Annotated in this window: 723 protein-coding genes, 16 tRNA genes, 2 other RNA genes, 17 pseudogenes and 5 riboswitches (2 of these 763 running past the window's edge); of the genes and pseudogenes, 390 read left to right on the forward strand and 368 right to left on the reverse strand. The window is 60.6% G+C overall.

Annotation, left to right across the window (positions count from 1 at the left end):
• Positions 1 to 185, reverse strand: partial view of a type III pantothenate kinase gene (locus tag ACUIAF_RS00245; RefSeq protein WP_198203385.1) — the beginning only. 613 nt of this gene lie to the left of the window's left edge; only the first 185 of its 798 coding nucleotides appear in the window; the start codon lies at positions 183 to 185; its stop codon lies off the left edge, out of view.
• A 145-nt stretch (positions 186 to 330) separates the two neighbouring features.
• Here ACUIAF_RS00245 and ACUIAF_RS00250 point away from each other — a divergent pair, with 145 nt between their 5' ends.
• The 16 genes from ACUIAF_RS00250 to ACUIAF_RS00325 all read left to right on the forward strand — a co-directional run bounded on the left by ACUIAF_RS00250 (position 331) and on the right by ACUIAF_RS00325 (position 18,692).
• Positions 331 to 1,977, forward strand: a complete 1,647-nt coding sequence (locus ACUIAF_RS00250) for an ABC transporter substrate-binding protein (RefSeq protein ID WP_445338651.1) — start codon at positions 331 to 333, stop codon at positions 1,975 to 1,977.
• A 2-nt stretch (positions 1,978 to 1,979) separates the two neighbouring features.
• Complete coding sequence (locus ACUIAF_RS00255) at positions 1,980 to 2,957, forward strand: ABC transporter permease (protein WP_445338653.1); 978 nt, start codon at positions 1,980 to 1,982, stop codon at positions 2,955 to 2,957.
• A 98-nt stretch (positions 2,958 to 3,055) separates the two neighbouring features.
• Entirely contained in the window at positions 3,056 to 4,009 is a 954-nt protein-coding gene (locus ACUIAF_RS00260; protein WP_445339197.1) for an ABC transporter permease, read from the forward strand.
• Positions 3,993 to 4,787 (forward strand): ABC transporter ATP-binding protein, encoded by a 795-nt coding sequence (locus ACUIAF_RS00265; RefSeq protein WP_445339198.1) that lies wholly within the window; start codon positions 3,993 to 3,995, stop codon positions 4,785 to 4,787. The genes ACUIAF_RS00260 and ACUIAF_RS00265 overlap by 17 nt, the downstream gene beginning before the upstream one ends.
• On the forward strand, positions 4,774 to 5,622 hold the full coding sequence (locus ACUIAF_RS00270; protein ID WP_445338655.1) for an ABC transporter ATP-binding protein: 849 nt from the start codon (positions 4,774 to 4,776) through the stop codon (positions 5,620 to 5,622). The genes ACUIAF_RS00265 and ACUIAF_RS00270 overlap by 14 nt, the downstream gene beginning before the upstream one ends.
• 245 nt (positions 5,623 to 5,867) lie before the next feature.
• The gene (locus ACUIAF_RS00275; protein WP_015022206.1) at positions 5,868 to 6,233 is read left to right on the forward strand and encodes a GntR family transcriptional regulator; all 366 of its coding nucleotides are present in this window, start codon (positions 5,868 to 5,870) and stop codon (positions 6,231 to 6,233) included.
• Positions 6,230 to 7,090 (forward strand): ATP-binding cassette domain-containing protein, encoded by an 861-nt coding sequence (locus tag ACUIAF_RS00280; protein ID WP_445338657.1) that lies wholly within the window; start codon positions 6,230 to 6,232, stop codon positions 7,088 to 7,090. Before ACUIAF_RS00275 ends, ACUIAF_RS00280 begins: the two co-directional genes overlap by 4 nt.
• Before the next feature lie 152 nt (positions 7,091 to 7,242).
• Entirely contained in the window at positions 7,243 to 8,049 is an 807-nt protein-coding gene (locus tag ACUIAF_RS00285; RefSeq protein ID WP_445338658.1) for a hypothetical protein, read from the forward strand.
• A 90-nt stretch (positions 8,050 to 8,139) separates the two neighbouring features.
• On the forward strand, positions 8,140 to 10,137 hold the full coding sequence (locus tag ACUIAF_RS00290) for a RecQ family ATP-dependent DNA helicase (RefSeq protein WP_445338659.1): 1,998 nt from the start codon (positions 8,140 to 8,142) through the stop codon (positions 10,135 to 10,137).
• An 85-nt stretch (positions 10,138 to 10,222) separates the two neighbouring features.
• Positions 10,223 to 10,705 carry an S-ribosylhomocysteine lyase gene (locus ACUIAF_RS00295; protein WP_015022202.1) on the forward strand — a complete coding sequence of 161 codons (483 nt, stop codon included), beginning with the start codon at positions 10,223 to 10,225 and terminating at the stop codon, positions 10,703 to 10,705.
• Positions 10,706 to 11,096: 391 nt separating this feature from the next.
• Complete coding sequence (locus tag ACUIAF_RS00300; protein WP_445338660.1) at positions 11,097 to 11,732, forward strand: N-acetyltransferase; 636 nt, start codon at positions 11,097 to 11,099, stop codon at positions 11,730 to 11,732.
• Positions 11,733 to 11,773: 41 nt separating this feature from the next.
• Complete coding sequence (gene alr / locus ACUIAF_RS00305; RefSeq protein WP_445338661.1) at positions 11,774 to 13,132, forward strand: alanine racemase; 1,359 nt, start codon at positions 11,774 to 11,776, stop codon at positions 13,130 to 13,132.
• 70 nt (positions 13,133 to 13,202) lie between these two features.
• On the forward strand, positions 13,203 to 13,661 hold the full coding sequence (locus tag ACUIAF_RS00310; RefSeq protein WP_015022199.1) for an Ohr family peroxiredoxin: 459 nt from the start codon (positions 13,203 to 13,205) through the stop codon (positions 13,659 to 13,661).
• 16 nt (positions 13,662 to 13,677) lie between these two features.
• Positions 13,678 to 14,961, forward strand: a complete 1,284-nt coding sequence (locus tag ACUIAF_RS00315) for a deoxyguanosinetriphosphate triphosphohydrolase (RefSeq protein ID WP_110417448.1) — start codon at positions 13,678 to 13,680, stop codon at positions 14,959 to 14,961.
• Positions 14,962 to 15,018: 57 nt separating this feature from the next.
• Positions 15,019 to 17,109: a DNA primase gene (gene dnaG, locus ACUIAF_RS00320; protein WP_445338663.1), complete on the forward strand. Its 2,091-nt coding sequence runs from the start codon at positions 15,019 to 15,021 to the stop codon at positions 17,107 to 17,109.
• A gap of 809 nt (positions 17,110 to 17,918) precedes the next feature.
• The gene (locus tag ACUIAF_RS00325; RefSeq protein ID WP_445338664.1) at positions 17,919 to 18,692 is read left to right on the forward strand and encodes an HAD family hydrolase; all 774 of its coding nucleotides are present in this window, start codon (positions 17,919 to 17,921) and stop codon (positions 18,690 to 18,692) included.
• A 10-nt stretch (positions 18,693 to 18,702) separates the two neighbouring features.
• Here the strand turns inward: ACUIAF_RS00325 and ACUIAF_RS00330 are convergent, their stop codons facing one another.
• On the reverse strand, positions 18,703 to 19,035 hold the full coding sequence (locus ACUIAF_RS00330; protein WP_015022195.1) for a nucleotide pyrophosphohydrolase: 333 nt from the start codon (positions 19,033 to 19,035) through the stop codon (positions 18,703 to 18,705).
• Between the two features lie 67 nt (positions 19,036 to 19,102).
• Here ACUIAF_RS00330 and ACUIAF_RS00335 point away from each other — a divergent pair, with 67 nt between their 5' ends.
• The 5 genes from ACUIAF_RS00335 (at position 19,103) to ACUIAF_RS00355 (ending at position 26,491) form a co-directional block, all read left to right on the forward strand.
• Positions 19,103 to 21,256, forward strand: coding sequence for a DUF2075 domain-containing protein (locus ACUIAF_RS00335; RefSeq protein ID WP_445338666.1), 2,154 nt, complete (start codon positions 19,103 to 19,105; stop codon positions 21,254 to 21,256).
• Positions 21,257 to 21,361: 105 nt separating this feature from the next.
• Complete coding sequence (uriH, locus tag ACUIAF_RS00340) at positions 21,362 to 22,306, forward strand: uridine-preferring nucleoside hydrolase UriH (RefSeq protein ID WP_015022193.1); 945 nt, start codon at positions 21,362 to 21,364, stop codon at positions 22,304 to 22,306.
• Between the two features lie 92 nt (positions 22,307 to 22,398).
• Positions 22,399 to 23,760: a uridine transporter UriT gene (gene uriT, locus ACUIAF_RS00345; RefSeq protein ID WP_445339199.1), complete on the forward strand. Its 1,362-nt coding sequence runs from the start codon at positions 22,399 to 22,401 to the stop codon at positions 23,758 to 23,760.
• Positions 23,761 to 24,005: 245 nt separating this feature from the next.
• On the forward strand, positions 24,006 to 25,187 hold the full coding sequence (locus ACUIAF_RS00350; RefSeq protein ID WP_198203540.1) for an SLC13 family permease: 1,182 nt from the start codon (positions 24,006 to 24,008) through the stop codon (positions 25,185 to 25,187).
• Positions 25,188 to 25,288: 101 nt separating this feature from the next.
• The gene (locus ACUIAF_RS00355; protein WP_445338668.1) at positions 25,289 to 26,491 is read left to right on the forward strand and encodes an MFS transporter; all 1,203 of its coding nucleotides are present in this window, start codon (positions 25,289 to 25,291) and stop codon (positions 26,489 to 26,491) included.
• A 47-nt stretch (positions 26,492 to 26,538) separates the two neighbouring features.
• Here the strand turns inward: ACUIAF_RS00355 and ACUIAF_RS00360 are convergent, their stop codons facing one another.
• From ACUIAF_RS00360 to ACUIAF_RS00370, 3 genes are read right to left on the reverse strand one after another with little or no spacing between them, the layout of a single operon-like run.
• The gene (locus tag ACUIAF_RS00360) at positions 26,539 to 27,144 is read right to left on the reverse strand and encodes a DNA-3-methyladenine glycosylase (protein ID WP_198203400.1); all 606 of its coding nucleotides are present in this window, start codon (positions 27,142 to 27,144) and stop codon (positions 26,539 to 26,541) included.
• A complete protein-coding gene (gene fdxA / locus ACUIAF_RS00365) occupies positions 27,141 to 27,527 on the reverse strand; it encodes a ferredoxin (RefSeq protein ID WP_029678651.1) in 387 nt (128 codons plus the stop codon). The genes ACUIAF_RS00360 and fdxA overlap by 4 nt, the downstream gene beginning before the upstream one ends.
• On the reverse strand, positions 27,524 to 28,276 hold the full coding sequence (locus tag ACUIAF_RS00370) for a helix-turn-helix transcriptional regulator (RefSeq protein ID WP_445338670.1): 753 nt from the start codon (positions 28,274 to 28,276) through the stop codon (positions 27,524 to 27,526). Before ACUIAF_RS00370 ends, fdxA begins: the two co-directional genes overlap by 4 nt.
• 58 nt (positions 28,277 to 28,334) lie before the next feature.
• Here ACUIAF_RS00370 and ACUIAF_RS00375 point away from each other — a divergent pair, with 58 nt between their 5' ends.
• Complete coding sequence (locus ACUIAF_RS00375; RefSeq protein ID WP_445338672.1) at positions 28,335 to 30,989, forward strand: multicopper oxidase domain-containing protein; 2,655 nt, start codon at positions 28,335 to 28,337, stop codon at positions 30,987 to 30,989.
• 102 nt (positions 30,990 to 31,091) lie between these two features.
• On the opposite strand, the gene ACUIAF_RS00380 is transcribed toward ACUIAF_RS00375, so the two are convergent.
• Positions 31,092 to 32,060 carry an AraC family transcriptional regulator gene (locus tag ACUIAF_RS00380; RefSeq protein ID WP_015022185.1) on the reverse strand — a complete coding sequence of 323 codons (969 nt, stop codon included), beginning with the start codon at positions 32,058 to 32,060 and terminating at the stop codon, positions 31,092 to 31,094.
• 129 nt (positions 32,061 to 32,189) lie between these two features.
• Here ACUIAF_RS00380 and ACUIAF_RS00385 point away from each other — a divergent pair, with 129 nt between their 5' ends.
• Both ACUIAF_RS00385 and ACUIAF_RS00390 read left to right on the forward strand, forming a co-directional pair.
• The gene (locus tag ACUIAF_RS00385; RefSeq protein WP_445338674.1) at positions 32,190 to 33,503 is read left to right on the forward strand and encodes a glycoside hydrolase family 28 protein; all 1,314 of its coding nucleotides are present in this window, start codon (positions 32,190 to 32,192) and stop codon (positions 33,501 to 33,503) included.
• A gap of 3 nt (positions 33,504 to 33,506) precedes the next feature.
• Positions 33,507 to 35,051 carry an MFS transporter gene (locus tag ACUIAF_RS00390; RefSeq protein ID WP_015022183.1) on the forward strand — a complete coding sequence of 515 codons (1,545 nt, stop codon included), beginning with the start codon at positions 33,507 to 33,509 and terminating at the stop codon, positions 35,049 to 35,051.
• Between the two features lie 1,049 nt (positions 35,052 to 36,100).
• Here ACUIAF_RS00390 and ACUIAF_RS00395 read toward each other — a convergent pair.
• On the reverse strand, positions 36,101 to 36,346 hold the full coding sequence (locus ACUIAF_RS00395) for a TM2 domain-containing protein (RefSeq protein ID WP_052108376.1): 246 nt from the start codon (positions 36,344 to 36,346) through the stop codon (positions 36,101 to 36,103).
• Between the two features lie 628 nt (positions 36,347 to 36,974).
• Here ACUIAF_RS00395 and ACUIAF_RS00400 point away from each other — a divergent pair.
• Both ACUIAF_RS00400 and ACUIAF_RS00405 read left to right on the forward strand, forming a co-directional pair.
• On the forward strand, positions 36,975 to 38,498 hold the full coding sequence (locus tag ACUIAF_RS00400; RefSeq protein ID WP_445338676.1) for a hypothetical protein: 1,524 nt from the start codon (positions 36,975 to 36,977) through the stop codon (positions 38,496 to 38,498).
• Positions 38,499 to 38,519: 21 nt separating this feature from the next.
• Entirely contained in the window at positions 38,520 to 39,140 is a 621-nt protein-coding gene (locus tag ACUIAF_RS00405; RefSeq protein WP_015022180.1) for an NUDIX hydrolase, read from the forward strand.
• Between the two features lie 213 nt (positions 39,141 to 39,353).
• Here the strand turns inward: ACUIAF_RS00405 and ACUIAF_RS00410 are convergent.
• Positions 39,354 to 39,430: transfer RNA gene (locus ACUIAF_RS00410), tRNA-Arg, on the reverse strand.
• A 39-nt stretch (positions 39,431 to 39,469) separates the two neighbouring features.
• Positions 39,470 to 41,371 (reverse strand): 1-deoxy-D-xylulose-5-phosphate synthase, encoded by a 1,902-nt coding sequence (locus ACUIAF_RS00415; RefSeq protein ID WP_445338677.1) that lies wholly within the window; start codon positions 41,369 to 41,371, stop codon positions 39,470 to 39,472.
• 179 nt (positions 41,372 to 41,550) lie between these two features.
• Between ACUIAF_RS00415 and purE the strand changes: the two genes are divergently transcribed.
• From purE to ACUIAF_RS00430, 3 genes are all read left to right on the forward strand, one after another.
• Positions 41,551 to 42,057 carry a 5-(carboxyamino)imidazole ribonucleotide mutase gene (purE, locus tag ACUIAF_RS00420; protein WP_445338678.1) on the forward strand — a complete coding sequence of 169 codons (507 nt, stop codon included), beginning with the start codon at positions 41,551 to 41,553 and terminating at the stop codon, positions 42,055 to 42,057.
• Positions 42,041 to 43,207 (forward strand): 5-(carboxyamino)imidazole ribonucleotide synthase, encoded by a 1,167-nt coding sequence (gene purK / locus ACUIAF_RS00425; protein ID WP_445338680.1) that lies wholly within the window; start codon positions 42,041 to 42,043, stop codon positions 43,205 to 43,207. The genes purE and purK overlap by 17 nt, the downstream gene beginning before the upstream one ends.
• Before the next feature lie 69 nt (positions 43,208 to 43,276).
• Positions 43,277 to 43,720 carry a Fur family transcriptional regulator gene (locus ACUIAF_RS00430; protein WP_015022176.1) on the forward strand — a complete coding sequence of 148 codons (444 nt, stop codon included), beginning with the start codon at positions 43,277 to 43,279 and terminating at the stop codon, positions 43,718 to 43,720.
• On the opposite strand, the gene ACUIAF_RS00435 is transcribed toward ACUIAF_RS00430, so the two are convergent.
• Positions 43,692 to 46,301 (reverse strand): bifunctional lysylphosphatidylglycerol flippase/synthetase MprF, encoded by a 2,610-nt coding sequence (locus tag ACUIAF_RS00435; protein ID WP_445338682.1) that lies wholly within the window; start codon positions 46,299 to 46,301, stop codon positions 43,692 to 43,694. The two genes, ACUIAF_RS00430 and ACUIAF_RS00435, sit on opposite strands and share 29 nt — an antisense overlap.
• Before the next feature lie 53 nt (positions 46,302 to 46,354).
• Positions 46,355 to 47,719 (reverse strand): alpha/beta hydrolase, encoded by a 1,365-nt coding sequence (locus ACUIAF_RS00440; protein ID WP_198217000.1) that lies wholly within the window; start codon positions 47,717 to 47,719, stop codon positions 46,355 to 46,357.
• Between the two features lie 219 nt (positions 47,720 to 47,938).
• Between ACUIAF_RS00440 and ACUIAF_RS00445 the strand changes: the two genes are divergently transcribed.
• Positions 47,939 to 48,859 carry a metal ABC transporter solute-binding protein, Zn/Mn family gene (locus ACUIAF_RS00445; RefSeq protein ID WP_015022173.1) on the forward strand — a complete coding sequence of 307 codons (921 nt, stop codon included), beginning with the start codon at positions 47,939 to 47,941 and terminating at the stop codon, positions 48,857 to 48,859.
• A 129-nt stretch (positions 48,860 to 48,988) separates the two neighbouring features.
• Complete coding sequence (locus ACUIAF_RS00450; protein WP_015022172.1) at positions 48,989 to 51,166, forward strand: LTA synthase family protein; 2,178 nt, start codon at positions 48,989 to 48,991, stop codon at positions 51,164 to 51,166.
• On the opposite strand, the gene purD is transcribed toward ACUIAF_RS00450, so the two are convergent.
• The 6 genes from purD to purT form a co-directional block, all read right to left on the reverse strand.
• The gene (gene purD / locus ACUIAF_RS00455; RefSeq protein WP_445338685.1) at positions 51,163 to 52,434 is read right to left on the reverse strand and encodes a phosphoribosylamine--glycine ligase; all 1,272 of its coding nucleotides are present in this window, start codon (positions 52,432 to 52,434) and stop codon (positions 51,163 to 51,165) included. The genes ACUIAF_RS00450 and purD overlap by 4 nt on opposite strands.
• An 18-nt stretch (positions 52,435 to 52,452) precedes the next feature.
• Positions 52,453 to 53,502: a phosphoribosylformylglycinamidine cyclo-ligase gene (purM, locus tag ACUIAF_RS00460; RefSeq protein ID WP_110417425.1), complete on the reverse strand. Its 1,050-nt coding sequence runs from the start codon at positions 53,500 to 53,502 to the stop codon at positions 52,453 to 52,455.
• 45 nt (positions 53,503 to 53,547) lie between these two features.
• A complete protein-coding gene (gene purF / locus ACUIAF_RS00465; RefSeq protein WP_445338687.1) occupies positions 53,548 to 55,053 on the reverse strand; it encodes an amidophosphoribosyltransferase in 1,506 nt (501 codons plus the stop codon).
• A 17-nt stretch (positions 55,054 to 55,070) separates the two neighbouring features.
• On the reverse strand, positions 55,071 to 58,850 hold the full coding sequence (locus ACUIAF_RS00470) for a phosphoribosylformylglycinamidine synthase (protein WP_445339200.1): 3,780 nt from the start codon (positions 58,848 to 58,850) through the stop codon (positions 55,071 to 55,073).
• A gap of 79 nt (positions 58,851 to 58,929) precedes the next feature.
• Complete coding sequence (gene purC, locus ACUIAF_RS00475) at positions 58,930 to 59,682, reverse strand: phosphoribosylaminoimidazolesuccinocarboxamide synthase (RefSeq protein WP_445338688.1); 753 nt, start codon at positions 59,680 to 59,682, stop codon at positions 58,930 to 58,932.
• 77 nt (positions 59,683 to 59,759) lie between these two features.
• On the reverse strand, positions 59,760 to 61,067 hold the full coding sequence (purT, locus tag ACUIAF_RS00480; protein WP_445338690.1) for a formate-dependent phosphoribosylglycinamide formyltransferase: 1,308 nt from the start codon (positions 61,065 to 61,067) through the stop codon (positions 59,760 to 59,762).
• A gap of 135 nt (positions 61,068 to 61,202) precedes the next feature.
• Here purT and ACUIAF_RS00485 point away from each other — a divergent pair, with 135 nt between their 5' ends.
• The 5 genes from ACUIAF_RS00485 (at position 61,203) to ACUIAF_RS00505 (ending at position 65,999) form a co-directional block, all read left to right on the forward strand.
• Positions 61,203 to 62,255, forward strand: a complete 1,053-nt coding sequence (locus ACUIAF_RS00485) for a methionine ABC transporter ATP-binding protein (protein ID WP_445338692.1) — start codon at positions 61,203 to 61,205, stop codon at positions 62,253 to 62,255.
• Positions 62,252 to 62,932 carry a methionine ABC transporter permease gene (locus ACUIAF_RS00490; protein ID WP_015022164.1) on the forward strand — a complete coding sequence of 227 codons (681 nt, stop codon included), beginning with the start codon at positions 62,252 to 62,254 and terminating at the stop codon, positions 62,930 to 62,932. Before ACUIAF_RS00485 ends, ACUIAF_RS00490 begins: the two co-directional genes overlap by 4 nt.
• 25 nt (positions 62,933 to 62,957) lie before the next feature.
• Positions 62,958 to 63,839: a MetQ/NlpA family ABC transporter substrate-binding protein gene (locus ACUIAF_RS00495; protein ID WP_445338694.1), complete on the forward strand. Its 882-nt coding sequence runs from the start codon at positions 62,958 to 62,960 to the stop codon at positions 63,837 to 63,839.
• Between the two features lie 33 nt (positions 63,840 to 63,872).
• The gene (locus tag ACUIAF_RS00500; protein WP_445338695.1) at positions 63,873 to 64,736 is read left to right on the forward strand and encodes a MetQ/NlpA family ABC transporter substrate-binding protein; all 864 of its coding nucleotides are present in this window, start codon (positions 63,873 to 63,875) and stop codon (positions 64,734 to 64,736) included.
• A gap of 90 nt (positions 64,737 to 64,826) precedes the next feature.
• Positions 64,827 to 65,999, forward strand: a complete 1,173-nt coding sequence (locus tag ACUIAF_RS00505; RefSeq protein WP_445338696.1) for a glycosyltransferase — start codon at positions 64,827 to 64,829, stop codon at positions 65,997 to 65,999.
• Between the two features lie 12 nt (positions 66,000 to 66,011).
• On the opposite strand, the gene ACUIAF_RS00510 is transcribed toward ACUIAF_RS00505, so the two are convergent.
• The 4 genes from ACUIAF_RS00510 to ACUIAF_RS00525 form a co-directional block, all read right to left on the reverse strand.
• On the reverse strand, positions 66,012 to 66,788 hold the full coding sequence (locus ACUIAF_RS00510) for an ABC transporter permease (protein WP_445338697.1): 777 nt from the start codon (positions 66,786 to 66,788) through the stop codon (positions 66,012 to 66,014).
• Positions 66,789 to 66,819: 31 nt separating this feature from the next.
• Complete coding sequence (locus tag ACUIAF_RS00515) at positions 66,820 to 67,362, reverse strand: hypothetical protein (protein ID WP_445338698.1); 543 nt, start codon at positions 67,360 to 67,362, stop codon at positions 66,820 to 66,822.
• Positions 67,363 to 67,480: 118 nt separating this feature from the next.
• Positions 67,481 to 68,245, reverse strand: coding sequence for an ABC transporter permease (locus tag ACUIAF_RS00520; RefSeq protein WP_144086058.1), 765 nt, complete (start codon positions 68,243 to 68,245; stop codon positions 67,481 to 67,483).
• Positions 68,242 to 69,174: an ABC transporter ATP-binding protein gene (locus ACUIAF_RS00525; protein ID WP_313841076.1), complete on the reverse strand. Its 933-nt coding sequence runs from the start codon at positions 69,172 to 69,174 to the stop codon at positions 68,242 to 68,244. Before ACUIAF_RS00525 ends, ACUIAF_RS00520 begins: the two co-directional genes overlap by 4 nt.
• A gap of 157 nt (positions 69,175 to 69,331) precedes the next feature.
• On the opposite strand from ACUIAF_RS00525, the gene ACUIAF_RS00530 reads away from it, so the two are divergent.
• Positions 69,332 to 70,024, forward strand: coding sequence for a response regulator transcription factor (locus tag ACUIAF_RS00530; RefSeq protein ID WP_015022157.1), 693 nt, complete (start codon positions 69,332 to 69,334; stop codon positions 70,022 to 70,024).
• Positions 70,025 to 70,073: 49 nt separating this feature from the next.
• On the forward strand, positions 70,074 to 70,979 hold the full coding sequence (locus ACUIAF_RS00535; protein ID WP_445338699.1) for a sensor histidine kinase: 906 nt from the start codon (positions 70,074 to 70,076) through the stop codon (positions 70,977 to 70,979).
• Between the two features lie 190 nt (positions 70,980 to 71,169).
• Here ACUIAF_RS00535 and ACUIAF_RS00540 read toward each other — a convergent pair whose 3' ends face one another.
• Together ACUIAF_RS00540 and ACUIAF_RS00545 are read right to left on the reverse strand one after the other, a co-directional pair.
• Positions 71,170 to 72,219: an NAD(P)-dependent alcohol dehydrogenase gene (locus tag ACUIAF_RS00540; RefSeq protein ID WP_445338700.1), complete on the reverse strand. Its 1,050-nt coding sequence runs from the start codon at positions 72,217 to 72,219 to the stop codon at positions 71,170 to 71,172.
• A 269-nt stretch (positions 72,220 to 72,488) separates the two neighbouring features.
• Complete coding sequence (locus ACUIAF_RS00545; RefSeq protein ID WP_445338701.1) at positions 72,489 to 73,514, reverse strand: threonine aldolase family protein; 1,026 nt, start codon at positions 73,512 to 73,514, stop codon at positions 72,489 to 72,491.
• 605 nt (positions 73,515 to 74,119) lie between these two features.
• On the opposite strand from ACUIAF_RS00545, the gene ACUIAF_RS00550 reads away from it, so the two are divergent.
• The gene (locus ACUIAF_RS00550) at positions 74,120 to 75,502 is read left to right on the forward strand and encodes a Sau3AI family type II restriction endonuclease (protein WP_445338702.1); all 1,383 of its coding nucleotides are present in this window, start codon (positions 74,120 to 74,122) and stop codon (positions 75,500 to 75,502) included.
• Here the strand turns inward: ACUIAF_RS00550 and dcm are convergent.
• The 4 genes from dcm to ACUIAF_RS00570 all read right to left on the reverse strand — a co-directional run bounded on the left by dcm (position 75,471) and on the right by ACUIAF_RS00570 (position 80,668).
• Positions 75,471 to 76,739 carry a DNA (cytosine-5-)-methyltransferase gene (gene dcm, locus ACUIAF_RS00555; RefSeq protein ID WP_445338703.1) on the reverse strand — a complete coding sequence of 423 codons (1,269 nt, stop codon included), beginning with the start codon at positions 76,737 to 76,739 and terminating at the stop codon, positions 75,471 to 75,473. The genes ACUIAF_RS00550 and dcm overlap by 32 nt on opposite strands.
• A gap of 967 nt (positions 76,740 to 77,706) precedes the next feature.
• Positions 77,707 to 79,065, reverse strand: coding sequence for an NAD(P)(+) transhydrogenase (Re/Si-specific) subunit beta (locus ACUIAF_RS00560; RefSeq protein ID WP_445339201.1), 1,359 nt, complete (start codon positions 79,063 to 79,065; stop codon positions 77,707 to 77,709).
• A 47-nt stretch (positions 79,066 to 79,112) separates the two neighbouring features.
• A complete protein-coding gene (locus ACUIAF_RS00565) occupies positions 79,113 to 79,481 on the reverse strand; it encodes an NAD(P) transhydrogenase subunit alpha (protein ID WP_015022152.1) in 369 nt (122 codons plus the stop codon).
• Positions 79,478 to 80,668: an NAD(P) transhydrogenase subunit alpha gene (locus tag ACUIAF_RS00570; protein WP_445338704.1), complete on the reverse strand. Its 1,191-nt coding sequence runs from the start codon at positions 80,666 to 80,668 to the stop codon at positions 79,478 to 79,480. Before ACUIAF_RS00570 ends, ACUIAF_RS00565 begins: the two co-directional genes overlap by 4 nt.
• Before the next feature lie 176 nt (positions 80,669 to 80,844).
• Here ACUIAF_RS00570 and ACUIAF_RS00575 point away from each other — a divergent pair, with 176 nt between their 5' ends.
• On the forward strand, positions 80,845 to 81,003 hold the full coding sequence (locus ACUIAF_RS00575) for a hypothetical protein (protein ID WP_445338705.1): 159 nt from the start codon (positions 80,845 to 80,847) through the stop codon (positions 81,001 to 81,003).
• 157 nt (positions 81,004 to 81,160) lie between these two features.
• On the opposite strand, the gene ACUIAF_RS00580 is transcribed toward ACUIAF_RS00575, so the two are convergent.
• Both ACUIAF_RS00580 and ACUIAF_RS00585 read right to left on the reverse strand, forming a co-directional pair.
• On the reverse strand, positions 81,161 to 82,063 hold the full coding sequence (locus tag ACUIAF_RS00580; protein WP_445338706.1) for a hypothetical protein: 903 nt from the start codon (positions 82,061 to 82,063) through the stop codon (positions 81,161 to 81,163).
• A 351-nt stretch (positions 82,064 to 82,414) separates the two neighbouring features.
• Positions 82,415 to 82,882 (reverse strand): ACT domain-containing protein, encoded by a 468-nt coding sequence (locus ACUIAF_RS00585; protein ID WP_445338707.1) that lies wholly within the window; start codon positions 82,880 to 82,882, stop codon positions 82,415 to 82,417.
• A 211-nt stretch (positions 82,883 to 83,093) separates the two neighbouring features.
• Positions 83,094 to 83,154: riboswitch (guanidine-III (ykkC-III) riboswitch) on the reverse strand.
• A gap of 146 nt (positions 83,155 to 83,300) precedes the next feature.
• Between ACUIAF_RS00585 and ACUIAF_RS00590 the strand changes: the two genes are divergently transcribed.
• Positions 83,301 to 83,798, forward strand: coding sequence for an aldo/keto reductase (locus ACUIAF_RS00590; protein WP_445338708.1), 498 nt, complete (start codon positions 83,301 to 83,303; stop codon positions 83,796 to 83,798).
• A gap of 94 nt (positions 83,799 to 83,892) precedes the next feature.
• Here the strand turns inward: ACUIAF_RS00590 and ACUIAF_RS00595 are convergent, their stop codons facing one another.
• The 7 genes and pseudogenes from ACUIAF_RS00595 to ACUIAF_RS00625 form a co-directional block, all read right to left on the reverse strand.
• The gene (locus ACUIAF_RS00595; protein WP_445338709.1) at positions 83,893 to 84,312 is read right to left on the reverse strand and encodes an NAD(P)H-dependent oxidoreductase; all 420 of its coding nucleotides are present in this window, start codon (positions 84,310 to 84,312) and stop codon (positions 83,893 to 83,895) included.
• Positions 84,313 to 84,459: 147 nt separating this feature from the next.
• A pseudogene (locus tag ACUIAF_RS00600) lies at positions 84,460 to 84,785 on the reverse strand (carboxymuconolactone decarboxylase family protein).
• 695 nt (positions 84,786 to 85,480) lie between these two features.
• Positions 85,481 to 85,993: a hypothetical protein gene (locus tag ACUIAF_RS00605; protein ID WP_445338710.1), complete on the reverse strand. Its 513-nt coding sequence runs from the start codon at positions 85,991 to 85,993 to the stop codon at positions 85,481 to 85,483.
• A 1,106-nt stretch (positions 85,994 to 87,099) separates the two neighbouring features.
• Positions 87,100 to 87,175 (reverse strand) — tRNA-His (locus ACUIAF_RS00610).
• A 120-nt stretch (positions 87,176 to 87,295) separates the two neighbouring features.
• Positions 87,296 to 87,754: an ASCH domain-containing protein gene (locus ACUIAF_RS00615; RefSeq protein WP_445338711.1), complete on the reverse strand. Its 459-nt coding sequence runs from the start codon at positions 87,752 to 87,754 to the stop codon at positions 87,296 to 87,298.
• On the reverse strand, positions 87,744 to 88,313 hold the full coding sequence (locus ACUIAF_RS00620; protein ID WP_445338712.1) for a DNA-deoxyinosine glycosylase: 570 nt from the start codon (positions 88,311 to 88,313) through the stop codon (positions 87,744 to 87,746). The genes ACUIAF_RS00615 and ACUIAF_RS00620 overlap by 11 nt, the downstream gene beginning before the upstream one ends.
• On the reverse strand, positions 88,310 to 89,308 hold the full coding sequence (locus tag ACUIAF_RS00625; protein ID WP_445338713.1) for a YwiC-like family protein: 999 nt from the start codon (positions 89,306 to 89,308) through the stop codon (positions 88,310 to 88,312). Before ACUIAF_RS00625 ends, ACUIAF_RS00620 begins: the two co-directional genes overlap by 4 nt.
• A 112-nt stretch (positions 89,309 to 89,420) precedes the next feature.
• Between ACUIAF_RS00625 and ACUIAF_RS00630 the strand changes: the two genes are divergently transcribed.
• The 10 genes from ACUIAF_RS00630 (at position 89,421) to gmk (ending at position 101,807) form a co-directional block, all read left to right on the forward strand.
• On the forward strand, positions 89,421 to 89,789 hold the full coding sequence (locus ACUIAF_RS00630) for a DUF488 domain-containing protein (RefSeq protein WP_445338714.1): 369 nt from the start codon (positions 89,421 to 89,423) through the stop codon (positions 89,787 to 89,789).
• Between the two features lie 565 nt (positions 89,790 to 90,354).
• A complete protein-coding gene (rpsL, locus tag ACUIAF_RS00635; protein WP_015022141.1) occupies positions 90,355 to 90,726 on the forward strand; it encodes a 30S ribosomal protein S12 in 372 nt (123 codons plus the stop codon).
• Positions 90,727 to 90,729: 3 nt separating this feature from the next.
• Positions 90,730 to 91,200: a 30S ribosomal protein S7 gene (gene rpsG, locus ACUIAF_RS00640; protein ID WP_015022140.1), complete on the forward strand. Its 471-nt coding sequence runs from the start codon at positions 90,730 to 90,732 to the stop codon at positions 91,198 to 91,200.
• Positions 91,201 to 91,226: 26 nt separating this feature from the next.
• Positions 91,227 to 93,353, forward strand: coding sequence for an elongation factor G (fusA, locus tag ACUIAF_RS00645; protein ID WP_015022139.1), 2,127 nt, complete (start codon positions 91,227 to 91,229; stop codon positions 93,351 to 93,353).
• Positions 93,354 to 93,548: 195 nt separating this feature from the next.
• Positions 93,549 to 94,748, forward strand: a complete 1,200-nt coding sequence (gene tuf, locus ACUIAF_RS00650) for an elongation factor Tu (RefSeq protein WP_015022138.1) — start codon at positions 93,549 to 93,551, stop codon at positions 94,746 to 94,748.
• A gap of 236 nt (positions 94,749 to 94,984) precedes the next feature.
• The gene (efp, locus tag ACUIAF_RS00655; RefSeq protein WP_015022137.1) at positions 94,985 to 95,548 is read left to right on the forward strand and encodes an elongation factor P; all 564 of its coding nucleotides are present in this window, start codon (positions 94,985 to 94,987) and stop codon (positions 95,546 to 95,548) included.
• Positions 95,549 to 95,570: 22 nt separating this feature from the next.
• Positions 95,571 to 96,281: a transcription antitermination factor NusB gene (gene nusB / locus ACUIAF_RS00660; protein ID WP_445338715.1), complete on the forward strand. Its 711-nt coding sequence runs from the start codon at positions 95,571 to 95,573 to the stop codon at positions 96,279 to 96,281.
• A 196-nt stretch (positions 96,282 to 96,477) separates the two neighbouring features.
• The gene (carA, locus tag ACUIAF_RS00665) at positions 96,478 to 97,707 is read left to right on the forward strand and encodes a glutamine-hydrolyzing carbamoyl-phosphate synthase small subunit (RefSeq protein ID WP_445338716.1); all 1,230 of its coding nucleotides are present in this window, start codon (positions 96,478 to 96,480) and stop codon (positions 97,705 to 97,707) included.
• Positions 97,700 to 101,074 (forward strand): carbamoyl-phosphate synthase large subunit, encoded by a 3,375-nt coding sequence (gene carB / locus ACUIAF_RS00670; RefSeq protein WP_445338717.1) that lies wholly within the window; start codon positions 97,700 to 97,702, stop codon positions 101,072 to 101,074. Before carA ends, carB begins: the two co-directional genes overlap by 8 nt.
• 97 nt (positions 101,075 to 101,171) lie before the next feature.
• Positions 101,172 to 101,807 carry a guanylate kinase gene (gene gmk, locus ACUIAF_RS00675; protein ID WP_445339202.1) on the forward strand — a complete coding sequence of 212 codons (636 nt, stop codon included), beginning with the start codon at positions 101,172 to 101,174 and terminating at the stop codon, positions 101,805 to 101,807.
• A 74-nt stretch (positions 101,808 to 101,881) separates the two neighbouring features.
• Here gmk and ilvD read toward each other — a convergent pair whose 3' ends face one another.
• Entirely contained in the window at positions 101,882 to 103,741 is a 1,860-nt protein-coding gene (ilvD, locus tag ACUIAF_RS00680) for a dihydroxy-acid dehydratase (RefSeq protein WP_445338718.1), read from the reverse strand.
• Positions 103,742 to 103,919: 178 nt separating this feature from the next.
• Here ilvD and rpoZ point away from each other — a divergent pair, with 178 nt between their 5' ends.
• The 10 genes from rpoZ to ACUIAF_RS00730 all read left to right on the forward strand — a co-directional run bounded on the left by rpoZ (position 103,920) and on the right by ACUIAF_RS00730 (position 115,420).
• Positions 103,920 to 104,204, forward strand: coding sequence for a DNA-directed RNA polymerase subunit omega (gene rpoZ / locus ACUIAF_RS00685; protein ID WP_015022131.1), 285 nt, complete (start codon positions 103,920 to 103,922; stop codon positions 104,202 to 104,204).
• Positions 104,205 to 104,266: 62 nt separating this feature from the next.
• Positions 104,267 to 105,487, forward strand: a complete 1,221-nt coding sequence (gene metK / locus ACUIAF_RS00690) for a methionine adenosyltransferase (protein ID WP_110417403.1) — start codon at positions 104,267 to 104,269, stop codon at positions 105,485 to 105,487.
• A 92-nt stretch (positions 105,488 to 105,579) separates the two neighbouring features.
• Positions 105,580 to 107,889 (forward strand): primosomal protein N', encoded by a 2,310-nt coding sequence (locus ACUIAF_RS00695; protein ID WP_445338719.1) that lies wholly within the window; start codon positions 105,580 to 105,582, stop codon positions 107,887 to 107,889.
• 100 nt (positions 107,890 to 107,989) lie between these two features.
• Positions 107,990 to 108,694 (forward strand): HAD family hydrolase, encoded by a 705-nt coding sequence (locus ACUIAF_RS00700; protein WP_015022128.1) that lies wholly within the window; start codon positions 107,990 to 107,992, stop codon positions 108,692 to 108,694.
• A 44-nt stretch (positions 108,695 to 108,738) separates the two neighbouring features.
• Positions 108,739 to 109,713: a methionyl-tRNA formyltransferase gene (gene fmt / locus ACUIAF_RS00705; protein WP_445338720.1), complete on the forward strand. Its 975-nt coding sequence runs from the start codon at positions 108,739 to 108,741 to the stop codon at positions 109,711 to 109,713.
• Between the two features lie 66 nt (positions 109,714 to 109,779).
• Positions 109,780 to 111,342 (forward strand): proteasome ATPase, encoded by a 1,563-nt coding sequence (gene arc / locus ACUIAF_RS00710; RefSeq protein ID WP_445338721.1) that lies wholly within the window; start codon positions 109,780 to 109,782, stop codon positions 111,340 to 111,342.
• Positions 111,339 to 112,847, forward strand: a complete 1,509-nt coding sequence (gene dop / locus ACUIAF_RS00715; RefSeq protein WP_445338722.1) for a depupylase/deamidase Dop — start codon at positions 111,339 to 111,341, stop codon at positions 112,845 to 112,847. The genes arc and dop overlap by 4 nt, the downstream gene beginning before the upstream one ends.
• An 89-nt stretch (positions 112,848 to 112,936) precedes the next feature.
• Positions 112,937 to 113,773: an inositol monophosphatase family protein gene (locus tag ACUIAF_RS00720; RefSeq protein ID WP_015022124.1), complete on the forward strand. Its 837-nt coding sequence runs from the start codon at positions 112,937 to 112,939 to the stop codon at positions 113,771 to 113,773.
• 24 nt (positions 113,774 to 113,797) lie between these two features.
• Positions 113,798 to 114,001, forward strand: coding sequence for a ubiquitin-like protein Pup (locus ACUIAF_RS00725; RefSeq protein WP_015022123.1), 204 nt, complete (start codon positions 113,798 to 113,800; stop codon positions 113,999 to 114,001).
• 3 nt (positions 114,002 to 114,004) lie between these two features.
• Complete coding sequence (locus ACUIAF_RS00730) at positions 114,005 to 115,420, forward strand: proteasome accessory factor PafA2 family protein (protein WP_445338723.1); 1,416 nt, start codon at positions 114,005 to 114,007, stop codon at positions 115,418 to 115,420.
• A 99-nt stretch (positions 115,421 to 115,519) separates the two neighbouring features.
• Here ACUIAF_RS00730 and ACUIAF_RS00735 read toward each other — a convergent pair whose 3' ends face one another.
• The 12 genes from ACUIAF_RS00735 to ACUIAF_RS00790 all read right to left on the reverse strand — a co-directional run bounded on the left by ACUIAF_RS00735 (position 115,520) and on the right by ACUIAF_RS00790 (position 127,916).
• Positions 115,520 to 115,807, reverse strand: a complete 288-nt coding sequence (locus ACUIAF_RS00735; RefSeq protein ID WP_015022121.1) for an HU family DNA-binding protein — start codon at positions 115,805 to 115,807, stop codon at positions 115,520 to 115,522.
• 169 nt (positions 115,808 to 115,976) lie between these two features.
• Positions 115,977 to 118,448, reverse strand: coding sequence for a lysylphosphatidylglycerol synthase transmembrane domain-containing protein (locus ACUIAF_RS00740; RefSeq protein ID WP_110417399.1), 2,472 nt, complete (start codon positions 118,446 to 118,448; stop codon positions 115,977 to 115,979).
• A gap of 2 nt (positions 118,449 to 118,450) precedes the next feature.
• The gene (gene purB / locus ACUIAF_RS00745; RefSeq protein ID WP_445338724.1) at positions 118,451 to 119,896 is read right to left on the reverse strand and encodes an adenylosuccinate lyase; all 1,446 of its coding nucleotides are present in this window, start codon (positions 119,894 to 119,896) and stop codon (positions 118,451 to 118,453) included.
• 73 nt (positions 119,897 to 119,969) lie between these two features.
• On the reverse strand, positions 119,970 to 121,397 hold the full coding sequence (locus ACUIAF_RS00750) for an esterase/lipase family protein (protein ID WP_445338725.1): 1,428 nt from the start codon (positions 121,395 to 121,397) through the stop codon (positions 119,970 to 119,972).
• A complete protein-coding gene (locus ACUIAF_RS00755; protein ID WP_181415624.1) occupies positions 121,394 to 121,585 on the reverse strand; it encodes a hypothetical protein in 192 nt (63 codons plus the stop codon). The genes ACUIAF_RS00750 and ACUIAF_RS00755 overlap by 4 nt, the downstream gene beginning before the upstream one ends.
• Positions 121,586 to 121,922: 337 nt before the next feature.
• The gene (locus tag ACUIAF_RS00760; protein WP_445338726.1) at positions 121,923 to 122,474 is read right to left on the reverse strand and encodes a DUF6466 family protein; all 552 of its coding nucleotides are present in this window, start codon (positions 122,472 to 122,474) and stop codon (positions 121,923 to 121,925) included.
• Positions 122,471 to 123,499 (reverse strand): vWA domain-containing protein, encoded by a 1,029-nt coding sequence (locus ACUIAF_RS00765; RefSeq protein WP_445338727.1) that lies wholly within the window; start codon positions 123,497 to 123,499, stop codon positions 122,471 to 122,473. Before ACUIAF_RS00765 ends, ACUIAF_RS00760 begins: the two co-directional genes overlap by 4 nt.
• Positions 123,496 to 124,569, reverse strand: coding sequence for a vWA domain-containing protein (locus ACUIAF_RS00770; RefSeq protein ID WP_445338728.1), 1,074 nt, complete (start codon positions 124,567 to 124,569; stop codon positions 123,496 to 123,498). The genes ACUIAF_RS00765 and ACUIAF_RS00770 overlap by 4 nt, the downstream gene beginning before the upstream one ends.
• Positions 124,566 to 125,099, reverse strand: coding sequence for a hypothetical protein (locus ACUIAF_RS00775; protein ID WP_445338729.1), 534 nt, complete (start codon positions 125,097 to 125,099; stop codon positions 124,566 to 124,568). The genes ACUIAF_RS00770 and ACUIAF_RS00775 overlap by 4 nt, the downstream gene beginning before the upstream one ends.
• Positions 125,096 to 126,028: a DUF58 domain-containing protein gene (locus tag ACUIAF_RS00780; protein ID WP_445338730.1), complete on the reverse strand. Its 933-nt coding sequence runs from the start codon at positions 126,026 to 126,028 to the stop codon at positions 125,096 to 125,098. The genes ACUIAF_RS00775 and ACUIAF_RS00780 overlap by 4 nt, the downstream gene beginning before the upstream one ends.
• Complete coding sequence (locus ACUIAF_RS00785; protein WP_033511398.1) at positions 126,025 to 127,080, reverse strand: AAA family ATPase; 1,056 nt, start codon at positions 127,078 to 127,080, stop codon at positions 126,025 to 126,027. The genes ACUIAF_RS00780 and ACUIAF_RS00785 overlap by 4 nt, the downstream gene beginning before the upstream one ends.
• A 47-nt stretch (positions 127,081 to 127,127) precedes the next feature.
• Complete coding sequence (locus tag ACUIAF_RS00790; RefSeq protein WP_445338731.1) at positions 127,128 to 127,916, reverse strand: uracil-DNA glycosylase; 789 nt, start codon at positions 127,914 to 127,916, stop codon at positions 127,128 to 127,130.
• Positions 127,917 to 128,066: 150 nt separating this feature from the next.
• Here ACUIAF_RS00790 and ACUIAF_RS00795 point away from each other — a divergent pair, with 150 nt between their 5' ends.
• The 3 genes from ACUIAF_RS00795 (at position 128,067) to groL (ending at position 131,020) form a co-directional block, all read left to right on the forward strand.
• Entirely contained in the window at positions 128,067 to 128,711 is a 645-nt protein-coding gene (locus tag ACUIAF_RS00795) for a LytR C-terminal domain-containing protein (RefSeq protein WP_445338732.1), read from the forward strand.
• Between the two features lie 168 nt (positions 128,712 to 128,879).
• Positions 128,880 to 129,083 carry a cold-shock protein gene (locus ACUIAF_RS00800; RefSeq protein ID WP_015022108.1) on the forward strand — a complete coding sequence of 68 codons (204 nt, stop codon included), beginning with the start codon at positions 128,880 to 128,882 and terminating at the stop codon, positions 129,081 to 129,083.
• A 317-nt stretch (positions 129,084 to 129,400) separates the two neighbouring features.
• Positions 129,401 to 131,020 carry a chaperonin GroEL gene (gene groL / locus ACUIAF_RS00805; protein WP_015022107.1) on the forward strand — a complete coding sequence of 540 codons (1,620 nt, stop codon included), beginning with the start codon at positions 129,401 to 129,403 and terminating at the stop codon, positions 131,018 to 131,020.
• Between the two features lie 246 nt (positions 131,021 to 131,266).
• Here the strand turns inward: groL and ACUIAF_RS00810 are convergent, their stop codons facing one another.
• On the reverse strand, positions 131,267 to 131,560 hold the full coding sequence (locus tag ACUIAF_RS00810) for a WXG100 family type VII secretion target (RefSeq protein WP_015022106.1): 294 nt from the start codon (positions 131,558 to 131,560) through the stop codon (positions 131,267 to 131,269).
• Between the two features lie 159 nt (positions 131,561 to 131,719).
• On the opposite strand from ACUIAF_RS00810, the gene ACUIAF_RS00815 reads away from it, so the two are divergent.
• From ACUIAF_RS00815 to ACUIAF_RS00840, 6 genes are all read left to right on the forward strand, one after another.
• A complete protein-coding gene (locus tag ACUIAF_RS00815; protein WP_445338733.1) occupies positions 131,720 to 132,436 on the forward strand; it encodes a TPM domain-containing protein in 717 nt (238 codons plus the stop codon).
• A gap of 4 nt (positions 132,437 to 132,440) precedes the next feature.
• Positions 132,441 to 133,199: a response regulator transcription factor gene (locus ACUIAF_RS00820; RefSeq protein ID WP_110417386.1), complete on the forward strand. Its 759-nt coding sequence runs from the start codon at positions 132,441 to 132,443 to the stop codon at positions 133,197 to 133,199.
• On the forward strand, positions 133,189 to 135,102 hold the full coding sequence (locus ACUIAF_RS00825; protein WP_445339203.1) for a sensor histidine kinase: 1,914 nt from the start codon (positions 133,189 to 133,191) through the stop codon (positions 135,100 to 135,102). The genes ACUIAF_RS00820 and ACUIAF_RS00825 overlap by 11 nt, the downstream gene beginning before the upstream one ends.
• A 129-nt stretch (positions 135,103 to 135,231) precedes the next feature.
• Positions 135,232 to 135,621 carry a cold-shock protein gene (locus ACUIAF_RS00830; protein WP_015022102.1) on the forward strand — a complete coding sequence of 130 codons (390 nt, stop codon included), beginning with the start codon at positions 135,232 to 135,234 and terminating at the stop codon, positions 135,619 to 135,621.
• Positions 135,622 to 135,689: 68 nt separating this feature from the next.
• Positions 135,690 to 136,694, forward strand: a complete 1,005-nt coding sequence (locus tag ACUIAF_RS00835; RefSeq protein WP_445338734.1) for a DUF3027 domain-containing protein — start codon at positions 135,690 to 135,692, stop codon at positions 136,692 to 136,694.
• A 102-nt stretch (positions 136,695 to 136,796) separates the two neighbouring features.
• Positions 136,797 to 139,445 (forward strand): ATP-dependent Clp protease ATP-binding subunit, encoded by a 2,649-nt coding sequence (locus ACUIAF_RS00840; protein WP_445338735.1) that lies wholly within the window; start codon positions 136,797 to 136,799, stop codon positions 139,443 to 139,445.
• Between the two features lie 417 nt (positions 139,446 to 139,862).
• Here the strand turns inward: ACUIAF_RS00840 and ACUIAF_RS00845 are convergent, their stop codons facing one another.
• The 4 genes from ACUIAF_RS00845 to ACUIAF_RS00860 form a co-directional block, all read right to left on the reverse strand.
• Positions 139,863 to 142,295 carry an energy-coupling factor transporter ATPase gene (locus ACUIAF_RS00845; protein WP_445338736.1) on the reverse strand — a complete coding sequence of 811 codons (2,433 nt, stop codon included), beginning with the start codon at positions 142,293 to 142,295 and terminating at the stop codon, positions 139,863 to 139,865.
• A 33-nt stretch (positions 142,296 to 142,328) separates the two neighbouring features.
• Positions 142,329 to 142,940, reverse strand: a complete 612-nt coding sequence (locus tag ACUIAF_RS00850) for an ECF transporter S component (protein ID WP_110417382.1) — start codon at positions 142,938 to 142,940, stop codon at positions 142,329 to 142,331.
• A gap of 5 nt (positions 142,941 to 142,945) precedes the next feature.
• Positions 142,946 to 143,080, reverse strand: a riboswitch (FMN riboswitch).
• Between the two features lie 137 nt (positions 143,081 to 143,217).
• Positions 143,218 to 143,991, reverse strand: a complete 774-nt coding sequence (locus ACUIAF_RS00855; protein WP_198216920.1) for a histidine phosphatase family protein — start codon at positions 143,989 to 143,991, stop codon at positions 143,218 to 143,220.
• 52 nt (positions 143,992 to 144,043) lie between these two features.
• Positions 144,044 to 144,823: a nitroreductase family protein gene (locus tag ACUIAF_RS00860; protein ID WP_445338737.1), complete on the reverse strand. Its 780-nt coding sequence runs from the start codon at positions 144,821 to 144,823 to the stop codon at positions 144,044 to 144,046.
• A 172-nt stretch (positions 144,824 to 144,995) separates the two neighbouring features.
• Between ACUIAF_RS00860 and ppgK the strand changes: the two genes are divergently transcribed.
• The 4 genes from ppgK (at position 144,996) to ACUIAF_RS00880 (ending at position 150,846) form a co-directional block, all read left to right on the forward strand.
• Positions 144,996 to 145,766 carry a polyphosphate--glucose phosphotransferase gene (gene ppgK, locus ACUIAF_RS00865; protein WP_110413135.1) on the forward strand — a complete coding sequence of 257 codons (771 nt, stop codon included), beginning with the start codon at positions 144,996 to 144,998 and terminating at the stop codon, positions 145,764 to 145,766.
• A gap of 75 nt (positions 145,767 to 145,841) precedes the next feature.
• Positions 145,842 to 147,029 (forward strand): pyridoxal phosphate-dependent aminotransferase, encoded by a 1,188-nt coding sequence (locus ACUIAF_RS00870; protein WP_445338738.1) that lies wholly within the window; start codon positions 145,842 to 145,844, stop codon positions 147,027 to 147,029.
• Positions 147,030 to 147,156: 127 nt separating this feature from the next.
• The gene (locus tag ACUIAF_RS00875; RefSeq protein ID WP_015022087.1) at positions 147,157 to 148,530 is read left to right on the forward strand and encodes an MFS transporter; all 1,374 of its coding nucleotides are present in this window, start codon (positions 147,157 to 147,159) and stop codon (positions 148,528 to 148,530) included.
• Positions 148,531 to 148,608: 78 nt separating this feature from the next.
• Positions 148,609 to 150,846: an exo-alpha-(1->6)-L-arabinopyranosidase gene (locus ACUIAF_RS00880; protein ID WP_445338739.1), complete on the forward strand. Its 2,238-nt coding sequence runs from the start codon at positions 148,609 to 148,611 to the stop codon at positions 150,844 to 150,846.
• An 18-nt stretch (positions 150,847 to 150,864) separates the two neighbouring features.
• On the opposite strand, the gene ACUIAF_RS00885 is transcribed toward ACUIAF_RS00880, so the two are convergent.
• The gene (locus ACUIAF_RS00885; protein WP_445338740.1) at positions 150,865 to 153,126 is read right to left on the reverse strand and encodes a hypothetical protein; all 2,262 of its coding nucleotides are present in this window, start codon (positions 153,124 to 153,126) and stop codon (positions 150,865 to 150,867) included.
• A 50-nt stretch (positions 153,127 to 153,176) separates the two neighbouring features.
• On the opposite strand from ACUIAF_RS00885, the gene ACUIAF_RS00890 reads away from it, so the two are divergent.
• From ACUIAF_RS00890 to ACUIAF_RS00900, 3 genes are all read left to right on the forward strand, one after another.
• Positions 153,177 to 156,608 carry a tetratricopeptide repeat protein gene (locus ACUIAF_RS00890; protein WP_445338741.1) on the forward strand — a complete coding sequence of 1,144 codons (3,432 nt, stop codon included), beginning with the start codon at positions 153,177 to 153,179 and terminating at the stop codon, positions 156,606 to 156,608.
• Positions 156,601 to 159,189: an NAD-dependent DNA ligase LigA gene (ligA, locus tag ACUIAF_RS00895; protein ID WP_445338742.1), complete on the forward strand. Its 2,589-nt coding sequence runs from the start codon at positions 156,601 to 156,603 to the stop codon at positions 159,187 to 159,189. Before ACUIAF_RS00890 ends, ligA begins: the two co-directional genes overlap by 8 nt.
• A 69-nt stretch (positions 159,190 to 159,258) precedes the next feature.
• The gene (locus ACUIAF_RS00900) at positions 159,259 to 160,455 is read left to right on the forward strand and encodes an Mrp/NBP35 family ATP-binding protein (RefSeq protein ID WP_110425465.1); all 1,197 of its coding nucleotides are present in this window, start codon (positions 159,259 to 159,261) and stop codon (positions 160,453 to 160,455) included.
• 131 nt (positions 160,456 to 160,586) lie between these two features.
• On the opposite strand, the gene ACUIAF_RS00905 is transcribed toward ACUIAF_RS00900, so the two are convergent.
• The 5 genes from ACUIAF_RS00905 to ACUIAF_RS00925 all read right to left on the reverse strand — a co-directional run bounded on the left by ACUIAF_RS00905 (position 160,587) and on the right by ACUIAF_RS00925 (position 166,725).
• A complete protein-coding gene (locus ACUIAF_RS00905) occupies positions 160,587 to 161,933 on the reverse strand; it encodes an MFS transporter (protein WP_445338743.1) in 1,347 nt (448 codons plus the stop codon).
• A gap of 200 nt (positions 161,934 to 162,133) precedes the next feature.
• Positions 162,134 to 163,570, reverse strand: a complete 1,437-nt coding sequence (glnA, locus tag ACUIAF_RS00910; RefSeq protein ID WP_445338744.1) for a type I glutamate--ammonia ligase — start codon at positions 163,568 to 163,570, stop codon at positions 162,134 to 162,136.
• Positions 163,571 to 163,716: 146 nt separating this feature from the next.
• Positions 163,717 to 164,451, reverse strand: coding sequence for a DUF4191 domain-containing protein (locus tag ACUIAF_RS00915; RefSeq protein WP_015022079.1), 735 nt, complete (start codon positions 164,449 to 164,451; stop codon positions 163,717 to 163,719).
• Positions 164,452 to 164,499: 48 nt separating this feature from the next.
• On the reverse strand, positions 164,500 to 165,987 hold the full coding sequence (locus ACUIAF_RS00920) for a dihydrolipoyl dehydrogenase family protein (RefSeq protein WP_015022078.1): 1,488 nt from the start codon (positions 165,985 to 165,987) through the stop codon (positions 164,500 to 164,502).
• A 111-nt stretch (positions 165,988 to 166,098) separates the two neighbouring features.
• Positions 166,099 to 166,725, reverse strand: coding sequence for a DUF3043 domain-containing protein (locus tag ACUIAF_RS00925; protein WP_110417371.1), 627 nt, complete (start codon positions 166,723 to 166,725; stop codon positions 166,099 to 166,101).
• A 67-nt stretch (positions 166,726 to 166,792) separates the two neighbouring features.
• Between ACUIAF_RS00925 and ACUIAF_RS00930 the strand changes: the two genes are divergently transcribed.
• From ACUIAF_RS00930 to ACUIAF_RS00950, 5 genes and pseudogenes are all read left to right on the forward strand, one after another.
• Positions 166,793 to 168,169 carry a dipeptidase gene (locus ACUIAF_RS00930; protein WP_445338745.1) on the forward strand — a complete coding sequence of 459 codons (1,377 nt, stop codon included), beginning with the start codon at positions 166,793 to 166,795 and terminating at the stop codon, positions 168,167 to 168,169.
• A 191-nt stretch (positions 168,170 to 168,360) separates the two neighbouring features.
• Positions 168,361 to 169,035 (forward strand): ECF transporter S component, encoded by a 675-nt coding sequence (locus tag ACUIAF_RS00935; protein ID WP_232354034.1) that lies wholly within the window; start codon positions 168,361 to 168,363, stop codon positions 169,033 to 169,035.
• 142 nt (positions 169,036 to 169,177) lie between these two features.
• Positions 169,178 to 169,558 (forward strand): annotated as a pseudogene (locus tag ACUIAF_RS00940) (ATP-binding cassette domain-containing protein); the annotation flags it as partial.
• 504 nt (positions 169,559 to 170,062) lie between these two features.
• Positions 170,063 to 170,455, forward strand: a pseudogene (locus tag ACUIAF_RS00945) (ATP-binding cassette domain-containing protein); the annotation flags it as partial.
• 405 nt (positions 170,456 to 170,860) lie between these two features.
• Positions 170,861 to 171,541, forward strand: a pseudogene (locus ACUIAF_RS00950) (energy-coupling factor transporter transmembrane component T family protein); the annotation flags it as partial.
• A 111-nt stretch (positions 171,542 to 171,652) separates the two neighbouring features.
• Here the strand turns inward: ACUIAF_RS00950 and ACUIAF_RS00955 are convergent.
• Positions 171,653 to 172,273, reverse strand: coding sequence for a superoxide dismutase (locus tag ACUIAF_RS00955; protein WP_015022073.1), 621 nt, complete (start codon positions 172,271 to 172,273; stop codon positions 171,653 to 171,655).
• A gap of 220 nt (positions 172,274 to 172,493) precedes the next feature.
• Here ACUIAF_RS00955 and ACUIAF_RS00960 point away from each other — a divergent pair, with 220 nt between their 5' ends.
• The 4 genes from ACUIAF_RS00960 (at position 172,494) to ACUIAF_RS00975 (ending at position 177,799) form a co-directional block, all read left to right on the forward strand.
• Positions 172,494 to 173,414 carry a TrmH family RNA methyltransferase gene (locus tag ACUIAF_RS00960; RefSeq protein WP_181415621.1) on the forward strand — a complete coding sequence of 307 codons (921 nt, stop codon included), beginning with the start codon at positions 172,494 to 172,496 and terminating at the stop codon, positions 173,412 to 173,414.
• A 69-nt stretch (positions 173,415 to 173,483) separates the two neighbouring features.
• Positions 173,484 to 174,551 (forward strand): phenylalanine--tRNA ligase subunit alpha, encoded by a 1,068-nt coding sequence (gene pheS, locus ACUIAF_RS00965; RefSeq protein WP_445338746.1) that lies wholly within the window; start codon positions 173,484 to 173,486, stop codon positions 174,549 to 174,551.
• A 7-nt stretch (positions 174,552 to 174,558) separates the two neighbouring features.
• On the forward strand, positions 174,559 to 177,165 hold the full coding sequence (gene pheT / locus ACUIAF_RS00970; RefSeq protein ID WP_445338747.1) for a phenylalanine--tRNA ligase subunit beta: 2,607 nt from the start codon (positions 174,559 to 174,561) through the stop codon (positions 177,163 to 177,165).
• A 25-nt stretch (positions 177,166 to 177,190) separates the two neighbouring features.
• Complete coding sequence (locus ACUIAF_RS00975; protein ID WP_445338748.1) at positions 177,191 to 177,799, forward strand: DUF4190 domain-containing protein; 609 nt, start codon at positions 177,191 to 177,193, stop codon at positions 177,797 to 177,799.
• 19 nt (positions 177,800 to 177,818) lie between these two features.
• Here the strand turns inward: ACUIAF_RS00975 and ACUIAF_RS00980 are convergent, their stop codons facing one another.
• Positions 177,819 to 178,007: a hypothetical protein gene (locus ACUIAF_RS00980; RefSeq protein WP_445338749.1), complete on the reverse strand. Its 189-nt coding sequence runs from the start codon at positions 178,005 to 178,007 to the stop codon at positions 177,819 to 177,821.
• Positions 178,008 to 178,011: 4 nt separating this feature from the next.
• On the opposite strand from ACUIAF_RS00980, the gene ACUIAF_RS00985 reads away from it, so the two are divergent.
• The 16 genes from ACUIAF_RS00985 (at position 178,012) to ACUIAF_RS01060 (ending at position 194,568) form a co-directional block, all read left to right on the forward strand.
• Complete coding sequence (locus ACUIAF_RS00985; RefSeq protein ID WP_445338750.1) at positions 178,012 to 178,656, forward strand: DJ-1/PfpI family protein; 645 nt, start codon at positions 178,012 to 178,014, stop codon at positions 178,654 to 178,656.
• 54 nt (positions 178,657 to 178,710) lie between these two features.
• A complete protein-coding gene (argC, locus tag ACUIAF_RS00990; RefSeq protein WP_445338751.1) occupies positions 178,711 to 179,802 on the forward strand; it encodes an N-acetyl-gamma-glutamyl-phosphate reductase in 1,092 nt (363 codons plus the stop codon).
• Positions 179,799 to 180,968, forward strand: a complete 1,170-nt coding sequence (argJ, locus tag ACUIAF_RS00995; protein WP_445338752.1) for a bifunctional glutamate N-acetyltransferase/amino-acid acetyltransferase ArgJ — start codon at positions 179,799 to 179,801, stop codon at positions 180,966 to 180,968. Before argC ends, argJ begins: the two co-directional genes overlap by 4 nt.
• 72 nt (positions 180,969 to 181,040) lie before the next feature.
• Complete coding sequence (gene argB, locus ACUIAF_RS01000) at positions 181,041 to 181,988, forward strand: acetylglutamate kinase (RefSeq protein ID WP_445338753.1); 948 nt, start codon at positions 181,041 to 181,043, stop codon at positions 181,986 to 181,988.
• A gap of 28 nt (positions 181,989 to 182,016) precedes the next feature.
• The gene (locus ACUIAF_RS01005) at positions 182,017 to 183,291 is read left to right on the forward strand and encodes an acetylornithine transaminase (RefSeq protein ID WP_445339133.1); all 1,275 of its coding nucleotides are present in this window, start codon (positions 182,017 to 182,019) and stop codon (positions 183,289 to 183,291) included.
• 47 nt (positions 183,292 to 183,338) lie between these two features.
• On the forward strand, positions 183,339 to 184,313 hold the full coding sequence (argF, locus tag ACUIAF_RS01010) for an ornithine carbamoyltransferase (protein WP_198216899.1): 975 nt from the start codon (positions 183,339 to 183,341) through the stop codon (positions 184,311 to 184,313).
• Complete coding sequence (locus ACUIAF_RS01015; protein ID WP_015022062.1) at positions 184,313 to 184,849, forward strand: arginine repressor; 537 nt, start codon at positions 184,313 to 184,315, stop codon at positions 184,847 to 184,849. The genes argF and ACUIAF_RS01015 overlap by 1 nt, the downstream gene beginning before the upstream one ends.
• A gap of 59 nt (positions 184,850 to 184,908) precedes the next feature.
• Positions 184,909 to 186,144, forward strand: coding sequence for an argininosuccinate synthase (locus tag ACUIAF_RS01020; RefSeq protein ID WP_198203494.1), 1,236 nt, complete (start codon positions 184,909 to 184,911; stop codon positions 186,142 to 186,144).
• 17 nt (positions 186,145 to 186,161) lie between these two features.
• On the forward strand, positions 186,162 to 187,607 hold the full coding sequence (argH, locus tag ACUIAF_RS01025) for an argininosuccinate lyase (RefSeq protein ID WP_445339134.1): 1,446 nt from the start codon (positions 186,162 to 186,164) through the stop codon (positions 187,605 to 187,607).
• Between the two features lie 93 nt (positions 187,608 to 187,700).
• The gene (locus ACUIAF_RS01030) at positions 187,701 to 188,432 is read left to right on the forward strand and encodes an SGNH/GDSL hydrolase family protein (protein WP_445338754.1); all 732 of its coding nucleotides are present in this window, start codon (positions 187,701 to 187,703) and stop codon (positions 188,430 to 188,432) included.
• A gap of 248 nt (positions 188,433 to 188,680) precedes the next feature.
• On the forward strand, positions 188,681 to 190,012 hold the full coding sequence (gene tyrS / locus ACUIAF_RS01035) for a tyrosine--tRNA ligase (RefSeq protein WP_445338755.1): 1,332 nt from the start codon (positions 188,681 to 188,683) through the stop codon (positions 190,010 to 190,012).
• A gap of 23 nt (positions 190,013 to 190,035) precedes the next feature.
• Positions 190,036 to 192,192 carry a helicase gene (locus ACUIAF_RS01040; RefSeq protein WP_445338756.1) on the forward strand — a complete coding sequence of 719 codons (2,157 nt, stop codon included), beginning with the start codon at positions 190,036 to 190,038 and terminating at the stop codon, positions 192,190 to 192,192.
• Positions 192,189 to 193,253, forward strand: coding sequence for an HAD-IIA family hydrolase (locus ACUIAF_RS01045; protein WP_445338757.1), 1,065 nt, complete (start codon positions 192,189 to 192,191; stop codon positions 193,251 to 193,253). Before ACUIAF_RS01040 ends, ACUIAF_RS01045 begins: the two co-directional genes overlap by 4 nt.
• A gap of 182 nt (positions 193,254 to 193,435) precedes the next feature.
• Positions 193,436 to 193,579 (forward strand): hypothetical protein, encoded by a 144-nt coding sequence (locus ACUIAF_RS01050; protein WP_157930020.1) that lies wholly within the window; start codon positions 193,436 to 193,438, stop codon positions 193,577 to 193,579.
• A gap of 11 nt (positions 193,580 to 193,590) precedes the next feature.
• On the forward strand, positions 193,591 to 194,385 hold the full coding sequence (locus ACUIAF_RS01055) for a TlyA family RNA methyltransferase (protein WP_445339135.1): 795 nt from the start codon (positions 193,591 to 193,593) through the stop codon (positions 194,383 to 194,385).
• 106 nt (positions 194,386 to 194,491) lie between these two features.
• Positions 194,492 to 194,568: transfer RNA gene (locus ACUIAF_RS01060), tRNA-Arg, on the forward strand.
• Positions 194,569 to 194,721: 153 nt separating this feature from the next.
• Here the strand turns inward: ACUIAF_RS01060 and ACUIAF_RS01065 are convergent.
• Positions 194,722 to 194,922, reverse strand: a complete 201-nt coding sequence (locus tag ACUIAF_RS01065) for a hypothetical protein (RefSeq protein WP_015022053.1) — start codon at positions 194,920 to 194,922, stop codon at positions 194,722 to 194,724.
• 473 nt (positions 194,923 to 195,395) lie between these two features.
• On the opposite strand from ACUIAF_RS01065, the gene ACUIAF_RS01070 reads away from it, so the two are divergent.
• Together ACUIAF_RS01070 and ACUIAF_RS01075 are read left to right on the forward strand one after the other, a co-directional pair.
• Positions 195,396 to 195,689: a hypothetical protein gene (locus ACUIAF_RS01070; protein ID WP_445338758.1), complete on the forward strand. Its 294-nt coding sequence runs from the start codon at positions 195,396 to 195,398 to the stop codon at positions 195,687 to 195,689.
• Between the two features lie 392 nt (positions 195,690 to 196,081).
• Entirely contained in the window at positions 196,082 to 197,014 is a 933-nt protein-coding gene (locus ACUIAF_RS01075) for a hypothetical protein (RefSeq protein WP_445338759.1), read from the forward strand.
• A gap of 1,849 nt (positions 197,015 to 198,863) precedes the next feature.
• Here ACUIAF_RS01075 and ACUIAF_RS01080 read toward each other — a convergent pair.
• The 3 genes from ACUIAF_RS01080 to ACUIAF_RS01090 all read right to left on the reverse strand — a co-directional run bounded on the left by ACUIAF_RS01080 (position 198,864) and on the right by ACUIAF_RS01090 (position 202,679).
• Positions 198,864 to 199,922, reverse strand: a complete 1,059-nt coding sequence (locus tag ACUIAF_RS01080; protein WP_015022050.1) for a LacI family DNA-binding transcriptional regulator — start codon at positions 199,920 to 199,922, stop codon at positions 198,864 to 198,866.
• 308 nt (positions 199,923 to 200,230) lie between these two features.
• Positions 200,231 to 201,673, reverse strand: coding sequence for an MFS transporter (locus ACUIAF_RS01085; RefSeq protein ID WP_445338760.1), 1,443 nt, complete (start codon positions 201,671 to 201,673; stop codon positions 200,231 to 200,233).
• Positions 201,674 to 201,734: 61 nt separating this feature from the next.
• Positions 201,735 to 202,679, reverse strand: coding sequence for a nucleoside hydrolase (locus tag ACUIAF_RS01090; protein ID WP_110417350.1), 945 nt, complete (start codon positions 202,677 to 202,679; stop codon positions 201,735 to 201,737).
• 1,474 nt (positions 202,680 to 204,153) lie between these two features.
• Between ACUIAF_RS01090 and ACUIAF_RS01095 the strand changes: the two genes are divergently transcribed.
• Together ACUIAF_RS01095 and ACUIAF_RS01100 are read left to right on the forward strand one after the other, a co-directional pair.
• Positions 204,154 to 204,699: a helix-turn-helix transcriptional regulator gene (locus ACUIAF_RS01095; RefSeq protein WP_445338761.1), complete on the forward strand. Its 546-nt coding sequence runs from the start codon at positions 204,154 to 204,156 to the stop codon at positions 204,697 to 204,699.
• A gap of 1,602 nt (positions 204,700 to 206,301) precedes the next feature.
• Positions 206,302 to 207,456: an MFS transporter gene (locus tag ACUIAF_RS01100; RefSeq protein ID WP_445339136.1), complete on the forward strand. Its 1,155-nt coding sequence runs from the start codon at positions 206,302 to 206,304 to the stop codon at positions 207,454 to 207,456.
• Positions 207,457 to 208,452: 996 nt separating this feature from the next.
• Here ACUIAF_RS01100 and ACUIAF_RS01105 read toward each other — a convergent pair.
• Complete coding sequence (locus ACUIAF_RS01105) at positions 208,453 to 209,427, reverse strand: helix-turn-helix domain-containing protein (protein ID WP_445338762.1); 975 nt, start codon at positions 209,425 to 209,427, stop codon at positions 208,453 to 208,455.
• 176 nt (positions 209,428 to 209,603) lie between these two features.
• On the opposite strand from ACUIAF_RS01105, the gene ACUIAF_RS01110 reads away from it, so the two are divergent.
• From ACUIAF_RS01110 to ACUIAF_RS01135, 6 genes are all read left to right on the forward strand, one after another.
• Positions 209,604 to 211,622, forward strand: coding sequence for an ABC transporter ATP-binding protein (locus tag ACUIAF_RS01110; protein ID WP_445338763.1), 2,019 nt, complete (start codon positions 209,604 to 209,606; stop codon positions 211,620 to 211,622).
• Positions 211,623 to 213,380 carry an ABC transporter ATP-binding protein gene (locus ACUIAF_RS01115; RefSeq protein WP_445338764.1) on the forward strand — a complete coding sequence of 586 codons (1,758 nt, stop codon included), beginning with the start codon at positions 211,623 to 211,625 and terminating at the stop codon, positions 213,378 to 213,380.
• Between the two features lie 442 nt (positions 213,381 to 213,822).
• Entirely contained in the window at positions 213,823 to 213,972 is a 150-nt protein-coding gene (locus tag ACUIAF_RS01120) for a hypothetical protein (RefSeq protein ID WP_015022038.1), read from the forward strand.
• Positions 213,973 to 214,701: 729 nt separating this feature from the next.
• Entirely contained in the window at positions 214,702 to 215,616 is a 915-nt protein-coding gene (locus ACUIAF_RS01125) for an ABC transporter ATP-binding protein (protein WP_445338765.1), read from the forward strand.
• A 31-nt stretch (positions 215,617 to 215,647) separates the two neighbouring features.
• Positions 215,648 to 216,403: an ABC transporter permease gene (locus ACUIAF_RS01130; RefSeq protein ID WP_445338766.1), complete on the forward strand. Its 756-nt coding sequence runs from the start codon at positions 215,648 to 215,650 to the stop codon at positions 216,401 to 216,403.
• A 323-nt stretch (positions 216,404 to 216,726) separates the two neighbouring features.
• Complete coding sequence (locus ACUIAF_RS01135) at positions 216,727 to 217,494, forward strand: LOG family protein (protein WP_198205471.1); 768 nt, start codon at positions 216,727 to 216,729, stop codon at positions 217,492 to 217,494.
• Between the two features lie 18 nt (positions 217,495 to 217,512).
• On the opposite strand, the gene ACUIAF_RS01140 is transcribed toward ACUIAF_RS01135, so the two are convergent.
• The 4 genes and pseudogenes from ACUIAF_RS01140 to ACUIAF_RS01155 all read right to left on the reverse strand — a co-directional run bounded on the left by ACUIAF_RS01140 (position 217,513) and on the right by ACUIAF_RS01155 (position 221,505).
• A complete protein-coding gene (locus tag ACUIAF_RS01140) occupies positions 217,513 to 218,190 on the reverse strand; it encodes an O-methyltransferase (protein ID WP_445338767.1) in 678 nt (225 codons plus the stop codon).
• Between the two features lie 73 nt (positions 218,191 to 218,263).
• Positions 218,264 to 218,803 (reverse strand): annotated as a pseudogene (locus ACUIAF_RS01145) (4Fe-4S dicluster domain-containing protein); the annotation flags it as partial.
• Between the two features lie 345 nt (positions 218,804 to 219,148).
• A pseudogene (locus ACUIAF_RS01150) lies at positions 219,149 to 219,475 on the reverse strand (2Fe-2S iron-sulfur cluster-binding protein); the annotation flags it as partial.
• A 128-nt stretch (positions 219,476 to 219,603) separates the two neighbouring features.
• A complete protein-coding gene (locus ACUIAF_RS01155; protein ID WP_445338768.1) occupies positions 219,604 to 221,505 on the reverse strand; it encodes an FAD-dependent oxidoreductase in 1,902 nt (633 codons plus the stop codon).
• A 78-nt stretch (positions 221,506 to 221,583) separates the two neighbouring features.
• On the opposite strand from ACUIAF_RS01155, the gene ACUIAF_RS01160 reads away from it, so the two are divergent.
• The gene (locus ACUIAF_RS01160) at positions 221,584 to 221,928 is read left to right on the forward strand and encodes an MGMT family protein (RefSeq protein ID WP_445338769.1); all 345 of its coding nucleotides are present in this window, start codon (positions 221,584 to 221,586) and stop codon (positions 221,926 to 221,928) included.
• On the opposite strand, the gene ACUIAF_RS01165 is transcribed toward ACUIAF_RS01160, so the two are convergent.
• From ACUIAF_RS01165 to ACUIAF_RS01190, 6 genes are all read right to left on the reverse strand, one after another.
• Positions 221,844 to 223,505 (reverse strand): DNA-processing protein DprA, encoded by a 1,662-nt coding sequence (locus ACUIAF_RS01165; RefSeq protein WP_445338770.1) that lies wholly within the window; start codon positions 223,503 to 223,505, stop codon positions 221,844 to 221,846. The genes ACUIAF_RS01160 and ACUIAF_RS01165 overlap by 85 nt on opposite strands.
• 1 nt (position 223,506) lies before the next feature.
• The gene (locus tag ACUIAF_RS01170) at positions 223,507 to 225,093 is read right to left on the reverse strand and encodes a YifB family Mg chelatase-like AAA ATPase (RefSeq protein WP_445338771.1); all 1,587 of its coding nucleotides are present in this window, start codon (positions 225,091 to 225,093) and stop codon (positions 223,507 to 223,509) included.
• Positions 225,093 to 225,611, reverse strand: coding sequence for a YraN family protein (locus ACUIAF_RS01175; protein WP_052108373.1), 519 nt, complete (start codon positions 225,609 to 225,611; stop codon positions 225,093 to 225,095). Before ACUIAF_RS01175 ends, ACUIAF_RS01170 begins: the two co-directional genes overlap by 1 nt.
• Positions 225,612 to 226,397: 786 nt before the next feature.
• The gene (locus ACUIAF_RS01180) at positions 226,398 to 227,393 is read right to left on the reverse strand and encodes a DUF5692 family protein (RefSeq protein ID WP_198215997.1); all 996 of its coding nucleotides are present in this window, start codon (positions 227,391 to 227,393) and stop codon (positions 226,398 to 226,400) included.
• Positions 227,394 to 227,475: 82 nt separating this feature from the next.
• Positions 227,476 to 228,099: a TetR/AcrR family transcriptional regulator gene (locus ACUIAF_RS01185; protein WP_445338772.1), complete on the reverse strand. Its 624-nt coding sequence runs from the start codon at positions 228,097 to 228,099 to the stop codon at positions 227,476 to 227,478.
• Positions 228,100 to 228,369: 270 nt separating this feature from the next.
• Positions 228,370 to 229,260 (reverse strand): pyridoxamine kinase, encoded by an 891-nt coding sequence (locus ACUIAF_RS01190; protein ID WP_110417332.1) that lies wholly within the window; start codon positions 229,258 to 229,260, stop codon positions 228,370 to 228,372.
• Between the two features lie 287 nt (positions 229,261 to 229,547).
• Between ACUIAF_RS01190 and ACUIAF_RS01195 the strand changes: the two genes are divergently transcribed.
• The 5 genes from ACUIAF_RS01195 (at position 229,548) to ACUIAF_RS01215 (ending at position 238,666) form a co-directional block, all read left to right on the forward strand.
• A complete protein-coding gene (locus ACUIAF_RS01195) occupies positions 229,548 to 230,867 on the forward strand; it encodes an O-acetylhomoserine aminocarboxypropyltransferase/cysteine synthase family protein (protein WP_445338773.1) in 1,320 nt (439 codons plus the stop codon).
• A 192-nt stretch (positions 230,868 to 231,059) separates the two neighbouring features.
• Positions 231,060 to 231,947 carry an ABC transporter ATP-binding protein gene (locus tag ACUIAF_RS01200; RefSeq protein ID WP_445338774.1) on the forward strand — a complete coding sequence of 296 codons (888 nt, stop codon included), beginning with the start codon at positions 231,060 to 231,062 and terminating at the stop codon, positions 231,945 to 231,947.
• A gap of 11 nt (positions 231,948 to 231,958) precedes the next feature.
• The gene (locus ACUIAF_RS01205; RefSeq protein ID WP_445338775.1) at positions 231,959 to 234,652 is read left to right on the forward strand and encodes an ABC transporter permease; all 2,694 of its coding nucleotides are present in this window, start codon (positions 231,959 to 231,961) and stop codon (positions 234,650 to 234,652) included.
• 443 nt (positions 234,653 to 235,095) lie between these two features.
• Positions 235,096 to 235,980 (forward strand): ABC transporter ATP-binding protein, encoded by an 885-nt coding sequence (locus ACUIAF_RS01210; RefSeq protein WP_445338776.1) that lies wholly within the window; start codon positions 235,096 to 235,098, stop codon positions 235,978 to 235,980.
• Positions 235,981 to 236,011: 31 nt separating this feature from the next.
• Complete coding sequence (locus ACUIAF_RS01215) at positions 236,012 to 238,666, forward strand: ABC transporter permease (protein ID WP_445338777.1); 2,655 nt, start codon at positions 236,012 to 236,014, stop codon at positions 238,664 to 238,666.
• A gap of 19 nt (positions 238,667 to 238,685) precedes the next feature.
• Here ACUIAF_RS01215 and ACUIAF_RS01220 read toward each other — a convergent pair whose 3' ends face one another.
• The 11 genes from ACUIAF_RS01220 to ACUIAF_RS01270 form a co-directional block, all read right to left on the reverse strand.
• Positions 238,686 to 239,375, reverse strand: a complete 690-nt coding sequence (locus tag ACUIAF_RS01220) for a response regulator (protein ID WP_445338778.1) — start codon at positions 239,373 to 239,375, stop codon at positions 238,686 to 238,688.
• Between the two features lie 315 nt (positions 239,376 to 239,690).
• Positions 239,691 to 242,450, reverse strand: coding sequence for a DUF7134 domain-containing protein (locus tag ACUIAF_RS01225; RefSeq protein ID WP_445338779.1), 2,760 nt, complete (start codon positions 242,448 to 242,450; stop codon positions 239,691 to 239,693).
• 664 nt (positions 242,451 to 243,114) lie between these two features.
• Positions 243,115 to 244,098 carry a ribokinase gene (locus ACUIAF_RS01230; protein ID WP_445338780.1) on the reverse strand — a complete coding sequence of 328 codons (984 nt, stop codon included), beginning with the start codon at positions 244,096 to 244,098 and terminating at the stop codon, positions 243,115 to 243,117.
• Positions 244,099 to 244,152: 54 nt separating this feature from the next.
• Positions 244,153 to 245,190 (reverse strand): LacI family DNA-binding transcriptional regulator, encoded by a 1,038-nt coding sequence (locus tag ACUIAF_RS01235; protein ID WP_445338781.1) that lies wholly within the window; start codon positions 245,188 to 245,190, stop codon positions 244,153 to 244,155.
• Between the two features lie 479 nt (positions 245,191 to 245,669).
• Positions 245,670 to 248,918 (reverse strand): RCC1 domain-containing protein, encoded by a 3,249-nt coding sequence (locus ACUIAF_RS01240; protein ID WP_445338782.1) that lies wholly within the window; start codon positions 248,916 to 248,918, stop codon positions 245,670 to 245,672.
• A 184-nt stretch (positions 248,919 to 249,102) separates the two neighbouring features.
• Complete coding sequence (locus ACUIAF_RS01245; RefSeq protein ID WP_313839937.1) at positions 249,103 to 249,252, reverse strand: hypothetical protein; 150 nt, start codon at positions 249,250 to 249,252, stop codon at positions 249,103 to 249,105.
• A gap of 529 nt (positions 249,253 to 249,781) precedes the next feature.
• Positions 249,782 to 252,469 (reverse strand): RCC1 domain-containing protein, encoded by a 2,688-nt coding sequence (locus ACUIAF_RS01250; RefSeq protein ID WP_445338783.1) that lies wholly within the window; start codon positions 252,467 to 252,469, stop codon positions 249,782 to 249,784.
• Between the two features lie 55 nt (positions 252,470 to 252,524).
• Complete coding sequence (locus ACUIAF_RS01255) at positions 252,525 to 252,800, reverse strand: hypothetical protein (protein ID WP_445338784.1); 276 nt, start codon at positions 252,798 to 252,800, stop codon at positions 252,525 to 252,527.
• A gap of 505 nt (positions 252,801 to 253,305) precedes the next feature.
• Complete coding sequence (locus tag ACUIAF_RS01260; RefSeq protein WP_445338785.1) at positions 253,306 to 256,827, reverse strand: RCC1 domain-containing protein; 3,522 nt, start codon at positions 256,825 to 256,827, stop codon at positions 253,306 to 253,308.
• 558 nt (positions 256,828 to 257,385) lie between these two features.
• Positions 257,386 to 260,646, reverse strand: a complete 3,261-nt coding sequence (locus ACUIAF_RS01265) for an RCC1 domain-containing protein (RefSeq protein ID WP_445338786.1) — start codon at positions 260,644 to 260,646, stop codon at positions 257,386 to 257,388.
• Between the two features lie 197 nt (positions 260,647 to 260,843).
• Positions 260,844 to 260,987, reverse strand: coding sequence for a hypothetical protein (locus ACUIAF_RS01270; protein WP_445338787.1), 144 nt, complete (start codon positions 260,985 to 260,987; stop codon positions 260,844 to 260,846).
• A 253-nt stretch (positions 260,988 to 261,240) separates the two neighbouring features.
• On the opposite strand from ACUIAF_RS01270, the gene ACUIAF_RS01275 reads away from it, so the two are divergent.
• From ACUIAF_RS01275 to ACUIAF_RS01300, 6 genes are all read left to right on the forward strand, one after another.
• Entirely contained in the window at positions 261,241 to 262,620 is a 1,380-nt protein-coding gene (locus ACUIAF_RS01275) for an alpha/beta fold hydrolase (RefSeq protein ID WP_306220986.1), read from the forward strand.
• Positions 262,621 to 262,630: 10 nt separating this feature from the next.
• On the forward strand, positions 262,631 to 263,434 hold the full coding sequence (gene proC, locus ACUIAF_RS01280; RefSeq protein ID WP_445338788.1) for a pyrroline-5-carboxylate reductase: 804 nt from the start codon (positions 262,631 to 262,633) through the stop codon (positions 263,432 to 263,434).
• 56 nt (positions 263,435 to 263,490) lie between these two features.
• Positions 263,491 to 264,597 (forward strand): redox-regulated ATPase YchF, encoded by a 1,107-nt coding sequence (gene ychF / locus ACUIAF_RS01285; protein WP_029678472.1) that lies wholly within the window; start codon positions 263,491 to 263,493, stop codon positions 264,595 to 264,597.
• A complete protein-coding gene (locus tag ACUIAF_RS01290) occupies positions 264,594 to 265,394 on the forward strand; it encodes an alpha/beta fold hydrolase (RefSeq protein ID WP_445338789.1) in 801 nt (266 codons plus the stop codon). The genes ychF and ACUIAF_RS01290 overlap by 4 nt, the downstream gene beginning before the upstream one ends.
• Before the next feature lie 54 nt (positions 265,395 to 265,448).
• Positions 265,449 to 266,240, forward strand: coding sequence for a L,D-transpeptidase (locus tag ACUIAF_RS01295; RefSeq protein ID WP_445338790.1), 792 nt, complete (start codon positions 265,449 to 265,451; stop codon positions 266,238 to 266,240).
• A gap of 121 nt (positions 266,241 to 266,361) precedes the next feature.
• The gene (locus ACUIAF_RS01300) at positions 266,362 to 267,369 is read left to right on the forward strand and encodes a bile acid:sodium symporter family protein (RefSeq protein WP_445338791.1); all 1,008 of its coding nucleotides are present in this window, start codon (positions 266,362 to 266,364) and stop codon (positions 267,367 to 267,369) included.
• Positions 267,370 to 267,401: 32 nt separating this feature from the next.
• Here ACUIAF_RS01300 and ACUIAF_RS01305 read toward each other — a convergent pair whose 3' ends face one another.
• The 4 genes from ACUIAF_RS01305 to ACUIAF_RS01320 form a co-directional block, all read right to left on the reverse strand.
• On the reverse strand, positions 267,402 to 267,782 hold the full coding sequence (locus tag ACUIAF_RS01305) for a fluoride efflux transporter FluC (protein WP_445338792.1): 381 nt from the start codon (positions 267,780 to 267,782) through the stop codon (positions 267,402 to 267,404).
• Positions 267,779 to 268,216 carry a FluC/FEX family fluoride channel gene (locus ACUIAF_RS01310; protein ID WP_181415612.1) on the reverse strand — a complete coding sequence of 146 codons (438 nt, stop codon included), beginning with the start codon at positions 268,214 to 268,216 and terminating at the stop codon, positions 267,779 to 267,781. The genes ACUIAF_RS01305 and ACUIAF_RS01310 overlap by 4 nt, the downstream gene beginning before the upstream one ends.
• 91 nt (positions 268,217 to 268,307) lie before the next feature.
• Positions 268,308 to 268,380: riboswitch (Fluoride riboswitch) on the reverse strand.
• 46 nt (positions 268,381 to 268,426) lie between these two features.
• Positions 268,427 to 269,779, reverse strand: a complete 1,353-nt coding sequence (locus ACUIAF_RS01315; protein WP_390132468.1) for an ABC transporter ATP-binding protein — start codon at positions 269,777 to 269,779, stop codon at positions 268,427 to 268,429.
• 20 nt (positions 269,780 to 269,799) lie between these two features.
• On the reverse strand, positions 269,800 to 271,539 hold the full coding sequence (locus ACUIAF_RS01320; protein ID WP_445339137.1) for an ABC transporter permease: 1,740 nt from the start codon (positions 271,537 to 271,539) through the stop codon (positions 269,800 to 269,802).
• Positions 271,540 to 271,637: 98 nt separating this feature from the next.
• Positions 271,638 to 271,796: riboswitch (M-box (ykoK) riboswitch) on the reverse strand.
• A 134-nt stretch (positions 271,797 to 271,930) separates the two neighbouring features.
• Here ACUIAF_RS01320 and ACUIAF_RS01325 point away from each other — a divergent pair.
• The 13 genes from ACUIAF_RS01325 to ACUIAF_RS01385 all read left to right on the forward strand — a co-directional run bounded on the left by ACUIAF_RS01325 (position 271,931) and on the right by ACUIAF_RS01385 (position 286,712).
• Positions 271,931 to 272,563, forward strand: a complete 633-nt coding sequence (locus tag ACUIAF_RS01325; RefSeq protein WP_110417315.1) for an NAD(P)H-dependent oxidoreductase — start codon at positions 271,931 to 271,933, stop codon at positions 272,561 to 272,563.
• On the forward strand, positions 272,560 to 273,723 hold the full coding sequence (locus ACUIAF_RS01330) for a glycosyltransferase family 4 protein (protein ID WP_445338793.1): 1,164 nt from the start codon (positions 272,560 to 272,562) through the stop codon (positions 273,721 to 273,723). Before ACUIAF_RS01325 ends, ACUIAF_RS01330 begins: the two co-directional genes overlap by 4 nt.
• A 9-nt stretch (positions 273,724 to 273,732) precedes the next feature.
• On the forward strand, positions 273,733 to 276,939 hold the full coding sequence (locus ACUIAF_RS01335; RefSeq protein ID WP_445338794.1) for a UPF0182 family membrane protein: 3,207 nt from the start codon (positions 273,733 to 273,735) through the stop codon (positions 276,937 to 276,939).
• On the forward strand, positions 276,936 to 277,466 hold the full coding sequence (locus ACUIAF_RS01340; protein ID WP_015021989.1) for a GNAT family N-acetyltransferase: 531 nt from the start codon (positions 276,936 to 276,938) through the stop codon (positions 277,464 to 277,466). The genes ACUIAF_RS01335 and ACUIAF_RS01340 overlap by 4 nt, the downstream gene beginning before the upstream one ends.
• Positions 277,467 to 277,506: 40 nt before the next feature.
• Complete coding sequence (gene pth / locus ACUIAF_RS01345) at positions 277,507 to 278,106, forward strand: aminoacyl-tRNA hydrolase (RefSeq protein WP_445338795.1); 600 nt, start codon at positions 277,507 to 277,509, stop codon at positions 278,104 to 278,106.
• Positions 278,096 to 281,716: a transcription-repair coupling factor gene (gene mfd, locus ACUIAF_RS01350; RefSeq protein ID WP_445338796.1), complete on the forward strand. Its 3,621-nt coding sequence runs from the start codon at positions 278,096 to 278,098 to the stop codon at positions 281,714 to 281,716. The genes pth and mfd overlap by 11 nt, the downstream gene beginning before the upstream one ends.
• 43 nt (positions 281,717 to 281,759) lie before the next feature.
• The gene (gene eno, locus ACUIAF_RS01355; RefSeq protein ID WP_445338797.1) at positions 281,760 to 283,055 is read left to right on the forward strand and encodes a phosphopyruvate hydratase; all 1,296 of its coding nucleotides are present in this window, start codon (positions 281,760 to 281,762) and stop codon (positions 283,053 to 283,055) included.
• Between the two features lie 103 nt (positions 283,056 to 283,158).
• Positions 283,159 to 283,713, forward strand: coding sequence for an FtsB family cell division protein (locus tag ACUIAF_RS01360; protein WP_445338798.1), 555 nt, complete (start codon positions 283,159 to 283,161; stop codon positions 283,711 to 283,713).
• Positions 283,714 to 283,897: 184 nt separating this feature from the next.
• On the forward strand, positions 283,898 to 284,506 hold the full coding sequence (locus ACUIAF_RS01365) for a DUF501 domain-containing protein (protein ID WP_445339138.1): 609 nt from the start codon (positions 283,898 to 283,900) through the stop codon (positions 284,504 to 284,506).
• 11 nt (positions 284,507 to 284,517) lie between these two features.
• The gene (locus ACUIAF_RS01370) at positions 284,518 to 285,519 is read left to right on the forward strand and encodes a Ppx/GppA phosphatase family protein (RefSeq protein ID WP_445338799.1); all 1,002 of its coding nucleotides are present in this window, start codon (positions 284,518 to 284,520) and stop codon (positions 285,517 to 285,519) included.
• 24 nt (positions 285,520 to 285,543) lie between these two features.
• Positions 285,544 to 285,629: transfer RNA gene (locus tag ACUIAF_RS01375), tRNA-Leu, on the forward strand.
• A 90-nt stretch (positions 285,630 to 285,719) separates the two neighbouring features.
• Positions 285,720 to 286,127 carry an FKBP-type peptidyl-prolyl cis-trans isomerase gene (locus tag ACUIAF_RS01380; RefSeq protein WP_024627330.1) on the forward strand — a complete coding sequence of 136 codons (408 nt, stop codon included), beginning with the start codon at positions 285,720 to 285,722 and terminating at the stop codon, positions 286,125 to 286,127.
• Between the two features lie 105 nt (positions 286,128 to 286,232).
• Complete coding sequence (locus ACUIAF_RS01385) at positions 286,233 to 286,712, forward strand: GreA/GreB family elongation factor (RefSeq protein ID WP_015021981.1); 480 nt, start codon at positions 286,233 to 286,235, stop codon at positions 286,710 to 286,712.
• Positions 286,713 to 286,863: 151 nt separating this feature from the next.
• Here the strand turns inward: ACUIAF_RS01385 and trhA are convergent, their stop codons facing one another.
• Positions 286,864 to 287,784 carry a PAQR family membrane homeostasis protein TrhA gene (gene trhA / locus ACUIAF_RS01390; RefSeq protein WP_198204189.1) on the reverse strand — a complete coding sequence of 307 codons (921 nt, stop codon included), beginning with the start codon at positions 287,782 to 287,784 and terminating at the stop codon, positions 286,864 to 286,866.
• A 168-nt stretch (positions 287,785 to 287,952) separates the two neighbouring features.
• Here trhA and ACUIAF_RS01395 point away from each other — a divergent pair, with 168 nt between their 5' ends.
• Positions 287,953 to 289,440, forward strand: coding sequence for a sensor histidine kinase (locus ACUIAF_RS01395; RefSeq protein WP_015021979.1), 1,488 nt, complete (start codon positions 287,953 to 287,955; stop codon positions 289,438 to 289,440).
• A gap of 129 nt (positions 289,441 to 289,569) precedes the next feature.
• On the opposite strand, the gene ACUIAF_RS01400 is transcribed toward ACUIAF_RS01395, so the two are convergent.
• The 4 genes from ACUIAF_RS01400 to ACUIAF_RS01415 all read right to left on the reverse strand — a co-directional run bounded on the left by ACUIAF_RS01400 (position 289,570) and on the right by ACUIAF_RS01415 (position 294,777).
• Positions 289,570 to 289,848, reverse strand: a complete 279-nt coding sequence (locus ACUIAF_RS01400; protein ID WP_015021978.1) for a WhiB family transcriptional regulator — start codon at positions 289,846 to 289,848, stop codon at positions 289,570 to 289,572.
• A gap of 77 nt (positions 289,849 to 289,925) precedes the next feature.
• Entirely contained in the window at positions 289,926 to 291,752 is a 1,827-nt protein-coding gene (locus ACUIAF_RS01405; protein WP_445338800.1) for an FtsK/SpoIIIE domain-containing protein, read from the reverse strand.
• 237 nt (positions 291,753 to 291,989) lie between these two features.
• Entirely contained in the window at positions 291,990 to 293,201 is a 1,212-nt protein-coding gene (locus ACUIAF_RS01410) for an LCP family protein (RefSeq protein WP_445338801.1), read from the reverse strand.
• 121 nt (positions 293,202 to 293,322) lie between these two features.
• Positions 293,323 to 294,777 carry an LCP family protein gene (locus ACUIAF_RS01415; RefSeq protein WP_445338802.1) on the reverse strand — a complete coding sequence of 485 codons (1,455 nt, stop codon included), beginning with the start codon at positions 294,775 to 294,777 and terminating at the stop codon, positions 293,323 to 293,325.
• A 305-nt stretch (positions 294,778 to 295,082) separates the two neighbouring features.
• On the opposite strand from ACUIAF_RS01415, the gene ACUIAF_RS01420 reads away from it, so the two are divergent.
• Genes ACUIAF_RS01420 through ACUIAF_RS01430 form a run of 3 tightly spaced genes read left to right on the forward strand, consistent with a single transcriptional unit; the run spans position 295,083 to position 300,059 of the window.
• Positions 295,083 to 295,340, forward strand: coding sequence for a WhiB family transcriptional regulator (locus ACUIAF_RS01420; RefSeq protein ID WP_015021974.1), 258 nt, complete (start codon positions 295,083 to 295,085; stop codon positions 295,338 to 295,340).
• 58 nt (positions 295,341 to 295,398) lie between these two features.
• A complete protein-coding gene (locus tag ACUIAF_RS01425) occupies positions 295,399 to 298,539 on the forward strand; it encodes a glycosyltransferase family 2 protein (RefSeq protein ID WP_445338803.1) in 3,141 nt (1,046 codons plus the stop codon).
• Entirely contained in the window at positions 298,536 to 300,059 is a 1,524-nt protein-coding gene (locus ACUIAF_RS01430) for a DUF5719 family protein (protein WP_445338804.1), read from the forward strand. Before ACUIAF_RS01425 ends, ACUIAF_RS01430 begins: the two co-directional genes overlap by 4 nt.
• Positions 300,060 to 300,069: 10 nt before the next feature.
• On the opposite strand, the gene ACUIAF_RS01435 is transcribed toward ACUIAF_RS01430, so the two are convergent.
• Positions 300,070 to 300,504 (reverse strand): metallopeptidase family protein, encoded by a 435-nt coding sequence (locus tag ACUIAF_RS01435; RefSeq protein WP_033511504.1) that lies wholly within the window; start codon positions 300,502 to 300,504, stop codon positions 300,070 to 300,072.
• A gap of 91 nt (positions 300,505 to 300,595) precedes the next feature.
• Between ACUIAF_RS01435 and ACUIAF_RS01440 the strand changes: the two genes are divergently transcribed.
• Both ACUIAF_RS01440 and ACUIAF_RS01445 read left to right on the forward strand, forming a co-directional pair.
• Complete coding sequence (locus ACUIAF_RS01440; protein WP_445339139.1) at positions 300,596 to 301,408, forward strand: HAD-IIB family hydrolase; 813 nt, start codon at positions 300,596 to 300,598, stop codon at positions 301,406 to 301,408.
• Between the two features lie 57 nt (positions 301,409 to 301,465).
• A complete protein-coding gene (locus ACUIAF_RS01445; RefSeq protein WP_445338805.1) occupies positions 301,466 to 302,245 on the forward strand; it encodes a ComF family protein in 780 nt (259 codons plus the stop codon).
• Here the strand turns inward: ACUIAF_RS01445 and ACUIAF_RS01450 are convergent.
• From ACUIAF_RS01450 to ACUIAF_RS01465, 4 genes are all read right to left on the reverse strand, one after another.
• Positions 302,242 to 303,594 carry a Y-family DNA polymerase gene (locus ACUIAF_RS01450; RefSeq protein WP_198216028.1) on the reverse strand — a complete coding sequence of 451 codons (1,353 nt, stop codon included), beginning with the start codon at positions 303,592 to 303,594 and terminating at the stop codon, positions 302,242 to 302,244. The two genes, ACUIAF_RS01445 and ACUIAF_RS01450, sit on opposite strands and share 4 nt — an antisense overlap.
• Positions 303,591 to 304,211, reverse strand: coding sequence for a LexA family protein (locus ACUIAF_RS01455; protein WP_445338806.1), 621 nt, complete (start codon positions 304,209 to 304,211; stop codon positions 303,591 to 303,593). The genes ACUIAF_RS01450 and ACUIAF_RS01455 overlap by 4 nt, the downstream gene beginning before the upstream one ends.
• Positions 304,212 to 304,281: 70 nt before the next feature.
• Positions 304,282 to 305,412 carry a sensor histidine kinase gene (locus ACUIAF_RS01460; RefSeq protein ID WP_445339140.1) on the reverse strand — a complete coding sequence of 377 codons (1,131 nt, stop codon included), beginning with the start codon at positions 305,410 to 305,412 and terminating at the stop codon, positions 304,282 to 304,284.
• 18 nt (positions 305,413 to 305,430) lie between these two features.
• On the reverse strand, positions 305,431 to 306,174 hold the full coding sequence (locus ACUIAF_RS01465; protein WP_015021965.1) for a response regulator transcription factor: 744 nt from the start codon (positions 306,172 to 306,174) through the stop codon (positions 305,431 to 305,433).
• Between the two features lie 223 nt (positions 306,175 to 306,397).
• Between ACUIAF_RS01465 and ACUIAF_RS01470 the strand changes: the two genes are divergently transcribed.
• Together ACUIAF_RS01470 and ACUIAF_RS01475 are read left to right on the forward strand one after the other, a co-directional pair.
• Entirely contained in the window at positions 306,398 to 307,018 is a 621-nt protein-coding gene (locus ACUIAF_RS01470) for a CarD family transcriptional regulator (protein ID WP_110417301.1), read from the forward strand.
• A gap of 14 nt (positions 307,019 to 307,032) precedes the next feature.
• Positions 307,033 to 307,512 carry a 2-C-methyl-D-erythritol 2,4-cyclodiphosphate synthase gene (locus ACUIAF_RS01475; protein ID WP_015021963.1) on the forward strand — a complete coding sequence of 160 codons (480 nt, stop codon included), beginning with the start codon at positions 307,033 to 307,035 and terminating at the stop codon, positions 307,510 to 307,512.
• Positions 307,513 to 307,518: 6 nt separating this feature from the next.
• Here the strand turns inward: ACUIAF_RS01475 and ACUIAF_RS01480 are convergent, their stop codons facing one another.
• Positions 307,519 to 308,346 carry a metal ABC transporter permease gene (locus tag ACUIAF_RS01480; RefSeq protein ID WP_015021962.1) on the reverse strand — a complete coding sequence of 276 codons (828 nt, stop codon included), beginning with the start codon at positions 308,344 to 308,346 and terminating at the stop codon, positions 307,519 to 307,521.
• The gene (locus ACUIAF_RS01485) at positions 308,343 to 309,218 is read right to left on the reverse strand and encodes an ABC transporter ATP-binding protein (RefSeq protein ID WP_445338807.1); all 876 of its coding nucleotides are present in this window, start codon (positions 309,216 to 309,218) and stop codon (positions 308,343 to 308,345) included. The genes ACUIAF_RS01480 and ACUIAF_RS01485 overlap by 4 nt, the downstream gene beginning before the upstream one ends.
• A gap of 212 nt (positions 309,219 to 309,430) precedes the next feature.
• Here ACUIAF_RS01485 and ACUIAF_RS01490 point away from each other — a divergent pair, with 212 nt between their 5' ends.
• The 6 genes from ACUIAF_RS01490 (at position 309,431) to pyk (ending at position 317,559) form a co-directional block, all read left to right on the forward strand.
• A complete protein-coding gene (locus ACUIAF_RS01490; protein WP_445338808.1) occupies positions 309,431 to 310,351 on the forward strand; it encodes a bifunctional methylenetetrahydrofolate dehydrogenase/methenyltetrahydrofolate cyclohydrolase in 921 nt (306 codons plus the stop codon).
• A 103-nt stretch (positions 310,352 to 310,454) separates the two neighbouring features.
• A complete protein-coding gene (gene rpsA, locus ACUIAF_RS01495) occupies positions 310,455 to 311,960 on the forward strand; it encodes a 30S ribosomal protein S1 (protein ID WP_015021959.1) in 1,506 nt (501 codons plus the stop codon).
• An 86-nt stretch (positions 311,961 to 312,046) separates the two neighbouring features.
• Positions 312,047 to 312,679 carry a dephospho-CoA kinase gene (gene coaE / locus ACUIAF_RS01500; RefSeq protein ID WP_445339141.1) on the forward strand — a complete coding sequence of 211 codons (633 nt, stop codon included), beginning with the start codon at positions 312,047 to 312,049 and terminating at the stop codon, positions 312,677 to 312,679.
• A gap of 38 nt (positions 312,680 to 312,717) precedes the next feature.
• Positions 312,718 to 314,829 carry an excinuclease ABC subunit UvrB gene (gene uvrB / locus ACUIAF_RS01505; protein WP_015021957.1) on the forward strand — a complete coding sequence of 704 codons (2,112 nt, stop codon included), beginning with the start codon at positions 312,718 to 312,720 and terminating at the stop codon, positions 314,827 to 314,829.
• 174 nt (positions 314,830 to 315,003) lie between these two features.
• Positions 315,004 to 316,002 carry a TerC family protein gene (locus tag ACUIAF_RS01510; RefSeq protein WP_110417297.1) on the forward strand — a complete coding sequence of 333 codons (999 nt, stop codon included), beginning with the start codon at positions 315,004 to 315,006 and terminating at the stop codon, positions 316,000 to 316,002.
• A gap of 114 nt (positions 316,003 to 316,116) precedes the next feature.
• Positions 316,117 to 317,559 carry a pyruvate kinase gene (pyk, locus tag ACUIAF_RS01515; protein ID WP_198204200.1) on the forward strand — a complete coding sequence of 481 codons (1,443 nt, stop codon included), beginning with the start codon at positions 316,117 to 316,119 and terminating at the stop codon, positions 317,557 to 317,559.
• 209 nt (positions 317,560 to 317,768) lie between these two features.
• Here the strand turns inward: pyk and ACUIAF_RS01520 are convergent, their stop codons facing one another.
• Positions 317,769 to 318,362 (reverse strand): NUDIX domain-containing protein, encoded by a 594-nt coding sequence (locus ACUIAF_RS01520; RefSeq protein WP_015021954.1) that lies wholly within the window; start codon positions 318,360 to 318,362, stop codon positions 317,769 to 317,771.
• 121 nt (positions 318,363 to 318,483) lie between these two features.
• On the opposite strand from ACUIAF_RS01520, the gene ACUIAF_RS01525 reads away from it, so the two are divergent.
• The 9 genes from ACUIAF_RS01525 to ACUIAF_RS01565 all read left to right on the forward strand — a co-directional run bounded on the left by ACUIAF_RS01525 (position 318,484) and on the right by ACUIAF_RS01565 (position 327,526).
• Positions 318,484 to 318,557 (forward strand) — tRNA-Leu (locus ACUIAF_RS01525).
• Between the two features lie 49 nt (positions 318,558 to 318,606).
• Entirely contained in the window at positions 318,607 to 319,254 is a 648-nt protein-coding gene (locus ACUIAF_RS01530) for an ANTAR domain-containing response regulator (protein WP_110413020.1), read from the forward strand.
• A gap of 7 nt (positions 319,255 to 319,261) precedes the next feature.
• Complete coding sequence (gene polA / locus ACUIAF_RS01535; protein ID WP_445338809.1) at positions 319,262 to 322,156, forward strand: DNA polymerase I; 2,895 nt, start codon at positions 319,262 to 319,264, stop codon at positions 322,154 to 322,156.
• Between the two features lie 49 nt (positions 322,157 to 322,205).
• Positions 322,206 to 323,123: a Nif3-like dinuclear metal center hexameric protein gene (locus ACUIAF_RS01540; RefSeq protein WP_445338810.1), complete on the forward strand. Its 918-nt coding sequence runs from the start codon at positions 322,206 to 322,208 to the stop codon at positions 323,121 to 323,123.
• A gap of 35 nt (positions 323,124 to 323,158) precedes the next feature.
• On the forward strand, positions 323,159 to 323,842 hold the full coding sequence (locus ACUIAF_RS01545; RefSeq protein ID WP_198218266.1) for an NUDIX hydrolase: 684 nt from the start codon (positions 323,159 to 323,161) through the stop codon (positions 323,840 to 323,842).
• Between the two features lie 126 nt (positions 323,843 to 323,968).
• Complete coding sequence (locus ACUIAF_RS01550) at positions 323,969 to 324,682, forward strand: TetR/AcrR family transcriptional regulator (protein WP_445338811.1); 714 nt, start codon at positions 323,969 to 323,971, stop codon at positions 324,680 to 324,682.
• A 116-nt stretch (positions 324,683 to 324,798) separates the two neighbouring features.
• Positions 324,799 to 325,530, forward strand: a complete 732-nt coding sequence (locus ACUIAF_RS01555) for an ABC transporter ATP-binding protein (protein WP_445338812.1) — start codon at positions 324,799 to 324,801, stop codon at positions 325,528 to 325,530.
• Position 325,531: 1 nt separating this feature from the next.
• Positions 325,532 to 326,227, forward strand: a complete 696-nt coding sequence (locus ACUIAF_RS01560) for an ABC transporter permease (protein WP_445338813.1) — start codon at positions 325,532 to 325,534, stop codon at positions 326,225 to 326,227.
• Positions 326,228 to 326,239: 12 nt separating this feature from the next.
• Positions 326,240 to 327,526, forward strand: coding sequence for an MFS transporter (locus ACUIAF_RS01565; protein ID WP_445338814.1), 1,287 nt, complete (start codon positions 326,240 to 326,242; stop codon positions 327,524 to 327,526).
• Here ACUIAF_RS01565 and ACUIAF_RS01570 read toward each other — a convergent pair.
• Positions 327,518 to 327,591: transfer RNA gene (locus tag ACUIAF_RS01570), tRNA-Pro, on the reverse strand. The two genes, ACUIAF_RS01565 and ACUIAF_RS01570, sit on opposite strands and share 9 nt — an antisense overlap.
• A 116-nt stretch (positions 327,592 to 327,707) precedes the next feature.
• On the opposite strand from ACUIAF_RS01570, the gene aroA reads away from it, so the two are divergent.
• Positions 327,708 to 329,066, forward strand: coding sequence for a 3-phosphoshikimate 1-carboxyvinyltransferase (gene aroA, locus ACUIAF_RS01575; RefSeq protein WP_445338815.1), 1,359 nt, complete (start codon positions 327,708 to 327,710; stop codon positions 329,064 to 329,066).
• Positions 329,067 to 329,098: 32 nt separating this feature from the next.
• A complete protein-coding gene (hisN, locus tag ACUIAF_RS01580; protein WP_445338816.1) occupies positions 329,099 to 329,899 on the forward strand; it encodes a histidinol-phosphatase in 801 nt (266 codons plus the stop codon).
• A 147-nt stretch (positions 329,900 to 330,046) separates the two neighbouring features.
• Here hisN and ACUIAF_RS01585 read toward each other — a convergent pair whose 3' ends face one another.
• Both ACUIAF_RS01585 and pta read right to left on the reverse strand, forming a co-directional pair.
• Entirely contained in the window at positions 330,047 to 331,273 is a 1,227-nt protein-coding gene (locus tag ACUIAF_RS01585) for an acetate/propionate family kinase (RefSeq protein ID WP_110417286.1), read from the reverse strand.
• 190 nt (positions 331,274 to 331,463) lie between these two features.
• On the reverse strand, positions 331,464 to 333,152 hold the full coding sequence (pta, locus tag ACUIAF_RS01590) for a phosphate acetyltransferase (RefSeq protein WP_445338817.1): 1,689 nt from the start codon (positions 333,150 to 333,152) through the stop codon (positions 331,464 to 331,466).
• 214 nt (positions 333,153 to 333,366) lie between these two features.
• Here pta and ACUIAF_RS01595 point away from each other — a divergent pair, with 214 nt between their 5' ends.
• Positions 333,367 to 334,377, forward strand: coding sequence for a LacI family DNA-binding transcriptional regulator (locus ACUIAF_RS01595; RefSeq protein ID WP_445338818.1), 1,011 nt, complete (start codon positions 333,367 to 333,369; stop codon positions 334,375 to 334,377).
• Positions 334,378 to 334,405: 28 nt separating this feature from the next.
• Here the strand turns inward: ACUIAF_RS01595 and ACUIAF_RS01600 are convergent, their stop codons facing one another.
• The 3 genes from ACUIAF_RS01600 to ACUIAF_RS01610 form a co-directional block, all read right to left on the reverse strand.
• Complete coding sequence (locus ACUIAF_RS01600; protein ID WP_445338819.1) at positions 334,406 to 335,677, reverse strand: MFS transporter; 1,272 nt, start codon at positions 335,675 to 335,677, stop codon at positions 334,406 to 334,408.
• A 28-nt stretch (positions 335,678 to 335,705) separates the two neighbouring features.
• Complete coding sequence (locus ACUIAF_RS01605; RefSeq protein ID WP_445338820.1) at positions 335,706 to 338,204, reverse strand: TIM-barrel domain-containing protein; 2,499 nt, start codon at positions 338,202 to 338,204, stop codon at positions 335,706 to 335,708.
• A gap of 285 nt (positions 338,205 to 338,489) precedes the next feature.
• The gene (locus tag ACUIAF_RS01610) at positions 338,490 to 340,964 is read right to left on the reverse strand and encodes a phosphoketolase (RefSeq protein ID WP_015021938.1); all 2,475 of its coding nucleotides are present in this window, start codon (positions 340,962 to 340,964) and stop codon (positions 338,490 to 338,492) included.
• A gap of 341 nt (positions 340,965 to 341,305) precedes the next feature.
• Between ACUIAF_RS01610 and guaA the strand changes: the two genes are divergently transcribed.
• Positions 341,306 to 342,868, forward strand: coding sequence for a glutamine-hydrolyzing GMP synthase (gene guaA / locus ACUIAF_RS01615; RefSeq protein ID WP_445338821.1), 1,563 nt, complete (start codon positions 341,306 to 341,308; stop codon positions 342,866 to 342,868).
• Positions 342,869 to 343,003: 135 nt separating this feature from the next.
• Here the strand turns inward: guaA and ACUIAF_RS01620 are convergent, their stop codons facing one another.
• From ACUIAF_RS01620 to ACUIAF_RS01650, 7 genes are all read right to left on the reverse strand, one after another.
• Positions 343,004 to 343,360, reverse strand: a complete 357-nt coding sequence (locus tag ACUIAF_RS01620) for a hypothetical protein (protein WP_015021936.1) — start codon at positions 343,358 to 343,360, stop codon at positions 343,004 to 343,006.
• Positions 343,361 to 343,363: 3 nt separating this feature from the next.
• Positions 343,364 to 343,783 (reverse strand): helix-turn-helix domain-containing protein, encoded by a 420-nt coding sequence (locus ACUIAF_RS01625; RefSeq protein WP_445338822.1) that lies wholly within the window; start codon positions 343,781 to 343,783, stop codon positions 343,364 to 343,366.
• 861 nt (positions 343,784 to 344,644) lie between these two features.
• The gene (locus ACUIAF_RS01630) at positions 344,645 to 344,827 is read right to left on the reverse strand and encodes a hypothetical protein (RefSeq protein WP_445338823.1); all 183 of its coding nucleotides are present in this window, start codon (positions 344,825 to 344,827) and stop codon (positions 344,645 to 344,647) included.
• A gap of 598 nt (positions 344,828 to 345,425) precedes the next feature.
• Positions 345,426 to 345,722 (reverse strand): hypothetical protein, encoded by a 297-nt coding sequence (locus ACUIAF_RS01635; protein ID WP_110417278.1) that lies wholly within the window; start codon positions 345,720 to 345,722, stop codon positions 345,426 to 345,428.
• Positions 345,723 to 346,150: 428 nt separating this feature from the next.
• Complete coding sequence (locus tag ACUIAF_RS01640; RefSeq protein ID WP_110417277.1) at positions 346,151 to 346,477, reverse strand: hypothetical protein; 327 nt, start codon at positions 346,475 to 346,477, stop codon at positions 346,151 to 346,153.
• On the reverse strand, positions 346,464 to 347,471 hold the full coding sequence (locus ACUIAF_RS01645) for a hypothetical protein (protein ID WP_445338824.1): 1,008 nt from the start codon (positions 347,469 to 347,471) through the stop codon (positions 346,464 to 346,466). Before ACUIAF_RS01645 ends, ACUIAF_RS01640 begins: the two co-directional genes overlap by 14 nt.
• A gap of 350 nt (positions 347,472 to 347,821) precedes the next feature.
• A complete protein-coding gene (locus tag ACUIAF_RS01650) occupies positions 347,822 to 348,646 on the reverse strand; it encodes an oxidoreductase (protein WP_445338825.1) in 825 nt (274 codons plus the stop codon).
• Positions 348,647 to 349,391: 745 nt separating this feature from the next.
• Between ACUIAF_RS01650 and ACUIAF_RS01655 the strand changes: the two genes are divergently transcribed.
• Entirely contained in the window at positions 349,392 to 350,564 is a 1,173-nt protein-coding gene (locus ACUIAF_RS01655; protein WP_445338826.1) for an aminotransferase class I/II-fold pyridoxal phosphate-dependent enzyme, read from the forward strand.
• Positions 350,565 to 350,646: 82 nt separating this feature from the next.
• Positions 350,647 to 351,639: a D-2-hydroxyacid dehydrogenase gene (locus ACUIAF_RS01660; RefSeq protein WP_445338827.1), complete on the forward strand. Its 993-nt coding sequence runs from the start codon at positions 350,647 to 350,649 to the stop codon at positions 351,637 to 351,639.
• Between the two features lie 39 nt (positions 351,640 to 351,678).
• Here ACUIAF_RS01660 and ACUIAF_RS01665 read toward each other — a convergent pair whose 3' ends face one another.
• Positions 351,679 to 352,269: a xanthine phosphoribosyltransferase gene (locus ACUIAF_RS01665; protein ID WP_015021927.1), complete on the reverse strand. Its 591-nt coding sequence runs from the start codon at positions 352,267 to 352,269 to the stop codon at positions 351,679 to 351,681.
• Between the two features lie 246 nt (positions 352,270 to 352,515).
• Between ACUIAF_RS01665 and ACUIAF_RS01670 the strand changes: the two genes are divergently transcribed.
• Positions 352,516 to 352,809, forward strand: a complete 294-nt coding sequence (locus tag ACUIAF_RS01670) for a hypothetical protein (RefSeq protein WP_110417272.1) — start codon at positions 352,516 to 352,518, stop codon at positions 352,807 to 352,809.
• A 203-nt stretch (positions 352,810 to 353,012) separates the two neighbouring features.
• The gene (locus ACUIAF_RS01675; protein WP_445338828.1) at positions 353,013 to 355,529 is read left to right on the forward strand and encodes a UvrD-helicase domain-containing protein; all 2,517 of its coding nucleotides are present in this window, start codon (positions 353,013 to 353,015) and stop codon (positions 355,527 to 355,529) included.
• 27 nt (positions 355,530 to 355,556) lie between these two features.
• On the opposite strand, the gene ACUIAF_RS01680 is transcribed toward ACUIAF_RS01675, so the two are convergent.
• The gene (locus tag ACUIAF_RS01680; RefSeq protein WP_445338829.1) at positions 355,557 to 356,210 is read right to left on the reverse strand and encodes a response regulator transcription factor; all 654 of its coding nucleotides are present in this window, start codon (positions 356,208 to 356,210) and stop codon (positions 355,557 to 355,559) included.
• Positions 356,207 to 357,469, reverse strand: a complete 1,263-nt coding sequence (locus ACUIAF_RS01685; RefSeq protein ID WP_445338830.1) for a sensor histidine kinase — start codon at positions 357,467 to 357,469, stop codon at positions 356,207 to 356,209. The genes ACUIAF_RS01680 and ACUIAF_RS01685 overlap by 4 nt, the downstream gene beginning before the upstream one ends.
• A gap of 177 nt (positions 357,470 to 357,646) precedes the next feature.
• On the opposite strand from ACUIAF_RS01685, the gene ACUIAF_RS01690 reads away from it, so the two are divergent.
• From ACUIAF_RS01690 to ACUIAF_RS01705, 4 genes are all read left to right on the forward strand, one after another.
• Positions 357,647 to 358,603 (forward strand): ATP-binding cassette domain-containing protein, encoded by a 957-nt coding sequence (locus ACUIAF_RS01690; RefSeq protein WP_445338831.1) that lies wholly within the window; start codon positions 357,647 to 357,649, stop codon positions 358,601 to 358,603.
• A 41-nt stretch (positions 358,604 to 358,644) separates the two neighbouring features.
• Entirely contained in the window at positions 358,645 to 359,838 is a 1,194-nt protein-coding gene (locus ACUIAF_RS01695; RefSeq protein WP_445338832.1) for an ABC transporter permease, read from the forward strand.
• On the forward strand, positions 359,825 to 361,159 hold the full coding sequence (locus ACUIAF_RS01700) for an ABC transporter permease (protein WP_445338833.1): 1,335 nt from the start codon (positions 359,825 to 359,827) through the stop codon (positions 361,157 to 361,159). Before ACUIAF_RS01695 ends, ACUIAF_RS01700 begins: the two co-directional genes overlap by 14 nt.
• Positions 361,160 to 361,229: 70 nt before the next feature.
• Positions 361,230 to 361,853, forward strand: a complete 624-nt coding sequence (locus ACUIAF_RS01705) for an NAD(P)H-dependent oxidoreductase (RefSeq protein WP_445338834.1) — start codon at positions 361,230 to 361,232, stop codon at positions 361,851 to 361,853.
• A gap of 114 nt (positions 361,854 to 361,967) precedes the next feature.
• Here ACUIAF_RS01705 and ACUIAF_RS01710 read toward each other — a convergent pair whose 3' ends face one another.
• Both ACUIAF_RS01710 and ACUIAF_RS01715 read right to left on the reverse strand, forming a co-directional pair.
• Complete coding sequence (locus ACUIAF_RS01710; RefSeq protein WP_445338835.1) at positions 361,968 to 363,245, reverse strand: MFS transporter; 1,278 nt, start codon at positions 363,243 to 363,245, stop codon at positions 361,968 to 361,970.
• Positions 363,242 to 363,928: a TetR/AcrR family transcriptional regulator gene (locus tag ACUIAF_RS01715; protein WP_181415603.1), complete on the reverse strand. Its 687-nt coding sequence runs from the start codon at positions 363,926 to 363,928 to the stop codon at positions 363,242 to 363,244. Before ACUIAF_RS01715 ends, ACUIAF_RS01710 begins: the two co-directional genes overlap by 4 nt.
• A gap of 318 nt (positions 363,929 to 364,246) precedes the next feature.
• Here ACUIAF_RS01715 and rpsD point away from each other — a divergent pair, with 318 nt between their 5' ends.
• The 7 genes from rpsD to mltG all read left to right on the forward strand — a co-directional run bounded on the left by rpsD (position 364,247) and on the right by mltG (position 370,932).
• Positions 364,247 to 364,873, forward strand: a complete 627-nt coding sequence (rpsD, locus tag ACUIAF_RS01720; protein WP_015021916.1) for a 30S ribosomal protein S4 — start codon at positions 364,247 to 364,249, stop codon at positions 364,871 to 364,873.
• A gap of 92 nt (positions 364,874 to 364,965) precedes the next feature.
• Entirely contained in the window at positions 364,966 to 365,634 is a 669-nt protein-coding gene (locus ACUIAF_RS01725; RefSeq protein ID WP_445338836.1) for a histidine phosphatase family protein, read from the forward strand.
• 92 nt (positions 365,635 to 365,726) lie between these two features.
• On the forward strand, positions 365,727 to 366,158 hold the full coding sequence (locus tag ACUIAF_RS01730) for a DUF948 domain-containing protein (protein WP_110417262.1): 432 nt from the start codon (positions 365,727 to 365,729) through the stop codon (positions 366,156 to 366,158).
• Positions 366,158 to 366,397, forward strand: a complete 240-nt coding sequence (locus ACUIAF_RS01735; RefSeq protein ID WP_445338837.1) for a hypothetical protein — start codon at positions 366,158 to 366,160, stop codon at positions 366,395 to 366,397. Before ACUIAF_RS01730 ends, ACUIAF_RS01735 begins: the two co-directional genes overlap by 1 nt.
• 166 nt (positions 366,398 to 366,563) lie before the next feature.
• Positions 366,564 to 369,245 carry an alanine--tRNA ligase gene (gene alaS, locus ACUIAF_RS01740; protein ID WP_445338838.1) on the forward strand — a complete coding sequence of 894 codons (2,682 nt, stop codon included), beginning with the start codon at positions 366,564 to 366,566 and terminating at the stop codon, positions 369,243 to 369,245.
• Between the two features lie 7 nt (positions 369,246 to 369,252).
• Complete coding sequence (gene ruvX / locus ACUIAF_RS01745; RefSeq protein WP_015021911.1) at positions 369,253 to 369,735, forward strand: Holliday junction resolvase RuvX; 483 nt, start codon at positions 369,253 to 369,255, stop codon at positions 369,733 to 369,735.
• A complete protein-coding gene (gene mltG / locus ACUIAF_RS01750; RefSeq protein ID WP_445338839.1) occupies positions 369,736 to 370,932 on the forward strand; it encodes an endolytic transglycosylase MltG in 1,197 nt (398 codons plus the stop codon).
• 49 nt (positions 370,933 to 370,981) lie between these two features.
• Here the strand turns inward: mltG and ACUIAF_RS01755 are convergent, their stop codons facing one another.
• On the reverse strand, positions 370,982 to 371,458 hold the full coding sequence (locus ACUIAF_RS01755) for a prepilin peptidase (RefSeq protein ID WP_015021909.1): 477 nt from the start codon (positions 371,456 to 371,458) through the stop codon (positions 370,982 to 370,984).
• 62 nt (positions 371,459 to 371,520) lie between these two features.
• Here ACUIAF_RS01755 and aroC point away from each other — a divergent pair, with 62 nt between their 5' ends.
• From aroC to ACUIAF_RS01815, 12 genes are all read left to right on the forward strand, one after another.
• The gene (gene aroC, locus ACUIAF_RS01760) at positions 371,521 to 372,714 is read left to right on the forward strand and encodes a chorismate synthase (RefSeq protein WP_445338840.1); all 1,194 of its coding nucleotides are present in this window, start codon (positions 371,521 to 371,523) and stop codon (positions 372,712 to 372,714) included.
• 13 nt (positions 372,715 to 372,727) lie between these two features.
• Entirely contained in the window at positions 372,728 to 374,359 is a 1,632-nt protein-coding gene (locus ACUIAF_RS01765; RefSeq protein ID WP_198204232.1) for a bifunctional shikimate kinase/3-dehydroquinate synthase, read from the forward strand.
• A 3-nt stretch (positions 374,360 to 374,362) separates the two neighbouring features.
• Positions 374,363 to 374,833 (forward strand): type II 3-dehydroquinate dehydratase, encoded by a 471-nt coding sequence (gene aroQ, locus ACUIAF_RS01770; protein ID WP_015021906.1) that lies wholly within the window; start codon positions 374,363 to 374,365, stop codon positions 374,831 to 374,833.
• Positions 374,830 to 377,373 carry an excinuclease ABC subunit UvrA gene (locus tag ACUIAF_RS01775; RefSeq protein WP_445338841.1) on the forward strand — a complete coding sequence of 848 codons (2,544 nt, stop codon included), beginning with the start codon at positions 374,830 to 374,832 and terminating at the stop codon, positions 377,371 to 377,373. The genes aroQ and ACUIAF_RS01775 overlap by 4 nt, the downstream gene beginning before the upstream one ends.
• A gap of 65 nt (positions 377,374 to 377,438) precedes the next feature.
• Entirely contained in the window at positions 377,439 to 379,103 is a 1,665-nt protein-coding gene (locus tag ACUIAF_RS01780; protein WP_015021904.1) for a CTP synthase, read from the forward strand.
• A gap of 260 nt (positions 379,104 to 379,363) precedes the next feature.
• Complete coding sequence (gene sufB / locus ACUIAF_RS01785) at positions 379,364 to 380,818, forward strand: Fe-S cluster assembly protein SufB (RefSeq protein WP_081581024.1); 1,455 nt, start codon at positions 379,364 to 379,366, stop codon at positions 380,816 to 380,818.
• Positions 380,818 to 382,044 (forward strand): Fe-S cluster assembly protein SufD, encoded by a 1,227-nt coding sequence (sufD, locus tag ACUIAF_RS01790; RefSeq protein ID WP_198204234.1) that lies wholly within the window; start codon positions 380,818 to 380,820, stop codon positions 382,042 to 382,044. The genes sufB and sufD overlap by 1 nt, the downstream gene beginning before the upstream one ends.
• Before the next feature lies 1 nt (position 382,045).
• Positions 382,046 to 382,825 (forward strand): Fe-S cluster assembly ATPase SufC, encoded by a 780-nt coding sequence (gene sufC, locus ACUIAF_RS01795; RefSeq protein ID WP_015021901.1) that lies wholly within the window; start codon positions 382,046 to 382,048, stop codon positions 382,823 to 382,825.
• Between the two features lie 21 nt (positions 382,826 to 382,846).
• On the forward strand, positions 382,847 to 384,121 hold the full coding sequence (locus ACUIAF_RS01800) for a SufS family cysteine desulfurase (RefSeq protein ID WP_445338842.1): 1,275 nt from the start codon (positions 382,847 to 382,849) through the stop codon (positions 384,119 to 384,121).
• A 60-nt stretch (positions 384,122 to 384,181) separates the two neighbouring features.
• The gene (sufU, locus tag ACUIAF_RS01805) at positions 384,182 to 384,769 is read left to right on the forward strand and encodes a Fe-S cluster assembly sulfur transfer protein SufU (RefSeq protein ID WP_445338843.1); all 588 of its coding nucleotides are present in this window, start codon (positions 384,182 to 384,184) and stop codon (positions 384,767 to 384,769) included.
• Positions 384,766 to 385,488 carry a metal-sulfur cluster assembly factor gene (locus ACUIAF_RS01810; protein ID WP_445338844.1) on the forward strand — a complete coding sequence of 241 codons (723 nt, stop codon included), beginning with the start codon at positions 384,766 to 384,768 and terminating at the stop codon, positions 385,486 to 385,488. Before sufU ends, ACUIAF_RS01810 begins: the two co-directional genes overlap by 4 nt.
• 101 nt (positions 385,489 to 385,589) lie before the next feature.
• Positions 385,590 to 386,906 (forward strand): uracil-xanthine permease family protein, encoded by a 1,317-nt coding sequence (locus ACUIAF_RS01815; RefSeq protein WP_445338845.1) that lies wholly within the window; start codon positions 385,590 to 385,592, stop codon positions 386,904 to 386,906.
• A 272-nt stretch (positions 386,907 to 387,178) separates the two neighbouring features.
• On the opposite strand, the gene ACUIAF_RS01820 is transcribed toward ACUIAF_RS01815, so the two are convergent.
• Together ACUIAF_RS01820 and ACUIAF_RS01825 are read right to left on the reverse strand one after the other, a co-directional pair.
• On the reverse strand, positions 387,179 to 388,045 hold the full coding sequence (locus tag ACUIAF_RS01820) for a TrmH family RNA methyltransferase (RefSeq protein WP_445338846.1): 867 nt from the start codon (positions 388,043 to 388,045) through the stop codon (positions 387,179 to 387,181).
• A 248-nt stretch (positions 388,046 to 388,293) separates the two neighbouring features.
• A tRNA-Leu gene (locus ACUIAF_RS01825) sits at positions 388,294 to 388,382 on the reverse strand.
• Positions 388,383 to 388,499: 117 nt separating this feature from the next.
• On the opposite strand from ACUIAF_RS01825, the gene ACUIAF_RS01830 reads away from it, so the two are divergent.
• The 6 genes from ACUIAF_RS01830 (at position 388,500) to era (ending at position 393,877) form a co-directional block, all read left to right on the forward strand.
• Entirely contained in the window at positions 388,500 to 389,300 is an 801-nt protein-coding gene (locus ACUIAF_RS01830) for a 16S rRNA (uracil(1498)-N(3))-methyltransferase (protein ID WP_445338847.1), read from the forward strand.
• A gap of 89 nt (positions 389,301 to 389,389) precedes the next feature.
• On the forward strand, positions 389,390 to 389,737 hold the full coding sequence (locus ACUIAF_RS01835) for a histidine triad nucleotide-binding protein (protein WP_015021881.1): 348 nt from the start codon (positions 389,390 to 389,392) through the stop codon (positions 389,735 to 389,737).
• A 40-nt stretch (positions 389,738 to 389,777) separates the two neighbouring features.
• On the forward strand, positions 389,778 to 390,971 hold the full coding sequence (locus ACUIAF_RS01840) for a PhoH family protein (RefSeq protein ID WP_445338848.1): 1,194 nt from the start codon (positions 389,778 to 389,780) through the stop codon (positions 390,969 to 390,971).
• Entirely contained in the window at positions 390,968 to 391,522 is a 555-nt protein-coding gene (gene ybeY, locus ACUIAF_RS01845) for an rRNA maturation RNase YbeY (protein WP_445338849.1), read from the forward strand. The genes ACUIAF_RS01840 and ybeY overlap by 4 nt, the downstream gene beginning before the upstream one ends.
• A complete protein-coding gene (locus ACUIAF_RS01850) occupies positions 391,515 to 392,927 on the forward strand; it encodes a hemolysin family protein (RefSeq protein ID WP_198216077.1) in 1,413 nt (470 codons plus the stop codon). The genes ybeY and ACUIAF_RS01850 overlap by 8 nt, the downstream gene beginning before the upstream one ends.
• Positions 392,924 to 393,877 carry a GTPase Era gene (era, locus tag ACUIAF_RS01855; RefSeq protein ID WP_198216078.1) on the forward strand — a complete coding sequence of 318 codons (954 nt, stop codon included), beginning with the start codon at positions 392,924 to 392,926 and terminating at the stop codon, positions 393,875 to 393,877. The genes ACUIAF_RS01850 and era overlap by 4 nt, the downstream gene beginning before the upstream one ends.
• A 6-nt stretch (positions 393,878 to 393,883) precedes the next feature.
• On the opposite strand, the gene ACUIAF_RS01860 is transcribed toward era, so the two are convergent.
• Positions 393,884 to 395,905: an AMP-dependent synthetase/ligase gene (locus tag ACUIAF_RS01860; RefSeq protein ID WP_445338850.1), complete on the reverse strand. Its 2,022-nt coding sequence runs from the start codon at positions 395,903 to 395,905 to the stop codon at positions 393,884 to 393,886.
• 235 nt (positions 395,906 to 396,140) lie between these two features.
• Here ACUIAF_RS01860 and ACUIAF_RS01865 point away from each other — a divergent pair, with 235 nt between their 5' ends.
• The 3 genes from ACUIAF_RS01865 to ACUIAF_RS01875 all read left to right on the forward strand — a co-directional run bounded on the left by ACUIAF_RS01865 (position 396,141) and on the right by ACUIAF_RS01875 (position 399,045).
• Entirely contained in the window at positions 396,141 to 396,764 is a 624-nt protein-coding gene (locus ACUIAF_RS01865) for a 50S ribosomal protein L25/general stress protein Ctc (RefSeq protein ID WP_445338851.1), read from the forward strand.
• A gap of 187 nt (positions 396,765 to 396,951) precedes the next feature.
• The gene (locus ACUIAF_RS01870) at positions 396,952 to 398,079 is read left to right on the forward strand and encodes a branched-chain amino acid aminotransferase (RefSeq protein ID WP_198203948.1); all 1,128 of its coding nucleotides are present in this window, start codon (positions 396,952 to 396,954) and stop codon (positions 398,077 to 398,079) included.
• A 183-nt stretch (positions 398,080 to 398,262) separates the two neighbouring features.
• Positions 398,263 to 399,045 carry a trimeric intracellular cation channel family protein gene (locus ACUIAF_RS01875; protein ID WP_015021873.1) on the forward strand — a complete coding sequence of 261 codons (783 nt, stop codon included), beginning with the start codon at positions 398,263 to 398,265 and terminating at the stop codon, positions 399,043 to 399,045.
• Between the two features lie 40 nt (positions 399,046 to 399,085).
• Here the strand turns inward: ACUIAF_RS01875 and rpsT are convergent, their stop codons facing one another.
• On the reverse strand, positions 399,086 to 399,346 hold the full coding sequence (gene rpsT, locus ACUIAF_RS01880) for a 30S ribosomal protein S20 (protein WP_015021872.1): 261 nt from the start codon (positions 399,344 to 399,346) through the stop codon (positions 399,086 to 399,088).
• A gap of 145 nt (positions 399,347 to 399,491) precedes the next feature.
• On the opposite strand from rpsT, the gene lepA reads away from it, so the two are divergent.
• The 12 genes from lepA to metF all read left to right on the forward strand — a co-directional run bounded on the left by lepA (position 399,492) and on the right by metF (position 419,324).
• The gene (lepA, locus tag ACUIAF_RS01885; RefSeq protein ID WP_445338852.1) at positions 399,492 to 401,369 is read left to right on the forward strand and encodes a translation elongation factor 4; all 1,878 of its coding nucleotides are present in this window, start codon (positions 399,492 to 399,494) and stop codon (positions 401,367 to 401,369) included.
• A gap of 43 nt (positions 401,370 to 401,412) precedes the next feature.
• Positions 401,413 to 402,717, forward strand: coding sequence for a radical SAM family heme chaperone HemW (gene hemW, locus ACUIAF_RS01890; RefSeq protein ID WP_445339142.1), 1,305 nt, complete (start codon positions 401,413 to 401,415; stop codon positions 402,715 to 402,717).
• Positions 402,718 to 402,840: 123 nt separating this feature from the next.
• Entirely contained in the window at positions 402,841 to 407,415 is a 4,575-nt protein-coding gene (gene gltB / locus ACUIAF_RS01895; RefSeq protein ID WP_445338853.1) for a glutamate synthase large subunit, read from the forward strand.
• Between the two features lies 1 nt (position 407,416).
• Positions 407,417 to 408,964, forward strand: coding sequence for a glutamate synthase subunit beta (locus ACUIAF_RS01900; RefSeq protein ID WP_445338854.1), 1,548 nt, complete (start codon positions 407,417 to 407,419; stop codon positions 408,962 to 408,964).
• Positions 408,965 to 409,009: 45 nt separating this feature from the next.
• A complete protein-coding gene (locus tag ACUIAF_RS01905; protein WP_029678776.1) occupies positions 409,010 to 409,462 on the forward strand; it encodes a hypothetical protein in 453 nt (150 codons plus the stop codon).
• A gap of 2 nt (positions 409,463 to 409,464) precedes the next feature.
• Positions 409,465 to 410,304: an ABC transporter ATP-binding protein gene (locus tag ACUIAF_RS01910; protein WP_198216189.1), complete on the forward strand. Its 840-nt coding sequence runs from the start codon at positions 409,465 to 409,467 to the stop codon at positions 410,302 to 410,304.
• Positions 410,305 to 410,429: 125 nt separating this feature from the next.
• On the forward strand, positions 410,430 to 412,208 hold the full coding sequence (locus ACUIAF_RS01915) for an ABC transporter ATP-binding protein (RefSeq protein WP_445338855.1): 1,779 nt from the start codon (positions 410,430 to 410,432) through the stop codon (positions 412,206 to 412,208).
• On the forward strand, positions 412,209 to 414,155 hold the full coding sequence (locus tag ACUIAF_RS01920; protein ID WP_445338856.1) for an ABC transporter ATP-binding protein: 1,947 nt from the start codon (positions 412,209 to 412,211) through the stop codon (positions 414,153 to 414,155). It begins immediately after the preceding gene.
• 6 nt (positions 414,156 to 414,161) lie between these two features.
• Positions 414,162 to 415,295, forward strand: coding sequence for a tRNA (adenine-N1)-methyltransferase (locus ACUIAF_RS01925; protein ID WP_445338857.1), 1,134 nt, complete (start codon positions 414,162 to 414,164; stop codon positions 415,293 to 415,295).
• Positions 415,296 to 415,375: 80 nt separating this feature from the next.
• Positions 415,376 to 415,936, forward strand: a complete 561-nt coding sequence (locus tag ACUIAF_RS01930) for a SixA phosphatase family protein (RefSeq protein WP_110417234.1) — start codon at positions 415,376 to 415,378, stop codon at positions 415,934 to 415,936.
• A gap of 177 nt (positions 415,937 to 416,113) precedes the next feature.
• Positions 416,114 to 418,450: a 5-methyltetrahydropteroyltriglutamate--homocysteine S-methyltransferase gene (gene metE, locus ACUIAF_RS01935; protein WP_445338858.1), complete on the forward strand. Its 2,337-nt coding sequence runs from the start codon at positions 416,114 to 416,116 to the stop codon at positions 418,448 to 418,450.
• The gene (gene metF, locus ACUIAF_RS01940) at positions 418,443 to 419,324 is read left to right on the forward strand and encodes a methylenetetrahydrofolate reductase [NAD(P)H] (RefSeq protein ID WP_110417232.1); all 882 of its coding nucleotides are present in this window, start codon (positions 418,443 to 418,445) and stop codon (positions 419,322 to 419,324) included. The genes metE and metF overlap by 8 nt, the downstream gene beginning before the upstream one ends.
• Before the next feature lie 78 nt (positions 419,325 to 419,402).
• On the opposite strand, the gene ACUIAF_RS01945 is transcribed toward metF, so the two are convergent.
• Positions 419,403 to 419,705 carry a hypothetical protein gene (locus tag ACUIAF_RS01945; protein WP_445338859.1) on the reverse strand — a complete coding sequence of 101 codons (303 nt, stop codon included), beginning with the start codon at positions 419,703 to 419,705 and terminating at the stop codon, positions 419,403 to 419,405.
• A gap of 685 nt (positions 419,706 to 420,390) precedes the next feature.
• Between ACUIAF_RS01945 and ACUIAF_RS01950 the strand changes: the two genes are divergently transcribed.
• The 9 genes from ACUIAF_RS01950 to ACUIAF_RS01990 all read left to right on the forward strand — a co-directional run bounded on the left by ACUIAF_RS01950 (position 420,391) and on the right by ACUIAF_RS01990 (position 431,232).
• Positions 420,391 to 423,495, forward strand: a complete 3,105-nt coding sequence (locus ACUIAF_RS01950) for a bifunctional [glutamine synthetase] adenylyltransferase/[glutamine synthetase]-adenylyl-L-tyrosine phosphorylase (protein WP_445338860.1) — start codon at positions 420,391 to 420,393, stop codon at positions 423,493 to 423,495.
• A 187-nt stretch (positions 423,496 to 423,682) separates the two neighbouring features.
• The gene (gene pyrB, locus ACUIAF_RS01955) at positions 423,683 to 424,600 is read left to right on the forward strand and encodes an aspartate carbamoyltransferase (protein ID WP_044091054.1); all 918 of its coding nucleotides are present in this window, start codon (positions 423,683 to 423,685) and stop codon (positions 424,598 to 424,600) included.
• Positions 424,597 to 425,010 (forward strand): aspartate carbamoyltransferase regulatory subunit, encoded by a 414-nt coding sequence (locus tag ACUIAF_RS01960; RefSeq protein WP_445338861.1) that lies wholly within the window; start codon positions 424,597 to 424,599, stop codon positions 425,008 to 425,010. The genes pyrB and ACUIAF_RS01960 overlap by 4 nt, the downstream gene beginning before the upstream one ends.
• A 1-nt stretch (position 425,011) precedes the next feature.
• Positions 425,012 to 426,430 carry a dihydroorotase gene (locus tag ACUIAF_RS01965; protein ID WP_445338862.1) on the forward strand — a complete coding sequence of 473 codons (1,419 nt, stop codon included), beginning with the start codon at positions 425,012 to 425,014 and terminating at the stop codon, positions 426,428 to 426,430.
• A 2-nt stretch (positions 426,431 to 426,432) separates the two neighbouring features.
• The gene (pyrF, locus tag ACUIAF_RS01970) at positions 426,433 to 427,494 is read left to right on the forward strand and encodes an orotidine-5'-phosphate decarboxylase (RefSeq protein ID WP_445338863.1); all 1,062 of its coding nucleotides are present in this window, start codon (positions 426,433 to 426,435) and stop codon (positions 427,492 to 427,494) included.
• Complete coding sequence (locus ACUIAF_RS01975; RefSeq protein ID WP_445338864.1) at positions 427,491 to 428,336, forward strand: iron-sulfur cluster-binding protein; 846 nt, start codon at positions 427,491 to 427,493, stop codon at positions 428,334 to 428,336. The genes pyrF and ACUIAF_RS01975 overlap by 4 nt, the downstream gene beginning before the upstream one ends.
• Complete coding sequence (locus ACUIAF_RS01980; protein WP_313841954.1) at positions 428,333 to 429,280, forward strand: dihydroorotate dehydrogenase; 948 nt, start codon at positions 428,333 to 428,335, stop codon at positions 429,278 to 429,280. Before ACUIAF_RS01975 ends, ACUIAF_RS01980 begins: the two co-directional genes overlap by 4 nt.
• Complete coding sequence (gene pyrE / locus ACUIAF_RS01985; RefSeq protein WP_445338865.1) at positions 429,277 to 430,026, forward strand: orotate phosphoribosyltransferase; 750 nt, start codon at positions 429,277 to 429,279, stop codon at positions 430,024 to 430,026. Before ACUIAF_RS01980 ends, pyrE begins: the two co-directional genes overlap by 4 nt.
• 126 nt (positions 430,027 to 430,152) lie before the next feature.
• Entirely contained in the window at positions 430,153 to 431,232 is a 1,080-nt protein-coding gene (locus tag ACUIAF_RS01990) for a DsbA family protein (protein ID WP_445338866.1), read from the forward strand.
• Between the two features lie 58 nt (positions 431,233 to 431,290).
• Here the strand turns inward: ACUIAF_RS01990 and ACUIAF_RS01995 are convergent, their stop codons facing one another.
• The 3 genes from ACUIAF_RS01995 to ACUIAF_RS02005 are packed head-to-tail and all read right to left on the reverse strand — an operon-like array spanning position 431,291 to position 435,019.
• Positions 431,291 to 432,274 carry a LysR family transcriptional regulator gene (locus tag ACUIAF_RS01995; RefSeq protein ID WP_445338867.1) on the reverse strand — a complete coding sequence of 328 codons (984 nt, stop codon included), beginning with the start codon at positions 432,272 to 432,274 and terminating at the stop codon, positions 431,291 to 431,293.
• 24 nt (positions 432,275 to 432,298) lie between these two features.
• Complete coding sequence (locus tag ACUIAF_RS02000) at positions 432,299 to 433,081, reverse strand: 2,3-bisphosphoglycerate-dependent phosphoglycerate mutase (RefSeq protein ID WP_445338868.1); 783 nt, start codon at positions 433,079 to 433,081, stop codon at positions 432,299 to 432,301.
• Between the two features lie 30 nt (positions 433,082 to 433,111).
• Positions 433,112 to 435,019 carry a bifunctional ADP-dependent NAD(P)H-hydrate dehydratase/NAD(P)H-hydrate epimerase gene (locus ACUIAF_RS02005; RefSeq protein WP_445338869.1) on the reverse strand — a complete coding sequence of 636 codons (1,908 nt, stop codon included), beginning with the start codon at positions 435,017 to 435,019 and terminating at the stop codon, positions 433,112 to 433,114.
• Between the two features lie 133 nt (positions 435,020 to 435,152).
• Between ACUIAF_RS02005 and ACUIAF_RS02010 the strand changes: the two genes are divergently transcribed.
• Positions 435,153 to 435,842 (forward strand): MgtC/SapB family protein, encoded by a 690-nt coding sequence (locus ACUIAF_RS02010; RefSeq protein ID WP_015021846.1) that lies wholly within the window; start codon positions 435,153 to 435,155, stop codon positions 435,840 to 435,842.
• A 47-nt stretch (positions 435,843 to 435,889) separates the two neighbouring features.
• On the opposite strand, the gene ACUIAF_RS02015 is transcribed toward ACUIAF_RS02010, so the two are convergent.
• Together ACUIAF_RS02015 and ACUIAF_RS02020 are read right to left on the reverse strand one after the other, a co-directional pair.
• Positions 435,890 to 437,491, reverse strand: a complete 1,602-nt coding sequence (locus ACUIAF_RS02015) for an ABC-F family ATP-binding cassette domain-containing protein (RefSeq protein WP_445338870.1) — start codon at positions 437,489 to 437,491, stop codon at positions 435,890 to 435,892.
• A gap of 117 nt (positions 437,492 to 437,608) precedes the next feature.
• Positions 437,609 to 438,814: a TspO/MBR family protein gene (locus tag ACUIAF_RS02020; protein WP_445338871.1), complete on the reverse strand. Its 1,206-nt coding sequence runs from the start codon at positions 438,812 to 438,814 to the stop codon at positions 437,609 to 437,611.
• A 185-nt stretch (positions 438,815 to 438,999) separates the two neighbouring features.
• On the opposite strand from ACUIAF_RS02020, the gene ACUIAF_RS02025 reads away from it, so the two are divergent.
• The 12 genes from ACUIAF_RS02025 (at position 439,000) to hemH (ending at position 453,763) form a co-directional block, all read left to right on the forward strand.
• The gene (locus ACUIAF_RS02025) at positions 439,000 to 439,602 is read left to right on the forward strand and encodes a DNA-3-methyladenine glycosylase I (RefSeq protein WP_198218163.1); all 603 of its coding nucleotides are present in this window, start codon (positions 439,000 to 439,002) and stop codon (positions 439,600 to 439,602) included.
• Positions 439,603 to 439,737: 135 nt separating this feature from the next.
• Complete coding sequence (uvrA, locus tag ACUIAF_RS02030) at positions 439,738 to 442,686, forward strand: excinuclease ABC subunit UvrA (protein ID WP_445339143.1); 2,949 nt, start codon at positions 439,738 to 439,740, stop codon at positions 442,684 to 442,686.
• Positions 442,683 to 444,983, forward strand: coding sequence for an excinuclease ABC subunit UvrC (gene uvrC / locus ACUIAF_RS02035; RefSeq protein ID WP_445338872.1), 2,301 nt, complete (start codon positions 442,683 to 442,685; stop codon positions 444,981 to 444,983). The genes uvrA and uvrC overlap by 4 nt, the downstream gene beginning before the upstream one ends.
• 61 nt (positions 444,984 to 445,044) lie before the next feature.
• Positions 445,045 to 446,019, forward strand: a complete 975-nt coding sequence (locus ACUIAF_RS02040) for a shikimate dehydrogenase family protein (RefSeq protein WP_445338873.1) — start codon at positions 445,045 to 445,047, stop codon at positions 446,017 to 446,019.
• A 2-nt stretch (positions 446,020 to 446,021) separates the two neighbouring features.
• Positions 446,022 to 446,915: an RNase adapter RapZ gene (rapZ, locus tag ACUIAF_RS02045; protein ID WP_015021839.1), complete on the forward strand. Its 894-nt coding sequence runs from the start codon at positions 446,022 to 446,024 to the stop codon at positions 446,913 to 446,915.
• A 120-nt stretch (positions 446,916 to 447,035) separates the two neighbouring features.
• Entirely contained in the window at positions 447,036 to 447,995 is a 960-nt protein-coding gene (whiA, locus tag ACUIAF_RS02050; RefSeq protein ID WP_015021838.1) for a DNA-binding protein WhiA, read from the forward strand.
• 79 nt (positions 447,996 to 448,074) lie between these two features.
• A complete protein-coding gene (locus ACUIAF_RS02055) occupies positions 448,075 to 449,271 on the forward strand; it encodes a phosphoglycerate kinase (protein WP_110417218.1) in 1,197 nt (398 codons plus the stop codon).
• Positions 449,272 to 449,361: 90 nt separating this feature from the next.
• Entirely contained in the window at positions 449,362 to 450,144 is a 783-nt protein-coding gene (gene tpiA, locus ACUIAF_RS02060) for a triose-phosphate isomerase (RefSeq protein ID WP_110417217.1), read from the forward strand.
• Between the two features lie 60 nt (positions 450,145 to 450,204).
• Entirely contained in the window at positions 450,205 to 450,453 is a 249-nt protein-coding gene (gene secG, locus ACUIAF_RS02065) for a preprotein translocase subunit SecG (RefSeq protein ID WP_045924434.1), read from the forward strand.
• A 233-nt stretch (positions 450,454 to 450,686) separates the two neighbouring features.
• A complete protein-coding gene (hemQ, locus tag ACUIAF_RS02070) occupies positions 450,687 to 451,445 on the forward strand; it encodes a hydrogen peroxide-dependent heme synthase (protein ID WP_445338874.1) in 759 nt (252 codons plus the stop codon).
• Positions 451,446 to 451,449: 4 nt separating this feature from the next.
• Positions 451,450 to 452,847, forward strand: a complete 1,398-nt coding sequence (locus ACUIAF_RS02075; RefSeq protein WP_445338875.1) for an MFS transporter — start codon at positions 451,450 to 451,452, stop codon at positions 452,845 to 452,847.
• On the forward strand, positions 452,840 to 453,763 hold the full coding sequence (gene hemH, locus ACUIAF_RS02080; protein WP_445338876.1) for a ferrochelatase: 924 nt from the start codon (positions 452,840 to 452,842) through the stop codon (positions 453,761 to 453,763). Before ACUIAF_RS02075 ends, hemH begins: the two co-directional genes overlap by 8 nt.
• Before the next feature lie 112 nt (positions 453,764 to 453,875).
• Here the strand turns inward: hemH and tal are convergent, their stop codons facing one another.
• Positions 453,876 to 454,985 (reverse strand): transaldolase, encoded by a 1,110-nt coding sequence (gene tal / locus ACUIAF_RS02085; protein WP_445338877.1) that lies wholly within the window; start codon positions 454,983 to 454,985, stop codon positions 453,876 to 453,878.
• A gap of 157 nt (positions 454,986 to 455,142) precedes the next feature.
• Positions 455,143 to 457,245: a transketolase gene (gene tkt / locus ACUIAF_RS02090; RefSeq protein WP_445338878.1), complete on the reverse strand. Its 2,103-nt coding sequence runs from the start codon at positions 457,243 to 457,245 to the stop codon at positions 455,143 to 455,145.
• A 184-nt stretch (positions 457,246 to 457,429) separates the two neighbouring features.
• On the opposite strand from tkt, the gene hrcA reads away from it, so the two are divergent.
• On the forward strand, positions 457,430 to 458,503 hold the full coding sequence (gene hrcA, locus ACUIAF_RS02095; protein WP_445338879.1) for a heat-inducible transcriptional repressor HrcA: 1,074 nt from the start codon (positions 457,430 to 457,432) through the stop codon (positions 458,501 to 458,503).
• Between the two features lie 84 nt (positions 458,504 to 458,587).
• A complete protein-coding gene (gene dnaJ, locus ACUIAF_RS02100; protein WP_445338880.1) occupies positions 458,588 to 459,724 on the forward strand; it encodes a molecular chaperone DnaJ in 1,137 nt (378 codons plus the stop codon).
• A gap of 10 nt (positions 459,725 to 459,734) precedes the next feature.
• On the opposite strand, the gene ACUIAF_RS02105 is transcribed toward dnaJ, so the two are convergent.
• The gene (locus ACUIAF_RS02105) at positions 459,735 to 460,529 is read right to left on the reverse strand and encodes a fructosamine kinase family protein (protein ID WP_445338881.1); all 795 of its coding nucleotides are present in this window, start codon (positions 460,527 to 460,529) and stop codon (positions 459,735 to 459,737) included.
• 145 nt (positions 460,530 to 460,674) lie between these two features.
• Between ACUIAF_RS02105 and ACUIAF_RS02110 the strand changes: the two genes are divergently transcribed.
• The 3 genes from ACUIAF_RS02110 (at position 460,675) to ACUIAF_RS02120 (ending at position 466,646) form a co-directional block, all read left to right on the forward strand.
• Complete coding sequence (locus ACUIAF_RS02110; protein ID WP_445338882.1) at positions 460,675 to 461,550, forward strand: undecaprenyl-diphosphate phosphatase; 876 nt, start codon at positions 460,675 to 460,677, stop codon at positions 461,548 to 461,550.
• A gap of 515 nt (positions 461,551 to 462,065) precedes the next feature.
• Entirely contained in the window at positions 462,066 to 465,248 is a 3,183-nt protein-coding gene (locus ACUIAF_RS02115) for an RCC1 domain-containing protein (protein ID WP_445338883.1), read from the forward strand.
• A 744-nt stretch (positions 465,249 to 465,992) separates the two neighbouring features.
• The gene (locus ACUIAF_RS02120; protein ID WP_445338884.1) at positions 465,993 to 466,646 is read left to right on the forward strand and encodes a helix-turn-helix transcriptional regulator; all 654 of its coding nucleotides are present in this window, start codon (positions 465,993 to 465,995) and stop codon (positions 466,644 to 466,646) included.
• 588 nt (positions 466,647 to 467,234) lie between these two features.
• Here the strand turns inward: ACUIAF_RS02120 and ACUIAF_RS02125 are convergent.
• The 4 genes from ACUIAF_RS02125 to ACUIAF_RS02140 form a co-directional block, all read right to left on the reverse strand.
• Positions 467,235 to 467,307: transfer RNA gene (locus ACUIAF_RS02125), tRNA-Val, on the reverse strand.
• A 31-nt stretch (positions 467,308 to 467,338) separates the two neighbouring features.
• Positions 467,339 to 467,410: transfer RNA gene (locus ACUIAF_RS02130), tRNA-Val, on the reverse strand.
• A gap of 23 nt (positions 467,411 to 467,433) precedes the next feature.
• Positions 467,434 to 467,504, reverse strand: a tRNA-Cys gene (locus ACUIAF_RS02135).
• A 28-nt stretch (positions 467,505 to 467,532) separates the two neighbouring features.
• Positions 467,533 to 467,605 (reverse strand) — tRNA-Gly (locus ACUIAF_RS02140).
• A 162-nt stretch (positions 467,606 to 467,767) separates the two neighbouring features.
• Between ACUIAF_RS02140 and ACUIAF_RS02145 the strand changes: the two genes are divergently transcribed.
• From ACUIAF_RS02145 to ACUIAF_RS02225, 17 genes are all read left to right on the forward strand, one after another.
• Complete coding sequence (locus ACUIAF_RS02145) at positions 467,768 to 468,598, forward strand: PAC2 family protein (RefSeq protein WP_445338885.1); 831 nt, start codon at positions 467,768 to 467,770, stop codon at positions 468,596 to 468,598.
• Between the two features lie 76 nt (positions 468,599 to 468,674).
• The gene (gene thrS, locus ACUIAF_RS02150; RefSeq protein WP_110417211.1) at positions 468,675 to 470,720 is read left to right on the forward strand and encodes a threonine--tRNA ligase; all 2,046 of its coding nucleotides are present in this window, start codon (positions 468,675 to 468,677) and stop codon (positions 470,718 to 470,720) included.
• Between the two features lie 3 nt (positions 470,721 to 470,723).
• Entirely contained in the window at positions 470,724 to 471,398 is a 675-nt protein-coding gene (gene pgsA / locus ACUIAF_RS02155; protein WP_445338886.1) for a phosphatidylinositol phosphate synthase, read from the forward strand.
• A 4-nt stretch (positions 471,399 to 471,402) separates the two neighbouring features.
• Positions 471,403 to 472,413, forward strand: a complete 1,011-nt coding sequence (locus ACUIAF_RS02160) for a phosphatidylinositol mannoside acyltransferase (RefSeq protein WP_445338887.1) — start codon at positions 471,403 to 471,405, stop codon at positions 472,411 to 472,413.
• On the forward strand, positions 472,388 to 473,674 hold the full coding sequence (locus tag ACUIAF_RS02165) for a glycosyltransferase family 4 protein (RefSeq protein ID WP_445338888.1): 1,287 nt from the start codon (positions 472,388 to 472,390) through the stop codon (positions 473,672 to 473,674). Before ACUIAF_RS02160 ends, ACUIAF_RS02165 begins: the two co-directional genes overlap by 26 nt.
• 61 nt (positions 473,675 to 473,735) lie before the next feature.
• The gene (locus ACUIAF_RS02170; protein WP_015021818.1) at positions 473,736 to 474,491 is read left to right on the forward strand and encodes a YebC/PmpR family DNA-binding transcriptional regulator; all 756 of its coding nucleotides are present in this window, start codon (positions 473,736 to 473,738) and stop codon (positions 474,489 to 474,491) included.
• A 4-nt stretch (positions 474,492 to 474,495) separates the two neighbouring features.
• Positions 474,496 to 475,077, forward strand: coding sequence for a crossover junction endodeoxyribonuclease RuvC (gene ruvC, locus ACUIAF_RS02175; RefSeq protein WP_015021817.1), 582 nt, complete (start codon positions 474,496 to 474,498; stop codon positions 475,075 to 475,077).
• A gap of 42 nt (positions 475,078 to 475,119) precedes the next feature.
• Positions 475,120 to 475,731, forward strand: coding sequence for a Holliday junction branch migration protein RuvA (gene ruvA / locus ACUIAF_RS02180; protein ID WP_445338889.1), 612 nt, complete (start codon positions 475,120 to 475,122; stop codon positions 475,729 to 475,731).
• Positions 475,732 to 475,734: 3 nt separating this feature from the next.
• Positions 475,735 to 476,811, forward strand: a complete 1,077-nt coding sequence (ruvB, locus tag ACUIAF_RS02185; protein WP_232347218.1) for a Holliday junction branch migration DNA helicase RuvB — start codon at positions 475,735 to 475,737, stop codon at positions 476,809 to 476,811.
• 66 nt (positions 476,812 to 476,877) lie between these two features.
• Complete coding sequence (locus tag ACUIAF_RS02190; protein WP_445338890.1) at positions 476,878 to 477,492, forward strand: preprotein translocase subunit YajC; 615 nt, start codon at positions 476,878 to 476,880, stop codon at positions 477,490 to 477,492.
• 108 nt (positions 477,493 to 477,600) lie between these two features.
• Positions 477,601 to 478,185 (forward strand): adenine phosphoribosyltransferase, encoded by a 585-nt coding sequence (locus ACUIAF_RS02195; protein WP_015021813.1) that lies wholly within the window; start codon positions 477,601 to 477,603, stop codon positions 478,183 to 478,185.
• Between the two features lie 22 nt (positions 478,186 to 478,207).
• The gene (sucC, locus tag ACUIAF_RS02200) at positions 478,208 to 479,422 is read left to right on the forward strand and encodes an ADP-forming succinate--CoA ligase subunit beta (RefSeq protein WP_445338891.1); all 1,215 of its coding nucleotides are present in this window, start codon (positions 478,208 to 478,210) and stop codon (positions 479,420 to 479,422) included.
• Positions 479,419 to 480,342 carry a succinate--CoA ligase subunit alpha gene (gene sucD / locus ACUIAF_RS02205; RefSeq protein WP_445338892.1) on the forward strand — a complete coding sequence of 308 codons (924 nt, stop codon included), beginning with the start codon at positions 479,419 to 479,421 and terminating at the stop codon, positions 480,340 to 480,342. Before sucC ends, sucD begins: the two co-directional genes overlap by 4 nt.
• The gene (locus tag ACUIAF_RS02210) at positions 480,339 to 481,715 is read left to right on the forward strand and encodes a cell division protein PerM (RefSeq protein WP_445338893.1); all 1,377 of its coding nucleotides are present in this window, start codon (positions 480,339 to 480,341) and stop codon (positions 481,713 to 481,715) included. Before sucD ends, ACUIAF_RS02210 begins: the two co-directional genes overlap by 4 nt.
• A 52-nt stretch (positions 481,716 to 481,767) precedes the next feature.
• Positions 481,768 to 483,369 (forward strand): bifunctional phosphoribosylaminoimidazolecarboxamide formyltransferase/IMP cyclohydrolase, encoded by a 1,602-nt coding sequence (purH, locus tag ACUIAF_RS02215; RefSeq protein WP_445338894.1) that lies wholly within the window; start codon positions 481,768 to 481,770, stop codon positions 483,367 to 483,369.
• A gap of 131 nt (positions 483,370 to 483,500) precedes the next feature.
• Positions 483,501 to 484,874 carry an NAD-dependent succinate-semialdehyde dehydrogenase gene (locus tag ACUIAF_RS02220; protein ID WP_445338895.1) on the forward strand — a complete coding sequence of 458 codons (1,374 nt, stop codon included), beginning with the start codon at positions 483,501 to 483,503 and terminating at the stop codon, positions 484,872 to 484,874.
• 160 nt (positions 484,875 to 485,034) lie between these two features.
• Positions 485,035 to 485,379, forward strand: a complete 345-nt coding sequence (locus tag ACUIAF_RS02225) for a DUF3017 domain-containing protein (RefSeq protein ID WP_033511149.1) — start codon at positions 485,035 to 485,037, stop codon at positions 485,377 to 485,379.
• 30 nt (positions 485,380 to 485,409) lie between these two features.
• Here the strand turns inward: ACUIAF_RS02225 and ACUIAF_RS02230 are convergent, their stop codons facing one another.
• Complete coding sequence (locus ACUIAF_RS02230) at positions 485,410 to 486,621, reverse strand: aquaporin (RefSeq protein ID WP_445338896.1); 1,212 nt, start codon at positions 486,619 to 486,621, stop codon at positions 485,410 to 485,412.
• Between the two features lie 170 nt (positions 486,622 to 486,791).
• Between ACUIAF_RS02230 and ACUIAF_RS02235 the strand changes: the two genes are divergently transcribed.
• From ACUIAF_RS02235 to ACUIAF_RS02245, 3 genes are all read left to right on the forward strand, one after another.
• Complete coding sequence (locus tag ACUIAF_RS02235; protein ID WP_015021805.1) at positions 486,792 to 487,565, forward strand: pseudouridine synthase; 774 nt, start codon at positions 486,792 to 486,794, stop codon at positions 487,563 to 487,565.
• Positions 487,562 to 489,670, forward strand: coding sequence for a bifunctional cytidylate kinase/GTPase Der (gene der / locus ACUIAF_RS02240; RefSeq protein ID WP_445338897.1), 2,109 nt, complete (start codon positions 487,562 to 487,564; stop codon positions 489,668 to 489,670). The genes ACUIAF_RS02235 and der overlap by 4 nt, the downstream gene beginning before the upstream one ends.
• A gap of 245 nt (positions 489,671 to 489,915) precedes the next feature.
• Complete coding sequence (locus ACUIAF_RS02245; RefSeq protein WP_445338898.1) at positions 489,916 to 490,392, forward strand: GNAT family N-acetyltransferase; 477 nt, start codon at positions 489,916 to 489,918, stop codon at positions 490,390 to 490,392.
• A 446-nt stretch (positions 490,393 to 490,838) separates the two neighbouring features.
• On the opposite strand, the gene ACUIAF_RS02250 is transcribed toward ACUIAF_RS02245, so the two are convergent.
• Positions 490,839 to 491,567, reverse strand: a complete 729-nt coding sequence (locus ACUIAF_RS02250; protein WP_445338899.1) for an SdpI family protein — start codon at positions 491,565 to 491,567, stop codon at positions 490,839 to 490,841.
• Between the two features lie 10 nt (positions 491,568 to 491,577).
• The gene (locus tag ACUIAF_RS02255) at positions 491,578 to 491,916 is read right to left on the reverse strand and encodes a metalloregulator ArsR/SmtB family transcription factor (RefSeq protein WP_110417199.1); all 339 of its coding nucleotides are present in this window, start codon (positions 491,914 to 491,916) and stop codon (positions 491,578 to 491,580) included.
• A 284-nt stretch (positions 491,917 to 492,200) separates the two neighbouring features.
• On the opposite strand from ACUIAF_RS02255, the gene ACUIAF_RS02260 reads away from it, so the two are divergent.
• The 12 genes from ACUIAF_RS02260 (at position 492,201) to ACUIAF_RS02315 (ending at position 502,787) form a co-directional block, all read left to right on the forward strand.
• On the forward strand, positions 492,201 to 492,875 hold the full coding sequence (locus ACUIAF_RS02260; protein ID WP_445338900.1) for an HAD family hydrolase: 675 nt from the start codon (positions 492,201 to 492,203) through the stop codon (positions 492,873 to 492,875).
• 174 nt (positions 492,876 to 493,049) lie between these two features.
• Positions 493,050 to 493,619, forward strand: coding sequence for an endonuclease III domain-containing protein (locus ACUIAF_RS02265; protein WP_445338901.1), 570 nt, complete (start codon positions 493,050 to 493,052; stop codon positions 493,617 to 493,619).
• A gap of 306 nt (positions 493,620 to 493,925) precedes the next feature.
• The gene (locus ACUIAF_RS02270) at positions 493,926 to 494,966 is read left to right on the forward strand and encodes a zinc-dependent alcohol dehydrogenase family protein (RefSeq protein WP_445338902.1); all 1,041 of its coding nucleotides are present in this window, start codon (positions 493,926 to 493,928) and stop codon (positions 494,964 to 494,966) included.
• Between the two features lie 315 nt (positions 494,967 to 495,281).
• Positions 495,282 to 496,013: an ABC transporter ATP-binding protein gene (locus tag ACUIAF_RS02275; protein WP_445338903.1), complete on the forward strand. Its 732-nt coding sequence runs from the start codon at positions 495,282 to 495,284 to the stop codon at positions 496,011 to 496,013.
• 32 nt (positions 496,014 to 496,045) lie between these two features.
• Positions 496,046 to 497,431 carry a hypothetical protein gene (locus tag ACUIAF_RS02280; RefSeq protein ID WP_046322885.1) on the forward strand — a complete coding sequence of 462 codons (1,386 nt, stop codon included), beginning with the start codon at positions 496,046 to 496,048 and terminating at the stop codon, positions 497,429 to 497,431.
• A 312-nt stretch (positions 497,432 to 497,743) separates the two neighbouring features.
• Positions 497,744 to 498,277, forward strand: a complete 534-nt coding sequence (locus tag ACUIAF_RS02285; protein WP_445338904.1) for a ClbS/DfsB family four-helix bundle protein — start codon at positions 497,744 to 497,746, stop codon at positions 498,275 to 498,277.
• A gap of 218 nt (positions 498,278 to 498,495) precedes the next feature.
• Entirely contained in the window at positions 498,496 to 499,092 is a 597-nt protein-coding gene (locus ACUIAF_RS02290) for an RNA polymerase sigma factor (RefSeq protein WP_445338905.1), read from the forward strand.
• 14 nt (positions 499,093 to 499,106) lie between these two features.
• The gene (locus ACUIAF_RS02295) at positions 499,107 to 499,952 is read left to right on the forward strand and encodes a hypothetical protein (RefSeq protein ID WP_445338906.1); all 846 of its coding nucleotides are present in this window, start codon (positions 499,107 to 499,109) and stop codon (positions 499,950 to 499,952) included.
• A 107-nt stretch (positions 499,953 to 500,059) separates the two neighbouring features.
• Complete coding sequence (locus ACUIAF_RS02300; protein ID WP_445338907.1) at positions 500,060 to 500,677, forward strand: hypothetical protein; 618 nt, start codon at positions 500,060 to 500,062, stop codon at positions 500,675 to 500,677.
• Positions 500,674 to 501,432, forward strand: coding sequence for a murein hydrolase transporter LrgB (locus ACUIAF_RS02305; protein WP_445338908.1), 759 nt, complete (start codon positions 500,674 to 500,676; stop codon positions 501,430 to 501,432). The genes ACUIAF_RS02300 and ACUIAF_RS02305 overlap by 4 nt, the downstream gene beginning before the upstream one ends.
• 31 nt (positions 501,433 to 501,463) lie before the next feature.
• Positions 501,464 to 502,324 (forward strand): ATP-binding cassette domain-containing protein, encoded by an 861-nt coding sequence (locus ACUIAF_RS02310; protein ID WP_445338909.1) that lies wholly within the window; start codon positions 501,464 to 501,466, stop codon positions 502,322 to 502,324.
• A 52-nt stretch (positions 502,325 to 502,376) separates the two neighbouring features.
• Positions 502,377 to 502,787, forward strand: coding sequence for a DUF2511 domain-containing protein (locus tag ACUIAF_RS02315; protein WP_445338910.1), 411 nt, complete (start codon positions 502,377 to 502,379; stop codon positions 502,785 to 502,787).
• Between the two features lie 296 nt (positions 502,788 to 503,083).
• Here the strand turns inward: ACUIAF_RS02315 and ACUIAF_RS02320 are convergent, their stop codons facing one another.
• Positions 503,084 to 503,611 carry a hypothetical protein gene (locus ACUIAF_RS02320; protein ID WP_445338911.1) on the reverse strand — a complete coding sequence of 176 codons (528 nt, stop codon included), beginning with the start codon at positions 503,609 to 503,611 and terminating at the stop codon, positions 503,084 to 503,086.
• 84 nt (positions 503,612 to 503,695) lie between these two features.
• Positions 503,696 to 504,499: a MerR family transcriptional regulator gene (locus ACUIAF_RS02325; protein WP_445338912.1), complete on the reverse strand. Its 804-nt coding sequence runs from the start codon at positions 504,497 to 504,499 to the stop codon at positions 503,696 to 503,698.
• A 336-nt stretch (positions 504,500 to 504,835) separates the two neighbouring features.
• Between ACUIAF_RS02325 and ACUIAF_RS02330 the strand changes: the two genes are divergently transcribed.
• From ACUIAF_RS02330 to ACUIAF_RS02350, 5 genes are all read left to right on the forward strand, one after another.
• Positions 504,836 to 505,855, forward strand: a complete 1,020-nt coding sequence (locus ACUIAF_RS02330) for an ATP-binding cassette domain-containing protein (protein ID WP_445338913.1) — start codon at positions 504,836 to 504,838, stop codon at positions 505,853 to 505,855.
• Between the two features lie 95 nt (positions 505,856 to 505,950).
• Complete coding sequence (locus ACUIAF_RS02335; protein WP_445338914.1) at positions 505,951 to 506,703, forward strand: ABC transporter permease; 753 nt, start codon at positions 505,951 to 505,953, stop codon at positions 506,701 to 506,703.
• On the forward strand, positions 506,700 to 507,500 hold the full coding sequence (locus tag ACUIAF_RS02340; RefSeq protein ID WP_445338915.1) for an ABC transporter permease: 801 nt from the start codon (positions 506,700 to 506,702) through the stop codon (positions 507,498 to 507,500). Before ACUIAF_RS02335 ends, ACUIAF_RS02340 begins: the two co-directional genes overlap by 4 nt.
• A gap of 107 nt (positions 507,501 to 507,607) precedes the next feature.
• A complete protein-coding gene (locus tag ACUIAF_RS02345; protein ID WP_445338916.1) occupies positions 507,608 to 508,888 on the forward strand; it encodes a sensor histidine kinase in 1,281 nt (426 codons plus the stop codon).
• Positions 508,885 to 509,559 carry a response regulator transcription factor gene (locus ACUIAF_RS02350; RefSeq protein ID WP_445338917.1) on the forward strand — a complete coding sequence of 225 codons (675 nt, stop codon included), beginning with the start codon at positions 508,885 to 508,887 and terminating at the stop codon, positions 509,557 to 509,559. The genes ACUIAF_RS02345 and ACUIAF_RS02350 overlap by 4 nt, the downstream gene beginning before the upstream one ends.
• A gap of 415 nt (positions 509,560 to 509,974) precedes the next feature.
• Here the strand turns inward: ACUIAF_RS02350 and ACUIAF_RS02355 are convergent, their stop codons facing one another.
• The 3 genes from ACUIAF_RS02355 to ACUIAF_RS02365 all read right to left on the reverse strand — a co-directional run bounded on the left by ACUIAF_RS02355 (position 509,975) and on the right by ACUIAF_RS02365 (position 513,240).
• Entirely contained in the window at positions 509,975 to 512,176 is a 2,202-nt protein-coding gene (locus tag ACUIAF_RS02355) for a glycosyltransferase family 39 protein (protein ID WP_445338918.1), read from the reverse strand.
• 207 nt (positions 512,177 to 512,383) lie between these two features.
• Positions 512,384 to 512,716, reverse strand: a complete 333-nt coding sequence (locus ACUIAF_RS02360; protein ID WP_445338919.1) for a hypothetical protein — start codon at positions 512,714 to 512,716, stop codon at positions 512,384 to 512,386.
• Entirely contained in the window at positions 512,713 to 513,240 is a 528-nt protein-coding gene (locus ACUIAF_RS02365) for a glycosyltransferase (RefSeq protein ID WP_445339144.1), read from the reverse strand. The genes ACUIAF_RS02360 and ACUIAF_RS02365 overlap by 4 nt, the downstream gene beginning before the upstream one ends.
• A gap of 2,043 nt (positions 513,241 to 515,283) precedes the next feature.
• On the opposite strand from ACUIAF_RS02365, the gene ACUIAF_RS02370 reads away from it, so the two are divergent.
• From ACUIAF_RS02370 to ACUIAF_RS02390, 5 genes are all read left to right on the forward strand, one after another.
• Positions 515,284 to 516,222, forward strand: coding sequence for a carbohydrate ABC transporter permease (locus ACUIAF_RS02370; protein ID WP_110417175.1), 939 nt, complete (start codon positions 515,284 to 515,286; stop codon positions 516,220 to 516,222).
• A 16-nt stretch (positions 516,223 to 516,238) separates the two neighbouring features.
• Positions 516,239 to 517,141, forward strand: a complete 903-nt coding sequence (locus ACUIAF_RS02375) for a carbohydrate ABC transporter permease (RefSeq protein ID WP_445338920.1) — start codon at positions 516,239 to 516,241, stop codon at positions 517,139 to 517,141.
• 72 nt (positions 517,142 to 517,213) lie between these two features.
• A complete protein-coding gene (locus ACUIAF_RS02380; RefSeq protein WP_445338921.1) occupies positions 517,214 to 518,548 on the forward strand; it encodes an ABC transporter substrate-binding protein in 1,335 nt (444 codons plus the stop codon).
• Between the two features lie 101 nt (positions 518,549 to 518,649).
• Positions 518,650 to 519,345: a hypothetical protein gene (locus ACUIAF_RS02385; RefSeq protein ID WP_445338922.1), complete on the forward strand. Its 696-nt coding sequence runs from the start codon at positions 518,650 to 518,652 to the stop codon at positions 519,343 to 519,345.
• A 9-nt stretch (positions 519,346 to 519,354) separates the two neighbouring features.
• Positions 519,355 to 521,379 (forward strand): glycosyl hydrolase 115 family protein, encoded by a 2,025-nt coding sequence (locus ACUIAF_RS02390; RefSeq protein WP_445338923.1) that lies wholly within the window; start codon positions 519,355 to 519,357, stop codon positions 521,377 to 521,379.
• Between the two features lie 19 nt (positions 521,380 to 521,398).
• On the opposite strand, the gene ACUIAF_RS02395 is transcribed toward ACUIAF_RS02390, so the two are convergent.
• Complete coding sequence (locus ACUIAF_RS02395; RefSeq protein WP_445338924.1) at positions 521,399 to 522,517, reverse strand: LacI family DNA-binding transcriptional regulator; 1,119 nt, start codon at positions 522,515 to 522,517, stop codon at positions 521,399 to 521,401.
• Between the two features lie 1,074 nt (positions 522,518 to 523,591).
• Here ACUIAF_RS02395 and ACUIAF_RS02400 point away from each other — a divergent pair.
• Positions 523,592 to 523,720, forward strand: coding sequence for a helix-turn-helix transcriptional regulator (locus ACUIAF_RS02400; protein WP_445338925.1), 129 nt, complete (start codon positions 523,592 to 523,594; stop codon positions 523,718 to 523,720).
• 1,227 nt (positions 523,721 to 524,947) lie between these two features.
• On the opposite strand, the gene ACUIAF_RS02405 is transcribed toward ACUIAF_RS02400, so the two are convergent.
• Positions 524,948 to 525,967: a hypothetical protein gene (locus ACUIAF_RS02405; RefSeq protein ID WP_445338926.1), complete on the reverse strand. Its 1,020-nt coding sequence runs from the start codon at positions 525,965 to 525,967 to the stop codon at positions 524,948 to 524,950.
• A gap of 2,043 nt (positions 525,968 to 528,010) precedes the next feature.
• Between ACUIAF_RS02405 and ACUIAF_RS02410 the strand changes: the two genes are divergently transcribed.
• Positions 528,011 to 529,591, forward strand: a complete 1,581-nt coding sequence (locus tag ACUIAF_RS02410) for an ATP-binding cassette domain-containing protein (protein WP_445338927.1) — start codon at positions 528,011 to 528,013, stop codon at positions 529,589 to 529,591.
• A 234-nt stretch (positions 529,592 to 529,825) separates the two neighbouring features.
• Here ACUIAF_RS02410 and ACUIAF_RS02415 read toward each other — a convergent pair.
• Positions 529,826 to 529,902, reverse strand: a tRNA-Pro gene (locus ACUIAF_RS02415).
• Between the two features lie 179 nt (positions 529,903 to 530,081).
• Here ACUIAF_RS02415 and ACUIAF_RS02420 point away from each other — a divergent pair.
• The 7 genes and pseudogenes from ACUIAF_RS02420 to ACUIAF_RS02450 all read left to right on the forward strand — a co-directional run bounded on the left by ACUIAF_RS02420 (position 530,082) and on the right by ACUIAF_RS02450 (position 537,691).
• A complete protein-coding gene (locus ACUIAF_RS02420; RefSeq protein ID WP_445338928.1) occupies positions 530,082 to 531,512 on the forward strand; it encodes a UTP--glucose-1-phosphate uridylyltransferase in 1,431 nt (476 codons plus the stop codon).
• 144 nt (positions 531,513 to 531,656) lie between these two features.
• Positions 531,657 to 532,440, forward strand: a pseudogene (locus tag ACUIAF_RS02425) (helix-turn-helix transcriptional regulator); the annotation flags it as partial.
• Between the two features lie 74 nt (positions 532,441 to 532,514).
• Positions 532,515 to 533,612: pseudogene (locus tag ACUIAF_RS02430) on the forward strand (helix-turn-helix transcriptional regulator); the annotation flags it as partial.
• Between the two features lie 21 nt (positions 533,613 to 533,633).
• Positions 533,634 to 533,957, forward strand: coding sequence for a hypothetical protein (locus ACUIAF_RS02435; protein ID WP_445338929.1), 324 nt, complete (start codon positions 533,634 to 533,636; stop codon positions 533,955 to 533,957).
• A gap of 13 nt (positions 533,958 to 533,970) precedes the next feature.
• Positions 533,971 to 536,535 (forward strand): DEAD/DEAH box helicase, encoded by a 2,565-nt coding sequence (locus ACUIAF_RS02440; RefSeq protein WP_445338930.1) that lies wholly within the window; start codon positions 533,971 to 533,973, stop codon positions 536,533 to 536,535.
• A gap of 84 nt (positions 536,536 to 536,619) precedes the next feature.
• Positions 536,620 to 536,967, forward strand: coding sequence for an RNA polymerase-binding protein RbpA (locus tag ACUIAF_RS02445; RefSeq protein WP_015021769.1), 348 nt, complete (start codon positions 536,620 to 536,622; stop codon positions 536,965 to 536,967).
• Complete coding sequence (locus tag ACUIAF_RS02450) at positions 536,960 to 537,691, forward strand: HAD hydrolase-like protein (protein WP_445338931.1); 732 nt, start codon at positions 536,960 to 536,962, stop codon at positions 537,689 to 537,691. The genes ACUIAF_RS02445 and ACUIAF_RS02450 overlap by 8 nt, the downstream gene beginning before the upstream one ends.
• Positions 537,692 to 537,951: 260 nt before the next feature.
• Here ACUIAF_RS02450 and ACUIAF_RS02455 read toward each other — a convergent pair whose 3' ends face one another.
• The 24 genes from ACUIAF_RS02455 to ACUIAF_RS02570 form a co-directional block, all read right to left on the reverse strand.
• The gene (locus tag ACUIAF_RS02455) at positions 537,952 to 538,548 is read right to left on the reverse strand and encodes a MerR family transcriptional regulator (RefSeq protein WP_015021767.1); all 597 of its coding nucleotides are present in this window, start codon (positions 538,546 to 538,548) and stop codon (positions 537,952 to 537,954) included.
• Positions 538,549 to 538,561: 13 nt separating this feature from the next.
• Positions 538,562 to 539,005 carry an FHA domain-containing protein gene (locus tag ACUIAF_RS02460; RefSeq protein ID WP_110417160.1) on the reverse strand — a complete coding sequence of 148 codons (444 nt, stop codon included), beginning with the start codon at positions 539,003 to 539,005 and terminating at the stop codon, positions 538,562 to 538,564.
• 6 nt (positions 539,006 to 539,011) lie between these two features.
• Positions 539,012 to 539,845: a DUF881 domain-containing protein gene (locus tag ACUIAF_RS02465; RefSeq protein ID WP_110417159.1), complete on the reverse strand. Its 834-nt coding sequence runs from the start codon at positions 539,843 to 539,845 to the stop codon at positions 539,012 to 539,014.
• A gap of 4 nt (positions 539,846 to 539,849) precedes the next feature.
• Entirely contained in the window at positions 539,850 to 540,182 is a 333-nt protein-coding gene (locus ACUIAF_RS02470) for a small basic family protein (RefSeq protein WP_015021764.1), read from the reverse strand.
• A gap of 1 nt (position 540,183) precedes the next feature.
• Positions 540,184 to 541,140 (reverse strand): DUF881 domain-containing protein, encoded by a 957-nt coding sequence (locus ACUIAF_RS02475; protein ID WP_445338932.1) that lies wholly within the window; start codon positions 541,138 to 541,140, stop codon positions 540,184 to 540,186.
• On the reverse strand, positions 541,133 to 541,756 hold the full coding sequence (locus ACUIAF_RS02480) for a CDP-alcohol phosphatidyltransferase family protein (protein ID WP_110417157.1): 624 nt from the start codon (positions 541,754 to 541,756) through the stop codon (positions 541,133 to 541,135). The genes ACUIAF_RS02475 and ACUIAF_RS02480 overlap by 8 nt, the downstream gene beginning before the upstream one ends.
• A 4-nt stretch (positions 541,757 to 541,760) precedes the next feature.
• A complete protein-coding gene (hisG, locus tag ACUIAF_RS02485; protein ID WP_110417156.1) occupies positions 541,761 to 542,612 on the reverse strand; it encodes an ATP phosphoribosyltransferase in 852 nt (283 codons plus the stop codon).
• 50 nt (positions 542,613 to 542,662) lie between these two features.
• The gene (locus ACUIAF_RS02490) at positions 542,663 to 542,926 is read right to left on the reverse strand and encodes a phosphoribosyl-ATP diphosphatase (protein WP_046322855.1); all 264 of its coding nucleotides are present in this window, start codon (positions 542,924 to 542,926) and stop codon (positions 542,663 to 542,665) included.
• A 31-nt stretch (positions 542,927 to 542,957) separates the two neighbouring features.
• The gene (gene rpe / locus ACUIAF_RS02495; RefSeq protein WP_445338933.1) at positions 542,958 to 543,623 is read right to left on the reverse strand and encodes a ribulose-phosphate 3-epimerase; all 666 of its coding nucleotides are present in this window, start codon (positions 543,621 to 543,623) and stop codon (positions 542,958 to 542,960) included.
• 90 nt (positions 543,624 to 543,713) lie between these two features.
• Positions 543,714 to 544,625: a prolipoprotein diacylglyceryl transferase gene (gene lgt / locus ACUIAF_RS02500; protein WP_445338934.1), complete on the reverse strand. Its 912-nt coding sequence runs from the start codon at positions 544,623 to 544,625 to the stop codon at positions 543,714 to 543,716.
• Positions 544,626 to 544,662: 37 nt separating this feature from the next.
• Complete coding sequence (gene trpA, locus ACUIAF_RS02505; protein ID WP_445338935.1) at positions 544,663 to 545,553, reverse strand: tryptophan synthase subunit alpha; 891 nt, start codon at positions 545,551 to 545,553, stop codon at positions 544,663 to 544,665.
• The gene (trpB, locus tag ACUIAF_RS02510) at positions 545,553 to 547,658 is read right to left on the reverse strand and encodes a tryptophan synthase subunit beta (RefSeq protein ID WP_445338936.1); all 2,106 of its coding nucleotides are present in this window, start codon (positions 547,656 to 547,658) and stop codon (positions 545,553 to 545,555) included. The genes trpA and trpB overlap by 1 nt, the downstream gene beginning before the upstream one ends.
• Before the next feature lie 43 nt (positions 547,659 to 547,701).
• Positions 547,702 to 548,136, reverse strand: coding sequence for a phosphoribosyl-AMP cyclohydrolase (hisI, locus tag ACUIAF_RS02515; RefSeq protein WP_015021755.1), 435 nt, complete (start codon positions 548,134 to 548,136; stop codon positions 547,702 to 547,704).
• 165 nt (positions 548,137 to 548,301) lie between these two features.
• Positions 548,302 to 549,078 carry an imidazole glycerol phosphate synthase subunit HisF gene (hisF, locus tag ACUIAF_RS02520; RefSeq protein ID WP_445338937.1) on the reverse strand — a complete coding sequence of 259 codons (777 nt, stop codon included), beginning with the start codon at positions 549,076 to 549,078 and terminating at the stop codon, positions 548,302 to 548,304.
• Between the two features lie 114 nt (positions 549,079 to 549,192).
• On the reverse strand, positions 549,193 to 550,380 hold the full coding sequence (rlmN, locus tag ACUIAF_RS02525; RefSeq protein ID WP_445338938.1) for a 23S rRNA (adenine(2503)-C(2))-methyltransferase RlmN: 1,188 nt from the start codon (positions 550,378 to 550,380) through the stop codon (positions 549,193 to 549,195).
• A gap of 64 nt (positions 550,381 to 550,444) precedes the next feature.
• On the reverse strand, positions 550,445 to 551,434 hold the full coding sequence (locus ACUIAF_RS02530) for a phosphatidate cytidylyltransferase (protein WP_445338939.1): 990 nt from the start codon (positions 551,432 to 551,434) through the stop codon (positions 550,445 to 550,447).
• 25 nt (positions 551,435 to 551,459) lie between these two features.
• On the reverse strand, positions 551,460 to 552,014 hold the full coding sequence (gene frr / locus ACUIAF_RS02535; protein ID WP_029678900.1) for a ribosome recycling factor: 555 nt from the start codon (positions 552,012 to 552,014) through the stop codon (positions 551,460 to 551,462).
• A 113-nt stretch (positions 552,015 to 552,127) separates the two neighbouring features.
• Positions 552,128 to 552,883: a UMP kinase gene (gene pyrH / locus ACUIAF_RS02540; protein WP_015021750.1), complete on the reverse strand. Its 756-nt coding sequence runs from the start codon at positions 552,881 to 552,883 to the stop codon at positions 552,128 to 552,130.
• Positions 552,884 to 553,114: 231 nt separating this feature from the next.
• The gene (tsf, locus tag ACUIAF_RS02545) at positions 553,115 to 553,966 is read right to left on the reverse strand and encodes a translation elongation factor Ts (RefSeq protein ID WP_015021749.1); all 852 of its coding nucleotides are present in this window, start codon (positions 553,964 to 553,966) and stop codon (positions 553,115 to 553,117) included.
• 27 nt (positions 553,967 to 553,993) lie between these two features.
• The gene (gene rpsB, locus ACUIAF_RS02550) at positions 553,994 to 554,863 is read right to left on the reverse strand and encodes a 30S ribosomal protein S2 (protein ID WP_046323753.1); all 870 of its coding nucleotides are present in this window, start codon (positions 554,861 to 554,863) and stop codon (positions 553,994 to 553,996) included.
• A gap of 225 nt (positions 554,864 to 555,088) precedes the next feature.
• The gene (locus ACUIAF_RS02555; protein ID WP_015021747.1) at positions 555,089 to 555,571 is read right to left on the reverse strand and encodes a peptide deformylase; all 483 of its coding nucleotides are present in this window, start codon (positions 555,569 to 555,571) and stop codon (positions 555,089 to 555,091) included.
• A gap of 3 nt (positions 555,572 to 555,574) precedes the next feature.
• Positions 555,575 to 557,557, reverse strand: coding sequence for an AMP-dependent synthetase/ligase (locus ACUIAF_RS02560; RefSeq protein WP_445338940.1), 1,983 nt, complete (start codon positions 557,555 to 557,557; stop codon positions 555,575 to 555,577).
• A 38-nt stretch (positions 557,558 to 557,595) separates the two neighbouring features.
• Positions 557,596 to 558,150 carry a hypothetical protein gene (locus ACUIAF_RS02565; RefSeq protein ID WP_015021745.1) on the reverse strand — a complete coding sequence of 185 codons (555 nt, stop codon included), beginning with the start codon at positions 558,148 to 558,150 and terminating at the stop codon, positions 557,596 to 557,598.
• 199 nt (positions 558,151 to 558,349) lie between these two features.
• Complete coding sequence (locus tag ACUIAF_RS02570; RefSeq protein ID WP_445338941.1) at positions 558,350 to 559,474, reverse strand: GuaB3 family IMP dehydrogenase-related protein; 1,125 nt, start codon at positions 559,472 to 559,474, stop codon at positions 558,350 to 558,352.
• A 161-nt stretch (positions 559,475 to 559,635) separates the two neighbouring features.
• Here ACUIAF_RS02570 and ACUIAF_RS02575 point away from each other — a divergent pair, with 161 nt between their 5' ends.
• Both ACUIAF_RS02575 and ACUIAF_RS02580 read left to right on the forward strand, forming a co-directional pair.
• Positions 559,636 to 560,871, forward strand: a complete 1,236-nt coding sequence (locus ACUIAF_RS02575) for an NADP-dependent isocitrate dehydrogenase (RefSeq protein WP_445338942.1) — start codon at positions 559,636 to 559,638, stop codon at positions 560,869 to 560,871.
• A 256-nt stretch (positions 560,872 to 561,127) separates the two neighbouring features.
• Entirely contained in the window at positions 561,128 to 562,684 is a 1,557-nt protein-coding gene (locus ACUIAF_RS02580) for a hypothetical protein (RefSeq protein WP_445339145.1), read from the forward strand.
• Here ACUIAF_RS02580 and ACUIAF_RS02585 read toward each other — a convergent pair.
• The 3 genes from ACUIAF_RS02585 to arfA form a co-directional block, all read right to left on the reverse strand.
• A complete protein-coding gene (locus tag ACUIAF_RS02585) occupies positions 562,654 to 564,480 on the reverse strand; it encodes an AMP-dependent synthetase/ligase (RefSeq protein WP_445339146.1) in 1,827 nt (608 codons plus the stop codon). The two genes, ACUIAF_RS02580 and ACUIAF_RS02585, sit on opposite strands and share 31 nt — an antisense overlap.
• 119 nt (positions 564,481 to 564,599) lie before the next feature.
• Positions 564,600 to 565,265, reverse strand: coding sequence for a peptidoglycan DD-metalloendopeptidase family protein (locus ACUIAF_RS02590; RefSeq protein ID WP_445338943.1), 666 nt, complete (start codon positions 565,263 to 565,265; stop codon positions 564,600 to 564,602).
• A gap of 196 nt (positions 565,266 to 565,461) precedes the next feature.
• Positions 565,462 to 566,997: an arabinosylfuranosidase ArfA gene (gene arfA, locus ACUIAF_RS02595; RefSeq protein WP_445338944.1), complete on the reverse strand. Its 1,536-nt coding sequence runs from the start codon at positions 566,995 to 566,997 to the stop codon at positions 565,462 to 565,464.
• A 498-nt stretch (positions 566,998 to 567,495) separates the two neighbouring features.
• Between arfA and ACUIAF_RS02600 the strand changes: the two are divergent.
• Positions 567,496 to 568,660, forward strand: a pseudogene (locus ACUIAF_RS02600) (IS1249 family transposase).
• Positions 568,661 to 568,942: 282 nt separating this feature from the next.
• On the opposite strand, the gene ACUIAF_RS02605 reads toward ACUIAF_RS02600, so the two are convergent.
• The 10 genes from ACUIAF_RS02605 to ACUIAF_RS02650 all read right to left on the reverse strand — a co-directional run bounded on the left by ACUIAF_RS02605 (position 568,943) and on the right by ACUIAF_RS02650 (position 580,542).
• Positions 568,943 to 573,292, reverse strand: coding sequence for an LPXTG cell wall anchor domain-containing protein (locus ACUIAF_RS02605; protein ID WP_445338945.1), 4,350 nt, complete (start codon positions 573,290 to 573,292; stop codon positions 568,943 to 568,945).
• 380 nt (positions 573,293 to 573,672) lie between these two features.
• On the reverse strand, positions 573,673 to 574,173 hold the full coding sequence (locus ACUIAF_RS02610; protein ID WP_015021892.1) for a hypothetical protein: 501 nt from the start codon (positions 574,171 to 574,173) through the stop codon (positions 573,673 to 573,675).
• A 42-nt stretch (positions 574,174 to 574,215) separates the two neighbouring features.
• Complete coding sequence (locus ACUIAF_RS02615) at positions 574,216 to 575,373, reverse strand: ABC transporter permease (protein WP_029679089.1); 1,158 nt, start codon at positions 575,371 to 575,373, stop codon at positions 574,216 to 574,218.
• A complete protein-coding gene (locus ACUIAF_RS02620) occupies positions 575,354 to 576,082 on the reverse strand; it encodes an ABC transporter ATP-binding protein (RefSeq protein ID WP_015021890.1) in 729 nt (242 codons plus the stop codon). The genes ACUIAF_RS02615 and ACUIAF_RS02620 overlap by 20 nt, the downstream gene beginning before the upstream one ends.
• Positions 576,083 to 576,093: 11 nt before the next feature.
• Positions 576,094 to 576,948, reverse strand: a complete 855-nt coding sequence (locus ACUIAF_RS02625; RefSeq protein ID WP_141650097.1) for a hypothetical protein — start codon at positions 576,946 to 576,948, stop codon at positions 576,094 to 576,096.
• Positions 576,949 to 577,562: 614 nt separating this feature from the next.
• Positions 577,563 to 577,814 carry a hypothetical protein gene (locus ACUIAF_RS02630; protein ID WP_015021887.1) on the reverse strand — a complete coding sequence of 84 codons (252 nt, stop codon included), beginning with the start codon at positions 577,812 to 577,814 and terminating at the stop codon, positions 577,563 to 577,565.
• Entirely contained in the window at positions 577,811 to 578,410 is a 600-nt protein-coding gene (locus ACUIAF_RS02635) for a ParA family protein (protein ID WP_015021886.1), read from the reverse strand. The genes ACUIAF_RS02630 and ACUIAF_RS02635 overlap by 4 nt, the downstream gene beginning before the upstream one ends.
• On the reverse strand, positions 578,401 to 578,988 hold the full coding sequence (locus ACUIAF_RS02640) for a WhiB family transcriptional regulator (protein WP_015021885.1): 588 nt from the start codon (positions 578,986 to 578,988) through the stop codon (positions 578,401 to 578,403). The genes ACUIAF_RS02635 and ACUIAF_RS02640 overlap by 10 nt, the downstream gene beginning before the upstream one ends.
• On the reverse strand, positions 578,985 to 580,247 hold the full coding sequence (locus ACUIAF_RS02645; protein WP_033501853.1) for a helix-turn-helix domain-containing protein: 1,263 nt from the start codon (positions 580,245 to 580,247) through the stop codon (positions 578,985 to 578,987). The genes ACUIAF_RS02640 and ACUIAF_RS02645 overlap by 4 nt, the downstream gene beginning before the upstream one ends.
• A 145-nt stretch (positions 580,248 to 580,392) precedes the next feature.
• Complete coding sequence (locus ACUIAF_RS02650; RefSeq protein ID WP_014484172.1) at positions 580,393 to 580,542, reverse strand: hypothetical protein; 150 nt, start codon at positions 580,540 to 580,542, stop codon at positions 580,393 to 580,395.
• Between the two features lie 254 nt (positions 580,543 to 580,796).
• Here ACUIAF_RS02650 and ACUIAF_RS02655 point away from each other — a divergent pair, with 254 nt between their 5' ends.
• Together ACUIAF_RS02655 and ACUIAF_RS02660 are read left to right on the forward strand one after the other, a co-directional pair.
• The gene (locus ACUIAF_RS02655) at positions 580,797 to 581,072 is read left to right on the forward strand and encodes a hypothetical protein (RefSeq protein ID WP_198216878.1); all 276 of its coding nucleotides are present in this window, start codon (positions 580,797 to 580,799) and stop codon (positions 581,070 to 581,072) included.
• Between the two features lie 117 nt (positions 581,073 to 581,189).
• A pseudogene (locus ACUIAF_RS02660) lies at positions 581,190 to 582,354 on the forward strand (IS1249 family transposase).
• Here the strand turns inward: ACUIAF_RS02660 and ACUIAF_RS02665 are convergent.
• The 4 genes and pseudogenes from ACUIAF_RS02665 to ACUIAF_RS02680 all read right to left on the reverse strand — a co-directional run bounded on the left by ACUIAF_RS02665 (position 582,329) and on the right by ACUIAF_RS02680 (position 586,633).
• Positions 582,329 to 583,678 (reverse strand): ABC transporter ATP-binding protein, encoded by a 1,350-nt coding sequence (locus ACUIAF_RS02665; protein ID WP_181415147.1) that lies wholly within the window; start codon positions 583,676 to 583,678, stop codon positions 582,329 to 582,331. The pseudogene ACUIAF_RS02660 and the gene ACUIAF_RS02665 sit on opposite strands and share 26 nt — an antisense overlap.
• 17 nt (positions 583,679 to 583,695) lie before the next feature.
• On the reverse strand, positions 583,696 to 585,141 hold the full coding sequence (locus ACUIAF_RS02670; RefSeq protein WP_045924218.1) for an FtsX-like permease family protein: 1,446 nt from the start codon (positions 585,139 to 585,141) through the stop codon (positions 583,696 to 583,698).
• 47 nt (positions 585,142 to 585,188) lie between these two features.
• Positions 585,189 to 585,902, reverse strand: coding sequence for an ABC transporter ATP-binding protein (locus ACUIAF_RS02675; protein ID WP_101433110.1), 714 nt, complete (start codon positions 585,900 to 585,902; stop codon positions 585,189 to 585,191).
• A 96-nt stretch (positions 585,903 to 585,998) separates the two neighbouring features.
• A pseudogene (locus ACUIAF_RS02680) lies at positions 585,999 to 586,633 on the reverse strand (class III lanthionine synthetase LanKC N-terminal domain-containing protein).
• A 465-nt stretch (positions 586,634 to 587,098) separates the two neighbouring features.
• Between ACUIAF_RS02680 and ACUIAF_RS02685 the strand changes: the two are divergent.
• From ACUIAF_RS02685 to ACUIAF_RS02705, 5 genes and pseudogenes are all read left to right on the forward strand, one after another.
• Positions 587,099 to 588,264 (forward strand): annotated as a pseudogene (locus ACUIAF_RS02685) (IS1249 family transposase).
• 699 nt (positions 588,265 to 588,963) lie between these two features.
• Entirely contained in the window at positions 588,964 to 590,394 is a 1,431-nt protein-coding gene (locus ACUIAF_RS02690; protein WP_015022037.1) for a ParB/RepB/Spo0J family partition protein, read from the forward strand.
• Positions 590,395 to 590,577: 183 nt separating this feature from the next.
• Positions 590,578 to 590,841: a hypothetical protein gene (locus ACUIAF_RS02695; protein WP_141650026.1), complete on the forward strand. Its 264-nt coding sequence runs from the start codon at positions 590,578 to 590,580 to the stop codon at positions 590,839 to 590,841.
• A 24-nt stretch (positions 590,842 to 590,865) separates the two neighbouring features.
• Complete coding sequence (locus tag ACUIAF_RS02700; RefSeq protein WP_015022035.1) at positions 590,866 to 591,213, forward strand: hypothetical protein; 348 nt, start codon at positions 590,866 to 590,868, stop codon at positions 591,211 to 591,213.
• Between the two features lie 373 nt (positions 591,214 to 591,586).
• Entirely contained in the window at positions 591,587 to 592,147 is a 561-nt protein-coding gene (locus ACUIAF_RS02705) for a hypothetical protein (protein WP_015022034.1), read from the forward strand.
• A 135-nt stretch (positions 592,148 to 592,282) separates the two neighbouring features.
• Here the strand turns inward: ACUIAF_RS02705 and ACUIAF_RS02710 are convergent, their stop codons facing one another.
• Positions 592,283 to 592,729 (reverse strand): hypothetical protein, encoded by a 447-nt coding sequence (locus ACUIAF_RS02710; protein WP_015022033.1) that lies wholly within the window; start codon positions 592,727 to 592,729, stop codon positions 592,283 to 592,285.
• Between the two features lie 22 nt (positions 592,730 to 592,751).
• Positions 592,752 to 593,264: a hypothetical protein gene (locus ACUIAF_RS02715; protein ID WP_045925197.1), complete on the reverse strand. Its 513-nt coding sequence runs from the start codon at positions 593,262 to 593,264 to the stop codon at positions 592,752 to 592,754.
• A 316-nt stretch (positions 593,265 to 593,580) separates the two neighbouring features.
• On the opposite strand from ACUIAF_RS02715, the pseudogene ACUIAF_RS02720 reads away from it, so the two are divergent.
• The 4 genes and pseudogenes from ACUIAF_RS02720 (at position 593,581) to ACUIAF_RS02735 (ending at position 599,162) form a co-directional block, all read left to right on the forward strand.
• Positions 593,581 to 594,745, forward strand: a pseudogene (locus ACUIAF_RS02720) (IS1249 family transposase).
• Between the two features lie 207 nt (positions 594,746 to 594,952).
• Positions 594,953 to 595,738: an ABC transporter ATP-binding protein gene (locus ACUIAF_RS02725; RefSeq protein WP_232347241.1), complete on the forward strand. Its 786-nt coding sequence runs from the start codon at positions 594,953 to 594,955 to the stop codon at positions 595,736 to 595,738.
• Positions 595,735 to 597,771 carry an ABC transporter permease gene (locus ACUIAF_RS02730; RefSeq protein ID WP_198220267.1) on the forward strand — a complete coding sequence of 679 codons (2,037 nt, stop codon included), beginning with the start codon at positions 595,735 to 595,737 and terminating at the stop codon, positions 597,769 to 597,771. Before ACUIAF_RS02725 ends, ACUIAF_RS02730 begins: the two co-directional genes overlap by 4 nt.
• Before the next feature lie 226 nt (positions 597,772 to 597,997).
• Positions 597,998 to 599,162, forward strand: a pseudogene (locus ACUIAF_RS02735) (IS1249 family transposase).
• A gap of 116 nt (positions 599,163 to 599,278) precedes the next feature.
• On the opposite strand, the gene ACUIAF_RS02740 reads toward ACUIAF_RS02735, so the two are convergent.
• The 13 genes from ACUIAF_RS02740 to ACUIAF_RS02800 form a co-directional block, all read right to left on the reverse strand.
• Positions 599,279 to 599,351 (reverse strand) — tRNA-Asn (locus ACUIAF_RS02740).
• Between the two features lie 78 nt (positions 599,352 to 599,429).
• Positions 599,430 to 600,473 (reverse strand): tRNA (adenosine(37)-N6)-threonylcarbamoyltransferase complex transferase subunit TsaD, encoded by a 1,044-nt coding sequence (gene tsaD, locus ACUIAF_RS02745; RefSeq protein ID WP_110417086.1) that lies wholly within the window; start codon positions 600,471 to 600,473, stop codon positions 599,430 to 599,432.
• Positions 600,466 to 600,978, reverse strand: coding sequence for a ribosomal protein S18-alanine N-acetyltransferase (gene rimI, locus ACUIAF_RS02750; RefSeq protein ID WP_445338946.1), 513 nt, complete (start codon positions 600,976 to 600,978; stop codon positions 600,466 to 600,468). Before rimI ends, tsaD begins: the two co-directional genes overlap by 8 nt.
• Entirely contained in the window at positions 600,975 to 601,763 is a 789-nt protein-coding gene (tsaB, locus tag ACUIAF_RS02755) for a tRNA (adenosine(37)-N6)-threonylcarbamoyltransferase complex dimerization subunit type 1 TsaB (protein ID WP_445338947.1), read from the reverse strand. The genes rimI and tsaB overlap by 4 nt, the downstream gene beginning before the upstream one ends.
• Complete coding sequence (gene tsaE, locus ACUIAF_RS02760; protein ID WP_015021735.1) at positions 601,760 to 602,362, reverse strand: tRNA (adenosine(37)-N6)-threonylcarbamoyltransferase complex ATPase subunit type 1 TsaE; 603 nt, start codon at positions 602,360 to 602,362, stop codon at positions 601,760 to 601,762. The genes tsaB and tsaE overlap by 4 nt, the downstream gene beginning before the upstream one ends.
• On the reverse strand, positions 602,359 to 603,336 hold the full coding sequence (holA, locus tag ACUIAF_RS02765) for a DNA polymerase III subunit delta (protein ID WP_445338948.1): 978 nt from the start codon (positions 603,334 to 603,336) through the stop codon (positions 602,359 to 602,361). The genes tsaE and holA overlap by 4 nt, the downstream gene beginning before the upstream one ends.
• Entirely contained in the window at positions 603,333 to 604,853 is a 1,521-nt protein-coding gene (locus ACUIAF_RS02770) for a ComEC/Rec2 family competence protein (RefSeq protein WP_445338949.1), read from the reverse strand. Before ACUIAF_RS02770 ends, holA begins: the two co-directional genes overlap by 4 nt.
• A 674-nt stretch (positions 604,854 to 605,527) precedes the next feature.
• Positions 605,528 to 606,190 carry a ComEA family DNA-binding protein gene (locus ACUIAF_RS02775; protein ID WP_445338950.1) on the reverse strand — a complete coding sequence of 221 codons (663 nt, stop codon included), beginning with the start codon at positions 606,188 to 606,190 and terminating at the stop codon, positions 605,528 to 605,530.
• A 105-nt stretch (positions 606,191 to 606,295) separates the two neighbouring features.
• Positions 606,296 to 609,265, reverse strand: a complete 2,970-nt coding sequence (leuS, locus tag ACUIAF_RS02780) for a leucine--tRNA ligase (protein ID WP_445338951.1) — start codon at positions 609,263 to 609,265, stop codon at positions 606,296 to 606,298.
• Between the two features lie 75 nt (positions 609,266 to 609,340).
• Entirely contained in the window at positions 609,341 to 610,171 is an 831-nt protein-coding gene (locus ACUIAF_RS02785) for a glutamate ABC transporter substrate-binding protein (RefSeq protein ID WP_110417081.1), read from the reverse strand.
• Positions 610,172 to 610,180: 9 nt separating this feature from the next.
• Positions 610,181 to 611,131 carry a magnesium transporter CorA family protein gene (locus ACUIAF_RS02790; RefSeq protein ID WP_110417080.1) on the reverse strand — a complete coding sequence of 317 codons (951 nt, stop codon included), beginning with the start codon at positions 611,129 to 611,131 and terminating at the stop codon, positions 610,181 to 610,183.
• 106 nt (positions 611,132 to 611,237) lie between these two features.
• On the reverse strand, positions 611,238 to 612,050 hold the full coding sequence (locus ACUIAF_RS02795; RefSeq protein ID WP_445338952.1) for a DUF1287 domain-containing protein: 813 nt from the start codon (positions 612,048 to 612,050) through the stop codon (positions 611,238 to 611,240).
• 5 nt (positions 612,051 to 612,055) lie between these two features.
• Entirely contained in the window at positions 612,056 to 613,081 is a 1,026-nt protein-coding gene (locus ACUIAF_RS02800; RefSeq protein WP_445338953.1) for a D-2-hydroxyacid dehydrogenase, read from the reverse strand.
• Between the two features lie 213 nt (positions 613,082 to 613,294).
• On the opposite strand from ACUIAF_RS02800, the gene ACUIAF_RS02805 reads away from it, so the two are divergent.
• From ACUIAF_RS02805 to ACUIAF_RS02815, 3 genes are all read left to right on the forward strand, one after another.
• Positions 613,295 to 613,367, forward strand: a tRNA-Ala gene (locus ACUIAF_RS02805).
• Positions 613,368 to 613,718: 351 nt separating this feature from the next.
• Complete coding sequence (locus tag ACUIAF_RS02810) at positions 613,719 to 615,503, forward strand: ADP-ribosylglycohydrolase family protein (protein WP_445338954.1); 1,785 nt, start codon at positions 613,719 to 613,721, stop codon at positions 615,501 to 615,503.
• The gene (locus tag ACUIAF_RS02815) at positions 615,496 to 616,464 is read left to right on the forward strand and encodes a PfkB family carbohydrate kinase (RefSeq protein WP_445338955.1); all 969 of its coding nucleotides are present in this window, start codon (positions 615,496 to 615,498) and stop codon (positions 616,462 to 616,464) included. The genes ACUIAF_RS02810 and ACUIAF_RS02815 overlap by 8 nt, the downstream gene beginning before the upstream one ends.
• An 89-nt stretch (positions 616,465 to 616,553) precedes the next feature.
• Here ACUIAF_RS02815 and ACUIAF_RS02820 read toward each other — a convergent pair whose 3' ends face one another.
• The 12 genes from ACUIAF_RS02820 to glyA form a co-directional block, all read right to left on the reverse strand.
• Positions 616,554 to 617,639 carry a glycerol dehydrogenase gene (locus ACUIAF_RS02820; RefSeq protein ID WP_110417075.1) on the reverse strand — a complete coding sequence of 362 codons (1,086 nt, stop codon included), beginning with the start codon at positions 617,637 to 617,639 and terminating at the stop codon, positions 616,554 to 616,556.
• Positions 617,640 to 617,767: 128 nt separating this feature from the next.
• Positions 617,768 to 618,697 (reverse strand): hypothetical protein, encoded by a 930-nt coding sequence (locus ACUIAF_RS02825; protein WP_445338956.1) that lies wholly within the window; start codon positions 618,695 to 618,697, stop codon positions 617,768 to 617,770.
• A gap of 94 nt (positions 618,698 to 618,791) precedes the next feature.
• The gene (locus ACUIAF_RS02830) at positions 618,792 to 619,532 is read right to left on the reverse strand and encodes a histidine phosphatase family protein (protein ID WP_445338957.1); all 741 of its coding nucleotides are present in this window, start codon (positions 619,530 to 619,532) and stop codon (positions 618,792 to 618,794) included.
• Positions 619,525 to 620,001: a ribosome silencing factor gene (rsfS, locus tag ACUIAF_RS02835; protein ID WP_110417073.1), complete on the reverse strand. Its 477-nt coding sequence runs from the start codon at positions 619,999 to 620,001 to the stop codon at positions 619,525 to 619,527. The genes ACUIAF_RS02830 and rsfS overlap by 8 nt, the downstream gene beginning before the upstream one ends.
• Positions 620,002 to 620,042: 41 nt before the next feature.
• Positions 620,043 to 621,377 (reverse strand): bifunctional UDP-N-acetylglucosamine diphosphorylase/glucosamine-1-phosphate N-acetyltransferase GlmU, encoded by a 1,335-nt coding sequence (gene glmU, locus ACUIAF_RS02840; protein ID WP_232347212.1) that lies wholly within the window; start codon positions 621,375 to 621,377, stop codon positions 620,043 to 620,045.
• Positions 621,378 to 621,433: 56 nt separating this feature from the next.
• The gene (locus tag ACUIAF_RS02845; RefSeq protein WP_015021717.1) at positions 621,434 to 622,231 is read right to left on the reverse strand and encodes an HAD-IIA family hydrolase; all 798 of its coding nucleotides are present in this window, start codon (positions 622,229 to 622,231) and stop codon (positions 621,434 to 621,436) included.
• Between the two features lie 67 nt (positions 622,232 to 622,298).
• A tRNA-Gln gene (locus ACUIAF_RS02850) sits at positions 622,299 to 622,369 on the reverse strand.
• Between the two features lie 81 nt (positions 622,370 to 622,450).
• Positions 622,451 to 623,467, reverse strand: coding sequence for a ribose-phosphate diphosphokinase (locus tag ACUIAF_RS02855; protein WP_029676331.1), 1,017 nt, complete (start codon positions 623,465 to 623,467; stop codon positions 622,451 to 622,453).
• A 103-nt stretch (positions 623,468 to 623,570) separates the two neighbouring features.
• Positions 623,571 to 624,251 (reverse strand): nicotinate-nucleotide adenylyltransferase, encoded by a 681-nt coding sequence (gene nadD, locus ACUIAF_RS02860; protein ID WP_015021715.1) that lies wholly within the window; start codon positions 624,249 to 624,251, stop codon positions 623,571 to 623,573.
• A gap of 5 nt (positions 624,252 to 624,256) precedes the next feature.
• Positions 624,257 to 624,814, reverse strand: coding sequence for a hypothetical protein (locus tag ACUIAF_RS02865; RefSeq protein WP_015021714.1), 558 nt, complete (start codon positions 624,812 to 624,814; stop codon positions 624,257 to 624,259).
• Positions 624,811 to 626,124, reverse strand: coding sequence for a glutamate-5-semialdehyde dehydrogenase (locus ACUIAF_RS02870; protein WP_445339147.1), 1,314 nt, complete (start codon positions 626,122 to 626,124; stop codon positions 624,811 to 624,813). Before ACUIAF_RS02870 ends, ACUIAF_RS02865 begins: the two co-directional genes overlap by 4 nt.
• Positions 626,125 to 626,243: 119 nt before the next feature.
• Positions 626,244 to 627,551 carry a serine hydroxymethyltransferase gene (gene glyA / locus ACUIAF_RS02875; RefSeq protein ID WP_445338958.1) on the reverse strand — a complete coding sequence of 436 codons (1,308 nt, stop codon included), beginning with the start codon at positions 627,549 to 627,551 and terminating at the stop codon, positions 626,244 to 626,246.
• Positions 627,552 to 627,754: 203 nt separating this feature from the next.
• On the opposite strand from glyA, the gene thrC reads away from it, so the two are divergent.
• The gene (gene thrC / locus ACUIAF_RS02880) at positions 627,755 to 629,236 is read left to right on the forward strand and encodes a threonine synthase (RefSeq protein ID WP_046323737.1); all 1,482 of its coding nucleotides are present in this window, start codon (positions 627,755 to 627,757) and stop codon (positions 629,234 to 629,236) included.
• A 17-nt stretch (positions 629,237 to 629,253) separates the two neighbouring features.
• On the opposite strand, the gene ACUIAF_RS02885 is transcribed toward thrC, so the two are convergent.
• From ACUIAF_RS02885 to ACUIAF_RS02895, 3 genes are read right to left on the reverse strand one after another with little or no spacing between them, the layout of a single operon-like run.
• Entirely contained in the window at positions 629,254 to 629,970 is a 717-nt protein-coding gene (locus tag ACUIAF_RS02885) for an ABC-2 transporter permease (RefSeq protein WP_045935290.1), read from the reverse strand.
• Positions 629,967 to 630,923, reverse strand: a complete 957-nt coding sequence (locus tag ACUIAF_RS02890) for an ABC transporter ATP-binding protein (protein WP_445339148.1) — start codon at positions 630,921 to 630,923, stop codon at positions 629,967 to 629,969. The genes ACUIAF_RS02885 and ACUIAF_RS02890 overlap by 4 nt, the downstream gene beginning before the upstream one ends.
• A 22-nt stretch (positions 630,924 to 630,945) precedes the next feature.
• Positions 630,946 to 631,353 (reverse strand): GntR family transcriptional regulator, encoded by a 408-nt coding sequence (locus ACUIAF_RS02895; RefSeq protein ID WP_045924206.1) that lies wholly within the window; start codon positions 631,351 to 631,353, stop codon positions 630,946 to 630,948.
• Positions 631,354 to 631,621: 268 nt separating this feature from the next.
• Between ACUIAF_RS02895 and ACUIAF_RS02900 the strand changes: the two genes are divergently transcribed.
• Positions 631,622 to 631,759 (forward strand): hypothetical protein, encoded by a 138-nt coding sequence (locus ACUIAF_RS02900; protein ID WP_181415576.1) that lies wholly within the window; start codon positions 631,622 to 631,624, stop codon positions 631,757 to 631,759.
• Between the two features lie 38 nt (positions 631,760 to 631,797).
• On the opposite strand, the gene ACUIAF_RS02905 is transcribed toward ACUIAF_RS02900, so the two are convergent.
• The 12 genes from ACUIAF_RS02905 to ACUIAF_RS02960 form a co-directional block, all read right to left on the reverse strand.
• Positions 631,798 to 633,570, reverse strand: a complete 1,773-nt coding sequence (locus ACUIAF_RS02905) for a DNA repair protein RecN (RefSeq protein WP_445338959.1) — start codon at positions 633,568 to 633,570, stop codon at positions 631,798 to 631,800.
• Positions 633,570 to 634,508, reverse strand: a complete 939-nt coding sequence (locus ACUIAF_RS02910; protein ID WP_110417065.1) for an NAD kinase — start codon at positions 634,506 to 634,508, stop codon at positions 633,570 to 633,572. Before ACUIAF_RS02910 ends, ACUIAF_RS02905 begins: the two co-directional genes overlap by 1 nt.
• Positions 634,509 to 634,578: 70 nt before the next feature.
• Complete coding sequence (clpX, locus tag ACUIAF_RS02915; protein WP_445338960.1) at positions 634,579 to 635,892, reverse strand: ATP-dependent Clp protease ATP-binding subunit ClpX; 1,314 nt, start codon at positions 635,890 to 635,892, stop codon at positions 634,579 to 634,581.
• Positions 635,893 to 636,037: 145 nt separating this feature from the next.
• Positions 636,038 to 636,706 (reverse strand): ATP-dependent Clp protease proteolytic subunit, encoded by a 669-nt coding sequence (locus ACUIAF_RS02920; protein WP_445338961.1) that lies wholly within the window; start codon positions 636,704 to 636,706, stop codon positions 636,038 to 636,040.
• Between the two features lie 9 nt (positions 636,707 to 636,715).
• Positions 636,716 to 637,303 (reverse strand): ATP-dependent Clp protease proteolytic subunit, encoded by a 588-nt coding sequence (locus ACUIAF_RS02925; protein WP_029678947.1) that lies wholly within the window; start codon positions 637,301 to 637,303, stop codon positions 636,716 to 636,718.
• 179 nt (positions 637,304 to 637,482) lie between these two features.
• Positions 637,483 to 638,859 carry a trigger factor gene (gene tig / locus ACUIAF_RS02930; RefSeq protein WP_110417063.1) on the reverse strand — a complete coding sequence of 459 codons (1,377 nt, stop codon included), beginning with the start codon at positions 638,857 to 638,859 and terminating at the stop codon, positions 637,483 to 637,485.
• 49 nt (positions 638,860 to 638,908) lie between these two features.
• Entirely contained in the window at positions 638,909 to 640,195 is a 1,287-nt protein-coding gene (locus ACUIAF_RS02935) for an HRDC domain-containing protein (protein ID WP_445338962.1), read from the reverse strand.
• A 333-nt stretch (positions 640,196 to 640,528) separates the two neighbouring features.
• Complete coding sequence (gene pflA, locus ACUIAF_RS02940; protein ID WP_015021700.1) at positions 640,529 to 641,410, reverse strand: pyruvate formate-lyase-activating protein; 882 nt, start codon at positions 641,408 to 641,410, stop codon at positions 640,529 to 640,531.
• Between the two features lie 98 nt (positions 641,411 to 641,508).
• Entirely contained in the window at positions 641,509 to 643,884 is a 2,376-nt protein-coding gene (pflB, locus tag ACUIAF_RS02945; RefSeq protein ID WP_198203883.1) for a formate C-acetyltransferase, read from the reverse strand.
• A gap of 243 nt (positions 643,885 to 644,127) precedes the next feature.
• On the reverse strand, positions 644,128 to 644,370 hold the full coding sequence (locus ACUIAF_RS02950) for a hypothetical protein (protein WP_227028609.1): 243 nt from the start codon (positions 644,368 to 644,370) through the stop codon (positions 644,128 to 644,130).
• Positions 644,370 to 646,049 carry an NAD+ synthase gene (locus ACUIAF_RS02955; RefSeq protein WP_445338963.1) on the reverse strand — a complete coding sequence of 560 codons (1,680 nt, stop codon included), beginning with the start codon at positions 646,047 to 646,049 and terminating at the stop codon, positions 644,370 to 644,372. Before ACUIAF_RS02955 ends, ACUIAF_RS02950 begins: the two co-directional genes overlap by 1 nt.
• Positions 646,050 to 646,132: 83 nt before the next feature.
• The gene (locus ACUIAF_RS02960; protein WP_445338964.1) at positions 646,133 to 647,815 is read right to left on the reverse strand and encodes an MFS transporter; all 1,683 of its coding nucleotides are present in this window, start codon (positions 647,813 to 647,815) and stop codon (positions 646,133 to 646,135) included.
• Positions 647,816 to 648,021: 206 nt separating this feature from the next.
• Between ACUIAF_RS02960 and ACUIAF_RS02965 the strand changes: the two genes are divergently transcribed.
• The 5 genes from ACUIAF_RS02965 to ACUIAF_RS02985 are packed head-to-tail and all read left to right on the forward strand — an operon-like array spanning position 648,022 to position 651,159.
• Positions 648,022 to 648,729 (forward strand): TetR/AcrR family transcriptional regulator, encoded by a 708-nt coding sequence (locus ACUIAF_RS02965; RefSeq protein WP_445338965.1) that lies wholly within the window; start codon positions 648,022 to 648,024, stop codon positions 648,727 to 648,729.
• The gene (locus ACUIAF_RS02970; protein ID WP_015021694.1) at positions 648,720 to 649,091 is read left to right on the forward strand and encodes a YccF domain-containing protein; all 372 of its coding nucleotides are present in this window, start codon (positions 648,720 to 648,722) and stop codon (positions 649,089 to 649,091) included. Before ACUIAF_RS02965 ends, ACUIAF_RS02970 begins: the two co-directional genes overlap by 10 nt.
• Before the next feature lie 12 nt (positions 649,092 to 649,103).
• Positions 649,104 to 649,643 (forward strand): peptidylprolyl isomerase, encoded by a 540-nt coding sequence (locus tag ACUIAF_RS02975; protein ID WP_015021693.1) that lies wholly within the window; start codon positions 649,104 to 649,106, stop codon positions 649,641 to 649,643.
• Between the two features lie 12 nt (positions 649,644 to 649,655).
• Positions 649,656 to 650,147, forward strand: a complete 492-nt coding sequence (locus ACUIAF_RS02980; protein WP_445338966.1) for a very short patch repair endonuclease — start codon at positions 649,656 to 649,658, stop codon at positions 650,145 to 650,147.
• A complete protein-coding gene (locus ACUIAF_RS02985) occupies positions 650,113 to 651,159 on the forward strand; it encodes a Gfo/Idh/MocA family protein (RefSeq protein WP_445338967.1) in 1,047 nt (348 codons plus the stop codon). The genes ACUIAF_RS02980 and ACUIAF_RS02985 overlap by 35 nt, the downstream gene beginning before the upstream one ends.
• 29 nt (positions 651,160 to 651,188) lie before the next feature.
• On the opposite strand, the gene ACUIAF_RS02990 is transcribed toward ACUIAF_RS02985, so the two are convergent.
• On the reverse strand, positions 651,189 to 651,767 hold the full coding sequence (locus tag ACUIAF_RS02990; RefSeq protein WP_198203877.1) for a haloacid dehalogenase-like hydrolase: 579 nt from the start codon (positions 651,765 to 651,767) through the stop codon (positions 651,189 to 651,191).
• Positions 651,768 to 652,206: 439 nt separating this feature from the next.
• Here ACUIAF_RS02990 and ACUIAF_RS02995 point away from each other — a divergent pair, with 439 nt between their 5' ends.
• Positions 652,207 to 652,647 (forward strand): MarR family winged helix-turn-helix transcriptional regulator, encoded by a 441-nt coding sequence (locus ACUIAF_RS02995; RefSeq protein WP_015021689.1) that lies wholly within the window; start codon positions 652,207 to 652,209, stop codon positions 652,645 to 652,647.
• 131 nt (positions 652,648 to 652,778) lie between these two features.
• Here the strand turns inward: ACUIAF_RS02995 and ACUIAF_RS03000 are convergent, their stop codons facing one another.
• Both ACUIAF_RS03000 and ACUIAF_RS03005 read right to left on the reverse strand, forming a co-directional pair.
• A complete protein-coding gene (locus ACUIAF_RS03000) occupies positions 652,779 to 654,176 on the reverse strand; it encodes an MFS transporter (protein ID WP_110417055.1) in 1,398 nt (465 codons plus the stop codon).
• Between the two features lie 181 nt (positions 654,177 to 654,357).
• A complete protein-coding gene (locus ACUIAF_RS03005) occupies positions 654,358 to 655,752 on the reverse strand; it encodes a replication-associated recombination protein A (protein WP_445338968.1) in 1,395 nt (464 codons plus the stop codon).
• Positions 655,753 to 656,021: 269 nt separating this feature from the next.
• On the opposite strand from ACUIAF_RS03005, the gene ACUIAF_RS03010 reads away from it, so the two are divergent.
• A complete protein-coding gene (locus ACUIAF_RS03010) occupies positions 656,022 to 657,536 on the forward strand; it encodes an amino acid ABC transporter substrate-binding protein/permease (RefSeq protein ID WP_198216557.1) in 1,515 nt (504 codons plus the stop codon).
• A complete protein-coding gene (locus tag ACUIAF_RS03015; protein WP_232348505.1) occupies positions 657,533 to 658,348 on the forward strand; it encodes an amino acid ABC transporter ATP-binding protein in 816 nt (271 codons plus the stop codon). The genes ACUIAF_RS03010 and ACUIAF_RS03015 overlap by 4 nt, the downstream gene beginning before the upstream one ends.
• A gap of 10 nt (positions 658,349 to 658,358) precedes the next feature.
• Here ACUIAF_RS03015 and ACUIAF_RS03020 read toward each other — a convergent pair whose 3' ends face one another.
• The 7 genes from ACUIAF_RS03020 to hisS form a co-directional block, all read right to left on the reverse strand.
• Positions 658,359 to 660,962 (reverse strand): DEAD/DEAH box helicase, encoded by a 2,604-nt coding sequence (locus tag ACUIAF_RS03020; protein ID WP_445338969.1) that lies wholly within the window; start codon positions 660,960 to 660,962, stop codon positions 658,359 to 658,361.
• Positions 660,963 to 661,071: 109 nt separating this feature from the next.
• Positions 661,072 to 662,262 (reverse strand): amino acid ABC transporter permease, encoded by a 1,191-nt coding sequence (locus ACUIAF_RS03025; RefSeq protein WP_445338970.1) that lies wholly within the window; start codon positions 662,260 to 662,262, stop codon positions 661,072 to 661,074.
• Between the two features lie 6 nt (positions 662,263 to 662,268).
• Complete coding sequence (locus tag ACUIAF_RS03030) at positions 662,269 to 662,946, reverse strand: amino acid ABC transporter permease (protein ID WP_015021680.1); 678 nt, start codon at positions 662,944 to 662,946, stop codon at positions 662,269 to 662,271.
• 1 nt (position 662,947) lies between these two features.
• Complete coding sequence (locus tag ACUIAF_RS03035) at positions 662,948 to 663,778, reverse strand: glutamate ABC transporter substrate-binding protein (protein ID WP_110417140.1); 831 nt, start codon at positions 663,776 to 663,778, stop codon at positions 662,948 to 662,950.
• A 43-nt stretch (positions 663,779 to 663,821) separates the two neighbouring features.
• Complete coding sequence (locus tag ACUIAF_RS03040; protein WP_269749211.1) at positions 663,822 to 664,637, reverse strand: amino acid ABC transporter ATP-binding protein; 816 nt, start codon at positions 664,635 to 664,637, stop codon at positions 663,822 to 663,824.
• 184 nt (positions 664,638 to 664,821) lie between these two features.
• Complete coding sequence (gene aspS, locus ACUIAF_RS03045; RefSeq protein WP_445339149.1) at positions 664,822 to 666,624, reverse strand: aspartate--tRNA ligase; 1,803 nt, start codon at positions 666,622 to 666,624, stop codon at positions 664,822 to 664,824.
• A 39-nt stretch (positions 666,625 to 666,663) separates the two neighbouring features.
• The gene (gene hisS, locus ACUIAF_RS03050; RefSeq protein ID WP_015021676.1) at positions 666,664 to 668,049 is read right to left on the reverse strand and encodes a histidine--tRNA ligase; all 1,386 of its coding nucleotides are present in this window, start codon (positions 668,047 to 668,049) and stop codon (positions 666,664 to 666,666) included.
• A gap of 84 nt (positions 668,050 to 668,133) precedes the next feature.
• Here hisS and ACUIAF_RS03055 point away from each other — a divergent pair, with 84 nt between their 5' ends.
• The gene (locus ACUIAF_RS03055) at positions 668,134 to 669,705 is read left to right on the forward strand and encodes a DUF349 domain-containing protein (protein ID WP_445338971.1); all 1,572 of its coding nucleotides are present in this window, start codon (positions 668,134 to 668,136) and stop codon (positions 669,703 to 669,705) included.
• Positions 669,706 to 669,882: 177 nt separating this feature from the next.
• Here ACUIAF_RS03055 and ACUIAF_RS03060 read toward each other — a convergent pair whose 3' ends face one another.
• The 3 genes from ACUIAF_RS03060 to ACUIAF_RS03070 all read right to left on the reverse strand — a co-directional run bounded on the left by ACUIAF_RS03060 (position 669,883) and on the right by ACUIAF_RS03070 (position 673,084).
• On the reverse strand, positions 669,883 to 672,243 hold the full coding sequence (locus ACUIAF_RS03060; RefSeq protein ID WP_015021674.1) for a RelA/SpoT family protein: 2,361 nt from the start codon (positions 672,241 to 672,243) through the stop codon (positions 669,883 to 669,885).
• A gap of 83 nt (positions 672,244 to 672,326) precedes the next feature.
• Complete coding sequence (dut, locus tag ACUIAF_RS03065) at positions 672,327 to 672,791, reverse strand: dUTP diphosphatase (RefSeq protein WP_015021673.1); 465 nt, start codon at positions 672,789 to 672,791, stop codon at positions 672,327 to 672,329.
• Positions 672,791 to 673,084, reverse strand: coding sequence for a DUF4193 domain-containing protein (locus ACUIAF_RS03070; RefSeq protein ID WP_015021672.1), 294 nt, complete (start codon positions 673,082 to 673,084; stop codon positions 672,791 to 672,793). Before ACUIAF_RS03070 ends, dut begins: the two co-directional genes overlap by 1 nt.
• A gap of 167 nt (positions 673,085 to 673,251) precedes the next feature.
• Here ACUIAF_RS03070 and sepH point away from each other — a divergent pair, with 167 nt between their 5' ends.
• Entirely contained in the window at positions 673,252 to 674,331 is a 1,080-nt protein-coding gene (sepH, locus tag ACUIAF_RS03075) for a septation protein SepH (protein ID WP_445338972.1), read from the forward strand.
• Here sepH and ACUIAF_RS03080 read toward each other — a convergent pair whose 3' ends face one another.
• Positions 674,332 to 675,555, reverse strand: a complete 1,224-nt coding sequence (locus tag ACUIAF_RS03080; RefSeq protein ID WP_015021670.1) for an alkaline phosphatase family protein — start codon at positions 675,553 to 675,555, stop codon at positions 674,332 to 674,334.
• A 113-nt stretch (positions 675,556 to 675,668) separates the two neighbouring features.
• Between ACUIAF_RS03080 and ACUIAF_RS03085 the strand changes: the two genes are divergently transcribed.
• A complete protein-coding gene (locus ACUIAF_RS03085; RefSeq protein WP_445339150.1) occupies positions 675,669 to 678,305 on the forward strand; it encodes a DNA gyrase/topoisomerase IV subunit A in 2,637 nt (878 codons plus the stop codon).
• A gap of 17 nt (positions 678,306 to 678,322) precedes the next feature.
• On the opposite strand, the gene ACUIAF_RS03090 is transcribed toward ACUIAF_RS03085, so the two are convergent.
• From ACUIAF_RS03090 to ACUIAF_RS03105, 4 genes are all read right to left on the reverse strand, one after another.
• Positions 678,323 to 683,269 (reverse strand): ATP-dependent helicase, encoded by a 4,947-nt coding sequence (locus ACUIAF_RS03090; protein WP_445338973.1) that lies wholly within the window; start codon positions 683,267 to 683,269, stop codon positions 678,323 to 678,325.
• A gap of 48 nt (positions 683,270 to 683,317) precedes the next feature.
• Positions 683,318 to 685,666 (reverse strand): DNA gyrase/topoisomerase IV subunit B, encoded by a 2,349-nt coding sequence (locus ACUIAF_RS03095; RefSeq protein WP_445338974.1) that lies wholly within the window; start codon positions 685,664 to 685,666, stop codon positions 683,318 to 683,320.
• A gap of 129 nt (positions 685,667 to 685,795) precedes the next feature.
• Positions 685,796 to 687,220: an RNA polymerase sigma factor gene (locus tag ACUIAF_RS03100; RefSeq protein ID WP_445338975.1), complete on the reverse strand. Its 1,425-nt coding sequence runs from the start codon at positions 687,218 to 687,220 to the stop codon at positions 685,796 to 685,798.
• A 113-nt stretch (positions 687,221 to 687,333) separates the two neighbouring features.
• Positions 687,334 to 687,939 (reverse strand): DUF4192 family protein, encoded by a 606-nt coding sequence (locus ACUIAF_RS03105; protein WP_181415573.1) that lies wholly within the window; start codon positions 687,937 to 687,939, stop codon positions 687,334 to 687,336.
• Positions 687,940 to 688,115: 176 nt separating this feature from the next.
• On the opposite strand from ACUIAF_RS03105, the gene ACUIAF_RS03110 reads away from it, so the two are divergent.
• Complete coding sequence (locus tag ACUIAF_RS03110) at positions 688,116 to 689,351, forward strand: polyprenyl synthetase family protein (protein ID WP_445338976.1); 1,236 nt, start codon at positions 688,116 to 688,118, stop codon at positions 689,349 to 689,351.
• Entirely contained in the window at positions 689,344 to 691,587 is a 2,244-nt protein-coding gene (locus tag ACUIAF_RS03115) for a protein kinase domain-containing protein (protein ID WP_445338977.1), read from the forward strand. The genes ACUIAF_RS03110 and ACUIAF_RS03115 overlap by 8 nt, the downstream gene beginning before the upstream one ends.
• Positions 691,588 to 691,611: 24 nt before the next feature.
• Here the strand turns inward: ACUIAF_RS03115 and ACUIAF_RS03120 are convergent, their stop codons facing one another.
• On the reverse strand, positions 691,612 to 692,301 hold the full coding sequence (locus ACUIAF_RS03120) for a lysophospholipid acyltransferase family protein (RefSeq protein ID WP_445338978.1): 690 nt from the start codon (positions 692,299 to 692,301) through the stop codon (positions 691,612 to 691,614).
• A gap of 48 nt (positions 692,302 to 692,349) precedes the next feature.
• Here ACUIAF_RS03120 and ACUIAF_RS03125 point away from each other — a divergent pair, with 48 nt between their 5' ends.
• Positions 692,350 to 692,895, forward strand: a complete 546-nt coding sequence (locus ACUIAF_RS03125; RefSeq protein ID WP_015021661.1) for a hypothetical protein — start codon at positions 692,350 to 692,352, stop codon at positions 692,893 to 692,895.
• Positions 692,896 to 692,991: 96 nt separating this feature from the next.
• Here the strand turns inward: ACUIAF_RS03125 and trpD are convergent, their stop codons facing one another.
• The 4 genes and pseudogenes from trpD to hpf form a co-directional block, all read right to left on the reverse strand.
• A complete protein-coding gene (gene trpD / locus ACUIAF_RS03130) occupies positions 692,992 to 694,092 on the reverse strand; it encodes an anthranilate phosphoribosyltransferase (protein WP_445338979.1) in 1,101 nt (366 codons plus the stop codon).
• Between the two features lie 229 nt (positions 694,093 to 694,321).
• Positions 694,322 to 694,507: pseudogene (locus ACUIAF_RS03135) on the reverse strand (SEC-C metal-binding domain-containing protein); the annotation flags it as partial.
• A 233-nt stretch (positions 694,508 to 694,740) separates the two neighbouring features.
• Positions 694,741 to 697,249, reverse strand: a pseudogene (gene secA / locus ACUIAF_RS03140) (preprotein translocase subunit SecA); the annotation flags it as partial.
• Positions 697,250 to 697,475: 226 nt separating this feature from the next.
• The gene (hpf, locus tag ACUIAF_RS03145; protein WP_445338980.1) at positions 697,476 to 698,150 is read right to left on the reverse strand and encodes a ribosome hibernation-promoting factor, HPF/YfiA family; all 675 of its coding nucleotides are present in this window, start codon (positions 698,148 to 698,150) and stop codon (positions 697,476 to 697,478) included.
• Positions 698,151 to 698,488: 338 nt separating this feature from the next.
• On the opposite strand from hpf, the gene ACUIAF_RS03150 reads away from it, so the two are divergent.
• The 6 genes from ACUIAF_RS03150 (at position 698,489) to rnpB (ending at position 704,840) form a co-directional block, all read left to right on the forward strand.
• On the forward strand, positions 698,489 to 700,000 hold the full coding sequence (locus tag ACUIAF_RS03150) for a hypothetical protein (RefSeq protein ID WP_445338981.1): 1,512 nt from the start codon (positions 698,489 to 698,491) through the stop codon (positions 699,998 to 700,000).
• A gap of 83 nt (positions 700,001 to 700,083) precedes the next feature.
• A complete protein-coding gene (locus ACUIAF_RS03155) occupies positions 700,084 to 701,427 on the forward strand; it encodes an ABC transporter substrate-binding protein (RefSeq protein ID WP_445338982.1) in 1,344 nt (447 codons plus the stop codon).
• 66 nt (positions 701,428 to 701,493) lie between these two features.
• Positions 701,494 to 702,366 (forward strand): carbohydrate ABC transporter permease, encoded by an 873-nt coding sequence (locus tag ACUIAF_RS03160; RefSeq protein WP_445338983.1) that lies wholly within the window; start codon positions 701,494 to 701,496, stop codon positions 702,364 to 702,366.
• Complete coding sequence (locus ACUIAF_RS03165; RefSeq protein WP_445338984.1) at positions 702,363 to 703,250, forward strand: carbohydrate ABC transporter permease; 888 nt, start codon at positions 702,363 to 702,365, stop codon at positions 703,248 to 703,250. The genes ACUIAF_RS03160 and ACUIAF_RS03165 overlap by 4 nt, the downstream gene beginning before the upstream one ends.
• A 134-nt stretch (positions 703,251 to 703,384) precedes the next feature.
• The gene (locus ACUIAF_RS03170; RefSeq protein WP_445338985.1) at positions 703,385 to 704,323 is read left to right on the forward strand and encodes a LacI family DNA-binding transcriptional regulator; all 939 of its coding nucleotides are present in this window, start codon (positions 703,385 to 703,387) and stop codon (positions 704,321 to 704,323) included.
• 140 nt (positions 704,324 to 704,463) lie between these two features.
• Positions 704,464 to 704,840: RNase P RNA component class A (gene rnpB, locus ACUIAF_RS03175), an RNA gene on the forward strand.
• A gap of 36 nt (positions 704,841 to 704,876) precedes the next feature.
• Here rnpB and ACUIAF_RS03180 read toward each other — a convergent pair.
• From ACUIAF_RS03180 to ACUIAF_RS03210, 7 genes are all read right to left on the reverse strand, one after another.
• On the reverse strand, positions 704,877 to 705,620 hold the full coding sequence (locus ACUIAF_RS03180; RefSeq protein WP_445338986.1) for a regulatory protein RecX: 744 nt from the start codon (positions 705,618 to 705,620) through the stop codon (positions 704,877 to 704,879).
• 265 nt (positions 705,621 to 705,885) lie between these two features.
• Positions 705,886 to 707,049, reverse strand: coding sequence for a recombinase RecA (recA, locus tag ACUIAF_RS03185; RefSeq protein WP_110417036.1), 1,164 nt, complete (start codon positions 707,047 to 707,049; stop codon positions 705,886 to 705,888).
• A gap of 228 nt (positions 707,050 to 707,277) precedes the next feature.
• On the reverse strand, positions 707,278 to 707,511 hold the full coding sequence (locus ACUIAF_RS03190; RefSeq protein WP_015021655.1) for a DUF3046 domain-containing protein: 234 nt from the start codon (positions 707,509 to 707,511) through the stop codon (positions 707,278 to 707,280).
• Positions 707,512 to 707,655: 144 nt separating this feature from the next.
• Positions 707,656 to 708,174 (reverse strand): helix-turn-helix domain-containing protein, encoded by a 519-nt coding sequence (locus ACUIAF_RS03195; protein WP_015021654.1) that lies wholly within the window; start codon positions 708,172 to 708,174, stop codon positions 707,656 to 707,658.
• 154 nt (positions 708,175 to 708,328) lie between these two features.
• The gene (locus ACUIAF_RS03200) at positions 708,329 to 708,898 is read right to left on the reverse strand and encodes a CinA family protein (protein ID WP_445338987.1); all 570 of its coding nucleotides are present in this window, start codon (positions 708,896 to 708,898) and stop codon (positions 708,329 to 708,331) included.
• The gene (pgsA, locus tag ACUIAF_RS03205; RefSeq protein WP_445338988.1) at positions 708,895 to 709,500 is read right to left on the reverse strand and encodes a CDP-diacylglycerol--glycerol-3-phosphate 3-phosphatidyltransferase; all 606 of its coding nucleotides are present in this window, start codon (positions 709,498 to 709,500) and stop codon (positions 708,895 to 708,897) included. Before pgsA (ACUIAF_RS03205) ends, ACUIAF_RS03200 begins: the two co-directional genes overlap by 4 nt.
• A gap of 107 nt (positions 709,501 to 709,607) precedes the next feature.
• The gene (locus ACUIAF_RS03210) at positions 709,608 to 712,331 is read right to left on the reverse strand and encodes a DNA translocase FtsK (protein WP_445338989.1); all 2,724 of its coding nucleotides are present in this window, start codon (positions 712,329 to 712,331) and stop codon (positions 709,608 to 709,610) included.
• A 100-nt stretch (positions 712,332 to 712,431) separates the two neighbouring features.
• Here ACUIAF_RS03210 and ACUIAF_RS03215 point away from each other — a divergent pair, with 100 nt between their 5' ends.
• Positions 712,432 to 713,151 carry a Fic family protein gene (locus tag ACUIAF_RS03215; RefSeq protein WP_445338990.1) on the forward strand — a complete coding sequence of 240 codons (720 nt, stop codon included), beginning with the start codon at positions 712,432 to 712,434 and terminating at the stop codon, positions 713,149 to 713,151.
• Between the two features lie 24 nt (positions 713,152 to 713,175).
• On the opposite strand, the gene ACUIAF_RS03220 is transcribed toward ACUIAF_RS03215, so the two are convergent.
• Genes ACUIAF_RS03220 through miaB form a run of 3 tightly spaced genes read right to left on the reverse strand, consistent with a single transcriptional unit; the run spans position 713,176 to position 716,123 of the window.
• The gene (locus tag ACUIAF_RS03220) at positions 713,176 to 713,697 is read right to left on the reverse strand and encodes a MerR family transcriptional regulator (RefSeq protein WP_445338991.1); all 522 of its coding nucleotides are present in this window, start codon (positions 713,695 to 713,697) and stop codon (positions 713,176 to 713,178) included.
• Between the two features lie 34 nt (positions 713,698 to 713,731).
• The gene (gene miaA, locus ACUIAF_RS03225; RefSeq protein ID WP_445338992.1) at positions 713,732 to 714,736 is read right to left on the reverse strand and encodes a tRNA (adenosine(37)-N6)-dimethylallyltransferase MiaA; all 1,005 of its coding nucleotides are present in this window, start codon (positions 714,734 to 714,736) and stop codon (positions 713,732 to 713,734) included.
• Entirely contained in the window at positions 714,723 to 716,123 is a 1,401-nt protein-coding gene (gene miaB, locus ACUIAF_RS03230; RefSeq protein WP_445338993.1) for a tRNA (N6-isopentenyl adenosine(37)-C2)-methylthiotransferase MiaB, read from the reverse strand. Before miaB ends, miaA begins: the two co-directional genes overlap by 14 nt.
• Positions 716,124 to 716,274: 151 nt before the next feature.
• Here miaB and ACUIAF_RS03235 point away from each other — a divergent pair, with 151 nt between their 5' ends.
• Entirely contained in the window at positions 716,275 to 716,985 is a 711-nt protein-coding gene (locus ACUIAF_RS03235) for a GTP pyrophosphokinase (RefSeq protein WP_232347151.1), read from the forward strand.
• A gap of 120 nt (positions 716,986 to 717,105) precedes the next feature.
• Here ACUIAF_RS03235 and ACUIAF_RS03240 read toward each other — a convergent pair whose 3' ends face one another.
• The gene (locus ACUIAF_RS03240) at positions 717,106 to 717,945 is read right to left on the reverse strand and encodes an aldo/keto reductase (protein ID WP_445338994.1); all 840 of its coding nucleotides are present in this window, start codon (positions 717,943 to 717,945) and stop codon (positions 717,106 to 717,108) included.
• A gap of 706 nt (positions 717,946 to 718,651) precedes the next feature.
• Here ACUIAF_RS03240 and ACUIAF_RS03245 point away from each other — a divergent pair.
• The 10 genes from ACUIAF_RS03245 to ACUIAF_RS03290 all read left to right on the forward strand — a co-directional run bounded on the left by ACUIAF_RS03245 (position 718,652) and on the right by ACUIAF_RS03290 (position 742,490).
• A complete protein-coding gene (locus tag ACUIAF_RS03245; protein ID WP_445338995.1) occupies positions 718,652 to 721,825 on the forward strand; it encodes an RCC1 domain-containing protein in 3,174 nt (1,057 codons plus the stop codon).
• 540 nt (positions 721,826 to 722,365) lie between these two features.
• Complete coding sequence (locus ACUIAF_RS03250; RefSeq protein WP_445338996.1) at positions 722,366 to 722,512, forward strand: hypothetical protein; 147 nt, start codon at positions 722,366 to 722,368, stop codon at positions 722,510 to 722,512.
• A 245-nt stretch (positions 722,513 to 722,757) separates the two neighbouring features.
• On the forward strand, positions 722,758 to 725,964 hold the full coding sequence (locus ACUIAF_RS03255) for an RCC1 domain-containing protein (protein WP_445338997.1): 3,207 nt from the start codon (positions 722,758 to 722,760) through the stop codon (positions 725,962 to 725,964).
• A 595-nt stretch (positions 725,965 to 726,559) separates the two neighbouring features.
• The gene (locus ACUIAF_RS03260; protein WP_445338998.1) at positions 726,560 to 727,378 is read left to right on the forward strand and encodes an InlB B-repeat-containing protein; all 819 of its coding nucleotides are present in this window, start codon (positions 726,560 to 726,562) and stop codon (positions 727,376 to 727,378) included.
• A 230-nt stretch (positions 727,379 to 727,608) separates the two neighbouring features.
• Positions 727,609 to 727,965: a hypothetical protein gene (locus ACUIAF_RS03265; protein WP_445338999.1), complete on the forward strand. Its 357-nt coding sequence runs from the start codon at positions 727,609 to 727,611 to the stop codon at positions 727,963 to 727,965.
• Complete coding sequence (locus ACUIAF_RS03270; RefSeq protein ID WP_445339000.1) at positions 727,869 to 729,107, forward strand: InlB B-repeat-containing protein; 1,239 nt, start codon at positions 727,869 to 727,871, stop codon at positions 729,105 to 729,107. The genes ACUIAF_RS03265 and ACUIAF_RS03270 overlap by 97 nt, the downstream gene beginning before the upstream one ends.
• 523 nt (positions 729,108 to 729,630) lie before the next feature.
• Positions 729,631 to 733,182: an RCC1 domain-containing protein gene (locus tag ACUIAF_RS03275; RefSeq protein ID WP_445339001.1), complete on the forward strand. Its 3,552-nt coding sequence runs from the start codon at positions 729,631 to 729,633 to the stop codon at positions 733,180 to 733,182.
• A gap of 509 nt (positions 733,183 to 733,691) precedes the next feature.
• The gene (locus tag ACUIAF_RS03280; RefSeq protein ID WP_445339002.1) at positions 733,692 to 737,282 is read left to right on the forward strand and encodes an RCC1 domain-containing protein; all 3,591 of its coding nucleotides are present in this window, start codon (positions 733,692 to 733,694) and stop codon (positions 737,280 to 737,282) included.
• A 506-nt stretch (positions 737,283 to 737,788) separates the two neighbouring features.
• A complete protein-coding gene (locus ACUIAF_RS03285; RefSeq protein ID WP_445339003.1) occupies positions 737,789 to 741,367 on the forward strand; it encodes an RCC1 domain-containing protein in 3,579 nt (1,192 codons plus the stop codon).
• A 319-nt stretch (positions 741,368 to 741,686) separates the two neighbouring features.
• Positions 741,687 to 742,490, forward strand: a complete 804-nt coding sequence (locus ACUIAF_RS03290) for a Bax inhibitor-1/YccA family protein (protein ID WP_445339004.1) — start codon at positions 741,687 to 741,689, stop codon at positions 742,488 to 742,490.
• Between the two features lie 51 nt (positions 742,491 to 742,541).
• Here ACUIAF_RS03290 and acnA read toward each other — a convergent pair whose 3' ends face one another.
• The 12 genes from acnA to ACUIAF_RS03350 form a co-directional block, all read right to left on the reverse strand.
• Positions 742,542 to 745,274, reverse strand: coding sequence for an aconitate hydratase AcnA (gene acnA, locus ACUIAF_RS03295; protein ID WP_445339005.1), 2,733 nt, complete (start codon positions 745,272 to 745,274; stop codon positions 742,542 to 742,544).
• 109 nt (positions 745,275 to 745,383) lie between these two features.
• Positions 745,384 to 747,882, reverse strand: a complete 2,499-nt coding sequence (locus ACUIAF_RS03300) for an HAD-IC family P-type ATPase (protein WP_445339006.1) — start codon at positions 747,880 to 747,882, stop codon at positions 745,384 to 745,386.
• On the reverse strand, positions 747,866 to 748,510 hold the full coding sequence (locus ACUIAF_RS03305) for a substrate-binding domain-containing protein (protein ID WP_015021638.1): 645 nt from the start codon (positions 748,508 to 748,510) through the stop codon (positions 747,866 to 747,868). The genes ACUIAF_RS03300 and ACUIAF_RS03305 overlap by 17 nt, the downstream gene beginning before the upstream one ends.
• Position 748,511: 1 nt before the next feature.
• Positions 748,512 to 749,798: a class I SAM-dependent RNA methyltransferase gene (locus ACUIAF_RS03310; protein WP_445339007.1), complete on the reverse strand. Its 1,287-nt coding sequence runs from the start codon at positions 749,796 to 749,798 to the stop codon at positions 748,512 to 748,514.
• The gene (locus ACUIAF_RS03315; RefSeq protein ID WP_445339008.1) at positions 749,791 to 750,477 is read right to left on the reverse strand and encodes a DUF3159 domain-containing protein; all 687 of its coding nucleotides are present in this window, start codon (positions 750,475 to 750,477) and stop codon (positions 749,791 to 749,793) included. Before ACUIAF_RS03315 ends, ACUIAF_RS03310 begins: the two co-directional genes overlap by 8 nt.
• 4 nt (positions 750,478 to 750,481) lie before the next feature.
• Positions 750,482 to 751,339 (reverse strand): DUF3710 domain-containing protein, encoded by an 858-nt coding sequence (locus ACUIAF_RS03320; RefSeq protein WP_445339009.1) that lies wholly within the window; start codon positions 751,337 to 751,339, stop codon positions 750,482 to 750,484.
• Between the two features lie 37 nt (positions 751,340 to 751,376).
• On the reverse strand, positions 751,377 to 753,374 hold the full coding sequence (locus ACUIAF_RS03325; RefSeq protein ID WP_445339010.1) for a dipeptide ABC transporter ATP-binding protein: 1,998 nt from the start codon (positions 753,372 to 753,374) through the stop codon (positions 751,377 to 751,379).
• An 11-nt stretch (positions 753,375 to 753,385) separates the two neighbouring features.
• Complete coding sequence (locus ACUIAF_RS03330; RefSeq protein WP_181415592.1) at positions 753,386 to 754,375, reverse strand: ABC transporter permease; 990 nt, start codon at positions 754,373 to 754,375, stop codon at positions 753,386 to 753,388.
• 31 nt (positions 754,376 to 754,406) lie between these two features.
• Positions 754,407 to 755,333 (reverse strand): ABC transporter permease, encoded by a 927-nt coding sequence (locus tag ACUIAF_RS03335; protein WP_015021632.1) that lies wholly within the window; start codon positions 755,331 to 755,333, stop codon positions 754,407 to 754,409.
• A 190-nt stretch (positions 755,334 to 755,523) separates the two neighbouring features.
• Positions 755,524 to 757,185, reverse strand: coding sequence for a peptide ABC transporter substrate-binding protein (locus ACUIAF_RS03340; RefSeq protein ID WP_198203831.1), 1,662 nt, complete (start codon positions 757,183 to 757,185; stop codon positions 755,524 to 755,526).
• Between the two features lie 129 nt (positions 757,186 to 757,314).
• Complete coding sequence (locus tag ACUIAF_RS03345) at positions 757,315 to 758,985, reverse strand: peptide ABC transporter substrate-binding protein (protein WP_445339011.1); 1,671 nt, start codon at positions 758,983 to 758,985, stop codon at positions 757,315 to 757,317.
• A 169-nt stretch (positions 758,986 to 759,154) separates the two neighbouring features.
• Entirely contained in the window at positions 759,155 to 760,126 is a 972-nt protein-coding gene (locus ACUIAF_RS03350) for a tyrosine recombinase XerC (RefSeq protein ID WP_445339012.1), read from the reverse strand.
• 79 nt (positions 760,127 to 760,205) lie between these two features.
• Here ACUIAF_RS03350 and ACUIAF_RS03355 point away from each other — a divergent pair, with 79 nt between their 5' ends.
• Entirely contained in the window at positions 760,206 to 760,478 is a 273-nt protein-coding gene (locus ACUIAF_RS03355) for a DUF6725 family protein (RefSeq protein ID WP_445339013.1), read from the forward strand.
• Here the strand turns inward: ACUIAF_RS03355 and ACUIAF_RS03360 are convergent.
• The 13 genes from ACUIAF_RS03360 to msrB all read right to left on the reverse strand — a co-directional run bounded on the left by ACUIAF_RS03360 (position 760,468) and on the right by msrB (position 772,912).
• On the reverse strand, positions 760,468 to 761,505 hold the full coding sequence (locus ACUIAF_RS03360) for a prephenate dehydrogenase (RefSeq protein WP_445339151.1): 1,038 nt from the start codon (positions 761,503 to 761,505) through the stop codon (positions 760,468 to 760,470). The genes ACUIAF_RS03355 and ACUIAF_RS03360 overlap by 11 nt on opposite strands.
• Positions 761,506 to 761,570: 65 nt before the next feature.
• Positions 761,571 to 762,557 (reverse strand): prephenate dehydratase domain-containing protein, encoded by a 987-nt coding sequence (locus ACUIAF_RS03365; RefSeq protein ID WP_445339014.1) that lies wholly within the window; start codon positions 762,555 to 762,557, stop codon positions 761,571 to 761,573.
• A complete protein-coding gene (locus ACUIAF_RS03370) occupies positions 762,554 to 763,027 on the reverse strand; it encodes an alcohol dehydrogenase (protein WP_445339015.1) in 474 nt (157 codons plus the stop codon). Before ACUIAF_RS03370 ends, ACUIAF_RS03365 begins: the two co-directional genes overlap by 4 nt.
• A gap of 72 nt (positions 763,028 to 763,099) precedes the next feature.
• Positions 763,100 to 765,019, reverse strand: a complete 1,920-nt coding sequence (gene typA, locus ACUIAF_RS03375) for a translational GTPase TypA (protein ID WP_445339016.1) — start codon at positions 765,017 to 765,019, stop codon at positions 763,100 to 763,102.
• A gap of 114 nt (positions 765,020 to 765,133) precedes the next feature.
• Positions 765,134 to 765,796, reverse strand: a complete 663-nt coding sequence (gene scpB / locus ACUIAF_RS03380; protein WP_445339017.1) for an SMC-Scp complex subunit ScpB — start codon at positions 765,794 to 765,796, stop codon at positions 765,134 to 765,136.
• Positions 765,793 to 766,596, reverse strand: a complete 804-nt coding sequence (locus ACUIAF_RS03385) for a segregation and condensation protein A (protein ID WP_445339018.1) — start codon at positions 766,594 to 766,596, stop codon at positions 765,793 to 765,795. The genes scpB and ACUIAF_RS03385 overlap by 4 nt, the downstream gene beginning before the upstream one ends.
• Positions 766,593 to 767,432, reverse strand: a complete 840-nt coding sequence (locus ACUIAF_RS03390) for a ParA family protein (RefSeq protein ID WP_445339019.1) — start codon at positions 767,430 to 767,432, stop codon at positions 766,593 to 766,595. Before ACUIAF_RS03390 ends, ACUIAF_RS03385 begins: the two co-directional genes overlap by 4 nt.
• A 45-nt stretch (positions 767,433 to 767,477) precedes the next feature.
• Complete coding sequence (gene xerD / locus ACUIAF_RS03395) at positions 767,478 to 768,407, reverse strand: site-specific tyrosine recombinase XerD (RefSeq protein WP_198203823.1); 930 nt, start codon at positions 768,405 to 768,407, stop codon at positions 767,478 to 767,480.
• 108 nt (positions 768,408 to 768,515) lie between these two features.
• Entirely contained in the window at positions 768,516 to 770,276 is a 1,761-nt protein-coding gene (locus ACUIAF_RS03400; protein ID WP_445339020.1) for a spermidine synthase, read from the reverse strand.
• A 119-nt stretch (positions 770,277 to 770,395) separates the two neighbouring features.
• Positions 770,396 to 770,779 carry a 50S ribosomal protein L20 gene (gene rplT / locus ACUIAF_RS03405; protein WP_445339021.1) on the reverse strand — a complete coding sequence of 128 codons (384 nt, stop codon included), beginning with the start codon at positions 770,777 to 770,779 and terminating at the stop codon, positions 770,396 to 770,398.
• A gap of 48 nt (positions 770,780 to 770,827) precedes the next feature.
• A complete protein-coding gene (gene rpmI, locus ACUIAF_RS03410; protein ID WP_015021617.1) occupies positions 770,828 to 771,022 on the reverse strand; it encodes a 50S ribosomal protein L35 in 195 nt (64 codons plus the stop codon).
• On the reverse strand, positions 771,003 to 771,695 hold the full coding sequence (infC, locus tag ACUIAF_RS03415) for a translation initiation factor IF-3 (RefSeq protein WP_110417009.1): 693 nt from the start codon (positions 771,693 to 771,695) through the stop codon (positions 771,003 to 771,005). The genes rpmI and infC overlap by 20 nt, the downstream gene beginning before the upstream one ends.
• 239 nt (positions 771,696 to 771,934) lie before the next feature.
• Positions 771,935 to 772,912, reverse strand: coding sequence for a peptide-methionine (R)-S-oxide reductase MsrB (msrB, locus tag ACUIAF_RS03420; RefSeq protein ID WP_445339022.1), 978 nt, complete (start codon positions 772,910 to 772,912; stop codon positions 771,935 to 771,937).
• A 172-nt stretch (positions 772,913 to 773,084) separates the two neighbouring features.
• Between msrB and ACUIAF_RS03425 the strand changes: the two genes are divergently transcribed.
• The 5 genes from ACUIAF_RS03425 to gap all read left to right on the forward strand — a co-directional run bounded on the left by ACUIAF_RS03425 (position 773,085) and on the right by gap (position 776,695).
• A complete protein-coding gene (locus tag ACUIAF_RS03425) occupies positions 773,085 to 773,822 on the forward strand; it encodes an AzlC family ABC transporter permease (protein WP_181415568.1) in 738 nt (245 codons plus the stop codon).
• On the forward strand, positions 773,819 to 774,175 hold the full coding sequence (locus ACUIAF_RS03430) for a branched-chain amino acid transporter permease (protein WP_445339023.1): 357 nt from the start codon (positions 773,819 to 773,821) through the stop codon (positions 774,173 to 774,175). Before ACUIAF_RS03425 ends, ACUIAF_RS03430 begins: the two co-directional genes overlap by 4 nt.
• Positions 774,176 to 774,189: 14 nt before the next feature.
• Entirely contained in the window at positions 774,190 to 774,984 is a 795-nt protein-coding gene (locus ACUIAF_RS03435) for a thiamine diphosphokinase (protein ID WP_181415567.1), read from the forward strand.
• 40 nt (positions 774,985 to 775,024) lie between these two features.
• Entirely contained in the window at positions 775,025 to 775,450 is a 426-nt protein-coding gene (locus ACUIAF_RS03440; RefSeq protein ID WP_445339024.1) for an arsenate reductase family protein, read from the forward strand.
• Positions 775,451 to 775,639: 189 nt separating this feature from the next.
• Positions 775,640 to 776,695, forward strand: coding sequence for a type I glyceraldehyde-3-phosphate dehydrogenase (gene gap, locus ACUIAF_RS03445; RefSeq protein WP_015021610.1), 1,056 nt, complete (start codon positions 775,640 to 775,642; stop codon positions 776,693 to 776,695).
• Positions 776,696 to 776,770: 75 nt separating this feature from the next.
• On the opposite strand, the gene ACUIAF_RS03450 is transcribed toward gap, so the two are convergent.
• Entirely contained in the window at positions 776,771 to 777,367 is a 597-nt protein-coding gene (locus ACUIAF_RS03450) for a DedA family protein (RefSeq protein ID WP_110417005.1), read from the reverse strand.
• A gap of 77 nt (positions 777,368 to 777,444) precedes the next feature.
• Here ACUIAF_RS03450 and ybaK point away from each other — a divergent pair, with 77 nt between their 5' ends.
• Positions 777,445 to 777,951, forward strand: coding sequence for a Cys-tRNA(Pro) deacylase (gene ybaK / locus ACUIAF_RS03455; protein WP_445339025.1), 507 nt, complete (start codon positions 777,445 to 777,447; stop codon positions 777,949 to 777,951).
• Between the two features lie 19 nt (positions 777,952 to 777,970).
• Here ybaK and ACUIAF_RS03460 read toward each other — a convergent pair whose 3' ends face one another.
• Entirely contained in the window at positions 777,971 to 779,038 is a 1,068-nt protein-coding gene (locus ACUIAF_RS03460) for a 4-hydroxy-3-methylbut-2-enyl diphosphate reductase (protein ID WP_445339026.1), read from the reverse strand.
• A 172-nt stretch (positions 779,039 to 779,210) separates the two neighbouring features.
• Between ACUIAF_RS03460 and ACUIAF_RS03465 the strand changes: the two genes are divergently transcribed.
• Together ACUIAF_RS03465 and ACUIAF_RS03470 are read left to right on the forward strand one after the other, a co-directional pair.
• The gene (locus ACUIAF_RS03465) at positions 779,211 to 780,179 is read left to right on the forward strand and encodes an aldose 1-epimerase family protein (RefSeq protein WP_198203818.1); all 969 of its coding nucleotides are present in this window, start codon (positions 779,211 to 779,213) and stop codon (positions 780,177 to 780,179) included.
• 85 nt (positions 780,180 to 780,264) lie between these two features.
• A complete protein-coding gene (locus tag ACUIAF_RS03470; RefSeq protein ID WP_099327425.1) occupies positions 780,265 to 780,339 on the forward strand; it encodes a 50S ribosomal protein bL37 in 75 nt (24 codons plus the stop codon).
• Between the two features lie 156 nt (positions 780,340 to 780,495).
• Here the strand turns inward: ACUIAF_RS03470 and ACUIAF_RS03475 are convergent, their stop codons facing one another.
• Both ACUIAF_RS03475 and ACUIAF_RS03480 read right to left on the reverse strand, forming a co-directional pair.
• On the reverse strand, positions 780,496 to 780,783 hold the full coding sequence (locus ACUIAF_RS03475; protein WP_015021605.1) for a hypothetical protein: 288 nt from the start codon (positions 780,781 to 780,783) through the stop codon (positions 780,496 to 780,498).
• Positions 780,784 to 780,822: 39 nt separating this feature from the next.
• Complete coding sequence (locus ACUIAF_RS03480) at positions 780,823 to 781,443, reverse strand: sigma-70 family RNA polymerase sigma factor (RefSeq protein WP_445339152.1); 621 nt, start codon at positions 781,441 to 781,443, stop codon at positions 780,823 to 780,825.
• Between the two features lie 153 nt (positions 781,444 to 781,596).
• Between ACUIAF_RS03480 and ACUIAF_RS03485 the strand changes: the two genes are divergently transcribed.
• Both ACUIAF_RS03485 and ACUIAF_RS03490 read left to right on the forward strand, forming a co-directional pair.
• Positions 781,597 to 782,355 carry an exonuclease domain-containing protein gene (locus ACUIAF_RS03485; protein ID WP_445339027.1) on the forward strand — a complete coding sequence of 253 codons (759 nt, stop codon included), beginning with the start codon at positions 781,597 to 781,599 and terminating at the stop codon, positions 782,353 to 782,355.
• Between the two features lie 206 nt (positions 782,356 to 782,561).
• A complete protein-coding gene (locus ACUIAF_RS03490; protein WP_445339028.1) occupies positions 782,562 to 784,130 on the forward strand; it encodes a UDP-N-acetylmuramoyl-L-alanyl-D-glutamate--2,6-diaminopimelate ligase in 1,569 nt (522 codons plus the stop codon).
• 195 nt (positions 784,131 to 784,325) lie between these two features.
• Here the strand turns inward: ACUIAF_RS03490 and smc are convergent, their stop codons facing one another.
• Complete coding sequence (gene smc / locus ACUIAF_RS03495) at positions 784,326 to 787,964, reverse strand: chromosome segregation protein SMC (protein WP_445339029.1); 3,639 nt, start codon at positions 787,962 to 787,964, stop codon at positions 784,326 to 784,328.
• On the reverse strand, positions 787,964 to 789,385 hold the full coding sequence (locus ACUIAF_RS03500; RefSeq protein ID WP_445339030.1) for a bifunctional folylpolyglutamate synthase/dihydrofolate synthase: 1,422 nt from the start codon (positions 789,383 to 789,385) through the stop codon (positions 787,964 to 787,966). Before ACUIAF_RS03500 ends, smc begins: the two co-directional genes overlap by 1 nt.
• A 155-nt stretch (positions 789,386 to 789,540) precedes the next feature.
• Here ACUIAF_RS03500 and ACUIAF_RS03505 point away from each other — a divergent pair, with 155 nt between their 5' ends.
• Together ACUIAF_RS03505 and ACUIAF_RS03510 are read left to right on the forward strand one after the other, a co-directional pair.
• Positions 789,541 to 791,142, forward strand: coding sequence for an aminopeptidase P family protein (locus tag ACUIAF_RS03505; protein ID WP_445339031.1), 1,602 nt, complete (start codon positions 789,541 to 789,543; stop codon positions 791,140 to 791,142).
• 1 nt (position 791,143) lies between these two features.
• Positions 791,144 to 791,698: an NUDIX hydrolase gene (locus ACUIAF_RS03510; RefSeq protein WP_110416996.1), complete on the forward strand. Its 555-nt coding sequence runs from the start codon at positions 791,144 to 791,146 to the stop codon at positions 791,696 to 791,698.
• Between the two features lie 28 nt (positions 791,699 to 791,726).
• Here ACUIAF_RS03510 and ACUIAF_RS03515 read toward each other — a convergent pair whose 3' ends face one another.
• Entirely contained in the window at positions 791,727 to 792,962 is a 1,236-nt protein-coding gene (locus ACUIAF_RS03515) for an ROK family protein (RefSeq protein ID WP_110416995.1), read from the reverse strand.
• Between the two features lie 193 nt (positions 792,963 to 793,155).
• Here ACUIAF_RS03515 and ACUIAF_RS03520 point away from each other — a divergent pair, with 193 nt between their 5' ends.
• Positions 793,156 to 794,697 (forward strand): xylulokinase, encoded by a 1,542-nt coding sequence (locus ACUIAF_RS03520; protein ID WP_110416994.1) that lies wholly within the window; start codon positions 793,156 to 793,158, stop codon positions 794,695 to 794,697.
• 19 nt (positions 794,698 to 794,716) lie between these two features.
• Here ACUIAF_RS03520 and ACUIAF_RS03525 read toward each other — a convergent pair whose 3' ends face one another.
• The 14 genes and pseudogenes from ACUIAF_RS03525 to ACUIAF_RS03590 form a co-directional block, all read right to left on the reverse strand.
• Positions 794,717 to 798,040 carry a glycoside hydrolase family 2 TIM barrel-domain containing protein gene (locus ACUIAF_RS03525; protein ID WP_445339032.1) on the reverse strand — a complete coding sequence of 1,108 codons (3,324 nt, stop codon included), beginning with the start codon at positions 798,038 to 798,040 and terminating at the stop codon, positions 794,717 to 794,719.
• A 55-nt stretch (positions 798,041 to 798,095) separates the two neighbouring features.
• Positions 798,096 to 799,247 (reverse strand): LacI family DNA-binding transcriptional regulator, encoded by a 1,152-nt coding sequence (locus ACUIAF_RS03530; protein WP_445339033.1) that lies wholly within the window; start codon positions 799,245 to 799,247, stop codon positions 798,096 to 798,098.
• 230 nt (positions 799,248 to 799,477) lie between these two features.
• A complete protein-coding gene (locus ACUIAF_RS03535; RefSeq protein WP_445339034.1) occupies positions 799,478 to 800,770 on the reverse strand; it encodes a glycoside hydrolase 5 family protein in 1,293 nt (430 codons plus the stop codon).
• Positions 800,771 to 800,777: 7 nt separating this feature from the next.
• Positions 800,778 to 801,617 (reverse strand): carbohydrate ABC transporter permease, encoded by an 840-nt coding sequence (locus tag ACUIAF_RS03540; RefSeq protein WP_015021592.1) that lies wholly within the window; start codon positions 801,615 to 801,617, stop codon positions 800,778 to 800,780.
• On the reverse strand, positions 801,614 to 802,585 hold the full coding sequence (locus ACUIAF_RS03545) for a carbohydrate ABC transporter permease (RefSeq protein ID WP_445339035.1): 972 nt from the start codon (positions 802,583 to 802,585) through the stop codon (positions 801,614 to 801,616). The genes ACUIAF_RS03540 and ACUIAF_RS03545 overlap by 4 nt, the downstream gene beginning before the upstream one ends.
• Before the next feature lie 2 nt (positions 802,586 to 802,587).
• Positions 802,588 to 803,889, reverse strand: coding sequence for an ABC transporter substrate-binding protein (locus tag ACUIAF_RS03550; RefSeq protein WP_445339036.1), 1,302 nt, complete (start codon positions 803,887 to 803,889; stop codon positions 802,588 to 802,590).
• A gap of 102 nt (positions 803,890 to 803,991) precedes the next feature.
• Positions 803,992 to 807,141, reverse strand: coding sequence for an alpha-mannosidase (locus ACUIAF_RS03555; protein WP_445339037.1), 3,150 nt, complete (start codon positions 807,139 to 807,141; stop codon positions 803,992 to 803,994).
• A gap of 397 nt (positions 807,142 to 807,538) precedes the next feature.
• Positions 807,539 to 808,879, reverse strand: a complete 1,341-nt coding sequence (locus tag ACUIAF_RS03560) for an ABC transporter substrate-binding protein (RefSeq protein WP_445339038.1) — start codon at positions 808,877 to 808,879, stop codon at positions 807,539 to 807,541.
• 117 nt (positions 808,880 to 808,996) lie between these two features.
• Positions 808,997 to 809,893: a carbohydrate ABC transporter permease gene (locus tag ACUIAF_RS03565; protein WP_445339039.1), complete on the reverse strand. Its 897-nt coding sequence runs from the start codon at positions 809,891 to 809,893 to the stop codon at positions 808,997 to 808,999.
• Positions 809,890 to 810,888 carry a carbohydrate ABC transporter permease gene (locus tag ACUIAF_RS03570; protein ID WP_110417132.1) on the reverse strand — a complete coding sequence of 333 codons (999 nt, stop codon included), beginning with the start codon at positions 810,886 to 810,888 and terminating at the stop codon, positions 809,890 to 809,892. The genes ACUIAF_RS03565 and ACUIAF_RS03570 overlap by 4 nt, the downstream gene beginning before the upstream one ends.
• An 82-nt stretch (positions 810,889 to 810,970) precedes the next feature.
• Positions 810,971 to 814,111: an alpha-mannosidase gene (locus ACUIAF_RS03575; RefSeq protein ID WP_445339040.1), complete on the reverse strand. Its 3,141-nt coding sequence runs from the start codon at positions 814,109 to 814,111 to the stop codon at positions 810,971 to 810,973.
• A 150-nt stretch (positions 814,112 to 814,261) separates the two neighbouring features.
• Positions 814,262 to 815,629: a 6-phospho-beta-glucosidase gene (locus tag ACUIAF_RS03580; protein WP_445339041.1), complete on the reverse strand. Its 1,368-nt coding sequence runs from the start codon at positions 815,627 to 815,629 to the stop codon at positions 814,262 to 814,264.
• On the reverse strand, positions 815,626 to 816,234 hold the full coding sequence (locus tag ACUIAF_RS03585) for a DeoR/GlpR family DNA-binding transcription regulator (protein ID WP_445339153.1): 609 nt from the start codon (positions 816,232 to 816,234) through the stop codon (positions 815,626 to 815,628). Before ACUIAF_RS03585 ends, ACUIAF_RS03580 begins: the two co-directional genes overlap by 4 nt.
• Positions 816,235 to 816,288: 54 nt before the next feature.
• A pseudogene (locus ACUIAF_RS03590) lies at positions 816,289 to 816,414 on the reverse strand (DeoR family transcriptional regulator); the annotation flags it as partial.
• A 61-nt stretch (positions 816,415 to 816,475) separates the two neighbouring features.
• Between ACUIAF_RS03590 and ACUIAF_RS03595 the strand changes: the two are divergent.
• Complete coding sequence (locus tag ACUIAF_RS03595; protein WP_445339042.1) at positions 816,476 to 817,465, forward strand: carbohydrate kinase family protein; 990 nt, start codon at positions 816,476 to 816,478, stop codon at positions 817,463 to 817,465.
• A 59-nt stretch (positions 817,466 to 817,524) separates the two neighbouring features.
• On the opposite strand, the gene xylA is transcribed toward ACUIAF_RS03595, so the two are convergent.
• Positions 817,525 to 818,868, reverse strand: coding sequence for a xylose isomerase (gene xylA / locus ACUIAF_RS03600; RefSeq protein WP_015021581.1), 1,344 nt, complete (start codon positions 818,866 to 818,868; stop codon positions 817,525 to 817,527).
• A gap of 608 nt (positions 818,869 to 819,476) precedes the next feature.
• Here xylA and ACUIAF_RS03605 point away from each other — a divergent pair.
• Together ACUIAF_RS03605 and ACUIAF_RS03610 are read left to right on the forward strand one after the other, a co-directional pair.
• A complete protein-coding gene (locus ACUIAF_RS03605; protein WP_445339154.1) occupies positions 819,477 to 820,754 on the forward strand; it encodes an ROK family transcriptional regulator in 1,278 nt (425 codons plus the stop codon).
• The gene (locus ACUIAF_RS03610; RefSeq protein WP_445339043.1) at positions 820,744 to 821,643 is read left to right on the forward strand and encodes a carbohydrate kinase family protein; all 900 of its coding nucleotides are present in this window, start codon (positions 820,744 to 820,746) and stop codon (positions 821,641 to 821,643) included. The genes ACUIAF_RS03605 and ACUIAF_RS03610 overlap by 11 nt, the downstream gene beginning before the upstream one ends.
• Positions 821,644 to 821,745: 102 nt before the next feature.
• On the opposite strand, the gene ACUIAF_RS03615 is transcribed toward ACUIAF_RS03610, so the two are convergent.
• Positions 821,746 to 823,221 carry a DASS family sodium-coupled anion symporter gene (locus ACUIAF_RS03615; RefSeq protein WP_445339044.1) on the reverse strand — a complete coding sequence of 492 codons (1,476 nt, stop codon included), beginning with the start codon at positions 823,219 to 823,221 and terminating at the stop codon, positions 821,746 to 821,748.
• 302 nt (positions 823,222 to 823,523) lie between these two features.
• Here ACUIAF_RS03615 and ACUIAF_RS03620 point away from each other — a divergent pair, with 302 nt between their 5' ends.
• The 5 genes from ACUIAF_RS03620 (at position 823,524) to ACUIAF_RS03640 (ending at position 828,006) form a co-directional block, all read left to right on the forward strand.
• Positions 823,524 to 825,146, forward strand: a complete 1,623-nt coding sequence (locus ACUIAF_RS03620; RefSeq protein ID WP_445339045.1) for an NAD-dependent malic enzyme — start codon at positions 823,524 to 823,526, stop codon at positions 825,144 to 825,146.
• A gap of 242 nt (positions 825,147 to 825,388) precedes the next feature.
• Positions 825,389 to 826,333: a LysR family transcriptional regulator gene (locus ACUIAF_RS03625; protein WP_445339046.1), complete on the forward strand. Its 945-nt coding sequence runs from the start codon at positions 825,389 to 825,391 to the stop codon at positions 826,331 to 826,333.
• A gap of 113 nt (positions 826,334 to 826,446) precedes the next feature.
• Positions 826,447 to 826,845, forward strand: a transfer-messenger RNA (tmRNA) gene (gene ssrA / locus ACUIAF_RS03630).
• Positions 826,846 to 827,488: 643 nt separating this feature from the next.
• Positions 827,489 to 827,728: a hypothetical protein gene (locus ACUIAF_RS03635; protein ID WP_445339047.1), complete on the forward strand. Its 240-nt coding sequence runs from the start codon at positions 827,489 to 827,491 to the stop codon at positions 827,726 to 827,728.
• Positions 827,729 to 827,790: 62 nt separating this feature from the next.
• A complete protein-coding gene (locus ACUIAF_RS03640) occupies positions 827,791 to 828,006 on the forward strand; it encodes a hypothetical protein (protein ID WP_220000432.1) in 216 nt (71 codons plus the stop codon).
• Positions 828,007 to 828,605: 599 nt separating this feature from the next.
• Here the strand turns inward: ACUIAF_RS03640 and ACUIAF_RS03645 are convergent.
• The gene (locus tag ACUIAF_RS03645) at positions 828,606 to 829,571 is read right to left on the reverse strand and encodes a sugar-binding transcriptional regulator (protein ID WP_445339048.1); all 966 of its coding nucleotides are present in this window, start codon (positions 829,569 to 829,571) and stop codon (positions 828,606 to 828,608) included.
• A 126-nt stretch (positions 829,572 to 829,697) separates the two neighbouring features.
• On the opposite strand from ACUIAF_RS03645, the gene ACUIAF_RS03650 reads away from it, so the two are divergent.
• The 7 genes from ACUIAF_RS03650 to ACUIAF_RS03680 all read left to right on the forward strand — a co-directional run bounded on the left by ACUIAF_RS03650 (position 829,698) and on the right by ACUIAF_RS03680 (position 839,038).
• Positions 829,698 to 831,065 (forward strand): MFS transporter, encoded by a 1,368-nt coding sequence (locus tag ACUIAF_RS03650; protein ID WP_445339049.1) that lies wholly within the window; start codon positions 829,698 to 829,700, stop codon positions 831,063 to 831,065.
• Positions 831,066 to 831,114: 49 nt separating this feature from the next.
• The gene (locus ACUIAF_RS03655) at positions 831,115 to 832,512 is read left to right on the forward strand and encodes a four-carbon acid sugar kinase family protein (protein ID WP_445339050.1); all 1,398 of its coding nucleotides are present in this window, start codon (positions 831,115 to 831,117) and stop codon (positions 832,510 to 832,512) included.
• Between the two features lies 1 nt (position 832,513).
• Positions 832,514 to 833,566 carry a 4-hydroxythreonine-4-phosphate dehydrogenase PdxA gene (gene pdxA / locus ACUIAF_RS03660; RefSeq protein ID WP_445339051.1) on the forward strand — a complete coding sequence of 351 codons (1,053 nt, stop codon included), beginning with the start codon at positions 832,514 to 832,516 and terminating at the stop codon, positions 833,564 to 833,566.
• A gap of 2 nt (positions 833,567 to 833,568) precedes the next feature.
• A complete protein-coding gene (locus ACUIAF_RS03665; RefSeq protein WP_110416976.1) occupies positions 833,569 to 834,018 on the forward strand; it encodes an RpiB/LacA/LacB family sugar-phosphate isomerase in 450 nt (149 codons plus the stop codon).
• 177 nt (positions 834,019 to 834,195) lie between these two features.
• A complete protein-coding gene (locus ACUIAF_RS03670; protein ID WP_445339052.1) occupies positions 834,196 to 834,936 on the forward strand; it encodes a triose-phosphate isomerase family protein in 741 nt (246 codons plus the stop codon).
• A gap of 725 nt (positions 834,937 to 835,661) precedes the next feature.
• Entirely contained in the window at positions 835,662 to 836,363 is a 702-nt protein-coding gene (locus ACUIAF_RS03675; protein WP_445339053.1) for an ABC transporter ATP-binding protein, read from the forward strand.
• On the forward strand, positions 836,357 to 839,038 hold the full coding sequence (locus tag ACUIAF_RS03680; protein ID WP_445339054.1) for an FtsX-like permease family protein: 2,682 nt from the start codon (positions 836,357 to 836,359) through the stop codon (positions 839,036 to 839,038). The genes ACUIAF_RS03675 and ACUIAF_RS03680 overlap by 7 nt, the downstream gene beginning before the upstream one ends.
• A gap of 20 nt (positions 839,039 to 839,058) precedes the next feature.
• Here ACUIAF_RS03680 and ACUIAF_RS03685 read toward each other — a convergent pair whose 3' ends face one another.
• Positions 839,059 to 840,498 carry an FtsX-like permease family protein gene (locus tag ACUIAF_RS03685; RefSeq protein WP_445339055.1) on the reverse strand — a complete coding sequence of 480 codons (1,440 nt, stop codon included), beginning with the start codon at positions 840,496 to 840,498 and terminating at the stop codon, positions 839,059 to 839,061.
• Between the two features lie 201 nt (positions 840,499 to 840,699).
• A riboswitch (guanidine-III (ykkC-III) riboswitch) is annotated at positions 840,700 to 840,763 on the forward strand.
• Positions 840,764 to 840,771: 8 nt separating this feature from the next.
• On the opposite strand from ACUIAF_RS03685, the gene ACUIAF_RS03690 reads away from it, so the two are divergent.
• The 3 genes from ACUIAF_RS03690 (at position 840,772) to dtd (ending at position 842,571) form a co-directional block, all read left to right on the forward strand.
• Complete coding sequence (locus ACUIAF_RS03690; protein ID WP_015021572.1) at positions 840,772 to 841,089, forward strand: DMT family transporter; 318 nt, start codon at positions 840,772 to 840,774, stop codon at positions 841,087 to 841,089.
• Between the two features lie 68 nt (positions 841,090 to 841,157).
• Positions 841,158 to 841,676, forward strand: coding sequence for a GNAT family N-acetyltransferase (locus tag ACUIAF_RS03695; RefSeq protein ID WP_445339056.1), 519 nt, complete (start codon positions 841,158 to 841,160; stop codon positions 841,674 to 841,676).
• Positions 841,677 to 842,070: 394 nt separating this feature from the next.
• Positions 842,071 to 842,571 (forward strand): D-aminoacyl-tRNA deacylase, encoded by a 501-nt coding sequence (gene dtd, locus ACUIAF_RS03700; protein ID WP_198203788.1) that lies wholly within the window; start codon positions 842,071 to 842,073, stop codon positions 842,569 to 842,571.
• Here dtd and ACUIAF_RS03705 read toward each other — a convergent pair.
• The 12 genes from ACUIAF_RS03705 to mraZ all read right to left on the reverse strand — a co-directional run bounded on the left by ACUIAF_RS03705 (position 842,564) and on the right by mraZ (position 857,068).
• Complete coding sequence (locus ACUIAF_RS03705; protein WP_445339057.1) at positions 842,564 to 843,841, reverse strand: cell division protein FtsQ/DivIB; 1,278 nt, start codon at positions 843,839 to 843,841, stop codon at positions 842,564 to 842,566. The two genes, dtd and ACUIAF_RS03705, sit on opposite strands and share 8 nt — an antisense overlap.
• Entirely contained in the window at positions 843,838 to 845,472 is a 1,635-nt protein-coding gene (gene murC, locus ACUIAF_RS03710; RefSeq protein ID WP_445339058.1) for a UDP-N-acetylmuramate--L-alanine ligase, read from the reverse strand. The genes ACUIAF_RS03705 and murC overlap by 4 nt, the downstream gene beginning before the upstream one ends.
• 73 nt (positions 845,473 to 845,545) lie before the next feature.
• Complete coding sequence (locus ACUIAF_RS03715; RefSeq protein ID WP_445339155.1) at positions 845,546 to 846,778, reverse strand: UDP-N-acetylglucosamine--N-acetylmuramyl-(pentapeptide) pyrophosphoryl-undecaprenol N-acetylglucosamine transferase; 1,233 nt, start codon at positions 846,776 to 846,778, stop codon at positions 845,546 to 845,548.
• A gap of 70 nt (positions 846,779 to 846,848) precedes the next feature.
• A complete protein-coding gene (locus ACUIAF_RS03720; protein ID WP_445339059.1) occupies positions 846,849 to 848,072 on the reverse strand; it encodes a peptidoglycan glycosyltransferase FtsW in 1,224 nt (407 codons plus the stop codon).
• Positions 848,056 to 849,495: a UDP-N-acetylmuramoyl-L-alanine--D-glutamate ligase gene (gene murD / locus ACUIAF_RS03725; protein WP_445339060.1), complete on the reverse strand. Its 1,440-nt coding sequence runs from the start codon at positions 849,493 to 849,495 to the stop codon at positions 848,056 to 848,058. The genes ACUIAF_RS03720 and murD overlap by 17 nt, the downstream gene beginning before the upstream one ends.
• A 79-nt stretch (positions 849,496 to 849,574) precedes the next feature.
• Positions 849,575 to 850,678 carry a phospho-N-acetylmuramoyl-pentapeptide-transferase gene (gene mraY / locus ACUIAF_RS03730; protein ID WP_015021564.1) on the reverse strand — a complete coding sequence of 368 codons (1,104 nt, stop codon included), beginning with the start codon at positions 850,676 to 850,678 and terminating at the stop codon, positions 849,575 to 849,577.
• Positions 850,679 to 850,752: 74 nt separating this feature from the next.
• Positions 850,753 to 852,279, reverse strand: a complete 1,527-nt coding sequence (locus ACUIAF_RS03735; RefSeq protein ID WP_445339061.1) for a UDP-N-acetylmuramoyl-tripeptide--D-alanyl-D-alanine ligase — start codon at positions 852,277 to 852,279, stop codon at positions 850,753 to 850,755.
• A 9-nt stretch (positions 852,280 to 852,288) separates the two neighbouring features.
• A complete protein-coding gene (locus tag ACUIAF_RS03740) occupies positions 852,289 to 853,170 on the reverse strand; it encodes a hypothetical protein (RefSeq protein WP_046322684.1) in 882 nt (293 codons plus the stop codon).
• A 46-nt stretch (positions 853,171 to 853,216) separates the two neighbouring features.
• Positions 853,217 to 854,998, reverse strand: coding sequence for a peptidoglycan D,D-transpeptidase FtsI family protein (locus ACUIAF_RS03745; RefSeq protein WP_445339062.1), 1,782 nt, complete (start codon positions 854,996 to 854,998; stop codon positions 853,217 to 853,219).
• Complete coding sequence (locus tag ACUIAF_RS03750) at positions 854,995 to 855,486, reverse strand: hypothetical protein (RefSeq protein WP_445339063.1); 492 nt, start codon at positions 855,484 to 855,486, stop codon at positions 854,995 to 854,997. The genes ACUIAF_RS03745 and ACUIAF_RS03750 overlap by 4 nt, the downstream gene beginning before the upstream one ends.
• Positions 855,483 to 856,574 carry a 16S rRNA (cytosine(1402)-N(4))-methyltransferase RsmH gene (gene rsmH, locus ACUIAF_RS03755; protein WP_445339064.1) on the reverse strand — a complete coding sequence of 364 codons (1,092 nt, stop codon included), beginning with the start codon at positions 856,572 to 856,574 and terminating at the stop codon, positions 855,483 to 855,485. The genes ACUIAF_RS03750 and rsmH overlap by 4 nt, the downstream gene beginning before the upstream one ends.
• An 11-nt stretch (positions 856,575 to 856,585) precedes the next feature.
• Entirely contained in the window at positions 856,586 to 857,068 is a 483-nt protein-coding gene (gene mraZ, locus ACUIAF_RS03760) for a division/cell wall cluster transcriptional repressor MraZ (protein WP_110416964.1), read from the reverse strand.
• Between the two features lie 277 nt (positions 857,069 to 857,345).
• Here mraZ and ACUIAF_RS03765 point away from each other — a divergent pair, with 277 nt between their 5' ends.
• Positions 857,346 to 859,580 (forward strand): HelD family protein, encoded by a 2,235-nt coding sequence (locus ACUIAF_RS03765; RefSeq protein ID WP_445339065.1) that lies wholly within the window; start codon positions 857,346 to 857,348, stop codon positions 859,578 to 859,580.
• Positions 859,581 to 859,737: 157 nt separating this feature from the next.
• Here ACUIAF_RS03765 and nrdR read toward each other — a convergent pair whose 3' ends face one another.
• Together nrdR and ACUIAF_RS03775 are read right to left on the reverse strand one after the other, a co-directional pair.
• On the reverse strand, positions 859,738 to 860,220 hold the full coding sequence (nrdR, locus tag ACUIAF_RS03770) for a transcriptional regulator NrdR (RefSeq protein ID WP_044090887.1): 483 nt from the start codon (positions 860,218 to 860,220) through the stop codon (positions 859,738 to 859,740).
• Positions 860,221 to 860,382: 162 nt separating this feature from the next.
• The gene (locus ACUIAF_RS03775; protein ID WP_160246207.1) at positions 860,383 to 860,739 is read right to left on the reverse strand and encodes a LysM peptidoglycan-binding domain-containing protein; all 357 of its coding nucleotides are present in this window, start codon (positions 860,737 to 860,739) and stop codon (positions 860,383 to 860,385) included.
• Positions 860,740 to 860,962: 223 nt separating this feature from the next.
• Between ACUIAF_RS03775 and lexA the strand changes: the two genes are divergently transcribed.
• Positions 860,963 to 861,778 carry a transcriptional repressor LexA gene (lexA, locus tag ACUIAF_RS03780; RefSeq protein WP_415873471.1) on the forward strand — a complete coding sequence of 272 codons (816 nt, stop codon included), beginning with the start codon at positions 860,963 to 860,965 and terminating at the stop codon, positions 861,776 to 861,778.
• A 3-nt stretch (positions 861,779 to 861,781) separates the two neighbouring features.
• On the opposite strand, the gene ACUIAF_RS03785 is transcribed toward lexA, so the two are convergent.
• The 3 genes from ACUIAF_RS03785 to hflX all read right to left on the reverse strand — a co-directional run bounded on the left by ACUIAF_RS03785 (position 861,782) and on the right by hflX (position 865,300).
• Positions 861,782 to 862,711 (reverse strand): cation diffusion facilitator family transporter, encoded by a 930-nt coding sequence (locus ACUIAF_RS03785; protein WP_445339066.1) that lies wholly within the window; start codon positions 862,709 to 862,711, stop codon positions 861,782 to 861,784.
• 71 nt (positions 862,712 to 862,782) lie between these two features.
• Positions 862,783 to 863,745 (reverse strand): L-lactate dehydrogenase, encoded by a 963-nt coding sequence (locus ACUIAF_RS03790; RefSeq protein ID WP_046322674.1) that lies wholly within the window; start codon positions 863,743 to 863,745, stop codon positions 862,783 to 862,785.
• A gap of 97 nt (positions 863,746 to 863,842) precedes the next feature.
• Entirely contained in the window at positions 863,843 to 865,300 is a 1,458-nt protein-coding gene (hflX, locus tag ACUIAF_RS03795; RefSeq protein WP_445339156.1) for a GTPase HflX, read from the reverse strand.
• Positions 865,301 to 865,576: 276 nt separating this feature from the next.
• Here hflX and ACUIAF_RS03800 point away from each other — a divergent pair, with 276 nt between their 5' ends.
• Genes ACUIAF_RS03800 through ACUIAF_RS03810 form a run of 3 tightly spaced genes read left to right on the forward strand, consistent with a single transcriptional unit; the run spans position 865,577 to position 871,160 of the window.
• Positions 865,577 to 866,188: a class I SAM-dependent methyltransferase gene (locus ACUIAF_RS03800; protein WP_445339157.1), complete on the forward strand. Its 612-nt coding sequence runs from the start codon at positions 865,577 to 865,579 to the stop codon at positions 866,186 to 866,188.
• Complete coding sequence (hrpA, locus tag ACUIAF_RS03805; RefSeq protein WP_445339067.1) at positions 866,185 to 870,276, forward strand: ATP-dependent RNA helicase HrpA; 4,092 nt, start codon at positions 866,185 to 866,187, stop codon at positions 870,274 to 870,276. Before ACUIAF_RS03800 ends, hrpA begins: the two co-directional genes overlap by 4 nt.
• The gene (locus ACUIAF_RS03810) at positions 870,273 to 871,160 is read left to right on the forward strand and encodes a hemagglutinin (protein ID WP_110416958.1); all 888 of its coding nucleotides are present in this window, start codon (positions 870,273 to 870,275) and stop codon (positions 871,158 to 871,160) included. Before hrpA ends, ACUIAF_RS03810 begins: the two co-directional genes overlap by 4 nt.
• A 9-nt stretch (positions 871,161 to 871,169) precedes the next feature.
• On the opposite strand, the gene glnA (ACUIAF_RS03815) is transcribed toward ACUIAF_RS03810, so the two are convergent.
• The 16 genes from glnA (ACUIAF_RS03815) to ACUIAF_RS03890 form a co-directional block, all read right to left on the reverse strand.
• Entirely contained in the window at positions 871,170 to 872,507 is a 1,338-nt protein-coding gene (gene glnA / locus ACUIAF_RS03815) for a type I glutamate--ammonia ligase (protein WP_015021547.1), read from the reverse strand.
• Positions 872,508 to 872,553: 46 nt separating this feature from the next.
• Positions 872,554 to 873,285, reverse strand: a complete 732-nt coding sequence (priA, locus tag ACUIAF_RS03820) for a bifunctional 1-(5-phosphoribosyl)-5-((5-phosphoribosylamino)methylideneamino)imidazole-4-carboxamide isomerase/phosphoribosylanthranilate isomerase PriA (protein ID WP_445339068.1) — start codon at positions 873,283 to 873,285, stop codon at positions 872,554 to 872,556.
• A 1-nt stretch (position 873,286) separates the two neighbouring features.
• Positions 873,287 to 874,060, reverse strand: a complete 774-nt coding sequence (hisH, locus tag ACUIAF_RS03825) for an imidazole glycerol phosphate synthase subunit HisH (RefSeq protein WP_015021545.1) — start codon at positions 874,058 to 874,060, stop codon at positions 873,287 to 873,289.
• A gap of 32 nt (positions 874,061 to 874,092) precedes the next feature.
• A complete protein-coding gene (locus ACUIAF_RS03830; RefSeq protein ID WP_445339069.1) occupies positions 874,093 to 874,845 on the reverse strand; it encodes a hypothetical protein in 753 nt (250 codons plus the stop codon).
• The gene (gene hisB / locus ACUIAF_RS03835) at positions 874,842 to 875,444 is read right to left on the reverse strand and encodes an imidazoleglycerol-phosphate dehydratase HisB (RefSeq protein WP_110416954.1); all 603 of its coding nucleotides are present in this window, start codon (positions 875,442 to 875,444) and stop codon (positions 874,842 to 874,844) included. Before hisB ends, ACUIAF_RS03830 begins: the two co-directional genes overlap by 4 nt.
• Positions 875,445 to 875,543: 99 nt before the next feature.
• A complete protein-coding gene (locus ACUIAF_RS03840) occupies positions 875,544 to 876,692 on the reverse strand; it encodes a histidinol-phosphate transaminase (protein ID WP_445339070.1) in 1,149 nt (382 codons plus the stop codon).
• Positions 876,689 to 878,086, reverse strand: a complete 1,398-nt coding sequence (gene hisD, locus ACUIAF_RS03845) for a histidinol dehydrogenase (protein WP_110416952.1) — start codon at positions 878,084 to 878,086, stop codon at positions 876,689 to 876,691. Before hisD ends, ACUIAF_RS03840 begins: the two co-directional genes overlap by 4 nt.
• Positions 878,087 to 878,168: 82 nt before the next feature.
• Positions 878,169 to 881,726 carry a DNA polymerase III subunit alpha gene (gene dnaE / locus ACUIAF_RS03850; protein ID WP_445339071.1) on the reverse strand — a complete coding sequence of 1,186 codons (3,558 nt, stop codon included), beginning with the start codon at positions 881,724 to 881,726 and terminating at the stop codon, positions 878,169 to 878,171.
• 43 nt (positions 881,727 to 881,769) lie between these two features.
• Positions 881,770 to 882,699: an RluA family pseudouridine synthase gene (locus tag ACUIAF_RS03855; RefSeq protein WP_445339072.1), complete on the reverse strand. Its 930-nt coding sequence runs from the start codon at positions 882,697 to 882,699 to the stop codon at positions 881,770 to 881,772.
• The gene (locus tag ACUIAF_RS03860; RefSeq protein WP_033510974.1) at positions 882,696 to 883,226 is read right to left on the reverse strand and encodes a signal peptidase II; all 531 of its coding nucleotides are present in this window, start codon (positions 883,224 to 883,226) and stop codon (positions 882,696 to 882,698) included. Before ACUIAF_RS03860 ends, ACUIAF_RS03855 begins: the two co-directional genes overlap by 4 nt.
• 12 nt (positions 883,227 to 883,238) lie before the next feature.
• Entirely contained in the window at positions 883,239 to 884,546 is a 1,308-nt protein-coding gene (locus ACUIAF_RS03865) for a DivIVA domain-containing protein (RefSeq protein WP_110416950.1), read from the reverse strand.
• Positions 884,547 to 884,637: 91 nt separating this feature from the next.
• Positions 884,638 to 884,922 (reverse strand): YggT family protein, encoded by a 285-nt coding sequence (locus ACUIAF_RS03870; RefSeq protein ID WP_110416949.1) that lies wholly within the window; start codon positions 884,920 to 884,922, stop codon positions 884,638 to 884,640.
• A 41-nt stretch (positions 884,923 to 884,963) separates the two neighbouring features.
• Positions 884,964 to 885,431, reverse strand: coding sequence for a cell division protein SepF (locus tag ACUIAF_RS03875; protein WP_110416948.1), 468 nt, complete (start codon positions 885,429 to 885,431; stop codon positions 884,964 to 884,966).
• Between the two features lie 18 nt (positions 885,432 to 885,449).
• The gene (gene ftsZ / locus ACUIAF_RS03880) at positions 885,450 to 886,628 is read right to left on the reverse strand and encodes a cell division protein FtsZ (protein ID WP_445339073.1); all 1,179 of its coding nucleotides are present in this window, start codon (positions 886,626 to 886,628) and stop codon (positions 885,450 to 885,452) included.
• A gap of 228 nt (positions 886,629 to 886,856) precedes the next feature.
• A complete protein-coding gene (dusB, locus tag ACUIAF_RS03885; protein WP_445339074.1) occupies positions 886,857 to 888,011 on the reverse strand; it encodes a tRNA dihydrouridine synthase DusB in 1,155 nt (384 codons plus the stop codon).
• A gap of 10 nt (positions 888,012 to 888,021) precedes the next feature.
• The gene (locus ACUIAF_RS03890; RefSeq protein ID WP_015021532.1) at positions 888,022 to 889,539 is read right to left on the reverse strand and encodes a glycine--tRNA ligase; all 1,518 of its coding nucleotides are present in this window, start codon (positions 889,537 to 889,539) and stop codon (positions 888,022 to 888,024) included.
• Positions 889,540 to 889,735: 196 nt separating this feature from the next.
• On the opposite strand from ACUIAF_RS03890, the gene ACUIAF_RS03895 reads away from it, so the two are divergent.
• The 4 genes from ACUIAF_RS03895 (at position 889,736) to ACUIAF_RS03910 (ending at position 894,340) form a co-directional block, all read left to right on the forward strand.
• Positions 889,736 to 890,071: an MTH1187 family thiamine-binding protein gene (locus ACUIAF_RS03895; RefSeq protein WP_015021531.1), complete on the forward strand. Its 336-nt coding sequence runs from the start codon at positions 889,736 to 889,738 to the stop codon at positions 890,069 to 890,071.
• A gap of 61 nt (positions 890,072 to 890,132) precedes the next feature.
• Complete coding sequence (locus ACUIAF_RS03900; protein ID WP_445339075.1) at positions 890,133 to 891,206, forward strand: LacI family DNA-binding transcriptional regulator; 1,074 nt, start codon at positions 890,133 to 890,135, stop codon at positions 891,204 to 891,206.
• A gap of 267 nt (positions 891,207 to 891,473) precedes the next feature.
• Positions 891,474 to 892,766 carry an MFS transporter gene (locus ACUIAF_RS03905; protein WP_445339076.1) on the forward strand — a complete coding sequence of 431 codons (1,293 nt, stop codon included), beginning with the start codon at positions 891,474 to 891,476 and terminating at the stop codon, positions 892,764 to 892,766.
• A gap of 50 nt (positions 892,767 to 892,816) precedes the next feature.
• Positions 892,817 to 894,340 (forward strand): glycoside hydrolase family 32 protein, encoded by a 1,524-nt coding sequence (locus ACUIAF_RS03910; protein WP_445339077.1) that lies wholly within the window; start codon positions 892,817 to 892,819, stop codon positions 894,338 to 894,340.
• A 152-nt stretch (positions 894,341 to 894,492) separates the two neighbouring features.
• Here the strand turns inward: ACUIAF_RS03910 and ACUIAF_RS03915 are convergent, their stop codons facing one another.
• The 9 genes from ACUIAF_RS03915 to ACUIAF_RS03955 form a co-directional block, all read right to left on the reverse strand.
• On the reverse strand, positions 894,493 to 895,689 hold the full coding sequence (locus tag ACUIAF_RS03915) for an MFS transporter (RefSeq protein WP_015021528.1): 1,197 nt from the start codon (positions 895,687 to 895,689) through the stop codon (positions 894,493 to 894,495).
• Positions 895,690 to 895,777: 88 nt separating this feature from the next.
• On the reverse strand, positions 895,778 to 897,208 hold the full coding sequence (locus ACUIAF_RS03920; RefSeq protein WP_015021527.1) for an amidohydrolase: 1,431 nt from the start codon (positions 897,206 to 897,208) through the stop codon (positions 895,778 to 895,780).
• 165 nt (positions 897,209 to 897,373) lie between these two features.
• Positions 897,374 to 898,168: an isoprenyl transferase gene (locus tag ACUIAF_RS03925; protein ID WP_198216643.1), complete on the reverse strand. Its 795-nt coding sequence runs from the start codon at positions 898,166 to 898,168 to the stop codon at positions 897,374 to 897,376.
• A gap of 3 nt (positions 898,169 to 898,171) precedes the next feature.
• The gene (gene recO, locus ACUIAF_RS03930) at positions 898,172 to 898,894 is read right to left on the reverse strand and encodes a DNA repair protein RecO (RefSeq protein WP_110416941.1); all 723 of its coding nucleotides are present in this window, start codon (positions 898,892 to 898,894) and stop codon (positions 898,172 to 898,174) included.
• 15 nt (positions 898,895 to 898,909) lie between these two features.
• On the reverse strand, positions 898,910 to 900,562 hold the full coding sequence (locus ACUIAF_RS03935; protein WP_110416940.1) for an alpha/beta hydrolase family protein: 1,653 nt from the start codon (positions 900,560 to 900,562) through the stop codon (positions 898,910 to 898,912).
• Between the two features lie 101 nt (positions 900,563 to 900,663).
• The gene (gene ispG, locus ACUIAF_RS03940; RefSeq protein ID WP_015021523.1) at positions 900,664 to 901,893 is read right to left on the reverse strand and encodes a flavodoxin-dependent (E)-4-hydroxy-3-methylbut-2-enyl-diphosphate synthase; all 1,230 of its coding nucleotides are present in this window, start codon (positions 901,891 to 901,893) and stop codon (positions 900,664 to 900,666) included.
• On the reverse strand, positions 901,890 to 903,164 hold the full coding sequence (gene dxr, locus ACUIAF_RS03945) for a 1-deoxy-D-xylulose-5-phosphate reductoisomerase (RefSeq protein WP_258326519.1): 1,275 nt from the start codon (positions 903,162 to 903,164) through the stop codon (positions 901,890 to 901,892). The genes ispG and dxr overlap by 4 nt, the downstream gene beginning before the upstream one ends.
• Complete coding sequence (locus ACUIAF_RS03950; protein WP_445339078.1) at positions 903,161 to 904,912, reverse strand: DivIVA domain-containing protein; 1,752 nt, start codon at positions 904,910 to 904,912, stop codon at positions 903,161 to 903,163. The genes dxr and ACUIAF_RS03950 overlap by 4 nt, the downstream gene beginning before the upstream one ends.
• Before the next feature lie 100 nt (positions 904,913 to 905,012).
• Positions 905,013 to 905,086: transfer RNA gene (locus tag ACUIAF_RS03955), tRNA-Val, on the reverse strand.
• Positions 905,087 to 905,207: 121 nt separating this feature from the next.
• On the opposite strand from ACUIAF_RS03955, the gene ACUIAF_RS03960 reads away from it, so the two are divergent.
• On the forward strand, positions 905,208 to 906,752 hold the full coding sequence (locus tag ACUIAF_RS03960; RefSeq protein ID WP_445339079.1) for an MDR family MFS transporter: 1,545 nt from the start codon (positions 905,208 to 905,210) through the stop codon (positions 906,750 to 906,752).
• Between the two features lie 147 nt (positions 906,753 to 906,899).
• Here ACUIAF_RS03960 and ACUIAF_RS03965 read toward each other — a convergent pair whose 3' ends face one another.
• Together ACUIAF_RS03965 and ACUIAF_RS03970 are read right to left on the reverse strand one after the other, a co-directional pair.
• Positions 906,900 to 907,247, reverse strand: coding sequence for a DUF3052 domain-containing protein (locus ACUIAF_RS03965; RefSeq protein WP_015021519.1), 348 nt, complete (start codon positions 907,245 to 907,247; stop codon positions 906,900 to 906,902).
• A 120-nt stretch (positions 907,248 to 907,367) separates the two neighbouring features.
• Positions 907,368 to 908,234 (reverse strand): S16 family serine protease, encoded by an 867-nt coding sequence (locus ACUIAF_RS03970; RefSeq protein ID WP_110416937.1) that lies wholly within the window; start codon positions 908,232 to 908,234, stop codon positions 907,368 to 907,370.
• A gap of 94 nt (positions 908,235 to 908,328) precedes the next feature.
• On the opposite strand from ACUIAF_RS03970, the gene ACUIAF_RS03975 reads away from it, so the two are divergent.
• On the forward strand, positions 908,329 to 909,951 hold the full coding sequence (locus ACUIAF_RS03975) for a zinc-dependent metalloprotease (RefSeq protein ID WP_445339080.1): 1,623 nt from the start codon (positions 908,329 to 908,331) through the stop codon (positions 909,949 to 909,951).
• Between the two features lie 46 nt (positions 909,952 to 909,997).
• On the opposite strand, the gene ACUIAF_RS03980 is transcribed toward ACUIAF_RS03975, so the two are convergent.
• On the reverse strand, positions 909,998 to 911,488 hold the full coding sequence (locus ACUIAF_RS03980; RefSeq protein WP_445339081.1) for an ATP-dependent helicase: 1,491 nt from the start codon (positions 911,486 to 911,488) through the stop codon (positions 909,998 to 910,000).
• A gap of 103 nt (positions 911,489 to 911,591) precedes the next feature.
• Here ACUIAF_RS03980 and ACUIAF_RS03985 point away from each other — a divergent pair, with 103 nt between their 5' ends.
• Together ACUIAF_RS03985 and ACUIAF_RS03990 are read left to right on the forward strand one after the other, a co-directional pair.
• On the forward strand, positions 911,592 to 913,211 hold the full coding sequence (locus tag ACUIAF_RS03985; RefSeq protein ID WP_445339082.1) for a phosphotransferase: 1,620 nt from the start codon (positions 911,592 to 911,594) through the stop codon (positions 913,209 to 913,211).
• An 88-nt stretch (positions 913,212 to 913,299) separates the two neighbouring features.
• A complete protein-coding gene (locus tag ACUIAF_RS03990) occupies positions 913,300 to 913,539 on the forward strand; it encodes a DUF3107 domain-containing protein (protein ID WP_015021514.1) in 240 nt (79 codons plus the stop codon).
• Positions 913,540 to 913,602: 63 nt separating this feature from the next.
• Here the strand turns inward: ACUIAF_RS03990 and ACUIAF_RS03995 are convergent, their stop codons facing one another.
• A complete protein-coding gene (locus ACUIAF_RS03995; RefSeq protein WP_445339083.1) occupies positions 913,603 to 914,490 on the reverse strand; it encodes a PHP domain-containing protein in 888 nt (295 codons plus the stop codon).
• 71 nt (positions 914,491 to 914,561) lie between these two features.
• Here ACUIAF_RS03995 and ACUIAF_RS04000 point away from each other — a divergent pair, with 71 nt between their 5' ends.
• Positions 914,562 to 915,194, forward strand: coding sequence for a vitamin K epoxide reductase family protein (locus ACUIAF_RS04000; RefSeq protein WP_445339084.1), 633 nt, complete (start codon positions 914,562 to 914,564; stop codon positions 915,192 to 915,194).
• Here ACUIAF_RS04000 and dapF read toward each other — a convergent pair whose 3' ends face one another.
• Complete coding sequence (dapF, locus tag ACUIAF_RS04005) at positions 915,195 to 916,160, reverse strand: diaminopimelate epimerase (protein ID WP_015021511.1); 966 nt, start codon at positions 916,158 to 916,160, stop codon at positions 915,195 to 915,197.
• 67 nt (positions 916,161 to 916,227) lie between these two features.
• Between dapF and murI the strand changes: the two genes are divergently transcribed.
• Complete coding sequence (murI, locus tag ACUIAF_RS04010; RefSeq protein WP_198217866.1) at positions 916,228 to 917,013, forward strand: glutamate racemase; 786 nt, start codon at positions 916,228 to 916,230, stop codon at positions 917,011 to 917,013.
• Positions 917,014 to 917,080: 67 nt separating this feature from the next.
• On the forward strand, positions 917,081 to 917,932 hold the full coding sequence (locus tag ACUIAF_RS04015) for a patatin-like phospholipase family protein (RefSeq protein WP_015021509.1): 852 nt from the start codon (positions 917,081 to 917,083) through the stop codon (positions 917,930 to 917,932).
• Positions 917,933 to 917,984: 52 nt separating this feature from the next.
• Here ACUIAF_RS04015 and ACUIAF_RS04020 read toward each other — a convergent pair whose 3' ends face one another.
• Positions 917,985 to 918,953 (reverse strand): SPFH domain-containing protein, encoded by a 969-nt coding sequence (locus ACUIAF_RS04020; protein WP_445339085.1) that lies wholly within the window; start codon positions 918,951 to 918,953, stop codon positions 917,985 to 917,987.
• A gap of 166 nt (positions 918,954 to 919,119) precedes the next feature.
• Between ACUIAF_RS04020 and ACUIAF_RS04025 the strand changes: the two genes are divergently transcribed.
• Positions 919,120 to 920,067, forward strand: coding sequence for an aldo/keto reductase (locus ACUIAF_RS04025; RefSeq protein WP_445339086.1), 948 nt, complete (start codon positions 919,120 to 919,122; stop codon positions 920,065 to 920,067).
• 134 nt (positions 920,068 to 920,201) lie between these two features.
• Here ACUIAF_RS04025 and ileS read toward each other — a convergent pair whose 3' ends face one another.
• Positions 920,202 to 922,746, reverse strand: partial view of a mupirocin-resistant isoleucine--tRNA ligase gene (gene ileS, locus ACUIAF_RS04030; protein WP_445339087.1) — the 3' portion only. 800 nt of this gene lie beyond the right edge of the window; 2,545 of the gene's 3,345 nt are visible here — the last part of the coding sequence; its start codon lies beyond the right edge, outside the window; its stop codon occupies positions 920,202 to 920,204.

The following is a 922,746-nucleotide window of genomic DNA, read 5'->3' on the forward strand; positions in this document are numbered from 1 at the left end:
ATGATGGCGTCCTGCACGTCCACAGTCTTGTAGCCGGCCAGGGCCATGAGCTGCCCCAGCAGAATTCCGAACTCGTCGGCCGTGTGGTCGATTCTTGTGGTCAGTCTGTAGGAGGCGGCAAGCTGGTCGCCCTCCATGAATCCGACCTCGATGTTGGTGTTGCCGATGTCGATGGCCAGCAGCATGTCTCTTCCTCCCTGCCGTCGTCCGGGTGCGTGGCGCTTTCCGAATCCATCCTAAGCGCATAAGCCTTGGTGATGGCTTCGGGGAGTATGCTGGTGGGCGGTGATCGACCAGAATGGCGGTCAACCGCAGCATAAGGATTCGTCAATGAATGCAGATCGACACGGCACGCATGCCCATGGCAGCGTGACCGCAACAGATACAGACGCGGCCCAGGAGTCAGGACCCAGCACTGACCCCGAACTCAACGCCAGGATCAGGCCCATGAGGTCGGGTGGCAACACCTTGCCCTGGAAACTGCTCAGTCTCCTGCTGGCCCTGGCCTTGGCCCTCTCCTTGTGGACCGGCCATCGTGGAGTCGCTGGTCAGGCCGAGAGCGGAACCGTGGCGGATACGGTCACGGTGGGGCTCAAGCTGGCTCCCACCAATCTGGACATCCGCAACCAGTCAGGCACGGCGCTGGATCAGCTTCTGATAGGCAACGTCTATCAGGGCGTGGTATCGAGGGATTCCCGGAACCGGGTGCGCCCGGGCCTGGCAAAAACCTGGAATGTCTCAGAGGACGGCCTGGTCTACACCTTCCACCTGCATGAGGGCATCCGCTTCTCCAACGGTCATGCTCTTCGGGCCCAGGACGTGGTCGACTCCATTCGCGGGCTTATGGCTGGCCACTATCAGGGCAGCGAGATGCTGGAGGGCTTCCAGGACGTTCAGGCCTCGGATCCACTGACGGTGCGCCTGACGCTGTCCAGACCCTACCAGGATCTGCTCTGGCAGCTGAGCGGCCGGGCTGGCCTGGTTTTTGACCGGCGGGCTCATTACGACATGAAGACCCAGGCAGTGGGATCCGGCCCATACCTGCTGGAAAGCTTTCGTCCAAACGACTCGGTCACACTCAAGGCCGATCCGCACTACTGGGGCAGCGACAAGCCTAAGACGCCAACCATCGTCATCCGCTACCTCAATGACGACAACGCCGCCGTCAACGCCCTGCGCAGCGGGGATGTGCAGGTGCTGGCACCTGTCACCGAGAACCTGGCCAGCCCCTTCCGCAACAGTCCCGACTTCCAGATCAAGGCGGGCGACGACACCGACAAGTACGTCCTGGCCATGAACGGCAAGGGAGCCGTCACATCCGACCCCCGAGTGCGGCAGGCCATCCGCCATGCCATCGATCATCGGCAGCTGATCGCTTCCCGAGGCGGATCGGACAGGGCCCTGGGCGGACCCATACCCTCTCTGGATCCCGGCTATCAGGATTTGACCGGGCTCTACCCACACGATCCGGAGCAGGCGCGGAGGCTCCTGGCCCAGGCCGGGTATGGTCCCGACCACCGGCTGAAGCTGCGGTTGACCTACGCCAACACCTACGGCAGCGAGTTGGGCGATCAGCTGCGCTCGCAGCTGCGTCAGGTGGGCATCGACCTGGACGTGAGGGTGGTGGAGTTCTCGGTCTGGCTGCAGGACGTGCATGCCAACAAGGACTACGACCTGTCGCTGGTGGATCATGGCGAGAGCCACGACTTCCATCAGTGGGCCAACCCGGGCTACTACTACAACTATGACAATCGTCAGGTCCAGGAGCTCTATCAGAAGGCCATGGCCACGACCTCCGCCGATGACTCCGACAGGCTCCTGGCCCGGGCCGCCCAAATTGTCAGCAGCGATGCGGCGGCGGATTGGCTCTTCAACTATCGGGTGACCACGGCCTGGCGGACGGGGTTGGCGGGCTTCCCGGTCGATTTGAACCAATCCCTCATGCCACTGTCCGACGTGATTTATAGGCGGGGATGACCATGGCCAGATTCCTGATGCGGCGCTTGGTGCTCTTCCTTTTGGCGTTGATAGGCATCTCCCTGCTGATCTTCCTGGCACTGCGCATCCTGCCCGGTGACGTGGCCGCCGTCATGGCCGGACTGGATGCCCCGCCCGAACGCGTCGACCGGCTGCGTCTGCAGATGGGTCTGGACCGCTCCTACCCAAGACAGTATCTGGATTGGATCAGCGAACTTATGAAAGGAGACCTGGGCAGGTCCATTCTGACCAACCGTTCCATCGCCTCCCAGGTGGGCAGCCGGGCCCAGATCACCTTCCCGCTCATTCTTTTGGGACTGGGCGTGGCTCTGCTGCTTGGTGTTCCCCTGGGCTGTGCGGCAGCTCTGGCGCGCTCGCCACGAATGCAGTCCTTCAGCCATATGGTAGCCATCGTAGGTGGATCCGTGCCGGCCCTCTGGTCAGGACTGCTTCTGATCATGCTCTTCGCCAAGGGGAGTGGTCTGGTTGGCCTGCTGCCATCCCAGGGCTTTCCTGCTCTCGGCTGGGCTCGGCCTGGGCAGGCCCTGGCGTCCTTGATCCTGCCTGCTCTGTCCACCGGTATCATTGTAGGCGCCGGAATCATGCGATACACCCGCTCTTTGTTGGGCGACATGCTTTCATCGGGGTATGTGGACATGGGTATGGCCTGCGGGATGACCCGAACCCAGGCCGCCCTGTGCATCGGTCTGCGGCTGTCCTCCCCCCAGTTGGTCTCGGTGGTCGGGCTGACCATGGCCGAGATGATCACCGGGGTCATGGTCAGCGAGAACCTGTTCGCCCTACCGGGACTGGGCTCCATGCTGATCACCGATGTGGGCAACCGGGATCTTCCGGCTGTTCAGTCCGAGCTGCTTCTTCTGGCGGCCTTCTTCCTCTTTCTGGGACTGCTGGTGGACGTTATCCATAGACTGATCGATCCGCGTTTCCGAGGTGCAGTCAGGCAGGAGGTGGCTGACTGATGAGTTGGGAGCATACAGGCAGACCGCGCTTGGGATCGAGGGTTGCATTCCCCGGGCAACTAGGATTCTTCGTGCGGGTGCGGGTGGTGCTGGCCAGCATGTGGCGCAAGGCCTCGGGGCGATACTCCCTGATCGTTCTGGCCATTTGGATTCTGGTCTCCCTGGTCTCCAGGTTCTGGACCCCGGTCCCTATCTGGAATACCGACGGTTATCGGATCTGGCAGGCCCCCAGCCGCGCCCACCTTCTGGGAACGGACGGTACCGGAGCGGACATCCTTTCCTGGCTGATGGCGGGGTCGGCCACCAACCTGGCCATCAGCCTTCTGGCTGTCATCCTGTCAGGCGTATTGGGACTCCTCCTGGTCATGGCCATGGTCTCGCGCCGTTCAGGAGTATCGCAGACGGTCGTGGTCCTGGTCGACGCCCTGATTTCCCTGCCCACAGTTCTGTTGGCCCTGATCCTGGCTGTCCCTCTGGGGCCCAGTATCGCCGTGGTCGTCGTGGCTTGCGGATTCGGCTACGGACTCAACCTGGCCCGGATTGTACGGCCCCAGGCGCTCCTGGCGGCGGAGTCGGACTATGTGCGATTCGCCCGGCACAGTGGGGTCGGGTCCTTCAGAATCTTCTGCACCCACCTGGTGCCCAATGTCATTCCGGTTCTGTGCGTGCAGCTCTCCATGTCGGCGGGGACTTCCGTCCTGGCTGAAGCCGGGTTGACCTACTTGGGGGTGGGTGTTCCCTCCGGTCTGCCCTCCTGGGGGCATTCGCTGACCACCTCGGTCAAGTTCATCAACGTCTTCCCGCTGAACGTGCTCTGGCCCGGCCTGGTGGTCACCATGGTGGTGTTGGCTCTGAACCTGTTCGGTGATGCCCTGCGTGATGCCATCGATCCGGTTACCAATCCAAGGCTCAGGGCCGCCGTGGCTGTCGCCGGGCGGTCCGCTCTTCACTTCGTGCACCGGGAGACTTCTGCACAATTGGATGACTCCGGTCGTCATGTTGAAAATACGATCCATGCAGGCGAGGGAGACAATGATGTCGCTGAGTATTGACGGCCTGAACCTGTCCATCAATGGCCGCACCATTCTTGACCAGGTGGACCTCAGAGTTGCAGACGGCCAACGGGTCGGCCTGATCGGCTCCTCCGGCTCCGGAAAGTCGATGATCGCCCGCAGCGTTCTGGGCACCGCACCGCTGACGGCCTCCCTGTCGGGATCCATTTTGGTGGACGGGTTTCAGATTCTCGGTTCCGATGACCGGTCCCTGGCGGATTTGCGCGGCTCACGGATGGGCATGATCTTTCAGAATCCCTCCACTGCCCTGAACCCGGTAAAGAAGATATACAACCAGGTCGAGCTTCCTCTTCGTCGCCACTATCGGCTGAGCGTCCAGGAACGGCACAGACGGGTCATGGAAATATTGGACCAGGTCGGGTTGGATGCGGAACTGGCTGGCTCCTATCCACATGAGCTGTCCGGGGGTCAGCAGCAGCGGGCGGCCATAGCTACAGCCCTGGTCACCAAGCCCAGACTGATCCTGGCGGACGAGCCGACCACGGCCCTGGATGCCATCACCCAGCGGCAGATTGTGGATCTGCTGGTTTCCCTGGTCGATCAGAGCGGGGCCTCCCTCCTGTTCATCACCCACGACTTCTCCGTACTGGCTCGGGTTGCTGATTACTGCTACATTCTTGACGCTGGGCGAGTGGTGGAAAGCGGGCAGACTCAGAGCATTCTGCACAGTCCCTACAGTCCACAGGGCAGGACCTTGGTGAGGGCGGCAAGAGAGTTGACGCTGAGCGCAGATGGAGGCAAGCATGAGGACGACTGACGATGCGCATGCCGATCCGATCCTGACCGGGAAGGGCCTGATCAAGGTCTATGCCTCCACAGGAAGTGGAACGGCTCGAAAGGCTGCGGTTGACGGCATCGATGTCTCCCTTCTGCCAGGGGAGTGCCTGGCGATCATAGGGGAGTCTGGTTCAGGAAAAACCACGCTTTCACGTCTGCTCCTGGGCCAGTTGAGGCCTGATGCCGGGCAGGTGGCATATGAGGGCGGACCCGTTCTACATGGTTCCCAGGCCGCCAAGGCACTTGTGCGGGACTCTGCTCTGGTCTTTCAGAACCCCTTTGCCTCGCTTGATCCCCGGTGGACAATCGGCCGATCGGTCGCCGAACCTCTTCTGGCTGCCAGGCTCAAGGCGAGCAGATACGGCTGGCATCGGTATCAGAGGGAGCAAGACCTCGCTGATCGGGTGGCCAAGGTCTTGTCAGAGGTTCAGCTTGACCCAGGCAGAATCATGACGGCTTATCCTTCAGATTTGTCTGGCGGCCAGGCCCAGCGGGCGGCCATAGCCCGGGCCCTGATCTTCAAGCCCCGGATACTCTTGGCCGATGAGCCAATGAGCGCCATCGACGTCTCGGCACGCGTCGGAATTCTCCATACCCTTCAATCCATCATGGCCCGGTCCAGGCAGCAGAGCGATCCGTCCAAGGGCATGTCCTTGATCATCATTTCCCATGATTTGGGGGTGGTCCAGCACATCGCGGACAGGGTCATGGTGCTTAGCCAGGGGAAGGTGGTGGAGGAGGGGCCTGTGAGGACCATCCTCAATCACCCCAGTCAGTCATATACTCGTCAGCTACTGGCAGCTGCAACCCTATAGGTACCGGGACTTGTCCGGCATCCGGGCAAGCAGAATTACATGAGGGCATGCCCGTCCCTGCCGGATAAGAGAGGGCGGCAAGAGCATACGTGCTGAGCAAGCGGGCAGATTAAAGCTGCACCTGAATTGACGGTTGGGAAAGCAAATTGTAGACTGTTGGTTAGTTACTCAAGTAACTAAGTAATAAACAGTAGTAAGGGTCCTGACTCGACGCCCTGAATTAAGGCAGACAAGGCGGTCAAACGATGGCGATCGAAATACCGGATGGTCGGCCAGTTTTCGTGAAGGTGGCGGACAGGTTGGCCGAAGCCATAGCCGAGGGTTTGGTCGCCGATGGTGAAAGGATTCCCAGCACCACGGAAATCTCGACCGCTTACCAGATCAACCCGGCAACCGTCCTCAAGGGGATGAACCTGCTGGTCGACCGGGGTCTTCTGGAGAAACGGCGGGGGCTGGGCATGTTTGTCACTGCCGGTGCGGGCCGAAGCGTTCGTGAGCGTCGCAGGAGTGAACTCCTGAACGGAAGGTTCCAGGATCTGGTCGAAGAAGCCAAGTCTCTGGACGTATCCCGTGAGGACCTGGACGCCATCATAGAAAGGGTCTACCAATGAGTCTGACAGTTTCCAAGGTGGACAAATCGTACGGAAAGCTGAAGGCCCTGGATGAGATCTCGCTCTGCTTTGAGCCCGGTAATATATACGGACTCTTCGGGCGGAACGGGGCCGGCAAGTCCACCCTGTGCAACCTGATGACGGGCAGGATACTTCCTGACCATGGGCTGGTCCACTTGGACGGAAGCGGGCTGGTCAACGATTCGAGAATCATTCGCCGCGTAGCCCTGGTCAATGAAACCTGGCCCTATCCATCCCGACGGCACATTAGACAGGCATTTGTCATGGCCGAGGGGTTTTACGGTGGTTTCGACTGGCACTTGGCCGAGAGCATTCTTAAGAGCTTCGCATTGAGGCTGACTGACACTTTTGCCTCCCTTTCCATGGGGCAGCGTCAGGTGGTCAAGGACACCATCGGACTCTGTCTGCCTGTGGAATACCTCATTCTGGATGAACCGACGACAGGATTGGATGCAGCGGCCAGGGAGAGAATCTACGCCTTCGTTCTGGAGTCCTATCAGCGACGCGGGCCGACCATGATCATCGCTACCCATATCATCAACGAGGTCAGCCGGCTCATCTCCCGCGCTACGATCATCGACCAGGGTCGGGTCCTGCGATCTTTCAGCGTGGATGATCTGTCAGCCCTGGGGGCCACTGTCACCGGCCGTCCGCGTGACGTGGAGGGCTACCTTGCCCAGGGTGACCCGCAGCAGCTGAGCAGGCAGCGCATCGGTGACCTGCTGCGCGTCAGCTTCGAGGGGCCGGTGCCTGACGAGCAGCCAAAGGGGCTTATTGTCGCCCCCATGGATCTGCAGACCTACTTCGTCCAGATTACGGAAGGTGCGACACAATGAATAACATGCAAGTTGCAGAGGCAGTGCGGACGAAGACCAAGCCGGGTCCTGACAGGCCAGACGTCGGTGCTGGACCGGCTGAAGGATGGGACCGAATCAAGCGCTTCCTGTTGCCTGCTGTGCAGACCCGGACGGCCCTGCGTGTACAGGTGATGCCGAGGCTGATCGTCTTTTTGATTTGGGCTCTCGTCCTCGCTCTGGGAGTTGTGGGGTTTATTCCCCTAAGCTCTGGCTTCACTGGTCTGTTCACCGAGATGGTGTTCATGGCCACCGCCCTTGCCTGCTCACTGGCGACTTTCCGGCCCCTGATCTCCAACGCCGTGACCCGGTCCACGATCGCTTGGACTCAGATCATCTCCAATGTGGTCATGGCCCTCGCGACAGCTACTTTCATGATCGCGGTCGCCATTATCAGCAGCCTGGGCCAAATCGGATGGATGCCCTTTACGGAAAGTTACCAAAGGTTTCTCGTGCAGGGCTGCTCACCTTGGAGGCTCACTCTTGATCCCTGGAGTGTTTCATGCTTTAACCGGTCGTATGACCAGCAGCCGTCCCGTTGGCTGGCTCTGGCGCTGCATGTCTTCATGGTGCAGGTAGCCTTTATTCTGCTTGGCCAGGTGCTGGGTGACCTCGCCGCCCGCCTTGATCGAAAAGGCGGATGCCTGCTGCTGGCAGGACTGTTGATTTGTGTTGGTTTCTGGCATTCGATTTCCCGCTGGAATTTCTGGGGTTGGCCGCAAACGGCGGTTCAGATACTCAATCTGACGCGCGGCCATTGGGTGTACAAGACCTTGAATCCCTTCATGAATACTGACCTATGGGGATACTTCACTGTGTATTTGCTCTGGCCCCAGGTGGTCTTCACCCTTGTCTTCTCGGCCATATGCATCCTGTTCAGTTACTGGCTCACCAGCCGTCGGCAGCTACCAGCCATCCAAGGGTTCAGCATTCTGAATTAGCGGCAGGATAGCTATGCATACCGGCGACGATTGACCACATGGTCGTTCGCCCACTGCTTGACTCCTGCCGGGGCAATAGACTGGGGAATCATGGTGGACATCCAGGATGCAGGGCAGGCGCTGAAGCGGTATTTCGGATATGAGTCCTTTCGCCCGGGTCAGGAGGATCTGGTCAAGACCATCCTGAATGGGCGCGACTGCCTGGGTGTTATGCCGACCGGAGCTGGCAAGTCAATCTGCTATCAGATTCCTGCCACCCTTCTGGACGGTCTGACCATCGTCATCTCTCCCTTGGTTTCCCTGATGAAGGACCAGGTGGACGGGCTGGAGGATGCGGGCATCCCGGCTTCGTTCGTCAATTCCACCCAGGATATGGATGAGCAGTCCCTGGCCCTGGCTCAGGCTGCACAAGGGCACAGCAAGATCCTCTACGTGGCTCCCGAGCGGCTGGATGCCCCCAGATTCAGGGAATTCGCCCAGCATACGAGGATCTCCCTGCTGGCTGTGGACGAAGCCCATTGCGTATCGCAGTGGGGTCAGGACTTCCGCCCTGCCTACCTGGGCATCGGCGATTTCATCAGATCCCTGCCCAATCGGCCCACGGTGGCAGCCTTCACCGCTACGGCGACCGAGAAGGTTCGGCGCGACATCGTATACATGTTGGGCTTGGACGACCCCTATGTGGCGGTTACTGGATTCGACAGACCCAACCTCTTCTTTGACGTAATCAAACTGGAGAGCAAATACAAGAATCGCTGGGTGGTCCAGTACGCCCTGAAGCATGGAAATGACTCAGGCATTGTCTACTGCGCCACCCGTAAGGAGACCGAAGCCCAGGCAGATGATCTGAGCAAGGCAGGTGTCAGCGCTGTCAGCTACCACGCCGGCATGGATGCCCAGGACAGGGAACAGGCGCAGCGGGACTTCGTCAACGACAAGGTGCAGGTGGTCGTGGCCACCAATGCTTTCGGCATGGGCATCGATAAGTCCAACGTGCGATATGTCATCCATCACAACATGCCTGAGAGCATCGAGGCCTACTACCAGGAGGCCGGCAGGGCGGGACGTGACGGTGAGCCAGCCCGATGCTCGCTGCTGTGGAACGAGAGCGACATCGTCACCCGCAGACGTTTGTTGGACATGGACAACGGCAACGACAGACTGAGCGGTGAGCAGGCTGAAGCGGTCAGGGCCGAACACCGGCGTCTGCTCAACGTCATGATTGGCTACTGTCGGACCACCGGTTGCCTTCACCAGTACATGCTGCGGTACTTCGGCGAAGAGGTGGACCAGGCTGCCGCGGGTCTTTCGCCTGCGGAGGCCGACAAAGGCAAACCCGTCCCAGTCGGGCATCCCGACACCGGCAGCACCGGCTGCCAGAACTGTTCCAACTGTCTGAGCACCTTCAAAACCATCGATGTCAGCGATGTGGCCCGTGCCATAAGCAGGTGCGTGCATGACGTGAATCAGGGGTTCGGCTCCGGCAAGATCGCCCAGATCCTCCGGGGGTCGCGCTCGCAGGACCTTCTTCGGCGAGAGCTGGATCGGTGCCCCAGCTATGGCGTTCTGGCCCAGATTCCGGAGGCGCGCATTCGCGACGTGCTCAACCAGATGGCCTCGGACGGGTATCTGTATATCACCGAAGGACGGTTGCCCATGGTCCATTTCGGGCCCAAGGCCGCGCAGACGGTCAGTCCGGACTTTCACTACGAAATCAAGCGGACGGAACGCCCGAGTGCTTCAGGCAAGGTCTTCGGCGGTGGATCTTCTTCGACGCTCGACGATGGCGGTCTCGACTCGGCCGGTGCAAGTGATGTCAGTCCAGAGGATGAGAAGCTTTTCCAGAAGCTGCGCGATCTGCGGACCAGCATAGCCCACAAAATCGGCAAGCCTCCCTATATCGTCTTCTCCGACAAGGCGTTGCGCGATATGTGCCGCCTTCGGCCCATCGATGATGCAACCTTCCTGGCCGTCAATGGGGTGGGACAGCACAAGCTGGAGCAATATGGACCCCAGTTCATGGGGGTCATCTCCGAGTTCTCGTCCGGTAGAGAAGCGAAGGTAGCCGGCGGGCCCGGCAGAGCCTGATAGGCGGGTCGGCCTACCATGGGATATACATGACTTCATCGCGGCTGCCTTTCATACTGGGCACCCGACAGGAAAGGAAAAAGCAATGGCTGACAAACCAATCGTGGAGAGCTTCCAGCTGGATCACACCAAGGTCAAGGCGCCCTACGTTCGTCTGATCGACGAGGAGAAGGGCCCTCAGGGAGACATCATCTCCAACTATGATCTGCGCCTGGTCCAGCCCAATCAGAATGCCATTCCAACTGCCGGGCTGCACACCATCGAGCACACCATCGCCGTGCTCCTGCGCGAGCGCATCCCCGGCTATATCGACTGCTCGCCCTTCGGTTGCCGGACGGGCTTCCACCTGCTTGCCTGGGGCCGTCATTCGACCGAGGACGTGGCCAAGGCCCTGAAGGAGTCCCTGGAGTTCATCGCCGACAAGGCCACCTGGGACGACGTGCCGGGCACCGAGATCACCTCCTGCGGCAACTACCGAGACCACTCGCTCTTCTCTGCCAAGCAGTGGAGCCGTGACATCGTGGCCGCCGGCATCAGCTCCGATCCTTACGAGCGCAAGCTGGTCTGAGTTTCACAAACGTGGAAACTGGGCAAGGGCAGAACCCTGCCCAGTTTTTCTTTTTGAAGTGTCCCCGCCTAAAACATTCGGTACGAATTGGCCACTCGTGCCTGATCCTTGGTATTCCTTTGGGCCAGGAGTTCCTGCGGCATGTGGTCATGCCAAACCGTCTGGTCAGCTGACCAAGCGTGGTCAACCTGACCTGTGCTCGTCATTTGCACTCGGAAGACCTGGTTCAGGAGGCTGCAGAATAGCCCACACTATTCCCTGATTCGCTCAATGCGTACTCACCTCGTGACTGCCTGCTGATGGATACACTCGTACTTCGGCAATCGCAGGGGCGGGTTTCGTCCCTGCCGCACCGGTCGAGAAAGAGGTAGCCACAGTGAGCAGGTACGCGATGGAAACAGCACGTTGGATCCGTCATGCCACCATGGACGACTTTGAGGCGATCGTGCCTGTCTACGCCTACGCCAGAAAGCGGATGGCGCAGACCGGCAACCCACGTCAGTGGGGGGACAAGTACCCACTGCCCGAACGCATCCGCGAGGACATCGCCGGTGGCCACACCATGCTATTGGTTGACGATGCGGCCGGTATGGATCAAATTCCTGAGGATCCCGTCTACCCTGAACCGGAGTTGGACGAGCACAAGGGCAGCCATGAGCGCATCATCGGCGTTTTCGCCCTCTTCCATGACCCTGAACCGGATTATAAGGTCATTGATGGCAGCTGGCTGGACGACCGGCCCTATACCACCATCCATCGGGTGGCCGCCTCGGGACTGGGGCGTCACGCGGCCGGGGACCTGCTTGATTGGAGCATGCGCCGGTACGAGAACATCCGCGCCGATACGGGACTGAAGAACTACGCCATGCAGCACATCCTGGAGACCCATGGCTTCACCCGCTGCGGCAACATCATCATGCCTGAAAACAAGGAGATCGAGAACGTGCGGGTGGCTTATCAGCTGCACAATCGTCCCCTTGACCTGGCTGAGCGCGAAAGGGAGGCCAAGCGCTTGGTCGCCGTCTGAGAGCGGGACCGACCGTCGCAGCGCCGTCGCACAATGGAGCCATGACATTGAGCGCAGCACCGGCATGGCGGTTCTCCGGGCCCGAGGGCCAGCGGCATTACGAGCAGGCTCTTCGGGCCTATCCTGGGCAGATTATCGTGGACTTGCGGACCTTGAAGGCCAATATGGCCACCCTGGTGAATCTGGTTCATTCCACGAATCCTGGTGCTGCGGTCATGGGTGTGGTCAAGGCCGATGCTTACGGACATGGGCTCATTCCTGCCTCTCTGGCGGCGCTGGCGGGCGGAGCAACATGGCTGGGCACGGCCCAGTCCAGCGAAGCCCTGCGTCTGCGCCGGGCAGGCATCGGCCCCGACCGTTGCCGGATCCTGTCCTGGATGTTCAATGGGGACCGCGCCCCCTTTGACCAGCTGATTCAGGCTGACATCGACCTGGGCATCGGTTCTCTGAAGGCCATGAACATGGCGGCCCAGGCGGCAGATCAGGTCGGCAGACCTGCCCGTGTCCACATCAAGGTGGACACGGGCTTTGGACGCAACGGCTTCACCCCTGAAACCTTCGGGGATGCCCTGCGAGAGCTCTCCAGCCTGGCCGCCCGGGGCCTGTTGGAGCCTGTGGGGCTCTTCAGCCATCTGGCGGTAGCCGACATGCCCGGTGTAGACGAGTTTGTGTCGTCCACTGACGAGCAAATCGCTCTCTTCGAGGAGTTCTCTGACAGGATGACCGCCGCCGGCATGAAGCCCGCAATCCGGCATCTGGCGAACACCGCCGCCACGCTCAGCCGTCCTGGGATACGTTATGATCTGACCCGTCCTGGCATCGGCCTGTACGGATACGAGCCCGATCCCTCAATGGGGGTTTCGGCCGATTATGGTCTGCGCCCGGCCATGACCCTTCAGGCCCAGCTGGGCACGGTCAAGGATATGCCGGCCGGTCACGGCATCTCCTACGGCCGAACCTATCTGACGGAGAAGCCGACGAGCACAGCCATCATGCCCCTGGGTTACGCCGATGGGATCCATCGGTCGGCCTCGGGCTTCGACCGCCAGGGCGCTATGGGTCGGGAGCACCTGGGAGGTCCCGTCCGCCTGATGACTCGCCAAGGGCCCAAGTTGGTTCGCGTCGCTGGAAGGGTCTGCATGGACCAGTGCGTACTGGATCTAGAGGGCATGGCATCTGACTTAGGGGTGAGCGAGGGCGATACCGTTGTGCTCTTCGGGCCGGGCAGGGGGGAGGCTCAGGCTGAGCCAACCGCTGATGACTGGGCCCGGGCCGCCGACACCATCAGCTATGAGATCTTCACCTGCCTGCGTGGCAGGATTCCACGGCTCTACCTGGGCGTGCATGAGGTGGTCGACCCTTCCGACCTGCACCTGATTGCCCCTGAATCCATTCTTTGAGACCACTATCACAGGTAGAACCTGGGCTTGGGGCCTTGTCAAGGGGCAATATAAGTGATGAGATGAGGTTATGACTACATATACAGGAAATGAACCCAGCAATATCTCATACACAGCCGTGGCTGACATCACCGGAGGCCGCGAGGGCCATGCTGACAGCCATGAGCCCGATCTCTCCCTGGACCTGGATACACCCAAGGCCATGGGGGGCAAGGGTCAGGGAACCAACCCCGAGCAACTCTTCGCCATCGGCTGGGGCGCCTGCTTCCAGGGAGCCATGGGACTGGCCGGCAAGGAGCTGCGCGTGCCGGCCACCAAGCTGGCCCAGAGCAAGGTGCGCACTCATATCTCCCTTGGTGACCAGGGCGAGTCCTTCGGCATCAAGGCTCTGATTGAAGTCTGTCTGCCCGGTGTCGATCGTGATTTGGCCACCCGCCTGGTGGAGCGCACCCAGGAGCTTTGCCCCTATTCCAAGGCTACGGCGGGCAACGTCCCCACTGAAGTGGTGGTCGTAGACAGTCTGGACTGAACGGAGCGCGCGCCTGATGGGCACTGACGAGGAAGGCGGATCTCGCCTGCTGGCTGAGGGCTACTCCGCCCAGGATCAGGAACGGTGGGCACCGGAGCCCCCGAAGACCAGCAGCAGGACCGCCTTTGAGCGTGATCGGGCGCGCCTGGTCCATTCTTCGGCGCTGCGTCGGTTGGGGGCCAAGACGCAGATTCTGGTCGCCGGCACCGACGACTTCGCGCGTACGCGGCTGACCCACACTCTGGAAGTGGCCCAGATCGGACGGCAGATCGGCACCATGCTGGGTTGCGACCCAGACGTGGTGGACTGTGCCTGTCTGGCCCACGACCTGGGCCATCCGCCCTTTGGCCACAACGGCGAACGTGCCTTGTCCTCGCTAGCCTCCGACATAGGGGGATTCGAGGGCAATGCACAAACCCTTCGACTGCTGACCAGGCTTGAGCCCAAGGTCTTCCATCCGGACGGACGCTCAGCAGGGGTCAACCTGACCAGGGCCGCCTTGGACGCTGCGGTCAAATATCCCTGGACCCTGGCCGAGGCCTCGGCTCATCCCAAGGGGGAGAGGACCGCCAAGTTCTGCGTCTATCCCGATGACCAGGAGGTCTTCCACTGGCTTAAGCAGGGAGCGCCGCAGGCCAGCACGCCTATGGAGTGCCAGGTCATGGACCTGGCTGATGACATCGCCTACAGCGTCCACGACGTTGAGGATGCCATCGTGGTCGGCTCTTTCGTACCTGAGCGACTGGCCGAGCCCCGGATCGTCGATGGCGTGGTCCGGGCCGCCCGATCCTGGTATGGGGACCGCTGGGATGCTGACCAGCTGGTCCGAGCCTTGGAGACCGTCCGTGGCATGTTGCCGACGGGCTTCGATGGATCACGCCGGGCCTTGGCTACTTTGAAGAACACCACCAGTTACCTGATCGGCCGCTTTGCCGACTCCGTGGAGGCGGCCACCCGAAGCCGCCATGGCCAAGGTCCGCTGACCAGGTACTCGGCTGGGCTGGTCATTCCTCCTCGGACCTCCTATGAGATTGTGGCCTTGAAGGGGATTGCTGTCTACTTCGTCATGGCTCCCCGTGAGAAGGAGCCCTTCCATGCAGAGCAGCTGAAAATCGTGACCGACCTGGTTGAGGTCATGATGGCCGACTCGCCAGCCCCCTCTGATGCCTTGGAGGACGTCTTCCTGGAGGATTGGCACCAGGCGGGTTCGGATGGGGAGCGCCTACGGGTGGCTATCGACCAGGTGGCCTCCCTGACCGACGGTTCGGCGCTGGCCCTGCATTCCTTGGTCTGCCCATAGGCCTGCCGTATTTATGCCGGGCGCAACACATCCCCCTGGGCCGGTAGGCTGGGTGTCATGTCCGGAATGATCAAGAAGGAAGACATCGAGAAGGTCAGAGCCAAGGCCGATCTGTATGAGATCGTATCTGAAAGCGTGACTCTGAAGCCTTCAGGTTCCGGCACTTACATGGGTCTGTGCCCCTTCCACGACGAGAAGTCTCCTTCTTTTTCAGTGCGTCCCTCCATGGGGGTCTGGCACTGCTTCGGCTGCGGGCTGGGTGGCGACGTCTTCACCTACGTGGAGCAGGAGGAGAACGTCGAGTTCGGCGATGCCGTCGAGATTCTGGCAGACAAGTATCAGATCGAGCTGCATTACGAGAACTCCCGCCAGGACAAGCGTCGCGGGTCCAAACGTTCCCGACTGCTGGAGGCCAACGAGGAGGCCCAGCGTTTCTTCGTTTCGCAGATCATGAGCAAGGAGGCGCTGGCGGCGCGCAAGCTCTTGGCAGGCAGGACCTTCTCCCAGGCTGACAGCGCGCATTTCGGCTGCGGATACGCCCCACGAGGATGGGACAACCTGGTTCGCCACCTGTCCACCAAGGGTTTCACCCAGCAGGAGATGCTGGATGCCGGACTGGCCAGGCAGGGGCAGAGGGGAGTCTACGACTACTTCCGGGGCAGGGTCACCTGGCCTATCAGGGATTCCACGGGCCGCACCCTGGGCTTCGGCGCTCGCAAGCTTTACGAGGACGACGGCATCAACGCCAAGTACATCAACACGCCCGACACCCAGCTCTACCGCAAGAACCAGGTGCTCTACGGCATCGACCTGGCCAAGGATGCCATCGTCAAAAAGCGGCAGGTGGTCATCGTGGAGGGCTATACCGACGTCATGGCCTGCCACCTTGCCGGCGTCGATACCGCTGTAGCCACCTGTGGCACTGCATTCGGTGAGGACCATGCCAAGATCGTTCGCCGGCTCATCTCCGACGACGCATTAGGGGCCATCCAGCTGGTGGGGCCGGTCCATGGCTCCCGGGTGGTCTTCACCTTCGACGGTGATGCTGCCGGCCAAAAGGCCGCCCTGCATGCCTTCGGCCTTGACGGGAGTTTCTTGACGCAGACCTTCGTGGCGGTGGCCCGGGAGAACCTGGATCCATGCGACCTGCGCATCCGCTATGGCGATGAGGCTGTGCGTTCTCTGGTGGAGCATGCCCGGCCGCTGTACGACTTCGTCATCGACACCGCCGTGGCCATGTTCGACACCCAGTACACCACTGGGCAGATGGGGGCGGTCAAGGCTGTGGCGCCCATCCTGGCCCAGATCAGGGATCGCTCCCTGGTCGGGGCCTATACCCGCAAGACCGCCAGAAAAATCGGTGTGGATCTGGATCTGCTGCGCCAGGAGGTCAACAGGGCCCGCCGCAAACTACATGTAAAGGATCAGGATGCCTATGCGGTCCGCACTCCTCACCGCGGTGCGGGTGAATCGGAGGGTCGCGCGGGCCATGGCAGTGACGATGCCATGCAACGCCGCAGGATACAGCGTGAGGATGCCCTCCGACAGGGCTATCATCACATCGATGATTCCGTCTTCATCTGCGAGCAGCAGTTCATGGGTGTACTTATCCAGATTCCCAGAGCGGTCGGTTCAGATGCCTTCGGCCAGCTGAGTCCGGACAGTTTCGAAGTTCCCATTTTCCGCTCGCTCTATCGGGCTGTGCAGGCTGCCGGAGGGCTGCCTGACAGGAAGACACCCCAGGGACTGTGGATGCATAATTTGACCAAGGCGGGCGGGCCCATGCTGGAGTCGGCCATCAACGAGCTGGCTGTCATGCCTTTGCCGCTGAATTTGGATAAGCAGGTGGGTAAGCAGAGGGACTCAGGGCCCGGCTCCAAGAAAGGCAATGAGGAGGGCGATCAGGGCGCAGGCTCCGATGACGCGGATGTTCAGCTGAAGCAGCCTAGCCCGGAGGAGCGTCAGTACGCCTCCGAACTGCTGGCAAGGCTGCTGGATGCCACTTACATGCGACTGATCGCCTCGGCCAAACACCGGATGAACCAGTTGCCAGACGGGCAGGAGAAGTTCGATCTTCTTGGCCGGATCACCCAATACGAGACCCAGCGCAATGAGTTGCGCAACCAGGTCTTCGGCAACGCCGAATGAACTGGTAGACAGGTAAGTTGGCCATTCCTGTCCTTGTCGACGTTTGCTTCAAGATAAGGAGGGGGTGGACTTAGGCTTGGGCTGGGTCTGGTTTCCCGCTAGGCGGGGAAGGAGATCCGGGAGTTGATGCAGTTCATCACAGTGACAATGACCGCGGTAATGATGCCACCCAGATAGGGATTTCTGGTGTGAGTGTAGATTGTACGAATCACGAGAGGCCTGATGGCCAGCGGGTTAAGGGTGTCAGCTTCCAGTCGGGTATCTGCGTGTTGCTCTCAAAAAGACCGTTGACTCCAGTGACGAAGGAATATCCATATCCAACCAGTGCTGTAGTCGGTGCTGTAGCTTGAACTGCGACAAATCCATTGTTGATGCAAGGCAGAGCTAGGGAATCGTTCCTCGCTTGTGAACTTGTAATGCCTTACGGATATAGTATTACTGGTAAGGCATGACAACTTGTTTCTTGTATTTACCTTGGCACTGTGGCACATTCTCAAGTACCGAACGGATGGGCGGAGTACGCCCTGGTATTAGGCATGAACATACAACGCCGAAGGACGGCTTTGCATTACAGCCAAGAGTTCGTCGCCTATAATGCGAATCTTTCCCGATTCGCATATCAACAGTTGGAGCATGGGCAGTCACGACCCGGAAGTCCGGCCAATCCCAGTTTGATCAACGTAATGGCAGTTGCTCAAGTGCTCGATGTGGGCCTGGATGAGTTGCTGCCTGCGCCCTGGCCGGACCTTCACGCAAAGTAGTGTGGGTGACGCCATTTTCAAGACAAGTCCTGCCGATAGGGTGAATGCATGAACATGGAGCATCAAAAGAAAGAAAGTCGTGCCGGGTCGACTGACAAAGTCCGGTCTGCTGTGGGTCGCCAACCGCTTGCAGTCTTCTGGGACATGGACGGAACCCTGATCGACTCAGAGCCCTACTGGCATCAGGCGGAGGTCGATTTAGCGCGCGAGCATGGAGGAGACTGGAATGCCGACATGGGTTGGCAGGTCTCCGGCAAACCTTTGACCAGAGTGGCAAAGGTGATGCGTGAGCGGGGTCTTAACGTTCCTGAGAATCAGATTCCTGACCTGTTGATCGATGGAGTGATTGCCATGGAGGAGCATCACATGCCCTGGATTGAAGGGGTCCGTGACATCCTGGCGGACCTTGTTGAGGCTGGCATTCCCTCGATTCTGGTCACTACTTCGCCACGCCGCATGGCTCAGGCGGTGGTCGCCAAGGCACCCGAGGGGGCTTTTGCCGACTATGTTTGCGGGGACGATGGGCTGGCGCAGAAACCCGATCCCGCCCCATATCTGCATGCGGCCAGTCTGGTGGGCATCAACAGCCCTGATTTGATGGCATCCTGTTTGGCTTTCGAGGATACTTTGACCGGCATCACTTCGGCTGTAGCCTCGGGAGCCACCACAGTTGCCTATACCGGCACCAACCCGGTCGACACCTCATCAGGCCCTCAGTTCGCTTCCATAAATAGCTATGTTGGAGTCAACTTGGATGATTTTTCTGCACTGGTTGCCAGGCGACTTGGACGATTGGGGTCGCCGGCTGCGCAGACTTGCTGAATCGTTAGGACTACTGTAGCGGCCGGTATTTTCGGCTGGAGCCGCGCGAAGTAGCCACCGGGTACCTGTCGGCCGTCCTTTGCAGTTTGTCCATGATGATTCGATCCATGTCCAGATCCAGCCGATCCGCCAGCTGGATGCAATAAGTGAGCACGTCAGCCAGTTCGTCGGTTACATGGCCTTCGTCTCCGTCCCTGGGATCGTCTCCCCACTGATAGCATTCCAGGAGTTCGGCCGCTTCGATGCAGATTGATTTGGCCAGGTTGGCGGGCGTGTGGAATTGATCCCAGTCGCGCTCGTGGACAAAATCCATCACCGCTGTTACCGTTTCCTTGCTGATCATGATTTCGAGCCTATCAGCCGGCCCTCCTTGCATCAGATTGGTATGGGTTTGTGGCATAGTGAAAATCATGGATTCATCAAGCGCGCCGCAGCCTGTGGTGATGACGCTGCCCTATGGCAACTTCAGAGATGAGGATTTTTCCAAGGCCATTGCAGAGTACAAGCAGGCGAAAGTTGTTGGCAGTCAGGGCAGTCATTTGGAGCAGAGGCTGCTTGAGGAGCTGTTCCTACGCTATCCCACTGTATATATTGTCTCTGCTGACGAAAGGGACAGCAGCAAAAAGCATGGCGGTGGGTCCCCTTACGTGGTTTACGTCGGGGAAACCAATGACATCCGTTCTCGGACCAGGCAGCACATCGAGCTGGATCCACGAACCCGCACGGATTGGGAACGCCTGGTGCGATTCATGCGCAATCACCGAGACAGGGTCTGCCAGTACATCATCGGTGATCGCCACTTCAACAAGTCCCTGACCCTGGATATGGAAAATCGGTTGATGGGGTATATGCAGAGCGTCGATGCAGTCAAGCTGGTCATGAACCGTCGAACCAATGCTCAGGACATGTATTACACCAGTGATGAATTCGACAGCATCTTTTCCAAGGCTTGGCAGACCCTGCACGAAATGGAGCCCGATCTGTTCCCGGAAGAGAAGGCGATTCTGGACTCCGCCCTGTTCAAGGCCTCGCCCTTCCGCAAGCTCACCGACGAACAACGGCGAGCCGAAGAAGCTGTTCTGCATGTGCTGGAGTCGGTCATTATTCAAAACCCAGGCGAGGGTTTCCACTCGATGACGGAATCGATAGGCCCGGTTCGGATCAAGGATAAAGCGCATACCCAGGTCATTGTCGTTCAGGGCATGTCAGGAACTGGCAAGACCGTTTTGCTCAGCCATCTCTTCTATCAGATATGTGCCAGGTACGGCATCTATGGAAACTTGAACGGCAATGACGATAACCGTTCGGCGAAGGCCAGGCAGCGTTCCTACATCATTGTCAACCAGACCGAGCAGGCTAATGTCTACAACCAGATGGCTCTGAAGCTGGGATTGCAAAAGAAACGCGGACAGTGCGTGGTTGGCGCTGTCCAGTTCATCAATCGTTTCAGCAAGCAGACCAATCGAAATGGCCGGTCCACAGGCAGGGCAGCGGACCCTATGAATAGCGTCGACGCTCAGGCGGATGTTGTGCTGATTGACGAGGCGCATCTGCTTCTGACACAAGGGTCGCAGAGCTACTCCGGAAGCAATCAGCTCTATGACATATTGCGGCGGGCAAAAGTGGCGATTGTGGTTTTCGACCCGGAACAGGTCCTGCGTGGATCCCAGTTCGTGGATGCCCAGGAAAGTCGGCTCCTGGGATTGACGGGTTCTGAACATGACAAGACTTTCTCGCAATCCATGCTCATCCGCGAAAAGTCGCGGGACGGTCAGCATGTACGCGAGGATACTTTCCAGGTCAGTCATGTTCGTTTGGATCAACAGATGCGCATTCAGGCTGATCCTGCGACATGCGCCTGGCTGGATCGGATAACAGCCAAGGATGGCGTCATCGGCCCACTGCATCCGGATCCCTGGGAGCACCCATATGAGATAAGAGTTTTTGACTCACCTAAGTATTTAAGGAAGTTCATTCGGCAAAAGGACCAGGGGCAAAAAAGCAAGGGGTCCTTGGGCCTTTGCCGACTCCTGGCCACCTATGACTGGCCTTACAGCAGCAAGAATCATCCGGATTCACATGATCCCTCCCGACATTGGCAGGTTGTACTGCACCAAGAGGATTCAGGCCAGTGGGTGTGGGCCGAAGAGGGTCAGGACGGCGAAGGTGAATTTGCCATGCCCTGGAATTACGAACTATATGAATCCCAGGGAAACTCTGCTGCAAATCACCGGATCGCCTGGGCCGAGCTGCCTTTCACCATTGATGAAGTGGGCTCCATCTTCACCATCCAAGGTTTTGACCTCAACTACGCGGGAGTCATCATCGGGCCCTCGGTCACCTACAGGAATGGGAAGATCGAATTCGAACCGAAGCTCAGTTGCAACACATTGGCGACCAACCAGCGGTCTGAGCCGGAGATGGATCCCGTAGACAATCTTCGGCACGAGTTTAATGTGCTGCTCAAACGAGGGGTACACGGATTGGGGCTATTTGCGGTGGACCCTGAGCTTCGGAGTCGACTGGCCTGGGCTGTGGGTGGGTTCGCCCAAGTTCGGGACTGACCGGCCTAACGCGCCTACATCGATTGAATGCCAATCGGCGGTATCATGTCCTGGGCCATGGTCCATGGCCCAGGACATGTTCATGAGAAAGGTGTAGGCGAGTATATGACGACGCGCAAGATCATCCTGGACTGCGATCCAGGTCATGACGATGCGGTGGCTATCCTTCTGGCAGTAGGCGATCCGCGAATCGACCTGATCGGGGTGACTACGGTTGGCGGCAACCAGAGTCTGGACAAGGTTACCTACAATGCGAGGGCTGTGCTTGAAAAGGCTCATGCGCGCCAGGTGCCGGTCCATGCCGGATGCGATAGGCCGTTGGTGCGTCCTCAGGAGGTAGCTGCTTCAATTCATGGCCAGACCGGCCTGGACGGTGTCGAGCTGCCTGAACCTACCCGGCCCCTGGATCCCGGCCACGCCGTCGATTGGATCATCGAGACCATTATGCGCGAGGAGCCGGGCACAGTGACCCTGGTCCCCACTGGACCCCTGACCAACATCGCCATGGCCGTTCGTAAGGAACCCCGCATTGTCGACCGCGTCCGTGAGGTTGTGCTCATGGGTGGTGGCTACCATGTAGGCAATTGGAGTGCTGTCGCTGAATTCAACATCAAGGTGGATCCCGAGGCTGCTCATATCGTCTTCAATGAGTCTTGGCCGGTCACCATGGTGGGGCTGGACCTGACTCATCAGGCCCTGTGCACACCAGAGGTTCAGCAGCGCATCGAGGGCATCGGCACCGATCTGGCCCACTTCGTCAGCGGGCTGATGGACTTCTTCCGCAAGTCCTACCAGGACAACCAGGACTTCGTGGACCCGCCCGTGCATGATCCCTGCACTGTGGCCTATCTGATTGACCCCTCTATTGTGAGCACCCGTCGTTGCCCGGTGGATGTGGAACTGCGCGGGGATCTGACCTGCGGGATGACCGTGGCCGATCTGCGCGGCCCTGAGCCCTCTGCCGAGGACTGCCACACCCAGGTGGCCGTCAAACTGGACTTCCAGGGATTCTGGGACCTGGTGGTCAAGGCCATCACCGCGATTGGATGAGATCAATGAAGACTTCGAACACAGCCGCACCCAAGACTGACAAGTCTACCAACACAACCGCTGGCGGCTCAGGCTCTTCAATCGTGGCTCTGATGACAGCCCTTATGGCCGCCGTCTTCGCCTTCCAGCTCAACGCATCCATGCTCTCGCCGGCTCTGACGACCATGGGGACCGAGCTCAATGCCAGCAGCTCCAGCATCGGTCTGACACAAACGGTGTTCTTCACCTCCTGTGCGGTCTTCTCCCTATTCCTGCCTCGGCTGGGCGATCTGGCCGGCCGCAAGAAGGTGCTGTTGGGCATGTTGAGCCTGACGGCCCTGGGATGTGTGGTTTCCGCCCTGGCTCCCAATGTGACGGTGCTCATGATTGGTCGCGTCATTCAGGGGGTGGCTGGTCCGGTCGTGCCCATGACCCTGATCATGCTGCATGCCGAGGTGACCGATGAGGCCCGATACGCCAGGCTCATGGCCGTTTTGACGGCGGTCAACGGCGGCATCGGCGGCGTGGATGCCATCTTAGGCGGGTGGCTGGCCGGCACTTTCGGTTTCCGCTCGGTCTTCTGGTTCATGGTGGCCATTGCTGTGATCGCCGTACTCCTGGTGGCCCTCTTCGCACGTGAGAGCTATGCAGACGATCGCCCCCGCATGGACTGGGCCGGTGTGGTCTTCCTCTGCATCGCCTTCCTGGCGGCCTACCTGGCTATCAATGAGGTCGAGAAACTGGCCCAGGCGCGCTGGATCCTGGTGATTGTCGAGATCCTGGTGGCTGCGGTCTTCTTCATGATTTTCTGGAAAGTCGAGAGCACCACGTCGGCACCCATGGTCACCACCACCTATCTCAGACAGCGGCGCACCTGGGGACTTCTGCTGACGACTCTCACCACCATGGTCGGTGTCTTCGCCATCATGAACGGGATCGTTCCGGCCCTTGCCCAGGATGGCGAGGTAGGTGTCGGCTTGAAGGCCAGCATCGTCTCCTTTGCGACGCTGACCCCCTATGCCCTGGTCGGTCTGGTCTTTGGCCCGGTTGCCGGGATGCTGGCCTCGCGCTTCGGCTACCTCAAGGTTCTGAGGGTGGGTCAGTTGGTCAGCGTGCTGGGACTGGTCTTTGGTATTTACGTCTGCCTGGTTCCCAGCATCTGGAGTCTGGTGCTCCTCTCCCTGATCCTGGGTGTCTCCTATGCGGGGACGGCCAACATCATGCTCAACGGGCTGGGTGTGGTTCTGTCTCCTGCGGACAACACCGGTTATCTGCCGGGACTCAACGCCGGCGCCTTCAACCTGGGCTCAGGCCTGAGCTATGCGGTCCTCTACGCGTTCATGAGCGGTCTGGCGGTGTCCGGGGGAGCTCGTGCCGGCTATGTGGCGGCCATGATCGGAGGCGGAGTGCTGGTGCTGGTTGCCCTGGCACTGTCCTACCTGATTCCCGATCCGGAACGAATGAACGACAAGTAATATTGCCATCTGACAGGGGTCCTGCGAGTGCAACCTATCCGCAGGACCCCTGTTCATGTTTAATGGGCATCCGACTCTGTGCCTATTCGACAAGGGTCAAAAGTCGGGGCCAGACAAGCTAGCGGCCAGTAAGTCCGGTGTACCCCGACCATAGGCTCAGAAGCGGAAAATAACGCCTGGCAAGGCCCTGTTAGCTGGGGGCGGGCGCGTAAACTAAGTGAGGAATTCGTTCGCCGGAGGTGACCATGCAACATCGGGTGATCGGACTGCTGAAAAACGAGACCGTCCTGGTCGTCGCGGCAGTCATCGCTCTCGTATCCTGCATTCTCATTCCTCCCGACCGACAGTATCTGGGCTACATCCACGTCAATACCCTTACCCAGCTGGGTTCCCTGATGATGGTGGTCTGCGGATTTCAGCGGATTGGGGTCTTCCATGCCATTGGTGCCGGCCTACTGAGTCGCGTCCGCTCGGTGCGGGGCCTGGCCTTGGTCCTGGTTTCCCTGCCTTTCTTCTCCAGTATGTTCATCACGAACGATGTAGCCCTGGTTACTTTCGTGCCCTTCGCCGTTGCTGTGCTCATCATGGCCGGTCTGGAAAGCCATGCCCTGCTGATCGTCACCCTGATGACCCTGGGCGCCAATGTGGGCAGCATGCTGACCCCGATTGGCAATGCTCACAACTTATACCTCAAGGCCCGCTCCGAGATGCCTACTGGGGAGTTTCTCCTCCTTATGGCGCCCTACGCTCTGGTGGCGGCCCTGATGCTCTTCGTGTGCTGCTGGTTCGCTTTCAGGAATCAGCATTTGGACAAGTTCGAGGGCATGGATGCACAAGAGATTCGTCACAGCATACTAGCGCCCAGGGAGGAGGGGATACAGCCTCAGGTCAAGGAGATGCAACGGTCCAGCGGATGGCGCATCGCCATCTACCTTCTTCTTTTTCTTGTCTGCCTGCTTGGTGTGGCCAAGCTGATTCCCCAGTGGACCATGGTCCTGGTGGTGGTTGTGACCTTTCTGATCTGCGACAGGCGGGTCTTTCTGCATGTTGACTGGGGTCTGCTGCTGACCTTCGTGGCCTTCTTCATTTTCATAGGCAATGCCAGGAGGATTCCCCAGTTTTATAACCTGGTCAGCGGCCTGGTCAATATCCACCCTTTGATTACCTCGGTCCTGTGCAGCCAGGTCATCAGCAATGTGCCCACAGCACTCCTGGTCTCAGGTTTTTCGACAGCCTGGCGCCCGATCATTCTGGGCACCAACCTGGGCGGGCTCGGAACCTTGGTCGCTTCAATGGCCTCGCTGATCTCCTACAAGGCTGTGGTCAAGCAGTATCCGAGCAAGAAAGGTGAGTACCTGAAAATCTATACTGCTTTTAATCTGCTCTTCCTCGTCGTGTTGGTTGGCATGGCCCTGCTGCTGGAGTAGACTACCCACCATCAACCAGGAATGGTGCCGCTGACATTGAGAGGGAGGCAGCAACGGTGGAACCGGACCCGTGCGAGTCTAAGTCCAAGGACACAGGGATATTGACCAGACGGAACCTTGGGGTTCTGGTCGGAATCATGGCTTTGGCTATCATGTCGCGGTTTGACTCCATCATCTCTCCTTCCGTGGCGGCCATTCAGGCATCCTTTCCTCGCGCTGATCCTTCCACCGTTGAGTCGGTGGTTTCCATCGGTTCTTCGGCGGCCATAGTTTCCGCCCTTTTATTCGGTCAGCTCTTGACCAGAATGAGTTTCAGAACCGCTGCCTGCATCAGTTGTCTGTGTGTCGCCCTGGGCGGCTTGATGCCCCTTTTGGTGCATAGCAGTGTAAGCCAGCTGCTCTTGTTTGCCTTGGTTGTCGGATTCGGCGTGGGCATCGCCACTACAGTTCTCCCCAGCCTGTCGGCCAGGTTCTTCCGCGGGAAGCAGTTGGCGGCGCTGATGGGGCTGGTCCTGGCTGTTCAGGATGGCTCTTCCATGCTGGTCCTTGCCCTGGGCGGTGTCCTGGCCAAGGGAGGGTGGCTGCACAACTATTGGCTCTATTTCCTGGCCTTGCCTGCCCTGGTCTTGGTCATCGTCATGGTCCCCGGAGTCGGTGCCGTCGAGGAGGAGTCGGAAAAGGCCACAGAGTCTCAAGTCTCCCCCTCGCAGAAGGGCAGACAATGCTGGTGGGCTACCATTTCTTGCATTCTCATCGGTTTTCTGAGCATTTTCCTGGTCGCGGTCCTGTACAACAAGCTCGCAGTCTACATAGCCAAGTACGGTTTGGGCGGCACCAGTGCAGCCGGGGTGGCCTTGATGTTCAACACGGGTTCCTCGGTCGTGATCGGGCTTAGTATTAACGGCATCAAGCGGGTCTGCCGGCAATGGACGATTCCGGCCGCCTTCCTTTTGATGGCCTTGGGCGCCCTGCTCTTCCTGACCACCCGCTCCTTCCTGCTGGTCTGCTTATCGGCCTTCTTGGTTGGTTCGGGCAGTGCCATCAATATGGCCACCTGCCCCTTCCTCCTGTCCAACCTGACTCCACACAGACGCTATCCCTTGGTCATGGGGGTTTTCTCGGCCACCACCAGCCTTGGTTTTACGGCATCCACCTGGGCTTTCAAGGCTTTCTCAACAGCGTTTGGACTGAATCCGGTAACCGGCAGTTTCATAGGCATGCTGATCATTGCTCTGCTGGCCGCTGTCATTCTCTCGCTTGTTCGCTTCCAGAGCTGTGTCGAATCCCGCTTCATTGAGCAATAAGTCACCCCTTAAGCTGTACAAGCCAGAAGTGCAGATTCTTCGTCTAATCATCGCGACAGGTAGGGGTTGCCGGTGATGATGAACCTCCGTAGGGTCTCCTTGGCGTGGGATATGCCAATTCGGGGGGTTGCCGTGATGGTCTCTTCCTGGTCCAGACTGGCGGCTGCCAGGCGGATGGGCGGTTTCCTGAGGTCATGGCCGTAGTTGCGCTTGTCGATGTCTAAGGCCTGACAGAGCTTGGCGGGACCGTTGGTCAGTTCACGGTCCGGGTGGCGGCCGTGCCTGTGACTGCGCAGAAGATCCACACCCTGCACCGGCTGGCAGGCTCGAATCAGCACACCTGCCCCGAATCCGTCCTCCTGGCAGGAGATATTCATGCAGTAGTGCATTCCATAAGTGAAGTAGACATACATGTGTCCGCTGGGGCCGAAGAGGGCAGCGTTGCGCGCCGATCGTCCATGGTAGGCATGGCTGGCCGGATCATTCTGATCGTAGGCCTCGGTTTCCACGATCCGAACCCAGGCCTGTTCCCCCTCCGACTGGTAGTCCCGGATAATCAGGCAGCCCAGAAGCATCCGAGCTGCCTGATCCACAGGGCGATCCAGAAAGTCAGGGAAGACCAGGTGATTGTCCTGGCTTGAAACGGTCTTCATTCCGTCTGGTCCTTGCGGACCCAGACCGCGCGCTGGCCGCGTGATTCCGGCTGAATGCAGACGAAATTATCCTGGTGGGGCAGGGCGGCGACCTGTGGATGGTCGTGATCGTAGGGTCCCTGGGCCTGGGCGCCACCGGCATCACCGACCTGGGCGAAGAAGTCCTCGGAGGCATCCTTGAACCAGGTCCATTCCTCTGGCAGGTCCTCCTCGTAGAAGATTGCCTCTACAGGGCAGACAGGCTCGCAGGCACCGCAGTCGATGCATTCGTTGGGGTTGATGTACAGATTTCTGGGGCCCTCATAGATGCAATCCACCGGGCATTCATCCACGCAGGCCTTGTCTTTGACGTCCACGCAGGGCTGGGCAATCACGTAGGTCATTGCTTTACTCTCCCTTTTGATCGACTATCCGCTTTCACTACTTTCAGAAAGCAGCCTTTTGGTGAGGACAAGGGTTTCAAGGATACGCTGGCTTGTTTGTCGCCGGCCTTCTTGTTTCTGCCATCCACGAGCCCTTGGATCATGCCCAGATGGATTGTGCAGATAATGGGATGGCTGCCGACGTTGTCCAAGAAGGGGCATGAGGTCAGATACAGGCTTGCTGTATTCGGCTGCGATCTCACCGGTGCAAAACCCAGGGTGGTCAGAGCATTCAACAATGTCTGAGTGACGCTCGATGGAAGGTCCTTCTCTGTATTTTCCCTGCTCTGCCTGGCCAGGGTTCGGCCCCAGGCCATACCCGCTTTCAGCGCGGCTCTGTTTCTGCTTCGGGTATCGGGGCAGGCGGTTTCCAGAGCCATGCAGAGCGAGGAGATCATATCCTCCCTGGCTCGGTTCATGTATGTGGGGGAGTAGATGACAGCCGGTCTGCCTCGACCGGCTGATTGACCATCACTGTCCTTTCTCTGGCGGACTGCCTCACCTTGTTCGACCAGACGTTCAAGATGGAAACGGGCGGTCGTCGGATGGATGCCGAAGGTTGCCCCGATTTGCTGTGTGGTAAGACCTGTGCCGGTCTGTTCGACTGCCGTATGCAGGTAATCCAAGATTGCGGAGCGGATCTCTTCCCCGCTTCTGCGCCTGTAGGGGGCTTGGACCCATTGCTCGCGGGCTTGAATTTCCTGACTCATCGATTAAATTGTATAACTATCAAATCAATTATCAACCCAGGACAAGGCGGACAGACCCATGCAGAACGACCAGAAGATGCGCAAGTCCGGCGGCAGAACCGCTTTGCCCAGATCCAGGATGGCCCTTCTCATAGGCGCAGGTCTGGCTGCACTGCTTGGCCTTGTAGCGGCGCTGATTCGTTCGGACCTGATCCATCCTTCAGACAGGGTTCCCCTGGCTGATCTGCACGGCGGGCTCATGGTCTATGGGTTTTTGGGCGCCGCCATTGGTCTGGAGAGGGCGGTGGCTTATCGCAGCGGCGGATCCAAGAAGCCCTCCTGGGGGTTTCTCGCTCCTGCCTTGGGCTTGCTAGGGTCCCTGCTTTGCCTGATCTCGCTCATAGTTTCGAGCCGCGCTGCCGCCCCATCATGGGTCAGGGTGGAGCTTTTTGGTGGCATTCCGTGGACTTTGTCCATGTTAGTCCTGACGGCCATGTATCTGGCCATCTGGCATCGTCAGCCTTCTGCAGAGGTGCTCATACAGGTTCTCGGATCCCTGGTGGGTCTGGTCGGAGCTTTTGGATGGGTTGCAGGATTGGACGCCTCGGTTCTGGCTCCAACCTGGCTCTTCTTTCTGATTCTGACCATCGTAGGGGAGCGGGTGGAGCTGGCCAGGGCGGTCTTCTCGGATATCCGTCTTGAATCCGGAATTCTCGGTCTGAGCCTCCTGACCGTCCTGATGCTGCCTGTTCAAGCCATGGCACCTTCGGTCGGTTATCCGCTTCTGGGATTGGCTTTGGGCCTGCTTCTCCTGGTCATGGCCAGTCACGATGTGGCCAAGGGTACCTTCCGGCATGGCGGTCTGCCAGGATTCATGGGCACCTGCATGCTGTCGGCCTACGCCTGGGGGCTTCTGGCTGCCCTCATCTGGATGGCGACACCTCTGGATTCCAGCACCTACTGGGGCGATATGGCGTTGCATGCCTTGGCCGTGGGATTCATCATGACCATGGTCATCGCCCATGTCTGCATGATCGTCCCCTCGGTCATTCGCAGGCCCCTGCCTTTTCATCCCCTCCTCTGGGGCGCCTGGGCGCTTATGCAGGTTGGCTTGCTGATCAGGCTTCTTGGAGCCATCCGGCTCTACACGCCCTTATGGAAGGCGGGAAACCTGCTGAACGTCCTGGGAATCCTCTCCATGATGATGACCGTGGTTTACCTGGCTGCTCGCGGCAAGCAGGTTCTGGCATCCAAACGCTACCGTCGGCGCCAGCCCGAGGACTCGCAAGCCGAACATGTCGGGACCCTGGCCCTGAGGACGGATCTGGTTGCCACATCGGTTACCGTGCTGGTCCTGGTGGCCGCCGTGGTCTTGATGGCCTTCCGGCCGACTCTGGCTGTCTCGGTCGGGGCTGCGCCCAATACTGGAGGCGTCCAGGAGGCATCGTCAAAGAGCGTCCAGCCGACTGGTCACACCAGCAGAGCATCAATCAGGGTAAAGGGGATGGCCTTTGTGCCGGATACCATCACCATCAATGCAGGCGACCGGTTGGTTGTAGAATTTGAGAACACCGGAGATCAGCGGCACGACTTGGTTTTCGCCAATGGCAAGAGCACGGGGTCCGTTCCTGTAGGCCAGAGCGTCTCGGTCGACGTGGGCGTCCTGAGCGGCGACACATTGGGATGGTGCTCGCTGGCAGGACACCGTCAGATGGGCATGGAGCTCAAGGTCAAGGCCAGGGGTGGAACAACTACCGAGCAAGTACAGTCCTCCGCTCGGAAGATGACCATGAGCCAGGTTCCTTCGGCATCCAAGCTCAAGTCGCAGGCCGAGAAGAGCGACCCTGCCAAGGCCACTCTTTCGCCCCTGGATGACCAGGGGAGGGCTGGTACCAGAAAGTACACCCTGGATGTCAAGGAACGTAAGGAGCAGGTGGCAGCAGGGCTTACGCGCACGGTATGGAGCTTTGATGATGAGGGCGATCCGCGGGATGAGGGGTCGAGGCCCTTGGCCCAGGGTCCGGTGCTCAGAGGCCGGGTGGGAGACACCTTTGAAGTCACCATCAGAAACAGGGGAAGCATGAGCCATTCCATTGACTTTCATGCTGGTCCGGCCGTCCCCCAGACCATGATGCGCAACATCGAGCCAGGCAAGGAGCTCCTGTACACCTTCACCGCTGATCGGGCTGGCATTTGGATGTACCACTGCAGCAGCGACCCCATGTCAAACCATATAGCCAACGGCATGTATGGGGCTGTGGTCGTGGATGACGGCGCCCTTCCGCCAGTGGCTGCTGAATATGTTCTGGTCCAGTCCGAGATCTATCTGGGGTCCAATGGAGGGGCTGCCGATGCGGAAAGGGTGGCGGCCATGAGCCCGGATATCATGACCTTCAACGGACGGGCCTTTCAATATGACGCCCATCCCCTCAAGCTGGGGAAGGGGCAAAGGGTCCGCATCTGGGTTCTGGATGCCGGACCCAACCAGCCGCTGTCCTTCCATATCGTGGGAACCCAGTTCGATACGGTCTGGACCGAGGGCCGTTATCTGATAGGTGGAGGTTCAGGAGGTAATTCCTCTGTCTCATCGGCCGGAGCGCAGGTACTGCCCTTGTTGCCGGCCCAAGGCGGCTTTGTCGAGCTCAGGGTCGATCAGCCGGGTGACTATTCCATAGTCAACCACGTCATGAGCCTGGCCGAGAAGGGCGCCCACGGCATCCTGCAGGTTTCATGAACGTGTGCAGGCCGGTAGCCGTCCATGTAGAAAAATGTTCTCTTCGCCTTTATGGATATGTGTGTGGTTGTGAGGATATTTCTGGGAGCCCGGATGCAAGTCCTATTTGCTTCCGTCGTTGCCGCGTGGCAAACAACCGTATCTGGTTCGGTATTTTTTGTAAAAATAGGTTTTATTGCTCCAGCCGACCATGGCAATGATCTTGTCCATCGGCAGCTGTGTATTCTCAGCCAGGAAATGCGCTCGGTTGAGACGTTCGTCAGTCTGAATTTCCTTAAACGTTCTTCCTGTGCGCTTCTTGATCAGGCTTCCCAGGTAATTGCGGTTATAACCTAGCTCCCGTGCGGTTTCTTCCAGTGTCAGATCGGCGGCATTCTCCCGAAGCATCTGCAGGACTTTCAGTACCGGATCATGAATGACCTGCTGCTGATCCTCTCGATACGTCTCTACGGGTACGTTTTCGATCAGTTCCATGAATAGGATTGTGACCTCCAGTCGGATAATCTCGCCGGTCAGATAGCTGTCCGAATAGTATTTTTCCATGATTTGCCTCAGCAGCTGTTGTATCGTCGGGTATTTTGAGCTCCTGAATATCATGTATGTGCTCTCGTCCTGGCTGGTCATATTGTGCATGAGGAAGTCAAAAACATATGCGTTGTAGTGCATGATGCTTCCCAGGCTGCTGGCATCAAAATTCTCGACCGGAAACATGAGGTTGATTATGATGTCCTCCCGGCTGGGCGCAGCAATTGCGTGAACGGTGTTTTTTGACATGAGGAGCAGATCGCCCATATTGAGGTGTTGCTGCTGACCGTTCACTGTCTGACTGGAGCTTCCGGAGTAGACGTAGTTCATCTCCAGAAAGCTGTGGCCGTGTTCCGGATAGTCGGCGAATCTTGAGCACTTGCTGATATAGACCTTTCTGTCATTCAGAAAATATGAGTCTCTGATAATGACCCGGCCGTTCTTCAGGGTGAATGAACTGTTTTTGATTTCAGTCATCTTCCTGTGCTCTCGGACGTTTTTCAGCTCGTCCTGACTCATTGAGAATAGTATCTTGTCGATATCCATCTTCTTTGACCGCCATCCTCTATGGAACGCTAACAGACCTGTGGTTTTGTTACACAAGTTCTGGAACGGGGACATCGTCGCCCTACATATCATTTTGTTAAACGAGGAAACAAAGGAGTCCTTGACTATATGAATAAAGATACCACGACGGTGAATGCCGGTGATTTCTCCAGCATTCAAGAGGCTATAGATCACTTGGCGAAATGCGATGGGGCGAGGGTGCTGACCATACCCAAGGGGACCACGGAAACAGGGCCGCTCGAGCTCATTTCCGATCTCACCATCATTCTCGAAAAAGGTGCGGTTCTGAAATTCAAGAATGATCCACACCTGTATAAGCCCATTTGGACACGATGGGAGGGGATTGAATGCCATGCCATGCATCCTCTGCTCTATGCGGCGGACTGCCACAATATAACCATTGACGGAGAGGGGATTATCGATGGCAATGGAGCATGGTGGTGGCGTACCTTTGCGCAGATCGAACGCACCGACAGAACGCAGCCGCAGGAAGACTACGAGCTGGAACTTGCCAGGCTCAACCCTGATTACAAGGAACGCGCAGGTGGCGGGGCGCGTCCTTCGACGCAATTCCTGAGACCTCCGCTTATACAGTTCTGGAAGTGCGCGGCGGTCAAACTAAAGGGGATCACTGTTCAAAATTCGCCATTCTGGACTATTCATTTTGTCTATTGCACGCAGGTGACCATTGATGGCGTGACTGTCAGGAACCCGGCGAACGCCATTAATACGGATGCTTTGGATATTGATTCTTCAACGAACGTTGCTGTGTCGAACTCTTTGTTCGATGTGGGTGATGATGCCATCACCCTCAAATCGGGCAGTGGCCCCGACGGACTGCGCGTCAACAAGCCGACGGCACATGTCAATGTAAAAGACTGCACCATCCTGGCCAGTCACGGCGGTATAGCCATTGGCAGCGAAACCGCTGGAGGCATCAATGACGTGAATGTGGAAAAATGTACCTTCTCAGGCACTCAACGTGGCATACGCCTGAAAAGCAGGCGGGGGCGCGGCGGCACCATAGAGGGGATCACCTTGCGTCATCTTGAAATGGATCACTGCTGGTGCCCGATCGTCCTGGGCATGTATTTTGCACCTGGGGTTCTACCCCAGGAGGAGGATTACGTCCTCAGCAAGTCGGCGCAACCGGTGGAAGCGACCACCCCTCATATTCGCAATATCAGGATTGAAGACGTACGGGCCGACAACGTCCGTTCAACCGCCGCCTTCATCGTTGGGCTCCCCGAGAGTCCCATCGAAAACGTCAGCATCGATCAGTTCGAATGGCATCTGGCCCCTGAGGAGGAGCTGATGGAGACCTGGCATACAGAACCGACCAAAGGCCTGTTCCATGATGCAGATCGAGGGCTGAAAACCATAAATGTTCGCAACCTTTACATCAATGGAGAGCAAAGGTAACAGATGACAAACAAGACAAAATCAGCTTCGAAGTCTCCGAAGCGCTGGGTATACACTCCGAAGAAGATCACCTTCCTGCGCAGCCTGGGCTATGGCTTAAATGATCTCAATGGCTCTGCCTGGGGGACGCTTGTCGGATCCTATCTGATGGTGTTTCTGACCACCTATGCGAACCTGAATGCCGGGTTGGTGGGCACCATGTTGCTCATCCTCAAGCTCTTGGATATGGCTATTTGCGGCATCCTGGGCGGCATCAGTGACCACCTGTTCTCTACATGGGTGGGCAGGAAGCTTGGAAGGCGACACACGCTGTTCCTGTTCGGCGCAATCCTGACGGCCATATGCTTCCCCCTGCTTTTCACGATTCATCCGGGTTCCTACATCTGGTATTTCGTCGTTCTTCTCCTTCTTGAAACAGCGCAGGATTTCGATAACATCGCCTATGAAACCCTGGCTACGGAAATGACCGACAATGCTGATGAGCGAGTCAAGCTTTCCTCCGTCCGTATGTTCATCTCGGCCTTCGGCACCTTTGCCGTGACCGGTCTGCCTGCCGTCCTGCTCAAGGCGCTGGGTGAGAACAGCGGCAGCGCCTATACGATTTCCGGTATTATCTTTGGCATAGCCTTGGCAGCCGGGACCTTGGTCACCTATTTCTCCACCTGGGAGTTCTCCCCTGAACATGTGCAGGAGTTTGAAGCAAACCATAAGCAGGACAAGCACAAGGGCCTGGGCGAAGTCGCCAATGATTACCTGCAGGTACTCAAAACCAAGGCTTGTCGCAGGACTGTGGTTATTTACTTTGTCTCCTACTTCGGCAAGGATTGCTTCAATACCGCCTTCTTCTACTATGCCATCTTCCTGATCGGCATGAGTCAGGCCAATGCACAGGCAGCATCCAGTCTGTCCATTCTTGGCATGCTGGTCGTCCCCGTGGCCACCTTCTTCATGCAGAGGAAGGGCCCCAAGCCACTGTGGACGACGGCCTTTGGCCTGCAGCTATTCGTCCTGGCGACGTACGCGATCGTCTACTTCTCGGGAATAACGCTCAACCCAACATTCATGTTCGTCCTTGTCTTCCTGCTTTCCGCAATCTGGCAGATAGGCAGGCAGACGGCTGAGTACACCGTTTGGAACGTGATTCCTTTGGTGCCGGACGTGGACACCATGGTGTCCGGGAAGCTGCGGGCTGGAGCCTTCGCTGCTGTTCAGACCTTTACCCGCAAGGTCACAGGCGCTTTGGGCTCCGCCTTGATCGGTTGGATTCTCACTTTGAGCGGATTCAACCAGCATGCCTCGGTGCAGAGCGGTTCGGCCAAAATGGGCATCATGGTGGCTTTCGCCCTGGTACCAATCGTTTGCTTCATCTATTCTCTCTACCTGGCCCGTACCTTCAACCTTGATCAGCATTCGCACAAGATAATCAAAGACGAGATCAACCGTCTGCAGGCTGGTGGCTCCAAGGCCGATGTCGACCCAGACACCAAGCGTGTCGTTGAGGACCTGACAGGTTACCGGTATGAGGATGTTTGGAAGACCGGACAGTAGAAGTACTCAATGATGACGTGGTCATGGCAAGGCATTGCTTTAGGCAGGCCTTGCCATGACCACGTATTGGGTTTGATAAAGAATAAACAGGCAGGGGAATGCCGATGCCTGCGGGGGAGACGATGGACAAGCAGCAGTCGGCAAATTTCACTTATCTGCGTTTCTTGATTTCGGCCCTGCGGCACTGCTGTTGACCTGAGTCTGCTCTTACTGGGTCATACGGCCCCCTCGAATAAGCAGATGGCTCAATGCTTCGTCCATGGATATGACGACTGGTTTCGTGCCCGGTGCGGCCGAGTCCTGTTTTTTGTCTCGTACCGCATCGCATGCCGTGTACATAAATAAAAGCGGTTCCAGTGAATCATTGTGCTCCTGGATTGCTCAGAGCATGGCGGCAGCGGCGCGAATCACAGCCGTCGCATAGATACCTTATGCGCTACTTCTATCGCCGGTCAATTTCCTTCGTCAGCACCTGGTGAACCCAGGCTCATATCTCACTCGTGCAGGGCTATGCAAGCTTCGTGAGGGATGACTCTGCAATGTCGGAATAAATGCTCCCGGGCCGCTGCAGCTGAGCCATGAAGAGCGGAACTGCCGTTGATGCTGTCCAGAGGCGCCGCCGTCAGGGGAGTTAAGCGCACAAATCTTCCGGGGTCCAATGGAGGGGCCGCCGATGCTGAAAAGGTGGCGGCCATGAGCCCGGATATCGTGACCTTCAATGGACGGGCCTTTCAATATGACGCCCATCCCCTCAAGCTGGGGAAGGGGCAAAGGGTGCGCATCTGGGTTCTTGACGCTGGCCCGAAAAGGTGCCCACGGCATCCTGCGGTGTCTTGAGATGGTCAATCGGCATTCGTTGCTCGAACCAGATGCTCGCCAAGTTTCGGGCAGATCCGATCCCTGAACTCGTGGATGGGTGTGCCTGCGTGGTCTTTTGTGACGTGCCTTTTGATTGTCTCTCGTCTTTGGCTGGAGGAGGTTAAACGATGTAAAAGCATCCAAGGGAACCTCGGGCAGGCGAGGCCACTGTGGGTAGGATCCGTGGGATTTTAATCCTGCAGCTGGAGTCCCTTGCCGTCCATGTGGTAAGGCGACCCCGGATGTGAGCCAAGAATCTGCGCGCCTTCTACGATGGCCCAGATTGAAGAGATGAGAGGGCCTATGAAAAGAACGAAGATGGTGATCAGCAGCTGGGCGACCCCGCGCCCGGTCTTGCCCAGATAAAAGTTGTGTATGCCGAAGCCGCCCAGGAAGAAAGCCAGGATGGCCGCCGTGACCTTCGACTTGTTCGACATACCCGGTCCGCTGACATATTGGGCCTGAAGTTGCCACGGTTGAATTTGGGCCGGTCCGGGGTTGCTGTTGAACTGAGAACCATATGCGGTTTGGCCGTACGGATTCTGTGGTCCTCCCGGTGCGTTTGAAGCCTGCCAGGACTGATCCGCAGTGGGGTATCCAGTGGCGGCTGACGAGGGATTCCCCTGTTGGGAAGCAATCCCGTAGCTGTGGTTGGAAGGCTCTTGGTCGTATCCCTCGTCGCCGGAGTAATTCCGATTTGCCGGGGCCGGGTCTTGGTCCTCGCTTGTTTGCTTATCTATAGGTTGATACCAATCGTTCATGGTTGCCCCTCCTGTGGATACCTGCGTGGGAATGTATCATTATATCCCTGAAAGGGCTTGATTACAGGGCTGATTTGGCCTGAAAACTGTTCAGACAATAGTTTGGCCATGAATATTCGAGTTCCTGTCAATATGCAGGTAATCCCAAGGGAAAGAAGCAACCACGGCGTGAGGCACTCCGGTTGTCAGTGATTAGCGATTGTTCCTTCCGGCATTTTCTTTTTTTCATGCCTGGGTTACTTGAATCAGTTTTAAAGGAGGTCGTACTTAGCGGGCTGGCAAGCACGAGGTCTAGCATATAGACATGAGTCAGAGCCTACGCCAGGATGCCATCATGCTGACCAATTTCGATTCAGAGGAACAGCTGAACGATTGGAATCGGGTCAGGCAGCAATGCGAGTGCGATCAAGAGGTGAATTGGCAGTTCTGGTCAGATGGTCCTGACGGCGTGAGCATCTGCGAAAGAACCATTCAGCAACACCCGGAGTTTCTTGAACGATTTGCCGGCATTCTCAGAACGGCATTCCTTTATAGTCCCCAGGTTCTTGTCACTGATGCCGAGATCTTTGATGGCATCTATTTTCTGGCATTCGGTCCTGATGTCGTTCTTGACATTCTGGGGCAGAACGGTTATGAAAAGCCTTTCCTCACCGTATCCGGCAGACAACGGACCCTGGAGCAGTGCCTGCTGCGGTTCACCACAGTGCCGCCTGACAATCAGCAACTTTCGGCTGAAAAGGGGGCGGTCACCCTGCCGGATATAGGTACGCTGCGTCCGCTTGAATATCAGGTTTTACAGGAGACCATCACCTCTGAAGAAAGTCAACGGTTCGTTCCCCAGACCAGAGCCGTCTTGAATGAGCATGCAGAGGATCATTGGTCGATAGCTCAGAGGATCGCCTGCTTGTACTCCGCATATTGCCAGCAAGGTCCCTCTGATGCTACCTGCCAATTGCTGGCCCAGCGCTGGCAGGAATGGATAGATGCAGAGCGAAAGGGCCTCATCAGGTATAAGCCACAGGATTCCCAAACCGAGTCGAATGCCGGTATCTCCCGCAGCTTCAACGATGCTTTTCTTCCTGTTGTCACTGAAAACGCCGATTGTCTGCGTTCCTGGTGTTCTGCATCCCAGACGAACGAGGCAGAAAAAACCGTATTTCGGGATGTTTTGGACAGGATAAGTCATGAACCGAGACGGTCCAAGGCGTTTGCGCTTATCAGGCAGTCGGCATTGCCTGTAGGTAGGGCCGATTGCAATAGGACCATGGAATGCGACCAGCAGACGCTGATTGATTGGTACCAGTTCGTCTACCGCTTATCAATGGCGGATTATCTGGACTGCTGTCTCATGGCCGTACAAAGTGAGCCGAATTCGTATGAGCGCTATGCAGGCCGAACAGGTGGGCGTTCCTTGATGCTATCGGGCCAGGTCACGGAATTATTGGGGCAGATGCCATCCGCCTGCTTTGTGCAGTTCTGTTATCAGTCAAGAGATGCGATACAGCAGTGGCGTAAGTGTCGACCGGACGCTCCTGACTCTGCCCAGCAGCGGCATATTCGCAACATCGCCTACTGTGTGCAAAAGTCAGCATCGCAGCTTGACCGAAAGCAGGACAACTCAAAAATCATCAAGCAGTTCATTGCGACCCTGATCATCGCATCCATATCCGTTTTTTGTGACAAGATTATTTTCTCCGGATCAATGTCCATTATCCTGATATTGATTGCGGCCTGGTTCATTGAAGTATTTCCCGAGTTACTGACAATGATGGAGTGGATGCACGACCAGCATTCGGCAACACAAACCATGGTATTCGCTCAACGGTAATCATCGACCAAGAAGGTGGCTGTGAACAACGCTGATGAGCTCGGTTCTACGAGTCCTTTGCAGGAGATAAGGCGTAGAAAAGTCTTCGAGGAAGCAGGGGGAGCCGACTTTACCGTGACTGCTGTGGACGTCAAGGTAAGGGACACGGGTGCTGACATGACCTTGCACGTTGCGTCTGTCAAACAGGGTCAACCAGGCGTGATTTGTGTGGCGGTCGTAGAACAGGGGGGAGAGGACTTCTATCTTATAGCGCGCCACTGGCGGGTTGCTGTAGAAGACTGGTTGTGGGAATTTCCGCGAGGCATGGGAGAGCAAGGTGAAAATCCCCAGACCACAGCCATTCGTGAATTGCATGAAGAGACCGGATTGTGGGCTCAGCCGGACGCCGTCCACCAGTTGCATAGGCTTCATGCCGATGCCGGGGTGCTCCAAGACGACGTGCGGGTGATGGAAATACGGCTTGATGACGTTTCATCTATTCCTGTAGTCGACAGCGTCAACCAGGGCGGTGATTGGGAATTAGAGGATCTGCATTGGCTGCGATCGGCTGATATAACCAATATGATTCGTGATGGGCGACTGATTGATGGGCCTACCATAGCTGCATTCTCAATACGGGAGATTGATAGGCGAAGGCGGTGAGGTCCTTGTGCGACTTGCGTATCTGCGCTCTGCTGCACAAAGTTCGGACTGTCGCGTGCCTGATATTGCCAACGATGAACAGACCAGTGCCCATAGAAAGTAGTCGTTAACTAACGCAAACCGTCTACTCTTTATTGCTTCTTACTTTTTGCCTTAGGAGAGGTGAGCACGAGCTGACACCCTGCTTTAAGTATTGAGAGCAAGGAGCGCAATTGGTGACCCCGGAGAGATTCGAACTCTCGACCTACAGATTAGAAGTCAGTTGCTCTATCCAGCTGAGCTACGGGGCCAAACCCTTTCATTGTACCCGCCTGGAGTCCATCGGCGGGTCAGATCCATGAAGCCTGGTCGGCAAGGGCATCCGATATGGCTCGAGTCATTGCCGGAACGGTCATGCCATACCTTTCCAGCAGGGTGATCTTGGGGACCCGGTCGTTGAACTCCTTGTCCGCTCCGAAGGCCAGGGTGTGAACCTGACTAGGCCCGTAGTATGCAGCCACGGCTTGGCCCCAGCCGCCGTCCAGCTGACCGTCCTCGATGGTGACCACCAGGGAGTGAGAAACGGTCAGGGTGTCCAGGGTCTGCTCATCCAGGCGGTCATAGCGATGCGGGTCCACCAGTGTGGGCTTCAGCCCCGTGGACCTCTCCAAGGAATCAGCAAGATCGCGGCCAAGTGGAAGGGCATCGCCGAGAGCCAGCAGGGCTACGGTCTTACCTTCTTGCAGGATTCGATAGTGATTCCAGGGAGCAGCGTCCGATCCGCATTCAGCATTGGTCTTCGAGGAATTTGCAGCCAGCTCCATCGGCTTGCCTGCGCGTTCTGTCGCCAGAGTGCGCTCGCCGGGTACCCTGATGACCACCGGCTGCCGGGCCGGACCCGTTGCCCAGGCCAGCATGTCCAGGAACTCGAACCCGCTGGTCGGAGCCAGGCAGGTCAATCCAGGGATGCCTCGCATCATGACCATGTCGGCCGTACCTGAATGTGTGGCATCGGTTTTGGCAACGCCAGTTGAAAAAACGAGCAGAGTCACCGCACTGCCGTTCAAAGCCATCTCCTGCTCGATCTGGTCGTAGGCCCTCTGGAAGAAGGTGGCCGAAGTGGCGACCACGGGAGTGCCTCCAGCCTTGGCGATTCCCGCGGCATAGGCTATCGCGTGGGATTCGGCGATGCCCACGTCCCGGTAGTGGTTACCGGCCCGCTGGCGGAAGTCGGGATCGATGCCGTTTGACAGCGGCGTGGCTGGGGAGATGACTATCAGGCCCGGCTCTTGTGGGAACCTGGCTTCCAGGGCCTGCATGGCCATTCTTCCGTAGGTTTTTCGTGAATTTGGCAGGCGATTCAGAGAGTCCAAGCCGTCCTGCCAGTGGTTGGCCTCCACCGGACCTTCGGCGGGCAAATCCGGCAGGGAAGTCATATGTGCTGTTTCCCCATTGTTCTGGTCCATGGAAGCCGGCCCAATCTGCCCCCGACTGCCCTGGCCAAGCCCCAGGCCCTTGCGGGTGTGGATATGGACCACCACCGGATGGTCGGTGTCCTTGACCTGACGGAAGGCCTCGATCAGGTCCTCGATCCGGTTGCCCTCTTCCACGTAACGGTAGTCCAGTCCAAGGGCGCGGAAGGGATTGTCCGGGCTGCGTCCCCCGCTGGCACGCAGGGCCGCCAGACTCCTGTAGAGTCCCCCATGGTTCTCTGCAATGGACATTTCGTTGTCATTAACCACGATGATCAGGTTGCCGCCCTGTTCGGCAGCCCAGTCCAGCCCCTCGAAGGCCGGCCCGCTGCTCAGGGAGCCGTCGCCAATGAAGGCGATGATGTTGGCCTTGCCGCCGGTCGCATCCCGCTGGGCGGCCATCCCGCAGGCCAGGCCGATGGAGGTGCCGGTATGCCCCAGCATGAAGTCGTCGTAGCGGCTCTCCTTAGGCGAGGTGAATCCGGACAAATCCTCCTGATGCTCGGGGTCTGTGTAAGCCCGGCGCCGACCGGTCAGGATCTTGTGGGTGTAGGCCTGATGGGAGACGTCGAAGATTACATGATCGTCAGGCATGTCAAAGACGTAGTGCAGGGCGATGATAGGCTCGATGGTGGCCAGGTTGGAGCCCAGGTGGCCGCCGTGACGTCGACAGAAGCGTATCAAGAGCTGACGGATCTCGTCGGCCAGTCGATTCAGCTCTTCCAAGGAGAGAACCTTCAGATCCTTTGGGGAGTCGATGCTGTCCAGAAGCTTGCCCATAACCCTCCTGTCTGTTTCCGTAATTCAATCCAACGATTCTAGGTCTGGAACGGCTGTTCGGACCCGCTGAAAGCCCGATGTTCACCAGGCCCGGCCCTTACATCCATAGGACCATCACGATTGGCCGGCTTCTCCCCGGTCTTGCGTAGTATCGGATGTGCATGAACATTGGAGGGCCGATGGCTGACAATACACATGAAGGGGCACGCGTCGCAGTGATCATGGGATCATCAAGCGACTGGGAGACGATGAAGGAAGCCTGTCGGATGCTGGACCGGTTTGCTATCGTCTACACCAAGGAGGTCATCTCCGCTCATCGCACACCCGGGCGCATGGCGGAGTTTGCGCATCAGGCCCGGAGCCAGGGCATAGGGGTCATCATCGCCGGGGCCGGCGGAGCAGCCCATCTGCCTGGAATGGTAGCAGCACAGACCACGCTGCCGGTCATCGGGGTGCCAGTGAAATCCCACGCCCTGAACGGGGTCGATTCTCTCCTGTCCATCGTGCAGATGCCCGCCGGTATTCCTGTGGCGACCACGGCCATAGGGGCATCCGGGGCCACCAACGCCGGCCTGCTGGCGGCTTCGATTCTCTCCATCAACGATTCCGAACTGGCGCAGGCCCTGGATGACTACCGTGCCGAGCTGGCCCGATCCGTGGAGGCATCCAATGCCCAGCTTGTCTGAGGAGACCAAGGGGAGAATTGATCACCTGGAGCCTGGATCCGTCATCGGGATCGTGGGCGGCGGTCAGTTGGGACGGATGATGGCCCTGAGCGCCCGCTACCATGGATTCCGCATCGGGGTGCTGGATCCCACGCCTGACGCTCCTGCGGCCCAGGTGGCCGACTTCCAGGAGACAGCTGACTATGGTGACCTCGATGCCCTCAAACGGCTTGCTGAACGCAGCGATGTGCTCACCTACGAGTTCGAGAACGTGGATGCCGACGCTCTGGATCAGGTGAGGGACCGTGCGGCCATCCCCCAGGGGACCGACCTGCTCAGGGTCACCCAGGACCGGGTCCACGAGAAGACCTTCATCAACCGCCATGGCATCGATACCGCCCCTTGGAAACAGGTTGACAGTCTTGATCAGCTTGATGCAGCCCTGAAAGAGCTGGGAATGCCTGCTGTGCTCAAGACACGAACCGGCGGCTATGACGGCCACGGCCAGGCTGTCCTGCGCACGAAGAAGGATCTGCAGGCCCTGCAGGCGCGGATGAAGGGCCGGGACTTCCCGCCCTCCGTGTTGGAGGGGTTCGTGGATTTTGCTTTCGAGGCCTCCATATTGGTCTCAGGCAACGGGAAGGATTATGTCACTTTTCCCATGGTGCGCAACGAGCATCGTCACAACATCCTGCACATGACCCTGGCGCCGGCAAAGGTCGAGCCTGGGATGGCAGACCGGGCGCGTGACATGGCGCTGACGCTGGCCGACGGCTTCAAGCTGGCGGGGACTTTGGCCCTTGAGCTTTTTGTCATGCCCGATGGCGGTCTGGTAGTCAACGAGTTGGCCCCGCGCCCCCATAACTCCGGTCATTACACCATTGAGGCCTGCTCGATGGACCAGTTCGATGCACACGTTCGGGGCATCGCCGGGTGGCCCCTGCCCAATCCCTGCCTGCTCAGCCCGGCGGTCATGGTCAATGTCCTTGGCCAGCATGTGGCTCCGGTCAGAGGATTGCTTGGTGAGCACCCCGAATGGTTCCTGCATGATTATGGTAAGGCCGAAGTGCGCACCGACCGCAAGATGGGGCATCTGACGGTGCTGACCGACGATCCGGAGCGAACAGCCGAGGATCTGGAGGCCACAGGCTGCTGGTCCGACCTGGACTGAACTGAATCCTCACATCTGTCCCGGCAATCCGGATGTAGGCTTGGTGAAGCCCAAGGAGTGTATCCAATCATGAACGCTGGCTCATCCGTCGGCCGCCGGACGCGGCAGAAAAACGCCATCTGGAGGGTTCTTCAGACCCAGAACGACTTCGTCTCAGCCAAGGAGCTGCACAGACTTCTTCGCGACTCGGGCCAGCGAATCGGCTTGGCCACGGTTTATCGACAGCTGGGCTCCCTGCATATGTCCGGCAGCTTGGACTGCATCGAACATGGTGGCATTCGCCTTTACCGGGTCTGCCTGGCCCAGCGAAAACATCATCACCATCTGGTTTGTGAACGCTGCGGCAGGACCGTGGAGATCAGTCCTCCGGACGATGGCTGGCTGAAGGCCGTGGCGGCTGAGCATGGCTTTACGGTCTCCTCGCACACCTTGGAGGTATACGGCCTCTGCAACAGCTGTCGCAACCACTCTGGCCAGGCGGATCTCAGTGCTCCTCCCGGCCCTTGGGCATGATGGTCTTGATGGCATCCCAGGCCTGCGAAGCCTTGAGATTGGGCAGGTAGGCCTGGACTACAGCCAGTCCGATCTGGGCTAGCTGAGCCGGGTCGGGGTAGCAGATATAGACCGGGTGCTCGCTGGGCTGGAACTTCTTCTTGAAGAAGAAGAGCGAACGGAAGCCATAGGCCGGCTCCATCAGGTCGGCCACCAGACGTAGGGCATGTTGCAGGAAGGCGGTCCGATCTTCGCTTTGATCCTCTTCGTCATCTTCGCTGCTGTCCATGCCGGCCAGGGGAGCGGCCGACAGGCTCATGAATTCCGCCGTGCCCTGGTCGCGCAGCCGTTCGGCCATCCGGGCGATCAGGAACTCCATGATTCCATTGGGGCTGTCGGTCCTGTGCCTCATGAAGTCCAGGGTCCATCCGATCACCTGGCCCTGGCGGTAGGTGGGCATCCAGCTGGTCACGGCCAGCACCTTGCCCTGGTCGTCCACGGCGTAGAGGATGGCCATGCGCGGGTCCCTCAGCTCATCCAGGCCACCCAGGGTGAACTTCATCTCAGGAAGCGCCTTGAGCTCGGCCCACTGCTCGGAGATGTCCACAATCTGCGACTGGACGTCCCAGGAGGCGTCGTTGAATGTGGTCAGCACGTCGGTGATCCTGTCTCGCTTGGCCTTGTTGATGGCTGTGCGAATGTCCTGCCATTTCTTGCCCTTGGTCTGCCAAAGGCTGGGAGTGACCACCATCTCCGAGCCGACCGTCAGGGTGGACCAGCCCTTGGCTGCCAGCAGGTCACGTTGGGGCTTGTGGACGCTGTAGAAGACCGGTGACCAGGAATGGGCGTTGCAGAAACGGGTGAATTCGTCCAGATCATCCGGATATTCGTCAGGGTCGCCGAAGGGGCCAGTGGTGGTCAGGGCTATGCTGTGCAGGAGCCGGTAGGCGATGGCTGAACGGCCGCTCTGGGAGAACCAGTAGCTGTTACCCTCCCAAGTGGTCATGAAGGACATACTCTCGCCTCCATACTCGACCAGTCGATCGGCCTCCTGGCGCTCGCTGCCGTTCTGGATGACCGAGCTGCGCATCCAGGAGAGCAGGACTACCAGTACCACCAGCCAGAAGATCAGCCCCACTCCGTGGTTGACGATTATCCCCGTCGGGGTGCGTGGTGCCAGGGCCGGACGGAAGCGCGAGGCCACCCCATTGGGCAGGTAAAGCTCGGGCAGTTGGGAGAGGGCTCTGCCGGTTGTGGGCCAGGGGTGGAAGGAGCCGGGGCTGACCGCGGTGAAGACCAGATAGCCCATGGCTGTGGCCAGGAAGGCCAGACCGATGGCTGCCCAGCCTACCTGCAGGCGTGAGGCCTTGGTCCGTACCAGGAAGATGCGCAGGTTACGCGCCAGGAAATAGTTGAGAATCAGCGGCGGCAGAGTGATGATCAGCAAGGAGGGGATGGCGCCGTGACGGATGGCCCGGGGCAGGCCGTCGCCAATTGTCAACGGGAAAACCAGGTAGTAGAGCACGGCCAGGACGATGGTAAGGCTGTTCAGGACCAGACCGGTGACAGCGGCAATCCGGCGGCCATGGTAGATGCCCCAGGCCACCACCAGCAGGACCAGGGTGGGCATGATCAAGGACGAGACATCGGTGGGCGCTCGACCGGCGACCAGACCATACTGGGCATAGCAGCTGGCCTGGTTGTCCTTGGCCAGGCAACGGGACAGGGCGGCGCTGCCGCCAGGGTCCGAACCCAGGAACATGCCTAGCGGGGTGAAGAATCCTGCACGGATTCTGGAGGAAACGGTGACCAGGGGACCAAGGGCCAGAACCGTGGAGACGGCCCCCAGCAAGTGGCGGGTCTCGTATGAGCCGCTATGGCCGTGCGGATTGGCGTCCTGGACCGGTCCGTGCCAGAGGTGGCCGGTCAGGTGGCCGATCAGTGCTGCCGCCAGGGCGCAATAGTAGCCGGGGTTGCCGGTATACAAAACTATCAAGATCAAGGCCGTGTAGCCTATGGTGGCGATTCTGCGCCGCCAGAGAAAGTCGCTGAAGGGGATTGATGCCATCAGGGATCCGACCACCAGGATGATGGGACTGAGTGTCATGGGCACTCGGATGAACCAGGCCCAATGGTCCTGGATGGCATTGATCAGGGTGCAGATGACCAGCCCGATAGCCGCGCCGCCTACCGCGCTGATGACTGCGGCGAGCACGGTGCGTCTGCGACCCAGTCGGGTCTCGGCGATGCACAGCATGACCAGGACCAGGGCCACATCTATGGCCAGTTGCAGGGGGCCGGGGGTGATGACCAGGGATACCATCAGCCGTGCGAACTGGACCAGGAGCGAGGGGCGCCCATGTCCATGAACGGAATGTGGCGCCTGGTGAATGATCAGGTCGGACAAGGGCATTCCCAACCGTGTCCTGCCGGGGATGCGCAGCAGCCAGATCAGCAGCCAGCTGATCAGGTTGAGCAGAATCAGTCCGAGGCTGAAAGCCAGTGCAAAGGCGTGACGTCTGATCCAGCGGGTCAGGTCCCGCAAAAGCACGGTTTTGGCCGAAGGCTCCATCAGTCCGGATCCCTTATTCGTTGTTTCCATGATTGCGAGGCTCTTTCTGCTTATCAGCTTGGACGCTCTGACCTGTAGGCGTTTCAGCCGATTGTTGTTTCGACAATGTTCGGAAAATCTTCAATAGGTCGGGACATGGGCCCTAGTCCCATGGCTTCGCCCAGCCACTCCAGCCCGGGTTCCCAGGCGGTCTTGACTGTGTGCCAGTCATGGCCCGAGCCCTGGGTGATGACCGCCCGCACCTCCATGCCAGCCTGGTCGGCGGCCTTGGCGATGACCATCATGTTGTGCTGGGACTCCTTGTCATTGGATCCGGCTGCGGTAAACAGGCGCTGGCGGGAGGGCGTCCGTTCCAGCATGGCCCTGGCCGGGACCTGGGCCAGGAAGCGCCTTTTATCGCCTCCGAAGTAGTCACGGATCATTTGCTCTTGCCGACCCTGGGTCGGTTCCAGCTCTCCGTCTGCGGGGAGCATGTTCCCGTAGACGTCGGGATGCCTTGCTCCAAGCTGGGTAGAGCAGGTCCCGCCCTGGGAGAAACCGCCTATAGCCCATTGTTGGGGCTGGTCGGCGACGGGTAGCTCGGTGCGGATCCAGGCGGGCACGTCCTCGCTTAGGTAGGTTTCGGCCTTCCCGTAGACCGGGGAGTCCACGCACAGACTGTTGTGGGAGGAGGACCCGTTCTGGTCGGGGGAAACCACCACTGGCGCCAGGCCTTCGTGCCGGGCGGCGTAGGCATCCATCATGGCCGGAATGGCTCCGGCGGTGAAGAGCCGGTCGGGGCTTCCGGGCTGGCCGGCCAGAAGAACGAATACGGGCAGGGCAGGCGGCCTGTCACTCAAGGCGGCGGGCGGCAGGTAGACATCAGCTGGCCGAGCCGTGAATCGGGAGCGGCCGTTGGGGATGTGCATGCTGTAGGAGCGGCCGGCACTCGGATGCGAGGGCAGCTCGCCCCTTGATGCCAGGGATCGCCACTGGGCCACGCTCATGGCCGGTCTGGCCGCCTTGTGGTCTCTGTAATCAGGGTAGAGGGAGATGCTGAACAGGGACCCCAAGGTGGTGAATTCGCCGTAGATGATATCCACGCGAAGCCCGGTGGAAAGCAGACAGAGCAGGGCGGTCAGGGCGGCCAGAATCCGGCGCCGCCCCCGGGCAGCGATCAGGATGCAGACGGCGAACCCCACGGTAAGAAAGCCCAAGGCCACGCTGATGATAACCATCCAGCCCAGGGAGACGCCAAAGAGCATGAAGACATCGGAGACCAGCCAGGTGGCCAAGAGTCCCAAGGCTCCTATGCCCAGGGCAATGGCCGCCTGCCGCAGCAGGGTCCGCCAGCGTCCGTGTGTCAGTCCGGTCAGCGTCAGCACGATCAGGGCCAGGGCTGTCAATGAAAACAGTGACGCGGGCAACCACCCCTGGGTCAGATGGACCTTTGCCAGCCATGCACCCATGCCATTCCTTCCGAGCAAAATACATCCGCAGTTCAGTATAAGGAGTGTTCGGGTTTTCGGAGGCAATTCGGGCAGGCATTCATTCCTGACTGGCCCGAATCCCCGGATTCCGGTCACAGGTTCGTCTATGGTAGATTTATTGATAATCAATCTCAGTAACGTTCGGCAGGTCTGGCAACAAGCCCATATCTCGCCGTCGCCAGGAAGGAATCCGCATCCATGCACTCCAGCAGTCCACGCTTCCGTCGGACCCGAACCTTGGCCGCAGCCCTGCTGGTCGGACTGACCCTGCTGACCTGTCTGACTGGTTGCGGGAAGAGCGAATCATCCCCGTCCACCGCAAAGTCCAGCACTCTGCAAGTGGTTACCAGCATCAATCAGTGGCAGTCCCTTGCCGTGGACCTGGGCGGCGACCAGGCCCGGGTGGATACCATTTTGAGTAACACCTCGACTGACGCCCATGACTATGAGCCGACAACGGCCGACATCGCCCGGATCAGCCGTGCCGATTTGGTCATTGTCAACGGGGCCGGTATCGACGACTGGGCGGCCAAGGCTGCTGAAACCGGGCAGGCCAGCCTGGTGGACATATCCAAGGCATCGGGGCGCAAGGCCGGCGACAACCCCCATCTCTGGTTCTCCTCCCAGAGCAGGAGGGCAGCGGCCAAGGCCGTGCATGAGGCCTACCGGCAGCTGCGCCCAGGTCGCGAGGCCGACTTTGATAAGGCCTACCAGGACTGGCAGGGTCGACAGGCCCGGCTCGACGATCTGATTGCTGATGCACGCAAGCAGACTCAGGGCCGGCACTATGCTGCCACGGAATCAGCTGCCTACTATCTCTGTCATGATCTGGGCATGGAGGATCTGACCCCCGAGGGTTACCTGAGGGCGGCAGCCAACGAGAGCGAGCCCTCGCCCGAGGACCTGGTGGCCTTCCGCCATCTGCTGACCTCCGGGCGGTTGGACATGCTGGTGCTCAACGTTCAGGAAGTCAATCGAACCTCCAAGGATCTGGCCATTGAGGCGCGCAAGGCCCATCTGCCGGTCTTCGAGGTCAGCGAGCAGCGCCCCGAAAGGTACCGGAACCTGGAGGATTGGATCAGCGCCCTGGTCCATCAGGTGCCGGGTGCCAAGGCCTGATGGGCCAGCTCGCTCTCCGTGTTCGCTGAGGGGTGTTTTCACGGGGGGCTTGTCGTCCTTGATGGGAACAATGGCACAGGTATCGGTAAAAGGCCCATTGGGCCCAGTCGCCAAAGTCAGGAGTAAGCGGTGAAGGATCGTAAGCGTCAGCCCGGCCGGTGGACATCCTGGATGCAGAACATGACCGGACGTCTTCGGGTGCGTGGGTGGGTCTACCTGCTCGCCTTCATCCTGATCGACTTCCTGTCGGTGGGTATTCTGCAGTGGGGTGTCTCCCTGAACAGCTCCCGCGTAGAGCTGTCCAATCCCTTGATCGGCTTCTGGGGCTTCATCTCGGCTATGTGGACCCAGCGTCGGTTCGTCCTGGTGCTCAACATGCTGGCCGTGGGCCTGGTCTACCTGGCTCTGGCCTACCTGACCAATCGCTTCTGGGTGGCGTCAGGGCTGATTCTGGCCATCTGCGCGGTGATTGCGATCATTGAACGCTTCAAGGTGCGCGCCCGCTACGAAGCCGTTCTGCCCTCCGATCTGGATTTTCTCCATGCCGATGCGGCCAACCTGGTCTCTTTCCTGCCGGCCCGGTCCCTGCTCATGATCGGGCTGGGGGTCGTGGCCCTGGTCGTTCTCGGAGTGCTCTGCTGGATGGTGACACGGATGGATGCCCGTCGCGGACGTCCGGTGGACACTGGCAACAAGCCCCTGGGCGCCGGGCTGCGTACGGTAGGGGTCCTTGTCCCCGTCCTGGTGGTGGCGCTCTTCATGTCCACTGTGGGCACCTACGGCAGCCCCGCCTACCGCTTCTCACAGTTCATGGGCGACATACCCTCCATGTGGGATTCGGTCTATGATGCCCAGCGCAACGGGGTCTTCGTGTCCTTCTCCCGGCAGCTGCGCCCCAAGGTCATGGATCAGCCCGCAGGATACAGCCGTGCCACCATGCGGTCTCTGGCCCGCCGCTACCAGCTTTCGGCGGACCGCATAAACAAAGACCGCAAGTCCTATATGAATGAGTCGAGCCTGGTCTACATTCTTTCCGAGTCTTTCTCGGATCCCACTCGGGTACCGGGCGTCACACTGAACCAGGACCCCATGCCTCATATCAGATCCATCAAGGAGGGCACCACCAGCGGGCTCATGCTTTCCTCCGGCTACGGCGGGGGCACGGCCAATCTGGAGTTCCAGGCCATGACCGGCCTGTCCATGGCCAACTTCGATCCCTCGCTGACCTCCCCCTATCAGCAGGTCATCCCTCACCTGAACTGGATACCCACGGTCAACCAGGCCTGGGGGTCGCCATCCAGGTCCCTGGCCTTCCATCCTTACGAGTCCTCCATGTATTCCAGGGCCGAGAACTACAAGAAGTTCGGTTTCTCCCACTTCTACTCGCTGACTGGCCCTGACCAGATAGCCCACCAGGACCGCATCGACCGCAGCCAGTATGTGGGGGATCGTTCCGCTTACGATTCCGCCCTGGAGCAGATGGGTGACGACAAGGGCAACCAGTTCGTTGAGGTCATCACCATGCAGAACCACATGCCCTACAACGACTGGTATGACGACAACAACTTCTCGGTCGACTCCTCCGACCCCGACAGGCCTCTAGGCGACGATGAGATGCAATCCATCCGCACCTACGCCAAGGGGGTCAGTCTGACTGATCAGGCCACTGGCGATTTCCTGAACAGTCTGGACTCCCAGAGCAAGCCGGTCACAGTGGTCTTCTACGGGGATCATCTGCCAGGCATCTATGGCACGGCCAGCTGGGACGAGCGCAACTCCCTGGCCCTGCATCTGACCGACTACTTCATCTGGTCCAACAAGGCCTCGGATTCCTCGGGAGCACAGGTCAGCAACAGCGCCTACTCCTCGCCCAACTTCTTCCAGGCCCAGGCGGCCGAGCACATGGGTGCCAAGGTTTCGCCTTTCACAGCCTTCCTGACCGAGCTGCACGAAAAGATCAGCGCCATCGAGCCTCCGGTGGCCAACCAGATCCAGGACTGGAACAGGATTCCTGCAGGGCAGACCAACTATCTGGATGCCCAGGGCCAGCCCATGAACGCCCGTGACTTCGACCGGGCCACCCGACAGCTCCTGAATGACTACAAACTGATCCAGTACGACATCATGGCAGGCAAGCACTACCTGCAGGGAACCGGCTTCACCGCCACGCCCACCCGCCGTTCGGATGCCGCCCGGCAGAAAGCCGAAATGGAGCGTCAGGCCAAGGAGCAGGCAAAAGAGCAAGCTCGCCAGGAGGAGCAGAACCAGGATAAGGACAGCGAGGGCTCAACCAGCTCGGCCAACTAGGCTTCCAGGCCGCGGTGGCCGATGTCGTGCCGATAGAAGAGGCCGGGCATCGACAATCCATCCAGCCGGTCATAGACTCGGCGGGCTGCCTGGGCCAGGTCGTCACCTTGGGCCACAACCAGGGCGGTCCTTCCCGAGGAGGACATCAGGCCAGTTGAAGCCGAGCCGGACACTCCGGCGTAGTAGGCTCTCAGGTCCTTCTCCGGAGCGATCAAGGGCACGGGCACCCCGGTCTTGGGATTGCCGGGGTATCCCTGGGCTGCCAGGACCACACCCAGGCGGCTGTGGGAGTCGTCCCAGGTGAATTGCGGCTCTCCGCCCTCCATAAGCGTGCGGATGGCCGTGCCCAGGTCGCTGGTCAGGGCGGGCAGGACCACCTCGGTTTCCGGGTCGCCCAATCGCGCGTTGAATTCGATGACTTCAGGGCCCTTGTCGGTGACCATCAATCCCGTGTAAAGAACCCCGGTGAAGGGACTGCCTTCCTGGGCCAGGGCACGGACGGTGGGGGCGACGATGGTATCCAGGGCCTTTTGGGTCAGTTCCGGTCCGAACTGCGGCAGAGGGGAGTAGGCCCCCATGCCGCCGGTGTTGGGACCCCGATCCCCGTCATAGGCGGGCTTGTGGTCCTGGGACAGGGGCATGGGCCAGAACCGCTCACCCCGCACGAAGCACATGAGCGAGCACTCCTGACCCACCAGTTGATCCTCGATGACCACCTGGGCTCCGGCCTGCCCGAACTTATGATCGATGAAGATGGCATCCAGGGCCTGCATGGCCTGGTCAAGGTCGGCGGCCACCGTCACCCCCTTGCCTGCTGCCAGCCCGTCAGCCTTGATGACCACCGGCGCGCCGTGCGAGCGCACATAGGCCTTGGCTGTCTCCAGATCATGGAAGACCGCATAGTCGGCGGTTGGGATCCCATGCCTGCGCATCAGATCCTTGGCAAAGCCCTTGGATCCCTCGATGCGGGCCGCAGCCTTGGTGGGTCCAAAAGCCGGGATGCCGACAGCATGCAGTTCGTCGACCAATCCAGCCGTCAAAGGAGCCTCGGGTCCGACGAAGACCCAGTCGATTCCCAGTTCACGTATTGCAGCGATCAGTCTTTCAGGCTGTGAGGAATCCTCTTGCAGCAGGCCGATGCCGTCAGGCTCCATGCCTGGGTTGCCCGGGGCGCACCAGACCCGATCCACTCCTGGCCCTGCCAGCAGGGTGGTGGCGATAACGTGCTCCCTGGCTCCCGACCCGATGACCAGTACCTTGTCCGCCATGATGGGCTCCTCTCGCTATTACTGACGACCGTTTTCATTAAGGATGACCTGCTGGCCGTTTTGAGCACGCGCCACCTGTCCGATCAGGGCGTAGGGCTCCTGCTCCTCGTCCAGGACCGCGCGTGCCTGGTCCAGCTGATCAGGGCAAACGACCAGAACCATCCCAATGCCCATGTTGAAGATGTTGTACATCTCCAGATGGTCGACCCTGCCCATCTCCTCGATCATCGTGAAGATGGGCGGCACCTTCCAGGCATCCAGGTTGAAGCTGGCGGCCAGCCCTTCGGGCAGAATCCGGGGTACCTTCTCCACGAAGCCGCCTCCGGTGATGTGTGCCGCGCCCCTGAGCAGGCCGGAGGCGAAGAGCGGGCGGAGGGCCTTGACGTAGATTCGGGTGGGTGTCAGCAGTTCCTCACCCAGGGTCCGTCCTCCAAGCTGGTAGGGCCGATCCTCCAGCTTCATGCCCCCCTGGTCCAGCAGAGCTTGGCGAATCAGGGAGAATCCGTTGGAGTGGACTCCCGAGGATGGCAGGCCGATCAACTGGTCGCCCTCTCTGATGGCCGAACCATCCACCAGGGACTCCCGTTCGACCACACCCACGGTGAATCCGGCCAGGTCGTACTCGTCGGGCTGGTACATGTCGGGCATCTCTGCGGTCTCCCCGCCTACCAGGGCGGCCCCGGCCTGGACACAGCCGTCCGCCACGCCCTTGACCACCTGCTCCAGCAGAGCCGGGTCGTTGTGCCCGCAGGCTATGTAGTCCAGGAAGATCAGCGGCTCGGCCCCCTGGGCGATGATGTCATTGACGCACATGGCCACGCAGTCCTGACCGATGGTGTCATGGCGACCGGCTTCCCGGGCCACCATCAGCTTGGTGCCCACGCCGTCAGTGCCCGAGACCAGGACCGGATGGCGGTAATTGAGCGCAGACAGGTCGAAGTCGCCGCCGAAGCCGCCGATGTCTCCGGCGCCCGGCCTATGGGTTCTGGCCGTATGGGAACGGATCCTGTCGATCAGTTCGTATCCGGCCTCCACCGATACCCCGGCCTGCTCATATGCCTTCGGCATGGGTGCCCCTTTCTCTGCCCTGTCTGTTCTGCTTTTCGCTAATGCTCATTGGTCTGTTTTCTGCCCCGACCCTGCAGGCATGTCAAGCCCGTAGGATCCCTTGGAGGCTTCCAGCCGGGCCCGGTCCTCTGGGGTCAGCGAAGCCAGGAAGCCCTGCTCGTAGTCGTCAAGCCGCGTTGGGTAGTCTCCATTGAAGTAGGCCACGCAGAGTCCCTGGTAGGGTGCATCACGGCCCAGGCCGATTGAATCCACCAGACCGTCCAGACTCAGGTAGGCCAGGGAATCGGCCTCGATGGCTTCTCTGATTTGCTCCACGGACTTCTTGGCGGCGATCAGTTCGGAGGTCCGTTGGATGTCGATGCCGTAGTAGCAGGGATACCGCAGGGGTGGTGAGGCGATGCGCATGTGCACCTCGCTGGCCCCGGCTTCCCGGAGCAGACGGACGATTCTGCGTGAGGTGGTGCCTCGGACAATGGAATCGTCGATGACCACCACTCGTTTGCCGGCTACGACTCCGCGTACAGCGGCCAGTTTCATCCTGACGCCCTGTTCGCGCATGGCCTGGCTGGGTTGGATGAAGGTGCGTGCCACGTACTGGTTCTTGATCAGCCCCATCTCGTTGGGTAGCCCGGCCGCTTCGGCATAGCCGGAGGCTGCGGACAAGGAGGAGTTGGGCACCCCGATGACCATGTCGGCGTCCACCGGGGCTTCGCAGGCCAGCCTGGCCCCCATCCGCTTGCGGGCCGAGTGGACGTTGACCCCATAAATGTTGGAGTCGGGCCTGGCGAAGTAGATGAACTCCATGGAGCAGATGGACAGGCAGGTCTGATCGGTATAGCGCTCGATGCTGTAGCCCGAGTCGTCCACCCGGACGATTTCGCCGGGGCCGATGTCCCGCACCAGCGTGGCGCCGACCAGGTCCAATGCGCAGGTTTCCGAGGCCAGGACGTAGGCCCCTCCTGGCAGCTGTCCCAGGGAGAGGGGACGGAAGCCGTTGGGATCCATGGCTCCGATCATGGCATCCTCTGTCATGAGCAGATAAGCAAAACCACCATGGACCTGTCGCAGGGCCTGTTTGAGCGCCGCCATGAAGTCCTCTTCAGGGCTGCGTCGAATTAGGTGCATGAGCACCTCGGTGTCGGAGTTGGAGTGGAAGATGGCTCCCTGATCCTCCAGCTGCGCCTTGAGGCTGTTGCAGTTGGTCAGGTTGCCGTTGTGTGCCAGGGCTATGTCCCCGTCATGGAAGCGGAAGACAAAGGGCTGGATGTTCTCGATGGACCCCGATCCGGTCGTGGCGTAGCGCACATGGCCAATGGCCCGGTTCCCGGTCAGCGGTGTCAGGCTGGACTCGTCCGGGAAGACCTGGGTCAATAGACCCAAGCCCCGCCTTCCAATCAGGTGTCCCTGATCGTTGGAAACGATGCCGGCGCCTTCCTGGCCGCGATGCTGCAGGGCGTGCAGGCCGAAATAGGTCAGCCGTGCGGCGTCGGGGTGGCCCCAGACCCCGAAGATCCCGCACTCCTCGTGGATGCCTTCAAGTTCCAACGACATGGTCTATGTCCTTTCCCCTAGGCGGCAAAGTAGTCCACCCCCGACTGGAAGAGCGGCTGCGTATGCTTTCCGGGCACGTTGAGATACAGGTCAGGGCCGCTGCGTTCCGTGTGGCCCATCTTGCCCAGCACCCGGCCGTCCGGGCTGGTGATGGCCTCGACGGCCATGTCGGATCCATTGGGGTTGATCAGCGGATTCATGGAGGGACGGCCCTGCTCATCTACATACTGGGCAGCGACCTGTCCTCGGTCGATCAGGGTACGCAGGAGGCCGGGCTCGGCCACGAACCGCCCTTCTCCGTGGCTGATGGGCATGGTGTGGATATCTCCCACCCGGCAGGCGCTCAGCCAGGGGGAGCGTGTGGAGCTGATCCGAGTATGGACCAGACGGCTCTGATGCCGACCGATGGTGTTGACGGCCAGGGTGGGATCCTCGGGCGAGCCAGTGACGATTTTGCCATAAGGGACCAGACCCAGCTTGATCAGCGCCTGGAAGCCGTTGCAGACGCCCAGAACCAGCCCGTCCCTGTCATGCAAAAGCTCCTGCAGGGCATCGGCAACCTGGTGCGAACGCAGGAAAGATGCAACCAGCTTGGCCGAACCGTCGGGTTCATCGCCGCCGGAGAAACCTCCTGGCAGCATCAGTATCTGGCTGCTGCGGATGGCCTGGGCCAGGCGGCGGGAGCTCTCGGCCACGTCCTGGGCATTCAGATTGCGGATCACCACGGTATCCACCTGGGCTCCAGCGTCCCGGAAGGCCCGAGCTGAGTCGAACTCGCAATTGGTGCCGGGGAAGACTGGCATGACCACCCTGGGTCGGGCTGTCTTGGCAGGTCCCTTGGTTTTGCGTGCTGCTGGCCTGCCGGGCTCGCGATCGGTGCGGCCGATGGTCGGCACAGGGTCGCCCTGGCCCCGATATGGAAAGATCGATTCCAGACCCTCGGCGCGGATTTCCTCGAGTTCGGCCAGGTCCAGACTCTCGCTGCCGCAGCGTAGGCGGTAATCCTCGCGGGTGTGCCCCAGGAGGCGCAGATGCAGGCCGGAATTATGAATGTAGAGGGGCTCTGGGCCTGAGGTCTCCAGAATGAAGCTCCCATAGGCGGGGCGGAATAGCGCAGGTATGGCAGTGTCTGATGCCAGGTCCAGTCCGATTCTGTTGCCCAGGCACATCTCCAGCAGGTTCTGGGCGATGCATCCGTAGCCCGGAGTGGCTGCAGCATCCACCAGGCCCTGGCTGATCAGCGCCTCAGCCTGGTCCATGACGGTCCGCAGGCTCTCCGGATCGGGCAGCAATCCTTCCTCCTGGTATTCGGGTGTCAAAAGGTAGACCTGGCGGTTCGCTGCCTTGAATTCGGGGGAGACTGCATTTTTAGCTCGTCCCAGGGCCACAGCAAAGCTGATCAGGGTGGGCGGCACATCCAGGTCTTCGAAGCTGCCGGACATGGAGTCCTTGCCGCCTATGGCACCCACGGACAGATCCAGCTGAGCCTGGAGAGCTCCCAGGACACCTGCCACCGGCAGGCCCCAGCGTCGGGGGTCGTCACCGGGCTTGGGGTAGTACTCCTGCAGGCTCAGGTGGGCCTGGGACCGGCTGAAGCCGCTGGCCACCAGCTTGGCCAGGCTTTCGACCACAGCCAGGTAGGCGCCGGTGTATGGGTCCTGGCTGCTGATCCAGGGGTTGAATCCCCAGGCCATGGCCGAGGCGGTGGTGGTGTGCCCATCCACCGGCAGCTTGGCCACCATGGCCTGGGCCGGTGTCAGCTGCCGTGCTCCGCCGAAAGGCATGAGGACGGTGCCTGCGCCGATGGTGGAGTCGAACTGCTCAGCCAGACCCTGCTGGGAGCAGACATTGATGTCTGTAAGCAGGGCTTTCATGCGTGCGTCCAGGTTGCCTTGGACCTCAAAGGGGGCATGGTAGGGAGCAGGGACCGCCACCTGGGCATCGGCCTTATGAGGGGCGCCGTTGGATGCCAGGAAGGATCGGGGGATGTCCACGATGGTCTCAGATCGCCAGGTCATTCGCAGCTGGGGTTCATCGGTCACTTCGGCGATGACGGTGGCTTCGAGGTCCTCCTGTCGGGCATAGTCGATGAAGGCTGGTGCGTCTTCGGCAGCCAAGGCCACAGCCATGCGTTCCTGGCTCTCGGAAATGGCGATTTCGGTCCCGTCCAGCCCCTGGTACTTGAGCGGCACCCGGTCCAGATCCACGTTCAGCCCGTCCGCCAGCTCGCCCACGGCTACGGCAACGCCGCCGGCTCCGAAGTCGTTGCAGCGTTCAATCAGCCTGGCTGCCTCCGGGCGGCGGAAGAGGCGCTGGAGCTTGCGCTCCTCAGGGGCATCGCCCTTCTGCACCTCGGCCCCGCAACGTTCCAGACTCTGCTCGTCCTGGGACTTGGAGGCCCCGGTGGCGCCGCCGATTCCATCGCGGCCGGTCCTTCCGCCCACCAGGATGATCAGATCGCCGGGGGCGGGTCGACGACGGATCACATGGTCGGCCGGGGTGGCGGCCACCACTGCGCCAACCTCCATCCGCTTGGCCGCATAGCCGGGGTGGTAGATCTCCCGAACCTGACCGGTGGCCAGTCCGATCTGGTTGCCATAGGAGGAGTAGCCATCGGCCGCCTGACGGACGATCCGGCTCTGGGGCAGTTTGCCCGGCAGGGTCTGATCCAGGGGCTGACGAGGGTCCGCTGCTCCACTGACCCTCATGGCCTGGTAGACATAGCCCCTTCCGGACAGGGGATCGCGGATGGCTCCGCCGATGCAGGTGGCGGCGCCTCCGAATGGCTCGATCTCGGTGGGATGGTTGTGTGTTTCGTTTTTGAAGAGGAAGAGCCAGTCCTGATCCTGGCCGTCTACATCGACCTTGGTCCGGATTGTACAGGCATTGACCTCCTCGGACTGGTCTACGTCGTTCAGGATGCCCTGCTTCTGCAGGTACCTGGCTCCGATGGTGGCCATGTCCATCAGGCATTCCGGCCGGTCCTGGCGGCCCAGCTCTTCGCGGATTGCCCGATACTGTTCCAGCGTGCCACGGGCTCGGGGGTTGTCCGCCTCGATCCGCTCCAGCCTGGTGTTGAAGGTGGTGTGTCGGCAGTGGTCGGACCAGTAGGTGTCTATCACCTTGAGCTCGGTCAGCGTGGGGTCTCGCTTTTCCTGACGGTAGTGGTCCTGGCAGAAGCGGATATCCGGCAGATCCATGGCCAGGTCCAGCTTGTCAATCAGCGCTTTAAGCTCAGGATCACTCAGATCGCGGAACCCTTCCAACACGGGCACTGGATCAGGATCCTCGTCAGGCATGGCCAGGGTCTTGGGCTGCTCCAGCCCCACCACCCGTGAGTCGACCGGATTGACCAGATAATTGCGGATGGCTTTAATCTGCCCGGCATCCAGCTCGCCCTGGAGCAGGTAGACAGTGGCCGTGGCCACCAGGGGGCGGGCGCCCTGGCCGACTAGCTGGACACACTGGGCTGCGGAGTCGGCTCGTTGGTCGAACTGACCGGGCAGGGGGGCCACGGCAAAGAGCATGGGGGAGTCCAGCGGCGGCAGGTTTTCGGAGCCCTTCATGCGCAGGGCTTCCTCCAATCGGGTGGCCACCAGGTCGGTCTGGGGTTGGGCGAAGACCGTGGGCAGGCAACGTTTGAAGAGGTCTTCGTCGATTCCCTCCAGATCGTAACGGTTGATCATGCGCAGGCCGGTCAGCCCTTGCACGCCCGGCAGGGTGCGCAGCTGTTCGGCAAGCCTGTCGGCGGCCTGGTCAAAGCCCCGCTTTTTCTCGGTATAGACACGGAAGAGCACAATGGATCCTTTCGCGATGGACTGGTTGGGGACCAATGAAAAACCCGGAGGCGATATGCTCGCTTCCGGGTCGACCGATTCAGCTGTTCGATTGGCTTTCGCGCTCCTCCAATTCGGTAAGCCCGTCCAGAATGGTTTGATAGGCCGGAATGATGCTGCCCAGATCCCTGCGGAAGATATCCTTGTCCAGGTGGGTGACATGGCCGTCATTATTGTTGCCAATCGCCCAGAGCCGGCAGGTGTCGGGGGTGATCTCGTCACCAAGCAGGATGATGCCCGATCCGGTCTTGCCCATTTCGATCTTGAAATCCACCAGCTCCACGTTGATGGCGCGGAAGATGCCGGTCAGCGCCCCGTTGATCTCCCGGGTCTTAGCGGCGATGATGTCCAGATCCTGCTCAGTGGCCAGTCCCAGGGCCAGAATGTCGTCCCGGTTGATAAACGGATCATCCAGAGGATCGGACTTGTAGAAGAACTCCAGCACCGGCTGCCTCAGGGTGGTGCCTTCCGCAACCCCGTATCGCGTGGCGAAAGAGCCTGCGGCCCGGTTGCGCATGACAATCTCCAGGGGGAACATGTCCAGCCGGCGGTTGAGCTGTTCGGTGTCCGAGATGCTGCGTACGAAGTGGCTGGGTATGCCCCGGCGGGCCAACAGGGAGAATATCACCGTGGTGATCCTGTTGTTCAGTCTGGCCTTGCCTTCGATATTGGCCTTCTTGGCCCCGTTCCCCGCGGTGGCCTGGTCAGTGTACTCAACCCAGAGTATGTCCGGGTCATCCGTCTCGTACAGTTTCTTGGCTTTGCCTTGATAGCGCATTCCCAACTTTTCCACTGTTCGCCTTCCTCGAGTTTGTTGCGAATTGGAAACTTCTGCACTGCTTGGGACACGACCACCATAGCAAGCCGGGGTTACATCCCCGCGCCCACCCGGGGTTTCAGATCGCTGGCCACGGCTTCGGCACGCCCGGTGGCGGTCTGCAGGTCAGGACCCAGGGCCAGGACTACGCCCATGCGACGCTGACCATGCACTTCGGGCTTGGAGAAGATACGCAGATCAGTACCTGGGTGGTCCAGGGCCTGCGGCAAACCCTGGAAACTGACCGGTCCTTGGCCTTGGACCAGGATGGGACGGCTGACCGCGCATGTGCCCTCCGGCAGGCTCAGGGCCAGATCCTCTTGATGGACGGGAATGCCCAGGATGGCTCGGGCGTGAAGGTCGAACTCAGTCAGCCGTTGGGAGATCATGGTCACCATGCCGGTGTCATGGGGGCGCGGGGCCACTTCGTTGAAGAGCAGTGAGCCGTCGCGCAGGACGAAGATCTCCACTCCGTAAATACCCCAACCGGTCTCGCCACTCTGGTGGGCCAGGGAGGTCATGGCCTGGACCAGCCGGGTGGCCATGTTCCGGGCCTGCTGCAGGATGTCGGGATTGAGCTCCGCCGGTTGCCAGGAGAGCCGGTAGTCCCCGTCCTCCTGCCGCTGGCCGATGGGCGTGCAGGTGGCCACGCCCGCAGAGGAAGCCACGGTCAGTACGGTCAGCTCATGGGACAGGGGGGCCAGGGCCTCCACAATGACCTCGGCCTTACCTTGGTGCTTGGTGGCTGCACGGCCCTGGGTCAGTGCCGAATTCCAGGCTTGTAACAAGCCCTCTTTACTGCGTACCAAGGTCTGTCCGTGGCCGGAGGAGCTCATCAGTGGTTTGACCATGCATGGGTAGCCCACCTGATTCGCCGCGCTGGCCAGCTCTTCGGGGGAGTCGGCGAATCGGTAGGGGGTGGTGGGCAGGCCCACCTGCTCGTGGGCGAAGACTCGTAGGGCCCTGCGGTCCATGCACATGGCCGCCAGGGGGGCGGCAGGCACCACCTGGATGCCCCGGGTCGCGGCACCGACCAGGCGGTCGGTGGCAATGGCCTCCACTTCAGGCACGATCAAATCGGGCTGGACCTTGTCGATCAGCTCCTCAAGAGCCTGTGGGTCACTCATCTTCACCTGGTAGCCGGCATGGGCCACCTGGGTGGCCGGCGCGCCGGAATATGAGTCCGCCGCACCCACCCAGGCACCCAGCCGCATCAGGCTGATGGTGATCTCGCGTCCAAGTTCGCCGGCGCCTAGGAGAAGGACTCGTGTGGGTCTTGGCCCCAGAGGAGAGCCGAACGGTCGCTCCCCTGGATTGATGATGTTGATAATCCGTTGCTGACCGGATGCGCTCATACCCATATTCTGCCACCGACCCGTCGACCAAGAAGATGGGTCATCGATACATGCCTATAACCGACACCTATAGAGGCTTGCTTGTCCGCTGGCCGCCGGGACGATTACCATGTCAGGCAGTCGACCAGGGAAGGCGGGAACGTGAGCGAGCGGACACCGGCGGTGCGGATGGAGCACCTGACCAAGACCTATCACAGCGACGATGACGAAGACAAGACGGCCCTGGCCGACATTGATCTGACCGTCGAGACTGGGGATATTTTTGGCATTATTGGCCTGAGCGGAGCGGGCAAGTCCACCCTGGTCCGCTGCATCAACGGGCTGGAGGATTATGACTCGGGCAGCGTCAAGGTCCGCGGCCTCGAGGTCAAGGATCTGGCTCCGGCCGAGTTGAGGGACTTGAGGCGTCGTACGGGCATGATCTTCCAGCACTTCAACCTGATGCCCTCCAGGACGGTGGCCGATAATGTGGGCCTTCCTCTGCGGGGGAGCGGCCGCGACCGTGCATCTCGACGGGCCCGGGTGTCCGAGCTTCTGGAATTGGTGGGACTGACCGAGCTGGCCGACCATTATCCCGCTGAGCTCTCCGGCGGCCAACAGCAGCGGGTGGCCATCGCCCGAGCCCTGGCCAACGAGCCGGATATCCTGCTCAGCGACGAGGCCACCAGCGCACTGGATCCGACCACCACGCGCTCCATTCTTCAGCTGCTGCGTGATCTGCATGACCAGCTGGGTATCACCGTGGTCATGATCACCCACGAGATGTCGGTCATCAGGCAGATCTGCAACCGCGTGGCGGTCATCGATAAGGGCGTCATCGTGGAGCAGGGCAGGGTCTTCGACGTCTTTGCGGACCCCAAGGCCCGGCTGACCAAATCCTTCGTGGCCACCACCTCCAACCTGGACAAGGTCAGGGATCTGATGGCCGCCGATTCGCCTCTGGTGGCCCTCGAACCCGGGCAGATTCTCATGCGCATGTCCTATGTATCCAAGGAGGTCTCCGAGGCCTTGGTCTCCACCATCAGCCGTCGCTACAACCTGGATGTCAACATCATCTTCGGTGACATCGATGTTGTGGAGGGGGCACCCCTGGGCGGACTGGTGGTCAGGATGGGCGGCGACCCCGAAAACATCCGTCAGGCCATGGAATACCTGCGCTCGCGCAACATCGGAATCGAGGTTCTCAAGTCATGACGTCCCTGCTTACCACCTGGTTCCCCAACGTCATGAGCCGACTGCCTGAGTTCTTCAGCAGCATGGTTCAGACCCTGGTCATGGTCGGTGTCTCCGGGGTGATCTCCTTCCTGTTCGCTCTGATCATCGGGGTGGGGCTGATCATCAGCCGACGTGACGGCATCCGTCACAACGGCCTGGTCTTCACCATCCTGGACAAACTGATCGACCTCTTCCGCTCCATCCCCTTCATCATTCTGGCGGCGGCCCTGGTGCCGGTGACCAGGATGCTCATGGGTACGGCCATCGGGCCCAAGGGGGCGATTTTCCCGCTGGTTGTAGGCATCACCCCCTTCTTCTCCCGACAGATCGAGTCGGCCCTTGCCGGTCTGGACCCCGGGTATGTCGAGGCGGCGGAATCCATGGGCATGACCACCTGGCAGATCATCTGGCACGTCTACCTGCGTGAGGGCATCCCCTCAATCATCCGGGTGACCACCATCACCATCGTCAGCCTGGTGGGCGAGACCGCCACAGTGGGCATCGTTGGCGGCGGTGGCCTGGGTGATTTCGCCATCCGTCTGGGCTACCAGCGGTCCATGAACGACGTGACCATCGCCACCATCATTGTGCTGGTTATCTTCATCGCCCTGATCGAACTGTTCGGCCGGCTTCTGGCCGAGGTCGTCGAACACTGAGCAATCCGGGAAAGGTCAGATTATCGTGGTCGGTCGTAGTCGCGTTGGCAAAAAGAACAGAGCCAAGGTCCAGCTGGCGGCGCTCAGCCTGGTCATCGTCCTCCTGCTGGCGCTGGTGGTAGGTACCGATGTCCGTCTGAACCAGGTAGGTGCCGATGTCAAGGTCGTCAGGGTCGGCGTCATCGGCAGTTCGGACGATCAGATCTGGAAGGCTGTCCAGGCGGAGCTGGATCGGCGTGGCGAACACATCAGAATCGAACTCAAGCCTTTCCAGGACGCCATCTATGTCAACCAGGCCACAGCCAACCGCGAGGTGGACTTCAACGCCGCCCAGCATTACGCCTACCTGCAGGACGATGTGAAAACCAACCACTATCAGCTGGCAGTGCTTGGCAATACCTATATCTCGCCCATGAACCTCTACTCGCAGCGCTATGCCAAGCCCTCGCAGTTCCAGGACGGCGACCGGGTGGCCATCCCCAACAATGCCACCAACATGGGCCGGGCACTGAAGGTCCTGGCCGATGCCAAGCTGATTGGTCTGCGCGACCCCAAGGCCACCAATCCGCTGCCCGAGGATGTGGTGGATAACCCCAGGCATCTGCACATCGAGCAGGTGGATCCGGCCGGCATCCTCAACCTGCTGCCCGACTATGCGGGAGGGGTCACCAATGCCAACTTCGTGGTTGACGCAGGTCGCAGCGTGCACGATGCCATCCATGAGGTTCCCTACGATCTGCAGAACCCGGCCAACAAGCCTTACATCAACATCATCGTCACCACCAAGGATCAGCGGGATAACCCCACCTATGCCGCGGTGGTGCGCGCCTATCATTCCAAGCCCGTGGCCGACACCATCGTCCGTGTCTACAAGGGCGCCTGTCTGCCGGCCTTCAAGGTTTCCTGATGCGATAGGTTCAACAAATGAAGGAGGACGGATATGAGCACCAGAAGAACCAGGGCCAAGCGAGAGCTGGCGGCTGTCTCGGTCGTCATCCTGGTGGTCGCCGTCCTGATGGGCGTGGCCTATGTCAAGGTCAACCAGCCCGAACGTGGCCAGCGGGAGATCAGCATCGGCCTGGTGGGTGATGCCGATGAGGAAATCTGGAAGGCCGTTCAGCACGAACTGGACCAGCGCCGGGCAGGCATAAAAATCAAGCTTCGGTCCTTCCAATACGGGCGTTACGCCAATCAGGCGCTGGCCAATGGGGAGATCGACCTGAATGCCTTTCAGCACTACGCCTTTCTGGAGCAGGAGTCCAAGCAGCACGGGTATCGGTTTGCCGCCATCGGCGACACCTACATTTCACCGCTCAACCTTTACTCAAAGAAGTACCGGAGCGTCGACCAGATAGGGCATGGCGAGCGGCTGGCCATTCCCAGTGATCCCATCGACCTGGGCCGGTCCCTGAAAGTGCTTGCCAGCGCCGGACTGATCGGGCTGCGAGACCCCAAGGCCACCACGCCGGTTCCTGAAGACATTGTCGACAACCCGCGTGGGCTGGTCCTGGACCAGGTCGACCCACCGGGAATCGTCAAGGTCCTGCCCGACTATGCGGCCGGCATCACCAACACCAATTTCATCCTGGATGCCGGCATGAAGATCCAGGATGCGATTTACCAGGTGCCCGGCGATCTCAAATCGCCAGCCAATCACCCCTATGTCAACATCATCGTGGCCAGGCAGGCCGACAAAAACGTCCCTGCATACAAGGCTCTGGTCTCCGCCTACCACAGCCGATATGTGGCTGACGCCATCAACCGCTACTACCGTGGGGCAGCCGTCCCGGCCTTCTCCTACTAATAGTGACTGCGATTAGTGGGTGCAATCGGGTCGTCGCCCTGTCTTGGTCCGGCCCAAGGCTGCTAATGATGAACAGCGGAGGGAACGCTGATGAAGGATCATGATCGCCTGACGCTGGCCCTGGTCCTGGACTCTTTTGGCAACAGGGGCAACGGGACATCCAATTCCGCCATCCAATACGCCCAAGGTCTGGAGGCGTTGGGGCACCGGGTCCGTCTGGTGGGTGTGGGGTCGACCGACTATCCGGCACGGGTGCATCGAATTCCATTGGTCTCCGCAGTGGCGGCCAGGCAGCAGATGAGCTTCGCTCGTGCTGATCCGAATCTCTTCCGAAGAGCCTTTGCCGGTGTGGATCTGGTTCATATTTACGAACCTTTCGCCTTCGGCCGCGCCGCCCTGTCCCAAGCTAGATCCATGGGCATACCGGTGACCGCCGGCTTTCACATTCAGCCTGAGAACATCACCTATTCCTCTGGCCCATTGCGCTACCTGCCCGGGGTGGACGCGGCCATTTACAGGCTGTTTCGGTTCTGGCTCTACGACCATGTCAGGCACATCCACGTTCCCACCCAGCTGACGGCCGACCTGCTGCGCTCGCATGGGTACAAGGCCTGCCTGCACGTCATATCCAACGGGTACCAGTCCAGGTTCAACCCTGGTGACCGATATGAGCGGGACCGATACGAACGGCAGCGATCCGGTCGGCTGATCCAGGTTGTGGCCTCTGGCAGGCTGGCCCGGGAAAAGGACCATCTGACTTTGATCCGTGCCTTGGCCCTGTGCAGGAACAGACGCAGGATCCGTCTGACCATAGCTGGCACAGGACCCATGGAGCGCCGACTGAAGGCAGAAGCCGCCCGGCAACTGGACGGCATGCAGGTCTCTATTGGATTCCATCAGAACGCGACCATGCCCGATCTGCTCAGGCAGGCCGACCTGCTGGTTCACCCATCAATAGCGGATCTGGAATCGGTCAGCGTCCTGGAGGGGATGGCCTGCGGCGCAGTCCCGGTTATCGCCCGATCCAGCCTGAGCGCCGCCGGTCATTTCGCCTTGACGCAGCATTCGCTCTTCCCGGTCGGTAAGGCTCAGGCGCTAGCTTCGCAAATCGACTGGTGGGTAGACCATCCTCATGCCCTTTCAGTCTGGTCCAGTCGCTATGCCGAACATACCAAGGAACATTACTCACTGGACGCCTCCGTCAGCGCCTTTGCCCATATGGCCGTGCAGGCCGTCAGCGATCAGGAGCCGGGCCGGGTATAGGCCTGACCTGGCTTAGATCTCCTGCTTGGATATGATCAGAGCCGATCCGAAGATGGCCACCAGGACCACGCCTGCGGATACTCCGGCGTAGATCCAGGCCTGATCAGCCTTCAGAGTGTTAAGGATGATCTGTTCGCCGAACCCGACGAAGTCGAGGTATTTCAGCCATTGCCATTTCGCAGTCAACTCCACGAGGCCGATCAGCATGGGCCATATCACGATCACCACCGCTGGGATGACCAGGGATTTGGTAAGGATCAAGAGGATAATGCCCAGGCTGATGATGACGGAGATGCAGAAGCTGACCAATAGGGTCATGACGGCCACATCCTTGCATAGGATGCCCCAACCGGCTCCAGGCTTCCTTCCTAGGGCCAGTCCGGTCAGCAGAATAGCTACGAAGTAGCACAGGGTCAAAAGGATGATGTCAGTCAGGATGGTCACATACTTGCCCAGGATGAACTGTATGCGCGAGATGCCCGATGTCAGCGTGTTCTTCAGAGTGTGCTGGCTGTATTCCGCACCAATGACAATGACGAAGACCGCGATGTAAAAGTAGATTAGAGACGAGGCGGAGGCGACACCTGCTTGCAGGCCTGTCCTAATGGTCCAGCTTTGCCCTTCGATTTCCGACAGTTTATGAGCGTATTCTTCGCCTCCGGTGGTGATTCCCATAGTGCTCTTGCGCCATGTGGTCACTATGCCGAGTGCCATAGTGGCAATGAGCAGAATCAGCATGCCGATGGAACGTCGCTGCCTGTAAAAGTCGGCCCTGATCTGGTTAATCATTGTTTCCTCCTATGCTCTTGAGGGTTTTTGTTCAGCAGATTCGGGAATATTCCTCCAACGATCCCTTCTGCTGGCTGATTTGATTGACCAGGATGCCTTCCTGAACCAGAAGTCTGTTGATGGGGCCCGGCTCCAGGTTCTCCTGCCTGATCAGAATCTGATGGTCGTCAAGGACTTGGAAGGGGCCGTTTCCCCGGCGATCCAGGATCATAGCGGCCCTGGAGCTCTGGTCCACGTCTATCAACAGTTCATCCTTGTTTACTTCCTTGATCAGGCGACCGTGGCTGATGAACCCGGACCGGGAGGAGACCAGGTAGAGTTCGCTCAGAATGTGACTGGAGATGAGGATGGTCGTCCGGCGCTCTTTGCTGAGCCTGTCCAGCCGATTCCAGTCGTGGCTTCTGGCAGGCTGGCCCGGGAAAAGGACCATCTGACCCTGATCCGCGCCCTGGCCTTGTGCAGGAACAGACGCAGGATCCGTCTGACCATAGCAGGCACAGGGCCCATGGAACGCCGACTGAAGGTGGAGGCCGCCCGGCAGCTGGACAGCATGCCGGTCTCGATTGGATTCCATCAGAACGCGACTACGCCAAGGAAGATTACCCCTGGATGCCTCTGTCAGGGCCTTTGCCCATATGGCCGTGCAGGCCGTCAGCGGTCAGGAGCCGGGCCGGGTATAGGCCTGACCTGGCTTAGATCTCCTGCTTGGATATGATCAGAGCCGATCCGAAGATGGCCACCAGGACCACGCCTGCGGATACTCCGGCGTAGATCCAGGCCTGATCGGCCTTCAGAGTGTTCAGGGCGATCTGTTCGCCGAACCCGTCGAAGTCGAAGTATTTCAGCCAGTTCAATTTAAAGGCATACTCCACAAGGGAGATCAGCATGGGCCATATCACGATCACCACCGCTGGGATGACCAGGGATTTGGTAAGGATCAAGAGGATAATGCCCAGGCTGATGATGACGGAGATGCAGAAGCTGACCGATAGGGTCATGACGGCCACATCCTTGCATAGGATGCCCCAGCCTACACCCGGTTTCCTTCCTAGGGCCAGTCCGGTGATCAGGATGGTGATGAAGTAGCACAGGGTTAGGAGGATGATGTCGATCAGGATAGTCGCGTACTTGCCGAGGATGAACTGTATGCGCGAGATGCCCGATGTCAGCGTGTTCTTCAGAGTGTGCTGGCTGTATTCCGCACCAATGACGATGACGAAGACCGCGATGTAAAAGTACATTAGAGACGAGGCGGAGGCGACACCCGATTGCAGGCCTGTTCTGACTGTCCAACCTGGGCGTCCGATTGCCAACAGTTCTTCGCCCCCGATGGTGGGTCCCATAGGGGTTTTGCGCCATGTGGTCACTATGCCGAGTGCCATAGTGGCAATGAGCAGAATCAGCATGCCGATGGATCTCCGCTGCCTGTAAAAGTCGGCCCTGATCTGGTTAATCATTGTTGCTTCCTCGACTCTTGAGAATCCTTGTTGAGCAGATCTGTGAAATATTCCTCCAACGATCCCTTCTGCTGGCTGATTTGATTGACCAGGATGCCTTCCTGAACCAGAAGTCTGTTGATGGGGCCCGGCTCCAGGTTCTCCTGCCTGATCAGAATCTGATGGTCGTCAAGGACTTGGAAGGGGCCGATTCCCCGGCGATCCAGGATCATGGCGGCCCTGGAGCTCTGGTCCACGTCTATCAACAGTCCATTTTGATTGATCCGGTCCAGTTCATCCTTGTTTACTTCCTTGATCAGGCGACCGTGGCTGATGAACCCGAACCGGGAGGAGACCAGGTAGAGTTCGCTCAGAATGTGACTGGAGATGAGGATGGTCGTCCGGCGTTCCTTGTTGAGCCTGTCCAGGAGTGTTCTGAATTCCATGATTCCTCCCGGGTCCAGGCCGTTGATGGGTTCGTCCAGAATCAGGAAATCGGGTCGGGTGAGGATGGCCATGGCCAACCCCAGGCGCTGACGCTGGCCCAGAGAGAGGTGACCGGCACGAGTCTTGGCCTTTTCGTTCAGGCCGACGAAGTCGATGGTCTGAGCGATGGCCTTGTCGTCGGTCAGCCCGTGCTGGATGGCTGTCAGTTCCATGTTCTGGCTGACGGTGAGTTTTTTAAAGGCGGCCGGAGCCTCAATGATCGAGCCTATTCTGCTTAGTATCCGGCTGTCCTTGCCAATTGTGTGCCCCATCAGCCTTATGGTTCCCTCCTGGATGGGGGAGAGCCCGGTGATCAGACGCATAAGAGTGGTTTTGCCGGCGCCGTTCTCACCAATCAGCCCGTAGACCTCGCCCTTGTTTATGGAAAGGCTGACATCGTCCAGTGCCTGAAAGCGTCCGAACCGTTTGCTGGCATGGCTAATATCCAGAATGGTATCGTCCATGGGGTTCCTTTCTCTATGTCGCTATCAGAGAATCTAAAGTGCCTTTCTTAATTGCATGGCTAAGAAATCATTAAGAATTGCATAAATCCGCTTGGGCGAGACCGGCCTCGTTAGGTGGCTTCAGTAACATGAGAGTGACCTGCGAAAGGAAGACAGTATGCCGACGATTCTGGTCGTGGAGGATCAGGAGGACATCCAGTCCCTGCTCAAGGATGTGCTGGGCGAGACCTACAGGATTATCCAGGCGACGACGGGCGCCCAGGCCTTGGCCCGCTTTCAGCAGGAGGAACCCGACCTGATCCTTCTGGATCTGATGCTCCCTGTAGTCACCGGGGACAGCGTCCTCAAGGCCATTCGGCATATGTCGTCGGTACCGGTCATCATTCTCACGGCCATTCAGGATAAGACCAGAACCGTCAGCCTCCTGGAGCAGGGCGCCAATGATTATGTGACCAAGCCTTTCGACATTGACGAGCTCCGCGCTCGTGTCCAGGTCCAGCTGCGCCAATCCGGGGCACTGAAAGCCGATGCGGATGCAGCAGGTGAATCCGACGCCAAGATTTGTTTTCAGGGGATCGAGCTGGACCGGATGGAGCACACGGTCAGCGTTGATGGGCACAGGGTCGAACTGGCACGCAAGGAATTCGCCATCCTTGAGCTTCTGATGGACCATCCACATCGGGTCTTCGAGAAGGAGGACCTCTACAGGCAGGTTTGGAACCAGCCATACATCAATGCCGAGAATACTCTCAATGTGCACCTGAGCACCTTGCGGACCAGTCTGAACAGATACGCCGGCAGTCAGCGCTACATCGTGTCGGTCTGGGGCATCGGCGTTCGCCTGGTCTGAATTCGGATGGAAGAAAGAACGATGAATAAGGGTCGTCGGAGGTGAATCCGTGAAGGTGGCCGCACTTGTTTTGGGTCTTGTCGCCCTCGCCCTGGCGATTGGCCTGATAATGCTGATTGTCGACCTCAAACGGATCAGTGACGATCTGGACTTCATCAACCATGCCGACACTAACGCCTTGGTAACCACTGGGTCCAATATCGGGCTCATCCGCACTCTGGCGGATAGGATCAATGCCGTTCTGAACAAGACCAGGCGGCTGCAGATCACCCAGGCTGAGCAGAACAAGCAAGTCCGGCAGATGCTGACCAACCTAACCCATGACATCAAGACCCCGCTGACCGTGGCCAGGGGATACGCCCAGCTGCTCAAGGAGGGATCGGCTGATCAGGAGCAATTGGGTAAGATCCTCAACAACCTGCAATCGGTGGATCACTATCTGCATTACCTGATGGATTTCAATCTGATACAGGAGAAGAGCGTGAGCCTGGATCTGACCAGGGTGAACCTATCGGCATTGGTTCAGCAGGAGCTCTTCAATGCCTTCGATTCTCTGACCGCGCGGTCCGTCACGGTGGAGCCCAGAATTCAAACTGGTGTGGAAATTACGACGGATCAGATCATGATGAGTCGAATAATTCAGAACCTGATTGGCAACTGGCTCAAGTATGCGGAGGAATCAGCCTGGGTGGACCTGCACAAGAGTGAAGATGGACGAATTCATTTGGACTTCGGCAACAAAACTACGGGCGAAGCAGTCGATGTGGACAGGCTCATGAAACGGTTCCAGACCGATGACCAATCACGGACCAAGATCAGAAGCACAGGCCTGGGTCTCAGTATTGTTGACTCCTTGGTGGATTCACTGGGCGGCTCCATGCGGCTGGAATCCACCAACGGTATTTTCTTGGTCCACTTGCTGCTGAGTGATGCTCCGCAATCGAAGGAGCTGTAAATAACGTAGGCTTGAGGGAGCTTGGTAAGATGCTGTGGCCGGTCACGGTCTTCACGACAAGACCGTGACCGGCCATCAGCGCATGTAGGCGGAGAATGGGGTCAGCACATGAATCTAACAGCACCTAAATCTGATTGTGCTTAAATCCGGCCGACAGATGAGCTGCTTCTCCGTCTACAATCAGGGGAAATCAGGCCTTGGTGTGGGGCACTATAACAGCCCTGGCCGAGAGCTTGTTGTCGACCAGCTTGTGGTAGGCATCCAGGGCATTATCCAGCGAGTAGGTTTCGATCTCGGTCTCGATCTGGCCGTTGCGATACATGTTGGCCACATCGTAGAGCTCAGGGATGGAACCCCAGTAAACACCAAGCAGCTCCTGCTCCCAGGGCTTGGAGTACCAGTCGTATTCCGCCTTGCCGCCGGCGATGCCGACCACGGTCACCCGGGATCCCGGGCCGCCCGAAGCCTGTGCGGCAGCAATGGTCGGGGCCACACCCACAAAATCGAAGGCGGCGTCCACGCCCTCGCCATGGGTGATCTTCCTGATGTTCTCCACCTGGTGCTCGTCGCTGGCCACAGGGATGGCACCCTTGGCCTCAGCCTTGGCCAGAGCCTCCGGCTTGGTGTCGGTGGCGATTACGGTGGCACCGGTCAGGGCGTGAAGAATCTGAATGGCGATCTGGCCCAGTCCGCCCAGGCCGATGACCAGAGCGTACTTGCCGCCGCCGTTCAGGTGGGGCATGGCAGCCCGGATGGCGTGGTAGGGAGTCAGGGCCGCATCAGCCAGGGGTGCTGCGCCGATAGGATCCGCATCGCCCAGGGGCACCAGGTTGCGGGCTGGGACGGTCATGTATTCTGCCATGCCGCCGTCACGACCCAGACCCAGGGCCAGTGATTTATTGGTTGCGGCGCTGGAGCAGTAGTTCTCCTGGCCGGCCACGCAGTGAGGGCAGTGGCCGCATCCGGTGGGTCCATAGACGATGTAGGCATCGCCCTTCTTGAAGCCCGTGACATCGGGTCCTACCTCTTCGACCCAACCAGTGGTCTCATGCCCCAGAATGAAGGGCGGCTTGGTGTGGCTGCCGGTTTCGGGGGTGTAGTCCTGGAAGACGGAGACGTCGGAATGGCAGCAACCTGCACCAGCCACCTTGAGGAGAACCTCGCCGCTCCCGGGAGTCGGCTCCGGCACTTCCTTGAGGGTGGGGAAGGTGTTGAATTCTTCGAAAACAACGGCTTTCATAAGTTTCCTTTCATCGTTGAAGCATTTCTGCCCTTATGCTCAGGGCGGGGGTATCTGCATCAGCATCGGTGCAATAAAAATCTTAACCAAAGATAATCATGTACTCACCCGAACGAGTGTGATATGTCCAACACTGTGGGACTGGTCGTGTTCAGAGGGCGGATGAAAAGTATATGTATATACATACGAATACCCCTCCCCAAAGGATGATCAGCAGGGGAGAGTTGGCAGGATGACCTTGGTTTGCCGGGGTTTAGCTTGAGTGGCTTTTACAGCAGATTGATCAGAGCCTGGGTGTCCTCGACGGTTGTCGCCCAGGAGGTTGCCAGTCGGATTACCGTGTGGGCGGCATCGCTGCGTTCCCAGAAGTCGAAGGCGACCTGCCTGGACAGTTCCTCCATACGCTCATTGTCCAGGCGGACGAAGGTCTGATTGGTGGGGGAGTCCATGACAATCTGATACCCTTTCTCCCGCAGGGCCTTTTTGATCATCGCTGCTGTCTGGATGGCGTTGCGGCTGATTCGTGAGTAGAGGTCGTCGGTAAAGAGGGCATCGAACTGTACCCCCAGGAGCCTTCCCTTGGCCAGGAGGGCTCCCCTTCTTTTGATCATGGTGCTGAAATGCTCGGGGGCATTCCCCTTGGGGAAGACCACCGCTTCGCCACAGAGTGCGCCCACCTTGGTACCGCCGATGTAGAAGACGTCGCAGAGACGGGCTATGTCCGTCAGGTCGACGTCGGTTCCAGGCGCGACCAGTCCGTATCCCAACCTGGCCCCGTCCAGGTAGAGCGGAATCTTGTATTCCCGACAGATTTGTGAGAGGTCTTCCAGCTCCTGACGGGTGTAGAGGGTTCCATACTCGGTGGGGTGGGAAATGTAGACCATACCTGGGAAGACCATCTGTTCATGGTTTCCGTCGGCGTAGAAGCAATCCAGGAAGGTATTGAGATCATCTGCACGAATCTTGCCCTGTTCTCCTGGGATGGTCAGGACCTTATGACCTATGGCTTCTATGGCGCCGGCCTCGTGGACGTTGACGTGGCCCGTGTCCGCAGCGACCACTCCCTGGTAGGACTTCAGCAGGCAGGAGGTGACGACCTGGTTGGTCTGGGTCCCACCAGCCAGGAAATAGACCTGCGCTTGCGGGCAGCCACAGGCGTAGGCGATCTTCTGAGCGGCGGAGAGGCAGTACCGATCCTTGCCATAGCCGGGAAGGTGCTCCATGTTGGTATCAATCAGCCGTTGCAAGACTTCGGGGTGGGCACCCTCGGAATAGTCGTTGACGAATGACAGCATAAATACCCTTTCTGAGGACCGTACCCGTGTATGCCTTATGGTACACGTAAATTGAATTCCAACTCCCTGTATGAGCTCTTCTTTCATGCTGGTTCGGAGCATTGGCGCGTAATCAGAGAGGTTGGTGCGTAAGGTTGCGAAGATGAGGTCAAATGCAGCGAAGATTTGATCCAAACTGGGGCAAATCCAAGTATTGATGATTGAATTTTGCTCGTTGTCTCCACTTCTCGTTCAGTTGAAGAAAAGTCGCCAATGATGAAGACCTAAACAGTAATTATGACGGTAGCAACTGTGAGCACCCGGCTCTTACTGTTAGTCGGGCTTCTCCCGTCCTTTTCGTGCTAGAGGGAGTAAATCCAATAAGTTAGGAAATACGTACAAATATCAGAGAGGGTTGTATTCATAACAGGGAGAAAAATAGGCAAGGTACATGCTGACCATCTAGAGCAGTCATGAAGAAGACATTGCTACCGGAGACAGAAGTTACACGTCTACTCTTTACCAAGTGGTATCTGATAGAAACGGGCATAATATTACATAAACCCGTCTGCCAGTTCCTTTACCACCAGGATAGTGCGTTACTGAAGTAAGTATACTTTTGACACATGGCAGAGAAGCAGGGACAAGTACCATATGATGACAGTAATGTCAGCAGCATTGAAGAGTATGCCAAGCGTATTGTAAATAAAACATTGAGAGAAGCTTTGGATTTGCCCCCGGATGCCACACCCAAGGGTAGCGGAGGCAAGGGGGCCATGGGCGAGACTGTCGAAGAGTACTACTTTCGCATTAAAAACAACAATGTTCAAGGTCCCGATTTTCCAAAAGTCGGTGTTGAGCTCAAGACTACAGGTTTGAGATACGATGCCCACAACAAGCCTTGTGCCAAGGAACGACTTGCTATAACTAACATTAACTGGATGACGATTCTCAACGAGGATTTCAAGAAGAGCCATCTTATGGATAAGATGGCGAAGATTCTCCTTCTGGCCTACGACTATGACCCAGGTAGCGACAGCGTTTTGGATATGAGATTCAGACTGGCCACCATGTGGGGTGTGCCGGAACGAGATAAGCCTCAGATGCTGGCGGACTGGAATACGGTTCTCGCAAAAGTGAGGAATGGGGACGCAGATAAGGTAAGCGGCCGTGACACCGTTTACCTTGAAGCTGCAACTACCGGTTCCGGTCACGGGAAAAAATATCCGCAACCCAAATCGGACCGGTGCGCCAAGCCAAGAAGGTGGGCGCTGAAATCATCCTATATGACCACGGTCATCAATCAGCTCCTCCAAAAGAATAAGTACGCTCCAATCAAGAGGGAAAAGGACGAGGAGAATCTGACCCTTCACCAGTTGGTGAAGGCGAGATTCCACCCTTACATGGGAAAAACGAAGAAAGAGCTGAAATCCATCCTGCAAATCTCCGCAAGTGAGCGTGCTAAGAGCTATTACGCGATAATAACAAAGAAAATCCTCGGTATAGGTACTGATAAGAGCATAGAGGAATTCGACAAGGCCGGTATCATGGTGCGCACAATCAGGCGGAGCCACACAGGACGTGTCAAAGAGTCACTTTCATTTCCTGCAATGGACTATAAGAAAGTAGCCTGCACTGATTGGGAGGACAGCAAACTATACGGATACATGACCGCTCCCTACCTGTTTGTCGTCTTCAGGCAGTGTGAGGAGCACGGACCCCTGGTTTTGTCGCAGTTGGTGTGGTGGACGCCAACGGACGAGGACTTAGCTGAAGCTCAGCGAGTCTACATGACAACGAAACAGCACATCCTATCCAATGATTATGATCACTTTCCTGGCATCAAGGGTTTGGATGGTAAGGGTTCGCATATACACGTGCGCCCTCACGCCACGAAAGGTGAGACCTGTCTTACCCCACAGGGAACTAGGGAGACAAAGAAATCGTTCTGGATTACGAACAAATATGTTCAGCAAATCATCGACCAGGCATTAGACGACCTGCAATGACTTTGCCAATCCTGTGGGGGATTCCAGTGACAAGAGCATTGCCCATACAGAAGGCCCTGTGCCCGTCGCTCATGCCGTCATCTGTCCAGCCCCGTGGGAACATTTGCAGCTGGTCGAGTTCATCTGGTACCAGCCTTCTGAGCCTGCCGTCCTGCTCGACAACATGCTTCATGCGACTGGCCCCCTTACCGCCTTCACCTGTCAGAATGGTCCGGCTGGGTTTGTCCAAAGAATCTGGAAAGGTGACGGGCCCTTCGGCGTAAGTGTATTCAAAACCTGACTTCGCCTCCCGCTTTTCCTTTTTTGCGCCCTTCAAATATGACCATTTCGATAGGGAGCCTTCGTCAATCCAGAACTGCGGTGGAACATCTTGCGCAGGTACAAGGATGTCTCCTAAGACAGTTTTTTGGCCAGCATACACGGCTTCTACCCGTTCGCTGAATACGACACCGCCTTGCATTACGCCTGCAGTCCGGAAGAGCGAAGTCTTCGAATTGATGCCGAATCGTTTGGTTACGTCATAGGGGTCATCGTTGATACGAAATGTACCTGAATCTTTTTTCCCGGAAGGCTCTGCCGGAAAGGCTTCCGCCATGATTCCGCTGCTGTGCAGACGAGTCGAGAGGTCCCATGTACTCCGGGTGAGTTCTGCGAAGATGTAGACCCTCCTCCTCCGTTGAGGCATCCCATAATCTGCAGCATTTATCACTCTCCATTCGACCGAGTAACCAAGTCGGGACAAGCAGGAAAGAATGATGGCAAAATCTCGTCCACGCTGGGTAGATGGTGATTTCAACAGCCTATCTACGTTCTCGAGCAACACAAGACGTGGTCTACGTTTCTCTAAAAGTGTATTTATGCTCCACCAGAGGACGCCTTTTTTGCCCTCGATACCCGAAGATTGAGAGAGTGGCTTAGCCACGCTGTAATCCTGGCATGGGAAGCCGCCGACAAGCATGTCGAACTGTGGAATATTGGCTTCTCCCTTGTCGAATTTCCTGAGTACTTCAGCTATATCTTCGTTAACGCAGGATCCAGTTCCAAAACGATCCTCGTAGCAGCGCCATGCAAATTGTTTGGCTTCGCTTCCGTTGGGCTCCCACTGGTTGGCCCATACGGTCTGGAAGGGACCGGCGGCTTCCATGTTGAATTCGGGATGTTCAGGATTGTTGTAACCATCCAGGCCTAGACGAAATCCGCCCACACCTGCGAACAGTTCGACCACCCTGATGGACATAGACGCACCAACTTACTTTCGAGGAAACTCTGACACACCAATGATACGGGGATTTGTCGATTTGATCAACCTGTAGCGGTTCTCGGGAGCGTCGAACGTCTGTTCGATAAAGACTAAGTTGAGACGAAAATGGGTATGAGGTTTTCCCGATAAAGGTTGACAAAATGTTCATATTTTGCTGCTAGTCAACAGCTATCGTCAACATTGCGGCCTGACCATATATGTTGCCGATTGTTCTGAATAGCTGCGTGGGCTGCACTGAGCCCAACGGTCTTCTCATGTCGCCTACTAAAAATCCGGTTTCCTTGCCTTCTTTGGATGTATCTGTGCAGATACATCTTACTGCTCACCATCGCGAACGGTCCCAGCCTATCGTTACATTTCAAAGTAACTGTTTTATGCAAGTATCGCAAAGTCTGGGAGCAATACTCTTTAAATTTAAATCAGACCGTATGAGGATAATCAACATGCTTAAATGTCAAATAGTGCAGTTCGGTGACTTTAAATATCATCCTACGTTAGATATGAAAACCACGGGCTTAACCGCTTTCAATAATCGAGTGCGAGGTCCAATACATATGGAGTGTGAACATACGTCGATTTGCGATACTTGAGTTTTCTTAATTGGAAAACTCTTTGAGAATTTACCAGATATGTATCGCAAGTTAGCCCAAGCTAGCATAGATTTGCGCTGGGCAAGCTACGTATTACCTGGGATTTGTATGCGACTTGTGATTGTAGCGCTTTCGCTGAAATCAAGATCTATCCAGTTACAAGCTGAGCTGTCGTTTCAGAAATTTTATGTACTATTCTCTAATTTGGCGGCAAAGCATCTATAGGCAATTTGGAATGTAAAAATTAGCATGTAGGTCCATCTTGCTCGATGACAATAGGCTCCGGACCAGCCAAGCCGATCAGGAGCCATGGTTCTCACTACAGCATATGCGACGGGTCGCCCATCAGATGCTCAGGCGATGAGCTCCTTGACGGATGCGATGATCGCCTGAAGGCTGGCTTTGGCGTCGTTGAAGAGCATCTGCGTATTAGGGTTGGAATAGAGCTCATTTTCGATGCCTGCATAGCCCTTGCCGCGACCTCGCTTAAGGACGACTACATGCTGCGCCTTGTCAACATCCAGGATGGGCATGCCGGAGACTGCGGTCCCCGGCCGGCGTGCAGCCGGGTTGGTCACGTCATTGGCGCCCACTACCAAAGCGACGTTGGCTGAGGGGAACTGGGGATTGATATCATCAAGGTCGATCAATTCCTCATAGGGAACGTTGGCCTCGGCCAGGAGGACGTTCATATGTCCGGGCATACGGCCGGCCACAGGGTGAATAGCATAGGATACATCCACGCCACGGCCCTTGAGCAGCTCGCCCAGGTCGGCCAGTTCGCGCTGGGCCTGGGCCTGAGCCAGACCAAAGCCGGGGACGAAGATGACTTTGTCGGCATAGACCAGCTGGACGGCCACGTCGTCGGGCGTGGTCTCCTTCATGGTCCCCTGGGCACCCTGATCCTGGCTGGCGCTGACAGAGGAACCGCCGAACCCTCCAGCCAGAACGCTCAGGAGCGGCCTGTTCATGGCCTGGGCCATCAGGACGGATAGGGTGGCACCTGCTGCGCCGACCAAAGCGCCTGCCACGATCAGAGCCACATTGTCAATGGCCAGGCCGTTCATGGCTACAGCTGTGCCGGTGCAGGCGTTCAAAACAGAGATGACCACTGGCATGTCGGCACCGCCGATGGGGATGACGAAGACCAGTCCGTAGCCTAGGGCGAAGATGGCTGTGAGGATGGCCCATAGGGTCCGATTGACAGGATTCAGGCAGAGCATGACCAGGCAAAGGACCGTCAATAAAGCGAAAAGCACATTCCATACAGCCTTGGCCGGCAGCTTCAGGTTTTTGATCAGGCTGATGCCCTGGAGCTTGCCGGCAGCTATCAGGGAGCCGGTGAAGGTGATGGAACCGATGACCACGCCCAGGCCGGCGGTGATCAGCACCACCAGAGTCGGGGCGCCCTCAGAAGTCAGTATGTCGTTCAGAGCGACCAGGGCTGCAGCGCCGCCGCCGACCGTGTTGAAGACGGAAACCAGCTGAGGCATGTCCGTCATTTTCACCTTCTTGGCCGAGTAGACTCCTGCTGCGGATCCGATCAGAATGCCGAGCACGAGCAGAACGATGGCCAGGGAAGAGGTGAAACCGGTGGCGAACAGGTGGATGAAGGCCATGGCCACGGCGATGACCATGCCTGCGGCTGAAATCCGATTGCCTGTACGGGCCGTCTTGGGGGAATTCATGTAATGCAGGCCCATGACGAACATGACCGAGGAAAGGAGGTAGACGAACCAGGTGATGATGTCGAGGGTATTCACTTGTCGGCTCCCTCGTTCTTAGCGGTCTGAGTCGTGACGGACGAAGCCTGTTCGTCCTGGCTGGCCTTATCCTTCCCCTTGTCGGGTTTTGAGGACTTGAACATTTCCAGCATCCTATCGGTCACCACGTAGCCGCCCACCACGTTCATGGCGCCAAGGACGGCAGCCAGGAATATAAGTACGTAGGAAAGCGGGGAGTGAGCTTCCGCCGCGATGATGACCACCCCGACGATCACAATGCCATGAATGGAGTTGGCACCCGACATGAGCGGTGTGTGAAGCGTGGCCGGAACCTTGCCAATCACCTCTACGCCAATCAGCAGGGCCAGAATGAAAAGCGTAATTGCTATGACCAAAGAATTCATTGCTCTTGACCTTTCTCCCCGGTCTCTTCGGCATCTGGAACATCCGCGCTTCCATGTGTGCCGGATTCGGCTGCTCCAGTTACAATCAGTGCTTGGTCAATCTCGTCATCCGCCTTGATACTGAGCGCGCCATCGCGAAGGAAGTGCACCAGCACGTCCGCCACATTTCTGGACAGCAGGTTGGAGGCCGTCGTGGCTACGCCGCTGGCCAGGTATGGTGCCCCGATCATGATGACACCCTTGTCGGTGGTCCTGGTCCCTACCTGTGAACCCTCGACATTGCCGCCCAGGTCGCTGGCAGCGCAGTCTACGATCACGGCTCCGGGATGCAGATTGGCCACACCCTTGGCGCTCAGGAGGCGGGGAGGTTTTCCGCCTGGAACCTTGGCCGTGGTGATGACCACATCGAAGCCTGCCGCTTTGGCATCCACCGCAGCCTGCTGCTGGGCCTGTTCCTGGTCGGTCAGCTGCCGTGCATAGCCGCCTTGGCCCTGTCCCTTGGAGAAGTCCAGCCCCAAGTCGAGGAACTTGGCTCCCAAGGATTCCACCTCCTGCCTGGAAGCGGGCCTGACGTCATAGGCAGTGACCACGGCTCCCAGGCGTTTTGCGGTCCCGATGGCCTGCAGGCCTGCAATCCCCGCGCCCAGGACCAGAACCTTGGCTGGTCGGATGGTCCCTGCCGCAGTGGTCATCATGGGGAAGAAGGATCCATAGGCATCGGCAGCCACCAGAGCCGCCTTGTATCCCATGACCGAGTTCTGCGAGGTCATCTCATCCATGGACTGGGCCGAGCTGAGCTGTCGGGGGAGCCGCTCCATGGCGATTCCCGTAAGCCCGGCCGCCTCCAAGGACTTGATGTAGTCGCTGTCGCTCAAAGACCCCAGCATGCCGATGATCCATGTTCCGGCTGGAATCCGCTTCAGCAAGGAGCTATCAGGTCTGTTGACAAAACCCAGGACCTGTGATTTGGATAGGACGGTGTTCCTGTCGGTGATTATGGCTCCCGTCTGCTGGTAGTCCTCATCCCGGAAGCCGGCTTGGGCCCCGGCCCCGGACTCCAGTAGGCAGGTAATATCTTGCCTGGTCAGCCGGGTCACGATGTCAGGCGTCAGAGCCACGCGCGACTCCTCCTTGTCTGTCTCCTTGAGGACCCCGAAGGTTACGTGAGGTTGTTCTGGTCCACTCATGTCTTTCCTTTTCCAAGCACAACTGTGTGTGAGTAATTTCATCAATGATTCTAGTGGCTGATTGTTGCTACTAGGAGGTCAACATAACTGTTATGTAAATGTGTTTTATAGGTATCAGCCGGGGAGAAACCAAGTTCAAGGCACCTTGCAAGGTACCTGGCTAAAGAGGATGAAAAGTGGAAAAAGTAAAAAGCCATACTCGCCTAGTTGTGACCATGCAGCTCACGGATTGTCTGAAGAGTGGTTTTGCGGTTTTCATGCCGGATTTTTGTGAGCCGGTTGGCATGGTTCATGGCATTGCGGTCCGTGTCAATCTGCAGCAGGAGGGGAAATGATCAAGCAAAGGGTGCCACGCATCTTCAAGAAGGACGAGCGCACCCTGAGGCTGAAGACCATGTCGAACAGAACGTTGTGGCAATTTCACATCCACGGCCGGCCATTTGGCCTTTCTGGCCTTCGGTGCCATTTCAGATCCATGCTCGCCGCAGTGCCTTATTCCTTTCCTTCGTGTTGATCGTTCGCCGCAGGGTCCTTTGGCTTGGACTGCAGTGGATTGTGATGGTAGATAAGGGCGAAGGCTGCTAGGGTCTCGATCATGCTGGCGATGATCCAGGCTATGACGATGGCGTTCTGATGTTTGCCGACTGTTCCCATGCGGGTGAAGATAAAGACATCCATAATGAAGGTCTGCAGAACCAGAAGGACCGTCGCCACAACTACCGTCCTGGTGTGTCTGTCCGCATCTGTTCCTTCTCCCTCTGGTTTGCCGGGAGACTTGAAGCTGGCGTAGGAGAGGAGCCAGATGCCGATTCCGAAGAGGACAGCGGCAAGAGGCAGGGAGAAGAAGATCGGCATGGTGCTTAGGCTGAGGCCCAGAGCCGCGACCAGGACTGCCGAGGCCAGGCCAAGATAGAAGGAATCATGGTTCTTCGCCTTGTGCGGTTTAGGTAAGCTGGCAACGCTCGTCGGCTGAGATGGCTTGTCGACAGGCTTACTGGGTTGATTCGGCTTGTCGTCAGGGGAGGGGCTATGCCCTTTGTCTGGATGGCCGGCTTGCACAGGGCTGGCGGTTAGAGCCTGTTCCTGCTTATTTTCCGTTTCAGGTTTGCCATGTTCGGCGTTCTTGCTGGATGAATCCCTGCCTTCCTTCTCGCCTGTTTGTCCTGATGCAGGCTTGGGGGCATTTTCTGTCGGGCTTTCCTTTCTGACGTTCGTATTCTCCACTGGTTTTGACATGCGGTTCTTGTCATTCATTGTTGATTGTTGGGAACTTTCCCGGGTGCCGTTGCTCCGCGAGGAGTTGCCCTCGTACCTCTTTTGCTGGTTATCGGGCATCCGCGATTCCTCATGCCTGCCTTGGTTCTTATTCGCATGCTCGTTTCGATTGTTGCTCATCTGACCCTCCAGGCTTGTTCTTCCCCTTTACTTGTGGCAGGTCATCTGGCGGCCTGCCCATTTTCAGGAAGCAACCTCCGTTGAGGCCAGTGTATGTGTCCTTTTCTCGTAAAAGTGGCATTGACCAGCACTAAGTCAGCATCATTTTGATATCGACTTTTGCGGGTGAAGTGCTGGATTCGTTGCAGTGTATTCAAAGACGAAAGACGTTTGTTTATGGACGTGCAGTATCAGCGGTCATATTCTAAACTTCGACTCTTGGCTATGCTGCTTTTTCACTCTCACGTCTTTTTATTCCTCAGCACGTTCTTTCTGCAGAAGGAGTATTTTGTGCCGCTATGCTGCTGTGTGTCAATCAGAAGATTGTATATCCTGACTTGTCGAGGGCATCCAGGGCGGCAGGGAAGTCATCGGCCTTGGTAAGGACATAGTCTGTGTTGTAGTGGAGACGGCGAAAATACCTATGCCCTTGTCTGCCAGAATTGTTGCAATCGGCGCCATGATGCCAATGAGCGAAAAATCGAGAATACCTTGGATGCGGAAGGCCCGCCAGCCGTCGCTGCATTCCAGGGTCTGGCTGGGAACAATGTCGGCTGGGCAGACCGATGAAGTCTCTTGGTCGGTTCGCCCCGTAAAAACATAAGGTGAGTTCAGATCAATCTCTGTGTACTTAGCAACTTTGCAGACAGTCAGCTTCGCTTCTATAAGCTGGATGCAGATGCCTTGCCCTTGCCTTGTCGCTGAGCTGCAATTCTTGGTCGTAAGTAACTTGCTTTTTGAGTAGGAACGGGTGAAGGCGTATAGCGCAACCAAACCCATCCGCATTCGAGGGCAGAAAGGACCGCTGCCGGTTAGACAGGGCATCGACTGCCAGCAAGCTTGCGCCGGCAAGGTTCAAAACAAGGTTGACTTTACTGCTGCCGGGCAGGCCTAGCAGTTGCCGCGAAGCAAAGGCCATGAGCAGCAGTAAAAATCCAATAAGTTGAATCGGCATGAACAAACCAACCACATCCTTCCACAAGTTACCCAATGAGCGTCGTCGTCAATCCGGGTACGGCGCCTCTCGTTCGGGGAAGGGATGCTTCCGGAAGACACCGGAGCACCACTGTCAGGGGGCCGAAGGTCTGATGCGCCGCATATGCAGAAGATGAATGGGCAGCCATATACTGCAGGCATTGTACTGTTTTCCCACACTTTGTTAGATTGCAGGAGGGCATCACCAAGGAGACGACAGCGCATGGAAGATCTGTACGAGCAAGGCCGAGTTCGTGGCATTGGAGTCTGCAATTTCCTACCTGACCGGCTGATCGATTTGATTCTTTGCAGCAGAAGCGCTCCCATAGTCCATCAGATAGAGCTGCATCCTTTCACCCAGCAGATCCCACTTCGAAAGGTCATGGCCGAGCAGGGGGGGGGCGTACCCACGGCCTGGGCACTTCTGACTGATGGTCGTCGGGGTATTTTCGATAATCCTGTCCTTAGACGTATTGGTCAGCCCCATAGCAAGACCCCGGCCCAGATGGTATTGCGTTGGCTGACCCGGCAGAGGATATGCGCCATCCCGAAATCCGTGCATGAGGAACGGTTTCACGAGAACCACAATATTGCAGATTTCAGTCTTGATGATGACGATATGCATGACATCAGTGTTATGGATACGGGAGGGCCACTCATTCTTAATGTGGATACGCCCGAAGAGGCTACACGTCTGCATGGGATATCCTATACACAGTGACTGAGGTCCGCTGAGTCGATAAGACGAGGGCGCCCGCACTTGAAGATTCCAGTGTGGAAGCCCTCGTCTTGATGTTAGGGATCGTCGCTGAGGCTTATTGTGCTGGCCAGTCGTCTTGCAGACGGCTCAAATAATCCTTGGCTGCCTTTTCGAGGTTCTGATCGCTCATGCCTGAGCTGACTCCTGTGAGAATAAAGGGCTTCCGATAAACGGTTCCGATGAGATTGCTGGTAGCTTTGAACGGAGCCAGGAGCTCGTCCACCGTATAGCTGAATTCGCCCTCATGGTGATAGTTCTCTCCGGCAGAGCCGACCGAGACGGCGAGCATGAGTTCCTTGCCTTTCATGGCGTCGCCATGGGTACCATAGGCCCATCCGTAGGTGAGCACCAGGTCTTCCCACTCCTTGAGCAGCGGAGGGCAGCTGTACCAATACATGGGAAACTGCCATACCAGACGGTCACAGCCTTTGACGAATGCTTGCTCGCCAGGAATGTCGATTTGGCCTGAGCGCAAGGCAGCATATTCGTCCCGGACCAGGATACCCTCATCATCATGCCCTTGGCTTCCCGCATCAGGCGGGCGTTGATCCGTGAGGCTTCCATATGGGGGTGGAAGACGAGGACTGCCGTCTTGGCGTTTTGCTTCGTGCCTTAATCACCTTCAGCCGTCATTTTGCCAGATTTGCTTGGCGCGGTTGAAAGCCGACCAGGCCTTCGGCCAGCCTGCGTAGAAGGCCAGATGGGTGATTTCCGCTGCTATCTCGTCCTTGGTGATACCGTTCTTTTCCCGATGTTCAGGTGAGCGTCGAGCTGTTCTGTGCTACCTATGGCAATCAATTCGGCTATGGTGATCATGCTTCTGTCGTGCGCGGACAGTGCTTGTTCATCATCCCAGACTTCGCCGAATAGAACATCGTCATTCAGAGCTGCGAACTGAGGAGCGAATTCGCCCAACTGCTCTCTTCCTGCTGTTTGCTTTGTGGCCATGCTGTTGCCTTCCTTGCTGACTGTATGATCTCCCAAGACCCCTGGCGCCAGTCGGCATGCGCAGATTCACTTCCATCTTGGATGTGAACGGCAACAGTCTAGGGCTCTCGAAGTGATATGTATAATACCGATTACTTATATGTTGGTATTCGTTTTTTGCATGGGTCTATCGTCGAGCTTTCACCCGATTGGTTTCTTCTTGGCTCTGGTATGGGTCTTATCTGTTGTGACAACGGATATATTTAGATGCATCACTCCGCCATCATCGTCTAAAATTCACTTTTCTAACAATTGCATAATGGCAGTGTTGTATTGTCAGTTTCAATCTGCCAGAGCACTGTGAACAGTGTTGCCTGATTTCAGTTGCTAGTGCAGTTTGTGTTGTGGTTGGTCTGGTCCGGTGATAGGCGGAGTCTGGATATTTCTCCCCGCCATGCCTCGTTGGCGTGTGGTAGTACAGGAGTTTTATGAAAGGTCATCGATCTTCTGGACTATGGATTACCGGCATTCATCGATGAGGCAAGAGTTCAGAGTGAGCAATGATGAGTATGTCAGTGGTTTATCTGAATCAGGGAATATGAGTTTCTGCTATAAGCATCGCCAGGTTTCAACTTTGCAGAAATGAGGCCACCATCGCAGTGTTCCGTTGTCTCCAAGGGGCTTGCGATGGGTGGCTTTAACGAAACTAGTGCTTGCTACTCTATTCCTGCAAGAGCTAATTTGTAATCATCGAGCGCATTCTGATAACTTCCGATTGATTTTCCAATTTTTTGAGGGTCATATCCCCAAGGTGTGAAAATAGTTACGTACCGCTTGATGATACTTGTCAAATGCTGATCGAGCCAAGGTACAGGATCCTGACTCCAGACAACGTGAGGGGAATCGTTTGGCTTTTGAGGCTGTTCAATCGTCATCAAAGCGCGCAATCCGTATACCAAAGGCGTGATGAAGCCATCCGGACTCAGATACTCCACTTGTTCATGTCCGTATGGGGCCATATGGCTGTTGTGGCGTCGATTCAGCGATTTGACAGCGTTGATTTTCCCATAGCTTCCGCCGTTTTTGTTATACAACTTAGGGAATGCTGCATAAATATAGTCATATAGACGCGGAAGTTGCACAGCGATCTGAAAAGCGCTATAAACACTTCGATTGCTGAGCTCGCGTTGATAACCCTTGCCTTGTGATGAAACGCCATCCAGACTCATGAACTGTTCGAATTTATTCAGACAGACAGCCTTGCTCGAATAAAGCTGGACTGGACTTGGTGCCTCAATAGAAAAACAAGCTACCTAAACCTATCCAGGCTTATAACCAGACCTTTTCCAAGATCTTTAATACCTAAATATAGAGATGCTCCAAAGATTTGTCAAATATCTCATAATAAAATGATAGGGTGATTTATAGAATCCTTTATGTGGTAGTGGTGCAGTGTACTTCTGTGGATGATGGGATTTGTTAGCAAGGGGCTTGTCCCTTCAAAAGCTAGGCAATTAACTTGGACTGATCTATAGAAAATCTGGAAGTCTAGTCACAAAAACTGGGGTGGCTAACGCGACTTGAACGCGTGATCTCCTGAACAACAAGTAGCAGCCGAACAAGGGGCTGCAGATGATTTCGACTTTGTGCCGATGCTTGTCTTCAGCTGTGGAAGCGTCTCCCTAGCTGAGTTCCATGACTCGGTACACAACTATCGGACTTGTGAAGAAATCCCTGCTTCTCAGAAAACTCATCATATTGTGCGGAAGGCTATGAACAGCCCCCGGTGATGCAAGGTAGGAATAAGAAAATTGGAGCTTGCCTGTCGTCCACATAATGGATGGCGCAATCAGCATCCTGCTATGTGAATTAGTCGGATTCGCTCGTCAATCGGCCGTGGGCGGATGACAGGTTAATGACTGTCGTAGTCTGCCAAACCCGCATACCTGTTTCATGACAATGGCCCTGCGGATATGTCCATGAGATACCTAGGCACCGAAGACCACGGCGAATCCTGTGCGCCACCCTTAGGAGTAAGAGTCTCTCGACCGGCGCAAAGACAGGATCTTCGACCAGCTGCAAGATTCCGGCCACGCACTGAGCCAGAGCCGGCAGTTGGAAATGTAAAAGCTCAAGGCCAAGGCTAATACGGTAGTTATCCGCATGGGTGGCAGCGAATGCGAGTATGAAAATAAACAGCATAAGCATCGTGGCTTTGCGCGAAAAGTCTGGTGATTTTGTTTCGGACAAGTATGGGATGACACATTTTAGTTTTTTGTGTTCGAATTAAAAAAATGAAGAACAACTAAACTGTTGGAGCAGTAGAGGTGGGAGGTGGGGTGGCTAACGCGGCTCGAACGCGCGACCTCCTGAACCACAATCAGGTGCTCTACCGACTGAGCTATAGCCACCATAGTGAATCGACCCGCATAGCGGATCAATGCAACAGATGAAACTATACACGATGGTATGACATGGCACGCCGGTGAAGTGTCACCAGTGCGGTAAAGACCGTGCTTGTCATTGGGCCTTCAGTTCACGACCATGGCCTCTACATAAAAAGCCTCCAGCACCACCAGGGTCCGATCTTCGACGATGAAGTTCGGATCATCCAGCGCTTGTCGCATGTTTTCTGAGGTCCAGAAGGACTCATGAGCCTCACGCCACTCAGTAAGGCTTCTATAGCCTTCTCCTTCGTTCAGAACATGCTGCAGCGTGACCAGGCCAAGTCGGGTCACGCTTACCGAGGCATATCTTAGGACTGCAAGTGGCTGGTCATCAGAGTTCACCAGAACCGTTCGTCGGCCGGAGGAGGGGAGCGGTTCATGATCGTGGATGAACTCTGCCATAAGGCTGGTCGTAGCAGCTTTGCGCCCGTCCAGAATTGCTTCCACCAAGCGATCACGTTCTGGACCGGGGAAGGCGAATTCATCCTTGGGAAGATTCGCAATATCCCGGGCTTTGACCGTTGGTATTTGTCTATTCGCCATAATCGTTGTGATTGTCTTGCCTACCAGGCTCCTTACCGTAGAGCACTTTGCTTACGGGCTGGTAGGCCTTGATCAAATCAGCCAGACTCATGGCGGCGTTGGCAGGGCTGGTGGATGGCAGATTGATCATCGTAGGTCGATACCCCTTCTTCTCCAGATCCGGCAGGCAGTAGCGACGATAAAGCTGACCGGCCTTGCGTCCTGTAGTGAATATGGTGTCGATAGGCGCACGGTCCAGCAAGCCGGCGATGTCGGTAGGTACGACATTGGTAATTGAAGCATCAGAGGCACCGTGGATGTCGCATTCCTGGACGACATCCCATAGTGCTATGCGGTGATTGAGAGCGAACCGTGCGCGGACAGCCGGATCAGGCTCTGGAACAGGTTGGTCGAAAAGTGCAGCCAGCACGGGCCAGAAGCGGTTGCGCGGAAACATGTAGTAGAAGCCAGCATCGCGCGAACTCGGGCTGGGAATGGATCCCAAGATCAGCACACGGGAACGGTGGTCCCAGACAGGGCCGAACTCGTGGATGACGTGAGTGACTGAACCCGCAGTCATGCGCCAAGCAGGCCTGTCAGAGACGCGGTCATCACGTCAGCCTGTGCAATCACCAGAATGAAGACGAGAAGGCTGGTTGCGCATTCGACCAAGCCCACATACAGCACAGGAATACGCCGACGACGGGAGATGGCAGGTAGTAGGGCCGCGCGCACCAAGAGAACCAGGGCCGTCAACAGAGTCCACCATCCCGCGGTGTGCACTATGGCGACCCCAATCAGGCAGAGGGCCAGGTTCCAAGCCAGCGAAAGCAGGTAGCACCAGGTCTTGCCGCGCTCGCGAATCATGGTCTTGACGAAGATGACCGAACCGAACTGGGTTACAGCGAAGACAGCTGCACTGACCACTCCAACCGACGGCAGGGCGGCGCTTGGCAGAAATCCACTGGCGAAGCAGTCCACAGCAGGATTCGGCTGACATCCGAAATAGCCGGTGTTGGCACTTTCCAGTCCTGGTCCCGGCTTCTGGAATCGTGACCCTAGGGAGACGGCGATCAAACAGAGCGTGCAGGCCGCAATCACGGCCACGGTATCGTTCCACCAGGAGCGTTCCCTGCGCATCCAGGCGGCGGCAAAATTCAACACGCCTAGGATCAGGTAGAGCGGCGCCCATCGCAGGAGCCCAGGGGTGCCGACCAATAGGATCAGCCCGGTCACGGCCGTGAGCAGAGCGTATCCCAAAGCGGGTGGCGCGAATCTGGCGGCTCGGTGCGAGACCATCCATCGTGAACCGGTGAATTCAAAGCAGTAGCAGAAGGCCCAGGCGACCATGAGCAGCAGGCTCCTCCAGGTTGGGCCTCCGACCAGCAGACCGGCCAGGCCCGGCATCAAGGCCATGGCCCAACCGCCAATCTGGTCGGGTATCCATAGCCGCCGCCACTGTCGTCCCTTGGATCCTGATCCGGTCGATTCTGCCGATTTGCGGGCTTGAGGGTTTGGTCTGCTGCCGTTCGACCCGGCGGCCTTGCCCTTGTCTGCGTCTGTAAGCATACTCATCAGCCTACGCCCCGGTATGGCTGTCACTGCCTCTTCCGTAATGCCGATTCGGTCAATATCATGGTCCAAGGAGTCATGAATCACACGGGTTCCTGGTTTCAGGAGGCAGATGATGGGTCAGGTGGATATCAAGCGCGTATACGAGCAGGCCGCCGACGAGGACGGGGTTCGTATCCTGGTCGACAGGCTTTGGCCACGTGGCGTCAGCAAGGAGCGGGCAGCCCTGTCCGGCTGGCTCAAGGATGTTGCACCCCGTCCGGATCTGCGGCGCTGGTGGCACCATGATCCTGACCGATTCGAGGACTTCGCCCGCCGCTACCGCACTGAGCTGGACGATAACCCCGCCTTGGAGGATCTGCTGAGCATCGTGCGCGAACACGATCGGACGACACTTGTCTATGCGGCCAAGGATCCCGCCGTCAACCATGCCCTGATCCTGCGTGACTACATCCGCCAGGCTCTTGAGAAGGAAGACAAGTAAACGCCTGGCCATTTACAAATTCCAGAGCATCTAGGACGTTGACGTTTATGTCAACGGATGCCGACGCCTTACGTCACCATACGCGTGCATTCATGTCTCTGGCATCTCTATCTACTGATGCAGAGATGCTATGTATTTTCCGATACCTATAGATTAGGAAGCTGTTATAGGCGGGCTCCCGTTCGTTTATTGGGGTTAATGAATATAGGTACACGCAAAAGTCAGTTACAGGTCTGTTGCAAGGGCCTTTCTCTTAACGGTTCCGGTGCGACACCACAGTGAGCAAAGCCTAGAGCATACTTCCAAGTGCAAGACATGGCCATGTCTGCCCCAGTGATATACTTTTCAGCGTGTGTGCCGACAGCACGCCTTATGTCACAGGTGGGCTTGTCGGGATATCCCCGGATTCGAAGAGTGCAGGCAGCAATGCCCGGCAGGAGGGTCAGGGGCCATCGGGCCGGTGGACAGTGGCTGATCTCTCCTCCTGGGAGCGACTGCGGCTGCGGTGCGGCGGTCTCGCAGTGCAAACGAAGACAAGTTCATCGAAGGAATCGGAGAGAGTCAGTTGCCAACAATTGAACAGCTCGTCCGCAAAGGGCGCAAGGCCAAGCCTCGCAAGTCGAAGACTTTGGCACTCAAGGGCAGCCCGCTGCGTCGCGGCGTGTGCACCCGTGTCTACACCACCACACCCAAGAAGCCGAATTCGGCTCTGCGTAAGGTTGCCCGTGTCCGTCTGAGCTCCGGCATTGAGGTTTCCGCCTACATCCCCGGCGAGGGCCACAACCTGCAGGAGCACTCCATCGTGCTGGTGCGCGGCGGACGTGTCAAGGATCTGCCCGGCGTGCGCTACCACATCGTGCGCGGTGCGCTGGATACCCAGGGAGTCAAGGATCGCAAGCAGGGCCGTTCCCTGTACGGAGCAAAGAAGGCCAAGTAACACATGTCACGCAAAGGACCAGCTAAAAAGCACCAGCTCCTGCCCGATCCCATCTACGGTTCCACCGTGGTGGCCCAGCTGATCAACAAGATCCTGCTGGACGGCAAGAAGTCCATCGCCGAGAACATCGTCTACACCGCCCTGGAGCAGGTCAAGGAGAAGACCGACCAGGAGCCCGTGGCCGTGCTCAAGCGAGCCCTGGACAACATTCGTCCCAGCCTGGAGGTCCGCAGCCGTCGTGTCGGCGGCGCCACCTATCAGGTCCCCGTCGAGGTCAAGCCGAACCGCGCCAATACGCTCTCGTTGCGGTGGCTGACCGATTACAGCCGCGCCCGTCGTGAGAAGACCATGTCGGAGCGGCTGGCCAACGAGATCCTTGACGCCTCCAACGGCCTGGGTGCCGCGGTCAAGCGCCGCGAGGACACCCACAAGATGGCCGAGGCCAACAAGGCGTTCGCCCACTATCGCTGGTAATCCCAAGAGAGCGAGAACAAGGAATTATGGCACAAGACGTGCTCACGGACCTGACCAAGGTTCGCAACATCGGCATCATGGCCCACATCGATGCCGGCAAGACAACGACGACCGAGCGTATCCTCTACTACACCGGCGTCAACTACAAGATCGGCGAGACCCACGACGGCGCCTCCACCATGGACTGGATGGACCAGGAGAAGGAACGTGGCATTACGATTACCTCCGCCGCCATCACGGCCTTCTGGAACCGCCAGTCCCATGATCCTGAGGACCGCTACCAGATCAACATCATCGACACCCCCGGCCACGTGGATTTCACCGCCGAGGTGGAGCGCTCCCTGCGCGTGCTCGATGGCGCTGTGGCGGTGTTCGACGGCAAGGAGGGCGTGGAGCCCCAGTCCGAGACCGTCTGGCGTCAGGCCGACAAGTATGGCGTACCCCGCATCTGCTTCATCAACAAGATGGACAAGCTGGGCGCCGACTTCTACTACTCGGTGGACACCATCAAGGACAAGCTGGGCGTCAAGCCGCTGGTCATGCAGCTGCCCATCGGCGCTGAAAGCGACTTCCATGGCGTGGTCGACCTGGTGCGCATGGTCGCCTACTACTGGAAGGACGAGGCCGACCTGGGCGCCAAGTACGACACCATCGACATCCCTGACGACCTCAAGGACAAGGCCGAGCAGTACCACACCGAGCTGCTTGAGGCCGTGGCCGAGTCGGACGAGGATCTGCTGGAGAAGTACCTGGGCGGCGAGGAGATCTCCCAGCAGGAGATCCGCAAGGCTGTGCGCAAGATGACCATCGAGCAGACGGCCTTCCCGGTCTTCTGCGGGTCCGCGTTCAAGGACAAGGGCGTGCAGCCCATGCTGGATGCGGTCGTGGACTACCTGCCCAGCCCCGAGGACGTGCCGGCCATCAAGGGTTACAAGATCGGCGACGAGTCCGTTGAGATCGACCGTAAGCCCACCGTGGACGAGCCTTTCTCGGCCCTGGCTTTCAAGGTTGCCACCCACCCCTTCTATGGCAAGCTGATCTATGTGCGCGTCTACTCCGGCAAGGTGGCCCAGGGCGATACCGTCCTGGACTCGACCAAGGGCAAGAAGGAGCGCGTCGGCAAGCTCTTCCAGATGCATTCCAACAAGGAGAATCCGGTCGACGAGGCCATCGCCGGCAACATCTACGCCTTTGTCGGGCTCAAGAGCGTCACCACCGGTGACACCCTGTGCGACGAAAAGGAACCGGTGGTGCTGGAATCCATGACCTTCCCCGATCCCGTGATCGAGGTGGCCGTGGAGCCCAAGACCAAGGCCGACCAGGAGAAGATGGGCATCGCCCTGCAGAAACTCTCCGAGGAGGATCCCACCTTCCAGGTCAAGACGGACGAGGAGTCCGGCCAGACCCTGATCTCCGGCATGGGCGAGCTCCAGCTGGACATCCTGGTGGACCGCATGCGCCGTGAGTTCCATGTGGAGTGCAACGTGGGCAAGCCCCAGGTGGCTTACCGCGAGACCATCCGCAAGGCCGTCATGAACCAGGAATATACCCACAAGAAGCAGACCGGCGGCTCCGGCCAGTTCGCCAAGGTGCTCATGAACTTCGAGCCCCTGGATACCACCGAGGGCGAGACCTACGTCTTCGAGAACAAGGTCACCGGCGGCCATATCACCAAGGAGTTCATCCCCTCGGTCGATGCGGGCGTACAGGAGGCCATGGAATCCGGTGTGCTGGCAGGCTTCCCGGTCGTGGGCGTCAAGGCGACCCTGACCGATGGCCAGATCCACGAGGTCGACTCTTCGGAAATGGCCTTCAAGATTGCCGGCTCCATGTGCTTCAAGGAGGCTGCTCCCAAGGCAAAGCCCGTCATCCTCGAGCCCATCATGGCTGTCGAGGTCCGTACCCCCGAGGAGTACATGGGCGACGTCATGGGCGACATCAACTCCCGTCGCGGCTCCATCCAGTCCATGACCGACGCCACCGGCGTCAAGGTCATCGACGCCAAGGTGCCCCTGTCGGAGATGTTCGGCTACATCGGCGACCTCAGGTCCAAGACCCAGGGACGCGCCATGTTCACCATGCAGATGGACTCCTATGCTGAGGTCCCCAAGGCCGTCAGCGACGAGATCATCAAGGCCCAGCGGGGCGAGTAATGCCGGTCCGGTCCGCAGCCACGGCGGGCCGCCGCAAAAAGGCTCTTCTGTCACAAGTCGGCGTTACACTCTTGTAGCGCTGACTGGGCGGAGGGCAAAAGTGGCAAAGAACCTGATAACCCAGTAATATGTAGCGAGTGCTCTGTGCGTGGTTCGCGCAGGCAACCTACGAGACGTCCAGGAGGACAAAACACAATGGCAAAGGAAAAGTACGAGCGGACCAAGCCGCACGTTAACATTGGCACCATCGGCCACGTCGATCACGGCAAGACCACCCTGACCGCGGCCATCTCCAAGGTGCTGCATGAGGAGTACCCGGACGTCAACCCCGAGTACGATTTCGCTCAGATCGATGCCGCTCCCGAGGAGAAGGAGCGCGGCATCACCATCAACATCGCGCACATCGAGTACCAGACTGCAAAGCGCCATTACGCCCACGTGGACTGCCCCGGACACGCCGACTTCGTCAAGAACATGATCACCGGCGCCGCTCAGATGGATGGCGCCATCCTGGTGGTCGCCGCCACTGACGGCCCCATGGCCCAGACTCGCGAGCACGTGCTGCTGGCCCGCCAGGTCGGCGTGCCGAAGATCCTGGTCGCTCTGAACAAGTGCGACATGGTCGACGACGAAGAGCTGATCGAGCTGGTCGAGGAGGAAGTCCGCGATCTGCTGGATGAGAACGGCTTCGACCGTGACTGCCCCGTCATCCGCACCTCCGCCTACGGCGCCCTGCATGACGATGCCCCCGACCACGACAAGTGGGTCCAGACCATCAAGGACCTCATGGATGCCGTCGACGACTACATCCCCACCCCTGTCCACGACCTGGACAAGCCCTTCCTGATGCCCATCGAGGATGTCTTCACCATCTCCGGCCGTGGCACCGTGGTGACCGGCCGTGTCGAGCGCGGCAAGCTGCCTGTGAACACCAACGTGGAGATCGTCGGTCTGCGGGACACCCAGTCCACCACCGTCACCTCCATCGAGACCTTCCACAAGCAGATGGACGAGGCCGAGGCTGGCGACAACACCGGTCTGCTGCTGCGCGGCATCGGCCGTGAGGATGTCGAGCGCGGCCAGGTCGTGGCTGCTCCCGGCACCGTGACCCCTCACCACAAGTTCGAGGGTGAGGTCTACGTGCTGACCAAGGACGAGGGCGGACGCCACTCGCCGTTCTTCTCCAACTACCGTCCGCAGTTCTACTTCCGGACCACCGACGTCACCGGCGTCATCACCCTGCCCGAGGGCGTGGAGATGGTTCAGCCCGGCGATCACGCCACCTTCTCCGTCGAGCTGATCCAGCCCGTCGCCATGGAGGAGGGCCTGACCTTCGCTGTTCGTGAAGGCGGCCACACGGTCGGCTCAGGTCGAGTCACCAAGATCATCGAGTAGGATTGCCTGTCGCTTGTCGACACGATCCAATGACGGGGCCCGGAATCCTATCTGTGATTCCGGGCCCCGCCCATATCCGGCGGGCTTCGCAGCCGGACCATCCACGGTGTTCATGCGCCGTGGCATAATAGGCGAGGATTTATCGCGAGCGGGCCGGATCCTGTGTGGCCCGGTGCTTTCGGCAGATGGCTTAGAGCCCTCCGAAGGAACGTTCATCAGAATGAGGTGGTATCAAGGTGGCACAGACTTCCAACGACATCAAGAACGGATCGGTCATCAATCTGGATGGCAAGCTTTGGACTGTCATCAAGTTCCAGCACGTCAAGCCGGGCAAAGGGCCTGCCTTTGTTCGTACGACCATCAAGGACGTCCTTTCGGGCAAGATTGTGGACCGCACCTTCAATGCGGGCATGAAGATGGACTTCGAGACCGTGGACAACCGGACCATGCAGTACTCCTACCGGGACGGCGATTCCTTCGTCTTCATGGACATGAACACCTACGAGCAGGTCAACATCCCCGAGGCCTTGGTCGGTGATCAGGAGCGCTTCCTGCTTGAGGGCACCGACTGCATTATCAGCTTCCATGATGGCAACCCTCTGTCTGTGGAGTTGCCTGCGTCCGTGGTGCTGACCGTGACTGCAACCGAGCCAGGCGTCCAGGGCAACCGCTCCAACGCCGGCACCAAGCCCGCAACTGTGGAGACCGGGGCCGAGATCCAGGTGCCCCTCTTCGTAGGCGAGGGCGAGAAGGTCAAGGTGGATACCCGCGACGGCTCCTACCTGGGCCGCGAGAACTGAGCAAGGCGGAAACCACACATCCATGGCACGTTCCACAGCCCGCAAGCGGGCCTTGAACACCCTGTATGAGGCCGATGAGAAGAGCCAGGATTTCCTCTCCCTGCTGGAGGAGCGCAAGGCTCGGCCGGGGGCGCAGACACCTCTGCCCGCCTATGCCGTGACCATCGTTGAGGGCGTCGCAGAGCACCGTCGAGATATCGATGGGTCCCTACAGACCCATTCCACCCGGTGGCCGCTGAGACGCATGCACGCCATCGACCGCAACATTCTGCGTATCGCCGCCTGGGAGATGCTCTACAACCCTGACGTCCCCGACAAGGTGGCCATCGATGAGGCTCTGTCCTTGGCCAAGACACTGTCGGATGCCGATGCTCCCTCCTTCATCCATGGCGTTCTGAGCGCCCTGGAGCAGGAGAAGGATGAGCATCAGGCTCGTCGTGAACAAGCCGATCGGATTGCCGCCTTGGCTGATGCCGAAGCCGATGCGGTCGTTTCTGATGATGAATCCGACGGTGCAAAAGCAGGGGTTGCAGCCTCCGAACCCGCCTCATCAAAGCCCGCCCATGTTGACAGCGAATTGAACTCGGTAGCGAGGGGATCCGCAGGAGAGGACTCCGATTCCGACCAGGTTCTTGACCATGCGGTCGACCAGTCGGCCCCAAGCTTGGACCAGCTGAAACTGACCTTACCGGATGAACTGACCCCCGGCGTGGATCGTGCTTCAGCCGACTGAGCAATGATCCGAATAAAGGCCGACCGATGTCCTCTGGCTGTTAGGGCATCAGGTCGGCCTTTTGCCATATCCGGACTGGTTGACATGCAGTCTATCCTGCGAAATTTACCCAACGGTCTTTTGGATGATTCGACCGGCATAATCCATGGGGGTCATTAATATGGGTGCGAATATCCGCGGTAATCAAGGGGGTTCGGTGAACCTGAAAGACACCAACACCATCACCTCCGATAGCCGTTTCTCCAATCGGGCCTTGCTCATCCTTGAGGATGGGGAAGTGTACGTGGGGAGAGCCTTCGGAGCGGTGGGCACTACCATAGGTGAAATTGTTTTCTCGACCGGAATGACGGGATATCAGGAAACCCTGACGGATCCCAGCTATGCACGGCAGATCGTTGTGCAGACCTTCCCCCACATCGGTAATACCGGTGTCAACGACCAGGACGGGGAGTCGGACAGGATTTGGGTGGCAGGGTATGTGGTCCGGGAACCCAGCCCCGACTTCAGCAACTGGCGGGCCCGGGGCAGTCTCCACGACCAGCTGGTCGATCAGGGCATCGTCGGCATCAGTCATATAGACACCCGCCGGCTCGTGCGGCACTTGCGTTCTGCAGGTGTCATGCGGGCCGGTATTTTTTCAGGCCCGGAGCCAATGCTCAACGACGGCGGCAGGCCTGGAACCATGCAGGAACTCCTTGACCAGGTCCGTTCGGCCCCTCAGATGAGTGGATCCCACCTGACCGGCGAGGTCAGCACGGACAGGCCCTATATCGTCGAACCAACCGGAGATCGTCAGGGGAGCGAGCCCGTCTGCACGGTGGCGGCGGTGGATTTGGGGATCAAGTCCATGACCCCGCACAGGCTGGCTGAGCGCGGGTGCAGGGTCCACGTACTTCCCGTGGACACCACCATCGAGCAGATACAGGCCCTGGGGCCTGACGGGGTTTTCTTCTCCAACGGTCCAGGCGATCCATCGACCGCAAACGGGGAGGTGTCGCTCCTCAGACAGGTTCTGGATGCCGGACTGCCATTCTTCGGCATCTGCCTGGGCAACCAGCTTCTGGGCCGTGCCCTGGGCTTCGAGACCTATAAGCTGAAATTCGGTCATCGCGGCATCAATCAGCCGGTCATGGATTTGAGCACCGGCAAGGTTGAGATCACCGCCCATAATCACGGATTCGCAGTCAAGGCGCCCAAGGGGGACCCGGTGCCCTCGCCCTATGGTGAAGGCCGGTATGGTCGAGTCCGGGTCTCTCATGTCGATCTCAACGACGGAGTGGTCGAGGGTCTGGAGTGCCTGGATATTCCGGCCTTCTCCGTCCAGTACCATCCGGAGGCGGCGGCTGGTCCGCACGATGCCTCCTATCTGTTTGACAGGTTCGTCACTTTGATGCAGGACGCCAGGGAAGGGAAGGCACATGCCTAAGCGGCAGGACATCCATTCGGTCATGGTCATCGGCTCGGGACCCATCGTCATCGGGCAGGCGGCCGAGTTCGACTATTCGGGGACCCAGGCCTGCCGGGTGCTGCGCGAAGAGGGGATTCGCGTCATCCTGGTCAATTCCAATCCCGCCACCATCATGACGGACCCCGAGATGGCCGATGCCACCTACATCGAGCCCATCGCCCTGCCCTTCCTGGAGCGGATCATCGCCAAAGAGCGGCCCGATGCCCTCCTTCCTACCCTGGGTGGCCAGACCGCGCTGAATGCGGCCGTGGAGCTGGGCAAGGCTGGCGTGCTGGAGCGCTATGGGGTTGAGCTGATCGGCGCTTCGCTGGAGGCCATCGACAGGGGAGAGGACCGTGAGCTCTTCAAGCAGGTGGTGGACCAGGCCGGTGCCGAATCAGCCAGGTCCCGCATCGCCCACAGCCTGGATGAGGCCGAGGCGGTAGCCGGTGAACTGGGCTACCCCCTGGTCGTTCGCCCATCCTTCACCATGGGCGGCCTGGGCTCGGGCATCGCGCATGATCGCGAGGAGCTGAGGCGGATCGCCGGTGCGGGCATCCACTATTCGCCCACCGATGAGATCCTTCTGGAGGAGGGCATCGAAGGGTGGAAGGAGTATGAGCTGGAGCTCATGCGCGACCGCCTGGACAATGTGGTTGTGGTCTGCCCCATCGAGAATGTGGACCCGGTTGGCGTGCACACCGGCGATTCCATCACCGTGGCCCCGGTCTTCACGCTGACTGACCGGGAGTATCAGCGTATGCGCGACATCGGCATTGCCATCATCCGCGGCGTTGGGGTGGACACGGGCGGATGCAATATCCAGTTCGCCGTCAATCCGGAGAACGGCCGGATCATCGTCATCGAAATGAATCCCCGGGTTTCGCGCTCCTCGGCCCTGGCTTCCAAGGCCACCGGCTTCCCCATCGCCAAGATTGCGGTCAAACTGGCCCTGGGATACACCCTGGATGAGATCGAGAACGACATCACCCGATCAACGCCCGCCTCCTTCGAACCGACCATCGACTATGTGGTCACCAAGATTCCACGCTTCACCTTCGAGAAATTCCCCGGGGCGGATACGACCCTGACCACTTCGATGAAGTCTGTGGGCGAGGCCATGGCGCTGGCCGGAAACTTCCGTGAATCCCTGGGCAAGGCCATGCGCTCCATCGACAAGCGGCACATGACCTTCTCCTGGGATGGCCCCCGGCCCGACCAGGCCGAAACGGATCGGTTGCTGGAGGCCATGCACACCCCTACCGAGCATCGCTACCTGCAGATCCAGCGGGCCTTCTGGGGCGGAGCCACTGTGGAACAGGTTCACCAGGCCACCAGGATCGACCCTTGGTTCCTGGAGCAGATCAGCATGATCAATGACCTGGCCCTTCAGGTGCGCCAGTCCGAGGTCCTGGATGAGGATCTGCTGCGCCGGGCCAAGCAATCGGGACTGAGCGATCTGCAGATCGCCCACCTGCGCGGTATGGGCGACCAGGGCGAGGCAGTCGTCAGGGAGCTGCGCTGGGCCTTCGGTCTTCATCCTGTCTACAAAACTGTGGACACCTGCGCAGCCGAGTTCGATGCCGTCACGCCCTACTACTACTCCTGCTATGCCGACGAGTCCGAGCTGCGACCCCGGCAGCGCGAGGCGGTCATCATCCTGGGCTCGGGTCCCAACCGGATCGGCCAGGGGGTCGAGTTCGACTACACCTGCGTGCACGCCGTCCAGGAGCTGGGTAAGGACTATGACACCATCATGGTCAATTGCAATCCCGAGACGGTCTCCACCGACTATGACATGTCGGACAGGCTCTATTTCGAGCCGTTGACCTTCGAGGACGTTCTGGAGATCTACCGGGCCGAGAAGGCCATGGGACCTGTCAAAGGGGTCATCGTTCAGCTGGGCGGACAGACGCCCCTCTCCCTGGCGGCCAGGCTCAAGGCCGCCGGGGTACCCATCCTGGGGACCAGCCCCGAGTCCATCGACCTGGCTGAGAACCGCGAGCTCTTCGGTCAGGTGCTCAGCAAGGAGCATCTGAACGCTCCTCGGTACGGCACCGCCCTTTCCCTGGATGAAGCCAGAGATGCTGCCCATGCCATCGGTTACCCGGTTCTGGTCAGGCCCTCCTATGTGCTGGGCGGACGAGGCATGGAGATTGTCTATGACGATCAGCAACTGGCCACCTACGTGGATCGCGCCCTGGAGGAGGCCAAGGCCGATACGGTGGTCTCTGGCCGCCTGCCCTCGCCCCTGCTGATTGACAAGTTCCTTCAGGATGCCATCGAGATTGATGTGGATGCCCTCTATGATGGGCAAGAACTCTACATCGGCGGGATCATGGAGCATGTGGAGGAGGCTGGGGTCCACTCCGGGGATGCTGCATGCACCCTGCCACCATCGACTCTCTCTGACGACCAGATCAACCGGTTGCGGCAGGCTACATTGGCAATAGCCCAGGGTTGTGGGGTCCAGGGACTGATCAATGTTCAGTATGCCTTCATGGCCAATACCCTCTATGTGATCGAGGCCAATCCCCGCGCCTCCCGGACCGTTCCTTTCGCTTCCAAAGCCACAGGCACGGCACTGGCCAAGGCTGCGGCGCGAATCATGGTGGGGGAGACTATCGAGCAGCAACGAGCCAATGGTCTGCTCTTGCCTGTTGGCGACGGCGGCATGGTCCGTGTCGGCCAGCCTGTGGCTGTCAAGGAGTCGGTCCTGCCCTTCAAGCGCTTCCGCACTCCGGTTGGCCGGACCGTGGATATCCTGCTTGGTCCGGAGATGCGTTCCACCGGAGAGGTCATGGGTTTCGATCGGGACTTCCCGCATGCTTTCGCCAAGAGCCAGCTGGCCGCATACCAGGGCGGATTGCCCGCCGGTGGGGTCGCCTTCCTGTCGGTCAATGACGCGGACAAGCGCCAGCTGCCCATGCTGGCCGCCCGTCTACTTGATCAGGGCTTCAGCATCTGCGCCACCAGTGGCACGGCTTCCGTCCTGCGTCGGTACGGCTTCGACGTGGCTGTTGTCGACAAGATCAGCGATGGGGAGGAGCAGGGGCAGGCCTTCACTGATGCCGACGGGGTAAGACATATGGGCCGAAATCCTGTCCAGCTTATCGAGGACGGGGCCATCGACATGATCCTCAACACGCCCAGCTCCAGGGGTTCGCGCTCCGATGGCTATCTGATTCGCGTGGCTGCCATAGCAGCTGATCTGCCGCAGTTCACAACCATTACCGAGTTCTCAGCTGCCCTGATGGCCATTGACGTGGTCAAAAAAGACGACTATGAGGTCATGAGCATCCAGGAACACGCGGCACGGCTGCTGGAGCTGGAGAAGGCCAGGTAGGTGCTGGCTATATGATTGACCCATGTTCCGGTCCAGTTACGCCGGAGGGTGACCTTTAGGAAAGGAAGTGGCCGTGTCAGCGATCAGCGGTGCCGACATGTCGAGTCAGGACTCTTCTCAGGACTCTTCGGGGGAACAGACCGGGAGGCAGGGGAAGACAGGCGGCCGGTTGATTGTGCTGACGGGGCCCACAGCCGTCGGCAAAGGTACTGTGGAAGCAGCCCTGCGCCATGCTCACCCGGAGGTCTGGGTCTCCGTCTCGGCTACCACCCGGGCACCTCGTCCAGGCGAAAAGGACGGCGTCACCTACTGGTTCATGGATGAGCAGGAGTTTGCCCGCAGGGAGGCTGCCGGAGATTTTCTGGAGACCGCCCTGGTCCATGGCATGTCCTACTACGGCACTCCCTTGCAGCCGGTCCTGGATCATCTGGCAGCAGGTGTGCCCACAATTCTGGAGATCGACCTGCAAGGGGCGCATCGTGTACGCCAACGGGCGGGGGAGCTGGGCCTGGAAGTCTTCTATATCTTCCTGGCGCCGCCCTCATTCCAGGATCTGGTCACCAGGCTGAACATGCGGGGAACTGAAAATGAGGAGCAGCGGGCCCGCAGGCTGGAGACCGCCAAGGTGGAGCTGGCCTCCGAGGATCAGTTCGACCAGGTCATAGTCAACGACAGCGTGGATAAAGCAGCCCGGACGCTTTGGGAAGCAATCGCCAAGGAGTATGCTCTCTGAGCACTGGCTTTTACTTAAGAAGAGTTAAAAAATCCCTCAATCGGTTTCGTGCCCGATTGAGGGATTTTGGTATATTAATTCAGACCCGACAGCCGGTTGATCAGGTCGGGGTCGCGTGTGGCGCCCTTGTCAGCCGAACGGGCGAAGGCGGCGTAGGCCTTAAGCGCCAGGGAGACCTTACGGTCCCTGTGGGCCACATAGCCTTCGCCGGCCTCCAGTTCTGCGCGGCGTTGGGCGAGTTCCTCATCGCTCAGCTCGACGTCCACACGTCGGTTGGGGATGTCGATGCGAATCATGTCGCCGTTGCGGATCAAGGCGATGGGGCCCTTGCTGGCAGCCTCGGGAGCGATATGGCCGATGGCCAGGCCTGATGAGCCGCCGGAGTAGCGGCCGTCGGTCAGCAGGGCCACATCCTTGCCGATTCCCTTGCCCTTGACGAATGAGGTGGGGTAGAGCATCTCCTGCATGCCTGGACCGCCCTTGGGTCCCTCATAACGGATGACCAGGGCCTGGCCCTTGTGCAGGGTGCCGTTGAGTATGACCTCCACGGCCTGCTCCTGTGATTCGACAACCAAGGCCGGTCCGCGGAAGTTCCAGATCTCCTTGGGCACGCCTGCGGTCTTGACCACACAGCCGTCGGGGGCCAGATTGCCGCGCAGTATAGCAAGACCGCCTTCGGAGACGGCCGGGTGATCCAGGTCGTGAATGGCACCATTGACGCGGTCGGTGTCCAGATCCTTCCATTCCTTGGACTGGTTGAAGGGCTCGGGGGAGGTGATGTGTCCGGGCGCTGCGTGGTAGAGCTCCTTGGCCTGGTCCAGACAGGTGGGTCGCATGATGTCCCAGTCGTTGAGCTTGGACTCCAGGTCCGGGTAATCAATGGAATGCGTGTCCTTATGCAGTACCCCGCCTCGATCCAGCTCACCCAGGATGCCGCAGATGCCGCCAGCCCGGTGGACGTCGGATATCTCCCAGTCTCCGGAGGGGGAGGCCTTGCAGATGCAGGGGACCGTGTGGGAGATGCGCTCGATGTCGTCCAGGGTGAAGTCCACATCCGCCGACTGAGCGGCGGCCAGGATGTGCAGGACGGTGTTGGTGGATCCTCCCATGGCCACGTCCATGGTCATGGCGTTTTCGAAGGCTTTCTTGGTGGCGATGGAACGCGGTAGGACCGAGTCGTCGTCATCCTGGTAGTACCGGTTGGCGATTTCGACGACCAGCTTGCCAGCCCGCTCGAAGAGCATCTTTCGGGCCGTGTGCGAAGCCAGAGTGGTGCCGTTGCCGGGCAGGGCCAGACCCATGGCCTCGGTCAGGCAGTTCATTGAGTTGGCGGTGAACATGCCGGCGCAGGAGCCGCAGGTGGGGCAGACGGTCTTCTCCAAGGCCAGCAGGCCAGCATCGTCGATGCTGTCGTCAGCCGAGGCGTACATGACGTCAATCAGATCGGTGCTCTCTTTGACTGTTCCGTCAGGCATGACCGTGCGTCCTGCCTCCATGGGGCCGCCGGAGACGAAGACCGTGGGAATGTTCAGACGCAGAGCGGCCATCAGCATGCCCGGCGTGATCTTGTCGCAGTTGGAAATGCAGATCAGGGCATCGGCACAGTGGGCGTTGACCGAGTACTCCACGGCATCCGCGATCAGGTCACGGCTGGGCAGGGAGTAGAGCATGCCCGTATGGCCCATGGCGATGCCGTCGTCCACGGCGATGGTGTTGAACTCGCGGGGGATGCCGCCCGCCTCCTTGACGGCCTTGGAGACCATGCGCCCTACCTTGTTCAGGTGGACGTGGCCGGGCACGAACTCAGAGAAGGAGTTGGCGATGGCCACGATGGGCTTGCCGAAGTCCTCACCCTTGACGCCAGCGGCACGGTAGAGAGCACGGGCGCCCGCGAACTCTCGTTCCTTCATCAATTTGGCTGATCGCATCTGCATAGTTTCATTCAAGTGAACAGGGACAGCGACGGCCCGAACATGACCACATGTTGGAATTTTCGGCGTGTTTGCAATGCTTTTCCCGGCAGCAAAGCATCTGAGGCTAAAATCGAGCCCGGGCGGTAAAATCATACAGATTGAATGAATGGTTCATCCAGTTGAATTGGAGAAACATCTTATGGCATTCGGTACCGAGCCCCATCCGCAGGGATTTGCGAATCCTCCCATCGACGATCTTATGAAGCACGCCGATTCGAAGTATGCGCTGTCCATTTTCGCGGCCAAGCGGGCCCGTCAGATCAATTCCTATTTCACACAGCTCAATGAGGGCCTGTTGCAGAACGTCGGCCCCCTTGTCGAGTACCAGAACCAGGAGAAGCCCCTGTCCATCGCTTTCCGCGAGATCAATGAGGGCCTGCTTGAGGAGACCCTGGGCGAGGACGATCTGAGCGAAGGCAACTGAACCTTTCGACTCTCAGTGCAGGGTCCTCGGGCGGTGACGGTTTCAAGGTAAAGGTGGATGAAATGACAGAACGACGGCTGATTTCGGCCGAGTCGGTGACCGAGGGCCATCCTGACAAGGTCTGCGACCAGGTTTCCGATGCCATCCTGGACGATCTGATCGCCCAGGATCCGCACTCGCATGTGGCTGTGGAGACATCGGCGGCGACTGGCCTCTTCTTCGTCTTCGGAGAAGTCTCATCCCAGGGCTACACGGACATTCAGTCCCAGGTCCGGTCGGTGCTGCGCAGGATCGGCTACACCTCATCCGATATTGGATTGGATGCGGATTCCTGCGGCGTGACCGTGGCCCTGAGCGAGCAGAGCAAGGAAATCAACCAGGGTGTGGAACGGCTGTCGGCCAGCCAGGAGAGCGCTGCCACCCGTGAGGAGCGTTACCAGTCCCAGGGGGCCGGCGACCAGGGGGTCATGTTCGGTTACGCCTGCGATGAGACAGACACGCTCATGCCCCTGCCCATCCATCTGGCGCATCAGCTGGCCTTCCGACTGGCGCAGGTGCGCAAGGATGGGATCATCCCTCATTTGCGGCCTGACGGCAAGACCCAGGTCACCATCGAATACGATCAGAATGACCGCCCCCGCCGGGTGGACACGGTCCTCATCTCCACCCAGCACGATCCCGAGGTTGGGCATGACTGGCTGCAGGAGCAGTTGACGGAGCATGTCATCACGCCCGTTCTGGATCGCGTTTGCGGCAAGGCCGTCGAGCACCAGGGCTACCGGGTGTTGGTCAATCCGACCGGCTCCTTTATTCTGGGCGGCCCTGCGGCTGACGCAGGACTGACCGGACGCAAGATCATTGTGGACACTTATGGCGGTGCGGCCCATCATGGAGGCGGTGCCTTCTCCGGCAAGGATCCCAGCAAGGTCGACCGGTCCGCTGCCTACGCCGCGCGTTGGGTGGCCAAGAACATAGTGGCCGCTGGACTGGCGCACAAGGTCGAGGTCCAGGTGGCCTATGCCATTGGCGTGGCCGATCCGGTCAGCGTCAACGTTGAGACCTATGGCACCGAGCAGGGGGTCAGCCGAGATCAGATCCAGCAGGCCGTGCGCGAGGTCTTCGACCTGCGGCCCGCTGCCATCATCGATGAGCTGGATCTGTTGAGGCCCATTTATGCCAAGACTGCAGCCTATGGGCACTTCGGCCGGGAGGATCCCGACTTCACCTGGGAGCAGGTGGACAAGGTGGGCGAGCTCAAGGCCGCCATCGGCATGACCAGGTAGTAGCTGTTCATCAAGGGCCACGGCGGGTTCCCAGGTCATCGACTGGGGAATCCGCCGTGGCTCTCTTAATTGTCAAAGCGAGGGGAGGAGCCATGGATTCGCAGGAAGTCAGTCAGCCCGCCCTGGACGGTCTTGCTCCGCGCCGTCGTTCGAGCAGCAGTCGAAAAAAACCTCCGCGCCGACCGGCCGATGAACTCCCTGTGGCACGGGTGGTGCTGGACGTGCAGGCCACTCATCTGGGTGGGACCTTTGATTATCTGGTGGATGCCGACCAGGACGGTCATGCACAGCCGGGATGCCTGGTTCGCGTCCGGTTCGGGGCGCGCAGGGTCAACGGCATCATCTGGGCACGTGTGGCAGACAGCCAGGTTTCCCGCGCCTCCCTGCGCTTCCTGGAGCGGGTGGTGTTGGATCGCAGCCTGATTTCACCTTCTCTGCGCGCGGACATCACTGCCATCGCCAGGGCCTATGGAGGTACTGAGGCCAACATTCTGCGGCTGGCTCTGCCCCCTCGTGTGGCCCGCATCGACAAGGAGCAGCAGCTGGTTCCCGGTCAGCCTCGATTGGCGTCCGACCCTGCCTGGGTGGCAGGCCTGGCCCAGCGGCAGAAGAATCTGAAACAGGAGCTTGATTCGGGCTATCAGGGACTGAAGAAACTGGATCAGTCGCTGGAAGAGGATACCTTCGCCGCCTATCTGACTGACATTCTGCCCGGTATGGACCAGGCCGCTCTACTTGCTGCCAGGGTACTGATAGAGGCCCTGCTGGCCGGTCGATCGGCGGTTATGGTATTGCCGGGCACCCGTCAGGTGGCTCATCTGTCCGCAGTCCTCCAACAGCTGGGGTTGCATCCCTTCGGTCCTCCCGTCACCGCAGGCCCTGGACACCAGGAGGCCCACGGCTGGTCCGGTGATTTCGCCATTCTGGACAGCGGCATGGCTCCTGCCGAACGCTACAGGGCATACCTCGCGCTGGCCTCAGGCCAGGTCCGCTGCGCCATCGGGTTGCGGGCTGCCATGTACGCCCCGGTGGAAGGTCCCGCCCTCTTCGCTCTGATGGACGATGCCAGCTACCAGTACGCCGACGGGATGATGCCCTACGCCAATGCCCGGGGAGTGCTGAGGCTGCGGGCGCGTGCCCACGGCGGTGTCTTCCTGGCCATGTGCCGTGCCAGAAGCGTGCGTTCCCACTGGGAGAGTCTGCCCGAAGCCATTGAAGCAGAATCCGGAGTGACCGGTCCAGGCACAGCCTTGACGCTTGACCGGTCTGCAGTGACGACCCTGCTGCCTTGGATTCGCTGGCTCAACCGAGAGGAACTAAGCCATCTGGCTGATCCGACCATAGGCGCCCGGGTTCCTCACACCGCCGTCGCCGTTATAAACAAAGCCTTGGAGCGTGGTCCGGTTCTACTGTCCATCCCTCAGGACGGCATCTTCGAAAGCCTGAGTTGTGCTCGCTGCCATCATCAGGCTCGTTGCTCGCGTTGCACCGGGCCCCTGCGGGCGCGGCGGCCTGGCGCGCCCCGATGCGCTTGGTGCGGGGCTGCGGCCACGGACTGGTCTTGTCCGGATTGCGGGGGTTCACGGCTCCGAGTGGTCAGGGTAGGCGCCGCCGGGACGGCACAGGAGCTGCGCATGCTTTTCAGAAATGTACCAATCGTCATATCTTCGGCCAGTCAGCCCCGTGGGGTGGTCGAGCGTGTACAGGATCGTCCCAGTCTGGTCATCGCCACCCCGGGCGCTGAGCCCAGGGTGGTTGGCTCGAGCGTCGATGGCAACAATAACAATAAGGACACCGGCGATTCGGGTTTGCCACGGCTGTCGCGAGGATACCGGGCCGTGGCCATTCTGGATGCCTGGACCAGCCTGTATGCCCCTGGCGTCGATGCACGTATGGACACTCTGGGAGCCTGGATGCGCGTGGCATCATTCTGTCGCCCCCGGGCCAAGGGGGGGCAGGTGCTTCTTCTGGGAGAGTGTGATCCACAGCTGGCACAGGCGTTGATGACCTGGCAGGGGCCGGTGTTGGCGGCTGCCGACCTGAAGGACCGTCGGCTGACTGCCATGCCCCCTGCGGTCGGCATGGCTGCAATCTGGGGCGAAAGGGAGGCCGTCATCTGGATGCTGGACGCCGTCGGGATCGCGCCGGGTCAGGAGGCTGTGACAGAAGTTGGCCCTGAGCCGGTCCCTGCCCTACTTGGGCCTGTGCCCATACCAGCGCCGTCCACACTGAAAGTGGGTTATCTGGAAGGAACCCAGGATAGGGTCAGAGCCTTGGTTCGGGTGCCCACCAGCCGCCGGGACAAGCTGGCTGACGATCTCAAGCAGGCTCAGGCCAGGTACGTGGCCGGTCGCGGGCGAGGAGAGCTGCGCTTCCGGATGGATCCCAAGGATCTGACCTGATTGGCGCTCCAGGCGGATATGCACGGGGTCTATGCGGCGTGGTTTCATGAGGGGGCGCAGGAGAGGCGCATATGAACGGATTCAGGAAAGGCGGAGAGTCATGAAGGGATGGCCGGGCGAGATCCGGGTTGAGGCAGATGTGATCCAGGCTGAGCAGGAAGCGGCTCAAGCCCAGGGTCGGCCCATTGAACAGGTCATCTTTGACTTCGGCAATGTCCTGATTCGTTGGCAGCCCGAGATGGCCATGGTGGCCCGATACGGGCGCAGGAGCATCGAGGCCATGCTGGACGATAGCCGTTCCGGCTTCTACCGGGCCAACAACATGATGGACGGCGGAGCCACCTGTGCCCAGGCCCGTGATTGGGTGGGCGCCAACTGCGGGGCTCCCTGGGATGCCATGTTCGCCTACTACTGTGACCACTTTGTCGATTCACTGACCGGTCCTGTTCCCGGTGCCCGCATGCTGGTGGAGGACCTGAAGGCGGCTGGTATAGGCGTCTGGGGGTTGACCAACTGGGGTGCCGAGCTCTTCCATTACGCCTGGGACGGCGACTCCTTCCTGCATAGGCTGGATGGGGTGGTGGTCTCCGGGCCCATCCACATGCGCAAGCCTGACCCGGCCATCTACCACTATGCCCTTGATCAGTTCGGAATCCAAGCTGACAGAACCCTCTTTGTGGATGACAAGGGTATGAATGTAGTGGGTGCCAACAAGGCCGGCATCCGCAGCCTGCGATTCAGTGACCCCTACGGATTGCGCACCGCCCTGATCGAGGCAGGGGTGAATATTCCTCAGGTGCAGTGAAATGCAGAGGTCGAAAGCCGCCAGATGAAAAGGAGATTGCCGATATGGTCATGACATTGCTGTTTGCGGGCACACCTCAGGTCGCTCTGCCATCTCTGAGATTGCTGGCGGCCGACCAGGAGCATTTCCGGGTTGCTGCCGTGCTCACCAGGCCCGACGCTCCCCAGGGTCGTGGAAGGCATCTGCATCCCAGCCCGGTCAAGGCTGAGGCCCTGAAGCTGGGGATTCCCGTTCTTGAGGACAATCCTTCCGATCCGGATTTTCCGGCGCGGCTGCAGGATACGGGTGCCAGTTATGCGGCTGTGGTCGCCTACGGGCGGATTCTGCGCCAGCCGGTCCTGGATGCCTTTGAGGGTGGCTGGTACAACCTGCACTTTTCCCTGCTGCCGCAGTGGCGGGGTGCAGCGCCGGTCCAGCGTGCCATCTGGGCCGGGGATACCATCACTGGAGCCACGGTCTTTCGGCTCACGGCCGGTATGGATGAAGGGCCCATCCTGGCCCAGTCCACGGTGGAGATCGGACCGCACGAGACCTCGGGCGAGCTGCTGGGTCGGCTGGCTGAGGACGGATCCCACCTGCTGGCTGCCAGCCTGGAGGCCCTTGCGGAAGGTCGGATTCAACCCAAGGAGCAGCCGCAGGGTGCCTACCAGGTGGCTGCCAAAATCACCCACCAGGATGCCCGCATGCGTTTTGACGTGCCCGTCTTTGCCCTGGATCGGCAGATCCGGGCCTGCAGCCCGGAACCGGGAGCCTGGTGCATGTACCGGCAGGGCGATGATCCGCAGGACGGGCAGACGGGACTGACCGTACTCAAGGCTGCACCAGCCCGAGGGGATGAGCCCGGTCTTCCCTCGCATTTGGAACCGGGTCGCCTGGCCATGGACCGTCGCCACCTCTGGGTGGGCACCAAGACCCTGCCACTGGAGCTGCAGATGGTCAAGGCTGCCGGCAAGCGTGCCATGAAGGCCATGGACTGGGCCCGCGGCGCTCGCTTGGAGGAAGGGGCATGCTGCAGCTGAGCCCTTCCGCTCGGCTGGCTGTCCAGGCCGAGCGGGGATTCCAGGGACGGACGAAGGAGAGAAGCCATGCAGTCCGATGATGTTGACCAGGCCGACGATGCAAATGACCAGGACCAGGCCGGGGATCGGCGCAACCGGGCCCTGGCTGCGGCGCTGACCAGGGCCGCCAAGGAACTGGCCAAGGCCAAGAGTCAGTTGGCCCAGCTGGGCCAGCCGCCCTTGTCGGTCGCCCTGGCCTTGGGAGTGGATTCTGTCGCCTATGACAGCCAGGGGGTGCAGCAGGCCCGCCTGCTGATCCTGAACGGTTCCAGGCGGATGGTGGTGCCCCTGGCACCCAATATCCGCGCCGAACGGATCAGGGCCGGCCAGGAGGTTCTGCTCAACGCCGATATGGTTGTGGTGCGTGTGGGCGATCAGCCGGTGACAGGGCAGGTCCGCACGCTGCGGGAGACCTTGGAATCCGGTGCCTTGTTGGTGGAAGATTCCTCCGGACAGACCCGCGTCGCTGCACGGGCAGGGTCTCTGCAGGACCTGCCCATCGAGGCGGGCAGCGCTTTGCTCATGGACGAAAGCTGCTCAGTGGCCCTGGCTGTTCTGCCTGAGTCGGACCAATCCGACATGCTGCTGGAGGAGACTCCTGACGTGGACTTCTCTGATATTGGCGGCTTGGACAGGCAGATCGAGCGTATCCGTGATGCTGTCCAGCTGCCCTTCCAGCACGCTGATCTGATGCGTCGTTACGGGCTTCGGGCCCCCAAGGGTGTTCTGCTCTACGGGCCGCCTGGCAATGGCAAGACCATGATCGCCAAGGCGCTGGCCCGCGCCCTGGCCCAGGAGAGCGACGGCCACGGGGTCTTTCTTTCGGTCAAGGGCCCCGAGATGCTCAACAAGTTCGTGGGCGAGTCCGAACGCCTGATTCGCCGTCTCTTCGCTCGGGCCCGCAGCCTGGCAGGCCAGGGTGGTCCAGTGGTGGTCTTCATCGACGAGATGGACGCCTTGCTCCGCACTCGGGGGTCAGGCATCTCATCGGATGTGGAGACCACCATCGTCCCCCAGTTTCTGACAGAGTTGGACGGTGTCGAGTCCCTGGACCAGGTCATGGTCATCGGCGCTTCCAACCGCATCGACATGATTGACCCGGCGGTTCTGCGCCCGGGGAGATTGGACGTCAAAATTCGCATCGACCGGCCCGACAGGACCAGGTCAGCCGCGATTCTGAGCAAGTACCTGGGCTCCGATATGCCCATGGACGATGGTGCCGGGCCTGAAGGGCTGATCAGGGTACTGGTCGACGGACTCTTCGCCCGGGATGATGACCACCTGCTGGGCAGAATCATGGATGCCACGGGCCGCTGGCAGCCCCTCTACCTGGAGTCTGTGGTCTCCGGCGCCATGCTGCACAACCTGGTTGATCGGGTCAAGACCATGGCGGTCAAGGCCTCCATCCAACAAGGCCGACAGGTTGGTCTTGACCGTCGGTTCTGCTTGAGGGCGGTCCACGGGCAGTATGAGGACACTCTGGAGGAACTTCGCGGACAGGACCCGGACCGCTGGGCCGATCTGGCCGGACTGCGCCCAGGGCAGGTCCAGGAGGTTCGCCCGGTCGGCGAGCCAGAGGAGCGGTCATGAATGCCGGGCGGGTTATGGGCACCGAGACTGAGTACGCCATTGCCGACCCCCGGGATCCTGACGCTGATCCACGTGCACTGGCCCTGCGTCTGGTAAGAGCTGCAGCCGAGCCGGACCTGGCTCACATCCGCTGGGACTACGGGAGTGAGGATCCGGTCAATGATGCCAGGGGAGGTCGGCTGCCGCGTTCCGCTGCCGCTCCGAGCATGCTCACTGATGCGCCCGGTGCCCGCCTGATCGATGTGGCAGCTCCCAATGGCGCTCGGATTTACGTGGATCATGCTCATCCCGAGTATGCCTCGGCGGAAACAGTGAATGCCTTCGACGCGCTGGTCCAGGACCGCGCGGGGGACCGGATGATGGCCCGGGCCGCAGAAAGGGCCGGGGGCCTGGCTCTTTACAAGAACAACGTGGACGGCAAGGGTGCCGCATGGGGATCCCATGAGAATTATCTGATGGATAGGGCGGTGCCCTTCGCCAGGGTGGCGGCTCTGATGACCATTCATTTCGTCACCAGGCAGATTTACACCGGTTCTGGCAGAGTGGGCCTGGGGCCCAGGAGCGAGGGGGCCGGCTTCCAGCTCAGCCAGCGTGCCGACTACCTGACCAGCCGCATTGGACTGCAGACCACCTTCGGACGGCCGATCATCAATACCAGGGACGAGTCGCATGCAGGGCCGGACAGTCGCCGTCTTCATGTGATCGTGGGTGATGCCAACCGGTTGGATGCGCCCCTGGTTCTCAAGCTGGGAACAACCGATCTGCTGCTGGGTCTCTTGGAGTCCGAGGGCGATTCGACCAGCCAGGTCGATGAGCTGCTGGATCGCTGGACGCTGGATGATCCGGTGTCGGCCCTGCACACGGTTTCACGAGATTTCACCCTGACCAAGTCACTGGCCTTGGCGAACGGAGGATTCGCCGATGCACTGACCATCCAAGGTGCGTTGCTGGATGCGGCCAGGCAGGTAAGACGCGATTCTGACCGGCCGGATTGTGCCGATGACCGGGTTCTGGACCTATGGAACCAGGTGCTCGAGGATCTGGTTGTGGTGCGTTCGGGTGATGACGAGGCCCGTTTGGTCATGCACGACCAGGCAGGCAGGTTGGAATGGCTGCTCAAGTGGCAGCTCTTGGAGCGTCTGCGTCGTCGCCGGGCCATGCCGGACTGGTCGGATGCCCGTCTGGCGGCCCTGGATCTGGCCTGGGCGCGGGTGGATCCCGGCCGTGACCTGCCCTGGCGACTCAGGGGATCCGTCCTGCAACTGGCCGATTCCGACCTGGTCGTCAGGGCCATGGACCAGGGTCCGGAGCAGACTCGGGCCTGGTGCCGTTCCCAGTTGCTTCACCGCTGTCCTGATGCGGTCAGAGCCGTCTCTTGGAGTCGTGTCGTTCTTGAGGAGCAGGGACCGGAGGGAGGGCCTGCAACCAGGGTTGTGGACCTGTCCGATCCGCTGGGTCACACACGGTCTTCCTGCCGGGATGGCTGCGGCATATACTGCTCATAGCGCAGAAAATAGTTCGATATCCGACCGGACGACCACCGGTTGACCACGGTCGGCAATGCCTGACCACCCGTTTGAAAGAGAAGAGAAGTATGGAATTGCGCGATTTGGCCATGCAGGCCGCCACTATTGCTGTGGAGGCCGGCCGTCATGCCCTTCAGGACCAGATCAACCCCCACGATCCCCGCTCCACCTCTGCCATCGGCCAGGGCACCCAGTTCTCGCCGGGCATCGACACGCGTCTGATCCGATACTGCAGGACCAAGATCGCCGCCCTGGACCCTATGGACGGCTTCTGGGAGGAGGAGGCCGGCAATCGTCGTCCGGGTGGCCGCTACTGGTGCCTGGGCCACATCGACGGACCGGTCAATTATGTACGCAACATGGCCGAATGGACGCTGACCATCTCCCTCTTTGCCGTGGATGAGAAGGGCCACGCATCACCGGTCCTGGGCATCGTGCACGCGCCGGTCCTGGGCCTGACCTATCTGGCCGCCAAGGGCCAGGGCGCGATCAGAATCCGACGGACTATCGTGGGTGACAAGCGGGAGAAGATCATCCCCTCCACTATGACCACCCTGAATGGATCTGTGATCAGCTTCGGCATGTCATACTTCCCCAACGAGTCCGAAAAGGTACTGCAGATCGTCTCACGCATGGCTGGCAAGCCTGCTGATATCAAGCGCGTTGGTCCGGTCTCGCTGGACCTGTGCAGGGTGGCGGACGGTAGTTACGACGCCTACTTCGAACCGGCCCTGCACTCCTGGGACATCCCCGCTGTCTCCGCGGCGGCTGTCGTGGTCCGGGAGGCCAAGGGTACCCTCTGGCGCTGGGACGGAGGACACGTGCGCTGGGAGGGCAGCAACGACGTGGTGGCCACCAACGGACTTATCGCGGAGGATCTGGACACCTATCTGAGCGGGCGCTGATCCGCGCCGGGAAGGAGAGTGACCATGGCTGAGGCATCACAGCAGGGACGGCGCATAGTAGCCGGGCAGCAGCAGGAACAGGAAGAGGACCTGCCGCAGACCGGGGCACGTGAGCAGGACCAGGCGGCGGAGTCCGATCTGGATGCAGTCCTGGATGACATCGAGACCACCCTGGAGACCAACGCCAAGGAATATGTTCAGGGCTTCGTCCAGAAGGGCGGCCAGTGATTCATGGCGGACGGGCAGGGTACTGACTCGGACTTTCGCAGGATATTCGGCATCGAGACCGAGTATGGACTGAGCCTGACCGGCGCCAGTGGCCCATATACCGCCGGCAGGGTGGCTATGGCCATGTTCCGGCCTCTGATTGAGAAGCACGGGTCAACCAACATCTATCTGCCCAATGGCGCCCGGCTCTACTTGGACGTGGGCTCCCATCCGGAGTATGCCACTGCCGAGGCCCGTGATCCGCTGACAGCCCTGAAACAGGTGCTGGCAGGGGAGCGGATCATGACCGATCTTGCGGAGGGCGCCCGGAAACATTTGGCGGAGAACCTGGGCAGGCCAGTGAAGGTTCACGTCTTTGCCAACAATGTGGATGCCCAAGGCCATGCCTTCGGCTGCCATGAGAATTACCTGCTGGACCGGCGAGTCCCCTTGGACATGGTAGGGGCCTGCCTGGTCCCCTTCTTGGTCACCCGGCAGCTGATCACCGGGGCGGGTCGTCTGAGTCCTGATGGATTCCAACTCAGCCAGCGGGCCGACTTTCTGGACGAAGCGGTCTCCTCGTCCACCACCCGTGCCCGTCCCATGGTCAATACCCGTGACGAGCCATTGGCTGATCCTGAACGATGGCGGCGTCTGCATGTGATCGTAGGGGATACCAACCGGTCTCCGCTGGCTACCTGGTTCAAGATGGCCAGCACCCACCTGGTCCTGAACCTGATCGAGCAGGCCTGTCGCCGGGGCCGCCGGCCCGACCTGGCCGACTGGGCCCTGGATGATCCAGGTGCAGCCATCCGAGCCGTCAGCAGGGATCGGACCGGCAGGGTAACCCTTGCCACAAAGACCGGTGGCATCAGCGCTCTGGGTCTGCAAGAGACCTATTGGTCGGCCTGCAATGCCTTGGTGGATCAGCAGGAGGATATAGGCATCGACCGATCCCAGGCTCTGCGCGCCCTGCATCTTTGGAGGTCGGCCCTGGATGCGCTGGACGCAGGGCGTTGGCAGGATCTGGCTGACTGGGTGGATTGGGCTGCCAAGCTGCGGCTGCTCACGGGCTTGAGCCGACGAGGCGCCGGACAGGATCTGGCCGATGCGATGGATCTGGACTATCACGATCTGAGTGCGGGAAGATCCTTCCCCGGCCTGGTCAGGCATGGGCTCATGCGCTCGCCTGTCGACGACTCCGAGGTGGAGCATGCCATGAATCGACCTCCAGAGGATACCCGGGCCCGTCTGCGTGGTGAATTCGTCCGTGCAGCAGACACGGGAACACGCACATGGTCATGTGATTGGAGCCACCTGGTCCTAGGGGGTTCTCGCCGAGTCGAGGTGGACCTGCCCGACCCCTTCGACCATCTGGGCCCGCCTCGATATCACTGCCTGATGGACTTTCTAAAGAGTGCCGCGGAACCTTGCGTCTAGAAGCCCAGTTCGCACTGCGGGACTTCCCTTAGGTCTTCTCCAACAAGAAGGGCCCCGGCATCCATCCAGGGATGCCGGGGCCCTGCAGCAAGGCTGGTTTCACTTCTTGTTGGTGACGGCCTTCTTCAGCAGCGAGCCGGCAGAGATACGCACGCCATAGCTGGCCGGAATCTTGATGGTCTCACCGGTGCGGGGGTTGCGGCCGGTGCGGGCGGCGCGCTTGACACGCTCGGCCGAGAACAGACCGGTCAGCTTCAGACCCTCACCGGACTTCATGGCCTCGACGAAGACATCCTGGAAGGCGTTGACAGCAGCTTCCGCCTGAGCCTTGGTCAGGTTGGACTTCTGCGCAATCTTCGAAACGAGATCAGACTTGTTGTATGCCATAGAACATCCTTCTTTCGGGGGCCTCCCATTGCTTGATTTGGGGAAAGCCCAACGGTCAATGACCGATATTACCGCAGATTAGGCCCAAACACCGCATTTTCCGGGGGTTTCCGACATTTCATCAAGCGTTTTTTGAGGTCCTCGAGATTGGGAATGCCCCAAGGGCTCTTCAGATGCGATTGTGGCTGCTCAGCCAGCGCATGGCCAGGGCTCCCAGGGGGATGCGCAGCCAGTAGGTGGCCACCCGGAAGACCAGCGTGGCCGAGATGGCCACACCTGAGGGAACGCCAGCCAGGCGGAAGGCGGAGAAGAGCACCGCCTCTATGGCCCCCAGACCGCCGGGCGTGGGGACGGCCGATCCCAGCGTGTTGGCCAGCAGGAAGACGAAGGTGGTTTCGAAAACGTTGGTTCGGCAGCCGAAGGCCATCAGGGCGGCCCAGAAACTCATGCCCAGGGCGGCTGACTGCAGTACGGCTCCAAGGACGGCCACCACCAGTTGCCTGGGCTGAGTCAGAATCTCAACAAGGTGATGAGCATAGGAGGCCACGATGGGCATCAGCCGTTCCATGACCAGCCGCCGTGTGTAAGGCACGGCCATGATCAGGGCCGCGATGATGGCCACCGTCCCGATGACGATGACCAGGGTGTTGGTGGGGATCATCCCGGATAGGGTGTTGCGTCCGGTGAACAGCCCGATGACGATCAGCAGGCAGAAGGTGGTTGCGAACTGGACGGCCACCACGGCGCTCATGATGGCTGTGGCCATGGTGTTGTCATAACCGTCCCGCCGCAGGAACTGCAAATTGACGAAGGCCGGCCCCACCCCGGCGGGCATGGAGACCGAGGTGAACGAGGACGCGACCTGGGACAGGAAGATGCCCTTGAAGTCGCGCTTGGCCGGGTCGATGAAGACTCCCAGGGTGATGGCGCAGCCCACCCAGGACAGTGACCCCAGAAGGAAGGAGAGTCCGGCCATCCAAGGGTTGGCGTTGCGGACGGCGCTGATGACCTGGGGCAGGTTGAACTGGGTGACGATGACCGCCAGCGCCACTACCAGGAGGGCCAGGGCCACGAAACTGCGCAGACTGAAGCGGGAAAGGGTCACCTGGCCGGTCTCAGCCACCGACTCAGGGGGAGCCAAGGACTGCAACTGTTTGCGCAGGTCAGTAAGAATCTGTCGGTCCCAGCCGGGCAGGTCCTGGGTCTGTGAGGGAATGGCTACCATCTGGCAGAAAGGCGACAGCCCCGCCAGGGTCTTGATCCCCCAGGAGGCACGGGCGGCCTCAATGGCCTGATTCACCCCGATCAGCGTGGCAATCAGAGCCAGAAGCTGGATTCGATCCAGGGCGATGTTGGCCTGGGAGCTGGCGCTGTCGCCGTTCTCCCAGCCGGCGATGACCATGGAATCTGACTGGTCTACGGCCAGGGTCTCCGGGCGGATGCGGCGGTGTGTAAATCCGCGCTCGTTGGCCCGGCGAAGGTAATCCATCAGTTGCTTGGCCTTGTCCGTATCCAGGCTTCCGGGTTCCAGGGGCCGAAGGTGGACGTCATCCTCCAGGACCAGGATTGAGGATTCCGCGCTCTCAGCCAGGCCATAGGGGTGCATGGCGGTCAGCCCCAGGTCTCGCAATTCAGCCAGGATAGCCATGTGGTGTTGCATGGAGTTTCTGACCGACCGGTCCCGGCGCATGGAGACTCCGGACAACTTGATCCACTGCCAGAGCTGCATCAGATAGCCCATGGTGTGCAGCTGGCCGTCCATGACCGACACCGTGTAGGTTCGGCCATCCTTGTCATGAACCCTGTAGATGCGGGAGGCCTCGATCAGGTCGTCGGCAAGTGCGGGCAGGGGCTGACCATCGGCGTCCAGACTGGAGTCCTGACGTTCCAGGCTGACGGCATGGATGCCGATGGAGGCTATGGCTTGTACCACTCCTTGTCCCCAGGCACCCTTGTTCTGAGTGCCCGCCAGGTATCGGACCACCATGCCGATGATTCGTCCCAGAATCAGCGAGACCAGAACCCCGCTGGCTGAATTGGAGGATATGGCGACCATGATGATGGCCACAATATATAGAGCGTTCCATCCCCATTTGACCGAGCTTCTCAAGCGACGGGGTCCTGCTGCGCTCAGGAAGGCAGCCAGACCGGCATAGAAGTCAGGCAACAGGACGGGCGACCCTATGGCGTTCTGTGAGCTGAATGAGGCGATCAGGGTCGGGTTGCCGGCCTTCAGTATCAGGTTGGAGGTCAGCATCACCAGTCCAAACCCCAGGAACATGGCCAGGGGGGCAGTGATCGCCTGAATCCATTCCCTGTTGACCAGCAGGTGGACAATCACGGTCAGGACCACGGTCACGGTCACTGCCTGCTGGAGGAAGGCGGTAGGTACGTCCATGAGCCAGTCCATGGCATTGCCGGCCTGGCGCATGTCCGACTCGACCCCGGCCGCTATGCCTTTCAGGTAGACGGCTGCCAGGGTGACCAGGATTCCCAGGATCAGAGCCGCCAGGGCTCGCAGCAGGTCCTCGGCGTCATGGACTCGTTCTGGCGGGGTATCCCGGATGACGACCTTATCTGCCTTAACAGGGTCGGTGGAATCGGTGTCCTCGGGGGTTATGGTCGACTGGGACGGGGACATGGTCAATCGCGATCGAAGTCCACCAAGGTTCCAGCTGCGCCGGTGTATGTTGCCGGCGTCAAGGCTTTGAGCCGACTGGCCGTGTCCTGGTCCAGGTCCAGACCATCGATGAACTGCTCGACATCCTCCCGGCCGATCCTCTTGCCGCGCATCAGCTTCTTGACCTGCTCATAGGGATGATCCATGCCTGAACGTCCAGCCAGTCCAGCTGCCCGCATGGCCGTCTGTATGGGCTCGCCCAGGACCTCCCAGTTGCTGTCCAGCTCGCGGGCCATCAGGGCCTCGTCAGGGTGAATGGTCTGCAGGCCACCGTCCAAGTTGTCCAAAGCCAGCAGGCTATAGCCCAGGGCCGAACCGATGTTGCGCTGGGTGGTGGAGTCGGTCAGGTCCCGCTGCCAGCGGGTTTCGGTGAGGGTGGTGGCCAAGGTGTCCAGCAGGGCTCCTGAGATTTCCAGATTGGCCTCGGCGTTCTCGAAGCGTATGGGGTTGACCTTATGGGGCATGGTGCTGGACCCTGTCGCGCCTTTGACGGGTTCCTGGGCAAAGACACCGCGGGAGATGTACATCCAGACATCCACGGCCAGGTTGTGCATAATCCTGCCCAGGTGGGCGATATTGCCGAAGAGCTCGGCCTGCCAGTCGTGGGACTCGATCTGGGTGGTCAGTGGGTTCCAGACCAGGCCCATTCGCTCCACGATGAAGGTCCGGGTCAGATCGATCCAATCCACCTGCGGCAGGGCGGCCAGATGGGCGCCAAAGGTTCCAGTGGCGCCATTCATCTTGCCCATGTAGTTCTGATTGCGGATCCGATTCAACTGCCGGTGCAGCCGGTGGACGTAGACCGCCATTTCTTTGCCCAGGGTGGTGGGTGTGGCAGGCTGGCCGTGGGTCAGGGCGAGCATGGGCAGATTCCGGTATTGCTCCGCCATGGTTGCCAGATGGTTCTCGATCCTGGAGGCCTTGGGGAGCCAGACCTGCTCGACCCCGCCTCGGATGCAGCGGGCATAGGCCAGGTTGTTGATGTCCTCGCTGGTGCAGGCGAAGTGGACCAGGGGCGCCAGCCTGGGAAGTTGGGACCCGGGGCCAAGGGCTGTGGCTGCAGCCTCCAGACGGCGGTCGATGTAGTATTCCACAGCTTTGACATCGTGGCGGGTCTGGGCTTCGATGCCAGCCAGTTCGGTGATGCCTTCGGCATCGAAATCCTCGGGAATGGCTCGCAGGTAGGCCTGTTCGGCCTCGGTCAGGGGCTCCACGCCCGGCAGGACCGGGTGCTGGCCATTGCCCTGGTAACCATTGGACAGCACGATCATCCATTCGACCTCGACCCGCATGCGCTCGCGGTTCAAGGCGGGTTCGCTCAAATAGTCCACCAGATCGGCAGTCTGTCTGCGGTAACGTCCGTCCAAGGGATTGAGGGGGATGACTGGTGTGATTCGGCTCAGGTTCATGCCTCCAGCCTAGACGACCGGGTCAACCAGCAGGAACCGGCATGGGTGCTCTCGGGGGGGGGGCGTGTCCCGCTCATCGTCGTAGCCTGCCACGGTAGTAGCGGGTCTCCTGCAAATCGCCATCGATGGCCTGGGCGAAGTGATCGTCCTGACGTCGTATCGCTGGTGAGTTCTGATCCCGGGCATCAGCCCAGGCCGCCTGCTGGTAGGCCATGCCATGGGTTGATTCCTTTCCGGGTTCGGCAGTGGTCACTGTCCGGCCAGTCTGGTTGCCGCCTGGAGGGGGAGGTCCGCCCGCTCTTCCCCTTACTGTCAGCTGATTGGGTCGGGAGGGATTGTCGGCTCCATCAAGGCTGGAGACCAGCTCTTCACGCATCTCCACGCTGGTGACCCAGGTGTCTGACTTTATTCTGCGATGGGCGATGGGCGAGCCGACAGTCACGACATGATTGAAGCTGTAGCGGTCCGAAAGATCCGAGGCCATGGTGGCGGCCACGATGCCACCCTGGGAATGGCCCACCAGGCTGACCGGATCGTCCGGGTGCACCCCCGCATCCCGCATGGCCTGGTCCACTAGACGCAGGGAGGCCGCCCTGCCGCGCACTGAAGCCTTGTCGCTCATGAGCTGGATGTTCTGGGCCCAGCCGATTGGGGAGTCCAAATGGGAGCTGGTGCCGGGTATGTAGACCAGCCAGTGGTTCTTGCCGTCGGCCTTCCGATAACGCTGTACGGCGATGGTTGCGTAGGGAATGCCGTCCCGGCAGGATCCCAGGGTCTCCAGGTTATGCAGAGCACCGGCGATGTCATGGGCCTCGCCCAATCCCTTGCCCTGCGGATGAACAGGATCCATCACGATTCGATCACCCTGGAAATGCGCGAGTATCAAGGGCATCAGCAGGCCTGGGCCGGTGACCAATCCGCCAATGGGATCATGATGGTCCGAGGACAGGCCGGATGCGACTGCGGTCAGCAGGGGCTGTTGGATGCTGGCCGTGGTTTCCAGAAATTCCTGTAATTGCGATGCATCCAAGTGGTCGGTCAATTTGGCTACTCCCAGGCCTAGACCGATGGAACCCAGCATGAACGGGGCAATGGGTCGAAAGACAGTCAAGGCCTTGGAGGTCAGGGAGCCCATCAGCCTGTCCATGAATGATTCAGCCTGCGAGTACAGCCCGTAGGCCTTGGTCAGCCGGTCGGCCACAGACTGGAGCCGGGTGCGCAGGTCTTCACAGGCCTGGGCCTGGTCACTGCAGAAAGACACCATCAGATCCAGGGGCAGACGGGCGTGACCCGGCGGCGGTAAGGCAGTCTGGGCGCAGGTAAGGGTCGGCAGTCCGGGTATGGTTCTGCGGATGGCCTGGTTGGTCAGAATCCATTGGGACTGCAAGGTGGACAGGGCTCCACCTGCCTGGTTGAGCCGGTCCGCCATGCCGGTCAGATGTTCCAGCTCGGTGCGTGTATAGCCGTTGGCATCGGGTGCAGCGGTGATCGTCCGCTTCATGGCCGGCTCTCTTGATCAATCAGACTCAGGGTGCGCCCCGCCTGGATGCGCTGATCCTGGCAGAGGGCATCCATCGCCCGCACCTGGGCCCGATATGCTTCAGCGGCCCGCCCTTGCCAGTCGACCCTCAGAGCCTGGTCAGCTAATTCACTCAGATGGACCAGAGTGATTCGCGACTGTCGAGCCATGTCGGACAGTATGGCCCGGCAACGTGCCGCCCTCGCATGACAGGGGCAGCTTCCAACGGAGTCCGGATCAGTCAGGTATGAGGTTTGCTCCAGGAAGGGACCCCGGGTGGGTAGTGAAGAGGATGGCCTGTACATGCCTCTACTACAACATGGCAGTGATCCTGAAATGGGCCTCATAGGGCCATGTGGTCAAATGAGGTCCGATTCGTCTGGATGGGGACGGATTTTCTACTAATTCAGTCAGTCTGTTAGCCGGGAGATGATCGTCTGCATGGGGATCGATTTGTTGGAAAAGGGGGCGGTGAAATGACTCACGCGAAAGACTGTGTGCGGCCGGTCACCAGGGTTTGACGTTCTTCGCCTGACCCTTGTTGTCACTTGCCTTGCCTGTTGGTGTCGGGGATGCTGACGGTTCGCTCTGCTGCTGGTTGCGCTTGAGCAGATCCTCCACCTCGGCCTCCTGCTGCTTGGTCAGCCCTGAAGAGGAGCCCTTGCCGGAGCCGTTTTTCCCGTCTTGGGCCTTATCGGCCTTCTGCTCCTTGAGCAGACGCTCGGTGCGGCTGGTCAGCGCGGCGTTGGCCGCCCGGTTGGCTTGGGCAGCTTGCCTGGTCTGTGGCAGAATCAGGGGTCCGGGCCTTTCGACCTGGTCGAAGAGCTGTTCGGCCTGGTCTTGCAGGGCCTTGATGGAGGAAGGATCGGCCTGCGGGTTTTGGGCCTGTCGAACGTTGGTGCTCAACGTTCGCGTGCCCTCGTTATAGGTGGCGATGGCTTTGACGTTGATCAGGCACCAGGCTCCGGCCAGTGCTGCAACCAAGGCCAAGCCAGCCAAAATCAGGCGCACCCGCAGGCGGCGTCCGCTTCTTGCGCCTTTCCGGGACTTCCTACTCATAGCAGTCTCCTCGAAGTGCGGATCCAGAGCCCCGCCTCAATCAGGATCAGAGCCAGCTCCACCAGTGCCAGCGGCCAGACCAGCGGGGTGACATGCCGGCTGACCTGGTCGACCTTGGTCACCCGGTAGCGCTTGGAGGCCGCAGCCGTGGCCCCCTCACGCACCGTGGTCCCCTTGGCCAGGGCCTGGTAGTGGCCGCTCATCTCGTCGGCCATGGCCTTGAGGGTTTTCGGGTCCATGGCGGAGATGCCCGGCTGGCCGGTCGTGGGGTCAGTCACCCAGCTGTGGGCATCGTTTCCACCGACATCGGAGCTCAAAGGCACCATGCAGCCCTTGGCCGAGCCGGTTCCCAGAACGAAGGCATCGTCCAGTCCCTCCCTGAGAACGCTGAAGGATCGCCGCTCATCAGGCCCGGTCTGTTCGCCGTCGCTGATCAGGTAGAGCAGGATTCGGTCTTCGGGATGCCGGTCCTTGGTCTGTTTCAAGACGAGGCTTAGACGATCCAGCGGAGCATCCAGGCTTGAGCCGGAGGACCTGGATGTGGGCTCTGTAGCCAACCCTCCGGCCCAGTTGCCCACAGCCCGCACGTCAGGGGTCAGGGGCAGATCGACGCTGGTCGAGACGCCGAAGCTCAAGGCCGAGAAGGAGGCATCGGGGTAGATGATCGTCAGGTCGTGGATGGCTGCCCGGGCCGCATCCAGTCGGCTCATTCCTTCCTGGTCGCCATACCCGGCATCCTTGACCGCCATGGATCCGGTCACGTCAACCGCAATGAAGATATCAGTGGCGTTGACTGCTTTATTGGTGGTCTTGCTGACTGTGCTGGGCGTCAGGACCATGAGAGCCAGAACCAGGACCATGGCGGTGCGTCGGGTCAGAGCCCAGCGATCGGCGTCCGTATCCCGCCCCTTGCGCAGGCCATGGAGGATCAGTGCAATGGCCAGGAGCAATAACAGGCCAGCCAGAAGGCCGCCGGCTACCCAGCCCAGGGCGGGCTCAAATGTCAGGGACTTGAATATGTTCATCGCTTCAGCCTCCAGGCCAGGAGCAAATATCCTGACAGCGTCAGGGCCAGGGCCAGAGTCCACCATCCGGGTGCATCCACCAGGCTGGACTGCTCCTGCCGGCGGGGATCGGCTCCGTGGCGGTGCTCGATATGGCGGACCAGCGCGTTGATGGAGTTCCCATCCTGCCGTCGCAGGAAGATGCCGCCGCGTGCCTCGATCAGCCGCTGCATCTGCCGGGTGCTCTCATCCTCAATGCCTTGTTCCGGTCCCGAATAGAGCCCGTCCACGGCGATTCCTGCAGTCGAGGTCAGCTTGAGCGCCTCCTCCAGGGTGTAAGTGGGTTTGCCTGAAACCACGTTATCGGTGGCCAGAACCAGGGAGCTTGACCGTTGGTCGGCCTTTATCGATCCGTTCTGGTCCTTGGGAGCGAATTGGGGCAGGAGCGCAGCGCAGCCCACAAGCCCGTCTCCGATCAGGGATGTGGTGTCCCGGCGGTTCTGCGTGCCCTCCAGCCAGTCGCTGATGTCCTGGTATTGTCGTCCGCTCATGGCATCAATGCGGTCCTGGGACTGCACCCCGTCCAGGATCCGCCGCGCCTTGCTCAATTCGGCGGTGATCATGTCATAGTCGTCGGTCAGGGGGAAGACTGTGCGCGAGGTGGAGTTGAAGATGCTCAGGGCCATGCGTTCGCCACGGAAGTTGCGGACCAGGTCAAGATAGGAGGCAATCACCTGACGGTCGTAGGGCAGCGTGGATCCGGAGACATCCAGGCATAGGACAATGTCACGGTTATGTCCCTGCTCCAAGGTCCGATCGACCCGGGCGGGCCTTGCGGCAAGGCTCAGAGCCATCAGCAGGGCCAGAGAAAGCACGATTGCGGCGCAACGGTTCAATCGCCGCCAGCGCCGCAGGGTCTCATGGCCCTCCTCGGTGTCCAGGTCGCTCTTCAAGGTCCAGACCCGGGCTATTGGTTCCTTGTCCTTGCCACGGCGGGCCTTACGGTAGGCCAGCAGGCCGAATGCCAGAGCCAGGACCAAGGCCAGAACCGGCAGCCAGGGCCACCTCCAGGACAGATTGCCTATGCTCATCGCGGCCACCGTTCAATCAAATCCCGTATCCAGTCGGCTGCCTGATTCACCGTGGCGTCCGTTCCCGCGCTGTCCCGGGGAGGGGCGAATTCAGGCGGGTAGAGGGCATCAATGGTCTGTCGAAGCAGGTCCAGGCCCTTCCGTGTGCTCGGCGTACGGGGCTGGGCCTGGATCTCGGCCAGAGTCTTGGCCCTCATGTCGTTGTTCCAGGAGCGGGAGGCAAATCCACGAGCGATGGCGGCCAGGGCCGTCATCGCCTGGTCGCGGTCCAGATGGCCCTTGTCGTACTGGGCCACCACCTGATCAATCTGCTGGCGCCATGCATCGCGGGATTGGGAGCTCACCTGTGCCGGATGCACCTCCTGCTGATGTCGAAACCTGGGCAGGAGAATAGCCGCAGCAGCCAGGGCCAGGGCCAGTATGATGGCGGTCGTCGCCAGAACCAGCAGCCAGGTGGGCTGGGTCATGGTGGGCATGACCTTGATACGGCCATGACCGGAGGCAAGACGAATCAGGATGACAGCACTCATGCCGCCATCACCGTCCGTCGCATGGGGATGCCTGGTCGGCCGGCTGAAAGAAAGTGGATAAACCTGTTGAACATGGCTGTGCTGGAGTCGGCCCGGATCAGCGAGGCTCCGACTCTGGACAGTTCCCGGCCAAAGGCCTCGATCTGATAACGCCTGTGCAGGTCCACAGCCCTTGTCCCGTTCGCAGTGCGCAGGAAGGCCGGGATCTTCCGTCCGCTGGGCGCATCCGTTACCGAGCCCATAGTGGGCTGCTGGCGCAGTGGATTCATGGTCTCCACTCCGATGAGATTCACGGGGTGGGTGGTGGCCAACCGTCTGATGGTCGGCATCAGGTCAACGTTCAATGCCGACTGGTCAGTGGCGATGACCAACATGGCCTGCCGGTCCTGGATGCCGGCGGCGTAGCCCAGCAGGGCTTCAAGATTGCGTGGCTGATTCAGCGGTGACTCCAGAGCCCGGTCCAGGGTCTGCTCAAATCGGGCGAAGCCACCCTGGCAGGGTATGCGGCGGATGGCGGATGAATCGACCAGAACCAGATCCACCTCATCGCTGCGGCGCAGGCAGAGGGTTGCGAACATGCACAGGGCGTTGGCCGCCACCTGGATGGCCTGCTCTCCGTCAGGGCATGTTCCGGACATCTCCTGACCAACGTCCAGCAGCAGCCAGATCCTGCTGGTGACCAGGCGCTCGCGCTCAACCACCATTGGGCGGCCCATCCGAGCACTGGCGTGCCAGTCGATCATGCGGATTTCGTCTCCGAACTCATAGGCGCGCAGGTCGGCCCGATCGTCTCCACCGCCCCGACGGCTGGAGGAGTGCTCGCCCTCCAGCAGACCCAAGGCCCTGCGCACCGTGGGAAGTCGCAGGCTGGTGTCCAAGGACTCGATTCGTCTGCGGACCGGGTCGTGATCCGAGCGTCGACGGCTCATGGCACCGGCACCGTGTCGACGATCTGGTCAATGATGTCGTCGCTGCTGACGCCGTCCGCCTGGGCCTCGAATGTCAACAGGATACGGTGGCGGAGCACAGAATGGGCCCACTCCTTCAGGTCTTCGGGAATGACGTAATCCCTGCCTGTCAGCAGGGCCCTGGCCTGGCCGATGCGCACCAGGGCGATGGAAGCGCGCGGGCTGGCTCCCAGCCTGACCTGTTCGGCCAGCCCTTGGATGGGCCGCGATCCAGCCCCCCTGCTGGTGGCTGCAAGATCGACTGCATATCGCATGATGGGCTGTGCCACGTGGACCTGCCGGGCCTTCTGCCTAAGGAATTCCACGTCGGCGATGGTCAGGGCGTCCAGATCGTCCTTGCCGGGCATATCAGTGCCGCGACTGGTCAGCATCTGCAGCATTCGGGTCTCCTGGTCGGCATCAGGATAGGTCATGACGGCCTTGAGCATAAATCGGTCCATCTGGGCCTCGGGCAGGTTGTACGTACCCTCCTCCTCGATGGGGTTCTGTGTGGCGATCACCATGAAGGGCCGGGGCAGGGCTATGCGCTCGCCGCCGATGGTGGTGGCGCCCTCGGCCATGGCCTCCAGCATGGCCGACTGGGTCTTGGCGTTGGAGCGATTGATCTCGTCCAGGAGGACGAAGTTGGCATGAATAGGGCCCAGCTGTGTGGAGAAGCGCTGTGTGGAGAAGTCGTAGACCTGGGTGCCTACCAGATCCGAGGGCATCAGGTCGGGCGTGCACTGGATCCGCTTGAAGCTGCCGGAGACCGAGGTGGCCAGGGTCTGGGCGGCAGTGGTCTTGGCCAGGCCGGGCACGGATTCAATCAGGATGTGTCCTGAGGCGACCAGAGTCAAAATCAGGGCCTCACGCAGGTTCTCCTGACCAACCAGGGTCCTTGAAAAGCGGGTCCGGATCCGGTCGGCCAACTGACGGCAGCGTTGCAGGTCGTCCTGGCTGATTGGTGGAACCTGCCGATCCTGACTGGGCTGAACAGATGGGGACTGACTGGGTCGGGGTGGGAATAATGCCATAGCAGACATGGTAACGGCATTTCCTGACGACTCAGCCAGAGAGGGACTCAGGTCAGGGACCAGTCCACCGGCTGGGCGCCCATGGCCTCCAGTGCTTGGTTGGCCTTGGAAAAGGGACGGGAGCCGAAGAAGCCATACCGGGCCGACAAGGGGCTGGGATGCGGGGATTTGATGATGGCGGCGTTGGTCAGCAGAGGCTCCAGGCTCTGGGCCTGCCGTCCCCAAAGGATGGCGACCAGGGGCCGGACCTTACCCTCCTGGTCGCGTCTGTCGTTCAAGGCGCGGATGGCGGCATCGGTGATTTCCTCCCAGCCCTTGTTGCGGTGACTGGCCGGTTTGCCCACCCGCACGGTCAGGCAGCGGTTGAGCAGCATGACCCCTCGCCTGGTCCAAGGCGTCAGATCGCCGTTGGAAGGCGTGGGCAGGCCCAGGTCGGAGCTCAGCTCGGTGTAGATATTGCGCAGGGAGCCGGGGATGGGGCTGACCGCAGGATCCACGCAGAAGCTCAGACCTACTGGGTGGCCGGGCGTCGGGTAGGGATCCTGGCCCACAATCAGGACCTTGATGGAGTCGAAAGGTATGGTGAAGGCGCGCAGGATGTTCTTGCTGGCAGGCAGATAGCGGTGGCCCTGGGCAAGCTCGGCTCTGAGGAAGTCGCCCATCCGGTGAATGTTGGGCTCGACCGGTGCCAGAGCACGAGCCCAGCCGGGGTCCACCAGGGCGCTTAGGGGTTTGCGCTGGGTTCGGCCCTGGCCTCCTGCTATGGTCGGAGGGTTAGTACCGGTTCCGTTCGTCGGCTCAGAGGAGGTTGCGGCAATAGGCTGGCTGCTGTTCATAAGGTCACTATATCGCTTGGCCATATGGGCTGGTCAGAGTCGCCTTGGCCACTCCAGGGTTGGCGGAGTACGTCGAATGGTCAGTGGAATGTTGACCCGGCGACGCATTACTTATAATGGTTCAGGATTCGGTGGAGCAGAGGAGAGTTCATGGCTAGCACGCGCGACAATGGGACGCAGGCGCGCCCTCAGGTTCATGATGCGTTCGACAACCCTCCCAAGGGGCCTGTAGGCGTGCATCGTGGGCCTCGTTCCCTGTCGGTCAGGGCTCTGCCCTACCTGCTGGTGCTTGTCTTGGCGATGCTGTGCGGTCTGGGCGTATGGGCCGCGGTCAGCGGTTCTCTGCCTTGGCAGCAGACGCACACTGATGCTTCGCGGGTCATCAGCAGCCATCTGCCGAATCGCTCAGCCTCCTCTTCTGCTTCAAGCAGTGCGACCGCCACCGATCAAGCCTCCCAGGAGCAGACTTCCAAGCCGTCTTCCCAATCGCCTTCGGCAAGCGCTTCCAGCAGTAGCCCGGCTCCTGTAGTCAACCGCGGCACGCAGGTCACTGTCATCAACGGAACCAGGGTCACCGGGTATGCCGGCAATAAGCGCCAGGTTCTGGTCAATGCCGGTTACACTGCGGTCACGGCATCCAACCCGCAAGGTGCCCTGCCTGGCGTAAGCACGGTCCGTTACCGTAACGAGGCCGACAAGGCCACTGCCCAAGAGGTGGCCAACCTGCTGGGTATCACCCAGGTGGAGCAGTCCTCAGTGGCCTCCACTCCGGTGGAAGCCATCCTCATGCAGTGAGTTCGGTCAACCGGACAGCGGAGGAAATGCGACGGCGCAACATTCAGAATTTCGGCTCGGCGTTTTGCAATTGCCTCATAAATAGGCCTAAACTGACCTTGCCGACCAGGCAGATGCGGTCAGTCTCGTATCTGTTGTGACGCGGCACCTATGTTAAGGAAGTTAGTTATGGCACAAGGCACTGTGAAATTCTTCAGCGCTGGCAAGGGTTACGGATTCATCAATCCCGACGATGGCGGCGAGGACGTGTTCGTGCACTACTCGGCCATTCAGTCCGATGGCTTCAAGACCCTTGATGAGGGAGATAAGGTCGAATATCAGGTGGAGCAGGGCCCCAAGGGTCTGCAGGCAACCAAGGTCACCAAGCTCTGATTGTCGTCTTCTGTATTCGTCATGGGGACCCCGGTCGTTCCGGGGTCCTTTTTTATGGCACGTTGTCTATACCCAGATGCCGAGCCAGGACTGAGCAGGGTGCGGATTATCTGCCTACGCGACCGATGTGCAGGGGCCGATATGGCATACAGCCTGCAGCGTATTTTCGCCTCGGGTTGGCACTCGGTCCCAACGAGTGCTAATCTGCTGAATTAGCACTCGAGGTGCGGGAGTGATAACACGACAGCTGACGGTCGGGTTCCGTTCCACGCCGACGGTGGGTCATGAAACCTCAAGCCATGACGGAGGAAGCAACAATGGCAAAAATCATCGAGTATGACGAGGAAGCTCGTCAGGGCATGCTTGCCGGCCTGGACAAGCTTGCCGACACGGTCAAGGTCACTTTGGGCCCCAAGGGTCGCAATGTGGTGCTGGACAAGTCCTATGGCGCGCCGACCATCACTAACGACGGCGTCTCCATCGCCAAGGAGATCGACCTGGAGGATCCTTACGAGCGCATCGGCGCCGAGCTGGTCAAGGAAGTCGCCAAGAAGACTGACGACGTCGCAGGAGACGGCACCACCACCGCCACCGTGCTGGCTCAGGCCCTGGTGCATGAGGGTCTGAAGAACGTGGCTGCCGGGTCCAACCCCATCGCCCTGCGCCGCGGCATCGAGAAGGCCGCTGACGCCATCGTCAAGGAGCTCGTGGCCCAGTCCAAGGAAGTCGAGACCAAGGACCAGATTGCTGCCACCGCAACCATCTCTGCAGGCGACCCCGAGATTGGCAATGAGATCGCCGAGGCTCTGGACAAGGTCGGCCAGGACGGCGTGGTCACCGTCGAGGACAACAACCGCTTCGGACTGGACCTGGAGTTCACCGAGGGCATGCGCTTCGACAAGGGCTACATCGCTCCCTACTTCGTCACCAACAACGACGACCAGACCGCCGTTCTGGATGATCCCTACATTCTGCTGACTTCGGGCAAGGTCTCCAGCCAGCAGGACGTGGTCCACATCGCTGAGCTGGTCATGAAGACCGGCAAGCCCTTGCTGATCGTGGCCGAGGATGTGGACGGCGAGGCGCTGCCCACCCTGATTCTCAACAAGATTCGCGGCACCTTCAACTCCTGCGCCGTCAAAGCTCCTGGCTTCGGCGACCGCCGCAAGGCCATGCTGCAGGATATGGCCATTCTGACCGGTGCACAGGTCGTGTCCGATGAGCTCGGTCTCAAGCTGGACTCCATCGACATGAGCGTGCTGGGCACAGCCAAGAAGGTCATCGTCTCCAAGGACGAGACCACCATCGTCTCCGGTGGCGGTTCCAAGGACGAGGTCTCCGCCCGCGTGGGCCAGATCCGCACCGAGATCGAGAACACCGATTCCGACTACGACCGTGAGAAGCTGCAGGAGCGGCTGGCCAAGCTGGCCGGCGGCGTGGCCGTCATCAAGGTCGGCGCAGCCACCGAGGTCGAGGCCAAGGAGCGTAAGCACCGCATCGAGGATGCTGTCCGTAACGCCAAGGCCGCCATCGAAGAGGGTCTGCTGCCCGGAGGTGGCGTGGCTCTGGTTCAGGCCGCCGCCAAGGCCGAGAAGGATGTCAAGCTGGATGGCGACGAGTCCACCGGCGCATCCATCGTCTTCCGCGCCATCGAGGCCCCCATCAAGCAGATCGCCGAGAACAGCGGCGTCTCCGGTGACGTGGTCATCAACAAGGTCCGTTCGCTGCCTGCTGGCCAGGGCTTCAACGCCGCCAACAATGAGTACCAGGATCTGCTGGAGGCCGGCGTGGCCGACCCCGTCAAGGTGACCCGTTCCGCCCTGCAGAACGCGGCCTCCATCGCCGGGCTCTTCCTGACCACCGAGGCTGTCGTAGCCAACAAGCCTGAGCCTCCGGCACCTGCTGCCGCTCAGCCTCAGGGCGACATGGGCTACTGATCCTTATAGGTTCAACCAGATGCCTATCGGCTGAACCTGGTGATCGCCAAGGACAGGGGCCTGCACGCCGGACAATGGTGTGCAGGCCCCTGTTCGCCTTTTCTGTTACTGCATTATCGGTTTTCCGAATCCAGGTTTCCAAATCCAGGTTTCCGGATCTATGTTTTCCGGATCTGGTTTCTCTGGGTTTTGCATCGGTCTGCTATCGGAAGATCGGGTGAAGCTGCGTGTTCATCCGCCCGGCGTTCAGGCTCCGGCGAAGAGGCGGGTGGCCTGGGCTTCTGTGTCTGCATAGAGGGCCGAAGCCTGGGTCAGGGCCGCCTGGATGCCTTCAAGAGCCTGTTCCATCTGGGCCTGCGAGGCACGCCACTGCTGGGCCACCGTGGCGAATTGGCTGGCCGCCGAACCCTGCCAGACGCTTTGGAGATTGTCCAGATTGGTGTACATTCCCGCCACGGCATCTCTGATGGCCCCTATCGAGCCGCTGACCGCGCCGGAGGCCGTCTGTATCTGATCCGAATCAACTTGGAACCGTGTCATGGTCGTCCTTTCCTTGAATGGCGGTGATGGTGGGGGAGTCCAATACCGTCAACCGCTACTGTGGACACTATGACAGTGTTCACGCAGTTGCCCCTCCCACGGACCCATGTGGTCGAACGAATTCCTCTCCACAAGACGAGTTCGCTCAGCCTTTCGGCCATGAGGAGGGTTCTGGCTCTCCTGCTCTCGATGGTGTTGGCGGTCGGTGCCCTTGGACCTACCAGAGGTTATGCCGATGAACCTCAGACCGATGCCGGAACCATGACCGATACGATCACCGATCCGCAGAATCTGCTGGGTTCTGATGTGGGTTCCGTCAAGGATGCAATCAAGGAGACTGCGGAGGAAACCGGAGTATCGGTCCGATTGCTCTACCTGCCGCATTTCTACGCGGGAGTCAAGCCCGAGACCTGGGCATCCCGTGTGCTCGAATCGATGAAGCCTGCCCACGACACGGTTTTGCTGGCCGTGGCCTCTCAGGACGGCAAATTGGTCGTGGCGGTCTCGAGCAACTCGCAGGCCTGGCTCAAGGACCAATCCAGTGTGGATCAGCTCTCGCAGGCTGCTCTGGAGCCGGTCACCAAGGGCCGGAACCCTGACTGGGTGGGCTCGGCCAAGGCCATGATGACCCAGGTGGAGACCCTGAAGCAAAACCAGCGGCATCACCGGGTCATGATCATCGCTCTCTCGGTGACTGCCGTGATCCTGGTCATTCTGGTCGTGGCTGTGGCGATCTGGTGGCGTCGGAGCAGCCGAACCGGGGCTCATGATCGCAAGTCCAACATTCGCAAGTCCAGTGCCGCGAAAAAGGAGGCACTTCCGACGAAGACGGTCAGCGAACTTTCAGACAATACCCAGAAAGACGCGGCAAGCTGAAGCCATGAGCAAACCGACGCAAGCACAACTGGTCGTGGTCGACGACGAACCGTCCATCAGGGATCTGCTGGTGGCCTCCCTGCACTTCGCGGGCTTTGCTGTCGAAACCGCGGCATCCGGCTCCGAGGCCATTCAAGTCATCGAACGTATCCAGCCAGATCTGATCGTCCTGGATGTCATGCTGCCTGACATCGATGGATTTACAGTCACCTCCCGTATCCGTCAGGCGGGAATCGATGCGCCGGTGCTCTTCCTGACCGCCAGGGATGACACCCAGGACAAGGTCATGGGGCTGACTGTGGGCGGCGACGATTACGTGACCAAACCTTTCAGCCTGGAGGAGGTCGTTGCCAGGATCAAGGCCATACTGCGCAGGACCCGCGAGCACCAGGAGGACGACCCGGTCATCCGCGTGGGCGATCTGGAGATCAACGAGGATTCCCACGACGTCACCAGGGCCGGCCGACCCATCGACCTGAGTCCGACCGAATACAAGCTGCTGCGCTATCTGATGGACAACGAAGGCCGCGTGCTCAGCAAGGCCCAGATCCTGGACCACGTCTGGCAATACGATTGGGGAGGCGATGCGGCCATCGTGGAATCCTACATCTCCTACCTACGCAAGAAGGTGGATGGCATCACCGTCAGCGACGGACATGGCGGGGAACATAAGGTCACCCCGCTGATCGAGACCAAGCGGGGCATCGGCTACATGATCCGGGCACCCAGGCAGGACGCATCGGATGGCGGCGATGGCGACTAATCCCCAGGGTCCGGTCCCCAAGACAGAACCGTCGTCCGCTCCCGATCCGAGGGTGGCTGACAGGTCCAGGTCTTTCATGGGTCCGGACTCCGGCAAGGCAGCCGGCTCCAGCAAGCCGAGGGGTCGCTCCATACCCAGGTCGCCTCTGGCTGCCATACCCCTAAGCACCAAACTTGTGGCCAGCATGCTCATCCTGCTCATCGTGGGCACGGTGGGCGTCTCTGTAGCCATCTGCCAGATGGCCGACGACTATCTGATGAAGCGCACGGACTCCCAGCTGATTCGTCAGGCCAACCTGGGCATCCGCAACGCCACCCTTCTGCGCCAGGAGGATCTGAGCAAGAACGGTCTGGGGCCCACCGACTACTTCCTGCAGATCCGCGACAACGACCTGCACATCATTTCGGACGATCTGAATCCCATGCAGGTCAACGGCGTCATCTCCCGACCGCGTCTGCCCGCCGACGGTAGCTTGGGTTCGATACCCCTGGGCCAGCCGACCACGGTACCAGCCTACGTGCGCGTCTCTCAACAGGCCTCGCCCGACCGGGACACCATGAAGCGAGCCCGGGCCTCCTGGCGGGTAGTGGCCATGCAGTGGAAGCTGCGCAATGAACTGGACGGTTCCGAAATCAGCGGTGTACTCTTCATCGGACTGTCCATGAGCGACCAGGATGAGGCAGTACACGATCTGACGGCTTTCTGCATGGTCATCTCCGTCGTGGTGGTTCTTCTGGGCGGAATCATTTCGGTCCTGCTGATTCAGTCTACTCTGGTTCCCCTCAAACGCATCGAGAAGACCGCTGCAAAGATAGCGGCCGGTGACCTTTCCCAACGCATTCCCAGCTTCCCGGAGAATACCGAGGTGGGCTCCCTGGCGGCATCCCTCAATGCCATGCTGGCGCGAATCGAGCATTCCTTCGACGAGCAGCGCCAGACCACTGAAAAGATGAAGCAGTTCGTTTCGGACGCCAGTCATGAGCTGCGCACTCCTCTGGCTGCCATCCATGGCTATGCGGAGCTCTACAGGATGCAGCGCGACTATCCAGGGGCTCTGGAGCGTGCCGACAAGTCCATCCAGCACATCGAGGACTCTTCAACCAGAATGACGGTTCTGGTCACGGATCTGCTTTCGCTTGCTCGTCTGGATGAGGGCAGGGGAATCGATACGACCCTGCCGGTCGATCTGACTGGACTGGTGCGAGACGGAGTGGACGACTTGCATGCCCTGGACTTGGGAAGGGATGTGGCTACCGGAAGGGTTTGCCTGCATACCGAGGATCAGCCTGCCCCCCACGAGATGCCAGCCACGGCCAACAAGGGACTGTCGGGCCTCAAGGGACGCAACAAGGAGAAAATAACCGTGGGTGGGCATTTGGGTCCATCGGTCAGTCTGGATATCCAGGAAGGACCTTTGCCCTCGGTACAGGTGACAGGAGACCCCAGCCGCCTTCGTCAGGTGATTACCAATATCGTGGGCAATATCCACCGCTACACCCCGTCTGATTCGCCGGTACAGGTGGGATTGGGCCTGGTCAAGGCGACCATCGCTCCAGCGGATCTGACTAGGTTGGATGCCACCGAATCATCGCTGGGACACCTGGCCGAGGCGATGCAGGTGGCGGAAAACAGCCATGTGGGCACCGACTATGCCATCATTCGCGTGGTCGACCATGGGCCTGGCGTCCCGGAGGAATCCAGGTCCAGGCTCTTCGAGCGCTTCTATACCGCTGACCCGTCCAGGGCTCGGGAGAAGGGCGGCACGGGGCTTGGCCTGGCCATCGTCCAGTCCATTGTCAAGGCCCATCAGGGGTTCATATGCGCCTCGCAGACCCCGGGAGGCGGCCTGACCTTCACCATCGTCATACCCCAGGGCCGTCAGGCGGGATCAGGGGGGCGTTGAAGACCAGGCCAATTCTGCCGACGCCCGTCCCGTACGCCTATGACAAGAAGGGTCGTCCTGCGCGTCCAGGTCAGGTAGACTGATTCCGGATATATTTGTTCAAGAAGCAACGTAAGGAAGTGGCAGAGCATGCCCAGCGGGAGAGTACGGTGGTACGACGCCAAGCGGGGGTTCGGGTTCATCACGGATGAGCAAGGCGGGGATGTCTTCCTGCCCTCGTCAGCCCTGCCTGCTGGGGTGTCCACCATACGCAAGGGATCCCGAGTGGAGTTCTCAGTGGCTGAGGGCCGCAAGGGCCCCCAGGCCCTGGATCTGAAGCTGGTGGGGCCGACCCCCTCCATTCTGCGTGCCAAGCGGCCCGATCCGGACGATATGGCCGCCATCGTGGAGGATTTGATCAAGCTGCTGGATTCGGCCGGCAATGGCCTGCGTCGGCACCACTACCCGGGTCGGGCCGAATCCGCCAAACTGGCCACCCTCCTGAGGGCTGTGGCTGATGACTTTGACGTGCCGGACTGAGTGGACGGCGAGAAGAATCCGACGTGGATCGGTTTGGTCCGGTCCCACTGATGATGAAGGTGTGATAGATGGTTCAAGAGGACCTGGATCCTGAGGGACTGGCCAGGCGAGTAGCTCTGAGCGTGGCTGCCGACAGTGATGAGGTCGGCCAGCTGGTCGGCCGCACCCTGATCGGGGATGGTGTCTGGGACTACCGGTTCGCCTCGGCCATCAAGGGCTACGAGGGCTGGCAGTGGTCGGTCACCCTCTACCGTGATGAGGATGCCGATACCTGGACTGTGGATGAATCCTCTCTGGTGCCTACCGATGCGGCCCTGCAGCCCCCGGCATGGGTTCCCTGGAAGGACCGCCTTCTGCCCTCGGATCTGAGCGTGACTGATGTCATGGGAACCGATCCCGACGATCCCAGGCTGACAGCCGGATACAAGCCTGCCCAGGCGGGACCTCAGACTTCCGAAGCACAGCAGGCCCCAGGGGACAATGAAGAGAGCCAGAATGAATCAGCCTCGGATGATGCCGACGGTGCTGACGAGGAGACCGACGGTGCGGTCTTCCGCCTGGTAGACCGCTCAGGTGACGATAAGGACGTTCACGGGCAGGAACCGAATAATCAGGTTTCCCTTGACGCACAGACCTCTTCCGCCGACTTGGATGAGGCCGTCGATTGCTTCGCTCTGAGCCGCCGACACGTGATGACCGCCGAGGCCCGGTCCGCCACTGCCAAGCGCTGGTACGAGGGGCAGCACGGTCCAAAGTCCCTGTCTACCCGGACGGCCAAGGGCAAGGCCTGTGAGACATGCGGCTTCATGATTCCCCTGGCAGGTGATCTGGGCACCATGTTCGGTGTCTGCGCCAATCGTTGGAGTCCGGACGACGGGCGTGTTATCTCCCTGGACCATGGCTGCGGCGAGCATTCCGAGATCGAGCCCCAGGAGGAGTCCCATCTCTGGGTCCAGTCCCAGCCCGCCTATGACGATCTTCATATTGATGTGGTCAGGCAGAAGCCACGCGAGGAGCGACCTGAGGTGGAACTCATGGAGCAGATGGAGTCAGAAGACGACTCAGAGGACTGATTCCAAGGCCTCGTTGCGTTCAGAGCGCAATCCCCGGTGGGCCGAGAATAAACGTCACCGTAAATCTGTAGAGTGAATTACGGATCAAAGGGAAGGACAAGTATGTTCGAACGGTTTACCGACCGTGCGCGGCGGGTGATTGTGCTGGCGCAGGAAGAGGCCCGCACCCTGCAGCACAATTACATCGGCACCGAGCACCTCCTCCTGGGCCTGATCAGGGAGGGTGACGGTGTCGCCGCCAAGGCCCTGGCCTCCAAGGGCGTGGAGCTGGATGCCACCCGCAAACAGGTCGAGGAGATGATCGGTAAGGGCAATGCGGTCCCCAATGGGCACATCCCATTCACACCGCACGCCCGTCAGGTCCTGGAGCTGTCGCTGCGCGAGGCTCTTCAGCTCGGCCACTCTTACATCGGCACCGAGCACATTCTGCTGGGTCTCATCCGCGAGGGTGAAGGCGTCGGCACCCAGGTGCTGATCAAGATGGGTGTGGATCTGGGCGATCTGCGGACCGCCACCATTGACATGATTCGCGGCAGCCACGAAGGCGGCGATGCCGGCAAGGGCGATCTGGCCAATGCCGGCGGCGTTTCCAACAAGGGTGGACAGACCGGTTCGGCCATTCTGGACCAGTTTGGCAGGAACCTGACCCAGGAAGCCGCTGAAGGCAAGCTGGATCCGGTCATCGGCCGGGCCAATGAAATCGAGAGGGTCATGGTCGTCCTGTCCAGGAGGACCAAGAACAACCCGGTGCTGATCGGAGAGCCCGGCGTAGGCAAGACAGCCGTGGTCGAGGGCCTGGCCCAGAAAATCCATAACGGTGATGTTCCTGAGACCCTCAAGGGCAAGCAGGTCTACTCGCTGGATCTGGGCTCCATGGTGGCCGGTTCCCGCTATCGGGGCGACTTCGAGGAGCGTCTGAAGAAGGTGCTCAAGGAGATAAAGACCCGGGGCGACATCATTCTCTTCATCGATGAGATTCACACCATCGTCGGTGCAGGTTCGGCAGATGGGGCCCTGGGTGCCTCTGACATGCTCAAGCCCCTGCTGGCCCGCGGCGAGTTGCAGACCATCGGAGCGACCACCACCGACGAGTACCGCAAGTACATCGAGAAGGATGCGGCCCTGGAGCGGCGCTTCCAGCCCATTCAGGTCTCCGAGCCGACCATCGCCCAGACCATAGAGATTCTCAAGGGTCTGCGTGGCCGCTACGAGCATCATCACCACGTCACTATCACCGACAAGGCCCTGCAGTCGGCAGCTGAGCTCTCTGCACGCTACATCCAGGACAGGAACCTGCCTGACAAGGCTATCGACCTGATCGATGAGGCTGGCGCACGTCTGCGCATCAAGCGGCTGACCGCCCCGCCGGAGCTCAAGGAGCTGGACACCAAGGTGGATCGCATTTCCGCCCAGAAGGACCAGGCCATCAAGGATCAGGACTTCGAGAAGGCCGCTCAGCTGCGCGACAGCCAGGAGAAGCTGGAGGCCGAGCGCAAGGAGAAGGAGAAGGCCTGGCACGAGGGCGAGTCCGACGTCAAGATGGTCGTCGACGAGGACGTGATCGCTGAGGTGGTCTCCTCCACCACCGGCATTCCGGTCTTCAAGCTGACCCAGGCCGAGTCCAAGAAGCTCCTGGGTATGGAGAAGGAGCTGCACAAGCGGATCATCGGCCAGGATGAGGCCGTCTCCGCCCTGTCCCGCTCCATCCGCCGTACCCGTGTGGGCCTCAAGGATCCCAAGCGTCCTGCAGGTTCCTTCATCTTCGCTGGACCCACCGGTGTGGGCAAGACCGAGCTGGCCAAGGCTCTGGCCCAGTTCCTCTTTGACGACGAGGATGCCCTGATCAGGGTGGATATGTCCGAGTTTTCGGAGAAGTACTCCACCTCTCGTCTCTTCGGTGCCCCTCCGGGGTACGTGGGATACGAAGAGGGCGGCGAGCTGACCGAGAAGGTCAGGCGTAAGCCATTCTCCGTGGTTCTCTTCGACGAGATCGAGAAGGCTCACCCGGACATCTTCAACACCCTCCTGCAGGTGCTGGACGACGGCCATCTGACCGACGGGCAGGGTCGCATGGTGGACTTCAAGAACACCATCATCATCCTTACCACCAACCTTGGAACCCGTGACATCGCCAAGGCGGCCAACACCGGCTTCAACGTGAGTGGCAACACCGAGACCTCCTATCAGCGGATGAAGGACCAGGTGACCAGTGAGCTCAAGCAGCAGTTCAGGCCCGAGTTCCTGAACCGCCTGGATGACATCATCGTCTTCCAGCAGCTGACCGAGCCCCAGGTCCGCAAGATCGTCGACCTGGACATCGCCCAGCTTAACGATCGTCTCTTCGAGCGCCACATGTCCCTGGATCTGACCGACAAGGCCAAGGATCTGTTGGCCGAGAAGGGCTTCGACCCGCTCCTGGGTGCCCGGCCCCTGCGCCGTGTCATCCAGCGGGACATCGAGGATGCCGTCTCCGAGAAGATCCTCTTGGGCGAACTTACAGACAATGAGTCCGTCCGGGTCGATGCCGAAGGCGAGGGCATTCTGGGTGAGTTCACTTTCACTGGCAAGCCCTTTGAGGGACCCAGGCATGCGGCCAATCCTGCCGATGGGCAGAACCAGGAGCCTGAACTGGTTGGAGCCTCGGTTGGTTCTTCCGACGCTGATGTTCCGCCGGTAGGCGAGGCCGACAGCCAGAGCCAGGATGGTCAGGGTTCTGAGCAGTCCGGTCAGAGTTCGCCTGCAAGTGACTGAGATACAGGGTTAATGCCTGACGTGGCTGACTGAAGAGGGGCCGGAACACATGAATGGTGTTCCGGCCCCTCTTATTTTGTGCTGCCAAGGATTTGTGTTGATATCTGCAATGTCGTTCCTGAAGCATTGCTTGAAATATATATGGCGTCAATTGGCAGAATGAGCTCGGCATTTGCTTTTGACTTACGAGTCCACTGAAGGGCTTGATCATTTTTCTATCAGCCTTAAGGCAGCGATGAAATCGACAGCAACTGACGCTTAGCGTTCCCGATTCAGCCGTCCAGTCATCCCGGCTCGCTTGCTCAAGTAGCCAGTGATTCAGGCGGTTGCGTGATGGGGCACCCAGGCTAGGCGTGGAAGAAAGCCCAAGTGACGTTGAAAGGACAGCGGGGTAAGCGCTTGAAGCGGTCTGCCCGCTCAGAACAGGGGATGCAGCAGCAGGGCCAGCAGATAGAGGGCCATGAGAGCGATGAACAGGATGTCCATCCTGCCCAGTCGCAGCAGTCGGTAGTGGGTGCGCTGTTGACGGCTGCCCTCATAGCATCGGGCATCCAAGGCCCGGCTCAGGTTGTCAGCGTGACGCAGAGCTCCGGCGAAGACAGGGACGGTGATGGCTATGGCCGCGTGCAGGCGCTGCGAGAGCGAGCCGGACTCGATGGATCCGCCCCTGGCGGCCTGGGCTTCCACAATGGCCTGAACCTCACGCCCCAGGGTGGGGATGAAGCGCAGAGCCAGTGATAGGACCAGGGCGATCTCGTTGGTGTGGATACCCAGCCTGGACAGTGGGCTCAGCAGGGACTCACAGGCATCGGTCATCTGCGTTGGGGTGGTGGTCTCCACCAGGAGCGCCCCCAAAAAAATGATCAACATGAAGCGGCAGGCGTATAGTACGGCCACCCAAATGCCTCCGGTGGTCAGTACGAGTGGACCCCAGGCAGCCAATCTATGACCGGTCTGGGTGACCAAAAGATTGAACAGGGCCAGCAGAAGCATGAGGACCAGAAAGCCCTTGACCGAGTTCATGATGGAACGCAGTGGGGCCCGGGCGGCGGCGAAGAGGCCGACAGTGACCACCAGTGCCAGAACAAGTTGCGCCGGGGTGGAGATGGCGAAGGCGGTGAACATGGCAAGGAGGAAGGTCACCAGCTTGGCTCGCGGGTCAAGCCTCGCCAGCAAGGATAGGGATTTATGGTCCGCCTGGGTTTGATTGGTCTCTTTCCCTGCTTCTTTCTTCCCAGCGGCTCGCTTCTCTGCTGCGTCTGCGGCGAGCAGTTGATGGTAGCGCTCCACTACTTCCGCAGTAGGCCCATAGGCCAGTGTCTCCCCATGTTCCAGGAGCAGGGTCTGGTCGGCCAGGTCCAGGGCCTCGCGATCGGCGTGGGTGCTCATGACGATGGTGACCCCACGCTTATGGAGTACTCGAAGCAGTGTCATGATGCGTGCGCAGGCCTGGGGGTCGAGGCTGGCGGTGACCTCGTCCAAAACCAGCAGTCGCGGGCTGCAGGCCACGACCCCGGCGATGGCCACCAGGCGCCGCTGACCCCCCGAAAGGTCGAAGGGGGAGCGGTCGGCCAGATCTTTGATGCCCAAAAGCTGCATGGCCTCATCCACCCGATGCTGCACCTGATCGGGACCATAGCCCAGGTTGCGTGGACCATAGGCGATGTCCTGGGCAACAGTATCCGCAAAAAGCTGATGTTCGGGATATTGCATGACATAGCCGACCCTTTTGCGCAGAAGCTTGAGATTCTGGCGTCGCAGATGCTTGGCCTTGGGTCGGTCGGGTCCGGCCAGGGGCAGGCCGGCCACCTGGATGGATCCGCTGTCGGGTCCGGCCAGGGCACAGATGAGCCTGGCCAGGGTGGACTTGCCGGATCCGTTGCGCCCGATAATGGCCAGGGTCTGTCCTGCAGCAAGCTCCAGATTCACCTGGCTGAGGGCTTTGTTTCCGGCATCCGGAAAACTGTAAGAGACATCCGACAACTTGACCATGGAGATGGCGTGGTCATCGACTGCGATCTCCGCGTTCCTATCTGATGCCCCGCTTCGAGTCAGCGGATTTTGGTTCGGTTCGTCAAAAAGAACAGGCAGATCCTGCCTGGTCAGGATTTCGTCAGGACTCCCGGAGGCTACGATGCGCCCGTGGTCAAGCACGAGGACCCGGTCAGCCTGCCTGGCCTGCTCGAGCAGGTGGGTGATGTGGACGACAGCCGTGCCTTGGGCCGTCAGCCGACAAAGGATTGATTGAATCTCCTGCCGACCGGCCGCATCAAGCATGGCACCAGGTTCGTCCAGCACCATCATGCCTGGATTCATGGCCAGGCTGCCGGCCAGAGCCAATCGTTGCTGTTGCCCGCCCGACATACGGGTGGGATCGTCATTCATCCGCGTCTGCAGATCCACCTGCTTCAAGGCAGCCGGTACGCAGGAGAGCATCTTTTGTCGCGGCATGCCCAGATTCTCGGGTCCGAAGGCCACGTCGTCCTGGACGACTGTGGTCACGATCTGGTCCTCGGGGTTTTGGAAGACCATGCCGATGCGTCGGCGTGCCTGCCGGTAGGCTCCAGCGTCAATCCGTCGGCCTTGATCTGGGGTATCTGAACAGACTGCCCGGCCCATAAGTTCGACCTGGCCGTGGTCAGGTGCAGTCGCACCCGAGAGGATGCTTCCCAGGGTGGATTTGCCGGAACCATTCGCCCCCAGGATGCACAGATGCTCGCCTGCATGCACCTCCATGGACAGGTGGTCCAAGGCCCAGGTCCGGCCTCCGTCATAGGAGAAGGAGACCCGGCTGAGGCGGGCGACCGTTGCCTTCGAGGCCGCTGAATCCGAGACTGTGGTTTGGGTCATGGATGCTGCCATGACTTTCCGAACTGCCGTGGCCTACTTGTTGATCAGCGTGGAGATGGGCTTGTAGATCAGGAAGGTGACCACGCCGTGGATGGCGAACTTCATCAGGTTGAAGGGCAGGAGGATCGGCACAATCATGGCAATCACCTTGGCCATGGACATGTGCGCATAGAAGGGGGTGATCACCACGTTGCACAGAATGGCCGCGATCACGCCCAGAATGGCGCCTGAGACGATTCCGATGACTGCTCCCTTACGGCTGTGCATCCTGCGGTAGATCACGGCTGCCGGCACGCTCAGTGCCAGGGCCACAATCATCGAAATCAATGCACCGAAGGGGTTGGTGAACAGGTGCGGGACGAATCCCAGGATGGAGATGATGGCGGCAGCCGCCGGACCGAAGGCGAAGCCGCATACCAGGACGACGATGCCTGAGGGGTCGTATTTGAGCCAAGGGGCGGCAGGGAAGATCGGGAAGGAGAAGAAGCTCAGAACCATGGCCAGGGCTACGAAGAGCGCGTAGACCGCAATCCGCTTTGTCGACCAGCGTCCTGAACCGCCTGCACCTGTGGAGTGGACATCGTCGAAGCGCGTGTCCTTGTTTGCGTTTGCAGTGGTATGTGAATGAGAATTGGGCATGCTCATAGAGGGCCTCGTTTCTTCCATCCGGACTGTAACCGTTGGCTTCGGACTTTGACCGATATCCACCGCTTGCGCGGGTCGCGGGCTCCCGGTATTCAACCGGATACCGCCAGTAAGGACTTTCACCTTCCCTGAAACTGACGATTTCAATATAGCTGCGGTCCTTGGAATGGTCAATTCCCTCTCGCTGCTGGTGCACTTCTAGACACGCCGGGACGGAAATAAAACCGATAAAAATCTAATAGCCGGAGAAGTGCAGCGCGCCTGGCAGTTCCGTCTGCTACTTGTCCCGGCTTCCTGCCTGGAAGTACTCCATGGAGCTGACCGGGCCCGCCAGACGGAAGCCGTCATCCCCATAAATCACCTTGGTTACGGCGGTGTTGTCCATGTCTGGGATTGGGGAGTGGTCGTCGATGGCTACCAGAAACTGTTGCAGGCACATGCCTGAGGAGACCACCAGGACAGGCCCGCCGCCCTCTTCGATGGCAGACTGCGCGATGCGCGTCATCACCGCGATCATTCTGCTGCGGACCTGGGCCGTGGTCTCGGCACGATCCTGTTCGTCCAATCCGGCAGACAGGATGTCCTGGGCGTCCAACCTGTGGAAGGTGTCCTGCATATGGATGGGAATGTTCCTGCCGTAGGCTGCCCTGGCTGCAGCAAAGTCCTTGAACCCCATGGCGGCGCAGACCTGATTAAGGGTAGTGCGCTCGTCCCGACCTTCGAAACTGCCGAAATTGTCCTCGCGAAGGTCGGGGTCCACGCCCACGCGCAGGTCCCCATTGCCGGACACGTCAAGGGCCAGGCGGGCTGTTTCATACTGTCGGCTCAGATTGCCGCTCCAAGCCGCCCGGAAACGAATGGGCCGCAGGCCCCGACCGAACTGGCGCACATCCTCGCGGCCTTGCCTGGTCAGTGGGAAATCGGACCAGCCCTGCATCAAATGCATGACATTGGCTGTCGTTCTTCCATGCCGGGTCAGGTAAAGGGTTGTCGAACCTGCTTCAGCGCTCGGTTCGGCGGCGGATTGCGATGATGATGCTCCATTGTTCATAGTTCATCACCCTACACGGCCCCCTTGCCGGGTCACTGGGGCACAGCCACGGTCAGGATCTGATGAAACGGCCCCCGTCGCCCCAGGTCCATGTACCGCCGCCGGCCCCGATCTGGAAGTTCATTTTGGCTATGCCCAGATCAACTGCGGAGCCGTAGGCAACCGAGGGGTCCAGGGTGGCGATGGCGTCGCCTGTGTCCTTGTCCCAGGCGAAAAGCACCGGCTGTCCGTTCATGGCCGAAGGAGCCTTGGCGGCGGCAGCCACGCCGGCCTTGAACCATTCCGGTGCATCCTGGCGGTCCTGCGCGCTCATGGCTGAGGTCAACTCCTCATAACTCTTGGAGGTTCGATGCTCGCTCTGACGTTGGCAAAGCTTGTCGAAGTCCTGGTTGCCGTAGCCGACTTGGTCGGCCGGATAGCCGATGGTGACCACCAGATAGAGCGACTGGCTGGGGGTGATACGGCAGTGGCGCTCGGCCGCCTGACGGTCCCAGCTGCCCGACACCCATCCCGTCCCCAGTCCGTACAGGGTGGCGGCAAGAACCATGCGCTCGCCGTAGAAGCCTGCTTTCTCCAGGCTCTCCTGATCATCCTTGGGTCCGACCAGGGCAAGGTAGTTGGCCGCATTGGCCAGGTGGCCGGAGGCGTTGTCGGCCGCGAAGGCGTCCGGCTTGCCCAGGACCAGTTGCATGTCCAGGCTGCTCAGCGTATTCAGAGCGTTCAAGGTGCTGCCCAGCTGCCTGGCCAGGTCGGGATCGATGGGCTTTGGGTCGTATTCTCTGGTGGTGATGCGCACGTTGACTGCGTCAATGAGCTGTGTGTGTTCGGTCATAATCTCATTATTCCACCTAATCCCGCTACCCGCAGTTTGCAGCACAAGGCCGGATGAATGGTCCGCCCCTGGTCAGGCTTATGCCGCTGCCAAGGATGCAGAGGCATGGCTTGGGGTACAATCGCTACCGTGCCGGTTCGGACCCTCATCTTTGATCAGCTAAGGAGCAGCAATGATTGAAACAGCGCAGGCTTTTGGAGTGGATATCGGTGGATCCGGCATCAAGGCTGCCCCTGTTGACTTGACCATCGGCGATTTTGCCGAGCCTCGCAAGAAGATTCTGACTCCCGAGCACTCCACGCCAGAGGCCGTGGGGGTTGTGGTCAAGGAGCTCCTGGACCGTTTCGAGGTTCCCTCGGACGTGCCCGTAGGCATTGCCTTTCCAGCCCCTGTCAAGCCTGACAAGCCGCTCGATTTCATGGCCAACCTGGATCAGGCCTGGGTCGGTACCAATGTTCAGGAGGTCCTTTCCAAGGCCTGCGGCAGGCCTGTCAGCGTTGTCAACGACGCGGATGCAGCCGGTCTCGCCGAAGTGCAGTACGGTGCGGCCAAGGGGCAGAAGGGCCTGGTCATCGCCACCACGCTGGGTACCGGCATCGGTACGGCGCTGATATACAACGGCGTGCTGATTCCCAACAGTGAGCTGGGCCACCTGACGCTGGACGGCAAGGATGCGGAGAAGTATGCAGCCTCATCGGTGCGCGACCGCAAGAAGCTGAGCTACAAGAAGTGGGCCAACCGTCTGACCAAGTACTACCGTCTGCTTGAGCACTATTTCAATCCCGATTTCTTCGTCGTCGGCGGCGGGGTCAGCCGGATGAGCGAGAAGTTCCTGCCTCACATCGACATCAAGACCCCCATTGTGGCTGCCAAGCTACGCAATCAGGCTGGCATTGTGGGTGCCGCCTATCTGGCTGACCTTCGGCAAAAGCACCTGGGGTGAAGCAGGGCTTTTCCTGCGACTATCCTGTATGGGGCGTTCTGGCGACTGCCGGATCGGATGAGGAGTTGAAAAATCATGCATTTTTCTCACCGTACCGGGTCTGACCGCCCCAATCGCATTGCCCTGGCCGAGGCCGAAGCACGTGCCCATGGTCTCAAGCTGGGCAGGCTGAATGATTCCAATCCCACCCGCTTCGGGCTGGCCCCGTCATTTCTGCCCCAAGTCTATGAGGCGGAACCGAGGGGACCTCTTGCGGCCCGCCAGTCCCTGGCTGGGTTTCTGACCAGGCGGCAGAGATTGAGCCAGAGCGAGGACGGTACATCGGTCGATTCTGATGATCTCTACCTGCTCTCTTCCACATCCCAGGCTTATTCCTGGCTGATGAAGCTCCTCTGCGACCCGGGTGACGCCATTCTGGAGCCCAGACCCGGATATCCTCTGATTGAATCAATCGCCGGTCTGGAAGGCGTCCGAACAATCCCATACCGCCTGACCTATGACGGGTCCTGGGTCCTTGACCTGGCCACGGTAAGGCAGGCCCTGGAGGGGCCTGGAGGCGACCGTATCCGTGCCCTGGTCCTTATCAACCCCAACAACCCCACCGGTTCCTACATTCATCCGGAAGAGCGTCGGTCGCTGCTGGAACTCTGCCAGCGGCAGGGGGTGGCCATCATCGCCGACGAGGTCTTCTTCGGCTATCCTCTGGATCCCCTGCCGGGCCGTGCCCGGCTGGCTGGTGAGGATCGGGTGCTGACCTTCGCCCTGGATGGGTTCTCGAAGAGTCTGGCAGCCCCCCATGCCAAGGTGGGCTGGATCCAGGTTTCCGGGCCCGCAGACCAAGTAGCCGCCGCCAAGCGTCATCTTGACCTGATAGCCGATGACTACCTGCCCATGAGTCTTCTGATCACCAGGGATATGGAAGCCATGCTCTCGGATATTCCCGTTCAGACCAGCCGGGTGGGCAAGCGTATCAGGGGCAATCTCGGAATCCTCAGACAGACACTGGGCCAAAAGGAGTCCTGCGTCTCCCTGCTCAGGCCTGAGGGAGGCTGGAACGTTCTGTTGCGTTTTCCTCAGGTCATCGACGAGGAGGAGCTGATTCTTCGCCTGATTGGGTCCTACGGGTTGACTGGCCAGCCCGGATACTTTTTCGACATGCCAGGCAACGGATATCTGGCCCTGTCGCTCCTGCCGGAATCCTCGGAATTCCGCCGAAATGTGAACTCAGTCGTCTCAGCTATCGGAAAAATAACCTGTTTATAACCCACATAATGCACTGTTCGCTCCGATAATATGTTCGGAACAGTTGCCGGTTATGGAAGGGGGGGAGATTGGTACGGCTCAATGATGAGCCACTGATTGCAAGGCTGCACACGAAGGAGTGATAACGATGGTAGACGAAAATAAGGATCGAAGGGGAGGCCCAGCCGACGGGGCTGGTGCCCGGATCGGGGAAAACATCAAGGCCATGGCTTCTGTAGATGAGACCGGTGCTGTGGCGAATCAAGGCGTGGATCCAAGCCTGGCTCCGGATACGGGCAGAAGGCTCAACAGCGCGGAGAAGGTCCGCTTTGCCATTGGGTTCGTCCTGGTATCCCTGCTCTGGGCCGCGCCCTTTACCATGGGGTCCGGGGTCCTCCTGCCTCAGATTTTTAATTCCCTGCATGGAGTCAGCGCTGAAGCGGCTCTGGGGACGATGAATTCGATCGGCTGCGTGTTCGCCTTGGTGGCCAACGTTGTTTTCGGCGCTCTCTCTGACATGTCCAGGTTCCGAGTCGGCAAGCGCACCCCCTGGATCGTGCTGGGCGGCATCATCGGCGCCCTTGGCTTCCTGCTTGTCATCCAGTCCCATACACTCCCCATGATCATCTTCGGCTGGTGCATTGTGCAGGTAGGCATCAACTGCCTGATAGCCCCGGCCGTGGCGGTCCTCTCCGACAGGATTCCCGAGTCGACCAGGGGAACCTATTCGGCACTCTATGGGGCCAGCCAGGTCATCGGCCAGCAGTTGGGAACCATCATCGGCAGCTCGTTCATGGCCAACATCCATACCGGCCTTGTAGTCGCTATGATCATCTTCCTCTTTTCCGGCATTCTCACCGTGCTGATCTGGCCCCGGGAGAAGTCGGCTGCCAACACGGTCGTGGAACGGACCTGGGCGGATGTCGGCCGGTCCTTCATACCGCCCACCAAGAATTGCCGCGACTTCTACCTGGCGCTTCTGGGCAGGTTCACCTTCGTTGTCGGCTGCTTCATGATTCAGGGCTACCAGCTTTATATACTGCAGAAGTACTGCCACCTGAGCGATGCCCAGGCCGCATCCACACTCAAGGTCATGGCACTGATCTCGGTGGTGACAACCATCCTGGCCTCCGTGGTCTCGGGTCCGCTCTCAGACTTCCTGCACAGACGGAAGGTGATCGTAGCCACTAGCTGCCTGATCCTCGCCGTCGGCATACTCTTCCCCTTCCTGATGCCGACCGCCACGGGCATGTACTTCTATGCCGCCCTGGCTGGAATCGGCAACGGCTGCTACATGTCAGTCGACCAGGCGCTGAACGTCGACGTGCTGCCGAACGCCAAGGAGGCCGGTAAGGATCTGGGCATCCTCAACCTGGCCAATACGATCGGCCAGGTGATCGCCCCCGGGTGCACGACTTTGATCATTGGCCTCTTCGGCGGCTACAGGATGATCTTCCCAGTCGCCATCGCCTGCCTGCTGGTGGGAACCGTCTTCATCATGATGATCCGCAAGGTCAAGTGAGTCTGAAAACCTGTAATCTGGACCTGTGCTGAGCCGCGGACCGGCTAATCGAACCCGAAAACTCGAAAGGAAAAAGACATGACAGAACAAACGCATACCAAAGCCAAGGATCTGGACCTGCAAGAGGAGGCCTCGCTGACCTCGGGGTCCGACTCCTGGCACCTGCAGGGGCTGCCCGACAAGGGCTATGAAGGTTATATGATCACTGACGGCCCCTACGGCCTGCGCAAGGCCACCGGTTCTGACGTCTACGGATCGGTTCCGGCCACTTGCTTCCCTCCGACCGCCGGATTGGCCTCCTCCTGGAATCCTGATCTGACCTACCAAGTGGGCCAGGCCATGGGCGAGGAGTGCGTCCAGGAGAAGGTGGCTGTAATCCTGGGACCAGGCATCAACATCAAGCGAAGCCCGCTGGGCGGCCGCAACTTCGAGTTTTACTCGGAGGATCCTGTGCTGGCCGGGCATGAAGCCGCAGGTCTGGTCGATGGGGTCCAATCCAAGGGGGTGGGGACATCTCTGAAGCATTTTGCGGCCAACAACCAGGAGACCGACCGGCTCAGGGTCAGCTCTGACGTGGACGTGCGCACCCTGCGCGAGATCTACCTGCCGGCCTTTGAATACGTGGTCAAAAATGCCAAGCCCTGGACCATCATGTGCGCCTACAACAAGATCAACGGGGTCTTCAGTTCGGAGAACCGCTGGCTGCTGACGGACGTTCTGCGCGGCGAGTGGGGCTACCAGGGCATGGTAATGTCCGACTGGGGTGCCGTCCACAACAGGGTCAATGCCCTGCAGGCCGGGCTCAATCTGGAGATGCCGCCCTCCCGTACCGATGATCAGGTGGTCCAGGCCGTGCAGGCTGGCAAGCTGGACAAGGAGCAGCTGGACCGGATGGCCCAGGGGATCCTGGACCTGATCGACAAGGCCCGTCCGGCCATGTCCCAACAGGGTTATCGCTACGACGTCCAGGAACACAACGACATGGCCCGCCGAGCAGCTCAGGAGTCCATCGTCCTCTTGCGCAATGAGGACAGGATTCTGCCCCTTGACCCGAAGCAGAAAGTTGCGGTCATCGGCGAGTTCGCACGGACCCCGCGCTACCAGGGTGGAGGCTCCTCGCATATCACGCCGACCGAGGTCTCCTCAGCGCTGGATGGCTTCAAGGAGGCCGGCATGAATGTGGACTTCGCGCCCGGGTTCACGTTGGATGAGAAGGAGCAGGATCCCGCCCTGACCCGGCAAGCGCTTGAAGTTGCGCGCGGAGCCGACACCGTGGTGCTCTTCCTGGGGTTGCCTGAATACGCCGAATCCGAAGGCTTTGACCGTACCAGCATGGACCTTCCTGAAAAGCAGGTGGCCCTGCTCAAGGCTGTCTCCGAGGTCAACGACCGGGTGGTCGCCGTCCTCTCCAATGGAGCAGTGGTGACGGTTGCCGACTGGATGGACAAGACCAAGGGTCTGCTGGAGACCTGGCTGCTGGGCCAGGAGGGTGGTCGCGCCGTGGTGGATGTGCTGACCGGTGCCGCCACTCCCTCGGGCCACCTGCCTGAAACCATCCCGGTCCGGCTGGAGGACAACCCCACCATCACCTCCTTCCCCGGCGAGGAGGGTCATTCACGCTATGGCGAGGGCGTCTATGTGGGCTACCGCTACTATGACACCTTCCAGCGTCCCGTGGCCTTCCCCTTCGGCTTCGGTCTGTCCTATGCCGACTTCGCCCTGGATCAGGTTGCAGTGACCAAGACCGGAGCCAACTCGGCTCGGGTGGAGGTGACCGTGACCAATACTTCGCAGGTGGATGGTGCACAGACCGTGCAGGTCTACGTGGCCCCCTGCGCCAGCCGGGTGAATCGGCCCAGCCATGAGCTCAAGGCCTTCACCAAGGTCTTCCTGAAGGCCGGACAGTCCAGCAGGGTGAGCATGGACCTGACCGAGCGCGACTTCGCCTACTGGTCGACGGCCATGGATGCCTGGCATGTTGAGGCGGGCACCTACCGCATCCAGGTGGGTACCTCAAGTCGAGATCTGGTTGCGGAAGAGGACCTGCAGGTGGATGGCGACGGCAGGTTCATTCCGCTGAATGCCGAATCGACCATGGCCGAGTGGCGCGAGAATTCGATTGGCGGGCCTATCATGCGCGATCGTATCGATCAGGATGGCATACCGCTGCCGGACGATCCCAATACTGCTCAGCTCTTCGACACCATGCCCCTGGCATCGGTCATCACCTTGTCAGGCGGCGATGGCAATGGCATCGTGGCTGACATGGTCGACCGGTATCACCAAGCCCTCAAGCAGCAGGGCCTCGACTCCTGACATCGCTGTCGGCCGGGCTCAGGGTGCTAGGAACCAGACGGCTACGTTCATGGCCTGACTGGAGTCGAAGTGCTCCAGTAGGACCATGGCGTTGATGAAGGTCAAGACCAACCCAGTCAGACAGGCGAGTGTTAGCAGGCTCATGACGGCCGTTCCCACTCCGGAGCGGGAACGGCCGTCTTCATATGTTGAGGATGCGGCGGCCATGACCACAACAGCTGCCAGGCAGATCAGCCAGGCGAAGTCAATGCTGTAGCGCACTGAGAACCCCCCTATATAGGAGTCTGCAGCCATGACCAGAGTCGCCAGGGCAGGGGCCAGAATCAGGCCGGGGATCCAGCCCCGACGCTGCAGCTCTTCTCGTACCCGGGGTAGAGCAAGAAGGGCAAGGGCCGGTATAAGTACCGGGGTGGTGACCAGCAGCCCGCCCAGACCGGGTTCGGTGAAGTGCCAGACCCGCATGGGAGCAGGGGAGAATTGCAGGTAGGGGAAGACCGGCAGGGTGGTCAAGGGCTGCAGAAGGTAGTAGCCAAAGATCTGAAGCATGCCCGCGGTGCCGGGATGATAGTTGGTCAGATCCAGGACGGTCATCTGATACCGGTTGCCGAAGTCCAGCAGAGATCCGAAGCGCCAGCGGTTGTACCAGAGCAGGGGAGCGGCAATCAGGAGAACCGGCAACAGGCCACAGACCAGCAGGGACAGCGCCCGCCTTCGAGACAGGCCGGCAGTATGGTGCCCACGCCTGAACAGGGCGTTGATGACTGCCCTTATTTCCTCGGCAAACAGGGGCAACGCCAGTAGGCCGGCTGCCAGGAAGGTTGGTCGGCAGCCCAGGGTGGCAGCCACTGACAGTGATCCCAGGAAGAGCCTGGGTCTGGACAGTTGCCAGGGTCGGTCCCCGTCCTCTACGGTCCACATTCGTGTTGAACGACGACCCGAATGCCCACTGGTGCCCGCAGACTGTCGATGGACCCGTCTGGCTCCCATCCAGAGCCAGAGTCCGGTCATGACCGCCAGCAAGGAGGCATCGAAGGGAATCGTATAGAAGTTGCGACGGCACCAGAGGTAGGCCATGCCAGATCCACCCAGCATGGTCATGAGGGCCATACCGACCACGGCCAGGTTGACCCGGGGGAACCATCGGTTCAGCAGGCGGATGGTGGCCAGGGCGGTCATGATGGTGGCCATCGCGACGAGCAGGGCTGCGGCCGAACTGGTGGGCAGGGCATAGCCACCCGGATGCACCAGGCTGGTTATCACTCTATAGGGCAGGAAGAGCAGCAGCACGGGAAGTGCTCCGAAGTAGGAGTACCAGTGGCCGTCCCGGTAGACGTAGTCCCAATATATGGGTTGCTGATCCTGGGCCAGCAGCGCGTTGCGGGTGGCTATGTCAAAAGGATTTGCTGCCTTGGCCAGATCAGGCGCCTGGCCAAGATCCAGCCAAGGGCGTCCATGCAGCAGGGCCTGGGCCACATGATCGTACTGGTTGAAGTCGTAGACGTAGGCATTCGGCTGGTGGTAGGCCATGGGAGTGAAGGTGGACAGATCATGTTGGATGTTCCAGCAGGACCAGGCTGCCAGGGGAGCCAGAATCAGAGCCAGGACCAGGCGCTGGCTCACCGAGCCCGTATCCAGCCGAGTCCGCCAGAGAACCGAGCCTGGCAGGTAGCCCAGGATCAGTGCCGCCAGAAAGACCAGCACAAGTATCCGCGCCGGATTGAAGTCTAAGGGGACCACCTTGGCAGGGGTCATCCCGGTCAGCTCCAGCCGAGATCCGATGGGTTCCTGTATCCATAGGCGCATGGCCTGGATCCGGCCTTGATGGGAATTGCCTCTGATGCGCAGATAGTGGCTGCGGGTCAGACCAGGGCAGATCAACCCTCGTGTGCCCTGGGTCCAACCCTTGTCGCCGGCCAGGCGCAGGTCCAGACGTACATGAATCTGCGACAGGGATTCCTCGACGTCTTCCGTCAGGTGGGCCTGAACGAAGGTTGTCTGTCCGTCGGCGACTGGGACATCCATCCAGGCGCCGGCCGGATCAATGACCTTTAGTCCCCCACCCGGCAACGTGGACAGTCCTGGCCCCAAGTGGCCCGGCCGGGATCCAATAGTGCCTGTGGTTCTTGCTGGAGGGTTCGAGGAGGAACCGGCCAATGACTGCCAATGGGCCAGATTGAATACCCCCAGTTCGAGGACGAGTATGACGACAAGTGTCACCAGCAGGCGAATAGTCGTACCCCTGGTCGGGGTGGGGCGTCGCAGGGCTGGCAGAGTCATCACTGTTTTATTCTAACGGCGACATGTCGGGCTGGATTGGGACAATCGAAAGTATGTCCAAGAACGCGAAGAAGTCCCGGGGTGTCGGGGATTTGTCAGGCCTGGGCCGTTCCATTCTTTCCGCACTGGAGGGATTGGTAGGCTCCTCTCGGCCGACCACGGGGGATCGTGGGGATCGTCCCCTGGATTCTTCGGTGGCCGACATGGTCAATCTGATCAACAGGACGGGACGCCATCCAGATGATCGTCAGATGCGCGAATTTCTGGCCTCCCACAGCCGTATCCTGGGTATCGCGGTCAAGCGTCGGCTTTTTCCTCGTCTGCAGGGCGTGCCCGAGGGGTTGACGTTGGGCTGGGTCCAGTGGCCTGATGCGCCCGGCCGCGGCTTCGCGCTGGGGATTTTCACCGATCGTCGTCACTTTGCTCAGATTGCTCTGGCCGACGACCATGGCCGGGTCTTCATCGGCGAGCAGAGCCGGATGGACCTGCAGAACATGGAGCCTGCCTTCTTGCTGGGCAGGGAGGAGGAGGTGACCCTGGCCGATGGTCGTCGGCTGGGCCGCGATCCGGATCAGGATTCGGGTCCGGTCCGTGCCCTGCAGGGTGCCGTAGCAGGCCGTGACGAGGCCGGCCACATGCGTTGGCTGGCCTCCTGGCTGCGAGCCGATGGCCGCTATTCACTTGAGCAGCTGCGTCCATTGCTGCCTCCGGAGATGCGCCTGGATCTGGAGTACCGGGATGCTGTGGCCATTGCTTTCTTCGCTGCATACCTGCTGCCGCGCATCCAGGGAACCTTCACCGGGTTCGGCTCGGGCAACATCTTCTACAGGCTCAACAGGGAGGCGCCCATGGGAGCCATCCGACGCAGCGTTGGTGACATGATTCAGGCACGCTCCCACGGACAGCGGGTCTCCGGTCTGGAGGATCTGTTCGCCGACCTGATGCGCGAGGCTGGGGCCCTATCGCCCGTCTCAGGCCTTGAGGCCGTTCATGGGGCCGAGCCCTTGCATCTGTATGCTTCCTCTTATTCCGGCGCCTACTTCCTGAGCTGGGACAATGGACTGGAGTTCACCGCCGCCCTTGCGGCCCTGCGCATCGAGGGCAATCTCAACAGGTTTGCCGCCGTCAGCGCCTGGCTGGAGCGCAATGCCCGCCTGGGAACGCTGCCCACCGAGGACTCGATCAACCGCGTCCAGGCAACCCGGCTGGATCAGGCGCTTTTGGATGATCCCGCCATTGTCGCCTTGCTGCGCCCGGGGGACTATCCGGTTCGCTTCGACCCCCTGGAGGACGACGGGCTGACCGCTATCAATGCCATGGTCGACAAGGCTGCGGCGACCGCCGTCATGGTGCGTCAACAGGCTCCCCAGGCGCTGCCGGTGCGAGCGGACGGCCAAGGTCAGGAGCCGGTGCGATCCGAGTGGGTCTACCGGCAGACGCTGTCCATGCTGATGCGATCCCTTCGGCTGCCCTTCCGTTTCGACGTGGAATTCAGATCCAACCTTGCCCAGGGGCAGGTGGCCCTGGCTTTCACTGCTGCTGGGCGCACCATGATGCCCTCCAGCCGCTATGAGGACCAGTCCCGTGCCTGGCGGGACCTGGACGAGGGCGAGCGGTCCGCCATGAGCGCTGACTACAACCTGCGCGTCGGTCTGATGATGGCCGCCCTGGCCTTCGGGGCGGATCCGGCCGTGCGTGAGGTCAGCCTGCAGATCGACTCCATCGGTCTGGAAGAGGCTGTAGATCAGCAGAACTCGGCTATCAGGACCATGATGGGACAGGCCCTTGAGGCCTTCGAGCGCATGCGTTCAGGCGAGGTGGCCCCAACTGGGTCCAAGGCTGATCCCAAGGATGGCGACGTGCATGGCGATCCCACCAAGCCCATTGCCTCCAGGATGGTTCCTGGGCAACAACAGGAAGACGGGGAGGACAAGGCCGAGGACCAGGGCGAAAAGGAATCCGTGGACCGTGAGTTCAAGGATCTCATGCAGGGCGTGGACCTTGACTCTGCCGCCTTTGCGCCGCCGCCGTCGGCCAACGGGTCCGATGCGGATGAGTCGGCCGCTGATGATGCATCGCAGGAGGATGTCTCGAATGATGATGCCTCCGCGGGTCAGACCGACGACGACGCATCCCAGAATCCGCTCAGCGCTCTGCAAAGTAATCCGACCATCCGCACCCTGGTCTCGGTGGTCTTCAGCAGGGAGCTCTTCCTCTCCCGCATCCGTTCGCAGGGTCTGAAGGATCCACGCGCCATCTACCGCTTCTTCGACGCTGCCATGCAGGTGGATACCCAGGGCGGGCTCAAGCCCACTGAGGCCGGGTTCGACATGCGCGATGACCGCTTCAGCCCCCATGGCAGCCAGGAGGAGCCCGAGTTCTCCGAGGTGGCCTTTGCCGACAAGTCTGCCAAGGCCCTGGGCGCAGATAAGGCAGTGGATCTGTCCATTCAGCGTGCCGACCTGCTGCAGAGGGCTGTAGGCGGTTTCCATCAGCTGGCCTCGGATCGGAGCATGACTTCGGCAGCCAAGGCCCAGGAAGCCACAGGCATCATCCAGAGCATCGGCGACCCTGAGCTGGAACAGCTGGCCCCCCAGGTCGCCAGCGCCATGATCGATGGCACCCCTGTTCCGGACTTTGACTTCTCACTTTCCTCCCAGCTGGACAAGGAGCGCGTCAAAGCCCGAGATCTGCTCTTCTCCGGCGGCGCGGCCCAGGGCATACAGGTCGAACAGGACGCTATCGCTCACCTGGATGCAGTCTTCGCTGCCAAGGGCCAGGTACCCCGCTACTTCAACTCATATGCCGAACGGGTGGTCTACAACCGCCTCTTCGCCACACCGGGGGAGCGGACCCTGCTCATTCCTGACAACCTCTTCTACGCCCACCTGGAGATTGCCGATCTGCTGGCCCAGATCAAGGAGGACCAGGCAGCCCTCAAGCATCTGAACGCCATGGTGGCCTATGCGCCCGCCTACCCGCTCTCCCACCTGAAGCTGGCTGTCATGCTGGCCAACCGGGAGGACTGGGATTCGGCCCGGGCTGCCACACTCAATGCTCTGAGGGTGGCCCTGGACCGGGACGATGCCTCTTTCGCCTACTATCGCCTGGCCTATGCCTCATGGATGCGCGACGAATTCGACGTGGCTGCAGCGGCCTACCTGATGAGCGAGCACATCAGTCCCGACCGGATACCAGCCCTCAAGAGTGAGCTGGCCGAGCTGCAGGCCAGGGCCCGCTCCCAGTGCGTGGTTCTGCCTGAAGACCACAGGCAGGCCCGACGGGTGCTGGCAGAACACGGCCTGCCGGTCTGGCCTCACACCGAAGTGGCTTCGATAGTGCGCCAGGCCGCGCGCATCTGTGTGGATGGTGGGCTCTTCGTCCCGGCCCGAACACTGACAATGGCGGCCGCAAGGATGAACGACGACGATAATGAAGGTGTTGATGTGGTACAGGCACAGTTCATGAGGTCGCTCAATGCATGACAGAAAAGCTCAGAAAGATGCTCAGCAAACCAGTGATGAGGGCGGGAATACCGATTCCAGGCCCAGGCCGGGCACTGACCGATGGATAGCCTCCCTGCAGCCCGACGATGCTGATGCCATGCGACTGGGGGAGCTGGACCTTGATTCTCTGGGAGCCCAACAGGCCCAGCGTCTCTGGTCCAGGCTGGCCGCCTGGGTGGAGTCCGACCAGGTCGCCTACTACATAGACGATGCGCCGGTCTCCTCCGACGCGGCCTATGACGCCAGAATGCGCTGCCTGCAGGAGCTGGAGTCCCGCTTCCCCAGTCTGGATACCCCCCAGTCGCCGACTCACCGGGTCGGGGGGACCTTCTCCAACGACTTCGCCTCAGTCCGTCACCCCTCTCAGATGCTCAGCCTGGATGACGTCTTCAGTGTCGCCGAGCTGCGCCAGTGGTATGACGGGCTTCGCAACGAGCTCGACTGGCCGCCGGCCAAGGCCCTGCCTATGACCAGCGAGGTCAAGATAGACGGCCTGGCCCTCAACCTCCTCTACCGCAACGGGGTTCTGGAACAGGGTCTGACCAGGGGGGACGGCGTCACCGGGGAGGACATCACCCTGAACGTCAGGACCATTGCGAGCATTCCGCAGAATTTGTCGGGGCCGGCCCGCGACATCCCCGAGTTCGTGGAGGTCCGTGGCGAGGTCTTCATGCGGTTCGACGACTTCAACGCCCTGAACGAGCAGCAGGAGCAGGAGGGCAAGACGCCCTTTGCCAACCCTCGCAACGCCGCCGCCGGGTCCCTGAGGCAGAAGGATCCGCGCATCACGGCCAGCCGCCGTCTGAGCTTCTACGCCCATGGCCTGGGCTCCCTGAGGTGGGGCCCGGCCCATCCCAAGGGGACCCACGACGAGGTCATCGACCAGTCCCAGGCATACGACCTCTACAAGCAGTGGGGAATTCCGGTCTCCCCCCACAACCGGGTCATCACCTCCTTCGACCAGATTCTGGACATGATCGACTATTACGGCCAGCACCGTAATGACATCGAGCACGCCCTGGACGGCATCGTTGTCAAGCTCCAGGACCGGGATCTCCAGCGCAGGCTGGGAGCCACCTCCCGTGCCCCCCGCTGGGCCGTGGCCTACAAGTACCCGCCGGAGGAGGTCAATACCAGACTTCTGGACATCACCGTCCAGGTGGGCCGGACCGGGCGGATCACCCCGGTGGCTGTTCTCACCCCGGTCACCGTGGCAGGGTCCACGGTCTCCAGGACCACCCTCCACAACGCATCCGAGGTCAAGCGCAAGGGCATTCTGATCGGGGATACGGTCGTGGTCCGCAAGGCGGGCGATGTGATCCCCGAGCTGGTCGGACCGGTTATCGAAGCCAGGAAGGGGCGTGAAAGGGATCTGAGACCCTTCGTCATGCCTGAGACGTGCCCCAGCTGCGGTGCCCGGCTGGCCCCGGCCAAGGAGGGCGATGTGGACATCCGCTGCCCCAATGTGGAGTCCTGCCCGGCCCAACTGACCGAGCGGATCATCCACATGGCCTCGCGAAAGGCGCTGGACATAGAGCATCTGGGGGAGCAGAGCGCCATAGCACTGACCAACCCCGATGAGAACCGGCCCGATTCCGTGGAGGTCTACGCTCCCGGTCTGCGTGAGGTCCTGGTCGACCAGGGAGGCCAGGCAGCCCCCTACCAGCCGGACCCGGACCTGAAACTTCCATCTCGTCAGGAACCTGTCCTGACCAGTGAGGCGGGCCTGTTCGACTTGAAAGTGGAGGACCTGCGCCAGGTCTATGTCTGGCGTGAGGTTCCCCTGATGGAGCGGGTGGAGGTCGAAGGCCGGCAGGGAAGTGCCACAACCAAGCGTCGGACAGGCGGCAGCGGCCTCTGGTACCGTGTGCCTGCCTTCTATAACCTGCCCAAGAGCGCTCAGGCTAGCCAGGGCGAGCGGGCCATGAACAGCCATGAGACCCAGGTCCAGGAGGCCGCACTGGATAGTGCGGATGCCCAACCCTCCAGGAACACCCTGCAGATGCTTGAAGAGATCGACAAGGCCAAGCATGCCGACCTGTGGAGGGTCCTGGTGGCCCTGTCCATCCGGCACCTGGGACCGACCTCGGCCCGGGCCATCGCCACCCGTTTTCCGTCGCTCAAGGCCGTGGAGGAGGCCAGCGTGGAGGACCTGTCCGAACTGGACGGTGTGGGCCCCGAGATCGCGCACTCCATCCACGACTGGTTCCAGGGCGCCCGCCAGCCCGACGACTGGCGTGGACGCATCCTGGATGCCTGGCAGGCAGCCGGGGTGGGCGCCCACGTCGAGCGCAGCACCAAGCCGCAGACCCTAAAGGGAATGACCGTGGTGGTCACCGGCAGTCTGGAGGACTTCTCCAGGGACTCCGCCAAGGAGGCCATCGTGGAACGCGGCGGCAAGGCCTCTGGATCCGTCAGCAAAAAGACCACCTATGTGGTGGTGGGCGCAAACCCGGGTTCCAAGGCCGACAAGGCTGAGAGCCTGGGGCTACCCATCCTGGACGAGGCGGCCTTCCACCGTCTGCTTGACACCGGCGACCCCAACCCAGCCCAAGGTTGATAGTGACATTCGCAATATCCGACCAGCCGCGCCCTAGCAGCAGATGGCTGGGCGCGATATGGTGACGGCATGGAACAAGTAGAGCATCGCAAGGAAGGGACCCGGGATCTGGAGGAGCTGCCTCGAAGAATCAAGGGGGAGGTCTATGAGCGGCTCAGCCGGGTCATCGATCCAGAACTGGGTCGATCCATCACCGATCTGGGCATGATCACTGACATCATTGTCGAGCCGGCCAGGGATGCCCAGGCCGACTACGAGGTGACCGTGCGGGTCGAGCTGACCATCAAGGGATGCCCGCTGTCGACCACCATCACCAACCAGATCAACGGGACCGTGACCTCCTACCCGCGAGCCCGGCTGCGTCCGCATATCGATGTCTCCTCCATGAGCCGGGAGAAGCTGGACAACCTGGTGGCCGACCTCAAGGCCGCCCGGCGCAGCAATCCCTTCTCCAAACCGGGCGTCGGCACCCGCATCTTCGCCATCGCCTCGGGCAAGGGGGGCGTGGGCAAATCCTCTGTGACCGTCAACCTGGCGGCCACGCTGGCTGCCCTGGGCTATGACACGGCCGCCATTGACGCGGACATCTACGGATTCTCCCTGCCTGGGCTCTTCGGCGTACACAGCCGGCCCACCAACTTGCACGGCATGCTGATGCCGGTGACCGCCTGGGGGGTCAAGCTGATCTCCATCGGCATGTTCGCCGGGTCGGACCGGGCCATCCTCTGGAGGGGTCCGCGCCTGCAGCGCTCGCTGGAACAGTTCCTCTCTGATGTCTGGTGGGGTGACCCCGATGTACTCTTGCTGGATTTGGCTCCAGGCACGGGGGACATGGCCCTGTCGGTGGCCCAGGCCCTGCCCAACAGCCGTCTGATCGTGGTCACCACTCCCCAGCCCTCGGCCTCACAGGTGGCCGTGCGTTCAGGGCTGGTGGCCCTCCAGCTGCCCACCAAGGTCCAGGGTGTGATTGAGAACATGTCCTGGTACGAGCACAATGGCGAGCGGCTGCGCATCTTCGGTCAGGGAGGTGGCCAGCGTGTGGCCGACCAGCTGACCCGGGATCTGGGGTATCAGGTACCGCTGCTGGAGCAGCTTCCCCTGCAGACCGACCTGCGCGAATCGGGGGAGTCCGGCCGGCCGGCTGTCCTCAGATCAGACGGCTCCCTGGATGATTCGCCGCTGACCAAGCGATTCGTGGACCTGGCCAAGACCCTGATGGCGGGTTCGGAGCCTGGCGATGCCCGTCGGGCCGCCGGTGAAGACTGACTCTACACGAGAACCGCCACTGAAGAGAGGACTCAGTTCGCTGGACTGGCCACTGTAGAAATGCCTTCTCGGCCATCCTTTGGATTAGCCAACTTCCAAGTTTTTAATTCAGTGCCGTGCCTTGTCCAAGACTACAAGGCGGCCGGGCTCTTCCGGCTGGTGATCTGCCGCGAGGGGATGGCCAGGAACCAGGGGACAGCCAGCACGACCAGGCCGATGGCGCACATGGCCAGGAAGGGAATGGCCTCGTGCCCGGCCAGGATGTAGGAGGCGAACATGGGTCCCACAATGTAGCCCAGGGATGCGGCTGTGTTGAGCAGGCCGAACATGCGCCCGCTGAACGATGGTCCGGCCAGCTCGGCGGCAACCACCGGCTGGGAGATGCCCATCATGACCTCGCCCAGCCCGAAGATGGTGATGCCCAGGGAGGCCACACTCAGGGCACCGGGGGTGGAATCCAGGCGCAGGCCCAGGACGATGATCACCCAGGCCGCAGCCCAGAAGACCGGCACGGTGCGCAGCAGGCGCACATGGTTGGCGTCCTTGAGCCGGGGCAGCAGCACGATGTTCATGATGACCACCGAGAAAGTGTTGACCACGTCCACCACCGACAGGGACCAGCGGGGGATGTGCGGATCGGAGATCAGGGTGGTGACCAGGCCGGCGTCGAACTGGGAGTAGCCGAACAGGTCCATGAAGAAGGTTCCCATGGTCAGCAGGGCCATTGAGGCCAGCACCCTGGTCAGGGAGCTGGTCCGTCCCCCGAAGGTGCCGTTGATGGTCATGCTTTCTGTGCTGTCCGGCTTGCTTGTCTGCAGGGCGCGGGTTGTCTCTGCGGATTCCTGGACGACCACTCGCTCTGCCTGGGCCTTGAGCTCAGCAGTCAGCCGGCGCAGCTGCCAGTGTCGTTCGATGACCAGCAGGGACAGACTGAGCAGGGCGAACCCCAGGGCCCTGCCGCCGAAGCCAATGCGGTAGAGGAAGTCCTGACCACCTGCGGCCAGCAGTCCGCCTACAGCCGCCCCAAGGCCGATGCCCAGGTTGAGCTCGGCCTGGTTGATACCGTAGACAATCCGATGCTGCTCCCTGGTGGAGATCTGTGTCAGGATGCTGGCCCAGGAGGTCTGCATGCCCATCCCCAGGCCCGAGACGAAGGCACCCGCGACTGCTGCCCGGTAGTCGTGGGCCATGGTGAAGATCAAGGGGCCGATGACCGAGAAGATCATGGCCGTGTGCATGGCCAGCCAGGAGGAGCGACGATCCGAGACCCAGCCGATGATGGGGTTGGAGATCAGGGACCCCACCGAGCTGATGGTCACCAGGAGGGCAGCCTCACTCATGGTGGCGCCCAGGGAATGGGTGGCGAAAAGCAGCTCGATGGGCATGACCAGGCCGATGCCGAAGTTGCACATGAGGTCCACTATGAGCATGGCTCGCAGATATACGGGCAACTCCATGAACTCACGCAGCCAGCGCATCGGTTTCCACCTCCATCGGATCCGTTTTATGCCTGCACATCATTTTGTCCCGACTGCTGCCAGGATGCCGGGGCTGGCGTGTTGCCATCAATGGGCGGATGCAGATGGTCGTGATAATACAAAAAGGCCCGACCCTTCAGCAGGAAGGATCGGGCCCTATGCGACCTGGCCGGCAAGCCGGCGTCAATCGTTATGCGAACTCAGATGTGGAAGTAGAGCTCGTACTCCAGGGGGGTGGGGGCCAGACGGGTCTGGTCCAGTTCACCGCGCTTCAGGTCCAGCCAGGTCTGGATCAGGTCATCGGTGAAGACGTCGCCCTCGCTGAGGAAGTCGTGGTCCTCCTCCAGAGCGTTGAGGGCCTCCTCCAGGGAACCGGGGACCTGCTTGATTTGGGCGTGCTCTTCCGGAGGCAGCTCGTAGAGGTCCTTGTCGATGGGGGCCGGAGGCTCGGTGTGGTTGAGGATGCCGTCCAGTCCTGCCATCAGCTGGGCCGAGAAGGCCAGGAAGGGGTTGCAGGAGGGGTCAGGGGCGCGGAACTCGATTCTCTTGGCAGCCGGCGAGGTGCCGGCCAGGGGGATGCGGATGGCCGCCGAACGGTTCCGGGCCGAGTAGACCAGGTTGACCGGGGCCTCATACCCGGGAACCAGCCGCTTGTAGGAGTTGGTGGAGGGGTTGGTGAAGGCCAGGACGGACGAGGCATGCTCGATCAGGCCGCCCACATACCAGCGGGCGATGTCGGAGAGTCCGCCGTAGCCGTTCTCGTCGTAGAAGAGGGGCTTGCCATCCTTCCAGAGGGACTGGTGGCAGTGCATGCCGGTTCCGTTGTCGCCGGCGATGGGCTTGGGCATGAAGGTGGCCGCCTTGCCGGCCAGAGCGGCGGTCTCGTGGACTACGTACTTGTACTTCATCAGGTCATCACCCGCATGCAGCAGGGTGTTGAAGCGATAGTTGATCTCCTGCTGGCCGGCGCCGCCCACCTCGTGATGGGAGCGCTCCAGAATCAGCCCCACCTTCTGCAGGTTGGCAACCATGTCATCGCGCAGATCCTGGTAGTGGTCGATGGGCGGTACGGGGAAGTAGCCCCTCTTGACACGATTCTTGAAGCCGATGTTGTCGGAGCCGTCCTCCTCGACATCCACGCCCGAGTTCCATGGGGCCTCGATGGAGTCGACCTCGTAGAAGGATCGCTGCATGCTGTTCTCGAAGCGGACCTTGTCGAAGATGAAGAACTCAGCCTCGGGGGCGAAGGAGGCCGTGTCGGCTATGCCGGTGGAGCGCAGGTAGGCCTCAGCCTTGGCGGCGATCTGCCGGGGGTCGCGTGAGTAGGGCTCGTCAGTCACCGGGTCCACGATGGAGAAGGCCACATTCATGGTGCGGTGGCGGCGGAAGGGATCCAGGTAGGCGGTTTCAGGGTCCGGAATCAGCTTCATATCGGACTCGTTGATGGCTTGGAATCCCTGGACGGAGGAGCCGTCGAAGGCCATGCCGTCTGTGAAGGCATCCTTGAGAAATTCGCTGGCTGGGACCGTGAAGTGCTGCTGGACGCCGATCAGATCCGTGAACCTGACCGAGACGTATTCCACGCCTTCTTGGTTGATCACAGCTTCGCAATCGGCCTTTGATTTCAGTTCTCTCACTGAACTGCTCCTTTCCTGGAAAACCATAACGGTCACTCAGTCTAGGGGACCGCTTTTTTCGGCAATGCACCGCTGAGGTTACGGGGGTGTTTCATGCGAAGGTCCCGGCGCCTCCCTGAGGGAGATGCCGGGACCTTCAAAAAACATCAGCGCCCGCGCATGGCCTTGCGGCTGACGTGTATCTTGGTCGGGTCGATGCCCTTGGGCATACCTAGGGCGCTCTGACGCTTTTGCAGGGTGACCAGCCTGTCGTTCAGGGTCTCCAGCTCGGTGGCGGTCAGTTTGACCTTCTTCTTGATCACAGTGCGCTGGAGCTTGTTGAGCGGGACCTGGTCCGGTCCGCGGCCCACGCTGATTCGGTAGATGGGGATGGCCGATCCGCGGGTGATGCGGCGGATCTTCTCCTCTTCGCGGTTCATGGCCTTGTTGACGCGGTTGTAGTCACCTTCGGCTATCAGATAGACTCCGGTACGGCCAGTGCCCCTCCAGACGGCATCCTTGGTCTTGGCATCGATCCAGACGGGTTCCTGGGGGAAGGAGAAGCCTGCCTTGGAGATGCCGCTCAGCACGGCGGCGGCAGCACCTGGACGGCCCTCCATCTTGGCGTAGCCGACCTTGTCGGAGCGTCTGGTCAGGGTCATGGTGGCCAGGAGCAGGCCGAGCATGATGCCCAGAAGCACAGTCAGTATCCAGGACAGCCAGCCGAAGTGGGCCAGCAGGCAAATCACCACTGCTATCAGTGTGGGTACCAGAATTGCTGCGGTCAGCAGCCAGGGAAGGGTCTTGTCCTCTTCATAAGTGAATTGGTAGATCTTGGCGATCTGGCTGATCGTGCTGGTCTTCTTTTTTGCTTTTTTGCCCTTGGTGTCCTCTGTAGCCATGCCATCCTCACTTGGAAACGTTCACTGGTTGACCAGTCTACCGCATGCCTACCGCATGTTCAGGGGTCTGCCGTCGGCCTTGAGCAGGGCCTCTCCAATGGCTTCCGAGAAGGTGGGATGGGGATGGATGAGGCCGGCCGCCCGGTGCAGGGGGATCTGGTTGCCCACCAGCTGCTGGGCCTCGGCGATGTTCTCGGAGGCCTGAGGGGATACCATCTCGAGACCGACCACCATCTGCTTCTCCATATCGGTGGCTTGGCAGGCGGTGATGAGGCTGAGGGTGCCCTGCAGGCCGCTCATGCGCATGCGCGAGTTGGCCATCATGGGGTAGATGGTCTCCTTGACCTGGTTCAGCGATGGATCGTCCTCGGCCTCCTGGCGGCTGAAGCCTACAGCTGCGGCCTGGGGGGAGGAGAAGACCACGCGGGGGATGGTGGCCTCGTTGACCGGCTCGGGATCCAGACCGGAGGCGGCATCAGCCAGGGTGATGCCCTGTTGGAAGGCCCTGTGGGCCAGATGGTGACCCGGGGTGATGTCGCCCAGGGCCCAGACCCGGTCGCGGCTGGTGCGTCCCTGTGAGTCGGTCAGGACCTGACCCTGCTCATCCAGGTCGATGCCCAGCTCCTTCATATGTTTCGGATCGGTGTTGGGGTCCCTGCCGATGGCGACCAGAACCAGATCAGTCTCGATCTGTCCCGATTGGCCCTTGTCGTCGGTCGGCTGGTAGTCGACCTGAATGCCTCCATCTGCGGGCAGACGGTGTCCGCCCGAGCAGCGGGCATGGGTGACGATCTGAATTCCCTGTCGCTCCAGCTCCCTGGTCATGATCTGACCGGTCCGACGACCCCAGTGGGAGAGCACCCGATCCCGTCTGACCATCAGGGTCACCTGGCAGCCGGCTTGGTTCCAAATGGTGGCGAATTCCAGGGCCACCGCACCTGAGCCGATAATCAGGGCCCGGCGGGGGAAGGGCTTGAGAGTCAGGGCCCGGTCGGTGTCGATGACCAGATCACCGAAGGGAAGTTCTTCCAAGGCCCGGGGATGAGACCCGGTGGCCAGGATGGTGTCGCAGGTGGTCAGACGGGTTCGATTGCCGTCATCGGCGGTCACCTCCACAAGGCCGTCGCCGACGATGCTGCCGCGGCCGTGCAACACGGTGATGCCACGTTGCTTCAGCAGGCTCGACAGGCCGCCGGTCATGGCGTCCACCATCCGGTCCTGATAGTTCTGAAGTTTCTGGTAGTCGATGCTGTATGACGCCATATTGATGCCCATGGCGGCCCCAAGGCCGGCCTGTTCGAGAACCTGGGTAGCGGTCAGCAGGGCCTTGGTGGGGATGCATCCGCGGTTCAGGCAGACGCCGCCAACCACAGGGTCCTGTTCGACCAGGGCCACCCGTCCGCCCAGCTCCGCTGTGCGCAGGGCCGTGGCATAGCCGCCTGGGCCGGATCCGATGATGATGGTGTCGTACTGGCGGCTGTCGGCATCCCATGGGTCAAGAGACTGTGTGCCGGGTTGGTTGATCGATTGCTGCATATCAATCCATGCTAGCCGTACAGGCTGGGAGAATGAAGACCATTCGCAGAATGCGGTGTGACCGACCTGCAGGCCGGAATATCAAAACAATCGGCTGTCGCTAATCGGCTGTCACTTGGGCCAGTGTCCACGCTTGCTCTGGTTGGGCTTGGGAACCCTCCAGCGCCGGACCATCATGGCCCGCTGCCATGCATAGGAGGCTGAGCGTGATCCCTTGGCCACCGAGCGCTCGCCGAACCTGTCGATCAGCAGGCGCTTGAGCTTGCGCCACATCAGCCAGGTGTCGACCAGGGCTACAATCAGATAGGCATATAGAAGGATGGTCACTGCCATGGTGAAAGTGGCATAATGCTGCGGACCCACAAACATGCCCATCAGAGTGGCCACGAACATGAGGATGATGGCCGGGAAAATCCATTCCAGCAGATTGAAACGGGCATCCACATAGTCGCGGATGTAGATCCTCCAAGGCAGGCGCTCCGACTTGGGCATGTGGTCGATGTCGCCGGTCCTCATGGCCTCGTACTGAGCGTCCTCACGGGCTCGGATCCGGGCCTTGGCGGCCTTGCGCGAGGCCTTGCGGTCCTTGGGGACCAGCGGACGCAGGTTCCGGGCCTCGGCCTGCTTGCGCTTGGGTGTGGGGCGTCCCTTGCCTTGTACATCCTCCGCAGAGGCCGTCTGGTCCGCCTCCGCCTCTTTGTCCCGACGATCCTTGCGTGAGAAGGGGTTCCATGTCATGCGAACAGGTTACGGTGACGCCTAGACTCGCAAGCATTGATTCGCAAGTAATAATTAGGAGGTAACGATGGCGGAACTGGGGCTGGAGACGATCCGCACACGTGTCCAAGACGATAGGAGCAGGGTCGTCGATCTGCTCAAGGACAAGATCGCACTGGCTTCGGTCTCGGCCAAGGGGATCACCGGAGACCACATGCGGCGCTCGGCCGACTATGTGGCCGGACAATTTAGGCAGGTGGGCGTGGACGCCCGGGTAGTCCAGGCCACCAATCCGGACGGCACCCCTGGAGCCTTCGAAGTCATCGGATCCCGGCAGGTGGATGCCAATGCCCCAACCGTTCTGCTCTATGCCCATCACGACGTACAACCGGTGCCTGACCCCTCCCAGTGGTCTACTGATCCTTTTACCGGCGTTGAGAAGGAGGGGCGGCTTTATGGACGCGGGTCAGCCGACGACGGCGGTGGTATTGCCATCCACTCGGGTGCCCTCCATGCCTTGGGCAAGGACCTGCGCGTCAACGTCAAGGTCTTCATCGAAGGGGAGGAGGAGATGGGTTCGCAAAGCTTCATCCCCTTCCTTCAGGCTCATCGGGACGACTTCGCCTCGGATCTGATCATCGTGGCCGACTCGGGCAATTGGTCGGCGGACACCCCAAGCCTGACCACCTCTCTGCGAGGGAATGCCGACCTGGATGTCACGGTTACCGTTCTGGAGCATCCGGTCCACTCCGGCCAGTTCGGCGGGCCCATCCTGGATGCCAACACCTTGGCCGCCATGCTGATTGCCTCCATGTATGACGACCAGGGTCAGCTTGCGGTGCCCGGCCTGGAGGGTGGACAGCCTATCGGCGGCCTGCAGCGTGACCTGGATCAGGCCCAGCTACGTGCGGACGCCGGCGTGCTTGACTCCTACCAGCTGGCTGGAACCGACTCCCTGGCCTCTCGGCTCTGGACCAAGCCAGCGGCGGCCGTGATCGGCTTCGATGCCCACCCGGTGGAGGGCTCCTTCAACGTCCTGGCCGATAAGACCCGCTTCCGCATCTCCCTGCGTACTGCGCCCACCCAGCGGCCCGAACAGGCTGTGCAGGCCCTGGCCGATTTTCTGGTCGCCCATGCTCCTCAAGGGGCCAGGGTGGAGGCCACGCCCAGCGACTTGGGCATGGGATGGGCCATGGATGCCGACAGCCCGGTGGTCCGGCAGGCCGAGGAGGCCATGCGGCAGGCCTTCGGACGCGACCCGGTCAACAAGGGCGAGGGCGGATCCATCCCCTTCATCCCCGAGCTCAAGCGGCTCTTCCCTGATGCTCAGGTCCTGGTGACCGGTCCCGAGGATCCCCAGTCCAACGCGCACAGTCCGAACGAGTCCATCTCCCTGCAGGGGCTGGTCGATAACATCGTCACCGAGGCCCTGCTGCTGGACTCCCTGGGTGAGCGTCAGAACTGATTTTTGGCCACGGCCTGTTCTAGGGTTAAAGGTGACACGGGGGCCGTATGCCTAAGGGCGTGCGGCTGAGAGGAGGCTCAGCCTCAACCGGACGAACGTTTACCGGGCAATGCCGGCGCACGGATGTCACTGGACCCGTGCCTGAACGGGATGGCGCTCATAGGGAGCGCCCCGAGGAAAGGCACAAGATCATGACCGATGGTCATTTCATGAACAATACCGTTTCCGGATCAGAGCCGGAGTCCGAGCGGACTCCGTCCCAGGTCAGGATTCCCTCCAAACGGTGGAGGGTGGTGGATATCGCCGTCGCCTCGGTCATAGGGGTGGCCTCCGCCGTCATTTACTGGGTGGTCGCCATGGTGACCACCATTCCCTGGTCCTTCCTGGACGGGGTCGTGCCCGGTCTGGGTGGCATTCTCAACGGTCTCTACCTGTTTGCCGGCCCACTGGCCTCGGTAATCGTACGCAAGCCGGGAGCGGCCGTCTATGCCGAGTTGGTCGCAGCCATCCTGGAGTCGCTGCTGGGCAGCCTTTGGGTGCCTGTGGAGACCATACTGATCGGTCTGCTGCAGGGCTTCATGGCTGAGCTGGTCTTCATGCTGCTGCGTTACCGGCGTTGGAACATGTCCACGGTGGCACTATCGGGCGCTGCAGCTGGTTTCGGCTGTTGGCTCTACTCCTTCTGCACGCACCTGCAGGCCATCAACCTGACCGGTCCCTACGGGGTGATCTATCTGATAGCCACCTTGATTTCGGGTGCTCTGATCGCCGGAGTGCTGGTCTGGTACCTCTACAAGGCCATCGCCGCAACCGGGGCCCTGGACCGCTTCGCCTCCGGCCGCGATATTCGTATGGCCGGGAAGTAGAGGTCCGGGCGTGGACCAGAGCATCCAGGACAACCCCTACCGCCCCGCAGCCTTGGAACTGCGTGGCTGGGGTTATCGGCATGCCTATAGGAACCACTTCGCCGTCAGGGATCTCTCCCTAAGCATTCCTGCGGGTCAGCGGGTGCTTCTGCTGGGGGCCTCCGGCATCGGCAAATCGACCATCCTTGAGGGTGCGGCCGGCTTGCTGGGCGATCATGCCCCGCAGAGCGGCCAGGATCAGGTTGAGGATGATGAGGGCGGGGTGACCCAGGGTCAGGTCCTGATTGACGGCAATCCTGCCGTATCCAGCCGGGGGCGTGTGGGCCTGGTCCTGCAGGATCCGGATGCTCAGGCCATTTTTCAACGGCTTGGCGACAACGTGGCCTTCGGGCCAGAGAATATGGGGCTGCCTCGCGAGAAGATCTGGCCACGGGTGCGGATGGCCATGGCCGAGGTGGGTTTGGCTGACCTGCAGCTGACCCGGTCCACCATGCACCTGAGCGGAGGGCAGATGCAGCGTCTGGCCCTGGCGGGTGCCTTGGCCATGCAGCCTGGGCTGCTCCTGCTGGACGAGCCCACTGCCAATCTGGATCCGGTCGGTGTCGAGCAGATTGTCGATGCCGTCAGAAAGGTCCTGGACCGGCAAGGTTCCACCATGGTTCTGGTCGAACACCGGGCAGGGCCTTGGATGGACATGATCGACCGGGTCATCGTGCTTGGGCTGGGTGATGTTGAAGGCGATGCCGGCGGTTCGGGTGCTGCGGTCTATCGCAAGACCGTGATCATGGCCGACGGCAGTCCCGAGGAGGTCTTCACAGATTCCGGACTGGATCTGGCCTCCCTGGGCATATGGGTTCCCGAGGCCCATAGGGGCGCCAGTGATTCGCTCCCTGAGCTCGGCCAGGAAAGGATCAGATCCGGGCAATCAGGTACCGGCCAGAATGAACATCCCGTCCTGCTGGCCGCTCAGGATCTGGCGGTGGGCCGTTGTGGCAAGGCGGTGGCCGAGCACATCGATCTGGAATTCAGGGCCGGGCAGGTTACTGCCCTGGTCGGAGTCAACGGAGCCGGCAAGTCCACTTTGGCCATGACCCTGGCTGGCCTGCTGGAGCCGGTGGCTGGTTCGGTCCTTGCCCAGGATCGCCTGCTTCGGGGACCCCAAGGGCAGATGCCTGCGGAGTCCGAGCCCATTCGGTGGACCTCATCCCAACTGGCGGCACGCATCGCCTATGTTTTTCAGAATCCAGAGCATCAGTTCGCCCGGGGCACGGTCCTGGATGAGGTCAAGCTGGCCCCCATCCGTACCGGCATGACCGAGGACCAGGCCCAGGCCCGTGCCCTGGAGCTGCTGGACCGCTTCAGCCTGAGGCAGTATGCGCGCGCCAACCCCTACACGCTCTCGGGCGGTGAGAAGCGACGGCTGACCGTGGCCTCGGCCCTGGCTGCCGCACCCCAGGTGCTGATTCTTGACGAACCCACTTTCGGGCAGGACAGGAACACCTGGGTCAGCATGGCCCAGCTGATTGCAGACCTGCGCGACCAGGGAGCCTGCATCATCCTGGTCACCCACGACCGGGAACTGGTCCAGGCCCTGGATGCCCGCCTGGTGGAGATGACGTCCCCAGGGGCCCAGAAGGCAGTCTGGCCTGCAGCCGGGTCAGATTTGCAGGCTCCTCAGGAGACTGTTGCTGCCAGACTGACCGTCACACCCATGGATCAGCGGAACGAGCCGATCAAGCCGGCCAGCCGGTCACCATACATAGCCTCCATCAATCCGGCCTTCCGTCTGATTGGGGCCTTTTTGGCGGCTCTGCCCCTGCTGATCAGCCTGGACCCGGTCTCGGCCACGACGGCCCTGATCCTGGAGTTCCTGTTGCTGGGTGCGGCAGGCTTCACGCCCCTGCGCGTGGTCAGATCCACTTGGCCCATCTTCCTGGGGGCGCCGGGTTCGGCCCTGGCGATCATCCTCTACGGCAAGAGCGGCGGTGCCACCTTCTGGCAGTGGGGAATGATCCACATCACCCAGCGCTCGCTGGATCTGGCCCTGGCTACTGCACTGCGGATCCTGGCCATCGGAATCCCTGCCATCATCACCGTGTTGGGAATAGATGCCACCGACTTGGCCGATGCCTTCAGCCAGGTGCTCCATCTGCCTGACCGCTTTGTCTATGGCGGGCTGGCCGGCATGCGGCTCTTCACTGTTCTTAAGGATGATTGGTCGTCTCTGACCGCCTCGCGCCGCAGTCGTGGGCTGGGAGACGAGAACCGCTTCAAGGCTTTCATGCCCCAGGCTTTCGCCCTGCTGGTTCTGTCCATCAGGCGTTCGACGACTCTGGCCACGGCCATGGAGGCTCGGGGCTTCGGCGGCATCACGCCGCGCACCCATGCCAGGGTCTCCAAGGTCAAACCACGTGATGTGGGCTTCCTGCTCATATGTCTGTCTGTGCCTGCAATCTCACTGACTGTGGCTGCGTTGACCGGCTCCATCGCCTTCTTCGGCAACTGATCCGCCAGGTTTTTCCGCAGGCTCCAGCTATAGAGGAACCCCGGCCCTTTTCACCTCCCGCAGAGAGGGGGAAAGGGCCAGGGTTCCTCTGTGTTTGGAAGCGCTGGCCTCTTACCTGGCCAGAGTGGTGTTGATGTTGCGCACCTCGTCGAAGCGCTTGGAGGCATCCTCCCAGTTGACGATGTGCCACCAGGCCTTGACGTAGCTGGCGCGGTCGTTCAGGTACTCCAGGTAGTAGGCGTGCTCCCAGAGGTCCAGCAGGACCAGCGGGAAGATGGTGACGGGCAGGTTGCCCTGGTGGTCGTACATCTGCAGGGTGACCAGGCGCTCGCCCAGGGTATCCCAGGCCAGAACGGCCCAGCCGGAGCCCTGGATGCCTGCGCACATGGACTCGAAGTAGGTCTGGAAGCCCTGGAAGGATCCGAACTGATCCTCGATGGCGGCCTTGAGTTCGCCAGTGGGCTCCTGGCCGATGGCCGGGGCCATGTTCTTCCAGAAGATGGAGTGGTTCTTGTGTCCGGCCAGGTTGAAGGCCAGGTTCTTCTCCAGCAGGTTGGACTGAGCCACGTTGCCGGACTCGGCGGCGTCGTGGATCTGCTCCAGGGCCTTGTTGGCCCCGTTCACATAAGCCTGATGGTGCTTGTCATGGTGCAGTTCCATGATCTTGCCGGACACGTACGGCTCCAGTGCCGAGTAGTCGTAGGGCAGATCAGGAAGTGTGTATACGGGCATATCGTCTCCTCACAATGATTCTGGCCAAGCCAGATGTGCCATGGTCGGTCTGCGCCATACCAGCTATGGACGTGGTCGACCCGACCGGTTCTTTTACCCTAGCCCCTTGTTCGCCAAGCACAAGGGGTGAGGACCTTTCTTTCAGTGAAATTTCCCACAGATGTGGGTTCATGAGGATCCCTCAGCAGTGCTCTCGGCTGCCGGGGCTAAAGTTGTGCCCATGCGCTTTGATGACTCCCTCCTCGACAATCCACGTGCCCAACGAATTCGTCGCCTGGCTGAACTGCAGGATCGGCGGGCCCGGCAGCGTCATGGCCGCTTCCTGATAGAGGGGCCGCAGAGCGTGCGCGAGGCGGTCCGCTGGCGTCCCGATCTGCTGACCGACCTCTATATTCAGGCGGATGAGTCCTTTCCTGTAGCCCAGGGCGGTCATCCACGACCGCTCAACGAGACCGTGGGTGCCATCATGAAGCAGGCCCGAGAGCTGTCTGACTGCTATGGACACTTCGTCTCGTCCCGGGTCATGCGTGCCATCAGCGGCAATGCCCAGGGAATCCTGGCCCAGGCGCGTATTGATGGATTTTTGGCCCAATCGACAGATCTTGAGGATCCCCGGCACTTCACTGGTGAGGGGCCCGACCTCGTGGCAGCCTTCTGGCAGATTCGTGATCCAGGCAATGCTGGCACTGTGATCCGCACCGCTGATGCCGCAGGCTGCAGAGCGGTCATTCTGGTGGACCAGTGCGTGGAACCCACCAATCCAAAGGTCATTCGCTCCACAGCCGGATCGGCCTTTCACATACCCATGATGAGCATGAGCACAGAGGACTTCCTGGCCCTGTGCAGGCGGCAGGGCCGGACCATGGTGGCCGCGGATGTCTATGGCACGCCGGACAAACCGGTCCGCTTCCTGACAGACCTCATGGCGGGCGGTGCCCAGGCCAAGCCGGACCTGGCTGGTCAGCCCATGGCCCTGCTCTTTGGCAATGAGGCACGCGGATTGCCCAAGGAGTTGTTGCAATCCATGGATCAGATCGTCCGCATCCCTCTATATGGGCGGGCTGAATCCCTTAACCTGGCCACCTCGGCGGCGGTGCTGCTTTATGCCATGGCCATGTCGAGTCGTATTGAAAGAATGTGAAGGCGTCAACGACCGGGATTTCCGCTGATTTGCGGCCCGGACACGGCATTGGCAACAGTGGAAAGGTCCATGGTGGCACAGGTAGAATTCGACCCCGCGGCGATGACCGACGAGGTCAACGAGGGCATCGGCAGGATTCGAGAAGCCTCCGATCTGGAAGAACTCAAGGCGATCAAGGCCCGGTATGCGGGGACAGGTTCAGCCCTGGCCGGATCCGGCCGGATGATCGGAAGGCTGCCAGCGGATCAAAAGAAGACCGCCGGCCGCCTAGCGGGCAAGCTCAAGGCTGACTTCGGTCGTGCCTACGGGCTCAAGGAGCGGCAGCTGCGCCAGGAGGAGGAGTCCCGCCGCCTGGCCGCCGAGCAGGTGGACATGACACTGCCGGTCAACCGCCGTCCCCAGGGTGCCCGGCACCCGCTGTCCAAGCTCATGGAGGACGTGGAGAACTTCTTCGTCTCCATGGGTTGGAGCATCGCCCAGGGCCCCGAGCTGGAAGCCGAGTGGTACAACTTCGATGCCCTCAACTTCGGTCCTGATCATCCTGCCCGCCAGATGCAGGACACCTTCTACGTCAAGGGCAGCCAGGCCAGGGATGCCGCCGGTTTCGTCGGTTCCAACATGGTCATGCGCACACACACTTCGCCAGACCAGGCCCGTTCCCTGATAACCCGCGGCGTGCCGCTCTACGTGGCTTGCACGGGCAGGGTCTTCCGCACCGACGAGCTGGATGCCACCCACACCCCGGTCTTCCACCAGTGTGAGGCCATCGCCGTCGATGAGCACCTGACCATGGCCGACCTCAAGGGCACCCTGGACAAGCTCGCCGTAGCCATGTTCGGCCCCGAGGCCCGGACCAGACTGCGTCCCTCATACTTCCCCTTCACCGAGCCCAGCGCCGAGATGGACCTCTGGTTCCCCGACAAAAAGGGCGGCCCCGGATGGATTGAATGGGGAGGCTGCGGCATGGTCAACCCCAACGTTCTGAGATCGGCCGGTGTGGACCCGCAGCGCTACTCAGGCTTCGCCTTCGGTGTGGGCATGGAGCGCACCCTGCTCCTGCGCCACGACATCAACGATATGCACGACCTGGTCGAAGGCGACGTGCGGTTCAGCCAGCAGTTCGAGATGGGGGAGTGACCGTCAGATGCCAATGGTAGATATCGACTGGCTCAAGGAGCATGTGCAGGTCCCTGAGGATCTGACCTATGAACAGCTGGCCAAGGACCTGGTCCGGGTCGGTCTGGAGGAAGAGGACATTCACCAGTCCACGGTGACCGGCCCCATCGTGGTCGGCTATGTGGTGGATGCCGAGCCCGAGCCCCAGAAGAACGGCAAGACCATCAACTGGTGCCATGTGGATGTGGGCGAGCAGTACAATGCCGTGGACGACCAGGGTCACAAGGTGCCCCGGGGCATCGTCTGCGGGGCCCCCAACATGGCTGCGGGCGAGAAGGTGGTGGTGACCCTGCCGGGGGCCGTCCTGCCCGGGGACTTCCGTATCGAACCGCGCAAGACCTATGGCCACATCTCGGATGGCATGTGCGCCTCCGAGCGCGAGCTGGGGTTGGGGTCGGATCATCAGGGCATCATCCTGCTGCGCAATTACGGGTTCACCCCCGAACAGTACGAGCAGCTCAAGCCCGGGGACGATGCCATGGCTCTGCTCCATATGAACAGGCCTGTCCTGGAGATCAACATCACCCCCGACCGCGGCTATGCCTTCTCCTACCGGGGGGTTGCCAGGGAATATCACCACTCCACGGGCGCCGAGTACACGGATCCGGTGATTGAGCTGAACAAGACCGTGCCGCCCTCCGCAGCTCAGGAGGATCAGGCTCCGCTGGCCGTGCATGTTGAGGATGAAAACCCCATTCATGGTCAGCCCGGCTGTGACCGATACTATCTGCGGGCCTTGACCGGGTGCGACCCCAAGGCGGCGACTCCCAGCTGGATGCGTCGGCGGCTGGTTCGGGCCGGCATGCGCTCCATCAGCTTGCCTGTGGACATCACCAACTACGTCATGCTGGATCTTGGACAGCCCCTGCACGCCTACGATCTGGACAAGCTCAGCGGGCCCATCGTCGTCCGCAGGGCCAGGCAGGGTGAGCATCTGACCACTCTGGATGGCAAGGATCGCGAGCTCAGCACCGAAGATCTGCTCATCACCGACTCGCCCGAGGGGCAAGAGGGGTCCCGCATCCTGGGACTGGCCGGAGTCATGGGCGGCCTGTATGGGGAGGTGACCGATCAGACGCGTAACATCCTGATCGAGTCCGCCCACTTCGACCAGGTCACCATCGCACGGACGGCCCGTCGCCACAAGCTGCCCTCCGAGGCCTCCAAGCGCTTTGAGCGCGGGGTCGATCCGCAAATGCAGCCGGCTGCCGCAGCCATGGCCGCTGATCTGCTGCATCGTCTTGCCGGTGGCCAGGACCTGGATGCCCCACTGGACATGAATCAGACCAAGCCCATGCCGATCATCGACTTTACAGTCAGCGAGGTGGCCCGGCTGACCGGTCTGGAAGTGGAGCCCCAGCGCATCGTGGCCATACTGCGCGACATCGGCTGCACGGTCCAGGGAGATCCGGTCGGAAAGCTGTCGGTGATCCCGCCAACCTGGAGGCCCGACCTGGGCGAGGGTTGCGATCTGGTCGAGGAGGTGGCCCGCCTGGTGGGCTACGACCGCATCCCCGTCACCGTGCCATCACCCAAGGTGTCCGGAGCGGTTGGCCTGACCGATCGTCAGCAGCGTCGCCGTTGGGTGGCCGACACCCTGGCCGAGTATGGGCTGACCGAGGTTCTGGATTACCCATTCGTCGGCGACGATGATTTCAAGGCCTTCGCTATGGATCTTGACGAGGTTCATGTCAACAGTGTGGAGCTGGCCAACCCCATGGCCGCTGACAGGCCCTACCTGCGGCAGAGCCTGCTGCTGCCGCTGGCCAACACCGTGGAGCGCAACCTGCGGCGTGGCAACACGGATGTGCGTCTCTTCGAGATCGGCTATGTCTTCCGTCGCGACCCCAAGGCTCCTGCGGTCCCCACCCTTCCGGGCGGTGTACGGCCCAGTGATGAGGATCTGGCCCGCCTGGACCAGGGTCTGCCGGAGCAACGACTGCATGTGGCGGCCCTGCTGACCGGCCGTGCTCAGGAGGATGGCTGGCTTAAGGACACCAGAGACGTGGACTGGACCGATGCAGTCGAATCGGCTCGTCGGGTCCTGGACAGGCTGGGCGCCGACTATCGGTTGGAGCAGCCCTCGGCCGAGCAGGTGCCCGACCAGTGGCATCCAGGCCGTGCCGCCAGGCTGGTTCTCAATGACGGCACACTCGTCGGCATGGTGGGCGAGCTGCATCCCCGGGTTGATCAGGCTCTGGGCTTCCCTGCCCACTCGGCTGCCTTCGAGCTGAGCCTGGACATTGTGCTGGACCACCTGGACTACACCCCCCTGCAGGCCAAGCCGGTCTCGACCTTCCCGCCGGTCCGTCAGGATCTGGCCTTCACCGTGCCGGACACGGTCTCGGCCGCCGACCTGACTTCCGCCATCAGAGAAGCGGCTGGGTCTAGTCTTGAATCCATCGAGCTGTTCGACGTTTTCACTGGCGATCAGATCGGTGAGCATGCAAAATCGCTGGCCTTCGCAGTCACCTTCCGCGCCCCGGACCGCACCTTGACGTCCGAGGACAGCGAATCCCTGCGCCAGGCCATCGTGGACAAGACCGCTGGTCTGGGCGCCATACTGCGCGCCTGACCGGGCATCAAGGGGACCGAGGGACATGACGGATTCTCAAGAACAGGGCACAGCCGGTGGACCTGACCGCCAGGATCATGATGGAGGCGACCAACCCCTGTACGGCGCGCGTGCCGATCGTTATCCAGGATGGAATCCGTACATATACGGTCGCCCAGACCCGGAACCCAAGGCCAAGGAGTCCGATTCATCCCAGGGCAACCCCGCCAACCGGCCCATGCCCATGGCGGGGCAGCCGGCCCCTGGACGCGGCGGGAATCCCGGGAATCCTCAGGATCATCGCGGCACGCCAGGCTGGTATCCCCAGGGTATGCCCAATTTGAACGATCCATCCCAAAATCCGGTCTACGGTCACTGGGATCCCTGTGCGATCATCGCCTTCTTCATGGCCCTTTTCCTACCCATGCCTGTGATTCCAGCCCTGCTCGGTGGCATTTCCATGTATCGGACGCGTCGCCTGCATATGAAGGGCTACGGGCTGGCCATGGCTGCCCTGATCATCAACCTGCTCTTCACCTTGGCCTGGATCTGGCTGCTGGTCAACGGGATTTCCCTAAACGATTTCTACCAGCAGATGATGCCGTCGCCTTCGACGGGCGGGGGAGGCTCCGATGGCGGCGGTGTCAGCGCCTGAACTCTTAAGGTCCTGAGGTCTAGGTGCCGCCGGTATCAGCGAAAGATCCGGTACCTGTTGAGGCCATAGCATGCGTGCTGTGATTGAGGGTAGGGGAATCCTGGCTGCTATAGGCATGGGCGGCACCATTGATCAAAACGGTGATGACGATGACATTGTCATCCGTGGGGTTGTTGAGTGGCAGGTCTGCAAGGGTGGAGAGGTTCATTCAAATGGTTCTGGATGTCAATATCGTTGTATTCGATGGATTCGAACCCTTGGATGTTTTTGGCCCCTTTGAGGTTTTCGTCAACACTGATGACGCCCGCGTACGGCTTTTCTCCTTGGACGGCCCTGGCGTGAAAGTCGGTGAGGGCGGTGTCAGGGTCGAAAGCATGGGGTCTGAAGAGGTTGATCCCAAGGGGGTTCTGCTGATACCCGGCGGGTCCGGTACGCGAGCCCTGGTCGGGAACGATCGCTGGATAGGCCAGTTGGCAAGCCTGGTCGCTCGTTCGCCGCAGGTAATGACGGTCTGCACAGGCTCGGCTCTCTTGGCGGCCACCGGTGTGTTGGATGGTCGGCGTGCGACCTCCAATGACCTGGCCTTTGACTGGGTCGTCAGCACTGGCGAACGGGTGGACTGGATCAGGGATGCCCGCTGGGTGGTCGATGGAAGGTTTCGTACCTCTTCGGGCATCTCGGCCGGCATCGATATGGCCCTGGCCTTTGTGGAGGATACATGCGGGTCCGAGGCTGCGGACAAGGCCAGCATGCAAATGGAATATATCCGCAACCGGGATTCCGGTTATGACCCCTTCGCACGAAAGAGAGTGCTGCACAGTCAAGGCAGAGGTATAACGACACGCCGAACTGCATAAATATGCGCTTTATTGCATGAGTATGTATGATAGTGCCCGACGAAGGGAGCACTCATGCGGCAATACACGGTGGCTGTAGCGGGAGCTTCGGGGTATGCCGGCTCGGAGATGATTCGTCTATTAGCGGCCCACCCTGCCTTCCAGGTATGCACGGTCACTGGCCATGGCTCAGCGGGCAGGGTGCTGGGAGAATTCTCGCCCAATCTTCCTGGGTCGCTGGCCTCCATGCAGATTCAGGACACTGAGCCGGAGACACTGGCTGGCCATGATCTGGTGGTTCTGGCCCTGCCTCACGGGGCTTCGGGTCCCCTGGCCGACAAGCTGGACAACCAATCGTTGATGGTCGACCTGGGTGCTGACCACCGGTTGGAGGACCCGGGCGACTGGAAAAGCTACTATGGTGGACCTTTCTCGAGCCCGTGGACCTACGGGATGCCTGAGCTGCTCAACCCGGGTGGCAGCCGTCAGCGTCAGTTGCTTGGACAAACCCGACGGATCGCCGGTCCTGGGTGCAATGTCACAGCAGTCACTCTGGCCTTCCAGCCAGCCCTGGCCGCCGGACTGGTCCAAACCGATGATCTGGTGGCCGACCTTGCTGTCGGTTACTCGGGCGCTGGACGCTCAAGTGGCAGAATGGACCTGCTGGCAGCCCAGGCCATCAATTCGGCCCATCCCTACTCGGTCGCAGGAACCCACCGGCATATACCCGAAATTCTGCAGAACCTGCGCAAGGCCGCAGCCGCGGACCCCAACAGCGACGGGCCCCGGGGACCTGTCCGCCTGGGGCTGACTCCCGTTCTGGTTCCTATGTCACGCGGGATACTGGCCGTGGTTTCGGCCCGGCTGAGCGCGCGTGGGCAAAGCATGGGGATGGCTGAAATTCGCGCCGTCTGGGAAGAGCTTTATGCCGAGGAACCCTTTGTCGATCTGCTACCTGAGGGCAGGCTTCCCTCCACGGCAGATGTGTATGGTTCCAACCGCGCTCAAATCCAAGTCGCCGTGGATCAGCGCGCCGACCGCCTCTACGCTTTCGCCGCCATCGACAACCTGACCCGGGGCACCGCAGGCCAGGCCCTCCAGGCCGTAAACCTGGCTCTGGGCCTGCCCGAGGAGACCGGACTGACAACCATAGGAGTGGCACCATGAGCATCACCTATCCTGCAGGTTTCCGGACCGGCACCGCCATCGCCCATCGACCGGGAGGTTCACAGCGCCGAAACCTGGCCTTGGTCGTCAACAGCGGACCCATGGACACGGCTGTTGGGGTCTTCACACCCAATCGTTTCCGGGCTGCTCCGGTCATCTGGACCAGCCGAATTCTTGAAGAAGGCCATGCTGGAGCGGTGGTCATCAACTCCGGCAATGCCAACGCCTGCACGGGTCCCGAGGGCCTGGACCAGGCCAGAGGCATGGCCGAGCGGACAGGGGAGAAACTGGGCCTGCCGACCAAGCGGGTCGCTGTCTGCTCCACCGGGATCATCGGCCATCTGCTTCATCTCGATTCCATATTGACCGGCATTGACCAGGCCGCCCAGAAGATGTCGGCCAGTCAGGAGGCAGGCGAAGAGGCCGCCAAGGCAATATTGACCACCGACACCTGCACCAAGACAGTGGCCCTGGACGGATCCGGCTGGCGGCTGGGCGGCATGGTCAAGGGCTCAGGGATGATCGCCCCGCAGTTGGCCACCATGATCTGCGTAATCACCACCGATGCCATTCTGGAGCCGGGGCAGGCACGTCAAGCCCTGTCCGAGGCTTGCCGGCTCAGCTTCAACCGAATCGATGTGGACGGGTGCATGTCCACCAATGACACCGTCCTGCTGATGGCCTCCGGGGCATCTGGTGTACGGCCTGACCCCGGCCAGTTCCAGGAGAAGCTCGCTCAGGCCTGTGCGGACCTGGCCCATCGGATCGTGGCAGACGGTGAGGGCAGCCGCCATCGGATTCGCATCCGTGTGGATGGTGCCGAGAGCGAGGATGCGGCCCTTGCCTGCGCTAGGGCGGTCTCCGGTTCCACGCTGCTCAAGTGCGCGGTGGCCGGTGAGGATCCCAACTGGGGTCGAGTGGTGTCCTCGCTGGGCACAGTGCCGGTTGCGACGGCGGCCTATGATCCGGCCCATGTGGATGTAAGCTTCAATGGCATCAAGGTTTGCCAGGGGGGCCGTCCCGGCCAGGACCCGGAGCTGGTCGACCTGCACGTTCCCGAGGTCCATATCGACATCGACCTTGGACAAGGTGACAGCCAGGCCACGGTATGGACCGATGATCTGACCCACGAATACGTGACCATCAATGCCGACTACCACACCTGACGGGAAACCTGATTAAGAGGCGGCACCAAGAGCTGCAGCAATCGGAAGATGGTTATAAGGAAGGGGAAGAGGATGGCGGAAGACGAGCAGGATGCCGGAGATGAAAAGGCCTTGGAGGACGCCCGCAAGGCCCAGGTGCTCATCGAGGCCCTGCCCTGGCTGGAGGAGTTCGCCGGACAGCGGATTGTGGTCAAATACGGTGGCCACGCCATGGTGGACGACCATCTGCGTCAGTGTTTCGCCCAGGACATGGTCTTTCTGAGGCAGGTGGGCATGCATCCGGTGGTGGTGCACGGTGGTGGCCCGCAGATTTCCCGCATGCTCCAGGCCCTGGGCATCCCCTCGGTCTTCCGTGGCGGACTGCGGGTGACCACCCCCGAAACCATGAAGGTTGTTCGCATGGTGTTGACCGGACAGGTGGGCAGGGATCTTGTCGGCGCCATCAACGCTCACGGTCCCATGGCCGTCGGCCTGTCAGGGGAGGATGCTGGCCTGTTCAGTGCGGCACGCCGTACCGGCATGGCGGATGGCCGACCAGTTGATCTGGGCCTGGTGGGCGAGGTCGTGGGCGTGGATGCCTCGGCCGTCGAAGATCTGATCGATGCCGGACGAATCCCTGTCGTCTCCTCCGTAGCTCCTGACGAGCAGGATTCCACCCAGGTGCTCAACGTGAATGCCGACGCGGCCGCATCTGCTTTGGCGGTAGCCCTGGGCGCCCGGAAACTGGTCATTCTCACCGACGTGGAGGGATTATACGCCAACTGGCCCCAGGCCGACTCCCTGGTTTCCAGCATCGGTGTGGACCGGCTTGAGGATATGTTGGAGGACATGCATGAGGGGATGCGACCCAAGATGGAGGCCTGCCTGCAGGCCGTGCGCTCCGGTGTGGGGGAGGCCCACGTCATCGACGGGCGGCGGCCGCATTCCATGCTCAACGAGATATTCACCCGCAATGGCATCGGCACGGTGGTCACGCCGGGCCGGGACATGATCATGAGGAGGAGTCATGACGAAGGCTGATGCGCCCACTGCCGAAACTGTTGAGCCAATGAGGACTCCCGAGGGGCCGCAGAGCAGTCAATGGGCTGACCGCTATGAGCGAGTCCACATGCAGGTCTTCGGTCGACCGGGCAGGGTCATGGATCATGGCCGAGGTGCCTGGATCTGGGACCTGGACGGCAACCGCTACCTGGACATGATGGCCGGCATCGCGGTCAATGCCCTGGGTTACGCCCATCCTGCCTGGAACAAGGCATTGGCTGAGCAGGCTGGAAAGATGGCCCACATCAGCAACTTCTTCGCTTCACAGCCTCAGATCGAGCTGGCCGAACGACTGCTGGACCTGGCCCAGGCCCCAAAGGGATCCCGCGTCTTCTTCGCCAACTCGGGAACCGAGGCCAATGAGGCGGCCATCAAGCTTGCCCGTTTGCATGGCGCTCGCATGGGCGGGCATCCCGGTCGGATTCTGGCTCTGACCCATAGCTTCCACGGCCGCAGCATGGGCTCCTTGAGCCTGACATGGAAGCCGGCCATCCGTGAGCCCTTCCAGCCCTTGGTTCCGGGTATGGGCTTCCTGCCGGCAGAAGACGGCGAGGCTATAGAAGAGGCTTTCGCACAGGGGGAGACCTCAGGAGAGCCGGTGGCTGCCATCATTCTGGAGCTCATTCAGGGAGAGGCCGGGGTGCTGCCGCTGAATCCTGACTATTTTAGCCAGGTGCGTGAGCTCTGTAGCCGGCATGGGGCCCTGATGATTTTGGACGAGGTGCAGACCGGCATGGGTAGGACCGGCCACTGGTTCGCCTTCCAGGATCAGAGCCTGTCCGGAGGAGCCTGCCCGGATGTGCTCACCTTCGCCAAGGGGGTCGCAGGCGGCTTCCCCATGGGCGGGGTGATCACCTTCGGCCCTGGGCCATCAGGTCTGCTGACCCCTGGCCTGCACGGGTCCACCTTCGGCGGCAATCCCCTGGGATCGGCCCTGGCACTGACCACCTTGGAGACCATCCAGCGGGAGGGTCTACTGGAACGGGCGCGGCAGATGGGGGAGAGGCTGCGTGCCGGCCTTACCGATTGTGGCAATCCCCTCTATACCCAGGTCAGGGGCAGGGGGCTCCTGGATGCGGTCCAGCTGAGCGCTCCCTGTGCCGGGGATTTGGCCTCCTGGGCCCTGAACCATGGGCTGATTGTCAACGCAGTGGCCCCTGATGCCCTGCGTCTGGCCCCGCCCCTGATCATCCAGGCCGATCAGATCGACCTGGCCGTGGACATCCTGTCCAAGGCTCCGGCAAGTCTCGCGGACAAGGGCATGCGGCAGGATGATCAGTGAGATCAGCCATCAATGACGTACATGACCATATCGATAGGGAGGCAGAGATGAACAACGGTTTGCGGCACATGCTGCGTGACGACGACCTCAACCATGAGGAGCAGTTGGAGGTTCTTCGACTGGGCATGGCGTTCAGGGCCAATCCCTATTTATCTCAGCCCTATCAGGGGCCTCAGGCCGTGGCCATCATCTTCGACAAGCCCAGCACGCGCACCAGAACCAGCTTCTGTGTGGGCGTGGCCCAGCTGGGCGGCTATCCCATGGTCATCGACAGCTCTGGCTCGCAGCTGGGCCGTGGCGAGCCCGTGGCGGACACCTCCAACGTGCTGACACGGATGACGTCCACCATAGTCTGGCGCACCTTCGGCCAGGATCGGGTGGAGACCATGGCTGCACATGCCACCGTGCCCGTCATCAACGCGCTGACCGACTCCTTCCATCCCTGCCAGGTCCTGGCCGACTTCCTGACACTTGCACAGCACCGGGGCGGTGTTGACGCCTTGGCCGGCATGACCATCGCCTACCTGGGAGACGCAGCCAACAACATGGCCAACTCCTATCTGCTGGGCGGGGCAGTGGCCGGCATGAACGTGCGTATTGCCGGCCCACGCGGCTTCCTTCCTGATCCGAGTCTGGTGGATCAAGCTCGGGCTCTGGCTGCTGAAAACGGGGGATCCATTCTGGTCACCACGGATCCGGTCCAGGCCGTGGAGGATGCTGACTGCGTCTTCACGGACACCTGGGTCTCCATGGGCGAGGAGGACCAGTACGCCATCCGCTCCCATCCCTTCCTGCCCTATCAGGTCAACGCCGCACTTATGGCCCATGCCCGCCCGGATGCCCTCTTCCAGCACTGCCTGCCCGCCTACAGGGGCCGGGAGGTTACGGCCGAGGTCATCGACGGCCCACAGTCCGTGGTCTGGGACGAGGCGGAAAACCGGCTGCACGCCCAGAAGGCCCTGATGACCTGGCTGGTGGCCCGCTCCCGAGGTGACGAATCCCTCCTGCAAGGGGTGTGCTGATGCGTCCAACGACCAAGGTGGCCAGGCTGGACGCCATCCGCCAGGCATTGAACCGACATCGTGTCAACTCCCAGCAGCAGCTGTCGGCCCTGCTGGCTGATCAGGGCATCGAAGTGACCCAGGCCACCCTCAGCCGGGATCTGGACGACCTGCACGCCACCAAGCTGCGCTATGCAGACGGGAGCATGGCCTACTGGATTCCCGCCACCACCGACCAGCAGGCCATGGAGGCCGCTGCAGCCGAGGGGCCTGAGGTCGAGGGGGAGAACAAGACCGATGCCTACCTGGCCAAGATTCTGACCGGGCTGATCACCTCGGTGGCCCGGGCCCGCAACCTTCTGGTGGTCAGAACCCCGGCCGGCGCCGCCCAGTACGCGGCTTCAGCCCTGGACCGCCAGCCCATCAAGGGCATCCTGGGCACCATAGCCGGGGACGACACGATTCTGATCATCGCCGCCGACGATCAGGCGGCATCATCCCGGGCCGACTGGCTCATGACCATCGTCTCAGGCCAGGAGGATGCCAGGGCCCGATGAGTGCCGAAGACACCAATTCAGCATCTGCAAGTGTGAAATTACAAGGAAAGAGGATCGCCATGACCGAAAACAATCGCATCGTGCTGGCCTACTCGGGCGGCCTGGACACCTCGGTGTCCATTCCCTACCTCAAGGAGCGCACCGGCAAGGATGTGGTGGCCGTCTCCCTGGATGTAGGCCAGGGCGGGGAGCGTCTGCAGACCATCCGCCAGCGGGCCCTGGACTGCGGGGCCGTCGAGTCCGTCGTGGTGGATGCCCGTGACGAGTTCGCCAGGGATTACTGCATGCTGGCGCTCAAGGCCAATGCCATGTACGAGGGCGTCTACCCGCTGGTATCGGCCATCTCCAGGCCGCTGATCACCAAGCATCTGGTCCAGGCGGCCCACAAGTACGGTGCCGACACCATAGCCCACGGCTGCACCGGCAAGGGCAACGACCAGGTCCGCTTCGAGGTCTCCATCATGTCCATCGACCCCTCGCTGAAGGCCATCAGCCCCATCCGTGACCTGGGATTGATGCGGGATGTGGAGATCGCCTACGCCAAGGAGCACCACCTGCCCATCGAGCAGACCGAGGAGAGCCCCTATTCCATCGACCAGAATGTCTGGGGACGGGCCATCGAGACCGGATACCTGGAGGATCCCTGGAACGGACCCACCAAGGATGTCTACTCCTACACCGACGACCCGGCCTTCCCGCCGGTCGAGGACGAGGTGACCATCGACTTCGAGCAGGGTATCCCCGTGCGCATCGACGGCAGGGCCGTCACCCCCCTGGAGGCCATCGAGGAGATGAACCGCCGGGCCGGAGCCCAAGGGATTGGACGTGTGGATCTGATCGAGGACAGGCTGGTTGGTATCAAGTCCCGCGAGCTCTATGAGGCACCCGGTGCCGTGGCCCTGATCACCGCCCACCAGGAGCTGGAGAACTGCTGCCTGGAGCGCGAACAGCACCGGATCAAGCGCGACATCGACAAGCGCTGGGGAGAGCTGGTCTACGATGCTCAGTGGTACTCGCCGGCCGTCCGCTCTCTGAACGCCTTCATCGAGGAGACCCAGCGCTATGTCTCCGGCCGCATCCGCATGGTCATGCACGGGGGTCGGGCTGTCGTTACCGGCCGACAGTCCGACAGCTCCCTCTACGACTACAGCCTGGCCACTTACGAGTCGGGTGACAGCTTCGACCAGAATGCCTCCAACGGGTTCATCGCCATCTATGGTCTGGCCGACAAGGTGGCCGCTGCACGCGACATGCGCTTTGGCAACGGCATCGCACAGGACGAGCAAGAGCAGTGAGCACCGGCGACAAGCCCATGGCCCTCTGGGGCGGGCGCTTCAGCGGAGGGCCCTCGCCAGCGCTGGTCGAGCTCAGCCGGTCCACCCAGTTCGACTGGCGCCTGGCCGATGACGACCTAGCTGGTTCCCGTGCCCACGCCCGGGCCCTCAACCGTGCTGGGCTGCTGGATGACGGCGAGCTGGAACGTATGGAGCAGGCCCTGGATGAGCTCCAGGACCAGGTGGACTCCGGTGCCTTCGCCCCTGAGCCTGGCGATGAGGACGAGGCCACGGCACTGGAGCGCGGCCTTATAGACATAGCAGGGGACCAGCTGGGCGGCAAGCTGCGGGCCGGGCGCTCGCGCAATGATCAGATCGCCACCCTGATTCGAATCTGGCTGCGTCGTCACGCCCGGGTGCTGGCCAAGGATCTGCTGCGCACGGCCCAGGCTCTGATGGATCAGGCCCGGGCGGCGGGGACCACGGTCATGCCTGGGCGCACCCATATGCAGCACGCCCAGCCTGTTCTGCTGGCCCACCAGCTCATGGCACATGTCTGGCCCCTGATTCGTGACCTGGAGCGCCTGAGGGACTGGGACCAGCGTGCCGATGCCAGCCCATATGGATCTGGCGCGCTCGCTGGCACCACCTTGGGGCTGGACCCACTGCCGGTGGCACGGGATCTGGGCTTTAGCCGGGTATGCGCCAACTCCATCGACGGGACAGCCGCCAGGGATGTGGTGGCCGAGTTCGCCTTTGTTGCTGCCATGATCGGCGTGGATCTGTCCAGACTGGCCGAGGAGATCATCATCTGGAACACCCAGGAGTTCGCCTTTGTTCGCCTGGACGACGGCTATTCGACTGGGTCCTCCATCATGCCTCAGAAGAAGAATCCGGACGTGGCTGAGCTGGCTCGCGGCAAGGCCGGTCGATTGGTCGGGGATCTGGCTGGTCTGCTGACCACCCTCAAGGGGCTGCCGACAGCCTATGCGCGTGACCTGCAGGAGGACAAGGAGGCGGTCTTCGATCAGGTGGATACCTTGGAGGTCCTGCTGCCCGCCTTTGCCGGCATGATTGCCACCCTGACCTTCAACAAGGATCGCCTGGAGGAGCAGGCCCCCACAGGCTTCGCTCTTGCCACCGACCTGGCGGAGTGGCTGGTCAGGCAAGGAGTGCCCTTCCGTCATGCCCATGAGCTCTCCGGGGCCTGCGTCAAGTTGGCCGAGGGTCGTGGTTGCGAACTGGCCGACTTGGATGATGACGATTTCGTCAGCGTCTTTGCTGACTGGGTGCCCGCCGAGAGGGCTCCTGAAGTCCGTTCGGTCCTGACCGCCGGTGGAGCCGTGCGCGCTCGCCAGGGCCAGGGTGGAACCGCACCGGAGAAGGTCAAGGAGCAGATGGATCAGGCTGCGCATGCGCTGGAGGAGCTGAAGACTTTCGCTGACTCGCAGTCTGATGGGCCTGCCTATCGTCCGCCCAGGTGAGCTTTCTGGTTTCCGCCAGGCCGGTGGCCGCGTTAAAATTCCGAACGGCAATTCCTCAAGGGGGACGGCAAACAGCGAAAGGTGGCGGCGAGCATGAATCCGGTGGCACTGGTCCAGGCTTGGTGGGCCAAGCAGCACATCACTCTGGCCAAGGAGCCGCCCGGCTCACGCCAGGGATTGTGCTCGCCTCCGGACCGAGGCCGCGACCTGGAGCCGCTGACCATGCTGGTGGTGGGCGACTCCATGGCGGTCGGCTGCGGGGTGGAGGACCAGAGCCAGGGCTTCGTCCCTGATATAGCCGCTTGTCTGGCCACTCGGCTGGGGCGCCCGGTATCCTGGTCGACCCAGGGTCGGCTCGGGGCCACCATTCGCAGGGTGCGCTATAGGTTCCTTCCCGCTCTGCAGGATCATCCTGATCTGCTGGTCCTGTGTGCAGGTTCCAATGACATCATGGCCAACCGCACCGATGAGCAGTGGCGGGATGACCTGGCAGCCAGCATCGAGCTGGCTAAAGATAAGGGCCGTCAGGTGCTGGTCCTCAGCTCCGGTCAGCTCTATCGGGATCCAGCCCTGGGCAGGGCGCTCAGGGCTGAGGTGGAGCGTCGGATAACCCGTCAGACACAGACCAGCCGTCAGGTCTGCCAAGACGCCTCGGTGCCTTTCGTGGATGCCACCCGCGACGACGTTGGCACCGACCGACCCGACTTCTGGGGCATTGACCACTTTCATCCGGGAGTCCAAGGGTACCAGCGCATGGCCGCCTGCGTGGTCGACCACATTCCCCAAGACTTGATTAATCAGTTATCTGTGTCTGTACATTCCTGACTTGAATGCAGCGATTACGCTGAGAGGCTCCTTCTGATCGCCCTGCCTTAGCGAGACAGTCAGTGGTCAATAGTCAATCGACAGCGGCTGATCCGCAATAAATAATCAGTCCGGCTTCATACCTTGGTGATTCCGGCTTGATGCGGCCTTGTCTGCAGTGGTCCGGGGCTCTGCCGTGTCGGTATCTGTTGCAAGAATAGTAGGGTTTAGCGTACATTCATCTAATATTCGATAGGGAGTAGCCTCTCATGTCGCAGGTCACCGATTTCAGGCAGGCGGGTTTCGACTCGCTTTTCGACGAACTCAAGTGGCGCGGTCTCATTGCCCAGTGCACGGACGAGTCCGAGCTCAGGAAGGTGCTGGCCGACCCCTCGGTGACCTATTATTGCGGATTTGACCCCACGGCCCCCTCACTGCACGTGGGCAATCTGGTCCAGCTGCTCAACATGCGTCACCTGCAGGCGGCCGGTCTGCATCCCATCGCCGTTGTGGGCGGGGCCACCGGGCTGATTGGCGACCCTCGGCAGTCGGGGGAGCGCACCCTGAATCCCAAGCAGACCGTGGCCGAGTGGACCGAGCGGCTGCGTGGCCAAATCGGACGCTTCCTGGACACCGAAGGTGAGAATCCAGTCCGGTTTGTCAATAATTATGAGTGGACCGGCTCCATGAGTACCATCGACTTCCTGCGCGACGTGGGCAAGAACTTCCGCATGGGCACCATGCTGGCCAAGGACACGGTGGCCCGCCGTCTGGACTCCGACGAGGGCATCTCCTTTACCGAGTTCAGCTATCAGGTGCTCCAGGGCAATGACTTCCTGGAGCTCTTCGACCGCTACGGATGCAGTCTGCAGCTGGGCGGCAGCGACCAGTGGGGGAACCTGACCAGCGGCCTGGACCTGATTCGCAAGGTGCGCAATGCCTCTGTCAACGTCATGACCAGCCCGTTGATCACCGACTCCCAGGGCAAAAAGTTCGGCAAGTCCGAAGGCAACGCGGTCTGGCTGGATCCCACCATGTTCAGCCCCTATCGCTTCTACCAGTTCTGGTTCAACCAGCCTGACGACCAGGTGGTCAAGCTGCTGAAGACCTTCACCTTCCTGCCCAAGGCCGAGATCAAGCGTTTGGAAGAGCGGACCGCCCAGGATCCGGGCGCTCGCGAGGCCCAGAAGGTCCTTGCCTGGCAGGTGACCTCCTATGTGCACGGCGAGCATGCCGCTCAGGGGGCTATTGATGCCTCTGGTGCCCTTTTCGGTCGTGGCAAGACCCTGGAGGAGCTGGACGAGGATGTGCTGGATTCTGCTCTGGACGGGCTCAAGGTCGATGATGGTCAAGGCGGGCGAGTCCTGCCCGCAGCGAGCGAGGGCCAGCGTCTGGTGGAGGCCGGGGTTGCGGCCGGACTCTTCCGTTCGGTCTCCGAGGCTCGTAAGACTGTGGCATCGGGTGGTTTCTACCTGAATAACCAACGGGTCGAGGATCCGGATCAGGTATTGGGGAACAAGGACTTTCTGCATGGGCGCTTCGCCCTGGTTCGCAGAGGAAAGAAGGCCTTGGGCGCACTTGAGCGTCGGGCCGGCAAGTAGGAACGTAGGAATTAAGGACACTGATGGCAGAAGAACACAATCATTCCCGGGACGATCGCGGACGGGGCCGGAGCGGTTCGCGTCCGGGCGGATTCCGGTCGGGCGGTCGTCGCTCTTCGGGCTTCCACAAGGGCGGTTCGCACTCGGGCGGATACCACTCCGGAGGCTATCGTTCGGGGGGTCACCGTTCCGGCAACTTCCGCAACCATGACAGCGAGGGCGGCGAAGAGCGTCGTTCCGAGAACAGGAATGGCCAGCGGCCCTTCCGCGGGCGCGGGCACGACCGGTACGAGCGTGACAATCGCGGATACAGACATGACCGTCAGGATGGCCACGGCGGCTTCCGCAGGGATTCCGACCGGGATCGGCATTTTGACAGGCGTGACGACCGCCACGGCCGTCGGCAGGATGGCGACCGTCCACGTCGCGACTTCCATGCCAACGGGAATGGCGGATATGGGCATCGTGATCGTGACAACAACCGCGGTCGGTCGGGGTATGGCTACCAGCGGCATGACCGTGACCGTGATCGTGGCCAGGGCTTCCACGGGGACCGCCGTCGGAATGACGACCGGAGGTTTGATCGTCGGCAGGATGAGCGGTCCGGTGGGGATCGCCCCTGGAACAACCGCTCCCGTGATGACCGTCCACGTCATGACCGTTCACATGGGGATCGTCCCTACGGCAACCACTCCTATGGCGACCGTTCCCGTGATGACCATCGTCAAGGCGGCTATCGGGGCGACCGTTCCCGTGGCGACAGGTATCAGGGCCAGCGCGGCCGTGATGAGCGTCGTCGTGACGCTTATCGCCATGACGACCGCCGCGGGGCCTATCAACGTGACCGCCAGAATGGCTATGACCGCGGTCGTCGCAACTCTGACGGGACCGTCTCCTACCCCTCGCAGAACCCCTACACGGATCGTCGGCCTGGCGAGCCCAAGATGCCCAAGGGCCTGGAATGGTCCATGCTCTCCAAGGATGATCGCCTGCGCCTACGTGGACTGAGCAAGGAGCACGCAGAGAACATCGGCCTGCACATCCTGGCCGCCTACGCGCTTGAGGAGACCGATCCCCAGGGGGCCCTGGCTCATGCCAAGTGGGCTGCCCGGCAGGCCTCGCGAATCGATCTTGCCCGTGAGACGCTGGCCCTGGTGGCCTACCGCCAGGGCGACTACAAGCTGGCCCTGAAGGAATTCCGCACTGCGCACCGAATGAACGGCTATTCCGATTACCTGCCCTTCATCGCCGACTGTGAACGTGGTTTGGGAAATCCCCGCAAGGCCATTGAGGAGGCCACCTCCGAGGAGGGCAGCCAGCTGCAGGGCGAATCCAAGGCGGAGATGTTCCTGGTTTATGCCGGAGCGTTGGGCGATCTGGGCCTGTGGGACAAGGCCATCGAGACCGTTCAGGCCCTGGTCAAGGCCCGCGGACTTAGTGGCGACTATCGGATGCGTGCCGTGCAGGCCGAGCAGAACTTCCTTGAACAGGCTGGTCGCAGCCAGGAGGCTCTGGAGTTGGAACCCCTGCTGGATCGGCTGGAAGCGGAGTATGCCGACGAGGATGAGGACGAAGATGGCCAGAAGGACGGACAGTCCGAGGAAATCCTGATTGACTACGACCTGGAGCACTTGGATTCGGCCATGATGGAGGAGCTCTCCATTGACCCGGATGGCGGTGGGGATGACTCGGATGAGGATGATGTCACTGATGCATCCGAGCAGGGTGCCGATGACAGTAAGGTTGAGGAATCTCCTGAATCAGTAGCTTCGAACGATTCAGCGGGCTCAACTGACACAGGTGGCTCAAGTGATTCGACTGAATCTTCCGATTCAGCCGTTATCCCTGACACGGTTGGTTCAACAGGTTCGTCTGACTCAGCTGGTTCATCCGGAATGCCGGAATCTGGAATGCGGGAATCTTCAGATGCTGTGGAGGAATCAAGGGGAGAGTCAACCAGTCTTGATGCGCAAACTTCAGACGATGGTTCTCAAAGCGACAAAGTTGTTGACGAAACTGGCGTGGCTGTTACCGGTGAATCGGCTGCTGACGTCGGTGGTGACACGACGGTCCAGGCTGCAGGATCCGAGTCAGACACTATCGATGTTCAAAATGAGCAGGTCAGGGATGAGCAGGTCAAGGAGTCCGATACTTCTGATGAAGACAAGGCTGAATCGTGACCGTCTTCCTCAAAGGAACTGCTGACGCTCCGGCAAAGACCTACCGTCTGGCTCTACTGGACTTGGACGGTGTGGTCTACCGGGGCGCTGACCCTGTCGAGCATGCGGCCGAGGGCATCGACCGCGCTCAGACGCTCGGCATGCGCATGGCCTACACGACCAACAATGCATCCCGGTTTCCCCATGTAGTGGCCGATCAGCTGCGCGGGTTCGGTCTGACCCTGGACGATGGTCAGGTCATCACATCGGCCGTCGTTGCCGCACGAATGCTGCGCCGACACCTGCAGGAGGGAGCCAGGGTACTGGTTATCGGATCCGATCATCTACGAGATCAGATCCGCCTCAACGGGATGGTGCCCGTGGACAAGGCTGCAGATCAGCCAGTGGCTGTTATTCAGGCTTGGTATCCCGAACTGGGCTGGCAGGATCTGGCCCAGGCCGCCTTTGCCATCGAAAACGGTGCACGTTACTTCACCACCAACAAGGATAGGACCCTGCCCCGCGAAGGAGGCATGGCACCCGGCAACGGAGCCATGCTCCAACCGGTGATTCTGGCTACTGGCAAGCAGCCGGAGGACTCAGCCGGCAAGCCGGAATCGGCCATGTACGACGAGGCTCGGCAGCTGTTGGCTGGCAGCCAGGAGAAGAGCTTGGACGTTGACCAATGCCTGCCTGTAGGTGATCGTCTGGACACCGACATCGAGGCAGCCAACCGGGGTGGGTACGACTCCATGGTTGTTCTTACAGGCGTGGCGCGAACACCCGCCATTCTGACTGCACCGGCCAAATTGCGGCCGACTTATCTGGCTGAAGACCTGCGCGGCCTCACCTCGCCACAACCCCAGCCCAGTAAGGAGGCAGACCAGACATGGCACTGCGGCGGTCAAACAGCAAAAGTAGATGATGACGGGCATATCACCCTGCGTGCTCTTGAGGGAGGCGGCGATCCACTGTCTGATTTGGATGCTGTGCGAGCCTGCGCCTGTGCGCTCTGGGAGCACCAGGATCGTGGTGGAGACATGCACTCACTGGATCTGCCCGCTTTCGTCGTAGGGGCATAGCGGCCATGTCGGAAGAGGCCAATTCCGGACAGTTCGGAGCGAGTGGATCACCCCAGGAATCAAATCACTACGGGTTACCTGAGCAGTCCGGCCAGACTGGGCAGCCTGTAGGGTCTAAGTATTCTGGACGGTTCTCACAGGCAGATGATGAGGATACGACTGCATTAGCACCTGAAAAGCCCATGGATAAGCAAGCTATGGCCCCCCTCTTGGAGCGTTTCCCTGATTTGGCTGAATTGGACAATCTGGACGATGCACAACAGGTCGAGCTGCTCGGCAAGGTGCTGACGGGGCTCCAGCAGGACCTGAACCGGGAGGGCAAGTGAACGATGAGGACCTGGTCGTCAAAGCAGGGACCGGTCGTAGAAGAACCGTTGCTCTTGCCCGCGACCGGCTTGACCGTATCCTGTCTGCGCAAGGGCTGACGGATTCGCGTGCCAGAGCCCAGGCTTTGATTCGTCAGGGTCGGGTTACGGTCAATGATCATCCGGCATCGAGGCCTTCTCAGAGCGTCCAGCCAGGCGATGTGATGCTTCTGGACCCGGGCGATGACTATGCCTCAAGGGGGGCGTTGAAGCTGGAGGGTGCCCTGACGGCTTTTGCGGCGCAGGGGATGCCCGGTCCGCGTGACAGGCTTTGCCTCGATATCGGGGCTTCCACGGGCGGTTTCACTGACGTTCTGCTCAGACATGGTGCGAGGCGTGTTATCGCCCTTGATGTGGGCCACGGACAGTTGTTGGAACGGATTGCCGCTGATCCTAGGGTGATTGACATGAGCGGTGTCAACATACGCGAAGTCCAGTCGGGAGACCTGCCGTATCATCCGGAATATGTGGTCTCGGATGTGTCCTTCATCTCGCTGACCTATGTCATTCCTGTCCTGCCTAGGTTGCTCGCGCCTGCTGCCAACTGCTTGCTGCTGGTCAAACCCCAGTTCGAGGTTGGACGTAGCCTGCTGGGCCATCATGGCATTGTGACGGACGAGGACCGCAGGCAAGAGGCTCTGGAACGTGTCTTGGCCTGTGCACGTGAGCATGGATTTGCTGTCCGAGCTACCATGCCATCGCCCATAACCGGTGCTCATGGCAACGTTGAATATCTGCTCTGGCTGTCTTGGCCACAGTCGGCCTAAGGCCTATGGTTTCTCGCTTCCTGTGCGACACACCAGGCTGGACAGAATCCACAATTGCGGTAGTATAAATGAGTTGTCAAAAACGAGTTCCTCGTCAAGATGACATGCGCCAGTAGCCCAACGGATTAGAGCAGCTGACTACGGATCAGCAGGTTGCAGGTTCGAATCCTGTCTGGCGCACCACACGGAAGCCCTACAGCCACAACGGTTGCGGAGCTTTTCCTTTATCCGGACCAAGGCATGCAGGCCCCGAAATGTATACTAAATTGCATCGGATTATTCCGACACTCCCGACGCATAGAAAAAGCCCCGCCGGAGCGGGGCTGCTGATTCGCCTCATTTGAACAGGTTCCAGATGCTGACCGTGGTCTTCCGGTAGATCTTGTTGTACATGGCTTTCCTGGGGTTTCGTATCCATCCCATGCCTTTCCTCCCGTATCCGGGAATGAGGGCCTTCTTCGCCTGCCTCTTCCACTTGCCGGTGGTTCGTGCTTTGAGGGAGCGTCTGGGGCTGGGGGTGCGCATGCCGATCTTCATTGCCTTCACTTCTCTTGGTCTTCTATGGTAAGCATGACATTTTGCCCGGTAGACGATATGCCTATGCTGTATCCGTTCTTCTCCAGATATCCGCTGCCGTCGTCTTGCACTCGATCGTTCAGCTCATCAGCGGTAACGCCAACGGTTTTCGTGATGCACGATAGACTGGGCAAAGCCTCAGAGCTTATGTCCGAGTCCAATTCAGACATGTACAGTATGCTGTTCTCTTTTTTGTTGTACTGAATAGCATCAGATGCTTTGCTGCATTTGGCGTTGAGTCGTTTTACCGCATCGGAGCTCTGTTCTCCGCATGCAGCCTGCGAGACTGATGCGCATATCACCAGGAGCAACGAGGCCAATTCTTGACCATGTGATTTTTTGCATCGTCTGGGACTATCAGCAGACTACCAGCAAGATTAGAGCTGTAGTCGGATACCCTAAGCGCACGGGGAAAGGCCGACCTGTACAGCCAGGTGGAGGATACCCTTCAGGGTGCGCCCAGCGATATCGGCCTCTGGGGACGCAGAGCGCCCCAGCTGCTCGCCAAGCTGACAGTCCGGGTGGGCAGGCTCGCCGACGCTCCAAACGGCGGACGCGACTACCGGCACCTGACCAATGCTCTCCACTGGGTCAGGATGCGCACCACGCCATCGCAGGACCGGATCATCCACGGGCGATGCCTCACCCCCAAGCGCGGAGCGGATATCCTAGGCCCTCTGACGACCAGATGGCCACCTGCCCTGTATGCGGCAGATTGTGGAGCATAACAGCCATCAGACAATCCAGGATGGAGGAGTTCAAAGGCAGGACCATCACCTGCACGCCCATGGATGCCGTCGACCGGACTCGAGACAGATCGGGTGAAAAATCAATCGCAAGCAGGTGACCCTGTGGATCAAACACGGGAAACTGCCCTCAGCAGTGAAAACGGAAGAGCCTGGTAAGTGTGTGTTCGACATCGACTAGCCCACAGCCTGCGCATACGCAACAGGACTAGACAAAACTGGTCCGTTGACGTGTGATTGCCACACAGGTTTTTTATTGTAAGGGTCTGGCAGAGATGCCCGGACCTTTCGTATGATGTGGCTGCTTGTAGAAGCGTATTTCCGGATTTTGTTGTATTCTTTATCCAGCTAAACTTGTACGAAGGAGCAAGGTTATGGCTGGGAAAAGAAGAACCGTATATTTCTACACCGGTGAAGAGACAGATAATAAGAGCTATGTTAAGAAATGGTGTCAAGATGATTGGGAGCGATTCTTCAATGAATATAACGAACCATGGAAGTCATACTTTTTAGGGAAAAATTATTATGAAGGAGAAGTTGGCGAAAGCTCAACTCCGGTAGCAAGATATTTTCACCTTTTGAAGCCTAGGTCGCTTCACGATTGGCCAGAAGGCAAAGATGCACAAGGGAATACGAAAAGCCTGGGTGTCCATAGAAAGGCACTCGGGTTGAGCGAGATTGATGAATACACGTATTTGCTGCCGGTGGAAGGCACCAAATATGTGGCAATGTTTCGCTCGTCGGCCGGCCCGACATCCGTAGCAGCCGCTGAATGGATGACACTTTACTTGAAGCGGAAGCAAAAAAGCCGAAGTTTTGTGTTTAAGCCCGTCCCTCGCAAGAATGCCAAGGAAAAGCTCCAATCTGCAGTAGGCGTAAGATCCTTGTATGTCCAGTTCGAGGGACAACCGCATGGCAAGTCGGAAAGTCAGATTGAAAAGGGGGTAGCGGTCGCAGCATCGGGAAAAGGGTTGGCTGGGAGTGACAACATGAAGATTAATTTAAATATCACCCTCGATCGCACGCAGAAAGAGGGCCTTGCCGTTGACTGGCTACTTAAAGAAGCCGGGATACTCGCGAAAGGTGTAAACGGCGGATTACCTGGGGCACACGTTTCGCGGTTAAAGATCAAGACACTCCAGCCTGGCAAAGATGGCAAAATCAAGGTCGAGCAGGTTGACTTTTTCAAAGAGAGAATGACAGTGCGAACCGAGTTCGGCGACGCTGATGAAGCCATGGATGCGAACCAGATTATTGCTGGAATGTATGATGCAATTCGTAAATTCCGGAAGAAGTCAGGACAGTAATGATACTGAGTAGGACACAAGCAGGGTGTTAATACGAGTCTTAAACTGAAATCTCTTCTACGGAGAGTTAAAGACCACTCGACAATAGTGAATACCGTATTATTGTCGTACTCCAATTTCACTTATGCTGACTAATATATCCGCTATATCCGCGACTCCCAATTTTGTGAAAACGATAGGCAACTCCAATACAGGGAATCTGTACATAGCCATTCCAACCGTCGCAGCACCGCCGGTAAGCGTCGCTGACGTAGTGGTCGTTCCGTCTAGCCTACGAGCTGGAATCTTTCAGGGGACTGGGAATAAGCGCAGGGGATGCCATGGTTAGCAACTGGCTTTCCATAAGCTACCGCAGGTTCATCAGCGCAGCATCATTACCGGAGGCATTATCGATTGATATTTTAGGCAACACGAAGCTAGCGCCGTGGTTTTTCGGGCTTTCCGTGCTATTTTGCGCTCACCTAGCCGTCGGACTGCTTTGCTGCTTCTATGTTTGATTAGGATCGTCCAGCATGACGACGTGCACGATGCACAGCATGAACTCGAACGCAGATGAACTTGGCGTAGCCTGTTAACGTGCAAGGGTCGGAACCCGAAAGATGCTCCGGCCTCTTCTTATACCTGTCCGCAGGTGCTGTTTCCCTTCCTTCGTCTTCCTGCGGGCCCTCTGCCTGGCCGCGCCACAACCCCTACCTCTGGACGCGAGCCAGGCTACACATCCATATCTCAGGAGTGGCTATGCCAAGCAGTCACTGCAGATGGCAGACCTCGCGCAGGCGCGACCGGCTGCCCGGCGACTTGCAGCGGATCAGAGCCAAGGACAAAGCCGGGGCAGGCGGCAAATGCCAAGCCAGACACCATGCGGAAGGTTGCAACCGAATAGGAACCGATAGCGACCATAGCGTCTCAGGGGACGACAACAGTTGGGCAACCTTCAATGGCTTTCAAACGCTTGCCATAAAACATAGACAGAAAGAGAGGCAACGGCGCGCAATGCATGGTATCGTGAAGTCCGGCTCCATCCCGCCGAGACAAATCCGGGATCGATCCAACCTGTCCATAGTTCGGCTATTCCGGCAAAAGCACGATTTTGTGTGACACTTGGGCGGCAAAAGTCCTAACACGATAAAAGCACCTCTGAAGAGCAAGTCATCATCTACATTACTTGAACGGGTCCCGGAGGTTAATTATGGTCATCCAATAGATTTTGTTGTAGGAGGTTTTCGCGGAGTTCTGTATCCCCCCCCCCCCCCCCCCCCATGCTTTTCGTTCCACATCCGGGAGTTAGGGCTTTCTTAGTCTGCCATTTTCGCCGGCTCAGATTCTCGCCTTGGGGGAGGGTCTGGGGTAAACGTTCGGATGCCGAACTTCATTGCTGCGGATACTCCTATCCGTGGCTTTCGTTCATTCGTGGGCAGCAAAGGGTTCAATTTAAGGAAGGTACGTCATATGACCCGTCCTGCTTTTTATCCTGATTCAATGTGCACGGAAGCCAATTGTTTTCTGCCATGCTGGATTCCGAGGATTGGTGCATCTCGTTACACTGTGTGTCGTCTCTATGGATGAGTTGCCACCGTTTTGCAGCCACGATATTCAAAGAGCTGTCAATATGTCAGGATCGTAATTTCTGGTTCTTGTGGGTTGATGTCGAATTCGGTAAATAGCTGTGTATTGGATGCTCATGTCCTGGTCTTGAGCAGGTCGGGTCAAGGAAAATTCTGGACACTATCCAGGATGCAGAATAATTAAGCACCGGCTCTAATATGTAAGATTTTCCATTTATCACACGTATCTGTCTATGTCCCATTTTGCAACGGACGACTGTTTAGTAGTGCGTTGTTGAGGATGATCAATCTGTTTTAGACGGAATATTTCGCACAGAACCGCGGTAGACCACCGTTGGTTCGAGAACATGCGTGACAGGCGATTCCAACCAGGTCTTGTTCCTAGCGTCTTTTTGCAATTCAGAGATTCTACGCATCATTTGCGAGGAGCATGTTTTGGCCATTTCGGCGATCCCTTGATCGAAGGTTGTCAGGTTCTGCCCAACCCCTAAATGATTCAAAGTATTATCGTACCCGATGAGAGAACAGTCATCGGGTATTTTCATTCCACGTTCATTTAATCTGTTAACAAAACCAAGAGCCATCAGGTCGTTGCAACAGAATACGGCGGTTGCACCCTTGTCGATCAGTGAATCCGCTGCTTCATAGCCGCTGCCGAAGCGATAATCTCCATTGACATCGAGCTCTGGATTAATGGGAAACCCTGCTTCTGAAAGACCGTCCAGAAAACCAGCCTTGCGGGCCTCCGAGGTATCGGATTCCCTATCACCGGATATGCATGCTATGCGTGTATGACCGTGACGTACCAGTATTTCAGCAGCTTGTCTTCCACCTGAATAGTTATTTGAACCCACGCTATCGCACCAGTCCATCCCAAGAAGTCTATCGGTGAGGATCACTGGGCAACTCATCCGAGTAACTTCTGCTTTAAGATCAGCGCTATTCCTTACGGATTCTTGAGAGGGGATCAAAAACAGTCCATCGATATCCTGTGAGTCGAGTTGAATTAACAACTCATGCTCGATTTTCTCCTTGTCGTCGGAGTTGGCCACTATCAGTGAATATCCATATGACCGGCAGGTGTCTTCAATACGTTTCGCCAGCGAGGCGAAGAAGTAGTTTTCTATATCGGGGACCAGCAGGGCTAACAGCATTGAGGTATTTGTTACAAGACTGCGAGCATTCTGATTAGGAACATATTTTAACTTCTTTGCAGTCTCAATGATGAGTTTCCGTTTGTTCTTGGACATGCGGATAGGTCTATCATTGAGAACCAAAGACGCGGCGGCCACCGATACGCCGGCGGCCGAAGCAACATCCTTCAACCTCACTCGTACGCTCATAGCCGCTCCTTTTATTTTATCCAAGTACTGTCTTATAAGACAATTCGTTGTCGACTCTTGCTGTAAACCTACAATAACAAGCAATTCGCTTTTGGACCGGGGCTGCTGGGGAAAGAGTGAACATATGTTGTTCCCCTGGGTGGTAAGGCCCTATTGCTTTAGAAAAGTGCTTCTACAGAGGGAAACATTGGTAGGTCATTGGAAGGCCCGGTGACGATTGTCTTTTGATAATCGCCACCAGGCCTTACTCATTATGTTTAATTTACAAATATGATTGTCGCCACGATGGGGCTATAAACTACTGATCATCACCGCTCATTCTGGAGGTCGGTACGAGAGCCATATAGCTTGTGACGAAGAATGAGCACCAGAACGACACCTACAATCAGGGTACCAACCGAAATGAGAGCCAGGTTGGAGTAAGTGGCACCCGCTCCGGTTTTCCCGATCAAGCTGCCTTTCGACAATGCCGGATTGGCCATCAGACTACCGAATACAGAGATTCCGATAGAACCGGTGGTGTTCATAATCAGATCATTCAGGCCAACACCACGTCCGGATTCGTCCTTATGCAGTGTTCCCAGAACCGTATCAACCAAAGGAGAATACAGGAAGGCCTGGCCGCCGTTGAAGAAGATAGGGGCAATTGCCATGAAAATCGTGTTCTTCTGGGCTAGGAATGCAACCATCAACATGCCAATGGCCATTGAAGTAGCAGCGCAGATAATTGATGCCCCACGACCGATCTTATCGACAATGAAGCCGGAGCAGCATCCCACGATGACTGCAACGACAGGTCCCCATACGATGAGCAGGGACACCTTGGCGGAATTGATGGAATAGACATCGCGGCCAATGGCGTTGAGCATGGGCGAGAACCAGTTCGGCGTGAAATCAATGACGAAGACCAACAGGCATCCCAGCAGCCAGGGGACATTACGGAAGAAGCCGGGCGTGATGAAGGGCTCCTCCACCTTGTGGATGTACACCGCAAGGGCTGCAAACAGCAGAATGGAGACGATCAGCATCCACCACGCATTGAATGAGAAGAAGAGCGTGAGGAATGCAGCACCGCCACCGAAGAGTATGAAGCCTGGTACGTCAATCTTTTTCCCATTACCGCTATCGCTGGGGAGGTTGTGCATCAGGATCGGGATAAAGAAGATGGTCACCACGGGAATGAGGAAGAGGAATTGCCAATGCAAGGTGGCCAGCCACCCACCTGCCAGAATGCCAATGACGTTGGAAAGCTGGAAGGCTGCAGTGAAGACGCCGAAGAATATGACCTTTAACGACGGTTTCAGATACTTCGTAGCCACCACCAGATAGACGGAGCCAGCGACCTGTTCGCCTGCCGTTTGAACTGAGCGTGCGATTATGACCACCCACAGATTGCCGGTGATGAAAAATGTGGCTAAGAATCCGAGAATCGAACCCGTCAAAAGGAAGACCATGCCCACCATGACCATCTTTTTCAGCGAAACGAAATCTCCGAGAGATCCGTAAATGAAACAGACAATGCCGAGAATGATACCTGGTATTGCCGTGATGAGCGAGGCATGTGCGGGATCACCCACGTCTTGGCCAACTTGTTCGAAGACCAGATTAAATGCCTGCATGCACAATGTGCCCAGCACGAAGGTAATGAGCAGGGGAATCAAGGCTTTGACGGCAGCCCTGTTCGTAACTTCTGGATCTTGTCTGGGATCGAATTTATCAAGAGCTTCAGTTTGAGTATTTTGTGATGACAAAGTAGTTTCCTAACCAACCGATGCCGGGCGGCTATTGCCCGGCAAAGTTTGACGATTGTTTTCAGCGGCAGGCGGCACTTGTGCGGGACATAAATTCTTTCAGGAACCGGGGAACATCGACCTGTACCGCGACCTCCATGGTCTTTCGTGGATCATTCAAGCGCGTGTTGTCACCGATGGTACGGCCTCGGGTAGGCCCATCCACGTCTACTTGCATGTTCATAGGCAGTGTTTTTACGAAGGTGGGATCAATGGCCACTGCGGCAGCGAGAGGATCATGCAGACCGCATCCATGAAGGTGAGGGTGGAATTTCGCATAGGCGCCGATGTAGAAATCAGTCATGTCAGCCAGGAATCTGGAGCCAGCAGTATCCATGTCGCGCCATTGCTGAGTTTCCTTCTTGGTCAGCAGCGTCTGGAGGGTGACATCCAGCCCGATCATTTTTGCGGGGATACCAGACCGAAATACTCTGTTTGCCGCTTCCGGATCCTGGGAGATATTTGCTTCCTCCCAAGGATTGACATTGCCGCAGACCGTCAAGGCTCCACCCATCAACACCACTTGACCAATTTGGTCGACGATTTCAGGTGCACGCTTAATTGCGGCATCCAAATTGGTCAATGGGCCGGTGGGAACGTAGACCAGATCCTTGCCATAGGTCTTTACGGAATCGATAATGAAATCGACAGCGCTGGTTGTTTCAGGTTCCTTATTGGAGTCGGGAATTACTACTTCGCCGATGCCGTTCTTGCCGTGAATATCCGCGGATGGAGTCAGAAACTCGTCTTTGTCGCTTGGGTGGTCAATGCCGGGATAGACCGGGATTTCGGGATGGCCCAGCAGACTCAAAACGGCCAGCGAATTCCGCAAGCCCTGCTTGAGCACCACATTTCCGTAAGTGCCTGAGATTCCCAACAAATCAATGTCAGGGCTCCCAAGGGTGTAGCTCAGGGCCAAGGTGTCATCCACGCCTGTGTCCAAATCGAGAATCATCTTTTTCGCCATTGTGAAGCTCCTTCTACTCTGACTGGCTTTAATAGCGATTTCTCAACAAGCTCAGGCTTTCTCCCTGACTTGAACTTGCGTCAAAACACTACATTGTATTGATAAACCGTTATATCAACGCAACAAATTCATGATAAAACGTTAAATCTAACTTGTCAAAGCAACGTCTGTTCGAACATATATCGCGCGATACATTTATTAAATGAAATATGGAGAGCACTCAGCAAAAGAATCTTATGGGCCAAGAATGGTGTTCCGCCCAAGGGCCAGATCGTGAACCAGCGCTTGCCCAAAGGAGTGTGTAACGGGTAGAGATTCACATGGATGGGTCCATGGCGAAAAGTTGTTCTGGCCGGAAAATACTTGTGAGGACCTACCTGTTCCCACGGCTTGATGACCTGCTGATTAAGGGCATTGAGAGCAAGAGAATCAGAATATAGGAACGCTAAGAATTGGATGCTAGAAAACCTGTCATGATATTTGGGGCGGAAAGATGAACTGGACGGTGCTGCCGTCCAGGATCCCACAACCGGTTTTCTGGAGCGGTTGCTTATGAAGCCGACCCGAATTGTGTTGGTGTCCTGCGATTTCCTCCTGAATCCGACTTTCAGAGGAGGACGCCTCGGCGTACTCTGAGGCATTCGGAATATCTGGCGAAAACGATGAAATACGCTGCTGCGATGATCTTGGGACCCAAGGAGCCTGTGTCAGGCAAATAGAACAGTACCGTTCCCGGTCGGGGTTTCCGAGTGCCATGGCGTTGAGTATCTGGTTGTCCACTCCGAAGCAGCCGTTAATTTCCGCCCGCGCCATAGCCGGCCCATAGTGGTTCTGAGCTCACGTATTGCATTGTCTCATGTCGGTGTCATGACGCGGTATGTAAGCCACTTATCCGAGCTGCCTTTCTTAGGATTGCTTTCGCAGATGGCCACCATTTCCAGGAGAAGACCTATGGAATCTACGCCGATGGTTATCCATGAACCGGCTCCATTGAGTCTTGATGCGGAGCACATAGTAGATTTCCGTGCGTGAACCACCTCCGCCGTCTTGATCTCCCGATGTAACTCGCGGATTCTGGGGAGTATGACTGGGTCTTCTCCCACTGACTACAGGTCCTTATCCTTATATCGCGTAACTGCATGACGATACTCAGGGCTTGGCAATGGGCGCCGGGAGGCGGGTGTGTTTGGTGTGGTGCTGATAACCCGTTCGGGGTGTTTCCCTCCAACCTGTGTTTAGGTTGAATTATGCCGATAATCCTTGAAAAACAAGGGTGTCAAAGACTTTTGGCGGGGGAATTTTTGGTATGGAGGGGGGTGTGTTGATAGCTTGAAGAGGTCGGACCTGCGCAGGCCTCGACGATGCAGGCACATAGTCGTCAACCAAATCGGCCGGCGGACGATGGCCAGGGAAGGCGGGTGGCAGGGGTATGGAACTGGGCGGTCAGATTCGCCGGTATCGCTCGGAGCGGGGCATGTCCCAGGACGATCTCGCCGGGAGGATATTCGTGTCCCGCCAGACCATATCCAACTGGGAGAACGACCGCACCTACCCGGACGTGCAGAACCTGCTCCTTTTGTCCGACCTCTTCGACGTGAGCATCGACCAGCTGATCAAAGGAGACCTCGGCACTATGAAGCAGGCACTCGATAGAGACGTACGAAGCATGAAGATCCTGAATATGATCCTCTATGGCCTGGCCGCGGTCATCTTCATTGTGGATGGGCTGATGCTGTATGGGGTCGCAGTTGCCAAGCGGGAGTGGCCGTGGCTGCTTTCGCTCATGGGGCTCCTCGCCCTCCTGGTCCTGTTGGGAATGACCATCGGCCTTGAGGAGAACATTAAACGACGAAACGATATCCGGACCTACAGGGAGATCAAGGCTTTCCTGGCAGGTGAGGAGGTGGACCGGTCCGATCGAGGCCATGCGCCCGGCCTGCGCAAGAGGCTGGCGCTGCTGTTGCTCGTAATCGTGGTCAGCGCTGTTGCCGGGTATGCTCTTGCGGCCCTGCTCTGGTGACAGTCCTCCTCGGCTGGCAATAGGAAATAGGGGCTTTACCTGTACCAACTGGCCTGATAAAGCCACAACAAGAAAGCGGCATTTTCTGTGCCTTCCAGGCGCTCAGGGTGCTCACCGGTATCACCAGGATCCCGGCAGTCCCTGCGTGTATCAGTGGCTTGGTCGGCGTCGTGGCCGTGTTTTTTTTTCTATTCGTTGTTTCTTCTGTTTGGCTTATACCTGTTCCTATGAGTTAGTGTGCGCCGCCGTGAGTTGGTGCTGGTTATCGCTAAGTGAATTGAATTGATATCTGACGCTTGGATGCTGGTATGGCAAAAACATTCTACATGACAAGTGGTCGAAGTCCGCTCAGGTCACAACGGCGGACGGGTATGACGGGAAGCTAGGGCTTCTTCGTCCATGAAGTGCTTGCTGGCCATGCATGCCGAAGAGCCAGGGAAGGAGAAGGTGCCCGATGAATTCATATCTAAGGGCTTCAAGCAAAGGTACATGCTGGCAGGCGTGCCAGAGGATTGCAGTCACCGCCCGGCGCGAGCATTTCCGCTACCACGCAGACGATGAAGTGTTCATGGGAGATTGAGGACCGTATACGGTCGAACCGATACACGGCCTCCGGAACTCCTGCAGGCTCTTCAGCAAGGTCGCACACCTATGGCAGCGTGGTCTGATTGGCACGGTCAAGGGTTCAACCGAGGGATTGTTAATTGCAATCCTGCATTGGATAAAAGTTCGCTTTCTATAAATTTCGAAACTGATATACAAATTATTCATCAGTTTTTTGATGAAGGTTTGTTGCCTTCGTACTCCGAAGCGATCCTTGTATCGCCGGCAATTTCAAAACTGTAGATCAGAAGTTATCCGAGCTATAGCATTTTAACAATTTTTACTTCTTCGTATGGCAGCTGTTCCTTTGTGCAAAACCGGGGAGAACGCGAGGGTCTTTCGTGTTGCTCAGATAAACAAATAGTCTAATTTTTGTGAATGCAAATAAGGATAGACGATAGATAGCATATGACAATTGTCTCTAATCTGAGATAAAAACGGTTAACAAAAGTTGATCATTTAGAGCAACTATTCTGGTCTCGCCCCAGGGATTCAATCAATCCATCGTCTTCAGGTGAAACCTTGAAATTCTATACAAAGCATGTTCGGCAGACCTAAACCGTCAATTCCAATGAGCAGTTATGCCCCCCCCCCCATGTCGCCGGGCACTACGGCATACGGGGGAGTGATGGCAACTGATAGGAAACTTTCACTCATTCCCCAATCATGCCCTACCTGCGCAATTGGTTCGGTGTAAGAGGATAATAATGATTTTGTTAGTCATCCAAATCCGTTTTTTAAATAAATTCTGACGTATACAATTACTACTATTTGATTGAGTCGAATGAGATCATGGGCGAATTAACGGTGGAGAAACAAGGAGAGCAGTAATAATCTGCACAGATGTAGTTGCTCTAGAACGAGACGTTCACTCAGATCGAGTAATCCTAATTGGAGATAAAGGCCTCGGATATTGACATGGACAATTTGCTAAAGGACAGGAACAACAGATTATATCTTTCCTCGGTAGTTACAGATAACTGTGGGAGCTCTTTAATGATGTTTGCATTACCTCTCATAGTGCTGGATATGACAGGTAGCGGAATACATCTGTCGTTCATCTCTGCAATCGAAACAATACCGTTCCTTATTTTGGGTCTTCCGATAGGTGCGATAATAGACAGATTAGATGTAAAGAAGATCATGATCTTTAGTGACTTGATCAGACTGCTGAGTTATTCGGTTCTTGCTATCGCTTTGGCATTGAAAGCATCGTCGGCATTTATGATTTTTATCATTTACACAGTTTCGCTTGCAGTAAGTGTAATGAATATCTTAAGCACGGTGTCGGAAATTACTTTTGTTTCATTCTTGGTTGAAAAAGAAAATTTTTCGAAATTAAACAGTACAGTTTACGGAATACAGTACGGTGTGAATTTCGCGCTACCCATACTAGGGGGAGTGCTGTATAAATTCATTCCTCAAAGTTTGTTGACCGGCATATCTGTGGTTTTCTATTTAATCAGTCTACTGCTGGTGAATAATATAATCCTGATATCTCAGAGAGACCCTTTTGCAAGGTTTTCCTCTATTAAGCACGGTGTAAATGCAGTATTCACAGATATAAAGGATGGGGTGCGATACACTGCTAAAATTCGTGCTGTTCTGTACCCTCTTGTGCTTGCCGCCTTGGTTAATATAGCATCGGCTAACTTTCAGAACGATAGTCTGATAATCTTACGTCAACAAATGGGTCTTTCTTCGGATCAAATTGGGTTGATTTTGTCCATCGCAGCAGTCAGTGCTTTGATTGGAACGATCGTAGTAAATTGGTTAAATAAAAAGATTGAGTTTGGCCAGCTTTTGGTACTGTCGATTATTGCCGGTTCTCTTTTTCGGGCGGTATTCGCATTAAGCGCTAATTTAATAATTTTAGTTTCTTCAATTGCATGCATCGCGATTAATGAGTCGATTCTTAATATCAGTATAATCACGAATCGACAGAATGAAGTTGGGCAGGAGTACCTTGGTAGAGTCACGAGTATATACAAGGCAGTTCTAATCGGGGTGAATTCTATAGGCTATTTACTTGGCGGATTTGTTGCCAATAAGATAGGTTCAAGATTAGGTATCGGAATATCGGCGGTTGATCTTTTTGTAGTCTCAATGATAAGTCTATTCTTGATGACTTTTGTGAGGGTGCGTAATAATTAGTTTCACCATAAAGGGTATCCATGAGGACTTTATCGATGAAGAAAATGGGTATATCTGAGATAGGCGGCGGGATACTGCAATTTTGAGCTTGACTCGGTGAAGTAATGAGAGTTCCGTCTGGTTTGTCCATTGCTGTTTGGTGCCGGCGCACTGCCTTTTCTGCCACGCTGCATGGAGAAGATGAGACTCAATGAAGGAGTCCGAAGTGACCATGTCCGGTACCGTTCTGGAGTCTCATCGATATCCGCAATATGCTCTGTACCATGCAACTTTCACACAAACCTAAAAGCGAAAGGCGGCCACTTGGTCGTATTTTGCGCCACTAGAGTGTCGAACACAGAAGGAGAAGTCTGCTGTTGCGATGATCCTTCCACCCAGAGTGCCACTGTCGATGAAGTGGAGCGGACCAGATTTTGATCAAACTTCTCCGGTCGTGCGTTCATCATGAAAAGTGCGAAAGCCTGGCGGTGGTTGCGTTCGGTTATCGTGGATAAACTCTAAAAAGAGTATCGGGTTACCCGAAGACCCATCCAGTTTCTTCGACACTGCCAATGTCTATCCGCATGGGAATACCGAACGATACCTGGGCCAGGGCCTGAAGAAGTATGCGAAGTAGGACGGAATTGCCACTGCCCCCAAGTCTTCTTCATTTCGTAAGCCCACCATGCAGCAAATCGACCATAGCCTGGAACTTCTGGGAATGGACTACGTAGACCTCTATATCAACACCGCTGGGAATGCCTCGCATCCTCGAAGAGGATATGGATGCTCTGCACAATCTGGTGAAAGCGGGAAAAGTACGTTACCTGGATGCAATCGCCATGTACGCCTGAAAGTTCCAGAAATAACGATTCGCGGCGGCAAGCCACGGATAGGCTCTTTCGTTTCGATGCAGAGCCATATGGACCTGATCGATATGTGAGGAGGAGCGTGAGATGGTTCCCATCTGCCAGGACGGGAACATCCGCAACTGCGGAAGCTTCGATTGCGGCGAGACTAACGAACACGGTTGCAGTGCTCGCGCCAAGTGATTGGGGCAACCCCGGTTTCTCTGGTGAAAGCCGCGCTGAATGAACTGGGACGCATATATCCGACCTGCCTGCCAATCCAGGCAATGTCCTCACCAGTGGACAAGAGAAGACGGCGGGCCCGGTCCATTCTTTGCTCTCTGATGTACCGGGCCAGGCTTACTCCGGTCTGATGCCTGAAGGCGAGGCATAAACGGGTGCGTCCCACATACAGTGATTGGGCTATCCGATCGATGGAGAGATCGCCGCCCAGGTTGGATTGGATATGGGTTTTGACCTGCTGGACCAGTTCGTGGTCGTGTGAGGATTCGTGTCTTTGCACAAGTGCAGAGGAAGCCTGGGCCAACATTGCCATGAGGAGGTCGATGTGTGCTTTTATGAGGAACTCCGTCTGGTCCGGCCTTCCTGGGGAAAACTTTGACATGGCGGTTAAAGCGGCCAGGGCGATACCGGATGGCCAGGGTTGGCAGAAGGCGTCAAAGAGTCCCTTGACCTGGCCGGGCCACTGGGTTTCCAGCTCCATGAAATAGTGGGGCAGGATGCAGATGCTCTGGGTCCGTGAACGGAAGCCTGCCGGCATACGGTTGGTGACCGATCCTGCCCGCTGGACCAGGGAGACCATATTGCCCTCCTGCATCGTACACGGCTGCAACCCGTAAGGAGCGGGGCTGGATGTCGGGCTTTCATCCATGGTCAGGCAGGCGTAGTCGGTTATGGCGTACTCGCTGAAATCCATCTCGCGCAGGAAGGTGATGTCGTGCCATATGACCAGGCAATAAGGACCTGCCGGATTGGCTTGGAATCTTCCCCGACAGATGTCGCCATCGACCTGCCCTTCCAATCCACCCGACCGGTGATGGAGCTCCATGCCGAGTTGTTCCACCTGGGGGCGGTACAGGGTCTGTATCTCGCGGGATTCGGAGTGCATCTCATGGTCGGTCATTGCTCACCTGGTTTCATTCTGCCGGCCTTGTGGCGATCTCGATAGACTTTCGTTTTCGTTCGCACCTTTTCTGGATTCATCCGTCCCTCCCTGACGGTCTTCCAGCCGTTGATTTCTCAGATTACGTTCGATGGCGACGAACAACAAGGCCTTGGATGAAAATCAGGAGGAAAGGGATGACCACAGACCATGTGGATTCGGGAAGCAAACCGGATCCTATAGAAAGTAAAGCTCAGGGCGGTGGAGGCTGGCCTGGACAGGAAAAGTCGCATGGGCGTAGTTCCCTGATGCGGCTGCTTGATTTCGCCGGCCCTCGTAAGGTGTTCTCCTATCTCGGCTGTGGTCTGTCCGCCCTCTCCACGATTGCCGGCCTTGGACCCTATATCTGCATATGGCTGGCAGTAAAAGACCTCCTCGCCGTAGCGCCGAAATGGTCCCAGGCCACGGGAATTGCCATATACGGATGGGCCGGATTGGGGTTTGCGGCGGCTTCCGTCATTCTGTACTGTGCAGGACTGTTGATGGCGCATCTGGCAGCCTTCCGGAGTGCCTCCAACATGCGTAAAGAGGCCATAAGCCACCTGATGAGCCTGCCCCTGGGGTATTTCGATCTCCATGCTTCAGGCGAGTTGCGCCGCACCATTGATGGCTCGGCGGCCGACACCGAGAATCTGCTTGCCCATATACTCCCTGATGCGGCCGGTTCCTTCGCCATGATTCTGAGCATGCCGATACTGATGCTGGTTTTCGACTGGCGTATGGGCCTGGCCTGTCTCTTCCCCATCCTGATTGCCCTGGTCTGCATCCGTGTCATGATGAACGATCAGGGACAGTCCTTTATGAAGGAATACCAGGATGCATTGGTGCGAATGTCGAAGACCGGGACCGAGTATGTCCGCGGCATTCCGGTGGTCAAGGTCTTCCAGCAGACGGTTTATTCCTTCAAGGCCTTCCACGAGGCCATCGAGCATTACAGCCGAATAGCCAGGAACTATGCCATGCAAATCTGCCACCTGCCCCAGACCATTCAGATGACGGCTCTGAACGGGACTGTGGTTTTCCTTATTCCTGTAGCCATCCTGCTGGCTCCGGGGCAGGGTGACTTCACCTCTTTTCTGGCCGATTTCGCCTTCTACGCCGTCTTCTCGGGCATGGTTCCCACAGCCATGACCCGTCTGCAGTTCTCCAGTGAGTCCTTCAGCAAGGCCGACGACGCTTTGGACAGAATCACCGGTGTGCTCAGCATTGAGTCCCTGACGGTAGCTGCCGAAGCGGGACATCCGAAGTCGGCGGATGTGTCCCTGAAACAGGCCTCGTATACCTATCCGGGTGCCGGTCGTCCAGCACTGAATCGGATTGACTTCAAGGTGCCGGAGGGTGGAGTGGTGGCCCTGGTCGGTCCCTCGGGAGGAGGGAAATCGACCTGTGCCAGTCTGGTGCCACGCTTTTGGGATGTGAACTCGGGCAGGGTCGCTGTGGGCGGCATTGATGTCAGGTCCATCGATCTCCACGATCTGATGGGGCAGGTCGCCTTCGTTTTCCAGACCAACAGGCTCTTTTCGACGACCCTCCTGGAGAACGTCCGCGCAGCCAGACCGGAGGCGACTGCCGAGCAGGTCTTGGACGCATTGAGAGCGGCTCAGTGCATGGACATCGTGGACAAGCTTCCCAATGGGCTTGACACCATGCTCGGTTCAGGAGGAACCTACCTTTCCGGGGGAGAGGCACAGCGCGTGGCCCTGGCCAGGGCGATCCTCAAGGAGTCTCCCATTGTGGTCCTGGATGAGGCGACCGCTTTTGCCGATCCCGAGAACGAGGTCCTGATACAGAAGGCGCTGACCAAACTGACCCAGGCTGAAGGGGGTCAACGGCGAACCGTTCTCATGATTGCCCATCGTTTGTCGACTGTGGCTCACGTCGACCAAATTCTGGTGTTGGATGGGGGTCGCCTGGTTGAGCAGGGCACTCATCGCCAGCTGCTTGATGCGCAGGGTACCTATGCCCGTCTCTGGTCTGAATACGAACGGTCGGTCTCCTGGAAGGTCGACAACTCTCCGAAGGCTGCCGGCGGAGCTGGTCAAAAACCCGCAGGCTCCACTGCGGGTGATGAGCACAACGTTCCCGGTGTCGGATCATTAGCTGCGGACTCGTTTACCGGTGATTTCGACATACAGAGGAAAGGAGGTGAGGCATAAGTGCTCGCCTCATTCAAGAAGAAGTACGCCCTGTCCGACCAGGGCATGAAGATCGTGGTTCTGGGAACGCTGTGGACCACACTGACCAATCTGATTATCATGGCGGGAACCGCCTCCCTTCTGCTGGTCATGAAGGCTTTCGTCGAGCACCTGACAGCTGGGGCGCCCCTGCCGGAGATCTTGCCCTACCTGGCCGGTCTCCTGCTCTTTGCCCTCATCCTCTTCGGCTCCTCCTGGTTCCAGTACAGTTATTCCTATGGCGCGGTCTTCCGCCAGACCGGAACCCAGCGAATCGACCTGGCTGAGAAGCTGCGCAAATTGCCACTTTCCTTTTTCGGGCGGCGTGACCTGGCTGATCTGACCGATACCATCCTGGGTGACGTGGCCACCATGGAGCATGCCTATGCTCATGCCTTGAGCCAGCTCTACGGTGCAGTCGTCTCATCCGTCCTGATATTCCTGTCGCTTCTGCCCATCAATTGGGCACTTGATCTGGCTGCGTTCTGGAGTGTGCCGGTGGCCTTCGCCATCATCTTCGCTACTCGACGATTTGTTGAAGCCTCGTCACGGCGCACGAGGCAGGCTCAAATTAGAGTCAGTGATGGCATTCAGGAGGCGCTTGACTGTGTTCGGGAGATTCACGCCACCAACCAAGAAGACAGGTATCTGGACAGGCTCTTCTCGACCATCGATGACACCGAAGCCACTACGGTTCGAGCCGAGATGACCAATGGCCTCATATTGAACTCTGCCATGGTGGTTTTGCGGCTGGGTGTGGCAACAACCTTTCTGGTGGCTGCTGGGTTGATCATTGAGGGCAGGATCGACTTTATGGTCATGTTCCTCTTCCTCCTGATGGTTTCGCGGATCTATTCCCCGTTTGACCAGGCGCTGATGTTGGTTTCGGAGCTCTTCCAGTCCCAGAGTTCGGCCCGGCGGATTCGCTCCATCGCCGAGGAACCTGTGGCCGGGGGGAGTGAGGAATTCCACCCCGATGGGCACGATATCGTCTTCGACCACGTTGCCTTTTCCTATCCCGCGCTTGCGGGTAAGGCGGCAGGTGAACCGGTTCTCAAGGATGTCGGTTTTACTGCCAGGGAGGGGGAGATTACAGCCCTGGTCGGCCCTTCGGGTTCCGGGAAATCGACCTGTGCTCGGCTGGCGGCTCGCTTCTGGGATGCTACTGCAGGTTCCATCACCGTAGGCGGGGTGGATGTAAGTAATGTGGATCCGGAGGTTCTTCTGCGCGACTATGCCGTGGTTTTCCAGGAAGTGATGCTCTTTGATGACACGGTCTTGGGCAATATTCGGATGGGTCGGAGTGGTGCCAGTGACGAGGAGGTGTTGGTTGCGGCCAAGGCCGCCAACTGCGACCAGTTCGTTTCGCGCCTGCCACAGGGGTATCAGACGATGATTGGGGAAAACGGCTCCAGGCTTTCCGGAGGCGAGCGTCAACGAATCTCCATTGCCAGAACCATCCTCAAGAATGCCCCGGTCGTCTTGCTTGACGAGGCTACCGCCTCCCTGGATGTAGAGAACGAGACGCAGGTGCAGGAGGCCCTATCGCAATTGCTGGTGGGCAAGACGGTCATGGTCATTGCCCATCGGATGCGCACTGTCGAGCAGGCTGACAAGATTGTGGTTCTTGACCATGGGCGTGTGGTCGAGCAGGGTTCCCCGCAGAAGCTTATGGCAGCAGATGGTGAATTTGCGCGGATGGTTCGCTTGCAGGGGGAGAGCGCAGGCTGGTCCTTATAGAAAGAGCCTGGATCGGCTGCATGGAGGAGCCAGGAAATCAGGTTCGTTCTGCAGGAATCAAGGCTCATCAGGTCCTTGAGCATCGCGGGCAACATCAAGCTGTCCCTGCTCTAGGCAGGGACGCCAGGCAAGGGGCATTCGGGAAGATTCGGCCAGGTGGTGGACTCTCTGGGCATTGGGTCTATACTTGGCAAAACCGCTTAAATGCTCCGGTGGGAGAAAAGCAGAAACAGTTTTCGCGCGGGCCGTCATTATGAATTCCGAGGCTGTTCTTGCTGATGAGCCCGCTGCCACTCTCGATTCAGCGAACAGGTCGAGGATCATCGCTCTGCTCTTTGGCCTGAACTGCGATTCGGGATCCACGATCGTCACCGTTACGCACGACGCCTCACTGAATGACCAACATGATCGAATCATCAAACTGCAACGAAAGGCCTAGAACATGGGTTTCTGGATTATGGTATTCGCGGCTTTGCTTGGCTTGGCGCTGATTGTTCGGGGATTCGTATTGGGCAAGAAGGACAAGCGCTGGTTCGTGCTGTGCATATTGGGCGCAGCAAGCCTGGCGTTAGCCGTTTGGCTTGCTATATGAGCACCCGGTGAAACAATGTCGGCCGCCAACATCGGGTGAGGATGAGTACAGATCGCTGTCGGGTGGGACTGAGTGTGCCCGGTATGCGGCTGGACGTACTGCGCATGGGGGAAACCTGATAGGTTCAAGCAACTTGTAGTTCTGCTTGGGGTGCTTCGTGGGAGGGATCGATTCTTCCCAGTATAAAAAGAGTCTGGCATGGCCTTTTCCATCTGTAGAAGTCGGATAACGGTTCTCGTTGCGGCAAAAGCAACGCCCAGCAACCTGCGAGACACATTGTTTCCGCTCGGGGAATTCCGGCATTTGAGATTCAGGCATTTGAGCAAATCGATTGCTGAAGCCATGGATGAGGAAACCAGGTTCTGGGAGATAGTGTTTTGTTTTGCCAGAGAGGCTGCGGGGGGGGGCTGCAGATGTCTTATTAGGGGAACCGCAGAGATTCCGTATTGCCGATGGCTGATCGAATTAATAAGTGAGTTTTTCTTCTTTCTATGAATGTGTGGCAGATACTGGTGGTTCGCTCGATTTGTCAATGCGTTGAGTTACCTTTTCCTCTTTAGATTTGTGGACAGGTACTTGAACATTAGGTTATAACTGCTAGTGGCTCCGATGCTGATATATTTCAATCACCGTTGGTGCTATTGTTTTTGAAGAGTGTCTGGCAGGTTTGGCCGCTCAATGCAATGAAACTTTAACGAACCGCTGTACCTACCATAAAGGGTGGCACCAATGAATGCTGCTATAGAACTTGGCAATCTAGTCAAAGAGTATGAAACGCCAGCAGGGGTTATCAAGGCGCTTGATCACCTTAATTTAACCGTCCCTGAAGGGGGCATCTTTGGTCTGCTGGGCCCTAACGGTGCCGGAAAATCAACAACGCTAGAAATGGCTGTCGGCTTGAGAAAACCGACTTCCGGAACTGTCAGCATATTCGGCAGGAATCCGCAGACCTACTCGCAGTGGATCCATCGGCGGGTGAGTATTCAACCCCAGGAGTCCACAATCTTTCCCCAGGAAAGAGTGGGGGAGATACTGTCATTCTGGGCCAGTCTTTATGATCACCCGCGCGACGTGGATCAAGTCGCAAAATGGATGGGCTTGGACGAATTGCTGCTCCGCAAAGTAGCGAAATTATCAGGTGGACAAAAACAGCGACTGAACGTTGGTTTATGCATCATAGGGCGGACGAAATTAGCCATACTTGACGAACCCTCCACTGGTCTTGATGTAATGGCTCGAGACGACCTTTGGAAGGTGCTCCGGTTTTTGGCTGAAGAAGGTACGACGATTGTCTTATCGACACATGATTTAGATGAGGCGAGGATTCTGTGCCACGAAGTTGCGGTGATAGATCATGGTCAGTCTGTGGCCCAAGGCAGTCCGGAGGAACTCATAAGGAAACATGCCAATGGAACGCTGATATCCTGCCGAGTAAGCCCGGATGGAATATCGGACGTTGTGAGCATGCTTCGAACTTTTGGCGTACCGGAAGTCGTTGATAAGACAACCATCTCAATACGTGCCGACGATACGGATCCTGTTATTGCTGTGCTGTCGAGCAATCCTGCGGTTTCCCAATTGCGTATGAACGAACCAAGCCTTTATGATGCCTTCGTGAGGCTGACCGGGCATGATTTTGAATAGTTGATGATACTCATTTTTGATAGGACTCCAGATGACACAAAAACGGGACCTTCGCCCCCTGTTGGCGCTACAGACTCGTGAACTAATCAGGAACACTTCATACTTTATTTTTGTCATAATTTTCCCTTTTGCCATGGCGGGAATGTTCCTTCTCATGTCCGAGATGATGAAAGGACAGGCTGATGCTCCGGACTTCAGCCCATTCGTTATGCCCATGGCGCTCTTTCTGGCAGTGACCGGTACAGCTTTGACCATGACCGCAGGTCCTTTGGCCGAAGTCAGGCAATCAGGAGCCCTCCGGGTACTTTCAACAACACCGATTCTAAAAACAGACTATTTGATGACGTATCTGGCTGTAAGGCTCATTATGGCGACCGTGCAGATCCTTGTCATAGTAGGCGCTTCGGTATTGCTGAATCTGCTTCCGTTTAGGGATGTAGGTCGAGTTTTTGTCGTGTCCTTATTGGGCCTGGTCATGTTCCTTGCCTTGGGGTATTTAATGGGTGGCTGGCTTTCGTCACCGCAGTTGGCAACCAACTTGGGAGCTCTCGTGCAACTCTTGGCTTTGTTCCTCAGTGGCCTGGCCATACCCTTCGCCATCCTTCCGGATTGGTTGACGAATGTTATCAGATGGATTCCGTCGACTCTCTTTGGAGATCTCATTTTCTGGGCATCAAAAAATCCTCTGCAGCAAACGGGCGCTATGCTTTCAACTTCCATCGTGCTTGCTGTTACTGCAGTGCTTGTGTTTTTGGCGGTTCGCGGTTTCAAATGGGATGTGGAGTGAGTTTGGAACCCGAAGTGTCATTGATTAAACATGTTTGAAAGTTGAAATATTCAAGCAAGTCATAAGTTATCCATGCCACCAGCCATAGGAGGGTTAGAGGGCCAAACTCGGTTTTCTCTTGGTTATTTGTCCATGTCTGGGACTGCAGCACCATACTCTGTTGGTCTGATTCAGCTCGTCCACGCTACCCTCAGCGCCTGCTGTTATTTCTCCTGATATGAATCAGACCTTGCCGCCAGCCGGGCGGCGGGGGCCGCTATCATGAGAGCCGGAACAGGATCGAGCGGGTCCTTCGGATTGGGGCCCGATGAAGGAATGCGTACATGGCGGATATGGTTGACAATCACAATGACGACGAAGGCCCGGACCTGGGCAGGACCTACCACAGCGGTCCGGTAATCATGCGCGGGCCCATGATTCCTGAGGCGGACGCCAATGCTGGTTTGCTCTCATCGGGCGGTGACACGGACTGGCTGCATATGGATCCCTGGCGGGTGCTGCGCATCCAGGCTGAGTTCGTCGACGGGTTCGGTGCATTGGCGGAGCTGGGGCCGGCAGCCGCCATCTTCGGTTCGGCACGGACCGGCAGGGAGGATCCCAACTATACTGCTGCTCGCAAGATGGGCGGCGACTTGGCCAAGGCCGGTATGGCAGTCATTACCGGGGGAGGGCCTGGTATCATGGAGGCGGCCAACAAGGGCGCCGCTGAGGTCGGTGGCAAGTCCGTCGGCCTGGGCATCGAATTGCCCATGGAGCAGGGACTGAACCGCTGGGTGAATCTGGGCATCACCTTCCGCTACTTCTTCGTGCGCAAGATGATGTTCATGAAATACTCCTCGGGCATCATCGTCTGCCCCGGTGGGTTCGGCACCCTGGACGAGATGTTCGAGGTGCTGACCCTGGTCCAAACCCATAAGGCACCCAGCATGCCCATCGTCCTCTTCGATAGGGCCTACTGGCAGGGGCTCTTCGATTGGATCTCAGACACGGTGAGGCAGCGGGGCATGATCTCTGATCTGGACCCCGATCTGGTCATCCGCACTGATGATCCCGAAGAGGCTGTCCAGGCTATCCTGCGTCACCGTGCCTGAATAATAGATGAGCGGCGGTCAGTGGGCGCGGGTGGCCATGATCATGCCCGTGCCGATGGGCAGCAGGCAGGATTCCCAGGCATTGTCTTTGCTTATGTCTTCCATGATGGTGCGTAAGGTGGTCGTTTTCTCGGATCTATTGGCCGGGTTGAGCACGCCGCCCTTGTCAGGCTCGTCCAGCAGATCGAAGGCATCGGTAAAGATCAGCTGTCCCCGGTCCTTGAGCAGGCGCGGGGCCTGGTCCATAACCTGTTGGTAGTTGTCCCCATTGCCTGAGACGACGATAAGGTCGTAGTCGCTGGGGTTGAGCCTGGGAAAGTAGGTTCGGGCAGCCGCGTTGACCGCCCGCAGCCTCATGCCGGGGTGGGCTTTCTCCATTCCCGCGAATATTTTTTTGACCAGAGAAGTGCCTTGGGCTGTGGAGTCGACGGCGGTGAACTGGCCATGACCATGCAGGCCTGTCATCAGGCGCAGGGCTTCGACCACGGAGCCGTTGCCGACCAGAATGATGGATGCCGGAGTGTTCCGGCCAGCCAAGAACTGCAGGAAGGCGCCTTGAGACCGGGAACATTGGGCGAATCCGGCCTCCGAAGCCTTGTTTCGCAAGGTCTGCAACTTGTCGGATTCGACATTCAGAGCGCTCGCCTCGGCGAATTCCCATCCTCTGGCGATGTTGTTGTACGAGGTTTTGTCCATGCTAACCATGGTAACGACTAGAGGGCACAAGCCTGTCGCCAGTTCATGCCGCCCTGTGTATGCATGAGTCTGACTACTCCTTGACGGCTTCGACCAGCTTCCACATCTCTTCACCCACGTCGATGCCTCTGGGGCAGGGTCGGGTGCAGGCCCGTATGGACTGGCATGCCTGGATTCCGTCCACCTGGTCAATGGCCTCAAGACGTTCCTGCCGATGGCTGTCGCGGGAATCGTTGATGAATCGAGCCGCTGCAATCATGGCTGCTGGACCGGCGAAGGCCTCACCGCCCGCATAAATAGGACAGGCGCCCTGGCAGAGCCCACAGGCGATACAGGTGCTGAGCAGTTCATACCGGGACAGTTCCTCCGGGGTTTGCCGGTATTCCGACGATGGTTGTGTATCGGCCGCTTTTGATTGGGCTGCTTGGCTCGCTGCTTTGGCTAACGGATCCTGGGCGGAATCATGGGATTGCTGCTGACCGGATACGGTGTGATTTTGGTTGCTATCAGGAGAGTAATCATCATGGAGCAGATAAGGCTTGAAGCGTCGAATCTGCTCAAACATGGCATCGGTGTCCACTATCAGGTCTCTGAGCGGGGTGAAGCCGGGGAGCGGGCGAATCTCCACTGCTGAAGATTCTGCATGGCCTGATGTTTTAGTCGGGTGTGGTGGATCTGTAAGGTCTGTAGCTTTTGTAGCGGTTGCAGTTTCCATAGGATCTGTGGCCGAGAAATCTGTGGCTGTTGTGTCAGAGACCGAATCCGAATGCGATGACGACGGGGATACGGCCTTTTGGGGTGTCGCTGCACGAGTGTGACGGAAGGCAGGAGGCTGTTGAGCCTGTAGGCTTCCAGTGGCTACACCGGGTGAGGTGTATGCGTTCGGCATGGTCTTGGACGCAGACAGGCAGTCGGCGATGGTGGCTGTGCAGAGCAAATCCGGGCGGCCGTTGATGAGTACGGCATCCGACCCGCACATGCCATGTCCACAGGAGTACCGGAAGTTCAGTGTGGAATCCACCTCTCGCTTGATCTGCAGAAGGGCATCCAGAACGGTGCATTGAGGGGCAATGCGGATCGTATACTCCTGCGTCCAACGACGGCCTCGGGCCCGTCGGTTGCTCGTTGCGGCGAAAGGGTTGCTTTTTGCGAATGGGTTGGTTCGTGCCGGACGCTCTGATTGAGGTCGTGGGGTAAACCGGGCTATTCGGAAGGTCACCGGACGAGGATCGCGGTCCGGTGCGGATTCCTTGAATCCGTCTAAGCCGGTGGACTGTGATGTCACGGTTGCTCCTGTCCTTGCCGGGATATGGCCCGATGCCCATTGATGTGCGCGGACTCCATCCTAATCCCTGACTGATCAGGATAGGTGTCGAGTATGTGCCTGACTGGACAGATTGGGCTCAGTGTCCATCAATAGTTGCGGCCCTTGGGAGGCATGTCGACGATATGAACAGGCTGCCAGGAGACGTCTTCCTTGGCATCGATCATGGTGTGAGCCAGATAGTGTTCGTCATCGCGCTGCGGATAATCGCTCCGGTACAGAGCACCGCGGGATTCCTGACGCCGCAGGCTGGCGTTCAGCACAGCCCGGGCCAGGGTCAGCAGGTTGTCCACCTCCATGATGGCGGTCACCTCCTGGTTGAATACTGCTGTACCGCTGTGCGCACGTAGCTGTCTGGCGTCGTCATCCAGTTGATCCAGGCCGCGCAAACCCTTTTCGATGCTGCCCTGATCGCATCGGACGGCAACGGCCTCCTCCATCAGCCGTCCCAGTCGATCCATCAGCGCATAAGGATTGTTCAGGTTGGCATCGTCATCGGGCTTGGATTCTTCGTCTTGCTCGTCAGCCAATGCTGGTTCCGAGGGGTCGGTTTTACTTGCTTTAGACAGCAACTCATCCAGGAAGGCCTGACGTTTTTGCAGGACCTGCGTGAGTGAAGGTGCGTCGGTCATGTCGTTTGGCTTTTCGGAATTTGCCATGGCGGCGGCGATGGTCTGTCCGGTTCTGGCGCCAAAGAGGCAGGCATCCAGCAGTGAGTTGCCGCCCAGCCGGTTGGCTCCATGAACGCTGACACAGGAGCACTCCCCAGCAGCGTACAGTCCGTCGACGATTCGACGGCGGCCATCCCGCCAACGATAGACGCGGCCCCGATCGGTGATGGGGATGCCTCCCATGGTGTAGTGGGCGGTGGGTTTGACCGGAACCATATCCACAGTTGGATCCAGATGGGCGTAGCGATGGATGGTTTCGGTGACCTGGGGGAGCAGAGCAGTCATGCGCTGGCCGTCAATGCCGGTCATGTCCAGCCAGACGCAATCATGAGGTCCGTCAGGGTCCGATGGATCGGCCACTCCGTGACCTGCATCAATCTCGGCCATGATGGAACGGCTGACCACATCCCTGGCGGCAAGGTCGCCGTGCCCCGGCGCGTAGTCCTGCATGAAGGCTCGTCCCTGACTGTTCTTGAGCACGCCACCTTCTGCCCGGGAGGCCTCCGAAAGGAGGATGCCAGTGTGGCCCAGGCCGGTGGGGTGAAATTGGATGAACTCCACATCCTCCAACTGCAGGCCGGCCTGCAGGGCGAGCGCCATGCCGTCACCGGTCAGATCCCAGGAGTTGGAGGTCGTATGGAAGAGTCGGCCGGCCCCGCCCGTGCACAGGACGATATTGTCGGCTTGGATGGTCTGCAGCTTGCCGGCATGGGTGTCCAGGACGATCAGTCCTCGGGCATGGCCGCCGGATTCGTCGTCAGCGGGCGGGTCAACGACCAGATCAGTCACATACCATTCCTCAGCGAACTCGACTCCCTGACGCAGACACTGCTGCCAAAGGGCGTGCAAAATCTGGTGGCCGATACGGTCGGCTGCATAGGCTGCTCTCCTGACTGGATGGCCACCATAATCCGCAGTATGGCCTCCGAACTTCCTCTGGGCGATGTGACCGTCTTCAGTTCTTGAGAAGGCCACGCCGTCATGTTCCAGTTCGATGACGATGCCCGGGGCCTGCTCGGCCAGAATCCGCACGGCGTCCTGGTCAGCCAGCCAGTCGCTGCCCTTGATGGTGTCGTAGTAGTGCCAATGCCAGTCGTCCTTTTCCTGATTGCCCAGACTGGCCGCGATACCGCCCTCTGCTGAGCCGGTGTGGGATCGCAGAGGCTGTAGCTTGGAGACGACGAGGACCTTTGGAGTTAAGCTTCTCCTGCTCTCTGTGTCCTCTAAAGCTCTATACAGTCCCAGAGCCGTTGACAGCCCGGCCGCTCCGGCTCCGACGATGACGGCATCATAGCGGTTCTTGACCTTCTGCGGATTCATACCATTGATACTGTCACGACCCGTTGATAGTGGCGTCCCGTCAAGTCCATGTCTGCTTGGGCGGGCAGAATGGATTTCATGACCGAGCTTTCCTTCTCCCAGCAGGTTTATCAGGTCGTCAGGCGGATTCCTCGCGGCAAGGTGGCCACCTATGGCCAGGTCGCCTCCCTGACTGGGCATCCGCACAACGCCAGGTTCGTAGGTTATGCGCTTCATGACAATCCTGAACCTGGGGTGATTCCCTGTCATCGTGTGGTCTTCCGTGATGGTTCTCTGGCCCCGGGATTCGCCTTTGGCGGTCCTGAACGTCAGCGTCGGCTGCTGGAGGATGAGGGTGTTCATTTTGTTCCTCCCCGTGGCGATGATCCGGCTGGCGCCGACGGCTGGGTAGTGGATTTGGATTGTTGTCGCTGGCAGGCCTGACTCTTCGGGTGCTCAGCCACGACGCATCCGTCCTGCAGCTTGATCAGGCCACGAATCTCCAGGGATCCCAGCAGTTGCATCAAATGCCTGACGGAGAGCCCACGTCCCTGCTCAGCCAGTTCAGCGCGAAGCCGGCCCGTCATGGGCGGACCGTTCCGACGCTGACAGTTGCGGACCGTTGCCAGAACTGTTGCCTCATCCTTGGTCAGGCGCTCGTCATCCGCTTTTTTGCATTCATTGTCAGTCGCTAAATCTGATGGCGGAATTGAAGAATCCTCTCTGTGCTGAGAGTGGGTTGGAGGTCCGTCTCTATCGGTCCGGGATTGTTTGAGCACAGTTGAGTGCAGTTGACCGTCGTGGATGGTTTGCGTCGGATGATTGGAGTCAATCGTCGGTGTGCTTTGCCTGCTCTGCCTGTTCATTTGATTATCACGTGATTCGGCGGTATTGACTGAAGTGGAGGCTTCTTGACGGACGGACCTGCCGGGGTGAAGTGGTCCATGGGCAGGGTGGCAGATGTCTCGGATATCGGATGCCGACAGGAGCAGCTCCGCTTTCCCCTCATGGATGAGTCGGTTGCAGCCGGTGTTTTCCGGCTGGTCGATTCTACCAGGAGCAGCCAGCACTCGGCGACCCAATTCCACGCCCCAGTTGGCTGTGTTCAGAGCACCGGATCGGTGCCGTGCCTGCGCCACTACGATGGTAGAGGCAAGAGCGGCGATGATCCGGTTTCGTAGTAGGAACCGACGCGCCTCGGGGATTGTGGCGGGCGGCAGCTCGCTGATCAGTGCGCCGCCATCTGCCTCAATGTTCTCGAACAGACGGCTGTTGCGTTTGGGACCCATATGAAGCAAGCCTCCGGCAAAAACGGCGACCGTACGTCCGCCACCAGCGGCAAGGGCTCCCCAGTGGGCGGCGGCATCCGTACCCATGGCCCCGCCGGAGACGACCAGGTGGCCTTCGCCGGCAGCCTGTCTGGCTATTTGATGAGCGATGGATCGGCCATACTCGTCACATGTTCTTGACCCGACCACGGCCAAGGGACGATCACAGCTGGTCAATGATCCAGGATTGCCTTGTCCCCACAGGCAGAGGGGAGGAGCCCAATCAGAGCGGCGTGCCAGGTCATCTACTTGGCCTGGCCAACACGGATCGCCTGGGGTCATCACCCAGAATCGGCCTCCGCCGGTCATCATGGTCCGCACCTGGTCGGTGTCCATGGCCAGTAAGGGTGTCAGGCGTCTTCGCCAGGAGTTTCTGATCTTGTGGAACCGGATGAGGTCTTCAGGGCTCGTTTGCCGTCCCCACCGAGCCGTTCCCTTCAGAAAGCGTTCATCCAGTCTCTTGCGAGCTGCATCATGAGGGCCGTCATTCTCCGACGTGTTCGGTGCTTTAAGTTCAATCAGGTTTCGGCACAAGTCGGCCGCTCGGGCCGAGCCCAGAAGACAGGCAACCATAAAAGCATCGGGGCCATCTGCCGCCAGAGTTAGCACGGTTCTGGCAAGCCAGTCGCTTTCGACCATGGTCATCGGTCGCGGCTGGCCGTCGGGCATGGTCTTCATCAAAGGTCCGGTCATCTTAGACGGCCCTTGTCCTGAGTAGGAGGCCGGTAGTCACATCGTCGGCGTCGGGGCTGGTCCGCCCGTCCAGGTCTGCCAGAGTCCAAGCCAGGCGCATGGTCCGGTCTGCACCGCGCAGACTGATCCGTTGCCTGCGCAAGGCCTGATCCACGACCGAACGTGCCTTGGCTGATGTGTTCCGGCGCAGCCATTCGCCACTGATCTGGGCGTTGCAGATCCAACCTTCCTTGCGAAAACGCTCTTTTGCCGTCTGGCGGGCGCGGGTCACACGCTTGCGGATCTGAGCGCTGCGCTGGCGTGGACGGTGGTCATCGAATCCCGGGTCGGTCACCGGCGGGACTGTGGTCTGGATGTCGATGCGGTCCATGATGGGTCCCGACAGCCTGTTCCAGTAACGGAGGCGCTCGCGGGCTGTGCAGGTGCATCGCTCGCCGGTGCCGTATCCGTATCCGCAGGGGCAGGGGTTGGCAGCCATGACCAGCTGGAAACGAGCCGGGAAAGTGGTGTTGCCCTTGGCCCGGGACAGAAAGATACGCCCGATCTCCAGTGGTTCGCGCAGGGATTGGATCACCCTTGGAGAAAATTCCGGAGCCTCGTCCATAAAGAGGACCCCGCGATGGGCACGGGTGATGGCACCAGGGGTGGCCAGTCCGGCGCCGCCCCCGACCATTGCAGCCATGGAGATCGTATGATGTGGGGCCTCGAAGGGTGGCACATCGGTGATGCCATACTGGCTGAGCGTGCCGCAGAGGGATCGGATGGAGGCCACTTCCAGCTGTTGAACAGCATCCAGGGCGGGCATGATGCCGGGAAGCCGTGCTGCCAGCATGCTTTTGCCGGCTCCTGGAGGACCGACCATGAGCATGTGATGACCGCCGGCTGCTGCCACCATCATGGCCCACTTGGTCTCCTCTTGGCCGATTACATCAGCCATGTCCGGCTTGGGCGGAGATGGGTCGGAATTGGCGGAGGAGTAGTCTTCATGACCCGGGTTACTGGGGTGCACACCCGCTATGGCCGTTGACTTGTCGGTGTTCTTGTGGCTGTCTGCTTTGGGGACGGCAATCCTGCTTCGCCCGCCCAAGGCCTGGATAAGCTGACCCAGGTGACATAGTCCCACGACCTCGATATCTGGAACCAGACGGGCCTCGTCAAGGTTGTCTGCAGGGACGAAAGCCCGTGTGATTCCCTGGGCTCTGGCCTGCATCAGGATAGGCAGCAGACCATTGATGGGCAGAATCGTGCCGTCCAGGTTGAGTTCGCCCAGGATGATCGTATGATCCAGGCCTTCCGTCGGCAATGCTCCGCCGGCTTCCAGAACACTGGTCGCAATGGCCAGATCGTGTGAGGAGCCATGCTTGGGTTTTGAAGCAGGAGACATGTTGACGGTGACCCTGGTCTGCGGCCACCGGAATCCACAGGCTGAGCAGGCGGATTTGACCCGTTCGCGTGACTCCGACAAGGAGGCATCCGGCAGGCCGATGATGGAGAAGTAAGGCAGCCCTGGGGAGATGAAGGACTGCACGTGGATGAGAAAGGCCTTGAGACCTATCAATCCCACGGATTCAGCAGATCCAAGACGCATCAGAAGGCCTCCCTGGTGTGTCTGAGAAAGACTGATCCCGGATTCCAACCGCCTCTGCTTGAACGGTTGGAGCCATTGACAGCCTGGGTGGAAGTCTGATAGGAAGCGAGGGGATAGGCGCCCTCGCAATGCATGTGGCTGTCAGGGTCGGACTTGACTGACAGGCTGATGACATCGAAACGGGTGCCACGATGTCGTGCGCCGGGATCTCGGTCGTGGCTGATCAGCCATTGGACTGCTGCGCGACGCAGATGGGTCTGCTTGCGCGGGCCGACAGCCTGTTCCGGGGATCCGAACCGACCGGTGCGTCTGGTCTTGACCTCTACGAATACCAGAATTGACTCGGGATCCAGGGCGATGATGTCCAGCTCGCCGAACCGGCTTCTCCAATTTCTGGCTAGGATTTTCCAGTTCCGTTGCCGCAACCACTGGCAGGCGTAGTCCTCACCCAATCGTCCGAGCTCTCGGCTGTTGATGTCACCGGCCCTGATTTGTCGTTCAATATCTGCCAGCTCCATGCCGATAGATTCATGGTTGCTCGTATCTGATTCATTTGTCCAAGATTGCACGTTTTCTGGATCATCAGCGGATTCTTTGAAATCGGGCAGAGCGCTTATGGGCTGTGCGATCGATGGGTCTGCAATTATAGCCTCGGCATCAGTTCTCTCGTTCACGTCATTGATGACTGTGTGGTGATTGGTTGGTCTGGTCAGTGCTTGTGTGTCCATGTTTCCAGGAGACCACTGGAAGGAAGTCGGTGACTAGTCGAACCAGGCATGTGGTCGAACGAGCCTGTGATAGCAAGAAGGTGGACGAACGAGTGAATTTCCGATGCCGACCTTGTATCAGTAAGGGAGGTGGAGACAAAAAAGAAAAATATTGAAACAGAGATGAAAATAGAAATGATGGAAAATAGAAATGAGAGAAAGCAGAAACCAAGGAAGCAGAAACGAGCAGCCCGATGAAAAGCGAGCAAACGAGGGAAGCAGTGCAATAAGCAAAGGACTCAGCGAACATGCCAAAAGAGCCGGTGACGGTTTCCGCTGTTGTCCTGCACCTGGATGAGGGAACCAGGCATTAAAGAGAATTGACGGAGATCAGGAGGTGCAACCGGTGGATTCCTGAGAAGCACCTTCCTGCCCCTGTTGCTGAATCGCTTATGGCCAATATGGCTAACTGGTTAGATAGCGATCGGATTTCTGGTCGATAAAGATGCTCTGATTGAAGCGAATTAGACGGGTGTGACGCGGCCCCTTGGAAACCACGTCACACCCGGTTAGCGCCTAATGGACCGGTTGAAGGAATCAGGCCGCGGTGACCACATTCATGTCGGCACGGGCAATGGCCTGGTCGAAGTCCCTGGTGCCCTTGAAGACCTCCCGGGTCCAGGGGTTGATGTGCTGACGGCGCGCACGGACCAGGATGTAGCCCAGTGCGAGCACGTTGGCGGCCAGGGAGAGGATGGAGACCGTCAGGTTGACCCCGGCCTTGTTGACCGACTGGGTTGAGAAGACCGAGTAATCCTGGAACATGGGCAGGACCTGAGCGAACATGCACCAGATGGCCAGGGTGTTGGCCCGGTTCTGGATCCAGCCCCCCTTGTTCCAGAGGAAGTTGGCGAAGGTGGGCGCCAGGAGGAGGGCCAGGCCGCAGTACCAGGCATGGTTGGGCAGGCAGTTGTAGGTGTAGCAGAAGTTCCACAGGTCGTAGGAGATGATGAAGACCCAGGTCATGTCGGGCCAGAGCATGTCGCGACGGTCCTTGGAGGCATAGATGCCGAAGATTCCGGTCATGCAGAAGATGTTGATCAGGCCCGCCACCCCATTGAAAATGTTGTGCCAGCCGCCCATCAGGGTGATACCCTCGGTGGACACCCAGGTTCCGCCCCATCCGCGCAAGGCGGATTCGAAGTCGGAGACCACTGCGATCAGGATGTTGATGGCGACGATGATGAAGGGGAAGCACTTGAACCAGTGGGACTTGCCGATCTTGCCCCACCCGTACTTGAGGGCCATGAAGCCGATGCAGCCGGCGGTGGCGGCATAGAGCTTGGCATAGTGGAACCAGCTGGTCATATGGACGTAGGTCGGGTTATGAAGCGCCCAATCGGCCCCGAAGGCCGCCGAGACGTAGATGGTCAGGAAGTACGCGGTCAGGGCGGCGGGAATGGCAAGGAAGCAGATGATGCCTCCCGTCTTGCTCCGCCTGGCGACTTCGTTGAGACCGATCAGGCATGCGAAGACCAGAATCCAGCCCAACCATTGGTAGGGGGCATTGGCTCCGTAGACTTGGAACAACATGACGATGTCCTTTCTTCTGTTCTGTGTCAGGTGTTCGTTGGTTTGGTTCTTGGCAGCGGATGTCGGGAAGGGCACCGTCGCCTTACAGGTAGGGCTCCAGGTGGAGGGTCTGGGCGGCCATGCGGATGAAGGTTTCGTCGCTGGTGTCCGGCTGCACCCTAAGGAGGGTGATGAACCCGGAAATCAGGACGATCAGCATTTCGCGCACATGGTCGATGGGCAGTTGATCCTGGTGGTGCCTGGCGAAGTCCTGAACCGCCGTCCGGCAGAAGTAGTCGGCTATGGCCTTGGAGACCTGGTCCACGAATCGCGTGTAGAGCCCTCCATTGCCCGAGTGGATCATCTGCTGTCGGAGCGGGCTGTTGTCGGCGATGATCGACCGGGCCACCTGTACGACGGTCTCCAAAGCTCCTTTGACATCACCGGGTGTCCGCTTCCTGTTCCATTCCTCCATTCGGCCCAGAACCTGGTTGACGGACTTGTCCACCATGGCCTGGGCCAGGGTCTCCTTGTCGGGGAAGTAGTGGTAGAAGAGGGACCTGGTCATCCCCACCTGCTTGGCGATGTCCTTGATGGTGATGTGGGAGAATCCCTTGTTCCTGCAGATATCGATCACAGCCTGGACGATTTCGTCGCTTTTCCTGGACCTCTTGCGTGAAGGTCGCGGGGCGAAAGCTGACTTGTCTTCTGTAGCTGCTGCCTGCATGGTTACTTCCTGTCCTTCCGGAGTCTGACGACCCCAGGAACTGAACTTTGACACTATGTCAACATTGACAGCTCAAGTATAAAACCGACTTTGACAAAGTGTCAATTTCGTCTGGATGCCTATCTATAGGCAGATACCGAGTTTCACCTCATGCTGAGGACGGGGGTTATAGGAAGACCCCGAAGCGCAAAATGCTCCGGGGTCCTGTGGAAACCTGTGATCAATGGATTTATATTTATGACGCCATGACCTCAGGTGCAGGCGACCGCCTTAGCCGACCAATCCGGTCAGCAGGCCCAGGTCCAGCTCGAAGCTGACCCCGCGTTGCTGATAGTCAGGCTGATTGCGTGTATGCTGCATGGCCGAGCGGACGAATTCGCCGGCGATCCGGGCGGCATCGGCCAGGCCTCGTCCTGCAAAAAGCGCCCCGCAGAGGCTGGAGGCGAAGGCATCGCCGGTTCCGTGGATCATGAAGGGCAGCTTGTCGTGGATCAGTTCGGTGCGCCCGCTGACTCCGCCGTGATCTGCCGAGGCCACGAAGTTGCGCAGCTTACCGTCCTTCCGGTCGATGCCCTTGATGATGACGTTTTTCGCGCCCATGTCCAGCAGACGACCCAGACGCTCACCAACCTGGGCATCGTCGAGGTCCTGGCCTTCGTAGTCGATGCCGGTCAGCAGACTGACCTCGGTCAGGTTGGGCATGAGCAGGTCGGCTCCATCGACCAGATTGGTCACGGCCCGGCACATCTCCTCGGTGTAGGTGGGGTACATGGATCCGCCGTCGCCCATGACCGGGTCGACCAGCCGCAGAGCCTTGGGGTATTCCCGATACATGCGCTGGATGATGTCGACCTGCTCGGCGCTGCCCAGGAACCCGCTGTAGATCCCGTCCAGCTCGACGCCCTCCTTCTGCCAGGCATCCAGGTATCCCGGCAGCATCTCGGTGGTGTCGTGGAAGGTGTAGTCCTTGAACATGGTGTGCGCGCTGAACAGGGCTGTGGGCACCGGGCAGACGTCACATCCGGCTGCCGAAAGGATGGGGATGGCGGCCGTCAGCGAGCACTTGCCATACCCGCACATGTCATGCACGGCGGCGACTCGGGGTATGTACTTGCTGTCGCGTTGGTAGAGCCTGTTCTGATCGTCCGTCTGTCCGGCCATCTTTCGAACTCCTTCATGCCTGCTGAGGCTGTTCGCAGCGGAGCCTTCTCCGTTGCTTACTCGACTCTACAGCGGAGGGGTTAAACGGGCACCGCCGCGTGTGGAATACCGAGATGAAAAAGGCCCGCTTTCAACCTTTTGGAAGCTGTTATAAAAAAGGACGATACCGAAAAGTCCTTTCTGGCTTGAACTGGTGGGCTTGGGCCGCTTATGGTCACAGTCAAGAACTCAGACAAGGATGAACCTCCCACGGGTACTTCATTCATCAGAAACAGATAGGAATCGACATGACCGACCAGAACCCGCACAAGTACCATTTCGAGACGCTTCAGCTCCACGTGGGTCAGGAGCAGGCCGACCCCGCCACTGATTCCCGGGCCGTGCCCATCTACGCCACCACCAGCTACGTCTTCCATGACTTCGACCACGCCGAGGCCCGGTTCGCGCTGAAGGACCCGGGCAACATCTACGGCCGTCTGACCAACTCCACCCAGGGGGTCTTCGAGGACAGGATCGCCGCCCTGGAGAACGGTACCGCCGGTTTGGCCGTGGCCTCGGGAGCGGCAGCCGTGGAGTATGCCTTCCGGAACATCACCCAGACCGGGGACCATATCGTGTCCTCCAAGAACATCTATGGCGGCACCTTCAACCTGCTCAAGCACACCCTTCCCCGCGATGGTGTAGAGACCACCTTCGTGGACCCTTCGGACCCGTCCAACTTCGAATCGGCCATCCAGAAGAACACCAAGCTGGTCTTCTTCGAGACCTTCGGCAACCCCAACGCCGACCTGCCCGACTTCGAGGCCATCTCCAAGATCGCCCATGACCACAACCTGCCGGTGATCGTCGACAACACCTTCGCCACTCCTTACCTGTTCCGGCCGCTGGAGCACGGAGCTGACATCGTCGTGGAATCGGCCACCAAGTTCATCGGCGGCCATGGCACCACCCTGGGCGGGGTCGTCGTGGAAGGCGGACAGTTCGACTGGGCGGCAGTGCCCGGCAAGTTCCCCACCTTGACCGAACCCGACCCCAGCTACCACGGTCTGCGCTTCTACCAGGATCTGGGGGCTGCGGCCTTCGTCACCCGCATTCGCGCCATCCTCCTGCGCGACACCGGCGCCGTCATCTCGCCCTTTGCAGCCTTCCTCCTCCTGCAGGGGACCGAGACGCTCTCGCTGAGGGTTGAGCGCCACGTTGAGAACGCCCTGAAGGTGGTGGATTATCTGCAGACCGTGCCGGAGGTGGAGTCGGTCAGCCACCCGGCCATCGAGGGCCGCCCCGACCACGAGCTCTACAAGCGCTACTTCCCCAACGGCGCCGGGTCCATCTTCACCTTCGATCTGAAGGGCGGCAAGGATGCGGCCAGGGTCTTCATCAACAACCTGCATCTGTTCTCCCTGCTGGCCAACGTGGCTGATGTGAAGTCCCTGGCCATCCATCCAGCATCGACCACCCACTCCCAGGAGACACCGGAGGAGCTGGAGGATCAGGCCATCCATCCCGGTACCATCAGGCTCTCCATCGGCACGGAGAACATCGAGGACATTCTGGATGACCTCAAGGGTGCCTTCCAGGCATTGAAGGAGTCCGGTCTGGCCAAGTAACCGGCAATCATACTTCCTTCCTGGTCACGTATATGCGTGATATACGACCGAGAAGGCGAGAAAACAGAAGGTGCCTGTCGAAACCTCATTACGTTTCGATGGGCACTTTTGTATATGCCTTCCCTTCCTTCTCCAGTGGCAGACAGTACCTGACTGGTCAGGCGGAAATGTTCTGGTGGGTAAGATGGGGGCATGAAACATGGAGCAAAGACGAGGGCGTCTTCTGATTCGTCGTCCGGTGCGGGGAAACCGAGGCAGATAGCTCAGGTGGCCATCAAGGCCAAGGGACTGACCAAGGACTATGGCAGTGGGGAGAACCTGGTCCATGCCCTGCGGGGGGTCGACGTCGAATTCGAGCGGGGCAGGTTCACGGTCATCATGGGTCCCTCCGGGTCGGGCAAGTCCACTCTCATGCATACCTTGGCCGGCTTGGACACCGTTACCTCCGGACACGTCTACCTGAACGCCGATGCTGCCGGGGTGAAGGGCAGGCGGACCAGCCGTCATGGAGGGCGGAGGGGAGTGGTCGACCTGACCAAGCTCAACGACAATCAGCTGACTCTTTTGAGGCGCCAGAGTCTGGGCTTCATTTTCCAGAGCTTTAACCTCCTGCCCATGTTTACGGCCAAGCAGAACATCCTCATGCCTCTGATCCTGGATGGGGCCAAGCCGGACACAGCCTGGTTGGATGTTCTGGCCAAGACCCTGGGCTTGGAGGAGAGGCTGAGCCACCGACCCAGCGAGCTTTCTGGCGGTCAACAGCAGCGCGTGGCCATTGCCAGGGCACTCATCACCAAACCTTCCATCGTCTTTGCAGACGAGCCCACGGGAAACCTGGACACAGCCTCCTCGACCGAGGTGCTCAGCTTCCTGCGGGATTCGGTCCGCGAGCTGGGGCAGACCATCATTATGGTCACGCATGATGTTTTTGCGGCCTCCTTTGCCGACCGGGCTCTGGTATTTGCGGATGGGCGCATCGTGGCCGACCAGGACAGACCCACTGTGGATTCCATGAACGCCTTGCTCTCCGAGGAGGTCTTGGGATCCGCAGCCATAGCTGGCTCGGCTGCTCATCGCTGAGGGGAATGCTTGTGTGGTTCGTTGCCAGAAAAATGATGCGGCATGACCTGGGCATGATGGTTCCCGCCGGCATCGCCATTGTTGTCGGAACACTGTTTATTGCCATGACCTTCCTCTTCGGCAACACCATGGACGTTTCCATGCGGTGGATGGTCTCATCCGATGCTGCCCAGGCCAATTACGCCATCATCCCCGCGGAAGGGAGCCATCCTGACCAGAAAAGGGTGAAGGACTTCAAAACCGAGGAGCTGGCAAAGGTCCCAGGCGTTCACGCAGTCAGATCAGACACGCAGCTCATGGCGGATGTCCGCGCCGGCACGATCAAAAGCGAGAGCGTGATTGCCGTTCCTATGGCGGATTCATCACTGATGCCGGTCGGTCTTGCCAAGGGATCCTGGCCCAGCGCCGATGACCAAGTGGTCCTACCCGGGCCGACTGTGTCCAGGCTCAAGCTCTCCTTGGGCGACAAGGTGAATCTGAACCTGTCGCCCAACATGCTGTATGTCGCCGAGGACCTTGGGCCGAAAGGGCAGGCCAGCGCTGACCAGGTGGCGGGCAGGTTCATATCGAAGCCTTTGACCTTGTCGGGCGTCAGCTCGAATCAGGGCAACGAGGGCGGCGAATTTGGCGAGTCGGGCGGCGCAATAGTGCTGACCCCCAGGACCATAGATGTCTTTATGGCTACAGCAGGTCTTGGTGGCATAGGTAACCTGTATGCCCAGAACGTTTATCTGAATGTTGGCGGGCAGGGCAGCGACCTTGATGGGAGTCTGGCCTCTCTGCGCAAGCTCATGCCTTCCGGCTATTCCCTTGAGGACCGTCACACTATGGAGGACCGACTGGTCAAGACCGCGCTCGGCGGTTCCCAAAACCCCGTCACCACCTTCCTTCTGGTCTTTGGCACCCTGGCCATGTTTGTGGCTGCTACAGTCATTGCCAACACCTTCCAGGTCATGGTCGCTCGGCAACGTCGCTACCTGGCCCTTCTGAGGACGATAGGCGCCAATAAGAGCCAGGTCAGGGCCAGCGTTCTGATGCGTTCCATCATCCTGGGCGCTGTGGCATCCCTTATCGGGGTCGGCGCCGCCATCGGCATCATGGCCATTCTGGGTGCAGCCAAGGCTCATACAAGTTCCCTCTACTTCCAATTGAAGCTGACTCCGGCGGTTATCCTGGTGCCTCTCGTTTTCGGCATCGTCGTCACGGTCCTGGCCTCTCTTGGCTCCTCTTGGGCCGCCACCAGGGTCAGTCCTTTGGAGGCGTTGAGGCCTGCCGATCTTCTGGAGAACAAGCGGACGAGCAGGATACGTCTGTTTGTCAGCGTGGCCATGATTCTGCTGGGCGTCGCCATGACGGTCTGGTCCCTCTGGCAGGTCAGGCTCAATGTCACGGCAGACAAGGCCAGCAAGCCATCCGGAGATGGGCCGAACATTGTTGCTGCTATGGCTGTCATCGGCATTGTCCTGGCCTTCCTGGGCATCCTTTTCAGTGCCAATCGTTGGATTCCTTTCATGCTCAGGGGAGTCGGGTCCCTGGTTTCTCGAATCGGGCCCTCGTCCACAATCGCTGTGGCCAACATCGCTCGGAACCGCTCCCGTGTGGCGGCTACGGGTACCGCCCTCTTGATTGGTGTGACACTGGTTGCCACTCTGAGCACAGGCGCCGCCAGCGCCAAACAGACCATGGCCGACATGCTGGATGAGCACTACTCGGTCGATCTGCAGATCAGCGCTGATGGCTTGGATGCCGAGGCTCTGAACGCCATTCGTCGAATCGACGGGGTTGCGCAGGCCGAGCTGGTGCCCCAATATGCCGCCATGGTCAAATCAGGTGGCGAGAACGGTGCGGGAATGACTATTTTCGCTCTGGATCCACACAAGATCGATCGTCTCCTGAATGCCAATGTCGGCAAGGATCTTTCCGGACAAGATGCCCTGCTGCTTCCAGAAAGCCTCATGGACAAACAGAAGGATTTTCACAACGGCGGGAATCTTGGGCTCAATATTCTCAGCCCGATTCAAGGCGACGCTCATGGCGGATCCACGTCGGTGGCTCAAAGACTCTTCGTAACCAGCATCTATGCGCCCTACCAGGGGATTGATGCCAGCAATTTATATGGCATGACCGATTCATCCTTGCTGAATGGCGTTCAGCCTCAGACCGTGCAGATCTGGGCCAAGGTTGATGGCTCGCCAACAGTCTCGACGTTTATGGACAAGGTGAAGAGTGCGCTTTCCGGGTATTCGGCTGTTTCCGTGAAGGGTGGGTTGGCTGAAAAGCAGCAGTGGGATCGGACCGTCGACAACCTGCTCATGATTATCCTGGGCCTGCTTGTGGTTGCGGTGGCCATCGCCCTGATTGGCGTGGCCAACACGCTTTCCCTGTCGGTGTTGGAACGTCGGCGGGAGTCCGCCACCCTGCGTGCCATCGGGATGACCCGCAAGCAGATCAGACGTTCCCTGGCTGTGGAGTCAGGGCTGATAGCCCTGGGGTCGTCCTTGTCTGGCATGGTCTTGGGCCTGCTCTTCGGCTGGGCTGCAGCCTATGAGATCTTCTCTTCTCTGGGTACGGTGGCTTTCCCGATTCCTTGGTCCATTGGCCTGGTGATTCTGCTGGTGGCGTTCGTAGCGGCGATTCTGGCAAGCGTCCTGCCTGCAAGGCGCGTCAACCGGACTCCGCCGGTCGTGGCTCTAGCAGAGGAATGACGACAAGCAGTCAGATCGCATCAGAGCCAGCCGACCTTCACCCAGGCGCACCTTGGTTGGCGCCGGGAATGAATGACTTATTCTGCAAGACGATATTTTCCTTGAGGCTGCTTGGAAGCGCGCCGGCTTGATCGCGGGGACCTCGTTATTCTCGTAGTCGATTAAGGGGATTGAGGCAAGTGTTTCAATCCTCTGGTCTGATGGATCCATGTCTTTAGGCTCATTGTCTTTTGTGCTGAACATGATTTGCTTCATCTCCACATAGTCCATCCCCGCCGCCCGCGTTGATTTGGATGGTGCCAGCCTAACAGGAAGAGTTCTTCAGTGCACTCATCCGTAAGGATGATTATCTTCATCGCTCCTAGGGAGCATATCGCTGCAGCCGATAGCCGGATAGGGTCAGAAGCTGACGGGAGAAAGGCTTCCTCGCGGATAGGAGCACCATGCAGAACAAAGCGGATACTTCGTCTTCACAAGGGTTAATCGACAGAGCAGGTCCAGGCGTCGAGGGATCGCCGGCCGTCAGTGCCAGACAGCTGACCAAGGATTACGGGCAAGGTTCGAACGTCGTCCATGCCCTGCGCGGAATTGACGTGAATTTCGATCAAGGCCGGTTCACTGCCATCATGGGCCCTTCAGGTTCGGGCAAATCAACACTTATGCACGTTCTGGCTGGTCTGGATGCTGTCACCTCTGGCCATGTCTATATGGCCGCTGATCTTCTGCATTCGAAGAGCGGAGATCGTCACCATCCATCGATTGATCAGGCCGGCCGAGTTGACCTGACACGACTGGACGACCGTCAGCTGACTCTGATCAGGCGGAGGCATCTGGGATTTATCTTCCAGAGCTTCAACCTGTTGCCTATGTTCACTGCCAAACAGAATATCCTCATGCCGCTGGTACTGGACGGCGTTCGGCCTGACAGCTCGTGGATGGAGCAACTGGTAGAGACCCTCGGTTTGTCGGAGAGGCTGGACCATCTTCCCGGTGAATTATCCGGGGGGCAGCAGCAACGGGTCGCCATCGCCAGAGCGCTGATAACCAAACCCGGTCTGGTCTTTGCGGACGAACCGACGGGTAACCTGGACCTGGCCGCCAGCACTGGTGTTCTGAAGTTCCTGCGTGATTCCGTGCGCGAGCTGAATCAGACCGTTATCATGGTCACTCATGATGCCTATGCCGCATCCTACGCAGATCGCGCGCTTGTCTTTGCCGACGGACGGATTGTTTCGGACCGAAAAGATCCGACAGTGAAAGCCATGAACGATCTTCTGGCTGAACAAGTCTCGGCCGGCACTGCTGGCGATTCCCAGTCCCAGGACTAAGGGGTGCATTGTGTGGCGGATAACTCGTACGATGATGAAGCGCGATGCACGTATGATGATGCCGGCTGGTCTGGCCATCGTGATCGGCACCATCTTTATGTGCTTGACGCTCCTTTTTGGCAACGTGGCGAATGCCTCCATGCGTCGCGAAATCAGTATGGATGCAGGTCAAGCCAACTATGCTGTGACCTCCAGAAGGGATCAGGACAAGCCGATTCTGCTCGACGAATTCAATGGCAAAGGGCTGTCGAAACTGCGCGGTGTTAGTGGTTTGCGCCCTGATGTCGACCTTATGGTGGATACGGAAGCAAACGGTCAGTCCAGCAAGGGGATTCTGGCCATTGTGGGTGCCAGGCAGGAGCTTATGCCTATCGATCTGGATCGGGGGCAATGGCCTGATTCAGACGATCAGGTTGTGCTGCCGCATTCCGTCGCCAACAGGCTCCAGGCTGTTCTGGGTGATAAGGTGCGCCTGCATCTGTCCTCGGCGATGCTGCCAGGTAGTGATAGCGATAGTGCTCAGGATTCTTCAAGTAAAGAACGCCTTGTTAACCAAGGCACTGTGGACTTGACCATCTCAGGCATCAGCAAGAGCCATGGAGGAAAGTACGACGATTTCGGCGGAGCTGTGGTGCTGACGGGTTCTCGGATTGAACGTTTGCTGAGTATGGCAGGAATGGTTGGACCGGAGTCCCTTCCTGTGGGAAACATCTATCTGCAGGTTGATGGCCAGGGCAAGGAACTCCAGAACACTCTGCAAAATATCAGGCGATACGTTCCTGATGGATACCGGTTAGAGGACCGTCGTGCCATGGAGGACAGGCTGCTTAGTGAGCAGACCGGCAATGGTGTGAACTTCATGACCGTCTTCCTCATGACTTTCGGTGTGCTGGCCATGGTGGTGGCTGCCTTGGTGATTGCCAACACTTTCCAGATCATGGTGGCCAGACAGCGCAGGCATCTGGCCCTGCTGAGGGTTATTGGTGCTGATCGATGGCAGATCAGGGCAGGCGTGTTGCAGCAGGCCCTGCTCCTTGGCGTTATATCTTCCCTGGTCGGCATCTTGTTGGCTATGGGATTGATGGGCCTTGCCGGTTGCCTAGGTTTGCATTCGGGCACCATGAAGCTTGAACTTCTGCTTACACCTACAGCCCTTCTGGTTCCGTTTGTGCTCGGCGTTCTGGCAACCTTGGTGGCTGCCTTTGGGTCTACTCGTACAGCTATCAGGGTCAGACCACTTGAAGCCCTGCAACCAGTGGATCATCAGGAGTCAGGCAGCAGGAAGCGGACCGGTCTGCTGATCAGCATCCTGCTGGCAGCCAGCGGCTTGGTATTCGTGATCTGGTCCTCTTGGCGCGTCACAGAGCTAGTCAGGACAAACTCTAGCGATACAGTCCAGACCAGTAATCAGCAGGAACTCTTGCTAGGTCTCGCGGTATTGGGTGTTTTGCTGATTTTTCTGGGTGCGCTGATAGGGGCTCGTCGATGGATTCCGGCTCTTCTGCGTTGCCTGGGTGGACCTGTGTCCCGGATTGGACCATCTTGCAGGGTCGGAGTGGCGAATATCGCTCGAAATCCCTCACGAGTCGCTGCCACAGGTGTTGCTCTGCTGATCGGCGTAACTTTGGTTTCCACTCTGGCTACAGGTGCGGTAACCACTAAACGGACCTTGGCCAAGGATATTGATCAGCGTTATTCCTTGGATATTGAAATATCCGGTCAGGGGCTGAACAAGAATAATGTGCGGGCCATTGAGCGTATCGAAGGTGTTGCTGATGCAGAGCTGGTGCAGCGGTTCAATGCCGAGGTCGAGTCAGGTGGCCCCTCACAAGATTCCATGACTGTCTATGCCTTGGATACTCCACGGATTAGGCGTGTGCTTCATGGCGATCTGGGTCCAGGTATGCAAAGGTCTGATGCGTTGTTGGTGTCGACCAGAACGATTTCCAAGCATTCCGGTTACCGGGATGGAAGTCAGTTGAAGTTGTTGATAGCTGATCCTCAGACGGACGATGAACTTGGAAAAGAGACAGATGCAAGAAGAACACTGACTGGGGTCTTTGCTGGATTCGGCGGGCTGGATACCAGTGGCGTCTATGCAATCACGGACTCTCAAAATGTTGCCGGGATTGACACCAAGACGCATGAAATCTGGATCAGGACGCAGGGAGATCGCGATGCTGCACTGCTCTTGGATGACATACGTCAGGCTGTTGGAGAGCATGACGACATGGCCATCAGCGGAGGGCTGACGCAAAAGAAACGATGGAGTGAAACAATCGATTCCTTGTTGGCGATCATGGTGGCATTGCTGGGGGTTGCCGTCATTATCGCCCTGATAGGGGTCTCCAATACTTTGATGATGTCGGTGCTGGAGCGCCGTCGTGAGACTGCCACACTCAGGGCAATCGGCATGAGCAGCGTGCAGGTTCGCCGATCCTTGGGAGTCGAGGCCTGCATGATAGCCCTAGGAGCCAGCCTGGCTGGAATCGTTCTAGGAATGCTCTTCGGATGGATAGGAGCCTACCAGGTCTTTGTGCCCTTAGGATCCGTGACCTTCACCGTGCCATGGTCGACTTTTGCGCTGATACTGCCAGTGGCCTTGCTGGCTGCGGTGGCAGCCAGTGTGCTGCCAGCCAGGGAGGCAGTCAAGGTTTCACCTATCGAGGCGCTCAGTGATGATTGATGCTGCCTGATGGCTGGGTTCATACCAGGTGGTTTTCGTAAGCGAAGACCACCGCCTGGACGCGGTCGCGGGCATTGATCTTCTGAAGAATGTGAGTGACATGAGTTTTCACCGTGGGCAGTGAGATTCCCAGATTGTCGGCGATCTCCTGGTTGCTCAGGCCCTGGGCTATGTGAACCAGGACCTGCAGCTCACGATCAGTGAGCAGGTCCGCCTCGGGATCGCGATAGATCGATCCCGATGGCATGGACCCGGTCGGAGGCATGTCATGGGCCATATGTTCGATCAGGCGTTTTGTAGCCGAAGGAGCGATGATCGCATTGCCCTGGTGAACTGTACGGATGGAGGTCAGGAGGGTTTCAGGCTCGGTATCCTTGAGCAGAAATCCTGATGCGCCGGCTTTTATAGCCGCCATGACGTATTCGTCAAGATCGAAGGTGGTTAGCACAATGACCCTGGGCTCGGGGCGGTCAGGTGACAAAGCAGTGATCCGGCGGGTGGCTGTCAAACCGTCCATGCCGGGCATGCGGACATCCATGAGGATCACATCGGGCCGCAGGCGTGAGGCCAGATCCACTGCTTGCTCGCCGTCCGCTCCTTGGCCGACCACGGTCATGTCATCCTGGGAGCCGATGACCATGGCAAAGCCAGCCCGGACCAGATCCTGGTCATCCACGATGGCAACGCTGATGGGTTCGGTCCGTTCCATGACTGCCTGCTTCTTTCCGCTAAATGGTGGCCAGCGCCACCATCCAATTTTATCTGAGTTGAGTGTTGCTTGGAATTACAACTGGATTTAACTTGGATCCAGGGTAATCGCTGTCTGGTTGATTGTTGATTGAGTAATTGTTGGCTAAGCGACTGTCGTCGGAGAGACTTTCAACTGGTGAAGTTATGCTCGTCAGCAATCGATTTCCCGAGTGCCTAATCTTCGGGTGCGTGGTTCATGGAGTGCTCAATTTTTCGATTGTGCTGATTACCTGACACGGTCATTTTCCTGTTTGCTATCCATAGGAGGTGCTCATCATGAAGAACGCTCACGCCTGGAGATTGGGTGGTCCTGTTGGTCCGATGGGGCATGCTCTGGTTCCTTATCCTGTTGCGATTGTTGCGAATAGTTGTCAAGCTGATCATCAAGATCTACTGGCAGGGGTTTGGCTGGGTGAAGAGCAGGTATATGTGGGTTTTTACGGGTGGGCTCGCCAATATGGTTCCTGTCTGAGTTGAGGCTCTTGTTTGGGGAATCGGCGGTGTCAGTGTTTGAGCGCAAACCGGTGCTGGAACTATGACGCAGGACGGTGAGCAGTTGTCGCATGCGAGCCAGGGCCTGGCGTCCTTGAGAAGCAATGTCGCCGAAGGCTTGCGCTACCTGCTCTGGGGGAGGGTTCACCCCCTTGACTTGATAATGGTTCAACTCGGAGATGGCTTTGGTAGTGGATGCAATGACTGTATTCAGGGTTGCGGCCACTTCTACCTGCATGGTAGAGCCAATGAGTTCGCGCTCTTGATTGGCTGCCAGAGCCTGGCTTTCCTGCAGGGTCTGGTTTAGCGCGCGCTCGCGTTCCTGCTGGAGGAGCAGGACTGAACCACGAGTACGTCGGCGTGAGGCAATCAGAATGGTCAGCAGACAGATCAAGGCCGGTGCGGCCATCACTATGAAAAGTATTAAATGGGATTCAGAGAAAGATGATTCTGCCGGGCCTTCTATCATGTAGGCCAGAATGGTTGGACATCCTTGGTTATTGGCTACACATCTTACAGCCCATAAAACCGTATCCGCGATGACCGCCAACGGAACCCACCGCCGGGTGGTGTATTTACCGTAAACCATTGCTGAATAGACGGCGACTGGGGATAAGACTGCAGCTTCTGGCAGCCAGGGCGAGAAGAGCAGCAGCAGGGCGGCAACTGCAGATACTATGGCGGCGCAAATGCCGGGACGGACCCTGCGCACAATCAGAGGCAAAGCAATACCTAGCGTGGCGATGATCTTTACTGGTCGGCCTGGATCATATTGTCGCGTGACAGGTGCTATAGCAAGAGCTTGACCTGGATTCTCTATCAATACGAGTCCGATTACCAAACCCAGGTCGGCCGTCAATGGATGGCGTTGAAACCAGACGAAGAGCGTGGAGACAATTGAGCGCAGGGACCATTGAGCTTGTCGATTGGCACGTACCCCCGCTTCAGAGTCGGACTTTGGCGGAGTGGCAAAAGGAATCCACGCTTGGAGGTGGTACCCGCCTTCTGGTTCGGGACCAGTTTGAAGGTTGCCTCCAAGAGAAGTCAGTCGTTCGCGCATCCCTAAAAGACCGAAACCTGAATGCGTAGGTCGGTCCATCTGTGGCGGAGAATCTGAATTGGTAGAGGCATGGTCAAATGGGCGGTCGTCAATGGTTAGACACAAACCGCCCGTGAGCCATTGTTCTTCAACTAGCACAGCCGAAGCCGGAGCGGCATGTTTGCGAACATTGGTCAATGCTTCTTGCAGGACCCGGTAAGCAGTTATGGCGCGGCTGCGATCCAGCTTTTCTGGGCATGGTCGGCCTTTAATGCGTCGGCTGAATTGGGATTTCGGCTGAGCAAGTCGGGCGGCATCTATCAGGTCTGACCATGATTTATAGCTGGTCGGCGGATTGTTTGAAGAGGTGGCAACCGAGGGCCAGGTACGCGCATTGTCGGCCGTATCCATGTTGGCCTTGGCAGTGTTGGCAGCTGGAATCTCTTTGATTGTGGGAAGATGGCCGCTGGTTTGGCTCGGCTGAGTGCAATCTGTTCCGGCTGGATTCAGATTATGAGCGTTCGCGGATTGACTAGCGGAATTCGTTTGGGCAGTTGCTTGAGATTGGTCAGGCGGCTGGATATGGGCTGGGTTCGTTGGTGGTGGGGAGGAAGAGGGTTGGCCTGGAAGAGAATCCGCTGTTTTTTGGCTGGTTTCGGATGCCGGGTTGGGTGGAGCCTTGAGTTTGCCAAAAAGCGAGCTCAGCTCACGTAGGGCGCGGCGGCTCTCTTGATCAATGGTGCGCATGGTCTTGAGAGCAAGGTTCGCATCGGCAGTGGCTGCGTACCTGCCGGCATCTGCCTGCACAATGACAATGGACAGAGTGTGAGCGACTACATCGTGCATTTCACGCGCTATGCGGGCCCGCTCAGCGCTGGCAGACAGGGCCGCGCTTTGCTCTGCCTGCAGGGCCAAGGCGTGGTTGCGTCGCCGGGCCTCATCAATGGCATCCCTTCTGGTCCGCGTCCAGTAGGCTGCAACGATGGCTATGAGTAGCAGAAGCCCCTCGATCAGTAAATTCGATAGGAAGGTGATTGCCAGATCTTTGAATGAGCTCGGCAACATTGAGATGTGGTCCGGCCACGTCTTGCCCGGAGGCAGAAACCCCAGATCGACCAATGTGAAGATAAGGCAGGATAGGGGCGTCATGACCCAGGCCACAGTCAGATAGAGTCGGCGCCAGGATTGACGTCCGTAGAGCAGACAGGAATAGACCATCACCAGGCAGACTGCGTCGGAGAGCATGATGGCAGGTCCCAACAGGAGCTGAGCCAGAGCCACAGCGACGAAGAGCCCGGCTGCTACGTTCGGGAATCGGCGACGGATAACGACAGGGGCTATGAGCAGGACCGTCCACATCAGGATCAGGGCCCCATCTCGTAGATTGGCGCTGGAGCCGCTCACCAGCAGAAACAGAAGGATGGCGAAGAGAGCGTCAGTCAGTAGCATTCGATTATTGGACCTGGTGATCGGTCGCTGCGCTGTTTGACTGACTGTGTTCATGGAATCAACAATATTCGGGGACAGCGGGAGGTGCCATCAGTCCGAGGGATGATGAGGTTAAACGTGGTCCCAGGCTCTCGCAAGGTGGATGAGCCTGAGCAGTTGTAATCGGGAATGAGCGCCTAGTGGTGAGTCAAAAGATGGCGGCCTTGCATATGACGATTGGTGGTCAGCTGTCTGACACTTGGACAGACTTGTTGCCGCTCCTTGCCGTGGTGCTGCTCACGCATTCTCGCATCGAATGATTCTCTGCATAGCTTATACGGCCAAGACACACGCGTACTCTCCAATGCCCGTCCGATCCTTAGATGCATTTAACTGGCGCTAATAACAGATTCCGTGCTTGAATTCAGTTGGCAACAAAAGCGGATTTCGGACTTGCTCTCAGTTGGCAATGAGTCTAAATTCCACATTTGCACTCAACTGGCAACAAGTATGCATCCCATATTCATCCATCCAGCCTCTATTGCACAGATACCAGTCAGGCCGACGAACCGTCGTGCAATTCGCAACGGTTCATCGGCCTGACAACGCAGGGGAGGGAGTCAGCAGCGCTCTACCTGTCTAATCGTTGGACCCTGACCAGCGGACCCTGGTTACAAGACCCCGGTGGTCAGGATTCCGATGACTCGACCTTGATGGCTCCGCCCCCGAGCGCCCAGTCTCAGGAGAAACGCAGCCGAATCTGCTCGGCTGTGCCGTAGGAGGCCTGCGCCCCCTGCCCGGTGGCGGCGTAGGCGGAGACGTAGGAGGCCAGCTGGGCGGCCTGCACCAGGGTCATGTCGGAGGCCAAGCCGGCCAGCACGGTGCCCATGAAGGCGTCCCCGCAGCCGGTGGTGTCCACGGCGTCCACATGCACGGCGTGAATCCGGTAGGTCCGGCCCTGGTCCAGCACCATGGACCCCTCGCCGCCCAGGGTGACGATGGCCCGGTGGAAACCGAAGTCCCGCATGGTCTGGTTGATCCGGTCCCAGTCGGCCCCCAGCCAGTCGCCGTCCTCGGGCTCGTCGATTCCCAGCAGCTGGGCCATCTCATGCTCGTTGACCAGGATCAGGTCGGAGTTGGCGATCAGGTCGGCGGGCAGGTCGGCGCGGAAGGGGGAGTCGTTGAGCAGCACGGTCATGCCGGCCTCGTGGCCCATGCGCGCGGCCTCGGTGACCGTCTCGATGGGGCTCTCCAGGCACAGGCCCAGCACCTTGGCCGAGGTCAGGGCCTGGCGGGAGCGATGGGCGTAGTCCACATCCACCTTGCCGTTGGAGCCGGGGGAGTAGACGATGGTGTTCTCGCCGCGCGCATCCACGGTGATGACTGTGGTTCCGCTGGCTCCCGGCACGGTCATCACATGGGAGACGTCCACCCCGGCGTTGCCCAGCTGCCCCAGCAGGAAGTCGGCGTTGGAGTCGGATCCCACGGCCCCGAAGAGCCTGACCTGGGCGCCGATGCGGGCCGCGGTCGCCGCCTGGTTGGCCGACTTGCCCCCGGGCAGCACCTGCAGGGGACCGCCGTTGATGGTCTCGCCGGGCTTGGGCAGCCGGTCGGTGTTGACGGTGTAGTCCGCATTCATGGACCCGACCACCGAGATGGACCCCGTGATGGCATCCAGTCCCTTGAGCACCTGGTCGGGTGCCGCCGCCATATCTTGAATCATGTTTCTCCGTTCCTTGATGAGCTTGTCCGCCTTGATGATCACGCTGTGACAGGTTCAGGGATCCTGGCCGGTGTGCGCGGGCGGGCGACCCACCGAGGCGCAGTGGCGGTAGCTGGTCTGCAGCCGGACCGACCGCACGGGCGAACCTGCCATCAGAGCCAGGAGCATGTCCACGCAGCGGGTCCCCATGGTGTCGATCTGCTGGGAGATGGTCGACACGGCCGGGGTCAGGATGCGGAAGACGGGCAGGTCGTCGAAGGTGATCATGGACAGGTCCTCGCCGATGCTGATTGCTCGCGACTGTGCCGTTTTGATGGCGCGTATGGCATCCAGGGAGGATCCGAAGAGCACGCCGGTGATGCCCTGCAGGGCCCAGAGGTCGATCATGTCGGGATCGAAGGTGCCGGGGTCAACCTGGTCGGCCAGGGGGTCGTCCATGTCTTTTATGCTTGCCAGCAGGTTCCGGTATACGTCCAGACGTTCCCGGAAGGTGGCCGATTCCTTGAGTGGCCCGGGCACCAGGGTGATGCGTCGGTGGCCCTGGGCATGCAGATCCTCAAGGGCTTGCTTCAGGCCGGATTCGGGGTCGGCATCGACGCAGGGGATGGTCCGCCCGTCGTGTCCGGCGGCACCCTCGGCGGCACGGTCCACGCAGACCAGGGGCAGCCCGCGTCTGGTCAGCTCCTCCAGGGTGTGTGAGGAACGCGGCCCGGGCACGATGATGGCTCCGTCGATGTGCTGGCCCAGCAGGTTGCGTACCTGGGCCCGGTCCTCGCCGGGGTCGCCCTGGGTGGAGGTGCAGATCAGGGTCTGGAAGCCGTGGTTGAGCAGCTGGCCCTGAATCAGATAGGCCAGATCCGCGAAGTAGGAGTTGCGGATGTCGGGGATGAGCAGGCCGATGGTGCGCGAGTGGGCGGAGTGCATGGACCGGGCCCGGGAGTCCGGCACATAGTGCAGGTCGTGGATGACCTGGTTGATGCGCTGTCGAGTGGCGGGGGAGATGCGCCCGGAGTCGTTGAGGGCTCGGGAGACCGTCGATACGGAGACACCGGCCCGTTGGGCCACATCCCTGATCGTCGCGTACGCCATCATGGCCTTTCGTCGAAGTGGTCGGCCGCCGGGCCGGACTGCCTACCTCGGCGGTTGCCTGACCGCCGCCATGGGCAGGCGAACGGTTCTGACAGCCTTCAGTTATATCAGTGCGGTAACGATACCGCAACTTTCACAGCATGGCCCGTCGAGGGTTGGCTATGAGTGAAGTTGAACGAGGCTGAATGCTCGGGGAAAGGTTACTGTTTTGCGCGATTATGCTGGGATAGGGAGATGAACAGCGGCCGGGCTGGCTGGGGGCTGTTGAGCCTTCTGGCCGGCCTGGCTGTGTTTCCTCCTCTCCCGGGCGGGGTCGGGGGCGTGAATGCCTGCCCTCGGCTTCTGCCTGCAGAAGTGTGGTGGGGGCGCGGGAGGGAGGTGTCGGCTCTCTTGGGGTTTGAGCCTTCAGTGACACGTTTCCTCCCTGCTCCCCCTATGTGGGGCCGGGGGCGGGGGGATTGATACGCCGCCCCCGGCCGCTCTTACTCGCGTGAAGCGTGTGACAGTTGGTGTGCTTCCTTCCGGTGGCGGCGGGATGCCAGGACCCCGCCCATGCCGGTCATGCCGGTGGCCAGGGCGAGCAGGATGCCTTCCCCGCCGGCTCGGGGGAGCACGCCTGCGGGCAGGTACGTGTATCGAAGAGAAGTGTCGGGCTTTTGGGGTGCGCCGCCTAGCGTGTAGTCCACGCTGACCGTGACCGTACCCGGCTGGTGCGCGGGCGTGAACACTGTCACGCTGCTGCCGTCGCCGCGCGTCAGGCTTGATACGGCGGTCTGGTCGAATCTGACGCCGGTGATCACCGGCGTCAGATTGAACGACACCGGCACAGGAACAGTCGAATCGCGGTAGCTGTTGTTGCCGAGCCGGCCACTGCCGTTGTTTCCCCAGGCGTAGGCGTTGCCGTCGCTGCCCAGGGCCAGCGAGTGCTCGCATCCTGCGCTGACCTGCACGTAGGTGAAATCCTTGGGCAGGTCCGGATGCGTGCTGCGGTCAGGCGTCCTCACCCTGACCGGCGTATACCGGCTGGTGGTCGTCCCGTCGCCGAGCTGGCCACTGCTGTTGTATCCCCAGGCGTAGGTGTTGCCGTCGCTGCCCAGGGCCAGCGAATGAGAGCCTCCGGCGCTGACTAGCACGTAGGTGAAGTCCTTGGGCAGGTCCGGGTACGTGTTGTGGTCGGGCGTCTTCACCCTGACCGGCGTAGTCTGGGCGTTGTAGCTGCTCGTCCCGCTGCCGAGCTGGCCACGGCTGTTGTATCCCCAGGCGTAGGTGTTGCCGTCGCTGCCCAGGGCCAGCGAATGAGAGCCTCCGGCGCTGACTAGCACGTAGGTGAAGTCCTTGGGCAGGTCCGGGTACGTGTTGTGGTCGGGCGTCTTCACCCTGACCGGCGTATACCGGCTGGTGGTCGTCCCGTCGCCGAGCTGGCCACTGCTGTTGTATCCCCAGGCGTAGGTGTTGCCGTCGCTGCCCAGGGCCAGCGAGTGCTTGTATCCTGCGCTGACCTGCACGTAGGTGAAGTTTGTGGGCGTGCCTGTAGGCGTCTTCACCCTGATCGGCGTAGCCCGATAGACGCTGGTTGTCCCGTCGCCGAGCTCGCCATTGACGTTGATTCCCCAGGTGTAGGCATATCCGTCGCTTCCTAGGGCCAGCGAATGCCAGGATCCGGCGCTGACCTGTACGTAGGTGAAATTCTTGGGCAGGTCCGGGTACGTGTTGCGGTCGGGCGTCTTCACCCTGACCGGCGTAATCTGCTTGATGCTGCTCGTCCCGTTGCCAAGCTCGCCATGCTCGTTGTATCCCCAGGCGTAGGCGTTCCCGTCGCTGCCCAGGGCCAGCGAATGCCGGCCTCCGGTGCTGACTTGCACGTAGGTGAAATTCTTGGGCAGGTCTGGGTACGTGTTGCGGTCGGGCGTCTTCACCCTGACCGGCGTAATCTGGCTGTAGCTGGTCGTCCCGTCGCCGAGCTCGCCATAGTCGTTGCGTCCCCATGCGTAGGCGTTCCCGTCGCTGCCCACCGCCAAGGAAAAACCATAGTCGGAGTCTTTTCCTCCGCTAACCTGGCTGAATCTGATGCCCCGGCTGGCGCTGTCCGGCGGAGTGATGGTCGTGGATTCCCTGCCCAGCTGGCTGCCCTTATCGGGGCTGATGCTCCACGTGCTGTTCCGGCCTGCGGGCGTCCATTTGGCGGTCAGGGTCAGATCCTTGGTGACAGGCCTGCTGAAATCGTAGGCGACCTGCCCGATGAACCACCCGTCGAACAGGAAGCCCTCACGCGTCGGATTAGGGGAGGGGCGCTTCACCCTGCCATATGGGTATGACACCTGTTGAGGCTTGGGTGCCTGGCTTCCTCCGGCTGTATTGAATGTGACCGTGTGGGGGGAGCCTGGTTCCGCGTCTCTGGTCAGTGTCTGGTCGACCGTGTACTTCAGGTTTCTGGTGAAAGGCTGGCCGTCCTGCCTGCCAGCAATGACGAGGGAAACCGGCCCGGGCTTGTGGGCTGGAGCATCCGTCTGCCATGTGTCGTTCTTTTTGCTGAGTTTGAGCGGCTGGCCGTCCATGCTGGCAGATTCCAAGGTTGGCGCCTGTGTGGTGTCGAGTTTGGCTGGCTCGCCTTGATTGCCTTGGGCGTCAAGGCTCCATGTGAAGATGTAGCCCTGCTTACTGATGGCAGTAATCTTTCTGCCGGCTTCGGCGGCCTGCGCGTAGGCCTGGTTCCTATTGTCTGCGCGTATGGGCGTTTTGCCGGGCTTCCAGGCCCAGACGTGGCCGTCCGTATCAGTGATGATGGCCTGGTCATTGCCGGTGGTGATCCGGCTGGCTTGCACGCCGTCCGGCAGGCCGGCGGCTGCAGGATTGGTTGTGCTGTCGTCCAGGTACCGGGCCTGTCCCTTCGAATCCAGGAGGAGGAATCCCTTGCTGAGGGCTTGGGCTTGGACGGTGCGTGTGCCCGGGTCCTGTTTGACGCGTTCGGGTTTGACGCTTCCGGTCTTGCCTGCGTCCCAGGTCCAGGCCTGCCCCGCTGCGTCCACGATGAGAACCCGGCTGTCGGAGGCGACGGCGGTGACGGCCTGCGTCTTTCCGGGCAGGCTTGTTGCAGCTTGCTCTTTGAGTTCTGGGTTCGGATTCTGGCCGACTGGATAGGCGTGGATCTGTCCTTGTCGGTCTACGGCCAGCAGCCGGTTCTCGTTGATGCTGATGCTGGTGAACCCGGTGTTCTGGCTGTTGTCGAGGATGCTGAGAGTTGATTGTTGGCTGGTCCAGGTGTAGATGTGCTGGTCGGATCCTAAAGCGGCCTGCCATTGGCTGCTGGCTGCGGCTTGCAGGTAGTGGAACCCGTCGGAAGCCTGGGCAGGGAAGGGGACCTGTTCTGGCGTGTTGTCTTGTGTCCAGGTGTAGATGCGGCCGTCGCCGGTCAGGCCGACTGTCTGCTCTCCTGCGGCCTGTATATTGCTGAAACGTGGCTCTTGTCTACCGGGTGAGCTGATGGTCACTCGTGCGCCGGAAGCGGGGCCGTGGTCCGGGATCAGCGTCCAGTCCGTGACATTGGTCCACTGGGCTTTCAGGATAGTGTCCTGCAGGATAGGGGTCCGGAAGTCGAAAGACTGGCCATCATGAGTCCACCCGTCGAACCGGAAGCCTTCACGTTGAGGATTCTGTTGCGGGGGAGCGGCGAAGGTGCCGGTTTTTACGGTTGACTGTGTTGGCTTGCTGCCGTCGGCCGGGTCGAAGCGCACCGTGTGTGTGGTTTGATTACTGGTATCGGATGGCTTAGTTGGAGCGGGTTCTGTCTTATCCTGATCGCCCGCCTTCGATGACGGGGTGCCCGAAGTTGGGTTTAATGGTGCGGTGGTTTGTATTGGCGATGGTGCGGGTAGTGGTGTGCTGGTTGCGTTGCTGGGGAGAGTGCCGGGGGTTCCGTCAGCTACGCGAGGGGTCTGACGACCCCCCCCCCCCGGTGAGTACAGGAGTATCCGCCGCGTTGGCGGATGCGACGCCCAGGCCTGCCAGCAGGCTGATCAGGACGGTCGTCATCGCCATGATGCGACGCAGACGGGAAACCAGATGCATGAAACCAAAACCCCTTCACCAAACACCAAGCGGAATCAACACCGCCTGTCTATGTAAAGTTCTACCTGTCGGAAAGCCGCGCTGTCTGTCAATGCCAGCCCTGCATCGGATTGCAGGAACCATGGCGTAAACCAGCCGTCTTCTCGACGTCCCCCGCTTTTCACCCTACCACCCAGCCCGCCAACAACACACAAGCCGGGTCAGTCATCGACGACAATGGATCTTTTGGTTGAGGAAAAGCGTTTGTTTACACCAATTATCTGGTAATGGAAGCACGGACGAAGGCCGAGCTGACTTGGGGCTCTGTGCTCTTTAATCGGTATGCCCGAGTTTATCCCTTTCAAGGGAAGAGGCGGGGCGTGCATGCCTGCTTCCAATTCCTGTCAGTAGCAGTCGACGGTAGTGTGGTGGTGGGGGGGTGCAAGAGGAGTGCCGGCTCCTCTGGGGATAAGCTTTGAATGTGATATTCCTCCGTGTGCCCTTTGTAAGCCGGGGGGGGGGGGGGGGATTGATCCGCCTCCTGCCTGTCTTACTCGTGTGAAGCGTGAAGCAGTTGGCGTTGTTCCCTTCTGTGGCGGCGCGAGGCCAGGACCCCACCCATGCTGGTCATGCCGGTGGCCAGGGCCAGCAGGACGCCTTCTTCTCCGGCCTTGGGGAGCACGCCTGTGGGCAGGTACGTGTACCTGAGGGAGGTGTCCGGTTTTTGGGGTGCGCCGTCCAGCGTATAGTCCACGCTGATCGTGACCATGACCGGCTGGTGTGCGGGCGTTGTCACGGTCACGCTGCTGCCATCGCCGAGTGTCAATCCTGATACGAGGATCTGGTCGAACCTGACGCCGGTGATTACCAGCTGTAGGTTTAACGCCACCGGCACAGGAGCCGACTTGGTGTTTGTGGTGCCGTCGCCGAGCTGACCATTGTCGTTCCATCCCCAGGCGTAGGCGTTCCCGTCGCTGCCCAGAGCCAACGAATGATGGAATCCGCCGCTCACCTGTGTGGCTTTCAGTCCTATGCTCTTGTCGGTGGGGTTGGCGGGGTCGCGCACGCGCGCAGGAACAGGATTCGCAGTGGAGCCGCTTGTGGTGTTGTTGCCGAGCGGGCCATCCTGGTTGCATCCCCATGCCCAGGCGTTTCCGTCGCTGCCCATGGCCAGCGAATGATCGTTCCCGGCGCTGACCTGTGTGTAGGTGAGATCCGCGGGCGCGTCTGTAGGCTTCTCCACCTTGACCGGCGTAGTCTTTTGAGAGGTTGTCCCGTCGCCGATCTGGCCATTGCCGTTGTCTCCCCAGGCGTAGGCGTTGCCGTCGCTGCCCAGGGCCAGCGAATGCCGACTTCCGGCGCTGACTTGCACGTAGGTGAAATCCGCGGGTGTGCCTTCAGGCTTGCTCACCTTGACCGGTGTAGTCCTTTGAGTGGTTGTCCCTTCGCCGAGTTGGCCATACCAGTTGTCTCCCCATGCGTAGGCGTTCCCGTCGCTGCCCACAGCCAAGGAAAAACCATAGGATCTCCTACCGTCGTATGATGATCCGCTGACCTGGCTGAACCTGATGCCTCGGCTGGTGTCTGGCGGGGTGAGGATGGTGGTTTCGTTGCCGAGCCGGCTGCCCTGGTCGGGATTGATTTTCCATGTGTTGTTGGGGTCTTTGAAGGTCCATTTGGCGGTCAGGGTCAGATCCTTGGTGATGGGTTTGCTGAAGTCGTAGGCGACTTCGCCGGTGAACCATCCGTCGAACTGGTAGCCCTCACGCGCAGGGTCGGGGGAGGGCCGCTTCGCCCTGCCGTTCGGGGTCGGGAATTCCTGGTCTGCTGGTTCGGGTTTTCCTCCGTCTGTGTCGAAGTGGACCGTAAACGTGGATTTTTGCTCGGTGTCTCTGGTCAGCGTCTGGTCGACGGTGTAGTTGAGGTTTTTGGTGAAGGGCTGGCTGTCCTGTCTGCCGGCGAGTGTGATGGTGGCTTGTCCGGGCTTGTGGGCGGGTATGTCCGTCCGCCAGGCGTTGTTGTTCTTGGTGAGGGTGAGCGGCTGGCTGTCCATGCCGGCTGATTCCAGTGTGGGCGCCTGTGCGGTGTCGGGTCTTGCCGGCTGGCCGGGCTTGCCCTGCCCGTCCAGGCTCCACTTGAGCATGTTGCCCTTCGTGCTGATGGCGGTGATCCTGCCGCCTGTCTTGGCGGCTTGCATGTAGTGCTGGTTCCCGTCGTCCGCCCGGGTGGGTGTTTCGCCTTGCTGCCAGGCCCAGAGGTGGCCGTCCGTGTCGGTGATGACGGCCTGGCTGTCGTTGGCGCTGATCGAGTTGGCTTTCATGCCTTCCGGCAGGCTGACCGCTGTGGGGCTGGTCGTGTTGTCGGCCAGGTAATGGATCTGCCTTTCCGCGTCCAGGAGGAGGAGCCCCTGGTCGAGGGCCTGGGCCTGGAGAATGCGCATGCCCGGGTCCTGCCTGACGGGTTCGGGTTCGACGTTGCCGGCGTTGCTCGCATCCCAGGTCCAGGCCTGCCCGTCCGCGTCCACGATGAGGGTCCGGCTGCTGGTGGCGGTCGAGAGTACTGCCTGAGCCTGACCGGGCAGGTCGACTGTGGCGTGTTCTTTGGGTTTCATGTTCGGATCGTCGGTTTGGCTGGCCTGGTAGGCGTGGACCTGTCCCTGCCGGTCAACGGCCAGCAGCCGGCCGCCGTTGATGCTGATGCTGGTGAACCTGGTGTTCTGGCCGGTATCAAGAATCGTGGGTGATGATTGTTGGCTGTTCCAGGTGTAGATCCGCTGGTCGGATCCGAGTGCCGCCTGCCGGAGGCTGCCTGCTGCGGCCTGCAGGTAACGGAACCCGTCGGCGGCCTGCGCGGGGGCGGGCACCTGCCTGGGTGTGTGGTCCTGCGTCCAGGTGTGGATGCGGCCGTCCCCGGTCAGGCCGAGAGTCTGCTCTCCTGCAGTGTGAATGCTGGCGAATTGAGACTCCTGCCGGTTGGGTGGGCTGATGGTCAGCCGCGTGCCGGTGGCGGGCCCGTGGTCCGGGCTCAGCGTCCAGTCCGTGACCTTGGTCCATTGGGCTTTCAGGATGGTGTCCTGGAGGATGGGGGTCTGGAAGTCGAAGGGCTGGCTGTCGAGTGTCCATCCGTCGAATCGGAAGCCGGGACGTTGTGGGTTCTGTTGCGGGGGAGCGGCCAGGGTGCCGGTTTTGACGGTTGACTGTGTCGGCTTGCTGCCGTCGGCGGGGTCGAAGCGCACCATATGCGGAGTTTGATCATCACTATCGGATGGCTTGGTTGAAGAGGAGCCTGTGGTGTCAGGCGTTCCGGTCGGCGATGACGGGGTGTTTGGGCTTGGTGTCGTGGTGCTTAATGGTGAGGAAGGTGTCAGCGGTGATGGTGTGGGCAGTGGGGTGTTGGTTGCGTTGCTGGAGAGAGTGGCGGGGGGTTTGCTCAGCTACACTAGGGGTCTGAAGCCCCCCTGTGAGGATAGGAGCGTCCGACAGGGCGGATGCGACGCCCAGGCCTGCCAGCAGGCCCAGCAGGACGATCATCATCGCCAGGATGCGACGCAGTTGGGAAACCAGGTGCATGACTTGTAAACCCCTTCACCAAACACCAAGCGAAGCCAACAGCTCGCTGATAAATGTCGTCTTTGTCGGAAAGCTGCCCTGTCTTTCAACGCCGGATCTGTACCGGATCGCAGGAACCATGGCGGAAGCCAGCCGTCTTTCCGTTACCCCTGTTTTTCACCATACCACCCATGCAGCAAACAATACACATAAACCAGCTCAGCAGCCCCGTGACAATAATCATCCTCGGTTGGTGGAATGCTGTTGTTCAAAGCAATTATGCCAAGCCGTGAGGCAAGCACGGAAAACCAATCTGACTTCGTGTCATGTGACCTTGGCGAGTCTGGCCACGTCAATATCTGTCTCAGGCGGGAATGAGAGCGGCTTTCCCAGATCGCTGATTGCAGAAGTGTGGTGGGGGCGCAGGAGGAGTGTCGGCTTCTTGGGGATTGAGCCTTGTATGACACTTTCCTCCATGCGCCCTGTTGAGGCGGGTGGACGGGAGTTTACCCATCTGCCTGCCTTCTTACTCGAGTGAAGTGTGTAGGAACCGTTGCGTTTCTCTCCGGTGGCGGCGTGAGGCCAGCACTGCGCCCATGCTCGTCATGCCGGTGGCCAGGGCGAGTAGAATGCCCTCACCGCCGGCCTTTGGCAGCACGCCTAGGGGCGTGTACGTGTAAGTAAGTGAGGTGTCTGGCTTCTGGACTTTGTCGCCAAGCTTGTAGTCGACGCTGACTGTGACTGGTCCCGGCTCATGCGCAGGAGTCACCACGGTGACGTTGCTGCTGTTGCTGACATGGGTCAGGTTCGTGCCGGGGCTGGTGTCGAATCTGGCTGCAGTGATCACCGGTTGCAGAGGGAACATCACTGGCATAGGAACCAAACTCAGGCTTCCCGCATCGGTATTGCCGATCTGGCCATTGCTGTTATCTCCCCATGCTTTGGCGTTCCCGTCCATGTCGATTGCTAACGAATGCTGCCATCCTGCTCTGACTTGCACGGCGTTCAGCCAAGTGTCGGCTGAGTTCGTGTGTTGCGCGGAGGCAGCCACCTTCACGGGAGAAAGACGGAGATTCGTAGTATTGTCACCGAGTCGGCCATCGCCGTTGTTTCCCCATGCCCAAGTGGTCCCTTTCTCGTCGATTGCCAGCGAATGAGAGCTTCCGGCGCTGACCTGTACAGCTTTCAGCCCTGTGCCCGCGTCCTTGGGATCAAGCAGCACCTGTTTAGGAACAGGATTCGCAACGAACTGTCCGGTGACGTTGCCAGTGCCGAGTTGGGCGTAGCGGTTCCATCCCCATGCCCAAACATTCCCGTTCTTGTCGATTGCCAGCGAATGAGAGTCTCCGCCGCTGACCTGTACAGCTTTTAGCACAGTGTTTGCCTCAGTGGGATTAAGCAGCACTTTTTGGGGATTAGGATTCGCCTTGTCATTTATTTCGCTGTTGGTGTTGTTGCCGAGTTGGCCATAGTAGTTGTACCCCCACGCCCAGGTGTTTCCATCCTCGTCGATTGCCAGAGAGTGATAGCCTCCGCCGCTGACCTGTATGGCTTTCAGCCCTGTGTTGGCACCGGTAGAATCAAGCTGAACCCGTTTGGGGAAAGGATTTGCTTTTTCAGTGAAGTTGTTGGTGTTGTCGCCGAGCTGACCGTTTTTGTTGAGTCCCCATGCCCAAATGTTTCCATCCTTGTCGACGGCCAGCGAATGATAGTATCCGGCGCTCACTTGTATGGCCTTCAGTCCTTTGTTCGCGTCAGTGGGGCTGGCAGGGTCGCGCACGCGCACGGGAACAGCCGAATAGCCCCCGCTGGTGTTGTTGCCGAGTTGGCCATAGTTGTTGTATCCCCAGGCGTACACGTATCCGTCGCTGCCTAGGCCCAGCGAATGTTGCCATCCGGCACTGACCTGCACGTAGTTGAAATCAGTCGGCACGCCTGCAGGCTTGCTCACTTTGACCGGCGTAGTCCTATTGGTGGTCGTCCCGTCTCCGAGCTGACCATAGCTGTTGCCTCCCCAGGAGTAGGCGTTTCCATCGCTGCCAACAGCTAGAGAAAAGCTATCGGGACTCTGTGAGCAGTTGACCTGGTTGAATTTGACGCCGCTGGCGTCAGTCGGCGGGGTAATGGTGGTTTGTTGCCCGCCGAGCTGGCTGCCGTTGTCGGGGTTGATCTTCCAGGTGTTGTTGGGGTCTTTGTAGGTCCATTTGGCGCTGATGGTGAGGTTGTTGGTGACGGGTTTGCTGAAGTCGTAGGCGATCTTGCCGATGAACCACCCGCCGAATAGGTAGCCGCTGCGCGTCGGGTCTGGGTAGGGGCGCTGCACCCTTCCGAATGGATAGGTGACCTGCTGGGGTTGGGGTGCCTGGCTTCCTCCTGATGTGTTGAAGCTGACCTTGTAGGTGGAGCCAGGCTGGACGGCTCTGGTCAAGGTCTGGTCGACCGTGTAGTCAAGGCTCCTGCTGAAGGGCTTATCGTCCTGCCTGCCGGAGATGGTGATGACGGCCGGACCGGGATTGCGGGCGGGGACATCTGCCTGCCAGGTGTCGCCGGTTTTGTTGAGCGTCAATGCTTGGCCGTCCAGGCTGGCTGATTCGAGGGCGGGCGCTGTGGTAGGGTCGATTTTTGCCGGCTTGCTGGGCTGGCCTTGGGCGTCGATGCTCGACTGATATAGACTGCCCTGCCTGTCTAGGGCGGCAATTCTGTTGCCGACGCGGACTGCATGCAGGTAGGGCTGGTTCCCGTTGTCCACGTGCATGGGTGTCTCGTCTGGCTTCCAGGACCAGAGGTGGCCGTCCTTGTCTGTGATGATGGCCTGGTCATTGCCAGCGCTGATCCAGCTGGCTTTCGTGCTTTCTGGCAGGTTGACTGCTTTGGTGCTGGTCGCGCTGTCGGCCAGGTACCAGGTATGCCCGTCAGTGTCCAGCAGGAGTAGCCCCTGGTCGAGGGCTGCGGCCTGGATGATGCGCACACCCTGGTCCTGCATGATGGGTGACGGCTTCGAGTTTCCTGCCTGGCCTGGCTTCCATGACCATGCCTGCCCGTCAGCGTCCACGATGAGGGTCCAGCTGGGGGAGGCGACGGCCAGTGTCGCCTGAGCTTGCCCGGGCAGGCTGATTGTGGATTGCTCCGTGAGTTTCATGTTCCGGCTGTCGGACTGGCTGGCCTGGAAGATGTGGACACGGCCCAGGTGGTCCACGGCCAGCAGCCGGTCGCCGCTTGTGCTGATCCTGGTGAACCTGATGTTCCGATCAGTGTCGAGGATGGCGGGCGTGGGCTGTTGGCTGGCCCAGGTATATATCTGCTGGTCGGATCCGAGGGCCGCCTGCCATTGGCTGCTGGCTGCGGCCTGCAGGTAATGGAATCCGTCTGGAGCCTGGGCAGGGAGAGCAACCTGTTTTGGCGTGCCGTCTTGCGCCCAAGCGTAGAGGTTGCCGTCGCCTGTCAGACCGATAAACTGGCTGCCTGCCGTGAGGATGCTGGTGTAGTAGGGTTCCTGCCTGTCTGGCGGGCTGATGGTCAGCCGGGCGCCGGAGGCGGGCCCGTGGTCCGGGCTCAGCGTCCAGTCCGCGGCCTTGGTCCAGCGGGCGGTCAGCGTCATGTCTTGGAGGATAGGGGTCTGGAAATCGAAGGGAAGGCCGTCACGTGTCCACCCGTCGAACCGGAAACCATCACGTTGCGGGTTCTCTTGCGATGGTGAGGCAAGGGTTCCGGTTTTCACGGTCGTTTGGGTGGGTTTGTTCCCGTTGGCTGGGTCGAAGCGCACCGTGTACGAGGCTCGATCATCCGTCTGCCCAGAGGGCTTGGTTGAAGCGGAGTCTGCGCCGCCTGGACTGTCTGTGGACGATGACGGGGCGTCTGGACTTGGTGTCGCGGGGTTCAGGGGTGAGGCGGTTGTCAGGGGTGAGGGCGAGGGAAGCGGGGTGTTGGTTGTGCTGCTGGGAAGAGTGGTGGAGGTTCCGTCAGCTACGCGAGGGGTCTGACGACCCCCCCCCCCCCCGATAAACATGGATTCAGTACCAGCGTCGGTTTCGGCTTCGGCTTCGACCATGCCCAAGCCTGACAGGAGCAGCAGAAGAATAATAACGAAGGTCAGTGAACACAATCGGGAGCCTATACGCATGACTTACAAACCTCTTCCCCAACAACAGGCTTGCCTGCCATCAGTTATTCGCCAACGGCCGGCCAATACCACTGCTACGTCTTACTTGCAAAAGAGTCTCTTGGCCGTTCAAAGCCGATCCGGCGCCAATTGCCCGAATGCAGTCAGAAGACGAAAGACCCCTCAACATCCCCACGTAAATCATACCATCTGAACCTGCAGGCATCAGCCAAATCCCGTCCAGCTTTACGGGAACATTGATTCTTTCGGCTTTGGAAGAGTGGCTGCTTATAGTAATTATTCGGGGTTTGGAGATGGACAGCGGCCAGGCTGGCTAGGGGCTGTTAAGCCTCCTGGCCGGCCTGGCTGTGTTTCCTCCTCTCCCAGGCGGGGTGGGGGCGCGGGAGGAGGTGTCGGCTCTCTTGGGGTTGAGCCTTAGATGACACTTTTCCTCCCTGCCCCCTGTATGGGCCGGGGGCGGGGGATTGATACGCCGCCCGGCCTGTCTTACACGTGCGAAGTATGTGACAGACTATGTGTTTCCCGCCGATGGCGGCGTGAGGCCAGCACCCCGCCCATGCCGGTCATGCCGGTGGCCAGGGCCAGCAGAATGCCCTCACCGCCGGCCTGGGGGAGCACACCTGCAGGCGTGTATGTGTATCTGAGGGATGTGTCGGTCAGCGTGTTTCCTGTGCCGCCCATCGTGTAGTCCACGCTGACCGTGACCGTGCCTGGCTGATGTGAGGGCGTGAGCGCTGTGACGCTGTTGCTGTTGCTGACAGGGGTCAGATGCGTGCCGGGGCTGGTGTCGAACCTGACTGCACTGATTACCGGCTGCAGGTTGAACACCACCGGCACAGGAGCTAACTTGCCGTTGGTGGTGCCGTCGCCGAGCCGACCGTTTCCGTTGTTTCCCCAGGCGTACACATATCCGTCGCTGCCCACGGCCAGCGAATGCCAGTATCCGGCGCTCACCTGTGTGGCTTTCAGCCCTTTGTTTGTGTCAGTGGGTTTGGCGGGGTCACGCACGGGCACAGGAACATACGAATCCGTTTTCGTGTTGTTACCGAGCTGACCATACCAGTTGTATCCCCAGGCGTAGGCGTATCCGTCGCTGCCCACGGCCAGCGAATGCCAGTATCCGCCGCTCACCTGTGTGGCTTTCAGCCCTTTGCTCGTATCAGTGGGGTTGGCGGGGTCGCACACGCGCACAGGAAAAGGATTCCCACTGTAGCTGTCGTTGGTGGTGTTGTTACCGAGCTGGCCCTTGATGTTCCATCCCCAGGCGTATGCGTACCCGTCGCTGCCCACGGCCATCGAATGATCGTATCCGGCGCTGATCTGTATGGCTTTCAGCCCCATACTCGCGTCGGAGGGGTTGTCGGGGTCGCGCACGCGCACAGGGAAAGCCGAATGTGAATCCTCAGAGATGTCGTTGGTATTGTCGCCAAGCTGTCCATAGCTGTTCCATCCCCAGGCGTACACGTATCCATTGCTGCCCAAAGCCAGCGAATGCAAGTTTCCTGCGCTGATTTGTATGGCTTGTAGTCCCTTGCTTGCATCAGCGGGGCTGGCGGGGTCACGCACTTGCACAGGAAAAGACGAATACTCACTGAAGCCGCTGGTGTTGTTGCCGAGTTGGCCATACCAGTTCCATCCCCAGGCGTATGCGTTTCCGTTGTTGCCTACAGCCAGCGAAAAATCGCCTCCGGCGCTGACCTGTACGGATTGCAGCCCTTTGCTCGTGTCGGCGGGGGTGCCGGGGTCGCGTATGCGCACAGGAACATACGATTTCGTTTTCGTGTTGTTGCCGAGCTGGCCAGAGCTGTTGTTTCCCCATGCGTAGGCGTATCCGTCGCTGCCCACGGCCAGCGAATGCCGGCCTCCGGCGCTGACCTGCACATAGGTGAAATCCGCCGGCAGGTCCGGATACGACTTGCGATCAGGCTTCTGCACCATGACAGGCGTATATCTGGAGTTGTTGGCAGTCCCGTCGCCAAGCTGGCCATACGTGTTGTCTCCCCAGGCGTATGCGTTTCCGTCGCTGCCCACGGCCAGTGAAAATGAACCGGTGTTTGAGCTGCTGATCTGGTTGAACTTGATACCGTTTGTATTGGTTGGTGGGGTAATGGTGGTCGTTTCACCGCCGATTTGGCTGCCCGTATCAGGGCTTATTGTCCACTTGTTTGACGACCAATGGGCAGTAAGTCTGAGGTCTTTGGTTACAGGCTTGCTGAAGTCGTAGGCGACATTGTCGATGAACCATCCGTAGAACTGGTAACCATTGCGCGTCGGGTCGGGGGAGGGCCGCTTCACCCTACCGTAGGGGTAGTTGACTTGCTGGGGTTGGGGTGCCTGGCTTCCTCCGGCTGTATCGAAGGTGACCGTGTGGGTGGAATCCTGTTGGATATCCCTTAACAGCGGCTGGTCGACGGTGTACTTGAGGCTGCTGCTGAAGGGCTGGCCGTCTTGTCTGCCGGTGATAGTGATGGTGGCTTGTCCGGGCTCGTGGGCTGGAGCTTCTACCTGCCAGGTGTCGTCTGTTTTGCTGAGTGTCAATGCCTGGCCGCTCATGCTGGCTGATTCCAGTGTGAACGTTGTGATAGTGGCGATTCTTGCTGGCTTGCCCTGATCATTGTGAGGGTTCAGGCCCCATGTGAACAAGTTGCCTTGCCCGTCTATGGCGGTGATCCTGCCGTCGGCTTCGGCCGCCTGTATGTATTGCTTGCTCCCGTTGTCCGCGCGCACGGGTGTTTCGCCTGGCTTCCAGGCCCAGAGGTGGCCGTCTGTGTCGGTGATGATGGCCTGGCTGCCGTTGGCGCTGATCCGGCCGGCTTTATTGCTTTCCGGCAGGCTGACCGCTGTGATGCTGGTCGTGTTGTCGGCCAGGTAATGGATCTGCCTTTCTGCGTCCAGGAGGAGGAATCCTTGGTCGAGGGCTGCGGCTTGGACGGTGCGCATTCCCGGGTCCTGTTTGATGTGTTCAGGTTTGATGTTGCCGGTGTTGCTCGCATCCCAGATCCAGGCCTGGCCGTCCGCGTCCACGATGAGGGTCCGGCTGGCGGAGGCGACGGCGGTGACGGCATGCGCCTTTCCAGGCAGGCTGAGCGTCACCTGTTCGGCGGGCTTCAGATTCTGATTCTGGCTGTCGGCCTGGCTGTTTTGGAAGGCGTGGACCTGTCCTTTCTCGTCCACGGCCAGGAGCCGGTCGTCGTTTATGCTGATGCTGGTGAACCTGGTGTTCTGGCTGGCGTCGAGGATGGTGGGCGTTGTTTGCCCGCTGGTCCAGGTGTAGATGTGCTGGTCGGATCCGAGTGCTGCCTGCCGGCGGCTGCCGGCTGCCGCCTGCAGGTAGTGGAACCCTTGGGCGGCATGGGCGGGGAGAGCAACTTGGTTGGGTGTGTGGTCCTGCGTCCAGGTGTGGATGCGCCCGTCGCCTGTCAGGCCGATAAACTGCTCTCCGGCGGCTTGGATGCTGGCGAATTGAGGTTCCTGCCTGTCGGGCGGGCTGATGGTCAGCCTAGTGCCGGTGGCGGGCCCGTGGTCCGGGCTCAGTACCCAGTCCGTGGCTCTGGTCCACTGGGCTTTCAGGGTCGTGTCCTGGAGGACGGGGGTCCGGAAGTCGAAAGGCTGGCCGTCGAGTGTCCACCCGTCGAACCGGAAGCCGGGACGCTGCGGGTTCTGTTGCGGGGGGAGGGTGACGAGGGTGCCGGTTTTCACGCTCGCCTGTGCGGGTGTGCTTCCGTCGGCGGGGTCGAAGCGCACCACATGCGAAGTTTGATCATCCGTCTTATCGGATGGCTTGGCCGTAACGGAGCCCGCGCTGTCTGTATTGCTTGTGGTCGAAGATGGAGTGCTTGGACTCGGTGTTGCGGAACCTAATGGTGTGGTGGTTTGTATCGGCGAGGGTGTTGGCAGTGGTGTGTTGGTTGCGTTGCTGGGGAGAGTGGCGGGGGTTTGCTTAGCTACGCGAGGGGTCTGACGACCCCCCCCCCCCCGGTGAGTATGGGAGCGTCCGCCTGGGCGGATGCGATGCCCAGGCCTGCCAGCAGGCCCAGCAGGACGGTCATCATCGCCAGGATTCGACGCAGACGGGTAACCATATGCATGAAACCAAAACCCCTTCACCAAACACCAAGCGGAGCACACGCCGCTTATCTGTGTAAGTTCTGCCTGTCGGAAAGCCGTGCTGTCTGTCAATGCCTGCCCTGCATCGGATTACAGGAACCATGGCGTAAGCCAGCTGTCTTCTCGACATCCCCCGCTTTTCACCCTACCACCCGGTCTGCAAACAACACACGAGCCAGGTCCAACCGCCCGGCGACAATGAACCCGACTGACCTAAAAGAAAGGAGCCAGTGTATGACCAACCAGGAATACTATCTGCCGGGACTCTACGTTCGGGAGGGGTCCATCCCCGTTCCCTTGGACTGGGCGGGCAGTGAACCTGGCGTCTGGCGAGCCGAAGATCATTCGGACCAGGCGGTCATCCGCTGCTTCTACCGCGTGGTCTGCGCCCCCGAGCACATCCACGACGACCTGCCGCTGCTGGTCTACCTGCAGGGTGGACCCGGCTCGGGCGCCCCACGGCCGTTGAACGCCACTGCCGACGGGTGGATGGCCGAGGCCCTGCGCCACTTCCGCATTGTCCTGCCCGACCAGCGGGGTACGGGCCGGTCCAGCGCCATCGACGGCTCCACCATGGCTTCCCTGGGCGAGCCCCGGGCCCAGGCCGACTATCTGAAGCATTTTCTGGCGGACTCCATCATCAGGGACTTCGAACACCTGCGTCGCACGGTCTTCGCCGGCCGCCCCTGGGTGGCCCTGGGGCAGAGTTTCGGCGGCTTCCTGACCATGGCCTACCTGTCGAACTTCCCACAGGGGCTGGCTGCGGCCTTCACTGCCGGGGGCGTGCCTCACATCCCTACTGATGCTTACGAGCTCTTCTCTCACACCTTCACCAAGATGGCTCAGCGGTCCCAGGCCTTCTACCAGCGCTATCCGGGGGATCAAGACCGTGTGGCGGCCATTGCCGACCGGCTGGCCCAGGGCGATGTGGCCCTGCCCGGCGGTGATCCCCTGAGCGTGGAGCGGCTGCAGACTCTGGGTGCCGACCTGGGCAAGAGCGGCGGGTTTGAGCGTCTCCACTGGCTGTTGGACACGGCCTTCCTGGACGGCGACGGCAGCCTGCCCGCTTCCGGCTCTAGTAGCTCCCAGGCCACCCTCTCGCAGGCCTTCCTGGAGGGGGTGCGGGCGGCCACTGCTGTTACGCCGCTCTACTGGCCCCTGCAGGAGTTCATCTACGCCGATGGGGACTGCGAACCCCTGCGCTGGGCTGGGCAGCGGGTGCGCGATGCCCGCCCTGAATTCGATACTGCTGCCCGCCCGCTCATGTTCACCGGGGAAGCGGTCTTCCCCTGGATGTTCGAGCAGGAGTCGGCCCTGCGCCCATTCGGCCCGGCGGTCAGCCTGCTCATGGAGGAAGGTTCCTGGGGCCACCTGTACGATCCCAAGCGTCTGGCCGACAATCAGGTCCCCCTGCAGGCCGCGGTCTATGCCGACGACCTCTACGTGCCCTCCGAGCTCCAGCTGGACACCCTCTCGCGCGTGGGTCACGCCCATGCCTGGGTGACCAACGAGTTTGAGCACGACGGTCTGCACGGGGACAGGGTCTTCGCCCACCTCTACCGGCTGGCCCTGGAGCGCGGCGATCTGGAGGGGCTTTTCCCGGCGCGCAGCTAGACTTGAGGACATGAACACGGACTCATTGACTCTCGGATTCATCGGATACGGCAACATGGCCCAGGCCATGGCCCAGGGGCTTGTCGACGCGGGTGTGCTGCCCGGCGGCCGGATTGTGGCCTGCGCAGCCCACTATGACCGGCTGGTGGAGCGGGCGGCCCAGCTGGGGGTGCGGCCCATGCACTCCGGAACCGAGGTGGCTGCAGCCGCCGACCTGGTGATTCTGGCCGTCAAACCGGGGCAGGTGGCCCAGGTCTGCGAGCCCATCCGCCATGAGCTGGCTGATCCGGACCGCATGGTCCTTTCTGTTGTAGGCGGCATGACCCTTGAGGACTATGCCGACATCCTGGAGGAGGGCACCCACCTGATCTGCGCCATCCCCAACACCCCCATTTCGGTAGGGCAGGGGATTCTGGTCACCCAGGAGGAAGACACCCTGACCGACCAGGAGCGGGAGCTGTTCACCCAGATCTTCGACCCGGTGGCCATAATCGAGCGTCTGCCTAGGGAGCTGGTCTCGGTGGGTACGACCATCGCCGGATGTGCGCCCGCCTACACAGCCATGTATATGGAGGCCCTGGCCGATGCCGGGGTGGAGCACGGGCTGCCCAGGCAGGCGGCCTACCGGCTGGCGGCACGAATGGTTCAAGGGACCGGGGCCCTCTATATGGCCACCGGCACCAACCCCGGGGCCATGAAGGACGCGGTCTGCTCGCCGGGCGGAACCACCATCAAGGGGGTCGCCTCCCTGGAGAAGCACGGCTTCCGTGGAGCGGTTATCGAGGCCATCGATGCAGTGGAGCGCGGCGACTGAACCTGCCGCACTAAGGGGAGCCACGCCGGGGCAGTCCGGGCAATAGACTGGTACATATGTCGTTAACCATAGGAATCGTCGGGCTGCCCAACGTTGGCAAGTCCACACTCTTCAACGCCCTCACCCGCAACAACGTTCTGGCGGAGAACTACCCCTTCGCCACCATCGAGCCCAACACCGGCATCGTGCCCCTGCCCGACGACCGGCTGCCCGTCCTGGCCAAGCTGGTCCACACGGACAAGATCGTACCCGCCACGGTCACCTTCGTGGACATCGCCGGCATCGTCAAGGGGGCCTCGGAGGGGGAGGGGCTGGGCAACCAGTTCCTGGCCAACATCCGCGAGGCCGACGCCATCTGCGAGGTGGTCCGCGCCTTCAATGACGACGACATCGTCCACGTCAACGGCAAGGTGGATCCGGCCGACGACATCGATACCATCAATACCGAGCTGATTCTGGCCGACATGCAGACCATCGACAAGGCCCTGCCGAAGCTGGAGAAGGACCAGCGTGGCGGCAAGATCAAGCCCGCCTACCTGGACACCGTCCGCAAGGCGAAGGAGATTCTGGGCCAGGGCCGGACCATCGACCAGGCGGCCCAGGCCGGGGACATCGACAAGGACGAGCTCTACGACCTGCATCTGATGACGGCCAAGCCCTTCATCTACGTCTTCAACGTGGACGACGACGAGCTGCAGAACGAGGACATGAAGAAGCAGCTGGCCGACTCCGTGGCTCCCGCGCCCGCCATCTTCCTCAACGCCCAGTTCGAGTCCGAGCTGACCGAGTTGGACGAGGCTGACGCCCGCGAGATGCTGACCGACGCCGGGCTCAAGGAGTCCGGCCTGGACCAGCTGGCCCGGGTGGGCTTCGACATCCTCGGTCTGCAGACCTTCCTGACCGCCGGGGTCAAGGAAGTGCGCGCATGGCAGATCCACAAGGGTTGGACCGCCCCACAGGCCGCTGGCGTAATCCACACCGACTTCGAGAAGGGCTTCATCAAGGCCGAGGTGGTCTCATATGACGACTTCGTGGCCGCAGACGGGTCCTACGCCAAGGTGCGCGAGGAGGGTAAGATGCGCCTTGAGGGCAAGGACTACGTCATGCAGGACGGCGACATCGTGGAGTTCAAGACCGGCATCCCTTCCGGTTCAAAGAAGTGAGCGCCAGGCCCGGGTTTGCCATTCGCCGGGGTCATGGGCTGCCACTGATCTTCGTGCATGGGTCCGGCGTGGACCACCACATCTTCGACGACCTGGACCCCGTCTTCGAGCGGGTGGGCGGATTCGAGCGGATTTATCTGGATCAGCCCGGCTTCGGCCGCACGCCGCCTGACCCGTCCATCCTCGACCTGGACGGTCTGGCCCGGTGGCTGGATGACCAGGTGGACATTTTCAGCGGAGGCGGCCCCTTCGCCCTCTTGGGCAACTCCCTGGGTGGGCTGCTCAGCCGCCATGCCGCCGCCGGTCGGTTGGACCGCTGCCGGGGGATGGCCCTGCTCTCCTCGGTGGTCGACCCGGTGACCGCCCACAGGCGCCTGCCCCCGCGTCAGGTGCTGGTCCGGGACGACCAGGGCCTGGCCGACGTGGACGAGTTCACCAGGCATGCCTACCGGCAGATGGCTGTGGTGGAATCCCGGGAGCATCTTGAGGCCTACCAACGCACCATCATGCCCGGCATTCGTTCGGCCGATGCCGATACGGTGGCTCGAATGGAGGGGCACTACCGGCTGGATATGGACTTTGACCAGGTCTGGTCCGGATTCATAGCCCCTGTGCTCTTTGTCTGCGGCCGCCAGGACGACCGTGTGGGCTACTTGGACCAGTTCGACCTGGCCTGCCGCTTCCCCAGGGCCTCCTACTCGGTGCTGGACCGGGCCGGCCACAATGTGCAGATTGAGCAGACCGCCCTGGTCTGTGACCTGCTGGAGGATTGGGCCAGGCAGGTGCTGAAAGGCTGAGTCCGCCCTGGTTCCTTCTGCCGCTAAAATGAACTGTGCATACAGGTTCGTTCGATGGCGAAGAAGGGGAAGGACATGGCTGTCTGGGGATTGGATAGCAAACGCCTTAAGCGGCGTGTGCTTGCCATGCTCCGTTGGCTGCTGGACCCTGTCCGCCGCACGCCTGTGGTAGTGACAACCGCCCTGTTGACGCTGCTGCTGACAGTTTTGGTCGACAATCTGTTCCAGCCGGTGGATGCGGCTCATACAGAACGATCGGCAGATGCGAGCACTTCCAGTACATCAACCGTTTCGGTGAGACAATTTCCCAAGGCGCATCATCCCAGCAAATCCAAGTCCTTCTCTTCATCAGCGGCAAAGAAGCAGACAAAGGTTCAGAAGACAGACCCTGATGGCTCCTCCACTCAGCCTGTCGATTGGCTCAAGCCTTCGCAGCAGGTCGATTACCCGGATCCTGCGGCCCACCCTGGCATCTCCTTGGAGGTCAGCCTTCAGGATCAGCGGGTCTACGTGCGTGATGGGTCTCAACTGCTCTACACCATGTATGCCTCGACAGGTATGGATGACTCCACGCCCAGGGGCAGCTTCCGCATCCAGGCCGAGCGCGGCGACCACTTCTACAACCCCAACGAGGGGATGGGCGCCCGCTACTACACCAGCTTTCTGAACCACGGGGTCTTCCTCTTCCACTCGGTTCCCACTGATCTTAGTGGCAGCTACATAAAGGAGGAGGCTGACTTGTTGGGCATCCGACCCAGCTCCCATGGCTGCATCAGGCTGACCGTGCCTGACGCCTTGTGGATCATGCAGTCCGTGCCCATAGGCACTCCCGTCCTGGTCAACTGAATTCCAGTCGGTGCCGGAACATCCTCGTCCAAAATGTGACCATTCGCCGTCGTGTCTGCCCTCGGTTTTCTAATTTTGCTCTACCACAGAGAGAACTATCGAGAGGAAGTGGTCAGGAATCATGCAAAAGGTGCAGCGGTTCAGTGACTGGTTGACTAAGTGGTTCATTCTGGTGGTCCTGGTTTGGGCCGCCATCAACTTCTTTGTCCCGCAGATTAGCATTTGGGCCCGCAGCTACACCAACTACTTCCTGAGCATTATTCTCTTCGGCATGGGACTGACCCTGAGCCTGGACGACTTCAAGCGAATCGTCAAGATGCCGCTCATGGTCATCGTCGGCACCATAGCCCATTACCTGATCATGCCCCTGCTGGCCGTGCTGCTCTGCCGCATCTTCCGGCTGGACGGCATGATCGCTGTGGGCGTCATCCTGGTGGGCTGCTGCCCCTCGGGGACCTCCTCCAACGTCATGTCCTACCTGTCGCGCGGCGACGTGGCCCTGGACGTGTCCATAGGCCTGCTTTCCACCCTGTGCGCGCCCTTCATGATCCCCATGCTGATGAACCTGCTGGCCAGCCAGTATGTGGCCATCCCCACCAAGCAGCTCTTCCTGACCGCCCTTGAGGTGGTGCTGATCCCCATCGCCCTGGGCCTGGCCGTCCACGCCTTCTTCAAGGAGAAGGTGCAGAAGGTGACCGTGGCCCTGCCGGCGGTCTCGCAGATCGCCATCCTGATCATCATCGGCGTGGTGGTCTCCGTCAACCATGCCAAGCTCTTCACCGCCGCCACCGCCCTGGTCCTGCCGGTGGTCATGCTCCACAACCTGTGCGGGTACGGGCTGGGCTTCCTCTTCAGCCGGCTCATGTACCGCATCTACCCCAAGGGGTTCCGCTATGCACAGCAGAAGGCCATCACCTTCGAGGTGGGCATGCAGGATTCCGGACTGGGTGCGACCCTGGCCTTGCAGGCATTCGCCGCCGACCCGATTGTGGCCATCCCCTCAACCTTCTTCAGCGTCTGGCACAACATCTCCGGCTCGGTCCTGTCCGCCTGGTGGCGCCGGCATGACGACCGTCTCGGGATTGCCGCAGACTCCGCCCAGGGTCGTCCGGAACCGGCTCGCGCCTGATTCTGGAACGCCTCGATTGCTGGCCGGACCTGCTACATGCCGGGTCCGGCCAGCAGGAAGCCCAGGGCCGTCAACAGAGGCGGCAGGAAGATCGAAGCTGCTAGATAGCCCAGGGCTGCCAGGTGCCGTCTCCGCCGGGCCAGGGCCAACACTTCGTTGACCGCTGTCGAGAAGGTGGAGAAGCCGCCCAGCAGTCCTGTGGCCAGCAGCATCCGTCCCCAGTTAGGGAATCCGTGGAAGGCGGCCAGGGCGGCCACCAGCCCTGCGGCCAATCCGGCCAACAGGTTGATGATCATGGTCGATAGGGGCAGGTCCACCTGCCAGCGGGCTTTGACCAGGGTATCGAGCATGTAGCGCAGTCCGGCCCCCAGGCCGCCGCACAGGCAGATCAGCAGTGTAAATGTAATGGTCATCGCGCACCTGCTTGGATGTGTGAGGACAGACGGGCTCCCAGCGCTGCCATGGCCCAGGAGACCAGCAGGCCTCCGACGAAGGAGACCAGCAGGTAGGCAAGGGTTGCCTGGACTTTACCGCTAGACAGGCCCTGGACCAATTCCAGCGAAAGGGTGGACATGGTCGACAGCCCTCCGCACAGGCCCATGCCCAGGCCCTTGTTGGTCAGCTGCCTTCGGCGTGCATGTGCGCTTTTGGGAAGCCCGGCCAGGAAGGCGGTCAGCAGGGCGTAGCCTGCGCAGGCGATCAGGTTGGCCAGGAGGGTTCCCGGATGCAGCGGACCGCTCTGGCCCGGCAGCAGGCTCAAGGCGTACCGGCAGCCGGTGCCCAGGGTTCCGCCCAGCATCACCACCAGGGCCGTGGCCATGTCAGGTCCGGTAGGGGGTTTGGTCATTGGAGGCCTCGGTTCCCGACGGATCAGCATCCGCAGGGTCGGGCTGAATGGCATGCGCCTGCACCCGACCCGCAGACGGGGGTCGTCGAATCATGGTGCAGGGACTATCAGCAGTTTGCGGTTCGGGGCTCAAGCCCCGGGCGGGTTCCATCGCCCGGAGCCCATTCTAGGAGCCCAAGGGGACCGCAGCCGTCGCAGCTGCGAGACTGTTCACTCGGTGTGGTTCTCCGGGTCCAGGGTCAGCCGGTCGTCGTCGGCATCGTAGTCGAAGAGCTCGCCGTAGCGGCCCCAGGTGATGGCGGTGTCGAACTGCTGGACGGCCTCCTTGTCCGAGTGGTGGGCCCTCAGCAGGTCCAGGATCAGGGAGCCGTGCAGGCTCTTGTCGTCGCTGTTCTTCAGGGCCCGGTCGATGATGCGGATCAGCGGAACGTGGTCCATCAGCATCCGTGAGAACATCTCCTTGCTCTCCAGAATGTCCGCGTCGTGCCAGGCACGACCCTGGTCGGTCAGCCTGACATGCCCGTTGTCCGCCTGGAAAATGCCCAGCATGAGTCCGGCGTCGATCAGGGGGAAGAGGTCGTCCACCTCGAAGGAGAGCTTGGCGGCCAGGTCGGCCAGGTCCATGCCGTTGGGCTGGTTGACCATGACGTCGGCCAGACCGGCCAGGCCGCCGGGGGTGGCGTCGGGCAGGTTGCGCTCGGCCGTGTCCTCGTCCCGAACCGAGTCCCGCACAGCCTGACGGTTGCGCACCTTGGTCTGCAGACGGCGGCGGATGTCCTCGCTGTCGCGCTGACCGGTCAGGATGGAGTAGAGGTAGTCCACGCAGGACTGGAAGAGGTCGGACTGCTTGTCCCGAGGCCTGTCCAGATTGATGGGCACGTTGGCGATGACCCGGCCGGGATGCGAGTCCAGGACCAGGACCCGGTCGGCCATCTCCACCGCCTCCTCGATGTTGTGGGTGACGATCAGGACCGACTTGACGCTGCCTGCCTCCTCGGACCAGACCTTGAGGACCTCCTGGCGAAGATTCTCGGCAGTCAGCACGTCCAGGGCCGAGAAGGGCTCATCCATGAAAAGGGCGTCCGGCTTGAGTACCAGGGCCCGGGCGATGCCCACGCGCTGGCGCATGCCCCCGGAGAGCTCCTTGGGGTAGGCGCTTTCGAAGCCGTCCAGACCGATGGCGTCGATGGCGGCCAGGGAGAGTTTCTCGCGCTCCTTCTTGGGCACGCCACGGGCCTGCAGGCCCAGCTCCACGTTGTCCTTGACGGTCAGCCAGGGCATCAGGGCGAAGCTCTGGAAGACCAGGGCCACGCCGGGGTTGGGCCCGTCCAGCTGCTTGCCCCGGTATTCGACGCTGCCCTTGCTGGCCGGGACCAGGCCGGCCAGGATGCGCAGCAGGGTGGACTTGCCGGCGCCCGAGCGGCCCAGGATGGCCACCACCTCGCCCTCGTGCAGGGTGAAGTCGATGCTGTCCAGGACGGTCAGCTCCGCGCCCTTGTCGGACTGGTAGGTCTTGGTCACGTGCTCGGCCGTGATGATCCCGTTGGAATTGATCTTGGTCATTGTCGAACCTCTCAGACTTCTCATGTCAGGGAATAGCGCCGTTGTGCCAGTGATTGCAGGGGAGACCAGAAGAACCGGTCGGCCAGGACCACGAAGATGCTCATGACGGCCACCCCCAGGATGATGCGGGGGGTGTCGCCGGTGGCGGTCACCTGGGCGATGTAGGCGCCCAGGCCCTTGGCCGTCAGTTCGGTTTTGCCGTAGGAGACCACCTCGGAGACGATGGATGCGTTCCAGGCACCGCCGGCAGCTGTGATGCCGCCGGTGCACCAGGAGCCGAACAGGGCCGGCAGAATCAGGGTCTTCCATCGCTGCCAACGGTTCTGGCCCAGGCTGCGCGACATCTCCAGCAGATCGTCGGGAATGGAGGAGGCCCCGGCGATGACGTTGAAGAGGATGTACCACTGGGTGCCCAGGGCCATGAGCAGGATGCTGCCCCAATTGATGTCGATCCGCCAGATGATGAAGACCATGGTGACGAAGGGGAAGATGAAGTTGGCCGGGAAGGAGGCCAAGATCTGCACCAGGGGCTGCAGGTAGCGGGAGATGCGCGGATTCATGCCGATCAGGGCGCCTATCGGGACCCAGACGATGGTGCAGACCACCATCAGGATCAGCACTCGCAGGAATGTCAGCAGACCAAGCTGGAAGACATGCCCGACCTCGCCCAGGCCCAGCGGACGGATGACCAGACGGTCCAGCTGCCAGAGACCCCACAGACCGATCAGGGCCAGGCAGACCCACCAGACCAGGTCGCTTGCCCGCCTGCGTCCGCCTCCACGGCTCCAGCGCGCCCCGGTGCGACCCAGGGGGCGGGTGATCCGGTCCAGCAGGTCGGCCAGGGGATGGCCCACCAGGCCCAGCAGGTCCTTGACCCCGGACAGGCGGATGATCGTGAGCACCAGGCTGCGCCGGGGCTCGGTGGACTGGCTGCTGGTGTAGCGGAACTTCTCGGCCCAGGCGGTCAGTGGCTTCCAGAGCAGGAAGTCAATCAGCAGGACCACCACGATCATGGTCAGGATGGCCAGACCCACCTTGCCCAGGTCCTGTTCGGCGGTGGCCTCCTCCACAAAGGAGCCGATGCCGGGCAGGGCCAGGGTCCTGTTGTTGACCGAGATCATCTCGGAGGCGGTCAGGAAGAACCAGCCGCCGCCCATGCTCATCATGCAGTTCCAGAGCAGGGGGATCATGGAGTTGGGTACGTCCAGCTTCCAGAAGCGCTGCCATCGGGTCAGGCGCATCAGCCTCACCGCCTCGTCCAGGTCGGCGGGCTCGCTGGTCAGGGAGTTATAGAAGGAGAAGGCCATGTTCCAGGCCTGGCTGGTGAAGATGGCGAAGATGGAGGCCGCCTCCACGCCCATGATGGACCCGGGGAAGAGGACCAGCCAGATGGAGATGGTGGCCGACAGGAAGCCCAGCACAGGCACCGACTGCAGGATGTCCAGCAGGGGGATGAGCACGGCGCCCAGGCGGCGGGAGCGCGCGGCGGCCAGTCCGTAGAGGAAGGCGAAGACCAGGGAAATGATCAGGGCCGCGAACATGCGGAAGAGGGAGCGCAGCGCGTAGTAGGGCAGGTTGGTCGGGTCGGTGGAGACGTGCGAGGGTACGCCTGCAGGGCCGATGGGCGCACCCAGGGCCGGCAGCAGGTAGGCCAGGGCCCCCAGCAGGACCAGTGCGCCTATGGCTACGGCCAGGCCCGTCCATATGCGGGTGGAGCGCGATGCCTGGCTGCGGTCGTCGTTCAGTGGCGAACGGAGCATTCCTGGCAGTGCGACAGTATTCACGATGGCCTCCCTCCAAGGTGCGGAACATCCCTGTCGGCAGCCTCGAAGACGGCGTGGCGATCGGCCCATGAGCCGACCATTGTCATCGTTCAAGCTTCGGCTTCGCATGGTATTTGGCCCTGCATTAGTCCCTGCCTTGATCCGACGGGGACTGTTGACCTGCGCGGGGTGTCTCCACCACTTTGCGGCAGCATGCCTTGTCCATGCGGTAGCTTCACCTACCGACCACCCAATAACATAGATGGGCCCCGGGGGCAGTGTCAAGCATTTGCCTAACCAGTGTTGCCGTCCTTGCCAGGACTGACAATGACAAGGGTCTGCACGCAGTCGGTGCAGGTGCGAAATGACATGTAAGGAGCGAATCCCTATGAAGATCGTGGCAGTCACGGCCAACCCCGAACCCAAGAGTCTGACCGATGCGGCGGGCAATGCCCTGCTGGACGGGGCGGCCGAAGGCGGGGCTCGCACCGAGTTGATCGACCTTTGCGCCGAGGGGTTCAATCCCGTCTTCGGCATGGAGGACAGGACCCACTACCTGGGCCAGGGACCCATGCCCGAGGATGTTCAGGCCATGCAGGAGCGTATCAAGGATGCGGACGTGCTGGCCTTGGTCTTCCCCGTCTACTGGTACAGCATGCCGGCAATCATGAAGGGCTTCATTGACCGGGTCATCTGCCGGGGCTTCGCCTATAACGCCGATGGAACCCCGGGGGCCCTGGCCGGGCGTCGGGTGGAGCTGGTCATGCTGACCGGTGGGGAAAAGGAATGGTACCGGTCCAGCGGCATCGGTGAGGCCTTGGACAACCAGCTGCGCAGGCAGACTTTCCTCAAGTACTGCCAGGTCGCGCAAGTGGAGACCATCTATGTGGACAATCTGGACTCAGGCAACGATGAGCAGCAGGAGCGGGAGGCCGCTGACCGGCACCTGGTGGCCCTGGCCCTCAAGGGCCGTCAACTGGCCGCAGGGACCGAGCCCGGAGCGGATCGGGACGTTCAGTGACGCTCAGCATCGGGTTCGTCTTCGATGACACTCTGGATGTGTTTGACGGGGTCCAGCAACACATTCTGACCCTGGGACGGGAGCTGGGCAGGCGGGGCCATAAGGTTCAGTATCTGGTCGGGCAGACCGCCCATCCGCCGGTTGACGGGGTTCATTCCCTCTCCCGCAACGTCATGGTCTCTTTCAACGGCAACAGGATGCGCATACCTCTGCCTGCGCCCAAGGCGCCCATCCGCCGGGTCCTGGAGGCGGGGCACTTCGATCTGTTGCACGTCCAGGCACCATACAGTCCCTTCCTGGCAGGGCGGGTCATTCGGTCCGCAAACCCGTCAACGGCCCTGGTGGCCACCTACCACATCGCCCCCACGGGAAGCCTGCAGCTGCTGGGCGGCCGGCTGTTGGGGATGATCAACCGCAGGACCCATAGACGCATCGACAGGGTCATCGCAGTCTCGCCAGTGGCGGCCAGCTATGCCCGGAAGACTGCCGGTGTGTCCAGCAGGGTGGTGGCCAACCCTGTGGACGTGGCTGCCCTGCGCCGGGCCCGTCAGGCCGCCGGCGACCAGGAGGTGGCGCGCCTGCACGGCCAGGGGCAGCATCTGGTCTTTCTGGGACGGTTCGTGGCCCGCAAGGGGGCTGGGATCCTGATTTCGGCCCTCCGGGCGGGGGAGCGGGCCGGCATCCTGCCCGAAGGCCTGCATGTGACCATGGCCGGCAGGGGTCCGCTGCTGGAGGACTGCCGTCGAAAGGCCGCCGTCCTACGCACCCCGGTGGCCTTCCCCGGCTTTGTGGACGAGAAGGACAAGCCCGCCCTGTTGGCCTCCTCCGACCTGACCGTCTTTCCCTCCACCGGGGGCGAATCCTTCGGCATCGTCCTCTTGGAGGCCATCGCTTCGGGCACGGCTCCGGTGCTGGCTGGGGACAATCCCGGCTACCGGTCCACCCTGATGGGCGATGAACGGGCTCTGGTGACCGTCGACTCGCCCAACACCCCCGAACTGCTGGCCCGGCGAATCGCCCAGGCTCTGGGGGATCCCTCCTGGAGGCGGAAGGTGCGCCATGACCAGCTGGCGCTCTTGGACCGCTACGACGTGACCACCGTGGCCGATCAGGTGGAGGAGGTCTACCGGCAAGCCATTCAAGACCGCCGTCTCATGTAGGCTGGGTACATGTCATTCTTTGATTTCTTCGGTTCCATATTCGACCCTGAGGGTGGTCCAGGCGGACCAGGCCGGCGTCGCAATGAAGACGACCCGGTCATCCTGCACGTGCAAACCGATGGGGAGGGTCCCAGCCAGGGGGGTGGCGGCACACCCCGCTTCCGCTTCCCCGGACCGGGTGACCCCCGGCTCACCTCCCGCAAGAAGGGCAGTGACGGACCTTCCCGGGGCTCGAGGATCCTCGCCGTGGTTGTGGCCGTCCTCCTGGTCGTCTTCCTGCTCCTGTTCGCGCTCAGCCGCTTCATCACTGACGTCATGTGGTTCTCCCAGCTGGGAGCGGCGCAGATCGTCTGGACCCAGCTGGGCATCAAGGTGGGTCTGTGGCTGGCCTACGCCCTGTTGCTGGCTGCGGTGACCCTGCTCTCGGCCATCCTGGCCATCCGCAGCCGTCCCGATTCGCCTGACGGGTCCACCATCAGGGTCAGGGGTGATCTGATCGAGGTGGGCAAGGGCGTCTCCTCACGCACCGCGCTCAAGGTGGCCGTGGTGGTCTCCCTGGTCGTTGGAGTCTTCTTCGGCTTCCAGTTCAACGCCGACTGGAAGCAGGTGCTCCTGCTCTTCAATGCCCAGTCCTTCGGGGTGCGCGACCCCCAGTTCGGCCTGGACACCGGCTTCTATGTCTTCATCCTGCCCGGCCTGCAGCTGCTGGTCTCCTCCCTGCTGATGATGCTGTTGGCGGCAACGGTCTTCAGTCTGGTCACCAACTTCCTCATGGGCGGCATTCGCCTGACCATGCCCGTACACGGACGCGGCATTCTGGAGATGACCCGTTCCGCCCGCAGGCAGGTGGCCGTCTGGCTGGTCCTGTTCATGCTGGTCTGGGCCGGCGACACCGCCCTGGGCGTCTTCGGCAGGCTGACCGAGGAGGGCGACCGGATCACCGGCGCCTCCTACACCTCGGTCAAGGCGGCCATCCCCGTCACCCTGATCATGTCCGTGGTCATGGCTCTGCTTGGCATCATCCTGGCCGTCTGGATTCTGCGCTCACCCACCCTGGAACCCGGCCGGGTCCATGCCGGATCCCTGGGTTCGGCAGTCAGGCAGTGGAGGATTCCCGTCCTGGCTGTGGCCGTCACCGTCGTCCTGTCCCTGTTGCTGACCGTCTTCTGGCCGGCCCTGGTCCAGCGCTTCCGGGTCAACCCCAACGCCCAGGAGATGGAATCCGCCTACATCCAGCGCAACATCGCCGCCACCACCAAGGCCTACGGGCTGGACAAGCTCAAGACCGAGGCCTATGACGCCACCACCGAAGTCCAGTCGGGCGCACTCTCCCGTGATGCGGAGACCACCGCACAGATTCGTCTGCTGGATCCCCAGGTGGTCTCGCCCACCTTCCGGCAGCTGCAGCAGTCCAAGCAGTACTACACCTTCGAGGACACCCTGGCCGTCGACAAGTACGACATCGATGGAGTCAGCCAGGACACGGTCATCGGCGCTCGCGAGTTGGACCTGGAGGGCAACGACAACCGCAACTGGGTCAATGACCACACGGTCTTCACCCATGGCTACGGCATCGTGGCCGCCTACGGCAACAAGGTCACCCCGGACGGGCAGCCCGAGTTCTTCGAGCAGGACATCCCCACCAAGGGCAAGCTGACCGACAGCCAGCATTACGAGCCGCGAATCTACTTCTCGCCCAATGCTCCCGAGTATTCCATCGTCGGCGCGCCCCAGGGCTCGTCAGGCTGGGAGTTCGACTATCCCACCGGCTCCAAGGGAGCCACCAACACCTTCAAGGGCAACGGCGGCCCCTCGGTGGGCAACTTCCTGGCCCGGATCCTCTACGCCATCCGCTTTGGATCCGACCAGATCCTCTTCTCGGATCGCGTCACGCCCGACTCGCAGATACTCTACAACCGCTCGCCCAAGGAGCGCGTGGCCCAGATCGCCCCCTATCTGACCCTGGACGGGCGCGTCTACCCGGCTGTGGTGGACGGCAGAGTCAAGTGGATCGTCGACGGCTACACCACCTCTGACGCCTACCCCTACTCCCAGAAGGTGGACCTGGGTCCCATTACCCAGGACACAACCACCTTGAGCTCCGAGGCCGTCAAGGGCCTGGGCTCCCAGAAGGCCAACTACATCCGCAACTCCGTCAAGGCCACGGTCGATGCCTACGACGGCTCGGTGGATCTGTATGCCTGGGATGCCAAGGATCCGGTGCTCAAGGCCTGGCAGAAGGTCTTCCCCGGCCAGGTCAAGCCGCTCTCGTCCATCTCGGGCGACCTGATGAGCCACATGCGCTACCCGGAGAGCCTGTTCAAGGTGCAGCGCCAGCTCCTGTCCCAGTACCACGTCAACTCGGCCAGCCAGTTCTTCTCCGGCGAGGACTTCTGGCAGACCCCCGTGGATCCGACCGGGACCAGCAAGGAGCAGAAGGCGGGTATCAAGCAGCCTCCCTACTATCTGACCCTGCAGACCCCGGGGACCGACAAGCCCGCCTTCTCGCTGACCTCCACCTTCATCCCCGCCGGAACCTCCACCAGGGAGATCCTGACCGGGTTCCTGTCCGTGGACTCCGACGCCGGGTCGACCAAGGGGGTGATAGGACCGGACTACGGGACCATCCGGCTTATGGAGCTGCCCAAGAATTCCAATGTGCCCGGCCCAGGGCAGGCCCAGAACAACTTCAACTCGGACGCTGCGGTCTCCACCGAGCTCAACCTGCTCCAGTCCGGATCCACCAAGGTCAAACGCGGCAACCTGCTGACCCTGCCAATAGGTGGCGGACTGATCTACATCCAGCCGGTCTACGTCCAGTCCAGCGGTGCCACCAGCTTCCCCCTGCTCAAGCGGGTTTTGGTGGCCTTCGGAGACAAGGTCTCCTCCTCTGCCACCCTGGATGCGGCCCTTGACAAGACCTTCCAGGGCAACTCGGGCGCATCGGCAGGCGATGCCGACAACACAGGACGCACCAATTCCAATGCTGACCAGAGTGAGCAATCCGATAAGGCCCCGGACAAGTCCGCCGGGTCCGGCGGGACGTCTGAGACAGGCGGGCAGGCTCTGAAACAGGCCTTGGACAAGGCCAACCAGGCCATGAGCGACGGCGATGCCGCTCTGAAGAAGGGCGACTTCAGCGCCTACGGCGAGGCGCAGAGCCGTCTGCGTGAAGCCCTAAAGGAGGCATCCGACCAGGAGGGCGGCAACAAGTGAGCGCCACCCCGCGCATCCGGCTCTGCCGTCGCGGGGATCTGGAGGCGGTCACCGCCATCTACAACCAGGCGGTCATGGATGGTGGTTCCACGGCGGATACGGCCCCGGTCAGCCTGGACCAGCGCCTGCAATGGTTACTGTCCCATGATCCGGACCAGGGCCACCCGGTCCTGGTCCTGGAGCAGGAGGGCCGGGTGCTGGCCTTCGGCTCCCTGTCGGCATACTACGACCGGCCCGGCTACCAGGAGACCTGCGAGCTGAGCTACTACGTGGATCGCGACAGCCGTGGACGGGGTCTGGGCGCCCTGATGGTCCATTCCCTGCTGGAGCGCGCCCGGCAGGAGGGCATGCGTCTGGCCGTGGCCATCATCTTCGATGACAATTCGGCCTCCAAGGCTCTGCTGCACCGGTTCGGGTTCAGCCGCTTCGGCCTCCTACCCCAGGCCGCCTGGGACCGGTTCGTCCTGCATGACGTCTCCTACTGGAGCCTGTCCCTTGAGCGTAAAGGGGTCGGGGAGCCTGTGTAGAATCTCACCGTCCCGTTTGAGAGCAGGAGGTATCACCTACATGGCATCCGATTTCTGGCTGATAGCCGGACTGGGCAACCCGGGTGACGAGTACAAGGGCACCAGGCACAACATGGGCTTCATGTGCGCCGATCTACTGGCCGAACGCTGGTCGGTCAACCTGCGCGACCACAAGGGTCTGGCCCAGCTGGGCCGTGGCACCCTGGATCTTGAAGGACGCCGCATACCCTTCTTCCTGGCCAAGCCGCTGACCTTCATGAACGACTCCGGCGATGCCCTGGCCTCGATCTGCTCCTACTACCGCATACCGGTTGGGCGGGTCGTGGTCATCCATGACGACATGGATCTGGAGTTCGGCCGGATCAAGGTCAAGGCCGGTGGGTCCTCGGGCGGGCACAACGGCATCCGTTCCATCGACCGTTCCCTGGGCAGCAACGCCTATGCCCGGGTTCGCATGGGTGTGGGGCATGCCCGGAGGGGTCCGGACGCCCATCGCCGCACCGTGGATTGGGTTCTGGGCACCTTTGTCGGCGATCAGCGCAAGCGCCTGCCCGAGTTCCTGGCCGACGGCGCGGATGCCGCAGAAATCGTGATCACCAAGGGCCTCAGCCAGGCTCAGGAGCTGTTCAATGGTCGATGAGCACATTCAGTCAGTGCAGGAGACTGGTAAGACAGAGCCCCAGGAATCGCTGAATGGGTCCCTGCGTCCTCTTCTGGACGACCTGCAGGCGGATGCCGCCTTCAAGAGGTTGGTCCAAGGAGACTCCGAGCCTGCTGCCGACACCGATACCTCCCTTATGGTCCAGGCTCCCCAGGGCATCAGGCCAGCCCTGGCAGCTGCCGCAGCCGGACGTGCCCCGGTCGTTCTGGTGGTCCCCTCCGAACGTGATGCCCAGGAGATGACCGGCGCCATCCGCTCCTGGTATGAGGGCGACCCGGGTGATGTGGCCCTGCTGCGCTCCTGGGAGACCCTGCCTCACGAGCGGCTCTCGCCCCGGGCAGACACCGTGGCCTCCCGGATGGCCGTCTTCAGGCGGCTGGCCCACCCGGTCCAGGGCGACCCTGACTTCGGACCCATCCGCATCCTGGTCATGCCCGTGCGCTCCCTGCTGCAGCCGGTGGTCAAGGGTCTGCAGGATGTGGAGCCCCTGGTCTTCCTACGCGGCCAGGACCTGCCCTTGGACCAGGCAGTCGAAGCTTTGGTCCGCAACGCCTACACCCGGGTGGACCTGGTCATGGAACGCGGCCAGTTCGCCGTCCGAGGCGGCATCCTGGATGTCTTCGTCCCCACCATGGCCCACCCGGTGCGCATTGAGTTCTTCGGCGACGAGGTGGACACCATCCGCAGCTTCCACGCCTCAGACCAGCGCACCTACGGCCCCGACCTGGACCGGATCTGGGCGCCGCCCTGCCGCGAGTTGCAGCTGACCGACCAGGTCCGAGCCCGCGCACGCTCCCTGATCGGGAGCATCCCCAACGCCGACGATATGCTGGAATCCATCGCACAGGCCATTCCGGTGGAGGGCATGGAATCCCTTCTGCCTGCCCTGGTCGACGACCTGGTGCCGGTGGGGTCCATGCTGCCCGAGGGCGCTCTGATTCTGCTGTCTGAGCCGCAACTGCTGGCCCGCTCCGCCCAGGACCTGGTCAAGACCGCCAACGAGTTCCTGGCCGCCAGTTGGCATGTGGCGGCCTCAGGACAGGGCTCGGGCGCACCCATCAGCTTCGACAGGGCCAGCTTCCTGGACTACGACGAGGTCATCTCATCTTTGGAGTACAGCAGGGGGGAGGTCTGGAAGCTGACCGACCTGTCGGTGGATCCGGACCGGGAGGGGGCCGAGCGTCTGGATGCCCTGGCCCCGGACCAGTACCGAGGCGACGAGGATCGGGCCGCCTCGGGCATTGCATCCCTGCTGGAGCGCGGCGACCGGGTTGTGGTGACCGCTCCGGCCCAGGGAACGCTGAGCCGTCTGCGTCGGGCCGTGCAGACCACGGGGATCACTGGGTTGGAGTACCACCGCTCCCTGGCTGTGGACGGCTTCGTGGACCAGTCCGCCCATCTGGCCCTGCTCACCGAACGTGACCTGACGGGCCGCACCAGTGTGGCCGCCGGCAGCAAGACCTCCAACCGCCGGCGCAAGGCCATCGACCTGGACGAGCTCAAGCCCGGTGACTATGTGGTCCACGACCAGCACGGCATCGGCCGCTTCCTGGGCATGCGCCAGCGCAGCGTGGGCGTGGGCCCCAGCAAGGGCAGCCGGGAGTATCTGGTCCTGGAGTACGCCCCCTCCAAGCGCAACGCGCCGCCAGACAAGCTCTTCGTGCCGGCCGACCAGCTGGATCAGGTCAGCCGCTATATCGGTGCCGAGATTCCCAGGCTCAACAAGCTGGGCGGATCCGACTGGTCAGCCACCAAGGCCAAGGCCCGCAAGCATGTCCACAAGATTGCCCAGGGCCTGGTCAAGCTCTACTCGGCCCGGCAGCGCACCAAGGGCTTCGCCTTCAGCCCCGACACCCCCTGGCAGAAGGAGTTGGAGGATGCCTTCCCATACCAGGAGACCCCCGACCAGCTGACCGCCATCGACGATGTCAAGGCCGATATGGAAAAGCCGGTGCCCATGGATCGCCTGATCTGCGGGGATGTGGGCTTCGGCAAGACCGAGATAGCCATCCGTGCCGCCTTCAAGGCGGTCCAGGACGGCAAGCAGGTAGTAGTCCTGGTGCCCACGACCCTGTTGGTCCAGCAGCACTACCAGACCTTCACCGAGCGCTTCGAGGGCTTCCCGGTGGATGTGGCCGCCATGAGCCGCTTCCAGACCGCAAAGGAGAACCAGACCACCATGGAGGGCCTGGCCAGCGGGGCCGTGGACGTGGTCATCGGCACCCATAAGCTGCTCAACCCGCGCATCCGCTTCAAGGATTTGGGTCTGATGATCGTGGACGAGGAGCAGCGCTTCGGCGTGGAGGCCAAGGAGACCCTCAAGGCCATGCGGACCAACGTGGACGTCCTGTCCCTGTCGGCCACGCCCATTCCGCGCACTCTGGAAATGGCGGTGACCGGCATCCGGGAGATGTCGACCCTGGCCACGCCACCCGAGGACCGTCTTCCGGTGCTGACCTATGTAGGTGCCTACGAGGATGCCCAGGTGACTGCGGCCATTCGTCGCGAGCTCCTGCGCGGGGGCCAGATCTTCTACATCCATAACCGGGTGGAGGACATCGGCAAGGTCTCGGCCAAGGTGCAGACCCTGGTCCCAGAGGCCAAGGTGGGTGTGGCCCACGGCAAGATGGGGGAGAAGCAGTTGGACGGGGTCATCCGGGACTTCTGGCACCGGGACATCGATGTGCTGGTCTGCACCACCATTGTCGAGACCGGCCTGGATATTCCCAATGCCAATACGCTGATCGTGGACCGGGCCGACCGCTTCGGGCTCTCCCAGCTCCACCAGCTGCGCGGCCGGGTGGGACGTGGCCGGGAGCGCGCCTACGCCTACTTCCTCTACGACCCCAGCAAGCCCATGACCCAGACCGCCCATGACCGGCTGGCCACCATCGCCCAGAACACGGCCCTGGGATCCGGCTACGACGTGGCCATGAAGGACCTGGAGCTGCGTGGCACCGGCAACCTGCTGGGTGACGAGCAGTCCGGACACATCGAGGGGGTCGGCTTCGACCTTTACGTGCGCATGGTCTCCGAGGCGGTGGAAGAGTACAAGGAACCCGGGCGGACCGAGCCGGTCACCGTCAGCATCGACCTGCCCCTGGAGGCCTCAATCCCGGTGGACTACATCGATTCGGACAAGCTGCGTCTGGAGGCCTACCGCAAGCTGGCCTCGGCCCGCAACGAGCAGGATCTGCGCGACCTGCACGAGGAGCTGACCGACCGATACGGACGTCCGCCGGCCCAGTTCGACACCCTCTTCGCGGTGGCCAGGCTGCGGGCCAAGGCTCGCTCCCTGGGCATAGCGGAGATCGCCTCCCAGGGCTCCAGGGTGCGCATCAGGCCCGTGACCATGCCCGACTCCCTCCAGGCCAGGATCGCACGAATATACAAGGGCAGCCAGTACCGTCCGGTGACGCAGACCCTGCTGATCCCAGCGCCCTTCGCGGGCTCCCTGGGTTCGGGACCCATGGATTCGGCGGACATGACCGCCTGGGTGGACACCCTGCTGGACGACCTTGCCTGGGGGCTGCCCAAGTCCTCCGACGATGGCACGCCAGCGGGTCCCTCGCCCGTCCAACAAAACTAGTATCCTGTAAGAGACATCACAACAACTTATTGAAGGAGCAGTTGTGGCAGCAATTGAAAGCGTGTTCGCGCGCGAAATTCTTGATTCCCGTGGCAACCCGACCGTCGAGGTCGTTCTGCAGACTGAGGACGGCGCCGAGGGGCGTGGTCTGGTTCCTTCCGGTGCTTCCACCGGCGAGGCCGAGGCCTGGGAACGTAGGGATGGCGACAAGAAGCGCTATCAGGGCAAGGGTGTGCTGGACGCCGTCAAGGCGGTCAATGAGACCATCGCTCCCAACGTCATCGGCATGGACGCCACCGATCAGCGCGCCCTGGACGAGACCATGATTGATCTGGACGGCACCCCTAACAAGGGCAAGCTGGGCGCCAACGCCATTCTGGGCGTCTCCCTGGCTGCGCTCTATGCGGCCGCCGAGTCCGCCGAACTGCCTCTTTACCGTTACCTGGGCGGCACCAACGGCCACATCCTGCCTGTGCCCAACATGAACATCATGAACGGCGGCGCCCACGCTGACTTCGCCACCGACATCCAGGAGTACATGATTTCCCCCTACGGCTTCGACTCCTACCGGGAGGCCCTGCGCGCCGGCGTCGAGGTCTACCACACCCTCAAGGGCATCCTAAAGAAGGACGGCCATGAGACCGGCCTGGGCGACGAAGGCGGCTTTGCCCCCAAGATGAAGTCCAACGAGGACTCCCTGAAGTACATCGTCGACGCCATTCAGGCCGCCGGCTACGAGCCCGGCAAACAGATCGGCCTCTGCCTGGATGTGGCCTCCTCGGAGTTCTACAACAAGGACACCGACAAGTACCACTTCGACGGCGAGGACCGCGACGCCGACTACATGCTGGACTACTACCAGGGTCTGATCGAGAAGTACCCGCTGGTCTCCATCGAGGATCCCTTCGCTGAGGAGGACTGGGGCGCCTGGCAGAAGATCACCGCCGCCATGGGCGATCGCCTGCAGTTCGTGGGCGACGACCTGCTGGTGACCAACCCCAAGAGGCTGCAGAAGGGCATCGACCTGAAGGCCGCCAACTCCCTGCTGGTCAAGCTCAACCAGATCGGCACCGTGACCGAGACCCTGGACGCCATCGAGCTGGCGACTGCCAACGGGTTCACCTCCATGGTTTCACACCGTTCCGGCGAGACCTCCGACACCACCATCGCCGATCTGGCCGTTGCCAAGAACACCCGCCAGATCAAGACCGGTGCTCCGGCTCGTGGCGAGCGCATCGCCAAGTACAACCGTCTGCTGGAGATCGAGGAGGAGCTGGGCTCCACCGCCGAGTACGCCGGCTACAGCGCCTTCAAGGCCTGCAAGAAGTACACCAAGTAAGGCCGTGCTGGTCGGGTCTCGGAGCCTTTGCAGGTTTTGACCCGACCCTGAAGTCTCTCACCCGTGGTGGTCCGCGTCGGCTGCCGCGGGTATTTTTATGGGTATGGCCAACAATAAACGTGACGGCGCCGACCGGCGGACATGCGGGCGGTCGTTGGGACCCATCACTTTCTTTGTGGCGGTCATCATCGTGGCCCTCGGGCTGATTCAGCTGGTCTCCACCTTCCACGCCTACGCCATCAATCTTTCCGAGCTCAACGGCCTGCGCAACCAGCAGGCCCAGCTTGTCGAGCACAAACGTGATCTGGAGAACCAGATCAGACGCTGGGATGACAAGGCCTATGTGACTGCCCAGGCCCGGGATCGGCTGGGATTCGTCTTCCCCGACGAGGATGCCATCCGGGTCCTGCATCCGGAGGCGGTCACGGGAAACAAGGACGAGGACCAGGCCGGAAGCAAGGGGGTCCGGGCCCCGAGGAAGAACTCCCTGCCCTGGTATCAGGAGATGGCCTACTCCTTCGCCAAGGCCGACCAAGATCCTGCTGCCGATAGGGGCAAGGGGCAATCCAGTCCGACCGGCTCTGCCAGTCCATCTGGTTCAAGTAGTCCAGGTGGCTCTGATGACCCCTCTCCATCCGAGGGCGGGGGAGCGCAGTGAATTCCGAAGGCTCGAATTGCGTCACGCCATTGGTTAACGAACTTAGTAGCAGGAAACGATCAGGAAAGATGAGGACAGCGTGATCAAGGCCCAGGGAAGGCCCCAGGCAGCAGTGGAATCTCAAGCCGCAGACAAGGTCCGGGTCGAGCCCAAGGTCGGGCAGAATGAGGTCGAAGTCTCTGGCCTGGTTACTGACCAGGACCTGGCGGCGGTCAGGGATCGTGTCCATGAGCTTCTGGCGACCCCGGCCATACAGGATCAGATAGCCGTCGTGAACCGCCAGCTGGGTCGCTATCCGCGGGGCATGGTGGCAGTGGGGGCCCGCTGCGTCTGTGGCAATCCACTGGCTGTGGTCACCCGGCCCCAGCTGGGAGATGGCACGCCCTTTCCAACAACCTGCTATCTGACCAGTCCTGAGGCAGTCAAGGCCGTCTCCCGACTTGAGGCTGACGGCGTCATGGCCGACTGGAATACAGAGCTGAGCTCGGATCCGCGTCTGGCCAGCGCTTACCGTAGGGCCCACGAGCTCTATCTGGCCTTCCGCTCTGCCCTGGCCCAGCGTCTGGGCGACGACGAGAGTCACATCGCCGGAATCTCTGCCGGTGGCATGCCCAAAAGGGTCAAGTGTCTGCATGCTCTGACCGCCCAGTCCCTGGTCATGGGCCCTGGGGTCAATCCCCTGGGCGACCGGGTTCTGGACCTGGTGCGTCAGGCGTTTGATCCGCAGGTCTGCAGGTGCGCCCAGCCTTGGACCGAGGCATCACGGCAAGAGAACCGGCAGGAGAACCAATGAAGGGGGCTTCCATGGATCAGGTTACGGTGGCGGGCGTGGACTGCGGCACCAATTCCATACGGCTGCTGATAGCCCGGGTGGATCGGCAGGGGCTCCATCCGGTGGCTCCCAGGCTGATGCGGGTCATCCGGCTGGGGGAGGGCGTGGACCGCAACCACCGCTTCTCCGACCAGGCTTTGGATCGGGCCTTCGAGGCCTGCCGGCTCTTCGCCCGGCAGCTGCAGGATCACCCGGTGGATGGCCTTCGCTTTGTGGCCACTTCGGCCACCAGGGATGCCCACAATCGCGAAAGCTTTGAGGAGGGAGTGCGCTCCATTCTGGGGGTCAAGCCCGAGGTTATCAGCGGCTTCCAGGAGGCCTCCCTGAGTTTTCTGGGCGCGGTCAGCGTACTGGAGCAGCGGGTCAGCGCCGACATGCCTCCTGCGCCCTACCTGGTGGTCGATCTGGGTGGCGGCTCCACCGAGCTGGTCCTGGGCGGGGACGGGAGCGATCTGCCCGTGGACCAGGTCAGGGCCTCCTATTCCATGAACATCGGTTCCGTGCGGATGACCGAGCGCCATCTGCTGGACGATCCGCCCACCAAGGAGCAGATCCACCAGGCGCTTGAGGATGTTGACGGCTGGATCGACCGGGCCTTCGACCAGGTTCCTGTAGCCGGGGTAGGCAGCTTGATCGGAGTCTCCGGCACGGTCACCACCATGAGCGCCCTGGCCCTGGGATGCGAGGTCTATGATCGCCATGCCGTCGACGGCCGGTCCGTTTCAGTCGATGCGGCTCGCAGGGTTGACGACCAGGTGTTGAACATGAGTCGGCAGGCGCGTCGGGAACTCAAGACCATCCATCCCGGCCGTGTGGATGTGATCGGCGGCGGCGCCTTGATTTGGAGCCGTCTGCTGGAGCGGCTGGGCCAGGCCAGCCCCTGTGCGTTGGCTTCGGGAACCTATGTGGCCAGCGAGCATGGCCTTCTGGATGGCTTGGTCCTGGACTACGGTCGGACCCTCCTGCGCGAATGATATACTAAGGCGTTATGGGTTACGGCCCCGGTGGCGAAATGGTATACGCATCGGACTTAAAATCCGCCGCCTTCACCGGCTTGTGGGTTCGATTCCCACCCGGGGCACCAAGGCCTCATCGGCTTGGACGGCAGTGTCGCGACTTGTCACCCGGCCGACGAACCGATACTCTGGTACGCAAGAAAACCAAAGGAGTTGTCATGAGTGACCAATCCATGCCCGAGGTGAACGCCGAATTCGGCGCCACGCCGACCATAACCTTCCATGGTCCGGCGCCCAGCGGGCTGCGCGCCGTGGAGCTGGTCGAGGGGGACGGACCTGTCGTTCGCAAGGGCGATACCGTCACCGTCAACTATCACGGTGTCGTTTGGGGTTCGGATCAGGTCTTCGACTCCAGCTTCCAGCGTCATCAGCCGGCCAGCTTCGGCATCGGCGTGGGGCAGGTCATTCGCGGCTGGGACCAGACGGTGCCTGGCCACAACGTGGGGTCCAGGTTGGTGGTCTCCATTCCGCCGGAGTACGGATATGGTCGTCAGGGGATGCCCCAGGCCGGCATCGGCGGCGACGATACCCTGGTTTTCGTGATCGACATCATATCGACACGGTAGACAGAGGTCTCCAGGCGCCGGTGAGGGCCGGCGCCTTTTTCATACCCTTGACTTTGCAGTTCAGGTCGGGCCAAGAGACAAGTGCATTAAACAAGGAGGAATCACATGGCTGAGGAAAAGACGATTCTGCTGACACAGGCTGCTTACGACAAACTGAAGGAGGAGCTTGATCACCGTCAGGGCGAGTACCGCGACGAGATCACCGAACGCATCGCGGCTGCTCGGGCCGAGGGCGATCTGAGCGAGAACGGCGGCTATCAGGCTGCCCGCGAGGAGCAGGGCAAGAACGAGGGGCGGATCAACGAGCTGATCGTCAAGCTTCGCAATGCCAAGATCCTCAAGGCCCCCAAGGCGGGCACGGTGGGCAACGGCTCGCTGGTGACCCTGACCATGGCCGGTAACGAAATGGTTTATGTGCTGGGATCGAGGGATCTGACCGTGGCTACCGACTATGACGTCATCAGCCCCGAGTCGCCCATTGGCGCGGCACTTATGGGTGCCAAGAAGGGCCAGACCGTGACCTACAAGGCACCCAATGGCAAGGACATCTCGGTCACCGTCAAGGATGCCAGGCCCCTCAAGTAGCGGGACCACCCCTTACTGTCCCGACCCGACCTGAATGAAGCCGCTCCCCGCCATCGTCGACGGAGGGCGGCTTCGTCTATGGGTGACTGCTTGATTCTTGATCCTGGCCCATTGTCCTTGTTGAAAAGGCGGTTCAACTGGAGAGTTGCTCTCAGCGTAGGTTGCAGACCACCAGGTAGATGGCCACGATGTGGCAGGCGTAGCCGATGACCGTCCCGCAGTGGAAGAGCTCGTGGAAGCCGAAGACCCGAGGCCAGGGGTCCGGTCGGCGCAGCCCGTAGACCACAGCCCCCAGGATGTAGGCCAGGCCGCCGGCTACGATCAGCCATACCACGGGCGGACCGGCCATGGGGGAGTCCCAGAAGAGCTTCAGGAAACCTACACCCGAGACTCCGAAGACCACGTAGACCAGGGTGTAGAGCCAGCGGGGAGCCTCGATCCAGAAGACGTGGACGATCATGGCCACCAGGCTGGCCCCCCACATGCCCAGGATGATGATCCGCCGCCAGAAGGGGTCCAGTGCGAAGGAGATCGGCGTGTAGGTGCCGGCGATGAGCAGGAAGATGTTGACGTGGTCCAGGCGGCGCAGCACGTCCGTGGTACCCGGGGTCCAGTCGCCCAGGTGGTAGAGGGCCGAGTTGCCGAAGAGCGCCAGTGAGGCGACCATGAAGACCGCACAGGCCAGCTTGAGGCCGGTGCCGTGGGCCAGGCAGATCAGCACGATGCCGGCGGCCAGGGCCAGTGGGGCGGCCACGGCGTGGATCCAGCCGCGCAAGAGGGGCTTGGGACGGCCGTGCACATCCAGACGGACCTTGCGTTCGATCTCCATGTCGGGGATTCCCTCGATTCGTGAGGCCTTGATCTCAGCCTTGGCCAGGATCCGTGCAGCCTTGGCCTTGGCCTTGGCACGCACCGCATCGGCCCGGGCCTGCAGATGGGCCTCGTGGGCCACCTCTGCATCCCGGCGCAGGTAGGTCAGCTCCTGGCGGCGCTGCTGGCGACGGCGCTCGAGATCGGGGTCGACCTCCTGATCCTCGGACGGTCTGCCGTCCTCGCTGGTCCTGGTTGCCATGGCCCTCCCTTGGCCCCTTGACTGGTTCCGGCCTGTCGGGTCGGATCGCAGGGGTGAAACATCCGTGAACCACCCTACCCCAGACCTGTGTATCGGACGCGCATGTCATCATCGCCCTTGGCATGACCCGCCTGTCTGCTTCCCAGGGCCCTTTGTATGATGGAGGGCATGGCTGATTTTTCCGAGATTCTGGCATCCTGCGACGACTGCAATGAGGAGGACCGTGAGTGGCTCCACCACCTGGTGGCCGACTGGCAGGTCATCGCCGATCTGAGCTTTGCGGACCTGCTGCTCCTGCTGCGTACCGGCGAGGGGGAGTTCACCGTGGCCGAGCAGTGCCGACCCTCCACGGTCATGTCCCTGCGCACCGAGGATGTGGTGGGAGAGCACTTCCCGGCGGACCGACGTGAGGAGCTGGATGCGGCCATGCGGTCCAAGGGGGTGCTGCGGTCCAACAAGCTGCGCACCATCGGCCGCGCCACGGTCTGCGACGTCTACGCCCCTATCCGACACCAGGGCAAAACCCTGGGCCTGGTGGTCCGCGAGACCAACATGGCCACCCGTGAATCCAATGGCCGCTATGAGAGCGAGAGCATCAATGCGGGCAAGGAGCTCTTCGAGATGATCACCCGCGGCGAGTTCCCCTACGCGGATTCGGTGCTCAACCAGCGGCACAACGCCAGGGTGGCCGACGGCTTCTTTGTGTTGACGGCAAGCGGCGTGGTGCGCTACGCCTCGCCAAATGCCATCAGTTGCTTCCGCAGGCTGGGCTCGGTGGAGACCATGATTGGTCAGTACCTGAGCGAGATCGGCACCTCCCTGCTCAAGGAGAACGATCCGGTGCCCGACTCCCTGCCACTGGTCCTGTCGGGCAAGGCGGCCGTGGACTCGGAGCTGGACGCCAACGGGTCGGCCGTCTCCATGCGCTCCTTGCCCCTGTATGGCAAGCAGGGCAGGACCGGCGCCATTGTGCTCTGCCGGGACGTGACCGAGCTGCGCCGTAGGGAGAAGGAGCTGCAGACCAAGGACGCCACCATCTCCGAGATTCACCACCGCGTCAAGAACAACCTTCAGGCCGTGTCGGCCCTGCTGAGGTTGCAGGCCCGGCGCACCAAGTCCGACGAAGTCCGCAAGGAGCTGGAGGAGGCCCAGCGCCGCGTCCAGACCATCGCCGTGGTTCATGAGGGCCTCAGCCAGACCGCCGATGAGATTGTGGACTTCGACAAGGTGATCGCCAACCTACTGAAGATGAGCGTGGACCTGGCCACCACGAGCGACCAGCACATCACCATCTCCTACGTGGGCAAGTTCGGGATGATGCCCGCCCAGGATGCCACCCCCTTGTCCCTGGTGCTGACCGAGCTGGTCAACAACGCGGTCGAGCACGGCTTTGAGGGCCGTGACGAGGGGCATATCACCATATCGGTGGGCCGGGGCGGCAACAACCTCAACGTGGTGGTCGAGGATGACGGCAACGGCTACAGCACCGAATCGGATCAGGGTCAGGCTCGTTCCACCGGGTCCGGGCTGGGCACGCAGATCATCAACACCTTCGTCACCAACGACTTCGGGGGCACGGTCAAGTGGGAACCCCGCCGGGATGGTGGCACCCGGGTGGTCATCAACATCAAGCTGCGCGTGGCCCAGGACGTGTGATGCAGGGTACTTTCAAACGGGGCACCTTGTAGTCAGGAAGACTGTAACCGAAGGTTGCATTTCAGGAAAAGAAAGGGGCGGTGGCATCAAGCCATCGCCCCTCTGCTGTTTGGCGCAATCGAGAAGGATTCAGGACTGCATCTGCATGGCCTGGGACCTGCGCGCGCGCATGGCCCGGCGCTTCAGAGCCCTGCGTTCGTCCTCGCTCAGCCCGCCCCAGACACCGTAATCCTGATTGGTGTCCAGTGCGCACTTCAGACAGGCGTCAATGACCTTGCAGGTCCTGCAGACAGCCTTGGCCTCCTCGATCTGCTGATAGGCTGCACCGGTGTTGCCGACGGGGAAGAACAGCTCAGGGTCCTTGTCACGGCAAGCAGCCTTGGCGCGCCAATCAAACGCATTACTCATCTACCTAAGCCTCCAAGAAGTTTTTATCGATGCTTTATCACTACCCTATGCAAGATAAGCACGATGAGTGACTTTTTTCAAGGGTTCATTTGTTTTACGGCTAAAGAGAACACCTGTAGCGGAATGGCGAGACCCCCCTCCAGAACCAGACACCGTCCAGGAATGGCACTGGCCCGAGTGGACAGGTTGGCCAGCTGATCGGCGGGGATGCCAGCCGCCAGGTCGGCTCCGCGTTCGCCACAGGGGAACACCAGACGACGGCTGAAACGCTCAGGTCTGCGTAGGGCGCTGGCTGTGTCCACGGCCAGAACCACCGTGGTGCCCCCTTGTCCCAGAGCCTCACGCAAAAGCGAGGCCAGAGGATCCTGACAGAGCGGATCCAGCAGATCCTGGGCATCGTCAAGAATCCAAACCAGCCCACGGCCGTCACCCTGCCGGCCATGAGGAGGTGCCGGCACCGGACCCGGGAAGTCCCGGCTGCTGTAGCTGTGGGCGCCTCGACGTGTGATGCGCAGATCGAAGTTTGGCTCTGGCCGGGCTCCCGGCTTCAGCAGGGTGAGCAGGGAACGAGTCAGAAGGGCCAGCAGGGTGCTCTTGCCTCGCCCTGGCGGTCCGATCAGGGCCGTATGACCTTTGAGCGACAGGCGGTAGAGATGGAGCAGAACACCGTCATCCATGTGTCCCAGGGGTATCAGAGGCCGTCCCGACTGCCAGAGGATCTTTCCGCAGGCCGGATCATGTTCTGGCAAGGGAGGGGAGAAGAGCGGCGCCGGCGGTCGGTTGTCGCAGAAGCGACTGGCCTTGATGATCTGGCCAACCAGGGTCTGCGGGTCAGCCGCTGGGCAGGTGCGGAAGGCTTGCGGGCCTAGGCCATGCTCCAGAAAGCCCATACCAGGGCAGGAAGGGTCAATCGCTGTAGCGCAGGAGGAGCCCAGCAACTCCCTGGACTGCAGGGGATCCCGTACTCGCAGACAGATTCCCAGGTTCATATTGGCCCGCATTTGAGCGTTGACCTGCCCCATGGTCTGCTGGGTGCAGGCCACCAGATTCATGCCCAGGGACCTGCCCTGGGAGGCCAACGAAGTCAGCCTGTCCAGATAGTCAGGCAGGAGTTGGCGCAGGGTCTGGAACTCGTCGATGACCACCACCAGTCGCGCCGGTGGGTCGGTCATCAGGGCAGTGTCTTCCACCCCTGCTCTGGCAACCAGGCGCTGGCGGCGTTCCAGCTCCCTCTGAAGGCCGTTCAGGGCCCGTACGGCCCGATCCAGATCAAGATTGGTCACGCAGCCCACAGTGTGCGGCAGACGGGCCAACAGGCCGAATCCGGCACCGCCCTTGAAGTCCAGTAGGACCAGATTGAGCCTGTCCGGAGGCTGACTGGCGGCCAGGGCCAGACACCAGGTCTGCAGGAAGACCGACTTGCCTGATCCGGTGGTGCCTGCCACCAGAGCGTGGGGTCCGTCGCGCGGCAGATCGATGACCAGCGGACTGTGATCAGGACGGACACCGATGACTGCCGGTGCCGTTTTCCCTGATGCGGCAAGCCAGGCATGGACGATGCCCTGCCAGAGCAGGCCGTGTGCCCCTGAAGCCCCTGATCCCAACAGTCGGGACTCAAGCCGAGGGCCTGGGTAGGAGGCCAGCTCAGTCAGATTCCGTTGTGTCTGGTCCTCCGTGCTTGTCGATGGGGATGCACGATTCGATGCTATGCCGTATTCCAATTGTGCCTGGGCGGGGAGAGATTGCGATGGCTGACGATGCGTTCGCAACAGGCTCAAAAGCACCATGGCCAGGGTACCTGTCAGGCTGGGTAGCAAGAGGAGAAGCAACATCCAGCGGCCTTGGCCGACCACGTACCAGATCATGCCCGCCTGGGCCAGTGCTGGAGCCGTTTGGGCAACCAAGGTCAGAATGACCTGGGCCCTTCCCCTTTTGGATTTTCGCTCTTTGATGCCAGCAGGATGCCAATCGCCATCAGCAGCCTTGTCCGCGACTCTCGGCCCGGCGGTAGACAACGGAAATGCATGTGCTGATGAATAGGCCTTTATCATGTCTTCAGCATGAAGGGTCTGACTGGGGAGCACCGGGGTAAACCTGGCATGTGGTCGAATGTGGAATGTGGCTGGGATTGGTGGTGGATGCTACATGCCACCGACGGTTCCTGGGGCATGGCTACCCTGGGCCAGTTGGTTGAATAGATCGGTGTTCTGGGCTTGATCTAGCAGAACGGTGGAGCCTATACCCCCGCCCGGATAGTAGTCGGGATCTGTCCAGTAGACGCTTCCGGTGACGCCCTTGCTGCCGCTGGCACTACGGAAGGCCAGGACCATGCGCACAAGATCTATGGGGTTGGTTTGCTCATCCACCACCAAGGCATCCAGCCCCGCCGAAAGGACCTTGCCGGCCGTAGCCGGATTGAGAATAACCGAAGGCTTGAGTGCCTTGGCGGCGATGGCCGAAATGGCCTGGCGCTGGCGTTCGGCACGCCCGAAATCCCCCTTGGGATCCGAGTAGCGCATGCGGGTGAAGGCCAGGGCCATACCGCCGTCAGCCTGATGGCAGCCACTGGACCAGACCATGCCTGATTTGGGGTCGTTGACGTCTGCGTCGTAGCAAAGCCTGACGCCGCCCAGAGCGTCGACCACCTTACTGAGGCCTCCGAAGCGAATCAGGGCCACGTGATTGACCTTATGGCCGGTGATGTCCTCGATCTGACCCGTCAGGGCCCGGTAGCCCGATGTGTAGGCCACTGCGTTGATTTTCATGTAATCCCCGTCCTGCTTGACCAAGGAGTCCCGGGGGATTGAAATCAAGGATGCGGCTCCGTGGCGTGGCCTGGTCAGCACCAGGATGGTATCGGTGCGGAAGCCGGTGATGCTGTCATCCTGTCCGGCTCCCGGAGAACCGTCGCGCTGGTCCGACCCCAGCAGGAGCCAGGTGTCGGCTACTGAGTCAGAGGCATCGGTCAGCATTTTGTCGCGGGTGAGTCTGCCATTGATCCAGAACCATCCTCCACCCGCCAGCACGACCAGTGCCAGCAGCAGGACCAACAGCGAAATGGTTATGAACCTGCGCACGGGGTGTCTGCGGACGAGGGCAGTGCCGTTGCGCATGTTCCGGCCGCTTCTGCTGCTCCTGTCGTTTCCGACAGGTGCAGCCATGGTCGTTGGCTTGGGTGTGGTCTTGGAGGAGCCGCTGGTGCGTCTGGCCTTCCGGGCTTTGCTGGTCTGCGCCGGCTGATGCCCAGTCCCGGAGGAGGGGGAGAAGCTGGGAGGAGTCTGGCTATGGCCGTGTCTGGCCTCGCTACCTGGGCCTCTGGGGTCGGCCGCCGGACGGTGATGTCCGGCGGGCATGAAGCTAGGAGGCTCCTGTCCTTGTCCTCCTTGGTCTGATCCAGTCCGCATACCCTTTACCTTCCTTTGGCCGACTAGGTAAGCAATAGCATGCCTGAATGACTCCAGGGGGCTTAATCGGCTATCTCTGCGCCGGAACGGCACAGACTGTAGCGAACAGGTAGCGGTCCGCCATGCCGATGTACTGTCCGGTGTTCGCGTCCTTGATGGCTCCATCGTCCGGATCCACGATTCCGCCCGTGTCCGGATCAATCAGGGTCTTGTCAGGCATGGTGATCAGTCCGGTACGGGGATCGGGCTTGGGCAGAGCGGTGGCTGACGCAGATGGGGATTGGGTGCCGTCCCCTGTGTCAGAGCTGTTGCCTCTTGTCCGGGTGGAACCCTGTGAGGTTTGGTCACTCTGGGCATCATGATTATTGCCGGCCTGCTTGTCCGATGAGGATGCCGACTCTGCAGCCTCGTTGGCCTGGGTCAAGGGCTTCCCCTCCCGGAGCAGCCGCCAGATGGTGTCGGCCTCGTCAGTCCACACCACCCGGTATCTGTCCTGGGACCATTCCTCGACGGGTATGGTCCTGGCGTAGATATGCGCAGTGTCTATATGCTTGAGCGAGTTGCCCAGGCCCAGCAGGGTCTGGAAGCTGCCCAGGCCCTCGCTCAGCTGCAGGGTTGACAGGGAGGTGGTGGTCAGACGGTAGGCCTTGGGCAGGTCTGAATAAATATCGACGGTCTTGGCCTCGTTGACCAGGCTCTTGACCAGGTACTGCTGACGGGTGGTGCGCATGATGTCTGATCCGTCGGCGCCGGTTCCGTGGCGCATACGGGCGTACTCGGTGGCCTGGGTTCCGTCAAGATGGTGCAGGCCCTGCTTCAGGTCAATGCCGGTGTAGGTGTCCTTGGTATCCGTGGGGATGCATATATCCACTCCGCCCAGGGCGTCGATGATGGATTTGAATCCATTGAAGTCGGCCACCACGAACTGCTGGATGTCCAGGCCGGTCAGGGATTGGACCGCGGCCAGGGAGCAGCTGGCGGCCGAATTCACATCGCCGCCCTGGTTGTAGCCGTCAGCGAAGATGGAGTTGAACATGACCTGGTGGCGGGCCGGAATGGTCTCGCCCTTGCTGGTGACGCATGCCGGTGCGTTCACGATGGAGTCCCTGGGAATGGAGACCACGTTCACATATGAGCGGTCGGCTGCGATCTGGACCACCATGGCCGTGTCGGACTGGTGGTTCTCCTCCAGGTCATCCCCGCCGCCGCCCAGGACCGAATTGCCCTTGCCCTCGCGGGTGTCCTGGCCCAGTACCAGGACGTTCAAGGTTTTGCCCTTGTAGATGTCTTCAGGGGTTCCATGGCCTTGGGTCAGGCTGATGGGCTCGAGCACGTGCATGTGACCGTTGATGTCGGTCCAGAAGGCCGCCACCGTAGAGGCCAGGAAGCAAAGAACGAAGGTGAGGGCCAGACATATGCCCGTGCGCAGGGAGTGGCTGCTGCGGAACCCATCGCTGTGCTGGGGCTTGCCGTTCCTGCCCGCCTTGATGTTGGGCAGACCCATCTTTCTGGTTGGGGACGTCAATGGTTATGCCTTCCTCATCGGCTGTCGCTGTAGGGGTCATTCCGGCTGAAAGGACCGGGATGGCGGTAACGCGTGCTTAAACCAGTCATAGTATAGTCTGACCCCCATCCGCAGCTCCTCTTCGGGCGATACGGCCGCCTCCACGTGTTGCCCAGTTGCGCTTGCAGTCATTTAGGGGTTGACAGAAGACCTCTGCAGCGGCTGTAATAAAAGTGTGTAAACACACTAGGGACTGGGGGGTCGCTATGAGTGGTTTTATAGACACTCGATACAGCAGTACAACTAAAAATAGGCTGACGCCGCTGATGCAATGGTTCGAAGTCAACATCGGACCATCCTGGCGAAGCGAGGCGCTCTGTGCACAGACCGACCCGGAGGCATTCTTCCCGGGCAAGGGAGGCTCCACTCAGGAGGCCAAACGGGTCTGCGCCGACTGCACCGTCCGAAAGGAGTGCCTGGACTGGGCAGTCGAACACGACGAGCGCTTTGGCATCTGGGGTGGCATGAGTGAACGGGAGCGCCGCCGTTACAAGAAGCGGATGCGCGCGCAGCGTCAGGTCTGAATCGCCGCAGGTGCCCGAGCGGGGCATCCGGTGACCTGGATTGCGTAGACTGGAACGCATGAGTTTCGTCGCGCCTCAAGCCCAGGATGTCCGGCAGGTCCTCTCTGCAGGCATAAAAGAATGTTCGCCTGCCGCCAGCCCACATGTGGAGGATGCGGTTGCGGCGGTGATCACGGTCGAGCATGACCTGACCTACCTGTCTGACACCCTGCGTGCCCTCCTGCGACAGAGCCTCTTGCCCAGGGTCCTGGTCATCGCGGATTGCTCGGGTACCACTGTGGAGCCTCTCTATGCGCAGTTTCCGGTGGACGGGCCAGCGCGGGTGGAGGTGCAGGTGGTTCGCGCCCGGGGCGCCTCCTCCTTCGGCGATGCCGTGGACAAGGCGCTTGGCTATGCCCGTCTGCCCGGTCGGATCCGCGCACTTTGGCTTCTGCACGACGACTGCCGTCCATTGGATAATCATTGCCTGGACAAGTTGGTGGACACCTGGCACAGCAATCCCACCGCCTCCCTGCTGGGCGCCAAGCAGTATGACTGGCAGGGCGTGGGACTGCGGGACGTGGGTCGGTATGCCTACCATCACCGAACGGTGAGCCTTGTAGTGGAAAGCGAGCCCGACCAGGAGCAGTATGACGCGCGCCAGGATGTCTTCGCAGTGAGCCTGGCTGGCGCTCTGGTGCCCATGCAGACAATGAGGAATCTGGGTGGTCCAGGCGGCTGGGCTGGCACTTTCGGCCAAGCCGACGACCTCTGTCGTCGTATCTGCCTGTCGGGGGGACGGGTGGTGGTGGTGCCCAACGCCCGGATGGCCCATGCCAGCGCCCGGATGAGCGGATTGCGTGACCGGAATGGACGGCCGGTGCAGCCTGACCATCCCTTGGATGCCTCCATGGGTCCGATACTGGCTCGGGAGCGCTACCTGATGACTGATTTTGCCCTGCCATGGTGGCCGTTGATTTGGCTCTGGCGGGTTCTGGCGGCTTTGTGGTTCATGGCCATTGATCTCATCGGCAAACGGCCCTACAGGGCCCTCTGCCGCCTGTGTGCGCCCTGGCGGATTCTGGCTCGTCCTGCAGCCTTGCTGACCATGCGTCGCCGTCTGACTTCCGCCTGCCATGGCGGTCCCCGTCGCTTGGACATTCTTCAGGCCAACAGCCAGCAGATACGGCAGTGGCGGCAGCGCAGGCATGCTTTCCACGACCAGCAGGAACACCCTATGCTCAGCCACCTGGCACTGGCTCATTTGCGCCAGCAGTTCCTGCGCCGCCTGGCCTGGGCGTCAGGGATGACCATAGCAGTCTTGGTGGCCCTGGTGGCCACCCACTGGCCCATCTGTCGCGCTGTCTTCTCGGGAGGGGCCATCCATGCGCCCTCCCTGCCCTCGTCAGGGGCCGACTGGTCCCGTCTTCAGGCGGCGGCCACCACCTCCTGGTCCTGGGCCGGGGGCGTGGGACAGCCCGCAGTTCCTGCTCCCTTCCTCCTTGTGCTCCTGCCTTTCGCCCTGCTGACTGGCGGTCATGTGGCCCAGGCCATGGCCTTGATGCTCCTGGCGGAGACGGGATTGGCCGCTTTGTCCTTCTGGGCCCTGACAGGCGTGGTCACCAGATCCAATCCCATCCGCGTCCTGCTGGGGTTGACCTGGGCCTTTCTGGCATTCGCCCTGGGCATCGTGGATGGTCTGCAGTTGCCCATGCTGACAGTCATGGCCTTTATGCCTGCCGCCTTTGCCTTCGTTTTCAAGGCTGTGGGGTTGTATCAGACCGAGGCCCCCGTGCCCCCCAAGGCTTCGGTGCAGCAGGCGGCTCTGGCTTCCATCTGCTTCCTGCCGGTCCTGGCAGCCGAACCTCAGCTCATACTGGCCATGATTCCGCTCTTTATCATGGCAATCTGCCTGGTGCCCTCTCATCGGATCATGCTGCTGCTGATGCCCCTGCCTTCGCTGCTGGCACTGGCGCCCACCCTGGTCAACTCCCTGCATCATGCCAAGGAGGGGCTTTGGAGGCAGCTTTTCGCAGACCTGATGATTCCCACGGGGGACCTAACCGGCCAGCCTCGAACCGGGAGCCTGGGGGAACTGCTGGCCCGCCTGCTGGGCTTGGATGCTTCGGTCCCGGGGCTTATCAGGTGGCGACCTGAACTCTGGCGCCCGACCACATTGGCCTGCTGTCTACTGGCGGTGGCTCTGCTGGCCTTTGTTGCTCTGGTTGTGCCTCGGGTGCTCAAGGCGGCCAGGATACTTTGGATTACGGTCCTGCTGGGCCTGGTCCTGGCGCTGATTTCGCAGGCGGTCTGCACTGGTCTGGACCAGGCTGGCCCAGTGGCCGGTTCGGTCCTGCCCGGCATGATGATGGCCTTCATGGGGCTGCTGGCTTGCTTGGGCCTTCTGGCTGGCAGGGCTGTTCGTCCCTTCTCGCCCCTTGCTCCCGGGCATGACCAGGCCCCTGACAGCGATGCTGATCGTCCGCCTCTGCCTCCTGCGCAGTCCTCCTCAACATCCGCTGTTGCGATTGATGGTGGCGGACGGGTTTTGAGACTCTTGCTGGGCCTGGTCCTGGCCCTGGTCACTCTTGCAGTGGCGGTGGCCGGTCTGGTGGCGCCTGTCGGTGGGCCCCTGTCCGCGGACGGCCGGCAACTTCCGGCAGTGGCGGAGGACTACCTGGACAAGGATCCGTCCCACCGGGTGCTGGTGCTGACTTCGCCCTCCCATGGCCGCGTAGCCTACACCGGTCTGCACACCATACGAGGAGAGCTGATCGATGCCTCGCCCGCCCTGCGTGTCCAGAGGGTGAATGGCACTCGGTTGGCCGGCGAGGATGTCCTCTCGCATTCGGCGGCTGCCCTGATGGCCAATGCCGACTCCAAGGCCGTAGCCGCTGTGGCCGACCTGGGCTTTGGCGGAATCTATGTGCCCGTCGACCGTTCCGGTGCTGTGGGCTTGGGGTCCACGCCCAACGATGACCTGGTGTCCAACATCACCGCCAGCGATGGCGCCCAGCAGGTGGTAGCCAACGCCCAGGGAACCTATTTCCGCCTGAGCTCGCAGTCCGGCAAGAATGTGGGTGTTGACATGACTGGGGTCGCGAAAGCAGAGGCCAGCACCTGGAGGAGGGTCTGGCTGTGGACCCTGGCCCTGGTCCTGCTGGGATACTGTCTGGTGGCTCTGCCGCGTCCAGGCTACTTTGGAGGGGAGCAGCTATGAGTGTACGAAGCAAGGGATCCTCGGTGGCTGCTCTGGTCACGGCGCCCCTGGTGGCGGTTCTGATTGCCGCTCTTCTGATCTGGGTGCCTCCTGCCTCACTGGCTGATGGCGCCCGAGGATCGACGGTCGTTTCCAGCCGGGTCAGCCAGCGAGAGGTAGCGGCATACTGTCCGGCTCGAATGGCGGTGGCGGACGAGGACAAGGTCGGCGATGACCAGTTCAAGGCATCGGAGGGCGATCTGAGCTCCCGTGTCACCGCCGCCTCCTTCGGATCCATCGGCAGTTCCAGCCTGACCCCAATGGGGGGTGGGCAACGCACCCCGGTGACCGATCCCGATCTCTTGGATGGGCAGAAGGTCATGGCCGCTTCGCTCGACCCCGGCTCTTCGGCCACTGCCTTCGATTCCCGGATGCTCAAGTCTCAACCGGGCACGGGGGCTGCCGCCGGCATGGTCTCCTGGGCCACCAAGGGCGATCTTAGAGGAATCCAGGCGCTGGCCTGTCCCCGGGCCGTCATGGACGGGGACTTCCTGCTGCCCGCCACCAGCAGAGGGACCACCCAGCGGCTGATGGTCTACAATCCGTCATCCAAGGCCACGGTGATCAGTCTTGAGGTCCAGGGGTCGCACTCCTCAGGACACCTGTCCCTGGAGACCGGGAAGACCATGACCGTGGCTCCCGGCGGCCATGCCTCATACGATCTGTCTGCGGCGGCTCCTGGACAGCAGGCCATCTATGTCCAGGCTCGCAGCTCCCAGGCTCCGGTGGCCATGTCGGTCTCCATCAATGTCATGGACGGACTTGAGCCACGTGGATCGGATCAGGTGACTGCCCTGGCGGCTCCCGGCCGTGATCTGGTCATTCCCGGCCTGCGCGGGGCAGACCATGCCACACTCCTTCTGCAGGGTTCCCAGGCCACTGCTGTAGACCTGTCCTGGATGGATGAGGGCGGCCAGCAATCCTTGCGGCGGGTGGATTTGCAAGGTTCTCAGGCAACGGCAGTGGATCTGGGCGGCGTGCCCGATGGCAAGCTGGCTCTGCAGGTGCATGCCGACCGGCCCGTCCACGCAGTCCTGCAGGTGACCAGCCAGGGCGGTCAGGACCAGTCCCAGTCCGACCTGGCTCTGATTCCTGCGGGGACTGCCGCCGCCTCCTCGGCCCTGACCATATCCCGGCCCGCCCAGGCCGTCCTGACCCTGGTCAATCCATCGACCGATCCGGTCAAGGCCGAACTGGTTGGATTCGACGAAAAAGGCAACAAGCTGGGGGAGCGCTCGCTGACTATGGAAGCAGGTCGCGCGCATGGGCTTTCAACCCACGATTTGGGCGACCAGGTGGCCGCCGTACGGCTGAACGAGAACTCCGGGCATGGCTCATCCCGGCTGATCTGGAACGCACGCCTGGGCGTGGACGCGGTCAACCAGGCTGGCCTGGCCGGTTTGGCGGTCATGGCCCCTGACGGGCTTATGCCTGCCACCACCGTGATCCGTTCCGGCCCAGACTCCACCGTCCTGCCCTGAGAGTCAGCCCTCAGCGTCCCCACATGGGGTCGATCTCCTCGGGGTCGCGCCCGTAAAGGTCTGCCAGTTGCAGGACCAGCTCGTCGCGGATGATCAGCTCCAGCTCCGTGCGGTCTCGGGTCTTGCTCTGGATGGGCAGCCGATAGAGGACGATTCTGGCGGGGATGCCACGGCTCGCCGGGAAACTACGTGAGAAGAGGTCCGACCGGTCCTCCCAGGGGGTTGGATCGGAGGGCGGCACATCCTCGACGGCGAATTGGACGGGCTTGACCAGCTGGGGCCAGCCTGCGCCCAGCCGCCGGATCTGTGCCGCGGTCAGATCGTCGAAGATCCCGCACCTGGTGCGATAGCGGGGCAGACGGGTGCCGAAGGTGGGCCGTCGAATCCCCCGTCCATGGCTGTCCCGATAAACAGTGCGGGCCCAAGGCGGCTGATCGTTGATCATGACACTCACCATAGCCCCCATCTCGAAGGCATTGTCGATTCAGGGTGTCTTGTAGCATGGAGCGATGATCGACAAGCGGATGGGAGCAATCATGGCGGAGGACGGTGCGGTGAACGTGGCCTGGTGGGGCGGCCAAGACATAAGGTCCATCTGCGCAGGTGCACGGGTGCTGGCCTTCGATCTGGACAATACCCTGGCGCTGTCCAAGACCCGTATGGACCAGACCATGGCTGTCCATTTCGCCGCCCTGACCCGGCTTCGACCCGTGGCCATCGTCTCGGGCGGACGGTTCAGCCAGTTCCGCGACCAGGTGCTGGATGCCCTGCCCGACGACACCCGTTTCGACCAGCTGCATCTGATGCCCACCAGTGGCACCCGTTACTACCGCTGGCAGGACGGAAGCTGGGAATGCGTCTACGCCCACGACCTGAGCGCCCAGGACCGGCAGGCCGCCGAGGCCAGCCTGGAGCGCAGGGCCAAGCAGCTGGGCGACTGGGAGGAGCAGGTCTGGGGTCCTCGCATCGAGGATCGCGGCAGCCAGATAACCTTCTCCGCCCTGGGTCAGCAGGCTCCTGTCGACGCCAAGGAGGCCTGGGATCCGGACAACAGCCGCAAGGACGCCCTGGCCAGGGCCGTGGCCGCCGACCTGCCCCACCTGCAGGTGCGGTCCGGCGGCTCCACCAGCGTGGACATCTCAGCCAAGGGCATCGACAAGGCCTACGCCATGACCTCCCTGGCCAAGATACTGGGCGTGGATGTCGGCCAGATCGCCTTCGTTGGTGACCGGATGGATCCGGATGGCAACGATTATCCAGCGGCGCTGGCCGGGGCCATGGCTCTGCGTGTGCACAATCCGGCCGATGCATTGGACCTGATCCGTGCTATGGAGGCTGACCTGGCCTGAATCTGCGAACAGACGGCCTGTTCATGCACATGGCCCTGTCCTGCTTGCCTGTCCTCTATGGTTGAGGGTTGGCTGGGCGGTATGCGCAACCTTCCATTGGTATCCGGTCGGTTCCGACGGGCCGCCTGTGCCGTCGCATCAGCCTTGGCCAGTTCGGCCCTGGATCTGCTGGCTCCTCGAGCCTGCGCAGGCTGTGACCGTCCTGATTTCCTGCTCTGCCCCAGTTGCAGATCCCTGCTCTTCCGACCCCTGACGGTACCCGCGCCCGCCTATGCCGTAGGCCTGGCCCTGGCCTGCGCTCCATATCGCGGACCTGTCCGGCGGATCATTCTGGCCTGGAAGGACCATGACAACCGGCCCTTGGACGCACCCCTGTGCCAGGTCATGGCCGATCTGGCTCCGGCCTTGTCCAGGCTGATCGATCCCCTGCTCCGGTCCAAGCCTGCGAAAGCGATTCTGGTGGTTCCCGCCCCCTCCTCGGCCGCCTCCCTGCGAAAGCGGGGGAGGGTTCATCTGCAGCCGATCCTTCTGTCCCTGGTCCAGGCATTGAAGTGGCATGGTCTGGATGCCCGGGTGGAATCGGCTCTGACCATGGACTCCGTAAGAACCAAGTCCGTCCAGGCTGGCGGTCGCCGGGACCGTTCTCGTCGGTTGGCAGGCCGGATCGCGGTTGCGGATCCCTCACGGCTGGCCGGCCATCCCGTCCTGGTGGTGGACGACATCATCACCACGGGATCCACCATCCGCCAGTGCGCTCGTTCTCTGGAGGCTGTAGGCGCCCTACCGCTGGCTGCCTTGGCTCTGGCGGCCGTTCCCCCAGGCCATGAGGGTCTCTAACGGGCCTGGGCCACGGCCATCTCATCCCAGCGGGTGGTGGCCCGGGGGGAGAGCATGCCCCGGTTCATGGCCCAATCGGCCCCTGTGTCCTCATCGCCCCGGCCCTTGCCGCGGATGCCTCCGTAGCCTACGCCCACGCGGAAGGGGCCGAAACGACGGGTGGCGTCCTCCAGGACGTCCCCCAGGCCATGGGTGTCCCGGGCTGCGTCCAGGCCTTCCAGGGTGTGGAAGTGGTCGGCATCGGTCAGGTCCAGCAGAACCACCCCGGCCCGGATCCAGCGGGCGTGCGGATCCACCCGGCCCTTGAGCGCCCGGCTGGCTGCGCCGGCGATGACCAGCGGATCGTCGCTGGGATCCTCCAGGAGGACGGTCCGGCTGGCTGCGCAGAACTGCTGGGGCGCATAGGGGCTGGTGGAACAGAAGACCTGCACTTTTCCGCACAGGCCATGCTGCCGACGTAGACGGCGGCAGGCCTTCTGGGCGTATATGCTCAACGCCTGGGCCAGAGTGGGGTAGCCCTCGATGGGGTGGGAGAACATGCGCGAGCACAGAATCTGATTGGTGCGCACGCCCCTGGCGGCATCTCCCTCGGGCTCGATGCAGGGCCGTCCCCTCAATTCCAGAACGGTGCGCTGCAGCATGACGGAGAATCGGTGCCGAATCAGGGAGGGATCGGCATCGCGCAGGTCCAGGGCGGTGGTGATGCCCATGCCCATGAGTCTGCCGGTCAGTCGTCGGCCCACCCCCCAGACCTGGTCGACGGGCACTGACGCCAGAGCCTGGTCGCCATACTGGGCCTCCACCTGGCTCCAAAGGGTGATCCCCTCGGTCGAGGGATGGTCCTTGGCCCAGTGGTTGGCCACCTTGGCCAGGGTCTTGGTAGGCGCCACCCCCACGCTGACGGGAATGCCGGTGGACCGCAGGACCGCGGCGCGTAGTTCCCGGCAGATCTCGACAGTGCGCTTGTCGTTCCAGATGCTGTCCATGAAGCACTCGTCGATGGAGTAGACCTCCTGGTTGGGCAGGAAATGGGCCATGATGGCCATCATGCGTCGGGAGAGGCTGGCGTAGAGCTCATAGTTGGAGCTGCGGGCCACCACCCCGTCCTGCAGGGCCCGTTCACGAATGGTGAACCAGGGTGTGCCGTTGGTGATGCCCAGGGCCTTGGCCGGGCGGTTGCGGGCCACCACACAGCCGTCGTTGTTGGACAGCACGACCACCGGGCGGTCAGCCAGGGAGGGGTCGAAGACGGCCTCGCAGGAGGCAAAGAAAGAATTGGCGTCAGCCAGGACCACCCGGCCTGTCAGAGCGGTTCCGGCTGCAGGATCAACCGGTCTCTGCGCGCTCATGCCGACCCCCACCCCGTGGAAGGGTAAGCGGGTTTCCGGTCCTGGCTCCCTGTGCGCCTGTGTCCGTGCAGGGTGTGGCCGGGATAGGTGACCTGAGGCAGGGGAGAACCGCTTCGAGGTTCACCCTTGGCATCAACCCGTTGCCAGTGGTAGTTGCCGATGACCACCCCCCAGATGACCAGTTCCTCGCCCTCCTGGGGCATGAAGTCGGGGTAGGCGGGGTTTTCGGCCCGCAGCATGGTCCGTCCATTATGCCTGGCCAGCCGCTTGACCAGCAGCTCGTCGTCCAGGATGGCGATGACAATGTCCCCCTCGCGCGGTTCCAGGGACCGGTCGACCACCAGCAGGTCCCCGTCGAAGATGCCGGCGCCGGTCATGGAATCGCCGGCCACGTGGATGATGAAGGTGGCGTCGGGATGGACAATGACGTTCTGGTCGAAGCTGAAGTCGCCGCTGAAGTAGTCCTGGGCCACTGAGGGGAAGCCGGCATGGACGGCCTCCAGGGCCTGGGGGACGGGACTGGGGTGCCCTCGGAAGAGGCTCAGGGCATCGACCCGGCACTCCGGCAGGGAGGAAGCAGGGGCCGCCTCCGGCGACCCATGGATGGTAGCGACCATGGCACACCTCGAACTCGATGACATTCGAACAAATGTTCGATTTCATTATGAGTCGAGGTGTGCCTCCCCGTCAATGCGGCGCGTCGGACCCCTCGGTGAGGTCCCCGTTCCCCTCGTCCTCGTCTGGATCGCGGTGATATCTGGGCAGGGTGATCTCGAAGTCCGCTCCACGCGGATCGTCCACCACCTGTACCTGGCCTCCATGCAGTTGAGCCGCCCAGCGGGCGATGGACAGCCCCAGCCCGGTGCCGCCCGACTCCGTGCCCGGCCCGGCCTTGCCCTTGACGAAGCGTCGGAAGATGTCGGTGCGGGCCTCGGGGGGTATCTGCGAGCCGAAGTTGACCACGTTGGTGACTATGGTCTCCCGCTGCCGGTCCTCGTGGGCCTGGATCAGCACCGTGGTGCCGTCGGCAGAGTGTTTCAGGGCGTTGCTGATGACGTTGGTGAAGAGCTGGCGCAGCCGGTCCTGGTCGCCCTCCATTCTCAGGCCCTTCTCCAGATCCACCTGGATGTCGTGGGCGTGCCCGGCATCGGCTATGACCAGGGGCTGCAGGGTCTCGTCGATGAAGTCCCCGAAGTCGAAGTCCTCGATCTGTAGGCTGGCGGCCCCGGCCTCCATCCTCGACAGATCCAGCAGGAAGGCAATCAGGTCGGACAGGCGGTGGGTCTGCTCCAGAATTCCCTCCAGGTTGGCTGGTGTGGGCTCGGTCACCCCGTCAGCCATGTTCTCCACCATGGCCTGCAGGGCCGAGACGGGGGTACGCAGCTCGTGGCTGACATTGGCCACCATGTCCCGGCGCATCTGGTCGGCGTGCTGGAGTTCCTCGGCCATCTCGTTGAAGGACTGGGCCAGAAGCCCTACCTCGTCATGGCTGGTCGTGGTGGCGTGGACCCGGACCGTGTAGTCCCCATCGGCCATGGCCTCGGCCGCATCCCGCATCTGCCGCAGGGGAGCGGTGAGCCCCCGGGAGAAGAAGTAGGTGATTCCCAGGGCCACCACCAGGGTCAGCGGCATGGCGATCCAGCCGCTCCAGCCCATCTTCAGCAGGAACCAGGCCATCACGAAGGCGATGGCTGTGGAGATGATGATCAAGACGCTCAGCTCCACCTTCAATGAGGCGAAGGATCCGATGGGCCGTTCGCGGTCCACGCGCGCACTCAGACTGGGCCTCTTGCGCCGACTTCCGCCGTCCTTGCTCATGGCGTGCATCCGCAGCCGCTACCGCTGGTCCTGGCCCTGTTCCTGATCTTCGGGCGGCTCGAAGGCGTATCCCACTCCATGCACGGTGCGGATCATCTGCGAGCCCAGCTTGTGGCGCAGGGCCTTGACGTGGGAGTCCACCGTCCTGGTGCCCGAGGCATCCACCCAGTCCCAGACCTCCTCCAGCAACTTTTCGCGGGTGAGCACGGACTTGGGTCGGCGGGCCAGTGTGGCCAGCAGGTCGAATTCGGTGGGGGTCAGGTGGATCTGCTCCCCGCGCAGGGTCACGATGCGCTGGGCCGGATCGATGACCAGGGATCCGAAGTCCAGCACCTTCTCGTTCTCGGAGTTCTTGGCAATGACCTTGGCCCGCTCCACCCTGCGCAGAAGGGCCTTGCAGCGGGCAATCAGCTCGCGCATGGAGAAGGGCTTGGTCATGTAGTCGTCGGCCCCGGCACCCAGACCGGTCACCTTGTCGGCCTCGTCGTCCCGGGCGGTCAGAATCAGCACCGGCACCGGCCGCTCGGCCACGATTCGCTTGGTGGCCTCCAGCCCATCCATGACGGGCAGCATGATGTCCATGATGACCAGGTCGGGTTTGATCTGGGATGCGGCCTGCACGGCGCTGGCACCGTCCGAGGCCACCCGTGCCGTCCACCCTTCGGCGGTGATGCGCTGGGCGATGGCGGTGGCCAGGGTGGGTTCGTCCTCAACCACCAGGATGGTGCTGGGTGTAGTGTAGCGGCTTGTGTTTTTGATCATGCCTACCTCTGTCTTCGATCACTGATCCGCAAAACGATGCTCGTCATGCGGGGTGGAGCCTTGCCGGCATTTGTTCCACCACCGTCGTTTCTTCCAGAATAGTCTTCAGAGCCTCCAGGGGAAGTGTGCTCGCAGAGAATCGCGTCGTCTCTGAGCCCCGTCGGCAAGTCCATGCGCAATGGCATTATTATATGGTATTTTATCGACTCGTTCTGGAGGACATATGGGTTACAAGGTCGGTGACATGGTCGTCTATCCGCGTCATGGGGCCGCCAGGGTGGATGCCATCACCGAACGGACCGTCAAGGGCGTCACCCGCAAGTACCTGCAGCTGTCTGTGCTCTCCTCTGACGGGCTGGTCATCAACGTCCCCGTCGAGAACGCGGCCAAGGTGGGCGTCAGGGACATCGTCGACGCCAAGGCGGTGGCCAAGGTCTTCGAGATCCTGCGCACCCCGGTGGTCGAGGAGAAGGAGATGAACTGGTCCCGTCGCTACAAGCTGAACGTGGAGAAGATCGCCACCGGCGAGGTCAATAAGATAGCCGAGGTGGTGCGCGACCTCTCCCAGCGTGACGTTGACGAGCACGGGCTGTCGGCGGGCGAGAAGCGGATGCTGATCAAGGCCCGCAAGATCCTGACATCCGAGATTGCCCTGTCCGAGAAGCTGGACGAGGACGAGGCCCAGCGTTTGCTGGACGTCAACCTGGGCTATGCGGAGCCCATGCCTGGCGATGACAAGCGCCATACCAAGTCCCCCAAGGAGCCGGCTTCCAAGACCCTGGCGCGTGTGGCCCAGGAGGCCGCCAAGGCCAAGGGCAAGGGTAAGACCAAGGCCAAGCGCTGAGGCTGGGACCGGTCATGGGGGATCCAAGCGTCGGACTGGGCTTTGATGCCCATCGCTTCGACCCAACTGGTGGGCGTCCCCTCTGGCTGGCCTGCCTGTCCTGGAATGACGGAACCCCCGGCCTGCTGGGCGATTCTGACGGCGATGCAGCCGCTCACGCCCTGATAGACGCTATTCTGTCAGCCGCCGACCTGGGCGACATAGGCACCCTGTTCGGCCTGGGATCACAGGCTCCCGGAGCGGGCATGCACGGTGCGGCCATGCTGGAGAAGACCATGGACCGCCTGCATGAGCACGGTCGCAGATTGCTCAACGCCTCCCTGGTCATTGTGGGCCAGCGCCCCAGAATTTCCTCCCGTCGTCACCTGGCCCAGCAGGCCATGAGCCAGGCAGTCGGTGCGCCGGTTCGGATGACCGCCACGACCACTGATGGCATGGGCTTCACCGGTCACGATGAGGGCATCGCCGTCATGGCCACCGCCCTGGTGGACTGACCGGCATCAGGCGCGCAGAGCCGCCCATCCCTTGGCCAGAGCCCAGAAGAGGGTGGACAGGGTCACGATGATGAAGCTTGGCGGGGCTGGCACCATGGCCGAAATCACCAGGCCTCCCCAGATGGAAACCAGGCAGATCAATCCTGACAGGAGCATGGCCCGCAGGGGAGAGGCCACCAGGATGTTGGCCGTGGCCGCCGGGGTGACGACCAGGGCGAAGATGAGCAGGGTCCCCACTGCAGGGACGGCGATGGTGATGACCCCGGCCATGATGGCCATGAAGGTCAGGTTCATCAGCCCGATGGGCACGCCGCGGGCCTGGGCCACCTGCTCGTCCAGGGAGCTGAAGAGCAGGGGCCGGTAGATCAGGGCCAGCAGGATCAGCAGGATTGCATCGAAGATCAGGAAGCCGATGACCTGCCCTCGGGTGATGGTCAGGATCGATCCGAAGAGGATGGCCTGCATCTGCTGGGAGGCCGAGCTGGACATCCTGGCGAAGAAGAGTCCCAGACCGGTGGCGAAGGCCAGGACCGTGCCCGTGGCGATCTCCCGCTGGGAGGCCCGCTTGCCCAGGGCTCCGATGACCAGCGCCCCGCCCAGGGCGAACAGGCCCATGCCTGCAGATACCGGCAGCCCCAGCAGGACGGCGCCCGTGGCGCCGGGCAGGCCGATGTGGGCCAGGGCATGGGCGGCGAAGGTGGAGTGCCTGGCGATGGTGAAGTAGCCCATGGCTCCGGCGGCCACGGCGATGCACAATCCAGCAACCATGGCGTTGCGCATGAAGGGGGCGGCGAGGATCTCCATCCAATGGGGGTCGAAGACTGGTGTGGTCATGAGGTCCTTTCCCGGTCCGTCCCGTGCAGGCGGGCCACCTGGCTGGGTTGATAGCGATTGTGGACGGGGCCGATCGGCTCGTCCATGTCGGGGGCCACGAACATGTCCCCCTGGGGTGTGGTGACCACCTCCACCTTGGTGCCGTAGAGGTGGGTGAGCAGGTGCGAGTCCAGCACGTCGTCCATGCGGGCGTAGTGGGGGTGCCCGTCCAGCAGGTAGACCGCCCCGGTCAGCACCGGCAGCAACATGTTCAGGTCATGGGCCACCACCTGGATGGTCATCCCCAGTCGGCTGTTGAGCTGTGCCAGCAAGTGGACGGTGGCGCGTTGCCCGGCCAGGTCCAGATTGGCCAGGGGCTCGTCCAGCATGAGCAGATCGGGATCGCAGACCAGGGCCTGGGCGATGGCCACCCGTTGGCGCAGGCCGCCGGAGAGCTGGGAGAGGCGCAGATGGGCCCTGTCCTCCACGCCGACGAAGCGCATGGCTTTTTTGGCGCGCTCGCGGTCCTGCCGGGTGACGGGGTGGATGCCGAAGCGGGTGCCGGTCAGCCCCAGCAGGACGGACTGCTCAGCCGTCAGGTTGGAGTCGATGTCCGAGGTGTAGCTCTGTGGTACGTAGCCGATGCGGTCGTTGGCCTGGCCGGCCGGCTGTCCCAGGACCTGCAGGCTGCCGGCATCCAAGGGGAGCAGGCCCAGTTCGGCCTGCATCATGCTGGTCTTGCCAGTGCCGTTGGTGCCTACGATGGCGGTCACGGTTCCCGAGGGGATGGTGAAGGTTCCCTCCGACCAGATCAGTCGCCCGGATCTTCGGATGGCGGCATGGTCGAAGACGATGCAGGCCTGCGTGGATGTCCTATCCGTGTCCGTATCCATGGCGTCCTTTCCAGCAGGGATTCAAAGTAGTGATCCTGCTCTTATTGAGCATGATTCTCATTATCGCTGGGGATGGGACAGCGCGCAACCTCATCCGTCGGGTCCTCCCGGACCGGCCCTTGGACGGCAGTTCCATTGGTGGAGGAATCTGCGCTAGTCTGGCTCAGACGACTTCGGCAAGGGTTTGCGCCCGCTTGGATGATGGAGATGTATTGACTGCGGTGAAACTGGACGGAAAAGCGGCGGCTGCGGAACTCAAGGAGGACCTGCGCGCTCGCGTGGCCAGGCTGACGGCCATGGGGCGCACCCCTGGCCTGGGGACCATTCTGGTGGGGGATGACCCTGGTTCGCTCAAATATGTAGAGGGCAAGCACCGGGACTGCCGTCAGGTTGGCATTCGGTCCATCCGAGTGGATCTGCCTGCCGATGCCGGCAAGGAGCGGATTCTGGCTGCGGTGGATCAGCTCAACCGGGATCCTGACTGCACCGGCTACATCGTCCAGCTGCCCCTGCCGGATGGCGTGGATCCCACTGAGATCATCGAGCGCATCGATCCGGCCAAGGACGCCGACGGCATGCATCCTTACAACCTGGGCCAGCTGGTTCTGCATACCGACGGCCGGGTGCGGACCCCCCTGCCCTGCACACCGCGGGGGATTCTGTACCTGCTGGACCATTACGGGATTGACCTGGCCGGCAAGGATGTCTGCTTGCTGGGCCGAGGACTGACCGTGGGCCGCACCATCGGTCTGCTCCTGACCAACCGCGGGGTGGATGCCACCGTGACGCTTTGCCATACCCGCACCAGGAATGTTGATGCCCATCTGCGCAGGGCCGACGTAATCATCGCAGCCGTGGGCCGAGCAGGGTTGGTAGGTCAGGATCAGGTTCGCCAAGGTGCCGTCCTGGTGGATGTAGGCGTCTCCCGGATCTGGGATCAGCAGGAGGGGAGCTGGAGGATCAAGGGCGACATAGATCCGGCCGCCAGGCTGTCTGCATCCGCCTATACGCCCAACCCCGGCGGTGTGGGACCCATGACCCGTGCCATGCTCCTGGTCAATGTGGTCGAATCCGCTGAGCGAGCCGCAGGGATTCCTGCCTGCGACACGCCCGAGGCTCCCCGGCGACAATGACCGTGGTGTCTCCTATCATAGGGAATGTTCGCGCCTGCCGGCGGGAACACATAACTCAATACGGTAAAAATATCCACCAACTATACAAGAAACAATTTAATTAATGGCAGAGAACAAGAAGGAAGTCCCCCAGGTCGCGGTCAATGACATCGGATCCGAGGAAGACTTCATCAAGGCAGTCGATTCCACCATCAAGAACTTCGACGATGGGGATCTGGTCGAGGGGACGGTCGTTAAGATTGACCATGACGAGGTTCTGCTGGACATCGGCTACAAGACCGAGGGCGTGATTCCCTCCCGCGAGCTTTCCATCAAGAAGGATGTCGATCCCGACGACGTAGTCCAGGTCGGTGACACCATCGAGGCTCTGGTCGTCACCAAGGAGGACAAGGAAGGCCGTCTGATCCTTTCCAAGAAGCGTGCCCAGTACGAGCGTGCCTGGGGCGACATCGAGAAGATCAAGGAGGCTGACGGCGTCGTCGAGGGCACCGTCATCGAGGCCGTCAAGGGCGGACTCATCGTCGACATCGGCCTGCGTGGCTTCCTGCCCGCATCCCTGGTCGAGATGCGCCGCGTGCGCGACCTGTCTCCCTACATCGGGCAGAAGATCAAGGCCAAGATTCTGGAGCTGGACAAGAACCGCAACAACGTGGTCCTCTCCCGCCGCCAGTACCTGGAGGAGACCCAGTCCGAGGTGCGCGAGACCTTCATGGCCCAGCTCAAGAAGGGCCAGATCCGCGAGGGCACGGTCAGCTCCATCGTCAACTTCGGCGCCTTCGTCGACCTGGGCGGTGTGGACGGACTGATCCACGTCTCCGAGCTCTCCTGGAAGCACATCGATCACCCCAGCGAGGTCGTCAAGGTGGGCGACAAGGTCACCGTCGAGGTGCTGGATGTGGATATGGACCGCGAGCGCATTTCGCTGTCCCTCAAGGCCACCCAGGAAGATCCTTGGCAGCGCTTCGCCCGGACCCACGTGCCCGGACAGATCGTCAAGGGCAAGGTCACCAAGATTGTGCAGTTCGGCGTCTTCGTCTCCGTCGAGGACGGCATCGAGGGCCTGGTCCACATCTCCGAGCTGGCCAATCGCCACGTGGAGAACCCCGAGACCGTGGTCAAGCAGGGCGAGGAGATCTTCGTCAAGGTCATCGACGTCGACCTGGATCGCCGCCGTATCTCCCTGTCCCTCAAGCAGGCCGACGACTCCGTCGACCCGACCTCCGAGGACTTCGATCCGGCCATCTACGGCATGCCTGCCGAGTACGACGAGGACGGCAACTACAAGTACCCCGAGGGCTTCGACCCCGAGACCAACGAGTGGATCGCCGGCTACGAGAAGCAGCGGGAGGAGTGGGAGTCCCAGTATGCGGCCGCCCACGACCTCTGGGAGCAGCACAAGGCCTTCGTGGCCAAGGAGCTGGAGAACGCCGAGGCTTCGGCCGCCGAGGACAGCAGGTCCTCCCAGGCGCCCGCCTCCGGTTCTCACTCCCACCGTCAGAGCTCCGAGGAGACCACCAACTACAGCTCGGAGTCCAGCTCCGAGGGCACTTTGGCCTCCGACGACCAGTTGGCCGCCCTGCGCGAGCAGCTGCTCAAGGAAAAGAAGTGAGCATTAGGCAGTGAATGGAGGGGTCCGGCCTCGGTCGGGCCCCTCCATTTATATGTGCCGCCATAAGGTATATACGGGAGGTGTGGATGATACGTGTGGGATTGACCGGCGGGATTGCGGCCGGCAAGAGCACGGTGGCGGCTCGGCTGGCTCGGAACGGCGCCAAAATCATCGACTACGACAGGCTCTCCCACGAGGTCATCGCTCCGGGCGGACCTGGGGTAGGGGCGGTCCTCGGGCGGTTCGGAGCAGACTGCGGGGACGGCCATGGGGGAGTGGACAGGTCAGCCCTGGCTGCGCGGGTCTTCGGAGGGCCGACGGCCGACCGGGACCGCAAGGATCTGGACGATCTCATCCATCCGCTGGTCTATGACCTGGCCGCCAAGGCCGAGCGGCCCTGGCTGGAGGGTTCCGAGGTGGTGGTTCATGAGGTGCCCCTGCTGACTGAGGTGCGCTCAGCCATACCTTTTCACTTTGACAGGGTTCTGCTGGTGGAAGCCCCCAGCCAGGTGAGGATTGCGCGCATGGTGAATCAGCGGCATATGACTCAGAGTCAGGCTGTTGAGCGCATCGGCTCACAGACCAACAGCAGTGCGCGGCGCGCTCAGGCCGACCTATTGGTGGACGGGTCCCAGCCTATCGAACAAATGTTCGATTCTGTTGATAGGATATATGAAGAGCTGAAATCCTTGGCCCAGGGTTCCTCCCACAGTGACTGACGGGCCTTGGCGAATGACGCATCCTGGAAGGGAGTTTCATGGGGTTCAACATTGAGCGGACCGATAAGCCCTTCGTGGTCAAGTCTCCCTACAAGCCCTCCGGCGACCAGCCAGAGGCCATCGAGGAGCTGGCTACGCGGATTGAGAATGGCGAGAACGATGTGGTGCTCATGGGCGCCACCGGCACCGGCAAGACCGCGACTACGGCCTGGCTGATTGAGCGCCTGCAGCGGCCCACTCTGATTCTGGAGCCCAACAAGACCCTGGCCGCCCAGCTCTGCGCCGAGTTCCGCGAGCTCATGCCCGACAATGCGGTCTCCTACTTCGTCTCCTACTACGACTACTACCAGCCCGAGGCCTACATTCCCCAGACGGACACCTACATCGAGAAGGACTCCAACATCAACGACGACGTGGAGCGGCTCCGGCACGCTGCCACGGCCAATCTGCTGACCAGGCGCGACTGCGTGGTGGTGGCCACCGTCTCCTGCATCTACGGCCTGGGCACGCCCGAGGAGTATGCCGGACGCATGCTCTTCCTGCACGAGGGGGACCGGATCAACCGGGACGACCTGCTGCGCAAGTTCGTGGACATGCAGTACAAGCGCAACGACATCGCCTTCACCCGTGGCACCTTCCGCGTGCGCGGCGACACGGTCGAGATCATCCCCGTCTATGAGGAGCTGGCCGTCCGCATCGAATTCTTCGGCGATGAGATCGACCGCATCTCCACCCTGCACCCGCTGACCGGGGACGAGATCGCCCATGAGACCTCTGTGCACATCTTCCCCGCCTCCCACTACGTGGCCGGTCCTGAGCGGATGGAGCGCGCCCTGAAGACCATCAAGGAGGAGCTGGACTGGCGCGTGGGCCAGCTGCGCAAGCAGGGCAAGGAGCTGGAGGCCCAGAGGCTGACCATGCGCACCACCTACGACCTGGAGATGCTGACCCAGATCGGCACCTGTTCCGGAGTGGAGAATTACTCCCGCCACTTCGACGGGCGCGAACCCGGGACGCCGCCCCACACCCTGCTGGACTTCTTCCCCGACGACTTTCTGCTGGTCATCGACGAGTCCCATGTGACCGTTCCCCAGATCGGTGCCATGTACGAGGGGGATGCCAGCCGTAAGCGGACCCTGGTCGAGCACGGCTTCCGTCTGCCCTCGGCCATGGACAACCGTCCGCTGAAGTGGCCTGAGTTTCTGGACAAGGTGGGCCAGACCGTCTACCTGTCGGCAACGCCGGGCGACTATGAGATGGGCCTGTCCGACGGGGTGGTGGAACAGGTCATCCGGCCCACCGGACTGCTGGATCCCGAGGTGGAGGTAAGACCTGTCAAGGGCCAGGTGGACGACCTCCTGGACGAGATCAAGACCCGGGTGGATCGTCATGAGCGGGTTCTGGTGACCACGCTTACCAAGAAGATGGCCGAGGACCTGACCGACTACCTGCTGGAGCGTGACATCAAGGTGGAGTACCTGCACTCCGACGTGGACACCCTGCGGCGGGTGGAGCTCCTGCGGGAGCTGCGCGAGGGCAAGATTGACGTCATCGTGGGAATCAACCTCCTGCGCGAGGGGCTGGATCTGCCTGAGGTCTCCCTGGTGGCCATTCTGGATGCGGACAAGGAGGGCTTCCTGCGTTCCTACCGCTCCCTGATCCAGACCATCGGCCGTGCGGCAAGGAACGTGTCCGGCAAGGTCATCATGTACGCGGACGAGGTCACCGACTCCATGGACAAGGCCATCAGCGAGACCAACCGTCGCCGGGCCAAGCAGATCGCCTACAACAAGGCACACGGTGTGGATCCCAAGCCGCTGATCAAGAAGATCAGCGACGTCAACGACATGCTGGCCAAGGAGGACGTGGACACCCAGACCCTGCTGGCGGGCGGCTACCGCAACGCCAACAAGGCGGGCAACTCCCACCTGGGCGTGCCCCTCTACGACAAGGAGGAGGCCGACAAGCGGCACCAGGAGATCCTCCAGGCCGGTCTGCCGGCACAGGATCTCGCCGACCTGATCCGTCAGCTGAGCGATCAGATGCACACGGCTGCGCAACAGCTGCAGTTCGAGCTTGCAGCCCGTCTGCGCGACGAAATCAAGGATCTGAAGAAGGAGCTTCGGCAGATGACCGAGGCCAAGAAGTAGGTTTGGCTTTTGGGCCGGAGCTCTTGGCCGGTGGTCTGCCTCGGCCATATTGCGGGCCTGTGATGTCAGGCAAGAGCATCACAGGCCCGACCTGCAGGATGCCTTCTGTGAGGATGATGAGACATACATGCGGAGCGATCAGCACGTCATATCTTGCCGCTAAAGTCTGGTGATATGTCCGAGACACCTCTGCCGTTCATGGTTGTGAGCCTGGTTGTGCTGGCCGTCTTCTTCGTGGTCGATCTTCTGGTGATCGGACGGCGGCCACATGTGCCTTCGACCGGTGAATGCGTGCGGCATATTGCTTTCTTCGTGGTCATGGCTCTGATTTTCGGTGCGCTGATCTGGAAGGTGGCCGGGTCCAAGCCGGCCATCGAGTTCTATTCGGGTTGGCTGACCGAATATTCGCTCAGCATCGACAACCTCTTCGTCTTCGTCATCATCATGAGCAACTTCGCTGTGCCCTTGCGGCTTCAGCGCTATGTGCTCAGCATCGGCATCACCATCGCCCTGCTGCTGCGCGGCGTCTTCATCCTGGCCGGGACGGCGTTGATCACCCGCTTCACCTGGGTATTCTTCATATTCGGCCTCTTCCTGCTCTATACCGCCTGGAACATGGTATCCAGCCGTGGCAAACAGGAGGAGTACCACGAGAACGGGCTGATCAGGACCCTGCGCCGGGTCATCCCCATCACCAGCCATTACGACGGTGAGCATCTGCGGACCACCTTCGAGGGCAAGCGCTACTTCACACCCATGCTGGTGGTTTTCCTGGCCATCGGCACTACAGATGTCATGTTCGCCTTCGACTCCATTCCGGCCATCTTCGGGCTGACCAAGGATCCCTTCATCGTCTTCACCTCCAACGTCTTCGCCCTGCTGGGCCTTCAGCAGCTCTACTTTCTGCTTGGTTCCCTGCTGGACAAGCTGGAGTATCTGCCCCTGGGACTGGCTGTCGTTCTGGCCTTCATCGGAGTCAAGCTGATCATGGAGGCACTGCACGGCAACACACTGCCCTTTGTCAATGGCGGACAGCCCCTGACGGTCGTGCCGGAGATACCGACCTGGGTATCCCTATTGGTCATCGTCCTGGCCATCGGCATAGCAGCACTGGCCTCTGTGATCAAGAGCCGCCATCAGTCCCTTGAATCAGCCTCACAGGGAGAAAAATGATTGACAATCCCTTGAACCACAAGGATTGTTAACGCTAACGGAAAATACTGGTTCACATCAGGCCGAGTCTGTACAATGAAACGGCAAGTAAGAAAAAGAACAGGCAGGTAGCATATGCGCAAAGCCAAGATCGTCGATACCATCGGACCGGCTTCGGAGTCGCTGGAGAACATCACCAAGCTGGTCAGGGCCGGCATGGATGTGGCCAGGCTCAACCGGTCCCACGGCACCCCCGAGGATCACCTCAAGGTTTACAACAACGTGCGTCAGGCCAGCAAGGAGACCGGACGCAACGTGGCGGCCCTGGTCGATTTGCAGGGTCCCAAGATTCGTTGCGGCTGGTTCAAGAAGAACGAGCAGGGCGAAGACAAGGTCATCCTCAAGGAGGGCCAGGAGTTCACCATCACCACCGACGATGTCGAGGGTGACGAGCACATGACCTCCACCACCTTCAAGGGTCTGCCCGGAGACTGCCATCCCGGCGATCCCATCCTGATCGATGACGGCAAGGTACGTCTGGAGGTCACCAAGGTCGAGGGCAATCAGGTTCACACCAAGGTTGTCGTGGCTGGTCCGGTCTCCTCGCACAAGGGCATCAATCTGCCCGGCGTGGCCGTGAGCCTGCCGGCACTGACCCCCAAGGACGAGGAGGACCTGCGCTGGGGCATCCGCACCGGCGCCGACATCATTGCCATGTCTTTCGTCCGCTTCGCCACCGACATTGACCGCGCCCATGAGATCATGGACGAGGAGGGTCGTCGTATCCCCATCGTGGCCAAGATCGAGAAGCCCCAGGCGGTTGAGAATCTGGAGGAGATCGTCAAGGCCTTCGACGGCATCATGGTCGCCCGCGGCGACATGGCCGTGGAGATGCCCTTCGAGCAGGTCCCCCTGGTGACCAAGCGCTGCATCGAGCTTGCCCGGCAGTACGCCAAGCCGGTCATCGTCGCCACCGAGGTCCTGGGCTCCATGGTTCATTCGCCCATCCCCAGCCGCGCCGAGGCCTCCGACTGTGCCAATGCCGTCCTGGACGGTGCCGATGCCACTATGACCTCCAACGAGACCGCCGTGGGCGACTACCCCGACACCACGGTCTCCACCATGGCCCGGATCTCCGAGTACGCCACCACCCACGGGTTTGACCGTATTCCGGATATGCACAACCTGGACATGTCCAACTCCGGTGCCGTCTCATCCGCAGCCGTGGATCTGGCAGACAAGATCAACGCCAAGGCCATCGTGGCCTTCACGCAGACCGGCAACACCGTGCACCGCGTCTCCCGTGAGCGTCCGGCCGCCCCCATCTATGCGCTGACCACCGATGAGCACACTTATCATTGGCTGGCACTGAGCTGGGGCACCGAGGCGTTCATGTGCGAGCAGGACTACCACGACTTCAACCGTGCAGGTCTCATGGCCTTCGTGGACTCCACTCTGAAGAAGCAGGGCAAGGTCTCCGACGGCGACTGCCTGGTTGTGCTCAGCAGCGCCCAGGGTGAGTATGAGCCAGGAAACACCGACTGCATCTACGTGCACACGGTTGGCGCCAACGACTGAGTCTCCGGCCTGCCGCCTGGCTGTCGACTGAGTCAACCAGGCAGATGGACCATTAGGTTCATTTGACGCCGGCACAGCAAAGAACCGGTGGCCTCTCCCCGCCTGCCAAGGTAGGGGAGATGCCACCGGTTCGCTATACGAGTGTTCGTGCGCCAGTTGGCTCGCTGCTCAAGCCGTATCGGCAGCAGGCAGTTGCTGCAGGAACAGCATCAGTGCAGGTCGGACAGTCCGATTTTCGCCCGCAGGATGGCGATGGTTGTTTTAGCATCCAATATGGTCCCTGCGATCACCATGTCATAGGCCTCGTCCACGGTGAAGAGCCGTACATTCTGGTGGGGGGTCTCTGGTGCCAGGCTGGCAGGCTGGACCGGGGTCAGGCCCTCGGCATAGAAGAGCGTCGTGTGCTGCGTGGAGAAGCTGGGGGTGTTGATGAACCTCGCGAACTGGTTAAAGGAGGCAGCCTTGTATCCGGCCTCCTCGCGCAGACGTCTGGTGGCTACATCGATGGGGGCTTCCTTGTCGCTGAGCGGATGGCCGGCCGGCAGCTCAAGGGTCCAGCGGTGGGTGGGCAGGCGGTACTGCTCGACCAGGGGGATCCTCCCGTCATCGGTGATGGCCAGGACGGCGATGGTGTCCCCATGCTTTTCGCTGACGATGCTGCGGTCAAAGGTCTGATTGTCGCTGGATTCATAGGTGACCCTGTCGACGCTGAAGTAGTGGCTGTCCATAATCTGCTTGCGGGCCTTCTCCTGGACGGGGGAGGTACGCCAAGGATCGAACCGTCGATAGATTTGAGTGGTCATCATGCTCTCCTTCGACTGCTGATGTGCCTGTATACATAACTGTCTTCATTCTAAGGCAGATTCAACACGAATAACCTTGCGTCGTCGCTAAAGTATGGTAGATTCTCTGTGGTAACGAAAAGCCCCCGTATCCCAATTGGTAGAGGAAACGGCCTCAAAATCCGTGCAGTGTGAGTTCGAGTCTCACCGGGGGCACGATAAAGCGAACCCCATCCGTCACTCATCGGTTTTCGGTGGAGCCAGGATGGACTTTCAGGAAACGAGGTTGAAAGTGGCTTCAGAGAGTAAGAACCGCAGCGATTCACCCGAGGGGCGGACCGTGGTTGTGGCGGAGGATGAGGCTTTGATCAGGCTCGATACCGTCGAAGCTCTCGAGGATGCCGGCTATGACGTGGTCGGCCAGGCGGCCAGCGGCCAGGAGGCCATTGATCTGACCCGCGAGCTGAGGCCCGATGTAGTCGTTATGGATGTGAAGATGCCCGGTACCGACGGCATTACCGCCGCCACTGAGATCGGCAAGGAGAATCTGGCTCCGGTGGTTATGCTGACGGCGTTCTCCCAGCAGAGCCTGGTCGAGAAGGCGGCTGATGCAGGGGCCATGGCCTACGTGGTCAAGCCCTTCGCTCCGGAAAAGCTGCTGCCGGCCCTTGAGGTGGCCATTTCCCGCTTCGATCAGATCAACGCCCTGAAGGACGAGGTCACCGACATGAAGGCCCGTTTCGAGGCCCGCAAGCGGGTGGACCGGGCCAAGGGCCTGCTCATGGAGAACATGGGGATGACCGAGTCCGAGGCCTTCCGCTGGATCCAGAAGACCTCCATGGACCGTAGGCTGACCATGCAGGAGGTGGCCGACGTGGTCATCAACAACGTGGCCAACCAGAACGACCGTTAGCCCGCCTATGGAAGACCAGACGAAGAAGCAGGACAAGGACGGCCGCACCCTGCTGGTCGTCGATGGACATTCGCTGGCCTTCCGGGCCTTCTATGCCCTTCCCGTCGAGAGTTTCACCACTTCGACAGGGCAGCCGACCAACGCGGTGTGGGGCTTTGCCACCATGCTGGCGGATGTCATGGCCAAGGAGAAGCCCACCCACATGGGCGTGGCCTTTGACGTCAAGGGAGGCACCTTCCGCAACGCCATGCTGCCACAGTACAAGGGCACCCGTGAGGCCGCTCCCAAGGAGCTGCTGAGCCAGTTGCCCCTGATCCAGGATCTGCTCAAGGGCCTGGGCATCACCTATATCGAAAAGCCCGGCTATGAGGGCGACGACATCATCGGCACGCTGGCCACCATGGGCGAGCAGGCCGGGTTCAGGACCCTGGTCCTGTCGGGTGACAGGGATGCCTTCCAGCTGGTGGACGACGACATCACCGTGCTCTACCCCGGCCACCACTTCAAAAATCTCAAGCACATGACGCCCCAGGCCATCATGGACCGCTACAAGGTGACCCCGGAGCAGTACCCGGATCTGGCAGCCATGCGAGGCGAGGGGGCTGACAACATTCCCGGTGTGCCTGGCGTGGGCGACGGTTATGCCGCCAAGTGGATCAACAAGTATGGATCGCTGGATTCCATTCTGGAGCACGCTGACGAAATCGGCGGCAAGAAGGGCCAGGCCCTGGCGGAGAACGCTGACCAGGTGAGGCTCAACCGTAAGGTCAACGCCCTGGTGCGTGACCTGAACCTGGGCGTGAAGGTGGAGGATCTGCGCTTCGGCACCATCCATACGGATCAGGTCCTGCCCATCTTCGAGCAGCTGCAGTTCGGCCCGCAGACCCGTAAGAAGATCCTGCGGGGCTTCAATACCGTCGCCGATTACGATTACTCTCCAGCTTCCGCCCTGGTCGATGTCAGCAACAAGCAGGAGGAGTTCACCCAGCCCGAGCGCGATAAGGCCGAATCCGCTGACCAGCTGCGGGACTGGTGCGAGAAGCATCTGCCGGGCAAGGCCCTTTGCCGACGCTCTGCGGACCATGTCAAGGCCATGGCCGATTCCCTGGATAAAATCAAGGACATCGGCGACTCCGACCAGAATGCCATGCGTTGCAGCGAGGCCATGAAGGAGCACTGGGTTCTGCACGCCATCGGCTGGGCCAAGCATGGCGACTATGGCCTGGAGGAGCTGTCCATTCTCTCCATGGATGGCCACGGTCTGGTCCTCATGGCAGAAGATATTGACAAAGATATGCGCGCGGCCATCCAGGAGCTGATTGACCAGCGGATCGGCACCTGCGTGGTCCATGGCTACAAGGAGCACTTGCACCTCTTGGAGAGCCAGGGTCTGCATATGCCACTGCCCCTGTTCGACACCAAGCTGGCAGGCTATCTGGCTGAGCCTGATTTTCACGCCGACAACCTGGAACAGGCCGTCGCCCATTTCCTGGCCATCCCCGTAGAGGAGGAGCCTGAGGCCACCCAGGGGGCCCTGGCCTTGGACGGGCGAGAGGATGAGGATGAACGCCGACGGGGGACTCGGATTCTGCGTCAGGCTCAGTATGTCATGATGGTCTCCGAGCGTCTGCAGGAGCTTATGGACGAGCGTCACCAGTACGGCCTGCTGCGCACCATAGAGCTGCCCACCTCCGCAGTCCTGGCGCAGATGGAGACCGAGGGCGCCAAGGTGGACGATGCCCGCCTGAAGGAGATGCACGACCGGTTTGCCGCAGAGGCCCGCCAGGCCCAGGAAATAGCCTGGGATAAGGCCGGCAGCCGTGTCAACCTGCAGAGCCCCAAGCAGCTGAGCAAGGTGCTCTTCGACGATATGGGCCTGGTGCCCACCCACAGGACCAAGACCGGTTCCTATTCGACCAACGTCTCGGTCCTGCAGGACCTGTACATCAAGTCAGTCAACAACGAGCGGGCCAACGACTTCCTGGGCGCGCTACTCAAGCACCGGGAGACCAACAAGCTCAAGCAGATCGTGCAGACCCTGCGCGAGGCGGTCAATCCCCGGGATGGCAGGTTGCACACCACATATGAACAGACTGTTGCCGCCACAGGTCGATTGAGCTCGGTCGACCCCAACCTGCAGAACATCCCCAACAGGGACGCCCGGGGCCGCGAGATTCGTTCGGCCTTCGTGCCTGGCAACGGGTATGAGGCGTTGCTCTCCTCGGACTACTCCCAGGTGGAGCTGAGAATCATGGCCCACCTTTCCGGGGACCAGGCCCTGATCGATGCCTTCAAGTCGGGTGCCGACTTCCATCGGTACGTGGCCAGCCTGGTTTATGACATACCCATGGAGGAGGTCACCGGAGACCAGCGCTCCCACGTGAAGGCCATGAGCTACGGGCTGGCCTATGGGCTGAGCACCTACGGTCTGGCCCAGCAGCTTAAGATCAGCCCGGCCGCGGCTGATGTACTGCGTGCCAAGTACTTTGCCACCTTCGGCAAGGTTCATGAGTACTTGGAGTCCCTGGTGGCCGATGCCCGGGAGAAGGGCTACACCGAGACCATGTTCGGGCGGCGGCGCTATTTCCCTGGGCTGCGTTCCAAGCGTCGTCCCACCCGCGAGGCCGCCGAGAGGGCCGCTCTGAATGCGCCCATCCAGGGGTCGGCTGCCGACATCATGAAGATTGCCATGATCAAGGCCAGCCGTGCCTTATCTGATAAGGGGCTGAAGAGCCGCATCTCCCTGCAGATCCACGATGAACTGCTGGTGGAGATTGCTCCCGGCGAAACCGACAAGGCCACCAAGCTGGTCAAGGATTCCATGGAACATGCCGTTGAATTGGCCGTACCACTGGATGTGTCCACCGGTATCGGCCAGGACTGGGAGCTGGCTGCTCACTGACCTGACATGGGGTGGTCCAGGATCAGAGAAGGATCCGAGGAGGGATCGTATGCCTGATGGACAGGATGAGGTTCAGAGGCCTTCGGTGCCCCTGGGCCAGGTGGTGGATCTGCTGGAGGGGCTCTACCCTCTGGATTATGCGGAGGAATGGGATTATCCGGGTCTAGTCCTGGGGGATTCGTCCTGGCCGGTCAGGCGGATCTGGTGCGCCGTGGATCCTCGACCCGATGTGGTCCAGGAGGCTCTGGACCACCAGGCCGACCTGCTGATCACCCACCATCCGCTCTTCTTCAGGTCAGTCCACCAGGTTTCCGGCCTGGACTTCCGAGGGGATATAGTGACCAGGCTGATTGAGGGCCACTGCGGGCTCTGGGTGGGGCACACCAACGCTGATGCCGCATACCGTGGCGTGGCCCAGGCTGCTGCCGATGCCCTGGATTTGCAGGAGTCCAGACCGCTTGCCCCACGGCCGGTCTCCGAGCGTGACCTGCACGCCGATCAGGGGATTCAGGTAGGCCTGGGTCGTTGGGGACGGCTTTCGGAGCCCATTCCATTTGAGGATTTGGTCCATACAGTGGCGGGCCTCTTGCCCAGGACGGCTCTGGGTGTTCAGGCGGTCGGTCCGTCCGGGGCCATGGTCTCCACGGTCGCCCTGCTGCCTGGCTCGGGGGACTCCGAGTTCGATCTGGTTCGATCCACGGGGGCCGATGTCTACATCACCAGCGATTTGCGCCATCACCCTGCCACGGATGCCTACCAGCAGGCGCTCTATGAGGCTCGGATGGCCCGTCGGCCCAATCAGCCCAGACCCATGCTGATCAACACCCCGCACTCGGCCATCGAGAGCCTCTGGTTCAGCTACGCCAAGGGGGACATTGCCAGGGCCCTGGAGACGGCTACCGGTGTTCGTCCGCAGGTGGAGGTCTCATCCATCGTCACCGATCCCTGGACTGTGGTGGTGCGCTGACGGCTGCGGGCTGATGGTTGAGGAGGAGTGATTTCATGAGCGATGAAGCACAGGATCTGCAGGCACGATTGGCCGACAGACTGGCCGGCCGGGATGGCCAGGGGACCAAGGGCATCGATATGACCCGCGCTCCGGAGCTGATGGATGACAGGGAGGTCTTCCGCGGCCCGATATTCGTTATCGACCAACAACGTGTGGCTATGTTCCGGCGGGACGGATCCAGGGAAACCATCGATAGGCAGCTCATCCGCCACGCCCCCTGTGTGGTCATGCTGGTGCACGACTGCGCTGCCGATGCCTATCTGCTGACCCGCGAGTACCGGGTGGGCGCCCAGACTTACGTATTCGGCCTGCCAGCCGGCTTCATCGACCCGGGGGAGAGTCCGGTCAAGGCTGTTCTGCGCGAGCTGCGTGAGGAGACCGGTCTGGTGCCCGGGCCTGAGGGTACATCGGGCTCGGAAAGCCATCTGGATCCGGAGGACGGCTGGATTGATGCCGCCCCCGATGTTTATTCCTCCCTGGGCATGAGCGACGAGCTTGGACACATCGTGGTTCTGCATCTGCGCCGTTGGCATCAGGGGCCCACCGAGTTCGACCCGGGTGAGCATATCCAGTCGGCCTGGGTCTCCTGGCAGGAGCTCTGCGCAGCTGGGGTCGCCGATGCCAAGGCGGTGGTGGCCATCCAGCATGAGGCCATCCGTCGCCTGCAGAAGAATTAATGTCAAGGCATAAAGTTCCCGATTGGCTAAGCAGAACATACCAGTGGTATGATAGCTTTTTGTCGGACAGGATGGTCGGGCCAGGATGGTCAAGCTTTGATGCGCCGACAGGAAGGGGAGCACCATATGGGCACGCCGAAGGATCCCGAAGGGCATCGCAATCAGATCCTTGATGTGGCCCAGCGGCTCTTCCTGGAAAAGGGATATGACGGGACCAGCATCCAGGACATCGTCGATGGTCTGGGCGGTATGACCAAGGGAGCGGTCTACTATCATTTTCCTTCCAAGACGGCCATTTTCCGTGCGGTTACCGAGCGCATGGCTTCCTCCTCATCCCAGGGGGACTGGCTGGGGCAATGGCCCGGAAAAACTGGTCTGGAAAAACTGCGCAACGAGCTGATCGCCTCCCTGTCGGCCTACTCGCGTCTCGATGTGACCTTTTCAGCCAGAACCCTGTTGAAGAGTCCCCGCATGGTGGGGGAGATGTACCTGAAATACATGGACAGGATTGTGGACGTGATCACCCCCTACGTCCGGGAAGGTGTGGAGGACGGTTCCATCGCCCCTTGCAATCCCGAGGATCTGGCCCAAGTGCTCTATATCCTGCTCAATATGTGGATAGGGATCCGATTCTCTACCATGACCCGGGACCAGGTGGTCTCCAAGTTCACCCTGCTGGCCGATATGCTCAAGGGAATAGGGGCTCCGGTCATCGATGATCGGGTCATTCGCGCAGCCGTGCATTTGCATGCACATCTGAAGAGCAATCCTCTGACTGCGACCGGTGGGGAGTCCACGCAAGTGGAATCTGACCTGAATCAGGATCAAGGGGTCGCTTAGAGCCGATGGATTTCTTAAGGCAAAGTGCTCTGGCTACTGGCAAGATTCGGGCACTCAACGAGTGTATGGTTTTTGTTTCCATCAAACATACCAGTGGTATTTTTGAAAGGAGTTTCATGAAAGTGCTGGAGGCGGACGGTATCGTCCAAGTATTTGACGACAGGGAGGTGCTGTCCGGCCTGGACCTGACCCTGGTGCAGGGCGAGATTCTCGGCTTGTTGGGTGTCAACGGGGCCGGCAAGTCCACGCTGTTGAAGATTCTGACCGGAATGCAAAGGCCCGTCGGCGGTCGGGTCCGCTTTCTGGGCAAGCCTCTTAGCGAAGGCTATCCTGGCATTCTCGCCAGGATGGGGGTGTCCATCAACGAGCCCGTCTTCTACGAGTCCCTCAATGCCAGGGAGAACCTGGAGATTGACCTGGCCTACCTTGCGCTGGCAGACGGGGGGCGTGGGGTCGCCGAGATCACTGGAATCAGCCAACTTTTGGAGAAGGTTGGATTGACTGCGGATTCAGCCACGCCTGTCGGAAGGTATTCCATGGGCATGAGGCAGAGGCTGGCCCTGGCCAGGTGCATGGGCCATCATCCTGACCTTTACCTACTGGACGAGCCGCTCAACGGACTGGACCCTGTGGCCATCGGACAGCTGCGAGATAGCCTGCGCAGCCTGGCAGCCCAGGGGAGTGCAATCCTCTTTTCCAGCCACATTCTCTCCGAAGTGTTGCACACGGCCGACCACGTGATGGTCGTGGCGGACGGCAGAGTCAGCCTGCGGGCCAGCGTGCCGGAGCTCCTCAATCAGGGCCAGGAGGTCGCCGAGCGAACCCTGGTCAAGGCCATGGAGGGCTGATATGAAGACGCTGCTGAAATTGGAGCTGAAAAAGACGAGACTATGGCCCTGCATCTTCGCAGGATTGGCAGTGGTGGCTGCAGCCTTGGCCTTGGGAGGCATGTTCCTGGCCATTGGCCACACGGGCAGCCGGTCTGATCGGCGGCTGTCCAGTCTGGTCTTCGTGCTGCAGATGGCCACGGTCATCCTTCTGGTGGGTTTCTCTTTGGTGGCCGCTGCCCTCTGCAACCTGGTCTTCATCGAACCCTACACAGGAAGGAACCTGGCGCTCACCCTGTCATGCCCTGTATCGCGGGGCCGAATACTGTTGGCCAAGCTGGTATTCGCAGGCCTCTTCACGGCCCTGTCCTACTCGGCGGGGGCGGTCATCACCCTCACTGTCATGCTGCTGGTCGACCACCTTGTTGGCTCGCTCGGGACGGGTTCGCCAGGCGGTCTGCTCGGACAGGTTCTCCTGATGCTGGCCACCAATCTCACAGGACTGGTGGGACTGGTCGGCATCGCCCTTTGCCTGGGCTTCTGGAAGCGCTCCCTGCCCATCATGTTCGGGGTCCTGCTCCTGATGGATGCTGTGGTGGGTAACCTGCTCTCCCTCTCCCCGCTGCTGTCGGCGCTGGTGCTTCTGATCATCTTCCTGGCCTCCCTGCCGGCCTGGTGGCTGCTTCACCGGACCCTCATAAAGATCGAACTGCCTTGATCGGCCGCTGACATGCAGGAGCTTCTGAAGAACAAGCCTTTCGTGACCATGGTTCTGGCCAGTCTGTTTAATACGGTCGGTGGTGAACTCTTCAACATCGTCTTCATCGTCTATGCCCAGACCATGCCCTTTGCCGGACTGGCCGTCTCCATAGCTTCAATGGCCTGGGTGGCTCCAGCCCTGACGGCCATCCCGATCGGATACCTGGCCGACAGGACCGTGCGCAAAACACGGATGCAACTGGTGATCAAACTGGTTCAGGTTTGTATCTATCTGGTCATTGCCATGGCGATCGGCAGGTGCAAGGGCCTACCCGTCTTTCTGCTGCTGGTAGCCATGGACATGACATCTTCCATGTTGGAGGGATATGCAGGCAGTCTGTGGATGCCGGTCCTCAAACACCTGGTCCAGCCAGGCCAGCTCCACCAGGCTACCTCGATCACCTCCGCTGCATCCAATGTCGCGGCTGTCATCGGTGCAGGCGGAGGTGCAGTGTTGATTGCCATCCTGGGCAACAGATTCGCTGTATTTGCGTTGATCAACGTAGCCACCTTCCTGTTGGCAGGGCTTTTGGTAGCCATAGGCTATAGGGAATTCGCCAGGGCGGAGGTCTCAGACAACGGTTCACCTGTGGGCAAGCATGTGGGCCTGTCCTCCAGCCTCCGTGTGACCTTGGGGGAGTTCCGCAGTTCCACCTTCCTGATCCTGATGGTGGGCTTCGGCTGTCTGGTCAACCTTCTGGGGACGGCTCTGCAGCCCCTGCTCAACCTGGGGCTGATTTCCATGTCCGGGGTCTGGTGGGGAAGCTATGGAACGACCATAGCCGCCGTCAACGGCATCTCCTCCCTGGGACTCATCCTTGGTGCACTCCTTGCCTCAGATCCGCTCCGGCGGCTGCCCATGGCGCACCTGCTGACCGGAGTCATGGCCGCAACCGCCATGGTAGGGGTCAACCTGGTATGGTTGCACATTCCTGCCCTGCTCTTCCTCCCGCTCCTGGTCATGAACTATCTTCTGGGCAAAATCAATCCTCGGTTCATGACCATGCTCATCAGTACTGTGGGCGAGGACCACCTGGCTGCAACCATGGGAGTGGTACAGACTGTCATGATGATAGGGGCGCCTCTGGGGCAGATGATTTTTCTGGCCCTGGGCAATCTGGTCGGCATCGCCATTACCGTGTCTATTTATGCGGGCTTGACAGGCCTGCTGGCTCTGGCCATTTTCTTTACGGGATTGCTGGGCATGAACGCCAAGGATCCGACTCCCGACATGGGACGAAGGCAAAAGTCGGGCTAGCCGGATTTGAACCGGCGACATCCTGCACCCAAAGCAGGCGCGCTACCAAGCTGCGCTATAGCCCGGCGCTCATAAGCATCAACGTATGAGCACAATGTATCAATATAGCACAGGGCCAGGTCCCCGCTGGACCTTTGGCGGGTGAACAGGGAGTGGGAACAGCTCTGCGCCTGCGGTTACCATGGTTACCATGACAGCGGAAGAGACATGGGAGGCACCGCAGGCGGGTGGCCCCTTGGATGCAACGGTGACCATACCGGGGAGCAAGTCCCTCTCGAACAGGTATCTGATTCTGGCGGCCTTGGGAAGTCGACCCGTCAGGCTGACTGGTCTGCTCAGATCGCGTGATACGGACCTGATGATTGCGGCCCTGGAGGCTCTCGGCGTGGACTGTCGGGTTGATTTGGACGACCCTACGAATGTAACGGTCATTCCACCGGCAGGCGGCCGTTTCCGCGGCGGCGCCCGGGTGGACTGCGGACTGGCTGGAACCGTCATGCGTTTCGTGCCGGGCCTGGCCATGCTGACCGATGCCCCCACATGCTTCGACGGAGACGAACAAGCCTATCGACGTCCCATGAGGCCCCTGCTGGACGGGCTGACCCAGCTGGGAGCCAGGATCGAATACCTGGGCCAGGAGGGCTTCCTGCCCTTTGTGCTCACGCCGCCGTCTCACCTGGTTGGCGGAGAGGTGACCATAGACTCCTCGGCATCCTCGCAGTTCATTTCCGGCCTCCTGCTGCTGGCTGCCAGGGCTGATGGCCCGACGATCATCGTCCACTCCGGCCAGCAGCTTCCCAGCCTCCCACACATCGCCATGACCGTTGAGGATCTGCGTCAGGCCGGAGTCCAGGTCCAGGCCAATCCTGATTGTTGCAGGTGGAGCGTTGAAGGTAGAGGGCCTGCTGGGACGCAGCTGCCTGATCAGGTCCAGGTGGAGCCCGACCTGTCGAATGCGACCCCTTTCCTGGGAGCGGCCCTGATAGGAGGCGGGCAAGTCAGCGTGCCCAAGTGGCCGGAGCGGACCACCCAACCAGGCGGCTTGTTGCCCAAGTATCTGGAGACCATGGGCGCGAAGATAGACATGGTTCCCGACGGGCAGGGCAGCGCCACCTGCAGGGTGACCGGCGGGGAAGCCATCCATGGACTCGGCGACTTCGATCTGTCCCCGGCAGGGGAGATCGTGCCCTCTATTGCGGCCATCCTGGTCTTTGCCGACTGCCCCAGCCGTCTGCACGGCATCGGCCACCTGCGTGGTCATGAGACCAACCGGCTGAAGGCGCTGGCTACTGAAATCGCCAGAATAGGCGGCCAGGCCAGTGAACTTGATGATGGCCTGGTCATCGAGCCAGTGCCGACTCAGCGTATGCACGGGGCCGTCATGGAGACCTATGCGGACCATCGCATGGCCACCTTTGCCGCCATGATTGGGCTCAAGATACCTGGCATCCGGGTGCGCAACATCGGTACCACGGCCAAGACCTTGCCAGACTTCCCGGGTATGTGGAAGCGGATGCTGGCAGGCGAGGGACAAGACTGAGCCACACCGATTCGAGCGAAAGGAGCCGCGTTATGAACATCGAGGCCGAAAGGCGGACTTGGCAGGAGGATCTGGATCTGGCCATCGCCATGGCCGACCAGGCGGATCAGGTCACCGTGGGCTACTTCAAGTCGCCGGATCTTAAGGTGGAACGCAAGGCGGACAATACCCCGGTCACCCAGGCTGATAAAGAGGCGGAGACGGTGATTCGTCGCGTACTTGCCCAGGCCAGGCCGGACGATACCATCTACGCGGAGGAGCTGGGAAAACAGGAGTCCAACGGCAGACGGTGGATCATCGATCCGATTGATGGGACCAAGAACTATGTGCGCGGGGTCCCGGTATGGGCGACTCTGATTGGCTTGGAGGCGAACCATCAGATGGTGGTCGGCGTGGTATCGGCCCCCCTGCTCGGTACCCGCTGGTACGCTGCGCGGGGTCAGGGAGCCTACATGGCGCGTCAGGGCGAAGCCCCCAAGGCCATTCACGTATCAGGAGTGGATCGGATGGAAGATGCCTCCATGTCCATATCGTCACTGACCGGGTGGAAGGCCATAGGGCGTCGGGAGCGGCTTCTCGACCTGACCGACCGGATCTGGCGCCTACGTGGTTTCGGCGACTTCTGGCAGTACATGCTCCTGGCCCAGGGAGCCGTCGACCTGGCGGCCGAGCCGGAGCTTGACCTCTATGATATGGGCGCGCTGGTCCCCATCGTGACCGAGGCCGGTGGCAGCTTCACCGACCTGGCAGGCAACCAGGGTCCCTGGGGAGGCAATGGTCTGGCCAGCAACGGTCTTCTGCACAAGGAGGCCTTGGCGGCCCTGGGGGATTGACATATACAAGAAGGTCGGTGACCACATGCATTGCTGCGGTCACCGACCTTCTTCGTTTCGAGAGCAAGTTCTTAGAACCAGATCCCAATCACAATCATCCATCCTGCAATCATTATTCAAATTTTTGAGGATAGGTAAAGTCAGCGGTCAGGCCTGGAACTTGTTGCCGTAGGCATCGCCCTGGCTGGCGACGACCTCGGCTTGACGGGCGATGGAGAGCTCCTCGTTGGTGGGGATGACGCAGACGGCCACCGTGCTGTCGGGGGTGGAGATGATCCGGGCCTCCTTGGAGCGCTGGTCGTTCTTCTCCTGGTCCAGCTTCACGCCGAAGGGCTCCAGCTGCTCGATCACCCGGCGACGCACGATCTCGTCGTTCTCGCCCACGCCTGCCGTGAAGGTAATGGCATCCAGACCGCCCATTTGGGCCGTGTAGTTGCCTATGTAGCCGACGATGCGGTGGATGTAGATGTCCAGGGCCAGCTTGGCGTCCTCGTCGCCCTCGGCGATCAGCTTATGGACCTCGCGCATGTCGCCATGTCCGGTCAGGCCGGTCATGCCGGAACGCTTGTTGAAGAGGGTGTCAAGCTCATCCACGCTCATGTGGGCGTTGCGAATCAGGTGGAAGACAACGGCCGGATCGATGTCTCCGGTGCGGCCGCCCATGACCAGGCCCTCCAGTGGGGTCAGACCCATGGAGGTCTCGACGGGATGCCCGGAGACCTGCGCGGAAGCGGAAGCCCCGTTGCCGATGTGCAGGACAATCTGCCGCAGGCCTTCTGCGGGCTTGCCCAGCAGACCGGGAACAAGCTGGCCCACATACTGATGGCTGGTGCCGTGGGCGCCGTAGCGACGGATGTGGTACTGCTTGGCGATGTCCTTGTTGAGGGCGTAGGTGGAGGCCTTCTTGGGCAGTTCGAAGAAGAAGGAGGAATCAAAGACGAAGACCTGCGGGGTCTGCGGCATCAGTCGGCTCATGACCTCGGCGCCTTCAGCCTCGGGCCCGTTGTGCAGAGGGGCCAGCACAGCCAGATCCTTGACCTGGCTCAGTGTCTTCTCTGTCAGGAGTGCAGGCTTGGGGAAGATGGCTCCACCCTGAACGACTCGGTGGCCGACGGCGATGATGCCGGCCTTGTCCAGATCAGGTCCATACTCCTTGAAGAAGCCCAGGACACGCTTGAGCCCGACCTCATGATCGTGGATGGGCTCCTCAAGCTCGTGCTTTTCGCCGTTCACCTCGTGCTTGTAATGGCCGTCGGTGGGCTCGCCGATCTTCTCGACCAGACCCGAGGCCAGGCTCTGGCTGGTCTCCAGATCGACCAGCTGGTACTTGATCGAGCTTGAACCCGAATTGATGACTAGGACGGTTTTCGCCATTGGGGCATCCTCCTGATGTGCTTGTATAGAGCCTGCGCTCCTCAATCAGTCTTCAAGATTACTCGTCGGCCCTTACAAGGCGCGGTATATTGCCAGGCCGACATGATTTTGGGGCTGCTACCAGAACCTTCTTGAAGATAAGATTCAGCAGCAGCCCCAGGGGTTTACAGGGACGTTTTAGGGACGGTAATCAGTCCTGGGCCTCGACGGCGGTCAGGGCCACGGTGTTGATGATGTCGGCAACCAAGGCGCCGCGGGAGAGGTCGTTGACCGGCTTGTTCAGACCCTGCAGGACCGGTCCGATGGCCAGAGCACCCGAGGTGCGCTGTACGGCCTTGTAGCCGATGTTACCGGCGCTCAGGCTGGGGAAGACGAAGACGTTGACTTTTCCGGCGACCGGATCACCCTTGGCCTTGGTGGCTGCCACAGTGGGAGACCAGGCCGCGTCGAACTGGATGGGGCCCACGATGGGCAGGTCCGGTGCCTTCTCCTTGGCCAGACGGGTGGCCTCTTCGACCAGGTCGACATCCGGGCCCTTGCCTGATCCCAGGGTGGAGTAGGAGAGCATGCCCACGCGCGGATCCACGCCGAAAGATCGGGCGGTTTGGGCCGACTGGATGGCGATGTCGGCCAGCTGCTCCGAGGATGGGTTGAGGTTGATGGCGCAGTCGGCGAAGACCGCCACATGGTCGGGGAAGCACATGAGGAAGGCTCCGGATACCAGTGAGGCGCCCGGCTTGGTCTTGATCACCTGCAGGGCGGGACGGACCGTGTTGGCAGTGGAGTTGATGGAGCCGGACACCAGGCCGTCGGCCTTGCCCAACACCACCAGCATGGTGCCGAAGTATGAAGGATCCGCCAGCTGCTTGCGTGCCTGCTCCGGGGTCATGCCCTTCTTGGCGCGCAGCTGGCAGAGGCGCTCCACCATGGGGGCCAGCACCTGCTCGTCGTCCATGGGCTGGAAGGATGCCTTGTCCAGGTTGTTGAGGCCGAGCTCCTTGCCACGAGCCAGAATGGAATCCTTGTCGCCCACGATGATCAGGTCGACGATGTTGCGCGCCAGCAGGTAGTCGGCCGCCTTGATGATGCGGTCCTCGCCGCCCTCGGGCAGGACGATGGTCTTCTTGTTGGCCTTGGCCTTGGCCAGCAGGTCGTTCTGGAAGGCCACAGGCGTGGTCACTCTGGGCTTTGCTTCCTCAACCGCCTTCAGTACTTCATCTGGATTCACATCCTCAGTGAAGGCTTTATAGGCGTCATTTCTTACTTGGTCGGCCTCAGCGTCAGTGTCAAATGCCTTTTTCGATACCGTCCAGCAAGGACGATCGTAATCTTTGAAGAAGTCCTGAAGAGGTTGTTTTTGGCCTTCTTCACAGCCGGAAACTACAACACCTGCCAGGGTGGTTCCGCTGGCTTCTATGGTTCGACGGCAGGCCTGTACGGTTTTCATGACCTGTTTGGGTTCACGTCCGATAGTGCAGACTACGAGGAGTACCGGGGAACGCAAATCTGCAGCGATGGCCGCATTGAGTTGGATGATAGCAGGGTCGAAGACTTTGGAGTGGTCGCTTCCGACAACGAGGACCATATCGGGATTTGTTTGCGCCACAACGCGGTCATAGGCTGCCAGGGCATCAGCACGTGTCTGTTCTTCGTTGCTCGTTGCTTTGCAGGGGCAGGTGCCGCGGCAGACATCGGGATCCAGATCAGGATAGCTACTGGCTGCGATGAGGGTACTCGTCAGCATCTCCTTGTGACAGGCGATCGGACGTACGACCGTGGTCTTCATACGCGATGCCAGGGCCTTGACGAGGCCGTAGGCTACTACATTCCGTCCGTTGGCGGCCTCCGGGCTGATGATGGTGATGCTTGCAGGGCTCACTGTGTATCTCCTGTCCCATATACTCATGTGACTGCTTTGTTCACAAACAGTTATCAGTATAGGTGACGGATGCACCGAAGAAAATCCGTGCATGCAATGCGTGATCCGCTGTAGCTGATGCAACTTGTTGAAAAGCAGGAGAGTGTGTGGTGCCGCATGCATATATTTGTGGCATGGGTCACATTACAGTAGGAATCCTCCCAAGGGAGAGACAATGAAAAAGCAGGCTTATGTGACTTTGACTGAGGTGGCACGATCGGCTGGTGTCTCCCTGTCTACGGCCTCCCGTGTTTTTTCAAGACCGGGCAGAGTCGGAATGTGCACCAGAAATCATGTATTGAAGACTGCTGAAAAGCTTGGGTATCACCATGATCTTCTGGATGTACCCATGGAAAATCGACTTCACGGCTTTCTTGCTGTTGTGGTCACCGATTTGGAGAACATTGTATCGGTGCGTATATCCAGAGGAGTACAGCGATGTTGCCAATTGCGCAAATTCGGATTATCCATAATCGATACGCAAGAGAGCGTCAGTCTTGAGGCAGCATCCATCCGTGGAATCCTGAATCATGTCGATGGACTCATACTCGGTTCTTCCAGACTTTCCGACAATCAGATTAGGCATTTCGCCTCATACAAACCAATAGTGGTACTCAACAGGGTGGTGCCTGGAGTTGCTTCAATACGGGTGGACGAGTCGGACAGCATAGATGCGTCCATGCTATATCTGCGGCAGACAGGTCATCATTCCGTGTCTTATATGCAGGGGCCGGAAAACTCATGGCAGAACGTTGTCAGACTGCACGCAGCTGTCGATTCAGCTGATAAATACGGTTTGGATTACCAGGTGCTGCCGTGCGCCTATCCCGTGCAGATGCGGGGACTTGGAGCTTTCAAGTCGTTCATGAGAAATCCCACGGATGCTGTGCTCGCCTTCAATGACAATATTGCCATTGAATTTATACGATACGCAAAGCGCCAAGGCATGGCCATTCCCGAACAGGTCTCTGTCTTAGGCATAGATGACAACCAGGCTGGTCGGCTTATGACTCCGATGCTGTCCACTATTCGCATCCCACACCAGGACATGGGATTCCAAGCCGCTCAGATGCTTATTGATGAGATTCTGCACATAACCGATCACAGAATGACGGTCCGTTGTGTACCTGCAAAACTTATTTTACGAGAAAGCACCGGTGAAGTCTCCGGACCACCCAGGATCTGAGACTTTCACCGATGCGTATACCACTATCTTACCTGACCGATTTGATCGAAAGCACGAATAATACGGAGAGGATGGACATGACGATGGCGATAGGGAAGATGTAGATATATGTCCCGGTCATCGACACGATGATGGAAGTCAGTGCCATGCCTGCGGATTGTCCCGCTGTTGTTGCCGCGTTGATGAACCCCAAATCTTTGCCTGCATTCTCTTTGCTGGGCAGGACATCGACATTCAGGGCTTGATCAATGGCCATAAAGATACCTTGTCCCAAAGCTACAAAGATGGAAGCGATGTAGATTCCGGTGATGCTTCGCATGGCCAGGGGGAAGATGAATCCGATTATGGCGAGGAATGCCGACATGGCCACCATGGGTTTGCGCCGGTGGAGACGATCGGACAGCGGCCCTACGAACATGGCGACGATTGATGCCAGCATTTGGAAGATGGCGATGGTTGACACTACTGCGGCCGCTGAAGTCTTAGACAGACCAATGTAGTCCTGGCAGATATACAGCCAGTAACCGGAAAGCATCTGTATGGCGAGCAGGAGCAGCGTTCGGCAGCAGAAGGCCTTCCAAAAATCCGGAGCATGCATGGGCGGAGTGAATGAATAGACGATGTGACGCCAGGCGCTTTGCTCCGGTGCGGCGTTTTTTGCATCCTTATTGCTGGGCTCCCTGGGAATTATGGCCAAGAAAAGCATGGCTGAAATAAACATGCAGATGGAAGCTATGGTAAATCCCATTCGTACGTTGTCGATGAATCTGGCTCCCACCCAGGCGCCAATCGCCAGTCCTAGCGTGTTGCCAAAACCGATGGCGGACGAAATCGTACCGCGGTATCGTTTGGGCACTCGGTCGGAAACCGTCGAGTAAATGGGGGAGTTCATCATATTGAAGCTGAGTTTAGATAGCCACAATGTGACGACCAGACCGGTGATGATGCCGATGTTGCCCATGAGCAGGTAGAAGGCCAGAGTGAACCAAGCGCCCCAGAACAACCAGGGCGAGCGGCGGCCGAATTTCGATTTGGTCAGGTCAGACAAAGCGCCGACCACGATGTTGGCAACCAGGGCCACTATGGAACCGATTGAGGTCATCGTGCCCAGGACGGCCGTTGGATTGGATGCTCCCAGATCCTTGATGCGTTGTGGAAGCAGAACCTGGCTGACCATGGCGAAGCCTATCGACATGATGATCCAAAAGGCCAGGTACCCAATGATCCATCGAGCTAGATTAAATCCTTCAGTTGCAATATCGTCGTCATCTACTGGCGCGGTTTCTTCCGCTTTTACCATGCTGTACTCCTTTGAAGTATGTTGGCGCTCAAATGGAAATGAGATCCTTTGCCGTGAATTCCAATCTGACCTGATGGTGATTCCCTTCAGGCCTGGGGAATTTAATCAATGCACGCAGGGCTTGGCCATCGAAGAACCATCCATCCGTGGCTTCTTTGAATTGGTCAATATTCAGGTAACGATCAAGAGGCTCTTCATCCAAACTGATTTCGAGTGGCGCCATGGTCTTGCAAAGGACGGCAATCGTCATCTGCTTGACCTTGGTTTCATAATCTCCGGTGCTATTCAGCTCCAGAGTGACACCCTGCGTATCCGGGTGGATGCCCAATCTGGTCTGACGATACAGACCCTGAAGATAATCTGTGGATATACCGTCATCCTCATAAATATCGAAAGAGGTCTCCTTACTGGGTTCAACGAGGATTTCAAGATGGTCGATCACCTCTTGATGGAGGTTTGTCAACCCCTGACAAGTGGGGATGATGCCCCCGGTCCGAAGATAGAGAGGTATGCTGCCCAGGTCTACTGGAACCGTAATTTCCTGTCCTCCCGAGAGATATTGATTGTTGGTCAAATCGAACCATTCAGCGCCCTCAGGCAGGTAGACCCGGATGCTGTCTGCGCCTTTCTCCAGTACATTGGCGACCAGAAGGGACGGGCCAAGCATGAACTCGAAGCTCTCTTGATAAGTACGGCGATCATTCTCGAATTCGTAGACCAGGGGCCGCATGATGGGGGAGCCGTCGATTGAGGCTTGGTGAAGAAGGGCATAGAAGTAAGGGATCAAGCTGTATCTCAGCAAGATCGCTTGGCTGATGTATTCGGTGTATGCAGGATACATCCAGGGTTCAGTGACCGTATTGTCTGTATTGCATGAGTGGATGGAGAAGCGGGGCTGGAAAATTCCATTCTGGACCCAGCGCACAAAGAGCTCCGGCTCCGGCGCGGGGCCATCAAAACCTCCGATGTCGCACCCCTGGTTGGCTACACCTGACAAGCCCATTCCCAGAATGGTCGGAACGTTGTATTTGAGGTTATCCCAAGAAGTTCCGTTGTCTCCGGCCCAGGTCTGGGCATACCTTTGGATTCCGGCGAATCCGGCACGGTTGATGACATATGGCCTCGTGCCGGGGGCGGACTCCTTTACAGCTTGCTGAGCGGTCTTGGCCATCATGGTCGACATGATCGGTTTCAGTATACTGATGGGCAGATGGAGCCCTTCAGCATCAACCAGAGCCTGATCGTCATTGATCTCGTATTCATTGTTGTCGTTCCAGATGCTGGTAATTCCCAGATTGAGTAAATTCTCTTTCATCTCTCTAGCCCAGGCACGTCGTCCCGAGGGGCTGGTGAAGTCCGCGAAATGAGCCGAACCGCCCCAGTATCGATCTTCCTGCCAGTCCTTGCCGTCCGACGTTCTGACGTAAGCCTCTTCCTTTTCCATCTGCTCGGTATGGGGATGAGTGGTCAGCATGCCCGGTTTAATATTTGGCGCGAGAAGCGCACCTTTTTTCTTAAGCTGATCCACGAAACCCTTGGGGTCTGGGAAGCGCTTCTTGTTCCAAGTGAATACGTAACGTTTGCCGTCCTTTCCGCTGGTGTATCCAGAGGAAAGGAAGAATCCGTCACAGGGGATGTCATGCTGACGACAGGTGTCAACAAAATCTTCGATGGCCTTGTCGCAGTCCTGCTCCAATTCGGTATAGAACATGGTCGATCCCATATAGCCCAGAGAGGATAGGGGCATCATTGCGCTCTTGCCTGTCAGATCCGTGTAATGGTGTACGACATCGGCTATGGTCGGGCCACCTATGAAGAACAGATCTATGTCTCCTGCTTCGACCTGGTAGTAGCTATATCGCAGCCAATAGTTGCTGTGTTCGGAATCCATGTCGAAGACTGAGTCGGCACTGTTGTTGTAGAAAAGGCCATGCGCGAGACCGGTATCCTCGTTAAAATCGATATAGAAAGGAATCATCTTGTAAAGCGGGTCGCTTTTAGTGGCATCCCATCCCAGCGAGTCTGTGTTGTGCATGCGCATTCGACGGCGCTGCTTGTCGAGATCGCCGGATTTTTCGCCGAAACCGTAGAAGTGCTCGTGATTGCCCATGCTCGAATAGTGCGTGGAGCGTCCAAGACTATCCTGAAGAAACGACCGCCCTGGCAAATCCTGATGAAGTACATTGCCGTCCTGGTCGCTGATGGAGAAGGCGAAAGGTTCCGGACTGATAGTCAGGGTGTACAGTCCGTTGGAAACGGTTTTGGAACCGTCTTTGCATTCGGTCAAATGAATTGGTATCGGCTTGACATGTTCGCGCTCATCAGCCATAAGACGGTCAGTACTGTCTTTCCAAGCGGTCTTGACCAAGGCATAGGAGAGTTCGGGGCCGAAATGCTGATTGAAGGTGCTCCGTATTCTGATGATGTTCCGATCAAGCAGGTAGATTCTGAATCTGGCTCCATTGGTGACAACATCCAGATAATCACCGTGGTTATCTATACTGATAAGCTTTGTGCTTGCCTTCATGCGTGCCCTCCTTGGCGTTTCGACATGAAAAGTGCCATTTCATGCCTGCGAATAACCGCCTGATCGTGGGTTTGCAGCTATGCAGCCCCATGGCGTTGTTGAGTTAATTGTCCCGCTTGTTGTCCAGCAGTATGAGTGTTTGCCAGGTTTTTCCATTGAGGGTGGCACCAGCGAGGCCATGCATGACTCGCTATGGATAAAAAATTCCCCGCCGTTGAAAACGGCGGGGAATTCTGGCAATGCCGGTAAGGAACGCCGACAATCGGCCTTAGGAGTTATCGGGTGTCACTCGTTGTCTCCGGCGGTCGCGGCGGTGGCGGAGATGGTCTCCTGGCCGGCGCGGTTGGCATCGGGCCAGACCCAATCGGTGTAGTCAGGATGGTCGTAGCCCTTGTCCACGGCGAACTGGAAGGCCTCGTCGCGGAACTTGGTCCACTTGTCGATCTGGTCGGTGTACTTGTTGGCGTCCACCAGCTGCAGAGCGGAGGCGGCCAGGCACCAGCGGTCCATGTTGTTGACGCGCACCATGTCGAACGGCGTGGTGGTGGAGCCCTGCTCCTCGTAGCCGTGCACGGAGAAGTTGTCGTGGTTGGGACGTCCGTGGATCAGGCGGTAGATGGAGCCGGGGTAGGCGTGGAATGCGAACAGGACAGGCTTGTCCTTGCTGAAGAGCTCAGTGAACTCTTCGTCGGACAGGGCCTGATCGTTTTCCTCGGCATCCTGGATCTTCAGCAGGTCGACCACGTTGACGAACTGGACCTTCACGCCCAGCTTCTGCAGCATGTCGTCGGCAGCCAGGGCCTCCTGGGTGGGGATGTCGCCTGCGGTGGCGATGACGACATCAGCATCCTCGGCATCCTTGGCGTTCGAGGCCCAATCCCAGCGGGCGGCCCCCTTCTCCAGCTCGGCGGCGGCCTCGTCCACGCTCTGGTAGGTGGCGGCGGGCTGCTTGCCGGCGAAGATGGCGTTGATGCAGTTGGTCGACTTGTAGCAACGCTCGCCCACGTTCAGCAGCATGTTGGCGTCGGCGGGGAAGTAGATGTTGACCACGTGATCATTGTTGAAGTTCTTGTTCAGCAGGATGTCGACGAAGCCGGGATCCTGGTGTGAGAACCCGTTGTGGTCCTGACGCCAGACGTGCGAGGTGACCAGGAGGTTCAGGCCGGCGATGGGCTTGCGCCACGGAATCTCGCGAACCGTGGCCTCCAGCCACTTGGCGTGCTGGTTGATCATGGAGTCGATGACGTGCACGAAGGACTCGTAGGAGCTCCAGATGCCGTGGCGTCCGGTCAACAGGTAGCCCTCCAGGAAGCCTTCCATCTGGTGCTCGGAAAGCTGCTCGATGACCTGGCCGGTGTGGGCCATGTGCTCGTCGGTCAGCTCCGACAGATAGTCGGCATCCCACTGCTTGTTGGTCACCTCGTAGGCGGCAGCCAGACGGTTGGAGGCCGTCTCGTCAGGCCCGAAGATGCGGAAGTCGGTGGGGTTCTTGGCCAGCACGTCGCGTGTGTAGTAGCCCAGGACGCGGGTGGCTTCGGTGGCGCCCCAGCCATGACCGTGCTTCTTGACGTCGATCTCGTAGTCGTGGATGTCAGGCAGTTCCAGCGGCTTGAGCAGACGCCCGCCGTTGGCGTTGGGGTTCTCGCCTATGCGCAGGTCGCCCTTGGGCATGAAGCTGGTGACCTCGGGACGCAGGGCGCCCTTCTCGTCGAAGAGCTCCTCGGGCTTGTAGGAGGCCAGCCAGTTCTTGAGGATCTGGAAGTGGGCCTCGGTGTCGCGGGCGGAGGTCAGCGGCACCTGGTGGGCGCGCCAGGATCCCTCTGTCTTCTTGCCGTCGATGAACTTGGGGCAGGTCCAGCCCTTGGGGGTGCGGAAGATGATCATGGGGTAGCAGGGACGGGTCATGTCGTCGGTTTCGGCCCGGGCCTTGATGTTGCAGATCTTGTCGAAGACGGTCTCCAGCAGGTCGGCGAAACGACGGTGGATGGACAGGTGGTCCTCATCGTCAAACCCTGCAACGAACTCGAAGGGCTCGTAACCCATGCCCTTGAAGTACTCATGCAGCTCCTCGTCGGAAATGCGCGAGAGGATGGTCGGGTTGGCGATCTTGTAGCCGTTCAGGTGCAGGATTGGCAGGACGATGCCGTCGGTGCGGGGGTTGACCAGCTTGTTGGACTGCCAGCCGGTGGCCAGAGGGCCGGTCTCGGCCTCGCCGTCGCCCACGATGCAGGGAACGAAGAGGCTGGGGTTGTTCATGATGGCGCCGTAGGCGTGAGAGAGGGCATAGCCCAGCTCGCCGCCCTCGTGAATGGATCCGGGGGTTTCAGGCGCGAAGTGGGAGGGGATGCCGCCCGGATAGGAGAACTGGCGGAAGAACTTCTGCAGGCCGGCCTCATCGTTGGTGATCTTGGGGTAGTACTCGCTGTAGGTGCCATCCAGGTAGGACTGTGAGGTGCCGGCAGGGCCGCCGTGGCCGGGGCCCATGATGATAACGGTGTTCTGCTGATGGTCGGCGATCAGACGGTTGATATGGCCCAGCAGGAAGTTCAGGCCGGGGGTGGTGCCCCAGTGGCCGACCAGACGATGCTTGACATCCTCCCGGGTGAAGGGCTCCTTCATCAGGGGGTTGCTGCGAAGATAAATCTGTCCGATGGAAAGATAGTTGGCCGCCCGCCAATACTTGTCGACGGCCTCGATGGTCTCCTCGGCGATTGGGGTCTCCAGCTTCGCCCAAGGGGTGCCGATAACAGGATTCGTCATGTGTACTCCTGCACTTTAGTGCGATTGTTTATTTACCTCGGTTACGAGCTCGTACAGTGTCATTTCAGGCATCTGTCGGGTTCGTACCCAATGCCTACATGGTACGTGAACGAGCAGACTTTTCTGAACGTTTTCTTGCATAGTGTGTTCGCTCTTGTGAGAAAATGCGATGGAATTGTCTGCTTGCAGGTAAGGATTGCAGTCGGGGGTGCCGATGAGGGCTCAATGACTGTAGCATTGTCGAAAACTGCAACCATACTGGACTTGTCCGCGGGCGTTGAATTGTCGCTTCCGGGCATTCATGGCAGATACAGCATACGTATATATGTATAAGGAGTCTTATGGCACAGGGTCCCGTCCTGGTGGTCGATTTCGGTGCGCAGTACGCCCAGCTGATCGCTCGTCGAGTCAGGGAGGCGGGGGTCTACTCCGAGCTGGTGCCTCATTCGATGAGCCTGGACCAGATGCTGGCCAAGGATCCCAAGGCGGTCATCCTCTCCGGCGGCCCGGCCTCCGTCTACGTGGATGGGGCACCTTCCATAGATAAGAGGATTTTCGAGTCGGGGGTGCCCGTGCTGGGCATCTGCTACGGCTTCCAGGTCATGGCCCATGAGCTGGGCGGCGAGGTGGACAAGGCGGCCCTGGGAGAGTACGGCAAGACCGAGGCCTTCATCGACAGTGCCAAGGGAATCCTGCAGGATTCACCCGCAAGGCAGGATGTGTGGATGAGCCATGGCGTCGCCGTCAACCGTGCGCCTGAGGGATTTGAGGTCCTGGCGCATACCGAGGGTGCTCCGGTGGCGGCCATGCAGGATCCTTCCCGGGGGCTGTACGGGGTCCAGTGGCATCCAGAGGTGACCAACACCCCTCTGGGGCAGGACCTAATCGACCGATTCCTGCACCAGTGCGCCGGACTGCCGTCGGACTGGAACGCCTCGGGCATCATCGAGCAGCAGGTGGAGAAGATCCGTCGCACGGTGGGTGACGACCAGGTCATCTGCGGCCTGTCGGGCGGCGTCGATTCAGCCGTGGCGGCCGCTCTGGTCCACAGGGCCGTCGGCGATCAGCTGACCTGCGTCTTCGTGGATCATGGGCTCTTGCGCAAGGGGGAGGCCGAGCAGGTCAAGCATGATTTCGTAGCCGCCACTGGCATCAAGCTGATTGCCGTGGATGCCTCGCAGGACTTCCTGACCGCCCTCAAGGGCGTTTCCGAACCAGAGCGCAAGCGCAAGATCATCGGCGAGAAGTTCATCCGCACCTTTGAAAAGGCCCAGCGGCAGGTGGTTGAGGAGGCCGGCAAGACCGGCAAGGAAGTCAAGTTCCTGGTGCAGGGCACGCTCTACCCCGACGTGGTCGAATCGGGCGGCGGAGACGGGGCGGCCAATATCAAGTCCCACCACAATGTGGGCGGTCTGCCCAAGGACGTCAAGTTCCAGCTGATCGAGCCACTGCGCACCCTCTTCAAGGACGAGGTCCGGGCCATCGGCACCGAACTGGGCCTGCCTGACCAGATCGTCTGGCGTCAGCCCTTCCCGGGCCCTGGTCTGGGCATCCGCATCATCGGCGAGATCACCCAGGAACGTTTGGAGACCCTGCGCGAGGCTGACGCCATCGCCCGCGAGGAGCTGTCCAAGGCTGGTCTGGATCGGCAGATCTGGCAGTGCCCGGTCGTGCTGCTGGCCAATGTGCATTCGGTAGGTGTGCAGGGCGACGAGCGCACCTATGGCTCGCCGATCGTGCTGCGTCCGGTCTCTTCCGAGGATGCCATGACTGCCGACTGGACCCGTCTGCCCTACGACGTGCTGGCCACCATCTCCACGCGCATTACCAACGAGTGCCCGGGCATCAACCGCGTGGTCCTGGACTGCACCTCCAAGCCTCCGGCAACCATCGAGTGGGAGTGAGCATCTGGGCCGACAAATCATACGGCAATACGTCAAAGACCATATGGTCATATGACTTGTCGGCCCACCTATTTTGTTCTTGGGCCATTAAATGTCGATAGTCGATAAAAGAGCTCAGGTCCGGCAATTTATTGTTTACTGCTTTGTAATGGCCGCATTGATCTGGTTGACCAGCTCGCGGGGTTGCTCCACCCCGAGCACCAGCCGGTCATAGTGCTCGTCCTTGAGTTGGATGACGATGGGACTTTCCGGTCTGGTAACATTCCAGAATGTCTTTTCCCCATGCTCAATGTATGTGCCGGCCCATTTACCGGGAACATGAAGGCCGGGCGAACGCAGCCCCTTGGCATCATCAAGAATGCCCGGATCCTCGCTGGCACCGAGAACATGCTCGAGCGGCACCACCAGTTTCCCCTTGAACGACCACATCTTATCCAAGCCTTGCGGTTCAATCTCCAGCGTTTGTCCGACAATTGCCACCTTGTTGTTCATGACTTATCTTCTTTCATCATCAGACTGCAACCGAATATGTGCACGCTGCAGCAGCGTCTCACCAAGGAGCGTGGCGACATCAACGGTCACAGCATTGGTATCGTCAGATCCTGAGCTGGACAGCTTTACCAGGTAATCCCTGACCAGCCTGCGAACCTCTAGATCATGATCTGACAGCTCCATGAGTGCCACCAATACCAGATTGAGCACTCCTGAATCGCGCGACTCCGAATCTGTTGCATCGCGTAGCGCAGCCACGAACATGCCGCGCTTGCTGCCGAAGGCACCGTAGAGACTGCCCCGGAGCAGACCCGTGGCCTTGACGAGAGCATCAATCGACGTGCCCTCATAGCCATGCTCCAGGAAAACATCGCGGGCACGGGCAAGTACCTCATCATCATCGAAACTTCTCTTGCGACCCATGCACGCCAAGATAGCATTATTTGACTGAACGGTCAAGAATGATGGACGGTCTTCTTGCCCATGATTATCGTTACTTCTTTTTGGAAGCAGTCGGTGATGGAAATAGTAATTCGATGGCAAGCTTCCAGTGATGAGCACGAGAATCAAGAGCCATGAAGATGGCCCCCATCCGAGCATAAAGCCTATCGGAGCATAAAAACTGCCATAGGAGAAGTGATAACCAGTGTAATAACTATGTTTCCCGCTGAAACTACTGCCCTGAGGAACTTTCGGTGTTCTGTTTTTTGATTGAACGAATATATTCAGGGCTTCTAGGGAACCAACAAGGAATACGATTATCAGCTGGATATCAACGAGAATTGTTGAACTTATATGTGCAGTTTTCGATAATGGTTACAACGAGAAAGACCAGTGTAAATATCGACCCGTCAACGTCGCTAACGATGATACCGACAATCCAGATATCGATAAATGGACCCGGAACAAGTTCCGCGTCTCTTCCAGGTTTCATTCGATACTCCTTTGATTACAAGTAGAGTTGGCGACCATCAACATTTATGGTGTCAGTGGTCACCTGAATTGCAAATACTCAGAGCATAAATCAGCCGAAGCATTCCTTTATTACACAGTCAATCCCAATTATTCACAACAGCACTCTGGCAACATCTCCTCCAATCAGAGCTCAGCATGACCTGATCGCAGCGCCCATTTGATACCGGAAATTCCGCCCCAGACTTTACCGAGCGTGCTGATTCCGCTGACGATTCTATAGGCCGGGACACCGTATTGGATAAAGACAATTCCTGTCTGGAAAATGAACCCTCCCAAATCAAACCTCGGTTGGATCTGGTTACCTGAGGGTCAGTTATAAAAGAAGGTTCCGTCAGCTAAGAAGTTATCCAGTTTTTCAGCGAGATGCGGAATGGTCCTGGAGTCGGCATTTTTAATCTCTGTAGGAAGCTGATCCAGACAATCGGCCAATTGATCAAGTTCTGCAGTGCTGAGCGATGAACCATTTTCTCTGGTTTGGATCTGTTCAATCATTGGCTTCTGCGCAGTTGTAATGAGTTCAGGAACGCTAGCCGTTCCGGTAACACCAACATCAGTGCCGCTGACGCGCTTGTTCGCACTAGGGCCAGTACCTTGTGTGTGTTCTATGACTGCATATCAGTTTCCTTTGGTTGACATGTATGCCAAATGGCATAGCCGTGCATTAGCTGCAGAAAAACAAAAAGCCAACATAATTGCTGAAGAGATAAATATGTGGGGAAACATATGGTGTCTCGAAGTCTTCTATTGCGCGATTAGAGGGCGCTTTATCGGCTCCGATTAATGCGAGGGGCAAGATTAGCGAAGTGGTTCAAGCAAAGTCTGACCCAGATCTTTGGCAATCCACGTAAGCGTTTCGGGAAGCACCGCCATCATTAAGATCAGAGTATGGCCACACTGGTGTTATACCCGACCAGAGGGCAGGCGGCTCATCGCCACATAGCAGTTGAGAAAATTGAAAGCACTATCTTATTTGGGGGAGAGGTTGGCTTCAACAAAAGGACCCCAATCATAGTGAGCCCAATATATCGTCACTTAGATGACTTCGAGGCATACCCATATCCCCAGTTCGCTTGAATGGGACTGGTGGGGCTCACGGAATAATGCTATCAGTGTCCAGCAGACTCTTGATGCCTGTTTCATCTGCGTTGTGTTCGGTTCGGACAGCTTTCTCTGTCATCTGAGCAAGGTACACGGCGGATTTCAGACTTAGACTCGGCTCCGCACGCCTGAGTTCACGGATAAACACAACTTGATCCTTGCTGGGATTTATTCCCCTGGAAGTGGCGATGCTTTGGGCCCATTCCACTGCCGCAGTCATGGGGTGTTCGTAGTCGGCAAATATCTTTGTGACTTCAACCCTCGGATTCTTGTCATTCGTCAAGCTCATGGCTATTCCTCTCAAAATTCCTGGTGCTCATTGTTGGCCGCTGAAGTTCTGATCGCTTTTAGAATCCAGCCGCGAGAGTCGTCGTCACAGAAGCCGCCGATACCTCAACGCTTTCATGAATCGCCTATGACTCACTTGCATAACAACTATATAACAACATCATGGAATCACTAATCGGACGTTTTGTGTCGTCAAACTCTGATGTCGCGGCCTTGGCCGCTCTCAACTCCCAACGCCTTCTGGCTCTATCCGTCAGTATGTTGCATATTTCGAACCTACTGATCTGGGCGTAGCGTGTTGCTCCCTGGCCGGTTAGCAAACTGCTGGTATGGTGTCGACTCAGTCATCTGGCCACGCATATGGGGTGGAGTACATGTTGGATGCCAGCCACCGCGCCCAAGGCATGTTGTTCCGGTCCATGAAGGCCTTCATTTTGGTATGAATTTGCTTGCCGTCGCTAAAACTGAGGCGATTGTCTTGCCTTTTTTTGCGAGGAAACCACCTGCTACTAACACGCTTCCGCCGATGGTGGACATGTTCTTCTTCACATGATCCGCACGGTCTTTTCTTTTGGCCAAACAGCGGGCGCAGAAGATGCTATCCGGGTTATCCAAGAAAGTGTGGCATCCACGGGAGTTGCATACGGTCATCAGTTTTGAGCCGCATTTCGGACAATAATCGAAGTCTTTTTTATATTTCAAGTTCTCTTTGTAAGAGTCGCATTCCTGGTTGGTGCAGCCTCTAACGCTCTTCATGGCTCTCATCCTTTTTATCAGTTACCTTTAGGTACAAGTGCTTTTCGGGCAATGCTAGGGATTTGCTTAGTTTGGATACGTCAAGTTGGAGTACGGCCCGAGATCGCCAAATTCCCTGTTCGGTTCCTGTATCGGAGCGATCGCATTCCGCTAGAAGGCCCGCATTGTCTCCTACAGTCGTCTTGATAAAGTGCGAATATGTTTCCAGGGCTTTCACCATGGCCTTGGGCTCTCCCTGTTCGCAAAAAATGGCTGCTCTGGCAATTGACGCCTCGTGTATGGCAGGAAAGCAACCGTTGATGCTCTCCATTCTTTCATCGATGAGTTTTGTACGTTTGCCTTTTTCATGCTCGTAGTCGCCATTTGCGAGATATTTTACGTCAGACTCCATCTTCAGCTCGAGCTGGGCCTCTGCGTCCGATAGAGCGCGCAAAGCCTGAGATATAAGGAGCTTTCTAAGAGTGTCGTCGTCAACTTCACGGGCCTGCAGATAAAGGCGCATGCCGCTCTGTAGGAGGCCGAGCCTGTCGTTCTGTTGCCCCTCGAGTACTTCCTGCACGCGCACATCTATGACTGCAATCTGGCGGGCGATGTCTTCAAGCTGACCTTGAATTGCCCTGAGTTGTATTGCATTCGCCGCTTGAACGGGATTAATTCCCTCGCTGAAATCCTCGCGCTTAATGGGTAATTTCTTTCCATATCGCCCGTTGGTATCCAAAAGTTGGGCAAAGGTGTTGCCTGCTTTATCGGTGGTCAGCTTGATGTCACCATTAGCGATGGCATCGAGGGTATTTTTTGGAGCATCTACCACCAGACGAAAATCGCTGTTCATGGCTTTATGAGCCAAGGCGAATTCGGAGGATTCGCGTTCCAGTGCATGAACGATGTCTTTGATGGCTGTATTGCCCTTAGTGATGCCATTGTTTATTCCGTTCCGGAAAAATGCCAAGGGCGAGTCCGGATCGGCGCTGAACTCAGATTCTTCAGGCTTCAACGAAACCCCCTATCGAAAGGCATGCAGGCTGTGAGCTAATAGCTGACGATAATTCATTACATTATAACCGTCCATTGCTCAAAGGCGCTTAAAGCAATTGCTTTGTTTGGGAGTAGTCAGAAACTGAAACAAATATCAACGAATGGTGCGGCACAGTATTTGCAACATCCCAACCTAACGTCATTCACACGGCCGTCCTCATCAGCACCAGCCTTAGCCAGGGAAAGTGATATATATCAGACTCTTGGTATTTCACAGTAGCCAGGTCAGAACTTTGCCTCACCAAACATAAACCTCTTTGCGCACATCTTGCTTCAATGGTGTACTGCTCTGACACATAGTTTTAGCGTTTATAGGTCCTTGGCATGGACCATCAGGTAGTCCCAGGCACGGGTGGGGAGAAGGGCATGAAGGGCGACCAAAGGTTTGGCGCCGAAGCCCAGAAGGTAGCGTGGACGGGGATGGCGTACCGTCGAGGCACGAACGATGGCCCTGGCGATAACCGATGGCTGGGTCAAAAGTGTGCTGGAGTAAAGCTTGCGCAGTCCGTTAGCGGCTCGGGATCCTGACTCTTGATATGCGCTTTTGCGGGTGACTGACTGAAGATGGTCGGCGGCGATTGTGCCCCAGTTGGTGGCAATGGCTCCGGGCTCGATCAGGACCACGTCGATGCCGAAGGGGCGCGTTTCCATACGCAGGGCGTCGCTGAAGCCTTCAAGGGCATACTTGGTGGCATGGTACCAGGCACCCATATAGGTAACCATCCGGCCTGCCATGGAAGAGGTGTTGACGATCCGGCCGCGTCTGGCCCGGCGCATGGCGGGCAGTACCAGCTGGGTCAGGCGGGCAAGGCCGAAGAGGTTGACCTCGAATTGTTGGCGGACCTCATCAATGGAGACCTGCTCGACCGGGCCATAGGAGCCATATCCGGCGTTGTTGACCAGCAAATCAACCCGCCTCTCCTTCTGCAGGATTCGTGCGACGGCCTTCTCGATGGAGGCGGAATCGGTCAGGTCCATCTGAACGGCTGTCGCCCCTTTGTCGCCCAGCGGCTTCAGTCGTTCGACACGTCGTCCTGCTGCATACACCCGGTATCCATGCTCGGCGAGCATCCGAGCGGTTTCATATCCTATGCCGCTGGTGGCCCCAGTGACCAGCGCCACTCGATTGGTCATTTCCTCACCCCTTTTTGACAGACATCCAAGAACTCTGTCCCTTGCCTGTCTTTGAAGCAAAGTATATGACGGTGATCTCAAACGCAAAGGCCTGAACAGTAAAAAAGGCCACTCTTATGATCGAGTTTGGTAGAACGACACCGCTTTGACATGACTTTTTACCCAATTCGCTTTAGCTGGTCATAGTTTGCCGGCCATAGCGAAGAGATGAGCTCAGCATACAACCGATCAATACTTCGGGATGTAATGGGTCGGAATGAGATGAGAGCTTGTGTGTGGGGGGGGGGCTATCTCAATGTGCTGGTAAAGATTCGCGGTCTGCGATTTGCCAGCCTGGTGAATGGGTGATCCGAGGGAGCCTACCAGGGAACCTGAAGATTAATCTGGCCTGGTACCATGTCACCTGCTATAAAAAAGTGTTTTGGATACCTGTCGCGTCCGCAAAATGGAAGTGCCTGGTCAAATAATGGTCGCGTTTATCGGATTGCCGCAACTTCGCTGTACGCTTACTATCAATGCTGATTGTAGACACCGCAGGAGGTTTCAGCATGCAGGGCACACGATTTACCTATTGGTGGCACGGATTCGATCTGTGACGCCGCGTGCCTTGTAGGAACGGTTGCATGGATCGGAACCCACCGGCCCTGCAGTCGTCGACAGCATTTCCCGTGCATCGTCACCGCATAGTCGGTAGGGCGGCACCAGCGACAATGGTTGTAGTAACCGCATGGGAAAGGACAAGCCAATGACATTGGCGGATCATATGAATGCCAGGGTCAAAGCCCTGGCACCGAGCGACATTCTCGAATTCAACAAGGAGATCGCCGGAATAGACGGCATCGTGAAGCTGACCCTGGGGGAGCCGGACTTCTTCACCCCCGAGCACGTCAAGCAGGCGGGCATCCAGGCCATCCAGGACAACCACAGTCATTATACCGAGAGTCGCGGCATGCCCAGTCTGCGCAAGGCGGCGGCCGGCTATCTACACGCCAAGTATGGACTGGACTACGACCCTGACACGCAGATGGTGATTACGGCCGGGGCCACCGGGGGCATCTTCTCGGGCCTTACCGCCATGATCAACCCGGGCGACACGGTCATCCTGCCCACGCCCATCTTCCCGCTCTACATCCCCATCGCCCAGCTGAGCGGCGCCAAGACCGTCTTCGTCGACACATCCGATGACAGCTTCATTCTCAGGCCGGACAAGCTGGAGGCCGCCATCGAACACAGTGATGGTCCGGTCAAGGCCCTGGTGCTCAACTATCCGACCAATCCCACCGGAGTGACCTACGCCCGTGAGGATCTGGAGGCTCTGGCCCAGGTGGCGCGCAAGCACGGCTTCTTCGTGCTCAGCGATGAGATATACGCCGAGCTGACCTATCAGGGCACCCATGTGTCCATGGGCACCATCCTGCCTGAGCAGACGGTCGTTCTTGGCGGGGTTTCCAAGTCCCATGCCATGACTGGATGGCGGGTCGGCATCGCCGCTGGCCCGGCCGACGTCATTGATCAGATCAGCAAGGTCAACGAGTTCACCATCACTTCGGTGACCACCAACGCCCAATATGCGGCCCAGGAGGCTTTGACCAAGGGCATGAATGACACGGATCCGATGCGCGAGGCCTACCGCAAGCGGCGGGACTATCTGGTCAAGGCCCTGCCCGAGGTCGGTCTGGATGTCATCGATCCCAAGGGGGCCTTCTATATCTTCGCCCGGTTGCCCGAGGGTATGCGCGACAGCTGGAGCTTCGTCTACGACCTGGCTCGAAAGGCCAAGGTGGCGGTAATCCCCGGAGCAAGCTTCGGGCCTGGGGGAGAAGGCTACGTCCGCATCTCCTATGCTGCCTCCATGGAGGATCTGCACACCGCCGTGGAGCGGATCGGCGACTATATGCGCGCTCAAAATCGCGGCTGATCCCTCCGGCGATTCACTCGGCAATCATCACAACCATCATCTAGCAACAAAATCAACGAGGACAGTTACCAAGGACTAGAAAATGACCAGCATTCTCATGTATTCAGTACGCCCCGACGAGCAGGAGGCCATTCAGGCCTGGGCGCAAGCCAATGACATTCAGGTGGACACCACCGACCACGATCTGGGGATGAAGACCGTGGACATGATCAAGGGATACGACGGCATCGTCATCCAGCAGCACGCGGCCCTGCCCGAGCCCGAGCTCTACCAGCGGCTCAGGGAGTATGGTCTCAAGCAGCTGACCCTGCGGATCACCGGCTATGACATCGTCAACCTGCAGGCCGCTCGGGAGAACGGGCTGGTCGTCACCAACGTGCCTGCCTACTCGCCCCGGTCGGTCTCCGAACTGGTTCTGGCCCAGGTCATGCGTCTGGTCCGGCATCTGGGGGAGGCCAGCGCTCGTGAGGCCAAGGACGACTATACCTGGGATGGGCTTCAGGCCCACGAGATCCACAACCTGACCGTGGGGATCATCGGAGCCGGCAAGATCGGATCGGCCGTGGCCAGGATCTTCCGGGCCCTGGGCTCCACCGTCATCGCCAACGATCCGGTCCACCGCCCCGAGCTGGCAGACACCCTGGATTACGTGAATCTGCCCATCCTTTTGAAGCGGGCCGACATCGTCACCGTTCATACGCCGCTGGACGAGACCACACACCATCTGATCAACGCCCAGGCCCTGGATGCCATGAAGCCCTCGGCCTTCCTGATTAACGCCGCCCGCGGCCCCATTGTGGACACTCCGGCCCTGATCAAGGCCCTGCAGACCAAGTCCATTGCCGGTGCCGCCATCGACACCATCGAGGGGGAGGCCGGCATCTTCGAAAATGATTTGAGCGGGACCAAAGTCGACAACCAGGCACTGGAGACCCTCAAGGCCATGCCCAATGTGGAGGTCTCGCCCCACATCGGCTTCTACACCGATGCCGCCGTGACCGCCATGGTCAACATCTCGCTGAACGACGTGAAGACCATCCTGGAGGGCGGCACCAGCGAGCATCAGGTGGACTGAGTCCATTGTTTATGCGACCCGGACCGGGTGCCGACCTACTCAGGCAGGATTGTGAGCAAAGGTGATGGTGCCCTGGTCCGGGTCCATGCTTTCCACGATGGCCAGGGACTTGAGGTTGTAGCCCTCTTTGCGCAGGGTGCGGCCGCCCTCCTGGAAGCCCTTTTCCACGGCGATGCCGATGCCCTCGATGACGACCTTGGCATCATGGCAGATGTCGATCAGACCGTGCAGGGCGTTGCCCTTGGCCAGGAAGTCGTCAAGGATCAGCACATGCTCGCCCTCCTTGAGGAAGCGCTTGGCCACGATGACGGGGTACTCACGCTGCTTGGTGAAGGAGTAGATGCGGGCCGTGTACTGGTCGCCGTCAAGGTTGATGGACTGGGTCTTCTTGGCGAAGACCACCGGCACGTCCCCGAAGTGGCGGGCGGCCAGGCAGGCGATGCCGATGCCGGATGCCTCGATGGTCAGAATCTTGTCGATCTGGTGTCCAGCGAACAGGCGGGCCCATTCAGCGCCCATGTGGTCGAAGAGCCGCACGTCGCACTGATGGTTGAGGAAGGCGTCCACCTTGAGTACATTGCCAGGCTTGACCGTGCCCTGGCGGCGGATTCGCTCCTCAAGTTCCTGCATGTCATCGTCCTTGTCGTCATGAATGGGGGCCCCTATGGTCCCGACGGATAGACACCAAGATAACCCGGTTCTGGGACTGTTGTCCGGCCGCCCTGATCCGCCAGGTTTCACCTCCAGCGGATTGGAGTGTCTTCCTGGCGTGTCAGCCCGTCAATCCGCGGATTCAAGGCCCTGACTGTTACAGTGAAAATTGACCGCAATGGTCACGCATCGTCACGGTGCGTTCAAGGACCTAAGGAGGACCATATGGGGATTCTGGATGATGCAAAGGATGCCATGAAGTCTGCCGGCGAGAAGATTTCCGATGTCGCTGGCGATGTAAAGGACACCGTTATGGACAAGGCATCCGATGCCAAGGACGCCGTTGCCGATAAGATGGGCGACGCCAAGGACGCTGTCCAGGACAAGATGGGCGACGCCAAGGACGCCGCCTCCGACAAGATGGACCAGGCCAAGGCCGATGCCAAGGTCGGCAAGGCCAAGGCCGAGCAGGGCGCCACTGAGGCTGTCAACAACGCCAAGGATCAAGTGCGCAACTGACTGGGTCATCTCGGCTTCCCCGACTAAACCCCGTTCGCTTTCCCTATCTAAGGCGGACGGGGTCTTTTATGTCTGCCGGTATGTCTGCGGCTAACCCTTGAGCCAAGATCGATGACACCGCTTTGTGGTAGAAATAGTTGTTTGCCGGGTGTGCGCCATCCGGCCTGTGACGGTGACCGAGACCAGATGGCAAGAGGTGGCTTGTGAACGAGGAACCGGACTTGATCCAGCGCAGCGCCAAGGAGCTGCTCAAGGGGCTCAACGATCGTCAGGCCGAGGCAGTGCAATACCAGGGGCCGGCCCTGCTGATCGGGGCAGGCGCAGGCTCAGGTAAGACCAGGGTGCTGACCCGCAGAATCGCCTGGATCCTCAGCCAGTTCGGCGCCTGGCCCAGCCAGATCCTGGCCATCACATTCACCAACAAGGCGGCTTCTGAGATGCGCGAACGTCTGCGAAGGCTGATCGGGCCCGTAGCCGACCGCATGTGGGTGTCCACTTTCCACTCGGCCTGCGTGCGCATTCTGAGGCGCGATGGCAAGGAGATCGGCCTGCGGTCGGGCTTCACCATCTATGACACAGCCGATTCCGAGCGTCTGATCAAACTGATCGGCAAGGATCTCAACATCGACTTGAAGCGCTACACCCCCAGAAACATTCTGAGCCACATATCCGACTATAAGAACAACCTTCAGGATTGGCGCACACAGCTACAGGAGTATGCTCCCGACTACCGGCCCGGGCAGCGCGGCCAGCAGATCACTGCCCGCTTCGGCAACGAGGAGGAGCTCTACTCCGTGGTCTACGCCGAGTACGAGCACCGGCTGGCTCAGGCCAACGCCGTCGACTTCGACGATCTGATCGTACGCACGGTCCAGTTGCTCCAGCAGTCCCCGATGGTGGCGCAGTATTACCACCATCGCTTCCGCTACGTGCTGGTGGACGAGTACCAGGACACCAACCATGCCCAGTACGTGCTCATGCGCGAGCTGGCCGGTGCCGATGCCGGCAAACAGGACCAGGCCTGGATCACCGTGGTGGGCGATTCGGACCAATCCATCTATGCCTTCCGAGGGGCCGACATCAGCAACATCAGGGACTTCGAGAAGGACTTCCCCGGAGCCCGGACCATCCTTCTGGAGCAGAACTACCGTTCCACCCAGACCATTCTGGATGCGGCCAATGCCATCATCGTCAAGAACGAGGGCCGCAAGCCCAAGAAACTCTGGACTGCCCTGGGCAAGGGGGAGCCCATCGTGGGCTATGCAGCCGACAACGCCCAGCAGGAGGCCGCCTGGATTGCCACTGAGATCGCCCGGTTGCGCAGCGAGGAGGGTATTCCATACTCCGACATGGCCATCATGTACCGTGCCAACGCCCAGTCCCGCGCCCTGGAGGAGGGGCTGATCAATGCCGGCCTGCCTTATCAGCTGGTGGGCGGGACCCGCTTCTACGAGCGCAAGGAGATCAAGGACGCCCTGGCCTACCTGCATGCCATCGCCAATCCCCAGGACGATGTGAACATGCGGCGGATACTCAACGTGCCCAAGCGGGGCCTGGCTGCACGTGCCGAGGCGGCGGCGACCTCCTATGCGGATCTGCATCAGGTCTCCTTCTGGGAGGGGGTGCAGCATATCGAGGAGGTGCCCGGGGCCTCCACGCTGATGGTCAAGCGGATGAAGGCCTTCAGGGATCTGATTGCCTCCCTGACCGACTTTGCCGCAGAGCACGATACCAAGCCGTCTCAGATCGTTGAGAAGGTGCTGGAGGAGTCCGGAATGCTGGACGAGCTTCGAAAGTCGGTCGATCCGCAGGATGCCTCCCGGTTGGAGAACCTTGGCCAGCTGCAGTCCGTGGCCGCCGAGTTCGAGCAGAAGACCCCCGACGCTACGCTGGCTGGCTTCCTGGAGACCACGGCACTGGTCGCCGACTCGGACCAGCTGCCGGGTCTGGGCGACGACTCGGGCAAGGTGACGTTGATGACCCTGCACACGGCCAAGGGCCTGGAGTATCCGGTGGTCTTCCTGACCGGCATGGAGCAGGGGACCTTCCCTCATTCCCGCTGCCTTGAGGATGCCGATGAGATGCAGGAGGAACGTCGACTGGCCTATGTGGGCGTAACCCGTGCCAAGAGGCGTCTCTACCTGACCCGGGCGGCCGTCCGCTCCCAGTGGGGGCAGGTCAATGAGATGCTGCCCAGCCAATTCCTGGATGACATCCCTGACGATCTGATAGACTGGAAGCGTCGGCAGGCCGGCAACGAGCGGATGCGCGCAGGCTGGGACCTGGGTGACGACGAGGACGAATTCGGTGGCTTCGAGGATGAAAGCGACGGTCGCGCGTTCGGTCATCATTCATTCGGTGGGTTCGGCTCTTCCCGCAATGGGTACGGGCGCTCGCGGACTCCTTCGCAGCGCTCGTTCGGATCATCCGGGTATGGCTCTCGCGGTTCCTCCTCAAGAAATGGAAGGGTCACAACCAGACGCAGCACAACAAGCTCATCGTCAACCTCACACGCTGGCAGGGCCTCAGCCCAACCAAAATCGAATGGCCTGTCCATTCAGGACTTCTCCCTGGGTGACAGGGTGGCCCACGACCAGTATGGCCTGGGCAAGGTGGTCGACATTCAGGATAAGGGGCACAACTCGGTTCTGACAGTGGACTTCGGCTCCGAGGGGACCAAGAGGCTGATGCTGCGCTTGGCTCCGATTGAAAAGCTCTGAACGGACGAGACTCCAAAAGCTGTATGCTCACGACTCTTGCGAGGACAGCCATTCCACAGCGAGCTGGGTCCGGTTGGCCAGGTTGGTCTTGGCCAGGATGGCTGAGATGTGATTGCGGACGGTGCCCTCACTGAGATAGAGCCGCTTGGCAATGGCCTGGTTGTCGAGGCCGTCGGCCACCAGAGCGACGATTTCACGCTCACGGTCGGTCAGTGTTTGGAAGCGCCGGGTAACAGGTTCTGCTGGGTCTTTTCGTGTCTGCTCCTCCTGCTTGCCAAGTGAGAGATTAGCCACTGCTTCAGCGCCAAGAACCGTCTGCCCTGCCATCACGGCTTGGAGGGCCGGCAGCACAGAAGCCACGTCCTGCTTGATTACATAGCCCTTGGCACCCAAGGCCAAGGCACGGGAAATATACTCCTTATCTGCAAAGGTGGTCAGAAAGAGTACACGGGCGGTCGAATCCATGGCGATGATGCGCTCCGCCGCCTCCAGGCCGTCCATACCAGGCATCTGCACGTCAAGCAGCAGTACGTCAGGCCTGCCACCAGCGGCCTGAAAACAATCCAGGGTTGACTGGCCGTCATTGGCTGTCCAGAGCACGTCTGCAGCGCCGGTTGCAGTCAGAATCGTTGACAGGGACGAGCAGACGATTGGATCGTCATCAGCGATAGCGACTTTCATGCCATAACCTTCTTATCCTCTACATGCTCAGTTGCACTCTGGTTGAACCAGGGTTCCTTGGGCAAGGATACGAAAACCTTCCATCCTTGTCGGTTGGGGCCGCTGTTGGCTGTGCCTCCCAAGGCTCTGGCCCTGGCTTCCATATCAGCCAGCCCCATGCCGCGCTGGAGCCCGGGCTCTTTAATGGGCGAGCTGTCAGGCTGCGAGTGCTGAATTCCACCGTCATCCTGCACCACCATCTGCCAGAAGGCTGGTAGGTCGCGCAGAATGACCTGTGCCGATCTTGCTGAAGAATGGCGGACCGTATTGGTAAGGGCCTCGCGAAGAATGGTGGCAAGGCAATGGCACACTGGTGCAGGAGCCGTCTCAATGCCGTTGTTGAGATCGACCTTAAGCTGCCCCATAGAAGCCTCGGAGCTGGCATCCTCCATCTGGGATGCGAAGTCGGTGCCCTCATCCTCCAAGTCATGCACCGAACGACGGATTGTGGTCATGGCCTCGTCCAAGGTCTTGCCGACATCATCCAGTATCTGCTCGGTACTCTGATCGCCCCTGCTCTGTGCAACCACCCGGCCAGCCTGGATTTGCATGATTGCTCGGGTGAGCAGGTGGCCCACATTGTCATGAATATCTCGGGCGATCCGGGTCCGCTCGGATAGATGCGCCATCCGGGTCGCCTGGGCTCTCTCCTCGTCCAGATCGCTGATGCGGCCATGCAGTTGGCGAATCCTGTAGCGCTCGGTGTCTTCAATCTGCCATACGCGACCCTTAGCCACGGCTAAGTGTGCGCACGTCAGTCCGCCGCCTTGCGCCAGTGCCGAGGTCAATAAAGCCAGCAGGGCATCGCGTTTGGGGAGGTCTCTGAAGAGTATGAGGTCGGCCATGGCAGGTATCAACCAAAAGAATGCCGGCATCAAGGCCAAGAGCAGCCTGGGCCAGGCCAGTTCGGAATTCTTGGCTTGGGGAACTTTCATGCCGAATGACCTGGTGACCGGAACCATGGTTCCGAGTCCGACGCCCGCCTCAAAGGCCAGGGCTGGCAGGAAGAAAATCCAGTCTGGTATGAACGTTGCCAAAAGCGAAACCAGAGCGCCGCTCCACATGGAACCTGGCGCAGGCAGCAGCCATTCACACAGGGCTCCTGCGGCTACTGAGGCCAAGAGGCCAGCGACCAAGGTTCCTGAAACCCCTGAACCATACCATGATCCACATAAGGTCCCCAGTCCAAGCAGGACCAGCCAGCCAGCTATCCTGCCCATGAATGTCTCCTCGCCCTGTTTGCCTATTGCCTCAAATAGTAATTGTCGGGCTACCCGTTCCTGAGCCTAAGCACAGGCGACCACCCATGACAAATGTCATAGGTCTGATTAACGCATCCACAACATTGATGACGGCTGTCATGGTGTTGGGCCAGCCCTAGCTGGGATGATGGAAACATGAACAGTTCACGTGAGCAAGAGCTGGCCTTGCAGGTCAGCGCATTGGTGAAGCGCTACGGTGACATGGTGGCCTTGGACCACTTCGACATGGAAGTCAGGCGTGGTGAGGTATTCGGGCTGCTTGGTCCCAATGGTTCAGGCAAGTCAACCGCCATCAACTGCATACTGGCCCTGCTCAGCTTTGAATCCGGAACGGTTCGGATATTCGGGCAGGAGATGACCCCGACCTCCTACGACCTCAAAAGTCATATCGGTGTGGTTCCACAGAATGTGGCCGTCTTCAACGAACTGAACGTGCAGGAGAACATCGACTATTTCTGCTCCCTCTATGTACCCAAGAAGGCCGACCGCAGGAACCTGGTCGAGCAGGCCATTGACTTCGTGGGTCTGGGCGACTTCCGCAGGTTCCGTCCCGGCAAGCTGTCGGGCGGTCTGCTGCGCAGGCTCAACATCGCATGTGGCATCGCCCATCAGCCCGATCTCATCTTTTTCGACGAGCCCACCGTCGCCGTTGATCCACAGAGCCGCAACGCCATTCTGGAGGGGATCGAACGGCTGAACGCCCAGGGGGCCACGGTGGTTTACACCAGCCACTACATGGAGGAGGTCGAACAAATCTGTACACGCATCATGATCATGGACCACGGCCGTCAAATTGCCCTAGGCACTGCCGAGGAGCTCAAGGGCATGGTCCAGGCCGGCGAGCAGGTCACCGTCGAGACTTTGGATCTGCAGGACTCCACCCTGGCCCAGATCCGTGCCCTGCCCCTGGCCCAATCCGTCGACTATGACGGCAAGGAACTGGTTATCCATTGTCGCCAGGGTGAACACAACCTGCAGGACGTGCTGACGGTCCTGGAATCCACTCAGACCAGCTACGGCCACCTGACCAGCCGTCCGCCCTCCCTGAACGACGTGTTCCTGGAACTGACCGGCAAGGAACTGCGCGACTGAGCGCGGTCCCCAGGCTCAATTGCCGTAAGGAGCACCTATCTATGTGGAACTCATTCCTGATCAACGTCAAGACCTCGATACGCAACACCTCCTCCCTCTTCTGGGTCCTGGCCTTCCCAGTCATTCTGGCCGCTCTGGTGATGGGGATCATGGGTAATTTGCAAGACAGTTACACCGCCGAGGCACAGCACTTCGTCATAGTCTCGGATGCCAATTGGAAAGCCAGCCCAGGTGCTGACGAATTGGTCTCATCACTATCGGAGAAGCCCAAGGCTGGATCCACTGACACCCAGCTGCTTATCCCGACGACAGTGGCTTCCAGGGCCGAAGCAGACAGACGTCTGGATAGCCGAAAGGATATCGGCTACCTGTACGCGGGTTCTGACGGACGGGTCAACATGGTCCTGTCCGACCACGAAGCCGCCAGCATCCAATCCGATGCAACCGCCTCCGAAGGCATAGCGGTCTCCATTCTGTCCGCCTCACTGGGCAACTTCAACCAGGCCAACTCCGCAAGGGCAGCCTTTGCCTCACCAAGCAACCAAATTCTGCTGCAATCCGGCGGACAGACCTTCACCAAGCAAATCCGACTGACGCACATCCACCCTTCCATGACCGCGCCCTACTTCTTTGCTGTGCTCGCTATGGCCTGCCTTATCGGTGCCAGCACCGCCGCCGAGATGATTGCCAGGACTCAGCCCAACCTTTCAGCCCTGGGAGCCCGACGGGCCAGCTCTCCCAGCCCGAAGTGGCTGCAGGCAGCGGGCGCCTTCCTGGCCTCCTGGCTCGTTTCCGCAGTCAGCCTCCTGGTCGCCTACATCTTCGTCCGCACAGTCTGCGGCGTGCAAAACGATGGTCGTGACCCGATAGCACTCATAGCTATCGCCGTGGGCACCTTTATGGCCACCGCTTTCGGCTCTATGATGGGCGCGATTCCCAAACTCTCCACCGAAACGAAGGTTGGTCTGGTTATAGGCATCGATTGCACCCTGAGTACCTTTATCGGCCTCTACGGCAGCATGACTATGGACCTCAACAACGCCATCCAGGAGCATGCTCCTATCCTTCACCTGCTCAACCCAGTCAAGCAGGTCTCCAACCTCTTCTACGACATCGTCTACTACGACAGCCTGGCACCCTTCGCCCGCACCTGCGGCATCCTGGCCATTATGGCCGCCATCTTCCTGACTATCTGTGGTCTGCTCCTAAGGAAACAACGGTATGAATACTTGTAAAACAGCACTGCACGTCATCTGGGCGCATAAGTTCTACTTTCTCCTGTATCTGGTGGGTATGAGCCTGATCATGATTGTCGTCGGTTCTGCGAACATGCAGGCCGCGGTACGTGCCAACGCCTCAAGCTCGGTTGGGCGCTTTGAACCCGCACGTGCGAAGGTGGTCGTCATCAACCGGGACTGCGGTAACCAGGTTGGTTGCGAGCTGGGCCAGGGTCTGAAGAAGTATCTGGGCAAATCGGCCCAGTTGGTGGCAGTCGAAGATAAGCCTCAAGCCCTGCAGGACGCCAATGTATCCGGCAAAAGCGATTTGATCGTCATCATCCCAGACGGATATGGCCAACGGTTCCTTGATGCACTTGAAGACACTTCTGTTCAAGCTCGTAGTGGTGATAAGACACCTGGTTTCCCGAAAGTTGAAACTGCTGCCTCCTATAACTCCAGCCGCGGCAGTCTGGCACAATTGCAGGTGGATAGTTATTTTGATGCTCTTCGTACTGCTTTGCTGACGGGTCTGGGCCAAAACGGTTCGATGGAGCTGCATTCATATGCGGCGGTAAAGGATGCGGCTGCCTATGCAGTAGCCCACTATGCCGGCAACCAGCCACATGTGGGCATCCATGCCAGCCCAAAGAATGACGATGGATCCCTGTTGAAAGGCTTCGCCATGACAGTCGGCCTGGCTGCCTTTCCCTTGATGACGGCGCTGACGGTCTGCGTTGCCACGCTCTTCGGGGCTTTCAGCTCTCCTGACCGACATCGACGCCTGCTTGCCTCTCCGATCCGGTCCAGCAGCCTGAATGGACAGGAGCTCACGGCAGCCCTCATTGTGGCAGGTGTCTCATGGGCATATTACGTGGCACTCGTTGCCTTCAGTATGGCGGCATCGGGGGTGTCCTTGGCTTCGCTTGGCTGGGGGAGGGTGCTGCTGAGCTTTTTCGTCATGCTGATTTTCGCTGTATCGGCGGCATCCTTTGGATTCATGCTTTCTCAGTTCAATCCTTCTTCTTCGCTCATAAACTCCGTCGGGGTCACCTTTGGCCTAGTTGTTATGTTCACCTCCGGGTCGAGTTCCGGCGGCCCCCTGCCGCCGGTCATGCAGACCATCGGCAAACTGACGCCGGGCTGGTGGTACAACACTGCAGTCCAATCAATAATGGATTCAAGCGCATCAGGTTCGGCTTCCTGGGGCCTTTCGCTGACCGTGGTCGCCCTGTTCGCGCTGGCTTATGCCTGTGTAGGTCTTATGGTCTCACGCCTTACACGCACCCGTGCCACCCTAGTCGCTCCTGTCAGCTCCGACCCCAGTATGATCGGGTAGTTTTTCCGCATTCATATCATCTTTCTGTCAACGGTTTTGCTTACGGTAATCTACCGAATATAAAATAATTTTGGAGAATAGAGCCAAAACCAAATGCAGCACAACTGAAGAAGTAAATGATATGAACATACTCGTTATTCAAGGATCACCCTATGGAGGTAGTTTCAGCCACACCAACGCCCAGGCTTATGCACAAGCTGCCCGGCGTAAAGGCCACACGGTCGAAATGATCGACCTCAGCCAGGAAGACTTTGACCCGGTGCTTCGCTACGGCTATGTCAAGCACATGGAGGACGAATCAGCGCCTAAGCGTTATCAAAACATGGTTGCACGAGCCGATCATCTGGTCTTCGTCTTCCCCATTTGGTGGGCGGGCGAACCGGCCATCCTCAAGGGCTGGCTGGATAGGGTACTCACGCCCCAATTTGCCTACAGATATGAGAGCAGCCTTAAGTCGGAGGGGCTGCTCAGAGGCAAGACGGCGCAAATTATCAGTAGCAGCCATGGGCCGGCCTTCGTCTCCAAGATGTATGGCTCCACCGTGACCCGATGGAAGTACTCCATCCTGAAATTCTGCGGTATCAAATTCACCGGGGCCAGCATTCTGGGCAGCATAGATTCGAAGATTGATACACCTGAACGCCGCGACGCCTTCACTCGGAGGATTTGCGAGACAGTCCCCTCAGCAAAGTAAGGCCTGTCAGCCTTATTGAGACGCTTTTGTGTCTATGTCGCTAAGCGATGGATCCTTGGTCGCCAATGGCGGAAAAGCGCCGGCGCGGCATTCAAAAGGCCTTCACCTCGTTGATCATTCATCCGGCTTCATGGCCAGTCTGGCAATCAGACATGTCAGCAGTGTCACCATGACAACACCAGTGATGATCAAGGTCATGGGGCAGTGGTCGATCAGCGGGCCGAAGGCGGCCTGTCCCAGCGGAATCGCGCACATGCATAGACTGTTGGTCAGCCCTATTACTTTGCCTATCAGCATTGCAGGGGTATGAATCTGCTCATAGGACATGGAAGTGATGTTGACAGTCTGCACCATTCCCGCAGCCAGAGCCATGCACCCGGTTACCAGGGCGAAGAGGACATGAGCAGGCAAATGCAGAAGCAGCCCTGCGGCAATGGGCAGGAGGACCAGTGCGCTGCCCGAGAGCAGCAAGGGTATCCGTTGCAGATAGAACCAGCTAGGGCGGATGGACACCAAGATGGCTCCAAGCAGGCTCCCGCAGGCCAGTATCCCTTCGGCCAGCCCCTGCATGGCATTGCTCAGACCCAGTGTCCGAGTGATCGTATATGGAAGGGCCACGTTGATGTACGAGGCAAAGATCAGGTTGGCCGCCAGGCTGAGTCCTATGACCACTTTGAGGTTGCTGTGCCTGACCAGAAACTGTGCAGCCGCTTTGGTGTCCGCAGCCAGATGGCTCACCAGTGCTCCTGGGCCTTGGGAGGGACCCTGCGCCGGTTCGGGAATCCTGACGGCGATTCTGATCCAGACGGCAGAAAGAAGACAGACCAAAGCGGCAACCCCGACCACTTGCATGATTCCGAAGAAGCCCATGACCATGCCGGCCACTACTGGTCCGATCATTCCTACCAGGGAGATTGCCTGGGAAACCAGGGCTGATGCGCGGGTCAGGTCTTTTCTGTCCACCAGACAGTGAAGGGCCGCCTGCACCGTTGGGCTGTAACAGGCTCGGTAGGCATTGACCAGCATCATGCAGGCCACGGTCAAAAAAACCGGGTCGATCTTCTGGCTTATCAGGATGTACAAGAAGGCGGTCAATGCTGACAGAATGTCCAGCACCGCCATGGTGGACTGCTTGTGCAGCCGGTCGGCCAGAGCTCCGCCCAGGGGGGTCAGGAGTATGGATGGAAGGACCGCCAGAGCAGAGACCATGCCATAGAGGGATGCCGATCCTGAGATGTTGAGCAGGTGAAGCGGAAGGGCGAAGACCAAGCATGTTTGCCCTAGATTGGAGAGAATCTCAGTCGTCAGAAGAGCAATGAACGGCAGTGTCAGCAGCCCCTTGCCCTTGGAGTGGTCCATGCTTGAGGTTTGGTCGTGAGCGGGCGGGTTCATCTGCTGCCTTCGCTTTCAGTCTTTTCCTTGTTGTTGCCCTTGGCATTGGTGCCGAAGGAGGCCAGTAGGTCGGAGAATCCCTGGTCCTGCAGGGGGATGCCCAGGCCCCGCATGATCGAGAAAAAGCAAGCGGCTCTGGTGCGAAGCTCCGTCTGCGTGCCCCGGCGAAAGAAGGGCAGCAGCCACATGTTGGTCAGCAGGCGGAAGATCTCCGCGGTTTGTTCGACATGGTCCACATGCAGTGAACCGTCCTGATTGCCCTGGTTGAATAGGTCGACAAAGTCGTCTCTCTCATCCACCAAGGCGATGAATTCCATTCCGATCATCTTGGGATTGGCCTTTGGGTTGAATTTGCTGAACATCAGATCCGCAGCCTCCAGCCTCTTTCGCGCTCGCTCAGGGGAGAAGAGCGACTGCAGCTGCTCCAAGGCCGTGCCCTGTTCCGTCTGGGTTTGAGTCTTGTCGGTCGCCTCGCTCATGGTCTTCATCAGCCTATTGGCCACGGCGTCGAAGAGGTCTTCCTTGGACCGGAAGTGATGGTAGACGGCTCCCTTGCTCAAGCCTGCGGTCGCATCGATGATGTCCTGCATGCTGGTCTTGTCGTAACCTTGGCTGGTGAAGAGCTCGGTCGCGGCTTTGATGATTCGCTCCTGCGTCAACTCGGGATGCGCATTGCGGGCCATGCTGGCCTTCCTTTCAGTTTGCCGAAACGAGTCGTCGCTGATCGGTTGGGGAAGTTGGTCATCCTTGATTAAATAACATACCGACCGTTGGTATGAATATATCACAACATACTCGTCCCCGCAGGTCGGGCACATGTGGTTTAATAAACACTTGGTTTGCGCATTTGTGCGCGGGCCTATCTGGAGTCTCAGCCCGTCAATGGGTCGGCGGCCGCAAGGTCGTTCGTGCTTGGCACGGTGAAGCATTGGAGAGGCCTGACTCGACGGTTCCGGCCGTCTTCGTTCAGATAACGACAGAAGCAAGTAAGGATTGCATCAATGACCAACATTCAGCGTGCGCGTCGCCAGGTTCGCCTGTCCCGCGCTCTGGGCATCGCCCTGACCCCCAAGGCCCAGCGCCTGTTCGAGAAGCGCCCCTACGGCCCCGGCGAGCACGGCCGCAGCCGCCGTCGCACCGAGTCCGACTACGCCGTCCGTCTGCGCGAGAAGCAGAGGCTGCGCGCCCAGTACGGCGTCTCCGAAAAGCAGCTGCGTGCCGCCTATGAGCGTGGCACCCACGAGTCCGGCCAGACCGGTGCCGCCATGCTTCGCGAGCTGGAGTGCCGCCTGGACAACCTGGTCCTGCGCGCCGGCATCGCCCGCACCACAGCCCAGGCCCGTCAGTATGTGGTCCACCGCCACATCCTGGTCGACGGCAACATCGTGGACCGACCCTCATACAGGGTCAAGCCAGGCCAGACCATTCAGGTCAAGCCCAAGAGCCAGACCATGGTGCCTTTCCAGATCGCCGCTGAAGGCGTCCACCGGGATGTGCTGCCCGCAGTCCCCGGCTACCTGGACGTGGACCTGGCCTCCCTGAAGGCCAGCCTGGTCCGTAAGCCTGAGCCCGAAGAGATTCCGGTTCAGATCAACATCCAGTACGTGGTCGAGTTCTACGCTCGCTGATCACCTGCGACTTTGGGGCCCCGGTTCGTCCGGGGCCCTTTGCGTGCCAGGATCTGCCGCCCTTGCTGGGGTGTGGGTGGGATAATAGGGGCATGTTGCTCCATCTGTATGCTGTCCGCCATGGACAGACCTATTTCAATCGCTACAACCGTCTTCAGGGCTGGTCCAACTCGCCCCTGACTTCATCGGGGCTGGAGGATGCCGACCGTGCGGGTCGTAAATTGAGCAAGGTGAGTTTTGCGGCCGCTTACTGTTCGGATACCACCCGAGCCCAGGAGACAGTCCGCAGGATCCTGGCCCAGAACCAGTCGGGGAAGAAGCCCGAACCGATCAGCGACAGCCACTTTCGAGAGCAGTTCTACGGCTACTTCGAGGGGCAGGACATGTCCATGGCCTGGTGGGCCGCAGGAGCGCCCCATGGAGCAGGCACCTACCAGCAGATTGTGGACCAGTTTGGTCTGGCCGCCACCAGGGACTTCCTCAAGGAGGCCGATCCCTTCGGCGATGCCGAGTCCGACAGCGAGTACTGGACTCGGATTGCCGGCGGATTCGTTATGATTGCCGCTGACCAGCACCTGAAGAATGATGACTGCGTCCTGCTGATCTCGCACGGCAACACCCTGCTCAGTCTGGTCAACCGCTTCGGCGGCGGGCGTTACGACACCAGCATCCGCCCAAGCAACGGAAGTGTCACCATATTCGACTTCGATACGGAGGCCCCCTTCGAGCGGGCCTTGCAGGTTCGGTCCTTCAACAGCTGAACGGACTTCAACCGGCCGTTCATGGCCTGGCCTGATAGACGGCGCGTGCTAGCGTTGTCCCCAGTATCGTACCAATGGAAGAGAGGTAGCAGATGGACGTAGGACAGATTGCCGGCCTGATAGCGGCCATTGCCTTCGCTATCCTGGCGGGGTTTCTGATCTATCCCCTGATTCGTCTGGGGAAGCTCTTCGATCAGCTGGCGCAGACCATCAAGCAGACGGGTGACCATGTCGTGCCCACCCTGGACGAGTCCACCAGCACGGTCACCCAGCTCAATCAGACCCTGACTGACGTCAATCGCATCTCCGCAGCGGCCTCAACCACGGCAGGCAACGTCGGCGCCCTGACCGACCTGTACGGATCGATGCTGGGCAAGCCGGTCATCAAAGTGGCGGCTTTCTTCTACGCCCTGCGCAAGACGATCTCGTCATTCCTTTCAGGAGGCCGCGAGAGCGCCAAATCCAAGTCCTCCACAGCGGAAAAGACCAATGACGGCCAGGGGAACGAGGGGAGGACCCGCTGATGTTCAAACGGATCTTCTGGCTGGGACTGGGCGTCACAGCAGGCGTGGTCCTGGTGACCAAGGCCGAGGCCTATGTGAGGGCCAATACCCCCAAGGGTGCGAGGGAATTCGTACTGGGTGAGGACCAGGACCAGGTGGCCTCCCGGACCCTGGCCGGACTGGTGCGTCAGTTCACCCAGACAATGCAGGAGCGGCAGGACGAGCTGGACCGCCGCTATCTGGACCGTTTCCAGGGCTGAGCCTGGGGCGGACAGGCCAGGACAGATGCGCCTGACCGGTGTAAAATCACCATATTCAGCTATGAGTCCGGAGTGCGGGCAACTTGTTCGCGCCCCGGACAACCGAGTCATTTGGACAACCCGTAATCCCGTCGGCGTTCACCGGGTCTGAAGGAGCAGAAGCAGCATGCGCACATCGGAAATCGCCAAGCGTTTCCTCGATTATTTCCAGGGCAAGGATCATCTGGTGGTTCCCTCCGCCTCCCTGATCTCGCCCAATCCCACCACGCTCTTCACCATCGCCGGCATGGTCCCCTTCATCCCCTATCTGCTGGGGGAGCAGACCCCGCCCAAGAGCCGGATGGCAAGCAACCAGAAGTGCGTGCGCACCCTGGACATCGATGAGGTGGGCAAGACCACCCGTCACGGCACCTTCTTCCAGATGCTGGGCAACTTCTCCTTTGGAGACTACTTCAAGGAGGAGGCCATCCACTACGCCTGGGACCTGCTGACCAAGCCCCAGGACCAGGGCGGCTACGGCTTCGATCCCGATACAATCTGGGTGACCACATATACCGATGATGACGAGGCCCGCTCCCTGTGGAAGAACGAGGGCTTCGACCCCGAGCACATGGAAATCCTGGGCATGGAGGACAACTTCTGGACCACCGGCGGCCCCGGCCCCGGAGGCCCCTGCTCCGAGATCTATGTGGATCGCGGGCCTGCCTATGGCAAGGAGGGCGGCCCCTCGGCCGATGAGAACCGATACATCGAAATATGGGATCTGGTCTTCGAAAACTATGAGGTGGACAACGTCCGCTCCAAGACCGACCTGCACATCGTGGGCGAGCTGGAGCACAAGAACATCGATACCGGCGCCGGATTGGAGCGCCTGGCCTACCTGCTTCAGGGCAAGCAGAACATCTACGAGACCGACGAGGTCTATCCCGTCATCCAGGCGGCCGAGGGTCTGTCCGGCCGGCACTACGGCGATGACGCCCAGGATGACGTGCGCTTCCGTGTGGTGGCAGACCATGTTCGCTCGGCTTTGATGATCATGAGCGACGGTGTCCGTCCCAGCAACGTCGGCCGTGGCTATGTGCTGCGCCGTCTGCTGCGCCGGACCATCCGCTCCATGAAGATGCTGGGCGTGGACCAGGAGGTTCTGCCCCAGCTCTTCCCGGTCTCCAAGGAGGCCATGGCTCCCAGCTACCCAGAGCTCAACGACACCTTCTCCGAGGTGGCGGAATCGGCCTATGGCGAGGAGCTGGCCTTCCGCCGGACCCTGGACAAGGGGACCACCATTTTGGATACGGCCGTCAACAAGGCCAAGAGCGGGAAGGGCGACCCCGAGGTTTCGGGCAAGGATGCCTTCACCCTGCATGACACTTACGGCTTCCCCATCGAGCTGACCCTGGAGATGGCTGCCGAGCAGGGTGTCAAGGTGGACCAGGACGAGTTCCGAAAGCTCATGAATGAGCAGAAGTCCAGGGCCCGCGCCGATGCCATGAAGAAGCGGCACAACGTCGATCTGAGTGTCTACGACGATATGCGCAAGAGTCTGGACGAGCCTCAGGTCTTCCTGGGCTACACCGACTTCTCCAGCCGCTCGACCGTCCTGGGTATCATAGAGGAGGGCAAGGGGGCGGTTCCGGCTGTCAAGGCACCTGCTCAGGTTGAGGTTATTCTGGACCGCTCGCCCTTCTACGCCGAGGCCGGCGGCCAGCTGGCCGACCAGGGTGAGATATTGACCGACGATGGAGCCGTCCTGGAGGTGGACGACGTGCAAAAGCCCATCAAAGGGCTGACCATCCACCGCTGCCGGCTGACTGAAGGAACGCTGATCCTGCAGGCCAAGGTCACGGCCACCATCGACCGGAACCGGCGCGGCGCCATCGCCCGCTCGCACACCGCCACGCACATGGTCCACAAGGCTCTGCGAGAGGAACTGGGTCCCCAGGCCACGCAGCGCGGTTCCGAGGATGCACCCAACAGGCTGCGTTTCGACTTCCAGTGGTCGCAAGCCCCCAGCCGCCAGGCCATGGATGCGGTGGAATCCCGTGTCAACGACCGCCTGCGGGACAACCTGGCCGTGACCGCGCAGGAGATGAAGTACGACGACGCCATCGCCCTGGGAGCCATGCACCTGTTCGGAGAGAAGTACGGCGACGTGGTCCGTGTGGTCTCCATCGGCGAGGACGGCTGGAGCCGGGAGCTCTGCGGGGGAACCCACGTGGACCACGTGGGCAAAATCGGCGCGGTCTCCATCATGTCCGAGGCCTCGGTGGGCACCGGCGTTCGTCGTGTGGATGCCGTGGTGGGCCAGGGGGCCTACGAATACAACGCCCGTGAGCACGCCCTGGTCTCTCAGCTTTCCGACAAGCTCAACGCCCGCCCTGACGAGCTTGAGTCCAGGATTTCGGCCCTGCTGGCCAAGCTCAAGGAGTCCGACCGCCGACTGGCGGCCACCTATGAGCAGCAGATGGCCCAGGCTGTGCCTGAACTGGCCAATCAGGCCCTGCATGCCCCGGGCGAGGTCAAGATCGCATCCAGGAACATGGGGCATTTCGGCACGGTCGATGCCTTGCGCAAGACCGTGACCGACCTGCGGGCCCGGATGGGCGAGGAGTACCCGGTTGTGGTCGCACTGGCCGGTGTCAGCGAGGATGAGAAGCCTGTCATCTTCGTAGCCACCAACCAGGCTGCCCGTGACCGCGGTCTCAGGGCCGGCGACCTGGTCAGGACGGCCTCCAAGGTCCTGGGAGGCGGCGGCGGTGGCAAGCCTGACTTTGCCCAGGGCGGCGGCCAGGATGCTTCGGCCATCGATCAGGCCTTGAAAGCCCTGAGTGCTCAGGTCCAAGAAGGCTGAGCTTCCCGTGGGATCACAGACAGCCGTGTGGCTGGGGGTGGATCTTGGTGAAGCCAGGGTGGGTCTTGCCCTGTCGGACCCGGAGCTGACCCTGGCCTTTCCCGCTGGCAACATCAGGGTTCAGGGCGACTACTTTCAAGCCCTGGACCCGGTGGAAGACCTTATTATGGACAAGTGTGTGTCCAGGGTCGTAGTCGGACACCCCCTGCTCCTGAGTGGCCAGGCTGGTCGAAGCGCCAAAAAGGCGGCCCGTTGGGTGCGTGCCCTGACTGGCCGTCTGCAGGAGGCTGCACAGGATGCGGACATTGCCCCTGGGCAAGTGCCCAGTGTAGTATTGCGAGACGAACGACTGACGACTGTCAGCGCCCATCGTCAGCTCTATGATGCCCGCGTGGACGGGCGAAGACATCGTCCCGTGGTCGATCAGCAGTCCGCTGTTGTGCTGTTGCAGTCGGCCCTGGACGACCAACGTGCCGACAAGGAGTGCTAATTGGCCGACGACATGCAGGAGTTCTTCCAGGACAAGGTTCAGTGGATGGCCGATGGGCAGGCCCCGGTGTCCGCTATGCCGCCTCGTCCTCCTCGTTCGCGCCGTGAGATGCGCCGTCGGCGTGAAAGACGCAAACGTCGCAAACAGATCATGATTGTCATCATCGTCTTGGCTGTTGTGCTTGCCTCATCCTGCATGGCGATACTGGTAAGAGGGCTGCGCCATGGCACCCCCAGGATTGTAGCCACCAAGGAGGTTGCCCCAGACTATCCAGGCCCCGGCGGACAATCTCTGGAGTTCACGGTCGAGAGCGGCCAGGGGGCGGATCAGGTGGGTGCCAATCTGGTCAAGGCCGGGGTGGTCAAGTCCACGGCTGCCTTCCTGCATGCCATCGCCAGCACACAGTCCGAATCCAGGCTTCTGCCCGGCACCTTCGATCTGCGTCTGCGGATGAAGGCCTCGGATGTGGTGGCTATTCTGACCGACAGCAGCAAGGCCGGAGGCTTCCTGCAGGTACGGGCCGGCGAGCGGGTCCGTGATGTGGTTACCCGGGCCGTCCAGCTTTCCGGGGTTCCGCAGAGCGAATTCGATGCCCTGATTCAAGCCAAGGGCGAGGGCATCCTACCCCAGGAAGCACAGGGTAACTTCGAGGGATGGTTGCAGCCTGGCGAGTACGACGTGCGGAAGGCCGGGTCGGCCAAGGCCATCCTGACCAATCTGGTCTCCAAGCGGATCGAGCACCTGGACCAGTTGGGCGTCCCCGGAGGCCAGGATCGGCAGACCATTCTCAACACGGCATCCATCACCGAGGCCGAGGTCAACAGGTCGGAATACTACAGCAAGGTGGCCCGGGTCATCGAAAACCGATTGGCCAAGGGGATGCCCCTGGGCATGGACAGCACCGTGGCATACTCCAACAATGTCTCCGCCTTGAAGCTGACCGACGCCATGCTGCAGAACGCCGATGACCCCTACAACACCAGGGTCCACCAGGGTCTGCCCCCAGGTCCCATCGGCAGTCCTGGAGATGAGGCCATCCAGGCGGTCATGCACCCTGAGTCGGGCGACTGGCTCTATTTTGTGACCGTCAATATGGACACGGGAGAGACCAGGTTCAGCGACAATCAGGATCAGTTCAACCGCGATGTCAAGGAATACAAGGCCTGGGAGGCTCAGCACAACGAGCAGAGCCAGTAGCGCTTTTCATGGAATCTCCATTGCCAGTGACTTTAGAGGCCTGTCGGTCCTAGAGGACATCAATGATCAAGGCCACTAGCGCCGCGACGAGGATGACCGGGACATAGGCCAGCGAGAGAGGGTTGTGTGTTCTGTCGGGTGGTATGCGGCTACGAGCCAACCAGACCAGAGCAAGGGCGACCAGTCCCAGCAGCCCCATCATCAGCCACCAGACCAGGATGGTTGTCCACCCGAGAACTGACAGGCTCAGGGCGACCAGACCCGTGGACGTCACGTCGCCCAGTCCCAGGGCGCCGGGTCGGACCAGGGCCAGCAGAAACTGAAGGCCTGCAGAAGCCAGGGTCAGCAGCAGGCACTGGACGAGCAGCTTCGGCTGACCCTGGATCAGCGAAAAGACCAGCAGCGTTATGGTCTGCAGGACCAGTCCCAAGAGCACCAAAAGACGCGGGACTCGCCGGGAACGGATGTCGATCAGGGCCAGGAGGAGGGCGGTCAGCAATCCCGGCGCTGGGATGAGGTAGACCATCTTCTAAGATAATCATACGTAGCCCTAACATGGCAAACGAGGAACAAACGAGGAGCTTGAATATGTTGCGCTGGCAGACGGCAGGGGAATCCCATGGAGAGGCCCTGGTGGCCATGATGGAGGGTCTGCCCGCCGGGGTTGCCGTGTCCACTAAGGACATCGAATCGGCCCTGGCCCGTCGTCGGCTGGGCTATGGCCGCGGGGCCAGGATGGGCTTTGAGCAGGACAAGGTACGTCTGCTGACCGGGGTCAGGCATGGACGGACGCTCGGCTCACCGGTGGCCATCGAGATCGGCAACACCGAATGGCCCAAGTGGGAGCGGATCATGAGCGTGGACGAACTGCCCACCGATCAGGAGCCGCCGGCGACTGGTCGCAACGCCCCCCTGACCAGGCCCAGGCCCGGCCACGCTGATCTGACCGGCATGCGCAAGTATGGGTTTACGGATGCGCGCCCGGTACTGGAACGCTCCTCTGCCAGGGAGACCGCCTCCAGGGTGGCCCTGGGCTCGGTGGCCGCCGACTTCCTGCAGCAGGCTCTGGGCATAAGAACCGTCTCCCATGTCATTTCCATAGCCGGGGTCGGCCTGGAGGGTCATGAGGTCACGCCCGGCCCTGAGGACGGACCAGCCCTGGACGCATCACCGGTCAGGACCCTGGACAAGGATGCCGAGAAGCGGATGATGGCCAGGATCGACCAGATCAAGAAGGACGGCGATACCGCCGGTGGGGTCTTCGAGGTCATCGCGTATGGTGTGCCAGCAGGCCTGGGCACCTATGTGGAAGACGACCGGCGTCTGGATGCGGCCCTGGCCGGTGCTTTCATGGGCATTCAGGCTATCAAGGGCGTGGAGATCGGCGATGGATTCAGCGAGGCTGGTCGTCCCGGATCACAGGCCCATGACGAGATGGAGCCCGGTCCCGACGGCGTCATCCGCAGACTCAGCAACCATGCAGGCGGCCTGGAGGGTGGCACCTCAAATGGGCAACCCATCAGGGTGAGGGCCGCTATGAAGCCCATCTCCTCGGTGCCGCGGGCCCTGCGCACGGTGGATGTGGCCACGGGCCTCCCAGCCCAGGCCATCCATCAGCGTTCCGACGTGACCGCTGTGCCTGCCGCCGCGGTGATCGGCGAAGCCATGATGAATCTGACCCTGGCGCGATTCGCCTTGGAGAAGTTCGGCGGAGACTCGCTCGACGAGGTTCGGCGCAACGCCCAGGCCTACCTACAGTCCTGGCCCGAGCATCTGCGGTGATGGGCGTGATCGCATGATTGAAAGCAGCAGCATGCCCAAGGCCGTCATCATCGGCATGCCCGGTGCGGGTAAGACCAGGCTGGGCAGGGAGACGGCCGCCCTTATCAAGGCGGACTTCCGGGATACGGACCAGTGTATTGAGGAGGAAGCAGGCCGATCGGTCAGCGAAATCTTCGATACTCAGGGCGAACAGGCTTTCCGGGGTATGGAGACCAGGGCGGTCCTGAACCTCCTGAAGGATTTTCCCGGCGGCATCCTGTCCCTGGGAGGAGGAGCCCCCATGAGCACCGAGGTCTTCCAGGCATTGCAGGACTATCGGCGGGCAGGCGGTGCTGTGGTCTACCTGCAGATCGATCCCGAGGAGGGGATGAGCCGGGCGGCACTGTCGGATCATCGGCCCCTTCTGCGCGGCGGCGCATCGGAACGTTGGATGGCTCTCTATCGTGAGCGCCGCAGCGTCTACCAGGAACTGGCCACCATCACCCTCAAATCCAGGAACACCACCCCCCGTGCTCTGGCCCGACGTCTGGCCGATGCCTTGACTGAGCGGGTGGTACACGTCAGCGGTCCAGACCCCTACGATGTGAGAATCGGCGCTGGGGTGACCGGACGACTGCACGAACTGCTTGGCGACCAGACCATGCGGGTGGCCCTGATTCATACCCAGCCGGTCCAGCGCCATTCCGACCATGCCCGGGCCCTGCTTCGCCAGGCAGGGTATCAGGTGGTGGATCTGACCATTCCCGACGCGGAGGCCGGCAAGACCATCCGGGTCAGCCAGGGTATCTGGGAGCGCCTGGCCACCGAGGGCTTCACCCGCTCCGACGCGGTCGTGGGACTTGGCGGGGGAGCGGCTACGGACCAAGCAGGGTTCATCGCCGCCACCTGGATGCGGGGCATCCGCTATGTGAATTGCCCCACCTCCCTGCTGGCCATGGTGGATGCCTCCACCGGAGGCAAAACCGGCATCAACCTGGAGCAGGGCAAGAATCTGGTTGGCAGCTTCTATACCCCTGTCGGCGTCCTGGCTGATCTGCGGACTCTGCGGACACTGCCCAATGAAATCTTTGTGGAGGGTCTGGGCGAGGTGGCCAAGTCCGGATTCATCATGGACGGAGGTATCCTGCGCGAGCTGGAGGAGCGGGCTGACTCCCTGCGTGCCTTCAACGGAGGAGAGTCCGACCAGTGGTTGGGCACCGTGGTCCAGGATCTGATCGAACGCACCGTCGAGGTCAAGGCCCGGCACGTCTCGGTGGATCTCAAGGAGTCCGGCTTGCGGGAGTTCCTCAACTACGGCCATACCTTGGGACACGCCATCGAGAAGATTGAACACTTCACCTGGCGGCATGGTCAGGCCGTGTCTGTGGGCATGGTCTTCGCAGCAGAGCTGGCCAGGATCACCGGCCATCTGGATCAGGGGGCGGTCGACTACCACCGGCGGCTTCTTTCCTCCCTGGGACTGAGGACCTGGTGGAATGGGGGAGACTTCGACCAGGTGCTGGCCCTCATGCATCGGGACAAAAAGGCCCGTGGCAACAAGTTGCGATTTATCATTCTTGACGGTTTGGGCAAACCCACCCACCTGGACGACCCGCCGGTCTCGGCGATCAAGGAGGCCTTCCAGGCCATACGCAAGGAGGATTGACAGATGGCGGATGCCGACAAGGGCAGGCAGAAGGTTCTGGTGGTCAACGGACCCAACCTGGGTCGGCTGGGTGTGCGCGACCCTGAGGTCTACGGTCGTCAGGATCTGGCGGCGCTGACCCGTGACTGCGAACACTGGGGTCAGCAGCTGGGTCTGGATGCTCAGGTGCTGCAATCGGACGACGAGGGTCAGGTCATCCGCTGGATGCATCAGGCCGTGGACCAGGGTAGCGCGGTGGTGCTCAACCCGGCCGCCTTCACCCACTACAGTTATGGCCTTGCCGATGCCGCCGTCCAGGTCACCCAGGCAGGGTTGCCGCTGATGGAGGTCCATATTTCCAATCCCTCGTCCAGGGAGGCCTTCCGCCGACGCAGTGTCATCTCGCCGGTGGCTACCGGCACCATCACCGGCATGGGCTTCTACGGTTACCGGCTGGCCCTGGAAGCTGTGGCCCACCTGCTGGAGACCGCATGAGCGACAGCGGAGAGACCAGCAAGGAACTCTCCGCACCGCCCAAGGCCATCCTTGTCCGCGGCGCCCGGGTCCACAACCTGCGCAACCTGGATGTCGACATTCCTTTGAATCACCTGGTGGGCATCGCCGGGGTCTCGGGCTCCGGCAAGTCCTCCCTGGCTCTGGGGGTCCTCTATGCCGAGGGCTCCCGGCGCTACCTGGAATCCCTGTCCACCTACACCAGGAGGCGGATGACCCAGGCCCAACGTCCCCAGGTGGAGTCGGTGCGTTTCCTGCCGCCGGCTTTAGCTCTGCGCCAGCGGCCGGGAGTGGGCGGCATGCGATCCACCTTCGGCACTGCCACCGAGCTGCTCAACGTGCTCAGGCTGATGTTCTCCCGGCTGGCCAGCCATGTCTGCCCCAATGGCCATCGCCAGGAGCCCACCCTGGCAGTGGCGGCCGAGATCCCCATCACCTGCCCGATCTGCGGCGCTAAAGTGGAGCCTCCCAGCGCCGAGGAACTGGCCTTCAACTCACTGGGAGCCTGTCCTACCTGCCAGGGGACCGGGACCGTGCGCGAGGTGGACGACGCCACCCTGGTTCCCGATGACAGCCTGACCATCGACCAAGGGGCCGTGGTGCCCTGGCGGACCTTCGGCTTCAACGTCCAGCCCGACATCGTGCGCGAGTTCGGAGTCCGCACCGACGTACCTTGGCGGAATCTGACCAATCGGGAGCGGAAGATCGTCTTCGAGGGCCCGGCTGAAAAGAAGCACATCACCATCACCTCGGTCAAGGGGGTCCATGAGCTGGACTTCACCTTCCGGAACGCACGGTTGACCGTGACCGAGGAGCTCAAGAGGGCCAACGACGACAAGCGCCTGGCCAAGGTGGCCAAGTTCCTGACCGAACGGACCTGCCCGGACTGCAAGGGCACCCGGCTCAACCAACGGGCGCGTCTGCCCGAGATCAACGGGGACAATCTGGCCGAGGTCACCTCCTGGCCCCTGGATAAGGTGCTGGACTGGGGTCGGAGACTGCCGCCCACATTGCCCGAACCTATGCGGCCTATGGCATCGGCCCTCTGCAAGACCCTGGACGAAATGGGCAGGCGGTTGATGCAGCTGGGACTGAGCTACCTGACCCTGGACCGCTCCAGCGCATCACTATCCACAGGTGAGCGGCAGCGGGCCCAGCTGGCCAGGGCTGTGCGCAATGAAACCACAGGCGTGCTCTATGTGCTGGACGAGCCTTCGACCGGCCTGCATCCTGCCAACCTGGAGGGGCTGATAGGGGTCATGCGCGACCTGCTGGCCGACGGTAACTCAGTGGTTTTCGTCGACCACGACGTCAAGGTTTTGCAATCAGCCGACTATCTGATCGAAATGGGTCCCGGAGCAGGCGAGCGCGGCGGCAGGATCCTGGCCCAGGGAGCCCCTAAGCGGATTGCCGCCGTCCCTGACTCGCGCATTGCCGGGTTTTTGGATGGACGCGAGCCCGTTTTGGTACGCGATCGGCATCCCATGCCTGCAGAGAATGAGTGGATCCGTATGCAGGCAGGATCCATTCACACGGTCCACCCGCTGGATTTGGCCATTCCTCGTGGATGCATGACAGCAGTGACCGGCGTATCCGGTTCCGGCAAGACCACCATGATCCTGGAGTCCCTGGTCCCCGCCCTGCAAGCCCGTATCCAGGGCGATCCCATGCCCAAACATGTGCGCAGCCTGGACCCGGCCGGCATCGACCGGGTTCGCCTGGTGGACTCCTCGCCCATCGGCATCAACGTGCGCTCCACGGTGGCCACCTACTCGGGGCTGATGGACCGGTTGCGCCGTCTCTTCGCGGCTACTGACCAGGCGAAAAAGGACAAGCTGGGCATCTCGGCATTCTCATACAACACCGGATCCCTGCGCTGCCCCCAGTGCGACGGAACAGGCCAGATCAGCCTGGATGTACAGTTCCTGCCCGACATTCCGATCACCTGCCCGAGCTGCCATGGTCGGCGGTACCGTCCGGAGGCCGAGCACTACCGTCTGTCCACGCCGGCCCATTCGGAGCCTTTGAGCCTGCCCGATCTGCTGGCCATGGAGGTGGGCCGGGCCTTGGAGGTCTTCGCGCATGGCCGCGAGTACACGGCCATCCGTCGAGGCCTGCAGACCCTGAAGGATCTGGGCCTGGACTACCTGACCCTGGGGGAGGATACCCCTTCGCTTTCTGGCGGGGAGGCCCAGCGGCTGAAGCTGTCCAACGAATTGGGCCGCAGGCAGAACGGCTCCATGTTCGTCCTGGACGAGCCCACCACAGGCCTGCATCCCTTGGATGTGCGTGTCCTGATTGGAGTGCTGGAGCGCCTGGTCGGCAAGGGGGCCACGGTGATCTTCATCGAGCACGATCTGGACATGATCGCCAACGCCGACCATGTGGTCGATATGGGCCCGGGAGGCGGCGACCGGGGCGGAAGAATCGTGGCCCAGGGCGACCCTGAATCCGTGGCCCGCAACCCGGATTCGGTGACCGGCCGCCACCTGGCCGACCACCTGCATCTGAGCCGTCCCTGAATCAGTCCCGCTTCCTCGAGTGTTGGCCGGCTTCTGGTCGCTCCTGGCTGATAGGCTGAAGTTCCATGGTCAGAGAACATGGAAATTCGCAAGGGCATATCACCAAACACATTTTCGTCACCGGCGGCGTGGTCTCTTCACTGGGCAAGGGACTGACCGCATCCTCTCTGGGCCGACTGCTGAGAAGCCGCGGAATCCGCGTTCTTCAACAGAAGCTGGATCCCTATATCAACGTCGATCCGGGGACCATGAACCCCTTCCAACACGGCGAGGTCTACGTGACCGAGGATGGGGCCGAAACCGATCTGGACATCGGCCACTACGAGCGTTTCACCGACGTCTTCCTCTCCCAGAAGGCCAACGTGACCACTGGTCAGATTTACCAGTCCGTTCTGCGCAAGGAGCGGGCGGGGGAGTACCTGGGCCAGTGCGTCCAGGTCATTCCCCACGTGACCAACGAGATCAAGAGCCGCATGCGGGCCCAGGCCAGTGACGACGTGGACGTGATCATTACCGAGATCGGCGGGACTGTGGGCGACATCGAGTCCCAGCCCTTCATGGAGGCTGCCCGCGAGGTTCGTCGGGACATCGGCCCGGACAACTGCATGTTCGTCCACGTCTCCCTGGTTCCCTACGTGGCCGCCGCCCACGAGCTCAAGACCAAGCCCACTCAGCACTCGGTCATGGCCCTGCGCCAGCTGGGCATTGCCCCTGACGCCTTGGTGCTGCGCTCCGACCGGCCGCTCAACCAGGCCATCAAGGACAAGATTTCCCTGATGTGCGACGTGGATGCCGAGGGCGTGGTCAACTGTGTTGATGCTCCCAGCATCTATGACGTACCCAAGATCCTCTACAAGGAGGGTCTGGACGCCTATGTGGTGCGCAAGCTGGAGCTGCCCTTCCACGATGTCGACTGGAATGAGTGGGAGGATCTGCTGGACAGGGTCCACAACCCCCGGACCAAGGTGGCCATCGCCATCGTGGGCAAGTACATCGACCTGCCTGACGCCTACCTGTCGGTCATCGAGGCGCTGAAGGCCGGCGGCTTCGCCAACCGGTCCCAGGTCCAGGTCAAGCTGGTGGCCGCCGATACCTGCGAGACCATGGACGGCGCCCGCAAGGCCCTGGAGGGCGTGGACGGCATCGTGGTCCCCGGCGGCTTCGGCATCCGTGGCATCGAGGGCAAGATCGGCGCCCTGCGCTACGCCCGCGAGACCGGCCTGCCCGCACTGGGTCTCTGCCTGGGTCTGCAGTCCATGGTCATCGAGTTCGCCCGCCACGTCCTGGGGCTGGAGGATGCCAACTCCTCGGAGTTCGAGCCTGACTGCGAGAACCCGGTCATCGCCACCATGGAGGAGCAGAAGGACATCGTGGCCGGCCACGGCGACATGGGCCACACCATGCGGCTGGGCGCCTACCCGGCAGTGCTCAAGCCCGATTCCCTGGTGGCCCGGCTCTATGGCTCCACCGAGATCTCCGAGCGTCACCGCCACCGCTACGAGGTCAACGTGGCCTACAAGGAGCGGCTGGACAAGGCCGGCCTGCACATCTCGGGCACCAGCCCGGACGGGCAGCTGACCGAGTTCGTGGAGCTCTCCCAGGACCAGCACCCCTTCTATGTGGGCACCCAGGCCCACCCGGAGTTCAAGTCCCGGCCCACCAAGCCGCACCCCCTCTTCGCCGGCCTGGTCAAGGCCAGCCTGGAGCACGGAGGCCAGGAGGCCGCCTGAGGTCAATCCCTTTTCAAAAACGTTGACCATGATCGCCCGTTTCCCTCTTATGGGAGGCGGGCGATTGTCCGTATCGGTGCTTTTGTCAAGAGGGCGGGCTGGATTCCTTAGAGAGCGTAAGCCCAGGTCTGGCGGTTCACTACCGTCCCGGTTATCCTGTAATGGTGTGAACGGCCGCATATGGCGGCCGTGCGTGTGTTAGGAGGTCTCAGCTCGTGGACAGCACCTCGCAGCGGACAGACACATCGCGGGATGTGGAAATGAGCCAGTACGTGGCCGACCGCTCCCGCGTCAACGAAGAAAAAATCAAAAAAGACGACCAGATCATCTCCGAGTTCGGCGACTATACCTATGGCTGGCACGACTCCGATGATGCCGGGCGCAACGCCCACAAGGGCATTGATGAGGACGTGGTCCGGGCCATCTCGGCCGACAAGGGCGAGCCTGATTGGATGCTGCAGATGCGTCTCAAGGGCTATCGGGCCTTCATGGAAAAGCCCATGCCCAAGTGGGGCGTGGATTTAAGCGGGTTCGATGCCGACGACTTCAAGTACTATGTCAAGCCCCTGAAGGAGCAGGCCAAGGACTGGAAGGACCTGCCCGACGACATCCGCACCACCTATGACCGGCTGGGCATCCCCGAGGCTGAGAAGAAGCGGCTGGTCTCCGGTGTTGCCGCCCAGTACGAGTCCGAGGTCATCTACAACTCCATCCGCGATGACTTGCGCAAACAAGGGGTCATCTTCCTGGATACGGACACGGCCTTGAAAGAGTACCCGGACCTCTTCCGTAAGTACTTCGCCACGGTCATCCCCCCGGACGACAACAAGTTCGCCGCACTGAACACGGCGGCCTGGTCGGGCGGATCCTTCGTCTATGTGCCCAAGGGAGTCCATGTGGACATCCCCCTGCAGGCCTACTTCCGTATCAACACACCCAACATGGGCCAGTTTGAGCGCACGCTGATCATTGCCGACGAGGGTTCCTACGTCCACTATGTGGAGGGCTGCACAGCACCCATTTACTCCACTGACTCTTTGCACGCGGCCAACGTGGAGATTGTGGTCGAGCCCCACGCCCGTGTGCGCTACACTACGGTCCAGAACTGGTCCAACAACGTCTACAACCTGGTCACCCAGCGCGCCTATGTGCGCGAGGGCGGCACCATGGAGTGGGTGGACGGCAACATCGGGTCCAAGGCGACCATGAAATATCCGGCCTGCATCCTGGCCGAGCCCTACGCCAAGGCCGAGACCCTTTCCCTGGGCTTCGCCGGCAAGGGGCAGTATCAGGACACGGGCGCCAAGATGATTCACCTGGCACCCCATACCTCATCCACCATCGTCTCCAAGTCCATCTCCCGCAACGGGGGAAGGGCCGCATACCGGGGCCTGGTCAAGATCATCAAAGGCGCCGAGAAGTCCTCCTCCTCGGTGGTCTGTGACGCCTTGCTGGTGGACGACTACTCCCGCTCGGATACCTACCCGCACGTGGATGTTCGCGAGGACGACGTCTCCATGGCCCACGAGGCCACCGTCTCCAAGGTCTCCGAGGACCAGCTCTTCTATCTGATGAGCCGCGGCCTGGAGGAGAAGGAGGCCATGGGCATGATCGTGCGCGGGTTCGTGGAGCCCATTTCCCGGCAGCTGCCCATGGAGTACGCGTTGGAGCTTAACCGCTTGGTCGAATTGCAGATGGAGGGTTCGGTAGGCTGATGTCACAAAACAGCGAAATAACCATTCCGCATGCGGATCCAAAGGATCCCTACGCTTTCCCGGCCACTATGCCGTCCAGTGCCGACAAGGAGCCACGTTCCTTCAACCCTGATGACTTCCCCATGCCTACCCGCAAGCAGGATGACTGGCGGTTCACCCCCATCGACCGGATGGAGGAGTTCTTCGCTGTCTTCAAGCCCAGCGGTCTGACCAAGGTCTCAGTCACCATGATCGACGGGTCCGAACCGCCCACAGATCAGGTCAGCTTCAGCCGGATTCCCATGAATCAGGCTCCCTGCGGCACCGTCCTCAAGCCCAGCGACCGAGCGGCAGCTGTGGAGTGGGCGAGCGGCAGGCAGGCGACTGTGGTCAACCTCAAGGGCACGCTGGATCAGCCTGTGCTGGTCCGTGTCAACGGTGGCGGCCTCGATCTGGATGCTTTCCACCTGGTGATCAAGGCCGAAGCGGGCACCAAGGCCGATCTGGTGGTCGAGCACCAGGGCCAGGCACGTCTGGCTGAGGGTGTTGAAATCGACATCGGTGACAATTCGCAGATGTCGACCACCTTCATTCAGGAGTGGGACAAGGGCAGCAAGCATATCGGCAACCACCGCATTCACCTGGGTGCCGAGGCCTCCCTGCGTCACTCCGTGGTCAGTCTGGGTGGAGACGTCGTGCGGCTGCGCATGGACCAGGACTTCGGCGGCGAGCAGGGTGACCTGAACATGCTGGGCATCTACTTCGTCGATCCCGGCCAGCACATGGAGCATCGAACCATGGTGGTGCACAACCATCCCAATTGCAAGTCCCGTGTGGTCTACAAGGGGGCCCTGGACGGAATCGGCGCGCACACCACCTGGGTGGGCAACGCGCTCATTCAGCCCACGGCGCCTGGAACCGACTCCTATGAGCTCAACCGGAACCTGGTGCTCACCCCTGGGGCCATCGCCGATTCCGAGCCCAACCTGGAGATCGAGAACGGCGACATCATCGGGGCAGGCCATGCAAGCTCGGTCGGACGCTTCGACGATGAGGAGCTCTTCTACCTGCAGTCCCGTGGCATTCCCGAACAGGAGGCCCGCAAGCTGGTGGTTCGCGGCTTCTTCGGCGAACTGGTGGAGGAGATCGACGTCCCCAGCGTCTCCGGGCACCTGATGGGGGTCATCGACCGCAGGCTGGCGGCCGGCGAGGATCAAGAGATGCAGCACGTTTTGGAGGAGAACTGACATGTCCACATTGGAAATCAAGGATCTGCACGTCTCGGTGGAGACCAAGGAGGGTCGCAAGCAGATCCTCAAGGGAGCCACGCTGACCGTCCACTCCGGTGAGACCCACGCCATCATGGGGCCCAACGGTTCGGGCAAGTCCACCCTGGCCTACACCCTGGCCGGCCATCCCAAGTATGAGGTCGACTCGGGCCAGGCCCTGCTGGATGGGCGGGATCTGCTCAAGATGACCCCGGACGAGCGGGCCAAGGCCGGACTCTTCCTGGCCATGCAGTACCCGGTCGAGGTGCCTGGCGTATCCATGACCAATTTCCTGCGTACCGCCAAGACCGAGGTCGACGGCAAGGCCCCGGCCATCCGCCAGTGGACCAAGGATCTGAATGAGGCCATGAAGCGGCTGCGCATGGATCCCAAGTTCGCCCAGCGCTCGGTCAACGAGGGCTTCTCCGGCGGTGAGAAGAAGCGCGCCGAGGTCCTGCAGCTGGAGCTGCTCAAGCCCAAGTTCGCCGTCCTGGACGAAACTGATTCCGGACTGGACGTTGATGCCTTGCGCATCGTCTCGGAAGGTGTCAACAGGGCCAAGGAGAACACCGGCATGGGCGTGCTCATGGTCACCCACTACACCAGGATCCTCAAGTACATCAAGCCTGATATCGTCCACGTCTTCGCCGACGGCCGCTTTGTGAAGACCGGTGGCCCCGAGCTGGCCGACACCCTGGAGGAGACCGGGTATGACCAGTACCTGCCCGAGGGCGCCGACTCGGAATCGGCCCTGGCCTGAGGATGAGAGAAGAGGTCCGCAATGGTCATCGATGACAGTATTCGCCAGCAGTTTCCGATTCTGGACCAGCAGGTACATGGACACCCTCTGGTCTACTTGGACTCGGCTGCCACTGCCCAGAAGCCCCTGGCGGTCATCGATGCCGTTCGGGACTTCTACTTGAAGGACAACGCCGGGGTGCACCGGGGTGCCCATGAGCTGGCAGCCCGCAGCACCATGGCCTTCGAGCACGCCCGCTCCCGTGTGGCCGCCCTGGTAGGGGCAGAGGGCCAAGAGGGCGGTGAGGAGATTGTGGTCACCGCCGGTGCCACGGCCGCACTGAACCTGCTGGCCACGGCCTTCGGCAACGCCAGCCTGGGTCGCGGTGGGAAGGCGGCACGTCGATTCGCCCTGAAGCCTGGCGATGAAGTGGTGGTCAGCAAGGCCGAGCACCACTCGGTCCTCCTGCCCTTCCAGGAGCTCTGCTACCGGACCGGAGCAGTCCTCAGGTATTTCGATCTGGATCCGGAGGGCCGTGTTCTGGCCGATACCGCCGACCAGGTCATTACCGAGCGCACCAAGGTGGTCGCCGTCACCCACGTCAGCAATGTGACCGGTGCCATCACCGACATAAAGCCCATCGTCCGCCGTGCCCATCAGGTGGGCGCCCTGGTGGTGCTGGACGTTTGCCAGTCGGTGCCTCATCTGCCTGTCGATCTGCACGCCATGGATGTGGACTTCGCTGCTTGGAGCGCCCACAAGATGTATGGCCCGACCGGTGTGGGATTCCTCTATGGCCGTAGGGAGCTCCTGGAGGCCCTGCCTCCGGCATCATTCGGCGGTTCCATGGTGGAGTTGGCCTATCTGGATCGTCCTGCCAGCTATATGGATCCCCCGGCTCGGTTCGAGGCCGGCACACAGCCGGTGGCACAGATGATCGGGGCCGGAGTAGCCGCCGATTGGCTGATGGATTTGGGCATGGATAAGGTGGCCGAACATGAGAAGGCCATCACCGCCGGTCTGTTGAGGCTGGGGGATTTGGACGGAGTGCGCATCCTAGGTCCGACCACACCAGAGGACCGGATCGGCACGGTCGCCTTCGACGTTCAGGGAGTCCATCCCCACGACGTAGGCCAGTACGTGGATTCACGCGGCATTGCCATCCGCGTGGGGCACCACTGCGCTCAGCCGGTGCATCGTCACTTTGGCCTGATGGCCTCCAACCGGGCCTCTACCGGCGTCTACAATACTGTGGCCGACACGGATGCCCTGCTGGATGCCGTCTCCGGTGTCCGCAGCTTCTTCAAAGTGGGCTGAGGGTCTTCACCGGCGGCACATTGACGGTTTTAGCAAAGACTTACTGGTAGGTTTAAGGACATGGCGGATTTCGGGATGGATGACGAAGAACTGGAGCAGATGTACCAGGAGGTGATTCTGGACGCAGCCCGTGATCCTCACGGGCGCGTAGGGGATCAGGCTGATGGGGGAGGAGACTCCGATGGCGACGGCGTGACCATCCGGGTGGAGCACGAGGCCTGCCTGGCTGCCGAGTCCCATCAGTTCAATCCCACCTGCGGGGACCAGGCCACCATCCATGTGGAAGTGGCGCCTGGCGAGCAGGGCGGCCCCGACCTCATCCAGCGAATCGTCTGGCAGGGTTCGGGTTGTTCCATCAGCCAGGCCAGTCTGTCCATCATGGTGGATCTGGTCCAGGGGCAGACCGTTGATCATGCCATGGACCTGGCTGCTGACTTCCGCAGGCTCATGGAATCTCGCGGAGCTGGACTTGAGGATGAGCAAGCCGAGGATGCTCTTGGCGATGCCATGGTCTTCCAGGGTGTGTCCAAGTACCCCATGCGAATCAAGTGCGCTCTGCTGGGCTGGGAAGGCATGAAGGCCTCGGTGGCCCAGGCCCTGTCAGCTGGGCGAGTGGGCGACAAAGGTGAGAAGGTGGAGCAGGTATGAGCGGCAATACGAATCTGGTACCCGAACCCCAGGACTCCATCCTGGCCTCGGTGGGCAGGGCCATTAGCGATCCTGGCACGGCGCAGGCTCTGGCCAGCAATCCCCTGGGCGCGGAGACGGTTCTGAAATCGGCCGAGGGCACTTCCATGCGTAAGGTCGATGGCCGGGAGGATAAGAAGTCCGATTCGGCCAAGTCTGACGATAAGCCTATTGACGCAGCTACCCCTGAAGCTTCCACTGAAGGTGCGTCGGCTGGACAGGGTTCGAATGTAGAATCCGCGGAAAGTGCGTCAGCCACCAATGGTGAGAAGCCTGCGGATCAGAATGCAGCTGATGCCGAGGCTGCTGCTGAGGAGGCCATCCCTCTGAAGGCAGTTGACGACATCGGCCGGGCCACTGCAGAGGATGTCAGGGAGGCCCTGCACCAGGTCATCGATCCCGAGCTGGGTATTGATGTTGTCGATCTGGGCTTGGTCTATGGCATTGAAATCGACGAACTGGGACGGGCCATCATCACCATGACCCTGACCACGCCGGCCTGCCCGTTGACTGACCTGATCGAGGATCAGTGTGCCAGCGTCCTGGCGGGCCTGGTCGAGGAGTTCCGCATCGATTGGACCTGGTCGCCACGTTGGACCCTGGACATGATCACCCCTGAGGGTCGTGAACAATTGGCCGCCATCGGCTTCAACTTCGAGAACATGCCCACCTATCAGTGAGACCATCCGCCCGGTAGGTGGTTTCGGGTCCTCCCATGTGAATATACTGATGATTCCGGTCCGCCGTGACCGGCACGGCGCACGAGAGAAAGCACAGTGAAATGGCATTGTCCATGGGCTGGAAACTGCACGGCGACGGGAAAACATTGGCTCCGGGCGAAGTGGTGGAACCCGATGAGCGACTCACATGGCCACGTACGGCTGGCATCGGTGCACAGCATGTCATCGCCATGTTCGGCTCCACTTTCCTGGTTCCCATTCTGACTGGATTCGACCCCTCCACCACCCTCTTCTTCACGGCCATGTCCACGGCCCTCTTCCTGCTGATCAACCGCAACCGCCTGCCTTCCTACCTGGGCAGCTCCTTCGGCTTCATCGCCCCGGTCCTGGCAGTGACCACCGCCCACAAGGGTCTGGCTGTGGCCTCCTTCGGGATCATGGTCACCGGCGCCCTGCTCTTCCTAATTGGTCTGATCGTCCACTTCGCAGGTTCGCGATGGATCGATATGATCATGCCCCCGGTGGTCAACGGTGCCATCGTCGCCATCATCGGCTTCAACCTGGCCCCCTCGGCCTGGAAGAACTTCAAGTCGGCCCCGCTGACCGCACTGGTCACCCTGGTGGCCGTCATGTTGATAGCGGTCCTCTTCAAGGGTCTGATTGGCCGTCTCAACATCCTTCTGGGAGTCATCGTCGGATACATCTTCGCGGTCACCCAGGGTCAGGTAGATTTCGCAGCGGTGGAAAAGGCTGCCTGGTTCGGTCTGCCTCACTTCCACACTCCTCAGGCCGACCCCTCCGTCCTGGCCATGTTCATCCCCGTGGTGCTGGTCCTGGTGGCCGAGAACATCGGTCACGTCAAGTCGGTGGCCCTGATGACCGGTCGCGATTATGACGATCAGATCGGAACAGCCCTGATGGCCGACGGACTGGGCACCACTCTGGCCGGGTTGGGCGGAGGCTCGGGCACCACCACCTACGCGGAGAACATCGGCGTCATGGCCGCCACCAAGGTCTACTCCACGGCCGCCTACTGGTGTGCTGCAATCTTCGCCTTCCTGCTCTCCCTTTGCCCCAAGTTCGGGGCCGTCATCAACACCATCCCCACCGGCGTTCTGGGCGGGGTCACCACCATGCTCTATGGCATGATCGGCATGCTTGGCATCCGAATCTGGGTGGAGAACAAGGTGGACTTCGGCAAGTCCGTCAACATGACCGTTGGCGCCGTCGTCATGATCGTGGGCATCGCCGACTTCACCTTCGCGGTGGCCGGAGTCAGCTTCAACGGTATCGCCATCGGCTCGGTCGCCACGCTGGTCATGTACCACGGTCTCAAGGCCATTGGTCGTTGGCGGGGAACCATCGATCCGGACGATTATATTCATGAGGATTCGCAGGCCGTCTCACAGCAGAGCTGATTGCGTCGAGGGCATTCGTCTTTCGCGGTTGTCTGATACTTGAAGATGTCTGATGTCAAGGTTGGCTCGATGCAGAAAATCACCTGATGTCAATGGTTCCCCTATATTAGGTGCCCGGCTATGAGGCGAAGCGGCGGAGGGCAGTAGGGATTTGCTACATTTCATAGGGCTCAGTCGTTGGCTTGGTCAGCTGGCTGGCTTTGTTGGTTGGTTGCTTGACTGGCTGATTTGGATTGATCGGTCAGTTGCCCGGCTTGGTCAGCCAGCAAGACTCAGTTGGCACGCTTGGGTCTGGTCGCGTAGAAAGCCACGGCGCTTGAGGCAGCCACGTTCAGGCTGTCCACCTCGTGGCTCATGGGAATGCGCACAGTCAGGTCCGCCCGGGCGATGGTCCTGTGGCTCAGCCCGTCACCTTCGGTACCGAAGATCAGAGCCAGACGATCAATCTGGTCATGCCCAGGACCCAGTCGTTCGGCCAGTTCATCCAGGCTGATGGCATCCCGGTTCAGGGCCATGGCCGCCGTGGTGAAACCCAGATCATGAAGCTGCTTCATACCCTGGTCGGGCCATGCGTGGATGTCGTCGCCGCCGATTCTGGTCCACGGAACCTGAAAGACGGTGCCCATGGAGACACGCGCGGCCCTGCGGTAAAGGGGGTCGGAGCAGGAGGGGGTGACCAGGACCGCGTCCACCTGCAGTGCTGCCGCGGAACGCATCAGGGCGCCGATGTTGGTGTGATCAACAATGTTCTCCATGACGGCCACCCGCCTTGCCGATCGGCAGATCTGCTCCACAGTGGGCAGAGGCCAGCGTCGCATGGCGGCCAGCGCGCCTCGATGGAGCCGGTAGCCGGTGATGGTCTTCAGCTGTGCAGGGCTGGCCACATAGACGGGAACGTCCGGTCCGAAGGCTGCATCCACCTGGTCGAACATGGAGCGCATCCCATCCAGCCAAGGTTCCTCAACCAGGAAGGAGATCGGCTCAACTCCGGCATCCAGGCCGCGGGAGATAACTTTGGGGGACTCGGCGATGAACAGGCCCTTGGCGGGTTCCAGGCGGTTGCGCAGCTGCGGCTCGGTCAGCCTGGTGTAGGCCTCGATTCTGTCATCCTCGATGGAGTCGATTCTCACCTTAAGCACGCCTGCCGTTCCTCCTTTTGATCCTGGTAACAGCATAGGCGGCGCAACCGAAAACCAAGCCGGAATGATGTCCGATGAAGAACGGGAATAATAAGTCAGAAAGAGCCGTATTAATCAGCTGCATCCACAAAAAACAACGATTCCAGCCATACATAGATCAGTTAATTCTCTATGTGATTCTGATTTTCAACAAATATGTATATTTATGAAAATATGAAAGGAAGTGGGCTCTTTGAGGGGGAATTGAGTGTCCGGAACGGGAGTTGAACCCGTACGCCTGTATATATATAGGCACTAGCACCTCAAGCTAGCGCGTCTACCATTCCGCCACCCGGACAGGTGCGTAATCGCAACGGAGATAATCATAGCATCTAAGGCGACATCGCGCACTGGGCGATGGGGGAGCGTGTCGTCAAAGAGAGCGTTTTTCTGTGGCGGGCTGTAGCCTGACACCATGACTGCACCCCTCTTCCTGCTGGATCCCGACCACGATGACTCCCCACTGGCCAGCGATGAGCTCCACACTGGCTGGCGCCTGACCCTGCCCGAGCACATCCGTCGCCATGCACTGGGCTCCATGAGGCTGAAGAACGGTGACCAGCTGGATCTTTCAGATGGGGGCGGATTGCGCATCGGCGCCCTGATCAGGGATGCTTCGACCGGCTTGGTGGAGGTCACAGCTGTAGGGCGGCAGGCACCTCCCGAAAAGGGACTGATTCTTGTTCAGGCCCTGGCCAAGGGTGGCAGGGACGAGCAGGCCATCGACATGGCCACACAGATCGGGGTGGATCAGGTCATCCCCTGGCAGGCTGACCGGTCCATAGCCAAATGGCGACCCGGCCGCAACGACAGGCATTGGCAGGCCACCTTGGACGCTGCCACCGAACAGAGTCGTAGGGCCTACCGACCTCGACTGCTGGACAAGTTGGACAGCCATGGTCTGGTCTCCTGGTGCCGGAAGGCGACCGATCGAGGCGGCCTGGTCCTGGTTCTGCACCAGGATGCCGACCTGGGATGGGATGCGGTCCGTAACCGTGTCGACAGGCTGCCGGCTGGCTCCTCGGCCGCCGTGGTTGTGGGTCCCGAGGGCGGGATTGCGGATCAGGAGGTCCAGGCCATGATGAGGGAGGGGGCCCTGCCGGTCCGGTTGGGCGGCAACATCCTCCGGGCTGCTTTGGCCGGACCTGTGGCCCTGACCCTGCTGGCGGACATGCTGGGTCGCTGGCAGTCAGAAGCCCCTGAGCCCAGCGCATGAAGTCGCACGCAATATACATCGTCGCCCATAAGATGGAAAACAGAGAAAACAGCAAAAACAGCAATATCGGCAAACAATAAGGAGTGGTCATGAGCGATGACGATCGACAGGGGGACTGCATTTTCTGCAGAATCGTGGCAGGGGAGGTCCCCAGCGAAAAGGTCTACGAAGATGAGACCGTTTACGCTTTCAAGGATGCCAACCCCAAGGCCGCCATCCATGTCCTGATCGTCCCGCGTCATCATTATGGTTCAGTGGCCGAATTGGCCAAGGCTGATCCTGACACTCTTGCCCACATCGTCCAGGTGGCGCAACAGATTGCCGACCAGGATTTCCATGGAGCCTACCGGTTGATTTTCAACACGGGAGAGGATGCCGGCCAGTCCGTCTTCCATGTCCACGCCCACGTCCTGACCGGACAGGTGCTGCCCGAATGAGGTCCATGTTCACCATCGTCATCGTGCAGGAAGGGAATCCGTGGCGGTAACTACGCGAACCCTGGAGATTCCGGAGGGAATCGACCCGGTTCAGGTGCTGGGGCCAGAGGATGCAGTCATCGACAGGATTGAACGTGCCTTCCCGGCAGTGTCCATCCTGGTTCGTGGCAATCGGATCATGCTGCGCGCACAGGACCGACAGGGCGACGTTCAGGCGGCGCAGATCCGGGATTTACTGACCGAACTCATGCAGACCGCCGATCAGGTTCCCGTGGATGCCGATCAGGTGGGGCGAATACTGGACCACCGCCGTTTGGGGGCCGTTGACACTTACTCCCACCCAGAAGAGCAGAAAATTAAAGATAACAATGCTGCAGATAACAATGCTGCAGACCGAACCCTTGCAGACCGCAGAACCCAGGATCGGACTACGACAGACAGTACTTCTGCAGACCCCCGTTATCGGGGAACAGGCGTTGCAGAACCGGACGAGGACAGCACCTTGGAAGACGTCGACCAATCCCGTCAGGTAGCCGCCAGGGCAGTTCGTAGCCGCCCCCTGACCCAGGCCTCCAAGGGTCCGATTAGACCCAAGACCGCTGGCCAGTCCGCCTATGTGGCGGCCATTGAGACGCATGCCATCACCTTCGGCATTGGCCCGGCTGGCACTGGCAAGACCTATCTGGCGGTGGCCAAGGCGGTTCAGGAATTTCGGGCCGGACGCATCGGGCGCATCATTCTGACCAGGCCTGCCGTGGAGGCAGGGGAGAGTCTGGGCTTCCTGCCTGGCACTCTCAATGAGAAGGTGGATCCCTACCTGCGGCCCCTCTATGATGCCCTGGCTGACATGCTGGGCACCTCGCGGCTCCACCGTCTTCTGGCCGACGAGACCATTGAGGTGGCTCCGCTGGCCTATATGCGCGGGCGCACCCTGAATGATGCCTTCGTCATCCTGGACGAGGCGCAGAACACCACTCGCAGGCAGATGAAGATGTTCCTGACCCGCCTGGGCTTCAACACCAAGATGGTCATCACCGGCGACGTCACCCAGGTGGATCTGGGCGGCCCAGCATCTGGTCTGGCCACCATAGAAGATGTGCTGCGCGGCATCGACGATATCGCCTTTGTGCACCTGCAGGCGGCTGATGTGGTGCGTAATCGGCTGGTCGGGCAGATTGTCCGGGCCTACGACCGTGCTGATCGGGCCCGCATCCGGGGACGGGAGCAGGCATGAGCGTAGAAGTGACCAACGAGACCCAGTGGCTGATCGATGCCAAGACCTTCTCTGACCTGGGGGTATGGGTTTTGGACCAGATGCAGGTGAGCACCCAGTCCGACATGACCATCATCTTCAACGATCCCGAGCCCATGGCGGTGCTGCACGAGCGCTGGATGAACCTGGCCGGCCCTACTGATGTCATGAGCTTTCCCATGGACGAGCTGCGCCCCGGTGACGAGAACCATCGACAGGAGGGCATCCTGGGCGACATTGTCATCTGCCCCTGGGTGGCTGCCCAGCAGGCCCTGGCAGCCGGCCATTCCACCATGGAGGAGATGCTGCTGTTGGCCATTCACGGCACCCTGCACCTACTGGGATACGACCACGCCAGCAGGGAGCAGGAGGCGCAGATGTTCGGTCTGCAACGCCAGCTGCTGCTGACCTTCCTGGCTCTGCGCCAGGGGCCTATCGTAGATGCCGCGCTGCCGGCCGGGGCCACCAACGCTCTCGAGATCTATGAGCGGTACGGCCGTGGTGCCCATCAGAAAGGCAGATCCCATGAGTGAACGGACCATCGTCGCCCTGGTGATCATGGCTCTGGCCGCCATCGCACTGGTCGTGCTCTCCCTGGCGCTGGCCGAGGCCCAAGGGGCGCTCAACCGGGTGACCCGATCCAGTCTCAACAATTTGATTCTGGGCCTGCAGACCGACCAGGAACTCAGCCAGTTCGCCAGGATGAAGCGGATCGACCGCATTCACCAGGCCCAGAGCCTGATTTCCCAGCGGCAGGTGACGGGAAGCGCCTGTGCCTTTTTCCGCATCATTTGTGACATCATGGTGGGCGTCTTGGTTGCCTGCATGGCTGCTCTTGGTGGCCTACCCCTCTGGGAACAGCTGCTGTGCGGGGTGATCATGGCCATCCTGGTGGCCGCCGTCTCCGTCACCCTGGGTCCGCATGGCCGCTCCCGCCAGCCCATGGAGGCACTGCTCAAGCACGTTCGCCTGGTCGGGCTGGCCGTTCTTCTGACGCCTTTCAAGCGCCGTCGGCAGGCTGAAGCCCGCTCCCGCAAAAACCATCGCGGCGACCTTTCCGACGACGAGGAGCTGGAGAAAATCCAGATCGAACAGGGCCGTGCCATGGTCGACCAGCTGGTGGAGGCCGGTGCCTTCGATCCGGAAATCTCCGAGATGTTGAAGAACGTGTTGACCCTGTCGACCACACTGACCCGCGAGATCATGGTCCCTCGCACCGACATGATTTGCATCTCAAAGGATGCCAGTCTGGATTCGGCCATGAAGCTTTTCTCCCGGTCGGGATTCTCACGTATTCCTGCCATCGGGGACGACGTAGATGACCTGGTCGGCATCGTCTACCTGAAGGACGTGGTCCGGGCCCTGGCCTTCAACCACAAGGGTGACAGATCGGTCGCCTCCATCATCCGTCGGCCCGTTCTGGTGCCAGAGTCCAAGCCGGTGGATGACCTCTTCCACTACATGCAGCGCTCCCGCCACCACCTGGCTGTGGTTGTGGACGAGTACGGGGGCATCGCAGGCCTGGTCACCATTGAGGATGCCATTGAGCAGATCGTGGGTGAGCTGGAGGACGAGCACGACCGGGTCCAGCACGACGAGCCCAAGCAGATCGGTCCGCACACCTGGCAGCTGCCGGTCCGCACGCCCATCGCCGACCTGGAGGAGCTTTACGAGATCACCATCGATGAGGACGATGTGGATACGGTCTACGGTCTGCTGACCAAACTGCTGGGCTCCGTGCCCGTCTCAGGCTCGTCGGCGGTGACGCGCGGTATTAGGCTGACCGCAGGCGAGGCGGTCGGCCGCCGCAAGAAGATCGCCACCATCGTGGTCGAACCAGCCAACGGATCCAGCATCGCCCTGGAGGACGGTGCAGAACAAGAAGACGAACAGGCCGACAGGGATCAACCCGAGCAGGACAGTCAGGAGAATTCATGACCAAGGAAGAACAGAGCGATGCCAAGGTGCCGGTCCACCGATCGGGATTCGTGGCAGTAGTGGGCCGACCCAATGTGGGCAAGTCCACCCTCATGAACGCCCTGGTTGGTAGGCCCATCGCCATAGCTTCCTCCCGGCCGGAGACTACCCGCAAGGCCATCCGGGGGATCATGACCCGTCCCGAGGCCCAGGTGGTCTTGGTCGATACACCGGGCATTCACCGTCCGCGGACCCTGTTGGGCCAGCGACTCAACGATGTCGTGGAGGCCTCCCTGTCGGATGTCGATGCCATTGCATTTCTGCTGCCTGCAGACCAGGCCATAGGCCCTGGCGACCGTCGCATTCTCAGCCGGCTGCGGTCCGACTTCGCCCGCAAGGACAAGGACGGCAAGTGGGTCTGGCGAAAGCCTTTGATTGCCGTAGTGACCAAGATTGACCAGCTGAGCAAGGGCCAATTGGTGGACAAGCTCCTGGAGATTGGCAACTTTGCCGACTTCTCGCAGATTGTTCCGGTCAGCGCACTGGAGGCTGACAACGTGGACGAGGTGGCCCAGGTGTTGATGGATGCCATGCCCGAGGGCCCTCAGCTCTACCCTGACGACCAGCTGACCGAGGAGCGTCCCGAGGATATGATTGCAGAGATGGTCCGCGGAGCCTACCTGGAGGAGCTCGACGACGAGCTGCCCCACTCCCTGGCCGTCCGTGTGGAGTCCATTGAGCCGGATTCGGAGGGCGGGCGCGACACGGTTCACATCGGCATTTATGTAGAGCGCGACTCCCAGAAGCCCATCGTCATCGGACGGGGGGCCGAGCACCTGGTACGGGTGAAGAAGAAGCTGCGCACCGCCGTCAACCGGACCATGGGCCGCAAGGTGCGGTTGGATCTGCACGTCAAGGTGGCCCGCAACTGGCAGACCGACCCCAAGCAGCTGGAGCGCCTGGGGTTCTGATCGTGCTCAGCGGCGGGGCGCCGGGGTGCGCTTGGCCGTGTACATCCGGGTGTTGAGCAGGTCGGCGTAGCGCTCGATGACCTTGGGCCGAATCACCTTCATGGATGGTGTCATCAGTCCGTTGTCCTGCGTAAACTCCTCGGGCAGGATGATGAACTTGCGGACCGACTCGGCCCGTGAGACCCCTTCGTTGGCCCGGTCCACATACTCCTGGACCTCGGCCCGGACCACTGCGTTCTGCGCCGCCTCCTGCAGGGACATGTTGCGATCCAGGCCCTTGGAGGCCAGCCATGGCCGCAGGGCGGATTCGTTCAGGGTGACCAGGGCCGAGATGAAGGGCCGCTTGTCGCCCAGAACCAGGGCCTGGGAGACGATCTCGGAACGCTCGATGACCTCCTCGATGGGCCCGGGGGAGACGTTCTTGCCGCCGGCCGTGATGATCAGGTCCTTCTTGCGCCCGGTCAGGAAGAGGAACCCATCACGGGAGAGCCGCCCCAGGTCGCCTGTGGCGTACCAGCCGTCCTCGGTGAAGGAATCGCGGGTGGCCTCCTCGTTCTTGTGGTAGCGGTGGAATACGCAGACGCCCTTGATCTGCACCTCGCCGTCCGAGGCGATGCGGATGGTGAATCCCGGGAAGGGGATGCCCACCGAGCCCCTGTGGTAGGGGGTGCCCAGGGGGTTGAAGGCGCAGGGTGCGGTGGTCTCGGTCAGGCCGTAGCCCTCGTAGACCGGCACATTGGCGCCGCGGAAGAAGCCCAACAGTTCAGGGTCCAGGGGAGCGCCTCCGGAGACGATCCACTTGGCCCGTCCGCCCAGGACCTGGCGTAGGGAAGAATAAACCAGCGGGTCGTAGAGGGCTCGCCGCAGGGCGCTGCGCCTGGTCGGCCAGCCCTTACGGGAGATGTCCTCCATATAGGTGCGTGCCGCCCGTGCCGCCCCGTTGAAGACCCTGCCCTTGATGCCATGCCCGGCCTTTTGGGATGCGGCGTTGTAGACCTTTTCGAAGACCCTGGGCACGCCGATGATGACCGTGGGCTTGGACTCCTGCAGGTCCGACAGCAGGGTGGCCAGTCCGGAGGAGATGTACACGTGCATGGTCCCGTAGACGACCCCGTAACTGATGGCCCGGGCGAAGGTGTGGGCCTGGGGCAGGAAGAGCAGGATGGATCCATCCGGATCGTGGGTCAGATTGGGGATGAAGGCGTTCAGGTTTCTGGCCAGCTGGCAGTAGTGTTCATGGGTCATCTCCACGCCCTTGGGGGCCGCTGTGGAACCGGAGGTGTAGACGATGGAGCAGAGGTCCGTCTTCCGGATGGAATTGATCCGCTCGTCGAGTTCGGCATCGCTGACCGATTCCCCATAGGCCTGCAACTCCTGCAGGGCACCGGACTCCAGGCAGGCGATCCGCTCCAGGGTGGGGCACTCCTTGTCGGCTCCTTCGGCCTTGGCCCGCATCTCAGCGGTCTGCACCATCAGCAGCCTGGCATCGGAGTTGTTGACGATGAATCGGATCTGCTCGGCCGAATCGGTGTCGTAGATGGTGGCGATGACCCCGCCGATGGACAGGACGGCGGCGTCCACGATGTCCCACTCGTAGCTGGTCCTGCACATGAAGGCCACGGCATCGCCCTTCTTCAGCCCGTAGTGCATGAAGCCCTTGGCGGTGGTCCTGATGTCATGCAGAATCTCTCGGCCGGTCCGGTAGGTCCAGCTCCCGTTCTCCACGAAGTGCAGGACCGGCTGGTCTGGGGTGCGGCGGGCCCGGTCTGCGTAGATGTCATAGACGGTCATGTCGTCAGGCACCGGTCCCATGCCGGCGGTGGTTGCCGAAAGCATACCGGAGGTCGGATCCATTCGCGTGGTCGTGGCGTAGTCGGCCGACCAGAAATGCGTGTTGGGCAGGGAGAGGGACTCCTCGGCGGTCCGAGGCGCGGCCTGTGACGGATTCGCGTTCTCCTCGCCATTCGGTCCCTCCCCATGACCCACCTGGTGTGCCACAAAAGATTTGACCGATTCTAGTAACGACACGTTGTCTCCTTCAATAATCGCGGGATATGTCCAGAATAGCCGCCTACTTGGAGAAGGGCGGGCCTGGTGCTACAGTAGCCACGTTGCTTTGGCGAGGGAGGCTTCATGGCCTCCGTTATCGACTCGGCTGGATCATCGGCGTCCTTTCCTTTTGGGCGGTCCGGAATCCGACGCGGCGATGCGCCAGGACCGGCCCAGGTCGGTCTTGAGGAACCATTCAAGGAAGGAAGCCAACATGGCTAATACCATTAAGCTCGAGGGCGAAGTCCGCGATCAATTCGGCAAGGGGGCGGCACGCCGCATGCGCGTGGCCCAGCAGATTCCCGCCACCATCTACGCCGGCGGCGCCCAGCCCGACTACATCAAGCTGCCCATGCGCGAGACCACTCTGGCTCTGCGTCGCGCCAATGCACTCTTCTCCATCAGCTTCGGAGGACTGACCAAGACGGCCGTGGTCAAGGACGTGCAGCGCAACCCGGTCAAGCGCCAGGTGGAGCACATCGACTTCTATGAGGTCCGCGCCGGCGAGAAGGTCACCGTGGAGGTGCCCGTCTTCGTCAGCGGCGAGACCAAGGGCGCTGCCGTGGCCCTGATCGACACCCAGAACCTGCAGGTCCGGGCTGACGTGTCCAACCTGCCTGAGCGCATCGACATCAGCGTTGAAGGCCTGGCCGAGGGTGACAAGATCCTGGCCAAGGACATCAAGCTGCCCGAAGGTTCCGAGCTGATCATCGACGATATGGAGGAATCCATCGTCTCCGTCGAGATCCCCAAGGAGGAGAGCCTGGAGACCCCCACCGAGGAGACCGATCAGGCCGAGGCGGAAGCTGCTCCGGAGGCCGACGACCAGGGCGAGTGAACCCAAAGGTTCAATTTGCAAGGCCGTGGGATCATCACGATCCTGCGGCCTTTTTGTCCAAGACGGTCACAATGCGAAATGCGCCGGACAGGTCAAGGCCTGCCTATGCGATAGTTCGGGTACCGGGCATCGCCACAAGCATCGCACCCGAGCAACCAAATACAGTAGCAAGAAGAAGTGGTAGATAATGGCAGAGCAATCACATCACGACCCGAAGGCACTCAATGAGTTGGCGGACGCTTTCAAGGTCATTCCCAACGATCATCCCGCCTCTGACGAGGAGCGTGCCCGGCTGATTGACAAGCCCGCCTTCGGCCAGCTCTTCTCGGACAATATGACCCACATGGGATGGACTTCGGAAGGCGGCTGGAAGGATCGCAGGGTTGAGCCCTACGGACCGATCAGCCTGGATCCGGGGGCCTCGGTGCTTCACTACGCCCAGGAGGCCTTCGAGGGACTCAAGGCCTACTACCACGACGACGGTTCCATCTGGCTCTTCCGGCCTGATGCCAACGCACAGCGCTTCTACAACTCAGCCAAGCGTCTGGCCCTGCCCCCGCTCGAGCCCAATGACTTCCTGGGATCGGTCGCGGCCCTGGTCCGCCGTGACGCAGCCTGGGTGCCCAGGCGGCGCGAGTACACGCTCTATATGCGTCCCTATATGTTCGCCTCCGAGCCCTTCCTGGGCGTGCGCGCCCCGCATGCGGTGGACTATTGCGTCATCGCCTCGCCCTCGGGACCCTATTTCGCCGGTGGTGTCAAGCCGGTCAGCATCTGGGTGGAGGACAAGTGGTTCCGTACCGGCCCAGGCGGAACCGGCTTCGCCAAGTGCGGCGGCAACTATGCAGCTTCCCTGCTGGGGGAGAACCGCGGTGCCGAGCATGGCTGCGAGCAGGTCTGCTTCGTCGACGCGGCCACCAAGACCTACCTGGAGGAGCTGGGCGGCATGAACATGTTCACCGTCCACAAGGACGGGCACCTGGAGACCCCCAGCCTGACCGGAACCATTCTGCCTGGTGTCACCCGCAACTCCCTGATCACTCTGGCCCAGGATCACGGTCGTGACGTAGTGGAGACCATGATCCGCCTGGATACCCTGCTGGACGACATCCGCTCCGGCGAGGTCACCGAGGTGTTCGCCTGCGGAACCGCCGCCATCATCACCCCCATCGGACGCTTCAAGTCCGAGAACTTCGACGTCCAGGTGGCCGACGGCGGCTCTGGCAAGGTCACCATGGACCTGCGCAACGAGCTCCTGGGCATCCAGCTGGGCGAGATCGAAGACCCGCACGACTGGATGTGGAAGGTCTGCTGAGCGCTGACCCCATTCCTGCCTGACAGGTCTTGAATGGAAGGCGACTTCAGGGCGACGTTTCGCCTTGGGTCGCCTTCCTTCATATTTGTGGCCTTGCGCACATCACCGGCCTGTTCAGCTCTGTATTTGGCTAATCTATAGACGGATTTGAGTGCGGGACGATTCCGGGAGGAGAAGCGCGGGATGAAGACGGCCTTGGAGGGGAACCTGATCTTCATGGTCATCGAGTACCTGGGCATCTTGAGCTGCGGGCTTTCGGGCGGTCTGGCTGCCGTGCGCAAGGGCTACGACATCATCGCCATCCTCCTGGTCTCCTGGATCAGTGCCCTGGGCGGCGGGGTGGTCCGTGACGTTCTTCTGGGTCAGGTGCCGCCCAGTGGCATCACCGACAAGGGCTCGGTCATCGTCACCCTGGCTTCCGGCCTGGTGGTGGCTGTCGCACATCCCGAAATCAGCCGTATGACCTGGTCCATGCTGGTCACCGATGCCATGGCCCTGGGATCCTTCGCCGTCAACGGGACCGCCAAGGCCCTGATGTGTGGAACCGGCGGCATGACGGCCATCTTCATGGGGATGGCAACGGCCCTGGTCGGGGGACTGCTGCGAGACATCCTGCTCAATCAGGTGCCTGCGGTCATCCAGGACCAGCACTGGTACGCGCTGCCTTCCCTGATCGGTTGCCTGCTGACCCTAGCCTCCACGCGCGCTCAGCAGCATGGCCTCTATCCGGCCCGGGTCGACATGATCCTGGACCTGGCCATCGTGGCCCTGGTGGTCGTTCTGCGCATTATCTCGGTAAAATTCGACATCCTGGTGCCTGGGGCAGTGGACCGGCACTCGGCCCGACTCCCACTCAGCGACGCCCAGTTGGCCAGGGCCATCCGTCACCTGATGCGTGGCCGGTCGAATATCAGTGTCACCATCAAGCACACCGACGAGGACCCGGATACCAAAAAGGGCCGGTGACCCAAGCGCTTGGGTCACCAGCCCCAATGGGGCACCCGGTTCAGAGGGCGTTGACGGCGTTGGCCAGACCGGACTTGCGGTTGGCGGCCTGATTACGGTGAATCACACCCTTGCCGGCGGCCTTGTCCAGACGGCGGGCGGCCACCTGGTAGGCAGCCTGAGCGGCCTCCTTGTCACCGGCATCCACGGCCTTGCGTACGGAACGCACGGAGGTCTTGATTGCGCTCTTGACCTCCTTGTTGCGCAGGTGCGCCTTTTCGTTGGTGATGACCCGCTTCTTCTGCGACTTGATGTTTGCCAATGTTGCTCCAAACGATGAATGTATCTGTACAGACAACCCACCATAGTAGCACCCGACCGGGAGAAGAATCCGCCAGAGGCGGGCGCTTCGGCCCAGGGCATCGTCTAGAATCGTTAGACCAGACGTACGTGAGGAGAGCAGACCGGTGCAGGAAGCCAAGAACCAACCAGGATTCACCGACCAATCGCTGATCCGCAACTTCTGCATCATCGCCCATATCGATCACGGCAAATCCACGGTGGCCGACCGGATCCTGCAGCTGAGCGGGATTGTGCCCAAGCGCGAGATGCACGACCGGTTCCTGGACAGGATGGACATCGAGCAGGAGCGCGGCATCACCATCAAGTCCCAGGCCGTTCGCCTGCCCTGGGTCAAGGACGGCGTCGAATACACCCTGGGCATGATTGACACCCCCGGTCATGTGGACTTCACCTACGAGGTCTCCCGGGCCCTGGAGGCCTGCGAGGGTGCGGTCCTGCTGGTGGACGCCACCCAGGGCATCGAGGCGCAGACCCTCTCCAATCTCTATATGGCCCTGGAGGACGACCTGACAATCATCCCCGTGCTCAACAAGATCGACCTGCCCTCGGCCGAGCCGGACAAGCACGCTGAGGAGATAGCCAACCTGATCGGCTGCTCCACGGACGAGGTGCTGCGGGTATCGGGCAAGACCGGCGAAGGTGTTCGCGAACTGGTGGACCGTATCGTGGACCGGATACCGGCCCCCAAGGGAGATCCCAAGGCCCCGGCCCGGGCTCTGATCTTCGACTCGGTCTACGACTCCTACCGGGGAATCGTCACCTACATCAGGATGGTGGATGGTGAACTCAAGGAGCGCCAGAAGATCCGCATGATGGGCCGGGGGACCGTGCACGACCCCATCGAGCTGGGCGTGATCAGCCCCGATATGACCCCTACCAAGGCCTTGGGTGCCGGAGAGGTCGGCTACGTGATCACCGGCGTCAAGGACGTCAGCCAGTCCAAGGTGGGCGACACGGTCACCACCGAGGCAAATCCCGCCAACGAGCCCCTGCCCGGCTATCAGGATCCCCAGCCCATGGTCTATTCCGGGCTTTTCCCCATTGACAACGCCCAGTTCCCCGAGCTGCGCGACGCCCTGGACAAGCTCAAGCTCAACGATGCCGCCCTGGTCTACGAGCCTGAGACCTCCGTGGCCCTGGGCTTCGGATTCCGCTGCGGCTTCTTGGGGTTGTTGCACATGGAGATCGTCACCGAGCGCCTGAGCAGGGAGTTCGGCATGGACCTGATCGCCACGGCCCCCAACGTCACCTACCAGGTGACCATGGAGGACGGCAGCGAGCACACGGTGACCAATCCCAGCGAGTTCCCCGACGGCAAGGTGCGCCAGATTCTGGAACCCGTGGTCAGCGCCGACATCATCACGCCAAAGGAGTTCATCGGACCGGTCATGGAGCTCTGCCAGGACCATCGCGGGCAGATGGGGACCATGGAGTACCTGAGCCCCGAGCGCGTCGAGATGCACTACCGGATGCCCCTGGCCGAAATCGTCTTCGACTTCTTCGACCAGCTGAAGAGCAGGACCAAGGGATACGCCAGCCTGGACTACCAGCCGGACGGGACCCAGTCCGCCGACCTGGTCAAGGTGGACATCCTCATCCAGGGGGAGAAGATCGACGCTTTCTCGGCCATCGTCCACAAGGACAAGGCCTACGCCTACGGGGTGATGATGACCAAGAAGCTGCGCAAGCTGATTCCGCGTCAGCAGTTCGAGATTCCCATCCAGGCCGCCATAGGGTCCCGGATCATCGCCCGGGAGACCATCAGCGCCCTGCGCAAGGACGTGCTGGCCAAGTGCTACGGAGGCGACATCACCCGCAAGCGCAAGCTGCTGGAGAAGCAGAAGGCGGGCAAGAAGCGCATGAAGATGCTGGGACATGTTGAGGTGCCCCAGGAGGCCTTCATCGCCGCTCTGAGTACAGGCCAGGCCCAGGACCGGGACACCAAGGACAAGATAAGGGCCGCCGCCAAGAAGGAGGGCTGAACGGGTGGGATCCTACCAGGTCTACATCCATGTACCCTTCTGCATGCGCCGCTGCGGCTACTGCGACTTCAACACCTATACGGCCAGCGACCTGGGCGGGGGCGCCAGCCGGGAGCACTACGCCGATCTGGCCATCCAGGAGATGCGTATGGTCCGGGACTGGCAGACATCTAGGGGGCTGATAGAGCCGCCCGTGTCCACCATCTTCTTCGGCGGAGGCACCCCGACCATTCTGCCCGCCCGGGACCTGGTGCGCATGGTCGAGGCCGTAGCCGACCTCTGGGGGCTGTCCCCCGGGGCCGAGATTACCACCGAGGCCAACCCTGACACTGTCGATCGGGCCTATCTGGAGCAACTGCTCAGGGGCGGCATCAACCGTGTCTCCTTCGGCATGCAGTCAGCGGTACCCAGTGTCCTGGCCACCCTGGACCGCACCCATACGCCGGCCAATGTGACCACCGATGTGGCCGCTGCTAAAGAATTGGGTCTCAGAGCCAGTGTGGACCTGATTTATGGGACGCCGGGGGAGCGGCTTGAGGATTGGCGGACCAGCCTGCAGGCGGCCCTGGACCTGGGCGTGGACCACGTCTCCGCCTACGCCCTGACCCTGGAACCCACCACCAAGATGGGCCGTGCTGTGCGCCGGGGCCAACTGCCCGCCCCCGATGACGATGACGAGGCGACCAAGTACGAGATGGCTGATGACATGCTCTCCCAGGCTGGCCTGTACTGGTACGAAATCTCCAACTGGGCCCGCCCCGGCCAGGAGAGTCGCCACAACCTGGGTTACTGGCACAACGTGGACTGGGCCGGCATCGGGCCCGGCGCCCACTCCCACTATCGGGGGCTGGATGGTCAGGACTCGGGCATGGCGCCGGTGGATGAAGCCCGGGAGCAGAAGCCCATGCCTTCCGTATCGCCTGGGTTCAGGGCCACCGGAACAGCATCAGCGGAAAAGGCCGATCCGCGCACATCCTGGTGGCTTCCGCAGGAGCCCGGCCTGGAGGAGCGGCGTGCCCGGGCCATCCGCTCCTGGGACATCGCCCACCCCAGGGACTGGGCGGCCGCCATGGATGCAGGACATGTGCCCTGGCAGGATGCCGAGCTTCTGGGCTGGAGGCAGGACCTGGAGGAGACGGTCATGCTGGCCCTGCGCCTGCCCGAAGGCCTGGGACTGGATCGACTGACCAGGCTGGCCGGTCGTCCGGCCGATCCGAAGATCCTCAAGGATCTGGTCGATCAGGGCCTCCTGCTGCCCGTGCCTGACAGAATCCAGGTGACCCGAAGGGGTCGCCTGCTCAACGATCTGGTCATCGACCAGGTCCTGGAGGCGGTAGGAATTCGTTAGACACTGCGGAACGTTACACGGATGTCACCTGTGGATGCATTATTCTGTTGATTCACCATTGACAAGGCTCCTCAAGGGTGGAGCATGCCGGCCCCGCCCCCGTCCACGAATGAGGTGATTGCGGTGTCATTCACGGCCCCTCTCGATCTGCATGTCCACGGCCCCCAGGGGCTCTATGACCCTGATACGGAACACGATGCCTGCGGTTTCGGCATGGTGGCCACCCTCAACCGACGGGACGAAAGGCTGATCGTCGAGCAGGGCATCCGCGTGCTGGTCAACCTGGACCACCGAGGGGCCGTGGGAGCCGAGCCCAACACCGGCGATGGGGCCGGCATCATGCTCTCCATGCCCGACGAGTTCATGCGCACCCGGGTCTACCGGAATCTGCCTGAAGCCGGCCATTATCTGGCGGGTATGGCCTTCCTGGACAGGGATCCGGCACAGGCTGCCGGCCAGGAGGAGGCCATAGCCTCCATTGCCGGCCAGGAGGGGCTGCGTGTCCTGGCCTGGCGGGCAGTGCCCACCGACCCGGACGGGCTGGGTCTGCAGGCTCTGGCCTCCATGCCCCGCTTCCTCATGCCCATCATGTGTGATGCCGGTCCTCAAGGCCGAGGAGGACTGGACCTGGAGCGGCTGGGCTACCGGGTCCGCAAGCGGGCCGAGCACGAGTTGGGTGTCTACTTCGCCTCCCTGTCCTGCCGGACCATCACCTACAAGGGCATGCTGACCACCAAGCAGCTGCAGGGCTTCTTCCCCGACCTGAGCGATCCGGCCATGAAGGCCCGCCTGGCCATCGTCCACTCCCGCTTCTCTACAAACACCTTCCCCTCCTGGCCCCTGGCCCAGCCCTTCCGGATGATCGCCCACAACGGGGAGATCAACACCATCCAGGGCAACCGCAACTGGATGTCAGCAAGGGAGGGGATGCTGAGCTCGGAGCTGCTGGGTGACATGGCCCCGCTCCTGCCGGTCAACACCCCTGGAGCCTCAGATTCTGGCACCTTCGACGAGACCCTGGAGCTGCTCCACCTGGCGGGTCGGTCCCTGCCCCACGCCGTATCCATGATGATGCCCCCGGCCTGGCAGCAGGACCCGGACATGGACTCGGACCTGAAGGCCTTCTACGAGTACAACGACACCCTGATCGAGCCCTGGGACGGCCCGGCGGCCATCGTCTTCACCGACGGAACCTTGGTGGGCGCCCAACTGGACCGCAATGGCCTGCGTCCAGGCCGCTGGCAGCTGACTGATGACGGCCACCTGGTCCTGGCCTCGGAGGCCGGTGTCCTGGAGGACACGCCCCAGGAGTCCATCGTCGCCAAGGGCAGGCTGGAGCCGGGGCGCATGTTCCTGGCCGACACCAAAGAGGGCCGGATAGTGCCTGACAGCGAGATCAAGCGCCGGCTGGCCGGTCTGCACCCCTACAGAAAATGGGTTTCCGAGCGTACCGTCCGCCTGGACGATCTGCCTGAGCGCGAGCATGTCAATTACTCGCGCATCTCGGTCCACCGCCGGCAACAGGCCTTCGGCTACACCCGGGAGGACCTGACCATGCTGTTGGGGCCCATGGCCGAAACCGGCCGTGAGCCCATCGGCTCCATGGGCAATGACGCGCCCATCGCCGTGCTCTCACGCCGGTCCCGTATGCTCTTCGACTATTTCACCCAGAAGTTCGCCCAGGTCACCAATCCTCCCCTGGACTGGGAGCGCGAAGAGCTGGTGACCAGCATCGCCTCGGCCATCGGGCCCGAGCCCGATCTTTTGGAGGACACCCCCGAGCACGCCTGGAAGATCCACATCGATCTTCCTGTGGTGGACTCCGTCCAGATGGCGCAGATCAAGCGTCTGGACCGAGCGCCGGTCCTGGAAGGCCGCTTCCGCCCCCGTCTGATTCGTGGCCTCTACCAGGTTGCCGGAGGCGGCAAGGCCCTTGAGGAGCGTCTGGAGGCCATCGAAGGGGAGGTGGATCAGGCCATCGAGGAGGGCTGCAATGTGCTTGTCCTGTCCGACCGGGACTCCAACCACATCTGGGGACCCATACCCTCCCTGTTGCTGACCGGTGCCGTTCAGCACCACCTGCTGCGTCAGCACACCCGCACCCAGGTCTCCCTGGCGGTGGAGGCAGGCGACGTGCGCGAGGTCCACCATGTGGCCCTGCTGATTGCCTATGGCGCAGCCTGCGTCAACCCCTATCTGGCTCTGGAGTCTGTGGAGAACCTGGCCAACAGCGGGGACCTGCATGTGGATGCCGAAAAGGCCTCCGACAACCTGGTCCGGGCGCTGAGCACTGGTGTCCTCAAAATCATGAGCAAGATGGGCGTGAGCACCATCATGTCCTACCGGGGCTCCCAGCTCTTCGAGGCCGTCGGGCTCAGCCAGGAGGTCATCGACCGCTGGTTCACCGGCACCACCTCCCTGGTGGGCGGCATAGGACTGGATGAGATCGCCGCCGAGGTTGCCCAGCGCCATCGGGTGGCCTACCCCATTGAGTGGACCGCCGGATCCGGGCATGACCTCGAGACAGGCGGCAACTACCACTGGCGGCGCACCGGCGAGGATCACCTGAACGACCCAGAGTCCATCTTCCTGCTCCAGCAGTCCACCAAGCGAGGGGACTACGGACTGTTCAGGGCCTACACGGACCATGTGAATGCGGCCGCAAAGCAGGGCATGACCCTTCGTGGACTCATGGAGTTGCACTCCGACAGGGCGCCCATTCCGCTTGACCAGGTGGAGGCTGCCGAGTCCATCGTCACCCGCTTCTCCACAGGCGCCATGAGCTACGGGTCCATCTCCCAGGAGGCCCATGAGACCATGGCCCTGGCCATGAATCGCCTGGGAGCCCGGTCCAACTCGGGCGAAGGCGGCGAGTCCCCGGACCGGATCGCAGACCCTGCCAGGACCAGCCGGATCAAGCAGGTGGCCTCGGCCCGGTTCGGGGTGACCAGCGACTACCTGGTTTCGGCCACCGACCTGCAGATCAAGCTGGCACAGGGAGCCAAGCCGGGGGAGGGCGGCCACCTTCCCGGCGCCAAGGTCCCGCCCTGGATCGCCCAGGTCAGGCGTTCCACCCCTGGGGTCGAGCTCATCTCGCCTCCGCCCCACCACGACATCTACTCCATCGAGGACCTCAAGCAGCTCATCCACGACCTGAAAATGGCCAACCCAAGAGCCCGTATCCACGTCAAGCTGGTCTCCGAACACGGGGTGGGAACCGTGGCCGCAGGGGTGGCCAAGTGCCATGCCGACGTGGTCCTCATCTCCGGCCAGGACGGCGGCACAGGAGCGGCCCCACTCAACGCCATCAAGCACGCGGGGACTCCCTGGGAACTGGGCCTGGCCGAGACCCAGCAGACCCTGGTCATGAACGACCTGCGCTCGCGGATTGTGGTCCAGTGCGACGGAGAGCTCAAGACCGGCCGCGATGTTGTCATAGCCGCCCTTTTGGGGGCCGAGGAGTTCGGCTTCGCCACCACGGCACTGCAGGTGGAAGGCTGCGTCATGATGCGGGCCTGTCACAAGAACACCTGTCCCCAGGGCATAGCCACCCAGGATCCGGAACTGCGCTCGCGCTTCACCGGGCGGCCTGAGGATCTGATCAACTTCTTCATGTTCATGGCCCGCCAGGTGCGGGAGATCCTGGCCTCCCTGGGATTCGCCAGCCTGGAGGAGGCGGTCGGCCACGTGGAGTGCTTGCGCCGGGACCCCTCTGTGCAGACCTGGAAGAGCCAGGGCATCGACCTGGATGCCATCCTGCGCAAGCCCGGTCCCACCCCCGGCACTGTGCTGCACCACACCCAGGCCCAAGACCATGAGCTGGACAAGTCCCTGGATGTGGACCTGATCAACCAGGCCGTCGATGCCCTGGACGAGGGACGGCCGGTGGCCATCCAGGGAACCGTGCGCAACGTCAACCGGAGTGTGGGCACCATGTTGGGCTACAGGATCACCCGCAAATACGGCGCAGCCGGCCTGCCGCAGAACACCGTGGACATCACGCTGACAGGCTCGGCCGGTCAATCCCTGGGCGCCTTCATTCCCAGGGGCGAGACCATCCGGGTGATTGGCGAAGCCAACGACTATGCAGGCAAGGGTCTGTCCGGCGGTCGTCTGATCCTCCACGCTTCCCAGGGCGTCCGCTTCGATCCGCACCAGACCGTCATCTGCGGCAACGTGGCTGGATTCGGTGCCACCTCGGGTGACATGTTCGTGGCTGGACGGGCCGGGGAGCGCTTTGCTGTACGCAATGGCGGCGGACGCTTCGTGGTCGAGGGCCTGGGCGAGCACGGCTGTGAGTACATGACCGGCGGCCTGGTGGTCGTTCTGGGGTCCACTGGCCGAAACTTCGGCGCCGGTTTCTCGGGAGGGGATGTCTACCTGCTGGACATGGATACCTCCCGGCTCAATCCTGAAGCCTGGAATGACGGCTCCCTGCTGGCCCTGGAGCCCGACCAGAGCCAGGCGGCCATGCTCAAGGAACTGATTACTGAGCATGTCCGGCTGACAGGATCGAAGGCTGCGGCCGCCCTGCTGGAAGACTGGCCAAGCGCGCTAGCCCGGTTCACCCATCTGGTACCCCGTCGTTATCTGGCCATGAAGCAGGCCATGGAAGAGGCCGAACGCGAGCAGGTGGACTTCAACGCGCCCGGTGTCTGGGACGCCACCTACGCCCAGGTCATGGAAGGAGCGCACTGATATGGTCGACCCCAAGGGATTCCTCAAGGTACGCACCCGGCACGAGCTGGCCGAGCGCCCGGTCGCTGAACGTCTGAAGGACTGGCGGGATGTACACCAGTCTACCGGCCCCGGGCCCTGGACCGCCGAGCAGGCCGCCCGCTGCATGGACTGCGGCACCCCCTTCTGCATGACCGGCTGCCCCTTGGGCAACCTGATCCCCGAGTTCAACGACCTGCTGTCCAGGGGCCGCTGGGAGGAGGCCTACGAGCGGCTGAGCCTGACCAACAACTTCCCGGAATTCACCGGGCGGATCTGCCCTGCTCCCTGCGAGTCCTCCTGCGTGCTCTCCATCCACCAACCGGCCACCACAATCAAGCTGGACGAGCAGACCATCATAGACCAGGCCTGGTCCCTGGGCCTGGTCAAGCCCAGGCCGCCTCAGAGGCTGACCGACATGACCGTGGCCGTGGTCGGGTCCGGTCCCGCCGGGCTGGCCTGCGCCCAGCAGCTGACCCGTGCCGGTCACACGGTGGTGGTCTATGAACGCGCCGATGCCATAGGCGGGCTCCTTCGCTACGGCATTCCCGCCTTCAAGCTGGAGAAGTCCCTCTTGGACCGTCGGCTGGAGCAGATGGAGGCCGAGGGGACCCGCTTCCGCACTGGGGTCGAAGTGGGCCGAGACCTGACCTGGGACCAGCTGAGGGCCCGCTATGACGCCTTGGTGGTGGCCATCGGCTCCACCGAACCTCGGCGGGTTGACCTGCCCGGACGGGATTTGCAGGGCATCCACTACGCCATGGACTTCCTGCCCGACCCCACCCGCAAACTCATGGGCCGCGAGCCCCTCAACAAGATCGATGCGGCCGGCAAGGACGTCATCATCATCGGCGGTGGCGACACCGGTTCGGATTGCCTGGGCACGGCCCTGCGAGAGGGCGCCAAATCGGTCACCGTCCTGCAGATCCGACCCAGGGAGCCCTCTTCCAGACCCGACAACCGGCCCTGGCCGACCTACGCCCGGCTCTACAATCCCACCTCCTCCATGGAGGAGGGAGGCCACTACGAGTACGCGGTGGACAGTCTGGAATACCTGGGCGACGGCTCCGATGACCGGATCAACCTGGATCAGACCAGCGCCCCCACCGGTTTCGACCGTGACTCTGAGGGGCAGGTGCGCGGCGTTCGCGTGGTGGACGTCAGTCGTGACGATCAGGACCGAATCATCCCGCATCCTGACACCGAGCGGGTCCTGCCTGCCGATTTGGTGCTGATCAGCATTGGATTCGCCCATCCGGAGACGGCCACCCTGACAGGACAGACCGGCGTGGGCGTGGACGGGCGCGGCAACGTGGCCCGGAATGCCGACTACGCCACCGACCGCGACGGAATCTTCGTGTGCGGCGATGCCGGACGTGGGCAGTCCCTTGTGGTCTGGGCCCTGGCAGAGGGTCGCTCCTGCGCGGCGGCCGTGGACCGGTATCTGACCGGCGCTACCGAGTTGCCCGCCCCCATCCGAGCCGATGAGCGCGCCATGACCCTGCCCGCGGCCGACCGGCGCCCACGCTAATATGAAAAAGAATGGTGCCGATCGAAGGGATGGAGGCAGTGGGATATGACCAACCGCGCTGAACGTAGGGCGCAGGCCAAGCGGAGCCGCCGTGGCGGCAGCGACGACCGGAGGATGACGGCCAAGGGCAGGGCCGGTGTGATGGACGAGCGGGCCTTGCAGGAGCGCTCCCGCCGACTGGAGGCTGGCCAGGGCGCCGAGTGGAAGCCCACCGGGCACACCGATGACCTGGTGCAGAAGGACTCCGTGGACCCCAACGACCGCAACCCCCGTCTGCTCAGGGCTCCCAGCGGCGTGCGTCAATGGTTGCGAATCCTGGTCTGGGCGCTGATCATCTGCTCCGGCCTGGCCTTCCTGGTCTGCATGTGGCTGCCTCACGTTCCCATCTGGGCCACCATCGCCATCGCGGCGGTCTTCTGCCTGGGCGTACTGGGGCTCTTCCTGGTCGGCGGCAACCGGGACAATCCCCGTCTGGACTCCTACGGAACGGCCCTGTGACCATGACCGAAAGCGTGGCAGAAAAGCGGGCTGTGCTCATGCAGCATGTGGGATTCCGCCGTCAGGGCCGGGTCATTCTCGACGATGTCAATCTTGAGGTGGGTCGCGGGCAGAAGTGGGTGCTCTTCGGGCCCAACGGCGTGGGCAAATCCACCCTGGTGGCCATGATGAGCACCCGAGGCTTCCCCAGCACCGGCAGTGTAGAGATCCTGGGCAACCGGCTGGGCAAGGTGAACGTCTTCTCCTACCGTCACCGGATTGGTCTGGCCTCTGCTGGCCTGGCCAAGACCATTAGCCCTCAGGAGGATCCCTACGACGTGGTGCTGACCGCATTCAGCGATACCACCGGCCGCTGGAGGGAGACCTTCACGGCCGAGCAGGAGGAGGCCACCATGGCCCTGATGGACCGGTTCGGCATCGCCTACCTCAAGGGGAAGCGGATGTACCGACTCTCAGAGGGGGAGCGCGGCCGGGTGCTGATTTGCCGGGCGCTGATGGCCAATCCCGACCTGCTCATCCTGGACGAGCCGACCACCGGTCTGGATCTGGGCGGACGCGAGCTGGTGCTCAGGGCCTTGAGCGATATCGGCCGGGAGGACAGGGACCGCACGGTCATCCTGGTCACCCACCGCCTTGAGGAGATCCCTCTGGGCTTCGATCGGATAGCCATGATGGGACGACGTCCTGTGGACACTGCAGACACGGGCGATCCGGATCCCGGCACCATCGTCTACCAGGGGCCCCTGGAGGATGGGCTGACAGGTCCGCGTCTGAGCGAGCTCTTCGGTCTGGACCTGACCGTGGTCCACCGCGACGGACGTTGGGGTGCCTTCGCCGTCTGAAGGACACTGGCCGCCGACGTTCTGACACGCCCGTATCAGCTCAAGGAATAGGAAATTTGTTCACCAAGGCGCGGGTATAGACTGTTGTGGTTTGTCTGCCCGGGGACCGCGGCAGACCTGTATGCGTGAAGGATGTTGACGTGATCAAGATATGGACCCGCTACCTGCGGCCTTACTGGCTGCAGGTGGCCGTTCTGGTGCTCTTTCAGGTGGCGCAGACGGCCTTGAACCTCTACCTGCCCAACCTGCAGGCGGACATCATCGACAAGGGCGTGGCCGTAGGCGACCAGGATGCCATCTACAGGATCGGCTGGGAGATGATGGGCATCACCGCCATTCAGATCGTGGCCAACGTGGTCGCCGTCTACTGCGCCACCCGGCTGGCCATGAGGATGGGCTATGAGCTGCGCAGGGACCTGTTCGCCTCGGTGGAGGGCTTCAGCCTCAACGAGATCGAGCGCTTCTCGGCAGGTTCCCTGATCACACGCACCACCAACGACGTCCAGCAGATGCAGATGACCACCATGCAGACCCTGATGATCATCCTGCAGGCCCCGGTCATGCTGATCGGCGGGCTGGTTCTGGCCCTGCGCCAGGACGGACCCCTGACCTGGTCACTGGCGGTCATCGTCCCCCTGATCCTGGTGGTGGCCCTGGTGCTCATGGGCAGGATGGGACCCCTGTTCACACGCCTGCAGAACATGCTGGACTCCGTCAACCGCCTGGTCCGCGAGCAGATCTCCGGGGTGAGGGTCATCCGAGCCTTCGTCCGTGAGAAAACCGAGGCCGCCCGCTTCGACAAGGCCAACCGCGACGTTTACGGCGTCCTGATCTCCACCGGTAGGTTGATGAGCATGATGGTGCCGCTCATGTGGTTCCTGCTGAACATGTCCAATGTGGCCATCATGTGGTTCGGCGGCCGCCGCATCGACTCCGGCGCCATGCAGATCGGCGCCCTGCAGGCCTTCATCCAGTACCTGATGATCATCCTGTCAGGTCTGATGATGGCCGCCATGATGTCGGTCATGCTGCCCAGGGCCGCTGTGGCCGCCCGAAGAATCAACGAGGTCCTGGAAGCCACCAGCGAGATCGCCGCTCCTGAGCACCCCTACCGCAACGAGCAGCCCCAGGGGCTGCTGGAGTTCAAGCACGTGGACTTCAGCTACCCGGGCGCCCAGGACCCGGTCCTTTCCGACATCTCCTTCACTGCACGGCCGGGGACCACGACGGCCATCATCGGGGCCACAGGATCCGGCAAGTCCACCATCATCCGGCTGGCCAACCGCATGTTCGACGTCACCAACGGCCAGGTCCTGGTGGATGGACACGACGTGCGCGAGTACGACCCGGACCAGCTGGCCCTGATCTTCGGGCCGGTCCCGCAGAAGGCCACCCTCTTCACAGGCACCATTCGCGACAACATGCACTATGGGGACCCCGACGCCGACGACGACCGCATCTGGGAAGCCTTGCGCATCGCCCAGGCCGAGGATTTCGTCCGAGAGATTCCCGAGGGTCTGGACGCTCGCGTGGCCGAGGGCGGCACTAACTTCTCCGGCGGGCAGAAGCAGCGGCTCTGCATGGCCAGGGCCATTCTGCGCAACCCCCGCATCTACACCTTCGACGACTCCTTCTCCGCGCTGGACATGACCACCGACCGTGCCCTGCATGAGGCCCTGGTGCCGGTCACCCGCGAAGCCACCCAGATTGTGGTAGCCCAGAGGGCGGCATCCATCCGCCAGGCCGACCAGATTCTGGTCCTGGAACGAGGCCGGATCGTCGGCCGGGGCACCCACGACGAGCTCATGGAGGACTGCCCCACCTATCAGGAGATCGTCCAGTCCCAGGGCGGGCAGGGTCCCGACGTGGAAGAGCTCAGCATTGACGAGGGGAGGGCCGAGTAGATGGCCAAGGACTTGAGCACGAATACAGGCTCGCAGGCCGTGGGCGGCCGCCGTCACACCGTGGGCCGGCTGGTCCATTACCTGCTGGCCAGCCCCTGGAGGGTCATCGTCATGGTTCTCGCCGGCATGACCGCCGTTGCCATGATCGTCATCGGCCCCAAGGTCATGGGCGAGGCCACCAACGTCCTTTTCGAGGGACTGTTGGGGTCCATGCTGGTCAAGATGGGCGCCAAGCCCGGCACCCCCAAGCAGGCTGTGGTCACCTACCTGCAGTCCCGAGGGCAGGACAAGTTCGCCCGGATGATCGACTCCATGAACGTCCAGGTGGGCGTGGGCATCGACTGGGGGCGCTTCGGCACCATCCTCATGTTCGTCATCGGCATCTACCTGGTCTCCATCCTGGTCAGGCTGGTGCAGAACTTCCTGATGACCCGGCTGGTCTCCGACGCGGTCTACGCCATGCGCAGGCAGATCGAGGACAAGCTGGACCGGCTGCCCCTGCAGTACTTCGACCGGACCCCGCGCGGCGAGGTCATGAGCCGGACCACCAACGACATCGACAACATCTCGGGCACCCTGCAGCAGATCCTGGGCGAGCTGCTCTTCTCGGTCTTCTCCATCATCGGGGCCTTCATCATGATGCTGACCATCTCGCCCCTGCTGACCCTGATCGCCTTCATCATCATCCCGGTCATGGCCCTGTGCGCGGGCTTCATCCTCAAGAAGACCCAGCCCCAGTTCACCCGGCAGTGGATCCGCACCGGACAGGTCAACAGCCACGTGGAGGAGATGTTCTCCGGCCACATGGTGGTCCGGGCCTTCGGCCACCAGCGCAAGGCCGAGGAGGAGTTCGAGGAGCGCAACCAGGAGCTCTACCAGGCCAGCTTCAAGGCCTCATTCTTCTCCGCACTGGTCACGCCCATGTCAACCTTCTTCGGCAACCTGAGCTTCGTGATCGTGGTCATCATCGGCGGCGTGCATGTGCTCAACGGCAGCATGAGCCTGGGTGGTCTGCAGGCCTTCACCCAGTACACCCGTCAGGCCTCGCAGCCCATCGGCCAGCTGGCCTCCATGGGCACCATGCTCCAGTCCTCCTTGGCCTCCTGCCGCAGGGTCTTCGACTTCCTGGACGAGGTCGAGGAGGTGCCGGACATCGAGCATCCCGACCATCTGGGCCAGGAGACCGGAGGCAAGGTCGAGGGGCACGTCCGCTTCGACCATGTCCGCTTCTCCTACGATCCGGCCGAGCCGTTGATCAAGGATCTGTCCATCGAGGCCAAGCCCGGGCAGACCATCGCCATCGTCGGACCCACCGGGGCGGGCAAGACCACCCTGGTCAACCTGCTCATGCGCTTCTATGAGATCCAGGGCGGGCGCATCACCATAGACGGCGTGGATACCTCCAGGGTGACCCGTCACGACCTGCGCAGCCACTTCGGTATGGTTCTGCAGGACACCTGGCTATTCGACGGGACCGTCCGCGACAACCTGCTCTACGGGCTGGACGAGGGGCAGACCATCCCAGAGCAGACCATGATCGATGGCGCCAAGGCAACGCATGTGGACGAGTTCATCCGCAAGCTGCCTAAGGGCTACGACACCGTCCTCAATGAGGACAGCAGCGAGCTCAGCCAGGGCGAACGCCAGCTGATGACCATCTGCCGGGCTTTCCTGTCTGATCCCGACATCCTGATCCTGGACGAGGCCACATCCTCGGTGGACACCAGGACCGAGCTGCTGGTCCAACAGGCCATGAACACCCTGCGCAAGGGCAGGACCTCCTTCGTCATCGCGCACAGGCTGTCCACCATCCGCGATGCCGACCTGATCCTGGTGGTCAACCACGGCTCGGTGGTCGAGCAGGGCACCCACGACCAGCTGCTGGAGCGCGGCGGCGCTTATGCCTCCCTCTACAACTCCCAGTTCACCAAGGGTGAGGAGGGCTGAGAAGGCATGAGCCTGAGACGCGGTCCGCTGAGCGTAGGGGAGCGGGTCCAATTGACTGATAGGCGTGGTCGCAAGCTGACGGTCATGCTGGAACCAGGCGGCCTGACCCAAACGGATCATGGCCTCTTGCCGCACGAGGCCATGATCGGCCTGCCCGAGGGATCCGTAGTGGTGACCATCTCGGCAGACAAGTGGCGCCGGATGCGTCACAATCAGGATGCCGGCACTGACACAGAGGCGCCTGACAGGGCCAAGCCCTGGAAGTCCTCGCGTAGCATCGGAGGATGGGCCTTCACCGTTATGCGTCCCAGGCTGGAGGACTACATTCTCTCCATGCCTCGCGGCGCCCAGATCATGTACCCCAAGGATGTGGCCAGAGTCATACTCTTGGGGGACATCCGTCCTGGCATGAGGGTGTTGGAGTCGGGAGCCGGGTCAGGGGCCATGAGTCTGGGCATACTGGATGCCGTTGGCACGGAGGGGAAGCTGACCAGTATCGAGCGGCGGGAGGAGTTCGCCCGGGTGGCCATGGGCAACGCGACGGTCTTCTTTGGGCAGCGCCCTGCCCAGTGGGACCTGCGTACCGGCGACTTTGACACCGTTGCGGCCGACCTGCCCGAGGACGGATTCGACCGTATTGTTCTGGACATGCTCGACCCCTGGAACCGTCTGGGGCAGGCCTATCGGGTCATGGCCCCCGGCGGCGTGCTGACCGCCTACGTGACCACCACCACCCAACTCAGCCGACTGGCCGAGGCCCTGCGCGCCGATGGCCGATGGACCGAGCCTGAGATCATGGAGAGCCTGGAACGCTCCTGGAAGGCCGACGGCCTGGCGGTCCGCCCCGAGCATGAGATGATCGGGCACACCGGTTTCCTCTTGATCAGCAGGGCCATGGCTCCCGGCCAGGAGGCTCTGCGCAAGCATATCCGGGCTACCAAGGACTACAAGACCGACGTGGATCAGGGACGGCGGCCTGCCACGAGCAGCGGCTCCGGTCAGAAGCGCGACATGGAGGACCTGGAGGATCTCGAGGATCTGGAGCTGCGCCGGGTCTCCGACCGCAAGCTGCGCAAGGTGTTGCGCGACCTTGACCACCAGGTGCGCACCCTGCGGGGCGGGGAGGGTCAGGAAGACTGATTACACATGACCGGCGTATCCTCCGGGCTCTGCCATAATGGAAATGGCGACTGATGAGATCGTCGGGAAAGGAAGTATGCATGGGTTTGCGAAAGGGTCTGAAGGTTGAGGATCTGCGGCGGTGCAGCCGAACCCTCATGCTCATGCGTCACGCCAAGACCGAACGCCAGGGGTCACAGGGCGATCGCAGCCGTCAGCTGACCGACCGTGGCCAGCGGCAGGCCCGGACCATGGGCCGTGGATTGACCGCTCTGGGCCTGGTGCCCGACCGCATCATCTGCTCGGGTGCGCCTCGGGCCCGTCAGACCCTGGACGGCATGCTCAAGCCCCTGGGGGATGGGCCGCGGGTCGATTACCGGGAATCCCTCTATGAATCCGGCATGCAGGCGGTCTTCGACCAGTTGGCGCAGACCGAGGACCGTGACCGCCGGGTCCTCATCCTGGGTCATGAGCCCACCATGTCTATCTGCTCACAGTGGCTGGCCGAGGACAACTCCGACCCCGACCTTTTGGACCTGCTCAATCTAGGACTCCCTCCGGCCACTATGGTCGTGCTGGGGTCTGAGCGACCATTGACCGACTGGGGAACCCACCAGGCCCGTTTGCTTGGTATTCTTGGGCCCCAGGATCTTGAAGACTGACCGGAAGAACAAGCCGTGGAAATCCTCTATAGGCAGTCTTAGCGACCGGTAATCCCGTGGCTGCGGTTATGTCGTTATCGATTCAGGTTATGGCGACACCTTATTTGCACCAATTACCCGCCTCACCCCACCGCTGATAGGCTGACCGAAGACATCAGGACGAAACTGGGAGGTTTCATGGCAGCGATTACATCCGTGTCCGGGTTCCCGCGCATCGGTGCGCATCGTGAACTCAAGAGGGCCATCGAGGGCTACTGGAAGGGCGAACGGAATCTGGAGGAGGTCCGGCGCACGGCCGCCGACCTGCGCTCCAGGCACTGGCAGCTTCAGCAGGAGGCCGGCGTCGACCTGATTCCCGTCAATGATTTCAGCTACTACGACCAGGTCCTGGATACTTCCATCCTCTTAGGCGTCGTGCCGGAGCGCTATCGGAAGCTGGGCCTGGGTCCCGAAGACATCCTCTTCGCCATGGGCCGCGGCTACCAGGGGGAGCAGGGTGACGTGACCGCCCTGCCCATGAAGAAGTGGTTCACCACCAATTACCACTACCTGGTTCCCGAGATCGATCAGAACACCAAAATCGCCCTTGAAGGAGACAAGCCCTTCAAGGAGTTCCAGGAGGCGCGCGAGCAGGGCATCGCCGCCAAGCCGGTGCTGATCGGCCCCTATACCTTCCTCAAGCTGGCACGCGGCCCCCAGGGCGAGCTGCTGGATCCTGACCCGGCACTGGTCCGGGACCTGGCCAAGGCCTATGCGACCATTCTGGAGCGGTTCATCAGCCTTGGCGCCGACTGGGTACAGCTGGACGAGCCCTACCTGGTTCTGGACAAGGAACAGGGCGACCTGGACCTCTTTGGAACTCTTTATGAGCCAATCCTCAATGCCCGCGAGAGTGACCAAGGCAAGGTCCGTATTCTGCTCAACACCTACTTCGGCCATGTGGGCGACTGTTACGACCGGCTTGCTGAACTGGGCTTCGACGGGATCGGTCTTGATCTGGTCGAGGGCAGGGATGAGAATCTGGCGGCCCTCAAGGAGCACGGCGTGCCCGAGGGAACCACCATCTTCGCCGGCCTGGTCAACGGACGCAACATTTGGCGCAATGACTACGCGGTCAGCCTGGGCCTTCTGGATGCCCTGCACCAGGTGACCTCGAATGTGGTGGTTTCCACCGCATGTTCCCTCCTGCATGTGCCCTACACCGTGGCCGACGAGGATGGGCTGGATGCCGACACCGTGCGGCCCCACTTCGCCTTCGCCCTGGAGAAGCTGGGCGAACTGCACGACCTGGCCCGGCTGGCCGATGCCGATGAGGACCAGCGTCGCTCCAGCAAGGCCCTTGCCGATAACCAGAAGCTCTTCGATGGCAGCCGCGTCCAGCCCGACCCCCAGGTGCAGCAGCGCCTGGCCGGCCTTAAGGACGAGGACTTTGTGCGCACCCCGGCCCGGCCCGAGCGCCAGAGGATCCAGGCACAGGAGCTGGGTCTGCCCCTGCTGCCCACCACCACCATCGGCTCCTTCCCCCAGACCGCCGAGGTCCGCGCCGAGCGGGCCCGCCTGCGCAAGAAGGAGATCAGCCAGGAGGACTACGACGACTTCATCGCCCGCAAGATCGACCAGGTCATCGACCACCAGGAGCAGATCGGCCTGGACGTTCTGGTCCACGGCGAGTTCGAGCGCAACGACATGGTCGAGTACTTCGGCCAGAACCTCAAGGGCTACCTGTTCACCCGGAATGCCTGGGTTCAGTCCTATGGCACCCGCTGCGTCAAGCCTCCCATCGTCTGGGGGGACATCTCCCGCGCCCGGCCCATCACCGTGCGCTGGTCCTCGTACGCCCAGTCCCGCACCAACCATGTGGTCAAGGGCATGCTGACCGGTCCGGTGACCATCCTCAACTGGTCCTGGCCCCGCGAGGACATCGATCACAAGCAGCAGACCCGACAACTGGCCCTGGCCATCCGTGACGAGGTCCTGGATCTGGAGGCTGCGGGCATCCGCATCATCCAAATCGACGAGGCCGCCCTGCGCGAGAAGCTGCCGCTGAGGCGCTCCGACTGGCACAGCCGATACCTGGACTGGGCCATTCCCGCCTTCCGGCTGGTCCATTCCGGGGTCAAACCCACTACCCAGATTCACACCCACATGTGCTACTCGGAGTTCAACGACATCATCAAGGACATTGATGCCATGGACGCCGATGTGATCTCCTTCGAAGCCTCCCGCTCCGATCTGACCGTACTGGATGCCATCCAGGAGGCCAAGTTCGAGACTGAGGCAGGCCCCGGAGTCTACGACATCCACTCGCCCCGCATCCCCTCCACCGAGGAGATCGTGGACCGGATCCACGCCATCCTGAAGAAGCTGGATGCGGCCAAGGTCTGGATCAACCCCGACTGCGGATTGAAAACCAGAGGGGACAAGGAGACCTGGCCCAGCCTGGAGCACATGGTGGCCGCCGCCCATCAGGTGCGTGCGGATCTATCGTCCAGTCAGGAGTCGGATCATGCATGAGCCTATCTTTTCCCTGGAGGTCTTTCCCCCCAAGCGCGATGCCCCGGTGGGCACCATCTATGACACCTTGGATGGACTGGAAGGGTTGATGCCCGACTTCATCTCGGTGACCTACGGGACCGGCCGGCGTTCGGACCGCACGGCCACGGCCCGCATAGCCAAGACCATCCATACCGAGTACGGCATCCCTGCCGTGGCGCACTTGACCGCCCAGTACGCGGACCGCCAGGTGATCGACCAGGCACTGGACATGTTCGACGATGCAGGTGTGGCAGCGGTGCTGGCCCTGCGAGGCGACAGCGTGGAGGGCCGTGAGCCTGCCGGGGTCTTCGAGCATGCCAGCGACCTTGCCGCCTACATCCGGTCCCGTCGGCCCAACCTGTCTATATACGGGGCCTGTTATCCTGAGACCCATCCGGAGGCCGCCTCGCCCGAGGAGGACATTGAGAATCTGCGAATCAAGGTGGATTCCGGCGTGGATCATCTGGTTTCGCAACTCTTCTACGACAATGCTGATTTTCTGGACTTCCTGGACCGGGCACGGGCAGCCGGCATCCAGGTGCCCATTGAGGCCGGCATCATGCCCATCACCAACGAGGGCCAGGTACGGCACATGAGCGAGGTCTGCAAGGCGCGGATCCCGGCTGCGGTCGAGTCCATCCTGGAACGTTGGGGCGACGACCGGGCCAGCCTGCGCGAGGCGGGCATCATATACGCCTCACAGCAGATCGCCGACCTGGTGGCCCATGGGGTGGATGGCATCCACCTTTACTCCATGAACCATTCCGGCGTCACCAGGCGCATCTGGCACAACGTCCGTCACCTCTTCCGGCAGGTAGGCGCCAACTCAGAGTCCTCCAGTGATAAGAGTTGACGGCATAAAAGCGGTGTATTGTGCCCCGCATTGATGATCGAGCGAGCGTGGTTCTCAACTTTCAGTTGTGCTTCGTCCTCAATCGTCATTGCGGGGTCTCAGCCATGGCAGAGCTTTGAGCGCGGCTTTGTGCAACGGCGGTATCATGCCAATCAACAGCCCAAGGATCATCCCTCCGATGGTTATCCAGGAGGCCAGATCATGCCCCAGCAGAATGAGCATCACCACCAGGCCGACACCGACCAGGGGTAGGACCGGTGTCCAGCGTTGCTGCGAATCGGTCAGTCGGTCGTTTTTCTTCGGTAGAAGTCCGCATATCAGCCCCCATGCCAATCCTATCAAGACACAGACGATGGTCAGTAGGGTATCGGTCAGCTGCATTCCAGGGTTCCTTCGTACATGATTGCCCGGGTAAGGCCTTTCTGGAGCCGCGTATGACTGCTATGCGTGCGAAAACCGCGAAAACGTCCAACAAATCGTGGCAGACCGGAGAATGACGCGGCCCTGGTACGCATGCGTTTGATGTAGTTGAGCGTCTTGGCGGACTGCATGACGGACAAGGCGGCATTTCATGCATTCCAGGTCAGCTCCTCTACGATGATCGACCTGCGGACTTGTTCGCACATCAATGTGTTCGTGGACGCTATAGACAGCTATCATAGCCGCCACAGAGCGGAATCGATAATGGACGGCGGGCAGGGAGCACCTCCATGGAAACGATGGTGTCAGGGAAAAGCATGTGTTGAAGAGTCTCCCCATGGGGATTTGGAAACACGTCCCAGGTCGCGCTCAGGGTACCTCCCAGCACCACTACCTGGGGATTCGTCGCGTTGTCGATGCGAATGGCGGAGTCGCCTATGCTCCGCCGGCATTGGCTATCGTATCCTCTCTCTGACTGAAGCGGTGCGGGAAGGCAGCAAGTTCCATGACCCAACCTGATCTTCACCATATACTGCGTATTCCGGGAGTGCCACAGGGGCTGACGACCCGTCACCCCTATAATGCCTGTACCGGTTCCGGGGCATCAGAGTCGTCGCGGAACCTGAGCAAAGGCAGGGGATGAGTCATGGAAGATCCGGCGCAACCGACCACTTCGACCCTGATACACCTTGGGTTGCACGACCTGGACAAGGCCCGGTTCCGGCTGGATCGGCTTGCCCGTCTGGTTGACGATCAGGAGCTGGAACAAACCCTGGTCCAGAGCCTCGACCAGGCCTGTGATCCTGACGAAGCCCTTGCTGGGCTGATACGAATTCTGGAGCAGTTTCCGCAGGGAGACCGGCCGGGCTTTCTGGCCGGATCCCCGCAGGAAATTCAAGAGGCGGCCCAGTCACTGATCAGGGTGCTGGGGGCCTCGGAGGCCATGGGCCGACTGATGCGCTCGCGGCCGGAGTTGGTAGAGGCGGCCGCCAAAGACCCCGACCACCTTGCTGACTGCACGGCGGAAACCAGGCAGAAGCGGGTTCTTGACGCCTTGGACAAGGTGGAGACAAATTCGGACTCAGAGCCCCCGCTGGTGGCCTATGCCGATGCACTGCGGTTCGAATACCGGCTGCAGCTGGCTGCCGTCATGGCCCGGGACCTGGCATCTGAGGATCCCCTGGAGCTGGAGCCAGAAATCAGCCGGGCCCTGTCGGACATGGCCGACGCTGCACTGCAAGGGGCTCTGAGCATCGCCAGTCGTCAGATTCCCAATGCGGATTCATGCCGTCTGACCGTCATTGGCATGGGCAAGCTCGGTGCCCAGGAGCTCAACTACGTATCCGATGTGGACCTCATGTACATAGTGGAGCCTGCCTCGGGGGTGGATACGAACGGGGCCGATCCCATTGCCGTGGGCACTGCCATGGCCGTCCTCCTGCAGCGGGTCTGCCAGGCGGTCATTCCCGGATCGACTGAGCCGCCGCTTTGGAAGGTTGATACCGCCCTGCGGCCCGAGGGACGTGACGGCCCCCTGGTGCGCCGTCTGGCCTCTTACGCCGACTACTATGCCCAATGGGCCGAAAATTGGGAGTTCCAGGCCCTGCTCAAGGCCCGTCCGGTCGCTGGCGACAAGGCCCTGGGCCAGGACTATTCGTCCATGATCGCCCCCCTGGTCTGGGGTGCCTGCCAGCGTCCCAACTTCGTCTACGACTGTCAGAGGATGCGCCAGCGGGTTGAGCGGCTGATACCGGAGGATCGCAAGGAGCGTGAGATCAAGCTGGGCCGGGGAGGGCTGCGGGACGTTGAATTCACCGTTCAGATGCTCCAGCTGGTCCATGGTTCCAGCGATGTCGATCTGCGTTGTCCGGCGACGCTTGATGCCCTGCAGGCATTGTCCAAGGGCGGCTACATTTCACGTAAACACGGCGACCAGCTGGACCATGACTACCGGTTCGAGCGGGTCATGGAGCATCGCCTGCAGATGTGGCAGCTGCGTCGCACCCATCTCTTCCCGAAAATCAACCGTTCAGGCACCCTTGGTCAGCGGCCGCCCAGCCTTGAGGAACTGGAGAGCAACCGCGATCTGCGACGGCTGGCCCGAGCCTTCGGCCTGCATGCCGACCAGATGCTGGCCCAATACCAGGCCACCAGGATCGAGGTACGCAACCTTCATCAGGCCATCTACTTCCGCCCCATGCTGCCCATCAACGCCCAGGTGGACGAGGACGAAGTCAGTCTGCGCCCCCAGGCGGCCCGCGCACGGTTCGCATCCATTGGTTTTGCCGACCCCGATGCAGCCATTCGCCACGTCACGGCCCTGACCACAGGGGTCACCCGCTCGGCGCGGATCAACCGCATTCTCATGCCCGCCGTTCTCCAGTGGCTGGGGGAGGGACAGGATCCGGACATGGGACTCCTGGGCTGGCGAACCCTGGAGGAACATTTCGGCGGCAAGAGCACCTATCTGGGCTTCCTGCGGGACTCCGCCTCGGCCGCCCGCCGCCTATGCCACATCCTGTCCAACTCCCGCTACCTGTCCGGCGCCCTGGCCCGGTCCGTCCAGTCGGTGACCTGGCTGGGGCATGACCAGGACATGATCCCCCGTGATCGGAACACCTTGGACAAGCGGACCGCAGCTTATCGAACCCGGCATGCGGACTCGCTTGAGGAGTTCGCCACCGCGGTGCGGGCCATGCGCCGCCAGGAGATCGAACGGATCGGGCTGGGCTGGATGAGCGGGGTGGACGATCAGCAGGCCTGCCTGGCGGGCATGTCCGATGTCTACGATGCGGCCATTGACGCGGCCTTGGACTGGGCCGTGAATCACCGTCTGGGGCAGACAGGTTCGGGTGACGAAGAACCGCGTCAAGCGCCGGCAGAAATGGCCTTGATTGCAATGGGTCGCTACGGTGGCCGGGAGGTCAATTTCAACTCGGATGCCGACATCATGCTGGTCTACCGCCCTGCATCAGGCGCCGACCAGGACCAGGCTGCCGAATTCGCCCGTGGAGTGACCGCGGATCTGCGGGCAGTCCTGGCCGGGCCGGCCAGCCTGGAGCCCGGTATCGACCTGGACTTTGACCTGCGCCCTGAAGGACGTCAGGGGCCTCTGGTGCGTTCGTTTGACTCCTACCAGCGCTACTACCGCGAATGGTCGGAAACCTGGGAACATCAGGCCTTGATCCGGGCCAGATTCGCAGCAGGGAACGCCGGCTTGGCCAAGGACTTTTTGGAGGGTATAGCCAATCCGCTTCGCTACCCTCAGCAGCCGCCCAATGAGGAGGAGCTGGGGCAGATCCGCCGTCTCAAGGCCAGGATGGAGGCGGAGCGGTTGCCACGCGGCGTGCGTCGGGATCGGCATCTGAAGCTGGGGCGGGGAGGGCTGTCCGACGTGGAGTGGACGGTTCAGCTCCTCCAGCTGCGTCACGCCCACGATCTGCCTGAGCTACAGGTCACCGGCACGCTGACCGCCCTGGACGCCCTGGAGACTGCGGGACTTATCGAGGCCAAGGATGCCAAGGCCCTGCGCCGCAGCTGGGTGCTCTGCACCGCAGCCCGCAACGCCAACTTCCTCTGGTCCGGACGTGTCCTGCAGGCGGACATTCTGCCGGACGACGGGCAGGTGCTGGGGGGTATAGCGGTCTGCCTGGGCTATCCGGCCCACCGAGGCCAGAGCTTCGTCAACGAGCTGCTGGCGGCCATGCGCCGCTGCAGGCAGGTCATGGAACGACTCTTCTACGGGAGCTGACCCTGGGTCCATCCGGGGTCGTATGCTTGTTCAGGTCACATAAGGTGGCCACCTTGAGGAAGGTGAGCCGTTGTCCCAACAAGTTGATCACGCATCCAACACCTCTTCCGCCGTCGATTCTCGTTCCGGCCCCGCAAATACCGTTCCGCTTCGTGGGCGAAGTGTGGTGACCCTCGACGACATTCCCATGACCCAGATCCTGGACCTGCTGGATCGTGCGGCCTACATCGACACCCACCGCCGCCAGGTGGCCCACACCTGCGACGGCCGGGTCCTGGCCACGCTCTTCTATGAACCCAGCACCCGCACCCGGCTCAGCTTCGAGACGGCCATGCTCCGTCTGGGTGGCCAGGTCATTGGATTCGCCGGGGCCCAGCTGGCCAGCGTCTCCAAGGGGGAGTCCATCAGCGACACCCTGAAGACCGTCTCCAACTACGCCGACATCGTGGCCATCCGGCACCCCAAGGAGGGGGCCGCCCTGGTGGCATCCAAGGCAGCCACGGTCCCGGTCATCAACGCCGGCGACGGCGGACACATGCACCCGACCCAGACCCTGACCGACCTGGCCACCATCCGCGCCCGCAAGGGTCGGCTGAACCACCTGGCCATCGGCCTGTGCGGGGATCTGACCTTCGGCCGCACCGTCCACTCCCTGATCACCACCCTCTGCCGCCTGGGCCACGTGGACTTCGTCCTGATCAGTCCCGACGAGCTGCGCACCCCGGAATACGTCCTGGAGAGGATTCGCTCCTCGGCCGACTGTACCTACCGGGAGACCGGGGACCTGAACGGGGTCATCGGCGACCTGGATGTGCTCTACATGACCCGTGTCCAGCAGGAGCGCTTCTTCAACGAGGACGACTACCTGCGTCTGCGCGACACCTACATTCTGAATGCCGACAAGCTTAGGGCTGCGCGCCCCGACATGGCCATCCTCCACCCCCTGCCCAGGGTCAATGAGATCGCCGTGGAGGTGGACGATGATCCGCGTGCGGCCTACTTCCAGCAGGTTCGCAACGGCATGCTGGTCAGAATGGCCCTGGAGAGCGCCCTGCTGGGTGACGAGCTGCCCGGTTACCGCGAGCGGAAGGAGGTGGCGGCATGAAGGTCACCAGCATTGTCGACGGCATCATCATCGACCATGTCCGTGCGGGTACAGCCCTGAAGGTGCTGCACTACCTGCGTGTGGACCCGGCGAAGACGCGGCTGGCCCTGATCATGAACACCGATAGTCGCAAGTACGGGTCCAAGGACATCATCAAGATCGAGCAGACCGGGGATCTGGATCTGACCGCCCTGGGATTCATCGCCCCCGAGGCCACCGTCGATGTGGTGCGACAGGGCAGGATCGTCAGCAAGCATCAGCCGGACCGCCCCAACCATCTGGTCAACGTCATCACCTGCGTCAACCCTCGTTGCGTCACCACGGTGGAGACCGGCGTGGATCAGCGCTTCCACCTGGACGCTGTCGGGGTCTACCGCTGCGACTACTGCGACGAGAAGGCTGAAGACTGACATGCGGCTGCTGGGGTTGACTGATTGGCGCAGCGGCAGGGCAGCCGATCTGGTGCTTCCCCAGGCGGTTGACAGCAGACTGATTGACGAGACCGGCGCCATGTCGGCAGATGTGGACCGGGTAGATGCTTCGGGGCTGGTGCTGGCCCCGGCACTGGTCGATCCGCATGTCCACCTGCGGGACCCCGGTCAGACCGACAAGGAGGACATGGTCACCGGCACAGCCGCCGCAGCGGCCGGAGGCTACGGGCTGATACTGCTCATGCCCAACACCCAACCTGCCATGGACGGCCAGGCGAGAATGGCTGACGGGTGCACGGTCATCGACTACCTGGAATCCTACGAGCGCGACCACGGGCTGAGCCTGCCGGTGGACTACGCCCTCTGTGTGGCCGCCACCATGGACCGGGCCGGCCGTCAGGCCTCAAACCCGAACGACTGGTCGGGGCACCTGCCCGGCCACGGATGGGCACACCCCGTAGTGGCCATCAGCGACGACGGATCGGCAGTAACCAACCAAACCCTGGAGGCTGTGGCCGCCAACGCAAGGGCTTTCGACCTGCCCATCCTGGATCACTGCGAACACCACGAGCACGGTCAGGTCAACCTGGGTACCATCAGCCGCCAGCTGGGACTGGAAGGGATTCCCGCCTCAACCGAGACCGCCATCATCAATCGCGACATCGAACAGGCGGAACGCACCGGCACCAGGGTGCATCTGCAGCATGTCAGCACTACCGGGGGATTCGAAGCCGTCCGACGGGCCAAGGCCCGTGGTCTGCCGGTCACCTGCGAGACCGCGCCCCACTATCTGGCCCTCTGTGACGAGGACCTGCTGCGCTGCGGCAGCATGGCCAAGATGAACCCTCCGCTGCGCTCCCGCGCCGACCAACAGGCTGCGCTTGAGGCCGTAGCCGACGGTACTGTGGACATGATCGCCACCGACCACGCCCCGCATACTCTTGCCGAGAAAGCGCTGGGGCTCAAGGACGCACCCAATGGCATCGTCGGCCTGGAGACTGCCTATGCGGTCTGCAACCAGGTCCTGGTCAAGAGCGGGCTCATCAGCCATGACCGCCTGATCGAGCTCATGTCCCTGGCTCCGGCCGAACTCATGGGCATGCATCGACTCCTGCCTGAAGACCTGTCCTCGCACAAGGCAAACAGGGGCTGTAAGGCCGGTCATCTGCAGCTGGAGGCCGACCGGCGCAGGGACACCGGCCAGCCGCCCGTCGATCTGGTCATCTTGGACCCTGATGCCAAGTGGAAGGTTGATCCCAGCCGCTTCCATTCCAAGGCACGGAACACCCCCTTCGCCGGGGCGGAATTGTCCGGCCGGGTCATGGCCACCATCAAGGATGGGCGTCTGGTCTTCTCCCGGCTGCCCGCAAGCCGCGTCATCACCAGGGAAAGGATCTGAGCATGGACCGACTGACCGCGCTCATTCAGGACAAGCACAATCCGACCGTGGTCGGTCTGGATCCGCGACCGGAACTGCTGCCCAGCCAGCTGATCGAACAGGCCAGACAGCGCGCAGCCGGGAGCATGGCCCAGATGGGTCTGGACCCTAAGGACCCGCAGCAGACCCAAGACGAGCAAGCCCAGGCTGTCTGGGCGGACCACCTGGCCCGGGCCTATCTGCGCTTCAACCTGGCCATCCTGGAGGGCGTTGCCGAGCTGGTGCCTGCAGTCAAGCCCCAGATTGCCATGTACGAGGCCCTTGGACCCTGGGGCATCAGGGCCTACACCGGCACCTGCCGGGCTGCGGCAGACCGTGGCCTCTACGTCATCGGGGATGTCAAGCGCGGTGACATCGGATCAACCGCCGAAGCCTACGCCGCCCACCTGGACGGGCTTCCCTTGCCCTTCAATCCTGGACAGACAATGGGTGGGCCGACCCGAGCAGGCGGGAGGTTCCCCTGGTACGAGGATGCCCTGACAATCAATGTCTACCTGGGCTCCGACGGGGTGGAACCCTTCCTGCAGGCGGCCGAGCAGATTCAGGGTGACCTCTTCGCCCTGGTACGCACCTCCAACCCCTCAGGCAGCCAGATCCAGGAGCTGGGCCTGGACGCCGACTCGGGTGGCGGCACCATCTACCAGCACCTGGGTGACTTGGTCGAATCCTGGGGGCGGACCTCCATCGGCGAATCAGGATACTCCAGACTTGGAGCCGTGGTCGGTGCCACCCACCCCGAGGACGGAGCCCTTTTGCGCCGGGCCATGCCCCACACCTTCTTCCTGGTCCCCGGCTACGGAGCCCAGGGCGGTTCGGCGGCCGACGTGGCACCCATGTTCGACCGGTGCGGCGGCGGCGCTGTGGTCAACTCCTCCCGGGGGATCATCGCAGCATGGCGGAAGGATCCGGACTACAGCCCGCGGCTCAGCGTTCAGGCGGCCCTTGGCATGGTCACCAGCGATGCCCGCCAAGCCGCACAGGCCATGAAGGACGCTCTCAATCAGGCGATCAAGGAGGCCCGATGAAACCCAACCTCTTCATATCCACCAGCCGGGTGGAGGATCAGGCCCGACAGGCAGGCCGGATGCCCGGACGCCGCACGGCCCAGGTCACCGGCATGGAGCCCTTGGACCGGCAGGTCTGGCGGATGACCATCCAAGACCCCTACCTGGCAGCCCACGCCCCGGCAGGAGCCTTCATCAACCTCTACTCGGCCGATTGCATGACCATGATGCCCAGACCCTTCGGTATCAGCCGAGTTCTGGATGGCGAGCAGATTGAGATCATCTTCGCCGTAGTTGGCCAGGGGACCTATGAATTCTCCCGCCTGCAGCCAGGCATGGCTGTGGACCTGCTGGGACCCCTGGGCCATGGCTTCGACCTGGAGAAGCCGGCTCATTATCTGCTGGTGGGCGGCGGCCTGGGCGTTCCTCCGCTGATCCGCGCAGCGCAGTGCCTTCAAGGCCGGTCCGGTGTGCGCACCACCGCCCTGCTGGGCTACCGGGACCATCGGTTCGCCGATGCCATCATGGGCTCGCTGACCGATCAGCTGGAGTCCATCGACAACGCCTCCGGGGATGTCATAACCCTCTTGGATCGGGTTCGCGGCGACATCGATCCCGAGCGGACCATCATCCTGACCTGCGGACCCCTGCCCATGATGCGGGCCGTGGCCGCCTGGGCCCGCCAGACCGGCCTGCCCGCACAGTGCTGCATGGAGTCCCGTATGGGTTGTGGCTACGGCACCTGCGTGGCCTGCACGGTCGACACCGTGGACGGCAGGCTCAAGGTCTGCAAGGACGGCCCGGTCTTTGCCGCCGACCGTCTGATCTGGGATGCAGGCGAGGACAAGAAGGAGGCACGATGAGCGGGCTGACAATCATGGACCCTCTGGAGCCGCACGCCTGGCGGCATGGCACTGTTGTGGCCGGCACGCCCTGGAAGAATCCGGTGGGCACGGCCTCGGGCACCTTCAACCTGGATGCATGCGGCGACTATTACGACGTCTCCCAGATGGGCGCCATCTCCACCAAGGGGGTTTCGCCGGTACCCTGGGAAGGCAACCCCACGCCCAGGACAGCCGAGAGCCCCGCCGGCATGGTCAACTCCGTGGGGCTGCAGAACCCGGGCGTGGACCATTACCTGGTGGACGAACTGCCCAGGCTCAAGGCCCTGGGAGCCAACGTGGTCACCAATGTGGCCGGCCACAGCGACGAGGACTATGCCACAGTCGTGGAACGGCTGGCCGACTCCCCGGCTGACATGCTGGAGATCAACGTCTCCTGCCCCAACGTCTCACATGGTGGAATGTCCGTAGGCACCGACGCCAAGGCCCTGAACCGGCTGATCACCAGGCTGCGGGGTCTGACCGACAAGCCCATGGTGGTCAAGCTGACCCCCAACGTCACCGATATCGTGGAAGTGGCCAAGGCGGCCGTCGATGGGGGAGCGGATGCCCTCAGCCTGATCAACACCCTGGTGGGCATGCGCATCGACATCAACACAGGCAGGCCCATCCTGGCCCAGGGCACCGGCGGCGTCTCCGGCCCCTGCATCCTGCCCATAGCTCTGTCCTTCGTCTGGCGGGTGCGCCAGGCACTGCCCGAGGTTCCCATCATCGGCATCGGGGGCATCGACTCGGGACGCACGGCCTTGGAATTCCTCTATGCCGGAGCCAACGCCGTGGAGGTCGGGGCTGCGGCCCTGGTGGATCCTGTGGCGCCCATGAGGGTGGCCCGGGAGCTGGACGATCTGTTGGACGAGCGGCCCAAGCTGGCCGATTTGCTCAGGAAAGGGGAGTGCTGGCGATGAGCGCATCCGCAGCAGAAAACAAAGCCGAGCATGACGGTGATACACAGGAGCAGACCCGCCGCATCCAGGAGGGCTTCACCAGCTTCCTGCTGCAAAGCGGAGCGCTCAAGTTCGGTGACTTCACCCTGAAGTCGGGGCGGCGCTCGCCCTACTTCATCAACGCCGGGGCCTTCAACGACGGACGGCTGATCGCCCTGCTGGGTGAGTTCTACGCCCGGACCATCGTGCAGGCTGTGCAGCAGGGGACCCTGCCCGCCGACATCGACACGGTATTCGGTCCGGCCTACAAGGGGATCCCCCTGGCCGTTTCCACCGCCATCGCACTGAGCGGGGCGCATGGCATGCCGGTCGGCTACACCTTTGACCGCAAGGAGGTCAAGGACCACGGCGACGGAGGGCTCATGGTCGGCACCCAGCTCAGGGATGGCATGAGGGTGCTGTTGGTAGATGACGTCATGACCGCCGGGACCGCGGTCCGCCAGGTGGTGCCCAAGATCATGTCCCAGGCCAAGGTGACCATCGTCGGCCTGGTGCTCTCCGTGGATCGGATGGAGCGTACCGGACAGGGCCAAGGCTCGGCTGTCGAATCCATTATGGACGAATTCCACTTCCCGGTCATCAGCATCGTCAACGTCCGCCAGATCTTCGACGCGGCCGCCTCCATGAAAGGCCCGGACGGGTCGCCCATTCTGGATCAGCGCACGGCCGATGCCGCCAGGGACTATCTGGAGCGCTACGGGGCCTGAGCAAGTGACCAGCTCATATCGGCGCACATTCTCCGGACGGTCATCCCGTCGGCCGACCCTCGTGTAGATTGGTAAAGGTCCGGCGGGCAGGCCGACGGATCATCATCGCAAGGAAGGCCATGGATCATGACAAAACCTCTGGAGCAGAACGGTCATGAGGAACCGGACCGGACTGGGGACGACGCGGTGAATGCGGCGGAGCCTGCCGTTTCGGCCACAGCAACTGACACAGCGGACTCTTTGCAGGCTGCAGAACCTGCAGGCCAGCCTCAAGAGAGCGAGCCTGAAGAAAGCACACCTGCACAGCTCTCGCGGAGGCTTCCGTTGACACTGGTGGCAGTGGCTCTTGTGTTGGTGCTTGCGGCAGGCTTATACATGCTGTGGGCCGATCATTCAGCAGGCGGCCAGTCAGCCCAAAAGCCTTCATCAGGAGCCTCGGCCGCGCAAATCAGCCAGGGTCCCAGCGGGGATGCCAAGGCCTACAAGGCCCTGCAGGAGGTCACCGTCAAGCCATCGGTGGCCGACGATCAGGGAGGGCTGACCGTTTCATCCAAGGGGGTCGGCAACAAGAAGAAGGTTGCTGATGCACCTACTATTGAGATCTTCATGGACCCCATGTGCCCCTGGTGCGGCAAGGTGGGCCGGGTCATCGATCCCCAGCTGCAGCGCATGATCAGCGCCGGCCAAATCAACGTCACCTACAACTTTCTGAACTTCCTTGATTCGGCCTCCAGCGACCAGTATTCCAGCCGCGTGGACAACGCCTTGGCCATGGTGGCCCAGGAGGATCCGGACCATCTGCCGGCCTTCGCTGCCGCCGTCTTCGCCTCCGACTTCCAGCCCGATGAAAGCTCCTATCAGGCGGTCTCTGACGCTCGACTGGCCGACAAGGCCGTGGGGGTAGGGGTCCCTAGGTCTCTGGCAGACCGTTTCGCCCAGGGAACCTACAGGCCATGGGTGGACAAGGTCAACGCCTACGCCATCACCCGCAAGGACGCCAAGGATGCCAAGGGGGAGTTTTCGACCCCCACCATCATGATCAATGGCAAGGTCTGGGATCTGACCGCAGCCGCAAAGAGCCAGGGCGGACTGGAACATCTGGACCGGGCCCTGCTCAAGGCCCTGGGACTCAAATCGCAGGATGTGGGCCACCAGGGGAAGATGCCCTCCATCGGAGCCCAAGGAAAAGCGCTGAAACCCGAATAAGCAGCAACGACAAACAGCTGCTGACCAGCGGCGCAATTCAACCATCGCCGCTCTGAATTCAGCTGTTGCCTCTATGCCTGCCTGGCTCCTGCTCGCCTGGCTCCTGCTCGCCTGGCTCCTGCTCGATCAGCGAGTATCCGTGGCTGGACACCACCTGGCGCAGCTTGTCCAGGTAGAGTTCGGCGGCATGGGACAGCTTGGTCCGACTGTTCACGATCCAGCCCACAAGCATGGATTCATCCGACTCCAGGGGGACGCTAACGATCTTCTCGTTGTTCAGGTCCTCGTTGTCGATGCCGGTGCAGACCGTGTAGGCGTTCAGCCCGACGATGAAGTTGAGCATGGTTGCCCGGTCGCTCACGGTGATCTGCTTGGGGGAGTAGTCGGGCCAGACAGCCTCCTCGGCAAAGTAGAAGGAGCCTTCTTCGCCCTGCTCATACTGCAGGAAGGGGTAGGGCTCCAGATCCTTCATGGTCACCATGGCCCGATCGGCCAGCGGATTGGTCCGGGCGATGAAGACATGCAGGTCCGCCCGGAAAAGAGGGTGGAAGTCCAGGTGCTTCTCGCGGAGCATCTTGGACAGAACCCGTTTGTTGAAGTCGGATTCGTAGATGATGCCGATTTCGGACTGGAGGGTGGCCACCTGGTCGATGATGTCCCTGGTGCGCGTCTCACGTATGGTGAATTCGTATTCGTCCGAATCGATGGAGTTGATCATCTCCACGAATGCTTCGACTGCGAACATGTAGTGCTGCGTGGAGACCCGGCAAAGCTGCTTGCGGGGCCTGACCTGTCGGTAGCGGGCCTCCAGAAGGTCGGTCTGGTCCAGTATCTGACGGGCGTAGGTCAGGAATTCCGCCCCGTCCACGGTCAGAGCGATCCCCTGGGAATGACGGGTGAAGATCTCGATTCCCAGCTCGTTCTCCAGCTCCTTGACCGATGAGCTCAGGGCAGGCTGGGAGATGTAGAGCTCATGCGAGGCCTCGTTCATGGAACCGCATTCGACAATCTTGACGATGTAGCGCAGTTGGAGCAGTGTCATACAAGCCAATCTATACCCAAGGCCCTATCGGCCCAGGGCTGCAGTTTCAGCCATGCCCTGGGCCGCGGCCTCCTGATCGAGATAGCGCCCCGGACCCAGGACCTGGGGGTTGCCGTCTTCATCGGTCTCAAAACTGTATACCATGGGGACGCCGGTGGGGACATTGATGGATTGGATGTCCTTATCGTCAACGTCCTCGAGAACCTTGATCAGGCTGCGGACCACCGAGCCGTGGGTGACGATGAGCAGATTCCGTCCTTGCGCCAGGTTGGGGGCTATTCGGCTACGCCAGTAAGGATGCAGACGTTTCGACAGATCCTTGAGGCACTCGGCGCGGATGTCTGCCGGATTCCGACCGTCCAGCCCGTCGCCCATGGCTGGGCCATAGCGCGGATCCCGTCCCTGGAAGTAGGGTGACTCGGTTTCGATGGCCGGAGGCCGAACATCGTAGGAACGCCGGAAGATGTCGAATTGATGCTGACCGTAACGTTCAAGCATTGCCGGTCGCGTCTGCCCCTGGAAGGCGCCATAGTGGCGTTCGTTCAACCTCCAGGTGCGCTCCACCGGAATCCAGGCCCGACCAACCAGATCCAGCACAGTGTTGGCAGTGACTATGCTGCGGGTCAGCAAAGATGTGAAGACCAGGTCGGGCAGCAGGCCTGATTCCTTGAGCAGCCGTCCGGCATGGCGGGCCTGTCGCAGTCCGCGTTCCGTCAGGGGCACGTCCACCCAACCGGCGAAACGGTTGACCGACTTCTGGGTCCAGACGCTTTCCCCGTGACGCATGACGATGAGTTGCGAGGTCACCAAATCGACTCCTTTTCTGATGACGTGTTTTTAGAACCAGAGCGAGCTGTTCTCGAAGAAGAGGGAGGCATCGTCCCCATCCTGTGCGGATTGCTCGATAGGGTCAGTGGTCCCCTCGGCCCTTGACATCACCAGACCTATGGCCCTGGGGAGGGCATCGGCCACCTGCCCGGCACGGATTGGCTGTCCTATGAGTCCTGTAGCAAATCCATGACCTTCCGGTTGGTCGTCCTCTGTTACCAGATCCACGAAATCCTGGGGCTTGCGCGGGTCGAAGATCAACGGCTGCTCCCAGCCGGTCTGCCTGCCGCCACTGGCCAGGGAACCGGCAAGCCCGTGCAGGAAGGCCGCGGCAACCGTCAGATCCACCATCAGCGTGGCATCATCCTGGATTGGGCCGGCGTTCTGGGCCAGCATGGCCCCGATGGTTCCGGAGAGCACGTCTCCCGATCCGGCTGTGGACAGCCAGGCTGGGCCAAAACCAGTCGTCATGACGCGGGGACGGTCGGTGCCGTCCTCGCCGACGACCAGCGTGATGGCTCCCTTGAGCAGAATGGTGGCCCCGGTAAGCTGACAGGCTCGAATAGCCCAGTGCAGGGGTTCGGCCATGACCTGGTCGCCGTCCACGTTCTCGCCATGTGAATTGAGCAGAGCGGCCATTTCACCAGCATGTGGGGTCAGCACCGTGCGCGGGCCCAGCCGGTCCGGCAGCAGATCCAAAGCACCGGCGTCCACTACCACCGGCGGGTCGGCTGCTGCTTCATCCTCGTCCAGGTCGGCGGCCTGACGGCTGAGTATATCGGCAATCAGATCCCGCTGACCGTCCTGGCCTTCAGGTCCGGCGGCCTCCTGGGCCTGCCCGGTGGGTACACCAGAGCCCAGCACCCAGGATTCAACCCTTCCCCGGCCCAGGACTGTCTCAGGCAGCTCCTGCAGGATCAAGTCACCCACCTGTTCGGGGCCGCAGTAGCGGATCATGCCCACGTTGCCTCTGGCAGCAGCCTTGCTGGAGAGCAATCCTGCGCCATGGTAGAGGGCGGATCCGGTGACCAGGCCGACCACGCCCCGGCTGTACTTGGTGTCATCCACCCGTGGCGCCCGCAGGAGACTGGCGCATTCTTCCGCGCTCATACAGGAGACGCTGGGGACCAGGGCCGAGGTGTCAAAACCGAAGTCCACCAGGACGATTCTGCCGCAGACGTAGGCGGCCGGGGGCAGCATCAGACAGGGTTTCATGGCTCCCATGGTTACGGTCACATCCGCCGGGATGTAGGCGCCGGGCAGGGTACCCTCGTCCACATCCAAGCCGGAGGGGGTATCCACGGCCAGGACCAGTGGCCCATCCTGACTGGCGGGGTCGTGCCAGGCGGGCCTGTCGGGCAGACCGCTCTCCATGCCCAGTTCTGCGGCCAGAGCGGCGGGAATGCCGCGCAGCGCCCCCTTGAGGCCGATCCCGGTCATGGCATCGATAATCAGATCCGCCTGTCTGCACAGTTCCAGGGCCTGATCCAGCTCCTCGGATGCCTGGTCCGGTCCGGAGGGGGTCTCACAGCCGGGGATGGCCGCCTGGGGGTCCAGGGCCGTGACTACTCCGCCGGCACGCAGTAGGGCGTCCAACCCGCCCTGGTGCAGGCTTCGACCGGTTGCCACCACGGTCACATCGGCCCCATGTCCGGCCAGGTCAGCCGAGGCATAGAGACCGTCGCCGCCATTGTTGCCGGCCCCCGCCAGCAGAACGATTCTGGCGCCTGCAGGCTCCAGCCCGGCCTGGGTCAGCATGACGTCGGCCACGGAGGCCAGGGATCCGGCGGCGACACGCATCAGGGGCACCCCGTCATCCAAAAACGGCTGCTCCAATGATCTGATCATATCGGCGGAATAGGCGCTGGTGGCCAGGGTCCGGCGGGCTTCGCGTCGTTCATCTGGTGACGGCTTCATGGCATCACACCCCTCATTCAACAGGTCCACGTTCGGCGGCGTGGCCGGCTACGTGCTGGTTCCACTCTATCCGATGGCCATGTCCTGCAAGCGTTATAAGGTCTGCCTATTTAAGAGGGCAGGAAAGGAAATCATGCAGGGATTCGCAATGCCGAATCAGGGCCAGATCATGGCGGTGGTTTTGACGGTGGTTCTCTGTGGCCTGATCGGGTTCGAGCGCGAGTTCCTCAAACACGACGCTGGCATCCGCACCCACATTCTGGTGGGTCTGGGCAGCTGCCTGTTCACCATGGTCTCCCTCTATGGCATACAGGCCGCTGTAGGCAACTACTCCTGGGATGCCTCGCGAATCGCGGCCGGAGTGGCCTCGGGCATCGGCTTCATCGGTGCCGGGGTCATCTTCTTCAACCATGATTCGGTCAAGGGTCTGACGACGGCCAGCGCCATCTGGGTGGCCGCCGCCGTGGGCATGGCCTGCGGGGTCCAGCTCTTCGCCATCGCCATCCTGGCGGTCGTCTTCTACTTCCTGGCTGTTCTGGTCATCGCGCCCATCCTCAAGTGGTTCCTGCGCAACCGTCAGAACACGGTTCTGCGCATTGTTTACCAGGACGGTCACGGCTGCCTGCGCGAATCCCTGCTGTTGGCCACCCGCATGGGCTTCGAGTCCCGGGTGCTGACCATCCACGAGCTGCACCGGGATGCCTGGAAGGGGGCCGATGTCACCGTCAACCTGCTGGGCAAGGGTGATGTGACCGAGCTGGTCGAATCCATCGGCCAGACTCCAGGTGTCAAGGGCGTGGAAGTCCTGGGGGAGGACGACTGACCCGCTGACGACATACAACCTGCTGGCACGGGCCAACCGGTGGCTGGCTACTCTTCGGCTACCAGATCCAGGTAGTCGTCGCTCCAGAGGTCCTCATCTCCGTCGGGCATGAGCAGGACCCGCTCAGGGTTGAGTGCCTTGACGGCCCCCTCGTCGTGGGTGACCAGCACTATGGCCCCCTCGTACTTGGCGATGGCCTTCAGTATCTCGTCGCGCGAAGCGGGGTCCAGGTTGTTGGTGGGCTCGTCCAGCAACAGGACGTTGGCCCGGCTGGTCACCAGGGTGGCCAGGGCCAGGCGGGTCTTCTCTCCGCCGGAGAGCACCTTGGTGGGCTTCATGGCATCGTCCCCTGAGAAGAGGAAGGAGCCAAGGATGGTCCGCGCCTGGGTGTTGTCCAGGTCAGGGGCCACATGCTGCAGGTTCTCAAGAACGGTGACATCGTTATCCAGTGTGTCGTGCTCCTGGGCGAAGTAGCCGATCTTGGCCCCATGCCCCAGGGTCACCTTGCCCGTATCGGGCTGCTCGATGCCGGCCAGCAGCCGCAGGGTAGTGGTCTTGCCGGCGCCGTTGTAACCCAGGATGACCACCCGGGAGCCCTTATCGATGGCCAGGTTGATGCCGGCGAAGACGATGTTGGAACCGTAGGCCTTGGACAGGTCCTCGGCCATGATGGGCGTGCGGCCGCAGGGGGCGGGATCCGGGAAGCGCAGGTCGGCCACCTTTTCGGCCTTTTCCGCCTCCTGGGTGTCGGCCAGCAGACGCTGGGCGCGACGCATCATGTTCTGTGCCGCCACGGCCTTGGTGGCCTTGGCGTGCAGACGGATTCCCTGCCGCATCAGTCGGTCGGCCTTCTTCTCGGCCACCTCGCGTTCGCGGCGTCGGCGTTCCTCGTCCACCACCCGCTGGCGCAGGTAGGCCTTCCATCCCATGGTGTACATGTCGATGCAGGAGCGCTGGGCGTCCAGGTGCCAGATGCGGTTGACGGTCTCGTCCAGCAGTTCGGTGGAGTGTGAGATGATCAGGAAGCCGCCCTCGAACCGACGCAGGTAGCCCTTTAGCCATTCGATGGAGTCAGCATCCAGATGGTTGGTGGGCTCGTCCAGAATCAGGGTGTCGGCGTCAGAGAACAGAATTCTGGCCAGCTCGACCCGTCGGCGCTGACCGCCGGAGAGGGTACCCAGTGCCTGCTGCAGGGTCTCCTGGCTCAGCCCCAGGCTCTCACCCATGACAATGGCCTGCGATTGGGCCGCATATCCCCCGGCGTTCTCAAAGTCCTGCTGGGCCTTGTCGTAGCGCTTCATGGCCTTTTCCATGATCTTGGGATCTGGACTGGTCATCTCGGTCTCGGCCTTGCGCATCCGCTGGATGATGGATGCGATGTCCCGGGCGCTCATGACCCGGTCCAGGGCGCTCTGCTCTGAATCCCCGGCATGGGTGGACTGGGGCAGGTATCCCAGCTGTCCGGTCACCCGCACCTTGCCGGCCGAGGGGAGCATGTCGCCGGTGATGACCCGGGTCAGCATGGTCTTGCCGGCGCCGTTGCGGCCCACCAGGCCGATCCGGTCGCCCTTGGTCACGTGGAAGTCGGTGGCTTGCAGCAGTAGTCGGGCACCTATTCGGATCTCAAGTCCCTGCGCCTCAATAGCCATGCCGCCTCCGACCCCGCTTTCCTCATGGATTCAAAACTTGCAAGGAATCATGGTAGCAAGAAGTAAGCCCCGCCAGTGCGTCTCGGCTGACGGGGCAATGGATGAACCACGGGTGGGTCAGCGACGGACCAGCCTGAACTTGCTCCAGGGGAAGTAGACCAGGAAGGCGCCCACAGCGGTCAGTGCGATGACCAGCACACCCATGGCGGCCGCGAAGGAGAAGATCCTGATGCCGATGCCCAGGCAGGCCCAGATGACCACCAGGCCGAAGATCCAGTCCTTCCCGTGCCTGTTCATCAGGTAGGCGACAGCCAGGAGGGCGCCGACCACGATGATGGTGGCGAATCCCTGGACGGCACTGCCGACCTCGTGCCCGGCGACCACCATGTATCCGGCATTGACCAGGGTGGCCACGCTCAGCCAGCTGGCGTAAATGGACAGGGGTATCCAGTCCAGGGCCTTGGCGGCGGTGGGGGTCCCGGCCTTGGTGGCATCCCTGCGTACCAGGGCGTAGAGCATCCAAGCCAGCACGGTCAGAATGAGGATGATGACCAGTGCCCAGAAGTTGCGCTCCATATGCCACAGGGCCAGCCAGGCGATGTTCAGGCAGCAGGTGGCCACGAAGAGCAGCCCGCTCAGTGTGAAGGGCAGGAAACCCAGACGCTTGCGGCTGGGACCAGCCAGGCAGAAGCGGAAGAGCCAGATGGCCAGGGCGATGTAGATGACCCCCCAGATGGCGAAGACGTAGCCGGCGGGCATGATCCAAAGGTCCACCTTGCGAGCCAGGCCTCCAACTGTCGTGCCATTGAAGTGGTAGACCTCCGCATAGCCGTTGAAACCCACCATGGCCACCCAGGCCACCCAGAGCAGGATGTCCTCGAACAGCTTCCAGCCTCGGCCCTTGGAGGATTCCTGCTCCTTTTCGGTCTGACCCTGCTTTTGCTGCTGGTTCTGTGCTTGGTTTGATCCCTGTGCTGCCTCATTGCCGCTGCGATCAGAACTGCTCTTGCCTTTGTTGGTGGTCTCATCGGCACTGGCTTTTCCAGTCGATGCCTTCTTCGACGAATCCCCGGACCGCTTGGCTGCGGCTACCGAAGGCGATGAACCCGAGCTGGATGAATTTGAAGTAGACGAATTCGGAGTCGATGAATTCGAAGCCGACGCATCAGACGATGCCGAACTTCCATTCCTTGAACTCCCGGTTGCCGAAGTCGATCCCGAAGCCGATTGGCTGCCCTGCATGGCAGGGGAAGTGCGCTTGGCCCTCTCGACCGGGTCCTCATCGTCTGTCCAGAGTCTGCGCGGATTGTCCTTGTCAGTCATGGCACATGCTTCCTCTCCTTGCCGGCCGCAACCCTGCTGCCCGCCGTGGGGATGTCCCCGGGCACGAGCCGGCCGGCCTCTGTCTCAACTCTAAATCGGCCAGCCTTGCTCGGTGGTATTGACCACCCGGCCCGGGCGGCCGCCGATGCTAGCCTGAAGCCGAACGCTGGAAAGGGGAGTGCATCATGGCCGAACCTTCACATCGATGCGACTGGGCTCAGGTGGCTGATCCGCTTATGCGCAGCTATCACGACCGCGAGTGGGGCCGCCCCCTGCACGGCTCCCAAAGGCTCTTCGCCATGCTCTCCCTGGAGATATTCCAGTGCGGACTCAGCTGGCAACTGGTTCTGCATCGCCGCCAGGCCCTCCTCAAGGATTTCGACAACTTCGATATTCAATCGGTCGCCGCCTTCGATGCCGGCCGCATCGACTCTCTCATGGCCGACCCGGCCATCATCCGCAATCGACGGAAAATCGAAGCCACGGTGGCCAACGCCGCCCTGATCGCCCGCCACTTTCCCGGGGAGGAGTTCGACCGCTACTGCTGGTCCTTCACCGGCGGGCTGACCATCAACCACGACTACCCGGACGATTCATCCATACCACGCTACGACCATCTGTCGGCCATCGTCTGTAAGGACATGCGTGACCTGGGTCTGCGCTTCCTGGGGCCCGTGACGGTCCACTCCTTCCTCCAGGCGGCCGGCATGATCAACGACCATCAGCACGACTGCTTCCTCAACGGCTGCTGCCGCCCGCCGCTGGATCCGCCGGACCCGGCCATCTAAGCCATCGTCGAACACCTGTTCGAATTATTCGGCCCCGGCGATATTATGGTCAGGCTTTGGCCTCAGCCTTGGCCATGGGTCTTCAGGGAAGCGGATGGGAAGCACGTGAAGCAGCAGAACAAGCCTAAGTCGACAATGGACGCGGCCATCGAGAACCCGCGCATGATCGAATCCAAGGGGTCCCTGGTGGCGGACCTGTCCATGGTGCCCAACGACCGCAAAATCGTCATCCAGGGCGCCCGGGCCCACAACCTCAAGAACGTCAACCTGTCCATACCCCGCAACCGGATGGTGGTCTTCACCGGTCTGTCAGGCTCCGGCAAGTCCTCCCTGGCCTTTGACACCCTCTTCGCCGAGGGTCAGCGCCGCTATGTGGAGTCCCTCTCAGCCTATGCCCGCCAGTTCCTGGGCCAGATGGACAAGCCCGACGTGGACTTCATCGAGGGCCTGAGTCCTGCCGTCTCCATCGATCAGAAGACCACCAACCGCAACCCCCGGTCCACCGTGGGCACCATCACCGAAGTCTACGACTACCTGCGTCTGCTCTTCGCCAGGACAGGCATTCCCCACTGCCCGGTCTGCGGGGCCGAGGTGCGCGCCCAGTCGCCGCAGCAGATCGTCGACACCCTCATGTCCAGGCCGGAGGGGACCCGTTTCCAGCTGCTGGCTCCCATCGTCAAAGGCCGCAAGGGCGAGTTCGTGGAGACCCTTGAGCTCCTGCGCTCCGACGGCTACTCCAGGGCCATCATCGACGGGGACATGCACCAGCTGTCCGACTCCATCAAGCTGACCAAGCAGAAGAAGCACACCATCGAGGTGGTCGTGGACCGGCTGGTCATCCGCGAGGGCATGCGCCAGCGGCTGACCGACTCCGTGGAAACCGCCCTGCGACTGGCCAAGGGGACCGTGGTGGCCGACTTCGTGGATCTGGATGCCAAGGATCCCGAGCGTCGCCAGCCCTTCTCCGAGAAGCGGTCCTGCCCCAACGGCCACGAGTTGGAACTGGACGAGATCGAGCCCAGGACCTTCTCCTTCAATGCCCCCTACGGAGCCTGCCCAGCCTGCACCGGCCTGGGATTCAACCTGGAGATCGACCCTGAGTTGGTGGTGCCCGACCCTGACAAGAGTCTCAAGGACGGGGCCGTGGAGCCCTGGAGCGGTACCAAGAGCCAGCAGCGCTTCTACGGCCACCTGTTGGACGGCCTGGCCAAGGAAATGGGCTTCTCCACCTCGACCCCTTGGAGGGATCTGCCCGAGGAAGTCCGTCACGCCGTCATGTACGGGCACGACTTCAAGGTGGATGTCTCCTACCGGAACCGCTGGGGCCGCCTGCGCGAGTACACCACCGGGTTCGAAGGCGTGGTCCGCACCCTGATGCGCCGCCACGACGAGACCGACTCGCAGCCCATGAAGCAGTACTACGAGTCCTACATGCGCGAGGTGCCCTGCCAGGTCTGCCAGGGCAAGCGTCTGAAGCCCGAGGTGCTGGCCGTGACCGTGGACGGCCTGTCCATCGCCCAGGTCTGCGACATGGCCGTGTCCGCCAGTCTGAAATGGGTTGAGGGCCTGCACATGGAGGGCGCCCAGGCCAAGATCGCCGGCGAGGTCCTCAAGGAGATCCGCGCCCGTCTGCGCTTCCTCAACGATGTGGGCCTGAACTACCTGACCCTGTCCAGGGCTGCGGCAACCCTCTCCGGAGGCGAGGCCCAGCGCATCCGCCTGGCCACCCAGATCGGTTCGGGCCTGGTGGGTGTCATGTATGTGCTGGACGAGCCCTCCATCGGCCTGCACCAGCGGGACAACGACCGGCTGATCAAGACTCTGCAACGGCTGCGCGACCTGGGCAACACCCTGATTGTGGTCGAGCACGACGAGGACACCATCCGCCAGGCCGACTGGCTGGTCGACATCGGCCCGGGGGCCGGCGAGCATGGCGGGGAGGTCATCTTCTCCGGGCGCTCGCAGGACCTGGTCAAGGCCTCCCGCTCCATCACCGCCGACTACATCGCCGGTCGCCGTTCCATCGAGGTACCCAAGCGCCGCCGCAAGACCAGCAAGACCAGACAGCTGACCGTGATGGGGGCTCGTGAGAACAACCTGAAGAACCTCAAGGTCTCCTTCCCGCTGGGGGTCATGACCCTGGTCACCGGTGTCTCAGGCTCAGGCAAGTCCACCCTGGTCAACTCCATCCTCTATCCGGTTCTGGCCGACCAACTCAACAACGCCCGCATCGTGCCCGGCAAGCACACCCGGGTGGAGGGCGTGGACCAGGTACGCAAGGTCATCCACGTGGACCAGAACCCCATCGGCCGCACCCCGCGCTCCAACCCGGCCACCTATACCGGTGTCTGGGACAAGATCCGCCAGCTCTTCGCCAAGACCCCCGAGGCCCAGGTGCGTGGCTACGGTCCAGGCCGATTCTCCTTCAACGTCAAGGGTGGCCGTTGCGAGACCTGCCACGGTGACGGAACCATCAAGATCGAGATGAACTTCCTGCCCGATGTCTACGTCCAGTGCGAGACCTGCCATGGCAAGCGCTACAACAGGGAGACCCTGGAGGTTACCTACAACGGCAAGACCGTCTCGGACGTGCTGGACATGCCCATCGAGGAGGCCGCGCACTTCTTCAAGGCCTATCCCTCCATCGCCCGCTACCTGGACACCCTGGTGGACGTGGGTCTGGGCTATATCCGCCTGGGACAGCCGGCTCCGACCCTGTCAGGAGGCGAGTCCCAGCGGGTCAAGCTGGCCACCGAGCTGCAGCGGCGCTCCGATGGCAAGACCGTATATATCCTGGACGAGCCCACCACGGGTCTGCACTTCGAGGATGTCCGCAAGCTGCTCAAGGTCCTGCACGGCCTGGTCGACAAGGGCAACACGGTCATCGTCATAGAGCACAACCTGGATGTGATCAAGACCGCCGACTGGATCATCGATCTGGGACCCGAGGGCGGCGACGGCGGCGGCACCGTGGTGGCCCAGGGCACTCCCGAGCAGGTGGCCGCCAATCCGGACAGCTGGACCGGCAAGTATCTGAAGCCCATGCTGGATCCCGCCAAGGTAGCCAAGGCCACTCGATCATGACCCGCAGCTGCTTCGAGCGGCACACGCCGCAGGTATGGCGACGCACCGCCCAAGCCCTGGAAGAGGAGTCAGCCACCGGCACCACGACCGGCGTCAACAAGAACGGCGCACCCCTGCTGGGGGACAGCCGCGACCTCTTCCGCCCCAAGACCTCGGACATCCCCGCCCAGCCGGGGGTCTACAAGTGGCGGGACGGCGATGGTCGGGTCATATACGTGGGCAAGGCCAAGAACCTACGCAACCGTCTGACCAACTACTTCCAGCCCCTGGAAAACCTGCATCCGCGCACCCAGACCATGGTGCTGACGGCCCGGAGCCTGGAGTGGACCGTGGTGGGCACCGACCTTGAGTCCCTGACCCTGGAATACACCTGGATCAAGGAGTTCGATCCTCGCTTCAACGTCAAGCTGCGGGATGACAAGACCTACCCCTACCTGGCCGTTTCCGTGGGGGAGGAGTTTCCCCGGGTCTGGATGACCCGCGTGCGCAAGCGGCATGACACCCGTTACTTCGGCCCCTACGCTAAGGTCTGGGACATGAAGCACACCCTGGATGCCCTGCTCAAAACCTACCCGGTGCGCACCTGCACCCCCGGTGTCTTCCGCAAGGCCAAGCTCAGCGGCCGCCCCTGCCTGCTGGCCTCCATCGGCAAGTGCTCGGCCCCCTGCGTGGGCCGGATCAGCGCCAGCGACCACCGGCGTCTGTGCACGGAGCTGACCGGGGTCATCACCGGCAGGCTGGGCAAGAGCTACCGTGCCGGGCTGACCAGGAGCATGCAGAAGGCCAGCAAGGAGCTGGACTTCGAGAAGGCCGCCCGCCTGCGCGACCAGATTGCCATGCTGGACACGGTCATCGAGCGGAATGCCGTCGCCTTCGCCTCCAACGTGGATGTGGACGTCTTCGGTGTGGCCTCCGACGAACTGGAAGCCTCGGTCCACGCCTTCTTCGTGCGCTCAGGAGCCATCCGCGGAGAACGCAACTGGAGCGTGGAGCGGGTCGAGGACGTCTCCGACAGCGAACTGATCAGCGACCTGCTGGTGCAGGTCTACTCGGACCTGATGAATGAGAACGACAGCGAGCTGCATAAGCTGCCCGGAGAGTCGGCTACCCCTGTCTCCATCAGCCAGGACAGGGATGCCATGGGCTCCACCCAGAAGGTCACGGCCCTGGATGCAGAAGCCCGGGCCAGGGCCACCAGGAGCCGACACCAGCATCAGGATCAGACCGGTCGTGCCGACCTGCTGGCCCCCATCTCGCCCGTGCCTCCCGAGGTCATTGTCCCCATCCAGCCGGATCGGACCGGTGACCTGCAGGAGTGGCTGCGGGAGCTGCGCGGATCCGCAGTGACCATTCGGGTGGCCAGCCGGGGGGAGAAGAAGTCCCTGATGGACCGGGCCAACGCCAACGCCCGTCAGGCCCTGCAGCGCAGCAAGCTCAGCCGCATGAGCGACATGGGCACCCGCACCCAGGCCATGAACGACGTGGCCAAGGCCCTCGGGCTGGACCGCGCCCCGCTGCGCATCGAGTGCTACGACATCTCCAACACCGTGGGCGGCCAGTTCCAGGTGGCCTCCATGGTGGTCTTCGAGGACGCAGTCCCCAAGAAGTCCGAGTACCGTCGATTCGCCATCCGCGGCGAGGACGGCAAGGGCGCTATAGACGACACGAGTGCCATCTACGAGACCCTGACCCGGCGCTTCCGTCACGGCAACATCGCCGGCGATAGCGGCGACAGCATGGAGGCCGAGCGAAAGGCCAGCGACAAGGCACCCGAGTTGGTGGAGCAGGAGGAGGGAGCCATCGTCCAGCAGAACACCGCCGCCCGCCACTTCGCTTACAAGCCCAACCTGATCGTGGTCGATGGCGGCAAGCCCCAGGTGACCGCGGCCGCCCGGGCCCTGCACGACTGCGGCGTGGACGATGTGGCACTGTGCGGCCTGGCAAAGCGCCTGGAGGAGGTCTGGGTGCCTGACGACGACTATCCCATCATCCTCAAGCGCCAGTCCGAGGGCATGTACCTACTGCAGCGGGTGCGCGACGAGTCCCACCGCTTCGCAATCACCTACCACCGGCAGACCCGGCGCAAGGGTGCCCTCCGTTCGGCCCTGGACGAGATTCCGGGCATCGGCCCTGCCTACCAGAAGAAGCTGCTCAATCACTTCGGGTCGGTCAAGCGCATGCGCCAGGCCTCCCAGGAGGAGCTGAAGGCCGTCAAGGGCATCGGCTCCGCCAAGGCCGAGGCCATCTACCAGGCCCTACACAGTGACCAGGACCAAACCGGGGACAGCCAGCGATAAAATGGCTCAGGAGGCTGGCAGAGGGCCGTGCCCTGATCTTGATTGGTGCGTGATTGCGGATATGAATGGACCTGATCGTCGTTGTGCCGTCCTGGGCGACCCAATCAGCCATTCTCTTTCGCCCCTCCTGCATGGATCAGCCTATGCAGCACTGGGCCTGGACGGCTGGCGCTACGACCGGGTGTGCATGGACGCTGACTGTCTTGCGGACTTTATCCACGGCCTTGACCCGTCCTGGGCAGGACTAAGCCTGACCATGCCCTTGAAGAGTGCTGTTGGCCCCCTGGGAGATTTTCGCGACTGCTGGTCCAAAACCCTAGGAGTGGCCAACACAGCAGTCTTTGCACAGGGCGGCCCCGCCAAAGGCATCTCTTTGTACAACACAGATGTAGAGGGGATTGTAGCTGCCCTCTTGGAAGCAGCCGACCGCTGCCGGGCCGATGAGGACCCTGACGATCTGGCCGCCCTTCTGGAGGCTGCCGGCCAGGGCCGGCAGGACCGGCTTCCCGATCAACCGTACCCAGGGGCGCAGGCCCTGGTCATCGGCAATGGGAATACAGCCGAGTCCGCCTTCTGCGCCTTGAAGGTGCTGAGGGTCGAGCGTGTGGATCTGCTGGCTCGCAACCCGGAACACTGCGACCACATGTTGGACCTTGCTTCCCGATTGGGTCTGCCCGAACCAACGGTCACCGCTATGGATCAGGCTGAGGCAGCCCAAAGAGCTTTGACCAGGGCTGATATTGTCGTCTCCACCCTGCCTTCGGGTGCAGCCGATCCCCTTGCCCGTCTGCTCAGCACAGCCGAGAGGGCCGAGGCCGACGAAGATGGAAGACTGGGTCCGGTCCTGCTCGACGTGGTCTATGACCCCCGGCCCACCCCGCTCATGAGGGCCTTCCGCCGCCAGCCGGGCGCTCGGGTGATAAGCGGTGAACGCATGTTGCTCTATCAGGCCGTGCGTCAGGTGGCACTGATGACCGACCGACCCCTGGCCGCTGTTCCGGTGGCTGCTATGGACCAAGCTTTGAGGGAGGCATGACGATGACGACGGAAAAACCACCCTTCGCAGGCTTCGAAGTATTGCTGATCACGGGCATGTCCGGCGCAGGCCGCTCCCGCGCTGCCGATTCCATGGAGGACATGGGCTGGTATGTGGTCGACAACATGCCCCCGCGCCTGCTGGTGCCACTGGTCGACATGATGACCTCGGCCGGGAGCTCCCTGCACCGCCTGGCTGCCGTCATCGATGTTCGCTCCCGCTCCTACTTCGACGACCTGTCAGCTGTGCTCAGCCATCTGGACGACCTGGGCGTACGTTGCCGCATCCTCTTTCTGGATGCCTCCGATCAGGTGCTGGTCAAACGATATGAGTCCGTCCGCCGTCCCCACCCCCTGCAGGGCTCGGGCCGCCTGATCGACGGCATCCACGAAGAGCGCCGCCTGCTGGGTGGACTCAAGGAGCGCGCAGATATAGTCATCGACACCTCCAACCTGAGCATCCACCAGCTCTCAACCCGACTCTATGAAATGATCCTGGGCTCCGGTCCGACCACCGTGGGCGTGCACATCATGAGCTTCGGATTCAAGTACGGCCTGCCCATCGATGCCGACTTCGTCGCCGACGTCCGCTTCCTGCCCAACCCCTACTGGGTTCCCGAGCTGCGCGACCTGAATGGCCATGATGGCCCCGTCCGTGACTATGTGATGGCCAGCAAGGGAGCCAAGGAGTTCCTGGATGCATACACCACCGCCATTCTGACCGCGCTCAGCGGCTATGCGCGTGAGGACAAGCACTATGTGACCATCGCCTTTGGCTGCACTGGCGGACAGCACCGCTCGGTGGCCATGGCCGACGCTCTGGCCGCCCGTTTGCGGTCCCGGGGAATGGAGGTGACCGTCTCGGCCCGCGAGCTGCCGCACCGTTCCCGCGGATAGCCAAAGGCGCAATTTGTCCAAGATATTCGGTATCACAGTAATCCGGTGGTTTGCACGGCTGGTGTGTCGCGCGGCCTGGAAGTATTCATTTTTCAGTATTTTTTCGTAGGAGGACGGCTCTTGGCCCTACTTGATGATGTCAAAAGCGAGCTGGCCGCGATTGACAACGAACCCCCCTCTGCCAAGAAAGCACAATCGGCGGCCATGATCCGCTTCGGTGGCGGTCTGCACATCATTCAGCGCCACATTGTGGTGGAAGCGCAATTCGACTCCCTGCCGGCAGCGCAGTGGTTGCAGAACACCATCAGGGACGTCTATGGTCATGATTCCGATCTGATTCAGGTCAACAGGCAGGCCCCCACCGGGAACCTGACCCGCTACTCGGTCCGCGTGCTGCGGGCGGGCGGTGCCCTGGCCCTGCAGACCGGTCTGCTGGACCGCCGCAAGCATCCGGTTCGTGGTCTTCCCGCCGACATAGTCTCCGGCAACATCGCCCAGGTCAAGGCCGCCTGGAGAGGGGCCTTCCTGGCCCATGGCGAGCTGTCCGACCCGGGCAAGGCCTCCTACCTGGAAATCGTCTGCCCCGGATCCGAGGCCGCCCTGGCCCTGGTGGGCGCAGCCCGCCGTCTGGGCATCAACGCCAAGGCCCGCCAGGTGCGCAGCTCCGAGCGCGTCACCCTGCGCGACCCGGACGTCATCGAACGCATGCTCAACCTCATGGGCGCCCCCAAGTCCTCCAGGGAGTGGACCGGCAAGCGCAGCGACGGTGAATCCCGTGGCAAGGCCAACCGCCTGGCCAACTTCGACGACGCCAACATGCGCCGCTCCGCCAAGGCAGCCGTCGAGGCCAGCGCCAAGGTCACCAAGGCCTTTGAAATTCTGGGCGACGACATCCCCGAGAATCTGCGTGCAGCCGGCCAGCTTCGTCTGGATCACCGTGAGGCCTCCCTCGAAGAGCTGGGCCGCCTGGCTGATCCGCCGGTCACCAAGGATGCCATCGCCGGGCGCATCCGCCGTCTTCTGCAGCTGGCCACCAAGGTGGAAAAGAAGAGGGCCGAGGAGCAGGCCAAACAAGAGTGAGATAGCTCACACAGGTCGGTCTGCCTGAGTACCATGGCAGGGGAGCGGGCGCATGGACCCGCAGTCAGAAAGGATACGCATGAAAACACTGAAGAGCCTCGGTGATCTCAAGGGCAAGCGCGTGCTCGTCCGCGCGGACTTCAACGTGCCGCTGGACGGCACCACCATTACGGACGACGGCCGCATCCGCGCCGCCTTGCCAACCATCGAGCAGCTTCGTGGCCAGGGCGCCAAGGTCATCCTTATGGCCCACCTGGGTCGCCCCAAGGGCAAGGTCGTTCCCGAGCTGAGCCTGGCCCCCGTTGCCGCTCGGCTGGGTGAGCTGCTGGGCGTGCAGGTTCCTCTGGCTGAGGACACCTACGGCCCCGATGCCCATGCCAAGGTGGCCGCCATGAACGACGGCGACGTGGTCCTGCTGCAGAATGTGCGCTACAACCCCGAGGAGACCAGCAAGGACGAGGCCGAGCGTGACGCCTATGCCCGCAAGATCGCCGATCTGGGCGACGTCTTCGTCTCCGACGGATTCGGCGTGGTCCACCGGGCCCAGGGCTCCAATTACTCCGTAGCCAAGTTCCTGCCGTCCGCAGCCGGCCTGCTGGTCGAGAAGGAAGTCAAGGCCCTGTCCAAGGCGACCGAGAACCCCGAGCGCCCCTTCACTGTGGTCCTGGGCGGCTCCAAGGTCTCCGACAAGCTGGGCGTCATCGAGAACCTGCTCAGCAAGGCCGACCGTCTGGTCATCGGCGGCGGCATGGTCTTCACCTTCCTCAAGGCCGAGGGCTATGAGGTCGGCTCCTCCCTGCTGGAGGAGGACCAGGTCGACACCGTCAAGGGCTACATCGCCACCGCCCGCGAGAAGGGCGTGGAGCTGGTCCTGCCCACCGACATCGTGGTGGCTGATGAGTTCAAGGCGGATTCGCCCCACCAGGTGGTTCCTGCCGACGGCATCCCCGCAGACAAGATGGGTCTGGACATCGGTCCCGACTCCCAGAAGCTCTTCCACGACAAGATCGTGGACTCCAAGACCGTGGTCTGGAACGGACCCATGGGCGTCTTCGAGTTCCCGGCATTCGCCGATGGCACCAGGGCTGTGGCCCAGGGGCTGGTCGATGCCACCAAGGCCGGAGCCTTCACAATCGTCGGCGGCGGTGACTCCGCCTCAGCCGTGCGCAATCTGGGCTTCCCCGAGGATGGCTTCTCGCACATCTCCACCGGCGGCGGTGCCTCGCTGGAGTTCCTTGAGGGCAAGGAGCTTCCGGGGCTGAAGGTGCTGGAGTAAAATCGGCAAACAGACGGGTAATGCCGGGTCACCGGGTTTCGCATCCGGCGGCCCGGCATTGCTGTTGTTGCGCGGATGGAAAGGTCTGGTATGGCACGCATTCCCCTGGTGGCCGGCAATTGGAAGATGAACTTCGACCACCTGGAAGCCACCTATTTCGTACAGAAGCTGGCCTGGCTCCTGCGCGACGCCCACTTCGACCGCAGGCGTTGCCAGGTGGCTCTGATGCCCGCCTTCACCGCCCTGCGTTCCGTCCAGGTGCTGGTGGAGGCCGACAATCTGCCCATCGAATACGGGGCACAGGCCGTCTCGGTCACCGCTCAAGGGGCCTTTACGGGGGACGTGTCCGCCGACATGCTGGCTCAGCTGGGCTGCAGCTACGTCATCGTGGGCCATTCCGAGCGGCGCAAGTACCATCCGGAGGATGATGCCAACATCGTCGACCAGGTCCGGGCCGTCCTGGCTGCGGACATGAAGCCCATCCTCTGCGTGGGGGAGAGCTACGAGGAGCGTCGCCAGGGCATACAGCTGGACTTCGCTGTAGGACAGGTCAATGACGTCACCCGAGACCTGGCCAAGGAGGACATGGCTAACCTGATCGTGGCCTACGAACCGGTATGGGCCATCGGTACCGGCATGGTCGCTACTCCCGACACCGCCCAGCAGGCCGCCAGGGCCATCCGCGACCACATCTCAAACAAGTTCGGGGAGCCAGCCGGCCAGGCCGTGCGCATCCTCTACGGCGGCTCGGTCACCTCCAAGAACGCCTCCCAGATGATCACCCAGCCGGACGTGGACGGCTTCCTGGTGGGCGGCGCCTCCCTGGATGTGGAGGAATTCTCGCGAATCGTGCGACTGGCCGCCAAGGGCTGATGCGTTTTTCCCCGGGTATCTGTATACTTGTTCCCAGTTCCTTACATGGAGGTATGCGCTGTGACCATTGTCAAGATTGTGCTCGAAGTCGTTGTGATCCTCGCCAGCATACTGCTGACCATGCTGATTCTGTTGCACAAGGGCAAGGGCGGTGGCCTGTCCGACATGTTCGGCGGTGGAATCGGCTCCAACGCGGGCACCTCGGGCGCAGCTGAGAAGAATCTGAACCGGCTGACCATTATCGTAGCCCTGATCTGGGTGGCCATCATCATCGCCCTGGATCTCATTTCCAAGTACAAGCTGGCCTGATTCCAGCAACCAATACCTGCAATACCTGACCCCGGCATCGACCGGGGTTTTTCCATATCTGGGCGACGGTGGCGCAAGGCTCATAGTCCTTGACTATTACCACAATATGTCATTCACAATGCACCGATAATCCAACGATCCAGCCGCCTGACGGATAGAGTGGAGAACGGTGTGCCCGACGAGCGGCGCACCACACAATGTCGTGCAAGCTAAGCAAGCGAAAGGATGTGCTCATGGCTGAGCAAGCTGCACCGAGCCTGGAGGGCTGGTTTTGCCTTCACCTCTTCTGGAAAATCGATTGGGCCAAGTGGCGCCGAGCGCCTCAGGACGAACGCCGGGAATGCCTGGACGAGTTCAAGGCCTTGGCCACACGGCTGGACGCGGTCCAGTCCCAGGGCCAGGGGAGCCACTACTGGTGCCGGGTCAATGGACAAAAGGCCGACCTGGGCCTGATGGTCCTCAGGGAGACCCTGGACCAGCTGCAGGAGGTCGAGACCTCCTTGGAGAAGCTGCGACTGTCCGATTACCTGGAGCCGACCATCTCCTATGTGTCGGTCACTGAAGTGGGCCTCTACTCGGGCAAGCCGACCACGGACCGTGGATGGTCCTACGTCAACGCCAGCCTGCATCCCAAGACGCCCGACAAACCTTACATCTGCTTCTACCCCATGTCCAAGACCCGCGTTCCGGGCGCCAACTGGTACACGCTGCCCTACGACCAGCGCAAGGCCTACATGCACGACCACGGCAAGATCGGCCGCTCCTACGCCGGCAAGGTCTCCATCATCCTGACGGGCTCCATCGGCCTGGACGACTACGAGTGGGGCGTCACCCTCTTCGCCGACGACCCCGTCCAATTCAAGAAAATCGTCACCGAGATGCGCTACATCGAAGCCAGCTCCATCTACGGCGAATTCCCCTACTTCCTGGTAGGCACCCATACCGATCCTGAGCGCATTGACAGGCTGCTCACGGACCAGATGGGACAGTAACACCATGTCTGCAAGAGAGAGAAGATCGATCCTTTCCACGCCCATATGGTTCTTCATGGTCATCGTCTTCATCACCCAGCTGGATGGGGGAGCGGTGCCGACCATGCTGCCGTCCATCACACGGACCTTCGGCCTAACCACCATGGGCTCCTCCTGGGTGGTCGGACTCTACACCCTGGGCCTGGTGGTGGGCACCCCCATCACCTCCAACCTCTCCGACGCCCACGGGACCAGGAAGGTCTTCCTCTGGGAGCTGGCCTTCTGGTTCCTTGGATGTCTGATGACGGCGGTCTCGCCCATCTATGCGGTCATGCTGCTGGGCCGGTTCATCCAGTCCCTGGGAGACAGCGGCATCATGGTCCTGTCCATGAACGTCCTTCTGCAGCGCGCCCGCAGGAACAACCAGGGCAGGAAGGTCTCCACGGTGGGCATCATCGCCGGCCTTTCCGCCATGGTCAGCCCGGTCCTTTCGGGCATGCTCCTGGGCATCACCCACGGATGGCGGGCCTACTACTTCATGATGCTGCCCTTCCTGGCCATTTTGTTTATTCTGGCCTGGTTCATGATGGGCGACTCCCAGACCGACCGCGCCTGGAAGACCGACTACCTGGGCCTGGGCTCCTTCAGCATCGCTCTGGCCCTGCTGATGGTGGCGATCACCTTCCTGCAGTACGGCACCGCCTATCTGGCCCTGATCATCGGATGCCTCCTGGTCACCGTGGTGGCCGGCGCGGTCTTCCTGGTGCATGAGCGGGGGCTGGGCGACTCCAAGGAGACCATGCCCTTCCTGCCCATCCGCCTGCTGAAGCTGCCCTCCTACGGGCTCACCCTGCTGCTGGGAACGCTGGGAGGCATGTTCTTCTCCCTCTTCGTCTACATTCCGACTTATGTCCACTCCGTCTTCGGGCTCCCGGTCCGCTCGGCCGGCATGGTCATGGTCGGCGTCGGGCTCGGCTCCGTGGTCGGGTCCTGGCTTGGCGGGCTCCTGGTCGACAAGTTCGGCTACCGGACCACGCTGGTCTTTTCGTCGTCGCTGATAGGCCTGATGGCCCTGGTGATCACCCTGACCCTGCACAACCTGCAGCTCTTCATGGTCCTGTCCTTCCTGATGGGGGTGGGCATGGGCTCGATGATGTCCTCGCCGCTCCAGGTCATCGCCGGAAGGCTGGCCGGGCCCGAGAACCGCATGCAGGCCATCGGCGGGCTGTCGGCCTGCAAGAAGATCGGTACCACCATCGCCCCCCTGCTCTTCGCCTCGGCCATTGAGCTGGGCAAGGCGGGCGGACAGGCCGGGCTGGCCTCCTACAGGAACATGTTCCTGGTGGTCATCGTCATAGCCCTGGTCAATATCGGCCTGACATACTGCATTCCATTTTCACAGAAAGAAGTTGCTGATGACTGAACCTACAGCAGTCCTCCTCATGGCGTACGGCACCCCCTACCAGGAGTCCGACATCAGGGGGTACTACACCAACATCCGCCATGGACAGGAGCCGCCCAAGCCGCTCATGGACCAGCTGGTCGGCCGTTACAAGGCCATCGGCCTGCCTTCGCCCCTGGCCAGGATCACCACGGCCCAGCGCGACGGCCTCCAGGCTGCGCTGGACAAGGCCCATCCCGGCGCCTACAAGGTCTACGAGGGGCTGAAGTACATCACCCCCTTCATCAAGGATGCGGTCGACCAGATTGCCGCCGACGGCATCACCAGGGTGATCGGCCTGCCCCTGGCCCCGCAGTACTCCTCCTATTCGAGCGAGGACTACCACAATCGCGCCCGCAAGGCCATCGAGGCCCATCCGGGCATGGAATACCTGCCGGTGCGGTCCTGGTGGAACCACCAGGAGCTGATCCACTTCTGGAGCGACCAGCTGGTGGCCAAGAAGGATCTGACCGACCGGCCGGACACCAAGGTGATCTTCAGCGCCCACTCCCTGCCCTTGCGCATCATCCAGGGAGGGGACCCCTACAAGGATGAGGTCATCGGCCTAAGCAATGCCGTGGCTCGGGCAGCCGGTCTCAATGAGGACCAGTACGTACTGGCCTGGCAGTCGGCAGGCCGCACCGAGGAGCCCTGGATCGGGCCTGATTTCGTCACCGTGGCCAAGGATCTGATCACCAAGAGCGGCATGGAGACCATCATCTCCGCCTCCATCGGCTTCATCGCCGACAACCTGGAGATCTGCTACGACGTGGACATGGAGCTGGCCAAGGCCATCGAATCCGCCGGCGGCACCCTGACCAGGCTGAACATGCCCAACGACAGTCCCGCCCTGATCGCCACCCTGCAGCATGTGGTCGAGGAGACCAAGGTAGAGTAGTCCCACGGCAGCAAGATATCCAGCAAAATCCAGCACGGATACCAATTGTGCCCCGCCGGTTCAAAACCGGACGGGGCACAATCTTTAATAGCAGCGACTTTCAGTCATGTGCTCAGCCGTTGACGCGGTCGATGCCCTTCTGCACGTCGGAGAGGACCGAATCCCAGGAGTCGATGAAGGCGGCGACGCCATCGGCCTCCAGCTTGTCGGTCACGTCCTTGATGCTGATGCCCAGGTCTGCCAGCTTCTGCATCACCTGGTGGCTCTCCTCGTAAGTGCCCTTGACCGAAGGAGCGCCGTTGCCGTGATCGGCCAGAGCGTTCAGGGTCTTCTCAGGCATGGTGTTGACCACATCGGGGGCCACCAACTCGTCCACATACTTGCAGTCTGAGTAGGCGGCGTTCTTGGTGCCGGTAGAGGCCCAGAGTGGACGCTGACGCTTGGCACCCTTGGCTTCCAGTTCGGCCCAGCGAGGATCGCTGTCGAAGGCCTTCTCGAAGAGCTCGTAGGCCAGACGGGCGTTGGCCACAGCAGCCTTGCCCTCAAGGGACTTGGCCTCGTCCGAGCCATTGGCCTCCAGCAGCTTGTCAACCGCAGTGTCCACGCGGGAGACGAAGAAAGAGGCGACCGAGCCCATGTGCTTCAGGTCATGGCCGTTCTTGTCGGCCTGGACCATGCCCTCGATGAAGGCGTCGATGACCTGCTTGTAGCGTTCCAGAGAGAAGATCAGGGTCACGTTGACCGAGATACCCTTGGCCAGGGTGGCGGTGATGGCAGGCAGGCCCTCCAAAGTGGCGGGAATCTTGATCATGGCGTTGGGACGGTCGACCTTGGCCCAGAGTTCCTCGGCCTGCTTCTCGGTCTCTTCGGTGTTATGGGCCAGACGAGGATCGACCTCGATGGAGACACGTCCATCCACGTAGTCGGTCTTCTCGGCAACTTCCCGGAAGATGTCGGTCGCGTTGCGCACGTCGGTTGTGGTCAGCTCACGGACGGCTTCCTCGACGGGTATTCGGCCCAGCTGCTTGAGCTGTTCGTCATAGGGACCCACCTGGCTCAAAGCCTTTTGGAATATCGAGGGGTTGGTGGTCACGCCCACCACATTGCGCTCGGCGATCAGCTGCTGCAGATTGCCCGATTCGATGCGGGTGCGGCTCAGATCGTCCAGCCAGATCGAGACACCTGAATCGCTGGTGCGCTGGGTGTTTGCATTTTCTGCCATCTTGTCACTCCTTATTTGGGTTCCCGATGGAATCACATTCACTATGCACTACCGGGAAGTCTGTTGCTGTATTCCCACAGGCCCGCGTTTCGGGCGTGCCTGCAAGGGGAGGGGGCCGGCGTCACGGACGGCCCCCCTATTGATCACGATGCCGGGTTCAGTTGGCCCGACGGACTTCCTCCAGGGAGGCCTGTGCTGCTTCGACCACATGATCGGCGGTGATGCCCAGGTCGCGCATGTTCTCGTCGCCGCTTCCTTGCAGGCCGAACTGCTCGATGGAGACGGGCTTGCCATAGCTGCCCAGGTACTTGTACCAGGGCGTGGCCAGTCCGGCCTCAACGGAGACGCGGGCCTTGACGGAGGCGGGCAGAACAGCTTCCTTGTACTCGTCGTCCTGCTCCTCGAACCACTCCAGCGAGGGCACGGAGATGACGCGGGCCTTGACGCCCTGCTCGGCCAGGGTCTTGGAGGCGGCCACAGCGTGCTGCACCTCGGAGCCGGAGGCCATGATCAGCACGTCGGGCTGGCCCTCGGTGTCGACCAGCACGTAGGCGCCCTTGCGCACGCCTTCGCGGGCCTTGGCCTTGGTCTCCTCCAGGGTGGGCACGCCCTGCCTGGTCAGGATCATGGCCGTGGGGTGGGTGTTGTCCTTCTCGAAGAAGGCGCGGTAGGCTTCAGCGGTCTCGTACTGATCGGCCGGGCGCACAACCTCCATCTGGGGGATGGCGCGCACGGCGGTCAGGTGCTCGATGGGCTGGTGGGTGGGGCCATCCTCGCCCAGGGCCACGGAGTCGTGGGTCCACACATACAGGTTGGGGATGTCCATCAGGGCGGCCAGGCGCACCGAGGGGCGCTCATAGTCGCTGAACTGGAAGAAGGTCCCGTTGTAGGGCCTGGTGTCCGAACCCAGCAGGATGCCGTTGGTGATGGCGCCCATGGCGAACTCGCGCACGCCGAAGTGCAGCTGGCGGCCGTACTTGCTGGCCTTGGGCCACTGGACGGTCTTGTCGGCCTCGGGGGCGAAGGAGACTGCACCGTTGATGTTGGTGTTGTTGGAACCACCCAGATCGGCGGATCCTCCCCAGAGCTCGGGCATGATGGGGGCCAGGGCGTTGATGACCGCGCCGGAGGCCTTGCGGGTGGCCACCTTGGAGCCGGGCTCGAAGCCAGACTCCAGGTCGTCCAGGGCCTTGTCGAAGCCTTCGGGCAGCTTGCCGGCATGGATGCGGTCGTAGAGGTCAGCCTTGTCGGGGTTGGCCTTGCGCCAGGCCTGGTACTTCTCGTCCCAATCCTTGTGGGCGGCCAGACCGCGCTGGGCAACCTCGCGGGCGTGGGCCAGGGCCTCCTCGTCGATCTGGAAGCTCTGCTCAGGGTCGTAGCCCAGGGTCTTCTTCAGGCCGGCCACGGCCTCGGCGCCCAGGGCTGAGCCGTGGGCTGAAGGATCGTTGGTCTTGCCGGGGGTGGGCCAGGCCATCAGGGTGTCAACCTTGATGAACTTTGGCCGGTCGGTGACCTGCTCGGCCTTCTCCAGGACGGCAGCCAGGCCCTCGACGTCCTCCTTGTAGGAGCCGTCGGGCTGGATGAAGCTGAACTCGTCGGTGTACCAGCCGTAGGCCTGGTAGCGCTTGAGAATGTCCTCACCCAGGGCGATGCGGGTGTCGCCCTCGATCTGGATGTGGTTGGCATCGAAGATGACGGTCAGGTTGCCCAGGCGCTGGTCGCCGGCCAGGGAGCTGGCCTCGGAGGAGACGCCCTCCTCGACGTCTCCCTCGCCGCAGATGACCCAGACCTTATGGTCGAAGGGGGACTGCCCCTCGGGTGCATCCGGATCCAGCAGACCGCGCTCGTAACGCTGTCCATAGGCGAAGCCCACGGCCGAGGCCAGACCCTGGCCCAGCGGGCCGGTGGTCATCTCGATGCCGGGGGTCAGGCCGTACTCGGGGTGGCCGGGGGTCCTGGTGCCGGCGGTGCGGAAGCGCTTCAGATCGTCCAGGGTCAGTCCGTATCCGGAGAAGTATAGCTGCACGTACTGGGTCAGCGAGGCGTGGCCGCCGGAAAGAATGAACCGATCACGCCCGACCCAGTCGGGGTCGTTGGGGTCGTGACGGATGAAGTGCTGGTAGAGCGCGTAGGCGATGGGCGCCAGCGAAATAGGGGAGCCGGGGTGGCCGCTTCCGGCCTTCTCGACCGCGTCGGCCGAGAGGACCTTGGCCATCTTGACAGCCCGCTCATCGAGTTCGGACCATGTGAAATCTGCCATATGGTGCTGCTTTCCTTCCAATGTAGAGGTCTCCATGTTCGACTTGTGTCGAAAATGTTCGATTACCTTCACTATGCGTTTCCATCGTATCGGTTTGAGACGACACAATTCGGCTCTTCGCACGACGTTTTGGCACTCTCATGGCCCGAGTGCTAATAATGAAACCATGACGGAAGGAGCGACATTGCCTAATACCAGACGCATGCTGGTGCTGCGCGCGATCGTCGAGGACTATATCCGTTCTCGCGAGCCGGTAGGGTCGGGTTCGCTCACCAGAAATCATCAGCTTGGAGTCAGCTCCGCCACCGTGCGCAACGACATGGCGGCCCTGGAGAGCGAGGGCTACCTGGTCCAGCCCCACACCTCGGCCGGCCGCATCCCCACCCAGAAGGGCTATCGTTACTTCGTCGACAGGCTGGCCACCATCGTGCCCCTGTCCGCCGCCCAGCGCCGGGGGATCAACGCCTTCCTGTCCGGGTCAGTCAACCTGGAGGACACCCTGCAGCACGCCGCCCGGCTTCTGGCCCAGATCACCGGGCAGATCGCCGTGGTGGCCTCGCCCTCCCTGGCCAGCTCGAACCTGCGCCGGGCCGAGCTCATAGGACTGAGCCGGGGGACCGTGCTTATGGTGGTCATCACCGACACTGGCCGGGTGGTCCAGCGCACCCTGCACGGGCCCCTGCAGGAGGACCCGAACGCCCTGGCGGACCTGTCCGACCAGATAAATAGGCAGTGCCAGGACCTGCCCCTGGACCGCGCCGCCGACCGTTGCCGCCTGCTGGCTGACTCCCTTGCCGAGGGCCGCGACAAATCCATGCTGCGCCTGGTGGCCACGGTCTTCGACGAGATGGCCACCCGGGAGCAGACCAGCGGCCTCTATATGGCCGGCACCTCACAGCTGACCCACAGCCAGGCCGTCTCCCTGGGAGACTTGGGCTCACTCTTGGACGCCCTGGAGGAGCAGGTGGTGCTCATGCGGCTCATGCGGGCCCAGAGCGAGCTCTCACGTGAAAGCAACGGAGTCAGCGTGGCCATCGGCACCGAGACACGGACCCCGGAACTGGCCCACGCCTCGGTGGTCACCAGCGGATACGGGCATGCCCGGTCCAGGCAGACCGACGGCTCCGAAGCCGACGAGCCGGTCGCCTTTGTAGGCTCCATCGGCCCGACCCATATGGACTATCCGGCGACCATGAGCGCGGTTCGTGCCGTGGCCTCCTATCTGACCGGTTTCCTGGCCGGCGACGGGGAACCGTGACCGTCAAGGCAAACGCATAAGTCATAGGTATCGTGGGCCCATGCAACTATGGGTCGAGAGGGCATCAAACGAAAAGGATGATCGGTGGCAGATTACTACGAGGTTTTGGGAGTCGAGCGCGGCGCGAGCGATCAGGACATCAAGCGTGCCTATCGCAAGATGAGCCGCAAGTACCACCCGGACATCGCCGGGCCTGAATACGAGGACAAGTTCAAGGAGGTCAATAGCGCCTACGAGGTGCTCTCCGACCCCGAAAAGCGGCGCATGTACGACGCGGGCGTGGACCCCAACGACCCCCAGGCCTCCCAGGCAGGCGGCCCCTTCGACATGGGCGACGTCTTCAACCAGTTCTTCGGCGGCGGCTTCGGGGGCGCCGCCCAGGGGCCCATTCCGCGCACCCAGCCCGGCCGGGACGCCCTGGCCCAGGTCTCCGTGGACATGAAAACCGCCATCTTCGGCGGCGTGGTGCGCACCCCCATCAGCACCTACGGCCTCTGCCAGGAGTGCGGCGGCTCGGGGGCCCAGAAGGGAACCTCCCCGGTGACCTGCCCGGTCTGCAACGGCAAGGGCTATGCCCAGAAGGTGGTACGGACCCTGCTGGGGCAGATGATGAGCCAGGCACCCTGCGAGCGGTGCGAGGGCCACGGCACCATCATCGAGCACCCCTGCCCGGTCTGCAACGGCCATGGCCGTGTGCGCACCAGGCGCGAGGTTGGCGTCAACGTGCCCGCAGGCGTGGCTGACGGGTCCCGGCTGCGGCTGGCCTCCCAGGGCGAGGTGGGCGAGGGCGGCGGCGCAGCCGGCGACCTGTACGTGGACATCAGCATCAAGCCCGACAAGCACTACACCCGCAGCGGCCAGGACCTGCACTGCTGGATTGCCGTGCCCATGACCTGGGCCGTGCTGGGCCACCAGGTCGACCTGGAAACCTTCGACGGTCAGCGCCAGGTGGACATTCCCGCCGGCTGCCAGCCTGACCAGGAGATCACCATCAAGGGCCTGGGCGTCACCAGACTGGGCAACCGGGAAGAGCGCGGCGACATCATCGTCCACGTGCTGGTCGAAATCCCCACCAAGCTGGACGACGATCAGCGCCGCCTGATTGAGGACTTCGCCAACAGCCACGACTCCGAGGCCAGGCAGGTCCCGCAGAGCGCCAAGCCTGCCGGAGCCGGGGGCCGCAAGGGGATCTTCGGCAAGCTCAAGGACATCTTCAGCTGAGTCGGCTGAGTCAGCCCAGCAGCGACCGGCACATGGACCGGTACTCGCTCACATAGCCGCCGCCGAAGAAGGCGCAGTGCCCGGCGATGGCGTAGAGCTGCCAGAGCGTGGTCCGGTTCCGGTAACCGGCCGCCAGCGGGTGCACGCTCTGGTAGCCGTCCAGAATCTGCCCCTGGTAGGGGATGCCGAACAGCTGCAGCATGGCCAGGTCCTCCTCGCGGTGGCCGCCATGGGCCGCAGGGTCGATCAGGACGGCCTGGGTGTTCCCGTCGTTCCTGGTCCACATGACGTTCCCGCTCCACAGGTCCCCGTGGACCCGGGCGGGCTTGTCATTGGCGGCCGCGCCCAGCAGCTCCGGCAGGGCCTGGATCACCTCTTCGGTCATCTTCATGTCATCGCGGTTCAGGGCCCGCCGATCCATGGCCATGCCCACCATGGGCTTCAGCCGTCCCTCGCCCCAGTAGGTGGCCGGGTCTTCCCAGTCACCCACGTCCATGGGCAGCGGATCCTGCAGGGGTCCGAAGTAGCAGGTGCCCGTGTAGCCCTCGGGCGCGGAGCCGAAGTGATCGGCCCCGGCATCATGCATGTGGGCCAGCTGGGCACCGAAGCGGTAGGCGGCACCAGGCGTGGGGGAGGCGGAGGTCACCTCCTCGATGTCCAGGTAGTCCGGGCCCCAGTCATAGACATCCACCACCCGGGGACCGCCCTGCGCCTGGGCCTGACCCAGCCATTGAAGCCCGCGCCCCTCACACTCGAAGAATCCCGCCGGGGCCCCGCCCCTGGATTTTCTGTAGGTCTTGGCCATGATGATCCACACCCCTATTCGTCGAGTCGTCGATTCCGACAAGACCCATTGTGGGCATTCTGCGAGACATGCCCGGCCCTCGGCTCTGTCTGCCCAGCGTGGTGGCTATGCTTGCCATTGTTGTCCGACATAGCAAGAGGGGTCCATGAATTTCTTCGAAGCCATTCTGTTCGGCCTGGTGCAGGCCCTGACGGAGTATTTCCCCGTCTCATCCAGCGCCCATATCCGCATTGTGGGCGGCCTGCTGGGCCAGGATCCGGGCGCAGCCTTCACAGCCATCATCCAATTCGGCACCGAGCTGGCGGTCCTGCTCTACTTCCGGCATGACATCGCCCGCATACTGACCCACTGGTTCCGCTGCCTGGCCGGCAAGGACGGCTCCTCCTGGCGTGAGCGGATGGGCTCCAAGGACCATGATGCGGCCCTGGGGTGGTACATCATTCTGGGAACCCTGCCCATCGTGGTGGCGGGCCTGCTCTTCCAGAACATAATCGAGACCAAGCTGCGCAACCTCTGGATCACCGTGGTGGTGCTGATCGTCTTCGGCCTGCTGCTGGACTACTTCGACCGCCACGGCCGCCAGAACAAGGAGATCCGCCAGATGAGCGCCCGGGACGCCCTGCTCTTCGGCATCGGGCAGATGCTGGCCCTGATCCCCGGCGTATCCCGCTCGGGCGGCACCATGACCTTCGGCCGCGCCCTGGGTTACACCCGCGAGTCCGCCACCCGGGTCAGCTTCCTCATGGCCATCCCTGCCGTCTTCGGCGCCGGCATCCTCGAGACGGTCAAATCCTTGAAGAACATCAATGCGGACGCCGCCTTCCCAGGCTGGGGGGCCACCATCTGCGCCACCGTGGTCAGCTTCCTGCTGGGATACATCGTTATTATCGCCTTTTTGAAGATCGTCTCGCGCTTCTCCTACCGGGGATTCGTCATCTACCGGATCGGCCTGGCCATCTTCGTGGCCATCATGCTCATGGTCGGCGCCCTGCCCGCAGTAGGGGGCGTGGCGGCCAGCTGAGCCTGGGTGAACTGCCGGGGGATTCGACGCTCACTTGGCTACGTGATAGGATTTGGCCACGTGATGCCCAAGGTTGCGGGGGACAGGGGTCAGTGGGCATCCTGCATTCTTTGGGGAGGTTTGCCGTGGCTTCGTTGTCGACGTCTGCCGATTTTTGTATCCATAAGTTTAGCCTAAGGTCACTACTATCAGCATTATTGCTGATACCCCTGCTGCTGACCGGCATGGCAACCGGCACAGTCTTCGCCTCTGTTTCAGATGCCAACGAGGGAGAGGGCAGCTATCCTGATCAAATAAATGACGGTTCCCTAGGCCATCTACAACCTTCCAGTCTGCCTTCATCCTCGCCGCTGACGACTTCATCAATTTCCCCTTCTACTAGTCAGTCTCCAACTGGTCCTTCCCAATCCCCGAGAATCTCCCCGTCTAGCCCTTCTCCACCTATCGAAAGCCAGCCTTCTACCGATTCGCACACTGTGGTGTTCGACCCCGCCGATGGGACCAGATCTGAACGCGTGACCGTGCAGGATGGAGCCTTGGCATCACCACCTGCTGATAATCCGAAGCGTGACGGCTACCGGTTTGACGGCTGGTCCGAGCGTGACACACTGATGGATTTCCACACCCCGATCACCAGGGACATCATCTTGAAGGCCAGGTGGACCCCTGTTTCTAATTGGGCGCTCAGTCCTGACCATGCTCCGGCTTCTGGTGACACCAGCATCACCATCACACCCCCGAATGCGGATTCGCTTTCCTTCAGCACATTGGCAGCCTATGACAACAAGCTGATCGGCATGACCGGCGATGGCCGCCTATTCACCTGGACACCGAACGCTGAAATGCCTGTTCAGGTGCCATCACCTTCAAATGCGTCCGACGACATGCGATTCATAGCTGGAGTCGTTGGTGATAGCTACGCGGCCTTGAGCCAAGACCACCGCATCTACACCTGGAATAAGAGCGAGGATACGCCAGCTTTGCTCGTCTCAGACTCCACAACGTACGCCAGCATTGCCATAGCTGCTGACCACCTCATAGCTGTGGGCCAAAACGGTAAAGTCCATGTTTGGACCAATATGGGTGAGTCAACAGGAAAGGCCATAAGTTTGCCCAGACAGGCATTGGCAGTCAAGGTGACTGGTAATGCGGACCGCCTGCTCGCCTTGGATAACAAGGGCCAGGTCTGGACTTGGAAGCCGGCGGCTACTGATGCTAAACAGATCCAACCAATCAAGCTTGCCAACCGCATTGTTCAGGTATCAGCCATGGATCATGGCTTCGTGCTGCTGGACTCGACAGGCCAGACCAGCTATCTAGACAATGGACAAAGCCAGACAGAATCGCTGTTCTTGCCCAACCATTCTGCCGTGACAGCAATAAGCGTCAATACAACACAAGCAGCTTTGGTTGATTCCAAAGGCCGCATCTGGGCTTGGAAGCCCGGTGAAACACCCATCCGGGCGGATGACGGGAGCCAGCAGTACATGCAGGCCGTCAAGGCCGGCAGCAGGATCACCGCCATCGACCGGCAGGGCAACATGTTCGCGTGGAGCCTGGACGAGCAGGGTCAGCCCGGCAAGCCAGCCAGACTCGACACAACCCAGGTGCCCAGCCTGGAAACAGCCAGCATGGACGGCCAGCCGCTCAAACTCACCAGGAACAACGACTTATGGCAGACGAACATACCCGCCCACAAGCCGGGACCAGCCGCCATCACCATCACCGGCAGGCAGGACGGCCAGCCCTTCACCAGGAGCCTGAAGTACACGGTCGACCAGCCGCTGACACGAGACGTCGAACCACGATCCACACTCACGGTCCACTTCGATACGGGCGGAGGAAAACCAGAACCAGCAGACCAGAATTTCGCCACTCCGAACGGCAGGGTGAAGAGGCCCTCCCCCGACCCGGCGCGTGAGGGCTTTCTGTTCGACGGGTGGTTCATCGGTCAGATCGCCTATGATTTCAGCAAGCCCGTCGACAAGAACCTGACCCTGACCGCTAAGTGGACGCTGAAAAGCCGGAACAGCACGTGGAGCATCAGTCCCGACAAGGGCAGTCAACTGGGCGGCGAATCCACGACCATCACCCCGCCTGACAGCGCCAGGCGAGGCATCAGATTCAGCCAGGTCAGCGCATCATCATTCGTCTCGGTTACAGACTTTGGTTTTTCTTTGGCCGTGGGCAGCGACGGCAACGCCTACGCCTGGGGAGGCAACAAGAAGGGTGAGCTCGGAGACGGGACAACCTCCGAAAACGCCCGGTCTACGCCGGTCATGGTGAAGCAGCCTGATCGCAAGACGTATCCGGACCTGCCTGCGGATTTCACCTACGTGCAGGTCAGCGCCGGAAGCCAGCATTCCCTGGCCGTGGGCAGCGACGGCAACGCCTACGCATGGGGACGGAACGATGATGGCCGACTCGGCGACGGGACGAGCACCGACCAGCATACGCCGGTCAGGGTCAAGAAGCCTGCAGGCACGTCCACGGATTTCACCTACGTGCAGGTCAGCGCCGGATACCATCATTCGCTGGCTCTGGGCAGCGACGGGAACGCCTATGCATGGGGGTACAACAACTCCGGCCAGCTCGGCGACGGGACGAGCACCGACCGAGCTACGCCGGTCAGGGTCAAGAAGCCTGCAGGCACGTCCACGGATTTCACCTACGTGCAGATCCGTGCCGGAGCCTTTCATTCGCTGGCTCTGGGCAGCGACGGCAACGCCTACGCCTGGGGATTAAACAACTTTGGCCAGCTCGGCGACGGGACGAGCACCGACCGAGCTACGCCGGTCAAAGTGGGGACACCTGCAGGCACGCCCACGGATTTTACCTATGCACAGATCGGTGCCGGATACCTGCATTCGCTGGCCGTTGGCAGCGACGGATACGCCTACGCCTGGGGGTACAACTTCAGTGGCCAGCTCGGAAACAACAGCAAAGGCGGATTCTTCAGCCCGAATCCTAATCCTGTGCGCGTGCGCAACCCCGCCAGCCCCAATGATGCGGACAAAGGGCTGAAAGCTGTAAATGTCACAGCCGGATTCTGGCATTCGCTGGCCTTGGGCAGTGACGGCAACGCCTACGCCTGGGGGTTCAACAGCAACGGCCAGCTCGGTAACAACAGCAGCAAGGATTCGACTGTTCCTGTGCTTGTGTCTGATTCCGCCAGCCCCGCTGACACAAGCAAGGGACTGAAAGCCGTACTGGTCAGCACCGGGCAATATCATTCGCTGGCCTTGGGCAGTGACGGCAACGCCTACGCCTGGGGAGACAACGGCTATGGCCAGCTCGGCAACAACAGCATCCCTACAGGCTCAAATAACAACAAAACCGGGAGTCTTGTTCCTGTGCCGGTGGTGTTCAACCTGCCGCCGGTGATAACCGGCGTCAGATTCGACACCAGCCCCGGCACGAACTTGAAAAGCGGCGATGGCAGCAGCGTCAGCGTACTCACGCCCGCACACCAGCCGGGCATGGTCACGGTCAGCGTGGACTACACGCTGGGCGGTACACCCCAAACGCCGGACACCTCCCTCCGATACACGTACCTGCCCGCAGGCGTGCTCCCAAGAGCCGGAGGGGAAGGCATCCTGCTGGCCCTGACCACCGGCATGACCGGCATGGGCGGGGTCCTGGCCTCACGCCGCCACCGAAGAGAACAGCACCAGCTGCTTCATGCTTCGCACGAGTAAGACAGGCCGGGAGGCGTATCAATCCCCCGCCCCCGGCCACATAGGTGGAGCAGGGAGGAGCGTGTTACTTAAGGCTCAAACCCAAAAAAGCTGACACTTCCTTTCGCTCCCCCACCACACTTCTGCAGACAGAAGCCAAGGGCAGGCATGCACGCCCCCGCCCTGCCTCGGAGAGGGGGAAACAGCGGCCAGGCTGGCCACTGGCAGAAACCCACAGCCAGCCCAGCTACTGTTTGCTCATTTAGGCACGTATCGTATCAGCCCGTTCAACATCTATGGCAAAGTCGCTTTCAAATCCAGCCGATCCCGAATAATATGACCAGGTTCACATTATTCCTGTACTTTGTCATAGACACGCTACAGGCAATGATGCTCGGCTTCTGAATCACTCGGTTTTCCACGATTACCAGGTTTCCGCCGTCTTTCTGGCCTGCAGGATTCATGTCAAGCAGCTCCGCTACGATGCCGGGTCCGTTACGACTGGCCGGGTTTACGAAAAGCAAGATTCAGCTGCCTTGATGCGTTACCATGAAAACTCCTTCGGCACTTCGGCACTCCTGCGGTCTCAATAGGCCGTATGCAAAGGACTGAAGTGCGCAAAAGAAGGTCTAATATACGGGATTAGAGGAGGCCGATTGGCTGGTATGGAGGTGATGGACCATATCACGCCATCCAATACCTTTCGCTTCCCGCAGCACCAACCGGTGGCTACAAGCCGCCCTGTTAGGATGTTGAGGATCAGCCATGCACTTCACAGTAGACAACCTTGAAGAGGTATTTCCCCTGGCAGAATTCATAGCCGATTCCTTCGGTCCCATGGCCGAGATTGTTGTGCATGACATCACCCGCCCGGAGAATTCCATCGTATTCATCCGTAACGGTCAGCTCTCCGGACGCTCCCTGGGCGACGCAGTCACAGACCAGACCCGACAACTGGCCATACGGGCAGACCAGGACGGGGCCGACTTCGTCTCCGACTACCGAGGGCGCCGCCTGAACAAGCACGAGTTCCGCGTCTCCTCCTACCTGATCCGCAACCAGGAGCAGACTGTCATTGGCCTGCTCTGCATCAGCATCAACATCACCGAGCTGCAGCAGGCCGCCCACGTGCTGCAGACCCTGTCCTCGATCGATTCCAACGATGTGCAGATCTCCACCGAGACCTCCCGCCGCCACGTGAGCGAGGAGCCTGCCGAGAACATCCGCAGGATCACCAGGGATGAGGTCCGCCAGTTCAACATCCCCATGGACAAGCTGACCAAACAGGACAGGCTGGACATCATCCGCAACATCAAGGACCGGGGCATCTTCCTCATCAAGGGCGCGGTGGGCATCGTCGCCCCCGAGCTCAAGATTTCGATCCCCACCCTCTACCGGTACCTGCAGGCCCTCAAATAGGGCCTAAAAAGTAAAACCTCCGGCGGCAGGAGAGGGGGGTATATTTCTGTGCCGCCGGAGGAGCTTTACAGCACGGCCGCCGCCACTGGCGACAACCGGAACGTGGCCACACAGACAGACCACGCAAGTATGACATAGGTAAAACAGGGAGCCCACAGTTTCCTCAAGCTGTGATGCAGTGCAGAATCAGCCAGGCTAGTTACGTGCCCTCATTGGCCTAGGCCTTTCTTCATACTATCACCTCTTCAAGGATGCATCAGGTACTCCCGTTTTTGGCAGGTCCCCCGACCTGTTGCTAAGAGCAAATTATCACAAGGTCCCGGACATGCTCAACACTCCGTTCGCTGTCCGCCATGACAACCGGCATTGCAAGCGGCAACCAGTGCGCAATTCAGCGGGATTGGCTGCTCTAAGCGAGCCTGAACAGTAAACCTTGGCTGGATTGGTAACAATAATTTATTAGCTAAATTCCTGATTCAGTAATCTGCGAGTCGAATATCAATGAGAGTTGAGAAGGTTTGCAAACCAACAAACACTGACTGAGGACTATCACTAGAAAGGAGATAGGGGAGAGGTAGAAAATCCAGGTGGGCGATGCAGGAATCGAACCTGCGACCCCTTCGGTGTGAACGAAGTGCGCTAGCCGCTGCGCCAATCGCCCGGATTGGAAAAGACCACCGAAGTGATCCTCGTGGGCGATACTGGATTCGAACCAGTGACCCCTTCCGTGTCAGGGAAGTGCGCTACCTCTGCGCCAACCGCCCGGGTCATTCTCGTTTCGAGAGAGAGGTGGGTACGAGAGTCGAACTCGTCTATACGGCTTTGCAGGCCGCTGCCTAACCGCTTGGCTAACCCACCGTATTGGTTAAACTGCTCGAAAACCTCGAGCGGGCAACGGGACTCGGACCCGCGGTCTCGACCTTGGCAAGGTCGCGCTTTACCAACTAAGCTATGCCCGCACTTTCAACTTTCACCGTGGTGGTGACTGCCGAAGCACGTTGCACTACTGTAGCGTAGACCTCCGCACTTGGCAAAAAGCGCGTGTCGCCGCGTCATAGAGCCACCCTCCGCTGATGGCAAAGCCGCCAAATACAAGGCTTCCTACCGGTAGGGTGAGAGGTATGAGTGAAGAAGCCAGGCAGCACTGCACCATGGTGGCCGCCTTCGATGGCTGGAACGATGCGTGCTCAGCCTCGACCAACGTCATCCGCCACCTGTTGAACGTCTACGAGTCCCACGAGATCGGCAGCATTCCGGGCGACGGGTTCTACGACTATCAGATGTCACGGCCCATGCTCTGCCATGTGCAGGGTAGACGGCGGATCATCTGGCCCTCCGCCAAGATCTACCGGGTGCGGATTGATAACACCCACACCCTCCTGCTGGAGATGGGCCCGGAGCCCAACTACCACTGGAGCGACTTCTGCCGGCGCAGCATCCACTGGGCCGAAGACGACGAGGCGGAGGCCATCATCACCCTGGGCGCCATGTTCGCCGACTGCCCCCACACCAGGCCCCTGCCCATCGACGACCTGGCCGGCGACCAGCCCAAGACCGACACCGACGGCCATTCCGGCCCCATAGGCATCCCCACCGTTCTGGACGCCCTGGCCACCCAGGACGGCTACAGCACCGAGTCCATCTGGGTCTCCGTTCCCCAATACCTGGGCAGCGACGAGTGCGCCCAGGGCACCCTGCAGCTCCTGCAAAGGCTCTCGGCCATGCTCGGCGTCCACCTTGACGAGGGGGAGCTGCCCCGCAAGGCCGCCGAGTGGAAGGCCCAGGCCGGAATGCTGCTGCGCTGCAACGACGACTTGGCCAACTACGTCCACCGTCTGGAGATGGATGTCGACCAGGCCCAGGTGGACGAGCCGGCCGCCGAAGAGCTGGTCCGGGAAGCCGAGGATTATCTGCGCTCCATGGGCAACAAAGGCCCCTCCTTGTCTGAGTGACGACCTAGGCTGTGGCTCGATAACCATGTCCAGCCTGCACCCTGTAACGCGGGCTCCGATAGCAAGGACGGCATTCATGACACAGTCGAGCATCTCCATCATCGTCAAGGGCGAACGGAAGGAGGTGGCGGCGGATCAAACTGGCGTCCAGCTTTTTGCTGACGACAAGGACATCATCGCCGTCGACCTCAACGGGCAGCCACGCGACCTCTACACACCCCTGCACGAGGGTGACAAGGTCGAGCCCATCACCCTGGAGAGCGACCAGGGACTGGCCATCATGCGGCACTCGGCCACCCACGTCATGGCGCAGGCCGTCCAGGAGATTCGTCCGGACGCCAAGCTGGGCATCGGTCCGGCCATCAAGGATGGCTTCTATTACGACTTCGACGTGGACAAGCCCTTCACCCCCGACGACCTCAAGCAGATCGAACAGCGGATGAAGCGGATCATCAAGTCCTCCCAGAGCTTCCGCCGGCGCGTAGTCACCGAAGAGGAGGCCCGCAAGGAGGAGGCCGACCAGCCCTACAAGCTGGAGCTGATCGGGGCCAAGGAGGCCGAGATCAACAGCGAGGAGGCCACCGAGGTGGCCACCGGCGGCGAGCTGACCATGTATGACAACCTGGACCGCGAGGGTAATACGGTCTGGAAGGACCTCTGCCGGGGCCCCCACCTGCCCAACACCCGCTACATCCGCAGCTTCAAGCTCATGCGCACGGCCGCCGCCTACTGGCGCGGGGACGAGAAGAACCCCATGCTCCAGCGCATCTACGGCACCGCCTGGGCCAACAAGGACGACATGAAGGCCTACACCGCCCGTCTGGAAGAGGCCGCCCGCCGCGACCACCGCAAGCTGGGCGCCGAGATGGACCTCTTCTCCTTCCCGGACGAGATCGGGCCCGGACTACCCGTCTTCCACCCCAAGGGCGCGGCCGTCATCAACGCCATGGAGGACTACTCCCGTGAAATGCACCGGCGCAACGGCTACTCCTTCGTGCAGACCCCGCACATCACCAAGGGCCACCTCTACGAGATTTCGGGCCACCTGCAGTGGTACAAGGACGGCATGTACCCGCCCATGCACCTGGACGAGGAGAAGGACGCCAACGGCAAGGTCACCCGCCAGGGCTTCGACTACTACCTGAAGCCCATGAACTGCCCCATGCACAACCTGATCTTCAAGTCCCGCCAGCGCTCCTACAAGGAGCTGCCCCTGCGGCTGTTCGAGTTCGGCACCGTCTACCGCTACGAGAAGTCCGGCGAGGTCCACGGCCTGACCCGCGTGCGCGGCCTGACCCAGGACGACTCCCACATCTACTGCACCAGGGACCAGATGAAGGGGGAGCTGACCAACCTGCTCCAGTTCGTGCTCAAGGTGTTGAAGGACTTCGGCCTCAACGACTTCTATCTGGAGCTGTCCACCAAGGATCCCAACAAGTTCGTCGGCTCCGACGAGGTCTGGGAGGAGGCCACCAACACCCTGGCCGAGGTGGCCAAGGACTCCGGGCTGGAGCTGGTCGACGACCCCGAGGGCGCCGCCTTCTACGGGCCCAAGATCTCCGTGCAGGCACGCGACGCCATCGGGCGCACCTGGCAGGTCTCCACCATTCAGCTGGACTTCAACCTGCCCGAGCGCTTCCAGCTGGAGTACATCGCCGCCGACGGCTCCCACCAGCGTCCGGTCATGATCCACCGGGCGCTCTTCGGATCCATCGAGCGCTTCTTCGCCATCCTGCTGGAGCACTACGCCGGCGCCTTCCCGGCCTGGCTGGCCCCGGTCCAGGTGCAGGCCGTGCCCGTGGCCGACGAGTTCGCCCCCCACCTGGAGCACCTGCTTGATCAGCTGCGCGACGACATGGTCCGCTGCGAGATCGACCGCTCCGACGACCGCTTCGGCAAGAAGATCCGCAACGCGGCCAAGTCCAAGGCCCCCTTCATCCTGATCGCCGGCGAGGAGGATGCCTCCAAGAACGCGGTCTCCTTCCGCTTCCGCGACGGCAGCCAGCTCAACGGGGTGCCCGTGGAGCAGGCCCGCGCCTGGATCAACGAGGCCATCAAGGTCCGCGCCCAGATCAACTCGGCAGACGACTTCCGAGCGAACACCTCCTGCAGTCAGGACTGACCAATGTTCGAGCATCTACGGCGCCCCTGGAAGCGCATCATCGCCCCCATCGCCCGCGGCCTGGTTCATCTGGGCGTGAGCGCCAACGGTGTCACCATCATCGGAGCCGTAGGCACAACTCTGGTAGCCATCGTGACCGGGTTCACCGGCTGGCTCCTCCCCGGGGCCATCGTCCTGGCCATTCTGGTGGCCTTCGACTCCCTGGATGGCTCCGTAGCCGCGCTGACCGGCGGTGGCACCCAGTTCGGGGGCTTCCTGGACTCCACCCTTGACCGGATAGCCGACTGGGCCGTCCTGGCCGGGGTCATCATCTTCTTGCGCCGCCATGAGCTGGCCTGGGTGGCCGATGGCAGCCACCAGGGTCCCGACATCTGGGCCCAGGTGGGCATGGCTGCTGCGCTCTTCGCCATCATGACCTCCTTCGTCACCTCCTACGCTCGGGCCCGGGCCGAGGCCGAGGGCTTCGAGGCCAAGAACGGCATCGCCACCAGGTCGGACCGGCTGGTCATCATCCTGGTGGGCATGGCCCTGACCGGTGCCGGGCTGCCCTTGGCCGTGCTCAGCTGCTTCCTGGTCCTGCTGGCCCTGCTGGGCATCGTCACCGTCTGGCAGCGGATCAGCCACGTCGCCAAGGACATGGGCCGCAACCCGCAGCCCGCCAACCCCAGCCACGAGTGAGCCTATGCCGGACCGACTGCTCATCTTCCTGGCGCAGCACGCGCGTCTGGTGCCCGAGCGGCTGCTGCGCGGCCTCTTCCTGGCGGCGGCCGACCTCTGCTGGCTGTTCCAGATAGGCGGCGTCAGACAGCTGGAGCGCAACCTGGCCCATGTCATGCCAGAGGCCGGCCGTCGCAGCCTGCGGCGCACCTCGCGCCAGGGCATGCGCTCCTACTTCGTCTACTTCGTCGAGGCCCTGACCGTGGGAGCCCGCACCAAGGAGCAGCTGCTGGCGCGCATACACGGCGGCGGCAACGCCTACCCGGATCCGGCCAAGAGCGACATCGGCCTGCGCTCCCTGCCCATCGGCATGGGCCACCAGGGCAACTGGGACTACGCGGGCTTCTGGGCCTGCTCCACGGTAGGCCAGGTCACCACGGTGGCCGAGCGGCTGCGGGACCCTGGGATGCTGAACACCTTTGCGGACATCCGTCGCCGCCTGGGCATGAACATCCTGCTGACCGGCGAGCCGGACATCACCGGCCGTCTGACGACCCTGCTGCGGAAGCCTGACCAGGTGGTGCCCCTGCTGGCCGACCGTGATCTGAGCCGCCGAGGCGTCTTCGTCAAGGCCTTCGATTCCTGGATTCGCGTGGCCGCCGGACCTGCCGTCATCGCCTTGGATGCCCGTCTGCCCCTGTATACCGTGAACATGCACAGGGAAAGGCTGACGGGGGAGCGCCGCCGGAAGGCCAAGGCCCCCTACGGCTATGTCTGCCAGGTGGACGGGCCCATCGCCATCGAGCCCTACCTTGACATGCCCCGGGAGCAGGCCATCAAGGACCTGACCCAGGCATGGGTGGACCAGTGGACCCAGGGCATTCGCGAACATCCAGAGGACTGGCACATGCTCCAGCCGATTTTCCTTGAGGATCTGGATCTTTCCCGGATGCACGACCTGCCGGACTTCATCCTGGCCCAGGCATCCAAGAACAAGGGAGGTGACGGGCATGAAGGCACCCGAGCAAAGGCCTGAGCAGGAGCCGGAGCGGACCGCCATCAAGGCGCCTCTGCGGGTGGGGATCATCTCGCCCTACTCCTTCGAGACCCCGGGCGGCGTCCAACTGCACATCCGCGACTTCGCCAGGCATCTTATGGACCGTGGCCACCAGGTGCAGGTCCTGGCCCCGGGCCGACGCACACAGGACATGCCCCTCTGGGTGCAGACCACCGGTTCCTCCTTCTCCATTCCCTACAACGGATCGGTGGCCAACCTGAGCTACTTTGGCGTGGCCGGCCACAAGACCAGGCAGTGGGTCAGACAGGGCCACTTCGACATCCTGCACCTGCACGAGCCCGAGGTCCCCTCCCTGAGCCACAAGCCTCTGAGGCCCGGATTCATTCCCTGCCCCTATGTGGCCACCTTCCATGCGGCCTTCGATTCGACGCCGCTGGCACTGAGACTGACCAGGCGCTACCTGCGCCGATACCTGGCCAACATCAGCCAGGCCATCTTCGTCAGTCCCTCGGCCATGCAGAACGCCAAGAATCTGCTGGAACCGGGCATACCCAGCCAGATCATCCCCAACGGCATCGAGACCCGAGCCCTGCGGAATGCCCGGCCGCGACCAGAATGGCAGGGGAGCGAGCGGGAGCCCACCATCGGCTTCCTGGGACGGATGAAGGAGGAGCGCAAGGGGTTCAGGATTCTGGCCCAGGCCGCACCTGCCATTCTGCAGCGCGTGCCCGGAGCCCGCTTCCTGTGCGCTGGGGACGGCCAGGCGGAGGCACGGAAAATACTTGAAGCCGTCGATCCCGGACTGGCCCGGCACTTCACCTTCCTGGGTCGGATCAGCGACGAGGACAAGGCCTCCTTCTATCACAGCCTGAATCTGTATGTGGCCCCGCAGACCGGGGGGGAGAGCTTTGGTATCGTGCTGGTCGAGGCCATGGCTGCTGGCTGCCCGGTGGTGGCCTCGGACCTGCCCGCCTTCGAGGATGTCTCCCAGAAGGGCCGCAGCGCGCGTCTGTTCGCAATCGGGGACCCCCAGGACTGCACCCGGGTCATCCTGAGCCTGCTGGATGACCGGCCCACCCGCCTGAACCTGGCCTCGTGCGGAATGCGTCGGGCCAGCGACTACGACTGGGAGCGGGTCACCGACCAGGTTCTGGATGTCTATGCCCGGGCCCTGGCAGCAAGGCCCGATCATCGCCGTGGCCTGCTGGGCAGGCTGGTGGGCCGGAAGGCTGGTTCTCCTTACGATGAAGCCTCCACGGAAGGGCCTGAAAACCCGTAAAATTGTCGAAGAGCGGAACTAGAATTCCATTCGTTTAAGCATTCGTACCGTCAGGAGACATATGTCAGGGCATTCGAAGTGGGCGACTACCAAGCACAAGAAAGCAGCCATCGACGCCAAGCGTGGCAAGCTCTTCGCCAAGCTGATCAAGAACATCGAGATCGCTGCCCGCACCGGCGGCGGTGACCCCGACGGCAACCCCACCCTCTACGACGCCATCGTCAAGGCCAAGAAGTCCTCCGTGCCCGCGGACAACATCACCAGGGCCGTCAAGCGCGGCTCGGGCGAGGAGGCCGGAGCGGCCAACTACGAGACCATCGTCTACGAGGGCTACGCTCCTGCCGGCGTGGGCATCATCATCGAGTGCCTTACCGACAACCGTAACCGCGCGGCCGCCGAGGTCCGTTCCACCCTGACCAAGGGCGGCGGCTCCCTGGCCCAGAACGGATCGGTCAGCTTCAACTTCGAACGCAAGGGCCAGATCATCGTCCCCTCGGAGGGCCTGGATTACGATACGGTCTTCGAGAAGGCCGCCGAGGCCGGTGCCGAGGACGTGCAGGACAACGGCGACAGCTACACCGTGTTGACTGCCCCCGGCGACATGGTCACCGTCCGTAAGGCCCTGCAGGAGGCCGGTATGGACTACGACTCCGCCGACCTGATACTCAACCCCAAGAGCGAGGTCACCCTGGACCTGGACTCCGCCCGCAAGGTATCCAAGCTGATCGACAACCTGGACGATCTGGACGACGTGCAGGAGATCTACAGCAACTGGACCGCCCCCGACGAGGTCATGGCCCAGTTGGACGACGAGTGACCCTATGATTGTTCTCGGCGTCGACCCGGGGCTCACCCGATGCGGCGTTGGCGTCATTGAAGCCGGTGCATCGCGCCGGCTTTCCTTTGTTCATGTGGACGTCGTGCGATCAGACCCCGAACAGAGCCAGGATCTGCGCCTGCTGGCCATCTACCAGGGGCTGACGGCCGCCCTGGACCGTTTCAGCCCCGATGTGGTATCCATCGAGAGGGTCTTCGCCCAGTCAAATCACAACACCGTGCTGGGCACGGCCCAGGCAGCCGGGCTTGCCATGCTGGGAGCGGCGCAGCGGGGCATTCCCGTGGCCCTGCACACACCCACCGAAGCCAAGATGGCCGTGACTGGCAACGGGCAGGCTGACAAGATTCAGGTGCAGCGAATGGTGGCCCGCATCCTCGGGCTCAACCAACTGCCCAAACCCGCCGATGCAGCAGATGCTCTGGCCCAGGCCATCTGCCACGCCTTAAGGCCCGCCGGTGCCATCCAGGGCGGGGAACGCGAGGAACATCTGACCCAGGCCCAGCGTCAGTGGGCCCAAGCCTCTGCCAAGTACGGCAGGCACCGGGGAGTCCAGCGAGACATGTAAGCTGATTCGAACAGACGTTCGATTTCATCGAGGGGTGATCAAGTGCTGGCAATGCTGACTGGGCGGGTGGCCGCCATCGAAACGGGCTCTGCTGTCATCGATGTTTCGGGAGTGGGTTTCGAGGTGCGTATGCCCCAGTCGGACTTGGCCTCCATGCGGGCCGAATCCACAGTCACCGTCTACACAGTCCTGTCCCTGACCCAGGATGCGCTGACCCTCTACGGGTTTCTCAGCCGCACATCCAAATCCCTCTTCGCCCAGCTGCAGAAGGTCAGCGGCATCGGACCTCGAGTGGCCCTGTCCATTCTCTCTACCCTGAACTCGGACCAGCTGGCCCAGGCCGTAGCCGACGGCGATGCTGCGGTCCTGTCCCGGGCACCGGGTCTAGGCAAGAAAGGCGCTCAGAAAATCATCCTCGAACTCTCCGGCAAGCTGGATCTGGATGCTGGCAAAGGACGACAGGGCCCCGCGCAGGCGGACGACGGCGCCCACCAGGTGGTTGAGGGACTGATTTCCCTGGGCTGGCTGCAGCGCGATGCCGAACAGGCCGTGGAGCAGACCTGCAAAGAGGGCGACTACACCCTGCCCCTGCAGTCGGCCGACATTCCCAAGGTGCTCAAGCAGGCTCTGACCCGGTTGGACAGGGGGCGCTGACCCATGGCTGACAAGCAGATGACCACGGGTTACATCGATTCCCAGAATGGCGACGCCCAGGAGGAATCCCTGCGGATGGTCTCGGCCAGGCCCATCGAGGGCGAACCGGTCAGCGACGAGGAGCTGAGACCGGAAAACCTGGACGGATTCATCGGCCAGCCCAGGCTCAAGGCCCAGCTGGGGCTCTTCCTGGAGGCTGCCAAAAAACGTGACGTGGCACCCGATCACATCCTCCTGGCGGGCCCTCCTGGCCTGGGCAAGACCACCCTGGCCATGATTGTTGCCCACGAACTGGATGTGCCCATCCGTGTCACCTCGGGCCCAGCCGTCCAGCATGCCGGCGACCTGGCCTCCATCCTGAGCTCCCTGGAGGCCGGCGAGGTGCTCTTCATCGACGAGATACACCGCCTGCCCAGGGCCGCCGAGGAGCTGCTCTACATCGCCATGGAGGACTTCCGGGTGGATGTCATGGTGGGCAAGGGCCCCGGGGCCTCCTCCATTCCGCTGACCCTGCCCAGGTTCACGGTCATCGGCGCCACCACCCGCGAGGGCATGCTGCCATCGCCCCTACGCGCCCGTTTTGGCTTCACCGCACACCTGGACTTCTACCCGCAGGAGGAGCTGGAGAAGCTGGTCGAGCGTTCAGCCAAGGTCTTGGGTATCCTCCTGCAGGATGACGCCGCTCATCAGCTGGCCCTGCGCTCCCGTGGCACGCCCAGGATTGCCAACCGCTTGCTGCGCCGTGTACGCGACTGGGCCATAGTCCACGATCTTCCCCAGGTTGGTCCTGATGACGTCAAGCAGGCCCTGGCCCTCTACCAGATTGACTCCGAAGGGCTGGACCGCCTGGATCTGGCCGTTCTCAAGGCCATCGTCAACAGTTTCGACGGCGGTCCCGTGGGCCTGAACAACCTGGCCGCCATGGTAGGCGAGGAGGCCGAAACCGTCGAGACGGTCTGTGAGCCATACCTGGTGCGCGAGGGCTTCCTGGTACGCACACCCAAAGGGCGTGTAGCCACCTCCAAGGCCTGGGAGCACCTGGGCCGCAAACCACCTGAGGATGTCATGAAGCTGTTCTAGACTGGGGTCTTCGCAGCAATGCAAATCGCCGTTTGATATCCGAAGAAACAAGGAGTGGAAACAACCATGGGATCCATGATTTTCATGATCGTCATCATCGCCCTGATGATCGCCATGATGTGGGGAAGCTCCCGCAAGAGCAAGCAGCAGCAGGCCGCCGTCCAGGACTTCCGTGAGTCTCTGCAGCCTGGTGACGAGGTCGCCACCACCACCGGTCTTCTGGGTAAGGTCGTCTCCGTGGACCTGGAGAAGGAGCAGGTAGTCATCGACTCCGAGGGTTCCCAGTCCCGCTGGCGCATCCAGGCCATCACCAGGCCGCCGATCGTCCCCGCCTATGTCCACGACGACGAGGTTGACGAAAACGGCAACCCCCTGCCCGAGCAGGTCGAAGGCCAATCCGAGGACGCGGATGCCCCAGCCGAGGTCACGGCCGCTGAAGACGACGACAATGCCGGCGACAATGCCGATGGTGAAGAAACCGCTGCCGACGATACTGCCACGCAGAACTTTGCCGCTTCCGAGGACAAGAGTGAGGCCGAATCCCAGTCGGAGCCTGAAAACGAATCAGACAAGGCCAAGACTGCGGAGAAGTCCGAAGACGCTGCCGACGCGGATGCATCCAAGGATTCCGACGAATCCAAAGAGTCCGAGGCTTCGGATTCGACTTCCGCCAAGTCCTGAACCTTATACGCGCGCCACACCTTCCGCCAGGTTGACTCTGAACGGAAACGCGGCGCGCGTATGATGGCCCCGGCAACCACTTCCTAGGAGCAAGACAGAAAGAAGATCATGGCTCAATCGGACGATATCAAGGTTGGAGAACTTAAGCAGGTGGGCGATGACGACGCCGCTTATTTGATCTCATTGATCCGTACCATTCCGGACTTTCCCAAGAAGGGGATCCTTTTCAGGGACTTCATCCCGGCCATGTCGGATCCCAGGGGATTGGCCATCATCCTAGACGCCATGAAGCGCACCCTGCCCGTGAAGCCAGAGGACTTCGACCTGGTCGCCGGCCTTGAGGCACGCGGCTTTCTGATAGGCCCACAGCTGGCCAGCGACCTGGGCAAGGGCTTCCTGCCCATGCGCAAGGCAGGCAAGCTCCCTGACCCCACCTACAGCCAGGAATATGCCCTTGAATACGGCAACGCCCGCATCGAAATCGAGCAGGGCTGTCTGCAACCAGGCCAGCGAGTCCTGATAGTTGACGACCTGATCGCCACCGGAGGATCCGCCCAGGCAGCTGCACGTCTGGTGGAGCAGGCCGGAGGCCAGGTGGCCGGTTTCAGCTTCGTCATGGAGCTCAATGGGCTGGATGGCCGCAAGGCCTTGGGGGCCTACCCGGTCACCTGCCTGATGAACATGCCCGCCTGAGCACGATTGGGGGACCATCACCATGGATTTGTACGAATACCAGGCCAGGCAGCTGCTCGCTGAACATGGCATCTCCCAACCCAGGGCCGTCTATGCCTCAACCGCAGAAGAGGCCGGCCAGGCAGCAGACGTCATCGGTTATCCCTGTATGATCAAGGGCCAGGCCACCATCGGTCACAGGGGACAGGCGGGAGCCGTCAAACGAGCCGAGAATCATGATCAGGCCGTAGCCTTGGCCGAGGCCATTCTGCCCATGAACATCGACGGCCATCCGGTCAGCGGTATTCTGGTCACCGAGGCCCGCAACATCCTGCACGAATACTACCTGTCCATTTCAGTGGACCGCACCTCACGGGACTATGACGTTTTGGCCACGGCCAGCGGCGGCACCGAGGTCGAGACCATCGCCCGAGAACACCCCGAATCGGTCCGGCGCCTGCACATCGGCCCCCTGGAGGATTTCGACAGGCAGGCAGCCCGTACCATGGCCGAGCGCATCGGCTTCTACCACGCAGACCTGGAGCAGGCCGCGCAGATTCTTCTAGGCATGTGGCACACCTTCCAGGACAGCGATGCAACCCTGGTCGAAATCAACCCCCTGGCCAAGGTGGGTGATCCGGACGACGAGGCCACCAAGCACCTGGATGCCCTTGATGCCAAGATCTCCCTGGACGGGAACGCGGCCTTCCGGCACGACGGCTGGAAGCGGTTCGCGGACCCGGCTCAGTTGGACCCGCTGGAAGCCAAGGCCAAGGCCTCGGGCCTGCATTACGTTCACTTGGACGGCCAGGTGGGCGTCATCGGCAACGGCGCAGGACTGGTCATGAGCTCCTTGGATGCGGTCGCCGGGTCGGGACGACGACAGGGCGTGCCCGTGGGACCGGCCAACTTCCTGGACATCGGCGGCGGAGCCTCGCCCGAGGTCATGCGCACCAGTCTGGACGTGGTCCTTTCTGACCCCAAGGTCCGTTCGGTCATGGTCAATGTCTATGGAGGCATCACCTCCTGCCAGCAGGTGGCCCAGGGCATCCTGGCCGCCGTGAACGCTGCGGGAGAGCAAGACCAGAACGACGACCGGCCCATCGTGGTCCGCTTCGACGGCAATGAGGCCGCCGAAGGGCTGGACCTGCTGGCCAAGGCCCAACAGCCTCGGCTCAGGGTGGCCCGGACCATGGAGGAGGCGGCAGACCAGGCTGTGGCCCTGGCCGCTCGAGTGGGAAAGGAGACGGGCAGATGACCCTCTTCATTGAAGACGGCGCCCCCGTCATGGTCCAGGGCATGACCGGTCACCAGGGCATGGTCCACACGGCCCGCATGATGGCGGCAGGCACCAATATCCTGGCTGGTGTCAACGCCCGCAAGGCCGGAATGACGGTCGACTTCGCCGGTCCAGACGATCAGACCCATCATGTGCCCGTATACGCCGATTGCGCAGCCGCCCATCAGGCAACCGGAGCCCGGACCTCCGTGGTCTTCGTTCCACCCAGGTTCGCCAAGGATGCCATGGTCGAGGCCATCGAGGCCGGCATCACCCTGATCGTGGTCATCACCGAGGGCATTCCAGTGGCCGATACTGCATACTGCGTGGCCTTGGCCAGGGAACACGGCTGCCGCATCGTCGGCCCCAACTGCCCGGGACTGATGACCATGTCCGACCGGCCAAACGGCGTCGGCGTGGACCTTGGTATCATCCCGCAGGGTATCGCCGGTCGAGGCCCGCTTGGACTGGTTTCCAAGTCCGGCACCCTGACCTATCAGCTCATGGGGGAGTTGTCCTCCATCGGTTTCACCGCCTGCCTGGGCATCGGCGGCGACCCCATCGTGGGCACCACCATGCTGGAGGCTCTGCAGGCCTTCAACCGCGATCCTGACACCAAGGCCTGCGTCATGATCGGAGAAATCGGCGGTTCGGCCGAACAGGAGGCCGCCCACTGGGCCTCCACCCACATGACCAAACCCATCGTGGCCTACATCGCCGGCTTCACCGCTCCGGAGGGCAAGCAGATGGGCCACGCCGGAGCCATCATCTCGGGTGGCAAGGGTACGGCCGCCGACAAGAAAGAAGTGCTTGAGTCCGTCGGTATCAAGGTGGGCACCACACCCGGAGAAACCGCCCGGCTGACCCGTGACCTGTTGCGGGAGCATGCCATCATATGACCGACATGGTGAAGGCATGGCTCAGAGGGGCTCTTGAGGCCTTCCTGGCCATGCTTATCTACACCATCACCCTCGGCGCCTGCATGGCACTGCTCCTGCTCATCATCTCCATTGAGGAGGGCGGGCCCTCCCTGTCCATGGCCACCGTTGCCCTGACAGAAACCATCACCCTGCTCACCCAGGGTTGCGGGTTCAGAGCTGGAGCTCTGACCTTGACCATCATTCCCTTGCTGCTGACGGTTCTGCTGATCTGGGTGATCCGCGCACTAGTCGGTCGACTGGGCATGTCCTTCGGTGGCTGCATTGCCGGCCTGGTCGTCTGGATGCTGTGCAACCTCATCCTCATGCAGGGCAGCCAGACCATCCAGGTCGACAGCACCCCGGTCATTCTTCTGCGGACCAGCCTGGTCTTCCTGCTGGGTTACGGCTGGGCCTGGGTCCGCTCTGAACCATTCCGACAGGCTTTTGCCAAGCGGATCAAAGAGGCCTTGCCAGTCCAGGTCCGCAGAACCATCCGGCTTGGGCTCACTGCCGGTTTAATCCTCCTGGCTGCTATGCTGGTCGCTGGTCTGATCGCCCTTATCGTCTGGATCGCCCTCTATCACACAGATGTGGGACGCCTGTTCAAACTGACACGTATGGGCACTTCCTCGGCCGTGACGACCAGTCTGGCTTCCCTGGCCTGGCTGCCCAACCTGATCATCTGGGCTGTCTCCTGGCTCTTCGGAAATGGTTTCAACATCGGCAGTCTGGCGACCTTCACCCTCTGGTCAGGCCACGCCTCCAGTCTGCCCTCGCTGCCCCTCTTTGGGCTTTTCCCAGAGCCGGTTTCCCGGCAGGAGGTTCGTCTGATCCTGCTCAACCTGCCCCTGCTGGCCGGCCTGGTTGTCGGCATTCTGTTGCTGACCGGACCATGGGGTGTCAGAATTCATGCTGCCGTGCGCCAAGCAGGGCTGAAGTCCCGAGATACTGCAGTCTGCTTCCTGATGGCAACCTTGGCCATGGCCCTGGCCTGGCTGGTCACCTTGCTCGGCCTTGCCCTGCTTTTTCAGCTCTCCAACGGGGCCCTGGGCCGTCAGCGACTGGCCGGGGTGGGCGTGCCCATAGCCTCCTCCCTGCGCATGATCGGGACCTCCCTGGGGGTCAGTCTGCTGGGAGTATGGCTGCTGGCACTCATCATCGCTGCCCTGATCGTCATCAAGGACGCCCTGATCGTCTACCTGCGTCAGTCAGGCGACAAAAAGACTTCCGCCAAGGCGGAAAACGAGGAAAAACACAACCAATCACGCGGTCAGGAGGGAAAGGAGCTCAAGGCAACCGACCGAGCAGACACACCACGACAGGTCTCGTCCACCCGCAGACCGGGAAAGTAGGTCCGAAGGTGGCGGGGCGCCTCGGCATTCAAGCATAGGAGTAGGAGTTTCCATGGTCACCACGAATCGAACCATCAACCGAGCGCTGGTCTCGGTCTACCACAAGCAGGGGCTTGAGGCCCTGGCATCGGCTTTCCGCCAGGCAGGCACCGAGGTCGTCTCCACCGGCAGCACCGCAAAAAAGCTGCAGGATCTGGGCGTCCAGGTCACCCCGGTGGAAAAGGTCACCGGTTTTCCCGAGAGTCTAGACGGCCGGGTCAAAACCCTGGATCCGCACATCCACGCAGGACTGCTGGCTGACATGACCAACCCTGACCATGTCCAGCAACTCAAAGACCTGGGCATAGCCCCATTCGACCTGGTGGTGGTCAACCTTTACCCCTTCGAGCAGACCGTCCTTGAGGGCGCCGACTCGGACCAGTGCCTGGAGCGCATCGACATCGGCGGTCCCGCCATGATCCGCGCCGCCGCCAAAAACCATGCCAGCGTGGCTGTGATCACCGACCCGGACGACTATGCCCTGGCCGCCGAACGTATAGCTTCCGGCACCGGTTTCAGCCTGGCCGAGCGTGGACGTCTGGCTGCAAAAGCCTTCGCCCTGACCGCCTCCTACGACGCGGCCATAGCCGAGTGGACAGCGCGCACATGGGTCGACGACAAGCAGAACAAGGCCAATGATCAGGGCCCAGCTCAGGCGTTGACTCGCACCTGGCGCCTGGCCAGCCAGTTGCGCTACGGGGAGAACCCCCACCAGAAGGCCGCCCTCTACCTGGACCCGCTGGACCGGGACGGGTTCGCCGCAGCAGAGCACCTGGGCGGCGCCAAAGAAATGAGCTACAACAACTACGTGGATGCGGATGCAGCCTGGCGCTCGGTCTGGGACTTCCCTGACCTGCCCGCAGTGGCCGTTGTCAAGCACTCCAACCCCTGTGGTCTGGCCGTGGGGGAGGACATCGCCCAGGCCCACCGCCGCGCCCACGCCTGCGACCCCATGAGCGCCTATGGCGGGGTCATCGCCGCCAACCGCACGGTCACCCTGACCATGGCCCAGCAGATCAAGCCGGTCTTCACCGAGGTGATTGTGGCACCGGGCTATGAGCCCGAGGCCCTGGACCTGCTGCGGACCAAGAAGAACCTGCGCATCCTGTCTGTGGAACGCCGCCCGCGTCTGCGCCCGGTCATCCGTCCCATCGACGGGGGAGCACTGGTGCAGACGCCCGACCTGATCGATGCCCCGGGGGACAATCCCTCCACCTGGCGTCTGGTCTCCGGCAGCCCTGCCGACCAGGCGACCATGGATGACCTGACCTTCGCCTGGCGGGCCATCCGCTCGGTCAAGTCCAACGCCGTGCTCCTGGCCAACCAGGGAGCCACCGTGGGCATCGGCATGGGCCAGGTCAACAGGGTTGACTCCAGCCACCTGGCCGTGGAGCGGGCCAACACCCTGGACGAGGGCCGTAACCGCGCCAAGGGTTCGGTGGCCGCATCCGACGCCTTCTTCCCCTTCGCAGACGGTCTGGAATATCTGATCCAAGCCGGAATCAGAGCCGTGGTGCAGCCTGGAGGATCGATCCGTGATCCCGAGGTGATCAAGGCCGCCCAGGACGCTGATCTGACCATGTATCTGACCGGGACTCGCCACTTCTTCCACTGATGAAACCGGACCCCGCGGCCGAATGTCGCCCTGCGACAAAATCATTGACCGCGGGGTCCAATGCGGTGCTATGCTGAATGAACTGACCAGCGAAGATGCTGACTGGTTATCAATCATTCGAAGGAGAAATTGTGACCTATCAGACTGTCAATCCCTTTAACAACCAACTGATCAAGACCTATCCGGATGCCACCGACGAGGATCTGGAGAATGCCCTGGCCCGTGGCCATGACCTCTACAAGACCTGGCGCAAGCAAGAAGGGCCCGGAGACCGTCCCGCGCAACTGCGCCAGGTCGCCAAGCTCTTCCGTCAGAACGAGGACGCCCTGGCAGCCAACCTGACCCTGGACATGGGCAAGCTGGTCGGCGAGGCCCACGCCGAGGTGGAGCTGTGCGCAGACATCGCCGACTACTTCGCCGACCACGCCGAGGAGCTGCTGGCTCCCGTCCCTCTGGACAACCCCGCTGGCAAGGCCTACTACATCAAGCAAGCCACCGGCATCGTGTTCATGGTCGAGCCTTGGAACTTCCCCTACTACCAGATCATGCGTGTATTCGCCCCCAACTTCATTCTGGGCAACCCAATGATCCTCAAGCACGCCTCCAACGTGCCAGGCTCGGCTGTGGCCTTCGAGGAGACGGTGACCGAGGCAGGAGCCCCCGAGGGGAGCCTGACCAACCTCTTTGTCAACTATGACCAGGTGGACCGTGCCATCGCCGATCCCCGCGTCTCAGGCGTAGCCCTGACCGGGTCGGAGCGCGGCGGTGCTTCCGTGGCCAAGTCGGCTGGAGCCAACCTGAAGAAGTCCTCCATGGAGCTGGGCGGCAACGACGTCTTCATCGTCCTGGATGACGCTGACTGGGATCTGCTCAAGAAGGTGGCCCCGAGTGCCAGGCTGATGAACGCAGGCCAGGTCTGCACCTCCTCCAAGCGCTTCATCGTCACGGAGAACCGTTACGACGACTTCGTCTCGCTAATCGTCGACGCCTTCTCGCACGCGGTTCTGGGCGATCCCAGCAACCCCGAAACCACGCTGGCACCCATGTGCATGGTCTCCGCCCGCGACAACCTGGCCAAGCAGGTCGAAAAGGCTGTGGCCGGTGGAGCCAAGGTCGCCTACGGCAACAAGCCCTACGATTCGCCGGGGGCCTTCTTCACCCCGACGGTTCTGACGGGCATCGACCACAACAACCCCGTCTACAACCAGGAGATGTTCGGCCCCGTGGCCTCCATCTACAAGGTGGCCAATGAGGATGAGGCCATTGAACTGGCCAACGACTCCAGCTATGGCCTGGGTGGTGTGGTCTTCTCCTCGGATACCGACCATGCGGATGCCCTGGCCCGCCGTATCGAGACCGGCATGACCTTCATCAACGGCAGCTGGGTGACCATGCCTGAGCTGCCCTTCGGTGGCGTCAAGAACTCCGGCTATGGCCGCGAGCTCTACAGCCTGGGCTTCGACACCTTCGCCAACGAGCATCTGATCTTCCAGCACAAGAACTGATTCACCTGCTCCCACTCCTTGTTGAAACAGCGACCGTGCCATCATCGTCCGAGGGCGATGGCGGCACGGTCGCTTTGTATCAAGAGCGCTGGTAGGCTCGAACCGGCAAAGCAAGTGCAGCAGCAAATGGAGGTCGTCGGGAATGCAGGAATTGGGAAGCATGACAGACGCAGATGAGGCCGAGAATCCGGACCCCAAGCCCCCGCAGTCGCCCAGGGCGGCAGATTGCCATCCCTTCGTCTCGGAGGCTCAGGAGGGTCGTCCTATCTGCGAGGGCATCATCTTCCTGGTAGTGCTGATCGCCGCGCTTGTTGCCTTCCTCGGATACACCTGGGCCGCGACTGGACTGGTGTCCGTCGCGGCCCTGGTTTGCGGCACTCTGCGTCTGACGCTCAAGGATCGCAGCCCTTGGAAGGTGCGGTCAGTGCCTTTCGATGTCTTCATCAGCATCGGCCTGGGCATCGGCCTTCTGGTAACCTACTTCAGCATTCAGCTGCTGCTGTGACCCCTCTCAGGTTTTTCGATCCTCGGTGGTTCAGTCTTCAGTGGGCTTGTTTTTGTGTTCCTCGTCACCGTCTTCTGTTTCGGATGCAGTGTGAAGGGGCTCGACCTGCAGATCGGGAATGGTTCCTGCCTCGGCAGGGGTGACATCATCCTGGGTGGCATCGGCATTCTTGCCTGGATCTGCATCCTGTCCAGCATCGACATCGGAAAGAACCGACACATCGACAGTCTGAGCCGTGGTGTCTGCAGGAGCGTTTTGAACTGGAGCAGGAGATGTCTGGGTCGATTGATCCTGAGCCTGGACACCTGTGGGAGCATAGGCATAAGTCTGGATACCGGTGACAAAAGCATCAGCTTGTGCTTCCGGCTGGGCATCTGTGGCGGCACCCATGGCGCGCATGGCCATGTTGTCGGTGATGATGCTGGTCACGATGATGACCAGGGCGACCAGAGAGGCAGCCAGCAGGGGGCAGATCCAGAAGAGCCAGAGCTGTGAGATCGGGCTGACGGCCATGTGCTTGGACTGGGCGAAGATTGCGATGCCGGTGGAGCGAGCCGGGTTCAGTCCCGCGCAGGTGATGGGATAGGTGACCAGGACGCCGACGCCGTAGGCCAGCCCGGTATAGAGAGCATGGTTGCGGCGGGCGCGGCCATCGGAGCGAAGGGTGGTGATGCCCGCAGCCACCACAATCATGCAGCCGATCAGCTCAACCACGATGGCCATGGGCGCCCCGAAGGCGATATGCTGCTGACCCAGGGTGGCCGCAGCGGGCGAGCCGCCGGAAAAACCGTTGACCGAGAACATGAGCCAGGTCCTGTCCGGCACGGACTTGCTGACCGGCACAAGGGCAACGGCGAGTGCACCGGCGCCGATAGCGCCGATCACCTGGGCGACGATGTAGATCAGCCCATCCACCATGCCGATCTGCGAGGTGAACATGGCGGCCACGGTCACAGCAGGGTTGAAGTGTCCGCCGGAGACGCCGCCCAGCATGGCCGTCACGACCAGGTAGGTCAGGGCGGTTCCCAGGACCGGCAGCACCACGCTGGGCTGGCCCATGACCAGCTGGCCGAAGCTGTAGGACAGGTAGATGACCGCGCAGATCAGAAAGGTGCCCGCCAGCTCGGCGGCGGCACGAATCCAACGAACATCACGGGGCCTGATCCGCCTGCGGACGGGCTTTGCGGCAACCTGCGCGTCGGCCTGTTCGAGGACCGGCTCAGCACTTGCTTCCATAGTCATGTTCCCCACCTTGCAATCCCTTCGACAACAATGAACAATAACAGTTTCCAGCTTAGAGCAAGCCAACAACACTTCCCTAGGCTCCGATATAGTATGATATGACCTTTCGGCGGCTGCAGTCGTCCAGAACGGTATCCGTTACATAACTATCAGGCCACGTTGGGAGAACGATGCCACATCCATACACACAGGCGATCAGAGCGCGCGAACAGGGGGAGGAGGGCATCCGCCTCCAGAAGGTGCTGGCCCAGGCCGGATTCGGCTCTCGTCGCAAATGCGAGCAGATCATCACCCAGGGCAGGGTCGAGGTCGACGGCGAGCTGGTCACCACGCTTGGCAGCCGGGTGGACCCGTCCCGCCAGCAGATCCGGGTGGATGGATCCCGCATCCATCTGAACGACAAGCATGTCACCCTTGCCCTGAACAAGCCGCGCAAGGTCCTTTCGACCATGGACGACCCTAAGGGCCGGTTCACCCTGCGCGACATCATCGGAGACCGCTACGAGCGGGTCTTCCACATGGGCAGGCTGGACTATGACTCAGAGGGCCTGATCCTCATGACCGACGACGGGGAGCTGGCCCAGCACGTCATGCATCCGCGTTACGAGGTGGAGAAGACCTATATCGCTACACTCAGCGGCCACATTGGCGGCAACGTCTGCCGGAGGTTGGTCACCCAGGGTGTGGAGCTGGATGACGGCCTGATCCGTCTGGATCATTGCGCCATCATCGACCACAACCGCGAGCACACCATCGTCAAGGTGGTCCTGCATTCGGGCAAGAACCGGATAGTCCGGCGCATCTTCGGCGCCATCGGCTACCCGGTGACCCGGCTGGTGCGCACCCAGATCGGCCCCATCCGACTGGGCGAGATTCGTCCTGGCTCCTATCGGGTGCTCTCTGCAGCTGAGATCAAGGCTCTGGATAAGGAGGTCGGACTGTGATCACCGTCGCCATCGATGGCCCTGCGGGAGTGGGCAAGTCCTCCACCTCGCGGGCCCTGGCCAAGCATTTCGGCCTGGCTTACCTGGATACGGGCGCCATGTACCGGGCGGTCGCCCTATGGTGCATGGACCGCGGGCTGGACCTGGACGCGGACCAGCCCGACCAGGAGGCGATCACCGAGGCCGTGGCCGAATCCATCACCGGTGGCCACCTGGTCATGGGACTGGACCCCGAACATCCCACTGTCAGCCTGGACGGTCGTGACGTGGATGAAGAGATACGCTCTACCAGGGTCTCCGAGCATGTCTCCGTAGTCTCTTCGATTCCGGCTGTGCGCCATGTCCTCATAGCCGCCCAGCGGGCCATCATGGCTGACCAGGATCGTGGCGTGGTGGCCGAGGGACGGGACATCACCACCGTGGTGGCCCCGGATGCCCAGGTCCGTGTACTCCTGACAGCCCGTGAAGAGGTCCGCCAGGCCCGTCGCAGCGGCCAGGCCCAGGCTGGATCAGCAGGCGCCGAGGATTTGGCTGCCCGGGATGCCCGGGACTCCAAGGTCACCTCTTTCATGAGCGCCGCGGACGGGGTGACCACCGTGGACAACTCCGATCTGACCTTCGAGCAAACGCTACAGGTTCTGATCGATATGGTCTCATCGGCCATGGAGGAGGACTCCTACGACGAGTACGCCCGGAACCTGGACGACTATGAGCTGGACGAGGAGGACCGTGCTCTGCTGGAGGGCGGCTCCGAGAACCAGGATGACCAGGACCATGGCCCCAAGGCCGTGGGCGTGCTGGCCGTGGTGGGAAGGCCCAACGTGGGCAAGTCCACCCTGGTCAACAGGATTCTCGGCCGCCGTGCTGCCGTAGTCGAAGACACCCCTGGCGTGACCCGGGATCGTGTCAGCTACGAGGCCGAGTGGGCCGGCACCCAATTCAAGCTGGTGGACACCGGTGGATGGGAGAGCGATGTGGAGGGCATCGAATCCGCCATCGCCTCCCAGGCACAAGTCGCCGTATCCCTGGCAGATGCCGTCATTCTGGTCGTGGATGGCCAGGTTGGGCTGACCGCCAGCGACGAGCGGATCGTCACCATGCTGCGGGCCGCCGGCAAGCCGGTCGTCCTGGCTGTCAACAAGCTGGATGACCGTATGGCCGACTACACCGCCTCCGAATTCTGGAAGCTGGGTCTGGGCGAACCCTATGCCATCTCCGCCATGCACGGCCGGGGGATAGGTGACCTGCTGGACGCCGCGCTGGAACAGCTCGGCAAGGCCGAGAAGACCTCGGGATTCCTCACCCCGGAGGGGCTGCGCCGGGTGGCTCTTGTCGGCCGGCCCAACGTGGGTAAGTCCTCCCTGCTCAACCAGCTGGCCCACGAGGAGCGGGCCGTGGTCCACGATGTGGCCGGCACCACCCGCGACCCGGTCGACGAGGTGGTCCAGGTGGACGGCGAGGACTGGCTCTTCATCGACACCGCCGGCATCAAGCGCCGCCTACACAAGATCTCGGGTGCCGAATACTACTCCAGCCTGCGCACCCAGGCGGCCATCGAACGCTCGGAACTGGCGTTGATCCTCTTCGATGCCTCCCAGCCCATCGCCGATCAGGACTTGAAGGTCATGAGCCAGGCTGTGGATGCTGGTCGGGCCATCGTCCTGGTATTCAACAAGTGGGATCTGCTGGACGACTTCGGCCGTCAGCGTCTTGAGCGGCTCTGGCAGACCGAATTCGACCGGGTCACCTGGGCCGAGCGGGTCAACCTTTCCGCCAAGACCGGCTGGCACACCAACCGGCTGGCCAAGGCCATGCGCACCGCTCTGGAATCATGGGACAAGCGCATACCGACCGGCAAGCTCAACTCCTTCCTGGGCAAGGTTCAGGCTGCACACCCGCATCCACTGCGGGGCGGCAAGCAGCCGAGGATCCTCTTCGCCACCCAAGCCTCCACCAGGCCGCCGCGTTTCGTGATCTTCGCCACCGGCTTCCTGGAACACGGCTACCGCCGATATCTGGAACGCTGCCTGCGCGAGGAGTTCGGCTTCGAGGGCACCCCCATCCAGATCTCCGTGCATATCCGCGAGAAAAAGAAGCGCAAATAAGATGGTAGAAGGTCCCTAGCCCGGCTCTTAAGTCAGCCTAGGGACCTTTCCATACCCCTGCAGATTGGGCGCAGCACATCGATCATCTCACTCCAATAGCCTCGCAATGCAAACTTGGCTGACAGTATTTGTGTCTGTCCCCCAGTTCGGGTTTTATTGATTAACCTTTGGGTCACTTAAACAAGATCTCTTAACTATTACTACCGATATTAATTCGGAGTCTGCACATTGAGTAAGGAGTAAATATGATATTTAAGAAAATTGCACACTTAACTCAGGCAAATGCAGACCAGATCGCTAGAAAATGGCACTATGGTGGCCAATACAGCTTTTATGATATGGAAAATGATCTAGAGGATCTTGAAGAGATAATCACTCCGAAGTTGCGTGGAGATAAGTATTACCAGGTTGTGGATGATCAAGATGAACTGGTTGGTTATTTTTGCTTGGAAAGGCTATCAGAGGAAAAAGTAGAAGTTGGTTTAGGATTGAGACCGGATTTGACTGGACACGGGTTGGGATTAAATTTCGTCAAAGGAATCGAAGAATTCATACAGAATAATTTTAATTATAGAATTATTGTTCTTTCAGTAGCCAGCTTCAATAAACGTGCAATTAAAGTTTATCAGGGCGCAGGATTTAAAATAACGGGTTCTAAAATGCAAAAATCGAACGATGGCGTATATGAATTCCTTAATTTAAGCAAGACTATGGATCGGTAATAGGACGTACGAACTTCCCTGAGATCTAAACAGACTAAATGGCTAAACGAATTTTATAGCATGCACGCAGAAGATCGCCGGGTGTGTAGACGGTCGTTATTGGGTTAATTAGATGAGAAAGGTGATGTTAAAGCTCTTACATCTCCAACAATCCCCGATAGGAGCGCACTGCTTTCGTCCTCATTTCGAGTGCATTCAACCATGTTGCCATGAAATACAGGGTTTGTGCGGTGTCTGTTATTCCAGTTTCTACGGTGAGAGCAGATTGCCTGTCCAGACTGTTGCAGCTTGGCTCGTGAAATGATACTGATGATGAAGGACCGTGTTGGCGGGTGCTTGATTTGATCTAAATCATCTTTGAGTCCTTCAACGGATTCAGGAAGTTCTTACTTGTATCCTGAGCTGTCATTTACAGTCTCTTTTAGCTCACGCATTGCATACAGGAACTAACGGTGGTAGATAGGTCCTCCCTGCCCGGCATACTTTCTGCCAGCGTATGAACCATAGGCAAATATGAGTACAAGGGCGATTGCCAGAGCCGTTCCACAGGTCCAATAGAGCCTGACTCCGCTATAAGCCAGGGCAGACAGGATCATGACCACGCCCAGAATCATGAAGAGCACACCGCCAAACTGCTGACAACGGCGCCAAGCCTCGCGGCTGGAGTAGGCACCTGGCACCCGAAAACCGCTGATGCCATTGGGTCTGATTTTAGGAGCAAAATTGCCGATGACTATGAGAGCCAGACCGGTCAAGAGAATGACGACCTTATCAATGCCGAAATCCGTCGGCCACCAGTTCAAATGAGGATCGGCAACGGCTATGGAGAACGTATCTATAACCGCGAAAACAATCTGCATGTATAGCCCACCCAGCAGAAAAACGGTTAAGGTATGTCCCGCTTCATCACCACGTTTAATCAAATATGCGCGCAGGACAAACATCATGATGGTCCAGATCAGCGCAATGACCAGACAGATGCATGGCATCCAAACCAGCTCCTGGGGAGAGCCCCAGCGATCCACCTGGTTCTTTGCATTCCAATGAAGCGGGACCTTTTTATTCTGCAGACGATTAACCACTATGCGGGTTACGCCCAGCATGATCATCCCCGGCAACCACTGAGCCACGACCAGGGTCGGGACGAACCGACCCGCTTTGCCGCCATCTGCCATGAAAGTCCCCTTAGGACTCCGAAACCGCCGTCGAACCAGTTCCCTTGCTCACAGTCTGCGGCTCGGGCAGACTTCTCTTGTCGCTGGCGCTTGTCCGCAGGCGGTAGAGCCACTGAATGGTGCTGTCCAGCACACTCAGATTGAGTTCGTAGATGACCCTGGTGCCCTGCTTGTGGCCGACAATCAGGTCTGCTTCTTTCAACTTCCTCAGATGATAGGACAGCTTGGATGGCGTCATTCCCAGCTTTTCGGCCAGGCGTCCAGCCTCCATGCCGCCCTGCTCCAAAAGATCCAGCACACGACGACGCAGGGGATCAGCCAGAGCCGCTGTTGTTTCCTGAATAGCCATAAGTCTCCTTTTTCGATGATTTTCTCTAGTATTTGCATGCTAACATTGTTTCAACCAATATTGTATATTTTCTTCAACTTTTATCTGCTTTTCACTCACTGAGCGCAAAATATTTGACAATCGAGGGGACTAATGCCTTACGCGGGAACACTAAACTGTTGAACATACCTGCTTTTCTGAAGCCGAGGGTGATTGAGAGGAACATTGGCTCAAACCCGGTGAGCCGGACCTGATCCGATGTCATGCTACTATGAATAACTTCGGCGAATAGGAGAATTTGCGGCATGGGCGAAAATGGAATAAAAGTCAACATTGGCAAGGCCGCCATCTTCGACCTCGACGGCACACTTCTGGATTCCATGGGAGTCTGGAAGGAAATCGACCAACGATTCTTTGCTCGCCGCAACATCCCCATGCCGGACGATTACGCATCTGTAGTAGCCTCCATGCAGACCGGTGCCATTGCCAGATACACCATCAACCGCTTCCACCTTGACGAGCGCCCAGAAGATCTTGTGGAGGAGTGGAACGAGGACGCACTCCTGCTCTACGCCACAGCTGTACAACCCAAGCCACACGCACTCGATTACCTGCAAGCGCTAAAAGCCAGCGGAGCCGCCCTGGCTGTGGCAACCAGCCTCCCTCCCCGCCTGCGACAGGCTGCTCTGAAGCACGCTGGGATGACCGATTGTTTCGACCAGGTCTGTAGCGTGGATGATGCCAAAAGCATTGGCAAGGAGGAGCCGGAAATCTATCTGTTGGCTTCGCGGATGTTGGGCGTACCACCTGACCATTGCACAGTGTTCGAGGATCTTCTGGTCGCCGTCGATTCGGCCAAGCGCGCTGGGATGAAGGTCTGGGCCATGTACGACCAGTCTTCGGCCAAGGATTGGGACTCCATCCGCTCTGAGGCCGATGGCGCTATCACTGATTTCGCCCAGGCGCCTGCCATTCTCTGACTCGCTCCGCACCGGCTGGAGCCGGCTGTTACCATGAAAAGCGTCAAATAATTCGGTGGAGGCGTTATGGGCAATTCAGGCAAGGTAAATGCTGATTGCTCAAAGTGGCTGTACTCACGTTTGCTCGCTCGTCTGGGATTGCAGAATTGGTGGCCGGCAGAGACTGACTTCGAAATGATGATAGGAGCGGTGCTGGTCCAGCATACAGCCTGGGGGAACGCAGCCATGTCCATCGAGCAGCTGCGCAAGGCCAACCTGCTCAACCCCTGCAACATGGCCGACGTCAACCTGGCAAGACTGACGAACCTGATCAGATCAAGCGGCTTTATGAAGGCCAAGGCACGCACCTGCAAAGCCCTGGCTCAGTGGCTGCTGGCTCACGGCATCCGCACGGCCGATGTCGAGGACTGCACGGATGAAGGCCTGCGTGACGACCTGCTCACCATTGCCGGAGTCGGACGCGAGACGGCGGATGTCATACGGCTCTATGCATTCGGCCAGCGTTGCTTTATCTGGGACGCCTATGCACGCCGGATGATGGTCGGTCTGGGGTGGGCCTCCTTAAGGTCATACCAGGAGGGCGAAGAGTACGAGGCGGATTTTATTCGGGTTGATCAATGGTCACTGAACGATCTGCGTGAATATCATGGGCTGATTGTCCAAGCAGGTAAAAACCATCGCAACCCCCAGGCCTACGCTGCCTTCCTTAAGGAACTTGGCGGCCCACAAAGCTCCTCCAAATGAGTTGAATCGTTGAGGTTCGGCCTATGACGTGCATGCAAGGATGCATACGATTTATCACAAGACCTATGACGATACCTCAATACGCCACCTCTACATAGCAACCCTTATACGGCACCCCTATACAGCACCTATATATGGCTGCATCTTATGACCGTATTCCCGTGTGACAATCTTGTCCGCACCTCTGTGAATCGCGCACAATAAGGATTTGACTTGACTTCGAGCGGATTGAACTCCGTAGACTATGTTTCATCCGCATACTTGGCAGATATATATGCCAGGTAGTGAAGAATGGGGAGCAGGAGCATGAAGGCAGCAAAGTTTGTGAAGCCAGGCCGCATCGAGCTGGAGGAAGCGCCGATGCCGACTATCGAAAAGCCCGGAGATGCTGTGATTCGGGTCGTCCGGGCCTGCGTGTGCGGATCCGACCTGTGGTGGTACCGGGGGATTTCCTCAATGCCCGCAGGCAGTCACGTAGGGCACGAAGCCATCGGACTGGTCGAAAAAGTGGGCTCCGATGTCACCCACGTCAAGCCGGGCGACTTCGTCATAGTGCCCTTCACCCATGGCTGCGGGCACTGCGCGGCCTGCAGGGCCGGCTTCGACGGTGACTGCCTTGATCCGGACAGGCGGGGGAGCGGCGGGTACCAGAGCGAGTATCTGCGATTCACCAATGCGGATTGGGCGCTGGTGCAGATTCCAGGCCGGCCTGAGGACTACAGCGACGATATGCTCAACTCTCTGCTGACCCTCGCCGACGTGATGGCCACGGGTTATCATGCAGCCACAACAGCCCAGGTCAAAGAAGGCGACACGGTCGTGGTCATGGGCGATGGGGCGGTGGGTCTGTGCGGAGTCATAGCAGCCAAGCTGCGCGGGGCCGAACGCATCATTGCCATGAGCCGGCATGAGGACCGCCAAAGGTTGGCTAGTGAATTCGGTGCCACTGACATCGTGGCTGAACGCGGCGACGCTGCTGTGGAGCAGGTCATGGCCCTCACCGACGGAGCAGGAGCCGATGCGGTTCTGGAATGCGTGGGCACCGAACTGTCCACCGACACCGCTGTCAGGGTGGCCCGGCCCGGCGCAGTAGTCGGCAGGGTGGGTGTGCCGCAGCAGGCCACCATGGACACCTCTAAGCTGTTCTGGCGCAATGTTGGGCTGCGAGGAGGCACGGCCGCAGTCACCACATATGACAGGCTTCTGCTGCTTGACCAGGTGCTCAAGGGCAGCATCCAGCCAGGCAAGGTCTTCACCCAGCGCTTTGCCTTGGATCACATCCAGGAAGCCTATGAGGCCATGGACCAGCGCACCGCCATCAAATCCCTACTGCTTGTCAGCGAATGAGCCTGCAGCAGTAATCAGCTGATCCCCGCCGCTACTGACTTTGCCAGTGGCGGCGCGTAAGCATGGCTGCTCGAACATGTTCGTTATTTCGAAAACATCAGGGCCCAGTCAGGGATAATTCAGGGTAAATCAGGGTATTTCATCCCTTCTTTCGCTGATATCAATGGAATTGACTGATGACGACAAGGATGACCGTCATACAGGGTCAAGCGACGAACGAGGGCACATGACATCTGCGAGGCGAATCAGCATTACTGGGCGTAGATGCCTCGGTCTGGAAGGTCGTCGATGATCATCCAAGGGAAAGATGCAACTATGAATAACCCCAACGTAAGCGAAAGCAGAGGCCCGACACCAACGATTGAAGCTACGGGGCTGTCCATGGTGGTCTCCCCGCGCCGCGGCGATTCACTGACCATTCTCAATGACATCGCATTCACTGCCTATCCGGGGGAGATGACCGGCATCATCGGGCCGTCAGGTAGCGGAAAATCGACGCTGCTGTACTGCCTGGCTGGGCTGGAGAAGGCCACTAGCGGCACTGTGCTTCTGCTGGGCAAGGACATAACTCGTCTGGGGCTGTCGGCCATGACCAAGTTCAGACGCCAGCATCTAGGCTTCGTATTCCAGTCCTACAACCTGATCACCAGCATGACAGTCGAACAGAATCTGGCCCTGCCATTCACCCTTCGCGGATCCCGCTTTCCCAGAAAGACGGCGGATTCCCTCTTGAAGTACTTTGGCCTGATCGATCAGAAAAAGAAAAGCGTCACCCTGCTGTCGGGCGGCGAGCAGCAACGTGTTGCCCTGGCCCGCGTCCTGTTATCCGACGCAGACGTGGTATTCGCGGACGAGCCGACTGGCGCCTTGGATCAGGAATCCGGAGAAAAGGTCATATCGGTGCTGAAGGAACTCGCCAACCACGAGAAGAAAACCATCATACTGGTGACGCATAGCAATGAAGTGGCAGGTCAGTGCGATCGGTTGTTTGCCGTGCGCGATGGCCGAATCAGCCAGTCATTCTCTGCGAAAGCGCCCATGGCATGAGAGGCGCTCTGTCCGAACTCAAAGCAGCGCCCATGGTCTGGAGCGCCGTCTTGCTGGCCATGGTCGTATCCCAGACTGTCATCTGCTCCCTCATCGCGATCGCCACGATCATTGATCAGGACTATCAGGGCCCGGAGCAGGTACTTGGATCCACATACACTGGTCCCGCCTTGGCATTCAGCGTGATCATCACCATAGCTGTGCTGCTATGGGTCATGAATTCAGCACTGAATCAACGCCGGCATCAACTGGCGCTCATGGTTTTGCAAGGCGCTCTGCCTTGGCAACTGCTGGCCTGGAATCTGCTGATAGTCATGGGATTATTCATCCTGTCCATTGCAGCCACCTGCCTTTTGCTGCCGGTGATTACGCCCTTGACCTTCGCCATGGTGACAAATCCATTTGATTTGCATTTGACCTATGCCGGCAGCCACCTGTTCGATTCGCTAGGCAAAGGCCTCGCTTTCAGCGCTGCGCCCATCTTCATAAGCACCTTGTTGACTATCCGTTCGCTCTCGAAAATACGACCAATGGAAGCCCTCAGGCAATCCCAGGACCCTCCAAAGCGGATAGGCGTCTTCCGCTTCCTCCTGGGAATCGTATGCTTGATTGGTGCTGGCTGCATGTTGCTGATTCCAGCTTTTGCACTTGCAACTAACCCTCGTGCCAGTCAGATGAGCAGCGATGCCGCTCCAGATCGGATGACGGTATTTCTCGCCTTCGCCATGGGCGGCATGTTCCTCCTGATATTTTCGCTGGCAGCTTTCGCGCCATATCTCCTGCCCGGCTTCACGGCGATATGGACGCGTATTGTAGCGTTGCCATCCAGAACCTGGAGGCTGGCAGGCCAACAGGCTGTCGGCAGCATACAGCGCCAGGGAGCGACGATAATCCCGATGACTGCGGGTCTATCATTGCTGATGACCGTCAGCGGAGGGTTGAGCACAATGATCACCACCTTGCTAGTCGCTTTTCCCCACACACCAGGCAGCGTTCCGGCGACCACAGACATGTTTGCGAGTCTCTTGGCGCTCACTGGACCGCCAATAATCATCGCGATAACAGGTGCAATTGCAGGCACCTTGATCACTTCCAAAGGCAGAGGACTTGATCTGGCGCTGACCTACGTATCAGGTGCTGGAATCGGCCAGCTCAGAGTATTGGGCGCGCTTGACGGCATCATCACTATGATTACCAGCGCACTGTTCTCCCTGGTCATCACATTGCTCTGCACCTCATCCCTGACTTTCATGCTCTCACGCTTCATGGGCAAAGCACAGATGAGCGTGCAATGGGGCGCATGGATCGTAGTGGTGCTCATCGTATCCCTGCTTGGTGCCGCAGCCACAGGAATCCAAGCTCTGACCACCAGGTTCGAGAACTCAGTCAGTGTCATATCTCATGCCATCGGCGAATAATAAAGCCTCGCTGCATGCACGCGAATACATATTTGAGCCACAGCGGGCCTGCCGACCTCTGTCATTCCTCCATGTCTATTGTTAAATAAATTAAGTCGGTATATGCAGCGCTCGGCTTGATGAATTTAATTGGTAGATACAACTGTGAGCACTTGATGGCTTTCCACCAATACAGGTAAACACAGGAGTATGCGACGATTTCCTACACGCGAGCATTTGCAAGGCCCATATAGGGTACAGTCGATGGCAAACCGAGACCGGTGACAATCAACCAGTCAAATCTTGTCAACAACAGACAAATGGAGGACCGTCATGGCGCGACCGACCACCAAGGAAGAACTCATCAAGGCGGCTGATGATGGCTTCGACAAACTCGTGGCGTTGCTTGAGCCGCTGACACCCGAAGAACGCAATGGCCGCTTTTCCTTCGACCTGAGCAAGGAGAAGGGGGCCCATTGGGCACGCGACAGGAACATCAAGGATGTGCTCGTCCATCTCTACGAGTGGCATCAGCTGCTGTTGAACTGGGTGGAGGACAACCAGCAGGGCAGGACCCACGACTTTCTTCCTGACGGCTACAACTGGCGCAATTACGGCGAGATGAATGTCAAGCTGCGAGACAAGCATGATGACACCACCTACGATCAGGCCTTGAACCTGTTTATCGAATCCCATAAGAAGGTCATGGCCCTGGCGCAATCGTTCACCAACGAACAGCTGTTCACCAAGGGCGCCCTCCCATGGACAGGAAACTCTACCTTGGGCTCTGCCTTCATCTCTTCAACCTCCAGCCATTACGACTGGGCCCTGAAGAAGATACGTAAATACTTGAAAGGACGCAAATAAGCGACAGAACACCCAAAAGAAGCGGCTTTATACACAGTCAATAATGGGTTGCCATGCGATGGGATTCACAGGATGGGCGATCCTAAAAGCAGCATTTCAGCATATTCGTAATAGCAATGGAGCATAACCGCGACAACCGCTTGCATAGCAGTATGCACGACGGCGAAGGACGCATATCCCCATAATGGCGAAGGGACATCATCGAAAGGACATCATCAGTGAAACGATCTCGCATTGATCCAGATACTGATGACATAAGGCTGATCAAGATGGTGGCTGACGGAAATGAATCGGCTTTTGAAGCACTTTACCATAAGTATGCGCATACCGTCCAAGCCTTTATTTCCTTGCGAATATCCGACGATGAGGATGCCGGCGAAGTTTTTGCTGACACTTGGCTGGGCTGCTGGCGTTCCTCAAAAACCTTCCGCACAGACAGCAAGGTGCTCACCTGGATACTCAGCATCGCCCGGCGGCAAATCTATATGAAACGTCGCAAACCGAAACCACCTGACCAAATGGATCAGGCGGAACTTGACTCAATAACCGATGATCAGCTGGAGCCTGTAGAACTGGTCAATAAGGATCTGACGATGGAAATAATACGGCAAAGGATTGATGCACTCCCAGCAGAAATGGCATACACGGTGACGCTGGCCTGGCTCCACGAGTTACCCTACACGGAAATAGCCTCCCTGCTCGACGTCCCGGTTGGGACTGTGAAATCTCGCATTGCCCGGGCAAGACAGATCCTGCGCCCGCAGTTGACCGACCTCGCTCCTGTCAAAACTCATAAAGTGCCGAGCCAGAGATAATTGAAGGGGTGATTATGACAGACCGATATAAGAGCAAAAGCCCAGACAGCACAGGCCCGGTCACCGAAGAATACCGGGGTGAAGTTCAAGAGGCGCTTAGGGAAAAAGAGCAGAATGTTCAGCCGGCAGTTCCGGCTTTTACTAGCGTACTGAAGGCCATCCACCAGAAGCCGTCGCTGGCAACGGATCAACCGATACCATTCATGCGTCGAGTGCGTTCCTGTGGCCCGCTTGTTCTGGCACAATTACGCCTCATACCGCGATATATCTTACTGGTGGAAATTGCGATAGCAGCGTGCTCCGTTTTAATTAGCAACCTTATGCAAGGTGCACGTTACGGCAGTCTCGGTCTGCATATCTTTTCAAATATGCTCATGCTCAACATGGCACTGACCATGATCCTGGTTTTTTCCATTAAAGATGATCACGAATTAATGCTCAGTATGCCCCTTGGACCTCAAGTTGTAGTAGCTACTAGACTGCTCCTGGCCTTTATCTCCAATATTGTCGTCGGGGGAGCAGCCTTATTGATTGTCACTGCGATCAACCCTGGAATAAGGCCCCTGCCGGTTATTGCCCAAACGATAGCCCCCATAACACTCCTGGCGAATATCGTGGCCCTTTTATGCATATGGCAATGCTCTTGGATTGCACTGCTCATAGGGGTACTTGCACCACTATTGAGAACTTTGCAGAACTTTAGGTCATCATTTTTCCTACCGGCATGGGTCAATTCGGTACCCACTACAACCGCAGCCTGGGCAGGGACCATCCTACTGACAGTGGGACTCCTATCTGCTGTTATCCTTACAGCCCCTCTTGCCTGGCATACTCGACTCGCCGCTGGAGACAAAAATTAATGAACCTTTCCATCCTCTCTCGCTACTAACTAAGCAGACAGGACAAGCAGCGAGCAATGTCTGGCGGCAGCCGAGGCCAAAACCAGATATGAGGAAGGTGGACGAGGTTGGCTTTCGTAGGTATACAGCTCAAGAGGTTTTATAGGCTGGTATTACTGCCATTCATACTGACCGCAGGTATTCTTCTTGCGGGCTTCGTACTGGAAGGCAGTTGGTCACCGGGTCGCATACGGCCAGTTATGATAGTTCTCACTCAGGTGCCAGTAATTGCTGCTGGCCTATCTACAGCTTTTGTGCTCAATGGTGACCCAATCGTTGAACTTGCTGAGTCAACTCCAACTGGATGGCGGAAAGTTCAAGTGACCAGGCTGCTTATCATTACCGGAGCATTTCTTGCTGCCGCAGGCCTTCTTTTTATCGGCTTGCATATGATGCGACTTTGGCCACGTGACATGGGATGGGTGAGCATCATTACCCCGGTTGGCAGTATATTCATTGTCAACTGTCTGGTTTTCCTTATAGCCGTACTCACCACGTCTATGCCAACATCGTCGCTGGCTTCCATGGCTATTTGGCTGTTTTTATGTTTTATATGGGATCCATACATAACCGATCCGGTCCGGCAACGACTCATTCCATTGTTTATTGCAACAGCAGGAGCCATCTTCGGATGGAAAATCTGCAATGATGCGGAGCGCAATGTTATAAAGATGGCAGCCCTATGAGGATACTGAGTCTTGTACGCATCACGCTACTGATGTTTTATCGGCGTAAAGCCTTATGGATAGCCAGCATGCCGCTGGCGCTCTTCGCCCTCTTTTTGGCCTATGCTTCTCCTATGTCACCTGGATTCAGCAACACAGATGGTCTTGTCTTTACCGGACAGGTTCTTGCTATGTTCACCCCGTTGGCATACGCAGCAGCTTTTAGCGACCTTATGACTGCCGGTAGGCGAACAGGTATGGACGAACTTGAATCCACCTCCCCCTTGCCGATGGCCGTCATCCGCTCAGCTCATGTCTTGGGAGCCTGGGTCATCTGCATATCATCTTCCCTGCTCTTCCTTCTATTGATCGCAATCTACCAAGCCTTTAACGGCAACGGCAAGGCAATACTGGTGGCCCTGGCAGTAGCATTTGTCATACTCGCGCCATCAATACTGATTGCTATGGGGATATCCGCCCTGCTGGGAGCCCTGTTGCCCACGATCGTAGCCCGAATTCTTGCCGTCCTGGTATGGGCTTGGCTTGCTTTCTATACCCCCCTCTTACCACTTCCAACACTCAATGGCGGCCCCCTGGCAGTCATTGGCGATCCCATTGCGCAGGGATGGTTTCATACCAATCCTATGTACATACCGGCGAACGGCCCCTTTACCATCCAATCAGGAGTCATATCCCTGCTCTGGCAGGTGTGTATTATCTTCCTCCTTTTCACTGGTGCAAATATGGCCTCCAACCACGTGAAAGTTCGGGTCTGACTATCTACCGTCTTTGAAAGGAATTACCCACATGTTTATCTCGATTGACCATCTGACCAAGGATTTTCGGGGGAGACCGGCCGCTTTGAACGATCTGACCGTTGATCTTCCAGAGGGCATGATAGGGCTTATTGGTCCAAATGGTGCCGGCAAAACAACCCTCATGCGCATTCTCACCGGAATAATCAAACCGACTAAAGGTAAAGTTTTTATTGATGGACAGGACCTGTCCTCGCCGGCCAATAGGCGAAATCTAAAACGTCACTTGGGTTATCTGCCTCAGCACATCACCCCTTACGAGAACCTGTCGCCACTTGAATTCCTTGATTATATCGGCGTCTTGAAAATGATTGACAACAAACACGTACGGCTGGAGCAGGCACATACCCTCCTGGGACAAGTGGGATTGGAAGACGTGATGAACCTACCTATCCGGGGCCTATCCGGGGGTATGAGGCGCAGGGTTGGCATCGCACAGGCACTTATGGGCGACCCCCAGCTGCTGGCAGTCGACGAGCCCACAGCGGGGTTGGATCCCGAAGAGCGCATGCGGTTCCGCACACTCCTTGCCCAACTGGGACAGGATCGAACCGTTATCCTCTCCACCCACATACTCGATGATGTTGCACAAACCTGCCCTTGGGTGTGTGTATTACGTTGCGGACGCAACCAGTATGACGGGCCGACAGAGGGGCTGATCCATGAAGCTGCCGGTCATACCTGGGTCACGCCCCCCATCGCGGCCCCACCGGAAAATGCCACAATCATCAACGCGGAACCCACCCCACAGGGGATAAGATACCGCATAGTTACCGATACACCGCCCGCGGGCTCTGTAGAAACCGCGCCCAACCTTGAGGACGGATATATGGCTTTGGCCAGCGAGCGCTAGAAACCGCCTCTTACGCAAGAACACCCAATACTCAAGTGTGAAAGAAGGTCGAATGATTATAAAGCGACTCAAGCAGAGCTTCAGAACCATTTTGCTTATATGCGCCACAATTATGCTGACAGTGGGGGTTGTCGGCTGCACTGATGGCATGAAGCACCCTGAAGAGTATTCCACTGATGGAAGCAATAAGGTTGCAGCTACCAGCAACCCACAAACAATTTCGAAAGAAGATCTGGGTCACACCTGGCCTCTTAAAGTTGATGAGGGCACCGTGTCATGCAAGCTCAGCAAGCAGGGAGACCCCATCCTCCGCTTTACCACCTCAGATGGTGAACAGTACGCACTGAACCATGTACAAGACAATGAGCATCTCAAAAGCATTGAAACACTAAAATCAGACAAGAGTAAGTCAGTAGGAACTCTGATGAGTTTCGCCTTCTCGGTCTGCAACATACCAAAATAAACCAGTTTTACAGAGCTTTGCGGTTTGTCCTCTTCAGGTAGCCTAACTGATCTTACCGGGTCCAGAGCAACCTGCCAGATTGTGTATCTACATTCTGTTACAGCCGTGCCATTCAACTGGCTGACAGCGCTGTTGGAATGCACCTCTTACCACCACGTTCTGCCGGCCATCGAGGCTGGAGCCAATAATTATCTGCTCAAAGACATAGAGCCTTATGTTTTAACCCACCAGCCGTTAGGTACATCTAATCGTTGCTCTTAGAATCAAATCATGACGGAGGAGGGCTTGAACTTTGCTCATTGACCGTGCGAATTCAGATAAACTTCGGTCTGCTTTTTATCGACAGCCAAGGCAGCCGTAAGGGTAAGGGCCAGGCCTTCTGGAGTGTGAATCCTAGCTTCGAGCGAGTTCCACGGCTTACGTATTGGAGCTGAAGTGGATCCCGGACGAAGGCGCTCACATGCATCCACAATCTTGCCGATCTGCTTTTCCGTGACTGCTACGCTCAGGCTTCCTATGGACTCCATCTCTGTGTCAGGGCTGCCAGCTTTGGGGCCACTCTTGCGAATCAGCACATCCTGAAAGGCCCAGCGCCGCAAGTGAATCATCACGCCTGGCATGGTGTATAAATTGATGAAACTCAATCCCTGCGTCCAGAAAACCTCTGATTCTTCTAGATCGTTGCTATACAGGCACATGAACATGGGCATGAGGTAAATGCCCCTATAAGGCTCCGGCGGCTCCGCATCCTTCCCTGGCTCCGGCACAGGACTTATGGCTGCACCTGTATAAGCAGTAGCTTTGGGCTGGTCATGGTTGTGCATGGTTACCTCGTTCCTTAATTGAAGGATTTTCAATTGGGTTGTCAAACAGAAAACGTGATACGTAGATGGAGGACACTGACTGCGTCACTCCCATTTAGCGGTTGACGGATCTATCCCGATTGCACGAGCCTCAGCTTCGATTGCAGCAAGCATCCATTGCGCCAATCCAGGTTCCAGTCGTTCATAGTGGGATCTAAAACGTGGATCAGCCACATACATGCGTCCAAGAATGACGTGCATGGAAGGCGTTACGTGAAACCATGACAGAGCCTGCCGATGCTCGTCAATCAGTTCGAGAACCTTATCTGAGGACGGTGGCAGACCTTTTCGCTTGGCTTGTGCAAGCTCACTTTCTACATTTTTGAGCCAGGCCGTGTCCTTTTTCCGCTCTTGCTCGGAGCACATGGCTTTTCGCTCCGCATACTCAAGCCACTGCCTGCTAGTACCCCAGCGTTCGTATGCTTCCGAAAAGTACTGGTCCTCCTGATCGGTCTTCGTGGCGGCTGAATCATTACCCGACTTCCCCTCGGCAAGGGTTATGAGCCGGTCCAAACGATCCGCAGCTTTCCTAAGAAGCTGGATTTTCACCTCAATCCGCGAACGCTGACCTCGCAACTCATCCAAGGCCAGCGGTGCCTTGCACTTGAGCAATGCCTTGATTTGTCGGGCATTGAAGCCCATCTCCCTGTATGTCACAATTCGCTCCAGCTGTGCGACGTCATCCTGCAGATAATGCCGGTAATTCGACTGGTCGCGAAGGGGTGAGATCAGTCCTTCCTGCTCCCAATGGCGCAGCATTCTCCGACTGACCCCAATAAACTCAGACATCTGACCGATGCTCAAGCCGTTCTTGTTGCCCTCGCCACTGAATTCGCTCTCCCGTGTCATGCCTTGACCCTAAACCCTGCCATTATGTCAAGGTCAAATCGTTTGTTTTCTGGGGGATGGGTGAGTGAGTGCATACACACGCCGGCCCCTAGCGTCCCAATACCCAATAACAGGTTCTTGATGAGGACGCTTTTGGTTCTGCTTGTTTGCAGAGTAGCCCCTATTCAATCATGAAGACGACTAAATCCAGCAAGACTCTTTTCCTATGGATACAAATCAGCCTCATCAGCAGCGACTTGTCCCCTGCAGGGGACAGTTTCTTTTCCCGCGTTGAAGGATTGCGCCCGCCGAACTTGCATAGAAATCAGTTGAATTCCGATTGGAAGGAGATGCGCAATGGCATATACGGACGGAAACAATGACCCGCAACTGGCTGTGGCCACACAGGGGTTGGTCAAGGCCTATGGCGGATTCAAAGCCGTGGATGGGCTGAATCTACGGGTACAGGCTGGCGGAGTCTACGGACTGCTGGGACCAAACGGAGCCGGAAAATCGACAACCATGAAACTCCTCCTGGGATTGACAAAACCGACTGCTGGAAGCATATGGATGCTTGGACAGCAGGTCGGAAAGAAGAGCAGGATCCAGCCGGGCCGTGTGGGCTCCATGATTGAAGGACCCAGCTTCTATCCAGGCCTATCAGGTCTCGATAACTGCCGCATGGTAGCCGATTATCTGGATCTGCCAGTTTCGGCTGCCTCAGAAGTGCTCACCAAGGTTGGATTGCGGGGATACGAGAAGAGGAAGGCGGGCGCCTACTCTCTGGGGATGAAGCAGCGGCTGGGCATCGCCATGGCGCTGATCTCGCATCCGGAGCTCCTGCTCCTGGATGAGCCCACCAATGGCTTGGATGCCGAGGCAGTGGTCGAGGTGCGACGAATGATTATGGACTTGGCCGCCTCGGAGGGGGTCACTGTCATCATCAGCAGCCATATCCTGTCGGAGATTGAAAAGATGGCTCCGGTGGTTGGCATCATTGCCGATGGTCATTTGCTCTACCAGGGAACTTTGAAAAACCTGCGGGAAGAGGGTCATATCGATCTACGGGTGTCCGATCCTGGGCTCGCATCAGAGATGCTCGAAACTCAAGGCATTCACCACGAATATATCAGGAAGAGCGCAACCCTGCGCATTCCCGAGATACCCGATCCACAAATCGGGGCGCTGGTAACTCGACTGGTTTCGCATGGTCTGCAGGTATACCGTGTCGCCTCCGAACGCAAAAGCCTGGAAGAGGCCTTCCTCGAACTAGTGGAAAACCCGCGGAACCATATTTCACAAAACTATGTCTTACAGAACCATGTAGCGCAGAGTGGTATGAAGCCGTCCGGTCTTAAACGGAGGAGCACACGATGAGCTCTGTCGAATCAATCTCCATGCGGTCCGAAGAATTTCGATTGGGAAAACCGCCACGCCCATCCCATCCAGGAGGGCTACTTGTTCTGCTTTCGATGGAGCTTCGCAAGTTGAAAGGCTCCTCATTTTGGTGGATGGCCTTGGGCATGATTGCCCTGGTTTCGGCATGGTCGGGCTTGGCCTTCATGAAACGAGCCGAGTCTGCGAACCCCGCCACTCGTACCGTAGCCCTTGCACAAGGTGAGATATTCCAAACTGTCGGTCTGCTGGCACCCATCCTTGCAGCGCTGCTGACCAGCCGGCTTGCCGTCATGGAGAGCAGCGAGCGCATGGATCTCAAATGGCGATCCCTAGGCCAGAGTGCGACTGGGAGGTTTCTTGCCAAGCTCGTAGTTGCGGGGTGCGCGCTTACACTTTGCTTCGTAATTCCTCTGACTTGGATACCGTTGACGGCTTCAGCACAAGGGTTTCATATCGAGGGCAGTCTGGCCGAATACATACTCCTTCCGACACTGATTGCCTGCTTCTCATCCATGGCTGTCACGGCCATACAACTCGCCCTCTCCCTGACTATCGAAAGGCAGGCCATAGGCCTGGGACTGGGTGTGATAGCCGGTCTGATCGGGACTGGACTGGGCCCGATGAGTATGCCGGGTCTGGGCTGGTTCTTCCCAGCCGGGATCAGTTCCGCGGCCAGCCCGTTCCTGTTTTCAGCCAGCTCTGATGGTTTTGCCAGAATGACCTTGGTCACCAACCCCTGGATGAAGGTCCTGACCAGCCTTCTGGTCTGCATTATCTGGTCGGGAATATCAGCATTCGTCATCAAGGTCAAGGAGTCAGACCGATGAACAGACAGTACTCGACAAACACCATAACCATTAGCCCGATGAATCGCGCAAGGCCATCGATCACTGCCGCCTTCAGATGGGAGATCCGCAAGGCCGGCAATACTTGGTACTGGCTGGCCACAGTGCTCTTCGACGCCATAGGAATATTCAACGGTTGGGACCAGTACCAGAGCTACAGACCGGACTTCCAGGTTCAAGGAGTGACCTGGGCTGCGGTCTGGGGGCAGGCGATCCTTCTGCCAAGTATGGTCTTCATACCAGTCCTGGTCGCAGCCTTTGCAGCCCAGGTTGAAGCCAACGAGCACAAGGGACGCAACTGGCAGCGCCTTAATGCCTCCGGCATGGTCGGGACCGCCATAGTCGGGAAGATGCTGCACGGACTGCTGGCATCCCTCCTTACCGTCGCCATTTTCGAATCCGAATTCATACTCGTGGGTGTTCTGGTAGGAGGCTTCGACCCTGCGGAACTCGGTCCCTATCTTATGCGTGGCGTACCGATGACGTTGTCAGTGTGGGCCATTATGACTCTGACCCAAGCCATAGCTGCCAGAGCCGAATCCTTTGCCTCAACCATGAGCATCATGTTTCTGCTCACTCTGGCAGGCTGTGCGCTGTCGGTTGCCGCACCTGCCTTGGCACTGCCTTATCCGCTGGCCCTGATCACCACTGCATCCGCAGCCCGTGACATGGGCAATATCGCGTCTACGGCCTCTATGGCGGCCTCGTGCATGACGGCAATCCTCTGGGTGCTGATCAGCCTCCTTATATTCCGGCACGAGGCCCGCAGAGCAGTCTAATTTTGATGCAGAGTCAATGAAGAGAGGATGCAGCACTCGTAAGGTCGCATATTTCAGTGTCTGACAGCATAATGGACTACCAGCAGTTACCAGGAAGAGGCTCGTCGATGAGGGCAGACAAGAAGACTCAAGGTTGGATTCAGTTATGGAACCGGCCATATACGGCCTTCGTGGCAGTCTTTCTCTGCGCCATCTACGAGACGATGATGCTGACCAGGCTGATTCTCGCCCCGGGCAGTGCCAATCGAACCCTTTACCAGGTTTTGAAGTCTGACAGCTGGGGCTTGCCCCTGTTCGTGGTCATTATTTTTGTCGCACTTGTCACCCTATGCCTGCGCCGCCTATATCCTATGGCGACCCTACTGGTTTTCAGTGGCCTGCTTGCCCTGACTGCCGCAATCTATGGCTCGGGATGCACCTACCTGATCATTCCCTGGCTCGTCAACCTCTACGCCTGCGCTGTAGAAGCCAAAAGCATGGCATCATTGGCAGCTGGACTGTGTAGTTCCACCATTCTGGGTCTGCTCAGCATTGCACTCTCTGCCAACTGGCATCATGATGTCCACTTCACTGACCTTCTATATCCGACTGGTCTGGCATTCGCCCTGTGTCTGACAGCCGCCTTTTTCTCACGCTCAGCAAGGCAGTCACGCATGTCGGCGCAGGCGCTGGAGGAGGAGCGCTCGCATGCCCAGACCCTGGCCCGCGAGCGGGACCAAGCCATGTATCAGTCCAAGGTCGCCGCCGATTTGCACGACAGCCTGGGTCACGACTTGACCGCCATCATCGCCCTATCCGAGGGGATGGATCATGCCAGCGGTAAGCCGGAAATTGATGAGGCCATCTCGATGATCAACGACCTGGCACGACAGGGATTGGACGATACCAGAACAGCTGTAAAAACCCTGCAATCAAAGGCAGAACCTGAAAACGACCCAGCGCAGTCCATAGGGGAGGAGCATGGCTGGAATGACATCAAACCCATCCTCGACCACGCCCGTCATGCCGGCATCAGCACTGCCCTGACAGAGACAGGCCGTCGACCACAAGATCCCAGGCAGGCCAATCTTGCTTTCACTGTGACCAGGGAGGCGATCACCAACGCTCTCCGCCACGGACAAGGAGTCGATCGTATTGTGGTTTCCTGGGATCACGACAGCCAGGGCGGCACAAACATTACCGTTCGTGATGATGGCCAACTTTTGAACAACGATACTGACAACAACGGTAGCAACGGTACAGGCCTTGCCAGGTTAGGAGCCGAGGTGCAAGCTCATGGGGGCAGCTTCCATTCTGGTCCTGGTCCTGACGGTTGGATCTTGCAGGCTCGTATACCCCCACTAGCTGCTACGGCAGCTGACAACACGGGTAAGGAGGAAAGTGCATGATCCGTGTCATGATCGTCGACGACCAGCGCCCGACCCGCATGGGACTTGCACTCATGGTCGCCAAGGATCCAACCTTGCATGTCATAGCACAGGCGGCCAACGGCCAAGAAGCTTTGGAAAAACTGGCCACAGCCACCGAAAATCAGCAACCCCTGCCTGATGTGATTCTGATGGATGTGCGAATGCCGGTCATGGACGGGCTGGATGCCACCAGCCGTATCAAAAAGCTCCACCCTGAAATGAGCATTCTTATTCTGACCACCTACGACGAGGACGACTATGCCTTCACAGCCTTAGGGGCAGGCGCCTCCGGCTTCTTGCTCAAGGATGTCAAGACAGCCGATCTGAATAGAGCCATCCATGCGGTGCATGCAGGCGATGCCATTCTTACGCCGCGCATCACGGCCGAAGTGATCAGGAGAGGAGTCCCAAAGACAAGAGTCAGTGATGAGTCTAAGGCTCGCGAAAAATTCGCCCAGCTGGGCAAACGCGAGCTTGAGGTCGCTTCGCTGGTCAGCCAAGGCCTGACGAATGCGGAGATTGCCGAGCGCCTCCAGCTGCAGCCCGACTCGGTCAAAAAGACAGTCAGCCGCATACTGGCAAAGATCAAGGTCAGGGACCGGATCAACATCGCCGTCCTTTGGTATCAGGCCAACATGGCAAACCACTGAATAGCGCTCAATACAAGCGGGCTAATCTGTAGATGGAAAAGAACTATATCAGCCTGTATTTTTTGCGTCTTAATACATGTGTTGGCGATAGAAATCCGCCATTTTTAAGGATTGCATACAGCAGTGCAAAGAAAACGAGTACAACAAGATCAATGGCTCTATTTAGTTTGATCTGATGTGATCTGACATACAATGCAAAGTCTTGTAATAATCAGATCTGAATTCCTGCGCGAACCTGTCAATATAAAAATGAGCGGACTGAAGTATTCTCAGTCCGCTCACTGCTTTGCACTTTTCACTGCGCAAACCAGACAACTACTCGCAACCTACAGATTAGAAGTCAGTGGCTCGTCTCATCTTTATCTGGTTACCACAAACCTGGGAGTATCCCTTAGACAAGAGCTAACCCTACCGCTCAACTGGCCTGCTGCTGGCTCAGATCATACACAGTGACGCCGTCAACCGTGGTTGCGGTATAGTGCTTGGCCACCCACTGCGAGATTTGTGTGGCCGTATCGGAACCTCCCATCTGATGACCGCCCATCTCACCAGCTATGTAGTAATGAATCTGCTTATCCTTCACGTACTGCTTGAACTGTTCCAAGCTGGGGTAGGGGTCGGAACCATTGAACCCGCCAATGGCCATAACCGGCTTTTGAGAGGCCAGCTGATAGCCCGCCGCCTGCTGGGATCCAGTCGTGGCAGCAGCCAAGCGATAGGAGTCAGATGACTTTTCCAGCATGACGACGACCTTGGAACTGGACCGGCCTCCACCAAGCAGACCTCCTCCCTTCATCCTTCCTCCTTCTGATCCATCATGGAATCCAGATTTGCCGCTGCGCTGTGATGGCACGGAAGGCACACCCGAAGTGCTGGATTCCTCATGTGAACCCGAGGAATCCTGGCCCATGGGACCTGGTCCTTGAGAACCCATGCTGGGAGGCTGTTGACTATCCGAACTACCACCGGGCATCTGGCCCTGCTTGCTCGGCTGTCCCAGCTGATCCGTCGGGTCTTGACCCATTTGATATGAGCCCATGGGACCGCCGTCACCACCAGGTATGCCTTGCTGCATATTGCCAGGTGCCATGCCGCCTGCCTGACCACCACCATGCCGGCCACCGCCAGGAGCACCCCCGGGCATACCACCGGGGCCGCCACCCATATTCCTTGAAGTCAGACTGGGGCCGGCCAGGACGATTGATCCCATGTGTCCTTGGGATACGGTGTACAGCGTCCATGCAGCAGGGCCAGCCATAAGCCCTATGACCGAGAGAATGAGGGCTACAAGAGCGAGTCGTCGTATTCGCAACAGCCCAGCCAGGGCAAAACCGAGGGCGCCCATGAGACCGATTATGAGAATGGACCACTTGAGCCAGGAGAGCCACTGGGAGCGACCTGCCAGACTGAAATCCCAGAAGGCCGCGAAGGTGATAAGAATCGGCGTGACAATCCTGGCCCAGAGCTTGTCCCGGGCGATCCACAGACTGAATGCGCCGATGGCAACCATCGCAGCCAGGGCAGGTGCCAGAGCCACGGTGTAATACTGGTGGAAAATGCCGGCCATAAAGCTGAAAACGAGCCAGGTGACGGTCAGCCAACCTCCGAAAGCAATGACGCTGGCCCTGCGCACGTCAGTGCGGACGGCCCTGCCGATAACCAGCAAGCTGATGACAATGCCTGCGAAAGCCAAAGGTGCCAGCCAGGAAATCTGCGTGCCGAACTCGCCGCTGAACAGACGGTTAAGGCCAGTCTGGCCCCACTTGCCGCCACCGCGACCGCCACCAGCCGGCATGCCGCCACCTTCATGGCCGTGGCCGGGTATGACCGATCCTTCTTCGCTGCCGGTCAAGCGTCCGAAACCGTTGTAGCCAAAAGTGAGCTCAAGGAAGGAATTGCGCTGGGAACCACCTACATAAGGTCTGTCGCTGACTGGCACGATGACCGTCAGCAGCACCCACCAGCCAGCGGCGACGATCATGGAACCAATGGCAGCCAGTGAATCCAGGATGCGACGAACCATGCCTGTCGGCGAGGCCAGAAGAAAAGCCAGGGCAAAACCAGGCAGTACGAGCAGCACCTGCAGTTGCTTGGTAAGAAAGCCGAATCCAATCAGAGCACCGGCCAGGACCATCCACCAGGTGCGCTTTCGATTGCCAGAAGGATGGTTGGCATACTCCAGGGATCTGAGAAGCGCGTGAGTGGCACCGGTCATCAATAGCACCAGCAAGGCATCGGGGTTGTTGAAGCGGAACATAAGCGCGGCTACCGGAGTGAGCATGAAAATGAAGCCGGTGACGATGCCCGCCCAGTTGCCCCAATACCGGCGCACGGTGGCATAGAGCAGGTAGGTGGTCGCCACCCCCATCAGCGCTTCCGGCAGGAGGATGGCAAAGGAATTCAGACCAAGGATGCGCGCGGAAAGCGCCATCAGCCAAAGGGCTGCCGGCGGCTTGTCCACGGTGATGGCGTTCCCCGAGTCCAAGGACCCCCAGAGAAAGGCCTTCCAGCTGACCGAGCCAGCCTGGGCCGTAGCTGAATAGAACTCGTTGGCATACCCGGAGGCCGTAAGGTTGATGAAGAATATTGCACAGGCCGCAAGCAGCATGACACCCATTGCCACCCAGTCTTCACGAGTCCGTCGCGGCAGGATATACGCGCGGGAAGCGTGCTTATCAGCGACTGCATCTGCGCTTGTTGATCGTGGCGAATTGCAAGCCTGTGAATGCGTGGAGAAGCCATAGCTGCTGTTAGAAGCCAATGAAGCGTTCATGATAGGTGAAGTTTGCTCTTTCTGTATGAGATTTCGTTTGCTGTCAGCCGCTCAACAAGCGGCAGCTTCTTTACCTGGATTCCGCATAGGTGAATGCGGATTCTCCTTTCTGGCAGGCAAGAGGGATCCGCGCAGCTCATGCTGGCGGATCTGATCCCAGACGGCAGGGGAGTCCAGGTCGACGCGAAGCTGCTCGACCGCTCGGGCCTCCATACCCTCCCTGACCCGGTGCATGCCTTCCAGATCCTTCTTTACCGTGTCTGGAATGTCGACCGTCGAGCCGGCATCCTCCACCCAGCGAACAGGCAACTCCAGCATGGTCATTCCGGCCTGCTGGGCGCGCACAAGCAGCTCGGTATTGAAGAAACACTCGTCATCTTTCACCTGAGGCAGCAGGGCATCGCAGCCTGGGCAGTAATGGCCTTGAAACCGCACTGTGCATCATGAAAGGAGACCGCCAGATATGAGCGGAGCATGAGGTTGTAGGTGCGCGAAATGAATTCACGTTTGGGGGAGCGGGTGACCTGAGACTGCGGCATGAGACGCGAGCCAAAGGCGATGTCAGCCCCGCCCTGGAGCAGAGGAAGAATAAGGCTGCCCGTAGAGCCGATGTCGGTGGATAGATCCACATCCATATATGCGACGACTGCCGCCTTGGAGCTGAGCCAGGCCTGTTTCAGGGCGTAACCGCGGCCCTTTCTCGCCAGGTGCAAGGCACGAACCTGGTTGGGGCACCAGTCGCACAAAGACTTGGCTATCTGCCAACTGGCATCAGTGCTGGCGTTGTCCGCAATCACGACGTTCCAGCTAAAGGGTGTCAGATCTCTGGCGTGACGATCCAGAAAGCTGCATAAGGTGGATACGGAGTCAGCCAGCTGAACCTCCTCGTTGTATATGGGAATGATAATATCGGCGTCGACCGGTTCTGGACTGCCATAAGATAGGCGAACCGGCCTCGACCATTAGGATTTGTCTGTTGCGAGAAGAGCGCTTGCTAGGCACATAGAGTTGCCCGCTGATGTTTCTTTTGAGAATATTCGTTGTATTCATGACTCATAGTAAACAGCGGCTTCTTGGGATATTCCTCGAACTTGGCTTTATAAACTGATTAGACTCCTTAAAAAGTATCATGAGGATTTCTCAATGTTTGCTGACACATCAGCGTCAAGAATCAACAATCGATAGCTTTCTGCGCATCAATCAGCTTTGTGCTGCTTGACGCTCAGCAAAGGATAAACCGCATTTAATTCCCAAACACCGTCAAGCGCCGGCACTGCTCATATACATCCGAGCTGGATCCATACCATTAATAATCCTGAAACAATGATTGTAAGAGCGACGCATCTCTTGGTTGAGCATTTTCTGATTTTTCAAGTTCATTCCCTAGATCTAATCCTGAAATGACCGCAATAGCTTTATGGGTTGGCCGCCGTTTCCACGTCGAAGACAAATGAATCAAACACTAGCTGGGCTTTCTTGGTCTTGGATTTTAGTCCTGCGGAAGATATTTAATCAGAGCTTGCTTTCTTCCCCTTCCCTTTATGCTGGCGGCCGGAGTATATGGATAATCGGAGATGCAAAAGTCAAAATTGAATTTGGGAACATAAGTACTGGGGAAACCACCCAGATACTATCGCTTCCTAATACCCGAGGTTTGTAAAATGCGAATAAGAAAGTTAGTAGAGCAGTATAGATTGCAGGAAGATATTCTGAGAAACTAACCGAAGCATTAAAGTTTATTTACTCAGTTCATGATCATGTACCGGATCAAAGAGACCGTACATGCTCCCGCTGTAAACTCCACTCTTAATTCCTGTAATTCACCGAAATGTGATACTGAATAGAAAACTGTGCTAAGAACCAAGAGCAGACTCGGCACAAACCAAAAACTGTCAATTGTCCACCCGACCGCTCTCTGACGACATTTCTTTTGCAGAATCGCGGCATAAGTTGAAAGGACATATTATGGATAGCTACGCGCGCGAGAGAGGGAGAGAAAAAAAGAGCAGTATCAGCTATATGGTTTTCTTTTTCCATCTTTTATCTCAAGCAGTAAAAGTCAATCTATCAACCATAGCAGATTCAATTAATAGCAGTGATTAGGGTAATAGCAGTGATTAGGGCTCAGCATAGCTAAAAATTTAAAAAAAAATAATATGAATAATATCAAATATACTTTCGTCCAAATTACTAACTAAATAAAATGCAGAATTAAGAACGGAAGGGCCACATTATTAGATAGGCAAATACTATTGGTTAAAGCGGACAAAACCGGTATTGGAATAGCCGTATTACACATTCTGAAAAGCCTCAATAAAAACTTACAGCCAAGAAACTTACATATTTAAAGTAATTGAATATAATCTACTGCTTCACCATAAATAACCTAATGTAAATAACCTAATGCGCTGAACGCTGACCCCTCCGTTTCTGGCATCAGTAGCTCAATATAACGGTCTTGACTCATGACTTACGTTTGATAAATAGAATTTTTTCAAATACAAGAATGTTGTGATACTCAAATAATGAATTTATCCGCGCACTTGTATCTATGACTTTACCCACTAATATCAATACGGTTTATAACCATGAACTATTTTTCTTCGGTGCTTTGCATATAGATGTAAAAGCCTGTGTGCTCGAATCACTAACTACAAATCACTCTTGACTTAAGCAAACGTTAACTCGCTCTTCTTCGCTGGAATCAACAAGAAGATATTCTCCAGCATCAAAACTGATTCTATAAATCTTTTCTATACTCGACAGGCACTTTGACAAAATCAACGGTCTGTTTTAGAGTTTGATACGAATCGAGTAAATTCGTATCGATTTAAGGACAGAGGTGTTCGCACAGTCAAAGACATGTATCTGCAGTCGTCTGAGCAAAGGTACAAAGCCCCGCGTCGACCGTTAGACGTGTCTACTTGTCTGTTATGCTGAGGAGGTGGGCTATGAGCGCCGCAACAGAATTCGCGACGTTGATAAACAATCGAAAAAAGGGAAAACGCGACAACAACAACACAGATATTAAGCCCGCATGCGGATTTCTGCTGCCATGGCTCATAGGTGCTTCTTGCCTCACGCTTATTCCCATGATAGCTTCTCTTTTTCTGAGCCTGGCAAATTACAACATGCTAAAGCCACCTCGCTTCATGGGGCTGGCAAATTATCAGCGAATGCTCACTGACCAGCGTTTTCACCAAGCACTCAAAGTAACTTTTACCTATGTTATTATTTCCGTTCCTCTCCAACTTGTTGCCGCTCTAGCCCTCGCGATTTTGCTCAACAAGGGCATGAGAGGACTCGCCTTCTACCGATCAGCCTTCTACATACCTTCGATGCTCGGAGGGTCTGTAGCAGTTGCTGTACTGTGGAAAATTATCTTCGGGACAAATGGGATAATTAATCAGACACTGCAGATGTTTGGTATACACAGCACCCAATCGTGGGTGGCGAATCCGTCTACAGCAAATTGGACGTTGATTGCATTACACGTGTGGCAATTCGGATCAGCAATGGTGATTTTCCTTGCTGGTCTTCGCCAGATACCTAAAGAACTATATGAAGCAGCCAGCGTGGATGGAGCTGGCAAATGGCGACAGTTCCAATCGATTACTATACCAATGCTCTCTCCAATAATCTTTTTCAATCTGGTCATGAGTATTATCAATAGCTTCCAGAACTTTACCCCAGCTTTTGTGGTATCCGGAGGTACTGGGGGACCGGCAGACTCCACACTTTTCTATACTCTATATTTGTATCAGCAAGGGTTTGGATCTATGCGCATGGGTTACGCATCAGCAATGGCATGGGTGCTAGTAATCATTGTTGCCATTTTTACAATCATTAACTTCGTCTTGTCGAAGTTTTGGGTTCATTATAGCGACTGATAGTCAAGAGAGAGCCATGACATCTATAAATTCATCATCCAAGGCCATACAGAAAACAGACTTTCCGGGAGAACACGCACGAGCAAAGAATACAAAAACATGGGTTGGAATAGTGAAGCAGCTCGTTGTCCTCGCTTTGGCTATTCTCATGCTTTATCCAATACTATGGATGGTCGCCAGTTCGCTCAGAGCTCCATCAGAGATCTTCGCGAATTCCGGACTCGTTGTGCGTAAGCCCGTATGGAGTAATTACAGTGAAGGGTGGAACGCCTTAACTTACCCCTTCAGCCGTTATTTTATGAATTCATTCTTGATTGTTGCTTGCGCAATATTAGGCAATATTTTTACTTGCTCCATGGCAGCATACGCTTTTGCGAGGTTGAAATTCCGTTTCCGAGGTCTTCTCTTTGGCTTTATGCTGCTCATGCTGATGGTCCCAGTACATGTGATAATAATTCCGCAATATATACTTTGGAACAGCCTGCATTTGGTCAATACTTTTGTTCCTTTAATTCTTCCAAAATTCCTTGCTACAGATGGTTTCTTCACATTTCTTATGTATCAGTTCATCCGTGGGTTACCCCGCGATTTGGATGAGGCTGCTAAAATCGATGGGGCAGGGCATATACGTATTTTCTTTCAAGTATTGCTGCCTTTGATGAAACCGGCTATTGGGACGACAGCCGTATTCACCTTCATCTGGACTTGGAATGATTTTTTTAGCCAGCTAATATATTTGACCAAACCAGAAATGTACACTGTTCCCATCGCTCTGCGTACTTTCATAGACGCACAATCTCAATCCTCATTCGGGCCTATGTTCGCAATGAGCGTGGCTTCAATCGTACCTCTGTTGATTGTTTTCACACTAGGTCAACGCTACTTAGTAGAAGGCATAGCCACAACTGGCGGTAAATGACAAGCAATTGGAGATAAATACAACATTTTCCTATAGGAAGTTAATTCTAGTCAAAACAACGAAGGAGCAATTATGCGAAAAACCGGCAAATGGCATCGTATTTTACCCATTGCTTACCTGGCAGTGGCAATGTGCCTTACAGGATGCGGATCGAGTGTATCCGATTCTGCGGCTGAGAAAACAGCTATCGTCACTCCAGCGAAAGGAAAGGTCTCTCTTACCATTGATTGGTGGGGAGCCGACAGTCGGGTAAAAGTAACAGAGCAAGCAATTCAAGCATTTGAAAGCAAACATCCGAATATAACAGTCGAAACACAATACTCAGATTGGTCTGGCTACTGGGATAAACTTGCAACTAACTCCGCAGGTGGGAATGCACCGGATGTAATGCAAATGGATGAGCTCTATCTTGCATCATATGCTTCCCAAGGTTCGCTATTTGATATGGATCGTGTCTCGAATTATCTGAATCTCAATCACATGGATTCTTCCTTAAGAGGCATGGGCAAGGTAAATGGAAAGCAATATGCTGCTCCGATCTCATCCACGCCGCTTGGCATAGTCGTTAATATGGATGTCCTAAGTAAGCTTGGGCTAAATCTGCCTGATACAAAGCAGTGGACCTGGGATGACCTAATCAGCTTCGCAAAAGAAGTAACTACTAAATCCAATGGACAAATTACAGGAATAGCTCCACTAAATAACGGCATGGGATTACAGATTTGGGCGAGGCAAAACAATGAACAACTCTTCAATGAAAATAAGGTATCTATCTCAGAAAAGACTCTGTCTTCATTCCTAAAAATGTCCTACGACTGGACGCATGGGAAAAATCCGATATCCGGGACGGCAGATCATCTTTCAGAGCAGGCTTCCGGGACAACAGACCAATCTGATCTTGCGACCAATAAAGCCGCAATGGGCTTTACCCAGGCAACACAAATCACTGTCTATTCGAAAGCGGCTGGAACCGATAACATGAAACTCGTTCCTATACCTCAAATGAAGGCGAACGAGAAGGCTTCATATCTCAAACCTGGAATGTACTGGACTATTTCAGCCAAATCAAAACATCCTGCCGAGGCAGCGATGTTGGTTGATTTCCTTATCAATAACAAAACCGCTGGTAAAATACTTGGTACAGAAAGGGGAATTCCAAGTAACAACGATATTCGTAAAGAACTCGCCGGAACTTCAACTGGTGTTCAAAGACAAACACTTGATTTCCCCACACTGATAGCAAAGACCATCGGCAAATCTCCGGCAGTTACTCCTAATGGAGCCTCTGACCTCGATAAAATAATTGCCCGCTATTCGCAAGATGTCGCTTTCGGCAAAAGAAGTGCTGATGATGCTGCAAAATCCATGAAAAAAGAGATACAAGATAACATAAATTCAGCTCAATAGATTATTCCCTGCAGGGTGTGGCTGGTTCTGCATACTCAAGGAGATGCTGAATCAGCCACACCCAGGTATCAAGGCAGAACTCATGATTAGAGTGAAATACAATGAAGCTTTTCGATTCAATTTATAATCCACCTGAACGCGCGCCTGATCAAGACGAAGCCTGTGATATTAGTAGTCAATCAGCACCAAGAAGGGTTAAAGATGTTGTAGTTCATCACACTTCACAACTTATTGAACTTAACATCCTCCTGATCGTAACTTCTTTACCAATCCTGACTTTGCCTATTGCATGGTTTGCAGCCACCAACATTTGCCTATCATTATTAGAAGGCAAAATAGTTTATGTCTGGCATGACTTCTGGCATTATATTCGGAATATCTGGAAACCGGCCTTACAAATGGGAATCGCAAACATCTTCATGTTTGTGCTCGCTGGGATTGGCATAGCCTTCTATTACAAAGGTGGAGACATGCTGGGTAAATCTCTTTCTTGCGTGTGTGTAATCATTTGCATTGCATTGCTGTTGCAATCAATTTACCTACCGACTATGAATAACTTAACTGGGCTGACAATGAAACAGAAGTGGGTTAATGCAGCGCTCCTTGTCCCTGTTCAACTCAAATGGACATTAGCGACCGCATCATTCGACATGTGCATCGTTTTCATTGGCGTGGGTTTACTCCCATATAGCTTCTTCATTATTCCGCTGATTGGAGTTTCTTTACTGGTATTAGTCAACGCGGAATGTGCCAGTCATGGGTTGACCACTTATGTTGTTAAGCAAAGAGGAAGATAAGGAAACTGAATGGTACTCTTACATTCACACGTACAAATTCTTGGTCGAATAACTAGCAAGGCTGTCCAGTTAGCAATAAATGATCTACAAAGGGACCTGAAAAAGGTTATCTCTGATTCAGATGTGTCCGACTTTTCACTAATGCTTGAGAAAGACTCGAATCTGCCTAGACAGACTTTCTCTATTAAAGCGGAAAGAAACGGATTAAGTATGTGTGCCCCGGATGAATTAGGCTTCGTATATGGAATTTATCATATAAGCCGCGAGCTACTTGGAATACCAGACTTCTGGTTTTGGATGGATTGGAAAGCGAAGCAACATAACTATGTTGAATTACCTGATAATTATCAATATACTTCCGGTCCTTTCCTGGTAAAAAATCGCGGTTGGTTTATTAATGATGAAGTTTTGCTCATGGAATGGAGCATCGAAAACGATAGGTTGCAGCCATGGCGTATGGTATTTGAAACCTTGCTTCGATGCAATGGCAATATGGTAATACCGGGTACAGGTTCAGATGTCAATAAGCATATACCACTGGCAAGGGAACGTGGACTTGTAATCGCTCAGCACCACAGTGAACCTCTGGGTGCTCCAATGTTCTCAAGCGTATATCCACACGAAGCTCCATCATGGTCAATCAACAAAGATAAATTTATTTCACTATGGAGGGCTAGTGTTGCTTCTAACAAGAACAGCAAGACCATTTGGAATCTTGGATTCAGAGGGCAAGGCGACAGACCATTCTGGCTGGACGATCCAGCTTCTTCAACCGATCAAGCCAGAGGGAAACTGATAAGTGAAATTATCAAGATACAACGCGAGATCGTTATCCAAGCAAATCCACATGCAACAATGTGTACATATCTGTACGGTGAGGTCATCGATTTATATGCAAAAGGACTAATCAACATACCAAGAGATGTAATAAAAGTCTGGTCCGATAATGGCTATGGGCGAATGGTTGCTCGCCGCCAGAACAATACAGATACACGTATAGATTCAATGCCACGATCTGATGACACCGGTAAACAAGGAATTTATTACCATGTTTCATTCTTTGATCTTCAAGCGGCAAACCATATTACTACCTTGCCCAACAATCCTTGTGACGTGGTCAAAGAATTAACCCATGTCCTTGGCCACAAGGCCACTGATTATTGGATCATTAACGCTTCAAACATCAAACCACATACCTACTACCTCGATTTGATTGCAGATCTTTGGAGGAAAGGAATTTCGGAAAAACCTGACGCGTTTGTTAAACATCATGATGAGCGATATTCCTCTACATACTACGGAAAGGACAACAGGCAAGCGGTAGAAGAATCAATCCAAGCCTATTTCCATTATGCTGTCTCTTTCGGACCGCATTGGGATAATCACGCAGGTGAACAATTCTGGAACTATATTCCTCGGGTGCTCATCAGCCAATTCATGCATGACTCAAACAGTAGATCAACTGAATTAGATTGGATGTGGAAATCCGCCTCCTTGAAAGAACAGGTGACATCATATAAAGACCTATGTAAAAAAGGTGCGGCTCAGTATGAAACCCTAGTCACATTCCAGAACAAAAGGGCCTTGAAAATGGATAAAACCACCCGCAGATTGTTCGAAGATACCTTATTGCTTCAGTCACAGGTATACGCCCACTGCTCACGTGGCGCTCTTCTCACATGTAATTCACTGGCACAAGGGTTTAAAGGCATGTGGCAAAAAGCCTTCTATAGTGCCGGTTTAGCTCGTCGCGAGTATATAAGAGCAAGAGAAGTCTTGAATAAAAGCGAACATGGAGTTTGGACGAACTATTTTAAAAATGAATGTCTAACTGATATAGCACAAACTGCTAATGTACTGAGTGGCTTTATGTCCTATGTGCGGAATGAAGGCGAGGGGCCATATTTCTATCAATGGCAACGAGATTTTACCTATTCAAAAAACGAGCAAAAAGTGTTGGTATTACTAATTAATCATAATCATCTCACCGACGACCAATTATTTAGAGCAATGCTAACTCGCTGGGAGGAATGAAGCGACTTTTTTGCTTTTTTTAAAAATGCGCTAGGGTACAACGACTATTCAGTCCAAGGGGTTTAACCGCCTCAATGATTTGATTGTCTACAGAGCCTTCTATACGGTTTATAAGTGTATCTACGACTCGGCGAGAAACAAACTCAGGCCTCGGTGATACATTTGCAACCGGAAATTGGAATGATTTTGCAACTGGATCATCGAAAACACCTATAAGAGAGACATCTATTCCTATTCGAAGATGCTCTTGTTCAAGAATCCTGTGTAAGGGTTCGAAATCTTGCGGAGATCTTGAAACTACCGCCAAACGATCTCTGCAGTTCATTAGGATTTCTTTTTTAGAAACCGAAATGCCTCTCCATCCTGATGACCCTATTCGTATAATGGCAACATCTATACCAAGCTGACGTGCTCTCATCACCCCACATCGATAAAAAAGAACAAAAGACTTAAATTTATCTTCTCGCCCTTCCGAATCAGGTTTAATAAAAACTATATGTCTATGCCCTGAAGATGCGAGCGTATCGACGATAAGTTTTGCAGCAGCCTCATAATCAAAATAAATTGTATCCAGCCCAAAACTTCTATTAGGATGTCCAAAAATAACAGAAGGAATCTCTAATTTTGAAGCCACCTCAATTCGCGGATCATTCTTCTCAACATCCATGATGATGAAACCGTCGCATGAAGAACGCCCAGACAACCTCGTTAAGGCTGCCGGTCCTTCTGACGTTGCAGATAAAATGATATCAAAGTTACGCTTACGCGATTCCTCAGCAATAGTCGCGAGATAGGGCGGAATAATGGTTCCATCCGAATCTGCCGTTATAGTTTCAAGTACGGCAATGAGTTGTGTTTTAGACGTCCGAAGTACTCTTGCTGCTGTATTAGGTTGGTAATTCAGCTTTTTCATTGCTGACATTATTTTGTCTTTTGTAGCTTTAGAAACTGGACGTGACCCATTCATAACATAGGAGACCGTACTTTGAGCGACACCTGCCAAAGCTGCAACATCTTTACTAGTCGGGTGTTTCCGATGCGACGTAAGCGAATTAGCCGATTCCAATTCTCCCAATGTCAAGTGATCCTCCAAGAAGACACCCTCACCAATAATCAATATCTTTACAACTCTATCCACTCGCATAGACTGTGACGAGCCTAAAAATCCCGATTAGATTTCACCAATTTCTAAAACTAAATCTCTACTTATAGAGCTAATCACAGTATCTAGTCTTTTCACATCATCTATTCTAATTAACGTGAATAAAAAATGATAGCCGGGATATCTTCATTATAAAAATCAGGTATGAATTGACAGCGCTCGGTCGCTTTATAAGATCAGGTTTATTTCTAACAACTTTGTAACTAGCTCAACTATATCGAAACCAGTAGTCCAGGGAACTAATAAACCATGGTAGATTGACTGACTCAGCTGTTAAAGGAATTATAGCCCATTAGCCGAAAGAAAGTTCGCACTTTAATTGCAATCACAGATCACTTCAAAGCTGTTTGGCAACACTATTCAAAGACCTACGTTTGGCAGCTCTTAACAGGCTGTTAATTGTGCCTCCAAACGTCCTAATGCAGAGAAGAAAATAGAAACTCTTTCCCAGTGTTAGCGCAACTGCATATTGTCAAATACACTTGACGTAAAGTTTGCCTTACATTTTAGTAATGTCCATCCAGGTCGACCGATTCTAATTTGAGTTCAACAAAGGAGAAACCCATGAAGAATAAGAAGATCAGTAAAGAAACTGTCGATGTGCAACCCATATCGTTTGGCACTGTTCGTTCGGTTCCCGTTCGATGCCAGCGCTCACAACCGCTTTGGTTCCAGGCCTGGCGATCAGCATAGTTCCGGGAATCCTTCTGGCTGGCTTCATGCCACAGCCCGTGCCATGGATGATCAAGGCTCTAGCTTTGTCCCATATCCGTGAGCTTTTGGTGGGTAATTTTGGTGGATCCCGATACCTTGCCTGGATCAAATCTATATGCAGAAGAGAACATAGAGAGCCACTGGTACGGAAGGGCCGCGCAACTTTCATACCGCATTTTCATCGGGTTGGTGTCGGCCGGTTGCCGGCTGGCCAGTTTGATGGGAGCCGATCAATGGGCTCTCATGCTGGTGTGTGTTCTCATAGGGATGCTCTTGATCCTTGCACTGTCGTATGCATTTGTGAGGTTCGCCCATCATGGATAACCGCCGGGCAAAATGCGAAAGGAGCGTGGCTGGTCTCAGGAGCAACTATCAAAAAAGCTGGGAGTAAGTCGTCAAACAGTAATTTCGATCGAAAAAAGGCCATTTCGACCCTTTACTTCCACTGGCCTTCCACCTAGCTGATGTATTCGATTCAACCATAAAGGACATATTTCAACCCTGAAATTAACACAGCGCCTGTAACCGCGATTACATTCGGTAACATCATGCAATATAAACCAGAATGAGTTATAGGAGTAGCAATACGCAATCCGCGGATTCAATTATTCTACTGTTTAAATTATAAACATGCCGTTCAAAGCTCAAATAGAATTCATCCAAGCTGATGAGTTCTATACTCTTGCAGCTATGGCTGCGCTACAAGTACGTGTCGTTTTCACATACTCGCTAATGTCAGCAGCGTGGGCTAAGACAAACCGCAGGATGTTTATTTCTGCCCCTGCCTTGATATCAAAAGCGGCATTCTCGTCGTGTAGAAAGTAAATGAGAAGGAGCTCAATGTCTTCCACTTCTACCTGCTAAGAGGTCAAAAGCTCAGATACACATTCCTTTGAAGGCAAGCAGGCCACTGGCAGTAGTGATGGCGTCATTCATCTGTTTTCTCATTATTTTGATAACGAATATTATACAATATAACTACTGTTGAACCGTGCTTTGAGTTATTTTGGTATATAACCCTGAATAGGCGTTGATTCAACTGTAATCGGAAGCTAAATCAGTATTGATCAGCAATCGTATCTAAAGATTTAGAGTCTCTCCAAATTGGTACAGCCAGCAACTTAAGTGACTAAGTCACAAAAAATGATTTTGATGACATACTCTATTGATTTCGGCCATAACAAGCGTACTTAATCGCACTACATTACTGTATATTATTCGTATATAGGTTATAATTATTTAAATAAGCTTGATTTATTGATAATATCTAAAATGCATGGATTTCATCGGCAGAACGCAGATTTGTCAATTCATATTCCACTATCTATAGCTGTTTAGACTGCTTATTTAATAACGCATGTCTGTTCCAGGATGACCTGCATGCGCGGGGGTCGAATAGAACACAAGGTGAGCCTGCAGAAGTTAGTTAATGCTCGGCACATTCAAGTCACCGCAGGCTGTGTCTTTAGCATTCTTATACTATCAAAATATACATGACTTTCTTCAATACTCGACTTCCTTTAGGCATCCTGCATGAGTCAATGCATAAAAACCAGTGGGTTGGATATATTTCAGTTTTATTAATAATTTTAAGGCTTACAATCACTGAACTAAGGAACTTGCGTAAAGTAAGGATTCAAATCAAAATAAAGTTGTTTTTATTGCTTTTCTCATAATTAAATACGATTCTAGTTAATCAAGTATAGTATTTATCTGCTTGTCTGCTAAACTTAAGAAGCGCTTAAAAAGATAGTTAAGTATAATCATGCTGACCATTTCGAAACGTTCCTGCCAATCCGCAGGCCTATGAAGAAGTTCTCCATAAAGTATAAAAGCTATAGCATTTTCAGCTATCACTTTATAATCTATGAGGGTTTGCAATCTAAGTTTTTGCTCACTGCTTTTCATGTCCTTAGGCATCCACTTTTCCCGTGCCTGTTCAAACATGACTTGATCAACAGTGGGCCCCACTTCTCCACCATTGTTTATCAATACTGGATTATCTAATACGAGCCAGAAATCATCGTCCAACAAATCCGAATCATCTCCTGCTGGCGTGATTGGCGTGATTGAATCTTTCACTATGTCCAATAGCATATTCATAAGAGCACTAGCCCATTTTGTGTTATCTGATAAGTCTTCTTCTTGGGGCCAATCACGCAGCTGTGATCTCATTAGACCCACTACAATCATTTGTCCATTAAGTGCATGCAGCCAGTTTGTGAGTTGAGGTTGCACACTACTACTAGCTTCGATTGCATTAATTAAAGCAACAGAGTTAGACTTAAATGTATCTACTAAATAAGTGGACTCCTCTTTTTCCTCATTAATATTGGAAATCCAAGCATCATATGATGTGTTTACTTTATCGCGACTTTCTTGCAAGTCTTTTGCAAGATCCCTACGGGATTCACGCTTATTAAATTTATAAGCTACCCAAGAGATGATAACAGATGCTGTCGCCGTCACAATAGAAGCTGTATTATTAATATCATTCAGCACTGACTCAAAAATACTCATCACTAACCCTTCTCTATGAAGAATAGTAGCCCCTCTCTCTGAAGAATATTTGCATAGTGTATCTGTCTTATATTCACCGATTCGTTTATTATTTTTTGCTATTTGAAAAAAGCTTGAAATCTCTCCATAAGTCACAGAATTAACTGGCTGAAAGTAGTACACCCAGATATTGATATTAACAATGTAACGCATAATGTCGAATTTTCTCAAAGAAACGATATTTATGTATGCAATTGCGACCAGGCTTGTTAAAGCCTTAATATTCTAACATAATCAGGAAGCTCAATAGTGTTTAGGGGGGGGGGTCTTGTTCAATTGAGTCACGAGGACCAGGGCGAATAGGGCCAGGCATTGCCCCTTTTGCCATACGCCGACGCGCAAACACGGGCACAACATAGCGCTGTGTGCTCCCATCTTGCTCGATGATGCCTACCGAGCGCCGCGCCGACTGGTTGCGTGCCTCGCAAACTCAAGGATTCCCTAGACCGGCTGTGACAAGGAGCACCCGGATGTAGAGAGGGCCTATAGAAGCTCCAAGGTCTGGCGTAAATAGTCGGTAGCTGATGCCGGAGCATAAGGCCGCGCAACGCGCTTAACGGGGGGTCATCACACTCTCATGGCCGACGGCACCTACGTAGCCCATGGCTGGTGCTCGATTATCGTGACTGACGGACAGAAGTGGCTGGTATCGATGACAGTGGTTCCACAGTGAGAACATCGCGGCCTACACCGTTATCTTCAGCCGTATCCCAGGGCCGGATGTGCTCATCACTTGCGGTTGCGCAGTTTGGGGAAAGTCTGCGCTGCCGTCTGGTATCCAACGCTGGCTGGTGCACGTGTAAAGCGACACTTAAACGGCCCTGATTCTCAGGCCAGGGCAGCAGTACTGCAGTGAATTGAAGAAACTGATCGACCGGCTCACCCAGGGTCGATGACGTCGAGGGGCTACACGGTAGGGCGAGAGCCTCAACGCCAAACAAGAGCAATCGAAGGCATTCATAAACAAACACACTATCACCAGTAAAGACCCAGCCGATCCCGAGGCCGCAAGCGGGTCCTAGTGGTAGACCACCAGAAACTACGTCGCTGTTACCGCAGACTTGAAAACAACTTCCGTAACGGCCAGCCTTTTTCCCTTTCTGAAACCCGAGCTCACCCAAGACGAGCCGGTCAAACCTACCCTGCTCCAGAACCACTGCCTGTCTCCGAAACACGCGAGACGCGCACGCGAATACCGAACTATATGAAGGACCCACGTCACAACCCCGCCACCCTAAGCAAGGGTGAACACCACCAATTACCACCGGTATATAAGGACAAAAGAACAGATAGGAAACAGGCAAGCCCGAAGCTGCGGCGTAGCCACCGACTGGAACATGTTCCACGCTACAAACAGATACCCGACACCACAGCATCACAAACTCACAACCAGTCACATACACTGAATCTGAAACGGCACGTTTAATCCTGATTAGAGAAAATACCGCCATAGAATGCGTTCCACCCTGAAAGGCAGCACAGGCAGTACCGACTTCTAACTTAAGTGACTCTAAATCATGCCGGTGCCGAACGAGAATCCTCATGCCTTGAATTTTGGAACGTAGACGACCCTGAATGCGGTGGCATAAAGGGACAGGAGAGGTTCATAATGACCCTTTCTCAGACACTCGTAAGTAATCCTGGACACACACGTGATTCTCCTGACTTCCATCAGCTCGACCAGCTCTTAGGTTCGCAAAAGCCCAGCGGCAAGAATCAAAATCCTGCCGACTTCTCAAACCAATCCGCCACAGGCAACCGGATACCACCATCTGGAGGCAGCTCCATGCAAAAGATGAGATGCTAGGTTAAACTTGAATGTAGAAAGCTATTCAGAGGGACTGCCCCATATGCCAAGGTGGTCCAGTGAAAGAGGACCTCGACTTGCGTTTGTGATGAGACAGTTGCCTATGCGGTCGGTATAGACCGTCGAAATTGGTGAGCTTCGTTTCTAATCCGCCACCCTACTGTGTAGCGGCCAGAGCATGAGGTTCCCAGTTATTTGCGGCGACTGTCCCCGCAGGGGAATCCTCAGGCCAAAACTACCGTCACTCACATTCGCACCATCCACTGCAATTATTCCAACATAAAGTCGATGGCCCGAAGTTGCGCGATGACGGTCTGACCGCCCGACCAGTCACAGCCGACGATTCCCCTGATGATGAACCAAACCGCATCACCATCAGAAGGAAACCCATGTCGAACCCTAGTATCATCACCATCACCGACCTCGGCTTCGCCTATCCGAGCAGCCCATCCGCCATTTTCGAGCATCTGTCCGCGACCTTGGATCGGGGCTGGACCGCCCTGCTTGGCGATAACGGCTGCAGTAAAACCACCTTGGCTCTGCTCCTGTGCGGACGCCTATCGCCGACCCAGGGAAGTATCAGCCCAAAACCCAACAGCTTGGTCTGCGAATACTGCCCCCAGGACATCGCCGAGCAACCGCATAACCTGGACGATTTTGCCAACGACTGGTCACAGCGGGCCGTTGCCATCAGGCGGACCCTGGGCATAGCAGACGATTGGGTCTACCGGTATCCGACCCTCTCCGGCGGTGAGGCGAAGCGCCTGCAAGTGGCCTGCTCCCTCAGCCGGGAACCTGACCTGCTGATCCTGGATGAACCGACCAACCATGTGGATGAAGTGACCAGGACTCGTATCGGCCAGGCCATGGACAGCTTCGCAGGCATCGGTCTATTAATCTCTCACGACCGGGCCCTGATCGACGCCAGCTGCCCTAGGTCGTTGGTTTTCCGCAAACGTCACACGCAGGCCGGCAATGTGCTGACGCTGACCCAGTTCAAGGGCAGGCTGGCGCAGATCGAGGAGCAGGAGAAGGCTGAAGACCGTCACGCCCAGGAGGAATTGGATGGCAACCACAGGGAATTGGACAGGCTTATGCGGTACAAGGCTGCCCGCTTCCAGAAACTCCAGCATGTGGATGCCCTGAGACAGCAGGGAGGCCGGATCGACCCACACGACCACGACGCCCGGAACATTCACAAACTGGCCAAACCCGGGGCCTCGGGAACAGCAGCTGCCCACGGCTATCGGCAAGCTGACGCGCGCATCGCCGCGACCAGCAGAAAGAACGCCGACCTACAGACTGCCGCTAAACGCTATGACGGGAACATGAGCCTGCAGGCCGAAGCCAGCCACAAACGTGAATTGGTCCGGGTTGATGGCGGCGACCTACGTGACTGGATGGAAAGACATGGCGTCGAAGACTTCCACCTGTATCTGCGCGGGATTGCAGCTACAGACAGTGGAGCAGACAGCCAGCATGGGCCAGCCCTAGAGACCATCAGCATCGGGCCGAAAGACCACATCGGCATCAGTGGTCCGAATGGACGAGGCAAATCCACATTGCTCGAGCTGCTGGTCGCCGGTCTGCCCGCGGATCTACCGCGCCTGATCCTGCCTCAGATCATTGGCTCGGCACGAATACACAAGGCCTTGGAGGACGCGGTCGCGCTGCCGGGGACTCAGAAAAAGAAACTGATGACGGCATACGCCCAGCTAAACGCTGACCCAGAAGATCTTCTGGCCGGTCACGAACTCTCTGCGGGCGAGGGCCGCAAACTATTGCTGTGCCTGGGATTCTTGAAACATCCCCAGCTACTGATTCTGGATGAACCGACCAATCATCTGGGCCTTCGCTCCCAGGCAGCTCTGGCCGAGGTGCTGGCTCCCTACCAGGGAGCCCTGGTGATCGTCTCCCACGATGAAGGCCTCCTGGAGGCTGTAAGTTCGATTCGCTGGGAGGTCGAATGATCGCGGGACATCCGGCAGCCTGATATTAGTGTGCGTGTTAAGGGACGCAAGTCAGTGATGTACCAGTCGCCATGCGACCTCCATATGAACATGTCGCCCCAATCCGCCACAGTGCAGTGCAGCTAAAAGAGCGAAGAAACGAGAAGAACCAGTGATATGTCGAATATGTGCCCGGAGCCGGGAATACAGATAATAAAAAATTCCAAGGCCTAAGACCTTGGAATTGTTGCTATTTGGTCGGGCCGGCGGGATTTGAACCCGCGACCCCTTGACCCCCAGTCAAGTGCGCTACCAAACTGCGCTACGGCCCGACAGTGCATCAGCACCGAGTAGAGATAGTAGCACAGCGCAGCGGGGCCGACAACGGTCCGGCGAGTCCTTGCAGACTAGACCAGGCAGGCCAGGTCCCATGCTCCACTTGCTATCATGATTCTGGACGGTCGACGCAACCCGCGTCGGCCGCAAGTCGTCCCAGCCCGGAAGGGGTTCCATGAGCACAGAAGTTTTCGACCTTTCGGCCGTGAAGATGCGAGACAAGGGCATGAGCGAAGTCTCCATCAACCAGTTCAAGCACCTCTACGAAACCTGGGAACGGGGAGATGCCAAGGCCTGCGTGCGCGAGAAGGACGTCACCCCGCTCAAGGACGTGCCCCGCACCAAGGACATCCACGACGCCATGGACATGGACATGGCACTGGACGCATTCTCCCGCACCGCCTTCATCAAACTCAACGGAGGGCTGGGCACCTCCATGGGTCTGGAGAAGGCAAAGTCCCTGCTACCCATCCGCCGACACAAGGCCCGTCGGATGCGCTTCCTGGACATCATCATGGGCCAGGTGCTGACTGCACGCAAGCGTCTGGGAGTACCCCTGCCGCTGATCTTCATGAATTCCTTCCGCACCTCGCGCGACACCATGCGTGTGGTCAAGCAAGACCGCCGCTTCGTCCAGAACGACGTGCCCATGGAGATCATTCAGCATATCGAGCCCAAAATCGACGCCGACACCGGCCGTCCGGTCGACTTCCCAGCCAAGCCCGATTTGGAATGGTGCCCTCCCGGCCACGGCGACATCTTCTCGACCATCTGGGAGACCGGTCTGCTGGACACGCTCAAGAAACAGGGAATCGACTACCTGTTCATCTCCAACTCCGACAACCTGGGCGCCAGGCCTTCAAGGACTCTGGCCGGCTATTTCGCACAGTCCGGAGCGCCCTTCATGATCGAGGTGGCCAAGCGGACCGAGGCTGACCGCAAGGGCGGCCACATCGTCATCGACAAGGCCAGCGGACGCCTCATCCTACGGGAGATGTCACAGGTGGACCCGCATGACCGCAGCTCGGCCATGTCCATCCGCAAGCATCCCTACTTCAACACCAACAGCATCTGGGTCAGGGTCGATGCCCTACGCGACAAGCTGGCCCAATATGACGGCGTGCTGCCCCTTCCCATCATCGAGAACCGTAAGACCGTCGATCCCACCGATCCTTCCACTCCTCCCGTAGTGCAACTGGAGACCGCCATGGGCTCAGCCGCTTCGCTCTTCGACGGGGCCATCTGCGTCCAGGTGGACCGTATGCGCTTCCTGCCCGTCAAGACCACCGACGACCTGTTCATCATGCGCTCCGACCGCTTCCATCTGACCGACTCCTACGAGATGGAGGATGGCAACTACGATTTCCCAAATGTCCAGCTGGATGAGCGCTACTACAAGTACATCGCCGACTTCGACGAACGCTTCCCCTACGGGGTTCCCAGCCTGGCGGCTGCCAACTCGGTTACCATCGAGGGGGACTGGACCTTCGGCAGGGATGTGACCTTGTATGCGGACGCCCACCTGAGCGACCAGGGGCGCTCCTCATACGTGCCCAACGGTCAGTATGTGGGACCCCAGGGGATCGAACCGGACGAGTGGGTCTAGAGCCAGGCGCAACAGGGTTCAGCCTGTCAAGAAAAGGTACCGTATTTGGGTGTTTGGCTCCCATGGTCCTGAAAATCAATCTATGATAGATAAGCGTGCGTTAGGCGCACTGATATACAAAATTTTAACGATACGCGAGGACTGATGGCAGAAGGCACGAACGGAAGACGGCGTTTCTCGGATAAATGGGGCAAGCACGAACTTGATGTCCTGGCCGTCTTATCGTCCGCTTTCCCGCAATGGCTTACATCACGGCAAATAGCGCAACGGGTCAAGGCCTATGCCGATTCCTACGGTGAGCTGGCTGACCAGGCCGCCAAGGCCGCCTTCGCCAAACAGTTCCAGCGTGACCGCGCCAAGCTGGCGGCCATGGGCATAGCCATCGAATCCCGTCAGCCCGAGTATTCCTCCAAGTCCGAGGGGCAGGATTTCGCCTCCTACCGTCTGCAGCTGGGGGACGAGCCCCGCATCCGCATGCACTTCAACCAGGAGGACATGCCGGTGCTGGCCGCGGCCAACTACCTTGCGCGATCCATAGCCATGTCCCAGGAGGCCAGCGAGGAGCCGACACGACCGGTCTCGCGCACCACACCCAGAGTGCCGCAGGTGCCCATCCCCGGTCTGGGACTGGACTCCATAGCCCCGGGACTGGGCACCCAACGCATTCCCGACGATCTGGTCAAGGTCATCGATTCCCGCCGCTTCGCCGCCACCGTGGACGTGGACGGGGAGAACCTGAACGTGGCCTATGCCGACTCGGACGATCTGGCCATGTTCGTCCTGGAGCACCCCGATGCCTCCATCGTCAGTCCTCAGGAGGCGGCAGACGCATTCCGGCGGCGTCTGGATGCAGCCGCACGTTTCAAGCTGGCCGACGAATCGCAGAGCCCCGGCGCAGCAACGGTCATCTCCCCGGAGATCGCCCGGACCAGCGTCGAGCATTTCGCCACTGACCTAAGCGACGACGACACGGACCTTCGGCACGCCCGCCGGGCCAGTGCATCCTCCTTCCAGACCGGATCCGAGGTGGACCGCCGCCTACGGCTCATGCTCTTCCTGTCCGCACACCTGGGCGAGGAGTTCTCCCTGGCTGAGCTGGCCGATCGCTTCATCGGCCATCCCAACAGCAAGGAGGAGCTGCGCAAGTACGTCAATACCATCCACAAGGACATCAACACCCTGACGACGGTCTCGGACGATGGCGAGATGGCCGGCAGCCAGTTCTTCGACATCGACTGGTCCCTGCTGGACGACAGCGGCATCGTCTCGGCCACCAACTCGCTGGGGCTGGAGCGACTGGCCGGCATCTCGCCCCAGTACCTGAGCATGCTGACCGCCTCGCTCAACTACCTGGCCCATTCACCCCTGCTGCCCGAAGAGTCCCGCAGCCAGGCCGAGTCCCTCTACCAGCGCCTGCGCACGCATGTTGGGCCGGGTGAGACACCCTGGCTCTCCCTGACCGGGTACGAGACCGAACCCAAGAGTTTCTCGGTGGTACGCCGGGCCATCAAGACCGAGTCCCTGTTGGACATGGAGTACACGGACGCCGCCGGTCGGACCCGCCGCAAGGTTGTGGCCCCAGCCAAGATCTTCGTGGATGAGGGTGTCTACTATGTCGCCGCCTGGACCGACATCGGTGATGCCGCAGAGGGCACTGAGGCTGCGGACGCCCCCTCGGATTCCAGCCGCCACCTCAAGCAGGGCACCGGACGCAACCGACAGTGGCAGGTTCTGCGAATCGCCAGAATCGAGCATGCGACCATCGTCAAGCCCAACCACAAGGTGGAGTTCCCGGATGTGCCGGTCAGCGAACTGCGCAAGTGGTCCTTCGATAACGGCACGGCTGCGGTCTTCATCACCGACCGGCCGGACCTGCCCTACATCAAGTCCCTGCCGGGCGCCTCGGTGGAGCCTTGCGGACCCGGGCAGAAGATCCACCTGACCGTCTCCTCGGACTCCTGGTTCGTGGCTTTCTGCATCGCCCACGCCAAGCACATCACCGCAGTGGCGCCCAAGACCCTGCGCACCATGATCCTGGCCCGTGCCCAGCGCGAGATCACCATCAGCGACGCTCACGACAAGGAGCAGGACCGGCACTAGTCCCGGTCGGAGAGGAGTGCCATGCCTGGATGGATCTGGATTCTTCTGGTGATCTTCATGCTGGCCATGCTGATTGGCGGAGCCGTCTATGCCATCCGCCACGCCATGGCAGCCGGCCGCTCAATCAGGCGGGTCTCGGATGATCTGAACCGCCACATGCCACAACCCCCGGCAGCAGGGCAGTCCCAGGCAACGGATAGGACTGAGGGCCCGTCCTTCGCCCTGCCCTTGTCTCAGTCAACCGAGCGATACAGCCGGGCCCATGCCCTGGTCCTGCAACGCAAGGAGCAGCGCAGGAGGAACCACAGCCGCATCTGGCGGCGGTGGAAGCAGTTCAATAGGTAGTTCTTGGAGGAACATGTCAGGTCATCGTCACCACGGACAGGATTCATCAGCATCCGAACCGGGGCCGGCGGAACGCTACGCCCGTTTCAGTCGTAACCGCAAACGCATGACCGGAGCGCCCGCACGTTTTCAGTCCAAGTTGCCCTTCCCTCTGGACGACTTCCAGTTGGAGGCCATCACCGCCCTTGAGGATGGCGACAACGTCCTGGTGGCCGCTCCGACCGGCGCCGGCAAGACCATTGTTGCGGACTTCGCCGTATTTTTGGCCCAGGAGCAGAACGTCAAGACCTTCTACACCACCCCCATCAAGGCCCTGAGCAATCAGAAATACCATGACCTGGTCGACCGCTATGGCGAGGACCGGGTGGGGCTGCTGACCGGCGACACCTCCATCAACTCCGAGGCGGACATCGTGGTCATGACCACCGAGGTCCTGCGCAACATGCTCTACGAGCAGTCCTCCACCCTGACGGCCCTGAAGTACGTAATCCTGGATGAGGTCCACTATCTGGCCGACCGCTTCCGGGGGCCAGTCTGGGAGGAGGTCATCATCCATCTTCCGGCTTCCATCCGAATTGTGGGGCTGTCGGCAACCGTGTCCAACGTGGAGGAATTCTCCGACTGGATCTCTTCGGTGCGTGGGCACACACATCTGGTGGTCTCCGAGCGCAGGCCCGTGCCGCTGGAACAGCATGTCCTGGTCCAGGCCGACAGGCATACCGAGCCCGAAATCCTGGACCTATATCGGCACGACGGCTCAGGACGGCAGACCCCAAAGATCAACCCGCGTCTGGTCTCCCGGCTGGCTCAGCTGGACAAGACCGGACAGGAACGTGCCCAGGCCCGCGACCAGGGGCACCACCACCGTCATGGCCGCGGCGGCAGGCCGGAGCGACGAATGGGGGAGCGGTACCGTCCAAGCCGGGCCGATGTGGTCGATGAGCTTGACTTCATGGATATGCTGCCCGGTATCTACTTCATCTTCTCCCGAACCGGCTGCGACCAGGCCGTCCAGCAATGCATCCGGGCGGGGCTGCAGCTGACCACTGATGAGGAGGCCCGCCGCATACGGCACATAGTGGACTCCATGGCAGCCGGCCAGCTCAGCAAGGAGGATCTCAAGGCCCTGGGATTCTCCCAGTTCCGCTTCGCTTTGGAGCAGGGCTTCGCCGCCCACCACGCCGGCGTGGTCACCCTCTTCCGGCAAATAGTCGAACATCTGTTTGAACTGGGACTACTCAAGGTGGTCTTTGCCACCGAAACCCTGGCCCTGGGCATCAACATGCCTGCCCGCTGCGTGGTAGTCGAGAAGCTGGAGAAGTTCGACGGCACCGGCCATGTAGCCCTGACACCCGGTGAGTTCACCCAGTTGACCGGTCGGGCCGGCCGGCGCGGAATCGACGACATCGGCCATGTGGTGGTGGTCGACCATCGGGACTTCAGCCCCAAGACCATGGCCGCCTTGTCCAGCAGGAGGGTCTACCCGCTGCACTCCAGCTTCCGGCCCACCTTCAACATGGCCGTCAACCTGCTCAACTCATCCAGCTACGGGCGTGCCCGGGATACCCTGGATCACTCCTTTGCACAGTGGGAGGCCAACCGATCAGCCTCGGAGCTGGAGGAACGCATCGAAACCCTGACCAGCGGCCTGGAGGACTACCGAAAGGCAGCCCGGTGCAGCCGTGGCGATCTGATTGAGTTCATGCGCATCCGTGCGGCTCTCTCCTCGGCCCAGAAGAATGATCGCCGCCGCTTGAAGCGTCAGAGGTTCACCAGTGAAAAAGCCCGCGACCGGGCCTTCCGCGACCTTGATCGGCACATCGACCAGCTGCGCGAGCAGGAGCGCAACCATCCCTGCCGCCAGTGCCCGGACCTGCCCAAGCACCTGCGCTGGGGGAACCGGTGGATCCGCATGGACAAGGAGCTGCAACGCACCCGTGAACAGTACGAGTCCAAAACCGGGTCAGTCTCGCGCCAGTTCGACAGGATCTGCCAGATTCTGGCAGACCTGCACTACACCCGTCCCGTGGATCCTGACGACTGCCGACTGACCAGGAAGGGCCAGCTGCTCCGGCGCATTTACAGCGAGCAGGATCTGAGCCTCGCCGAGATCCTGGACCGGGGCATCCTCAACAATCTGGAGCCCGCAGAACTGGCGGCCGCCGTTTCCGGGCTGGTCTACGAATCCCGACGTGGGGTAGGGGAGCAGCCGGGGGAGAGGGCCGGATACAGAGCTCCCAGGCTGGTCGAGGCCATGGAGGATATGAAGCGTCAGTGGTCCCAGGTGCAGGAACGCTGTGACCAGGCCGGATTGGAGCTGCCCCCGGAACTCGACTTTGGCTTGGGGCCAACCATCTATGACTGGGCCTGCGGCGACTCGCTGACCGCGATTCTGCGTGACAGCGATCTGACGGCGGGGGACTTCGTGCGCAACGCCAAGCGCCTGTCCGATGTGCTCACCCAGATCGTTCAGGTGGAACCCTACCTGGGAAGGGGAGGGCATCACCTGGCCAGGACTGCCAGCATCGCCGCCGACCAGGTCAACCGAGGCATTGTGGCTTATACGGGCGTGGAGTGAACACGGCCGTATATAGGGAATAAGTTTCAGGTCAACACTGTTCTGTAGCTTGGAGGCAGTGACGGACACGAGTATGGAGGAATCATGGCAGAGCGCAGTCTTCGCGGCATGAGTATTGGGGCGAAGTCCCTGGAATCCGATCAGAATGTGGACTTCGCGGCACGCAGCGAGGTCGCCTACATCTGCCCAAAGGGCCATCGGACCATCCTGCCCCTGGCCGAGGGCGCTGAGGTGCCACAGGAGTGGGAGTGTCGCTGTGGGCAGATCGCTCATCTTGAGGGGCATGACGAGGAGGAGTCCGGCAAGACCGGCAAACCGACCAGGACCCACTGGGACATGCTGCTGGAGCGTCGATCCGAGGACGAGCTCAAGGCCGTTTTGGACAAGCGCCTGAAAATGCATCGCGAAGGATGGTTCCCAGACTATGAGTAAATCACCGCGCCGTCTGGTTCTTCTGGACCTCGACGGCACCCTGACCGCCTCACATCCAGGCATTATCGCTTCCGTAGTGCAAACTTTTAAGGATCTTGGTTATCCCGTGCCCAATGATAGCGAGCTTCGCAGATTCATCGGACCGGCCGTGAAAGTATCGTTGCGCCGCAACGGCGTCAGGGAGGAAGACCTCGACAGGGGCGTACAGATATACCGGCACTATTACAGCGAGATGGCATCATTCGAGGATCCGGAGCATCCTGGGCAACACATCCCTGGACGCCTGCTCGCCACCGTCTTCGACGGCATCCCAGAGCAGCTGAATCGTATGCACGAGCGTGGTCTGACGTTGGCCGTGGCCACATGCAAGCCTGAGTATCAGGCCCTGCCCGTCTGTGACCACTTCGGATTGAGGCCACTGGTAGATGGAGTCTATGGCGCCAGTAAGGACTCCACAAGGGTCACCAAGGATCAGGTCATCACCTATGCGCTGGAGCAGATTGGCTTCAATGCAAATCTCGGCGATCGGGCCCTTATGGTCGGCGATCGCTGGACTGATGCCGATGGTGCGCAGGAAACCGGTCTGGACTGTCTGGGATGCGGCTGGGGCTATGCCGAGCCCGGAGAACTTGAGTCCCACGGCTGCTACCGTGTCATCGACCAAGTCGACCAGTTGTTCCAGGCCGCCGAGGATTACTTCGACAAAGACCAGACTCAGCACTGAGTCGACCAGAACTGTATCCTGCCTTTTAGGGACCGCCTAGGGCCACCCGAGATTACCAGGGTGGCCCTTTGCTATCTGTGAGTGATGCTAGTGAAACGTCACCAAGTTTGACCACAATAGATCGACCATGAATCGCTGAAAAATGGCAAAATCGTAATCATGACCTAATAAGCCGATAATGTACGTTATGTCAAATTACTTATTGTTTTTCTCCCCTATTTGAGCCGCACATAGCTTCCGTACAATGTTGTACTCATCGATCATGCGGCCCGCTGACGCTGCTCGTGCTGGTGCTCCAGACGCTGGCGCAGACGCATGGCCGTCAGCTCATCGATGGGCCGCTCAGGCAGACCTGGGGTCAGCTGCCCAGTAGTCAAATCCACATGATCGCAGGTCTGCAATTCCAAATCCATGCGATGCCAGATTGCGCCCACAGAGATAGCAAAAACGGCACGCCCGGACTGCATCAGTGCGAAGACCTGATCCGGGCCTGAGCATTCGGTGACCTGATCACCGTCGCAAACCACGGTCACATGCTCAAGCTGACCGACAGTCCGACGCTCAAGATAAGCCACGGTGCTCGTTGCGTTGACCAGGTTGACGCCTGCATCCAGGAGGCGCTTGAGGACAGCCAGGATGACCACATCCTTGAAGGAATAGAGCCTGCGAGAGCCCGAGCCATGAGAGGCCTTGATTGACGGTTCCACAATCCGCTTGCGGGCCCAATAATCCAGCTGCCGATAGGTGATGCCCGCCACCTTGGCCGCGACCGATCCCCTGTAGCCACGGGTCGTGCCTTCGGCCTGCTCAGGTGAAAAAAGTTCCCCTTGCACCAGCGTCGGCACCTCTTCGGCCATGTCAAGCCCCCTGTCAGTTCTTGGCGATGACTGCCCGATTATCGAAGTAGACCAACCGGAATTTGCCGATCATAATCTCGTCACCGTTGTGCAGATCGGCCTGATCCACACGTTCACGGTTGACGTAGGTGCCGTTGAGGCTACCCGTGTCCTCGACACGGAAGCCATGATCAGTCCGTACGAATATGGCGTGCGCTCGGGAGACCGTTGAGTCGTCCAACAGAATATCCGCCTTCGGATCGCGGCCCACGCTGACCTGGTCCTCGTCCAGCAGATAGCGGGATCCCGACACCGCTCCCCTGGTGGAGATCAGCAGGGCTGTACCCTCAGGCAATCGGGCCATGGTCTCCAGGTCGTCCTTGGTCAGTGGACGGTCACCGTTGGAGGTGACTGGAATGTTCAGGGCCGGCATGCCGATGATGGTCGTCTCGCCCGCAGTGGGAATAGGTTCTGTCATAATTGCCTATTCTACAGGCTTTGCATACTGGTAGTCCTGCATGCGTCGAACCTGGTCGATTTTGACACTATCGGACTGCTCCACGGAAACGGATGCATGGAATTGTACCTTGATCCGCGAGCCCACTCCCCCAGCGATCTGTATGGCGTTCTGCAGGCTGTCCGGATCCCCGATGGCCTTCACGACGTAGGGGCTTTGCAACTTGGTGTGGTCGCACTGCAGGCCGGTTCGGGTATCCAACAGATAGGTATTGGTGACCACCCGGACATCGTTGAAGGATATGACCTCGGCCCCTGCATTGCGCAGCTCCTCGATCAGGTTGAACATGGTGGAGGCATCCACACGGTCGCTGTCCTCGGTGACCGTCACCACCACTCCCCTGCCCTGGGCCGGCAGCCGTCCGGACAGGATGCCGCTGCTCTGCTCGTTCTGCTGGGCGATGCGGGCGGCTTCCTTTTGCTTGTCGGCAGCGGACTTGATGGAGGTCAGCTGCTGGTTGAGCTGGCTCTTGCGCTCCTCCAGCTTGTCGACCTGGTTGCTGGTCTCGTCCAGCACCCGCACCAGTTCTTCCTCGGATAGGCTCTGGTAGGAGGACTGATTATTGCGCACCTGGACGGCGTACCCGAAGCCCAGCAGGGCGCACATAAGGGCCACCAGAACGCTGGTGACCAGCCTGACCCTGGTGGCGTTGGAGTTGAGCGTGCGCAGAGGCCGCCGGCGAACCACCGGGAAAGCGCCGGTCTGCGTATCGTCGGATGGAGCCCTGACCCGCCCAGGCCGTCTGGGCGGAATGCTCTTGGGCATCTGTTCATCGCGCTTCTTCCTGAAGGTGCGTCTCATATGCTCACCCCTTGAAAATGAAGCGCCGAATAGCGGAGACGTTGGAGAAGATGCGGATGCCCAGAACCACGATGACGGCTGTGGACAGCTGGGAGCCCACACCCAGCTGGTTGCCCAGGAAGACCAGAAGGGTGGCCGTGATTACATTGGAGATGAAGGAGACCACGAAGACCCGGTCTGAGAAGCTGCGCTCGAAGTAGGAACGGACCGCGCCCATGAGTGCGTCCAGGGCGGCCACCACCATGATGGGCAGGTAGGGCTGCAGCACAATGGGAATGTCGGGCTTGAGGAAGATGCCCGCCACCACGCCCAGGATCAGGCCGAGAATTGCCGACATGTCAATGACTCCTTCCGGCATATGACAGATTGGGCAGACCGACGGCATTCAGATTCAGGCGCCGTTGCTTGCTCACATTGACGGTGATGTTCGCATTCTTCAGATCATGCAGACGGTTCTGCAGATCGCTGCGAGACATCAGATCAGAGAGGGCACCCTGGTCGCCTATGGCCTCAATCTTGTAGGGTGCCTCGATGGAGGCGGTCCCCACCAGGATGGTCTGACCGGCTGTGCGCACTGAAGTCTGTGTCCCTATTCTATTGCCGTTGATGGCAATGGCCTCGGCTCCCGCAGACCAAAGCTTGGTCAGAAACCACTGCAGGTCCTGGTCGGTGACCAGTTTAATCTTATCAGCATTGTCCCGGACATCCTTGGAAGCAATAGGGTTGGCCAGGGTGATGACGATACCCTGGCCCTGCACCTTGCTGGTGCCGTTGGTCAAATCGTCTGCGATTTGCGTGCTGTTCTGGCCTTGGCCACCCACTTGACCCGAAAGCGTGTCGATATTGCCGTTGAGGTCCGAGATCTGCCCGTTAAGGTCGTTGGCACGCTTACTGACCGCCTCCACCTGGGATATCAGCTTTTCACGCACCTTCTGACGCGGGTCCCTGTGCAGTACCTGCACTATTCCCGTGCCAGCCAAGCCGACCAGCACGCAGATGACGAAGACCAGGATCCTGTTCACCCAGATGCTCAGCGGTGATCTGCGTTCGGCAGGCAACAGGCGGGCATCCTCGAACATGGGATCCATGGGACGGTTGGTCAGATCATCAATCAGCCTCAGGGACTCATCGGCCATGCGCCGCCGGATGGACTCCTGGGAGGGCTCAGAGCTCTCCTCATCCACATAGTGGCGTTCAAGGCCAGCACTGGAATGCGAAAAAGCCGCCCGCCGGTGAATAAGTGCACGGTCGGGCGGCACGGGGAAGGATTCAGGCGTCATCTGCGGTTCAGTCATGGTGGGGGTCCTGACGGTCCTGACGAAGCAACCCGATGCCTTGACGTGCGTAAATCAGCCCTGCCAGCCAGTAGAGCGCCACACCCCAGATGACAGCCGCAAGAGCCACCAGATGGAAGAAGCGGAAGAAGGTCGAGGTACCCACGTCTGCAAAAATCAGGGCAGGTATGGCCAGCATGAGCACAGCCGTCCCGGTCTTGCCCGCGAAATGCACCGGCAGAGGACCATAGTCGTGCTGGGCCAATGCCAGAACAAGCAGGCCCATGAGCACATCCCGGGCCCCGACCAGTGCCAGAAGCCACCAGGGCAGAATGGAGGCGATGCTCAGAGCCAGGACGGAGCAGAGAATAAGCAGGCGATCGGCCACCGGATCCAGAATCTGGCCCAGCTTGCTGACCTGGTTGAACCTGCGGGCAATAATCCCATCCACACCGTCTGACAAGGCCGAAATGAGCATGACCACCAGGGAAATGATCAGATGTCGGTTGGCCACCAGGTAGGCAATAAGGGGTATGGACAGGATACGAAGCAGGCTGATGACATTCGGTACGGTGAGAATCACCGACCTCGGCTCAGGGCTGTACCTGCTGCGTGAAATTCGATCGATCAGTGCCATCCGACTACATTCTAGAAGCTTGGAGGGCTGTTACAAGGATGGCGCGCGCACCAATCTCATAGAGCCTGTCCATCAGGTTGTTCACCTGGTCCCTGGGCACCATGGCCCTGACGGCCGCCCACTGCTTGTCGTGCAGGGAGGAGACCGTCGGCGACTCATAACCGGGCGTGATGCCTACAGCCATTGCAACGCGCTCGACCGGGATATCGTAATCCATCAACACATAACGGCGGGCTGTCAGCACACCCTCCAGCCTGCGGGACATGACTGCCAGACGCTCATCATTCGGATCCAGGTGTGGCGATCTGATGAGAATCCCCTCGGATTCCAGGATGGGATCGCCGAAAACGCGGAGCCCGGCATTGCGCAAGGTGGTACCGGTGGAGACCACATCAGCGATCAGGTCTGCCACACCGAGCTGGACTGAGGACTCCACTGCCCCATCCAGGTGGATCAATTCGGCCTTGAGTCCCTTGCCGGCCAGGTAATCACCAAGAAGCCGGTCGAAGGTGGTGGCGATCCGCTTGCCGTCTACATCCTGTAGATTCCTGATACTGCTGGATTCGGGAGCGGCGAACCTGAAGGTGGATGCGCCGAATCCCAGCTGGGTGACCTCGACGGCCCCGGTGCCCGAGTTCAGCAGTAGATCACGCCCGGTGATGCCCAGATCGATGGTTCCCAGACCGACATAGACCGCTATGTCGTTGGGTCTTAAGTAAAAGAGCTGGATGCCGTTGTCAACATCATCGACCACCAGCTGCCGATCGTTGGAACGCAGACGATAGCCAGACTCTGACAGCAACCTCCATGCGGGCTGGGACAACATGCCTTTATTGGGCACCGCGACCTTCAACACGGCAACCTCCTAATTGCGGAAGCGAATCTACAGCGGAATGGGATTGGGGGTCACAGGTACCTGTAGACATCCTCCAGTGTGATGCCCCGATCGATCATCATGACCTGGATGTGATACAGGAGCTGGCTCATCTCCTCAGCCGTCCGCTCCTTACCCTCATACTCGGCGGCGATCCAGGTTTCCCCGGCCTCTTCATTTATTTTCTTGCCGATGAAATGCGTGCCCTTGTCCAGTTCGTCCACTGTCAAGGACCCTTCTGGGCGCTCCTTGGCCTTGGTCGTGAGCTCCTCAAACAACCCATCGAAGGTCTTCATCTGGCTATCTCCATTCTTCCTGCAAAACCTGTCAGTCCTTGTAGCTTACCTGCGCGGCCTGTCTGATCCGGTCAATGGCCTTGGCCGGGTCACCAGCGCCATAGACGGCGGAGCCCGCAACCAGGACATCGGCTCCAGACTCTGCCACGATGGGAGCCGTAGTGGGGCTTACCCCGCCATCCACCTGGATGTGGGTCTTAAGACCACGGGCGGTGATCTGATCACGCAGGCGGCGGGTCTTGGGCATCTGATTGTCCAGGAACTTCTGGCCGCCGAAGCCTGGCTCCACGGTCATGACCAGAATCATGTCAAACTCATCGAGAATATCGAAGATGGGCTCCACCGGTTCGGCAGGGCGCACAGCCAGGCAGGCCTTGACCCCCATGTCGTGCAGCTGGCGGGCCAGACGGACCGGGGCATGGACGGCTCCGGTGTGGAAGGTGACTGAGGCGACACCCAGCTTGGCGAATTCGGGGGCCCAGCGGTCGGGGTCCTCAATCATCAGATGCACGTCCACCGGCAGATCGGTCACCTGGCAGATGCGCTCCACCACGGGCTCGCCAAGCGTCAGGTTGGGAACAAAATGATGATCCATCACATCCACGTGGACCATATCGGCATTGGCAATAGCCTTGAGATCCCGCTCCAAGTTGGCGAAATCGGCGGAAAGAATGCTGGGTGCTATCTGAATGCTCATGGAGATTATTCTATGTTGAACGGAAGACGGGCGGCACCGGTTTATGGCTCAATTGCACAGGTCCCGACCCTCGGGCAACCGACCCCTGTCCTACTTGCTCCGGGCCTCGGATTCCTGACGTATCTCGAGCTCGGTGATGGTCCTCAGCTTTTCGGACAGCAGGGAGGTCGGCTTGCCCTTGCGCGCTATGAGTACGAAGGCCGCGGCCGCCAGGAAGAAGACAGTCATGGACACCCAGACATTGATCCTGACACCCAGGAATTCGTGGGCGAAGTCGATACGAAGGGCCTCGATCCAGGTGCGCCCCAAGGTGTACCACATGACATAGAGGGCGAAGAGTGATCCGGCCTTGAGGATGTTCACCGCCTTGTGGCCGATCCAGACCAGAAGAGCCGCGCCAATCAGGTTCCAGATCATCTCATACAGGAATGTGGGTTGGAAGAGGGTGCCGGTCGGGCAGGTGGCCCCGTCATAGCACTGTTCGCTGCTGCCGATGGCGGAACCTGCGGCATCGATCTTCAGTCCCCAAGGCAGTGTGGTGGGAGCTCCGTAGAGCTCCTGATTGAACCAGTTGCCCAGCCGCCCGATGGCCTGTGCCACCAGGAGGGCAGGAGCCACGCTGTCTGCCAGCAGGGCGGTCGGGTAATTCTTGTGGCGGCACCAGGCCCAGGCCGCCAGGGCTCCCAGGAGGACCGCACCCCAGATGCCCAGGCCTCCACGCCAGATGCGCAGAATGTCCGCTGGGTTGCCATCAGCCCCGAAATACCGCTCGGGTGTGGTGATGACGTGATAGAGCCTTGCGCCGACGATGCCGGCCGGTACCGCGCAGATGGCGATGTCCAGAATCTGGTCGGTCCGGCCACCCTCTTTCTTCCAGCGTCTGGCCGTAATCCAGGCAGCCACGATGATGGCCAGAAGCATGGTCAGGGCATAGAACCTGATGGTGACCGGCCCCAGTTGGAAGCTGGATATTCCCGGCGATGGAATGTAGGCAAGCGTCATAAAGCCCCAATCTAGCCTCTGGACCTTACAGCCCTACTCACTTCCTGGCCTGGGAGATGCCCCAACGCAGATCAGAGCAAACCTCAGCCAAGGCCTCCAGTGCCTTTCTGCGGTCCTTCCGCGGCCTGCCCTCGTCATCCAGAAGACAGTGAACCAGGGCCGATCCGACGATGACCCCGTCCGCGTATGCGCCGACCTGGGAGGCCTGCTGGGCGGTCGAAACCCCGATGCCCACGCACACATAAGGAGCGCCCGCATGCCTGACTCTCGCCACCAGGTTCTGGGCCGAGTTGGACATGCTGGTTCGCTCTCCGGTCACACCCATCCGGGACGTCGCATAGACGAAGCCTCTGGCAGCTCGGGAGGTGAGCTGCAGACGTGCATCGGTGGAGTCGGGCGAGACGAGATAGACCCGGTCGAGGCCATAGCGGTCCGACTGCTCTATCCATTCCCCAGATTCGTCGACGATCAGATCCGGGGTGACCAGCCCGGATCCTCCGGCTTCGGCCATGCGTTGAGCAAAGTCCGCTACCCCATGATGCAGAATCAGATTCCAGTAGCTCATGACCAGAGCCCTTGCACCGCCCGCCTGGACCTGTCGGACCGCATCGAAGACGCCCTCGACCTTGACGCCATTGTCGATGGCGCACTTGCTGGCCGCCTGGATGACCGGGCCATCCATGACCGGGTCGCTGTAGGGCAGTCCGATCTCGACGATGTCGACCCCGTTTTTCACCATGACCCGCATGGCCTCCAGGGATGTGGGCACGTCGGGGAATCCATAGGGGAAGTAGCCGATGAAAGCGGGTCTGCCTTGCTGACGGAGGGCCTGCAGCGTGGATGCCAGCGGGCTGGCCGCAGAGCTGAACCCCTTGGGCTGGACGGGCTGGGCGGGGGCTTTCTGCCATTGCCATTGCTGGTTGACCATCAGCGGGCCTCCTCTTCTGTTTGACCGCTCTTTCCGTGCCCGGCCTGGGCTTCCAGAGCGCTGGCCTCCTGCTCGGACAGGTAACCGAACCATCTGCCCGCCGTGGCCACATCCTTGTCGCCCCTGCCCGAGATGTTGATCAGAATGACAGGATTCCTGATTCCCTTGCGCAAAAGGTCGGTGGCCGCCTTGCTGGCTCCGGCCAAGGCGTGCGAGGACTCCAGGGCAGGGATGATGCCCTCGCTCCGGCAGAGGTCGCTGAAAGCCTGCATGGCTTCCTTGTCGGTCGCATAGTCGTACTTGACCCGGCCCATGTCGTGCAGCCAGGCGTGTTCAGGTCCCACCGAGGCGTAGTCCAGGCCAGCGGAGATGGAGTAGGTGTCCATGGTCTGGCCCTGGTCGTCCTCCAACAGATAGGACTTGGTTCCCTGGAAGACGCCGACCTGGCCTGTATCCGGCGACAGGCGAATGGCGTGCTCGCCCGACTCGGGCCCGTTCCCGCCGGCCTCGTAAGCGTAAAGGGAGACCCGGGGATCGTCCAGGAAGGTGTTCATGATGCCTATGGCGTTGGAGCCTCCACCGACGCAGGCGACAACCCCGTCAGGATGGTCGATGCCATATGCAGACAGCTGAGCGGAGGCCTCTTCGCCGATGATCTTCTGAAAGTCCCTGACGATGGTCGGGAAGGGGTGGGGGCCGGCCACCGTACCCAGCAGGTAGTGGGTGGACTCCACGTTGGTCACCCAGTCGCGCAGGGCCTCGTTGATGGCATCCTTGAGGATCCTGGTCCCGGTGGTCACCTCGACGACTTCAGCTCCCAGCATTCGCATCCTGGCCACGTTCAGGGCCTGCCTGCGCGCGTCGATCTGCCCCATGTAGATCCGGCACTTGAAGCCCAGGAGGGCACAGACCGTAGCGGTTGCCACGCCGTGCTGCCCGGCGCCGGTCTCCGCGATGACACGGCTCTTGCCCATGCGCTTGACCAGGAGCCCTTGGCCCAGGGCGTTGTTGATCTTATGGGCGCCCGTGTGGTTAAGGTCCTCCCTCTTCAGGAAGACCCTGACCTGGCCGCCGACCCGATCGCTGATCAGCTTGGCGAAGCGAGGAGCCGGGGTCAGGGCCGAAGGACGCCCCACATAGACCCGGTTGAGTCTGTTCAGCTCCTCGCTGAAGGCCGGATCAGCCTTGGCCTCCTTGTAGACACGCTCCAGCTCGTCAAGGGCGCCCACCAGGGCCTCGGGGACGAAACGTCCGCCATAGGGTCCGAAATAGGGACCGTCATGTGTCGAGAGGGGCCTGGCCTCGGCGGCCTTGAAGCGGTGACCGGCCTGGACCAGCAAGCGGACCGTACCCTCCTGGTCCTGGGAGGTGACCAGACCCTCCCCTATCAGGACCGCATCGGCCCCTGCCCGGGCGTACTGCTCCAGCTCGACCGTCCCGAACACTCCGGACTCGGCCACCTTGACCACGTCCTTGGGCAGGTTGGAAGCCAGCCGGGCATACTGGTCAACGTCAACGCTCAGGTCCTTCAGGTTCCGGGCGTTAATGCCGATTACCCTGGCACCGGCCGCTATGGCCCGCTCGATCTCCTGACGATCATGAGTCTCGACCAGGGCGGTCATGCCCAGGCTCCCGGCCAGGGCTAGCAGGTGCTTGAGGCGGGTATCATCCAAGGCCGCGACAATCAGCAGGATCATATCGGCGCCATTGGCCCTGGACTCCCAGACCTGGTAGTCGGAGACGATGAAATTCTTGTTAAGCACGGGAATGCCCACGGCCTGCCTGACCTGCCGCAGATCCTCCAAGGACCCCAGGAAGCGTCTGCCCTCGGTCAGGACGGATATGGCCGAGGCGCCCCCGTTGGCATACTGCCGGGCCAGAGCGGCGGGATTTTTGATGTCGGCAAGATACCCCTTGGAGGGCGAGGCGCGCTTGATCTCTGCGATGATCGGAATGCCGACGCTCTCTCTGAGCAGTCGGGCGGCATCCAGGGGTGTACGCTTCATGCTCCTGACCTGTTGCTTGAGGCTTTCCAAGGGAATCTTCTGTACCCGGCCCCTAGCATCTTCCACGGCGCCGGCCACCAGTTCATCCAAGACGGTCATAGAGCCCTTCCCTCCAGTTTCCTGTGTGTTCCCTGCCACAACCTTAGCGTCTTTCTGCACTGGATGGCCCTTCCTGGCTCTGCATTTCCGCCTGAGTACGATTACCCTGTACCGCCGGAAGCGGTCCGCCGGCTTCGAAACACGACCTGGTCCCGGTATGGCAGGCGGCCCCCACCTGGTCCACTTCGATAAGCAGCGCGTCCCCGTCACAGTCGATGCTGACTCCCTTGACGTATTGGACATGCCCGGAGGTGTCCCCCTTGCGCCAGTATTCCTGCCTGGAGCGGGACCAGAATGTGACTCTTCCTGTTGTCAGGGTCCGTCTAAGGGCTTCCTCGTCCATGTAACCGACCATAAGAACCTGGCGGCTGTCATACTGCTGTACCACTGCGGCCACAAGTCCCTTGGCGTCCTTCTTGAGCCTGGCCGCTATGCTCGGGTCCAAACGTGCTTCCTGGTCCTTCGAAGACTGTGACATTGATCCTCGTTCTCCTTGATGATTCAGCTGATTGATTCAGCCGGTTTGTCCGACATATCCTTGTCGGTCGCTTTTTATGGTATTGGGTATGGTTTCCCGATTGCTGCCAATAGGACCTGCAAATGCCATGCACCGCATGGTGCCGAAATTCTCTGCGGGATTGGTTCAGGCCTGCCATCGAACCGGATACCCGGCCGCATGGAGCGCCTGCTTGACGTCCTTGATGGACACCTGTCCAAAATGGAAGACGGAAGCCGCCAGGACCGCATCGGCCCCGGCCTTGACAGCGGGAGGAAAATCGGCGGCCTTGCCTGCCCCGCCGCTGGCGATGAGCGGAAGGGATACCGCCTTGCGCACGTCGGCGATCATCTCCAGATCGAATCCCTGACGGGTCCCGTCCGCATCCATGGAGTTGAGGAGGATCTCACCGGCTCCGAGTTCCTGGGCCTGCTTGACCCAGTCGATGGCATCGATGCCGGTGGACTGGTGTCCGCCCATGGTGGTCACCTCATATCCCGAGGTAATGCCCTGTGCATCGGATCGGCGGGCATCGACCGAGAGCACCAGGACCTGGCGACCGAAGCTGTGGGCGATGTCGCCGATGACCTGCGGGTTGGCAATAGCTGCTGTGTTGATGCCGACTTTGTCAGCCCCGGACCGCAGAAGAGTATCGACATCCTGCGGGGTGCGCACGCCTCCGCCGACGGTCAGCGGGATGAAAATCTGGTCGGCGGTGCTTTTGACCAGGTCCACCATGGTGGCTCGCCCGCTGCCAGAAGCAGTCACATCCAAAAAGGTCAGTTCGTCGGCTCCCTGTTGGTAGTAGGCGGAAGCCAGTTCGACCGGGTCACCCGCATCGCGCAGATTCTTGAAGTGGACGCCTTTGACCACACGACCCTGGTCGACATCAAGGCAGGGAATGACACGAACCGCTACCGTCATGCGACCTGCCTTCCTGCCAGAACCGAATTGTTTGAGTCACGACACTAGCCCCTGCAGTGTCGGAAGACTACCGTATGTCCACACTATGGCATGGCCACACTGCAGAAGGCCGAATCAGGCCTGAAGCTTGACGGCCTTGGCTGCCAGCTGACCGCAGGCGCCGTCGATGTCCGATCCGCGGGTGTCCCTCATGGTCGCAGTGATGCCGGCCTTGTGAAGAATGTCCAGGAACCGCTGCTCATCCTCAGGCTTGGAGGCCGTCCAACGAGACCCTTCAATCGGATTCAGAGGTATGGGGTTGACATGCGCCCAGTCGTCCCCGTAGTGGTTGAGGCGCTTGGCCAGAAGGCGGGCATGCTCGGCCTGGTCGTTGATGCCACGCATCAGGGCGTACTCGATGCTGACCCGTCTGCCGCTGGCCAGGTAGTAGTCGTGGGCTGCATCCAGAACCTGGGTGGTGTTGAAGCGCCTGTTCATGGGCACAAGCTCGTCGCGCAACTTGTCGCTAGGGGCATGGAGGGAGACGGCCAGACGGACCGGGATTCCCTCCTTGGTCAGCTTGCGGATGCCGGGGACCACGCCGACCGTGGACACAGTGATATTCCTGGCCGAGATGCCGAATCCCTTGGGTGGCAGGGCGCTGATCTGCCTGACTGCGGAAAGCACGGCCCGGTAGTTGCCCATGGGCTCGCCCATCCCCATGAAGACGATGTTGCTCAGACGACCCGGGCCGCCCGCCACCTGTCCGGACCTCATCATCTGGGAGGCGGCCCTGACCTGTTCCAGAATCTCTCCGGTCGACATGTTCCGGGTCAATCCAAGCTGACCTGTGGCGCAGAAGGGGCAACCCATGCCGCAGCCGACCTGGCTGGAGATACAGAGGGTGGCCCTGGAGGGATAGCGCATGAGCACGGACTCGATCCTGGACCCGTCGAAGAGCTCCCAGAGGGTCTTGATGGTGGTCCCCTGATCCGCCTTCTGAACGGTGACCGGGGTTATCAGTTCAGGGAAGAAACGGTGTGCGGCCTCCTGGCGGTTGGCCGCGGGGAAGTCCGTGAAGTCGTCCGGGTTGGTGGACAGATGGTTGAAGTAATGGTTGGCCAGTTGCGAGACACGGAATTTCGGCAGGCCCAGTTGGGCGCAGACCTCCTGCCGCTCCTGCTGGTCCATGTCCGTAAATTGGCGCGGCGGCTTGCCTCGCCGGGCATGGTCGGCAGCCAGAACGTCCCTGAAGGCCCCATCCTTGCCTCCTGGGGTGATGCCTGTTTCAGGCTCGGCACCGGTCATATCGACATCTGTCATACCTCTACCTCATCCTGTATCAGCCAACCGACAGCCCCTCTGGGCATTGGGCCATCAATTCCGGTCACAGGCCAGTGACCAAAAGGACCAGTGTGATGAATGGTGCGGACATGAGGATGGAATCAACCCTGTCCAGCACCCCGCCATGGCCCTTGAGCAGGTGGCCCATGTCCTTGATCCCCAGGTCGCGTTTGATCAAGGATGCACTCAGGTCGCCCAGGGTGCCTGTGGCTCCGACCATGATGCCCATGAGCAGGGCGACCCACCAGATCCGTCCCCAATCCGCCATGGGATAGGTGGCCGCGAAGATGACCAGGGCGCCGACCAGGCAGCAGAGCATGGAGCCTGCCAGTCCCTCCAGCGACTTGCCGGGCGAGATGCGGGGCGAAATCTTGTGCCTGCCAAAGAGCGAGCCGAAGAGAAGTCCACCGATGTCGCTCAAGGCGGGCAGGAAAATCACCATGAAGGCATGTGCGGCAGGGTGCCCGCCGAAAGTTGTGGGCAGGGTTATCAGACAGGCCAGGAGGGTGATGTAGACAACAGTCAGGAGAGTGACACCCACATTGGCCAGGCTGCTTGACCGAACCTCCCCATCTGCGGTGCCGTAGGAGGCATCGGCCATGGTCTGCGCATCCTTGCCCGACAGCTTGGCGTTCACCGCCTTGAGCAGACGGCCACCCAGGCGATGATTGCGGGTGGCAGAAAGGGCTCCGACCAGGGCAGTGACCAGAACACCTGCAGTCATGACCGCAACATGGTCCGGCGCGTAGAAGGAGGCCAGCATGGTGGCCGCCGAGCAGATCCAGAGCTCGACAACCGGTATATGCAGCCCAGCCGTGGCAAAGTCCACCCTGAGCTCCCAGAGACCCAGGGTCATGAAGATCACGATCAGGTAGATGAATGCGTCGATGCGCACCAGGATGCAGGCCAGGATGATGACCACCAGAAGCGCGCCGGTAGCCACCGCCTGTGGCATGTTGCGCCCGGTCCGTTTGTTCAGGGTTGCGACTGCATCCTGACCTGCCTTCTCGGCTAAGCTTTCCTTGGTACTCATGAAGTGTGGACCCTCCCCAAGCGGATCAGACCTCGAGGATCTCCTTCTCCTTGGCATCCAGGAGCTGGTCGATCATATCGTTCTTCTGCTTGGTGACGGTCTCCAGCTCCTTCTGCAGCCGGTTGCCTTCATCCTCGCCCAGGTCGCCATCCTTGACCTTGGCCTCCAGCTCCTCCTTGACCTTGCGCCGGATGTTGCGGACGGCCACCTTGCCCTCCTCGGCCTTGTTCTTGGCCAGCTTGACGTAGTCCCGACGGCGCTCCTCGGTCAGTTCGGGCATGGTGACCCTGATGACGTTGCCGTCACGGCTGGGGTTGACGCCCAGGTCGGAGTCGCGGATGGCCTTCTCGACCGCTCCTGCCTGGGAGGGGTCGAAGGGGGTGACAGCCAGCGTACGGGGCTCCGGGACGCCGATGGATGCCAAGGACTTGATGGGTGTGGGTGTGCCGTAATACTCCACCATGATGTCGTTGAGGAAGGAGGGGTTGGCACGCCCGGTCCTGATTCCCGAGAAGTTCTCCTTGGTCGCCTCGATGCTCTTGTCCATCTGCCTTCCGGCCTGGTCCACCACTGTGGTCATGATCTGCTCCTTGCTGTATGGACCATCCGCCTGTGCGCGCGAGGTCCGTCATTCTTATACTCTACGGCCAGGGGGCCACGGGGCCAAGCGGCACGGGGTGTGCCAGCATCCGGCTACAGGGTACGATCAGGACCGCCGTGGACCAGGGTGCCCAGACGCTGGCCTTTGAGTGCTCCGGTCACGTTGCCTTCGCCTTCAAGCCCGAAGACACGGATGGGCATGTCATTGTCCCGGGCCATGGACAGCGCCGCTGCATCCATGACGGCCAGGTTGTCCACCAGGGCCCGCTGGTAACTCAGATTGGTGAACATGCGCGCAGAAGCCTGCTTGTGCGGATCGGCCGTGTATACACCGTCCACCCCGTTCTTGCCCATGAGAACCTCGACGCAGTGGATCTCCAGGGCCCGCTGAATTGAGACGGTGTCGGTGGAAAAGTAGGGCATGCCTGATCCGGCGCCGAAGATGACCACGCGCCCCTTCTCCAGGTGACGGATGGCCTTGAGAGGAATATAAGGTTCGGCCACCTGGCCCATGGTGATGGCTGTCTGCACCCTGGTGGCCTGACCATCCTGCTCCAGGAAGTCCTGCAAGGCCAGGCAGTTCATGACTGTGCCCAGCATGCCCATGTAGTCGCCGCGCGAGCGTTCAATGCCGGCCTGGCTGAGCTCTGCTCCGCGGAAGAAGTTGCCGCCGCCCACCACGATGGCCACCTGAACGCCGCTCTGCACCGCCTGGACGATCTCCTTGGCCACACGCTTGACCACCTGCACGTCGATGCCGACCTCGCCTCCCCCGAAGGCCTCTCCGGAGAGCTTGAGCAGCACACGACGAGGCGATGCTGGGTTTTGCGCTGAATCGGATCCGGTCATAAAAGCCCTTTCTCCAGACATGATGACGGGCGGAATACGCCGCTAACAGGGTATCCGGGCTGGGCGACAACCCCTTCCCGAATAGGCGAAGGAAAGAGACTCAGGCGATCGGCCTGGGAGGAAAGAAGGGGAGCGGCCACGAAAGCCGCTCCCCTACCATCAATGCCAATCGTCTGCCTATTCCTCAGGTGGGATCAGGCGTGACGACAACGGGCATTTCTGGGCTGCCAACTACTCCTCGTCGCCCTTGCCGACCTCAAGACGGGCGAAGGCCAGAGCCTTGCCGCCAGCCTGCTTGAAGAGGTCACCGATGGTCTTGGAGGTGTCCTTGACGTACTGCTGCTCCAACAGGACGGTCTCCTTGAAGAAGGCGTTCAGACGCCCCTCGACGATCTTGGGAATGATCTTCTCGGGCTTGCCTTCAGCCTGGGACTTCTCAGTGGCCACGCGACGCTCGGACTCCACCACGTCGGCCGGCACATCCTCGCGGCTGAGCCACTTGGGGCTCATGGCGGAGATCTGGAGGGCAACCTCATGAGCGACCTGGGCGCCGGCCTCATCAGTGGCGATCATGGCCACGATGGATGGGGGCATCTCCACGGACTTGCGGTGTGCGTAGATCTCCACACGGGGACCTTCGACCCGGGCCACCTGGCCGACCTTGACGTGCTCATGGAAGAGCGCGCCGGCCTCCTCAACGGTCTCCTTGACGGTGCCGGACTTGGATGGGGCGGCATCGACCTGCTCGGCGTTGGAGGCATCAGCCTTGGCCACGTCGTCGATGACCTCCTGGCCGAACTCGACGAACTGAGGGGTCTTGGCCACGAAGTCGGTCTCGGAGTTGAGCTCGACGGCATAGCCGATCTGGCCCTGTCCACCCTCGACGACGGTGGAGGCGATCAGACCCTCCTGAGCCTTGCGGCCCTCACGGGCGCCTGCGGCCTGGATGCCGGTGGCGCGGATGATCTCCTTGGCGCGGGCCATGTCGCCCTCGGCCTCGGTCAGGGCCTTCTTGACGTCCATCATGCCGGCGCCGGTCTGATCACGCAGCTCCTTGATCAGTGCAGCGGTGATTTTTGCCATGAAACTCTCCTATCTAGACGCCAGATTTCAGGCGGCCTGATCGGCAGCGGGGGTCTCCTGCTGCTGTTGCGCGGGCTGCTCGGCCTGGGGAGCCTGGGCGGTCTCCTGGGCCTGCTCCTGCGGCTGTCCATCCTTGTTCTCCAGCAGGTTCTTCTCCCACTCGGCCATGGGCTGGTCGGAGGCCTCCTCGGTCTTGGCGGCCTTGCCGGAGCGCTCCAGCAGACCGTCGGCCACGGCATCGGCCATCAGCCTGGTCAGCAGCTCGACGCCGCGAATGGCATCGTCGTTGGCGGGAATGGGGTAGGTGACGAGCTCGGGATCCGTGTTGGTGTCCACCAGGGCCACGACCGGAATACCCAGCTTGTTGGCCTCGGAGACGGCCAGGGCCTCCTTGTTGATGTCGACCACGAACAGGGCCGAAGGGGTACGGCTCATGTTGCGGATGCCGCCCAGCTGACGCTCCAGTTTGTCCTTCTCGCGACGCAGGAGCAGGAGCTCCTTCTTGGTCAGCCCCGAGCCGTGCACGTCGTCGAAGTCCATCTCCTCCAGCTCCTTCAAGCGGCCGACCCGCTTGGTCACGGTCTGGAAGTTGGTCAGCATGCCGCCCAGCCAGCGCTCGGAGACGTAGGGCATGTTCACCCGGGTGGCCTGTGCCTTGATGGCCTCCTGGGCCTGCTTCTTGGTCCCCACGAAGAGCACGGTGCCGTTGTGGGCCACGGTCTGCTTGATGAAGTCATAGGCCTGGTCGATCAGACCGAGCGACTTGAAGAGGTTGATGATGTGGATGCCGTTGCGCTCCATCAGGATGTACTGCTTCATCTTGGGGTTCCAACGACGGGTCTGGTGTCCGAAGTGGACGCCGGCCTTCAGCATTTCGCTCATGGTGATCTGTGCCATGTCCGTACCTTTCATTGTCGGTTATTGCCTGGCCATGTGCACCTGCGTGCAACTCCGGGGAGCCGACCGACACAGGACGTCGCGGACATGGCGCGAATTTGCGGCGTGTGTTCGGGAATACTCTTGGCGCGCCTGCCCACCCGTGACAGCGGACCTGCGCATTGACACGCCGAATTATTATGATACCCGAGGCCAGTGACCTCGGGTACCGTGTTCGCCCTCTGCCTACCTGGCTGATCTCAGCTGCTGCATGGCCTTGCGGCGGACATCGCTCTCCAGCCGATCCACATAGACATGGCCGTCCAGGTGATCGCACTCGTGCTGAATCATCCGACCCATGATGCCATGGCCTTCCAGAGTCACCGTCTTGCCGTCCAGGTCGATCCCGTGGGCTCGGGCGTAGTCGGCCCGCCTTGTCGGATACCAAAGGTTGGGCAGGGAAAGGCACCCCTCCTCGCCATACTGCTCGCCGGAGGTCTTGTCGATGACCGGATTGATGATGTAGCCCACCTTGCCGCCGATGTTGTACGAGAAAACACGCAGGCCCACGCCTATTTGATTGGCCGACAGGCCGGCCCTGCCAGGGTCGTCGACAGTGTCGACCAGGTCACGGACCAGACTGCGCACAGCCGGGGTGATGCTGGTCACAGGATCGCAGGGGGTGCGCAAAACCGGATCGGGAACCACTCTGATTGTACGAATCGCCACTGCTTACTCCTCGTTATCCCGGCCGTCGCGGCCGTCCTTCTCGTCCTCCGGGGCTGCATCCTCCTCCTGGCGGCCATCCCGCTTGCGTCCGGTCATGCTGGCCAGGGAATCGCTCATGGTGGTTCGTGCCCTGCTGACGATGTCGTTCTCCTTGGCGGCCGGCTTGGCTGGCGTCCTGGGCGCATAGAGGACCTTGTCCACAAGTTCGGCATACTGGCGGAGCACCTCGGGGCGCACCACCTTCAGGCTGGGGGTCAGGGTACCGTCCTCCTGGCTGAAGTCCTTGTCCAGCACCAGGAACTTACGCACTGACTCGGCCCGCGAGACATTGCAGTTGGCCTTGTCCACATACTGCTGGATGAAGGCATGGATGGCCTCGTTATGACTGGCCTGCTCCATGCTCATGTCAGCGTCCAGACCCTGGGAGGTCAGCCAGGACTTCAACATGCCGGCATCCAGGGTGACCAGGGCGCCCACGAACGGCCTGCCGTCGCCCACGACAACGGCCTGGGAGACTATCGGGCAGGTGCTGATGACATCCTCCAAAGGCGCCGGGCTGACGTTCTTGCCGCCGGCGGTGATGATGACGTCCTTCTTGCGGCCGGTGATGAAGACGAAGCCCTGGTCGTCGATCTGGGCCAGATCTCCGGTGTGCAGCCAGCCGTCTTTATCAAGAACGGTGGCATCCAGCTCAGGTTGATGGTAATAGCCCATAAAAACGCTGGGGCCCTTGACCAGAAGCTCGTCATCGTCGCTCAACCTGACCGTGATGCCCGAGCCTGGGCGGCCGACCGACCCCACCTCGTTGGCATCCTCGAAGTTGACGATGCATGGGGCCGCCGTCTCGGTCATCCCATAGCCCTGGATGAAGGTGATCCCGTCGATTCCGTTGAAGAAGTGGGCCAGGTCGGCATTCATTGGCGCGCCGCCGCAGGCCAGGTAGCTCAGGTTGGAGCCCAGGGCGGACTCGATCGTGTTGCCGACGGTCTTGGTATAGAAGGCGTGGGCCAGGCGGGTCAGAGGCGAATGGCCGCGCCCTTCCTGCTCGTCCTTGGACCACTTGACGAAATGCCTGGTGGCCTTGGCGAAGACCTTGCCGGCCATGCCGGTACCGGCCTTCTGCGAGGCGGCGTTATAGACCTTCTCGAATACACGGGGCACGCCCAACAGATAGGTGGGACGGAAGGTGCGCAGATCGGTCAGCAGGTGCTTGGCATTGGAAACATACCCGACCACGCCCTGGGCGCCGATGGCCACGTACTGGATGTAGCGGGCAAAGCAGTGGGCCAGGGGCAGGAAGAGCATCAGGCGGGAGGGCGCTGCCAGCATGTGGTAGAGCACGTCCCAGCCCACGAAGACGATATGGACGAAGTTCCGGTTGGAGAGCATGGCGCCCTTGGGCTCTCCGGTGGAGCCCGAAGTGTAGACGATGGTGGCCAGATCGTCGGCCTTGACCTGGGCGATGGCCTCATCCAGGCGCTCGTCGTCGATCCCCTGGCCGAATTCGCTGACTGCGTTCAGGCCACCTGCTTCGAAGTTGAAGACATACTTGAGCTTTGGCGATGACCCCCGGACCTGCTCCAGGATCTGCGCATGCTCCGAATCTCCGGCGAAAGCCAGGACACAGTCCACGTCCTGGACGATCTTCTGTGCCTGGCTGGGCGAGTCGGTCTCATAGATGGGCACCGAAACCGCTCCGATGGCGGCACAGGCGAAGTCCGTGACCCCCCAGTCATAGCTGGTGGAGGCATAGATGACTACGGTGCTGCCTTTTTCCACACCCAGGGCCATCATGCCCTTGGCCACGGCCCGAACCCGTGCGGACATCTGCCCGGCCTTGACATCGTGCCAGTTTCTGGTCATGGGATCCTGCCACTGGGCAACCAGCTCCTCAGGATCGCGGGCGGTGCGTTTTGCCAGGAGCGAATAGATGGTGTCCTTGTCCGTCGTCGGGTGTTGAAGCTCGACCGTATATTCACGCAACATACCCACCATCATATGGGCGACCCCGCCAAAGCCGCCGCCTAGCCCATGTCGAAGCGCACACAGACCCAGCGCGAACCGCTTCTTGCAACGATCAGGTTGGTCAGCACAGTGCGCTCGCCGACCAGGAATCCGATGGTTGTTTCGTACCGGTCACGGTCCACACAGTAGAGCTCGACCAGTTTAGGAATCAGCGGCAGGTAGGCCATACCAACATGATCCGCCGTGCGGACCATACCCAGATGTTGATCACGCATCAGTCTGGCCAGTACAGCCAGCCGTTCCATGCAAACGCGGTTGAGCACACGGTCCAGGCTCTTCATCGGCAGGCGGCCCCGCAACACATCGAAGACCCTGGATGCCAGCGCACACAGATTGACAAGAATTCGCTTCAAATCCCCCGACAGACCCTTATGACCAGCAGCATCCGCCGGCCGAACGAAGTTGACGGTTCGCACTGTCAAATTGATGTTTCCAAGACCCAGCGGCACCTGCATACAGGTAGACGGCCACCAGCCGCCAAACCCCTGCCCTGTCGAATCCTCGATTGTCCGATCCCGATCCCAAGTCGGCGTCAGATCCATATACTCCGTCATACTTCTCACCTCGCACTTCTATGTGCTTGTTCCCCCTCCCATGCCGGCGAGGTGCACTGGGCAAACGACGCAACGACAACGATTACGTCCAGAGTATGAATGCGCTGAGGCATTGTAAAGGCCGGTTCGGGAATGTGGTCAACCTGAACCGGCCTTGATGCGGATTGTGGATAAATGGACTGTGAATGCCCTGTCTTGTTTAGCAGCGAGGAGCAGGAGTCACTGCCACACGGCACTTCTGGAAGTTCTTGACATCCACGTAGCCGGTGGAAGCCATGGCCCGGCGCAGGGCCCCAATCAGATTCAGACTGCCATCGGTGCGATCGCTGGGGCCGAAGAGTATGCGCTCAAGGCTTCCAACCTGGCCGACCTGGACCCTGCGACCCCTGGGCAGATCAGGATGATGGGCCTCGGCCCCCCAGTGCATGCCCTGGCCGGGAGCCTCTGTGGCCTTTGCCAGTGGCGTACCCAGCATGACAGCGTCGGCCCCCATGGCCAAGGCCTTGACAAAGGAACCCGAGGTGCCGGTCTCACCGTCGGCGATGACCTGAACGTAGCGTCCACCGGACTCGTCCAGGTAGTCACGACGCGCCTCGGCCACATCCGAGATGGACGTGGCCATGGGGGCCTGAATTCCGATGGTGGCGGAGTCGGTAGAGGATGCCCCCCCGCCGAACCCGACCAGCACCCCGGCGGCCCCCGTGCGCATCAGATGCAGGGCGGCCTGGTAGGTGGCGGCCCCGCCAACGATGACCGGAACGTCCAAGTCGTAGATGAACTTCTTCAAATCCAGGGGCTCATGTCTGGTGGAGACATGCTCAGCCGACACCGCCGTGCCGCGGATCACAAAGAGATCCACACCTGCATCGACCACCGTGGTGTAGAACTCCTGCGTGCGCTGAGGGGAAAGGGCTCCAGCCACCGTGACACCGGCCTTGCGAATCTCCTGCAGACGGCGGGTGATCAACTCCGCCTTGACCGGCTCCCGGTAGGCCTCCTGAATGACCGCAGTGGCCTGCTCCGGCGAGGCATGGGCTATTTGGTCCAGCTGCGGACGCGGATCCTCGTATCGGGTCCACAGTCCCTCCAAATCCAGCACACCCAAACCGCCTAACCGTCCTAGGGCGATGGCCGTCTCGGGGCTGGTCACCGAGTCCATGGGCGCTGCCAGTAGGGGCAGGTCGAACTCGTAGGCATCCACCTGCCAGGCCGTGGAAACATCCTGGGGATCCCTGGTCCTTCTTGATGGGAGTATGGAGACATCATCGAGCGTGTAGGCCACCGTGGCCTTTTTGCCGAGGCCGATTTCGATTTCCTGTGTCATGTCTGCCAGCCTAGCGCCTCATGATGACGCTCTGGCGTGCTACGAGCGGGTTACGAGCATGGGAACAGAGGGTAACAAACTTGGGATAGAACTGTTCGCGAGCGCAACTGCGGCACCGGGGCAGGATCGGGCCCCGACCCGCCGACCGATAGGAGGCCGCCATGGAAAAAGTCACCGTGAAGGGACGCATCGTCGAGCTCGACGGTGACGAGATGACCCGGGTCATCTGGAAAATGATCAAGGAACGGCTGATTCTGCCCTATCTGGACGTGGACCTGGACTATTACGACCTGGGCATCCGCAACAGGGACGCCACCGACGACAAGGTCACCGTACAGGCGGCCCAAGCCATACAGCGCGAGCATGTGGGTGTCAAGTGCGCCACTATTACCCCTGACGAGGCCCGGGTGAAGGAATTCGGTCTTAAGCGCATGTGGAAGTCACCCAACGGAACCATCCGCAACATTCTTGGAGGAACAATCTTCCGCGAGCCCATCGTCATCGATAACATCCCCCGACTGGTTCCAGGATGGTCCAAGCCCATTGTGGTGGCCCGCCACGCCTTCGGTGACCAATACCAGGCCACTGATTTCACCGTTCCCAAGCCTGGAAAGCTGAGTGTCGTCTTTACTCCTGAGGACGGGAGCGACCCGGTGACCCGAGAGGTGACCACCTACCCAGGACCAGGCGTGGCCCAGGTTCAGTTCAACCTCGACGACTCCATCCGCGACTTCGCCCGCTCATGCTTCAACTATGCCCTGCAGAGGCACTATCCGGTCTACCTAAGCACCAAGAACACCATCCTCAAGGCCTACGACGGACGGTTCAAGGATATTTTCGCCCAGGTCTACGAGCAGGAGTACCAGGGTCGGTTCGAGGAAGAGGGGCTGACCTACCAGCATCGTCTGATTGACGATATGGTGGCCTCCTCGCTCAAGTGGCAGGGCGGCTATGTCTGGGCCTGCAAGAACTACGATGGCGATGTCCAGTCCGATGCAATAGCTCAAGGGTTCGGTTCCCTTGGCCTCATGACCTCCATGCTGATGACGGCAGACGGGCAGACGGTAGAGGCCGAAGCCGCCCATGGGACCGTGACCAGGCATTACCGGCGCTGGCTCAAGGGCGAGACCACCTCCACCAACCCGATCGCCTCTATTTTCGCCTGGACCGGCGGACTCAAGCAGCGGGCACGGCTGGATGGCACGCCCAAGGTAGCCCGGTTCGCACAAACTTTGGAGTCTGTGGTCATCGAGACCGTGCGCTCCGGCCGTATGACCAAGGACCTGGCCAGCCTGGTTGGTCCCGATCAGCCCTGGCTGGACACCGAAGGGTTCATGGATGCCCTGGGCCAAGCCCTTGCCGAGCGTATGACTTCAGCTGCTGCCAAGGCAGACTAGCAGAACAAGACAAGACATCATCGCCTTCCATTACAGGCGGTCATTCTGCTCAGATTAGCCTTGACCGTCTGCCCCTTGGCGAGAACCTTGTGCGCAAAAGCAAGGAAGTTCCGTACGCTCCTGACCGAGAGCCAATACAATGGTTGGTCGGGACCCGGCCGGAGTCGGGCTCTGTCGGAACGAAGGAGCGAATGTGAAGAAGACCGGCTTTGCACGGCATTTGTCCGGCTTGCTGGCTTTACTGGCGTGCCTGGTCATGGTGGCATCGACTGGTGCCTGCGGTCCGGCACTGGGCAAGGGGGAACCGTCCCCGAGCGCCCCGCAGAGTCAGGCGACCTCCACGGCAGCTGCAGAGGTACCTGGTCAGGTAGCCATTTTCACACCTTCTGACGGCATCACCCTCTCCCAGCACACACCCATCAACAAGTGGGCCGCCCTGGTTCCTGAGATCAAGGCGGCACTGACCAAGGAGCATCTTTCCGGAAAGCGCATCGATACCTATACCAGCGGGAATCTGGAGGATCAAAGCAAGGAACTGCAGGATTACGTGGTCAACCGCCTCTCGGAGCGCAAGGCCGGGAAGACCTCAGCGCCGACCACGCTGGTGGTAGCGCCCATGACCTCGCCGGACTCCATTACCCGCCAGTATGGCGACTATATCAGCAAATCACTGGATGCCGATGCCAAAGACAAGGCGCGCACACGTCTGGTTTCGTCTCTGCGTCTGGCCACCGGAGCAGGCATGCATGTGGTGCTCCTGGCCAACCAGGTACCGGGCATTCAGCCGGATCTGTTCGTACAGTTGTCTGATGCACGGGCCATTGGTCAAATGCAGGCGGACAAGCTGGCCAGCAAGCTGGAGCTGAACAAGGCCAGCAAGGACAACCCCTGCCGCATCGAGATTCTGCTGCCGAACCGTCCGGCCGACGCATCCTCTGATGAGTCCTCTGATGACACGGACACTGAAGCCAGCCAGGCTGAACGGGACAAGCAAGAGGAGCAGAATTCCTTTCCTGCCCAGGCCTTTGCCGGAATCTGGCAGGTGCTGGGGCCATACTTCAAGGATGGGAGGGCTATCAGCCCCTCGGGACTCCTGAAGGCAGACAGCACCGAGCAGGACTGGCAGGCGGTCGCCTTCGACCCAGGCAAGGATGCTTCGGCTACCGGCAAAGAGCTGGCGACCCGCCTGGCCATGAACGATGGCTCAAAGACCCATACCGAGGTGGACGGCATTTTGGCTATGAACGATTTCATCGTTTCCGGGGTGGTCTCAGAGCTCGGCGATCTTGGATATAGGGGTTCATCAGCGGATGTCAACCCGGAGATCTCCATATCCGGCATCGTGGGATCAATGGCCGGCCGCAAGGATCTGCATCGGCAGCGCGTACCTAAACCCGCCCAGAGCCCTACAACCCAAAATCAAACAGGCCAAAATCAAACAGGGTCGGAGGCGAACCCTTCACAGCAGGCCCCGGGCAAGACCCAGGGATCCACGCACCCGGACGACCGCGCCGCCTGGCCAATCATCAGCGGATATGGTGCCTACGTGGATAACATCCCACAAATCGTTGACGGACGGCAGTGGATGACTGGGCTGGAGGACAGGCTGGGGCTTGCGGCTGATATTGCCAAGGCCTGCGTCGGCCTCAACAGCCAGGGCAAGGTGCCGGCCATGGATACGATCCAGACCGTCAACCAGGACGGGAAGCAGCTGCGCCGCCTGTCAAGACCCTTGGTTGCGGTTTCGGCCTCCAACCTCAAGGCGGCGCTGATTGATACAGACTACATCAAGCCGGCCGACGCGGGCCTTTGAGCATAGATCTCCTGCTCGATTCGGTCCTCATACCGCTTGAGAACCTCCTGACGGCGGGGCTTGTATGAGGCGGTGAGCAGACCGTTTTCACGAGTGAAGTCCTGGTCCAGAATCAGATAGCGGCGGATGCCTTCAGCCCGGGATACCTGGCTGTTGGCCGCGTCCACTGCATGGTCGACCTCAGTGCGGATGATGGGGTTCTCCCCGGCCGAAGCAATATCTTCCAGGGGTTCAGCACCCTGATCGCTCAGCCAGCGGTCGACTTCCTCGGGATTGAGGGTAATCAGGGCCGAGATGAATGGTCTGCGGTCCCCGATGACCATGCAGTGGCTGATGATGGGCGAACGTTCAACGGCTGTTTCCAGCAGCGAGGGCGAGATGTTCTTACCTCCTGCAGTGATGATGATCTCCTTGCGCCGACCGGTCAACCGAACGAACCCGTCCTCGTCCAGACTGCCCAGATCGCCGGTCAGCAGCCAGCCGTCGCGAATCTGCCTCGTGGTGATTTCCGGATGGTTGTGATACCCCATGCAGACATCGGGGCCTTTGACGCACAGCTGGCCCTCCTGGTCGATGCCCACGGTGATGCCGGGCATGGGCAGGCCGATGGTGCCCAGCCGATAGCCCTTGGTGGGGTTGACCGTCACCGGGCCCATGGTCTCGGTCATGCCATAGCCCTCCAGAAGGGGCAGGCCGATGCCATTGAAGAAGTCCGCAATGTCCCTGTCAAGCGGAGCTCCGCCCGAAATGGCATACTTGACCCGGCCGCCCAAGGCCTCCAGGATGGGGTCGTAGACGGTACCTGTGTACATGAGGTGCTTGGTCCTCAGCGACATGGGAACCCGGCTCCCGGTCTGCTGGTGACGGGACCACTGCCTGGCCACTCCTGCAGCATCCAGGAAAATCCTGCCTCTGGCACCTGTTCCGGCCCGTTGGGAGGCGGCGTTGTAGATTTTCTCGAAGATTCGCGGCACAGCCAGTATGAAGGTGGGCTTGAAGGTCTGCATGTCCTGCAGCAGATTACGGATGGACCCGGTAAGTCCCAGGGTGAGATCCGTGGCGATGGCGAAGAACTGCAGACAGCGGGCAAAGGCGTGGGCCAGAGGCAGACAGAGCAGAAGCCGCCTGCCCTCGCCCAGGCAGATGTCAGGAACCGCCTGGGCACCTGAACGCACAGTGAAGATGATGTTGCTGTGGCTGAGCTCTATGCCCTTGGGCTTGCCCGTAGAGCCTGAAGTGTAGACGATGGTGGCCAGGTCGGAACCTTGCACCGAGTCGGCCCGGGCCTGGAAGTCCGCCTGGTCCACCGTCCGTCCATAGGCGCTCATGGTGGTCAGCGCTCCCCTAGTGATCACATACAGGTCGTTCAGATAGGCGCACTGGGAACGAACCGCGTCCACCCGGGCCCTCATGTCGTCATCCTCCAGAAAGGCCAAGCCCACATGGGAGTCGTTGAAGATACGCCGGATCTGGTCGGGAGAGTCCGTCTCGTAGACCGGCACCGTCACCGCTCCGATGGCCAGGATGGCCATGTCCAAGGCAGTCCACTCCCAGCGGGTGTGCGAGACGATGGCCACCGAGTCCCCCCGACCTATCCCCCGGGCCATAAGCCCCTTGGCCAATGCGACGACACGGTCGTGGAACTCACGGGCCGTGATGGTGCTCCACTCACGTCCGCTACGGTACTCGAGCAAGGGATCGTCGCCCAGGCGCTCTACCCTGTCCTCAAGCAGTGAGAAGACGCTTGCATCAGCATCTATTGGCTCCTCAAGCGGACGCGTGAATTCTTGCTGCATGTTCTGCATGACCACTCCCTGCTGAAACGGCGTTATGTTTAACGATTCTAACCGCTCCCCCGGGCTGGCGATATACCCGGTCTGCAGACGCGCGCGTCATCTGAACGACCCCGGCACTTCTATAAAGGTTTGAGACGAATCCGATGATTTCCGACTTTAGCGCCTGGATCCAGGTACAGGCCTTGATCGTCTTTCAGTCCCCAGTGCAGACACTCCTGGGCACAGTGGTCAGAGACTCCCTCTACCTTCCCCCAGACTGTGCCGGCCTGAAGTCGGGTTCCCACCGGCAAAGAGCTCTGCGCAGGCTCGTAAGTGGAGACCAGGTTTCCGTGACGAATGGAGACCACATCCTTGCCTCCCACGGAACCTGCAAAGACGATGACGCCATCTGCCGGAGCACGGATATCACTGCCTTGCCCCGCCGCCAAATCTATCCCGCGATGCCCGCTCAGCCATGGACGATCAGGAGGATCGAATGGACGCATGGCCTGAGGGACAGCCTTACCTCCAGGCTTTGGTTCAAGGGGCCACAGCCAGCCCCGGCGGCAGGCTGTGGTCGATGAGGTAAGTCGACCGTTCTGCGCCGGAGCTGCAGCCGAAGGCAGGGTCGGCGCAGGCTGAGCCGTGACGGTCACTGTGGGCCCTGCAACCGACAGGCCCAGGGCCAGCATCAGCACCAGCAGCGTCCCGGGAAACCAAGGGGGGCGGCAGCCGGAAAGCATGATGGGCATCCGGCCGGTAACCCGCCTGATGCCCTTGTTCTTATGGTCACGCGCAGAGGCCATGGTCGCACCTTCATTCCGTCATCGTGGATGCCCGATTGAGCGTCCATCATCATGATGGATCGGGGGCGAAAGTCACGCGAGACGGAAGGAGGCATGTGGTCGAATACGCAATCGTCCACATCCAGATAGACCGTAAAGGCACCCTACCTGAGAATCCGCGGATAGGGTTCCGAGCCAAGATGCCTTTGGCGGCCTTTTAAGCCAGATGAATGACCGTCCAGGAGACGGGAGGCAGCTGAAGGCTCAAGGCATCCTCATCCATCTTGAAATCTGTCCGGGCATGCATGACGACCCGCTCCTGGTCTTCAAGAGTGTTGCGTGCCGAGGGGTCGTCCTCATGCAGGGTGCTGACCGTGGCCTGTCGATGTCGATCCTGTTCAGGCAGGGCGATTTTGAAATCAACAGAACTGTCGAGGCTGCGGTTGACCGCGAAAACACTGAGGGAGCCGTCGGCACCTCTGACAGCCACTGAATCCGTCATGGGCACCTGGCCATAGCGCGAGGTCTCATAGGTATCTCCGCTTTGCAGGCTCTTGAGTACACTGGCGCCTCGTGCATAACGGGCGGTCAGGGCGAAGGGATAGAAAATGGTCTGCCTCCAGGCCGGGCCGCCGGGTTCAGTCATGATGGGGGCAATGACGTTGACCAGCTGGGCCAGGCTGGCCGCATGAACGACGTCGGCATGCCGGAGCAGGGTGATCAGCAGGTCGCCCACCACCACGGCATCTGCCACCGAATAGACATCCTCCAAGAGCGGCGCGCCTATAGGCCAATTGCCGATGCCTTCGGGCGATCTGCTGGCCTCTGCAGCCTGGTACCAGACATTCCACTCGTCGAAGGAGATGTAAACCTGATGGTCACTGCCCAGCCGGGCACGCGAGGCGGCGATGATGGCCGCCACATCGGTGATGAAACTGTCCATGTCCACGCCAGAAGCCAGAAAGCTGGCCATATCTCCATCCCGGGGCGCGTAATAGGCATGGCATGAGAGAAAGTTCACATTTTCGAAGCAGCGCTCCAGGACGGTACGCTCCCAGAGACCGAAAGTGGGCATGCTATGCGAAGAGGATCCGCATACAACCAGATCCAAGTGCGGATCGATCATCCGCATGGCCACAGCCGTCCGGTTGGCCAGATCCGCATATTCCTGTGCACTCTTGTGGCCGATTTGCCAGTCGCCGTCCATCTCGTTGCCCAGACACCACATCCTGATGTTGAAGGGGCGATCATGGCCGTTGGCACGCCGCCGTTCAGACAGCTCGGTACCCGATGGCACATTGCAGTATTCGAGCAGATCCAGGGCCTCCTGCAAGCCCCTGGTGCCCAGGTTGACGGCCTCCATGAGCTCGTTGCCGCCCAGCTTGTCCAGCCATTCGCTCATCTCGTGCAGGCCGAACTCGTTGCTTTCGCCGGAATGCCAGGCCAGGTCGAGACGACGAGGACGGCTTTCGCGCGGTCCCACGCCATCCTCCCAGCGGTAGCCCGAGACGAAGTTGCCACCCGGGTATCGGATGGTGGTCACGCCCAATTCCTTGACCAGATCCATGACGTCCCGGCGGAAACCCTGCTCGTCTGCTGTAGGATGCCCCGGCTCATAGATGCCCGAGTAGATGCCCCTGCCCAGGTGCTCCACGAAGGATCCGAAGAGGCGATCGTCAATGGGCGTGGACTCCTGCTCCTCATCCACCCTGAACTCTGCCCTGCCGCTGTGATTTAGCTGCCCTCGCGTCACTGTCTAACTCCTTCGTTCTGACTCTGTTGTCTATGGCTCTCGCCGACCCTATAACTATGGGCCATTTGAATAGTACAACGTTGTGTCTTCGACAGGGCACCCGTCTGTCGCCTCCTGCAATCTCAGAAAGTGCCTCCTGGCACAGAACGAAAAACCGCGTAATCATCCCACCTCGCACAAGGGATGGGAATATTCGAAACAGACCGGCAGCACCAGGCCTCGAGTCGGGAGAGTTAAACACGATTTAATCGATTGGGCATCCCAATACTCGTATTTACCACTACTCGTATTTGCCACAACCAGGAGCATTTGATACAGGGGGGGGGGGGGGGGGAGGCATTGCTTGATAGATCATGCAATATTAAGGGCTATAGGAACTAAACGCGTTGTTTATGTTGGGGGTTTGGCCTTGTGGCTGTAAGCGTGTTGGGTGGTTGTTAATAGGTCGGGTTGTTAATAGGGGTCTTGCAGGGGTGCCCGTTCCTGTTCGATTGGGGAATGAGAACCAGATCGAAGAGGGCCAGGCATTGCCCCATATGCCATGGGCGGATGCGCAAGCATGGGCGCAACAGATCAGGCACGCAGCGCTGGATGTGTCCGTCCTGCTCGATCACGTCCACCGCGCGCAGGCAGGACCGGGCCCGCGCCGCGCAGTTGAGGGAGTTCCCGGACCGGCTGCTGACGGGCAGGACCCGGGAACAGATGGGGGCCATGGGCGCCAGGGCCTGGCGTAAACGGGTCGGCTGGTGCTGGAACATCAAGCCGGCAATCACACCGGACGGGGTGGTCCATCACACGCTCATGGCCGACGGCACGTATATGGCACACGGCTGGTGCCTCCTGATAGCGATCGACGGGCAGACGGGCCAGGTCATCGACCGGCAGTGGTGCCATCAGGAGAACACGGCGGCCTGCACGGCCCTGTTCTCCCGCATCCCCGGGCCCGACGTGCTCATCACCGACGGCCTTCGCGGCGTGCAGAAAGCCTGCCATGCCTTGCTGGCCGGGCACGCGCATCCAACGCTGCCTGGTGCACGTGCAACGCAACACCAAAACCGACCCGACACTCAAACCACGACTTCAGGCCGGCAAGGAACTCAAGCGACTCTCCGACCAGCTCACCCGGGTCCATACCATCGAGGAAGCGGTGCGTTGGGGTGAGGCCTTGAACGCCTGGCACGAAAGATGGAAAACCCTCATCGACGAACGCACCATGGCCAAGGACGACCCAGCCAACCCCAAAGCCAGCCACCAATCCTGGTGGTGGACCCACCAGGAACTCCGCCGCTGCTACCGCAGGCCCGAACACCTCTTCCAAGACAGGCAGCTCTTCGCCTTCCCGGAACCCGAACTCACCGCCGGCGGGCCAGTGGAACGCACCACCAACCGGCTGGAAGGAGGAGTCGACTCACCCATCAAACGCACCCTCCTGCAACACCACGGCCTACCCGAGAGCCACATGGGACGCGCCTGCGAATGGCACTGCTACATGAAAACCGACAACCCCGACCCCGCCAGCCTGATCAGGGACGAACACCAGCAGCCACAACCAGCACCCAAACGGGAAACCAGACAGGAACAGGACGAGCCCGAACACTACGGCACCGCCATCAACTGGAACGAGTTCCACACATCAGTCAGATACCCCAACACCACACTCTGACCAACACACAACCAAACCCACACACAGAACCTAAAACAACGCGTTTAGTTCCTATAGGCCTAAGAAGTTCCTAGAGCAAATCAGAACATACTGCTGGGCGATTCCGCCAAAGAGCCGAGAACATTTGGCCGAAATCAGTGGAAGACAAATGAAGCAGGCCCACAGGGCTACGCCTGCGGGCCTGGTATGCACTGCCCCGTTTACCGGGACAGTTGCATGGTATCACCGTCTATCTGCTGGCTGAAATACGAAAGGCTTCCGGCAGCAGGCAGAGAATCGTTGTCAGTTCATGGGCGACTCCTTGGGGTTGATGGTGGTGACGAGCTGAGCGAAGTCCGGCTCGGGACCATTCTCGTCAGGACTGCCGTCGCAGCCAACAGCATCATCGTTCGCGTCGTTTTCGTGCCCGGTGTGGCGGCCGTTGGCGCGGGTGAGGCGGATCGCGGCGGTTGCGCCGGTGCCGAGGAGTGCGAGGACGAGGATGACGGCGATGAGGCCGGCGATGTTGGTGCCGGTGGTCGCCAGGTTGTCCTTGGGCTGGTAGCCGTTCCAGTCGTCGGTGTTGCTGGTCACGGTGGTGTCCGCGCACAGGGTTCGCCCGTCGATCTCCACCGCGTCCTCGGGCAGTTTCTCCTCGTCTTTGCCGTCGAAGGGGTCGGGGTCGGAGACGATGCATTGGACGAGCGGCGTGCCGGTGACGATGGCGCGGTCGGTTTGATGCTCGCTCACGCCACTGAGGGTGGCCTTGACCTCCACGCTGTCTCCGGGCTTGAGGATCAGCGTCTGCCAGTCATCGGGATACTCGAACTCGCCGATCTGGCCGTCGCCGGCGACGAGCTGGTCGGTGAGGCTCAGCTCGCTCGCCTTGAACCAAGGGCCGTCTCCGGTGTCAGGGTCGGTGGGCGATGCGTTGGTGATGGTGAACACGATGCGAGTGTCGCTCCCGTTCATGTTCAGCGCCTCGTCAACGGTGTCACGGTCGCCGTCGGGCCAGCCAGATTGCTCGTCCCATTTCTCGATGGTGAGCCGGGGCGTCATGTCGGGCGTGTGCGTGGTGACGGTGTTCGAGGGCCGTTCGACCCCGTTGATGGTCTCGGTGAACTGGTTGGCCACGGGACCGCCCACGGCGATGCGCTGGCATTGGATGAACGCGGTCCACGCCTGCTCATGCTCGGTGTCGGCCGACACGAGTCCAAGCATCAGCTCCGTGGCGCGCACGGTGACCACGCCGCGCTCGTCGGTGGCGAGCTCGAAGAGTTCTCCGCCGAAACGGCTGGCGTCGAAGTCGGAGCCGGCGATGCGTTCGCCCCGCTCGGCCAGGGTCTCGCCGTCCTTGATGAGGTCGCGGGCGGCGTAGACGGCCCATTGGCCGGTGAACTTGTCGTACCGGGTGTCGAGCGGGTCGCTGATGGACCAGTCGGAGACCTGCGGGTAGGCGCGGTCGGGCGGCAGCGTGGAGCTGTCGAGCCGGTAGAGGAACAGGCTGTTGAGATAGATGCTCTTGCCATCCACGCTCTGCCCGTCCACCTTGACCACGACATCCTTGGCCGGGTTGATCGGCTTCAAGGGGTTGGAAACCTGGTTGGTGTCCTTGCGCACGTCGTTGACCAGCTGGGTGGCCGTGTTCGTGACCACGTAATCGTCGGTGACCTTGATGACGGTCATCGGCAGCGTGACCTCATACGAGGTGCCCAGAAGCGACTGGTCGATGGCCGGGTCCTTCAACGGGTCGTGGTCCTTGTCGCCAAGTGCGGCGTAGATCTTGAGATCGGCTGGCTGGGGGTCGCCCTTGATGGTCTCTCCCGTCGCCGGAACCTCGGTGTCAACGGTTTTGGCGAACACGTATGCCACGCCGTCGATGGCCTGGATGTTGAACCGGTCGGTCACATCCCTGCCGTTGGCCTTGTCGGTCACGGTGATATGGTTCTCGTCGAGTTCGAGGTATTCGTCGTCCCAGTCATCGACCATGCCCAGCCGCCACACCTTGTAGGCATGGTTCGTCTGCTTGGCGTCGAGATTGATCCGATAGTAGATGCGGTCTCCGAGCAACGCGGTCTTGCCGTCGATCGAAATGGACGGGTCGGCCTGGGTGTCCTCCTTGCCCGGCTGGAAGTCGGGCGGATCGTTCCATACCTTGTTGCTTGGTGTGACCGAGTTGTTCAAGGTCAACGCCCACTGGTTGTCAACCACGGTGTCGGCCGGGGCATCCTCGGCCACGACGCCCTCGAATCTGATGATGATTCTGGGATTCGTGCCCGCCAGCCAGTTCGCCCGCACATAGTCGTCGGCAAACACGAGACGCACGGCATGGTTCGCGTCGTTCCACTCGCTGCGGTACTGGCTCTTGGGGATGAACTTGCCGGTGGTCAGGTCGGTGACCTCCAGGGTCTGCTTGTCCGGCTGGAAGTGCTCGTCATACGTGTCGGTGACCGCCACCTCGACGATAGTGTAGGCGAGACTGTCGGGCAGGTGCGGCTGGGTTTCCAGACGGTATTCGAGACGCTGGCCGGGGAAGACGATCTTGCCGTCCACGCTGTCCTGGGCGCCGCCTTGGGAGGATTCCCCGACCACATCCTTGACCACGGACGGCACGTAACCGCAGACCTTCGGCTCGTTGGTTTCGACCGTGTGGGTGTTGATGGTCTGCGAGCCGGCGTTGGTCAACTCCGCGCCGTTCTTGCCGGCGGTGCAGAACGTGATCTCGTCGTCCGCTTCGATGCCGAAGTCATCGCGCACCTGGCCCGCTCCGGCCCCGTTGGCGTAGTTCGCGCGGCCGGGCACGAGCATCGTGATCTGCCTGGCCTTCTCCAAGTCCTTCAGTCCGGTCAGGTAGGAGGCCTTGGCTGTGGCGGTGACCACGGTGCCATCGGTTGTGATGTCCCACTGGTCGGTGATGTCACGGCCACGGTTGGCGATGTCGCTTACGCTGCTTTCGCGATCGGTGCCCGTGTCCGCCTCGTACACTCGGACGTTCGCCGCTTCATCGGCGTCGAACAGGTAGTCGGCGGCTGTCCAATCATCGACCAAGGTGAGCGTCCGCGGGGCCTGGATCAGGTTCGCCGGCACGGTGCCGTTGACCACGGAGGCCACGCGGTCTCCGTCGAGGAACACCTTGCCGTCGCCGCCGGTCTGGTTGGTGCGGTCGGGGTCGATCACGGCCTGCCACTTGCCATTAGTGTCGAGCATGATCCAGCTTTTGTCGGGATTGGGACGCCAGGTGTCGAACTCGCGTTCTCCCGCGTCGGCCTCGGGCAGCTGGTTCCACTTGCCCCACGCATGGTCGCTGATGTTCTGGTAATCGGATGGCAGGCTGACGGTCACATCGAAGCCGAACACATACTCGTGGTCGAACGGCATCATGCCCTTGTTGGCCGAACGGACCGCGCTGACCGTGTTCGATGCGCGGTCCCAACCGATCTCGAACTCGTTGGAGACATCGCGATTGTTGTCGGTGGCGTCCACGAGCGTGAAGCCGTCCACCGTGTAATCGACGCCGTTGGGTTCGATCACGTCCCTGAAACTCAGCTCGTAACCGCCCCGGCCGGTCCCATACGTGATGGTGGTGCGGTTGGTCATCTGGTCGGCGCTGACGCCTTCCTCGATGCTTTTGACCGGATCGGTCGGCGGCACGGCGCTGACATTCCAGGTCTCCGCCGGATCCCGGTCCGTGGTGTCCACGGCCGCCTGCATGCTTCCCTGCCTGGGCACTTGGATGTCGATCCAATATGTGCCCTCGGCCCAGGAATCCATGCCGAAATCACCCGGCGAGGCCAGGTTGTCGATCACGGTGTCGCCGCTGTTGGCGAAGCTGATCGGCTTGCTCACGCTGCCCGTCGGCGTGTAGGGGCCGCCATCGTAGTGCACGATCGCGGTGCCGTGCAGGGTCTCCTTGATCGACGAGCCGCCGTTGTTCGCGTGGATGGTGTCGCCGACCGGCGTGGTCGAGCCGACCTGCATGTCGGTCTGCTGGCGGTGCGAGGTGGTGACGGTCAACGGATAATCGACGGGCGGCTGGTTCTTGGCCAGCACGACCACACGGAACGAGGCATCGGGATTGGCGTTGATGGAATCCTGCACCAGGCTATCCACCGAACGCACGCCAAGTCGATCGGTCCACGTGGTGCCGGTCGTGTACGACTGGCCTTGGTACTGGTAGGTGCCGCGCCCTTCGGCGGCCCATTGGGACTCCCAACGCTGACGCGCGTTCGAACTGACATAGGAACCGCTGAACACGCCGTTGCCGAGGCGCGCGTAGCCGACAGCGACCATCCGGCATTCCGCGTCACCCTCCCCGGTGTATGAGGCCTTGCACTCCGAGATCGCGTCGGCAAGGATGGCATTCATATCCACGAACTGATTCGACCCATCCTCCAAATCGGAAGACAGGGTGGTGCCCGAATCACGTATCGCCTGCTTCATGCCCTCCAGAGTGGCGGGCCAGGAATCCTTGTAGATCCAATGCACGTCGGCGGTCTGCGATGGAACCTGCCCGCCGGAACCGCCACCGCCCTCGCCGGAACCGCCACCACCGCCCTCGGCGAACGCGGCTGGCGCCAGATATCCCAAGGCCAACGCCCCTGCGGTCAGGGCAGCCACCAGCATCGTGCGCCTGCTCTTCTTCCCACCTGACATACGTATCCGTCCTTTCAGTCGGAAGCGCCCCATGATGCGCTCCCTCCCGTTTCACACGGATACGGAAAATGCGGGCGACCATTCACGGACGCCCGCATCCTTCCTTGTCCCTGGAAGAAGAACGCACCGGCGGGCCTTCCGCCGGGACGCCTTCCCCCAGCTTCCCCCCGTTAACTGCAATCAGCAGCGGACAACCATTCAAACAGTCTGCCATTACATGCACGAATATTTATTCAACCATCTATTAAATTAAAATGGCTTGATTCCATTTCTATTGAGATGGGAACCAAGCCATATCTCATGCAACAGTAAAATGCATCAGAATACATCGTTATCTAATGCGATACATTGAGAATATAATTCTTAGTTATCCTAAGGTCTTAGGATGCCGGACAGTTTGCGGTGACGTCTTGTTGGATGCCGGAGGGGTCGCCGAGTTTGGCTTTGTCGATGTTGTCTTTGAAGAATCGTCGGGTCGCGTCATCGGCTCGGTCAGGGCTCATGAATCCCATCTCGGGGACTTTCTCCAGTTCCTTGAGCGCTTCTTCGCTGCGCTCCGGTTGAGAGGAATAGGTGTTGAGCCATTCCTTCTCCCACGCGCACTGGAAGAGATTGGACGCCTGGGTGTCTCCCCATCCTTGTTGGAAGGACGTGCCGGAATCCGACGGCATGGATTCAGGCGGGGTGTAGTCCTGGGGCCAGGAGAGTTTGCCGATGGATTCCCGGTATTCCTTGTTGATCTCGTCGTAGCCGACGATTTTCCTGGAGTCGCCCGCGCTCGAGACGTCGCCGTTGGTGCAGCTGGCGAGGCTCAGGGCGAGGATGCCGGCGCATGCCGTCGCCAGCGCTTTCTTGCCTGCGTTTGTGAGGGTGGATTTCATCTTGGTTGCATCTCCTTGTTGGTGATGTGTGTGGTGTTTGGGCTACCGCAGTGCCAGTGCCGGTTGGAGCCTGGCCGCGCGTATGGCGGGGACGAGGCTCCCGATGATCGAGGTCGCCAGCGCCGCCGAGACGGCTGCGATGGCGGCGGCGAGGGGGAACGCAGGGGGTTGCAGAGGCGAGTATGACGGCAGGAACGCCGGGAGCGCGCCTACCGCGCATGCCGATATGGCGACGGCCAATAGCGACACCGAAAGACCGATGATGAGCTGGCTTCCGATCACCAGGCCTATGAGGGATGCCCGCGTGGCGCCGAGCGCGCGTCTGACGAGGAGCTCGTGTGTTCTGGATTCCAATGACGCCAGGCCGATGTTGACGATGCCGATGGCCGAGACGAAGAGCAGCAGGATGGCGCAGACGCCGAACGCGATTTGCATGACCGCGATCACCGATTCGTAGCTTTGCGCGTTGTCGATTGTCTGAACGCCGGACACGGAGCCTCCTATGGAGTCGAACAGGATGTCCTCGACAACGGTCCTGACCCGTTGCTTGCCGAGTTGCGGGAAATCCAGCCAGAGGATGGTAGCGCTTCGCGAAACGATCCTCATGTATTGGGTCAGCGCTTGGGCGTTGACATAGATGGTCGGGTCCGTGCGTCCGTCGTTGACGACGCCGGTCACGGTGAACGGGGTCGCGATCGTGGTTTGGTTTGTCTTCGCGTATGCGGTGGAGTCCTTGGGAAGGTTCTGTTCCGCGGCGAGATTGACGACGATCGATGCGGTCGATCGTTCGCCGCCGGCGTACCAGCGTCCGGATTTCATCGGAAGGTTGTAGATGCTCGAATATCCGGGAGTGGTCGCCACGACGTCTCCCTTGATTCCTCCGCTTGACTGCGTTCCGGGAGAGAACGTGATGTCGGTATCAAGGTTGAGGATGATTGCCGTCTCATGGTTCTTGGCCGCGATTGCGTCGGCGAGGCGCGAGAAATCATCCGCGTCGCTCAGCCTCGGGCTGTTCATGGAAACGGTGACCAGCGGGGTGCGCCCGTAGAGTTGTTCGTTGATCGCCACCAGGTAGTCCTTGCCGATGGTTCCCGCGAGGACGGCGAGTATGACCGCCACGATCCCTATGAGCATCGACAGACCGGTGAGTGCGGATCGCAATGGGGCGAGCCGTAGATCCTTAATCAATTGACGGAGCATGGAGCTCGCCTCCGGACATGGTGTACGTGATGTCGCAGGTGGCGGCGAGATCATCGTCATGGGTGACGAGCAGCAAGGTCGTGGCATGCTCGCGCACTGCGTCCCGCAGCACCGAAAGCACCTCGCCGCTGGTCTTGGTGTCGAGTGCTCCGGTCGGCTCGTCGCAGATGAGAAGCTCGGGCTGGTTGACCAGGGCGCGGGCGATCGCCACCCGTTGCTGTTCGCCGCCCGAGAGTCTTTTCGGCAGTTCCCCCGCCTTGTCCCTGAGACCGACCGAAGCGAGCGCGGCAAGGCACCTGCGCCTGCGGGCCGAGGCGGAAGCGCCCGTGGCGCGGGGACGGCGGGCATGCTGGCCGTACCACAATGCCAGCTCGACGTTTTCGAGCGCCGATAGATGACCGATCAACGAATAGTTCTGGAACACGAAGCCGATGTGCCCGGCCCTCATGAACGAAAGCCGCCTGTCGGACAACGCGCCGACGTCTTGGCCTTTGTACAGGTAACGGCCGCTGAACTGCGTGTTCAGCATCCCGATGATGCTTATCAGGCTGGTCTTGCCGGCTCCCGACTTGCCCACTATCGAGTATGTCATGCCGGCGAACAGCTCCAGGGAGACGTCGTTCACCGTCGTGAGCCTGTCCTTGTTGCCCAGGGTCACGACGGCCGACACTCCCTGCAGGGCCACGAGCGGCTTCGTTGATTCAGACATGCGGTGCCGCCCTACTTGGATTGCGAATCCAGATCGGGAGGAGTGGCCGACACGGCGTCTCCCGCCTTCAGTCCCGAGGTGATTTCGATGCGGGCGCCGTCCGTGGCGCCCAGGCCGACGTCGAGAACCGTGCCGTCGGGACGGCGGACCTGTCCCTTCTGCAGTCTGCCGGCCACGGCGGTGACCGGCAGCAACGCGACGTCGTTGCGTGCCTGTGCCGTCACGACCAGTATCGCCGACTGTCCCGCCCTCACCAAGGAATCGGTGGGAATGAGGCAGGCGTAGGAATCGGAGATCGAAATCGTGGAGGACTGTCCCTCCGCTCCGGAGGATGCGTCCGAGGCCAATGGCACGACGCCCGAGCAGTCCGTCGGGCCGACGCCATCCGTGACCTGGAATTTCCCGGCGAAAGGAGCGTTGCCGACGGTCGCCACGAGATTGGATAGATCCCCGGTCAGGCCGAAGCCGTCGAAACGCAGGGTCACGACCGGATAGTTGGCGGGGACGGTCGTTCGCGCAGCGATCACGCTCACGACGGTCGCGCCCACGGGAGAAACCAATTGCCGGTCTTCGACACTTCCCAACACAGTCCCTTGCTCGACCCGCTGGCCGGATTCCACCGACGGGACGAAGACGCCGACCTTGGTCGCCAGCACGGCGAAATCAACGCCAGCGCCGACCTGCGCTTTCAAAGAACGCGTGGGAACGATGTCACCGGTCTCGACCCGCACCGTTTGCGCGGTCCGATTACTTAACGCACTTGCAGGTTGCTCTCCATACTGCTTGTTTTCAGTCGAAGAGCAACCTACAAGTGCAAGAGGTATCAGCAAGATGACAATCGCCCGCTGCATACGTCGAATATTCATCTTGACCTCTATTAGTATGTGAGGTTACCACCCCAATTAGTGTCGCAGAACCAAGTGCAAGCTCCCATTCTGCCTTGGAAGGCGAAACGAGTGCCAACGAGAATATTATCCCAAGACTTAGCTCCAACGGTATTCCACTGAAGTGAGTCCGTGAATTGCGGTCCTCCTGATGCCTTCATGTTACGAAGCCCGAGGCGCAGATAGTTTGACGGCATGTTATTCACTGATAGGCTGATAGGGCCGGTGAATGTATGCGTGCGTGTGTAGTCGTACTGCACAAGGCTGCCGGACTTATTGAGTTCTCCCGACACATAGGCATTATCGGCCCATGCTGTCCCCGCGCAACCGATAGCGAGGGCAACGGCAGCCGCACTTGCCGTAAGAAGTTTGATATGACGTTTCATGATATGCTCTCTTTCTCTGGGAAGTATGTCAATATGGAGGCCAAGTCAACCGCGTCTTAGCTCTCCCCATATCAGGGGATACCCTGTTTTCTGCACAGATGTCAAGTCATAAGCCTTGACGTTTGTCAACCGTGTTTCCCTTCGTTGTTTTGGCTTCAGACAACAGCCTAGCGCTAAAAGTATCGGTCTTGCCAGTGCGAATTGTTTTCCTCATTCATGGTTGCTGTCTAAGTGGTCGAGTTCGTGTTCGATGGCGTGGCGCAGGATCTGTTGCATGGGCGTGCCGTGTTCGGCGGCGGCGATCTTGAGGCGGTTCTTCAGACGGACGGGCAGGCGCAGGGAGAACATGACCAGTGGCTCGCCGGCGTTGTTCTGCCCGGCGGATTGCTTGTCTTCGGCCTGTTGGTCGAGGACTTTGTCGAAGGGCACGGGTCTGGGCAGTGGTTGGTAGTTGCCTTTCATGCCAGTTCCTCCTTGGCGATGCGCGTTAGTTCGTCGGCTAGGTCCCGGTATTCGTACAGTTGCTTGGGGTTTATGCCGAGCGAGGTCTTGATCGGTTGTCGTTTGGCGATGAAAGTGTCGAAGCGTGCGGTGTCGGTTTGTTCCAACGCGGCCAGGGTCTGGGCCCAGGCGTTGGTGTTCGCTTCGACGCGCACCGGCAGTAGGGCCGCCCTGGTGGCGCGTCGGGCGCGGTCGAGCGTGTCCCATGCCTGCTGGAGGTCCATCGGCGAGTCCGAGGTGGGCACGATGACGAAATCGGCCACGGCCAACGTCTTGTCGAGCAGCGGGCCTTGCGGAGGGGCGTCGATGATCGACCATTCCCTTGCGGCCGGGTCGCCGCCCAGATGGGCGAGGGTGGCCATGTTGGCCGGCAGCACGTCGAAGGGCAGCGGGTCTCCCGCTTGTTCGGCGGCGGCCGCCCATAGGCTGGCGCTGGACTGCGGGTCCGCGTCGTAGACCGCCACCTCGATTCCGCGCCGGGCCAGCACGGCGGCCAGATAGATGCAGCTGGTGGTCTTGGCCACCCCGCCCTTCGCGTTCGCCAACGCTACTCGCATGATGCTTCCTCCTTGGATTCGGGACCATTCGCCGGATCGCCGGCATGGTCGGTTGTTTGATTGCTTGATTGTCGGATTGCTTGATTGTCTGTTTGCATGATGGTTTGACGGTCATGCGGCTCATTCTTGGGTTGGGCGCGGCCTGCGGCGCGCCATCGGCGTTGCCCGCGTTCCATGCTGGCCTTGCCCCGGGCCGTGTCGAAGACTTCGGGATGGGCTTGGAGCCAGTCGACGAACAGGCCCCAGCGCCGGGCCCAGGGCACCGTGCGGTCGCGGCAGGGCACGCCGTCGGCTTCCGCTAGACGGGCGATCTGGCGCCGGTCGGTGCACGAGCGGCCGCCGTACAAGCCCCATTCCAGGCCGGCGGCACCGGCGTAGGCCAGGCATTCGGCCCTCACCGGGCAGTCGTGCTCGCATACCGACGCGCCCGCCTGTCGGAACACGCGGGCCAGGGGATGCTTGTCCTCGAACTCCAGGCCCCACATCAGGTCGGCCCACGGCTGCGGGAAATCCGCGCAGCATCCCATGTTCTTCCACGCCTCCGGCGAACGGGGCGCGGCATCCGCTATGCCGGTCATGCCTTGGCCTCCTCGTGGGATTCCTTGTCTTCGGCGCGGTCGGTTTTCTCTAGGCCGATGGCGTGGCTGGCTTGGTTGCGCCGGTCGTAGGCGCACACCGGACACTCTGCCTGCTTGGTTTCGCCGTCGAGGTGCGCCTGGCACAATGCGATCGACAGGATGCCGCCGCCGTAGACCGGCACCCGCCAGGCCAAGCCCGAACTAACCGCCACCGGCCGGTCTGGATCATGGACCGGCGTGAGCTCGGCAGCAGCGGCATGGCTGCCGGAATGCTGCGGACCTCGTGCCCGCTTGGTGCGCATGTCGAGGCTGACCTGCGCGAAGTAGCGTTCGACCATCGTGCCGTCCACCAGCCATGAGATCCAGCGCGGATTGCCATACGCCCAATCAAGGATCGTCTCGACCTCCGTCAGAGAGCGTTCCATCAGCAGCTCGTGGACCTTGCGTCGGTCTCGCATCGACGCCGGCCTGGCTGCCTTCGGGTCGATGGCCGCCACACGGTCATGGATCAGCGTCAGCACGCGAACCTCCTGCAGGGCCCGGGAACGCACCCGCTCGTCCGCATCCTCCGCCCCTGGCGTCCACAGCGGATCGCGTACGCCCTTGGGAGGCAGCGCCAGACGCCAATCCGGTGCATCACGCTCGCTTCGCTCCTCCTCGGGTTGTTCCCCGGCGAGGGGAATGTCCCCGTAGGGGACAAGGGGAGCATTGGTTATCACTTGTCTATTGGGTGACATGACGTCACCTCTCTTCGGACAAGATGTCACCTCACCGGCGGGATCGCCCTGGGGTGACATTGTGTCAGGTGACACTGCGTCAGGTGACGCCATGTCACCCCGCGCGCACTCCTTGCTCCGCGATGGTTCGGCTGTACTGGGTTTCGCTGGAACGTCCTTGCCTGCGTCGGTCTCGCCGGGATCGGTGATATCCTCCGGCTCGGTCTGCGCGCCCTTCATCACCACGTCCCACACCTTGGAACGATGCCCCCTGGGGATGGGCTCGTGGCTGCGGGGATTGCGCGCGGCCAGCTCCTGGTCACCCTCGCGCAAGTAGCCCAGCTCCTGCAAACGTTTCAACGCGCGCAGCACGGAACGGCGCGTGCAATGGCAATGTGCCGCGATGGTGTTGACCGACGGCCACGCGCCGCACCCGTCGTCGTAATACGCCCTTCGCGCCAGATACACCAACACGAACTTCTCCGACAGGCTCAGCCGCTCGTCCTGCAACTGCCACGCCCACTGCTCCGCCGGCCCGCTCATCGCGCATCCTCCTCGCGACCCCCTGGCATCATGGAGCCGTTCGCCGATGCGGTCGCCCAACGCGGCCGCGCGGCACAACGCCCACACCGCCAGCAGACACACGACGATTGCGACGACGGCCACCGCCGCCACAGCCCGGCCCATCTCAGGCGCTCCGGCGACGACGGCGCGACGAGCGCGCGGGATGAAGCAACACCGCCAGCAGGTGCGCGCGGGCGATCCGCACACGCAGCGACGGGATGGTTTTCATGGCTCCCGCCGCACGCGGGGCGGAAGCGATGGTAGGATTGGTCATTGCGATAACTCTCTTTCAATGGAGGGCGAATCCCGGGACTCATGTCACTTGAATCGCTCGGAATCCCGCCCAAGGTTGTCGATCAGCCCCGCACCAAGCGCCAACACGGTGCGGAGCGCTTTCGTTTTCCATGTTTTTCCCGGCCCGGTTCGACCAGACCGAACCGGGGAGGCGGTCGTATTGCGCAACCAAGCGCGCCGCCCATAGCATGGTGCGCACAAGCCCCCAAGGGCACGCGAGCGAAAGGAACGGACATGACCGGCAACACCACGGCAAGGACACAGGCCGTCGAACTGGGAGAGCACCTGCGGGAAGTCGCCGCATGGAACGTGCGACTGCACCTGGCCAAGGAAGAACTCGAACAGCAGGCCCTGTGCGAGGCGGCCGGCGTGACCAAGGCCACCATATCGGCCAGAATGAACCTCGACGCCGCATGGGACCTCAACGCCATCGCGGCCGCGGCCGTCACCCTCGGCATGCCTCCGGCCGAACTGCTCGACGACACGCTGTACGAGGGCTATAGGAACTAAACGCGTTGTTTATGTTGGGGGTTTGGCCTTGTGGCTGTAAGCGTGTTGGGTGGTTGTTAATAGGTCGGGTTGTTAATAGGGGTCTTGCAGGGGTGCCCGTTCCTGTTCGATCGGGGAATGAGAACCAGATCGAAGAGGGCCAGGCATTGCCCCATATGCCATGGGCGGATGCGCAAGCATGGGCGCAACAGATCAGGCACGCAGCGCTGGATGTGTCCGTCCTGCTCGATCACGTCCACCGCGCGCAGGCAGGACCGGGCCCGCGCCGCGCAGTTGAGGGAGTTCCCGGACCGGCTGCTGACGGGCAGGACCCGGGAACAGATGGGGGCCATGGGCGCCAGGGCCTGGCGTAAACGGGTCGGCTGGTGCTGGAACATCAAGCCGGCAATCACACCGGACGGGGTGGTCCATCACACGCTCATGGCCGACGGCACGTATATGGCACACGGCTGGTGCCTCCTGATAGCGATCGACGGGCAGACGGGCCAGGTCATCGACCGGCAGTGGTGCCATCAGGAGAACACGGCGGCCTGCACGGCCCTGTCCTCCCGCATCCCCGGGCCCGACGTGCTCATCACCGACGGCCTTCGCGGCGTGCAGAAAGCCTGCCATGCCTTGCTGGCCGGGCACGCGCATCCAACGCTGCCTGGTGCACGTGCAACGCAACACCAAAACCGACCCGACACTCAAACCACGACTTCAGGCCGGCAAGGAACTCAAGCGACTCTCCGACCAGCTCACCCGGGTCCATACCATCGAGGAAGCGGTGCGTTGGGGTGAGGCCTTGAACGCCTGGCACGAAAGATGGAAAACCCTCATCGACGAACGCACCATGGCCAAGGACGACCCAGCCAACCCCAAAGCCAGCCACCAATCCTGGTGGTGGACCCACCAGGAACTCCGCCGCTGCTACCGCAGGCCCGAACACCTCTTCCAAGACAGGCAGCTCTTCGCCTTCCCGGAACCCGAACTCACCGCCGGCGGGCCAGTGGAACGCACCACCAACCGGCTGGAAGGAGGAGTCGACTCACCCATCAAACGCACCCTCCTGCAACACCACGGCCTACCCGAGAGCCACATGGGACGCGCCTGCGAATGGCACTGCTACATGAAAACCGACAACCCCGACCCCGCCAGCCTGATCAGGGACGAACACCACCAGCCACAACCAGCACCCAAACGGGAAACCAGACAGGAACAGGACGAGCCCGAACACTACGGCACCGCCATCAACTGGAACGAGTTCCACACACCATTCAGATACCCCAACACCACACTCTGACCAACACACAACCAAACCCACACACAGAACCTAAAACAACGCGTTTAGTTCCTATAGGCCCATTTAAATCAGTTGAGTCAACATTGTTGTATAGGATATGCCCCGAATCCGGCCTATAAAAAGCCTCCAATAGGGAAAGCAGCGTAGTTTTACCTGAACCCGACGAGCCCACGATGACGGTTCTTTGGTGTGGGACTGCGCTAAAACTAATGTTCTGCAGAGTGGTATTTCGTTCATCATCTTTGTCCGCTGTATTGTAAGAAAAGCATACATCTTTGAACTCCAGCGTAATGTTGGCTGTATCAAACGAGGAATGCCCATCTGGGGAAAGCATATTGCTCGAACTTACGGTTTCGCTTTTATCGCGCAAAGATTCAATGTCTTCTATTCTCCTGAGTGGTCCTAAAGCTTTGAAAGCCGTGGTTATAGATGAGGAAAAGGAGCTTAGCGAAGAAACAACCATAGTCAAATACATTGAAAAGGAGATGAAATTAGAAATATCAAGATCCCCTTTCGCTATTTCCGCGCCGCCAAAGGAAAAAACGATTAGTAAGGTCAGCTGTATGGCGCAGTTCACAATGGACCGAATGATTGTTTCCTTGTTGGCCACTTTTACTGTTGCCCGATACACTTCTTCTGCGGTACCGACTACTCTTTTCGTTTCAGGCACTGTTGCCATAAAGGCCTTAATTGTGCGAATTCCAGCTAATGATCGCAGTATGGCATTAGACAGTCTTGCTGTCTTAGCTTGTACCAGTTCGGTATAGGCCTGCAGACGAGAAGAAGCAGCAATCATCAACAGAATGGATGTGCACGAAGTTATAAGTGCCACGGCAAAGAGTCTGGTATCAATGAACAGCATAGCGACAGCTGATCCGCAAGCTGTTAACAGATTCGCGGCCACTTTAAAGAAGTCTGATGACAGGGCTGAGCGTAACTCATTAGTATCTGAGATGACAGTTGAGACATAGTCACCCGACTCCCTCTTATCATACTCTTGTACCGGCAGGCCGAGGATACAGGTAATGAGATTGCTACGTTTATCGAAAACTATTTTCGCCGCAAGGCGGTTTGCCATATTGGATCCCAAACCATCCAGGACGATGCCTGCTACAAACAAAAGCGCCAAGACTGCAATTGGTCTCACCAACTTCTGACTCTGTTCTATGGCGTGTAGAAGATAATTGACACACAGAGGTTGTAGTAACGCCAGACCTGAAGACACTATACCCACAGACATCACAACAACAGTGATAGCTGTGTGCGGTTTCAATAGTCTGAATACATTAAAAATTGTGGTTTTTTGACGTTGCTGAGTTTGCATAGTTGACATGATTTCCGCTATTCGCCTATGGCTGTTTGGACGGTTTCAATTGCCGATCGCTTCAAACTAGAACGTGCAGAGAAAAATGTGGAAAGTGTTCCCGCGGCGATAATGGGCACAGCAAGGATAATGAAGAACTTCCAGGGGAAGACCACTACAAAGAGATTCTTGGAAAGAGGGAGGAATGTCACAGCGGTGAAAACTCCGACGAGCAAGGTGGCCCCCGCAGAGATAAGGATACCGGTGGTCACGAGGATGAAACCATCCAAGGCCGATATGGCAAGTAGCTGTCCGGGCACAGCGCCCGCGATGGAGATAAGGGCCAGATCAAGGTTGCGTTCCTTGGCAGAGATGGCGAAACTGGCGACCGCACCGATTACAGCAATGAGCAAGGCCGACCACAGGCTGGACATAAGCTCTATCGGTGTGGCTGATCCCATGTCTTTCAACTGGGGAAAGCCACTTATGGCAGCAGTACTGGTTTGACCTGTGATTAACAATCCACCGAGCAGGAACAGGCAAGCAGTCAGTGAGATGATGGTGGAGCCGAATGCCTTCCCGCGACTTCTCACAATGGCTTGTGCCCGTGCGATCTTCCAGACATCGGATTGCACAGGAACCAGATTCGTCCATGTTTTGGTGGCCCATTGGATGATGGGTCCTCCAGAATAGGCCAGAGCGACCAGAAACAGCAGTATCGCGATGATCGGGCCTAATGACATGGGTTGCATGATGATGCCCAATTGGGTCTTACTCAGAGTTTTGGGGTCGTTCAACACCAGGATGACGGCAGCGACAGCCGGTGCCAGCAGGGCGATGAAACCACCGATAATAAGGAATCTCCTCAGACCGCGCCCAGCTCTCGTGACGTGGACTTCCTCAGTTCCTGAACCTCTCAGCAGCTCAACCGGAAGCACTTTCCTCAAAGCACGCAGAGTAAAGAGAGCACCCAACAAAGCCACAATGAAACCGACTGCAAGCCCCCTCAAAGCAAAGTCTAAGAAACCCTGCCAAGTAAAAGTGATAAGCGGCGGTAACAGCACGGCCTCCAACTGGAACTTTAGAATCCGTGGGGCAAGAATTGGCGCCAGCGCCATACCAACGATGGAGGAGATCAGAGTCAGCACGAACACCTGCACCATGGTGAGGGTCAGCACCTGCCTAGGTGTGGCACCAAGCAGGGACAACAATGCAAGTCCCTTCCGCCGCTGCCTTATGGAAGCCTGAATCGTCACCATAATGACCAGGCAACCCAGGACCATTGCTATCTGGTAGACCGAGTCCACGTTAGTGCTGAGATGGTGAGATACCACACCCACTTCCCCCGGGGAATCATGTTTGAGATCATTGATTCCCTTGCATACACTCATGGCGCACAGAATCGTCTGCGTGACCACAAGCACAAGAAACACACCGGCCCAGATTCCTCTATTGGCTTTCAGATCATTCAACGCCCACTTCATGACTTACACCTTTCACGCCGCATCGCCATACAGAATCAGGGCAATAACTACGCTTGCTCTTCCACATTCCCTGATGCGACAAATCCGCCATCACTCATGGTGTATACGACGTCGCATTGCCGGGCCAGGCGGAGATCGTGTGTGACCACGACCACGCATTTACCGGGTCGATGGGAGAAGTCCCGCAACTGCGAGAAAACCAACTGTCCGGACTTCTGGTCAAGAGCACCTGTCGGCTCATCGGCGAACACAACATCGGGATCCGCGACCAAGGTGCGAATCAAGGATACCCGCTGCTGCTCACCACCTGAGAGCGAACTAGCTGCGTCATTGTCGTGCCCGCTCAAGTGGAACTTATCCATGAGGGCATCGATGCTTCCTTGATCGACCTTGCGATGGCTGAGAGTCAAGGGGAGCAGGATATTGTCACGAACGGTCATGGACGGGACAAGATTGTAGGACTGAAACACAAACCCGATATGCGATCTGCGAAACAAAGCCAAGTTACGCTGGTTCTTCTTAGTTAGTTCCTCACCCAGCACCCACACATTTCCTTGAGATGGCTGTTCAAGACCAGAAAGGCAATATAGCAAGGTGCTCTTACCACATCCAGAGGGCCCTGTAATTGCGGTCATGGCACCACCAGCAGCAACAAAAGAAAGATCATTGAATACCACAGTGGGAGTCCCGTCACCCGAGACGAAATTCTTACTTAGCTGTTCAGCTACTACCACACCATCACGCATAATATTAACCTTCATGGTACTGAGATCAGAGTATCGCCAGACCTCATGCGATTATAAAGCCCCACGACAACGAGTACTGAAATAAACGCTGTCATGGGGCGATATTCCTATTTACCAACACAACACGTTGCTCGTATCGCTGTAACTGGTGCATATGTCCTCTTTCAACACTCCGTCAGCGTCGGGAATGAGACTTATCTTCTCACCTTCCGCATCGGACATTTCTATTGAAACAAACGCCCCATATCTGAAAAAGATAGGTCCGTTATTGTACCTTAAATCACTGAGGATATAAGGTCCTGGTTCACCGCCTATTGCTTCCTCTAGTTTGAGGGTTAATCTTTCAAGATGCTCATCAGAAAAGGGATATATGGTTATGAATTTTCCACTAGAGCTGCGTCCTGCATATTTGGTATTGGAGGATCGGTACTGTTGTTTATCCCTGAGATATTTGAACATAACATGCTCTGAAATACAGATTTTAGAAACTTTTCTAAAACTGATTGTGCATTGTCAAGGGAAGCCGTCACATGAATTTTCCATCCGTGGGTCCTCATTATGCAAGCAGTCGGCTGCATATATGTCCATACTACGGATTTATTTGAAGCCCATCCTATCGGACAGTCAGGTTCAGGATCCCATGACTCTTCGGCATGTGCCATGAGACTACGGCTATCGACAAAGAAAGGAGATCCTGGGTGCGTCGCCCGCATGTATACAGCTTCCCCAATCATTGCGTCTCCCATCGTTGCGGACTATGCTTTGTAGTAATATTATCAGAACCCGGTTCAGTGTCAACTTCTGTTTTAACTCGCTTCTTGAATATTAATAACTTGCTCATTGCCTTTGATAGCTAAGTACCCATACGTCGCCTTTTAAGATGGCAACTTTCCTTTGAGTAGAGATGGACCTTCAATTGCTGCATCCAATGATGTCAAGACACCAAGCCGTTTGCATAGCAAACTTTTCCCAGCGTCTATACTTACCTGATCCTCCCCCGTGGCTTCCATTCTGAATGATATTAACGACTGCGTCTGCACCGATTTCCTGGAGCAGTGACACCCACTTCAGAGATTCTGGGCTATAGGAACTAAACGCGTTGTTTATGTTGGGGGTTTGGCCTTGTGGCTGTAAGCGTGTTGGGTGGTTGTTAATAGGTCGGGTTGTTAATAGGGGTCTTGCAGGGGTGCCCGTTCCTGTTCGATCGGGGAATGAGAACCAGATCGAAGAGGGCCAGGCATTGCCCCATATGCCATGGGCGGATGCGCAAGCATGGGCGCAACAGATCAGGCACGCAGCGCTGGATGTGTCCGTCCTGCTCGATCACGTCCACCGCGCGCAGGCAGGACCGGGCCCGCGCCGCGCAGTTGAGGGAGTTCCCGGACCGGCCGCTGACGGGCAGGACCCGGGAACAGATGGGGGCCATGGGCGCCAGGGCCTGGCGTAAACGGGTCGGCTGGTGCTGGAACATCAAGCCGGCAATCACACCGGACGGGGTGGTCCATCACACGCTCATGGCCGACGGCACGTATATGGCACACGGCTGGTGCCTCCTGATAGCGATCGACGGGCAGACGGGCCAGGTCATCGACCGGCAGTGGTGCCATCAGGAGAACACGGCGGCCTGCACGGCCCTGTCCTCCCGCATCCCCGGGCCCGACGTGCTCATCACCGACGGCCTTCGCGGCGTGCAGAAAGCCTGCCATGCCTTGCTGGCCGGGCACGCGCATCCAACGCTGCCTGGTGCACGTGCAACGCAACACCAAAACCGACCCGACACTCAAACCACGACTTCAGGCCGGCAAGGAACTCAAGCGACTCTCCGACCAGCTCACCCGGGTCCATACCATCGAGGAAGCGGTGCGTTGGGGTGAGGCCTTGAACGCCTGGCACGAAAGATGGAAAACCCTCATCGACGAACGCACCATGGCCAAGGACGACCCAGCCAACCCCAAAGCCAGCCACCAATCCTGGTGGTGGACCCACCAGGAACTCCGCCGCTGCTACCGCAGGCCCGAACACCTCTTCCAAGACAGGCAGCTCTTCGCCTTCCCGGAACCCGAACTCACCGCCGGCGGGCCAGTGGAACGCACCACCAACCGGCTGGAAGGAGGAGTCAACCCACCCATCAAACGCACCCTCCTGCAACACCACGGCCTACCCGAGAGCCACATGGGACGCGCCTGCGAATGGCACTGCTACATGAAAACCGACAACCCCCGACCCCGCCAGCCTGATCAGGGACGAACACCAGCAGCCACAACCAGCACCCAAACGGGAAACCAGACAGGAACAGGACGAGCCCGAACACTACGGCACCGCCATCAACTGGAACGAGTTCCACACACCAGTCAGATACCCCAACACCACACTCTGACCAACACACAACCAAACCCACACACAGAACCTAAAACAACGCGTTTAGTTCCTATAGCCCCTGATGCCGGAGAGACCGTTCTGTATCAGCATAGAGGCTAGATTGGCTGAGCTCTGATAAGGATGCGAAGGGTAAGGAATACGAGCGGTGTCCATCTCAGTTACACCCCTTTAGATAAAAAAGTGCCGCCCTAGTGTGCATATCATATAAATATGATAGAGGCAGTGGCGGCTTCTAACAAGCTTTAATATACTCGGGATATCAGTTAGAAAGCTTCATCAAGATAAAGCTTCACAATATAAACACATTTCTTATCGGATGGTCTTTCTTCTATCATGAGCTACTGCAGATCACCCTTCAATCGGCAAACATAAAACTGGTCGGCTCGGCCGGGGTTGTGGTCATCGGCGGCTGCGCCTTGATGTCTGGCCGCCGCTGTCGCACGCCTGCGGCGTGCTGCTGAAGGGGTTGGGAATGTGGTGTTTGTGCCGCCCCCTTCCATTCTGGCCCGGGCCGCTGCGACTCAAGCCCCGAGCGTCTCCGCCCACACCCCGCTCCGGCCGAGGGGGCCGAACAGCATGCCCCCTCGGCCTCCGGGGGAGTGTTCGGATCCACGCGGGGGCTTGACTCTCCGCTATACCCGGGCCGCCATTCCAGGCGTCGGCACAAACAGTCCCGGCACCAAGGAAAGGAACACCCATGAACACCACAACCACAGTGACCATGCTGCCCATCGACGCCATCAGGCCCAACGACGCCAACCCCCGAAGCGAGATAGGAGACGTGTCGGAGCTGGCCATGAGCATCGCGTCCCAAGGCATACAGCAGGCCCTGGTCGTCACACCGGCGAACCAGGAGGGGCGGCACACCCTGGTCATCGGACACCGGCGGCTGGCGGCCGCCGAGCAGGCCGGCCTTGCAACCGTGCCCTGTATCATCACCGACATGGACGAGCAGACCCAGGCGGAGGTGATGCTGGTAGAGAACATACACCGTGACCAGCTCACCGCCCTGGACGAGGCACGCGGATACGCCCACCTCCTGGACCTTGGCGAAGACGTGGACCAGATGGCCAAAGCCACTGGCCGCAGCCGCAGCACCGTGCAGCGACGGCTCAAAATATCGTCCATCGACGACGAGAAAATACTCGCGCTGCCATCCCAGCTGAGCTTCGAGGAATTGGAGACGATAGCCGACTTCCGCGACGACGAAGGCCTGCAAGACCAGCTCATCAAAGCCGCAGGCACCAACAACTGGAACATGACACTGCACCAGGTCCAGGCCAAACGGTCGCTGGACAAGTGGATCGAACAGGCCCAGGAAGCCATCAAGCAGGCCGGGCTGCCCATCGTGCCGCTGACACCATCACAATCCTGGTCTGACCCGGAAGGTTGGCGCACCATCGCCCGATTCTCCCCGGATACCGACCCCGACCCCAAGCAGGCCCTCGACACATGGCTGGAGGAATGGGAAGGCGACAAACCCACGGCCGCCGGACTGCTCGACCGTGGCGGACAGTGGCGCGTCAAAATCACCCTGCTGGAGCCATACACCCAACAGGACCAGGAGGACGAACGCCGGCAAAGAGAGGATGACCTGGCCAGGTGGCAAGCCGAACAAGAAGCCGAAATCGCACCGGCCAAGCAACTGGACACGGCAAGCCACGACCTGCGGCTGGCCTACACGCAACGGCTCATGTCCCTCAAACGCCCCGCCAAAAACCAGTCCCAGGCCCTGTCCATGCTGGTCATCGCCCAAGCGAGCCAACGCACCTGGTGGGTCAGCCGGGACCAGGTGCGGGACACATGGCGCGCCATCGTCCAGGACCAGGAAGCCGAGCTGGCGCAAAAGGCCGACCTTGACGAGAGTCGCCGCACCCAGACGGCCTTCGCCCTGTGCCACGCCATCATGGAGACACAGATCAACCACGAGACCTGGCGCAGCCAAGACGACATAGACGGCCTGCTCAAACCCCTCTACCGTGCCCTCCAAACCGCAGGCTACGCCATCAGCGACGAAGAGCAATCCGGTCTCGACGGCGACCTGGTGCCCCGACCTGAAGAGGAAGACAACGAAGGGAACGAAGATGAAACAGACGACGGCGACCAGGAGGAGGACACCAAAGAGTGAATGAACCCCGCAGCCGGCCCCGCCACCAAGCGGGGCCGGCTGCCGGCGGCGGCGCAGCGATGCCTCGCGCCACCCCACGGGGTGGAATCGGCATCGTCGAACGCCCCGCGTTCGGACAGCCAGACCGCAACGCGAGGAACGCACGACTGGTTTGTATGTGCAATTTGTACTACACTCATGGTCATGGAGATCGAGATAGAGCAATCAGCCCGCAAGCACGGCTGCGCCGACGACGAAATCAGGCACGCGGTCCTCCACTCCATAGGCCACGAACAAATCGAGGGCTACGGCGACGAGATGACGGTGGTCTTCGTCGGCCAGCCACACCCCGGGGCCCTACCCGACAACCTGCTCGAAGTCATCGTCAGCAAATGGCAGGACGGCCAGCTCCACGCCTTCCACGCCATGCCGCTGACCAGCCGGTGGCAACATCTCAGATACCAATAGACACAACCAACAAGGAGCCAGACCATGACCAACACACAGACACCCGCCGACAGGGCAGCACACGCCGAAGCACTCGACCGCATGGCCGACGCCGGCCAATTCACACCCATCGAAGGCACCCGGGTATACCGGGGCTACGACGCCGGCCCCCTGACCGACGACGACCTGCTCTCCATCTTCGCCGGCCGCCCCCGCGACGAACTCAAACAACCCACCAGCAAAACCTGGCAGGTACGCACCACCCCGGCCCTGGACCAATGGGCCGAAGCCGCCGTCAAAACAGAAGGCACCAACCTATCGGCACTGATCCGCCAAGCCACCGCCGAATACCTGGCACACCACTACCCAGGACTCCGAAGCCAGATGGCCTGACCCATCAGGGCAACATCATCAAGGGACCCCTCAACGGGGTCCCTTTTTCCATGCTCGGCTCGGCCGGGGTTGTGGTCATCGGCGGCTGCGCCTTGATGTCTGGCCGCCGCTGTCGCACGCCTGCGGCGTGCTGCTGAAGGGGTTGGGAATGTGGTGTTTGTGCCGCCCCCTTCCATTCTGGCCCGGGCCGCTGCGACTCAAGCCCCGAGCGTCTCCGCCCACACCCCGCTCCGGCCGAGGGGGCCGAACAGCATGCCCCCTCGGCCTCCGGGGGAGTGTTCGGATCCACGCGGGGGCTTGACTCTCCGCTATACCCGGGCCGCCATTCCAGGCGTCGGCACAAACAGTCCCGGCACCAAGGAAAGGAACACCCATGAACACCACAACCAGCCTCCAGGACGACGTCAAGCAACTGAGCCAGGACCCCCAACTCATGCTCACCGCAGGCCGACAGGCCCTCGACAGCATCATGCGCATACTCGACGGCACCCACCAGCCCGAAGCCATAGGACACGACCGGCTCACCCGCATGGCCGCGCTGATAGAAACCTCACTGCCGCACCGCGACGCGCTCCTGGTCGCCGCCATCAACCCCGACACCACCCGAGACGACCTGACCACCATCACCGAACAACCCCACGACCCCGCCGCCGTCAAACTCATCTTCACCAGCCTCACCACCTGCTTCGAAGGCCGGACCCCCGTCAACCAGGAACGCGCCGACAGAGCCTACAACCTCTTCGACCAGCTCACCGCCGCCGTCGGCCCCACCCCACACCTCAGCGCCTCCAGAGCCTACCTGGCCTGGGCCGCCCGCGACCCCGACCAAGCCAGCTCATACATGGTCCAAGCCCTCACCCTCGACCGAACCAACAACCTCGCAGCGCTCATCGCCCTGGCCCTCAGTAAGAACATCAACCCCACCGACGACTAACACCACACACAACCAAACCGAAGAGGTCTCCTCCCAAACCAAGGAGGAGACCTCTCCGCGTCCGATGCGTTTCTCCCGCCCCATAAAAGGGGCACTCGAATCCGCTTCATTCCCTAGGAATGATCGTTGTTTAGATTAATCATGCTTGTCTGCAGCATCAACGGCATGAATGACGAGTAGGGAGATGAGAATGGTGAGAACCTCAGTTATCAAAGATGAGAGCGCCATGGCTTCCCACCTGCTGAAGGCCAAGGCCATCAACCCCATGAGAAACACAAAACTCACAACTTCGCTAACAAGCTTCTTCAAGACCTTGTGACTGCTCATGCTAAACAACACATCCACCAACGCATCAGTTATGTAGGTACCAAAGAACCACAACAGAAAGATAACGATGGTACCCAAAACCCCACGCCACCCATGCACCCAGGAACGAACGCCACCGAAAGGGAGCAAGCGATAAGTGACACCAATGCCGACCGCAAAAGGAAAGACAAAACCCAACAACACAGTTCCGAAAAAACCAACACCGGTAATCGCATCCGAAACCGTTACATGGTCTGATCGTCCACGGTCACTCATCGCTCACCCCTCTCTCCATGAATCAGAGGAACAAATCAACCCATGTCGCCGTGTATTCAGCAATATCGTAAGGGATGCCCAGCTGCATCAAACCTGAGACGATAGCGGCATGAGTCCAGACGCCGGTGGCTTCCAGGAAGTCTGCAATCCGACCGGCCCACGGAGCAATCTTGGCAGGAAGCTTGGAACCTCCCCAGCGCAGAAGCTTAATGACAGCTTTCTTGGCGATCGTCGTAGCCCAATTCCTCGATTGGAAGCCATTACCGGCAGTGCCATCATGCATCGAGAATGCATACTCGGTCAGGATGCCAGCACCTTCATAATCACCGTTTTCCCATGCGGTATCCGCTATCTCCAGCACATCCCTCGGAGTCAGCGAATCGGTGACTTGACTCACGATAGATGTCGAAGCGGTATCCACAGGCTCTGCAGCCATCGCCTGACTGGGAACCATGGCGACTCCCATAGACAGCGCAAGTGGAACAGCAACGCTGGCGAGCAACCTACTTTTGATAGTGTTCAGAGCTTTCATCATAAGCCCCTTTCCGTTTGTTGAGTCAATTCATCCTTGATAACCAATAACGAAGTCAGCGGTGTCAGCCATGGCACCTCTGACAACCCAGCAAAAATTGGAATACTGCACTGATAGATAGGCCTAACTATCATTCTTGAGTTATTACATCAACGGTGACAGTAGCACCACCGTTACACCATTATAGGGCTATAGGAACTAAACGCGTTGTTTATGTTGGGGGTTTGGCCTTGTGGCTGTAAGCGTGTTGGGTGGTTGTTAATAGGTCGGGTTGTTAATAGGGGTCTTGCAGGGGTGCCCGTTCCTGTTCGATCGGGGAATGAGAACCAGATCGAAGAGGGCCAGGCATTGCCCCATATGCCATGGGCGGATGCGCAAGCATGGGCGCAACAGATCAGGCACGCAGCGCTGGATGTGTCCGTCCTGCTCGATCACGTCCACCGCGCGCAGGCAGGACCGGGCCCGCGCCGCGCAGTTGAGGGAGTTCCCGGACTGGCCGCTGACGGGCAGGACCCGGGAACAGATGGGGGCCATGGGCGCCAGGGCCTGGCGTAAACGGGTCGGCTGGTGCTGGAACATCAAGCCGGCAATCACACCGGACGGGGTGGTCCATCACACGCTCATGGCCGACGGCACGTATATGGCACACGGCTGGTGCCTCCTGATAGCGATCGACGGGCAGACGGGCCAGGTCATCGACCGGCAGTGGTGCCATCAGGAGAACACGGCGGCCTGCACGGCCCTGTCCTCCCGCATCCCCGGGCCCGACGTGCTCATCACCGACGGCCTTCGCGGCGTGCAGAAAGCCTGCCATGCCTTGCTGGCCGGGCACGCGCATCCAACGCTGCCTGGTGCACGTGCAACGCAACACCAAAACCGACCCGACACTCAAACCACGACTTCAGGCCGGCAAGGAACTCAAGCGACTCTCCGACCAGCTCACCCGGGTCCATACCATCGAGGAAGCGGTGCGTTGGGGTGAGGCCTTGAACGCCTGGCACGAAAGATGGAAAACCCTCATCGACGAACGCACCATGGCCAAGGACGACCCAGCCAACCCCAAAGCCAGCCACCAATCCTGGTGGTGGACCCACCAGGAACTCCGCCGCTGCTACCGCAGGCCCGAACACCTCTTCCAAGACAGGCAGCTCTTCGCCTTCCCGGAACCCGAACTCACCGCCGGCGGGCCAGTGGAACGCACCACCAACCGGCTGGAAGGAGGAGTCAACCCACCCATCAAACGCACCCTCCTGCAACACCACGGCCTACCCGAGAGCCACATGGGACGCGCCTGCGAATGGCACTGCTACATGAAAACCGACAACCCCGACCCCGCCAGCCTGATCAGGGACGAACACCAGCAGCCACAACCAGCACCCAAACGGGAAACCAGACAGGAACAGGACGAGCCCGAACACTACGGCACCGCCATCAACTGGAACGAGTTCCACACATCAGTCAGATACCCCAACACCACACTCTGACCAACACACAACCAAACCCACACACAGAACCTAAAACAACGCGTTTAGTTCCTATAGGCCGTATGCCCTTAGCGCATACGAATCGTACTTTACAATAATTTTTGACTTATTGCATCTTTTTGTCAATAATTTATGGAAGACTTTTAACCGTCACGCAAGCAATACTTGTATTGCGTCTCAGTGTAAAGTTCGCTGTAGCTTTTCGCGTTGTGGATTCGTATGGTGCTCGGGGTTTCGTCGGGCTGTGGATTGGGGCTGGGTATGGCTGGTGAGTTTCTGTCCCTTGAGGGTGTCTCCTATCATTACGGTTCGGGCGGGGCCGGCATCACCGACGTGTCCCTGCAATGCCCGCCTGGGTCATGGACGGCGATCATGGGGCCCTCGGGCGCGGGCAAGTCGACCCTGCTGAATTGCGCCTCGGGCCTGCTGCCGGTCGACCAGGGCTTGGTGCACATCGGGCAGCATGACCTGGCCCGGATGGGAGAGGCCGACCTGACACGTGTCAGGCGTGACCTGATCGGGTTCGTGTTTCAGGACTACAACCTCGTCGAAGCGTTCACATGCCTGCAGAACGTGATGCTGTCCTTCCTCTTCGGCGGGCCGCGCATCGAGGTCGACGACGCCGTGCGGGCCCTGCAGGCGGTGGGTCTGGATGGTTTCGCCGACGTCTATCCCTCGGACATGTCGGGCGGGCAGCGGCAGCGTGTGGCGGTGGCCAGGGCTTTGGCCTCGAGGCCCTCGGTCGTCTTTGCCGACGAGCCGACGGGCGCCCTGGACACCGCCGGCTCCCAGCTGGTGCTGGACGCCTTCGGCCAGGTGGCGGCGCGGGGGTCCACGGTGCTGATGGTGACCCACGACCCGGATGTGGCGGCCCGTGCTGGCAGCACCGTGTTCCTGGTCGACGGCCGCATCCACTCGGTGTGGTCGGGCTGCACGGCCGAGCAGCTGGCCATGCACCTGGCCGAGACCACGTTGAGCGGGGCCGACCGGTGAGCGCGGGCATGGCCTCCCCGGCCCAGCAGGCGAGCCGACCCTGGCGCAAGCGGCCAACAAGGGCCAGCCTGTCCTTCTCCCTGGTCAGGGCCCACCGCTCCTCCTACTGGATCATGTGCCTGGCCGTGTTCGCCGCCACGACCCTGTCCTGCGCGACCCTGCAGGCACGTCAGGCGGGCCTGGCCTACGACGGCCTGCACGGCCTGGAGGGCCTGAACGCCTACCACCGCATTCTGACCAAGGCCTACTACGACCTGGCATTGAACACTGTGTCGCTGATCGCGCTGGTGTTCTGCCTGCTGGTGACGGTGTTCCTGGTCCTGTCATCGGTGTCCTTCCTGGTCCAGGAAAGGCGCCGGGAATACGGCCTGATGCGGCTCAACGGCGCCTCGGGCAAACAGGTCGTGGCCATGGCCCTGCGAGAGTTCTCCCTGCCCCTGGCCCTGGCCGACGCCGCGGGATGCCTGGCCGGATCCCTGCTGACCGTTCCTGTGGGCATGGCCTTCATAAGGGCCATGGGCACCACGGACATCGACCTGCTCTTCCACCCCAGGGCCCGCCTGTGGGTGGCGGCCGTGGCCTTCGCCCTGATGATGGCGGTCTGCCTGCTGGGCGTGTGGCTGGCCACGCGCAGGCTCGGGGCCGAGACCCCCCTGAAGCTGATGACACAACCGGCCGTCAAGGACAAAAAGGCCAGCCGGTTGCGGATCGTATGCTCCCTGGCCCTGTTCCTAGCCTCTATCACGGTCGCCTTCATGCCGGTCGACCGCTCGGAGTCCTACGACCGGCTGCTGGGCTTGATCGTCCTACTGATAATCACCGTGTACGTGGCCGCCCCCCTGCTGGTCCCCCCGGTAGCATCCCTGCTGGGCCTGCTGGCCGAAAAAACCGCGGCCGGACCGGGCCTGCTGGCCCGGCAACGGGTCCGCAGGGGCAGGGCAGGCGCCACGGCCATAGCGTTGCCGGCCATGATGGCGCTGACCATTCTGGTCTCCTTCACCCTCATCATGCAGGCGGGCCGCATGAGCTCGGTGGTGCTCAGCATCGAGCCCATGAAGGCCGACGTGGTGGCCTCCTCGGACGACCTGTCCCAGGCCGGCAGGATCTCGCGCACGCTGCAGGGGCTCGGACGGGAGGTCGGCACAGCCGACATCTACCAGACCCAGCAATGGGTCCTGACCGACAAGCACGGAAACATCCAGATGGACACCTTCCTCCAGGTCACCTGGGCCCAGGCCCGTGACCTGGCCGACCCCAGCCACAAGGACACCGCCCCCAAGGTGCTCCAGGGCAGCCTGGCCGACCTGGGCGCCGGCAAGGTGGCCATAAGCAGAGCATACGACAACCAGCGCAAGCCGGGCGACACGATCACCCTCATCGACCGCCACGACAAAAGACACCAGGTCCAGGTCGTGGCCGTCATCGAGCCGCCCAAGACCACCCCCCACGTGAACATGGACATGCTCACGACCGAGGATGGCCTGCCCAGGGAGGGCGAGAACGGCCGACTGTACGCCTTCATCACCGCCCGCGACCACACCCAGGCCGACGACATAGCCCAACAGATAAGGGACACCACCCACAAGATCACCGCCTTGAACAGGCAGGACTTCATCGACGACTACATCAAGACCAGCATCAAGGAGCAGCAGGGAACACCGCTCATGATAGCCGGCGGCACCATCCTGGCCCTGATATTCCTCGTCCAATCTATAGCCATAGGAATCAGCGAACGACGCATGCAGAACCGGCGCCTCAACCAGATGGGCGTCACCCGCGGCGCCCTCGCCTGGTCAGCGGCCATCGAGACCACACTCGACGTCACCGCCGGCATCATCCTCTCCCTCGTCGCCGTGGCCATCACCGAGGCATCCGTGGCGATAAGCTTCGTCCGGGACGGGGTCGGCATACAACACACACCCATCATCGCAGACATCTTCCTACCCATGTCCCTCCTGCTCCTGGCCGTCGCCATAGCCACCACCATCCTCTGCACACGCCTCACCCACAAGAACCAACCCACAAAACACTAGAGGCCAGGCCAACCATGAACTTTATCCACGTCGTCAGGAAATACATGCCGGGGCACATTCTTGCATACACGGCAAGCCTTCTGCTGGGAATCCGGGCTATAGGAACTAAACGCGTTGTTTATGTTGGGGGTTTGGCCTTGTGGCTGTAAGCGTGTTGGGTGGTTGTTAATAGGTCGGGTTGTTAATAGGGGTCTTGCAGGGGTGCCCGTTCCTGTTCGATCGGGGAATGAGAACCAGATCGAAGAGGGCCAGGCATTGCCCCATATGCCATGGGCGGATGCGCAAGCATGGGCGCAACAGATCAGGCACGCAGCGCTGGATGTGTCCGTCCTGCTCGATCACGTCCACCGCGCGCAGGCAGGACCGGGCCCGCGCCGCGCAGTTGAGGGAGTTCCCGGACTGGCCGCTGACGGGCAGGACCCGGGAACAGATGGGGGCCATGGGCGCCAGGGCCTGGCGTAAACGGGTCGGCTGGTGCTGGAACATCAAGCCGGCAATCACACCGGACGGGGTGGTCCATCACACGCTCATGGCCGACGGCACGTATATGGCACACGGCTGGTGCCTCCTGATAGCGATCGACGGGCAGACGGGCCAGGTCATCGACCGGCAGTGGTGCCATCAGGAGAACACGGCGGCCTGCACGGCCCTGTCCTCCCGCATCCCCGGGCCCGACGTGCTCATCACCGACGGCCTTCGCGGCGTGCAGAAAGCCTGCCATGCCTTGCTGGCCGGGCACGCGCATCCAACGCTGCCTGGTGCACGTGCAACGCAACACCAAAACCGACCCGACACTCAAACCACGACTTCAGGCCGGCAAGGAACTCAAGCGACTCTCCGACCAGCTCACCCGGGTCCATACCATCGAGGAAGCGGTGCGTTGGGGTGAGGCCTTGAACGCCTGGCACGAAAGATGGAAAACCCTCATCGACGAACGCACCATGGCCAAGGACGACCCAGCCAACCCCAAAGCCAGCCACCAATCCTGGTGGTGGACCCACCAGGAACTCCGCCGCTGCTACCGCAGGCCCGAACACCTCTTCCAAGACAGGCAGCTCTTCGCCTTCCCGGAACCCGAACTCACCGCCGGCGGGCCAGTGGAACGCACCACCAACCGGCTGGAAGGAGGAGTCGACTCACCCATCAAACGCACCCTCCTGCAACACCACGGCCTACCCGAGAGCCACATGGGACGCGCCTGCGAATGGCACTGCTACATGAAAACCGACAACCCCGACCCCGCCAGCCTGATCAGGGACGAACACCACCAGCCACAACCAGCACCCAAACGGGAAACCAGACAGGAACAGGACGAGCCCGAACACTACGGCACCGCCATCAACTGGAACGAGTTCCACACATCAGTCAGATACCCCAACACCACACTCTGACCAACACACAACCAAACCCACACACAGAACCTAAAACAACGCGTTTAGTTCCTATAGGCCAATATTAAAGAAACCTCATGGATAAAGAAAACCGCCGGAGAACCGGCGGTTGAGAGCTCCCGCAGCTGGGCTTGAACCAGCGACATTTCGATTAACAGTCGAACGCTCTGCCAACTGAGCTATGCGGGAATGTCCCGTTCAACTCTCGTTGAACACAATTACCATACTATAGTCCGAACCGTAGTATCCGACAACTTGGCGTGTCGATTACATGAGGATCCTGTCCATTGGCATGGCCGAATCAATGGAGAAGTCAGGAGCAGAGGGAGACAATCCAGCCTGGACCAGATTGACGCCCAGCATGGCCACCATGGCGCCGTTGTCCGTGCACAGTTTGATCTTCGGAATACGGACCCTGACACCCTCCTGGTCACCGAACTCCCGAAGCTTGCCGCGCAGCTGCGAGTTGGCCGAGAATCCGCCGCCGACAATCAGGGTATCCGTATCGAACCTGTGGCAGGCGGCCATGGCCTTACGGGACAGGACGGTGGCCACGGAATCCGCCAGGGAGGCGCAGACATCATCCACGGGAATGTCGAGCCCGGCCTGCTGTCTGCGTTCGACCCATCGAGCCACAGCGGTCTTGACCCCCGAGAAGCTGAAGTCATAAGGATGATCGGCTCCGGCCCGACCCTTGGTCAGCCCTTGGGGCACGGCGATGGCGTGAGGATCGCCCAGACGGGCATGGCGGTCGATGTGCGGGCCGCCGGGATAGGGGAAGCCGAGCAGACGTGCAATCTTGTCGAAGCACTCCCCCGCCGCATCGTCCAGGGTGGTTCCCACCACCTGGACCGACCGCGCCAGGTCATCCACGTGCAAAAGTGAAGTGTGACCGCCGGAGACGATCAGAGCCAGGGCATTCTGGGGGAAGGGACCGAATTGAAGCTGCGTGACAGCTATGTGTCCTATGACATGGTTGATGCCGTACAGGGGCTTTTTCGCCGCCCAGGCCAGCGCCTTGGCACCGGAAACGCCGACGGCCAGGCATCCAGCCAGTCCAGGACCTGCCGAGACCGCTATGGCATCCACTTGGGACAGGTCCATATCTGCATCCTTGAGGGCCTTGGAGACGACCGGCACAAAGGACTCGGCGTGTGCCCGCGAGGCGATCTCAGGGATAACGCCGCCATAGCGGGCGTGCTCGTTCATGGAGGATGCCACCACGTTGGACAGCAGACGGTTGCCCTGAACCAGGGCTGCCGCGGTCTCGTCGCAGGTGGATTCGATGCCAAGCACCAGGGGCTCACTCATGGTCAATGATCCTTTCCTGTCCTTTCGAAAGCTTGCGGCCGACAGAGCCCACCGGGCCCGGTCCGACCGAGCTCAAAGGCATGGTCATAGCCCAGGCATCCACGTCTTCAGGCTGATAATAGCCCTTGCATAGTCCCGTCTGGGAGAAGCCAAAATCCTTGTAGAGGTCAATGGCAGCGGGGTTGTCTACGCGCACTTTCAGGTTCATGCGCTGCAACCCCATACGGTCGGCTGAAGCGATAAGCTTTACCAACAGAGACCCTGCAATGCCGCGATTCCGGACTTCCGGCAACACTCCCAAAGTCATCAGCTCGGCATCCCTTTCGCCCGACCAACAACCTCCATAGCCCAGGATGGTACCCTGGTCCTCCCATACCAGATAGGTGCGCGAAGGGGCGGACAGCTCAAACCGCAGCTCCTGCCGACCCCAGGCCTGGTCGCCGAAGACCCGTGCCTCCAGATTGACAAGCTGGTCCAGGTCCCCCAAGGCCGCTGCGCGAATCATGACCGGACTGCTACATGCTTGAGCGGATTGGGCACCGACACGTCCGGTCGACGAAGGTAAAGCGGCTCCACTGGATCGACCAGCCCCTGCTGGGCACGTCGGCATGCACAAGCAGCCATCAGACCCGTCCCTAGTGTCCCATTCTCCAGGAAGGAGCCTTCGTCCAGCACCACCCGTATATCAGATTGCTTATCCAGGCGCTCCCACTGGTCTGCGTAGCGGCCAGCCCCGTGGCCGCTGATGACCAGAGTGACAGGACCGTGGTCCAGAGACTCCCGCTCCTCCGCGATGGCCGCGATTCTCTCACAGATAGCAGCTGGGTAGTCGATGCTCATTTCGGTCAGCGGCCTGGCCGGAGCCTCCACATCTACAAAGTCGTCAAAGAGACGGTAGTAGAGCTGCCGACGTCGAGCATCGTTGACAGCCAGAACCAGCAGCCGGGTATGGTCTTGGTCCCGCTGCTTGAACCGGCTGTATGCATAACGGGCCTGTGGCTCCAGGATGTCCTGACCCAACAGACGGGCGCCAGTGGCAAATGCCAGGGCTTTGGCGGTGACGATGCCCGCCCGCAGCCCGGTGAAGGGCGCAGGGCCCAATCCCACCACGACGGTCCTCAAATCTTCTGCATGCAGCCCAGCCTGATCCATGACCTTGGCGATATTGACCTGGAGGCGTTCCACATGCGAGCGCGAGTCGGTCTCGATGCAAGGCTCCCGTCCGGGCAGCCCCACAGTCGAGCCATACGAGGTATCGATCACCAAAAGGGGTGTATCGGTCCCGTTCATACCGTCATCGCCTTTCTCAGCTGCTCCAGTCTGGTGGCCCATGAAGGACCCACTGCACGCAGACGTACCATACGCTGACCCTGGGAGCTGGGTGGCGCGTCAGGATCCTCCCGGGGATCGACGGGTCGGTCGATGGTCACTTCCAGACGTTGATCGGCCAGCGCTGAAGCCATCTGCTCGCCCCACTCCATCAGAATGATGGTGCTTTGGCCCGGATCCTCCAACTCCTCGTCCAGACCCAGGGACTCCAGCTCGTCCAGGAGTCGATCAACGGCATCCTCGCCGGGCAGATAGTCCTGTCCTCCCAGCCGGTAGGCATCCACGTGAATCAGGGTAACAGGTGAGCCGTCGGACAGATGGCCATGCAGCTCTCTTGCAATGGTGAACGTGGGCGAGACTACAGGGCCGTCCACTCCAAGTCCACTGCCCAGCCCCTGGGCCAGCGTGGTCTTGCCCGCCCCCAGAGGTCCGGACAGGAGAATCACATCCCCGCCTTGCAGACAGGTGGCCAGGTTTCTGCCCAGGCGTTGCATATCATCGCCTGTGGGCACGGCCAGCCTGAACCCATCCTGCCGCCCGGCGCTCTCCTGCGGGCTCATGCCAATGTCCTTCCCTTGGCTGCGATTAGCTCCACTGCACGTTCCAGAGCATAGCGGGCATCGCCGCTACTGGTCTTGCTGACCTCATCAGCCTGGGCCAGGGCCTCGATACAGGCCGACAGACCGGAGGAGGTCCATCCATGCAACTGCCTCTTGGCTTCTCGTAACTGCCAGTATGCGGCCTTGGCCTCGGCCGTGGTGATGGATCCCGACTCGATGGCAGCCTCCTTGCCCAACGTTCGTAGCTTCAGGGCCAGTACTCCAATCAGGGATACTGGTTCGTTGCCCTGTTCCAGAGCTGAACGCAGTGCGACGACTGCTTGGGCCGGTCTGCCGGCAAGGGCCCTGTCCGCCACAGCGAATCCGGACACAGCTGGGTTATCAGTCAAATAATGGTTGACAATCTCCAAGGTCATTGGGTCCTGGTCAAAATCGAAGCAGAGCTGGGAGCACATGGCGGCAAGTTCCGGAGTACGCTCGCCCAGGACATCGACCAGACGCTGGGCCGCCCTTGGCTGGATACGGCGCTGATGGGCCTTGAATTGCCCATAGACGAAATCGACCTTGTCATCGAACTTCTTCAGATCCGGCATACGCTCTATGACTGCTCCGGCCCGTTCCATCTGGTCCAGAAGCCTGCGGCCCCGGTTGCCCCCGTCATGACGTGCAATGACGATGCTGGATTCGGATTCCGCAGGCTCGTGGCAGAAATCCACCAAGGCCTGAGTCAAGGCCTCATCGGCCGCCTGCAGGTCATCCAGGAGGACTACGGCCGTCTGACTGAGCAGGGAAGGTCCGACCGCCTCCTGAAAGGCGTAAGCGTCGCAGTCTGCCGCGTCCATCTCTATGTATTCGCTGTCCGGATGGGCGGCACATGCCTGTGCGCACAGCTCCTTGACACGCTGCCCGTTGAGGAAGGGATCACCGCCGACCACCAGATGGACGGAAGGGTTCTCCTGCTGAGCTTTGGTCATGACTCAAATCTCCCTTCATCACTGGACATTGACCTCGTTCGTTTTTTGAAGGCCAACTGTGCCAGAAGACCATAGGTCTGCTGCAACCAGCCCTTGATTGACACCCAGGCCGATGGACGAAATGGAACCCCCGAGGTCACATCTGTCAGCGCTGACCATGAACAGTCCCGCATCAGGGCACGGATGAGTCGAATCAGCCGGTGATCAATCACGGCCATCAGACCCAGAACAAGCAGGCAGGCACTGCCGACTGGCCCCGATGGCCAGGCCGCCGGAGCAACAGCCTCACCCAGCCATGTGGCGGCAAAAGCCATGACACCGGTACCCAGGGAGGTCAGTCGCGCCAGCAAGAGCCCTACTGGAGGCCAGAGCCAGGAGGTGAGCAGAGCCAGCAGGCCGGTCACCGTGGCAGCGTCGACCACAGGAGTGACCAGAAGGTTGGCCATTGGGGCCAGCAGAGGCAGTCCGGGACTCATGAGCACCTGCACAGGCAGCGTCCCGGCCTGGGCACACAGGGTCGTGGCCAATGGGCGCGCCAGAAATGCCGGAAGATGGTCTTCAAGGAGGGCCGTCAACCGCCGGTTGCCCAGACCTATGCCCAGCACGGCACCACAGGAGAGCGCAAAACCGTAGCTTGCGGCCATGGAAGGCCGCAGAATCAGGACCAGCAGCACGCACCAGGACAGGGTATTCACTGACTGGGCGGGCCGGCAGGCAGCCAGAGCCAATGCCGAAAGAAGCCCCATGGCCTGAGCTCGCAAGACTGAATCCCCGGGGACCATCAGCATACCCAAACCCAGATAGGCGGCAGACAAAACCAGAGCCATCAGCAAGGGTGGCGAGCGCAGGGCCCGCATGGTCGAAACCAGCAACGAAGCCAGGATCATGAAGTGCCCGCCGGATACAGCCATCAGGTGAAGGATGCCCGATGCCCGGAAATCCTGGGTCAGACGGGCTGCATAGGCGGGCTCCACCGCCGGTCTGCCCAGAGAGCCATCCGACCCGGGCAGGGTTTGGTTGCCCAGGATGCCCATGGTCAACCCGGGCACCAGGATACGTCCTTGGTCGTCCAGTCTGCTGGTCTGTTCGAGAAAGGCCCCTTGCATGCGTGCAATCAATCGTCTGCCGGGCCATGGCGGCCTGACCTGTTTCGTGCCATCTTCCACAGCCAGCCAGGGCATAGAACGGCCGTAGGCGGAGGGTTCCAAGAGGCCTCGCGCACGATACTGTCCGCCCTGTTGCAGCTGGCATGACCGGCTGCGGGCGAAGAGCATGATCCGTTCATCGGAAGGCATGCGCACCCCGGACACGGTCACCCATTGCAGCCTTAATTCCGTTTGACAGTCCCAGCCTCGCCGGGAGGATTCGCTCATAGGGCCCACAGCCCGGCCACGCACCTCGGCAAGCGCCTTCCCCTGACGGATCTGACGGGCTGCAGGCCCGCCGCGCACTGACTCATGACCAACTGCAGCTGCAGTAGCCACAGCCAAAGCCACCGCAGCCAGGACGGCCAGCATCGGTAGTCTCCGAGGACCAAACCCAGTGGACACCTGGGTTGAGGAGGGTGAGACAAGTATGGAAGAAGAATAACGCCTGGATCCAGCGTACGAGTGTTGGCTTGAGAATCGCTGCAGCCACTGAAACCGAATATCCCGATGAGCCGTGTTCTCATGACTGGTCTTTCTGGTGTCCGTGGTATCCACACAGGGTGTATTACGATGGCTTTCGTTCCAACGACTTTTGCCCCTGCGATCCTTGTTCCCAGGACGCATACAGACTCGGGGCAGCTGGTTCCGCCCACGTGAGCGATGGGGCCGGCGAAATACCCGGCGACCGCAATCGGGGTCCTCTGCGGCGACCAAGCATACGAACCTGATGGCAAGCAGGATTATTGCAAGGAGTAATGGAAGCGCCAGGACAAGCGGCGCCAGCCAGACCGCCATGTCCATTCCTCCGCCGGCCGTACCCCTATCGGCCATGCCGCCTCTGGACCCTCCTACCGACTTGGACCAATCGCCGCTCTTAAACGTTCCTGTCATCGATTCGCCCATGTTCCGATCCAGCAGCCAAGGGACCAGCAGGGCAACCGCCCATGCCAGACAAGCGGCAGGGAGCATCCGAAGATTGCGGCTTCCGTTCTCCCGATCAGTCGCATCGTGAGCCCCATCGTGAACTCTTGAATGACCGGCCATCATTGTGCCACCAGATATGGGCGTAATCGGGCCAGGGTCTTGGCACCGATGCCGGGAACGTCCAGAAGCTGGTCGACCGAGGTGTATCGGCCGCCGATGGCGCGCCGATGTTCCAATATTTTTGTAGCCTTGACCGGACCGATCCCCTTGACATTTTCCAGATCCTGCTGGCTGGCGCTGTTGAGATTAACGCGTCCCGCCTGATCGGTCGATCCCGAGGAGGCACTGGAGGCCGGAGCAGCAGCATTGTCGGCCTTTTCGGTATGTTGGGCGGAGCCTGAGACCGGATCGGCCTGCTGCCTGCCCGCTTCATTCGGAGTGTTCCGTCTACGTTCGTTACCCGAGGCCTGCTTGCCAAGGCGTGCAGCGCTGTTCACATCGCTGTTAGCAGGAGGCGATGACCTGGTCTCGGACTCGTCAATGGTTACTCCTGCAGCCAGGGCCTGACCCTGCTGGGCCAGCAGGGTCAGACTTACGGCAAGGGCCGCCACCAGAATAAGGATGGCCGTCAAGGCCTGCAGCGGCGTAAATGACCAGACGGGCCGATTTCGTCGAACCTGGGTCTTGGCCATACCTTCGGCTGGCCCCTCTGAACGAACCGATTGGTTCAGGGCCAAGGCCTGCAGCGGCGGCGCCGGTGGCTTGGTGATGTTGATGCTCATGGGCCCAGCCTGACATGGTAAAGCCCCCCGACATGAGGTCGAGGGGCTATGTGGTCGAAGGTCATCACCTGTCCACAGCCTGGCCTGGCTGCGAGCAGTGCAGGGTCATGCAGGCACGACCGACACGATCTTGGGGGCCTTGACGATGACCTTTCGAGGCTCCTTGCCGCCCAGCCGCTCCTGGACGGCGGGCAGTGCCAGGGCCATGGCCTTGAGCTGGTCGGGCGCGATATCGGGACTGACCTGCAGCTTGCCGCGGACCTTGCCCTTGACCTGGACCACGGCGGTGACAGTGTCCTCGCCAAGGTAGCGGTCATCCCATGTCGGCCACTGGGCATGTGCCAGGGACTCATTGTGACCCAGACGGCTCCAAAGCTCCTCGCAGATGTGGGGAGCGATGGGCGAGAGCATGAGCACCAGCGGCTCGATGGCCGCCCTGGGCGTCGGATTCAGCCCGGTCAGATGGTTGTTGAGCACGATCATCCTGGCGATGGCCGTGTTGGGACGCATGGCCTCCATCTCCACCGTCACGTCGTGGATGGTGGTATTGAGCAGCTTCAGGGTTTTCTGGTCGGGTTCGCCCTCGTCCAGGACCACCTCGCCGGTCTGCTCGTCCACCACATTGCGCCAGAGCCGCTGCAGGAAGCGCATGCCACCCACCACGTTGCGCGTGTTCCAGGGCCTGGATTCGTCCAGGGGACCCATGCTCATCTCGTATAGGCGGAAGGTGTCGGCCCCGTAGGTGCGGTACATGTCGTCAGGGGTGATGATGTTCTTGAGGCTCTTGCCCATCTTGCCGAACTCGCGGTTGACCGGCTGACCCTGCCAGGTGTAGCCGACCTTGCCGCCCTCCTCATGCTCCTCCACCTCAGCGGCGGGCACGTACTGGCCGCGCTGGTCCGTGTAGGCGTAGGCCTGGATCATCCCCTGGTTGAAGAGCTTGTGGAAGGGCTCCTTGGACGAGACGTAACCCAGATCATAGAGGACCTTGTGCCAGAAGCGGGCATAGAGCAGGTGCAGCACCGCGTGCTCCACGCCGCCCACGTAAAGGTCAACGCCGCCCGACTCCCCTGCGGTGGCGTTATGCCTGGGTCCCAGCCAGTAGTCGTATTCCTCCGGATCGACCATGTGCTGGTCGTCCTTGGGGTCGATGTAACGCATGTAGTACCAGCAGGAACCAGCCCAGTTGGGCATGGTGTTGGTGTCCCTGTGGTAGACCTTTGGCCCGTCACCCAGATCCAGGGTCACGTTCACCCAGTCCTGGTTGCGGCTCAACGGGGCCTCCGGGCTGGACTGTGCATCCTCGGGGTCGAAGGTCTTGGGCGAGTAGTCGGGCACATCCGGCAGGGCCACGGGCAGCTGGTTGTCCGGCAGCAGGTGGGGCAGGCCCTGGTCGTCATAGACCACCGGGAAGGGCTCACCCCAGTAGCGCTGACGGGAGAAGAGCCAGTCACGCAGCCGGTAGGAAACCGTCCCATGGCCCACGCCGGCCGACTCCAGCCAGGCAGTGACCTTCTCGATGGCCTGGTCAACCCGCAGACCGTCCAGGCTGAGCTGGTCGCCAGCGGCCTGGGTGGCCTGGACCGAGGAGTTGACCACAATGCCGTCGTGGGAGACGAAAGGCGCCTTGCCCCGATAGTCGTCCAGGGTCTGTCCGGATTCAGGCAGAGGGCTTACCGTGTAGACGACGGGCAGGCCGTACTTGACGGCGAAGTCGTAATCGCGCTGATCGCCGCCAGGCACAGCCATGATGGCTCCGGTGCCATAGTCCATCAGGACGTAGTCGGCAGTGAAGATGGGTAGCTTGGCCCCGGTGATGGGGTTTACCGCGTACAGCCCGGTAAACAGGCCTGTCTTCGCCCCGCCTTCGTCCACGCGATCCTTGGCGGTCTTGGCTTCCGCGGCCCTGCGATAGGCCTGCACACCCTCCGCTGGATTGGCATAGCCCCCCTTCCACTGCTCAGGCACATCCTCAGACCACTCCTGAGGCAGGTGCTGCAGCAGGTCGTGCTCGGGCGAAACCACGGCGAAGGTGGCGCCGAAAAGGGTGTCGGGACGGGTGGTGTAGACCTCCATGGTCTGATCACCGTCAGGGCTGGGCACGGTGAAGTCCACCGAGGCCCCGTGCGACTCGCCGATCCAATTGCGCTGCATAAGCTTGACCTTTTCAGGCCAGTCCAGAATGTCCAGATCCTCCAGAAGCCGGTGGCCGTAGGCGGTGATGCGCATGGACCACTGCTTGAGCTCACGCTGGTAGACCGGGTAGTTGCCCCGCTCGGAGCGCCCCTCGGCGGTCACCTCCTCGTTGGCCAGGACCGTGCCCAACCCGGGGCACCAGTTGACCGGCGAGCGCGAGATGTAGGCCAGGCGGAAATCGTTGAGCACCTCGGAGCGCTCGGCCTCGTCCATCTCCGCCCAAGAAGCGCCGGAATGGCCTGGAATGGGCCTGCTTCCGGACTTGAAGGCCTCGACCAGTTCGCTGATAGGTCTGGCCGATCCTGTCCCTCCGTCGGCACGGCGGTAGTCGGGGTCATACCAGGACTCGTAGATGCGCGAGAAGATCCACTGGGTCCAGCGCACATAGTCGGTATCGATGGTGGCGAAGGAGCGGCGGTCGTCGAAGCTGAGCCCCAGCCGGTGCAGCTGCCAGCGCATGTTGGCGATGTTCTGCTCGGTGGTGACCCGGGGATGCTGCCCGGTCTGGACCGCATACTGCTCGGCGGGCAGTCCGAAGGCATCGTAGCCCATGGCGTGCAGGACGTTCTCGCCCTTCATCCGGTGGTAACGGCTGACCACGTCGGTGGCTATATAGCCCAGGGGGTGGCCCACATGCAAGCCCTTGCCCGAAGGATAGGGAAACATGTCTATGACGAAGTAGGGACTGCGGCCCCCAGCGTGGTCTCCCTGGGCATCGGTCAAGTCGCCCTTGGTGTTGGCGGCCCAGAAGGTGCCATCCTTGTCCCAGCGCTGCTGCCAGCGTTCCTCGATGGTCTGAGCCATGGCGGCGTCGTAGCGGAATTGAGGCTGATCTGATTCCTGGGTCTGCTGATGATCCCTGTCTTCATTCGCGTTCATATGGTGAATTATCGCCATTCACATGGACACGGCCGGGCCGATGTCCAGCATCCGTCGTCCTGCCTGGAGTCGTGCTCAGTGGTCGCCAGGCTTAAGGGTGCGGGCGGCGGCATCCAAGGAGAAACCGATCGACTTGGATGCCCGGCTCAGGGCAGCCTTGAAGGATCCGTCCTGCATCATCCTCTTCAGGGCCTGGTCGATGACGTCCACCAGCTCAGGATCCCCGTGGGGCAGACCGATGCCGTATCGCTCATGGGAGAAGGGATTGCCGACCAGGCGCAGCTGACCGCCACCGCGAACATGAGCCAGTCCGGCCAGGGCAAAGTCATCACCGCTGACCGCATCCGTGTCCCCGCTGAGCAGGGCCGTCACGCACTCAGGGAACTCATCCCGTTCCTGAACCTGGGCTTGAGGGACCAGCGAACGCACCAGGGCCCCGGAGGTGGCCCCCGCGGCCACGCAGACCCGCTTTTGAGCCAGGTCTTCAACTCCAGCGATGTCACTCTGGGTGCGACGAACCAGCAGGTCCTGCCCCGCAGCCAGGTAGGGCCCAGCGAAATCCACCAGCTTCTGCCGTTCCTGGGTGATGGAATAGCCGGCCACGACCATGTCCACCTGGCCTTGCTCGAGCATGCGCTCGCGGTCCGAAGGCTTCACTTGACGGAAGACGATCTGCGACTCGGCGTACCCAAGCTCGTGAACCACATACTGGGCTACATCCACATCCAGTCCCCGGTACCGGCCGGACTGTGCGAATCCAAGTCCGGGCTGGTCAAAGGAGATGCCCACGCTGATCTTGGGCCCGATGGAGCCCGCCCGGTAGGGATCCTCCTGAAGTCCACACCCGCTCAGGGGCACCGCCAGAACCAGTGCCGCCAGAGCCGCCGCAATCCTGCGTGCAAACATGACCGATCCCTACTTGAACATTTTCGAACGTGTCAGGAACCAGGTTACCAAGGCGGTCACCAGGCCCGAAAGAATCACCACGACCGCAAAGCCCCAGGGTTTGTCGGTAAAGGGCATGCCGAACATGCCCTGGTTGAAGTTCATGCCATACATGGAGAAGATCAGCGTAGGCACCGACAGGCTGATGGAGATGATGGTGAAGATCCTCATGACGTTGTTGACGTTGTTGGAGACGATGGAGGCGAAGGCGTCGGTCATGTTCGAAAGCACGCTTGAGTAGATGTTGGCCATCTCGATGGCCTGCTTGTTCTCGGTGATCACATCGCCCAGAAGGTCCTCGTCGTCCGGATAGCGCTTGATACGCTCCAGCCCGGTCAGCTTCTCCAGGACGATCTCGTTGGACTTGAGGCTGGTGGCGAAGTAAACCAGGGTCTTGTTGAGCTCCAGCAGCATGAGGATCTCTCGGTTCTGCATGGAGTGGCGCAGCTTGAGCTCCAGCCGGTCCGACTCACGGTCGATGATGCGCAGGTAGCGCAGGTAGAGGGTAGCGTTGCGGTAGAGGATCTGAAGGATGAAGCGGGACTTCATGAAGGTGTTGAACCCCCGAATAGTTCCCTCCATGAAGGGGTGGAGCAGGACGGTGTCCTGCATGCAGACGGTGACGATCAGATCCTCGGTGACGATGATGGACAGGGGGATGGTCTCGTAGTAGTCCCGGCCGTCGCGCTCCTCGGCCCGGGGAATGTCGACGATGACCATGGTGTACTCGTCCTCCACGTCCACACGCGAGCGCTCCTCATCGTCCAGGGGGGCACGCAGGTCAGCCAGATCAATGCCAGTGGACTGCGAGACGTTGGCCAGCTCGACATCGGTGGGCGCCGATAAGCATATCCATGAGCCCTTGGAAGCCTTGCCGATCTGCTCGATCTGCCCGTTCATGGTGCTGAATACTCTCATCATCGCCATCACCGCCTCTCGTGCTCGAACCTGGCCGACGTGTCTGGCCGAACCGATAGTAGCAGATAACCAGTTGCCGCCGTGCTCAATTTCGCAGGGTAGTCCCGGGTCACCCCCTCCATGGGCGCAGGACGGCAGGTTGGATTTTGGAGGCATCGAAGCGGAAATGGCCGGTGATGGGACGATGGCCAGGTGACCCCAGGTAGTCGTTCTCCCTGGCGCGCTGACCCATGTTGTGCAGAAGCAGGGGGATGCCCTGGCTGTCCCTTTTATCCGAGGCCATGCCGATATGCCAGGAGGTGTCGAAGATGACGATGTCGCCCTGCTGCCACTGGTCGGTGGCCGCGGTGTCGTTGGTCAGACGCTGGGCATGCCGGGACAGGAATACGCCGAGGACATTGGTGCGTCTGAAGTCGATGTTCGGATCGGGCCTGCTGATGACTCCGGCATAGGCCCCAGGAGACGAGGCGATGTCGGCGTCGACCATGGCTTTGAGGTCGTAGCCGGCCTGCCGGAAGGCCCTCCAGATCTCATCGGTACAGGCACCCCGGTCATCGGGCGGATAGCCGCCCTGATAGTAGCCGCTGTCATAACGAGGATGGCGGCGGGCCTCCTGGTGGGCTCCACGCACCATGGCCGTATAATCGTCCACACTGTCGTGGTCGTAATCGACAGGCGAGGCCAGAGGCGGATGGGCCGCGGTCTGCTCGGGAGAAAACCCGGGAGGGCTATGGGAAGCGGTCTTGCGGCCGTTTGCAGAGGAACTTTGATTATCATGGCGAGCAGATCCGACACCCATCAACCTGCCAGCCAAGGTCAAGGAGCCCGCCACAATCAAAGCAAGCGCCAGCAGAACGGCCACCCACCGCAGAACAGTCGTCCGCCCACGACTGTTGCCGCTACGGCTTTGCTCTGTCGGCACGGCGGTTACCTCATCCGGTTGCGAAGGGGTCTGCCATCCATGAACCGACGAAGATTATCCAGGCAAATTTCCCGAACCTTGTCCATGTTGGAGGGTAGATGAGCTCCCCCGGCTACATGCGGAGTGAGCAGGCAGCGTGGTTGCCTCCAGAGTGGGTGGTCTTCAGGCAGAGGTTCCGGTTCGGTCACATCCAGCCCTGCACCGAAAATGCCATCCTTATCCAGGGCTTGGGCCAGAGCCATGCAGTCCACGGCATCTCCCCTGCCCGCGTTGATCAGCACGACGGTGGACTTCATCAATGCAAGACGATTGCCGTCGATGATATGTCTAGTCTGCGGCGTTGAAGGCAGGGCCAGAGCCACTACGTCCATCTCAGGCAGCAGGGCATCCAGATCGTCAAAACCAGCCAGACAATCGAACCCCTCCACCGGCTGGTCGGGATGCCGCCTGATACCGATGGTCCGAGCGCCTACAGCCTTGGCCAGACGAGCGAAGGAGGCTCCGATATCCCCCGTGCCCAACACCAGAACCTGGCAACCGCGCGGTGAAAGGACAGCCCCGCGAGGTTCCCAACGGCCCATGCGTTGATTGTCCCGGTAACCAGGAAGGTCCTTCATCAGGGCCCACATCATGGCGAACATGTGCTCGGAGACCGACTGCCCGTAGGCGCCGGAGGCGCTGGTCAGTATGGCATCCTTGGGCAGAACCCCCGGTTTCAGGTAGGCATCCACACCCGCGCTGCTGGTCTGCAGCCAGACCAGGTTACGGCAGGCAACCACCTGCTCGGCCGGCGGATTACCCAAAATGATCGTGGCCTCCATTCGGAGGGATTGAGGGACATCGATGAGCCAATGCATGCTCTGCCGCATGTCCGTGTCGACAATGAACTCCTGACGAACGCCTGGAGCCGCCTGGAGGAATTCCTGTCGTTCACTCTGGTCCAAGGGCAGGCAGTTGATGATGAGCTGGTCCCCAGGATGGTTCTCGTTCCGCTTTTCAGCCCGCACTTCGGCATCGTTTTTGCCGGTCATGGTCCGCCGCCTTTCCATTGCTGCCGACCCCCTTGGTCGCCCCTTGTTCATCATGCTAGCGCACTTGCAAGCTCAGGAATGACTCAAGACCATTCGAGGATAAAATCCATCAAATAGCTCACAATCCCTGCAATTCCGGGGCAACACACTGAGTTGCTCCATTCGCCAATCCCGGTGTACTATAAGCAAGGCTTCACCAAGCAAGGCAAGCACGGGGCTATGGCGCAGCTGGTAGCGCGTCTCCATGGCATGGAGAAGGTCGGGGGTTCGAATCCCCCTAGCTCCACAGATGGAATCCCGAGGTCACCTCGGGATTCTTTTTTATATCCAGCGCCTCTGCAACTGCGAGAGCCTGGACTAAGACACAGCGGCAAACTCAGCCAATTGTCGTCCACGCTCTATAGAACCCATACCTTGATCAAGTCTGTAACCTTGGTGTGCCTGCACTGTTTTTATCTCCCACTTCACATAGGTGGAACTCAATCAGATTCTCATTCTCCGTTGCAAGTTATGCATCTTTCACCGCCTGTGCCGACAATGTTCTAAGGGCATACAATGATTCTGATCAAAAATTTCGCAATCTATCTACAAACAGATTGATGGACCCATCGCAACGACTCCGGAGGCTTGCACAACAATGACCAGAACTGAAAGGGGCGCACTGGGCGCGCTTACTGGCCTGTCCTTGGGGGACGCACTGGGCATGCCCACGCAGAGCATGAGTCCAGCAGCCATCCATGAGACATACGGAAGAGTTGACACCCTTCGTGATGCCATTGCGGATCAGCCCATAGCCCCCGGTATGCCTGCGGGGTCTGTGACCGATGACACCGAGCAGGCGCTGATCATGGCGGGGCTGATCATCGAAGGCAAGGGACACATCGATCCAAAGGAATTCGCCAAGCGCCTTCTTGCCTGGGAGGACGACATGAAGTCACGCGGATCGCTCGATCTGCTGGGGCCCTCCACCAAGCTGGCCCTGGAACAGGTTCGCCGAGGCGCAGACATCATGACCACGGGAAGGACCGGCACCACCAATGGGGCGGCCATGCGAGTCGCCCCGGTAGGCATAGCCAACAGGCCCCAGGACACCAGACGGCTGGCCAATCGCATCTATGAGTCCTGCCAGGTCACCCACGACACGGTCGCAGGCTTCCAAAGCGCAGCGCTGGTCGCCACGACAGTCAGTCTGGGACTCGAAGGAATGACCGTTCGACAGGCACTGCATGAATCCCTGCGCCTGGTGAGCGCCATGGAGACCCCCGGAGCTTGGACCCCTAAGGCATCGGTCCCCGCACGTGCGCGCCAGTCAATACGTCTGTCTGAAGAATTCAGCGATGAGGACGACTTCGAACACCACCTTATTGAAGACTGCGGAACCTCAGTCGAGGCCAAGCGCTCCCCCTTCCTGACCTTTGTCTGCATTGCCGTCTTCGTAGCCTTGACAGTGGTGGTCTCGGCCGCCGGTCACGCCTTCATTCTGACTGTGCAGAAGTGGGCCACCTGGATATTCGGAGCCCTTACCCTGCTGGTGGCCATCTATCTGGCCACGACCGTAGATTGGTCCTCCTTCATCGGCAATGCTCCCGGATCGGCCAGTGCCTTCCTTATCGGTGTCGGCACCATAGCTGCAGGGACGGGCATCGGCTGGGTCAACTCCGGTGCAGACATGGCCCGTTACCAGAAAACCTCGGTAAAATCAGGCCCTCTGATCCTGACCGCGGCGGCAGGCGCCGGCATCCCCCTGGTCGTGGTCATCGGCCTGGGATCGGTCCTGACAGCAGGCAACTCCACCATTGCCTCCGCCGCCGATCCTGTCGCCGCGGTTCGAAGCGCTCTGCCTGCATGGGTTTCAATCCCCTATCTGATTGCCGCATTTGCAGGCTTGCTTATGTCAAACAACCTCTCCGTATATTCGGCCGGTCTGACCACCATCACCCTGGGGATCAGAATTCCCCGCGTCTATGCTGTCGTGGTCGATGTGGTGGTGACAACCTGCGGAGCCTTGTACTTCACGCTGGGCTCCGACGGGTTCTACGGCCCCTTCGTCACCTTCATCTCCCTGCTGGCAGTGCCGCTGAGCACCTGGGCAGGCATCTTCCTGTCGGATATGATCTTCCGCAAGCGCTACGATTCGGACGGCCTTCTGAACCTTCAAGCCGATTCCCCCTACTGGTACTGGCACGGAGTCAACCTCCCCGCCATCATCAGCTGGCTGGTGGGGATGGTCGTCGGCTTCCTGTTCGTGACGGCCCAGGTCTCCAAGAACGAGGTCTGGTTCTCAGGACCGCTGGCTGGCAGCTTCCTGGGCCGGAACGGCCTGGCCTGGCTGGTATCCCTCCTCCTGGGAGGAATCCTCTACGCCATTTTGCACCTCCTCTCCAAGGATTCCACAGCGGTGGGGGGTAGCGGCAATGACTGAGCCAAGGATCCTCCATCTGGGTCAGGTGGTGGTTGACCTGACTATGGACATCGACCACCTCCCGGAGCGCGGAGGGGACATTTTCGCCAGGCGAAGCGCCATAAAAGTCGGCGGCGGATACAACGTGATCCACGCAGCCAGGCAGATGGGAGCACCGATAGCCTATATGGGGGCGATTGGCACAGGTCCGATGGCGGACATGGCCCGTAGAGCCCTTGCCGCCCTGCAGGTTCCCGCCCAAGGGCCTATGCTGGATGACTGTGACACCGGCTATTCAGTGGCCATGATCGAACCCACGGGCGAACGCACCTTCGTATCGGCAAGGGGCGCAGAGACCCGTGTACCGGAGGGCACATACGAAAGCATGCACCTGGTTTCCGGTGACGTCATCTACCTGAGCGGATATTCCTTCTGCCACAGGTACAACACCAGAAGCCTGGTCGGATTCGCTCACAAACACCAGGGCGAAGGGTTCCCTGTGCTCTTCGATGTCGGACCCATGGTGGCCGATATTGCACTGGATGTGCTTGGCACGGTCAACGGATTGCATCCGATCTGGTCGCTCAATGCACGCGAAGGACCAATCCTAGCGGAACGTCTGGGCTGCCGACTCGAGACCGGCGATGCAACCGAGCTGGAATCCCTCTGCCGCTCGCTCTCACTGAGATTAGATAGCCCCGTGGTTCTTAGGGCCGGCGCCCGTGGTGCCTGGTACTGCCAACCCACGGATACTGGACTGGGCAAGTACATTCCCACCCCACAGGTTCATGTCATAGACACCAACGGTGCAGGCGATGCCCATTCGGGTGTCCTCTGTGCCGGCATCCTCCAAGGCCTGCCCATCGAGGAGGCGCTGACACTGGCCAACTGCGCAGGGGCCCTTTCCACTACACAGCCCGGTCCAGCCACCTGCCCGGATCAGGAAACCATACGAAAGGCTGCCGCCTCCCTGCAAGGGTGATCAGCGCAAAACCGGTCAAAGTACAGGCTGTCGTCGACTTCATGCCGGCGGCCGCCTGTACTTGTAAAGAGGGATCAGAGAAAGAGAACTCAGAGCTGCTTACCCAGCTGATCAGCTGCGCGCAGGGCGTGAGCCACATCGGTGGGGGTCACCTCAAAGGGCATGTTGCCCATGGTCTCGTCAGGACCGCAGGCATGTTCGCCGACCTTGAGCAGATCCTCATCGCTGGCCTGCCCAATACCGATCTGCTCCAGGGAGGTGGGCAGACCCACGCTACGGAAGAAGCCGTAGACCCTGCGGGTCTCCTCCAGGGGGTGATCCTCAAGGACCAGCTGTGCCAGGGTGCCGAAGGCCACCTTTTCTCCGTGCAGCATGGAGTGGGTGCCCTCCAGGGCGGTCATCCCGTCATGAATGGCGTGGGCGGCAGCCAGACCGGAGCTCTCGAAGCCCAGACCGCTCAGCAGGGTGTTGGCCTCGATGATCTTCTCAAGAGCGGCTGTGCGCACACCGGCCTTGGCAGCGGCCACGGCCTTGACCCCATCCTCCAGCAGGGTGTCGCGGCAGAGACGGGCCAGGGCGAAGGCGGCCATGGTGGCGTGCCCCCCGGTCATGGTCACCGCGTTCGACTGCACGCAGGCAGCCGCCTCATAGTAGGTAGCGAAGGCATCGCCCAGCCCTGATACCAGGAAGCGCACCGGGGCCCTGGCGATCACGTCGGTATCCATCAGGACCACGTTCGGGTTGGCAGGCAGGGGCAGATAACGGTCGAAAACACCCTCAGGCGTGTAGAGCACAGAGAGCCTTGAGCAGGGCGCATCCGATGAAGCCGCCGTGGGCACAATCATGACCGGCAGGTGGGCGAAGTGGGCCACGGCCTTGGCGGTATCCAAGGTCTTGCCGCCACCTATGCCGATCACTGCGTCGCTGTCGCCCAAATGGGCACGATGGCGGTCGACCTCCTCCATGGAGCACTCGCCGCCGAATTTCATCAGTTCGTAGGGGATCCCATCGTGCTCAAAGGAGGCGACAATGTCGTCGTGGTAGAGCCCGTCGATGACCGGATCGACGATCAGATGGGCGCCCTTGGTGCCCAGAGCCGCGTATTCCCCGGCCAGCTTTCCCATGGCGCCCTCCTGCTGAACATAGGAGCCCGGAGAGCACAGAACCTTGCGCATATACACACCTTTCTCATTGCTGGTCCCGCCTTCGGGACCAGATCCTTGGGGACGGACCTTATGGACCGACCGAAAGTGACCCTAGTCACATTACATGGTGGGATGCGTGTGCCGCGCCGAACGGCAGGTCAGTTAAGAGGCGAGGAATTTGTCGTGCTCGTCGGTGACGACTGCGGCGTAGAAGCCGTGTTTGAGGGACTGGGCGTGGATCCGGTCGCATCAGCAGACGGCGAAGGTGAGCTCGTGGGTTTCCCTCCCTGCTGCTGCACCTGTCCTGACCCTTGTTCGGTGCCTTGGTTCTGTTTTGTTCCGGACGGCTGGCTCTGAGGGGCACCCGGGGTCGGCTGGTTCTCAGGCTCCTCTGTGCGCTGCGCGGGCTTTGAGGGAGTCTCCTCCTCCTGGCTGGGGGTTACCACCTGGCTGGCCGGTGGGCTGACGACGTTGCGAACCACCTTGTCGGTGCCTTCGCCTTTGGTCAGGGCATTGATGGCCAAGGCGGAAAGCAGTACGGCCACCAGGGCGCTCACCACGGAGACGATGATGACGTTGCGGTGGCGCTGATCCAGCTTTTTCCTGCTGGTTGCCGTAATGGAGGCCGCATGGGTTCTTGGACCATTGCTGGATGAAATGGTCCTACCGGTCGTGGCTGCCGACTTTTCGTCACCGACAGGAGGCATGACTTGGGTGGAACCATCTACAGGGGCCATGACCTGGGTTGATCCGTCGGCAGCATCGCTGTAATCGTCAGAACGACCCTTGCCCTGGGCCGGCAACATGGTGGTCTGTCCATCGGCATCCGAATCGTCATTCGATCCTGTTTTGGAGTCATCATCATCCTGGTCAGCACTGCCGACCACGGACTCCTGCAGCTTCTGGCCGGAGGCTTCCAGAACATTCTTGTAGATCTGCGAGGCCACGGCGGAGACGATCGAACCGATGGCTACGCCGATGATGGATCCTGCCACGCCGATCTTGGCGGCCAGCCAGAAGGAGGTCATGGCTGCAAGAGCGCCGGCGATGATTTGCGCCCAGGAAATGTCATGAAAGAACTGCTTCACTCCGACCCCTTTTGATCCAACGGCTGGTGGCTGCGCTCTTATGGTAGCTGGTGGTCATGGCGATAGTGTGATGGTCGGCCGACCGCCTAGGACCTCAGTCGGTCTGGACCAGCCCTCGGGGATTGTCCCAATCCCCCCGCATGGCGATGGCCGGACCACGATTGTAGTCGATCATGGACCAGCGCAGACCACCGCCTGGCAGGTCTCGTGGCATCAATCGGGCCCAATGGGCGTTCCGCATGGTGACCAGACCCAGGTATTCGGGGTACGCACTGGCCATGCCCAGCAGAGCCTGAAGGGCCTCGGCAATGAAAGACCCATGTGAGAAGACCATGAGGTCCGTGTCCGGACCAGCCCGGTGGATCCATCGGTTCAGGGTTTCCAGGCCTCGTTTGCCGACTTGAGCCTTGGTCTCGGCACCGTGGAGCAGCTCTCCCCCGGCACCCCGGGACCAGGATTCGTAATCCTCGGGCCAGCGTTGACGAACCTCATCGGCGCTGGCTCCCTCCCACTCGCCGAAGCCGCGTTCGCGCAGCCCAGGATCGAGATGGACCGTCTGGCCCAAGGGGTCGGCGAAGGCGTGGGCGGTGGCGGCAGCACGGCCCAGGTCAGAGGAGATCACCAGCAGATGACGGTCTTGGGGGACGCCATCCACATACTCGGCCCGCAGCTCCTCGGCGGTCCTCTCCACTTGCCAGCGGCCTACGCTGTTGAGGGGAATGTCGATCTGGCCCTGCATCCTGTGCCCTGCATTGTATGCGGTCTGCCCATGACGGACCACGGTCAAGGAGCGCACATGCCGTCCATTTTCAGCGGCGGTATCCGAATCAGTCATGGTTGTCCTGAGGGTCAGCGAAACGGCTACGCAGATCATCCCCATTCAGATCATCCGCCTTGGAGGCCACCTGGTCATCCGGGTCGTCATCGGCAAGGGTGAAGGGGTGCTCCAACTGCACATCCACCTGGGGGCAGTCCTTCCAGAGCCGTTCCAGGTCGTAGTAGGCCCGGGCCTGCTTGTGCATGATGTGGATGACGAAGTCACCGTAGTCCAGCAGAACCCACTGAGCCTCCTGGATGCCCTCCCGCGATCGTGGATCCAGATTCTTTTGCAGATGCAGCTGCTTCTCCACCTCCTCGGCGATGGCCAGGACCTGTCGTTCGTTGCTGCCGGTGGCCACCATGAAGATGTCGGTGATGGCGATGGGCTGGGAGACATCGAAGGCCACGATGTCCATGGCTTTGACATCGTTGGCTGCCCGAGCGGCCACCCGGACCGCGTCGATGGATTCCTGCAATGCTGGCACTTGTCACGCCTTTCCTTGTTGCGAAGAAGATGCTGTCATGGTTACCGCTCCCAGGCGGGCTTCCAGTCCGGAACCTGATGCTGGTCATTGGTGGAATAGACCATGGCTCCGTCCTCGACCGGATGGCGGATGACCGATCCGGCCCCGGTCGTGACCCCGTCGCCCACCTGGACGGGAGCTACGAAGAGGTTCCCTGCGCCCACATGCACTTCCGACCCGATCTCGGTGCGGTTCTTGTGCACACCGTCGTAGTTGGCCGTGATGGATCCGCCTCCCACGTTGCTGTCGTGGCCTATATGAGCATCCCCCACATAGGACAGGTGGGGAACCTTGGTCCCGTGGTCGATGGTGGCCTTCTTCATCTCCACGAAGGCCCCGGCCTTGGTGTCCTCGGCAAGGACGTTGCCAGCCCGCAGATAGGTCCAGGGACCGATGTTGGCCCGGGCTCCGATCCGGGTCTCCTGCACATGGGAACGCTCCACCTTGGCCTGCGGCTCGACGATGGCGTCAATCAGGGTGGTATAGGGACCGACGACCGCGTCCGAGGCAATCTCGGTATGACCCTGCAGGAAGCAACCGGGCAGAATGACGGCATCCTGCTGGATGACCACGTCGTCCTCGATCCAGGTGGTGGACGGATCCAGAATGGTGACCCCTTGGCGCATGAACTCTCGGCAGACCTGCAGGTTATGGGCCTTGGCCAGATCAGCCAGCTGAATCCGATCGTTGACGCCTTCGACTTTGAGCGGATCAGGAGCGGCGAAGGCCCCGACCCGACCCAGGCGGCGGGCCGTCTCCAAGGCATCGGTCAGATAGAACTCTCCCTGGGCATTGCTGTCGTCCAGGCCGCGGACCGCCTGTCGCAGCAGGTCAGCCTCAAACACGTAAACGGAGGTGTTGACCTCCTTGACGGCCAGTTCAGTGCCGGTGGCATCCCGCTGTTCGACGATGCGCAGGACCCGTCCATCCTGGTCGCGAATGATGCGGCCGTATCCGGTGGGATCATCCAGATTGACCGTCAGTACCGTGGCTCCGTCACCGGAGCTGACATGGTAGTCGAGCAGGCTATGCAGCGTGTCCGCGTCCAGCAGGGGCATGTCCGAGGCGACGATCAGCACCTGGCCGTCGTGCTGGAGCTCGCCATCCAGCTGGTCCACGGCGCACTGGACCGCACGCCCCGTGCCTGGTCGGCTGTCCTGGCGCACGATGCGCACCTGGGGATCGTAGGACCGTGCAGCCTGCGCCACCAGGTCGGCCTGATGATGAACCACCACTGCCGTCAGCTCGGGATTCAGAGCAGTCACCGAGGTCATGACCCTCTGCAGAAAGGTCTTTCCGGCCAGGGTGTGCAGAACCTTGGGATGGGCCGAGCGCATGCGGACACCCTCGCCTGCGGCCAGGATGATGCCAGCGGTCAGCGTCTGCACCCCGCTCAAAACTCCACCACCCCGCTCTCGGCGATGTCGATCAGATCCTGAATGGAGTCCACCACCTGGTCAGGGCGGTAGGGGAAGGTCTCCACCTCGGATCGTGTAGTGATGCCGGTCAGCACCAGGAAGGTATTCAGACCAGCCTCGACTCCAGCCACCACATCGGTATCCATCCGGTCGCCAATCATGGCTGTGGTCTCGGAGTGGCCACCCACCCTGTTCAGGGCCGTGCGGAACATGATCGGGTTGGGCTTGCCCACAAAGTAGGGCTCACGGTTGGTTGCCTTGGTCACCAGGGCCGCCACCGCGCCAGCCGCCGGCAGGACGCCGTTCTCGCTGGGACCGGTGGCGTCAGGATTGGTGCAGATGAAGCGGGCCCCACCAAGAATCAGGCGAATGGCTGTGGTGATGGACTCAAAGGAGTACGTCCGGGTCTCGCCCAGGATCACATAGTCCGGGTTGATGTCGGAAAGGATGAACCCGGCCTCGTGCAGGGCCGTGGTCAGCCCGGCCTCGCCGATCACATAAGCCGATCCCCGCGGCATGGTCCGGGACACGAAGTCGGCGGTGGCCAGGGCCGAGGTCCAGATCCTATCCTCGGGCACGTCGATGCCCGAACGCCCAAGGCGGGCCGAAAGGTCACGAGGGGTGTAGATGGGATTGTTGGTCAGCACCAGATACTGGCGGTTGTTGCGCTTGAGGGTGTCGATGAATTCGGCAGCGCCGGGCAGGGCCGTGTTCTCGTGCACCAGCACGCCGTCCATGTCGGTGAGCCAGGTTTCGATCTTCTTGACTGCCAAGACAGTTCCTTTCGGTTGGTCACCGACCCCTAGGAGGCCGTCTCCGACCGGAATCGGCGAGCGTAAGCTCCCCCACCTGGATTCGAACCAAGACTAAGGGTTCCAAAGACCCGTGTGCTGCCTTTACACCATGGGGGAAAGGCGGAACCCTAGGGCCCCGCCAGGTTCATTATGCCACAGCCGGACGATTACGCCACGCCATGCCAGATAGGCAAGGCTTTAAGCGAAGAGGAAGCCCTGTCCGTGATGGGCTGGATAAGTGTCGAAGAGGCGGGCCACCGAGCCGTCCTCGAAGACCGCCTTGATGGCCGAGGCCAGCAGGGGCGCGATGGACAGGACGGTCAGCCCGTCCCAGCGCTTCTCCTGGGGAATGGGGACCGTGTCGGTCAGAATGACCTCCTTGGCCTGGCAGGACTTGAGCCGTTCCACGGCAGGTCCGGACATGACGCCATGGGTGGCCACGATGGTGATGGAGTTGGCGCCAGCCTCATCCAGCACGTTGCAGGCCTCGGCAATGGTGCCACCAGTGTCGATCAAGTCGTCCACCAGCACGCAGTCCAGGCCGCGCACGTCGCCCACCACCCGGTGGGCCACAGCCTTGTTGGGCTGGGTGATATCACGGGTCTTGTGGATGAAGGCCAGGGGCACGCCTCCCAGGCGCTGGGCCCACTGCTCGGCCACCCGGATGCGGCCTGCATCAGGAGAGACCACGGCCACCTTGGACAGGTCCATCCGGTCGCGCACATAGTCCACCAGCACGGGCATGGCGATCAGGTGGTCCACGGGCCCGTCGAAGAAGCCCTGGGACTGGGCGGCGTGCAGGTCCACCGACATGATTCGGTCCGCGCCGGCTGCCTTGAGCAGGTCGAACATGAGCCGGCAGGAGATGGGCTCACGGCCCAGATGCTTCTTGTCCTGACGGGAGTAGCCCAGGAGTGGGCAGACAGCGGTGATGGACCGCGCCGATGCCCTCTTGAGGGCATCGATCATGATCAGCTGCTCCATGATGGACTTGTTGACCGGGTCGGAGTGGGTCTGCAAAACGAAGACATCGGCTCCACGCACCGACTCCGTATAACGCACATACATCTCACCGTTGGCAAAGTCGTATGCTGTCGTCTCCAGGACGTCAATGCCGAGTTGATCGGCCACGTCCGCCGCGAGTCTGGGATGGGTCCGGCCTGTGACAAGTATGAGATTTTTTCCTGGTCTGCCTTTGAGTATCGCGCTCACCATATCTCCAAACGTTGTTTTCGCTGAAGCGGACAGCCTCCATGATAATGGCGCGCGCTGACACAGCAGGGCAGTTCGTGTTGGCGAGTCCGACGGTATACGAAGCTCAGGAAGCCGAACGGTAGAGCCCGTGCTTGTTGATATACTGCACCACCCCATCCGGGACCAGGTACCAGACCGGCATACCCCGGGCCGAGCGACGGCGCACGTCCGTGGACGAGATGGACAGGGCCGGGATCTCCAAGGTATCCACCCGCTGAGCAGGCACCTGAAGGTTGTCCAGGCTGGAGGAGTAGCCGGGTCGGGAGACGGCCACGAACTTGGCCAGATCCCACATCCGGTTGGCATCCTTCCAACGCATGATCTCGGCCACGGCGTCCGCCCCGGTGATGAAGAAAAGGTCACTGTCGGGACGCATCCGCTTGATGTCGCGCAGGGTATCCACGGTATAGGTGATGCCGGGGCGCTCAATGTCCACCCGGGAGACCGTGAACTTGGGGTTGGAGGCCGTGGCGATCACGGTCATCAGATAACGGTCCTCAGCATTGGTCACAGTCTTGTTCAGCTTGAACGCCGGGCGGCCGGTGGGCACAAAGATGACCTCATCCAGGTCGTAGACCCAGGCCACCTCCGAGGCAGCCACCAAGTGGCCATTATGGATGGGGTCGAAGGTACCGCCCATGATTCCAACCCGGGGACGACGGTTAGGGTGGACCGACCTACAGGCCCCGTCAATATCTGATGGCTCCTGTCCAGATTCCCCCTCCTTGGACAGCTCAGACATCATCCGGTTCACGCCTGCTCGCCCTCCCGTCTGGCTTCCGAGGCGTTCTCCTCATTCTCGGATTCCGCCTCCTGGCGCATCTGCTCGGCGCTGGGGTTGACACGGTCGGGATCAATTCGTTCCATGTCGGCATTCCACTCCTCCTGGACCACACGGCGGATCTCAGAGTAGGTGGGCAGGGGAAAGCCTGGCTGGTAGGCCTGACGAACCTGGGCCACGCATCCGGTGATGGCTATCAATGAATCGGAAAGGTCGGCAATGCGCCCCTCCTGCTCCTGTTTGCGGAAGACAGGCACCCGTTCCTCCATGACGGTGATGTCATGCCTGACCTGGTTGAGCTGGTCCTGGTCCAGGTCGTACACATCATCGGCATGCTCGTCGGGCCATCCAATCAGGACTGCATCGGCATACTCCAGGCAGGAGCGCTGGTCTGCATCAGGGATGCCGTCCTCGATTTGGACCAGAAAGACGTACCGAAGCAGGCTCAGCCGCTCTGAAGCCACTCTCAGCCAGATACGCGGATTGTCGTGCTCGCGTTGGAAGAGCTCTTCGATCTTCTCGTTCACGGCCGCACCTGCCCCCTGCCGTAGCCGATCCATTTGGTGGTGGTCAGTTCCTGCAGACCCATGGGTCCTCGGGCATGCAGCTTCTGGGTGGAGATGCCCAGCTCGGCACCCATGCCGAACATGCCTCCATCGGTGAATCGCGTTGAGGCGTTGACCATGATCACGGCTGAATCCACCCGGCGGGAGAACTCTTCGACAGCCTCATAGTCCCGGGCCAGGATGGCCTCGGTATGACCGGTGGAGTGACGGTTGATGTGCTCGATGGCCTGGTCAAGGGAGTCCACCACGCGCAGCCCCATTTTCAAATCCAGATACTCACGGTCCCAGTCGGCTTCCTCAGCGCGGACCAGCAGTTCTTCAGGAAGACCATGCCCGGCCAGGATGTCCATGGAGACAGCGTCCAGGTGCAGCTCGACCTGGGCCCGGGTCAGCGCCTGGGCTACACGTGGCAGGAACTCAGCGGCCACATCCCGGTGGACAATCAGCTTTTCAGCGGCGTTGCAGACACCCACCCGCTGGGTCTTGGCGTTGACGATGACGGGAATGGCCTGATCCATATCCACCGAACGGTCCACGTAAATATGGACATTGCCAGCCCCGGTCTCGATGGTGGGCACGGTGGCCTGCTCGATTACGCTGCGAATCAGCCCTCGGCCACCCCTGGGCACCAGCAGGTCGATATGACCCCGTGCCTTCATCAGAGCCTGGGCCCCTTCGCGACCGTATCGGTCCACGGAGGCCACCAGAGCCGGATTCAACCCCTGCTCACGAAGCACCCCGCCTATCAGCTCCACCAGGGCGCGATTGGTGCGTTCGGCCGCGTGACCCCCTCGCAGGAGGGCCGCATTGCCGGACTTGAGGCAGAGGGCCACCACATCGATGGTGACATTGGGGCGGGCCTCATAGATCATGGCCACCACCCCCAGGGGAACCCGCACCTGATTGAGCCGCATGCCGTTTGGCATGTCATGGCCACGAACCACCTCGCCCAGTGGATCGGTCAGCCCAGCCACCATGCGCACGCCCCGGGCGGCGTCCGCGATACGAACCTTGTCCAAGCGCAGACGGTCGATCAGACCGGCGCTCATTCCTTCTTCAAAAGCCTGGGTGCAGTCCTGCTCATTGACTGCGGCAATCTGTTCGGCCTGGTCGATCAGCGCATCGGCCAAGGACAGCAAGAGAGCATTCCTGGCCTGACCGGTCATGCCCGCCAGACCTGCCTGTGCAGCAGCCGCTGCATCGGCCATGGCACAGACCCGATCGAACACATCCTGGCGACCGGAGTTCTCGCTTTCACTCATGTTCGTCAGATCCTTTCGCCCTCAAGGGTCCGCCAGACCCATATTCTGTACCGATTGTAACCCACAGCGAAGGCAATAATAACAAGAGGAGGGAGGGCATTGCTGCACCTCCCTCCTCCAAGGGCCAATCAGTGGGTCTGATCCAGCTCAGGATAGAGCGGGAAGGCCTCGACCAGCCGGTCCACCCGGGCCTTGAGGGCATCCAGATCAGCCTGGGGGCCCTGGGCCAGCGCAGTGCCAATCACATCGGCCACCTCCTCGTACTGGGCCGGGCCGAATCCGCGAGTAGCCAGGGCGGAGGTCCCGATGCGCAGACCGGAGGCCACAGAGGCCGGGCGCGGGTCGAAGGGCACCGTATTGCGGTTGACGGTGATGCCGATCTTGGCCAGCAGGTCCTCCCCTTGACGGCCGTCCATCTCGCTGTTGCGCAGATCCACCATGACCAGGTGAACGTCCGTCCCCCCTGTGAGCACGGTGATGCCGTTGTCGGCCACATCCTTGGCCATCAGGCGTTCGGCCAGAATCTTTGCGCCCTCCAGGGTGCGTTCCATGCGTTCCTTGAATTCAGGCGTGCCGGCCAGCTTGAAGGCCACGGCCTTGGCCGCGATCACATGCATGAGAGGGCCGCCCTGGTTACCGGGGAAGACCGAGGAGTTGAGCTTCTTGGCATACTCCTGACGGGCCAGGATGAACCCGGAGCGGGGTCCGCCCAGGGTCTTGTGGGCCGTGGAGGAGACCACATCGGCATAGGGCACCGGGCTGGGATGCAGGCCGGCTGCCACCATACCCGCGAAGTGGGCCATATCCACCCAGAACTTGGCACCTACCTCGTCGGCGATTTCCTTCATGGCTGCGAAGTCCTCAATACGCGGATAGGCGCTCCATCCGCCGATGATCAGGGCTGGATGGGTTTCCAGGGCCCGCTGGCGGATGATCTCGGGCTCGATGCGGAAGGTCTTCGGATCGACCCCGTAGGATTCGGCATGGTAAAAACGTCCGGAAAAATTGATCTTCATACCGTGTGTCAGGTGGCCGCCGTGGTCCAGGGCCAGGCCCAACACGGTGTCGCCGGGATTGATCAGGGCCTGATAGACGGCGGCGTTGGCCTGCGCGCCCGAATGAGGCTGGACATTGGCGTACTCGGCGCCGAAGAGGGCCTTGGCGCGGTCCCGGGCCAGGTTCTCTACCTGGTCCACCCACTCGCAACCACCGTAGTAGCGTCTGCCAGGATAGCCCTCGGCATACTTGTTGGTCAGTACGGATCCCTGGGCCTGTAAAACGGCCTTGGGCACGAAGTTCTCTGAGGCGATCATCTCCAGACCACCGCGTTGACGCTCCAACTCTCCATCCAGCAGTGCAGCTATCTCCGGATCCACCTGCGAGATCGAAGAGTTCAGGACATCGTAGGATTGCTGTACCGGGTTCTCTTCGACCATGGGTCGCTCCTTTGTCTTTAACTTACAGCCTCGGGTACAGGGGCTGGTGGGCAATACTGTACGCCATACCGACCCCTGGCAGGCCGTGGCGTCCATAGACGGTTTCCTCCGCGAGCCGAGCAAAGCCATGGTTCGGACTCCTGTACGGGGTAGAATGCCCTGGTAATAATCTGTTCGGCGACATGGCGGAGGGGCAGGCAACCATGAGCACATACCACAGCACCCGAGGCGGCAAGGAGCAACTGCAGTCCAAGCAGGCCATCAGACGAGGCCTGGCTCCTGACGGCGGACTCTACGTCAACGATGAACTGGACGCTCTAACCATCGACCCCGCCTCGGTCGCCGGTTTGGACTACAAGGGCACAGCCAAACTGATCCTTTCGGGACTGCTGAGCGATTACTCTTCCGCTCAGCTGGACTCCTGCCTGGATGCAGCATATGGAAAACAGTGGTCCGATCCTGCAATCACCCCTCTGGTGGACCTGGGCGGTAACGACTTCGTACTGGAGCTCTTCCGCGGGCCCACTTCGGCCTTCAAGGACGTGGCCCTGCAGCTTCTGCCAAGACTGATGGCCCTGTCCGGGGACGATGGCGAGCAGATCATGGTGCTTACAGCCACCTCCGGAGACACGGGCAAGGCGGCGCTGGCCGGGTTCGCAGACGCGCCGGGCACGGGCATCACCGTCTTCTATCCTCAGGGCAAGGTCAGTCAGATCCAACGCCTGCAGATGGTCACCCAGGAGGGCAGCAACCTGCGGGTTTGCGCGGTTCGGGGCAATTTCGACGATGCCCAGTCCGCAGTCAAGTCCATCTTCGCCGACACCGACCTGGCTCGTGAACTGGAGGAGAAGGCCTCGACCGTCCTCTCATCGGCCAACTCCATCAATGTGGGCCGTCTGGCCCCGCAGGTCGTCTACTACTTCCGGGCCTATGGCTCCCTGATGGAACGGGGAGTGATCAGACCTGGGGATCCTGTCGAGTTCTGCGTGCCCACCGGCAACTTCGGCGATGTGCTGGCCGGATACTACGCCAAGATGATGGGCCTTCCGGTGGCCCGGCTGACCGTGGCCTCGGACCGCAACCGGGTTCTCAACGACTTCCTGACCACAGGCATCTATGACCGCAACCGCCCCTTCTACACCACTACCTCCCCCAGTATGGACATCCTGATCTCCTCCAACCTGGAACGGATGCTCTACTACATGGCCGACGGCGACACCGAGTTGATTGCCTCGCTTATGGCCGACTTGGAGTCCACGGGACGCTACCAGGTGCCCGAAGCCGTTATGACCAGAATCCGCAGGCTCTTCTCCTGCGGTTGGGCCGACGAGAACCAGGTGGCGTCGGCCATCAGCAACTGCTGGGAGGACCGGGGATACCTGATCGATCCGCACACGGCCTGCGGATACCAGGTCATGACCGGGCAGACCGACAGGGATCCTGCAGTGCCCCGGGTGCTGCTGTCCACGGCCAGCCCCTACAAGTTCCCCCGGGTGGTCTGCCAATCCCTGGGCCTGGAGACCCCGGACAGTGATTTCGACTGCATGGACATCCTGGCCGAGGCTACCAACACCAGGCCCCCCAAGGCTCTGCGCGCCCTGGAAAACGCACCTGTGCGCTTCCAGGACTGCATCGATCCAGGGGACATGTCCGACTACGTCCGCCACACGGTCATGCAGTCCTGAAGCCTGAGCGAATTGGCTCAGATCTCCTTCCTGGCATAGACCTTGCGAGATATGACTATCGAAACCATATCAACCGCCAGAATCAAGGCCAGCCCGAGGACCATCGGCCGCCACAGGTCGGAAGTCAAAGATCGCATGATTGAATTCCAGAAGGTCCCCCAGTCCAAGGGCAGCAAACTGCCGATAAGGGCCATGATTGGCACCAAACCAAGAAGCGCCAGGAAGACTATCATTGCCTTAACTGGCTCCAGCCAATAAAACAAGGGTGTAGCTACCGCAAAGAGCAAAGACTCCAACAGGAACAACCCCGAAGCAAACAAGACAGTGTCGCGCCAATGGTCCTGACCATGCAAAAATGAATCAGTAGCGTAGAAGAAGAATATTGCATAGCCGCAAGACTGAACTAGGACCAGCAGAATTACAGCAGCATAGCGTCCGAATACCTGGTGATCACGTGTTATGGGCAGCAGACCGTTCAAGCGAATTGCCGTATTGCTGAAATCGACGAACATACCGAATACCAGGCCTACAAGCAGTCCGATTCCCATGCTGGCTACTGCCCCCGTCAACGCAGTCCGTGCATCTTCCCCGTCATTGCCTGTCAGGGCCATGACTAGGTTCAACAGGATTCCGATGAGGGGCACGGACATGAAAATCAGCACACCGACCCAGGTTCTCCCTGCTCCTGAGAAACGTTGCATGTCCAACCTGATCTGCTTGGCTATCGCCTTCATGACTCCACCTCCTTATTCCTGTCGGTCGCGGCAGGTGAGCCCGCGGTCAGTCTGATGATGTTGTCAAAGTCGGCCCACTCCACCAGGTAGCGGTTCTCCGAAGGCTCCACGGCGGCAGGGGAAGCCGATGCCAGAAAATCCTTCAAGTGTTCGGCAGGCACCAGAGCCTCGAAACCTGTGGCGGAGCGCTGCAAGCCCATCAGATATGGTATCTGCGCTCCAGCCAGATCGTCCGGCCCCCCTCTTACGACCTGGAAAGCCTCCATCAACTCGTCCTTGGGGCCGGTGTAGAAGACAGACCCCCGATTGATATAGGTAACGAAGTCAGCCACCCGTTCGAGATCCGTGGTGATATGGGTGGAGAAAAGCACCGAGTGACGGCCGTCGCCGATGTAGTCCAGCAGAATATCCATGAGCTCGTCCCTGGCCAGGACATCCAGACCACTGGTGGGCTCATCCAGAATCAAGAGCCTTGCATCGTGGCTGAGAGCGACGGCCAGCATCAGCTTCATCTGCATGCCACGGGAAAGCTTGCCGATTTTACGGTTTTCCTGCAGACCGAACCGACGCAGATAGTCGTGGTAGCGATCACTGTTCCAAGCGGGATACATGGGTGCCATCACTGGCTCGACGGCCTTGACCTTCCATGCCTCCGGGAAATAAATGGAATCGAAGACCACGCCCAGGTCTGCTTTGACCTCCTCCTCCTGGCTCAAGGGATCACGGCTCAGAATGCTGATTTCTCCGCTGTCTCGGCGGGTCATATTCAGCAAGAGCCGGATCAGGGTGGATTTGCCTGCGCCGTTGGGGCCTATCAATCCCATGATGTAGCCCATGGGCAGGTCCATGGTGACCTGGTGCAGGCGGAAACCCGTGCCGTCGGCCTTGGCGTAGCTTTTCCCCAGGTCACTGACGCGCAAGGCATAGTCGACATCTTCGCCAGAGGTTGTCATCACCGGTGATGCGCACATGCTGCTATTCCTTTCCTTCTTCGGACGCGGGTGCAGAACCCTTGTCGCCCAGCAGGCCGTCGAGCAGGCCGCGAATACGGTCCGGCTCCATGCCGGCCCGACGAGCCGTATCGACCGCCTCGCCCAGCAGGGACTGCACGCGGTCCTCCAGATGCCGCCGCATGACCTGGTCGCCACTGTCAGCCACGAAGGTCCCCTTGCCTTGGATGTTCTCCACCAAGCCCTCTTGAGCGAGTTCGGTATAGGCGCGGGTCACGGTCAGCACGGACACCCTGAGCTCCTGTGAGAGATGTCGCAGGGAAGGCAGTCCCTCCCCCGCTTTCAGATCTCCGGTCAGGATGGCCGAACGTATCTGGTCCTCGATCTGCCGATAAATCGGCTGTCCGGACAGGGATGAGATGATCAGCTTCATCCAAGCCCCTTTCATTGATTGTCGGCACAACCCTGGCTGAGCTGTTCCGGTGTTCATGTATACACTATAACAGTTTGACCGTGAAGACAACTCACCATTGATCTTCTGTTACTTGGTTCAAGATTCGATCAAAACGGCTCTGCAATGCGGAAGTTCTGAACGATCACAAATTCAGGCAAACGGCCATCAGAATCCGGTTGCCGCCCCATTACTCAAGCCGAGGACGGACACGGTGTACGCAACGAAAAATCCAACATCATCGTACCGCATGGCCACCAACAGCAAAATGAGTACAGTTAAAAGCATCAAAATGAAAAGCGGCAAAAAGACAGATGTCGAACACGCAGAGGCAAGGCCGCAAAAGGCGGCAATGTCGCCAAGACTTGTCAAAGTCACTAAAAATTGACGAACGTTGGCACGACAAAGCGTAGACGACAACCGGACCTATCGGGCCTGGAGCCTGCTGGAGGCCAGAAGCTCCCGAGCATGCTTCAGGGAGGTCGTGGACTCGCTGCCAGCCAGCATCCGGGCGATCTCCCGATCTCTGTCTTCTCCATCTACCTGGCGGACCAGGGTCTCTACGGCATCGCCACCTTCACGGCCTTTGGCCACGACGAACTGTCGATCAGCCCAGGAAGCCACCTGTGGCAGGTGGGTAACCACAATCACCTGGGCGGTGACGGACAGCCGTGCCAGACGGCGACCCAGCTCGACGGCAGCCCGACCGCCGACACCGGCATCCACCTCGTCGAAGATGAAGGTCATCGTCGGGCCGCCAACCTGGGAATCGAGACCAGTATGTCCATGGCCAGACCCGTCAGGCCCCGATGAGGTCCGGCCTTCAGCGGCCACCAGCTCCAAGGCCAGCATGAGCCTGCTGAGTTCGCCGCCCGAGGCGCTCTTACCCATAGGCAGCAGGTCCGAACCGGGATATGGCCTGAAGAGAAAGTCGATTTGGTCCAGACCATGCCCGTCCATCTCCTGGTCCTGGCGTGGCCTGACGCGGATCTCCAGCCCGGCGCCCGACATGGCCAGAGAGTGCAATTCGCCGTCAACAAGATCGCTCAGTCTTCGTGCAGCCTTGGCTCGAGACGCAGACAGAGTCCGTGCCGCTTTCAAGGCGCTTCCGTGAAGCTGCTCAACCTGTCCTTGGAGCTCCTCCAGCTTCTCGGGTGAGGCATCCATGTCTTCAAGCTCAAACGCAGCCTTCTTGCGCCAGGCCAGAACGTCGTCGATATCCGGTCCCCAGCGTCGGGTCAGCTCATCCAGATCGTGGATGCGGGCGTTGATCTTGTCCAGATCGCCCTCCTGGCCTTCGTCATCCAATTGGCTACTCAGGGTGAAGACCAGATCAGACAGATCAGCATTCAGCGACCGCAGCCGCTGGGTCGACTCCTGAAAGACCCCCTCCACACCGATGCCTTCCAAAGCGGCAATGGCCCGTTCGACCAGTGCAGTGGCCGATGGTGCGTCAGCATCAGGGTCGATTTGGCCGGAGTCCAAGGCGGACAGTGCAGACATGACTCCCTGACTGATCTGGGCAGCATGCTCAATCCGCTCCCGCTGGGCCTTGAGTTCACGATCCTCGCCGGAATGAGGGTCAACGCGGTCAATCCGGGCAATGGATTCACGAAGATAATCAGCTTGGGCCATAGCGCCGGACTGCTGGTTACGCAGCTCCTCCAGATGGTCCTGAGCCTGTCGGTACTGCCTGAAGGCCTTGGAAAAAGCCTCCAGCTGCGGGCCGTCGCCCGCATAGGCATCCAGAAATTCGCGCTGCCGGGCCGGACTGGCCATACGCATCTGATCCGCCTGACCATGAACAGTGACCATCATCCCAGCCACCTCCTCCAACAGGCCACGAGGGGCCGTCCTGCCGTTCAGAGCAGCACGGGAACGCCCCTTGACCGGCATGGTTCGAGCCAAGAAGATCTGCCCCTCATCCTCCAAGGGCAGGCCAGCCTCGGTTACGGCAGCAATCACTGGATTCTCGTCTCCTGCCGCTCCGGCATCGAAAATCCCCTGGACCCACGACTCGCGTGCTCCAGGCGACACCAGTTGCGGTTGGGCAGCGGATCCCGAGATCAGCCTGATGGCGTTGAGCAGCATGGACTTGCCAGCCCCGGTCTCCCCGGTGATGGCCGTCATGCCAGCAGCAGGCCGCAGGAGGGCATGATGGATGGGACCCAGGTCTCGTACTTCCAGCTCTTCCAGCATCAGTGCTCCTTGTTCGACTCCTGCGACTCCCCCTGGTCCTGTCCATTCGCAGCCGCCGAAGGACGGTGCTGCTCCCTCCATCCGACCACCGGCAGGTCGAACTTGGAGACAAGCCGTCTGGTGAAGGGCACCCCCGACAGCCTGGCCAGCCGCAGGATGTCATGGGACTGCCGCACCACGATGCGGGAGCGCTTGGGCACTGGCCGCTGACGGCGTCCGTCATTGCAAATCCAACCGGCCGACTGGGAATCACTCAGGATATCCAGGGTGAATTGCGACTTTGGACCGATGATCAGGGATCGGGCAAAAAGGGCATGGGCAGCAATGGGCACCATCTGCAGCGACTGCGCATCCGGCCAGACGATGGGCCCGCCCACCGAAAAGGCATAGGCCGTCGATCCGGTCGGGGTGGCCACAATCATGCCGTCGCAGCCGAAGGAGCTCATCTCCACATCGTCCACTCGGACCGACACCTCGATCATCTTGCCCCGATCATATCGTTCCAGGGTCATGTCGTTGAGGGCCCAGTCGCTCAGTGGTCGATCGGCCCCGGGTATCCACAGGTCCACATGGGCCACCATGCGCTCGTCGATGGAGTAGTCATGATCGGCCACCCTGCGAATGGCCTCCCCTATCTGGAAGCTCTCGAACTCCGCCAGGAATCCAACATGACCCAGGTTGACCCCCAGGATGGGCACCTGGGTGCCCTTGACCAGCTCTGCAGCACGCAGAATGGTCCCATCGCCACCCAGAACGATGACTATCTCGGTGTCGTCGGCCACCTTCTGGCTGGGGCTGCCGAATTCCGGGGCGGCAATATTGTCGACAATCGAGACGCGAAATCCATCCCGGCGCAGCTGCTCCTCGACCTCATCCACCAGGTGGCCGCTTGCCCGGACCCGGCTGTGCGTAACCACGACAGCACTACGAGCACCCATGGGGCCTCCCTTCCGGCATCAATGATCATCCTATCGGGCCCAGCCAACAGCGGCGCACATCGTGGCGGGGTCAGGCCAAACGACGACCAACAACTGCCGTCATGCCCTGCCCGGTCTCATACCGGGGCGATCCTGTCCCGTCCACGGCATCGGCATCCACCACAACACGGGAGACATCCGTCCTGTCCGGCAGCTCGAACATGGTCGCCTCAAGGGTGTGCTCGATGATTCCCCGCAACCCTCGGGCGCCGACCTTGCGCTCCAGGGCGATGGCGGCAACACGGTCAAGGGCGGCATCCGTGAAGACCAGATCAGCCCCGTCATCCAGGAACATGCGCCGGTACTGGTCGACAAGGGCATTGTCCGGTTCGGTCAACACCCTCCGCAACTCATCGGCACCCAGCGGCTCCAGGGTGGAGATGACCGGCAGCCGCCCCACAAACTCGGGAAGCAGGCCAAACTGTTCCAGGTCCTCGGCCCTGACCTGGCTCATGACCCGGTCGTCGGGCACCCTGTCAGACCCCTGAGTAGCCGAGAATCCGCTCTCCCGCAGACCCAGCCGCCGGCGGACGATCTCCTCAAGGCCGACGAAGGCGCCGCCACAGATGAAGAGGATATTGGACGTGTCCATGACGACCGTGCGGACATCACCGTGCCGCCGCGAACCCTGTACCGGCACGCGGGCCTGGGTGCCCTCGATGATCTTGAGCAATGCCTGCTGGACTCCCTCGCCGGACACGTCTCGTGTGATGGAGGTGTTCTCCCCCGATTTTCTGGCGATCTTGTCGATCTCGTCAATGTAGATAATCCCCCGCTGGGCCAGGTCCATGTTGCCGTCGGCAGCCTGGAGCAGCCCCTGCAGGACGGATTCCACGTCCTCGCCCACATACCCCGCCTCGGTCAGGCTGGTGGCATCCACAATGACGAAGGGAACGTTCATGATGGTGGCCAGTGTCCGCGCCAGGTAGGTCTTGCCCACGCCGGTGGGGCCCATAAGCAGGATGTTGGACTTGTCCACCTGGACGCGTGGGACCGCATCCTTGCGTTCAAACGCAGTGTCTGCAGCACGCCCACGGTCGCCCAGATCCATGTTGACGCGCTTGTAGTGGTTGTAGACCGCCACCGACAGCGTGCGCTTGGCGGCCTCCTGGCCGATGACATACCGGTTCAGATAGGCGAATATCTTTGAGGGTGCAGGCAGGGTCACCCGCTGGTCGGCAGCGTCCTTGGCCATGTCCTCCTGAATGATCTGGGCGCATAGACGTATGCATTCGTCGCAGATGGCGCAGGAAGGACCCTTGACCAGGCGGCGCACCTGGTGCTCATCCTTGCCGCAGAACTCGCAGCGATTCAGTCCGTCATTGTAGCTGACCACACGGCCCATGGCTCTCCCTTCCCGGAGAATCCGCAAGAATCGCCGAAATCAAATTCTAACTGGCATCGTCCATGATGCCAAAAACGTCCGGAGGCCGTGGGTCCCAGGGGCCCGCCGCCATCCGGACGATCAATCATGCGCGTAGTCACCGGAGCTAGTTGCGGTGCTCCAGGACCTCGTCCACTATCCCGTAGTCCTTTGCCTGCTGGGCGGTCAGAATGGTGTCCACCTCGATGTCCTTGCGGATCTTCTCCACATCCTGACCGGTGTGCTTGGCCAGGGTCTCCTCCAGCCAGGTGCGCATGCGCAGCATCTCCTTGGCCTGGATTTCGATCTCGGTGGCCTTGCCGAAGTCCTGCTCCATGGCCGGCTGGTGAATCAGTACACGGGCGTTGGGCAGGATCAGACGCTTGCCCTTGGTGCCGGCCGCCAGGAGAACTGCAGCGGCCGAGGCGGCCTGGCCCAGGCAGACAGTCTGTACATCGGGCTTGATGTACTGCATGGTGTCATAGATGGCGGTCATGGCCGTCATGGATCCCCCCGGCGAGTTGATGTAGATAATCACGTCGCGGTTGGGATCCTGGCTCTCCAGAACCAGGAGCTGGGCCATGATGTCGTCCGATGAAGTGTCATCCACCTGGACGCCCATGAAGATGATCCTGTCGTCGAAGAGCCTGGTGTAGGGGTCCTGGCGCTTGTAGCCGTATGGGGTGCGCTCCTCGAACTGCGGTAGCACATAGCGGTCGGTGGGCACAGCGGCCAGGCCGCGAGGGCCTGCCAGTCGACGGGCCCGTGCTACGAATTGCGCTTCTTCAGATGCCATATGGAGTGCTCACTTCCCTTGATCCGCGGTCATAGTGCCGTGGGTGGTCACAATCCGGTCGACGAAGCCGTACTCCAGGGCCTGCTGGGCCGTGAACCAGTGATCGTATTCGTTGTCCCGGTAGATCTCTTCCAGGGTGTGGCCGGTCTGCTCGGCTGTCAACTGGGAGAGTGTGCGCTTCATGTCCATGATCAGCTCGGCGTTGATCCTGACATCAGTGGCCGTGCCTCCAACGCCGCCCGAGGGCTGATGCATGAGCACCCGCGCGTGGGAGGTGACGAAACGCTTGCCCTTGGCCCCGCTGGAGAGGAGGAACTGACCCATTGAAGCCGCCATGCCGACTGCAACAGTGGCCACGTCGGGCTCGATCAGCTGCATGGTGTCGTAGATGGCCATGCCGGCCGTAATGGAACCGCCAGGCGAGTTGATATAGAGCCAGATATCCTTCTTGGGATCCTCGGCCGCCAGCATCAGCATCTGTGCGCAGATGACGTTGGCGTTGGCGTCCTTGACCTCGTCCCCCAGCCAGATGATCCTGTCCTTGAGCAGTCGGTTGAAGATGGGATCGGTCGGCGTGGGGGCCTCCCCTTCCTCCATCACGGGACTGGTTGCCAATGAGTTGTTCACCCTGTCTCCTTCGATAAACGTATCTGTATTGAGAGTAGCCCCCGCAATCGACGCGGCCTCGGTCTTTCTGCTCTTTGCGCAACCGCTATGACAGGGCCGCACCCAGTTGCGAAACAGCCTGGATGCGGCCCTGTCCCTTGCTTTGAAAGCTACTCCTGATCCTGGGAGAGCTGGTCAGCCACTTCAGCCGCGGCGGAAGCAGCCTGGACACTCTCGTCCTGCTCCTCCTGGGCCTCGGGCTCATCCTCGCCCAGGAAGCGGCTCAGGTCAACCTCCTGGCCATCGGGATCCTTGAAGGTGACGGCCCGCATGCCGGCCAGCATGCCCTTGGAGCGGCCGACCTCCTGCACAGCCGAACCCAGCTGGCCATTGCGGACGATGCCGTTGATGAAGGCGCTGGGGTCCATGCCGTACTGCTGGGCAATGGAGGCCAGGAAGTTGGTTACGTCGGCCTGGCTGACCGTGATGCCCAGCTTCTCAGCCAGAGCGTCCAGGGTCATCTGGTCGCGCAGTTCCTTCTCCACGCTCTCCTCGGCTTCGGTCTTCTCGTCCTTGCTGGCCTTGTCGGGATCCTTGCCGGTGTTCTTAAGCTGATCAGTCACCATGGACTGCTTGATACCCTTGGGCACCGGGATGTCCAAGCCCTCCTGGAGCTTGGCAATGAAGGCATCGCGGGCATCAGTGGCCTGCCGACCCTCGGCATCCACCTGGCACTGCTTGCGTACGTCCTCGCGCAGCTCCTCCAGGGTCTCGAACTCCGAGGCCTCCTTGGCGAACTCGTCATCCAGGTCGGGCAGCTCCTCGGCCTTGACCGAGTTGACCTTGACCTTGATCTGGGCCTTCTCGCCCTGGTGCTCGCCGGCCTCCAGAGTTCCCTCAAAGGTGGTCTCTTCTCCGGCGGACAGCCCGTCCAGGGCCTCATCCAGGCCATCCAGCATGGTGTTGGAGCCCAGCTCGTAGCTGACTCCCTGCTGGGAGTCCACGGACTCGCCGTCGATGACGGCGTCAAGGTCGATGTTGGCGTAGTCGCCCTTGGATGCGGGGCGATCCACGCTGACCAGGGTGCCGAAGCGCTGACGCAGGTTGTCCAGCCGCTTGTCCACGTCCTCGTCGGTAACGGCGGGCTTGGGGACCTCAATCTCCATGCCCTCAATCTCGGGCAGCTCGAACTTGGGACGAATCTCGACCTCGGCGGTGAACTTGAGCTTGGTGTCGTCCTTGGCCGAGGAGGGAATGTCTTTTACATCAATCTGCGGCTGCGCCATGGCGTGCAGCTGCTTCTCCTCCAGAGCCTTGGAGTAGAGTTCGGGCACACCGGCGTTGACGGCCTCGCCCGCCACGCTGGCAAAGCCCACGCGCTGATCGATGATGGGTCCGGGCACATGGCCCTTACGGAAGCCGGGGATGGTCACCTGCTTGCCGATCTCCTTACGGGCCTGATCCAGGTAGGGGTTCAGCTCATCGGGATCGACGGTGATGGTGAGCCTGACCTTGGTGGGCTCGAGGTTTCTGACGCTGATTTTCACGCTGCGCTCCAATTCATCCAAACCGTTTGATCTGCCAGTAAGGCAACCGTTACATAATAGCGCGAGTCAGGGACTCTGACAGGAGCGAAACCTGCCAGGGGCGGGCGCCCTCCTGACGCAGGAAGTCGGCCACATCACGCTGTTCCGGTTCGTCAGTCCAGCAGAGGTTGCGCAGGTAGCGGGGCTTGATCAGAATCTCGTCAGGGGTGTTGGTCCGGTGTCCCACTTCAGTCACCGCCTTGCGCGCTGCCTCCAGCCTGGCAAACCGGTCGGGATGGCGGTGCCGCCAGACCTGCATGGACTTGGGGGCGTTGGTCTCCTCACACCGAGGCTTGGGAGACACCGGCAGCTTTTCGGTGGGCAGACTCAGCGCTTCCAGAATGGCCTGTTTCCAGACTGAGGGCCTGACCCGGCGCTGGATGGGGGCATAGCGCTCAAACATCCGGTCCTGCTCGCCGCCAGTGTGGATCCTGACCCGCTCGTTCAAGGACCGGATGGCCCGGAATTGGGCGTTGTTATGCGGCTTGAGCCTGCCGGCCTCAATGATGGCCTTGTCGGGCAGGAGGAGCGTCGGAGCGATGTCGTAGCGCTGGGCCAGCCGGTTTCGGGTGGTCCACAGGGAACGGGCCACGGCCAGGCCTCGGCGGTCGTTGTGCAGGGCGTTGATGTGCGAGATATGCCGCCAGGGCTGCTCGGGCTTCGGCTTGGGAACTTTGCCCTGCTCCAGCAGCCAAGCGAATTCCTGCCTGGCCCACTCATCCTTGCCGTGACGGCGCAGGTCCTCCAGTTCGCGAGTTCGTAACTGATTCAACAGTTCCACGTCCAAGGCGGCGTAATTGCGCCAATCGCGCGGCAGTGGACGATATGACCAGTCTGCGGCAGAGTGTTCCTTGGCCAACGTCAGCCCCAGGTAGTGCGCGGTCACTGCAGACAGACCATAATGACCCAGGTTGAGCATCCTGGCCGCCAACTCGGTGTCGAAGAGCGATGAGGGCCTCATGCCCAGCGCATAGAAGCCGGGTAAATCCTGAGGGGAGTCATGAATGATCCATTGGGCCCCATCAACAGCCTTATTGAATTCAGACCAGTCACAGCCCGCCTGCGTCAGAGCCGGTGGATCCAGCAGAAATATCCCCGCCCCCTGGCGCTTGAACTGCACCAGGTAATCATCGTGGCCATAGCGGAAACCGGAGGCCCGTTCAGCATCCGCGGCCAACGCACCGCTCCCCCGGGAGAGCATCCGACAGGCCCGGCGGTATCCGGCCATATCATCGATGACCGACGGCACACCCTGGGCGGGCTCTGAAAGCAGCTGCGTCTGAGGATCCGTGGTCACCTGCGCTCAACCTCTTTTATAGTTTGTCTTTCATCACGCCACCGGGCTGACCGGCCCGGAAAACACACGTCTGAAAGCATAGTCCATGGCCTCAACCCACTGACAATTCTTACTAAGCATGCATGGTCGACAATTTATCGATTCACGGAGCTGGTCATTCACTGAATCCTGAATTGATTGAGCGGTTCTTCATGAAGTCGGTCATTCGTTGCTTGGCCGACTGACCTTCGCCCAGGCAGACAAAACTCCCCACGGTGTTCGCCGTGGGGAGCGACAGGAAAATTAATCTGATTGCTCCTGGACCCGCTCAAGAACGAAATTGGGTTCTGTGGCTTAGTAGACCACGAAGCCGTGGGCCTCCAGCTGCTTCTTGACCCGATCCTTCAGGGCCGCGGAGGGACCTTTGGCGTCTTCCAGCGGGTAGGGAATGCGCAGCTCATGCCACTTGGGCCGTCCTAGCTGATGAAAAGGAAGCACATCAATGTGCTCAATGGCGTCCTTGAATTGTTCACATACCCGGGCAACATTCTCGACATTCTCCTCGGAGTCGGTCAACCCAGGCACCAGCACGAAGCGGACCCAGATCTTACTGCCACGGGCAGCCAGACGCTTGCCGAATTCGATTGTGGGTGCCAGCGTGCCGCCGGTCACCTTCTTGTAAGTGGCCTCGTCGCCGGATTTGACATCCAGCAGGCACAGGTCAATATCGTCAATCATGGCATCGGTGTAGTTGCGATTGAGAAAGCCCGAGGTGTCCAGGCAGGTGTGGACGCCCATCTCCTTGGCAGCTCGGAAGACACGTGAGACAAAGGCAGCCTGCATCATGGACTCGCCACCGCTGAAGGTGATTCCGCCACCCGTGCTCTTGAAGAGGTCCTGGTAGCGGGCCACCTTGTCGATCATGGCCTGCAGATATACGGGCTGGCCATCGCGCATCTTCCAGGTGTCGGGGTTCTGACAGTACTGGCAGCGCAGGGGACATCCGCTCATGAAGACGGTCATCCTTGTACCCGGCCCGTCCACTGAGGTGTTGATGTCCCAGGAGTGAACAAATCCGATGTCGCCCGTGCGTAAGGCATTCATGCGGTCGTGCCGGTCCAGTCCAATGGGCGATTCGAACCCCGAAAGGCCGCCCATCAGGGTCTGGCTCTGGTAGACCTTGGATTCCTTGAGCATGTGCGGCTGTGTGGTATGGAAGGTGGTGGTCTCCGTCATCGGATCCTCCTGAAAAAGACGAAAAGGGGGCGGGGCCTTGGTGCGCCCCGCCCCATGATTCACCGTCTCATTAACGGTTGACTATCGCACAAGTGCGATCAGTCGGTCACCGCGCCCTGGTGGAAGGTGCGGGAAATCACGTCGAGCTGCTGCTCGCGGGTCAGCTTGACGAAGTTGACGGCGTAACCCGAGACGCGCACGGTCAGGTGCGGGTACTTCTCGGGGTGCTCGACGGCATCCTCCAGCTGCTCCTTACGCAGGACGTTGATGTTGGCGTGGTAGAGCCCGTGGCCGTTGCCGGCATCCAGGATGCCCACCAGGTTGTTGATGCGCTCATCCTCGTCGCGGCCCAGGCCGTCAGGGGTGATCGTATTGGTCAGCGAGATGCCGTCCAGGGCGTCGTCGTAGTCAATCTTGCCCACGGAGAACATGGAGGGCAGCATGCCGTGCGAATCCATGCCGTTCTCGGGGTTGGCGCCGGGAGCATACGGGGTGCCCTTCTTGTGGCCGGAGGGGAAGGACCCGGTGTTCTTGCCATACTCCACGTTGGAGGTGATGGTCAGGATGGACTGGGTCGGCACAGCGCCACGGTAGACGGGCAGACGCTTGATCTGGCCCATGACGGTGGACACGGTCCACTTGGCCAGATCGTCGGCGCGATCGTCGTCGTTGCCGTAGATCGGGAACTCGCCGACGGTCTTGTAGTTGACGATCAGGTCGTCGTCAGCGCCCTCGACATACTCAGGAGTGCCCTTGGCATCCTTGTTGTAGATCGGGTAGACCTTGGCGTACTTGATGGCCGACAGGGAGTCAGCGGCGATGGACAGGCCGGACATGCCGCAACCAAGTGTGCGGTAGACCTCCTTGTCGTGCAGGGCCATCTCAATGGACTCGTAGTCGTACTTATCGTGCATGTAGTGGATGATGTTCAGAGCCTCGACGTAGGTCTCGCTCAGCCACTGCAGGGCCTTCTCGTAGTTGTCCTTGACCTCCTGGAAGTCCAGAGAACCGTCTTCCTTGGGGGTGACAGGCTTGATTACGTCCTTGTCGATGACCTGCATGCCGGTCATCTCGTCACGGCCGCCGTTCATGGCGTAGAGCAGAGCCTTGGCGGAGTTGACACGGGCGCCGAAGAACTGCATCTGCTTGCCGACCCTCATGGGGGACACGCAGCAGGCGATGGCTGCGTCATCACCCCAGTGGGCACGAATGTCCTTGTCGGACTCGTACTGGATGGCGGAGGTGTCGATGGAGATACGGGCGCAGAAGCGCTTGTAGCCCTCGGGCAGCTTCGGATCCCAGAAGATGGTGATGTTGGGCTCGGGGCCGGGTCCAAGGTGCTCCAGAGTCAGAGTTGCCAGAAGACGGAAGGAGGTCTTGGTGACCAGGGGCCTGCCGTCGTCGCCGAAACCAGCGTCGGACCAGGTGGCCCAGTAGGGGTCGCCCGAGAAGATGTTGTCGTAGTCCTTGGTCCGCAGGAAGCGCACGATGCGAAGCTTCATCACGATGTTGTCGATGATCTCCTGGGCATCTGTCTCGTCGATCAGGCCAGCAGCCAGATCACGCTCGAAGTAGACATCGAAGAAGGCGGACAGACGGCCGATGGACATGGCGGCGCCGTCCTGGCTCTTGACCGAGGCCAGGTAGGCCATGTAGGTCCACTGGACAGCTTCCTTGGCGTTCATGGCGGGACGGCTCAGATCCAGGCCGTACTCCTTACCCAGGGTAAGCAGCTGCTTCAGAGCCTTGATCTGCTCGGCATGTTCCTCGCGGAAGCGGATCCAATGCTCGATCTCTTCCTCGGTGAAGTCGTTACGGTAAGGAATCGAATCCTTGTCGGCCTTCTTGCGGGCAATCAGCTCATCAATGCCGTAGAGGGCCACACGACGGTAGTCGCCAATGATGCGGCCACGGCCGTAAGCATCGGGCAGACCGGTCAGAATCTTGTTGTGGCGGGCCAGCTTGATCCTCTTGGTGTAAACGTCGAAGACGCCATCGTTATGGGTCTTGCGATACCGGGTGAAGATCTTCTTGACCTCGGGGTCGGGCTCCTTGCCAGCCTCCTTGAGGGCCTGCTCAACCATGCGCCAGCCGCCGTAGGGCATCATCGCACGCTTGCAGGGAACGTCGGTCTGCATGCCGACGATCACGTCGTCTTGAGTCTCGCCGGCAGGCTTGCCGTCGATGTATCCGGCTGGGAAGGCGTCAATGCCCGCCGGGGTGTGGGTATCCACGTCGTAAACGCGCTGCTTGCGCTCTACGGCAAGGAAATTGTCATCCAGGTAATTCCACAGGAACTTGGTCTTCTCGGTGGCCGGTTCCAGGAAGGATTCGTCACCGGTGTACGGCGTGTAGTTCTTTTGGATGAAGTCACGAACGTCGATGTCTTTCTTCCAGTCCTCGCCCTTGAAGCCCTTCCAAGCCTTGGCTTGCAGCTCTGCGGGAGAGACGGTGTTGGTCTCAACTGCTGTCATAGTCAACTCCTTGTTGATATGGTCAATGGCGCTTCCTCACACCACTGTCACTTTCAAGTATAGGGTGCGCATTACCACGGGAAACCGAATCGTGACGTGAGCTATATCACACTGCATGAAGACTCGCAATGGGCGCCACGCCCATATCCTACGAGTGCGCCCAGCACACCGCCTGAGCCCCGAGCCGTTCTGACTGTGTGGTCAACTGGCTCGCCAAGACTATCGAGCAATCCTGCGGTAGCTTCATCTATCAGCTGATGATTGTCCCTGTCCAGGATCACCCTCCCAGGCCTGCCGCCAGCGTCGGTCCTCTTCATCCCATTCCTTGTTCCGGCGTTTGGCGATCTTCCAGGCATCGAGGGCCTCCTGCCTGCTGCGATAGGGGCCCATCCGCCTGTCCTGCGGAGACAGCTTGCCCTGCTCGGGTTTGCCGGTGACGGTGTTGAAGTACCAGGCCGTTCGCTCCTCTTGGGAACCCATGGCCATCACTCCTTGAAGGCGTTGGTGACGGGCAGCCGGCGGTCACGGCCGAAGGCTAGGGAGGTGACTTTGGGGCCCAGCGGGTACTGGCGCCGCTTCCACTCGGCCCGATCAACCAATCGCATGACCGTATCGACCGTATCAGGATCGAAGCCGTCGGTCAGAAGGTCGGCCCGACCATGCGCATGCTCGATGTATGCCTCCAGAACCTTGTCAAGCAGGCTGTAGTCTGGCAGGGAATCAGAGTCCTTCTGCCCTTGGCGTAGCTCGGCCGAAGGCGGCTTGACGATGGAATTGGTCGGAATGGGCTCACGTTCACCCTTTGCCTGAGCCTGGGCGTTGCGCCAGCGGGCCAGCTGCCAGACCCGGGTCTTGAGCAGATCCTTGATGGGCGCGTAGCCGCCGACCGCATCGCCATAGATAGTCGAATAGCCGCAGGCCAGCTCGGACTTGTTGCCTGTGGCCAGTGCCAGAAGCCCCTCGGCATTGGCGTAGGCCATGACGATGACGCCACGTATCCGAGCCTGCAGGTTCTCTTCAGCCACCCCTTCCAGGTGCAGCTGCCCTTGGAAGGCATCGAATTCCGGTCCTATGGCTTGGACCACGTAACGCACGCCCAGACGCTGAGCCAGGTCGGCAGCATCATCCCGGGAGCCTTCCGAGGAGTAGCGGCTGGGCATGGAGATGCCGCGCACATGCTCCCCTCCGCAGGCATCCGCGGCCATGGTGGCCACCAGGGCCGAGTCGATTCCACCTGAGAGTCCCAGACAGACACCCGTGAAGTGGTTCTTGACCATATAGTCCTTTAGACCCAGCACACAGGCCCGATAGACCTCCTCGTCCCCAGGCATCTCTTCCACCATGCAGGACTGGCTTGGCAGTGGGCGTTCCCCTTTTGCAGGCAGGGTCCACATGGACAGATCCTGGACGAATCTGGGCGAGCGCTCCAACAGGGTGCCATCCTGGTCCACCACGAAACTGCCACCGTCAAAAACCAGATCATCCTGCCCGCCCACCTGATTCAGATAGAGCAGGGGCGCGCCGACCTGTTTGGCCCGGCGAGCCGCCAGCTCGTAACGGACATGCCCCTTACCTTCCTCGTAGGGGGAGCCATTGATGGTCACCAAGAGGTCGATGTCCCGGGCAGCCAGGTCGCTGAGGGGATTGCCCTCCTGCCAGATGTCCTCGCAGATGGCCAGCCCAATCCGGTGCCCCTGCACCTCCAGAACCACGGTTCTATCCCCGGGGGTGAAAATCCTGTACTCGTCAAAAACACCGTAGTTGGGCAGGAAGTGCTTGTCGTAGCCGGCTTCGACCCGACCCTGGTGCAGGACCACCAGCCGGTTGCGGGGCCTGTCCTGATCCGTATCGGTGCCCACGGTCCCCACGATCACATACAGATGGCCCAGACCTTGTTCCTTCAGCTCCCCGGCCAGCCGGTCGGCCCGAGACCAGGCGGCCCGACGAAAGCTGGCACGAAATGCCAGATCCTCGATCGGATAACCGGTCAGGCTCATCTCGGGAAAGACCACCAGGGTCGCCCCCTGCCCAGCTGCCTTTCGCGAGTAGTCCATAATAATGTCGGCGTTGCCGTCAAGATCGCCCACACAGGTGTCGATCTGAGCCAGAGCCACCAGCAGATCGCCATCCCGCTGCGGCTGTTCCTCTTGTATGCCCATACCCATGATTCTAAACCGAGCCGCGGCCGGCCGACGAGCAGTCAGTCCCGAGGGGAGACCGCTACGAATAAAGCGGGTTTGCGAATGCCTCAGACCTTATCGGCGCCAGCCTTGCGGGCGGCCCGGCGCACCAGCACGGAGGCGACCAGCCCCAGGAGAAGCAGCAGGACTGCGAAGCCCATGGCCCACTGGGCGCCTTGGGTAAATCCCTCAGTCAGGGCGTTGGTCACCTGGGGGCCCAAGGCTCCCAGTCGACCCCCGGTGCCCTGGGCCCGCATGCCAACGATGGCGTTGCCGGCAGAGGACTGAACCGATCTGACCAGACCATCGGCCATCTGCGCCGAGACCCCCTTGAGAGCCCTCAGATGGCTTGGCAGCACCAGGCTCAGAGCCAAGGAGAGGGCGGAACCGGAGACTGCAGCACCCAAGGCGGTCCCCCACTGACGGATGGTGGACTGGGTGGCCGAAGCCTGGCCGGATTGGGCCACCGGAACACCGGAGAGCACCAGACTGGTCAGCTGTGCCGAGGCAAAGCCCAGGCCGGCACCGTAGATGATCAGAGTCAAAGTCATGGGCCAGACCGGCACAGACCCGCGCATGAGCAGAATGGACAGTGCCACGCCGATGATTTCCATCAGCAGGCCCGTCTGCACAGTGCCGCCGGCTCCCAGACGGGCTGAGACCACCCGTGCCAGACCCCCCGAAACAACTGATCCCAGGGCCATGACACCCAGGATGGATCCAGCCCCCAAGGGGCTCAAGCCTCTGGCGTTGATCAGATAGAGGGGCAGGATGAACATGACCGCGAACTGACCGGCGTTGACGATGGCGGCCGTGAGGTTGCCCCATCCAAAGGTGCCGATGGCGAACATGGATACGTCCAGGATAACCATCTTGCCCCTACCTGCCCTGGCCAGCTCGGTCAGAGCAAATGCAGCCAGCAGGGCCAGCCCCAGAACCAGACTGACCGGAACCGGCGACAGAGGCGCCGATGCGGACCAGTGCAACGGGCCCAGTTCAAGTGCGGCACGGGGATGCCACCAGCCGTAGGTCTGCCCCTCTATCAGCGCAAAGACCACCAGGGCCGATCCCAGGGCCGAAAGGAGTATGCCCTTCCAGTCGGCAAGCATCCCCCACCGGTCGCCACTCTGTCGGGGCGATGACTTGGTCTCGGGCACAAAGACTGCACTGGCCACGAGAACGATCAGTCCCAGGGGCAGATTGACCAGGAAAATCCACCGCCATCCGATGGTACTGGTGAAAACCCCGCCCAGGAAGGGGCCGACCGCTGCGGCGGATGACATGACGGCCCCCCAGATGCCGAATGCGGTAGCCCGATGGCGACCCCGGAAGGTGGCGGACACGGTAGACAGGGTCGATGGCATGACCAGGGAGCCACCGATTCCCTGAACGAGCCGGGCCAGGAGCAGCAGTGTGCCAGAGGAGGCCGATGCGGCGAAGACGGAACCCAGCACAAAGATGACCGTGCCCACCTGCAGAATCCGCTTGCGGCCTATCATGTCCCCCAACCGACCGGAAGGCAGGAGCAGGGCCGCCAGGACGATGCTGTAGAGGGCGGTCACCCACTGGGCTTGAGCAAGATTGATGTGGATGGCAGCGATGATGGATGGAATGGAGACGTTGACGATGGATGAATCCAGCACAATCATGGCCAGCCCCAGGGCCAACACCCAGAGGGCGCGCCAGGGCGGTGCCGTCTCCTGAGACTCTTGGCTGCCCTTCTTCAAGCCCATGCTTGCCGATCCGGTCATCAGATCTCCCCTCATCATGGTCTGCGATTTTTTGCGACTATACGTCGCGAAAACCTGTCTGGCAAGTTCACTCAGCGCGGACAAGCCGCAGGCTGAAGATACCTTGGCAGCTTGGCTCTACTGCGAATAGGCCATATCATATGCCCAAAGACCGGCCGAGCTCGATTCACAATCGCTGCACCCAGCAGACCGGACCAAGGAGGACCATGCCCAGGATTCGCGAATCCACGCTCCAGGAACACCGCGCCAAAACCCTGGACCAGATCATCGCCGCAGCCGAGGCCATCCTGCGCACCGGCGGACGAGGCCAACTGACCATGGCCGAAGTGGCCCGACGCACCAATCTGGCCCGGAACTCCCTCTACCGCTATGCCCGGGATACCGACCAGCTCTGCGACATGGTCATGGAACGGCATCTGCCGGACTGGGGCCAGGCCCTGGAGCAGGCCCTGGATCAGACGGACGACCCGCGCCGGACGGTCGAGGTCTGGACTCGCACCAATCTGGAACAAGCCGGACTGCACGGACACGGATGGCTGATGAACCTCTATGCCGAGCAGCACGATGAGCAGTTACGCCAGACCCTGATCTATGGCAGTCCCTCCAATCCCCAGGAGCCCGTCCCAAGGAGCGATCGGTCCACGGACCGGCAGGCCCAAGCCCTGCTGCACTTCCACCGGCAGGTCAACCAGCCGCTGATCCAGGCATGGACAGCCTTACGGCCAGCTGATCCTGCCATGGGCGTGGAAGTGACGCGTGGCATCGTCCAATCCGGCATGCGACTGATCGATGCACTGGATCAGCAGCTTGCACCCGGGCAGCGGCAGGAACGACTGACTCTCATCATCGAGAAGGTGGCCGCCTGCGCCAAGGCCGTCACCGCAACCCTGACGGAAGGACCTACATGCGCCTAATCGGCAATATCTGCTGGCTGCTGCTGGGGGGACTGGCCATCGCCCTGGCATGGACCCTGGTCGGCATCGTGCTCTGTCTGACGGTGGTGGGTATCCCCCTGGGGGTCCAGGCCTTCAAGATGGCCAGACTCACCCTGACCCCATTCGGCCGACAGGTCATCTATGGAGGCGGGCTGGGATCCTGGCTGGCGAACCTGCTTTGGATCATCCTGGGTGGCTGGTGGCTTGCTCTGGCCTATCTGGCGGCCGGGCTGGTCACCATGCTGACCGTGGTTGGCATACCCTTCGGCCTGCAGGCCTTCAAGATGGCCCGCCTGGCCCTAATGCCCTTCGGATCCTCGGTGCGCGTCGCCGTCTTATGAAAGGATTGGGATATGAGTACAGTCATCATGCATACCTCAGAAGGCGACATTCGTCTGGACCTCTTTGACGACAAGGCCCCTGAAACCGTAGCCAACTTCCTGGATCTGGCCGCCGGCCGCAAGGAATGGACCGATCCCGAGACGGGCCGGAAGCGTCAGGATCCTTTCTATGACGGGCTGACCTTCCACCGGATCATCAAGGACTTCATGATCCAGGGCGGCTGCCCGCTGGGCACCGGCACAGGCGGCCCAGGCTACGAGTTCGACGATGAGATCGACCCCTCCCTGACCTTCGAGGAACCCTACAAGCTGGCCATGGCCAATGCAGGGCTGCGCCGGGACCCCGCCACCGGAAAGACCCACGGCACCAACGGATCGCAGTTCTTCATCACCACCGTGCCCACCCCCTGGCTGAATGGGCATCACACCATCTTCGGCCAGGTCGCCGACGAGGATTCACGGAATGTGGTCGACAAGCTGGATGCCGTGGCCACCGACCCGGGCGACCGTCCCCTCGAGCCGGTCTTCATCAACAGCGTCGAAGTCCTCTGAGCCGTGCCGGGGATGGTTTCGAAAAAGACACCCAGCAGATTCCAGCCCGGCACACGCAGCTACACCATGTCCCGGATCAGGGGCACGGAGACATCAATAGAACGCCAGGTCCGGTCCTACCTCTTTTCGCGAGGTCTGCGTTTTCGCAAAAATGACAAGAGGTATCCGGGCCATCCTGATGTGGTTCTGCCCAAGTGGCGGGCCATGGTATTCGTCAACGGCTGTTTCTGGCACATGCATCAGGGCTGTGCCAAATTCTCCCTTCCCAAATCCAATGTGGAGTTTTGGACTACGAAGCTGACAAGAAACCGTCTGCGGGATCAGGAGCAGGGCAAGAAGCTGAAAGCCATGGGATGGCGGGTCTTCACAGTCTGGGAGTGCCAGCTGGATGCCCGCCACGCCCAGGAAACACTACAGAAATTGTATGAGGCCATCACAGCAGATGGCGATTCGAACGAAGGAGTCAAGAATGAGCAGATTGAACGGCAAACGGCAAGAAGCTGAGCAGAAGGACATGCGAATCAACTTCGCCATCCTCGGCGCCGGAAGGATAGCCAACGCCTTGGCCAAGACGGTGGTCATGATGGCTGGGGACCAACGGTATAGCCATCTGGTGGCCCCCTACGCTGTGGCCGCCAGGGATGGTGATCGCGCAGCCGCCTTCGCCAAAAAATATGGATTCCGGCATTCCTATGGCTCCTACCAGGAACTCCTGGATGATCCGCAAGTGGATCTGGTCTACATCGCCACACCTCACAGCCTCCACGCCGAGCAGGCCATCGCCTGCATGAAGGCCGGAAAGAACGTGCTGGTCGAGAAATCCTTCACAGCCAACGCCGATCAGGCCAAGCGGGTCATAGAGACATCCGAGAGCACCGGCCTGCTCTGCACCGAGGCCATCTGGACCAGGTACATGCCCTCGCGCTCCATCATCGACGACATCGTCTCCACAGGGGAAATCGGCACCGTCAGGACCGTGACCGCCAACCTGGGCTATGTGACCGTCGGCAAGGCCAGAATGACCGATCCGGCCCTGGCCGGCGGCGCCCTGCTCGATGTGGGCGTCTACCCTCTCAACTTCATCGACATGGTCATGGGCCCCAAGCCCATTGGACGGGTCTGCACGGATTGGGTCCGCAGCCCGGAGGGCGTGGACAGCCAGAACACCACGACCATTTTCTACCAGGATGGGTCCATGGGCGCGGCGACCAGCTCCATGGTCTCGGTCAGCGACCGGGCCGGCAGCATCTGGGGAGACCAGGGTTACCTACAGTGCGCCAACATCAACAACGTGGAGTCAATCGACCTGTACGACGGGGACCATAAATTGAGGAAGAGTTACCCCATCCCCGACCAGTTGACCGGGTATGAGTACGAGGTGGCCAGCGCCGCTCAGGCCATCCTGGATGGCAAGACCGAGTGTGCCCAGATGCCCCACAAGGATACGTTGCGCATCATGGAGCTCATGGACTCCCTGCGCCGCCGGTGGGGATTGGTCTTCCCCTTCGAATCATGAACTGACTGATAAAAGCCATGGTGGCCTGCCTATTTGATGCGGCGAACCCGGCCATGCTCGACCAGGTAGGCTCGCCGGGCAAGATCGATCATGGGCAGGTCGAAGGCCGAATCGGTATAGAAGGCGTCAACCGCAGTCCCCTCGCCCAGGATTCGCTGAAAGTTAAGGGGCTTGTCGGGTCCGAAGTTGAGGTAGCCCACGGTCAGGGACTCCAAATCCAAGGTGGAACCGATGCAACGGGTGATGCCCAGTCGACGGCAGGCTTCCCCAGCCACCAGATCGAAGGAGGCGGTCACCACCACGTCGTCGTCCTGGGGGGTGTACCAATCCATGATTTTGTGCATGTTGGCATCCCAGAACTGGCTGACCAGGCGATTCATGTCAAATCCGGGACGCGAGGTCAGCCGACGCAGGTAACGCGAGCCCACCCGACGCATGGCCGAGTCCAACTGCTCCAGGGTGACTCTGCCCAGGCGGTAGCGGACGGCATAGAAGAGGGCGACCGGCAGGTAGTGCAAGACCCTCGGATCCTTGCGAACAGTGAACAGGTAAAAGTCAAGCAGGCTCTCGCCATCGTAGATGGTGCCGTCGAAGTCCAGTACCCGCATGCCAGTCCTTTCGAGATCCCGTCGCGAAAAGGTAACAACTTAGCATACCGTGGAGCAATGACGGTGATAGTCCCCGACCACGGCCGACTCTTACCCGCCGGATGCAGACCTGCTTGGCCGGGCAAAAAATGCAATTCCTTTTATCCAACGAGCCTGTGGTAGACAAATATTTCTGGATGATCGGCAGATACGGGCATCGAGCAGAAGCAGATTCCCAGCAATCTTGATGCGGCCAGCCCAAGCACGAATCGTGGACGATACCTATGGTGTCGACGGTATTGATATGATGAAAAATGCGTCGTCCGTGCTGGGCCGAGGCTAGGGAGTTGCCGGAAATAGGCCTGGAGGGGGAACGGCGCCGAAGGGGTCCATGCGGTCATCGGGTCAACCATGCCCGCAGACCTCTTTGATCTTCCTTACCAGCTAGGGGGCAGCAACGATGTTGAAGAAGAGCCACTACCACAACCTGAGCAGCTGCATAGCCGGAATCTACCGGCATGCACGCAACGATGCCAGCCGGTACACAGGTGACCCCACCTTACGGGGCACCCAGGGTGATCTGATTGTATACCTCTATGATCATCCAGGCCTTAGCCAGCGCCAGATAGCCCGGGACCTGTGTGTAGATCCCAGTCTGCTGGCCCGGGATCTGAAGGCTTTGAAGGCCCAGGGCCTGGTCAGCCGTGAACAGAATCCAGCCGATCATCGGGTCAATATCATCGCACTGACCAGGTCGGGCGCAGACATAGCTCGCAAGAGAATCAGGTCGGTCAACAACTGGTGGATCGACCTGTTCAAGCAGAATCCCGACATCGACCCCGAGACTTTCCAAACCGAGCTACGTTGCGTCTACAACCGGTTGCTGGCCAATCAGCTCTGATTCCTCTTAACCGACAAAGGACCCATAGTGAGAAAAGGACCTGGCTGATTACCTGGCCGCCCCTCGACGGCACCAGGCTCATGCCAGGCCTTTTACTTCCCGGACTCATTACGCCCTTGGGTTCGTTCCTATCAGCCCACCGAGCGGCCTGACGTCTCCCAGCCCATCAGGCCCACAACCAGCATGGAGGCCAGGGCCACCAGGCTGATGGTGACAAAGATTGAGGTGCTCCCCCACTGGCTGAGCATGGCCCCAATCAGCACGGGCATGAGCACATTGCAGAGCTTGGCGACGGCATTGGCGATGCCTACGCAACGGAAACGGACCGTGGTCGGGAAGAGCTCGGGCGCGTAAACCGCCACCACCGAAGACATGAGGACGTAGAGACTGGCCATGAGCAGGATGCCTACCAGAACGGCCGTGACCTGGCTGGTCTGCGCGGCGTAGAGCAGACCGAAGACCGCCGTCAGCAGGAAGGCCGTGACGATGATCCGCTTGCGGCCGATTCGGTCCAGAAGCAGGGATCCAATCAGGCAACCCAGAGGTGCTCCCAGCATCATCAGTGTGCTGATCCACAGGGATCCGCTCAGATTTATGCCCCGCTTGAGCAGGATGGTGGGCACCCAGGAGGTGAAAGCATAGGAGCAGACGTTGGTGGCCGAGACTGCCACAGTAGCCACAACCAGGCCGCGGACAATGCTGCCCGAAGCCTTGGCAGGTGCACCAAGGCCCTCGTTCTTCCCAGCGATGGCAGAGTCGTCGCCAGAACCGGAGCCTGTCCGTTCCCGACCATTATCGGCCTCCAAAAGCTCAACCACCCTGATGGCCTCGTCCATCCGTCCGTGCAGGGCCAGCCAGCGAGGGGACTCAGGGATGTCGCGCCGTAGATACCAGATCAGCGCAGCTGCCAGACCAATGCCGACAAAGAGCGGCCTCCATGACCAGCGCGGAATGATCCAAGCGCACAGGAGCATGGCCAGGGGCACTCCGGTGTTGGCCACCAGCGAGACGATGGCGCTCCAGCGGCCGCGGTGCTTGATGGGAGCGAATTCGTTGACCATGGAGAAGCCGGTGACAATCTCGGCGCCCAGCCCCAGACCGGCCCCTAGACGGCAGACCGAAAGGACGGCCATGTTCGGTGCCAGAGCACCCAGCAGGGTAAAGCCTCCGAAGAGCAGCAGGTTGATCTGATAGGCGGTCCTGCGCCCCCGCAGGTCTCCGATGAACCCGGCCAGCAGCGAACCCACCAGGAGCCCCAGGAAGCCGGCCGACAGGAATAGGGAGTTCTGGGCGACCGTGGACCATCCGGTGCTCAAGGCCGAACTGGCTACTGCGCTGCCCACATAGACATCGATGCTGTCCATGAGCATTCCCGCGGCCACCAGGGCCACAATCTTATAAAAAGTAGCCGATTCACGAGCATTGTCTACTCGCCGGGTAATCTCGCGGACCGCCAGGTCGTCCTCGGCCACGCCGAGGCCCTTCGATTGTTCGGATATGTCTGCATTGTCAATGACCGCTGTCGACATCGTCACCCTCGCGCCCGTGCATGAGACGGACCCCATGCTTCCATGCCAGACCCGCCGACAGCGACAGGCTCCTTGTGGGAGCGTGGCGACCGTCAATATGGAAGGCCTGGACCCTGCGGCGTTTCGGTCATTGTGTGGCTGCTCAACGTCTATTGGGTGCCCAGTATAGGAGTCTGGACGGTCATTGCCCAGACCCGGCGTTTCCCTCCGGCCCGGCAGCCCTGTCAAGGATGGCCCTGATGGCCTCCAGTCGGGGGCCCAGCTGGCGCTCATAGCCTCGGTCATTGGGGTGGTAGTAGCGTCGTCCGACCAGTTCGTCCGGCATATACTGCTGCGGAGCCACTGCATCCGGCGCATCGTGGGCATACTGATAGCCCTCATGGTTGCCCCAGGCCTTCATCAGCTTGGTGGGAGCGTTGCGCAGATGCAGGGGAACCTGGCCGATATGCCCGGCATCCACGTCTTCCAAGGCCTGGTCGATGGCCAAGTAGGAGGCGTTGGACTTGGGTGCGGTGGCCACGGCGATGACTGCCTCGGCCAGGATCAGACGTGCCTCTGGCATACCCACCATGGCCACGGCCTGGGCAGCCGCGACCGTGATCTCCAGCACCTCCGGAGAGGCCATACCCACCTCCTCGGCGGAGGCGATCATGATCCGTCGGGCGATGAAGCGCGGATCCTCGCCAGCCCGGATCATCCGAGCCAGATAATGCAGGGCCGCATCCACGTCGGACCCCCGCATGGATTTGATGAAGGCCGAGGCCACGTCGTAATGATCGTCGCCCTTCTTGTCATAGCGGACAGCGGCCACGTCCATGACCGAAGAGACCACCTTGGTATTGATCAACGGCCGACGCGCCCCCTTGGCACGAGGCCCGCCCTCAGTGACGGCTCCGGCCGCGGCCTCCAGGATGGTCAGGGCCCGGCGGGCATCACCCCCGGAAAAGCGCACGATCTGGTCCAAAGCATCCGGATCCAGCCGTACCTGGTCCTTGAGTCCCCGCTGGTCTTTGACGGCCCTGTGAATCAGAGTGGCCAGGTCCCGGTCGTCCAGGGCTTCCAGCTTGACCACCACGGACCGCGAAAGCAGGGGCGCAATGACCGAAAAACTTGGATTCTCCGTGGTGGCTGCAATGAAAGTCACATCCCGGTTCTCCACGCTGGGCAGCAGGGCATCCTGCTGGGACTTGGAAAAGCGGTGCACCTCATCAATGAAGAGTACCGTCTCCTGTCCCTGGCTGACCAGCCGCTCCCGAGCCTGGGCGAGGACCTGCCGCACCTCCTTGACCCCCGAGGTGACGGCCGAAAGCTCCTCGAAATGACGCCCGGACTGTCGGGCCACGATGTAGGCCAAGGTGGTCTTACCCACCCCGGGAGGACCGAAAAGAATGACCGAGCTGGGAGCCGTCAGACGGTTGTTCGGATCCGACCGGGCCAACCGCTCCAAGGGGGTTCCAGGTGCCGTGACCTTGTCCTGGCCGACCACCTCGTCCAGGCCTCGGGGCCGCATCCGGACAGCCAGAGGCAGGGTGTGCTCCTCGGGGGGATCCGCCGCCTGGAAGAGATCATCAACCATCTGCACTACCTCATTCCTCGGGGCCCCTATGGCTCCCCGCCCTCACCAGCATAGGCCAGCGTCTGCCGCAAACAGAAAGACGAACGCGCTAGACTGGGAACCCATATGGCCGTATCGCCCAGCGCGTAGTTGGGTTCCGGAAACCCGGTGTGTGTACAGTTTACTGGTCATCAGCCTGGATATCATCAGGCAGGCCAATGGGCGGCAGCAAGGTCTGTCGCCTGGAAAACCGGAACCGGCATAGGTCGGAACAATAAGGAGAATCGCCAGTGATCGCCACGCATGTTCGCCAGAGATGGACATCGGGTCCAGGCAGGTGGGCCGTCGGCCTGCTGGCCCTGGTCCTGGGGCTCTCAGCCCTGATCGTCGCTCCCTTGGCCACGCCGGCGCAGGCGGCCCAGGACTCCCCCGCCTCGCAGGCGGTCAACGGACGCACCTTCCGCGTCGCCACCGACACCACCTTTGCCCCCTTCGAATTCAGGGACTCCTCCGGGAACCTGGTCGGCATCGACATGGATCTGATTCGCAAAATCGCCGACATCGAGGGGTTCTCAGTGCAGATCCAGTCCCTGGGCTTCAACGCCGCCCTACAGGCCTTGAATTCCCAGCAGGCCGATGTGGTCATAGCAGGCATGACCATCACCGACCAGCGCAAGCAGGTCTACGACTTCACCGATCCCTATTTCGACTCCGGCGTGCAGATGGCCATCGCCAAGGACAACGACCAGATCCACAGCTACAAGGATCTGCGGGGCAGCGTGGTGGCCGTCAAGACCGGCAGCGAGGGCGAGGCATTCGCCAAGCAGCGGGCAGACCAGTACGGCTTTACTGTCAAGGCGGTGGACCAGTCCTCCACCATGTATGAGATGGTCAAGTCAGGAAATGCACAAGCGGTCATTGATGACTACCCTGTCCTGGCCTACGGCATCGCCCAGGGCAATGGGCTGAAGACCGTTACCAAGAAGGAACCTGGCGCCTCCTATGGAGCAGCCGTCCGCAAGGGCGAGAACAAGGAGTTTGTGGCCGCCTTCAACGAGGGTCTGGCCAAGATGAAAGCCGACGGCAGCTATAAAAAACTGGTCGATTCCTATGTGGGCAGCAGCCATTCCAGCAAGAGTGCCTCCGCATCCCGGCCAGGATTCCTCGGGCTGGTCCGTCAGGCATTCCCCTCCCTGATGCTGGGCCTGCGCAACACCCTGGCCATTACGGCCATATCATTCGTCATCGCCCTGGCCATCGGTATCATCCTAGGACTGTGGCGGATCAGCCCCAACCGGATTCTGTCCTGGATTGCCCGCATCTACGTCGCGGTCTTCAGGGGCACACCCGTCCTGGTCTGGGCCTTCTTCTTCTACCTGGGCGTCCCCCAGCTGATCGGCCACCGCATCAGCATCTGGCTGGCCGGCGCACTGACCCTGTCCCTGAACTCCGGAGCCTACCTTGTCGAGATCGTGCGCGGAGCCATCGACTCGGTGGACGTCGGGCAGATGGAGGGGGCCCGCAGCCTGGGCCTGACCCGTCGCATGGCCTTGCGCCGGGTCATCCTACCCCAGGCCGTCAGAATCGCCACGCCCTCCATCATCAACCAGCTGGTCATCATGCTCAAGGATTCCTCCCTGCTGCTGGCCATCGGCTTCGGCGAACTGCTCTACCAGGCCCAGCAGATCTACGCGGCCAACTTCCGCGTGACCGAAACCCTGTTCATGGTGGGCGTCATCTACTTCGTCGCCATCAGCGCCCTGACCTGGATGGCCAATATGCTCGATAGGAGGCTGCATCGATGAACTTCGAGGACCCGGACATGGACACCGGACGACTGACCCGTCGCATCCGCCAGAACCAAAGTCGCCGCAACCAGGGAGAGTCCCAGGCGGCCGTATCCATCCGTGACCTGCACAAGCGCTACGGCGACACCGAGGTCCTCAAGGGGATCGACATGGAGGTCAAGCCCGGCGAGGTCATCTCCATCATCGGCCCATCGGGCGCGGGCAAGTCCACCCTGCTACGCTGCATAAACGCCCTGGAGATGCCGACCTCGGGCACCATCAGCGTCTATGGAATCGACATTTCCGATCCAAAGACCAACATCGACAAGCTACGCGAGCATGTGGGCATGGTCTTCCAGCACTTCAACCTCTTCCCCAACATGAGCGTGGCCGACAACATCATGCTGGCCCCCCATATGCTGCACAAGACACCCAAGGAGGATGCCCGGCAGCAGGCCCTGGACCTGCTGGAGACCGTAGGGCTTCAGGAGAAGGCGGACGCGCGGCCCACGGATCTGTCAGGCGGGCAGCAGCAGCGTGTGGCCATCGCCCGCGCCCTGGCCATGCACCCGGACATCATGCTCTTCGACGAGGCCACCTCGGCCCTGGATCCGGAGATGGTGGGCGACGTGCTTCAAGTGATCCGCTCCCTGGCCGAGGGCGGCATGACCATGATTCTGGTCACCCACGAGATGGCCTTCGCCCGGGAGGTCTCCTCCAGGGTGATCTTCACCGATGCCGGGATCATCGAGGAGGAGGGCACGCCCGAACAGATCTTCGGCCATCCGCAGAGTCCCCGGCTGCAGTCCTTCCTCTCCAAGGTCCTGTAACGCCTCGGGGCTAGAGTTCCATCAGTTCCTCGATGGGACCCACCCGGTACTCCTTGAATACCACCTGACCGCTCTCCTGGGTGGCATCCAGGTCCACGATGCCTGCGATGCCCCAGTCGCGCTCCCCCTCGACGTCGTCGAAGATCTGCTGGACCCGCCATGTGTGCCCCTGGCGCTCGTCACGGTCATCCAGGCTGAAGAAGTCCGAGGACCTGGCCTGGGCATCGGTCAGGATCTGCTCATGGTCCTCGTAGAGGTCATCCAGTGCGTCGCTCCAGGCCCGCAGGCCATAGCCCCAGTCCGCATCCAGGTCGGCCAGGGCCTCCGGACGGTCGGCGGCCGCCAGCTCCACCCGCTGGAACATGGCGTTGCGCACCAGCAGGGTCAACCCACGCCGGTCCGCCACCACCTGGTTCTCCACCTTGGGCGGAGCGGCATCCAGGCCGCTTGCGACTTCGCCATTTTCAGCCCTGCCCGCGGCCTCCCACTCATCCACCAGGCTGGAATCCACCGAGCGCACAATAAGTCCCAGCCAGGCCAGGATGTCCTCCAGCCGCTCATCCATGAACTCTTCGGGAACCGTCCTGCTGAGCGCCCGATAGGCATCGGACAGATAGCGCAGCAGGGTCCCCTCCGACCGGGATATTCCATAGCGGGCGATGTAGCCGTTGAAGTCCGAGGCCGTCTCGATCATGTCCCGCAGAACGGACTTGGGGTGGATCTCATAGTCGTTGGCCCAGGGAACATCCCGACGGTAGCGGTCGAAGGCCTCCCCCAGCAGCTCCTCCAGGGGCTTGGGCCAGGTCACCTCCTGCAGACGCTCCATCCGTTCCTCGTACTCCAGGCCGTCCTCCTTCATCTGCTGGATGGCCGCGTCACGGGCCTGCCGCTGCTGGGCCTTGAGAATCTGCCGGGGATCCTCCAGGGTGGCCTCGACCATGGAGAGCAGGTTCATGTCGTAGTCAGGGTCCTCGGGATCCAGCAGCTCCAGGGCGGCCAGCAGGAAGGGCGAAAGAGGCTGGTCCAGGGCGAAATCCTCGGGCAGGTCCACGGTCGTGAAGTAGTCCAGGCCGCCGTCGGGGTTCCGTTCGGTCTCGATGACCCCGGTGTCGGTCAGGGTCTGGAAGATCTCGTCGGCCCGGTCCTGCAGATGCTCCTTCTGCTGCGGTGTCTGACGGGAGTCCTCGATCAGGTCCTCGACCCGCCTCCTGGCATCCCCGCCCTGGTCGACCTCGTTGAGCACCATGGCGTGGGAGATCTTCAGGTGCGGCGTCAGGGTCTCGGGACGGGCCTCGATCAGCTTGTCGAAGGTCCCCTTGCCCCAGGTAACAAACCCCTCCTGGGGCTTCTTCCGCTTGATCCGCTTGAGCTTCTTGGGGTCGTTGCCCGCCTTGGCCACGGCCCTGGCGTTCTCTATCTCGTATTCGGGAGCCTCGGCCACGACCAGCCCACTGGTATCGAAGCCCATGCGCCCGGCCCTGCCTGCGATCTGATGGAATTCCCTGGCCCGCAGACGGCGCATCCTGTAGCCGTCGAACTTGGTCAGCCCGGTCAGCAGGACCGTGTGGATGGGCACATTGATGCCGACCCCCAGGGTGTCCGTGCCACAGATGACCGGCAGAAGGCCATCCTGGGCCAGCTGCTCCACCAGACGCCGATACCGGGGCAGCATGCCCGCATGGTGGACCCCGACCCCGGTGCGCAACAGCCGCTGCAGAATCCTGCCGAAGGCCGTGGTGAAGCGGGTGCCGGCCATGGCCTCCTTGATCCGGTCCCGCTGGCCCCGGTCGGAAACCCCCGTGCTGGACAGGGCCTGGGCCGTCTCCAGGGCGGCATCCTGGGAGAAGTGAACAATGTAGACCGGCGAATCCCCATCGGCCAGCAAGGACTCCACAGTGTTGGGCAAGGGGGTGTCCACATAACGGTAATCCAGAGGCACCGGTCGGGGGGCGTCGGCGACGATGTCCACCCCCACCCCGGTTTTGCGCTCCAGGTCCACGGCGATCTGATCCACGTCGCCCAGGGTGGCCGACATGAGCAGGAACTGCACATCGGGCAGGGTCAGCAGGGGCACCTGCCAGGCCCAGCCTCGGTCCGGGTCCCCGTAATAGTGGAACTCATCCATGGCCACGCAGCCGATATCGGCATGGCGACCCTCCCTGAGCGCCTGGTTGGCCAGGATCTCGGCCGTGCAGCAGATGACCGGGGCATCCGTGTTGATATGGGTGTCGCCGGTGATCATACCCACCCGGTCGCGACCCAGAACCGAAACCAGGTCGAAGAACTTCTCGGAGACCAGGGCCTTGATGGGAGCCGTGTAATAGGAGCGCCGCCCAGTGCACAGGGCGATGAAATGCATGGCCAGGGCCACCATGGACTTTCCCGAGCCGGTCGGGGTCGACAGAATCACATGGTCGCCAGAAACCAGGGAGAGGACAGCCTCCTCCTGATGCGGCCAGGGGGTGATGCCCCGGGAAGCCACCCAGGAGAAGAAACGGTCGTAAATCTGATCCTCGGTCAGGTTGCGGGGGCCTCCCGCCTCGGGGACCAGGTCGCCCAAGGAGACTGGTTGGTCGGTTGGGGCGGTTGAGGAATCAGCATGTTCTTGGACCATGTCCACCAGTCTATCCGGCCAGGCACACAAGTCCGGCCGGACACAGGCTTCGTCAACTAAGTCCAGAAACGGGAAAGCCGCCAGACAGGGAACAGCTAGGAGCTCTTCGTCAGCTCCTGTTCTTGCTGCCTTTGTCGCTGCCGCCTTTCTTCTCCTTCCTGGTCTTCCCCTCGGCTTTCTGCTCACCACCGGAGCGGCTGCCACGTCCAGGCTTGAGGAAGTCCGGAATCTCCAGACTCGCCTTGTGCGGATCGACCAGCGTGTCGGGCTGGGTCCTGTCATAGCCCTGGATGTAGCGGGTCTTCCTCCAGTGCTGGATGGAGGCATTGGATCCACGGTGATGTGCATGGTACTGCAACGGCGCACCGCCGTACCGGTCCTCGTCCACCTCCTTGGCTACGGCTATCTGGTTGACGTTGGAGGGATCCATGATGGCCACAGGCGCGGCCGGCTCCACGAAGTCGGCGGGGGCGGCGGTGCGCTCCTGCATCTTCTTGGGCAGCCAGCGGGCGAAGTGGGACAGCAGGAAGCAGACGAAGAAGTAGACCACCGAGGCCACCACCAGGGTCTGCAGGATGTTGAAGTACATGGAGCCCAGACGACGGGACTCCTGCAACAGATCCGTGTACATGATGATGGAGCCAAGAGCCGTATCCTTGAGGACCACAACGAGCTGGGTCACGGCCGCCGGCAGCATGGCGTAGACGGCCTGCGGAACCTCGATCTGCATCAGCGACTGGGTCCTGGTCAGCCCCAGGGCCAGGGAGGCCTCGCACTGGCCGCTGGGCAGGTTGCCCACGCCCGAACGGATCAGCTCGGCCACCACCGAGCCGTTGTAAAGTATCAGCCCAAGCACGACGGCCCAGTAGGAGGCCTGGCTGACTCCGGCAAAGGCGAACCAGCGCCAGAAGAAAATCATCATCATCAGCACCGGGACGGCCCGGCAGAACTCCACGATGATACCTGAGACAGCTCTTACCAGCCCGTTGGGCAACAGACGGCCGATGCCGAAGATGAACCCAAAGATGACAGAACCGATCACTGCAACTACAGAGGCCTTGATGGTCAGCCAGAGCCCAGGCAGGTAGAAGTCCGACCAGGCTTCGTAGTCCAGGGCCGGGCGCCAGAGCTCCCAGCTCAGTTGGTTCTCCCCGTCCGGAGGATTATGCAGCCTCATCAGCACCAGAATGACCACGATGGCGAAGATGACGGCAGCTATCCAGTTGACGATTCGTATAGTGCGCCGGCCCTTGGGGCCGGGCTGGTCGAAGAGCAGCGAGCTCTCATTGTCCTGTGCCATGGCCGCTCACCTCCTCACTGCCAGCTTGTTGGACAGATACGTGGTCAAAGCCCCGATAGGCAGCACCAGAATCACGTAGCCCAAGGCGAAGATCAGGAAGATGGCCACGATGGCGTTGGCATGGAACTCGATCATCTCGCTCATCAGGGAGGAACTCTCGGAGGCCACGGAAGCGGCCGCGGCCACGGTGGAGTTCTTCAGCAGGGCGATGAAGGTGTTGCCCAGGGGCGCCACCGACCCGCGGAAGGCCTGGGGCAGAATGATCTGTGAGGCCGACTGGAAGAAGCTCAACCCCAGGGCACGTGCCGCCTCGGCCTGGCCCAGAGGCACCGTGTTGATGCCTGAGCGCAGGGACTCGCAGACGAAGGCCGCCGTATACAGGGACAGGCCCGTGACCGCCAGCCAGAAGAAGTTGACCGAGAATTCCGGCGAGAAGCTGATCTTGAGCTGGGCGAAGGCCCCCAGGACCATGAAGACCATGATGATGGTCAGTGGCATGTTCTGGAAGAACTCCACATACCCTCGTCCGACGGCCCTCAGGGAGGAGATGGGCGAGATGCGCATAATCACCAGTATGATGCCCAGGACCAGTGAGAAGAGGGCCGACCAAAGGGTCAGCTGGATGTTGACCCAAAAGGCAGCTGGAATGTCGTAGTCGGAAAACAGCTCGATGATGGTTGACATCTCACTCTCCTTCCTTGGGCTTGGGCGGGTTGTATCGCGGGTCGGGTTTGTAATGGGTGCCCCGGGTGTTGTTCTCCAGCGCCCGCTGCCAGGAGCCGTTGGCCTCCATGTCGGCCAGGGCCGCGTTGATCTTGTGGGCCAGCTTGGTATCGCCCTTCTTAATACCCACCCCGTAATACTCCTGGGTGAAGGGCTTGCCGACCAGCCGCAGCCTTCCACGGGAGGCGGAGGCCAGACCGGCCAGGATGATGTCGTCGGTGGTGACCGCATCGACAATGCCGGAGAAGAGGGCGGTGGCGCATTCGGCATAGCCCGGCTGTTCCATCAGCTGAACCTCCTTGGCGAACCGTTTCTTGACGGTGACGGCCGAGGTAGATCCGGTCACCGAGCACAGCCGCTTGCCGTTGAGGTCCTCGGGGCCGCGGATCTGATGATCCTCCTTGCGTACCAGCAGGTCCTGACCGGCCACAATGTAGGGTCCGGCGAAGGAAACGGCCCGCTTGCGCTCGTCCGTTATGGAATAAGAGGCCAGAATCATGTCCACGTCACCGTTCTGGAGCATGGCCTCACGCTGCTTGGAGGGGGCCTCCTTCCAGACGATGTCGTCGGGGCTGTAACCCAGCTTGTCGGCGATGTAGGTGGCCACGTCCACGTCGAAGCCCACATAGGTCCCGGCCTTCTTAAAGCCCAGACCAGGCTGGTCGAACTTGATGCCCACGCGGATCTTGCCTGCCTCCTTGTCGGAGCCGCAGGCCGCCAGGGAGACCAGGCAACCCAGAGCACACAGGATCGCGGTCAGATTCCTGGCCAGCCGTTTCAACGGCTGGCCCATGCCATGCATGCTTGCATTCATGCGGATACGCTTCCCTCCTGCTTCAGTGGGTCAGAATCTTGGACAGGAAGTCGGCGGCCCGCTGGGTCTTGGGGTGGTCGAAGAAGTCGTCGGGGTCGTCCTTCTCCAGAATCCGCCCATCGGCCATGAAGACGATATGGTCGGCGGCCTGACGGGCAAAGCCCATCTCATGGGTCACGCAGATCATGGTCATGCCCTCCTGGGCCAGCTGGATCATGACGTCCAGCACCTCGTTGACCATCTCCGGGTCCAGCGCAGATGTGGGCTCGTCGAAGAGCATGATTTTGGGCTGCATGGCCAGGGCACGGGCTATGGCCACACGCTGCTGCTGACCGCCTGAGAGCTGGGAGGGCATCTTGGAGGCCTGTGATTCCACACCCACACGGGCCAACAGGTCCATGGCCAGGTCCTCGGCGTCCTTCTTTGGCATATGGCGCACCTTGATGGGTGCCAGGGTCATGTTCTCCAGGATGGTCTTGTTGGCGAACAGGTTGAATGACTGGAAGACCATGCCCACCTCGGCCCTGAGCCGAGCCAAATCGCGTCCCTCCTGCGGCAGGGGCTCCCCCTCGATCCTGATGACACCGGAGTCGATGGACTCCAGGCGATTGATGGTCCGGCACATGGTTGACTTGCCGGAGCCTGAGGGTCCGACCACCACCAGCACTTCGCCGGTTTCGACCTGCAGGTTGATGTCCTTGAGGACATGCAGGCTGCCAAAATGCTTCTCGACGTGGGCCAGCTCGACCAGCGGCCCGGACTTGTCCTTGGCTGGGAGATCCGAGACCGGTTTCTCCGGCAGAATCCGCTCCGACGGATGTTTGGTTGTTTCGCTCATATTGGGCAGTTTACTCATTCTTTGTTGCGTAACGGCCATAGAAACGGTTCTCCTGTAAAGCAGAGGCCTTGGCCAGGCGCGACTGATTGACCTGCCAATGCTTAAACGGACAGGAACAATAAGGGCCGGGACCCCGCAGGATTCCAGCCCTCTTGGACTCTCGTCGATCAGTGACGGAATGCGCTCAGTCGGCATCCTCCTGATCCGGCTCCCAGTCCACACCGGTCTCGGCGCGTTGCTGGTCGGAGATGGGTGCAGGAGCCCCTGTCATGGGATCCTGGCCGCCGCCGGACTTGGGGAAGGCGATGACATCACGGATGGAGTCGGCTCCCGTCAGGATCTGTGCGGTCCTGTCCCAGCCGAAGGCGATGCCCGCATGGGGCGGAGCGCCGTACTTGAATGCATCCAGCAGGAAGCCGAACTTCTCCTGGGCCTCCTCGGGACCGATGCCCAGCACCTTGAAAATCCGGTCCTGAATGTCGTCGCGGTGGATACGCACCGAGCCGCCGCCCATCTCCTCGCCGTTGCAGACGATGTCGTAGGAGTCGCTCATGGCGTGCTCGGGATCCTTGTCGAAGCGGTCGATCCAATCGGCCGAGGGCATGGTGAAGGGGTGGTGCATGGAGGTCCACTTGGAATGGCCCACGGCCACATCGTCGTCGTCCGGGTCGTCAGTGGGCTTGAAGAGCGGGAAGTCCACCACCCAGGTCAGGGCGAATTCGTCGGGCTTAAGCAGCCCCTGGCGACGGGCGATCTCCACACGGGCCGCACCCAGCAGGGTCTGCGAGGCCTCACGGGGACCGGCGGCGAAGAAGACGGCATCTCCATCCGAGGCTCCCACAGCCTCCTTGAGACCCTGACGCTCGGCATCGGACAGGTTCTTGGCCACGGGGCCCTTGAGGGTGCCGTCGCCGGTGAACTGGACGTATGCCAGACCCTTGGCACCCCGCTGGCGGGCCCACTCCTGCCAGGCATCGAATTGCCTGCGGGGCAGGTTGGCCGCACCCTGGTAGACCACGGCGCCTACATAAGGGGCCTGGAAGACCCGGAAAGGCGTGTCCTTGAAGTAGTCGGTCAGCTCGACGATGGGGTTGCCGAAGCGCAGGTCAGGCTTGTCGGAGCCATACTTGTCCATGGCCTCCTGCCAGCTGATCCTGGGGATGGGCAGGCTGACCTCGAATCCCGCAGCCTTCCAGACCTCGGCGATGACCTGCTCGGCCATGGCCATGACGTCCTCCTGGGAGGCAAAGCTCATCTCGATGTCCAGCTGCGTGAACTCGGGCTGCCTGTCGGCACGGAAGTCCTCGTCGCGGTAGCAACGGGCAATCTGGTAGTAACGCTCGAAGCCACCCACCATCAGCAGCTGCTTGAGCAGCTGGGGGGACTGCGGCAGGGCATACCAGGACCCGGGCACCAGACGTGCCGGCACCAGGAAGTCTCGGGCACCCTCAGGGGTGGACTTGATCAGGGTCGGCGTCTCGATCTCACAGAAGTCCATCTTGTCCAGGGCGGCACGGGCGGCACGGTTCATGGCGGCCCTCAGACGGATGTTGCGCTGCATGGATGGCCGACGCAGGTCCAGATAACGGTAGCGCAGCCTCACATCCTCGCCGGGCAGCTTGTTCTCGGCCTCGTTCTCCAGGGCTGTGGACACCTGGAAGGGCAGGGCGGCCGACTTGGCCAGAACCTCGATCCTGTCGGCCACGATCTCGATGTGCCCGGTGGACAGGTGCTCGTTGTCATTGCCCTCGGGGCGTTCGCGAACCTTGCCGGTGACCTGGATCACGTACTCGCTGCGCAGGGGGCGGGCCTCTTCCTCGTCATAGATGACAATCTGCACCAGACCGGAACGGTCACGCAGATCGATGAAGGCCACGCCTCCGTGATCACGGCGGCGATCCACCCACCCGGCCACCGTCACCTGGCGACCGACCATATCTTCAGTGACATCCGTGGCGTAGCTCGTTCTGTAAGCCGACTGGCCCATGCTTTCCTGTACCTCCATAATGCTCGGCCTGCCCCTGCGTCAGGCCTGGTATTCCACACTCTGCCGGGCATACAGGCTATCCGGCGTCCACGACACCAGGTCAGCCGGAATCTGTTCGCCGGTAATGATGTTCTTGACCTGGTCGCCCTCCTGCTGGCCCTCCTTGGCTGGGAACCAGACATAGGGGATGCCCAGGTGGTCGGCATAGCGGATCTGCTTGCCGATCTTGGCCGCGGTGGGAGCCACATCAGCGGCAATCCCCCGGGCACGCAGGTCCTGGGCGATGTGGTTGCTGAGTGTGCGATCCTCCTCGTCCCAGACAGCGACCATGACCGCCGCCGGGGAGACCCGGGAGGCCTGGACCCCATGGGCCAGCAGGTAGGAGAGCAGACGTGAGAGCCCGATGGACAACCCCACACCGGGATAGGTACGGTTGCCCTGGCTGGCCAGGTTGTCATAGCGGCCGCCGGAGCAGATGGATCCCAGGGACTGCGCCCCCTCCAGGAAGGTCTCGTAGACCGAGCCTGTGTAGTAGTCCAAACCACGGGCAATTTTCAGATCGGCGATGACCGAGCCCGGCCGGATGCGGGCGGCCTCGTCGATGATCATGGCCAGCGTCCCCAGTCCTTCAATGGCCAGAGCGTATGAAGGAGACTGCTTGTCGATGCCAACCTTGTCGACAAGGGCATCGAACCGCTGACGCAGCTGCTTGCCATCGTCGGCGGTCAGCTCGGCCAGATCCAGGCAGGCTCTGGCCTGGTCTTCATCGGCGCCGCATTCACTGACCAGCAGGCTGGCCACCTCGTCAGGGCCGATCTTGTCCAGCTTGTCGATCTCGCGCAGGACGCCCTCGACGTCCTCCAAGCCCAGACCCCGGTAGAATCCCTCGGAAAGCTTGCGGTTGTTGGCATGCACCGTGGGCTTGGGAAGTCCAAAGGCCCGCAGCTCCTCCAGGGCGCTCAGCATGACCAGGGGCACCTCGACCTCATAGTGGTCGGGCAGTTCCCCATTGCCGATCACATCAATATCGGCCTGGACGAACTCCCTGAACCGTCCCTCCTGGGGGCGCTCCCCCCGCCAGACCTTCTGAATCTGCCAGCGCTTGAAGGGGAAGGTCAAGTCGTTGCTGTGCTCCACCACGTAACGGCTGAGCGGCACAGTCAGGTCAAAATGCAGGCCCAACCGGCGTTCTACCGGCACATCCTTTTCCTGACCCAGATCCTGAAGGCGGGAGAGCAGGTAGATCTCCTTGCTGGTCTCCCCCTTCTTGAGCAGGCTGGATCCCTCTTCCACGGCCCTGGTCTCAATGCCGATGTAGCCGTTTAACTCAAAGACCTTGCGGAGCGTGTCGAGGATTCGCTGCTCCACCACTCTTTGCGAAGGAAGCCATTCAGGGAAACCGGATAGAGATGTGCCTTTTGCCATAAGAACCTATACTATAGGAGGTCAAGGAAAATGGTATTGCCATATTTTGCGATCTCTCCAACACACAAGCCTAAGGAGCTGGCCATGGCCGACAACACCGCCATCACACCCGAGAATACCCCGACACCGCAGGAGGAGCACACCGCGGACGCGGAGGGCCAGGTCGCTGCTGCGACGACGCCCGAAGCCGGGCAGGAACAGGCTGCCCCCGGACAGACCGCTTCCACTGAGGACGCACCGACACAGAGCGCACAGGTACCGGCTGAACCCCAGCCTGCAACCGCCGAAGCGCCTGCTCCAGCGCCAGCACCTGCCGCGCCTAAGCCGGCAAAGCCCAAGGCAATCCCCTCGCCAGCAGCTCTGGCCCACAAGGCCCCTCACGTCAAGGCCGCCCCGGCCGCTCCCACCTACAGCCAGGAAGAGATTGAGAAGGCAGAAGCCTTCGGCCGGGTGGACGAGCAAGGCAACGTCTTCGTTCGCGAGGGCGACCAGGAACGCCAGGTGGGCCAGTTCCCCAACGCTGATGCCAAGGAGGCCCTGAACCTCTATGCCCGCCGATACCTGGACCTCAAGGAGAAGCTGAACCTCTTCGCCTCCAGGCTGCGCAGCCCCAAGATCAAGGCCCACGAGATCGACGAGTCCATTACCTCGCTCAAGGAGGAGACCGACAAGCCCGAGGCGGTCGGTGACCTCGCCGCCCTGCGTACGCAGCTGGATCAGCTGGCTGAACAGGGGAAGGCCCGCAAGGATGAGCTGGCGCAGGCCCGCAAGGACGCCATGGCCAAGGCCATCAAGGAGCGGACCGCCATTGTAGAGAAGGCCGAAGAGCTGGCCGCATCCCTGGGCGACTCCACCAACTGGCGTTCCACGGCGGACAAGTTCCGTTCCCTCTTCGAGCAGTGGCAGCAGCACCAGCGCACCACCATCCGTATCGACAAGGCCGACGCGGACGCACTCTGGAAGCGCTTCTCATCCGCCCGTACCACCTTCAACCAGGCCCGCCGCAAGTGGGCGCAGCAACGTGATGCCCAGCGGTCCGAGACCAAGCGGATCAAGGAGGAGATCATCGCCGAGGCCGACCAGATCAAGGACTCGACCGACTGGGGACCCACCTCCCACCAGTTCAATGAGCTCATGGACCGCTGGAAGCAGGCCGGACGGGCAGGACGCCAGGATGATGACGCCCTCTGGGCTCGGTTCCGTCAGGCCGCGGATGTCTTCTTCAACGCCCGTCAGGCCGACCGTGACAAGACTTCGGTCAACGAGCGGGAGAACCTGACCAAGAAAGAGGCCTTGGTGGCCAAGGCCGAAGCCCTGCTGCCCGTCAAGGACACCAAGGCCGCCAAGCAGGCCCGGCAGGAACTGGCCAAGATCCAAGAGGAATGGGACGCCATCGGCTTCGTCCCCCGTGACGACGTGCGTCGGATCGAGGGCAGGATGGATGCCGTAGACCGGCAGATCAAGGCCGTGGAGGATGCCGCCTGGAATCAGTCCGACCCCGAGGCCGATGCCCGCGTCTCCAGCTTCGAGCAGCAGCTGGCCACTCAACTTGAGGATTTGGACCGGCGGATTGCCGCCGAGCAGGATCCGGCCAAGAGACAGGAGCTTGAAGCCGAGAAAGCCACCAAGGAGCAATGGATGAACGCCGTCCGCTAATCACCCATTTCCGGTGGTAGGACCCCCGGCTTGGTCATTGACCGCCGGGGGTTCTTCTGTAATCACCGTTGATAACCGTCTATCAGATTCCGGCACAGCAGATTTTCAAGGCCGGGAGCAAGTGATTGGTTCGAAAGAACGGTATGAAGGACGCCGTCACAAGAGCGCAGAGGAAGGTCAGATGGCCCGCATATGGGGACTGGTCGAGCCTTTGGCTCCGGTGAGCCGGTAGGCATCGAAGACCCCATCGATTTTCCTGACGGCCGACAGGAGTGTGTTCAGATGCTGGGGGTCGCCCATCTCGAAGACAAACTGGCTGACGGCCACCCGATCACGGCCTGTGGACTGGCTGCCCGACAGAATGTTGACCCCATGGTCGGACAGCACCTGGGTGATGTCCGAGAGCAGGTGTGGCCTGTCCAGGGCCTCCACCTGGATCTGGACCATAAAAGTGCCCTGTTTGCCCGTCCAGGCGACCTCGATGATCCGTTCGGGCTGCTTTTTGCGCAACTCCAGCAAATTCTGACAGTCGGACCGGTGAACCGAGACCCCCTGGTTGCGGGTGATGAACCCGGTGATAGGGTCTCCCGGCACTGGGGTGCAGCAACGGGCCAGTTTGACCCAGACATCGTCCACGCCCTTGACCGAGATGCCCTGGGAAGTCTCCGGCCGACTGGACTTGGTAACCCGCTGCAGGGGGATGGCCTCCTGCTCCACCTCGTCCTCAAGGGCTGACCGGCCAGCGTCATGGACCAGACGCGAAATCACGTTCTGGGTGGAGACCTGTCCATCGCCAATGGCGGCATAGACCGCATTCTCATTGGGATAATTGAGCTCGTCAGCAGCTCCCACCATGGCTTCGGGGGTCAGCAGGGTGGCCACGGGAAGGTTCCGCTTGCGCATGGCGCGGATCAGCTCGTCCTTGCCCTCCTCGATGGTTTCCGAACGGCGCTCCTTGCTGAACCACTGACGGATCTTGCTGCGGGCACGGGGGCTCTTGGCGAAACTGAGCCAGTCGCGCGAAGGCCCATCGGTGTCCGACTTGCTGGTCAGAATCTCCACCGTGTCCCCGTTGCGCAGCTTGGTGTCCAGAGGAACCAGACGGCCGTTGACACGCGCGCCCATGGTTCTGTGGCCCACCTCGGTGTGGACGGCATAAGCGAAGTCCACGGGTGTGGAGTCGGCCGGCAGGGAGATGATCTTGCCCTTGGGGGTGAACACATAGACCTCGGCCGCGCCCAGGTCATCCTTGAGGGAGCCCAGGAACTCGTTGGAGTCCGGAGTCTCGCTGGTCCAGTCGGCCAGCTGCTGGATCCAGGTCAGGTTGTCCTCCTGGCTCAGCTCCTTATCCTGGCGCTCACGCTTGACATCGGACTTGTCCGGCTGGGAAAGCTCGCGGCCGGCGGAACCGTTCTCCTTGTACTTCCAGTGGGCGGCGATGCCGAACTCGGCACGTCGGTGCATCTGCCAGGTACGGATCTGAATCTCGACCGGCTTGCCACCCGGACCCACCACAGTGGTGTGCAGGGACTGGTAGCGGTTGGTCTTGGGCATGGCGATATAGTCCTTGAACCGCCCAGGCACCGGGCTCCACCGGGCATGGACGGCGCCCAGGGCCGCATAGCAGTCACGGATGGTGTCCACGATGATGCGCACCCCGACCAGGTCATAGATGTTGGCGAAATCGTGCCCGCGCACGATCATCTTCTGGTAGATGCTGAAATAGTCCTTGGGCCGCCCGGTCACCTGGGCCTTGATGCCCTGGGCATCCAAATCTTCATGGATCTCGTCCAGGATCTGCTGCAGGTAGACCTCACGCTGGCCGGCCCTTCGGGAGACCAGGACCACGATCTCGTTGTAGATCTTGGGATAGAGGGTCTTGAAGCTGAGCTCCTCCAGCTCGGTCTTGATGGCGTTCATGCCCAGTCGGTTGGCGAGGGGCGCATAGACGTCCAGGGTCTCGCGGGCCTTGCGCTGGGCTGATGAAGCCTTGACGTAGCGCCAGGTGCGGGCGTTGTGGACCCGGTCGGCCAGCTTGACCACCAGGACGCGAACATCCCGGCTCATGGCCACAATCATCTTGCGGATGGTCTCGGCCTGGGCCGAATCGCCGTAGTCCATCTTCGATATTTTGGTGACCCCGTCCACCAGCCCGGCCACCGTGTCGCCGAACTCGTCCCGGCACTGATCCAGGGTGTAGTCGGTGTCCTCCACAGTGTCATGCAGAAGACCGGCCGAGACCACCGTGGGCCCCATACCCAGGTCGGCCAGAATCTGGGCTACAGCCAGTGGATGGATGATGTATGGTTCGCCGGACTTTCGCCTCTGGTCGGCATGCTGGACCACGGCCCGATCGTAGGCACGCTGAAGCATGGACAGGTCCTCATCGGGATGATGGGCGGAGCAAATCTCCCAGATGGGCATCAGGGGGTTGAGCGGATCGTCGCTGACCTCACAGCCCAGGGCTCTGGAGGACAAGCCAGAAGGGGCCTGATCGCCGACATCATTGCTACAGACGCTGCCCTCCTGAGTGACCATTCAAGCCTCCAATGTCCCGATATAATGCACCAATCCTACACTTCCGCATAGCCCATTCGGGTCGCTCGTGTCCGCAGGGTGCATCAGCGGCCGGTCGAGCCGAATCCGCCATCCGAACGCACCGAGCCGGGCAGGCGTTCAGCGGGCACGAAACGGGCCTGCACGTAGCGCTGGATGACCAGCTGGGCGATGCGCTCCCCAGGCTCGAAGTGAACCGAGTCATGCGGGTCAAGGTTGATCAGCGGCACCTTGATCTCGCCCCTGTACCCGGCATCGATGGTCCCGGGCGCGTTGAGCACGGTCACACCCATTTTGACCGCCAGTCCTGAACGGGGATGGACCAGGCCGACGTAGCCGTTGGGCAGGGCCAGGGCGACGCCGGTAGGCACCAAGGCCCGCTGGAAGGGGGCCAGATCCACGGCCACCCTGGCTCGCAGATCGGCCCCCGCGTCACCGGGCATGGCGTATTTCGGCATGTCTGCCCCGTCCAAGGACTGGAACAGAACCTCGACCGTTTCAGGCTCGTTGTAGGACTCGTCATAGGCCATCAGGCGGCGCACTCCTTGCAGACTGGCTTGCCGTCGGATGTGGTGTAGGCCAGCTGGCTCCGATGCTTGACCAGGAAGCAGCTGGAGCAGATGAATTCATCGCCCTGCATGGGGATGACGGTCACCGAGGAGTCTTCATTGCTCAGGTCAGCGCCCGGAAGCTCATAGTCCTCGGCAATGGCGTTCTCGTCGTCATCCAGGTCAGCCCCGGAATCCTGCCCGCTCTTGCCAAGCTCCTGCAGGGATTCCTCGTCGTCATCCTTGTCTCGCGGGGTATCGTAATCCTGTGCCATCGTGTACCCTTTCCTTGTTCGGCCAGTCACCTCGTATACCGGTCATTCCACACGATATGTACTGCGCATAGGATACACGATTTCAAAAGCACGTAAAATACCAACCGTAGGGCACAATGGAAATACCTGAGGCCGTGTAAAGGAACCGTAAGAGGATAGGGGCGTGCATGTCTGAGAATGGGACCAGGATGGCCAGCTTTGACCATGTCGACGACAGAGGCGATCTGGTCTTCGTCTGTGACCACCGGCACTTCGCCGTACGGGTCGACGATGCGCTTGATCGCGCCATTCTTGAGGCCAAGCAGGTCAAGGAAGAAGAGGACGTGGATCCTCAGACAGGCAAGTCCAAGCCCCTGCCTGTCTCTGCCATCCAGGCGGCTGTGCGTGCCGGCGCCCGCCCCGAACAGGTGGCTCAGCAATACGCTGTCAACGAAGCCTTGGTACGGCGTTTCGCGGCCCCGGTGGAGACCGAGAAGAAGTACGCCATCGAGCAGTTCCTGACCATGCCGGCGCCCAAGGGATCAGGCGGGCGAAACTACCAGGAACTGATAGGCAAGGTGCTGGCCCGTGCGGGGGTCAGCCTGGCACAGGTTTCCTGGCAGGCCACCAGACGAGGGTACGAACCCTGGAACATCAACGGCGTGTTCACGCTGGACAAGCGGATTTTCAACGCCCGCTGGGCCTGGAACATGCATGACAACACCGTTACCTGTCTGAACGGGGCTGCCAGGATGCTGCTGGATGATTCCGAAGACGGCCATGGACAGGAGCGACCCGCCTTGGATCAGGGCCCTGCCGAAGAGATCGACGACCAGACCGACAAGCGGCCTCCAAGCCAGGAGGACGCCTTTGCTCAAATCGAAGAAGACGACACCGGATCGGTGGGCCAGGAGAACGGAGAGCGTCAGGCGGCGCTCACGGCCTGGCTCTATGGCAAGCCCAAGGAAGGACAGGACCAGACAGTTGACCGGGAGCCCAACCACCCCCATGCCGAGCTGACCGAGGACCCCGATACGGCCGAGCATCCTCCCATCAGGGACAATGAATCCACAATGGTCCTGCCGGTGCAGAGCCATGGACAGGGCCAGGCTGGCCATGAGCAGCCCGAGCAGCAGGATCAAGGCGATGATGCCAGTAAGGATGAGCAGGAGGACGAGACCAAGGATGGTCGCAGCAGCAGGCGGGCCAAAAAACACTCCGGGCGGTCGGCCGTACCCAGCTGGGATGAGATCCTCTTCGGCAAGTAGTCAGACCAGATCGATCAGGCAGGGAATCTGTGTCTCAAGACGGGTCCAAGAACCATGGACGCCAGGTAGCCTGGTCGCCGCATCAGTCTGGTCAGCCGAATTCACCAGGGTGACCCGGTCACCGGCCAGAACAATAATGTCGCCGATCATGGGACGAATACGGGCATCGACAGGACCGAAGATTCCCCGTTCAATGGCCTGGTCCCGGGTCAGCACCCAGGCCCGCTCCCCCAGATGCTCCTGCCAGCGTGCAGCCACGACCTGGGGATCCACCCCCGGATCCAAATAGAGCATGACAGCCCTGGGTTCGCCGCCCACCAATCTCACATCTCGGTTCAACTCCGGGTCCTGGGCTATGTCGATGCGCTGGTCCGGATCGGCTTCGACCATGCCGTGATCGGCTACGATCACCGTCAGTGTCCCGGCGGGCAGTCGGCGGTGGAGCTCAGCCAGCTGGGCATCGGTCGCTTCAAGAGCGGCCACCCATTCTTCGCCCTCCCAGCCGCTGTGATGGCCCACCTTGTCCACATCGCGGATGTAGAGATAGGTCAGTCCCGGCTGGCGGGCAGCCTGACAGGCGGCCAGGAGACGCTGACGGGAGTGGTTGTGAGCCAGGTACTCCCCACCACGTAGAGCCGCACGTGTCAGGGCGGAGTCACGAAAACGCGGCAGGCCCGAGGATGTAACACGAACCCCCTGCGCCTGGAGGGTCTCGAAGACCGTGGGACGGCGCTGCAGGCGCTCGGGATCCTGAGCCCCCCTGAACTGGATCATCTGGCTCAGCTGGCCGGTGTCGGGGTTCAGCTGGGTGTAGCCGGTCATGCCGGTCAGCCCAGGACAGGTTCCGGTGCCGAAGACCCCCATGGCGGCCACGGTCGTCGAAGGCAGGCTGGTGCAGAGGGGACGCTGGTTGATGGGTTCGGACAGCAGCGAGCGCAGGTAGGGCACATGGCCCTGGCGGCTGACCAGGTTCCAGAATCCCAAACCGTCCACCAGGACGACGACCACCGACCGAGCATCCGGCAGTCCCAGTGCCTCCTGGAGGGTCTTGGCAGAGGGGTGGACGTCGGTGGCCACGGGTGCTCCCAGGCAGGCGCTCAGGGCTGGCAGAACGGCGGACAGATGCCTGGCCCCGCCAACTTGCTTGTCCCCCGCCTGGTCCCCGTATCGGATAGGCGGACTCGGCTGCAGCAGTTCCTTCATGTCAGGTGTATCCAGACCCATGCTTTCCATTCAACCACGGTCAGACCCCAGGCCGACACCGGGGCCGAACAGGCACGCTTTGGCGGACCGTCCGGTTATCATAAGGCGGAACGTGAAGGAGCAGGAGCTTGAGCATGGCAACTCATCGCAGGAGCAAGGCGGCGGGGTACGACCCCCGGCAGGTCAAGGAGCACATCGTCGAAACCCCTCTGAACGAGGAGATGAGCAAGTCCTTCCTGGAATACGCCTACTCCGTCATCTACGCCAGGGCCCTGCCCGACGCCCGTGACGGACTCAAGCCGGTCCAGCGGCGAATCATCTACCAGATGGGGCAGATGAACCTCAACCCCGACCGCCCCTACATGAAGTCCGCCAGGGCCGTGGGCGAGGTCATGGGCAAGCTGCACCCCCATGGTGACTCATCCATCTATGAGGCCATGGTCCGTCTGGCCCAGCCCTTCGCCATGCGTCTGCCTCTGGTCGACGGCCACGGCAACTTCGGGTCCCTGGACGACGGTCCTGCCGCCTCCCGTTACACCGAGGCCAGGCTGGCCCCGGCGGCCCTGGGCATGAACGCCGACATCGACCAGGACACGGTGGACTTCTCCCCCAACTACGACAACAAGCTCAAGGAGCCCCAGGTCCTGCCCTCGGCCATCCCCAACCTGCTGGTCAACGGGGCCTCGGGCATCGCCGTCGGCATGGCCACCAACATGATCACCCACAACCTGGGCGAGGTGGTGGCCGCCGCCAAGTATCTGATGGCCCACCCGGACGCAGGGCTGGACGAACTCATGCGCTACCTGCCCGGCCCGGATCTGCCCGGCGGCGGGATCATCGTGGGACGGGACGGCATCCGCAAGGCCTACGAACATGGCAGGGGAGCCTTCGTGACCAGGTCCGTCACCCATCTGGAGAACGTAACCGCCCGCAAGAAGGCCATCGTGGTCACCGAACTGCCCTTCATGGTGGGCCCCGAGCGGGTTCTGGAGCGCATCTCCGAGGGTGTGCGCAACCACAAGCTGGAGGGCATTTCCAGCGCCATCGACCTGACCGACCGGCACAACGGGACCCGCCTGGTCATCGAGATCAAGACGGGATTCGACCCGGCAAAGGTTCTGGGCAAGCTTTTCAAGTACACGCCCCTGGAGGACTCCTTCACCATCAACAACGTGGCCCTGGTCCACGGACGGCCCAGAACCATGGGGCTCAAGGAGCTGCTGGAGGTCTGGGTGGAGCACCGGCGCACGGTCATCCATCGGCGCAGCGAGTTCCGACGCAGGAAGGCCCTGGAGCGTTTGCACCTGGTCGAGGGGCTCCTGCTGGCCCTGGTCGACATCGACGAGGTCATCCAGGTCATCCGCGGCTCGGACGATGCTGATGCGGCCAAGACCAGGCTGATGGCGGTCTTCGACCTGGATCAGACCCAGGCCCAGTACATTCTTGACCTGCGTCTGCGGCGGTTGACCAAGATGAGCAGAATCGAGCTGGAGGGCGAGCGAGACGACCTCAACAAGCAACTGGAGGAGCTGGAGCGGATTCTGGGCTCCTCGGCCGAGCTGGACCGGGTGGTCATCCAGGAGATGGACCAGGCGGTGGCCCAGTGGGGCACACCCAGGCGCACGGTCATCCTGGACCAGGAGCCCTCCGGAGACCTGGCCCCCGTGCAGTCAGCAGCAGCCGGCGATCAGCAGACCCCTCAGCAGACCTCCGGCAAGGCCGGTGCTGGTTCACAGGCCACGCTGCTGGCCAGCGGAGGAACCAGCCGCGGCAGTGATGGCGGCGACATGCACATGGAGGACAAGCCCTGTACGGTCATGATGAGCGCCACCGGCCTGCTGGCACGCAGCACTCCGGGCGCCCTGGACGCCTGGCGGTCTCGGCCGCGCAACCAGGACCGGGGGCATGACGACCAGATCATCGCCATATTCGCCACCACCACCCTGGCCACCTACGGCCTGGTCACCACAGCTGGACGGCTGATCACCGCTCCCGTGGCCGACCTGCCGCTGATCCCGGCCACCGCCAACCCCAATTTGAGCGGAGGCATCGTGGCCGACGAGCTCCTGGGCGGGACCGCCAGCACCGAACCCCAGGCCGACGAGCATGCCATCACCGTCATCGACATGGCCGACTCCCGGCCCCTGGCCCTGGGAACACGCCTGGGCACGGTCAAGCGCTGGAACCGCGAGTCGCCGACCACCATGGACTCCTGGACGGTCATCGACCTGAAGGACGACGACCAGGTGGTCTTCGCAGCCCCCTGCCAGGACGGGGACCGCATGGTGATCATCTCCTCTGATGCCAGCCTGCTGACTTTCACGGGAGACAAGGTCCGACCCCAGGGACGCAATGCAGCCGGCATGGCGGGCATCCGTCTGGCCCAGGGCTGCCAGGTCGCCACCTTTACAGTCGTGCCGGCCGGAGAGATCGGCTGGACCTATCAGGAGACCGGCGAGAACGGCATGAGCACCCAGGCCGGAGCGGTGGTCCTGACCGTGGCCGGCGACTCCGAGGCCCTGCCCGGCACCGAGAACGGGTCGGCCAAGCTGACTCCGCTGGAGATGTATCCGGTCAAGGGCCGCGGGACTCGCGGCGTGCGCTCCCAGCGCTTCCTCAAGGGTCAGGACACCCTGCTGCTGGCCCGAGTTGGCACCTGGCCACTGCACGCCAGCACCGCCGCCGGCTCGCCGGTCGAGCTGCCCGACGTGGACATGCGCCGGGACGCATCCGGCCAGGAGCTGGCAGCTCCCATCGCCTTCGTGGCTTGAGGGCACCCAGTGAAGACTCAGTAGAGGGCCATGCCGCCTGGCCCGGCCGTGAACCCGGCTGCGGCCATGGCCATGCCCACCGGTTCACGCATGGTCAGGGGGCGGCCATTGGCATCGCTGAAGAGGATGCGTCCCTGCCCCTCCCGCCTCAGCCATGAGGCCAGCTGGACGAAGGCGGCCTCCAGCAATCCACGCTCGGGCTTACCGAAAACCAGCACATGATGCCCCTTGGGCGCCGCATGGACCAGGGCACGGCCTCGATTCTGCACCACAAGGTTTCCCGCCCGCCGGGTGGGTCGACCACCGGCATCCCCGGATATGGAGGGCCAGGCAAGGGCCGTGCCATAGAGGTTGGCAGGATCGGTCACATCCATGACCACCGGCTCGGGAGGCCGCCGCTCCAATCCGCCATCACCATTGTGCTCATCCTCTTGGAAGCCTCTGAGCTGGTCAATCACCTCCCGGGGGGCGAACTGGGCGCCGCCAAAACCATCCACGATGACTCCACGTGTCAGTTGGCCGGCCTCCTCCATGCGTCTGCAAACCTGATAGAGCGCCGAGAATCCACCAGGGAGGGACCGTACCTCAGGCAGGACCGGAGCCAGGAGCCCATAGCGATCCAGGATGGCTTGCCCCTCGTGAACAAGGCGGACGGTACGCTGCCGGTCACCATCCCGGCTGCCTCTCGATTTGTCGCTTGGATTGGCCACGCCGGTGCCCGCTGCACTTTCTGCTACTCCGCGCTCATCCGCAACCAGGGTCCAGAATCCCTCCTCCGCCGCTGACAGCGCCAAGGAGCCAGCCGTCCGTCTTAAGGCTGCGCGACCCACGGTCCTGCTGCGTCCACGAAGACCATGAGGCAAACGGCGGGCCCTCCCCGATGGCAGCGGACCCGATCCTCGGACCAGTCGCCGGACCGGAGCCAGGGAGGTGTTGGTGACCAATCCACGCCTGACCAGATCCCAGAGCGACCGGGCCAAAGCCTCCTGATCGGAAGCTTCAGAATCAAAGGATTCAGAATCAGGGGACTCAATGTCATTCCCGCCCCGGCTGGCACAGGCGCGCAGAAGGCGATCGAACCGGTAGGCTCCCCCGTCGTCCAAGACACCCAGCAGGGTCTCTTCCAGATTGCCTGGGTTGCCCGACTTGCCGGCCTCATCCGTTACTGGTTGAGAACCGGCAGCTTGTGCCGGAAACTCCTCATCCAGGTCCTCGGCCAGATAAAAGGTCATGGCTCCCAGAGGCCCCTCGCCCTGGTCGGACCCCACCCAGACCACCTGGCCCGAGGCCAGCAGATCGTCCATCAATGCGGGACCGTAATCACGCACCCTGGCCGGGAAGATGGCCGACTCCCAGAGCACAGGCGGCAAGGCCAGCCCTTCCAGCTGCCCCACCACCTCCAGAAGCCCCTCGGTGCCCATCAGGGGCTCCTGTCCGAGGGGTGCCAGACCCTGCCGATGAAGAAGAAAATCGCTGTAGACATGGCCGGGGACGGGACTGGCGGCCTTGCTGGCCTTGGCCAGGGACCTCGAGCGCAACCGACGGAAGACCTCGGGATCCAGCCACCCTCGGCGGGGTTCGCCTCCCTCCCATCCAGGCTCGCCATAGGCACTCAGGTCAGGCCGAGGGAAGACCCCGGTCATAAGCAGCTCGCGTGCGGTCAGGGAACGCAATCTGTCCTCCAAGGGAGGACTTCCCAGGCCCAGGTGACCAGACAGGTCCTGGGTGGTGAATGGCCCATGGACCGCAGCGTATTGCCTGACCAGCTGGTCGAAGGCATCGCTGTCTGATTCCGATTCCTTTATTGACTGGGGTGATGTCCGGATGCCTGGGCCCAGGACCGCCGTCAGCCGCCCTGCCTGACCGGTCCATGCCCAGCAGTCGCGTGTACCCAGCCTGACCTGGACCACCCTGGACTGGGCCTGCAGCTCCTCCAGCATGGCCCGGACCTGTGCCTCCGTCACCGGTTCGTCCTCCTGGCCGTGCATACGCCGACGAATCTCGGCCAGATCCATGGGGCCCAGGGTGCGCAAGAGGTCGGCCAGCCCTTCGGCCCCCTTGACCTGGGTCCTGGGGGAAAGCCGCTGCAGATCAGCGGTCACCTGGTCGACGGTCCCCTGGTCCAGGAGGTCAGCCATGTCCACCTGCCCGACCATCTGCTCCAGCAGGTCGGAGTCGATGGCCAGCATGGCGGAATCGCGCTCGGCCTTGGGCATGTCGTACTGGTACATGAAGGTCCCCAGGTAGCCGAAGAGCAGCCCTGAGGCCATGGGTGAGGGGGTCCGTGTGGAAGCCGGGACCAGACGGACGCTCCCCTGCTCCAGGTCGGCCATCAGCTCGCGCAGGGCAGGCATGTCGTAGACGTCCTGCAGGCACTCGCGCATGGTCTCCAGAACCAGGGGGAAGTCATCCTCCTTCAAAGCCGCGTCCAACAGCCGAGAGGCCCGCAGACGCTGCTGCCAGAGCGGTACCCTGCGACCGGGCTCCATCCTGGGCATGTAGAGCGAGCGGGCTGCGCACTGGCGGAAACGGGACTGGAAGAGCGCTGAGCCCACCAGATGCCGTCGGACCTCGCGCTCTATCTGATCGGGGGTAAATCCGAATATTCGCTGATCTTCCAGGAAGGCATCGGTACCCGGAATCTGAACGACAATGCCGTCCTCCCCAGCCCAGACGGATCCGTCGTATCCGCGCTCGCGGGAGAGCCGGGCGGCGACGGCCAGGGCCCAGGGCTCGTTGACCCTGCGGCCGTATGGCGAGTGAAGGATCAGCCTCAGGTCGCCCTCCTCGTTGGGGCAGCGCTCGACTACCAGATGCATGTCGTCCGGCACCTGGCCGGTGGAGACCTGCTGTTCAGCCAGAAAGGCGGCCATATTGTTGATGGCAGGACGGTCCAGACCGTCCTTCAAGAGACGAGAGTAGACGGCTTGGGTGAAGCCAGGCCTACCGGAGGCAGTCTGGACCGCCGGTATCAGGCCCTGGGACAATTCCCTGGCGAGCCTGCCCAGGCGACGGCCGAAGGCGGGGTCGCGACCGGTGCCCTCCCCGTGCCAGAAGGGCAGTCTTGCGGAGCGTCCCGGGGCGGGTACCACCACCACACGGTCACGGGTGATCTGCTGGATCCTCCAGGAGGTGGTGCCCAGGGTGATCACGTCCCCTTTGCGGGACTCGTAGACCATCTCCTCGTCCAGCTCCCCCACTCGCCGGGGCTTGCCGTCGGCGGCCTCTGAGGGCATGACCACGCTGTAGGAGCCACGGTCGGGAATGGTGCCTCCTGATGTGACCGCCAGGCGTTGCGCACCAGGGCGGGCTGTCAATGTGCCGGTCTGGTGATCCCAGACCAGGATGGGGCGGAAGGCGGTGAAGTCCTGGGAGGTGTAGGCGCCGCTGAGCATACCCAGCACCGCCCGGTAGACCTGCTGGCCCAGGTGGGCGAAAGGCGCGGCCCGTCTGACCGTGGCCAGCCAGTCCTCCTCCTTGAGCGGTCCCATGGCAGCTGCGGCCACCGTCTGCTGAGCCAGAACATCCAGGGGGCTACTGGGCATGATGGTGGGCTCGATGTCGCCCTGGACCATGCTTTCCATGCTGGCCGTGCACTCCAGGATTTGCTCACGGGTCAGGGGGAAAAGCCTGGCCTGCGATACCCGACCTACCTGGTGGTCGGCCCGGCCCACGCGCTGCAGCCCCGAGGCGGTCGACAGCGGGGCATTGACCTGGATGACCAGATCGACCGAGCCCATATCGATGCCCAGCTCCAGGCTGGAGGTGGCTACCACACAGCGCAGTCGGCCGGCCTTGAGGTCGTCCTCAACCTGGCGTCGGCGTTCCTTGGATACCGAACCATGATGGGCCATGGCAATGGGTTGGTCGACAACCTGGCCGGAAGTCCTCCCGGAGGTGGACCCGGTGGCCGAATCATAGTGGGCTGGCTCCCCGACCTGCCCAGCCCTGGCCGTGGGCTCCTCTGTTTCAGGGGATAAATCTGATTGGTCCTGCCCACTGCTGCCTCGGCTACGGTGTTTGGACTCTTGCAGATCGGACTGGTGCAGGTCGTTCAGCCGGGCGGTCAGGCGCTCGGCAAGGCCGCGGGAGTTGACGAAGACCAGGGTGGTGTGGTGGGACAGGACCTGATCCAGAATGGCCCGCTCGACGGCAGGCCAGATGGATCCGCTTCTTTGGTCGCCATTCTGCCCATCCTGGCCCGATTCCCCGGGCGGTGCAGCCAGATCGCCCATGTCCTCCAGGGGCTCGATCAGCCGCAGGTCCATGGCTGTGGACGACTTGGGCTGAATCAGGCTGACGTGACGGCTGCCGCCCAGAAAGCGTGCCACCTGTTCGGGCGGCCGGACCGTAGCCGACAGGCCGATCCGCTGCACGGGCCGTCCGACCAGGTCGTCCAGCCGCTCCAGGCTCAGCGCCAGATGAGCCCCGCGCTTGTTGCCCGCCAGAACATGGATTTCGTCCACAATAACGGTCTGGACGTTCCTCAGCGTGCTGGCCGTCTTTGAGGTCAGCATCAGATAAAGGGATTCTGGAGTGGTGACCAGAATATCCGGAGGATGGGCGGCCAGAGCCCTACGGCCGCGGGCGTCGGTGTCTCCGGTGCGGATGCCCGTCCGGACCTTGGGCGCTTTTCGTCCCTGTCGGGCAAAACGTTCGGCGATGCCCTCCAGTGGACCCTGCAGGTTGCGGGCCACGTCCGTCCCCAGGGCCTTCATGGGTGAAATATAGAGCACGGCGACCCCTGGTTTCCGAGAGCGCCGGGGCCTGGTCATGAGCTCGTCAATGGCCCAAAGAAAGGCGGCCAGGGTCTTGCCTGACCCGGTGGGCGATATGATCAGTGCATCGCCGCCTGAGCGGATGGCCGGCCAGGCCTGCACCTGGGTCGGCGTGGGCCCCTCGGGAAAGGCCCGGCGGAACCAGTCGGCAGTCTGCGGGGAGAAATTATCCAAGGGACCGTCCATATGCGTCACACTCCTCTCCCCGCCTCCCTGCGCCCTGCTGAAGGTCGATCAGGTGTCGATCTTGCTCCGGTCGAAGTCGTCGGCATTGTCCACGATGAACTGCTTGCGGGGCGGTACGTCGTCGCCCATGAGCAGGGGGAAGATGCCGGCCGCCTGCGCCGCATCCTCCATGCGGATGCGGCGCAGCATGCGGGTCCGGGGATCCATGGTGGTGTCGGCCAGCTGGTCGGCGTCCATCTCGCCCAGACCCTTGTAGCGCTGCACATCGGGATTGTAGTCGATGTGCTTGGCCTGCAGGTCGGCCAGCTTGCCCTCCAGCTCATCGTCCGAATAGGTGTAGATGAACTTTCCCTTGTTCCTGCCTGCAAGCGCGATTCGATGCAGGGGGGGCACGGCGGCGTAGACTCGCCCGTTCTCAATCAGTGGACGCATGTAGCGGTAGAAGAGGGTCAGCAGCAGGATGCGGATGTGGGCACCGTCCACGTCAGCATCGGTCATCATGATGACCTTGTTGTAGCGGGCCTGGTCGATGTCGAAGCTGGCTCCCGAACCCGCGCCGACCACCTGGATTATGGAGGCGCACTCCTTGTTGGTCAGCATCTGGGACAGGGAGGCCTTCTGGACGTTGAGGATCTTGCCACGGATGGGCAGCAGGGCCTGGAACATGGAGTTTCGGGCGGCCTTGGCCGTACCCAGGGCGGAGTCGCCCTCGACGATGAACAGCTCGGCGATGTCGTCGTTGCCGGGCATGGAATCCGAGAGCTTGGAGGGCATGGAGGCTGACTCCAGGGCGTTCTTGCGCCTGGTGACCTCCTTGGTCTTGCGTGCCTGGACGCGGGCGTGCATCTCGCCGACGATCTTCTCCAGCACCTGGCCGGACTGCTCCTTGAAGCCGCGCTTGGAGCCGCTGATCATCTGGCCGAACTGGTCGTCGGTCATCCGGGTGACGATGGGCTTGACCTGGGCCGTACCCAGCACGTCCTTGGTCTGGCCCTGGAACTGCGGCTCGGCGATGCGTACGGTGACCACGGCCACCAGCCCGGCCAGGACGTCGTCGCGCTCCACCTTGGTGTGGGAGTCCTTGAGGTTGACCTTGAGACGGCGGGCGTTGGCCTCCACGGCCTTACGCACCTGGCGGGTCATGGCGTTCATGAACCCGTCCACGTGCATGCCTCCGCCGGGCGTCTCGACCACATTGACGAAGCTACGGACGACTGAATCATAGTCATTGACCCAGCGCAGGGCAATATCCACCCCGCAGACACGTTCCACCTGCTCGGCGTGCAGCTCGCCGTCGGTGCCTACCCGCTGAGTCTCCTCCTGGTAGGTGCCCTGGCCGCTGATCCGCCAGACGTCACTGACCGGCTCGCCCTTGGACAGGAAGTCCACAAAGTCCGTCACACCGCCGGTGTGCAGGAACTCCTCCACGCGCTGATGGTCGGACTCGTCCTCCGGCCTCAACATGGCCCGGTCAGCCTGTTCGGTGGCCGAAAGATCGGTATCATCCGCCTGTGCGTCCTCGGCACTTTCGTCTTCATCGCCCTCTTCAGTGAGGCCGCCGCTGTCAGACGATTCAAGAGGGTTCTCCTGAACACCCTGGTTGTTCGACTCCCCAGCGGGTTCGCCGTCAACCTCCAGGCGCAGGTCCTGCTCGGCGCTGCCTGTGGCGGGGATGCGCTCGTCGATCACGGTAATCTTGAGGCCAGGCACCAGGAAGCTGGTCTGGCGCACTCGGTCAATCAGCTGGTCGTAGCTGAACCGGGCCGTGGGGTTGAAGATTTCTGGGTCGGCCCAGTAGCGCACCCTGGTACCGGTCCGGGACTTAGGCACGCTGCCCACCACCTCCAGGGGCGTAGGCCGATTCTTCCTGGTGCGTTTGAATGGCGAGTCAGGCGAGGGATGCTCCGGGTCAGGGTCCTGGTAGGTACCGGGATGGCCTTGATGGAACCGCATCCTATGTGTCTTGCCGTCCCTGTCCACCTCGACATCCAACCGGGAGCTCAGGGCGTTGACCACCGAAGAGCCTACCCCGTGCAGGCCGCCCACGGCCGTATAAGAAGAGTTGCCGAACTTGGCACCCGCGTGGAGCTTGGTCAGAACCACCTCCACGCCGGTCAGCCCTGTCCGAGGCTCAATATCGACTGGGATGCCTCGGCCGTTGTCGTCCACTTCGATGGAGCCGTCCTTGTGCAGGATGACCTTGATGTGGTCGCATTGGCCGGCCAGGGCCTCGTCCACGGCGTTGTCGATGATCTCCCAAAGGCAGTGCATGAGCCCCTGGCTGTCCGTAGTCCCGATATACATGCCTGGACGCTTGCGTACAGCGTCCAGGCCCTCCAGAACCGTCAGACTTCCGGCACCGTAGGACTTTGCCGTATCAGCCTTTTTCGCCACCATTTACCTCGCCGTTCACCTCATGGCGCCCAGGGGACACAGGTCCTCACATGGGCAGTCGCTTACGCACCGTTGACCATTTCTAGCAAGGAGGCCTCGACAGTATCAGTACCCCCTTGCCGGGCGCAGCGGTCACTGATCCAGGAAGTCCCGCAGGGTCTGCGAGCGCGAAGGATGGCGCAGCTTGGACATTGTCTTGGACTCAATCTGGCGGATGCGTTCACGGGTGACCCCGTAGACGCGGCCAATATCATCCAGGGTCTTGGGCTGCCCATCCTCCAGGCCGTAGCGCATCTTGATGACGCCGGCCTCGCGGGGACTCAGGGTCTCAAGAACCTGCTGGAACTGCTCTTGCAGCAGGGAGAAGGCCACGGCATCCGAGGGGGCGATGGCATCGGTGTCCTCAATCAGATCGCCGAACTCAGAGTCGCCGTCCTCGCCCAGGGGGGTATGCAGGGAGATAGGCTCGCGTCCGTACTTCTGGACCTCCTGGACCTTCTCGACAGGCATATCCAGCTCCCGAGCCAGCTCGTCGGGAGTGGGCTCGCGGCCCAGATCCTGCAACATCTGCCGCTGGACGCGGGAGAGCTTGTTGATGACCTCGACCATGTGGACGGGCACACGGATGGTGCGGGCCTGGTCGGCCATGGCGCGGGTGATGGCCTGACGAATCCACCAAGTGGCATAGGTGGAGAACTTGTAGCCCTTGGTGTAGTCGAACTTCTCCACCGCGCGGATCAGACCCAGATTGCCTTCCTGGATCAGATCCAGGAAGAGCATGCCCCTGCCGGTGTAGCGCTTGGCCAGAGAGACCACCAGTCGCAGGTTGGCCTCCAACAGATGGTCCTTGGCCTTCTTCCCGTCGTTGGCGGCCCACTTGAGCTCGCGGCGACGCTTGAAGTCCATGCCTTCACCCTCGGTGTCCAGCAGATGCTGGGCATAGAGGCCGGCCTCGATACGCTCGGAAAGGTCCACCTCCTGCTCGGCATTCAGCAGGCTGACGCGGCCGATTTGCTTGAGGTAGTCCTTGACGGGATCGGCAGTGGCTCCGGCGGTGACCACACGACGCTTGGGATTGCCCGAGGGGGCGACGTTTTCGTCATCATCGGAATCGTCGACGACAAAGGCACCCTTGACCTTGGCGGCGAGGGCATGGGCGGCCTTGCGATCCTCCTCGGCCTCATCCTCGACCCGGGAGACCTCGTCCTCCTCCTGATCGTCCTCATCGGGTTCGTCCTCCAGCTGATCCTCGCTCTTGTCCAGCTGGTCGTCGTCCTCCTGGTCCTCAAGCAGGTCCTCGTCAGGCTCCTGCTCCTCCTGCTGCAGAATGGGCTCCTCTTCGACCTTCTTCGTGGTCTTGGAGGCCGGGCGCCGGTTCGTCTTGGCCGTCGAAGTGCTGGCAGTGGCGGTCTTGCGGGACGAGGTCTTGTGGGACGCCTTGCTGCTGCTGGTCTTGGACCTGGTGGCGGTCTTGGTCTTGCCGGCGGTTGAACTGGTCCGGCCCTTTCCGGTATCCACTGCGGCTGTCTTGGCTGACTTGGTGTCCTTCGTGGCCAAATTCTCCTCCTGGATCATCCCACCCGCCGACACTGCTTCTAAGGCACAGCTATGGCAAGGTCAAATCGTAGACTCACTAAGTGAACCACCCCAGGGGGACGATTATTCCCGATTCAGCTCGATTGCCTCCAAGCCGGGTCGATGCTGCGGCCGATCAAGGCCAGGACGATGGCGGCCAGGCTGCAGGAACGGTCGTCGGCCAGGGCTTGCTCGGCGAACCCGGATGCCTGGGATCCCCCACTCCACCAGTCAACATAGGACGCAACCGCCAGGGGCTGGGACCGGAACCCCGGCGGCGCCTTACCCGCCATGGCCTCGAGCATGACAAGCCCAGCCCGGCAACGGGGATGGTCCGGCCGCATCGTGGAATCCTTGAATACTGAATCCAGAATGCTGCAGAGCGCCGTCACATTGGCCGGATCGTTGGGGCGCACGCACAGGTCCAGCAGCCGGTCATCGTCCAGACCTGGCTCAGGTGCCAGGATGGACAGGATAAGCCCGTCGCGTATGGCCAGGGTCTCCGTGATGGCCACGGCCAGACGGTCAGTAGAGTCGGGGTTCAAATGCGGCTCTGCCTGTTGTCCCTTCAAACATGCAGTCCACTCGGTCAAGGGCTGCCGGAGCCATCGCCTGTCAGCATCTTCCACACCCCATCGTCGTCGGCCCTCCCGGTAGTTCTCCATCAGTTCTGTCATGCCATGTTCATGTGAATCGTTCATGTCGTCATCGCCTCCCATCCGCTCCCCGGTCTGTTGGCCGGGAAGCCTTGGCATCATCCTGAACCAGTGGGAACCGTTAAGAAGGCCATATCCGATCATGTGGTCAAGTGGGGTCATCCATCCACCAAGGTCCTGGAACCTGCCTGCTGGGCAGATATGCGGATAGGCTCTAAGGCATGAAGAGCGTGACAGCAGCACGGGTCGAACAGCGCATGGAGGAACTGCTCCAGCAGCATTGCGACCACCTGACTGCTCCAGAGCCTGGACTGGACCATCCCCTGGATCAGGACCCCTCCCAGGAGGCCTTGCAGGCGGTCATCCTCCAGGCAATCGAGGCTGGCCGAGGCGGCAAGCGACTGCGCGCCCTGCTGCTCTGCGATGTCTGGGGGGCTCTGGATTGCGGGCAGAATCCGAACCGTGAACAGGCGGTAGTGGACCTTGCCTGCGCCTTGGAGGTCTACCAGACCAGCGCCCTGGTCCACGACGACATCATCGACGGCTCTCCTCGTCGTCGGGGCCGCCCTGCCGCCCATCTGGCCCTGAGCCGGCCAGTTGTCAGAAACGATCCGAACAGCCAAGACCCCGCCGGGCCCAATGCCCGCGGCACCGGCCTGGGCATCCTCCTTGGCGACCTGCTGGCATCGCTGAGCACAGAAATAGCCCTCCAAGCGGCTACCGACCTGCCTCAGGGGCCGGCCGTTTGCAGGGCTTTTCAAGCCATGCAGACGGCTGTGGTCACCGGCCAGGTCCTGGACATGGGAATGGAGGAGGCCCGCCTGGACAATCCGGAACAACTGCGCCGTCAGGCTCTGCACACCATGGCGTGGAAGACCGCCTCATACACCACGCTGGCCCCTCTGGCTCTGGGCCTGCTAGCGGCCGGAGCAGACCTGGAAGAGCATAAAGGGTCGGTTCGCGCCCTGGGCCTGGACCTGGGGCTGGCCTTCCAACTGGCGGACGATCTGCTGGATGTGACAGGCGACGACCACCACACCGGCAAGCCCGTGGGCGGAGATATTCGCGAGGGCAAGCGGACCGTCCTCCTGGCTGACACCCTGGCCATGGCCGACCCTGATCAGGCCCAGGAGGTTCGCCGACTCTACGATTCCCCCTCCCAACGCCGCAAGGATGCCCAGGTGAATATGGTCCGTGACCTGATGCAGTCCTGTGGCGCCGTAAATGCCAGTCGTCGACGTATGGCCGACCTTTCCACCCGAGCACAGACCCAAGCCCAGGCCCTGGCCGATGATCTGAATCTGTCGACAGAGGGTCGAATCATCTTTTTGAAGGCCTGCCGACGCTTCCTGCCGCTTGCCACCACCGCCGGGTATCATGAACGTGTATCTTCCATTGATGCCGAGGCCGGTCAGGCCTCCGAGGTGCAGAGGGCCGGACAAGACGAGCATGAGTGAAGCGGACGAGAGGACCAGCGACCGGATCATAGACGGGCGCTACCGCATTCTGCGCGAGATCGCGCAAGGTGGCATGGCCACGGTCTACGAGGCTCTGGACCTGCGACTGTCCAGACATGTGGCAGTCAAGATCATGCACACCATGCTGGCCCAGGGACCTCACAGGGCCCAGTTCGAGGAGCGCTTCCGCCGGGAGGCCAGGTCTGCGGCTGCCATCGCCAACCCCCACATCGTCCAGGTCTACGACACCGGTGTCGACCAGGGGCTGGACTACCTGGTCATGGAGTATGTCCACGGAATAAGCCTGCGGACGGACATGGCTCGGCAGGGTGTCTATCCCCTGAAGGAGACCCTGCGCATCGTGGGCGAAATCCTCGACGGTCTGGCCTCCGCCCACCGAGCCGGCGTCATCCACCGCGACATCAAGCCGGAAAACATCCTCATCAACGACCGCGGCCACGTGGAAATCACCGACTTCGGCCTGGCCCGCGCCGCCGCCCAGTCCACCCTGTCCTCGACGGGCATGCTCATGGGCACAGCCGCCTACCTGGCCCCCGAGACCATCGAGAACAATGAGGCATCCCCCCAGAGCGACCTATACGCCGTGGGCATCATCGCCTACGAGATGCTGGCCGGCACGGTCCCCTTCGCCAGCGATAATCCGGTGACCATCGTCTTCAAGCACGTCCACGAGGACGTTCCCTCCCTGGCCAGGGTCTGCCCGGGTATCGACCCATCTGTGGCCGCACTGGTCTCCGGGCTGACCGACCGCTCCCCCGAAAATCGCCCGGACGACGCGGGCAAGGCCCTGGAGAGCCTGAGGAAGGTGGTCAGGGGGCTGGATCGGCAGGCCATGGACTACGTGCTGCCTGCAGGGACCGCAGCAGCAGCCACAGCCAGCGGTCAGCCCGAGTCTGCCATTGCCGGAACCCCTGGGCACGACCCTGAGATTCCGGAATCGCCAACCCAGGGAGCTACGCCACCCAGCGACGATACCGAGGATGCAGCCACGGAGACCATTGCTGCTGCAACCGACCAAGAGATTTCGGACACCGTCCCGGCTGTGCCGGCCCCGCCCCAGAACGATACAGAGGCAGCGACCAGACGCTATCAACTCAATGACGTGGACACCCCCTCCCAGGCCGAAACCACGACCGTCCTGCAGCCTCAGGACCTGGCAGCCTCCCCCGCCGATGCGACGGCCGTCCCGGCTTCCTTCCAGACCTTGCAGCAAGGTGCCGAGACAGCCAAACCCAAGCACCGGCATCGGGGCCTGATCATTGTGCTGGTGGTTCTGCTGGTGCTGGCCCTGGCCGGAGGCGGCGGTGGCGCCTGGTGGTACTACCTGGGTCCGGGCAGCTATGTAGCCCTGCCCAAGCCGGATGACATCTCCTGCTCCGAGAATCAGGGGTGCAGGGTCATCGGAGCCGACTACGCCAAGTACGCCCGCACGCTCAAGGTCGCAGGCATCGGTGTCTACACCGAATACGACTTCAGCGACCAAGTGCCCAAAGGGGCCATCATGGCCGCGGATCCCGATACCGTCGGAGCCCATATCAGCAAGCGGGGCGGCAACCTCAAACTGACCGTCTCCAAGGGGATTCGCCAGGCAACAGTGCCCAAGGACATCCTCCTGCCGGACACCTCCAACGGCAAGAACCCCCTGCAAGCCTTGAAGGCGGCTGGGTTCGACAAGATCGACCATGACACCTCCAAGGACCAGTACTCCATGGACATACCCGAGGGGGCGGCGATTTCAGTGGATCCGGCCCCGGGGACCAAGACCCGACACGATACCAAGGTCAGCCTGGTCCTGTCCAAGGGCCGGATGCCGGTGGCCATGCCGGACATCATCGGCAAGGCAAGGAACGATGCCAAGGCGGCTCTGGAAGCCCTCCGGCTCAAGGTCAACTACAGCGAGGACTGGTCAGACACGGTCCCCCGCAACCAGGTGATCTCCGCCTCCCACCAGGCCCAGGAACAGCTGCACTGGGGCGATGCGGTCAACGTGGTGATCTCCAAGGGACCACAATTCATCAGTATGCCCGACGTGAAAGGCAAGAGCCAGGACGAGGCCACCCAGATCCTGCAGGGATACGGGCTCAAGGTCAACATCTCCGCCCCGCTGGGCAACCTGACCCACACCGTGCGAATCCAGGACCCCGGCCCCGGCACCCAGGTCAAGGTGGTCAACGATGACGGCTCACCGGCAGTCGTGACCCTGACTGTGGTCTGACTGTCCTATCTCTGCAGCCAGTCGTCAGTCCAGTTCTTCCCTGCTCTCATGCGCTTTGATGACCTGGGCATACACGTCCACGTAGCGCTGCCCGCTCATCTCCTGGATCTCCTGCATGATCCTGTCGGTCAGGTTGCGGATCTCCTCGTGAGTGAGGCTGTTGACCGGCACGTAGGGCACGGTGATGGGCTTGCCGAAGATGACCTTGGTCCTGCCCTTATGCGGAAGCACATGGCCGGGCTCCTGAAGCTGCCGAGTGCCGATGATGGCGGTGGGCACCACTGTCGTTCCGGTCTCGAAGGCCAGCCGCGCCGCCCCGGTGTGCCCCCGGTAGAGCCTGCCGTCAGGACTGCGCGTGCCCTCCGGATGGATGCCGAAGATGTGCCCGTGCTCAAGGATGGAACGCGCGGTTTCCATGGCTCCCAACGACTTGGAACCGCCCGACCTGTCGACGGGGAAGACTCCGACTGAGCTGAACCACCATTTCTTGAACTTGCCCTTTATTCCCTTGCCGTTGAAGTACTCGGCCTTGCCCATGAAGTGAATCATCCTGGGGCAGGTGATGGGCAGGAGGGCATCGTCGATGACGGCCAAATGGTTGGAGGCGATGATGGCAGCCCCTTGCTTGGGAATGTTCCCCGTACCTTCTACGGTCGGTTTGAACCAGGTACGCGCCAACGGACCGAGCAGTTTGACGAAGAACCAGTACAGCACAGAGACTCCTTGGTAGCGAATGCGTTCGGCCGAGGTTACGATGGTTCTATGACCGAGCACAAGGATAACGACGCCGGGAATCAGTATAACAGCGAGGCGGGAACCGGGTCCTCACAGGGGGACGAGCAGTGGGCGGACTTCCTGAATTCGCACGCTGACGAGCTGGATTCCCTGGAATCGTCCCGGACGGCCAGGGAATTCGAAAAGAAGGCTCGAAAGTCCGAGAAGAAGGCGGCGCTGAAGGCCGAGGACTTGAAGCGAGATGCCTTCGTCGGCGGTTCCGGACCGCGAGATTTCCAGGGCAGAAGCTGGCTGGACACTGACGAGGTCATGGACCAGTCGTCGAATTTTGTGCCGCCCAACCCCGACCTGAGCGACCTGGGCAGAAGGCGGATGGCCTTCATGATCATGACGGTGCTGGGCCTGGTCTGCTTCTTCCTGACCATGTTCATCCCCCGCTGGTCCGGCCTGACCGGCCTGCTGGCGGGTCTGCTCCTGCTGATAGGCATTGCGGGACTGATCATCGACAGGAAGAACTTCCGCGATGATTCAAGCGGGCTCTTCGATGACGACGAACGGCACTACCGGCGATAATGTCGAGAGCCGCCAGAAGTGAACCGTCAAAATAGTCAGGCCCCGTTGGCAGGAATATCAGCCAGCGGGGCCTGAACAGGCTTGACAGCCGCGAACCTAAACCAAGACCGGATGGCGTGTCTGTTCCTCTTGCCGGCAGCGGATCTGTGCTTGCTGGGCTCCTTGAATCCATGCCGCCAGCAGGTCGGCGGCCCTGCCCTGGTCCACAACCTGGGTAGCCAGTTGGTAGGCCTGTGCAAACCGGACGCTCAGATCGTCCTCGGGGCCGGCATCGATCTGCGTGCCGTCAGCCACAATGGCCGACGCCGCGTTGAGCAGGGCCGTGGAACGCGAAGGAACCGACTTTCCAGCCAGGAAGTCCCTGACAACGCTGGCGTTGAAGGCAGGATCGCCGCCACGCAGGTCATTCAAATCCACCGGTTCGATGCCCAACTCGCGAGTCGGATCGAAGGACCGTTCCTCCACTTGACCCTGGTGAATCTCCCAGATGGAGACAGGGCCGGTCGGAGCCATCTCGTCAAGACCTTCAACCGAGGTGTAGACCATGCCCTCCTGGCCGCGTGAGGCATAGACCTTGGCCATCATGGGGCTCAGTTCGCGCTGGGCGCATCCGATGGCCACATTGTGCGGTTTGACCGGGTTGGTCAGCGGCCCAAGAAGGTTGAAGACGGTGGGGATTCCCAACGACGAGCGGACAGGACCTGCAAAACGCATGGCAGGGTGGAAGGTCTTGGCAAAGACGAAGGTGATGCCGTAACGGTCAGCCATGGCAGCCACCTCCTTGGGCGGCAGATCCAGGGGCAGACCCAGCTGTTCCAGACAGTCGGCGGTGCCGCTCTTGCTGGATGCGGCCCTGTTGCCGTGCTTGACGATTCTGACCCCTGCTGCGGCAGCCACGATGGCGCCCATGGTCGACAGGTTGACGGTCGCTGCTCCGTCACCACCGGTGCCGACGATGTCGGTCACGTCACCCCTGACCTTGAGGGGCACCGCATGGCCCACCATGGCCTTGGCAGCCCCTTCGACCTCCGGGCTGGTCAGACCCAGAGTGGACTGCATGGACAGGGCGGCGCCCACTTGCACCGGGTCGGCATTTCCGTCCATCAGATCGTTCATGCACCACTCGGCCTCATCCGCGCTCAGGTGTCGACCGGACACCAAGGAGTTCAGGACGGATTTCCAGCTAAGTGGCCGCATGATGACTCTTTTCCTTTGAAGAAGCGGGGCTGGATGCCCCGCTGTTTGCTCTAGGTTTACTGCCCCGCCCCTCCCCACACAAGGCAATCCCATATTTTGGTCACTTTGCTACCAATATATGAAAAATGGGGATCCAATATATGGAAACGGCCACCGCCCTTGTGAGCGATGACCGTCAATCAAATCAGCAACCCTGCCTAGGCAGGCCTCTGGAGATTACGAATACCTGTTATTTTTTCTCGTTCTGGCCGTGGCACATCTTGTACTTTCGTCCGGAACCGCAGGGGCAGGGGGCGTTGCGGGGCGTGCCCGGGAAGGTGCGACCATCGGCCCAGGGCGAGTGATCCTCTACGGCCTTGGGCCTCTTGCTGGCAGGAACCTTGCCCTCGGCATGGCTGATAGGCGCGGGTCCGACCGGAGCCGGAGCGCTATCGTCAGCGGCATCCTCAGAGGCATCCTTCTCCTCGGAATCCTCCTGTATGCTGCCAGCCGGGGCACCCTCGTCATGCTCCTCGGCCGTCTCATCGATGTCGTTGGTCTCATCCTCTGCATCAGGCTCTTCAGGCGCCTGGTAGCTGACCGGCTCGGACTGGCCCTCCTCGTTCTCCTTACGCTCCTCGCGGGCCCGCCGCTCGTTCTCCTGGCTGGCCGCGATCTGCTTGAGGTCCACGTTGAAGAGCAGCTGCACGGTCTGCTCCTTGATGGCGTCGATCATGGAGTTGTACATCTGGTAGCCCTCGCGCTGGTACTCGACCAGGGGGTCACGCTGGCCCATGCCACGCAGGCCGATGCCGTCCTTCAGGTAGTCCATCTCGTAGAGGTGCTCACGCCACTTGCTGTCCAGGACGGAGAGGACCACCTGGCGCTCCAGCTGCCTGGAACCCTTCTCGCCCAGCTCATCCTCACGCTCCTGGTAGATGGAATCGGCATCCTCCACCAGCTTGTCCGCCAGGGCCTTGACGGCCTTGTCGCCTTTCAGGCCCTCCAGGGAGTCCATGGTCTCATCCTGGTCAAGGCTGACCGGGTAGACGGAGGCCAGCGCCTTCCAGAGTTCGTCGGCATCCCAGTCCTCGGGCTTGTCCGAGCCCTTTTGCGCACCCCGGATGTATGAGGTGATGGTCTCGCTGATGAAGCGGAGGATGTCCTTGTGGATGTCCTCGCCCTTGAGCACCGCCTGACGCTCGCCATAGATGACCTGACGCTGCTTGTTCATCACGTCGTCGTACTTCAACACGTTCTTGCGGATCTCGTAGTTGCGGGATTCGACGGACTTCTGTGCGCTGCGCACGCCCTTGGTGACGGTCTTGGACTCGATGGGCTCCCCCTCCGGCATGCTCTTGGAGGACATCATCCGAGCCACCAACTGAGAGTTGAACAGGCGCATCAGGTCGTCTTCCAGGCTCAGGTAGAACCTGGACTCGCCGGGATCGCCCTGACGGCCCGAACGGCCGCGCAGCTGGTTGTCGATACGGCGGGACTCGTGCCGCTCGGTTCCCAGCACATAGAGGCCACCCAGCTTGACGACCTCCTCATGCTCGTCCTTGACCTGCTCCTTGACGGAGTCCAGCATCTTAGGCCAGCGCCTCTCATACTCCTCCGGAGTGTCGTCGGAGGAGAAGCCCTGCTCCTTGAGCTTCTGATCGGCAAGGAACTCCACGTTTCCGCCCAGCATGATGTCGGTGCCACGCCCTGCCATGTTGGTGGCCACGGTCACAGCCCCCTTGCGCCCTGCCACGGCCACGACCGCAGCCTCGCGTGCATGCTGCTTGGCGTTGAGGACCTGGTGGTCGATGCCGGCCACGTCCAGCAGGGAGGAGACCACCTCGGAAGATTCCACAGAGGCGGTGCCCAACAGGATGGGCTGGCCCTTGGCATGCCGCTTGGCCACATCGCGGACGATGGCGGTCAGCTTCTCCTTCTTGGTGCGGTAGATCAGGTCCGGCTGGTCCTTGCGGATCATGGGCTTGTTGGTGGGGATGGGCAGCACGCCCAGCTTGTAGGTGTTCATGAACTCGGCGGCCTCGGTCTCGGCCGTTCCGGTCATGCCCGCCAGCTTGTCGTACATGCGGAAGTAGTTCTGCAGGGTGATGGTGGCGAAGGTCTGGTTCTCGGCCTTGACCTCCACGCCCTCCTTGGCCTCGATGGCCTGGTGGAGGCCCTCGTTGTAACGGCGGCCCTTGAGCAGACGGCCGGTGTGCTCGTCCACAATCAGGACCTCGCCGTTCTGGACCACGTAGTCGCGGTCACGCAGGAAGAGCTCCTTGGCCTTGATGGCATTGTTCAGGTACCCGATCAGGGCGGTGTTGGTGGGCTCGTAGAGGTTGTCGATGCCCAGGTAGTCCTCCACCTTGGTGATGCCGGGATCCAGGATGCCGACGACCTTCTTCTTCTCGTCGACCTCGTAGTCCTCATCCCTGGTGAGCTTGGGAACCAGCTTGGCGAACTGCCGGTACCATCGGGTCACATCGCCCTCGGCAGGTCCCGAGATGATCAGAGGAGTTCGCGCCTCGTCGATTAGGATGGAGTCCACCTCGTCCACGATGGCGAAATGGTGACCACGCTGAACCAGCTCGTCCTTGTCCCAGGCCATGTTGTCGCGCAGGTAGTCGAAGCCGAATTCATTGTTGGTACCATAGGTGATGTCCGCCTGATACTGCTTCCGGCGCTCGGCGGGACGCTGGTCGGTGATGATGCATCCCACGCTCATACCCAGGAAACGGAAGATGCGCCCCATGAGCTCGCTCTGGTAGGAGGCCAGGTAATCGTTGACCGTGACCACGTGCACGCCCTTGCCCTCCAGGGCATTCAGATAGCTGGGCAGGGTGGCCACCAGGGTCTTGCCCTCGCCGGTCTTCATCTCTGCGATGTTGCCCCAGTGCAGGGCCGCTCCGCCCATCAGCTGGACGTCGAAATGCCGTTGGCCCAGTGTGCGCTTGGAAACCTCGCGAACCGTGGCGAAGGCTTCGGGCATCAGGGAATCGAGGGATTCGCCGTTCTCCAGTCGCTGCTTGAACTTAGGCGTCTGCGCCTTGAGCTCCTCGTCGCTCATGGCCGAGATCTGATCCTCGAAGGCGTTGGTCGCCTTGGCCACCCCCTGAAGCTTGCGAATCTGACGACCCTCGCCCATACGGAGGACCTTGTCCAAGACTGCTACCACGTTGCGCTCCCTACCGTTCTTTTATGGCCTTCGCACGCCCTCAGCTGACGTAGGCCCAGACCCTGATTATCTTACGCGAATGCACCGATTTTCTCGGAACCTATGGTTACGCAAACCCGGCTGCGACCTTGGCAACCGGACCGGGCATTGAAGAAAGGCGATCCTCCGGAGGTCTAGCCAACCTGCCGCCGGGGAATCGCCCCACTGTTCAATTTCCGTTTTGCTCTTACTTCTTCTGGCCTACATGCTCAGGCGTATCGATTTCGAAGACACCGTAGCTCCAACCGTGCCGACGGTAGACCACCGACGGCCGCCGGGTCTCCTTGTTGACGAAGAGGAAGAAGTCGTGGCCGATCAGCTCCATCTCGTAGAGGGCCTCGTCGATGCTCATGGGCTCGGCGATGTGCAGCTTGCGGCGGATGACGATGGGGGTGTCTCCCACCTGCACCTCGACCGACTGACCCGGTGCCAGGTCCGAGGCGACGGCGCTCTGGGCACTGTTGTCGGAGTTGGACTTCTGGCCCTGATCTCCCTGATCGCCTGCCTGGTCATCAACGGGCAGCTCGACGGGCAGCGGCGGATGCTCCAGTCCGCGGCGATGGTCCTTGCGGCGGTCACGGACCCGGCGCAGACGCTGGGTCAGCTTGTCCAAGGCCATGTCCAGCGCGCTGAACTCGTCAGCGCTGGAAGCCTCGGCGCGAATCACGGTCTTGCCGGCCTGGACCGTGAGCTCCACCCTCTTGGCGCTGTCAGCCTGGCGGGGATTGCCTTCATGTGTCAGAACGACCTGGATGCGCTGGGCATCGGGGGCGATGGCCGTCACCCTGTTCATCTTGCTGTCCACAACGTCGCGGAACCGCTGCTTGATTTGGGTATGTCGACCGGTAATGACGATCTCCATGGGAATCTCCTTGCACTTGTGAGCGGACAAACCGCTGGTGCGATGGCGGACTTAGTCACCATCGACTGTGCTTTCGATTTTAGCCGAAAGCCGATGGGTTTGACACTGACTCAAGGGACTTCTCGCTTCAAGCTTGCTAGATCAACAAACACACCGCATGCGTTGCACCTCCTCGGAACCATACCCAACGAAAATTGACTGGTTACCAATTTCCATGCTGGGCACATTTCTCGATCCTTTCCAATTAAGAATGAAAAATATAATAATTGAAACGTTTGAACAAACACTTTAGAATCCAAAAATCGCTTATTTTGACAATCTGGATATAAGTCAATAGAATGCAGAATACAGTTTGTTCAAACGTTCGAACAACTCATATTGTGATTATTGCTGCTGAAACGACGGGGTTCTCAATGAGTAGACAAATCTTCTATCAGCCGGACCAGGGATGGGTCGGTGATGTTATACCTTTCACTCGCGATGGCGAAATCATGCTCTTCTACCTCGATGAGCAGCGTAAGGGTTCCCAAGTAGGAATGGGCTGGCGACTGGTCGGCACAAGAGATCTACAAAACTACCGCGACTATGGCCTTGCTTTACATAACGGATCAAATGAAGACAAGGATTTTAACGCCTACACCGGCAGCGTCGTAGAAGACACAGACGGCACCACCCACCTCTTCTATACCGGAGTCAATCCCGGAATCAGGAATCAGCGAAACCAGCCCATTCAATGGGTGATGCATGCTATAAGCAACGGTTCCCTCACCGACTGGGACAAGATTCCTGCGGATGCATTCTGTGCCACTGAAGGGTACGACACATCAGACTGGAGAGATCCGTTCGTCTTCTTCAACGAGTCCGATCAGCTGTGGCATATGCTGATAGCCGCTCGCCATGAATCTGGGCCATCTCGAAGACGGGGTTTAATTGCCCAATGCGTTTCTGAAGATCTACACACATGGCGTGCCATTGAACCAATTTGGGCACCTGACCGGTTCATCACCCACGAGTGCCCGGACCTTTTCCGGTGGGGAGAATGGTGGTATCTGGTATATTCAGAATTTTCAGAACGTTTCTGCACACGTTACCGTATAGCCCGATCTCTTCAGGGGCCATGGCTGGATCCGCCCGATTCGGACAGCATTGATGCGCGTGCTTTCTATGCCGCAAAAAGCGTGGAATGGCATAACAGACGATTTTTCTTCGGATGGATTCCAACACGCGAAGGCAACAGGGATGATGGCGCTTGGCAATGGGCGGGATCCATGTCAGTGCTTGAAGCAATACAAAAGAAGAATGGATCCTTATCATTCCGCATTCCCCATGAAATTAAGGAGTTATTTGATTCCCCCCTATCCATGGTTAAATTCGAACCCGACATGAATCTGAAAAGAGATGACGGCATGTGGGTCACAATGAGTTCAGATGAGCTTCCTTCTACATGCTTGGTGCACATTGAATTCATCCTTCACGAACATCAACCCGACAATCTCGCTTTTCTGATCAGAAGCTCTGCGGATGGGGACCAAGCATATTCACTCCGGTTAGAACCTGCTTACTCAAGGCTGGTCTTAGATCACTGGCCCAGACCAACTACAGGAAGGGAGCAGTGGCAGATATCGGGCGACATCCCCCATTTCATTGATTCAGAACGTCCTTGTGATCTGTCCTCAGGCAAACATGACATTGACATCCTTTTGGATAAGGACATCTGCCTGTGCAACGTTGACGGGAGCACTACACTCCATTCACGCTTGGAAAATCCCATGGGCGACTATTTTGGCATTTCTGTGACAGATGGGGAAGCAACAATCACATCAGCCAAAATATCCAGAGTCCGGCAATGAAACAAGCAAAGAAAAATTAGAAGAACAAATCTGTCAACAAAATGACAACCAACCCATACAAATAATCAAAGGAGATTACCAGGATGAGGAAAAATAAATGTGCTGCCATCGCAGCAACACTGGCCGCATTATTGTTAGCAGCAGGGTGCGGTAGTGGCGGAGCAGCCAATAAGGCCGAAAGCGTCAACCCTCAGGGCGAAATCAAGCCCCGCGAAATTTCATGGCTACTGTCCAGACCAGCTGACGGAGGAGTCATCAAGGCCATGAAGCAAATTTCTCAAGACTACGCCAAAGAACACCCTGGGTTTTCGCTAAAGCTGATTACGACACCCGATCGGCCATCTTACATTCAAAAGTTAGAGACACTGGCCGCCGCGAATAAACTCCCGGACCTTTTCGATATCGATGCCACGCCTTTTGCGCAAAAACTAGCCAAAAAGGGAAGCATGGTCAATGTTGAAAAGATGCTGAAGGATATGAAAATCTATGACAACTACCGAACGTCTGCTCTTGACTATCAGCGCTTTGATAACGGTAGTCTGTATATGGTTCCCTTTGAATCTCAGATCGAGGTTTTCTTCTACAATAAAGCCTTATTCAAGAAAGCCGGCATCAGCGTCCCGAAGACACTTGACGACTTTCCTGCCATGTGCACAGCTTTACGGAAAAGCGGCAGTACGCCGATTGCCTTGAACGGTAAGGACATGTGGCCGTTGGAACGTTACATGGCTTTTTACCCCTTTAGAACATCTGGAAATGAGTTTATTAAAAACCTCAAAAAGGGTAATGCGAAACTCTCTGATGCTGAAGGGCGCAAAGCAGTAGAATGGCTGGCCGATCTGGGAAAATCACAATGCTTCCAGCAAGGATTCTCATCAACTGAATACGCCGATGCTCAGGCGCTTTTCACCTCCGGTAAAGCAGCCGTCTACAACGACGGGAGCTGGGACCTACCTGCCTTGGCCACATCGAAGCTGAACCCAGAGGTTCGAGACGATGTCGATTATTTCCTATTGCCCACAACGCCCGATGCCAAAACCACGGAGAATGAGTACGCCGCTCCATCGGGAATAGGAATGGCAATCAACGCCAGGACCTATGATCCGCTAGTTCACGATTTCATCAAGTATTCTTTAACAAAGTATTCTAAGATTTATGCGGATACCGGACAGATCACTCCGATGAAATCAAGTTCTGCGAAGATACCGTCCGACGCTACGCCGCTATACAAACGCAACTTCGATGATGCGGATAAGGTCGGCAAAGTAACTCTCATGCCTTGGGAACACAGCTCGACTCGACTTCAAATACGCGCTTGCAACAAGAATTGCCCCTCTTGGTCCAGGGCGATATCAGCGTGGATAAGTTTATCAGCACCATGGATAAAGTCATTCAAGAAAATGGACCTAAAGCTTTCAAAGATTTGAACTGATATTTGACGAACTTCGGGCAGGACTCTCTATCTGAGCCCTGTCCGTTTAAAAGGACCAACCATGCTTCCATACAGATCCAAGAAATCAGTGTTGATTTTTATCCTTCCTCCCCTGCTCCTATACGGAGCGGGCGTACTTTCGCCAGTCATCCAATCCCTGATCATCAGTTTCTTTGATTGGGATGGCATCTCTGACATGAAATTCACCGGACTTGCCAATTACATAAAAATGCTGACTGGAGATTCAGTCTTCTGGCAGTCCTTTGTCAACTCTATGATCTACCTACTAATTTGCCTGGTTCTTCAGCTAGGAGGTGCCCTCCTCGTAGCCACATTGCTCACAGGAATGACTAAAGGTCGGAATTTGGTCAAAACCTTGTATCTCCTGCCTGCAGTGATTTCAACAGTAGCCATTTCATTTCTTTTCCAGAAAATCTACTCTGTTGATCCCAATGGACTTCTCAATCAGGCCTTGGATGCCATAGGACTTCATTCTTGGACTCATGCCTGGTTATCAGATCCGCACACCGTTCTTGCGGCTGTCTCCATACCTGAAGGATGGCGGTTTAGCGGTCTCTACATGTTGATTATCTACGCGGCATTCATGTCGGTCCCATCTGAAATAGAAGAGGCAGCAAGGTTGGATGGCACTAATGGCTGGCAACTTTTCACCAAGATTCGTTTCCCCTACATAAGACCGGTATGGATTACCACAGTGGTCATGGCAGTCACGTATGGTCTGCGAGGATTCGATATTCCATATCTGCTGACCAATGGGCGCTACGGGCAACTCGTAACGACTTATATGTATCGAACAGCCTTCTCAAATACTAATTACGGCTATGCCAGCGCCATTTCGGTGTTCATCGTTATCGAGTGCCTGATAGCAGTTGCTTTGATATTCAAGGTCATTTTTAGAAAGGAAGAAGCATGAGTACAACAAGTATGTTGACTCCGGGTGAACAGAAAAAACCCTCTGCTCTTCGAAGCAAGCTGAACTTCCATACTGTTTTGAACAGGGTGTTCATAATCCTGATTGTAATCATCCAGGTTTATCCGCTACTCTGGCTCTTCATCACCAGTCTAAGAACCGAACATGACTTTGCATCAGGCAATGCTTTCGGAATACCTCACAGCTTCACGTTGGAGAATTATTCGAGAGCATTTCAAGCCGGCAACCTTGGCCAGTATATTGTCAACAGCCTCATCGTGACATTTGGGGCCGACCTATTGATTGTGATTATGGGCATGATGGCCGCTTATGCTATCGAAGTACTAGGTTTTAAGTGGAGCAAAATAATTCGTATGGTGTTCTTGCTGGGCATGATCGTCCCCACTCAGATCGCACTAGTCCCTCTTTTTATCGACTACTCTCAAATCAACCTTCTCGATACGCGTTTGTCGATGATCATTCCCCTGGCAGGTTTTTCCGTACCTATGTCAGTTTTCCTATTCAGCTCTTTTTATCACTACATTCCTCAAGAGAACTATGAAGCGGCATCCTTGGATGGTGCCGGCCCGTACCGCATCTTTTGGGAAATAACAATGCCCCTTTCCCTGAATACTGTCGTAACCGTAGTGCTGGTTAATAGCATTTTTATATGGAATGAATTTATCTTCGGTAATACCTTCATCCTTACAGACGGGTTGAAGACCATTCCCCTTGGGCTGCAAAACTACATTGGAGCCATGGGCAACACCGATTGGACAGCAACATTCGCTGCCGTATGCGTGACTATTACCCCTCTGATGTTGGTCTTTCTTATACTGAATAAGGCAATGATACAGGGCATTGAAGGCGGGGCTTCAAAGGGATGAACCAACATAAACCTACCAAGGCAAAAGAACAAGGGGGCAATAAACCCCGTTCCATCAGCAATGACAGCAAACCAGTGACCCTCAAGGACGTAGCGCAAAGGGCGCACACGTCAGTTTCTACAGTTTCTCTAGTGATGAACAACAAGAAAGTCTCCCGGATCAGTCCAGAGGTTCGGGAGAAAGTCATGGAATCAATACACGCATTAGGTTATCGGCCTAATGCCATGGCTCAAAATTTAGTGCGTGGATACTCGCAATTCATAGGGTTGGTTACCGATTCCATTGCCACCACCCCCTTTGCTGGGCAAATTATCCATGGAGCGCAGAATGCAGCATGGGAACAAGGATATGTTCTTTTGATTGCCAACACCGAGGGCAACCAAAGCCTTGAAGATGAAGCCATACGGATGTTTCTACGGTATAAGGTCAGGGGGATTGCCTTTTCGACCTGGTATCACCATCCAATCGAAGTACCGAAGTCACTCGATAATGTACGAACCGTCCTAGTGAACTGTTTTGGGAACAGGAAAAATTCACCGTTGGCAATTGTGCCAGACGAAATTCAAGGAGGTCGAACAGCAACACAACTGTTGCTAGAACGAGGACATACAAAAATTGCCTTCGTCAATACCCGAGCCGATTCTCCGGCTAAGACCGGCCGGTTAGAAGGATACAAACAAGCCCTAAAAGAGTCTGGCATCACTTTTGATCCATCTTTGACCTTTGAAGTGGAACCCAACCAGGAAGGAGGCCGAAGCGTTGCAAGGCGAGTAAAAGATAGCGGAGCAACAGGAGTTTTTTGTCACAACGATCGAGTAGCTATGGGTCTGTACGACGAACTCCAGCGCGGAGGATCCCGCATACCTGATGACATTTCCATCGTAGGTTTTGACGATCAAGAGATAATCTCAGCCCATCTCGCACCACCGCTAACCACCGTCGCCCTTCCCCATTACCAACTAGGCTATGAGGGAGTGAAAGCCATACTCAATGAAGATGCCCCTACGAGCGGTAAACAGCTCGTAGTCTGTCCGCCTGTCATGAGAGCATCCGTGGCTACCAACTGGCAATGAAGTATTGATTCCCAGAAGTCGTTAAACATCCGTCTGATTCCTGTAATTGCAAAAATGTAAAAATCGGTTTGTGTCCGTAAAGAATTGACTATGATGTTGTAATTTTTTCAAGGTCCTTGCGAATCTCTATCATTCTAGACGAGACCTCTCGGATGGCCGCGGCCCCTCCTCCTGGGAAGGGCTGAGGAACTTCCGGGCTCCACAGAGCACGATGGCGGATAACGTCCGCCCAGGGCGACCTGAGAGATAGCGCAACAGAGAACAGACCGCTCGCCTGGTAAAGGCGGGCAAGGGTGAAACGGCGGTGTAAGAGACCACCGGGTCGACGGTAACGCCGACCGCATGGCAAGCCTCATCGGGAGCAAGGCCAAGCAGAAGGCATTCAGGGGCTGCTCGTCCCGCCTTCGGGTAGGCCGCTAGAGCCTGGCGGCAACGTCAGGTCGAGATGGATGGCCATCCGTCGTCCGGATTTTATCCGGTCGATGACAGAACCCGGGGTATATGAGAGGTCTCATCTTATCTTTTACTGTGTGATGCCTTGTCAGCAATCAGCTCATTCGAGAGGGTCATCAGGGACGAAAAGGTCTGCTGCCACCTGGTTGAGGAGGCCGGGACTATGGCCCTTACGGGATCCAGCACTCCAGAATCGCCGTTTGCGCACCTTAAGCTCAAGTCCGGCTGTCTTGCGGGCCACCTTGCGACCGAGCTCGTAGGCGGAGTCAACAAAAAGCCCATCGCGAGAGGCCTGGGCCACCACCTGCGCAGCCAACCCTGGATCCAGACCCTTGCGGGTCATCTCCGAGAGTACGCCCCGCTCCCCCATGGTGCGATGCAGACAGGAACGCAGCAGATCCTGTGCGTAGGCCTGATCATCCACCAGGCCCAGCCTGGTCAGCCGATCAATCACCTGATCGACCACGTTCGCATCAAACCCCTTGTCGACCAGGCGACGGGCCAGAGCCCCACTCGAACGGGCCGCTGCATCCAGCAGGGTCAGGGCAGCCTCTCTGCAAGCATCCGAATCATCGGCATCCGCTCGCTGAGCTGCAGGCGCGGAACCGCCACCAAAGCCGCCAGCACGGGGGCGACGGCCACTACGGCGGGCCCTTCTACCAGAACCTCGGACGGAACGGGGACCACGGGAATGGCGGCTAGCCAGGAATTCATCACCCTTATCAGCATTTGCAGCACTGTCAATATTATCCAGACTGCCTCCGAACTGGGCACCATGCCCCAGACCCAGGGCAGCGACCTGCACTGAGCGACTGTCTTCCCGGTAGCTGTCATCCGGCTGCACAGAAGCATCACCAGCACCTGCGATGGGCAAGGGATTTGATGCGTGTGGGGAGTCTAAGGCAGACCGCGAATCAGTAGCGGAATCTAGGACCGTTCCAATACCAGTCATACCTGCTGAACCTGCTGGACCAACCGAACCTGCAGAATCTGCTTGTAACCGACCCGACCGAGAATCCCCCGACTCTATGCTGGAATCGGCAGAATCCTCGGTCTGCGCCAGTCGGACAGGATTTTCCTTGAGGAAGTCCTCGGCCGAAATCATCGGGTCATGCAGCCTGAGCCGTAGGCACGGTGCTATTGACATCGACCGGGGTCGAGTCGTCTTCCTTGCCACCTTGGTCGGCATCAGCCTGATCAGCATGATCGGCCTTGTCGTCCTCGGAAGGGGCGGGAATAAGGCCGAAGGCAACCTTGACCTTATCCTCGATCTCCTTGGTCAGGCCGGGGTTGTCCTTGAGGAACTGACGGACGTTCTCCCTGCCCTGACCCAGCTGATCGCCCTCGTAGGTGAACCAGGAGCCCGACTTCTTGACGATGTTGGTCTGCAGGGCCATGTCCAGAACCGAACCCTCCTTGGAGATGCCCTCCCCGTAGAGGATGTCGAATTCGGCCACCTTGAAGGGCGGGGCCATCTTGTTCTTGACCACCTTGACCTTGGTGCGGTTGCCCACCGCCTCGTCGCCGTTCTTCAGGGTCTGGATGCGGCGGATGTCCAAACGGACCGAGGCATAGAACTTCAGGGCCTTGCCGCCGGTGGTGGTCTCCGGGCTGCCGAAGAAGACACCGATCTTCTCTCTGAGCTGGTTGATGAAGATGGCCGTGGTGTTGGCCTGGGACAGGGCACCGGTCATCTTGCGCAGGGCCTGGCTCATCAGACGGGCCTGCAGGCCCACGTGGCTGTCGCCCATGTCGCCCTCGATCTCTGCCTTGGGCACCAGGGCGGCCACCGAGTCAATGACGATGACATCCAGGGCGCCCGACCGGATCAGCATGTCGGCGATTTCCAGCGCCTGCTCGCCGTTGTCCGGCTGGGAGACAATCAGAGAGTCCGTGTCCACGCCCAGCTTCTTGGCATACTCAGGATCCAGAGCATGCTCGGCATCGATGAAGGCAGCCACTCCACCGCCGGCCTGTGCATTGGCCACCGCGTGCAGGGCCAGGGTGGTCTTGCCCGAGGATTCCGGACCGTATATCTCGACGATGCGACCGCGAGGCAGTCCACCGATGCCCAGTGCCATATCCAAGGCCAGGGACCCGGTGGGAATGACCTCCACATCCTGGGCAGGCTTGTCGCCCAGGCGCATGGCCGAACCCTTGCCGAAGCTCTTCTCCACCTGCGCGAGGGCCGTGTTCAAGGCTGCCTGGCGACGGGGATCGATCCCGCCCTCCTCTTCCTTCTTCGCCTTGCCACTGTTGCTCTGACGTGCCATATGGCTCTCCTTCTTCGTAACCGACCTCACGATGACGACATCCTGATTGACAACCTCACGATTGACAGCCTATCCGCCGTCGGAACCCGTCTGCGGTCCCGGCGCCCGATGTGGTCGAACGTGCCGGTGGTCACCGGACCATGGGTATCAGTATACCCGACCATGCGAACAAATGTTCGAAAATCGCTTGGAATGGGAAATAAATTCGCGGAGGATAAAACCCGCCGATCAGGCTGCCGGCATGGGCGGCGCATTGTGGTCCTTCCCCCAGCGACGGGAGTCGGGAATCTCCATCTGATCGCAGAGTACATTCCAGACCACGCGCGGCTCCACGCCCGCATCCAGAGCCTCTATTACGGTCATGGCATCCAGGGCGGTCAGCCTTTGGTCACGGGCCAGACTACGTCCGTAGACCCGGCCGAAGACCTCCTCCAGCAGCTGCCAGAATTCCCTTTCACGCACCCGACATCACCTTTCGTCCAAGACCCACCCTGTCACACCCCTTCTACGGTGGCAACTGAAAGTCAGCAGAAGAGGGCGCCTGTTCCTCAGAACCGGACGCCCTCAAGAACGGCCCGCCGAATCAATCGTCTGGACCTGACATGCTTACTCCTGGGTGGACTCCAGGTAATCCGCCACCATCCGCAGGGTCTGCGGCACACCAAGGCCCAGCGCGTCGGCGATGGAGCTCAGCAGTTCGGAGCTGGCCTCCTTCTGGCCGCGTTCCACCTCGGACAGGTAGCCCAGGGACACGCCCGCCTTCTCGCTGACCTCGCGCAGGGTCTTATGATCATTGGTCCTCAACTCACGCAGCACGTGGCCAAGGGCCTCGCGCAGGGAGACGGTGTGGGTGACGGCCCGGCCGTCGTTGGTGGAGGCTGCCCGCTGACGGCTGGCTTCCATGCCGTCCTCCTCCATCCACATCTTGTTCAGGTTGGCCTGGCGCTCCTCCTTGGCCTTCTTGGCGGCCTTGGCCCGGATCACCTGCTGTTGGGCGAAGACGACGGCACGACGTTGGGCGGGAGTCAGGTCACGAACCCGCGCGTTGCGCTCCACTCCGGGTACGGCCGGCTTGACATCATAGGTATCGTTGGTTCGAGTCATCACGGTCTCGGTGCTGGCCATAGCAGCCCCTTTCGCCATTATCGTGTTCAACTTCTTACACAGTGACCAACAGACGAGCCCGTAAATTATTCCAGGGGAGGAACCTGAAAGGCCTGCTTTGTGACCAAGGTCACGTATGCACAAGGTCCGGTATCGGCTTGTGAACATCAGGCCGTCAGCCGCGCGAGTGCAGGGCCCGATCCAGCTGGTCCAGAACCCGCATGACCGTGCCCCGGCGCACCTGTTCGCGGTCGCCATCCAGGTGCAGCTCGTAGGCATAGGTCCGGTAGGCATGGGACTGAAGGCCGGTCTCTATACGTCGACCCATCATCCGAACAGGCAGGGCCAGACCGATGTAAACCAGCCCGGCAGGATCATCCCCGTCAGGGCCCGGCCCGGCCACGCCTGTAGTGGCCATACCTATGACCGTGTCCTCATGCCCCGGCCTGGTGTAGAGCCTGGCCGTGCCCTCGGCCATCTCCTGAGCGACACGGGGATGGACTGCGCCCTGGGTGGCCAGCAAATCCTGATCCACCTTGAGGATGGCGGCCTTGGCGGCAATGTCGTAGGTGACGGCCGACCCAAGGAAAACGTCTGACGCCCCGGGAATCCTGACGAAGGCATCGGCCAGCAGTCCCCCGGTCAGCGATTCGGCAGCGGCCAGCAGCAGGCCCGAATCGCGGCAGGTGTCGATGATGCGCCCAGCCAGGTCGTCGCAACGACCCTGTACGCTCTTGCCGATCATCGCCGCATCCCTATCACGTATTCCGCGCCCGAGTAGAGGCAGAGGGCCAGGGCCACCAGGATGACCGCACGGGTGGCCACCAGGTACCAGGGCCAGACCGGCGACAGGGGCACCATGAGCATGCCCAGGCCGATGCATTCGAACAGGGTTTTGTACTTGCCTGCCCGGGAGGCGGCGATGACCCGTCCCTGCTTGTTGATGACCAGGACCCGCAGCAGGGTGATGCCCAGTTCCCTCACCAGGAAGAGCACGGTGACCCACCACCAGAGCTCACCAAAGACGGATGCCACAATCAGCGCCGAGCAGATCAGCAGCTTGTCGGCAATGGGATCCATGAGTTTGCCCAGCTCGGTCACCTGGTTGTACCGGCGGGCCAGCCACCCGTCCAGCTTGTCGGTCGAAGCGGCGAGGATGAAGAGCACGGCGGCGGTCCACCGCATGCCAGGCCTGCGCTCGCCCCAGGGACCGGCCATCAGATCCAGGACGATGAAGACCAGGACCAGGAGGATACGGGTGTAGGTGACCAGGTTTGGGGGTGAATTCCATCCTTCGAGAAGCCTGCGCCTCTCACGACCGGTCTCTGACTCGGCATGCTCCTGCATTGCCACTCCTTATACGCGATACTCGTGCGCTCGGGCCGTCCAACAACACATGCCGGGCGGCAGTTTCATCATAACGGTAGACCAGGCCCAGCTTTTTGGGCCGATGTTCAGCCCTGCGCTTGCCCATCCGGGGCGGAATCCATGGAGGAAGCATCGCCTCGGATGAAGGCCAGGGCCTGCTGTAGCTGCGGCGGCTGAATAAGTACCTCGCGGGCCTTGGAACCCTCCGATGGCCCTACGATTCCCCTCGATTCCAGCAGGTCCATCAGTCTTCCTGCCCTGGCGAAGCCCACGCGCAGCTTGCGCTGAAGCATGGAGGTGGATCCGAACTGGGTGGTCACCACCAGCTCGGCCGCCTGGAGCAGCTCGTCCATATCGTCGCCGATCTCCTCCTGGATCTCGTTCTTGTGATCCGCCTTGTCGGCCATCTGCTCGATGTCCTCACGGTAGTGGGGCTTGCGCTGGGTGCGCACATAATCCACCGCCTTGCGGATCTCGGACTCGGAAACCCAGGCTCCCTGGACTCGGGTGGGCTTGGCCTGACCCATGGGCAGGAAGAGGGCATCACCCTGTCCGATCAGGGTCTCGGCACCGGTGGCATCAAGAATGACCCGGGAATCCGTGGAGGAGGATGTGGCGAAGGCCAGCCTGGAGGGGATGTTGGCCTTGATCAGGCCGGTGACCACGTCCACCGAGGGCCGCTGGGTGGCCAGAACCAGGTGGACGCCTGCGGCACGCGCCAGCTGGGTGATCCGCTGGATGGAGCTTTCGACATCGTTCTTGGCCACCATCATCAGATCGGCCATCTCGTCGACCACCACGACCAGGTAGGGATAAGGGGCCACCTTGCGGTTGGAGCCGGCGGGAGCATGGACCTTGCCCTCGCGCACGGCCTTGTTGAAGTCCTTGATGTGCCGGAATCCGAAGAACTGCAGATCGTCGTAGCGGGCGTCCATCTCCTTGACCACCCACTCCAGGGCCTGGGCGGCCTTCTTGGGTTCGGTGATGATGGGTGTGAGCAGGTGGGGAATGCCGGCGTAGGCGCTCAGCTCCACGCGCTTGGGGTCAACCATGATCAGGCGGACCTGTTCCGGCGTGGCCCGCATGATCAGCGAAACCAGCATGGAGTTGATGAAGCTGGACTTGCCCGAGCCCGTGGCGCCGGCCACCAGCAGGTGGGGCATCTTGGTCAGGTCGGCGGTCACATAGTGGCCCTCCACGTCCTTGCCCACGGCGGTCATCATGGGGTTGTCGTCCTGCTGGGCCTTGTCGGAGCGCAGCACGTCGCCCAGGTGGACGATCTCGCGGTCGACGTTGGGAATCTCGATGCCGATGGCCGACTTGCCGGGGATGGGGGACAGGATGCGCACGTCCGAGCTGGCCACCGCGTAGGCGATGTTGCGCTGAAGGTTGGTGACCTTTTCCACCTTGACGCCCGGGCCCAGCTCCACCTCGTACTGGGTGACCGAGGGACCGCGCAGGAAGCCCACCACCTTGGCGTCCACATCGAACTGCTGGAAGGTCGATTGCAGGGCCTTGATGACCGCGTCGTTGGCCGAGGTCCTGACCGCGTGGGGCTTGCCCTTGACCAGCAGGTCCGTGCTGGGCAGCACATAGGGCCGGCTCTCATCCACCTGTCGGTCGTCGGATGCCCCTGACGCGTCTGCAGCCTGGGCCCCCGCACCCTGGGCTCCGGCCGGCTGATTCCCTGCTCCCGGAGCCGGCTGGGCATCCATCTGCACAGTGTCGGCTGCGGCTGCGGCAGCGGCCCATGGATCCGAGGCCCCCACGCCGGACAGGGCAGCCGGATCCACCTTGGGGTGCCCCTGCTCCCTGGCATCCAAAAGCGCAGCCGTTGCCGGTGCCTCCACCGCGGGCATGTTCTGCGTGGGCACCTGGTCAGATTCAGCTGCCTGCACCGTCTGATCACCCTGGTCAGACCCCTCCAGCGAGGCCGCCTGGGAGAAGGGCTCGTCAGCCTCGTAACGCTCAAGATGGGTGTCCGTGTCCTTGCCGATGCGGCCATGCAGCAAGCGGCTGAACCAGCCGGCCACCCCGCCCTTGCGGGAATCCTGGTCATCCTCCTGGTCCGACTCCTGGTGAGTGGGCACGCCAGGCGCTAGTGGCAGGGTGTCGTCCCCCAGCCTGACCTCGTTGGGAGCGGTCTGAGCCGAAGCCGGGCTGGAGGCACGGGTCCCCTTCCCGCGCAGCCAGGCCATGAGGTCGCTCATATGGAATCTAAAGGTGATGAAGAGGCCGAAAATGGCCACGAGTACGAAGATGATGACGGCGAAAACCTTGGACAGCCCCCAGGCCAGGGGCGAACCCAGGAAGAACCCCAGAAGGCCGCCTGAGCCACTGATGGCCGTCATGTCGAAGCCGCGATAATCCGAGGCCATAAGCACGTCCAGGATGGAACAGACCGACCAGAGAACCACCATGAGGCCGCCCACCACAGGCAGGTTGCCCGCCTCGCGCCCGGTGTAGCAGACCAAACGGAAGGCCGCGAAAAGCAGAACCACCGGCAGGATGATGCTGCAGAGTCCCAGAACGCCCGCAGCCAGAGCATGCAGTCCCCGTCCCAGGAAGCCATTTACGCGGAACCATTCGCTGGCACAGAAGAGCACGGCCAGGATGACCAGCACGAAGCAGAGTCCATCCTTGCGGTAGGCGGAGTTGTCGCCATTCTTGCCGGCCACGGCGCGCACCAGGGATCCCAGGCCCCGGGGCAGGGCCAGCAAGGCCTTGTGCCAGAAGGGTTCCGGGTCTTGACTGTCCTTGGATGCGGTCCGACCGCGACCGCGTGCGTCTGCTTGCTGCTTACGTGTCATAACCCTTTCAGCCTACCCAGAACCCCGGTCTGCATCGGGCACGCCGGGTCAGTGTGCACAACTCTTTCAGACGGGGGCCGCCAGGGCTAGCATCGTTGGCATGACACCAGCCGAACGTCAGAGCGCCGTGGCCTTCGCTCTGCGCAACCTACTTCTGGATGACCGTCAGCCCGGTCCTTCGGCTCTTCAAGCAGCCAGCGACTTTGTAGCAGGCAGAAGGCAGGCCGAAGCGCTGGCCGACACGGCCCGACGCTTGGAAGCCCAGAGCAATGGTACGAACGCCAATGCGGATGCCCTGTTTCTGCGGACCATTCTGGTCTGTCAGTGGCCTTGGGCGACCGAAGGCGATCTTGCAGAGTTACGAGCCATCCACCGCAGGCTGCTGCCCAACCTGCCAGAAGAACGAGCACTGCGCTGGCCTCAACCAAACGACGATGCCAGCCTGTATCCAGCGGCCATGCTGGAGCAGGGAGCCGCGGCCATCGGCCAGGAGCTGGCGGCCGAACGCAATCTGGCCAGCCTGGACCGTCCAGTCTTCGTGGAGCGCCTGGCGCACTACTACGACGAGCTCTCCTACCTGCACCCCTTCGCCGACTGTGACGGCATGACCCTGCGCATCTTCCTCTCGCGCCTGTCCCACGATGCCGGGTGGGACCTGGACTGGGGACAGGCTGATCCGACCGCCCACCGCCGGGCCATCCAGCGAGCGCTCCGGGGCAGCACCGATGACCTGCAGGCCCTGATTACAGGCATGGTCCGCCCGGTCAACCCAACCAGAATATTTCTGATCGCGGGATGGGACCAGGGCCCAGCCCACTGAGCCGACAGCCTCAGCCCGACAGCATCAGCCTGGCAGCCGCTCATTGCCGCTGCGCTTGGCGGCCTCGATGATCTGGGCACTCTGATTGATCAGTTCCGTCGCCCCGGCCTGGTCGTGGTCGCGCACGTGCCCCCAGTATTGTATTTTGAGCTGCACATACCGCTTCCTTGCCCGCAAATCGGCCATCCGCTGGTCCAGCCGTCGCCCCTGCTCGGCCAGAAGCTCGATCTGCCGTCCGGCGGCCTCGGCGCCCGCGGCACGATTGCCCAGATACTCGCGCATGTGCTCCAGGGACATGCCCGTGGCGCTCAGGCAGGAAATGGTCTCCAGCAGGTCCAGATCCTCCTGGTTGTAACAACGGTGGCCGCTTGAGGGGTCCCTGGCAATAGGCGGAATAATGCCGATGGTCTCGTAGTAGCGCAGGGTGGTCTCCGGCATCCCCGACATGAGCGAGGCCTGACGGATGGTGTACCAGGGCCCGGATCCCTGGTCGGTCTGGGTTTGGTTGGTCTGGGGTTCAGCCTGGGGCTGCGTGATGGTGGTCATACCCGTTCAGCCTAGGAACTTCAAGTACTTGAAGTCAAAGCGCGCCCAGATGGTGTCTGGTCACCCTCCCCTGGTCAGACTGATCGGCCTGGGCGTCCGCCTGGTCGAAGCAGCCTTGGTCGGCCTGGTCCACCAGGTCCAGGGCCTGCCGGGCCAGGTCCGGGACCAGGGCATTCAGCCAGTGGATGCGTGGGTCCCGGCCGAACCAGCCCATCTGCTTGCGGGCCAGGCGCTTGGTCTTCTGCGCTATCAGCTCGAAGGCGGAATCCAGGTCGGTGCGGCCGTCCAGGTAGTCCAGAATCTGCTGATAGCCCAGGGCTCGTGAGGCCGTGGTCCCCAGGCGGTTGCGCAGCCCGCTCACCTCGTCGACCAGCCCCTGGTCGCGCATGGCCTGGGTGCGCTGGTCGATCCTGCGGTCCAGCTCCTCCCGGGGCAGGTCCAGCCCCAGCTGCAGGGCGGGCAAGAGGTAGCGATACCGGGGCAGGCTGGCCGAATAGGGCCGTCCGGTGATCTCCATGACCTCCAGAGCCCGCACGGTCCGCCGCACGTTCCGAGGATCCATCCGTGCCGCAGCCTCCGGGTCCCGCTCCTGCAGCTGGCGGAAGAGCAGCCCCGGGCCTTCCTCTTGGGCCCGCTCCTCCAGCCTGGCCCTAACCGCCGGGTCGGTGCCGGGGAAGGACAGATCGTCGATGACCGCCCGGGTATAGAGCCCTGAGCCACCGACCAAGATCGGCCGGATTCCCTGGGCCCGCAGGTCGGCTATCAGGGACCGGGCCATGGCCTGGAAGCGGGCCACGCTCATGGCCTCCTCCGGCTCGATGATGTCGATCAGGTGGTGGACCACCGCCTGCCGCTCCCCTACCGAAGGCTTGGCCGTACCCACGTCCATCCCCCGGTACATCTGGTAGGCATCGGCATTGACGATATGGGCCGTCTGCCCGCGGGCTTGGAGAGCCTGTGCCAGGGCCACGCCCAGGGCGGTCTTGCCCGAGGCTGTGGGACCCACGATGGAGATGATGCGGGGTTCAGCGGATGCCATAGACCTGCCCCGCCCGGGGATCCGGGTCAGCAATCAGATAGTGGGGCCCGGCCTGGGTGACGGTGCAGGTGACCAGGTCCCCGGGCTTAGGTGCAGGCATCCCCTGGGGCACGCCGACGTGGACCAGCACCCCGGTGCGCTCATGCCCGGTCACCCGATGGGTGCTGCCGTCGTGCCGGCCGTGCCCGTCGCCGATCAGCACCTCCACCTCTTTGCCCAAAAAGGCCTGCATGTGCTCCATGGTGATGGACTCCTGCAGGGCCTGCAGCCGCTCGAACCGGTCCTGGACCACGGCCTTGGGCAGCTGTGGCATGCGCGCGGCAGGCGTGCCGGGCCTGGGCGAATACTCAAAGATGAAGGCGGACGAGAAGCGCGCCCGACGCACCACATCCATGGTGGCCTGGAAGTCCTCCTCGGTCTCCCCGGGGAAGCCCACGATGATGTCGGTGGTGATCAGGGCATCGGGCATGGCAGCCCGCACCTTGTCCAGGATCTCCAGAAAGCGCTGGGACCGGTAGGAGCGCCGCATGGCCCGCAGGATCCGGTCGGAGCCCGACTGCAGGGGCATGTGCAGCTGGTGCATGACCGTGGGCGTCTCGGCCATGGCGGCGATCACATCGTCGGTGAAGGCCGCCGGATGGGGCGAGGTGAAGCGAATCCGCTCCAGCCCAGGCACCCGTCCGCAGGCGCGCAGGAGCCGGGCGAAGGCATAGCGGTCCCCCGTGGACCAGCCGTAGGAGTTGACGTTCTGCCCCAGCAGGGTCACCTGGCGGGCACCGGAGCGCACGCAGTCCTCAACCTCCTGCAGGATGTCGTCCATGGAACGGTCCCGCTCCCGCCCGCGCACCGAGGGCACGATGCAGAAGGTGCAGGTGTTGTTGCAGCCGACCGATATGGATACCCAGGCCTGCGAGCGCGAGGCCCTGACCGCCGGCAGCCTCCCGGGCAGATCCCGCAACTCCTCCGAAACCCCCACCTGGGGCCGCCCGTCCTTGCGGGCCTTGTCCAGCAGACCGGGCAGCGAACCGATGTCCCTGGTGCCGAAGACCGCATCCACCCAGGGCGCCGCCTTTACGATCCGCTCCCGGTCCTTCTGGGCCATGCAGCCGCCCACTGCGATGCGCGTGTCGGGCTTGTGCTGCTTGAACCTGTGCCAGCGCCCGATAGTCCCGTACATGCGCTGGGTGGCGTTGTCGCGCACGGCGCAGGTGTTGAGCACCATCACGTCCACCTCGCGCGCGCGTACCTGCTCGGGCGTGGCCTGCCGGTAGCCCTGGGCCCGGAGCACCCCGGCGATCCGCTCGGAATCATGCTCGTTCATCTGGCAGCCCAGGGTCCGCACATAGTAGACGCCCCTGCTGTCCTTATGCTGAGCGGTCGCGCTCATGCCCTCGCCTGCTTCCATAAGCCATGATTGTATGCGCAGGTCGGGTCCCGCGGCCATCGGGGCCTGTGCGTACCATGAGTGATGGTTACGAACGGCGGCATGGGAGGTTCATGTGATACTCGACCGTAACAGTGCCATGAGCGCATCCGAAATGAAGCAGCGACTGTCCGACCTGGACGAAAAGGACCGTCCCAAGCTGGACATCGACGAGATAACGGAGTTCGTCAATCTCATGCAGACCTACGAGGGGGCCATGTACGAGATTTCGACCAAGCTGGACGTGCTGGACACCGAATTCCAGGTCCGGTTCAGTCACAACCCCATCCACCACATGGAGCGCCGGCTCAAGAGCGTGGACTCCCTGATTGGCAAGCTGCACCGCAAGAACCTGCCCGTCACCATTCCCTCGGTGCGCGATCACATCTTCGACGTGGCCGGCGTGCGCGTCATCTGCAACTACCGGGATGACGTCTATTCGGTCTCCCGCTACCTTTCCGACCAGTCGGACATCCAGGTGCTGAGGGTCAAGGACTACATCCGCAACCCCAAGATGAACGGCTACCGCAGCCTGCACGTCATCTACGCCGTGCCGGTCTTCCTGACCTCGGGCCCCCACTACACGCCGGTCGAGGTGCAGTTCCGCACCATCGCCATGGACTACTGGGCCTCCCTGGAGCATCAGCTGCGCTACAAGTCCGACCTGCCCGACGCCCGCCTGGCCGAGCATTCGCAGACCCTGCTGGACTGCGCCCGCTCCCTGCAGAACATCGAGGTGCAGATGCAGTCCATCCACCGCGACATCTCAGGTTCGCCCCAGGAACAGGAGACCGACGACGAAGCCATCAGCGGCAATACCGATTAGCTGAATCCTCACAAATCCTTTACCATAGGAACCAGGCCAGGTGGAAGGGTTGGGGCTTCCGCCGGGTCCCAGGAGGAGGCCCCGCCTTCAAGGTCGGGTCTCCTCCTGTACCACCATATTTCAGAAGTCGAAGTTGTCGGGATCCGCGCCGGTGCGCTCGTCCCTGTTCATGGCGGTGATGGCCTTCATATCCTCATCGCTCAGCTCGAAGTCGAAGACCTGAGCATTTTGCTCGATCCGCTCCTTGTGGGTGGACTTGGGGATGACGATGACCCCGCGTTGCAAGTGCCAACGCAGCACGATCTGTGCCGGGGAGCGGTCGTAGCGCTCGGCCATGGCCTTGAGCCTGGGGTCGGCCAGCAAGTTGCCGCCGGTGCCGCCCAGGGGACTGTAAGCCTCCACATCCAGGCGCAGGGTGCCATGGCAGTAATCGATCAGGTCGCCGTTGACGAACTGGGGCGAGGACTCGATCTGGTCGACCGCCGGCTTGGTGCCGCTGATGGTGTGCAGCTCGTCCAGGTGGTGCTTCTGGAAGTTGCAGACCCCAATGGCCCGCACCCGCCGCTGGGTGTAGAGCTCCTCCATATCCTCCCAGGCCTGCTGCCAGCCCTTGGCGGGCCAGTGGATCAGATAGAGGTCCAGGTAGTCCACGCCCAGCCGGTCCAGACTCTCCTTGAAGGCCTCCTTGGCCCGCCCAGCACGGATGTCGTCATTCCAGAGCTTGGTGGTCAGGAAGACATCCCGCCGGTCAACTCCGGAGCGGCGCAGACCCTCCCCCACGGACTGCTCGTTGCCATAGATCATGGCGGTGTCGATGTGGCGATAGCCCGCCTGCAGGGCCCAGTTGACGGCCTGGCTGGTCGCCTCGCCATCGGGTGTTTGGAAGACCCCGAGCCCCAGCTGGGGGATGCGGACCCCGTTGTTGAGGGTAACGACGGTATCGGTGACGTTTCCGGTCATATAGGCATACTCCTTGTCGGCCGATCAGAGGCCGTGACGTGTTTTTTGTTCATTCTATCCGCCAGGCAAGATGGGATCAGCTGTTGCATAGGCCTACCGCCCTGCATTTGCATCTCGTGTTTGTTGGCTTGGTGGTAGAGTGAGCGGTGGGGACGTCTGAAAGACAACTGACTTCCGCTATGCTGGCTATTGAAGTGCGCAATATCGACGGTTCATCGACTTTAAAGACGTTAATGCTTGTAGATAGGCGGTGCTGATACCGCTTGATTTTGGTGAAGGGGATTAATTTCATGCATTTGGGTACCTGTCTGCGTCACGCGTCGGCGGCAACGATTGTCCTGCTGGGCCTGCTGGCAGGCCTGGGTGTCGCGTCCGCAAACGCGGACGATGTCGTGCCCGCCGGGCCGGCGGGCACTCCTGTATTTAGCGGGGGGGGGGGGGGGGTCGCCAGACCCCTCGCGTAGCTGAGCAAACCCCCGGCGCACTCCCCAACAGCACAACCAGTACTCCCCTGCCTTCACCCTCGCCACTGGAAACCACCTCACCCCTGAACCCCTGGACATCAAGCCCAGACCCGTCAACGTCGACGGACGCCGCCAACAGCGCGGACTCCTCTACAACTAAGCCATCCGACAAGTCGGACGGTCAAGCTTCGCACACGGTACGCTTCGACCCAGGCGAAGGCAACACACCTACCCAGTCAACTGTGAAAACCGGCACCCTCGCATCCCCTCCGGAAAACAACCCTGTGCGCGAAGGCTACCGGTTCGACGGGTGGACACACGACGACCAGCCCTATGACTTCCAGATTCCCATCCTCCAGGACATGACCCTAAAAGCAAAATGGTCGAAGACCACGGTCTGGACGCTGAGCCCGGAACACGGGCCAGCCACCGGCGCACGGCTGACCTTCAGCCCGCCCGACAGGGAGGAACCCTACTACACCAGCCTCCAAGCCGCAGGCGGCCAGATTGTCGGCCTGACCGGCGACGGCAACATCTACGTTTGGACGCAAGACGGCACACCCGCTCAGGTTGCTCTCCCCGTGCAGGCGCCCGACGGGTTCCGCTACCTGCAGACCGTGGCAGGCAGCCGATGGCAGGCCGCATTAGGATCCGACCAGCACATCTACACATGGAACAGCAAACAACCAATACCCGTGATCCTGGACACCAACCAGAACATGAAGTTCAACTTCATCAGTATGAACAATGACCTGCTGCTGGCGGTGGACCAACAGGGACAGGTCCACGCCTACCAGGCCAACGATGCCGACAACCAGGACCTGAACCTGAAACCCGCCGAACAGGCCACAACCAGCCTGCCCGGGCAGGCGCAAGCCGTCACCGCCGTCAACGACGGCAGCCAGGCCCTCATCGTGGATACGGACGGGCAAACCTGGGCATGGGCCGCAAGCAAAACCGGCAACATCAAACCCGAACGCATCAAACAAAATCAAGGAATGCGCATCATCCAAGTCGCAGCCCTCAACCAGGGGTTCCTCCTGCTGGACGCGGACGGGCAGGCCTATCACCTGGCCTATGGCAAGAAAAGCCTCGAAATCACCGGCCTGCCGGAAAACATGGAAGCCAGCCGGATCAACGCCAACAAGAACGAGGCCATCATCACCGGCACGGACGGCCACCTCTGGGCGTGGGAGCCAGGCGATACACCCAACAGTGCAGACAGCGGAAACCAGAACTACACACAGGCCGCTGCTACAGCCGACAGGATCACCGCCATAAGCAGGCAAGGCAACCTATTCACGTGGAGCATCGATGCCCAAGGCCAACCCGGTAAACCAACAAAACTCAATACCACCCAACCAGCGACTCTCGAATCAATCAGCATGGACGGCCAGTCACTGACACTCAGCAAAACAGACGGCTCCTGGCAGGCGGAAATGCCCGCAAGCCAGCCCGGACCAGTTACCATCACACTCGCCGGCAGACAGGACAATAAGCCTTTCACCAAGAGCCTCAACTACACGGTCGACCAGACGCTTCTGAAGGACATCCGACAGAGTTCCACCTACACGGTCACCTTCAAGACGGACGGAGGAAGTCCCAAACCCGGAGACCAGCAGGTCGACTATCCCTACGGCAGGGTCCAACGGCCCTCCCCCGACCCGACCCGCAGCGGCTACCAGTTCGACGGATGGTTCATCAACAAAGTCGCCTACGACTTCAGCAAGCCCGTCACAGAAAACCTCACCCTCACCGCCAAGTGGACCAGCAAAACCCCCAACACCTCCTGGAGGATCAGCCCCGACAAGGGCAGCCAGCTCGGCCACGAAACCACCACCATCACCCCGCCAGACAGCACCAGCGGCATCAGATTCAACCAGGTTGGCGGAGCAAAATACTATACCTATGTTTTTTCCTTGGCCGTGGGCAGTGACGGGAACGCCTACGCATGGGGAGACAACACCTATGGCCAGCTCGGCGACGGGACGACCACTCAACGGATTACGCCGAACATAGTCAGGAAACCTGCAGGCGTGCCGACCGACTTCACCTATGTGCAGGTCAGCGCAGGAAAATGGCATTCGCTGGCCGTGGGTAGCGACGGATACGTATACGCTTGGGGCAGCAACCAGCATGGTCAGCTCGGCAACAACACCGCAACGAATTCCTCTGTTCCTGTGCGCGTGCGCGACCCCGCCAGCCCCACGGATCCAAACAAAGGACTCAAAGCCATACAGGTCAGCGCCGGAGACGAGCATTCACTGGCCTTGGACAGCAACGGATACGTCTACGCCTGGGGATGGAACGACAATGGCCGACTCGGCAACAACACCACAGCAGATTCGTCTTTCCCCGTGCGCGTGCGCGACCCCGCCAGTTCCACCGACCCGAGCAAAGGACTCAAAGCCGTACAGGTCAGCGCCGGATGGCACCATTCGCTGGCCGTGGGCAGCGACGGATACGCATACGCCTGGGGATTGAACAACTATGGCCAACTCGGCAACACCAGCAAAAACTCTTCGTCTTTTCCTGTGCGCGTGCGCGACCCCACCAGCCCCACTGACGCAAACAAAGGTCTGAAAGCAACACAGGTCAGCGCCGGATACTCTCATTCGCTGGCCGTGGGCAGCGACGGATACACCTACGCCTGGGGATTAAACAACTATGGCCAACTCGGTAACAGCAACACAGCAGATTCGACAGTTCCTGTGCGCGTGCGCGACCCCACCAGCCCCAAGGACACGAGCAAAGGGCTCAAAGCCACAGCGATCAACGCTGGAGGCGAGCACTCACTAGCTGTGGGCAGCAACGGATACGCATACGCCTGGGGATGGAACCTGTATCGCCAGCTCGGCGACGGCACTACAAGCAACTCGAGTGTTCCTGTGCCAGTACGCGACCCGACCAGTCCAGCTGACGCAAGCAAAGGGCTACAAGCCACACGGTTCAGCGTCGGAGACCATCATTCGCTGGCCGTGGGCAGCAACGGATACGCATACGCCTGGGGAGAAAACATCTATGGCCAGCTCGGCGACGGCACTACTGACGACTCAAACGTTCCTGTGTCGGTGTTGTTCAACCTGCAGCCGGTGATCACTGCAGCCAGGTTCGACACCGGCCCAGGCACGAACCTGGCTCCTGTCAGCAACAGCAGCAGCGTCACCGTGCTCACGCCCGCACACCAGCCAGGTGCGGTCACGGTCAGCGTCGACTATGCAATGGGTGGCGCGGGACGCATCCTGACCGACACCTCCCTCAGATACTCATACCTGCCTGCAGGCGTTCTCCCTCATGCCGGCGGCGAAGGCATCATCCTTGCCCTGGCCACCGGCATGACCGGCATGGGCGGGGTCCTGGCCTCACGCCGCCACAGGAGAGAACGGCACAGGCTATTGCACACCTCGCACGAGTAAGACAGGCCGGAAGCGGATCAATCCCCCCCCCCCACCCCCGGCTTACAACAGGGGCCCACGGAGGAATGCCACTTAAAACTCACCCCCCAAGAGAGCCGGCACCCCTCTTGCGCCTCCACCACCACACTACTGTCCAAATACTGCAGTCAAGAATTGAGAGCAGGCATGCACGGCACGTTTCTGCCTTCGAAAGGGAAACTTGGGCACGCCGACCAGGGGGGGGGGATGGAGCCCAAGTCCGCTCGGCCTTCGTCTGTGCTCCCAGTACCAGATAATCGCTGTAAACAAACGCTTTTCCCAACCAAAAGATCCGTTGTCGTCAAAGAGCTGACTTGGCTCGTGTTTGTTGTCTGAAGTCTGGGTGGTATGGTGAGAGGGAGGGGATGTCAAGAAGGCGACTGGCTTCCGCCATTGGACTCTGCAGTTTGATGCAGGATCGGCATCGATAGACAGAACGGTTTTTCGACTGGAAGAACGAAGAACTTTAATAGGCAAGCGGCGTTGATTCCGCTTGATGTTTGGTGAAGGGGTTTTGGTTTCATGCATATGGTTACCCGTCTGCGTCGAATCCTGGCGATGATGACCGTCCTGCTGGGCCTGCTGGCAGGCCTTGGCGTCGCGTCCGCCGACCCGGCGGACGCTCCTGTGTTTAGGGGGGGGGGGGGGGTCGTCAGACATCTCAAGTAGCTGAGCACACCCCCGGCATTGCCCCCGGCAGCGCAGCCAGCACCTCCCTGCCCTCGCCCTCGCCGCTGGAAACCGCATCGCCCCTGAACCCCACGACGCCGAGCCCGGGCGCCCCGCCAACGCCGACGGGAACACCCGGCAGCACAGACCCCGCTCCGGCCAAATCAGCAGAGAAGCCGGATGAGCAAGCCACACACACGGTGCGCTTCGACCCCGCCGACGGCAGCAAGCCAACACAGTCAACAGTGAAGACCGGCACCCTGGCCGCTCCCCCGCAACGGAATCCGCAGCGTGAGGGCTTCCGGTTCGACGGGTGGATGCTCGACGGCCAGCCCTATGACTTCCGGACCCCCGTCCTGCAGGACACGACCCTGAAAGCCCAGTGGACCAAGACCACGGACTGGACGCTGAGCCCGGACCACGGTCCCGCCACCGGGGCGCGGCTGACCATCAGCCCGCCCAAAAATCAAGAACCTCAATTTGTCAGCCTCCAGGCCGCCGGACAGCACATAGTCGGCCTGACCGGCGACGGGCGCATCCACACCTGGACGCGGGAAGGCGCACCCAAGCAGGTTCCCGCCCCCGCCCAGGCTGCAGACGGGTTCCGCTACCTGCAGGTTGCAGCCGGCAGCCGACGGCAGGCGGCACTCGGATCCGACCAGCGGATCTACACCTGGGACAATGAACAATCGACACCCACCATCCTCGATGCCAACCAGAACACCAGGTTCACCAGCATCAGCATCAACGATGACCTTCTGCTGGCTGTGGACCGGCAGGGACATGTCCACACCTTCCAAACCGGTCAGGCCGACAGCCAGAATCCGAACCCGAAACCCCTGGAGCAGGCCGAGACCGGCCTGCCCGGACAGGCGCAGGCCGTCACCGCCGCCGCCTCCGCCAGCCGGACCCTCATCGTGGACTCTGACGGGCAGGCCTGGACCTGGGACGCGAACAGCATAGGCAAAGCCAAGCCTGTACACATCAGACAAGACACCGAAATGCGCACCGTCCAAGTCCAAGCACTCGGCAAAGAATTTCTCCTGCTGGACGCGGACGGGCAGGCCTGGTACCTGGCCGACAGCACAACCGATCCGACAGCCGTCAGCCTGCCGGAGGGCATGAAAGCCAGCCGGATCAGCACCGACAAGAACCAGGCCATCATCACCGACAAGGAGGGCCGCGTCTGGTCCTGGCAGCCCGGCGGAACCCCCGTCCGGGCGGACGACGGGAGCCGGCCATACACGCAGGCCGTCCTTGCAGGCGGCAGGATCACCGCCATCAGCAGGCAGGGCGGCCTCCACCAGTGGAGCCCGGACGGGCAGGGCCGGCCCGGCAAGCCCGTCAGGCTCGACACCACCCAGGCACCCACCCTGGAAACAGCCAGCATGGACGGCCAGCCACTGACACTCACCAGGAACAACAACGCCTGGCAGACGGACACACCCGCCCACACACCCGGAGAGGCCACCATTGTTATCACCGGCAAACAGGACAACCAGCCCTTCACCAGAAGCCTCAACTACACGGTCGACCAGACCCTGACCAGAGACATCCGACAAGGCTCCACCCACACGGTCAGCTTCGACACAAACGGAGGAAGCCCGGCACCCGGCCCCCAACAAATCGACTACCCCTACGGGCGAGTGCAACGGCCCACGCCCGACCCGACCCGCGAAGGCTTCCTGTTCGACGGATGGTTCACCGGCAACACCGCCTACGACTTCAGCAAACCCGTCACCGACAACCTCACCCTCACCGCCCACTGGACCTTCAAAGACCCCGACAACACATGGAAGATCAACCCCGACAGGGGCAGCCAGTTCGGCAACGAAACCACCACCATCACCCCACCAGACACCAGCCGGGGCATCAGATTCAGCCAGGTCAGTGGCGGAGGATACGCCCCGTTTGATGTGACGGGGGGGTATTCACTGGCTGTGGGCAGCGACGGGAACGCCTACGCCTGGGGATACAACAAGTATGGCCAGCTCGGCAACGGCACGACCACCCAGCAGAACACACCCGTCCCGGTGCCAAAGCCTGAAGGCACGCCCACGGATTTCACCTACGTGCAGGTCGTTGCCGGAGGCTATCATTCGCTGGCCATCGGCAGCGACGGGTACGTATACGCCTGGGGGAATAACAACCGCGGGCAGCTCGGCAACAACACCAAGTCCAATTCGTCAACCCCCGTGCGCGTGCACGGGCCCAACAACACCGGCGAAGGGCTGAAAGCCATCCAGGTCTCCGCAGGAGCCTGGAACTCCATGGCATTGGCCGCCGACGGCACCGTATACACCTGGGGCAGCTTCCAGAGCGCATGGGCCGTCTCGTCCAACTTGCCCGCAACTGTCCCGCAGACCGTGCCCACAACGGTCGAGGACCCCTCGGATGCCAGCAGCGTCTTCCACGCCGTGCAGATCAGCACCCGATGGTCCTTCGACATGGCCATCGGCCAGGACGGGTACGTATACGCCTGGGGCTACAACACCAACGGCCAGCTCGGCAACAACACCAGCGACGGTACCAGCACCACCGTCTTCCACCCCACGCCCAGCCGCGTGTTCGCCTCCAGCAAGTCCACGGCTGCTGCGGGCCCCTGGCTGAAGGCCATCCAAGTGAGCGCCGGCGTTAGGCATGCGCTGGCCATCGACGAGGACGGGAACACATGGTCATGGGGACGCAACAACTATGGTGAGCTCGGCAACGGCACCAGCACCGGAGAACACGTCGCAAATCCTGTCCCCGTGCGTGTGCAATACCCCGCAAGTACGGGCACAGTGACAGCCGTGCAGGTGAGCGCCGGAGCCAATCATTCGATAGCTGTCGACACAAACGGAAACACCTGGGCATGGGGGCGCAACGACTATGGCCAGCTCGGCAACAACACCACGAGCAATCAGAGTACCCCAGTAAAGGTGTTCGCCTCCGCGCAGTCCACGAGCTCGGATGGACCATGGCTGAATGCTGTGCAAATCAGCGCAGGATACTTTTCATCAGCAATCGGCGCTGACGGATACGCGAAAGTATGGGGACAAAACAACAATGGCCAGCTCGGCAACGGCACCACTAGTGGCAAGAAGCCGAATCCTGTTCCTGTGTCGGTGATGTTCCCCCTGCAGCCGGTGATCACAGCCGCCAGGTTCGACACCAGCCTTGCCACGAACCTGAACCATATCAGCAACAGCAACAGCGTCACCGTGCTCACACCCGCACACCAACCAGGCACGGTCACGGTCAGCGTGGACTACACGATGGGCGGTGCAGGAAGCACCCTGACCGACACCTCACTCCGATACACGTACCTGCCTGCAGGCGTGCTCCCCCAGGCAGGCGGGGAAGGCATCCTGCTCACTCTGGCCACCGGCATGACCGGCATGGGCGCGATGCTGGCATCCCGCCGCCACCGGAGGGAAACACACCAACTATTACACGCTTCGCACGAGTAAGAGCGGCCAGGGGCGGGTCAATCCCTCGGCCCTGGCTTATCGGGGGCGCACGGAGGAAAAGTGTCACTGAAGGCTCAATCCCCAAGGGAGCCGACACGCCTCCCGCGCCCCTCCCACCACACATATGCTGACTTCCAACGAACTGGCATCGGCATCATGGACACAGCCATGCAACATCCGGATTAGATTCGATTCCGAGCGTTTCCCGGCCCCCATATGCTGGCGGTCAACCGGCAGGCGCAATCTGGTAGGTTGAAGTACTGGCTAGCGGCAGGATATTTGCTCGCTTTTTCATCGGTGAGGCGGCAAACAGAGGCATTGTGCCGGCACGTAGCCCGAAGCTGGCTTGGCCTATATGGATCCGATATCACAAACGGCGTCGCTTGTTCTAGTTTTCAGGTAGCATGATGTGTAGTGGTGTTGGGGAGTTGGCTGGGTTTCGATGTGGCTTGTACGGCTGGCGCTGGGGCGGCTTGAGGACTGGGGAACTGGACGGCTTCCTGACGGATGGGACGTTGTAGGCAGGGATTCATCGGCACGCTTGGGGGGATGGTGGAAGCGGCTGTGTCCGGTGTGGGCGAAAGGTGTTCGGCTTATGCATCTGGGTACCCGTCTGCGTCGCATCCTGGCGATGATGATCGTCCTGCTGGGCCTGCTGGCAGGCCTGGGCGCCGCGTCCGCCCAGGCGGACGCTCCCCCATCCATCGAGGGGGGCCGCCGGACCCCCCACACAGCTGAGCACACCCCCGGCATTGCAGCCGGCACCCCCCTGCCCTCGCCCTCGCCCTCGCCGATACAAACCATCACACCGATAAGTTCCGCAACACCGAGTCCAAGCACTCCATCATCGACGACAAGCAATACAGACGGCGCAGGCTCCTCTCCGTCCAAGCCGTCCGATAAGGCGGACAGTCAAGCCGCACACACGGTGCGCTTCGACCCGGCCGACGGCGGCACACCCACCCAGTCGAGCGTGAAGACCGGCACCCTCGCTATTCCCCCGCAACACAATCCGCAGCGTGAGGGATTCCGGTTCGACGGGTGGACGCTCGACGGCCGGCCCTACGACTTCCGGACCCCCGTCCTGAAGGACACGACCCTGAAAGCCCAATGGTCGAAAACCACGGACTGGACGCTGAGCCCGGACCACGGGCCCGCCACCGGCGCCAGGCTGACCATCAACCCGCCCGGCCAGCAGGAACCCCACTACACCAGCATCCAAGCAGCAGGAGACCAGACAGTCGGCCTGACCGGGGACGGGCGCATCCACACCTGGACACAGGACCACACACCCAAGCAGGTGCCCGCCCCCGCCCAGGCCGCCGCCGGGTTCCGTTACCTGCAAGGCCGCAGCAGGCAGCCGCCGGCAGGCCGCACTCGGATCCGACCAGCGGATCTACACCTGGGACAATGAACAAGCGGCACCCACGCTCCTCGACGCCGGACAGGACACCCGGTTCACCAGCATCAGCCTGAACGACGACCGGCTCCTGGCCGTGGACCGGCAAGGCCGGGTCCACACCTACCGGGCCAGCCGGGACCCGGAACGCAGACAGCACCGGCAACGCCAAGCCCGAACCCGTCAGGCAGGACCCGGACACGCGCATTCTCCAAGCCCAGGCCTTTAGCAAAGGATTCCTGCTCTTGGATTCAAAGAGACAGGCCTGGTACCTCGCCGACGGCACCACCGATCCGACAGCCGTCAGCCCGCCGGAGGGCATGAAAGCCAGCAGGATCAGCACCGACAAGAACCAGGCCATCATCACCGACAAGGAGGGCCGCGTCTGGTCCTGGAAGCCGGGCGGAACCCCCGTCCGGGCGGACGACGGGAGCCAGCCATACACGCAGGCCGTCCTTGCAGGCGGCAGGATCACCGCCGTCAGCAGGCAGGGCGGCATGTTCACATGGAGCCTGGACGGGCAGGGCCGGCCCGGCCAGCCCGGCTCGACACCACCCAGGCACCCACCCTGGAATCAGCCAGCATGGACGGCCAGCCACTGACACTCACCAGGAACAACGACGCCTGGCAGACGGACACACCCGCCCACACGCCCGGACCAGCCACCATCACACTCGCCGGCAGCCAGGACGGCCAGCCCTTCACCAGGAGCCTCAACTACACGGTCGACCAGCCGCTGACCAGAGACATCCGACAAGGCTCCACCCACACGGTCAGCTTCGACACAAACGGAGGAAGCCCGGCACCCGGCCCCCAACAAATCGACTACCCCTACGGGCGAGTGCAACGGCCCACGCCCGACCCGACCCGCGAAGGCTTCCTGTTCGACGGATGGTTCACCGGCAACACCGCCTACGACTTCAGCAAACCCGTCACCGACAACCTCACCCTCACCGCCCACTGGACCTTCAAAGACCCCGACAACACATGGAAGATCAACCCCGACAGGGGCAGCCAGTTCGGCAACGAAACCACCACCATCACCCCACCAGACACCAGCCGGGGCATCAGATTCAGCCAGGTCAGTGGCGGGACAGACTACAGCTCTTGTTTCTCCTTGGCTGTGGGCAGCGCTGGGAACGCATACGCCTGGGGACGGAACAAGAATGGCCAGCTCGGCAACGGGACGACAGCCGAGTATCAGACTACGCCGGTCATGGTGAGGAAGCCTGACCGCAAGACATACCCGGACCTGCCGGAGGGTTTCACCTACGTGCAGGTCAGCGCCGGACAATATCATTCGCTGACCCTGGGCAGCGACGGGAACGCCTACGCCTGGGGATACAACAACGCTGGCCAGCTCGGCAATCCCGACGCAGGAAGCCGCAGTCTCGTTCCTGTGCCGGTGACGTTCAACCTGCAGCTGGTGATCACCGGCGTCAGATTCGACCAGACTGCCGTATCGGGCCTGACACATAGCAATGACAACAGCGTCACCGTGCTCACGCCAATACACGTGCCGGGTATGGTCACGGTCAGTGTGGACTACACGCTGGGCGGCACAGCCCAGCAGCCCGATACTTCCCTCAGACATACATACCTACCTGCAGGCGTACTCCCAAGACCCGGAAGGGAAGGCATCCTGCTCGCCCTGGCCACCGGCATGACCGGCATGGGCGGGGTCCTGGCCTCGCGCCGCCACCGGAGAGAACGGCACAGGCTACTGCACACTTCGCACGAGTAAGACAGGCCGGAGGCGGATCAATCCCCCTAGCCCCGGCTTACAACGGGGGCGCACGAAGGAATGCCACGTTCAAGGCTCATCCCAAAGGGAACCGGCACTCCTCTTGCGCCCCCACCACCACACTACTGTCGACTGGTGCTGACAGACATTAGGAGCAGGCATGCGCACCCCCGCCTCTGCCCTCGAAAGGGAAACTCGGGCACGTGAATCAAAGGGCACAGAAACTCTAGTCCGCTCGGTCTTCGTCCGTGCTCTCAGTACCAGACAATCGCTGTAGACAAACGCTATTCCTCAACAAAAAAACATTGTCGTAAAAGAGCTGATTTGGCTTGTATGTGTTGTTGGCGGGTTGGGTGGTAGGGTGAGAGAGGGGGAAGTCGAGAAGACGACTGGGTTCCGCCATGATTCGTGCGGTCTGTTGCGCGGTCTTGCGTTGAGCGATTGGCGGCTTTCCGACGTGGGGAACCTTATTCTGCAAGCGTTGTTTGCTCCGCTTGGTGTTTGGTGAAGGGGCTTTGGTTTCATGCGTCTGGGTGTCCGGCTGCATCGCATCCTGGTGATGATGATTGTCCTGTTGGGCCTGCTGGCGGGCCTGGGTGTCGCATCCGCCCAAGAGGATGCTCCCATCCCCTCCGGGGAAGGGGGTCTTCAGACCCCTCGCGTAGCTGACGGATCCTCCACCACGCTCCCCAGCAATGCAACAGACACGCCGCTTTCCTTGCCCTCACCAATACAAGCCACCACGCCACTAAGCCCCACGCCAGGCGCCCCGTCATCGGCGACGGGCACGCCGGACAGCACAGACCCCGCTCCGGCCAAATCAGCCGACAAGACAGAGGATCAGGCTTCACATACGGTGCACTTCGACCCGGCCGACGGCAGCAAGCCCACCCAGGCGAGCGTGAAAACCGGCACCCTCGCCACTCCCCCGCAACAGAATCCTCAGCGTCAAGGCTTCCTATTCGAGGGGTGGACGCTTGACGGCCGGCCCTTTGACTTCCGGACCCCCGTCCTCCAGGACATGACCTTGAAAGCCCAATGGTCGAAGGCCACGGACTGGACGCTGAGCCCGGACCACGGGCCCGCTTCCGGAACAGTCCTGACCATCAGCCCGCCCGACAGGCAGGAACCTCAATTCGCCGGCATCCAAGCCGCAGGAAACCAGATCCTCGGCCTGACCGGGGACGGACGCATCTACACATGGACGCAGGACGGCACACCCAAGCAGGTTCCCGCCCCCTTCCAGGCCGCCGACGGGTTCCGCTACCTGCAGGCCGCAGCCGGCAACCGATGGCAGGCCGCGCTCGGATCCGACCAGCGGATCTACACCTGGAACAGCCAGCAGTCGACGCCCGCCATCCTCGACACCGGCCAGGATGCCGGGTTCACCAGCATCAGCATCACCGATAATCGGCTCCTGACAGTGGACCGGCAGGGACAAATCCTCGTCTATCAGTCCAGGGATGCCGACAGCCAGGACCCGAACCCGAAACTCACACAGCAGGCCACAACCAGCCTGCCCGGAAAAGCGCAGGCCGTCACCGCTGTCGACTCCGGCAGACGGATCCTCATCGCGGACGCGGACGGACAAGCCTGGACCTGGGAGACGACTGATACCGGAAACGCCAAACCCGCACGCGTCAAGCAGAAGCCGGGCATGCGCATCGTCCAAGCACAAGCCCTCAACGAGGGGTTCCTCCTCCTGAATGAGAACGGGCAGGCCTGGTATCTCGCAGATGGCATGAGCAGCCCCACAGTCGCCGGCCTGCCCGACGGCACGCAGATCAGCAGAATCAACAGCAGCGGCGATCAGGCCACAGTCCTTGACAAAGACGGCCACGTATGGGCCTGGAAGCCCGGCAAGACACCTGTACGCGCGGACGACGGAAGCCAGCAGTACATGCAGGCCACCGCTGCCGGCAGCAGGATGATCGCCATCAGCAGGCAGGGCGGCTTGTTCGCGTGGAATCCAGATGCTCAAGACAAGCAAAACCAGCCAGACCGGCTCGACACCACCCAGGCTCCCATCCTGGAATCAGTCAGCCTGGACTGCCAGCCACTTAAACTCAGCAAACAGAACGGCACCTGGCAGACGGACGCCCCAGCCCACAAGCCAGGGCAAGCCACCATCACACTCGTCGGCAGGCAGGATGGCCAGCCCTTCACCAGAAGCCTCAAATACACGGTCGATCAAACCCTGACCAGAGAGGTCCGACAGGGCTCCGCCTATACGGTCCATTTCAATACGGGCGAAGGAGGCCCGACCCCCCAGGACCAGAGCATCCAGCCAGTCTACGGCAGGGTCCAGCGCCCCTCCCCCGACCCGACGCGCCAAGGCTACCAGTTCGACGGATGGTTCACCGGCATCACCGCCTACGACTTCAGCAAACCCGTCACCCAGAATCTCACCCTCACCGCCAAATGGACGCTTGTAGACCCCAACAACACGTGGAAGATCAACCCCGACAAGGGCAGCCAGGCGGGCCAGGAATCCACCACCATCACCCCGCCAGACATCAGCCGAGGCATCAGGTTCAGCCAGGCCAGTGGCGGAGGATACGTATATGCTGACCTGACGGGGTATTCGCTGGCTGTGGGCAGCGACGGGAACGCCTACGCCTGGGGCAACAACAAGTTCGGCCAGCTCGGCACCGGCACGACCGTCCAGCAGAACACGCCCGTCCCGGTGCCGAAGCCCGCAGGCGCGCCCACGGATTTCACCTACGTGCAGGTCGTTGCCGGAGGCTACCATTCCTTGTCCATCGGCAGCGACGGGTACGTGTACGCCTGGGGGCTCAACGACCACGGGCAGCTCGGCAACAACACCACATCCAATTCGTCGCTACCTGTGCGCGTGCACGGGCCAAACAACTCCAGCGAAGGGCTGAAAGCCATCCAAGTCGCCGCAGGAGCCTGGAACTCCATGGCATTGGGTGCCGACGGCACCGTATACACCTGGGGCGGCATATCCAAAGGAGGCGGCTATGACTGCTTCAGCCCGCAGAACGTGCCCATGACGGTCAAGGACCCTTCGGATGCGAGCGACGTCCTCCACGCCGTGCAGATCAGCACCAGCTGGTCCTTCGACATGGCCCTCGGCCAGGACGGGTACGTGTACACCTGGGGCTACAACACCCATGGCCAGATCGGCAAGAACACCAGCGACAATAGTTTCCACCTCACGCCCAGCCGTGTGTTCGCCTCCAACAAGTCCACGGCTGCTGCGGGCCCCTGGCTGAAGGCCGTCCAAGTGAGCGCCGGCGGATGGTTCGCATTAGCTATCGGCGAGGATGGCAACACATGGGCATGGGGCTACAATCAGTACGGTTCGCTCGGCAACGGCTACAGCAGCACAGATGCAGACACGAATTACGTCCCCCAAAAGGTGCGATACCCCGCGAATGCGGGCGCAGTGGCAGCCGTGCAGGTGAGCGCAGGAGTTTACCATTCATTGGCCGTCGACACGGACGGGAACACCTGGGCATGGGGATGGAACAGCTATGGTAAGCTCGGCGACAATACCACCAGTGACCGGTATTCCCCGGTGAAGGTGTTTGCCTCCGCGCAGTCCACGAACTCGGCCGGACCCTGGCTGAATGCCCTGCAAGTCAGCACAGGATGGCAGCATTCACTGGCGATTGGCACGGACGGAGTCGCCTACGCCTGGGGACAGAACTGGTATGGTCAGCTCGGCAATCCCAATGCAGGAAGGCAGAGTCTTGTTCCTTCACCGGTGTCGTTCAACCTGCAGCCGGTGATCACCGGCGTCACCTTCGACACCAGCCCCGGCACGAATCTGATCCGCGGCGATGGCAGCAGCGTCAGCGTGACCACGCCCGCACACCTGCCGGGCACAGTCACAGTCAGCGTTAAATACACAACGGGCGGCGCGGGAAATACCCTGACCGACACTTCCCTCAAATACACGTACATGCCCGCAGGAGTCCTCCCCAAGGCCGGAGGGGAAGGCATCCTGCTGGTCCTGGCCACCGGTATGACCGGCATGGGCGGGATCCTGGCATCCCGCCGCCACCGGAGGGAAACACGCCAACTGTCACAAGCTTCGCACGAGTAGGACGGGCCGGGCGGCGTATCAATCCCCCCGCCCCCGACCCATGTAGGGGGGGGGGGGGGGAGCAGGGAGAAACGTGTCATTTAAGTAAGGCTCAACCCCAAGAAAGCCGACACCCCTCCCGCGACCCCACCACACTTCTGCCTGTGAGGATACAGGCAAACCTCTCTTGTTGCCGCCCAGGAAGGGAGATGAACACAGAAGAGTCGACCATAGAGTTTGCAAAGTTTGCAACTCGAGCCGGCCCGGACGCTGTCCGTGCTCCCGTTCTCAAATAACGCTGTCAACAACGACTCTCCTTGACCGAGAGGATCACTGCGCCAAGCAACTGCCTCTGGTTCGTGTGTTGTCTACTGACCGGGTGGTAGGGTGAAAAACAGGGGATGTCGAGAAGACAGCTGGCTTCCACCCCGATTCCTGTAATCCGATGCAGGGCTGGCGCTGGCAGGTAGAATTTCAAATGATGAGCGGTATTGATTCCGCTTGGTGTTTGGTGAAGGGGTTTTGGTTTCATGCATCTGGTTATCCGTCTGCGTCGCGCGTTGGCGATGATGATCGTCCTGCTGGGCCTGCTGGCAGGCCTGGGCGTCGCATCCGCCCAGGCGGACGCTCCCATACTCACCGGGGGGGGGGGGGGTCGTCAGACCCCTCGCGTAGCTGAGCAAACCCCCGCCACTGTCCCCGGCAACGCATCAAATATCCCACTTTCCTCGCCATCGCCGATACAAGCCACCCCGCCATTAAGCCCAGCAACGCCAAACCCGCACACCCCGTCACCGCCGACGGGAACACCTGAGGGCACAGGCTCCGCTCCGGCCAAGCCAACAAAGAAGACGGCTGATCGCGCCACGCACACGGTGCGTTTCAACCCCGCCGACGGCAGCAAGCCCACACAGGAGACCGTGAAGACCGGCACCCTCGCCACTCCCCCACAACACAACCCGCAACGTGATGGCTTCCGGTTCGACGGATGGACGCTCGACGGCCAGCCCTACGACTTCCAGACCCCCATCCTGCAGGACACGACCCTGAAAGCCCAGTGGTCGAAGACCACGAACTGGACGCTGAGCCCGGAGCACGGGCCCGCCACCGGCACCCTGCTGACCATCATCCCGCCCGACAGGCAGGAACCCTACTACACGAGCATCCGCACAGCAGGAGACCAAACCGTCGGCGTGACCGGCGACGGCCGCATAAACACATGGACGAAAGACGGCACAACAACACAGGTGCCCTTCCCGGCCCAGGCTCCCGACGGGTTCCGCTACCTGCAGGCCGCGGCAGGCAGCCGCCGGCAGGCCGCAATCGGATCCGACCGGCACATCTACACCTGGGCCAGCCAACAACCCGCGCCCACGCTCCTGGACACCGGACAGGATGCCGGGTTCACCAGCATCAGCATCAACAATGACCTGCTCCTGGCCGTGGACCGGCAGGGACAGATCCACGCCTACCAGGCCGAACAGGCCGACAGCCAAAACCCGAACCCGAAACCCGCAGCACAGGAAACAATCAGCCTGCCCGAACCGGGGCAGGCCGTCCTCGCCGTCGCATCCGGCAGCCGGATCCTCATCGTGGACACAGACGGGCAGGCCTGGACCCGGGAGACAAGCAACACCGGAAAAGCCAGACCGGAACCCATCAAACAGGAACCAGGCACACGCACCGTCCAGGCCCAGGCCCTCAACCAGGGGTTCCTCCTCCTGGACGCAGACGGGCAGGCCCGGTACCTGGACGACAACACAGGCAGTTCCGCAGCCCTCGGTCTGCCCGAAAACAGAAAAGCCAGCCGTATCGCCACCAACAAGGACCAGGCCATCATCACCAGCACGGACGGCCGCATCTGGACCTGGAAGCCCGGCGCAACAGCCATCCGGGCAGACAACGGGGAACAACCCTACACACAGGCCGCCGCTGCCGGCAGCAGCATCACCGCCATTAATCGACAGGGCGACATGTTCACGTGGAGCCTGGACGCTCAAAACAATCCGGGCAAGCCAGCCAGAACCGACAATGCCACCGGACCCACCCTGGAATCAGCCAGCATGGACAGCCAAACATTGACACTCAGCAGGAAAGACCGCTCCTGGCAGACGGAAATCCCCGCCCGCAAGCCCGGACCAGCCATCATCACACTCGCCGGCAGGCAGGACGGCCAACCCTTCACCAGGAGCCTCAGCTACACCGTCGACCAGACACTGACCAGAGACACCCAGCAAAGCGCCACTTACAAAGTCACTTTTAATGCGGACGGAGGAAACCCCGAACCAGCAGATCAGAATTTCTCCACCCCAAACAGCAGAGTCAAACGCCCCTCCCCCGACCCGACACGAGAAGGCTACCAGTTCGACGGATGGTTCACCGACAAAATCGCCTACGACTTCAGCAGACCCGTCACCGAAAACCTCACCCTCACCGCCAAATGGACCTTCCAAGACCCCAACAACACGTGGAGCATCAGCCCCGATAAGGGCAGCCAGCTGGGCAACGAGTCCACCATCATCACCCCGCCTGACATCACCAGGCGAAACATCAGGTTCAGCCAAGTCAGCGGATCAAAAAACGACAGTAGTACTACCTATGGCTTTTCCTTGGCCGTGGGCAGCGACGGGAACGCCTACGCATGGGGAGACAACAGGTATGGCCAGCTCGGCGACGGAACGACCACCGAGCGGCATACGCCGGTCAGGGTGAGGACACCTGACCGCGAGACGTATCCGGACCTGCCTGCAGATTTCACCTACGTGCAGGTTAGCGCCGGAAGCTATTACTCGTTGGCCTTGGGCAGTGACGGATACGTGTACGCCTGGGGATACAACCACTATGGCCAACTCGGCAACAAGACCAAGTCCGATTCATCAAAACCAATACGCGTGCGCGACCCCGCCAACCCCGAGGACGCAAACAAAGGACTGCAAGCCACACAGGTGAGCGCCGGATACTCTCATTCGCTAGCCGTGGGCAGCGACGGATACGCCTACGCCTGGGGATACAACGAATATGGCAAGCTTGGCAACAACACCAGCGACGATTTGTCTGATGTTCCCGTGCACGTGCGCGACCCCGCTGACGTAAGCAAAGGGCTGAAAGCCACCCAGGTGAGCGCCGGATGGCGGCATTCGCTGGCCATCGGGACTGACGGATACGCCTACGCCTGGGGATACAACAAAAATGGCCAGCTCGGCAACGGGAAGACCAGCAGCACTAACGCGAATCCTGTTCCTGTGCACGTGCGCGACCCCGCCAACCCTGATGACGAGAGCAAAGGACTGCAAGCCACACAGGTGAGCGCCGGATACTCTCATTCGCTAGCCGTGGGCAACGATGGATACGCCTACGCCTGGGGATTCGACTACTGCGGCCAACTCGGAAATAACAGCACAACGGATTCGACTGTTCCTGTGCACGTGCGCGACCCCGCCAACCCTGATGACGAGAGCAAAGGACTGCAAGCCACACAGGTGGACGGTGGATACGAGCATTCATTGGCCCTGGGCAGCGACGGATACGCCTACGCCTGGGGAGAGAACGATAAGGGCCAGCTCGGGAACAATACAACCAGCGGCTACTATTACCCTGTAAAGGTGCTCGCCTCCGAACAGTCCACAAGCAAGGCCGGCCCCTGGCTGCACGCCGTGCGAATAATCGCCGGTGACCAGCATTCGCTGGCCATCGACACGGACGGGAACACCAAAGCATGGGGACGCAACGACTCTGGTCGACTCGGCGACGGCACCACAAACAACAAATCGGCTCCTGTGCCGGTGGTGTTTAACCTGCAGCTGGTGATCACCGGCGTCAGATTCGACCAGACCCCCGTATCAGGCCTGACACGCGGAGATAGCGGCAGCGTCACCGTGCTCACGCCCGAACACCTACCGGGCACAGTCACGGTCAGCGTCGACTACACATTGGTAGGCGCAGCCCAAAAGCCGGACACCTCCCTCAGATACACGTACCTGCCTGCAGGCACTCTTCCTGAGGCGGGCGGGGAAGGCATCCTGCTCGCCCTGGCCGCAGGCACAATGGGCATAGGCGGGGTGTTGGCATCACGCCGCCATAGGAGAGAACAACACCATCTGCTTCACGCTTCGCACGAGTAAGAGCGGCCGGGCGGCGTCCCCCCGCCACCGGCCCGCCTAGGGGGAGCAGGGAGACCAGTGTCAATCAAGGCTCAACCCCAAGAGAGCCGACACTTCCTCCCGCGCCCCCACCACACTTCTGTAGGCAGAAGCCGAGGGCAGGCATGCACTCCCCCCCCCCTAAGAAAGAAGCAAACTCCAGCTCAGCTAGTCGAGAGACGTGTAAACTCCCAGCCAGGCCGGCCACTGTTCATTTCCCTACAAACTCGTAGTTGCTATAAGCAACCGCCCTTACTCGAGCATCAAGTTCAATATCGACGGGCAACTGGGCTATCGTGTGAGTGCTATCTGCTGGATGAGTGGTAGGGTAAAAATCGGGGTGATGGACAGACAGCTAGCTTTCGCCACGGTTCCTGCAATCGAATGCAAGACTGGTGTTGAAAGGCAGAACTGCTTTCCGGTAGACAAGACGTTTGGTGGCAAGCGGCATTGGCTCCGCTTGGTGTTGATGAAGGGGTTTACGAGTTATGCATGTGGTTTCCCAACTGCGTCGCACGTTGGCGATGATGGTCGTCCTGCTGGGCCTGCTGGCAGGCCTGGGAGTCACATCCGCCCAGGCGGACGCTCCCATACTCACCGGGGGGGGGGGTCGTCAGACCCCTCACGTAGCTAACCAAACCCCCGGCACCCTCCCCAGCAACGCAACCAACGCCCAACTGCCATCACCCTCACCAATACAAACCTCCACGCCATTAAACCCAACAGCAAGCCCAAGCACCTCGTCATCGACGACAACACCTAGCAACACGGACACCACACCGACTCAATCAGCCGAAAAGACAGATAATCAGACTTCGCACACAGTGCGCTTCGACCCCGACGACGGCAGTAAGCCAACACAGTCAACCGTGAAAACCGGCACCTTCGCCGCTCCCCCGCAACAGAATCCACAACGTGAAGGCTTCCGGTTCGACGGATGGACTCATGATGGCCAGTCTTTCGACTTCCAGACCCCCATCCTTCAGGACATGACCCTGAAAGCCAAGTGGACCAAGACCACGGACTGGACGCTGAGCCCGGACCACGGGCCCGCCTCCGGCACCCGGCTGACCATCAGCCCACCAAGCAGACAGGAACCCTATTACGCCAGCATCCACACCATTGGAAACCAGACTGTCGGCCTGACCGGCGACGGCCACATCTACACATGGGCGCAAGACAGCACAACAGAACAGGTTTCTCTCCCCGCCCATGCTGCTGATGGGTTCCACTACCTGCAAGCAGCAGCCGGCAACCGATCGCAGGCCGCATTGGGAACCGACCAGCACATCTACACTTGGACCAGCCAACAGGCCATTCCCACCATCCTCGACACCGGCCCGAACACCAAGTTCACCAGCATCAGCATGGACAATGACCGGCTGCTGGCCGTGGACCAGCAGGGACAGGTCCACGCCTATCAGACCAGCCAGGCCGACAGCCAAAACACAAAACCGACAGAACAAGCCACAACCAGCCTGCCCGGACAAGCGCAGGCCATCACCGTCGCCGCCTCCGACAGCCAGGCTCTCATCGCGGACGCGGACGGGCACGCCTGGACATGGAATACGACCATTGAGAACTCCAAGCCCGAACGAGTCAAACAGGATCCGGGCATGCGCACCGTCCAAGCCCAAGCCCTCAACCAAGGGTTCCTTATTTTGGACGCGAAAGGACAGGCCTGGTACCTGGCCGACAACACTACCGCCGTGATCCAGATCAGTCTGCCGGACAGCGCGCAGGTCAGCCGGATCACCGCCAACAAAGACCAGGCCATGATTGTCGACGAGAACGGCCACATCTGGGCCTGGAAACCCGGCAAAACACCCGCCAGCGCAGACAACGGAAAGCACCACTACACGCAGGCCGCAAGCATAGGCAACAGCATCATCGCCGTGGACAAGCAGGGCGGCGTGTTCACCTGGAATCTGGGCGAGCAGGACCAGCCCGGCCAACCAGCAAGAATCAACACCGCACAGGCGCCCATCCTGGAATCAGCCAGCATGGACGGCCAGTCGCTGAAACTCAGCAAGAAAGACGATTTATGGCACGCGGAGATTCCCACCCGCCAGCCTGGGCAAACCGCCATTCTCATCGCCGGCAAACAAGACGAGCAGCCCTTCACCAGAGACCTCAAATACACCGTCGACCAGACCCTGACCAGAGATGCCAGCCCAAAGGCCGGCCACTCCGTCAGCTTCAACGCGACAGGAGGAGACCCGACCCCAGATCCGCAGCAGATTCTCTACCCTTACGGCAGAGTCAAGCGCCCCACTCCCAACCCGACGCGCGAAGGCTACCAGTTCGACGGATGGTTTATCGACAACATTGCCTACGACTTCAGCAAACCCGTCACCAAGGACCTCATTCTCACCGCCCACTGGACGTCAGGCACATGGACCATCAACCCCGACAAGGGCAGCCAGCTCGGCGAGCAGACAACCACTATCACCCCGCCACCCGGCCAAGGCATAAAATTCAGCCAGATCAGCGGAGGAAAAGACTATAACACTGGCTTTTCCTTGGCTGTAGGCAGCGACGGAAACGCATATGCCTGGGGAGACAACACGTTTGGCCAGCTCGGCGACGGAACAACCATTCAACGGACCACACCGGTCATGGTGAAGAAGCCTGATCACAAGACGTATCCGGATCTGCCAGCGGATTTCACCTACGTGCAGGTCAGCGCTGGAGGCCAACACTCGCTGGCCGTGGGCAGCGACGGATACGCATACGCATGGGGACACAACGACTCTGACCAGCTCGGCAACAACACCAGCGACAACCATTCGTCTATCCCTGTGCGCGTGCTCGATCCCGACAGCCCAACTAATACGAGCAAAGGACTGAAAGCCACACAAGTCAGCGCCGGATACAATTATTCGCTAGCCATGGATAGCGACGGATACGCATACGCATGGGGACACAACGGGTTTGGCCAGCTCGGCAACGACAGCATCCCCATGGGGCAATTTAATAGTAACGCCAAGTGTCTTGTCCCTGTGCGCGTGCGCGATCCCGACAGCCCAACTGATACGAGCAAAGGACTGAAAGCCACACAAGTCAGCGCCGGATACGATCATTCGCTAGCCACGGGTAACAACGGGAACACGTACGCCTGGGGAGACAACAAGTATGGCCAGCTCGGCGACGGGACAACCATTCAACGGGCCACGCCCGTCATGGCGAAGATACCTGATCAGAAGACGTATGCGGACCTGCCCGGGAATTTCACTTACGTGCAGGTGAGCGCCGGAGGCGATCATTCGCTGGCCGTGGGCAGCGACGGGCACGCCTACGCATGGGGATACAACTACTATGGCCAGCTCGGCAGCAACACCAGCGACAACCATTCGTCTATCCCTGTGCGCGTGCGCGATCCCGACAGCCCAACTGATACGAGCAAAGGACTGAAAGCCACACAAGTCAGCGGTGGACAAGAGCATTCGCTAGCCGTGGGCAGCAACGGGCACGCCTACGCATGGGGATTAAACAGCTATGGTCAGCTCGGCGACAACACCAGAAACAATCGGACAATCCCCGTGAAAGTGTTCGCCTCCAATCAGTCCACAAGCTCGGCCGATCATCGGCTAAATGCCGTACTAATGAGTGGCGGTTGGCGGCATTCGCTGGCGATCAGCACGGACGGAAACGCCAACACATGGGGAGAAAACCGGTATGGCCAGCTCGGCGACGACTCCAGAAACGACTCGAACGTTCCTGTGTCGGTGGTGTTCAATCTGACGCCGGTGATCGTCGGTGTCAGATTCGACATCAGCTCCGGCGCGAACCTGACCAGTAGCGATGGCAGCAGCGTAAGCGTGCTCACGCCTGCACACCAGCCGGGCACAGTCACGGTCAGCGTCGACTACACGATAGGCGGCGCAGCACAACAGCCGGACGCCTCCCTCAAATACACGTACCTGCCTGCAGGCGTGCTCCCCCAAGCCGGCGGGGAAGGCATCCTGCTCGCCCTGGCTACGGGCATGACCGGAATGGGCGGGGTCCTGGCCTCACGCCGCCACCGGAGAGAACAGCACCAGCTGCTTTACGCTTCGCACGAGTAAGAAAGGTCGGAGGCGTATCAATCCCCCTGCCCCCGGCCTATACAGGGGGAGCAGGGAGGAAAAGTGTCGCTTAAGGCTCAAACCCCAAGAGAGCCGGCACCCCTTCCCGCGCCCCCACCACACTCCATCCATCCCGCCAAGGATGGACGGCCCATAAGGACAGCGGGCAACCCACCATAGCGGGATGTGGGCATGCAACCACCCCGGCCATTCCCACCTGATTCCAGCCAGAGCAAACACCCTTTATACCGCCAAACCGGCCATGTAGACTTGAATAAGACGACCATCCCGCCACAGGCGGGAAGACAAGGAGGAGCAGATGGCTTTCAACGGGAATCCGCGGCCGCAGGCCCCATACGGTCAGTACGCGCAGCAGCCGATGCCGACCATGCGGGGCGGTGAGCCCTACGGCATGGGCGCGCCCATCGACACCAACGCGGCATACAGCTTTGAAAAGGCGGAACGGGTCTCCATGTCCCGCGCCTATGCGGAGATGGCCGTCGGCCTGCTGGTCACCGCCCTGACGGCCTACCTGACTGCCCGCACCGGTCTGCTCCTGGCCTTCATGCAGGCCACGGGCGCGCTTGGCTGGATCGGCATGGCCGTGGTCCAGGTGGCCTTCGCCATGATTCTGAGCGTCCGGGTCATGCGCATGCGCACCTCCACCGCCCGGGTCATGTTCTATCTCTATGCGACCCTGATGGGCTTCACCCTGAGCACCATCTTCATAACCTACTCACTGCCGTCCATCATGCTGACCCTGGTGATCAGCGCAGGCTTCTTCTTCGTACTCAGCATGCTGGGGCTGACCACGCGGCGCAACATGCTGGGCATGGGATCCATCTTCATGGCCGGCCTGCTCATGCTGATCCTGGTCCAGGTGGTCATGCTCTTCCTGGCCCCCTCCAACACGGCCCTGCGCGTGGTCTCGGCAATCGGCATCATCCTCTTTGCCGGGCTCACCATGTATGACGCCCAGCAGACCAGGGTCATCTTCGCCACCTATCGCAGCCAGGGGCCGGAGGCCATCAAGCGGGTCTCCATCCTCTGCGCCCTCAACCTCTACCTGGACTTCGTCAACCTCTTCCTCTACATCCTGAATCTGGTCGGCGATCGCAACTGACAAAAAAGAAAATCCCCGCCCCTGGCATTGGGGGCGGGGATTTTTGTATCTTCAGGCCTCCTGATCGGCCCTGGCCAGCAGACCACGCAGCACATACTGCAGGATGCCACCGTTGCGGTAGTACTCAGCCTCGCCAGGGGTGTCAATGCGCACCTTGGCTGCAAACTCCACCATGCTGCCGTCGGGCCGCTGGGCCCGCACCTGAACCTGCTCGGGCAGGGAGCTGTTCAGGGCATCAACGCCGATCAGGTCATAGGTCTCCTGGCCGTCCAGACCCAGGCTCTGGGCCGACTGACCCGCTGGGAACTCGAGCGGCAGCACGCCCATGCCGATCAGGTTGCTGCGGTGGATGCGCTCGAAGGACCTGGCGATGACGGCCCGCACGCCCAGCATCCGGGTGCCCTTGGCCGCCCAGTCCCTGGAGGAGCCCGTGCCGTACTCGCTGCCGGCCAGCACCACCAGGGGCGTGCCCTGCCTGGCGTAGTCCTGCGCCGCCTCGAAGATGGTCGTCTCCTGGCCGTTCAGGAAGTCGTAGGTGAACCCTCCCGGGCGCACATCCAACCCCGCCGAGGCCAGCAGCTGGTTGCGCAGGCGGATGTTGCCGAAGGTGCCCCGGACCATGACCTCGTGGTTGCCGCGCCGGGAGCCATAGGAGTTGAAGTCCCTGGGGGCTATGCCGTGCTCCTGCAGGTAGCGGCCTGCCGGCGCGTCGGCCTTGATGGCCCCTGCGGGCGAGATGTGGTCGGTGGTGACCGAATCCCCCAGCAGGGCCAGCACCCGGGCCCCGTGAATGTCCTCCAGGGGGTCGGGCTGGGCCTTCATGCCGTCGAAGAAGGTCTGGCGGCGGATGTAGGTGGAATCCTGATCCCAGTGGAAGAGCCCGCCCTCCGGCACCTCCAGCTTCCGCCAGCGCTCGTCCCCGCCGAAGACGTCCGCATAGTCGCGCAGGTACATGTCCCGGTCCAGGGCGGTGCCCACCACGGACTCGATGGCCTCCTGGGAGGGCCAGATGTCCGCCAGCATGACCGGCTTGCCCTGGCTGTCCCGGCCCAGGGGGTCGCGCCAGGGGTCGAAGTCCATGGTGCCGGCCAGGGCGTAGGCCACCACCAGGGGCGGCGAGGCCAGGTAGTTCATCTTCACGTCCGGGCTGATGCGCCCCTCGAAGTTCCTGTTGCCCGAGAGCACGGCCGTCACCGTCAGGTCATGATCGGCGATGGCCTGGTGGATGGCCGGGTCCAGGGGGCCGGAGTTGCCGATGCAGGTGGTGCAGCCGTAGCCGACCAGCTCGAAGCCCAGGGCGTCCAGGTCCTTGCTCAGGCCGGTCCGGTTCAGATAATCCGTCACCACCTGGGAGCCTGGCGCCAGCGAGGTCTTGACCCAGGGCTTGGGTTTGAGTCCCCGGGCGCGCGCCTGGCGGGCCAGCAGACCGGCGGCCACCATGACCGAGGGGTTGGAGGTGTTGGTGCATGAGGTGATAGCCGCGATGACCACATCCCCGTCCCGCAGGCTGAACTCGCTGCCGTCGGCCTTCCTGACCGGCACGGCCTGGCCGTCTGCGTCCCTGTCCTGGTCGCTGTAATCCTTCAGGTCCCGATGGAAGGTCTTCTGGGCCTGGTCCAGCAGGATGCGGTCCTGGGGCCTCCGGGGGCCGGCAATGGACGGACGCACCGTGGACAGGTCCAGCTCCAGCACCTGGGAATACTCGGGCTCGGGGCAGTCGGCATCCTCCGGGTCCATCCACAGGCCGTTGGCCTTCGCATAGGCCTCCACCAGGCGCACATGGTCGTCGCTGCGGCCGGTCAGACGCAGGTAGTCCAGGGTGATTCGGTCGATGGGGAAGATGGCGCAGGTGGAGCCGAACTCGGGACTCATGTTGCCCAGGGTGGCCCGGTTGGCCAGGGGGACCTGGGCCAGGCCCTTGCCATGGAACTCCACGAACCGGCCCACCACGCCCACCTCGCGCAGCATCTGGGTCACGGTCAGCACCACGTCGGTGGCGGTGACCCCCTCGGGAATGGATCCGGTCAGCTTGAAGCCCAGGACCTGGGGCACCAGCATGGAGATGGGCTGGCCCAGCATGGCCGCCTCGGCCTCGATGCCGCCCACGCCCCAGCCCAGCACGCCCAGGCCGTTGACCATGGTGGTGTGGGAGTCGGTGCCCACGCAGGAGTCCGGGTAGACCAGGGCCGGCCCCTCCCCTTGGGTCCTGTCCCTGCGCATGACCACCTGGGCCAGGTACTCCAGGTTGACCTGGTGGATGATGCCGGTGCCCGGGGGCACCACGCGGAAGTTCTGGAAGGCCTGCTGGCTCCAGCGCAGGAAGCGGTAGCGCTCACTGTTGCGCTGGTATTCCATGTCCATGTTGTGTTCCATGGCGCCGGGCACGCCCGAGCTGTCCACCTGGACGGAGTGGTCGATGACCATCTGCGCGGGGATGAGCGGGTTGACCAGGGAGGGGTCGTCGCCCAAGGCCTTGACGGCGTCGCGCATGGTGGCCAGGTCGACCATGCAGGGCACGCCGGTGAAGTCCTGCATGAGCACCCGGGCGGGGCTGAACTGGATCTCCCTGTCGGGCTGGGCCTTGGGGTCCCAGTCCAGAAGCTGGTCCAGCTGGTCCCGTGTCACCGTGGTCCCGTTCTGGTGCCGCAGCAGATTCTCTGCCAGGATGCGCAGGCTGTAGGGCAGGTGGTCGATTCCCGGCAGGTCGCTGATCCGGTAGTATTCGAACTCCTCGGAGCCCACCTTGAGCTTGGAACGAACGGCATCTTGTGCGGATTCTGACATGCACCACCCCTTCCTTGGACGCTCAGGCACTGCCCTTGCGCCCATGTGGACCGGCGGCGGGAGGACCCCAGGCCGTCAGTGACGCTATCTGTGCTTGTGAGGTTCATTCTTAGCGCCTATGTGTTACCTGGCCTATGTAACGTGCGCATGCCGGATAGCCCAGGACAGCCAGGACCATGAGCAGGGCTCCCACCAGGGCGAAGGCCACGGTGGCGGCCAGGGCCGGACCGGTGGGCAGGCTGATGGCGAAGAACCGCGCCACCATGGGGATCAGGGCCCCGATCACCCCGGCTGCGGCGAAGCAGAGGACCAGCAGCCCCCTCCAGGAGCGCAAGGGCCGGGCCACCTGGGTCAGGACCAGCACGCCCATGCAGAAGAGGACGATGGCGCAGACCGAACGCCAGCGCCCCAGATCGCCGGGCCGGGCCAGGTCCAGTCCCAGCAGGCCGGGCAGGCTCCAGGCCGCCGCCAGCACAATCAAAGCCGTGGCGATGCCCGAGGGCAGGGCGAAGGCGACCACCCGCTTGAGGAAGCCGGGCCGGTAGCGCCTGGTGTTGGGAGCCAGCGCCAGGAAGAAGGCCGGCGTGCCGATGGTCAGGGCGCCGATGTAGGTGATGTGCCGGGGCAGGTAGGGGAAGGGGATGCCGGTCAGGACCACGCCCAGGGAGATCAGGGCCGAGTAGACGGTCTTGACCAGGAAGAGGCCGGCCACACGCTCCATGTTGGCCATGACCTGCCGGCCACGGGCCACCACGTCGGGCAGGTGGGAGAAGCGCGAATCCACCAGGACCAGCTGGGCCACGGCCTTGGTGGCGGCCGCCGCATTGCCCATGGCGATGCCCAGGTCCGCCTCCTTCAGGGCCAGGGAGTCGTTGACCCCGTCGCCGGTCATGGCCACCGTGTGACCCTTCAGATGCAGGGCCTGGACGATGGCCTTCTTCTGGTCGGGCAGGACCCGGCCCAGCACGTCCACGTCCTCCAACACCTCGGCCAGGGCTGCCGTGTCCTTGGGCAGCTGCCGGGCATCCATGGCCCGGGGCGCCCGGTCGCCGGTCAGGCCCACCTTGGTGGCGATGGCCGCCACCGTGGCCGGGTTGTCGCCCGAAATGACCCGGCAGCGCACGCCCTGCTGGCGGAACCAGGCCAGGGTCTCGGCAGCGTCGTCGCGGATGTGCTCCGAGCAGGTGATCAGGGCCAGGGGCTTCAGGTTCCCGGGCAGGTCGGGACTGCTGGTGAAGTAGTCGGGCCGGTCGGTGCCCGGGTACCCGCCGGGGGCGGCCAGCATCAGCACCCGGTAGCCGCGGTCGGCCAGGTCGGCCACCTGCTGGTCCACCTGGGGCCAGCTGCCCGCCTGGGGTGCCAGGAGCACCTCCGGGGCACCGAAGTACCAGATTCTGCCGGACTGGTCGGCCACGGCGCTCCACTTGCGGGCCGAGGAGAAGGGCAGGCGGCTGACGGCCCTGCCCGGGCGCAGGTCGTCCATCCCCTTGAGGATGGCCCGGCCGGTGGCGTTGGGGCTCTCCTCCGCGCAGACGTCCACCAGGGCCTGCCGCAGCTGCTGGGCCGGCAGATCCTCGGCCAACGGGTGCAGGTCGTCGTAGACGATGCCCCCGTCGGTGATGGTGCCGGTCTTGTCCAGGTTCAGGGCATCCACCCGGGCCAGGGTCTCCACGGACTCCATCTGCTGGACCAACGTTTGATGCCGGGCCAGGCGGATGGCGGCCAGGGCGAAGTTCAAGGAGGTCAGCAGGACCAGACCCTCGGGGATCATGCCCACGACCCCGGCCACGGCGGACACCACGGCCTGCCGCCAGGCTCCGGTGGCCAGGGCCGTCTGGAAGCCGCCCACGGTCCGCATCTGGGTGAAGATGAGCAGCAGGCAGAGGGGAATGACCACTATGGTCATGACCTTGAGGATGGTGTTGATGCCCTCGTTCAGGTCGGAGTGGACCTTCTTGTAGACCTTGGCCTTGGCCGTCAGCGTGGCGGCGTAGGAGTCGGCGCCCACGGCGGTCACCTGGGCCAGGGCCATGCCCGAGATGGCCGTGGAGCCCGAGTAGACCTGGTCCCCCGGCTTGTGCTTGACCGTGCGCGATTCGCCGGTCAACATGGACTCGTCCAGCTCCAGACCGTAGGTGTCGATGATCTGCGCGTCGGCGGGCACCTGGTCCCCGGAGCGGATCCAGAGCAGATCCCCCTTGACGATGGCATCGTGGGGCACGGTCAGGTTGCGCCCATCCCTGCGCACCGTATAGTCGGAGGCCACCAGGATGGACAGCCCGTCCAGGGTGTGCTTGGCCTTGAGCTCGGTGGCCACGCCGATGCCGGTGTTGATGATGATGATCAGGCCGAAGACCGCGTCCTTCCACTGGCCGGTCAGCAGGACCACCACCATGGCGGTCAGGATGATCCCGTTGAAGAGGGTGAAGACGTTGTCGCGGATGATCTGGCCCAGGCTACGTGAAGTTTGGTCCTGGGAGACGTTGACCAGGCCTTGGGACTTCAGCTGCTCCACCTCCCGGGAGCTCAGCCCCGGCCGGTCGGTCTCCGGAAAGCCTGTGTCCGCCGTTGTGCCCATAGTCGGCTCTTGATCACTGCCTGTGCTCATCCTCGGCCCCCTCTCGGTCGGCGCTCAGGCGCACGGCCATGATCCTTGCATGCGGTCCGTCGTCCACAATGGTCTGCAGGGCGTCGGCCAGCAAGGGCGCATGTGGATTCCCGGCAGGATCCACCGGGTGGACCGTAGCCGCATAGTAGAGCCTACCTGGGTCAGGGGTCCAAGCCTTGGCGCTTTGAGCGAACTCTACCACAGGGATGCCCGCCTTCCGGGCCGCCTTCAAGGCAGGGGCCCAGTCGCCGGCTCCGGGTCGGCGAATCAGAATCAGACTGACCCCGCGGTTGATGGCATCCTGCACCCCATCCTGTTGATCGCTGGTGGAATGCGCTGAAGAAAAATAACCCTTCATGCGCTGCGCCTGCAACGAGGCCAGGATACGGCTGTCAAGACCGGTATCCGAATCCTTGTCATCCTTCTGCGGGCATCCAATCAAAGCCACGAGCGTGTCGGAGCGATCCACGCCATCATGAGGCACGGTGCCCTCATGCCAGGAGTCGCCCACGGCCCTGTCCTTGGGGGCGCAGCCGGTCAGCATGGGCAGGCCTGCCAGCAGAGCGACCGCCAGCAGTAGACCCGCCAGCCGCCTGACCACTGCCACGATCCGCCCGGCGCGGCTCATGTCAGCGATGCCTTCCCACCGTGCGGGTGAAGACAGCCACAGTCTCCACATGGTGGGTCATCGGGTAGATATCAAAGGCCTCAAGATACCTGGGGCTGTAGCCCAGGGAGATCAGGGTGGCCGTATCCCTGGCCAGGCTGGTCGGGTCGCAGGCCACATAGATGATGGTCCCAACCCCGCAGGCGGCCAGCAGTCGGCAGACTTGAGCCTTGGCGCCGGCCCTGGGCGGATCCAGCAGGATCAGGTCGGGATGGCCCAGCCCCTTGGGTACACCGCCAGCCAGGACCTTGGCCACGTCCCCTCGACGCAGGACCACACGATCCAGTCCGGCTTGCTTTACGTTGTTTTTCGCACTGGCAATGGCTCCGGCAGAACCCTCGACGGCCAGAAGCCGGGCTCGTCCGTCGGCCAGAGCAGCCAGAGGCAAAGTGAAGAGCCCCGATCCACAGTAGAGGTCCCAGATGACCGGTTCAGCTACCCCGTCCAACGCCTGCCTGGCCTGGTCCAGGATCGTCTTGGTCAGTACGACCGGTGCCTGGCGGTGGACCTGCCAGAATCCGTCGGCCCGGACCTGGTACTCAGGTCCTGTCCTGGCCTCCAGCCGTTCCGTCAGTAGGCGACTCCCCTTGCCCAGGCGGCCATCCACCAGCAGGGCGTAGTTGTCGCCAACCGGTCCCCCATCGCGCGGCTGGGGAACGGCCAGGCGTATGCGAGCTCCCGCCGGCAGGCCGCCTTCCCAGATGCCCAGTTCTTCAGCCAGATCCAGCAGCTCCTGAGTGGCCAGGGGCATGGTCTGAATCGGCAGACGGTCATGTGATCCCCGCCGACGCATGGAGGGACGGCCCTGATTGTCAGCCACCAGCTCGATTCGGGTCCTCCAGTGCAGGCCACCCAGCTGCTCATCGCCCGGAACCCGGGCCACCGGTACATGAACATCCACCCCGCCCAGACGGGCCATCTGCTGACCGATCAGATCGGCCTTCCAGGCCAGCTGACCGGGCAGGCTCACGTGAATCAGATCGGCGCCGCCCAGTCCACCTCCCCAGGCAAGCGGGCCAGCCAAGGGCCAGACGGGGTCACGGCGGTCAGGGCTGGCCTCCAGCACCTGGGTGACCTCGCCCGTGGCGAATCTGCCTGCCCGGCCGTGAGGCTCGTCCAGGAGGACCTCCACCAGCTCCCCGGGCAGGGCAAAGCGGACAAAGACCACCCGACCGTCCTCCATGTGACCCACGCAACGGCCCTGGTCGGCATAACGTTCGATGCGCAGACGAACCCTAGTCTCAGTCATGATCGGCATGAACCTCCTGGTCGGCCTGGCGACGATGGTAGGGGCCGCCGATCAGCAGCCAGCTGACCCAGATGCCCAAGGCAAACAGGGGCAGGCCCAGAATCAGGCGTGCAGCGCCAAGAAACCCCACGGAACCAGTCAGATAGAGCGGCACCTGGACCAGCAGGCGCAACGCAAAGACGGCGATCCAGACCAGGGTGGCCTGGGTATAGGCCCGTACCAGTTCTGGCTCGCCCCGCCAGGAGGCCAGCCACTGCCTCCAGCCTGAGACGACGGGTCGGCGCAGGTACTCCACCAGCAGGCCTATGCCAGGCATCCGGGCCAGCAGCGAGACCCCAAGAACGATGATCCAGAATCCGTTGGTCAAGAATCCTGGCAGATAATAGTTGCGGGCATCCCGGGTCAGCCATGCGGCCACCAGGCAGATGCCCACCGAAAGCAGACCGGTCAGCGCCCCCAGAAAGGACTGCCGCTGGACCAGGCGAATCAGGAGCTGCACAACGGCCAGGGCCGCCGAAACCACCACGGTCAGACCCAGTCGGCCGGTCACCAGGAAGACAACCAGAAATACCAGCCCTGGCAGCAGGGACTCGACGATCCCCCGCCATCCGCCGATGGCCTCCATGACGGAGAAATCGTCGTCAGCCAGCGCAGCCAGCCCGGAATGCTTCTGCTTCACAGCCTCAGCGGACCTCCGAGAACATGGGTCCGCGCGACAGTGTGGTCTTCACCTCGGTCTGCTGGTCCGAGTCGAAGGGACCCTCCGGCTTGCCGGGGATCTGCGCACTCTCGTCGTCCTTGGACTTCGGGTCTTCGGCTTCTCCTCGGCGCTGATTGGGGGTGATGGGCGCATGCATGGGAACCAGGTCACGAGGGGCCAGGGGCTCATCGCCACGGACAACCACCAGGTCAGCCAGGTAGCCGTCGAGGACATCCTTCTCCTTGCCGCCCTTGGCCGCAGGGCCGGAGAAGATTCCTCGCAGCATCCAGCGGGGTCCGTCGATGCCCACCACCCGGGTCAGCAGGTTCTTGCCCTTGACCTTGACAGGCAGGGTCAGCTCCTTGCCGAAGACGCCGTCCACCTCCTTGCAGGAGGGGTTGGCCTTGAGCAGGTCGGCCCGGACCTCGTCCCACAGGCCCAGGGACTTGGGGGCCGCAAAGGGCTCCAGCTCCAGACTGGAGGACTTGTAGGTGATGGTGGCCCCCAGCACGTCGCCGGTCTGCGAGTTGGCCTTGAGCCTCAACTCGCTGTCCTGCAGAAATGGCAGCATCAGGGCGCCGATGTCCAGGTACTCATCGGTGTCGGGGGCCTCGGGATCCGTACTGTCCCAGGGGCCTTTCCCGCTCTGCTCGGCTTCGTCCCGCCCCGCAGCCGTCTCATCACCGTCGGCCTGAGAGGTTTGTGAGGTCTGGTCGGGTTTCTCTGTGGACTCCTCAGCGTCCCTGGACTCGTCGAGCTCCTTGGACTGGTCCTCCTGATCCTCGACATCCTCCTCGGCCTGTCGCTTGGCGCGTTTCCTGCCGAAACCGAACAATCCCATGATGCCTCATTTCCTTGTGAGTCTGTGCAAAGGATACCTAGTCAAGACCCAGGCGCAGCTTGCCGCCGGGGATGGCGTCCAGCAGGTCCTTGGTGTACTGGCGCTGCGGATGGTCGAAGACCTCGTCGGTGGTCGCGTGCTCCACCAGCCGGCCATGCTGCATGACCACCACCTCGTCGGCGATCTGCCTGACCACGGCCAGGTCGTGGGTGATGAACAGGTAGCTCAGCCCTTGCTCGGCCTGCAGGTCGTTGAGCAGCCGCAGCACCTGGTCCTGGACCAGCACGTCCAGGGCGGAGACAGCCTCGTCGCAGATGATCACATCCGGATTCAGGGCCATGGCCCGGGCGATGGCGATGCGCTGACGCTGGCCTCCGGAGAGTTCGTTGGGGTAACGCCCCATGACCGACTCGGGCATCTCCACCATGTCCAGCAACTCCTTGACCCTCCTCTGCCGGGACTTGGCGTTGCCGATCTTGTGGATGCGCAGGGGCTCCTCAATGGAGCGGTAGATGGAGTACATGGGGTCCAGGGAGCCATAGGGGTTCTGGAAGACCGGCTGGACGTGCCGCCGGAATTCCATGAGCTGACGGCTGCCGAAGTCGGCGATGTCCTGGCCCTCGTAGGTCACCCGGCCCGAGGTGGGTTTGAGCAGGTGCAGAACCATGTTGGCCACGGTGGATTTGCCGGAGCCGGACTCCCCCACGATGGCCAGGGTGGTCCCCCGCTTGACCGAGAAGGAGACGTCGTCCACTGCCTTGAACATCTCCTTACGGCGCGGCAGCCTGAACTCGCGGGTCAGGTGCTCCACGGTGATGACGTGCTCGCTGCGCTCCAGGGTGCTCTCGCCCTTGACGTGGTGCTCCAGCAGTCCCTCGGCATCCTGGCCGCGCTGCTTGGCGGAGATGATGCGCTGGGAGGCCAGTGAGGGCGCAGCCTGGACCAGCCGCTTGGTGTATGGGTGCTGGGGGTGTTGCAGAACCTCCAGGCTGGGTCCGGACTCCACCACCTGGCCCCGGTACATGACCACGATGTGCTGGGCGCGTTCGGCTGCCAGGCCCAGGTCGTGGGTGATGAAGAGCACGGCGGTGCCCAGGGATTCGGTCAGGCTGCGCAGATGGTCCAGAATCCGCTTCTGGACGGTCACATCCAGAGCGCTGGTGGGTTCATCCGCAATCAGCAGGTCGGGACGGGAAGCCAGGCCGATGGCGATCAGGGCGCGCTGGCGCATGCCGCCGGAGAACTCATGCGGATACTGCCGGGCCCTGGTGGCGGCCTCGGGCAGCCCCGCCTCCGAGAGCAGGCCGGCGATGCGGTCGTTCATGTCCGAGCCGGTCACATGCTCCTTGGCCAGGGTCCAGGCTGTGTCGTCATTCACACCGGCGTCGATCAGGGACTTGGCCACGCCCCAGCGGGTCTCGGAGCCCACATCCCATTCGGCCTTCATGGCCTCCATGGTCTTGTCCACGTCGGCGACCCCGGCATCACTCAGGGCCTGACGGGCAGCCTCGAGCAGGCCGGGCAGGTCCTTGGAGGAGATGAAGAGCTCGTCGTCGGACTTCTTTACCTTCACCTCTTCGTCGCCAGCCAGGGCCTTGGCCAGCCGGGAGCGCTTCTCCCGGGAGACATCCATGTGGTTGGCGGTCAGCGCCTCCTTGACCTGGGAGCCGATGCGCCAGACCGGGTTCAGGTTGCTCATGGGATCCTGCGGGACCAGGCCCACCTGGGATCCGCGCAGCGCCTCATAGTCCTTGCGGTCCAGACCCACCAGCTCGCGGCCATTGAGCCGGATGCTGCCGCCGGTCACCTTGCCGGTGCCGGGCAGAAGGCCCAGCACTGCCATGGCCGAGGTGGACTTGCCGGAGCCGGACTCCCCCACGATGGCCACCCACTGGCCGGGGTAGACATTGAAGGAGGCCTTGCGAACCGCATGGACGGTGCGCCCATCGGCGGTGAAGTCCACCTGCAGGTCCCGCACGTCGAGCAGGGGCCGATTCTCCGGATTGGTGGTCGTATTCTTGTCTGCTTCAGTCATGCTTCCTCCACTCAGGCCGTTCTGCTCTTGGGATCCAACGCATCCTTGACCGCGTCACCCATCATGATGAAGGCCAGCACGGTGATGGCCAGGGCTGCGGAGGGATAGAAGAGGACCGAGGGATTGGTGGTCAGGAGGCTCTGGGCCGTCGAGATGTCCCCGCCCCAGGAGACCACAGTGGAGGGCAGACCGATGCCCAGGAAGCTCAGAGTGGCCTCAGAGACGATGTAGCTGCCCAGCGACATGGTGGCCATGACGATGACCGGGGCCAGTGAGTTGGGCAGGATATGCCGGAAGAGGTTGCGCAGAGGCGTGGAGCCCAGGGCCGTTGATGCGGTATTGAATTCCAGGTTTTTGGCCTCCAGGACGGCGCTTCGGGTGATACGCGCCATGTTGACCCAGCCGAAGAGGGTCAGGGTCAGGATGATCTTCCACAGTGAGGTGGAGGTACGGAACATCTGCAGGAGCACGATGGCGCCCAGGATCATGGGGATGGCGAAGAAGATGTCGGTGATGCGGCTGAGCACCGCGTCAACCCAGCCCCCGAAAAATCCAGCGATAGCGCCGATGAGTCCGCCGAAGACGGTGACCAGGATGGTGGTCATGATGCCGATGGCCACCGAGGTTCGGGCCCCGTGGATGACGCGGCTGTAGACGTCGCAGCCCTGAAGGTCGAAGCCGAAGGGGTGCCCCGGCCGACCTGGCTCCACAGAGTTGGACAGGTTGCAGGCCATGGGGTCCTGTTTGGCGAAGAGGTCGGGGAAGAGGGCCACCAGGATAACCACGATCGCCAGGATTGCGGAGATGATGAAGAGCGGGTTGCGCCTCAGGGTCTTCCAGGCGTCGGCCCACATGCTGGTAGGCGGCACGTCCTCATCCACCGAGTCCACCTCACGCAGGGGCGTCTCGTCGATGGGGGCCACGAACCGCTCCTGCCCCGGCAAGGGGTCGGGGAAGTATACGCGGGCCTGGCTTTCGTTCTGTTCGCTTGACTCGTTCATTGCCGTTTCACTCATAGTCGGTCCCTCCCCCTCACGCATACCGGATTCGCGGATCGAGCACTGCGTAGAGCAGGTCGACCAGGAGGCTGGTTATGACGAAGATCAGGACCAGAATGGTCACGATGGAGACCACCAGGGTGCCTTCGCCCCTCAGGATGGCCTGGTAGAGGGTGTTGCCCACGCCCTGGATGTTGAAGATGCGCTCGGTGATCATGGCCCCGCCCATGAGTCCGCCGATGTCGGCGCCCAGGTAGGTGACCACGGGGATCAGGGAGTTGCGCAGTACGTGCCGCACGATGACGGACCGGTTGCTCATGCCCTTGGCCCGGGCCGTGCGCACGTAATCCTCGGAGATGTTGGAGGTGATCTCCGTCCTTGTCAGTCGGATGATGGAGGCCATGGAAACCGACCCCAGCACGACGGCCGGCATAAGCAGATCAATGAAGCCCGGATTGGCTCCGGCCGTGGCCGGCAGCAGATGCCATTTGACGCCGAACAGATACTGCAGGATGAAGCCGGTGACGAAGGTAGGCACCGAAATCAGCAGCAGGGAGAGGACCAGGATGATGTTGTCCGACCACTTGCCCTTGGTCAGGCCGCCGATGATGCCGAAGATCACACCGAAGATGCCCTCGAAGACGAAGGCCATCAGGGCCAGTTTGATGGTCACCGGGAAGGCCCTGCCGATCACGCTGATCACGGGCTGTCCGGCGAAGGTGTTGCCGAAGTTCAGGGTAAGCGCGTTCTTCAGGAAGAGCACATACTGCACGATGAAGGGTTTGTCGAGATTGTATTCCGAACGTATCTGTGCGGCAACGGCCTGGTTGACCGGCTTGTCCCCGAACATGGCGGCCACAGGGTCGCCAGGAAGCGCGAAGACCAGCGCGTATATCAGCAGTGTCGTACCGAGAACGACGGGGATCATCTGCAGAATACGTCGCAGAAGATATTTTCCCATCGGCTATTCTCCTTTGTCATCCGCGACCGGGATCGGCATGGGGATCGGGGCCGCCGCAAAAATTCTTGTTTGAGTCTACCAGCACACCTCAACAGGGGTGCAAGAACACCAAGGCCGACGCGGGGTAAATCCTCCCGCGCCGGCCCGGGCGGTGTCAGTTTCAAGGTGCGGGATTCAGACTCCCGTCACCTCACTTGCTGAGGTTGTAGTAGGCGGGGGTTCCCTTCCAAGTGAAGGAGAATCCCTTGATGTTCTTGGCTGCCACGCCGTTGGAGTTCTGATAGTAGAGCGGGACTGCGGGCAGGTCGCGGAAGAGCAGCTCCTCGGACTGCTGGTAGATCTTGTTGGCCTCGTCAATGTTCTTGGCGGAGGCCGCCTTGTCCATCAGTTCGTCGAACTCGGGGTTCTTGTAGTCACCGTCGTTGGACCCGTTGCCATCTGCCGCCGAGCTGGCGAAGTTGCTGGACAGGTAGCTCTCGGGCGACGGGTAGTCAGGCTGCCAACCGGAACGGAAGGCCGAGTCGGTGAACTTGCGGTTCTGCACGTTGGAACGGAACTCGCTGAAGGTGGGCAGAGGGTTGCCCGCAGCCTGGATGCCCAGGGCGTTCTTGATCGAGTTGGTGACGGCGTCGTAGATCTCCTTGTGGGCGCCATCGGCGTTGTAGGCGACCTTGAAGGTGTCGCCCTCGCCCCAGGGGGAGATCTTGTTGGCCTCGGCCCAGAGCTCCTTGGCCTTGGACGGATCGTACTTGAGCACGTCGGATCCCTTGATGCTGGTTGAATAGCCGGGGATGACCGGGGCGGTGAAGTCGTGGACCTCCTTGGCGGTTCCGGACAGCACCTTCTTGATGATGGTCGGCCGGTCGATGGCCATGGAAATGGCCTGGCGACGGAGCTTGCCCTCCTGATCCTGGCCGAAGTGCTTCATGTAGGTGGGGATGGTGAACATTTGGATGACCGAGCCCGGGTCGTTGATGGCCTGGACCGTGCTGTCGGTCTGGAAGGTCTTGCGAGCCGAGGCAGGAAGGGTGTCCAGCACATCCAGGTTGCCGGCCTGCACGTCGCGGTAAGCCGCGGTGGCATCGGTGTAAGCGCGGAACTCAACACCGCCGTTCTTGACCTTGACCCCGCCCTTGTAGGAAGGATCCTTGACCAGCTTGATGGACTTGTTGTGCTCCCAGGACTGGAACTTGTAGGGTCCCACGGTCACCGGCTTCTCGCCGAAGGCCTTGGTGTCCTTGTAGAAGGACTCGGGCAGCGGCGCGAAGGCGGTATAGCCCACCTGGATGGGGAAGGTTGAGGAAGGCGAGGTCAGGTCCACGGTGAAGGTCTTGTCGTCGATGACCTTGAGGCCAGACAACTGGGCATCGCTGGGGGTGCCCTCCTTCTGCAGGTCGTCATAGCCTTTGATGTTGGCGAAGAAGCTGGAGCCCAGCTGCTTGTTGGCGATGCTGGATGCCCAGGACCAGGCCTTGGTGAAGGATTGTGCGGTAACCGGGGTGCCGTCCGAGAACTTCCAACCGTCATTGATGGTCACGGTGTACTGGGTGTTGTCCTCGTTGGCCTTGATCTGCTTGGCGATCTCATTGGCCGGTTTGCCCTTGTCATCGAAGCGGACCAGCTTGGAGAACATGACATCGATGGGGTTGCCGCCACCCACCTCGTTGGTCATGCTGGGGATGAGTGGATTGGCCGGCTCCGGGTTGAAGACCGAGATGATGGCATCCGAGCTGCCGCCGTTGGTCCCCTTGGCTGAGGAGTCGGATCCGCCGGATCCGCCGCAGGCGCCAAGCGTGAGCGCCATGACGCAGAGTCCGGCGCCAGCAATGGTCAGGGCCGATTGCTTCTTCATATATACTGCTCTTTCCTTTGGTTGGTTTCCCAAATCCGCCGCCAGTACATAAGACCCGGGCACGGATCCGCTTTGCTGCGGATCCGGCCGGGTCGGCGACGACGGATTATGCCGTTTCCGGCACGATCATCACTTCTGCTTGGACAACTCCGCCAGGTTCGCATGGCCGTCCCAGCGAATGGCCAATCCCTGCACGTTCTTGGCTGACGCCCCCTTGTTGTTGGAGTAGTAGAGCGGAACCGCAGGCATGTCCTGCAGGAGAATCTCCTCGGCCTGCTGGAAAAGCTTGTTGGCCTCGTCGGTGTTCTTGGCCTTGGCAGCCTGCTTCAGCAGGTCGTCAAACTTGGGGTTCTTGTAATCGCCGTCGTTGGACCCATTGCCATCGGCCGCCGAGCTGGCGAAGTTGCTCAGCAGGTAGCTCTCAGGAGAGGGATAGTCAGGCGACCAGGCCGACCGGAAGGCCGCATCCTTGTAGGCGCGCTTGTTGACGTTGCCTCGGAACTCGCTGAAAGTGGGCACAGGAGTGGCCACGGCATTGATCCCCAGGGTGTTCTTGATGGAGTTGGCCATGCCGTCATAGAAGTCCTTGGCACCGCCATCGGCGTTGTAGACCAGCTGGAAGCTCTTGTCGGCCGGCCACTTGCTGATGGCGTCTGCCTTGGCCCAAGCGTCCTTGGCCTTCTGGGCGTCGTACTTCAAGTTATCGGAACCCTTGAGGTTCTTGGCATAGCCAGGGATGGTCGGCGCGGTGAAGTCGGTGGGCTGCACGCCCAGACCACCCAGGACCTTGTCGATCAGCATCTTGCGGTCCAAAGCCATGGAGATGGCATGACGGCGCAGGTGACCCTCCTCGTTCTGGCCGAAGTGCTCCATGGTTGTGGGGATGGTGAACATCTGCAGGACGGAGCCGGGCTCGTTGTAGCCCTTGACCAGACTGTCCTTCAAGAAGGTCTTCTGGGCCGAGGTGGGGATGGTATCGATCGCGTCCAGGTTGCCCGCTTGCACATCGGCGTAGGCCGAGGCGACATCGGTGTAGATCCTGTAGTCAATGCCACCGTTCTGAATCTTGACATCACCCGTGTAGGAGGCGTTCTTGCGGAGCTTGACCATGGTGTTGTGCTGCCAGGAATCGAACTTGTAGGGACCCGAGCTGACCGGGTTCTCACCGTAGGCCTTGGTGTCCTTGTAGAAGGACTCGGGCAGCGGCGCGAAGGCGGTATAGCCCACCTGGATGGGGAAGGTTGAGGAGGGCGAAGTCAAATCCACTGTGAAGGTCTTGTCATTCACCACTTTCAGGCCGGACAGCTGACCATCGGCAGGCGCGCCCTCCTTCTGCAAATCGTCATAGCCCTTGATGTTGGCGAAGAAGCTGGAGCCCAGCTGGCCGTTGTTCACATTGGCCGCCCAGGACCATGCCTTGGTGAAGGACTTGGCCGTGATGGGGGTGCCGTCAGAGAACTTGCGTCCATCGGCCAGGGTGACCTTGTACTGGGTCATGTCGTCATCGGCCTTGATCTCCGAGGCCAGATCATTGTGGGCCTTGCCATGGTCGTCGAAGCGGACCAGCTTGGAATTGATGGCGTCTGCGATCGACCCGCCGCAGCTCTCCACAGTATTGCTGGGAATGAGCGGCTTGGCCGGCTCGCACCCACGAATCGAAACGACGGTATTGTTGCCGGCCTGGCTGCTGGGCGATTGCTCGGCGCCCTTGGTGTCAGAACCACTGCCGCAGCCGCTGACCAAAAGCGCCAAGGCGCAGATGGTTGCGGATACGAGCGTAAGCTGTGAACCCTTCTTCATTGCTGCTCCCTTTACTTATATATTTACTGGGTGTCAACATCGCGTCTACAACACCAAGGACACCAGGATGACCGAACCTCAAAGACCCTTGGCTGACGTGTAAGCCACAATACGCCATATTCTGGTACGAAGATGTTTCGTAAAGCAAGTCTCATCTCATTTGCCGGTCTCAGGCCCGTGGAAAAGCCTGCCTGTACCGTGCCCGCAGCTGCTCGATTGAGACGTGGGTGTAGCGCTGGGTGGTTCGCAGGGAGGAGTGGCCCAGCATCTCCTGAACCTCACGAAGGTCAGCTCCACCATCAAGCATATGTGTGGCAGCAGAGTGCCGCAGGGCATGGGGAGCGATGTCAGGCACACCGGCCTGACCAGCCGCCTGATGAACCACCTTGCGAACCTGCCGCTGACCAACCCTGCCACCCAGTTGACCCAGGAAGAGGGCCTGACCTGCTTTGTGGGCCGATTTGGCCGTTGAGCCCGCCAGGACCGGACGCCCCTCCCCCAGCCAGCGATCCAGGGCACGATCGGCAGGCAGGCCATAGGGCAGGACCCGCTCCTTGGAACCCTTGCCCAGAACCTTTACGATGCGGCTGTGTCGGTTCACGTCATCCAGATCCAGTCCGCAGAGCTCAGCCACGCGCATGCCCGTGGCATACAGCAGCTCCAGCATGGCCGCGTCCCGCACCTGCAGGGCCGCCTGCACATCCTCGTCCTCCCGGGGCTCGACAGGATCCTGGTCGACCGTATCCATCAGGGTGCGGGCCTGGTCGTGCGTCAGGATCCGAGGAAGGTGCTCGGACTGCTTGGGACTGCTCAGGGCCAGGGTGGGGTCCGTCTTAATGCGACCATGCCGACTCAGCCATCCGAAGAAGGACCTCAGTGCGGCCGTCTTCCGGGCCATGGTCGAACGGGCGTGGGTGGCGGCCTCGTGAGCCAGCCAGGACCTGATGGTGGCCAGATCAATCTGTGAGGGGTCATCGATGCCATGCAGATGCATCAGGTGCAGAAAGCCCGCCAGGTCGGCCCGGTAGGAGCGGACGGTATTGGGACTCTTGCCTGCCACCCGGGAAAGATAGTCGGTGAAGTCCTGCAAATCCTGGTCCACTGCGGGCACTCCCTTCGCTTGGCTGCCTTTGATCTCCATGCAGTATGTGCAATACAGTCTAGGCGCTTTCACCCTCGTCGCAGCCGCAGGCGATACTGGCCCAGGAGGTGGGAAGGCCATGCGTTTGCCAGCAACCATACCGGCCGGAGCACGGCTGGTGGTCCGGATTGCTCTTGGACCGGACCGGGAAGACGGAAGGCCCAAGTTCCGCGACTACGTAGGGCATGTGGTCGACTGGAACGGACGGCGGCTGATTCTGGATAGGGACCCTGCGGCCAATGGATCACGTCCCGGGGAGCGCGTGACCCTGCAAGCAGAAGACATGGTGGCACTGAAGCCGGTACCAGAACGCCGTTCTCCCCGACCGGACCCTCCGAATTTCAGTCGATGACCGGCGGATGCAGCACCCGGGCGCGGCTGGTGGTCAGGAAGGCCGAGACCTGCTCGCCGCGCAGGGCCGAATCCATCAACTCCTGCCGCCAGTTGCCCTCCTGTGGATCCAATTCAAGGTCTGTGGAGGGAATCTGCTTCTGATCGGCCAGGGCAGTTCTGTAGCGCCGGAAGGGGTCCGTCTGGAGGAAGAAGTCCCGACGCTTTTCATCGGCCTCCGGCTTCTGGTCCCGCAAAAGGGAAGCCATGCCCTGCAGATTCTCGACCAGGACATCCAGAAGGTCGGCCACCTGGTCGGAGTTCTCCTCCACCATGGCCCGGGTCCGCTCCGGATCGGTCAGGGCCACACGGGTCATGTCCCGCCAGGATCCGGCAGCCAGGGCCGCAGCCATACGACGGTCAGGCGACTTCGTCAGCATGTTGGCCAGGGCGGTGGCCACCACATGGGGCATGTGCGAGATAAGTGCCGCGGCCCGGTCATGAGTGGCATCGTCCATAGCAATCAGACGGTTTCCCAGCCCCTGGGTGACCATATCGGCCACGGTCAGGAAGCGGCTGTAATCCGTATGCTCATCGACACAGAGGGCCCAGAGGGCATCTTCCAAGAGTGCCGGATCCGAGTCCTCGTAGCCGGAGCCTTCGCTGCCGGCCATGGGGTGGGCGCCTACATAACGATCGACCAGACCGGCCTGTTCGACCTGCCGGCGTACCGGGCCCTTGACGCTGCCTACGTCGGTCAGGGTAGTGCCTCTGGTCAGGACCGGTGCCAGGGCCTGGAGCACTTCGGGCATGGCCCGCAGGGGGGTGGCCAACACCAGGACGTCAGGCTTGCCCTTGGCCAGCTCCTCCAGAGTGTCCACGCAGTGGATTCCCTGGCTGCGGGCCTGCTCATAAGGGCGGTCATTATGGTTCCATGCAATGACGAACCGGCCTCGTGAGGCCAGGCGTCGGGCCAGCGATCCGCCAATCAAACCCAGCCCCGCCACCGCGATCTTATGGGCCGAGGTCAGCACCGGCGAAGCGGCCATGCCTGCCATTGGATGCATGTGCTCGGGCCCTGACAGGTCCATGTGCGGGAAAGGCGTGGATTCATCTACCATAACAACTCCTTGCTGATTGTCTCGGAATCGGGGTCCTCGCCCCGAAAGGCCCCCGCACTGGGCAGCATCCATTCACGGATGGGGGGCGCTGGATGCGGGGTGCGTGGATGGACCGCCAGGGTCTTGAGCCAGTCCCCTCTTTCCAGCAGGTCGGCCATCACCTGATGCAGACCCTTCTGCCATGGGGCGGCGTCGATGCTGGCTACGAAGCTGTAGGTCCCGTCATGCCCCTTGATGGGCCGGGACATGAATGAGGTCATGTTCAGGCCCGCATCGCGCAGACGGTCCAGCAGATTGGCCAGCACGCCCGGCCCGGTATTCAAGGGAATAAAGGTGACGATGGACTCGAAATCCCCGCCTGGCGCCAGTCGGCGTGTCAGCCCGGCGGCCTGGCCCCGGGGAGCCAATATAAGAAAGTCGGTGTGGGCTCCCTGATAATCCTGTACCTCGCGCCGGTAGGTCTTTAGTCCGTAGAGGCTTCCACAGATACGTGGACCCAGGGCCACCTGATCGGAGCCCAGATCACGGCAGGCCGCAGCGTTGGAGTTGGCAGTCAACGGGTTGAGGCCGGTCTCCTTGATGAATCCCTTGCACTGGGCCAGTCCATGGGAGTGGGCGGCAACCTGACGCAGGCGGCCATGGTCGGCCCGGACGAAGGCGTCGAAGACGATGGACAGGCGGACCATGCCGAAACCCGCTACTGATCGAGCGTCGATCAAAGCATCCATGTTGGGCACCACATGGCCCTCCACGTTGTTCTCCCAGGCCAGCACTCCCCAGCCTCGGCCCTCCTCCACGGCAGCCACGATGGCAGCCGCATCCGTGCAGGGCCTCAGATCCGCTTGACAGCCCAGCCTTGTCTCCATAAGGCCGGCGGCCTCAAGAGCGGCTTGGTGGGTGAAGGTCCCCTCGGGACCCAGGAAGTACAGGGGCGTCCGGTCGGGCGCAGTCGCCGGACTTCCAGACGAAGCCCGGCTCATGCGGATCGCCCCTGACGACGCAGAGGACCGTCAGCAAACCAGGAGGCCGGCAAGCAGATGGCCAGGGTCTGAATCAGGACCAGACCGCCCATCCAGAGGAAGACCGCATACTTGGCAAAGAATGTGGGGAAATTGGCGTAGGGCATGAGCACATCGCCGCCCGGCCCACGCATGGAGAGCAGCCAGACCATGACTGTGGAGGCCACCAGGTGCAGGGCCAGACCCATGGTGCCGCTATCGCAGCGGACCCACCAGGCGGCCAGGGCCACCAGCAGATAGGCCAGAACCATCCCCCAGGGCAGACCCTGGGCAGCACCGGAGCGCTGGACCAGGGTTCCCAGCACGCCAACTGCCAGGCCGATGGGCAGGCCCAGCAGGCAGCGGAAGGGGCTTGTCTTCCCAGGCTCCTCCCTTGAATGGGAGGCGGCCTGATCCTTGGATTCGGAAACCTGAGACTCCTGAGACTTCATGGGTTCAAGACTAGTCCGACCCGGTCACCGTGGGGCGGCCGGGTCGGACTGAATCTGATTGTGAGAGAAGGCTTACTTCTTGTTGGCCCTGCGCTGGCGGGCGTTCCACTTGTACCAGGCATCCCTGTCCAGGATGATCTTGCGCACGCGGATGGACTCGGGGGTCACCTCCACGCACTCGTCATCGTTGGCGAAGTCCAGGGACTCCTCCAGGCTCATGTCGATGGGTGGGGTCAGGGTCTCCAGCACGTCGGCGGTGGAGGAACGCATGTTGGTCATGTGCTTCTCCAGGGTGATGTTGATGTCCAGATCGCCGGGCTTGTTGTTGATGCCCACGATCTGCCCCTCGTAGACGGGCGACTGGGGCTTGACGAAGAACTCGCCGCGGGCCTGGAGCTTCTGCATGGCGTAGGGGCTGGCCTTGCCCGAGCGGTCGGAGACCATGGATCCGTTCTGCCGCGTCTTGATGTCGCCCGCCCAGGGGGCATAGCCTGCGGAGATCGACGAGGAGATGCCGGTGCCACGGGTGGCGGTCAGCAGGGCGGTGCGGAAGCCCAGGAGGCCACGGGAGGGCACGGTGAACTGCATCCTGACCCAGCCGGAGCCATGGTTGGTCATGGTGTCCATGCGGCCCTTGCGATCGGCCATGAGCTGGGTGACCGCGCCCATGTACTCCTCGGGCACGTCGATGGTATCGGACTCCATGGGCTCCTGAAGCTTGCCGTCCACGGTCTTGGTGACCACCTGGGGGCGGCCCACGGTCAGCTCGTAGCCCTCGCGGCGCATCTGCTCGGCCAGGATGGCCAGGGCCAGCTCGCCACGGCCCTGAACCTCCCAGGCGTCGGGCCGGTCGGTGGGCAGCACCTTGATGGAGACGTTGCCGATCAGCTCCCGGTCCAGGCGGTCCTTGAGCATGCGGGCGGTCAGCTTGTGGTCCTTGCCCTCGGTGCCGGCCAGTGGCGAATCGTTGGTGCCGAAGGTCATGGAGACGGCCGGGTCGTCAACGTGGATTAAGGGCAGGGGGCGGGGGTCGTCCTGGTCGACGATGGTCTCGCCGATCATGATGTCCTCCACACCGGCCACAGCCACGATGTCGCCGGGGCCAGCCTCATCCACCGGGGAGCGCTGCAGGCCCTTGGTGCGCAGGATTTCGGTCAGTTTGAAGTTCTCGATGGATCCGTCCACGCGCGACAGGCCGTACTGGCGGCCCTTGATCAGGGTGCCGTTGTAGATGCGCACCAGGCCCAGACGGCCCAGGTAGTCGGAGGCGTCGATGTTGGTCACATGGGCCTGCAGGGGGGCGCCCTCCTCATACTCCGGGGCGGGGATGTTGTTCAGGATGGCCTCGAAGAGGGGCTCCAGATCGTCGTTGTCGGGCACGGCACCGTCGGCGGGCTGGTTGACGGAGGCCTTGCCGGCCTTGGCTGCGCAGTAGATGACCGGCAGGTCCAGGAGGGAATCCAGATCCAGATCCACTCCCTCCTCGCTCACGTCCTGGGCCAGGCCCAGGAGCAGATCGGTGGACTCGGAGACCACCTCGGAGATGCGGGCATCGGGACGGTCGGTCTTGTTGATGACCAGGATGACGGGCAGCTTGGCCTCCAGGGCCTTGCGCAGGACGAAGCGGGTCTGAGGCAGGGGGCCCTCGGAGGCGTCCACCAGCAGGACCACACCATCGACCATGGAGATACCGCGCTCCACCTCGCCGCCGAAGTCGGCGTGGCCGGGGGTGTCCACCACGTTGATGGTGATGCCGTCGGGCTGGCCCAGCTTGGCGGCCAGGGGACCGGTGTACTTGACGGCGGTGTTCTTGGCCAGGATGGTGATGCCCTTCTCCTTCTCCAGGTCGTTGGAGTCCATGACCCGGTCGGGCACCTCCTCCCGCTCGGAGAAGACGTGCGACTGCTGCAGCATGGCGTTGACCAGGGTGGTCTTGCCGTGGTCAACGTGTGCCACAATCGCCACATTTCGTATATCGCCGCGTACCGCCATCAAAACCTCATTCTCGTGAATGCTATCCACGCCCCCACCGGCCTGACTGCCGGGTGGCGTGGTCCAGGAATTGGACAAACAGAGACAAGTGTAACCGCCTTGTGTGACAGGCGTTCACCCCTCCTCGCCCTGGGGCGAACCCTGGGCCGAATCCGGTGATTGCGGCTGCCCGGACATCTCCTGGCGGGCCTGGGCCAGAGCCGAGTCCTCGTCTGGCAGGAAGGGAGCCAGGGAGGGCAGATCCTCCAAGGATTGCAGACCCATCCGTTCGAGGAAGAGGTCGGTGGTGACCAGCAGCGCTGCATGGGTCTGCTCGTCCAGGCCCTCCTCGCGAACCAGGCCGCGCACAAGCAGGGCCCGGATGACCCCATCAGAGTTAACCCCGCGAATCTGACCCACCTGGGCACGGGTCATGGGCTGGCGGTAGGCCACGATAGCCAGGGCCTCCAGAGCCGCCTGGGAGAGTCGTGCCGTCTGACCGTCCTTGACGAAGGCCGCCACCACGGGCTGGTAGGCGGCCCGACTGGTCAGCTGCCAGCCACGGGCGGTCCGACGCAGTTCGAATCCTCGGTCGCTATATGACTCGGCCAGCGATTCAAGGGCTGCATCGACCGGACCAGGATCCACGGCCAGCACCCGGGAGAAGTCTTCAGCGGTCAGCGGCCGCTCCGTGGCCACCAGAATGGCCTCCAGACAGGCGGACAGTCCGCCGGGAAAGTCCTGCACGTCGAAGTCCACGTATTCGGGACGGGTGTCGGGAGCCGAGGATTGGCTCATGCGAAGTCCCCCTCACTGATCAAGGCCGTTGCCGGCTCCTGTGTCGGCCCAACCCAGCGCAGGTAGAGCGGCTGGTAGGGGCCATCCTGACGATACTGGATCAGCTCCTGCCTGAAGAAGATCAGCACGGCCAGGAATCGGGCCACCACCTGAGCCCGGCCCTTGGAGGAGGCGACCAAATCGGCGAAGGCCACCGGCTGACCGGGCTGCGCCAGCAGGGCTTGGCGAACCTGGTCGGCCTCCTTGTTCAAGTCGATCAAGGGCACGTGCAGCTGGTCCAAACGGACCTCTGATGCCGGAGCGTTGACCAGTGCATTGGCGCAGAGCAGGGCCAGATCCTCCGGCTTCAGGGTCCAAACCAGATCAGGCAGCAGATGGGCCAGCTGGGGCTCCAGATGACCGGGGTGCGGGTAGCGGCCCGAGTTGGCGGCCAGTCTGGCTCGGAAGTCCTGTCCTGCCTGCTTGAAGGCCCGGTACTGCAGAAGCCTGGCGAAGAGCAGATCACGCTCCCGAAGGGCATCCATGGAGGCCTGGTCGCGCATGGACTCGTCCTCCACAGGCAGGAGGGCAGCGCTCTTGGCCTCCACAAGAACCGAGGCCACATCCAGAAAGGCGCTGGCCTGGTCCAATCCTTGACTGAAGTCCAGGGTGCGCACATAGTCCAGAAACTCCCCGGTGATGGAGGCCAGGGAGACCTCCGTCAGGGAGAGCTTTCGGTTGGCCAGCATGCCCAACAGCAGGTCGAAGGGTCCCTGGTAGACATCCAGGTCGACGGCGAAGCCGTCCGCTGATCCGCTCACGCCACGATGCCGCGGGCGATCAGCTCCCGGGCGACCTCCCGATACTCCTTGGCTGTCTTGTGCTCGGGGGCGAACATGGTGATGGGCTCGCCGGCCACCGTGGCGTCGGGCAGCTTGATGGACCGGCTGATGATGGAGTGCAGGACCTTGCCCCTGAAGGCCTCATAGATACGCTGAAGCACCTCGTCCGAATGCAGGGTCTTGGTGTACATGGTGACCAGCACCCCGTAGATCTGCAGGTCAGGATTGATGCGGCTACGGACCTTCTCTATGGATTGCATGAGCAGGGCCACGCCGCGCAGGGCGAAGAATTCGGCCGCCACGGGAATGATGACCCCGTCCGCGGCAGTCAGCGCGTTGACGGTCAGCAAACCGAGCGAGGGCTGGCAGTCGATGATGATGGCGTCATATTCCTGCCGCAGGGGCCGGATGGTGGCCGCCAGGGCCTGCTCCCTGCCGACCTCGGTGACCAGCTGAATCTCGGCAGCCGACAGATCGATGTTGGCCGGGATGATGTCCAGGCCGTCAAAACGGGTGTGCCGGACCACCTCATGAACATCCAGGGAGGTATCGAACATGGCGGTGTAAATGGTGTTGTCCACGCTGTTGGCGTTGATGCCCAGACCCACGGTGGCCGCACCCTGGGGATCGAAGTCCACAATCAGCACCCGTCGCCCATACTGGCACATGGCCCCGGCGATGTTGATGGATGAGGTGGTCTTGCCCACGCCGCCCTTCTGGTTGCACATGGCGAGGACACGGGCCGGGCCGTGCTGTTTCAAAGGCTCCGGGGCAGCGAACGTCTCATACTCGCGCCCTAACAAATCCGTAGGCATGTCTCTACCCTATCAAGTTTCCGGCCGCATTCGCGGGTTGGCGGGTCAGCGGGCGCGGGGATGGGCCGTCTGGTAGGTCTCCATCAGGGCCTGGGGGCTGACGTGTGTATAGATCTGCGTTGTGGTCACCGAAGCGTGGCCCAGCAGCTCCTGGACCGAACGCACATCGGCGCCTCCTTCCAGCAGATGAGTGGCGAAGGAGTGCCGCAGGGTGTGGGGATGCAGGGGCCTGTTCAGGCCCGCCCGGCGGCCGGCATCCCTGACCACCTGCCAGACCGTCTGCCTGGTCAGCCGCTTGCCCCGCTTGTTGAGGAAGACGGCCCGCAGCTCCCTGCCCTTGGTGGCTCGATTGCAGAGGCTGGCCCGCCCCATATTCAAATATGCCTCCATGGCCTGGCAGGCGTAGGAACCCATGGGAACCAGACGCTGCTTGTCGCCCTTGCCTGTCAGACGGACCACCCGCTCGTGCAGGTCCATGTCCTCCAGGTCGGTGCCGACGGCCTCCGAGACCCGGCAGCCTGTGGCGTACATGAACTCCAGCAGAGCCTTGTCCCGCAGGACCACCGGATCCTTGGACCCGCCCATGGCGGCCACATCCAGCAGTCGGGCCACCTGGTCCACGTCCAACACATCAGGCAGGGCCGAGGTGCCCTTGGGAGCCTTGACAGTACGGGAGACATCCTGGTCGGTCACCCCCTGCTTGAGGGCGAACCGATGCCACTCATGGACAGCGGCCATCCTTCGTGAGCGACTGGCTGGGCTCTCATCGGCCAGATGGGCCAGAAAACCCTCCACATCGGCGGTTTGAATCTGCTCCAGGCTGGTGATGCCGCGGCCGGACAACCAGTTGATATACATGGTCAGATCGGACTTATAAGCCTTGACCGTGGCGGGGGCAAGACCCCGCTCCAGACCGGTGTAGGCCAGGAACTGATCCAACAATGCGGTCAGCCCCTCCTGATGATCACCGTCCACTACCGCTTAACCTCCGGTTCTCTTCATCAGTGCTGGTCTCAGGCCATAGTCTAACGCTATGCTCCCCTGTTTCCATGCATCCAACGCGCTTGGGATTGGGGCGAAAACTCAGGAGACCTCCCGAATCAGCCCTTGAATCCCCTCCTGCTGAAGAATCCGTCGGTAGGGTCCGGCCTCCCTGCTGATGATCCCATCGATGGCGTGCATGCCCAGCAGTTCCACCGGCGCATTGTCATCGGTCAATACCCTTCCCTTCGCATTCCCAACCGTGCTCAGGCGGGAGCTGACCTGCTCCATCATTTGGGACAGGTCCGGATCAGAGCTGACCCTGGCCGCCGCCCCCGCCAGCAGGTCGGAACTCTGGTAGTCTCTCATCGTCGTCTTCTCGGCACCTTTGGTTCCCGAAAAATCATCGGAAGCAGGGCGACGGGCAAAGAGCTCGCGGTTGGTGGTCTGGGGCACGTCGGCCGTCAGGATGGCGGCGGATCCAAAGACCCTGGTGATCGTGTTGGTCAGGGCTGCATTGATGGATCCCTGACCGTCGTCGATCATGTTCATGTTGACCACCATGACCCCGCCCGGATTCAGGTGGTCCCTGACCAGGCTGAAGAACTCGGTGGAGCTCATTTGGAAGGGTATGGTGATGTCCTGATAGGCATCGACCATGATCAGGTCGTAGTGCTGGCCACTGGCCGCCAACCAGGCTCGGCCGTCGTAGGTGGAAACCGGAATATCGGCGGGCTGATCGAAATATTTGAGGGCCAGGTTGCTGATGGACTGGTCGATCTCCACTCCCTGGATGGCCATCCGGGGATAGTATCGCTTCAGCTGCCGGGCGTAGGTCCCGGTCCCCATGCCCAGAATCAGGGCCGAGCGGGCCTGATCAGCCATGAGCGGTGCCGCCAGAGCCGTGTCGTAGTACATGCCGGTCATCCCGGGGTGCTTCATGGTCACCGACTGGACGCCGAAGAGGACGTTGGTGGAAAGGATGGTTCTGTCCGCCAGGGTTTTGACCTGCAGATAGTTGTAGATGGACTCGCCCTCATAGGCTAGACCCTTCTCCCAGAAGGCGAACCCGGTCATCGGCGACAGGGCGGCCGAGACTACAAAGGCCACCGTGGCGATCAGGCAGGCCAGGCGGTGCGCATGGGAGGAAAGGAAGTAGATCAAGGACACCAGGAGCAGTATCCCGGAGAAAATCAGGAAGGTGACGAAGGTCCCCACGGCAGGTATGGTCACAAAGGTGGGCAGGAAGGTGCCCAGGATGGACCCCACGGTGTTGCAGGCGCTGAGCCGACCGACCACCGAAGCGTTGTCGTCCAGGGAGTCGGTGGCGCACTTGACCAGGCCGGGGGTGATGGTGCCCAGGAGGAAGAGGGGCGGAACAAAGATGATCAGGCAGGAGATGAAGGCCGCCAGGACCAGGAAGTTGGTGGAGACGGCCACAATCAGCAGCCCCGAAATCAGGATGATCAGATACTTGCCGACCAGGGGAATCAGGGCGATCCAGACGGCCGCAGCCATAATGCACAGGTAGAGCCTGTCAGGGTCTGGGTTCCTGTCGGCCCAGCGGCCCCCGACGACGGCACCCAGGGCCAAGGCGATCATGATGGTCCCGATGATGATGGTCCACACGATCTGGGAGGACGAGAAGTAAGGAGCCAGCAGACGGGAGGCCCCCAGCTCGGCGGCCATCACGGCCATCCCAGAGAAGAACTCCGTCACATAGAGGAAAACCCGCGACCTAAGGATGGGGCGCGCCTGATTGATTTCAGCAGGCTTGGATCTACCGCTGCCCCGAGATGGGCTTGTTTGACCTGCCGATTCTGCCGAGACAGCCGATGCGTCCAGACTGTGATCATCATTCATGGCGGCTCCCGGCATCATTGTCGTCAATCAACTTACCGTCCCGCTGTGGAATGGTCAAATATGCAAAGAACCCCGCGTAAGGCGGGGTTCTTGCAATATACGGTGTTCCGGTCCGCTGATCAGGCAACGACCGGAGCGTTCACATCGGCAGGCAGGGCCTTCTTGGCCTCAGCCACGATGGCGTTGAAGGTGTCGATGTCGTTGACGACCAGGTCGGCCAGGGCGCGGCGGTCCAGCTCGATTCCAGCCAGGCGCAGACCCTGGATGAAGCGGTTGTAGGTGATTCCCTGGGCGCGGCATCCGGCGTTGATGCGCTGGATCCACAGCTTGCGGAAGTCACCCTTGCGGGCCTTACGGTCCCGGAAGTTGTATGTATATGAATGGAGCAGCTGCTCCTTGGCCTTGCGGTAGAGACGGGAGCGCTGGCCACGGTAGCCTGACGCCCGCTCCAGGACGACCCGACGCTTCTTATGCGCGTTGACTGCCCGCTTGACTCGTGCCATAGATATTCCTCAGCTTTCTAAAATCTCACTCGACGCGACAGCACCCGCTCAGCGGGCCAGCATCCTCTTCATGTTCTTGGACTGGGTCGGAGCGAGCACCTCGTCAGTGGACAGGTGACGACGCTTCTTGGCCGACTTGTGCTCCAGATTGTGGCGCATACCGGTCCCGGCGTGCATGAGCTTGCCCGAACCCGTGGTCCGAACACGCTTGGATGCGGCGGAGTTACTTTTCATCTTCGGCATTGCTGCCCTCCTTGGATTTCATCTGCTTGGGAGAAGTATTGTTGGAGCCCGCAGTCTCCTTTTCGTCGGCCTTGGCAGCCAGATGGGCCGCCTGACGGGCCTTGCGCTCGGCACGGGCCTGGCCGCCCCGCCGACGCTGCTCGGACTGGGTGTGGACCTTCTTGCCCTTGGGCGACAGGGTCATGATGATGTTGCGCCCCTCCTGCTTGGGGGCAAACTCGATGGAGCCCAGATCCGCGACGTCGTCAGCCAGCTTGCGCAGGAGCTCCACACCGCCGATGGGCCGGGACTGTTCACGCCCACGCAGCATGATGGTGACCTTGACCTTGTCTCCGGCGGACAGGAAGCGGCGTACATGCCCTTCCTTGACCTCGAAGTCATGGTCGTCGATCTTCAATCTGAAGCGGATCTCCTTGATCTCCGACATGCTCTGGTTGCGACGCGCCTCACGAGCCTTGATCTTCTCGTTGTATTTGAACTTGCCGTAATCAATGAGCTTGGCGACCGGAGGCTTGGCCTTGGGCGCAACCTCGACCAGGTCAAGGTTGGCCTCCTTGGCCAGATTGAGGGCGACGGAGGTCGCAATGATTCCCACCTGCTCGCCGTTGGGCCCGATCAGGCGTACCTGAGACACTCGTATATCGTCGTTAATCCTTGGTTCGTCGCTAATGATGACTCCTTCTCAAATACCACAACATCCACTGCCAGGCGAAGAACCCATGGGTTTCGAACATGACCGTCGCAGCCGTATGGCAACGAAACCGCCAATGCCTGCGCCGCACATGACGACGCTCAACCGTCGTCGGCACAGGTCGAACCCGAAGCCATGGAAGGCTCCCAGGTGGGATCATCCGCTTTCTTGATTTCTCAAGCCGTGTAGCAGTATAACACAACCCTCAGGACAGGGCCCCGTCAGGAAGTCGCGCCGTCCACCAGGGGCAGGCAGTCCCCGTAGCCCTCCTCCTCCATACGGTCACGCGGCACGAACCGCAGGGCGGCGGAGTTCATGCAGTAGCGCTGCCCGCCACGGTCGGCCGGACCATCGTCGAAGACGTGTCCCAGATGGATGCCGGTCTGTGCCGTCCGCACCACGATCCGGGGCCGTCCCAGCAGCTTGTAGTCCTTGCGATTGACCAGCAGGTCGGGATCGATGGGCTTGGTGAATGCGGGCCAGCCGCAGCCCGAGTCGTACTTGTCAGTTGATGAGAAGAGCGGCTGTCCGCTGACCACGTCCACATAGATGCCCGGGCGGAACTCCCCGTCGTAGGCATTGGCGAAAGGCCGTTCGGTGGCCGCGTGCTGGGTCACCTCGTAGCTTTCAGGGTCCAGGGACCAGATGCGTTCGATGTAGCGCTGGCGGGAGGCGGCGTTGGCGATGGCATCCAGAGGGATGTGGCAGTAACCGCCGGGGTTCTTGAGCAAATAGTCCTGGTGGGACTCCTCCGCCGGATAGAAGTTGATCAGGGCCTCCACCTGCACAGCGGGATGACGGCCGGTCCTGCGCTCCAGCTCCTCCAAGGCGCGTCGGAAGACGGGCTCCTCCTGCTCGCGGTGTTCGGGATTCCAGTAAAGGCCGCTGCGGTACTGTCTACCCCGGTCGTTGCCCTGCCGATCCACAGAGAAGGGGTCGATCAGATCCAGCAGAAGCAGGGTCAGGGTCCGCAGACTGACCGTCTGGGGATCATAGGTCAGCCGCACACTCTCCACGGCATCGGTGACACCGCTGCAGACCTGCTCATAGCCGGGGTTGGGCACTGTGGACTGGGCGTATCCCACCTGGGTGTCGACGATTCCGTCCACCTCCTGGAAGAACCGCTCGATGCCCCAGAAGCATCCCCCAGCCAGGACGACCGTGGCCGGGTTGTTGGTCGAAATCTTGTTCTTGTCCATGATTCCTCCTCACCTACCGGTGCCTATCGCCAAGTTCAACAAGAGTCTGAGAGCCCCTATTCCGCCCTTCTCGCCTCTTGACAGCCTTCTCACATTGTCGACCAGTCTGCCCCTGCGGCGCAAGAGGCGATTATCATATGACCATCTCCAAATCGAAGTCAGGAGGATGGTCATGCAGCGGGCGCAGGAAGAAGCAGACGACGATGCGAAGTCCTCCGGGACCATCCTGGGCTCCCTGGCTGCGGCCTTTCCACGGACCCTGCCCATCATGGCCGGATTCCTGGTGCTGGGAGCCTCCTACGGTTTTCTGATGACCAGCCGTGGATTCCCGGTGATCTACCCGTTGGCCATGAGCGCCCTGATCTACGCCGGGTCCATGGAGTTCGTGACCGTGGACCTGCTCTTGTCCACCTTCAACCCCTGGGGCGCGCTGATGCTGACCCTGATGGTCAATGCACGGCACCTTTTCTACGGCCTGGCCATGCTGCCGGTCTTCCGAGGGACGGGCCGGAAAAAGCCCTACCTGATCTTCGGGATGTGCGATGAGACCTTCGCCCTGGAGTCCGCCGATCCCCATCCGGCAGGGACCGACAAGGGCTGGTACCTCTTCTTCGTCACCCTGCTCAACCAAATCTACTGGGTGGGCGGCGCCACCCTGGGTGCCGTGCTGGGCAACCTGGCGAACTTCGACACCCGGGGGCTGGACTTCGTGCTGACCGCCATGTTCCTGGTCCTCTTCCTGGAGCAGTGGCGGCAGGCCGAAGCCCGCCTGCCTGCCATAATCGGTCTGCTGGCCTCCCTGGCCTGCCTGCTGGTCTTCGGACCTGATCGGTTCATCATCCCGTCCATGACGGTCATCCTGGCCGTCTTCATCCTCTTGGACTTCCGCAGCCAAAGGGAGGCCTCATGACCACTGCACAGCAACTGATCACCATAGGCATTGTGGTCCTGGGAACCATGATCACAAGATTCCTGCCCTTCATAATCTGGCCGGAGGGACGTCGGCCGCCGGCCCTGGTGTCCAGGCTGGGACGTCTACTGCCAGCCGCCGTCATGGGACTGCTGGTGGTCTATTCGTTGAGGCACACCAACCTGGTCGGAGGCGACCACGGGCTCTACGAGGCTCTGGCTCTGCTGGTCACAGCCCTGGTCCACCTGCGCTGGCGAAACATGATGGTCAGCATCGCCTGCGGCACCCTGACCTACATGGCCCTTGTGCAAGGGTGGCTGCTCTTCCTGATCCGTCTGGTTGGTCTGGGATGATGAGAGTGCGTCCAATGGGCGAGCGCGGAAAGAAGAATCTTATGCAGGATGACGGTCAGTCGGACCGTACGAGCCAGACGAATCAGGCACCGCTCTGCCGGATCTGGGGCGCCGGACAGTACTTCGGCGAAGAGACGGCACGAGGCGGACAGGCCCTGGTCATAGCAGCGGACGGCGGACTGGAGCCGGCCCTGGAGCATGGGGACGAACCCGAGCTGGTCGTAGGCGACTTCGACTCCCTACCCGCAGGTAGCCGAAAGCTGCGTACAGACATTCCCCGCCGGGTCCTGCCTGCTGAAAAGGACGACACGGACCTGCTGGCCGCGGTCAAGGTGGGCTGGCAGCGCGGCTGCCGACGATTCCTTATATATGGCGGCCTGGGCGGACGCATGGACCACACACTGGCCAATCTGAACCTGATCCATCTGATCGCCGCCAGCGGGGGCCGGGCCGAACTTTGGGGCCAGGGGATGCTGGTCACGGCCCTAGGCCCTGGAAGTCTGGACTTTTCCGCCTGGGACTGCCCGCCCAGGTCCATGGTCTCCGTCCTGGCGGCCGACGACCAGGCCCTGGGCGTGGTCGAACAGGGCCTCAAATACCAGACGGACGGCATGACCATGACCAACCAGCAGGTCACTGGTGTCAGCAACGAGTTCCTGCCCGACAGACCGGCCCACATAGCCTTGAAGCAGGGAACCGTGTTCGTCACCTACCCCACCTCGGCGCCCGAGCCGGTCTGGAGCACCAGCCTGGAGCCCAAGGCCGACCTGGGCTCCCTGGAGACCCGTCCCTCCCGGCTGCTGGCCTGAGCCCCTTTGGACTTGAAAACCTACCTGGAAAGGAAAATCTATGACAGCATCATCAACCAAGCCATCAGCAGCACCTACAGCTGAACACCCGCTCTTCATCTGCTACAGCCGCTGCTCCACCTGTGCTAAGGCGCGCACCTGGCTACGTGACCACAATGTGGACTTCAACGAGCGCGATATCAAGGATGACCACCCCACTCAGGAGGAACTGACCGAATGGCTGGACATGAGCGGCCTGCCCGTCCGGCGATTCTTCAACACCTCGGGTCAGGCCTATCGCAGTCAGGGGTTGAGCAAACGCCTGCCGCAGATGAATACGGAACAGGCTCTGCAGCTGCTGTCCACCGACGGCATGCTGGTCAAGCGTCCCATCCTGCTGGATGGCCGGCATGTCCTGGTCGGATTCCGTCAGCAACAGTGGGAGGATTGGCTGGCCGATACGAACGAAAATCCTCACAATTCCTGATCACTTTGTTGCGCAAACAAACAACAAAACCTACCAATTTTTTTGTTCGTTTTTTCCTCGGCACAACCCGCGTAATCGCTTGCTATAAGTACACAGGGTTCTATAAACTATGAGATGTTATCAGTAATCGGCCATATACGGTCCGGTAATTTTTGTGCTGTATACGGCCAATCTCCAAGGGAGAATTGAATGACAGTAAAGATTGGCATCAACGGATTCGGACGTATCGGTCGTCTGGCCTTCCGGCGCATCTTTGAGCTCCAGGCCCGTGGCGGCGACGCCTCCAACATCGAGGTTGCCGCCATCAACGATCTGACCACCCCGGCCATTCTGGCCTATCTGCTCAAGTACGACAGCACCCAGGGCACCTTCCGTCACGACGACGGCACCCCTGTCTCGGTCACCTCCACCGATACCGCCATCGTGGTGGACGGCAAGGAGTACCCGGTCTATGCCGAGAAGGATGCCAACAACATCCCCTGGGTCAAGAACGACGGCGTGGACTACGTGCTGGAGTGCACCGGCTTCTACACCTCGGCCGAGAAGTCCCAGGCCCACCTGAACGCCGGAGCCAAGAAGGTTCTGATCTCCGCTCCCGCCAAGGACGACACCACGCCCACCGTTGTCTACGGCGTCAACGAGGAGACCCTGAAGTCCTCCGACAAGATCATCTCCGCCGGCTCCTGCACCACCGGCTCCCTGGCTGCCATGGTCAAGATGCTGGATGACAACTTCGGCATCCGCATCGGCTACATGACCACCATCCACGCCTACACCGGCTCCCAGATGCTGCTGGACGGCCCCAAGGGCAACAAGCCGCGCAACACCCGCGCCGCCGCCATCAACACCATCGAGCACTCCACCGGTGCCGCCAAGGCCATCGGCAAGGTCGTTCCCTCCGTTGACGGCAAGCTGCAGGGCCATGCACAGCGCGTGGCCGTTCCCTCCGGCTCCGTCACCGAGCTGACCTGCGTCCTGGACAAGAAGGTCACGGTCGACGAGATCAACGACGCCGCCAAGAAGGCCTTCGAGGGCAAGGACTACTACGGCTACAACGACGAGGGCATCGTCTCCTCCGACGTGATCGGCGACACCCACGGCGGCATCTTCGATCCCACCCAGACCGATGTCAACACCCACGGTGACGACCAGCTGGTCCGCACCGTTGCCTTCTACGACAACGAGTATGGCTTCACCAGCAACATGATCCGCACCCTGCTCTACTTCGCCAAGCTGGGCGACTGAGCATCCGGCCGGCTCCTCCGGCCATAGCGTTTACGGGGTCCGTTCCTTATACGGGGGACGGACCTCTTGCTGTAATCAGCGCCTCCGGGTGAGCGCCCGCATGGCCAGGTCGCAGACCAGGCCGACGACCATGCCCACCAGAAAGCCGATGACCATGACGGCCAGAGGGTTGTTCTCCAACCAGGAGGAGGCCAGATACCCCAGGGTCCACATGTAGATTGACCAGAGCAGGCCGGCCAGTGCAGCCAGGGGCAGGTAACGGCTGAGCGGATAGCGCGCCGCCCCGGCCGTCAGATTGACCACGGTCCTGCCCGAGGGCACGAACCGCGATGCCAGAGTGAAGAAGCCGCCCCCCTGCAGCAGGGCCCGGTGGGCCCATGAGGTCACAGCCTTGCCTGCGGCACCACGGAAGACAGCCAGACGATTCAAGGGGACCAGGCGCCCAAGCCCATAGGTACAGGCATCGCCGCCCGCGAAAGCCAGGGCGCATACCAGAAAGACCAGGACGGGAAGGGGTCTTCCTGTGGCTCGAAAGGCCGAAGCCGTGGCCAGGACCATGAGCTCCGTGGGTATGGGAATGATCAGCGCATCCAGAAATGCGGCCAGGAAAAGCACGGCCAGCCCCCAGCCGCCCGTCACCGCATCAAGCAGCCAGGCATTGACAGCGGTCATGGACTACCCTTTCCGCGCAAATGGCGCCAAAGACACCCCTCAGCCTATCCAAACGCTCAGTACCTTAGCATGGAGTCATGAGCAAGAAGAAGCGGGCGGACTCGGATGCCGCGACTCCGGCCATGGCCCAGCTGGAGCGTCTGGGGGTTCCCTTCACCGTCCACGAGTATCATCACAGTGCCGACCACATGGACCAGGGGTACGGCATCGAAGCGGCCAAAAAACTGGGCCTGGATCCGCGCACGGTCTACAAGACCCTGATGGCCGACACGGGCAAGGAGCGTGTCGTAGGCATTGTACCGGTGACCGGCCATCTGAACCTCAAGCACCTGGCTGCCGCCGTGGGTGTCAAAAAGGCTCGTATGGCAGACAAGGCCCAGGCCGAGCGAGAGAGCGGATATGTCCTGGGCGGCATCTCGCCCTTCGGCCAACGCACCCAACACCTGACCGTGCTGGACCAGGGCGCCCTGGAGTTCGATACCATCATGGTCTCCGGCGGCAAGCGCGGCATCAGCCTGGGTCTGGACCCGCGAGATCTGATTCGTGTTCTCAAGGCCAGGACCGCACCGCTGGCCACCGACTGAGAGATTTTAGCGCTGGGGCTTAGCCCTGCGGCTGTGGAACCTTCCTGGATGCACGTGCTGAGCGCAGGGCAGCAGGCAGGACGAAGTGCATGTGCTCGTCGACTGCTCGTTCCCGGGTCACCTGGGTGAACCCCCGGGAGGCCAGGGTCTCCAGCACACCCTGAACCAGGTTTTCGGGAACCGAGGCACCCGAGGTGAGCCCTACCGAATCCATGCCCTGCAGCCAGGTCGGATCCAGCTCCCCCGCATCGTCGACCCGGTGGGCCCTTTGCTGGCCCTGACCAGGAAAGCGCGCATCCAGGGCCTGACGGGCCACCTCGACCAGACGCACCGAATTGGAGGAGTTGGCCGACCCCACCACAATCATGCAGTCCGCCTGACCGGCCACCAGCTTGACCGCCTGCTGTCTGTTCTGGGTGGCGTAGCAGATGTCGGAACCCGGTGGCTCCTCAATCCAGGGGAAGCGTCGACGCAGGGCTGCAGCCAGGTCGGCGGTCTCATCAAGGCTCAGAGTGGTCTGGGTCAGCATGACCAGCGGCGTGTCGGGCCCGAAGTCCAAGGCCTCGATATCAGCCTCATGCTCCACCAAATGAACCCGGTCAGGGGCCTCCCCCATGACTCCGACAGCCTCGTCATGCCCCCGGTGACCTATGTAAATGATCCGGTAGCCGTCCCGCACGAAGCGCTGCACCTCCCGGTGGACCTTGCTGACCAGAGGACATGAGGCATCAACCACTCGCATCCCGCGCCGCTGGGCCTCCTTGACGACCGAGGGAGCGATTCCATGGGCTGAGAAGACCACAGGTACCCCGGCACGGACCGCCTGCTCAGGAATCTGGTCCAGCTCATCCACGAACACGGCTCCACGCCTGGACAGGTCCTCGACCACATGCCGGTTGTGGACTATCTGCCGACGCACATAGACCGGTGGCAGACCCTGGTGGGGATTGTCCGCATCCAGGATGGTCTGCACGGTCTGGATGGCACGGTCCACCCCCGCACAGAACCCGCGCGGATCAGCCAGGATGACCCGCCCATGGCCCTGTGGGGTTGGCTGTTCGCACACGGTGGTCCGAAATCCTGCCACTGCTGCTCCTTATCGATGTCAATCCGGGCAATCCCGGACACTGCAAGTCCATGGTAGAAAGCCGGAACGTCCCCCGGTAGTCCAACCGCCACTCTTTCACCAAGAAGCCAAGACCAACCAGGCGCTAGGATGGTGGCGTACCAAGCATCAACGGCACTATGGAAGTGGGAGTATGCATACGAACGAGATGATGGGCGGGGCCGTGCCCCGGACAGGACAGCAGTACAGCATCCGTCATGGGGATTACGAGGCGGTGGTGACCGAGCTGGGAGCCATCCTGCGCGTCCTGAAATACCGGGGAAAGGACCTGCTGGCCTCATTCGATCCGGATGGAACCGTACCCTGCAGCAACGGGAACGTGCTGGTACCCTTCCCCAACCGGATTGAGGACGGCACCTACGAATTCCAGGGTCACACATACACCCTGCCCATCGACGAGCACGACCGGAACACCGCCATCCACGGCTACGGATACCGGGCCTACTGGCGGCTGCAAGCCCTGACCGAGGACTCCGTCAGCCTCTCCTGGCGGGTGCCGGACATGGGCGGATACCCCTTCGACGTGGTGGTCACCGTCACCTACACCCTGGACGACCAGGGGCTGACCATGACCACCAGGGCCCTGAACCTGGGCGACGAGGCCGCACCCTGGGCCTTCGGCATCCACCCCTGGCTGGCCAACGGCAAGCAGGGCGTCGGTGACCAGATTCAGAAGGACAACGCCCCCTGCACCCTGTCCATCCCCTGCCGCACCCACGTGGTGGTCGATCCGGACAGGCTGCTGCCCACCGGAACCGAACCCGTCCAGGGACGAACCGATCTGCGCCAGGGTCCTGCGCTGGGCGAGGATACGGCCTTTGACGATGCCTGGACCGATGTGGAACGAGACGATGACGGCACATGCTCGGCCTGGTTCACCAGGCCGGACGGCATCCGCATTCAGCTCTGGGGCGATGAGACCATCACCTCCTGGCAGGTCTGCACCGGGACCGGCTTTGACGCAGGTATGCGCCCGGCCGGCGTTGCCGTGGAGCCCATGACCGCCTATGCCAACGCTTTCAGAACTGGACGGAACCTGGTCATTCTGCAGCCTGCCGCCGTCTACACCACCCAGGTGGGATACCGGGCACAACAGCTCTAAGCGTCCTGGCTGGTCGACAAAGGTCAGCCCGGTGTGCGATAATCGGCAAGGCTTATCGGATCATCAGTAGCAAAGGAGTCCAATCATGGGCATGCGCGGACGCAAGCGCAGGGATCGCCGCAAGAAGGCCGCCAACCACGGCAAGAGGCCGAACACCTGATCGTCTGCCCCGGCACCAACGGTGCCGGGGTTTTGCATATATACGTAAAAATAAAACCATGGTTGCATAGGCATGACCATGGTCTCTGCAATAGCCTGAATAGTCTGACGGAACCGTCGCCCTGCCAAGAAAGCGACTGGAACTACTTGACCGGATCTACTTGTCCGTACTGCGTTCAGGGGCCCCCTGTCCCAGTTCATCCATCTGATCGAACATGTGCCTGAGCCGATCCAGCAGACAGTCCGGTGCGCATTCGGGACGCAGATACCGACGCAGCTCCTCGATGACCATGCGCTCCCGCTCGTCGCAGCAGGATTCCGGATCGAAGCAGTCACTGGGATCAACGCAGGAGGCATCCTGGTAGATGCGCAGGCTGGTGTGGGTCACCCTGACAGAGCCGCCGTCATCGTAGGCGTAGTGACTCATCTCCACGCGTCCGTCCATGCTCCTGCCCGCTTCCTGATACCCAATCTTCGGGGGCCCTCAATGCCCCTTGCTGTTCATCTCTTTTTTTATACTAGGCCTGGCCGTAACAGCGCCATGGTGTTCCGCTGAGGGCTTGCCTGCAGCCCCGTGCTCCTGCTGGTAGCCGCGTTCCTTGGCATATCGCTCCAGCTCCTGACGCAGCTGCGAGCGCGCACGGTTCAATCGGCTCATGACCGTGCCGATCTTGATGCCCTCCTCGTCGGCCACCTGCTGGTAGCTCTTGCCATCGATGGCGGCGTCGATGAAGACCCGTCGGCGTTCCGGACTGAGCCGGTCCAGGGCGGCCATGATCTCCTCGGGGGCAAAGGTCTCCATGTATTCCTGCTCGGCGGATTTAAGCCCCTCGGACCCGTGCTCCGAGGCCGAGTAGATATCCCAGTCGTTGTACTCGCCGGTCGAATCGTTGGCCCTTTGCGGGCGCCGCTTGGCCTTGTGATACTGGTTGAAGTAGGCGTTGCGCTCGATGGTGGTCATCCAGGCCTCGAAATTGCTGCCGGGCTGGAAGCGGTCGAAGGCCTTGAATCCGCGCTCGAAGGTATCCTGGACCAGATCCTGGGCATCGTCGGGGTTGTTGGTCAGGCGCATGGCCTGGCGGTAGAGCACATCCACCGCAGGCATGGCCAGGGCCTCGAATTGACGTTTTCTGCTTTCGAGTTCGCTGGTATCTGCCACACCCCTATTGTGCCATCCCCCCTCGCCCGTCGCTGTTTCGACCCGGTCGCGGGCAGGTCGGTCCTCGGTTACCATAATGACTGAGGAGAAATCACGCTTATGGAAAACACCGAGTACACAAGCATGGAGCAGGCGCTACAGTCCGCCCCCCAGCAAGAGGGATCGACACGCCTAGGGGACTCCTGGCTTCTGGGATTCGACACCGAGACCACGGGCACCAAACCAGGCAGGGACGGCATTGTTTCGGCCAGCCTGGTTCTGCGCGACCCGTCCAAGGGCTACGCAGGGGATGTGGTAGCCACCTGGATAGTCAATCCGCACCGACATATCAGCAAGGGGGCCAGCCGGGTCAACGGGTTCACCGATCAGCAACTTGCCGCCGAGGGCATGGAGCCTGAGCTGGCCACCGCCCAGATGGCCGGGTTCATTGCCCTCGCCCAGGACAAGCGCATCCCCCTGCTGGCCTACAACGCCCCCTTCGACGTACAGATGCTGGACGGGGACATCGCCCACTGGTGTGCAGGCTCAGTCAAGCCCCTGGGCCAGGGGGATCTGCTGGTGGTGGACCCTCTGGTCCTGGACAGGGAGATCTCCCACCGGTCGGGCCGCCGCACCCTGGGAGTGACCAGCGAATACTACGGCGTCATCCCCCATGGCAATTTCCACAATGCCACGGCGGATACAGTGGCGGCCGTTGACCTGATCAAGCCCATGACCACCCTCTTCCCCCAGGTGGCCCGAATCACCATGGACTCCCTCATGGACTGGCAGCGGCAGGCGCAGGCAAAATGGCGGGACCACTTCAACCAGTACCTGACCTCCCAGGGCCGCCGTCCGGTCACCGACTCCTGGCTCTGACCCCCGGCCCTGATGCCCACCGCCGCTGCCTGCAAATACCTGGCAGGGGACGGTCAGGATGAGCGGCCACCCCGCATTTGACCATTCAGTCAAGGGGTCGCCGGGCCCGCCTCCTTCGACCTCAACGGGGTTATAGACTTGGGTCTGGTCTCATTCAGGTCTCCTATCGGGACAGACACAACCCAACGGACAAGGGGGAGGATGGCATGGCGCTGACGATGGCTTCGGCCTTGGAGCTACTGCACGGACATGATCAGTTGCGCGAGGTGATCCAAGGTGACCGGTGGACCTTGGATTCGTCCGAGGATATCCAGCCATCCAAGCCTTTCACCGATGTCACCTATGACACCCGTCAGGTGGGACCTGGCAGCCTGCTCTTCTGCAAGGGACGCTTTCTGCCTGAATATCTGGATTCCTGCGGCCCGGAAGGACCGGCGGCCTACGTGGCCCAGCAGGACCTGTCCACACACACCAAGGCTCCGGGGATCATCGTCAATGACGTGCGCAAATCCATGAGCCTGCTTGCCTCAGCCTTCTATGGCCGCCCCCAGGACCGGCTGACCCTGGTGGGAATCACCGGTACCAAGGGCAAGACCACCACTGCCTACTTCCTGCAGGCCATGCTCTCCAGGCTCTCCGAGGGACGCGCCGCCCTGCTCTCCTCGGTGGACAACTGCCTGGACGGCCGGCACTACCAGGAATCCCAGCTGACTACTCCAGAGTCGCTGGACCTCTTCCGAATGATGCGCCAGGCGGTGGATGCGGGCATGCGCTATATGGTCATGGAGGTCTCCTCCCAGGCCTACAAGGTGGACCGGGTCTACGGGCTGACCTTCGATCTGGGAGCATTCCTGAACATCTCCCCAGACCACATCAGCCCCATCGAGCATCCCAGCTTCGAGGACTACTTCTACTGCAAGCGCCGCATAACATACAACAGCCGGCAGCTGGTCCTGGGAGCCGATGCGCAAGGAGCCGACCTGATCCGTCAGGATGCCCGCGCCGCCGGCGTTCCGGTGACCACCTTCGGCGATGAAACCCGACAGGCCGACTTCCTGGTCCGTAAGGCACCCGGCAATGGCGACGACTACCTGATAGGGCCCTTTGGCGGAACCCTGCGGCCGGTCAGCCTGTCCATGGACGGGGATTTCAACGCCCTGAACGCTGCCGCCGCCCTGGCCATGCTGACCCGTCTTGGTCTGGAGCCTGATGCCGGAGCCATCCAGGCCATGGAGAGCGTCAGAATCGCCGGCAGGATGGAACGCTTCAAGGCCGACAACCGGGTGGTCTACGTCGACTACGCCCACAACAAGGCCTCGGTCACGGCCCTCCTGGATTTCGTGGACGAGCGCTATGGCCAGCGCAGGCCCCTGATCACCCTGGTCTCCGGTTCAGCTGGTGGCAAGGCCATCGACCGCAGGGAGGGCATCGTCAGCGCCGCCCAGGACCGTGTCGATCGACTGATCCTGACCGCCGACGACGAGGACGGAGAAAGCTCGGACCAGGTGGACCGGCAGATGCTGGGCTTCGTGACCAACCCGGAACTGGATGTCAGCATCGAGCCGGACAGGACCCAGGCCATCAAGCAGGCCCTGGGGAATCCAGGCCGGCCAGGGGACCGTTTGCGCGTCACCCTGGTCATCGGCAAGGGCGAGGAACGCTGGATCAAGAAGGACGGCGGCCACGTGCCCTATGAGGGCGACGACCATGTGGTTGCTCGCCTGCTGGGCACGAAAAGCTACGATCTGGGAGCCACCGGGGCAACCCAGGGATGACTACCCGACAAGATTCTAATATGGAAATCCGAATGCCCCGTGGCAGAGTGGGACGCACGAGAACCTGGTAGATGGTTTCAACAGAGGAAAAAATTCCAACCGGCATACTGGGCTGCACCGAGCTCTCAGTGCTCAACGAGGCCTACCCCATGCCGCAGCTGCCCATCGTGGACTCCCAGGCGGTTCTGGCCAGGGTCACCCTTGATTGGGCTCGGGATCTTCGCGACCGGAACGATTCGGATCCTCCAGCCGCTGGGAGATGACGGCCGTCACCCCGTCCCCCCGCATGGTGACCCCGTAGAGGGCGTCGGCAATGCCCATGGTCCGCTGCTGGTGGGTGATGATGATCAGCTGAGCATGCTCGCGCAGCTGCTCGAAGGCCTTGAGCAGCCTGGTCAGGTTGACGTCGTCCAGGGCGGCCTCGACCTCATCCATGACGTAGAAGGGGCTGGGCCTGGCCGTAAAGATGGCCAGGAGCAGGGCCAGGGCCGTCAACGACCGCTCCCCGCCCGAAAGCAGGGAGAGCCGACGTACCTTCTTGCCGGCCGGGCTGGCCTCGACCAGAACACCGGTGGTCAGCAGGTCATCCGGATCCTCCAGCCGCAGCCGTCCACGCCCGCCGGGAAAGAGGGTGGCGAAGATGTGTTCGAAGGCCTGGGCGGTGTCGTCGAAGGCCTCTTTGAAAACCGTGACCATGGTCGAATCCAGATCCTTGACCAGGGCCATCAGGTCATCCCGTGAGCCTATTACATCCTGACGCTGCTCGTGCAGGTAGCGGTTGCGGGACTCCAGGGCCTCGTATTCCTCGGTGGCCAGCGGGTTGACCTTGCCCAGAGCGGCCAGGTCCCGCTTGGCCTTGGCCAGCCGCTTCTCCTGCTCACCGCGCTGGTAGGGCACTGTCCTAAAGTCTGGTGAATTCCCGTCTTCCTCCGTTGCATCCTGCTCCAAGGGGACCGGGTTGCCCTCGTCATCCAGAACAGGAACCGGGCGGTCGGGGCCGTATTCGCGGATCAGCTCCTCCGGCTCCATACCCAGGTCATCCTGGATGCGCTGACGAAGACGGCCGTCTTCACCTGCCAGACGCTCACGCTCCAGGTCCAGACCGTGCTCATCCTGGCGCAGACCGGCCACCCTGGGTTCCAGAGCGTCCCTGCTGGCCCGCAGATCGGTCAGCTCCTTGTCGTGGGCCGAAGCCTTGGCCCTGAGCTGATCCCGGCGACGGGCTGTATGCTCCATCCTCGCCTGGATCAGCTGGGCCAGCAGGTCGGCCCTGAGCGCGATTTGCCCGAGAGATGCCATGCCGACCTTGCGCCGGCGGTTCTCTTCGCCTATCCGCTGACGATGGCGTTCGGCCTGGTCGGCCTGATCCCGAAGCAGATCAATCTGACGCAACAGGGAGGCATGCCGCCGGTCGCTCTCGGTCCAGGTCAGCTTGGCCTCCATCTCGGCGGTGCGGGCCTGGTCCAGGGCCGTCTCCAATTCATGCTGCCGGTCTTCCATGCCCTCCGGGTCATCAGAATCAGATCCGCCGTCCTCCTGGGCACGGGCCAGGCCGGCCTTGAGATCCTCCAGTTTGAGCTCGTGGGTGCGCATCTGGTCGCGCACCTGGGTCAGCCTGTCAGCCAGATCCCTGACCCCGGCCTGGGCTCGATCCGATTCCTTGCGGGCTGCCGCCAGCTCCCCGGCAGCCTGCTCGGCCTTGACCCGGGCCTCGGTGCACCGGTTGCGCGCCTCCTGCAACCTCTTTTCAGCCTGCTCAAGGGCGGCACGGGCCGCATCCATCTGCGGCTGCAGTGTTTTGGATTCCTCCTGGAGGGCCTCCACCTGCGCCAGGGCCTTATCCCTGCGTGCGGTCAGTGCCAGGTCGCTGGTGGCCGGGGCGGAACCTCCCACAGCACCTACCCGGTCGTAGAGATCGCCCAGGCTGGTCAGCGCATGCTGCCATCCGTCCTCCAGGGCACGGCGAGCCTGATCAGCGTCATCGACGGCAGCCGTGGAGGCCAGCAGACTGCGGACAGCCGCCAGCACCCCCTGGGCATGTTCGGGGTCGGCAGGATGCTCCCGCAGGGCCACCAGGTCGGCGGCCGACCGCCAGGGACCGTCACCAGACCTTATGCCTGCCCCCTCGAGAGGGTCTGATGCCGAGATCAGCGCAGCGCGTCCCAGGCGATCCTGGCGGGCCCGCTCCAAGGTCTGGTCGACCGTCTGGCCATCCTTGGCCACCAGGGCCGAGGCATAGTCGTGCAGGGCCTGGGCAAGGGGCTCCTCCCAGCCCTCCTCCACTTGGACGAAGTCAGTCAGCAGGCCCAGCAGTGCCGGATCCCCGTCCTGGGACAGGGCCTCGCCAGCTCCGCGATGCTCCAGCGTGTCCGCCAGGGCATCAGCCTTGGCCTGAGCCGAGATGGCATCGGAGCGGATGCGGCGTTCGCGCTCCTCGAGGTCGTTGAGTCTGCTGCGGGCCTGGTCCCTGACTCGATTTGCCTGATCAAGGGCCTGCTTGCCGTCCTGGTCGGGGCTTTCCTCCTGATTATCCAGGTCCCGTACCCGGTTTCTGGCCCGCTCCAGGCCTTCCCTGAGCTGATCCTGCTGACTGGTCAGGTCACGCTCACGTTGCCTGGAAAGTTCCAGGGCCGATTCCTCCTTGGCCACCAGCTGTGCCAGATCGCCCAACCGAGCCTGCCGCTTTCTGGCCGCCTGCCGCAGCTCGGTCATGGTCTGCCGGTGGGCGGCCAGCCGCCGCTCCAGATCCGCACGGGCTTGAACGCGGCCATCCAGGGCGATCCGATCGGCTCCAACCTGGGCCTCCTCCTGGTCGGCCTGGCCCTTGAGCTCGTCGGCCCGCCGTCTGAGCACCCCGGGGTCCTGCCCCTGGTCGGCCACCATGCCGGCCTCCAGCGAACGGCTGCGCTCCCTGGCCAGGGATGCCAGGGAACCGGCCCGTTCGCCGAGTTTGGTCAGGTCATTCCACTGCTGGTTGACCGCATCCAGGGCCGGACTGGACTGCCTATCCAGCCCCTCCAACTGTTCGATGCGCAGCTTTACCCTGGTCAGATCCTCCTGCCCCCGGGCCAGCCGCCCCCGGGTCTCTACCATCCGCGAGCGCAGATCCTCCAGCTTCTTCTGCGAGGTCAGGGCATCGTCGGCATGGATACGGGCCTGGGCGTCCCGCAGGCTGACCTGGATCATGTCGGCCCGGCGGGAGACCTTGGCCTGGCGGCCCAGCGGCCCCAACTGCCGATGAATCTCGCCGATCAGATCATCCAGACGGGAAAGGTTGGTCTCGGTGTTGGCCAGCTTGTGCAGGGCCCTTTCCTTGCGCTTGCGATGCTTGAGGATGCCGGCCGCCTCCTCGATGAAGGCACGATGGCCGGCCGGATCAGCCCGCAGGATGGCATCCAGCCGCCCCTGGCCGACGATCACGTGCATCTGCTGGCCCAGCCCGGTGTCGCTGAGCAGCTCCTGAATGTCCAGCAGGCGGCAGTCGGACCCATTGATGGCGTATTCTGACCCGCCGTTTCGATAGATGGTCCGACTGATGGTGACCTCGGTGTAGTCGATGTCCAAGGTCCGATCGGTGTTGTCGATGGTCAGGGTGACCTGAGCCCGGCCCAACGGCGGTCTGGAGGAGGTGCCGGCGAAGATGACATCCTCCATGGATCCGCCGCGCAGGCTCTTGGCCCCCTGCTCACCCATGACCCAGGCCAGGGCGTCGACGATGTTGGATTTGCCTGATCCGTTGGGGCCCACCACGGCGGTGATGCCCGGCTCGAAGCGCAGGGTGGTGGCCGAGGCGAAGGACTTGAAGCCCTTGAGGGTCAGCTCCTTGAGATACATCAGGCGCGCTCCGCCTTAGGTTTGGCCAGATCGGGGTTGGGCCGCTCGGCCAGCAGGGTGCGGGCGTCGCCGGCGGTGACGAAGCTGCCGCAGATCAGCACCCCTCGGCCGTAGCCCACCCCGGTCTGATCCTCGCTGTCGACCATGTCGACGGCCGTCTGGATGGCGTCAGGCATACGATCACGCCGGACCACCCTGTCGGGCCCGAAGACCCTCACCGCCACTCGCTCCAGATCCTCGGCCGGCATGACCCGACCCTTCCAGGAGTTCTCGGTGACCACGACGCTGTCCAGCACGGGCTCCAGCAGGCCCAGATAGTCCTCCACCTGCTTGTCGGCCATCATGGAAATCACGCCTACCAGCTGCTTGAAGTCGTAGTTCTCCTCAATGGCCGCACGCAGAGACTGGGCCGCATTCAGATTGTGCCCACCGTCGATGATGATGGTGGGCGAGGTACGCACCTGCTCGATCCGTCCAGGGATGCGCACCTGGCTCAAAGCCTCGGCCACCAGATCCTGGTCCAGGGCCCCGTTGACGGGGATGACCGTCTCAGCCGCCGCCAGGGCCGCCAGGGCGTTGTGGGCCTGATGCTCCCCGAACTTGTCAATGGGCACATCCTTGTAGAGCCCCTGGGGCGTGCGCAAGGTGGCCACCTGACCGCCGACTGCGGGCATGCGGGAGACCACCTCCAGCTCGTTGCCGTCCCTCAACAGTGTGGGGGCGCCCTGCTCGCGCACGGCCTGCTCGATGATGGGCATGACGGCATCCTCATGGGGCTGGGCGCCGACGATGACCGTGGACTTGGGCTTGATGATTCCGGCCTTCTCCCCCGCTATCTGTTCGACCGTATCCCCCAGCCACTGCATGTGATCCATGTCCACAGGTCCGATGATGGAAGCGTCACCATCGAGGACGTTGGTGGCATCCCAGCGGCCGCCCATCCCCACCTCGACGATGGCCACGTCCACGGGGGCGTCGGCGAAGGCCCAGACGGCCATGGCGGTCAGGACCTCGAAGAAGCTCATGGGAGCCCTGCCCTGCTGGGCGAAGCGGTCGTCCACCATGGCGATGAAATCCTCGATCTGCTGGTAGATGTCTACGAAGTCCTCGTCTGAAAGCTCCTTGCCGTCAATGGCGATCCGCTCGTTGATCCTCTCCAGGTGGGGCGAGGTGTAGAGCCCAGTGCGTAGACCATAGGCCCTCACCAGGGCCTCGGCCATCCGCGCCGTGGACCCCTTGCCGTTGGTCCCGGTGACGTGGATGACCCGGAAGCTATGCTCGGGGTGGCCCAGCAGGTCCAGCATCATCCCCATCCTGTCAAGATCCAGATTGGGGCTGTCATGCTCGGCGGGACGCGACATGATGGCCCGCTCGACATCGCGAATATTCTGACCCTTGCTGTTGGGGTGTTCGAATGACATATTCTGCCTGCGCCTCCTGCTGGCTGTGGATGCTTCCCGCCCATTCTATGCGCCATCGGCCCCGATTGAGGGCCGAAACAGCCGACTGTCACATCGGCCGAACGCACTACCATGGAACCAACATAGTCAGAACCGGAATTTCAAGGAGGCTGGACGTGACCGTATCCGCTCAGGAGCATCTACAAGGAGACACCGATCCCAAGAATGTGGACCTGGATGAGCAGAACATGCAAGACCGGGTGAACAACCGCACCCTGCGCCCCAACTCCGCCGCTTTCCAAAAGTTCATGACCACCGGCTGGCAGGCCCAGGAGCCCCAGATCGAGCCGCTGGAGTCCAGCAAATACACTGAGCGCCGTCTGCGTGAACTGGGCCGGCGCTTCCCCGGCGAACGCCTGGTCATCCCCGCCGGTTCCTACAAGACCCGAAACAACGACAACGATTACGCCTTCCGCCCAGATACCACCTTCGCCTACTACACGGGCCTGGGCGAGGACTACGAACCCGGGGCCATCCTGGTCCTGGACCCGGTGGACCCCGACGGTCCGGAGGCCGCCCAGGGCCTGACCCATACCCCCGAGCTCTTCGTCCATCCCCGGGCCGATCAGTCCACCCGTGACTACTACCGTTCCTCACAGTACGGGGAGTATTGGGTGGGCCCCCGGGCCGGACTGCGGGAACTGGCCATCATGACCGGCATCCCCACCAAGGACATCGCCACCTTCCCCGATGCCATCGCCAAGGATCTGGGACCGGATCAGGGAGCGGTCAAGCTGCGGGTGATCCGCACTGCCGACCAGGAGGTCCTGAACCAGGTGGAAGCCGCCCGCAAGGCCAATGGCATCGGCGGCCCTGACCGTAATGAGGAGGCCGACGACAAGCTCGAGGAGTTCACCTCCGAAGCCCGCATGATCAAGGACGACTACGAGGTGGGCGAGATGCGCAAGGCCATCGCCGCCACCAAGGACGGGTTCGACCGGATTCTGACCCACCTGCCCCGGGTGGTGGGCAAACCCCGTTCCGAGCGGATGCTGGAAGGCGTTTTCAATGCCAACGCCCGCGAGAAAGGCAACGATGTGGGCTACGGTTCCATCATCGCCTCGGGCAAGCACGCTCCCATTCTGCACTGGATGCGCAACGACGGGACAGTCCGGAAAGGCGACCTGCTCCTGATTGATGCCGGCGTGGAGGTCAACAGCCTCTACACGGCCGACATCACCCGCACCTTCCCCGTAGGCGGCACCTTCAGCCCATTGCAGAAGCGGATCTACCAGACTGTGCTCAAGGCCCAGCAGGCCGGCTTCGAAGCCGCCAAGCCCGGTGCTACCTACTCGGACATCCATCATGCCGTCATGCGAGTGCTGGCTGAAACTTTGCACGAGTGGGGCATCCTCAAGGTCAGCGTGGAGGAGTCCCTCTCCCCCCAGGGCCAGCAGCATCGGCGCTGGCACGCCTGCGGCTGCGCCCACCACCTGGGTCTGGACGTACACGACTGCGCGGAGGCCAGGTACGAGTCCTACCAGGGCGCGCCGATCACCCCAGGGATGATTTTCACCATCGAGCCCGGACTCTACTTCAAGGAGAACGACCTGCTGGTGCCCCCGGAGTTCCGCGGCATCGGCGTGCGCGTGGAGGACGACGTGCTCATGACCGAGCAGGGACCCCAGTGGCTGTCTGCAGGCATCCCCAAGACCGTGGAAGAGGTGGAGGCCTGGATGGCCCAGCGGGCTGCGCTGGCCGACCCGGACCGGGACTGATATGCCCACTCCTGACTTCGTACTCAGACTGCGGCGGTCCATAGGCCATGACCTGCTCTGGCTGAACGGCGTAACGGCCTTCGTCAGCGACGACCAGGGCCGTGTCCTGCTGGGCCGTCGCTCCGACACAGGCCAGTGGGCCCTGGTCTACGGGATCAACGAACCCGGCGAGGACCCGGCGGACACCGTGGTTCGTGAGGTCAAGGAGGAGACCGGGGTGGATGTGATCGTCACCGACCTGGCGGCGGTCACATCCTCCCGGGAGGTGGTCACCTATGCCAACGGTGACCGGACCATGTACATGGATCATCTGTTCATCTGCCGGCCCGACCCCAGCGGCAATGCCGACCCCTTTGTGGGTGACGAGGAGAGCCTGTCGGTCGGTTGGTTCGAACCCGATCAACTCCCAGCCCCGCTGGCCCAGACCACTGTGGAACGCATGGCCCGAGCCCGAACCTATCTGAAACGCCTACAGGGCGGAGACGCCCACGCCCTCTTCAGGGTCGACGGCAGGCGGATGCCTGCCGATTCCGACCCGTCTCAGGCTGGTCATTGAACCCTTGGGCGTCTCGGTCCTCGACCTATCAGTTCTCGAAGAAATCCAGCGGATTGTCGATGAAACGGCGCAGGCCCACCAGCGCTGCTCCCTCCAGGGCCGGATAGTCGGCCTGGGTGGGGATGAGCACACGGATGTCCACGGCATCCCGGCCCAGGGTCAGCTGATTGAGACGATCCTGCAGGCGCTGGGCCAGATTTCCCCCGAAGTGCGACCAGAATCCCCCCAGGATGACCGTATCCACGTCGACAATGTTGATGGCGGAGGCAATGACCGAAATCATGGCATCGAGTCCGCGGTCGATGGCGTCGACCGCCTTGGCGTCTCCCTGCTGCCAGCGCCGGTAGAGTTCCTCCATGGCCTGAGGCGTGACCGCCTCGGCTCCGGTGGCGATGTCGGCCGCCTCAACCAGGGCCCTACGCCCGGCGTAGGTCTCCAGGCATCCGCGGCGGCCGCAACGACAGGTGGGCCCGTTCAGGTCCACCGAGGCATGCCCCAATTCGCCAGCGAACCCATGATCCCCGGTCTCCACGGCCCCGCGGCGCACCACAGCCCCGCCGATGCCGATGTCAGTTGAGATGTAAATAAAGGAGTCCGTGGGTGAAAGCGTCCCCTCATGTCCGTCGGCTGGACGCTGGGCAGCGTAGCCGGGAATCTGTGCAAGGGCTGCCAGACGCGCCTCGTTGCCCACTCGGGGAGCCAGACGGCGAACCAGGGGGAAGTCCTGCAGATCCAGACGTTCCCATCCCAGATTGCGGGCCATAAGCAGGGTGGTGTCGCCGCCGACCAGACCGGGCAGGGCCAGGCCCGAACCCACTGTACGGTAGTGGCGACGGGAGAGCTTGCGTTCGATGGGCTTGGCCAGCTTCTCCAGGTTGGCGAAGACCTGATCAGGTTCCGCTTCGTGCATGTCATCCTTGACCCAGGCCGAATCAATCAGGGTCCCATCCAGATCCACGGCCAGACAGCCGTAGCCATCGGTGTTGATCTGCAGGCCCAGGCCGGCCCAGCGTCCGTGTGCGATGGACAGCGGGGTGCTGGGTCGTCCGTGGCTGCTCTGGGAGGTCTCGGGCTCCTCCTCGCGCACCACCCGATTCCTGAGCAGGAGGCCCGCCAGGAGTGACATGGTGGCCTTGGTCAGCCCTGTGGCCTTGGCCAGATCCGCCCTGCTGAGCGAGGTAGGCGACCGCAGAATGGTGTCGATGATGACCGAGAGGTTGTGGTTTCTCAGATCATCCTGATTGATGGAGCGCAGGGCAGTCACGGTTCAACAACCTTTCATGAACGAACATGGGCCCGCTGAATCCTGGGCCTCTCCAACATCTTACGTTCGAGTCCGACGGTGGGTCAGCAATTGCGAGCACCCGGAACAAGGCCATTTAGTTTATCGATTTAATAATTGAGATACTATGATGGGGTACTCCAAAGACCGGAGCCCAGAAAGCAAGGAGGCTGACATGAATGAGATCCTGGTGGCGGGAGTGGACACATCGACCCAGTCCTGCAAGGTAAGGGTCACCGAAGCCCGGACCGGTCGACTGGTTCGCTTTGGCAAGGCTCCACATCCGGCAGGCACCAGCGTCGATCCCATGGCCTGGTGGAAGGCCTTTCAGGAGGCCTCAGCCCAGGCGGGAGGTCTGAACGATGTCTCTGCCATCAGCGTGGGCGGCCAGCAGCACGGCATGGTATTGCTGGACCACCAGGGACAGGTGATCAGGGATGCCCTGCTCTGGAACGACACGCGTTCGGCTCCGGATGCCGACGATCTCATCATCCGGCTAGCCAGGTCCAAGACCAGCGAGGCTGAAAGCGCTCAGGCGGAAAATGGCGGGACAAACAAGGACCCGGGCCCGGAACAGGACCTGGCCATGCGCGGCAAACAAGCCTGGGTGCGGGCTGTGGGATCCTCCCCGGTGGCTTCGCTGACCATCACCAAGGTGGCCTGGGTCAGCCGGATGGAACCGGATAATGCCAGAGCCATCGCGGCCATATGCCTCCCCCACGACTGGCTGAGTTGGGTCATCGCCGGTCATGGCCCCGCAGCCGACCCTGGGACCGAACCCGGACTGGAGGATCTCTTCACCGATCGCTCGGATGCCTCCGGCACCGGCTACTACGACCCAGCCGCCGACTGCTATCGCCGTGACCTGCTGGCCATGGCCCTGCCCGGCGGCATGGCCGAGCGTGTGATTCTGCCTAAAGTTCTTGGCCCCCACCAGGTCGGAGCCAAGGCCGACCCCCGCATCGCCGGCAGGGATGTGCCCGGCGGCTGCATCATCGCACCGGGCGGAGGCGACAACGCCATGACGGCGCTGGGCCTGGCCATGCAGGTGGGCGACGTCTCCATCTCCCTGGGAACCTCGGGTGTCGCTGCAGCGGTCAGCCCGGTCCCCGCCTATGACATGAGCGCCTCGGTGACCGGATTCGCCGATGCGACCGGCCACTGGCTGCCCCTGGCCTGCACCATCAACGCATCACGCATCCTCGACGCGGGCCTGGCCGCTCTCGGAACGGATTATGACGGTCTGGCCGAACTGGCGAAGAATTCCTCGCCGGGTGCCGAGGGCATCACCCTGATCCCCTACTTCGACGGCGAGCGCACGCCCAACCGCCCTGACGCCCACGCCAGGCTGGAGGGGTTGACCCTGGCCAATACCACCCGCACCAACCTGGCCAGGGCATTCGTGGAGGGTCTGCTCTGCTCCCAGCGCGACTGTCTGGAGCTGCTGAAGCGGCTGGGCACCACAGTCTCCAGGATCCTCCTGGTCGGCGGCGGCGCCAAGTCCTCAGCGGTCAGAGCCTATGCCCCGGGAATCCTGGGCATGGATGTGCAGCTACCACGTCCGGACGAATATGTGGCCATTGGTGCGGCCCGCCAGGCGGCCTGGGCTCTGACCGGGGAAGAGGAGCCCCCCGTCTGGCCGGTGGACATCGAGACCACGCTGACGGGAGCCCCCTGTGAGCAGGTCTACCGGCAGTACCTGCGCTGGCGGGGATGAAAGACCCCGTCAGCCTGGGTCACTTGGAACGGACCCGCAGATGCAGTCCGAAGACCAGATCGGTTTCATCCAGACGATAGGCGGGATCCAGCTCGGGTCCGCAGCTGTTCGAGCCTACACCGCTTGTGGCATAGTCCAGGCAGAGCACGGTCGAGCCGCATTCCTCCAGCTCATGGTCGTGCCCCTTGGCGGTCAGCTCCTCCTGTGTGTAGGGGGAGCAGTTGAAGCTGATCGGACCATCCCCCGCAGCCTGCAACAGTGAGCGGTCATCCTCCACCAGGACGTAGTCGCAGCCATAATGGGAGCCGTTCTCCTGGGGACGCAGGTAGTGCTCGACCATACCCTGCGCAGTGTCATGGAAAACGCCATAGTGGCTGGCACGGTGCATGTCCCGGTAGCTCTCGTAGGGCCCATAGCCGCAATAGGTGACCCGCTGCAGACTCTTGGGCAGGAAGAGCCGCAGGCCGAACCTGGGCAGATAGGGGAATTCGGAATCCCGATGCAGCTCCATCTTCAGGTCCAGCCCACCCTGGTCACTCAGGGTCCAGGTGGCGAGGATGCTGCCCATGGGCTGAATGAAAGGTGCCACCAGGGACAGTTCAGCCTTGATGGTGGTCAACCCCCGTTCCTGATCGGTCTGCAGTTGGCAGGATAGGGCCCTGGTGCCGGCCCGGTCGTATTCGGCCTTGCGCCATTCCTCTTTGATGGTGGCATCATTATCCGTGGGCGCCCGCCAGAGGTTGACCTCCATAGGGGCGGTCAGCAGGGAACGGTTGTCGATGCACATGGATTCCACCATGCCGGTTCGTCGGTTGAAGACGTAGCGCCAGTCGGCCCCCTCCACATCGAAGCGGGCATCAGTCTGCCTGACCATCGGACGATGGGCGCCCCGGGATCCGCTGCCGGGATCGGCACTGATGACCCTGGCCACGCCGTTGGGACGTTCAGGCATTCCCATGTCCGCAGCTTCAAGCTGATCGAAGCCCAGTGGATGCCCCTGTGGAAGCACCGAATCGGCCTTGGCCAGGACATACTCCACCAGCAGGGTCAGACGGCCTTTCTCAGGAGGATTCATGGGTGGCAGACCCACGGTTCCCTCGGCATGGGGGGCGATGTGCAGGCCGGTCCCCCGGTCAAGCTCCGGCGTCCCGGAGGCAACCGGCTCCCCGTCACACAGGAGGGTCCACTTCAGGCTCAGGTATTCGTCCAGGAAGGTGAAGTCCAGATAGTTGTGCAGGGTGAGCAGCCGGGTCTGGGGATCGTAGCCGACCAGACGGGCCGGACGGAATACGTTCTTGAACTCCTTGAGGCCTGTGTGGGGCCGTCGGTCGGGGTAGACCAGGCCGTCCATGCAGAAGTTGGCATCGTTGGGGTACTCGCCGTGGTCGCCACCGTAGGCATAGATCCGACGGCCCTCACGGTCCCTGCCCTGGTCGATGGCATGGTCGGCCCACTCCCAGATGCAGCCGCCCAGTAGCCCTGGATAGGCCTGAATGACCCGGAAATAGTCCTCCAAATCCCCGGGGCCCAGTCCCATGGCATGGCAGTACTCGCAGAGGAAGTAAGGCCGACGTCCTCCGTCTCCGTCATCCCCGTGGCTGCTGATGCCATGAGGACCCTCCGGCGTGAAGTAATCCTCGATTTGTTTGATGCTGGGATACATTCGCGAGGTGATGTCCAGATTGCTGTAGTCCAGATCCTTCCGGGGCGAGCCGTGGATGGCCGACTCGTAGTGGGTCAGACGGGAGGAGTCCCGGGACTTGGTCCAGGCCAGAGCCGCCTCGATGCCGCAGCCGTAACCGCTTTCATTGCCCATGGACCAGATCAGAATCGAAGGATGGTTCTTGTCCCGCTCCACGCTGCGCTGGACCCGGTCGACAATGGCCTTGGTGAAGCGCGGCTCGTCGGCGATGCGACCATTCCAGTAATCGGGCTCCTTCCAGTCCGGACCGTGGTAGAGGGCCTCGATGCCGTGGGTCTCCAGGTCTGCCTCGGCGATCAGATAGAAGCCCAGCTGGTCGTAGAGGGCGTAATACTGGGGGCTGTTGGGGTAATGGGATGTGCGGATGGCGTTGACGTTGTGCTCTTTCATCAGGGTCAGGTCGCGCATGATCTGCCTCTGATCGATGGCGAAGCCGGTGCGCGGATCCCCGTCATGTCGGTTGACCCCGTGAATCTTGATGGGGCTGCCGTTGACCTTGACCACCTGGCCGTCCACGCTTATGGTGCGCAGGCCGATGTACTCGGTGATTACCTCGTCGGGGTGCTCCCCCGGCAAGGGCTGAGCGGAATCGTCGGGTTCAGAAGCGCTGGCCCTGGTCGACAGGGTCAGCCGGTAGAGTTCAGGGTCCTCGGCATTCCAGAGGCGGGGATGGCTGACTTCCATGACAAATTGCTCAGGCTCCTTGCAACCTGTCAGCTCGGCCCGGGCCACCTCCACCCCATCGGGATCGGTCAGCAGAGCCTGCACGTCAAGAGCGGCATCGTCCTGGCCCGATACGCCGGTGGGATCCAGTTCCAGGGTCACCTTGGCATGACCCATGTCCTCGTCCAGATCGGTGTGGACGAACCAGTCGCGCAGATGTGCCTTGGGCCGACGCAGGATGTAGACATCGCGGAAGATGCCACTCATGCGGAACTTGTCCTGGTCCTCCAGATAGCTGCCATCGCACCACTTGAGCACCAGGACGGCCAGCTGGTTGCGGCCCTGCCGCAGGTGGTCGGTCACATCGAACTCACTGGTGGCGTGCGAGACCTGGCTGTATCCGATCAGATCCCCGTTGACCCAGAGGTAGAAGCAGGAGTCCACCCCTTCGAAATTGAGCAGTGCACGAGGTGCCGAGGGATCAGGCTCGTAGTCGAAGGAGCGCAGGTAGATGCCGCAGGGATTGTCGGCCGGCACCCTGGGCGGATCGAAGGGGAAGGGATAACGCACGTTGGTGTATTGGGGGTTGTCATAGCCCTGGGTCTGCCAGACTCCTGGCACATGGATGGGCTGGTACACCCCTCGGCCCGCATCCCGGGAGGGGCTGTAGCCTGCTTCGAAAAAGACCGGATCCTTGGCCTCGTTGGCGGATTGAACCTCGGCGTCCAGCTGGTCGATGCTGGCGTAATAGCGAAAGTCCCAGTCTCCATCCAGATCCAGGTATCGGTCGGAGCGCTTGCGCAGGTCGCCACGCGTGTCCATGGGGGCGCCGGCCGGCATATAGTAGGCACGGTTGGGCTCGGTCCCCACATGCAGCGTGGCTGGATCCTCGTAATAACGTGGTATGAACATGACGACTCCATCCTCCTCGGTGGCATTGGCGGCAGACGTTTCACAGGCGTGACCGTTTACGCTCACATGCGACCATGATACCGGGGCCATAGCACAGAATTCCCGGCGCTTGTCACAGGTTTCATCGCAGCGGACGCGCCGTGCTCTCGCGAATGACCAACTTTGGGGTCAGAATACGGCGGTTGCCCCCCACCTGCTCCCCTCGGAAGATCTTCAGAAGCAGGTTGGCCACCTTGGTGCCGTAGAGCCCGGCATCACGATGGACTGATGTAATGGAAGGATAGGTGCTCTGACAGATAAAGCTGTCCTCGAAGCTGACCATGGCCGGCAGACCGAGATAGGCCGAAACAGGAGCTGCAGCCTTATTCTCAGACCTCGGTACTGTTATGGAGGTCATCCTGCTTTCCAGCATCGCTCGTAGACTTGCTGCAGCCATGATCTCGTTCTCGTAGATAAAAGCCGTATACGGATTCTTCCCCGATGACAGACGAAGAGTCAGGGCCGCGGCCTTGTCCGGCGTAAAGTCCGTGAACTCCACCTTCGGCTCCCCCTGGTTTTTACGACGGACGAACTCCTTGAAGGAAGAGACACGGGCTTGGCTGTAGTCAAGGTTTTCATCCCCCGACAAATAAGCGATCCGGGCATGCCCACGCGAGCTCAGATGGTTCATGATCGTCGTCATGGTTCTGGAATCGTCGATGGACAGCGAGGGCAGATAGTTGTCCGAGTCCGGACCTCCGGCCAAAACTGCGGGCAGGCCTAGATTATGCAGAAGCCGAGGCCTGGGATCATCGGAGAGAAGATCAACCAGGACCACCCCATCGACCCGCTTGCGCCTGGCCCAGTCCCGATAAGTGTCCAGCTCCTCGTCAAGCGTGGCGCAGGGGCGGAAGAGCAGGCCGTATCCCGACCTGCTCAGGGATGTATGGATGCCAGCCATGAAATGCAGCATGAATCCTTCGGTCTGGAAGGCATCCATGGACCTGGCCGGAGCGAAGCCCACCGTCATGGTCCTGGAACTGCCCAGGGCCTGGGCTGCATATACTGGTTTCCATCCCATCCTGGCAGCCGCTTCGCGAACCCTGCGCTTGGTCTGGATGGAGACTCCAGGCTTGTCATTGATGGCGAAGGAGACCGCTGTCTGGGATATCCCCAGTTCGTTGGCTATGTCCTTGAGGTTGACCCTGGCATCGTCCGTCCCCTTATGAACAGACGAGCCCGTTCTGGCTTCCGTTTCTCCGCCATCGGACTCGCCGTCCATGCGCCACCTCATATCAACCATCCTCGTCGACACCCGTGATCCGGCTCGGCCGACTCAGCAAATCAGACTGCCTGCCACACGCTTTGGGCGTATATGAATATCGACCTTTAACCCTAACTTAGACCCTCATCAGCACAAAACCTTGGTCAACAACCTCCTCTGAGGCCAAGGAGCTTGTTATCGCTCACATTCCAGCCTCAGACGAAGGCAGGAGCCGAATCCGGAAGCAGGGCATGCCGCGGTCAGGACTTATTCTGCAGAAGCGAGGAGTCGGATACAGCGCTATATGAGCTTCCACCAACAGGTTTGACGGCAATGCACTCACTGATCCCCCTGTCCCGCAGCCAGCTGCTGTCCGCCGCGTGCAGGGATGTGACCAGGGCCGGCCTAGCACCTTGGCGGCTGAGTTCCATCCACTTCTTGAAGATAGAACCGCCGGGCGCACAGGCGGATCTGAGCAAAGGATCATCATGCTCGTCCACATCCACCACGAGAGCCGTTGACCTGGTCCGGGAGACCTCCTTGCCAGTGTACTCCTTCACTGCCTGGGCGAAGGCCTTGCCTATGGGCTTGAGATGCTGCTCTTGGTCGAACAGACCCAGATGATGCTCAAAGGGAGGAAAATCACCGAAATGCTGGTCGACGTCATGCGAACACCACCAGGTGATGCCGAACATATCGCTGCAATCGAGGGCATGCTCCACTGAAGACCTGCAAAAGTCAGCAGCCTGCTCTGCGCCCATTACATTGAGCGGGGCACCGATCTCCTGCAGCCAGACCTGCCGATGGGGCTGACCGGCAAAGGCCTTCGACAGCTCCACCAGGTACTCGGCATGCCGCGTGCTCTCCTCGGCCAAGGGACCGCACTCCTGGGCGGCGCCGTTGAAAACCCAGGAATGAATGCAGGTCATGTCTCCGATGTTGGACGCATATCGCGGAAGAAAAGAGTGGCCATCCTGATACCAGGTCGCATCGTTTTCGCAATGCAGAAGCACGCGGCCCTCCTGGGCCGCCCTCTGCTTCAATGGGGTCAACAGCTGCAGCAGCCAGTCTTCGGCCTCCTCGGAGGAGGAGGGCATTCGACGCGGATGAACACGGTCAGTGAACTGGTTGCATTCGTTCCCGACGGTCAGACCGCGGAAATGCGGCAGATCCGCCAAGGCTTCATAGACCGAAGCGACCAGACGGGCCTGCGCCTGGACAGCGTCCGGATCCGTGAACATGTTGGTTTCATGCCATGAGACCAGCCAGGAGGGCACAAAGTCAAAGCTGGACATGTGCCCTTGAATCACATCCGAATAGACATCCAACCCTCGTTCATCCGCCAGGGCGGCCATATGCCTCAGGTCGTCCAGGGCGGCATCGTTGATCCAGGTCCTGTTGGGCTGGAGCAGCGTCCACAGCGGGAAGATGCGGATATGATCCAGCCCAAGGGAGGCGATGTCGTCCAGGTCTTTGGCGACAGCATCCCAATCCGGATGCAGCCAGAAATAGAACCAGTTGTGGGAGGGGGTGTAATTGACTCCAAATTTCATAATGATGCTATTCCTTGATGCCACCCTGTTCCAGACCACGGAAGAAGTAGCGTTGGAAGCAGGCGAAGAAGACCAGGATCGGTATCAGGGAGACCAGGGCCCCCGCTGCTATCAATCTGGGATCCGAAATGAACATGCCCTTGAGTCGGTTCATGCCCAGAGTGAGCGTGTAGTTTGACTCGTCGGAGATGACGATAAGAGGCCAGAGGAAATCATTCCAGGCGCCCACGAAGGCGAAGATGCCGACGACGGTCATGGTGCCTTTGACCTGAGGCACACAGATCCGGTAGAAGCGCTGCCAAAGATTGGCGCCGTCCACCTCGGCCGCCTCCTCAAGCTCATCCGGAATGCCCTTGAAGGCATTGGTCATCAGCAGAATATTGACGGCGCCCACCATGCCTGGCAGGGCGACGGCCAATAGGGTGTTCTGTAGACCGACGCTTCGGACGATCAGGAACTGGGAGATGACCACACCCTCGACGGGGATGACCATGGTGCCCATGAAAATCGTGAAGAGCAGGTTGCGCCCGCGCCACTTGAGTCGACCCAGCGCATATCCGGCCATGGTCGAGAAGATGACATTGCCACCGATGGAAAGAACGGCGACGATCACCGTGTTCAGCATGTACCGGAAGACCGGAACCTGTCTGAAGACGGATATGTAATTGTTCCAAGTGGGGGTCTTCGGGATGATGTAGGGCGGAACCGCGTAGACATTGTCGCCCTTGCCCTTGAAGGAGAGCGACAGCTCCCAGACGAAGGGCCCCACCAGCAGGAAGAAGACCAGTATGAGCACAAGGTACTGAATGACCTTGCCAACAGTGACTTTGGAGTGACCGCTTTTCATGAGTCCTCCCCCCGCTTCTGGATGATCTGCTGCAGGACCAGCATGGTTCCGACCACAACCAGGACGATCAGCGACAGAGCACTGGCATAGCCCGTCCTGGCCTGGATGCCTGTGCCCTCCTTCTGAATGAGCATGGACATGGTGATGTCCTCGCCACCGGGTCCGGCCGTGCCGTTAGTGAGCACGTAGATCTCGTTGAACACACGGAAGGCCGCGATGGTGGACAGCATCATGATCAGCACGATGGTGGATCTCACTCCTGGGATGGTGACATACAGGAATTGCCTTACCGGGCCTGCCCCATCCAGCGAGGCTGCCTCGTACAGGGAGGCGTCAATGTTGGCCAGGGCGGTCAGGTAGATGACCATGTAATATCCAAGGCCCAGCCAGATGGTGACGAACATGGAAGTGAACAGTATCAGCCAGCGATCGCTGAGAAATGGAATCGGGCTGTGGATGATGTGCAGGGACTCCAGAACCGAGTTGACCAGCCCCTTGGGGTCAAGCAGATTGGTCCAGATCATCCCCACCACCACTGCTGACATGACAACGGGGGTGTAGAAGGAGGTTCTGAAGAACCCCATGATCCTGGAGTTCCCCTTGACCAGGTTGGCCAGTATCAGGGGAAGAATCACCATAAAGGGGACCACGCAGACCACGTAGAGGGTGGAGTTGAGCAACGCGGTCCAGAAATAGTCGTCATGCACGATCTTTACGAAGTTCTGGATGCCTATGAACTTGCCCGGTCGCAGCAGTGTGGAATCGGTAAATGCCAGGCGACAGGTATTCAGCGCAGCGAGGATCACGAAGATGAAGACGATGGCAAAGGCCGGGAAAACAAACAGGTAAGGGGCCAGGGAAGTGGTCCAGTGGATTCCCCTGCCGCCGTGGACCCCGGCCTGGGGCCCGCCGTGCCGGCCGAGGGCAGAAGCCTTCGGCCGGATGGCGGAAGAGTCGGTGCGGCTCATAGTTACTGCAGCTTCTCGTTGGCGTACTTGACGGCCTTGTCCAAGGACTCCTTGGCTGTCTGCTTGCCCTGCAGGGCCAGGGCGGCCTGCTGCTGCAGGTAGTCCTTGCCATTGGCATCGGTGAACTCGGCAGGACGGCTTGAGTACCCGTTCTTTACGGAGTTCAGAGTGATCTTCAGGGCCTTGCCCTGAACATCGCTGGTGTCGATGTTGGCGTAATAGGGATCATCAAGGCCACCCTTGCTGGAGGGGAAGGTGTTGGACTTCTTGGCGAACGACAGCTGGTTCTTGGCATTGGTCACATACTGGACGAAGTCCAGGGCGAGCGTCTTGTTCTTGGTCTGGGCGTTGACGGCCAGCATCTCATAGGCCAGGCTGGCGGACTTGCCCTGATCGCTGATCTTGGTGCCCACAGCCAGATGCTTGTACAGGTCAGGGGAGTTCTGCTTGAAATCCGCCGCCGAGTAGGCACTGCCGCCCATGGCCACGATGGAGCCCTTCTGGAAGAACTCGCCCTGCTGAGACCACTGTGCGCTCAGAGCCTCCGGCGGGATTCCCTTCTTGTTATACAGGTCGACGAAGCGCTGCAGGTGCTTGACGGCCTCGGGGGAATTGAAGACGTACTTGGTGTGGTCCTTGTTCATGATGGGGATGCCGGCCGATGCATAGTCATCGACGGAGCCACCCAGCATGGTGGACATATAGGCCCCGCAGCCGCTATTGACCATGGTGTCCGCCTGGGAGAAGTAGTCGTCCCAGGTCACAGGCAGCTTGTTGGGATCGAGCCCGCACTTCTGCATGAGCTCAGAATTGTAATAGGTCGGTCCATCGTTGACGTACCAAGGGAAGCCGTAGGCACCCTCCTCGATGTCCTTGCCCTTGAAGGTCACTGCATCCCAGGCATTCTTGTAATAGTTGTTTTGGGCCTTGGGAGCCTCCTTGCTGATGTTCATCAGGGCCCCGGCCTTGGCCAGGCCGTACATCAGAGAGGGACCGGCATCGATGATGTCGGGCAGGGAGTTGGCCGCAGCATCGGCGGACAGCTTCTGCTCATAGTTGTCCGATGGCTGGTCGACCCACTTGATGGTGGTGCCGGGATGTGACTTCTCGTAGGCTGAAATCAGGTTTTTGAAGTACGGAGTGTACTTGTCGTTTTTCAGGTTCCAGGTCTGGAAGGAGATTTCGCCTGACGGCTTACCATCTTTTGACCCCCCTGAACCGCTGTTGCTTCCTCCGCACGCCGCCAACGAACCCGCCATGGCAGTCGCGCAGATCATTACTGCTACCTTCTTCAGTGCTCTCATCGGAGCTTCCTTTCCTTTTTTACTACTCACTTCTTTGTGGGGCTTCCGGCCGGTCCAAACCGACCAACGAACCGGCCGGACAAACACCCCTGCTCAGGCGACTCAGCGCCTGGAGAGTCTCAAGGTGGTGAACTGGAAGGGAACAAGATTCAGCAAGGCACCATCAGCTTGCTCACCCTGTGCGGAGCACAGACCCGGCCGCACGCCTTCGGGCACAGGTCCATCCTCCAGGGAGTTGGTCTCCCTCACGGTCGCCCCCTGCAGGACCGACCCGGTGCGCAGCCTGGCCTTGGAGGGCGAAGAATCCGGGTTGTAGACCCTGACAATCACATCGTCGTTGTCGTCATCAGCCGTCTTGATCCAGTCGATGACGGTGGTGCCCTGGATATCCTCGACAGCAGCCAGTGGCTCAACGGCAGGCAGTCCATGATGGAAGACCGGAGCGTTGAGGGCATAGGCTGCTTGCAGGATGTCAGCCTGGGTGTCCCCAGGGACAATTGACCAGGCAAAACTGTGCCTGCCCCTGTCGGTATGCGGATCAGGAAAGACGGGGGCGGACAGAAGGGTCAGTCTGACCAGGGTACCCGCCTCTTTGCCAGCCTTCTCGTCGTAGTGAATCGGTGTGGTGTCACCGCCGTATGTCGAAGCGTTGACCACGCCGACGGCAAGGCCGTCGTCGCTGATCCTGACGAATCGGTGCGTACAGCTCTCGAACTGGGCCTCTTCGGCAGCATTGTTCTTCTGAATGGGCCTGTCGATGAAGCCGTACTGGCACTCGAATTGTGCATACCTGGCCTGAACGGCAACGGGGATGTCCACCTTGAGCAGCTGCTCATCCTGATGCCAGTCAACATCAGCAGTGAAGTCCAACTGCCTGCTGCCAGGGGTCAGCCCGATTGTGGTCACGATTGTGGTCTCCCCATGCCGACGCGATACCCGAACACCGGAACCCAAGGCCTCCATGGCGACTGGGTCATCGACCGGAGAAGCAGTCAGCAGGGCATCGCGCTCCAGGTCCCATGCATCCCACATATAGGGCTCATCCTTGAAGAGCTCATATCCGCCAACCGATGAGCCCTGGGGGACCAGGTCCCTGCCAGAGGTCCTGTCAAGGATGGAATGGACCTCGCCATCCGAAGCGACGACGGCACGGATAAGACCATTATCCATGACGAATCCGTCACCCTCTTGACTGACTTGGACAGGCCGTATGCCTTCGGGCCCCTCCTGCGCCTGGACTGGCCCGACAGCCTTCCAAGCAGTCTGACCCTTGCCGTCCATGGGTATCAGCCTGGCATCGGACACCATGGGAGCCTCTGGCTGGGCGGAGGCTATGACGCGGGCAGCCTCGTCGCCGATCTGCTCCAGACGTGCTATGTCCCTACAGTAGTCTTCCCTGGCCAGTCTATGCACCCAGGAGATGGCGGAACCTGGAAGAATGTCATGGAACTGGTTGAGCAGAAGCGTGCGCCAGATTCCGTCCAGCTCCTGACGGGGGTACTCGTATGAGTCATCGACCAGGCCGGCGTAAGCGCACAGGTATTCGACAGTGCGCAGCATGGCTTCCTCCTGCCGGCAGCCTCGCTTCATATCCTGCTGGGAGGTCAGGGTCTTGCGGTGCAGCTCCAGGTAGAGCTCGCCCTTCCAGACGGGCATCTCCCGACCGGCACGCAGATGAATCTGCCTGCTGGATTCACGGAAGAAGTCCTCAGGAGCCTCATAACGTGCCCTGGCTACTCCCTCGACGTCACGCAGCCGATTGTAGCGGCCCAACATCTCACGAGTGGTGCCGCCGCCGCCGTCACCGTAACCGCAAAGGACGATTGCTCTGTCGGAGAGATCCTTGTCTTGATAGTTCTCTTCGGAATGATTGAGCTCCCTTGCCGTCATGCTGGATGCATACGTATCCATGGGTGGGAAATGCGTAAAGATGGATGTGCCATCAATACCTTGCCAGTCGAAAGTGTGATGTGGAAACTTGGTAGTGTCATTCCAAGAGATCTTCTGTGAGAGGAAGTAGCGCATCCCCGCACGACGGGCGATTTGCGGGAACTGGCCTGTGTATCCGAAGCTGTCCGGCTCCCAAACCACGTCGGTGTCAACGCCAAGGTGCTCTCGATAGTAACGCTCGCCGTAGGAAAATTGCCTTGTCAATGATTCACCGGCAGGGAGCATGCCATCAGATTCCACCCACATCCCGCCCACCGGGATGAAGCGCCCTTCCTTGACCCGACGCAGCAGGCGGGAGAACAGGTCCGGGTGGTCGTCCTCCAGCCATGCATACTGTTGCGGCGAGCTCATCACATAGATGAAATCCGGGTCGCGCTCCATCAGTGCCAGCATGTTGGAAACAGTACGCGCCACTTTTCGACGCGTTTCACGCTTAGGCCAGAGCCATGCCGAATCAATATGGGAATGGCCCACCACTGCGTGGTCCAAGCTGCTGGACACCGCAGGACGCCGAAGTTCCTCCGCCAGAGCCCCTCGCGCCTGAGGCAGACTGTCTGCATCGCCTTCCTGATAGTCATTGAGGGAGGTTTGCAAAGCCTTGCCCAACCGCCAGTAGCGGGGCTGTTTCTTGTTGCACTCCTTGATGATCTGGCTGACCGCCTCCAGATCCATTGCGTAGTTCCATATCTCCTGATCGAAGCGGCAGACATCCAGACGGGTCAGGATGTTGGACTCATCAGCCCGTCCTGTGGTTCCATCCCCCAGCTGTGTCTTCACGAAGGCCGGAACACCGAGAATAAGCGGATTGCAGGCTGCCTCCAGATAGAGGGTGAATGTACCGTCTGGCCCGATAAGAGAAGGCTCTTCATCAGTGGCCAACCCCTTCCAGTCCTTGCCGTCAAGAGGGATCCACTGATTCTTCGGGTTGACCGCCTTGATAATGGAGCCGTCGGGGCGGTAGGCCTCTGCCTCGTAATGTCCGCCGGGAGAGTCGGGCTGCCATCCAAGGTCCACAATCAGTTCAAGCGGAGCCTCATCTCGATGGCTCTGGTCAATGCTTCCCTTGATCTCCATCCAGGTTGTTCCCCAAGTGGTCCCCCAGGATTCGCCAAGATTCAAGGGCTCAAAAGGAATGTCCCCATTGTTCAGGCGGCGGAAGAAGTCCTGGGAGGAAATGGGCTCGCCAGGAATCCGGTAGACCCTGACTGCACAATGGCCGACCGTTCTATCGACATAGGGCAGCACCCGTTGCCTCATGACTCGATCACACCTGTCGAGTTCACGCTCCACCTTCAGCTGCATCCCGTAAACCTCCTTGTTTGTGCAGATTCCGCTTCAAAACTAAAGCGGTTTAGTAATATTATATCTCTTTTTTATCCAATGACCAACATCAGTTGTAAAGATGTTCTGGCCATCATGAGTCAGTGTGCCCAATCGCGTCGTCATCAAACGGCAGACCTGGCAGAAAATCCGACATCAGCTGCTATACGCCTCTTGTATCCCCATAGCCGTGCGCAAAATCAGATAACACAAATTGGCAAAGGGACCGCAAGTGCAAAAGAAAAACAGACAATCAGGAAAGCATCTTCCCCATGACAGCTTCGCAAAAATTAAATACCCCCATCTTGACTCCGACCACGCTGTCATTGCGCGCCGTCTTCAAGATGGGGGTATGGAAGGGTCAATCACATGAATCGATCTACAGACCCTTTACCGTGTAACCCTGTTCATTGCCATACTTAACCAGGTCCTTCTGGAAGGTCTTCAACGCATCCTCGAAACGGACCGAGCCCTCATAGGCCTTGCCAATCGAATCATTCACGATTGAATTGGCGTAGACCTGATAGGGCAGGAACTGCCAGCCAGACCGAATATCCTTGGAGCTCTGAGTAAAGACCTTGTTGACCTGTTGGCCGCCGAAGTAGTCGGCTTTCTCCTCCAGGAAGTCCTGAGCATTCAAATCCTTGACTGTGCTGGGGAAGCCTCCTGAAGCCGTGGCCAGCTCAATGGATTCTCGTGAGTTGTTCAACCACTTGACGAAACCAGCAGCCAATGCGGGATTCTTCGTCTTTGCATATACGGCCTGAGACGAACCGCCGTAATTGGCCGAGGCCGGTTTCCCGTCATATGTAGGCATGGGAGCCACTCTCCAGTCCCCGGCACTTTCCTTTACCGAGGTCTGCAGGGTGTTGCGAAGCCACGAGGCTGAAATGATGGATGCCTTCTTCCCCTTGTTTGCAGCCTGGTACCACTCCGTGCCCTGATTGGCCACTGTGGTGATCAGATGCTCTCCAATCAGCTTGTCCCAGACGGCAGCCCACCGCTGGGCGCCGGGGTCACTCAAATTGATGGTTACATTCGATCCAGAGACCTTGAAGGCATGGCTGCCGGCCTGCCAAAGCAGGGAGGCCACCAAATTGCCTTGACCCGAGTCGCTCGTGATATGGACGCTTGGATCCTTCTGTTGCATGATCTCGCCGTCCTTGACGAACTCATCCCAGGTTTTTGGCGGCTCACTGATGCCGAACGAGTCAAAGACCTTCTTGTTGTAATAGAGAACCATCGGACCGGTATCCTGAGGAAGTCCGTAGACCTTGCCTCCAACGCTCACCGAGCTCCATGCGGACGCCGCGTATTGATTCTTGAGCGAGGCAAAGCCATAAGGTGCCAGATCCAACAGGTTACCCGGAGTATAGAACTGAGACAGGGCCTGATACTCGATCTGCATGATGTCGGGTACATTGGACCCCGACTTTATGGCGTTCATCATCTTGGTATATGCCGCTGCCCCGCTGCCAGGGTTGACGACCTTGACATGAACCTTGGGGTAATGCTTCTCGAAGGCCTTGACCTGGGTATCAGCGGACGATGTCCAGGTCCAATAGACCAGATCGCCTCCTTTCTCAAGCGCCTGTTCCACGTCATTTGCATGACCGCTCTGGGTTGTTGAAGAGCCACCTCCGCAGGCGCTCAACAAAGTTGTCGCAAAAGCCGCCACCGTGGCGACAGTGGCGAATTTCGTCATTCTGCTGTGTTTCATCACCAATCTCCTTTGATTTGACATGCCGACGAATCGACGATGCCTACTTATCCCCGTCTCTTCTGCAACCTCCAAGACGAGGGACTTTCTCCATGACCTCCTTGTCACATCGATGGATCACTGCTTGACGCTTCCAGCCGTCAGGCCGGATTCCCAGTAACGTTGCAGCATTAGGAAAATGACAATAATCGGTATGACCGTAAGCAAGGAACCAGTGATCACCAGGTTGTAAATGGGTTCTGGCGTCGACGAGCCCGTAGCTTGGTCATTCCATTCATTCAAGCCCACGGTCAGCGGATACCACCGCGGATCGTTGAGCATGATCAACGGCAGGAAATAGTTATTCCAGGTCTGTACGATAGCGAACAAAAGCACCGTAATGATGCTGGGCGACAGAAGAGGCACCACAATCTGTGCAAAGATTCTGAATTCCCCCGCACCATCCATGCGTGCCGACTCAATGACGCTGACTGGCAGGCCGGTCCTCGAATAACTCATGACCAGATAAAGGCCGAAGGGACTCACCAGCGACGGAAGAATGACAGCCCATGGTGTATTGGTCAATCCCAGCTTGGCAAAAAGCAGGAATGTAGGAACGACCAGCGCTGTTCCCGGGATGGCTATGCCTCCGATAACCGTGGCAAGGATGCCTTTCTTGCCCGGAAAGTCAAAGATCGCCAGCGCATATCCCGCCATGGTCGCCAAAAAAGTCGCACCGCCGGCTCCGATCAGCACGTATAAGAAGGTATTGAGAAGCCATTTGGCGAAAATCCCATCCTTATAGGAAAAGGTCTCCTTGATGTTGTCTATCAGGTTGAAGCCGTGTCCGAACCACAGACCGAACGTGGACATAACGTCAGCCTGGGTCTTGGTGGCATTGATCAGCAGCCACAACAATGGAATCAAGGAATAGGACGCCAGCAGCAGCATAAAGATGAGCATGGCCGGCGAGTGCCGGACCAGACTGTGGGCGCCGGTAGATCTGTTTGATCCGGAATGTTCGACGATACTCATCGATCAGCCCTCCTTTTTGCAGCTCGGGATGCCTTGGGCTTCTTCTCATCGCCGCTTCGCGATCCCCGCTCCTGGGTGATATAGGTGATCACCCCTGTGATCAGTCCCATAAGAATTGCCAGAGCAGCTGCATTGTTGTACTGGCTTCCGTTAAGAGACAGGTTGTATGCCCAAAGGTTGGGCGTGTAGTTGCTTGATATTGCATTGGGCGCGGGCGTCTTCAGCAGCTGTGGCTCACTGAAAAGCTGGAAGGTACCGATAATGGAGAACATCCATGTGATCAGCAACTGCCCCTTTATTGCCGGCACCTTGATGTAACGAGCGATTTTCCATTCGCTGGCTCCGTCCAAACGGGCGGCTTCATACAGCTCGGTAGGAATTGTTTTCAGCCCGGAGTACAGAATCAGCATGTTGTATCCCAGGAACGACCAGGTCATGATGTTGCCTATGGACCACAGGATGACGTTTTTGGACAATGGATGCATGGCTATGTTGAACCAGCTGTTGATGCTGGCAGTCAACCCGAATTGATCGCCGTACAGGAATTCCCATATCAGCACTGCGACAACGCCTGGAACTGCATACGGCAGAAAAAGGATGATTCGGAAGAACCCGTGCCCTCTGAGTCGCCCGGAGTCGATGCACAGGGCCGCCAGGAGAGCCAGGCCCAACATGATCGGCACCTGAATCAGGAACACCCGGATCACACGCCATACCCCGTCCCAGAAAGTACCGCTTTTGAGCAGCGATATGTAGTTGGCCAATCCAACGAAATGGCTGCCGCCTATGAGCTGATCCCGGAAGAGGCTCAGGTACAGAGCATAAATGATAGGTAGTATGGTTGCTACAAAAAAGACCAGCAGGAACGGCAGGACAAATCCTAAGCCGGCCCACCTGCTTTTGCTTCGTATCCCTTTTTTCCATCGATTGGATGGATTTACACCCCTGGGTTTTGGTGATGACAGGGATGTGGGAGATTCTGACATCGTAGTCATATCGCCCTGCTTTCTTTTGATGTTGTTGTGTACATAAGCGCCCCGGCAGTCCTCATTGGCCATGGCCTGGGCGCCGAGCCCATCATGGTCGAATCCGTAACGTCGTTAATTGGTACGGGCGCAGGTTGAGGTGCGCACCTTGCAGAGGAATCCAAGCGCCTTCCAGGGCGGATGGCATGCCGTGGGTCGCCCCGGCTACTTCCAGCAGATCCGTTTCGCATACGGTTGCCTCGGCGATCAGATCATCCGCAAGAATGTCCGCAGTTGCGGATTCCCCGACAGGTTCATACAAACGAACAATGATGTCCTTCGATCCATCATCGGCCGGCTTGACCCAATCCAGAATCACCGTGCCTTTCCCTTGACGCAATTGAATCAGCGGCCTGACCTGCGGCAGATGGGCGATTGTCGGTGCGTTGATAACACCCGCCTCCTTGACCGTATCCGCCACATTGGCACCCGGAAGGACCTCCCAGGTGAATTCGTGGCTCCGGCCGACATCCGTATTGGGGTCAGGGAATGTGGGCGCGGAAAGCAGCGACAACTCCAAAAGGGTCCCTGTTCTGCCACCGTTATTCCCGTCGGACTCCACCGGGAAGACACTGGAGCCATATGTGGATTCGTTGACCAGCCCAACTCCATATCCACCCTCACGAAGGTGTACGAATCTATGGGTGCAACATTCAAAGGCGGCCTCCGTGTCTGCATCATCCCTACAGACTGGACGATCGACTGTACCGTATTGACACTCGTAAGTAGCCATGGATGTCTGGACATTCAAAGGGAAATCCACCTTGAGAAAGCGATCCCGCTCCTGCCAGTCAACGTAGGCATGGAACCTGAGACTTCTGTTTTGACCATCCAGAAGAACCTGGGTCCTGATAGTTGTTCCTGCGCCTATGGCCGTGGTGATCTCCACGCCGGCCGAAACGGATGAGCAAACAGGTTCAACCTTGACGACCCTGCCTTCATCAATGGGACCCAGGAAGGCATCTCGGTCCAATTCCCATGCATCACGCTCGCATGGCTTGTCGATCAACAGGCGATAGGAGCCTAGAGCGTGATCCGAAGCCACCAGTTCGCGTCCGGCCTTAAGGTCACGTAAGGATACGATCAGTCCTTCGTTGTTGATGACAACCCTTATCGAAGCATTCTCCATGACGAATCCATCTTTTTCAGCATGGACCTGAGGAGCGGAATCATTGCAGGAAAGACAACCGTCATCCACAGCGCAGTCGTCTGGAAGACTTGGATGCACCAGCCAATCCTTTTGCGCGATATACCCCTTTTGAAGCACGGGAAGATCGGGATCAGCCTCGGCCACAGTATCAGCAGCCGACTGAATCAACCCGCTCAGCTCGGACATATCCTGCTCATACTCCTGACGAGCTTCACGGTGCACCCAAGAAATCGAAGAACCTGGGAGAATGTCGTGGAACTGGTTGAGCAGAAGACGGTGCCAGATGAATTGAAGCCGATCGCCGGGGTAACAATATTCCGCATGGCACAAGCTGGCCAGGCAACCCAGATATTCCATGGTTCTGAGCATCCCCTCCTCGCGACGGCAGTCAGCCTTCATGTCCTGCTGCGCCGTGAGCGTGGCCCGATGCAGCTGCAGATATAGCTCACCGTGCCAACGTGGCCTCTCAAAGCCATCACAACGATTCATCTGATCCGCCAGCGTCTGGAAGAAATCGTCAGGCGACGCGGAAGTACAGGTGGGCACGCCCTCAAGATCGCGCAACCTGGAGAGCCTGCCCAGCATCTCCCTGGTGGGACCGCCGCCACCGTCACCGTATCCATAAAGCAGCAGACCCTGGTCGATCCATTCCTTGTCGGCTGCATTCATCTCCGAGTAACGCAATTCACCGGGAGTGATTTCGGCGGCATAAGTATCAGTAGGCGGAAAATGAGTCAGTATCGGACTGCCGTCGATTCCCTCCCAGATGAAGGAATGATGGGGAAACTTGGTTGTGTCATTCCAGGACAATTTCTGTGAGAGGAACCAGCTGTATCCAGCCCTTCTGGCAATCTGCGGGAAAGCACCTGTATACCCAAAGCTATCGGGCAGCCAGATGCCTTTTGGACTGACGCCAAGATGGTCTTTGAAATACCGACGGCCGTTGGTAATCTGCCTGACAAGAGATTCGCCTGAAGGCATCATGGCATCTGCTTCCACCCACATTCCGCCCACAGGAATGAATCGACCCTGGTCTATCCGTTCCTTTACGCGTCTGAAGAGATCAGGATAATCCTCCTCCAGCCATGCAAACTGCTGAGCCGAGCTCATTGCAAAAACAAATTCGTCGTCCTGATCCATCAGGGCCAGGACATTGGCAACAGTCCTGCCGATTTTTCGCCTTGTCTCGCGCTTCGGCCACAGATAGGCGGTGTCTATATGTGCGTGACCGACCGCATGATCATGGAAAACCGTCGGTCCGTTGGTTTTGCTCAGCACCCCAGCCAATGCATGTCGGGCCTGGACAAGTGTTTCAGCACGGTGATCATCATCATAATGATTGAGCGAGGTCTGCAGGGCCTTCATCACCTGCCAATATCGCACCGAGTTCTTGTCAATGACATCAAGCAGGCCCGTAACGACCTCCAGATCCCTGGCATACTCCCAAAGTTCACGATCAAACCGGCACAGACTGATGCCATGGAAGGCATACTTTCCACACACACGCCCATCGGCCTCTTCGCCCAAATCCGTGGAACGCTGTGGAATATTCAACAGCATGGGATTGCACCCGGCCTCAACATACAGGCGGAAGGCGCCATTGTCGTCACACAGACCCGCCATAGCACCCTTGCCTTGCAAGCGGACCCAAGCATTCATTGGCTGAACGCCCTTGATCGCTCTTCCATCCTTGGCGAAGACCAACCCCTCGCACTGCCCCCCGGAAACGCTGGAATTCCAACCCAGGTCAACAATCAGATCAATCTCCGTCCCGTGACGGGACTCCGACATAGGCAGCCTGCCATCAACGCGAAACCAGGTCGTGCCCCAGTTCGTCCCCCACGCATCTCCACGATCAACAGGGTGGAATCGAATCAAACCTGCCTCTGCACGACGAATAAAGTCCTTGGGAGGTTCAGGTTCCCCTGAGTTGACATAAGCGGCGACAGTGCACGATTCAAGTTCCTCTTCGATAAAAGGACGTATGCGATCTCTGAGGAAGCGCCTACACTTGTTCAGCTCTCGATCAACCTTGATTTGCATAAACCGAGCACCTTTCCATTACAATACAATCCGCTTTGATCGCTTTACCTGGCACTGTGAACTCTTGCGATACATCACATGAGGGACGCAAAAAATCCCCGTCCGCGTACCGACCCGCTTAGCCCCGGGCCGAAGACTGGTTGGTCATTTTTATCCTCGTTTCTCGAAAATGGCGTTCATCTCAGGAATTTCACGACGATATCCGGCCAGCAGCTTTCTGGCCAACGGAACAGACTGCACCAGAGGATGCAAGGCGAAAGCCAGCAAAGCCTCATGGGGGGATCCCTCGATCCCAGCCCGAACCGCATGCCTTTCCGACTGACGCACCTGTTGCATAAGGCCGATCTGGTCCATTGTGGGCTGCTCTCCCACATTCAGAGGATGGATTCCGTGAGAGTCCACGAGCGAGGGAACCTCGACAACGGCATCCTTGGGTAGGCCAGCTATTGTTCCCCTGTTGCGCACATTGAGAATCATGACCCGACGCTCATGTCGACTGATTGCATTCATAACGCCCAGAGCCACTCCTGCATAACCCAAATGGGCAGGATCGAACTCCTCCTTGCGGTTGCTGGTGGGTGCACCTTGTACACCTCCCAGAGCCTCAGCCATATAACTGGCTCCACGTTCCTGCAAGGCATCGGTCCAGATACGGTCGGCTTCGTTCCCGGCCGTGGCTGCTTGTTTGTAGAAACGCGTCTGGGTCTTGAGCAGAAAGTCGCCGCGGGTCATGGGAGACTCCAAGATACGACGGACGGCATCTCTATCGCAGTAGTAGTAGAAGAGATATTCATTGGGAATCATCCCCAACTGCCGCAACCAGTCCGGGTCGAAGACCTTGGCCTCCTCCAGCCCCGACAGCTTCTCCTCATCGGCAAGCAGATCCGGCAGCAGATCATGATCGCCGACCAACACTCTACGCATCCAACCCAGATGGTTGAGGCCGACATAATCCATGCTGACATCCTCTGGATCATGGCCCAAAGCCGCGGCTATTCTTCTGCCCAATCCGGATGGGGTGTCACATATGCCGACCACACGATCACCCAATACGCTTTGCAATGCCTCGGTAATGATGCCAGCAGGGTTGGTGAAGTTCAAAAAGTATGCATCAGGGCAGACCCTGGCAGCCATACGGGCCATCCGCAGCATAACCGGCACAGTGCGCATGGCGTATGCGAGCCCGCCGGGCCCAGTGGTTTCCTGCCCCAGCAGGCCCAGATCCAAAGCCACATGTTCATCGCAGCATCTGGCCTGGAGACCTCCCTCACGAATCGCAGCAAAAATAAAATCGGCACCGCTCAGGGCCGGCTCAAGCTCCGTGTATGTGCGGATTCCAGGCTTGTGGTCGAAGCCCTGGGCCTGGACACGCATGATGTTCACCATCGTATCCATACGCGACTGGCTTGTGTCATACAGAGCCAGCTCATCCACGCGCGGTTCGCCTTGATCCCTGATCAATGCCTGCCAGATGAACGGCGTACGGAAGCCTCCGCCACCAAGAATCGTTAATTTCATACGACCACCACCTTCTTGCCTTCCTTGGCAAAACTGTCTTGCATTCCCTTGCCGGACCCCGAAGTCGTGATGAGAGCATCCAAATCAGTCAATGAGCACAGTTTGAAACTTCCGGTTCCAGGGAATTTGGATTCATCCGCCAACAGGACTATTTGCTGGGACGCCTTTATGAAACCTTGACGTATCGGGGCTTCGACCGCCATGTTGTCCACCACGGCATTCCCCCGCACACCGGTGCAACAAAGAAACATCAAGTCAGCTGCAACATCGGCGATCATCCGTTCAGCCAGCGGGCCGACCAGACTGTTATGATGGTGCCGCACCGCACCGCCTATGAGCACCAGGTCAACTGCTTCATCATCACGAACCTGATCAAGTACGGCCAGATTCGATGTGATGATGGTCACCTTGTGTCCGCGCAGATTGCGTGCAATCAAAGCCGCTTCAGGGGCCACATCCAAGATGATGACCGAGCCGTCCTGAACCATGTCAGCAGCAGCCTTGGCCATGCGTTTCCAAAGTTGCATCTGCGCATCAGTCGCCTCAACGACGCGGTCCTGCTTGCCGGAGTCAGTGATGTCGGCCCTGTTGCCCTGGGTCAGCATCGCACCGCCATATTTGCGCTTGAGGCGGCCATCCTGCTCCAGGAATGTGAGGTCCCTTCTGATAGTGGATTCACTGACCCCAAGACCATGTGACAAGTCCTTGACTGACTGTCCATGCTCGGCCAGCTGATCGAGAATCCGTTGACGGCGTTCATCCAAAAGCATGACTTCACCATACATGAAATGACAGAATTTGACAAAGTTTGCTCATTTTGAGTGTTTCTATCTAGAATGAGCAAACATGAGCAGAATCAACAATGAGACGATGATCGATAAAGCCAGTCCGAAAATCTTCGACGTAGTGATTGCCGGGAAAACTTACCTGGATCTGGTTTTTTCGGATGTTGATTTCCCACAGCCTGGGACCGAAGTAATGGCCGGCAACCTGACCATCTCTCCGGGGGGTGCAGCCAACAGGGCTGTGGCTGCCGCAAGACTTGGATCCGAATCCGGTCTGCTCACCAACCGCGGACACGATCAATTGTCGACTTTATTGTTCAAAACCCTCCAAAAGGTTGACCATCTCAATCTTGATCTGTGCACCACCAGCGCGGCATACCGCAATCCGGTCTCAGTGGCTATCAGCACTGGCAATGATCGCGCGTTTGTCACCTATGACCGTTCAGCGCTTGCCCTGGATTGGCCTGCCGGTAAACTGACCAGAACGCTCTTCGTCAGCCTCTCTGAAGGATTGCCCACCTGGTCACAGCCCCTACGAGACCAGGGCACAATCATATTCGGCGGCGTCGGATGGGATTCCTCCGGCCGCTGGCCTAGGCAGATCCTCGAATCCGCCAGAGGAGTCGATGTCCTGCTGATGAATGAAACCGAAGCAAGACACTTCACTGGTCAGAAAACGACAGCAGGTGCTCTGAAAATGCTACGTAAATTTGTATCAACGGCTGTCATCACGCGCGGCGGCCTGGGATCTTCTGCCTCTGACCCGACCGGCTTCATCGAAGTCCCGGCCCCTTCCGTGGAAGCAAAGGATCCCACCGGCGCCGGCGACATTTTTGCAGCCGCTTTAATGACAGCCTTTACATGGTCATGGCCATTGCGCCATTGCATGGAGTTGGCGACAGCGGCATCCGCCTACTCAGTGCAGACCCCGGGAGGCGCCCTTAGCGCACCCGGCATTCCCGCTATTCTCGAATTTATCCAACGTTATGAAGGCACTTACGATTGGTCCTGGCTCATCGACAATCTGCAGGCGCACGGTCTCAATAAATGATTCGTCCCCATGCGGTGCCGGCAGCACCGCACGGGGACGAAAACAGAATGTTCTTATCCTCAGGCCTGGGCCAGAGCCTCGACGATGTAGTTGTTGATGGTGGCCTTGACCACTTCAAGGTGGTCGGACTTGTCGGCGGCGATCAGTTCGGCCTGCGGTTTGTCAAGGCTGTACTCCTCCAGGGAGGCCAGCGTGGCCGTACCGTCCTTTACCGTCGAGCCGATGCCGGATTCGAAGGAGGAGTAGCGCTCCTGCTGCAGCTGCTCGATGTAGCCGTCCTCATGCATCTTGGCAGCGACCAGCAGACCAGCGGCATAGGTGTCCATGCCCACGATGTGGGTCCTGAAGAGGTCCTCAGGCAGGAAGGAGGAGCGGCGCGGCTTGGCATCGAAGTTCAGGCCTCCACGGGGCCCGATGCTCCCGTTGGCCAACACCTCCCACATGACGGCGGTGGCATCGTAGAGGTCCGAAGGGAACTCGTCCATGTCCCAGCCGATCAGCTTGTCGCCCTGGTTGGCATCCAGGGATCCCAGGAATCCGGCCTCGCGAGCCACGCGGACCTCATGCTGATAGGTATGCATGGCCAGGTTGGCGTGGTTGCCCTCAATGTTGAGCTTGAAGTTGTCCTGCAGGTCGTAGGTGCGAAGGAAGTTGATGGTGGTGGCCGCGTCGTAATCGTACTGATGGAGGGTGGGCTCCTTGGGCTTGGGCTCGATCAGGAACTGAGCATCGAATCCGATCTCCTTGGCGTAGTCCACGCACATGTGGAAGAGGGCGGCCATATGGTCCTGCTCCTCCTTCATACGGGTGTTCCACAGGGATTCGTAGCCCTCACGGCCACCCCAGAAGACGTAGTTCTCGGCACCGAGCCGCTTGCCGATCTCCAGGCTGTGCTTGAGCTGGCCTGCCGAGTATGCATAGATGTCAGCGAAGGGCGAGGTACCGGCACCGGCCTCGAAGCGGGGGTTGGTGAAGAGCGAGGAGGTGTTCCAGAGCAGCTTGACTCCGGTGTCCTTCATGGCGGCCTCGATGCGGTCGATCACCTTGTCAAGATTGGCATCTGTCTCGCGCAGGGTATCGCCCTCGGGAGCCAGGTCACGGTCGTGGAAGCAGAAGAACTCGACCCCCAGTTTGGTGAAGAGCTCGAAGGCGTAATCCACCTTGGCCAGCGCCTGATCCATGGGATCGGTGTAGCGATAATAGGGCCTCTGCGCAGTGGGATCGCCGAAGGGATCCACCAGACCCTGGTTGAAGGTATGCCACCAGGCCACAGCGAAGCGCAGCCAGTCCTTCATGGGCTTGCCGGCCACCACCTTGTTCTTGTCGTAGTAACGGAAGCCCAGGCCTTCCTTGACGCCCTGGCGACCCACGTATTCGATCTTGTCAACGTCCCACAAACCCATCCGAAACGCTCCTTTGCCTATTGCATTTGCCTTTACGGCGTTCACAGGGGAGGAAATCAGTTCCTGCCTCCTGAACATCAAGGGTAGAGGGAGGGATTGATTTTGTCAATTCGTTAAATTATATAGATGACGCTTGCATGGGCACATGAATTGAATCTGGACGACAGCCCTGATGACTACCGTCTGAAGCTTTGATTTCAAGCCACAAGAGCCCGCCCGCGCGGGCCAATCGATCCGTCTGCACCACTGCGCATGCGCCCGGTCAAAAACCCTACGGAATTGTATGGGGCTGAGCATTAGAAGGTCGACAGTCGACCACCTGCATACGGACCATCAAACCCTTTGACGTCTTGGGTTCGATAATGCCCTTCATGGCGGCACAACCTACATCGAATCTGTCAATATCCCCTTCGTTGCCACACCCCACCTTCACAGAGCAAACCCACCTACGGCTACAGACCTATGACAAACGCCGACGGCGATCCCTTATCGGTTCCTTACCGGCATCGAATCAGTTGCGCAAGAATACTAAACGATGTTAATATATAAACGTTGTTCATAAAGTGCGCAAAGTTAGCGTGACGGTAGCACTCAAGGAGGAGGTTGACATGCGAGGCAACCCATACGCCAGCACACCAAAGGCCCTCTCCGAACTCAACCAGTCACGCATCGTCCAATATCTGCACCAGCACGGAACCAGTTCGCGAGCCCAGATGGCCCGGGAACTCAACCTGACGCCGGCGGCTGTAGGCAAGCTGGTGGCCCGTCTGATCGGCCTGGGTCTGATCAGCGAGACCGGCAGTATGGACTCAGAGGGCGGCCGTCGATCCATCGGCCTGGCCTTGAACGCCGACCGCTACCAGGTCATCGGAGTCAAGTTCGCCCGCAGCATGGTCAGTATCGGACTGTTCGACATCAGCGGCCGTCTGCTGGACTCGGAGGAGATGCCCCCCGTCGACCCCGATGACATCCCCGGCGTAGTAGCTGAGGTCAGAACGCGAGTGGGAAGACGATTGGATTCAAATCCCGCCATCGTGGCCGTGGGCATGGCCGTACCGGGACCCTACCTGCGCGAGACCGGCCGCATCGCCCTGGTCACCAGCATGCCCGGCTGGCGTGGGGTGGACTTTATCCACGAATTCGGCCAGGCCTTCCGCGTACCCACCTTTATCGAGCAGGATGCCCGAGCCGGCGCGCTGGCGCAAAGTCTCTTCGATCCCCGAGTGAACGCATCCAGCATGGCTTACTTCCTGGTGGGCGAAGGCGTGGGACTAGGAGTCATCGACAGAGGCTCCCTGGTTGACGGCAGCCAGGGAGCGGCCACAGAAATCGGCCACGTCAGCATCGATCTGAACGGCCTGCCATGCGAGTGCGGCAACCGAGGCTGCCTGGAATGCTACTGCTCGGCGGTAGCCATCCACCACCGCATGTGCAAGCCGGATATGCGGGATCACTTCCCTGGAGTCGAGGCCATGACCCACGCCAAGGCCTGCTCAAGCCTGTTTGACCAGGCCCGCTCGGGTCAGCAGGTCGCCCGGACCCTGGTGGATCAGATAGCCGACTACGTGGGCTATGGCTGCGTGACCATCGTCAACGCCTACAACCCGGCCCAAATCGTCATCGGAGACATGGTGGCCGGCGCCGGTACCCGACTGCTGGAACGAGTTCGGACCATGGTATCCCAGCGCGCCCTACCCGGCCTGCGCGAGCACACGAGGATTCTGCTCTCCCGCCTTCCAGCCGATGCCACGCTGACAGGGGCAGCCGCGGTGGCTGCCAGCCAATTTCTTGAACATCCCGCCAGCATGGGCCGCTCAACTGTGAAATCAACAAGCACAAGGCGGGCACATCGCCTGTCGTCAGGAAAGGAACACCATGACCAGTAAACCCGTGGTCCTCAGCATCGGCGAAATCCTCTGGGACGTCCTGCCAACAGGCAAGCGGGCAGGTGGCGCACCGGTCAACTTCAGCTACCACGCCGCAAAGAACGGGGCGGAAGGCTATGCCATCAGCGCTGTGGGACGTGACGACCTGGGCCGGGAACTTGAGGAGGCTGTTCACAAGGCCGGGGTCGATGCCGTCCTGCAGCACAACGACCACCCCACCAGCACTGTCGAGGTCCAGCTGACCGAGGGCATCCCCCAGTACGTCTTCAAGCCTGATGTGGCCTGGGATCATCTGGAATACACGGATGGCCTGGCCGGGCTTGCCAGCAGGGCCGACGCGGTCTGCTACGGCACGTTGGGCATGCGCAGCAGCCAGTCCCGCGAGACCTGCCTGCAGGTCCTGCGTCACACCAAGAGCCATGCCATGCGCTTCTTCGACATTAACCTGCGCGGCACCTTCTACAGCAAGGATCTGATCCAGGAGCTGCTGGACATGGCCACGGTCTTCAAACTCAACGACGAGGAGCTGGTCACCCTGCGTGACATGTTCCACGTTCCCGGGGCCACGGACGACGAGCTCTGCCGCTGGTTCATGGAGCAGTGGCACCTTGACACCATCGTGCTGACCGCCGGCAGCGACTACAGCACGATCTACCTGGCGGACGGCCAGTCCTCCCACCTGCCCACGCCTGAAATCACCGTAGCCGACACGGTCGGAGCCGGCGACGCCTTCTCCGGCACCTTCGCCATCAACCGCCTGCTGGGAGCCTCCCTGACCCAGGCCCACCGAGCTGCCGTCAACACCGCCGCATTCGTCTGCACCCAGCAGGGCGCCTGGCCCGAATATCCCGAGCATATCCCCGACTACCTGGGCCGGCAGGGTAAATGATCCACCAGCTTTGAACATGATTTGGTCCCGCCCGGTCGAACTGTCGACTGTACGGGACCAAACTTATATCTGCACCAGTCTTATATCTACGGAATCCGGAATTTACCAGATACCGATGAGGCGCCACCAGCCCAGACCCACGGTCAGGAAGATGGCCACAGTCACCAGTCCGCAAATCAGGCCGATCCGCAGGAACTCAGAGGTCTTGACGTATCCGGCACCGTAAATCAAAGCCGCCGGTCCGGAGGCGTAATGGGTCATGGCTCCGATCAGACCGCTGGCGCATCCCAGCATCAGCGCTGCAGGCATCGCAGGGACCCCGGCAGCCACTGCCACGCTGACGAAGAGCGTGTATATGGCCGCGACCTGAGCCAGCTCAGAAGCGAACATGTAGTGGATGAAGAAGTAGAAGACCGTCAGAATGACCAGGACCAGCACCCAGGGCATGCCCTTGACCAGTCCGGCGATGATCTCCCCTGCCCAGGTGGTGACGCCCAAGGTGTTCAGGGGTTCCGCCATGCCTACCAGGACACCGAAGAATATCAGTGTGGACCAGGCCGACTTGTTGGCCACCATGTCCTGCCAGGTGATGATCTTGGTGCACAGCAGCACAGCCACACCCAGGAAGGCAACAGTGGTGGAATTGATATGGATCACCGAGCCTGTCGCCCAGAGGACCAGCATGACCAGGAAGGTCACGGCCATGATCCACTCGTGCATGCTCAGAGGGCCAAGTCCCTTGAGTTCATCCTTGGCGTCCTCCTGAGCCTGGGGCACGTTCCTCAGGGTGGGCGGGAAAATGCGGTAAATCAAGGCGGGAATGAGAATCAGGCAGATCAGGCCGGGCACGATGCCCGCCAGGGCCCAGGTCCCCCACCCGATGTCCACGTGGAACTTCTGGGCCAGCTGTCCCACGACCGGGCCGGCAGCCATGGCGGTCAGGAACATGGCCGATGTGATGGCGTTGACATTGTTGGCCGTGATTGCCAGGTAAGCGCCGATGCGTCGCCGGGACTCATCAGTGTCCGGCTTTGAACCCTGCACGTCGCTGATGGAGGTGATGATCGGGAAAAGGATTCCGCCCAGACGAGCCGTGTTTGACGGGGTGGCCGGAGCCAGGACCAGGTCGGCGGCCGAGAGCCCGTAGGCTATGCCCAGACTGGACTTGCCCAATCTGGACAGAAAGACCAGGGCGATCCTGCGGCCCAGTCCGGTGGAGACGAATCCCTGGGCAATGAAGAAGGCCGCCACAATCAGCCAAATCGAGGCACTGCCCAGTCCGTTGAAAGCCGCCTTCTTGGGATCCAGGGCCCCGGTCAGCATCCCCACGGTCATGCCGATGATGGCCACTGCTGATGTGGGCAGAGGCTGCAGAATCAGCCCTAGAATGGTGCCCACGAAGACTCCCAGCATGTGCATGCCCTGGGGAGTCAACCCCTTGGGAGGCGGTATGAGGAAGATGACCAGCCCTACCGCCACACAGATCAGAGACTTGACCAGTTGGCCCGTATTGAAAGGCTGTTTGGCCCCTGTCTGGGGGTCTCCCCTGCCCTCACCCGTTCGTACTGTTTCACCCATCATTGCTCCTTCGCTCATGATCCGGCGTATAACTGCCCGGAAACCGCCGACCTCTTCGTCGGCATGCTCATGTGGACTTATGCTATGCGGCAGGCGGTAGGGGCGACAAATAAGCGCTGCCTATATGAGGGGGCACCATAACTGCCGGCTGTCTATGACCTCCCAGACCCGCCAAGGACCGGCAATAGGCCTTTAACTGCATATAGACGATGCTTATTTGCCGGGCCGCCAAGGGCTTTCCTAGGCTGATTGCAGAGGTCCGGCAACGCGGCCGGCCCCGATCGTGAAGGACAAGTGAGACCATGACAGGATTCGATACCATCAACGATTCCTATGCCAACCGGGGACTGGGATTCGACTATGAGCAGCGGCGCGAGCTAAAGCTGGACGGGCTGCTGCCTGCTGCCGTGCAGGATGAGGAACAACGCGAGCGCATCGTTTACCGCCGCTTCCTGGCCCAGCCCACCGATCTGGACAAACGACTCTATCTGATGAGCATCTGCCGCACCGACCGTCGGCTCTTCTACAGGAGCATGGACAAGCACCTGACCGAGTACATGCCCATTGTCTACGCACCCACCGTGGCACAATCCATCCAACGCTACGACGAGTTCTATTCGGGCAGCGACGTGGCCTACATCTCGATCGATCACCCCGAAGGAATCGGTGACGCCCTGGACCAATACGCCGGCGACCGACCCATCGACCTGGTGGTCTGCACCGACGCGGAAGGCATTCTCGGCATCGGTGACTGGGGCGCACAGGGTGCTGAGATTCTGACCGGAAAGCTGGCGGTCTACACTGCCGCCGCCAACATCGATCCCTCGCGCGTTCTGCCGGTAATGGTGGATGTCGGCACCAACCGCCAGGCCCTTCTGGACAATCCCGACTACGTGGGCAACCACTTCGCCAGGGTCAGAGGCCAGCGCTACGACGACTTCATCGATGACTTCGTCCAGCAGGTCCTGCAGCGCTACCCGCAGGCGCTGATCCACTGGGAGGACTTCGGCAGGCCTGAGGCGGCGCCCGTCCTCAAGCGCTACCAGGACCGAATCCTGACCCTGAACGACGACATCCAGGGCACCGGCGTGACCGTCCTGGCCGCTCTGATCGCCGCCAGAAAAATTGCCGGAGCCGACCCCAAGGACACCAGGATCATGGTCTTCGGCGCAGGGACCGCCGGTGTGGGCATCGCCGACCAGATCGTGGACGACCTGATCATCCGCCAGGGCATGGATTCAGAGACTGCACGCAGCAGGGTTCTGCTCTTCGATCGTCAGGGTCTGATCGAGCAGGGTCAGGATGATCTGACCGAGGGCCAGACCCGTTATGCACGCAAGCCGGATGAGTTCGCCTCAGTCACCGACAAGACCTCGCTGGCACAGGTCGTCGACGCCTTCCAACCCACGGTGCTCATCGGCACCTCAACCAGGGCCGGGGCCTTCGACCAGGATGTTGTTGAGGCCATGGCCAAGCATGTGGAGCGGCCGCTGATCTGCCCTATTTCCAACCCCACGGAACTGGCCGAGGCCAAGGCTGCCGACGTGATCGCCTGGACCCACGGCCGCGGCTTCGTCATCACCGGCACCCCCTCAAAGCCTGTTGACTACCAGGGGGTCACCTATTCCATCGGACAGGGCAACAACGCACTCATGTATCCCGGCATCTGCTTCGGGGCAATCGTCGCCAAGGCACGGCTGGTCACCAAGGGGATGCTCTTGGCCGCAGCCTACGCCATCTCCGACATGATTGACGTGGACAAGCCCGGAACCGCTGTGTTGCCGCCGGTGGCCGACCTCAAGGAGATCTCACGCCGGGTGGCCACTGCTGTGGCTGCACAGGCGGTCCAGGAAGGCCTGAACCGGGAGCCGATTGAGGATGTGGACGTCGCCGTGGCCAATGCCCAGTGGCACTACGATGCCTGAGCGAAACCAGCTCCCTCGCATATTGCGAGATTGAGATTGGGGTCCGGTCGACACGATTGATAACCGATGATCGTGGCGACCGGACCCTCATCATGAGTCAAGCCAGGTCAGTATTCTCAAGGGTCGATCTTCTTAAATTCAGCCGATAATGATATTGTAGTGGTAAGAAGTCTTTCGCCAAAGTTGACGGATAAACAATAAGGATAAGCAATAATCTGAGCACCAATCAAGGGAAGCGGCTCATGACCTATATGGATAATGTCCGCGACCTCGAGCTGCTTACCATGCTGGCCCGGTACGGCAGTTTCACCGACGTCGCGTTGGAGGCGGGCATCTCCCAACCTGCCGTCTCGCAGGCCATCAGAAGGTTGGAAAAGCATCTGGGAACCAGGCTGGTCCAAAGGCAGCGCTTCGGCGCAGGTGACGGCACGCAGCTCACCCAATCCGGAAGAACAGTGGTGGACCACGTCGGCCAGGCCTTGGACCTGATTAACTCCCTGCCCGAAGCCTTGGCTGCGAGGACCGGGATTCGACGGCGCACCATCGGACTGCCACCCATCATCTCATCGCTGCTGAGCTCCGGGCAGGGGCGGCAAGGGCAGTGCGGACCAGGCAAGAACACGACCGTAGAAACCATAGGGTCCCAAAAGCTGCTGAGCCAGATAGAGGCCCACCGTGTGGACTATGGGGCGGTGGCCAGCGTGGACGAGTCGCTGAGCGTGGATGGCGTGGAGACGACCAAGCTGGCCTCCTTCCCCTTCGGCATGGTCTGCACCCAGTCCATGGTCGAACGATTAGGCACGGCAGGAATGACCAGCCTGCACCCCGAGGATCTGTCCATGCTTCCCGGGGACGTCCCCTTCGCTACCCTCAACCGCGATTTCGTCCATGCCCAGGCAGCGGAACGACTGATTCACCTGTCTGAGCCAGTCAGCCATCTGATTGAGGTCTCCGACGTGGAAACACTGAAAATGGTGACCACATCCGGCCTGGTCTGCAGCCTGATCACCTCGGCCGGCGTACACCCTGGCGATGGCCTGCATTTCATTCCCTTTGCCGGAGATGACATGCCTCGTTTCAACATCTTCCTCTTCAACGACACCAAGCGGGAGGCCTTCCACGAGGATGTGGAGGAGGTGCACGCCTTCAGCGACTATGCCACCAGTCGACTGGGCTCTGTGGCTTGACCAGGATTCAAGTCAATGCCCAGGGAGAAGCGGGAATATCCGCAGCGTCCATCTGTTGTATACTGACGAGGCCGGTCCGTAATGGCACCGGCAGAGCTTGATAATTCAAGATTGGGGCTGATCGGTTTCGACGGTGACCTGTTCGTCGCAGGGAAGCGTGCCGAGAACGCGGGGGTCCGCTCGTTAATGTCCTCCCGCAAACAACAAGTGCTAAATCTAACCGCACTGAGTTCGCTCTCGCTGCCTGAGCTTCGCGCCAGGATTAACCAGTGAGCAGCTGCTCCGTTCACTCCCCTTCGCCTTCGGGGGGATGCTGAGCGTCATTAAGAAGACTTGCCTGAACTGCCGCGCCACAGGGCGGTTCGGGGACTTTTTCTGCGGCTATGCCCGCCACCGGTTGTCTGCGACACAGGTGGGGGCAGACAGATAGCCACAAAGGCCAGCAGACTACGCACGTAGAAGACTGAGGGTGCGGTCACCGGACCGGGGTTCAATTCCCCGCAGCTCCACAAGACAAGGGCCGGCCGAGGCAACTCGGCTGGCTTTTTGCATACCGTTTTTTGTTCCAGGATCCATCTTTCAGCATCATGTGGGGCGTCACATCCATTCGGTTGGCTTTTGGATTACGGGCACTCATGACCCGCATGAGACTTACCCAGTCCAATAGGAACTAGGCTTTCAAATCCGTGGGAGTTTGTTGAAGCGGCAATCCGTTCTAGAGGTAACTGCATTACTGGGGCCCGGAATTCAAATAAAGAACATAGCACAAAAATGAGCAAAACCCATTCATGACAACTTTCTACATAGTGCAAAACAGTTATGGCCATTGTCTAAAAAGGTTCCCTAGGTCAGAATCTGCAATTACTTTAATTCGATTCAGGAGCTCATCGTGGTCTTAGATAAAGAAGACGTGTCTTCGCTGCCAATAACTGTGATATGTCAGAGACACCAATCTGATTGTTTTTTTATAAGCCTACTCAAAGAGGACGCTATAAGATCACTATGAGGTAATTTGTGATCAATCTTCTTATATACGCAACCGCTGAGACTCTCTTCGATGAGTTTGATTGTTTATGATGGATTAAGTTTAGTCATAATTATATAAGAATGCAGCGATTGCAAAATATAGATTGGCAACCTTACAGCTTTCAAGTAATGAGAGGCATAGCTGTGGCAAGTCTGGAGCCCAAGAAGTTCATGGGAGACGATGGAACAATAATTCGACTTTATGATGACCTTATAGCTTGCGGAGACGAACAACATAAGCTCGACGGTATCCACGCGAGTGTTGAGGATGGCTCAGCATTGGAATCACGGGTAACGTTAACCAGAATGCTTGCAGTCGGTCTCTTAGCATTTGTTTTCAAAAGAAAAGCGGAGGAGAGAAATATCTAACTGTTGAAGGCCCAGACTTCGCGTGGGTAGCCCGGGCCAACCGTAACCACATATCTAACTCGATGAGATTTGCGACCGCCATTAATGATTCTGCGCAAAAAGCTGCTGCAGCTAAGCAAAAAAGGCCAACATCCAACTTTCACAAATCAGAATCGATGCCGCAGCGACACATATCCAAGGGTGACCTATACAACAAGACGGCATTGAATGAGGATTTCGAGGCTGGACGAATCTCGCTTGCAGGATTCTTAGCAAAAAAGAAAGAACTCGGATTCTGATTGAACGGAGACATTGACAAACAGCTATTAGCTAAGGTGCGGTGAGTCTAGCCTGCTCAAAAATACTGATTTTATAAATACGAAAAGCGATTCAACCTACGGTGTGTTATCTGTGCAAAACCCGATCTTGCTCACAAGTGACTGTTCAGGCATTCAGCCAAATGACCCAATCAGACAACCAGTGACAAAAGAAAAAAGAAGTTAGCTACTTGAAGGAGACTCTTTTGACACAAATACAAATAAGAAACCACTATTTATGGTGACTATAACGCATCCCCTGCTCCACGAGCCATCCGCAACGACAACTTTACATACAAGCTTTGAAGGTAGTATGTACGAAATTCAACATTAGCACGCACATTATTACCTATTCATAGGCCCTTCTCTGGATTATCAATGATCTTCTTTATACGAAAATTACATGCCAAAAAGCGAGCCACTCAGACTTAAATTTCTTCCATGGCCTGGTTAAATCCGTTTATTTCTGGGAATTCTGGATAGACAGGTGCCCAATGCTGATGACTGAGTGCAATGCATTTACAAGTACTATAAGCAGTGGTTATGTAACATATGATTGTATATTCATCATCCCATATATTTTATAACTTAAGCAGTGCCACCGCTGTCTGACGGTCGACCACCAGGTGCGTCACAAACCCGGACCTGAGAGCGACATGCAGAGCTTGAGCTTTACTGGGGCTGGCTACAAGAAACAACCGTGATGCAACACTCATCAGTTCAGTGCGATTCAATCCTGTCGACCTGCTGTTCAGGTCAATGTCGCTGGTACTGCCATCAGCACGGTAAAACGTAGAGGCGAGGTTGCCGATCACCTTTTGTTCATGTAGAGCCTTTATGTCTTTGCTACTCAACAGTCCCGGCGTAAACAGCGGGCTTGGTTCGGAGCCGTTCGGTGTGCCGACAGAAGTGATCAGCAAATTCATCTGTTTTCGTAATTCAAGTATCTTGCGTATGCTCGACTCTTGATACATCAGATTCTTGGTATTTTCAGAGTCGAAAATCGCAGGGAGCGGAAGAAACCGCACTGTCGCGTCAAAGTTCTTATGAAACCGCGAAAGGATCTGCGTGGCATAGTTCTCTCCGAAGGTTTGCGAGTTACCGAACCCGTGTAGCTGAAGGATTCGCATGCCCGGCAAATGGCGCTGTTGCAATTGCAACGACATGGCCTCTATGGTGCGGCCCCATGCAACTCCGATTGTGGTGTTGGAATGAATAAGGGTATTGAGCCAGACAGCAGCGGATTTTCCTACAGCCATTCTTTTCAATGTGTTGTCTGCATTGTCGCTGGTATCGGCAACGACTACTCGAACATGGTATTTCTGGATAAGCCGGTTTTCGAGCTCAAGCGCAGAATTCTTCGTCCTGTGCACGATGAATTCGACAACATGCTCTTTTCTGGCCCTTGCTATGAGTCTGGAAACCGTTGAGCGTGAAATACCCATCTCGCGTGCCACCCGCTCGATCTTCATCCCTTGGATCCAATACAACTCCGCTACGTCGGCAAGATAGTCACGGGATTTCTCATTATCAGTCGAATCCGTCATTTGTATCATCTTCGCTACATTGTTTTGACCTCTTTTCTCAAAAGTACAGTTTTTAGTTTCAAATCACAAGAACAATTGATATAAATTTTCATGTTTCAACCGAACTCATATTGCAAGGAAGCAAATATGGCAACCACACAGAAAGCGTCCCAACAGCACCGCAGCGGTTATCGCTGGGTAGTCCTTTCGACAATCTTCGTAGGCTACGTTATTTGCATGGCAGATCGCTCTAATATTGGTGCCATTCTGCCGATGATAAGAAGCGAATTCCAGATTTCAAACTTTGAAGCAGGTGCAGTATCCAACCTCTTCTTCCTGGGATATGCTGTTTCTCAGATTCCTGCCGGCTTGGTTATGGGCAAATTCGGCACCAGAAAAATCGTCTCCGTGGCGATTTTAGGGTTTTCAATCGTCACCTTCCTCATGGGCCATGCAGGCGGAGCATTGGCGCTGCTGATCCTGCGTCTGTTCCTTGGACTGCTTGAAGGCCCCACACCGGTCGGTATGACATCAACGATCAATTCATGGTTCCCATTGAAAGAAAAAGGCATCGCCACAGGTGTCTACATCGGTTCCACCATGGTGGCCCCGATTCTTGTTCCAATAGTTTCCGTGTTCCTGGCTCAGGCATTTGGCTGGAGATCCGTGTTCATCTGGTTCTCGGTACCGGGATTCATCATGGCCGTGGTATTTTATCTGATTGTCCGTTCTCATCCGAGGGAAAGCAAGCACGTCAACAAGGCGGAGCTCGAGTATATCGAAGGCGACAAGACCGGGGGGAAGGCCACAGCAGTCGATTTCGGCAATATGGGCTGGATTGACAAGGTCATAAGACTGCGCCAAGGCCATCGTCTCCGTCGTAACGGCGAAGTGCTCAAATCCTGGAATATCTGGGGTGTTACGCTTGCCTACTTTTGCATGAACAACGTGCTCTATGGGATGATTACCTGGATTCCCGACTATCTGAAAAGCGCACGAGGCTATGGAACCATTTCCATGGGCTGGATGTCCTCCACTCCGTATATCGGAGGTCTAATCGGCGCTGTTCTTGGCGGCTTTGTCTCAGATCGCATTTTCCGCGGACGCAGGAAGCCTGCGATGCTGATTACGGCACTGATGACTGCGGTGATGATGGCGATTCTGCTGATCACTCCCAATAACTCTGGACTCTTGGCAACCGTGCTGATCCTTGCCGGTTTCTTCCTCAACATAGGCTGGTCTGGCTTTACGTCATTTGCAATGAATATGACAACTGATTCAACCTATCCGTTCGCCATTTCCATCATCAACAGCGGAGGCAATCTCGGCGGCTTCTTTGCACCTCTGATCGTAGGCGCGCTGCTTGATTCCACACAAAATTACACCGTGGCATTCAGCTATTTCGTACTGATATTGGTAATCGCATTCTTCATTTTGCTCACACTTACCGAGTTCAAACCTGGAGTTGAGTCACGAAACGACAAGGCTGTCGAAGTGGAGGCAACTGCCGAATGAGTACTTTTCATCCCATCCGCAGAACTTTGAAAGCAGCAAAGGAGCAATAATGACCGAACTTGGCATTGTAGCTGACGACGTCACTGGTGGCACCACTGTGGGAGCGTTGCTGGCACGCGAAGGAATAGAACCGACCTTGTGCTACGACGCACGGACCATGGCCGATATCGTGGGTCCCGACGAAAACGTGATTATCACCAGCACCGACTCCCGTGCCATGAAGCCGGAAGCGGCCTATAAAGCCGTGCGTGAAGCCACACAGAGTTTACTCTCGCTCGGTGCCACACAGTTTTCCAAGCGCATCGATACCACCATGCGCGGCAGTATCGGTTCCGAGGTGGAAGGAATGCTTTCGGCCCTGGATGACGACTATGTCGCTTTGGTGGTGCCGGCGATGCCCCAGTCGAAAAAAGTCATGATCGGGGGGTATTTGCTCATTGACTCGATTCCCTTGGCAATGACCGACGTCGCACATGATGTGCGCACGCCTGTAGTGCTTTCTGATGTGCGCGATCTTGTGCAGTCCCAGATGCAGCAGGAGGTGGCTTATGTCCCGGTTGACGATGTAGTGCTCGGCGCCCATACCATAGCAGCCCAGCTGCTGCTGCAACGGTCGAGAGGATGCAGGGTCTTTGTGATTGATGCCGCTACATTGGAGGAGATTCAGTGGATCGCAGATGCCGTCGTCGATTTGGGATGGAAAGTGGTTGCCGTAGATCCGGGCCCGTTCACTCTGGCATTGGCCCGTAGGCACAGATCCATTTGCCCTAGTTCTCGTCCTGATCGATCAATACGTACCGAAGCCAGCGAATTCGACAACGGCATCGTGCTCACCTGCGCCGGCAGCGCCACGAAGACCACTCGTATGCAGATGATGCGCTTGTCTGCTGAGCCAGGCACAGCGGTTCTTTCAGTCGATCCCATGAAGCTGATTTCAAATCAGCCGTTGGTATCCAGCAAGGAGATGCAGCGGGTCGAAGAACAAGCCAAACGGATATTTTCACCAGGCTCCACCTTGCCGAGGGTTCTGCTTCTTGCTGTTGACAACGCCTTGGAAGACAAGTTGCCTGCCAAACCTGACGAATTGACGAAAATCAGCGGACTTCCAGCCGAAGAAGCCTCGAATCTGATAACGGAGAAATTCAGTGAGGTTGCCCGCACGGTGGCCAATATAGTTAGCCCTGAACGTTGCGCCGGCTTCTATCTGACAGGAGGCGACACCACGGTACGTTTCTGCAAGGCTATCGACGCCCAGGGCCTGCACATGGTCGATTACCTCATTCCTCAAGTGGATCAATCAATTATTGTCGGCGGACCCTTCTCGGGTACGCCAGTGATATGCAAAGGAGGCTTGACCGGCGTAGAAGAGACCTCCCTTCAGGTCGTCAACCGTCTTTTCGATGAGCAACATGTCCAAGTAAACCAATCAGAGAAAGCGACTGTTTGAAATGAGCGAAGAATTGCACAAGCCTGTTATGGCCGTCACCCTTGGCGATCCAGCCGGAATCGGACCCGAAACCGTGGTGCAGACCATGAGGTCCGCGATGATTTACGACATATGCAAACCGTTCGTCATCGGCCATCGTGACAGCTTTGAACAGGCCATGAAAGTATGCAATGTAGATGCTCTGAAAATCCATATGATCAGCGATCCCGGCGAAGCATATTACCGCTATGGCACAGTCGATCTGCTACAGACGGATGCGGCCAATGATGCGCAAATCGAATACGGGTACCCTCAGCGTGATGCTGCAATTCGCGCCTACTCATACATCACCAAGTCCATTGAACTGGGAATGGAGGGCAAGATCGACGCCGTTTCCACTGCAGCAATCAATAAGGCTGCACTGAAAATGGCAGATGTGCCTTACATTGGACATACCGAGATTTATCAGGAGCTCACGCATTCGCCTTATGCCTTAACCATGTTCAACGTTCATAAGCTGCGTGTTTTTTTCGTCAGCCGACATGTTTCGTTACGCAAGGCTTGTGATCTGGCGAACCATGATCGCATACTCGAATTTCTCAAGAACATCGACACCGAATTCAAGAAACTCGGCTTCAAACACCCGACCATCGGCGTCGCGGCTTTGAATCCCCACGTGGGCGAAGGTGGCATGTTCGGCACAGAAGAAATCACCGATATTCGCCCAGCTGTCGAGGATGCACAAAAGCTTGGAATCTGTGCCGAAGGTCCCCTTTCGGCCGATGCCATTTTCGCCCTGAATCTGGACGGTCACAATGACTGCATTCTCTCGATGTACCACGATCAGGGCCACATTGGCTGCAAAACGTTGGACTTCGAGCATGCGGTGACGATTACGCTGGGCCTGCCCTTTATGCGTAGTTCAGTCGATCACGGCACTGCCTTCGATATTGCCGGGAAAGGGACAGCTCAGGGGCGCAGCATGATTGAGGCGACACGGGTCGCTGCAGTGTACGCCAAGATGGGCATGGACTTCAAACGCTCGCAGGAACAGAATGCAGGAGAAGAGGAGTAGACATGAAGCTGGCTTTCGGCTGTGATCCCAATGCCACTGACCTCAAGCAGGCCTTGATAAAAGAAGCTGAGCGGCTCGGTCATGAAGTTGTCGATTTCCCCTCTGGAGATCCTATTTATGCCAACACCGCCATAGCGGTGGCGAAATCAGTGGCGGCCGGTGAAGAGGACCGCGGCATTCTGCTGTGCGGAACCGGCATAGGTGTGTCCATCGCCGCGAACAAGGTTCCCGGCGCTTATTGTGCATGCGTGACGGATGTTTATCAGGCTCAACGAGCAGTACTCAGCAATAATGCGAATCTCATTGCAATGGGAGCGCAAGTGGTGGGAGTGGAGTCGGCCAAAATATTCATGGACGAGTATCTTAGCCATACGTTTGACCCCAATTCACGCAGCGCTCCTAAGGTCGACCGAATTAACGAATACGAACGCGGGACTCTCGGAACCTGCTAAGATGCGCGGGTCCAAGTGGATAGATGCGTTCAGGCGCGCGGTAGGAGCTCAAAAAGTCTCTGCGCGCCTGTGCGATAAGACGTTTCAGGAATAGTGACGCTGCTTCTGCCAGGGGGCTAATCCTGCAAGTAGATTGACAGTTGATACTAATAATTCGATCATGCGGAAGTGGAAGTCATGGCAATCGTTGCCTTAAGCACCAAGATGTATTTCCCCCGAAAGAGGACGCTTGACTATTGTCGGCGTCTGGTTCAATTACTGAAGCCCATCCATGACGCCGATTCTGTCGTTATGGCCATGCTTCCTGATTTTCTCACCATTGCTTCAGTGGCATCATTGCTGAAACCGGCAGGGGTGCGGATCGGAGCCCAGGATGTCTGCGCCGACGACAGAGGAGCATACACCGGAGAAGTATCCGGCTCAGATTTGGCAGCTCTGGGTGCTTCGATCGTAGAAATCGGTCACATTGAACGTCGCAGATATTATCACGAGGACAGTGCCCTTATATCAAGCAAGGTAGCCGCCGCTTGGCGCAACGGTCTGACACCATTGTTGTGTGTGGGCGAACCGGAACACATGGATGCAGGAAAAGCATCTCAAGTATGCATCGAGGAGATCAATAATGCTATAGCTGGTCATAGGCCAGGACCGCTATGGGTGGCATATGAACCGATATGGGCAATAGGAGCCCAGCATCCTGCTTCAAAAGAGCATGTGCGCAAGGTATGTACTGCTATTTCTGAACATTTCCGGCAGTACGCCGATAAAATCTCCATCATTTATGGAGGCTCGGCAGGACCAGGGCTTCTGACTGAATTATGGCCAGCCGTCGACGGGTTGTTCTTAGGCCGATTCGCACACGAACCCGAAGCTTTCATTTCGGTTGTGCAAGAGGCCCGTATACTGGAGGCTTCCTGATTCGACCGCACCTGCGAACAATTGGTTATTCGAGCTCGCAAAAGCACTGATCAATTAACCTAATGACTCAGACAAAAGTGTGAAGAGTGTAAGTCTACTCTCCAAAGAGGTCTATATACCCCTGTTTTGACTCTTTATTGATAAGTCTATTGCTTGATCAATTGTACAAGCGCAAATATTAAGATTCGTTCCTTACAGATACTGGACCCCACTATTAAAAGCCTGAATTCGCTAACAGATATCACCCAAACGTGGGGGGGGGGGTAAGCGCATAATCACTAAGCCAACAATCCTTCCAAACATCCAATGACCTATGAAAACGCAAACTTAAGCACAGACAGGTGCTCATGCCGTTGATTGCGGATGATCGGCTCCCTGGGGTCAGCATGTCGACAATCCTTTACAGCAAAAATCTATACACACCGCCACTAACATATGTATCGACATGAGAATGACATGCCATACCAAAAGTGTACGGTGATTTAATCGGCAAATCGCATCCATATAGCAGCCGTCTCAATCGTTTTCGGCGCTCGACGACCCGTATGGCAATGATGGAGTTGATTGCCGACCAGTTTTCAAAAACTGGAACCACTCTAACGCAATCCGGATTCATCCGAGAGATGAATGACATGCTTAAAAGCCTTGATACGCGCCTCTTTTGAGCTCTCTATGAAAATCATTTTTTACGATAGCCTTGATAAAGCAGTATTGCGAGGAGGAGTATGGCTTTTATCGAGTTCAACTCGGTCGTCAAATCCTATCCCTCTGGTCGCTCAATCATCAAAGCTTTGGATCAGGCCTCATTCACAGCCGATCAGGGGAAGTTGACGATTATTTTGGGCGCATCCGGGGCGGGAAAAACGACCGCGCTCAATATTCTAGGGGGTATGGATACCGCCACCTCTGGTCAGGTATCTGTGGGCGACCGGCAGATAACCAACCTGGTCCATCATGAACTGATCGACTACAGACGCAACGACATCGGCTTCGTTTTCCAGTTCTATAACTTGGTTCCCAGCTTGACAGCTCTTGAAAATGTTGAATTGGCATCACAGATCTGCACTGACCACTTTGATCCGGTTCAAACCTTGGAAGACGTTGGCTTGAAAGACCGTATGGACAACTTTCCATCACAGCTGTCAGGCGGTGAGCAGCAGAGGGTGGCCATTGCACGAGCGATCGCCAAAAGACCAAAAATCCTCTTGTGCGACGAACCTACAGGCGCCCTCGACTTTACAACCGGGCGTGAAGTCTTGAATCTTCTGCAAACCATATGCCGCCAACAGTCAATGACGGTATTGATCATCACTCACAACTCGGCTCTGGCACCAATGGCTGATAATTTAATCCGTTTCCATTCGGGAAAGGTCATCAGCCAGGAAGTCAACGACCACCCCACTCCGGTTGAGGAGATCGAATGGTAAGGGTCAAGACAGCTCCTGGGCAAGACAGCCATGCTCGCTTTCCCGTCGCTTTTGTCAAAGATATGCTGCGCTCTTGGCTCCACAGCTGGAAGCGCTTCCTGGCCATCGGTCTGATCTCTGCTCTGGGCGTGGCCGTCCTGACGGGCATTTGGGCAGGTTGCCAGGACATGTATCAGGCAGCCGACCGCTTCTATAAGGCCCAGGGGCTCTACGACGTGCAGGTGGTCTCCTCCTCCGGCCTCACTGACGACGACTTGCAGGCTCTCAGGCGGCTGTCCGATGTCAGCAAGGCCCAGGCGGAAGAATTCCAGAAAGCTCAAACAACGGTAAACGGCAGCAAGAAAGAGTTGACTCTGGTCCGTCTGCACTCCCACGGTCTGAACCAACCCTATCTTCAGGCAGGACGGTTGCCTCAGTCCAAGAATGAGGTGGCGGTCACGCAAAAATTCCTGACTGACAGTCATCTGCGGCTGGGTGGTCACATCCAACTTGAGGACGATCACGATGCCAGTCAGACTGCTGATAACACCTCTGAACTAACAATCATCGGCACCGTTCTTGATCCACAGGATCTGGTCAATCCCCGAGGTCGGCGGGCAGGAGGGTTCCGCAGAACCACAACCTCCGATTACCGCCTCTTCCTGCCCAACAAAGCACCTGCCGACTCAGGGAGCCAACAGCAGAAGCCAGTCTATGCGGCCATTTCACTGCGCATGCAGGGCAGCGAGCAGATGGACACCTTCAGGGACGACTACGAAGACGCGGTCAATCGTATGACCGACCGGATAGCGCGTAAGGTCCAGCCCGACAGGCAAGAGGCCCGTCATCAAGAGCTGGTCGACAATGTCAAACTGCAACTCGAACAAGCAAGGCGGACTGGGCAATTCCCGCAGGCGGCTGAAGCTGTTTCAGGCGACCAGACCATACCAAAGACAGCAGGTGGAGCGACAACGGATCCTGCCACCTTGGTGCCACCTGTGCGCTGGTATCTCAACAGTCGCGCAACCAGCGGATCATATTCTGATTTCAAGTCCGACATCGATTCCATCCAATCTCTGGGCCGAGCTTTCCCTGTAATCTTTTTAACGGTTGCCGTGCTCATGAGCCTGACTGCCATGACTCGCATGGTCGAAGAGGAGCGTGGACTGATTGGTACCTACCTGGCCTTGGGCTACGGACGCATACCCGTTGCCCTGCGGTACCTCTTGTTCGCCCTTCTGGCCTGTCTGATTGGCGGCGGTTTAGGGAATTTGGCAGGTTTCATCGGCATCCCGGCCTTCCTGCTGACGATTCTGCGCGATCTGTATGTCGTGCCCGGCACTCGTTTGGCTTACGACTGGGCTTATAGTTCGTTTGGAGTGGCCCTGTTCGCTGTGGGTGTGCTTCTGGCAACTGCAGTGGCTTGCGCCAACGAAATGAGACAGACGCCGGCGCAACTGATGCTGCCCAAGGCCCCCAAAGCTGGCGCACGCATCTTCCTGGAGAAGATTGGGCCCCTCTGGAGGCGCATGTCCTTCCTCAACAAGGTCACGGCCCGCAATCTGTTCAGATTCAAGGGGCGGATGATCATGACCGTTGGCGGGGTGGCCGGCTGCACGGCCCTGATTTTGTGCGGCTTGGCCATCAGTGACACGGTTGATTCCCTGGGGCCCAGACAGTTCCATAACGTTTACCGTTATAATCTGCTGGCCGTCAGCTCGCAGAACAATCTGACCCCGCTGCGTCAGCTGCTGCAGAAGGACGGCCGCACACGCTCGATAATGCCGATTCGTGTGGAGTCGAGTCGAATGACTGCTGAATTGCCTCATTCGCATCGGCAGAAGTCCGAGGCGATTCAACTGGTAGTGGTTCCGAAAGACCAGGAGCCATCTTTTTCCAAAATGGTCAATTTACGTTCAACAGATCGAAGGGCTCAAACCCTCCATCTGAGCAATGCGGGTCCGATTGTGTCCCAATCGGCTGCTCATTCCCTAGGCCTGTCCGCCGGATCGGCCATCCGCTTACTCGACAAGGATATGAACGCGGTGCAAACGCGGGTCGCTGCTGTCTCCCGCAGTCTAATCGGTTCTGACGTCTATCTGACAGCGGACTGTTATCAGCGTCTGTTTGATAAAACCAGCCAGGGCGGTAGCACAGCCATGAATGCAGTCTATGCCCTATTGACCGGCTCTCGCGACCAGCAGGTCTCTTACGTCAACCGTCTTAGCCGAAACCAGGAGGTAGCCTCGGCCGTCAGCACCGTCGACATGGAGCGATCCATGAACTTTGATCTGATGTACGCGGTGGTCATTCTGATCGTGGCGCTGGCTGGCGGTCTGGCTCTGGCTGTCCTATTCACCCTGTCCTCAACCAACGTATCCGAACGCACCAGGGAGATAGCCACTCTCAAAGTCCTGGGGTTCCATGACCGAGAGGTTCACACCTATATCAACAAGGAGATGCTGATTCTGACACTGATAGGCATTCTTCTAGGCCTGCCGCTGGGCCGGTATGTCGCCGGACTGCTGACTTCCGCCCTGAATATGCCATCCCTCTATTTCGATGTTCAGATCAAGCCGGTTTCCTGCCTGATTGCAGCTGCAGCCACAATGGTATTCGCCCTTGTGGTTCAGTTCTTTACCAACCCTACCTTGGACCGTATCGACCCTGTCTCAGCGCTGAAAAGCGTGGAATGAGCCTGCGCTATGCATAAGCCTTATTCGCCTATGGCGCCTTGCAGAATAGCTATGGGCGAGCGTCTCAATGCAGGCCGCGCCGTCAGCATGGTCGCCAGCGACCCGACGACGATGATCGGCAACCCGCAGATAAGGAAAAACTGCCAAGGAAAAACTACGGACAGACTGTGTATAAGGGGCCAGTAGACCATAGCTGTGCTTAGTCCGACCAGTCCGGTGCCGCCTGCTGCGATGATAATGCCTGTAGTCATCACGATGGTGCCGTCCAATGTGGATATAGCAGTAAGCTGCTGCGGTTTTGCCCCAGCGATTGACAGGAGCGCCAGATCGAGGTCACGATCCCGAGCGGCGATAGCGAATCCCGCGATCACGCCGACCAGGGCGACAAGCAATGCTGCCCAGAAACCATAGAGCAACTCCAAGGTTCCACCTGATGTGGCATTCGCTATTCCCGGTACCTTGTTCATGGCGACGGTACTGGTGCCTCCGGCAGCCAACAGACCGCCGACCAGAAACATACAGGCAGTCAGAGCTATAACTGTTGAGCCGAATGTCGTGTCTCGACTCCTGACCACAGCCTGTGAACGCGCTATCCGCCAGACGGCAGACGATGACGGCACCAGAGCAGTCCAGAGTTGAGTGGCCCTGCCTATAACCGGCCCACCAGCGCGAGCCAAGGCTATCAGAAGCAAGAGAATGGCGAAAAGCGGTCCACTTCCAACGGCACTTATGACCGCCTGGACTTGCTTAGGATCCAAGGGCCCAGAGCCGCTGTGCGAAAGATAGGCAAAGACAGGCAACGGCAACAGCAGCAAGGCCAGCCCAAGAAAAAGGGATACAAGACCACGTCCATGTCGGGGCCGGTCAATCGATTCGCTCTCCTCAGCACGGCGCACCACCCGGATAGGTGTCATCTTTCCCAAATCCCGCAATGTCCGGATGGTCGCCAAGACGGCCGTGGCCAATCCCACCGCAAGACCGGTCGAGGCAGACCTGGGAAAACCGCGCCAGGTAAAAGCAAAATGTACCGGCATTCGCATCCCGGTGGAATACCAATCGAGGATCCTTCCAGCCAGCGCAGGTGAAAGAGCCACGGCAACAAGGGAGGCCGGCAGAACCAGAATGATCACCTGCAAAAGTGTAAGTAGCAGGATCTGCTTAGGCGTAGCTCCCAGCAGCGAGAGAAGGGCCAGGCCCTGCCGACGTTGGCGAATTGATGCCTGCAGGGTCTGCTTGATCACCAAGCAGCCGAGCACAATGACCGTGAGGAAGACCAGACTCAGGGCCGAAGCCAAGCTCTTGGCAGGATCCCTGGTCTTGACCGACAGACCCTGGTAATAGCTGTTGACTCCCATACTCACACTCATGGCGCAGAGCAGGGTTTGGGTAACCGCAAGAACGATAAAGACGCCAGCCCAGATGCCTCTATTGGCCTTCAGGTCACGCAAGGCCCAAGTCATGTTTCATTCACCTGCCACATCCTCGTGCGTACATTCTGCTATCCACCTCTATGTATATGAATAGCCGATCTGCGCGGAAGATAACATCCGGCAAACCCCTGATTCGCCCCTGAATCAACCCCGATTCCTTCTCGCAATGGACCGTCGACCACTCCCCTGCTTAGTCCGCCTTCAGAGTCGCCTCCCGTGCTACTCTGATACCCAGAATCTAATGCAGGTTCCCGGACGATGGTCAAGTACCCGGACAGCGACAAGACTTGCCGAAAGGGAACCATGTCCTCGTGGATCGTACTCATACTCGCTGGCATCTGTGAATCGGTCTGGGCCACCGCCCTGGGCAAGTCTCAGGGTTTTACCAAAATCGTCCCTGACATCGTTTTTATTGTGGGACTGATTCTCAGCATGATGGGTCTGGCCTTTGCCATGCGCAGCATCCCTACCAGCACGGCCTACGCGGTCTGGGTAGGCATCGGAGCTGCCTTGACTGTCCTATACGCCATGGCTACGGGCTCGGAGCCTGTTTCGCTGGCTCGCATTCTGCTCATCATTAGCTTGGTCGCCTGCGTGGTCGGGCTCAAGATCGTCAATTAAGAATTGACGCCCAACAAAGCAGATACACCTCAGCAACAAATAAAATCAAGAGTACTGGAATCGCCATCATGACCACAACGATACGGCAATGCACATCAGATGATGCCAGGCTGATACGTTCCTTGGGCATGACCACCTTCCGCGACACCTTCGCCGCCGACAACAGCCAAGAGAACATGGAAGACTACCTCCGGCACTCCTTCTCACCCGAACTGGTCAAGTCGCAACTGTCCGAACCTGATTTCGTTTTTCTGCTGGCCAGCGTGGACGGCACGCCCGCAGCCTACATGCAGCTCAACACCGGGAAGGCCCAAACAGAGCAGTTCGGCGACACATCCATGGAGATCGAGCGGCTATATGTTCTATCTGACTTCAAGCACCGCGGGTTGGGCACCCTGCTGGTCAATCAAGCCTTCAAACGTGCCAGGACTCAGAATTTGAGCAAAATCTGGCTGGGCGTATGGGAACACAATGAGCCCGCCCAACGTTTCTACCAAGCCATGGGCTTCAAACGGACCGGGGAACACACCTTCACCTTGGGCGAGGAACTACAGACCGACTGGATCATGACCGCAGCAGTCAGTTGAAGGATACGTCTGTACAACCAAACAACGCCAGCGAATCTGAGACAATCCAAAGGAAACCATGACTGGCCAGAATCCGCCCATCAGCGGAGTAAGTAGGTAATTCCTCATGACATCCTCCGTGCACACCGATAAGGGTTGCGTCGAAGAGGCAGCCCGTCATATTTCCTTGGTAACACAGGCACCGCGGACTTCGACCTGAAGCTACGCATCGTAAGAGTTGAAGGGACAGCCATCGACTGGACCGTTGACAGGAACCAGCCCTGCTACGACTACATTGAGGTGGGCGTCTTTCATGCCAGTCTTCAAACGGTTCTCCGACCTGACACCAACCAGGTACCGGTCCAGCTTTTCCCTGCGACACTACAACAACGTCTGAAGTATTTAGACTGAAAGCATGAGAATCGTCATACAGCGGGTCAGCCATGCCCGGGTCGATGTGGTCGACGAGCAAGGGCAGCCAGATCCTGATTTTAAACCCCAAAGCATTGGCAAGGGACTCTTGCTGCTGGTGGCCGTCCAGGATGGCGACGGAGCTGACCAGGTCAACTATGCCGTCCGCAAGCTGACCCGGATGCGCATCTTCCCCGACGAGGAAGGCCGGATGAACCGGTCGGTCCTGGACTGCGGCGGATCCATCCTCTCCATCTCCCAGTTCACTCTTTACGCGGATCTGCGGCGCGGCAATCGACCCAGTTTCATGGCTGCGGGCGAACCCCAACACGCTCAAAGCGTCTGGCAAAATCTGAACCAGGCACTGGCCGCGACCGGTGTGCCAGTTGCCGTCGGACAATTCGGCGCCCACATGCGGGTGGATATGGTCAACGACGGCCCGGTGACCATCCTGCTGGACACTGACAGGTTGATGAAGACGGCAGCTCCTGCAGCGACTATTTGACGATTGGCCGCAGGGGCGCCGACACATCCAGCTGATGCTTGTCGCCGATCTTGGATGGATCGTTGATGATCTTGTCGACCACGGCCTGCTTGAGCTTCAGGTCGGAGCCGTCGCCCCAAATGATGACATGTTTGCCCTGGTCCAGCTCGGTGGTGATGGAGTCCTGGGTTTCCGCAGTCACCTTGGTCACCGAATGACGCATGGCCTCAGGCATGGTCGACAGAATCCGCAGAGTCTGTCTGACCGCCTGATCCTGCTGGGCACGCTTCACGGTGGCCACCTGGATGACCGGCACCCCGTGCACCGGTTTGGACACGGTGTTGAGCACCCTCCCCTGTCTGTCTACGGCCGTCAGTTTGTCCTGCGCATCCTTGAAGACCGCAGTGGGCTCCTGGGCATCGAAGGTCACCTCCAGACCGTGCGGAAAACTCTTGCGGACCTCGGCATCGGTCACCCCGGCCATGCCGCTGATCTCCTCCTCGACGCCATTGGTGGAAATCAGCAGCAGCGAGCGATCTCCTTGATGGGCCACGATTGAGGCCACCCGATCGTTGGACACCCAGGCATTGCCGCCGCTGACACTGACCTTGTCGGCCTGCAGGCGGAAGACCGGCGAGAGAAAGAGCAACCATGCCAGTCCTGCTATCAGAGCCATGACCAGGAGGACGACACCTGTCCGGATCAGGACCAGTCTGCGGCTGACCTTCTTCTTCTCGCGCACCCGGGCCTGAAAGTCCAGAACCTTGGGCCGGACGAAGATCCCCAGCCCCTGATCCTCCTGGTCGGTGCCTATCCTGCCAGAGACGGGCCGGTCCGGCGGTATGGTCCGGGCATCGACGAATCCTTCACCCGAACTCGCCGAACGTGTGGTCGCGGATTTGCGCACCGCAGACTTGGAGGCCGAGGCGCTACTGCCTTGTACCAGAGAGCGGGAGGATGAATAGGCGGATCTGACGCTACGTGTCCTCGATCCGCCCGTATTCCTGGAACGATTCGGGCGACCATTGAAACGCTTTGATCCCTTGAGACGTTTGGAGCGCTTGAGACGCCTACCCTCGCCGCCTGTTTTGTCGATCTTGGACCGGCTGGCCTGCGCTGAAACATCGGAGGCGGTCGACCTGGCTGATCTGGCGGTCCTGCCAGTCCGCGGTTCCTCTCCTGAAGACTTGGTACGCCCAGACCGGGCTGTCCGAGCAGCTTTGGCTGCCCGGACGGCCTTGGTCCTGGAAGAAGCTCCGCCGGAGGCGCTGCGACCCTTGCCGGTCCTCACTGCTCGTCCCGTTCAGCCAGCTTGTCGAGAATGACCGGTCCCATGGCAGTGACATCGCCGGCGCCTACGGTCAGGATCACATCCCCCGACTCCGCCCGTTCCGCCAGGTCCAGAGCGGCCTGATGCATGTCCGGGCAAGCCCGGAAGACGGTTCCGGTCGACCTCTTCCCGGAATCCTGGGACTCCCGGTTCGATGCCTTGCGGGCGGCTGCGGGGATGGTCCCGGCATCCACGCCCGGAAAATCTCTGGCCAACTCGCGGGCGGGGAAAATGTCGGTGACGGTCACATCATCCGCCAGGGACAGAGCAGCCGCGAACCGGTCGGCGAAGATGGCGGTTCGCGAATACAGGTGGGGCTGGAAGAGCACCCTGATGGTCCGACCCGGATAACGCCGTCTGGCGGCGGTCAGCAGGGCGGCGATCTCCGTAGGATGATGGGCGTAATCGTCCACTACGGTGACCCCATGCTGGATTCCGCGGATCTCGAAGCGTCGAGAGGCCCCACGGAAGTCTGCGGCAGAAGCGGCGGCCGTATCGGGATCCATACCCAGCAGGATGGCGGCGATGATTGCCGCGGCGGCATTGCGGGCGTTGTGGATGCCGGGAATCGCCAAATCCACCTGCAGTTCGAGCGTCTTTCCGATCTTCAACCCTGCCGCCTGGAGCACCTGCGCGGGGAGGGCCAGACGGCAATGCTCACGACCGCTACCGCTGCTTTCGGACTCGGACTCGATGCGGACCAGACCCAGAACCCCAGGCAGGGAGTCAGTATCCAGCTGGGGATCCGAAGCATAGACGATGATCTTGGCCTGGCAGTTCCCCTGCAACCGCCGCAACACCTCCAGGGCGCCCTGGTCGTCTCCGCAGACCACCAGAAAGCGGCGGGCATGCCGGGCATGTTCCACAAAGGCCTGGTGGAAGGCATCAGCCGTACCGTAGTGGTCCAGATGGTCGGGCTCCACGTTGGTGATGATGGCGACGTCAGGAGTGTACTTGCCAAAGCTGCCGTCGGACTCGTCCGCCTCGGCCACCAGTACCCGTCCGGCACCCACATGCCCTCCGTCCATGGGCCCCTGGCCGCTCTGAAGGCTGCCGCCGATGGCGTAGCTGGGATCAGCCAGATCCCCTTGCCCCCCCTTGGCCAGCAGGTGGGCCAAGAGTGCGCTGGTGGTGGTCTTGCCATGAGCGCCAGCCACGGTGACCGAAATCCTGGAAGCCATAAGCAAATTCAGAATGTCACTGCGATGGACCAGCCGGGCGCCGACCTCACGAGCTGCCACAATCTCGGGATTGTCGGGCTTGATGGCACTGGACCAGACCACAGTGCGGGCCCCGGCCACGTTGCTGGCATCCTGACCGATGGCGACCTGAATTCCCAGCTGACGCAGGCGGCGGGTCTTGTCCCCCTCGGCGCGGTCGGAGCCCGAGACCTGTACCCCTTCCTGGTGGAGCATCTCAGCCAGCACGCTCATCCCAGCCCCGCCGATGCCTATGAAGTGTGTGGGCCCAAGATCCTTGGAGTCGTGTACTCCGGCCTGGGCCAGGGCAGGCAGGCAGGGATCCAGAACCGGCAGGGACCTGTCGCCATTGCCCTGCCGACCGGGCACAGTATTCAATCCAATCTTGGGCACAGTAGTTGCATCTCCTCAAACAGTTCAGGACCATTCAGGACTATCGTCCGTCGCCTGCCTCCATTATGCCCGATTAGACCCTCCTTGAGTCCTTGCGGGCTAGGTGATGGTCGGCCATGGTCAGAATCTGCTCAGCCATCACCTGGGCAGCGTCGCGAATCCCGTACCCCCAGGCCCGGCGGCGCATGTCAGCCAGCCTATCCTTATCAGCCATAAGAGCAGGGACGTGCTCGGCCATCCATTTGGCGTCCAGTGCCGCATCATCGACCATGAGCCCTCCCCCGGCCTGAACGACTGGCTGGGCGTTGAACCGCTGCTCTCCATTGCCGATGGGCAAGGGCACGTAGACGGCCGGCACGCCCAGTGCGGCCAGCTCGCTGACAGAGCCGGCGCCAGCCCTGCAGACCACCAGATCGGCGCAGGCGAAGGCCAGGTCGATCCGCTCCAAGTATTCGGCCATATGGTAGTCCCCCTGGCCCTGGTGGGCCGGGTCCAGATCGTTAATGGCTGCATCGCCCAGATCATCCGCCACCTGCTCTCTGACTTGGTCGGCCTTGCCACGGCCCGTCAGATGGATGACCTGGGTTTGATCCAATAGCTGCCGGGCCGCGCCAGCCACCGCCTTGTTCAGGCTGAGCGCGCCAAGGGATCCCCCGGTGACCAAGAGGATCGGCCTATCGGGATCCAGACCCAAGGACTGTGCAGACTCCCGGCGAGCGCCCGAGGGATCAGCCTCCATCCGCATGGCCAGCCGGGCGATGGCTGGCCGCAAGGGCAGACCCACGCGGCGCACGGGCACTCCGGCCCGGGCCCGGATGCCGGTATCCTCATAGGCCGTACCTACGAAATCAGCCCAGCGAGCGCCCAGTTTGTTGGCCATGCCCGCCCGGGCGTTCTGCTCGTGGACGACGATGGGCAGACCCAGGTTCCGTGCGGCCCTGTAGGCCGGTGCCGAAGCATAGCCGCCAAAGCCGACCACTATGTCGGCCGACCGATCCTGCAAATACCCTCGGACCCGCCGCACCTCATGCCGCCAACGCCGGGGGAAGGCGAGGGCGGCCTTACTGGGACGACGAGGGAAGGGTACCTTCTCAATCAGGTCCAGGGGCAGTCCAGCGGCCGGTACCAGGTCGTGCTCCAGCCCGACGGCAGTGCCAATCACGCTGACAGAAGCCTGGGGGCAGCGCTTTCGAATGGCCGCAGCCACGCTGAGCAGGGGGTTGACATGCCCTGCCGTCCCCCCTCCGGCCAGCACCAGATGGGGACCAGCGCCTTTTCCGGCATGCTCATGGTCGTCTCCAGGCATCGCGCTCTCGGTCCTCGTCGCTGTCGTCATCCGCGAATCCGCTTCCTTTCCGCCATATCCATTCCATATCTCAGGACCCGTCCGTGGCCGCCTTCACGTCCGGCTGGGTCCGAATCATCTGCAGGGCCACCCCGGCCGAAGCCAGGCAGGAGATCAGTGCGGTCCCTCCAGCCGACACGAAGGGCAGAGGCAGCCCGATCACCGGCAGCAGGCCCAGAACCACGCAGATGTTGATCAGGGCTTGGCCTACCAGCCACACTTCCAGGCAGATCAGCACCATACCCGCATACCGGTTCCTGGTGGTCAGGGCGATCCTCAGCATGCACCAGCCCATGACCACGAAGACCAGAATAAGCATGGCTGCCCCTACGAAGCCCAGCTCCTCGCCGATGACAGCGAAGATGAAGTCATTGTGCGCCTCGGGCAGGTAGTTCCACTTCTCCCTGGAGTTGCCCAGACCGACCCCGGTCAGACCTCCCGAAGCCATGGCGTATAGTCCGTGTATGGACTGGTAGCAGACACCCTGAATGTCTTCCGCCGAGCACTTGCCGTAGGCGGCCATGATCCGCTGTGTCCGGTTGCTGTTGCCATAGACCGAAAAGCCGATGACCGCCGCCATCCCCAGGACCGCCAGGCTGAGCAACCATCGCAGGGGGAAGCCTGATACCAGGAAGGCCACGAAGCCGATGATGACGATGATCATGGCCGTTCCCAGGTCCTTGCCCAGCATGATGAACATGAAGCTGATCAGAAAGCCGAAGGCCGGCTTGGCATAGGCCTTGGCCAGGCTCTTCAAATCGGAATCCTTGCCAGCCTGCCGCTGGGCTTCGATCAGGGCCTGTGGCAGCCACAGGCACAGGGCAAGTTTGAGCAGCTCGGCCGGTTGCATGGAGACGCCCCCCACCGAGATCCATCCCTCGTTGCCGTTGGCGGAGCGCCCCAGCGGGGTGCGGGTCAACAGCTGGATGCCCTGGCTGACAACCAGAAACCAGGTGCTCCAGCTCCGGTAGTGATCAATGCTGATCCTCACGGCCAGAAGGGCCAGCAAGAGCCCCAACACTGCGTATATGGCCTGGCGAATGACCTGGCTCCAGGGTGAGCTACCCTGGGCCACCAGATCCACAGCCGAAGAGGAGAATACCATCATCAGACCGAAGACCGTGGTGGCGACGACTGCGGCCAGAAAACCGTAGTAGCACCAGAGCGGGTTGAGAATGGCCCGCCAGCCTCGGTAGTCCCCCTTGCCGCCAGCCCCCTGGGAGGGGGCCTTGTTGGAATCAGTGTCGCGCTTCATGCTCGTGGACCCATTGTGTTGCCTGCTTGGCAAACTGATCGCCCCGGTCGGCATAAGAGACGAATTGATCCATGGAAGCGCAGGCGGGGGCCAGCAGAACCACCTGGCCGGGCTGTGCATAGGAGCCAGCCGCACGAACGGCCCGGGCCATGACCTGATCACCGGCACCTGGATCGATCAGGGTAACCGGCAGATCGGGCGCCTGATCCTTGATGGCTTGGGCCATGGGCTGCTGGTCCTGGCCGATGACCACTGCTGCGGCCAACTTGGACCTGCGGGATCTGACCAGATCGTCGAAACGGGCACCCTTGGCCAGTCCGCCGGCCAGCCAGACCACCTGGCCGTCATGGTAGCTGGCCAGGGAGGCCTCGGCGGCATGGGCGTTGGTGGCCTTGGAATCGTCTACAAAACGGATGGCCTGCGAACCCTGGCCCAGGGTGGCCACGGTGCTGATTCTGTGGTCGCCGGGCGTGAAAGCACGCATGGCCTCGATGGCCGCATCGACCTTGGCTCCAGCACCCAGTGCCAGGGCCAGTGCACAGAGAGCGTCAGCCAGCAGATGAGGATAGACCGTGCCGTCAGGCTCACACAGATCCGTCAGATCGGCCACCCGGACCAGCCGGATGCCATGCTCAAGGTCCTGACCGGTCAATCCGCTGCGGTCCACGACCCATCCATCTTCCACACCCAGCTGCCCAACCTCGGGCCGCCTAAGGGTGAATCCCACCAGTTGGCAGCCGGAGGCCGGCTGAGCCTGTCTGGCCAGGTCGGAGACCCGGGAGTCATCGACGTTGTAGACCAGGGCTTTGCGCACACCACGGTAGATGCGCGCCTTATCGGCTGCATAGGCCTCGAAGCCCCCATGCCAGTCCAGGTGGTCGTCGGCCAGATTGGTGATGGCCGCACACTCCAGGGTCGGTGAGAAGGTGAAGTGCAGCTGGAAGGAACTGAGCTCCACGCAGAGTATGTCATTGTCGGGGTCCAGGACGGCTGTGGAGACGGCCTTGCCGATGTTGCCCACCGCAGGGGCTGTGAATCCGCTGGCCTGCATCATGGTGGAGACCATCCTGGTGGTCGAGGTCTTGCCGTTGGTACCGGTGATCCCGATCCATGGGGCCGGCTGTCCGGTCCGTTCTGAGGGCACCCGCAACATCCAGGCCATCTCCACCTCGCTGACCACGGGAATGCCCCGACCTTGTGCCTCAAGGATAAATGGAGTGCGCGGATTGAAGACAGGAGAAGCCATGACCAGATCCACCCGGGTCCAGTCCACCTGGTCGAAGTCATGAAGATCGGCCTGCGGGGCACGCTGGTCCACAGTTGTCACCCCGGCCGCCCGGCCCCGCAGGGCTGCGGCCACGCTCCGTCCGGAAATACCCAGCCCGGCGACCAGTACGCGCTTCTGGCTCAAGTCAATATCCATGAACACCTCATTCCGCTAGCTCTGGCATCTGCTTGGCATGATACCGGCTGCCGAAGTCCGGTACCGTGAATGGACGCACTCAGATGGGCAAACCGGAGCGGACTACCCAGTCTGCATAGAAGCAGACCAGGGCCAGCAGGACGAAGATCAGGTCGACCATCCAGAACCGGACGACCACCTTGGACTCCTGCCAGCCCATCAGCTCGAAGTGGTGGTGGATGGGCGCCATCTTGAAGACCCGCTTGTGGGTGAGCTTGAAGTAACCCACCTGGATGACATCGGATGCCGCCTCTCCCACAAAAAGCCCGCCTAGAATGACCGCCAGCAGCTCGGTATGGGTAGCGATGGACAGGGCTGCGAAGAGCCCGCCCAGAGCCAGGGATCCGGTGTCTCCCATGAAGATGGAGGCCGGATTGGTGTTGTACCAGAGGAAGCCGAAGCAGGCCACAGCCGCGCAGCAAGCGATGATGGCCAGGTCCAGGGGGTCGGAGACCGCGTAGGCATGACCAGGATGGCCGCCGCCCTTCAAGTGGTAGCTCTCCCAGAAGGCGATGATTGTGTAACCCACGAAGGCAATCATGGAGGAGCCCGAAGCCAGCCCGTCCAGGCCGTCAGTCAGGTTGACCGCATTGCTCCAGGCCGTCATCAGCAGATTGACCCAGATGATGAACAAGACCACGGACAGGACGCTGCCCGCCATTCGGAAGTCGATGATGGGCTGCTCCACGAAGGATATGCCTGCCTGCGCGCTGGGGTAACCGTTCTTGGTGGGCACCTTCAGGGCCAGCACCGCATATATGGTGGCCAGAATGAACTGGCCGATGAACTTGGCCCTGACCGACAGGCCCAGGTTCTGCTTCTTGCGCACCTTGGCGAAGTCGTCGATGAAGCCCAGGAGGCCCATGGAGAGCATGGCGAACAGAACCAGCATGGCCGACAGGGACACGGACTCCCCCCGCGACAAGTAACGGTAGAGCGCCGAAGCTGCCCAGCCCAGCAGAATAGCCAGGTTGATGACCAGCCCGCCCATGGTCGGGGTGCCGCGCTTTACCAGGTGGGACTTGGGCCCGTCCTGGCGGATGTACTGGCCGTAGTGCAGGCGGTGAACCAGCCGTATCAGCAGGGGGGTCCCCGCCAGCGTCACCACCAGGGCGACCAGGATTCCGATGATGAGGGCAATCACAGTGTGTACTCCAACTCTTGGATTCTGTCCTTGAATATTAGACCCCGCTGCGGGGATGCCGGTAGATTCATAGCTCAGCCCTGCCACCGGTCGGCCAGATCGGACAGACCGGACATGTGTGAGCCCTTGAGCAGGACGAGATGCTGCCGGTCCGAATGCTCGGCGCATAGGCGGCGTACCATTTGATCGGCCTGATCGGCATCCTGGGCGAAGAGGACCCGCATGGACCCGGATTGATCCTCGCTCGGATCGGATGGGCCACCGGCACCACGGACCAGGGCTTGGACCAGACCGTCCATCTGCTGATCCCGGCAGCCCACCGCGACCAATGCATCAATGCCCTGACGACGGCAGTAGGTGCCTATCTCCTGGTGCAACTGCTTCCCTCGATCGCCCAGCTCAAGCATGGCCCCCAGGACGGCTATCCGATAGAGCGGGCCATCGGATCCCCTCCAGGCGGCCAGGGCGTCCAGACCGGCCCGCACGGAGTCGGGATTGGCGTTGAAGGAATCATCAATCAGGGTGAAGGAGGCATCCGGCAGCTGGACCGAAGATACGGCCATTCGATGCGGGCTGATCCGCTGCTGTCGACCCAGCTCGTCGGCGATACGATCTGCGTCCAGACCCAAGGCGTGGGCTACCGTGGCGGCGGCCAGGGCATTCATGACATTGTGCCGTCCCGGGATGCCCAGACGCAGCCGAACTGGTTGATGGCCACGCAGGCGCAGCTCAAAGGCCGACCTGTCCAGGCTGTCGCTATCCAGATAGCGAGCCGAACCGTCCAAATCGCGGTCCCTTCCACCGTCCTCACCGGCCATGCCAAATCGCAGGACAGGCCCAGAGGCCAGATCGGCCATGGCCGCCACCCGGGAATCGTCTGCATTGAGCACGGCGGTCCCGCCCGGCACCAGGCCTTGCACGATCTCGCTCTTGGCCTTGGCGATGCGCTCCACGGAACCGAATTCGCCCAGGTGGGCCACCCCCACCTTGAGGACCAGAGCCATGTCAGGGGGAACCATTCGGGTCAGGCTTGCTATCTCGCCCACGTGATTGGCACCCATCTCCGCCACCAGGTAGCGGGTGTCCGGCCCGACCTCCAAGGCAGTCAGAGGAAGACCGATCTCATTGTTGAAAGACCCGACCGGAGCCACCACAGGACCCAGCAGGGCCAGCAGGGAGGCCAGCAGATCCTTGGTCGTGGTCTTGCCGACAGAGCCGGTGATGCCGATGACCGTGAAAGGGTCTGAGGCCTTGCGCCGACGGTCTATGTTGGCCCGCGCCAACAGCCCCAGGGCAGCAACCGTATCGTCCACAAGAATCTGCGGCAGGTCAGCACCCGGAACGAAGCGGTCGACCAAGGCCGCGCGGCAGCCCTGGGCCCCCAGGCCGGGAACATAGTCATGCCCGTCCACGTGCTCGCCCTTGATTGCTACGAAGAGCCCATCTGCGCCCGCCTGCCGGGAGTCGGTCACCACCCGCATGCGCACGGACCGCCGATCGGGTTCGCGACCAGGACCGGCCTCGACCAGCCGACCGTGCACATATCCGACGACCTCTTCCAGGGTCATGGGCATGGACCCGGCCCCTACAGACTGACTCATCCTCACCTCTCAGGACATTTCACGGGAGACGCGCAGGGCGCTCCTGATGTTGTTGCGTTTGACGCCGGCGGCCATGGTCATGGCGATGCACAGGGACAGATCGTCGCTTTCTGCGTCTGCGGGCAGGGACTGGCGGGCCAGTCCGTCTGATTCCTCGTTGCGCCGGGCCACGATGGTATGCCCGCCCAGGTTGAACCCATATCGGCGGGCCTTGGAAATCAGCCGCAAGTGTCGCATATCGCGGGTAGAGCCCTCCTGGGCGCCCAGGGCCACCACATCCAGGTCCACCGCCTGCAGGGCATCCTTGGCCAGGGTCTGTTCATCCACGGAGATGACTACAGCGGCCGCCCCGTCCTCCAGCGTAATGGACAGACTGCGCTGCACATCGAACATGCTCAGGGGATATTCGAGGTCCAACCGGCGATCCAGCGAATACGAGCCCTTGGCACTGAGAATGCCGACGGGATTGCCCAGCACGTGCAGGAAGTCGGCCAGGAGATCCACCTGGTCCTGCACCTGGGAACCGACCAAGGCGAAAACAGCCAGGGCTCCAGAAGGATCACCGGCGGCGTTGGCCAGCAACTGGCCCATCTGCCAGGGGTGCATGGTGCCGAAGAGCAGGGGTATGCGGGCTCGTCCCACCTCTTGGCGAGCCGAAGTCGGCAGCAGGGCTGCATAGGCCCCACGGCGCTCGGCCTCCTCGATCATGCCCTGGTCCACCTGCTGGTCTGCAGGCACGTACAGGCTGCCGGGGCGCACTGAGGGCAGGTCGTCCACCAATGAGGTCACCGTGACTGGCTCAGCGAAGTCAGGGACCAGGGTCAACCCGTAGCGCCCCTTGAGCTGACCCAGGGTCAACCGTCGGGAGATTGATTCACTCAGCGCACTCATGCTGCAATCTCTCCTTCGTCCGGGAACGCCATGATGCCTGCCGGTATCACCATGTTACCGGGATAGCATCGGTCCTCGGCGGCGAAGCGGGGACCTGGTATTTCTGCATAAGGAATTCACCGATCTGGGCAAAGATGGGTCCGGCGGTCATACTGCCGAAAACGCCATCGCTGCTGTGGGGGTTCTTCAGCGCCACAGTGACCACAAAATGGGGGTCGTCGGCGGGCAGGATGCCCACCCAGTCGCTGATGATGCCGCTCAGGTTGCCCGAGCTGTCGGCCACCTCGGCGGTTCCGGTCTTGGAAGCCACCCGATAGCCTTCCACCTTGGCTGTGTTCTGGTACTTCTCGGCCACCGACTCCATGCCGTTCATGACCGCAGTCGCCACCTTTTCGTCCACGACCCTGACCTGATTGGCCTTGACGGCGCCTTGGCCGCGGATGATTGTCTGGTCGGAACGGACTCCCTTGTTAGCCAGGGTGGCGACGGCATTGGTCAGCTGGACAGCGTTGGTGGCGTAGCCCTGTCCGAACAGAACCGTGTTGCGGGTGCGCCGGTCCCAGGTCTGAGGCGTGGTCAGCAGGCCCTTGGACTCCCCTGGCAGACCCAGGGCCGAGGCCTGGCCGATGCCGAAGCGGGTCAGATACTCGTAACGCTTCTGATCAGAGTACTGATCCGCGGCCATGATCATGCCCACATTGGAGGAGTTCTGCAGAATGCCGGCAAGAGTCCAGTGCTCGGCGGGGTGGTAGAAGGCGTCCTTGTACTGCTGGTTGTCCACGGTGATATGGTCGGGCACGGTGAAGCGGTCGCTCATGGCGTGGAGCTGCTCCTGGAGCATGCCTGCGGCAGAGATGGTCTTGCCTATGGAGCCGGGCTCGAAGGTCTCCGCCACCGCCCTTGAGGAGTTGACCTTGGCCTGGTCGCTACCAGCCTGGTAATCATCGGTGTCGGCCAGGGCCACGATCTCGTTGGTGCGGGTGTCCTGAACCACAGCCAGGCCCCAGTCCGCCTGATAGCGCTGGCAACCTGACTTGAGGGCCTGACGGACGTACCAGAGCACGTCCTGGTCAATGGTCAGGGTGACGTCCTTGCCGTTGACCGGATTGCGCTGACGGGTCATGGTTCCTGGAATCTCCTGGCCCAGCATTCCCTGCTGATAGACCGTATAGCCGTCAGTGCCGGTCAGCCGCTTGTTCTCCATCTGCTCGATCCCGGCCACGCCCTTACCGCTGTCGTCGATGCCCCCGATCAGGGCCCCCATCAGATCCGCGTGCGGATAGGTGCGTTCACTGCTCAGTTCGGCCGTGATGATCCCCTGCAGCCCCAGCTTGTCGATAGCGCGCTTGACCTCGGGAGTCACCCCTTTGGCCAGGACCACATATCTGCCAGGGACGCTGAGCTTGCCTCCCAGCTCCATGGCGTTCATCCCCAGGGCCGGCGCCAGGAGGCGGGCCACGCCGGCAGCACCGTCGGCGCCCACCGGGTGGCCCTTGATGCTGTGGCAGTCGCTGCCTGTGCGCTTGGTGCAGTTGACAGGTATGAAGGAAGCGGCCGCCTCGGGGTCGCCGATGATGTTGTACCGCTCCAGGCTCTGGGCCAGCACCCGGCCATTGACATCCAGGATGCGGCCGCGCTGGGCCTTGATGGTGTGCGGCACGGTGCGACCCGCCGCAGCGGCCTGGGCCATGGACCTTCCGTCGAAGAGCTGGATATAGGCCAATTTGCCCAGGGCCAGCGCGGCCACCAGGACCAGGATCAGGCCAACGGACAACGAACGCTTGCAGAAGGACAGGCGCCAGGAGCGCTTGGCTCCCTTCCCGCTCATGGATGCACCGCCTTGTCCTGGGCGTTCTCAGGTGGCTTATAGCCCTGCAGATCGATGGAGTTCAGACCCTGCTGGGGCTGCATGCCCAACTGCTGGGCCTTGTCCGGCAGAGAGGCCTGGAGCTGGTCGAGCTTGTTCTGGTCGTCCTGGACGTCCTGGTTGAGGTTGCTGATCTCACGCTGGATTCGGGTGGCCTCGAAGGAATCCTGGACCATCTGGGTGCGCAGCATCAGGGAGCCGAACATGCAGGCGGCAAGAAAAACCACGGAGGTCATGATCCGTAGCAGAGGATTGCCGCGGGTCCGCGTCCAGCCGATCAGACGCTGGGCCCCCTCAGCCACTGGGCCTCGTTCCGGCCGGCGCGCCTTGCCTGCCTTGCCCGTGCCCTTGATCAGACTCAGCTCAGGCCTGGTGGGCATCTCCTGGATGCGAGGATGTCCCTTGCCCGGAGTGGCCTTGGAACGGACTGAACGTGCTGGCATGGTCATGACCGGCGCCTCGATTCCGGACCATGGCCGACATGGCGGTGGCGACCATCTGAACTCTCACCATGCGCCTCGGCCTGAAGCCGACGACGACGCTCCTCAGGGATGGCTCCTGTCTTCTCCACGGCCCGCAGGCGCACTGAGGCGGACCTGGGGTTGCGCTCCCGCTCGGCCGGGTCGGCTTTGATGGCCCCATGAGTCAGGTCCGACAGATAGGGGCGGGCCTGATCGGGTACCACCGGCATACCCGACGGCAGGTCCACGTGCAGCCCAGGCGCCATGAAGCGCTTGACCATGCGATCCTCCAGGGAGTGATAGGACTCCACAACCAGACGCCCCCCCTGGGCCAAGCGAAGAACGGCCTGGGGCAGGGTGCGCCTGAGACGGTCCAGCTCACCGTTGACCTCGATGCGCAGGGCCTGGAAGACCCTCTTGGCCGGATTGCCGGGGGGACGATGGCCACGCGGCACAACCCTGTCGACCAGACGGTCCAGCTGGGCCGAGGTGGTCAGCGGCTGCTGCTGCCTGGCCTCAACGATGGCCCGAGCGATGCGTCCTGCATAGCGTTCCTCCCCGTACCGGGAAAAGATGTGGGCCAACTGATCCTGGTCATACTCGGCCAGGACCTGTGCGGCCGTCAGCTCCTGGCTGGTGTCCATGCGCATGTCCAACGGAGCGTCCTGCCGGTAGGTGAACCCCCTGTCGCGCTGGTCGATCTGCAAGGAGGACAGCCCCAAATCCATGAAGACCAGATCAACCTGGCCTACACCCAGCACATCCAGCTGCTGATCCAGCTGGTCAAAGGGGGCATGTACCGGTGTGAAGCGGTCGGCCAGACCCTCGTCTCGCATCCGACCAACGGCCAGATCAAGGGCCTGGCGATCCCTGTCGATGCCAATAAGACGGGCCTCAGGGCAGGACTTGAGGAAGGCGGTGGCGTGACCGGCCAGGCCCAGCGTGCAATCCACAGCCACGGCCCCAGGGTGCCCCAAGGCGGGCCGGGCCAGCGCAAGGCAGCGTTCCAGCAGGACGGGACGATGGACCATGCCCCTGTCCACGGCCTCCTGATCGGGTGGATTGCGATATTCCATGAGGGCCTCCATCAGCAATCCACCGCCGGAAGAACATCGTCGGCAATATCGGCGTAACCCTGCTCCTTGCTATCCAGGTAGGCGGACCAGGAATCCTGATCCCATATCTCAGCACGGGTGCCCACGCCGATGACCACGACAGGGCCGGTCAGCCGTGCATAGGAGCGGAGCATAGGCGGAACCAGGATGCGCCCCTGCTTGTCTGGAACCTGGTCGACGGCGCCGGACAGAAATACCCTCAGGTAGTCCCTGGCTGACTTGTCACCCATGGAGGTGTGTTGGATGCGCACGGCCATCCGCCGAAATTCCTCGGTGGGCAGCAGGCTGACGCAGCGCTCCTGGCCGCGGGCCATGACCAGGCCCTGACCCAGCTGGGCGCGGAACTTGGCCGGCAGAGCCAGGCGGCCCTTGGAATCCATCTTGGGCGTATAAGTGCCCAGAAGCATGGGCGGCAGGGAAGGCGGGGCGGCATCTGCGTCGTATGTATCGGCCATGCCCCACCTCCAATGCCAGTTTGGTAACTGTGGGACGACCCCATCGGGTAGCGTCCCCTGCGCAACGCTCCCCACTTTACCCCACTTATCCCCATTACTCACCACCATGACACCACTACAGGCCCAAACTCAACCATTCGCCTCGGCAAAAGGTCCGCCTCGGCGTTTCGCCACCCGGCAAAGAAGGCGCGACCAAGTGTCTGCAAGGCCGGAAAAGTAGAGGTCGAGCGGTATATTGGATCATCCGATTTTTGAACATTGGACAGAACGGACACACATGTCGAGCTATTCCTCACAGCTGCATGAAGAGCAGGCGGCGGTGGACAGGGCCTACGGCCGTCTGGACGAGCTGCGGACGCAGGCCAGAACCAGACTGGACGCAGTCCGGGCCGCCGGCTCCCACGGATCCCCCACCCAGCGCACTGAGCGGGATTCCTTCGCCAACATGTATGAGGACCGGCTCACCCAACTGCGGGCTGTGGAGGACCGTCTGGTCTTCGGCCGGCTGGATACGGCCCAGGGCGGCCGACGATACATAGGACGACTGGGCCTGCTTGACAGCAACCACGAGCCCATCCTGACCGACTGGCGGGCCGAGGCCGCACGCCCCTTCTACGAGGCCACGCCGGCGGATCACGGCGACATCGTCATGCGTCGGCACATCACCCTCAACTTTCGCCAGGTCACCGGCATCGAGGATGAGGTTCTGGACCTGTCGGCCCCCGAGGTGGACAAGGCGGCCCAGGGCGGCACACTGGCCGGCGAGGGCGCGCTCATGGCGTCCCTGTCCAGCCGCCGGACCGGCCAGATGACCGACATCGTGGCCACCATCCAGGCCGAACAGGACCGAATCATCCGATCCCCCATGACCCGCCCGTTGGTGGTCCAGGGCGGTCCAGGCACCGGCAAGACGGCCGTGGCCCTGCACCGTGCGGCCTATCTGCTCTACACCCATCGGCGCCGACTGGAGAGTGCAGGCGTGCTGATCGTCGGGCCCAGCAACGCCTTCCTGCACTACATCGACCAGGTCCTGCCCTCCCTGGGCGAGACCGGAGTGCTCAGCCGCACCATGGGGGACCTCATCCCCGGCATCAGCACCGAACGCCGGGAGGACCCGCACATAGCCCGGCTCAAGGGGGACATCCGCATGGCCGAGGCCGTAGCCAACGCCGTCGCCGCCAGGGAGCGGGTGCCTGCCTCCCTGCCCACGGTCAAGGTGGATGGGGTTGCCGTCCCCATGCTGGCAGTCGACCTGGAACAGGCCCTGGTCGATGCCCGCCGCAGCCACCAGCCCCACAACAAGGCCAGGAACACCTTCGTGCGCTCGGCCCTGAACGCCATGACCGCCCGTTACGCCGAGGGAGTGGATTACGAGCCCGGAGCTGAGGAACTAGCCCGTGTCACCTCCCTGCTGCGGCTGAACGACCAGGTGCGGAGGACACTCAACCTGGCCTGGCTGCCCATGAACCCCCGCTGGCTGGTCAACGACCTCTGGTCCAGGCCGGACCGTCTGCGCCGGTTCGCCCCCTGGCTGACCCCTGAACAGATTGACCTGCTGACCCGGCAGGACGGCGCCGAACTGACCGTATCCGACATCCCCATCCTGGACGAGGCCATGGAACTGCTGGGCCCCGACCCCCGTCAGGCGGATCGAGACCAGGCTGAAAAGGCCCGCCGCGATGAGGAACGCCGGTTCGCCAGCGACACCCTGGCTCAGAACGGCATCGGAACGGGCATCGTGACCTCGCAGATGCTGCTGGATTCCATCAACGGCCAGGACGATACCCAGGCAGCTGCCCAGGCGGCCGCCGACCGCGAATGGGTCTACGGGCACATCGTGGTCGATGAGGCCCAGGAACTGACGGCCATGGACTGGAGGATGCTGGTCCGGCGCTGCCCCTCCCGTTCCTTTACCATTGTCGGGGACGTAGCCCAGACAGCGGCCCTGGGCGGCACCCGATCCTGGGCCTCCACCATGGATAAGCTTTTCGGCCCGGACGGGTGGGACCTGCGGCAGCTGACCATCGACTATCGCAACCCTCGTCAGGTATCCAACCTAGCCTCATCCTTCGCAGCCTCCGAGGGTCTTGAGGTTTCAACACTCAAGGCCGTGCGCGAGGTGGAAGGATCGGTCAGCCACCTAAGGGCAGAGGATCGGGCCAGCCTGCTGGACCAACTGCCCGACTTGGTGAGCAAATTGGCGGAACGTCATCTGGGCAAAGACGGTACCGGACGCCTGGCCATCATCGTTCCCGGCGCTCTGGAAGCCGAGGTCAGCTCGCGGCTGCATATTGATGAGGCTCAGGAGCATCAGATCACAGTCACAACCACCGGTCACACCAAGGGCCTGGAGTTCGACGCCGTGGTTCTGGTTGAGCCTGGGGCCATTCAGGATGAAGCCCCCTCCAGGCTGAGCGCGGCGGCCGACCTCTATGTGGCCATGACGCGACCGACCCAGGAGCTGGTCATCGCCCAGACTTCCGAGGATCAGAGGCTGCTGGACCTGGGATGACCTGCCTGGATGCCTGGCCTGTATCGTGCCTGGAACCCCCATTCAATTCGTTCTAAGCCGGTTACAGGCCAGCCCCGTCACGCATTGACGGAGCTCGCTTGCCTGTTGCAGTGTGGTTCTGTTGCAGTCAGAATGACCGATGCCGGAATAGCTGACTTCAGGACTGTGCAGTAGCAGACTGCTCTTCAGCCGACTGGTCTTCGGCGCGCAGGGTGTCGATGGCCTGCTGGAAGTCCTCCAGGTTGCTGAAGTTGCGGTAGACCGAGGCGAAGCGCAGATATGCCACCTCGTCCAATTCCCTGAGGGGTTTCAGGATGGCCCTGCCGACCTCTTCCGAATCAACTTGAGCCAGACCGCGTGAACGCAGATCCTCTTCAACCTGCTGGCCTAGGAGCTTCAGGTCATTCTCATCGATGGGCCTGCCCTGGCAGGCCTTCCTCACGCCAGAGATGACCTTGTCGCGGTTGAAGGGTTCGGCATTGCCTGAGCGTTTCATGACCAGGAGAATTGAGGTCTCCACCGTGGTGAACCGACGCGAGCATTGCGGGCACTCACGGCGGCGTCTGATGGCATGGCCGTCGTCGCTGATTCGCGTATCCACAACCTTGGTATCGGGATTCTGGCAGAAAGGACAGTGCATATTCAATATCATAGCGCCAAAGAACCTCAAGACCCACGTATACCGGGCCTATTAGCGTATAACCCTGGACAAACTCCTTGAATTCCGCTAGTACCTGCATCCAGACGACAAGTCATCGAAGCCCCGTCTTTAATCCCCTCCCCCGGATCGAAAGTCGCTGCATCAATCGTCGCCGGGAATCAGAATTCGGTCGCCAACGCGCAGATTGGGAGAGGACATGTTATTGATCTGCATGATACGATCTACGTTTTTAGCGACATCCTCCCCTTGCGGGGTGATTGAGGCCGCATAGGACCAGACATTGTCGCCCGGACGAACTGTTCTTGTGATGACCTCCTGCGGCCCCGGAGCGGAACTGGCCGGCCGAGCCATCCATCCGAACCCAGACAGGGTCAGAGCGCCGACGGCTAGGAAAACCCCGAATCTGCGCACGATGACACCCAGAAAACCCTGATTGGGCGGACAGGCCTTGACAGCTCCACGAAGACGGGCCGTGAAGGACGAGAACACAGAGCTCACAGACGCCAGGCAGGTCGAAAACAGGTTCAACGGCGCAGACATGCGGGAACTGGCATAGGTAGGAACAACCATCGCACACCTCTTTCGAACATTTGTTCTATCGAACAGATGTTCTCATTCTGACACCGCGATGGTCATTTGGCAAGGCTGATTCGAACATTTGTTTGATTTTTCACTTCAGGCAGGTTAGACTGGGTTCAGTTTCCCAGGAAAGGAGCCTATCGTGAGTACCATCCCCTTTACAGGGTCCACGGCCACGAGCTCCCTTAACCAGTCCACTGTCGCTGATAAAGCCGACTCGCAGGAAACCGCCTCAACCTCAGCCAAGTACAAAGCGAGGGAAAACTCCGCCGGCACTGAGAGCCCGAATCATGGCTCCAGGCCCAGGCTGACCGATCGCCAGGCCAGGGTGTTGGAGGCTATCAAGCGACACCTATCAGAGCGCGGATTTCTGCCCTCCTACAGGGAGATCGGCAGAGACGCGGGACTGCGCAGCACTTCTTCCGTCAAGCACCAGCTTCAGGTCCTGCAGGATCTGGGCTATATTCGTCTGACTGCCAACAAAGGACGCGCCATAGAGCTGGTCCAGGACCAGCCTGAGCCGACTGCGGGAACCGCCAGGATTGTGCCCTTCCCTGACGTACAGACCGACGAGGCCATCATGCAGTCCCGCGACGTGCCACTGGTGGGCAGAATCGCCGCCGGTCAACCCATTCTGGCAGAACAGCATGTGGACGATGTCATGCGCCTGCCCGAGCGTCTGACTGGATCCGGCGAGCTCTTCATGCTCGAGGTACATGGGGATTCCATGGTCGATGCCGCCATCTGCGACGGGGACTTTGTGGTCGTCCGCCGCCAGCAGGAGGCTGAGAACGGAGATATCGTCGCGGCCCTGCTGGACGATGGGGCCACGGTAAAGACCTTCCGCCGCGAGGACGGTCACGTTTGGCTGATTCCGCACAACCCTGCCTACTCCCCCATTGATGGCACCCACGCCGTCATCATGGGCAAGGTGGTCACCGTCCTGCGCAAAGTCTGAAGGCTACATGTCCAAATGCTCGCCGCTGCTGTCCCGGTGCCCCTGCGGTTCTATCTGAAAGGTCGTGTGTTCGACCGAGATAGGGAAATGATCGCGCAGACAGCTTTGCATGCTGGTCAGAATTCGTTCGTTTTCGACGGCCGAGGTGCTCTGACGCACAATCACGTGTGCCGTCAGCTGCGGCAGACCAGTGGAGACGCTGTTGGCATGCAGGTCATGAACCTCAAGTACGCCGGGCACACCCTCCAGATGCTTCCTGACCTTGGCCATGTCGAGGTCCGCCGGTGTCTCCTCAAGAAGTACAGAGATGCTGCTGGCCAGCAGTTTGATCGCGCGGGGAATCATCAGCAGGGCAATCAGGCCTCCCGCCACGGCATCGAACCCGGCCCAGCCTGTGACCATCATGACCACGGCTGATACCAGGACCGCCACCGATCCCAATGCGTCATTGACCACTTCGAGAAAAGCGGCACGCATGTTCAGGTTGTCCTTATGGCCGGAGGCCAGGACCAGGATGGACCCAACATTGGCAGCCAGGCCCAAGATGCCGAAGAAGAGCAGCAGCCCCTGCTGATGGACTTGGTCCCGTCCGGGCGACCAGAGCCGCATGACTGCTTTCACAATGGCGTAGATGCCTATAGCCAGCAGTACCAGAGCCCCGCCTGCCGCCGTGATGACCTCCAGACGGGACCAGCCCCAGGTTCGCCGGTTTGTGGGGCGGCGCTCCATCAACACCGCAGTGACCGTGGAGGCGATTAGTACAGCCATGTCGGTCATCATGTGCCCGGCATCGACCAGCAGGGCCAGGCTGCGGGTGACCAAGGCGCCAACGACTTCGGCCACGAAGACCGACCCCGTCAGAGCCAAAGTCGTCAGCAACTGTCGACGATGGGCGGATCCGCCACCCTGGATACCACTTTCATGAGCGCTCATGCATACCCCGATTCATCAGTCACCAAGGTATGTCACCGGGGGCTGCGAGGCAAGGGTTTTCCGTGAAATACTCAGAAGCCGAACTTGCTTGCCGTCTCTTTCAAGGTCTCGGCGGAACGCTTCAGAGCAGCCAGCTCGCCGTCGCTCAGCGGGGTGTTGATGTGGGTGTTGACCCCCTCGCGGTTGAGCACGCTGGGCACCGACATGCACACGTCGGAGATGCCATGGAAGTCCTCCAGGAGGGAGCTGACCGGCAGGATCCGGTCGGTGCCGTTCAGGATGGACTCGATGATGTCCACGCCGGACATGGCGATGGCGAAGTTGGTCGCCCCCTTGCCCTCGATGATCTGATAGGCAGCGTTCTTCACCTCCTGGTGTATCTCCTCGCGCTTGGCCGCGTCCAGGGGCTCATGGCCGGGCAGCTCCATCCAGTCGCACATGGGCACGCCGCCGATGGTGGCCGAGCTCCAGAGCGGGACCTCGGAGTCCCCGTGCTCGCCGGCGATGTATGCATGGACGTTCTTGACATTGACTCCGGTCTGCTGGCCGATCAGGTAGCGCAGACGGGCGGAGTCCAGGTTGGTGCCCGAACCGAACATCTGGTTGACCGGCAGTCCGGACAGCTCCAGGGAGACTCGGGTGACGATGTCGACGGGGTTGGTAATCAGCAGGAAGATGGCATTGGGGGCCACCTCGACCATCTGCGGGATGATGGACTTCATCATGTTGATGGTGGCACCGGCCAGGTCAAGCCGAGTCTGCCCCGGCTTCTGCCTGGCTCCGGCCGTGATGACCACCATGTCGGCGTCGGCGCAGATCTGCGGATCGTCCGAGCCATCGATGGTGACCGTGGGATAGAAGCTGGATCCGTGCTGCATGTCGCGGACCTCGGCCTCAACACGCTGGGCGTTGATATCCTCAAGAACGATCTCTCGAGCCACGCCGCGCTGGGCCGCCGAAAAGGCCAGAGTCGACCCCACGGCTCCAGCTCCCACGATTGCTAGCTTGGTTGGCTTGATTGATGATTCCGCCATATTCTATGGACCTCTCTTATCGGAACCCGCGAAACGGGTTTGCCGCTGACAACATACGTAGTCTACCCAGCATAGGTGACCTGGTGCGCATCTGCCCTTAAGAGTTCAGCCCGGCCGATGGCGTGTCACCCGCTGAAGCCTGCAAGGGCTTCTGGTCAATGGCCTGGTCAAGCACGGCGGCCGCCAGCCGGTCGTCCACATCAGCGCTCAGCGCAACCCCGTCGGCCCGATATTCCAATGACTCCACCCGTCCCATCTGCCGTACCTGCTCCAGCAGGGAGCCACTGGTGTAGGGCAGTATGGCCTGGACATGCACGGCGGGAGCGGGCAGCAGCTCCTCCACCCGCTTGCGCAGGGACTCCAAACCCTGACCCTGCTTGGCCGAAACCAGGAAGGCTTCAGGCTCAAGGTTGGCAAGCCGCTGCCGGGCATTCTTATCGATCAGATCCACCTTGTTGAAGACCAGCAGGCGGGGAATGGACTCGGCGCCGGGGATGTCTGCCAGCACGGCGTCCACAGCCCTGATCTGCCCGAAGGGATCGGGGTGGGAGCCATCCACCACATGGAGAATCAGATCGGACTGCCCCACCTCCTCCAGGGTGGATTTGAAGGCCTCCACCAGCTGAGTGGGCAGGCGGCGGACGAACCCGACCGTGTCCACATAGACGTAGAGCCGACCATCTGCCGCCTTGGTCCGCCTGACCGCCGTGTCCAGGGTCGCGAAGAGGGCGTTCTCCACCAATTCTTCGGATCCGGTCAGCCGGTTGGTCAGCGAGGACTTGCCGGCGTTGGTGTACCCCACCACGGCCACGGCCGGGAGCTGGTAGCGCCGCCGGGACCCACGCTTGACCTGGCGCGAGGGAGCCATCTGGGCTATCTGGCGCTTCAGCCGGGAAATCCGCCGCCTGATGACCCGACGGTCGGTCTCGATCTTGGTCTCACCCGGGCCGCGGGAGCCTATGCCGCCAGCCTGTCCTGCAGCCTGACCACCAGCCTGTCGGGAGAGCGACCCGCCCCAGCCGCGCAGCCTGGGCAGCATGTACTCCAGTTGGGCCAGCTCCACCTGTGCCTTGCCCTCGCGGCTGGTGGCGTGTTGGGCGAAGATGTCCAGAATCAGGGCCGTCCTGTCGACCACCTTGACCTTGGTGACATCCTCAAGCGCACGTCGCTGGGAGGGATGCAGGTCGTCATCGGTAATGATGGTGTCGGCGCCCAGCCGGGCCACGACATCTGCCAGCTCCTGCGCCTTGCCCGAACCCAGGTAGGTGGCTGGATCCGGCTTGACCCGTTGTTGAAGCAGCCCATCCAAGACCTCAGCCCCGGCGGTCCGTGCCAGGGCGGCCAGCTCTCGCAGGGACTCCTCGGCCTGGCCGACCGTGGTCCTCGAACCCGACCAGACACCAACCAGGACCACCCGCTCCAGACGGACCTTGCGGTACTCCACCTCGGTCACGTCCTGGAGCTCACCCAGCCCCTCGACATGGCGGAAGGCATTGCGCCGGCTGCGCTCCTCCCACTCCTGGTCCTGCCCGGCCCGCCCTTGACTGCCGGTCAGTACCTCGGACTTGTGAGAGAGCGGGTCCTGATGGGCATCGTCAACTGCTGAACCATGCTCTTGAGTTGGTTGTTCTTGGGTCAAAGGCACCTCTGCATTGATCTATGGACTGGGGAACGAATCCGGTATAGGCGGAATCATGACACAGTCTTTATTATCATCTTCTTAGCAGACATCAGCGGGTGCCCGAGGGACGGGCAGACTTCAAAGACGGACGGGATGGACATGACGCACAGGGACCATGGCAGCAGCCGGGGGCAATCCTCCAGGACCGGGATGGACGGAGGCGAACAGTACTTTGTAGCCCGTCCGGCCTCCCCCGACCACCGGCGGACCATCCAGGTCGAACTGGCCGGCCGCACCTGCCAGGTGGAGGTCTCCCACGGGGTTTTCTCATCGGGCAGGCTTGATCTGGGCACATCGGTCCTGCTCAAACGTGTTCCCCAGCCACCGGCAGAAGGCGACTTTCTGGACCTGGGCTGCGGATGGGGTCCCATCGCCCTGAGCATGGCCATGCAATCGCCCAAGGCCAACGTCTACGCTGTGGATACCAACCTGCGGGCCCTGGATCTGACTGCCCGGAACGCCAAATCCCAGGGCCTTGACAGGGTGCGCACGCTGGCCCCGGAGCAGGTGCCGGACGATCTGCGCTATGACCTGATCTGGTCAAATCCGCCCATCCGGGTAGGCAAGTCGGCACTGCACGACCTGCTGATGACCTACTTGCCCAGGTTGAAGTCCCAGGGCCGGGCCTACCTGGTGGTCCAGCGCAACCTGGGCGCTGACTCCTTGATTCCCTGGCTGGCTGAGGCTCTTGGCTCCGGCTGGACGGCAGAGAAGTATGCCTCGGCCAAGGGCTACCGGATCATCGAGGTGGGCCGGGCATGAGGTTCGATTATCCCGCCGAGCTCCCCATCAGCGCGGCCAAGGAGGACATCGTCCATGCCGTGCAGTCCTCCCAGGTGGTCATCGTCTCAGGCCAGACCGGCTCGGGCAAGACCACCCAGATTCCCAAGATCCTTTTGGAGATGGGCCGGGGCGACCACGGCCATCAGATCGTGCATACCCAGCCCAGGAGGATCGCCGCCAGAACCGTGGCCGAACGCATCGCCTCGGAGACGGGCACCCGATTGGGTGATCAGATCGGCTACCAGGTGCGTTTCACCGACAAGTCCAGCCGAAGCACCCGCCTGCGGGTGGTCACCGACGGGATCCTTCTGGCACAGATTCAGGGCGATCCCCAGCTGCGGGCCTACGACACCATCATCATCGACGAGGCCCACGAGCGCAGCCTGAACATCGACTTTCTGCTGGGGTATCTGACCGCCTTGCTGCCCAGACGGCCCGATCTGAAACTGATCATCACCTCGGCCACCATCGATTCGGTCAAGTTCCGCGACCACTTCGCCAAGGCCCTGCACACCCAGGTGCCCGTGCTGGAGGTCTCCGGCCGTACCTATCCGGTCCAGACCCTCTACGAGCCCGCCGGATCGGCACCGGCCCTGATGCGGCACGTCCCCGGGTTCGACTCCGAGGATGGACAGGACAGAGAGGATCCGGACATCCCCAAGGCAGTGGCCCGGGCCTGCGCCGAGCTGGTCATCCATTCCACCCATGTGGACGGCCCCAGGGACATCCTGGTCTTCGCTGCCGGCGAGCGCGACATCCGCGAGTACGAGACCGCCCTGCGCCGCCACTTCGGCCCGCGAACCTCCGACATGCGCCGCGCGGACGCCCTGGAGATCATCCCGCTCTTCGCCCGCCTGTCGGCCAAGGAGCAGCACCGGGTCTTCGAACGCCACGGGCATCAGCGCATCGTCATCGCCACCAACGTGGCCGAAACCTCCCTGACGGTTCCAGGTATCCGTTACGTGGTGGACCCGGGACTGGCCAGGATCAGCCGCTACTCCAAGTCGGCCAAGGTCCAGCGCCTGCCCATCGAGCCCATATCCCAGGCCTCGGCCGATCAGCGTGCGGGCCGTTGCGGACGTGTGGCCGACGGCATCGCCATCCGCCTCTATGCGAAAGACGACTATGACACCCGTCCCAAGTTCACCGACCCGGAGATCCTGCGCACCTCCCTGGGTTCGGTCATCCTGCACATGCTCTCGGTGGGCGTGGCCCATACGGCCGAGGACGTCACTGACTTCGGCTTCATCGATCCGCCCGACACACGTGCAGTCAGCGACGGCCTGCGGGAGCTGACCGAGCTGCAGGCCATCTCCCGCCAGCAGGGCCTCATCCGGCTGACCAATCTGGGACGACGGCTGGCCAGAATCCCCATCGACATCCGTCTGGGCAGAATGATTCTGCAGGCCGGTCAGGATGCCACCCCGGACACCCTGGCCGCCGTTCTGGTGGTCGTGGCCTTCCTCTCCCTGCAGGACCCTCGCGAGCGCCCGGAGGAGAAACGCGAGGAGGCCGATCGAATACATGCCCGTTACGAGGACCCCTCCAGCGACTTCCTGACGGCCCTGAACATCTGGAACCGCTTCTTCCCGCAGGACAAGGAGCCCTCCAACAGTGCCCTGCGCAAGGCCTGCAAACAGGAGTACATGGGCTTCCTGCGTATGCGACAGTGGCATGACCTCTACCGGCAGCTGGCTCAGATGTGTCGGGGCCTACACATGAAGGTGGGCTCCCCTGTCCCCGTCAAGGGACCGGATCAGGCTCTGCTGGCCTTGCCTATTGGGCAGCAGGCGGCCCAAGCCCTGGTCTGCTCCTGGGACGATCAAGGCATCCACCGGTCCATGCTGGCCGGCCTGCTCTCCAGTCTGGGAATGCAGGTGGTCCACGAACCCAAGGCCTCCGATTTCGCCGGCCTGCATGGCGCGGCACGGGCCAAGGCCATGAAGCGGGCGCGCCGGCAGGCCAAGAACGACTACCAGGGGGCGCGTGGCACGCACTTCGCCATCTTCCCCGGCTCTGCGCTCTCCAAGTCCAATCCGCCCTGGATCATGGCCGCCGAGCTGGTGGAAACCTCCCGGCTCTGGGCTCGCTGCTGCGCAGCCATCGACCCCGCCTGGGCCGAACCCCTGGCCAAATCCCTGACCAGAACCACTTATGCCGAACCTCACTGGTCGGCCTCCCGTGGTGCCGCGGTGGCAACCTCCAAGGTCCTGCTCTACGGCCTGCCCATCGTGCGCGACAGGACGGTCCAGTGGGCCCGGATCAACCCCGCCCAGGCCCGGGACATGCTGATACGCCAGGGCCTGGTCCAGGGCGAGGTGCGCGAGCGCTTCCCGCATGACGGCTTCATCCAGGCCAACCGGCAGGTGCTCAGCGAGGCCGGCGAGCGGACCAGCAGGACCCGCCAGATTACTGGCACCGTCACCGAGGAGGACCTCTACGATTTCTACCAGGAGCGCATTCCCCAGGAAGCCACATCCCTGGCCGCGCTGGGCTCTTGGTGGCGGAAGCACCACGATGCGGACCCACATCTGCTGGACTTCGACCCCGACAAGGTGGAGCGTCTGAACGACCAGTCCGCCTCCTACCGACCCGGGGACTACCCCGACCACTGGCACACCCTGGGCATCGACGGACGGCCCATGGATCTGCCCCTGACCTATCGTTATCAGCCGGGAGAGCCAGACGACGGCATCACGGTCCACATCCCACTGCACTGCCTGAACCAGCTGACACCTGGGCAGTTCAGCTGGACCGTGCCGGGCCTCCTGGACGACCTGATCACAGCCACCATCAAGTCCCTGCCCAAGGCACTGAGGGTCCAGTTCGTCCCCGCCCCTGACGCCGCCCGGACAATCCGCGCTTGGATAGACGGCCACTATCCCCTGCTGCCCGGCGCCGACCCTGCGTCGGCGGACCGGGCCACCTACGGGTCAGCGGACCGGCCTGCGGACGAAGATGGCAGCAATGCCGGAGCCATTCCCGCCGGGGGCTGGCCGGACTTCGAGCAGGCCTTCACCGCCGCAGCCATAGACACGGTCGGAGCCCAACTGCACCCGGAAGTCTTCACCCAGGCCAGGCTGGAACGGCTGCCCGACTACCTGAGGCCCACCTTCCAGGTGGAGGAGGATCGACGCCAGGGCCACGGCAGTGGCCACAAGGGCCGGAGCCACCCCAAGGTCCTGGGCCGGTCCAAGTCCCTGACCGACCTGCAGCGCGACCTGGCCGGACAGGCCCGGCAGTCGGCCCGGTCCCGGGTGGACTCGCAGGCCAGCAAGGCCGCCCGACAGGGCCAGGTGGTCAAAAGCGCCGACCTGCTCCATCAGTCCGGCGCCACCACCAAACCGCGCGAGGAACTGATCTGGCAGGCTGCCTTGGACAAGCTCCATCTGCCTGCCCAGAGGATCTCCTCGCGTTGGCTCAGCCGAGAGGCCCTGATGCTGGCCTCAGCCCCCTACCCGGACACCTCCGCCCTGGCCGAGGACCTGCAGATGGCCACTGTAAAGCGCCTGATCCCCCACACCGAAGCCATCACCGACGACCGGACCCTGCAGGAGGCTGTAGCCGGCGTCAGCCAGGTCTACGAGGACACCGTGTATCAGGTGGCCAAGGATGTTGTCGCTATTCTGGAGACTTCGGCCCAGGTGGACAAGGCCGTGTCTGGCCCGGCCGATCTTCCCCTGCTCTCGGTTCTGCAGTGGATACGCCAGCATTCGGCCAATCTTGTGGCCAAGGGCTTCATCGGCGCCGACCCGCCGTATGCCCTCCCCCGCCTGCGCACATATCTGAAGGCGGACCTGATGCGGCTGAACAAGGCCCGCAGGGACAAGGACCGTGACGTACGATGGGCATGGCAGGCGCAGACCGCCCAGGATCTGGTGGACCAGGCGGCCAAGACGGCCCTGGCTCTGCCCGCCGGTCCCGGACGAGACCAGGCCATGGACCGGGCACAAAGGGGACGTTGGATGATGGAGGAGTACTTCGTCTCCATCTGGGCCCAGGAGCTGGGGACGGCCATCCCTGTCAGCCTGCAAAGAATCAGGAAGGCGCTGGAAGGAAAACCATGAGCACAAGTCCATCGGGACGAAGACGCAGGGGCGGCAACAAACGCGAACGGATGACCCTTCGCCGCGCGCAGACCCTGGGGGCCGCCCTGATGGCCATAGTCCTGGTGGTCGCCCTGTGCATCCTGGCCGTCCGCTTCGTCTCATACCGGCTGATGGTCGGCCGCGTCATCCGCTACCAGGAGCAGCTCTCCCAGGAGTATGTCTTCAATCCAGGCAGGATCATCACCGATCACCGCTTCCATGACACCGTGGACATGAACGCCGACGATGTTCAGGCCTTCTTGGACCAGAAGGGGGCGTCCTGCAACGGATCCACTTGTCTGCGCAACCTGCGGATGGACGTCCCCGACCGCCCCGGTGACGATCTATGTGATGCCTACAAGGGCGGCAAGGGGCAGAGCGCGGCCCAGATCATTGACGGGGCCGCTCGCTCCTGTGGGATAAGTCAGAAAATCCTCCTGACCATGCTGCAAAAGGAGCAGCATCTGGTAGCCACCGACCAGCCCGCCACCCAGGTCCAGCTAAAGTCCGCCATGGGCCTTTCCTGCCCTGATGGTGCAGATTGCGACGCCCGCTACGCCGGTTTCTTCAACCAGGTCTACGGGGCCGCCCATCGATTCCGCTACTACCAGGCGCACCGGGATCAGTACGCTTACAAGACCAAGGCCCTGAACGATGTTCGCTTCAGCCCCGATGCCTCCTGCGGCAGCGGTAAGGTCTACATCGAGAACGATGCCACTGCCCTGCTCTACATCTATACGCCCTACCAGCCCAACGAGGCAGCGCTGCGGGCAGGCGACGGCGAGGGCAATCGCTGCTCAAGCTATGGCAACCGCAACTTCGTCATCATCTACAACAGCTGGTTCGGCCGATCAGACCAGTAAGCCCCGGGTTCAAAGCCTGGGCAGGTAGTAGGCCAGCTCGTAGGGGGTGACCTGACGACTGTACCCGGCCCACTCCCTGTGCTTGTTGCGCAGGAAGTACTCGAAGGTCTGCTCGCCCAGCACCTGGGCCACGAAGTCCGACTTTTCCATGACCTTGAGCGCCGCATCCAGGCTGTCAGGCAGGGGCTCGATGCCCATGGCCTGCCGCTCGGCGTCGGTCAGCTCCCAGACGTCGTCGCTGGTGGGCTCGCCCAGGGTCATCTTCTGCTCGATCCCGTCCAGGCCCGCAGCCAGCAGCACCGAGTAGGCCAGGTAGGGGTTGGCCCCCGGATCCAGCCCGCGGAACTCCATCCTGGCCGAGTTGCCCTTACCGGGCTTGTACTGGGGTATGCGCAGAAGAGCGGACCGGTTGTTGTGCCCCCAGCAGACGTAGCTGGGCGCCTCGGCCCCACCCCAGAGACGCTTGTAGGAGTTGACGTACTGGTCGGTCACCGCGCAGATCTCGGCCGCATGTGCCAGTATGCCGGCGGCGAACTGCCGGGCCGTCTGGGACATGTTGAACTCCTGGCCCACCTCGTAGAAGGCGTTGGTGTCCCCTTCGAACAGGCTCAGATGGGTGTGCATGCCCGATCCCGGCTGGTCGGTGAAGGGCTTGGGCATGAAGCTGGCATAGATTCCACGCTCCAGTGAGATCTCCTTGACCACGGTCCGGAAGGTCATGATGTTGTCGGAGGTGGTCAGGGCATCGGCATAGCGCAGGTCGATCTCGTTCTGTCCAGGCCCGGCCTCGTGGTGGGAGTACTCCACCGAGATGCCCATCTGCTCCAGCATGTTGACGCAGGCCCGGCGGAAGTCCATCCCCGGGCTGCGGGGCACGTGGTCGAAGTAGCCGCCCTCGTCGATGGGGGTCGGGACCTGGGACCAGTCGTCCTGGTTCTCAAACAGATAGAACTCGATCTCCGGATGGGTATAGAAGATGAAGCCCTTCTCCTTGGCCTTGGCCAAGGCCCTCTTGAGCACATGCCGGGGATCGCCGCTGCTGGGCTCGCCGTCCGGGGTGAGCACGTCGCAGAAGATCCGTGCTGTGCCCTGAGGTCCGCCCCTCCAGGGAAGAATCTGGAAGGTGGACGGGTCGGGCTTGACGATCATATCGTCCTCGGAGACCCTGGTCATGCCCTCGATGGCCGAGCCGTCGAAGCCCAGCCCCTCCTCGAAGGCGACCTCCAACTCGGTGGGCGCTATGGCCACCGATTTCAGGGTGCCCAAGACGTCGGTGAACCAGAGACGAATGAACCGGACATCGCGCTCCTCGACAGTGCGCAGCGCGAACTCCTCTTGCTTATCCATAGAGCTTATGCTCCCATTCCTATATTTCGCAGACTTGCTTGTAGCGTTAACAATGCCCCGAGACCAGGTCCAGCGCCTGCTCCAGGGTGAAGGCCCCCTCATAGAGGGACTTGCCCAGGATGGCGCTGTCCACGCCCCGATCGGCCAGATCCAGGATCCGGCTCAGGTCATCCAGGCTGGATATACCTCCCGAGGCGGTCACCCTGGCCGGAGTCCGGGCAGCCACCTGTCCCAGCAGATTCAGGTTGGGACCGGTCATCATCCCGTCGCGTGTCACATCGGTGACCACATACCGGCTGCAACCGTCCCGGTCCAGCCGATCCATGGCCTCGAAAAGATCCCCGCCCTGTCTGGTCCAGCCCCGGGCGGCCAGGGTGTGTCCGCGCACATCCAGACCCACGCAAACCCTCTGCCCGTAGCGATTCAGGACCCGGCTTGTCCATTCCGGGTTTTCCAGGGCCGCCGTACCGATGTTGACCCGGGTGGCACCGGCATCCAGGGCCGCCTCCAGACTGGCGTCGTCGCGGATACCGCCACTGAGCTCCACCTTGACGCGATCCCCCAGCTCGTTGACCAGGGCGGCCAGCTTGTCGCGGTTGTCGCCCGTGCCGAAGGCCGCATCCAGATCGACCAGGTGGAGCCACTCGGCACCCTGGTCGACCCAGGCCTTGGCTGCATCGGCAGGTTCCCCGTAGACTTTCTCGGAGCCGGAGACCCCTTGCTTCAGGCGGACCGCCTTTCCGTCGCGGACATCGACAGCGGGTAGGAGCGTCAGCATCTCATTCACCTTTCTCGCAGGGGCGTCCGGAAGCCCCGGGAAGGGTCCGCACCCAATTGGTCAGCAACCGTGCGCCGGCCTGGCCGGACTTTTCAGGATGGAACTGGGTGGCGCTCAAGGGACCGCACTCATAGGCCGCCACGAACCTGCTGCGTCCATAGGTGGCCCAGGTAACCAGCGGTTCACCGAAGGAGGTGCCCTGTGAGGTCTTGTCAGATGCTGGTTGGACTGACCCTGGCCGCGTTTCACCCTCTCGGTTGAACACCGATACCCGCAGGGACAGATCGGGCTGTGCCACGCTGGCCCGGTCATCTCCCTGCGCCGCCATGGCGGCATAGGAGTGGACGAAGTAGAAGCGTTGGTCCTGGACCCCTGCCAACAGTTGTGTTCCCTGAGGCGCCTGGACATGGTCCCAGCCCATATGGGGCACCACATCGGCATCCAGCTCGGTCACCCGCCCGGGGATCAGGCCCAGACCGGGCTCGCTGCGACCGTCCTCGTCCCCGAACTGGAACATGATCTGAAGACCTATGCAGACCCCAAGAACCGGCAGGCCCTGGGCCAGGCGATCCAGGATGATGCGGTCTCCGCCGACAGCCCGCAACCCCGCCATGCAGGCCCCGTAGGCCCCCACGCCGGGAATGACCAGGCCGTCGGCCTTCATGGCCAGGTCCGGGTCGGCGCTGATTCGCGCATCAACCCCAAGCTGGGAGAGGGCATGCACCATGGATCTGACATTGCCGAACCCATAGTCAAGCACCTGTATCCTGGTCATGTTCCTCCTAGCCAAGCCGTTTGCTTGTTCGATTACTCGACACGACCCTCGCGAGTCGATCCGCCGGCCCCGAACCTGGTATGCGAGGCGATGATGCCCATGGCCTTCTCGCGGTTGTACTCCCCCGAGTCGAAGATTAAGGCCCCATCCTGGCGCAGCCTGTCCACCGTAGTGGTCCCGATCATCAGGTCCTCCACAAAGTCGGCGGTGGCGGCGAAGAGGATGGGCGGGGCAAGCGTCTGCCCCGACTGCCCACTGATCCAAAGGGTCACTTCGAGTTTGTCGGCCCGGTTGACCGCCAGAATGGCACTGAGCCCGGATACGACCGTAGTCAGATCGCGAATGGCTGCCTCAGGGCCGTCCCCGTCCAGATTTCTAAGGACGGCCACGGCACCCTCACGGGCCTGGATGCAATAGGCAGATATATCAGATATCTGGCAGAAGGCCGCCAGAAGCTCTGCCGAAGCCAGGCGAGTCACCATGACTGCGGCCTTGGCCCTGTTGCCGATCAGGCCTTCAAGCTCCTGATCGAAGTCTGCCGCAACGCCATCAGCCTCGTCCGGTTCCACCGACGAATGGTCAGCGGGCTCGGAATTCAGCCCAGCCTCGTCATCCACGCTCGATCCGGAGTGCTCAGACAGCTGATCCGCTTGGTCCTGGCCCTCATTGAACTCGGCCTCAAAGCTGGCCAGGGCCCGCTCGACCTCCTCCTCGCTCAGATGATGGCCGAAATCCGGCAGATCCTGATCCCTACTGTCATTGTTGTCGTATTCATCAGCGCTCATAGCGACCCCTTGGTGCTGGGGATGCCCTTGACCCTGGGATCAGGCTCCACTGCGAAGCGCAGAGCCCGGGCCAGGGCCTTGAATTCAGCCTCGGCGATGTGGTGCGGATCCCTGCCCGACAGGAGGGTCAGGTGCAGGCAGATGCCGGCATGCATGGCGATGGACTCCATGACGTGCCTGACCAAGGAACCGGTGAAGTGCCCGCCGATCATGGCGTACTGGAACCCCTCAGGCTCACCGGTGCAGACCGCATAGGGCCTGCCCGAAATGTCGACCACGGCTCTGGCCAGGGCCTCGTCCAGGGGAACGGTGGCGTCGGCGAAGCGCTTGATGCCCCGCTTGTCCCCCAGGGCCTGGGCCAGGGCCTCGCCAAAGACGATGGCCACGTCCTCGACCGTGTGATGGACGTCGATCTGGGTGTCCCCGCTGGCCTTGATGGTCAGGTCAATCAGGGAATGCCTGCCCAGGGCCGTCATCATATGGTCATAGAAGGGCACCGAGGTGTCGATGTCGGTCACCCCGGTGCCATCCAGATCCAGACTCAGGCTCACCTTGGACTCACTGGTCTGGCGGGTGATGGTGGCTGTTCTGCCTGCCATTGCTGCTCCTCCGCTTTCTGCCGCGCACTCCAGTAAGCACTGTGTCTTCTGCGCAGCGTCTAGACCACCAGCATAGCCGTCCCGCTGGTCTGCATCCTGCTAGAACCGCTTGAGGACATGGACCAGGGTTTGGCGGAATCGCTCCATCTCCGAGTCCGTGCCCATGCAGACCCTCAGGTAGCCTTGGGGACCCACGGCCCGGATCAGCACCCCTTCATCCTTCATGGCCTCGAAGACGGCATCCCGGTCGGGGAAGGTCCCGAAGAGGATGAAGTTGGAGGCCGAGGGGACCACGGTCAGGGGCCGGCCGTGGAACTTCTGCCCAGCCAGCCACTCGGCGGTTTCCCGACGGGTCTGGCGAAGCTTATCGACCCGAGCCAGTTGGAGGTCCGTGTGCTCCAAGGCAGCCAGGGCCGCAGCCTGGGTCAGGGCACTCAGATGGTAGGGCAGCCGGACGATGCGGACCGCGTCTACTATTCCCTGGGATGCAGCCAGGTAACCCACCCTGGCGCCGGCGAAGGCGAAGGCCTTGGACATGGTCCTGCTGACTGCCAGGTGGTCGTACTGACCGATCAGGCTGACCGCCGAGGGCGTGCCCGGGTCCCGAAACTCGATGTAGGCCTCATCCACGACCACGATGGGCCGGGCGGACGGGTCCGCGCCCGTCACAGGGACCTGAGAGCAGACCTTCAGGAGCCTGGTCAGCTGATTCATAGGCAGGGGCGTCCCTGTGGGATTGTTGGGACTGGTCACCAGGACCATGGCGGGCCCCAGCTCCTTGATGCGCTGGATGGTTTTATCCATGTCCAGGCTGAAATCGGGCAACCGGTGGGCCAGCTCCCAGTCGGTGAAGGTGTCCCGGGCATACTCGGGATACATGGAATAGGTGGGGTCGCAGCCCAAGGCGATCCTACCCGGCCCGCCGAAGGCCTGGAAGAGCTGGAGCATGATCTCATTGGATCCGTTGGCCGCCCAGATCCACTCGGGTGGGAGCGAGGTACCAGACTCCCTCTTCAGGTAGACAGCAAGAGCCCGCCGCAGGTCCTCATGTTCCCTGTCCGGATAGCGGTTGAGGCCGGGGGCCGCCTGGCGGACACGCTGGCAGATGGCATCGACCACCTCCTGGTCCAGGGGGTAGGGATTTTCATTGACGTTCAGGCAGACCGGGACATCCAGCTGGGGGGCGCCATAGGGTTCTTCACCCACCAGGTCGGTACGGAGCGGAAGATCTGCTGGTATGGCACTCACAGCAAACCGGCCTTCTCCTCGTTGGCTTCCAGGTCGGCCTTGTCGTAGGGGTCGTCCAGGAACCGGCTCAGGATGCACTCGCCATGGGCGGGCAGATCCTCGGATACGGCGAAATCGTTGATCTTGGCTGCGATGGGCTTAAGCCCTTCCTTGCCATATTCGATGACTTCGACAGGCTTCATGAAGGTGTGGACGCCCAGGGCCACGTCGAACCGGGCTGTGCCGCCGGTAGGCAGGACGTGGTTTGACCCGGACATGTAGTCGCCCAGGGGTACAGGAGAGTAAGGACCGCGGAAGATGGCGCCAGCGTTTCGAATCCGGTCGATGACGGCATCGGGATCGGCCGTCTGAACCTCAAGATGCTCGGCGGCATAGGCATTGGCCACGTCGATGGACTGGTCGATCCCGTCGGTCAGAATGATTCCCGACTGATTGCCGCCCAGGGATGTGCGCACCCGGTCGGCATGCTCGGTCCGAGGCACCCTGCGCCCCAGGGCCTCCTGAACGCCCTTGGCCAGTTCCGGGCTGTCGGTGATCAGCACCGAGCCTGCCAGCTCGTCATGCTCGGCCTGTCCGATCAGGTCTGCCGCCACCCAGTCGGGGTTGGCCTGCCCGTCGGCAAGAATGGCGATTTCCGTGGGTCCGGCCACGGCGTCAATTCCCACCATGCCGGAGACCATCTGCTTGGCTGTCGCCACAAAAATGTTGCCAGGGCCCGTGATCTTGTCGACCGGGTCACAGAGAATCTCCCCGTCCTGGGGCTCGGATCCCCTGGCCCCGTATGCGAACATGGCCACGGCCTGGGCGCCGCCCACGGCATAGACCTCGTCCACTCCCAGGATGGCGCAGGTGGCCAGGATGATGGCCGCCGGCAGACCCCGAGGGTCGTCGGATGCGGGCGGAGTGGCCACGGCCAGGGAATCGACGCCGGCAATCTGGGCGGGCACCGCGTTCATGATGACCGAGGAAGGATACAGGGCCTTGCCTCCCGGCACGTAGAGGCCTACGCGCTCGATCGGAATCCACCGCTCGCTGACCCTGGCACCGGGTGCCAGGTCGGTGGCCATGGGCTTGGGCACCTGTGTGGTGCAAACCTTGCGGATGCGGGTAACGGACTCCTCTATGGCTGCCCTGACCTTGGGATCCAGCTGCTCCAGGGCCTCCTGCATGGCCGATGCCGGAACCCTCAGATCATGAGGACGCACATGGTCGAACTTCTCCTCCAGGTCGCGCAGGGCCGCCGCCCCATGTTCACGCACCTGGTCCAGTATGGGCTGCACCTGGGCGCTGGCCTCCCGGGTACCCATATCGGCTCGGGGCATGGCGGCGAGGAGTTGGGCGCGGGACATGGTTTTCCCGCGCAGATCCATGGTTCTCATCATGAGCTTTGACATACTTCGATGGTAGTGAACTTTTGTGACGCCAAAGCCAGCGACTTACCACCGTCCCAAATGGTGAGATGGTTCCGGGCGCGTCCTAGGCCGACGGCAGGCAGGAGGGGCCGAAGACCGACTTGATCTCGGCCATCATGGAGGTGTCGTGCCTGGTGCGGAATCCGTCGCCAAAGGTCAGCAGACACACGTTCCCGCGGTCGTCGGTGACGGCCAAACGGACCTGGCAGTAGCCGGGGTGGGACTTGAGTATCCGGGCCAGCCGCTCCATGTGCCCCCTATCCAGGGCCTGCCTGGGCAGGGTGATGGTCAGTGGCCGCTCGTCCGCCGACTCCAGGACAGGCACCTCCATATCGTTGACGCGGATGTTGGTGACCTCGTCCCGCAGCTCGACCACTCCCCTCACCCGGATGACCGAGTCCAGGACCAGGTCGTCGGCGTGGGCGTCGTAGACCTTGCCGAAGAACATGCACTGGATGGAGCTCTCCAGGTCCTCGATGGTGACGATGGCCCAGGGATTGCCCTTCTTGGAGACCCGGCGGTCCACGGCGGTGACCAGTCCCGCCAGGGTCACAGCCTTGCCGTCCATACCCTTGGACCGGTTGAGCAGCTGGGCGATGGACATGTCGCGCATGCCGGCCAGAACCGAGGTCATGCCGCTCAGTGGATGGTCGGACACATACAGGCCCAGCATCTGCCGCTCGAAGTTGAGTTTGGTAGACTTGTCCCACTCGTCGATGTCGGGCACGGTCACCTGGGCATCGCCCAAGGCATCCTGCTGGGGTTCATCGTCATCGGCGTCGGCGAAGAGGTCGAACTGGCCCTCGGCCTGCTTGCGTTTGATGGGCATGACCTGGTCGACTGCCTCGTCGTGGATCTGGAAGAGGGCCCTCCGGTTGGGGTCGATGCCGTCGAAGGCACCACCCTTGATCAGGGATTCCACGGTTCGCTTGTTGAGCACCTCCATAGGCACCCTCTTGACGAAGTCCATGAAGTTGACGTACTTACCCCGGGGCCCCTGGCGCTCCTTGATGATGTCCGCCACCACCTTGTCGCCCACATTGCGAATGGCTCCCAGGCCGAAGCGGACCACGTCGCCGACAGCGGAGTACTCGGCAACGGACTCGTTGATGTCAGGCGCCAGGATGCGGATGCCCATCCTCCTGGCCTCGCCCAGATAGAGGGCTGTCTTGTCCTTGTTGGTCCGCTCGTTCTGCAGCAGGGCGGCCATGAACTCCACTGGATAGTGGGTCTTGAGATAAGCGGTCCAATATGCGATCAGAGCATAGGCCGCGGAGTGCGCCTTGTTGAAGGCGTAGCCGGAGAAGGGCACCAGGACATCCCAGACCGCCCGGGCCGCCTCCTGGGAGTAGCCGTGCTCCTTCATACCCTCGAAGAAGGGAACCTGCTCCTTGGCCAGGACGTCAGGCTTCTTCTTGCCCATGGCCCTTCGCAGCACATCGGCTCGACCCAGGGAGTAGCCGGCCAGAATTCGGGCTGCGGACTGGACCTGCTCCTGGTAGACGATCAGGCCGTAGGTCTCATCGAGCACGCCCGCCAGGGGCTTGGCCACCTCCGGATGGATGGGCTCGATCTTCTGCAGCCCGTTCTTGCGCTTGGCATAGTTGATGTGCGAGTTCATATCCATGGGCCCCGGCCTGTAGAGGGCGATCAGGGCGGAGATGTCGTTGAAGTTATCGGGCTTGAGCATGCGCAGCAGGGATCGCATGCCGTCACCATCGAGCTGGAAGACGCCCAGGGTGTCGCCCCGGGACAGCAGCTGGTAGGTCTCCTTGTCGTCCAGGGGGACCTTCTCGATGCTGATGGGCTCCTTGCCGTTGCGCTTGATATTGGTGACCGTGTCCCTGATGACCGTGAGGTTGGACAGCCCCAGGAAGTCCATCTTGACCAGCCCCAGGGTTTCGCAGGTGTGGTACTCGAAGGTCGTGGTCACTGTGCCGTCGGTGCGCTCCATCAAGGGCGAGGTATTGGTGATGGGGTTGGAGGCCATGATGGTGGCGCAGGCGTGCACACCGGTCTGGCGGATGATGCCCTCGATGCCCTTGGCCTCCTCGGTGATCCGCTTGACATCCGGGTTGGACTCGTACAGGTCGCGGAACTCCTTGGCCTCCGGATAGCGCTTGGACTGGGGATCGAAGATCTCCTTGAGGCTCATGTCCTTGCCGTTGACCGTAGGCGGCAGGGCCTTGGTCACCTGGTCGCCCACGGAGTACTCGTAGTCCATGATCCTGGCGGAGTCCTTGAGGGCCTGCTTGGTCTTGATGGTGCCATAGGTCACGCACTGGGCTACCTTGTCTGAACCGTACTTGCGGCCCACGTAGTCCAGGACCTTCATGCGCCCCTCCGGGTCGAAGTCCACGTCGATATCGGGCAGGGAGACGCGCTCGGGGTTGAGGAAGCGTTCGAAGATCAGGCCGTGCTTGAGCGGGTCCAGCTCGGTGATGCCCATGGCATAGGCCACCATGGATCCTGCCGCCGATCCACGGCCCGGCCCCACCATGATCCCGTGGTTCTTGGCCCAGTTGATGTAATCGGCCACCACCAAAAAGTATCCGGTGAACTGCATCTGGCAGATGACCCCGCACTCGTAGTCGGCCTGGTGGGAGACCTCCTCGGGCACCCCGTCCGGGTAGCGGTTCTTCAGCCCCTCGTCCACCTTCTTCAGGAAGAGGGAGGTCTCGTCCCAACCCTCCGGGCAGTCGAACCGGGGCATGAAGGCCCCGTCCTCATGGTCGTCGAACATGACGTTGCATCGTTCCGCGATCTCCAGGGTGTTGTCGCAGGCTTCGGGGAACTCCTTGAAAATCTCGCGCATCTCCTGGGCGGAGCGGATGTAGTAGCCGCTACCGTCGAACTTGAAGCGACCGGGGTCGGTCAGTCGGGATCCCGAGTTGATGCAGAGCAGGGCATCCTGGGCCGAGGCGTCCTCCTTGCGCACATAGTGCGAGTCGTTGGTGGCCACCAGGGGGGCATCCAGACGATGGGCGATCTCCAGCAAATCCTTGGTCACCCGATGCTCGATCTCCAGCCCGTGGTCCATCAGCTCCACGTAGTAGTTCTCCTTGCCGAAGATGTCCTGGAACTCCCCGGCGGCCCGCAGGGCTTCATCGAACTGGCCCAGCCTCAGCCTTGTCTGGACGATGCCCGAGGGACAGCCGGTGGTGGCGATGACCCCCTTGTGGTAGGTGGACAGCAGATCCTTGTCCATGCGGGGCCACTTGCCGACCAGGCCCTCCAGGTTGGCCACCGAGGAGGCCTTGATCAGGTTGACCAGGCCCGTGTCGTCGCTGGCCCAAAGGGTCATGTGGGTGATGAAGCCGCCGCCGGAGACATCGTCGGAACGCTGCTCGTCGGTTCCCCAGTGGACCCGGCTCTTGTCCTGGCGGGCCGTCTCTGGGGTCACGTAGGCCTCGATGCCGATGATGGGCTTGATGTCGGCATCCACGGCCGTGCGCCAAAGCTCATAGGCCCCGTGCATGTTGCCGTGGTCGGTAATGGCCACGGCAGGCTGCCCCAGCCGTCCCACCTCGGCAACCAGGTCGGGGATCCTGCTGGCCCCGTCCAGGGTGGAATAGTGGGTGTGGGTGTGAAGGTGAACGAAGTCTGACCGGGTTGAGGACATATCTCCAACTTACCCAGGCCCCTGGCCGAATCGCTGGAGTCCGCTAGCTGCGTATACCAGTGGCGCTCTGACGCTCGATCTGCAGGGATCTGCGCAGATCAGCGGGGTAGGAGGAGACCACCTTGGTCCAGATCTTGGTTCGGGGATGGCGGAATTCCAGCCGCATGGCGTGCAACCACTGCCGCTTCAGGCCCAGCCTGTCCGCCAGGTCGGGGTTGGCCCCATACATGTGATCGCCCACCAGGGGATGGCCTATGGAGGAGAAGTGCACGCGTATCTGATGGGTGCGCCCGGTCTCCAGATTGACGCTGACCAGTGTGGCCGATCCGAAGCGTTCCAGCACATCCCAGTGGGTGATGGCCTCCTTGCCTGCAGGCGTGACCGTGAAGCGGAAGTCCGAGACCCGGGCCCGGCCGATGGGGGCTTCGATGGTGGCCTTGTCCTCGGTCAGATTGCCCTGGACCAGGGCGTGGTAGATCTTGACCACCTCATGCCGGGCGAACTGCCGGCGCATCTCCTTGTAGGCCAGGTCGGACTTGCAGACCAGCATGAGGCCGCTGGTGCCCGCGTCCAGTCGGGAGACTATGCCCTGACGGCCCTGGGCCCCCATGGAGGTGATGTGGGTGCCCCGCTGCAGGAGGCTGCCCAGAACGGTTGGGCCGGTCCAGCCTATGGAGGGATGTGCCGCCACCCCTACTGGCTTGTCGACGATGACCACGTCCTCATCCTCGTAGACCACAGGCATGTCCTCGGCCACCGGCTCCACCTGTCTGGCTTGCTCAGGCTCGTCCAGCTCAATCAGATCGCCGCTCATCAGGGTGGTGGCCTTGTTCACACGACGGCCCATGATCCGCACATGGCCCTGGGCCACCAGATCGCTGGCCTTGGCCCTGGACAGGCCCAGCATCTTGGACAGGGCCATGTCCAGGCGCCGACCCACCAGGGCATCCGGCGCAGGAAGAAGCCGGGTCACTTGGCTGCTCCCCCATGTTCTTGTATCGTGGACTGTTCAGTAAACCTCACATTGCAGACGAGGAGCACCACTACGGCCACGCCTGCCAAGGTCAGATAGACGTCGGCCACATTGCCCACTGACCAGCCGTAGTCCAGAAAGTCGACCACGGCTCCATCGAGGAAGCGCGAAGCATAGGCCACTCGGTCGATCAGATTGCCTGCCGCCCCGGAGAAGGCCAGGGAAAGAACCAAAGTCCAGGCCATGGAGGTGGTGCGCAGAGCCAGAACAATGATGAGCAGACAGGCTGCCAGGGCAATCAGGGATATGACCCAGGTACTCCCGGACCCCAATCCAAGCGAGGCCCCGGGGTTGCGTACCAGTCGCAGTCCACGCAGTGGCCCGGGCAGAGCCACCCTGACACCGCTGCCCAGCCGAGCCAGGGCCAGGGCCTTGGTCACCTGGTCCAGGGCGATGGCCACTGCCGCCAGAGCGACGAAGACGGCCACGCGCCCGCGCAGCCGTCTCATAAATGTGTTCTTCGTCATTACCTTATGGAATCAGTGGGCCTGTTCGGACTTCTTTTCCATGGACTGGTAATTGCTGGTGTCCGAAATCTGGTTGATCAGCTGGTTGAGGAACTCGGTCAGCTTGCTCCGGTAGCCCGCCTCGAACTGCTTGAGTCCCTGGATGTTCTCCTCAAGAACCTTGGACTGATCCATGAGCTTGTTCTTGACATCGGCGGCATAACGATCCGCGCTGTCACGGGTGTTCTTGTCGTACTCCTGCGCCCGGGTCTGCACCTGGGTCTCGTACTCATCAGCCTGGTTGTGCTGGCGCTTGGAATAGGCGTCGGCATCGGAACGGGTCTTGACGGAGTACTCGTCGGCCTGGGAGCGTACGCGCTGTGAGTAGCCATCAGCCTCGGAGTGCACGCGCTTGGAGTACTCGTCCACCTCGGCGCGGGTCCTCTTGGAGTAGTCCTCCGCCTTCTTGACGATGTCGTCATGCTGGGCGTGTCCCTCGGCCACCAGCTGGGAAGCGTTGGCCTTGCCCTTGTCTACGTACTGGTCGTGCAGCTGCATGGCCAGAGTGAGCATGGCAGTGGCCCTCTCGGGCTCGCTGCTCGCCTCGGCACCGGCCCCCGCGATCCGCTGCAGACTGCCCGTTTCGGTGGAGGGCTCGGCCTTGGAGACCTGCTCACGCAGCTGCTCCTCGCGCTTGCGGGACTCCTCCAGCTGCTTGTTCAGCTGCTCGGTGCGCTGCTGCTGTTCCTGAGAGACCTTCTGTGCCTGGGTAATCTGCTGGCGGGCCGTGGCCATGCTCTGTTGTGAGGCATTGAGCTGGTTGGTCAGCGCCTGGACCTGCTGGCGGGCCTGGTCGCGCTCCTTTTGCATGGCCGTCAATTGGTTGGTCAGCGCCTGGGTGTTGTTGCCCGCAGCGGCCTGGGCGGTTAGCTGGTCAATCTGCGAGTTCAGCTGCTCGACCTGACGCTTGAGCTGGTCGTTCTGGGAGGCCAGGGTCTTGACCTGACTCTGGGACTCTGCCAGAAGTCGCTTGGTCTGGGCATCCACGGCCGGTTGCTGGGCCGCAGCCGATCCCTGGGCCTGCTTCAGGTCCCGATTCTCCGTCTGCAGGGATTCCACCTGAGCCGTCAAGTCGGAAATCTTTGAGTTCAGTGAGGCCACATCGGTACCCAGGGACTGGGTGGAAGCGGCGTTGCCTTGCATGGCCTGCTTGCCCAGGGCCTCAACCGTATCGGTGACCTGATCCAGGAAGTCGTCGACCTCGTCGACGTCGTAGCCTTCCTTAAACCGCACTGTCTGGAAGGTATGCTCCCTTATGTCATTAGGCGTCAATAGAGCCATATGTTTCTCCACCTCGCTTCAGGCCAACCAGCCCGATTGTGTTCTCTTACTGCATGCTAGCACGGAGTCTGCCGTATCCGCGGTCTTGTCTCTACCCCAGGAGCACCTGGATAATGATCAGGGCGGCGTAGAGGACCATGAAGGAGACGTCGAGCTGAATCCTGCCCATGGGCAGGGGCGGGATGTACCGGCGCAGCCAGCGCAGGGGCGGTTCAGTCAGGGCATAGATCACCCGAATGAGCGAGGCCACGAAGCCACGGGGGTACCAGCGGGGCGACAGAACCAAGACCCAGTCCAGGATCATCCGCACGAAGAGGATGAGCAGGTAGGTCTCAATGCAGATGTCTATCAGGTATCGAAGAAAAGGAACAAGCATGCGTCTTTAGGCTCCTGCGGACACGGCTGCCAGGGCGTCGGTCACTGGGCGAAAAGCCCCTTGGCCGAGGAGCCCGACTCGGGCTCCTCCACCTTGATGTTGACCTGGGCAGGGCTGAGCAGGAAGACCCTGGGGGTGACCCGTTCGATGGACCCACGTACCCCGAAGACCACGCCGGCGGAAAAATCGACGATCCTGTATGCAACCGACTCGGACACGCCAGTCAGGTTGAGAACCACCGGCACCCCGTCTCGCAGGGCCCGGCCGACCATCTGGGCATCCTCATAGGACTTGGGATGGATGGTGGTGATGCGGTTGATCCGGCTCTGGAAGGGCGTGGACTCGGTCTCTTGGCTGCTGGACGTGGATTGCGGAGCCATGGGAGTCACAGAGTGATCGGTGTCAAAGCCATCTCGGGCCTCGTCATCGTCGGCCAGGTCCTCGTCATCGTCGTCCACGACGTCCGACATGCCGAAAAAGGACATTGCGTTCTTCATCAATCCTGCCATACCTGCTCCTTCGCCTGATTACCGCAGAAAGTCAGGGATATCCAGATATCCCGGGTCGGAGGTGCCGTCGTCGCCGGAGGCGGGGGGCACTACATCATGTTCGGAGGTCTCATCGGACTCCGACTCCGCCTGAGCGGACGGGTTCGTCAGCGGCTGCTGGGGCTCCTGGATCGGAGTGGCCACCGTCGGAGCGGTAGTCGAGTCCGCTGCAGGGGCTGGAGTCTCGTCCTTCTTTGGGGTGGGATCGAATCCTGCTGCGATGACCGTAACCCGCACTTCGTCCCCGTAAGCGTCGTCCAAGGCCAGTCCCCAGATGATCTGCGCCTCGGGATGGATGGCATCCTGAACCAGCTGGGCGGCGGCGGAGGCCTCCTGCATGCTCAGGTCTGTGGGGCCGGCCACGTTGATCAGGGCTCCATGGGCACCCTCGATGCTCTCCTCCAGGAGCGGAGAGGAGATGGCGATTTCGGCGGCCTGGGTGGCTCGATCCTCGCCCCTGGCTGCGCCGATGCCGAAGAGGGCGGTCCCGGCATCCTTCAGGATGGCAGTGACATCGGAGAAGTCCACATGAATGTAGGAGTTCATGGTAATCAGATCGGTGATGCCCTGAACGCCGGCCAACAGGGCCGTGTCGGCGGTCTTGAAGGCATCCATGACCGAGACCGTGCGATCAGAGAGATCCAGAAGCCGGTCATTAGGGATAACGATAAGGGCATCGACCTCCTTGCGCAGGTTCTCGATGCCCGATTCGGCGGAGGCGGATCGCCTGGGCCCCTCAAAAGTGAACGGCCGGGTGACCACGGCGATGGTGAGTGCGCCTTGCTGACGGGCCGAGCGCGCCACTAGCGGGCTGGCACCGGTACCTGTGCCGCCACCCTCCCCTGCAGTGACGAAGACCATATCGGCGCCCTTGAGAACCTCTTCAATGTCGGACTGATGGTCCTGGGCGGCCTTGGCACCCTTCTCCGGATCGGCTCCGGCTCCCAGGCCGCGGCTGTTGGCATCAGAAAGGGAGATCTTCACATCGGCTTCTGAGCGCAGGAGATCCTTGGCATCGGTATTGATGGCCACAAATTCGACATTCTGCAGACCCTCGGCGATCATGCGATTGACAGCATTGCCACCGGCTCCACCAACACCAACAACCTTGATGTTGGTCTTGTCATTGAAATTGTCATTCTGGGCAATCTCGCTCACAGTATGCTCCCGTCACTCACGTTACGCTTAACTCTAGCGCAGGTCATATACGCCAACACGCATTTGCCCACAGGCGTTCCGACCCTCCCTGACGGCCGTGGGCCCAGGGCCCGGGAGGTCAGAGCCAACCGCCCTGGCCTCCAAGAACCTCCACGCCGTTCTGTCCGTATTCTAAACCCTGATTCTAGACCCGGATGCGCATGGTTGGTGACGGGATCATTTCCGGCTTCAGTAGGAGGCATCCATGGGGTCGTTACCGAAGAGCGTCTCGCGCTCCTGATGTGTGGTGGTCCGCGAATCCAGCCAGCCATAGGGCAGGCGGACCTTCTTGGCATACCGTACCCGACCCCGGGGCTTGCCGGCCACGGCCCGCGGATATGGCATGTCCTGGTCAAGGTCGGCGATGCAGTGGTCCAGCTCCTCCAGGCTCTCGCAGGACATGAAATCGCGGCGCACCTGGCCGCCCACGGCGAAGCCCTTGAGATACCAGGCCACATGCTTGCGCATATCGTGGATGGCCATGCGCTCGTCGCCGTCGTAGAACTCGACCAGGAGCCGGGCATGGCGGGCCATGATGGCACCCACCTGGCCCAGAGTGGGCTCCTGCCGTTCCGGCGAGCCGGCCAGGGCCGCGGCGATGTCGGCAAAGAGCCAGGGACGGCCCTGGCAGCCCCGACCGATGGCCACGCCTGCGCAGCCGGTCTGGGCGAACATGTCCAAGGCATCCTCGGCGGTCCAGATGTCGCCATTGCCGAAGACGGGGATGTCCACGGCCTGAACCAGCTCGGCGATACGGTCCCAGTCGGCATGGCCGCCGTAGTACTCAGCCGTGGTCCTGGCATGCAGGGTGATGGCGGCACACCCCTCCTCCTGGGCGATGTGGGCCGCCTCCAGGAAGGTCTCGTGCTGATGGTCGATGCCCACACGGATCTTTGCGGTGACGGGGATTCCGGCAGGCGAACAGACGGCGACCACCCGATGGACCAGTTCGGAGAAGAGGTCGGTCTTCCAGGGCAGGGCGGATCCGCCGCCATGTCTGGTGACCTTGGGAACCGGGCAGCCGAAGTTCATGTCGATATGATCGACCCAGCCCGCATCAACCACCATCCGGGTGGCCTGCTCCATGATCTGAGGGTCCACACCGTACAGCTGCAGGGAACGCACCTTCTCCTTGGGTGCGAAGCGGCAGAGCCGGAAGGCCTTGGGGTTGCGCGCCACCAGGGCTCGGGCCGTCACCATCTCCCCAACATACAGTCCGTCTGGTCCATACTCACGGCAGAGCAGGCGGAAAGGCCAGTTGGTCACGCCAGCCATGGGCGAAAGCATGACCGGTACGGGCACGGTTATCGGGCCCAACTGCACCGGAGCAACCTTCGGGGTCAAGCGATCAGTCTCAGTACCGGCCACCGGCCTCGGCCACCTTGATGGGTTCGCTCTCGTCCGTGCCCGGCTCGCTGGCCAGATCCGTGTAACCGTCGGCGGCGCGCGCGCCGGTCAGGTCGGACGGGCCCATGGGGTAACGCACCCGCTGCTCGCCGACGACCCGGCGCACATAGTCCTCCACCTGGTCCAGGGCCACCCGGTCCTGCTGCATGGAGTCGCGGTTGCGGATGGTAACCGCCTTGTCGTCCAAGGTATCAAAGTCCACGGTGATGCACAGGGGCGTACCGATTTCGTCCTGACGACGGTAGCGGCGGCCGATGGCCCCGGACTCGTCGTAGTCCACCATCCACTCGTTCTGGCGAAGGTCCGCGGCCAGGTCGTGGGCGACCCGCCGCAGATCGGGCTTCTTGGACAGGGGCAGGACGGCAGCCTTGACCGGAGCCAGCCTTGGGTCCAGACGCAGCACGGTGCGCCGGTCGACCCCGCCCTTGGTGTTGGGGGCCTCGTCCACGTCATAGGCATCCACCAGGAAGGCCATCAGCGAGCGCGTCAGACCGGCGGCAGGCTCGATCACGTAGGGGATGTAGCGTTCCCCGCTGGCCTGGTCGAAGTAGCTCAGATCCTCACCCGAGTGTTCGGCATGGGCCTTGAGGTCGTAATCGGTGCGGTTGGCCACGCCCTCCAGCTCGCCCCACTCGGAACCCTGGAAGCCGAACCGGTACTCGATGTCCACGGTCCGCTTGGAATAGTGGGCCAGCTTCTCCTTGGGGTGCTCGTAGTGTCGCAGGTTCTCGGGCTTGACGCCCAGGTCCACGTACCAACGGGTCCTGGCGTCGATCCAATACTGATGCCATTCCTCATCGGTGCCGGGGTGGACGAAGAACTCCATCTCCATCTGCTCGAACTCGCGGGTACGGAAGATGAAATTGCCTGGCGTTATCTCGTTGCGGAAGCTCTTGCCCATGTTGGCGATGCCGAAGGGGGGCTTGGAGCGGGAGGAGGCCATGACCGACTTGAAGTCCACGAAGATGCCCTGGGCGGTCTCGGGACGCAGGTAGTGCAGGCTCTTCTCGTCCTGGACGGGTCCCAGGTGGGTCTGCAGCATCATATTGAAGTCGCGCGGCTCGGTCCACTGACCCTTGGTGCCGCAGTCCGGGCAGGGGATGTCCTTGAGGCCGTTTTCCGGATCATGGCCGTGCTTCTCGACGTAGGCCTCCTCCAGGGTGTCGGCCCGGTGCCGCTTGTGGCAGTTCAGGCACTCGATCAGGGGGTCGTTGAATACGGAGACATGGCCTGAGGCCTCCCAGACAGCCGTGGGCAGGATGACCGAGGTGTCCACGCCGACCACGTCGTCGCGGGTGACCACCATGGTCCGCCACCACTCACGCTTAATGTTGTCTTTGAGGGCCACGCCCAGGGGACCATAATCCCAGGCCGAGCGCGTCCCGCCGTAGATCTCCCCTGCGGGAAAAACGAACCCTCGGCGCTTGGCCAGGGAGATGACCTCATCCAGTTTCGATACTGCCACTGATCACACCTTCTGCTCGGGAGCCCCTGCCGGGGCATACGACCTGATGACCGGACTCCAGCATACCTTCGGCGGGTGACCTGCTGTCAGCGCAGAGGCCTACCATCGAGGCATGAGCGGGAGGCCGCGCAGGTGACCGCTGGGGACACCGGGCATCCTGCCTACGAACACCAATCGATGCGGAAAGGTTCCCGATATGCCCGACATGAATGACCCATCCTATCTAAACACCGTAGCCGAAGTCACTATTGCACCTTCTGGTCAGGGTGAGGAACTGTCCACCTATGTGGCCCAGGTCATCAAGGTCATCAGGGATTCGGGACTGCCCAACCAGACCAACGCCATGAGCACCGTTGTCGAGGGGGATCTGCATCGGGTCATGGAGGTCGTGGAAGAGGCTACACGGGTCCTGGCCGAGCAGGGGTATCGGACCGGGGTCAGTCTCAGGCTGGACATCCGTCCCGGCAAGCGGGATCAGATCCACGAGAAGGTGGAGCGGGTCAACCGGATCCTGGGCGGGGAGAACCGCTGAAAGCCCACTCTCACTGAAGATCGGCCGGGCTGAAATCGCCTGAGTAGGTTAAGGTGTGCCCATGATCACGATGAAGCAGATCGCCGAGCGCACAGGCGTATCCGTCTCCACGGTCTCACTGGTGCTCAACGGCCGCGACAAGGGCAGGGTCAAGTCGGAAACCGCCCGAAAGGTGCGCAGCACAGCCAAGACCCTGGGCTACCGGCCCAATCCCATGGCAAGGTCACTGCGTACCAGCAAGACCGGCATGCTGGGCTTCATCAGCGAAGAGGTAGCCACCACACCATATGCAGGCGCCATCATTCAGGGCGCGCAGGATGCGGCAGCCGAGCGCGGATATGTGCTTCTCACCGTCTCCACAGATGGAAGCGTCCGGGAATCCGAACAGATCCAGGCTTTGAAGCGCTATGGGGTGGACGGCTTCCTCTTCGCCAAGATGTACAACCAGAATGTCGACCTGCCCCAGGATCTGCGCTCCTGCCCTACCGTGGTGGTCAACGCGGTAGAGCGGGCAGACCGTTGCCCCAGCATCGCCCCCGACGAGTTTCTGGTCGGCTACGATGCCACCCGCCATCTGATCGAATCAGGCTGCCGCCGAGTGGCCTATCTGGGCACCACACAGGATCTGCCCGCGCAGGAAGACAGAATGCGAGGGTATCAGGCCGCCCTCAAGGAAGCCGGGTTACCTGCAAGTCAGGCCTTGATCCGACTGGTGGGCTTCAACCAGGAGGCCATGGACCAGGTAGATGATCTGATGGACGACCAGCACCCCGATGGCGTCTTCTGCTTCAATGATTCGCGTTCTTTCTACCTCTACCAGGCCGCCGCCGCCCGCCATCTAATCATCGGCAAGGATCTGAACCTGGTAGGCGTGGACAACCACCAGGTCGTAGCCGAAACCACGGCACCCCCCTTGACCACTGTCGAACTGCCCCACTACGAGATGGGCTTCTGGGCAGTGCGGCGACTGCTGGCACAAATCAACCCCCGTCGCATTGCTCTGCCACTGCCCAAAACCCGTGCCGTCCTGCCGCCGCTCGATCAAGCTGGCGGGGTGCGCATCCACTGCGCTCTGATCCGCAAGGGTTCCACCCGCCTCGATGCAGCCTCGGACCCGAACCCGGCCAACCGCTAAGCCAGAATCACACTTCCCTCACCCCTCTCACCGTCGCAAGATGGTGAACCAAGGTCGCATACTGGCGGGCTTCGCACCAATCTACAATCGGTCAGCATCCCCGGCTGGTTGCTTATCGTGCACAGGTTCACACAGCAATTGTCAATCGTTTGACGTAAATCGATTGACGGTCTACTATACCTACCAGGATTCGCTCTGCACACAGTAAGTGCATCGGACCTTAAGGCACTGCGGAGAAGCGGTGCGTGACAAGGAGAGAGGGGCAACATGGCCGCCAAATCATCAGCATGGAGGAATCCATCATATTTGGAATCCTCCACCGGAATATTCTTCTTCTTCTGCGCCTGGGGCATCTGGTGGTCCTTCTACTCGCCCTGGCTGACCAACGGCCTCGGTATGACCAACGCCCAGGTCGGCAACATCTACTCCATCAACTCCTTGGGCACACTGATAATAATGTTTGTCTACGGGGTCATCCAGGACGAGCTGGGGGTAAAGCGTAGGCTCGCCATCTTCATCGCGGCCATTGCGGCGTTGGTCGGACCTTTCGTGCAGTTCGTCTACGCCCCCCTCATGCATTCCAACCTGATCCTGGGCGCGGTACTCGGTTCAGTCGTTCTATCCGCAGGTTTCATGTCGGGTTGCTCCCTGATCGAGGCCATCACCGAGCGGTACAGCCGTAAATTCGGATTCGAATACGGTCAGTCCCGCGCCTGGGGTTCCTTCGGCTACGCCATTGTGGCTCTGATTGCCGGGTTTACTTTCAACGTCAACCCGATGATCAACTTCTGGCTGGGATCCGCCTTCGGCGCTTGCATGCTCCTGGTCTACGCCTTCTGGATCCCCAATGAGCAGCGCGAGGAAATCAAGCGGGAGTCCACCCCCGAGGGCGAAAAGTCCCAGCCCTCCCTGCGCGACATGATCCACGTCCTGGGCATGCCCGCCCTGTGGCTCCTGATCGTCTTCGTGGTCTTCACCAACACCTTCTACACCGTCTTCGACCAACAGATGTTCCCCAACTACTATGCCAGTCTCTTCCCCACCCCGGAACAGGGCCACGAGGTCTATGGCATCCTCAACTCCTTCCAAGTGTTTCTGGAATCGGCCATGATGGGCGTGGTTCCGGTCATCATGCGCAAGATCGGCGTGCGCAACTCCCTCTTGTTGGGGGCTACGGTCATGTTCGCCAGGATTGGCCTGTGCGGTTTCTTCCACGACCCGGTCATGGTCTCCATCGTCAAGCTCTTCCACTCCATCGAGGTCCCGCTCTTCAGCCTGCCGGCCTTCCGCTACTTCACCCTGCACTTCAACCCCAAGCTGTCCGCCACCCTTTACATGGTGGGCTTCCAGATCGCCTCCCAGGTCGGCCAGGTGGCCATGTCCACCCCGCTGGGCATCCTCCACGACCGGGTCGGCGATCGGATCACCTTCTACACCATCTCATTGGTGGTGCTGATCGCCCTGATCTACGGCATCTTCGTGCTCAAGCGCGACGACCAACAGGTTGACGGCGATCCTTTCATCAGGGACTCTCAAAAAAACGCCGTAACCCAGGGCTGATCCCCACATCAGCCATCATCAGCACCCATCCAACCGGAAAGGATTCAAGGATGAACCAGCCAACAAACAAGGAGAATGCCGATATGAGCGCTCAGCTGGACAAGGCCCAGAAGAGCATCGATCGGCTCTTCGCCACCCGCAATGACCGCTGGTATCCCCAGTGCCACATAGCATCCAAAGCCGGATGGATCAACGACCCCAATGGCCTGAGCTACTACAAGGGTCGCTATCATGCCTATTTCCAGCTCAACCCCTATGGGAGCGAGTGGGGAAACATGCACTGGGGGCATGTGTCCAGCGCCGACCTGGTCACCTGGAGGCGCGAGCCCCTGGCCATGGCGCCCACCCTGGAGGTCGAGAAGGACGGGGTTTTCTCCGGATCGGCCGTGGTGGGCGACGACGGCCGCCTGACCATCTACTACACCGGTCACCGCTGGCGCAATGGGGTCAACGAAGATGACGGCAATCTTCAGGAGCAGTGCATGGCTGTCTCCTCAGACGGCATCCACTTCGAAAAGAAGGGGGTCGTAGTCCCCTGCCCCGACGACAAGATCCTGCACTTCCGCGATCCCAAGGTGTGGAAGATGGGCGGGCTCTGGTACATGGTCTTCGGGGTCAGCACACCTGCCCATCGGGGCGAGATCTGGATGTATACCTCCAATGACATGGAGCACTGGAACTTTGACCGGGCGATTTACCGGCACCCCGACCCTGAGGTCTTCATGCTGGAGTGCCCCGACATGTTCCCCTTGGAGGACAAGTGGGTGATCTGCTATTCGGCAATGGGCCTGAAGCCCCACGGATTCGAAGCTCGCAACCACAACAATGCCGGCTACGTGATCGGCAGCTGGCAGCCCGGCGGCGACTTCCATCAGGAGACAGAGTTCCACCTCTGGGATGACGGCCATAACTTCTATGCCCCTCAGACCTTCCAGGCCCCTGACGGCCGTCGGCTGGTCTTCGGATGGATGAGCCCCTTCACCGAGCCCATCCCCATGCAGGAGGATGGCTGGTGCGGCCAGTTCACGGTGCCCCGCGAGGTCACCCTGGCCGGCGATCACCTGCGCTGCCTACCGGTGCGTGAGTTCTCCAGCCTGGACCAGGACCGGCAGGACTTCGGTGCCATCGAACTGGAGGTCAACGGCAGCCGGGATCTGGTGGAGGATGCGCAGACCGCCGACATCAATCTTGAGATCGATCTGAACAAGTCCCAGGCCGAACGCATCGGTCTGGAGATCCACAGGACGCAATCCGGCGACCATACACTGGTCTGCTATGACGACCAGCTGGGCCGCGTGGTGCTTGACCGCCACTGCAACACCTACGGGGACCGAGGTTACCGTACGGCTCCCGTCGACCAGTCCTCGGGCAAGCTCAAGCTGCGCATCATCGTAGACCGGGGCTCGATCGAGGTCGTCGTCAACGACGGCCTGGAGATCATGTCCTCCTACTCCTTCCCCGCCGAAGGGCCGCGCGGCATCCGCCTGATTGCCGAATCCGGCGAAGGCAAGGCCCTGATAGATTCCCTCTCCATCGCCAGGCTGGGCACCATCTGGGAGCAGCCGGATCGCTGATCTCACTCCCATAGCCGGCATAGAAGAGGCCCGCCCCCTGAAATCACCCAGAGGGCGGGCCTTTTGTCTTGCAACTCGGCAGTCAAGGCTTGGCCCCAGACCATTGATCTTCGGGACCGGAAGCCATTGCTCAGGCCGATCGGGCTTTGGCTTTACCTGCCAACCTTGACCAGCAGAGCCATCAGTCCGGAGGCGATGGCCGCCGCACCCATGAAGAGGAAGGCTCCAACAAAGGAACCGCCGGCGGCCTTGACCAGGTAGCCGATGATCATGGGGGCCAGGAATCCGCCCAAGGTGCCGCCGGTATTGATGATGCCAATGGCGGATCCGATGATGTGCGGGTCCATGATCTTGTGTGGCCAGGTGAAGATGCCGGTGAAGGCCACCACGGAGACGCAGGATACCAGGATCAGCAGCAGGAGGGAGAGCCAGATGTTGCGCGAGAAAACGAAGCATACGACCAGGACGGCACTGATCAGTCCGGCACCCAGGATGGCCACCTTCTCCCTGCCCAGGAAGAGCTTGGAGAGCAACTGACCGGCATAGATGGTGGCTACGGTCGTGAATACCGCATTGACCGCCAGCAGGATGCCGGCCTGACCGATTGAAAGCCCGAAGGTTTTTTTGATGAAGGTAGGCATCCAGGAGATATTGCCGTACAGGAGGATGTTGAGCAGAAGCATGGCCACGAAAAGGACCAGCACGTTCCTATTCTTCAGCACCTCGAGGAACCCTGCACCCTTGACTCCGGGCTTCTGGTCAACCTCGGGCTGGCGGGGCTTGGAGGGCACGAAGATCAGGATGCAGACAAATGCCAGCAGATAGAGGGTGCCCAGCACTGTGTATGCCAGGTGCCAGTTGATGGCGACCAGGTTGGCTCCCAGGACGAAGGCCAGAATGCCGCCAATGCCCGAGGTCGACAGGATCAGCGACTGTACGAAGGTGCGCCGTTCCTGCGGGAAGTTCTCCGCAATCGACTTGGAACAGGAGGGCGGGTAGCCGCCGTGGCCCATGCCGGCGAAGAACCGGACGATGATGAAGAAGACCAGACCATTGGCCAGGCCGAACAGATAGCTGAACAGACCGATGATGATCATGGAGGCCATCAGCACACGCTTGGCCCCAAGTCGGTCGGCCAGCCAACCGCTGGGAATCTGCATGAGCGAGTAGCCCAGGAAGAAGGCCGACATGATGATGCCTGTCTGCCCCGAGTCGAGGTGGAACTGCTCGGAGATGGGGATGATGGCGGTCGAGATCATGTTCTTGTCCATGTACACGATCGAGTAACCGGCCATCAGGGAGAAGATCAGCGTTCCGCTCGCCGTTTTTGAGGATTGTTTGATTGCCATTGGTCTGTCATCCTTCAGTCGAAGCCAACCGCCGCCGGGCGAAGTGATCCGCAGGGATCACAGGGCCCGGCGGCAGCCGAACAGTAGGTCAGTGGGGCATCACATCGTCAGGGATGACGACCTTGTACTCCTGGCCGGCGAATGTCTTGTCGAAGTCCTCCTTGGCGGCCTTGACCAGGTCCGGGTCGGTAAAGGCATCATAAGCAGTCAGGGCCAGGGTCTTGCCCGCAGCCAGCAGACCCTTGTGGGCCACCGAGGACTTGCCGTTGGCCGCCCACTGCCAAGAATGAGCCGAGGTACCCTGGGGCTCGAAGCCGCCGCTGAACTGGGCGGTGGGCGTCTGCCAGCTGACATCGCCGACATCGGTGGATCCCGATGCCGTATCGGTGAAAACCAGCGGATACTTCTTCAGAGCCATGGTGGACTCGGCCATCTTCCTGACTTCCTCATCCGGAAGATCAGGGAAGGCAGCCTTGGTGCGGCCGAGCACCCGCTGCTTGCCGGCATCGGGGACCGTGTCGGTGTAGCGGCGTTCGTAGTCCAGCTCCTGCTGGTCCAGCGGCAGAGGGCCGACGAGGTCCAGGTTCCTGTCTATGGCCTCGGTCAGCGGATGGTTGGGGATGAAGTTGTAGCAGGCCGCATCGAACTCCTCCTTGACCTGGGTCTCGGTCATCAGGGCCGCACCCTGGGCGATCTTCTCCACCCGCTTGAACAGATCCTGGGCCTGATCCATCCTGGGGGCGCGCACGAAGTAGTAGAGCCGGGCATGGGACTGCACCACGTTGGCAGATTCACCGCCTGCGTCGATAAAGGCATAGTGCACGCGGGCCTCATCGATCATGTGTTCGCGCAGGAACTGCACGCCCACGTTCATCAGCTCAGCGGCATCCAGGGCGCTCCGGCCCAGTTCGGGAGCCGCAGCCGCATGCGCCGGCACGCCGGTGAAGTCGAAGTAGGCCTGCAGGACCGCCAGGCTGGAGGAACCCCAAGCCTGGGTCACATCCGAGGGATGCCAGGACAGGGCCAGGTCCAGCCCGTCGAAGACACCATCCCTGGCCATGAAGGCCTTGCCGTAGCCCGACTCCTCAGCCGGGCAGCCGAAGACCTTGATGGTCCCCTTGAGACCCTTTTCCTCCATGAAAGTCTTAATGCCCACTCCTGCCGCTACGGCAGCCATGCCCAGAATGTTGTGGCCGCAGCCTTGTCCATTGCCACCTTCGACCAATGGCTTGTGCTCGCCCAGATCAGCCACCTGGCTGAGGCCTCCGAGGGCGTCGTATTCGCCGGTGATACCTATCACCGGACGGCCCGAGCCCCAGGTCGCCACGTAGGCATAGTCCATATGGCCCACGCCCTTCTCGATGTCAAAGCCCTCCTGCTCCAACACCTTGTAGTGCTGCTGGACCGACTCCTTGACGGCAAACCTGGTCTCGGGGGTACCCCAAATATGGTCGGCGGCCTCGATGAACTCCTGTGACTTATCTTCGATGATCTGCATGATGCGCTGCTTGTCGTCCACGCCTGTCACTCCCTTGCTTCGTTTGCTGCCTTGATTTCCACAGCGGATATGGATTGCTCCGCTGCGATAAGACACAGACTACCTTTCAGGGGCATTTCGAGAGTGTTCAGACATGTAAATTTGGACGACTATGGCTAACTTCACATAATGGGAGGTCCTGTTTTCTCAGTCATTCTCCGCGCCGCCGAAGCGCCTGTCCCTGTGGATGTAATCGTCGATGGCCCGCCAGAGCACCTCGCGCCCGCAGTCGGGGAAGAGTTCGGGAACAAAGGCCAGCTCCGCATATGCCGCCTGCCAGGGCAGGAAGTTGGAGGTACGCTGCTCCCCCGAGGTGCGCAAGACCAGGTCGCAGTCCGGTATGTCGGGGTTGTAGAGGTGCTGGGCGATCATCTTTTCGGTCACCTTGGAGCCCTTGATCTGCCCGGCCGCCACCTCCCTGGCGATGTCAGTGGCTGCATCGGCCAACTCAGCCCTGCCCCCGTAGTTGATGCAGAAGATCACATCGATCCTGTTGTTGTGCCGGGTGCGCTCCATGGCCTCCTCCAGCTCATCGATGACCGACTTCCAGAGACGGGGCCGACGGCCCGCCCAGCGCACCCGCACTCCCCAGTCATCCATCTGGGCCACTCGACGGTGGATGATGTCCCGGGAGAAGCCCATCAAGAAATGCACCTCGGCCGGTGAGCGCTTCCAATTCTCCGTGGAGAAGGTGTACAGGCTCAGGTATCGGACCCCGGCCTCAATGGCCCCGGCTATGGTGTCGAAGACCACCGGCTCGGCAGCCCGGTGACCCTGGGTGCGCTCCATGCCCCTCTGCTTGGCCCAGCGGCCGTTGCCGTCCATAATCACACCCAGGTGCCGTGGAACTGAACCCTTGGGGAACTGCGGAATACGCGCAGGATCGGAGAAGGGGGCTGCAGGCACATCAAGTGAGGTATAGTCGACGGGGTCAAAGCTCATGCTTCAAGAATCTAATAGCCTCAGGGCCCTGATGGGCCGCTCCAGGTAATATTCGCCCCATTTCTCGACAAGACCATCGCAGAGGGGGGTTGAGCCCTTGCCGTCCAGCCTGGACCAGTCCCCGCTGCTCAGAGCCCTGAAGCGGTCCAGGGTGGCGGGATCCACCGCCACGGCATCAGTAGTCCTATCCCGACTGCAGACCACCCCACCGCCGGGCACCGAAAAGTGGGTCAGCTGATCGGTCCGGCCGCAGACGATGCAGGAATCCAGCCGGGGCCGCCAGCCAGCCAGTGCCAGGGAACGCAGCAGGTAGGAGGCGCCGATGTCACGGGGTCCATGCCGGTGACCAGCCAGGCTGGCCAGGGCGGAGACCAGCAGACGGTACTGCTCCGGGGCCGGCTCGTGCTCACCCACCACCAGCTTGTCAGCAGTCTCAAGCATGACGCCCCCGTTGGCGTAGAGGTCATAGTCGGCGCATATGGCATCCGCATAGGGGGCTATGCAGACGGCCTGGGATACGATGTCAAGGTTGCGTCCACGGGAGATGAGCAGATCGTCACGCATGAAGGGCTCCAGCCGCGCACCGAAGCGGGACTTGGTCCGTCGCACCCCCTTGGCCACGGCCCTGACCTTGCCGTGCCCCTTGGTCAGAATGGTGACGATCCGGTCGGCCTCGCCCAATTTGACCGTTCTGAGGACCAGGCCCTCGTCACGATAGATGGCCACGGCGGTCCCGTCCTTTCACTGGTAGATGAACAGGCCCCAGAAGGCGAAGATCAGCAGGACTCCGAACATGGCCAGGGTGGTGACGGTGAAGAGGGCAACGCCAAAGCGGGTGGAGGCCAGAACAGGCCTGGGATCCATGTTGCGCATCTGCTGGCGCAGGCTGGGGCCGCCGGCCTTGCTTGTGCGGACCTGATCGGGAAGCCGGTCCAATCCCCTCAGGGAGGCCACTTCGACCATGCGGGCGAAGGTGCGCGACCAGGCCCAGATGACCAGGGCGCAGACCACCTGGATGACCGGCCAGCTCCAGTAACTGACCCCGGCCTGGTCGGGCACGCCGCCCCAACCCAGGCGTACCACGGCCATGATGACCTGACCCAGGCCGGCTCCGAAAAGGACCAGGGTGGCCAGGGTGGTGCCGGTGATGGTGACCAAGGTGCCGCCGAAGCCATGGCTGAAGCCCAGAACCGGGTCCTTGCGCCTGCGCAGACGGGACAATTTCATCAGACCTGCCACGACTGCCATGACCAGGGCCGCCAGCAAAAGAACCAGGGTAAGCAGGTGCAGGACCAACATATAGACGGTCAGCGAGCGCCGCCCCCGCAGGTCAGTAGGCACGGCGATGGACTGGTGGATTGTGGCCCCTCCCACGCTGGGGCTGGTCTGATGCAGTCCATGGGCCTGACCCACCGCCCAGTCGATCATGTCCCGTTGATAGTGGTCGGCCAGGGGCGTGCCGGTCCGGGCCTCATCCCCCAGCCGCAGCACATGATTGGAGACCGGGTAGGAACGCACCGTGACGTTCTCGTTGCCTGAGGCGTGCGCCTTCGACAGCACACTCTGCACCCCCTCCACCTGTGCGGTCATCACGTCCTTGGCCCCGTAGGCCAGCAGGGTGGGGATGGCGTAGGTGTAGCGGTCCGTGGGTTCGATGTCCAGATTGTTCAGGCCCAAAAGAGCGGCATCAGTGCTGAAGAGCCGACGGACCACCGACTGGTAGCCCTGGTTGGCCCCGGCAATGGCGAAGTCCTGGGCCACGAAGAAGCCCATGGCGTGCCGCGGGGAATAGACCATGGGGCTCAGCAGGATCTGGAAGGCGATCCGGTGGTCCATGGTCAGCAGCATGGCGGCGATCCAAGTGCTCTCGCTGGTGGCATAGATGCCCACTTTGGAGGCATCCACATCATCCCGGTCTCGCAGCAGATTGGCAACCCGCTCATAGGCCCTGGCGGAGGCTGGATAGTCCCTGTCGGCATCCGTGGTGGACCAGACCGGCTTGTCCAGCACGGCGGTGACGAAACCTGCGGAGGCCAGGGATCGGGCCACGTCCCCGAAGGAGTTGTCGCAGGTGCCGTAACCGGCGCCGTGCATGAAAACCACAGCCGGGCGATGGCCTGAAGCCCCCTTGGGAGAGCGAATTAGAATTCTGATGCGTTGGTGCTCGCCCGTGGCGGGCCTTTCCACGCTCAGTTCCTGGTGGCGGGATTCGACCTGATACTGCCCCATGGCATCCCTGGCAAGGCCGGCAGGCCAATCGAAGGTGACCGCGGTGTCCGGAGTCAGGGTGGGGAAATTCTGATCCACTGGTTCGTATTTCCAGGGGACGGCGGTCAAGTGTGAGACGGATACCAGCAGACCCATGAGGATGACGAAGATGGGCAGACTGGTCATCAGCCGCCTGACTCTGCTCCACCGACTTGCGGGGAGGGAACGCTCAACCTCTTGGGACACGACGGCCATTGTATCCGGTGGCGAGGATGGTGCTTACGCGCTCAGCTGGCACGGCCGGTGACCGGAACCACCATGGGCCCTACCTCCGGCAGGGTTTCACCCTGAACCGCCGCCTTGGCATCCATCTGTGCGGCGATTTCCTTGGCCCGTTCCAGCAGGGTGGGGACAATCTGGTCCTCTGGCACGGTCTGCACCACCTTGCCCTTGATGATGATCTGCCCCTTGCCGTTGCCCGAAGCCACACCCAGGTCGGCCTCCCTGGCCTCACCTGGTCCGTTGACGATGCAGCCCATGACGGCAACCCGGATGGGGGCGGTGATGTCCTTGAGCCCCTCGGTGACTTCCTTGGCCAGCTCGATCACGTCCACCTGGGCCCTGCCGCAGGATGGGCAGGAAATGATGTCGAAGTGGCGCTGGCGCAACCCCAGATATTCCAGAATCTTGCAGCCCACCTTGACCTCTTCCACAGGCGGCGCAGACAGGGAGACACGGATGGTGTCGCCGATGCCTTCAGCCAGCAGTGCGCCGAAGGCCAGGCAGGACTTGATGGTCCCCTGCCAGGAGGGCCCGGCTTCGGTCACACCCAGGTGCAGGGGCCAGTCGCCCTTGGAGGCCAGGAGCCTGTAGGTCTGGACAGTGGTGACGGGATCGTGGTGCTTGACGGAGATCTTGAAGTCGTGGAAGCCCACGTCCTCGAACATGTGGGCCTCTTTCAAGGCAGAGGCGACCAGGGCCTCGGGAGTGGGGCCGCCGTAGCGGGCGTAGATGTCCTTGTCCAGGCTGCCGGCGTTGACCCCGATGCGCAGGGAGATGCCTGCATCCGTAGCTGCCTTGCAGATCTCGGGACCGACCTGGTCGAACTTGCGGATGTTGCCCGGATTGACCCTGACGGCTGCGCAACCCGCGTCGATGGCCTGAAAAACGTACTTGCTCTGGAAGTGGATGTCGGCGATGACCGGGATGGGCGACTTCTTCGCAATGATGGGGAGCGCGTCGGCATCGTCCTGGCTGGGCACGGCCACCCGTACGATGTCGCAGCCGGCGGCAGCCAGCTCAGCGATTTGTTGCAAGGTGGCATTGATGTCAGCGGTGACCGTGTTGGTCATGGACTGCACCGAAATTGGGGCGCCCCCGCCGACCGGCACAGGCCCCACCATGATCCGACGGGAGCGGCGGCGAGGATGCAGCGGGGTCTGGCTGATGGCCTGCTCACCTGTCTTGCGGAACCCTTGGGAGGATGTTGACTGTTCGGTCTTGGGAATGCTACTCACGCTGTCATGTCTATCAAAGCATCGGCCCTTTGGCGCGCCTCATGCTCGACTTGCTCCATTACCTCCACGGATGTGAATGTTCCCGGAAGATGCGTTTCCATGGCATCCATGACCGAATGGATGGTTTTGACGATGTTCAGGTAGGGCAGCCGGTGATTCAGGAAGGCCCTGACCGCCTGCTCGTTGGCGGCGTTGAAGACCGCAGTCATGGGCTCGCAGCCTCCCAGAGCCCGCCTGGCCAGATTGACCGCCGGGAAAGCCTCGTCATCCAAGGGCTCAAAAGTCCAGGTGCTGGCCTTGGACCAGTCACAGGCCGCAGCCACGTTGTCCAGACGGGCGGGCGCCGACAGGCCCAGGGCGATGGGCAGACGCATATCCGGAGGCGAGGCCTGGCTTATGGTGGCACCGTCCTGGAATTGGACCATGGAGTGGACCACGGACTGAGGGTGGACCACCACGGTGATCCGTTCGGGCTCGATCCGGAAGAGTCGACTGGCCTCGATGACCTCCAGACCCTTGTTGACCATGGTGGAGGAGTTGATGGTGACCACCGGGCCCATGGACCAGGTCGGATGGTTCAGGGCCTGTTCAGGGGTTACCTCGCGCATGGCCTGGCGGCTCCAGCCCCGGAAGGGACCTCCTGAGGCGGTGACCACCAGACGGGCCACCTCTCCATGCTGCCCCGAACGCAGGGACTGCCAGATGGCCGAATGTTCCGAGTCGACAGGGTTGATCTGACCCGGCCGTATCTCGGCGTCGAAGAGCAGATGGCCGCCGGCTACCACGGACTCCTTGTTGGCCAGAGCCAGTTGGGATCCAGCCTGCAAAGCTGCAATGGATGGACGCAGACCAACTGATCCGGTGATGCCATTGAGAACAAGGTCACTGCCGGAACCGGCCAGTGCCTGAACCGCCTCCATGCCTGCCTCTACCTGGATGCCGGTCAATCCCAGGGCCTCGAGAGCCCGCTGCAGGGCCGGAACCTGAGCCTTGTCGGCCAGAGCCAGACGCTTCACGCCAAAATCGCGGGCCTGGCGGGCCAGGAGCTCGACATGCGCGCCGCCAGCGGCCAATCCAGTCACCTGGAAGCGATCCCTGTGACGACTGATCAGATCCAGGGCCTGAGTGCCGATGGATCCTGTGGATCCCAGGATGACCAGACTGCGAGACCGGTCGGCATCATCCCTGGGCGACCATTCCGCCAAGGTGCGCTCACGTCCGACCGACAGACCGCCCTGCCTGCCTTCACTCATCACTGCCAGATGACTCATCGACCGCCTTTATCCTGCTCCCCCTCGTCACCGAAGGCTGGAAAAGAAATATCGGGAATGTCCAGATCCATCTTGGGCAGATCCTGGTTGAGCAGGGAGGCCAGGTAGGAATCCGGGTCCTTGTCCTGCTTACTCCCCTGAGTGTTTTGTGAATACCGGGGCTTGGCCCAGTCAGGCGTATCCGTGCTGCTTCCGGCTGTTTCGGCCCAGGGACGTTCACGGGTCCCAGACGCTGCTGGTGCCGGTTGCTCATAGCTGCCCAAGGGTCCGCCTGCGCCCAGATGTCCGTCAACGAAGGGTGAGGAGATGATCGAGGTGGATCCCGGCGTAGACGAACTGTCAGCGTCAGCACCCGTCGCCGAGTCAGACACCGGTGATCCCGGCCTTGTGGAGGGGACGAATGCAGCCCCTGCCGAAGTAGGCGGGGTCGAGGCTGCAGGTGCCGAAGGGGTCGGCTGGGATACCGCTGGCTCGGGAGTTTGTGGTGCCGGGGAAGACGATGAAGAAGGGGCCGCCGAGTTGAAAGGCACGGGTTTCGCAGACGACGCAGGCGCCGTTGATTCTGCAGTAGGAGCCGCAGGAGTGTAGCTGGTCGGCGCAGAGGCCGTCGCTGCGGACTCAGGCGGCGCGGAAGCAGGCATGACCGATTCCTGTTGACCGGAGACAGCGGGATTGGCCGGGGCAGCAGCGGATCCACGGCCGACACCGACCGAGGAGATGGACTTGGCTGGAGAAGAGATGGGAGATGCCGCCGCCGATGATGCTTGGGCTGCCTCAGTGCCCCCCTGTTCAAGCCGCTGGTTGACCGCCGAAGCCAGAGCACCCAGAGAACTGTTAGGTTGCGCCGTCGGCGCCGTGGGTGTCGTCTGCGTGGCGGCTGTCGGAGCCTCGAAGATGGCCCGCTCTGCCTGGTGCAGCTGAGCGAAATCGTCCTGACTGCCCTGGTCGCTCGCATGAGCGGAGGCATTCGGGATGCTCCAGGCGGGTGCCTGGCTCTGTCCGATCAGCGGCTGAACGCCCGAAGTTGAAGACTCCTGCACCGACAGCTGCGACGGCGCAGGAACAGCAGCCGGGGCCGCTGCATTAGCGCTTGCCCTCTTGGCCCTCTCGCTGACCCTGGCAAAGGACTCCAGCTGCTCCAGGAGCTCGACGGCCTTGGCCAGGAAGAAGTCCACCTGGCGCTCGTCATAACCCTTGGGCCCCCGCCGCTGGGTGAAGATGACGTTGGAGACGCGGTCTGCCGTGATGTCGGTGTTCTTCGACTTGCCCGAGCCCGTCTTCCGTCCCTCGTGCAGGTTGAGCTGGTCAGAGGTCTTGTTGAGAACCTGCTCGATCAGCCGCTCCACCTGCTTGCAGTCGTATGAGGGCATGCCGGGATCCCCGCGCTTGAAGACACTGCCCGAGGGCCTGCCGGCATGAGTGGTCAGCTCCGATTGCAGACTGACCATCCTGGTCGTCCAGCCATCCACGCCCACCCGGGCTATCTCCAAGCTGGTCTGTCTGTCGGAAATCACCCGCTCCAAGCGCGAGAGGGCAGCATCCACCTGGGTGATGATGTAGCCGTTCTTGCACAGGTCGAAGGAGGCGTTGGCTATCTCCTCCTGGGTCAGATCGGGGTCCTGGCTCTCATAGAGAGAGTGAGCCCGCTCCAGGAAGGCGTCCACCTGCTTGGTGTCATATCCCCACTTGCGCTTGCCAGAGCGCGCAATGGTCGCCTCGGTTCCACGGGCATCAGGCTTAGCTGACATCAGGCATCGACCTCCTGACCTTTCTTGCCAACGATCGTCGTGCATCGATTCTACGTGAGCGCTAAGACGCGACTTTGGGCACGCCCCCCTAAAACCCCTGTGGTCCCGCCCGGACTCGAACCGGGGACATCCACCGTGTAAAGGTGGCGCTCTAACCAACTGAGCCACGGGACCAGCACACTACCTTAGCAGAAGACACGGTGACAAGGCCGCATGGTGCGGCTATAATCCACTAGGAATTCGCGGCCATTGTCCGCAAAAGCAGAGAAACACACCATATAAGGGGGAGTTTGGATTGTCACAGACAGTCGATACAGGCAGTGGCAGGAAGACCAATCGCACCCTGGTGACGGTGGCGGTCTTCATTGCCACCTTCATGACGGCCATCGAGGGGACCATCGTCTCCACCGCCATGCCCACCATCATCGGGGACCTGCATGGGCTGTCCATCATGAACTGGGTCTACTCCATCTATCTGCTCATGACGGCGGTCACCACGCCTATCTACGGCAAGCTTTCAGACCGCTTTGGCCGCAAGCCGTTGCTGACCATCGGCCTGCTGGTCTTCGTGATCGGATCCACCCTGTGCGCCCTCTCCCAGTCCATGCCCCAGCTGATAGGCGCCCGTTTTCTGCAGGGCCTGGGGGCAGGCGCCATCCAGCCGCTGACCTACACGGTTCTTGCCGACATCTATCCTCTGGACAAGCGGGCGGGCATGATCGGCCTGAACGGCTCGGCCTGGGGCATCGCATCCATCATCGCCCCCCTGCTGGGAGGTTTCATCGTCCAGCAGATAAGCTGGCACTGGGTCTTCGCCATCAACGTGCCCATCGGTCTGCTGGTCATCATCATGATCCAGCTCTTCCTGAGCGAGCATATCCAGGCGCGTAAAACCCGCGTTGACTACATCGGCATCGGGCTGCTCAGCATCTGCCTGATCTGCCTGATGCTCTGCCTGCAAAGCCTGGGATCGGCGGGCGATACGCGGCTCACCCTGATCCTGGCTGCGGCCACCGTGGTCACTTTTGCCCTGCTTCTTCATGTGGAGGGCCGGCAGGAGGATCCCATCCTGCCCCTGAGGCTCTTCCGCATCAGGACCTTCGTCATCCAGAACATCTGCATGCTGCTGGTGGCCGGATTCCTCATGGGCTTCGACACCTACATGCCCATCTGGATGCAGTCTGTGCTGGGGATGAACCCCTCGTTGGGCGGCTTTGTGGTCACCCCCTCCTCCATTCTTTGGCTCCTTGGCGCCTATCTTGCCGGACCGCTGACCATGCACCACCCGCCGCACCGGGCCACCAACATCGGCCTGGCCTTCATCCTGACGGCCTGCATCTGCTACATAGCCGTCCCCCAGGCCACCGCCTACTGGGTCTTCCTGGTCATCTCTGCCGTGGTCGGCTTCGGCTTCGGCCTGACCATCACCACCTCGACCATCACCGCCCAGAGCGTGGTACCGGCCGGCGATGTGGGTGCCTCGACCAGCTTCAACACGCTGGCCCGTTCCCTTGGACAGACCCTGATGGTCTCCATCTTCGGCATCGTCATGAACACGGTCATCGCACGCGAGGTGCCTCAGCATAAGGGACTGACCGAGGACATGATGAACAGCATGATCAACCCGGCCACAGCAGGAAGCATCCCTTCACGCCTGCTGGGACCGGCCCGCACCATCGTCTTCGACGGCCTGCATTGGATCTTCCTGGTGGGTCTGGTCATCCTGATTATGGCCTTGGTGGCCAACCTCTGCGACATCCGCTCGCGCACCCTGCTGGCCGAATATCAGAACAAGGCCGAGACGGCGGCTCCTGCCATTGCTGACAGGGGCGAGCGGTAAAGGTCGCCCGCCAGACGAATTCCTCCGGGATTGTCCATGAATGACAGGGAGGTGGTGGGCATCGGGTGATTCCGATGCCCACCACCTCCTTCATCGGCTCTTATGCGATATGTCTAGCCGCCGTAAACGCCGGTAGAGCCCAAAGTCTTACTTGCCCTTGCCGAAAGCCCGCAGCTGGGTGGCATTCCAATCCTTGCTGACGGTGGTGGGCATCAGGGCGTTCATCCCAGCGGTCTTGGCCGCGTTGGAGACGACCCCAGGCGCCGATGTACCCGGTCTTCCGGGCTTGGGGGTCAGCACCCAGAACGGTGCACCCTTGTTGACCATGGCCGAGGCATCCATGATGGTATCTGCCAGATCGTCCTCGGCATCGCCGTCCCGCCACCAGATGATGACCCCATCCACGGCTTGGTCATAGTCCTCGTCCACCAGCTCTTCGCCGGTCAGATCCTCGATCCTGGTCCGGATTCCGTCGTCGACATCGTCGTCCCACATCCATTCCTGGACGATATCTCCGGGATGAAAACCGAACTCTTCCGCTGTATAGGTTGTAGTCTCAGCCACGGCTTCAGCATAACAAGACTGCCGGAATTCACCAATTGGGCCGGCCTTGTCTTATCTGCCTTTGGTGGCTGTGCAGCGGGGCAGCCCCTCCCCCTGGCCATGGCCGATGGCCACCAGGGCCTTGTAAGCCTCGTCCAAGGTGGACACCCGCACGTCGCGCAGCCCCTGTGGCACATGGCCTGTCACCTGTGAGCAGTTGGCCGCCGGGGCCAGGAACCAGGTGGCGCCGTCCCGCCTGGCGCCCAACATCTTCAGCTGGATGCCGCCGATGGCCCCGACCCGTCCCTTCTGATCCATGGTGCCGGTTCCGGCGATGGTCAGACCTCCGGTCTCCTGTTCGGGTGTGATCTTGTCGATGGCCCCCAGGGTGTACATAAGCCCGGCCGAGGGACCGCCGATGTCGGCCACCCTCATGCTGAACTGCAGGCCTGAAACGTCATATCCTCGGGCCTTGAGGAAGGCCAGAGCCTGGGCCGATGCGGCCTGCTGGGAGCCATGCATATCTCCCTGTTCCTGACGCTTGTACTCCTCAACGCTCTGTCCGGGAGGGACCACAGCCTCCTGGGGAAGAACCGTGGCGTGGGGGTCGGCCCAGCCCACCAGGGCATCCAGGTTGGAAGCCGGGTAGCCGGGGATTCCGCGGGCATTGACCGTGGTCATCAGCAGGCGGCCCCTGTCATGGTGGACCTGGCCGCCCTTCACCTTGATGACCGGTGAGCCTTTTGAACTTCCCAGCACATCCTGGGTGGGGCCGGGCGTCTCGATGGTATAAGGCGAGGGAAGGAAAAGCACCAAGATAGCCAGAATGACCAGAAGACCGCCGACCAGCATTTTGCGGGTGGGTCCGCCAAGCGTCCCGATTTGCCTTTCGGGTGCGCCTGTGGCGCAGTGATCCGATTTCCCGTGCGGAAGTGTCATAGCTCCAATATTATGGTTGATGAAGACGATAATCCCGGCAGGCGCCAACCTTGACGGCGAACGACCTGCCTTGGCGAGGACTGGAAACAAAGCAATGGACGAGAATGCAATCCACCAATGGCTCATCGAGTGCTTCGGCCCGGTGCAGGGCGAGCTGGCCTGGAGTCAGTTCTCGCAGCTGCCTGAGTCCATCCGCTCCCAGATGGCGGCCCAGGGAGCCGATCAGCTGCCCAAACCCGCCGAGGTTCAGGCCCTGATTCAGGCCTTCACTGCTGGAGGGCTGAACACCCCGGCCGACATGAAAGCCCAAGCCGACCAGGGGCCCATAAACGTTACACTGGCCAAGAACATCGCCCTGGGGCGCACCAGGGTCGACCAGTCCGATACCACAGTCACAGCCGAGGACAGCGACCGGGTGGCCCGGGTCATGAGCGAGGCCAACCTCTGGCTGGATACCGTCTGCGCCTTTGACCCCGCCCCAGGCCAAACCGAAGCCCTGACCCGTGCCGGATGGATCGAGGGCAGCATCGACGCCTGGGTTCAGTTCGCCTCGCCGGTTGCCCAGGCGGTCAGCGAGGCGCTGACCTCCGTCATAAGCCAGCGCTTCCAGGGCTTCGACCAGGGCGAGATTTCGGGGATGTTCGCCGGACCTGTGCCCATCCCCCTGCCCGATAATCTCAAGGATCCGACTACGCTGATGAGACTGCTGGGGAACACCTCATTCGCCATGCAGCTGGGGCAGGCCGCCGGCGAGCTGGCCAAGGAAGTCCGAGGAGGATTCGACCAGGGCATCCCGCTGCTGAAGAACCCCGCCGGAGCCCTTATCCCACAGAACATCAAGGCTTATGCCAAATCCCTGGAGCTGGATCTGGACGAAGTCACCCGTTACATGGCCCTCAAGGAAGCCGCCCACGCCCGGCTCTACGCCGCCGTCCCATGGCTGATGCCGCGCTTCGAGGCCCTGATCGGCAAGTATGCCCGAGGTGTCTCCATCGATCTGGACGCTGTGGAGGATCAGTTGCGCGATGCTGAGCAAATCAACCCCGAATCCATCGCCGGTGCCATCAATCTCAGCAACGTCGGCATCGAGGACACCCCTGAGCAGAAGGAGGCCCTGCACAGCCTGGGCGACCTGCTGGCCCTGGTGGACGGCTGGGTGGATTGTGTGGTCTGGAACGCCGGCATGGCCCACCTGCCCCATCTGGAGCAGCTGCGGGAAATGACCCGACGCGAGCGCGCCGTGGGAGGGCCGGCCGAACAGACCTTCGAGTCCCTGCTGGGCCTGCATCTTCATCCCAAGCGGTTGCGCGAGGCTGCCGATCTCTGGGAGCGCATCACCGCCGACGAGGGGGTACAGGGCCGTGACGACCACTGGTCCCATCCTGATCTGCTGCCTTCCCTGCCCATCAAGGAGGAAGACGACGAGGGTGGAGCACCGATCTCTGCAGAGGGGCAATCCGAGCAGAAGGCCGACACTCCCACCACCTCGGTGGATTGGGATGCCGAGCTGGACAAACTGCTGAATGACGAGGAGAAGGAGCCCTCTACCGATCCGACCGCCCCTGCAGACTCCGACGGTTCCAATGACCAGGAGCATTCAGACCACGAGACTCCCGGCAATCAGATGAGCGCTGGCACGGATTCCCAGGACACCGACGACGGCCACCCGGATCGGAACGACTCAGACAGTGGCGATTCAGGCAAGAACCAAGCCTGAATCGCACTCCCTCTCCACTACGATGCGAAGGCCGAGGCGATGGCACTCAGCGGTGAATGAATCGGCTGGGGGTGCGTCGGACGAAAGCGCTGCCATCCTTGTGCTCCGCATAGGAGAGGTGGAGTGTGTCCTCGGCCCGGGTCACCCCTACGTACATGAGACGGCGCTCCTCCTCCAGGACATCCCCTTCCGGCGGTGAACCAAAGGGAATCAGCCCCTCGGCACAGCCCACGATGAAGACATGGGTGAACTCCAACCCCTTGGCGGCGTGAATGGTGGAGATCGTGACCCTACCCTGGCCCATACCGCCCTCCAGCTGCTCCAGCACCTCCTGCTTGCTCAGATTGACCGACTGGTTCTGCCAGCCAGACTCCGTGCGTACCCGGTAACCAATTCCACGTTCGTGCAGGGCACGGCAGACCAGGGTCTGCTGGGCATTGATCCGCGTCAGGATTGCAAACTGGCCGGGCCGGGCCCCCTTCCTGATCATGGAGGATATACGGGAGGCCACGGCCCCGGCCTCATCGCCATCGTCCTCGTAACGGGTCATTGCAACCCTGCTGCCCTCCGGACGGGCCGAGGTCAGCTTCAGATAGTCATCACGCACCGGCGAGCGCGCCAGAATGCCGTTGGCGTAATGGACCACCCTTCCCGTGGACCGGTAGTCGGTGGACAAGTCCAGATCAGCCTTGATGCCCGGGAATTCCTGGGGGAAGTTCAGCAAGTAGTAGGAGGTGGCCCCAGCAAAAGAGTAGATGGTCTGGGCCGGGTCACCCACCACGCACAGGTTCTGCCTGCCGTTGAGCCAGAGCTTGAGCAGCCGGTGCTGCAGGGGCGAGACATCCTGGTACTCGTCCACGGTCAGCCAGTCGATTCGGTCTCTGATGTCTGCAGCAGCCTGGCCACCTTCTTCCAATATGTGACAGACCAGCAGAAGAATGTCGTTGAAGTCCATCTGATTATGAGCGGCCTTGGATCTCTCGAAGACCGTGTACAGATCGGCCATCCGATCAGCCTCCAGACCGGCCGGTGGCAGGCGGTGACTGGCTGAGCAGACCCGTACGTAGTCCTGGGGGGCAATCAGCCCTACCTTGGCCCAGTTGATCTCCGCAGTCAGGTCCCTGACCTGCCCCGGGTCGGCCTCCTGCGCGCAGACCCGCTGGTAGGCGGAGGACACCAGGGGACCCACATCCTCAATCAAATCGGGAGGGTAGGTCTCGCTGACCTGGGGCCAGACCCGCCTGAGCTGATGCAGGGCCGCCGAATGAAAGGTCGCCGCCTGCAGGGAGGCCGACACGCCAAGCTTGGTCAGTCGATCGCGCATCTCGGCTGCAGCACGGACCGAAAAAGTCACTGCCAGGGTTCTGGATGGCTCCCAGCTGCCGCTGGCGCAGGCATAGGCCATCCGCCGGGTGATGGTCCTGGTCTTGCCAGCCCCGGCCCCAGCGACAATCCGCACAGGCCCGTCAAGCACGGTAGCAGCCTGCCGCTGGGCGGGATCCAGACCCTCCAGCAATCGTTCCTCATCCTCATGCACAACTCCATTGTGTCAAAGGGCGGTACCGGAACCGACAGCGGCGTGCCCATGTGGTCAAGTGGGCAACCCGATCCACAGCAGTCCTTGTATTATCCTTGGGAATGTGAGTGAACGAACGAAGCTGACCCTGGCCGCCCTGGCGTCGGCCGCCATGCCCGAGGTGCCCATGACCGGCGCACGGGACTGTGACCAGCTCAGCAGCCTGGACCGTGCACAGGGCGTGGACTGTGCCGTGGTCCAGGACGCGACCGGCAACGTCTACGATGTCTGGGCCACCAGCTCGGAGGCCGGCAAGCGCCGTCTGGCCGCTCGGGTCAAGGCGGCTCAGGCCCTGGCCGATGCCAAGGAGATGGCGGCCATGGGCTTCCGGGTCGAGCGCATCCTGGCCTATCAGCCCGGCGAGAGGGCCGACAGTCCGACCGGCACCACAGCTGTTGCCGTCATGACCCACTGCCCGGGCAGAATCCGTCCCCTCCACCTGCTGACCCTGAACGAATGCACCGCCGCAGGCACCGCCATCGGCGCCATCCATCGGGTACGCCCTGATTTTCTGAAAACCCACGGCTATCCGGCCTTCTCCACTGCCCAGATTGCGGCCCAACTGCGCGGATGGATCAAACGGCTGCGCATGGACGGCCACGTGCCCAAGGAAATCACCGATTCCTGGGCCTCCATCGTGGCGACCGACGGACTCTGGTCCTTTGAAACCTGCACCGTGCACGGAGGCTTCTCCGACGGCGATCTACTCTATTCAGGCTCCGGACTCAGCGGGGTCTACGGATGGCAGGACATGCAGGTCAACGATCCTGCCCGCGACCTGGCCTGGATCTTCGCCAAGCTGGACGGGTCCCGCCGCAACGCCGTCATTGCAGCCTACGGCAGGATGATGGGGGCCCGGCTGGACGACCTGATTATGCTCCGGGCCAATCTCTGGCTGCAGATGGAGCAGGTGGGCGAGTTCATCACCGCCCTGGATCATGCGGACAACGAGCGGATCATCCAATTCAAGGCACAGGTGGAACGTCTGGCCCAGCAGCTGGGCGACCACGAGCAGAACCGGCGCGCCCGTCGCCAGCAGCAGGCACCCAGTCCGTCACCCGCTGGCGCACCCTCCACCATCACTGTGGGCACTCTGCTGGGCGATGATAAAGCTGAGGACCCCTCCGCAGCCAAGGTACATGAGAATCAGGCGCCAGAGCCGGACCCCGCCTCGACAGAAACCTCGGATGAAAGCTCGGCCACCATCGCCATCAGCAGGGTGGAAATGGCTGACCTGGCTCTGGCCCAGACCGCCATGGACCACTCCGAGGCCGTGAATAAGCCCATCGGACAAGACCGGACCACAGACCTTGACAGCGATGACAAGTCCAAGCCCCCAGCTGTTGCTCCTATTGCCCAGGAGGAGGAATCAGGTCTGAGCGATCACTTCCGCGGCATCGGCCACCCAGCCACCAGCGACGAGGATGCAAATGGCGAAGCGAATCCGAAGGCTACAACAAGCGGCTCATCCGTAGGCCTGTCCGGAGACGGTCAGCCTTCGGCTGCTTCCCAGCCGCATGATGCCTCGTCAGCTCAGGCTCTTGCGAGCGATCAGGCAGAGACCATCGTCCTTCCCAGAAAGCCCCTGCCTGAGCAGACCCCCACGCTCACTGCAGACGGACAGGCATCGGCATCACCGCCGGAAACCGGCTCTCCCCAGGAGGAGCATCAGGGAGACGCTTAGAGCGTAATCACCGAGGTCAGCGATAATGAGACCGGAAGATCCGTGGACCGGCAGGTCTGGGCATCGGAGAAAAACCTTGGAGGTAGCAATGGATATCGAATTCGGCATCAAGAACGTGGCCCGCACCGTTAACTTCACCACCAACGACAAGGCGGACGAGGTGGCTGCCCACATCGCTCAGGCCCTGAACGAGGGCGGACCCATCGATCTGGTAGACGACAAGGGTCGGCACATCATTGTTCCCAAGGAGTCCCTGGGCTATGCAGTGATTGGCTCAGACACGACCCATCCGGTCGGTTTCGGAGTCCTGGGAGGCGCCTCCGACTGAGGCTGTGATCGCCTGATGGGGGCGGTCGGGTCCTTGTGGTCCGACCGCCCCCGTTTCGTTCCGCTAACCCGCCCAGGCCACCGGGCGGCTCCCCCGGGCCCTGTCTACGATTCGGGCCACAACCTCATCAGTGGTGCTGTTCTCCCCCATGCGATTGGGTTTGCCTTGGCCGTGCCAGTCCGATCCTCCGGTCACCAGCAACCCCCAGCGTTGGGCCAGAGCCAGCAACCGTCGACGCTGATCGGGCGGATTGTCCCGGTGCCAGACCTCCAGGCCGCCAAGCCCCTCCCTGGCCAGCGCAGCGATCTGCTGGTCGGAGAGCAGAACGGGGTTGCGACTGACCGCACCGGGGTGTGCGATGACCAGGACGCCGCCTGCATGGTTGACCGCTGCCAGCACCTGGTGGGCGGTCGGCGAGGGCGTAGGCAGGTAGTAGGCGCTTCTGGATGAACATACCCCGGCGAAAGCCTGGCTCCGGTCGGCATAGACACCGGCCTTGACCAGGGCATCGGCGATATGCGGACGGCCCACCGTGGTCTTCGAACCCTCCTTGACCTGGTCCAGCACATCCTGCCAGGTGATCGGATAATCCTTGGAGATCCGCTCGACCATGGTCCTGGTTCTGCTCAGCCTGGCCTCCCTGGTCCTGACGAAGAGCCCGGCGATGACCGGATCCTCGGGATCGTAAAGGTAGGCCAGCATGTGAACCGATACATGCCCATCCTGCGCGGTGATTTCGGTGCCCGGCAGCAGGGGCATCGCCAGGTCATGGGCCGCCTGACGAGCCTGGTCCCAGCCCGCATTGGTGTCATGGTCGGTGATGGCCAGACCTTCCAGACCCAACTGCTGTGCCTGCTCAACCATCCCCCTGGGCGTCACGGTGCCGTCGGAGAACACGGTGTGGCAGTGCAGATCCCAGCCGGAAACCGTGGCAGTATCCTCATGCGTCATGCCTCCATCCTAAACTCGTGAACGCGTTCACGTCTCAGAGAACCTTCTTGACCATCGAGGTGATGGACCCCATGAGCGAACCGACATCGTCAGCCCCACTCCAGCAGGGGGCCGGATCCTTCTACAGCTATCTGATTGCTGCCCTGGCCTCTCTCGCAACGCTCTACGCCAGCCTGGTCCTGTCAGCGGAAACGCTCCAGCTGGCACGTCACCCCCAGGGCCAGCTCAGCTGTGACATCAACTCGGTGGTCTCCTGCTCCGCCGTTGCCCAGTCCCCCCAGGCCGAGCTGATTCGCTTGGGCACGCTGCCGGTCCCCAACGCCTTTCTGGGACTGATGGCCGAGTCCGTCTTCCTGACGCTGGCGGTAGTGGGCCTGTGCAGGATCAAGATGCCCACGCTGCTGGCAGCGGGAACCTGGCTGGCCTCGCTTGCTGCGCTGGCCTATGCACTCTGGCTGTTCACCCAGTCACTCTTCGTCATCCACGCCCTCTGCCCCTGGTGCCTGGTCATGACCTTCGCCACCAGCCTGCAATTCATGGCCTTCAGCCACGCCACGGTCATCCAGCAGGGTCTGCCGCACAAGCGGCCAGGATGGCTGCAGACGTACTACCAGCGGCACTTCGACCTGATGGTCGACCTGATCTGGCTGGTAGCCTTGGCAACCATCGTCCTGGCTGTGGAAGGATCCGCCCTCTTCGGCTGATCAGCAGCCGGGAACATGCTCCAGGGTCAGACGGGCCACCATTCTGGCCGGTCCTGTCAGCCATGCATCCTGCGAATCCACGTCCACCTTCAGACAGCCTCCACCTACCTGAATGATCCAGTGATCGACACCGGTCAAAGCTCGAAGCAGCACGCCGCTGGCGCACAGACCGGTCCCGCAGGACAAGGTCTCGCCCACTCCACGCTCATAGACCCTCATGGTGGCCCGACCGCTGCCATTGTCGGCATCCAGGGCATCCAGACGTAGGAATTCCACATTCTGCCCCTCAGCCAGCCCGGGCCTGACCTGCGGGGGAGCCGACAGGTCCAGATCGGCCAGGTCAGGCAGATCAGCTCTGGCTAACAGGTCGGTCACGGTTCCGGGCAGCACCCCAGCCTCCAATTCGGCAGCGGCTGAGGCCAGAACAACTGCATGGGGATTGCCCATATCCACCATGGTGCCGGGAGCCGAGCCGCCTAAAGCACCGCCGTCGACCAGCTGTTGCCCCACCGGGCCCAAACGCCATGCCCCGACCTTGACCTTGAACACATGATCGCCATCGCACTTCATCGGACTGCACGAGACGATCCGCTTGACCCCGGCTCTGGTCCCCAGCAGGAAGGAGGAGCCCTCCATGGTCGGCGTCAGCCCCTGCTTCTGGGCGAAGAGGGTGACGGCCCGCGTCCCGTTGCCGCACATCTGAGCCAAGGAACCGTCCGCGTTGCGGTAGTCCATGAACCACTGACAGCCGAAGCGGTCGCAGGCATCCACCTGCTCCTGGTTCAGGTCGCTGACATCGGCCGGGTGGGTCAGCCGGATCACCCCGTCGGCTCCGACCCCGAAATGCCGGTCGCACAGCCATCGCACCTGATCGGCCGTAGGTTCCAAATCCCCCCGGGGATCGGCGTAGACCACGAAATCGTTGCCGGTGGCTTGCATTTTGTAAACAGTCCGGGGAATACTCATGCTTGTAGCGTACGGCCCTTCGGCGACAGACTAGGCTGGTTCTTCGGCTGCGAAAGGAGCGGATCACATGGCATCAGATGCACCGATCGGGATCTTCGACTCCGGGCTGGGCGGTCTGAGCGTCACCGCAGCCATCCAGAACCTGCTGCCCCAAGAAAATCTGCTCTACTTCGGCGATTCCGCCTATGCCCCCTACGGCACCAAGGAGCCGGAACAGATCGCCCAGCGCTGCCAGGTCATCGGCGACCGGTTCATGGACCAGGGCGTCAAGGCCATGGTCATCGCCTGCAACACCGCCACCAGCGTCTGCGTGGATGAGATGCGCCGACGTTACCCGGTCCCGGTCATCGGCATGGAGCCGGCCCTGAAACTGGCTTGTACACGAGGCGGGGGCCAACCCCAGCGGGTTTTGGTCACCGCCACCCCGCTGACCTTGAAGGAGGCCAAGTTCTCGCGTCTGATGGCTCGGTTCTCCGGCAGGCACACCATCCTCACCCAGCCCTGCCCGGACCTGGTGACCATTGTGGAGTCCGACAGACTGAACGACCAGGCACTGGTCGATGCCACCCTGCACCGTTACCTGGACCCCTATGATCTGCAGACCCTGGATGCCCTGGTCCTGGGCTGCACCCACTTCGTCTTCTTCCGTCAATCCATCGCCCGTATCTGCCCGCCGGAGCTTGCGCTGATCGACGGCAACCCTGGGACGGCCCGCCATCTCAAGGATCTGCTGGTCCAAGCCGATGCCCTCAACCAGGGCCCCGGCCCGGGCAGGGTACAGATCGCCAACTCCGATTCCTCGCCGGCCATGCTGGATCTGTCCAAGCGGCTGCTGGCCTCCTGCCGGACCTGAACGGCTTGTCCAACGTCCGCGCATAAGCTGTCATCAAGCGCGGAATCTGTCTGGAATCGAGGTGCTCATGGCACGCAAAGGAACAGCCGTCATTGACGTAGGCGGCGGCTACCGGTCCATCTTCGGCGCCGGCGTCTTCGACCGCTGCATGGAACAGGGGATCACCTTCGATCACTGCTACGGAGTCTCGGCCGGCAGCGCCAATCTGGCTTCGTTCCTGTCGGGCCAGCTCAGACGCTGCTACCGCTTCTACACTGTCTACTCCTCCCGCAAGGAGTACGCGAGCGTGAGCAACTTCCTGACCAAGCACACCTTCGTCGACCTGGACTACGTCTACGGCAAACTGTCGGCCCATGACGGGGAATGCCCGCTGGATTACCAGGCGCTGAAGGCCAACCCGGCCCTGTTCACCGTAGTGGCCTGCAAGGCCACCGATGGATCCACCGTCTACTTTGACAAGTCAGACCTGGCCCAGGACAACTATGACATCCTCAAGGCCTCATCCACAGTGCCTGTGGCCAATAAGCCCTATATGATCAATGGCGTGCCCTATCTGGACGGCGGCATCGCCGACCCTGTCCCGGTCCGCAAAGCCATGGATGAGGGCTATGAACGCATTGTCCTGGTACTGACCCGCCAGAGGGATATTCTGCGAGAGCAGAAGAAGGATGTCCTGCCCGCCCGAATCCTGGCCAGAACCTATCCGGCGGCCGGCGAGCGCCTGATGGAGCGCTACCGCACCTACAACGACGAGGTGGCCCTGGCCAAACAGGCCGAAAAGGAGGGTCGGGTCCTCATCCTGGCCCCGGACAGCCTGTGCGGACTGACCACCCTGAGCAAGTCGCTCAAGGGACTCAACGCCATGTACGACAAAGGTTATCGGGCCGCCGAGGCCATAGCCGACTTCCTGGAAAGCTGAACAACTCCCCGCAGGTTCTGCCTTGCGGGGAGTTGTTCCTTTTCACTGGATCTTACAGAACCGGCGTACCGGTCCCGCCCTCTGTGCCCGCACTCCTGCGGCCGTGGCGGGGATCCGCGCTGCCCTGGGTGCTTTGTGCGGTCATCAGCGCTGCGGTCATCTGATTGAAGAGCTCGTTGTATCCACCGGGGGTTGACGCAGGCAGGACCAGGGTCTTGGCATTGCCGGATTCGGCCAGCGAGCGCATCACATCCAGATACTGGTTGAAGAGCACCACATTGTTGACGGCGTCGATATCCATGCCCACTGCCCGCAGGCTGTTGATCTGGTCCACAATGCCGTTGGCGATCTCACGCCGGTAGTTGGCCTGGCCCTCGCCCTGCATCCTGGTCTTCTCGGCATCGGCCCTGGCCTGGGTCTCTATCTCGATCCGACGGGCCTCGGCACGCTCCTTGGTGGCCTCCTTCTCGCGCTGGGCCGCATTGATGGAGTCCATGGTCTGCTTGACCTGGGTGGAGGGGTCGATGGCGGTGACCAGGGTCTTGATGACCGAGAACCCAAAGCGCTGCATCTCCTTCCCCACAGTCTTCTGCACGTCTGAGGCGATGTCGTCCTTGCGGGCGAAGGCGTCATCCAGGCTCAGGGCGGGAATGGCCGACCTGAGGGCATCCTCCATGTAGGAGCGTAGTTGGCCCGCCGGGTCGACCAGCTCGTAGTATGCCGTAGACACGTTGGCCGCCTCCACACGGAACTGTGCGGAGACCTCCACAGTGACGAAGACGTTGTCCTTGGTCTTGGTCTCCAGCTTGACGTTCAACTGGTTGACCCGCAGGTTGGTCTTGGCGGCGATCCGATCCACCAGGGGGATCTTGGCGTGGATGCCTGCCAGCGCCACCCGATGGTATTTGCCGAAGCGCTCGATGACGTCCGCCTGCTGCTGGGGCACCACGAAGATCCCCAGGAGGAAGATGATCAGCGCCAGGACCAGCACGGCGATCACAATGGCGATGCCCAGATGCATGAGTGTTCTCCTTCGAGCTTAAAACCCTTGGGGCCGGACCTGAAAACCGCACCATTCCGGCCTTTCCTCTCATCACCATACATGATGGACTCGTCTGAATAATCGGATCGGGCGCTCAAGCCGTAATAGACTCGGCTTTACGAGCCTTCAACCCGAAAGGATGAATATGGCAAAACTACGCGGCATCGACGCCGAAATCTTCCCCCTGGTGCTGGGCGGCAACACCTTCGGATGGACCAGCGACGAATCCGAATCTGACCGGGTCCTGGACGCCTACACGGAAGCCGGGGGCAACCTGATCGATACAGCTGACGTCTATTCAGCATGGGCCCCCGGCCACTCCGGCGGTGAGTCCGAGATCGTCATGGGCCGCTGGCTGTCCAAGAACGGCAACCGCGACAAGGTCCTGGTGGCCACCAAGGTCAGCCAGCACCCCCAGTACTCCGGCCTGTCAGCCAGGAACATCGAGGCCGCCGCCGACGCCTCCCTGCTCAGGCTGGGCCTGGATGTGATCGACCTCTACTACGCCCACTTCGACGACAGCTCCACCCCATTGGAGGAGACTGCGGCAGCCTTCGACAAACTGGTCAAGGAGGGCAAGGTCCGGGCCATTGGAGTGTCCAACTACACCCCGGACCGGATTCGTGAATGGTTCAGCATTGCACGCAAGGAGGGCTTGACCCTGCCGGTGGCCCTGGAGCCCCAGTACAACCTGGTTTACCGCAAGGACTATGAGAATGGCCTCATGCAGGTTGCCAAGGACGAGGATCTGGCGGTCTTCCCCTACTTCTCGCTGGCCTCGGGCTTCCTGACGGGCAAGTACCGGACCCTGGACGACCTCAAGGGCAAGAAGCGCGAGGGCATGGTCAAGGACTTCTTCACCCAGGAGGGACTGGATGTGGTCGCCGCCATGGACGGCATCGCCAAGGCCCACGGGGTCGAACTGGCCACCGTAGCCCTGGCCTGGCTCAACCATAGGCCTGGGATTACAGCCCCTATCGCTTCCGCACGCACCCCCGAGCAGCTGCCGGCCCTTCTGGCCGCTGCCCATCTGAAACTGAGCGACCAAGATATGCAGACCTTGGACCAGGTCAGCGACAAGGTCAAAGGCTGATCAGCAGCCGGTACTCCATCGCGGTTGCCGGCAGCATGGCCAAGCGTGGTGCAGACGAGCACCGAGCCAGGCAGAGCTTATAGCAAAGGGCTTCCATCCGATACAGGATGGAAGCCCTTTGTATGCAACGATGATCAGGCCTTGACCAGGTCCACCTGCGGCTGGTCGAGATTGCCTGCATTGACGGTCAGGTTGGTGGCCAGGGTCTCGCGAGCGATCAGGTCGCTGAACTGCTGGGCCTTGGGGGCATCCTCAGCAGGCAGAGTCAGGGTCAACCGGATCCGGTCGGCGATGTCCAGACCAGCGGTCTTCCGGGCATCCTGAACCTGGCGGATCAGATCGCGGGCATAGCCCTCGGCCAAGAGGTCGTCGTCCAGCTGGGTGTCGAGGATGACGAAACCCCCAGTGGGGAGAGCTGCGGAGGCCGACCTGTCGGCCTGGGAGCCATCCTCCTGTTCGATCCTGTTGTCCAACTCGTATTCACCGGGTTCCAGGGCTACCGGTCCATCGGGGGTAGTGACGACCACATGACCGTCCTGCTCTGACCAGTCACCCTGCTTGGAGGCCCGGATGACGAACTGGACCTGCTTGCCCAACCGGGGTCCGGCCGCACGGGCATTGACCTTGAGATTGTGGATGATTCGCAGACCATGCTGGCCGGCCTGATCCAGGGTGCAGAACTCCACATCCTTGATGTTGAGCTCGGACTTGAGCACGTCCACGTAGGGGCGGGCGGCATCAGGGTCACGGACCACAACGGTCAACCGGGACAGGGGCTGGCGGACGCGGATCTGCTCGGCCTTGCGCAGGGCCAGGGTGGCCGAAACCACCTCGCGAACCTTCTCCATGGCGGCTACCAGAGCAGGATCGTCACGCAGGACCTGTCCCAGCTGGGTCTCCTGCCCGGTGGCCTCGTCGGCCAGGAAGGGCCAGTCGGCCAGATGTACCGACTCACCGCCGGTCAGCCCTCGCCAGATCTGCTCGGCTTCCATGGGCGCCAGAGGGGCCAGAACACGGGAGAAAGCCTCCAGGACTGTGTAGAGGGTGTCGAAAGCCTGGTGATCCTCGCCCCAGAAGCGGTCGCGGTTGTTGCGGATGTACCAATTCGTCAGCACATCGATGAAGTCGGTCACCGCATCGCAGGCCTCGGAGATGGCGAAGTCGTCCAGGGCCTTCTGCACTGACTGGATCAGCCGACGGGTGCGTGCCAGCAGGAAACGGTCCATCTCCGGCAGGTCGACCACACGGTCCGGCGTCAGCGCCTGGGCCTGGTAGCCGGCGCCCTTGTTGGCCGCGTTGGCGTAGAGCGTGTAGAAGTAATAGGAGCTCCAGACCGGCAGCATGACCTGACGGACCGTGTCGCGAATGCCATCGGCGGTGACGACCAGGTTGCCGCCGCGCAGGATGGAAGAGCTCATCAGGAACCAGCGCATAGCATCGGATCCGTACTTGTCGAAGACCTCGTTCACATCCGGATAGTTGCGCAAGTGTTTGCTCATCTTCTGGCCGTCGGAGCCCAGGACGATGCCATGGCAGATCACATTCTTGAAGGCCGGCCGGTCGAAGAGGGCCGTGGACATGATGTGCATGGTATAGAACCAACCGCGGGTCTGGCCAATGTACTCCACCACGAAATCGCAGGGATCCCTGTCCTCGAAATACTGCTTGTTCTCGAAGGGGTAGTGGAACTGGGCGAAGGGCATGGAACCCGACTCGAACCAGCAGTCCAGCACATCGGTGATTCTGTGCATGGTGGACTTGCCGGTCGGGTCGTCGGGGTTGGGCCTGGTCAGCTGGTCGATCCAGGGCCGATGCATGTTGATCTGCCCCTTGTCATCGGTCGGGTAACGGCCGAAGTCCTGCTTGAGCTCATCCAGGGACCCATAGACATCCACCCGAGGGTACTTGGGATCGTCCGAGACCCAGACCGGTATGGGCGAGCCCCAGAACCTGTTGCGGGAGATGGACCAGTCGCGGGCGTTGGCCAGCCATTTGCCGAACTGGCCGTCCTTGACATTCTCGGGGATCCAGTTGATCTGCTGGTTGAGTTCCAGCAGGCGGTCCTTGATCTTGGTCACGGAGACGAACCAGCTGGAGACCGGCTTGTAGATCAGTGGGGTGCCGCAACGCCAGCAGTGTGGGTAGGAGTGAACGTAGCTTTTCTCCTGGAAGAGGAGAGCGCGGTGCTCGGCCGGGATCTGTGCCAGGGGGCCGTCGCCTGCACGCAGGTTGCGGACGATCGGCATGTTGGCATCGAAGGCCTGCATGCCCTGGTAATCGGGGCACTGCTCGGTGAAGACAGCACCGGCATCGAGGACGTCCACGCTGCGGATGCCCTTGGCATTCAGGGTGTTCATATCGTCTTCGCCATAGGGAGCCTGGTGGACCAGGCCGGTGCCCTCCACGGTGTCGACGTAGTCGGCCGTGTAAATGGTATAGGCATTGGGACCGGGGGTGCCGCCCTCGGATTCGGCCTGCTCTCCGGCGAAGTAGGGAAAGACCGGCCAATACCGCCAGCCCTCCATCTGTGACCCCTTGAGGGTGCGGACCACCTGGTAGTCCTCCCCCAGCTGCTTGGCGTAATCGCCCAGACGGGCCGTGGCGATGTAGAAGCGCTTGCCGGCAAATGGTCCGGACACCGGACTGACCTCCGAGTACTCGATATCAGCGCCGACAACG

This window comes from Bifidobacterium sp. ESL0822, from assembly GCF_052606675.1.

Bases quoted from the DNA above. Each gene is read 5' to 3' on its own strand.
- ACUIAF_RS00250 (WP_445338651.1), top strand. From the start codon at position 331: ATGAATGCAGATCGACACGGCACGCATGCCCATGGCAGCGTGACCGCA.
- ACUIAF_RS00255 (WP_445338653.1), top strand. From the start codon at position 1,980: ATGGCCAGATTCCTGATGCGGCGCTTGGTGCTCTTCCTTTTGGCGTTG.
- ACUIAF_RS00260 (WP_445339197.1), top strand. From the start codon at position 3,056: ATGTGGCGCAAGGCCTCGGGGCGATACTCCCTGATCGTTCTGGCCATT.
- ACUIAF_RS00265 (WP_445339198.1), top strand. From the start codon at position 3,993: ATGTCGCTGAGTATTGACGGCCTGAACCTGTCCATCAATGGCCGCACC.
- ACUIAF_RS00270 (WP_445338655.1), top strand. From the start codon at position 4,774: ATGAGGACGACTGACGATGCGCATGCCGATCCGATCCTGACCGGGAAG.
- ACUIAF_RS00275 (WP_015022206.1), top strand. From the start codon at position 5,868: ATGGCGATCGAAATACCGGATGGTCGGCCAGTTTTCGTGAAGGTGGCG.
- ACUIAF_RS00280 (WP_445338657.1), top strand. From the start codon at position 6,230: ATGAGTCTGACAGTTTCCAAGGTGGACAAATCGTACGGAAAGCTGAAG.
- ACUIAF_RS00285 (WP_445338658.1), top strand. From the start codon at position 7,243: ATGCCGAGGCTGATCGTCTTTTTGATTTGGGCTCTCGTCCTCGCTCTG.
- ACUIAF_RS00290 (WP_445338659.1), top strand. From the start codon at position 8,140: ATGGTGGACATCCAGGATGCAGGGCAGGCGCTGAAGCGGTATTTCGGA.
- ACUIAF_RS00295 (WP_015022202.1), top strand. From the start codon at position 10,223: ATGGCTGACAAACCAATCGTGGAGAGCTTCCAGCTGGATCACACCAAG.
- ACUIAF_RS00300 (WP_445338660.1), top strand. From the start codon at position 11,097: ATGGAAACAGCACGTTGGATCCGTCATGCCACCATGGACGACTTTGAG.
- alr (WP_445338661.1), top strand. From the start codon at position 11,774: ATGACATTGAGCGCAGCACCGGCATGGCGGTTCTCCGGGCCCGAGGGC.
- ACUIAF_RS00310 (WP_015022199.1), top strand. From the start codon at position 13,203: ATGACTACATATACAGGAAATGAACCCAGCAATATCTCATACACAGCC.
- ACUIAF_RS00315 (WP_110417448.1), top strand. From the start codon at position 13,678: ATGGGCACTGACGAGGAAGGCGGATCTCGCCTGCTGGCTGAGGGCTAC.
- dnaG (WP_445338663.1), top strand. From the start codon at position 15,019: ATGTCCGGAATGATCAAGAAGGAAGACATCGAGAAGGTCAGAGCCAAG.
- ACUIAF_RS00325 (WP_445338664.1), top strand. From the start codon at position 17,919: ATGAACATGGAGCATCAAAAGAAAGAAAGTCGTGCCGGGTCGACTGAC.
- ACUIAF_RS00330 (WP_015022195.1), bottom strand. From the start codon at position 19,035: ATGATCAGCAAGGAAACGGTAACAGCGGTGATGGATTTTGTCCACGAG.
- ACUIAF_RS00335 (WP_445338666.1), top strand. From the start codon at position 19,103: ATGGATTCATCAAGCGCGCCGCAGCCTGTGGTGATGACGCTGCCCTAT.
- uriH (WP_015022193.1), top strand. From the start codon at position 21,362: ATGACGACGCGCAAGATCATCCTGGACTGCGATCCAGGTCATGACGAT.
- uriT (WP_445339199.1), top strand. From the start codon at position 22,399: ATGACAGCCCTTATGGCCGCCGTCTTCGCCTTCCAGCTCAACGCATCC.
- ACUIAF_RS00350 (WP_198203540.1), top strand. From the start codon at position 24,006: ATGCAACATCGGGTGATCGGACTGCTGAAAAACGAGACCGTCCTGGTC.
- ACUIAF_RS00360 (WP_198203400.1), bottom strand. From the start codon at position 27,144: ATGAAGACCGTTTCAAGCCAGGACAATCACCTGGTCTTCCCTGACTTT.
- fdxA (WP_029678651.1), bottom strand. From the start codon at position 27,527: ATGACCTACGTGATTGCCCAGCCCTGCGTGGACGTCAAAGACAAGGCC.
- ACUIAF_RS00370 (WP_445338670.1), bottom strand. From the start codon at position 28,276: ATGAGTCAGGAAATTCAAGCCCGCGAGCAATGGGTCCAAGCCCCCTAC.
- ACUIAF_RS00375 (WP_445338672.1), top strand. From the start codon at position 28,335: ATGCAGAACGACCAGAAGATGCGCAAGTCCGGCGGCAGAACCGCTTTG.
- ACUIAF_RS00380 (WP_015022185.1), bottom strand. From the start codon at position 32,060: ATGGATATCGACAAGATACTATTCTCAATGAGTCAGGACGAGCTGAAA.
- ACUIAF_RS00385 (WP_445338674.1), top strand. From the start codon at position 32,190: ATGAATAAAGATACCACGACGGTGAATGCCGGTGATTTCTCCAGCATT.
- ACUIAF_RS00390 (WP_015022183.1), top strand. From the start codon at position 33,507: ATGACAAACAAGACAAAATCAGCTTCGAAGTCTCCGAAGCGCTGGGTA.
- ACUIAF_RS00395 (WP_052108376.1), bottom strand. From the start codon at position 36,346: ATGTCGAACAAGTCGAAGGTCACGGCGGCCATCCTGGCTTTCTTCCTG.
- ACUIAF_RS00400 (WP_445338676.1), top strand. From the start codon at position 36,975: ATGAGTCAGAGCCTACGCCAGGATGCCATCATGCTGACCAATTTCGAT.
- ACUIAF_RS00415 (WP_445338677.1), bottom strand. From the start codon at position 41,371: ATGGGCAAGCTTCTGGACAGCATCGACTCCCCAAAGGATCTGAAGGTT.
- purE (WP_445338678.1), top strand. From the start codon at position 41,551: ATGGCTGACAATACACATGAAGGGGCACGCGTCGCAGTGATCATGGGA.
- purK (WP_445338680.1), top strand. From the start codon at position 42,041: ATGCCCAGCTTGTCTGAGGAGACCAAGGGGAGAATTGATCACCTGGAG.
- ACUIAF_RS00430 (WP_015022176.1), top strand. From the start codon at position 43,277: ATGAACGCTGGCTCATCCGTCGGCCGCCGGACGCGGCAGAAAAACGCC.
- ACUIAF_RS00435 (WP_445338682.1), bottom strand. From the start codon at position 46,301: ATGGAAACAACGAATAAGGGATCCGGACTGATGGAGCCTTCGGCCAAA.
- ACUIAF_RS00440 (WP_198217000.1), bottom strand. From the start codon at position 47,719: ATGGGTGCATGGCTGGCAAAGGTCCATCTGACCCAGGGGTGGTTGCCC.
- ACUIAF_RS00445 (WP_015022173.1), top strand. From the start codon at position 47,939: ATGCACTCCAGCAGTCCACGCTTCCGTCGGACCCGAACCTTGGCCGCA.
- purD (WP_445338685.1), bottom strand. From the start codon at position 52,434: ATGGCGGACAAGGTACTGGTCATCGGGTCGGGAGCCAGGGAGCACGTT.
- purM (WP_110417425.1), bottom strand. From the start codon at position 53,502: ATGCCGAAGGCATATGAGCAGGCCGGGGTATCGGTGGAGGCCGGATAC.
- purF (WP_445338687.1), bottom strand. From the start codon at position 55,053: ATGTCGTTGGAACTTGAAGGCATCCACGAGGAGTGCGGGATCTTCGGG.
- purT (WP_445338690.1), bottom strand. From the start codon at position 61,067: ATGGGTATGAGCGCATCCGGTCAGCAACGGATTATCAACATCATCAAT.
- ACUIAF_RS00490 (WP_015022164.1), top strand. From the start codon at position 62,252: ATGACGTCCCTGCTTACCACCTGGTTCCCCAACGTCATGAGCCGACTG.
- ACUIAF_RS00500 (WP_445338695.1), top strand. From the start codon at position 63,873: ATGAGCACCAGAAGAACCAGGGCCAAGCGAGAGCTGGCGGCTGTCTCG.
- ACUIAF_RS00505 (WP_445338696.1), top strand. From the start codon at position 64,827: ATGAAGGATCATGATCGCCTGACGCTGGCCCTGGTCCTGGACTCTTTT.
- ACUIAF_RS00510 (WP_445338697.1), bottom strand. From the start codon at position 66,788: ATGATTAACCAGATCAGGGCCGACTTTTACAGGCAGCGACGTTCCATC.
- ACUIAF_RS00515 (WP_445338698.1), bottom strand. From the start codon at position 67,362: ATGGAATCCAATCGAGACCGGCATGCTGTCCAGCTGCCGGGCGGCCTC.
- ACUIAF_RS00520 (WP_144086058.1), bottom strand. From the start codon at position 68,245: ATGATTAACCAGATCAGGGCCGACTTTTACAGGCAGCGGAGATCCATC.
- ACUIAF_RS00525 (WP_313841076.1), bottom strand. From the start codon at position 69,174: ATGGACGATACCATTCTGGATATTAGCCATGCCAGCAAACGGTTCGGA.
- ACUIAF_RS00530 (WP_015022157.1), top strand. From the start codon at position 69,332: ATGCCGACGATTCTGGTCGTGGAGGATCAGGAGGACATCCAGTCCCTG.
- ACUIAF_RS00540 (WP_445338700.1), bottom strand. From the start codon at position 72,219: ATGAAAGCCGTTGTTTTCGAAGAATTCAACACCTTCCCCACCCTCAAG.
- ACUIAF_RS00545 (WP_445338701.1), bottom strand. From the start codon at position 73,514: ATGCTGTCATTCGTCAACGACTATTCCGAGGGTGCCCACCCCGAAGTC.
- ACUIAF_RS00550 (WP_445338702.1), top strand. From the start codon at position 74,120: ATGGCAGAGAAGCAGGGACAAGTACCATATGATGACAGTAATGTCAGC.
- dcm (WP_445338703.1), bottom strand. From the start codon at position 76,739: ATGTCCATCAGGGTGGTCGAACTGTTCGCAGGTGTGGGCGGATTTCGT.
- ACUIAF_RS00560 (WP_445339201.1), bottom strand. From the start codon at position 79,065: ATGTTCGTCATGGGCCTGCATTACATGAATTCCCCCAAGACGGCCCGT.
- ACUIAF_RS00565 (WP_015022152.1), bottom strand. From the start codon at position 79,481: ATGAATTCTTTGGTCATAGCAATTACGCTTTTCATTCTGGCCCTGCTG.
- ACUIAF_RS00570 (WP_445338704.1), bottom strand. From the start codon at position 80,668: ATGAGTGGACCAGAACAACCTCACGTAACCTTCGGGGTCCTCAAGGAG.
- ACUIAF_RS00580 (WP_445338706.1), bottom strand. From the start codon at position 82,063: ATGAGCAACAATCGAAACGAGCATGCGAATAAGAACCAAGGCAGGCAT.
- ACUIAF_RS00585 (WP_445338707.1), bottom strand. From the start codon at position 82,882: ATGGGTTTGGTTGCGCTATACGCCTTCACCCGTTCCTACTCAAAAAGC.
- ACUIAF_RS00590 (WP_445338708.1), top strand. From the start codon at position 83,301: ATGGAAGATCTGTACGAGCAAGGCCGAGTTCGTGGCATTGGAGTCTGC.
- ACUIAF_RS00605 (WP_445338710.1), bottom strand. From the start codon at position 85,993: ATGAGTCTGGATGGCGTTTCATCACAAGGCAAGGGTTATCAACGCGAG.
- ACUIAF_RS00615 (WP_445338711.1), bottom strand. From the start codon at position 87,754: ATGGCGAATAGACAAATACCAACGGTCAAAGCCCGGGATATTGCGAAT.
- ACUIAF_RS00620 (WP_445338712.1), bottom strand. From the start codon at position 88,313: ATGACTGCGGGTTCAGTCACTCACGTCATCCACGAGTTCGGCCCTGTC.
- ACUIAF_RS00625 (WP_445338713.1), bottom strand. From the start codon at position 89,308: ATGAGTATGCTTACAGACGCAGACAAGGGCAAGGCCGCCGGGTCGAAC.
- ACUIAF_RS00630 (WP_445338714.1), top strand. From the start codon at position 89,421: ATGGGTCAGGTGGATATCAAGCGCGTATACGAGCAGGCCGCCGACGAG.
- rpsG (WP_015022140.1), top strand. From the start codon at position 90,730: ATGTCACGCAAAGGACCAGCTAAAAAGCACCAGCTCCTGCCCGATCCC.
- fusA (WP_015022139.1), top strand. From the start codon at position 91,227: ATGGCACAAGACGTGCTCACGGACCTGACCAAGGTTCGCAACATCGGC.
- tuf (WP_015022138.1), top strand. From the start codon at position 93,549: ATGGCAAAGGAAAAGTACGAGCGGACCAAGCCGCACGTTAACATTGGC.
- nusB (WP_445338715.1), top strand. From the start codon at position 95,571: ATGGCACGTTCCACAGCCCGCAAGCGGGCCTTGAACACCCTGTATGAG.
- carB (WP_445338717.1), top strand. From the start codon at position 97,700: ATGCCTAAGCGGCAGGACATCCATTCGGTCATGGTCATCGGCTCGGGA.
- gmk (WP_445339202.1), top strand. From the start codon at position 101,172: ATGTCGAGTCAGGACTCTTCTCAGGACTCTTCGGGGGAACAGACCGGG.
- ilvD (WP_445338718.1), bottom strand. From the start codon at position 103,741: ATGCAGATGCGATCAGCCAAATTGATGAAGGAACGAGAGTTCGCGGGC.
- rpoZ (WP_015022131.1), top strand. From the start codon at position 103,920: ATGGCATTCGGTACCGAGCCCCATCCGCAGGGATTTGCGAATCCTCCC.
- metK (WP_110417403.1), top strand. From the start codon at position 104,267: ATGACAGAACGACGGCTGATTTCGGCCGAGTCGGTGACCGAGGGCCAT.
- ACUIAF_RS00695 (WP_445338719.1), top strand. From the start codon at position 105,580: ATGGATTCGCAGGAAGTCAGTCAGCCCGCCCTGGACGGTCTTGCTCCG.
- ACUIAF_RS00700 (WP_015022128.1), top strand. From the start codon at position 107,990: ATGAAGGGATGGCCGGGCGAGATCCGGGTTGAGGCAGATGTGATCCAG.
- fmt (WP_445338720.1), top strand. From the start codon at position 108,739: ATGGTCATGACATTGCTGTTTGCGGGCACACCTCAGGTCGCTCTGCCA.
- arc (WP_445338721.1), top strand. From the start codon at position 109,780: ATGCAGTCCGATGATGTTGACCAGGCCGACGATGCAAATGACCAGGAC.
- dop (WP_445338722.1), top strand. From the start codon at position 111,339: ATGAATGCCGGGCGGGTTATGGGCACCGAGACTGAGTACGCCATTGCC.
- ACUIAF_RS00720 (WP_015022124.1), top strand. From the start codon at position 112,937: ATGGAATTGCGCGATTTGGCCATGCAGGCCGCCACTATTGCTGTGGAG.
- ACUIAF_RS00725 (WP_015022123.1), top strand. From the start codon at position 113,798: ATGGCTGAGGCATCACAGCAGGGACGGCGCATAGTAGCCGGGCAGCAG.
- ACUIAF_RS00730 (WP_445338723.1), top strand. From the start codon at position 114,005: ATGGCGGACGGGCAGGGTACTGACTCGGACTTTCGCAGGATATTCGGC.
- ACUIAF_RS00735 (WP_015022121.1), bottom strand. From the start codon at position 115,807: ATGGCATACAACAAGTCTGATCTCGTTTCGAAGATTGCGCAGAAGTCC.
- ACUIAF_RS00740 (WP_110417399.1), bottom strand. From the start codon at position 118,448: ATGTCCCCGTCCCAGTCGACCATAACCCCCGAGGACACCGATTCCACC.
- purB (WP_445338724.1), bottom strand. From the start codon at position 119,896: ATGAACCTGAGCCGAATCACACCAGTCATCCCCCTCAATCCCTTGGAC.
- ACUIAF_RS00750 (WP_445338725.1), bottom strand. From the start codon at position 121,397: ATGAAGCGGACGATCACCGCTGCACCCGATGCCAACGGCTATACACGC.
- ACUIAF_RS00755 (WP_181415624.1), bottom strand. From the start codon at position 121,585: ATGGCTCGACAGTCGCGAATCACTCTGGTCCATCTGAGTGAATTAGCT.
- ACUIAF_RS00760 (WP_445338726.1), bottom strand. From the start codon at position 122,474: ATGAGTAGGAAGTCCCGGAAAGGCGCAAGAAGCGGACGCCGCCTGCGG.
- ACUIAF_RS00765 (WP_445338727.1), bottom strand. From the start codon at position 123,499: ATGAACATATTCAAGTCCCTGACATTTGAGCCCGCCCTGGGCTGGGTA.
- ACUIAF_RS00770 (WP_445338728.1), bottom strand. From the start codon at position 124,569: ATGAGCATAGGCAATCTGTCCTGGAGGTGGCCCTGGCTGCCGGTTCTG.
- ACUIAF_RS00775 (WP_445338729.1), bottom strand. From the start codon at position 125,099: ATGAGTGCTGTCATCCTGATTCGTCTTGCCTCCGGTCATGGCCGTATC.
- ACUIAF_RS00780 (WP_445338730.1), bottom strand. From the start codon at position 126,028: ATGAGCCGTCGACGCTCGGATCACGACCCGGTCCGCAGACGAATCGAG.
- ACUIAF_RS00785 (WP_033511398.1), bottom strand. From the start codon at position 127,080: ATGGCATTATTCCCACCCCGACCCAGTCAGTCCCCATCTGTTCAGCCC.
- ACUIAF_RS00790 (WP_445338731.1), bottom strand. From the start codon at position 127,916: ATGAACAGCAGCCAGCCTATTGCCGCAACCTCCTCTGAGCCGACGAAC.
- ACUIAF_RS00795 (WP_445338732.1), top strand. From the start codon at position 128,067: ATGGCTAGCACGCGCGACAATGGGACGCAGGCGCGCCCTCAGGTTCAT.
- ACUIAF_RS00800 (WP_015022108.1), top strand. From the start codon at position 128,880: ATGGCACAAGGCACTGTGAAATTCTTCAGCGCTGGCAAGGGTTACGGA.
- groL (WP_015022107.1), top strand. From the start codon at position 129,401: ATGGCAAAAATCATCGAGTATGACGAGGAAGCTCGTCAGGGCATGCTT.
- ACUIAF_RS00810 (WP_015022106.1), bottom strand. From the start codon at position 131,560: ATGACACGGTTCCAAGTTGATTCGGATCAGATACAGACGGCCTCCGGC.
- ACUIAF_RS00815 (WP_445338733.1), top strand. From the start codon at position 131,720: ATGAGGAGGGTTCTGGCTCTCCTGCTCTCGATGGTGTTGGCGGTCGGT.
- ACUIAF_RS00820 (WP_110417386.1), top strand. From the start codon at position 132,441: ATGAGCAAACCGACGCAAGCACAACTGGTCGTGGTCGACGACGAACCG.
- ACUIAF_RS00825 (WP_445339203.1), top strand. From the start codon at position 133,189: ATGGCGACTAATCCCCAGGGTCCGGTCCCCAAGACAGAACCGTCGTCC.
- ACUIAF_RS00830 (WP_015022102.1), top strand. From the start codon at position 135,232: ATGCCCAGCGGGAGAGTACGGTGGTACGACGCCAAGCGGGGGTTCGGG.
- ACUIAF_RS00835 (WP_445338734.1), top strand. From the start codon at position 135,690: ATGGTTCAAGAGGACCTGGATCCTGAGGGACTGGCCAGGCGAGTAGCT.
- ACUIAF_RS00840 (WP_445338735.1), top strand. From the start codon at position 136,797: ATGTTCGAACGGTTTACCGACCGTGCGCGGCGGGTGATTGTGCTGGCG.
- ACUIAF_RS00845 (WP_445338736.1), bottom strand. From the start codon at position 142,295: ATGACCCAAACCACAGTCTCGGATTCAGCGGCCTCGAAGGCAACGGTC.
- ACUIAF_RS00850 (WP_110417382.1), bottom strand. From the start codon at position 142,940: ATGAGCATGCCCAATTCTCATTCACATACCACTGCAAACGCAAACAAG.
- ACUIAF_RS00855 (WP_198216920.1), bottom strand. From the start codon at position 143,991: ATGAACAATGGAGCATCATCATCGCAATCCGCCGCCGAACCGAGCGCT.
- ACUIAF_RS00860 (WP_445338737.1), bottom strand. From the start codon at position 144,823: ATGACCGAACACACACAGCTCATTGACGCAGTCAACGTGCGCATCACC.
- ppgK (WP_110413135.1), top strand. From the start codon at position 144,996: ATGATTGAAACAGCGCAGGCTTTTGGAGTGGATATCGGTGGATCCGGC.
- ACUIAF_RS00870 (WP_445338738.1), top strand. From the start codon at position 145,842: ATGCATTTTTCTCACCGTACCGGGTCTGACCGCCCCAATCGCATTGCC.
- ACUIAF_RS00875 (WP_015022087.1), top strand. From the start codon at position 147,157: ATGGTAGACGAAAATAAGGATCGAAGGGGAGGCCCAGCCGACGGGGCT.
- ACUIAF_RS00880 (WP_445338739.1), top strand. From the start codon at position 148,609: ATGACAGAACAAACGCATACCAAAGCCAAGGATCTGGACCTGCAAGAG.
- ACUIAF_RS00890 (WP_445338741.1), top strand. From the start codon at position 153,177: ATGTCCAAGAACGCGAAGAAGTCCCGGGGTGTCGGGGATTTGTCAGGC.
- ligA (WP_445338742.1), top strand. From the start codon at position 156,601: ATGCATGACAGAAAAGCTCAGAAAGATGCTCAGCAAACCAGTGATGAG.
- ACUIAF_RS00900 (WP_110425465.1), top strand. From the start codon at position 159,259: ATGGAACAAGTAGAGCATCGCAAGGAAGGGACCCGGGATCTGGAGGAG.
- ACUIAF_RS00905 (WP_445338743.1), bottom strand. From the start codon at position 161,933: ATGCGCTGGCTGCGTGAGTTCATGGAGTTGCCCGTATATCTGCGAGCC.
- ACUIAF_RS00915 (WP_015022079.1), bottom strand. From the start codon at position 164,451: ATGGCTACAGAGGACACCAAGGGCAAAAAAGCAAAAAAGAAGACCAGC.
- ACUIAF_RS00920 (WP_015022078.1), bottom strand. From the start codon at position 165,987: ATGCAGCAATCGATCAACCAACCCGGCACACAGTCTCTTGACCCATGG.
- ACUIAF_RS00925 (WP_110417371.1), bottom strand. From the start codon at position 166,725: ATGACATGGAACCCCTTCTCACGCAAGGATCGTCGGGACAAAGAGGCG.
- ACUIAF_RS00930 (WP_445338745.1), top strand. From the start codon at position 166,793: ATGGCGGAACTGGGGCTGGAGACGATCCGCACACGTGTCCAAGACGAT.
- ACUIAF_RS00935 (WP_232354034.1), top strand. From the start codon at position 168,361: ATGACCGATGGTCATTTCATGAACAATACCGTTTCCGGATCAGAGCCG.
- ACUIAF_RS00955 (WP_015022073.1), bottom strand. From the start codon at position 172,273: ATGCCCGTATACACACTTCCTGATCTGCCCTACGACTACTCGGCACTG.
- ACUIAF_RS00960 (WP_181415621.1), top strand. From the start codon at position 172,494: ATGCGCTTTGATGACTCCCTCCTCGACAATCCACGTGCCCAACGAATT.
- pheS (WP_445338746.1), top strand. From the start codon at position 173,484: ATGGTGGCACAGGTAGAATTCGACCCCGCGGCGATGACCGACGAGGTC.
- pheT (WP_445338747.1), top strand. From the start codon at position 174,559: ATGCCAATGGTAGATATCGACTGGCTCAAGGAGCATGTGCAGGTCCCT.
- ACUIAF_RS00975 (WP_445338748.1), top strand. From the start codon at position 177,191: ATGACGGATTCTCAAGAACAGGGCACAGCCGGTGGACCTGACCGCCAG.
- ACUIAF_RS00980 (WP_445338749.1), bottom strand. From the start codon at position 178,007: ATGAACCTCTCCACCCTTGCAGACCTGCCACTCAACAACCCCACGGAT.
- ACUIAF_RS00985 (WP_445338750.1), top strand. From the start codon at position 178,012: ATGGTTCTGGATGTCAATATCGTTGTATTCGATGGATTCGAACCCTTG.
- argC (WP_445338751.1), top strand. From the start codon at position 178,711: ATGCGGCAATACACGGTGGCTGTAGCGGGAGCTTCGGGGTATGCCGGC.
- argJ (WP_445338752.1), top strand. From the start codon at position 179,799: ATGAGCATCACCTATCCTGCAGGTTTCCGGACCGGCACCGCCATCGCC.
- argB (WP_445338753.1), top strand. From the start codon at position 181,041: ATGGCGGAAGACGAGCAGGATGCCGGAGATGAAAAGGCCTTGGAGGAC.
- ACUIAF_RS01005 (WP_445339133.1), top strand. From the start codon at position 182,017: ATGAGGACTCCCGAGGGGCCGCAGAGCAGTCAATGGGCTGACCGCTAT.
- argF (WP_198216899.1), top strand. From the start codon at position 183,339: ATGAACAACGGTTTGCGGCACATGCTGCGTGACGACGACCTCAACCAT.
- ACUIAF_RS01015 (WP_015022062.1), top strand. From the start codon at position 184,313: ATGCGTCCAACGACCAAGGTGGCCAGGCTGGACGCCATCCGCCAGGCA.
- ACUIAF_RS01020 (WP_198203494.1), top strand. From the start codon at position 184,909: ATGACCGAAAACAATCGCATCGTGCTGGCCTACTCGGGCGGCCTGGAC.
- argH (WP_445339134.1), top strand. From the start codon at position 186,162: ATGGCCCTCTGGGGCGGGCGCTTCAGCGGAGGGCCCTCGCCAGCGCTG.
- ACUIAF_RS01030 (WP_445338754.1), top strand. From the start codon at position 187,701: ATGAATCCGGTGGCACTGGTCCAGGCTTGGTGGGCCAAGCAGCACATC.
- tyrS (WP_445338755.1), top strand. From the start codon at position 188,681: ATGTCGCAGGTCACCGATTTCAGGCAGGCGGGTTTCGACTCGCTTTTC.
- ACUIAF_RS01040 (WP_445338756.1), top strand. From the start codon at position 190,036: ATGGCAGAAGAACACAATCATTCCCGGGACGATCGCGGACGGGGCCGG.
- ACUIAF_RS01050 (WP_157930020.1), top strand. From the start codon at position 193,436: ATGGATAAGCAAGCTATGGCCCCCCTCTTGGAGCGTTTCCCTGATTTG.
- ACUIAF_RS01065 (WP_015022053.1), bottom strand. From the start codon at position 194,922: ATGAAGATCGGCATGCGCACCCCCAGCCCCAGACGCTCCCTCAAAGCA.
- ACUIAF_RS01075 (WP_445338759.1), top strand. From the start codon at position 196,082: ATGGCTGGGAAAAGAAGAACCGTATATTTCTACACCGGTGAAGAGACA.
- ACUIAF_RS01080 (WP_015022050.1), bottom strand. From the start codon at position 199,922: ATGAGCGTACGAGTGAGGTTGAAGGATGTTGCTTCGGCCGCCGGCGTA.
- ACUIAF_RS01090 (WP_110417350.1), bottom strand. From the start codon at position 202,679: ATGGCGAAAAAGATGATTCTCGATTTGGACACAGGCGTGGATGACACC.
- ACUIAF_RS01095 (WP_445338761.1), top strand. From the start codon at position 204,154: ATGTCCCAGGACGATCTCGCCGGGAGGATATTCGTGTCCCGCCAGACC.
- ACUIAF_RS01100 (WP_445339136.1), top strand. From the start codon at position 206,302: ATGTTTGCATTACCTCTCATAGTGCTGGATATGACAGGTAGCGGAATA.
- ACUIAF_RS01105 (WP_445338762.1), bottom strand. From the start codon at position 209,427: ATGACCGACCATGAGATGCACTCCGAATCCCGCGAGATACAGACCCTG.
- ACUIAF_RS01110 (WP_445338763.1), top strand. From the start codon at position 209,604: ATGACCACAGACCATGTGGATTCGGGAAGCAAACCGGATCCTATAGAA.
- ACUIAF_RS01120 (WP_015022038.1), top strand. From the start codon at position 213,823: ATGGGTTTCTGGATTATGGTATTCGCGGCTTTGCTTGGCTTGGCGCTG.
- ACUIAF_RS01125 (WP_445338765.1), top strand. From the start codon at position 214,702: ATGAATGCTGCTATAGAACTTGGCAATCTAGTCAAAGAGTATGAAACG.
- ACUIAF_RS01130 (WP_445338766.1), top strand. From the start codon at position 215,648: ATGACACAAAAACGGGACCTTCGCCCCCTGTTGGCGCTACAGACTCGT.
- ACUIAF_RS01135 (WP_198205471.1), top strand. From the start codon at position 216,727: ATGGCGGATATGGTTGACAATCACAATGACGACGAAGGCCCGGACCTG.
- ACUIAF_RS01140 (WP_445338767.1), bottom strand. From the start codon at position 218,190: ATGGACAAAACCTCGTACAACAACATCGCCAGAGGATGGGAATTCGCC.
- ACUIAF_RS01155 (WP_445338768.1), bottom strand. From the start codon at position 221,505: ATGAATCCGCAGAAGGTCAAGAACCGCTATGATGCCGTCATCGTCGGA.
- ACUIAF_RS01160 (WP_445338769.1), top strand. From the start codon at position 221,584: ATGACCGAGCTTTCCTTCTCCCAGCAGGTTTATCAGGTCGTCAGGCGG.
- ACUIAF_RS01165 (WP_445338770.1), bottom strand. From the start codon at position 223,505: ATGACCGGACCTTTGATGAAGACCATGCCCGACGGCCAGCCGCGACCG.
- ACUIAF_RS01170 (WP_445338771.1), bottom strand. From the start codon at position 225,093: ATGCGTCTTGGATCTGCTGAATCCGTGGGATTGATAGGTCTCAAGGCC.
- ACUIAF_RS01175 (WP_052108373.1), bottom strand. From the start codon at position 225,611: ATGGAGCTGGCAGATATTGAACGACAAATCAGGGCCGGTGACATCAAC.
- ACUIAF_RS01180 (WP_198215997.1), bottom strand. From the start codon at position 227,393: ATGTTGTTCCAAGTCTACGGAGCCAATGCCCCCTACCAATGGTTGGGC.
- ACUIAF_RS01185 (WP_445338772.1), bottom strand. From the start codon at position 228,099: ATGCAGGCAGCAGCTACAGAAGACAAGTCAGCTTTCGCCCCGCGACCT.
- ACUIAF_RS01190 (WP_110417332.1), bottom strand. From the start codon at position 229,260: ATGGCCGGACAGACGGACGATCAGAACAGGCTCTACCAACGCGACAGC.
- ACUIAF_RS01195 (WP_445338773.1), top strand. From the start codon at position 229,548: ATGACCGACCAGAACCCGCACAAGTACCATTTCGAGACGCTTCAGCTC.
- ACUIAF_RS01200 (WP_445338774.1), top strand. From the start codon at position 231,060: ATGAAACATGGAGCAAAGACGAGGGCGTCTTCTGATTCGTCGTCCGGT.
- ACUIAF_RS01210 (WP_445338776.1), top strand. From the start codon at position 235,096: ATGCAGAACAAAGCGGATACTTCGTCTTCACAAGGGTTAATCGACAGA.
- ACUIAF_RS01215 (WP_445338777.1), top strand. From the start codon at position 236,012: ATGATGAAGCGCGATGCACGTATGATGATGCCGGCTGGTCTGGCCATC.
- ACUIAF_RS01220 (WP_445338778.1), bottom strand. From the start codon at position 239,375: ATGGAACGGACCGAACCCATCAGCGTTGCCATCGTGGATGACCAGGAT.
- ACUIAF_RS01225 (WP_445338779.1), bottom strand. From the start codon at position 242,450: ATGAACACAGTCAGTCAAACAGCGCAGCGACCGATCACCAGGTCCAAT.
- ACUIAF_RS01230 (WP_445338780.1), bottom strand. From the start codon at position 244,098: ATGATTCAAGATATGGCGGCGGCACCCGACCAGGTGCTCAAGGGACTG.
- ACUIAF_RS01235 (WP_445338781.1), bottom strand. From the start codon at position 245,190: ATGATGGCGTACGCGACGATCAGGGATGTGGCCCAACGGGCCGGTGTC.
- ACUIAF_RS01245 (WP_313839937.1), bottom strand. From the start codon at position 249,252: ATGCATCTGGTTTCCCGTCTGCGTCGCATCATGGCGATGACGACCGTC.
- ACUIAF_RS01250 (WP_445338783.1), bottom strand. From the start codon at position 252,469: ATGGTGCGCTTCGACCCCGCCGACGGCAGCAAGCCGACACAGTCAACC.
- ACUIAF_RS01255 (WP_445338784.1), bottom strand. From the start codon at position 252,800: ATGCACCTGGTTTCCCAACTGCGTCGCATCCTGGCGATGATGATCGTC.
- ACUIAF_RS01260 (WP_445338785.1), bottom strand. From the start codon at position 256,827: ATGGTCGAAGCCGAAGCCGAAACCGACGCTGGTACTGAATCCATGTTT.
- ACUIAF_RS01270 (WP_445338787.1), bottom strand. From the start codon at position 260,987: ATGCATATGGTTACCCGTCTGCGTCGAATCCTGGCGATGATGACCGTC.
- ACUIAF_RS01275 (WP_306220986.1), top strand. From the start codon at position 261,241: ATGACCAACCAGGAATACTATCTGCCGGGACTCTACGTTCGGGAGGGG.
- proC (WP_445338788.1), top strand. From the start codon at position 262,631: ATGAACACGGACTCATTGACTCTCGGATTCATCGGATACGGCAACATG.
- ychF (WP_029678472.1), top strand. From the start codon at position 263,491: ATGTCGTTAACCATAGGAATCGTCGGGCTGCCCAACGTTGGCAAGTCC.
- ACUIAF_RS01295 (WP_445338790.1), top strand. From the start codon at position 265,449: ATGGCGAAGAAGGGGAAGGACATGGCTGTCTGGGGATTGGATAGCAAA.
- ACUIAF_RS01300 (WP_445338791.1), top strand. From the start codon at position 266,362: ATGCAAAAGGTGCAGCGGTTCAGTGACTGGTTGACTAAGTGGTTCATT.
- ACUIAF_RS01305 (WP_445338792.1), bottom strand. From the start codon at position 267,782: ATGACCATTACATTTACACTGCTGATCTGCCTGTGCGGCGGCCTGGGG.
- ACUIAF_RS01310 (WP_181415612.1), bottom strand. From the start codon at position 268,216: ATGACCAAACCCCCTACCGGACCTGACATGGCCACGGCCCTGGTGGTG.
- ACUIAF_RS01315 (WP_390132468.1), bottom strand. From the start codon at position 269,779: ATGACCAAGATCAATTCCAACGGGATCATCACGGCCGAGCACGTGACC.
- ACUIAF_RS01320 (WP_445339137.1), bottom strand. From the start codon at position 271,539: ATGCTCCGTTCGCCACTGAACGACGACCGCAGCCAGGCATCGCGCTCC.
- ACUIAF_RS01325 (WP_110417315.1), top strand. From the start codon at position 271,931: ATGAAGATCGTGGCAGTCACGGCCAACCCCGAACCCAAGAGTCTGACC.
- ACUIAF_RS01335 (WP_445338794.1), top strand. From the start codon at position 273,733: ATGTCATTCTTTGATTTCTTCGGTTCCATATTCGACCCTGAGGGTGGT.
- pth (WP_445338795.1), top strand. From the start codon at position 277,507: ATGGCATCCGATTTCTGGCTGATAGCCGGACTGGGCAACCCGGGTGAC.
- mfd (WP_445338796.1), top strand. From the start codon at position 278,096: ATGGTCGATGAGCACATTCAGTCAGTGCAGGAGACTGGTAAGACAGAG.
- ACUIAF_RS01360 (WP_445338798.1), top strand. From the start codon at position 283,159: ATGGCCAACAATAAACGTGACGGCGCCGACCGGCGGACATGCGGGCGG.
- ACUIAF_RS01370 (WP_445338799.1), top strand. From the start codon at position 284,518: ATGGATCAGGTTACGGTGGCGGGCGTGGACTGCGGCACCAATTCCATA.
- ACUIAF_RS01380 (WP_024627330.1), top strand. From the start codon at position 285,720: ATGAGTGACCAATCCATGCCCGAGGTGAACGCCGAATTCGGCGCCACG.
- ACUIAF_RS01385 (WP_015021981.1), top strand. From the start codon at position 286,233: ATGGCTGAGGAAAAGACGATTCTGCTGACACAGGCTGCTTACGACAAA.
- trhA (WP_198204189.1), bottom strand. From the start codon at position 287,784: ATGGCAACCAGGACCAGCGAGGACGGCAGACCGTCCGAGGATCAGGAG.
- ACUIAF_RS01395 (WP_015021979.1), top strand. From the start codon at position 287,953: ATGGCTGATTTTTCCGAGATTCTGGCATCCTGCGACGACTGCAATGAG.
- ACUIAF_RS01400 (WP_015021978.1), bottom strand. From the start codon at position 289,848: ATGAGTAATGCGTTTGATTGGCGCGCCAAGGCTGCTTGCCGTGACAAG.
- ACUIAF_RS01410 (WP_445338801.1), bottom strand. From the start codon at position 293,201: ATGCCCGCCGGACATCACCGTCCGGCGGCCGACCCCAGAGGCCCAGGT.
- ACUIAF_RS01420 (WP_015021974.1), top strand. From the start codon at position 295,083: ATGCAATGGTTCGAAGTCAACATCGGACCATCCTGGCGAAGCGAGGCG.
- ACUIAF_RS01425 (WP_445338803.1), top strand. From the start codon at position 295,399: ATGAGTTTCGTCGCGCCTCAAGCCCAGGATGTCCGGCAGGTCCTCTCT.
- ACUIAF_RS01430 (WP_445338804.1), top strand. From the start codon at position 298,536: ATGAGTGTACGAAGCAAGGGATCCTCGGTGGCTGCTCTGGTCACGGCG.
- ACUIAF_RS01435 (WP_033511504.1), bottom strand. From the start codon at position 300,504: ATGATCAACGATCAGCCGCCTTGGGCCCGCACTGTTTATCGGGACAGC.
- ACUIAF_RS01440 (WP_445339139.1), top strand. From the start codon at position 300,596: ATGGCGGAGGACGGTGCGGTGAACGTGGCCTGGTGGGGCGGCCAAGAC.
- ACUIAF_RS01445 (WP_445338805.1), top strand. From the start codon at position 301,466: ATGGTTGAGGGTTGGCTGGGCGGTATGCGCAACCTTCCATTGGTATCC.
- ACUIAF_RS01450 (WP_198216028.1), bottom strand. From the start codon at position 303,594: ATGAGCGCGCAGAGACCGGTTGATCCTGCAGCCGGAACCGCTCTGACA.
- ACUIAF_RS01455 (WP_445338806.1), bottom strand. From the start codon at position 304,211: ATGGTCGCTACCATCCATGGGTCGCCGGAGGCGGCCCCTGCTTCCTCC.
- ACUIAF_RS01460 (WP_445339140.1), bottom strand. From the start codon at position 305,412: ATGAGCAAGGACGGCGGAAGTCGGCGCAAGAGGCCCAGTCTGAGTGCG.
- ACUIAF_RS01465 (WP_015021965.1), bottom strand. From the start codon at position 306,174: ATGATCAAAAACACAAGCCGCTACACTACACCCAGCACCATCCTGGTG.
- ACUIAF_RS01470 (WP_110417301.1), top strand. From the start codon at position 306,398: ATGGGTTACAAGGTCGGTGACATGGTCGTCTATCCGCGTCATGGGGCC.
- ACUIAF_RS01475 (WP_015021963.1), top strand. From the start codon at position 307,033: ATGGGGGATCCAAGCGTCGGACTGGGCTTTGATGCCCATCGCTTCGAC.
- ACUIAF_RS01480 (WP_015021962.1), bottom strand. From the start codon at position 308,346: ATGACCACACCAGTCTTCGACCCCCATTGGATGGAGATCCTCGCCGCC.
- ACUIAF_RS01485 (WP_445338807.1), bottom strand. From the start codon at position 309,218: ATGGATACGGACACGGATAGGACATCCACGCAGGCCTGCATCGTCTTC.
- rpsA (WP_015021959.1), top strand. From the start codon at position 310,455: ATGGCAGAGAACAAGAAGGAAGTCCCCCAGGTCGCGGTCAATGACATC.
- coaE (WP_445339141.1), top strand. From the start codon at position 312,047: ATGATACGTGTGGGATTGACCGGCGGGATTGCGGCCGGCAAGAGCACG.
- uvrB (WP_015021957.1), top strand. From the start codon at position 312,718: ATGGGGTTCAACATTGAGCGGACCGATAAGCCCTTCGTGGTCAAGTCT.
- ACUIAF_RS01510 (WP_110417297.1), top strand. From the start codon at position 315,004: ATGTCCGAGACACCTCTGCCGTTCATGGTTGTGAGCCTGGTTGTGCTG.
- pyk (WP_198204200.1), top strand. From the start codon at position 316,117: ATGCGCAAAGCCAAGATCGTCGATACCATCGGACCGGCTTCGGAGTCG.
- ACUIAF_RS01520 (WP_015021954.1), bottom strand. From the start codon at position 318,362: ATGACCACTCAAATCTATCGACGGTTCGATCCTTGGCGTACCTCCCCC.
- ACUIAF_RS01530 (WP_110413020.1), top strand. From the start codon at position 318,607: ATGGACTTTCAGGAAACGAGGTTGAAAGTGGCTTCAGAGAGTAAGAAC.
- polA (WP_445338809.1), top strand. From the start codon at position 319,262: ATGGAAGACCAGACGAAGAAGCAGGACAAGGACGGCCGCACCCTGCTG.
- ACUIAF_RS01540 (WP_445338810.1), top strand. From the start codon at position 322,206: ATGCCTGATGGACAGGATGAGGTTCAGAGGCCTTCGGTGCCCCTGGGC.
- ACUIAF_RS01545 (WP_198218266.1), top strand. From the start codon at position 323,159: ATGAGCGATGAAGCACAGGATCTGCAGGCACGATTGGCCGACAGACTG.
- ACUIAF_RS01550 (WP_445338811.1), top strand. From the start codon at position 323,969: ATGGGCACGCCGAAGGATCCCGAAGGGCATCGCAATCAGATCCTTGAT.
- ACUIAF_RS01555 (WP_445338812.1), top strand. From the start codon at position 324,799: ATGAAAGTGCTGGAGGCGGACGGTATCGTCCAAGTATTTGACGACAGG.
- ACUIAF_RS01560 (WP_445338813.1), top strand. From the start codon at position 325,532: ATGAAGACGCTGCTGAAATTGGAGCTGAAAAAGACGAGACTATGGCCC.
- ACUIAF_RS01565 (WP_445338814.1), top strand. From the start codon at position 326,240: ATGCAGGAGCTTCTGAAGAACAAGCCTTTCGTGACCATGGTTCTGGCC.
- aroA (WP_445338815.1), top strand. From the start codon at position 327,708: ATGGTTACCATGACAGCGGAAGAGACATGGGAGGCACCGCAGGCGGGT.
- hisN (WP_445338816.1), top strand. From the start codon at position 329,099: ATGAACATCGAGGCCGAAAGGCGGACTTGGCAGGAGGATCTGGATCTG.
- ACUIAF_RS01585 (WP_110417286.1), bottom strand. From the start codon at position 331,273: ATGGCGAAAACCGTCCTAGTCATCAATTCGGGTTCAAGCTCGATCAAG.
- ACUIAF_RS01595 (WP_445338818.1), top strand. From the start codon at position 333,367: ATGAAAAAGCAGGCTTATGTGACTTTGACTGAGGTGGCACGATCGGCT.
- ACUIAF_RS01600 (WP_445338819.1), bottom strand. From the start codon at position 335,677: ATGGTAAAAGCGGAAGAAACCGCGCCAGTAGATGACGACGATATTGCA.
- ACUIAF_RS01605 (WP_445338820.1), bottom strand. From the start codon at position 338,204: ATGAAGGCAAGCACAAAGCTTATCAGTATAGATAACCACGGTGATTAT.
- ACUIAF_RS01610 (WP_015021938.1), bottom strand. From the start codon at position 340,964: ATGACGAATCCTGTTATCGGCACCCCTTGGGCGAAGCTGGAGACCCCA.
- guaA (WP_445338821.1), top strand. From the start codon at position 341,306: ATGGCACAGGGTCCCGTCCTGGTGGTCGATTTCGGTGCGCAGTACGCC.
- ACUIAF_RS01620 (WP_015021936.1), bottom strand. From the start codon at position 343,360: ATGAACAACAAGGTGGCAATTGTCGGACAAACGCTGGAGATTGAACCG.
- ACUIAF_RS01625 (WP_445338822.1), bottom strand. From the start codon at position 343,783: ATGGGTCGCAAGAGAAGTTTCGATGATGATGAGGTACTTGCCCGTGCC.
- ACUIAF_RS01630 (WP_445338823.1), bottom strand. From the start codon at position 344,827: ATGATTGAACAGATCCAAACCAGAGAAAATGGTTCATCGCTCAGCACT.
- ACUIAF_RS01635 (WP_110417278.1), bottom strand. From the start codon at position 345,722: ATGAGCTTGACGAATGACAAGAATCCGAGGGTTGAAGTCACAAAGATA.
- ACUIAF_RS01640 (WP_110417277.1), bottom strand. From the start codon at position 346,477: ATGAAGAGCGTTAGAGGCTGCACCAACCAGGAATGCGACTCTTACAAA.
- ACUIAF_RS01650 (WP_445338825.1), bottom strand. From the start codon at position 348,646: ATGACCAATCGAGTGGCGCTGGTCACTGGGGCCACCAGCGGCATAGGA.
- ACUIAF_RS01655 (WP_445338826.1), top strand. From the start codon at position 349,392: ATGACATTGGCGGATCATATGAATGCCAGGGTCAAAGCCCTGGCACCG.
- ACUIAF_RS01660 (WP_445338827.1), top strand. From the start codon at position 350,647: ATGACCAGCATTCTCATGTATTCAGTACGCCCCGACGAGCAGGAGGCC.
- ACUIAF_RS01665 (WP_015021927.1), bottom strand. From the start codon at position 352,269: ATGCAGGAACTTGAGGAGCGAATCCGCCGCCAGGGCACGGTCAAGCCT.
- ACUIAF_RS01670 (WP_110417272.1), top strand. From the start codon at position 352,516: ATGGGGATTCTGGATGATGCAAAGGATGCCATGAAGTCTGCCGGCGAG.
- ACUIAF_RS01680 (WP_445338829.1), bottom strand. From the start codon at position 356,210: ATGAAAGTCGCTATCGCTGATGACGATCCAATCGTCTGCTCGTCCCTG.
- ACUIAF_RS01685 (WP_445338830.1), bottom strand. From the start codon at position 357,469: ATGGGCAGGATAGCTGGCTGGCTGGTCCTGCTTGGACTGGGGACCTTA.
- ACUIAF_RS01690 (WP_445338831.1), top strand. From the start codon at position 357,647: ATGAACAGTTCACGTGAGCAAGAGCTGGCCTTGCAGGTCAGCGCATTG.
- ACUIAF_RS01695 (WP_445338832.1), top strand. From the start codon at position 358,645: ATGTGGAACTCATTCCTGATCAACGTCAAGACCTCGATACGCAACACC.
- ACUIAF_RS01700 (WP_445338833.1), top strand. From the start codon at position 359,825: ATGAATACTTGTAAAACAGCACTGCACGTCATCTGGGCGCATAAGTTC.
- ACUIAF_RS01710 (WP_445338835.1), bottom strand. From the start codon at position 363,245: ATGAACCCGCCCGCTCACGACCAAACCTCAAGCATGGACCACTCCAAG.
- ACUIAF_RS01715 (WP_181415603.1), bottom strand. From the start codon at position 363,928: ATGGCCCGCAATGCGCATCCCGAGTTGACGCAGGAGCGAATCATCAAA.
- rpsD (WP_015021916.1), top strand. From the start codon at position 364,247: ATGACCAACATTCAGCGTGCGCGTCGCCAGGTTCGCCTGTCCCGCGCT.
- ACUIAF_RS01725 (WP_445338836.1), top strand. From the start codon at position 364,966: ATGTTGCTCCATCTGTATGCTGTCCGCCATGGACAGACCTATTTCAAT.
- ACUIAF_RS01730 (WP_110417262.1), top strand. From the start codon at position 365,727: ATGGACGTAGGACAGATTGCCGGCCTGATAGCGGCCATTGCCTTCGCT.
- ACUIAF_RS01735 (WP_445338837.1), top strand. From the start codon at position 366,158: ATGTTCAAACGGATCTTCTGGCTGGGACTGGGCGTCACAGCAGGCGTG.
- alaS (WP_445338838.1), top strand. From the start codon at position 366,564: ATGCGCACATCGGAAATCGCCAAGCGTTTCCTCGATTATTTCCAGGGC.
- ACUIAF_RS01755 (WP_015021909.1), bottom strand. From the start codon at position 371,458: ATGGTCTACCTCATCCCAGCGCCGGGATTGCTGACCGCCCTCCTCCTG.
- aroC (WP_445338840.1), top strand. From the start codon at position 371,521: ATGTTGCGCTGGCAGACGGCAGGGGAATCCCATGGAGAGGCCCTGGTG.
- ACUIAF_RS01765 (WP_198204232.1), top strand. From the start codon at position 372,728: ATGATTGAAAGCAGCAGCATGCCCAAGGCCGTCATCATCGGCATGCCC.
- aroQ (WP_015021906.1), top strand. From the start codon at position 374,363: ATGGCGGATGCCGACAAGGGCAGGCAGAAGGTTCTGGTGGTCAACGGA.
- ACUIAF_RS01775 (WP_445338841.1), top strand. From the start codon at position 374,830: ATGAGCGACAGCGGAGAGACCAGCAAGGAACTCTCCGCACCGCCCAAG.
- ACUIAF_RS01780 (WP_015021904.1), top strand. From the start codon at position 377,439: ATGGTCAGAGAACATGGAAATTCGCAAGGGCATATCACCAAACACATT.
- sufB (WP_081581024.1), top strand. From the start codon at position 379,364: ATGAGCCAGTACGTGGCCGACCGCTCCCGCGTCAACGAAGAAAAAATC.
- sufD (WP_198204234.1), top strand. From the start codon at position 380,818: ATGTCACAAAACAGCGAAATAACCATTCCGCATGCGGATCCAAAGGAT.
- sufC (WP_015021901.1), top strand. From the start codon at position 382,046: ATGTCCACATTGGAAATCAAGGATCTGCACGTCTCGGTGGAGACCAAG.
- ACUIAF_RS01800 (WP_445338842.1), top strand. From the start codon at position 382,847: ATGGTCATCGATGACAGTATTCGCCAGCAGTTTCCGATTCTGGACCAG.
- sufU (WP_445338843.1), top strand. From the start codon at position 384,182: ATGGCGGATTTCGGGATGGATGACGAAGAACTGGAGCAGATGTACCAG.
- ACUIAF_RS01810 (WP_445338844.1), top strand. From the start codon at position 384,766: ATGAGCGGCAATACGAATCTGGTACCCGAACCCCAGGACTCCATCCTG.
- ACUIAF_RS01815 (WP_445338845.1), top strand. From the start codon at position 385,590: ATGGCATTGTCCATGGGCTGGAAACTGCACGGCGACGGGAAAACATTG.
- ACUIAF_RS01830 (WP_445338847.1), top strand. From the start codon at position 388,500: ATGACTGCACCCCTCTTCCTGCTGGATCCCGACCACGATGACTCCCCA.
- ACUIAF_RS01835 (WP_015021881.1), top strand. From the start codon at position 389,390: ATGAGCGATGACGATCGACAGGGGGACTGCATTTTCTGCAGAATCGTG.
- ybeY (WP_445338849.1), top strand. From the start codon at position 390,968: ATGAGCGTAGAAGTGACCAACGAGACCCAGTGGCTGATCGATGCCAAG.
- ACUIAF_RS01850 (WP_198216077.1), top strand. From the start codon at position 391,515: ATGAGTGAACGGACCATCGTCGCCCTGGTGATCATGGCTCTGGCCGCC.
- era (WP_198216078.1), top strand. From the start codon at position 392,924: ATGACCAAGGAAGAACAGAGCGATGCCAAGGTGCCGGTCCACCGATCG.
- ACUIAF_RS01865 (WP_445338851.1), top strand. From the start codon at position 396,141: ATGGCTAATACCATTAAGCTCGAGGGCGAAGTCCGCGATCAATTCGGC.
- ACUIAF_RS01870 (WP_198203948.1), top strand. From the start codon at position 396,952: ATGGCAGAGCAATCACATCACGACCCGAAGGCACTCAATGAGTTGGCG.
- ACUIAF_RS01875 (WP_015021873.1), top strand. From the start codon at position 398,263: ATGAAGACGGCCTTGGAGGGGAACCTGATCTTCATGGTCATCGAGTAC.
- hemW (WP_445339142.1), top strand. From the start codon at position 401,413: ATGCGCCGCTGCGGCTACTGCGACTTCAACACCTATACGGCCAGCGAC.
- ACUIAF_RS01900 (WP_445338854.1), top strand. From the start codon at position 407,417: ATGGTCGACCCCAAGGGATTCCTCAAGGTACGCACCCGGCACGAGCTG.
- ACUIAF_RS01905 (WP_029678776.1), top strand. From the start codon at position 409,010: ATGACCAACCGCGCTGAACGTAGGGCGCAGGCCAAGCGGAGCCGCCGT.
- ACUIAF_RS01910 (WP_198216189.1), top strand. From the start codon at position 409,465: ATGACCGAAAGCGTGGCAGAAAAGCGGGCTGTGCTCATGCAGCATGTG.
- ACUIAF_RS01920 (WP_445338856.1), top strand. From the start codon at position 412,209: ATGGCCAAGGACTTGAGCACGAATACAGGCTCGCAGGCCGTGGGCGGC.
- ACUIAF_RS01925 (WP_445338857.1), top strand. From the start codon at position 414,162: ATGAGCCTGAGACGCGGTCCGCTGAGCGTAGGGGAGCGGGTCCAATTG.
- ACUIAF_RS01930 (WP_110417234.1), top strand. From the start codon at position 415,376: ATGGGTTTGCGAAAGGGTCTGAAGGTTGAGGATCTGCGGCGGTGCAGC.
- metE (WP_445338858.1), top strand. From the start codon at position 416,114: ATGGCAGCGATTACATCCGTGTCCGGGTTCCCGCGCATCGGTGCGCAT.
- metF (WP_110417232.1), top strand. From the start codon at position 418,443: ATGCATGAGCCTATCTTTTCCCTGGAGGTCTTTCCCCCCAAGCGCGAT.
- ACUIAF_RS01945 (WP_445338859.1), bottom strand. From the start codon at position 419,705: ATGCAGCTGACCGATACCCTACTGACCATCGTCTGTGTCTTGATAGGA.
- ACUIAF_RS01950 (WP_445338860.1), top strand. From the start codon at position 420,391: ATGGAAGATCCGGCGCAACCGACCACTTCGACCCTGATACACCTTGGG.
- pyrB (WP_044091054.1), top strand. From the start codon at position 423,683: ATGACCCAGATCCTGGACCTGCTGGATCGTGCGGCCTACATCGACACC.
- ACUIAF_RS01960 (WP_445338861.1), top strand. From the start codon at position 424,597: ATGAAGGTCACCAGCATTGTCGACGGCATCATCATCGACCATGTCCGT.
- ACUIAF_RS01965 (WP_445338862.1), top strand. From the start codon at position 425,012: ATGCGGCTGCTGGGGTTGACTGATTGGCGCAGCGGCAGGGCAGCCGAT.
- pyrF (WP_445338863.1), top strand. From the start codon at position 426,433: ATGGACCGACTGACCGCGCTCATTCAGGACAAGCACAATCCGACCGTG.
- ACUIAF_RS01975 (WP_445338864.1), top strand. From the start codon at position 427,491: ATGAAACCCAACCTCTTCATATCCACCAGCCGGGTGGAGGATCAGGCC.
- ACUIAF_RS01980 (WP_313841954.1), top strand. From the start codon at position 428,333: ATGAGCGGGCTGACAATCATGGACCCTCTGGAGCCGCACGCCTGGCGG.
- pyrE (WP_445338865.1), top strand. From the start codon at position 429,277: ATGAGCGCATCCGCAGCAGAAAACAAAGCCGAGCATGACGGTGATACA.
- ACUIAF_RS01990 (WP_445338866.1), top strand. From the start codon at position 430,153: ATGACAAAACCTCTGGAGCAGAACGGTCATGAGGAACCGGACCGGACT.
- ACUIAF_RS01995 (WP_445338867.1), bottom strand. From the start codon at position 432,274: ATGACACTGCTCCAACTGCGCTACATCGTCAAGATTGTCGAATGCGGT.
- ACUIAF_RS02005 (WP_445338869.1), bottom strand. From the start codon at position 435,019: ATGAAGCCGTCACCAGATGAACGACGCGAAGCCCGCCGGACCCTGGCC.
- ACUIAF_RS02010 (WP_015021846.1), top strand. From the start codon at position 435,153: ATGCAGGGATTCGCAATGCCGAATCAGGGCCAGATCATGGCGGTGGTT.
- ACUIAF_RS02015 (WP_445338870.1), bottom strand. From the start codon at position 437,491: ATGGCTATTGAGGCGCAGGGACTTGAGATCCGAATAGGTGCCCGACTA.
- ACUIAF_RS02020 (WP_445338871.1), bottom strand. From the start codon at position 438,814: ATGACTGACAAGGACAATCCGCGCAGACTCTGGACAGACGATGAGGAC.
- ACUIAF_RS02025 (WP_198218163.1), top strand. From the start codon at position 439,000: ATGGCCGAACCTTCACATCGATGCGACTGGGCTCAGGTGGCTGATCCG.
- uvrA (WP_445339143.1), top strand. From the start codon at position 439,738: ATGGACGCGGCCATCGAGAACCCGCGCATGATCGAATCCAAGGGGTCC.
- uvrC (WP_445338872.1), top strand. From the start codon at position 442,683: ATGACCCGCAGCTGCTTCGAGCGGCACACGCCGCAGGTATGGCGACGC.
- ACUIAF_RS02040 (WP_445338873.1), top strand. From the start codon at position 445,045: ATGAATGGACCTGATCGTCGTTGTGCCGTCCTGGGCGACCCAATCAGC.
- rapZ (WP_015021839.1), top strand. From the start codon at position 446,022: ATGACGACGGAAAAACCACCCTTCGCAGGCTTCGAAGTATTGCTGATC.
- ACUIAF_RS02055 (WP_110417218.1), top strand. From the start codon at position 448,075: ATGAAAACACTGAAGAGCCTCGGTGATCTCAAGGGCAAGCGCGTGCTC.
- tpiA (WP_110417217.1), top strand. From the start codon at position 449,362: ATGGCACGCATTCCCCTGGTGGCCGGCAATTGGAAGATGAACTTCGAC.
- hemQ (WP_445338874.1), top strand. From the start codon at position 450,687: ATGGCTGAGCAAGCTGCACCGAGCCTGGAGGGCTGGTTTTGCCTTCAC.
- ACUIAF_RS02075 (WP_445338875.1), top strand. From the start codon at position 451,450: ATGTCTGCAAGAGAGAGAAGATCGATCCTTTCCACGCCCATATGGTTC.
- hemH (WP_445338876.1), top strand. From the start codon at position 452,840: ATGACTGAACCTACAGCAGTCCTCCTCATGGCGTACGGCACCCCCTAC.
- tal (WP_445338877.1), bottom strand. From the start codon at position 454,985: ATGGCAGAAAATGCAAACACCCAGCGCACCAGCGATTCAGGTGTCTCG.
- tkt (WP_445338878.1), bottom strand. From the start codon at position 457,245: ATGGCAGATTTCACATGGTCCGAACTCGATGAGCGGGCTGTCAAGATG.
- ACUIAF_RS02105 (WP_445338881.1), bottom strand. From the start codon at position 460,529: ATGGCCAAGACCTACAGAAAATCCAGGGGCGGGGCCCCGGCGGGATTC.
- ACUIAF_RS02110 (WP_445338882.1), top strand. From the start codon at position 460,675: ATGAATTTCTTCGAAGCCATTCTGTTCGGCCTGGTGCAGGCCCTGACG.
- ACUIAF_RS02120 (WP_445338884.1), top strand. From the start codon at position 465,993: ATGCACTTCACAGTAGACAACCTTGAAGAGGTATTTCCCCTGGCAGAA.
- ACUIAF_RS02145 (WP_445338885.1), top strand. From the start codon at position 467,768: ATGAGTGAAGAAGCCAGGCAGCACTGCACCATGGTGGCCGCCTTCGAT.
- thrS (WP_110417211.1), top strand. From the start codon at position 468,675: ATGACACAGTCGAGCATCTCCATCATCGTCAAGGGCGAACGGAAGGAG.
- pgsA (WP_445338886.1), top strand. From the start codon at position 470,724: ATGTTCGAGCATCTACGGCGCCCCTGGAAGCGCATCATCGCCCCCATC.
- ACUIAF_RS02160 (WP_445338887.1), top strand. From the start codon at position 471,403: ATGCCGGACCGACTGCTCATCTTCCTGGCGCAGCACGCGCGTCTGGTG.
- ACUIAF_RS02165 (WP_445338888.1), top strand. From the start codon at position 472,388: ATGAAGGCACCCGAGCAAAGGCCTGAGCAGGAGCCGGAGCGGACCGCC.
- ACUIAF_RS02170 (WP_015021818.1), top strand. From the start codon at position 473,736: ATGTCAGGGCATTCGAAGTGGGCGACTACCAAGCACAAGAAAGCAGCC.
- ruvC (WP_015021817.1), top strand. From the start codon at position 474,496: ATGATTGTTCTCGGCGTCGACCCGGGGCTCACCCGATGCGGCGTTGGC.
- ruvB (WP_232347218.1), top strand. From the start codon at position 475,735: ATGGCTGACAAGCAGATGACCACGGGTTACATCGATTCCCAGAATGGC.
- ACUIAF_RS02190 (WP_445338890.1), top strand. From the start codon at position 476,878: ATGGGATCCATGATTTTCATGATCGTCATCATCGCCCTGATGATCGCC.
- ACUIAF_RS02195 (WP_015021813.1), top strand. From the start codon at position 477,601: ATGGCTCAATCGGACGATATCAAGGTTGGAGAACTTAAGCAGGTGGGC.
- sucC (WP_445338891.1), top strand. From the start codon at position 478,208: ATGGATTTGTACGAATACCAGGCCAGGCAGCTGCTCGCTGAACATGGC.
- sucD (WP_445338892.1), top strand. From the start codon at position 479,419: ATGACCCTCTTCATTGAAGACGGCGCCCCCGTCATGGTCCAGGGCATG.
- ACUIAF_RS02210 (WP_445338893.1), top strand. From the start codon at position 480,339: ATGACCGACATGGTGAAGGCATGGCTCAGAGGGGCTCTTGAGGCCTTC.
- purH (WP_445338894.1), top strand. From the start codon at position 481,768: ATGGTCACCACGAATCGAACCATCAACCGAGCGCTGGTCTCGGTCTAC.
- ACUIAF_RS02225 (WP_033511149.1), top strand. From the start codon at position 485,035: ATGACAGACGCAGATGAGGCCGAGAATCCGGACCCCAAGCCCCCGCAG.
- ACUIAF_RS02230 (WP_445338896.1), bottom strand. From the start codon at position 486,621: ATGACTATGGAAGCAAGTGCTGAGCCGGTCCTCGAACAGGCCGACGCG.
- ACUIAF_RS02235 (WP_015021805.1), top strand. From the start codon at position 486,792: ATGCCACATCCATACACACAGGCGATCAGAGCGCGCGAACAGGGGGAG.
- ACUIAF_RS02245 (WP_445338898.1), top strand. From the start codon at position 489,916: ATGATATTTAAGAAAATTGCACACTTAACTCAGGCAAATGCAGACCAG.
- ACUIAF_RS02250 (WP_445338899.1), bottom strand. From the start codon at position 491,567: ATGGCAGATGGCGGCAAAGCGGGTCGGTTCGTCCCGACCCTGGTCGTG.
- ACUIAF_RS02255 (WP_110417199.1), bottom strand. From the start codon at position 491,916: ATGGCTATTCAGGAAACAACAGCGGCTCTGGCTGATCCCCTGCGTCGT.
- ACUIAF_RS02260 (WP_445338900.1), top strand. From the start codon at position 492,201: ATGGGCGAAAATGGAATAAAAGTCAACATTGGCAAGGCCGCCATCTTC.
- ACUIAF_RS02265 (WP_445338901.1), top strand. From the start codon at position 493,050: ATGATGATAGGAGCGGTGCTGGTCCAGCATACAGCCTGGGGGAACGCA.
- ACUIAF_RS02270 (WP_445338902.1), top strand. From the start codon at position 493,926: ATGAAGGCAGCAAAGTTTGTGAAGCCAGGCCGCATCGAGCTGGAGGAA.
- ACUIAF_RS02275 (WP_445338903.1), top strand. From the start codon at position 495,282: ATGAATAACCCCAACGTAAGCGAAAGCAGAGGCCCGACACCAACGATT.
- ACUIAF_RS02280 (WP_046322885.1), top strand. From the start codon at position 496,046: ATGGTCTGGAGCGCCGTCTTGCTGGCCATGGTCGTATCCCAGACTGTC.
- ACUIAF_RS02285 (WP_445338904.1), top strand. From the start codon at position 497,744: ATGGCGCGACCGACCACCAAGGAAGAACTCATCAAGGCGGCTGATGAT.
- ACUIAF_RS02295 (WP_445338906.1), top strand. From the start codon at position 499,107: ATGACAGACCGATATAAGAGCAAAAGCCCAGACAGCACAGGCCCGGTC.
- ACUIAF_RS02305 (WP_445338908.1), top strand. From the start codon at position 500,674: ATGAGGATACTGAGTCTTGTACGCATCACGCTACTGATGTTTTATCGG.
- ACUIAF_RS02310 (WP_445338909.1), top strand. From the start codon at position 501,464: ATGTTTATCTCGATTGACCATCTGACCAAGGATTTTCGGGGGAGACCG.
- ACUIAF_RS02315 (WP_445338910.1), top strand. From the start codon at position 502,377: ATGATTATAAAGCGACTCAAGCAGAGCTTCAGAACCATTTTGCTTATA.
- ACUIAF_RS02320 (WP_445338911.1), bottom strand. From the start codon at position 503,611: ATGCACAACCATGACCAGCCCAAAGCTACTGCTTATACAGGTGCAGCC.
- ACUIAF_RS02325 (WP_445338912.1), bottom strand. From the start codon at position 504,499: ATGACACGGGAGAGCGAATTCAGTGGCGAGGGCAACAAGAACGGCTTG.
- ACUIAF_RS02330 (WP_445338913.1), top strand. From the start codon at position 504,836: ATGGCATATACGGACGGAAACAATGACCCGCAACTGGCTGTGGCCACA.
- ACUIAF_RS02335 (WP_445338914.1), top strand. From the start codon at position 505,951: ATGGAGCTTCGCAAGTTGAAAGGCTCCTCATTTTGGTGGATGGCCTTG.
- ACUIAF_RS02340 (WP_445338915.1), top strand. From the start codon at position 506,700: ATGAACAGACAGTACTCGACAAACACCATAACCATTAGCCCGATGAAT.
- ACUIAF_RS02345 (WP_445338916.1), top strand. From the start codon at position 507,608: ATGAGGGCAGACAAGAAGACTCAAGGTTGGATTCAGTTATGGAACCGG.
- ACUIAF_RS02350 (WP_445338917.1), top strand. From the start codon at position 508,885: ATGATCCGTGTCATGATCGTCGACGACCAGCGCCCGACCCGCATGGGA.
- ACUIAF_RS02355 (WP_445338918.1), bottom strand. From the start codon at position 512,176: ATGGGTGTCATGCTGCTTGCGGCCTGTGCAATATTCTTCATCAACCTT.
- ACUIAF_RS02370 (WP_110417175.1), top strand. From the start codon at position 515,284: ATGAGCGCCGCAACAGAATTCGCGACGTTGATAAACAATCGAAAAAAG.
- ACUIAF_RS02375 (WP_445338920.1), top strand. From the start codon at position 516,239: ATGACATCTATAAATTCATCATCCAAGGCCATACAGAAAACAGACTTT.
- ACUIAF_RS02380 (WP_445338921.1), top strand. From the start codon at position 517,214: ATGCGAAAAACCGGCAAATGGCATCGTATTTTACCCATTGCTTACCTG.
- ACUIAF_RS02385 (WP_445338922.1), top strand. From the start codon at position 518,650: ATGAAGCTTTTCGATTCAATTTATAATCCACCTGAACGCGCGCCTGAT.
- ACUIAF_RS02390 (WP_445338923.1), top strand. From the start codon at position 519,355: ATGGTACTCTTACATTCACACGTACAAATTCTTGGTCGAATAACTAGC.
- ACUIAF_RS02400 (WP_445338925.1), top strand. From the start codon at position 523,592: ATGCGAAAGGAGCGTGGCTGGTCTCAGGAGCAACTATCAAAAAAGCTG.
- ACUIAF_RS02405 (WP_445338926.1), bottom strand. From the start codon at position 525,967: ATGCGTTACATTGTTAATATCAATATCTGGGTGTACTACTTTCAGCCA.
- ACUIAF_RS02410 (WP_445338927.1), top strand. From the start codon at position 528,011: ATGTCGAACCCTAGTATCATCACCATCACCGACCTCGGCTTCGCCTAT.
- ACUIAF_RS02420 (WP_445338928.1), top strand. From the start codon at position 530,082: ATGAGCACAGAAGTTTTCGACCTTTCGGCCGTGAAGATGCGAGACAAG.
- ACUIAF_RS02435 (WP_445338929.1), top strand. From the start codon at position 533,634: ATGCCTGGATGGATCTGGATTCTTCTGGTGATCTTCATGCTGGCCATG.
- ACUIAF_RS02440 (WP_445338930.1), top strand. From the start codon at position 533,971: ATGTCAGGTCATCGTCACCACGGACAGGATTCATCAGCATCCGAACCG.
- ACUIAF_RS02445 (WP_015021769.1), top strand. From the start codon at position 536,620: ATGGCAGAGCGCAGTCTTCGCGGCATGAGTATTGGGGCGAAGTCCCTG.
- ACUIAF_RS02450 (WP_445338931.1), top strand. From the start codon at position 536,960: ATGAGTAAATCACCGCGCCGTCTGGTTCTTCTGGACCTCGACGGCACC.
- ACUIAF_RS02455 (WP_015021767.1), bottom strand. From the start codon at position 538,548: ATGGCCGAAGAGGTGCCGACGCTGGTGCAAGGGGAACTTTTTTCACCT.
- ACUIAF_RS02460 (WP_110417160.1), bottom strand. From the start codon at position 539,005: ATGACAGAACCTATTCCCACTGCGGGCGAGACGACCATCATCGGCATG.
- ACUIAF_RS02465 (WP_110417159.1), bottom strand. From the start codon at position 539,845: ATGAGACGCACCTTCAGGAAGAAGCGCGATGAACAGATGCCCAAGAGC.
- ACUIAF_RS02470 (WP_015021764.1), bottom strand. From the start codon at position 540,182: ATGTCGGCAATTCTCGGCCTGATCCTGGGCGTGGTGGCGGGCATCTTC.
- ACUIAF_RS02475 (WP_445338932.1), bottom strand. From the start codon at position 541,140: ATGACTGAACCGCAGATGACGCCTGAATCCTTCCCCGTGCCGCCCGAC.
- ACUIAF_RS02480 (WP_110417157.1), bottom strand. From the start codon at position 541,756: ATGGCACTGATCGATCGAATTTCACGCAGCAGGTACAGCCCTGAGCCG.
- ACUIAF_RS02490 (WP_046322855.1), bottom strand. From the start codon at position 542,926: ATGAAGACCTTCGATGGGTTGTTTGAGGAGCTCACGACCAAGGCCAAG.
- rpe (WP_445338933.1), bottom strand. From the start codon at position 543,623: ATGAGCATTCAGATAGCACCCAGCATTCTTTCCGCCGATTTCGCCAAC.
- lgt (WP_445338934.1), bottom strand. From the start codon at position 544,625: ATGACGCTTGCCTACATTCCATCGCCGGGAATATCCAGCTTCCAACTG.
- trpA (WP_445338935.1), bottom strand. From the start codon at position 545,553: ATGGTCAACCAGCAATGGCAATGGCAGAAAGCCCCCGCCCAGCCCGTC.
- trpB (WP_445338936.1), bottom strand. From the start codon at position 547,658: ATGACCGTCTTGGATGAACTGGTGGCCGGCGCCGTGGAAGATGCTAGG.
- hisI (WP_015021755.1), bottom strand. From the start codon at position 548,136: ATGTCACAGTCTTCGAAGGACCAGGAAGCACGTTTGGACCCGAGCATA.
- hisF (WP_445338937.1), bottom strand. From the start codon at position 549,078: ATGACGGTAGCGGTTCGTGTCATTCCCTGCCTTGATGTCGACCAGGGT.
- rlmN (WP_445338938.1), bottom strand. From the start codon at position 550,380: ATGACAGATGTCGATATGACCGGTGCCGAGCCTGAAACAGGCATCACC.
- ACUIAF_RS02530 (WP_445338939.1), bottom strand. From the start codon at position 551,434: ATGAGTACCAAGGAAAGCTTAGCCGAGAAGGCAGGTCAGGATGCAGTC.
- frr (WP_029678900.1), bottom strand. From the start codon at position 552,014: ATGACCACAGTGGTGGACCAGGCCGGAAGGCAGATGGACAAGAGCATC.
- pyrH (WP_015021750.1), bottom strand. From the start codon at position 552,883: ATGACCGGATCCGATTCAGCGCAAAACCCAGCATCGCCTCGTCGTGTG.
- tsf (WP_015021749.1), bottom strand. From the start codon at position 553,966: ATGGCAAAAATCACCGCTGCACTGATCAAGGAGCTGCGTGATCAGACC.
- rpsB (WP_046323753.1), bottom strand. From the start codon at position 554,863: ATGGCACAGATCACCATGAGCGAAATGCTGAAGGCCGGCGTCCACTTC.
- ACUIAF_RS02560 (WP_445338940.1), bottom strand. From the start codon at position 557,557: ATGTTGCGTGAATATACGGTCGAGCTTCAACACCCGACGACGGACAAG.
- ACUIAF_RS02565 (WP_015021745.1), bottom strand. From the start codon at position 558,150: ATGACGGAGTATATGGATCTGACGCCGACTTGGGATCGGGATCGGACA.
- ACUIAF_RS02570 (WP_445338941.1), bottom strand. From the start codon at position 559,474: ATGACACAGGAAATCGAAATCGGCCTCGGCAAAAAGGCCACGGTGGCC.
- ACUIAF_RS02575 (WP_445338942.1), top strand. From the start codon at position 559,636: ATGGAAAAAGTCACCGTGAAGGGACGCATCGTCGAGCTCGACGGTGAC.
- ACUIAF_RS02580 (WP_445339145.1), top strand. From the start codon at position 561,128: ATGGTGGCATCGACTGGTGCCTGCGGTCCGGCACTGGGCAAGGGGGAA.
- ACUIAF_RS02585 (WP_445339146.1), bottom strand. From the start codon at position 564,480: ATGCAGCAAGAATTCACGCGTCCGCTTGAGGAGCCAATAGATGCTGAT.
- ACUIAF_RS02590 (WP_445338943.1), bottom strand. From the start codon at position 565,265: ATGGCCTCTGCGCGTGACCATAAGAACAAGGGCATCAGGCGGGTTACC.
- ACUIAF_RS02605 (WP_445338945.1), bottom strand. From the start codon at position 573,292: ATGTCAGGTGGGAAGAAGAGCAGGCGCACGATGCTGGTGGCTGCCCTG.
- ACUIAF_RS02610 (WP_015021892.1), bottom strand. From the start codon at position 574,173: ATGAAATCCACCCTCACAAACGCAGGCAAGAAAGCGCTGGCGACGGCA.
- ACUIAF_RS02615 (WP_029679089.1), bottom strand. From the start codon at position 575,373: ATGCTCCGTCAATTGATTAAGGATCTACGGCTCGCCCCATTGCGATCC.
- ACUIAF_RS02620 (WP_015021890.1), bottom strand. From the start codon at position 576,082: ATGTCTGAATCAACGAAGCCGCTCGTGGCCCTGCAGGGAGTGTCGGCC.
- ACUIAF_RS02625 (WP_141650097.1), bottom strand. From the start codon at position 576,948: ATGAATATTCGACGTATGCAGCGGGCGATTGTCATCTTGCTGATACCT.
- ACUIAF_RS02630 (WP_015021887.1), bottom strand. From the start codon at position 577,814: ATGAAAGGCAACTACCAACCACTGCCCAGACCCGTGCCCTTCGACAAA.
- ACUIAF_RS02635 (WP_015021886.1), bottom strand. From the start codon at position 578,410: ATGCGAGTAGCGTTGGCGAACGCGAAGGGCGGGGTGGCCAAGACCACC.
- ACUIAF_RS02640 (WP_015021885.1), bottom strand. From the start codon at position 578,988: ATGACCGGCATAGCGGATGCCGCGCCCCGTTCGCCGGAGGCGTGGAAG.
- ACUIAF_RS02645 (WP_033501853.1), bottom strand. From the start codon at position 580,247: ATGAGCGGGCCGGCGGAGCAGTGGGCGTGGCAGTTGCAGGACGAGCGG.
- ACUIAF_RS02650 (WP_014484172.1), bottom strand. From the start codon at position 580,542: ATGACCAATCCTACCATCGCTTCCGCCCCGCGTGCGGCGGGAGCCATG.
- ACUIAF_RS02655 (WP_198216878.1), top strand. From the start codon at position 580,797: ATGACCGGCAACACCACGGCAAGGACACAGGCCGTCGAACTGGGAGAG.
- ACUIAF_RS02665 (WP_181415147.1), bottom strand. From the start codon at position 583,678: ATGCAAACTCAGCAACGTCAAAAAACCACAATTTTTAATGTATTCAGA.
- ACUIAF_RS02670 (WP_045924218.1), bottom strand. From the start codon at position 585,141: ATGAAGTGGGCGTTGAATGATCTGAAAGCCAATAGAGGAATCTGGGCC.
- ACUIAF_RS02675 (WP_101433110.1), bottom strand. From the start codon at position 585,902: ATGAAGGTTAATATTATGCGTGATGGTGTGGTAGTAGCTGAACAGCTA.
- ACUIAF_RS02690 (WP_015022037.1), top strand. From the start codon at position 588,964: ATGAACACCACAACCACAGTGACCATGCTGCCCATCGACGCCATCAGG.
- ACUIAF_RS02695 (WP_141650026.1), top strand. From the start codon at position 590,578: ATGGAGATCGAGATAGAGCAATCAGCCCGCAAGCACGGCTGCGCCGAC.
- ACUIAF_RS02700 (WP_015022035.1), top strand. From the start codon at position 590,866: ATGACCAACACACAGACACCCGCCGACAGGGCAGCACACGCCGAAGCA.
- ACUIAF_RS02705 (WP_015022034.1), top strand. From the start codon at position 591,587: ATGAACACCACAACCAGCCTCCAGGACGACGTCAAGCAACTGAGCCAG.
- ACUIAF_RS02710 (WP_015022033.1), bottom strand. From the start codon at position 592,729: ATGAGTGACCGTGGACGATCAGACCATGTAACGGTTTCGGATGCGATT.
- ACUIAF_RS02715 (WP_045925197.1), bottom strand. From the start codon at position 593,264: ATGATGAAAGCTCTGAACACTATCAAAAGTAGGTTGCTCGCCAGCGTT.
- tsaD (WP_110417086.1), bottom strand. From the start codon at position 600,473: ATGAGTGAGCCCCTGGTGCTTGGCATCGAATCCACCTGCGACGAGACC.
- rimI (WP_445338946.1), bottom strand. From the start codon at position 600,978: ATGATTCGCGCAGCGGCCTTGGGGGACCTGGACCAGCTTGTCAATCTG.
- tsaB (WP_445338947.1), bottom strand. From the start codon at position 601,763: ATGAACGGGACCGATACACCCCTTTTGGTGATCGATACCTCGTATGGC.
- tsaE (WP_015021735.1), bottom strand. From the start codon at position 602,362: ATGAGCCCGCAGGAGAGCGCCGGGCGGCAGGATGGGTTCAGGCTGGCC.
- holA (WP_445338948.1), bottom strand. From the start codon at position 603,336: ATGACCAAAGCTCAGCAGGAGAACCCTTCCGTCCATCTGGTGGTCGGC.
- ACUIAF_RS02770 (WP_445338949.1), bottom strand. From the start codon at position 604,853: ATGCTGGCCGTCCTGGCTGCGGTGGCTTTGGCTGTGGCTACTGCAGCT.
- ACUIAF_RS02775 (WP_445338950.1), bottom strand. From the start codon at position 606,190: ATGAGCATCAACATCACCAAGCCACCGGCGCCGCCGCTGCAGGCCTTG.
- leuS (WP_445338951.1), bottom strand. From the start codon at position 609,265: ATGAACGCGAATGAAGACAGGGATCATCAGCAGACCCAGGAATCAGAT.
- ACUIAF_RS02785 (WP_110417081.1), bottom strand. From the start codon at position 610,171: ATGTTTGCACGCAGGATTGCGGCGGCTCTGGCGGCACTGGTTCTGGCG.
- ACUIAF_RS02790 (WP_110417080.1), bottom strand. From the start codon at position 611,131: ATGATGAGAGTATTCAGCACCATGAACGGGCAGATCGAGCAGATCGGC.
- ACUIAF_RS02800 (WP_445338953.1), bottom strand. From the start codon at position 613,081: ATGACCGGCAAAAACGATGCCGAAGTGCGGGCTGAAAAGCGGAACGAG.
- ACUIAF_RS02810 (WP_445338954.1), top strand. From the start codon at position 613,719: ATGACCAGAACTGAAAGGGGCGCACTGGGCGCGCTTACTGGCCTGTCC.
- ACUIAF_RS02815 (WP_445338955.1), top strand. From the start codon at position 615,496: ATGACTGAGCCAAGGATCCTCCATCTGGGTCAGGTGGTGGTTGACCTG.
- ACUIAF_RS02820 (WP_110417075.1), bottom strand. From the start codon at position 617,639: ATGCGCAAGGTTCTGTGCTCTCCGGGCTCCTATGTTCAGCAGGAGGGC.
- ACUIAF_RS02830 (WP_445338957.1), bottom strand. From the start codon at position 619,532: ATGACTGATTCGGATACCGCCGCTGAAAATGGACGGCATGTGCGCTCC.
- glmU (WP_232347212.1), bottom strand. From the start codon at position 621,377: ATGCGCTCGGCCCATCCCAAGGTTCTGCACACCCTGGCCGGAAAGACC.
- ACUIAF_RS02855 (WP_029676331.1), bottom strand. From the start codon at position 623,467: ATGGTGAGCGCGATACTCAAAGGCAGACCAGGAAAAAATCTCATACTT.
- nadD (WP_015021715.1), bottom strand. From the start codon at position 624,251: ATGATGTCTGAGCTGTCCAAGGAGGGGGAATCTGGACAGGAGCCATCA.
- glyA (WP_445338958.1), bottom strand. From the start codon at position 627,551: ATGGTCGAAGAGAACCCGGTACAGCAATCCTACGATGTCCTGAACTCT.
- thrC (WP_046323737.1), top strand. From the start codon at position 627,755: ATGAGCACATACCACAGCACCCGAGGCGGCAAGGAGCAACTGCAGTCC.
- ACUIAF_RS02885 (WP_045935290.1), bottom strand. From the start codon at position 629,970: ATGAAGGCGATAGCCAAGCAGATCAGGTTGGACATGCAACGTTTCTCA.
- ACUIAF_RS02890 (WP_445339148.1), bottom strand. From the start codon at position 630,923: ATGACAACCTCTGGCGAAGATGTCGACTATGCCTTGCGCGTCAGTGAC.
- ACUIAF_RS02895 (WP_045924206.1), bottom strand. From the start codon at position 631,353: ATGAAGCTGATCATCTCATCCCTGTCCGGACAGCCGATTTATCGGCAG.
- ACUIAF_RS02900 (WP_181415576.1), top strand. From the start codon at position 631,622: ATGGCCACCAACAGCAAAATGAGTACAGTTAAAAGCATCAAAATGAAA.
- ACUIAF_RS02905 (WP_445338959.1), bottom strand. From the start codon at position 633,570: ATGCTGGAAGAGCTGGAAGTACGAGACCTGGGTCCCATCCATCATGCC.
- ACUIAF_RS02910 (WP_110417065.1), bottom strand. From the start codon at position 634,508: ATGGGTGCTCGTAGTGCTGTCGTGGTTACGCACAGCCGGGTCCGGGCA.
- clpX (WP_445338960.1), bottom strand. From the start codon at position 635,892: ATGGGCCGTGTGGTCAGCTACAATGACGGACTGAATCGCTGCGAGTTC.
- ACUIAF_RS02920 (WP_445338961.1), bottom strand. From the start codon at position 636,706: ATGGCATCTGAAGAAGCGCAATTCGTAGCACGGGCCCGTCGACTGGCA.
- ACUIAF_RS02925 (WP_029678947.1), bottom strand. From the start codon at position 637,303: ATGGAGGAAGGGGAGGCCCCCACGCCGACCGATCCCATCTTCAACCGA.
- pflA (WP_015021700.1), bottom strand. From the start codon at position 641,410: ATGACGGAGACCACCACCTTCCATACCACACAGCCGCACATGCTCAAG.
- pflB (WP_198203883.1), bottom strand. From the start codon at position 643,884: ATGACAGCAGTTGAGACCAACACCGTCTCTCCCGCAGAGCTGCAAGCC.
- ACUIAF_RS02950 (WP_227028609.1), bottom strand. From the start codon at position 644,370: ATGGCCATGGGTTCCCAAGAGGAGCGAACGGCCTGGTACTTCAACACC.
- ACUIAF_RS02955 (WP_445338963.1), bottom strand. From the start codon at position 646,049: ATGGGTATGGGCATACAAGAGGAACAGCCGCAGCGGGATGGCGATCTG.
- ACUIAF_RS02960 (WP_445338964.1), bottom strand. From the start codon at position 647,815: ATGACCGGATCGGCAAGCATGGGCTTGAAGAAGGGCAGCCAAGAGTCT.
- ACUIAF_RS02965 (WP_445338965.1), top strand. From the start codon at position 648,022: ATGCCCAGGATTCGCGAATCCACGCTCCAGGAACACCGCGCCAAAACC.
- ACUIAF_RS02970 (WP_015021694.1), top strand. From the start codon at position 648,720: ATGCGCCTAATCGGCAATATCTGCTGGCTGCTGCTGGGGGGACTGGCC.
- ACUIAF_RS02975 (WP_015021693.1), top strand. From the start codon at position 649,104: ATGAGTACAGTCATCATGCATACCTCAGAAGGCGACATTCGTCTGGAC.
- ACUIAF_RS02980 (WP_445338966.1), top strand. From the start codon at position 649,656: ATGGTTTCGAAAAAGACACCCAGCAGATTCCAGCCCGGCACACGCAGC.
- ACUIAF_RS02985 (WP_445338967.1), top strand. From the start codon at position 650,113: ATGAGCAGATTGAACGGCAAACGGCAAGAAGCTGAGCAGAAGGACATG.
- ACUIAF_RS02990 (WP_198203877.1), bottom strand. From the start codon at position 651,767: ATGCGGGTACTGGACTTCGACGGCACCATCTACGATGGCGAGAGCCTG.
- ACUIAF_RS02995 (WP_015021689.1), top strand. From the start codon at position 652,207: ATGTTGAAGAAGAGCCACTACCACAACCTGAGCAGCTGCATAGCCGGA.
- ACUIAF_RS03000 (WP_110417055.1), bottom strand. From the start codon at position 654,176: ATGTCGACAGCGGTCATTGACAATGCAGACATATCCGAACAATCGAAG.
- ACUIAF_RS03005 (WP_445338968.1), bottom strand. From the start codon at position 655,752: ATGGTTGATGATCTCTTCCAGGCGGCGGATCCCCCCGAGGAGCACACC.
- ACUIAF_RS03015 (WP_232348505.1), top strand. From the start codon at position 657,533: ATGAACTTCGAGGACCCGGACATGGACACCGGACGACTGACCCGTCGC.
- ACUIAF_RS03020 (WP_445338969.1), bottom strand. From the start codon at position 660,962: ATGGTCCAAGAACATGCTGATTCCTCAACCGCCCCAACCGACCAACCA.
- ACUIAF_RS03025 (WP_445338970.1), bottom strand. From the start codon at position 662,262: ATGGCACAGGACAATGAGAGCTCGCTGCTCTTCGACCAGCCCGGCCCC.
- ACUIAF_RS03030 (WP_015021680.1), bottom strand. From the start codon at position 662,946: ATGTCAACCATCATCGAGCTGTTTTCCGACTACGACATTCCAGCTGCC.
- ACUIAF_RS03035 (WP_110417140.1), bottom strand. From the start codon at position 663,778: ATGGGCCAGCCGTTGAAACGGCTGGCCAGGAATCTGACCGCGATCCTG.
- ACUIAF_RS03040 (WP_269749211.1), bottom strand. From the start codon at position 664,637: ATGAGCGAAACAACCAAACATCCGTCGGAGCGGATTCTGCCGGAGAAA.
- aspS (WP_445339149.1), bottom strand. From the start codon at position 666,624: ATGGGCCAGTCGGCTTACAGAACGAGCTACGCCACGGATGTCACTGAA.
- hisS (WP_015021676.1), bottom strand. From the start codon at position 668,049: ATGGCAAAAGGCACATCTCTATCCGGTTTCCCTGAATGGCTTCCTTCG.
- ACUIAF_RS03055 (WP_445338971.1), top strand. From the start codon at position 668,134: ATGGCCGACAACACCGCCATCACACCCGAGAATACCCCGACACCGCAG.
- ACUIAF_RS03060 (WP_015021674.1), bottom strand. From the start codon at position 672,243: ATGGTCACTCAGGAGGGCAGCGTCTGTAGCAATGATGTCGGCGATCAG.
- dut (WP_015021673.1), bottom strand. From the start codon at position 672,791: ATGGCCTATGACGAGTCCTACAACGAGCCTGAAACGGTCGAGGTTCTG.
- ACUIAF_RS03070 (WP_015021672.1), bottom strand. From the start codon at position 673,084: ATGGCACAGGATTACGATACCCCGCGAGACAAGGATGACGACGAGGAA.
- sepH (WP_445338972.1), top strand. From the start codon at position 673,252: ATGTCTGAGAATGGGACCAGGATGGCCAGCTTTGACCATGTCGACGAC.
- ACUIAF_RS03080 (WP_015021670.1), bottom strand. From the start codon at position 675,555: ATGGGTCTGGATACACCTGACATGAAGGAACTGCTGCAGCCGAGTCCG.
- ACUIAF_RS03085 (WP_445339150.1), top strand. From the start codon at position 675,669: ATGGCAACTCATCGCAGGAGCAAGGCGGCGGGGTACGACCCCCGGCAG.
- ACUIAF_RS03090 (WP_445338973.1), bottom strand. From the start codon at position 683,269: ATGGACGGTCCCTTGGATAATTTCTCCCCGCAGACTGCCGACTGGTTC.
- ACUIAF_RS03095 (WP_445338974.1), bottom strand. From the start codon at position 685,666: ATGGTGGCGAAAAAGGCTGATACGGCAAAGTCCTACGGTGCCGGAAGT.
- ACUIAF_RS03105 (WP_181415573.1), bottom strand. From the start codon at position 687,939: ATGAACGATTCACATGAACATGGCATGACAGAACTGATGGAGAACTAC.
- ACUIAF_RS03110 (WP_445338976.1), top strand. From the start codon at position 688,116: ATGAAGAGCGTGACAGCAGCACGGGTCGAACAGCGCATGGAGGAACTG.
- ACUIAF_RS03115 (WP_445338977.1), top strand. From the start codon at position 689,344: ATGAGTGAAGCGGACGAGAGGACCAGCGACCGGATCATAGACGGGCGC.
- ACUIAF_RS03125 (WP_015021661.1), top strand. From the start codon at position 692,350: ATGACCGAGCACAAGGATAACGACGCCGGGAATCAGTATAACAGCGAG.
- trpD (WP_445338979.1), bottom strand. From the start codon at position 694,092: ATGCGGCCACTTAGCTGGAAATCCGTCCTGAACTCCTTGGTGTCCGGT.
- hpf (WP_445338980.1), bottom strand. From the start codon at position 698,150: ATGGAGATCGTCATTACCGGTCGACATACCCAAATCAAGCAGCGGTTC.
- ACUIAF_RS03150 (WP_445338981.1), top strand. From the start codon at position 698,489: ATGCAGAATACAGTTTGTTCAAACGTTCGAACAACTCATATTGTGATT.
- ACUIAF_RS03155 (WP_445338982.1), top strand. From the start codon at position 700,084: ATGAGGAAAAATAAATGTGCTGCCATCGCAGCAACACTGGCCGCATTA.
- ACUIAF_RS03160 (WP_445338983.1), top strand. From the start codon at position 701,494: ATGCTTCCATACAGATCCAAGAAATCAGTGTTGATTTTTATCCTTCCT.
- ACUIAF_RS03165 (WP_445338984.1), top strand. From the start codon at position 702,363: ATGAGTACAACAAGTATGTTGACTCCGGGTGAACAGAAAAAACCCTCT.
- ACUIAF_RS03170 (WP_445338985.1), top strand. From the start codon at position 703,385: ATGAACAACAAGAAAGTCTCCCGGATCAGTCCAGAGGTTCGGGAGAAA.
- recA (WP_110417036.1), bottom strand. From the start codon at position 707,049: ATGGCACGTCAGAGCAACAGTGGCAAGGCGAAGAAGGAAGAGGAGGGC.
- ACUIAF_RS03195 (WP_015021654.1), bottom strand. From the start codon at position 708,174: ATGGCCAGCACCGAGACCGTGATGACTCGAACCAACGATACCTATGAT.
- ACUIAF_RS03200 (WP_445338987.1), bottom strand. From the start codon at position 708,898: ATGATCGGCAAGAGCGTACAGGGTCGTTGCGACGACCTGGCTGGGCGC.
- pgsA (WP_445338988.1), bottom strand. From the start codon at position 709,500: ATGCAGGAGCATGCCGAGTCAGAGACCGGTCGTGAGAGGCGCAGGCTT.
- ACUIAF_RS03210 (WP_445338989.1), bottom strand. From the start codon at position 712,331: ATGACACGTAAGCAGCAAGCAGACGCACGCGGTCGCGGTCGGACCGCA.
- ACUIAF_RS03215 (WP_445338990.1), top strand. From the start codon at position 712,432: ATGACACCAGCCGAACGTCAGAGCGCCGTGGCCTTCGCTCTGCGCAAC.
- ACUIAF_RS03220 (WP_445338991.1), bottom strand. From the start codon at position 713,697: ATGACCACCATCACGCAGCCCCAGGCTGAACCCCAGACCAACCAAACC.
- miaA (WP_445338992.1), bottom strand. From the start codon at position 714,736: ATGGCATCCGCTGAACCCCGCATCATCTCCATCGTGGGTCCCACAGCC.
- miaB (WP_445338993.1), bottom strand. From the start codon at position 716,123: ATGAGCGCGACCGCTCAGCATAAGGACAGCAGGGGCGTCTACTATGTG.
- ACUIAF_RS03235 (WP_232347151.1), top strand. From the start codon at position 716,275: ATGAAGCAGCGACTGTCCGACCTGGACGAAAAGGACCGTCCCAAGCTG.
- ACUIAF_RS03240 (WP_445338994.1), bottom strand. From the start codon at position 717,945: ATGACCGGAAACGTCACCGATACCGTCGTTACCCTCAACAACGGGGTC.
- ACUIAF_RS03250 (WP_445338996.1), top strand. From the start codon at position 722,366: ATGCATATGGTTACCCGTCTGCGTCGAATCCTGGCGATGATGACCGTC.
- ACUIAF_RS03260 (WP_445338998.1), top strand. From the start codon at position 726,560: ATGCATCTGGGTACCCGTCTGCGTCGCATCCTGGCGATGATGATCGTC.
- ACUIAF_RS03270 (WP_445339000.1), top strand. From the start codon at position 727,869: ATGGAGCCTGGACGGGCAGGGCCGGCCCGGCCAGCCCGGCTCGACACC.
- ACUIAF_RS03275 (WP_445339001.1), top strand. From the start codon at position 729,631: ATGCGTCTGGGTGTCCGGCTGCATCGCATCCTGGTGATGATGATTGTC.
- ACUIAF_RS03280 (WP_445339002.1), top strand. From the start codon at position 733,692: ATGCATCTGGTTATCCGTCTGCGTCGCGCGTTGGCGATGATGATCGTC.
- ACUIAF_RS03285 (WP_445339003.1), top strand. From the start codon at position 737,789: ATGCATGTGGTTTCCCAACTGCGTCGCACGTTGGCGATGATGGTCGTC.
- ACUIAF_RS03290 (WP_445339004.1), top strand. From the start codon at position 741,687: ATGGCTTTCAACGGGAATCCGCGGCCGCAGGCCCCATACGGTCAGTAC.
- acnA (WP_445339005.1), bottom strand. From the start codon at position 745,274: ATGTCAGAATCCGCACAAGATGCCGTTCGTTCCAAGCTCAAGGTGGGC.
- ACUIAF_RS03300 (WP_445339006.1), bottom strand. From the start codon at position 747,882: ATGAGCACAGGCAGTGATCAAGAGCCGACTATGGGCACAACGGCGGAC.
- ACUIAF_RS03305 (WP_015021638.1), bottom strand. From the start codon at position 748,510: ATGAGCCGCGCCGGGCGGATCGTGGCAGTGGTCAGGCGGCTGGCGGGT.
- ACUIAF_RS03310 (WP_445339007.1), bottom strand. From the start codon at position 749,798: ATGACTGAGACTAGGGTTCGTCTGCGCATCGAACGTTATGCCGACCAG.
- ACUIAF_RS03320 (WP_445339009.1), bottom strand. From the start codon at position 751,339: ATGGGATTGTTCGGTTTCGGCAGGAAACGCGCCAAGCGACAGGCCGAG.
- ACUIAF_RS03325 (WP_445339010.1), bottom strand. From the start codon at position 753,374: ATGACTGAAGCAGACAAGAATACGACCACCAATCCGGAGAATCGGCCC.
- ACUIAF_RS03330 (WP_181415592.1), bottom strand. From the start codon at position 754,375: ATGAACGAGTCAAGCGAACAGAACGAAAGCCAGGCCCGCGTATACTTC.
- ACUIAF_RS03335 (WP_015021632.1), bottom strand. From the start codon at position 755,333: ATGGGAAAATATCTTCTGCGACGTATTCTGCAGATGATCCCCGTCGTT.
- ACUIAF_RS03340 (WP_198203831.1), bottom strand. From the start codon at position 757,185: ATGAAGAAGCAATCGGCCCTGACCATTGCTGGCGCCGGACTCTGCGTC.
- ACUIAF_RS03345 (WP_445339011.1), bottom strand. From the start codon at position 758,985: ATGAAGAAGGGTTCACAGCTTACGCTCGTATCCGCAACCATCTGCGCC.
- ACUIAF_RS03350 (WP_445339012.1), bottom strand. From the start codon at position 760,126: ATGGAGATCAAAGGCAGCCAAGCGAAGGGAGTGCCCGCAGTGGACCAG.
- ACUIAF_RS03355 (WP_445339013.1), top strand. From the start codon at position 760,206: ATGCGTTTGCCAGCAACCATACCGGCCGGAGCACGGCTGGTGGTCCGG.
- ACUIAF_RS03360 (WP_445339151.1), bottom strand. From the start codon at position 761,505: ATGGCCGCTTCGCCGGTGCTGACCTCGGCCCATAAGATCGCGGTGGCG.
- ACUIAF_RS03365 (WP_445339014.1), bottom strand. From the start codon at position 762,557: ATGAGCCGGGCTTCGTCTGGAAGTCCGGCGACTGCGCCCGACCGGACG.
- ACUIAF_RS03370 (WP_445339015.1), bottom strand. From the start codon at position 763,027: ATGAAGTCTCAGGAGTCTCAGGTTTCCGAATCCAAGGATCAGGCCGCC.
- typA (WP_445339016.1), bottom strand. From the start codon at position 765,019: ATGGCGGTACGCGGCGATATACGAAATGTGGCGATTGTGGCACACGTT.
- scpB (WP_445339017.1), bottom strand. From the start codon at position 765,796: ATGAGCCAATCCTCGGCTCCCGACACCCGTCCCGAATACGTGGACTTC.
- ACUIAF_RS03390 (WP_445339019.1), bottom strand. From the start codon at position 767,432: ATGCCTACGGATTTGTTAGGGCGCGAGTATGAGACGTTCGCTGCCCCG.
- ACUIAF_RS03400 (WP_445339020.1), bottom strand. From the start codon at position 770,276: ATGAATGATGATCACAGTCTGGACGCATCGGCTGTCTCGGCAGAATCG.
- rplT (WP_445339021.1), bottom strand. From the start codon at position 770,779: ATGGCACGAGTCAAGCGGGCAGTCAACGCGCATAAGAAGCGTCGGGTC.
- rpmI (WP_015021617.1), bottom strand. From the start codon at position 771,022: ATGCCGAAGATGAAAAGTAACTCCGCCGCATCCAAGCGTGTTCGGACC.
- msrB (WP_445339022.1), bottom strand. From the start codon at position 772,912: ATGGACAAGAACAAGATTTCGACCAACAACCCGGCCACGGTCGTCCTG.
- ACUIAF_RS03425 (WP_181415568.1), top strand. From the start codon at position 773,085: ATGCAGCGGGCGCAGGAAGAAGCAGACGACGATGCGAAGTCCTCCGGG.
- ACUIAF_RS03430 (WP_445339023.1), top strand. From the start codon at position 773,819: ATGACCACTGCACAGCAACTGATCACCATAGGCATTGTGGTCCTGGGA.
- ACUIAF_RS03435 (WP_181415567.1), top strand. From the start codon at position 774,190: ATGGGCGAGCGCGGAAAGAAGAATCTTATGCAGGATGACGGTCAGTCG.
- ACUIAF_RS03440 (WP_445339024.1), top strand. From the start codon at position 775,025: ATGACAGCATCATCAACCAAGCCATCAGCAGCACCTACAGCTGAACAC.
- gap (WP_015021610.1), top strand. From the start codon at position 775,640: ATGACAGTAAAGATTGGCATCAACGGATTCGGACGTATCGGTCGTCTG.
- ACUIAF_RS03450 (WP_110417005.1), bottom strand. From the start codon at position 777,367: ATGACCGCTGTCAATGCCTGGCTGCTTGATGCGGTGACGGGCGGCTGG.
- ybaK (WP_445339025.1), top strand. From the start codon at position 777,445: ATGAGCAAGAAGAAGCGGGCGGACTCGGATGCCGCGACTCCGGCCATG.
- ACUIAF_RS03465 (WP_198203818.1), top strand. From the start codon at position 779,211: ATGCATACGAACGAGATGATGGGCGGGGCCGTGCCCCGGACAGGACAG.
- ACUIAF_RS03475 (WP_015021605.1), bottom strand. From the start codon at position 780,783: ATGGACGGACGCGTGGAGATGAGTCACTACGCCTACGATGACGGCGGC.
- ACUIAF_RS03480 (WP_445339152.1), bottom strand. From the start codon at position 781,443: ATGCCTGCGGTGGATGTGCTCTACCGCCAGGCCATGCGCCTGACCAAC.
- ACUIAF_RS03485 (WP_445339027.1), top strand. From the start codon at position 781,597: ATGGAAAACACCGAGTACACAAGCATGGAGCAGGCGCTACAGTCCGCC.
- ACUIAF_RS03490 (WP_445339028.1), top strand. From the start codon at position 782,562: ATGGCGCTGACGATGGCTTCGGCCTTGGAGCTACTGCACGGACATGAT.
- smc (WP_445339029.1), bottom strand. From the start codon at position 787,964: ATGTATCTCAAGGAGCTGACCCTCAAGGGCTTCAAGTCCTTCGCCTCG.
- ACUIAF_RS03500 (WP_445339030.1), bottom strand. From the start codon at position 789,385: ATGTCATTCGAACACCCCAACAGCAAGGGTCAGAATATTCGCGATGTC.
- ACUIAF_RS03510 (WP_110416996.1), top strand. From the start codon at position 791,144: ATGCCCACTCCTGACTTCGTACTCAGACTGCGGCGGTCCATAGGCCAT.
- ACUIAF_RS03520 (WP_110416994.1), top strand. From the start codon at position 793,156: ATGAATGAGATCCTGGTGGCGGGAGTGGACACATCGACCCAGTCCTGC.
- ACUIAF_RS03530 (WP_445339033.1), bottom strand. From the start codon at position 799,247: ATGAGGTGGCGCATGGACGGCGAGTCCGATGGCGGAGAAACGGAAGCC.
- ACUIAF_RS03535 (WP_445339034.1), bottom strand. From the start codon at position 800,770: ATGAAATTTGGAGTCAATTACACCCCCTCCCACAACTGGTTCTATTTC.
- ACUIAF_RS03540 (WP_015021592.1), bottom strand. From the start codon at position 801,617: ATGAAAAGCGGTCACTCCAAAGTCACTGTTGGCAAGGTCATTCAGTAC.
- ACUIAF_RS03545 (WP_445339035.1), bottom strand. From the start codon at position 802,585: ATGAGCCGCACCGACTCTTCCGCCATCCGGCCGAAGGCTTCTGCCCTC.
- ACUIAF_RS03550 (WP_445339036.1), bottom strand. From the start codon at position 803,889: ATGAGAGCACTGAAGAAGGTAGCAGTAATGATCTGCGCGACTGCCATG.
- ACUIAF_RS03555 (WP_445339037.1), bottom strand. From the start codon at position 807,141: ATGCAGCTGAAGGTGGAGCGTGAACTCGACAGGTGTGATCGAGTCATG.
- ACUIAF_RS03560 (WP_445339038.1), bottom strand. From the start codon at position 808,879: ATGAAACACAGCAGAATGACGAAATTCGCCACTGTCGCCACGGTGGCG.
- ACUIAF_RS03565 (WP_445339039.1), bottom strand. From the start codon at position 809,893: ATGAGTATCGTCGAACATTCCGGATCAAACAGATCTACCGGCGCCCAC.
- ACUIAF_RS03570 (WP_110417132.1), bottom strand. From the start codon at position 810,888: ATGACTACGATGTCAGAATCTCCCACATCCCTGTCATCACCAAAACCC.
- ACUIAF_RS03575 (WP_445339040.1), bottom strand. From the start codon at position 814,111: ATGCAAATCAAGGTTGATCGAGAGCTGAACAAGTGTAGGCGCTTCCTC.
- ACUIAF_RS03580 (WP_445339041.1), bottom strand. From the start codon at position 815,629: ATGAAATTAACGATTCTTGGTGGCGGAGGCTTCCGTACGCCGTTCATC.
- ACUIAF_RS03585 (WP_445339153.1), bottom strand. From the start codon at position 816,234: ATGCTGACCCAGGGCAACAGGGCCGACATCACTGACTCCGGCAAGCAG.
- ACUIAF_RS03595 (WP_445339042.1), top strand. From the start codon at position 816,476: ATGAGCAGAATCAACAATGAGACGATGATCGATAAAGCCAGTCCGAAA.
- xylA (WP_015021581.1), bottom strand. From the start codon at position 818,868: ATGGGTTTGTGGGACGTTGACAAGATCGAATACGTGGGTCGCCAGGGC.
- ACUIAF_RS03605 (WP_445339154.1), top strand. From the start codon at position 819,477: ATGCGAGGCAACCCATACGCCAGCACACCAAAGGCCCTCTCCGAACTC.
- ACUIAF_RS03610 (WP_445339043.1), top strand. From the start codon at position 820,744: ATGACCAGTAAACCCGTGGTCCTCAGCATCGGCGAAATCCTCTGGGAC.
- ACUIAF_RS03615 (WP_445339044.1), bottom strand. From the start codon at position 823,221: ATGGGTGAAACAGTACGAACGGGTGAGGGCAGGGGAGACCCCCAGACA.
- ACUIAF_RS03620 (WP_445339045.1), top strand. From the start codon at position 823,524: ATGACAGGATTCGATACCATCAACGATTCCTATGCCAACCGGGGACTG.
- ACUIAF_RS03625 (WP_445339046.1), top strand. From the start codon at position 825,389: ATGACCTATATGGATAATGTCCGCGACCTCGAGCTGCTTACCATGCTG.
- ACUIAF_RS03635 (WP_445339047.1), top strand. From the start codon at position 827,489: ATGAGAGGCATAGCTGTGGCAAGTCTGGAGCCCAAGAAGTTCATGGGA.
- ACUIAF_RS03640 (WP_220000432.1), top strand. From the start codon at position 827,791: ATGAGATTTGCGACCGCCATTAATGATTCTGCGCAAAAAGCTGCTGCA.
- ACUIAF_RS03645 (WP_445339048.1), bottom strand. From the start codon at position 829,571: ATGACGGATTCGACTGATAATGAGAAATCCCGTGACTATCTTGCCGAC.
- ACUIAF_RS03650 (WP_445339049.1), top strand. From the start codon at position 829,698: ATGGCAACCACACAGAAAGCGTCCCAACAGCACCGCAGCGGTTATCGC.
- ACUIAF_RS03655 (WP_445339050.1), top strand. From the start codon at position 831,115: ATGACCGAACTTGGCATTGTAGCTGACGACGTCACTGGTGGCACCACT.
- pdxA (WP_445339051.1), top strand. From the start codon at position 832,514: ATGAGCGAAGAATTGCACAAGCCTGTTATGGCCGTCACCCTTGGCGAT.
- ACUIAF_RS03665 (WP_110416976.1), top strand. From the start codon at position 833,569: ATGAAGCTGGCTTTCGGCTGTGATCCCAATGCCACTGACCTCAAGCAG.
- ACUIAF_RS03670 (WP_445339052.1), top strand. From the start codon at position 834,196: ATGGCAATCGTTGCCTTAAGCACCAAGATGTATTTCCCCCGAAAGAGG.
- ACUIAF_RS03675 (WP_445339053.1), top strand. From the start codon at position 835,662: ATGGCTTTTATCGAGTTCAACTCGGTCGTCAAATCCTATCCCTCTGGT.
- ACUIAF_RS03680 (WP_445339054.1), top strand. From the start codon at position 836,357: ATGGTAAGGGTCAAGACAGCTCCTGGGCAAGACAGCCATGCTCGCTTT.
- ACUIAF_RS03685 (WP_445339055.1), bottom strand. From the start codon at position 840,498: ATGACTTGGGCCTTGCGTGACCTGAAGGCCAATAGAGGCATCTGGGCT.
- ACUIAF_RS03690 (WP_015021572.1), top strand. From the start codon at position 840,772: ATGTCCTCGTGGATCGTACTCATACTCGCTGGCATCTGTGAATCGGTC.
- ACUIAF_RS03695 (WP_445339056.1), top strand. From the start codon at position 841,158: ATGACCACAACGATACGGCAATGCACATCAGATGATGCCAGGCTGATA.
- dtd (WP_198203788.1), top strand. From the start codon at position 842,071: ATGAGAATCGTCATACAGCGGGTCAGCCATGCCCGGGTCGATGTGGTC.
- ACUIAF_RS03715 (WP_445339155.1), bottom strand. From the start codon at position 846,778: ATGCCTGGAGACGACCATGAGCATGCCGGAAAAGGCGCTGGTCCCCAT.
- ACUIAF_RS03720 (WP_445339059.1), bottom strand. From the start codon at position 848,072: ATGAAGCGCGACACTGATTCCAACAAGGCCCCCTCCCAGGGGGCTGGC.
- murD (WP_445339060.1), bottom strand. From the start codon at position 849,495: ATGGATATTGACTTGAGCCAGAAGCGCGTACTGGTCGCCGGGCTGGGT.
- ACUIAF_RS03735 (WP_445339061.1), bottom strand. From the start codon at position 852,279: ATGAGTCAGTCTGTAGGGGCCGGGTCCATGCCCATGACCCTGGAAGAG.
- ACUIAF_RS03740 (WP_046322684.1), bottom strand. From the start codon at position 853,170: ATGAGTGCGCTGAGTGAATCAATCTCCCGACGGTTGACCCTGGGTCAG.
- ACUIAF_RS03745 (WP_445339062.1), bottom strand. From the start codon at position 854,998: ATGAGCGGGAAGGGAGCCAAGCGCTCCTGGCGCCTGTCCTTCTGCAAG.
- ACUIAF_RS03750 (WP_445339063.1), bottom strand. From the start codon at position 855,486: ATGACCATGCCAGCACGTTCAGTCCGTTCCAAGGCCACTCCGGGCAAG.
- rsmH (WP_445339064.1), bottom strand. From the start codon at position 856,574: ATGGAATATCGCAATCCACCCGATCAGGAGGCCGTGGACAGGGGCATG.
- mraZ (WP_110416964.1), bottom strand. From the start codon at position 857,068: ATGGCCGATACATACGACGCAGATGCCGCCCCGCCTTCCCTGCCGCCC.
- ACUIAF_RS03765 (WP_445339065.1), top strand. From the start codon at position 857,346: ATGTCGAGCTATTCCTCACAGCTGCATGAAGAGCAGGCGGCGGTGGAC.
- nrdR (WP_044090887.1), bottom strand. From the start codon at position 860,220: ATGCACTGTCCTTTCTGCCAGAATCCCGATACCAAGGTTGTGGATACG.
- ACUIAF_RS03785 (WP_445339066.1), bottom strand. From the start codon at position 862,711: ATGAGCGCTCATGAAAGTGGTATCCAGGGTGGCGGATCCGCCCATCGT.
- ACUIAF_RS03790 (WP_046322674.1), bottom strand. From the start codon at position 863,745: ATGGCGGAATCATCAATCAAGCCAACCAAGCTAGCAATCGTGGGAGCT.
- ACUIAF_RS03800 (WP_445339157.1), top strand. From the start codon at position 865,577: ATGGACGGAGGCGAACAGTACTTTGTAGCCCGTCCGGCCTCCCCCGAC.
- hrpA (WP_445339067.1), top strand. From the start codon at position 866,185: ATGAGGTTCGATTATCCCGCCGAGCTCCCCATCAGCGCGGCCAAGGAG.
- ACUIAF_RS03810 (WP_110416958.1), top strand. From the start codon at position 870,273: ATGAGCACAAGTCCATCGGGACGAAGACGCAGGGGCGGCAACAAACGC.
- glnA (WP_015021547.1), bottom strand. From the start codon at position 872,507: ATGGATAAGCAAGAGGAGTTCGCGCTGCGCACTGTCGAGGAGCGCGAT.
- priA (WP_445339068.1), bottom strand. From the start codon at position 873,285: ATGCTGACGCTCCTACCCGCTGTCGATGTCCGCGACGGAAAGGCGGTC.
- hisH (WP_015021545.1), bottom strand. From the start codon at position 874,060: ATGACCAGGATACAGGTGCTTGACTATGGGTTCGGCAATGTCAGATCC.
- ACUIAF_RS03830 (WP_445339069.1), bottom strand. From the start codon at position 874,845: ATGAGCGCTGATGAATACGACAACAATGACAGTAGGGATCAGGATCTG.
- hisB (WP_110416954.1), bottom strand. From the start codon at position 875,444: ATGGCAGGCAGAACAGCCACCATCACCCGCCAGACCAGTGAGTCCAAG.
- hisD (WP_110416952.1), bottom strand. From the start codon at position 878,086: ATGTCAAAGCTCATGATGAGAACCATGGATCTGCGCGGGAAAACCATG.
- dnaE (WP_445339071.1), bottom strand. From the start codon at position 881,726: ATGTCCTCAACCCGGTCAGACTTCGTTCACCTTCACACCCACACCCAC.
- ACUIAF_RS03860 (WP_033510974.1), bottom strand. From the start codon at position 883,226: ATGACGAAGAACACATTTATGAGACGGCTGCGCGGGCGCGTGGCCGTC.
- ACUIAF_RS03865 (WP_110416950.1), bottom strand. From the start codon at position 884,546: ATGGCTCTATTGACGCCTAATGACATAAGGGAGCATACCTTCCAGACA.
- ACUIAF_RS03870 (WP_110416949.1), bottom strand. From the start codon at position 884,922: ATGCTTGTTCCTTTTCTTCGATACCTGATAGACATCTGCATTGAGACC.
- ACUIAF_RS03875 (WP_110416948.1), bottom strand. From the start codon at position 885,431: ATGGCAGGATTGATGAAGAACGCAATGTCCTTTTTCGGCATGTCGGAC.
- ACUIAF_RS03895 (WP_015021531.1), top strand. From the start codon at position 889,736: ATGCCCGACATGAATGACCCATCCTATCTAAACACCGTAGCCGAAGTC.
- ACUIAF_RS03900 (WP_445339075.1), top strand. From the start codon at position 890,133: ATGATCACGATGAAGCAGATCGCCGAGCGCACAGGCGTATCCGTCTCC.
- ACUIAF_RS03905 (WP_445339076.1), top strand. From the start codon at position 891,474: ATGGCCGCCAAATCATCAGCATGGAGGAATCCATCATATTTGGAATCC.
- ACUIAF_RS03910 (WP_445339077.1), top strand. From the start codon at position 892,817: ATGAACCAGCCAACAAACAAGGAGAATGCCGATATGAGCGCTCAGCTG.
- ACUIAF_RS03915 (WP_015021528.1), bottom strand. From the start codon at position 895,689: ATGGCAATCAAACAATCCTCAAAAACGGCGAGCGGAACGCTGATCTTC.
- ACUIAF_RS03925 (WP_198216643.1), bottom strand. From the start codon at position 898,168: ATGAGCTTTGACCCCGTCGACTATACCTCACTTGATGTGCCTGCAGCC.
- ACUIAF_RS03935 (WP_110416940.1), bottom strand. From the start codon at position 900,562: ATGACCAGTCTGCCCATCTTCGTCATCCTCATGGGTCTGCTGGTATCC.
- dxr (WP_258326519.1), bottom strand. From the start codon at position 903,164: ATGAGTCATCTGGCAGTGATGAGTGAAGGCAGGCAGGGCGGTCTGTCG.
- ACUIAF_RS03950 (WP_445339078.1), bottom strand. From the start codon at position 904,912: ATGTCAGCTAAGCCTGATGCCCGTGGAACCGAGGCGACCATTGCGCGC.
- ACUIAF_RS03965 (WP_015021519.1), bottom strand. From the start codon at position 907,247: ATGTGGGACGACGATGTCGACGACGGAATCCGGACCAGGATCGAGGAT.
- ACUIAF_RS03970 (WP_110416937.1), bottom strand. From the start codon at position 908,234: ATGACACTTCCGCACGGGAAATCGGATCACTGCGCCACAGGCGCACCC.
- ACUIAF_RS03975 (WP_445339080.1), top strand. From the start codon at position 908,329: ATGGACGAGAATGCAATCCACCAATGGCTCATCGAGTGCTTCGGCCCG.
- ACUIAF_RS03990 (WP_015021514.1), top strand. From the start codon at position 913,300: ATGGATATCGAATTCGGCATCAAGAACGTGGCCCGCACCGTTAACTTC.
- ACUIAF_RS03995 (WP_445339083.1), bottom strand. From the start codon at position 914,490: ATGACGCATGAGGATACTGCCACGGTTTCCGGCTGGGATCTGCACTGC.
- ACUIAF_RS04000 (WP_445339084.1), top strand. From the start codon at position 914,562: ATGAGCGAACCGACATCGTCAGCCCCACTCCAGCAGGGGGCCGGATCC.
- dapF (WP_015021511.1), bottom strand. From the start codon at position 916,160: ATGAGTATTCCCCGGACTGTTTACAAAATGCAAGCCACCGGCAACGAT.
- murI (WP_198217866.1), top strand. From the start codon at position 916,228: ATGGCATCAGATGCACCGATCGGGATCTTCGACTCCGGGCTGGGCGGT.
- ACUIAF_RS04015 (WP_015021509.1), top strand. From the start codon at position 917,081: ATGGCACGCAAAGGAACAGCCGTCATTGACGTAGGCGGCGGCTACCGG.
- ACUIAF_RS04020 (WP_445339085.1), bottom strand. From the start codon at position 918,953: ATGCATCTGGGCATCGCCATTGTGATCGCCGTGCTGGTCCTGGCGCTG.
- ACUIAF_RS04025 (WP_445339086.1), top strand. From the start codon at position 919,120: ATGGCAAAACTACGCGGCATCGACGCCGAAATCTTCCCCCTGGTGCTG.